We start from the raw sequence: 758,790 nt of genomic DNA, 5'->3' as shown, positions 1-758,790 counted from the left end.
TTCTAAAAAATTCCCGGCGCGCCGGACAATATACATATTTCGAAATACCGCCATCATCGGTTTACCGACGGATAAGCGCAAGCTCATAAATTCGCCTTGTGAAAGCTTGGTGAATGGCGACGGCGCATTTGAAGGGCATGTCGATTGTCAGCGAACACGTTTCGATAACGCTGGGTGACGCGTCAGGTTCCGTAGAACACGCTGCGAAAACATCTCCGCTGATCGTGGAAATTTGCTCACTTTAAAAAGCCGCATTAGCGGACCGAATGATGGCGTCGGAAGCCAGCTTCGCTTGCGGCCGAGCGAAGAATATCAACTCAATCGATTGAATCGGTCGCAATTTTACCTCACGCTAAATTTGCTGCACTGAACAACATTCAAAGCTTGGCAGGGGCGCGAAAAATACAATAACAACGGCGGATATTTTTACACGTTATCGACAGGAAAGCACGCACAGCCCATGTCCGACACGACAAAACCCGCCAGCACAAGAACATCGGTAACGGATCAGGAAGCCCTGGATTTCCACGCGGAAGGCAGACCGGGCAAGCTGGAAATCACTCCGACCAAACCGATGGCGACGCAGCGGGACCTGTCGCTCGCCTATTCGCCTGGCGTGGCCGTGCCGGTGAAAGCCATCGCCGAAAACCCGGCGACCGCTTACGATTATACCACGCGCGGCAACATGGTCGCCGTCATCTCCAACGGCACGGCCATCCTCGGCCTCGGCAATCTCGGCGCGCTCGCTTCCAAGCCGGTCATGGAGGGTAAATCCGTCCTCTTCAAGCGCTTCGCCGATGTCGATTCCATCGATCTCGAGGTCGATACCGAAGACGCCGATGAATTCATCAATTGCGTGCGATACCTCGGCCCCTCCTTCGGCGGCATCAATCTGGAAGACATCAAGGCGCCCGAATGTTTCATCATTGAAAGCCGCCTGCGCGAGCTGATGGACATTCCCGTTTTCCATGACGACCAGCACGGCACCGCCATCATCGCCGCCGCCGGCCTCATCAACGCCATCGAGCTGACCGGCCGCGATTTCAAGACCACGAAGCTCGTCTGCAATGGCGCGGGTGCTGCGGCAATCGCCTGCATGGACCTTATCAAGGCCATGGGGTTCAACCCCGAAAACATCACGCTCTGCGATACCAAGGGCGTGATCTATCAGGGCCGCACCGAAGGCATGAACCAGTGGAAATCGGCGCATGCGGTGAAGACCGACAATCGCACGCTGGCGGAAGCCATGAAGGGTGCGGATGTGGTGTTCGGCCTGTCCCAGAAGGGCGCCTTTACCGAAGAGATGATCCGCTCCATGGCGCCGAAGCCGATCATCTTCGCCATGGCCAATCCGGATCCGGAAATCACCCCCGAGGAAGTCTCGCGCATCCGCGACGACGCCATCATGGCGACCGGCCGTTCGGATTATCCGAACCAGGTCAATAACGTCCTCGGCTTCCCTTATATCTTCCGCGGCGCTCTCGATGTGCGCGCCCGCCAGATCAACGATGCGATGAAGATCGCGGCTGCGCAGGCGCTGGCCGACCTTGCCCGCGAGGATGTGCCTGACGATGTGGCCGCCGCCTATCAGGGCAACCGCCCGCGCTTCGGTTCGCAATATATCATTCCGGTGCCCTTCGATCCGCGCCTGATCTCGGCCATTCCGGTGGCCGTGGCCAGAGCCGCCATTGAGACCGGCGTCGCCCAGCGCGAACTGCCGGACCTCGACGCCTATGCCCGCGAGCTTTCCGCCCGCCGCGACCCGATGGCCTCGACGACGCAGCGCCTTTACGAGCGCGTACGCCGCTCGCCGAAGCGCGTCGTTTTTGCCGAAGCGGAAGAAGAACAGGTCATGCGCGCGGCGATTTCCTTTACCGCTCAAGGGCTTGGCACCGCCATCCTGCTCGGCCGCGATGACATCATCAAGGCCAATGCGGAGCGCGCCGGTATCGATCTCGACCGTGCCAATATCGAGATCACCAATGCCCGCCTGTCGAGCCGCGTCGATGCCTATGTCGATTATCTCTATGCACGGCTGCAGCGCGGCGGTTTCCTGCTGCGCGACGTGCAGCGCCTGATCCACAACGACCGCAACCACTTCGCCGCCTGCATGGTGGCGATGGGCGATGCGGACGCGGTGGTGACAGGCGTTACCCGCAATTATTCGACGGCGCTTGAGGATATCCGCCGCTGCATCAACACCAAGCCCGGCCACCGTGTCATCGGCGTCTCGCTGGTCGTCTCGCGCAACCGCACCGTCTTTGTGGCCGATACTGCCGTGCATGACATGCCGAATGCGGAAGACCTCGCCGATATCGCCGAAGAGGCAGCCCACCTCGCCCGCCGCTTCGGCTACGAGCCGCGCGTCGCCATGCTCGCTTATTCCACCTTCGGCCAGCCGACCGGCGAACGCTCCGACAAGGTGCGCGAGGCGGTGAAAATCCTCGACAAGCGCAATGTCAATTTCGAGGTCGACGGCGAAATGTCGGCCGATGTGGCGCTGAACCATCACCGTATGCAGAGCCAGTATCCCTTCGCCCGCCTTTCCGGTCCGGCCAACGTGCTGGTCATGCCCGCCATCCATTCCGCCTCCATCTCCACCAAGATGCTGCAGGAACTGGGCGGCGCAACCGTCATCGGCCCGCTTCTGGTCGGCCTCGACAAATCGGTGCAGATCGCCACGATGGGCGCCAAGGACAGCGATATCGTCAACATGGCGGCAATCGCGGCCTATAACGCCGGTCGTTGAGACAGCCGGGAGGTTGCAGCACGTTTCTTCTCCCCGAGGGGGAGAAGGTGGTCCGAAGGGTCGGATGAGGGGGCCACGCCAGCGATAGACCGCCCCCTTGTCCCCTCATCCCGCTGCCGCGACCTTCTCCCCGGCGGGGAGAAGGCGAAAGCCGCAATCGCTCGCTTTCCATGGGCGATACGGCCCGTATGCTGCGGCGGATTTACTCTCCCGCTCCCTCTGGGGAAGCGGACAAAGAACAGGATTCTACGACTTAAAATTATTAGGATTTTTTTTCGCATCAAAGACTTTATTGGAACCCGATTTTATTCATAGTATTTTTCACGCAATACCAATTCTCGCTCTTGGCGGGTGCCTCATGTAGTTTCCACCTACACTCAAAAGGAAATACCCATGGCCCTCTCTTTCTCCAGATTTGCCGCTAAACTCATTGCCGGAACCGTCGTCGTCGCTTCGATGGCCACCGCCGCCCATGCGGATGCAACGCTCGACCGGATCAAGGGTCGCGGCAAGCTCACCGTCGGCGTCATCCTTTCCGGCGCGCCTTTCGGCTTTATCGATCCGAAGACGCAGGAGCAGAAGGGCCTCAACATCGACGTCGCCAAGGCGCTGGCTGCCGGCCTCGGTGTCGAGCTGGTCACCGAAACCGTGACGCCGCCCAACCGCGTGCAGTTCCTGCAGCAGGGCAAGGTGGATATTCTCATCGCCAACATGCAGTACACGGAAGAGCGCGCCAAAACGCTCGATTACGTTCAGACCCCCTATGACCGTCAGGGCGGTGCAGCCATCGGCCGCAAGGACAGCGGCATCAAGGACTGGCCGGACCTCAAAGGCAAGATCGCCTGCGTTTCGCAGGGCTCCAACTATACCCAGCCTTTGATCGAGCAATATGGCGCACAGGTGAAGGCTCTGCCGAGCCAGCCGGAATCGCTGCTGGCGCTGAAGGGCGGCAATTGCGATGTTTCCGTTCACGTCAACGGCACGCTGAGCCTGATGCTGCAGGATCGCGCCGACGAGTGGAAGGACTACGGCATCCTGATCCCCACCGACCTCATCCCGTCGGATTCGGTGATCTGGCTGCGCAAGGGCGAAGCCGACACGCAGGCCGCGCTCGACAAGATCGTCAAGGAGCTGCACGCATCCGGCAAGATGATCGAATTCGCCAAGGCCAACCGCCTGCCAAGCATCGGCTATATGGAAGAGCAGCAGAAGAAGCTTTCTGCCGCGCAATAAGGGCAGGCGCAGGGCTTTTCCGTTATCTGCCCGTCCTCATCCCGGGGTGAGGGCAGCGGCAAACAAGCGGAGTGATTTTCCCTGACCATCAGGAACGGCCGGTTTCGCCTGCCGTTCTTTTCTGCTTTATAACAAGGCAGGCCATTCTGGCGTCGCCCGCCGGGCGGCGGCCGCAATAACAGCATGGATTTCCGATGCAGGATTCGTTTACAGCGCGCTTCATTGAACTCGCCGCGCATCTCGGCCTCAACTATGATTTTCTGAACAGCGGTTACGAGGTTCAGATCTGGCTTGATGGCATGAAGATGACGCTCATCCTCGTCGCTGTCACCCTGCCGCTCAGCCTCGTCTTCGGCTTCATTTTTGCGGCGATGCTGACATCGGGCAAGACCTGGCTCGCCGGTCCGGTGCGCGCCTATGTGGAGCTGACGCGCAACACGCCGACGCTGGTGCAGCTGATGTGCGGTTTCCTCGTGCTCAACATGCTGATTTCCAATGCGCTCGGCGGCGCGCAGAACAATCCGCTCACGCCGTTCTTCTGGGTCGTCGCCGTCACCGGCCTGCATATTGCCGCCTTCCATGCGGAAGCGCTGCGCGGCGGCATCGAGGCGGTGCCGGCCACCACCATCGAGGCGGCGCGCTCCATCGGCTTCAGCTCCTTCGAGGTGCTGCGTTATGTCGAGTTTCCGCTGGCGATCCGCACGGCGCTACCCTCGATCATCAACAATCTCGTCAATCTGGTGAAGCTCACCACGGTCGGCTCGGCAATTGCAGTGGGTGAAATCACCTATGCCTCGATCCTGATCTGGACGCAGCGCGACAATGTGGTCGAGCTGATGCTCGTCATCCTCATCTTCTTCAGCGTCATCAATTTCATCGTCGCAAGGGCCGGTCTGTGGCTTGAACGGCGTCTTGCGGTTCCGGGGTTTGGTCAATGAGCGCGGTGGTTTCTCCAGCACAGGCGGTAAAGAAGCCGCCTTTCGGCACCATCCTGCTGCTCGGCGTGCTGATTGCGGTCATCCTGTGGCTGATCCTCGATCCATCGCTCGGTCAGGTGCTGCTGCAATGGCTGCCTTATCTCGGCAAGGGTTTTGCCATGAATGTGCTGATCAGCGTCCTTGCGATCGCCATCGGCACCTTCATCGGCGTCCTGCTCGGCATCATGGAACTCGCGCCCTATCGTCTGGTGCGGACGCCGGCGCTCACCTATGTGCAAATCTTCCGCAATGCCCCGCATCTGGTGCTGATCTTTGCCGCGACCTACATCTTCCCCTTCGAGATCGTCGCCTTCGGCAACTACATACCCTTCCCGGACTGGATCAAGGCCGTCGTCGGTCTCGCCATTCCGGCCAGCGCCCATATCGCCGAAATCACCCGCGGCGCCATCCAGTCCATTCCGACGGCGCAATGGGAAGCGGCGCAGGGCCTTGGCTTCTCGCGTAACCAGACGCTGCGCTGGATCATCCTGCCGCAATGCGTGAAACGTTCGCTGCCGCCATGGATGAACCTGTATGCGTCGATCACCATGGGTACGGCACTTGCCTCGCTGGTCGGCGTGCATGAGCTACTGCACGCCGCGACAGACGCCAGCACCGCCGTGCAGCGCAACGATTTCACCGTCGTGGTCTATCTCACCGTTCTGATGGCGTTCTTCCTGTTCTGCTATCCCGTCTCCCGTTTCACGCAGCGCCTGGAACGGCGCTTCGCTTCCCGCTGATTGGAACACGCCATGTCCGCACCCGCACCACAAACCGCCGCAAAAGCCCTGGTTGAACTGGAAGGCATACACCTGTCCTTCGGTGACAATCAGGTCCTGAAGGGCATCGACCTTACGGTGAACAAGGGCGACGCCGTCTCCATCATCGGCCCTTCCGGCTCCGGCAAATCCACCATCCTGCGCTGCATCAACGGCCTGCTCATCCCGCAATCGGGCAAGATCACCGTCGGCGGCACCCGGGTGGACCAGCTGAAGACCGAGGCTGAGCGCATTGCGCTGCGCAAGCGCATCGGCATCGTGTTCCAGCAGTTCAACCTCTTCCCGCATCTGACTGTCATGGAAAACATCACCATCGCGCCGATCAAGATTCTCGGCACACCGAAGGCGGAGGCCGAGCGCCATGCCCGCGAACTGCTGGAAAAGGTCCGCCTTTCCCAGAAGGTCGATGCCTATCCCGGCCAGCTTTCCGGCGGCCAGCAGCAGCGCGTGGCGATTGCCCGCGCGCTTGCCATGCGGCCGGAACTGGTGCTGTTCGATGAGGTCACTTCTGCGCTCGACCCCGAAACCGTGGGCGAAGTGCTCGCCGTCATCCGCGATCTCGTCAATGAGGGCATGACCAGCATTCTCGTCACCCATGAAATGCGCTTTGCCGAGGAAATCAGCGACAAGATCGTCTTTACCGAAAACGGCCTGATCGTCGATCAGGGCACGCCGGAGCATATCTTCTACAGATCGACCAATCCGCGCATCAACGCCTTCGTCAAGGGTCTCGGCGGGCAGGTGGCGCGGGTGGCTGACGGCGAAGGGATCTGACGCCATGACCGCCGACGAAAAGCTCACCCTCCATCTTGCCGAGGCGATTGTCGCCTCCGATCCGCTGCGCGACAATGAGGCGGTCACAATCGCCCGCACGGCGCTGGTCGATTTTTTCGCCTGCGTGCTGGGCGGCGCTGCCGACAGAAGCACCAAAATCCTGATCGACAGCTTTACGCCCGGCACGTCAGGCACAGCGGGCATCATCGGTCACGACCTGCGTACAGACATCTTCACCGCAGCGCTCATCAATGGCCATGCCGGCCATGTGCTTGACTATGACGATGTCCACGGCAGCGTGCGCGGCCACCCGACCGTCGCCATCATTCCCGCGCTGCTGGCTGTTGCAGTCGAGGAAGGTTCGACGGCGGATGCCTTCATCGCCGCCTATATTGTCGGTCTCGAGACCATGGCGCGTCTCGGCCTGTCACTCGGCACCAGACATTACGAAAACGGCTTCCACGCCACGGCAACGCTCGGCCCCATCGGCGCCGCGGCGGCCATCGCCCACCTGCTGAAATTCAATCCGCAGACCACAGCCACGGCACTTGGCCTCGCCGCCACACAATCGGCCGGGCTTCGCCTGCAATTCGGGTTCGACGCCAAGCCGCTGCATGCCGGCCTTGCCACACGCGCCGGCCTCACCGCCGCGCGGCTGGCGCGAGTTGGCTTTCAGGGCGCTACCGATTTTCTGGAAAATCCCATCGGCTTCTATTCCGCTTTCGCCTTCGGTGCGGAACAGCCGAAAAGGGTTCTCTCCGGTTGGGGCGCACCCTGGCAGATCGTTTCGCCCGGCCTCACCCTCAAGGCCTTTCCCTGCTGTACCGCCGCCCATCCCGTCGCTGTCGGGGCACTGGCGCTGCGCAGCGGCAATGGTCTGACGCCGGATGAGATTGAAGCGGTCACCATCACCTTCCCGCCGGGCGGCGACGCCGCCCTCGTCGGACCGGCCACGCCCGCGACTGGCATCGATGCGCGCTTCAGCCCCGAATATGTCTTTGCCGCGGCGCTGACGGATGGAGCGCTCGGAATCAGCCATTTCGACGAGCGCCAGACACGCGCCGACCTGCTTGCCGTTTCCTCCAGGGTCTCACGCCGACATGACGAGACCGCCCGCCGCCTCTCACCCGATCCGACCACCCGTTTCGTGGTCATCGATGTGACGAAGAAGGATGGCACGCTGCTGTCGCGCCGTATCGACGGTCTGCCGGGCATCGACGATCCCACGGAAAAATTTGCCGACGCAACCGGCGGCAATGAAAAATTCGCCGGAATTCCGGCGCTGGTGCGGAGCATGACAACCGCAGCGGACCTCCAGAAGCTCGAAACGCTTCTGGCAAGGCAGATATAACTCGACCGAAATGAAGGCATGATCCCCATGACCAATACGATCCGCAAAAGACAGATGCATCTCGGCCTTTTTCTCCAAGGCGCCGGGCACCACGTTTCCGGCTGGCGTCACCCCGATGCGGAAGCCGGCAGCGAGAATCTCGATCTGCTCACCCGCGTTACGAAAATGGCCGAAGCGGCGAAGTTCGACATGGTTTTCCTGGCCGACGGCCTGACCAGCGGCGTCGACGCCCATCCGTCGATGATAGCCCGCTTCGAGCCGCTGACCCTGCTTGCCGCACTTGCCATGGTGACCGACAAGATCGGGCTTGCTGCAACCGCTTCCACCACCTATGGCGAGCCCTATCATACCGCTCGCGCCTTCGCGTCCATCGACCATCTGAGCCACGGCCGCGCGGCCTGGAACATCGTCACCACCTCTTACGCCCGCACGGCGGCGAATTTTTCCAAGGACCACCCAGAGCATGACGAGCGTTATGCGGTGGCGGAAGAATATGTGAACGTCGTTCGCGGCCTGTGGGACAGCTGGGACGATGACGCCTTCATCAAGGACAAGCAGGCGGGCCGCTATGTCGACCCCGAAAAGGTCCATATCCTCAATCACGAAGGCAAATATTTCACGGTCAAGGGACCGCTCAATATTCCGCGCTCGCCGCAGGGCCACCCGGTTCTCATCCAGGCCGGCTCCTCCGGGCCGGGGCAGGATCTCGCCGCCCGCACCGCCGATATCGTCTTCACCGCCCAGCAGGCGATTTCCGAAGCGCAGGCCTTCTATACCAGCCTCAAGGCGCGCGTTGAGAAGTTCGGCCGCGATCCGGCCAGCGTCGCCGTAATGCCCGGCTTCATGCCGATCATCGGCAGGAGTTTCGAAGAGGCTGGCGAGAAACTGAAGGAACTGAACCGCTGGACCGATATCAAGAGCGCCATGCCGCTGCTTGAAGAACGCATCGGCCACAGCCTCACGGATTACGATCTCGACGGCCCGCTGCCCGATCTGCCGATTTCCGACCAGTTGCGCAGCCGCGCCGAACTTCTGACAGAACTCGCGCACCGCGAAAAGTTGACAATCCGCGAACTGGCGCTGCGCGTCGCCGCCGGCCGCGGCCACCATATCGTCATGGGCACAGCGAGGGATGTGGCGGACCGGATGCAGGAATGGTTCGAAAACGGCGCAGCCGACGGCTTCAACGTCATGCCGCCCTTCTTCCCTGGGGGGCTGGAGGAATTCAACCGCGAAGTCGTGCCGCTGTTGCAGGAACGCGGCCTGTTCCGGACGGACTACGAAGGGTCTACATTGCGCGACCATCTCGGCATTGCACGGCCGACCCTGCGGGGATAACGGCATGCGGATGCCGGTCAAAGGCATCCGCATCCATAACCGTTACCAAGCTGAAGCGGGCCTCAGCCCGCCCCCTTATGCGGCGGCGCGTGACGAGCCTTGCTCGCGCCGGGCTGTATTGGGAGACTCCGGCCGCACGGACGGTCCGTTCTCGCGCTGAACCGTACGGCGGTTCAGCTTGAACAGGCTGACAAGCTGCGCCAGCGCATCGGCGCCCTGCGCCAGCGTCGTGCTGATCACCGTGGTGCGGGCGCTCATGGCAGCATTCTCCTGCGTCATCCGGTCCAGCCGGTTGACCGCCTTGTTGATTTCGCTGATGCCGACAGCCTGTTCGTCCGCCGCCTTGGAGATCATGTCGACATTACCGTCGATGTGCCGGACCAGAGCATCGATCTGCTTCAGCGCTTCACCCGTTTCGCCGACCAGCCTGACGCCTTCCAGAACCTCGGTGCCGGAATTGTTGATCAGCGCCTTGATTTCCTTGGCGGCATTGGCGGAACGCTGTGCCAGCTCGCGCACCTCCTGCGCCACCACGGCAAAGCCCTTGCCGGCCTCTCCCGCACGGGCGGCTTCCACGCCGGCATTCAGCGCCAGCAGGTTCGTCTGGAAAGCGATCTCGTCGATCACGCCGATGATCTGGCTGATTTCCCGCGATGCCGTCTCGATGCGCTGCATGGCGTCAACCGTGCGCTCCACGACTTCGGTGGAAGCCACGGTAGATGCCCGCGCGCTTTGAACGAGCTTGCGCGTCTCTTTCATATTTTCCGTCGATGAACGAACGGTCGCGGTGATTTCTTCGAGCGCTGCCGACGTCTCCTCAAGCGCCACCGCCTGCTCGCGTGAGCGTTCGGCAAGGTTGACGGAGGCTTCGCTGACCTCCTGGCTGCTGCGGGTCAGGTCCCCGGTCTGGCCGAGAACATTTTCCAGCGTCTTCTGGAATTCCGCGATGGACTTATTGAAATCGCTACGCAACCGTTCGAATTCGCCGACGAAGGGTTTGTCGAGCGTGATACGGATGTTGCATTGAGAAAGCCGCTCGAGCGCCGCGCCAAGTTCCTCGACCGCGTGCATCCGGTCCGTCACATCGAAGGCGAATTTCACCACCTTGAAGACGCGGCCCCGGTCATCGATGATCGGGTTGTAGGAAGCCTGAATGAAAACACGTTTGCCATCCTTGCCAAGGCGCATGAACTGCCCGGTCGAGAAATGGCCCTTTGCGAGTTCCTTCCAGAAATCCCGATAGTCCTGAGACTGGGCATAGGCCGGTTCGCAGAACATCTGATGATGCTTGCCGATGATTTCTTCCGCCGTGTAACCGAGCGTCGCGAGGAAATTTTCGTTGGCGCTGAGTATCTTTCCGTCGGGCGTAAATTCGATCATGGCCTGCGCGCGGGAAAGCGCGGCCAGCTTGCCGTCATCCTCGGCGCTCTTGCGCTTGATCGAGGTGATGTCGGTTGCAATCTTGACCACCTTGTAGGGTTTGCCGAAACGGAACACCGGATTGTAGGAAGCTTCGATCCAGATTTCGTCGCCATTCTTGGCCTGACGCCGGTACTGGCCCTGGTCGTATTCACCACGCGACAGCTTCGCCCAGAACGCTTTGTATTCGGGCGAGGCCGCGTCTTCGGAAGACAGGAACATGCTGTGCGAACGTCCAACGATTTCGGACGACTGATAACCAACCGCTTTGCAGAAATTATCGTTCGCCTTCAAAATCCTGCCAGTCAAATCGAATTCGATGATGGCCTGTGAGCGGCTGAGCGCATCGAGCACAGCGGAAGCGTCCAGACCGAATTTTGAAAAGTGAGACATGCCTTTAAATCCCCCGACGATGACTAATATGCGGACCTCCTTCATTCTCGAAGTATAAGAATGAAAAACGGTCGGTCTGCCTGTTCGCGAAACTAGCCGGACAGCGTTAAATAGCGATTAATGATGCAATATAACCATCCTGCGACCTGAAACGACCGCCAGAAGCCCAGCGGCACACGCAGTCCTCTTGCGCAATTCGGACCGCTTATTTGCCACAGTGCCGATATTTCTGCGCCGGCAACGCGATGCGGTCTTTCATCCGGACGCCATTCATTGTTATGGCGGGATTGAAAGATTAGTGTTGCAGGAGCGCCGATGACCAAAACCCTGAAATGCGATGTGCTGGTGATCGGCACCGGCATTATCGGTTCCATGGCGGCGCTTTATCTGCAGAATGCCGGACGGGAAGTGGTGTTTCTGGAGCGTGGCGAGGTCGCCCGGGGTGCAAGTTCCGGCAATGCCGGCATTCTGGCCTTCCCCGAAATCATCCCCATTCCCGCTCCCGGCATCATGAAAAAAGCACCGCGCTGGCTGTTCGATCCGCTTGGCCCGCTCAGTGTGCCGCCTGCCTATGCTCACAAGATTGCACCCTGGCTGTGGCGCTTCTGGCGTGCCAGCGCCGAGCGCAATTTTCGCCACGGGCTGAAGTCGCTTGCGGATATCAACCGGCTGGCGGCCATGGAAATGGCCCATGTCGCTGCGATGCCGGAGCTTTCGCACCTCGTCTCGAAAACCGGTACGCTCGATCTTTATGACAGTGAGGCCAGCCTCAACGCCGCCCGCAGGGACTGGGACGAAAAGGCAAGCGCCGGCTTCAGCTTCGAACGCGTCGGCCGCAGCGAAATCGAGGCGCTGCAGCCGGGTCTCGCGCCGCAGTTCCGCCATGCCATGTTCTCACCGGATGGCCTGCAGGTCTCCGATCCCTATGATTTCACCCGCGCCATTTTCGACCTGGTGCTCGCCCGCGGCGCCAGCCTGCGCAAGGGCGAAGCCGAACGCATCGACGCCGTCGGCGAAAGCACGATCGTGACGCTGGAAAACGGCGACAAGATCGATGCCGACAAAGTGGTGATCGCCTGCGGCGCTTGGTCGAGGAAGCTCGCCGCCACGCTCGGCAATATCGTGCCGCTGGAGACCGAACGCGGCTACAATACCACCCTGCCCCCTGAGGCTTTCAACCTTACGCGCCAGCTTTATTTCAATGACCATGGCTTTGTTGTTACCCCGCTTTCGACAGGCATCCGTGTCGGCGGCGCGGTGGAACTCGGCGGGCTGGAGCTCAAACCGAATTTTCGTCGTGCCGAAGCCATGCTGAAGAAGGCTGGACGTTTCCTGCCCGGCCTGAAGCTGGAAGGCGGACGACAATGGATGGGGTTCCGCCCGTCCATGCCGGACTGTCTTCCCGTCATCGGCACGGCCCGCGCCACACCGTCCGTCATCTATGCTTTCGGCCATGGCCATCTGGGGCTGACACAGTCGGCGGCGACCGCGCGTCTGGTGACGCAGCTGGCCAGTGGCGAGGAGACGGCAATTTCGGTCGATCCGTTCCGGCCGGGGCGTTTTTCCTGAAAGGCCCGGGTTACTTCGCCGGCTGCATGGAATCGTCCGGAAACTTCACCTCGGCGAAGGATGGATAGACCTTGCGCAAGATGGTGACCTGCTGTTGGTCGCTGACGCGCAGCAGGTACCATTCCGCTCCATCCATCAGCGCCAGCGTGTGGGATTTCGCCTCGATCGTCCGGCCGCCGGTTTCCATCACCGTCTTGGTCGGGACAAGCGCGTAGGGCGTTCCATCAGGCGTTTGCGCAAGGCTGATCGCCTGCATATCCATGGTGAATTCGGTTATCTTGACCGCCGCGAGCGCCATCTGCATCTGCGTCGTCAAGGCGCTGCGCAATTGCTCCACGGTCACACCCGCGTCACTTGCGATGAATTCAAAGATTTTCGGCGGCACTGTCTTGCCGACAATCTCGAAATCCTGTGCCTTCAAAGCCGTGCTGAACCGCTCTATCTGCGTTCGAAGACTATCCTGTTCGGCGGGCGAAAGGTCGCGCGACAAAGCGGGATGCGCAATCGCCACCAGCAGAAACAGGCAATATAATAAACGCTTCATGGCTTGGCCTTTCCGGTTATCCGGCATCGCCCGGTTCCCGGAAGGGGAACCGCTCATGAACGGGCGTGTTCAGCGCAGCAAAAAGAAACCCGCGGCCGACAGCACGACGAAGACGACCAGCCCGCCAAGGAAGCCGGCGGTGGTGAAGAAACCGGCGACCATGGCCAGCATCAGCACGCACAGCAGCATGGTGCCGTACTTGGTCAGGGCCAGAAAACCGTTATAGGTCTTTTCGTGCTCGGCGTAGTTCATCTCGGCGCCGACTTCGACCGGACCCGTGTGGTGTTCGCTCATTCCGCTTCCCCTTGTGCTCCATCCGTCATGCCCGTCGTGCGAGGCGATTCGCCTGCGCACGATCACGGCCCATGCCGAATTCTCCGTAGCCAGACCTAACATGAAGTCGCCGAAAAGCGCAATGCGTTCCACGCTAAAGAGCGGGGCGGACATGCGCTGCGATCCCTCCCCGGGGCAAAGCATGTCCCGGAGCAACATTCTTTCGCAAACGGTTGAAAAGGGCGTTCCGCCGAACTGTTTCGCAGCAGTTTCAGTTGCTTTTCGAACCGCCTGACCATACACGGGATTCTGTGGGGAGGAACTTCTGGAACCTGTGGCAACGGATGCACGTGGAGGCGTGGCTGCCGCAAGGGTACCGGACTTTGCTTTCCGCCATAAACCCGTAAAGGGCCCGAAAAGGGAAGAGGGGAAAGTTATGAAACCGCTTTTAAAACTAAGCGCGACGATAGACCTTGCGAGCGAAGCTCTGGGCAAGGTTGCCGGCTATCTCGTACTCATCTGCTGCCTCGTCAGCGCCGGTAATGCGATGGTCCGCTACGCCCTGAACTACAGTTCAAACGGCTGGCTGGAAATCCAGTGGTACATGTTCGCCTTTATCGTGCTGATCGGCGCATCCTATACGCTGCGCATGAACGAACATGTGCGGGTGGACATCATCTACGGCGCGATTTCGCCGCGCAGCCGCATCTGGGTAGATATTATCGGCATCGTGCTGTTCCTGCTGCCCGGCTGCTTTTACCTCGCCTGGCTTTCCTGGCCCATGTTCAGCCTGTCCTGGCATCAGAGCGAAATGTCCTCCAATGCCGGCGGTCTCATCCGCTGGCCGGTGAAACTCATCATCTTCGCTGGTTTCGCCCTTCTGGTTCTTCAGGGATTTTCGGAACTCATCAAGCGTATAGGCGCCCTCAAAGGGGTTTATGCGCTCGACACGAAATACGAAAAACCCCTGCAATGATCTTGCCGATCTGAACCTTCAGGATATTTCCCATGTTCGAATATGGTATTCTTCCGCCACTGATGTTCCTCGGCATGATCCTCTTCATGCTTTATGGATTCCCGGTTGCTTTCTCGCTTGCCACCGTCGGTCTCGTTTTCGGCATCATCGGCATCTTCACGGAACATTTTTCGCCGGCCTTCCTTCAGGCCCTGCCGCTGCGTATCTTCGGCATCGTCTCGAACGACCTTCTGCTTGCCATCCCCTTCTTCACCTTCATGGGCGCGATCCTCGAGCGATGCGGGCTGGCGGAGGATCTGCTTGAAGGGACGGGCAAGCTGTTCGGCGCCATTCCGGGCGGTCTCGCTTATGCGGTCATCATCGTCGGCGCCATTCTCGGCGCGATCACCGGCACGGTTGCGGCTTCCGTCATCACCATGGGCGTCATCTCGCTGCCGATCATGTTGAAGTACGGTTACAACCCGCGGCTTGCGACCGGTGTCATCGCCGCATCGGGAACGATCACGCAGGTCATCCCGCCTTCGCTGGTGCTGATCGTGCTTGCCGACCAGCTCGGCAAATCCGTGGGAGACATGTATCTCGGCGCCATCGGCCCGTCGATCCTGCAGGTGGCGATCTTCATGCTCTTCATCCTGCTGATGTCGATCGTGCGACCGAAGGACCTGCCGGCGCTGCCGCCGGAAGCGCGCGGCGAGCTTAACCGGGCGCTGGTGTTCCGCGTACTGGCGGGCATGATCCCCTCGATCGTGCTGATCTTCCTCGTGCTCGGCACCATCTTCCTCGGCCTCGCAACGCCGACAGAAGCCGGTGCGCTCGGCGTCGTCGGCGCCATGGCGCTTGCCGCCGCGCACCGCCGCCTCACATGGGACCTGGTCAAGCAGGGCATGCATTCCACCATGCACATCACCTCCATGGTGGTTTTCATTCTGGTTGGCGCCACCTGCTTCTCCCTCGTCTTTCAGGGCATGGATGGTTCGCTCTGGATCGAGCACATGCTGTCGGGCATTCCGGGCGGCCCCATCGGCTTCCTGATCTTCGTCAACATCTTCATCTTCTTCCTCGCTTTTTTCCTGGATTTCTTCGAGATCGCCTTCATCGTTATCCCGATGCTGGCGCCGATTGCACAATCGCTCGGCATCGATCTTATCTGGTTCGGCGTCCTCATCTGCATCAACATGCAGACAAGCTTCATGCATCCGCCCTTCGGGTTTGCGCTGTTCTACCTGCGCTCCATTGCGCCGCGCACGGTCAAGACATCGGATATCTACATGGGTGCCATCCCCTGGCTCGGCATGCAGCTCATCCTCGTCGCCATCGTGATCTTCTGGCCGGAATCCGTCACCTACTGGCTGGACAAGGCGCCCGAGGTCGATCTGAATTCCATCAAGATCGAAGTGCCCGCCTTCGGCAATCAGGGCGGTAACACCATGCCCAATTTCGGCCCGCCGGGCGGGATGCCGGGCATGCCGAATCTTGGTGAGCCCCCGAAGATCGGGCCCTGATCGACGTCTAACGCTTATGATTGCGGAGTGGAAGACAGGGTTGCGCCCTGCCTTCCGTTTACTCTCTTTAGAAATGGAACCGGGCAGTCACTGACCAGCCTGTCCGGTTTTTCCTAATGACGAATGCAATGCTCAGCGTTTTCCACATCGCATCACCTCCACAGTTGCGAGCAAGGCCTTTGCCGAGGTCGGCGTGGCCAATACTCACCGACATTCCGGCTGGACCCGGAGCCTGCTGCTTTTGCCCACAACGGAATTGATCGTAAATCATCCTTTGTTGCCGGGTGTGTGAAGGCATGGACGCACAGCAAAAACCCCGGAAACCGAAGTCTCCGAGGCCTTTGCCCGGTCCGCCGCCGTTGCCGAATAATCAGAGCTTGCCGTTACGCTGCTGGATCATCATGAACGTATCGAAGGTATATTCCGCCAGCTGCATCCACAGATAACCTTCGCGCTTGAAGGCAACCTGATCCTCGTAGATCTTCTTGAAGTCCGGATTGGAGGCCGAAATATTGGCGTAAACTTCCAAGGCGGCCTTGTAGCAGGCCTCAAGGATTTCCTGGCTGAAGGGCCGGAGCACCGCACCTTCAGAGACGAGCTGCTTGATGGCGATCGGGTTTTTCGCGTCGTATTTCGCCATCATGCTGGTGTTGGCGAAAGCGCAGGCATCCTGCAGCGCCGTCTGGTAGCTTTTCGGCAGGCTGTTCCACTTGTCCAGGTTGACGAAGGAATGGATGACCGGGCCGCCCTCCCAGAAAGCGGGATAATAGTAATATTTCGCCACCTTCTGGAAGCCGAGCTTGTGGTCGTCATAGGGACCGACCCATTCGGCGGCATCGATAGTGCCTTTTTCCAGCGCCGGATAGATGTCGCCGCCGGCGATCTGCTGCGGCACGACGCCAAGCTTTTCCACCACCTTGCCGGCGAGACCGGCAATACGCATCTTCACGCCCTTGAAATCGTCGACGGTATTGATTTCCTTGCGGAACCAGCCGCCCATCTGCGCACCGGTATTGCCCGATATCATGCCGTAGAGGTTGTGCTTGGCGTAAAATTCGTTGAGCAGCTTGTTGCCGTTGCCTTCATAGAACCAGGAATTGGTCAGGCGCGCATTGAGGCCGAAGGGTATGGCCGTGCCGATGGCGAAGGTCGGATCCTTGCCGACATAATAATAAGAGCAGGTGTGGCACATCTCCACCGTGCCCGACGATACCGCGTCGGCCGCCTGAAGGCCGGGAACGATTTCGCCGGCGGCAAAAGGCTGGATGGTGAAGTTGCCGTCGGTTGCGGCGGCGACATGTTTGGCGATATCTTCGGCGCCGCCATAGATCGTGTCGAGCGATTTCGGAAACGACGAGGTCAGGCGCCAGTTGATCTTGGTATTCTGCTGTGCAATGGCGGGCGCGGCCAGAGCCGTTGCGGCTCCCGCAAGCGCACCTTTTTTCATGAAGGAACGGCGGTCCATCTATATCCTCCCAGATATGAACGCTGCCCGCAGCTTTGAATTCCCCTCGTTGCTGTTCAGGCATCGCAGCAAAGTAAGCACGGTTACCGCCCGGCTGACAAGCACCCGCGCCAAGAATTAATCGCGGGAAAACCGGCCTTTTCAGGAAATTCCCGAAACGCTGCTTCGTATTTTATTTGCAACTGAAATATCTGGGAGCCACCTTATACTTTAGGCGCATACAGAACCCGCAGGACGCAAAACGCATGCTTGACTTGGCTGGCCGGCAGTCGCACAAATTTCAAAGATTCGTCCCGGAGCCACCATGCCAAAACCCATCATCGCCGTCCCCGCCGACATCCGGCATTTCACCGGAGCCGACTGGCACGCCGCGCAGAACCAGTATGTTTCCGCCGCATTGAAAGTGGCTGGTGTCATGTCCTTCATCGTCCCGGCCTTCGAGGATGGAAATGAGGTTGACGCCATTCTCGACAGGGTCGACGGCCTGCTTGTCTCCGGCTCCGCCACCAATGTGCATCCTTCCCTTTACGGAAAAGAGGCGCAGGAAAGCGACGGCCCCTTCGATCAGGCCCGCGACGCCACCAGCCTGCCGCTGATCCGCCGCGCCGTCGAGCGTGGTATTCCGATGCTCGCCATCTGCCGCGGCATTCAGGAGCTGAACGTGGCGCTGGGCGGCACGCTTGCCACCGAGATTCAGGAGCAGCCCGGCATATGGGACCACCGCAAGCCGGAGCATGATAACCGCGATGTGGCCTTCGCCATCCGTCAGCCGGTGCATGTGCGCGAAGGCTCCTGCATCGCGCAGCATCTTGGCATGTCGGGCGAAATCCAGATCAATTCGCTGCACCGGCAGGCCATCGCCGAGACCGCGCCTCGCCTGCAGGTGGAAGCGACGGCGGAAGACGGCACCATCGAGGCCGTTTCCGTCATCGACGCCAAGGGATTTGCCGTCGGTGTACAATGGCACCCGGAATATTGGGCCGAGACAGATGCACCGTCGCGTGCTTTGTTCGAGGCCTTCGGCAAGGCCGTCCACGATTATCGAAACAGCAAGGCATGAGCCGACGCCGATCCTCTCGGCTCATATGGACATAAAAAAGGGGCAAGCCTGAAGGCCTGCCCCAAGTCCTGGGAGGAGGATTAGCGCTTTGCGCGTTTCTTCTGTCGGTAGACGTCGGCAACGACCGCGGCGACGATGATCAGGCCCTTGACGATTTCCTGGTAATAGGCGTCGACCCTGAGGAAGGTGAAGCCCGATGTCATCACGCCAAGAATGATGGTGCCGATCACAGTTCCAGTGATGCGGCCGGCGCCGCCGGCAAGCGAGGTGCCGCCGATAACGGCTGCGGCGATGGCGTCGAGTTCATACATCACGCCCATGCCGGCCTGCGCCGTCTGCGCACGGGCGGCGGTGACGACGCCGGCAAGACCGGCCAGCATGCCGGCAATGGCATAGACCTTGATCAGATGCGCCTCGATATTGATACCGGAAACGCGCGCCGCCTGCTGGTTGGCGCCGATTGCATAGGTGAACTTGCCGTAACGGGTGTAACGCAGGGCCACATGGAAGATGACGGCGACGACGAGGAACACCACGACCGGCCAGATACCCGTGCCGATGAAGTTGAAGCCGTCGGTCAGGCCGGAGATCGGCTGGCCCTTCGTGTACCATTTGGAGATACCACGCGCCGTCACCATCATGCCGAGCGTTGCGATGAAGGGCGGAATCTTGGTGCGCGCGATGAGTTGCCCGTTGATGAACCCCGCCAGGGTGCCGGCCAATATGCCGACCGCCAGCGGTATGAAAAACGGCAGATCGGTCAGGCCCGGATAAAGCGCTCGCGGCCAGGTGGACGATTGCGCCACGCTGGCGGACAGCATCGCCGTCAGGCCGACGACAGAACCGGAAGACAGATCGATGCCTCCGGTGATGATGACCTGCGTGACACCAACCGCGATGATGCCGATCACCGAGACCTGCAGGATCATGATCGTCAGGCGCTGCTGGTTCATCAGGAAGCTCTGGCCGATGAAAATCCAGCCGAGAATTTCATAAACCAGCGCGATGCCGATCAGCACAAAAAAGATATTGGCCTCCGGCGGGATGCGCCGGTGCGGCTTGCGTCCGGATTTTGCGTCCAACTCCGTGTTGGCGGCGGCGTTCGTATTCATAATCGTTCCTCCTCGAGAAATCCCGGCGCGCCTCACCGCGATGCGAGATCCATCACCTTCACCTGCGTAGCTTCACTTCTATCGAGGAAGCCCGTCACCCGACCTTCATGCATGACCATGACGCGGTCGCTCATTCCCAGAACCTCCGGCATTTCGGAGGAAATCATGATGACGGCGACGCCCTGGCGCGCCATCTCGCAAACCAGCTTGTGGATTTCCGCCTTGGCCCCGACATCGATGCCGCGTGTCGGCTCATCCAGAATGAGAATACGCGGCTTGGTCAGCATCCAGCGGCCGATCAGCACCTTTTGCTGGTTGCCGCCAGAAAGGTTTTCGATGCGCTCGTAAAGATGCGGCGTCTTGACCCGGAGCTTGCGGCACATTTCCTCGCAGGCATCGGAAAGCACATTTTCCTGCACGAAACCGTTGGCGACATATTTGTCCTGAAGGACGGCGATCTGCATGTTCTCCAGAATATTGAGGATCAGCAGGCACCCGGTATCCTTGCGATCCTCCGTCAGAAACGCCATGCGGTGACTGATGGCCTTTGTCGGGCTGTCGATCGAAACCGTCTTGCCGTCGATCGAAATCGTGCCCGAGGAAGCGGGCGTCACACCGAACACGGTTTCCGCCACGTTGGAGCGGCCGGAGCCGACAAGGCCGGCAACACCGAGAATTTCACCGGCTCGGACATCGAAGGAGACGTCATGGAAGACGCCGTCGAGGTGCAGGTTCTTGACCGATAATACGACGTCGCCGATCGGAACCTCTTCCTTCGGGAACATCTGGGTAATTTCGCGGCCCACCATCATGCGGATGATGTCATCGCGCGTCACATCCGTAGAAGCGTGGGTGCCGATATATTTGCCGTCACGGAAAACCGAGAACTCGTCGGCAATCTCGAACAGCTCGTTCATCTTGTGGGTGATGTAGACGATGCCGATACCGCGTTCCCTGAGATCACGAATGATGCGGAAGAGATGCTCGACCTCACGCTCCGTCAGCGCCGATGTCGGCTCGTCCATGATGAGAACGTCGGAATCGTAAGAAACCGCCTTGGCGATCTCGACCATCTGACGGCTTGCCACCGAAAGCTCGCCAACGCGCGTTTCCGGATCGAGATCGATACCAAGCCTTTCAAGCAGGGTCTGGGTGCGACGATACATTTCGCCGTGATCGATGAAGCCCAGCCGGTTTTTCGGCTCGCGGCGGATCCAGATGTTTTCAGCGACCGTCATGTAGGCCATCAGGTTCAGTTCCTGATGGATCATGGCGATACCGTTCTCCAGCGCATCGAGCGGGGAATCGAGACGGATCGGCGCGCCTTTCAGGCGGATTTCGCCCTTGTCCGGCTGGTAGATGCCGGCAAGAATCTTCATCAGCGTCGATTTGCCGGCGCCATTCTCGCCCATCAGCGCATGCACGGTGCCGCGCTTGAGGTGGAACTGCACATCATCGAGCGCCACCACGCCTGGAAACTCCTTGCGTATGCCCTCCGCTGCCAGAAGAAATTCCGCATTCGGCACGGCTCCGCTGGCGCGCACGGCGGCCATTGTCGATGGACTGACGACCATCTCATCCTCCACAATAGACAAAAATGACCGGAAACAGGTTTTGCCAAACGGCGCACCTCGCCCCCGGGGAGGCTTGCAGCGCCGTGCCGATCACGACATGAAAGGCGCTGCAACACTTTGAATTCACTGAAATTCAATCGTAATCCGCTCGCGCACCGGAGCTTGCATTCGGCGCCGTCGGAAACCGGCATCTGCCTCCAATATCAATCTGAACGGGCGCAGATGCCGGAAGATGGCCGTTAGTTCTTGGCCACGTAGTCCTTGACGTTTTCAGGCGTGACGAGCTGGAAAGGAATGTAGACCTTCTTCTCGACCTTGTCGCCCTTGACGAGCTTCAGCGCGGCATCGAGAGCGCCCTTGCCCTGCCCTGCGGCATCCTGGAAGACCGTTACGTCGAGATCGCCCGCCTGCATGGCTGCAAGCGCGTCCTGCGTGGCGTCAACGCCGGCAACGACATATTCCTTCATGTCCTTGCCTGCTGCCTTCAACGCCTGGATCGCCCCGATGGCCATTTCGTCATTGTTGGAGATGACGGCGTTGAATTCCATGCCGCTGGAGAGCCAGTTGGTCACAAGGTCGGAGCCCTGCGTACGCTGCCAGTTGGCGGTCTGCTCTTCAACAACCGAAATGCCCTTGCATTCGTCGGTCTTCAGCACATCCTTCGCAGACTGCGTGCGCATGCGCGCCGCCTGGTTGGAAAGCTCACCCATCATGATGACCGCATTGCCCTTGCCGCCGAGCAGGCGGCAAACTTCTTTCGCTTCAAGCGTACCGGCCACCGTCTCGTCGGAGGCGACGAATGCCTGGCCATCCGGCAGGCTATCGACGTTCACCGGCTGGCGGTTGACGTAAACCAGCGGAATCTTGGCTTCAGCGGCCAGTTTCGACATGGCCGCCGTCGCATCCGTATCAACCGGGTTGACGATGATCGCATCGACCTTGGAGGCGATGAAATTCTGGATCTGGCTCTGCTGCTTGGCAACGTCGTTCTGCGCGTCCTCGACCTGCAGGGTCACGCCCTTCAGTTCCTTGGAATAATCCTGCATGCCGTTGCGCAGCACGGTCAGGAAGTTGTCGTCGAACAGCGCCATCGAAACGCCGATCGTCTCCGCATGCGCCGCCGTGCTGACAAGCACAGACATGGCTGCGCCGATAATAAGCTTTTTCATTGTTTTCTCCTCCTCGGTGTCCGGCGCCACCTCTCCCAGCCGGAGGCGGACACGAAAATCCGCCGCTACCTCCTCAACGAAAAACGGAATAATGAAACCGATTTTCTATTGTTCGATATATTTATTCCATTTTTAGTCCGAACGTCAATGCTTTCTTCGCGGCAGGGCGGCAAAGCGGCACACAAGGCGGTGATGATAGGGGATTTTGGGGAGAGCGAGGATCTGGGGCAGGATTGCGATAAACGCACCGGGCCCTCTTTCAACTATCCCCGCCCTTCGGGCGAGGATCCATAAGCCGTTGATATTGTGGAGTCTGGGCTCGGTTCCAAGGATGGAGACAGACTTATTTTCAATTCGAGACCCGCAGGTCTTCATTGAGACCCGCGCGGAGCCTATCCATTCTGGACGTGCGAACCGGGCATGACATCGGCGGGAATCGGGCAGACATATTGGTTGCCCTCGGTCTTTTCCCGCCATTCCCTTTTGGCATTGGCGAGCAATTCCGGCGAGCTCATCAGCGCAAGACCGGTCGATGCGAGTGCTTTGGCGGCATGCGCCATGGCCTTGTGGGCGGCGGGGCTTTTACCCTGCGCCACCACCTGCCAGGTATGCGGATTGGTGCCGATCGCCCAGGCAGGCGTCCAGCACTGTGCAGTTGGCGTCACCCAGCTGACATCACCGACATCGGTGGAACCCGCCCGGAAATGCGACTGGCCCTCGAAATCGCGCAGGCCGAGATGCAGCGGCGTCGAGCCGTCGACCTTCCGGTTGGAAAAGACATCGCCCTTGATCTGGTAGAGCCGGATGCTGCTTTTGATCGCCTCGTCAGTAAAGGTATCCTGAATGCTCTTTGCGAAAACGATATCCGCCTCATCGAAGGCGATGGGGCCAAGCGCCACCATGTTTTCATGCATCGCCGTTTCCAGCGTGATGTTGGGCAAAAGATTGGTGGAAGCGGTATCGAAGACGATTTCCACCTCGGTTTCGGTCATCATCGCCGCACCGCGCGCCACCTTGTCCACCCGCGCGGCAAGATCGAGCGCCTGGCGCATTTCCGGGGCGCGGATAAGGTAAAGCACTTCCGCCTTCGCCTGCACCACATTGGCCGCCTTGCCGCCGGTATCGGTAATCGCATAATGCACCCGGCAATCCTGCGGCATATGTTCACGCAGGAAGTTGACGCCGACATTCATGAGTTCGACCGCATCAAGCGCCGAGCGGCCGAGATGGGCAGCGTTGGAGGCGTGGGAAGCCACGCCTTTGAAACGGTAGAAATATTCCAGAACAGCGAGATTGTTGGTGGAGCGCACGCCGTTGAAGGGTGCGGGATGCCACGTCAAAGCCGCATCGACATCGTCGAACAGGCCGGCGCGCACCATGAAGGTCTTGCCGGAACCGCCCTCTTCACCCGGGCAGCCATAATAACGCACCGTGCCGGGCAGATTATTGGCCTTCAGATGCCGCGTCAGTGCAATGGCCGCCATCAGCGACCCGACGCCGAGCAGGTTGTGGCCGCAGCCGTGGCCGGTGCCACCCGCCTCACGCGGCCGCACCTGCGCCACATCGGCCATCTGGCTCATGCCGGCCAGCGCATCGAATTCGCCGAGGAAGGCGATGACCGGCTTGCCGCTGCCGAATTCGCCGATGAAGGCCGTTTCCATACCCGCGACGCCCCGGCGAACCGCAAAGCCGTTTTCCTCAAGCGCCTTTGCCAGAACTCCGGCGGATTGCCGCTCCTCGAATTTCAGTTCGGCAAAATCCCAGATACTGTCACTCAGAGTGGTGAAATCGGGCTTCATTGCCTCGATTTCGGCGGCAATCGACATCACGGCGTCACGGTTCATGGCTTGTCCTCGCATTTCCGCCCTTTGCGGGCACGCGCAAGCGCTTCGGCGGATGCACCGCCAAATTCCGCGCTTCATAATGGAAAGCCCGCGCCGGGGTCCGCCTCCGGCGCGGGCATAGTGGATCAGTTATCGACCGAGACTTCCCATAGGCGGGCGTTCGACTGCCAGACCGGCTGGCCTTTCAGCTTCTTCGTCGCGCCCCAGACATCGACCATGTCGTAGAGGAAGATGCCCGGCATTTCCTTCAGCATCAGCTCATGGAACTCGTCGAAAATCTTCTGGCGTTTCGTCTGGTCGGCCTCGACATAGGCCGCCTTCATCAGCTCGATAGCCTTCGGATCGTCCCACATCAGCGAGGCGTTCTTGTCCTTGTTGCCGACATAGAAGGCATACATCAGGGCCGGATCGAGACGCGGGGCGACCGACTGCGAGATCACCTGATAATTGCCGGAACGGCGACGATCCACCTGCGTGGCATAGTCCAGCACCTCGATCTGCACGTTGAGACCCGCCTGCTGCATCATGGCCTGCGCCATGACGGCGGCCGGGAAGCTCGGCACATTGCCGCGCTTGTTGGCGATGATGGAGATCGGCTCGCCCTTGTAACCGGCGGCCTCCAGCTCCTTCTTCGCGGCCTCGACATCATAGGCCGGACGCTTCTTCTGGGCCTCGTCATAATAAACCGAGTCCTGCGAGACCATTGAGCCGTTGGCTTCACCCGTGCCGTTGGATGCGGCGGCGACCAGTTCATCGAGATCGAGCGCCATCGCCATGGCGCGGCGCACGCCGGGATTGCTCAGAACTTTGTCGCGGGTCTGGATATAGAACAGGTTCTTGCCGTTGTTGCGGGCAACGATGAGCTGCATCTTGTCATTGGTCTTGAACTCCGGGATGAGATCGGGCGAAATCTCCGCCGTGTCGAGCACGCCGGATTCAAGACCCGCCTTCACTGTCGAGGCATCGGGAATGACCATGAATTTAATGCCATCGGCGAGCGGCCGTTTGGAGCCGACCATGCCATCAGGCTTGCCGTCATTTGCCGGCGAAACATAGTCGGCAAATTTGGCGAGGCGAATATATTCGCCCTTCTTCCACTCGTCCCACTGGAACGGCCCGGTGCCGATGGGTTTGGCGAAGCTGCCATCGGCAGCAACCGATTCCGGCGAGATCATGCCGGTATAACCGCATTCCGGTCGCGACATGAGGCCGAGGAAAACGGCGGAGGGTTTTGCAAGGGTGATCTCGACCGTGGATGCATCCGAGGCCTTGACGCCGGTGACGTGCGCTGCCCCGCCTTCCGCGAAATCGTTGAGGCAGGCCCATTTGGTTTCCGGCTTCAGATAACGTGTCCAGTTCCAGACGACATCCTCTGCGGTGAGCGGCTTGCCATTGTGGAACTTCACGTCCTTGCGCAGCTTGAACGTATAGGTCAGGCCGTCAGGCGCAACCTCGACGCTTTCGGCGAGAAGCGGCTTCACCTCTCCGGCATTGTTATAACCGACGAGGCCTTCGACGATGTGCAGGATAACCCCGTCCGTATTGCCGTCGCGGTTCACACCGGGATTGTTGCTGCGCAGATCCGAGCTTTGCGCGATGGTGATGTCGCGGGCCGCCGCGATATTGGCCGTTACTAGCAGGGCAACGCCTGCGAGAAGAAGTTTTTTCACTGTTCTACCCTCTTTGTTGTCGTTGATTGTAATTGATTAAAACCCGTCCCAGCAGGCCTGTGCCAGCCGGCCGATCGTCTCAAGCGCGATGGTGTATCCCGGCGTGCCGTCAGGCATGGTTTGCGGAACCTCATCGGTATAGGTGGTGATGATGAAGGACGGTGCGCCGTTTCTGTAGACGATGCCGGCATCCATGCGCCCGCGCTTGCCGCGGCCGCTCTTGCTGGCCACTACCGCCTCGAAAGGCAGGCGGGAGCGAATTCCATAGCGCAAAATCTGGTTCTTCAGCGTCTGCATCGCCCATTCGCACAGTTGCGGACTGCAACCGAGCTTTGCCTGCGCCTCGGGCGAGGTCTGCGCATCGAGAATGGTCTGCAGCAGCAGCACCTGATCCACCGCCGAGGTGGTGGTGACGGTTTTCAGCGGATGGTCGGCCGCCAGCGCCAGCGGCGGAATGAGGAAACGGTGGTGGGTATTGGCCATACCGAGCGATTTGCAATAGCCGTCCACCTCTTCCAGCGTCAGCCTCTCCAGCACCATCTTGGTGCAGACATTGTCGCTGAGCACCATCATGCCGGCAACGGCATCGCGCAGCGAAATGACGATGCCCGGCGTCATATAACGGAACATGCCGCTCGCAACCTCTTCCGCCAGCCGCTTTTCATAGGTGACGGGCTGGTCGAGATCGATCCGCCCTTCGCTGGCTGCTTTCAGCACAGCCATCATGATCGACGTCTTGCGGGTGCTGCCCGATGGCGTCTCCTCGTTTTCTCCCCGGCCGATCTCTTCGCCGGTCAGGAGATTGCGCACCATGAAGCGCGTCACGAAAGGCTGTGCATCACAGATCGCATTCAGTTGGGCAGCCACAGTCATTGTCATCTTCCTGTTAAACTTCATCTTCCAGACGCCATTTGAGTGTCACGCCGCCCTTTTCATTCTGGTCGAGGGCGGGAATGGCCGAGAGCAGCCGGCGCGTATAGGCCTCTCTCGGACTGTCGAAAATCGTGTCGCGATCACCCTCTTCGATGATGCGGCCGTCCTGCATGACGACGACACGGTCCGCCACCTGCTCCACCACACCGAGATCGTGGCTGATGAACAGACAGGAGAAACCGTAACGTTTCTGCAGATCGGAAAAGAGATCGAGCACCTGAGCCCGCACCGTCACGTCGAGCGCGGAGACCGGCTCGTCGGCGATCAGGAACCTCGGACGGCGGGCAATGGCGCGGGCAATTGCCACGCGCTGGCGCTGGCCGCCGGAAAGCTCGTGCGGATAACGGGCGGCAAAGTCGGCGCCGAGCCCGACTTCCTCCAGCGTTTCCAGCGCCCGCTTGCGCTTGGCGGCCTGGTCGAGGTCAGGCACGAGGCGCAGCGCCTCCTCCACCAGCGCCTGAATGGTCATGCGCGGATCGAGTGAAGAATAGGGATCCTGAAACACCATCTGGCAGTTGAGGCGATAATCCTTCCAGTCCTCGTTGCGCTCGCGGCCCTGAAAGCGGATATGCCCTTCGCTCTCCTGCACGAGCCCGGCGATGGTGCGGCCAAGCGTCGTTTTGCCGGAACCGGAGCCGCCGACCAGCGCCACGACCTCACCCTCATGAATATCGATGCTGACACCATGCAGCGCCCGCTTCGGTTTGGCTTTCTTGAGCAGCGATTTGCGGCCAGCATAATCCACAACGATATCGCGGGCCGAAACCATCGGCGCCTTGGAGGTGTCGATGCTGCGCGGCTCACCGCGAAACGGCAGAGAGGAAAGCAGCTTTTTCGTATAGGGGTGCTGCGGCGCATCCAGCAGGTCCTCGGTGCGGCCCTGCTCGACAATCGCGCCTTTTTCCATCACCACGATGCGGCTGGTATAACGCGCCACCATCGGCAGATCGTGGCTGATGAGGAGAACGGCCGTGCCTTCCGCCCGCGTCAGCTCCACCATCAGCTCCATGACATCGCGCTGGATGACCGCGTCAAGCGCCGTTGTCGGCTCGTCGGCAATAAGCAGCGCCGGTTTCAGCAGCATGACCGAGGCCAGCATGATGCGCTGGCGCATGCCGCCGGAAAACTCGTGCGGATAGGCCATCAGCGCACCTTCCGGATCTCGGATGCCCACCCGCCGCAGCATGTCGAGAATTTTCTCGCGGCGCTCTTCGGGCGACAATTCCGTGTGAAGGATCAGCCCCTCTTCCAGCTGCCGGCCAATCGTCATCGATGGGTTGAGGGAGGTCATCGGCTCCTGAAACACGACGCCGATCTCCGCGCCGCGCAGACGCTGAAGCGCCTTCACCGGCAGGGACATGACATCCTGCCCCTTGTAGATGATCGATCCGCCGGTGACGGCGATGGCCGGTGGCAGAAGCGAGATCAGCGCACGGGTGGCGAGCGTCTTGCCCGAGCCGCTTTCGCCGACGATGCCGAAAATTTCGCCCGCGGCAATATCGAAGGAGATATCCTTGACCACCCGATGGCCGGTTCTGGCGACTTCGAGCGAAAGGCCGCGAACGGTGAGAAGTGTATTAACAGTCATTTAAGACCTCTCATGCGCGGGTCAAGCCTGTCGCGAAGGGCATCGCCCAGAAGATTGATGCCAAGCAGCGTCAGCGCGATGCAGAGACCGGGGAAAAGCCCAAGCCAAACGGCCTGCTGGATGAAGGGACGGCCGGCGGCCAGCATGTTGCCCCAGGTGGGGGCCGGCGGCGGCACGCCGAGGCCGAGGAAGGAGAGCGCACTTTCCGACAGGATGGCCCAGCCGAACATGGAGGTGGCAAGAACCGTGATCGGCGCAATGCAATTGGGCAGGATGTGGCGGAACATGGTGTAGATTTCACCATTGCCCATCACCAGCGACGCCTCGATGAATTCCCGCTCGCGCAGAGAAAGCACGGCACCGCGCACCACACGCGCCATGGATGGCGTATAGGCAATGCCGAGCGCGAAGATGATGCCATACTGGTTGGCGCCGAAAACCGCGAGCAGGCCGAGCGCCAGCAGAATGCCCGGAAAGGCGAGAAGCGCATTGTTGATGGCCATGATGACGCCATCCACCCAGCCGCGTGCATAACCGCTGACAAGGCCGATCAGTGTGCCGCAGATCGTCGCGAAGCTGACCGTCAGGAAACCGATCCAGACACTGGCGCGGGCACCCACCATCAGGCGGCTCAAAACATCGCGTCCGAATTCGTCGGTGCCGAGAAGATGGCTCGGGCCGGGTGCGGCCAGACGCGAGGCAAAGCCGAGCTTCATCGGGTCATAGGGCGTCCAGAACAGGCCGGTAACGGCGGTGATGAGCAGGAGGGCGATGAGAAAGCCGCCGATAAGCCCGTTAAGTGTGAACTTTTTCATTCGGCAACCACACGCGGATCGAAGAGGGGATAAAGAAGGTCGACGAAGAGGTTGACCAGCACATAGGACAGGGAGACGAACAGCAGGCAGCCTTGAATGACGGGGTAATCGCGGGCGAAAATACTGTCGACCATCAGCCGCCCGAGGCCGGGAATGGTGAACACCGTTTCGATGACGGCGATACCGCCGAGGAGATTGCCGAGGATGAGGCCGATCATCGTCCATGTCGGGCCGAAGGCGTTCTTGAAGGCGTGCCGCCAGAGGACAGCGCCTTCGGAAAGGCCCTTGGCACGGGCATGGGTGATGTAATCCAGCCGCAGCACTTCCAGTGTCGAGGCGCGCGCCATGCGGATCAGAACGCCCATTTCGTGGATGACAAGCGTCATGACGGGCAGGACGAGATAAAGCATGCCACCGACAAGATTATCGCTGATCGACACATATCCCAGCACCGGCAGCCAGCCGAGCTTGAGGCCGAAAAACAGGAGAAGCAGAAGACCCAGCCAGAATGTCGGGATGGACAGAAGCAGGGTTGCCGTTCCAACGAGGGCCAGATCAGTGAGGCTGTTCTGCTTCCAGGCGGCGATCACACCCGCCGGAACAGCAATAAGGCTGGCGAGCAGCACGGCGACGACGACGATCTCGGCGCTGACGAGGAAGCGCGAGACGACCAGCGGCAGCACCGCTTCATCATTGACGATGGAGCGACCGAAATCACCCTGCACCACATTGCCGGCCCAGATGACGAATTGTTGCGGCATGGATTTGTCGAGGCCGAGTTCGGTCCTCATCGCCTCGATCTGTTCCGGTTGCGCCATGTCGCCCAGCATCAGGGCAGCCGGATCACCCGGAATGAAGCGGATGAGCGCAAAGACCGTGATCGACACGAATGCGATCGTCGGCAGCGCCATCAAAAGACGGCTCAGTATGAATCTTATCATTGGTTCCCCACGATTGATGGCCGGGAATGACATCCCGCCTCTATCGGTTTCGTTGCTGGTAACTATGACGGATTGAGAAATATCACGCAATATTATGCATAAACGTCATATATCTATGCAGAATGATGGCGCGTTTCATCCTGACACGGACAAGGAGGACTTCCGCGAAAAATCCTGTTTTCAGTCGGTTTTCTGCGAAAGCTGGATTTGCTGTTTCAAGGCGTCGCTGAGCGCCTGCGCGGCGATGGACAGCGGGGCGCCGGAGGCGCGGGCAAGACCGAATTCCTGCGTTGACTGCGGGATGAAAGGCCGGGCGACGACGGGAAGGTGCCGGTAAAGATTCGCATAAAAACTGCTGATGATCGTCACCCCCAAACCGTGTGCCACGTAAGCGCAGGCGGAACTGTTGGTGTGGGTCTCAATCTTCACCATCGGCTTGACGCCGGCCTTCTTGAAAACCTGATCGAGCGCCATGCGGTTCGGCCGCTGCCGGCCGATCAGGATGAGCGGAATATTGCGCAGGTCCTTGACGGTAATTTCATCAAGCTCGGCCAAGGGATGATCCTCCCGCACCACACAGACACTCTTGCCGGTCGCAACGCGTTCGACATCGATGCCCGGCCCGATCTCGCCTTCCATCCGCAGGAAACCGAGATCGATCACCCGCTCGCCGACGAGCTTGTTGATGGCGGTCGTCGTTTCGAAAAAAGTCTCGATGCGCACGCCGGGAAAGTCCCTGACATAGTCGATCAGCATGGCGGGCGCGAAATTTTCCCACATGCTGCTCGGCAGGCCGATGCGGACGATTTCCGGACCGGCTGCGCCATTGCGCAAATCCTCGGCGTGGCCGGACATGCGATCAACCGCAAGCAGCACGTTTTCCGCATCCCGGGCAAGCAGCACCGCCTCCGGTGTCGGTATCAGCCGCCCCTTGTCGCGGGCAAACAGCGTCAGCGACAGGTCGGCCTCAAGTTGGGCCAGAAGCCGGCTGATACCGGACTGGCTGAGACCCATGGCTTTGGCGGTGGCGATGGTCGAGCCAGTGGAAAGAAGCGTGCGCAGGACTTCGAGCTGCTTGATGTTCATGAGGCCAGCACCATGGGTGAAAAAACGAGCCGGTTTCGGTTCGGATGTTTTGCCGCCGATAGACCTTGATGTCACCGTTTTTTTTAACGCCGCCACTTAGCCGGCACGGTCGCCAGTTACAATTCCACCTCATAGACCGTGTCATGGGTAGCCACACGCGCCTCTCCCGATGGCGTCACCCAGCCGCGAAACATGCCTGATGTATTATAGGGCGCGGATATGCCGCCTTCGGCATCGATCGCGACGAGGCCCGCGCCGATATCGTAGGGCGCCAGATCCCTGTGGACCAGATCGCCGGCGGCGGTCTCCAGATCCTGCCCGAGATAGGCGACACGCGATGCGATCTCGTGGCCGACGACATAACGGATGAAAAATTCGCCCTTGCCAGTGCCGGAGACCGCACAGGCCCCATCCCGCGCATAGGTGCCGGCCCCGATCACCGGGCTATCGCCCACCCGGCCATCCGGCTTGTTGGTGTAGCCGCCGGTCGAAGTGGCTGCCGCGAGATGACCCATCGCATCGAGCGCAACTGCGCCGACGGTTCCGTGCTTTTCGTTCTCAGTGGCTTCCGTGCCCGTGGCAGCATGACGCTTCATCGCCGCAAGTGCCTCCACGCGCTTTTGCGTGGTGAAATAGGATTGAGGCTCGGTTGCGAGTCCCTTTTCCTTTGCGAAACGGTCAGCCGCCTCCCCCGTCAGATAGACGGCACGCTCATCCGCCATCAGCGCACGGGCTGCCTTTACCGGGTTGCGGATGGCGCGGGAGGCGCTGATCGCACCTGCCGCCAGCGTTTCACCATCCATGATCGAGGCATCGAGTTCATGAATGCCGTTTTCATTGAGCGCCGCCCCGTGGCCGGCGTTGAAATGCCGGCTGTCCTCCATGACGACGACCGCCGCCTCAACCGCTTCAAGCGCCGTTCCGCCAGCCTTCAGCACGTCATAACCGGCACGCAGGGCCGCAGCCAGGTCGTCGCGTGCAGCAGCCCACTCCTCTGAAGTCATGCTGTCTTCCGGCATCACGCCGCAGCCACCGTGAATGGCCAGTGCGATCTTCGTCATGTTCTCACTCCCTCGTCACCCCACTCCCGCAGGGCCTCTTACCATCAATGAAAGGCGATATCGCCGATGACCCTTACACGCACTCTGCGAGCGCCGCCCGGCAGATAGGCGATCGGAATATCCTCCACCTCAAGCGTCTTGAGACTCGCGCGCTCCGCGCCAGACGCGACCGCAGCGTTCTGCGCCTCGGTCTCGGCCTTCGCAAGGGCTTCGTCGCGGCTCAGGCCGGAAAAGACCTGATCCACCTCGCCGGAAACCTGCGCCATCGCCGCCCCCAGCGCATTGGCAACGCCGGCATTTTCGACGCGCAGCACTTCCGATGCACCCGGAACGGTCTCAGGTATCAGGAACGCCCCGCCGCCGACAGCAACCAGCGGCACGTCCTCGGCCGATGTCTTCATCTGGTCGAAACTGTCGGCCACCATATCGCGGATGCGTTGAAGCGAGGCCTGCACGAAAGCCCGATCGAGGTCTTTTACACGGTCGCGGTCACCCATCTCGATCAGGCCGGCGGCAACGGCGATATCCGATGTGGTCAGCGTCTCGCCGCCGAAAACGCGGGCTTCCGTCAGGATGCGATAACCGACCGAGCGCGGGCCAATCTTGCCCGTCTCAGGGTCGACGATGGTGCCACCGCCGAGTGCGACCGGTAGAAGATCGGGCATACGGAAGAGCGTGCGCACCCCGCCAATATGGACGATATTGTTCGCCTCGCGCGGAAAACCGCCGACAAGGCAGCCGATATCGGAGGTGGTGCCGCCGACATCCACCACCATGGCATCGGAAAGCCCGGTGAGGAAGGCCGCACCGCGCATCGAGTTCGTTGGGCCGGAAGCGAAGCTGTGCACGGGGTTGGCGGCAGCGACATCCGCGAGCGCCACGGTGCCGTCATTCTGGGTCAGATAGAACGGCGCTTTTACGCCCGCTTCGCGCAGTGCATCCGAAAATGCCTGAACCGTGGTCTTGCCCAGTGTTTGCAGCGCTGCGTTCAGAAGGGCGACGTTCTCGCGCTCGAGAAGCCCGATACGGCCAAGCGTATGGGAAAGCGTGATGCGTGCATCGGGGATCACCGAATGGACAATCTCCGCCGCCCGCACCTCGCACTCCGTCGTCAGCGGCGAGAAGGTCGCTGAAATGGCAATGGAGGTGATACCCGCATCGCGGATTTTCATCGCCGCTTCGCGGATTTCATCCGGGATCATCGGCACCAGCGGACTGCCGTCATATTCATGGCCGCCATGCACCATGAAGATCAGCGGATCGACGGCATCGCGCAGATCCTTCGGCCAGTCGCACATCGGCGGCAGTGAAGAACCTGTTGGCAATGCGATGCGGATCGCCGCAACCCGTTCCAGCCGGGCGCGCTCCACCACCGCATTGGTGAAGTGGGTGGTGCCGATCATCACCGCATCGATCGGCCGGTCGGCCGCGCCGACATGGCTTGCCACATGGGCAAGCGCCGCCTTGACGCCGGACAGGACATCCTGCGTGGTCGGGACCTTGATGGAGGCGACGATGGTGTCTCCATCGATCAGAACGGCATCCGTATTGGTGCCGCCAACGTCAATACCGATGCGTTTCATGGGAATACCGATCTGAAGTCAATGTCATAACCGAAGGCGCGCGGGCCGACGGCGGCGATGCCGGCAGGTGTCGTCAAAAGCTCCGGCGCCGGCAGGGCGACAACCGTGACGCGCTGGCCGTAACGCACCGATTCCGTTCCGATGGCGCCGCCGGAAACCGTGTCGAGAAGGCAGAGCAGGTCTGGCGTCATGGCGACCGGCTGGCCATCGCGGAAGGCGACCGCCCATTCGTTCTGGAAGGCGAGTTCCATGCGCGAACCGCGGTCGGCATCGATACCTTCAATGGTCGTGCTGCCGCGCAGAAAACCACCAGTGGTCTCGCGGGCGACATCCACCACCTTGCCGCGGAACAGCTGCTTTCCGCCCTCATGGTCGAGAACTGCCTGAACCGGATCGTCATGGCGCGCACGTGCTGCCATCACCGCACGCCCGAGTTCGGTCGCCTTGGTGACGGTGTAGTGAATGCCCCATTCCTTGACTTCCTTGCCGGTGCGCGGCGCCTTGCAGGTGGCGGCGGTGGAACCGACTTCGGTGCAGACCTTGCGAGAGATGCGCTCCATCCATTTCCAGGAGGCAGCGCGGGTCACGATCACCTCATTATCGCGCACATCGACCAGCGACAGCGGAAACATCGGCAGGTTGCCGATGGCGAAGGATGTCATCTGCGCTTCCGGATAGGCGCGTCCCATGGCGTCCGCGTTCACGACCGGCCGGTCGAGCACGGCGGCGGCGAGGAAGGATGACAGCGCGTTCGAGCCGCCGATTTCCACGCTCATGATCGCCCGAAACGGCTTGCCAAGATAATCTTCCATCACCTCGACGGCGCGGGCGAGATGCACGGGATCCCCCAACCGCTCCTGACCGACAAGCGGCGCACCCATCTTGGAGACGACGGCAACCATGTCGTCATCGGCAAGCGCCATGGGATCCATGACCTTTACCCGCCTGCCCTCGGCGTAAAGACGGCGCAGGTTGAGCGTCGAGATATAGGGATTGCCGCCGCCGCCGGTTCCCAAAATCCAGGCGCCGGTGGCCAGAGGTTCGATATCGTCTTCGGAAAATTCCTGGATCATGCGTCATCCTCGGGCATGCCGCAGCCGTTCCGGCCGCAGGCGATGCTCCTTCCCTTTGAAGTTCCAAGTCTGGCCAACCCCGCCATTTGTGGCGGGGCCGGTTTTCATGAAGCGGAGATCACTCCGCCTTGCAGTCCCAATGGAAGTTGGAGAAGTTCAGGTCCCAGCTCTGCATGGGAATGAACTCGTAACCCTGAAGGCACTTGTTCGCCGCGTAACGGCGGTTCGGCGCAACGGCCCAGACGTCAGGCTGAAGATCGGCGATCTTTGTCTGCAGTTCCTTGTAGGTGGCGTTCTGCTCGTTGACATCGGTGGTGGCGCGGACCTTGTCGATCAGCCCGTCGACTTCCGCATTCTGCAGCCATTCCATAGACATCCAGGTGCCGGAAGCCTTGGAGTGATACTGGTTGTAGAACATCGAATCCGGCGACGGATAGGTCGGTGAGATGTTCACCTGCGTCGATGCAGGCGTCGTTTCCGGTTTGGAGGAAAGCTCGACGATGCGGTTCCACGGCTCGGGCTTGATATCGAGCGTGATGCCGATCTGCTCGAGGCTGGATTGCAGGAGCAGCGCCACTTCCGCCTCGAAGGCCAGCGAAGCGACATAGCTGTTGACGAGCGTGATCTTCTGGCCGGCATATTTCGACTTCGCCAGTTCTTCCTTGGCCTTTTCCAGATCGTAAACGCCGGGCTGGATGTCGCCGTTATGCGCATCCTTGAACGCGTCGGAGAGCGGTCCCTTCATATCGAAGCCAGGATAGATCACTTCCTGGATCGTCTTGTAATCCGTCGCATAGGCGATGGCGCGGCGCACGTGGACGTCGTCGGTCGGATAGGCCTTGGTGTTGAGCTTGATGACGAAACCGCCGGCGGTGCGGGTCTGGATCAACTTGTAACCCTTCATCCGGCCGATGGATTCATAGGTGTCGTTGCCAAGCCCGTGCGAGGAAAGGCCGAGTTCACCCTTTTCCGCCAGCGCCTTTACGGTGGCGTCGTCGCTGGTCTGCACGAAGCGCACTTCGTCAATCGGCTTGCCCTTGGTCCAGCCGAGGAAATAATCGGCATTGCGGGCGATGACCATATCGGCGGAACGGTTGTAGCTGACCAGCTTGTAGGGGCCGGAGCCGGCGGAATGTTCGCCGACATAGGCCTCGCCCCATTTGTCCTCGGGCTTGGCATTGGCTTCGACGAGCGTCTTGTTCATCGCCATCATCAGCGGCGTTGCCGCCATGAAGGGCGAGAACTGGCGCTCGATCTTCATGACCAGCGTGGCATCGTCAGGCGCGGTAACGTTTTCTGGCTTCAGCACGCCGACGATGAGGTTCGAAGGACCCTTGTTGATGCCGAGCAGGCGCTGGATCGACCAGGCAAGATCGGCAGCCTTTACCGACGTACCGTCCTGGAATTTCGCATCGTCGCGCAGGTGGAAGGTGTAGGTCAGGCCGTCTTCAGAAATCTCCCAGGATTTCGCCAGATGCGGCACGATTTCGCCCTTGGCGTTCACCGTGGTGAGACCGTCATACATGTTCACGATGGCCATATAGCCGGTGTAATCGGTCACCTTCGCCGGGTCGAGCGAGCTGAATATCTGCATGGTGTTGACCGCGACCGACACCTTGTCTTCCGCAAGGGCTGCGGAAGAAACAAGTGGCAGCACGAGCGCCGTGCCGAGCGCCAGCGCGGCGAGACGGGAAGAAAGTACAGGCATTTTCATTATCGTTCTCCTCTTTATTGCGGGGCATTGGCCCCGCTTATGGTTAGGCAGCCTTGCTGACCGGGACGGGCAGCGGTGAGAAAGGAATATCCGGGTAACCGAATGCCGCCGGCCCGACGACCTCAAGCGCGCGGGCGCTGCGCAGCAGGTCGTGGCAGGGGATGGCGATGACGGCCACGCGCTGGCCGTAGCGCAGCACTTCGGTGGTGATCGGATAACCGGTGTCGACATCAAGCAGGACGATCAGGTCGGGAACCGTCACTTCCACCTTGCCGTCACGGGAAAACAGCAGGAATTCGTTCTGGATGGCGACGCCTGCCGTCTGGCCGGCGCAATCGTCGAAGCCGGAGAGCGTGAGATCGCCGACCGCGAAACCGCCGCGCAGGTGGCGCTTCAGATCGGTGATCTTGCCGTTGAAGATGCGCTTTCCGCCTTCCAGTGCGCAGACCGCGGCAATCGGGTCTTCCTGCTGCTTGCGGGCGCGGATCACCGCCTCACCGATGGCGATCGCCTTGGTGTAGGTTTTCGGAATGCCATACTGGTGCACGTAATGCGCCTGCATCGGCGCGGTCGCCAGCATCGCGCCGCCGCCCTGCGAAACGACGCAGGCGCGCGCCATGCGCTCGTGCCAGACTTCGGAAACGGCATGGCTGAAAATGACGGCATTGCCATGCAGATCGCACATCACCGACGGCGTGGAACTATGGCCGTAGATGGAGAAGGTGGTCATCTGCATTTCCGGGAATGCCCGGCCCATGCCGTCGCAATCGAGGATAGGCAGGCCGCCCAGCGCCGCCGTCACCAGCGGGTTCATGGAGTTGGAACCGCCGATTTCCTCGCAGACAATGGCGTCGACAGGCGTGCGGATCAACTCTTCCATCGCCCGCAGGCAACGCAGGCCCTCACGGCCTTCGCGAATGCGCTCAACGCCAACGACGGGTGCGCCGATGCCGCCGATGGACATGCAGAGCGCGTCCGGCTCGATGGCGTCGGTTGCGAGTATCTTCATCTCGTAACCGGCCTTCATGGCTTCCAGCGCCAGAAGCTTGCCGAGATAGGGATTGCCGCCGCCGCCCGTGCCGAGAATGCCGGCGCCGATTTCCAGAGCGTCGAGATCTTCACGGGTCAGCGTCCGCAATGCCGCTTCGTCATATTTCAGCTTGCGTGTCTCAGCCATGATTGGCTCCCATTTCTCCAACAACTTTCACATGAATGCGGGTGGCATTGCCGGGCAGATAGGCAAGCGGCATGTCCTCGCGCTCGATGACCTCAAGCGTTTCGGCAATTGCACCGGCGGCAATCGCCTTTTCGCGCGCCTCCGCTTCCGCCTCGGCCAGCGCGCTCTCGCGCGTGCGTCCGTCCACCAGCGAGAAGACCCGGTCGGTCTCGCCGCTGATCTGCGCAATCGCCGCGCCGACGGCATTGGCCACCGCGAAATTCTCGGGCCGAATGACCTCCAGGTCGCCGATACGATCCGGCATCAGGATGGAACCGCCGCCAACGGCAATCACCGGCACCGGCGATGACGAGATGCGGCTGCGCTCCACGCAGGCTTCGAGCATGTCATTGATCTTGTCGACCGCCGCATCCACCAGCTTTTTGTCGAGGCTGGAAACCAGCACCTTCTCGCCCACATCGGCCTTGCCGGAGGCAACCGCGATATCGGTCGCCGTCAGGGTCGAGCCACCGAAGCAGAGCGCCTCGCGGCGAACACGGTAACCGACGGATTTCGGGCCGACGGTCAGGCCATGGTCGCCATTGACCACCAGCGAACCGCCGCCGAGACCGATGGAGAAGACGTCAGGCATGCGGAAATTGGTGCGCACCCCGCCAATATCCACCGTGGTCGAGGCCTGACGCGGGAAGCCGTGCGACAGCGAGCCGACATCGGAGGTGGTGCCGCCGACATCCACCACCACGGCATCCTTGAGGCCGGTGAGGAAGGCCGCACCGCGCATGGAATTCGTCGGGCCTGAAGCGAAAGTCAGCACGGGGAAACCGCGCACGACGTCAGCCGCCATCAGCGTGCCGTCGTTCTGGGTGATATAAAACGGGCAGGCAATGCCCGCCGCCTTCAGCGCCTCGCCGAAAGCCGCAACGGTGCGGTCGGCCAGCGACAGCAGGCTGGCATTCATGATCGCCGCACTTTCACGCGCAAGCAGACCGTGACGGCCAATATCCTTGGACATGACCACCGGCAGGCCGGGGCAGCGTTCCTGCAGGATTTCCTTCGCCCGCAGCTCCATCGCTTCGTTGATGCCGCTGAAAACGCAGGTGACGGCTGCGGCCTTCAGGCCCTTGGCACGGATATCGGCGGCGATGCGGACAATCTCGTCCTCATCGAGCGGCGAAATTTCGCGGCCGTCGAATTCGTAACCGCCACGCACCTGATACCCGTGGTTGCCGACGATTTCCCGGAGATCATCCGGCCAGTCGACCATGGGCGGCAGGCCGGCGCCGGAAGGCAGGCCGAGACGGATGGCGGCCACCTCATCCATATGCCGGCGCTCGATCACCGCATTGGTGAAATGCGTGGTGCCGATCATCACGGCGCCGATGCGCGCCCTGTCGATGCCCGACGCCTCGATGACCTTTTCAAGGGCTTCGATGACACCGGATGTCACATCCTCTGTCGTGGAGGCCTTCACCCCCGCCAGAACGGTTTTATCCTGCAACACAACGGCATCGGTATTCGTGCCGCCGACGTCAATTCCAACGCGATACACGTCAGGCTCCTCTTTCATCAATCGGTCGTTTTTACGAGGAAGCGCATGCGCTCTTCCTCGGTCACGGTGGGTTTGAGACGTTCTTCCTCGTCGGTGACGACGGGGATGGCCGCGATCAGGGCGCGGGTATAGGGATGCGTCGGCTCGGCGAAGACCGCCGACGTCACGCCTTCCTCGACAATCTCGCCGCGCAGCATGATGGCGATGCGCGAGCAGAAATTGCGCATCAGCGACAGGTCGTGCGAGATCATCAGATAGGTGAGGCCAAGTTCCTCGCGCAGCTGCAGCAGAAGGTCGATCACCGTCTTCTGCACGGAGACATCAAGTGCTGCCGTCGGCTCATCAAGGATGAGGATTTTCGGTTCTGCCGCCAGCGCCCGGGCAATCGCCACGCGCTGCTTCTGGCCGCCGGAAAGCTCGTGCGGATATTTGCCGAGATAGGATTGCGGCAGCCGCACCAGCCCCATCAGTTCCTGCATCCGGCTTTCCCGCGCAGGCCCGTCCATGCCGATGGATTTCAGCGGCAGGGAAAGCGTCTGTTTCACCGTGCGCTTCGGATTGAGCGAGGTGCCCGGATTTTGATAGACGATCTGCGTCAGCCTCTTGCCGCGCGCAGGCGCCGGGGCGTCAATGACAAGATTGCCGGAGGTCGGGCGCGAAAGACCCATGATCATGCGCGCAACCGAGGTCTTGCCGGAACCGGATTCGCCCGCAAGGCCAAAAACCTCGCCCTGCTTCAGCGTCAGGTTCACATCCCGCACGGCGTGATAACCGTTGCGCCTGCCGTAAATCTTGTTCATCCCTTCGATGGTGATGATGGGCTGCCGCGTGCTTTGCGCCAGATCGGTGACACGCGGGCCATAAAGCGGCGGCACGGCATCCAGCAGCGAACGCGTATAGTCCTTGGCGGGAGTATGCAGGATTTGCGTGCATGGGCCGGTCTCGACGATATCACCGTGGTGCATGACAACGACCCTATCAGCCACCTTGCGCACGACACCGAGATTGTGGGTGATCATCAGCAGCGCCATGTTTTCTTCGGCGACCAGCTGGTTGATGAGGTTGAGAATTTCATCCTGCGTCGTCACGTCGAGCGCCGTGCCGGGCTCATCCGCAATCAGGAGCTTCGGCTGGTGCAGCAGGGCAAGGCCGATCAGCACGCGCTGGCGCATGCCGCCCGAAAGTTCGGACGGATAGGCGTTCATGACCCGCTCGGTATCGGCAAGCTGTACCCGACGCAACACCGCCGCGATGCGGTTGCGGCGCTCCGCCTTCGACGAATTGACGCCGTCGCGTTTGTCGGCAAAACGCATGACATCATCGAGATGCGTGCCGATCTTGAAGACCGGGTTAAACGAGGAGAGCGGGTCCTGCATGATCAGCGAAAAGGCCGTGCCTTTCAGGGATTCACGTTCCCTTCGCGGCATGGACAGCACATCCCGGCCATCGATGACAATCGCACCTGATGTGATCGCGGCATTCTTCGGCAAAGTGCCGATGATCGCCTTGGCGGTGACGGATTTTCCCGATCCGGTTTCGCCGATCAGCGCCACGCGCTCGCCGGCGGCAACCGTGAAGGCCACGTCGCGCAGCACCTGCCGGGTGCGGCCGTAATTGGTGAAGGTGACGTTGAGGTTTTCGACCTTGAGAAGCGGTTCAGTCATGGCCTTAGCTTTCCACGTCGAACATGTCGCGCAGGCCGTCGCCCAGCAGGTTGAAGCCCAGCGTCACGTAAAGCACGGCCGCGCCGGGGCAGAGCACTTCCCACCAGAAATCCGGCATGAACTGGCGCCCGTCGGCAACCATCGATCCAAGGTCGGGGGTCGGCGGTTTGACGCCGAAGCCGAGGAAGCTCAGCGTCGCGCCGAACAGAATGACGAAGGCGGCATCGAGCGTGGTCTTGACCGATATGACGGAGACGCAATTGGGCAGGATTTCGCGAAAGAGGATGTGCAGCGGGCCGGCACCGGCAAGACGCGCCGCCTCGATATAGTCTTCGGACGCGATGGACTTCGATACCGAATAGATCAGCCGCGCATGCCAGGTCCACCATAGCAGCGTGATGGCGATCATGGCGTTCATCAGCGTCGGTTCCAGCAGGTTGGAAACCGCGAGCGCCATGACGAGCGGCGGCATGGCCAGCATCACATTCGTCAGGCCGCTGATGAGTTTTTCGGTCCAGCCGCCGAAATAACCGGCGATCAGGCCAAGCACGGTTCCGACCGGCACCGAAATGCCGAGCACGCCGATGACGAGAAGCAGCGAGACCCGGAGCCCGAAGATGGTGCGGGAGAAGATATCGCGGCCGGCCTTGTCGGTGCCGAACCAGTGCTCCAGATCCGGCGGCATGTGGCGGGCGCGGAAATCAACGACCGCGCCGATATGTTTCGGATAGGGCGTGAGCCATGGCGCGAAGACCGCCAGCACCAGCACCGACAGGAGGATCAGCGAGCCGATGACCGCCGCCGGATTACGGCTGAAGCGATACCACATCATATAACCGGCGCTTAGGCCGCGATCGGTGGGTTTGAGCATTTTCATATCAGCCATCAGCGAGCCTCCTTGCGGCGCAGGCGCGGGTCGATGATCGAGATCAGGACATCCACGATCAGGTTCGCAACGATGAAGAACAGACCGGCCACCAGCACCACGGCGGTCACGGCATTGAGGTCTTTCTGCAGGATGGCATTGAGCCCGTAGGAAGCGAAACCGCCCCAGGCGAAGACCATCTCGATCACGAAGGCATTGCCGATCAAAGACGCGAATTCGAGACCCATGATCGTCAGCGGCGCGATGGAAGAGAGCTTCAGCAGATAACGGAAGATGATGACCCGCTCCGGCACGCCGAAGCTCTGCAGGGTCAGCACGTGGTCCTTGCGCTGGTTCTCGATCATCGAGGAACGCGTGATGCGGGTGATCTGGCCGATGCCTGCCATGGAAAGCGCAAATGCCGGCAGTGCAAGGTGTTTCAGCGCATCCAGCACCACATCGAACCGTCCGGCCAGCGTGCCGTCGATCAGGATGAAGCCCGTGGGGCCGCCCTGCCAGCCGAGCGAGTGGTCAAGCCTGCCGATGATCGGCCAGCCGGAGAGAAACCGGGCGGCCAGCAATTGCAGTGTGATGGCGAAAAGAAAGCTCGGGATCGTGACCCCGGTGAGCGACAGGATGCGGCCGATATGGTCCAGCGGCCGGTCGCGGTAATGTGCCGTGATAACACCCAGCGGAATGGCGACGGCGAACATGAAGATGACCGAGACCAGCACCAGCTCGACGGTCGCAGGAACGGTCTGCGCCAGATCGGTAGTCACCGGGCGTTGCGACACCAGCGAGAAACCGAAATCGCCGTGCAGGGCATTGCCGATGTAGTCGAGATATTGGACGGCGAGCGGCTTATCGAGACCCATCTCCCCGCGCAGCGCATCCACCTGCTCCTGCGTTGCCGCAGGACCGAGCGCCATGCGGGCGGGATCGCCCGGCACCACGCGGGCGAGCACGAAAATCATGATGGACAGGGCGATCATCACCAGCACGAAAGTGCCGAGCCTGTTCAAAATCGCGACCAGCGGATGTTGCTGCATCGGTGGAACGTTCCTTGTGCATCGGTTGCCTGAGCACAAGTTTTCACCACATCTCCGTTTGAACAATCGTCGAAAGGTATAGTTTTTTGAAGAATGAGTATAGGTTTTTTGACTTGGATACCCTATCCCTTTCCCAATGACGCTCCTGCCCCGCCCCCGCCTCTGCCGCCGCATCGCCAGCGAAACCGCGGGCGTGGTGTTTCTGCGCGCGCCGGCGGGCGCCGGAAAAAGCGTGCTGCTGGAGATGCTCGCAAAGGAACTGGGAACGCAGATATGCCGCACGCACCAGCCGCAAGGGGACGATGCGGCAAATGCCTGCCTGCTTTGGGATGTTCCGGTCTTTGCACGGGCGGTGCGCATGCCCGCCCCCATTCTGGAGTCGGTGCGTTTAGTCGTCATCGCCTGCCGGCCGGACCAGCGGATCAGCGGCATGGCGCGGCACATCCTGCATCGCGGTGCGGTCACCATCGGATCGGACGAACTGGCATTCAGGCAGAATGAGGCAGACGACCTTCCGCCCGAGCAAAAGCACCTGGCGCTTGAGGACTATGCGGGGTGGCCGGCCTTCCTGTCGCTCGCGCGCCTGCCGGATGAAACATTATGCGCCGACTATCTGCGGGAAAGCTATCTGCCGCATCTTTCCCCCGCCCAAACGGTCGAACTGTCCTTCTGGCTCGAAAATCCCTCCGCAGACCCCGATGCGGACTGGACCAGGCTTCTGCCGCCCTTTCTGACGGGAAAGCCCGAAAATCACCGCACGCTGATACGGCTTCTGACCGTCGCGGCAAAAGAACGCCTGACCACATTGCAGGCCGGCAGCGCCGTGGTGGAGGTCGCCTCGGCATTCGAAAAAGCGGGCCGTTCGCTGGCCGCCATGGCCATGCTGCTGGACCGCGGTTACGAGACCCATGCCGCGCAAATTCTTGAGCGCGCCGATGGCCGTGAGCTGATCTACAGGAGCAGCGTCGACCGGTTTCGCGACATCATCATGCGGTTCTCGCAGGATATGATCGCGGCAAATGAAACCGTGCTCTTTGCCGTCACCCGCGCGCTGCTGAAACAGGGCGAATTACAGCGTGTGCGCCATCTGCTCGGCAAAAGCCTCGGTTCGGATTATCTCGATCCGCTGAAGGTGCTTGCCCGTGGTTCGCGGTTTTCCTTCGCCGCCCGCACCTTCCGGCTGAACCTGATGATCGCCGAGGACCTGACGCCCAATGACGCTGTCATAACGCGGCTCAGCGAGTTCATGGCCGATTATCCGATGTACGATCACGGCAAATGGGCGTCCTATTATAATGCGCTGCTGGAATTCGAAATCCGCCGCCGCAATTTCCGCGAGGCGGAAGCGGCTGCCGCCCGCGCGCTTATCTATCTGCGCAAGATGGGCGGGCAGCCCCTGCTCGAATTCTTCATCCACCTGCACCAGATCGTGTTGCGGCTGATGAGCGGTGATGTGCTCCTGGCCCGCCGCGCAGCACAGGAGGCGCGCGCACGGCTGGAACAGGTGCCGCATGATGCGGTGCAGGAGTTCCGGATGTTGCGGCTGGCGGAAGCCTGCCTTGCCTATGAGGCTGGAAAACCGCGCGATCTCATGCATTTCGTCGAACATGAATTCGACCACTTCGCCGCTGCCGAGATATGGCCGAGCCTCATGCAGTTCGCCCTGTTTTACGCCTCGCAGGTGCTGATCGACCATTTTCCGATGACCGTTCGTACAGGCTTTCTCGATGGCCTGTGGATCCATCTTTCGGAGGGCCTGCAATTCCATGCGATGATGGAGATCAGAACGGCCATCGCTTATCAGAACGCCAACCGCTGGGCGGATGCCGCCGCGACGCTCTCGGCAATCCGCATGCCGATGGGCCGCAACTGGGTGGAAAGCGCCCACGAGGATCTTTCCCGGCTGACGCGACGCGATGAAATCGCCTATGTCATGGCCTGGCTGCGCGATGCCGTGCATCTTTTCACGCCGCGTGCCTATCTCTCCCGGCAGATTGACGCGATGATCGCCAATCCCAGGGTTACCCACCGCGAGAAGGTCGCGCTTCGAATCTGGCAGAGCTATGCGGCGCACCAGCGTCGCGACAATGCCGCCGCCCGCGCCCATATCCTCACCGCGCTTGAATCGGCGACGCGGCTTGGCTGCAACGGTGTCCTGTCGGAAGAACGTGTGTTCCTGTCACCGCTTCTCAACAATCGTCGCATCCGCGGTTTCATCGAGACCTCTTCCGATGTCCGCGCTGCACTGTCGATTTTCACCGCTTCGGTCAACTCGCCGCAGGCACGCGCCCTGCATGGCGGGCTCTCGCAGCGGGAAGCGCAGATGCTGCAGCTGCTCGCCAGCGGCATGTCCAACAAGAAGATCGCCCAGACGCTCAACATCTCGGAAGTGACGGTGAAATTTCACCTCGGCAACCTGTTCCGCAAGCTGGATTGCAAACGCCGCGCGGAGGCGATCCGCGCGGCGAAGGCATTGGGCTGGTTATAAGGCTCGGCACCCCTTGGCCGCCGGGGCCCTATTCCTCACGGAAGGCGCGGCTGATCTGGTCCGTCAGCGGTTTGGCGATATAGGACAGCGCCGTTCTTTCGCTGGTCTGGATGAAGGCCTCGGCAGGCATGCCCGGCACCAGCGGGGCATTGCTCAGTTTTTCCCGCTCGGAGACCGGCACGGAAATCCGCGCCAGATAATAGGAAAGGCCCGTGCGCTGATCGGTGGTGATGTCCGCCGCGATACGGCTGACATGGCCTTCCAGTTCCGGCGTGACGCGCTGATTGAAGGCGGTCATGCGCAGCATGGCCTTCTGCCCCACCTGAAGCTGGTCGATATCCTTCGGCACGATCTGCACCTCCAGCGCCAGTTCGTCGCCATCGGGCACGATCAGCATGATCGGATCGGCCGGCGTCACCACGCCACCGACCGTATGCACGGCCATTTCATGCACCATGCCGGATTGCGGCGCGATGATATCGATGCGCTTCAGCTCGTCTTCGGCGGCCACCTTGCGTTCGACGAACTCGCCCATCTGCGCCTGTATTTCCCGCAGCTCCCGCCCAACCTCGGTGCGCAACTCCTGATCGATCTGCAGTATCTGCAGCCTGGTTTCGGTGATGCGGCCGGCCGTCTGCGCCTGATAGGCGATTTTTTCACCACGCTCACCGCCGAAGGTCGCGGCCTGCGTCTGCAGGCTGTTCAGCCGCTGCACGGAAACGACGCCCTGTTCACGCAACGATTTCTGCGAGGTGATTTCGGCCTCCAGCACGGCAAGGCCGTTGTCATAGGCGACTTCCTGCGCCTTCAACCCTTCGATTTCATGTTCGAACTGGGTGATGCGCTCGGCAAGCTGCGCCTTGCGGCCCTCACGATAGGATTTGCGGAATTCGAACAGCTTGGTCTCGCTGCGCATGGCGGAGGCGACATCCACATCGTCCCTGCGCGCCACCAGCGTCTGCGGAAAGGCAAGTTCCGGCAGGTCGTCGCGTTCGGCCTCCAGCCTCGCCATGCGCGCATTCAACTCATCCAGGCGCTTGGTGACGATGGCGAGATTGGCGCGGGTCTGGGTTGCGTCAAGACGCATGACGACATCGCCCGCCTTCACCCTGTCGCCCTCATTGACAAGAATTTCGCCGACGACACCCCCACTCGGGTGCTGCACCTTCTTTGTGTAGGAATCCACCACCAGATGACCTGACGCGACCACCGCGCCGGCGAGATTGGTCGTCGCCGCCCAGCCACCGACACCGGCCAGCAGCGCAACGCCTGCGGCCAGGCCGGCAAAAAGATGTTTGCGGATGGAACGGGAAACATGGCCGCGCTGCTCAATGTTTGACATCCGTCTCTCCTTGCTGACCGTCCTCTTCCGCAACGACATCCAACGCCGCCTTGGGTTGTGCGTTGGCGACGACCCGCAACGGTGAGATCGTCTGGGCAGATGCGGCATATCCCTTGACCGCCTGTCCCTGAGGAACGCGCAGCACCTTCGACAGCACCTCGTCGCGCGGGCCGAAGGCCTTCATCCGTCCCTCCTCCATCATCAAGATAAAATCGACGGCGCCGATGGCGCTTGGCCGGTGGGCCACGACGACGGCAATGCCGCCGCGCGCCTTGACCGAAGAAATCGCCTTGACGACGGCGGCTTCGCCTTCCGCATCGAGATTGGCATTGGGCTCGTCCAGCACCACCAGGAAGGGATCGCCGTAAAGAGCGCGGGCAAGGCCGATGCGCTGGCGCTGCCCGGCGGAAAGCGCCGAACCCGCCTCGCCTATATCGCTGTCATACCCCTTTTCAAAACGCAGGATCAGCTCATGCGCACCGGCAGCCCGGGCCGCCGCGATGATGGCTTCGGGATCGGGGTCGTCCTCGAAACGGGAAATATTCTCGCCGATCGTGCCATCGAACAGTTCCACACCCTGCGGCAGATAACCGATATGGCGGCCGAGCGCCTCGCGATCCCATTGATCGAAGCTTGCGCCGTCGAGCCGTACCTTGCCGGCGGCCGGCATCCACGCGCCGGTAAGAATGCGCGAGAGCGTGGATTTGCCCGAACCGGAGGGGCCGATGACGCCAAGCGCATTGCCGGCGGTCACGACGAAACCGAGCCCGGCGACGGTCGGCTTTCTCTCGCCCGGCGGAACGATGGTGACGTTTTCGACGCGCAGCTCCTTTTCAGGCTTCGGCAGGGCCATGGCGGCGGCATTGGCTGGCATCTGCGCAAAAAGCTCCCTCAGCCGCGCCCAGCTTTGGCGGGCAGCAACGAAGGACTTCCAGTTGGAAATGGCGAGATCGACGGGCGCCAGGGCCCGGCCCATCATGATCGAACTGGCGATCATCACGCCGCCGGAGGCTTCCTGGTTGATAACGAGCCACGCCCCGACCGCGAGAATGGCCGATTGCAGCACGACCCGCAGGGATTTCGCGATATTGCCGAGACCGCCGGCCACATCTCCTGCCTTGCGATTGGCTGCGAGATAAGCCCCGTTGGAATTTTGCCAGCGTCTGCCGAGACGGCCGCCAAGCCCCATGGCCTGCACGACTTCGGCATTGCGGCGCGCAGCTTCCAGCTGCCGGTTGCGGGCCATGTTTTCCACCATGGTGTCGCGGATCGGCTTCTGCGAAAAGATGTTGGTCAGGATGGTGAGGGAAACGAGCAGCACCGCGCCGGCAAGCGCCGTCACGCCGATCCAGAAATGAAACAGAAAACATATGCCGAGATAAAGCGGCATCCAAGGCAGATCGAAAAAGGCGGTCGGCCCCGTGCCGGACAGAAAACCGCGTACATTGTCGAGATCGCGCAGCGGCTGCAGCCCGTCGCCCGGCATGCGGTTGACGAGCGGCAATCGCACCACCGCATCGTGCACCCTGCCGGAATGACGCATGTCGAAATCTTCGCCGATGCGGATCAGAACGCGGGCGCGGATGATATCGAGCAGGCACTGGAAGCCGTAGAGGCCAAGCGCCAGAACGGCGAGCCCGACCAGCGTCGGCAGGCTGCCGCTTGCCAGCACCCGGTCATAGACCTGCAGCATGAAGAGCGGCGATGTCAGCGCCAGTATGTTGACCACGCCGCTGACGAGCGCCACGCCGAGAAACGTGCTTTTAAGGGGCGAAACAACCGCCGCAGTGAGGGACTGCGGCGGCGTCTGCTGGTGGTTTTGAAAGCCCACAGCCTGATTTTCCTTTACGCGGCAAGCGCCGTTGCGCTGGCGAAAATGAAGTCCGATGCGTCGAGTACGCTGGAATTTACACCAACGAGAGTGATGCTGTCGCCACCAAAGGTGTTTTCAATGACAGCGTCGCCGTTGGCGTTGCTGCTGATGAAGACATCATCAATGTTTCCAACGCCCCAGGCGGAAACGTCGAGCTTATCCGTACCATCCTGATAACCGTAGGTTCCCGACGGTCCCGCAGTCACAACATCATTGCCGCCGGAGAATACAAAGGTGTCTGCGCCTGCAAAGCCCGTGAGAGTATCGGAGGCAGCCGTATCCCCGATCACTGTACCGGTAGCAGCAAAGTAATCATAAAAGCCGGCCAGCGAGCCGAAGCGGGCAAGCTGGTAAACCGCGAGATCGAGAAGATCGCGCGCACCGGCCAGCGAATAGGCGCTGTCGGGATCGATCAGCAGTTCCTGCTGGCTGACGGCGATGCCGCTGGTGGACTGGCTGTAGCCGGAGCCGAGAACGATGCTGTCGACCGAACCCGTCAGGTTGCCCTGAGAGTACTGCAGAGCACCGCTCATGACGATGCCCTTGCCGCCGTTGCTGCCGTCGCCCCACGCCTCATAGGTCGTGTTCGGATCGATGGTGGTGGTGGCGAGAGAGCTGGTCTGAGCGTCGTAAAATGCACCATAGGTCGAACCGAAACCGCTCGTCCAACCGTTGAGGTAACCGATCAGGTTGGAAGAAGACTGCGTCAGTTGAATTGTGGTAGCCATAGGTGTACTCCTTTGCTGGCCAATACAGATACCTTCGTCGTGTGACGAAGGCGTTTATCTCCGGGACGGGCTGCAACCCAGCCCGGAGAATTTCTTCCGCGCCTCAGAACTTCACGTTCATCGTCGCGATAAAGGTGCGGCCCGGCGCCGTATATGCGCTTGTGGCCGGGATATATTTGCGATCCGTCAGATTGTTGACGGCGAAGCGAAGCGTGGCCTTTTCATTGAAGGCGTAGGACCCGTAGAGATCCACCGTCGTATAGGGGTCGGTTACTTCGCGCAGATTGCCCTCGGTATCGAGCGTACGCGACTGTGTCGGCGTGACGTGATTGAGGCGCGCGCCGAGGGAGAGTTTTTCGTCGAAAAAGCGCAAGCCGCCGTCGAGCGTCAGCTTCACCTTGGGCGCGACATCGCCCGGCCAGGCAACAATTTCCCCGCTCGTCGTGGTCGTACCATTGGAGAAAACCTGCGTTTTGTCCGGCCATTCGGTCTTGAGCAACGTCGCTGAACCGCCGATCCAGAAGCTGCGGGCATCGTAATTGCCCTCGAATTCAAGCCCGCGCATATAGGTCGTGCCGTCGAGATTGACGAAGCTGGTATAGGTGCGGTCCGCAACCTGATCTGTGACAAGATAACCGAGAGCGATGTAGTCCTTCACTTCACGACGAAACGCGGCGATTTTTATGCGCACCGAATCTTGGTCCAGCAGCACACCGTCGAAACTCATGTTTGCACCGATTTCATAAGTCCTTGCCTTTTCGGCACGGAGGAACTCGTTCGGAGCATATTCGTAGCCAACGGAATCCCCGGGGCGCGCACCGGCGAAGAAAGCCTCGAGAATTGTAGGTGGGCGCAAGCTCTCCGAATAATTCACATATGGACGTAGCCAGTCGAACGGCTTGAGTTCTATCGTCGCGGAAGGCAACCATGCAGCGTAGGTGCGATCAACATCGACATCATAAGACGGATATATTGTCTCGTTTCTGGTTGTTCCGAGAATCCAGGCACCCTGAGCATACCAGCTCCCATTCACGATCTCTCCAGCGCTGGCGAGACGGTTGCATGCTGCCGCGATAGCCACAGGATTGGTCGTCGTTATTCCAAGGCAACGATTGTTCCAATTTGTGAAAACGGCGGGATTGTAAGCCTGTGCCCAGGCGCCATAGGTGGTGACAGCCCCGGCAAGACGGCTGGGAATCCCCACGGTCTGCGTCGTCTGATTATAGTAAGTTGCGGACCCCTTTAGGCGTGACCAGTCATAACGTACGCCGGCGCTTATCGTTATCCAGTCGGCAGGCTCAAGCTCTGCATTCAGAAAAGCACTCGCCACATCGCGTCGGCCAGCAGGACTGAAAGACGTGTAACTGCTGGCAAAGGCCGGGTTTTTCGCGATAGCGGCGCTCGTGGCAATAGATGAGGCGATATCCCGGAAAGCCTCGACACCGTAGTTTAAGCTCAGTGCACCCGCCTTGGTGTCAAAGCGACTGGTATTTTCCATGCTGCCGCCGAAACTGCGCAAGCCCATATCCAGATCGGTTTCAGAAGCATATGAGCGCGCCGACCGCAGCTCGTGCGTCATATTATCATTCAGCCACAAGGAGGATTTGAAGTCGATGAGCTCACTTTCCGGGTCCCAGCCGAATTTGGCCGTGACGCTGTCATTGCGCACGCTTTCCCGGTCGATCTGTTCGGCGGCCCCCTGAACGAAATCATTCTGCTGGTGCATCCACGACAGGGATGCCTGCACATCCCCGAAATCACCTTCACCCTTGAAAAAGGTCGACCAGCCATCCCGGCCGAGCAAATCCTTCATTGTCAGCGCTGTGCTTCGGGCCTCGCCTCTGGTTCCGATCTTATATTCGTCCATGATCGTGCGGCTATAACCGGCGACGAAGGACAAAGGACCGTCCGGTGAACGAATGGCGGCCAGAACCGAGCCCTGAAAATCATAACCGTTGGTGCCGCGGGAAATATTCACCTCGCCCCCCCCTGTTCTCTCCCTCCGCGATGAGGTCGGCGGCGCTTATCGTGCGGAATTCAACCTTACCACCCAGCGAACCGGCGTTACCGGAGGTGGCACTCGTCATTTTTTCGACCTCAACGGCGCGGATAAAGGCTGCGTCCACATAGGCCTGACCGTTATTGGCGGAATAAATCGAGGCACCGCCCGTGCTGAAACCACGCTGCGCATTCTGCCGCGCGCCATCGATGGAAACGACCACGCGGCCGCTTTCCTGCAAACCGCGCACATTGGGCGAAACGGTTGGGAAGCTGCCATTGCCCTCACCGGCATAAACACCGGAAACCCGGTTGAAAACATCACGCGTGTTGCGCACGCCGGCCGACTGGATCGCCTCACGACCGACGACGCTGACACTGGCGGGTGTTTCATAGACCCAGTCAGGGGTCCCCTGATAACCGGAGCCAGCAATGGAGTTGCGGCCGGTTTTGCCTGTCACGGTGATGGTTTCGAGAACCGTTGTCCCATCCGCCCCGGAAAGATCGACGGTCGATTCCCCCGCACCGATGATGACGGTTCTGCCGTTTCCGGCGATGCGGAAGTTGACGCCCGTTCCCGCCAGCAACCGCGACAGCGCCTCCCGCACCGTGAAACTGCCGGTGACGGCGTTGGTGCGCACATTGCCGGCCGATGGTGTGGCAAGCGTGACCTGCAGGCCGGATTGCCGACCGAAAGCCCCCACGACGGAAGACAGCGGCTGGGCCGGAATGTTGAACGGACGCCTCGTCTCCTGCTCGCCGCCTGAACGGCGGGAATTTACGGTGTCAGCCTCGACCTGGGCAAAAACGGGCGCTGCAAACGAAACGACGATCGCCGTCGTCGCCAGCAGCATGGCCATCCGCACCTGCTGTGCCGTTTTTTCCGCTGAACCGGTCTTGCATTTCTGGAGGCGCATATTGCTTGTGTCTTCCTGTCTTTCGCTCCGGAAATATCTTGACCGGATTACTCAACAAAAAGACGATTGCCTCGGCGATTTTTTTCAGGGCTTCGGAAGAAATTTTATAAATTACTGAAAATAAATATGATTTTTTGTTCCAAAATATTTCAGAAGCGGGTGATGATGCGAGCGCTGCGGCCAACCATATGCACCTTGCCCTTGTAGGGCTCCACCAGAGCTTCGAGCGCGCGGTCCGGATCCCGCAGATCGTAAAAACCCGTCACCCTCTGTTCGGCAAGCCGCTTGTCGGCCATGGTCAGCCATGCCGGATGGTATCGCTGGATCTGCTCCACGACCGAACCTATCGTGGCGTCGACCACATAGAGCTCGCCATTGCGCCAGCCGCCAATATCCTCGACGGAAACAGTCTCTTTGCGGATCGCGCCGGAAGCGTCGACAATCAGCATCTCGCCGGGCGCGAGCCGGGTTGGCGGTCCCTTGCGGAAGGACGCGTCCACAGAACCATGCGCCAGCGCAACCTGGGTCACACCATCCGTCAGATCGACATCAAAAGACGTGCCCAGCACCTGAACGGTGAGGTTTTTAGCCTCAACGACAAAGGGACGCGTCTGGTCTGGCACCACATCGAAAAAGGCTTCGCCCTTCAGCACCTTCACATTGCGGCGGCCATTCGTAAAATCGGTGGAAAGCGCGCTCGCCGCGGCAAGCTGCACCCGGCTGCCGTCCTCCAGCGTTATCGTGCGGCTTTCGGCGGTGCTGGTCTGATAGTCAGCCTCGAAACGCACGAGAAATGCCGGGACGAACAGTGCCGCAAGACAGAGGGAAGCCGCCGCCACCGCAGCGCCGGCATAATGCCGCATGGACCAGCGCCGCCGCGATGGCTTTGCCGCGGCCTTGGCCGGGAGATGTGGAGCGTCTTCCCAGAGATTCCTGAATTCCGGCTCGACCAGACCGAGGTTCCGCCACGTCTTGCATGTCCGCTCCCAGGCAAGACGGTTTCCCGGCGAGGCCGCCAGCCACCGCTCGAATTCAGCCTTCAGACGCGGTTCTGCCGCGCCCGACTGCAACCGCAGCAACCAGTCGGCCGCCTCTTCCGCTTTCCCTTCCGGCAGTTCAATTTTCTTATCTGGATCGAGGGTCATTGAACCGGGTCAGTTCCTTTGCGGGGGCGGAGGAGAAGCATCGTCTTCTGCATTGCTATAAAGACGTTTAACGACGGGATTTTTTTCACAAGCGGGACAATCGAGGTTAATTTACTTCATTTCTCTGGTAATCGCGGCAATGCCGCCCTTGATAAGCCGGTGTGCGCTGGCCACGGACACGCCGAGATGACGGGCGATCTCCTCCATATTGTAACCCCCGAATCTGTGCATTTCCAATGCCACCCGCGCCTGAACCGGCAGCCCGGCCAAAATAGTCCGCATCTGCCGGACTTCATCGCAGAACAGGGCATGTTCCTCCGGCGTGCCATTATCCTGCGGCACGCCCCAGAACGGCGTATCGTCCGGCCGCTCCCGGAGGTCCTGGCGGCTGCGCCTGATATTGTCGAGCGCGAGATTGCGCACAATGCGGAAGAGATAGGATTTGACATTGGAAGGATTGCCGGAGGCCTCGGGAACGAATTTCAGGAACGCCTCCTGAACCACGTCCTCCGCATCCGCCCGCGACCCCAGAATGAGGGTGGCGTATTTGATCAGGTCGACCCTATGCGCGACGTAAGCGTTATAACGCTTGTCATCTTCCCGTATGCCCATGTCTCAACCGAGAGAAATTTCAAGGATCGACGAAACCTGCCGCCCCCCGAATGGCCGCACAATTTTGCCGCCCAAAGCTCTAGCATCCAAACCGCAGATCGAACAGGTATTTCATGATTATTATTATCAAGAATTTGTGCGCGCTGTCATTCATAAAGACAGCCGTGCGTGACAGGCGTACGACCGTGGCAAGCGGACCCGGTAACGAATGCGGCCGGGTCTTGCCTGTCAGATGGCCCCGTCGACGATGACCATCGGCCTGCCCTGCGAACAGGGCTCGATACGCGCATCGATGCGATAGATATCGCGCAGCATCTCCGGCGTTATCACCGCCTCGGTATTGCCGCTCACCACCATTTCGCCGCGCGCAATCACCATCGTATTGGCGCAATAACGAAGCGCGTGGTTGAGATCATGCAGGGCGATCAGCACGATCATGCCTGTCTTCTGCGCCAGATCGGTGACGAAACCCAGAACCTCGATCTGCCGGTGAAGATCGAGCGCGGAGGTCGGCTCGTCCATCAACAGCACTTCCGGCTTGCGAGCGAGCGCCTGCGCCAGCGACACGAGCTGCCGCTGGCCACCCGACAATTCGCCAAGTCCGCGGAAAGCCAGCTCCTGTATTTTCAGCGCCTTGAGAATGGCGTCGATCTCGAACAGTTCATCGTCCCGAACCCGCCAGCCGCCGCCCTGCTTGGCGGAAAGCAGCACGGATTCATAGACGGTCAGCACGGCGTTGGCGCCCGTATCCTGCGGCATATAGCAGATGGCGCGGTCGCCTCGGGCCGTATCGGAGAGCTCAACCAGTCCCGGACCGGAAATCAGGCTGGCGATGCGTTTGAAAAGCGTGGACTTGCCGGCGGCATTGGGACCGATCACGGCCGTAACGCTGCCGCTCTCCAGCGTATCGATGCCGACCTTGGAGAGAACCGTGGTGCGCCCATAGGCGGCGCCGACATCTTTCAGTGCGAGCGCTACCATGCACGTCTCCTGTTGCCGAAAATGAGCGCGAAGAAGAACGGAACGCCGACAAGCGCCGTGATGACGCCGATCGGCAGGACAGCGCCGGGAATGAGAACCTTGCTGATGACCGAGGTTGCCGACAGCAGCAGCGCACCGCAGATCACCGAACCGGGCAGGAAGAAACGCTGGTCCTCACCCACCACCATGCGGGCGATGTGCGGACCGACCAGCCCGACGAAACCGATTGTGCCGACAAAGGAAACCGGAATGGCCGCCAGCAGGCTGACCGTCAGCATGGTCGTCAACCGCAGCCGCCGGACATTAATGCCCATGCTGGCCGCCTTGTCATCGCCGAGCCTCAGCGCCGTCAGCGCCCAGGCATTGCGCATGAACAGCGGCACGGTGACGAGGAGGATGGCGGCGGTGATATAGACCTTGTCCCAGGTCGCCTTCGTCAGGCTGCCCATTGTCCAGAAAACCACGGCGGCGAGCGCCTGTTCGGAGGCCAGATATTCGAGCAGCGACAACGCCGCATTGAAGGTGAACACCAGCGCGATGCCGAGCAGCACGATGGTTTCGACCGTCACCCCGCGAAGCGTCGAGGCGAAATGGATGAACAGAGCCGCGACCATGGCCATGATGAAGGCGTTGATCGGCACCATGTAATGCACGGCGCCCGGAAAGATCGCCACGCCGCCAACCAGCGCCAGCGCCGCACCGAAGCTTGCCGCCGCCGAAATGCCGAGCGTGAAGGGGCTGGCGAGTGGATTCGACAGGATGGTCTGCATCTGCGCACCTGCAACCGAAAGCGACGCTCCGACGGTCACCGCCATCAGCGCGATCGGCATGCGAATATCCCAGATCACCACCCGAAGCTGGTTTCCGACGGCGGCCGGATCGGCAATCGTCGCCAGAACCTCGGAGAGCGTATAGCGCGCCGGGCCGAGCGCCATGTCGGCGGCCATGCTGAAACACAGCGCGATAAAAAGCCCGAAGAGGATGATTATCCTGCGCGCGGCAAGGGCGCGATATTGATCGCGCCCACTGATGCCAACCGCGCTTTCATTCAGCGAACTCATTGGTTCAAACCTTTTTCGAGCGAGGCGAAATAACCCGGCTTGTAGGTGACGGGGAGGAATTTGCGGTGAAATTCCTCGAAATTCTTTTCCGGATCGAGATCGGCGAAGAGATCGGGATGGAACCACTTGGCGAATTGCTGGATCGGGAAGAATTCGTAGGGGGCGCCATAAAACTGGTGCCAGACGGCATGGACATTACCTTCCTTCACGGCCTTCAGTTCTGGAAACGGCGTGCGCTTCATCAGATTGGCCAGCCGCTCACGCGAGAGAGCCATATCCGCCCCGCGCCCGACCGGAACGAACTGGTTGATGTCGGATTCGGCAGCCCAGTTGGAACCGGTGACGATGACGTGGTCCGGATCGGCAACAACGAGCTGTTCGGGATTGAGATCGCCGAAAGTCGTCTTGATGATGCCGTCGGCAATATTGCGGCCGCCGGCCAGATCAACCATCGCACCGAAATTGGCCGACCCAAAGGTGCGGCAGCAGTTATTTTCGCCGGAAATGCCGGGAGAGCGCTCGATGAAGACGTTAGGACGTTTCAGATCCTTGGCGCTGGCGATCCGGTCGGTCACGCGTGCGATTTCGGCGCGGCGATAAGCGATGAATTCCCCGACCCGCTCTTCGGCGCCGAACAGCTTTCCGAGAATTTCGATCGAGGCTTCGCTGTTCTTTTCAGGGTCGATACGGAAGTCGAGATAGACGATCTTGATGCCGGCGGCCGCGGCCTTCTCTTCGAAACCGCTTTCCTTGGCGGTTTTTTCCGTTTCCAGGTTGAGGGTGATGACATCGGGCGAAAGGGTGATCGCCGTTTCGAGACTGAAGTCGCCCTGCGGCAGATAACCGAACCGCGGCAGTTTTTCGATCTGCGGAAAACGCTCGGCATAGGCCGCGTAGCTGTCAGGGTCCTTCTTAAGGAGGTCGTCACGCCAGCCGACGATATTTTCGAAGGTCTGGTCGCCCCTGAGTGCCGCTATAACGTGGATCTGGCGTGCCTCGCCGACGATGACGCGCCTGGCCGGCAGGTCCAGCTCGACCTTGCGTCCGGTGACGTCGGTAATCTCTGCCGCCAAAACGGGCACGGCGAGAAGCGAGAAAGCCAGCACCGCAAGATGCCTGAGGGCGTTGAGCCGCATGAGAAGTCCCCTTGTTCCAGAAGAAAGCGACAAAGCCGCATGGCTGCGGCTTCATCCATGGATCAGACGGCGCTCCTCTTCACCGTCCCTGTATTACCTGGCGTCCTTCAGCGAAACGAAGTAGCCGGGCTTGTAATCGAGCGGCAGGAAGCGGGCATGCAGTTCCTTGAAGGTCGCCTCGGGGTCGAGATCCCTAAAGAGGTCCGGATGCAGCCACTTGGCGATTTCCTGAACGGCCACGAACTGATAGGGATTGTTATAGAACTGATGCCAGATGGCGTGGACGTTGCCGTCCTTCACCGCCTGCACACCGGTGAAAGCCGGGCGCTTGGTCAGGTTTTCAAGCTTGCGACGGGCTTCCTTGAGATCGGCGCCATAACCGACGCCGACCCAGTTGCCGCCCGGAACATAACCGTCCCAGTTGCCGCCGGTGACGATGATCTGCTCCGGATTGGAGGCGATGATCTGTTCCGGATTGACGGTACCGAAGGTGCCGGGAATGATGTCCTTGGCCATGTTGACGCCGCCGGCAAGCTCCACCATCTTGCCGAAATTCTCGTTGCCGAAGGACATGCAGCAATCGTCGGAGTAACCGCCGGCGCGCTCGATGAACACGACAGGCTTCTTCGGACTGGCCTTTTCCAGCGTATCAGTAACCTTGGCGATGGCATCGGCGCGGAACTTGATGAAGTCCTCGGCGATCTTTTCCTTGCCCGTTAGCTGGCCCATGAGGCGCATGCTCGGCTCGGTGTTTTCCATCGGCTTTTCACGAAAATCGACATAAACCAGCGGAATGCCGACCTTGGCGAGCTTTTCGATATAGCCCGCTTCTTCGGTCGCCGTCTTGGCGTCGATATTCATCAGGATCACGTCAGGCTTCAGCGCGACAGCCTGCTCAATGTCGAAGGTACCGTCCTTCATGCCGCCGAAAGTCGGCAGCTTGGCGATATCAGGATATTTGGCGAGATAGGCCGCGTAGGTTTCCGGATCGGCTTTCGCCAGATCGTCACGCCAGCCGACCACATGCTGGAAAGGGTTTTCCTTGTCGAGCGCAGCGAGGAAATAAATCTGGCGACCTTCACCGAGAATGACATGCGATACGGGCACATTCACCTCGACATCGCGGCCCGTCACATCCTTGACGGTGACCTTTTCGGCGAATGCCGGCCAGGCGGCGGATACGAGAAAGCCAAGGGCAAATGCTGCAGATTTGGCTGAGATGCGCATCGGATATTGCTCTCCAGTGTTGACTGGCGCGGCTGTATTATTTTCTGACTATACTAGTCAAGATTTATGTTTTAGAGCCATTCTTAACTGACCGGTACATGAGTTGAAGACCGATGAACGACACTATCCCATATGGCAAAAACGACAGTCTGAGAGAGGAAATCAAATCCTACTGGTCCAGCCGCGCCGCGACTTTCGACCTTTTCCCCGGACATGAAATCTTCTCCGAAGACGAGCGCGAGGCCTGGCACGCCCTGATCTTGAAGCACCTCGGCGCCGGCGAGGGCCGCAGGGCGCTTGATCTCGCCAGCGGTACCGGCGTCATCTCGCACCTGATGGACGATCTCGGTTTTCAGGTCACCGGTATGGACTGGTCTGAGACAATGCTGGCGCTTGCCCGGGAGAAGGCGAAAAGCCGTTGCCGCAGCATCCGCTTTTTTGTCGGCGACGCCGAAAACACGATGGAGCCGGATGAAAGCGCCGATGTCATCATCACCCGTCATCTGGTCTGGACGCTTGTGGACCCGCAGGCAAGCTTTGCCGAATGGTTCCGTGTTCTCAAACCCGGCGGACGGCTTCTGATCGTCGACGGCGATTTCGTGAATACCGGCTGGCGCGAAAAACTGGTGAAGAAACTGGCGGCCAGTCTCGAAAACCTCGGCCTTGTCAAACCGGACCAGCCGCACAAGCCGGCGGACCCGGAAAACACCTTCAACAGCATTCTTTCACGCGTCTATTTTTCGAAGGGCGCAAGGGCCGGCGATGTCGCGGCGCTGTTGCGTGCGACCGGCTTCGAACCTGTCGCAATCGATCAGGAGCTTCAGGCCGTTCACCGCGCCCAGGCGAAAAATTTCGGCCTGCTGAAAGGCATCCTGCGCGGGCTGCAGCATCGTTATGCCGTGTGCGCGGTGAAGCCGGGTGTTTCCGCAAAGGGGTGAGGCGGTATCCCTTTATTTTTCCGCCTGCTCGAAGAGGTCCTCGAACCTTGGCTTCGCCCGACCGGGCACGTCCACCGTCCTGTAGCTCTGCGGCAGGGTGGCCTCGCCGACCTTGATCAGCATGACCATGCCCATGCCGTAATGCGGCGAGCATTTGATGCCGTAAAAGCCCGACTTTTCAAAGCCGGTCTCGAACTCGTCATTGATCCGGCTTTTGAACCCCTCGACACCTTCCGGGATCATGCCATCGATGGTCGCGGCATTGTGGCTCTTGTGGGTGGGCACAAAGCGCACGCGGTCGCCGGGCGCAATTTCGAGAAAATCGGGTTCGAATACCATCGGGCCTTTTTCGCCCCGGTTCAGCATTTTTACCTCGAAGGTCTCGGCTGAAGCCTGAAGCGGAAAGCCCGTGAACGCCACGGCAATGACGACAGTGGCGCAAAACAGTCTGGTCTTTGCAGCGGCGTTTGCGAGCTCCGTCAATGTCATCATCGTGCCAGTACTTTCCTTGCATGCCCGGCCCGCCCGTGGGCCGGCAGAAAACGAATATGAGAAAAGCCGCCCTCATCCGTGGTGACGACGCATTCCACCCCGAAGACGGCGGCTATTCTCGCCGGTGTCAGAACCTCCCGCGGCGGACCGACCGCGATCATCTCGCCCCGATGCATGATGGCGACGCGATCGCAGAACATGGCGGCGTGATTGAGATCGTGCAGCGCCGCCACAACGGTCAGGCCCTGCCGGCGCACCAGATCGAGCAGGCCGATCTGATGACCGATATCGAGGTGATTGGTCGGCTCGTCCAGGAGCAGGATATGCGGCTCCTGCGCCAATGCGCGGGCAATATGCAGCCGCTGGCGTTCGCCACCGGAAAGATGGTGCCAGTTGCGCTCCGCCTTGTCGGCCATGTCGACATTGGCAAGTGCTGCATCAACAATGGCGTCATCCTCCTGCGACCAGGCGGAAAGCGGCCCGAGATAGGGCGTGCGCCCAAGCTCCACCGCCTGTCGTGCTGTGATGCGCTCGGTGGTTTCGGCCTGCTGCTCCACGAAGGCGAGCCGGCGGGCAAGGTCTCGCCGTCCCAATGAGGCAAGCGGCTCACCCCCGAGCGTAACCTGCCCCCGGCGCGGCTTGCGAATGCCTGCCAGCATGGAGAGCAGCGTGCTTTTGCCGGAACCGTTCGGTCCGATGACGCCAAGAAACTCACCCGAACCGACATCGAGTGAAACGCCGCGCACGATATCGACATTGCCGGCGTGAAAATGCAGGTCGTGGGCGGATAATTTCATGAACGCCCCCTCTTCTGACCGAGAATGAAGGCAAAGGCGGGCGCACCGACGAGGGCCGTGATGACGCCGATGGGCAGCACCTGTCCCGGAATGACGATGCGCGAGAGAATATCCGCGACGATCATGAAAACCGCGCCGGTTAGCGCCGTTACCGGCAGCAAGATGCCGTGGCGAACGCCGACGAAGATACGCGCGGCATGCGGAATGACGAGGCCCACGAAGCCAATGGAGCCGACCAGCGACACCATTGCAGCCGTCATGATCGCCGAAACGGAGATCAGCGCGGCATAGACCCAGCGTACCGGAATGCCGAGCGAGGCAGCGGCCTGACCGCCGAAGGCGAAGGCATCGAGCGCCCGGGCATACCAGAGGCATACGGCAAGTCCTGCGAGGCTGACCGGCAGCGCCAGCCAGACATCCGGCCAGCGCACGCCCGAGAGGTTGCCCAGCAGCCAGAACATGATGCCGCGCGCCTGTTCAGCATTGGCGGATTTAGTGACGATGAAAGAGGTCATGGCGTTGAACAGCTGTGAGCCGGCCACCCCCGCCAGAATGATGGCGCTGTTGCCGTGTCCCGCCCGCACGGCCAGAAGACTGACCAGCGAAAACGCAACAAAAGCGCCGATAAGCGCACCGGCGGGCATCGTCAGGAACCCCGCGCCGAAACCCAGAAGCGCAACAGCGACGGCGCCAGTGGAGGCGCCGGCGGAAATGCCGAGAATATAAGGATCGGCGAGCGGATTGCGCAGCAGCGATTGCAGCACCGCGCCAGCGAGCGCCAGCGAAGCACCGCAACAGGCCGCAACGACCGCACGGCTGAGACGGTAACTCCAGACGATACCCTCATCCAGCGGCTCCAGCGGATAACCGGCATGGAAGACACGGTTGGCGATGGTTTTCGCCACGACATCGAAAGGAATGGCGGTCTCGCCGATGGCCGCCCCGGCCATCAGCGCGACGAGCAGCAGGGCGAGCGCGGCAAGAGCCAGCCCCGCCCTGCCGAGATGGACGGAGAGACCGTTCACTTGGCGAGACCGGCAGCCGAAATCGCTTCAGCCAGCGTTTCGATGCCTTCAATGGTGCGGATGGTGGGGTTCATCGCCTGCGCATCCATTTCGAACACACGACCTTCCTTGACGGCAGGCATGATGCTGGCCACGGGATCGGTGGCGAGGAACTTCAGCTTGACGGCGACATCATCCGCGGGGAAACGACGGCGATCCATCTTGCCGGCGACGATGATGGACGGATTGGCCTTGGCGATGGTTTCCCAGCCGACGGTCGGCCATTCTTCATCGCTTTCGATGACATTCTTCAGCCCCAGCGCGGACATGATGTAACCGGGCGCGCCGTTGCGGCCGGCCACATAGGGATCGATATCCAGCTCGGCGCTCGAGAACCAGAAGACGGCCGAAAGCTTGCCGTTGGCGGAGGCGATCTTGGCGCGGGCGGCATCTTCACGCTTCTTCAGGTCGGCAACGACCTCTTCACCGCGATCCTGCACGTTGAAGATTTTGGCGAGATCGCGAATTTCCTGATAGATCAGTTCCATGGTGAAACCGGTGTTGCGCACGCCGTCGCCGCCGCCGGAATTGTCCTTGCCCATGCAATCGGCGGGCGAGGTATAGACGGGAATGCCGAGTTCGGCAAATTGCGCCGGCGTTCCGACAACGCCTTCGGGGCCGATCTGCCACTGGAACTGCGTCGTCACGAGGTCGGGTCTCTTGCCGACGACCGCCTCGAAGCTCGGATCGTTATCGGCCAGTCGCTCGACCCTGGCATTGGCTTCCTCGTAACCCTTCAGAACCGGGCCGATCCACAGCGCGGTGCCGACCACCTTGTCGGCGAGGCCGAGCAGGTAAAGAACCTCGGTCGTGCTCTGGCCGACGGACACGGTGCGGGCGGGTGCCTGCTTGAAGGTGATCTCCTGACCGCAGCTGTTGATCGTCAGGGGATAGGTGGTTTCGGCAGCGTAAGCGTTGGCAACAGGCAAAACCGCAAGCGCGGCGGCCAGAAAACCGGCATGGGCCGGCAGGCGTCTAGAATGAAACATGTGTTCTCCAGTCGAAAGTAAAACTTATTCCAGAGCAGCAGGCGTCAGAACGCGCAGCAACAGCGGGACGTCTTGTACGGAGAACGGGCATAGGACGCAAACGAAATGTTATGAAATAACATTACAATCTCCTCCTCCGGGCTTCCCCGCCCGTAACGATGGTTTATATTTTGACGGCAGGTCTCCTGGCTCACGGATTTACGTCACTCATCTGCCTTCCCGCATTCCGGAGAATACAGTGGCACGACGCCTTGAGCGTCACGGGGATGAACGACAATCCGCTTACAGTTGCGGGGGCAGCCACGGCATTGGGCGAAAAAGATCGCCCGCACCATGTTCCCTATTAATCCCTTCGCCTTTCGGCTGCAGGAACCGTCGCTTTCTCACATAAGGGGCAAGAGGCGGGGCGTCAATTGCGATAGTGCCGCACCTCAGCACAAAGACGGGCCTGCCAGGGCGAAAATCTTTGCGGAACCGGAGCCTGCCGGTTGCGGCGCGCCTTTCGACATGGTGGTGAGCGTTTCGATCACCACCAGCCCGGATTGCGCCAGGAACTCGGTCAGAAGACCGCTATCCCGCACGGCATCGAGACGGACAAGCTGATCGCCGAGATCGGAAAAATGCCGCCTCACCAGCGCAATCGCATCCACCTCGTCACCGGCAACGACCGGGCCGACAATATGGCCCCGCCCCGCAGCACGCCGCAATGCAAAGGCGGCAAGACGATCGGCCTCGAACAGGCCGTAACCCGTATTTTCCCGGAGAAGGCGTTGCAGGACGCCCCGGCGGGAAGCACCGAAAGCCGCCCGATCCAGATCCGCCACAGCGGACAAATGATCCTCGGACAGCGGCTCGATTCTCTGTTTTCTTCCAAGCGTCGGCATCTCGGCAGGGCAGCGCGCCTTGCCGCGCAGGAGATGTACTTTCTCCGTATCTCCGGAAAAACCCAGCCGTGCGAAAAGCCGTCGCGAGGCTTCCGTGGCGTTCAACCGCAGGGCGGCGTCAGGGTAACCCGCAATGAGTTGGCCCACCAGCCATGGCGCAACGCCCTGCCCCTGCAAACGCGGGGAAACGATGACCATGCCGACCGTCGCGAAACCCTCATCATAAGGAAACAGCATTGCCGTTGCGACAAGGCGATCGATTTCGTCAAGCGCGGCAAGGCCGACGCCGCACTGCCGCAGGAAACACCATTCATTCGCGTGATATCGCCATCCGACAGCCATGGACAAAGCATGCAGATGATCGGCCTCTACATCGGCGATATCCACTGTCCGCAACTCGAAACTATCGACTTTGAGCAGCTCCATGACAAACGGCTCTCATTCCCTCCGGCGCGGAACATTGATCCCGGCAGCCCAGCTCACGACATCCGAAGATAACCAGCCTTGCCGGCAGGAATTTTCCGAAAGCGCTGGAAGGACACAACAATCTACTGAAATCACCCGTATTTCAGCAGATAAACGCCGCAGGCCGCTCTAAGCTTTTCGGCGTTGAAGCGACGGAGACAGCCATGAACGCAATCGACATTCTGGAGCGTCTTGTCGGCTTCGCGTCGGTGGTCGGAACCGCCAATGGCGACATCGCCGGATGGATCGCCGATTACCTGGAAAGCCACGGAGCGAAAGTATCGCTGCTTGCCGGCCCGGAGGGCGACCGCGCCAATCTCTTCGCCAGCTTCGGCCCGACAGATGCCAGCGGATACGTCCTGTCCGGTCATATGGATGTGGTGCCTGCCGGTGAGCCGGAATGGTCCTCCGATCCCTTCGCGCTGCGAACCGAAGGCGAGCGCCTCTACGGACGCGGAACCACCGACATGAAAGGGTTTCTGGCCTCGATTCTCGCCGCAGCACCGGCATTTTCACGCATGGCGCTGAAGCGGCCCGTTCACATCGCTTTTTCCTATGACGAGGAGGCGGGCTGCCGCGGCGTTCCGCATCTCATCGCCCGATTACCGGAACTATGCGCAAAACCGGCGGGTGCGATCATTGGCGAACCGAGCAATCTGCGCGCCGTGCGCGCCCACAAGGGCAAGGCCGCCGCGCGCATCACCATTCGCGGCCGCTCCGGCCATTCCTCGCGGCCGGATCAGGGCGTGAACGCCATTCATCTGATGACCGGCATCATGGCAAAGGCGGTCGAGACCGCACAGGCTCTCACCGAGGGGCCTTTCGAAGCGACGTTCGAGCCGCCCTATTCCTCCCTGCAGATCGGCACGGTGAAAGGCGGACAGGCGATCAATATCATCCCCGATCTCTGCGCCATCGAACTGGAAGCGCGGGCGATTGCTGGCGTGTCGCCGCTCGCCCTGCTCAAGCCGGTGCGCGACCGTGTCGAAGCGCTCGCCGCCGAGGGCGTCGACATAGAATGGACGCCGATGAGCGATTATCCGGCGCTCTCCCTTGCCGCCGATGCGCCGCTCGTGAAGCTTCTGGAAGAATTGACCGGCGCGCCCTGTATCCCCGCCGTCAGCTATGGCACGGAGGCCGGGCTTTTTCAGACGGCCGGCATCGATGCCATCATCTGCGGCCCGGGCGATATCGGCCGCGCTCACAAACCGGACGAATTCATAACGGCCGGTGAACTGTCGGCCTGCCAGTCAATGCTGGAAACACTGGCGAACCGCTGCACGGTTTAAACCTTCGGAACCACGGATTTCAGATGACTTTCTTCTTCAATTCCGACGCGAAGCGCGGCGAGATTTTCCGGCAGGCTCTGGCCCGCGACCTGCCGGAACTGCCCTTTTCGATGGATGCCGAAAGCGTCGATCCGGATGCTGTCAGGTACCTCATCACCTGGACCGTGCCTGATGATATCGGCCGCTACCGCAATCTCGAAATCCTGTTTTCCATCGGTGCGGGCGTCGATCAGTTTCACATCGACGCGATCCCTGCGCATGTGAAGGTCGTGCGCATGGTGGATGAAGGCGTCATCCGCATGATGCAGGAATATGTGAGCCTCGGCGTGCTGGCGCTTCACCGCAACCTGCCGGTCTATTTGAAGCAGCAGCGCCAGCAACTCTGGAAGGCCCTGCCGCAGCGACAGGCGGAAGAGTGCCGGGTGGGCGTTCTCGGCCTCGGCATGCTGGGCGTTGCCGCGCTGGAACGGCTGAAACCCTTCGGTTTTCCACTTTCCGGCTGGAGCCGTTCACCGCGCGAGATCGATGGTGTGACCTGCCATGATGGCGAAGCCGGATTGGCCGCCATCCTCTCGACAAGCGATATTCTCGTCTGCCTGCTGCCGCTGACCGAAGAGACCGTGGGGCTTCTAAACGGCGAACGTCTGGCAATGCTTCCGGAAGGCGCAGGGCTCGTACACGCCGGGCGCGGCAAACAGCTCGACCACGACGCCCTCATCGATGCGCTGGACAGCGGCAGGCTTTCGGGCGCGGTGATCGACGTCACCGAACCCGAACCTCTGCCGGAAGATCATCGTTTCTGGACGCATCCGAAAATTCTTCTCACGCCGCACATCGCCAGCGTCACCCAACCGCATTCGGCAGCACGCACCGTTGTCGAAAACATCAAACGATACCAGTCCGGCCTCGAGCCGCTCGGCCTCGTCGACCGCAATCGCGGATATTGATCATCCCGTTCCAGGAAAGGACACCCATGCCGCTTCTCAAGACCATCGACACGCACCCCGCCTTCGAACCGAAAGCCTCCAAGGCCCTGCCGGAACGCCTGATCTCTGGCGATCCGTCCTTCAAGACCTGGCCGCTGGACGAAGCCCGCAACGGCACCGTCCACACCGGCATATGGGAAGCGACGCCGGGCGAAAGCCGTTCGATCAAGGGCGAAACCTTCGAATTCTGCCATATTCTCGAAGGCGTCATCGAAATCACGCCGGAAGGCGGCGCACCGCTGCGTTATACGGCTGGCGACAGTTTCGTCATGAAGCCGGGCTTCGTCGGCGTGTGGAAAACCGTTGAAACCGTCCGCAAGATCTATGTTACGGTGAACGGATGAACTGGGAACCGCCGCCGCCAACCGGGCCGATGGAGGCCATGACCGGGCGCCGTTCCTGTCGCTGGTCTTGATAGAGCGGATGGCCGGGATTTTCGACCGGATAAGCGCCCGCTACGGCGTTTGACCAGCGGCCTGCGTTCGCCGCCGAAGATTGCGCTGTCTGCCGGTGGCAAAACAGGATTTTCATTCACCGCCCGCGCCGCAGTCGGTCGATGCTGCTTGCCATCAGGGATTAGCGTTGGGGCATATCCAAAGAGGATTCCACATGACGCTCAGCTTCGATCCAGACAGCTTATCCCTGCCGATCGGCCACTTCATCGGCGACCGGCTGGTTCCAGCGGCAAACGGCATCGACATGCACCGCCCCTCGGATGGTATCGAATATGCCGGCTGCCCCAAGGCGGATGCGGCGCTGGTCGATGAGGCTGTGCAGACAGCCAAGGCCGCGTTGAAGAGCAGCAACTGGGGCGGCGTGCGCCCGCGCGAGCGCACAAAGGTCTTGCAGCGCTGGGCCGACCTGATCGAACAGGAGGCCGAGACGCTGGCGAAAATCGAGGCGCTGTCCTCGACGCGGCCGGTGGGCCAGCTGATCGCCGGGGATATCGCCGTCACCGCCGAACAGATCCGTTTCTTCGCCGAATTTGCCGACAAGGAAGGCGGCGATCTGGTGCCGACCGACGATGCAAGCCTCGGCATGATCATGACCGAACCCTATGGCGTCGTCGGCGCCATCACGCCGTGGAATTTCCCCGTCTCCATGGCCGGCTGGAAGCTCGGCCCGGCGCTCGCGGCAGGTAATGCCGTGGTGCTGAAACCGTCTGAAATGACGCCCTTCTCCAGCATCTTCATGGCGCAGCTGGCGATCAAGGCCGGATTGCCGGCAGGTCTCATCAACATCGTGCTGGGCGACGGGCCTGTGACGGGCAATGCCATCACCGGCCATCCCGAAATTTCGAAGGTCAGCTTCACCGGCTCCACCGCTGCGGGCGCCGCCATCATGGCCAATATCGCCCGCACCGGCATCAAGCCCATGACGCTGGAACTCGGCGGCAAGAGCCCGCAACTGGTCTTTGCCGATGCCGATATAGAGAAGGCGGCAGCGGCCATCGCCGGCAATATTCTCTCCAATGCCGGGCAGGCCTGCGTGGCGGGCTCGCGCATCATCGTCGAAGAAAGTGCGGCGGATGCCCTTTCCACGGCCATCATCGCCCGCATGAAGGCGGTGAAGCCCGGCCCAACCTGGGACGAGACGACGCAATATTCGCCTATTATCTCCGAGGTGCAGCGCAAGCGCATCGACGGCATCGTGCAGGCGGCGGTTGCCCATGGCGGCGAATGCCTGACGGGCGGCGCAGTGATGGATGGCCCCGGCTATTTCTATCAGCCGACGCTGATCGCCAATGTCGACCAGACCTCGCCTGCCGTCACCGAGGAAATCTTCGGCCCTGTGCTGACGCTGCAGAGCTTCCGCACGGAAGAAGAGGCTCTGGCGCTTTCCGACCATCCGACCTACGGTCTGGCGGCGGGTCTTTTCAGCCGTGACGTCTCGCGCGTCATGCGCCTGTCCCGCGCCATTCAGGCGGGCACGATCTGGGTCAACCGTTATGGCCGCTCGCGCGACCACATATTGCCGACCGGCGGTTACAAACGCTCCGGCATCGGCAAGGATCTCGGACGCGAGGCCTATCTCGCCAACCGCAAGAGCAAAAGCGTCCTTATCGGACTGTAACAGGGGAAATATCTTGAAAACGCATCGCATCGCACTCATTCCCGGAGACGGCATCGGCAAAAGCGTGACGGATGCCGCATGGCAGGTGCTCAACGCCGCTGCCGAAGGCTCCGGTTTTGCGCTCGAAGGAACGGAATTCCCCTGGTCCTGCGCCTTCTACAAGGAAACCGGCGCGATGATGCCCAAGGACGGCATCGAAACCCTGCGCGACTTCGACGCCATTCTGCTCGGCGCAGTCGGCTGGCCGGCGGAAGTGCCGGACTCTGTCTCGCTGCATGGCCTGCTGCTGCCGATCCGCAAGGCTTTCGTGCAATATGCCAATATCCGCCCGCACCGGCTTCTGCCCGGCGTGCAAGGGCCTTTGAAGGCCGATGGCTTCGACATTCTCTGCATCCGTGAAAACACGGAAGGCGAATATTCCGGCGCCGGCGGCCGCGTGCATCAGGGCACTGACGATGAAGTTGCGGTCGAAACCTCGATCTTCACCCGCAAGGGCGTGGAGCGCATCCTGCGTTTCGGCTTTGAACAGGCGCAGAAACGTCGCGGCAAGCTCGCCTCCATTACCAAGTCCAATGCCCAGAAATTTTCGATGGTGTTCTGGGACGAGGTGACCCACAGGCTCGCCGCTGAATATCCAGACGTCGAGGTTTCCAGCTATCATATCGACGCCATGGCGGCCCGCATGGTTATGGCCCCGGAAAGCCTCGATGTCGTCGTCGCCTCCAACCTCTTCGGCGATATTCTGACCGATCTCGGCGCAGCCATTCAGGGCGGCCTCGGCTTTGCCGCCTCCGCCAATATCAATCCTGACCGCAGTGCGCCCTCCATGTTCGAGCCGGTGCACGGTTCGGCCCCGGATATCGCCCATCTCGGCATCGCCAACCCCATCGCCGCCATCTGGTCCGGCGCGATGATGCTCGAGCATCTCGGCGAAAAAGACGCGGCCGTGCGTATCATGACGGCGCTGGAAACGGCGACCGGCCGAGGTATCGGCACGGTGCCGGGCAAGGACAAGACAGACGCCATCACCGCCGCAGTTCTTGCGGCGCTCGACTGATTTCGGAGAATTATGATGCAGGGCTTGAAGGACAAGGAATTCTTTCGCCAGACGGGTTTGATCGGCGGCGCATGGAAGGCGGCGGCATCGGGCAAGGCGGTCGACGTGATCGACCCGGCGACGCAGGCGGTCATCGGCACCGTGCCGGATATGGGCGGCGCGGAAACCCGCGCGGCAATCGAAGCCGCCAACGCCGCCTTCGGCCCGTGGAAAAAGAAAACCCACGCGGAGCGCGCAGCACTTCTGGAAAAATGGTTCGCGCTGATGATCGACAATGTCGACGATCTCGGCCTGATCCTGACCACCGAACAGGGCAAGCCACTGGATGAAGCAAAGGGCGAAATCCGCTACGGCGCATCCTTCGTCAAATGGTTTGCTGAAGAGGCCCGGCGTATCAGTGGCGGCACCATTCCTTCACCGACGCCGGATCGGCGTATTGTGGTGCTGAAAGAAGCAGTCGGCGTCTGCGGCATCATCACCCCGTGGAACTTTCCGAACGCCATGATCACCCGCAAGGTCGCGCCGGCACTTGCGGCCGGCTGCACCGTGGTCATCAAGCCTTCGGAGTTTACGCCCTATTCGGCCCTGGCGCTCGGCGTGCTCGCCGAACGGGCCGGCATTCCCGCGGGCGTCATCAACATCGTCACCGGCATGCCGACGGAAATCGGCAACGAAATCATGGCTAACGAGACGGTTCGGAAGATTTCCTTCACCGGCTCCACCCGCGTCGGTTCGCTTCTGATGCGCGGTGCTGCCGATAGCGTCAAGCGGCTGTCGCTGGAACTGGGCGGCAATGCGCCCTTCATCGTGTTCGACGATGCCGATATCGATCTCGCCATCGAAGGCGCTCTGGTTTCGAAATTCCGCAATGGCGGCCAGACCTGCGTTTGCGCCAACCGCATTCTCGTTCAGGCAAGCGTTTATGACGCCTTCGCCAAAAAACTGGCGGATCGCGTCGACGCCATGCGGGTCGGACCTGGAACGGAAGCAGGCGTTTCCATCGGCCCGATGATCAACGAGCCGGCCATCGCCAAGATCCGCGCCCATATCGATGACGCCGTTTCCAAGGGCGCAAAGATCATCACCAGGCCGCACGATCTGCCGGAAGGTCCACAATATACCGCCCCCGTGGTACTGACCGGCGCCACGACCGGCATGCGACTGGCAAGCGAAGAAACCTTCGGACCGGTAGCGCCGCTCTTCCGTTTCGAGACGGAAGAAGAAGCCATCGTCATCGCCAACGGCACGCCCTTCGGCCTTGCCGCCTATTTCTATACCGAAAGCCTGAAACGCGCATGGCGCGTGGGTGAGGCGCTGGAATTCGGCATGGTCGGCCTCAACACCGGCGCGATCTCCACCGAAGTCGCCCCCTTCGGCGGCGTCAAACAATCCGGCCTCGGCCGTGAGGGCGCACAGGTCGGCATCGAGGAATATCTGGAGATCAAGACGTTTCATATTGGCGGGCTTTCCTGAGCCTTTTCCATCCCCGCCTAAAGGGTCGCTCTGCGGCCCTTCTTTTTGTGTGGAGGCAACAAAAAAGCGGCCTGGAGGCCGCTGGGATATGGAGATGCCCCTCTCCTCCCTCATCCTCGGGCTTGACCCGAGGATCCATTCTTCGCGCGGCCGTGGATCCTCGGGTCAAGCCCGAGGACGACGTCGAGTGTGGAAGCGGCCTCTCAGCGTCGACCCCCGACTTCTACTGAATCTTGTCCAGCATCTTGTAATAAAAGCCCACCAGCGGCAGGAACCACGGCTTGCCGAAATGACCCGGCACCGCCGGCCATTCCAGCCCCTTCAGCGGGTTGTTGTCCGGCCGTCCGAGAATGGCGTCGGCCATGATCATGCCGAGATGTGTCGAAAGCTGCGCACCGTGGCCGGAATAGCCCATGGCGTACCAGATGCCGTCATGGAAACCCGCGCGCGGATACCGGTCCTTGGTCATGTCGACCAGTCCGCCCCAGCAATAGTCGATCGGCACATGGGCAAGCTGTGGGAAGATGCGATGCAGGCTTTCCGTCAGGATCGCACCGCTTTTGGCGTCCGAACGCTGGTCCGAGGTTGCGGAAAAGCGTGCGCGGCCGCCGAAGATCAGCCGGTTATCGGGCGAGAGCCGGAAATAATTGCCGATATTCATGGAGTTGACATAGGTGCGGTTGCCCGGAACCGAGGCCTGAACCTCGGCATCCGTCAGCGGTCGCGTGGCGATGATGAAACTGCCGACGGCGATGATGCGGCGACGGAAATAACCGAAACCGGACGGCGTGTAAGCGCCGGTCGCCACCAGAACATTGTCGGCCGTCACCTTGCCGCGCGAGGTTTCCAGTTCGTGGGTCCTGCCGTTCTGGATGTGCTTCGTCACCGCCGCATTTTCGAAGATCACCGCGCCATGACGGCTGGCGGCTTCGGCAAGGCCGGCCACATAGCGACCCATATGCATCATCGCGCTCTTCTTCGAGAGCATGGCGCCATAAAAGGGCGAGCCTATCTCCGCCTTGAGATCGGCGATGGACAGAAGCGCCGTATCGGGGTCAACTTCCGCATGGACCGCCTCGAAATTCCTCGCAAGCCCTTCGAAATGCTGCGGCTTCGACGCCATTTTCAGTTTGCCGGCCCGGCGGAAATTACAGTCGATGCCTTCCTCGGCAATCAGACTTTCCAGCGTGTCGATTGAGGCGTCCAGCGCCTTGTAAAGCGCGATCGCCCTTTCCTTGCCGAGTTCAGCTTTCGCGGAGAGATAAGAATGGGCAAGGCCGTTATTGAGGTGGCCGCCATTGCGGCCGGAAGCGCCCCAGCCGACACGCTGCCCTTCAAGGACAACCACGCGTGCGCCAGCCTTGGCGAGCTGGCGCGCCGCACCGAGACCGGTGAAGCCGCCGCCAATGACAGCCACATCATAATGGCCTTCCACAGGGCCTTTCGCCGCCCCCGCGAACAGGGGGGCGGTGTCGTGCCAGTAGGAGACGAGCTTCATGGTCCGATCCTTTTCTTACAGTCCGACGACGCCCGCAAGACCACCAATATCGGCGATTTCCACGTAACCGTAATAGGGGTTTGCCGGTTCATGGCCGCGGTTCACCCAGACCTTGTTCTTGATGCCGAGATCGTGGGCAGACATCAGATCGTAGCGGAACGACGAAGAGACATGCAGAATATCTTCCGGGCCACAGCCAAGCATGTCGAACAAATATTCGAAGGCCTTGAAATGCGGCTTGTAGGACTGCGCCTGTTCGGCCGTATAGACGGCATGAAACGGTGCGCCGAGCTTTGCGACATTCGACATGATCTGCGAATTCATGGCATTGGACAGAATGACCAGCGGAATTTCCTTGGCGACCTTCGCCAAACCAGCAGGAACATCCGCATGCGGCCCCCAATTGGGAACTCGCTCGTAGGTCATTACCGCATCTTCGTCTTTGAAGGACACGCCATTCCGTTTGCAGGTGCGCGATAGGGCGTTGTGAACGACTTCGGCATAGGGCTTCCAGTCTTCCATGACCTCATCGAGGCGGTAGGCGGAAAAATTCTTGATGAATTCCTCCATCTCAGTCTCGCTGAGACGATCACCGTAGAGATCGCGAGCAGCCTCTGCCATCTGGAAATTAATCAAGGTGCCGTGGCAATCAAAAGTAATGTATTTCGGGCGGAAGATGGTCATATCGTCGTCATCCTTGCTTGGAGATTGGTGATGGCCGGTAGATAAGATCATAAAGACCTTTGCTGGATCGACGCACCGCAATTGCCGGTTATCGAAGCAGATTGTTGCGTATGCAGCCACGAGTTTGGCAGAGAGTTGCGTTCAGGCAGACCAAAAGCCGCCATCAGACACCCTCACCCCAACCTATTCGCCCCTTTGCGGATGATCTGCGGCATAAGATGCGGCGGCGGATAAAAGCAACAGCGAAACATATCGAACCTTCCCATTTGTCGGGACAATCTTCTTTCGGCATCGGTCTATCAATGAATAAGCAGAAAAACGGAGTTCCGGCATGCAGGCGAGCCTGATCGATATCCAAACGTTTCAACCGGACCACCTCGACGCGGCCGTTGAACTTTCCCGCCAGGCCGGCTGGCCGCACCGGAAAGAAGACTGGGCGCTGGTCCTTTCCCTGAGCAGGGGTTTTGTTGCCCTGGAAAACGGGCGTGTCGTCGGAACCGCCATGGCGACACTTCTTGGAGAGAGTTGCGCCACCGTCAATATGGTGATCGTGGACGAGAGCATGCGCGGCCGCGGCCTTGGACGCCAGTTGATGGGCGCGGCAATGGACGCAGCAGAAAATCGCGAGTGCCGTCTTGTAGCCACGGCCGATGGTCTGCCCCTTTATGAAAAACTGGGTTTCGCCGCCTGCGGCGAGGTGCTCCAGCATCAGGGCATTCCGGCCGCGACCGACAGGCCGGAAGGTGTCACCTGGGCGGAAACCATTGATCCGGCCGAACTCGCCGCGCTCGATGCGCAGGCTTTCGGTGCGGATCGCACGGCCCTCTTTGCCGCACTTGCCGAAAGGGCGCGTTTCGCACTCGTGCAGGAACAGGGCGTCATCAAGGGTTTTGCAGCACTTCGCGCCTTCGGGCGCGGCGAAGTCATCGGCCCGGTCGTGGCGGAAAATGCTGAAATCGCGAAAGAACTGATCGCATTCGTGTTTTCTGAACGTCCCGGCGCATTCCTGCGCGTGGATACTACCGCCGATACGGGCCTTGCCCCCTGGCTTGCCGAACGCGGTCTTGCCCATGTCGGCGGCGGCATCGCCATGCGCCGGTCGAAAACCGAAATCCCCGCCGACAAAAAACTGAAAACATTTGCATTGACCAGCCAGGCGCTGGGCTGAATCCGGAGAGACCCATGTTAAGCAATTCACTGATCGAACTGGATCGCGCCCATCTGGTGCACCCTGTCTCCTCCTTCCGCGGCCATGAGAAGCTGGGCGTGCGGGTGCTGCAATCGGCACGTGGCGCCACCGTCACCGACATGACCGGTCACCAGCTCATCGATGGTTTCGCCGGCCTGTGGTGTGTCAATGCCGGTTACGGCCATGACAGCATCGTCGAGGCGGCTGCCAAACAGATGCGTGAGCTGCCCTATGCCACCGCCTATTTCGACATTGGCAGCGAACCGGCGATCCGGCTTGCATCTGAACTCGCCGACCGCGCGCCGGGCGATCTCAACCATGTCTATTTCACGCTTGGCGGCTCCGATGCGGTGGACAGCACCATCCGCTTCATCCGCTATTACTGGCACGCAAAAGGCCAGCCGCAGCGCGATCAGTTCATCTCCATCGAACAGGGTTATCACGGCTCCACCACCGCCGGCTCGGGCCTCACGGCGCTGCCCGCTTTCCATGCGGGGTTCGGTGTGCCTTATGACTGGCAGCACAAGATTCCGTCGCATTATGCCTATCGCAATCCGGCCGGCAGCGATCCGGCCGCGATCATCGCCTCCTCCCTGCAAATCCTGAAAGACAAGATCGAAGCCATAGGCCCGGACCGGGTCGCCGCCTTTTATGCGGAACCCATCCAGGGCTCGGGCGGCGTTCTGGTGCCGCCGCCGGGCTGGATCAAGGCCATGCGTGACCTCTGCCGTTCCTATGGCATCCTCTTCGTTGCCGATGAGGTCATCACCGGCTTTGGCCGCACGGGACCGCTCTTTGCCTGCACGGACGAGGACATCGTGCCTGATTTCATCACGGCCGCAAAGGGCCTGACATCGGGTTATGTGCCGATGGGCGCCGTCTTCATGGCAGATCACGTCTATGATACAATAGCCGACTTTGCCGGCGAGGCGGCAGTCGGGCACGGCTACACCTACTCCGCCCACCCCGTCAGCGCCGCTGTCGGCCTCGAAGTGCTGAAACTTTACGAGGGTGGCCTGCTGGAAAACGGTCGCCGTGCCGGTCAAAGGCTGATGGCCGGCCTGGAAGGCCTGAAAAGCCATCCGCTGGTTGGCGATGTGCGCGGCCGTGGCATGCTCGCCGCCATCGAACTTGTGACCGACAAGGATAAAAAGACGCCGCTGCCGGCTACGGCCGCCCCCGCACGCAAGGTTTTCGACCGCGCCTGGGAAAACGGCCTGATCGTGCGCGCCTTTGCGAACGGTATTCTGGGTTACGCGCCGCCGCTCTGCTGCACCGACAGCGAGATCGACGCCATTGTCGAGCGGACGCAAAAGACGCTCGACCAGACACTCGAAGACCCGGCTGTCAGGGCCGCCATGGCCTGAGGCGATAGAAGAGGAGTGCTGCGGCACCCTCTCGAAATGTCGCAACGCACCACATATTCGCAATATTCTGCCGAAGAGCCGATCCATTTCGGCGAATCCGGCGTGCCGAAAGTGCCAAACTATCAATGCAAACGGCACTAAACGCCATAAAAAAGGGCGTAATCGCAAATGGGAACGGGGCAAGGATCCCGTCCGGGAACAGAATAATCTGCCGCAGGCTGCCCAAGAGGCCAAGGCGGCAAAGCGGAGACCGACATTGCCCAAAAAACTGAGCGACTTCAAATATATGAGCTTCGACGTGGTGGGAACTCTCATCGATTTCGAAGGCGGCCTGAAATCGACGCTGGCCGCAATCGGCACGGAAAACGGCGTGGAGGTCGATGGTGAAAAGGCGCTCGCGCTTTACCGCGCGGCCCGTTATTCCGATGCGACCGACCTGTTTCCGGACGACCTCGTCCGCGTATACCTGATCATCGCTCCGCAACTTGGCCTGCCGGCGGAGCGCGCATTCGGTGAACGCCTGCGCGATGCGGCAAAAAGCTGGAAAGGCTTTGAAGACAGCCGCGCCGCCATGGCCGAGCTTGCCAAGACGCATCGCCTCATCGCCATGACCAATGCCCAGCGCTGGGCCTTCGAATATTTCTCGAGGGAACTCGGCAATCCCTTTCATGCGGCCTTCACGGCGGATGACACCGGCACCGAAAAACCCGATCCCGCCTTCTTCGAAAAGGTCTTTGCCTTTGTGGAAAGCGAGGGAGCGTCGAAGGACGACATTCTGCACGTCGCGCAAAGCCAGTATCACGATATCGGCATTTCCCGAAAACTGGGCATGACCAATTGCTGGATCGAGCGTCGCCACGCCCAGAAGGGATATGGCGGCACCATCGAGCCGGAAAACTTTACCGAGCCGGACTACCACTTCACCTCGATGGCCGGCCTTGCCGAAGCCGCGAGACGGGCGGGCGGCTGAGCCGCTCCGTCAATGGCGCGCCGCGAACTGGGATGCGGCATGCCGGAAATTTCTTCAGATGCATTTCAACAAATCATACAAAAGGGGAAGACCATGAGTGACAGGATTACAAACTGGACCCGTTCCGACGATGCCGCCGTTGAACAGGCGATCCGGCGCGGCGCAACGCGGCGCGAGCTGCTTCACATGCTGCTGGCGGGCGGCGTCGCCCTTTCCGCCGGCTCGGCCATTCTTGGTCGCGCCTCAAATGCCGTGGCCGCAACGCCGGTCTCCGGCGGTACGCTGAAAGCTGCTGGCTGGTCCTCCTCCACGGCCGATACGCTCGATCCGGCAAAAGCCTCGCTTTCGACGGACTATGTTCGTTGCTGCGCGCTCTATAACCGTCTGAGCTTCCTCGATGTTTCCGGCACGCCGCAGCTGGAGCTGGCCGAAGCCATCGAAACGAAGGACGCCAAGACCTGGACGGTGAAGCTGCGTTCCGGCGTCACCTTCCATGACGGCAAGGCCCTGACGGCCGACGATGTAGTCTATTCGCTGAAGCGCCACCTCGATCCGGCCGTCGGTTCCAAGGTCGCCAAGATTGCCGCGCAGATGACCGGCTTCAAGGCTCTCGACAAGAGCACGATCGAGATCACGCTGGCGAACGCGAATGCCGACCTGCCATCCATTCTGGCCCTGCACCATTTTATGATCGTTGCCGACGGCACCACGGATTTCTCCAAGGGCAACGGCACCGGCGCCTTCAAGCTCGAAAAATTCGAGCCGGGCGTACGTTCGATCATGACCAGGAACACCAATTACTGGAAGTCTGGCGGCCCGCACATCGACAGTTTCGAATTCATGGCGATTTCGGACGACAATGCCCGCGTCAATGCCCTTCTTTCCGGCGATATCCAGCTCGCGGCCGCCATCAACCCGCGTGCGCTTCGCCTGCTCGACAAGCAGGAAGGTGTCGTTCTGTCCAAGACGACATCGGGGAACTACACCAACCTCAACATGCGGCTCGACCAGACGCCGGGCAATAACGCCGATTTCGTCGCCGGCATGAAGTCGATCGTCAATCGCGAGCAGATCGTCAAGGCGGCCCTGCGCGGCCTCGGTGAAGTCGGCAACGACCAGCCGGTTCCGCCGATGAACCCCTACCACAATCCGGATCTCAAGCCGAAAGCCTTCGATCCGGACAAGGCGAAATTCCATTTCCAGAAGGCAGGTCTTATCGGCCAGTCCATTCCGGTCATCGCATCGGATGCAGCAAGCTCTTCGGTCGACATGGCCATGATCATCCAGGCTTCGGCCGCCGAAATCGGCGTCAAGCTGGATGTACAGCGCGTACCTTCGGACGGTTACTGGAGCAATTACTGGCTGAAAGCGCCGGTCCATTTCGGCAACATCAACCCGCGCCCGACACCGGATATCCTGTTCTCCCTGCTTTACGCTTCCGACGCACCGTGGAACGAAAGCCAGTACAAGTCGCCGAAATTCGACAAGATGATGCTCGAAGCACGCGGCATGCTCGATATCGAAAAGCGCAAGCAGATCTACTTCGAACTGGAAACGATGATTGCCGACGAAGCCGGCACCATCATTCCCGCCTATATTTCGAACGTCGACGCCATTACCTCCAAGCTAAAGGGGCTGGAAGCCAATCCGCTCGGCGGCATGATGGGTTATGCCTTTGCGGAATACGTCTGGCTCGAAGCCTGATAGACCGTGGAGCCGGGCGCGAGAATGCGCCCGGCAGCTTTTCCGTCGTTGCGGAAAGCCTCTACAATCAGGCCGCCGCAGGAGCATGTGAATGAACAGCCGGATATTATCCCTTATCGCCAGGCGGCTGGTCGTCATGCTGACGACGCTGCTTATCGTGTCGTTTATCGTCTTTTCCGCTACCAGCCTGCTGCCCGGCGACACGGCGACGATCCTTCTTGGCCAGGCGGCGACACCGGAGGCCGTGGCCGGCCTGCGCGCCGCCATGCATCTCGACGACCCTGCCCTGCTGCGTTTCGTGCGCTGGCTTCTCGGCCTGCTGCAGGGCGAACTCGGCACCTCCTACGCCAACAACATGGCGATTGCCGATCTTATCGGTCCACGTTTCGTCAACTCCATGAAGCTTGCCGGCATTACCACCATCATCGCCGTGCCGCTGGCGCTGACCCTCGGCATCAGCTCCGCCATGCTGCGCGGCACGCTTTATGACCGAGCCGTCACCGTGCTGACCATCGGCGTCATCTCGGTGCCGGAATTCATGATCGCCACACTCGCCGTGCTGCTTTTCGCCGTCTATCTGAAATGGCTTCCGGCGCTGTCGCTGGTCAGCGAGGTTCACACGCTTTTCGATGTGCTGCGGGTCTATGCCATGCCGGTCATCACGCTGACCTTCGTCGTCTCGGCGCAGATGATCCGCATGAGCCGCGCCGCCGTCATCGAAACGCTCGACACGCCCTATGTGGAAATGGCGCTTTTAAAGGGCGCGCCGCGCATGCGGATCGTGCTTCGCCATGCGCTTCCCAATGCGCTCGGCCCCATCGTCAATGCGGTGGCCCTGTCGCTTTCTTATCTCGTTGGCGGCGTCATCATCGTTGAGACGATCTTCAATTATCCCGGCATTGCCAAGCTGATGGTCGATGGCGTCGCGACCCGCGACCTGCCGCTGATCCAGAGCTGCGCGATGATCTTCTGCGTCGGTTATCTCCTCCTCATCACCACGGCTGACATCATCGCCATCATGTCCAATCCGAGGCTGCGCTGATGGCCGACAATATCAAAACATATCAGGGAACCTCGCGTTTGGGTTACAGGATCAACGCAGTCGGCGTTTTCGGCTTTCTCGTCATTTTTTTCTGGGCCATGGTCGCAATCTTCGCGCCCTATCTCATTCCGCATCCGGTCGGTGAGATCGTCGATCTCGATTATTTCGGGCCGATGACCTCCGATCTCTGGCTCGGTTCCGATTATCTCGGTCGCGACGTGTTTTCCCGCATTCTCATGGGCGCGCGTTTCACGGTCGGCATATCGCTCGCCGCCGTCACCATCGCCTGCACTTCCGGCGTCGTGCTCGGCATGTGCGCCGCCGTCATCGGCGGCTGGTTCGATGCGGCGCTCAGCCGGTTTCTCGATGCCGTGAATTCCATTCCGAGCAAGCTTTTCGGCCTCGTCGTCGTCGCCGCTGTCGGTTCCTCCATTCCGGTGCTGATCATCACGCTCTCGGTCATCTATACACCGGGCGCCTATCGTTTCGCCCGGGCGCTCGCCGTCAATGTCAACACCATGGATTTCGTCACCGTCGCCCGGGTGCGCGGCGAAAGCCTGTTCTACCTCATCGGCTCTGAAATCCTGCCGAACATCGTCCGGCCCGTATTGGCCGATCTTGGCGTGCGCTTCGTGTTCATCGTGCTGCTTCTGTCGGGCCTTTCCTTCCTCGGCCTCGGCCTGCAGCCGCCGAATGCGGACTGGGGCGCGCTGGTGCGTGAGAACATCGGCGGCCTGCCGTTTGCGGCCCCCGCCGTCATCTTCCCGTCGCTGGCCATTGCCAGCCTGACGATCAGCGTCAACCTGCTGATCGACAATCTGCCGCAGAAAATCCGCGACAGGAGCGAATAATGAGCAATCTCGTTGAAATCCGTGGACTGAAAGTCGAGGCCACCACCGATTCCGGCCGCCGTATCGACATCATCAAAGGCGTGGACATCGACATCCCCGATGGCGAAATCGTCGCGCTGATCGGCGAAAGCGGTTCCGGCAAGACCACCATCGCGCTGACCCTGATGGGCTATGCCCGGCCGGGCTGCCGCATTTCCGGCGGCAGCGTCAAGGTGGCGGGCCAGGACATGGTGCAGCTTTCCGAGGCCGAACGCGCCAAAGTCCGCGGCACAAAAGTGGCCTATGTGCCGCAAAGTGCGGCCGCCGCCTTCAACCCGGCGCAAAAGATCATCGATCAGGTCATCGAAGTCACCCGCATCCACCATCTGATGCCGCTGCAGGAGGCACGGACACGCGCGGTGGAACTCTTCAAGGCGCTGTCGCTGCCCAACCCCGAGACCATCGGCGAGCGTTACCCGCATCAGGTGTCCGGCGGCCAGCTTCAGCGCCTCTCCGCCGCAATGGCGCTGATCGGCAACCCGAAATTGGTGATCTTCGACGAGCCGACCACCGCGCTCGACGTCACGACCCAGATCGAGGTTCTGCGCGCCTTCAAATCGGCAATGCGCAAGAACGGCATCGGCGGCGTTTATGTTTCGCACGATCTCGCCGTCGTCGCCCAGATTGCCGACCGAATCGTGGTGCTGAAAGGCGGCGAGGTTCAGGAAACCGGAACAACCACGGATATCCTCGAAAATGCACAGCATCCCTACACGAAGGAACTGCTGACGGCCTTTCATGACAAGGCGCGCGTCATCACACCCGCCAAACAGGAGCAGGCAACGCCGCTGCTGGATATCGAAAAGCTGACCGCCGGTTACGGAACGAAGGGCGAAGACAAGATGCCGCTGGTGCGCGCGGTGGATAGCGTCAGCCTTTCGGTCTATCCCGGTCGTAATCTCGGCATCATCGGCGAATCCGGCTGCGGAAAATCGACACTGGCGCGCGCCATCGCCGGCATTCTGCCGGCGGCCGGCGGCCATGTCATCTTCGAAGGCCGGGAACTCGATGCCGATGCACGGCGTCGAACCGGCGACCAGCTGCGCCGCATGCAGATCGTGTTCCAATATGCCGATACCGCGCTCAACCCGTCAAAACCCATCGAGGATATTCTCGGCCGGCCGCTGACCTTCTATCACGGCATGAAAGGCAAGGCGCGCGACGTCCGGATCGATCAGCTTCTCGATATGGTGAAGCTGCCGCGCTCGGTGCGTCACCGCCACCCTTCCGGCCTTTCCGGCGGGCAGAAACAACGCGTCAATTTCGCCCGCGCGCTTGCCGCCGAACCGTCGCTCATCATCTGCGATGAAATCACCTCGGCGCTCGATACCGTGGTGGCGGCCGCAATCATCGATCTTCTCGGAGAACTGCAGCGGGAGTTGAACCTCTCCTACATCTTCATCAGCCACGATCTCTCGGTGGTGGAGACCATCTGCGACGAGATTGTCGTGATGTATGGCGGGCAGAAGGTGGAGCATCTGGAAACCGAAGCGATCAAATCGCCCTCCCACCCCTATTCGAAACTGCTGTTCTCCTCGGTGCCGAAACTCGACCCGACATGGCTCGATAACCTTCAGCAGGATGCGGAGCTGGTGCGGGCGTTTTCGAAAAGGTGAGGGGCTGAAAGGTGGCAGGGTGGATTGGGAAGCACCAAAATCCGCCTCGGTGTCATCCTCGCCCTTGAGGCGAGGATCCATTCATCTCGACGGGCTATGGATCCTCGGGTCAAACCCGAGGATGACATCGAGATAGAGCAAGCGCCCACTAAAGAGGCCCCCTTTTATTTCACAGCGGAAACAGGCTGGTCAGCGGCATATGTGACTTGATGATCGGCGATTTCAGCACCACGAAGCTGAAATATTTGTCGATGCCCACGTCCATATCGGTCAACCGCTCCATGATCGACTGGTATTCGACGATGCCAGAGGTGACGAATTTCAGCAGGTAATCGTAACCGCCCGAAACGAGGTGGCATTCCACCACCTGGTCGATCTTTTCGACAACGCCGAGGAAGCGGGCGAAATCGATCTGGCGATGGTTCTTCAGCGTGATTTCCGTAAACACCGTCAGCGTCTGGCCGAGCTTGTTGATGTTGATCTGCGCCGAATAACCCTCGATATAACCTTCCGCCTGCAGCTTCTTCACCCGCATCAGGCAGGGGCTTGGCGACAGATTGACAAGTTCCGCCAGCTCGACATTGGTGATGCGACCGTTTTTCTGCAATTCGTAGAGGATCTTGATATCGATCCGGTCAAGTTTCATCACGTGCGGAACCCCTTTTTTGTTTTTTGAACACGCGGCATAAAATTCTGGCGCGGCAAAGGAAATCTTACCACATGGGCGAGCCCTGTCGACGTGGGGATATTTTTTTGATGCAGCATAAAGAGTTGCGGAGGCGTCGCCCAACAGCAGGAGATTCCGGCAACAGGCCCAGTCTGGCAGCGTTTACACGCCGGCTGAGGTAAATTAGGACGAATATAAGGAGTCCGACCATGCCCGCCCCGCTGCAACAGATCACGACATCGCCGGAACTGCCGACATCCGCAGACGCCGTCATTATCGGCGGCGGCATCGTCGGTGTCTTCGCCGCCTATTATCTTGCGCGGCGCGGCCTGAAAGTGGCGCTGGTCGAAAAAGGCCTGATCGGAGCGGAGCAATCCAGCCGCAACTGGGGCTGGTGCCGCCAGCAGAACCGCGACGCCCGCGAATTGCCGATTTCCACCAAGAGCCTGGCGCTCTGGGAAGAGTTTGGCGCAGAGAGCGGCGAGGACACGGGTTTTCGCCGCTGCGGGCTGTTTTACCTGAGCGACAATGAGGCCGAACTTGCCGGCTGGGCGCGCTGGCGCGACTTTGCAATTACCGCAGGCGTGACGACCCATATGCTGAGCGCCGATGAGGCGAGCGAACGTGGCCTATCCACGGGAAAGCGCTGGAAGGGCGGCGTGTTTTCGCCGACGGACGGCACGGCCGATCCTTCCATGGCGGCGCCCGCCGTGGCGCGCGCCATCATCAAGCTGGGCGGCACGGTGCATCAGAATTGCGCCGCACGCGGGCTTGAGACGGAAGGCGGCCGGGTGAGCGCCGTCGTCACCGAAAAAGGCACGATCCGCACCAAAACCGCCATCATGTCCGGCGGGGCCTGGGCGTCGTCCTTTTGCCGGCAGCTCGGCATTCGTTTCCCGCAAGCCTCCGTCCGCTCTTCCATCCTCTCCGTCACACCGGGTGCGGAGGGGCTGCCGGATGCGCTGCACACCGCCGCTGTTTCGGCAACGAAGAGAAAAGACGGCGGTTACACGCTCGCCATCAGCGGGTTGGGGCGCATTGACCCGACGGCGCAGCAGATGCGGTTTGCCCGTGAATTCATCCCGATGTTCCTCAAGCGCTGGCGAAGCCTGCGGCCGGGCGGGCTGGAAGGCATTCGCGGCGGCCACGAGACGCTGAAACGCTGGCGGCTCGATGCGCCGACGCCGATGGAACGGGTTCGTATTCTCGATCCGAAACCCAATGCCGCCGCCATCCGCGAGACCCATAGAAGGGCGCTGGAGCTTCTGCCCGCCCTCGGCAAAACGCAGATTTCCGCCGTCTGGGCCGGTTTCATCGACAGCACGCCCGATGGCGTGCCCGCCATTGGCGAAACCAGCGAATTGCCCGGCTTCATTCTCGCCGCCGGTTTCAGCGGCCACGGTTTCGGCATAGGGCCGGGCGCCGGCCATCTGATCGCCGATATCGTGACGGGTTCGAACCCGATCGTCGATGCCGCCCCCTATCACCCCAGCCGTTTCCTCGACTCGTCCTGGGGCAAGGTCGCGGATTTCTGACCCTCCCTTAGTGGGATGCGACAGGTTCACCGCTACGGAAACGGCCGATGTGAAAATGCGGCATGATGATCCCCTCGCCGAAATGATGACGGTAACGCCCCGCGACCTCGCCGGCAGGCCGCTGATTTCGTATGGCAACCATGCGGACGAAATCGGCCCGCAGCTGAACAAGGTCTTTCAACGCGACAGGCTTATGCGCGATGTCTCGGTGCAGGTCGCCTCATCGGTCGGCGCGGTACCGCTGGCGTGCGGCGGCATCGGCATCGCCCTTATCGACGGCCTGGTGCGCTGGAACAGTTTCGAGGGGGTGACGGTGCGCCCTTTCATGCCTGAAGTGACGATGAATGTCGCCGTTTCCACCAACACGGCCCGGCCTCTCTCGCGCTTCTTCAAACCCTTTGTTGGCGAGTTGCGACAGCTTTTCCGCGCCCTTCCCGCGTAGAATTGACGGACAAAACAATACCCGCAAGGCCTGAGCCCGCGGGTATTGCAGTCCACCGCATGTAGTCGACCAATTAGCTTTTCGGCAGGCCGGGCGGGTTGGTCCGCGATTCCGGCAGGGCTTCTTCCGATAGCTGCCAGCGATCCAGAATCTTCGCGTAGGCGCCGCTCTTGATCAGATCATTGGTGGCAAGCGTCAGCGCATCGGCCAGTCCCGATCCCTTGCGGGTGGTGATGGCGACATCTGACCGCTCCGGCCAGCCGGCCGAGAGCGTTCCGACACGCTTGATGGTCTTGTCGCGTGCGGCGATGAAGACCAGCTGCGCATGCGGCTGGACGATCACATCCGCCCGCCCGGCTGAAAGCGCCACAAGCCGGGTCGCTTCATCATCGTAATATTGCAGCTCGATCGGCTTCAATCCGGCGGCGACGTTTTCGTCGCTCCATTTCAGCAGAATGCGCTCCTGATTTGTGCCGGCGCCGACGATGATCCTCAGGCCGGCCGCGTCCTTCGGCTCGCGGATGGCGGTTATGCCGCTGTCTGCCTTGACGAAAAATCCGTGCAGGCCCTGACGATAGGTGGAGAAATCGAACTTCTCCTTGCGCTGCTCGGTAACGCCAACATTCGAGATCACCGCATCGTATTTGCCGGAGGCAAGCCCCAGCGGCCAGTCCGCCCAGGCGACCGCCACCAGTTCCAGTTCCAAGCCGAGGCTGTCGGCCACCGCAAGCGCATAATCGGGATCTGCGCCGACCACCGTTTTTGCATCCGTCGCATAGGTTGCGAGCGGCGGTCCGCCGGGTGCGACCGCAACGGTGAGTTTGCCCGGCGTGACGAATTTGAAATCCTTCGGAACGGCGGCAATTGCGCCGGGGTCTTTTTCGACCCGGATGCGGCCGGGCTGATCCGGCGACAGGTCGAAGACATCGGTTGCGAAAGCCGACCCAAGACCGACGATGGAGAAAAAGGCACCGAGCGTGGCCGTGGCGAGACGAGAGGTGAAGGTCATTGTGGTTTCCCGATAGAATGCCCGATAGAATGACTGCGGGACGGAGGTAGCGCGGACGGGAGGATGCCCGCGCTACCGGCTGAGTGATGTCCCACCTTCAACTCAGCTTTTTGGAAAATCTGGCCTCAGCTCTTGGGCAGGCCGGGCGGATTGGTGCGGGATTCGGTGATGGCTTCGGAACCGAGATTCCAGCGGGCGAGAACCTTGCCGTAATTGCCGTTCTTGATCTGGGCGTTCAGCGCGGCGGTGATGGCGTCCGCTATGCCTGCGTCCTTTTTCGAAGCGACGGCGATCTCGGCCGCTTCCGGCCAGCCGCCGGAGAAGGTGCCGACAAGCTTCGTCTTCTTCTGGCTTGCCGCCTGAAAGGCGGAAGTCGCATTAGGGCCGAGATAGGCATCCGCGCGGCCGGATTGCAGGGCGACGTCAAGCACGGCCTGATCGTCGTAATATTGCACCTCGGTATCGGCCAGCCCCTTCGCCTTGTTGTCCTTGATCCATTTCAGCAGGATCTGCTCCTGATTGGTGGCGGCTCCGACGATGACCTTCAGCCCTGCGACATCCTCCGGCTTGCCGATGGACGTGACCTTGCTGTTATTGCCGACATAGAAGCCGAGCAGATCGTTGCGGTAGCTGGAAAAATCGAACTTTTCCTTGCGGGCTTCCGTCACCGTGATGTTGGAAGTAACGGCGTCATATTTGCCGGATGCAAGACCGAGCGGCCAGTCCGCCCAGGCGATCGGAACAAGCTGCAGCTCAAGGCCGAGGCTGTCGGCGACCAGCTGGGCGATATCCGGCTCCACGCCTATCGGCGTTTTCGTGTCGCTCGCGTAATCCACCAGCGGCAGGCGGAAGGGAACGGTCGCGACCGTCAGCTTTCCGTCGGCAATGAACTTGTGGCCGGCGGGCAGAAGCTTGATTGCCTCTTCCACCTTTTCGGCGCGCACCCGCCCCTTCTGCTCAGGCGACAGGTCAACCTCCTGCGCATGCGCGGCCGGGATGAGCGCAGCGGTGGCGGTGAAAAGACCGCCGGCAAGCAGGGACAATAATTTCGATGAAAATGCCATGTGAGTGTTTCCTTTGTTGTTGATTAGAGAACTTTTGCGAGAAATTCGGCCGTGCGCGGGTGGTCCGGCTTGTTGAACACCTTCTCCGGCGTGCCCGTTTCGAGAATGCGGCCCTGTTCCATGAAGACGACCCTGTCGGAGACTTCGCGGGCAAAGCCGATTTCGTGGGTGACGATGATGAGGGTGACGCCGGAGCGGGACAGCTCCTTGATGACATCCAGCACCTCATTGACCAGCTCCGGGTCGAGCGCGGATGTCGGCTCATCGAAGAGCAGCACCTTCGGCCGCAGCGCCAGAGCCCGGGCAATCGCCACACGCTGCTGCTGTCCGCCTGAAAGCTGGCGGGGGTAAGCACCGGCCTTCTCGGCCAGACCGACGCGGGCCAGAAGATCGCGCGCCTCGGCTTCCGCCTGCTCCTTCGATATGCCGCGAACCGCAACCGGAGCTTCGACGATGTTTTCAAGTGCGGTGAGATGCGGGAACAGGTTGAAGCTCTGGAACACCATGCCCACTTCGGCGCGGCGCTTGAGGATTTCCCGCTCTTTCAATTCGTAAAGCGTATCGCCCTTCTGGCGATAACCGACCAGCTCACCATCAATGGCGATGAAACCGTCATCGACACGCTCCAGATGGTTGATGGAGCGCAGCAAGGTGGATTTGCCGGAGCCCGATTGGCCGAGAATGGTGGTGACGCTGCCGGCCGGAATGGAAAGGCTGATATCATCAAGCACCTTAAGCGACCCGAAGGATTTCGAGACACCGTGGATATTGACCGAACCGCCGCGATTGCCGAGCTGGAAGCTGGCGGCGCGGGCGGGTGCCGCACGCTCGGGCCTGGCAGCCGCCGTCTCCACCACATCGGGCAAAGGTTTGCGCGGCAAAAAGCTGCGAAAGATCGTGGCGAAAAGTGAAGGCGGCGGATTGCGCAGCGCACCGCGCGAGAAGTGTCGCTCAATATGGTGCTGGACGATGGAAAGCGCCGTCAGGATCACCAGATACCAGACGGTCGCGACCATCAGCAGCGGGATCACTTCAAGATTGCGGCGATAGATGATCTGGATCGTATAAAACAGCTCCGGCAGGGCTAGGATATAGACCTGCGAGGTGCCCTTGGCGAGGCCGATAATATCGTTGAAGGCAGTGGGCAGGATGGATCGCATCGCCTGCGGCAGAACGATGCGGGACGCCTGCCGCCGGCGCGGAAGGCCGAGTGCGGCGGCGGCTTCGAGCTGGCCCTGATCGACTGAAAGAATTCCACCGCGAACGATTTCGGATGCGAAAGCGGCCTGATTGAGCGTCAGCCCCAGAACAGCCGCCGCAAAGGGCGTCATCAGCTGTGTCGTATTCCAGCTGAAGAAATTGATGCCGGTATAGGGCACGCCGATTGTTACGGTTTCATAGAGATAGCCGAGATTGTTGAGGATCAGCAGCAGTACGATCAGCGGGATGGAGCGGAAAATCCAGATATAGGTCCAGGAGACCGCGACCAGCAGCGGCGAGCGGGAAACGCGCGCAAGCGCCAGCAGTGTTCCGAGCACAAAACCAAACAGCGCACCCAGTGCGGTCAGGAGCAGCGTTCGGCCAAGACCGACCAGCACAGGTTCGGCAAAGAACCATTCGGCAAATACGTCCCAGCCCCAGCGCGGATTGCCGAAAACGGAATGCAGGACAGCGGCAATGATGAGAACGGAGAACACCGTACCCACCGTCCGCAAGGGATACCGGGCCGGAACGATGCGGAAGTGCGAGTAACCGCCCTTGATCGGCTCAACCTTCTGCTCGCTAACAGCGACATGCGGAAAATCAGAGGCTATCGTCATCGAAAAAGCCTTTCACGGATGGGCGGAAGAAGATTGCGGCCGGGCCGCCGTTATCGGTGCTCCGTCCGCAACGGAGGCGGATACGGGGTCGGAAAGCCATTTTTCGAAAGGCAGAGACCTGATCGTCTCGGGATTGGCCGCGGTGTCGAACAGGGCACGATAACCATTGGTGAGATAAAGGCCGACCGCCTCCGGCTGGCGGAAACCCGTCGTCAGGTAGACGCGGGCATAACCCTGCCGGATCGCCTGCTGCTCCAGTTCGCGAAGCACGATTTTTGCGAGCCCCTGGCGGCGATGGGCGGAATGGGTCCAGACACGTTTGAACTCGGCGGTCTCGTCATCGTAACGCATGAAGGCACCGCCCGCGATCGCCTTGCCGCCACGCAGCAGAAGCAGGAAGTTGCCCGATGGCGGGCTGAAAGCCTCCGGCGGATATTTGTTCAGCTCCGCCTTGGCCCCTTCCGCATTGAAAAATGTGCCGTAACGGCTGTCATATTCAAACAGCAACTCCTCCAGAAGCGGCGTTGCGAGCGGATCCTTGACCGATGTGTAGAAAAAACTGTCGCTCATGTCCTTGTCCTAATTTTCGCGTCAGGAGAGATAGGCTTCCGCCAGCCGCACCCAGAAGCGTGCTGCCGGCGCGATGATCGCATCGTTGAAATCGTAGTGCGGGCTGTGCAGCGGCGCGCTGTCGCCATTGCCGACGAAGAGATAAGAGCCAGGCCGTTCCTGCAGCATGAAGGCGAAATCCTCGCTCGCCGTACGCGGCTGGAACGCTTCGGCTATCTGCCCGGCGGCGAAATGCCGTTTGGCGACATCGCGGGCGAAGGCCGTCTGAGGGGTGTGATTGATGACCGGCGGGAAACCACGGGAATAGGCGACCTCAGCCTTCGCGCCGAAGCTCTCGGCCTGCGCTTTGGCCAGCGCCGGAAGCCGCTCCTCCAGCCTGTCACGCACGGCAGGCGAAAAAGCCCGGGCGGTGATCTGAAGTTCGACGCTTTCGGGAATGACGTTGGAGGCGGTTCCGCCATGAATGGAACCGACCGTCAGCACCGCCATCTCGCGCGGATCGACATTGCGCGAAACGATGCTCTGCAGGGCGGTGACGAAGCTTGCCGAGGCGAGAACCGGATCGACCGTCTCATGCGGCGCCGCGCCATGCCCGCCCTTGCCGACAATCCGCACCTTCGCCTTGTCGACGGAGGCCATGGCCGGGCCTTCGACGAAACCGAACTGCCCGGTGTCGACACCCGGCCAATTATGCAGCCCGAAGACGGCATCGACCGGAAACCGCTCGAAAAGTCGGTCCTTTATCATCGCCCTTGCCCCGGCGCCGATCTCCTCGGCCGGCTGGAAGATCAGCGTCAGCGTGCCGGAAAAATTCGATGTTTCGGCAAGATACCGGGCGGCGGCAAGCAGGATCGCCGTATGGCCGTCGTGACCGCAGGCATGCATGACGCCCTGCGTCTGGCTGGCATAGGCAAGGCCGGTTTCCTCGATAATCGGCAGGGCGTCGATATCGGCGCGAATGCCGACGCGCTTATCGCCATGACCGCGTTTCAACGTGGCGACAACGCCGTGGCCGCCGACACCTTCCGTCACCTCATATCCGAACGACAAGAGATAGCGGGCGATGAGCGCCGCCGTGCGTTTTTCCTTGAGCGAAAGCTCGGGATGCCGGTGGAGATCATGCCGGATGGCGATGCTCTCATCGATGAAGGCAAGGATTCCCCGTTCGGCGTCGTCCTGCGGACGCGCGCCGTCAATGCGGATATTCATGGTTCTGTCTCCTGCGCGGCTCACTACGCGCCGCGTCTTGAAATCTGCACCGGGCGGAATCGTCTCCGCCCGGCTGCAAGCTCAGGCGATGGCCTTGTCCGACCCGTTCTCACGGCGGGAATAGACGCTTTCCCTGAAAGGCAGGCCAAGATGGTCGCGCAGCGTCGCCCCTTCCAGATGCGGATCGAAATAACCGCGCCGTTGCAGTACGGGGATGACCAGGCGGATGAAATCGTCCAGTCCCTCGGCAATTACCGGGAAGCCCAGAATGAAGCCGTCGGCCGCATCGTGCTCCACCCAGCGGATGATTTCGTCAGCCACCTTGTCCGGCGTGCCGATAAAACCTTCACGCGGGGTCGCTGCCTCCAGCGCCGCCTCGCGCAGCGTCTGGTTCTTTTCCCTTGCCCGCCGCTTGATGCGGTCGGTCGTGGAGCGGAAACTGTTCTTGCCGATCTCGCCGAGTTCGGGGAAAGGCTCATCCAGCGGATAGACGCTGAAATCATGATGATCGAAGAAACGGCCGAGATAGGCCAGCGCATCCTCGATGGTGATGAGGTTGCGGATGACGTCGTATTTCGCCTCCGCTTCCTCCTGCGTCTCGCCGACAATCGGGCCGATGCCGGGGAAAATCTTTACATCGGCAGCCGACCTGCCCTGCGCGACGGCGCTCTGTTTCACACGCTTCAGAAAGGTCTGGTTTTCCTCCAGCGAAGCGGAATTGGTGAAGACCGCATCCGCATGTTTGCCCGCAAGACCGATGCCGGCATCGGAGGAACCGGCCTGGAATACGACCGGCTGCCCCTGCGGCGAACGCTGGATATTGAGCGGGCCTTCCACCTGGAAGAAGCGGCCCTTGTGGCCAAGCGTATGGAGTTTGGCGCGGTCGAAGAACTGTCCCGTCTCGCGGTTGCGCAGGAAAGCGTCATCGTCCCAGCTATCCCACAGGCCCTTGATCACTTCGAGATATTCGTCGGCAATCTCGTAACGCAGCGCATGTTCGGGGTGGTTTCGGCTGTAATTCTTCGCCGTACCTTCAAGCGGCGTCGTCACGGCATTCCACCCGGCGCGGCCGCCGCTGAGGAGATCGAGCGAGGCGAACTGGCGGGCAATGGTGAAGGGATCGCTATAGGAGGTCGAAACCGTGCCGGCGAGACCGATCTTCGAGGTCACGGAAGCGAGCGCCGAAAGGATCGTCAGCGGCTCGAACCGGTTGAGGAAATGCGGGATGGACTTGTCGTTGATGTAGAGCCCGTCCGCCACGAAAGCGAAGGCGATGCCCGCCGCTTCCGCCTTCAGCGCGGTCTTCCTGAAAAAATCGAAATTGACGCTGGCATCGACAGGGCTTTTGGGGTGTCGCCAGGCATTCATGTGCCCGCCGGGACCCTGAAGCATGATGCCGAAACGGATTTTCTTTCTCGTCATCTCATTTCCTCCTGAGGACAAATTCACGCCGCCCGGGAAAGGCAATGCGTGGCCAAGAGTTCGATCGAGGCAAGCCGCTGGTCGGCTCCCACATGCGGCGGCTCGATGATGAATTCCTCGATGCCGTGTTCTTCGGAGAGCGCACGCAGCGCCTTGTGAATATCCTCCGGCCCACCATGCAGGACGTTGGGCCTGCGCTCTTCGATGCGGTAATCGCTATCGCCGGACTGGCGGGCAAATTCTTCCGCCTGTTCGCGGCGGCCAAGGTTGAACGCCCTGCCGTCGCTAAGAAAAACCCGGTAGATACGCTGGCCCTCAACCTGCCTTGCGGCATGGGCGGGATCGCTGGCGGCAAAAGCCGACAGGGCGAGAATCGCGGCACGTCCGCCGCTCTCTTCACGGAAAGCCGTGAGGCTGCGACGAAGAACCTCCGCATCGCCATTGAGATGGCCGGCGAAAACGAAATTCCATCCCCTGGAGGCCGCAAGCCTTGCGCTTTCCGGGCTGGCGCCGAGCAGGAACCTCTCTGCTGGGACCGGTGGAACGGGAGTTGCCTGCAGCCCGGCCTGCGCGTGAGCCTGTGGTGCAGCGCCGGACAAAAACGTGGTGAGTTCGCCAAAGGCCGTCTCGAAATCCGGCTTGCGGGCAGGATCGTAAGCCTGCTGCAGGGCCGACGTTGCGAGTGGCAGGCCGCCCGGCGTCTTGCCGACGCCGAGATCGACCCGGCCGGGCGCAAGCGACGACAGGACGTTGAAAACTTCGGCAACCTTGTAGGGGCTGTAATGCTGCAGCATGACGCCGCCAGAGCCGACGCGGATGCGGGAGGTCTTCGCCAGGATCCATGCCACCAGCGCCTCGGGCGCGGAGCCGGCAAGCTCCGGCGAGTTGTGATGTTCGGCCACCCAGAAACGTCGATATCCCAGCTCTTCTGCGCGTTTGGCAAGATTGATCGTGTCGCGGAACGCGCTTGCCGCGTCCTCGCCCGTCGGAACCGGGCTCTTGTCCAGCAAACTGAGCGTATACATCGTCACCTCGTGTCTTTGATGCATACTTTGTCTACCGATTTTATAGTCTTATAAAGAACGTTCGTTCCACGTTGCGACGCGATCAGAGAAAATATTGTTTTCGATCAGGTTTTAGAAAGTCGACCCTCGCAAAAGGATGACCAGCCCGGGGAGCCCGGCCTAAAAAGGCTGCAACAAGCCGCTTTCGGCGCCCAACCCGGACGAAACGGGCTTGCGCCGGAATTCGCTAAAAACTACTTAGTAAGTTAGGAATAATATGGCCCGGCGTTGCGGAATGCGCCGGCTCTTTCTACGGAACAGGCGATGTTGACCAAAAAAGGCAAATACGGACTGAAGGCTCTGGTCGATCTGGCTCGGTTACCCCAGGGAGAGACCGCCTTCGTGACCGAGATTGCCACCCGCAACAATATTCCGAAGAAATTTCTGGATACCATCCTTCTCGAGCTGCGCAACAGCGGTATCCTGCGCTCCAAGAAGGGACCGAACGGCGGTTATTCGCTTTCGAAAACGCCGTCCGAAATCATGATCGGCCAGGTCATCCGCACGCTGGACGGGCCCTTGGCCCCCATTCGCTGTGCAAGCCGCACCGCCTTCGAAGCCTGTGACGATTGTGACGATCCGGAGACCTGTCAGGTCAGGGTTTCGATGACGGACGTGCGTGACGCCATTGCAACCATTCTGGACAATATGACGCTCGCACAATTCGTGGCGAAGGACGGGCAGGACGCCCGCTCCATCCCGGCCGGCGAATAGGATTTCGCACGGCGTTTCAGCCGGCTTCACGACAGAGCATCGCTTATTGCCGGCGCAGATCGTCGTCCAGCGACGCGAGCAGCCCGGATTCGCTGACGCCTTCGACAAGCCCGAGGCGCCCCATCAGGATTTCCAGCGTGATGGCATGATTGCGCACCGAGCGAAAGGACACATTTTCCGCTCCCACCTGCGCCGCATCGATATTGGCCGCAAGGCTGGATATCTGTGCCTTCAGAAGTTCGATGGCGAGAAATGTTTCGCCTATGACCGGTCGCGCCGTGCCGTCATCGGCCAGCCTGTCGATCAGCAGGCCCGAAAGCTCACGCTGTTTTTGCCCCAGAGCCACCGCGGCTTTCAAAAGGGTGGAAACGGAAGCGGCCAGATTTCCCGCACCCCGGGCAAGGAACACCACCTGATCGGCCCGCAGCAGGCCTTCCCATAAGGCATTCGGGCGGTTGCGCAGAACGACAAGCAGGGGCTGCCCGGCCGTGTTGACGGCGGGCACGATGATCCAGTCCGCATCGACCTTGGCCGATCCCGCAATGTCGTCGGGAAGCCGCAGGGCGTAGTCATCTTCCGTCACCACTGCCGCATGATCCAGATCGGCGTCGGAGGACGCCAGAGCGAAGGTCTCGCCCAGATCGAGCCGCGCGAAGAGCGCCTTGCGCTGATCTTCGCCACCCGCATTCCGGATGAATTCAAGGGCAGTGAAATGATCGGCGAGATCATGCGCCGCTCCGGCATCGGCTGCGGCAATGATCGAAAGCGCCTGCGAAAGAACGTCATTGGTAATGTCGGCCCCGCCAAGTTCCGTTGGAACGGAGAGAGCAAGCAGGCCGGAACGGGCGATCCGCCCATGGATTTGCGCCGGGCTTTCAACGGCACAATGTGCGGCGATCGCGCGGGCAACGGTCAGCACATCGACATCCGCGCCGAGGCGTGGAGGAACGAAACGAAGTCTTTCGCCGAGAGGCGTGACGGATCCCATGCTCAACTCCCTCAAAGAATGACAAGGTGAAAGCGCCGGAACAGCCGGCTCAGTCCAGAGAATGATAACGCCCGTTCTGATAAAGCAGCGAATGGCCGGAACCGATGCGGATCGCCTCCACCTTGCCGATGACGATGACATGGCTGTGGCGTTCGATCGCCTCTTCAATGGTGCAATCGATCGCGGCAACCGCATCTTCAAGGATAGGCGCACCGCTCGCCAGGCGGGTCCATTCCGCGCCGCGATACCGGTCTGCGCCCTTTAGCCCGCCAATGCCGGCAAACTGATTGGCGACGAACTGATGGTTCGCGCCGATGATGTTGACGGCGAGATGGCCGAAACGCTGCACCACCGGCCATGTGGACGAGGATCGGTTGAGCGCCACCAGGATTCTCGGCGGATCGACCGACAAGGCCGTGGCCGAGGTCACGGTCGCACCCGTTCGCTCATCCCCCTCGCCCGCGGTAATCACACTGACGCCGCCGCCCAGGGTTCTCAGCGCCGCCTTGAGGCTGTCGGCATCCGCCGCCCTGCCGGCGACCGGGTCGCGGAGATTGATGAATTGTTGGTCCTTGGCCGCATATTGCAATGTCATCGGGTGGCTCCTGAAAACAACTGAATTGTTCAATAGCTAGCAGCGGCGGCGGGCACTGAAATAGACATCGTTTTCCATAATCGTAATATTCTATAGAAATAATGTTTTATATGCCGTTTTCCCGTTTCATCCCGCCGCTAGCGTCGATGAAAGCATCAGGATCCGGAGACCAGCTTGACATTGCCGCCATGGCCGCCGCCGCCAAAAGCCTGTCTCGCGCCGAACGAAGAGCGGATCTGATTGCGCGGCCCGCCAAGCCCGATTTCCGGAAACAGCAGCTCGGAAATCCGATAGGCTTCCTCCAGATGCGGATAACCGGAGGCGATGACGGTATCGACGCCCAGCGCCTGATATTCCCTGAGCCGCGCCGCAACCGTCTTCGGCGAACCGACCAGCGCCGTGCCGGCGCCGGAGCGGACCAGCCCTATACCCGCCCACAAATTGGGAGAGACTTCCAGCCTGTCACGCCGGCCATTGTGCAGGGCCTGCATTCTTGCCTGCCCGACTGAGTCGGAGGCCTTGGAGAAGGCTTCCTGGGCGGAGGCAATGGTCTCATCGGAAAGCTTCGAAATCAGTTTCTCCGCATCGGCCCAGGCTTCCTCGTCGGTTTCACGAACGATGAAATGCAGGCGGATGCCGAAGCTAACCTCCCGCCCTCGCTTGGCCGCAGCGGCGCGTACCTTGGCGATTTTTTCCGCCACCTGCGCCGGCGGTTCGCCCCAGGTCAGGTATTTGTCGGTTATACCGGCCGAAAACTCGATTCCGGCATCGGAAGAGCCGCCGAAATAAAGCGGCGGCCGCGGTTCCTGCACCGGCGGCAGGCCCAGCCTTGCGTCCTGCGCCTTGATATATTTACCGTCGAGGTTTGCCCTGCCGGTTTCGATCAGCGAATTGAACACCTGGAAGAATTCATCGGCGTGATCGTAACGCTCGTCATGCGGCAGGAAAATACCGTCACCGGCCAATTCCTGCGCACTGCCGCCGACCACGATGTTGAGAAGCAGACGGCCATGGGAAACGCGATCGAACGTGGAAGCAAGCCGCGCATAATAAGCCGGCGAAGCAACACCCGGGCGTATGGCGACGAGGAATTTCAGCTTTTCGGTATAGGCGGCGAGATTGGCCGCAAGGATGAAGGATTCTTCGCAGGCGACACCGGTGGGAATGAGCACACCGGAATAACCCAGCCGATCCGCCGCCTGGGCTATTTCCCGAAAATATCCGGGATCGGCGGGACGCGAAAGATCGTCGGAGCCAAGATAGCTGCCATCGCCGGAGGTCGGTATGAACCATAGAAAATCGAGTGGTCTATCGGATGTGCTCATCGGCAGCTCCTTGCAATCCGCCCCTCGGGCGATCCGGCTTGATGATAAAAGCGTAGCCAAATCCCCGGCGCGTTTAAGAAATTTTGTTCCAATTTCCATCCACCGCGGGGAGTTTCTCTCCCGCAGGAACGGAGCTGCGAAGGGAAAAGACGCCTTCGCGAACGGCGGCTAGAAGACCGGATAAAGACCGAGCATCGCAAAATTCATTTCGCAGATCTCTTCCCGTTCGAGTTCGAGGTCACTTTTCTCCTGCCGGATACGCCCGGAATGATCCAGCGGGTGAAGACCGGGCTGTTCTTCCGCACGGGGCTGACGCCGGGTCAGGCCGAACAGATCGAAAGTAAACGCATGAAGTCCCTGCGGCATGTGCGCCTCCTTTGCTCAACGTCCCTTATCCTCCGGCGACCGTTCAAAATCGTCAATATTTTCCATAAAATTAGTATTCTATAATTGATGCATCACCGGCAAATGTGGACCAAGGTTGCGGCAGCGGGAAAAATTCCGTTCCGCGAGGCCAGAAAGAGCATGATCGCGCAGGCACTGGCCCGCTGACTGAGAATTTCGAAGACTGACCTTCACGGCCAGGCAAAGCGACGCTTGAAAAAGAGCCCCACAAAGGCGCCTAAACCACAAAAAATCAGGAATACCCAGCCAGACAACGCACCCGCATGGATGCCCGAAAGCAGCACGCCAATGGTGCAGCCAAGCGCCGTCATACTACCCCAGCCCATCAATACGCCACCGGCAAAACGTGTCACCAAACCGCCGGCGGAAGGCCAGGATGGCTGGAATTTTCCGGCCGAAAGAGCGGAGGCGAAGCTTGCGACAATCAATCCACCGACGAAGATACCGTTTGGCGACAGGATCGTCGTTTTAACCGCACTGATGCATCCCCTGACGGTATCGAGTCCCGCAAGCGTTCCCGGCACCCAGCCCGCAGATGCTCCTGCCGTTCTGACGATACTGCCGAGTTCGGCCGTGACGCCAAGAGGCGCCACACGGAAATAGGAAAAGGCGCTGATGGCCGCAACAAGCACCCCGGTTACGACGGGCGGCCAGCGTTCCACGAAAACGCTTCGAAGCGCCTGATGCAACCGGTTTGCCGGGATGGCGGACGAAGGAGCGGGAGCTGTCTTGTCGAAAAAGAGAACGACGAAGATCAGGGCGGCCAACAGAATGCAGGCAATCAGCAGCGCTGGACCGTATCCCAGATAGTGCGGCAGCCAGACGGGAAGGTCGTCGAAAATGCTGAGCGTATAGAGAAAATTCCAGCTGAGAAACGCCAGCAAAAAACCGAGGCCGGCACCGGTTATGGCAAGCATCGACCCGAAAGCCCCCTCGCCCAACCGATAGAAATGTCCCGACAGGCAGGAGCCCGAGAGGGCAGCACCGACGCCGAAGACAGTCGACGCCGCCGCCAGAAGCCAGCCGACGGGGCCAATATGCGCATTGGGCGGCAGGCGGCCGGGTTGCGGAACTGGCATCCAGGCCATCACGACGATCTGGTAAAACACCACGCCCGCCAGAAGCGCGACGAGAATTGAAACAACACCGTCAGAGCGTCTGCTGTCGATGAAATCACGGAAATTACACAGGAAGCAGAAGCGTCCGCGTTGCATCACAATGCCGAAAGCCACGCCGGCAAGAAGCGAGAACCCAAGCTGCCGGCCATTTTCAAGCGTCCCCAGCGAATAGGCCACGACAGCCAGCGCAGATAAAATGGCGAGTGCCGCAAGACGGAGAATGGTCGGGCGCATGAAATACCGGAGATGTCGGAAGAACAAATGCCGGTGCGCCATGTTCAACGCACCGGCCTGAAGAATGAAGGCGTCCAGGGCTTATTTGCCGGTCCACACCGTGCCGGTCGGGTTGCTGATCGGCACGCCGACCGCATTTCCGTATTCTGTCCAGGAACCATCATAATTGCGGACGTCGTAGCCAAGTATCTTCTTCAGCGCGAACCACGTATGGCTGGAGCGCTCACCGATGCGGCAATAGGTGATGACGGGCGCCGAACCGTCGATGCCCTTTTCGGCATAGATTGCCTTGATCTCATCCGCCGATTTGAAGGTTCCGTCCTTGTTGACGATGGTGCCCCAGGGAACATTGACAGCGCCGGGAATGTGGCCTGCCCGCACCGACAGCTCCTTGACGCCATCCGGGGCGAAAATCTTGCCCGAATATTCATCCGCCGAACGGATATCCACCAGCTTGATGTTGTGCTTGCCCTCAGCAACGGCAACCACATCCACGAACCGCGCTCGGACCGATGTGTCGGGCTCACCGAGCTTCAGCGTCGTTTCGGCCGCTGCCGGCGCGGAAGTATCGAGAGGCAGGCCCTGCGCTTCCCAAAGCTTGCGGCCTCCATCGAGAAGCTTTACCCGGTCGCCAAGACCGTAGGTTTCGAAAATCCACGCACCCCAGGCTGCAAACCAGTTGTTGTTGTCGCCATATAAAACGATCGTCGTATCGTCGCCGACACCGGCCTTTTGCAGCAGGGACTGGAAACTCTCACGGGCGGCAATGTCCCGGCGCTCCTTGTCGACGAGATCCGTGTGCCAGTTGAGGTTCACCGCGCCGGGAATATGCCCGCGCTCATAGACGCCGGTGTCGACACTGACCTCAAAGACCCGCACCTTCGGATTGTCGAGATTTTCCTTCAGCCAATCGGCCTTAACCAGCGCTTCCGAAGCCCCGGTCGCGGCCAATGACACTGTCGACAGCAACAATCCGCTAAGAGCCGACACGGCAAACTTGATCCTGGACATTTCCCTACCCCTTCCTGATTTGATGACCGATGAAAGGTGACAACAAAACCATCGGGAGCGAAGGAACGGTTTTTCATATTTTCTGTAGAAAATAAATGTAGTCACCAAAAAACAATCAAAAGGTGAGATTCGAAATTTATTGCAGATTAAATGGCAATAAAGCCCTCAAAGGTTGTGAACGGAGAAAAACAGAAAAACCGTCTGAAACAGGTTCATTCATCAGCTGCAAAACTAAAGAGTGCCGGCATCCCCGAGAAGATGGGCGCCCTGAACCGGGGGCAATCCCCGCATTCCCGAGCGGCCGGGAGCCAATTCGGAGCCCGTGGCCGCTTTCAGGCGCATCAGAAGCGCGTATCCCTCCGGCCATCGTCCGAAACCGGCGGCGATATTGATATGCCCGGTTGCGCCGAGGTTGACGAGATCGCTTCCCCAGCTGGCGGCAGTTTGCTCCAGTTCTTCCGGGCTCATATAGGGATCGTTTGTGCTACCCACCACGAGGCTGGGAAAAGCGAGCGTTTGCCGCGGAAAAGCGCCGAACCGGACGATACAGGGATGCATCGCCTCCACCCGATCGAGATGGGCGGGCGCGACCAGGAGCGCGCCCTTGATTTTGGCGGACGATGCGCGCGACGTCATATTCGCCACGAGCAGGCAACCGAGACTGTGGGCGACAATATAGGCGCTTTCAACTGTGACCAGCGCGGCCTCAAGACGGTCAACCCAGTCTTCGAGAACCGGACATTGCCAATTGTCCTGATCGACCAGCCGAGCCCCGGGATCATCCAGCAACCAATGCCGTTGCCAATGCCCTTCATCCGAACCGTTCAGGCCGGGGACAATCAAGGTGGTACACATGCCTACTCCGTGGTTTGCGGCGATGTGTATCAAGAATGGAGAATATAGCGATTCCCGTCGACTATTACCTTGCTCACCTTTTCAACCGCCGAGGAATATAGATCCATGCGACGGCAAGGGAGCGGAAAATATGTCCCCTGTAGCACCAAGGAGGCTAAAAAACCGGAATCTTTTATCCAAATTTTTTACATGGAAAATATGTGCAATATTGGTGATACGGGCAAAAAGCTTTTCCTCCGCAACAGGCCAAAAGAAACGTCGCTGCTTGGCCGCGCCGCCGCGGCTTTGCCATTCTCCTGCCATCGGAGGTTTTACCTCCCAACCCCGGATATTGCAGCGGCGGGTCGTTCCCCCTCGCGATAAACCGGCAGTTCAGGCGGTGAATGTGAGCAGCACGAGCGAATTTCTCTGGTACATCCCCAATGACGTCAAACCCGGTCATCGCGGCGATGCCGTCAGCGACGACCATAACAGTCTCGAAAGATTGACCAGCCACGCAAAGGCGCTGGAAAATCACGGCTGGAAAGGCGCCTTGATCGGCACGGGCTGGGGGCGGCCTGATACATTCACGGTGGCGACGGCGCTTGCGGCGCGCACCACCACCTTCGAGCCACTGATCGCCATCCGCCCCGGTTACTGGAAACCAGCCAACCTTGCCTCGGCCGCCGCCACGCTCGACCAGCTTTCCGGCGGCCGGGTGCGGATCAACATCGTTTCCGGCAGGGACGAGCTTGCCGCCTATGGCGATGAAGAGGGCGATCAGGCACAGCGTTATGCGCGCACCAAGGAGTTCATGCGGCTGGTAAGGCGGCTCTGGACGGAAGAAAATGTCACCTTCGACGGAGATCATTTCCGGGTGAAGAATTCCACCGTCCTGCCGCGTATCGCCGCACGCGACGGCCGGCCACATCCGAGGCTCTATTTCGGCGGCGCTTCGGAAGCGGCCGAGCAGGTCGCGGCAACCGAGGCCGATGTGCAACTGTTCTGGGGCGAGCCGCTTGCCGGCGTGGGCGAACGGATAGAAAGGCTCAGACATTTCAGTGAAACGCTTGGCCGCGGCCTGCCGCCGCTGCAATTTGGCCTGCGGATTACCACCCTGGTGCGTGAAACGACGGCCGAGGCGTGGCGCGACGCGGAAGCGAAGGTTGCCGAAATGGCTGCAAATAATGGTCTGCGCTGGAACGACCATCTGCAGGGTGTGGCAGTCGGTCAGCGGCGGCTGCTGGATTTACACCGCCAGAGCGATGTTCTGGACGACAATCTTTACACCGCGCCGGGCAAATTCGGCGGCGGCGGTGCGGCAACGACATGGCTGGTGGGTTCGGCGGAGGATGTCGCCGCGTCGCTCAACAAATACCGCGCACTTGGCGTCACCCATTTCGTGCTTTCCGACACCCCCTATCTGAAGGAGATAGAACGGCAGGGTGACAGGCTGTTGCCGCTGTTGCGGGGTTGATGCGGAGACGGTGCCGGGCGATCTCGCAGAGGCAAGGCCGCCCGGCGTTTTAATCGATCAGCCGCCCGCCGCCTTTATGCTCTGGCGGCCGAGGATCGTGCGGATCATGTGGCTTTGCGGCGCATGCGCCCTTGCCGTAATGGCATCGCGGTGATGGCGTTCGAGATTATAATCCCGGCGCAGGCCACGATTGCCGCCGAGTTCCAGCGCCAGATCCGTCACCGCCACCGCATTGTCGATCACCACATGGCGAATGGCGAATGCATCGGTCCCCACTTTCTCTCCCGCGTCGATATCGCGGGCGACGGAAAGAAGCAGGCGCCGGTTTGCCGCCAGCAGCACCTCGATCTGGCCAAGCCCCTCCTGAATACGGGGAATGGAGGAGAGCGGTGCACCGAGGCTTGCCGGAACATGACCCGTCAGATGCCGTAACAGATCATCCCGCGCCGAAAGCGCGACACCGTGATAGACGGAAGCCAAAAGCACGAAGAAATTATAACCGTCCGCCTCATCGCGCCGCAGCGGCTCATCCGCCGGTTGCTCGGCGACGATATCGGCAAGCGGCACCTTCACGTCTTCCAGCACCAGATCATGGCTGGCGGTGGCGTACATGCCGGTCGCCTCCCATGCCTTTTCCTGGGAAATGCCCGACGCATCGAGCGGCACCAGAAGCTGGATGAGGCGCGGCGTCTCTTCCGTCGTTACGGCAAGCACGATTGCCCATTTCAGCCCCGGCAAGCCGGTGACGAAGCTCTTGCGGCCATTGACCACCCAGACATCGCCCTCGATCCGCGCCGTGGTTTCCGGCAGGCCGCCATGGGCCGGCGAACCGACCCCCGGCTCCGCCTGCGCATTGTTCAAAAGCGCCGGCTCGCTGTTATTCGCCGCCAGCACCCTTGCCGCAAGCGCCGCAGGCCACTTGCCGCGCCGGACGGCCGCATGAACGCTGTAATGCATGGCGAGAATGAGGGCGGTGGATGGGTCGCCCTTGGCAATGGCCGTGATGACGGCATGGGCCGTTTCCATGCCCTCGCCCCAGCCGCCATCCTTTTCAGCCGTGACGAGACCGAGCAGTCCGGACTTGAAAAGCGCCTCGAAATTACCGGCGGCGAATTCGCCGCTTTTATCGTAGTCCGCAGCGGTCAGGCCGAAATCCCCGGCCAGCGCGGTTGCGACGGCGACGGGATCGGGCCGCTGCGCCGGCGCATTTGGAACGGCGGAAAGTGCAACGCTCATGCCACCGCCCTCTCATTTGCCGGAACAAAACGGTCGTCGATCCAGTCGCCCAGATCGAAGTCGTTTTCAAGAAAGCCCCATTGATGCAGGAAGTCCTTGTAATGGCCGACAGCGGCGACGAGGTCCGCATCGAGGCCGAGGCCAAGATGGCGGTGAACATCCGGCCCGTTGGCGGCCAGAACCTGCTCTTCAGTCGCACCCGCCTCGCGCGCGATGAAACGGCGGGTTTCTTCCGGGTGCTGTTCGGCCCAGAGCGAGGCCCTGGCGATTGAACCAACCAGCCGCTCCACCAGATCGGGGCGCTCATCGGCAAGCCGCCCGTCAACCGTCAGCACGCGGGGAGAACCGGAATTGATGCGGATTTTCGGGTCGGGGTGAAAACCGAACTCCGCCACCTGCACGGCGCCGATCAGGTTCGCGGCGGCGATACCGGCCGTTCCCTTCACGAAAATCGCATCGACCTCGCCCCGCAGCAGCGCGATGATTTCCTCGCCGAAGGATTGCCGGCGCTTCAGGCCGAACAGCGATGGCCCTTCCTGCGAGGCCAGTACCGAATCCTTGATGACGATGTCCTTGAGCTCGACATCCTCGACCTTCAGCCCTTCCAGCGAAAGCGCCGAAACGATACCTTTCAGCGCCGTCGCGCGCATGAAATCGACAATGCCTTCCGGTCTGCGCGGCACGCCGAAACGGCGGCCGACGAGATCGGCAAGCGAGCGGATACCGGTCTCCGGCAGGGTAATGATTGCCTGAAACTCATCCGTCCAGGTCACCCCGATAAGGCGCGTATTGCGCCCCTCCGAACGGGCTCGAATGGGAGGCACATTGCCGCCATGGCGGAAGGACCATTCCAGCGTGTGGTTGAAATGGCTCTGTCGGACGGAACGGTCAGGCGAATCGATGATGGATTTCAACGCTATGCCGACCTCCTCGAAGGTCTGCTCGAGATAACCGAGCTGTGCCGCCAGCCCCACCGGCGTGGGCACCGGGCAGCGTGTGTACCAGATTTCAGAAAGTGACGTGCTCATGGCTTTGTCCTTGATGAAAGGGAAAAGTCCCGGCCCGCCGCAAAGGGGCCGGGTCTGGCGAGACGATCAGGATGCGGCGATATGCGCGAAGGCGAGGCTTCCCGCCACGCCTTCTGCGCCGATGGTGTGATCGGCAATGCGCTTGTTGTAGATGGTGATCTCCGGTGCTGCGACGATATCGATTGCCGGTACGTCCTCGACGAGAATCTGCTGGATTTCCTTCCATTGCGCGACGCGCTTGTCCGGATCGATCTCGATGGCGGCGGCTTCGAGAAGCGCATCCACCTTGGGATTGCTGTAAGCCGCACCATTGGAGAAGGGCACGCCCTTCTTGAAGTTCTTGGACCAGTAAAGCCGCTGCACGCCGACGGTCGGGTCGAAGAGATTGCTCATGCCCTCATAGGCAAAATCGAAATCGCGATCCGTGTAGATGCGTTTGGTATAGGTGGCGAAATCCTGCGTCCGCACCGTCACATCCACGCCGACCTTTGCCAGCGCCTGACGAATATAGTCCGCGCCACGCGGATAGGCCTCTGTGCTCGGCACGTAATCCAGATTGAGCTTGAAACGGATGCCATCCGCACCGCGCTTGTATCCGGCCTCGTCCAGCAGCGCTTCCGCCGCCTTCAGATCGATCGGATAGGTCTTCAGATCGTCCACGAACCATTTCGTCAGTTTCGGATTGATCGGCCCGGTGATCGTTGCTCCATAACCGAAATTGACCGTGTTGAAGATGACGTTGCGGTCAATCACATGCGCGAAGGCGCGGCGGACGCGGCCATCCTTGAACACGTCCTTTTCGAGGTTGAATTCCACGCGGCTGATCGAATTGGTATATTGATAGCCGTTGGTCTCGAAGCCGAGGCTCGGCAGTTCCTTCAGCCGGTCGAGATCGCTATAGGCGACCGGCGTGCTGGGCGCGAGATCGATTTCACCGGTTTCGATGGCAATCGCCCGGGCCGAAGCGTCAGGAATGAAGCGGACGATGAGCTTGTCGAGATAGGGGCGCGGCGCATCCCAATAATCGGCATTGCGCTCAAAAACGATATGGCTGCCGCGCACCCACTCCTTGAACTTGAATGGGCCGGTGCCGATGGGTGCGAGATTGACCGGATTTTCGGTCACCTTCGTACCCTCATAAAGATGTTTCGGCACGATGGGCGTTTCGGCGGCGGCGAGCGCCGTGATCAGATAGGGCGCAGGTTTGGAAAGAACCAGAACCGCCGTCAGTTCGTCCGGCGTCTCGACAGCAGTGAGGTTCAGGAATGTATTGCGGCCGCGCGGATGCACTTCCTTGATGGTATTGATAGAGAACGCCACATCAGCGGATGTGAAGGGCTTTCCGTCATGCCACTTCACGCCGGGCCTCAGCTTGAAGGTATAACGCAGGCCATCCGCGCTCACTTCCCATGATTTGGCCAGCAGCGGCTTGGGATTGAGGTCAAAATCATAGGTCAACAGCCCTTCGGTGACCTTGGGCGATATATAGACGGAATTATAGGCTGTGTGTGCGATCGTCGTCAGCACCGGCGGCTCCGATGAGATGAGCAGGGTGGCCGTGCCACCGCTTGCCGGCTCGGCCGCGTTGAGCTTCAGCCCCGGCAGCGACACCACGCCAAGCGCCACGGACGCCAGCAGAAATCCACGCCGCGTCGTCTGGTTGAAAATAGTCATGCGATACCCTCTCCTTGATTGAACCGGCGAAAAACCGGCAAACTGAACGGCCGCGTTTAGGAAGAAGTTTGTTCCGCAGACGAGAGCGAGCTTGGCATGAAGAACCAATCATTCTCATAAACAGGAATTATCTTTTCTTTATGGCGCATATTTCCGTAAATTTCAGAAAATAATTCTATTACTCTTTGACAAATTCCATAAAATTAGTCAACTAATACCAACGCCTTCAGGGGCCGATTTCATATTTCCACGCTTACGGACTGGAGCCGATGTCGAATTCGAAACGGATTTTATCGCAGGCAAGGCGGGTTGCCATTCAGGCCATTCCGACGGTTCTCGGTATCGTCATCCTGAACTTCTTCCTGCTGCAGCTGGCGCCCGGCGATGCCGCCGATGTACTGGCCGCGGAAGCGGGTTCAGCGACCGTCGAGACCATGGCCGAAATCCGCAACCGCTTCGGGCTGGATCTGCCCGTCGTGCATCAGCTGATGAACTATCTCGGCAATCTCGCGCAGTTCAGCCTTGGCTTTTCGCCGCGTTACGGCATGCCGGTGGCAGACCTGATCGGCCAGCGTCTGCCCGGCACACTCGCCCTGATGGGCACCGCACTTGGCATTGCGATTTTCGTCGGCGTGTTTCTCGGCTCGATCATGGCGCTCTTCTCCGGCAAACTGCCGGACCGGATCATTTCCATCGGTTCGCTGATCTTTTATTCCGTGCCGGGTTTCTGGATCGGCCTGATGCTTATCCTGACGTTCTCAGTGAAGCTCGGCTGGCTTCCCTCGGGCGGCGACAGCACCATCGGCAGCAGCCTAACCGGCTTCGACGCCCTGCTGGACCGGCTGCGTTATATCGTTCTCCCTGCCCTTTCGCTCGCGCTTTATTTTCTGGCCATCTATGCCCGCCTTACCCGCGCGGCGATGCTGGAAGTGAAATCCCAGGACTATGTGCGCACGGCGCGCGCCAAGGGCGTCTCTCCGCTCCGGCTCACCACGCGCCATATCCTGCGCAATGCGCTCATCCCCATCACCACCATGGCCGGCATGCATATCGGCGGCCTGCTCGGCGGCGCAGTCGTGGTCGAAACGGTCTTCAGCTGGCCGGGTCTTGGCCGTCTTGCTTTCGAAGCCGTCATGGCGCGGGATTTCAGCGTGTTGCTCGGCATTCTGCTTCTCTCCTCCCTCGTCGTCATCATCGTCAATGCAGCCGTGGACCTATTGCAGGCGTGGCTTGACCCTCGCATCGGAGAAAGCCGATGAATTCCTCCCAGACCACCGCTGTCCTCGACACGGCCGAACTCGGCGTCGAAGACAACAATCCCAAACCGAAGAAACCGGAAGAAAAAGCCTGGCCCTATATCCATGCGCCGGATGCGCTTTCGGCTCGCTCCGTCTCCGTGTCCCGGCGCGGCCTGCGGCGGGAACTGAAGATCTTCCTCACCAATCCAAACGCCATCGTCGGGCTGCTGTTTCTCGCAACCGTCATCGTCACCGCGCTGATCGCCCCCTTGATCTATCCCGGTGATCCCCTTGAAATGGTGGCGCGCCCGTTCCTGTGGCCCGGCCAGAATGCCGCCTATCCGCTCGGCACCGATTCCATGGGCCGGGATGTTCTGGCCGGCATCGTGCATGGCGCGCGCATCTCGCTCACCGTCGGTGTCGTCGCGACGCTGATCGGGCTCACGATCGGCATCGCGGTTGGCGCTTTCGCCGGTTATTTCGGCGGCGTCATTGATGATATCCTTGTCAAGCTGATCGAAATCTTCCAGACCCTGCCGAATTTCGTGCTGCTCGTCGTGCTCGTCGCCATCGCCCAGCCTTCGGTCACCACAGTCACATCGGCCATCGGCATCATCACATGGCCGCTGGTCGCGCGCCTGACCCGCGCCGAATTCCGCGCCATCCGCGAGAAAGACTATGTGCTCGCCGCCCGCAGCCTCGGTTACGGCCATGCACGTATCGTCTTTCAGGAAATCCTGCCCAATGCGCTGCCGCCGATCATCGTCACCTCCTCGGTCATGGTGGCGGGCGCGATCCTTATGGAAGCAGCGCTTTCCTTCATGGGACTTGGCGATCCCAACCGTGTCTCCTGGGGATCGATGATCGGTTCCGGCCGCGATGTCATCCGCACCGCCTGGTATCTGACCGCCCTTCCCGGCCTTGCCATCGTCTTCACCGTCATTTCGCTGAACCTCATCAGCGATGGCCTCAACGATGCGCTCAACCCCCGTTTTTCGGAGGAACGCCGATGAGCAAACTGATTGAAGTCCATGATCTCTCCGTCAGCTTCATCTCCGCCCAGCCGGTCAAAGGCGTCAGTTTCGATGTCAGCCCCGGCGAAATGCTGGCGATCGTCGGCGAAAGCGGCTCCGGCAAATCCCTGACGGCGCTTGGCCTGATCGGTCTTTTGCCATCCCACGCCAAGACCGGCGGGCGGGTGCTGCTTGAGGGTCGCGACCTGCTGCCGCTTTCCGAGCGGCAATGGCGCGGCATTCGCGGCCGGGATATCGGCATGATCTTTCAGGAGCCGATGACCTCGCTGAACCCGGTGCTGACGGTCGGCGAGCAGATCATCGAGGTGCTGCGCATCCACGAGAAGATTGACCGGCATCAGGCCCGCAAACGCGCCATCGAGCTTCTGGAACTAGTCAATATTCCAGACGCCCGCCGCCGGGTGGATGATTATCCGCACCAGCTTTCCGGCGGCATGCGCCAGCGCGTGATGATCGCCATCGGCGTCGCCTGCAACCCGAAACTCTTGATCGCCGACGAGGCGACGACAGCGCTCGACGTGACGATACAGGCGCAGATCCTGCAGCTGCTCGACAATCTGCGCCGTGATCTCAACATGGCGGTCATCCTCATCACCCACGATCTCGGCATCGTGGCGCAATGGGCGGACCGGGTGATGGTCATGTATGCCGGCCGCAAGGTGGAAGAGGGATTGCCGGAACCGGTTTTCTCCAACCCCTACCATCCCTATACGCGCGGCCTGCTCGCCGCCTCACCGCGGGCGGAAGACGGCCAGCATTATCGCGACGGGCCGCTTATCGAGATTCCGGGTTCCATCGTTTCCGCCACGGGGGAACGCGGCTGCGCCTTCCGGCCGCGCTGTCCGAGCGCCCGCGGCTTCTGCGGGCAGTTCGTACCGCCGTTGCGGCAAATCTCGCAAGGCCGTTACGCCGCCTGCCCCTTCGTTGCTCCCACTTCCCACGAGGTACCCGATGGCGCTCTTGTCAGTGCATAGTCTTTCCACCCATTATACGGGCGGACGCGGCACCGTGCGCGCTGTCGACGACGTTTCCCTCGATATCGAGGCGGGCGAGACCGTGGCGCTGGTGGGCGAATCCGGCTGCGGCAAATCCTCGCTCGGCAAATCGCTGATGCGTCTGGTCGAGCCGTCTTCCGGCAGGATCACCTTCAAAGGCGCCGACGTCACGGCAATGACATCGTCCGAATTGCGCGGCATCCGCCGCCGCATCCAGATGATCTTTCAAGACCCCTTCGCCTCGCTCAACCCGCGCCAGACGGTGCGCACTATTCTCACCGGACCACTGAAGGTGCATGGCATCGGCGACAGGGCGCGTCAGCGGGAGATCGTCGAGGCCATCGTCGCGCAGGTGGGCCTGCCCGCGGATTCGCTCGACCGTTATCCGCATGAATTTTCTGGCGGCCAGCGCCAGCGCATCGGCATTGCCCGCGCGCTGGTTCTGGAACCGGAACTGGTGGTCTGCGACGAGCCGGTTTCGGCGCTCGATCTTTCGATACAGGCGCAAATCCTCAACCTTCTGGTGGAGATGAAGAAGCGGCTTTCGCTGTCCTATCTCTTCGTCTCCCACGACCTTTCCGTGGTGCGTTATTTCTCCGACCGGGTACTCGTCATGTATCTCGGCAAGATCGTGGAAAGCGCGCCGACATCGGAACTCTGGGCTTCCCCGAAGCACCCTTATACACGCGCCCTTCTTGCCGCCGTTCCCGATCCCACCCGCCGCAAACAGGCGGCACCCATTTCCGGCGACCTGCCGAGCCCGCATAATCCGCCATCCGGCTGCCGGTTTCACACCCGCTGCCCGCTCGCCACCGATCTCTGTCGCGAAAAAGCGCCGGATTACACCCTTTTCGGCAAGAACCACGCCGTGGCCTGCCACCATGCCCAATAACTTGAAGGAGCAACCATAATGGTCGACTATCGCTATCTCGGACGCAGCGCGCTGAAAGTTTCACCGCTGAGCCTCGGCACAATGATGTTCGGAGGCCCGACACCGGATGACGTGGCCTTCCGCATCATCGACAAGGCACGCGAGCAGGGCATCAATTTCATCGATACGGCCGATGTCTATCACGACGGCAAGTCGGAAGAAGTCGTCGGTCGCGGCATCAAGGCCAGCCGCGATCACTGGGTTCTGGCGACGAAATTCGTCAATTCCCACACCAAGGGCCCGAACCTCGGTGGGCATTCGCGCAAATGGGTTATCGAGACCGTGGAAAATTCGCTGCGCCGTCTCAACACCGATTATATCGACATCCTCTATTTCCATCGCGCCGTCTTCGATGCGCCGCTGGAGGAGCCGGTACGCGCCATCGCCGATCTCATCCGCGCCGGCAAGCTGCGTTACTTCGGCGTGTCGAATTTCCGTGGCTGGCGCATCGCCGAAATTTCGCATCTGGCCGACCAGCTCGGCATCGACCGGCCCGTTGCCAGCCAGCCTCTCTACAATATCGTCAACCGCACGGCCGAAGCCGAGCAGCTGCCGGCGGCCAATCATTATGGCCTTGGTGTGGTGTCCTATTCGCCGCTCGCACGCGGTGTGCTGACCGGCAAATATCAGCCGGGCGAACAGCCGGGCGCTGATACGCGCGTTGGCCGTGGCGACAAGCGCGTTCTGGAAACGGAATGGCGTCCGGAATCGGTCGAAATCGCCCAGAAGGTCGCGGCCCATGCCGCTTCGAAGGGCGTTTCGGCAGCGGATTTCGCGCTTGCCTGGGTGCTGAACAACAAATTCGTCACCGCCGCCATCACCGGCCCGCGCACCGAAGAGCACTGGGACGGCTATATCCGCGCGCTCGATGTGAAGATCGATGCGGAAGATGAAGCGCTGGTCGACAGCCTCGTTACCACCGGCCACCCCTCCACACCCGGTTTCAACGATCCGAGCCATCCCGTCGAAGGCCGCGTGCCGCGCAATCTCGAGCCCGCCCACCGCCCGGCGCTCAAACCGCGCGCGGTCGCCTGATCGTCCAGAAGACCATGCCTGCGGCGCGCCGTGCCGCAGGCCCTCACATCCGCTCAGGGAAAACCGCAATGTCCACTCCGAAACTGCAGACAACCACCACCGATAATTCCGGCGTGCCGAGCCGTGACGAAATTCTGGCCCGGGCAAAGGACATTGCGGCCATCGCGGCCAGGGATGCCGCCCGTCGCGAACGCCAGCGGGAACTTCCTTTCGATATATTCGCCCTTATCAAGGAGGCGAAGATCGGCACGCTGCGCGTTCCCGAAGCCAAGGGCGGACCTGGCGGCTCGATTGCCGACTATATCGAAGTGCTGATGATCCTCGGCGAAGCCGACAGCAATATTCCGCACGCGCTGCGCAGCCATTTCAATTTCACCGAAAACCTCGCTCTCGCACCCATCGAGCTGGAGGACCGGCGGCATCTCGAACATGTGCTTGCCGGCAAGCTCTTCGCAGGCGCCAGCACAGAACAGGGCACCAAGCGCCCCGGCGAAATCACCACGCGGCTGAGTGCCGATGGCGACCGTTACCGGCTGAATGGCCGCAAATGGTATGCAACCGGCACGGCCTTTGCCGATTTCGGCACCTTCAGCGCCATTGGCGATGACGAGCAGCCGATCGGCGTGCTCATTCCGCTCGATCGCGCCGGCATCACCGTTCTCGACGACTGGGACAGCATGGGCCAGCGCATGACGGCGAGCGGCGGCGTCCTGCTGGAAAATGTCGAGGTGCTGCCGCATGAGTTGACGACCCGCAAGCTCGGCAGCCAGATCGGCCGCCACAGCTCGGCCATGCGGCAGCTGCATCTCGCCGCCTCGGCGGCCGGCGCCGTTCAGGGCGCACTGAAGGACGGCGTGGAGTATGTGTTGCGCCAGGCGCGCACCACGCTTCACAGCAGCGCCGAAACCGCCAATCAGGACCCCTTCGTGCAAAAGATGCTCGGCGAAATCAGCGCCGGCGCTTTCGCCGTGAAGACCCTGATCCGCGAAGCGGCAAGAACGCTCGACCGCACCGCGGCCGCCTTCGCCACCGGGGACGAAGAGGCGATAGAGGCAGCCCTGCTGGAAGGTTCGCTCGCCACAGCCCGCACCCAGATCATCGCCTCGCAGCTTTCGCTCACGGTCGCCACCAATCTCTATGAACTCGGCGGCGGCTCGGCGACATCGAGCGAGCGGAATTTCGACCGCCACTGGCGCAATATCCGCACGGTCTACAATCACAATCCGCTCGCCCACAAGGCGCGGGTGATCGGAGACTATTACCTGAACGGCACCACAACGCATCTCAGGGAAGGCCGGGTATTCTGACCATACCGAGAATGCGCGGCAAAGGAGAAACAGCAATGAGAACGGAGTTTATCGCTCCCGCCGGGAACCGGGCGGCTTTTCGCTTGCCGACACTTTCCCGGCTGCCGCCGCTGACCGCCTTGCGCGCCTTTGTCGTCGCCGCCCGCCATGCGAGCTTTTCGCGTGCGGCGGAGGAGCTGCATGTCTCGACCGCCGCCATCGGCCAGCAGGTGCGAATTCTCGAAACCCATCTCGGCCAGCCACTTTTTAGCCGCCAGCGCGGCGAATTGCTGCTGACCGATGCCGGCAGCGCGCTTTATCCCGGCCTTGCCGACGCTTTCGAAACCATGATCGGCAGTCTTTCCGACCTGATGGTTTCGAATGCCCGGCCGCAGCTGAAGGTTCTGGCGGAGGGTTGCTTTGCCGCCCGCTGGCTGGCGCCGCGGCTGGGCAGCATCGTTCCGGCGCTCGGAGACGTGGAGCTTTCCATCGAATCCCTGGAGAGCGAAACCATAGATCTCACCCATTTCGATGCGGATTGCGCCATCGTCGCCACTCATGCGCAGATTCCGGGCTTCATTCATGAGCCGCTTTTCGCCGATACCGTCAGCGCCGTCTGCACCCCGGAATTCGCGGCCCGTCATGGGCTTGCAGACGAACCGGAGCGCTTGCGGGATCTCGGCTTTGCGATGTTGCGTGGCAATGGCCTGGACCCGGCCTTCGAATGGGCGAACTGGCTTCGCGCCTGCCGCATTCCGCTCAGGCTTTCAGCGACCGGCCCGCGTTTTTCACGCCAGACGGCGTTGATAGAGGCAATCTCATCCGGCCACGGCATCGGCCTCGTGCGCCATTCGCTGATTTCGGAAGAGCTGAAAAACGGCCGGCTGATCGCACCCTTTGGCGCACCGCAGCCGACCGCCAGCCGTTATCACCTGCTGACCAGTCCTGACAGGCGGCGGCTGCCGGAGGTCGCATCTCTACTCGCTTTGTTGCGCGAGGATATGCGCTCTCTCGAGGCCGCCGCCTGAACACGCCCGTCCCACCTCAGGCGCGTTCCCTTTGCAACTCTCTCGCCGCATAGATATTTTCCGGCCGGGGCAGGCCGTAGTGATCTCGCAACGTGTCGCCCTCATAATCCTCGCGGAACAGACCTCGCTGTTTGAGGATCGGCACAACCCCGTCGACGAAGTTGTCGAACCCGCCATTCAGCCATGGCGGCATGATATTGAAGCCATCGGCCGCACCCTCACGGAACCAGGTCTCTATCCAGTCCGCCACCTGCTCCGGCGTTCCGGAAATCACCTTGTGGCCGCGCCCGCCGGCAAGCCGGTGCAGCAATTGCCGGATCGTCGGATTTTCCCGGTCTATGACATCGAGAACCAGCTGATGGCGGCTGCTATCCGCCTGCGCCCGCGTCGCCTCCACGGCTTCGTGCGGCAGCGGCTTGTCGAGATCGGCCGATGAGAGATCGATGCCGGTGATGCGCTGCAATTGCCCGAGCGAAAAGGCCGGCTGGATGAGATCGTTGAAAGACGCCTCGAGCCTGCGCGCCTCCTCTTCGGTTGACGCGATGAAGGGGCTGATGCCCGGCAGGATTTTCACATGGGCGGGATTGCGCCCCGTGGCCGCGACGCGCCGCTTGATGTCGGAATAAAAAGACCGCGCACTCTCCAGAGTCTGATGCGCGGTAAAGATTGCCTCGGCATAATGGGCGGCGAAACCACGCCCTTCCTCCGAGGAGCCGGCCTGCACATAGACCGGCCGGCCCTGCGGTGAACGCGGCACGTTCAGCGCGCCCCGCACCCGATAAAATTCGCCATCGTGATTGGCCGGATGGATGCGGTCGGCATCGGCGAAAAGGCCGCTTTCCTTATCCGCAACAATGGCGTCATCTTCCCAGCTGTCCCAGAGCTTCGTCACCACATCCACGAATTCTATCGCCTGACGGTAACGATCCGCATGCGGCGGATGCTTCTGGAGATTGAAGTTGCCGGCGGCCGCATCCGCCGAAGTCGTCACGATGTTCCAGCCCACCCGGCCGCCGCTGATATGATCGACGGACGCGAAGAGCCGCGCAAGATTATACGGCTCGTAATAGGTGGTGGAGGCCGTGGCGATGAAGCCGATCTTTTCGGTGACGGCGGCGAGGGCCGCCAGCATGGTGATCGGCTCCAGCCGGTGGCGGGCGGCATAGCGGATATTGGCGTCCAGCACCGGCGCATCGGCAAAGAAGATGGCATCCAGCTTCGCCGCCTCGGCCTTGCGGGCGATATCCTGATAGAGCCTTATATCGGTGACGCGATGTGGCTCCGAATCCGGATGCCGCCAGGCCGCCTCATGATGTCCGCCCGGATAGATGAAGGCGTTAAGAACCAGCTTCTCGGATTTTCTGCTCATGGAAATGACCTCTTATTCGCTCTGAACCGAAGGGGGAGAAGGCTTTCACGCCTCCTTCGTCACCCAGGCCTTGGCGAGATTGCCGCTCAGCCCCTCCGCCCCGGTCGCATAATCCTTGATGCGCACGCTGCCGACGACCGGCTGGATGGGGGAGACGAGATTGATGACGGGAAGATCCCTGGCGATAACGGCCTGAAACTCCTTGAAGAAGGCGGCGCGTTTTTCGATATCCGGCTCCACCGCTGCTGCTTCCAGCAGCCGGTCCACCTCCGGATTGGCGTAGTGGCTGGCATTGGAGAACGGCAGGCCGATCTTGAAATTCTTGCTCCAGTAAACGCGCTGCACGCCCGCCGTCGGATCGAAGGTGTTGGAGAGGGATTCCACCGAAAGGTCCCAGGCGCGGTCGGTATAGACCACCTTTACATAGGTGCCGAAATCGAATTTCTGGATATCCGCCTCAATGCCGATTTTCGACAGCGCCTGCGCGATGAAATCCGAATAGGTCTGTGGATTGAAGGGGTTGGTGGTAACCCGAAGCTTGAAGCGCTTGCCGCCATCCTTGCGCGGGAAACCGGCTTCATCCAGCAGCTTTTCAGCCTGTGCGACATCGAACTTGGCGAAACCGATATCCGGATTGTGGAACTTCGCAAGGCCGGGGCTGATCGGCGTCGGCGATGGTACGGCGTAGCCATAAAGCACGGTATCGATGAGCGCCGGGACATCGATGGCATGGGCGATGGCCTGCCTGACCTTCAATTCCTTGAGATATTCATTCTCAAGGTTGATAACCAGCTGGTTCTGCTGGCCGGCATAGGCATAGATGCGGTCATCCACCTTCAGCGTCGGAATGGATTTCAACCGCTCCAGATCGGCAAGCGCCACCGGGTTGGGGCCGATATCGCCTTCCCCGGTTTCCAGCGCCGCGGCGCGGGCGCCCGCATCGTTGATGAGGCGGATGATGACGCGGTCGAGATAAGGGCGCGGCGCGTCCCAGTAGTCCGCATTCTTCACCAGAAGAATATGGCTGCCCGGCACCCATTCCTTCAGCACGAAGGGACCACTGCCGATGATCTGGGCGGGTTTCGGATTATCGGTCGGCTTGAAGGTCTCGAAGATGTGCTTCGGTACGATGGGGGATTCCGACGAGGCGAGCGCGGTGATCAGGCCCGGCGCCGGCTTGGAAAGCTTCACTTTCGCGACCAGCGGATCGGAGGCATCAACACTTTCAACATGCGAGAAAGTAGCGCGACCGCGCGGATGGGCCTCCTTCAGCCGCAGAATGGAAAATTCCACATCCGCAGATGTCACCGGTTTGCCGTCATGAAACTTCGCCTTCGGCTGCAGATGGAAGACATATTCCAGCCCGTCGGCCGAAACGCTCCATTCCCTGGCGAGGCTCGGCTTGGGCGAAAGCTCGTAATCGTAAGTCAAAAGCCCGTCGTAAATCTTCGAGCCGATAAACTGCGGACCGCCCGCACTGGTATTGATTGCCACGAGCTGGGTCGGCTCGGGAAAATAAACGATCTTGAGCGTCCCGCCCGAAACCGGCTCTTCGGCAGCGGCAAAGGAACCGCCCGGAAGCGCGACGAAAGCGCCGGCGGCAAGTGCAATTTTGTGAAACTGGCGTCTGGAAATGGTCATGTCTGTCTCCGAAAAAATCCGATATGCGGGCGCGGCCGCTCAGTGCAGCTGGGGGAACCCGTGGCGCTCGGCGAGGATTTGCAAAATGCGTTTGGTGTCCTGAATGAAATGCGTCTCGCCCTTGGCCGTAGCGTCGCTGGGCGCGTCGCCTGCGAAGATGAACAGCGGCAGCGACTGGTTTTCCTCTCCCACGGCGGCGATGACAGCCTCACGTGGGCGCTGGAAATCGACGCGGTGGATATCGATGCCGGCGGCAATATCTGGAAAGGCGGCAAGCAGGCCTTCGATCTGGTTGCAATGCGGGCAGACGAAGCGGACACCGGGGTGTTTTGGGTCTTCAAAACCGGGGGCGATCAAAAAAAGCGTATCCTTGGCCATGGCATCCATCATGTGAGGGTGAGATTTCCAGCTCACAGTGCAGGCGGTCAAAGCGCGGGTCCAGAAAGCAATTCTTGCTTTGAAACGAAGAATTCCTTCGCACTAAATTATTGATGAAACTTATTTTTTCGAAATTTTCGAGGATGGCATCGCTGTTTCGCCCGACCTGTTTCATGCGCAAAGTTTTTCCCTGAAACGGGCGTGCCGCGTGAAGGTGCAAACAGGGTGGAAGGCGGATTTCGGCAATAAAAAACCCGGCAGAATTGCCGGGTTAATGTTGATGATCGCAGACCCCTCCTCCGTCATGCCGGGCTTGACCCGGCATCCAGCCACGGCGCGTCTGCGCCGTGAGAAGAGTCTCTTGCGATCAAGGACTTGATCGCGCTGGACCCCGGATCCAGTCCGGGGTGACGAAGCTTGGATGAACCCGCTTTGCCAAACGCTCACTCGCCTTTCCAGGCCGTCGCCAGATCGCCATAGGCAATGTCGATGGTCGTCACGAGCGATTTCAGGCTGGTATTGCGCAGAATGACGGTCGGCAAGGCGACGATGGAGAAATTCGGCAGATCGTCGCCGGTGATTTTCTGGATATCGTGGAACTGCTCCGCCCGTTTCGTTTCATCCACTTCAATCGCGGCGGCACGGAAAAGATCATCCACCTTTGGGTTATTGTAGTGGGCCGCGTTGACATAGGGCGCGGGTTTCTTGATCCCGTCGGACCAATAGAGGCGCTGCACGCCCGCCGTCGGATCGAACAGCCGGCTGATGCCGTTCACCGTCAGGTCAAAACCGCGCTCGGTATATACCCGCTTGATGAAGGTGGCGAGATCGCCTTCGACAATATCCACCTTCACGCCAAGTTTGCCGAAGGATGAGCGGAGATATTCGGAGGTTTTGCGGAAGACGTCGGAAGGCAGGAAGGCCAACCGCAGCGAAAACCGGGTGCCATCCGCGCCCTTCGGGTAGCCGGCCTTGTCCAGCAATTCGTTCGCTTTGGCGAGATCGAAGGGATAGGTGAAAGGCTTCTCGTCATTATAGGCGGTGAAGACCGCCGGGATGTTCGAACCGGCAGGTTTTGCCGTCCCGAAGAAAATGGCGTCGTTGATGAAGTTGCGATCAATCGCATGCGCCAGCGCGTGCCGGACCTCCTTTTTCGCAAGGGTCGGGTTCTCCAGATTGAACTCGAACACAGCGGCATTGTTGAGATAGGAGTCGGTATAGACCTCCACCGCAAGCTTCGGATTTTGCCGTAGACGCTCCAGATCGCTGTAGGACACGTCGGCGGTATAATCGGCCTCGCCCGTTTCCACGGAAATGGTGGTGGAGGCCGCATCGGCGACAAAGCGCGCGACGAAACCATCGAGATAGGGCAGATCGGCCTGCCAGTAGTTCGGGTTCCTCTTCAGCTTTACATAGCTGCCGCGCTTCCATTCCTCGAATACGAAGGGGCCGGTGCCGACTGGCGCGTTACCATTGGGACTTTCGTTATAATTTTCCGAAGCATAGGCATGGGCCGGCAGGATGGGCGTTTCGCCGCCGGTCAGCGCCCGCAGGAGATAGGGCGCGGGCTTGGAAAGCACCACCACGGCCGTCAGCGGATCGGGCGTTTCGATATCGGCAACATTGGCGAAGGTGATGCGTCCGCGTGGACCGACCTTCTTGAAGGCCAGCAGGGAAAATTTGACGTCCTGCGACGTAAAATCCTTGCCGTCATGCCATTTGACGCCCTTGCGCAGCTTGAAAGTGTGGCGCAGCCCGTCGGCCGATGTTTCCCAGCTTTCGGCCAGAACCGGGTGCGGTTTGAATTCGCTGTCGAACCGCACCAGCCCTTCGAGGATTTTCGTGGAAATGGCGCGGGTGCGCGTATTGGAATCGGAAAGCGGCACCAGCGTCGTCGGCTCGCCAAGTCCTGCAAGAGTGACTATGCCGCCCTTTTTCGGCGTTTCCGCCGCCAGAGCCGACAGGGAGGGCAACAGCATTGCCCCGGTTAGCGCTGCGCTCAAAAGCAATGTCTTACGTCTTGTAATATCCATGGATGTTTCCTCTTGCAGGCTTGTTTTTAAATGTTCACGCAGGTTTCAGCCGGGTTTCCACCAGCCGGGCAAACAGAGTGGCGCCGACAGGCAGAATGGCGTCGTCGACGATGAAACCGGGATTATGGGCGGGCACCGTGCCGGAATGGCCCAGCGTGAAAAACGCGCCGGGCGCGTGTTTCAGGAGATCGGCGAAATCCTCGCTGCCCATGAAGCGGCCGGGCTCGGTGGAAACGCGCTCGTCTCCCAGAACCTCGCGCGCGACACCGGCGACGATCTCCACAGACGCATCGTCATTGGTGAGAACCGAGAATATGTCGCGAATATCCACCTCGGCGGTGAGGCCGTATGCTGCGGCAATATGATCGGAAATCGTGCGGATGCGCTCCCTTATGGTTTCGCGCACGCGGTCGGAGAAGGCCCGCACCGTCCCGGCAATCGCTGACGTTTCGGGAATGACGTTATAGGCCGATCCCGCCTCGATGCGGGTGATCGACAGCACGGCAGGATCGGTCGGCGGCACGTTGCGGCTGACGATGGTTTGCAGTGCCTGGATCAGTTCACCCGTCGCCGGCACCGGGTCACGCGAAACATCGGGGTGAGCGGCGTGGGCACCCCTGCCCTTCAGCCGGATATCGAAGAAATCCGCCCCCGCCAGAATGGTGCCGGGCGAAACCTTCAGATGATTGGGCGCAGCATGGGAGGAATTGTGCAGCCCGTAAATCTCGTCGACGGGGAAATCCTTGAACAGCCCGTCGGCGATCATGGCGCGCGCGCCGCCGAGACCTTCCTCCGCCGGCTGGAAAATGAACACCACCGTGCCGGCAAAATCGCGCGTTTCCGCCAGATAACGGGCGGTGCCGAGCAGGATGGTGGTGTGCACATCATGCCCGCAGCCGTGGAATTTGCCGGGATAGACCGACGCATAGGGCAGACCGGTCTCCTCCGGCATCGGCAGGGCATCCATATCCGCCCGCAGCCCGATGGATCGATTGCCCGCATGGCGGCCGCGCAGCACGCCGACCACGCCGGTCTTGCCATAACCGCGATGCACCTCGATGCCCCAGGAGGCGAGTTTTTCGGCGACGATGCCGGAGGTGCGGACCTCCTCGAAACCGATTTCCGGATGCTGGTGCAGATCGTGGCGGATGGAGACGAGTTCGGGAACATAGGTCCCGATCCGATCCAGGATTTTAGGTGCGGGCGTTTTGACGGGATCGACGGCGATATTCACGGTATCTCCTCAGGGCAAAAAATATCGTTTCCGCAATCGGGCGATTGCGAAGTGTGGGTTTCGGAACTGGAAAATGCAGCGGGAGAGGCCTCAGAGCCTCAGGCCCGCCTCCTTCATCAGGGGCAGAATGCGCTCGGCGAAATAATCGAGGTCCTCGCGGAAATCGTAGAAATTCAGCTGAACCCCATCAATCCCGGCCTTTTTCAGGCCGACAAGCTGCTCGACCACCTGCTCCGGCGAACCGATGATCTCGATATTGCCGCCAAGATTGCGCCCCTGCTTGTGGCGCGCATCGCCACGGCCGCGCCAGGCATGGGCGTCGCTGTCGTAATTACTGGTGGCGAAAGCGCGGGTGCCGGGCTCAGGTTTTCCAGCCTCGATGGCATCCGCATAGGCTATCGCCTCCTTCTCCGTATCGCGGCTAACGATGATCGGATTGATGATCGTCTTTACCTGCCGGCCATAGGCCTTTGCGCGGTTTTTAATATTTGCGACATGATCGGGAAGCGTTTCCAGCGCGCTGTCTATATGCGCGCCGCCGGGCGAAGTGACGAAAACCAGATCGGAATGGCGGGCGGCGAAATCGATGCCTGCGGGCGAACCTGTCGCCGTCACCAGCGGCGGGCGTCCGAAAGCAGGCTTCGGCGTGATCCAGCCATTGTTGATCGCCCAGGGATTGAGTTTTCCCTCATAGGAAAAGTTCTCAGTCTCCCCCCACAGGCGATGCAGCACATCGAACAATTCGCCGGCCATGTCGTAACGCCTGTCGTGGTCGATACGCTGCCAGCCGAACATTTCATGCTCGATGGCGCGGTGGCCGGTGACGATGTTGATGCCCCAGCGCCCCTTGGCGATATGATCCAGCGTCGCACCATATTTGGCAAGATGCAGCGGATGCAGAGGCCCATAAAGCACATGGATGGTGGAGATCAGCAGAATGTTCTTCGTGACCGCCGCCATGGCGCCAAGCGCGATGAAGCTGTCGAGCGAGGATTCACCGTCATAACCGCCCTTGGGCAGCCATTGCGTGCGACTGAAGGCGATTTCGAAACCAAGCTCTTCCGCGCGCTTCACCAGTTCGACATTATAATCGAAGGTCCAGCTGTTGCTGGTCGGCAGGCTGGAGAAATTAATGTCCTGCAGATTGAGGAACAGGCCCAGCATCAGCGGCTGCTTCACCGCCCGGCTGAGCGGGCTGTCTTCGAAATCGGCCGGGCTTTTCAGGTCGAGACCTTTCAGCTCGGGACCTTCAGGCAATGGAACAGTCAGCGCCATGTCTTTTCTCCCTCGGAATGATCACCCTGCGGGGTCGCCGCTTTCAGCCGGGCGCGCAGATAGCCCTCCACGCTGCGGGGCTGACGACCGCTAATCTGCTGGATGGTATCGGTGACGGGTGCCGCGAAACCGTCGCCGATAAGCTGTCCGAATTCGCTGATCGCTTTCTGTTCGAAGGCGCCGATATGCGGCGGGAAAACGGAGGCGGCATTGTGCGAAACGCCAACGGGCCGATGCAGAATCCGCGCCGCAATGCGGGCAATTTCCAGCGCCGCCAGGGCTTCGCCGCCAGTCAGCACGAAAGTGCCGGAAACCGGCGTGCTTGATGTCAGGGCATGAACGGCGACATCGGCAATATCGTCGGCATCGATGAAGGAAACGGCCGCATTGCCAAAGCGGGCGGGTACATCCTCTCCCTTGCGAAGCGCGGCGACGACGGGCTCCAGCGCAACCTGCATCCAGGCATTCGGCCGCAGCACGGTATGCGCGATACCGCTTGCGGCCAGATGCCATTCCACCTCAGCATGCGCCGCCCCCGAAATGGAGCGCCCGGCATTCTTAATGGTCCAGTCGGAACCGGATATTTTCACGATCCGCGACACCCTGGCGGAGAGAGCGGCATCGATGACCGTCTTCTGGTCCGCCGCCAGCGTCTCTCCGATGGGGGAAAGCAGGAACACCCCGTCTATTCCCCGCGCGGCTTCTTTAAGACTGGCCGTATCGGAAAAATTTCCCTCCGCGATCTCGACCCTGTCGCCCCAGAGCTTCAGCGCATCCTCCCGCCTGCGGGTCAGCACCCGAACCTCTGCCTGTTTTTGCAAAAGACGGCTGACGACCCGTTGCCCGAGCCTGCCGGTTGCACCCGTAACAAGAATGGTGGCTGCCATGACCTTCTCATCTCCCGTCGGTATGTTGCGCGGCATCCCGCAGCGCAGAAAGGGCGCGTGGATCGGCCCAGTCCTGCACCTCGAAATCCGCCGGAATGAATTTCCATTCCAGCAGGAAATCCTTGAAGTGGCTGAGCGCACCCAGCTCGGCCGGATCGAGATCGAGCCTCAGATTGCGGTGTACATCCGGGCCATTCGCAGCCAGAACCGCCTCCTCGCTAACGCCGATCTCGCGGGCGATGAAACGCACGGCTTCCGCCGGATTGTCATTTGCCCATTGGGCAACCCGCTGTACGGTGGCGACGAGTTCCGCCACCAGATCGGGCCGCTCATCGGCAAAGGTGGCGTCCACCGTCAAGGGGCGCGGCGTGCCGTTGTTGATGCGGATTTTTGGATCAGGGTGGAAGCCTGTCGATACCACGACCTGCGCACCGATCAGATTGGCGACCGTGACACCTTCCGCTCCCTTGACGAAAAACGCATCGATCTGGCCACGGTGCAGCGCTGCAATCTCCTCGCCATAAGGAAACCGTCGGCGCAGACCATGGAACCTGTTGTCAGAAGGATCGAGCAACACCGGCTCTTTCGCCGTGAGATCGACAAGCTCGACATCCGCAACGGCGAGGTCCGAGACCGTCAGCGCCGAAACGATGCCTTTGAGCGATGTGGCACGCTGGAAATCGATGGTTTCATTCGGCCGTTTCGGCAGGCCGATGCGCCGTCCCTTCAGGTCGCTGCCCCTGCTTATTCCGCTTGCTGGCAAAGCGATGACGGCCTGAAACTCATCAGTTCTCGTCAACCCGACCAGCCGTGTTTTCCGGCCGCCGGATTTCGCCCAGATCGGCGGAATATTGCCGCCCTGACGGAAGGACCAGTCCAGACGGTGATCGAAATGGCTCTGGCGAATGGCCGGATCGGCCGCGTCGCGAATGGAGGAAACAGAGATTCCATGGGTGGAGAAACGTTCCTCGATCCAGCCCAGTTGCGCCGCGATGGAAAGCGGCGTGGGCGCCGGGCAGCGTGTGTACCATACGGTTACGGGTTGGGTTATCTGGCGAAGGGCGGCATCAGCCATGGCGTTCGTCCTCGAAATTGCGATCTGAACGGCACGCTACGCGCCATAAAATATTTTCTATAGATAAAGCGTACTATTTCAGGCGCGATTGGGGAAATTCGTTTCCATCTTGTGAGCGCTTCGCCAAGAGGACGGAATATCCTTTCGAGAATAGTAAGATTTCGGGCTGGGTTCCCCAGCCTGCCTCACTCATCTCTCACATTCGACCGCCGCTTGGGTGCTGTCACGGATGAAAGTTTTTCTTCTCCGTGCAGCAAGGATTTTTAACTCGCGACCGGACCCCCGGCTGTTACGCTTCCCGCAATTGCGCCGGTCATACGGGCCGGCAATCCAACAGACCTGAAAGAAACGTGGCAGCATGAGCAAGACCAAACGCCGGCTTAATCTCAATGTCGGCATCAACACCACCGGATACCTCGCCAATGCCTGGAAATACCGGAGCGGAGACCGGCACGACATCAACGACATAGGCTATTATCGCCGACTGACGGAACTGGCCCATAAGGGCCGGTTTGACGCCGTTTTCCTCTCCGACCACCCGGCGCTGCTGACCGACCCGGCAAGCCGCCCGTTTCACACCATCGATCCGCTCATTCTCTCGACATCACTTGCCGCACAGGTGCCGGATATCGGCTTTGTGGCAACGGTGTCCTCCACCTATAATTCGCCCTATAACTTCGCCCGACGGACCCAATCCATCGACCTCGTCACCGGCGGCCGGCTGATCGTCAATATCGTTTCTTCCTTCAATCCCAATGTCGCCGCCAATTTCGGCAACGATCCGTTGCCGCCGCGCAGCGAGAGATATGCCAAGGCCACCGAATTTCTCGACGTGGCGAAAAAACTATGGTCGAGCTGGGATCCACGCCGCGAAGGCGAGGTGCCGGAAGAGCGTTTCTGGGATGCGGCAACAGCCGAAACCATCGATCATGAGGGGCAATATTTCCATGTGAAAGGCCCGCTCAACGTTCCGCGCGGGCCGCAGGGGCATCCCGTCATCGCGCAGGCCGGTGCCTCCGAAGGCGGCATCGATCTGGCGGCACGCCATGGCGAGATCATCTATTGCAACATCCTGTCACGCCCGGCGGGTCAGGCCTTCGGCAAGAAGGTTCGTGACCGCGCCATCTCCCTCGGCCGCGATCCCTCCGGTATCCGCATCGTTCCCGGCCTTGTCGTCATTCTCGGCGAGACCCGTGAGGAAGCGTTGCGCAAACACGAACTGTATAGCGGAACGGGCTCCGAAGACGGTCTGCTGGCGCGCTTCGCCAGGGAAAACGGCATCAATCCCCGCGACTTCGACCCCGATGCGAAACTCGATGCGGAACGTTTCGTCCCGGACCAGAACCGGCAATGGGCCGTTGGCATGGGGCTTGGCCTTTCCGAACTGCTGACCCACGAAAAGCTCACCGCCCGTGAGGCCGTGCGCCGCTCCGAGGGGCACCACCGGCTGCTGCTTGGCACGCCGGAAGATGTGGCGGATGGGATTATCGACCTCTGGCAGGACGGCACGGTGGATGGTTACACCCTGCAGCCGCCGCGAGCACCCGACGACATTGCTGAATTCGTCGAGAAGGTCGTGCCGGTGCTGCAGGACCGCGGTGTTTACCCGCGCGAATACGAAGGCGCGACAATACGTGACCGCTATGGCCTGCCTTATCCAGATTGAACGGCAGATACGGCACTATTGAAGGTGTCCTCCCGCTAGTCCCGCTGGGGCGAAAATAGCGGGAGCGGGACATATTATTGGCCCGTCGCCACTTTCAAAACCGGCCGCCCGCCGGAAAGCTGCGGCAGGACGGCGGCGAAATCCGTGACGATCTGGCGATAATCTTCCGGCTGGAATTCATAGGGCAGTTCGAGGCGGAATTCCGAGACGTGCGGCAAAACGGGATCGCGCGACAGTTTTTCCAGAATTTCGTCCGTCGTCCCGACGATATCGGGCAGGAAAAGCGTGCGGCGCGCGCCATGCGGCGAGGTCGTGCGCTTGTCACGCCCGGCGGCGAATTCCTGATAACGGCGGCGGGTCGCGGGGCTGGCGCTATCGGTCGGCAGAATCACGCGGCCAAGAGCGACACGCGGCTGGCGCTCATGCGCCCATTCCTGCCGGAAGCGGCTGACCAGTGCCGCCTGCGCGGTCAGAAAATCATCGGTATTTTCGCCGCTGACGATGTTACCGGTCAGGAGATTGAAGCCCGCCTTCCCCGCCCAGCGCGCGGAATTCTGCGATCCGCCGCCATACCATAGCCGGTCCGTCAGCCCCTCGGCGACTGGCCGCAGGCGTGGCACCTGTGCGCCCGCCGCATTGCCCGCTTCCGTCTCGCTGGATAGCGGTTCCGATCTCAGGGCCCTCGCCAACTTTTCGGCGCGGGCGTGGCTGTAATCCGCATCGTGAACCGTATCGACATAATCCGAAATGAGATGAGCGAAGGGCGGTGCGCCAACGGAAACCCCGACATTCAATCGCCCACGCGACAGGACATCCACGGTGGCCAGATCTTCCGCCAGCCTGAAGGGGTTTTCATAACCGAGCTGAATGACGGCGGTGCCGAGGCCAATCCGTTTCGTGCGCTGCGATGCCGCCGCAAGGAAAGTCGCGGCAGAGGACACGCCCCGTTCCAGATGGCGCTGGCGAACCCAGGCGCTGTGATAACCCAGCGCCTCTCCGGCTTCGAAAAGCTGCAGGGTTTCTTCCAGCCCCCGTGCCGGATCGTCATCCTGATAATTGCCGGGAACGAGAAAGGCAAAGTGGGAGATATGGGAAAGGGGCATGGCTGCACATCCGGAAACGACTGTTGAAACTCAGTAGCGCAGATACAGCCATCCCCGTTTCGGACAGCCGTTCAATGCGGCGCATACCCACGCAGAATGCATGATGACAGGTGCGGCTGGCGCGGCATGTTCGTTTATAGTCCCGGCCATTGTTGAAAGATCATTGCGCGATTCAATAATCTACTAAAATTATGGATTACACCTCCATCTGGCATGGGTTGCGCTCGCGCCTCCCGCCGGACTTGCTTCTGCGAAGAGGCAAATATCCCTCAACCACCCTCTCATGTCGAAGACCTTTGCAACACCGTGTGCAAATGGCCTAGATTTCCCGCTTCAACATGTAATACAGATTTTCATACGTATTGACAAATAATGCGCATATGTATGACATTAAATCTGCATCCCCCCGCTGTACGCAACGCGGGCAGGATACCTTCGGGGAAATACCACCCAACAACACCTGCGGCTGGCCGGGAGGAAAATATGGACGACGTGACACTTCTGGCGTTTGCCGTGGTCGCATTTATTGGCATTGCGACGCCCGGTCCGACCGTTTTGCTGGCGCTTGCCAATGGTTCGAGATTCGGCATGCGCCGCGCCATGATCGGCATGGCTGGCGCCGTCCTGTCCGATTTCGTTCTGATCGGTGCGGTTGCGCTGGGATTGGGCGCCTTGCTGGCGGCTTCGGAATTCTGGTTCGGCGTCGTCAAATGGGCAGGCGTCTGTTATCTTGCCTTTCTGGGCATCATGTTGCTGCGCTCCAGGGGGACGCTCGAGGGCGCTCTCCAGTCGACAGACACAAACGGCGTCGCATCCGCCCGCTCGATTTTCCTCAAGAGTTTCCTCATCGCCGTCACAAACCCGAAAGGATATCTGTTCTTTTCGGCCTTCCTGCCGCAATTCATCGAGCCGGCAGCGCCGCAGGTGCCGCAATATGCGGTGCTTGCGCTGGTCCTTGCCGGCATCGATTTCATCGTGATGTTCGGATATGCCCTACTCGGTTCGCAGGCCGCCAGATTATTGCAAAAATCCGGGGCTCTCTGGCTCGACAGGATTTGCGGCGGGGCGCTTTTGACGCTGGCCGCCTCTCTGGCCTTCTACCGTAAGGCAAGCGCCTGACCAACCAGGGCGGCGGTTTCCGGCCTATTCGGTGGCGGCGCGGGAACGCAACAGCACCTTGCAGCGCTCAAGACTGCCGCGCAGATGCGAGGCCATATATTGACGTGCGGCATCGGCATCGCCTTCGATAATGGCGTCGACGATCTTGCCGTGCTCCTCCTGAAGATGGAGATTATAGTCCTTCGGGCGCGATCCGGGCGCCGCACCCTGCAATTCCCCGCGCGGGATGATGCCGGAGCGGATAAGCTGAAGAAATTCCGGAAACCGCCTGTTCTGTGTTGCCTGCGAAATCGCCAGATGGAACTCGAAATCGGCGTCCCGTGTCGGCAGCCCGGCGGCGAGACAGTCGCCGACCCGCCGATGCGCATCGACAATTTCCTCCACCTGCACGGCGGAACGGCGCGATGCCGCAAGCCCGGCGGATTCGATCTCGAAGACCGTGCGCAATTCCAGCAATTCGATTATCGACGAGATGCGCCCCACCGCCAGATCGTTGAACGGCAGCTCCTTGGCCGGTTTTGCCTCCACGGCAAAAACGCCGGCGCCCTTGCGGGCCTCAACCAGACCATCGGCGCGAAGGATGGCGATGGCCTCCCGCACCACCGTGCGGCTGACGGAATATTCACGCGTGAGCGCGCTCTCACTCGGAAGGCGGTCGCCGGGGCGGAACACGCCTTCCGTCAAATCCCGCCGCAGCGCCGAGCTGATTTTCGCCGCGAGCGACATCCCCTGCTTCCTGCTGCTCTCAGCGTCCATTTCGGCTCACCTGTCTAAAACCTGTCTGTCATGTTAGCAAACACCTGCCACATTGCAAGGCCGGGCGCAGGCGATGCCCAGGCCCGGCATGATCCTCAGGCCGCCGCCATGGCCGAACCGGTGGAAAAGCGGTTTCTATATTCGCCGGGCGAAAGGCCAAGAATGCGATGGAATACCCGGCGGAAAGCGGCGGCATCCTCATAGCCCACCGACCAGGCGATCTGATCGACCGAACGGCGGGTGAATTCCAGCAGCTCCCGCGCCTTGCCGACCCGCAGATGCTGGACATATTCAATCGGCTTCATGCCAGTCGCGGCCTTGAAGCGGCGCAGGAAGGTTCGCTCCTCCAGCCCGGCATGGCCGGCCATGTCGGTAACGCTCGTCGCCCGCCCGGCGCGGGCCTGCAGCCAGTGCTGCACCTTCAGGATCGGCTCATCGCCATGCGTCAGCCTTGGGGCGAAACTGCTATAATGACGCTGTTCGCGCCCCGAAGGGTCGATCAGCAGGAACTTGCCGGTCTCGATCATTACCGACGGCCCGAGCAGCCGGTCGACGATGCGCAGGCCAAGATCGGTCCACGCCATCAACCCGCCAGCCGTGATGATGTCGCCATCCTCGATAACGATCTTGTCTATCTCCAGCCGGATATCGGGAAAACGCTCGCGGAACCGCTCGGCAAACAGCCAGTGGGTCGTGGCCGGGCGACCGGACAGGAGACCCGTGGCCGCAATCATGAAGGAGCCGCCGCAACTGGCGGCCAGCGTCGCCCCCTGTGCATGCCGGTCCAGCAGCCAGCGAGCGTAAGGCTCGGCCTCGTCGATTTCGGCAGGCCCAGTCAGCCGGCCGGGCACCACGAAAATATCGGGATGTCCCGGCCTGCCGGGCTCGGTGTCATGACAGCGGGAAAATTCGCCGCCCTCGCCCATGCTCCAGTGGCTGACGCGCAGTTTCGGTCCGCCGCGATCCTGTGAAAACACCGACGCGATGGCGAAAAGATCGGTTATGCCATGCACCATGGCGATCTGACAGTCCCGATAGAGGACCAGCCCCACTTCCAGCGCGCTTCCCGTTACACCCGCCATGCGCCCCCCCGTTTTGTCAGTTTCGGCTCGTTTTCTGTCAAAAGCGCCAATCCAGCCCCGGCTGCCTCCAGAGTATCTCTATTCCCACGGGACGCAAGCAAGCTCCCTGCAACAGGAGAGAGAGCCATGACAACGATCACCACCAGAGACGGGACGCATATTTTCTACAAGGACTGGGGCCCGAAAGACGGCCAGCCCATCATCTTCTCCCATGGCTGGCCGCTCAGCGCCGATGCATGGGATGCGCAGATGGTGTTCTTCGCTAACAACGGTTTCCGCACCATCGCCCATGACCGCCGCAGCCACGGCCGCTCGGATCAGGTCTGGCATAACAATACCATGGACCAATATGCCGACGACCTGGCCGAGCTGATCGAACAGCTCGATCTTCACGACATCATTCTGGTCGGCCATTCCACCGGCGGCGGCGAGGTCACCCGCTATATCGGCCGCCACGGCACGGCCCGCGTCGCGAAAATCGCCCTCATCGGCGCGGTTCCGCCGCTGATGCTGAAGACGGAAAGCAACGCCATCGGCCTGCTGATCGATGTTTTCGACGGCATCCGCAAGGGCACCTATGACAATCGCAGCCAGTTCTTCAAGGATCTGACCATTCCCTTCTACGGCTACAACCGTGAAGGTGCCGTGATATCCGAAGGCATCCGCGAGGAATTCTGGCGGCAGGGCATGATGGGCGGCCTGAAAGGCCAGCTCGACAGCATTCGCGCCTTTTCGGAAAGCGATTTCCATCAGGACCTGAAGGCCTTCGACAAACCGACGCTGGTTCTGCATGGCGATGACGACCAGATCGTGCCGGTTGGTGCATCCGCGCTTTCCACGGTCAAAATCGTCAAACACGCGGTCCTCAAAATCTATGAAGGCGCGGACCATGGCCTGACGCAGACCCATCAGGACCGGTTCAACGCCGACCTTCTCGCCTTCATCAACGCCTGAAACCGTCGGATACAGGAGATACGGACATGACACAGAATACATTTCTCATCACCGGCGCATCCGACGGCATCGGTGCGGTCTATGCGGAACGACTGGCAAAACGCGGCCATGATCTCATCCTCGTGGCGCGGCGCGCCGAAAAGCTGAAGGCGCTCGCCGCACAGCTGGAAAAGGATCATGGCATCGCGGTCGAGGTTCTCTCCGCCGATCTTTCCAGGGCGGAAGACCTCGAAAAGGTAGAGGCACGGCTGCGCGACGACCGGCGGATTACCGGCCTCGTCAACAATGCCGGCATTGCAGGGGAAGGCGCGATCACGGCGCTGGACCCGGCCTATGTGACGACGATGATCAACCTCAACATTCTTGCCGTCACCCGGCTTGCGGCAGCCATAGCGCCACGCCTTGCCGCCGAAGGCAAGGGCACGATCATCAACATGACCTCGGTCACGGCGCTGATGCCGGCGGCGTTTACCGCCGTCTATCCGGCGACCAAGGCCTTCGTGCTTGCCTTCACAGAAGCCCTGCAGGCGCAGCTTTCACCTTCCGGTGTGCGGGTTCAGGCCGTCCTGCCCGGCATCACCCGCACGGCGATCTGGGAAGAAGAGCGGCTCGACGCCATTCCGGCCGCCATGATCATGGATGTTCACGAGATGGTGGATGCGGCCCTCGCCGGTCTCGATCTCGGTGAGACCATGACCATTCCTTCGCTGCCGGATACGGCCGATCTCGAAAATTTCCTTGCGGCGCGCGCAGCGCTGAGGCCCAATCTGTCGCATGCACTTGCCGCCAGCCGGTATCGTGCAGCCAAGACCGAATAGCGGGAGACGTATCATGATCCTCGGACTGACCATTCCCCAATTCACGGCATTGCATGTGACTTTAAGCTTCATCGGCATTGCCACCGGACTGATCGCCCTGCCCGCTTATGCGGCGGGGCGGTGGATGCCGCGCATGATGGCGCTTTTCCTCGTCACCACGCTTGCCACCACACTCACCGGCTTCCTCTTCCCCTTCGGCAATTTCACACCGGCGCTCGGCGTCGGCATCATCTCCACCCTCGTTCTGGCAATCGCGCTGGTGGCGCTTTACGGATACGGTCTGAATGGCAGGGCGCGCATCGTCTATGCGATCACCGCAACGATCAGCCTTTATCTCAATATGTTCGTGCTGATCGTTCAGGCCTTTCTCAAGGTCGAAACACTCAATGCTCTGGCGCCGAACGGCAACGAACCGCCATTTGTCGCCGCACAGGCGGTCCTGCTTATTGCGGCAATCTGTCTCGGCTGGAAGGCGGCGCGCCGCAGGATCGCCGCCTGAAGCACGACGATATTCGAACCGGTCTACGGGGAAAACGCCTTGTGCCAGAATAGTTTCGGGCACCAGGCGTTTTTACGCGCCAAAAGCAGGCAATCTCCGCCCACCCGTCACAAAACGAAGAAATCCCGCCTCTAGTTTCCCCTTCGAACCATTCCCGAACCCATCCCTTGCATGAAATCATTATACATTATATAATAATATATAATAATGCTGCACCACAGGAGAAGCCTATGAATGTCGTGAAGATCAACGAGCGCCTGACAGTTGCGGGCCAGCCGATGATCGCTGATTTCCCATCGCTCTCGGCTCAGGGCTTTAAAAGCATCATCAATGCCCGGCCGGATGGCGAAGAACCCGGCCAGCCCGGCAATGCGCAGGAAAAAAGCGCCGCCAGCGCCGCGGGCATGGACTATGGCTTCATCCCGGTCAGCGGACCCACCATAACCGAAGCCGATATCCGCGCCTTCCAGCAGAAAATGGCAGAAGCGGAAGGTCCCGTTTTTGCCCATTGCAAGGGCGGCACCCGTGCGCTCACGCTTCATGTTCTCGGGGAAGCACTGGATGGGCGCATCGAAAGGGACGATATCGAGGCTTTCGGCAAGGCGCATGGCTTTGATCTTTCCGGCGCTGCGCGCTGGCTGGAACGGCGGGCGGCGGCAGTGCCTCACGTCAAGGCATTCTTCGATCCGCGCACATGGAGCGTGCAATATGTCGTTTCCGATCCCGCAACCGGGCGCTGCGCCATTATCGACCCGGTCTATGATTTCGACGAAAAATCCGGTGCGACCGGAACCATGAATGCCGACGCCATTCTGGATTATGTGCAGAGCCAGGGGCTTTCGGTGGAATGGATTCTCGATACCCATCCCCATGCCGACCATTTTTCCGCCGCCCACTATCTGAAGCAGAAGACCGGTGCATCAACGGCCATAGGTGCGAAAGTCACTGGCGTACAGAAACTCTGGCAGGACAAATACAATTGGCCTGATCTCAAGACCGACGGCTCGCAATGGGACCGGCTGTTCGACGCCGGAGACCGGTTCAATATCGGCTCGCTGGAAGCACGCGTGCTGTTTTCGCCCGGGCATACGCTGGCTTCCGTCACCTATGTGGTAGGCAATGCCGCCTTTGTACATGATACGCTCTTCATGCCCGATTCCGGCACCGCACGCGCCGATTTTCCGGGCGGCAGCGCCAGGGAACTCTGGGCGTCCATTCAGGCCATCCTCGCCCTTCCCGATGAAACACGGCTTTTCACCGGCCATGATTATCAGCCCGGCGGCCGCGCCCCGAAATGGGAAAGCACGGTGGCCGAACAGAAACGCAGCAATCCGCACATTGCCGGCGTGACGGAAGAGGGTTTCATTCGCCTCAGGGAAACGCGCGACCGCACATTGCCGATGCCGAAGCTCATTCTTCACGCCCTGCAGGTCAATATTCGCGGCGGCCGCCTGCCGGAGCCGGAAGCGAATGGCAAGCGTTATCTGAAATTCCCGCTCGACGTGCTGGAGGGCAGCACATGGTGACGGAAAACACGGTGGAAAAGACCCCGCACATCGGTGAGATCCCCCTTCCCGCCATGGAGGAGCGCGCCGTTGAGGTCGCGATACTTTTGAAAACGCTGGCCCACCCCGCCCGGCTGATGCTCGCCTGCACGCTGGCGCAGGGGGAGTTTTCCGTCGGCGAACTGGAGGCCAAGCTGGATATCCGCCAGCCGACACTCTCCCAGCAGCTCGGCGTCCTCAGGGAAGCCGGTGTGGTCGAGACCCGGCGCGAGGCCAAACAAATCTTCTATCGGCTGACGCAAGACAAGGCGGCGCAGCTGATTGCCGCCCTTTACGCCATCTTCTGCGCGCCTGAGGAGGTCGCCCGATGAGCGCCTATGGGCCTTCTCTTTTCGGCGGCATGCTGCTCGGCCTCGCCAGCATCTTGTTGTTTCTGTTCAACGGCCGTATCGCCGGCATCAGCGGTATCATCGGCAACGTGCTGGGCAAGGAGCGGCGTTTCATCAACCTGGCATTCGTGGCCGGCCTGCTTGCCGGGCCTTATCTTTATGCCGCCGCCTTTGGCCAGCTTCCCGCCGTCACCGTCAGCGCACCATGGCCGTTGATCCTCATTGCCGGTCTCTTGGTGGGTTTCGGCACACGCATGGGCTCCGGCTGCACCTCGGGTCACGGGATCATGGGACTGGCGCGATTTTCCCGGCGCTCCATCGCCGCCACCCTGACCTTCCTGATCGCCGGCATCTGCACCGCGACGATAACGGGGGCCCTGTCATGAAAAACCTTGCCATGGCGCGCCTTGCACTGGCGCTGACGGCAGGGGCCCTTTTCGGTTTTGGCCTGTCGCTCTCCGGCATGGTCGATCCGACCCGCGTTTCGGGGTTTCTGGATGTGGCAAGCGGCCATTGGGACCCCAGCCTGATTTTCGTTCTGGGCGGCGCTGTCATGGTGGCCGTACCGGGCGTGCTGCTCAGCCGATTTTTTGCCAAACCCGTTCTCGCCGAAGACTTCAGCCTTCCCGCAAAAACCCGCATCGACCGGCCGCTCATAACGGGCTCGGCCATTTTCGGCGTAGGCTGGGGACTTGCCGGTTTCTGCCCCGGCCCGGCGCTGTCGGCTTTTGCCCTCGGGCTTATGCCTGTCGTCCTGTTCGTGTGCGCCATGATTGCCGGCATGCTGGCGCATGACCGTCTTTATGCAAGAGAACCATAGAACATCCGCCAAGGCGCATTTGCCGGCCGAAAGACAAACGGTCGCACGGGTCCAAAATACCCGCGCGACCGCATTGTCGATCAGAGATCGATCAGGCTCTTGCCCGTCATTTCCGCCGGCAGCGGTACATTCATGAGCTGCAGCAACGTGGGCGCGACATCGGCGAGGATGCCGTCATGCAGCTTCGCACCTTCCGGACCGCCAAACAGGATAACCGGCACCGGATTGGTGGTATGCGCCGTGTGCGGGCCGCCGGTCACCGGATCGACCATGGTTTCGCAATTGCCGTGGTCGGCAATGACAAGCATCGCACCACCCACTTTTTCGAGGGCGGCGACAACGGCGGCAAGCCCGCGATCCACGGCTTCGCAGGCCTTGATTGCGGCCTGCAGGTCTCCGGTATGGCCGACCATGTCGGGATTGGCGTAATTGGTGACGATCAGATCGTAACCCTTGCCAATCGCCTCGACAAATTTTTCCGTCACTTCCGGCGCGCTCATCTCCGGCTGCAGATCATAGGTCGCGACCTTCGGCGATTTCGGCATGAAACGATCTTCGCCGACTTCCGGCTCCTCCTTGCCGCCATTCAGGAAGAAGGTGACATGCGGATATTTTTCGGTTTCAGCTAGGCGGAACTGCGTAAGCCCCTGCTTCGCCACCCATGCGCCGAGCGTATTGGCGATATCGCGCTTCGGATAAGCCGTCGTCATGAAATCATTATGCCGCGTGGAATATTCCACCATGCCAAGCAGCGCCGAAAGGGTGGGTTTTTCACGCGAAAAACCGTCGAAATCATCCGCGCCGATGGCAAGCAGAATTTCACGGGCGCGGTCGGCACGGAAATTCAGGCAGAACAGGCCGTCACCAGCCTTGAACCCCTCATAACCGTCGATCACCGTCGGCAGGATGAATTCATCGGTGACATTGTTCCTGTAGCTCTGGGCAACGGCGCTCACCGCGTCCCGCGCGTGTTCGCCTTTCGCCAGAACCATGGCGTCATAGGCTTTTTCGACGCGCTCCCAGCGATTGTCGCGATCCATCGCATAATAACGACCGATCACCGTGCCGATGCTGGCGCCCTGCGGCAGGCTCGCCACCAGCGCCGCCACAAAATCTTCAGCCGATTGCGGCGCGACATCGCGGCCATCGGTGATGGCATGCACCACGACCTTCAGACCCTGGCTGACCATCAGCTTCACCGCCGCCTGGCCGTGGAGAATATGGCCATGGACACCGCCGTCGGAAACGACGCACATCAGATGCGCCACACCGCCTGCGGCCTTCACCTTGGCGGCAAAATCAAGCATCGCCGCATTGCGGAAAAAGCTGCCATCCTCGATTGCCAGATCGATCTGGCCGAGATCCATGGCGACGATGCGGCCGGCGCCGATATTGGTGTGGCCGACTTCCGAATTGCCCATCTGCCCGGTGGGCAGGCCGACCTTCGGGCCGAAGGTGGTCAGCGTCGCATTCGGGCAGGAGGCAAAAAGCCGGTCCATGGTCGGCGTGTTAGCCAGCACCGGAGCATTGCTGGATTTGTCCTCGCTCAGCCCCCAGCCATCGAGAATAGTCAGGACAACGGGTTTGGGAGTGTGCATGGGAGGACCTTCTTCATTCGGTTGCCGGCGGAGGGCGGACCGCCGGGCGCTGGAGCGCCCTCTTCCGCCACTGTGATCATGATGAGAAAACATGCTTCTCGTTCTTCTCTTCTATACCCGAAGATGACGAACGCAAGCCTATACCGACAGCGAAACAGTTCCGTGAAGGTCGAAAACGCGGGCTAAAAAATGCAGTCATGACACGCACATGCTTTCATTCCCGTGCTCGTCACAGGAATCCAGCCCGACGCGCATCTGCGCGGCGGGAGAGTCCTTTCAGCCCAAAGACTTGGGCTGGCTGCCCCCCTGTGACAAGCACAGGGATGAGGGAGCACGGGTCGCCCTCAGTCTATGAAAATCAGCGCCGGCTTTTCCAGTAGCGCCTTGACGGCCTGGATGAAGACTGCGGCATCCCACCCGTCGACAACCCGATGATCGAAACTCGACGACAGGTTCATCATCTTGCGCGGCACAAAGCGAATTCCATCCCAGACCGGCCGCATCACGATCTTGTTGACACCGATGATCGCCACCTCGGGGTGATTGATGATGGGCGTCGAGACCACACCGCCCAGCGGCCCAAGCGAGCTGATAGTGATGGTGGAACCCATCAGTTCTTCCCGATGCGCCGTGCCGGTACGGGCGGCTTCCGCAACGCGCGCCACTTCCTCCGCACATTCCCAGAGGCCGAGCGTTTCCGTGTGGCGTACGACCGGAACCGTCAGGCCCGACGGCGTCTGCGTGGCGATGCCGATATGGACGGCTTCATAGTGGCTGACGACACCTTTATCGTCGTCAAAGGTGGCATTCATGCCGGGATGATCGGCAATGGCTTTCACCAGCGCACGCATCAAGAACGGCAGGATCGTCAGCTTCGGTTGCCCGGAGCGGCGGCTGGCGTTCATGGTCGCGCGCAGATCCTCCAGATCGGTCACGTCGACTTCCTCGACATAGGTGATGTGCGGAATGCTGAATGCGGACAGCACCATCTTCTCGGCAATCTTGCGCCGCAGCCCCGTCACCTTCACTTCCTCGACAGCGCTGTCATGCGGCGCTATCGGCTCGGGTCGTTCCGGCCGTCTCCGCACGGTTAAAAACCCATCGAGATCGGCATGGGTGATATGCCCGTCCGGCCCCGTTCCCTTCACCTGTCCAAGATCGATATCGAGATCGTCAGCCCGCTGGCGGACGGCGGGCGACGCCAGAGGTTTATGGTGCTCAACCTCGGGAGACGAAGGCGCATCCTCGATTTCACGGGCGGGCTGGATTTCAGCCGCTGGCGGCTCTTCCGTCATGTCGGACGGCGCTTCCGGTTCCAGCGCAGCCTCTGCAGAAGCAGTGACTGCGGCATCGGTTTCGATACGCACCAGCGGCGCCTTTACCGCCACAGTGTCGCCCACCGCCGCCGCCAGCCAGGTGACGACACCTGCCACCGGCGACGGGATCTCCACCGTCGCCTTGTCGGTCATCACGGCTGCCAGCACCGTGTCCTCATGCACGGGATCGCCCGGCTTGACGTTCCATTCCACCAGTTCGGCTTCCGCCACACCTTCACCGACATCGGGCATGGTAAGAACAAATTCCGCCATAATCAGGCCTCCATGATTTCGACGAGGGCGCGCCCGACGCGGGCCGGCCCCGGAAAATAGTCCCATTCCTGCGCGTGGGGATAAGGCGTATCCCAGCCCGCCACACGGACGACGGGAGCCTCGAGATGATAGAAACAATGTTCCTGCACCAGCGACACGACTTCCGCACCGAAGCCGGAAGTCAGCGTCGCCTCATGCACCATGACGCAGCGGCCCGTCTTGGAAACGGACTTCACGATGGTGTCGAGATCGAGCGGCAGCAGGCTGCGAAGATCGATGATCTCGGCATCCACCCCCGTCTCTTCCGCCGCCGCCAGCGCCACATGCACCATGGTGCCATAAGCGATGACGGTGACAGCGTTGCCGGGGCGGCGTATCTCGGCCTTGCCGATCGGGATGGTATAGTGCCCTTCCGGCACCTCACCCATCTCGTGTTTGGACCAGGGCGTGACGGGCCGGTCGTGGTGGCCGTCGAAGGGGCCGTTATAAAGCCGCTTAGGCTCAAGAAACATGACAGGGTCGGGGTCTTCGATGGATGCGATCAACAGACCCTTGGCGTCATAAGGGTTGGAGGGAACCACCACCTTCAGCCCGCAGACATGGGTGAAAAGCGCTTCCGGGCTCTGGCTATGCGTCTGCCCGCCGAAAATGCCGCCGCCGGTCGGCATTCTGAGCACGATCGGGCAGGTGAAATCGCCATTGGAACGATAGCGGATACGCGCCGCCTCCTGGGTGATCTGGTCATAGGCGGGATACATGTAATCGGCAAACTGGATTTCGACACAGGGGCGCAGGCCGTAAGCAGCCATGCCGATGGCGGTGCCGACAATGCCGGATTCGCTGATCGGCGCATCGAAACAGCGGGTCCTGCCGTATTTTCCCTGCAGCCCCTGCGTGGCGCGGAACACGCCGCCGAAATAACCCACATCCTCACCGAACACCACCACATCGTCGCTGCGTTCCATGGACACATCCATGGCGCTGCGGACGGCTTCGATCATCGTCATTCTCGTCATGTCAGTACCCGGCTTTCTGGCGTTGACGGACGAGATGCGGCGGCATCTCGGCATAAACGCCCTCGAAAATATCCTTGGTCGGCGGCTTGCCGCCCGCATGCAGCGTGCCGTGGCTTTCCGCTTCGCGCTGCGCCTCGATCACCTCGTCGGCGATCTCCGCTTCCGCCTGCCGGTGCCGCTCCTCAGACCAGAAACCCCGCAGGATGAGGTGCTTCTTCAGCCTCAGGACCGGGTCGCCGAGCGGCCAGGCCTCGGATTCGGCCTTGGGTCGGTAGGCGCTCGGATCGTCGGAGGTGGAATGGGCGCCGACACGATAGGTGACATATTCGATCAGCGTCGGGCCGAGATTGCGTCGCGCGCGTTCCACGGCCCAGCGCGCCACGGCATAGACGGCAAGATAATCATTGCCATCGACCCTGAGCGCCGGAATGCCGAAACCCAGCCCGCGCGCCGCAAAGGTGCCGGAACCGCCGCGTGCGATGCCCTGAAAGGTGGAAATGGCCCATTGATTGTTGACGATATTGAGGACAACCGGCGCCTTGTAGGTGGAGGCGAAGACCAGCGCGGAATGAAAATCCGATTCCGCCGTCGAGCCGTCGCCGATCCAGGCCGCCGCGATCTTCGTATCGCCCTTGATGGCCGAGGCCATCGCCCAGCCGACCGCCTGCACATATTGCGTGGCGAGATTGCCGGATACGGTGAAGAAGCCATGCTCCTTCGAGGAGTGCAGAACCGGCATTTGCCGCCCGTGCAAAGGGTCAAGCTCGTTGGAATAGATCTGGTTCATCATGGTGACGAGCGGATAGTCATCGGCGATCAAGAGACCCGCCTGCCGGTAGGTCGGGAAATTCATGTCGCCTTTGGAAAGCGCCTTGCGGAAGGCGCAGCTGACCGCCTCCTCGCCCAGATGCTGCATGTAAAAGGAGGTCTTGCCCTGCCGTTGCGCCATCAGCATGCGGGCATCGAAAGCGCGAAGCCGCATCATGTTTTTCAGGCCCACCAGCAATTCCTCGTCCGAGAGCAGCCCTGCCCATGGCCCGACGGCCTCGCCCTGGTGATTGAGGACGCGGATGATCGAATAGGCCAGATCGCGCATGCTTTCCGGCGCTGCATCCACCTCCGGGCGCGGCACCGACCCCGCCTTGGGTATTTTCACATTGGAGAAATCCGGCTGGTCGCCGGGCCGCACCGCGGGCTCCGGCACATGCAGGCTGAGATGCGTGGTTTCGGTAATATCCATTCTACTCCTCCCATCGCCATCTCCTCCAGACGACGAAACAATTTTCAGAGGTTTCGCGCGATGACCATGCGCTGGACATCGCTGGTTCCCTCGTAAATCTGGCAGATGCGCACATCGCGATAGATCCGCTCCACCGGATAATCCGCCATGTAGCCGTAACCGCCGTGAATCTGGATGGCGTCCGAGCAGACCCGCTCGGCCATTTCGGACGCGAAGAGTTTTGCCATCGAGGCTTCAGAGAGGCAGGGCTCCCCCGCTTCCTTCAACGCCGCCGCATGCAACACCAGCTGCCGCGCCGCCGTAATCCGCGTCGCCATATCCGCGAGGCGAAACGCCACCGCCTGATGCTCGATGATTGCCTGTCCGAAGGCCTTGCGCTCACGGGCATAATCCCGCGCTGTCTCGAAGGCGGCCTGCGCCATGCCGACGGCCTGCGCGGCGATGCCGATGCGGCCGCCTTCCAGATTGGCGAGCGCGATGCGATAACCCTGCCCCTCGTCGCCCAGCCGCAATTGCGCCGGGACCGCCATGTCAGTAAAGGCAATCTGGCAGGTATCCGAAGAGTGCAGCCCGAGTTTTTCCTCGACTCTGATCACCTCGTAACCCGGCGTATCGGTCGGCACGATGAAGGCCGTGATGCCCTTCTTGCCCGCCGCCGCATCGGTGACGGCAAAAACGATGACGACATCGCCATTTTTGCCCGAGGTGATGAACTGTTTCGCGCCGTCGAGAATATAACGGTCGCCATCGCGCCGAGCGCGGGTCTTGAGGTTGGACGCATCGGAACCGGCCTGCGGTTCGGTCAGTGCAAAACCGCCGATCCATTCGCCGGAAGCGAGTTTGGGCAGGAAACGCTGCTTCTGCTCCTCGGTTCCGAATTTCAGGATCGGCACACAGCCGACCGAATTATGCACGCTCATGATGGTGGAACAGGCGCCATCACCGGCAGCGATCTCCTCCAGCGCCAGCGCATAGGCCACCGCACCGGTTTCCGAGCCGCCACAATCCTCGGAGACCAGCATGCCAAGGAAACCGAGGCCTCCCATTTCCTTCAGCTCGTCTTTAGGAAACCGGCTTTCCCGGTCGCGCGCGCTGGCACCGGGGGCGAGCCGCTCGCGGGCGAAATCGCGGGCCATGTCCCTGATCTGCTGCTGGGCTTCGGTGAGAATCATCGCCGCCTCCCTTAATGTCGCTCGATGCCGAGCGCGGTTGCCTCACCGCCGCCGATGCAGACAGCGGCCACGCCGCGTTTCAGCCCGTAGCGCTGCAGGGCAGCCAGCAAGGTGACGACAATCCTTGCGCCGGAAGCGCCGATCGGATGACCGAGCGCGCAGGCGCCGCCATGCACATTCACCTTGTCATGCGGCAGATCGAGATCGCGCATCGCCGCCATGGCCACCACGGCAAAGGCCTCGTTGATTTCGAACAGGTCGACATCCTTCGCCTTCCAGCCGGTCTTGTCGAACAGCCTTTTCATCGCGCCGATGGGAGCCGTTGGATATCCGGCGGGTGCATCCGCATGGGTGGCCTGACCGATAATGGTCGCCAGCGGTGAAAGGCCCCGCCTTTCCGCTTCGGAGCGACGCATGAGAACGAGAGCCGCCGCACCATCGGAGATAGAACTGGAATTGGCCGCCGTCACCGTACCGCCATCGCGAAAGGCGGGTTTCAGCTGCGGTATCTTTTCCGGCTTTGCCTTGCCCGGCTGCTCGTCCACGGAAACATCGCCGACGGGCGCTATTTCCGCCTCGAACGCCCCCTCCGCTATGGCGCGTCGCGCCCTTTCCAGCGAGGCGAGCGCATAGTCATCCTGCATGGCCCGGGTGAACTGATAGGCTTCAGCGCAATCTTCCGCGAAAGTGCCCATCAGCCGGCCCTTGTCATAGGCGTCTTCGAGACCATCCAGAAACATGTGGTCGGTGAGTTTGCCGTGGCCGAGACGATAGCCGTTGCGGGCACGGTCCAGCAGGTAGGGCGCATTGCTCATGCTTTCCATGCCGCCCGCCAGCACGATGGAAGAGCTTCCCGCCGCAATCTGGTCATGCCCCAGCATGATTGCTTTCATGCCCGAGCCGCACATCTTGTTGATGGTCGTCGCGCCAATCGTGTTGGGAATGCCGGCGGCAATGGCCGCCTGTCTGGCCGGAGCCTGCCCCTGCCCGGCCGTGAGCACACAGCCCATCAGCACATCATCTATGTTGGAAAACGGAACCGCGGCCCGCTCGATGGCCGCGCGGATCGCCGCCGCCCCGAGATCGGGTGCGGTCACCGATTTGAATTCGCCCTGGAACCCACCCATAGCAGTACGGGCGGCCCCGACGATCACGACAGGGTCATGCACAGCCAAATACACCTCCCTTGGTCATTCTCCCGCTTGAGAAAACGACCGTCATCGCGATCTCCTCCAGACCTCGACTGATATGAACGCTATCACCAACTCGAATTCATTTCAAAGCTATTTTGATTGACAGTTTTTTGATTGGCGATATCTTTGATCCAACAATTAGTCATATCATAGAGCAAATGATCCATGATTGAGCTCGACAGTTTCGACCAGAAGATTCTGCATGTGCTCGGCGATGACGGGCGGGTGAGCTGGCGGGATCTGGCGGCACGGATAGGTCTTTCCTTCACGCCGACGCTGCGGCGCGTGCGCAAGCTGGAAGAGGAAGGCATCATTCGTGGTTACACCGCCGTGTTCGATGAGAACCGGCTGCTCGGCAATATGGGCGTCTTCATTTCCGTCACGCTGGAACGGCAGATCAAGGAAGCGCTGACGACCTTCGAGCATCATGTCGCTTCCATTCCCGAAGTGGTGGGCGGTTACCAGACCAGCGGCAGCTCCGATTACCTGATCCACGCCATGGTGCGGGATCTGCCGCATTATCAGCAGCTTCTGGATTTCCTGACCACCGTTCCCGGCGTGTCGCGCATCCAGTCCAATTTCGCCATCAAGACATTCGTGCGCCGTTCCGCCGCCTTCACCGGGGGTGACGCGCCGTAAATCAAGGGTTGCCGGCGCGGAGGAGGCGCCGGCTGCTGACAAAAGGGACGGCCTGTCGTCCGGAGGAGGAGACGCGATGAGTTTGAACCTCGCCGCCATTTTCGATGCCGATCTCGGCCCGGAAATCGCAGCATTGCGCGACAGCGCAAGAGCATTCGCCGACGATAAAATTACCCCGCTCGCCGCCGAGATCGACCGCGACGACCGTTTTCCACGCAAGCTCTGGCCGCAAATGGGCGAGCTCGGCCTGCACGGCATCACCGTTTCAGAAGAATTCGGAGGAGCCGACATGGGTTATCTCGCCCATTGCGTGGCCATGGAGGAAATAAGCCGGGCTTCGGCTTCCATCGGCCTTTCCTACGGCGCGCATTCCAACCTCTGCATCAACCAGATTCACCGCTGGGGCACGGATGCGCAGAAGCTGAGATATCTGCCAAAACTCGTCTCCGGCGAACATGTCGGCTCGCTCGCCATGAGCGAGACGGAAGCCGGTTCGGATGTCGTCTCCATGCGGCTGAAGGCGGAACGCAAGGGTGACCGCTACGTGCTGAACGGCGCGAAAATGTGGATCACCAATGGCCACGAGGCCGATACGCTGGTGGTCTACGCCAAGACGGATATGGCTGCCGGCCCACGCGGCATCACCGCCTTCCTGATCGAGAAGGGCTTCAAGGGGTTTCGCCCGGCCCAGAAACTCGACAAGCTCGGCATGCGGGGCTCACCCACCTCGGAACTGGTATTCGAGGATTGCGAGGTGCCGGAAGAGAACATTCTCGGACGCCTCAATGACGGCGTGGCGGTGCTGATGAGCGGGCTGGATTACGAACGCGCCGTGCTGGCCGCGGGCCCGGTCGGCATCATGCAGGCGGCCATCGATCTGGTTCTGCCCTATGCCCGCGAGCGCAAGCAATTCGGCAAGCCTATCGGCGAATTCCAACTGGTGCAGGGCAAGCTCGCCGATATTTATTCGGCCATGAATGCCTCCCGCGCCTATGTCTATGCCGTGGCGCGGGCCTGCGACAATGGTCGCATCACAAGGCAGGACGCGGCGGGCGCGATCCTGTTTGCCGCCGAACGGGCGACGCAGGTGGCCCTGGATGCCATCCAGCTTCTCGGCGGTTCCGGTTATGTCAATGAAAGCCCGGCCGGACGGCTGCTGCGCGACGCCAAGCTTTATGAAATCGGCGCGGGTACCAGCGAAATCCGCCGGATGCTGATCGGCCGCGAACTGGTCAAGGGCAACGGGTGAGGACACGCGATGAAGCTTACATCCAGTCTGAACCGCGACCCCACCTTCGCTGCCAATGTCGATTTCATGTCGGGTCTGGTGGATGACCTGCAGCAGCACGTCGAAAAAATCTCCAGAGGCGGCGGCGACAAGGCCCGCGAACGGCATCTTTCCCGCGGCAAATTGCTGGCGCGCGACCGGATCGAAGCCCTTCTCGATCCCGGCAGCCCGTTTCTCGAATTTTCGCAATTCGCAGCCTACGAGGTCTATGACGAACCCGTTCCCGCCGCCGGCATCGTCACCGGCATCGGCCGGGTCTCGGGCCGCGAATGCGTCATCGTCGCCAATGATGCGACGGTTAAAGGCGGCACCTATTATCCGCTGACGGTGAAGAAACATCTGCGCGCGCAGGAAATCGCCACGGAGAACCGCCTGCCCTGCATCTATCTGGTGGATTCCGGCGGCGCGAACCTGCCCAATCAGGACGAGGTGTTTCCCGACCGCGATCATTTCGGCCGCATCTTCTACAATCAGGCCAACATGTCGGCGGAAGGCATCGCCCAGATTGCCGTGGTGATGGGCAGTTGCACAGCAGGCGGGGCTTATGTGCCTGCCATGAGCGACCAGTCCGTCATCGTCAAAAATCAGGGCACGATCTTCCTCGGCGGCCCGCCGCTGGTGAAGGCCGCGACCGGCGAGGTGGTGAGCGCGGAAGAGTTGGGCGGCGCTGACGTGCATTCGCGGCAATCCGGCGTCACCGATCATTACGCCAATAACGATCGCCACGCGCTGGCGCTGACCCGTCGGATCGTCTCGACACTCAACCGCCGCAAACAGGTGGAGCTGGATATTCGCGAGCCGGCGGAGCCGCTTTATCCGGCAGACGAGCTTTACGGTGTCATACCCGCCGATACGCGAAAACCCTTCGAAGTTCGCGAGATCATCGCGCGTCTGGTGGACGGTTCCGAATTCGACGAGTTCAAGGCGCTTTACGGCACGACTTTGGTCTGCGGTTTCGCCCATATCCATGGCTATCCCGTTGGCATCGTCGCCAATAACGGCATTCTCTTTTCGGAATCGGCGCTGAAGGGCGCGCATTTCATCGAACTCTGCTGCCAGCGCGGTATTCCGCTGGTCTTCCTGCAAAACATCACCGGCTTCATGGTCGGCAAGGCCTATGAGGCTGGTGGTATCGCCAAGGACGGCGCCAAGCTCGTCACCGCCGTCGCATCGGCAAAAGTGCCGAAATTCACCGTCATCATCGGCGGCTCCTTCGGGGCAGGCAATTACGGCATGTGCGGGCGGGCCTATTCGCCGCGCTTTTTGTGGATGTGGCCCAACGCCCGCATTTCCGTGATGGGCGGTGAACAGGCGGCCTCCGTTCTGGCGCAAATTCGCCGCGACGGCATCGAGGCCGATGGCCGTCACTGGTCGAAGGAAGGCGAGGAGGCATTCAAGCAGCCGATCCGGGAGAAATATGAAAAAGAGGGGCATCCCTATTATGCCAGCGCGCGGCTGTGGGACGACGGCATCATCGATCCCCGGGATACCCGTTTCGTGCTCGGCCTCGGGCTTTCCGCAGCACTCAACGCACCGATAGAACCCACCCGTTTTGGCCTGTTCAGGATGTGAGGCGACGATGTTCTCGAAGATACTGATCGCCAACAGGGGCGAAATCGCCTGCCGCATCATCCGCACCGCCGCCAGGATGGGCATCCGCACCGTCGCCGTCTATTCAGATGCCGACCGGGAAGCCATGCATGCGGCACTGGCCGATGAAGCCATCGCCATCGGCCCCGCACCGGCGCGCTCGTCCTATCTCGACGCCGAAAGGATCATTGCCGCCGCAAGGGCAAGCGGCGCGCAAGCCATTCATCCAGGTTACGGTTTTCTCTCCGAAAATGCGGCTTTCGCCAAAGCCTGCGCCGCTGCCGGCCTCGTTTTCATCGGCCCGCCGCCCGAAGCGATCCGCGCCATGGGCGGCAAAAGCGAAGCGAAGGCGCTGATGGCGAAAGCCGGCGTCCCCGTTGTCCCGGGTTATCATGGCGACGAACAAGGCGGGAAACGGCTCTCGGGCGAGGCGGACAAGATCGGTTATCCGGTGCTGCTCAAGGCTTCGGCCGGCGGCGGCGGCAAGGGCATGCGCATTGTCCGGCGGGAACACGATTTTGCGGCGGAACTTGCCGGCGCCAAACGCGAAGCGCTGGCCGCCTTTGGCAATGACCGCATGCTGATCGAAAAATATCTGGAGCGGCCACGCCATGTGGAAATACAGGTATTCGCCGACGGTCACGGCAATTGTGTTTCGCTTTTCGAGCGCGACTGCTCGATCCAGCGCCGGCACCAGAAGGTCATAGAGGAAGCCCCTGCTCCCGGTCTGCCCGATACCCTGCGGCAATGCATGTATGAGGCAGCCGTCGCTGCCGCCCGCGCCATCGATTATCGCGGGGCGGGAACGGTGGAGTTTCTCCTCGATCCTTCTGGTGATTTCTATTTCATGGAAATGAACACCCGGCTTCAGGTCGAACATCCCGTCACGGAATTTATTACCGGTCTCGATCTGGTCGAATGGCAGATAAGAGTGGCGAATGGTGAGGCGCTGCCGAAACATTGGGCCGATCTCGGCATAGGCGGCCATGCCATCGAGGCCCGGATCTATGCCGAAGACCCGGCGCATGATTTCCTGCCGTCGACAGGGGCGATAAGCCATCTCGTTTTCCCGGCTGAGGGCACCCACCTCAGGATCGACAGCGGCATTCGCGCAGGCGACGCCATCACCGTGCATTACGATCCGATGATCGCCAAGCTGATCGTCTGGGATCACGACCGCCCATCCGCCGTGCGACGCCTGCGGCTGGCGCTGGAAAAACTGGCGATCTGCGGCGTCGCCAGCAACATTGCCTTTCTGACGCGGCTTGCGGGCCTCGAGGCTTTCGCCGCCGCCGATCTCGATACCGGGTTCATACCCCGCCATGAGGCGGCGCTTTTTGCTCCCGCGACCACAGGCGAAAATGAAATCGCACTGGGCGCGCTCGGCCTGCTGCTTTCGCGCGGAAAAACCCAAGAGTGCGGCTCACAGCCGATAACCGATCCCCATAGTCCATGGAACGCCACCAACGCCTTCCGACTGAATGCGCCGGCACGGGAAACCCTGCATTTCATTATGGACAACCAGCCAATCGACCTTGGCGTCACCCATGAAGCGAACGGCTTTTTGCTGGCGATTGGCGAACGGACGATCCGCGCCCATGGCAACCTCACGGATAACGGCAGCTTCCGTGCGACGGTCACAGGCATGACACGGCAAGGTTATTTTCTGGAAGAGAGCGGCGGCTATGCGCTTTTTCTGGATGGCGAACACTATCGCATCAGCCAGCCAGACCCGGTCGACATCGCGGATTCCACCACCCATACCGGCGGCCTTGAAGCGCCCATGCCCGGCGTCATTCGTGCCCTGCTGCGCGAAAAAGGCGCCGCGGTTGAAGCCGGCGACGCTTTGGTGGTGATGGAAGCGATGAAAATGGAACACACGATCCGTGCGCCCGCGAAAGGCATCGTAACCGCCATCAATTGCGCGGAAGGCGATATGGTATCAGCCGGGGCGGTGCTGGTGGATTTCGAGCCGGAGGGCGCATGAGATGGACTGGCCACGAACTGTAAGGCTTGTCGAGGTTGGCGCGCGCGACGGCCTGCAGAATGAAAGCACCGAAGTTTCCACCGCCATCAAGATCGAACTCATCGAACGGCTCGCCGCAGCCGGATTGCCGGCGGTCGAGGCGGGCGCTTTTGTGTCGCCCAGGAAGGTTCCGCAAATGGCTGGCTCAACGGAGGTGTTTCAGGGCCTGAGGCGACGACCCGGTACGGCCTATCCGGCGCTGGTGCCCAATATGAAAGGTTTCGAGGCCGCCCTCAATGCCGGCGTGACGGAAATCGCGGTGTTCGTGTCCGCCTCCGAAGGCTTCAGCACGCACAATATCGGCTGCTCGCGGGCGGAAAGCCTGGAGCGCCTGCGCGATGTCGCAGAGGCGGCGGCCAGCGGCAATATCCGCATGCGCGGCTATGTCTCCTGCATTGCCGGCTGCCCCTATGACGGTGCGGTCGCGCCCGATGAGGCGGCGGCGATGGCCGAGGCGCTTGTCGCGCTTGGGTGCTATGAAATCTCGCTCGGCGATACCATCGGTGTCGGCACGGCCGGCCAGATTCGCAAGGTCATCAAAGGCGTATCGGCCCGCATCCCGCATGAGAAACTCGCCATGCATTTCCACGACACCTATGGGCAGGGTGTCGCCAATGTGCTGGCCTCGCTTCAGGAAGGCATCACCGTCTTCGACAGCTCCGTGGCCGGGCTGGGCGGTTGCCCCTTTGCGCCAGGCGCGAGCGGCAATGTCGCCACCGAAGATGTCGTTTATCTGTTGAATGGACTTGGCGTCGAAACCGGTATCGACCTGACGGCCGTGGCGAAGACTGGCGACTGGATCAGCCGGCATCTCGGCAGGCCGAATGCGGCACGCGCCGGCAAGGCCCTGCTTGCCGCAAGACAGGAGAGCGACCCGCATGGTGAATGAATTGTTGCGCGAGACGCGCAAGGACGTTCTGTGGCTGACGCTCAACCGGCCTGAGGTTCACAATGCCCTTAATGCGGCAATGACGGATGCGCTTACGGATGCGATCAGAACCGCCTCCGGCGACCGCGCCCTGCGCGCCGTGGTGATAACGGCGGCGGGAGAGCGCAGCTTCTGCTCCGGGGCCGACCTGAAAGAAAGCGCCGGCGGCATGTTCCTCTCTCGAGAGGGAACGAACCCCATTGCCAACGTGATGCGCGCCATCGAGAGCTGCGACAAACCCGTTATTGCCCGCATCAACGGACGGGTTCTGGCCGGTGGGGTTGGCCTTGTCGCCGCCTGCGACCTTGCCTATGCCGCCGATCATGCGGAATTCGGCCTGCCGGAAGTGCGCGTCGGACTTTTCCCGGCCATGGTGGCGGCAAAGCTTCTGACGAAAATATCCCTGGGCGGGCTTCAGGAAATGGCCTATCTCGGCCAGCCTCTCAGCGCCGCAGAAGCGACGGGGCTCGGCCTCATAAACCGAACCGTGCCGGTGGCCGAACTGGATACTTTGATCGAGGATGTTCTTGCAAGGCTGCGCCAGAATGCACCGGGCGCCATCGCGGCTGGAAAGGCGGCCCTGCTGGCGATGCGCGAGATGCCCGCTCCCGAACGTCTCGGCTTTGCCGAAGGCGTTATCGCGGCCGTCAGCGGCGGCGACGAGGCACGGGAGGGGCGGCTGGCCTTCGCTGAAAAACGCCCGCCGCGCTGGAATGACCCGCCCTGAGACCGGTGGCGGAGATCGAAGGCCGTCCCCGCTGTTAATCGATATAATGCCCGCCACCGCGTTGACCCCGTTCAACAAATCGCGTTCTATCCAGCACCTTTCGCCGCAGTGCGGTCGGGAAGCCGGAGGAGACTTTATGCGCCTTGTAAAAACCGTCGCCGAATTGCGGGATGCGATTGCCGCCTTTCGCCGCGAAGGCAAGACTGTCGGCTTCGTGCCGACCATGGGGTTTCTCCATATCGGCCATCTGACGCTGGTTGCCAAAGCCAAGGCGGAAAACGACGTCACGGTGGTTTCCATCTTCGTCAACCCGCTGCAATTCGGCGCAAATGAAGATCTCGCGCGCTACCCCCGCGATCTCGCCCGCGACAGCACGCTTCTGGAAGAGGCGGGCGTCGACATTCTGTTCGCGCCCGAGGTTGCCGAGATGTATCCGCGCCCCATGTCGACCATCGTGGATGTGCCGGAACTGGGCAGCCAGCTGGAAGGCGCGGTACGGCCGGGTCATTTCGCCGGGGTTACGACCGTGGTGACCAAGCTTTTTAATCTCGTCCAGCCGGACGCCGCCTATTTCGGCGAAAAGGACTATCAGCAGGTGACGCTGATCCGTCGAATGGTCGAGGATCTTGCGCAACCGGTACGCGTGGTGCCTGTCGCCACCGTGCGGGAAGCGGATGGTCTCGCCTGCTCCTCGCGCAACGTCTATCTGAACCCCGAGCAACGCGCCGCCGCCGTGATCGTGCCGCGCGCGCTGGACGAGGCCGAACGGCTCTATAATGAAGGTCTCGACGACCCGGCGGCCTTCGAAGCCGCGCTCGAAAAACTCATCGCCGCCGAACCGCTGGCGTCGCCGGAGGTGGTTGCTATACGCGATCCCGATACGCTGGCGCCCGTCACCTCCGTGCAGTCCGGGCCGGTATTGGTGGCGCTGTTCGTACGCATCGGCAGCACACGGCTTCTCGATAACCGCGTCATCGGCCGCGGCAGGAGCGAAAAAAGGGAGGCTGCCCAATGAGCACCCACGCAAAACACAAGCGGCTGACGACAGCCTCCATCCGGCAGATGAAAGGCGAGGCCCGCATCGTCTGCCTCACCGCCTATACGACACCGATTGCCCGCCTGCTCGATCCGCATTGCGATCTTTTGCTGGTCGGCGACTCGCTCGGCATGGTGCTTTACGGCATGGAGACGACGGTCAGCGTCACGCTGGACATGATGATCGCCCATGGCCGCGCCGTCATGCGCGGCGTGGAACATGCCTGCGTGATCGTCGATCTTCCTTTCGGAACCTACCAGGAATCGAAGGAGCAGGCCTTCCGCAACGCCGTGCGGCTGATGCAGGAAACCGGCTGCGATGGCGTGAAACTGGAGGGCGGCGAGGAGATGGCCGAGACCGTCGCGTTTCTCGTTGCCCGCGGCATTCCCGTTTTCGGCCATGTCGGCCTGATGCCGCAGCTGGTTCACACCGCCGGCGGCTTCCGCTCGCTCGGTCATTCGGATGCGGAAACGCAGAAAATCTGGCGGGATGCGATTGCCGTCGATCAGGCGGGCGCCTTCGCGATTGTCGTGGAGGGCACGGTGGAGCCGCTGGCCCGCGAGCTGACCGAAAAACTCGCCGCACCCACCGTCGGCATCGGCGCATCGCCGGCCTGCGATGGGCAGGTGCTCGTTTCCGACGACATGCTTGGCCTTTTCACCGACTTTAAACCGAAATTCGTCAAGCGTTTCGCCGATCTTGGCCCGACGGTCTCGGAAGCAGCGGCGGCCTATGCCGATGAGGTTCGCTCGGGGGCTTTTCCGGGGCCTGAGCATACGTTTCAGGTGCGCAAGCACCCCGTTAGGGGGTAGTGATGCTTGGGCGGCATGCTGATGGCAAGACTTGCCCTAAAACTCAACGTCATCCTCGGGCTTGACCCGAGGATCCAGAACCCGACGCACCATGGATCCTCGGGTCAAGCCCGAGGATGACGGCGGAGGGGTTGAGGAAAGGCAGTTAACTGTTAGCCGCCTGCACGGACTGATCGCAGTCTTTACACCAGCGAATCGAATGACTACACAATACCGCCGCTGCCGCCGATCGAAGCCGGCCGTTCCGCCGCGACACGCTTGCGGTAACCGCTTGCCCGATAGGCCGCAATGGGATCGATAGCGCCGCCCGCCAATTGCCGCGCCTGAGCAAGAATCGGTTCAACATCGGTGCGATAGGCCCGCTTCAGCATATCGGAAGCCATCAGCGCATCATTATCCTGCTGGTAACCGTCGAGAGCCGCGCGATCCACCAGCAGCGCCTGCGCATAGGCGCGGCGGATTTCGTTGGCGCTGGAGATCAGACTTTCGATCGGGTCCGTCACATTGTGCGACTGGTCGATCATATGGGCGGGATGGAAACCCTTCACGCCGCGATATTCGGCATCCACCAGCTCGTTGAAAACGAGGAACAGGCGGTATGGCTCGATTGAACCGGCATCCAGATCGTCATCGCCATATTTCGAATCGTTGAAATGGAAACCGCCGAGCTTGCCGAACTGGATGAGCCGGGCGACGATCATCTCGATATTGGTGTTCGGCGCATGATGGCCGAGATCGACGAGGCAGAGGGCCTTTTCGCCGAGCGTATTGGCGATGAGGTAATTGGTGCCCCAGTCCTGCACGACCGTGGAATAGAAGGCCGGCTCGTACATCTTGTGTTCGGAAAAGATGCGCCAGTCATCCGGCAGCGCCTTGTAGATATCGGCCATGGCGGCAAGATAGCGCTCGAAACTTCTGGTGAAATTGCTCTGGCCGGGAAAGTTCGAACCATCGCCCACCCATACCGTCAGCGCTTTTGAGCCGATGGCATTGCCGATCTCGATACATTCGATGTTATGCTCGACCGCCTGTCGGCGCGTGGCGGCATCCGTGTGGCTGAGCGAACCGTATTTGTAGGAATGGCTCTGGCCGGGCGCATCCGAAAACGTGTTGGAGTTCATGGCGTCGAAGCCGAGACCCAGCGCATCGGCATGGGCTTTCAATCGCTTCGGGTCTTGCCTGTCCCACGGAATATGCAGGGAAACATTCGGTGTGGCGCGTGTCAGCTGGTTGATGACGGCGCAATCATCCAGCTTGTCGAAAATACCACGCGGCTCGCCCGTGCCGGGAAAACGGGCAAAGCGGGTGCCGCCGGTGCCAACGCCCCAGGACGGTACCGCGACGAAAAATTCCGCGACCTTGGCCGTGACGGCCTCGATATCGATATTGCGTCGCGCAAGCTGGTTGCCCAGCGCCTGATAATCATCCTTCAGCGCAGCAGCACGCTTGTCGTTTTCCGCCGCGATCACATCGGCGGCGATTTTTGTCTCGGTCATTTTTTCCTCCCCGGTCAACGCGGCGTGAGCCGCCTGTTACCGTCCCATATTATCGCGTAAAACTCTGCGCATTACCGGCATCGACATTGATGATGTTGCCGGTCGACTTGGCGGAGGCGTCGGACGCTAGGAAGTAGATCGCCTCGGCGATATCTTCCGGGAAGACATTGAGCTTCAGCATCGAGCGCTTGCGGTAATGTTCCTCCAGATCGGTCACCTCGATCTTGGAAGAGGCCGCGCGCTGTTCGCGCCATTCACCAGTCCAGATTTTCGAACCGCGCAGCACGGCATCGGGATTGACGGTATTGACACGAATGCCCGCTTCCGCCCCTTCAAGCGCGAGGCAACGGGCGAGATGAATTTCCGCAGCCTTCGCCGTGCAATAGGCGGATGCATTGGGCGAAGAAGCGAGACCATTTTTCGAGGCGACGAACACCACGTTGCCGCCGAGATTCTGACGCCGCAGCAGCCGAAACGCTTCCCGCGAAACGAGGAAATAGCCGGTGGCGAGAATGTCGATATTCTTGTTCCACATGGCAAGCGTCGTATCTTCCACCGGCGCGGAGGAAGCGATGCCGGCATTGGAGACGAGGATATCCACACCGCCGAATTCGACGCTCGCTTCCGCGAAGGCCGCGATGACGGCATCCTCTTTCGTCACATCCAGCTTCACGCTGCGCACCGCGTCAGCGCTGTAGCGCTTGACGAAATCGTCCTTGGCGGCTTCCAGCGCCGCTTCGTCAATATCAGCCAGCACAACGCAGGCGCCCTCGCCCGCCAGTCTTTCCGCCGTCGCCCGGCCGATACCGCCAGCACCGCCGGTGACGAATGCCACACGGCCGGCAAGGCTCTTCGGCTTCGGCATGCGCTGAAGCTTTGCCTCTTCCAGCAGCCAATATTCGATATCGAAGGCTTCCTGCTCCGGCAGGCCCTGATATTCGGACACGGTGGAAGCACCACGCATGACGTTGATGGCGTTGACGTAAAATTCGCCGGCGATGCGGGCGGTGGCCTTGTCCTTGGCGAAAGACAACATGCCAACGCCGGGGATCAGGAAAATCACCGGATTCGGATCGCGCATCTTTGGTGAATTGTCGTGGCGGCAGGCTTCATAGTAGCGGGTATAATCGGCGCGGTAAGCCTCCAGCGCCTTGTCGAGACCGGCCGTCAGCGCATCCACATCGGGATTGGCCGTATCGAGATCGAGGATCAGCGGGCGGATTTTGGTGCGCAGGAAATGGTCAGGGCAGGATGTGCCGAGCGCACCCAGCGGCTTCAGGTCCTTCGAGTTGACGAATTCGAGAACCGCGTCCTGATCGTCGAAATGGCCAAGCTTGCGTTCCTCGCGGCCGACGCGGCCACGGATTTCCGGCATCAACCGGGCGGCGATGGCGCGGCGTTCCGCAAGGGGCAGGCTCTTCGCCACCGCACCGCCAAAAATCGTCCTGCCTTCGGTCTTGGCCGCAAACCATTCGATCGCCTTGTTGATGATGGCGAGCGTCAGCTCGTAACACGCCTTGGCGTCATTATCCCAGGTGAACAGGCCGTGGCTTTCCAGCACGACGCCCTTGGCCTTCGGGTTGGCTTTGACGAAAGCTTCGAGATCGAGACCGAGCTGGAAACCGGGGCGACGCCAGGGTAGCCAGCCGATATCGTCACCGAAAATCTGCTGCGTCAGCTCTTTCGAATTCTTCGAGGCGGCGATGGCGATGATCGCGTCCGGATGCATGTGGTCAACATGATCGTAAGACACGAAACCGTGCAGCGGCGTATCGATGGAAGCCGCGCGCGGATTGAGGTTGAAGGTGCAATGCGGCAGGAAGCCGACCATGCGGTCCTCATCTTCAACACCCTTGTAGATGCCCTTCAGCGCTTCCAGCTTGTCGAGATAAAGCGTTGCAAAACCATCGAGCTTGATGGTGCCGACATCGCCGCCGGAGCCCTTCACCCACATGACGCGGACCTTCTCGCCCGTCAACGGGTCGGCCTCAAGCACCTTTGCAGATGTGTTTCCACCGCCATAATTGGTGATGCGCTTGTCGGCACCGAGCAGATTGGAGCGATAAAGCAGCTTGCCCGGCTCATCGAGCGTTCTGGCATAGGCATCGTCCCAACGGCTTTCGAGAAGGCGGGATTTTCCCGTCATGTCTTCCTCCCAATATCTGTCTGCATTCGCGGAGCCGATACCGGCCCGCCTCCTTTGATCGCAGATATCGCGCATCCAAAAGCATAATGTCAATCAAAAACGATCATAAATTTTCATGTTGCAGCGCGATATTGATTAATTTGATCGTTCTTGATTGACAACGTAAAGAGATTGCGAATAATCACAATCAGGAGGACCCCATGCACGAACGCGAACGCCATCGCATCATCTTGAGCGCCACGCAGGAAAAAGCTGTCGTGACGGTGCAGGATATTGCCGAACTGACGGATGCGTCGGAAGCGACGATCCGCCGGGATATCGCGTCCCTGCATGTTCAGGGAAAATTGCGCCGCGTGCGCGGCGGGGCCGAAGCGGTGCATCCGCCGCAGCTCGGCAATCTGGCCGCCCGGCCGTTCCGGGTGTCCGAATCGGTCAATATCGACAAGAAACGCGCAATTGCGCGCAAGGCGGTCGATCTCTGCAACGATGGCGACGCGATCATCCTGAATGGCGGCACGACGACATTCCAGATGGTGCACTACATGGCGGCGCGCCGCCTGCAGGTGATGACCAATTCTTTCGCCATTGCCGAGCATCTGGTCAAGCATTCCAAATGCAATGTCAGCGTTCCGGGCGGCGCGATCTATCGGGATCAGAGCCTTATCCTCTCGCCTTTCGAGAATGATGCGATCCGCAATTTTTATGCGCGGCGTATTTTTCTCGGTGCGCAAGGCGTGGGCGCACTCGGCATCATGGAATCCGACGCACTGGTTATCCAGAGCGAGCAGAAGCTGATGCGGCAGGCGGAAGAGCTGATCGTGATGGTCGATTCTTCGAAATTCAGAAAGCGATCCAGCCTCATTTTATGTCCGCTCGAAAATGTCTCGACCATCATCACCGATGACGGGATTTCCGATGAGGCGGCGAGGATGGTGGAAGATGCCGGCGTCGAATTGCTGGTCGTCGGCGCGGTGAGGGATGGCAAGACAGCCGCCCCGCCGGATGAAGAGGATTCTTCTTCGGTCGCCTGAGGAGCACCGGAGGGAGGAAAAGGTTCAAAACGGGAGGAAAAGGGACATGAAACTTACACGCAGAAAATTGACGAGCGCTCTCGCGCTTGGCGCGGCGCTCTCCGTCGCAGGGCTGGGCAGCGTTGCCCAGGCCGCCGATGTGAAGATCGCACTCGTGGTCAAATCGCTCGGCAACGGCTTTTTCGAAGCCGCGAACAAGGGCGCGCAGGAGGCCGCAAAGGACCTCGGCGGCGTCGAGATCATCTATACCGGCCCGACCAGCACCACGGCGGAAGGCCAGATCGAAGTCATCAATTCGCTGATCGCGCAGGGCGTCGACGCCATCGCCATTTCCGCCAATGACCCGGACGCCGTGGTTCCCGCACTGAAAAAGGCGGCCCAGCGCGGCATCAAGGTCATCTCCTGGGATTCCGGCGTGGCGCCGGAAGGCCGCATTCTTCAGCTCAACCCCTCGTCCAACGCGCTGATCGGCAAGATGTGCCTGCAGCTTGCGGCATCGCATCTGGAAGGCGGCAAGGGCGATTTCGCCATTCTTTCGGCCACCACCACCTCCACGAACCAGAATATCTGGATCGACGAGATGAAAAAGCAGCTGAAGGATTTCCCCGGCCTCAACCTCGTCACCACGGTTTACGGCGACGACCTTGCCGACAAGAGCTACCGCGAAGCGCAGGGCCTGCTCTCCTCGCAGCCTAATGTGAAGGTCATCGTCGCGCCGACGACGGTTGGCGTTCTCGCCGCCTCTCAGGCCGTGAAGGATGCGGGCAAGATCGGTCAGGTCTATGTGACCGGCCTTGGCCTGCCGTCTGAAATGGCCGGCGCCATCAAGTCGGGCGCCACCAAGGAATTCGCCATCTGGAACCCGATCGACCTCGGCTATTCCGCCACCCAGATCGCCTACCGCCTGGTGAAGGGCGAAACCGATGGCAAGCCGGGCTCGGAAATCGAGGCGGGCCGCATGGGCAAGATCAAGGTTGGCGAAAACAGCGAAGCGGCGATGGCCGATCCGTTTGTTTATGATGCGAAGAATATCGATCAGTTCTCGAAGATATTTTGATCTTGATAATATCCGGCGGTGCGGAGGCTACCCCCCTCTGCCCTGCCGGGCATCTCCCCCTCAAGGGGGGAGATCGATATGCCGCACCCGCTCGATCCATAAGGCAGGGTGCTATCCGCTTGCCGATCTCCCCCCTTGAGGGGGAGATGCCCGGCAGGGCAGAGGGGGGTGCCCCTCGCCGCTTCACTCAAAACTGACCGGTAATACCTGATGATGCGTGCTGAAACCCAAACCATAGACATCCCAGCGACTTCCAGCGCCACGCCCATTCTCGAAATGCGCGGCATCAGCCAGATATTCCCCGGCGTCAAAGCGCTGGATGGCGTCGATATCGCGCTTTATCCCGGCAAGGTCACCGCGCTGATCGGGGAGAACGGTGCGGGCAAATCCACGCTCGTCAAAATCCTCACCGGCATTTACCGGCCGAACGAGGGCGAAATCCTTCTCGATGGCCAGCCTGTCCATTTTCACAGCGCACAGGACGCCATCGATGCCGGCGTCACCGCCATTCATCAGGAAACCGTGCTGTTCGACGAACTCTCCGTCGGTGAAAACATCTTCCTCGGCCATGCGCCGAAGGGCCGTTTCGGCCTGATCGACTGGAAGACCATCAACACGCGCGCCAGAACCCTGCTGGAACAGCTCGAAAGCACCATCGATCCGACGATCCGGCTGAAGGACCTGTCCATTGCCCAGCGCCATCTCGTCGCCATCGCCCGCGCGCTGTCGGTCGAGGCGCGCATCGTCATCATGGACGAACCAACGGCCGCCCTTTCCCGCAAGGAAATCGATGATCTCTTCCGCATCGTCGAGAACCTGAAGCGGCAGGGCAAGGCGATCCTGTTCATCAGCCACAAGTTCGATGAAGTCTATGAAATCGCGGAGAATTACGCCGTGTTCCGCGACGGGAAAATGGTCGGAGCCGGCACACTCGCCACCACGCCACAGGATGAGATCGTGCGCCTGATGGTCGGTCGCGACGTGACGAACGCCTTCCCCAAGCAGGCGGTCACACTCGGCCCAACGGTTTTGTCGGTCCGCGACTATTCGCATCAGACGGAATTCCGCGATATTTCGCTCGAACTGCGCAAGGGCGAGATTCTCGGCCTTTACGGGCTGATCGGCGCGGGGCGCTCCGAGCTTTGCCAGTCGCTGTTCGGCATTACCAGGCCGGCTTCAGGACAGGTATCGCTGGAAGGCCAGCCGCTTTCCATCCGTTCACCGGAAGACGCGATCCGCGCCGGTATCGTTTATGTGCCGGAAGAGCGCGGCCGCCACGGGCTGGCGCTCGACATGCCGATCTACCAGAACATGTCGCTGCCTTCGCTTACACGCACCTCGCGCAAGGGGTTTCTGACCGCCGCCAATGAATTTGCGCTGGCGCGCAAATATGCCTCGCGGCTCGATCTGCGCGCGGCCGCCCTTTCGGTGCCGGTCGGCACGCTTTCGGGCGGCAACCAGCAGAAGGTGGTGATCGGCAAGTGGCTCGCCACCCAGCCCAAGGTCATCATTCTCGATGAACCCACCAAGGGTATCGATATCGGCTCCAAGGCCGCCGTGCACGGTTTCATCAGCGAGCTTGCCGCCGAGGGGCTTTCCATCATCATGATTTCATCCGAACTTCCCGAAATCCTCGGCATGTCCGACCGCGCCATCGTCATGCGCGAAGGCCTGATGGCGGGCCAGTTCGAACGCGCCGATTTTTCTCCGGAAAAGCTGGTGCGCGCCGCCACCGGCAATGCCTGAGAGGGGCAACCACATGCAACGTCTACTTAAAAATCGCGAATGGCTGCTGGCGGGCATCATCATCGTCATGATCGCCGGTTTTGCGCTGCGCGCGCCCGGTTTCAGCCGGCCCGGCAATCTCGTCAATATCTTCAATGACACCTCCATCCTCATCATTCTGGCGCTTGGCCAGATGGCGGTCATTCTCACCAAATCCATCGATCTTTCGGTTGCCGCCAATCTCGCCTTTACCGGCATGGCGGTGGCGATGACCAACGCCGCCTTTCCGGGTATTCCTCTACCGCTTCTCATCGTCATGGCGGTCGGCATCGGCGCATTTCTCGGCTCGCTCAACGGCGTGCTGGTCTGGTGGCTCGGCATTCCGCCCATCGTCGTCACGCTTGGCACGCTCACCATCTATCGCGGCATGGCTTTTGTGCTTTCGGGCGGCGGCTGGGTGAATGCGCACCAGCTTTCCCCCACCTTCCTCAACGTGCCGCGCACCATGATCCTCGGCATGCCCGTACTTTCATGGGTGGCGGTCCTCATCATCGCCGGCGCCTGGCTGGTGCTCAGCCGTACCTCCTTCGGCCGTTCGGCCTATGCGTCGGGCGGTAATCCGAGTGCCGCCGTCTATGCGGGCATCGATGTCGGCCGCACGCGCTTCTTCGCCTTCGTACTCTCGGGCGCACTCGCCGGTCTCGCCAGCTATCTCTGGGTATCGCGTTATGCGGTTGCCTATGTCGATATCGCCGCCGGTTTCGAGCTGGACAGCGTGGCGGCGAATGTGATCGGCGGCATCTCGATTGCCGGCGGCATCGGCTCGGTGGCGGGTGCGGTGCTCGGCGCGCTGTTCCTCGGCGTCATCAAGAACGCCCTGCCCGTCATCGGCATTTCGCCCTTCGCGCAGATGGCGATTTCCGGTGTGGTGATCGTACTCGCCGTCGTCTTCAACGCCCGCGCCGAAGCTCGAAAAGGCCGCATCATCCTGCGCGACCGCGCAGCAAGCGATCAGGCCAGGGAGGCCGCAGCATGAGCACGACGCCTCAACCAGCACAGAATCCGCGCATCATTCCAGACAAGCTCGGCACGCCGATACGCCGCATCATGGCCAGCTGGGAAGTGCTGCTGCTTGGCGTTGCGATCCTCATCTTCATCGCCAATTCGCTGGCCTCGCCCTATTTCCTCAATGCGTGGAACCTGTCGGATGCGACCTTCAATTTCACGGAAAAGGCGATCATCGCCTTCGCCATGGCGCTGCTGATCATCGCCGGTGAAATCGATCTTTCCGTCGCCGCCATCATCGCGCTCGCCTCCACCGCCATGGGTGCGGCAGTGCAGATGGGGGTCGGCACGCCCGGCCTCGTCGCCATCGGCATCGGCACCGGTCTTTTGTGCGGGGCCTTCAACGGTTTTCTGGTCGCAGGGCTGAAGCTGCCATCCATCGTCGTCACCATCGGCACGATGAGCCTGTTTCGCGGCATTTCCTACATGGTGCTGGGCGATCAGGCCTATGGCAAATATCCCGCCGATTTTGCCTATTTCGGTCAGGGTTACGTTTTCTGGGTGATTTCTTTCGAATTCGTGCTGTTCATCGCCATGGCCATCCTCTTTGCCATTCTGCTGCACGCCACCAATTTCGGCCGGCAGGTCTATGTGATCGGCAACAACCCCTTCGCCGCCCGTTTCTCCGGCATACCCGTCGAGCGGGTGAAGTTCATCCTCTTCCTGCTCACTGGCCTGATGAGCGGCATCGCCGCAGTCTGCCTCACCTCGCGGTTGGGCTCCACGCGCCCGTCCATCGCTCAAGGGTGGGAGCTTGAGGTGGTGACCATGGTGGTGCTGGGCGGTGTCTCCATCCTCGGCGGCTCCGGCACCATCGCTGGCGTTGTCATCGCCGCCTTCGTCATGGGCCTCGTCACCTTCGGGCTTGGGTTGCTGAATGTGCCAGGCATCGTCATGTCGATCTTTGTCGGTCTGCTGCTCATCGTCACCATCGCCATTCCCATCGTTGTCCGTCGCCTTCGGGCCATGAGAAGTTAAGCCATGCCGGAACTTGAAAAACACGCCTTCAAGATGAAACTCTTTGCCGGAAAAGAGGCCGAATATAAAAAGCGCCATGACGAGATATGGCCCGAACTGGTGGCGCTGCTGCACGAGGCGGGTGTGAGTGATTACTCCATCCATCTCGACCCGGAAACCAACATCCTGTTCGGCGTGCTGACGCGCCCGAAGAACCACGGCATGGCGGCCTTGCCCGACCATCCCGTGATGAAGAAGTGGTGGGCGCATATGGCCGATATCATGGAGAGCAATGCCGATAATTCGCCGGTCGCAAAAGATCTTTTGACGGTGTTCCATCTGCCATGAGCGAGAGCATCAGAGCGGGCCGTGTCGCAGTCATCGATATCGGCAAGACCAATGCCAAGGTCGTTGTCATCGACACCGGCAGCGGTGAGGAGATTGTCGGCGAGAAACAGGCAAACCCCGTCCTTCGCGATGGAATTTATCCGCATTACGATGTGGAAATGCTCTGGCGCTTCATTCTCTCCGCGCTTCAGCGTTTCGGCCAGAAGCCGGGTTTCGATGCGATTTCCATCACCACCCATGGCGCTTCGGCAGCACTTCTCGATGGGAACGGCGATCTCGCCATGCCGGTGCTCGATTATGAACACGGCTATCCCGCAGCCATTGAAGAAGCCTATCGCGGCATCAGGCCCGATTTTGCCGAGACCGGCTCACCGCAGCTTCCCGTCGGGCTGAACCTCGGTGCACAAATCCATTTCCAGAAAACGGCCTTTCCAGACGATTTCTCCAGAGTGCGCAGCATCGTCACCTATGCGCAATATTGGGCGGGGCGGCTGACGGGCATTCTGGCCACGGAAACGACCTCGCTCGGCTGCCATACCGATCTCTGGAACCCACGCCGGAAAAGTTTCTCCTCGCTCGTCGCGCGTCTCGGCATCGAACATTTGATGGCGCCGGTCCGCTCCGCTTTCGATGTGCTGGGAACAATCCGCCCGTCGCTGGCGCTGGAAACCGGTCTCTCCCCGCATATGCCGGTCTATTGTGGCATCCACGATTCCAACGCATCCCTCCTGCCGCATCTTCTGCGCCGGGACGGTGATTTTTCGGTCGTCTCCACCGGCACCTGGGTGGTGAATTTCGCCATCGGCGGCGCGGCGGGCGCGCTCGATCCCACCCGCGATACACTCCTGAATGTCGATGCTTTCGGCCGTCCCGTTCCCTCGTCCCGCTTCATGGGCGGCAGGGAATATGAAATGCTGACGCAGCAATTCGGGCATGCCCCGGAGGAGGCAATCGAGGCCTCGCTCAAAAGCGTGACTGCCAAAGGCATGATGCTGTTGCCCAGCATTGTCAGCGGCTCCGGCCCCTTCTCCGATAAAACAGCGTGCTGGATAGGCGACGACAATGCCACTGTCGCGGAGCGGCACGCGGCGGCGGCGCTTTATCTTGCCCTGATGACGGAGTTCAGTCTTTCGCTTATCGGGCGGAAAGGCCCAGTGCTCGTTGAAGGCCCCTTCGCCAGCAACGCCCTTTATCTCAAAGCGTTAGCGGGTTTTGCCGATACGGAAGTGATCGCAGTCAGCGGTTCCACCGGCACCAGCGCCGGTGCCGCGCTCCTTACCGGCACCAGGCCGCCAGGAGGCCGCGAGCGTCATTTTGCCCCGGGCGTCATTGACGGACTTGGTTCTTATCGCAAGGCTTGGAAGGCAAAACTCGTCTGATGACATGATGCGGGAAGTACCTCTGTCCGTCTCCCCACACGCAACGTCATCCTCGGGCTTGGCCCGAGCATCCATTCTTCGTGCGGCTGTGGATCCTCGGGTCAAGTCCGAGGATGACGTTGCGTATGCGGGACAGGTTGTGGACCAATCCCGAAATACGGCCTAACATTAGGCCGTATTTCTTTTCGCCCAGAGATCAAGCCTTGATAAAGGCCAGAAGATCGGCGTTCAGCACATCGGCATTCACCGTCAACATGCCGTGCGAGAAGCCGGGATAGGTCTTCAGCGTGCCGTTTTTCAAAAGCTTCACCGATTTCAGCGCGGAGTCGGCAATCGGCACGATCTGGTCGTCTTCGCCATGCAGCACCAGTGTCGGAACACTGATATTCTTCAGGTCTTCGGTCTGGTCGGTTTCCGAGAAGGCCTTGATGCCATCGTAATGGGCCGTTGCGCCGCCCATCATGCCCTGCCGCCACCAGTTCTGGATCACGCCTTCCTGAGCGGTCGCACCATCGCGATTGAAGCCATAGAACGGACCGGCCGGGACATCGCGGAAGAATTGCGCACGGTTTGCGGCAAGCGACGAGCGGAAGCCGTCAAAAACCTCCATGGGCAGGCCTTCCGGATTGGCCTCGGTCTTGAGCATCAGCGGCGGCACGGCGGAAACGAGAACCGCCTTGGCGACACGGCCGGCGGGTTCGCCATGTTTTGCGACATAGCGGGCGACTTCGCCGCCGCCGGTGGAATGGCCGATATGGACGGCGTTCTTCAGATCGAGAGCCTCAACGACGGCAAAGGCGTCGGCGGCGTAGTGATCCATGTCGTGACCGTCGGCGACCTGGGCGGAACGGCCATGGCCGCGGCGGTCATGGGCGACGACGCGAAAACCCTTGGAAACGAAGAACAGCATCTGCGCATCCCAGTCATCGGACGAGAGCGGCCAGCCATGGTGGAACATGATCGGCTGAGCATCCTTCGGGCCCCAGTCCTTGTAGAAGATTTCGGTTCCGTCTGTCGTCTTAACAAAGCCCATGATCGTTACTCCTTCGGTTGCGTTGGCATCTCCGGTTCAGCCTGTTTAGCGCCGGTTTGATGGAGGGATGATGACGCAGGACAACGCTTGCAGCAATTGCAACAATAATTGAGAATGAATTGCCGTCCATGAAATTATCTTCTCGATCCGCATACCAATCCCGGTACGCGCACCGGCCCGCTCCGCGCCCTCATGCAAGTGTGAGAACGAGATGAAGGGCGGACGGTTCCGTGAATTCGACGCGACCTCGGCCTCAGTCTACCTCGGGATCGTATTCCCTCGGGCTGTCATCCTTTGAGAACAGCACACAGGGCCCGCGTGAACCGCGCGGATCATAGGCATATCCCTTGGCGGTCAGCGCCTGCATGATATCGCGAACCCCGGCAAGACCGTAAAGATGGTCATGCAGCTCCACGAATATCCGCTCCACGCCGGTCAGATCGGCCCTGCCGAGCAGATCGCGTTCTGCACCCTCGATATCCATCACGAGCGCGGTGATGCCCCGGCTGGCGATAAATTCATCGATATTGGCGGAGGAAATTTCGATGCGCTTTTCATAGGGGCCCTGATTTTCGTCCATGGACGACATCCAGAGATCCCTGCGGACGTAAAAAGGATAGGAGCTTGGCGCGTCGGCAGTGAGAAGCCCCTGTGAAAACACGACATTGCCGCGGCAATTGGCCTTGATCACCCTTTCCGCCAGCGCCGCGGTGGACGGGTTGGCCTCGAAGGCCCAGACGGAAACATCCTCAATGCCGGCAATGATGGAGGTGATGATGCCGATACCGGACCCGAGTTCCAGCACGCGATCGCCGGGCTTGATGGCTTTCAGGACGCTGCGAGCCTCTTTCGCCTCATAGCTGCCGTCGGTCAGCGCCTGCCAGATGACGGGCGACACCTCATCGGAAGAGAGAGGCAGGGCAACTCCATGCACGTCCAGTATTTCCATGTCTCAAGCCTTTTCGCAAAACCCGGCCGCCTTGTCGGAACGATCCGACGTCGACCGGGAATGCTCTACAGCATCGGCGCAGCAACGGGTATCGCTTTTCGCAGGGAATGATGGGTTTGGTAAAAATTCAGGGCATCGCCGCCGTCGCGAAAGCGGGCTCGTTTCAGACGGAACTCCAGGCCACCAGTTCCTTGGCCGGCAGGGGTCTGCTGATCAGATATCCCTGAACCTGATCGCAGCCCAGACGCCTGACGCATTCATATTGCTCCTCGGTCTCGATACCTTCCGCAATCGTCGTCATTCGCAGACTGCGGCCGACACCGACCACGAATTCCACGATCGCCAGCGCATCACGGTCGCTGGTGATATCGCGCAGAAACGACCGGTCGATCTTGATCTTGTCGAAGGGCACGCCACGCAGATTGGCGAGCGAGGAATAACCTGTGCCGAAATCATCCATGGCGATCTGGATACCGACAGCCTTCAGGCGTGAAAGCGTGTTGATCGTCTGGTCGCTCTTGTTGAGCAGGATCGATTCGGTGATTTCAAGCTCGAGCCGGCTCGGCTCCAGCCCGCTTTTCTCCAGCGCGCCCATGACGTTCTGGATGAGAGTGGTGCTGTGGAACTGAACCGGCGAGAGATTGACCGCCACCTTCATATCCTCGTCCCAGCCCATCGCTTCGCGGCAGGCGGTCTCCATCACCCATTTTCCAAGCGAATGGATGAGACCGGTTCTTTCCGCCACGGGAATGAACACACTGGGCGGCACATCGCCGCGCACGGGGTGTTTCCAGCGCAGCAGCGCCTCGAAGCCGCAGAGCTTGCGTGTCTGCGTCGCCACCTGCGGCTGGTAATAGACTTCCATCTCGTCGTTCTGCAACGCCGTCTGCAGGTCAGCCTCGAAGGACTTCTTCTCGGTCAGCTGCTTCTGCATGCGCACCTTGAAAACGCTCGCACGGCCGGGGCCGATGGCCTTCGCCTCGTAAAGCGCCAGATCCGCACGCTTGAACAGTTCGTCCGCATCAACGGCGCCATGCGAAATGGCGATGCCAATGCAGGTGCCGATTTTGACCTCCTGCTCACCGAGCTGGTAGGTACGGCTGATCTGGTCGATGAGCTTGGTGGCGAGGCGGCGGGCGGCGTCTTCGTTCAGATCGTCGGAAACGACCGCGAATTCGTCGCCGCCCAGACGGCAGACCATGTCATAATCGCCGCCGATCGCCGAAAGCCGCTGCGCCACGGCCTGAAGCAACGCATCTCCCGCATCGTGGCCGAGCGTGTCGTTGACATCCTTGAACCCGTCGAGATCGAGGAGAAGGATGGCCGTCGTTCCCGTGCCGCCGAAGGATCGCCGTAACCTCTCGATCAATTCCTGCCTGAACAGCGCGCGGTTGGGCAGTCCCGTCAGCGCATCGTGATAGGCGTCATGCTCGAGCCGGACATTCTTCGCCTGCAATTCCAGCGTGGCGGCGCGCAGATCATCCGTCAGGCCGCGCATGCTCTTCTGCGCGCGGTTCAGGAGATCGTTCTGGCGAAGCAGCAATATGACAAGCGCGATACCGCACAGGATCAGGCCTCCGGCCAGCGCTGTGTAAACGATATGCAGCTTGCGCACATCCTCATGGGCCGTATCGATCAGATTGACGTCATAAGCGACGGAAGACGAGGCGAGCGTCGTCATCGGCGCGTCGAGCGCACCCATCGCGGAAAGCAGATCCGGAACATCGGCAGGATTGAGAGTATTCACCTGCTGCTCAAGACGGACCAGAACAGCGTCAAGGTGGGTTACGAGATCCCGCCATTGCTGTTTTTCGTTGATGAACGCGCCAAGATTACCCTGCTTCAGCAGCTCAAGACGGCTCAGCATGATGTCCAGCCGCAATTGCAGCTCGTCCCGGTCGATCTTGTTGGGACTGAGCGCGAACACGGCCAGCTTGTTCTGAAGACGCAGATATTCCGCGACAGTCTGGCTGACGGCCCAGGAATCATTGTAGCGGGCGAACTTCTGCAGAGCGGTCTGCCGCTCGGCAATGACGAAAGCGATATAGCCCGTTGCCAGGACGAAGCAACAGATGATCACCGCCACAAGTTTTCGCAAACGGGCACCTTTATTCCACTATCAGTTTGGCAACTTGCCATGCGGACCGCGAATAATAGGTCTGCTTCTGCAGCTCCGGATCGCTGTCATAGGGATAGATGACAAACAACGGGCCTTTTTCGCGAACTGTCATGTAATTGCCATCCAGCTTGATCGCGAGGATAACGTTAAATTTCTTAAAATCTTCGATCGGTATCGTGCTGACATAATCGTTGAGAGCGACCGCCGTGACGCTGGTGCCCTTTGCACCGACGATATCCATCAATTTTGCCAGCGACACACCATCGAAGCGGACACGGCCATCGTGCCAGGGCGTCGTCGTCTCCACCGTATCCATGCCGAGAGCTTCCAGCATATCGCGATCAAATTGCGCGGCGCCATCGGCATTCGTATTGGTGATGTTCCCGGATATGGTTAATATCGGTTTGCCTTGCGGTTTGGCGATCGTCCCGGCTTCGGCACAGGTAAGCCACGCGAGCGACAAGAACGCACTCAGAAGTACCCGGGCGAAACTCATAATTTTTCTCCATCGATAACGTTCAGGTCGAGGGTTTTCGCCAACCTTTGAAGGTCAAGGGAACCGACGCTAGCAATATATATCAGGAATGGATGTTATATCCTCACTGAGATTTTATCCGTATTTTCTCTAGGTTTTGAGTAAACCCTTTGGATAAGTTTTCCGTCTTATTGTAGCTTTTTACACGCGACGCCCTGTTATGACGCAGGCGGCAAGCTCCGGAAGACCCCTCCCGATAATTCGTCAGGCGTGACAAAGGCCGAATTGTGGCGAGAGCCTTTCGGTCACCGCGCAGTCTCACCTGATTCGCGTGCGGCGGCCGGGCATGCGACGATCCATCGCCATGTCGGGCTGTAAGGACGAATGACGAATTCCGCGTCACAGAAAAATCATGACGTTTGCCGGGACGCACGGTTGAAACATACCGCCCGGGACTTAATATAAAGGCTGTCGTTTCCGTTTCCGGCAACTCCAGAAACCTCCTGTCGGAAATATCCAGACACATGTTCCGCGCAGCGAAAGCCGCGATGCCGGATATCGTCCGGCCAGGACAATTCTGTTCACGTCCCCGGGCCAGATGGCATTTCGCCGTATCGGCCGCATCATGAAGGTAGCCCCTATGCACACCTATCCCGACATCAAACTTCTCATTGATGGCGAATGGCGCGACGCCGTTTCCGGCAAGACGATCGCCGTGTCCGATCCGGCAACCGACGAGATCATCGGCGCGATTGCGCATGCCGAGAAGCAGGACCTCGATCTGGCGCTTGCCGCCGCCGAGCGCGGTTTCAAGGTGTGGCGCGATACCTCGCCCTTCGAGCGCTCGAAGATCATGCGCAAGGCGGCCGATATTCTCCGCGAGCGCAAGGACAGGATCGCCTACATCATGACCCGCGAACAGGGCAAGCCGCTGGCGCAGGCGGGCACCGAGGTCATGGGCGCCGCCGACACCATCGACTGGTTCGCGGAAGAAGCACGCCGCACCTATGGCCAGGTCATTCCGGCCCGCGCAAGCGGCGTTTCGCAGCTTGCCATCAAGCTGCCGGTCGGCCCCGTCGCGGCGTTCACGCCGTGGAATTTCCCGATCAACCAGATCGTCCGCAAGCTTTCCGCAGCGCTTGCCACCGGCTGCTCCATCATCGTCAAGGCGCCGGAAGAAACCCCGGCGTCCCCGGCCGAACTCATTCGCGCCTTCGTGGATGCCGGCGTGCCGGCGGGCGTCATCGGCCTGGTTTATGGCGTGCCGTCGGAAATTTCGGAATATCTGATCCCGCATCCGGTCATCCGCAAGATTTCCTTCACCGGCTCCACCCCCGTCGGCAAACATCTGGCCGCACTGGCCGGCAAGCACATGAAACGCGCCACGATGGAACTCGGCGGCCATGCGCCGGTGATGATCTTTAACGACGCCGATATCGACAAGGCGATCGAAGTGACATCGCTTGCCAAGTTCCGCAATGCCGGCCAGGTCTGCGTCGCTCCCACCCGCTTCCTCGTGCAGGACGCTGTGGCGGATCGCTTCCTTGAAGGTTTCGTGGAAGCCGCCAAGGCCGTCAGGGTCGGCAACGGTCTGGAAGAAGGCGTCATCATGGGACCGCTTGCCAATGAGCGCCGCATTCCGGCGCTTGAGGGCCTCATCAACGACGCCGTTTCCCATGGCGGCGAATTGAAGACCGGCGGCCGCCGCATCGGCAACAAGGGCAATTTCTTCGAGCCGACGGTTCTCGCCAATGTTCCGACCACCGCCAAGATCATGAATGACGAGCCCTTCGGCCCGGTCGCCATCATCAACCGCTTCTCTAGCTTCGATGACGCCGTCACCGAGGCGAACCGCCTGCCCTTCGGCCTCGCATCCTACGCCTTCACCGGTTCGGTCAAGACCGCTCATGCGCTCGGCCAGCAGGTCGAGGCCGGCATGCTGACCATCAACCACAACGGCCTTGCGCTTCCGGAAGTCCCCTTCGGCGGCATCAAGGATTCCGGTTATGGCACGGAAGGCGGCTCGGAAGCGGTTCAGGCCTATCTGGAAACCAAATTCGTCAGCCAGATGAGCTGAGTTGCACAGAAACTTCTTCTCCCCGCCGGGGAGAAGATGCCCAAAGGGCAGATGAGGGGGCAAGCTCTCCACATATCGCTACGCTTGCCCCCTCATCCCGCTGCCGCGACCTTCTCCCCCTCGGGGAGAAGGCGAAAGTCGCGCTCGCTCGATCCATTTTCACCTCTGATCTTTGCTCAGCCTTCTTGCGTATAGCCCCATCCTGCCCTAAAAGAACAAAAAGTGAACTTTGAGGGCGACATGAGCGATACGGCGGCACCGGCGCTGAAGGAAATCTTCAACCGCGAGAAACTGCAGCATATAGCCGATCAGACTAGGGCCGTTCATCCGCCCTTTGACGTTTCCGCCTTCATCGCGCTCGCCACCGAAAACCTTGAAGCGCTGGGCATCATGCAGCGCATGCGGCAGGTGGCGACAAGCCTGCATGCGACGCTGCCTGGCGACTATGCCCGCAACATCGAAATCCTGACCGCCGCGGCGCCAGGCATCGGCAATGGTTTCGCCTCCATTTCGCTGCCGGAATATGTGGCGCTTTACGGCCTCGACGATTTCGATCTTTCCATGGATGCGCTGAACTATTTCACCCGTTTCGGCTCTTCGGAGTTCGCCATCCGGCATTTCCTGCAAAGGGATATGGCCCGCACCCTTGCCGTGATGGAAACATGGTCACGGCATGAAAACGAGCATGTACGGCGGCTGGCCAGCGAAGGCTGCCGGCCGCGCCTGCCCTGGTCGTTCCAGCTCAAACCGCTGATCGACGATCCGTCGCCGGTGACCGCCATCCTCGACACCATGAAGGCCGACGAGGCGCTTTATGTGCGTAAATCCGTCGCCAATCACCTGAACGACATCACCAAGGACAATCCCGGCTTCGTGCTGGCGCTGATCGGGGGATGGCCGAAGGACAATAGCCATACGCGCTGGATCATGCGGCAGGCCTTGCGCACGCTGATCAAGAAGGGTGACGCCACGGCGCTCTCCCATCTCGGCGCGCATGAGGAAGCGCAGATCGCGCTTGCCGCGTTTCAGGTTACGCCAGACAAGGTGGCTCTCGGCAACCCGGTGCGGATTTCAGCCTCTTTCACCTCGACGGCAAAGAGCCCGCAAAAGCTGGTGATCGACTACACCGTGCATTATGTGAAGAAAAGCGGTGACGCCTCGGCAAAGGTCTTCAAATGGAAGGAGATCGAACTTCAGCCCGGCGAGACAAGCACACTGTCGATCAGCCGCGCCATGCGCGATTTCACCACCCGCAAGCATTATGCCGGCCTTCACAGGGTCAACCTGATGATCAATGGCAGGCTGGTGGCAGAAAGCGCATTCGAACTTCTGATCTGAAGCCGGTGAGCGCCCTGCCGTGCCTCAAGCCGCCGGGAAAATCTTTGCCCGGCGAATGATGACAGAACCGCGGTCGCCGGCGGCGACATCGTTTTCCGGCGGCACGTCGAACTCCAGAAGATCGCCGCCATCGGTGCTGGCGATCACCCGGCGCTCACCCGCCCGGTCGAGCACCCGCGCCACCGAGGCCGGAATGCCTTCATGCAGATCTTCCCATTCGAGATCGCCGGGGCGGGCATAGATATCGACGGCGCCATCGCCCTGCGCATAGGAGAAAGGCAGTTCGTTCTCACCGACATAGACCTTGCCGCCGCGCGCCACGCCGGACACACGGTTGGCATCGCCCAGAAAGCGCATGACGAAAGAACTATTGGGCTGGCGGCACACCTCCTTCGGCGTGCCCTGCTGCACGATCTCTCCCTGATTGAGGATGACCACACGGTCGGCGAGATCGAGCGCCTCTTCCTGATCATGCGTGACGAAAATGGTGGTGATACCAAGCGCATCGTGAATTTCGCGCAGCCAGCGGCGGAGATCGCGGCGCACATTGGCGTCCAGCGCACCGAAAGGCTCATCCAGAAGAAGTACTTTCGGATCGACCGAAAGCGCCCGCGCCAGCGCCACGCGCTGCCGCTGGCCGCCGGAGATTTGCGCCGGAAAACGGCCACCCAGGCCATCCAGCTTCACCAGCCGCAGAAGCTCCTCGACGCGGGCGTCGATTGCCGCCCTGTCGCGCTTCACCCTGGAAACCTTCATGCCGAAAGCGATGTTTTCGTTGAGCGTCATGTGTGGAAACAGCGCATAATGCTGGAACACAAAACCGACGCCACGGTCACGCACCGGAATATTGGTGGCGTCCTCATCTCCAAAGAAGATGTGGCCGCCATCGCTATATTCGAGGCCGGCGACCATGCGCAGAATAGTCGTCTTGCCGGAGCCGGAAGGTCCGAGCAGCGCCAGAAGCTCACCGCTTTCGATATCCAGCGAAACATCGCGGACGGCGCGGAAGGTATCGAAGGTCTTCACCACATTTTCGAGGCGGATTTTCATGGGAATCAGGTCTCCGTGGCGATGGCGGCATCGCCGTTGGTCTTTTTGGCCCCGCGCCCGGCGCCGCGCTGCTCCAGCGCCACCTTGGCGATGATGGTGACGACGGCGAGCGTAGCGAGGATCGAGGCCGAGGCGAAGGCGCCGGTCGTCTGGTAATCGTGATAGAGCAGCTCGATGTGGAGCGGCAGCGTATTGGTCTGGCCGCGAATATTGCCCGATACCACCGATACCGCACCGAATTCACCCATCACGCGCGCATTGCACAGCACGACGCCGTAAAGCAGCGCCCATTTGATGTTCGGCAAGGTCACCGAAAAGAAGGTGCGCCAGCCGGATGCGCCAAGCGAGGTCGCCGCCTCTTCCAGATCGCGGCCCTGCGCCTGCATCAGCGGAATGAGTTCCCGCGCCACGAAAGGTGCTGTAACGAACATCGAGGCGATGACGATGCCGGGAAGCGCGAACAGTATCTTGATGTCATGCGCATCGAGGAACGGCCCGAACAGCCCCTGCAAGCCGTAAACGAAGAGATAGGCGACACCGGCGACGATCGGCGAGATGGAGAAGGGTATCTCGATCAGCACCAGCAGGAAGCGCCGGCCGGGAAAATCGAACTTGGTGATCGCCCATGCGGCCGCAACCCCGAAGGCGGTATTGACAGGCACGGCGATCAGCGCCGTCAGCACCGTCAGCATGATGGCGTGGCGGGTATCTGGGTGGATAATGGTGGCCGAATAGGCCTTCCAACCCTGCGAAAAGGCTTCGACACCGATAATGACAAGCGGTGCGACGACCAGCAGGGCGCCGATGACGAGCACGAAGGCGATCAGACTGCGGCGAACGAGAGGCGCGTCACCGACACGTGGCGGCTTGCGATGTGAAGAAACGGCGCTCATCTCTCAGCTCCTCACCGTGTAACGCAGCGCACGCGCCTGCAGGTAGTTGGTCACCGCCAGCATCACGAAAGCGGTGATGAGCAGCACGGAGGCGATGGCGGCGGCGGCCTGATAATCATATTCCTCCAGCCGGATGAAGATCAAAAGCGCGGTGATCTCCGTCGAAAACGGCTGGTTGCCGGCGATGAAGATGATCGCCCCGAATTCGCCGAGGCTGCGGGCGAAGGAAAGGGAGAGGCCGGCCAGAAGCGCCGGCGTCAGAAGCGGCAGGATGACCTTGCGAAATATCTCGAGATCGGAACCGCCGAGCGACTGCGCCGCTTCCTCCAGCGCCGGATCGAGATCTTCCAGCACCGGCTGCACCGTGCGCACGATGAAGGGCAGGCTGGTGAAGGCCATCGCCACCATGATGCCGAGCGGCGTATAGGCGACCTTGATGCCGAATTGCGCAAGCACCGAGCCGAACCAGCCATTGCCCGCAAACAGCGTCGTCAACGCAATACCGGCAACGGCGGTGGGAAGCGCAAAGGGCAGATCGACGATGGCATCGACAATGCGCCAGCCGGGAAAACGGTACCGCGTCAGCACCCAGGCAAGCGCCAGTCCGAAAACGACGTTGAAGAGCGTGGCCGCCAGTGCGCAGAGCACCGTGACGCGATAGCTGGCGACGGCGCGCGGCGAAGAAATGATCGCCCAATATTCAGCCGGCCCGAGGCTTGCCGCCTTGAACACCAGCGCCGAGAGCGGCAGAAGCACGATGATGGCGACATAAGTAAGGGTAACGCCAAGGGACAATTTCAGCCCCGGCAGCACATTCCGCTTCAAACCCCGCCCCCAATTCATCAAAAAGCGACCCGGCAGTTTCCCGCCGGGTCTTTTGCCTGTTCTTTATCGTCGTGATTAACGGCTGCCGTAAAGCGTATCAAGCGTCGCGCCGGATGCAAAATGCTCTTTCTGGATTTTGTCCCAGCCGCCGAAGACATCATCGACATTGACGAGGCGAATGGCCGGGAACTTGCCCTTGAATTCGCCAACGACCTTTTCATTGTGGACGCGGTGGCCGAATTCGGCGGCGATGCGCTGGCCTTCCTCGGTATAGAGGAAGTCGAGATAGCTCTTCGCCAGATCGCGCGAGCCGCGCTTGTCGACCACCTTGTCCACCACGGCCACGGGGAATTCGGCCAAAAGGCTGACGGAGGGCACGACGCCTTCCACCTTGTCGGCGCCATATTGCTTGGCTATGCCGCGCGTCTCGGCTTCGAAGGTGATCAGCACGTCGCCGATCTCGCGTTCCACGAAGGTGGTGGTGGCGGCGCGGCCCCCGGTGTCAAAGACCGGCGTGTTGTCGAAGATTTTCTTGACGAATTCCTGAACCTTCGCCCCGTCGCCGTTGAACTTCTCCTTGGCGTAGGCCGTAGCGGCCAGATAGGTGTAACGGGCGTTGCCCGAAGTCTTCGGATTGGGGAAGACCACCTTCACGTCGTCGCGGGCGAGATCGTCCCAGTCCTTGATACCCTTGGGATTGCCGGCGCGCACGAGGAAGGAGGGGAAGGAATAGAACGGCGAGGCGTCGTTCGGAAAATCCTTCTTCCAGTCAGCGGAAACGAAGCCCTGCTTCACCAGAAAATCGACATCGGTGACCTGGTTGAAGGTCACGACATCGGCTTCCAGACCCTCGACGATGGCGCGCGCCTGCTTGGAGGTGCCGGCATGCGACTGGTCGACGGTGACGCCCGGATGCAGCTTGATGAACGCCTCGTTCTCGGCCGCGAAAACTTCGCGGGCGACATCGTAGGATGCGTTGAGAATGGTGGTCGGAGACTGCGCCTGCGCCGCGCCTGCAAAAAGAGCGGCAATGGCAGTACCGATAATGAGAAGACGTTTCATGAATACCCCCGGCAATTCGAATGGTGCTCAACATAGCGGGCGGCGGCAACGCCCGCGAGAAACAGCCATGCTTTCCGGGCGCGCGGATTGGAAATTTCGCCCAAAGAACGTCCACTCCAAAGGCGATGATTTCATATATAGCAGGAAGCCGGATTTCTTTTGCGTCGCCCTAGAGACGATGATCGGGGAACAGATTGCCGGAATGTGCGGCAAAATAAGGCGCAAGGTCGTCCTCCGTCACCCCATCCAGCCGTGCCGGCCGCCAGCGGGGATTGCGGTCCTTGTCGACCAGCGCCGCACGCACGCCCTCGTAAAAATCGTGCTGGCGCAATATCTCGGTGCCGGCGGCAAATTCCCTTTCCAGGCATTCGATGAGGCTCGCACTTTCCTGGCCGAGGCGCAGCAGCCTCAATGTCAGTTTCAGGCTGGTAGGGGAGCGCTTCTGCAGGGTCTCGAGCGTCTCGCGTGAAAACGCATCGTCGCGGGCCGAAAGCGCGGCGAAAATCTCCTCGACCGTATCGAAACGGAATGTCGCATCGATGATGTGCCGGTTTGCGGCGAGAATGCCGTCCCCCGCCTCAATGGCTTGAGCCGCTATGACAGCATCGATATCATCGGTCTCGGCAGCTTGCGACAGATCCTGCACCAGTATTTCGAGGCGATCGGAAGGCACGCAATAATCTGCAAAACCGGCATAGACCGCATCGGCGGCGGTGACGGTATTGCCCGTCAGCCCCAGCCAGGTGCCGCATTCACCGGGCGCTCTCGGAAGAAGCCAGGAACCGCCGACATCGGGGAAATAACCGATGCCGGTTTCCGGCATGGCGAGTTTTGTGCGCTGCGTGACGATGCGATGGCTGCCATGGGCGGAAATGCCGACGCCGCCGCCCATGACGATACCGTCCATCAGCGCCACATAGGGCTTGCCAAACCGGGCGATGCGATAGTTGAGCGGAAATTCCTCGCGCCAGAAATCGAGAACCTGCGGGTCATCCGCCTTGCCGAGATCGTGGATGATGCGGACATCCCCGCCGGCGCAAAGCCCTCTCTCCCCCTCCCCCGTCAGCACCACACAGGCAATATCGGGATCGTCCTCGAAACGCTGGAGCGCCTGAAACAGGTCGCGCACCATCGGCAATGTCAGGCTGTTGATGGCCTTCGGACGGTTGAGGCGGACAATGCCGGCACCTCCGCGTTTCTCGACGATGACCTGCGCATCCGCTTCCGTTCTCTGTTCCAAGACCGCCTCCTCCGCTGCCATTGATCCGGCCATCTTGGCGGCCTTGGCGCAATCACGCAACGGTGATCTTGCCCTGCCGGAACGTCTTTCGCTCAAACCGCTTTAACGGATTGGAAAATGCCAGAAATCCGCTTTCGCAATGCAGCATGTTTGCTTGACGCCCGGAAAATCATGGCATGTAATGGGGCTTGGAAATGCCGGCATTGATTCCTGTCGAGCGTGTGCCGGACCAAGCGGAATGTCGCCTTCTCAAAGGCGCTGTAAACAGCAACGGGAGACGAGCATGCAGGTTTCGGAACACGAATGGATCAGTAAACGGGCATATACACTCTGGGAAAAGGAAGGCCACCCCCATGGGCGCGACGCGCACCATTGGGAGCAGGCCAGGCATGAATTTTCGCTGCTGAAGACATCGGAAGCGACGAAACCCGCAACACGCAAGAAGGCCGCTCCCAAGGCCGCTGCGGCTGAGGCAGTGGATGTGGAAGCACCGGCAAAGCCCAAGAGCCGTGCCCGCAAGGCGGCCGCCGCGAAATAGCGGGACGGTCATACCGACACATCGATCCAAAATCTGGAAGCAACCGAATGATGCGCGGGCATGCAGCCTCGCCAAACGGGGCATTTTACGATGACACCCTGGAAGGGCTTCCAAGACGAGACAATGTCCCCGGCGACAGACCGGGGACATTTTTTCATTGACTATGTTTAGCTCGCAAGTATTCCCGCCAGCCTAAACACTATTGTCTCGACAGGCATTCCGTATCGGCCGGATCACACGCACGATAGCTCCGGGGTGCCGGCTCGGGCGGGCGAACCTGCTCCTGTGCCGGAGCGCGGCCTTCGGGACGCCGTTGTTCTTCAGGTTGGACGCGACGCTCGGGGCGACGCTGACCATCATCCTGATTGAACTGACGGTTGCGATCGCGGTTTTCATCTTCCCAGCGGCGGCGATCATCTTCTCGACGCGGCCTGTCCTGATTTCGGTCACCCTGGTTCCAGTCGCCGTAGCGACGCTCCCAGCGACCGTCATTCGGACCACCCTGACGGGGATCGCGCCACTCGTCGCGGCGACCATCGCGCCAGTCGTCCCGGCGTCCGTCACGCCAATCGTCACGCGGACGCGGGCGATCCCAGTCGGCGCGCGGCGGTGGCGCATTCCAGTAGCCGCCGGACGGCGGCGGGCGACGCCAGCGGTCGCGCTCGCGGTAAAAGTCGCGGTCGCGATAATAGCGGTCCCAATAACGGCCGACTTCGAAGGTGATCACCGGCACACCGAGATCGCGGTAATAACGCGGCTCGACATAAACCCGGTTCTGCCGGTAGGTGGTGGCGATGTAACGCCCGGCCACCCAGCCGCGACCGCCTACGAAGGAGACATCGCACCACGGCGTATCGGACAGGCAGCCATGGACGGTGAGCGGCGCGCCATTCGGGATCACCACGACGGCCGGATAGGCCGTGCTCGGGCCGGAGCGCATATTCACATTCGCGGTGGCGAAACCGCGCGTCGCAGCTTCGGCGAGAGCCGGCGCGGCAAGCATGGCCACCAGCGCAATTGCGCCAAACAGTTTTCTCTTCACTTCTTTCTCCTCAAGCAAAGGCCCGCTTTGCCCTTGTCGGCATCCACCATGTTCGATGGACGAGTATGCGTTCCGCATACTGCCACGACCGGAAAATACGCGGTTCTGCATGAACGCAGCATGAAACAAATGAGGCATCCAATCAGTTCCACCTGCGGCAATGAGCGCCCGATAAATCGCCGCCGGAATGGACCGCCGGTCTTGACTTCGGGGGGCAATCATCCGACTTCAATGCAACGGCAATATGGAGCAGAACCATGAGCGAAACCGCACAGACGACCGTCGACCAGAGCGAAGTGGACCGCTTCTCCGCGATGGCTGCGGAGTGGTGGAGCCCGACCGGCAAGTTCCGCCCGCTGCACAAGTTCAATCCGGTGCGGCTCGAATATATCCGCAACCGCATCTGCGAGAATTTCGGCCGCGACCCGAAGGCGCACCGCCCGCTGGAGGGGCTGCGCATATTGGATATCGGCTGCGGCGGCGGCCTTCTCTCCGAACCCGTTGCACGCATGGGCGCGGATGTGGTGGGCGCCGATCCCTCGGAAAAGAATATCGGCATCGCCTCCACCCATGCCCGCGAAAGCGGGGTCAGCGTCGATTACCGCGCCGTCACCGCCGAACAGTTGCAGGAAGCCGGCGAGACCTTCGACGTCATCCTCAACATGGAGGTGGTCGAGCATGTGGCCAATGTCGATCTCTTCGTCACCACCTGCGCGAAAATGGTGCGCCCCGGCGGGCTGATGTTCGCCGCCACGATTAACCGCACGATGAAGGCCAGGGCGCTGGCGATCTTCGCCGCCGAAAACGTGTTGCGCTGGCTGCCGCGCGGTACGCATCAATATGAAAAACTGGTTCGCCCGGAAGAGCTTGAACGGCCGCTGGTGGCGAGCGGCATGGATATCATCCACCGCACCGGCGTCTTCTACAACGTGCTGCAGGATCGCTGGAACCTCTCGCCGGATATGGACGTCAACTACATGATGCTGGCGAAGCGGCCGGCGCAGGGGTGACGCTGGACGCTAACGAGCGATGGCGTCTGAAGAAGTTCAGTTGACGTCGTCGGGCAGCGCCGGCAGCGGTGCGATCTCGATGCCCTCGTCCAGCAGGGCCTTGGCGTCCTGCGCCGAGGCGTTACCGATGATACCCCGCTCATCCGCTTCGCCATAGTGGATCTTGCGGGCTTCTTCGGGGAACCTGTCGCCGACATCCTCGGCATTGGCGCGGATATTGGCGACGGCCTCACGGATTTTCGCCAGCGCCTCCTTTCTGGCGGTATCCATGGCGAGCGTCTGACGTTCGTCTTTCTTGCGGGCGGTGGAAACCGAAGGCGCCATCAACAGCTTGGAGACCTGCACGGAATTGCAGACCGGGCAAGACAGGAAACCGCGCTGCAACTGATTGTCGAAATCGTCGCTGCCGGCAAACCAGCCTTCGAATTCATGGCCCTTTTCACAGGCCAGCGCATAACGGATCACGCCGCTTCACCTCCGGCAGGTTTCAGGGGAATAACCGTGTCCAGACCGAACTCGCGGGCATTGCGGAGATTGGGAATTTTTCCGCGCGCGGCAGCCACCAGCGATGTGTCGATCTCGGTGAAGATGATCTCTTCTCCAGTGCCGCCGGCAATGGCCAGAACCTTGCCCCACGGATCGATGATGATGGAATGGCCGAAGGTCTCCCGCCCGTCCTCATGCACGCCGGCCTGCGCGGCGGCAATGACGAAAGCGCCGTTTTCAATGGCGCGGGCACGCAGCAGGACCTCCCAGTGCGCCTCCCCCGTCTGGCGGGTGAAAGCCGCCGGAACGGTCAGAACCTCAGCGCCGGCCAGTGCTTCTGCGCGGAAAAGCTGCGGGAAACGAACGTCGTAGCAAATCGCGAAGCCGAATTTTCCCAGCGGAAGTTCGGCGATACGCGCCACTTCGCCGGGTTGATAAGCAGCGCTTTCACGCCAGCTTTCGCCATTGTCGAGATCTACATCGAACATATGAATCTTGTCATAACTGCAGATGCGCGAACCGTCAGGCGCGAAGAGAAAACCGCGATTGGCGATCTTGCCATCCGGGCGGGCAATGGCCGTGGAGCCGACATGGACATGAATGCCGAGCTCGCGGGCAAGACGGGCGGCCGTCGCAACGATGATATCGCCATTGTCATCCCGCAGTTGCGCACGCAGCGCCTGCCGATCCTTCTGGATCGCGCCCGTCATTTCCGGGGTCTGCACATAAACGGCGCCTGCGGCGGCGGCGGCGCGCACCAGCCGTTCCATATCGGCAGCATTTCTTGCCGGATCGACGCCGGAGCGCATCTGGATGGCGGCAGCCTTGAAACTCATCACATCCTCCATGCCCGCAAATCGGGCCGATCAGGCGGCCAGCAGCGCGTCCAGCTTGCCGGCGCGCTCCAGCGCGTGCAGATCGTCGCAACCGCCCACATGCTGGCCGTTGATGAAGATTTGCGGGAAGGTCGTGCCGCCGGATTTCTCGATCATTTCCTGCCGGTATTCCGGTGTCGTGGTGGCGTTATATTCGGCATAATCCACGCCCTTGCTGTCCAGCAGCGCCTTGGCGCGCGCGCAATAACCACAAAAATCCCGCGTATAGATCGTCACCGGTGCCATGTTTTCAAAGCCCTCGCAAACGTGCGGCAAAACGCACGATAAAGTCATGTCATTCAGGTTTCATATAGGCCCGGAAATGGCCATTGCAAAGGTCAAAACCGTCACATCCGCGGCACCGGCCTTGCGCAGGGCGCGGCTTGCCGCACCCACCGTCGCGCCGGTGGTATAGACGTCATCCACCAGCACCACGCGCTTGCCATGAACATCGGTTTCCCGGCCGGGCGCAAGCGAGAAAGCGCCGCGCATATTGTCCTGCCGGGCGAGCGCGGAAAGCCCCACCTGCCGCTCTGTCGGCTTCACGCGTAGCAGTGTGCCGGCAAGCAAGGGTTTGCCGGAGGCCCTGGCGAGATGCCGCGCCAGTTCGGCGGATTGATTGAAACGGCGGCGCAGGAAACGGTGACGATGCAATGGCACGGGTACGATGCAATCACAGGCATTCACCGCTCCGTCGCTTGCCCGCAGCATCCACAACGCCATCAGGCGGGCGAGGTCGGTCCTGTCCTGATATTTCAGCCGGTGCACCAGCTTGCGGGCGGCTCCCTCATGGCTGGCGACGGCGCGCAGCCGGTCGAAGGGCGGCGGCTCGGCAATCGCCCGCGCGCTGACAAAACCCTCTCCGTGATCCCGCGCAAAGGGAATGCCGAGAATCTCGCAGAACGGGTGATCGATAAAGGCCACATCACGCCAGCAATCGGGACACAACGCCCCTTCGCTGCCGGTCATGCGATTGCAGCCGGCGCAGGTCGGCGGGTAAACGAGGCGGAAGACCGAGCGCAACACGCCGTCTGCCGCCGACAAGGCCGCGGACTTCGATAGCAACCCCGAAAACAGACTTTCACCAGCGCCCATGAGGTTGACTTTACCGCCGAACGGGTGCCTTTGCGAGGGCGATAGTTCTATCCCGACACCGGGAAAACGATGCCCTGAGCGGCATGAGACCAACGATACGGCCCGCCGATCCCGAAGGCGCTTAAGGCCGAGCAGGCAAGACGATGGATATTCTCTTTGACCAGGCCCTGATCGAACAAAACCGCCGCCGGGCGTGGGCCAGGCGCGACGACAAGGCTCTGTTTCTTCTCGATATGGCGGCCGAAGAACTGGCCGACAGGCTCGCCATCGTCGAGCGCCAGTTCGAGACCGCGATCGAACTTCACGGCGGAACCGGCGTCACTGCCCGGCGGCTGGCGGAAACCGGCAAGGTGGATAACATTCGCCGTATCGAAACCGAAAGCTCTTTTGCAACGGATGCGAATATTCCCGAGGCCGCTTCCATGGAGCATCTGCCGCTTGAGGAAGCCTCCGCCAATCTCATCGTTTCACCGCTTGCCCTGCATCTGACCAACGACACGCCCGGTGCGCTGATCCAGATACGGCGGGCATTAAAACCGGATGGCCTGTTTCTCGGCGCCATTCCCGGCAGCGGCACCCTGCAGGAACTGCGCGACGTGCTGCTGACGGCAGAGGCGGAACTGACCGGTGGCGCGAGCCCGCGCGTCATTCCCTTCGCCGATGTGCGCGATGTCGGCGCGCTGCTGCAACGGGCAGGTTTTGCGCTGCCCGTTACCGATGCGGAAAGCTACACGGTGCGTTACGATTCGATTTTTCCGCTGATGCGCGATCTGCGCGCCATGGGCATGGCCAATCCGCTGGCGAGCCGCAGCAGGAAACCGCTCAACCGCGCCTTTTTCCTGCGCGCGGCGGAGCTTTATGCCGAGCGATATTCGGATCCCGACGGGCGGATAAGGGCGACATTTTCCATCATCTATGTATCAGGCTGGGCGCCGCATGAAAGCCAGCAGAAACCGCTGAAACCCGGTTCCGCCAAGGTGCGGCTTGCAGATGCCTTGAAGACAACGGAGGTGAAGCTGTCCTGAGCGATCAGCCCGACGGTTTCAACTCGGCTAAGGTATCGCCGATGAACTGAAACACGGCGTTGATATTGGTGCTGATGTCACCCGCGCCAGCGATGAGGGCGGCGGAAAGCAGCCCCGCGATCAAACCGTATTCAATCGCTGTGGCACCGTCTTCGTTTTTGCAAAAATTCATAAAAAAATGCAGCACAGGATATTCCCCATCCACCATCCGGTGCGTTGCGACAACCGGCATCTGCCCTGTTGAAATTGGCACTATCCTAGGTCGGCGATATGAGGAATCCGTTACCGTTGATGGTAAACGATCAGCAACCGCTCTCGTTGCTGTAACCCGTGACCACGCAAGGCATATCCGGCATCGGCTGGGTGACGCTGCGGCGAATGGAATAGGTCTTGCCCATATCGGTCTTCTTGATGGAGCCCGTGCTGATCATATCGTAATTGTCGGGAAACTGCGCCACCCGCGTGGATGATTTTCCGGCAAGCATGGGCGTGATGATCAGGGAAAGGGCGATGACCGCCGTGCCGAAAAGTAGCGCCACGTTGAGCACGCCGGTGCGACGGGATTTGTCGGAATACAAGTGACGACCTTCCACCGTCTTCCAGAAATCCTCGTTCATGACCAACCTCGTCTCGCGCAGTTTACCGCTTCTTTAGCTTAACAATCTGCCAGAGGGTGCTGAACGATCTCTTAACACAGCCCCGTTTTGGCACGGCAAACCGCTGACAACAGCGCATTTTCACGAAGCTGTGACGGGATAATATGCGAGGGGCTTCGGACGACTTCCGATTCTACAGCAAATCCTGCAGGAAGGGGATGAGCGGCTCATCGGCCGGCGGCATGGGGTAATCGCGCAGCGCCTGCGGTTTCACCCATTTCAGCGCCTGTCCTTCACGGCCATGCGCAATGCCCTCATAACGGCGGCAGACGTAAAGCGGCATCAGGAGGTGAAAGGTCTCATAGGTGTGGCTGGCAAATGTCAGCGGCGCGAGGCAGGCGACCTTGGTTTTGATGCCCAGTTCCTCGTCCAGCTCGCGGACAAGGGTTTCCTCCGGCGTCTCGCCATGCTCAACCTTGCCGCCCGGAAATTCCCACAGGCCCGCAAGCGACTTTCCTTCCGGACGTTGCGCCAGAAGAATGCGGCCATCCTGATCGAGAAGGGCGCAGGCGGCGACCAGCAGGATTTTTTTGCCGGCCTCGCTCATTCTCCCGCATCCTTGCGCCAGTAACGATAACGATAGGCTTCGGAGAAACCGAATTTTTCATAGAGCGCGATGGCGGGCGCATTGGTGGTGTCGACCTGCAGCCAGGCGCTTTTTGCGCCGCTTATTCTGGCCCAGCGCAACGCGGATGACAGGATCTGTGTGCCGAGACCCTTTTTGCGCTGCGCTTTCGCAACATCGAGCGAGAGAATGCCGGCAAGATCGTTATCCTGCACGCAGATGACGGTAGCGAGCGGATTGCCCTCCACTTCCTCATTGATGAAGAGGCCAAGCGTCGGTTTGATGGAGCTGACGATCTCCGCAATCGCCGGGCGCAGCGCCGGGTCGCCATCCGTGACCTTGATGCTCGCTTCGACAAAACGGCCGATATCGTGGCTCGGCAGGCTGACCAGCGTTTCCGGTAACTCGATGCCCGAGAGATCGGCGGTCATGACCATGACCTCTTCGAATACGGACCAGCCGTCCTCTACCAGGAAATCCTTGAGCTGCGGCGGCATCAGCGTCGTTTCGCGCACCACCAGCGGCCGGCCGAAATCTTCGAAGCGCTTGCGCGCCTTTTCCAGCCGTACCGCGCTGTTTCCATAGTCGGAGGGATCGAGCGGCACCACGCAGTTGATGCGTTTGGAGGGGTGCGAACCCGTCAGACGGATTTGCCAGCTGCCGTCATAGATCACCGACGAGGCAGGCCATGCCCGGAAGCTGACGGCTTCCAGACGGCGAACCAGCGGCAGATTGACGGCCTTGTTGTCCTGCATTCTCTTCGGCTCCAACGGTCAGCTCCGATAGTCGCCGTTGATCGCAACATATTCTTTCGTCAGGTCACAGGTCCAGACGGTGGCCGTACCGTTACCGAGGCCGATATCCACCTCCACCGGAATGTCTTCGAGACGCATTACCGCGCTGGTTTCCGCCTCCGAATAGTCCGGGTCACGCTCGCCGTTGACGGCTACGCGCACGCCGCCGAACCAGATGGCGAGGCGGTCGCGGTCGGCCATTTCGCCGGACTTGCCGACAGCCATGACGACGCGGCCCCAATTGGCGTCTTCACCGGCAACCGCGGTCTTCACCAGCGGCGAATTGGCGATGGAAAGGGCGATCTTCTTGGCGGCGGCGTCGTTCTCCGCGCCTGTTACGGTGACTTCCACCATCTTGCGCGCGCCCTCGCCGTCACGAACCACCTGCAAGGCGAGATCCTTCAGAAGATCGTTCAATGCGGCGCGGAAACCGGCCAAGCGCTCGTCATCGGCGCTCGTCACCTTCACCTGGCCGTCTTCAGCCGCTGCACCTGTCGCAAACAGCATCAGCGTATCGGAGGTGGAAGTGTCGCTATCGACCGTCACGGAATTGAAGGTCGGGCCGACGCCGGCCGACAGCAGGGATTGCAGGGCGGCGGGCTCGATATCGGCATCCGTCACCACGAAGGAGAGCATCGTCGCCATGTCGGGCGCAATCATGCCGGCGCCCTTGGAAATACCGTTGATCGTCACGATCACGCCGCCGATCTCGGCGGTGCGGGTCGCGACCTTGGGATAGGTGTCGGTCGTCATGATCGCCTTGGCGGCTTCCTGCCAGAAATCGGCCTCTGCCCTGACGTTCATGTCGCCGAGAACACCGGCGAATTTCGTCGCATCCAGCGGCTCGCCGATCACACCCGTCGATGCCAGGAAAACCTCACCTTCGAAGCAGCCGACGGCGGCGGCGGCGGATTTCGCCGTCAACTCGGTCGCGGCCTTGCCCTTGACGCCGGTAAAGGCATTGGCGTTGCCGGAATTGACCACCACGGCACGCGCCACGCCGCCGCCGAGATTGGCGCGGCAGAAATCGACCGGGGCAGATGGGCATTTCGATTTGGTGAAGACACCGGCGACACTCGCCGGCTTGTCGAACACCATCAAGAGAACGTCGGTGCGGTTCTTGTACTTGATGCCGGCGGCGGCCGTCGCCATGCGAACACCGCGCAGCGCGGGCATGTCGGGATAGGATTTCGGAGCGAGCGGGGAAACGGCAACGGACATGGGAAGCGCCTGAAATTCTGGAAAAGGGGTCTGAAATGCCTGAGATGAAACGGGGCGGCCCATAGCCGCCCCGTAACATTTGTTTTTACTGCTGCGGCTGAGCCTGCTGTTCCTTCGTGGCTTCGTCGTAGCCCTTCTTCAGCGTCTCATCCATGATTTCGATCTTCTGGTCGGCCTTTGCCTTCTCGATGAGGGCAACGTACTTGTCACGCATGACGAGCTGACGAACCTGCGGCTCGACCTGCTCGAAAGCCGGCGGCGGTGCGATGCGCTTGTCTTCCAGCTTGATGACGTGGAAGCCGAACTGGGTCTTCACCGGAGCCTTGGTGTAGGCGCCCTTTTCGAGGCCGAAAGCGGCCTCTTCGAATTCCGGCACCATGCGGCCCTTGCCGAACCAGCCGAGATCGCCGCCGTCATCCTTGTTGGAATCGGTCGACTTTTCCTTGGCGAGCGCGGCGAAATCCTTGCCCGAATCAAGCTGCTTGATGATGTCTTTCGCTTCGTCCTCGCTGGCGACGAGAATGTGCGCAGCCTTGATTTCCTCTTCCTGCGGCAGGGCTGCGACTTCCTTGTCGTAGCGGGCCTTTACTTCGTCAGCGGTGACGGCATCGACCACATGCTTGCGGAAATAGGCGTTGTGCAGCTCACGGTCCTGGATGAATTCCATGCGCTTTTTAAAATCTTCAGTCTTTTCCAGACCTTCGGCGCTGGCGTTCTTCACCAGAAGCTTGACGTCGATGGCGCCGGAAAGGGCAGCGACCTTCTTCTGCTCGTCGGGAAGCTGCGCGAGCTGCGGGTCGAGATTGCCCATGGCGAGATCGAGTTCTGACTGGTGGATTTCCAGGTCGCCGACCTTGGCGACAACCTTGTCTTCCTGTGCGAAAGCCGGAAGCTGGAGGCCGAGCGTGGCCACAATCACCGCAGCCGCAATTTTATTATAGCGCAACATTTTGAACCTTTCGGGGACAATGCCGGCTCCAGACATGGTTTCCGGCTCTGAAAAAACTTCCAAACACCGGATTGTGGCCATTCTGTAACGGGCAGAACCGTTGACATCATTTGCCCCCCCTCTTATCTGTCACGCAACCTCGCGTCCAGATACGTTGAAGGGCGAAGTCCGTCATTTGTGCTGAATTCGGCGTGACGGAGAAAAGCGCCCGGCAAAACGGAATTTCAGAAAGGGCCAGTAAGATGGTCAGTCTCGGCGGTATAGCCCGCAAGTTGTTCGGTTCGGCAAATGATCGCCGCGTCCGCTCCTATAAAAGCAAGATCGCAGCCATCAATGCGCTGGAAGAGGCCACCAAGGCGCTGTCCGATGAGGCGCTGGCGGCCAAGACCGCCGAGTTCCGCCAGCAGCTGGCAGACGGCAAGACGCTTGATGACCTGCTGATCCCGGCTTTTGCCGTGGCCCGAGAAGCATCGCGCCGTGTCCTCCACATGCGTCCATTCGATGTGCAGCTGACGGGCGGCATGATCCTGCACGGCGGCGCCATCGCCGAAATGAAGACGGGCGAAGGCAAGACGCTGGTGGCGACGCTTGCGGTCTACCTCAACGCGCTCGCCGGCAAGGGCGTGCATGTCGTTACCGTGAACGACTATCTTGCCCAGCGTGACGCCGCCACCATGAGCAGGCTTTACCGCTTCCTTGGTCTCACCACCGGCGTGATCGTTCATGGCCTCGACGACGACCAGCGCCGCGAGGCTTATGCCTGCGACATCACCTACGCGACGAACAACGAACTCGGTTTCGATTATCTGCGCGACAACATGAAATATGACCGCGCCCAGATGGTTCAGCGCGGCCACAACTACGCGATCGTCGACGAAGTCGACTCGATCCTGGTCGATGAGGCGCGCACGCCGCTCATCATTTCCGGTCCGCTGGACGACCGTTCCGATCTCTACAACACCATCGACGCCTTCATTCCGCTTTTGACGCCGGAAGACTACGAGATCGATGAGAAGCAGCGCTCGGCCAACTTCTCCGAAGAAGGCACCGAGAAGCTCGAAAACCTGCTGCGGCAGGCGGGCCTGCTGAAGGGCGAATCGCTTTACGACGTCGAAAACGTCGCCATCGTCCACCACATCAACAATGCGCTGAAGGCCCACAAGCTCTTCACCCGCGACAAGGACTACATCGTCCGCAACGACGAAATCGTCATCATCGACGAATTCACCGGCCGCATGATGCCGGGCCGCCGTTATTCCGAAGGTCAGCACCAGGCTCTGGAAGCCAAGGAAAAGGTGCAGATCCAGCCGGAAAATCAGACGCTGTCCTCCGTCACCTTCCAGAATTATTTCCGCATGTATGAAAAGCTGGCCGGCATGACCGGTACGGCGGCGACGGAAGCGGAAGAATTCGGCAACATCTACGGTCTCGACGTCATCGAAGTGCCGACCAACCTGCCGATCCAGCGTATCGATGAGGACGACGAGGTCTACCGCACCGGCGAGGAGAAGTTCCTCGCCATCATCACCGAGATCAAGGCGGCGCATGAGCGCGGCCAGCCGGTTCTGGTCGGCACGACATCCATCGAAAAATCCGAGCTTCTGGCCAATATGCTGCGCCAGTCCGGCTTCACCGATTTCCAGGTCCTGAACGCCCGTTATCACGAGCAGGAAGCCTATATCGTTTCGCAGGCCGGTGTTCCCGGCGCCGTCACCATCGCCACCAACATGGCCGGCCGCGGCACCGACATCCAGCTTGGCGGCAACGTCGACATGCGTCTGGAGCGTGAGCTGGAAGGCATGGAGCCGGGTCCTGAGCTTGATGCGAAGGAAGAGGCGATCCGCGCCGAGATCAAGGTGCTGAAGGAAAAGGCGCTCGCCGCCGGCGGTCTTTACGTCATCGCCACCGAACGCCACGAAAGCCGACGCATAGACAACCAGCTGCGCGGCCGTTCCGGCCGTCAGGGTGACCCCGGCCGTTCGAAATTCTACCTGTCGCTTCAGGATGACCTGATGCGCATCTTCGGTTCCGAGCGCATGGACAGCATGCTGCAGAAGCTCGGCCTGAAGGACGGTGAGGCCATCGTCCACCCGTGGATCAACAAGGCGCTGGAACGCGCCCAGAAGAAGGTCGAAGCCCGCAACTTCGAGACCCGCAAGAACCTTCTGAAATATGACGACGTGCTGAACGACCAGCGCAAGGTGATCTTCGATCAGCGCCTTGAGCTGATGGAAGCCGACAATATCGGCGAAACCGCTGCCGATATGCGTCACGAAGTCATCGAAATGCTCGTCACCAAGCATATTCCTGAAAATGCTTATGCCGAACAGTGGGATATCGCCGGCCTGAAGGCGGGCATCGCCCAGTTCCTCAACCTCGACCTGCCGGTGGAGGAATGGGCCAAGGAAGAAGGCATCGCCGAGGACGATATTCTTCAGCGCGTCACCGAGGCCGCCGACAAATACGCCGCCGAGCGCGCGGAACGTTTCGGCCCCGAGATCATGACCTATGTCGAACGTTCGGTCATTCTCCAGACGATCGACCACCTGTGGCGCGAACATATCGTCAATCTTGACCATCTTCGTTCCGTCGTCGGTTTCCGCGGTTATGCCCAGCGCGACCCGCTGCAGGAATACAAGGCCGAAGCCTTCGAGCTGTTCCAGGCGCTGCTTGCCAATCTGCGCGAGGCCGTTACAGCCCAGCTGATGCGTGTGGAACTGGTGCAGCAGGAACCGCAGCAGCCGGAACTGCCGGAAATGACCGCGCATCATCTCGACCCCAATACGGGCGAAGACGAAATGGCGCAGGGCATGCAGGCCGCCCCCGCCGCTTTCGTTCCGTCCGACGAGCGCGATCCAAACAACCCCGCCACCTGGGGTCGTATCGGCCGTAACGAAATGTGCCCCTGCGGCTCCGGCAAGAAATACAAGCACTGCCACGGCGTTTACGAACAGGCCTGAAGCAGTTCCTGACGGACAAACGAAATCGCCCGCACCTTTGGTTGCGGGCGATTTTCGTTACACCCCTTGATCGCTGTTGACGGATATCAGCAATTTCCAATATGGGAGCCTGATCGTCTTCCGGAAAATGCTTTCATGGCCCCTCGCGATCTTGCCGCTTATGTTTTTCTCGCACTCGCGTGGGGAATGTCTTTCCTGCTGCTTCTGCATGTCGTCGCGGCCTTCGGCTGGATCGGCGCGGTCACGCTCCGCTCGCTGGTCACCGCCATCACCCTGTTTCTGATCGCCATTGCGGCGCGCCGAAAGCTTGCATTTTCCGCCAGCTGGCGCGCCTTTACGGTGGTCGGCGCAACCACGGTCGCGGGGCAGCTGATCGGCCTCTCCTATGCGACCCCGCTGGTCGGCACCGCCATGGCGGCCATTCTGGTGGCCACCATCCCGCTTTTTTCCATGCTCATCTCGCAGCTCTGGGGACTTGAACGCCTTACGAAACAAGGCCTTGCCGGCCTCGTTATCGGCTTTGGCGGCATCTTGCTGCTTGTCGGCTTCCCAGCTGTGCCCGTCACGACCGGCTTCATCATCGGCTGTGCCGCCGCCCTTGCCGCCTGCATCTGCGCCGCCTATGGCAGCAATTATGCCAGCCGTTATCTCAAGGGCGTCGGTTCCTGGGAGATCACCATCGGTTCGTTCCTGACAGGCGGGCTTATGACCTTGCCGCTTCTTCTGGCCGTGCCCCTGCCCGGAACGCCCCGCCTTATCGATTACGGCTATCTTCTCATACAGGCGGTGGTGATGAGCGGTCTTACCTACATCACCTATTTCCGTCTCGTTTCGGTCATTGGCGCCACGCGGACGATCAGCGTGGAATTCGCCGTGACCGTCGTGGCAGTGCTCATCGGCGCGCTGGTGCTGGATGAGCCGCTTTCTCTTCCCCAACTCGTCGGCGCCGGCATCATCATTTTGGGCTGCGCGCTGGTCCTCGATCTATTACCCAGGAAAAAGGCTCCGCCCACGCCCTCCGGCGCATGAAGGGTTTATTAGCGTTTTCCAATAATAGTCGTGCTGGTCATCGATGATCGCACGGGATCGCGTTTGCGGCGCGGGGGGGAAATGCAACCGGGCAAGTCAGACTACGAACATTATTGGGACCCGCTCAGGGCTCTCCTCATGCTGCTCGGCATTCCCTATCACGCCTCCCTGCTTTACAGCTACGCCCTTCCCTGGGACATCAAGGACTTCGAAACCAGCCCGCTTCTGAGCGCGCTGGGCGCTGCTCTTGTCACCTTCCGCATGCCGGCGTTTTTTCTGGTGGCCGGGTATTTTTCCGCCATGGTCATCGGCAAGAAAGGCAAGATGCACTGGCTGAGGCAGCGTTTTCTGCGCCTCGGCGTGCCGTTCATCGTGGCCGTGCTTCTGCTCGGCCCATCGCAGCTTTTCCTGCTGCAATTAGCGGGCATCGCCAAAGGCGACATTCCCGCCGGCCGGCTCCTCGAGAGCCTGCCCGGCTTGCTGCGCCCGAGCGAACAGTGGATCATGCATCTGTGGTTTCTGCCGGCCCTCATTGCCTATTCAGTTCTGCTTGCCGGCCTCATGTCGCTCGCGGAATGCCCGCTGCTGGCCAATATCAGAAGCTGGTTCGACGATCTGAGGCAGCGGCATGCCGCCCTGTTTTTCGCCGTGCTCTGCGCTGCGCCGGTCTTATGGGAGCTGGCGATCTATGCATCCGGACTGTTTGCGGCAAAGAGCGGGAACAGCCTCCTCCTTCTTTATGAACGCGCCTCCGACCCCTATGCACGCTACCTGCCCTTCTTCCTTATCGGCGCCCTGTTGCACCGCGATCGCGCTCTTTTTCACCGGTTTCGCCAGACGGGGGCCCTCACGGGCATCTTCGCGGCAGGCGCCATCGTGGCGGCGGTGACCCTGCGCCTGCAACATCCCTTTTCCAACTCTGCCCTGCTGGTGCTGGTGTCGGCGATTGCGGCGGTGACGGCAAGCCGCCTGCTGATCGACATCGCCTGCCGCTATTTCGACCGGCCAAACCGGCTTGCCAGACGCATGACGGATGCATCCTTCACGATTTACCTGTTTCATCATCCGCTGATCTATGCTTTCGGCACGCTCTTCATTCTGATCGCACTGCCGCCCATTCTGGAATTCGCCATCATCGTCGCAGCTACCACGGCGACGGCCTATATGCTGCACCAGGCAATACGCCTGAGCCCGCTCGCCCTCTTCCTGTTCAATGGTATCCGCAGGCCGCGCGTGCTGGACGATACCGGGACACAGACGGGCGCACCCCAAACCCTTCGTTAAGGATAAACGCGTACAATCGGCTTGCCTATTCAACTGGAAATGATGGCGTGTGGATCATGGCTATCCTCAACACGGCGGAAAAAGCCCTACCCGCAGGCCTGCGCGCGAAGCTCTCGCCGCTGGGAGCGAAAGTCGGCGTCCTTCTTTCCGGAAGGGATGAGGTCTCCCGCGCCCAGCGCATGGCGCTGGTTGCCTTCGCCGTGCGCATCGTCAGCGCCGGCATCGCCTTCATTTCCCAGATCATCCTCGCCCGCCTGATGGGCGAATTCGAATATGGCCTGTTCGCCTTTGTCTGGGTTCTGGTAATCCTGTTCGGCAATCTTTCCTGCCTCGGCTTTCACACCACCGTCATTCGTTTTTTACCCGGCTATCGTCAGGAAGACGCCCATGACAAGATCATGGGCCTGACCTCGACGGCACGCATCTTCGCCATGCTGGCAGCCAGTACACTTGCGGTTTTCGGCTTCGTTTTCCTGTATTTCTTCGGCGAGCGCATCGCCTCCTATTATCTCATTCCGGTTTCGCTGGCGCTTTTCACCCTGCCGATGGTGGCGCTGGGCGATGTGCTGAACGGCACGGCGCGCGCCAATGGCTGGGCCGTCTCCGCTCTCAGCCCCACCTACATCATCCGCCCGGTGCTGATTTTGCTGTTCATGCTGGTGGCGATCGGTTTCGGCGCGGAAAAAACCGCGACGACGGCCATGCTCACGGCCCTTCTCGCCACCTATGTCACCACGCTTTTCCATTTCGCCTTCATGAACCGCCGGCTTAACCGGCATTTCCGCAGCACCGTCCGCAGGGTTCATTTCCGCCACTGGATAAGGTTCGCCTTTCCGATGTTCCTGATCGACGGCATCGGGTTTTTGATGACCAATTCCGATGTGGTGATTGTCGGGCTTTATCTGCCGCCCGATCAGGTCGGCATCTATTTTGCCGCTGCAAAGACCATCGTGTTGATGCAATTCGTGTTTTTCTCCGTGCAGGCGGCGGCGGCGCCGCGTCTGGCCGCCCTGATGTCGGCCAATGATCGGCAGGGACTTGCCGGTTTTGCCAGCCAGGCCGCACGCTGGGCCTTCTGGCCGTCGCTCGCCGTCGGCAGCGTCGTGCTTCTGGCCGGCCCATTCCTGCTGTCGCTGTTCGGCCCCGGCTTCGTTCAGGGTTACGAGCTGATGTTTTTCCTCTTCGCCGGTTTCCTCGCCAAAGCGGTGATCGGCCCGGGGGAAACATTGCTGAATATGGCCGGCAAACAAAAATTGTGCGTTGTGCTTTATATTGTCATCTTTGGTTGCAACATTGCACTCAACATGGCGCTCATTCCGGTCTATGGTCTGGCAGGGGCCGCGGCAGCGGTCGCGATAGCCATGTGCATGGAAGCTGTGCTATTGCATGTTGCCATTCGCCGCACACTCGGGATCGTCCTTTTTGCCTTCAACGATCCCCGGGCGGGTCAAGACACTGGGAAGGCGGTGTAACAATAAGCATGTCCAGCGATCCAAAGAATCCGGATTTTCAGGACCCGCGCATCGCTGCGCTGATGGCGTCTGCGGAACGTGACCGTCCCGTGGCCGACAGCAGCCGACGCGTGGGCCGCGATGGCCGGGAATTCTGCATCTATCCGGGTCAGCTCGGTTACGACATGCAGGAGGAACTCGACTTCCTGTCCAACCGTGTCATGGAGGCGAACGTCTTCTTCACCGGAAGGCTCCTCGCACCCGCCATGCCGCGCATCGACGATAAATCCGTGCGCTTCGCCCTCATTCGCGACGAAAACGGCGCCAGAAGCCGCATGCGCTTCCTGATGCCCTTTACCGTGGAAAAGCCCGGCTTTTCCATCGGCCCCTCCATCATTCGCGTCTGGGCCAATCCATTCGGGCCGCTCGGCACGCCGCTGGTCGATACCGAAGGGGCCGCCGAAACCCTCGACAATCTTTTCGATGCGCTGTCAGATAGCAACATGCGCCTGCCCAATGTTCTGGTGCTGCCGGATGTGCGGCTGGAAGGGCCGTTTGCCCGCATGTTCAGAGCCATCGCACTCAGCCGCAACCTGCCGGTGACGACGACGGGCCACTATCACCGGCCGATGCTGGAAAGCCTGCTTGACGGCAAGGCATACCTGCGAAATGCGCTTACGCCGCATCATTTGCGCGAAATGAGCAGGCAGTGGCGTCAGCTCGAAAAACTTGGACCCCTCTCCTATACCGTGACCCGGCAGCCAGCGGATGTGCGTTACCGCATGGAGGAATTTCTGGCGCTGGAGGCGAGCGGCTGGAAAGGCCGCAAGCGCACCGCACTGGTCAACGACCGTTATCGCGCCGCCTTCGCCCGCGAGGCGATCACCAATCTGGCCGAAGCGGATGCGGTGCGTATCCACACCATCGATCTCAATGGCAGCGCCATCGCCTCGATGGTCGTCTTCATCACGGCGGGCGAAGCCTATACGTGGAAAACCGCTTTCGACGAAAACTATGGGCAATTTTCTCCCGGCAAGCTGCTGGTGCAGAAACTGACCGACTGGCATCTGGACGACGCCAATATCCTTCGCAGCGACAGTTGCGCCGTGCCCGATCATCCGATCATGAGCCGCTTCTGGCAGGAGCGTCAGGAAATGGGCACGCTGGTCGTCGGGCTTGCCCAGAACAGCGACCGGGATGTGCGGCAGGTTTCCACGCAGGTGGACATGTACCGCAACACCCGCAACCTTGCGCGCAGCCTGCGGCAGAAGATCCTGTCCTTCGGACGCAAGGGCAATTGATCCGAAGGGCGCCGGTGGCGCCCTTCGAAGTTTCTGACACGGGCAAAGCCGCTTCAGCGCGAGGCCGTCCGGATCATCTTGCACAGTTGCGTCAGCGCCGCATCGTACCCGCCGCCCAGAATATCGACACAACGGCGGGCGAGCTTGATCTGCTCGGTCCGCGACATATCGTTATAGGCTTGCAGGGCATTGCGCATCGCGCCGGGAGACACCGTGCCCGAGCCGCCCGGATTGGTGGTGCCGCCGCCGGGATTTCCGGGCGTGCCGGTCGAACCGGAGCCGCCGATACCGACGCCGACACCGAGACCGACACCGCTGGAGCCGCCCACATTGGCCCCGACATTGGCATTGATGCCGTCCGAGCCGCCAACGGAAGCGTTCACACCCGCATTGACGCCGCTGGAACCGCCGACGGAGGCATTGACGTCAGCATTGACCCCATTGCTGCCGCCGACCGATGCGTTGACATCCGCGCCCAGCCCGCCGCCGCTCCTGCCGCCGACATCCGCACTGGCGTTAACGCCACTGCTGCCGCCAACGGAGGCATCGACCCCGAGCCCGCCGCTGCCATTGTCGCCAACACTGGCATTGACCCCATTTTCGCCACCGATCCCGATATCCAGCGCATGGGCGTTGATCGGCAGGATCAGGCAGGCGGACAACAATAAATTGCGAGAAAAAGCCCTCATAATTTCCTCCCTATGAGTTTGGCCATTCCCGCCCCGCGTGGAAACTCCACCCTGACATCATAATTCAATTAGTAATTGCGTATATTCTAATTTATTAGAGGTCCCTAATATTACCCTAACGCCGCAACTACAGGTGTCGCAATCCGGCACAGCCACCCTCCGCAACATTTTGATCGGCGGCCCGGCGAAGACGGAAAACGGCGTGCGCAAACACGCGCAATTCAAAAGGATAAGTCAGCTTTGGGGTTGCACGCATGGCCTTGACCATGATAGACGCCGTGGCATTACCACCGTTGCCCCAATGGCGGAATTGGTAGACGCGCCGCACTCAAAAAGGGATTTGTCTACCAATCCACAGAAAATCACGGTGAAGTGAAAGCGTCGTGTTTTCAACGGACTGGCGGTATGGAAGTGAAGTGAGAGGTTTCCGTCGAAATGGCGCTAGGGGTCGGCTAGGAGCCGAGACCTAGAGTAAGATCGGCGGCAAAGTGCGGGCGTGGCGGAATTGGTAGACGCAGCGGATTCAAAATCCGCCGTCCTTACGGATATGTCGGTTCGAGTCCGACCGCCCGCACCATTGTCTCATTCACTGCAAAAGGCGCTTCTTGATAACGCGAAGTTCGCACTACCTGTCGAAGGACTTCACCAGATCATCGACGGCCTTCTCCTGCGAAAGGGACGCGGGGAGTGCAGCGAGACACAAGGGGCTTGGACCGTCGCACAATGCGTGGTCAGGATCGGGATGGGCTTCAAGGAATAGTCCAGCCAGCGACAAGGCCATTGCCGAACGGACGAGTGAAGCCGGTGGCGCGTGTAAAAGACTTCGGGGTATCGCCCTCAATGGCTTCCCGGCGCTTCATCGCGTAGCATCTACCTAGCCGGGGCTCTCAATGAACACGTCCAATCGACGAGCCGCGTGCGCACATGTTCCGGTCGGAAGCCGATCCCAATGAGGCGGCCGGTCAGCCGCGGCAGTAGGTGTGACTGGGCAATCAGGCGCATGAAAAGCGGAGGTCTTCGAATTTGCGTGTTGCCCGCTTCACCGGCACGCTTCCGGCTGCGCATCATCAATTGCAGTTTCTGGGTTGCCTTGGTCGGGAAGTTGCGACGGCGCTGTACGGCTTCGAGCATGCGCGTTTGCAGCCGCCCCTCGCGAAGAGCCTCCGCCAGCGTGTTGGCGGTGGCGATCGCGTCCTGGATCGCGAGATTCACACCGACCCCGCCAATGGGCGACATGGCATGGGCCGCGTCCCCAATGCAAAGCACGCCGGGTTTCCACCACGACTTGAGACGGTCGATGCGAACACTGAGCAGATGGATGTCATCCCAGGAACGGATTTCTTCAAATCGATCCGCCGACAATGGTGCTACGTCGGCAATCCTGGCGCGAAGCGCCTCAAGCCCTTGCTCTTTCAGCGAATCAACGGTTCCCTTCGTGATTACATAACCGCATTGCCAGTAAACGCCACGATCGATCAAGACCAGCCCTTGGCTCGGACCGGCGTGGCCCATTGCCTGCTGCGGATCGCCTGCTTTTTTGGAGATCTTCATCCAGAGAATGTCGGTAGCGATACCGAAGCTCTGAACCTCAAGTCCAGCCGCCTTGCGGATGATCGAATTGCGTCCGTCCGCCCCGATGACGAGAGCGGCTTCCATGGCGAGTTCACGTTCGCCCTGGCGAGCATTCAGGCCGACAACCCGGCAATTGTCCCAACGGAGCGAAGTTGCCTCAGTGGACATGATCAACCGAAAGCGCGGAAACTCGCCTGCCTTTCGCGCAAGAAAATTCAGGAAGTCCCATTGCGGCATGAAGGCGATGAACTTAGCGCGCGTCGGTAGTCTGGAGAAATCGGCGATCGTGGCCTTGCGGCCGGCGATCTCAGCGTGGAGATGGTAGGCTCTCTGATGGGGGAGAGAAAGAAGCTCATCGAGCAAGCCAAGCTCATGAATCGCTTCGAGGGTCGATGGATGGATGGTGTCCCCGCGAAAATCGCGCAGAAAGTCTTGATGTTTTTCGATGACCGTAACATCGACGCCCGAGCGGGCCAGCAAGAGCCCGAGCATCAGGCCCGCCGGTCCCGCACCGACCACGACGCAGCTCTGGCTCCTTTTCACATGGGAATAGTATCTCAACGTCGTCGGTCCTTGGGATGAGGCTAGTGAATCGATTCGCGGCCTTTGCTTGAAGTTTTCACCTCAGCATCGCCATCGCGGCTGGTGTCTTTCAAGGGCAAAATATCGAGCGGGATCAGATCCCCGTCATTCTCGCTTTCGGCAACGAGCTGGATCATCTTTTCGAGTGTTTCCAGTTGAGCGATTTTTTCCTCGACCGCAGCGAGTTGCTCCTTTGCGATGCGGAGCGCTTCGGCCGGACTTGAGAACGAGACGTCGGCAAGTCGAAACAGGTCCTTGATCGCCTCGATGCTGAAGCCGAGATCGCGGGCGCGGCGGATGAAGAGAAGGCGATGGACCGCGCCGTGGTCATAGCGTCGCTGGTTTCCCTTGCTCCGCAAGCGCTCGCGCAGCAACCCAATCTGCTCGTAGTAGCGGATCGTCGGAATTTTGACGCCGGTGAGCTGAGAGAGTTCGCCGATGCCGATATCCATGTTTGAAGTCCCTTCCGGATAGCCGCGTGTTTATGATTTGCTGCGTGTTCGATCGCTGAGGCCCTGACGGCCCGACCGCGCCGGGGTGCGGCAGCAGCCATGGGCCGCCCCGGCGTGGAATTGTGTGTCGGCCTGCTCAGGTATGGACTTCGGTCGCCTGTTGGGGCGACGCGCTCCGCCTGATCGCGAGCCGCCGCACGACCACATAGAAGATCGGCGTCAGAAGCAGGCCGAATAGCGTCACGCCGAGCATGCCGGCAAAGACGGCGATGCCCATGGCGTGCCGCATTTCGGCGCCCGCTCCGGTGGCGATGACGAGCGGAATCACGCCGGCAATGAAGGCGAGCGACGTCATCAGGATCGGCCGAAGGCGCAGGCGGGCCGCTTCGAGAACGGCGGCCAACGGATCGACGCCTTCATCCTCCTTCGCTCGGGCGAACTCGACGATTAGGATTGCGTTCTTCGCGGCAAGTCCGACCAGAACGACAAAGCCGATCTGCGTGAAGATGTTGTTGTCGCCGCCAGTGAACCACACCCCGGCGATCGCCGAGAGGAGCGCCATTGGAGCGATCAGCAGCACCGCGAAGGGAAGCGACCAACTGTTGTACTGCGCCGCGAGGATCAGGAACGCGAGCAAGACGGACAGCGGGAAGACATACATCGCTGTGTCGCCGGCCTGCTTCTCCTGATAGGCGAGATCGGTCCATTCGAAGGCCATGCCCGCTGGCAAGGTTTCGGATGCGATGCGCTCCATGGCGGCGGTGGCCTGCCCGAACGAGTATCCGGGCGCGGGACTGCCGCTGATGTCCGCAGAGGGGAAGCCGTTATAGTGCATGACACGATCGGGGCCTGAGCTGTGCTTGATGGTCAGCAGAGCCGAAAGCGGAATCATGTTGCCGGTCGCGTTGCGGACCTTCAGGCGGCCGATGTCCTCGGGCTGCATGCGGAACGGCGCGTCCGCCTGCACCATCACGCGGTAGGTGCGGCCGAAGCGATTGAAGTCGTTCGCGTAGAGCGAGCCGAGGTTGACCTGCAACGTCTCGAAGATGGTATTGAGCGGCACGCCTTGCGACTTCGCTTTCACCCTGTCGATATCGACCTGCACCTGCGGCGCGTTCACCTGGAAACTTGCCAGCATGCCGGCCAGCTCGGGCGTCTGCATCGCTCTGCCCATGACCGCGCCTTGAGCCTGCGCGAGCGCCTCGAAGCCGAGGCCCGCTCGATCCTCGATCTGGATCTTGAAGCCGCCGGTCGAACCAAGTCCCGGAACGGGCGGCGGCGGGAAGATGCCGGCGAAGCCATCGGGAATCTGGCTGAACTTGCCCATGAGCTTGCCGGCGATGGCAAAGGCCGAAAGAGACGGGTCCTTTCGTTCGTCGAACGGCTTGAGCATCGTGAACATGACGGCCGCATTGGGGATGTTGACCATGCCGTTGACCGAGAGCCCTGGAAACGCGACGACACTCTCCACGCCCGGCTCGGCCAGCGCGATCTCCGACATTTTCTTGACGACGGCCTCGGTGCGGTCGAGCGAAGCGCCAGTCGGGAGCTGGGCGATGCCGACGAGATAGTATTTGTCCTGGGCCGGCACGAAGCCGCCCGGCACCGTCTGGAAGCCGACCCACGTCATGCCGACCAGGCCGGCATAGACGAGCAGGACGAGAACACTGAGCCTCGCGGCACGGCGCACCGACCAGACGTAGGCGGTCGAAGCGCCGTCGAAGAAGCGATTGAACAGCCGGAAGAACCAGCCGAACAGGAAGTCGATCACGCGGGTCAGGAGATCGCGCTTCACGTCGCCGTGGTGGGGTTTCAGGAGCACGCCAGCAAGCGCGGGAGAGAGCGTGAGGGAGTTGATCGCCGACAGGATGGTCGAGATCGCAATCGTCAGCGCAAACTGGCGGTAGAATTCGCCCTGCAAGCCCGAGAGGAACGCCGATGGAATGAACACGGCCGACAGGACAGAGGTGATGGCTACGATCGGCCCCGTCACCTCGTCCATGGCCTTGCGCGCCGCCTCTTTCGGCGTTTCCCCAAGCGCGATGTGGCGCTCGACGTTCTCGACCACGACGATCGCGTCGTCGACCACGATGCCGATCGAGAGAACGAGGCCGAAGAGGGACAACGTGTTCAGCGAGAAACCGAACATATACATCAGCGCAAATGTGCCGACCAAGGAGACGGGAACGGCGACAAGGGGAATAATCGACGCCCGCCACGTCTGGAGGAACAGAACCACGACGATAACGACCAGCACGACGGCTTCGAGCAGCGTCATGACCACAGCTTCGAGAGACGCCTTGACGAACACCGTTGGATCGTAGGCGATCCGATATTCGATGCCTTCCGGAAAGCCCTTCTGAAGTTCGGCCATGGTGGTGCGGACGGCGCTCGATACGTCGAGCGCATTCGCGCCGGGGCTTTGGATGATCTGCATCGCGAGCGCCGGCTTGCCGTTGAGGAGGCTACGAAGGGCATAGGAGTCTGCGCCAAGCTCGATGCGGGCAACGTCGCGCAAGCGGGTGACCTGACCGTCGGTGCCTGTCTTTACGACGATCTCGCCGAACTGCTGCTCACTGGACAGCCTTCCGAGCGTGTTGACCGTCACCTGAAACGCGGCCGAGGCTTCGGGCTGCTGGCCGACCGAGCCGGCGGCCACCTGAACGTTCTGTTCCTGAATCGCCCCAACGACGTCGCTGGCGGTCAGCCCCCTCGCGGCCACCTTGGCCGGATCGAGCCACACGCGCATGGAATACTCGCCAGCCCCCCAGACGAGTACGTCACCCACACCTGACAGGCGCGCAAGCTGGTCGCGTACCTGCAAGGTGGCGAAGTTCGACAGGTAGACGGGATCGTAGCGATTGTCGGGCGAGACGAGATGGACGACCATCAGGATGTCTGGGGACGTCTTCTGCGTCACGACCCCGATGCGCTGCACTTCCTGCGGAAGCCTGGGCAATGCGCGCGAAACGCGGTTCTGCACCTGAATCTGCGCCATGTCGGGATCGGTGCCCTGCTTGAACGCAATGGTCAGGGTCATGCGTCCGTCGGTCGCCGCCTGTGAACTCATGTAGAGCATATTCTCGACGCCGTTGATCGCCTGCTCCAGAGGGGCGGCGACGGTTTCGGCGATCACGGCGGGATTTGCGCCGGGATAGCTGGCGGTGACCTGCACCGTCGGCGGCGTGACCTGGGGATATTCGCTGAGCGGGAGCTTCAGGAGCGTGAGGCCGCCAGCGATCAGCATCAGGACGGACAGAACGACCGCGAAGATCGGGCGGTCGACGAAAAAGCGCGGGATATTCATTGACGCGCCTCCTGCGAGTCTGCCGCAGCCCGGTCATCTGTAGCGGTGTCGCCGGGCGCCATGGAGATCATCTGCGGAACTACCTGCATGCCTGGGCGGACGAGTCCTTTTACGATGATCTTGTCGGCCGGCTTGAGACCCGCCGCGACGACGCGCAGGCCATCGATCATGGGTCCGATTTCGACCGGGCGGTATTCCGCCTTGTTGTCGGCGCCGAGAGCGAGAACGTAGCGCCGCCCCTGGTCGATACCGATCGCCTGATCGTCGATGAGCACGGTCTGGGCTGGTTCGGCCGTGACGAGCTTGACCCGCGCGAACAGGCCGGGCGTCAGCCTGCCGTCCGGGTTCTTGACGATGGCTCTTGCGCGGATCGTCCCGGTGCTCCGGTCCACGCGGTTGCCGAGGAAGTCGAGTTCGCCGGCATGCGGAAAACCCGTATCGGTCATCAAGCCCAGATGCACCGGGAGCTTGCCGGCAACCGTTCCCGTCTCGGGTGCGCGGGCATTGGCTACGAAGCCGAGATAGGTGGCTTCGTCGATGTCGAAATAGACGTAGAGCGGATCGGTCGCGACAATCGTGGTGAGGAGCGTCGCAGCGCCTGCATTGCCGCCGGTGACGAGATTGCCTTCCGTGACGAGGACCCGGTCGATGCGCCCAGCAATCGGCGCGGTGACGCGGGCAAAGGAGAGATCGAGTTCGGCGGCCGAGACGGCAACCTTGGCGATGTCGACTTGCGCCTGGCGTTGACGCCGCATGGCCAGCGCGTCATCGAAAGCCTTGCGCGGCGCGTTGCCGTTCGAAGCGAGCGCCTCGGTGCGCCCGAAGTCGATCTCGGCCTGATCGAGCAGGACGTTTGCCTGCTGCAACTGCGCTTTGGCCGCGTTCAGGACCACCTCGAACGGTCGCGGATCGATCTGGAAGAGAAGCTCGCCGGGCCGCACGAGACCGCCTTCGGGAACGCTGGCGGCGACGATCGCGCCGCCGACGCGCGGACGCAGCTCGATAGCCTTGGTCGCTTCCAGATGGCCGGTAAACTCAACGGATGGCGCGACCTTGCGCGTGATGACCTCGGCAACCGGCACCTGCGGAACAGGCATCTGTGCCGGCTGCGCGACAGCCTCCGACGCAGCGGTCGAGGAAGCAAGCGCCAGAACGCTTTTGGCGTAGGGTCCGATCTCGTCGCGATAGACGATGGCAAGCGTGCCACCGGCGATGACGGCGCCGGCTAAAAACAGGGCGGCGGCTTTATTACTCATTCTCGTTCACCTTCAAAAGGCGCGCGCCCCCGGCCAGCCGGATGCGGCGACGTTCATTTTCTGCGAAGGTGCGGTTTCCAACGATGGAAAGGTCAAGGGCCTTGCAGGATGTTTCCGAACAGACCCTTGACGCTGCCGCCTAGCCATGTCGTGGCCAACCGCATGTCTCGCTTCGCCGACGTCTTGGAAGAAGCGGAGTCCGTCCCCGAATGAGCGCGATGGATCAGCGTTACCTCGACGGGCTCCAGTTGTGTGAAGCCGCCAGACCGATCCGGTTGGCGGCTCCTTGAGTGCGAGCGACTAGTGGCTTTCGGCCGGGACGAGAGGGTGAGAACGCATGCCCTCATCGCGACCGTCATCGGCAGACTTCGCACCCTTGAAGCGCAAGAGCCGCAACGCATTCAGCGTGACGATCGCCGTTGCGCCCGTATCGGCAAGGACCGCGATCCAGAGGCCGGTGATGCCGAGGACGCTGGTAACGAGGAACAGGCCCTTCAACGCGAGAGCGAAGACGACGTTCTGGTGGATGTTCGCCATGGTGGCGCGGGACAGCGCGACGAGATGGGCGACGTCCGTGACACGGCTCTTGAGCAGGGCGGCGTCCGCAGTCTCGATCGCCACATCGGTTCCGCCGCCCATGGCGATCCCGACGTCGGCCGTCGCCAGTGCCGGAGCATCGTTGATGCCGTCGCCGACCATGGCCACCTTGGACTTCCGCTTCATCTCGTTGACGAGATCGAGCTTGTCCTGCGGAAGCAGCTCGGCGCTCCACTCGATACCGAGACCCTTGGCAATGGCCTGGGCGGTGCGCCGGTTGTCGCCGGTTAGCATGACGGAGCGGACCCCCATAGCTTTGAGCTGGGCGACACCCTCCCGCGCGTCACGGCGCGGTTCGTCGCGCAGGGCGATGAGGCCGAGGACTTCCTTCGCCTGCTCGTCGAAAAGGACGGCAACGGTATTGCCGCGATCTTCGAGCTTCTCGATGGCGCTGCGCTCAAGCACCCCGAGCGTCACCATCTGTGCGGCATGGGTCGGGGAGCTGACGGCGAGGCGACGTCCGGCAACGGTCGCATGTACGGCCTTACCCGCCGTCGCCGATGCATCCTGTGCAAGGGGAACGGCGATGCCATCGGTTTCGGCACGGCCGATGATCGCCTTCGCAAGCGGATGGCTCGAACCTGTTTCGACCGCCGCTGCCAAAGCGAGAACGTCGCTCTCCTCGTTCTTGCCAAAGGCGAAGACTTCGGTGACGCGCGGCTTGCCCTCGGTGAGCGTACCCGTCTTATCGAAGGCGATGGCGCTCACCTTGCCAATGGTTTCGAGCGCATTACCGCCCTTGATCAGGAGGCCGCGGCGCGTGCCGACGGCGAGGCCCGAGGCAATCGCAGCAGGCGTCGAGAGGACAAGCGCACAGGGACATGCGATCAGCAGCAGCGCGAGGCCGCGGTAGATCCATGTGTCCCAATCACCGCCCATCGCGAGCGGCGGGACGACGACGATCAGCGCGGCGATCAGCATCACCGCCGGGGTATAGTAGCAGCTAAAATTCTCAATGAAGCGCGCGGTCGGGGCCTTGGCGGACTGCGCCTGCTCGACGAGCTGGATGATGCGCGAGATCGTGTTGTCGGAAGCCGTCTTTTCAACGCGGACCTGAAGAACGCCATCGACATTGATGGAGCCGGCGAAAATGCTGTCTCCCTTGGCCTTCGAGCGCGGCACGGATTCGCCGGTGATAGGCGACTCGTCTAGGCTGGAAGCGCCCTGTATGATTTGCCCGTCCGCCGGCACGCGGTCGCCGGGCCGCACCAGAACTAGATCGCTGACACGCAAGGACGTGGCCGGGACGCTGCGCTGCCCGCCATTCGGATCGAGCAGGACGGCCGTCTTCGGCACGAGCGATGCAAGGGCCTTTATGCCGGCGCGCGCCCTCCCGGCCGCGACGCTTTCGAGCAATTCCCCGACCGCGAACAGGAATACGACCGCAGCCGCCTCTTCAGCCTCGCCGATCACGAGGGCGCCTATCGAGGCGACGACCATCAACGTCTCTATAGAGAACGGAGATCCAGAGGTCGCGAGCGCGAATGCCTTGCGAGCGAAAGGAATGACGCCCGCGACGACGGCGGCGGCAAAGATCCATTCCGCATAAAGGGGGAAGAATTGGGCAATGGCGTACGCCGAGCCCATCAGCAGACCGAGCCCAATGACATGCTTCCCCTTGCGGGTCTGCCACCAGCGCTGATTGGGCATCGCTGGCGCTGGCGCGACGTCGATGGCCGCATCCGACGAAGCCGAAAGCTCGCGTGTGTTAGACACACCGAAGCCGAGGCTCTTGATCGTCTTTTCGATGTCGGCGACCTTGGTGATCGCGCCGGCAGCGAGCGTCAGTTCAAGCGTTTCGGTCGTGAAGTTCACGCGCACGTCGGAGACGTCTGGCATCCGTGCCAAGGCGACCTCGATCTTGCCGACGCAGCTTGCGCAATCCATCCCCTCGACGCGCATGGAGACATTGGGCGGAGAGGCCGGTGCGGCGCGGGGAGTTGGCGCAAGGCCCGCGTGATCATGTCCAGAGCAACCACCGTGGCCGTGATCATGATCGTGATGAGCGTGGTCGTGGTCATGGTGAGCGTGATCGTGACCGTGACCGTCATGACCATGGTCGTGCTTGTGATCGTGGCCGCCGCAGCCGCTGTGATCGTCGTGGCTTGCGTGACCGTGATCGTGATCGCCGGCGCAGCCGTTGTGATCATGACCAGCATGGGCGTCGGAGCGCTGCTCAGGCGCGGCGGGAATCGCAGAAGACGGCAGCTCGGTCACGTCGAACCCAAGCGAGCGAATCTTCTTGGCGATATCCTTCGACGTCGTTTTGCTCGTGGCATCGCGTGAGAGCAGCAATGTCTCGGTCGCGAAGTTGACGGCAACGTCGGAGATACCCCCCAGACGGCCCAAGGCCGTCTCGATCTTGCCGACGCAGCTTGCGCAATCCATGCCGTCGACACGAAAGCCGAGCCGTTCACCAGCGTCCGGCGTTGAAAGTCCAGTTGTCATTCCGATCTCCTTTCCGGCCGCCGTAGCGGGCGCGCGTGCTCACACGCCCTGCGCGGCTTCGGAAGGAGTCAATAACACACTTGAACAGCTATTCAAGTGTTAGTGGTAAAATTATGCTCTTCTCCAGGCGGATCAGTCGTCCGCATGATCCTCTGAAATATGCGTCGCCATATCCTGAAGAACATGGCTGACGTGCTGGTCGGCGATCGCGTAGAAGATCTGCTTGCCTTGGCGATCGCCCTTGACGAGACGCGCGCCGCGCAGCAGGCGTAGATGGTGGCTGACGAGGGTCACGGACAGGTCGAGCCGCTCGGCGATATCGCCCACCGAAATGGGCGCCGGTACACAGCTCAGCAGGATCTTCAACCGTGAGGGATCGCCGAGCAGGCGAAACGTTTCCGCGAGGATCGTGATCTCGTTCTGCGAGAGTGAAGGGAGCAGGAGGTGACCTTCAACCTCCATATGCTCGGGGGTCGCACGATCGTCTGGCTTCGTGGCGTTTGTCTTCTTGAGAGCAGTCATCTGCGTGCTTTACCTGAGTTCGGGACGGAACCTGCCGGCATTTGATCGCCAAGAGCTGTCCGTGTTTGATTGGTCTCGCCCAGTTTACCGGATGGGCGCGCAATCACAATGCGAAACACGGTCGCTGTCGATCGGCGGGACAGTTGGCGCAGTCCTTCTCTGCCCCTGCGTCATATCTCGAATTTTCCTTTTCCGCGCACGAACAGTCTTGACCTTACAAGCGCTGGAAGCCGCACGCTGACGACAATCCTGCCAAATCCGCCTGCGGTTGGGCGGCCTGGCGGCGGGGCAACCGTGTCGAATTCAGAGAAAGGCAAGACCGATGACGGAGAGCAGCAAACCCCAGATTCTCATCTACACCACACCGACCTGTCCGGACTGCCACGCGCTCAAACGCTGGCTCGACCAACAGGGCCTCGCCTACGAGGAACGCGACCTCACCGACCCGAAGATCGCCGAGGAGGCAAAGGCCCGGACCGGCGTCCGGGTCGCTCCGATCACCATCATCGGATCGGAAGTCTTCTACGGGACCTTCCCGAGCCAGAAGCCGGGCCTCGTCAAGGCGCTCGGTCTCGCCGGGAGCCTGTGAGGAGACGCAGATGACGAGCAAGTTCGTTGATATCCGGCAAGCGCGGACCAGCCTTGAGGTCCAAGAGGACCAAACCATCCTCGACGCCGCGCTCGCCGTCGGCATTCCCTATCCTCACGGTTGCCGTTCCGGCCGCTGCGGCTCCTGCAAGTCCCGCCTGATCGAGGGCGAGGTGGAATTGCTCCAGCACTCGCGCTTCGCGCTCACCGAGGAAGAGAAGGCCGATGGCCTGATCCTCGCATGCCGCGCTATGCCGCAAACGGATGCGGCCGTCGCTTGGCTGGGCAGCGATGACGACGATTCCGTGGAGACGCCGCGACGCCTGGACGCGATTGTCACCGGCCTCGACGATCTCACGCACGATATCAAGCTGGTGCGGATTGCACCCGCGGATGGTAGCCCGTTGCTGTTTACCGCCGGGCAGTATGCGCAGGTCGGCTTCGATGGAGCGCCGGCGCGCAGTTATTCGATGGCCAATCGTCACGGCGACGACAGCCTTGAATTCCACATTCGTCGCGTTCCGGGCGGCGTCACCTCGGAGCATGTGCATTTTGGGCTGAAGACTGGCGACAGGGTGGCGCTCGAATTTCCGCTGGGCTCTTCCTACCTGCGCCAGCATCATTCCGGCCCGATTCTTTGCATCGCCGGGGGCTCCGGCCTGGCGCCGATCAAATCGATCGTCGAAACCGCTCTTGCGCACGGCATGAAGCAGCCGATCCATGTTTACTTCGGCGCACGCGGCGAGCGAGATCTCTATCTCGTGGAGCATTTCCAGGCCATGGCCGAGCGTCACTCCACTCTTGCCTTCTCGGCCGTGCTCTCGGAGGCAGAGTCAGCGCAGCACCGGCGCGGTTTCGTGACCCAGGCGGTGGCCGAGGATCTGGAGGATCTCGACGGCTGGAAAGCCTACGTCGCCGGGCCGCCGCCGATGGTCGATGCAGCGATGGAGGTCGCCTTCGGACGGGGACTGCGCAGGGAGGACATGCACGCTGACGTGTTCTTCACGCCTGACGATCAGGATGCGTGAGGACGCCAGCCAGCAAGAGGGCAAGTCGCGGGCGAAATGGGGGAGAGCAGCTCGCCAGAGCGGGCAAAGGAGACCGAGAGTTATGAGCAGCCATACCGGGCGCCGCCCGAAGCCGACCGTTGCAGAGCTTCTTTCCGATCCGATTGTCCGCGCTGTGATGTCGGCGGACGGAGTGGACGAGGCCCAACTGCGAGAGCTGCTTGATCGCGTTTCCCGAGAGCAGTCGATGTGCGCGCCCCCCCACGCGCACGAAGCTGTGAAGATAGTCGGGAGCGCTATCGAGCAAGCCTGCGCCGCGATCCCTCGCGGCGCAGGCGCCCTATCACGCTGATACGCTGAACTCGGTCATCATGCCAGTTTGAAGGTGCGGCATGTGGTGGCAATGCAGCATCCAGCGCGCCGCCTCGCCAGCATCGAGCGCCACCGTCACCATGCCCATCGGAGGAACATAGACGGTGTCGCGCCGCGCGCCTTCGAACCGCTTGCCGTTGATCTCCACGACCTGAAAAACGTGGCCGTGCAGGTGCATCGGATGGCCCATCATCGACATATTGTGGAACATGATCTCGACGCGCTCGCCAGTCGTTGCGACAATCGGCTTGTGCTCTCCCCAGACCTTGCCGTCGATGGTCCAGAGGTAGGGCTGCATTGAGCCGCCTAGCATGACCATCTGGGTGCGTTGCGCGGCACGCGGCGGCAGATTGTCCGTCGCCCGCAGCCTCTGCTCTTGCGAAAGCTCGATGTCGAATGCAGGCGTATCCGCGTCGCCGAGTGCGGGAACCTTCTGAATAGTCGCGCCCGGCGTTGCGAGGATCAGCCCGGTGCGCTCCTTTGCGCCCTCGCGCAACGCCAGCACAGGCCAGGCTCCATCTCCGGCAAGCTCCAGCTCAAGATCGAGACGCTGGCCCATGGCGACGCCGAACCGTTTGCCCTCAAGCGGTTGCACGGCATGGCCGTCGACAGCTACGAGGCGCGCCGAAAGCTCGCCGGTATCGATCCAGAAGACGGTGGCCGAAGCGCCGTTGATCACCCGAAGCTTTATCCGTCCGCCCTTCTCGACCCTGACGATCTGCGGATCGGACAAGGTGCGGTCGTTGGTGAGGTAGGCGTCCCAATCGTAGTCGTTCAGGTCCACGGCCATGCCCTGCATCGAGGACATATCCATCTTCATGCCGGAATGGTCCATCGACGCGCCGGGATCGGATTGGCCTCCCATCGCGCTCATATCATGGCCGCCACCATGTCCGCCGGTGATCTCCTGCATGACCTCTTCGGGCGTCTTGAACGAGAAATCATGAAGGAACATCACGACCTCCTGGCGGTCGGCCTTCACGTCTTCGGCGCTGCGCACGATCAAGGCCGCGGCGAGAAGGTTCATTTCTTGAAGCGGGATATGCGCGTGCATCCAGTAGGTGCCGGGAAGCGGCTCATAGTCATAGGAGCGCGTTTCTCCGGGTTGCAGCATCGGGCGCGGCACGTCCGGAACGCCGTCCTGCTCGTTGGGCGGGATCTGGCCGTGCCAATGGATCAGGGTCGGCACATCGAGACGATTGGCCAGGTCGACGCGAAAGCGTTGTCCGGGGTCGAGAACCAATCCTTGCCCGCTCGACCCTTCAAGGCCGAAGACTGTGGCGGCGCGCCCGTCGACGTCCAGCACGCGCGTTGCAGCGCTGAGGGCCATCGCGCTTTGGGCGTTGGCGAAGCGCGGTAGAGCTGCTGCGGATAGCGTGGCAGCGCCTGCGGCGAGAAAGCTGCGGCGTGAGATAAGCTTCATTTTCGGTCTCCTGGGAGGACTATGCTCCCTCTGAATTCAGATCGGCGTGCGACTAGGCAGGCCACTTGCGTTCAGCAAGACCGTCGTTGGGAGGGCGTTCGTTGCGTGCGGGGCCGATGCCGGCGAGGTCCGGCATCTCGGTAATGCTCCAGATCGCTGCGGTAGGAGCGGTGGCATTTGTCGGCGCCTTAGGCGCAAGCCAGTGCGTCATGCCTGAGCATAGGGCATAACAGAAGGCATTGTTTCCGTTGCAGATTCGATGTTCCTGGCACGGCACGGCAGCGGTATCCGCGGCCGGATGCTGCGATCCGTGTTCCGAAATCATTACGTGGGAGTTACTGGCCATGCGAGCACCGAGCGCCGGAACGGTCAACGCCACGCTGGCGAAGGAAAGGAGCATGAGCAGAGCGATGAACAGCCGTTGCATCGCCGTCAAAACGCCGTGCAAGACAACATCATCCGCACCCTCGGCTTGCGTTCATCCAGGGTGGTCCGCTCCCACCCGCTCGCCGCGTCCGCCGCCGAGCGTCTTTTTTGGTGACACACCACGGCGGTTCCAGGCGACACTGGTTACTTGCCTCGGTCGGCGAGCCACTTCTTCATCATGGCGATCTCGCCCTCCTGGGCCTTGACCACCTCTTCGGCGAGTTTGCGGACCTCGGGGTCCTTGCCGTACTGGAGCACGACCTTCGCCATGTCGATCGCGCCCTGATGGTGCGGGATCATACCGCGCATAAAGTCCACGTCGGCGTCGCCGGTATAGGGCACCATCATGTCCTTCATCATGGCATCCATGGCGGTCTCGTATGCCTTCGTCGACGGCGTGTCCGATCCTGGCGTCTGCATGCCTGACATGTCGTGACCTTGCATCGTGTTGTTGTCCGTTTTCATTTGGGTTTGAGCGAATGCCAGGCCGCCGGCGATAGCGATGGCCCCTGCGATGAAGATCGGAGTGAGCTTGTTCATGGTCTCGCTCCCGTTCAGTTTGAGGTCGCCGGATAGCCGGCTTCTTCCAGAACCTGCAAGATCGCGGACGGCGTGGCGGTCGTCTCGACCTTGACGGCGCGCGCGGCGGGATTCGTCTCGATCTTGGCTGCGGAGTCCACCGACTGGATCGCCTTGGTGACGGACTTGGCGCAACCGCCGCAGGTCATGTTTTCAATTTTGAGGTCCATGAGACTTCTCCTTGTTTTGATCTCATGTCGCCCAAGGTGGTGCTTCCAACCGTGGTAAGGTCAAGGGCCAAAAAAAAGAAAATGCGCTATTGACCTTCCCATGGTTGGAAGCCTCATTTTCCGTCCGAACGTGAATTTCGGAACGAGAAAAGGAGGCGGCTATGAATGCCCCCGTTCGAGCTGCGGACACCAGGAACGCGGCAATTTCCCTGTCAATAGAAGGCATGACCTGCGCCTCCTGCGTCGGTCGTGTCGAACGAGCCCTCAAGGCCGTCCCCGGCGTTGCCGATGCGGTCGTCAACCTGGCGACCGAAAAGGCAAGCATCACGACGAATGCTCCCGTCGATCGCGCTACGCTCGTCAAGGCCATCGAGGATGTCGGCTATGAGGTTTCGGAGAGCCCTGCCGCACAAGCGGCCGCCTCGCTTGAAGTCGCGATCGAGGGCATGACCTGCGCCTCCTGCGTGGGTCGTGTCGAGAAGGCCCTGAAGGCCGTGCCGGGCGTCACCAGCGCCGTCGTCAACCTCGCGACCGAGAAGGCCACGATCCAGGGAACCGCAGACACGGCAGCCGTGATTGCGGCCATCGAGAATGCGGGCTACGACGCCAAGGTCATCTCGGCGGCAACCGGATCGAGCCAGGCCGAGACGAATGACCGCGCAGAGAAGAAGGAAGCCGAACGCCGCGAGCTGACCCGCGACTTCACCATCGCGGCGGTGCTGACCGCTCCGGTCTTCCTTTTGGAAATGGGCTCGCACCTCATTCCGGGCGTGCATGGCGTGATCGAATCCACCATCGGCATGACGAACAGTTGGTATCTCCAGTTCGTGCTGACGACGCTGGTGCTGTTCGTGCCGGGCATCCGCTTCTATGACAAGGGGCTTCCCGCCCTCTGGCGTCTGGCGCCGGACATGAACTCGCTGGTGGCAGTCGGCTCGCTCGCGGCTTACGGCTATTCGCTGGTCGCGACCTTCGCGCCGGGCTTCCTGCCCGCAGGGACGATCAACGTCTATTATGAAGCCGCCGCGGTCATCGTCACGCTGATCCTGCTCGGCCGGCTGCTCGAAGCCCGCGCCAAGGGGCGTACCTCGGAAGCGATCAAGCGTCTGGTCGGCCTTCAGGCCAAGACGGCGCGCGTCCGCCGTGACGGCAAGACGGTCGATCTTCCGATCGACTCCGTGCTGTCGGGTGACATCGTGGAGGTCCGTCCCGGCGACCGTATCCCGGTCGATGGCGAGGTCATCGAGGGCGAAAGCTATGTCGATGAATCCATGATCACCGGCGAACCGATCCCGGTTTCCAAGACGAATCGTAGCGAGGTCGTCGCCGGCACCGTGAACCAGAAGGGCGCCTTCGCGATCCGCGCCACGGCGGTCGGCGGCAACACCGTGCTGTCGCAGATCATCCGCATGGTTGAGGAAGCACAAGGCTCGAAGCTGCCGATCCAAGCGCTGGTCGACAAGGTGACGATGTATTTCGTGCCGGCTGTCTTCGCCGTCGCGGCTCTGACCTTCGCGGCATGGCTCTATTTCGGGCCGTCGCCGGCGCTCACCTTCGCGCTGGTCAATGCGGTCGCCGTGCTGATCATCGCCTGCCCCTGCGCCATGGGTCTGGCTACGCCGACCTCGATCATGGTCGGCACCGGCCGGGGCGCGGAGCTGGGCGTACTCTTCCGCAAGGGTGAAGCGCTGCAACTGCTGAAGGACGCCAGGGTCGTGGCCGTCGACAAGACCGGCACGCTGACCGAGGGCAAGCCCGCCCTGACCGACCTCGAACTGGCCGCCGGCTTTGACCGTGCGACCGTGCTGGGTCTAATCGCGGCCGTCGAAGCCAAGTCAGAACACCCGATCGCCCGCGCCATCGTGGAAGCGGCCGAGGCGGAAGGCATCGCGCTTCCCGCCGTGTCTGGTTTCGAATCGGTAACCGGCTTCGGCGTGAAGGCCGTGGTCGACGGCAAGCGTATCGAGATCGGCGCGGACCGCTACATGGTCGAGCTTGGCCATGACGTGGCGGGCTTCGCCGTCGTGGCCGAACGGCTCGGCAACGAGGGCAAGTCGCCGCTCTATGCCGCGATCGAGGGCAGGCTCGCGACGATCATTGCCGTGGCCGACCCGATCAAGGCGACGACGCCGGCCGCGATCAAGGCGCTGCACGATCTCGGGCTGAAAGTCGCGATGATCACCGGCGACAACCGGCGGACGGCCAAGGCCATCGCCGCGCGTCTCGGCATCGACGAGGTGGTGGCGGAAGTGCTGCCGGACGGCAAGGTCGAGGCGATCCGTCGCCTCAAGGCCGAGCACGGTAAGGTCGCCTTCGTCGGCGACGGCATCAACGACGCTCCGGCGCTCGCCGAGGCGGATGTGGGCCTCGCCATCGGCACCGGCACGGATATCGCCATCGAGGCGGCGGACGTGGTGCTGATGTCGGGCAGCCTGACCGGGGTGCCGAACGCCATCGCACTGTCGAAGGCGACGATCGGAAACATCCGGCAGAACCTGTTCTGGGCCTTCGCCTACAACACGGCCCTGATCCCGGTCGCCGCCGGCGCGCTCTATCCGGCCTACGGCATCCTGCTGTCGCCGGTCTTCGCCGCCGGCGCCATGGCCCTGTCGAGCGTCTTCGTGCTCGGCAATGCGTTGCGGCTCAAGACCTTCAAGGTCCCAACCTAATGAACCGAAGCAGCCGACCCTATATTCGGGGTCGGCTGTCGTACCTTACGGGAGAAAACGCATGAATATCGGACAAGCTTCGAAAGCGTCCGGCGTCTCGGCCAAGATGATCCGCTACTACGAACATACCGGCCTCATTCCGGCCGCCGATCGGACGTCTTCCGGCTATCGCGACTATTCGGACACGGACGTTCACATGCTGCGCTTCATCCGGCGCGCGCGTGATCTCGGCTTCTCGGTGGCCGAGATCGGCGATCTCCTCGGCCTCTGGCGCGACGAGTCGCGGCAGAGCGCGGAGGTCAAGCGTCTGGCGCAGGGCCACATCGACGCGCTGGAGAAGAAGATCGCGGACTTGCAGGACATGGCGCACACGCTCACGATGCTGGTGAAAGCCTGCACGGGCGACCATCGCCCGCATTGCCCGATCCTCCAGCGTCTGGAAACCGATCAGGACGATGAGGACCTCACGGTCCAGCCGCGCAGCGGTGCGATTACTCGTTCCGTGCAGTAGAGTAACACTCGGCCCGTTCGCCTAACCGAAGCGGCCTGATGTTTTCGTCCCTGCCAGATATGGCGGGGACTTGTCGTTTCAGGCTTGGGGTTTGCGCGCCGCCTGCCAGAGCAGCGGCACGAGGATCAAGGCGACCGGCGGAAACAACAGCCAGTTGATCGCCGCCCAGCCCGAGTTGTGCAGGACGCTGCCAGCCAGAAACGATACGGCGGCGGTCGTGCCGAAGACCATGAAGTCGTTCGCGCCCTGCGCCTTGGCGCGCTCGCCCGGCGTATGGCAGTCCGTGACCATAGCCGTCGCGCCGATGAAGCTGAAATTCCAGCCGAGCCCCATGATGGCGAGAGATCCCCAGAAATTGATCAGCTCAAGCCCGGCCAGTGCGACCACGGCCGAGACGGCGATGAGCAGCATCCCCGCAGCGGTGACCCGCTCCTTGCCGAAGCGTGTCATGAGACGGCCGGTGACGAAACTTGGCGCGAACATCGCCAGTAGATGCCACTGGATTCCGAGTGCTGCACTGTTGACCGAATGGCCGGTGTTGACCATCGCGATCGGAGCCGCCGTCATGACGAAAGCCATGAGGCCGTAGGAGACGACGCCGGCTGCGACGGCGAGCATGTAGCGGGGCATCATCAGGATCTGAATCAGGGAACGGCCGGAGCTTTCGGACTCGGATTGCGAACCAGATTGCGGCGCGCGTAGCATCAACAGAATCGGGATGGACAACAGCGGAAGCGCCGCCTGGCTGAGAAAGCTGCCGACATAGGGCGTGCCGGGGAAGGAATCGCGTGTCCAGATGACGAGCTGGGGACCGATGACAGCCGCGATCAGTCCGCCGACCATCACCCAGGAGATTGCGCGTGCCTTCAACGCGCCTTCGGCAGCGTCGGCGGCGGCGAAGCGATAGCTTTGAACGTAGGAGCCGTAGAGACCGGCGGTAAAGCAGCCAACGCAGAACAGCAGAAACGATGCCACAAAGATACCAAGTGCTGCGATGAGACCCGCCGCGAGGCCGAAGAAGGCGCCGAACAAGTAACCGCTCCGGCGTCCCCAAGCGCGCATGACGAACGCGGCGGGCAGCGTGCCGATCGCCAGGCCGACGCCGAACAGGCTGACCGGCAGCGTCACCCATGCGGGGTTGTCGGCGAGCTGCTGGCCGACCAGGCCGCCGAGCGACATGACGATTGGCGCGCTCGATCCGCCGAGCGCCTGAGCGGCGGTCAGCACGGTGATGTTGCGCCGGACAGTTGCAGTATCGTCCATGGGAACTCCCACAATTATTTGCTTCGACGTTGACATGCCGGCAAAACTTTTGGGTTTTGCGGGAACGAAACCTTTCCTGAAACGTATATATACCCATACCGGGTAGGGGTAGCTGGATGTGCAATAAAAACTCGAAGCAGATCATTGCGTCACTCAACCGGATCGCCGGCCAGGTTCGCGGCGTCGGTCAGATGGTGGAGGACGAGCGATACTGCATCGACATTCTCAACCAGATCCACGCGGTCAAGGCCGCCCTCTCGAAGGTGGAGAACCAGGTGCTGCGATCGCATGCCGCCTGCTGCGTCGAGGAGGCGATCGCCTCGGGCGATGGCGACCTGCAAAGAGCAAAGTTCAACGAGCTGGTCGAGGTGTTCGCAAAGGCGAAACTATAGATCGAAGGGATCAGACAATGGCGACCCATGCTGCCAAACGCGCCGAACTTCATCGAATGGTGATGGAAAACCATACGTGTCCCTACGGGCTGAAGGCGCTCGATCTCCTCAAGCGCGAAGGCTACGAGGTCGATGATCACCATCTGACGACTCGCGCCGAGACGGATGCTTTCAAAGCAAAGCACAATGTTCAGTCAACGCCACAGACCTTCATAGGCGGCAAGCGGATCGGCGGCTACGATGATCTCGTCCGGTTCTTCGGCGGCAAGGTCAAGGACAAGGACACCGTCACCTACAAGCCGGTGATCGCGCTGTTCGCGATGGCAGCGCTGATGGCATTGGCCGCGAGCTGGGCGGCGTTCGGCAACCTCGCGACGGTCCAGGCGGCCGAATGGTTCATCGCCATCGCGATGTGTCTTCTTGCCCTTCAGAAGCTGAAGGACGTGGAAGGCTTCGCGACCATGTTCCTGAACTACGACCTTCTGGCGCAGCGGTGGGTCCGATATGCCTACATCTATCCCTTCGCGGAGGCGCTCGCCGGCGTCCTGATGATGGCTGGCGCCCTGATGTGGGTGTCGATCCCCGTCGCGCTGTTCATCGGCGGCATCGGCGCGGTCTCAGTGTTCAAGGCGGTCTATATCGACAAGCGCGAGCTGAAATGCGCCTGCGTCGGAGGCGACAGCAACGTGCCGCTCGGCTTCGTGTCGCTCACCGAGAACCTCATGATGATCGGCATGGCGGTCTGGATGATCTTCAAGCCGATGGGCATTGGACACTGACAACCGCGAAAGGACGATCAAATGGCGAGCGACCACACATCTCATGGCGGGCATTCGAGGGGCTCCCATGGCCGTCCCTATCTGATGTTCTGGATCAACATGATCCTCTGCCTCATTGTGATGTATGTCGTGATGTTTTCGATGATCGACGGCTGGGGCGACTTCCGGAATAATCTGAACATGCTTTACATGGCGATAACCATGTGGGCGCCGATGGGCATCTTCATGCTGGCGACAATGCCGGGCATGTTCCCGAACCGGAGCGCGAATATCGCCCTTTACGTCGTCTTCGCGCTGCTGACCGCCGGTTCCTTCTGGGCGACGCGGAGCCAGACCCTGATCGATGATCGCCAGTTCATCGATTCGATGATCCCGCACCATTCCGGCGCGATCCTGATGTGCCGCGAGGCGAAGCTTGCCGACTCGGAACTGAAAACGCTGTGCGACGAAATCATGGCAGCTCAGCGTGAGGAGATCGACAAGATGACGAGCATTCGAAATCGTCTCTAGTGTAGCGGCGGCGATAAAGACTCTACATCACGCACGCCGTCGCCGCCGCCAGAACCAGATATCGCCCGAGCTTGGCGACGCCAACTAGGAGGAGAAAGACGGGTAGCGGCTCCTTCATGATCCCGGCCGCGAGGGTTAGCGGATCGCCGATGACCGGCATCCAGCTTAGCAGCAACGACCATTTCCCATAGCGGCGATACCAACGCCGCGCCCGCTGGAGACCGGCTTCCGACACCGGGAACCAGCGCCGGTTACGGAAACACTCGACGCCGCGCCGATGATCCAGTTGACGACCGAGCCGGCCACGTTGCCAAGGCTCGCTGCGGCGACCAATGCCCAGGCCGCGAAAGAATCGGCCAGCAGCAGCCCGATCAGCGCGGCTTCCGACTGCATCGGCAGCAGGGTGGCAGCAAAGAAGGCGGTGAGGAACAGGCCCAAGCAGGCCGCCAGTGTGCTCAAGCACCGGCCCCGCGATCGCGCGGCGAAGCCGGCCATCTTGTATGATGGCGGTCGATGACGAAGGCATGGCGGTGCCGATATCCGCCATCGGCGGCAGCCGCATCGGACAGATGCGGATGGCTCGCCTCGAGCGTGTCATGCATATGGTCGAGTTCGTCGGGATCGGCCGCGGGCCAGAGGACCGCAGCGGCCGATACGGCGGCGGCGGCCAGCAGCCCCAGCGCAACGAAGGTGATCGGGAGGCCAAACGCGGCGCCCAGGCGCTCCGCGAAGGTCGCTGCGATAGGGGCCACCCCCACATAGGCGACCATCTTGATGGCGAGCGCCGTTCCCAGCACCGCATCCGCATCGGGACCGGCGAGATCATAGGCCAATAGCCCCAGCGCGATCGTGGCAAGCCCTGTTCCGATAAGCGCGATAACCTGTGCCAGGAAGAGGTGGCGATAGGTGCGGTTTCCAAGAACCTGCAACATAGGAACCTCACAAGTACTTGGTTATTTCCTTGAATTCGTCGATCGAACGACGATCGTCCTTAACAAGCGGCCCGACCACGTCGTCGAGACAGTGGTCGAGGTGGTTCTGAATCAGCGTCCGCTTGGCTTGTGCGATGGCCTTTTCGACCGCGTGAAGCTGCTGCGCGATATCGAGGCATGGCCGACCAGCTTCGATCATCTCGACGATCCCGCGCAAATGGCCGTCCGCACGCTTGAGGCGCATTGTGATCGCGGCGTGGGATCTGTGGGCATCGGATTGTTCGCTCATCCAGATATCCTATCCCCCTGGAGAGGATATTGTAACGAGCCTGCCGCCGGCGTCGCCTCAACCCCATGATCGTCGATAAGCCGTCGGCGTCGTCCCGAGCCAGCGCTTGAACATGGCGGTGAGAGAAGCCTGCCTTTCAAATCCCAGCGACGACGCCACCGTGCCGATCTCGTAGCCTTGGACCATCTTTCAGACGCCGCCGTCGCATGGTGGCTGGCTACTTTCTCGTTGCCACGCCAGCGGCGAAGATGCCCAACAGGGTAAGAAGCGCGATGCCGAGCGTAACATAGCGTGCGGAATCCACCGCAGATTCCCCGCCTGCCGCCATCAGCGTGCCAGCGAGTGCGGAAGTGATCGAGAAAGCAATAAGCTGTGTGATGGTGATCGCAGCAGCAGCCTTGCCTCCTTCGGCGGGATCATGTGTGCTGCTCATCGCTGCAACACCGAGCAGCGGCCACGCCAGTCCGATGCCGACGCCGGCAAGCGCGAGGACAGCCGCCCAAATCAGCACCATCCCGATATCGGCACCGAACACTTGTAGAAGTCCATAAGCGATCAGCCCAGCCGTCAACAGCAGTGGGCCGACGCGGATGGCGCGGCGGCGGCCGCTCTCACTCTTGACCGAAACAATGAAGAGCTGGGCGATGACCCATGCCAGCGAAAGAACTGCGCCAAGGAAACCGGCGATCAGCGGCGAAAGGCCCGCCAGTTGCTGACCAAACAGGGGGATGAAGTTCTCCACCATCACGCCCGCGCTCAGGGCAGCGACCGTGAGATAGACCCATTTCAGGGAGTTGCCACGCCGATAGGTGATGTGCGGAAGGATGGTCTCTTTTGCTCGCCGCTCCACGACGACGAAGAGCCAGAGCAGCACGATGCCAATTCCGACCATTGCCAGCGTTGGCCAGCCTATCGGCACGATGGCGCTGAGGCTGATAGCGATGGTCGCAAGCACAAGCGGAATGAGGGAGGCGACGGGAACAGGTGAACGATGCCCCGATCCAGCCATGCGGCCGAACGCGCGTTGAGCGATGATTCCGAACAGCAGCGAAACGACCGCCAGCGCACCGTAGGACCAGCGCCAGAGGCCCAGTTCTGCGAACACGCCGCCAAGCGCCGGCCCGAACAGCGTCCCCAAGCCCCACATGGCCGACACGACGCCGGTTGCCCGCGCCCAATGGCGTTCGGGAAGTGCTGCACGAATTACCGCATAGCCGAGTCCTGCCAGCAAACCGCCGCCAAGTCCTTGCACGACGCGACCGACGATCAGCGGTTCCATCGTTGGGCTGGCGGCATTGGCCGCTGCGCCGAGAGCGAAGACGACGAACGCCGTAACATAGGCAAGCGCCGGCCCCTTCCAGTCGAGAATGCGGCTGACGAACAGCGAGGCTACGATTGCCGAGATAACGAACGCAGTCGTCACCCACGCATAATATTGCTGCCCGCCAATATCCGCGACGATGGAGGGCATCAGTGCGGCGGTGAAATAGAGGTTCATGGCATAGAGCAGCACGCCGCTTGCCATGACCAGAACAATGGCGAGGTGGCGGCCGGACAGAAGATCGGACCATCCGTCCAGATGCGCCGCAGGCGCATTTGCGGGATCGGCCGAACCGGCCGGGGTTGGTGAGCTATTCATCGGGGATTCTCCGAAAGGGGGAAGTTCAGTTGGCTGCGCGCCGGACGGCCAAGGACAGCCCCAACACGACTAGCGAGACGAGCAGGACAATGCTGGGAGCGACCGCATGGCCGTAATCAGCGTTCAGCAGTGTCGTGAGGGAAGCAGCGGCCATCACGAGCGCGCCAAGGCCGGCTCCATAGGGCCGCGAGCCAGCGCGGATCAGCATCAGCCCAGCCGCCAGTTCGAGAATGGCGGTGATGTAGTGGAACCAGTCGGGGTAACCCCAAGCCACATAGGCCGCCGCATTTTCCTCTGAGATGAAGATGTTGCCGTAAGCGCCGAAGAGAAAGAAAGCTGCCAGCAGCCAAGCCAGGCTGGTCGCTATGATCGGAAGGGGTCTGTTCATGTGGCCTCGCATCTTGGAAATCGGACCGGCTGAGGCAGCATAGGACTGGACCAACCAGCCGTTCCGACATAGATTGAATGCTCACTCTAGTTATGATCGACGTGTGGTCAAGCTATATTAGAGCGATCATTCTATGTTTATGGAGGCCCCATGGTCCGCAAGCGCGTTCCCGAGCAGCATGAAGGCAGAAGGCAGGAGATTCTCGCAGCGGCGCATAGGTGCTTCCTGCGCCATGGTCTGCAGGGCGCGTCGATTTCGATGATCTGCAAAGAAGCGGCGATGAGCCCCGGCCACCTCTATCACTACTTCCCCAGCAAGGACGCTATCATTGAGCAGATGGCGGATGATTACCTTGCCAGTCTCCACAGCCATTTCAGCGGCCACCCCGAGGACGAACAGACGGCGACTGTTCTGCTATCGGAATTGTGGAGCATGAAGGGGTGGGACGATCTCGGTCATTGCCGCATTCTGTTCGAGTTGCTGGCAGAAGCGGGGCGTAACGAAAGAATCAGGGCCATCCTCAAACAGAACACTGATGGTGTTCGAACATTGCTGGCAGAAGCGCTGACCGCAGGTCAGGCGCGTGGCGAAGTCGATTCCGGCCTTGACCCTAAGCACACCAGCGCGGTTCTGGTGGCGGTCCTTGATGCCGCGCCGATGCTGCCGTTGATGACAGCGGACCTTGACTTCGAGGAGAGCCGCAAACTGGTCACGACAATGGTTGGCCGATTTCTGAAGCCTCAACAATGAAGCGGATTATGAAAATGGGGGATGGCGGCCGGTCGAAGCATTGGTGCCAGTCGCGCCAAAAACTTCCCTTTGATGTCGCGGATCGCGTCAAGTCATGACAGATGTTTCACAGCTAACCTCGCCCGACTTGTCCGGGTTGCAAGCATTTCTGGCGCTGTGTCTCTATACAGCCGTAACATCGGTCACGCCCGGACCGAACAACATGATGGTGCTGGCATCCGGTGTTAATTTCGGCATTCGGCGGACATTGCCACATATTGCGGGCATCAGCATTGGTTTCGCCGCGATGATCGTCATCATGGGGATGGGCCTTGGAGTGATTTTCGAGGCGTATCCCATGCTCAACACCATCCTGCGATGGGTTGGCGGCGCCTATCTTCTGTATCTGGCATGGAAGATCGCCGGGGCCGCAGCACCGGAGAATGCAGAAAGATCGGCTGCCAGACCCTTGGGCTTCATTGGCGCTGCTGCGTTCCAATGGGTCAACCCCAAGGCATGGGTCATGGCGCTCGGTGCCGTCGCCACCTATCTTCCGGGCTCTCCCTCGTTGTCGTCCGTCGCCGCAGCTGCACTGCTGATGGCAGCGATCAACGCACCCTGCGTCGGCATCTGGGCGGCGTTCGGTGTTGGCCTCCGCCGGCTTCTTACGGAGCCTGCGAAGCTGCGCGCCTTCAATCTCACCATGGCAGCGCTGCTGGTTGTCTCGCTCTATCCAATCTTTGTGACGTAGAGCCAGCTGCTGTTCGCTAAATCGGCATCGAAACACTCCGCAGCGCCAGTCGGAACGGATGACGATCCCGGCTACGCTTCATTCCTCGAATTCAAGATAATCACGTTAAATGCGGATGGAATCTGATGGCAAATACTGAACACATGATCGTCGTAACCGGTGGCCCCGGTTCCGGCAAAAGCAGTCTGATCGATGCCATGGCCCAGCGCGGCTTCCGCACCATGCCCGAGGCCGGCAGGGCGATCATTCGAGACCAGATCAGGATCGGCGGTAAAGCTTTGCCTTGGGCGGATCGCGCACTCTTCGCCGAACTCATGTTGGGCTGGGAACTGCGTTCTTATCAGGAGGCACTTGCAAGTGACGCGCTTGTCTTGATGGACCGTGGTATGCCGGATGTTGTTGGTTATCTCACACTCTGCGGCCTGCCTGTGCCTGCTCATTTCGAGACGGCGGCCAAAACCTACCCTTACAACAAGCGGGTTTTTCTCGCCCCGTATTGGGATGCCATCTTCACGCAAGACACTGAGCGCAAACAGGACAGGCAAGAGGCCGAGGCGACCGGTATGGTCATGGCTGAGACTTATGGCAGGCTTGGCTATCAGATAGTCGAGCTGCCGCTGGTGGGAATCGAGCAGCGGGCCGACTTCGTTGCTGAAAATTTGAGAGCTTAGAGCGAAGTGACAGTCCTCATCCAATTGGCGCTAACTCATCCAGCAACTTCCGAGGCCGCGCCGGTTTCGCGCTCCGTCAAGACGCGATCGATCAAACCCCATTCCAACGCTTCTTCCACCGTCATGAAGCGGTCGCGGTCCATGGCTTGTTCGAACTCTTCATAACTGCGTTTGCAATGCTCCGCGTAGAGCCGGGTCATGCGCTGCTTGGTTTTCAGGATCTCCTCGGCATGGATCAGCATATCCGACGCCTGCCCTTGGAATCCGCCTGATGGTTGGTGAATCAGGATGCTGGCGTTCGGCAATGCCGCGCGTTCGCCGGGTTCGCCGGCCATCAGCAGGAATGACCCCATCGAGCGGGCCGTCCCCATACAAAGAGTATGCACCGGAGCGCGGATGTATCGCATGGTGTCATACATGGCGAGCCCGCTGGTAACGACGCCACCGGGAGAATTGATGTATAGCTGAATTGGCTTCTTGGGATTCTCGGCTTCCAGAAACAGTAGCTGCGCGCAGACGAGCGCGGAAACGGTGTCGTTGACCTCACCGTTCAGGAAAATGATCCTCTCGCGCAGAAGGCGGGAATAGATGTCGAAAGAGCGTTCGCCACGGCTGGATTGCTCGATGACCATAGGGACGAGTTGCATCGCTTCGCGCATAGGCGAACTCCTGTCTTCTAGATTTTGATGTGTTGTTTGAGGTGCTATGCTGCGAGCATAAGCACGGGCCAATTGTTGTTCGCGGCAGGGGGTGTTCGCCGAACGGATCGGGCGTCCACAAGATGATGGATGATCCTCAACCTCGTGCCGCCATAGACATTGGGACCGACTTGGAACGTCACAATGCTTTCGAGGAAAGGCGATTCTTCTTCGCGCATCCGATAGCGGACTTCCTCTCCCGGTTCTGCCGAGATCGGGACAGCATCGGCCAAGTCTTTTTCAGGCAGCCATTTTTCTCGAAGCTCTGGAATACTAATCGCCCGCCAAACCATTTCAGGGGGAGCGTCGATTTCATATTCCACGACGAGATTATCCTTGGGCTTCTTTGCCTCCGTGTCGCTCATTGGTCCATGTCCCTTAGTAAGCTCTTCAAAGCGTCAATTCTCGCAGGCCAATAGGCCCGATACTTCGCCAGCCATTCCGCGATGAGTGCCAGCCCCTCTGGATCGACCTCATAGTTCACAAAGCGGCCCTGACGTTCTTCCCGCACCAGCTTGGCGTTGCGCAGGACAGAGAGATGTTGCGACATCGCCGGCTGACTAATTTCCATACCCTGCCGCAGTGTGACGGCGTTCATGCTGCCGGACGCCAGCTTCTCGAAAATCGCGCGGCGTGTCGGATCGGCCAGAGCTTTGAATATGTCGTTCGGGATCATAATAATAGATAAGCGCACACTTATCTGATTCGCAAGGGCGAACCATCATCACAACATAATCCCTCGTTGCCGCCCTAGCTGCCACGACACCGATCCGCCCTGAACGACGCCCATAACCTCGCGACCGAGCTGTCGGTCTATGACCGGCCGCCATGGGACCAAGGTAAACTCGTGGGACTGCTCGACCACGGCGAACTTGCCGCTCGATAGCTGCACGGTGCCGGTGAATTTGCCGCTGATGTTCTCGCCGTCCGTGGCGGCACGGAAAGGCAGGCCCTTGCTCTCGGCCATCTCCCCGCCAACACGGGCAACCTCGCGCTCGCGCAGGGTGGCGAGAAGGCTGCTCCGGTAGAAGATGCGGCCATTCCGTGCTCGGGTAGCGTCGCCTTGCTCGATATGATGCTCGCGGCGCTGGTCCATGGCCTCGCGCACCTGCTGGCCGAAACCGGCCGGCGCAATATCGGCGGTTTCGCTGTGGATCAATCGCCGGTCCAGCCACGTCGCGCCGTCCGAATGTATCTGCCTTTCCAGATTGATGGGTGACAGGACGCGAACACTGGCCTGCCGGTCTCGGCCGGCATCGTAGTCGGCGGCGCGGCTAACCAGATCATTGGGGATGCGCCATTGGTCGGCGTCGATGCGCTCGACGATCCCGGCGCGGCGCAATGCCTCCAGCCGACGAACATGGGCATCGACATAGCCCTCATAGTCGCCACCGGGAACGCGGCCCTCGAATTTCGCCTGTTCCAGGGTCGATAGATGCCGTCCTCGGCGATGGCGGTGATGGTGCGGTCGGACGGCCGGGCTGTCGCCTCGGCCGGGCCGATCTGGATGACGCCGCGGATACGGGCTTCCGTTGACGACCCTGATGCAAACGCTGGCGGTCGATTCAATTGCCCACCGGAGATGACAGCGTCATTGTTGAGGCAGGCCATCGAATAAGGATTGAGAAAACTATATGGCCAAATGGCCTGCCTGGACGCTTTGAGAGAAAGATCACCATCAGCCCGGTTGAGCTTGGTGACGCACAGTAGCCATCCTGAACATCATACGGACCTCGGCTTCCGGATCGTCTCGAACCCATAGCAATGCGTGAGGGAACGAACGCTGGATGAAACGCCGAGGCGGATGCGACTAACGCTCGTTTAGAGTGCTATAGCGTAAACGTAGTTGTCATCTTCACCCGGTGCAGCGCTCCGCCTTCCTCATCGGCCAGAGTTTCAAGACGGCCACCGAAGAAGTCGATGCAATTTGCGGCCCCTCTCATCGTCGAGAATCCTTCGTTCAGCGCGGCTCCGATGCTTTGTTTGCCGCGTCGCAACTCTGTCATCGTTTTCCGTGCTCACGACGATCAGGAGTGTTGAACGCTGGCGTCGCGTTCGGCGACGCCTTCTCGTTCCTCACGGACATGGGAGAGCATATCGAGCAGGACGTCGCCCACATGCTGATCGGAGATTTCGTAGAACATCTGCTTCGAATGTCGGACCCGCGTTACCAGCCGCGCGCCGCGAAGCAGTCGCAGGTGGTGGCTGACGAGCGACTGCGACAGCTCAAGCGTTTCGGAGATATCGGTGACCGACTTCGGGCCTTCCTCGCAATGGAGGAGAATCCTTAGCCTGCTGGGGTCACCCAGCAGGCGGAATGTTTCGGATAGGAAGTTCAACTCCTGGGTCGAAAGGGGATCTGCCTTGTTCAACGGTTTTCCTTTCCAGCTTTCCGAGTGAACCCATGAAGAGTGGACGGTCAGTGCGAATGCCCTGCGTGGGACACAGCCGCCTTGCTCGGCTCCTCCAGGGTGCAACTGGCCACGCCGTCCCAGTCGATCCCGATCGTCGGGTGCTCGATCTTGAACTGCGTCTTCAGCTCGTGGTCGACTTGCTGCATGACGGTGCGCACATCGACGCCTTCCATCGGCTGCACCTGAAGGGTTGCCAGCACACGGCCGGAAGTCAGCGACCAGACATGGACGTGGTGGACGCTCTGGATGCCGGGAACGGTCTTTCGAAGATGCTCGGAGATCTTCTCCGCGCCGGCGTTGTCGGGCGCACCTTCGAGCAGGATATGCAGCGTGTTCCTGAGCAGGCTCCAGGCGCTGCGCAGGATCAGCAGCGACACGAACACCGACAGGATGGGATCGATCGGGGTCCAGCCAGTGTACCAGATGACGATGGCGGCAATGATCGCGCCGACCGAGCCGAGCAGATCGCCCATGACATGCAGCACGGCGCCCTTGACATTGACGTGATCGGAGTCGCCGCGCGTCAGATACCAGAGGACGAAGAGGTTCACGAGCATGCCGATGATGGCGACGACGAACATCGAACCGGCCATGACCGGCTGCGGCTCTTGGAAGCGCTCGATGGCCTCGTAGACGATCCAGGCGACGATGCCGAACAGGGTAAGGGCGTTGATGAGGCCCGCAATCACCTCGAAGCGGGCATAGCCGAAGGTGCGCTGGCTGTCGGCGACGCGGCGGCCGAGGCGGAAGGCAACGTAGGCGAGACCGAGCGCGATGGCGTCGGTCAGCATATGTCCCGCATCGGCAAGCAGCGCGAGCGAACCGGAGATCACACCGCCGACTGCCTCGACGACCATGAAGATGAAGATGATGAAGAAGGAAATGAGGATCTTGCGCTCGTTTTCCTTCGTTACGGTCGGTACGTGTGAGTGATCATGATCGTGGCCGTGGTGGTCGCTGTGGGAGTGAGAGTGGTCTGCCATAGGTCGGTCCAGTGGTTGCGTTCAGTCTAAACACTTGAATACATGTTCAAGTGTTTATTGTCAACCGGCCCGCGTAAGAAATTTGAAAGCTATTCGAAGGCACCGCAAAATCACGTAAATTTCCCGACAAGTGGGCTTGACCTTGTCACCGTTGGAATCTGCACGATGCCCCCTCGAATGGGTGACGCATGCGGAGGTAGAGGTGATTGCTCAGACGTGACCGCGAGCCTGAAATCCAGATGCGGCAACTCCACTATGTGATTGCAGCGGCCGAGCATGGCAGCTTCCGACAGGCGGCGATAGCGGTCGGCGTTCGAGAATCGGCGGTCAGCCGCCGCATCCGCGATCTGGAGGATCAGGCCGGTGCGGCGCTGTTCATTCGATATCAGCGGGGGGTGGTCATCACCGAGGCGGGACGGAAGTTCCTGACGCACGCTCGGAGGGCGATCGCGGAAATCGATCTGGCCGTGAAGGAAGTGAGAGCTGCGGGCCGCGCCGAAAAGGGCGTGCTACGCATCGGCATATTCTCGTCCCTCGCCTCGGGCTTCATCGCCGATCTGCTGGAGCGATACGCAGGGGAGCATCCCGGTGTTCGCACGAGATTCATCGAAGGCACGCCTGCCGACCACAAGGCCGCTGTCCGGCACCACGAGATCGACATCGCCTTCCTGACGGGCGAGCCGCACGTCGCGGGATGTGAGGTGACGCGGCTGTGGGCCGAGCGCGTGTTCGTCGTCCTGCCGGAAAAGCATGAGCTTGTGGCAAGGGAGGAGATCGAATGGGCCGACCTGCGCGACCGGCATTTCATCGTCAGCGAGGCGGAGCCTGGTCCCGAGATCCACGACTATCTCGTCAAGCATCTCGCCGAGCTGGGCCACCATCCGAGCGTCGAGCAGTGCCCGGTCTATAACCGGGACACGCTGATGCAGTTGGTGGCTCTGGGAAAAGGTATCTCGCTCACCAGCGAGGCCACGACGGGGACCAGATTCCGGGGCGTGGCGTATCGGCTTCTGGTGACGGAAGAACTGCCGTTCTGCGCGGTCTGGTCGCAACGCAACGACAATCCGGCGCTGCGCCGGATGCTGAGCCTCGCCCGCAACCTGTCGGCGAAACGGTTCGGGACTCGCCCGATCAGCGACGATCAGGCGTGACCGAGCGGCGGGCCTTGGCGAACCCGCGGTCGGTGGCGATGAAGCGCTCCAGCATGGGCACGATGAGCTTCATCGGATCGGCGACCGGCTGGCCGGTGTCCCGCCCCAATATCTGCGCGTAGGTGGCAAGGTCATCGGCGAGCGCAGCCGGCAGCTCAAGCGTGACCTTGACCGGCTTGTCGTTGGCGAGCGGACCGAGTTTAGCTTGGTCATGGATCATCCCCTGTAGGGTTCGAGGACCAGATCGCGGGTCACGATCATCCGGACCGGGAAGCCCGGCCGGATGGTCAGCGTGGGGGCGACCTGCAATTGCCGCTGGATGATCTGCTGGCCCGCCTGATTGATCGTATCCTGCGAGCCGTCGCGGATCGCGCGGATCAGGCGGTCCTCGTCGCTCGTCGCGAGTTCGGCGCCGACGGCAAGCAGGGTGGAGAGCCCGGCCGCCTTGGCGAGATCCCACCAGTGGTAGTCGACACCATCCTCTAGCCCGGCATAGCCTTGGCTGTCCGCGCCGGGCTGGCGCTCCAGCACGATCGAGCGACCATTGGGGAAGATCAGCCGGTTCCAGACCAACAAGACCCTCCTTTGGCCGAACTGCACGCTGTTGTCGTACTGACCGATGATGCGCGTGCCCTGCGGCACGAGGAGAACGCGGCCGGTCGGGCTGTCATAGATGCTTTCCGTGACCTGCGCGGTGATCTGGCCGGGAAGGTCGGAGCGGATGCCGGTGATCAGTGCTGCCGGGATGACCGCGCCCGCCTGAAGCACGAAGGGCGATGCCGGAGCCATGACGCGGTCGGTCGTGGTGGTCCGGCGATCGACGGCGGCGTTGAGGAAGGCGTTCTGCCGGTCCTGCGCGGTATTTCCGCCGAGGCCGAGCCCGGCGAGATTGGGCAGACCTGCGCCGGCGGCCGAATCCGCGCCTGCGGTTGGGTTCGTGCGTGTCTCGGTCTGGAAAAAGACGCGGCTCGTGCGTGCGGCTTCCTCCTCGGCGCGCCGCCGCTGCTCTTCCTGATCCACGGTTGGATCGGGGACGGTGGGCGGAACGACGGGCTTGCCCTCGTTCTGCGCGCTGAGGATCGGCCGGCCGAGATCGCCGGGCAGTGCCGGGCCGAGGACCGGCCCGGTATAGTCGCGTGGAAGGCCGGCGAGCCCATCGGCCGTCGCCCGGTTCTCGGTCGAATAGAGTTCCTCGCCATCCGCGCCGCGATCGCGGGTCTGGAGCGCATAGATCAGCGCGCCGCCGATACCGAGCGAAACGATGAGGCCGGCTCCGGCCAGCGCCTTGCGCGATAGGCGCGTGACGCGCGGGGCTTCGGCGCGAAGGCGCATCGGGGCAGCATTGTTGTTTCCGGTGTCTGTCATGACGACTGCCCTCCCTTGTCCTGGCGGACATTCGTTGCGCGCGAGGAGCCGTCGATGCGTTCGATCCTGACGGTCTGCTGACGCTTGCCCCCGCCAAGCCGCAGCTCGGCCGCGCCGAACAGGCGATCGACGATCAGCACGTTGCGATAGGTGCGCGTATTGGCGATCTGGGCCTCGCCTTCGGGGCCGATCACGAAGATCGGCGGCAATTCGCCCTGGACGATGCCGCGCGGAAACTCGATGTAGACGCGCCGCCCGTCGTCATAGACGGAGACCGGCTTCCACGGCGGATTGTCGCCGGATGCGAAGCCATAGCGATAGTTCCGCGCCGCCACGGCCGGGATAACCGGCGTTGTCGGTATCGCCTGCGCCGAGCCTCCGCGGGCGCGCGGATAGGACCAGGCGACGGACGGCATGTAGGGTTTCTCGCGCGAGCGCAGCTCGATCATGTAGGTGCGCCGGTCGGTGGTGATGACGAGATTGGTCGAGATTTCCGCGCGCGACGGTTTCACCAGCACATGCACGCGCCGCGTCTCGCCGGAGCCGCTCTCGGTGTCGCCGATGATCCAGCGTGCTGTGTCGCCGGCGGCGATCGGGCCTGCGCCGGTCAGGCTTTCACCCGGCTCAAGCGCGATGTTGGTGATCTGTCCGGGCGAGGCATAGATCTGATAGAGGGCGCCGTCGCTCCACGGATAGACCTGGATAGCGTTGTAATAGCCCTCGCGTCGCGGCTCGACGCGGGCGGCGAGATTGGCGTTCTCGACACGGGCGGTCGGCGTACTGGCTCCGCCGCCGCCCCGGCTCACCGTCCAGGCGGGCGGGATGTGGAGCGGCTTTGGCGTGGTGTCCGTCACAGCCGGTACGGCCGGCAGCGGCGGGACGTCGGAATCGTAGGTGATTGCAGGCGGCTTCTTCGCAGAAGCACATCCGCCGAGCACCGCAGTCGATACCAGCAAAGCCGTGATCACGGATTTACGGAAAGCCGGGTTTGCGGCATTGCGGAAGTGCGGCGTCATTGTCCCAACTCCCGCGACCAGTTGATTGCATTGACGTAGATGCCGAGCGGATTGGCCTTGAGCCGTTCGGCGTCGCGGGGCGGCTGGACGACGATGGTGAGAATTGCCGTCCATCGCTCGGTGGTCGAAAGCTGGCCGTTCTCATAGCGCCGCTCTATCCACGCGATCCGGAAGCTCTCCGGCGAGGCGCGGATGACCGAGGAAACCTCGACGGCAACCTGCTGCTTGCCGACCTTGGTGAAGGGGTCGTTGACGCGGGCATAGTCGTTGAGCGCGGCCGCGCCCCGGTCCGTCGTCCATTCATAGGCGCGCAGCCAGTTCTGCCGCACGATGATCGGATCGGCCGGGACGGAGCGGACCTGTTCGATGAAACGGGCGAGATGCCATGCGATCTGCGGATCGGTCGGACGGTAGTCGGCGGTTGCCGCGGCGACGGTCTGGGCCTGTCCCAGCTTGTCGACCTGAACGATCCAGGGAACGACGGTGCCCCGCGCCGACTGGACGACAAGAGCGGCGGCGAAGCCGGCCGACAGCGCCAGGCATCCGAAAGCCATAAAGCGCCAGTTGCGCGCCTGGACGCGGGCGGAGCCGATACGCTCGTCCCATATCTGGGCAGCCTTCTGATAGGGGGTCTCGGGTTGCGGCGTCTTGCCGTAGTGGGTGGCGGGTCGTCGGAAGAGGTTCATGAGCGGTCGCTTTCGGAGAGATTGACGGAAGAGCCGGAGCCGTGGCTGTCGCCGGAGCGGACCGCGTGGGCGGCCGCGGAAACGCCATGGCTCATTGCCTGGCCGCGCTTCATGCGCTGCGCCCAGGCCGGCGGGGTATTCACAGATCCGGCCGCGGCAGCGCCGGCGGAGGCGTCATTGGCGGCCTGCCCGCCACCTCCGACGGTTCCCATGGTCGAAGAGCCGCCCGTCGTTTCGAAAGCGCCCTTGACGCCGCCGGTGTGGCTCGACTTGAGGCTCTCAGCGGCGCGGGCGAGACCGCGACGCAGCGGCGAGGCAGCGCCCGAACCGGCGGCGCGCGCCACGCCGCCGAGACCGGAGGCGATGCCCGACATGCCGGACTGTCCCATCGAGCCGAGCGTATAGGCCGAGGAAGCCGCGCCGGCGGCGGCAGCGCCGCCACGCGCGGCGGCCGCACCTCCAGACAAAGCGAGCGCTCCGCCCTTGGCGGCCAGCACGGCTCCGCCGCCTGCGGCGAGCGCTGCGCCTCCGACCGCCAGCCCTGTGCCTACGGCGGCGCCCGCGCCGAGTTGAGGTCCGCCGGAGACGAGGCCGTTGGCGATGCCGGGGCCGAATATGCCGAGGCCGAGCAGGGAGAGCGCGGCGAGCACGATCGCCATGGCCTGGTCGATGGTCGGCGTCGCGCCGCCGAAGCCGGCGGTGAACTGCGAGAACAACGTCGAGCCGATGCCGATGATGACGGCGAGAACCAGGACCTTGATGCCGGAGGAGATCACGTTGCCGAGCACCCGCTCGGCCATGAACGCGGTCTTTCCGAACAGGCCGAAGGGGATCAGGACGAAGCCGGCCAGTGTCGACAGCTTGAACTCGATCAGCGTGACGAAGAGCTGGATCGCCAGGATGAAGAAGGCGAGGATGACCAGCACCCAGGCGAAGAACATGCAGGCGATCTGGATGAAATTCTCGAAGAAGGCGATCCAGCCCATGAGGTCGGAGATGGAATCGAGCAGCGGCCGTCCGGCGTCGAGTCCGGTTTGCGCCACCTTGCCGGGGCGCAGGAGATCGGCGGTGCTGAAGCTGGTTCCGGAGCCCTTCAGGCCGAGTCCGGCGAAGCTGTCGAAGACGATCTTCGCGAGGCTGTTCCAGTTGGAAATCAGGTAGGCAAAGACCCCGACGAAGAGCGTCTTTTTCACCAGCCGCGCCATGATGTCGTCGTCAGCGCCCCAGCTCCAGAACAGGGCCGCAAGCGTCACGTCGATCACGATGAGGGTTGAAGCTATGAAGGCGACCTCGCCGCCGAGCAGGCCAAAGCCGCTGTCGATGTAGGACGTGAAGACCGAGAGGAAATTGTCGATGACGCTGGTGCTGCCCATCTGCGCTCACCGTGCGTCATTCGCCGCGGGCGCGACCGGCTGCGGCGTGCGGCCGAGAAAGCGATCGCGGGTCTCGGCCCAGACGCGCAGGCATCCGGCATCCTTGCCGGCGGCCTCGCCAAGCTGCTGGCACCGTCGCTGTTCGACGCGAAGCGCATCGATCGAGCGCTCGACGGCCCGCGCCGGCTCCGGGACATTTACCTCGTCCTTGCGGGTCAGCTCGATGGCCGTCGCTGTGATCGCGACAGCCACGAAGACGACGGCGCCCAGCCGGGCCAGCATCTTGCCGTCCATGGTCGTCCCCCTTCCTGCGTCTCAGTTGCCGTTGAACATCTTGGCGTTTCCCGGCTGGTAGCCGGAGCCGGGCGTGAGGAAGCGGCGGCGCTGCTCGCGTCCCTGCTCGGCGGCCGCTGAACGCTCGGCGTCGGTGAGCGCCTGCGCCCGGCCGTTCGCGGCGATCACGGCGGTCAGGTCGGCGAGCTGCTGCGCCTGAAGGGCGAGGAGCTGGTTGCCGGCCTGGGTTGCCTGAAGTGCGCCGGTCGCGCCCTGGCTCTGCCCGACCAGCGCCGACATCTGGGTACGGTTGGTGTCGATGTTGCCGACAACGGTGGCCTGGACGCGCATGGCGTCCTGCAGACCGCCGACGGTGTTCTGCCAGCGGGTCTTCGCGTCCTCGATCAGCTTGGCGTCCGAGGCGGTCAGCGAGGCGTTGCCGTATTGCGTCTTGAACGCCTGATCGATCTGGCCGACGTCGAATGCGATGTTCTGCGCCTGGCTCAGGAGCTGCTGCGTGCGCTGCACGGACTGCTGGAGCTGCTGGAGCGAGGAGAACGGCAGGCTCGCCAGGTTCTTCGCCTGGTTGATGAGCATCTGCGCCTCGTTCTGGAGCGACGTGATCTGGTTGGTGATCTGCTCCAGCGCGCGGGCGGCCTGAAGGACGTTCTGGGCGTAATTGGTCGGATCGTAGACGATCTTCCAGGCGTGTGCCGGGGTGGTCAGGACCGGAGCGACGGCGAGCGGTACGGACAGCACGGTGGCGGCAAGCAGGGCGGCGGAGATGCGAGGCGAGGTGGGCGTCATGTTTCAGTTCTCCTGTTCGGGCTGGGGGTCGAAGTTGACGAGATCGGGGATGAGGTCCGCGGCCCATGCGACGTCGCGCGCCGCGAGCCACGCGGGCAGGAAGCCGTCGCGGCCGTGTTCGGCGACGATCTGGTCGATGAGGGTCTGGTCGGATTTCGAGGAGGCCGCGCAAAGCGCGAGCCCGACTTCCGACAGGCCCAGCTCGAACATCCGGTTGCCGCGCCGCGACTGGCAGTAGTAGTCGCGCTTCGGCGTGGCGCGGGCGATCAGCTCGATCTGGCGGTCGTTGAGGCCGAAGCGCCGATAGATCGCCGTGATCTGGGGCTCGACCGCGCGTTCATTCGGCAGGAGCAACCGGGTCAGGCAGCTTTCGATGATGGCGGGCGCAATGCTGCTGCCATCGATGTCGGACAGCGATTGCGTGGCGAAGATCACGCTGGCGTTCTTCTTGCGCAGCGTCTTCAGCCATTCGCGGAGCTGGCCGGAAAAGCCGTCGTCGTCGAGCGCCAGCCAGCCTTCGTCGATGATCAGGAGCGTCGGCCGGCCGTCGAGCCGGTCGCCGATGCGATGGAAGAGATAAGCCAGCACCGCCGCGGCGGAGCCGGTTCCGACTAGCCCCTCGATCTCGAACGCCTGTACGGACGCCGAGCCGAGATGCTCGCTCTCGGCGTCGAGCAGGCGGCCATATGGACCGCCGACGCAGTAGGGGCGCAGCGCCTGTTTCAGGTCGTTCGACTGGAGCAGCACGGCAAGGCCGGTGATGGTGCGCTCCCCGACCGGCGCGGAGGCGAGCGAGGTCAGCGCGGTCCAGAGGTGCTCCTTGACCTCCGGTGTGATCTGCACGCCCTCGCGCATCAGGATGGCGACGATCCAGTCGGCCGCCCAGGCGCGTTCCGGCACCTCATGGATGCGGGCGAGCGGCTGGAGGGAAACCGAGGTTTCCGAGCCATCGGTCAGGTCGCCGCCGAGATCGTGCCAGTCGCCGCCCATGGCGAGCGCCGAGGCGCGGATGCTGCCCCCGAAATCGAAGGCGAAGACCTGCGAGCGCTTGTAACGACGGAACTGCAAGGCCATGAGCGCGAGCAGCACGGACTTGCCTGCGCCGGTCGGGCCGACGACGAGCGTATGGCCGACATCGCCGACGTGAATTGAAAGCCGGAACGGGGTCGAGCCTTCGGTCCTGCCATACAGCAGCGGGGGCGCGCCGAGATGCTCGTCCCGTTCCGGCCCCGCCCACACGGCGCTGAGCGGCATCATGTGGGCAAGGTTGAGGGTGTTGACCGGCGGCTGCCGGACATTTCCGTAGACGTGGCCGGGCAGGCTGCCGAGCCAGGCATCCACGGCGTTGATGGTCTCGGGCATGCAGGTGAAATCGCGGCCCTGGATCACCTTCTCGACCAGCCGCAGCTTCTCGTCGGCCACGCGGGCGTCGCCGTCCCAGACGGTCACGGTGGCGGTGATGTATGCTTCTCCGGCGAAGTCCTGGCCGAGTTCCTGAAGCGCGAGATCCGCATCCTGCGCCTTGTTCGCGGCGTCGGTGTCGACGAGCACGGATTGCTCGTTGGTCATCACCTCCTTGAGGATCGCGGCGATCGATTTGCGCTTGGCGAACCACTGCCGCCTGATCTTGGTCAGGAGGCGGATGGCATCGGTCTTGTCGAGGAGGATCGCGCGCGTCGACCAGCGATATTCGAAGGCGAGCCGGTTCAGCTCGTCGAGAATGCCGGGCGTCGTCGCGGTCGGAAATCCGACAATGGTGAGGATGCGAAGATGTTGCTCGCCCAGGCGCGGCTCCAGCCCGCCGGTGAGCGGCTGGTCGGCGAGCAGCGCATCGAGGTACATCGGTGCCTCCGGCACGCGGACGCGGTGCCGGTTGGTCGAAATTGTCGAATGCAGGTAGGTGAGCGTCTCGCCGTCATCGAGCCATGCGCATTCCGGCATGAAGCCGTCGAGCAGTGCCAGGATGCGATCGGTGCGGTCGGTGAAGGCGCGCAGCGCCTCATGAGGATCGACGCCGGAGCGCTCCCGGCCTTCATAGAGCCACGCTTCCGTGCGGGCGGCTTCCTCGGCGGGCGGCAGGTAAAGCATGGTGAGGAAATAGCTGGACACGAAATGCGCGCCCTCTTCCTCGAAATCGGCCTTGCGCTCGGAATCGACCAACGATGAGGCGGGATCGGGAAAGCGGCTGTCGGGATAGGTCGCGGCCTCGGACCGCTGCGCCTCGACGAAGATCGCCCAGCCGGAGCCGAGGCGGCGGAAGGCGTTGTTGAGGCGGGCGGCGACGGCGACCAGTTCGGCCGCCACGGCGGAATCCAGATCCGGCCCGCGAAAGCGCGCCGTGCGCTGGAACGAGCCATCCTTGTTGAGGACGACGCCGGCGCCGACGAGCGCGGCCCAGGGCAGGTAATCAGCGAGGCGGGCGGAGGTGCGGCGGTATTCGGCAAGGTTCATCATGGCCGCGCCCTCACACCGACAGGTGGCCGGGGATGCGCAGATGTCGGCGCCCGACCTCCACGAAGAGCGGATCGCGCTTGGCCGCCCAGACGGCGGTGAGATGGCCGATCATCCAGATCGCGAGCCCGACCAGCCAGAGCCGCAGGCCAAGGCCGACGGCGCCGGCGAGCGTCCCGTTCATGATGGCGATCGAGCGCGGCGCGCCGCCGAGCAGGATGTGCTCGGTCAGCGCGCGATGGACGGGAACCGAGAACCCCGGCACGGCGTCGAGCTGTTCGAAGCCGGCCGCCATCAGATGAGCGCCCCGCCGCCGAACGAGAAGAAGGAGAGGAAGAAGGAACTGGCCGCGAACGCGATCGACAGGCCGAAGACGATCTGGATGAGACGGCGGAAGCCGCCGGCCGTATCGCCGAAGGCGAGCGTCAGACCCGTCACGATGATAATGATCACGGCCACGATTTTCGCGACCGGCCCTTCGACGGATTCGAGGATCTTCTGAAGCGGCGCTTCCCACGGCATCGAGGAGCCGGAGGCGTGGGCGGACGGCGCGGCCGACATCATCATGATGGTGACGAGCGCGGTCGAACTGGCGAGCCGGTCGTATGCTCCCCGCAGCACGGAGGACCTGGGCGGCTTGGCCGGAACCGGCGGAACGGTCGTGATCGGGGCGGAAGCGGGCGACTTCATCAAGGTTCTCCTGTGGGGGGCTGAGTTGCGGGAATGACGTGGTAGTCGCCGTCGGCGGTGAGCCCTTCGACGCGGGCGAGCTGGGCGAGACGGCGGCCGGAGCCTCGGCCGGCGAGCACGGCGACGAGATCGATGGTCTCGGCGATCAGGGCGCGCGGGACGGTGACGACGGCTTCCTGAATGAGCTGTTCGAGGCGGCGCAACGCGCCGATCGCCGTGCCGGCATGGATGGTGCCGATGCCGCCGGGATGTCCGGTGCCCCATGCCTTGAGAAGATCGAGGGCCTCGGCGCCGCGCACCTCGCCGATGGGAATGCGGTCAGGGCGCAGGCGCAGCGACGAGCGCACGAGATCGGAGAGGGTGACGACGCCCTCTTTGGTCCGCATGGCGACGAGGTTCGGCGCGGCGCATTGCAGCTCGCGGGTGTCTTCGATGATGACCACGCGATCCGCGCCCTTCGCCACTTCGGCCAGCAAGGCGTTGGTCAGCGTCGTCTTGCCGGTCGACGTGCCGCCGGCGACAAGGATGTTGGCGCGTGACTGGACCGCCATGCGTAGCGTCTGCGCCTGGTCGGCGGACATGATGCCGGAGGCGACGTAATCGGCGAGGGTGAATACCGCGACGGCCGGCTTTCTGATCGCGAAGGCGGGCGCGGAGACCACGGGAGGAAGAAGGCCCTCGAACCGCTCGCCGCTCTCGGGCAGCTCGGCCGAGACGCGCGGCGCTCCGGCATGGACCTCCGCGCCGACATGATGCGCGACGAGCCGCACGATGCGCTCGCCATCGGCCGCCGACAGCCGCTCCCCCGTATCGGCCAGCCCTTCGGAGAGCCGGTCGATCCAGAGCCGCCCATCGGGATTGAGCATTACCTCGACAACCGCGGGGTCCTCCAGAAACCCGGCGATTGCGGGTCCGAGCGCGGTACGGAGCATCCGCGCTCCCCGCGTCGTCGCCTCGGTCTGTTGGAAGGATCGCGCCACGTCGTCCCCGTCCGGTAGCGGGCACGCCCCATGCGCAGCCCTGGATCGGGGATGAGTAAAAGAGCCCGAAGTCGGGCCGATTCAACAAGTATCGGTCGTAGTAGTGCGGTGGCGTGCAAAGACAGGAAAACGGCGGAGTCCGCTCGTGACGGTGATCCCGGTGGGCGCGCGCGAAAACCGAATCAGTTGCTTGGACTTATCTGTTTTCGCGGCGCGGTGGTCAGATTGCGGACTGTATAATTCGCCTCGGCCTACGGCGTGCCGCCCTCGTCCTTGCCCGCCGCGTCCATGTCCTCCGAAACCTCCTGCCGGAGCTTCGGGCCTTTGACGAGCCGCTGGCCGAGGACGGCGACGAAGGCATCGTAGCGTTCGCCGGCCTTCGCCTTCGCGGCCTGCGCGGCAGGCTCGGGCAACGCGGGCGTCGTCGTGAGCCAGAAGCGGACGAAGACGGCCAGCGTCTCGACGGCGATGCCGAGATCGCGCTCCAGGCGCGTCATGCGGCGGTCGAGCTGATCGAGGCGCTTGGCGACGACCGCCTCCCGGCGCTCGGCATCGTCGGGTGACAGGAAGGACGCGATCGCGGCTTCGGCGATCAGCGAGCGCGACTGGTCGCGCCGGGCCGAATAGGCAACGAGCGCCTGCATGACATCGGGATCGAGATAGACGGACAGGCGCTGCTTTTTCGGTGTTCGGATCATCGCGGGCCTCACAGGTCGATGCCGTCATTGGGATCGAGCGAAGCCTGCCGCGCGACCTGCCGCATAAGCCGGTTCATCCGGCTGTTGCGAACGGTATCGTCCTCGCTGTCGTCGCCGGGATCGCCGCCGAACTCGTTGTCGATCGGCTCCTTTTTCTCGACGGTTTTGACGCGGCTGAGTTCAGGCTGGTGCCGCCGCTCGGATTCGGTCGGATCGTCGTCATCCTCGCCAACGCCGGAGACCGGGGTCAGATCGACCTCCGGCCGCTGCGGCAGGGGCAGGCTGCTCCAGTCGTCCGGCTCGACATTCTCGGAGACCAGCGCCGGGGGCGGCAGGACCCTTTCCTGAAAACGCGGGTCCTCGAAGTAGCGGGCCTTCTTCGCCCGGATCGGCGGCGTGCCCGCCACCATGACGATTTCGTCGGCGGGCGGAAGCTGCATGATCTCGCCGGGCGTGAGCAGCGGTCGCGCCGTCTCCGAGCGCGACACCATCAGGTGGCCGAGCCAAGGGCTCAACCTGTGCCCGGCATAATTCTTCATCGCCCGCATCTCGGTCGCCGTGCCGAGCGCGTCGGAGACACGCTTGGCCGTCCGCTCGTCATTCGTGGCGAAGGCGACGCGGACATGGCAGTTGTCGAGGATCGAATTGTTCGGCCCGTAGGCTTTCTCGATCTGGTTCAGCGACTGCGCGATCAGGAAGCTCTTCAGCCCGTATCCCGCCATGAAGGCTAACGCACTCTCAAAAAAATCCAGCCGGCCGAGTGCGGGAAACTCGTCGAGCATGAGGAGCAGACGATGGCGATCGCCCCTCGTCTCCAGCTCCTCGGTGAGCCGGCGGCCGATCTGGTTGAGGATCAACCGGATCAGCGGCTTGGTCCGGTTGATGTCGGAAGGCGGGACCACGAGATAGAGCGTCGTCGGGCGCGCAGCGCCGACGATATCGCCGATCCGCCAGTCGCAGCGGCGCGTCACCTCGGCCACGACCGGATCGCGGTAGAGGCCGAGGAACGACATCGCGGTGGAGAGCACACCCGAGCGTTCGTTATCGGATTTGTTGAGCAGCTCGCGCGCCGCGCTGGCGACGACAGGGTGCGGCCCGGCCTCGCCCAGATGCGCCGTTCGCATCATCGCGTCGAGCGTGGCTTCGATCGTCCGCTTCGGATCGGAGAGAAAGGCGGCGACACCGGCGAGCGTCTTGTCCTTCTCGGCATAGAGGACATGGAGGATCGCGCCGACCAGAAGCGCGTGGCTGGTCTTCTCCCAGTGGTTCCGCTTCTCCAGCGAGCCCTCCGGGTCGACGAGAATGTCGGCGATGTTCTGGACGTCGCGGACCTCCCACTGGCCCTTTCGCACCTCGAGCAGAGGATTGTAGGCCGAGGAGCGCGCATTGGTCGGATCGAACAGGAGGACGCGGCCGTGCCGCGAACGGAAGCCGGCGGTCAGGCTCCAGTTCTCGCCCTTGATGTCGTGGACGACGCAGCTTCCCGGCCAGGTCAGCAGGGTCGGCACGACGAGGCCGACGCCCTTGCCGGATCGGGTCGGGGCGAAACACATGACATGCTCCGGCCCGTCATGGCGCAGATAGGAGCGATCCATCCGGCCGAGCACCACGCCATCCGGGTCGAGAAGACGCGCGGCGGTGATCTCCTCCGGCCGCGCCCATCGCGCCGAGCCGAAGGTTTCGACCTCCTTGTTCTCGCGCGCCCGCCAGACCGACATGCCGATGGCAACGGCGATGGCGATGAAGCCGCCTGATGCCGCGACGAGGCCGCCTTCCATGAAAACGGACGGCGCATAAGCGTCGTAGAAGTACCACCACAGGAAGAAGGACGGCGGATAGTAGACCGGCCATCCGGCGAGTTCGAACCATGGGGTGCCGAGCTGCGCCTGAAACCCGAGCCGCCACGCGGTCCACTGCGTCGCCGTCCATGTCGTCGCGAGGACGATCAGGAAGACGGTGAGGATCTGGCCCCAGAGGATTTTCGTGGCGGACATTGCGGGGTCCTTTCTTGGAAGGGTGTGATGGTCAGAGGCCGAGCCCGCGCTTGCGGCCAAAACTCCAGTCGACGCCGCCGTCCCCGCGCGCGACGCCGGAGACGTGCCTGGCGAGCTGCTTTTCGAGCGAGGGCGACCAGGGCACGAGCTGGAAGCCGAGGCCGTCGTCGATCATGGCGAAGCGGCCAGAGGCGAGCGTGAAACGCTGGCGATAGGTCCCGGCGACGTATTCGCCGCCGGCGGAATGGTTGAACACGCGCCCCGTCTGCGCGGCGATCTGCTCGCCGAGCGCGTCGACCTCGCGCTGTCGCAGGGTACGCAGGAGGTTGCGGTTGAAGATCACGCTGCGGCCGTGCCGCTCGGCAAAGCCCTGCTCGATCAGGCGCTCGGCGCGGCGGTCGAGCGCGTCGCGCACCTCCGCGCCGAAGCCGCCCTCCGAGAGCGACGCCGGCTCGCGGGCAATGTTCTGCCGGTCGAGCCAGGTCGCGCCGGTCGCCGTGACCTGCCGGCCGATGTCGAGGTCGGAGCGGACGGCGAGAGCGACGCGGCGGCGCCCCTGCGCGTCGTCGAACTTGCGCAGCTCGACGATCGATCCCGGCGCGCTGTCGCCGGTCGAGTCGAGATCGGGGAACTTGATGTGATGGGTGCGGCCGTCGACGCCATCGACCACGGCATAGGCTGTGCCCTTCAGCTCGTCATCCAGGCCGCGCTCGACCAGCCGGCCGACGATCGGGTCGTCAAGGCTCTCGGCCGCGAGCACATAGCTCGCCGTGCCACGCTCGATGCCGCGTTCGGCGAGCGCACGGTGCATGCGCTTGATGATGTCGCCGCGCTCTCCGAGTTCGCGCAGCGTCGGCTCGGCCTTGTCCGAGATCGTCCACTGGCCGGGGCCGATCTCTTCGGCGAGGCCGAGGGATTCGAGCTTGCGCAGCCGGCCGACCTTGAGCGGGAGATATTCGTCGGGCTGGCGGTCGGGATGCGGCGCGACGTCGATGACGCCGGTGCGATAGCCGTCGCGCGCGAGCTGCCGGTCGAGATCGGTCCAGCGCTCGGCCTCGACCTGCCGCTCCAGATGGCCGCGGATTTCGAGATCGCTGCGCAGGCCGAGGTCCTGCGTCACGAGATCCTGCGCGCGTGCTCGCATCCCCTCCTTGATGTAGTCGCGGGCGATCACGAGGTCCTGCCCGTCGTCCGTGCGGCCGCGCAGGATGATGTGGACGTGCGGGTTGTCGGTGTTCCAGTGATCGACGCCGACCCAATCGAGCTTCGTGCCGAGGTCCTTTTCCATCTGGCTCATGAGATCGCGGGCGAAGTCCCTCAGATCGGTCATGCGCCCGGCGTCTTCGGGTGAGACGATGAAGCGGAAGTGGTGCCGGTCGTCCTCGCAGCGCTCGGCGAAGTCGCGGGCGTCCACCTCGTCCAGCTCGGCGCCGAACAGGCGGGCCTTCTCGCCGTCGCGGGTCACGCCGTCACGCTGGAGATATTTGAGATGGGCGGCGAGCGGAGCGGCGCGCGCCGAGTGCCGGACCACGCGGGTCTTGATCACCACGTTGCGCGAGCGGCGCGTGAGCACGCGGTTCGCCTGCACGCTGGCGCGCCGGCCGCGCCCGAACTGCGAGCGGTTGCCGGGCGTGATCCGGCCGGAGCGCGAGACGCGCCCGCCGGCCTTCTGCGCGGCAGCGAGCGCCTGAGCGATGAACGGTCTGGCGCGCTCCGCCTTCGAAGAGCGGATGCGGCCAGGGCGGATGCGGAAATCGTCCTCGGCGCTCATCACATGAGCCCCGCACATCGCGGCAAGTCATGGAAAAGACGGCGAAAGCCGGAAAATCGCGAGGTTCGCCAGAACCGCGCACATCGCGCAGACGGCGCGTAACTCCTTGAAAAACCACAACCGGAATCAGGCGCACCTCGCGCCTTTTTATCTCGCCATCGTCCGGTTGTGGTTCTGCGCCTCCCCGGCCACCCCGCCGATCCTCGCCGGTTGCACGCTACGCCGACCGAGACCGCGAACGCCGTCATCTCGGACCTCCAGCGCCCGAACGGGCGATGAAGAGGTCGCCGGACTGCGGCGCGACGGCAGGCTGACGGCGCGCCGGTAGGGAGGCGGCCGCATCGCCGGGCGCGCCGACGAAGAGCGGCGCATCCCGCCATCCGCGGCGCTTGCCGCGCAGCATGGCGGCGGCGCGGAGGTCGGCTTTCACGCCGATTGCCGGCAGGATCGCCGCGACATAGGCGCGGGTTTCGGCGGGCAGCGCACGGCCGGTCGCGAGATGCTGGTCGAGCCGCGCCGGCCCTGCATTGTAGGCCGCCAGCATCGCCGCGACATTGCCGTAGCGGTCGAGCATCTCGCGCAGATAGGCCGTGCCCGCGAGGATGTTGTCGCGCGGCGCGAACGGATCGCGGCCGAGGCCATAGCGACCGCGCAGCTCGGCCCAGGTCGCGGGCATGATCTGCATCAGGCCCATCGCACCGGCCGGGGACACGGCGCGCATGTCGCCGGCGCTTTCGGCGCGCTTTACCGCGACGATCCACGCCTGCGGAATGGCGAAGCGTCGCGACGCCTCGGCAACGTGGGCGGCATGCGGATCGGCGGCCGCGTTGCGCGCCGGCTGCACGGTCTGCGCGTAAGCCGGGAACGCCGAGGGCGCGGCGAAGATCAGGCCGGAAAGAAGAAGGAGGAGTGCTGGGCGTCGGGCGGCGGAAGGTGGTCCGACGCTGGCGGAAGGTTGGACCGGCACCATTCAGTCCTCCGCCCGCTTCTTCTTCGAGGGAGTGACGTGCAGGCCCCAGACCGTCTCGTCGTCGGGGTCGCGGAAGAGATTGGCGCGCAGAATGCCGCCAAAGAGCGGGCTGTAGAGGTCGACGGAGACGAACTCGCCAGCGCGTTCGCCGACATGCGACCAGCCCGCGCCAATGTCGAGACCGTCCTGATCGCCGAGCAGGATGCGGTATTGCGGCGCGTTCTCGGTCTCCAATGGTTCGGCTGGAACGAAAGTGAGCGGCTCGTCGATGCCGAGCGCGTGGAAGCGCCCTTCGAAGCCGGTTTCTGTGCGGGTGAAGTGGCCGAGATGCGCCATGGTTTTCGTCTCCTGTGCGTTGCGGTGAGGATGAAAGGAGCGCGTCGTCACCGCGTCGGCGCGCGCCAGACGAAGCGGCCATCGCCGTCGTCATCGGTGTAGAGAGGCATCGCGCGGCCGATGACCGCCGAGGCGGGAAGCGCGCCGAAGTAGCGGCCATCGAGGCTGTCGCGGACGTCGTTCATGAGGAAGAGTTCGCCGTCGCCGATCACCCGGCAGCCCTGCCAGGCGGGCAGGTCGCGGCCCATACGGTCGCGCTCCAGCGCCTCGCCCATCTCCACCGCGTCGACCGTGATGGTGCGCCCGGTGCGGCAGACCCTTTGCCCCGGCAGGCCGAGCACGCGCTTGAGGAGCGGCACGCCGCGACCGACATAGCCGCGCGCGACCATGAAGCTCGCGAGCGGCTCGGGCGGCAGCACGGCGACCAGATCCGGTACTTCCAGGGCAACGGCGGGCTCGACCGTGTAGAATCCGACTGGCGCGCTGGCGGTCGCGTTCCAGATCAGCCGTGTCGGCGCCGGGACGATCGCCGCCGCGACCGCGCCCGTGGCCGCGAGGCACGTCACGACGGCGTAGCCGAGGCGGGTCATGGCTCCGCCCTCCGGCGCAGGAGAAACGCCTTGTGCCGGGTGACGGTGTAGGCGCGCGGTTCGTGACCCGCGGCGAGCCGGTTGTGGACGTGCCGCCAGTGGTCGGGCGAAACCTCGGCGGGATCGATGCCCTGCGCCTCGATCGCGTCGACGATCTGGAGCACGCGCTCAACCTTCGGCCAGCCGTCGATCTTGAGCAGGATGTCGCCGCCGGGCCGCACGAATGGCAGCGTCTGGAACGGCTCGCCTCGGTCGACGGCGCGCACGATGTCGACGCGCGAGATGATCGTGCCGTGCTCGTTGGCGGCCCAGCGCACGAGGCAGAAGATCGTCTCGGGCGCGAAGCCGACGAGCCTGCGGCGGCGGTCGAGCTTCTGCTCGTAGCTCTCCTGGCCGAACCTGATCCAGCACTCGATCCGCTTCTCGATCCAGGTGAGTTCGACGAGCGTGGTGAAGGGCGCCGGTCCGTTCGGCAGCGGACGGCCGCGCAAGCGGTAGGCCGCATTGCCGGTCATGGCATGTCTCCTTGGCGGTCGGGAAATTCGCGTTCGAGCAGCTCGCGGAGCATGTCGGACGCCGTGACGCCGCGCCGGAAGGCGGCGATCTTGATGCGGCCGCGCAGCTCGGGCGTGATGTCGATGGTGAGGCGCGCGGTGAAGGCGGCGGCATCGCCACTGCGCGCGGGCGGCGTCTCGCCAGCCTTGATCCAGCCTTCGGCGTCGCCGGGCCGGGAGGCGAAGCCGCGCTTTTCCGTGCGGACCGTCATGGCGCGGCTCCCGCGTCGAATGGCAGCACGGAGGCGATGCGCGCGCGGGCACGCTCGGCCATGGCGGCGTCGATCTCGCAGCCGAGATAGCGGCGGCCGGAAAGCCGGCAGGCTTCGCCCGCCGCGCCCGAACCGGCGAACCAGTCGCCGACCAGGCCGCCAGGAGGGCAGCTCGTGCGGATCAGGATTTCGAGAAGCGCGGACGGCTTCTCGGTCGGATGGATGGCGCGGCCATGCGCGTTGCGCACGTAGATGACCGAGCGCATGAGGCGCGGCCCGCCGTCCTGGCTGACATAGTGGCCGGCGTCGATCTGGCCGGTAAGGGGCGGCCGCTTCTTTCGCCGCACCGTGCGCGCCAGCGCGTCCGGCGTCGTCTGGACATCGTTGTAGACGTCGCGCCAAGGCGTCTCGGCGGGATAGAATTGAACGGCCAGCTCATGCACCCGCTTGAAGCGGTCGGCATGGAAGCTGGAGCCGTTCTGCTTCTCCCAGACGATCTCCTGCGCGATGCGAAAGCCTGCATCCGCGAACCGGATCGCCGTGACCATGAAGCTGCGCAGCGAACCGAACACCCACAAAGAGCCGGTCTGCTTGAGGGCGGCCCGCGCGAGCGGAAGCCAGCCTTCGACGCGGCGGTCCCAGGAGAGCGAGGTGTCGCCGTAAGGCGGATCGGCGAGGATCATGTCGAACGGGCCGCGTTCCGGCATGAGGTCGCGGCAATCGCCGGCCAGGAGGGTTTCGGAAAGCACCGTCATGGCGCGGTCCTCCCGACGCCGAGCCGCGCGATCTCGGCCGCCAGCGCCGAGATCTCGCGCGCGGCCAGGCTGTCGGCGGCGATCTCGCAGGCAAGCCGTCCGGTCTGCGCGGCGTCGGCGAAGATGACGCGCTGGCCGATCGTCGTGGCGAGCACCGGCGGATCGTGCTCGGCCAGCGTCTCGGCCGTCTCGCGCGCGATCACCGTGCGGGCGGCGCAGCGGTTGAGGACGAAGCGGGCGACGAGCTGAGGCCGGTAGATGCGCGCCTCCGTCAGGAGCGCCAGCATCTCCGCCGAGGCCCAGCCGTCGAGCGGCGACGGTTGCACCGGCATCAGCACGAGGTCGGCGGCGAGCAGCGCGGAGCGCATGAGTCCGGCGACACGAGGCGGTCCGTCGATGACGATGTGGTCGGCGTCGCGGGCGAGTTCCGGGGCTTCGCGATGCAGCGTGTCGCGGGCGAGGCCGACGACGCCGAAGGCGCGTGGCAGGCCCTCCCGCCCGCGCTGCTGCGACCAGTCGAGCGCGGAGCCCTGCGGGTCGGCGTCGATCAGGGTGACGCGCTGGCCGCGCCGCGCCCATTCGCCGGCGAGATGGAGGGCGAGCGTCGTCTTGCCGACGCCGCCCTTCTGGTTGAGCACGGCGACGATCATGTGTGCCCTCCCGGCTTTCGGGATCGGGGCGGCGTCGGCGCGTTTGAAGTATCGTCGGCCGTAAGGGAGGATTTACGGAAAGACGTAACCGGACTAGCCTGCGGCCCATGTCCGTGTTTCGTCTTCGTGACGCCGGCATCGAGACTTCTGGCGGCGCTGCGGATGAGGTTTTCCACATCGCGCGCGCGCCCAACAATGTTAGATTCTCTATTAGACTCTAAGTTAAGGCCGGGAATCGTGGTTTCGGGCCAGAGACTTAACTGTGGTGCGTGCGTGCGAAGTCCCGATACCGCCTGCGTGCGAAATCCCGATAGTGCTGCGTGCGAAATCCCGATCGCGTCCACAGCCTTGTCCACAGGGGCCGCTGACGGGCTGACCGGTACGATCCTTAGCAGTTCGCGGCGGCCCTCCCGCTCGATGCGCAGGCGGTAGCCGGGCAGCGGCTGGCGCAGGGCGATGCGGCGGAGCTGGAGCGCGAAGTCGGAGACGCGCACCAGGCTGCCGGATTTCTCATGGAGGTGCGGAACGTCGAACAGCCAGCCGCCGGGCTGGCGTCCGGCGTGCTTGCGGGCGACGCGGTAGAGCCACCGCTCGATGCCGCCGCTCAATCGGAAGTAGGCCGGATCGATGGTGAGGACCAGCGAGCGGTCGACGACGCCCCGGTAGAACCAGTCGGGCAGGACGAACTCCATGCCCTCGACGCGGCCGTCGGCGCGGGAAAGTTCCTCCCACTCGTTGATCCACGAGAACTGGTGCCGCCGCCAGTTCTCGCCCTGGCGGATGTTGGTGCGGATGACCGTCGACTGGAGCCGCGAGAGTGCGCCCTTGAGGAGCTTGTAGTCGCGCGCGCCGGTCTCGCGGCCGATCGCGGTGAGAAGCTGATAAGGGGTGAAGCGCAGGAAGCGCGAGGTTCGAAGGCCGAGATTCTCGGCTTCGACGATCTGGCTCGCGGCCCAGATCAGGACGTCGGCGTCCCAGATGGTCGCCATGCCGTGCTCCTGCACGGCAAGGACCTCGACGCGCACGTCGCCGGCCTCGTAGAGGATCGGCACGACGCGCTTGGCCTTGGCCAGCGAGAAGAACGGCCGTTCCATGAGATCGCGCTGGTCGCGCGGCCGCGCATCGCCGGTCGCGACGACGAAAGGATCGAGCGTGTTGCGTTCGCTGGGCGTGATGAGGCGGCGGCGCTGCATGCCGGGTCCGCCTCAGCGATGCCGCCGCACGCCGTTGTAGGCGGGCGACACCAGGGAAGCGTGGCGCTTGGCGGGCAAGACCGAGCCGCGTGGATCGGCGGTCGAGGTGACAGCGCCCCGCTCGGCCCAGGCTTTGAGGTCGTCGATCGCGTAGACGACGCGGCCGCCGAGCTTGCGATAGGCCGGGCCGGTGCCGTAGGTGCGATGCTTTTCGAGGGTCCGGCCAGACAGGCCGAGGTATAGCGCGGCCTCGGGCGTGCGAAGATAGCGTGGCGGCAGGTCGGAAATGTCGGGCGTCATGATCGGGCCTCCGTGGGGTTCGCGAGGCCGCTGATGGTCAGCGGCGGTCGAAGGCCACGGTGGCGAAGAAGCAACGGCAGGGGGGAGTGCGAAGATGGCGATGCTAAAATCGCACCCCCTGGCCCGACGCCGGATTATTTGCGCCGGCGCCGGCGCAGGAGGCTGAGATAGCCGCCCTCGATCATGGAGAAGGCGTCCTTGACGAGATCCATGACGGCATCGCGCAGGGCCGACGTCTTCCAGGGCTCGTCGGCGATCCGGGCCTGTCCGTAGATGACGCCCGCGATCTCGCGGTAGGTAGCGCCGTTCATGCGGCCATCGACAGCCTGGAGCATGTGCCGCGCCCGCCGGCGTTGCTGGCGGGTCAGACGCCGGTCCTCCGGCACGCGCCGCCGCAACAGCCGGCTGAACAGGCGTTGGACGGCATCGGCGCGGTCGAGCCCGTCCGTATCGATCGGAATGACGATCGAGAGCGGTCCGCCGGCGTCAGCGCCGGAAAGGCGTACGAGATTGAGGTAGCGGCCGCCGCCGAGGTCGTACCGGAAATATTCGCCGTCGTCGCTCGCTCTGGCCTCGGCCGACCCGAGCGCGGCCGAGAGATCAAGTCCGCCGGAAAGGATTGGCGGCGTGGCGGCGAGGACGAGAGCGCCGGTGTCGTGGCCGGGCAGCCAGAATACCGGCGTTTCTACGGCCGAGAGGCCGGGCCGGACGGGGAAAGCAAAGCCCCCAGTTGTTGATCAGGTCTACGGTGGCAGGCGTATCGTCGACCGCCGCGTCCGCCACGGCCCGGTAGTCGCCCTGATATTTCGCATTGCGGCGAAGCCACTCCCAGGCGATGTCAGGGGAGTCGATATCGTCCAGGAAGTCGTAGGTGGAGGAAGATCGCCACTGCGATATGTCGGGTTTCATCGCCTCCTCCTCGCAGTCGTAGAATTAGGGCGTGCAGAGGAGTGATGATTACAATTGCCGCTTGCTCGCGGAAGCCCGATCGCTGGCAACGGATGTTGCCGCGCAGGCATCACGGTGATCGCTTATTTCCGGTATCCTTCGCGCACGAGATGGCGATAGCCCTGCTCGGTCAGCCAGCGCGCCCGCGCCAGGTGGGTGTCGTAGACGTGCCGCGCGCGTTCAGGCTCGCTGTCCGCGTCGAGGCCGAACAGGATCGAGACCGCCTCCCGCCAGCACGCGCCGTCCGCAGCCGAGTCGTGCAGGCGGAAGTAGCGCTTCATGTTCTTGCGGTCGTAGGGTGTCAGTTCCGGGCAATCCGGCGGTGCATCGAGAAAGGCGTTGTCGGTCACGGCAGGGTCCGATCATGGCTTGTCCCCTGGGATTGCGCTCCAGCGCGCCGCCAATGTGCCAGCCCGGCATGGCAGAATGACAAAGGAAGGTTTGCTTCAGAAGGAAATAGCGGCATCAGTATTCTTTGCGGTGCTGTTGTTTCGGCCGAACAAGCATCAAGCCCTCACCCTGATCGGTGCTCAGAAACATGATGCCGTCCGCCGCCTCTCCGGCACTATCGGTATCTGTCGTTTCTGATCGGGGTCTCGTAGATCGCGGGTTCGATGCCCGCCGCCCCGTCCGGCCCGATGCAGTCGTAGTAGAGATAGGTGGTGAAGCGGATGCCGGTATCGGCCGCGATCCGCCGGATGATCCCGCCGAGGCCGCACAGGTGCTCGTCGCTGACCGTGAAGCTCTCCGGGATCGGACGAGGGCACCACATTTCCGCGACCGGATCTCTGTAGCCGCCCCAGTCTATCTCCGGATCGATGCAATCCAGGAGATGCCAGGGATAGAAGCCGCCGCCGCTGGTTTCGAGATCGCCGACGCAGAAGTCGATGGTCATTTCCAGGGCCTCGCGCGCGGCCGGATCGGTTTCGGTCCGAAGCAACGCTTCCGCCCGATGGCCTTCCCGGCAGAACCCGGCAAGCTGCTCGAGCGCATCGGCGAGCCGGTCATGGACGACCTCGGCAAAGCGCGTGTCGCACTCGGCGCGGTTCGCACGAACCTGATTTCCGAAGGCGATGAACTTCGCATGGAAGTCGAGGAAATCGAGCTTGGACATTCTAAGTCTCCTTTCGTTTCTGACGAAAGGTGTCCACGCCTCAGCACAGAGGGGTCAGGGAACGCGGAACGCGGCCGCCGTGCGGCAAGCGGAGGAACCGATTTTCTGATCCGGGCCTAGCAAGGAACGGAGTCGAAAATTGGAGGGGCCGCGCAGTCCTTGAGGCCGGATGGGCTGGCGTACAATGCGCAGTCAGAGAGAGATAGCCCGCGGCCCCGACAGGGGCCGCGTCCGTATGGGCCGGGGTGGTTTGGAGGGGGTGTCGCACCCCCTTCATGGGTGGGGGAGCTGGAGGGGGCGGGGCTTTGCCCTGACCCTTCGGGGTGAGTTTGAGAGGGGCGGCTCCGCCCCCCCTTTCATCAGGGGAGCATCGGGCCAAAAAGTGGATGCCGGTTTTTGGACCTGCCCGATGCCCCGGCGAAGACCTCGGACCGTCGCGCCGCAGCGCGGGGCGGTTCGGGCCGGTAAATCTTCCGGCGGCGCGATCGGTCGCGAACATGGAGAAACCCGGCGGCTTGCGCCGCCGGGCCTTGGGCCTCCCGCTCAAAACGGGATGTCGTCGTCGTAGTCGGTCTGTCCGCCCCGCTCATTTTCGGTCTGCTTTGCCCGGCTCAGGAAATCGACCGTCTCGGCGATGATCTCGCATCCGTAGCGGTCGTTGCCTTCCTGGTCCTTCCACTTCGTGTAGTGGATGCGGCCGCGAACCAGCACCTTCATACCGCTCTTGCAATAGTCCTGGACCGTCTTGCCGAGGCCGTTGAAGGCAGTGATCCGGTGCCATTCAGTGTCTTGAACCCGGTAGCCCTTCTCGTCCCGGACAACCTTGCCTTCAGAGTAGCGGGGGCGCGAGGTGGCCAACGTGAAGTGGGTGATCCGGGTGCCGCCCTGGGTGGTGCGGGTTTCGGGGTCCTGACCGATGTTACCGGCGAGAATGACGATGTTCTGCATTGTAAGTCTCCGTTGCTTCTCGGAGGGACCATCCCTCCGACGAGACCCGGCCAAGGCCGGCGGGAGACGCCTGCAACTGCACGCTCGCGGGCAGCTCGCCCATAAGGCCCGGAGTGGGGCGGGCAGCCGCGCTTGCGCGGCAACACGGTCCGGAGCCGCGTGGGTTGCGGCCGGAAACCGAACGGTCTTAGGGGATCAGTCAGTCGGAGGGATTGGTGCCTCTGAACGCACACGGGATCAGACGCACGGCAGACCATCGCCATTCTCGCCGGCAACAGCGAAACGTCAGGCCCGATGATTCCGCGCCGCCGGGACGACACCTCCATCATCCGCTTCCGGCCACCCGCGTCTCGCTGCTCGGAGGGCATGGGCCTCCGGGAAGGCAATGAAGAGGGCTGACGGGTGCTGAAGGCACGGAACGGCGCTGCGTCCCCCGGTTCGACGGCCGGCAGTGCGGTCCATTAGCATCGTGGCGAGGCGGAAATGAAGGTGGTCGCGGCCAGCCTTCACGACACGAGGGGAGTTGGCCAGCGGGCGAAAGACGCTCGCGGCCTGCGGGCTCATGCCGATGATCGGCCGCTCCTGACCGGGCGAAGCAGACCCGAAGCGGGCGCATGGGCCGACCGGCGCCGACGCTGCATCGCGTTCTGAGCGGGAGGCCGAAGGGCGGGCGGCGCAAGCCGCCTCAGTTTGTCCTGGGAGCGGCGGATCGCGATGCCGGATCAGCGCGAGAAGACCGAGACGCCGAGGGCATTGAGATTGACCATGGCGGCGATGCCGATGAACAGGCCGCCCGTGCCGCCGAGCAGATTGAGCACGATCGCAGAGTCGACCGCATTCTTCGTAACGCCGTGGACAAGGGCATAGCCGGCAATGGCGGCGGGAACTGCGAAGATCGCGAGTGCGATCAGGCGCAGGGCCGGGTTCTTCGCGAAGCCGAGAACGCCGATCACCAGCGCGATCGCCCCCAGGGCGGCGGCGATGGCGGCGAAGCCGGTCATGAACAGGCCCGCGCCGGCGGCCCAGGCATATTGTGCGGCCGTGAGGCCGACCATGAAGGGCAGTGCATAGATCGCGAGATTATAGGCGATGATGCAGAGCATGATGGTCAGGGAGATAGCGAGCAGGATCAGCGACATGGAAGCCTCCGCATGAACGGTTGAGGATCACGACAGGCTTCCGGTGAATACGCTCCGCCTGCGACTATGCTGCTGTGCCGGTTCTGCAAGGATGTTCAATCAAAGCCATCATCATCTCCCGTAGTCAAGTATTCGGCCGGTGAAGGGTTGCCGGAAGGCGGCGCTTTACGCGCCGCCCTCGAACTGCATGGTCGGGATGCCGAGCTTGCGGGCCTTGTCCGCGAGGTTTCCCTGAATGCCGCCGCCGCCGAAGACGAGGACGCCGACCGGCAGGACTTCCAGCATCGTGTCGTTACGCTTGTAGGGAGCCTGCTTTGCCGGATACTTCTGGAAGTCGGGCTCGAAGGCGATCTGCGGCACCTTGCGGCTGGCTGCCCAGCGGGCGGCGATGCGTTCCGCGCCCGTCTTCGCGCCGCCGTGGATGAGCACCATGTCGGCGTGCTTCGCACGAACCTGATCGAGTTTCGCCCAGATCAGGGTATGATCGTTGAAGTCGGTTCCGCCCGAGACGGCAACTTTCGGACCGGCGGGCAGCAGCACCTCCTTCTCAGCCCGGCGCTTCGCGGCAAGGTAGTCTCTGGAGTCGATCATCGCGGCGGTCAGATTGCGATGGCTGACCTTCGAGCCGGTGCGGGGCCTCCAGGCGCTGCCGGTGTGGTGCTCGAAGGCTTCGGCGGCGACATCGCGGAAGAGTTCCATGCTGTTGCGCCGTTCGATCATGGTCTGGCCCTCTGCCGTGAGGCGTTCGAGTTCGACCGACTTCACCTCGCTGCCGTCCTGTTCCGTCTGAAACCGGCGCTGCGCCCGCTCGTTGTCGTCCAGCTCGCGCTCCACCCGGCCGGTGGCGCGGTGGAAGAGATTGACGGCTCCCCAGAGCAGCTCTTCGAGATCGGGTTCGAGGCGGGTGTCGCCGAGGGTCGCGACGAGGGCATCGAAGATATCTGCGACGGCTGCGGCGACGGCATTGCCCTCCGGAAGCGGCCTCGGATCTGGTTCGTCCTGATATGGCCGCCAGCCGTAGAGCTGGAGTTCGTTGAGGACATGATCGGTGGGGGATGCGGTGTGGATCGGCTCGTAACCTGCGTTTTCGTCTTCGTTCGTCATCGTGAGCGTCCTTGTCTGGAGACCGCGCCCATCGCGGCCTTCGCAGGCGTCGACGCCCACAGGCGGACCGGACTGGCAGCCCTCGCCTCTCGCGAGGGCCTCGATGGCCAAGCCCGGCTATTTTGTTTCGCGCTGCAAAGGCGGGGCTCGCCCCGCCGGCGGAAAATAGCCGCGCGCCGCGCCATTGCCCGGCCGGGCCGTTTGTGGGCCGATCGCCCTCTCAGAAGGCCGTGGGCGTGGGCTCTCCGACAGCAAAGGTCGCTTGCGATGATGAAGGGAGACGGCAAGTGGAGACGCCTGATCCACACCGCATCCCCTGCCGATCGCCTCAGCCCTCCACGAAACGGCGGACGTCATCGGGATGAACCTGCTCCAACAGGGTCGCCCGGAGGGCGTCGACGCCGCGCCAGCGCAGATCATCGTTGAAGTCCTCAAGCTTCGGCGACAGGGAAATCGCCTCGATCCCGAGGCTCGTTGCTCTGGCGACCAGGCTGTCTCGCGCACCGTCCCCTGCCGGATCGCGATCCCGGAGGACATAGAGCCTGCGCAGGCTCAGTGGGAACAGGATGGCGGCGAGGTGTGCGGCCGAAAGCGCCGCCATCATTGGCATGTGGGGCAGGACCTGACGGGGCGATAGCACGGTCTCGATGCCTTCGCCGGCCGCCAGCACCTCACCGGCGGCGCCGAAGCGGACACCGTGCCCGAGAAGATCGCCCATCGCCCGCCGCGGTGAATCGACGGGCGCCTTGCCCGAACCGTCCGGTGAAAGCCAGGTGCGGTGCGCGCCGGTCTGCTTGCCGTCGAGGTCGGTGACGGACGCGACGATCGCCGGCCAGATCTCGGTGGGCGAATGCGCATCCGGTTTATAGTAGCACCGCCCATGGTAGCGCAGCGCGGCGACGCCGGAGAGGGACGTGATCGCCCGCCCGTTGAGGTAGATTTCCGCAAGCGTGCCGCCGATCGGCTGCGACATCGCGAAAAGCCGGCGCGAGGCTTCCGGCGACCCCGACGGCGCGGGGCTGGAGGTCCTGCCGGTCGGTGCCCCCGTCGTCGCAGGCTCGGGATGCGGGAGCGAGAGGAACCGGCGCGCTTCCTCGGCTACGTCCTTGAAGTCGACGAGGCCGAGCGCCTCGCGGATGACGTCGAGGAGATCGCCATGCTCCCCGGTCGATGCGTCGGTCCATTTGCCTGCCGCGCCCTTGCCGGTTTCCGGCCCGGTCAGGCGCACGAACATCGAGCGTCCGGGGCTGTTGCGGGCGTCGCCGACCTGCCAGTACCGTCCGGCGCGCCGGCCGGACGACAGGTATTCGCGGCAAACCGCTTCGGCGTGATGGCCGAGGCGGATCGCCAGCTCGGAGGCGTCGGGACGGGGCATCACGCCGCCTCCCGCTCGCCGATGCGCTCGACCGGCCAGCGATCGAGCACCCTGGCAAGCACGTCCGGGCCGCTGGCGTCGCTCGGCACGAACATGCGCAGCTTCCACGAGATGATCTCGTGGAACAGCCCGTAAGCCGTCAGGCGCTCGCGCATCGTGTCGTCGAAGCCCGACAGTTCGATGCGGTTCGCGCCCATGACGCGCACCCGGCGAAGCTGAAGGCCCTCGGCGAGGTCGAGGATGGTGCGGCCGTCCATCAAGGCGGCGAAGGCGTCGTCGGGCGCGATCGACGCGGCGCCGGTCGTGGTCGCGGTTGCGGCCCAGGCCGGAGAGACCTGCCGGCCGATGATGCGCTCGCCATCGTCCGTCTGGAGCCGATAGACGCGCGTCGAGTCGTTGGGCAGGCGCTTCCAGATCGGCAACAGCAAGCCCGTAACCATGTGAAGCCTCGCATCGGTGAACTCCGGCACCTCGGCGATCTCGGCTTCCCAGGCCGATGCGAAGGCATCCCGGTCGGCTTCGGCCCAGTGCGTCCCGCCCATGAGGCGGATCGGGATGTTGTGCGCCTCGGTCGGGCGGATCAGGCGGACACGGCGGTCGATCTCGCCGTCGTCGAGCATGACGCTGCTCGCTGGTATCTGCACGGCGGCCCGGCCGGAGCGCTCGTTGACGAGCAGCTTCGCGCGCGGATCGGCAAGTTCGGCAAGAGCTGCGTCGAGCGTCACCGGCCGGTTGCGCCTGCGTTCGTTGATCGTGAGCAGGCTGGTTTCCGCGCCGGTGCGGGGGTGGGTGTAGATCGTCTGGCGATCGACGACGACGAAGCTTTCGGCGCGCAGGGTCTCCAGCCCGGCGTCATAGGTGCCGGACGCGATGGCACCTTCGATGCGGGCCGTCAGCAGCCCTTCAAAGGCGGTGAACAGCACGCCTTGAAGCTCGATCGTCAGCGCCAGCAGCCTGTTCAGGAAGGTCGTGATCGGCGGCAGCTCGTCCTTGAGGCCGTTCGAGTCCATCAGCTTCAGCCCGGTGGCCTGCTCGAAGCGGTCGAGCGAGCATCCCTCGACCTTGCCGCGCACCAGCAGGAAATAAAGCTGACGCAGCGCGTCGCGGGCGTAGGGGCTCTCCAGATTGTCCTCGGGCCGGAACAGGCCCTGGCCGCCGGTCTGGCGCTGGCCGCGCGTGATCGCGCCCAGCGTGTCGAGGCGGCGTGCGATCGTGCTCAGGAAGCGCTTCTCCGCCTTCACATTCGTCGAGATCGGCCGGAAGAGCGGCGGTTGTGCCTGATTGGTGCGGTGCGTCCGGCCGAGGCCCTGAATGGCGGTGTCCGCCTTCCAGCCCGCCTCGAGCAGATAGTGGACGCGCAGCCGCGTGTTCTTCGCCGACTTCTCCGCATGGTAGCTGCGGCCGGTGCCGCCGGCGTCGGAGAAGACGAGCACGCGCTTCTGATCGTCCATGAACGCCTGTGTCTCGGCGAGATTGGCGGCGCCTGCGCGCGTCTCGACGACGAGACGGTCGACGGTGACGCTGCCGCCGGGCTTGCGCACGATGCGCCGCGAGCGGCCCGTCACCTCGGCAACCATGTCCGTCCCGAAATGCTGGACGAGCTGGTCGAGCGCGCCGGGAACCGGCGGCAGGCTGGCGAGCTTGGCGATCAGCGCGTCGCGTCGGGCGACGGCCTCGCGGCTTTCGACCGGCAGGCCGTCGCGATAGACCGGGCGCGACGACAGATTGCCCTCCGAGTCCGTGAACGGCTCGTAGAGCTGGACCGGGAAGGAATGGGCGAGATAGTCGAGGACGTATTCGCGCGGCGTGATGTCGACGCGGACGTCGTTCCACTCCTCGGTCGGCAGCTCCGCCAGCCGCCGTTCCATCAGCGCCTCGCCGGTCGAGACGATCTGGATGACGGCCGAATGGCCCGCCTCCAGATCGGCGGCGATCGAGCGCAGCAGGGTCGGCGCTTTCATGCTGCATAACAAATGGCCAAAGAAGCGCTGCTTGGCGCTTTCGAAGGCCGAGCGGGCGGCGGATTTCGCCTGCCTGTTCAGCGTGCCGGAGCCGCCTTCGCCGCCGCCGGTGATGTTGGCGGCCTGCATCGCCGCATCCAGATTGTTATGGATGATGGCGAAGGCGGCGGCATAGGCGTCGTAGATGCGGACCTGCTGGGGCGTCAGCTCATGCTCGACCAGCTCGTATTCGACGCCGGCGAAGGAGAGCGAGCGGGCGGTGTAGAGGCCGAGGGCGCGCAGGTCGCGGGCAAGCACCTCCATCGCCGCCACGCCGCCGGCCTCGATCGCCTCGACGAACTCCGCGCGCGTGGCGAAGGGGAAATCCTCGCCGCCCCACAGGCCGAGCCGCTGCGCATAGGCGAGATTGTGGACGGTGGTCGCGCCGGTGGCGGAGACATAGACGATGCGCGCGTTCGGCAGCGCATGCTGGAGGCGCAGCCCGGCGCGACCCTGCTGCGAGGCGGCAACGTCACCGCGTTCTCCCTTGCCGCCAGCGGCGTTCTGCATCTGGTGCGCCTCGTCGAAAATGATCACTCCATCGGCGTCGGAGCCAAACCATTCGACGATTTGCCGGACGCGCGAAACCCTCTCTCCGCGGTCGTCGGAGCGCAGCGTGGCATAGGTTAGAAATAGGATGCCCTCGTTCAGCGTGATCGGCTTGCCCTGCGGGAACCGCGACAGCGGCGTGACCAGCAGGCGCTCCATGCCGAGCGCGCCCCAATCGCGCTGCGCGTCCTCGATCAGCTTGTCGGACTTCGATATCCAGACCGCCTTGCGCCTTCCTTGCAGCCAGTTGTCGAGGATGATCGCGGCCGACTCGCGTCCCTTGCCGACGCCGGTGCCGTCGCCGATCATGAAGCCCTGGCGGAGGCGGACGGCGCCGCTGGCGTCCTCGGCCGCGGCGCTCAGCTTGTCGAAGGTGTCGTCGACCGTCCATGCGCCGGCGAGGAAGTCGGAATGCGCCTCGCCGGCATAGATCACCGTTTCGAGCTGCGCGTCCGACAGCAGGCCGAGCACGTCCGCCGGCAGCATCGGGCGATAGCTCGGCTTCGGCGGGGCGACGCTCGCCATCGACGTCGACTGGACGAGCTGGGTGGGATGCGCGCAAGCCCCGGAAATCCGGATGGTCTGGAGACCGTATTCCTCATAGATCGCATCCGACAGGCGACCGGCCTGGGCAGGCTTCCAGTCGACCGTCTCATAGGCGAGCGGAACGCCCTCCGGCTCGCGATGCGCCACAGCCGGCGCGGCCTTCGCCGCCCGGTTGATATAGGCGCGCACGGTCCGGGGCGCGGCGGTCGCGGCCATGGGCACGGCGATGGAAGGGTCGACCGGCGGGCGGGCCGGGAGATGCTCGGCCAGCCATCCGAGAAGCGTGGCGACGTCCGGCGCGACGCCGGGCGCGGTCGGGAACGCGGTCGGATCGTCCGCCGGCAGCTTGTCGATGACGGTGAGCCGCGTCGGGATGGTCGTGCCGTGCTTGGCATAGACCGACCCGTCGATCGCGGCGGAGAAGACGACGCGGCCGCGTTCCTGCAGACGGGCATAGGCCGAGGACCAGGCCGGTGCGTCCGGCGCGAAATTCGCCCCGGTGATCGCCACCAGCCGGCCGCCGGGCGCAAGGCGCGCCAGCGCCGAGGCGACATGGCGGAAGGCGGCGTCGGCCATGCGGCCCTCGACATTCGCCATCACCGAAAAAGGCGGGTTCATGAGAACGACGGTCGGAAGGAGAGCCCGGTCGAGGTGATCGTCGATCTGGGCCGCGTCGAAGCGCGTGACGGCAAGGGCCGGAAAGAGGTGGGAGAGAAGATCGGCGCGGGTGTCGGCCAGCTCGTTGAGCAGGAGCGAGCCGCCGGCGATCTCGGCCAGGATGGCGAGAAGCCCGGTTCCGGCCGAGGGCTCCAGCACGCGGTCGGCCGGCGTGATGGCTGCGGCGAACGAGGCTGCCAGGCCGAGCGGGATCGGGGTGGAGAACTGCTGGAAGGTCTGCGCCTCCTCGGAGCGGCGCGTATGCGTCGGCATCAGGCCGGCGATCTTGGAAAGCTGCGGCAGGACCGCGGCGGCGGAGCCGGCCTTGCGGAAAAGCGGCTTTCCGTATTTGCGCAGCATGAGGACGGTCGCGACCTCGCAGGCTTCGTAGGCGGTCTTCCAGTCCCAGGCGCCGGCAGTGTCGGAGCCGCCGAAGGCGGTTTCCATCGCGCCGCGCAGCATGGTGGCGTCGACGCGCTGGCCGCGTTCGAGGTCAGAAAGGAGGATCTGCGCGGCAACGACGATCGCCGAGGGCGTGGCGGACGCAGCGACGGGCGGAAGCGATGCGGCGACCTCGGCGGCCGCGGTTGCGGATATCATGTTCATGATGGGGAACCTCGGGAGAGTGGACGGAAACGAGCCGCGCAGCGCTCTCTCTCGACCGCACCGGCTCAAATCCGTCCCGGCCCCTCTCTTCCTCTCACAGCTTCCGCGAAATCGCCGAGAGCAGCCGTTCGCCGCCGGAGGTTTCCGGCCGTCACCTCGTTGAGACGACGGCTTTGATCTACAATTGAGCGGGCTGGATTTTGCGCCGGTTTGCTTGCGCAAATCCCGAAACAACCGCGATATTGGAAGGATTAAGCTCGTGAGGACATGGCTGCTTCCGCGTGCGCCGAGATTCTACTGGCTCATCATCCTGGCGTTCGCGGCATCGACGATCACGTCCGATTTGCCGGATTTCGGAGAGGGGCATTGGTCGACCTCGACCGCCTTCCGTGCCTGCATCATCGCGATCGCGCTTCTCCTCGCCGCCCTGTCGGAGTTCTGGGACATCGCGCCCGCGATCATCGTCAGCGCGGAGGCCCGCTACCAGAACCGGCAGGCGCAGGCGGTCTACACGATCCCCGTCGTTTTCGACACCGCACCGACCGTCGTGCCGAGGATGTCGCGACTGCGCGTGACGCGGACGGATGACCATCGGCCCGTCAGGCCGTGGACCTTGCGCTTCGACTATGCCGCCGAAGGACAGAAGGGCGAATGGTAGGACGGCCGCCCCCGCCGCGCCGAACGGGCCATCGCGAACACGACGAGAGCGCCCCGCCGTGAGGCGAGGCGCCCGGTCAAGTCAGTCGATCGCCGCGAAGATAGCCGAAGCTTCGGCATGTCCCTTCGAATAGGCTGCGAGGCGATGGTAGGCTTCCGCCAGATGGTCGGAATCGTGGCGCAGCGCGAGGTTCGAGAGGACGAAGAGGGTCGCGATGATGCCGGCGGCCTCGGCCGACACCTCGCCGCGAAACTCGGTGAGCCCGCTTTCGATCCGCATGGGCGATCGCGACGCGGGGGCGAGGAACAGCGGGCGGCCCCCATACTCGTAGAAATTCCAGAAGCCCCCGCGATAGTCATAGGGGCTGAGCCGCTCCATCACATGATAGACGGTGTTTTCCGCGATGATGAGGAGCCGCAGGCCGAACAGGGTCGGCAGGAAGGTTTCGCGGCAATCGTCCGCTACGATCGTTGCGGTCTGGCGGGCAGTGGCTTGAAGGGTCATGGCCTGGTTCTCCGGAGAGAGGAAGGAGACAGGTCCGGGCGGCGCTCTCTCTTCAACCGCCCCGAACCGTCCAGGCCCCGTCCCTTCTCTCCCTCGCTCACAGGCGCCAGAGGCCGCCGGCGATCTCCCGCACCAGCATGTCGCGCGCCTTCGCCATCACCTCGCGGCCGCAGGTCTCGGGGTGATCGAAGAAGCGCGCGGCCGGGCCGTTCTCGGTCCAGTCGGCGTAGTAGCAATAGGACCGATCCTGAAGCCGGAAGGCCGTCATGTCGGCGGCCCAATGCGGCTTCGGCTCGACGACGACGGTGACGCCATCGCGCGTTTCGGGCCAGGGCAGCGAGCGCTGCGAGGGCGGGCAACGAAGGTCCGCCGCCAGTATCTCGTCGACGGTGATCATGACGCGGCTCCCTCGCCCGACCTGGCGATGAAGCCGTCCGGATCGTCGGGATCGGGCGGCAGGTAGGCGTCGTAGGGATTGCCATCGGCCAGATGGCCGAAGGGCGTCATGACGAAATCGCCGTCCTCCGCGCGGCCGACGGCGCAAAGGACGTAACGGCGCTCGCCGGTGACGGCATCCAGGCACTCCATGAGTGCGAGATTGCCGTCGCCGGCGGCGCGGAGAAGCGTGTTGAAGTTGGTGCGGGCGTGATCGGGAATGGCCATGTCAGGCTCCTGAAACGAGAACGCCCGGCGCGATGGCCGGGCGATGGATGGGGATTGCGATCGGGGAGACGCAGGCGTCAGAGGCGGAAGCGCGCGACGAGGCGTTGCGCCTCGGCGTGGTGGCGCAGCATCTTGCGATAGAAGCGCTTGCGCGCGTCCCGCCTGTCGGGATCGCGCAGGGCGGAGCGGGACAGCTTGCGCCGCGCCGCCCCGACGACCGTGCGGCCGCGTTCCCACACGGGAACAGCGAGACGGAGATAGGTGGCGTACATCGCGGCCACCTACACGTTGATGCGCTCGCACAGCGCGTCGATCTCGGGGAGATCGAGCCCGGCGTGCGCGCCGTCGTTGTTGTAGATGTCCAGGAACACCGGATCGAGCGGCCCGTTGACAAGGGCGAGCTGAAGGGTGCGAAGACCGGCGAGCACCGCATCGCGCTCGTGGGCGGTCATGGCGACGATCAGGAACGCCTCGACCGTCTCACCCTTTTCGAGAAGACGGACGCCGGTGGATTCGTCGATTTCATAATCGTCGAACTCCTGCACCTCGCCGGTGGCGATCCATTCGCCATCGTAGCGGACGCTTTCGGCGACGCTTCGCGCCTCTGCGGGCGTGCCGGCCTCGACGACGGTTTCGTAATAGACAAAGGCATCGTGGCCCTTGCGGACAACAAATCTGGGCATGGGAAGCTCCATAGGGAAAGCACCGGGCGCGACGGCCGGTCTGGTTGACGGGATGGTGGGAAGGCTCAGTGCCAGGTCTGCCACGCGCCGCTTTGGGCCGCGGCGTGGCAGCGCAGCATCTCGCGGTAGAACTTGCGGCGCAGAAGGCGTTTGCAGCGGTCCCGGCGGACCCAGGCGGGAAGCATTCGCGCCGCCGCCCGCAGGACCGCCCGGTCGGTGTCGATCACCGTGATGCCGAGATCGGCATAGATCGAGTGCATCATGGCCGGCCTCCCTTGGTGTTGCGCCACAATGCCGGTCCGAGGGCGGTGAGCACCGCGCGGATCTCGGCCGTGCCGGTCCGGTCGTCGGGAGCGGTCGATCTGACGACAGCCAGGCATGCCGAGCTGATCTCGCAGTCGGTCACGGCGTCGGGCGACAGGCCGCCGAAGTCCGGATCGGTTGCGAGGATCGTCGCGATGCGATCGCGAACTCGATCTTCCTCAAGCCATGCCAGGACATGGCGACGTCCGGGAAGATCGGCGGCAGGGTCGGGATCGCGCGCGCCGGCGATGATCGCCTCGCCGCGTGCGACCTCCCAGGAGGCGCGCGAGATCCAGTCCCTCTCCGTGGCGGTATTCGCGCAAACGTCTGCGACCAGCATCTTCAGCAGGCCGAGAACGATCTCGAACTGCGCGATCTTCCGGGCGTCCGTCTCCGCGAACTGCGAGGGAACGGCAATGGATGACCGTGCGAGGGGCGCATCCGGTCCGGGCCAGATGCCGGTGACGTAGGTCTCGCCGGCCGACTCGTAGGCGATCGCATCGCCATCCCGATCGTCGTCCTCGATGGCGAGCCGGCAAGCCAGCTCGGGCGTGTCGGCCTCGTATGTCCGCGTCCGGTAGGCCGGGAGCCGGTAAGCGGTCTCGATGGTGAACATCGGCATGATGTGCTCCTGAAACGAAAACGGCCCGGCGAGCGCCGGGCCTGGAGGTGGAAGGGGGAAGATGCGGGGCGACCGCGGCCGCCCCGCGGATGTGGGACTATTCGGCGGCGACGAGCACCGCCGGATCTTCGCCGGTGCCGGCTTCGGGGGCCTCGTCGTCGCCGGCGAGGAAGTCGGGAAGCGCCACGTCGGGCTCGTCCTCTTCGGCTGCACCCTCGATCGCGGGCTCTTCGCTGGCGAGACGCAGCGGTTCCGGGAGCCAGCCGGTATTCGCCAGCCGCTCCTCCGCCTCGGACGCCATCCACATCTTGTCCTTCTTCTGGTTGTCGAGGAGATTGGCGGTGCTCTCGCCGACGGCCTCGGCGATGGCTTCGAGGATGCGCTGCTTGGTCACGCGACCGAAGTAGTTCGCGACGGTCGGCCGGAATCCGGCCTCCGCCATGTCGAGGCCGGTCACGCGGGCCAGGCGGTCGGCTTCCGCCATGCGCGCCTGGAGCTGCCTTTCGGAGATGCCGGTGGCGCTCATGGGATTGGGCCGCTCGTAGAGCGCGTTGATCCCGAGAGACATGCAATGCGCCAGCAGCGCCATGCGGTTCTCGTCGTCGAGCGCAACGAGCCAGTCCCAGAGCGCATCGTCGTCGGTCGGCACCTTGGCCTTCCATGCGGCGTGGCGCTTGTCCACGGCCTTCGCATAGGGCGTGGTCTTCAGGTCGGTTCCCTGATTGCCGCAAAAGACCTCGTGAACCGAGACCTGGACGGTCGCGCCATGGGTGGATCGCCTGAAGGCGTCGCGGGCGAGCTTGTGCAGCAGCGCCGTCATGGCGACATGGGGATTGCTGCCGACCGCGTTGCGCAGCGCGATGGTACGATGCGCCGACAGCTCGATCACCAGCTTTTCGGGGAGCGGCCGGATGACGTCCACGTCCTCCTCTGGCTCGACCGGCCGGCCGTTGACGGCGATGACGGTGCGCGGTCCCTCGGGCGAGAGATCGTCATCGTCCTCGCCGTCGATACCGGCATCCGGCTCGACGCCTTCGGTGTCGACGGTCTCGACCGGCTCGTCCTCGGGGCGCACCCAGCCGCGATTGACGACAAGCTCGCCGTCCTCGTCGACGGTGACGAAAGCGCCGGCGATGGCGATCTCGACCGGATCATAGACGGTCGGGCGGCGCTCGAAGGCTTCGAGCTGCCTTTCGATCTCGCCTAGGCGCCGGTCGATGTCCTCGGGCAGCTCCTGATCGGCCGGGTACTTGGCCTCAAGCCGCTCCTGCTGGCTGCGCAGCTTCTCGCGTTCGCGCCGCTCCTTCTTGGACAGTTCCGCCGGCGTGCCGACGACGCCGCGCAGGCCGTGGTCATAGCCGTAGGGAAGTTCGAGGTCTGCTTCGACCCACTTCCAGCCTTCGGCGGCCACAGCATCCGCGGCCGCCTTCAGCTTCTCCCCGACCAGCCGGTCGAGAAGCGGCACGTCTTCCAGCCATCCCTCCTCGTCATCGTCGAAGAGATAGCGCGGCAGGAGAGACCCGCTCGCCGCCAGATAGGCGTCGAGGCCGACGAAGCGCGCACGCTTGTCGGATGCGGGAACCTCGGTCTCGGTGAGCATTTCCCGGATCTGCCAGGGCTCCTTGTTGTGGGACTGCCGGACGGCATCCCAAACCTGCTCCTGGCGTTCGTGATCGGGATGGGCGGTGAACGCCTCCAGCGTCCGGAGCGTCATGCCGTTCGCGGCATAGACCTCGTGCAGCTTGGGCGAGACCTTGGCGAGCACCAGGCGCTGCTCGACATAGCGCGTCGTCGTGAAGTAGGCGCTGGCGACCTCCTCGTGGGTCATGCCGCCATCCACCATCCGCTTGAAGGCGCGGAACTGGTCGAGCGGATGCAGCCCGACGCGGAAGGTGTTCTCGGCCAGCGAGTCGTCGACGGCCGAGGTCTTGGCATTGGCCTTCTTGACGAGGCAGGGGACCAGGCCGTCCTCGGGGAAGCGACCCTTTGCCACCAGGCGGGCGATGACGCGGTAGCGGCGACCGCCGGCCGGGGTCTCGAAATCGCCGGTCTCGTTGCCGTCGGCGTCGAGAACGGCGCGGACATTGATGCCGAGGATCAGGTCCTCGCGGCGCTCGACATCGAACTCAAGCTCATCGAGGCCCGCATCGGCGTCGACTTCGCGAACATTGTCGTTCGACAGATGGATGCGGTTGAAGGGAATGTCGCGCGACCGCGAGAACTCGATCATCGCGAGGGCGGGCTTCTTCTTGGCAGCTCGGGCCATGGTGGGGTACTCCGTGACGGGCGCCGAGAGCCTCTCTCTCCGCTATCAACCCGTCACGAAATCCCCATCCCCTCTCTCACTCTCTGGAACGCCGATGCGGGCGCCTGCCTCACCGGGCGGGGAGCGACGGCCGCGGCGCGTCCACCCCGTATTTCCGCCGCAGCGTGTCGATCGCCGCCTCCTGCCGGACGATCCTGCGACGAAGCCGGTCGAGATCGGGACCGGACGCCTTGAGCAGATCGTCGAGGATGCGGCGGTATTCCGCCTCGTCCGCGCCGGTCCAGCGGCTCATCGCACGATGGTAGTGCCGCGCTTTCGGCCGCCGGCGGATCGCCTCGGCTTCGGCCCGGCGGCATACCGCGCGCTCGGCCAGCGCGAGATTGTCCCGGCTTCGGGCGAGGCCGGCTTCCATGCGCACGAGAGCGGCGTGAAGTCGCGCGCGGTCAATCACGCCGCCCGCCTGTCAGGCTCGGCCTCCACCGGGCGCAGCCCGTCATCGGGGGCGAAGGACAATATCCAGTCGGCCGCCTTGCTGGCCTGGCTGGCGGCGCGGACCACGGCGCGGGAATCCTCGCGCAGCACGTCGAGCCAGGAGCCGATATAGTCGGCATGGCGCACGGTCGGGACGATGCCGAGCGACGCGCAGCAGAATGCGGCGCTCATCTCGGCGATCAGTTCCTCGAAGGCATATTTCTTCGTGCCGAAGGAGGAGGAGAAATCGCGGTTCAGCCGGCTGCGATGGCCGCTGGCGTGACCCAGCTCGTGCAGGGCCGTCCGGTGCCAGTTGATCGGCTCGAAATAGGCTTGCGGCGGCGGCACGACCACATAGTCGTCGGCCGGTACATAGAATGCCCTGTCGCCGCCGATGCGGAAGTCGACGCCCGTCGCCCTGATCAGCGCCTCGACCCTCGGCTCGATCAGGCCGGGGGGCGGCGGCGGAACCGCGACGGTGATGTCGTCGGGCAGCCGTTCGCATTGCGCTGCATTGAAGACGGTGAAGCGCTTGAGGAAGGGGATGGCCTGGGCTTCCTCGCCGGTCTCGCGCGCCCGGCGCTTCTCGTCCTCTGGGACGAAGCGGTCGGCATAGACGACGGTGGTGCCCTGCTCGCCCTTGCGGACATTGCCGCCGAGCGCGGCGGCCTGCCTGTAGGTGAGCCAGCCCTGACCGGGAAAACCGTGCTGCACGACGGCGCCCCAGAGGATCAGGATGTTGATGCCGCTGTAGCTGCGGCCGGTGGCGGCGTTCCTCGGCAGGCCGAGCGGCGCTTTCGCCGACGCCGTGCCCCAGGGCTGGACCCAGGGGAAGCGGCCGACCTCGAGCTCGGCGATGATCTTGCCGGTGATCTCGTCATAGAGGTTCGTCCGGTCCGAGCCGGCGCGAGGGGTGCGGTCACGTCTGGACATCGCGGTTCTCCGCGACGGGCGCCGGGAGCCTCTCTCCCAGCCCTCAACCCGTCACGGCAAACCCCGTCCGCACTCTCACTCTCGGGGGGCGTTGCGGGGTCTCCCCGCAGAAGGGGGTGTGTCGGCAACGAAGTGCCGACCAGGGGGAAGGCTTTCCCCCGCAAGACCGTAAAACCGTGGAAGCGTATAAATGCAAAAGCATAGATACGGACCGCCGGAAATCGCGAAGGACCGCCAGCCTCGAAATCGCTCCGGTCCCGCCCTATCTTGCCATCCATGTGCAACGCCTATGAACAGCATGTGAAATGGGTCGAGTATTGCAGGATGATGCAGGCGCTGGAGCTTGGGATTCCGACGCAACAAAGCGACCTTGACCTTCCCGAACATGACGACATCCGCATCAACCAGATGGGTCCGGTGATGCGGGCGACGGCGAACGACCGCGAGGTCGAGCTGGAGCGGATGAATTTCGGATTGCCGTCGAACCGGCCCGAGGGCGGCCCGGTGTTCAACTTCCGCTCGGAAGGGCGCGATTTCTCCAACACCCATCGCTGCCTCGTCCCGGCCTCGGCCTTCTTCGAGTTCACCGGCACGAAATATCCGAAGACCAAGCACCGCTTTACGCTGAACGGAGCGCCCTTCCTTGCCGTCGCCGGCATCTGGCGCGAGGCGCAGGGCAATCACCCGGCCTCCTTCGCCATGCTGACGACCGATCCCGGTCCCGACGTGAAGCCGATCCACGACCGGCAGATCGTGGTGCTGCGGCCGGAAGATTGGGCGGCCTGGCTATGGCTGACGAAACCGGAGGCCGAGTTATTACGGCCGCTGGAGCAAGTCTCCCTCTCGGTCGAGACGGTGCGGAAGGGTGCCGACTAGCCCCATCGCCGCTTCCATCCGCCACTATGACAGCGGCATCCGACGACGAAAGCGGCCGTCAGCTTCTCCAACATGCGATAGTGCGCTCGACCGCTTCCCGGCCGAGGTGACGCCTTTCCTTGAAGAGTCTAGGGTAGATTTGTGGAAGTTTCGGAGCTGTTGGCGGGGGCATGGCGGATATATTTGAGAATGCGGTAACTTCGATTGTGCTCGGTATCGAAGATTTCCGAGAGGGTTCCGACGCGCGCATGTTGAGTGCGGCGCGCAACTACTATGCGGGCGTGCTGTTACTGGGCAAGGAATGCCTCGTCCGTGCCGCCCCTGACGCCGATCCGATGGAGATCATCGGCGCGAAATTCGAACCCGTCCCCGATGGTGACGGCGGCGTTGACCATGAGGTTGTCGGCTATGCGACGGTAGATCTCGCCCAGCTCAAGAGCCGATTCAAGAAATTCGGCTTGTCCTGGCCTGACGTGAACATCGAAAAGCTGCAACGATTCCGAAACAATCTTGAGCATTATCACCTGGCCGAACCCGTTGGAGCGCTGAAGGAGGCGATCGCCGCCTCATTTCCGATGGTTATCGACTTCCTGGAGACGCTGAAAGAAGATCCGCAAGACGTCTTGGCGGACGTCTGGGATACAATCCTTGAAGAGACGAATGCCTTCAATAAGGTCCAGAAGAGCTGCATGGACAGCCTTCTGCGCCTGAATTGGCCCGGTGAGATCGGGCAACTGGATCGTATGTCTTGCACCAATTGTGGCTCGTCTCTTATCGGTCAGACCGACCGCGACAATATCGAGAGCGAAGCGGCCGATGCCAAATGCTTCCAGTGTGGCCATGAGTACGATCAGCGGCAGCTTGCTGAGATGGTCGTGTCGGCGAGCTACGAGATCGACGCCTATTATGCCGCCAAGAACGGTGACTCGTCACCGATCGCGACATGCCCCGAATGCAGCGCCGACGCCTATGTCGAGAATGGAGAAATGAGCATTTGCTTTGCATGTAAGGAAACGATCGGTGGCGAGTGCAGTCGATGCAGTGCCGACATCACGGTCCATGAGTACAATCCAGACTATCCCGGTTTGTGCAGCTACTGCGCTCACACCTGGGAAAAGGTTATGCGAGAGTGACGAAGGATATTGTCATCCGCACCGCCGTCGAGACGGATAATTTGATGGAGATGGTGCGAGCCTCTGCCGCACGGGCTCAACAATGGATGGCGTCGCAATCGGGGGACCCGCTGGACCTGTTGCGCCGGATGAAGTTCGATCCAATTGGCTTCCATCCCCTCGAGGATCGGCCGTTAAATCTGATCGAGCAAATCAATCAGACTTGGACCTTCGCCGTCGCCATCGCGGCTGCCCGCCAATTGTTGAACCTACATCCAGACGTGAGCGGGTTTCGGCTCGCCCCTGGCGCGCACGCATCGCTTGAACTCGACATCATGAGTGAGGAAGCCGGCTATGTCGGCGCCGAGACCTTTGCGGCTGTCAATCCACGCAACAACGGCAAGCTGGCAGCCGATCTTGTTAAGCTCGCATCTCGCATGGAGCGATATAAGTACGTATTCTTCATGTCACCCTTGTTCCCCGGCAACGAACGCCGACCGCAGTTCGAACGCAATGGGATAGAGGTCTGGTCTGTCGATTTCTGACCAGGACGAAAGGGTTGTCCGACAGGGTGGTCGTCGGTGGTTGCAGCAGACTGAGAGAGGCGATGAACCCAAACTTCTTGGGTCACGCACGCGGTGATGCGACTACTGTCCCTTTCTCTCCTGGTCGTCCGTCCACCATGTAGATCTGCCAGCCGAGCATCTCGACGTCGCTGGGTAGTTCCCAAGATGTCAAGACAGTTTGGTATAGGCACTCGGGACTGCCGAAGAAGTCCAAATAGGGCTGGATAGCACCCCAATCCATTCCAAGCGACTTAAGCTCGACCAATAGCAGCGTCGGCCCGAATTGGGTTCCTTCACGGGCTAGCGCCATCGCGAGTTCAAGTAGAACGCGCCCCCTTTCGCCACCCGATAATTGCTCGAACCTCATCACTCGACCATTGGTCAGATGACTTTCCAACACGTAGACAGGTGCGTCAAGATCATCTCTCTGAAGCTCGTCCTCGTCGTCTTCCTGCTGCGTCCGCTGGACAAATTCCACTTTCTTTACGAAATCACCGGATACGCGAGTGCCCAAGCTGCGCAACGCGAACTCATCAATCTGGAGCAAGTCCATGATTCGACGAAGATCGCACACAATGCGGTTGTCACCGCGTCCGCTTAGATAAACCGCGCTTGATCGGGCGTGGTTTCGGCTAACCGTTTTTCCATCAAGGTCTAGAGTGAGGATGCCTTCTGTTTGAACGGAGAGCCGATGTTCGGCGGGGGCGTCGAATATGATATCGTAGTGGACGTTGTTGTTTGCGAGCCAACGCCGGATATTGTCACTCGCCTCAAGTATGCTCACCCACTCGCAAATAGCGGATTTGCCACTGCCATTAGGCCCGATTAGAAATGTGGTCTTGGCGAAATCGATCTGCGTGCCGGGCGTGAAGAGCGGTGAACGCTCAAGCCTTAGAGTTCGCACGAATCCGAAAGCTGCCTGATTTCCGCTATGTTCAAACGATGTGCGGTATTCGTGGAGCGCTTTCCAGCTCTGCAACACATTGACGGGAAAGCGCACGCCGCTTTTCTTGTCGATCAGGTTCTCGTGCGCTCCGCACATCCAAATACCATTGGATGCGTGTTTTAGTTGCGCAGGCTTTAGCCCGCCCTGCCCACGGGGGCCACGAAGAGAGGCGGCGTGAATATGGCTGGCGAAGCCGGTGTCCTCGTACTGGTCAGGTGCGACCGCTGGCCCGAGGGTCAACTTCTGGCAGCCCGGATAGGAACAACGATAGCCTGCCCTGGAAGCGATGACATGGCGCGTCGTTGATGTAAAACCGTGCCGCGTCACGTAGATCGTACTCCGATTTGCGAGGCCCTAAGATACACAACTGAATAGACCAAATTACCTTCATTCACTTAAAATCGCGCGTTTTCACGCGAATTTCTCCGATATGCCCATATCCGTCCGTGAGCGTGCGCCCCCGGAATGGGCGCGGTGGCAACCGAAGCGTTCCGAAAATGAAGAGCCAGACCCGACCATGTGCGCCCCCCAATCAGTACCGGAATCCGAGCAGACTACCGCTCGCGTCGGTATCCGTCAGACGCAGCCGAACGAGCGCTTCATAGTCGAAGCCCGGCGAAAAGTCGCTGACCGGGACCATGTCGGTGTTGAGGGTGCAGATATATTGAAAGTCGTATTTTGCGGCCATCGCTGCCGCTAGTTCGAGCGCGTGGGCTCGCTGACGGGGATCAACGCCGTCGAAGATCGTGCTGTCGTGAATCAGGAAGTCGATCCCGAGACCGCGCTGCCGCGCGAATGAGATCAGCATGAGATCGTAGCAGAAGATTTTCATCTTGCTGATACCCTCGCTCGGGCTACCGGCAATCTCTACGTCGAACTTGTAGCCCGTATCATCGATGTCGATGACTAGGCGACCGGGCGATTTGTAGAGACTCTCGGAGAATTCAGAGAACAGGCTGAGCGCCTGTGACCAGAGTGCGCGCCGTTCTTCATAATCGAGTGCTGTCGCTCGCTTCAACTCCACGGTCTCGACCTTGATCGTGTCCGCCTTCGTGGTCATCTGGCGAAGCTGTGTGATCCTGTTGGTCAGTTCATCGACCTTCAGCCGGGTGGCGGCATGCAGCTCCTGTAGCTGCGTCAGTTCCTCCAGCGCGCCCTGTCCGGCAAGCGCGCTAAGGTAGCCGGCACGGCGATCCGTGAGAGTCGCTATGTTCGTCTCGCGCTCGCTGACAGCAGCCTCAAGCGCGGCAATCTCGCTGGCGATGAACTCGCGGCGGTTGGCGATAATCTGCGCATTGAAAGCCCGCGCATCCTCCAGCGTCTTCTTGACGGCGCCAGGCAGGGCGATGCCCGCCTCACCGTAGAGAGCTTCCAGCCGGTCTTCGGTCGGGACATCTTCGCTGACCAGCGAGTCGCGGTAGCGATCGAGCCGGCGCTTATCCACGATATTGGCGTTGACCAAGCCGTGGATTTCGCCGGTCAGGACGTTCGCCTGGCCCTCGATCTCACGGTACTGGGGAAGCACGCGGAAGCTTGAGAGAGCATCGCGCTCGCGTTCGAGCTGTGTCGACAGGCGAAGGCGTTCGGCTTCGAGTTCACCGAGGGACGCCAGTTCGCCGTCGACCGCTCCGGTCTTGATCGCCTGTTTGAGCGCATCGAGTGCGTTCTTTTGATCCTTGAGCTGCTGCCAGGTCGCAGCTTTCTCCCAGTTCAATCCGAGAAGGAATGCGTTGTGGACCTGGATATCCCAGGTCTTCTGATTATCGAAATACTTGAAGGGGATGTTGTACGCGGCTGTCTGGTTACGCACGAAATAGGAAAGCAGCGACCGCGCCGAGGGCTTGTAGCCCGACTCGGCAGACAACTCGCTGATGCCGAACAGCGCCCAGGCGAGGACCGCTCGCCATTTCTTCGCGTCGAGACCGGGCACGCCTTCCTTGTTAGGGGTCGGGCGGACAGGCCAGTCGTCGGTCGCGCCTTCGATCGCGAAGAAACCGGGCGTGTCGGTGGCTCGCGTTACCGCGACGTCGCGGCCGGACAGGGAAAGCTCCAGCGTGAATGCCCAACCCTGCAAAGCCTCGATGCGAAGTCCCTTTCCGGGTGAGGTATTGCTTGCGAGACAGAAGTCGATGATCTCGATGAGCGTCGATTTGCCAAGTGCGTTCGTCGTGTCCTTGTCGCCGGCCGAGGTGGATCGGTCGGCCAGTATGAGATTGACTCCTGGCTGAAGCAGAGCGGCGTGGAAGCCTTTGTGATTGGCGCGAACAGCTCGGATCATGAGGCGGTCCTGACGATGAGGCCGTCTCGAATGTCGATGGCGCCGATGAGATAGAGGAGATTCGAGGCCAGCACGAACCGCTCGAAAGTTCCGACGTTCGGCTCCGTGCGCAGACGCTCCCAAAGGCCCGAGACGGTCATGGGCATGCTGAGGTGGGCAAGCAGCGTCGCGCCGACACCGATCAGCGCCTCGTTCTGCGGGATATGTTTGGTCGGAAGAATCATTTCTCAAACACGTCGCAGATTTCGAAAAGATAGATCAGCACCGCGATACCAGCAGTCTTGTCCGCCTGCCGACGCAACCCGCGTTGGGCAAAGGCGCACATCAGCTCGAACAGCTCGTCGCCCTTATGGCCCTCCTTCCGACGCGCGTAATATTCCTCAAGGAAGCCGGCTTTCAGGCGTTCGGGAAAGTCCGGATCGAGCTGCGCTTCGGCCTCGACATAGTCGCCAACGGTAGCTCGCGAGGTCAGACCGGCAGCAATGATATGCCGAGATCCGTTCGATAGAGCGTTCTTCTTGATCTTCTCGTCGGGCGCGGTGAGATCGAACGATCCATTGCCTACAGGAGCTTGGCTGGCGACCCACGACACAGCGTTCTGCAATTCGGGAAAGGCAACGTCCGCAAAAGCCGCCTCCATCGCCTGGCGAACCTGCTCTTCGTGGCTTTCCTTCAGTTGCTGCAACGTCGCGGTGGGCCAATCAGCCTCGACCTTGTCGATGATCGTATGGTGGTCGGTGCAGAGATAGATAAGGTTGCGGACGTTATCGCGCTCCGCATCGGTCATGGAGGCGTCGTAGCGCGCGGCGGTCGGCTTTTCACCCCGAATATGTGCCGCCTCGCCGACATAGGTGTCGTCTCCCACCTGGGCGTCGTAGGTGAGATGCTTGCCGCATTTCGGAAAGGCGCAGACGCCGCCGCTTCGAAACGCCAGGATGATTCTCGTCGGATAACTAGCGCCCACGCCGACCGCCCATCTGCGCGCGCGTGCCAGGACGGCGGGTCGTTATCTGTGGAGGAGCGCTGGCATCGCCGAGCTGGTGAATCCGCAATGCGGGCCGCTGCGGCAGCTTGACCGTCAATTCGAGCTCTCCCCCCACAGCTTCCACATAGCTGCGGAGAGTGGAGAGATACATATCGGTCTGTCGCTCGATCTGAGAAACCGAGGGCTGCTTGATGTTGAGCGCGGATGCGATCTCAGCCTGGGCCTTACCCGCAATCTGCCGCAACTCGCGAAGGCCCTCGACTTCCTGCTTCAAATCCTGATAGCGGGCGTCGATCGCTGCCTGCTCTTCGGCAGGGAGCGCGGCAATGATGTCATTCAGGCTCCGACCCATCTCATTTGCCCTTCTTTGCGGATTTCAGGCTTTCCAGATGCTCGGAAAACCGTAGATCCGCCTTTGCGATCAGCGTTTTGTAGAAGCGCTTCTGACTGACGCCCGATTTGTCACCCGCTACAAGAACGATGGCTTTGCGCTCGGGATCGAAAGCGAAGGCCGCACGCCATTCGCCATCGCTGCCTTCGAAGCGCAGCTCCTTCATATTGGCGTGTTTCGATCCTTTGAGCGTGTCGGCGTGAGGCCGGCTAAGCTGCGGTCCGTAATCGGACAGCAGCTTGGTGGCGGCGATCAACGCGACCCGGACATCACGCTCAAAAGTCAGAACCTCAGCCTCGAAGGCGGAGTGGAATTCGACCTCCCATTCCATATAGGTTAGAACCTATATCCGGTCAATGGGAAGGATGCGGGGCGGTTCTGGCGATACCGTCGTGGTGCGACGGCAGCTCTTAGCCCAAGCGTCCAGATCATCGACTGCATAGCGGACCCATTTGCCGAACTTATGATAGGCGGGGCCTCCTCCTCGCGAGCGGTAGCACTCCAACGTATGTGCTTCGAGGGCGAGGTAGCGCGCCGCCGCCTCAGTGTCGACGAAACGAACTGGTCCCGCCTCGTCGACGAACCTGGCGCGCTTGAGGATGTCCGGCGTTGGCCAGCGGCGATCCGGCTTTGCTCTATCGGACATGACCGGCCTCCATCGCTTCGGTGCGCTTCGAGCCAGGCGGAACCGAGCGGTTTTCGCCGCTGCGGTGACGATAGGGTCTGTAATTGCCGAGACGGGTGGGGGACTAGCGCCCCGACCGCAGATAATTCGAACATCCCTGACTCCGCGCGACAGTCCGGGGAGCGGGCGTAAACATGAGTCATGGCGTTCCCACATAGATTGAAAACTGTCAGAAAACTGCGTATATTTCTGACAGGAGATTTATCATGCAGCGACTGACCGAACAGATTCTGGCGCATACCGAGGGTTTGCCCGAGGGCGCTCCGATCGCCGCGAAAAGCCTGCTCCATCTCGGCAACCGCCCCGCATTGGACCAGGCATTGTCGCGACTGGCAGAACGTGGCCGGCTGATACGGGCCGGGCGCGGCGTTTACCTACGTCCGGTTTCGAGCCGGTTCGGCGTTCGCGCGCCCTCCGTCGATAAAGCCGTTGAAGCCCTTGCGACGCAGCGTGGTGAAATCATCGTGTCGAACGGAGCGGCGGCTGCCAATGCGCTCGGGCTCACGACCCAAGTACCGGTCCGGTCGGTCTATCTGACCTCGGGCCGAAGCCGGACCATGACTCTGGGCCAGCAGACTATTGAGCTGCGCCATGCGCCACGCTGGCAGTTGGCGTTGGCCGATCGCCCTGCCGGGCAGGCCGTGCGCGCACTCGCCTGGCTGGGACCGGAGAAGGCGGAAGCGGCCTTGAAGACGCTGAAACACAAGCTGCCGTCTTCTACGTTCGGCGAGCTTGTCGCGGCCGCGCCGCAACTACCGAGCTGGCTCGCCAGATCGGTCGGCAAGGTCGCTCATGGCTGAAGCCTTCGTCACATTGTCAGCGAACGATCGGCGCGAGGCTCTTGCCGTTGCCGCCGATCGATCCGGCCGCCCGGCCCATCTGCTTGAAAAGGACGTGTGGGTCGTCTGGACTCTCGCAACGCTGTTCGGGTCAAATTTCGGCGAACATCTCGTGTTCAAGGGCGGCACATCACTGTCAAAGGCTTATCACGTCATCCGGCGTTTTTCCGAGGACGTGGATCTCACCTACGACATCCGCGCCATCGCCCCCGACCTGGTGGGCGAAAACGGCGAGGGCCTGCCGAAAAACCGGAGTGAGGAGAAGCGATGGTCGAAGGCAGTCCGCCACCGGCTGCCAGAATGGGTCGACGGAACAGTCCGACCTCTCCTTGCCCGCGCGATCGACGCGCAGTCGTTGCCTGCAACGTTCAGGGCCGAAGGCGACAAGCTGTTCATCGACTATGAGGCGACCTCTTCGGGATCGGGCTATGTGGCTCCGAGCGTGATGCTGGAATTCGGCGCCCGCTCGACCGGGGAGCCGGCCAGCCCGCGCGATGTTGTATGCGACGCGGCCGGATTGGTCGACGGCGTCGAATTCCCAACGGCTCGTCCCCGGGTCATGCATGCCGAGCGAACCTTCTGGGAGAAAGCGACGGCAATGCATGTTTATTGCCTCGAGGGCCGGTTGCGGGGCGATCGGTTCGCCCGTCATTGGCACGATGTCGTCCGACTGGATGATGCGGGGGTCGCCAACGCCGCAATATCGGATCGTGAGCTCGCCGACGCGGTTGCCCGCCACAAAACCATGTTCTTCGGGGCGAAGACGGTTGATGGCGAGGTTATCGACTACGAAGCCGCCGTCGGTGGAAAGCTGCAACTCGTGCCGGACGGAGATGCGCGCGCTGCGCTGGCAACGGACTATGCGCACATGGTCGAGGATGGGTTGCTGCTTGACGACGCGGAACCCTTCGAGGCGCTGATCATGCGATGTGCGGACATCGCCGGGCGAGCCAACCGTGCTGCGAAGTGATGATGGGAGATAGGGTGTCGAGCTATTTTACGGATCGTGAATATGGGGCACGCCCTGCAACAATCGATGTCATTGGTGACCGTCTGTGGGCGGGTCTTTTCACCTTGATCGAGACGAGGATTGGCGATGGCTCGTTTGGCTTTCGCTTTCCGGAACAGTGCCCCGACGGGAATGGTCCGTGCGGATGTGACGTCCAAGCCTTCAGCCGGGTGCTGGGCGCCGAGGTGCCGTGGATCGAATGGCCGTTCTCTGTGAACGAAGTGCCCGATACGCCGGTGATCCTCGATCTGCTCGAGTTTTGCGCCAGCGCCGTCGGCGAGCCGATTCAAGGCAGTTATCATTCCTACTTCGGTCACCATCACTTGAGCTGGAACCGGGACGGCGGCCTTGCTCGGTTCGTAGCCGACGTAAACCTCCTGTTTCGCCGGAACGCGATTGCGTATGAACTCACATCGAGCGGACAGGCCCGCCGGCTTCTCCCACAGCCGGTCGCCGATGTTCTCGGTTGGGCGATGTTTCATACCGGTGATGCGGAGACGGACCGCCTGCTCGAAGCCGCTCGCCAACGGTTTCTATCGCCCAAACCTGAAGACAGGCAGGACGCGCTGGAGAAACTGTGGGATGCCTTTGAACGGCTGAAGACACTGGAACCCGGCGCCAACAAGCGCGCTCAGGCCGAAGCGATGCTGGACCGTGTCGCCACGCCGGACTCTGGATTCCGGGAAGCCCTTGGGCGGGAGGCCGCTGAGCTGACCTCCATAGGGAACAGCTTTCGCATTCGTCATTCCGAGACGACCCAAGAAACCCTGACCTCTCTGGATCAGGTGGATTATCTGTTTACGCGGATGTTTGCATTTGTGCGTGTGATCCTGAGAGGGACCGGGCGTGGCGGATGATCTTTATCGGCTTATCTTCGGAATTCTGCACGGGATGAGCCACGCCCAAATGAGTCAGGAGCCGGGGCTGGTCGCTGGGCTGGTCGTGCCGGCACCAGAGGGCTTCTCAAAACGGCAGCGTATCGAACTTGCGCTCGAAAACCTCACGCAGGCGGACTTGGCTCGACTGGCGCTCAAATTCGCTGCTGCTCGCAGCGACATCCCGCTTGATGAGGCGGGCCGCAAGGTGCTTGAGGCTGATGATCCACCGCTGACGCAGATCACACGACGAGACGTCGCGCGGATTCTCGGCAACGACCTCGCCGGCGAGCGTAGCACCGTGGAGGTCGTCGAGAGCTACTTCCCGCTTTCCTCACCATTCGAAGCCCTTTTTGGCAGCAAAGGCCAGAGCCTGCGCGACCGCATCGCCCGGCACATGGATCACAATCCCGGCGATTGGTCGGTCGAACAACTGTTTGGAGAAATCGGGGCCTTCGATTGTTCCAGGGCCAGGTTCGGCGCCTTGCTCGAACAAGCTGTTCACCCCCTTTCCCGATCAGGTGATGAGCAGACGAAGACAGTCGAAGCGTTGAACAGGGTGCTCGCGCGGGATGGATATGAGCTTGCGCAGGATGGCGAGGTATCCGGCCATCCGCTTTTCAGTTTCCGCTCTCTGGTGCGGGGGGTTGGCGGCCGGCCGAAAAACCTGATCTTTGCGTCACGAGGACCGAAGCCGGAAATCGGCTTCGCCGATGCGATCAACAACGACATCGTCATTCTGTCCGGCGAAGAGAGCTGCCTGATCTACGACCGGCCGATCAGCGCGAGCGGCCTTCTGTGGTCGGAACTCGTTTCCTGGTGGGGCGACGTTACGCCCGGTGCTGATGCCGCAAGACTCGGAGCGCGTCTCCAGGAATCCCTGGCCTCGGATGCGGAACGCAAGCTTTTCGCGGCCTACTTCAAGGCTTATCGGTCTACCCTCGGCGAGGCGCTGCCCGCGCTGCTGCCGCAGGTCTACCTTCACTATGATCCTGCCGTCGTAAAAACCCTGCGTCACCGGCTTCCATTGCCGCGTCAACGCATGGACTTCCTGCTTCTGTTACCCAGCCGTCAGCGCGTCGTGATTGAGGTCGACGGTAAGCACCATTTCTCGGAAAACGACCTTCCTTCATTGAAGGTCTATGCCGATATGGTGTCGGCCGACCGCGAGCTGCGCCTTGCGGGATATGAGGTCTATCGGTTCGGTGCAAATGAACTGGTCGGTGACGGCGCCGAAGCGAAGATCAAGGATTTCTTCGACAAACTTTTTCGCCTGCATCGCATTCGCCAATGAACTCACTCGCTGATCGGTTGGCGTATGATCAAATCAGGGCGCATTCTCGATCTGGCGGGCAACCCATTGGGTATGTTCACGAGAGAACGCTCGCTCGGCTTCATTTACGAAGGCAGAAAACTTCTCTTCGCTGTCAATCGTGCCAAGCCGCGTCTGCAAGATGCCGATCTCGTGGGCGGTGAGGCTGTAGGCAGAAGCGAGTTCGTTGAATTTCTTCAGTTGGATCCAACCTATGGCGGAAGACGCTATCACCAGCAAAGGTTCGGTTGGCCAAATCATCCATGGTGGATCATGGCGGATTCGGAGGAGAGCTAAAGCGATTGCGGCACCTTGAACGAGGACGCATATCAATATCCATAGGCGAAAACGCTGCCTATTCCAGGTAACCTTTGCTACATACCATTCGCGTTGGTCCGTAATCCGGTCAGTATTATATCGTTGAACACGCTCTGCGAGAGGCAGAGCACGAACCGCATTCATTTCGTTGGTGATCTGATCGCCGGTTACCGGCCGACGGCTTATCGAGTCGCGGACGTGGCTGTTGGCATCCAGAATCGCCCTCAGAAACTCCGAGAATTTCTCTGCTACTGTTGAGAGTTTCGGGGCATCTTCGAATGGCTCAGCTCGCATCATGTAACGCCAGGTTGATGTCTTGATCGACTCCGCCAGCGCTCGGCACCCGTACCACTCTTTCTCAGGTTTTTGGACTGCCATATATAGTAGGAGACCCGTAGAGGCGGCCAGAACTAACGCATAAGCGATGTATAGATCAGGAGACGCTCCAAACCAAATAGAGATCGTCGCTGCGACAGTGAGCAGAAGGTACTGCAGCCGAATAAGCCTTAGATAGGTGGACTGGGCATCGGCGGCGGAGCCGTCTGCCGAGCGGTACAGGGCGGGAAAACTATCAGGCGTCATATCGACGGATCTCCGGGCTATTTCAGTTCAGCGGCCAATTGATTCCACTGGACGACTTTCACGCCGTGCTTCGCCACCCAAGGCGGATTTTGCCGTGGGGCGCCCCCCTTGGGGTGAACCGCCACCACCTTTTTCCCAAGAGCGAGGCTGGTCTCCACTTCCCAAGTCACCCAACGGCTTTGCGCAGTATTGTCGGAGATGTAGACGACACAAACAGATGAGCGCTCTATCCGCTCGCTGATCTTTTGTTTGATATATTCTGCGCGTTCGCTGTCGTAGGGCTCGCGAACAGAATGATCGTTGAACTCGATATCACTGTTCTCGTTCTTCGCATGCGCGCGCAGAAGATTGACCTCGTCCATATCTTCGGTTGCAAAACTGATAAAGACATTTCGTTTGCCGCCCTGAAGCGCCGCCTTGGCTTTCTCCTCCAGGGACCGAATGTCGCCTAACCTGCTCCAGCTCCCGCTACTCCCGCCGCCCATATCAGACCCCCTCAGCCTTGAATTCATTACATGCTATGCACGCTCCACAAGGTGTTTCACCCCCGAGATGACAGGAATAAGTGCCCTCGATGCCTTTAAGCGTCGCGAGTTCGATGACTTCCTGCTTGTGGAACGACGAGAGCGGTGCAAGGACCTTTATTTCACGCCCCATGCTCCTTGCGATCATTGCCTCCGCCTCCTGCAAGAACGCCGATGTCTGGTCAGGAAACAGGCTGGTTTCCTCATGGAGGAGTCCAATCGATATCGCATCGGCGTCGCGCTGAAATGCGTAGGCTGCTGCTACAAGCAGAAAGAGGAGATTTCGACCAGGAGTAAACGCATCCTCCAGCACTCGCTGGTTCGGGTCCGTCAACCCGGACTTAATGAGGCGGCCATAGCCCGACAGGTCGGCCACCTCCAAATCTGGTAGCTGCAACTTGGCCATCGCTGACCGGCAAGCCGCGTGCTCTCGATCGCGGGATCGCTGCCCATAGTCGATGAAAATCGGATATTGCTGAATCCCTTCCTCTTTTGCGAGGTAGGCGACCAGCGTGGAATCAAGCCCACCGGAAACGAGAGTGACAATGCTCATGCTAACGCGCGCTCCGTATCTTGAGAACCCGCAACCCGCATCACTATCCAGATCGCCCAATCCATAAGGCCGACTGCAAATCCGAGCCTATTTGCATGTGAAATCAGTTTATCTTCTTGCATGTGATAGTGTGAAAGCTTCGAGATGGCTCGGCCGGCCCCTGTGTAGAGTCCAATAATCGTCATGTAGTTCAATACGTGGCGATCCAGGACTGCGAGATCGTAGCTGATACCTGCGTTACGCAGGAACATACTCGCCTGCTTTGGCCCGATTCCAGCTACGTTCGACACAAGCCACGAGCGAGCGGTTGCCGCATCTCCGAAGGCATGCACGAGTGAGCACAGGTCCCCGCTTTCCTGCGAGACCGATTCGCGCGCAGAGGCCAATTGCATCGACTTTGATCGAGGAAAGCGATAATTTCGAAGGCTGCCGTTCACCAGTACAGGTTGACGGAGAACCCCGAGGATTTCATCGGCGAGTTCGGCCCGGGGTGCCGATGTGTTGAGGAGAAGCTGCCGTTTATCCAAAGCATCGGCGGTGGCTACGGCAAGCCCATACGGTACTTGACTGCTGAGCAGGCAGCATGAGAGTTCCCACCAGAGATTTCGCTCGTCAAGCGCACTCTGAGAGCGCTTAGCCCGCTCTTCAATCTCCGGGCATATTGCGGCAACGGCGTGCTCCAGCCTGGCAGCATCGTTTCTCATCTGAACAAATCCGGCATTTGATCCCTAAGTTGTTTTGAATTGGATTGGCCCAACAGGCCGACGGCAAATGCTTCTAAGCGATTTGTTGAAGCGGCAGCCTGCAAGTCGTGGGTTAGCTCCCGATAGTAGTCCAAATTATGGAAGGCAACTTTACCTGCGTAGTCTATATTATCGTCGGAGAGCGCAGAAACAGTGATGGCCGAAGCCGCCATCTGCGCCTGGTATGCGAAAAAATCGAAATGTTGGTAGTGATTTAATCTGTGCTGCTGTCGGTCAACGGCAACCCGGCACCACTCTAACCCATCGAAGCTGTCTGCTCCAGCTGCCGTTAGGATCGCTATACTCCATGGATTTCCCGTACCCAAGAGATGGATCGGCTGATAAAAGGATAAGCGATCAAGCTCGTTCCGGACGCGCCTCATGGTCTGTGCGCGCTGGATCAGCCCTCGGCCCAACTCGCGCTCCGCCAGCGCGATCATCGGTGGCTGGAGCTGGTCGGCGACATCCCGCACGACCTCGGGGAGAATAGTAAGATCGTACCCTTTCGACCTAGTGGCGGGAGCATGAATGATTGGAAGGACGGGGGCTTTGGTGAACTTCCTGTCTCGTTCGACCGCTGCAATGACTTGCCCAACCGCACGCTTTCTGTCCCTCGACGGATCCATCTCGTCGAAGCAATACACCCAATCGTGTGAAATCCCTTCCAGCGCCAATTCGAAATCTTGGGGCTTCCAGCTGTCGTCGTCGCGTCGCGTCGCTTCATAATTGCCTGAATCGACGAGGACAAATCCGCCTTGCGCGCGGATACGCTTCAGCTCCTGCTGGATACCTCGAGGGCGGCGGGGTGGAAACAGGTCGTAGGCGGAGACAAGGACCGTCGATGTACCGAAGAGACGAAGAGCCTTAAGAGCTTCGAGAGGAACGAGTTGTGTCTCGTGTGATGACACGGAGAGGAACAAGCTCGGAAGGGGGACTCTACCCGCAGCGATGGCTGATGGGCGGGTTGGCGCCATCCTCGGCGGGACGACAGTCGAAATCTTGCGCATCAGGTGCTGGATACCAGGATGATCGTCTTCTCCGGTCCAGCCCAGAAGATCAACCGCACTATAGCCGTTAAAGCCGTACGGCGCATTTGTCGGAATGATCTTAGCGGGAATAATCGGAATATTATATTGCTCAGCTAAGCGGAGTTCGTCCTTTACATTACTCTTGTCCTTAGCTGTCGGCGACCAGAGCGGAACGACGCATTTTGTATTCTGGATTTCACGTTCGATCACGGTCGAGAAGTCGCCGACGATTTTATCGTCCCACCAAACATCCCATCGGGTTGAAAGTGTTTTTACTAATCTCTCCGCCTGTCCGACATCTTCTCGTGAATAGACTATGTAGACGTCTGACATACGTAATTACTCCCCCCAGAGTAGTGAATCAGAAGTCTCACAAATTATGCGTCGCCGCAACTGTCTAGGCTACGGCAAGATGCACGAGGCCAGGCAGCTCGGTACAAAGACGAGGCGAAGTCGGGAACAATCGTAACGCCGAGATCGGAGAGTGCAGCGATATCGGACCGCTGCTCCTCGTCCAGTATTACAATATTTTGGTGAGATCGCGTTGCGCAGAGTCGTCGAATTTCCGTTGTGCTCAATCCGTCCGCCACTAGAAGTGAAGGTGCATTTTCGAGGAATGAATCTGGGACCTCATCGAGTTGAGGTGAGAGCACTTCAACACCAAGCTCTTTCAGGCGGAAGCGCGCCTCCTCAAGCGTATACCGCCTTCCGATTGTAGATGTTGAGCCATGCAGAACAATCCGGTTTGGTGCCTGCCCTGTTATGGGCTCGCGGCTACTGAGCAAGTCGGTTTGCACCGGAAGGGTCATTGTCTCACAGTAGGCGGACACCGATCGGGAGGCGAGGTCCGCGGCTTCGGCCGCGGAAGTTCCGGCTTCGCCCCAATGATATGCAAACACGGCACTGAAGACATCCCCTGTTCCGATCTTGAAGACCCGAGATGAATAATATGCGGGAATGGTATTAGGTTCGGCATGACGCTCAAAGACGGTGACCCCCCGCACCCCTCTTTTTACGACTATCACAGTCACCCGATCGCCATGCGACATGGCTTTCGCGGCGGCAGTCGCCAAGTCGGTGCAACCCGCATAGCGGCAGAGCTCTAGCTCATTCATAACCAAAGCAAGCCGTTTCGCTGTCGAGCCATTGGCTCCAAATGGCTCAGGACGGACAGCTGTCTGAGGATCGTAAATCGCGCGGACAGCGTGCACGATGGCAGATCCTTCCAGGAACCCGAATCTCAGGACCACATCTCCCGAAACATGTATCGGAGGCTGCTGAGGAAATGACCCAGGTCGCGGCTCGATGTGTGGTTGAGACAGTGGGTGGAAGTACGCAAATGCGATCGCAATATCGGAATGGGTGCGGGATAGCCGCACACCGAGGTCCGACAGTTCGTCCGCTCCCGGGCTGCTCTCGTCCCGTGCATAGGTGTGAAGAGTGCTCCCTGGCGAAAGAGCACTGACGGCTGCCGCCGCGCGCCCGCCCGAGCCAAACTGTGCGTTCCACTTCGGCGTTTCGCACAATTCGCGATATAGTCCACCTGCGATTTGCATGATGCATACGTCCAGCTAATGGCCGATGATTGTCTGCATGCGGGCTAGTAGCGTCGCGGACAACTCGGCCCGACCTTGGTCGTTGTTGAGGTAGCGCACATATCGGAGATGGCGCAGGTCGAACGGGATATCGTGATCGCTTTGTGCAATGAGGATGACCTCTCGACCTAAGGTGTGTGCAATCCCGGCTTCGTAAAATACATTCGGATTTCGACCTGAGCAGTCACAGATCACGATGCGCGAACGATCAATCAGGGAAACGACATCCTGAATAATTGACGCATTCTCCCAGATGTCGTCCGCCCGTCGGCAACGAAGTCCGACACCTTGAGCAGCGTTTCGGATAGCATCAAAAACAGGATTAAACGCCGCATCGAAGGGCATCATGGCGGATGCAAGATGGGGGTCTAAATTCTCATGCTCGGCCAATGGGAAGACCGTTGGCCGCTGTCGCCGGGGGCGTACCTGGCGAAGTAAAAAGCGGTACAAGTCGACCTCTTTCACGGCCCAATGGTTGCGAGAGAATTCGAAATCTCGGGGCATGTCCAGTTCAGCCCGGCTATCATAAAGCAGCGAGTTTGTTAGGGGAGGAACGTCGGGGTCAAAGCTTACCTCGAGTGAGACTTCGCCCCCTACGATGCGCGCCCGGTTTATCTGCCCGACATACGCGGACTCATCGCCGGTCCCCTCTTCGCAGAAGAGACAAGGCAGAGCCGTAAGTTTGTCCAGAAGTGGCGTATTGTTCAATCTGAATAGTTCGGCGATATGCGCTTCCGTATATTCGAACATCCGGCCGATCGGCACAGTGACTCTTCCCGATGGCCAATCAGCATTAAACATCAAAAGATTGAAAATCGACGTCCCCTCCGCGTTAAATTACAGGCCCCAGCTACGATACTGATCCGTGCCGTAGTGCCGTGCTCCCCCGGCCCTTTCGGTGCGGCTCAAATGTTGGAATTCAGTTGGCCAATGTCTTATAGCATGTTCTATGGCCTTCAGTTTGAATGGTACGTGTACAACACAATGATCCCTAATGATCGGCGGGCACAAACTGTCCTGTACGCGGCTTTCATTGAGGTTGACGGCAATAATCGGCAGATCCAAGCTCAACGCGAGTTCTAGCTCCCACCTTACAAAGCGGAAAAGATTCTTGGTCGAGTTTCCAATCAACACCATAACTGCTGTCGATTGTCGCATTCGCTCCCGCAATTTCGATTTTACGTAATCCTCATTCTGAGCACGCGACGTCATGTTGTCGAGATCATGAGAGTCCACGAACTGGAACGGTATTCTGGGGTTGGCATGCCACCCCCGGACATACCGGTAAGCCCATTGGTCGTTATCGCCATCGAAAACGACGTAAGTCGACATTTTCCGTTCCCCCCAAGACTACTTAACGCTGAACCCGATCTACAAAACTCAGAAGCTTCCTTCGCCGCGTGCGAACCCCAACGCGATTCAGAACTCTCGGTCAAAGGCTCGAATCTCATCCTCGAAGGAAGAGTGAGCGTGCCCCTCCAAGAGACATAGCCTCAAACCTATGTTCGATTAAGAGGGAGAATGCGCGGTGCTTCCGGAGAAGCGGTCGTCGAACGTCGGCAGCTTTCCGCCCAGGCATCAAGGTCGCCGACCGCGTACCGGACGTAGCGTCCGAACTTGTAGAATGCCGGCCCCGTATCGAGAGATCGGTAGCATTCGAGCGTATGGGCATCGAGCGCCAGATATCTTGCCGCTGCGTCTGTATCGACAAAGCGGACGGGGCCAGCATCTTCCACGTAGACCGCGCGCGCGAGGAGGTCTGCGGACGGCCATTTTGCTCGGTTGTTAGGTCGCGACATGACGCACCTCCGTTCGTGCTTCGGCAGGGATCGATGTGAAACGGGGCGCGCTCATCGCGTTGCCTCCCTGTTTTCATCATGTCGGGCGCCGGGCGGGGTGGCGCGATTGGCCCCGTTGCGATGGCGGAATGGCCGATAGTTTCCGACCTTGGTGCGCGACGAATACTTGCCGTCTTCCAGGCCGGGAGGCGGCGACGCGGGCTCGGCAACGTCCGCTGTTTCCAGCGCGGCGCCGACCTCGATCTCGACCTCTGTCGACGGTTCCTCAGCGACCGGGGCTTCGGCGCCGACGACGATGCGCCTGCGCGCGGCGACCGCATCCGCAGCCATGCGCACCGGGTCTTCCTCGTTGTGAACGTAGCGCATGAACATGGTGACGGTCTTATGCGCCGTGAGCGCCATACCGACCTTCAATGGCACGCCCGAGTTCGCGATATCGGTTGCGGCGCGATGGCGGATGCCGTGCGTACCGACATGGGGGACGCCCGCTCGGGCAAGGATGCGCCGCCATCCGTGTTGATAGGTATTGTCCGTCATCGGCTTCGAGGGATCGAAGATCGACGGGCACACATAGGGCGACGTCTCGAAGCGCGGAGCCTTGCTGAGCAGCCGGTGAGCCTCGTCGCTGAGAGGCTTCGTCATTCCTCCCGTCTTGCTGTCAGGCCAGGTCACGCGCCGGCGTTCGAGGTCGATCCAGGCCCATTCGAGCGTAAGCACCTCGGACTTGCGCGCCGCCAGCTCGAACTGGAGCCGGATGGCGAGGGTGATGAAGGGATGCTCCAGGCCCTCCCGGTCCGAGCGGTCGAGATAGGCGAAGAGCTTGCGCATCTCCTCGTCGGTGATGAACCGGGTCGATCCGTTCTCCGCGAATTTCTGGACGTGCCTGCACGGATTGGAGCCGTCTGGCCGATATCCCCACAGTTCGGCGAGGTTGAACATCTTCCGAAGGGCAGCGAGCGTTCGATTGGCGTTCACCGGCCGGTCGGCCATGCCGGTCATCAATTCCGAGATGTGGGCGCGGGTGACTTCATGAGCCTTGTAGCGGCCCAGGCGCGGAAGGATCTGGTTCTTGATGTTCAGTTCGTTCGTCGCGACGGTGGAGGGCTTGTTGTGAAGCTTCGAGTGCTCCTCGATGAACTTGGTGCACAGCTCCTTCATGGTCGGTGCTGCGCGCGCGGCTGTCTTCTCCGCGCACGGGTCGCGTCCATAACGAACCTCCGCGAGCCAGTCCTGTGCCAGGTTGCGGGCCTGATCGACGGTGAGTTCTCCGAATCGACCTAGCGCGGGCTTCCGGCGGACGCCGGAATTGGTCACGTAGGCGAGCATGAAGATCTTGCCGCCGAACGGTGTGACTTTCAGCATGAAGCCCGGTACGATCGTATCGCGGAGTTCGTATTCGCGCTCCTTCGGGCGCGCGGCGTCCACAGCCGTCTTGGTGAGTTTGATTTTGGCCATCAGAGGTCTCCAAACACGTTAGTCGTAGGAGTCGCGCGAGGGTGTCTAGGAGCACGATTCCCGGCTATTGCCGGCAAGTATGGAGAAGTTTGAAGCCTACGATGGTCAAGCTAAATCATTGATCGTAGTAGGTTTTCGCGCTTTTACTTGCAATCGGCGGTGTTTAGAATATCGTCCTTTGGGCCGCTCAAAATGCGGTTCCGAAAGGAGTGCTGGTTCGATCCCGGCTTGGGGTACCATTACCTAAAAATCACATTGATTTTCTTAGGTTTTCCGGCCCGAAATGTCCAAGTAGTTCACACCACATAGAAAAGTTGGACACTTTTGTTCTGCTTTTGGTCAATTGTCGCTGTCGTCTACAGCTTGATCCATAAGCTTCACTGCGCTCTTCGCGAGCACTTTTTGGCGAGCCGCTTTGGTATAGCGGATTACCTCTTTCGATGTTGTATGACCGGTGATTGCCATAATCTGATGTTCGGTCGCGCCGCGATCTGCGAGCCGTGCGGCGGCGGCTTTTCTCAAGCCGTGGGCGCTACAATGTTTAAGGTCGGCTTCATCGCATCGTTTACGAAACCAGTTGCCAAAGCCATTTGACGTGAAGGGCTTATCAAACTCTGTGACAAGCAAGGTCAAATCGCCGCACGGCCCGGCCTCGATAGCCTTCACCAGATTTGGATGAAGCGGCATTTCCAATCTGCGGGGCTTCCTCTTCTTGTCTTTTTCTTGGACGAACCGGAGCCAGCCCTTTGTCATATGCTGCTTTCCAAACAGCACGATATCGCTGCGGCGCTGGCTGGTATAGAGCATCAGCATCAGAGCCAAGTAAGCTTTCGTCCCGATAGGATGTTTCGCAATGAACTGGTCAACCTCATCCTCAGTCCAAGAATGAAAACCTTCCGATCCGGTTTTGAAGTAGGGGATATCGCGGGCGGGATTAACCGCACACAATTCCACAGCGGGCATTGTCGCCCACGCGAATATCGCGCGTAGCGCTTTAAGCCAGCTATTGGCGGCATCCGGCGTCTCCGCCTTTCGGTCCCGAAGGACGCGAACGGCTTTTGCCGTGAATGCAGGAACTGGCACGTCCTCAAAAAGCTTTTTATCGCCCTTCTTGATTGGCTCTTTCCACATAGCCTCAACAATCAGCTTGCGGCGATATCGGGTCTTGCTGTCCAGTTGCTTATATTCCGCACTCTGAAAATAAAGCTGGCATAGCCAGCGGAATGTCCCCTTTCCGGCCATCTTCGGACCGGCGGTTTCCTCTTTCTGGACGCCTTCCAACGCCGCGTAATACGCCGCGTTGAATTCATCGGTGCCGGGCAGACCCGGCAACCGGATTTTCGGTTGGCCTTTGCGTCGAAAATAAAACCGGAGACTGCCCCCGGTTCGATCTTCGACTACATATTTCTTGGCGAATTTCTTGGGCATTTACGCGAAATCCCACTCCTCGTTTTCATCGCCCTCCCCTCCGGGCAAGCGGCCAAAAGCTCTTTCGAGTGACCGCCGGTCCCAAATGGTGCGGCTATTAGCCTTTTTCGGCTTCGGCATTCTGCCATCGGCCACCATTTCGTCAAACAGGGATTTGGAAACGCCGATATAGGCAGCCGCCTGTTCGCGGTTCAACCCGAGAACGGGCGGCAATGGGCAGGCGCTTGCCGGTCTTGGTTCGGCGGCGGCTGTCATCGCTTACCCTCCGTCAAAAGCTTGGTGGCTTCAAGGTCAAGGGTCGTCATGATCTCTTCGAGCTCGCGAGCGGTGTAAGTCGCCCCGTCCGTTTTGTATTCGGGAATACCAAGCGCCCAGAGGCAGTTCTCGGCACGCTCCCGCGCCCACCGTTTTTGGGTCGGTGATAGCGCGTTTTCGCTGAATGCGGTGAGCGCAACGAAACAGAAGGAAAGAACGTTCGCCTTGTCGGCGGCGGTCGGCTTTTTCATCCGCCGCCCTCCTGCTTTGCGGGTGCTGCGGCGAGCATGGCGATTGCGTCCGTGTAACGACCGCTCCCGTTGTGGGCGTAGAGGTGTTTCAGGGCCTTAATCGCACTTTCCCGCGTGACCATCGCCACGTCCTGTACCTGTGCGGATCGCGCGGACACCTTTTCGGCGGCAGCTTCAAGCCCTTTCGCTATGCCAGCTTCAAAGGCCGCCCAATCCGCAAGCCCAATACATTCACCGACATGATAGCTGACTTCGAGTTTCTTGATCTCATCGGCCAAAGCTTTCGCGGCCAAGGCTGGCGGAGGATCAATGAACTTTTCGCAGCATTCCAAAGTGTAAGCTTCGGGCGATCCTACATGAACCGGCCTGCCGCAGCACACCGGGTCCGCAGTGAGCGGGGCGGATTCCTCCCGCTTGATGACCGAATAGATTTCCGCGATGACGGAGGCATCCTCAATAGCGCCGCCGAAAACCTCGTCTACGATTTTGCCCAAAAGGGCGCGGCTGATCACCTCACTCATGCTGCACCGCCTTTCTTTCTCTCGGCGCGTAAGATGCGCATCGCGCGGTTGCGGGTGCGCTTGGCGAGGATGATTACTCCGTCCATTTCAACAACGATCCGCCGCGCCGCTTCCTCTTTGGTGAGGAAGTCGCCCGACTCATTTTCGGGGGCGGGGCTAACGCTTCGCTCCATAAGGTCGCCATACGCGACAACATAGCGACGATTATCCATTGGTGCCGCCCTCCTGCTTTGCAGGTGCTGCGGGGAGTTCGTAGACGCCAAATCCTTCGCGCTGGAGGGCTTGCAGAAGATAAAGTCCCCGATCTATCCAATCTCCACCGGAATGGATTCCAGAGCAAGCTCGCCCAAGCTTATGAGCTTCGTTGTTTCCGGGCTGATGCTCAAATGTATAAGCCCTGCGTTCTTCTGGTAGGTCGAATGCTCTACCGTAAATGCCTAGCCTGATTGTAATGCCGGTGCGCGCGCACTCCAAAGCCGTCACGTCCACGGATGGCGCGGGCTGTCTCGGGGATTCGTAGACCGGGAAAGCGCGCGGATCGTTTTTGTCGCTAATCCACATCGCGCCAAATGGAACATTCTGGACGGGTGTTTCCTCGCCATGGCGGAGCCATGCCACCGGTTCGGCGCTACGGATAGCGGCCTCCAATTGGTCGGCTAAGGCACCGATGTTCCGCACGTCGCGATCTTCGCGAAGTACCGCGACGATGCGGCTGCGAAGGTCATTTGAAGCTTCGGTCGTCACGGCGCTCATGCTGCACCGCCTTTCCGTGGAGTGAACAATGCTGCGCGGTATAGCCGCTCAAGTTCGGCAACGATAAGTGCGCCAGCCTTCACCAGATCGTGTTCCCGGTCTTTCGGCTTCCACCACTTCAAATCCCAAGGCCAGAGTGTTTTCGCCCATGGCAGAAATTTTTTGCCAGACTGAACAGCGCCGGTAACCGCGTAAATTCCAAGGGTGTAAGCGGCTGCTGCCCGCGCCAGTTCGCCATTTACGTGCGTGTCGTCGTGCTCTGGAAGCCATCCTTCCTTTTCGATCTGGCGGCGACGTTCGGCGGCAATGGCCTGCACGGCAGGGCTATATGCCTCGCGGCTGATGATAACCCGCAGATCGTGAGCGGCGCGCAACGTAGTGTCCGACAGCAAGCCGCCGTTGCCACCCTTGCCGCCTGCGCCGTTCATGTCGAATTCGACGCAATCAATGAGCTTCTTCGCTGCTTTGATGATATCTGTCATGGGGTCACCTCAAGGTTTTTCCGCCAGTCAAAAAAGCCAAGTGCGCCTTTGACCGGGATGAATTCGCAGGGTTTGGGGTTTGCCAGTACGAAGCCGTAGGGACCGAAGAACCACGGGCTTTCGTGGCGCGTGACGCAATCCACGATCTCGACGGTTCCGACGATGCCGCCACGCGGCAGGCGGCGTTCGTCTTTACGGCCCGGAAAGATAAGCCCGGTTTGACCTTCGGGATGTAGAGCGGCACGGGCCACGTGCAGACCGTCAAACCACTCTTCCGCCGTCATGCCCTTCGCGGCGTGGATGCAGACCGGGCCGCGATACTTCGTCGCCCACGTCCGGTTCTCGACAGGCTTGCCGAGTTCGAAAATGCAGTAAACCCACGGCTGTCGGACCGACAGCGCCAGTTGCGGCAGGGCGGCGAGAACGGAATGCTGTTCGGGCGTCATGCAAGGCCCTCCGGGAATGCGTTGTGTTCAACGCCGTCCAGCACGCGGCCTGCCACCTTCTTGCCTACCAGTTTAACGGCATGGTGGGTGTCCGGCTGCGGCAATACGCGCGCCCAACTCCATGGCTTGTGATCAAGCTCGATCAAATATCCTGTTCGGGAAAGCGCGTGCGTGGAGCATTCCTTTTCGGACCGCTCGATATATTCCGCGTCCGTTTCGGTTTCGGTCCGCTCAAGTTTCCAAGGGACGGGCTTCCATGCGCCCCATTGCTTGAACAGAAACGGAATCCCATGGATTTGGCACTGGTCGCGCAAAGCGCGTGTCCAGTCGGGGTGCATCGGACGTGCGCCCGGTCCGCTTTCTCCGCCTGCCACAACCCACATAGGAGGGCGCGCAAGGTGTGCTTTGCCATCGGGGCCGACTTTCCGAAGCGGCGTAGCGAGCAGATCAAGCGGGCCTAACAGCGGTTCGGCAGAGACCCAAACCATCCAGCCACGCTCTGCGATATCTTCCATGAATGGCCAGCGCGCGGAATACCGGGGCTGATCTTCGGCGGATGTGCCAAGCCAGATATTAGGAAACGGCAGGTGTCGGCGCGCAAACAAGTAGTCGCGCATCCGCTCCGGCCTCTTGGTCAAGACCTGAAACGTGTGCTGCGGGGCGCTCGCCATGACGGCGAAAACCATGTCAATCCAGTCGTCCGGCACGCCTTCGGCAAAAAGGTCTCCGTGGGCGCAAACGAAGATCATTCGCGGACGGCTCCAGCGCAACGGCTGTTCCATCCACTCCGCATTAAGACGCACCTTGCCGTTCCAAACGGGGCCGGACTTCGTTTCAACCGTAAGTCCTTCCCGGCTCCTGTGATTTTTCAGGCGGGTTCCGGCGAGCTTCATTGCATAACAGTTTGTGCAGCCCGGAGAGACTACAGCGCAACCCGTGATCGGGTTCCAAGTGGCGTCGGTCCACTCGATTTTTGTATTGTCGGACATGGTTGGGTTCTCTCTGGCTGGATGGACGCGGGCGGCGACCGCCCGCGCTCCGGGTGAAATCAGGCCGACATTTCCGGCTTGCCCGCGAACTTCGGCAGGCCAAGTTCTGCGGCGGTTTCGTACAGGGCGAAGGTAACGGCCTTGGTGATGTGGACATCGGGCCGGTAAAGCATGCACGTCCACGAAAGCTTGCCTTCGCGAAGGCGGTAGCGCAGGCGCACGGGCAAACGGATGCTTTCACCCTGGAAAAACGGCGCGATATTGAGGACGAATACGCCCGGCACGGTGATCGGATCGCCGTTTGCGTTCTTGTGGTCTTCCTCAAAGACGATCTGGCTTTCGCCGGTCTGCAATTTCACGGCGGTCTTGACGCGGGTTTCAGCGTTGATCTGCAAGCCCTGCGAAAGCACTACCAGTTCATTTGGGTAAGCGATCTTTGCCCGGAACAGCAATTCGAGGTCTTTCACCTCATCCGAGTCCGGCGCGGCGAGTTCGGCAATATGGTCTTCTACAAACTCCGCAAACTCGTTTTGCGTCAGCGCTTTGCCATTGATGCCCTGCCAAGCTTTCCATTCTTCGGAAAGCGGAAACGCATAGTGCACGCGGTGCTTGCCGTTGTCCGGGTCGCCGCCATGATAATCGATGACGGCGGTAAAGGCCGGGCTGCGCCAGTCCGTAACCGCAAAAATCACGCTGTTGCCTGTCTTGTGGCGCTCGACAAGCTGGACGAAGGACTCCAGCGTTTCGACATTGGCGGTGCCATGCTTGCGCTCCGGGCGGGTGCGCCACGGCGCGAAGATCGCGGACACGTCCGACAGCTTGCCGCTGGTAGGGTCCAACAGCGCCGGAACGGCGGCAGGAATGCCCTTGGCGTCGGCGGGTGCCGGAACCTGCACAATCGCGGCGTTGGTCTGCGCCGCAAGCTTTGCGATCTCGGCGACTGCGGTGTGGGTGAGTTGGTCCATTTCGGTTCCTCTGTTGGTGCGCCGGTCATTGGCCGGACGCGGTTGCTAAGTTTGGGAAATCAGCCTGCGGAGACTTCGCGCGGTGAAAACATGTCGTGCTGGCGGGGATGCTCGGTCGAAAGCGCGCCGTCTTCGACAACCCAAAAGACCGAGTTCTTGCGCGGCAGCTTCGGGGTTTTGGATTCCATGTCGGCGGCAATCGTCACCATGCCGTCCTTGACGGACAGGGAGAGTTTCAGGGTAACTGAACCCTTGAAAGACTGCATGGGATTGGCTTCGGACATGTCCGAAAGTTTCTCCAGCGTCTGGCCGATCTCGGCGGAGAAGGCGGGGTTAAGCTGGCCGTTTTCCAGCATGCCAATGATGGTGGAGGCATCGCGTATTTTCTTCATGCGGATGGTTCCTTGTTGTTTGGAGGAAGGTCACGCGCGCCCGGCGGCGGCGTGGTGGCGCTTGATCTCGGCGATGCTGGTGGCGCAAAGCGCCGCGCCGCCGATGATGGCGAGAATGAGGACGGCGCAAACGCAGGCCAGAAAGAACCGGCCATAGGGCGGCGTTGCCTGCTGCTGGCGCGCTGTCGGGATCATGGGTGAAATTTGGATCAAGGCTGTCTCCATCCGTTCGAGAAACCGCCCCGCGCGAGGCGGAAACCGGAGCGGATGGAGTCACTCGGTCGCAGTAGAGAGACTGTCGATTGTGTTGGTGATGTTATCGTAAGCTTCTTCGAGGTAGCCCACGCCTTCCTCTAGCAATCGCTGCGCTTCTTCGGCTTGCTGGCCTTTCTCGCCCTGCTGGAAGCTCTCCGGCATGTTGTCGTAGTATTCCTGCTCTTCTTCGGCCAGCACGTTGACCTGATCTTTCAGATCCTCGATGCGGTTGCGCAGTTCGTCCAACTGAGAAGAGATGACGGCGATATTCTTACGGCGTTCCTTATTCATGGCTTTCTCCGGTGATGCTGTTGGATGATGGCCCGGAGGCCATCGCCGAACGGCATCAGGCCGCAGCACGCGCATCGCGAACGCGCAGGTCATGAAAGCGGGCAATGGCAGCATCGCCGCAGCGGTGGATTTCATCGGCGGTGAACCATTCGCGAAGGTCGGCTTTCGTGCAGCCTTCGCCTACGCGCTGGATGGCATCCGCCATCGCCTGCGTCAGTTCGGTGTCATTCGCGGTATTGATGCGCATTCCGGTATCTCCTGATTGGGTTGGGTGTGAGCCTTTTTGCCTCATGCTCGGGAGGGCTTTTCAGCGGGACAACCGGCCTGCGACGAAGCCGATTGCGACCAGCAGGACGCTGGAAACGAGGTCCATGGCGAAGGAAAAGAAGAGGGCCTGCATGGTGACGAGAAGGCCCGCCGCCGTCGCCAAGGCGATATTCTTCGCGGTCGCCATGGTTAGAGGTACTTGGCCAGATCAAGCCCGACAGTGGACGCGATCTTTGCGAGGACCGCTTTTTCGTCGTCGGAAATGCCACCGCTGTCTGCCACGTCCAGCGCGACCAGAAGCACGGTTTCGCTCATGTCGTGATCGGCCTTGATGTCTTCGATCTCCTTGAAGAGACCGGCCTTGCCCACGCGGCCCACGGCGCGGCTGCACATCTTGTCCATCGTGGTTTCGATGGCTCGGGCATCGAACGCGCCGGAAAGGGCGGCGTTGGACTTTACGGCGGCGACAGCGGCCAGAAGCTCCTTGTCGTCAAGCTCGCCGTCAGCGGTGGCGACGAGTGCGGACGCGGCGCAAACCGCTTCCAGAAAATCGGTCTTGCCGGAAAACTTCTTTGCCTTGTCTCCGACGAGGCTTTTGAACATTGCAAGCATAAGGCTCCATCCTTCTTTCGTTGAGGGAGCCGGGCGGCATGTTCACATTTCGAGGGTGCGCCGCCCGGCAGTCTGCCCGAGCCGCAACGAGGTTGAGCGGTCGGGATGCAGCGGACGGTATTCGGGACATATCCCGAAGTCAAGGGACAAATCCCGAAAAGGAATGTTTAGCGGGATAAATCCCGGAAATCGCGCATAAAAAAAGCCGCAAATGACGCGGCTTTTTGCGAGATTAGTGCGAATCAGATGTTGGAGCGTCGATAGCTTCCCGTCACAACTCCACAAATGACGATCTCTGTGGCGTCATCGCCGTCCAGCCGAAGAGGCTGGTGTTTGGGATTGCTGCTTCTCGGCGCAAGTAACATTTCGCCATCGCTGGCGTGGTCAATAACTTTCAGTGTTGCTTCTACCAGATGACCACTTCGCCGCTCAACGTGGACAATTAATCCCGCACGTATCGACAGGCCACTATCCGCAAAGTCTACGACTGACACATAGCTTCCATCGGGAAATTCCAAATCCATCGAGTCGCCTTTAACCCGCAAACCGTATTGTTTCGCATATGGAAAGCGCGGATCGCGAGCAACCGGTATCACTTCTCTCTGCTCTGGATCGTCGTCTACGATGGACATATCCAGCCATGTTCCTGCCTGGATATCCCCTTTCACGATAAGGCCATTAAGCTCCGCGTGGGTGACGGTACTCGTAGGAGCATCAGGAATCGCCCCTGCTGCCGGGTCGCCAAGGAACCAATCAACCGTGGTGTTCAACGCCGTTGCCAGCTTTTCCAACTTTTCGACTGTGGGGTTGCGCGACTTGCCGCGAAGGATATCGCGAACAAAGCTTTCCCCCAAGCCCGCCCGCTTGGCGGCGTCATAAGCGTTAATGCCTAGGATATCCATGCGGATTCTAAGGCGTTTTTGCAGCGATGTTTCCATGGCTACTTCTTGCACGGGGTGGATATTCACGTCCATCGGGAAGCGTCCCTTGACAATTCGGGATGAATCCCGAATATGGGTTTATGCAAAATCGTCCTCTCATCACCGAAACCGATATTCGGAACTGTCTGATTGAACGCGCCACCGCATATGCGAAGGCTGCGAAGACCAGCTTTTCCGCAATCGGTGTCGCTTCGGTCGGCGATAGCAAGTTTCTCTCGCGTGTGCAGTCTGGCTTGAGCTTCAACATCCGCACCTATCAAAAGGTGATGGACTGGCTCGACGATGCGGAGCGCTCTGTTTTTCGTGAGGCCGCAGAATGATTGGCCTCGTTTCCCATTCGCGCGGCCAATCCTCCCGGCCTGCTGCGACCCGCGCCGGTGCGCTTTCCTTCTTCTCGCCCGGCGCGGGCAACTCTCGTTTTGCATGTGGGCCTCCATAACTTCCTGACGCCCTGAAACTCTCATCTCCAATCAATTCCCACCACGGGAAAAACGCCGGGATTTTCCCGGCGCGGGAAAGGTATTGTCTCATGATTTCAAATGCATGGTTTCACCGTATCAAAGCCGCGCAACGTGACCTTATCCGCCTCGTAGGCGGTATTGAGCGAGCGGCGGAAATTTCCTCTATTTCGAAAAGCCACATCGGGCGCATGAACAACGCGACCGACCCGGAATTGATGCCGCTGCATGCCGTCTACGCGCTTGAAAGCGAATGCGGCGTGCCGGTTGTCACCTCTGCGATGGCCGAACTTAACGGGCGGCGGCTGGCCGACCCGGAAAATGAGCGCGCTGCCGAACAATGCGTCGTCGTCACCTATTCCGAAATGGTCCGCAAGGCTGGCGATCTGATTTCCGGCGGCGCGGTTGCGATTGCCGACATGGTGGTGACGCCAGCCGAAGCGACCAAAATGGACCGTGACGCGGCGGAACTGGAAGCCGGTCTGGCCGCGTTTCGCAAGGCGCTCGCCAGTGTGAAAGCCAAGGGCGGTCACAAGGTCGGGCTTAGCGTCGTCGGGGGTGCGGAATGAAGCGCCAGACCGATCCGGCTATTAGCGAACTGATGAAACGCCCCTTGTCCGAACGTGCAAGGGGCTTTTTGCGGCATGTGAAATGCGAGGGCGGCAAGTTGGATTTGTCCGCCCTTGGCCTCGCTTACCATATCGTCGCCGAAGAATGCCGCAGCTGCGGCTATCTGCACATTACCGCCGATGGAGAGACTGCGAAGCTTACCGGCTTGGGGCAGGCGTACCTTGATCGTTTGATGAGGTCGCACTGATGGCCCCTTACAAGCAAGTCAAGCTCCCCAAGCCCGGCCCGAACGCTCTTGCGATCATCACCAACGCGGTTCGCGATGGTATGGTGACAGTCGAATCGCAGCAGCAGGGCATCAGCGCGAACAAGTCCGTCAGCAACGGTTACCTGACGCGGGATAAGAAGGACGGCAGGACCTATTACCCCACCGACCGCGCCCGCGAAATGCTGGCGATGCTGGAAGGCATTGCGGAACCGGGCGACATGCCGGAGCGCAAAACGGAAACTGCCGTGGTGCCGGTCGCGGATGCTTCTGGTCTGGTCGCTACGGTGGAACGGGCACGGGCGCTGCTGAATGAAGGCGACGTAATGAACGCCCGCATCGTCGCGTCTGTCGCCTATAATCAGGCCAAGACCGCCGCGCAGTTCGCCGAACAGATCGGGGCAACCGAAAAGCTGGTCGCAAAGGCTCGGCGTATGCAGGCCGACGCGCTCTTGATCGAAGCCCGCGCAAAAATCCTCATTGCCGACAAATGGGACGAGGCGCAGGCGGCGGGCGAAGTTTCCAAGGGCGGCAGGCCAAAACCCGTTTCAGATGGAAACGGGTTAACGGCGGTCGATACCGGACTTTCTCGCAAGGAAATCCACGAAGCCCGCAAGCTTGCTGCGGCGGAACATCGTGAACCCGGCATCGTCGAACGGGCGATTCAGGCGCGGCTTGCTGCCGGGTTGGAGCCGACGAAGGCAAATCTTCGCGCGGCGGTCGGCACGGCCAGCGCAACGAAGGAAGAGCGCGGAGCGAACCTCTACGAGACGCCGCCCGAAGCGATGTTCACGCTGCTGGCGCTGGAAGAATTCACCGCATGCGTCTTTGAACCAGCCTGCGGGCGCGGCGCGATATCGCGTATGCTGGAAGCGTTTCATTACGCCGTGGTGCTGGCCGATATCAACGACTACGGCACGGCGGACAGCAACGGCGAATTGCAGGCGGTGCAGGACTTCTTGACCTCGCAGCCGCCGGAAGCCGGCTCATACGATATCGTCACCAATCCGCCTTACGGCGATATACTCAATGCCTTCGTGGCCTACGCCCTCCGCGTCTACAAGCCGCGCAAAATGGCGCTTTTGCTCAATCTGAATTTCCTTTGCGGCTTCGCGGACGATGACCGCAATTTCGTCATGGACGATTGCCCGCCTGCGCGTGTCTACGTCTTCAAGCGCCGCCTTCCGATGATGCACCGCGACGGATGGGACGGAAACAAGGCCAGCAGCCGCATGAACACGGCGTGGTTTGTTTGGGAACGTGACGAGGCCGGAAACTATGGCAGCGCCACCATTGTCCGCCGCGTGGACTGGAAGGATTTCCAGCCAAAGGAAGTTGCCGAGACGGCGGAAAGCGAGGTCGCATGATGACTGTCGCTTTTTTCGTATGCGGTTTGCTGACCTGCCTTTGCGCTGGCGTCCGGTTCAACGAATGCCCCCTTGATTTGGTCAGTGGGTCGATCTGCTTCGCCGTTGGCGCACTCGGTGCGAGCATGATGTATCTGGCGATGATGGCGGGCTGAACGATGAACAAGCTTGTCGATCCTGCCCGCGCTCGCGAGCTAAAAGCCGTTGATCGCCTGCGCTACCTTTCGGCGCGCATGGACGGTGATGTATGGGCATTCGAGCCGCGCGGAAACAACATCGCCGTCATCGCCCGCCGTTCGACGGGTGACGAGGCGCTTATCTGCACGTTGCATGCCGACGCCCTGCCGGACGAACGCGACCTGATTTGCGGGGCGGCGGAAAACCTCGCCTTCCTTTTGGGCCTTATTGGTCGGGCATCTGATGCCGTTCGGAACCTGAAAAAGCAGGTGGAGGCGCAGCAAGCCGCCGCCCTGCGGAAAAAGTACGCGGCGCAGGCCGCAATGCTGCTTTCCGACCGCACCTTCCAGCGCTTCCTTGAAATCAAGGGCGCGGGCGGGCCGGTGCGCGACAAGGCGCAGGCGGACACCCGGTTGAAAAGCATCCTCGCCATTTCCAGCAAAAAAGAAATCGACAACGACCCACGCGCGCAAGCGGCCTTCCTTCATTTTCGGAAGGACTTCGAAGCGTGGAAGAGAGGGGATTCCCGGTGAGCGACCGCATCTTTCCAGAAGTTTCCATCCCCTACGGCGACAAGTCCACGAAGGCCATGCAGATCACATGCGCCTGCTGCGGTGCTGTCGCCTATTTCCCGCATCAAACCGGGGTCAACCGCAAGCCGCCAATCGCGGCAACACAACATTTCCAGAACAAGGGATGGGTGGTCGGCAGCAATCCGCGCAAGGATTTCTGCCCGATCCACGCCGCCCCGGCCAAGCGTAAAGGACAAAAAGCCATGGTGGAGACGGTAGCGACGATTGCAGACAAGCCGCGTGAAATGAGCCGCGAGGACCGGCGCATTATCAACGACAAGCTGGATGAGGTTTACGCCAAGGACGCCTACAAATCCCCCTGGACGGATTCTGCCGTGGCGAAGGATTTGGGCGTGCCCCGTGATTGGGTGGCGCAAGTCCGCGACCAGTTCTTCGGCCCGGCAGGCTCGAACCCGCTTTATGATGAGTTCCTGAAAGAGACAAAGTTGGTGGAAGGTGCGTTCCTCGCCTGCGAGGAAGCGACCGCGCGCGCCGAAAAGGCCGCTGCTGACCAGCGCCGGGCGCATGGTGATCTTTGCAAGGCGATGGACAGCTACCGCGCGCTGGCGCGCAAGGTAGAGCGGGAAATCAGCCGATGACCGACCTTATGCCCATCGTTGAAATTCTGGCGGACTGCCAGACGGACGCGGCGCGCGCGGACTGGCTTTTGCGCGCCCCGCAAGGCGTCATTTACCGCGACCACACCACAATCCGCCGTGTCTTGCAGGAAGCGCATTTTACGCTCGGCGTTGACGCGCTGGATGTGGAATTCGCAGCTATCATCGCCACGCGCCTGCCGGACGGCGGATTGCCGCATACGGTCGTTCTCGGCGTCCACGCTGTGCGCTCTTTCCTGCGCGACGTGGTGCGGAAAGGCGGTGCACAGTGATGGAACCGGATCACGGCGCAATGTCGCGCGCATGGTCTTGGCGTCACGCGGTCGGTAAATCCGGCCTGCCGCCTATCACGCGCCTCGTGCTGCATACGCTTGGCCTGAAAATGGATGCGACCGGCGGTTCCTGCTATCCGCCGATTTCGGAACTGGTGGACCTGACGGGCCTCGACAAGAAAACCGTCCTGAAACACCTCGAAATCGCCGAAGAGAGCGGTTGGATTGTCGTAACGCAACACGGTTTTCGCGGCCAGAAATGGAAGCGGAACGAATATGTTGCGCGGTGGCCGGGACGCGACCTTTCCGGCAATGCAGCCAGTAACGAAGACAGCGAAGGTGGTGGAAATCCTCCACCACGTTCCGACGACGCATGCGCCTCCCAAGGTGGTGGAACAGTTCCACCGCGTTCCGTCGCCAAGGCGGTGGAAATCGTTCCCGAAGGTGGTGGAAATGACGACCGGAAGGTGGTGGAGGAGTTCCACCAAGATAAGAATCTTCCAACTAACATTCCAGAAAACTCTCCAGCCGCTGGCGCGGAAGAGGGAGTTTTGAAAAAGGTTGATCGAAAAAAGATAGAGCATGCTTTCACGCTGTGGTTCGCGACGTGGAAAAAGGGCGATATCGAATATGCCCGCAACGCGTGGTTCGCTCTTTCCCCGGAAGATCGGACCGAGTGCGTGGAGCGGACGCCCGCCTATCTTCGTTGGGCCAAGCCTGCCGACCTGATGGCCGCAGCGGTCTACCTCAAAAACCGTCACTGGCGCGACCTGCCGGAGCATGTTCTTGCTGAGCCGATCAACGCCCATGGCATTGCCAAGGTCTGCGGCAAGCTCTGGATGGGAACGCGCTTCGAGGCGTTGTCGAAAGAACCGACCGGCCTGCTGTATGTGACCAGCTTTGACGAAACCCGTATCGCCAAGGGCATGATTTCCCGCGAACAGCTTATGTTCGAAAAGCGCCGTGACAATGGCTGGCCACTCGTCAACACCATGCGCGACCTCGCCCGTCGCCGCGAGCCTTTCAACACTTCGCTCTCGCTTCTCCCCTTGGTGCAGGACTTCCGGCAGGTGCACCGCGACACCGATCTGTTCGCAGCTTGGAAGCACCTGCATGAACGCAACGGCTGGCCCTTTATCGAGCATCCGCCCGAATGGGTCTACTTCCCCCCGGTCGATGACGGGGCTGACGATCTCGAAGCGGCAGTTGATGCCGCGCTTTCCAAATTTCTTTCCACCATCAGCGAGGGACGCACCAATGATGCATAACGTGAAGATTTATGCCGCCAGCAAGCCGGTCAACCCGGAGCTTTATGACCTGTCGCGCTTTGCGTCTCTGTTCGACCAGATGCAGAACACGAAGCGACTCAACGTCACCATGCTTTCCATGGCGGCAGAGAATCAGCCGGGGAAACACGAATGGTTCGTGGTGGAGACGAAACATAAGGCGGAAAAAGCTGTTGAAGACGCCCTTAGCAAAGCCGGGGTGAAAACTTTTTTGCCTATGGAGAACGGCGGTAAACAGGTCGTTCGTGGTCGGGTTATCCATGATGTTTCTCGCCCGATGATGCCCGGTTATGTGCTGGTCAACATCGTGTATTCTCCCGCCGCAGTTTGCGGGATTGCCCGGCTGGAAGGTGTGGCTGGCTTCGTCGGCGGCATGATCACGCCGCATCGTGTATCAGACGAGGAAATGAATCGATTCAAGCTCTTCGGTACTCAGGAGCTTGACCTTGATTTGGAGCACTGCAAGAGCTTTCGGCGGGGCGACGGCGTTCGTTTCAACAGTGGGCCGTTTGCGGGTTTCACTGGCCATGTAACCAAACTGCGCAAGGATAAGGTGGTTGACGGCGAACGTATCGCGAGCGGCGCTATCATCGTCGTAGAGATGTTTGGTGCTGTTACGCCTGTCGAAACCTCTCTTGCATTGCTCGAAAAGTTGTGACTATGCATAGCGCAGGATGATCTGCTGATCCTGTGCAAGCGCGTCGGTCTCGACCGGCGAGTGGAGTTAAAGCCTCCCACGCGGATATGCCGGGTAGACCCTGCCTTGACCCTCTCGCCAGAGAGACCGATTCAAGGCCAGTGCGACAGCTATATCATCGGCGGACTTGAGCGAAGGCGACCCTAACCCGGTCGCCTTTTTCGTTTGCATAGGTATAGGCAACTTTTGGGAAAATTGGACGATGGCTGTTCTGTCCATGAAGTGGGCCGACCGCAACCTTGCGGAATACGGCGACCGGATAGCGGAACTCAAACGGCGCTTCCCAACAGTTCTACCGCGTATCGTCAATCAGGTCGGTAACAGGACGAAAACCGTTGTCATCCGCGAATTGACGAAACAGACGGGCTTGCCGCGTGCCACCATCGTTAAGGCCATCGGAAATCCGGCAACCGCGAAGCCGGGCCGGTACGTGTATGACATGACCACGCGAGGCGGCAACATCCGTCTCAAATATTTGCGCCCGAAGGAAACCGAAGCCGGTGTCGTGGCGCGACCATTCGGAAAGCCGACGCTCTATCCCGGCGCGTTCCTGCGGGGTGGACAGTTCCCCGACCGTAAGCCGGTGGCGGAGTTCAATGGCCATGCCTATTACCGGCTCAACCGCTCCGGCACGAAGATTACCTTCGCCCGCTCGGGGGTCTTCATCCCGAAGGAAATGACCAGCGGTGCAACAGCCGAAGCATTCCAGCGCATAGCAGCGCCCTTGCTGAAAGAGCGGGTCGAAGCCGCCCTTGCCAAGCTGGTCCCCTGACCGGCCACCCCGACCCCCGGTCGCAACCCGCCCCATACCCCCCCCTCGGTCGGGTCCTCCCTCAAAAGAGGCCAAGTAGCGGGTGTGGGCGACTGCGGGATTTCGCTCTGTGAAGAAAATTATAGGGGGGTTCCACCGCCCTTTCGATGGAATCGGAATCAGATGGCAAAGAGCTATCCTGACGAGTTGCGTGAACAGGTCGTGGCCTTCATGGACGAGGGCCATACGGTTCGGGAGGCGGCGGCAAAGTTCAACGTCAGCCCGAGTTTCGCGGCCAAATCGCACAAGAAACATGCGGAAGCTGGCGAAAGCCTCCCGTTGCTTACCGAAACGGCACCTGCCGAACCGGAAAAGCCTTCGCTCGATATCGAAATCACCGCATCCGAACTGGCCGAACTGCTGAAGGTTTCCAAGCGGGCGGTGTCGGATTTCGTAGAGCGTGGAATCGTGGTGAAGACAGAACGGAATCGCTTCGATCTTCGCCAGTCTATCCAGCTTTACTGTGAGCATTTGCGCGGTGTTGCCGCCGGTCGCGGCGGTGACGGCGCGGATGTTCTGACTGCCGAACGCGCCAGACTGGCGCGAGAACAGGCCGACCAGACGGCCATGAAAAACGCGGCCATGCGCGGCGAAATGATTTCGATGACGGACGTGCGCAACGAATGGGTTTCGATAGGCCGACGCATCCGCAACGCCGTTTTGTCGGTGCCTTCGCGCTGTCGGCAGATGCTCCCGCACCTCACGACTTACGATGTTGACCTGATCGGTGAAGAAATCCGGTCGGCGCTTACCGAACTTGGTGACGAGGACGATGACAACGGCGCTGGCGACATTGCGGCGAGCGGTATGGGACAGCCTGTTGCCGCCGCCGAAACTTCGGCTGTCGGAATGGATTGAACATACCGTCCATCTGCCGGAAGGCGTTTCTTCGCTCACGGGCAAGGTTCGGCTGTGGCCTCCGCAGCGTGAGATTGCCGACGCGATTGGCGATAGCGCGATTGAGCGGGTAACGCTGGTCAAGCCGGTCCGCGTCGGCTTCACGACGCTGCTGACCAGCGCCATGGCAAGCTTCTGTTCGAACGACCCGTCGCCGATCCTTTCGCTTCTGCCGACAGAGGCCGACTGCCGCGACTATATGGTTTCGGACGTCGAACCGATTTTCGATGCCTCGCCAGCGCTTCGCGGTCTCTTGACCGGCGATACCAGCGAAGGCGGACGCAACACGCTTCTTGCCCGTCGCTTTCCCGGCGGCTTCCTGAAAGTCATTGCCGCCAAGGCACCCCGCAACCTGCGCCGTCACAATGTCCGCATCCTCTTCATTGACGAGGCGGACGGCATGGATGCGACGAAGGAAGGGTCGCCGATCCTGCTGGCGGAGCGCCGCACCCTGTCCTTTGCGGACCGCAAGATTGTCATGGGTTCGACGCCTGTTTACGAGGCGACCAGCCATGTGTTGCGAGCCTATGAGCAATCGGACAAGCGAATTTATGAGGTGCCTTGCCCCGAGTGCGGTCACTTCCATGAAATCACATGGGCCGATATCCATTGGCCCGAAAGCGAGCCGGAAAAGGCGTATTATGTCTGCGCCGAATGCGGTTCTGTTGTGGAGGAACGGCACAAGCCGGGCATGGTGGCGAATGGCCGCTGGCGCGCTCTTCGACCGGAAATCAAAGATCATGCCGGTTTCCGCATGAACGCCCTGATTTCGCTTCTGCCTAACGCCTCCTGGGGGCGGCTGGCGCGCGAATTCGTCACTGTCAAAAACGATCCTTCGACGCTGCAAACCTTCGTCAACACCATCCTTGCCCAAGGATGGAAAGAGGACGGCGACGAACTGGACGATATCGAGCTTGCAGGCCGCGCCGAAGACTTCGGGCTGGAAAATATCCCGATCCAAGTGCTGATTATCACGGTCGGCGTGGACGTGCAGGATGATCGTCTGGAAGCAACCTTCGTCGGTTGGGACAAAGAGGGCATCCCCTATGTTCTCGGCCATACCGTTGTGTGGGGTCGCTATGATGACCATACCACATGGGCGGAACTGGACGTTGCCCTGACGACGCAATGGGACCATCCGCTTGGCGGCAAGATCAAGGTCGATGCCGTTTGCGTCGATAGCTCGGACGGCGAGACCATGGAAACGGTCTATCGCTTCGCGTTCCCGCGCTTCAATCGCCGTGTTCTGGCAATCAAGGGTGCTGCGGGCAACCGGCCATGGATTGAGCGCTCCAAGACCAGCGTGAAGGGCGGACGGCTTTTCATCGTCGGCGTGGACGGCATCAAGAGCCACATTTTCGGCAGGCTGACGCGGCCCAAGACCATCCGGTTTTCGAAAGACCTGCCGGATGTTTGGTACGAGCAGCTTGCGGGCGAAAAGATGGAGGTCCGCTATCTGCGCGGCCAGCCAAGCCGCCAGTTCGTACCGATACCGGGCCGACGCCACGAAGCGCTCGACTGCACCGTTTATGCCTTCGCCGCCCGCCAGATGGTCAACGCCAATTGGGCGCACCGCGAGGGCGAACTTTCGACACCGCCGGAACCGGCGGTCGCAACCTACACACAAGAAATCGCGAAACCGGAGTGGCTTGCATAATGGCGACTACAGACGATCAAATTGCTGCGCTTGAAGATGCAATCGCAATGGGCGCGCGAAAGGTGATATTCCACTCTGGCGGCACGCGCCGCGAGGTGGAATATCACTCTCTCAAAGACATGAGGGAGGCACTTGCCGCCCTGAAATCCACTCGGTCGGGCGGCTCCCGTACCATTTTCGCGGCGCTCGACTGATGGGCCTCGCTACCATCCTTGACCGGACCATTGGTTATTTCTCGCCCGAAGCTGGCCTTCGGCGGGTAAAGCACCGCGCCGCGCTGGCTATCATGTCGCGCGCATATGCTGGCGCAGAAACCAGCCGCCTGAAATCCGGCAGGCGCGCACCATCAACATCGGCGGACGCAGAAATTGCGCGCGCCGGTCGGGCGCTTCGGGACCGCATGCGCGACCTCGCCCGAAACAATCCTTACGCTGCCAAGGCGATCCACGAACTTGTCACCCATGCTATCGGTGACGGCATCATTCCCCGTTCGAAGAACAAAAAGCTCAACAAGCTTTTTTCGGAATGGAGCAAGGTTTGCGATGCGGACGGCGATCTTGATTTCAACGGCTGTATCAACCTCGCGGGCCGCGAAATGTTTGAGAGCGGTAACGGTCTGATCCGTCGCCGCCGCCGCAGGCTGGAAGATGGCCTGCCGGTCCCGCTGCAAATACAGGTGCTGGAATCGGACCTGATCGACACCACCAAGGAAGGTGTACTTTCCGATGGTGGCAAGATCATCCAAGGCATCGAATTTGACGCCATCGGCAGGAAGCGCGCCTATTGGATGTTCGGTTCGCATCCCGGCAACAGCTTCTTTGACCCGAAGTCCACGATTGTTTCGAAGCCGGTTCCGGCGTCCGATATTGCCCATGCTTTCGAAAAGCAGCGGACGCAGGTGATGGGCGCACCGTGGGGCGCGCCAGCAATGGTCGATACCTACGATCTGGCGTCTTACGAACAATCGGAATTGACGCGCAAGCGGCTGGAAGCCTGCATTGTCGGCGTGATGACCGGCGGCGACGAAGCCGACCAGCTTGGCATGCCAATGACGGATAGCCAGCCCACCAAGCCCGGCATCTATGACGTGAACGGCAGGCGTGTCGAAAAATTCGAACCGGGCATGTTCTACAATGCCGTTGGTGGTCGGGGCATAGAGTTCTCTCAACCGGCAGTGACGGACAGCTACGATCCGTACAAGAACTCGATGCTGCACACCATTGCCGCAGGTTGGCGCGTTCCTCATGCCATCCTGTCCGGTCGGCTCGACAAGGTGAACTATTCGTCCAGCAAGGTTGGGCTGGAGGGGTTCCGCCGAACAATCTCCGCCGTTCAATGGCTCATCATCATTCCGATGCTGTTGCAGCCTATTTGGGACTGGTTCTGCGAAGCGGCTTACTTCGCGGGCATCATCAAGACGCCCAAGGTTCCCGTGGAGTGGTCGCCGCCGCGCTTCTATTCCGCCGACCCGCTGAAAGACGTGAACGCCCGTATCAAAGAAGTTCGCTCGGGCTTCCGTTCGCTCTCCAGCGTCATCGCCGAGATGGGTGAAAACCCGGATGATGTGTTGGACGAAATCGCGTCCGACGCGGCCAAGATCGACAAGCGCAAGCTTGTTCTCGACAGCGACCCCCGGCGGATGTCTCAGGCCGGGCAGGCACAGCAGCGGGACGAAACAGACCACCCGCCCGACGACAAGTCGGAAGACGATAAGGAACCCGACGATGACGAAACTTGAACTGCGCAAAGCGCCCGCATCCCTGCCGATGCAGGTTCGCGGGCAAGACCTGAATGTCAGTTCGATCGATGCGGACGCGCGCACCGTGACGCTGGTATTCACAACCGGCGCTGCGGTCCGCCGCCTGCGCTATACCGGATGGGATACGGCTGTCCCGTTCGATGAAATCCTTGTCGTCAGCGAACGGGCGCTGGACCTGACGCGCATGAACTTGGGTGCACCGGTTCTGGACAGCCATTCCCGCTGGTCCACCTTTTCGCAGATCGCAGTTGTTGAACGGGCGTGGATCGAAAAGGGCGAAGGATGGGCGACCATCCGTTTCCCCAAGGCCGGAATTGATCTCGCCGCCGACCGCATGTTCGGACTGGTCTCTGACAAGATCATCAAGAATGTGTCGGTGGGGTATTCCATCGATAAAATCCGGGTGGAGGAAGCGGCGAAGAAAGGCGAGGTCGAAAAGATTTTCGTGGAGCGCTGGACGCCAAACGAGATTTCATTTGTGACTGTTCCGGCCGATCCCGGCGCGCAGGTTCGATCCAGCGAAGCCACCTTCCCGCTGTCTATCCAGTCTGCTGCCGGTCATGGCCTTCGTGCCGCCCGCATGCGTATGGCCGAAGAGGCCCGCCGCTTCGCCTGACACGCATTCCAATTTTTTTCAGTTCGCCGCCTGACTTCCACCGGGGATGCAGGGCGACGGCGCTTGTCCTGCCCGGTAATACAAAAGGAACCGCACGCCATGAAAAAGGCTGCATATGTTTTCGCGACCGTCGCCGCAATCGTCTGCTTCGGTCTCGCCTTCACCATTCTTTCCGCCGACCCTTCCCACGCGGCCTCGCTGCTCGGTCACGATGCATTCGTACAGACGCGCGGCATGCTCGATCATGTCTATCAGGCCACCCCGGCACTGCTCGCACTCCGGGCGAAGGCCACCGATCTGACGACGCGCGCGGAAAGCAAGCGTGCGGAACTGGTGGAAGGTCTGTCCGATGAAGCCGCCCGCGCCATCGAAAAGGATCATTCTGCGATCCTCGCCGAACTGGATGGCGTCCGTGCCGAGATTACCGCGCTTGAAAATGCGGAGCGTAATGCGCCTACGCCTGCCGACAACAATCCGCAGGCCATCGCGCAGAATGCCGTTCGTGCCGAACGCGACCGCGTGACTGCTATCGAAGAACTGGCGGAGCGTGCCGGACAAGCGAGCTTTGGTCGTGACCATATTCGCTCCGGCACTTCTCTGGACACTTTCCGGGGGTTGCTTCTGGATCACATGGTGACCAGTGAACGCGCTACGCCGACCGATAGCCGCGTTCGCGTGCAGGTCGGCAATGACGAAGCCGATACCATTCGTTCGGCCCGTGTGGAAGCTCTGGCATACGGTCTCGGCGCGCCGGTCCCGCAGGCCGGTCCGTCTGCCGCCGCCCGCCAGTATATGGGCCAAGGTCTGGTCGATATCGCTGCCGATTGCGTGAACTTCCACGGTCGCCGCATGCTGAATGCCCGCGATATCGACAACATTTTCAGCCGCGCCGCGCATTCGACTTCGGATTTCCCGGTTATCTTCGAAGGCGCTGTCAACCGCACGCTGGAACAGCGTTATGCTCTGGCGCAGCCGACCTTCAAGCGCTTCGCGCGCAAGAAGAATTTCCGCGACTTCCGCCCGGATACGATCGTCAAGACCGGCGATTTCCCCATGCTGGAAAAGATTCTGGAAAACGGCAAAATCAAGTTCGGTTCGTTCGGCGAGGGCAAGGAAGCCGTGCAGGCTTTCAGTTACGCCATTGCCCTGAATATCAGCCGCCAGATGCTCATCAATGACGATCTTGGCGCCATCGCCGAACTGCTGACGAGCTACGGCGCTTCGGTTGCTCTTTTCGAAGAAGTCACCTTCTACGGCGGTGCGTACAACGGCAAGCTTGCGGACGGCAAAACTGTCTTCCATGCGGAGCATAAGAACCTTGCTGCTGCTGGTTCTGCGATTACTGTCGATAGCGTCGGCGAAGGCCGCAAGTCGATGGGTCGGCAGACCTCTCTGGATGGCAAGCCGTTGCTCGCAAACCCGGCGCGTATCATGCTGGTCGGCCCTAACCAGTTGACCGATGCGGAAAAGCTGCTGGCATCTATCACGCCCGCCACGGTTTCCACGGTCAATATTTTCTCCGGTAAGTTCGAACTGGTGGAAACGTCGCAGATCGCCGACAATTCCTGGGACCTCTTCGCCGATCCTTCGACCGGCTCCAATTACCGTTGGGGTTACCTCGAAGGTTACGAGGCACCGCGCGTTCGCATGGACGAACCCTTCGGTTCGCAGGGTTTCAGCATGTCGGTGGAACACGACTTCGGTTGCGGCGCGACCGATTTCCGCTTCGGCTATCACAACCCCGGCCAAGCGTAAGCCGCCTGCCTGACTTCGTTGGGGGAGCCGCCCGGCTCTTCCTTTCCTGTCACGTTGATCGCAAGGAAGATCACCATGAAAAATTATCGAGGCCCCGCCGATACGGTGGAAGTCACCGCGCCCGCAGATGTCAATTCTGGCGACGGCGTTCTTATTGGCAAGCTCTTCGGTGTAGCGGAGGTATCCGCGAAGGCTGGCGAGCGGTTCAATATCGCCCGAAAGGGTCTCTTCACTCTGCCGAAGACCAAAGCGCAGGGTTGGGCGGAAGGTGCAGTCCTTTATTGGGACGGCGCTAAAGCAACAACCGCTGACAATGGTGGCGCAAGTCCCAAGATCGGATACGCGGCTGCGGATGCAATCAACCCGTCCGATTTCGGCGAAGTGCTGGTTGACCAGTAAGATGGTCGATTGGCGAAAACTGGAAGCTGCCGTTGACCGGAAGGTTGGCGGCGCTTTCGGCGAGACGGTCCGCCTGTCGTTCATGGCGAACGGCAAGATTGACCCCGACCGCCCGCAAATTGTCATCCGCTGCGAGGCTCTGCACACGGAAGACGACACGACGCGACCCGCAGGCAATGCAGTCAGCGGCCCCCATCGCGTCCGCTTCGCTGCGGCGGATGCCGTGCTGTTCATTGACCGTTCGACCTACGAAGGTCCGGCGCTCAAACCCGGCGACCGGGTGCGTGCGATGGATCGGGCTGGCGAACCGGTTTGGTCTGTTGATTTCGTCAGCGACCGGCACAGCAATCTTATCGCTGTCGCATTGAAAGAGATTTAGGAGCTTCCATGTCCTTTATCAATTTTGCCGCCCGTATCTCCGCCGTGGAGGCGACCAAGGGAAATACCATTGTCGGCTCAAACGTTCTGGACAGCGAAATCGGCGTGCTCGATATCGCTGCGGACGGTTCATTGCGAACGGACAAGGACAAGCAATTTATCTCGGTATACACCGACAGTTCCAAGGTTTCGGACGCTCTGGAGCTTCGCTCCCTGTCGTCTCCCGGTCTTCTTGATATCGTCTTCGAGTCCGGGGTGGCTACGGCGCACGCGATCACCGATTCCGAAACGGAAGAAAGTTTTATCCTCGGCATGCCTGCGACGGATGCCACGTTTGAGTTTCTTCTTGATTTGGCGCTTCGCCAGACGGGCGATGCGCTCAATGATCCCGATAACGAATGGGCGGCAATCTTCCGCTCACTCTGCCTGTCTTTCCAATCTGTTTCGCGGACGCGCATAAGCGGCGACACGAACGGGATGCGGCTTGCCGCGCACCAACTGAAAGTCACCGCGAGTATGGTGGCCGAACCTTTGCGCGGGGAACCGCTCAAGCCGGGTTCGCCTTTCGCCCGGTTCCTTGCCAAGTGCGAGAGTGATCTTGCTCCGAATGATCCGTCCATGGCGGAAAAGATCGCTCTTATTCGTGCGCAGCTTTCCGGCAACGCCAGCGAATTGCAGACCGCCATGCGGCGATACGGTCTTATTCATGACGAGGCCGACGCCATGTTGATCACGCCTTTCGAGGGGTCGCCCTGATGGCCAGTTTGGTGGACCAGATCACGGACCTTTATGTGCGGATGGCCGAACTTGAGCGCCGCAACCGCAACCGGCGGCGCAAGGGTACGATTGCCGAAGTCAGTGACGACAAATCCAAGTACCGCGTCAAGCTGTCGGAACAGGCGGGAAAACCCTACCTGACGCCATGGATCAAGGCGCGGACCCTCGCTGCCGGTGGCGTCAAGGTCGATGTCCTCTACAGCGTCGGCGAACAGGTGGATGTTGTTTCCGAAAACGGCGACATGACCGACGCACAGATAGATTTTTCCACCTATAGCGACGACAACGCCCGCGAGAACAGCGACACGCCGTTTCATATCAAGATCGGCGATACCGTCATTGAAGCGTCGGCGGGACAGGCGAAAGTCACGTCGCCGAAGGTAATTGTTGAATCGCCAAACGTGCAGCTTGGCGGTGACGGCGGCAAGCCTGTTGCCCGGATCGGCGACCTTGTACATGTCATGTCCGGTTCTTCGTCGGGCAAGTGGCCAATTGTCGAAGGCTCGGAACACGTCTTCGCGGTGGACTGAGGAAATCCCATGAAAAACTACAAGGTTCGAACCGGCTGCGAAATCGCCGGGCGCTGGCGGTCGGCTGGCGAAATCATCCCCCTGACCGACGACGAAGCCCGCGAGCTTGCGCCGCCCTTCGGCAATGTCGTTTTCCCTGAAAAAGAGGATAGCGCCCATGGCAAGCTCAACCGGCGTAAACGGTCAGACCGGCGCACCGCTGAATGATTGGCCGCATACCGAGCAATCAATCCGCAAAATTCTGAGAACGTCGAAAGGTTCGCGCGTCATGCGCCGGACCTTCGGCAGCAATGTTCCTGATTTTATCGACGGCAAGATGACGCGGCGGAACGTGCTTGCGCTCTACTCTGCCGCCGCAACGGCAATCCTTGAATGGGAACCGCGCTTCCGAATGACTGCCGGGCGCGTGACCCAAGCGGATGCCGGTGGCGTCATCGCGCTCGATATCTTCGGCACCTATTATCCTCGCGGCCATCGCGGCGATTTCTCCATTGCGGAGAGCGCCAGCGTCCGCGTCATTTATCCGGGCAAGTGACCATGGCGATTTACGCACCGACGACGATTGATGTTTCGCGCCTGCCGTTGCCTGATGCGATTAGCCCGTTGGATTTCGAGACGCTTTACAGCGAATTCAAGGTCCGCTTCCTCGCGTTCTGGAACACGCTGCGGGCGGTTAATCCGTCGCTACCGGAATATGACGTGCAGGATCTCGAAACGGACCCGGCAGGCGTCGTCGGTGAAGCTTGGTCATACCTGCGCCTTCTGGACCGCCAGAACGTCAATGACACTTTCCGTTCGCTTCTGGCGGCATATGCGAAGGGGTCCAATCTGGATGCCATCGCCGCAAACCGCAACATAGTCCGCCTGACCGTGGTTCCTGCAACCGCGAATGCGGCGGCGATCATGGAGGGCGATGACGCGCTGTTGCGGCGTTATCTGCTGTCCTACGATCTGCCGTCCGCCGGTTCTGCCGGTCGCTACCTTTATGATGCGTGGACGGCTTGGCCGCAATCTGCTGACAAAGCCCTTGGGCTTTGGGATGCGCGGGTGAATGGCCGCGCTGTCCATGGCCGTCGCGGTGATACGGATGTTGTTGTCATCGGTCCGACGGGCAGGCTTCCGACTGCCTTGGAGCTGGATACAGTCCGGGCGTCGGTAACGAACCCGAACCGTGCGCCGGAAGCTGTGGCTATCTCTGTCATGGCCGCCGGGCGGACGGAATATGCGGTCTCGCTTGTCCTCGAAATTCCGGCGGTCGGGCCGTCTGCCGATATCGTTCGGCAGGAAGCGGAAAAGCGTGTCACCGCAGCGGCGACCGCCCGCATCCTGATCGGCGGTGAAATCCCAGAAGCCCTGTTTTCGGGTGCGGCATTTGGTGACGGCGTTATCAGGGTGCGCGACCTCGCGCCGGTCGTCATCCAGCCCGACGCCTACAAGGTGCCGGTGATGACCAGCCTTAACATCGCTGTCGAGGTGCGGGCATGAGCGACGTAGGTGTGTTGCTGCCATCGTCGGCGGAGCCATTCGAAAAGGCGCTTGCCGCCGGTATGTCGGATGATCTGCCGATACCTTACGCGGTTCTGATGGACCCATACCAGACGCCCGCGCGGTTTCTGCCGTGGCTGGCCGTGCATCATTCGGTCGATCTCTGGTTTGATGACTGGACCGAAGAGCGCAAGCGGGAAATGATTGCGCAGTGCGCCGGGGTTTCGACGCTCTATCCCGCGTCTCCCTTGGGCGCGCTGAAAGGTACGCTTGCCGGGCTGAAACGCTACCTTGCGTTTGTTGATGCGGAAATTGTGGACCGCATCGCCCATCCGAACCGCTTCACCTTCGGGCGTGCGGTAATTGGCCGAACGCCGATAGCACACCAGCCTTTTGTTGCGCATTACCTTATCCGCGTCACGCTGACAGCGCCGAAGAACCGCTTTCAGGTTGGCCGCAGCGCCTTCGGGCGAGCGGCAATGACGGCCATCAACCTCGAACCCATCCGCCGCGCCAAGCGCGCCATGACGACCGCCAAAACGCCGGAGACGCTCTATTCGGTTTCGTTCGCATGGCGGCGCGGCATCACCTTTAACGACAACATTTTCATCGACGGAAGCCATGCCATCGGCGGTTACATGGATCGCAAGCGGCTGGATTGAGGGTAACGACACATGCAGCGCACTTCCTTTGCAGAAGCTGAAATCGCCGATCATGCAGATTTCGAAGCCATCGGTTTGCAGGCGCAGGCCGCAACAGATGGTCTTTGGCTGGATGCCATTGGCTATCCTGCCCATTGGGCCGCTTTCACGGTGGCGCGTAAATCGGCGCAGGAAATCACGGTTTCGGCTGGCCGGTACGTCGCCGGGGAAATCGTCTATGCGCAGGAAGCGCCGAACGATTTGAACCTTCAGATTTATATCCCGGCGGCAGCTTCCGACCAGCGTTGGGTTGCCATCCTTCTGCGCGGCAAGGAAGTGACGGATTCGGAAAACCGCCCGTTTGAAACGTCGGATGATCCCGAAACCAGCGTCATCATCAATCGCAGTACGCCCAAGACAATTCGTCGGGTTGTTGAATTGATCGTGCAGCCGGGCGAAGCGAACCCGGTTCCGGTCAAGCCCGTGGTGGCGTCTACGGATGCATGTATCGCCTTCGTGCTGCTGACCTCTTCGGGGATTGACGCGAATGCTATCGAGCCGGGCAACAGCGACCGTGTGAAAACCCTATTTGAAGTCGAAGGCCGTGTTACTGCGCTGGAAGTCGATCTTGACGGTCTTTTCATGAGGACCGAGACGATTGAAACGCAGATCGTCAATATTCAAGGCAAGCTCACTGAAATCCCCCGTCCGGTCATCATTCGCCAGATGCAACGCGATATCGGCGCGGCCCGGCTCAAAGTCGATTTGCCGGATGAGGCGCGGGCCTATGTGTTCGATGACGGCCTTATCCCCGACCGATGGGACATGACGCATGTGGACTGGTTAGCCCGGATTGAAGAGGGCGTCCGCTTCGGTTTCGCTGCCGAAGCGCAGGCCCGGCTTGAAGTGCAGGCGGAAGACGACCCGAAGATTGCGTTTCGCGGTCGCCGCATGGTGCCTGCATTTGATGAGGTGACGCGCATTGCAAACACGTCGCTGGATGCGACGCTTAATATTTCGCAGTTGGTGCACACCGAAACCACGCTTGTTCGCAAGGAAGCGTCCCGCGTCCGCATCACGTACGGCCCAACGATGGGCGCTTGCGAGAATGCGGCGGGTTGGTCCGGCCTTGGAGGCGATTCCAGGGTGGGGCAAATGCTGAATGTCGGTGGCGAGACCTTCGAGGTGGTCTATGTCGGTGCAAATTACGGACCGGGCCACCAAACCTATGGCGTTAGGCAGGTTCGCTATGAAATCTACAGCGAGCCGTACTGGCAGTATGTTACCGAAGAGGTGGGCATTAACGGCTCCATCTACGGCCAGTCCTTCCTCGTGGCTCAGCCGATGCAGGTGACAAGTCTTGACCTGTCGTTTGCCCGCGTCGGCGCTGACGGCGACGTTCATATCTTCATCGTGGAAACCACGACTGGCGGGATGCCGCGTTTCGATGCGGTGCTTGCGCAGGGCAAGTTGAACCACGCCGATCTTGTTGTCGGCTGGAACAAGGCTGTGCTTCCCATCACGCTTCTGGAAAGCGGAAAGAGGTATGCTTTCGTCACGGTGACGACGGGCGCGCACGCGCTGCATATCTCCGGGTCGAACAAGTACACGGGCGGTACGCAGTTCCTGACGACAGATGGCGCGTTTGCGCAGGGGTCAACGGAGACGGATATCTGCTTCCGTCTCAATGCCGCTCGCTATCGAAGCCCCCGCACGGTCATTCCGATGCAGGCACTGAACCTTGCTGACGGCATGACGCAAATCGACATGCTGTTTGCTGGTTGGGTGCCGGGCGGTTGTGCGCTTGGTTGGGAAATCCGGCCTTCCGGCTCGAATGTCTGGACCGAACTTGATGACGGCGACCCGGCGACAAACCCGCTTGTGGGACTTCCGGCATCCGTGGAATTGCGCATGGTCATGATGGGCACGGCTGATTTGCAGCCGATGATCCAGCTTGACCAAAAGGCGGTTTCCCGCGTTGCCCGCAATCGCAACACCATGCGGGCGGTCACGAAGAGTTTTCCATTCGGCTTTTCGACCACAAGCATCCAGACGCAATACACGCTGGATAGCTTCGATCCCGACCGCCACACCTTCACCCCTGCCATCATGGTCGGAAATACGGTGGTCAATCCGAACACGACTGAAATCACGGTCGATCCGCAGCGGCCTTCGCGTCGGACTTATCTTTCAACCTACACGCTCGGCGCTGCTGCGAATGCCGCTCGCATGCGTCCTGCCGCCACCACAAACAATGTCGCCTCCGTGCCGTTCGTGCAGGATGCGTTCATTGCCGCACTCTAAGGGGTTGTCATGGCTATCCAGATCGACGCTGAAAAATCCTATGAGGTGAAGCTTGTTCGCCCCGTCAAACTCGGGGCGTTCACATACAAGCCGCTGAATAAAATCGAAATGATCGGCAAGGTCGTTGCCGACATCATTGAGCAGGAAGGTGAAGAGGTGCTGGACTATGCCCGAGAGGTCTGACGCCTATCAGCTTCCATCATGGCCGAAGACTCTTATTGATCGGCTATTGTGGAATACCACCATGGCCGACCTTCACGCTCGGCTGACCGCTCGCGAGGAACTGGAGGCGTCATTTGAAAGCCTGATAGCGGAAGGCATTCAGGCGTCGCTTGATTACATCCAAGTCAACGTTGCGCCGCAGATCGCCAGTCTGCAAACCAAAATCACTTTGGCACAAGAGCAGATTGACCAGATTATCGTTGGCGGCAAAGCTCCCGATACTCTGAAATTCGGCGGGCAGCTACCTGAATATTACGCGACAGCCGCAGGCTTGCAGGACATTCAGAATAGTCTTGCAGACTATATGCGCAACGACCTGCGAGACCAGCCGGAGGGTGTCGCACCACTCGGCTCGGACGGCAAGGTGCCTTTGGCAAACCTTCCGGCATTAACGACGACCGCCACGGTGGGCGCAGCCATTGCCGGAGCCAACGGCGTAACAACGCCCGATGACGGCGATGCCTTGGCTGGCGTGAAGTCCGGCACGTCCACCATGTTCCGATGGACATGGGGAAACATCAAGGCTGCACTTACCGCATTGTTTGATGGCAGGTATCTGCGGCTTGTCGGCGGTGTCATCAATGGCTCGGTTACGATCCAGCCCTCAGCCGACGCGGCCATGCTCGAAATGCGGTCCGCCGCAAACGCCGCCTGCCTTATCGACTTTTCGCCGAACGGCTATGGCGGTGATTTCAACTGGCGGATAATCGCGCAGCCAAACAACAACGAATTCGACGTGTTTCATAACGGAACGCATCGCTTCCGAATTCGCAATGATGGACACGTTTGGACTTCGGCTTACGGCTGGCTTAGTGAGCGTTTCGCGGACCGTGGGGCACGCGTCCAGCGCGAGGGCGGCATATGGGAATTCGGATCAATTGACCCGAATTACAACGCCCGCACTACCGACGCTCCGGCACCATACGTACTCGTAGGCCTGCGCAGTTCGAACGGTACGAATGTCATCAATTTGCGTGCCGAACTGTTGAGGAATAACTGATGAGCGATCCGTATAGCACCGATGATCTGCCCTACGATCTGTCATCGGACGAACTGGCATTCCTTGTCCGCAAGCTTCATCCTGCGGCAATCCATGGCGTTGACTTCTGGTGCGCCCACAAGGTGAAGCCGAACAGTCCAGACAGGACAAGTACGGCCATCATCGTTAAATGGGATTTGGCGGGCGAGAAACCAACCCCCGCCGAAATCGAGGCACTGGCGACCACCTACGCCACCGATCTCGTCTTGCTTCGCGGTGTAAGCGCGCTTGACGTTGATATCGAGCGAGACCGCCGCATTGATGCGGGTTTCGCATTCGATGGCGTTCTTTACCAGTCCCGCCCGGAAGACCGGGAAAACATTGCTGGGGCGCAGAAAGCAGCAACTGACGCCGTAGCTATGGGCGCAGCGCCGGGCGATTTCGGTTGGCAGCGTCTTCTCGACCCTAGCGCCCCGGCTGAATTCAGATGGATCGCAGCCGACAACACGACGCACACGATGGATGCTCAGACCGTAATGCGCTTCGGCTACGCGGCGTTAGGTCATAAACAGGCCCATATTTTTGCAGCCCGCACGCTGAAAGACACTGCCCCAATCCCTGCGGATTTCGCGACGAACCCGGCTTACTGGCCCTAACGCCTCTAATGTCCCAACAATTCGCCTCGCCCCTTACGGCGTGGCGCTTCCAACTTCCCCGGCCATAGCCGGAACCTTCCTTCAAAAATTTGGAACCTTCAACGGAGACCAGCCGAATGGTTGACCTGTCCTATCATCATGGCGTCAAGCTCGTCGAAAGCACCGACACCCCGGCAATCGCACGCGTGACCCGCAGCGGCATTACCTTCGTCAACGGCATCGCGCCTGACGCGGACCCTGCCGCCTTTCCTCTCGATTATCCGACCATCGTTCGTTCGTTGACGGCGGCAACTGCGCTCGGCGCGGCGGGAACGCTGCTGCAAGACCTTACCACCATTTTCGATGAAGGCGGCTCTTGGTGCATCGTCAACCGTGTCCCCGACAGTGCTGACCCGGCGACGCTGCAAAACAACCTGATCGGCGACCCGGTGGCGCGGACCGGCATCTATTCCGCGCTGCGCGCAAAGGCCCTGACCGGCTACCAGCCGCGCGTCATCATCACTGCCGGAGATACCGGCGCGTGGATTGAGGACGGCGTGGTTTCGGTGTCGCTGACCTCGCAGGGCGATAACCTGACGGAAGCGCCTGTCGTCACTGCGACGGGCGGCGGCAATGATCCCGGCAAGGTTTTGCCGACGCTGGAGGCCGTAATGGGAACCGGGGCCGACGCTGACAAGGTCGTTTCCGTCAAGGTCGTTGCGCCCGGCAAGAAAATGTCGCAAGCGCCAATCCTGACCTTCACGGGCGGCGGGGCTGATGCTGGCAAGGTGCTGCCGACTGCCACCGCGAATCTCGGCGACGTGGCGAACCCCTTCGTTTCGGCACTCAATGCCGTCACCCCGAAAATCCGCGCCCGCGCCTATATCTCGGGTCCGAACACGACCGACGCCGAAGCCGTGCGCTTCCGCCAGACTGTCAACGGCGGGCGCATCCTCATCATTGATCCGAAGGTGATCAAGAACGTCAACGGCGTGCCGGTGACGAAACCTGTTGCCGCTGTCTTCGCTGGCGTGCGTGCCCGTGTCGTGGCGTCGGCGGAAGGCTTCTCCGGGTCGGTGTCGAACAAGATCATTCGCACCATCGACGGTGTAGCGCGGACGATCTCCTATCCTGATGACAGCAACTACCTGAACGAAAATCAGGTCGCCACGATCATCAATGAGCGTGGCGGTTTCAGGACGTGGGGTAGCCGTCTCGCGATTGATGATCCGCTGTGGCAGTTCGACAGCGTGCGCGCCACCGCCGACATGATCAACGAGTCTCTTGAAGACCTGTATTTCCTCTACGTGGATCGCAAGACCACGAAGGGCAATTTCAAGATGCTCATCGAAGACGGCAACGCCGCAATGCGTGTCTTCACGAGGAACGAGGACATTCTCGGCGGTAGCGTATGGCTGTCCGACCAGAACGACCCGACCTTGATGGTCAACGGCAAGACCTTGCTTGGGGTCGAATTCGAGCCGGTTGGCCTCATGGAGCAAATCCACATCACCACCCACCGCAACATCGTCCGCTATCAGTTGCTGATTGACGAGGTGAACGGGGCAATCGAAATCGGCGCGCTCTCGGTCGCCGCGTAAGGAGCTTTCCACATGTCGCAAAAAACGCTTCCCGCCTACATCCTGCGGAACTGCATGTTGTGGGCGGACCGTCAAAGCAAGCTCGGACAGATCGGCGATATCACGCCGCCGGTTCCCGAAGCCGTCCGCGAGGATGTCCGCAACGCCGGGATGATCAAGGCCCGCAAGGTGCATCTCGGTTACAACGCGCTGGAATTCAGCTTCAAGATGCCGGGCATGGACCCGCAGGTTTTGAAGCTGCACGGCATCAAGATCGGCGAGGAAACGCCGTTCATGATTACCGGCGCGCTGGTGGACGAGGATGGCACCACGCATAGCGCGGTGATGACCATTCGCGGCAGGGTCTTCAAGCCGGATGCCGGGACGTGGAAGGCTGGCGAGCTTTCCGAAAACGACTACGGAGTCGACGTGAACTATTACAAGCTCGAAATCGACGGCGAGCAAATCTACGAGATGGACGATTTTGATTTCAAGGTCGGTGGCGTCTCGCAGTTCGGCGATATCCGAAACGCCTTGCTGCTCTAGCGGCTGGCGCTTCTTCCTTCCCCAAATCCTTCCAATCCGGCCCGCTTTCTGCGGGCCATTTTTTCAGGTGATACCATGGACGAAATTTCTGCAACGCTCGCCAAGCCGGTCGAGCATGACGGCAAGACCTATACCGACCTGACCTTCCGCGAACCGGATGTCGGTGATTTGCTTGTGGCGGACGAGACTACATCCGACCTTGCCAGAATGGTCACGCTGCTGGCCCTCATTTCCGATGTGCCATTGCCCGCCTTCAAGAAAATCAAGGGCAGCGATTTCAAGGCGATCCTCGCCAAGACGAAACCGCTCTTGGGAAACGACCAGAAGACCACGACTGGCGGCTGATCGCCGTCTACGTCGCCAGCACCGCACACACACCGCTCGACGTGATTGAGCGGTGGCCCGCCCGAAAACTCCTGGCTTACTTCCATAAGGCCAAGGAGTTGCGAAAAATCATGAGAGAATGACCATGGGTGTCCAGCAAAGCAGCCTCCGCATCTCGCTTATTGATGATGCGACCGCCACCGCGCGACATATTGGGCGCGCGCTGGATGGCCTGCGGGCGCAATCCGCTTCTGCATTCGCGCCAATGCGCGGTTTGATCGGGCAGGCGGTTGCGCTCGGCGCTGGTTACTTCGGCGTCACGCGCGGTCTGGAAGCAACGGCGGGCGCGGCTATCAGCTTCGAGTCTGCATTCGCGGACGTGAAAAAGGTTGTCGAAGCCAATGAGGAACAGTTTGAAAACATGCGCCGCAGCATCCGGCGCATGTCTGGCGAAATCCCGCTGGCCGCAAATGACATTGCTGCGCTGTTCGCCGCCGCAGGCGAAAGCGGCATTGCGACCGAAGATTTGCAGAGCTTCGCGGAAATGGCCGCGCGCGTCGGCATCGCCTTCGATCTTGGCGCGGCCGAGGCGGGCGAAAGCCTTGCCAAGCTGAAAACGCAGCTTGGTTTGACGGTGGCCGAAACCGGCGACATGGCCGATGCCATCAACCACCTGTCGAACAACATGGCGTCCAAGGCGAAGGACGTGACCGAATTTATGTTGCGGGTCGGCTCCTTCGGTGAAATGGGCGGCTTCGCAAAAGAAGAACTTGCGGCCATGGGTAGCGCCATGATCTCCGCCGGTTCAGATGCCAGCACGGCGGGAACCGCCATGTTGAACGTCATCCGCGCATTGACGAAAGGAGAGTTTGCCAAGAAGTCGCAGAGGGACGCCGCCAAAGCGCTCGGGCTGCATCTGCCGTCCATTGCCAAGGGTATGCAGAAAGACGCGAAAGGCACCATGCGCAAGGTGCTGACGGCGATTGCGAAAGCGCCGAAGGATAAGCAGGTTTCCTTGCTGTCCGAATTCTTCGGCGACGAAGCACGCGCCTTCATGCCGCTGGTTGGCAATATCAAGCTGCTGGATCAAGCCTTGGACAGCGTGGCCGACCGCACGAAATACGCAGGTTCGGCATTTAATGAGTACATCCAGCGCGCCAGCACCACGCAAAACGTTCTGGACCTGCTTGGCAACAAGATTTCCAATGTCTTTTCGGAAATCGGTGACAGCATGTTGCCGACCATCCGCGAGGGCGCGCAGGGCATCGGCGAAGTGCTGGACACGCTCGGCAACCGCGTGACGATCTTCGACCAGATCACGAATTTCACGAAGGGGTTTGCGCAGGGCTTCGGGTATACCGGCGGCATGAAGGAGTTCATGAACGATCTCGGCGACCTGTTGCTTGGTCCTGTCGATCCGAACGCCGCCGACCGCATTGGAGCAATTTTCATGCGGGCGAAGGAATGGGGCGCTTCCATCCGCGAATTGAACGATGCGATTAAGGATAACCCTATCGCCAAGTTTTTTGCGGAAATGTCCGGCTACGGCTTCCAGCTTTTTGCATGGGGCATGGGTATCTCCATGTTGGCGGGAACCATTCGCAAACTGGCGGCGGCGCTGTTTGTATTGTCCGGCGCAAGTACGTTGCTCGGTGCTTTGAAAGCGGTCAAAGGAATCGCCGATATCGTGGATGGGCGGTCCGGCGGAGGTGGAGGAGGCACCCGTGGAGCCGGAAACGGAAATAATGCTAACCCCCGGAAAAACTCCACGACTGCACCATGGTCCGGCGGGTTCCTCAATCTGTTCAACTCCGCGTTTCTGCTTAGCTCGCTGCCGGATGGGCAAGACGAGATGCAGGATTTCATGGAGAGAAACAAAAAGCGGTGGGATGGGTACAACGATTGGTTAGAGAAAAATGTGGGTAGCCCAAGATCGTGGACGCAATCAGATAGCCGTCCTGCGCCAGCTTCGGTTTATTCACAGATGGCCATGGACAACGCCGTCCAAGCCCGCGTCAATGGCGTAGGGGGTGGGTCCACCGATGTGTTGCCCGGAAAAACTGCTGACGATCTCGGCATCAGAACAGTGCGGATCGACGCCTCTTCTATGTCCGAAATGATTAAACCCGCTGGAACACAAGACGTGAGGGTGGTTAATCCTCAAAGGCCAAATGTAACTATCCACGCGCCGATAAGCATTACCGGCGTGGCGGACCCGCAGGCGGCAGCATCGCAGGCGGTACGTGAGTTGGAAGGTGAACTGTCGAAGCTAGAAGGCACGTTTAGCGACTAGCTTCAGTTGCGCTGTGCGGTCAATCCAAACAGGCTTATAAGACCTGCCGCAACAAACGACAGGATAAGCGCTCCTACAATTGTCACCGCAATTTGGCGGGGTGCCATTTTGAGCGCTCCGCCGATCACGCCCGCCAGAGCGATATTAACCACTATCGACAGCAGGGTGTTATTGATTGCCAGTGCAATGAATATCGCGCTCGTGGCCAATGCCGAGACAGTAACAACGACTGCGCCACGCCATCCTTCGGTGCCAGAACTGCGCGCGCCCCAAGCGCCCCCGATTGCAGCTGCCAAAATGAATAAAATTAGAAGTTCGTTTTCGCTCATTTCGCCCCCTGCTTCGCGCAATGAAAAACAGATGACGCCTGTGTTGTCGAGTCATCTTCGGAAAGTGAGATTAGAATGACCGGCGTAACGTCAATGATGCTCGGGGGCTTCGCCTTCGAGGGCTTGGGCTTTGGATATCAGGGCGTGAAGCGCAAGGTGAACACGCCTTGGGTGGATATGCCTGTTGGTCAAACCCTCAATCAGCAGCAATGGACCGGCCCCACGTCCGACGAAGTGACAATCTCGGGGGTGCTTTTCCCCGAAGAGTTCGGCGGGCAATCGCAGCTTGACGGAATTATTGCTGCGTCAATGGCTGGAACCGAAATGATGCTTGTGACCGGCGATGCCGCGCAGGGCGTCATACAAGGAATGTTTACGGTCCAAAGCGTCGAAGAGGATCGAAGCTACATTAACCGCCGGGGCGAGGCAGGGCGCAACGCCTATTCTATCACACTCAAACGCTCCGGTTCTGGCACGCTGCCAAGTGCGGGCGGTCTTGTGGATCGGGCTGCATCCTTCCTGTCCGAACTTTTCCGGTGACTACATGGCAACAATTTACATCACGCGGCAGGGCGAGACCGTTGATCTCGTCTGCCTCGCTTTTTATGGGCGCACGGCCAAGGTGGTAGAAGCTGTGATTGATGCCAATCCCGGCCTTGCCGCGCTCGGGCCTGTCCTTCCGCTCGGCACGAAAATTACCATGCCGGACATTCCCTCCACCAGCACGGCCAAGCCGTTGACCAGCCTTTGGGACTGACCATGAAACCGCGCGTGGAAGTAAGTATCGACGGCGTGCCAGTGGCAGGCCATTTCTATGAGCGTTTGCTTTCTCTTACCGTCACTGACGAAGAGGGGATGAAATCCGACACGGTGGATATCGAACTGAATGATGGCCCGCCGAACTTTCTGGCAATCCCGCGTAAGGGTGCAATCATCTCGGTCAAGATGGGCTTCGGTGATGATCTCGTGCCGAAAGGTGTCTTCACCGCAGACAAAGTCAATGTCGATTGCCTGCCCTATAAAATGTCGATCTCGGGCAAGGCTGCGGACCTTCGCAGCGGAAAGCTGAAGGAGCGGCAGGAAAGGTCATGGGATAAATCGAAGCTCGGCGATATCTTGTCTCAGATCGCCAGCGAAAGCGGGTTAACCCCTGCCGTTGATGATGACCTTGCGGACTTTGAATATGACTGGCTGGCGCAACAGGACGAAAGCAACATCAATTTCCTGCGGCGGCTGGCGGAGCGGCATAACGGCCTGTTCGCGGTCAAGCAAAGGCGACTGATCTTCACGCGGCTTGGGTCCGGGTTGTCTGCATCCGGCGCGCCGCTCGGCTCGATCATCCTGACGCCTGAGAAAATCAAGGTCGGAAGCCTGAAAGTCGAAATCAACGACCGCACGAAATACAGCAAGGTCGTGGCGTACTATCAGGATTCCGATAAGGCGGAGCGCGTGGAAATAGACGCGGACGCGGATGCGGACGGCGATAGCGTTTATCGTTTGCCGGAACCCTATGCATCGCCCGCCGAAGCCGACAAGGCCGCGCAGGCGAAGGCCAAGGAATTGCAGCGTGGCGAAGGCTCGGTGTCTGTGACCGTGATCGGTGACGCGGGAATAGATGCGGGCTTGCCGCTGCTCTTCGCCGATATCCGTCCCGGCGTGGACGGCGTGCCTTACATCATCAAGACGGCCAAAACCGCATACACGAAAACCGGCGGTCTTGAAGTGGCGGTTTCGGGCAGGCTCTACGATGGCAAATCCGCGACAGAAAAATCGGCCGGCACGGAAAGCGGCGGCTCTAACGCCACCCCGGACGCCTCGAAAGCAACCGGCAAGGTTGCGCCCAACAGTGCGCCCGGAACCCCGGCCACGCCTTCCTCATTCCTGACGCCGCGCCGCTTCGGACGGACGGACGAAAACTAGGGCGCGGCCCTACCACTCTTCCCCAAAATCTTTAGGAGATATTTATGTCCGTTGTGACAACGTCACCGCGTGGGCGTGCCTTTATGGACGCTCATGAAGGAAACCCCCTTACCTGCTATCTTGATCCGGTCCGCATCCCCACTATCGGGCGGGGCTTCACCATGCGGAGCCGGTCTGTTCGGCGTGAGCTGGAAAAGATTGGCATTACAAAATTGGTGCCGGGTAAAACGAAACTCACGTCCAGCCAATCGGAGTCCATCTTCGCGGCGGTGCTTCGGGATGAATTCGAGCCTGCGGTGGTCGCCAAGTCGCCGGATGCGCGCAAGCAGCACGAAATGGATGCGGCGGTGTCCGCGATATTCAATCTCGGCACTGGCGCCATGGATTGGCAGTGGGCGAAATTTTGGCGCGCCGGAAAGCAAAAGCAGGCGGCGGACTATCTCGCCACCCACTACAATACGGCTGGGGGCAAGAAGCTGCCCGGCCTCGTTCGCAGGCGCAAGGAAGAAGCCCTTTTGTTCGAAAAGGGAATCTACACTGGCGTCGGTGAAGGCGTGCCGCGCTCCGCCCAAGAGACTGCACCGAAGCAGCCCGATCCGGTGGTTAAGGAAGCGCAGGCTATCCTCTCGGCGAAAGGCTTTAATCCCGGCGCTATCGACGGCTGGATGGGGGAAAAGACTGCTGCCGCAGTCAAGGCATATCAGTCTGCGCACCCGCACCTTGTTGCCGATGGCATCATTGGTCCCGCCACCTTGTCGCAGTTGCGTCGTGACGCTGTGGCCACGAAAGAAGCGGTGCAGGGCGGCGCAGGCTCGCTCTTTGGTTCCGGCTTTGCTGCATGGTCGCTCGGTTTGCCCTGGGGGTGGATCGCGTTGCTTACTGCGGCGGTCGTCCTCGGCGTCATCGCCTACCGCAAGCGCGATGTCATCTCTCGGCGGGTCAATAGTTTGCTGGGTCGCGAGGTCGCGGTTTGATGACGAAAATCGGACTTTTCCTTTTGCTCGGGCTGGCGGCGGTGTCTCTCATCGGCGCGGGCATCCTCTTCATCGACCGGAATGCGACCTATCGCGCGGTCATCAAAACTGAAAGGCAGAATAATGCGGCAGGGGATCGGGCGGACAGCGCTCGTCATCGTTTTGACGATTGCGCTGGCGGGGTGTGGGATTTCGGGGCCGGGCGATGTATCGGGCCTGCGCCGGGTGGTCGGAATTGACCTGATCGGCGCGCGGGGCGCAACGCAGGAAGATCAACGGAAAATTGACCGGACGGTTGCGGGCCTTTGTGGTGGCGACGTTTGGAACCGGGACGAATGCGCCCGTCATGGAAAAGGTCGCTGACATGCCGGAAAAGTACACCTCTTTCATCGAACTGATGAATGCGTGGGTTGGTGGTGCATTCACCACTATCATCGCCTCTTTGCTCGGTCGCTTCATGTGGCACGGCAATGAGGCGCGGAAAGGTCGCCGCAAGTTCTTCGGCATTGAACTGTTTTGGGAACTGCCCGTCGCGCTCGGCATGGCGGTCATCGGCGAAAGTGCCGCCGCCTATGCCGATCTCGGTCAGCCTGCATCAACCGGATTGATTGCGCTTCTGGCCTACCTCGGGCCGCGTGGTGTCGAAGCGCTCTTCCATAAATGGTTTGACCGACGCATGGCCGGTTGACGCATAAAAAAAGCCCGCAACGCGGGCTTTTCCATCTCTATGAAACTTCGTTACGCAGCAATGAGTTCGTAAGGCTCGTTGTTGTTCTCGACTTTACGGATCGAGATTGTCTGCGTTTCCGCAGTAGGAATGCTGCGCTTGGACAGTTCTTCAATCGCCACTTCCTGCAAGCCAAGCTTTTCGATGGCAAGGCGGCGGATCAACGTCTCAGACGGGCTGTCGATTTCGACTTCGCCGCGTTCCCAACGGCCAATCGACTGCTTGTCTCGGTGAACGAGACCAGACAATTCGGACTGTGTCAGGCCCATTTCGGTACGCAGAAAGCGCAATTCATCACCGCTGATGCCCTTCGGGTGATTGACGATGCCCGTAGCAATGACGTGATGAAGCTCGTTCACAGCGGGAACGATGATTACCTCATCGCCGTCATCGTCGGTCTGGACCTCGATTCCGCTGATGAACACGTTCATCAAGCCGCATTCTGTGTAGTGATGCTCAACAACACTCATTTTCATTCTCCAATTATCGAGCCGTCCCTGCGCTCGAATTCATCAATCCACATGACCGTTACAATCTTCATGTAACAGCCGACGTGGTTGGGTATAACAACAACGCCTATGGCTCGGCTCCCGCTATTCGGAGTTTTGCACTCGACGCGATAGCGGAAGAATCCTTGCCTAGTCGCCGGGACCGCCTGTTCGTAGACGAACCCGTATTTCAAAGCGTACAATACGTCAGACGCGATAAGGTTGCGCTCTGTAAGTCGCTCTTTGGCATGTAGTTTGTAGGCGATGGTGAATTTCGGGTCTCGGGCTATTGCCCTCAGTTTGTCGGTTGCCACATTAGGCAGCCAAGGATCATTACTCTTCACACATCCTCCGACCGGTCTAGACCGCTGTAAGTATCATGGTGATACCTATCTAGTGATGAATGGTCAATTAACAAGGGCGTTAGTGGACCATGAAATTTTGTAAGGGGCTGATTTCGATAGCCATATTTTTGATGCCTTCCCAGCGATACGTTATTTTTCCCTATCAAAAAAGCCGCTCGGTTCGCGCCGGGCGGCTTTTTGCGTTTGTGATGCTCTGCTATGATGGGCTTAGGGGTAGCGCTTACGACCCTTTTCGAAAGCGGAGCAGATGAGTGGTTTTGAAATTTGCCCTCTTACTATCCTATGGGGCGACTTCGCGACCCTCGAGACCGTGACAGACTTGGCGCGATGCCTGCTCGAAAAGTGGCCGGGCAACACGACGACCGACGCTTATGTGACCGCACTAATGGTCTGTTCCGCCGTTCTCGAAAACGGCTTGGATGACAGACCAGAGGATGCGCGCGCTGCCTTTATCGATGCCGCCCATGAAGCGCTCCTGTCAGTATCGCCAGATGATGACGATCTGGATTTCTAGCTGCTATTTTTCTTCGTCGGACCTCCGCACTATCCGGCCTCCATGCCGCAACCGCACGATGCCGTTTATATTGTGCTTGTAGACCTGATAGGCGGCATTCGCCGCCATGATGTTGCCAGCGCCAGCAAGTTCCGTGCATCGAAAGCCGTCGCTCGTAATTTCATCGACGGTAAAAGGAAATTTGGCGTCAAAAAACGGCACCTTTCTGGGGTCGGGCAAATCCACCACATGTTGCTCCTGACCGACTTCGCAGAAATAGACGCTCTCCCGGCCATATACCCATGCGGTGATGGTTCGCCAGTCGAGCTTTCCTTTTGCCTTGTAACAAACCTGCCATTCATTCTGGTAACAAATCAGCATCGGCCAGCTAAGTGGCTTCCTGATTGTTGTTTGAATCTCGGTTGATTTTAGAAGCAGCGCGGGCATCTTTGTCTCATTCCCGTTCGGCGCTCGGCTTCCATCCGCGTGTATATCCCCGGCCCATGGCTGCGACGGCGATGGATAGCTGATTTTGCAGATGGTGGATTTCGTCCAGCAGTGTTTCCACGGCAGCAACCGCGTTGCCGTCATGGCATTGGATCACATAGGCCGCGATATCATCCGGCTGTTTAGTTGCGTTCGGGCGCACGTTTCCAATCTCCTTTTTCAGAGCGGTAACCATCCAGTCTTGTCATTCCAAAATCATTGAGTTCGTGCTAGAGCACTACTCAGGCAGGCAGGCGTCCGGTTGGCGCGCTGACACAAATCCCCGGTGGAAACGAAGAAACAATTTCCGGGTGGAAACATGAGATGGTTCGACTCCATCCTGCCGCCGGTCAATCAGTCTGGCATCAAGTCGGCGATCTGCCCGTGCGAGACCAGCAAGCGTGGATTTGCCATGCTGCCGCTTTCCTCGTCCACGGTGACCGAGTATGCCGCAACGCCTATGTGACGGGGTGCCATGGCGCTCGCCATTTTTTCGGCGGATGCTGCGCTGGTGGCGGGCCTCATATCGCCCGGCACGATGCCGCCGCGCCCCTTTTTGAACTGCACTACAATGATCTTTTCCGCGTCAGACATGTCTCTTGCTCTCTCGTTTGTTCTATAAATGTTCTCATTTCAAGGGAGAGTCAAGCGCTTGGACACTTCTGGAAAAAACGTAACGTTTGTGTGGAAAGACGGTGTGTCCAACAAAATCACAAGCCGCTGATTTCTATCAAAATCAGCGGCCCGGCTTGGGGTACCATTTCCAAAAGCGCATTGATTTCTCTAGGCTTTGCCCCGCACGTGCCAGTGAATTTTCTAATGACCACACGCCGCCGGCAAGCTCACGAAACTTTGCTTGCGCGCTCCCGAGTATTACCGGGCTTTCATTTGCCAGATGCGGCGGACTCGATTAGACGAATCCCGTTACACCCCGTGAGGACCGGCGACTTAATTTCGCCATCACGCCCGCCTTTTTGAAAGCCCGTCCGGGATATCTGCTTCTTCGCGAAGTTTGAGGAAAACAACATGGCCAATGCGACCACCGCCGACAATAGCCGCACGCTCGCCGCTCTCGGCGTCACGGCGGGAATGATCTTCACCGTCGGCTCCGCCCTCGGTTTCCAGCACATTGGCGGTTATACGCCCTGCGCGCTGTGCCTGCTGCAGCGCGATCCCTATTATTACGCCATTCCGCTGGGCATATTGGCCATTGCGACCAGCATCTTCAAATTGCCGGTCCAGATCACCCAGCTGCTGCTTGCCCTTATCGGCGTGGCGATGCTGATCGGCGCCGGGCTCGGCGTTTATCATGCCGGTGTGGAATGGGGTTTCTGGGAAGGGCCGATCACCTGCGCCACCGGCGCGCCTTCCATCACCACCAATGCCGGCGATCTCCTGGGCAATCTGAACGCCATCAAGGCGCCTTCCTGCAACGACGCCGCCTTGCGGGTGCTCGGCCTTTCCTTCGCGGGCTGGAATGTCATCGCAAGCGTTGCACTTGCGGCAGTCGCCTTTTTTGGCGCGAGCCGTAAAAGCCGGTAAGCGGAAAACCGCGTTGCAGTCCTCAAAAGATCAGGGCTGCAGTTCGGTATCCCAGTAAAGATAGTCCATCCAGCTTTCGTGCAGATAATTGGGCGGGAACAGCCGCCCGTTATTGTGCAGATCCTGAACCGTCGGCTGGAAGGGCTTCTGCGCCGGGAACATGCCCGCCTGCTTGGGAAGCTTGCTGCCTTTTTTAAGGTTGCAGGGAGAGCACGCCGCAACGACATTGTGCCAGGTGGTTTCACCGCCATGCGCGCGGGGAATCACATGGTCGAAGGTCAATTCGTCCCGCGTGCCGCAATACTGGCATTCGAACTTGTCCCGAAGGAAAACGTTGAATCGTGTAAAGGCGGGGTTGCGGGTGGGCTGCACATAGGTCTTGAGGCTGACGACGCTCGGCAGCCGCATGGAAAAGCTGGGGGAGGACACCGCGTGATCATATTCTGCAATGATGTTCACACGGTCTAGAAAGACGGCCTTGATCGCGTCCTGCCAGGACCATAACGACAAGGGATAATAACTCAGTGGCCTGTAGTCTGCGTTCAGAACGAGCGCCGGCAGGGCCTGTGGTGAAACTGCAATCGTCAAGGGCTTCTCCTGAGCGATTCGGCATCTGCACTTGTATATTAGGTCCGTTGTTACAGGATTGTGAAGCCTATAAATGCAGCGGCGAAGAGCTTAATTTTTAAGCCCCGGAAAGGCCGTTTTCGCACTCCTGACGATCGGAGCGGCGAGGCAGCGCCTTCGCCATGTGAGATATTCGGCCGATATCGCAGGAAGGCGATTCGGGCCTTCGGCAAACACAGAAATCTTCTCACGACGGACGTAATATCGGTGGTATGATTGTCGCTGACGGGACAACCGAAAAACCAATGCACGCCTGCCGTGGCAAATATACGGCGGCGGCGGCATCCATCATTCCGTCAATGGAGGAAATGGCCATGATGTTGCGCAGTCGGCAAGTGGCCGCATTGCGGGGCAGTCTGGTGGCCGGCGCCCTGACCGTCATCATCGGCCTGGCTGCGGTTGCCCATGCCCAGCAGTACCAGAATTTCGAGGTGACGCCGGATGGCCGCGGCGGCGCGCAGGGAACGATCGGCGGGCGCAATTTCGAGATTGACCGCAATTACGACCGGCCGCCGTCAGGCCGCACCTCACCCGAGACCCGGCGCGAACTCAGGCGGGCCGTTCCGCAGCAGACCTGCATTGTCGACACAGAGGGCCGAACGCGCTGCAAGTGAGCGTGAGAGCGTTTTCCGGCTTTTTCAAACGCGCCGTAACAAAATTAGATTTCGTTAAAATGCAATCTATCGACTTAAACGGCACGCAATGAAGGGCCGTTATGGTGCCAGGCACAAGACAAGGCAATTGTGCAGGGGCAAGGACATGGCGAATAAAACGATCCGTCTGGCAAGGATTTTTGCCGCCGCTGCCGGCATGGCGGCGAGCATGGTGACAACGGCCTCGGCCATCCAGCCCGGTGGTCTGGCCCAGAGGCCGGGCGCAACGCGGCCCGGCCAGTTCATGACAACGAGCCGCCCGACCATTGCGCCCATCGCCTTTGCGAAATTCTGCGAGGGCGCCGCCGACCAATGCATCCGGATCGGCGATCGCGATACGGTGGAGCTGACCAGGCAGAAGCGCGCCGAACTCCAAGGCATCAATGCCGAGATCAACACGTCGATAAATTATGTCAGCGAGCAGGACGGCGAAGACGACTGGAAGTTGAACCCGGCAAGCGGCGACTGCGAGGATTTTGCGGTGACCAAACGGCAGCGCCTTCTGCGGGCCGGCTGGCCTTCGGGCGCATTGCGCATTGCGACGGCCCGCACCTCGGATGGCATCGGTCACGCCGTTCTGGTCGTCAGCACCAGCCAGGGCGATCTGGTGCTGGATAACCGCACCAATGTCGTCAAGCCATGGAAAGCGGTGGATCTGAAATGGATCAAGATCCAGTCGCACGAGGATCCGCGCGTCTGGCTGAAGCTCTAGTTTCGGACAGCGGGCATTCGGCCGCCGATTTAAAGCGGCGTATCTTTCGAACATCAAAGAGGGTATTCTACCCCGAAAATTGACGCGTTCCGCCATGCAAAAGCCGCCGCCGGCTGCCTTGCCCAGCCCGGCTTCCACGGGTGACCGGACATCGCGTCCACGCGGCCCTGGCGGGGGTGCGGCAGCCGCTTTTAACGCCCTTGACCTTGTGCGGGAGAGGCAGTATCGGCAGCTATGCCCAAGGTGCTCAACTGGATTCGCGGTCGTAAACAGCCAGCCTCCCGCGACGACCGGAGGCGGCGCAGAATAGACCTTGGCGACAAGCCGGCCTCCTTTCCCATTTATGCCATTGGTGACGTACATGGCAGCCTCGACCTGCTTTTGCAGGCGGAGCGCAAGATCCTTGCGGATCTGGGGCCCGAACCCTCCCCCGCGCTGGTCGTTCTCCTCGGCGACTATGTGGATCGCGGGCGCGATTCCCGCGGCGTCCTCGAACACCTGTTGCAACCGCCGCCGGCGCCGCTGCGCCGTATCGCGCTTTGCGGCAACCATGAGCAGCTCTTCCACGATTTTCTCGAAAATCCGCAGGAGAACATGCACTGGCTGGATTTTGGCGGCCGGCAGACGCTTTTATCCTACGGGGTCGATATCGACTACTTCCTGAACAAGGGGCGCCTGAGACTGCAGCCTTTCAGGGATGCCCTGCTCGGCGCGGTTCCGCAGAACCACCGCCAGCTCTTGGCCAGCCTGCCCATCTACGCCCGGATTGGACGTTATATTTTCGTGCATGCCGGCTTGAGACCGGGATTGCCGCTGGAGGCGCAGACCGACGAAGACATGCTCTGGATCCGCGAGCCGTTTCTTTCGCAAGGGGCCGGGCTGGACCTTTTCGTCATCCATGGCCACACGCCGGTGGAGGAACCGGAAACCGGCCCGCAGCGGGTCGGTATCGACACCGGCGCCTTCACGACGGGCAGGCTTACCATTCTCAGGCTTTCCGATCAGGGATTGCACCTGATCGGCTGAGGCGCTTTGGCTTAAGCCTCAGGCCGTGCAGTCCGCAGCAGGGCTAACGGTTTTCGCAGGACTGCCGGCCATTCAGAATATCGCCAAGCACCGTCATCTGCCGGCGGTTCCATTCAATGGCGTCCTCAAACGCCCTGTTTCCCAGGTCCTGCCGCTGGTCGCTGCTGGAGGCCAGCCACAAGATGGCGTCAGCGAAAGCCTGATGATTACCGTCTTCCACAATGACCACGCCGCGCTGGTATCGTTCCGAAAGCCCCCTCGCGCCGGTGCGGGTGCTGATCGTGGCAACACCCGCAGCCAGCGCATCCAGCAATTTTATATTGATGCCTGTTCCAAGCGTGATGGGATTGATGGAGAGCGGCGCACGCGTGAAGGCGTCCTTCAGATTGTCGACGCGGCCGAGTTTGAGAATGCCCTCCCCATCCTCGATCCTGCCGCAGATGCCGCCCGCGAGAACCAGGCGAATATCCGGCCGCGCCGTCCTGACCAATGGCATGATGTTCTGGAGGAACCCCTTCAGGGAAATGACGTTGGCGTCATTTCCGGAGCCAAGGAACAGAAAGTCGCTCGCGGTGAAATCCTCCACCCTTCCGCCAAGATCGAGGATATGACTGACCGTCGCGACGACCGGCGGCTCCGGCCCCAGCAGCTGCCGAAACGTCTGTTCCTCTTCATCCTGAATGGCGACAACCACATCCGCACGGCGAAGAGCCCGGCGCTCCACGGCCGGCGGCACCGAAAACCAGTATCCATATTTGTTCGCGGTGTTGATGAACGCCCTATGCCGATCGGCGAAGGAATCATGGGTGTCGAGAATGCGCAGCACATCATTCGGCAAACCGAGAAACGCCCTTGAATGGAAGGCGTATTCCACAATGACGGCATCGATACCAAGCCGACGCTGAATATCCTGAACCTGGCGGCCGATTGCGGGATAATAGAACTCGTCGAGGTGATTATAAAAACCGCTGTCGCGGCCGAGAAGGCGGTGGACCTTTCGAACGGCCCGGAATGCGGTCAAGCCGATGTCGAAACCCAGATCGCCGGGAAGCCGGGTGCTGACGCTGCCTTCCCGCCGGGAAACGAGGTGCAGGTGACCCGATCCGAATTCGGCCTCGTGGCCCGCCCTGTCGAACTCGGCGTCAATCGTGCCATCCACAAAGAGGAAGTGCACCTCGTGACCGAGGCTGCGCACGGCGCGCGTCAGCTGGAGTATTCTGCTCCGCGCGCCCTCATTGGCAGGAACGACAGGAAAGGCCGAGACGAAAGCGACTTTCATGAACGAACTCAGGCCTGTGCCGGGAAGGTCTCGAACACCTGAAAATTGCTCTTGGACATTGCAAGGATATCCGGCAGCTTTTTCCCGACACGTTCACGAATCTCGTCGGATTGATCGATGAATTCCACCAAAGCCTTCTTTATCCCGTCCTGGGTATGGAATGCGGCCGGGGAAAGCAGATTGGCTGCAGACAGGCCAAAATGTCGATACAGCCCTTCAAACTTACCCTGATAGGCGATGCATATCGCCGGAACGCCCTTGCCCAGCGCGGCAATTGCAAGATGCATGCGCCCGCTGACGAGGCCATCAAGCTGCCCTGCGACCCCTTTCAAGACAGGCGCGGACCATTTTCCATCGAGATAGCGAACCCTGTCCGTTCCGGCTGCGGACACACCTTCGGTTATGGCTTTGAGATAGGCCTGGTCGCCCACATTTTCCCGGTAGTCATGCGGGATGAGCAGCCAGCATACGGGCCGCGCATCGGTTGCAAATTGCAATGCTTCCGCCGCGTGCCTGATGACTGCCTCGGTCTGCGCCCGGTCGGCGTTCTTGAACAGCATCGGATGCAGGTTGAAACCCATGACCCTGTATCCATCGGCCCGCTTTCGCGCGATCCACGAACGCGTGTCCTCGTCGGGCTCGGATGGAACGAGACTAAACGCGGAATCGGAGACGAGCGCCGCATTGGTCTTCGCGAAGGATTGCAGGCGCTCAAGCGAGATCACGTCGCGCACCTTGAGCGAGCATTCCGGATGAAGGGAGCGATAGAACATGGCCAGGGGCGCGTGCGGCGTCTCATTGAAACTGAAACCGAGGATGACGTTCCTGATTCCGGCAGCGGCGGCGAGATCCGCGCTTGCAAGAAGCTTTGCGCTGACCAGCGGGTGATAATATCCATCCATGACATCGGCGCCGACGACGACCACGCAGTCGTATTTTCTTGTCTGAAACTGCTGGGCCAGGGCCTTTATGAAGTCCGGCTTGCCGAAGATATCGACGGGAACAAAACCCCTCTGGTAAGCGGCGTCGGCATAAGCCATGCCATCGACAAGAATATCGATCTCGACATCGGGATTGCTCGCACGGGCGTGTTGCAGCGTCGCAGTGATCATCGCATCATCGCCCAGCGAACCGAAAAGGGTTATGGGGTCACCGGCCACGATCAAAAGCCGGCTCAATCGGCCGCCGGCGGCAACGGGTTTCATGCCTGCCTTCAACGCCTGCAGATCGTCAAAGAGCTGCCGGAACGCTATATCCCTGTTGCGCCGCTCGATATATTTCACCGCTCTCTCGCGCAGCGGTGCCGGCAGTATTTTTTTTATCAGCTTGCGCATTTGCTTTCCTTTCGGGAAGTGATTTTGCCCATGACGAGCGCGATGGCGGAACGGGCCTCGTTCCTTGCGGTCAGGAGCAGAAGCAGGAGATAGGCTGCGCCGAAAATGGCCCCGAGCAGGATGCCGGATATGAAATCGCCGGCTCCCAGCAACTTGACTTCGGGGCGCATCCATTGAACGAGCAGGAAGCACAATCCGCTGGAGGCGAAGCCCGGCAGGAGCAGCAGGACGATGCGCCACAGCCCGATGCCGAGTTCGCGTGCGACGAAGAAAAATGTGAAGGGTGTGGAGGTCAGCTGTCCAAACGCATAGACAATGACGATCTCCCTGATGCTGTCTGTCGGCACGAGCAGGATCAGCAGAATGGTGGAAACCGCCTTGACGCTTCCGGCAATCAGCACCTTGTTCGGCTTGCCGCGCGCGGAAAGAAACGGCGCGTTCTGAAACTGGACGCATTGCAGCGCGCCGAGAAGAAGCAGCGGTTGCGCCACCCCGTCGGCGCCCTGCCATCGTGCACCGAACAATACGTTGCAGATTTCCGGCGCCAATGCCGCGGCCAGTACGAAGACCGGCGTCGAGAAGATCGCCGACATGGTGATCGACTGCTTGTAGAGCGCCGCCATTCGCTCCCGCTCGTGCGATATGCGCGAAAGCACCGTCAGCGAGACGTCATAGAGCGCCGCCTGAAGCAATTGCATGAGGAGCTGATAGAGCCTGCTGCCGACGGTGTAGAGGCCGAAGAGCGCGACGCCGTAGCGCCCCAGGATCATGAAATCGATCAGGCGCGTGGCGCCGAAATCCAGCATACGAAGGCCCAGAGCCGACGATCCGAAGCGGAGCAATTCGACAAAGCTGCGGGGATTGAGCGTGGTGCCCGGAAGCCAGTGCGGTTTTCGCCAGAGCCAGATCAGCGTGACGATGGTTGCGACATAGGTCTGAACCACGAGGCTCCAGACACCGAGGCCCATGACCGCAAAAGCGATCGCCACGCCGCCGCCGACGATGTTCGATATGAAGGTTCTGATTGCGAGCGGCTTGAAAGCCAGCGCGCGACGATAATTCACCTCCTGAAACAGCGAAGCCGTGTTCAGCGGCAGCAAGATGCAGATCGCCACGATGATCGGCGCCAGCCCTTCGACCTCGAACCAGCGCTCCAGTTCCGGCGAAAACACACAGACCGCGATGGCAAGCATCGTCGCAACGGTAACCGAAGCATAGAAGGGCAGGTTGACGTCGCTTGGTTCCAGATTGCGCTTCTGCACGATCGCGTCCCCGAAGCCAAATTCGGACAGCATCTGGATCAGCATCAGCACCAGCCCGGCTGTTGCAACCATGCCGTAATCGGTGGGACTGAGGAAACGGGCAAGGACGATGAAGAGAATGGAGGTGAAAAGCTTGCCGCCCCAGTTCTGGACGATGGACCAGAAAACGCCGGTGATGGCAGCGCTGCCGATCGAATGGTGCTCCGCCATCAATCCACCGCCTGAAAAGCCGGTCGGCACGATGCGGCGACCGCAACGGCCGAGCCATGATCGATGCCCGGCATGGGGAAACGGACTGCACCAAATTTGCTTTCAACCATGTGCTTTTCCTTGGAAGAAACGCTTGCAACGGACATCGTCCCTTGCCCGTCTATGATGCGCGTAAGGTTCGGCCTTCCCTGCTTTTTGCCAGCACGTCCTCGTACAGTCTCACATAATTCTCGCCGACCCGGCGCGACGTGGATTCCTCCACGATATTTCCGAAATCGGCCTCCGTCGGCAGCTCTTCGCGCGAGAGCGTCAGAACCCGGCGGATGCGGGCGGCGAGGTCTCCGGCATTGCCCGGTTCGAACAGCCAGTCGTGATTGGTCTCGCCGATCAGCTCCGGAATGCCGCCGGAGGCGGCGCCGATGACCGGCACGCCCATGGCATAGGCCTCGTAGATCGTGCGTGGCGAAGGCTCGGCCCAGAAGGAGGGAACGATGAGCACATCGATTTCCTCGAAAAACTCCTTCGGTTTTGCCCAGCCGACGAACTCGATCGGCAGATCGCCGGCCTGGGCCGTGAAACGCTCGATGGAATCATCCATCGCGTGGCCGGCGACCAGACAGCGCCAGTTGCCGTGGCCGATTTCCTTGAAGGCATCGACCATGTTGCCGACACCCTTTTCGGTGTTGATGCGGCCGATATAACCGAAGGTCAGCGGTCGGCCGGAACGGTCGATCCGCCGGCGTGCGACAGGGTCGCCCTCCGGCACCGTGCAGGAATAAAAGATGACGCGGCGCAGGCTTTCCGGAATATGATGGAACAGCCCGTGATTGACGTGTGTCTTGAGGATTTCGGTGCCGACGCTTGCGACCGCGCCGATATAACGCTGGGTGAATTTCTTGGTGAAATTCACCACCTGACAGCCGAGATGGATGTGCTCGCAGGGTTTTCCGCCCTTGAACATGGCGGCGTTGCCGCACAGAAGATCGTATTCGCAGATCGTGTGGACGATCGGTATGCCGCGCTTGTGCGCCGCCCGCCACACCAGCGTCGTCACATCCAGCAGCGAATGGGTGTTGAGGACATCCGGCCTGAAATCGTCGAGAACGGCCTCGAACTCCTTTTCGACGTCGAAATTCCATTGCTGCTTGAGCTTTTGCATGCGTCGCTGCTGCGGCGAATATTGCGGCCAGTCCTCGAGCCAGAAATCGTTATTATGAAACATGCGGTAGACGGAAACGCCGTTGCGCTCCGTTTTCGGCTCGGCCTGCCGCTCGATGCAGGCAGCGCCGACCGTGTGCCCCATGGAAACGAGTTCCTCGGCGAGATGTTCGACCGAGCGTTCGCATCCACCAACGATATGCGGCGGATAAAGGCTGCTAAGATGGAGAATTCTCATGCGGATACGCTCTGTTTTCCTTCATCGAAAATCTATGGCGTCCATCCCGGGGCTCGTTTGTCTCCCTCAACGCTCGGAGACCTGTGAGACATGTACAAAAATACAAGAGCCGGAGCGGATCTAATGTTTGAAAATATGAATTACCAAAATCTACTTTTCAAAAAGCACGGGAATTGACGGCATTTCAAGTGATTTTTTTCGCGGCGCGGCAAAAGCCATGCGGTGTTGCGAAAAGAACCGGTCTCGTGTTACGTTTTCCGCACATAAAGACAGGCGGACGGAAGCCACGGGTTCCGTTTTATCTGACGATCATATTCCAGTTGATAATATTTATTTCATTTCAGAGACATGGATTTTAGGGCGACCGTAGATACCAAAATTCCAGGACATTCCGATCTCGATATGCTGACAGGCTTCATCGCCATTTGAACGGCGGCGTCCCGATGGTGGCGTCCGTCTTGTACTTTCTCCGGACGTGCCGGGAGGCGCAGATGAATGGAAAACAGCCGATCGCCATGGCCAGCCTGACGCGGCGCAACCTGCTTTCAGCCGCCCCGCTTGCATTGGTCGCCGCCTCCGGTTTGCGCGCCGCTCCCGCACGGGCGCAGGCGGTTGCTTCCGCCGGGACCGAAGCCTTTCTGGACAGTGTGGGAGTATGCGGTCACTTTACCCGCCCGACAGGCGTCTACCCGGAACAATTCGACCGGATCGTGCCCGAGCTCGAAGCGCTCGGCATACGGCATCTGCGCGATGACGGGCTTATCACCGCGAGAGACACGCGTGACAGCCCCGTCTTTCAGCGGCTGCGCCGGCTTGTGGCGGCTGGCCTTCGCCTCACTATCATCTGTTACGACAATCTCAATCCCTACGTCTCCACGCCGCTCGACAGGCTTGCGGATTTCTACGACTGGTGTGACGGCGGCATCGATGTTTTCGAGGGTAGCAATGAACCGAACCTGACGAAGGATCCCCAAAATGCCCCACGCATTTCGGCGGAGCATCAGGCGGCGCTGCACGACGCCGTCAGCTCGATTCCACGCTTGAGCGCGGTGCCCGTTGCCGCGCCAAGCTACGTCCTGACGAACAGGCCACTGGCGCTGGACCTGACAAATGTCTGCGATTTCGGCAATATCCACCCCTATGCCGGGATGGAACATCCCGAAACGACCGGTCCGGGGGCACTTTCGAAATCCGTCGCCGCTTCGGCGCATATAGCCGCCGGCAGGCCGGTGCTCGCCACGGAAATGGGCTATCATACCTCGCTGCAGACGAAGACCTTCCACTTTCCCGTCACCGAAGGCATCAAGGCGCGTTACATGCCGCGCATGCTGCTCTGGTGTTTCATCAGCGGCATCCGTCGCTCCTATATTTATGAATTGGTTTCGAGTTTCGCCGCCGATGAGACAAATCCGGAATCCTCCTTCGGCCTCCTGCGCCACGATCTAAGCCGCACCCCCGCTTACGGGGCCGTTCGCGCCCTTCTCTCCCTCTGCAAGGCGGAACGGCAGACCGGACCGGAGGAACGGCGGATCGATTTTCTCACTGCCGATTCCGAAAGGCTGTCCCTGCATCTGGTGAGGCCGGACGGCGCTCTGCTCGTGCCGGTCTGGCTTGGCATTTCCGGCTGGCAATGGCCGGCCCGGATCGAAAACCCGCCGGCCGAGCGCCCGGTCGCTTTTTCCGTCACTGGCCCGCATAGCCAGGTCGTCGCCCATCGCTTGCGCGACGACGGTTCGGTGAGCCAGCAGACAATCGCACAGGAAGGCGGACAATACCGGCTTTCCGTCAGTGACCAGCTCACGGTTCTGGAAGTTTTCTGAAGGGCGGAAGGCGAAATATTGCCGTCGCCAAATTTTGTATATCGCGTCGGTTTATTGCGTGATAGCCTGCTTAAATAGCGAATATTCGCCTGCCGATGCAGGCACAATATAATACTAAATATATCTTTTTATAGATTGACGATGATGAAAAACTTTAAGAAGGCGCCCGCTGCCGGGGCGCAGCGTCTCGATCTCGTTCAGGTGATGCGCGCGGTAGCGGCAATCATGATTGTTGCGCTGCACGCGGACGTGAACTGGAAGTTCTCGCTTTTTCCGCTCCACCTCTTGCGGCTGGGCGGCGGCGTGGACCTGTTTTTCGTCATTTCCGGCTTCGTCATCGTTTATGCGTCCCGGCCCTATTTCGCGGCGACAGGCGGCCGCTCGGCCTTTCTGCTCCGCCGGTTTCTCCGCATCGTTCCGCTTTACTGGTTTGTGCTGACCCTCAGGCTTGCGATGGCCGCCATAGCGACCCTTATCGGCGCAAAAGCCTTTCCGCCGCTGCAGTCGATCCTGACCTCCTATTTCTTCATCCCTTATGACAGCATGGGTTACGGCGACGCCTATCCGTTTCCCCTCATCGATCTCGGCTGGACGCTGAACTACGAAATGTTTTTTTATATCGTTTTTGCGGTGTTCATCTTCCTGCCGCTGGAGCGCGCCGTTCTGACGACGGCCGGTGTGCTGTTTACCGCCGTCATGGTCGGCTCCGCCTTCGATCTCGGCCTGCCCTTCAGTTTCTGGTTCCAGCCGATCATTCTCGAATTCGTCGCGGGGATGTTCCTCGCAGTGCTGTTCCTGCGGGGCGTGCGCCTGCCGCCGCTGCTCGGAATTGCAACGGCCCTGTGCGGCCTGGCGATCTGGATGCTGACGGATCTGAGCAGCATCGGATTCCAGTGCAATCCCGGATGCTATTCCTTTTCACGGCTGCTCGTTTTCGGCGGCGGCGCGATCCTGCTGATGGCGGCGGCGACTTTGACCAGCAACATCTCTCTGCCCCGTTTTGCACAGCCGCTGGCGAAACTCGGCGATTCATCCTATGCGCTTTATCTGCTGCATCCGTTTATTTTCCGGGGCTTCAAGACCGTGCTCGGCGACGTCACATTCCCGCCGGAGTGGAGCAATCTCGTCTATCTCGTCATCGTCGTCTGCACCGTCGCCATAGCTCACGCCTTCCACGTCCTTGTCGAAACACCGGCCAATCTCTGGCTACGCGACCGGTTGATATCGTCGCCACGAAAAGTCGCCGTATCATGAACAGGGCAGGACAGGCGCGGGCGGGCTGTTAACAATAGCTGAGGGTTTCCGCCACGGTTTTATTTTAACGCTTGATCCTTTGCTTGCGCTGTGCGATTTAAAAAGAAATTTTAGATGTTGGATAACCGTATCCAGCGTGGATGTATTTAAAGTCGTATTTAAAAGATTTGGAGAGTTGGATGCCCCGCATTCGTAACGGCTCGATGCTCGCTGGTGCGATGTTTATCGCCGGCATGGGTCTCTTTTCCGCTGTCGCCAACGCACAGACCGTGGAAACCGCACCGCTGGCCGCACCGCAGCAGACACCCACGGTAGAAAGCATAGCGACAGGCGCACCCGTCAAGGCTGCCGATGAAACCACCGCCGCATTTCTGACCCGCGTTAATGCCGCCAATCCCGACACGGTTTCCATCACCGCCGCGGAACTGTTCAAACAGGCTCCGACGCCGGGAACGATCAGGGATCTTGTCACCATCGCTTCCAGCGCGGATGCGGCAACGGCCGACGTAACCGCAAAAGTGACGAGCGGGTTTCCGATCATCGCCGTCTCCACCAGCGCGGCGCAGTTCTCCGAACAGCTTTCCGCCCTCATCCTGAGTGACTCCGGCCAATTGCCCACCATCGTCGCCCTCGCCCAGAAGGTCGGCAACAAGGACTTCTCCGAAGTCGTCGGCGAAGGCCTGGCGCTTGCCCATGCCACCGCGATGCGCAATGGCAACACGATACTCGCAGCCGCCATCCAGTTGCAGACAAAAGGCGCCAGCGTACCTTCCGATCTCCTCATCGCCTTCAGCGAGAATATCGAGGGAACGGCAGCCGGCCCGGCTGCACCCGCCGCTGCAGCAGCGGCGGCCTCCCCGATCGGCGGCGCCGGTTCTTCGCCGGCCAGCGCCAACAGCATCGGCGGTTCGGGAACCGCAGGCGCCGCGGGCGGCACTGCACAGGCGGGCGGCGGAAGCCCACCGGCTGGCCGCGGCAGATCGCTTTCAACCGGCAGCACCAGCACGCCGATCAGCACTAGTCCCGTTTGAGTTTGGCTTCATCGCCTTCCCCGAGGGGAAGGCTGCCGCCAGTTCTGTGATGCAACCGTGACTTGGCGGGCACTGCGCCCGCCGAAAAGAGCGAGGCTGACAGTTGTTGCAAAGGCACGATCCCCTGACGATGGCCGATTACGATAAAAGCGGATTGACGACCGAATTTATCGATATCGACGCCGTGCTCGCGATGATCCGCCGGCAATGGCGTATCGTGGTCGCCGCAATCGCCGTCGCCGGGGCGATCGGCCTCGCCTTTGCCGCAACCGCCATTCCGATCTATTCGGCCACGGCCACGCTTCTGATCGACCGCAACAACAGCCAGATCGTCGAACAGCTTTCGACGATTGGCGGCGTCATAGAGGATGAGGCCTCCATTCTCAGCCAGGTCGAGGTCCTGCAGTCGGAAACCATCGGGCTTGCCGTTGTCGACAGTCTCAATCTCACGGAAAACCAGGAATTCAGGGCAACGCGCGCATCGCTTCTGAGCTCTATATTTGGCACCGTCCGCTCGCTCGTCAACGTATCGCAATGGTTCTCGCCGGCGAAAAAAGAGGCGGTGGTAGACGATGGAACCCTGAAGCGATCGCTGTCGGACCGGCTGCTCAACGACCTCAGCGTCAAGCGCATCGGACGAACCTACGCTCTGGAACTCACCTATAATTCGACATCGCCGGTCCTCGCCGCGCAGATCGTCAACGCCGTGGCGTCGGCCTATCTGGTGGACAAGCTGAATTCCAAATACGAGGCGACGAGGCGGGCGAGCGACTGGCTGTCCGACCGTATTGCGGAACTGCGCCAGCGGGCGCTCGAGACCGATCTGGCCGTGCAGAAGTTTCGCGCCGACAATAATCTGATTTCGACCGGCAATAACAGCCTGCTTTCCGACCAGCAGCTGGCCGAATCCAACAGCGCGCTGATTTTGGCGCAATCGGAAACGGCCAGGGCGCGGGCGCGGGTGCAGCGCATCGAGCACATCCTCGCCACCGACGATGTCGATGCCGTCGTCACCGATATTCTCGACAGCTCAGTCGCAAACGATCTGCGCAAGAAATATCTCGAAGCCTCGAAGATCGAAGCGGAAATCACCGGCCGGCTCGGCGCCAACCACGTTCAGGCGGTGCGTCTGCGCAATGAAATGCAGGAATACCGGCGGCTGATGTTCCAGGAAATCAGCCGTATCGCGCAAAGCTACAAAAGCGACCTGGAGGTCTCCGAAGCAAGGGAAAAATCACTCGCCGAGAGTGTCGCCAAGGCGACCGACATCAGCAATTCGGCCAGTGAGACGCAGGTTCAGCTGCGCGAATTGCAGCGCGAGGCCGAAACCTACAAGAACATGTACCAGACCTTCCTGCAGCGTTATCAGGAAGCGATGCAGCAGCAATCCTTTCCCGTGACGGAAGCGCGCGTGATCTCCAAGGCGATGCCGCCCAGAATTCCGAGCAAGCCGAACAAGACCATAATCCTGGCCCTGTTCATGATCATGGGCGCCGCAGCCGGCGGCGGCATTGCCGTGTTCCGTGAATTCCGCGACCGGTTTTTCCGCACCGGGGAACAGGTTCGCGATGTTCTCGGGCTGGAATTCCTCGGCAATACCCCGCTCATCCAGAACAACAAGGCCGTTGTGGAGCCGCAGGAAGGCGGGCGCCCCGCCCTCACCCACCCATCCAGCGTCGCGCGTTACGCGGTGGACCACCCGCTCTCCTCCTTCGCCGAAACACTGCGCAGCACCAGACTGGCTATCGATCTCGGCATTCCCGCCAAGAGCGGTGCACGCATTGTCGGCGTTGTTTCGGCTTTGCCGAGCGAAGGAAAATCGACGATCTCCATCAATCTGGCGCAGCTGCTGGCCGGACAGGGTGCGCGGGTGCTGCTGCTGGATGCCGACATCCGTAATCCCGGCGCGACGCGCGCCATGGCGCGCCACGCCAGCGAGGGCCTGCTCGAAGTCCTGCTGGAAGGCCGCAGCGTGCAGGAGGTGCTGCTTCGTGACGAAAAGACACGCCTCGCTTTCCTGCCCACGGTGGTCAAGCAGCGCGTCCCTCATTCCTCCGAACTGCTGACCTCGGCGCAAATGCACAAGCTCCTGGCCGAAGCGAGCAGTGCTTTCGATTATATCATCGTCGACCTGCCGCCGCTCGGGCCGGTGGTCGACGCACGCGCCATGGCGGGACGGATCGACGGTTTCATCTTCGTCACCGAATGGGGCAAGACAGCGCGCCGGGCGGTGCGGAACACGGTGGAGAATGAAGTCCATATCCGCAAGAAGTGCCTCGGCGTCATCCTCAACAAGGTGGATACCGAAAAGCTGAAGCTCTATCGCGCCTATGGTTCGAGCGAATATTATCACTCGCGTTACACCCGATATTACCATGACCAGGCGTGACGGCATGATGCGCCTGCGAACGGTGCTCGCAGTCATACCGGTTCTCGTCATTTCCATCTTTGTCCTGTCCGTCGCGGCACAGGCATTTTCGCAAAGCCGGCGCTTTTCCGACGTTGTCGCAATGGCAAGGATCGCCGACGACAATAGTGGCATCGCGCCCGATCTCCTTGCAGCGGCGGTCACCGAACTACGCCCGGTCGTTGCCGAAAAAATCTGCCGTTCGGATATCGTCAAGGCCGGGTTGAGGCTGGTTCTGGCCGATCTCGATGCAAATGGCGTCGAACCCGATTCCGGCGCGGCTCGCCTCGGTTTTGCCGAGACCTTCATTCGCCACTCGCTCTCCTGTTTTCCCGCAAACGGCGATGTCTGGCTGCGCCTTGCCATGGTTCGTTCGCTGCGCAACGCCTCGCCCATGGAAATCGCCGTGCTGATGAATTTTTCGCAGCTCTACGGGCCCGCCGATGCCAATCTCATCCGGGGACGTTTCGTGATGTGGCAGCAATTCCCGAAGAATACCCTGCCGGGGGCCGAGGCGGCCCGCTATGCGGATACGGCCGTCGTCTGCGGCAAGGCAGGGGAAATCCTGCGATGGACGCTGGCGGATGTCTGCCCAAAGCCTCCGCAGGGAGGCATGAAGCGCCCGACACCACAGCCCTGACCTGACGCGCGAAAGGGGCAAGCCCCCGTCCGCATTCGCGGCATCGTCCCAACGAACAATTCCGATAAAGCTCCAAAAAAATGTCGCTTACCGAAGCCCGATCAGAACCGCTCTCCCCCCCGCAACCTTGGCCGATGGCATTTCGGAACTATTTTCGGCCGGTCGCGACAGTCGCGTTCTGGGCTATTTTTCTGCTGGCGCTTCTCAACCGCGGCGCAACGGAAATCGAAAGCCGCATCGTTGTCACGGCCGCCATCTATCTCCTGCTGGTGCCGGCGATCCTTCTGCTGGGTCCCCCCAGGGCCGGGGCGGGCAAGGTGCTTGTGGCTGCCTGCCTTTTATTGGGAGCGCTCATCGTGCAGATAACGCTGCAGGCGTCGTCCGTGCCGGCAATAGCGCGCCCCAACCCCGCCTGGTCCGTCGCCGCCATGTTTACGCAGATCGCGCCCATTGCAACGGTATCACTGACGCCCGCCGATGACCTGCTCGGCCTCATGAGCGCCGCCCTGCCCTTCGGCGCCTTCATGACCGGCCTCGTGATTTTCGACAGCGACGAACGCGCGGCAAAAACACTGCGATGGTTCGCAATTGCCGGCGGCTGGCTCGCGCTGTTTTCAATCGTGCAATTCGCGCTTTTTCCCGAAGCCCTCGGCTTCATTCAAAAACGTTTCTATCTCGGCAGTCTGACCGGCCTCTTTGTCAATCGCAATACCGCGGCCACCTTCTTCGGCCTCATCCTTCTAACACTCGCCATATTGCTGCACAAAAGCCTCCTCGCTCCAGACTGGTCGATGGTAAGGGCGCTCGTGGCGAACCGCCTTACCGTGCCGGCCGAACAGAAACAACTCATACGCAAGGCCGCTTTTCTCGGGGTGCTTGCGGGCTTTTGCTTCATCGCATTGATGCTGACGGGGTCGCGCGCCGGGATCGGGTCAAGCCTCGCGGCGCTGATTTTCCTGATCCTTCTGACTGTTTTCAACTCCGCTCCCCGAACCGGCCGCGATGGGGCCTCCAGCCGGCGCAGGCAGCGGGGGGCGAGACGTCGCGCCGCGCTCGTCATCGCGGTCGCCATCGCCCTCTTCGCGCTTTTCGCCAACCGTGTGGCGCTTCGTATGGAAGCGCGCCTGGAAGACGACATGCGTTTCTGCTATATGCCGGGCATTGCGCGCGCCATCGCCGATAACTGGCCCATGGGATCGGGCCTCGCAAGCTTTGCGGAAATCTATGCCCCCTATCATCTGGCGCGATGCGGGGTGGACGCCGTCGTCACCCATGCCCACAATGTCTATGCCGAGGGCCTGCTGACCCTCGGTGCCGCCTTTCCGTTCTACGCGGCTTTTTTCGTTCTCGTACAACTGGTGATTTTTATTCGCGGGGCGCGCAAACGCAGAAACTATCGTTATGCCTCTCATCTCGGCCTTGCCGCGCTGCTGCTTGTCCTGCTGCATTCGACACTTGATTTTTCGCTGCAAATTCCTGGCTTTGCCATGGCCTATGCCGTTTTCCTCGCCCCGGTCGTCACGCTTTGCCTCAATCCGCCCGGAATGGAACGGCAGGGCCGCAAAGGCCGGAAACGATCTCCAGACGAAGCTGCAATGCCTGCGCCGGGCCATTCAGGCGAGACAGTACAAACCGCACTTCGCCTGCCATAACCGGAGCCCGGCATGGATTTCGCGGATGCAGAATAGTTTTCGGGATTTTAAAACCATGGGCGCAGGAATTTGAGCATGCGGATATTGCAGATAACCTCGCTGTTTTCTCCGGACCGGGTCGGCGGTGCGGAAATATTCGTGGAAGACCTTGCGCGCGGGCTTGCGGATAAAGGCCATGGGGTCGCCGTGGCCGCCATCTCCCGCGAAGAACAGGCCGTAGAGCGGCGCGACGGTTTCGCCATTCATCGCCTCGGGCACACCACGCCGTTCTTTATCGGCGACTGGGGCCAGCAACCGGAATGGAAGCGAAAATACTACAAAATTGCCGTGCAACTGGACCCCCGCCTCGTGCGTCGGCTAGCGCGCGTCATCGATGATTTCCAACCGGATGTGGTCAATACCCATTCGCTGTCGGAACTGACGCCGCTGATCTGGCCGATGATCCGCAGACGCGGCATTCCGCTCGTACATTCGCTGCATGATTTTACCAGCATGTGCACCAACGGCTCGCTTTTTCATGACGGGCGCATCTGTGATGGCAGCGGCAAAAAATGCCGCACCTTTTCTTATCTCCACCGACGGTGCCAATGCGCCGTCGATGCGGTGGCCGGCGTCGGTCGCGATATTGTCGAACGCCACGTGCGAGCCGGCTTTTTCACCCATGTACCGGAAAGCCGCCGCAGGGTGATCTGGAATGCCATCTCACCACCTGAATTGCCAGAACCGCGCATGCCCCGCACCCCCGGTGAACCGCTCGTTTTCGGTTATCTCGGCCGTATCGAGGCGGCCAAGGGAGCCGATCTCCTGATCGAGGCTTTGCGGCTTTTGCCGCAGCAGGGCTGGCGGCTGGTCATGGCGGGCCGCGCGCCTGATGGTATCGAAGCCTATCGGCAAAAGGCGGCCGGCCTTCCGGTCGAGTTTCCGGGCTATGTGGAAGCCGATCGTTTCTTCGCCGGCATAAACTGCCTCATCGTCCCGCCCTTATGGCCGGAGGCCTTTGGGCGCACCGTCGCCGAAGCGATTTTACGTGGTGTACCCGTCATCGGCGCCAATCTCGCCGGCGTTGCCGAGCAGATCGGCCCGGAAAGACAGGAGCATCTGTTCACGCCGGGCGACGCCGCCGAACTTGCCTCACGCATGACGGAGGCCATGCGCAATCCCGCGATGCTCGCAGAAATACCGGAGGCCCGGGAACGAATTCGCCAAGGCGTCGCGCCGGATGCGGTTGTCGCGGCCTATGAGAAGCTCTATTCGGATATGCGCAAACCGTTGGCGCATGAGCAGGGCACGGGTGCCTCCCTGCCCTGAGCCCGCACAAGCGTTCTCCCCGGGAAGGGCCTATGACGTCTCAACTCCTTGCCTGAAAAGCTTCGCATAGCTCTCCGCCGCCTTCTGCCATGAATATAATTTGCGGTTTTCATAACCCGCCCGGCGAAGATTGTCGGCCAGTTCCGAGTTCGTCAGAAGTCGCTCAAGCGCATCGACAAGGCTTTGCACATCCGCCGGATCGAAAGTCAGGGCGCCGTCGCCGGCAATCTCCGGCGTTGCGGAACGGTTGGAGCAGACGACCGGACATCCCAGCTGCTGCGCCTCCAGAACCGGCAGGCAGAAACCCTCATAGGTGGAGGGTACGCAGAGGCAGGCGGCATGACGGTAAAGTTCGGCCAGTTGCCGGTCATCTATGCCGGAAAGCCTGATAAGCCGGGCCTTCAGTTCCGGATCATCAAGCGCACCGGCGATTTCCTCCGCTTCGTCGCGGCCGACATGCACGATGCGCAGGTCCGGCCATTTTTTGCCGAGCGTCGCAAAGGCCTGGCCCAGAAGCGCGAAATTCTTGTTGGAAGTCGCGTTTCCGACCGCCAGTATATAGCGACCGGCAATGGGCGACACCGTATCGAAAACCTCGGGATCGATATTCAGGGTGCTGTCGGAATGAATGGTGAGGCTCTTGCCGGCGGCACCGGGATAAAAACGCGCCAGATCCTTCTTCGTCGCCTCGGATACACAGACAATCTGGTTCGAGCCGGCCATCATCAGCCTGAAGATGAAATCGGTCGTCAGTGTCGCCCGCCAGCCAATCTGTTCGGGAATGGTTTTGAAATAGAGATCGTGGACAAGGCTGATACGCCGTTTGCCGCCGAGGGGACTTCCAAACGGATCGGCATTAAACAGCACATCGATGCCATGCCGGCGGCAGAGTGCGGGCAGCGTTGCGGCCTGGCGCACCACGTCAAGAACCATGATGTGCGGCCGCGGCGTCTCTATCAGTTCCAGCCGGCTGTCGCGCAGGCTTGCCGGCAATTGCGCCCTCGTCCATGGAGAACGCAGAACATAATCGTCAGCGGTCTGCTCCAGCAGCCGCTCCAGCAGGCTGAAGGTCACGCGGGCCACACCCGAGGCCTTGCCGCCATATTGGCTCGGCATATTTACGAGAATGCGCATCCTGGCCCTTCCGCTCGCCCGCAATACCTGTTGCTGGTCCACCACCTCGAAAATCTTACGCCGCCTCTGTCAGCAGCGCGGAAACGGATCGGCACGTCTCCTCCAGCGAGAAACGTTCGGTCACATCCTCCCGCCCCTTCTGCCCCAGCCTTGTCGCCAGGGCTGGATGCGACAGGATACAGCCAAGCGCCGCGGAGAGCGCCGATGCATCCCCCGGCGGCACGAGAAGACCCGTTTCGCCGTCCCGAATGATTTCCGTAACCCCGCCGCCGCGGGTGGCGACAACCGGTCGTCCGCACATCATCGCCTCCACCACCACCCGGCCGAAGGGTTCGGCGACAATCGAGGTATGCGCAACCGCATCCATCGCCGCCATCAGTTCCGGCACATCCGAACGGAAACCCAGGAAGCGGACGCGGCCATCGAGCCCGAGACGGAATGCCTGTTCGCGGATGCGCGCCTCATAGGCCTCCTGCCCGAAAAGCGCTCCGCCGACGATGACTGCCTGCACGCCCTCCATCATCGCAATCGCATCCAGAAATACATGTTGCCCCTTCCATTCGCTCAGCCGGCCAAAAATACCGACAAGCGGCTGCGGGCCGAGGCCCAGCTCCGCGCGCAGCCGCTCGGCCGCACCGGGGTCATGAAGCCGCGCCTTTGCGGGGTCGAAGCCGTTGTAAACGATGCGCACCTTATCCGCATCGCCGCCGGCCTCGATGAAAGCCCGGCCCGTTTCCTCTGAATTAACCGCCACCCGCCGGGCGAAAAGGCGCGCAAATGCCAGTGACGCCCGACGGTTGACGGCGCTGAAAGCCGGATCGGTGACAATGTCGTGCAAAATCCAGACAAGTGGGCGACGGCTGAGCTTCGCCGCCAGCGCACAGACAAAAAGCGCCTTTTGCGAATTGGCGCAGATCACATCGTAATGTCTTGCTTCCCGGCTCAATTGCCAGGCAACCGCCATGACATCGGCCGCTCCGCTCAACAGGGCGCCGAACGACGAATTGCGGCGGATCGACAACATTTTTTTCCCGGCGGACAGCATGACCGGAGGCCGCCCGGCATCAGCCAGATCATCTGCGGCAGCGCCACCGCTGAGAAAACAGGCGCGCCAGGAATGCGGGCCAGCCTTGACGAGGTCCGTCAGAAAAAGCTCGGCGCCGCCCTTCTCTCCGGTATGGCTGACAAAAAGAGCAGATGTCATCGCGCCCCGCCTGCCCGAGGAAGGTTCCGATGGCGCTTCAGTCCGTGAACGCGGGAACGAACAGCCCGCCCGCGACAAAAATCGACCCGCCCGGAAATGACAGGGATATCTTTATCGGACTCTGCACGGAAACGGCGATTGCTAGATAAAAATACCAGCATAAAAACCTTTATTTGCAATAAAATTCAATAATATCGACAATACAAGATAAATATTCTGATTTTATATTTCGAACGAAATCGAAGAAAAATTCATGACGTTCGTTTTATGCGCTGCTCGGCGTTTTTTCCAACGGCGTTTTCCTCGCGCCCCGCAACGGAACTATCCTGGGGCCGGACAAGGAGAATGAACGATGGCACCGCCCGAATACAACATATGCATATATATGGCGCGAACGGAAGAGGTGGCGGCATGATCGGCGTAACGCTTGGTATCCGCCCCCCGAACACAGGCGTTATCGGCCTTTCCGCGACCGCGCTCTCTCCCTTGCGCGGCCGTCTGGCGTCGGGTCAGAATGCCACGATATTCGTCAACGGCGATAGCACCGCCCACGCGGAAGCAGGCCCCTTTCAGCAATTTGCGATGATGCTCGGCGATCTGCACGATGCGAAAGTGGTGCTACACCGCTGGGCCGAATGGGGAACGAGCGCCGCCACCGGGCCAAGGGCCTATGCGGATCCCGTGACATTGCGCACCGGCAAGGGAGCAACGCTGACGATCTATCTCGCGACGCTGCCCGGCGGCATGGCGGGGTATATGCTTGCGGAGCAGCGTGCAGCGGCATTGAATATCCCCCGCCCCGACCTGTGCATCATGCATCAGGGCCACAATATGCAGACCTTCGAAACCCCTGGCGGCATTCTCAGTTCCGGACGATCCACCCTGCTCGGCCCGCTGGGCATGACCGAATGGCAATGGCCGGGGGCGCCACAGCTCATCACCACGCAGAATCCGTGGCGTGATGGTGCAGGCTACGACAAGGTCTATCAGGCGATCCTCGAACTGGCGCGAGCACATCCGAATCTGACACTGGTGGATACACACGCCGCGGTTCTTGCGAAGGGCAAGGATGCCGCCCTTTACCGGGACAATATCCACCCGAACGATACGGGATCCCGGCTCATCGCCCGAACCCTGTTCGATGCCTATCTGGCTTCAGCATCCGACAGCGGTTTTCAGACCCCTTGCTGGCCCAGGCTTCCTGCCGCCAATCTTATCGGCAATGGCGATTTCACCGATTGGTCCGGTTCTACTCCAACGGGTTGGGGCATGACTTCACCCGGTTCCGCCGCCAGAACCACCGACGTCACCTTTTCCCCGTCCTTCGCCGGCAGCCTCGTCCTCTATGCAAATGGCAACCAGACAGCCGGGCTCACGCGCTATTTCCGCAATGCGGAGGCAGCAGCGATGATCGGCAAGAGCGTTTCCTTCGCCGTGCTTTACAAAAACACCGAGAAGCAGCGTCTCCCCTACATTACCCTCGTTGTAAAAAGCGGCGGTGCGGTTCGGACGATTGCTTGTTCCGCCCTGCAATTCGGCGGCGCCAGCATCTCCAGCAATAGCGGCTGGATGTGGGCGATCGCCAACGGGATCATCATAGACCCCGATATCAGCCCGACCGGCTATAATTTCTATCTGCGGATTCTTCCGGCATTCGGTACCAGCGCGCCAATTTCAAATGAGCCAATCTACCTTCAGCGTGTCATTGCCGTCGAAGGGGATTTGCCGAAAGGCAATCTGATCTAATGAGAACCGATAAATTTATCTTGCGTGGCGACGTCATCAAGCCCACTAATGGTCGCCATATTATATTTATTGCCGCGCGGTAACGCTTTCCCCAGGGGACCGTCGAAATCCGCCAACCGAAGATAAAGGCCGCCAATGAGAAGACGAGCAAATCCTGGGGCATCGCACCAGCCCGCTTTGCCGGCCTTTGTCATGGCAATGCCGCTTTATCCTTCGAAAACAATCAATGTTCCCGACATCTTCCTCGCAGTCTTCGTCTTTTCGATTGGCTTCTTCATCCAATGTAACGTGCTGACCAGCAATCTTGGGCTGCGCTTCCTCAATATTACCGACATGCTGGTACTGATGACGCTGCCCGTCATTGCCCTGCTTTACATTCGCTGCCTGACGCCTTCGATCCTCCTGTTTTATCTCCTGCCGTTGACGGTCTTCTTTGCATTCACGACCCTGTTTGCCGACGCGCGTGGCGAGGGCGAATTTTATACGACGGCGATGACCTATTTTTATGCGGTCTATTTTCTGTTCTTTACCTATATGCTGTTCAAGGAGAACCGCCTCGAACTGTTCTGCTGGGGGATATTTGCCGGCTTCATTGCGGTGACGATCCTGCTTTTCCTTGATGTCGTCATCCATGACCAGCTTGCCTCCCTCGGATTATCCTTCATGTTCGATGAGGCGGGCGTCCTGGAGCTTGCGGCAAAGGGTGAAATTACCCCGCTGCTTTTGCGCGTCGAAAAGGCAGGTGGTATCTGGCCCGTAGGAAACACGGCCGGACCGGTCTTCGCGCTCGCCGGAGCGGCAGCCGCTTATCTGGCCGAACGCCAGAAGCGTCCGGCACTGTTTGCCGTGTTCCTGCTCATATACCTTGCAAGCTTCACACTCACGCTCAACCGCTCGGGCGTGTTTGCCGTCCTCGCCATCGGCCTTTATTTCTACGTCCGGAATTTTTCGATCAAAATGCTGCTCAGCACCTATATCGGTTTTGCCTTGTGCGCCCTCGTCATCGCCGCCGTTTTGCCGCTCGGCGCTTTCGACTTTGCGGAACAGGCGCTTTCAAAACGTTTTCTGGAGGACAGCAACAGCAGCAACAACCTGCAGGAGCGGTGGGAGACGATCACCGGCGGTTTTCAGGTCATGCTCCAGCATCCCCTGGGCATAGGCTTTACGGCGCGATATGAAGAGCTTGCGCGGATATCGAAAATCGGTACGCCACATAACGGCTTTATGGCGACCTCTTACGCTTCCGGACTGGGATTTTGCATTATGAGCGCCTTCGCGCTTTTTTATGCAATTTTCCGGAAACGCAAAATCGGCTTTTTCGCCTATTCGGCCATCGGGATCATTATCGGTTATCAATTTGAAGAGCTGAATTTCAATCCCGTCTTCATGGCTCATGTGGGTCTTGCCCTCGCTTATGCCGCCATAGATCTGGATTTCAGGCTATTCCTGAAAAATACGATGATGCGGATACTGGGAACGGCAGATACCACCCGCAACCGGGAGCACGGAAGCGTCATTGGTGCCACGCACGGTCCGAGCCCGCTGTTCTCCGATGGCAGACAGTCATAAGAAGCTTTGATCGTCGAGTCCCTCTTGACCGCCGACTATAAAATGCGCGGCGAGAGGCGTCAGGTAACCTTGATGATTTCAATCTCCCTGCCGCCCAGGCTGACCAGATCGCCAGCCATTTTTCCCACCAGCAACCTTGCAACCGGAGACACGTAAGACATCGTTCCGGCAGTGGGGTCGGCCTCGTCTTCGCCGACGATCCGGAACCGTTGCGTTCGCCCATCATCGCGGCTGAATGTCACCAGGCTGCCAAAGGCGACGATACCATCCGCTGGCGGATCAGGCATCAGCTGGGCCGTGCGGACCCGCTCCGCGAAATATCGCATATCCCGCAACGGGCTGGCGGAAACGCGCCGTCTTTCATTGATGTCTTCAACGGCATTGGCCGCCTCACAGGCTTCGCGCGCCAGCCGCAACTGCTCTTCCAGCGCTTTCAGCCCGGCCCGCGTCACCAGATTGGGGTGAGGCGAAATCACACGATCCGGCAAAACGGTTTCGGCTGCCGTTTCGGCACTGTCTTCCTTGGTAAAGGCTACGCTCAACCCTGACACTCCCATTCCCAAGATGCCGCCCGGACATCTGCAATCCGATCCAATTCCGTCATCGACCGCAGGAGCCCTGAGAGAGCTAACCCTGGAAACAGCCGCCGGTTCAAAAAATAGACATGTAACAGGCTGAAGCGGCTGATGACAACGTGGCCGTTCAACACGCCAATGCAACCTCAACGGAACATACCCCTCATATTTCGGCCTAACAGCGGGCATTTTACCCTGTTAGGGTGTGCGGCAGGAGGAGTGAGGACACCAACGCGAACGGACAGGAGACGGTTCATGGCCCGGACAATAGTGAATGCGCTTGGAGACACACTCTATTACAGCGGCAGTTCCACCGGATTTTTCTCCGCCACGGGTTCCGGCCCGCTGCTCACCGGCACCGCCGGCAATGATTCCATGTGGGGTGACAGTTCCGTCAACGTGACCATGGCGGGCGGTACGGGCGACGATATCTATTATCTCTATTCCGGCATCAACCGCGCCGCCGAAAATGCCGGGGAAGGTATCGACACCATCGATACCTGGATGAGCTATACCCTGCCCGAGAATTTCGAAAACCTGCGGGTAACGGGTGACGGGCGTTATGCCTTCGGCAATTCGCTCGATAATATCATCACCGGCGGATCGGGCAGTCAGACGATCGATGGCGGGGCTGGCAACGACGTGCTGATCGGCGGCGGCGGAGCCGATACCTTCGTCTTCACGAGCGGCAACGGTACCGATCTTATCACGGACTTCAGCGCCAATGATACGATCCGGCTCAATGGTTACGGCATCACGTCTTTCGATCAGCTTGTCGGCAATGCCACGCAGCAGGGCAACGACCTGTGGCTCAATCTCTCCAATGGCGAAGCCGTCGTTCTCGCCGGAACGACCATAGACGACCTTCAGGCCGACCAGTTCGAACTCAGCCTCGACCGCTCGTCCTTTGTCCAGACCTTTGCCGATGAATTCGATACGCTCTCGTTGCGCAGCGGCGATCAGGGCACCTGGGACGCCAAATATTGGTGGGCGCCTGAAAAAGGAAGCTCGCTGACGACGAATGGCGAGGCGCAATGGTATATCAACCCTGCCTACGCCGGCACATCGGAGGTCAATCCGTTCAGCGTCGAAAACGGCGTCCTGACCATCACCGCCGAGGAGACCCCGCAGTCGATTGCCGATGAGGTCGAAGGTTACGATTACACATCCGGCATGCTGAATACCTATTCCACCTTCAGCCAGACCTATGGTTATTTCGAAATCCGCGCGGATATGCCGACAGACCGGGGTGCATAGCCGGCCTTCTGGCTTCTGCCAGAGAATGGATCCTGGCCGCCGGAACTCGATGTCATCGAAATGCGCGGTCAAAATCCCAATACGCTCATCATGTCCGCCCATTCCAACGCCAACGGCGAGCAGGCCTCGATCATCAATAATGTCGGCGTGCCGAGCACGGAAGGGTTTCACACCTACGGCGTGTTGTGGGATGCCGAACACATCACCTGGTATTTCGATGATGTCGCCGTGGCGCAGACGGATACGCCTGATGACATGCACGACCCCATGTATATGGTCGTCAACCTTGCCGTCGGCGGAATGGCGGGAACGCCATCAGGCGCGGATTTCAGCGACGGCTCGCAGATGATGATCGATTATATCAGGGCCTATTCGCTCTCCGACTGGGCAGCATGAACTGAAAAACGCCAGCAGTCACATCATGACCGCCGGCGTTCAGGCATCAGCCTGTCGGATTATGCCGTTTCCGGCCCATCACTCGGCCGCGAGTTGGCCGCGTGCGGCATTCAGCGACATCAGCTGCCGCGCCGTTTCGAGGCTCGCCGGCTGCTCGGCGCGGTAACGGCGACCGATTTCCATCATCAGCACGGTATCCGGCAGGAAGGTCAGCTCCGAGAAGATGTCCTGCCAGTCGATATCGCCCCAGCCGAGCGGCATATGCAGGTCACCGATGCCGAGCGCCGTGTTTTCCTGCGCAAAATAGGGCTGATAAAAGCCCTGCGGACGACCGAAGGAATCGTGCACATGCAGATGGCCGGCAACCGGCGCCATGGCGCGAAGCTCATTGCGGAAATCGAGACCACGATAGGTGGATTCGAGATAGGCATGGCTGAAGTCGATCAGCGCCACGACATTGTCGTGACCGACAGCCTTCACGGTCGCAGCCACTTCGGCCGGCGTCTGGCGATACTGGCCGGGTTCGGTAGAAAAGATATTCTCGAGGGCGATACGCACGCCATAGGGCCTGCAGAATTCCGCCAGTTCAAAAAGCGCTTCCCGCTCGCGGCTGTCGGCCTCGGCCCGCTCGGCGATCTGGTCGGCACGCAGCGCACCGCTATGCTGGACGAGAATGCCCGCACCGATACGATCGCAGAGAACCGCAAGCGCCTTGGCAGCGTCGATCTGGTAACGGCATGTCACCGGATCCATGAAATTGGAAGAAACCAGGCCATGCACGGTGTAACGGAAATCGAACTGCTTCGCGAGCGCTACGAAACGCCCGGCGCGCTCCTCGATGATGCGGCCGCCTGCGATCAGGTCGAGGCTCGTTGCAGCGATTTCGACGGTGTCGCAGCCGATATCGGCAAGCGCGCGCAGATCGCTTTCGAGTGTTGCCAGCTCGCCGTCGTCCGAGCCGGCGTTGAAGCCGGTACCAATAAGATTGCTCACGTCGTCATCTCCAGGGCTAAAAAGGTCGTGCGAGTTCCGGCGGCCGCGCAGCGCGTCGTGCCACATGAAACAGCTCCGGTCGGTCGATGTTGACATTAGCCTATGCCGACCGACACGATGTCAGAAAGTCCACGGTCACCACTCTGTCGATGAAACCGACGGAAACATGGTGATCCGTTTGCGTTGAAACCGACCCTTCAATTAAGTTTCTTCATTTACAGCTTTATGACATTTCCGCCGGTGAAACGCGACAAGCAGCGCTTTCGCGGATACACGCGCCGCGGCTTAGGAACGGGTGCGCGAAGGGCTTTCGGATTGGTCGAGGCGGGCGTCCGGATCACTCAACGGCGCCGTGTGGTGGCCACGAATTCTGTAAACTTTTGAGTATCGGACGCCTGTGACCTGGCGGCGATGGTTCCGCCCGGTGCCGGCGGTCCGAAGGCAGATGTTTTGTGGGAGAGGTGTTAACCGAGATTATACACCATGAAATAGATCAGCCAGCAATGCGCGATCGCCAATATCGCCCATGCCCATTTTGCGACCCGGATGTCAGCATCGACAATCCGGTTGCGGATATCGGTCCTGCCCGGGGCTTCCCCTCCGGTCCCATCATCCCGGACGGGAGATGGTGGCAGCCTCTGGGGAGGTGGCTCGCTGACAATGAAAAGCCTGTCGCCGCGCGGAGGCGGACGCGGCGCGTCATCAACGCGCTCCGCATCGGAAAGCACCTTGTCGCCGGAAGCGCAGTCCACCACCACAAGCTGCGGCGACACCCCCCTGTTACGCACATTACCTCTATTGGGCATCATAATGTTCCACACAATAAAAATAAAAATATCCGGTAACCTCCGGTAAAGCCGCGCTTTACCCGGTATGCTGCGATAGGTGCGGATCCACACCGCGCTGATCGACCCAATTTCCCCACACCTTGCGCCCCTGGCACAAAAGGCGCGCCCGCGATCAGGGAGCCAGGCCTCCCGGCAGACCACGCCCGCCGGCATAAGGCTTTGCCTCGCGCTGGATCAGGAACACGGACTTCTCCACCGGCAGCGGCTCGATCGTCCGGTAGCGCTGAAACCGCCTGGAATATTCGAACCGGATCAGCCTGTCGTCACACTTTCCCGCCAGAACGCGATAGCCGTTGACGAACTCATTCAGGATTTCCAGCTCTTCTCCCCACACCCAGCCGCCGTAGGACGTCCCTTCATTCGAACGCAGCACGATCTCGAAAAAATGCCCGCCCGCCACCAACGGCATGCGAAAGAGAATATCGAGATTGTCCTCGTCCCCGTCATCGCCTTTTTCGGCCGACAGCCTGGCATGCGCGACCTTCGCATGGACAAGCGCCGAGACCGGATAGAACGGACGGCCCTTGAACCACATGAATTCACTGACCGCATATCCGACATCGTCGGCACGCTGATAAGGTTCGATACGCGGCTCGAACGCCATATAGCTTCCGTTAAACGCTATCACTGTCGAAAATTCCCGATGCCTGCCCGTCGCATGTCCGCTGTTTTCGCCCGTCATTCATGCTTCTGTCTGTGACAATAGGCAGGTCGCGTCACACCAGCGTCAAATGGGACGTTATGATGACTTTCAATTTCCCGGGCACGTTGTTAGATGATGATTCATGAGGGGACGAAAGTGGCTGGGAACGCTGAACTGATACCGATCCGGCTTTTTGGCACCCCGCGCTGTGATGCGGTGCGGGAGGCGTTTTTTCCGTCCAAGGGTTTCGCCCTCACCGCCGCCCTCATTCTTGCGCCGAACCAGTCCCTTTCCCGCCAGCACGCGGCATCGCTGCTATGGGAAAATGTCGAGCAGAAAAGGGCTCTTGGCAATCTGCGGCAGCTGATCCTGCGCCTCCAGAAGCTGCCCAATGAAGACGACGCCATTCTCGTTACCGATGGCAACGACCTGAAGGCCGGGAAGCTGGCGCAGCGAACCGACCTTGCGATTTTCCTGGCCGGCGCAAGAGCCGAGGACCCGATACGGCGGCTTGCTGCGCTGCTCGAATTCGGCGGCGATCTGCTGGAGGGGCTGGAGGCCGGGCAGGATCATCTCTACCTCTGGCTGCTTTCAGAGCGCCGTCGTCTCAAGGACCTGTTCTTTTCGAGCTACACGCAGCTCCTGGAGGAGTTGACACGGTTCGGCCGGGCAAGCTCCAACGACATTGCCAGGCTGGCCGAATGCGCCTGCAAGATCGAACCGGAACGCGAGGAAACCTACCGTGCCGCCATGGCTGCCTATGCGCGGATAGGAAATATCAGCGCCTGCGAGGGCATGTACCAGCTTCTGATGGAGGAGCTTCGCCAGGAGGCCCGCTCGCCGGAAGCGGAAACCGTGGCCCTGCGGCGAAGAATACAGAGCCTGGCCGCGACAATCACCGGACCGGCGGAGCCGGAAGAAGGCAGCCGCCGAAAAACCCTGGTAAAACCGCGCGTCGCATTCCTCCGCCCCGTCAGGGTCGACGGCCAGTCGGTCTCACCGGTCATGCAGGCCTTCGTCGAGGATGTCGCCAACAGCCTCGTTCGATACCGCACCTTCACGGTGCTTTCGCCGCACAGCACCTTTGCGCTGGCGCATGACCGGGCCGACGACAGCTACGCCATGCTGCGGGCGGATTACCGCATCATTTCGACGGTATTCGACGACGCCCGCATGTCTGTCGCGCTGATCGAGGATGCGAGCGGTGAAATCGTCTGGTCACTGGAAGCGGTCCTGACCGAGAGGCATATCCACGCCGCCTTCCGCCTGCTCTCCAAACAGGTGGCGGCGGCGCTTGCCCGCGAAATCGAGCGGCTTCAGGTGGAGCCCGACCGCAACCATAGCGGCGAAGCCTACCGGCAATTGCTGGAGGGCCAGCAGCTTCTGCGCGGCAAATGCGACCTGCCGCTGCTTCGCAGAGCCCGCTCGATGTTCCGCAGGGCGGTCGACCTGGACCACAGCCTGGCGGTCGCCCGCGCCCGGGTGGCGCAGAGCCTGCAGCTGGAATGGCTGATGCTCGGAGGCAACGACCCCCACCTGCTCCACCGCGCCAAGGCGGAGGCCGATGCCTCCGTGGAGATCGATCCGGCTCTCGGCGTCGGCCACTGGATGTGCGCCGTGGTGGCGCTCTACCAGCGGGATTTCGACATATCCGCCGAAAAATTCTTCGAGGCGGAAGCGCTGGCGCCCAACTCCGCCGATCTGCTGCTCCAGCATGCCGATGCGCTCGCCCATTTTGGCGATGCGGAAATCGCCTGGGAGAAGTTTCAGCAGGCCATCGACCTCAACCCGCTGGCACCGGACATCTATTGGTGGGCCGGCGCCAGCATCGCGTTCAAGCGGGCGGACTACGGTACGGCGGTGGAATTATGCGGGCGAATGGAAAATGACGAGCCTGCGCTGCGTGTCCTCACCGCAAGCCACGCGCTTTATGGAGATTTGGCCGCCGCCCGGGAAACCGGCAGCAGGCTTCAGGAAAACTATCCGGGTATGACGGCGAGGGAGATCAGCAGCCTGTCTCCAGACCGCGACCCGATAGCGAATGAAAAATTCTATCACGCGCTTCGATTAGCTGGGATCAAATAGGAGATATTATGTCCTCACATTTCTTTATTGTCGGAAAAAAGGGTTTTGGCGTTCTGTTCATTCGCACGGCGCCGCTTCGGGTTGCCTCCGTGTCGCATGAAACGATTGCCGCCTATGAAGCCAGCCATCCCGGCGTGGATGGTTATGCCCGCGTCGCCGCCGCCGCAAAATCCATGCTCGTTCGTCAGAACGGCCAGCCTGAGGCTGAACTGGATCAGGTTCAGATTCAGGGCATCGAAGCCCTCGTCTCCGGCGGCGCGGTGGTGTCTGAAGCCGATTTCGCCTTTATCGGCGAAGTGAGCGACGCCGGCTGGGATTTCAACCGCATGGTGCAGGCGCCGATCGAAGCGGCCCTGAAGGCCGTCGGTCCGGCCGGCTCCGTCACCGGCGAGCTGTTCGACGCCATCCTCGCCGACGACAGCAACACGGCACCCTGATCGCGGCCCCGCAGCCTTGACCGGCGCCGATGCTCCCATGTCAGCGATAGCGGCTTCAAGGCATGCAGACGCTTCGTTCTTCGATCCCGGACTGCTTCGGCGGTTCGGGATCACCCGTGTCGGCGATGTGACCGGTCTCGATGTCGTCGGCATCCCAGTGTGGTTTGCGGCCCGGCCAAATTCGCGCGGCCTCTCGGTATCGCAGGGCAAGGGGTTCGTCGCGGAACAGGCCCGGCTATCGGCGATCATGGAAGCGATCGAAGGCGCGGTTGCCGAGGAAACCCGCAGACATATTGCCACTTTCAAGTCCATTCAGGACATGCGTGAAAAGGGCGTTCCTGTCATTCCCTTCGAAACCGTCGGAAGGGTCGATCCCGACGCCCTCGATCTCCAAAAAGAACGCGCCTGGGTGAAAGGAACATCCATTCGCCGGCAGCACGAGGTTTTTGCTCCTTACGAACTCGTCGGCATGGATTTCCGGGCGGATTTCCCCTGGGACCGGCGGGCTTTCCGCATGAGTTCGCAGGGCCTCGCAGCCGGGTTCGACCACGACCATGCGGTTCTCCACGCCCTTCTCGAACTCATTGAAAATGACGCCTGCCTTCTCATCGACACCTTCGAGACGCGTGCGATGGCGCGGCAGCCGCTCCTCTTGCCGGCGGGTATTGCTCCCAGCTTCGACGGTCTTGTGCAACGCCTTTGCGCTATCGGCCTGCCGCCCTCCTTCTTCAACCTGACAAATACGCTCGGCGTGCCGGTGGTGATGGCGAGCCTGCCCCGCTCGCTTCAGGCGCAGGACGGCCCCACCACCCGCAGCGCAGCGGGTGCGGCCTGCCGGGCTGGCGTCCATGACGCTGCGACTGCCGCGCTGCTGGAGGCAATCCAGTCACGGCTGACCGATATCAGCGGCGCGAGGGATGATCTTTCCCCGCTCCGCTATCAGCGGGATGTGTTTACTGCCGGGCCGGTCACCTCCGGCGCGCGGCCGGTGCAAAGGCTTCCGGCCGATCTCGATTTTGCGCATGATGACGCCTCTGCGCCACCATGGCGCCAGCTTGCGGCGCACCTGTTTGCCCGAGGGATCGAGGATATCCATGTCTTTCCGCTGGAAACGGAAGTCTCCGGCCTGCACGTCGTGCGGGTTCTGGCAAGCGGCCTCGCCCCGGCTGGCGGCGGCCTGCAACGCATCTCGCCACGCACTCTCGATCATCTGCTGAATGCCGGAGGCGCTCAATGAAACCGGTGGTTTTTGCAGGCCCGTCCGTCCACGGCATCGCCGGCGAACATATGTCGGGCCTCGATCTTCGCGGACCGGCCGCCTGCGGCGATATTTTCGATGCGGCCCGGCAGGGCGTGCGGGCGATCGGGCTGATCGACGGTCTCTATGGCGATTGCGCCGCCGTCTGGCACAAGGAAATCCTTTATGCGCTGGCGAGCGGCGTTACCGTTTTCGGCGCCGCCAGCATGGGCGCGCTCCGGGCGGCGGAATGCGCGCCCTTCGGCATGATCGGCATTGGCGAGATTTTCGAAGCCTATCGCAACGGACAGCGTGTTTCCGATGCCGACGTGGCGGTGAGCCACGCACCCGGCGAACTCGCTTACCGTCCGCTGACGGTCGCACTGGTTGACGCCGAGGCGACGCTTGCGGCCTGCCGTGACAGGGTCTCTCCGGATGACTGTGACGCACTCGTGCTTGCCGCCCGCAATCTGCATTTTAGCCGCAGGACATGGCGCGCCATCGCCTTTGAAGCAGGCCTCGGCCCTGCAATGGCAAATTTGCTCTCTGCAAATGCGACCTCCATCAAACGAAACGACGCCGCCAAACTTCTGGCGGCCGTTGCGGGCGAAACGCCGCCACCTCCGTCGCCGCCATCATGGAAACTGCAGAACACCGTGTTTTTCCAGCAATTGGCCACACGACAGGCGACGGGAGAAAAAGCGCCTTGACCGCCGCCCATCCCCCGCCGCTGGTGGCCGATTGCGGCGGGCTGATCCGCACAATCGCACTCGCACTGCCTGCGCCCTTTTTTGCGGAAAGCAGGGGCGGCGACGTCGTTTCGCCGCTCATTCCGATCGGTAACCTGCTCTCGGCCCTGCCTTCGGACATTACCGCAACCGTGCTGGTCGATAACGCCCGTCTCGCATCGGCACGAAGCTGGCTCGGCGGCCTGCCAATCTCCTGTATCGCCGCGCTGGCGCCCCTTTCTGGAAAGGACGCCATTCCGCATCCGTGGATACAGGATATGTTTCATGTGCGGATGGGTGATCCCGAAAAGGGTGCCGTGGCGGAATTTGTTTTGATGGCGGAACGAACCACCGGTGTCGGTCTGGCCAGGCATTTCGGAGCGGCGACCATTCATTCCGATGTCGCGCTGGCGGGCGGCAACCAGCTTGTCGGCCCGGATTTCCGACTGGTGGGACACTCCAGCCTGCAGGATGACAGGGGAATGGCGAAGAGTGCGGCCATCCCTTCACAACGATGGCAAAAAATTCAGGCCCTCGATGCAAGGGCGGTGTTCAGTTTCGGATATCGGCCCGGAGATCTCGGCCATACCCCGATTTATTGCGATCTTCGCGCATTGGCGACTTGCCAGCCGGCAAGCGCAGACGAAAAAATGCACCAATGCGGTTTCCATGTTGACCAGTTCGTTTCCGTCACCGGCCTCCGGCGCGAGGGCCGGTCGTTATTGCTTGTTGCCGATCCCGTCGCGCATGGCGGATGCGATGTGCGCGCCGCAAACGATCTGAAACGGAAGCTGGACGCCTCGGCCCTTTCCCTTGCGCGACAAGGCTTTGCCATTGAACGCAATCCCATCCCGGTTTCACCGGCCATCGATACCAACAAATGCCTGCCGAGGCTTTACAATAATGTCCTTCTTGAAAATGTCACACGTTCCGGTCAGAAACGGCCATTCGTCTGGATTCCGCATTTCGGCGATAGGGAAACGCTTGAGGAATTCGACGCGATGAACCGCAAAATTTGGGACAGACTCGGCTTTCAGGCCATCGGTGTGGGCGGATGGAGCCATCTTTCAAGCCGCAACGGTGCGTTGCGTTGCGCGACAAAGATCATAAATCGCGGTCCGGACACGCAATTATGAACGGAAAACCGTGTCATTTGGTCAATAAAGCTTCATAATACCCGTGGAAATTGTGTTGAATGTATACCTTCAACAATATTAATTGATAATTATCGGATTTAAGAACCTCACAACTGGAGGAATTTGTAATGCAGGCCAAACTACCCAGCCCGATCGATGTTCATGTCGGCGCACAAATCAGAATGCGCCGCAAGTCGCTCGGCATGAGCCAGAGCGCACTGGCCGGGCGATTGGGCATCACCTTCCAGCAGGTCCAGAAATATGAAAAGGGCGCCAACCGCGTCGGCGCATCGCGCCTGCAGGCCATTGCGTCTATCCTCGGCGTGGAGGTCAGCTCCCTGTTCGCCAACGCCACGCCCGATGGCGGCGCCAACCCGGCGCTTGGCACGATCAACGCCATGCAGACCTTCGTGGCCTCGAATGAAGGTTTTTCGCTCAATCAGGCCTTTTCGCGCATCAAGAGCGCGGCCGTGCGCAGAAGCATCGTTGCCCTCGTGACATCGCTCGCAGCGACGGAAGCGGCGGAAAATGCCAGCCCGGCGACCGACAAAAACGACGATTGACGCAGGTGTGACGCTCGCGTGACGCTCGATATGGTCGAAAATGAATAACGCGAGATCAACGCGTTTTCATACTGTCGACTGTCGAGAGGGAAACATGGTGGCGTCTACCACAGCAATACTTGAGCAGGACAATGCAGACGAGATTCTGGCGCTCGGGCGGATGGTTTCCTATCTTTGCCAGCGTTCGAAATCTCTGGAACTGGGCATGTCGACCTATTTTCTGGAAATGGCGCTGTTGTCGCTCGCCCAGGATATCAATCAGCAGGGTCTGCCACCGGTAAGCGCAGAGCTGAATGTCAGCGCCTTTGCGCAGGCCGATCTGCATTAAACGCTTCCGCGATGGCATAATCCGCCGGGATTGAGCGTTTCCACCCCGATCTCCAGTCGTGAAAGCCCGGGAACGTTCTTATCCGCCTGTCCGGCCGGCTCCATTTCGGCGGAACAGGCATCACATACCTCCCTACATTTTCCTGGCGGAAAGCCATGATTGAGGCCCGGTTTTGTCGGGCCTCCTTTCTTGTCAGGGCACCGCGCGGCAACTCCGCAACGGCAGAAGATCGATCAGGCTCAGGATGCAACGGCACCCGGCCCCGGCACCGCACCGGGCGGCACCTTGCCCAGAATGATCATGCCAAGCACCTCGTCCTTGGTGACATCCTGCGTGCGGGCATGGCCCACCACCTTGCCGTTCTTCATCACGAAGACCCTGTCGGCCAGATCGAAGACGTCGTGAATATCGTGGCTGATGAGGAAGATGCCGATGCCCTGCCTTTTCAGCTCCTTGACGAGATCGCCCACCTGCGCCGTTTCCTGCGGCCCGAGTGCGGCCGTCGGCTCATCCATGATGAGGATGCGGGCATCGAACAGAATGGCGCGGGCGATGGCGACGGATTGCCGCTGGCCGCCGGACAGTGCCTTCACCGGCTCCTTGAACCGCCGGAAATTGGGGTTGAGACGCCCCATCACCTCACGCGCCGAGGCTTCCATGGCGACATCATCAAGCGTGCCCCATTTCGTCTTCAGTTCGCGGCCGAGATAAAGATTGGCCGCCGCATCGACATTGTCGGCCACGGCGAGCGTCTGGTAGATGGTCTCGATACCGTATTTCTTGGCGTCGCGGGGATTGCGGATATCGGCATCCTCGCCATTGATGAGAATATCGCCGCCATCGCGCCGGTAAGCGCCGGAGAGGATCTTGATAAGGGTCGATTTGCCCGCGCCGTTGTGGCCGAGAAGGGCGACCACCTCACCGGGGAAAAGATCGACAGAGGCGTTTTCCACCGCATGGATGCCGCCGAAGGAAATGGAAATATTGCGCATTTCCACGAGGGGCGTGACTTGGTCCGTCATAGGAGTTCTCCTCGGTTCTTACTTGGCGCGGGCGCGGTAGATAGTATCGAGCCAGACGGCGACGACCAGAACCACACCGACGACGATGCGCTGGAAGGGCGTATCGATGCCCACCAGCACCATGCCGGATTGCAGCGACTGCATGACGAGCGCGCCGAGCATCGCGCCCGCTATGGTTCCAACACCGCCGGCAAGCGAGGTGCCGCCGATGACGGCCGCCGCGATGGTGTAAAGCTCGTCCAGCTCACCCTGGGCATTGGTGGCCGCGTTGAGGCGGGCGGTCGAAATCGCCGCGGCGATGGCGCACAGAACGCCCATCAGCGTGAATATCTTCACCGTCACCCAGCGGGTCTTGATGCCCGCCAGTTCCGCCGCTTCCGGATTACCGCCGATGGCGAAGACATAACGTCCGAAACGCAGCCGTGTGGCGATGAAGGTCATGACCGCGCCGACGGCGAGCGCCATCAGCACCGGAATGGCGATGCCATGGGCAATGAACAGGCCGCCTTCAGGCCAGGCGATACCATTGGCATCGGCATAGTTGCGGGCGATGTTGATTGGCCAGGGGTAGCTGTTGACGACAGCCACGAAACCGATGACGATAAGGCAGCCGAGCGCCACCAGAAAATATTCCGCCCAGACCGGCCGCAACGGAAAGCCGAACCGCCGGCGCTGGTGGCGGGAATTGAGGATGGCCGCGACGATGGCGACGCAGGCGACGACGGCGGCGATCCAGCTCCATGTCGCGCCGATCGAACCGCTGGTGCCGCCGCCCATCAGCCGGAAGGTGGAATCCATCGGCGCCACGGTGCGGCCGCTGGTGATGAACCAGGTGCCGCCGCGCCAGACGAGCAGTCCACCGAGCGTGACGATGAAGGACGGTACATTCAGGAAGGCGACGATGGAGCCCTGCAGCATGCCGATGGCGCCGCCAACGAAAATGCCGACCAGAAGCGTGACGATCCATGTCGCCCAATGTTCGAAGCCGAGGATCTGCGGCAGGATTTCCGCCTGCATGACACCCATGATCATGCCGGAAAAACCGAGGATCGACCCGACCGAAAGGTCGATATTGCGGGTGACGATGACGAGCACCATGCCGGTCGCCATGACGGCCACGGACGCGGTCTGCACGGAGAGGTTCCAGAGGTTTCGCGGCGTCAGGAACAGGCCGCCGGACAGGATATGAAATCCGATCCAGATCAGAAGAAGCGCGCCGACCATGCCGAGCAGTCTGGTATCCAGCTCCGTGGCGCTGATGAAGCGCGTTATCGAGCCTGTTTTTTCCGTCTTTTGCGACGCTGTGGAATTGGATTGGGTCATATCGGCCATGTACTGCCGGTGCTCCTTGCATCTTAAAGCGTTTTCGCTTTTCCCAGAATCGCAAAAACGCTCTAACTCTTTGTTCTCGCGCATTTCCGGTCGGAAAACCGGGCTTCACTTTTCCTGGAAATGCTCTAAAGGCGCTGCGCCATGAACCATGGCGCAGCGCCCGAACCGTGACCTATTCGATCAATCGCAGGCTTTGACGGTTCCGGCCTTCACACCCTGGCAGGCCGTTTCCTTCTTGATCCAGCCGGCGTCGATGACGACGTTCAGATTGTCCTTGGTGATGGCGATCGGCTTCAGGAAGACCGACTGCATCGCCACTTTCTTCGGACCGCCATCAAAGGTGGTGACGCCCTTGATCTCGGTCATCTTCTTGCCGCCCGCCAGTTCCAGTGCGATGCCGGCCGCTTCCTTGCCGAGTTCGCGGCTGTCCTTCCAGACAGACACCGTCTGCGTGCCGAGCGCGACGCGGTTGAGCGCAGCGAAATCGGCATCCTGACCGGAAACAGGAACCGAACCGGCCATGCCCTGCGCGGCGAGAGCGGCGATTGCACCACCGGCCGTGCCGTCATTCGAGGCGACGACCGCATCGACCTTGTTGTTATTCTTGGTCAGGAACTGTTCCATGTTCTTCTGGGCATTTTCCGGCTTCCAGCCATCGGTATAGGCCTCGCCGACATTCTTGATCTTGCCGCCGTCAATGGCCGCCTTCAGCACTTCCTGCTGACCGGCGAACAGGAAGTCCGCATTAGGATCGGAAGAAGAACCCTTGATGAAGACGTAATTGCCTTCCGGCTTCACCTTGAAGACTTCGGCAGCCTGCAGACGGCCGACTTCCTTGTTGTCGAAGGTGATGTAGAAGGCGTTCTGGTTTTCGATCAGGCGGTCGTAACCAACGACCGGAATGCCCTCGGCAACGGCCTTTTCAACGGCCGGGCCAATCGCGTCGCTGTCCTGCGCCAGAATGATCAGCGCGTTGGCGCCCTGCGAGATCAGCGATTCAACGTCGGTCAGCTGCTTTGCGGCGGATGACTGCGCGTCGGCGGAGATGTATTTCGCGCCGGCCTTGTCGAGCGCCGCCTTGATGGCCGCTTCATCCGTTTTCCAGCGCTCTTCCTGGAAATTCGACCAGGAAACGCCGACGACGAGATCAGCGGCCATGGCGGCAGTGTGCAAGGAAACGAGTACAGCCGTACCCGCCAAAAGCTTGGCAAAAGAATTCATGATGTCCTCCCGGTAAGGGCGAAACCCCACACCTCCATGCAGGGAAAACGCCCGGAAAAAGCTGTCGGGCTCTGTGGTTTCACAATTTTCTCGACAGTCGAGAAAATTAATGTCAGAGATTCCTAATGCTGTCAACAACGGCTGCGGGCAGCATCCGGGTGCCTTGATCTTATGCGTGGCATACGCCATCAGACGGGATCAGCACGACAGGAAAAAGCCGTTCAGGGAGCAGGCCCCAGCCCATGTCCGCCATTGCAAGTACGGAACTGGTGCGCCAGAAAAACAGCCTGTCGGTGATGGCGGCGCTGCGCCTGCATGGCAGCCTTTCCCATACCGACATGTCGTCCTTCACCGGGCTCGCCTCTGCCACCGTCTCCGCCATCACCACCGAGCTTGAGCGGGCCGGCCTCATTCTCCGCAAGGAACAGCTTGCCGCCGCAGGCCGCGGCCGGCCACGCATTCTCTTCGGCCCGCGCGGCGCTTTCTGCCACGTCGCCATCGTCATCATCTCCTCCGACAGCGTGCAATATTCTCTGGTCGATTATGCCGGCAAGCTGGTGGATCGTTTTACCGAACAGAGGATCGCGGCTGAAAAAGGCACATTCGGCGGCGCGATCCTTTCGGGCCTCGCAAGGCTCGCCGACCGCTCACGTATCGACCGGCACGATATCCTGCAGGTCTCGATCAGCAGCAAGGGGCTGGTGGATGCGGCCTCGGCAACGCTTGTCTGGTCGCCGGTTCTCGGTGACGAAAGGATCGATTTCCAGCGGCTGGTTTCCGCAGACGGCCGCATCCGCGTGACGCTGAACAACGAGACGCTGCTGGCCGCAAAAGCCATCTGGATGCGGGAGCAGGCACGGGAAAACCCGGCGCCGGAAGCCCTCGTCACCCTGTCGCTCGGCCACAGCATCGGCCTCGGCATCGCCCGCGCAACGGGCAGTGCAATCGAGGTCAGCGCCCCCAATTTCGGCCATATGCTGCATCTGGCCGATGGCGCGCTCTGCCGATGCGGCACCAGGGGCTGCATCGAGGCCTATTCCGGCTTTTACGCCATCCTGCGCTCGGCTTTCGAAGCTCCGCCGCAGGCGGAACCGGCGAAATTCGTGCCTATCCCCGAGGTGGACAAGATCGCCGCCTCAGCCCGCACCGGCGCCCGCATGGCGCGCCTCGCCTTCCGTACCGCCGGACTTGCGCTCGGCAACGGCCTTTCACGCCTCTTCAGCCTGCATGGCCATATGCCGGTCTTCATCACCGGCCCCGGCACCCGCTATTTCGATCTTCTGGAAAGCGGCCTGCGCGACGGTCTGGCGCAATCGCAGGCGGTGCGTTTCGGCGGCATGCCGAAAATCGCCATAGCGCCCAACGAGCCGGAACTGGTGTTCGAAGGGCATATGGAGCACGCCCTTTCAGCCGCAGACGACTATATCCTGAGCGCCGATGGCCCGGAGAGACCGGTGCGGAGTTCCGCGATTTGATGGGCGCTAAACATTCGTCCGTAACGAGACGCAGCTATTCGCCGCTTCACTAAAGCCGACGCAGGCCTTCGCGATGCGCAGTGTTCTCCGGCAATTTAACCGCAGTAGCGATACCAAGCCTTACGAGCAACTGGATGAAATTCCAGCCAAGATCAATCTGTCCCGGCTCCAGGCCGAGCCGAGCCGATTCCGGAAAAGCGTGGTGGTTACCATGAAAGGATTCGCCGAAAGTGAGCACTGCTGCTGTCGGAATATTGTAGCCCTGTACAGCGACATTATCGACTGCCCACACCTGTTGGCCTCCACGATGCGCATAGTGGCCGATAAGCCAATGCCCGATCAACGAAACCGAAATGCGTACTGCAATGCCCCAAACCACCCAGCTCCAGCCGCCGAGAAAATAGAACAACAATATCCAGGGGAGTTGCTGCGCCATCCAGCTATGCTCCAGGAACCGGTAGAATCGGTCATTTGCGACCTCCGGCTCAATAAGGAACATCGGCGGATGCTTGAGTATGACTGCGCAGTGCATCTGCCACCAGGCGTCGACAAAGAAGGACCGCCGGTGGGCGAAGAGGTCATGGCATTCTATTTGCCGCTGCGCCCAATCGCGTATGTCATGTGCGTAGATCATGCCGAAAGGTCCGGCCATGCCGACCAGCGTCCCCAGATAGACCAAGACACGCTCAACCGGCTTGCCGGTACGGAACGAGCGGTGGATCAGCAGCCTGTGCATTCCCACCGAATGTCCGGCGCAAATGGTGATCGCGGTCATGATGACGAACAGACTGAAACCACCCCAGGAAAATGTCAGCGGCCCGAAGATGACCGCCACCGCCGTCATCGCGCCCGTCCACACCGACTTCGCCGGCATCCAGCATACGCGCCCTTCCCTTGCATCACTCAGCGGTTGCGAGATCATACGTCCTGTGGAAATCGTCGCCATCCATCCCGCCCTTTTCCTGACTTGCCCGCACGCAGCCTTGTGCCATCAACCAACGGATGGTAGTCATTTAGTCTATGAGCTAATTACCTTTGTAGCTGATTTCACCAATTAGGCAATTAGCTAATTAGTTTAATTTTCGGCATTTGGAATCATCAGGGAAGGCAGGAGTATGTGATGGAGCAGCAGAACGATTCGGAAAAGCTGGCCGAGCAGGTAACAACTCCGCCCATGCAGCTTGTTTTTGAGGCACTGGCATCAGCCCCACGCCGCAAAATCCTGGCCTATCTCACCCATTCGGATCTTACGGCTGGTGAAATAGCTGCACGCTTTGACATGTCGAAACCCTCCATCTCGCAGCATCTCAATGTGCTGGAAACCGCTGGCTTGATCTCGGGCAAACGCGAAGGCCAATTCATCCGCTACTCGCTGACGCCGAACAAGCTGGTGAATACACTCAACAGCTTTGTTCAAGACGTCTGCCCTGTCGGGCGGCCGCTCAAGAAGGAGAGCAAGGCATTGGCCGAGTTAAAAAAAAGCACGAAGGAGTAATGAACGCCCTATAGAAACCGTTCAAGGTGCTCCAGAGTTCATATCGCTAATGCTCAGGCCCGCTCGGCCACGGCTTCGGCCTTTTGCCCGCCACCCGTCAGCGCGGCCACGAACTCATCTAGACCGGCGGTCTCGTCCTTGCTCAGGCGCAGGCCCTGTTTCGTGCGCCGCCAGAGAATGTCCTCGGCCGCAAAGGCCCATTCGTGCTCCACCAGCCAGCGCACCTCGCATTCGTAAAGCGTACCGCCGAAATGCCGGCCGAGGCCGGAGACATCGGTGGCGCTGCCCAACAGTTCCGCCGCCTTGGTGCCGTAGTTTCTGACAAGTCGCTCGGCATGGCGTCCGTCAAGGAAGGGATAACGGGAGACGAGCGCCCGCACCTGCGCCTCATATCTCTCAGCACCGAAATCGCCGCCCGGCAGGTGGGAGCCTGCCGTCCACGGCTTGCCCTTTTCGCCGATCGCCGCGCCGATCTTTTCCAGCGCATGTTCCGCCAGCCGCCGGTAGGTGGTGAGCTTGCCGCCGAAAATGTTGAGGAGCGGAGCCTCGCCCGCAGCCTCCTCCACCTTCAGGACATAATCGCGCGTCGCCTCCTGCGCTTTCGAAGCGCCGTCATCGAAGAGCGGGCGCACGCCGGAATAGGTCCAGACGATATCTTCCGGCCGAACCGGTTCGCTGAAATAGTCGCTGGCCGCGTTGCAGAGATAGGAAATTTCATCTTCGGAGATGCGAACGCTGGCCGGATCACCCTTGTAATCGCGGTCCGTGGTGCCGATCAGCGTGAAATCGCGCTCATAGGGAATGGCGAAGATGATGCGGTTGTCAGGGTTCTGGAAGAAATAGGCGCGCGGGTCGGAAAACTTCCTGCGCACGATGATATGGCTGCCCTGCACGAGCCGGACGTTGTGCACGTCGTTGCGGCCGAAGACGCCGGAAAGCACCTTGTCCACCCAAGGACCCGCGGCATTTACCAGCATACGCGCCTTGTGCGTGGCCGCGCGTCCGGTTTTTTCGTCCAGCGTCTCAATGAGCCACAACCCGCCTTCGCGCCGCGCGGAAACGACGCGTGTGCGGTTCATGATCGTCGCGCCGCGATCCGCCGCGTCGCGCGCGTTGAGGACCACGAAACGGGCGTCATCCACCCAGCCGTCGGAATATTCGAAGGCCCTGGCGAAAGCCGGCTTCAGCGGCTTGCCCGCCGGGTCCCTGCGAAGATCGAGCGTGCGGGTCGCCGGCAGAAGCTTGCGGCCGCCGAGATTGTCATAAAGGAACAGGCCGAGCCGCACCATCCATGCCGGGCGCACGCCGCCTTTCTGGATGGGCAGGACGAAACGCATGGGCCAGATGACATGCGGCGCCATGGCCCAGAGGATTTCCCGCTCCATCAGCGCTTCGCGCACCAGACGAAACTCGTAATGTTCGAGATAACGCAGGCCACCATGAATAAGCTTGGTGGCAGCGGAAGAGGTGCCGGAGGCAAAATCGCCCTTTTCCGCAAGCGCCACGGAATAGCCCCTGCCCACGGCATCGCGGGCAATGCCGCAGCCATTGATGCCGCCACCGATGACAAAAAGATCGAAAATATTCTCGCCGGACATAGAGCCTCCACGACAGCATCGGGGGATTGCGTCCCCATCGTTGAAAGACAATTGCCATAAAAACGAAAACAAAACGAATGTCAAAAGAAAACAAACGAAACACGTTCCGGCAAAGGCGAACGGCCGCTGCGCGCCGTCCACCGTATGGCCAGCCTCTTACTGGGTCTGTGTTTCAGCCATGTGTCTGAGAAACCTGCTCAAGCTCGTAGAGAACGCCGCCCATATCCTTCGGATGCAGGAAAAGAACGGGATTGCCATGCGCGCCGATCTTAGGCTCGCCGTCCCCCAGAATTCGAACGCCTTTTTTGACGAGATCGTCGCGGGCCGCGAGAATGTCAGGCACTTCGAAGCAGAGATGATGCGTGCCGCCGCCCGGATTTTTCTCGAGGAAAGCCGCTATCGGCGAATTTTCGCCGAACGGATGAAGAAGTTCGATCTTGGTATTGTCAGCCTGAATGAAAACCACCGTCACGCCGTGTTCGGGTAGCGATTGCGGTTCCGAGACATCTGCGCCCAGCGCCCTGTATCGGGCAATGGCGGCATCGAGATCGGGCACCGCGATGGCGACGTGATTCAATCTTCCGAACATGGCCGTCTTTCCCTCACGCGTTCCGCCTGACGCCTTCGAGCAGGTCGAGTACCTTGTTTGCAGCATCCATGACATTGGTGCCCGGCCCGAAAATCGCCGAGACCCCGTGGTCGAGCAGGAATTGATAATCCTGCCGCGGAATGACGCCGCCAACAACGACGATGATGTCTTCCGCGCCCTTCTGTTTCAGCGCCTCGACCAGCTGCGGTGCCAGCGTCTTGTGGCCGGCGGCAAGCGACGACATGCCGACCACATGCACCCTGTTCTGAACAGCAAGATCGGCCGCTTCAACGGGTGTCTGAAACAGGGGTCCGGCCAGCACATCGAAACCTATATCGCCGAAGGCGGAGGCGATGACCTTCGCGCCACGATCATGCCCGTCTTGCCCGAGCTTGGCGACCATGATGCGCGGCTTGGTGCCGATCCTCTCAGCCACACCGGAAAGCCGGGCGGCGAGCGTGGCAAGTTCCGGCTCGTCCTTATAGGCCTCGCCGTAAATATCGCTCACCACCTCCGGCACGGCGGCATGGTCGCCGAAGGCCGCACGCAGCGCATCGGAAATCTCCCCCACCGTCGCGCGGGCGCGGGCAGCGACAACGGCGGCTTCGAGAATATTGCCCTTGCCGCTGCGGGCGATCTCGGAAAGTGCTGCCAAAGCGGCGGTCACGTCCTTGCCATCGCGGCGGCGGCGCGTTTCTTCGATGCGGCGGATTTGCGCGGCGCGCACGGCGGCGTTATCGATATCGAGAACATCGATATCCTCTTCATTTTCGAGACGGTAACGATTGACGCCGACGATGACCTCCTCGCCCTTGTCCACCGCCGCCTGCCGGCGCGTTGCCGCCTCTTCGATCAGCCGTTTCGGCAGGCCTTCGGCCACGGCCCTGGTCATGCCGCCAAGCGCCTCGACCTCCTCGATCAGCGCCCAGGCCTTCTCTGCCAGTTCATCCGTCAGGCTTTCGACATAATAGGAGCCGGCCAGCGGATCGACCACCTTGGTAACACCGGTTTCGTGCTGGAGGATAAGCTGGGTATTGCGGGCGATACGGGCGGAAAATTCCGTCGGCAGGGCAATGGCCTCATCGAAGGAATTGGTGTGCAACGATTGCGTGCCACCCAGCACGGCGGACATGGCCTCGAAAGCGGTGCGGACGATATTGTTATAGGGGTCCTGTTCCTGAAGCGAGACGCCCGACGTTTGGCAATGGGTGCGCAGCATCAGCGACGACGCCTTCTGCGGCTTGAACTCCTCCATGATGTGTGACCAGAGCAGGCGCGCGGCGCGCAGCTTGGCCGCCTCCATGAAGAAATTCATGCCGATGGCGAAAAAGAACGACAGGCGGCCGGCGAAATCATCGACATTCAGTCCCTTGGCCAGCGCCGCCCGCACATATTCGCGGCCATCCGCCAGCGTGAAGGCCAGCTCCTGCACCAGCGTCGCGCCCGCTTCCTGCATGTGATAGCCGGAAATGGAGATGGAGTTGAATTTCGGCATCTCCTTCGCCGTATATTCGATGATGTCGGCAATGATCCGCATCGAGGGTTCAGGCGGATAGATATAGGTATTGCGGACCATGAACTCCTTGAGGATATCGTTCTGAATGGTGCCGGAAAGGGCGGCGCGGGGCACGCCCTGTTCTTCTCCCGCAACGATAAAACTGGCGAGCACCGGAATGACCGCGCCATTCATGGTCATCGACACCGAGACTTTTTCGAGCGGAATGCCGTCGAACAGGATTTTCATGTCCTCGACGCTGTCGATCGCCACACCGGCCTTGCCGACATCGCCTTCGACGCGCGGGTGATCGCTGTCATAACCGCGATGGGTGGCGAGATCGAAGGCCACCGAAACGCCCTGCTGGCCGGCGGCGAGCGCCTTGCGGTAAAAGGCGTTCGAGGCTTCGGCCGTGGAAAAACCGGCATATTGGCGGATGGTCCAGGGCCGGCCGGCATACATGGTGGCGCGCGGGCCGCGCGTGAAAGGAGCAAAGCCCGGCAGGCTGTCGAGATGCGAAATCTTTTGCAGATCGTCAGCGGTATAGAGCGGTTTGACCTCAATGCCTTCAGGCGTGTGCCAGACGAGCGTTTCCGGTGAACGCTTCAGCTCTTTCTCGGCAAGCTGCAGCCAATCCCGCACCGTTTTTTCACCCGACATGCATCTCTCCCCTTCTGCATTTCATTTTAGCACTGTGGCCGGTGATCGTGACGAAAATCGAACGATCCTCCCGCAGGTCCGACCCCGTAAACCGCTCCGACCCACATGCGTTCCGGAAAAACGGCAGCGGCCATCACTCGAATTCGAGGATAACTTCATCCACCGCGAGGCTGTCGCCCGGTTTTGCCGCCACTCTGGCAACACGGCCGCGTTTTTCCGCGCGCAGGATGTTTTCCATCTTCATGGCCTCCACCGTCGCCAGCGCCTGCCCGGCCTCCACCTCATCGCCCTCACCCACCGAAATACCGGTGATGACGCCCGGCATGGGGCAGAGCAGCAGTTTCGAGGTATCCGGCGGCAGCTTTTCCGGCATCAGCAGCGCCAGTTCCGCCACACGCGGGCTACGCACATGGGCACGAATATCCATGCCGCGCCAGCGCAGGCGGATCGCCGCACCTGCAAGATCGACCTTGGCGGCGATAACCTCACCTTCCACCGTGAACAGGCCAAGGCTCTGGCCGGGAAGCCAGCCGGTATCGACCGTGAGCGCCGCCCCGTCTTCAAAACGGACCGCCGTACCGTCCGTGCCGGTTTCAACGGCGACCCTATGGCGGGATGCGCCGGATGACACCACCCAGTCCTGACCGACGATGCGGCGGTGATTGCCGATGGTGCCGGAAATCTCGACCGCGCGGCTCTGCAGCCGCTGATGGATGATGGCGGCGATGGCGGAAAGCTGGCGCGCCGTAGCCTCATCCGGCTCCACGCCGGAAAATCCTTCCGGAAATTCTTCCGCGATAAAACCCGTCGTCAGGCGGCCGGCGCGGAAACGCTCATGCTGCATGACGGCCGACAGGAAGGGCAGATTGTGGCCGATGCCCTCCACCTCGAAACGATCCAGCGCCTGCCCCATGGCATCGATGGCGGTTTCACGATCCTTGCCTAGAGCGCACAGCTTGGCGATCATTGGATCGTAATACATCGAGATTTCGCCGCCTTCGAAAACGCCGGTATCGTTGCGGATGACCGTTCCGTTCTCCTGCGCACCTTCCTGCGGCGGGCGATAACGCGTCAGCCGGCCGATGGAGGGCAGGAAGTTGCGGTAGGGGTCTTCAGCATAAAGCCGGCTTTCGATGGCCCAGCCGTTCAGTTTCACATCCGCCTGCCCGAAGGAGAGCTTTTCTCCTGATGCCACACGGATCATCTGTTCGACCAGATCGATGCCGGTGATGAGTTCCGTTACCGGATGTTCCACCTGCAGACGGGTGTTCATTTCCAGAAAGTAGAAATTCCTCTCGCCATCGACGATGAATTCCACCGTGCCGGCCGAATGGTAACCGACCGCTCTCGCCAGCGCCACGGCCTGCTCGCCCATGGCCTTGCGGGTCGCTTCATCCAGAAAGGGCGACGGCGCTTCCTCGATGACTTTCTGGTTACGGCGCTGGATCGAGCATTCGCGCTCCCCCAGATAAAGTGTGTTGCCGTGCTTGTCGCCCAGCACCTGAATTTCAATGTGGCGCGGCTGGGTGACGAATTTTTCAATGAAAATGCGGTCATCGCCAAAGGAGGATTTCGCCTCGTTTTTCGAGGACTGGAAACCCTCGCGCGCCTCGGCATCGTTGAAAGCGATGCGCATGCCCTTGCCGCCGCCGCCGGCCGACGCCTTGATCATGACGGGATAACCGATCTGCGAGGCGATCCTCACCGCCTCATCCGCATCCTCGATCAACCCCATATGGCCGGGAACAGTGGAAACACCCGCTTTCGCGGCCAGTTTCTTGGAGGTGATCTTGTCGCCCATGGCCTTGATGGCGCCAACAGGCGGGCCGATGAAGACGATACCAGCCTTTTCCAGCGCCTCGGCAAAGGCTGCATTTTCCGACAGGAAACCGTAACCGGGATGGACAGCATCCGCCCCGGTCTTCGCGATTGCCTCAAGAATCCTGTCGATGACGATATAGGACTGCGACGAGGGGGCCGGGCCGATATGAACGGCCTCATCCGCTTGTCTCACATGCAGCGCATTGGCATCCGCATCCGAATAGACCGCGACAGTGGCGATGCCCATTTTCTTCGCCGTTTTGATGACACGGCAGGCGATTTCGCCGCGATTGGCGATGAGGATTTTCTTGATCATTCGCCATCACTTTCCGCAACATGATTTTCAATCGGCACCAAATACGCAGTCGGGACCTCATCGGTCAGCCAGACGCCATTATCGGCTTGGTAAAAACGGTGACCCTCGGAAAACATCCGGCCGGCGTCTACAACCAGAACAGCAGGTTTTCCGTGCCGTTGACCGACGCTATGCGCGGTTGTCCGGTCTTCGGAGAGATGAACCTGCTGGCGGCTCCCCGGGCGCAGTCCCTCTCGCATGATCGACTCAAGGAAACGGGTCGCCGTACCGTGGAACAATTGCGGCGGCGGTTCGACAGGCGGCTGGCCAAGATCGACCTTCACGGAATGCCCCTGCGCCGCCCGGATGCGGCGGCCGTCTTCCGACAGCGTGAAGCGTTTCTTGTCGCTTTCCGCAACGACCGAAAAGAGGCCTGCCTCATCGAGCGGCATGCCGCTCGCATTCGCTTTTGCCAACAGATCTGCGACATCCGCCCAACCCTGAGCATCCAGGGTCAGGCCGATACTTTCAGGCGCATGGCGCAGAACGTAACTCAGAAATTTGCTGGTCGCTGGCGACATCGAATTTCATTCCCCGTTGGCGGATGACAGCACGCTCAAATCTCGAAAAAATTCTCGAAAGACTCAGGGAAGTTCTGCCGCGCGACGCGCTCGTCAATCACCAGCATTGCCTGATAGGAAAGCGGATCGAAATTCTTCTCCGCCGGTACGACCTCACGGCCGAAGAGCAGGTTGAGGCGGGCGGCGTCGAGATTGCCGCGCTCGAAGGGCTCGGCACCGAAATGGTGCCAGAGCGAGTGCAGGAAGGCGGCATCGATACGATGCTCCTTGGTGTCGTTGCGCGCCCGTCGGGGTATCATCTTGATAGGTGTTACCCCTTTGGGGTTGGCGCGGCGGATGGTGAACTGGACGCCCGTGCTCGGCATGCCGGAGGGAAATCCCTTGTGTTTGGTCATTTCGGGCAGGTTCGCCATCTTTTGTCCTTCCAGAACATTTCCAGTAAAAGCTGCCTTGCTTTTACGTCCGGAAATGCGTCAATTCAAATAGTTAGAGCGCTTTTGGCGCTCTAATCTTTTCTTACGCCGTGCCGATCTTGTCCTGCGTCTTCGTCTCGAAGTCGGAGGCATCGTGGCGTTCATGCAATTGTTCGGACGGATCGCCCGAGGTCTTGTTGACGATCACGCCACGCTTGACCGCCGGGCGTTCGCCGATTTCGAGCGTCCAGCGCATGACGTTCTTGTAACCGTCGGCTTCAAGGAACGCACCGGCATCGCCATAGGCCTGACCCAGCGCGATCTTGCCATACCACGGCCAGACGGCCATGTCGGCGATCGTATATTCCGAACCGGCGAGATAACGGTTCTCGGCCAGATGCCGGTCCAGCACGTCGAGCTGGCGTTTGACTTCCATGGCGTAGCGGTCGATGGCGTATTTGATCTTCACCGGCGCATAGGCATAAAAATGGCCGAAACCGCCGCCGAGGAAGGGGGCGGAGCCCATCTGCCAGAACAGCCAGTTCAGCGCCTGCGTGCGGGCATTGCCCTCTTTCGGCAGGAAGGCGCCGAATTTTTCCGCGAGATAAACGAGGATCGAGCCGCTTTCGAAAACGCGCGTCGGCTCAGGCGTCGAATGATCCATCAGCGCCGGGATCTTGGAATTCGGATTGACGCCGACAAAACCGGAACCGAACTGGTCGCCTTCGCCGATCTTGATCAGCCAGGCATCATAATCTGCGCCCTTGTGGCCGGCGGCCAGCAATTCTTCCAGCATGATGGTGACCTTCTGGCCATTCGGCGTCGCCAGCGAATAAAGCTGCAACGGGTGCTTGCCGACCGGCAGTTCCTTTTCATGGGTGGGACCGGCAATCGGGCGGTTGATACTGGCGAACTGGCCGCCATTGCCCTTGTCCCAGGTCCAGACCTTGGGCACTTCATATCCGGCGGGGAAATTATCTGCGGAGGAATTCTCGGCCATAAAAATCTGTCCTTGTGCGTTTCGGGAGGACATCCGGACATCCGGGCGCCTGAACAAACATATAGTAAGGTGGCCGAAGCATTTTTCCAGTCTCAGAGCGGAATAGTGTCGTGTTTCTTCCAGCGGGTTTCCACGCTCTTGTTACGCAGCGACGCGAAGGCGCGGGCGATGCGGCGGCGCGAGGAATGCGGCATGATGACCTCATCGATGAAACCGCGTTCCGCCGCCACAAAGGGATTGGCGAAACGCTCCTCATATTCCTTCGTGCGCGCGGCGATCTTTTCCGGATCGGAAAGCTCGGAACGATAGAGAATTTCCGCCGCCCCCTTCGCGCCCATCACGGCGATTTCCGCCGTTGGCCAGGCATAATTCACATCCGCGCCTATATGTTTGGACGCCATCACGTCATAAGCGCCGCCATAGGCCTTGCGGGTAATCAGCGTCACCATCGGCACCGTCGCTTCCGAATAGGCGAAGAGAAGTTTGGCGCCGTGCTTGATGACGCCGCCATATTCCTGTGCCGTTCCGGGCAGGAAACCCGGCACATCCACCAGCGTCAGCAGCGGGATATTGAAGGCATCGCAAAAGCGCACGAAACGCGCCGCCTTGCGCGAACTGTCGATATCGAGGCAGCCGGCCAGCACCATCGGCTGGTTGGCGACAACCCCCACCGTCTGGCCTTCGAGACGGATGAAGCCGGTGATGATGTTGCGGGCAAAGGCCTCCTGCAACTCGAAGAAATCGCCTTCGTCGGCCAGCGCGTGGATCAGTTCCTTCATGTCATAGGGCTTGTTGGAACTGTCGGGGATCAGCGTATCGAGCCGTGCTTCCAGCCGGGCCGGATCGTCGTGGAACGGGCGCACCGGCGGCTTTTCGCGATTGTTCAGCGGCAGGAAATCGAACAGCAGCCGCACATGTTCCAGCGTTTCGATGTCGTTTTCATAAGCGCCGTCGGCAACGGAGGATTTTTTCGTATGGGTGGAGGCCCCGCCCAGCTCTTCCGCCGTAACGATCTCGTTGGTCACGGTTTTGACCACATCCGGCCCGGTCACGAACATGTAGGAGGTATCGCGCACCATGAAGATGAAATCGGTCATGGCAGGTGAATAAACCGCACCGCCCGCACAGGGCCCCATGATGACCGATATCTGCGGCACGACGCCGGAGGCGATGACATTGCGCTTGAACACATCGGCATAACCGCCGAGCGAGGCGACACCCTCCTGAATACGCGCGCCGCCGCTGTCGTTGAGACCGATCACCGGCGCGCCGTTGCGCACCGCCATATCCATGATCTTGCAGATCTTCTGGGCGTGGGTTTCCGAGAGCGAGCCCCCGAGCACGGTGAAATCCTGCGAAAACACATAGACCTGCCGGCCATTGATGGTGCCCCAGCCGGTAACGACACCGTCACCCGCCACCTTCTGCTCCGCCATGCCGAAATCCACCGCCCGGTGGGTGACGTACATGTCGTATTCTTCGAAGGAACCTTCATCCAGAAGCACATCGATACGCTCGCGCGCCGTCAGCTTGCCCTTGCCATGCTGCGCCTCGATGCGCCTGACGCCGCCGCCGAGCCGCGCCTCAGCGCGCCGCGTCTCCAATTGCTCCAGAATGCCGGGCATGTTTCCTCCATGCGTTGTGCCACGATCAATAGCCCAGAAAACATTCGCCAAGAAGCCTTGATCGTGCGCGTATGCGTGCCATAAATATTTGCAATGTTTAATTTTGCAAAGTTGCAACATGGCGACGGAAAAACTCTTCATCGGCCGCAAGGTTCGCGGCCTTCGCGAAAACGCCCGCGCCACGCAGGCGCAATTCGCCGAACGGCTGGGCATTTCCGCGAGTTACCTGAACCAGATTGAGAATAACCAGCGCCCGGTTTCGGCCAGCGTTCTGGTGACGCTGGTGGAAAAATTCCAGCTCGACATGGCGGAACTCGCAACCGGTGAAAGCGACCGGCTGGTTTCCGCCGTGCGCGAAGCGCTGAAAGACCCGCTGTTCCTGAATTACGAGCCGGGGCTTCAGGAGTTGAAGCTGATTGCCCAGAACGCGCCGGGTTTTGCCCATGCGCTGCTGCGCGCCCATCAAGCCTATCGCCAGAACAGCGAACAACTGGTGCAGCTGGATGACCGGCTGGGCCGCGGCACCGCGCAGGTGGAAAGAACCCCCTATGAGGAGGTGCGCGATTTCTTCCACTTCGTCGACAATTACGTTGCCGAGATCGATCTTCTGGCCGAGGAGCTGGCGGAAGAACTGGAGATAGAAGGCGGCGAGACATACGGCATTCTGGCGGCGCATCTGAAGAGCCGTTACGGCATCCATATCACCCGAACCGAGACGGCGGGCGGTCTGATCCGGCACTTCGATCCTGCCGGCAAAACCCTCGCCCTCAGCTCCTACATGGCCGCGCCGACCCGCTGTTTTCAACTTGCATTGCAGATCGCCCAGCTTCACGCCGGTGCGACGGTGGACAGGGTGCTGGCCGGCGCCGGTTTCCGCAATGCGGAAGCTGCGGAAATCTGTCGTATCGGGCTGCACAATTATTTCGCCGCGGCCCTCATCCTGCCCTATGGCCAATTTCACAGGGCGGCGCAGGAACTGCGCCACGATCTCGAGCTTCTCGCCGTGCGTTTCGGCGCGAGCCTTGAGCAGGTGGCCCATCGTCTCAGTACCCTGCAACGGCCGGGCATGAAGGGCGTGCCGATCTTTTTCGCCAAGATCGACCGCGCCGGCAACATCACCAAGCGCCACAGCGCCACGCGGCTGCAATTTGCCCGTTTCGGCGCGGCCTGTCCGCTGTGGAATATCCATCAGGCCTTCGAAAGCTCCGACAGGATCGTGCGGCAATTGGCGGAAACGCCTGACGGCGTGCGCTATCTTTCCATCGCAACGCAGATCGAAAAAGCCGGCGCCGGTTTCAATACGGAAAGACCGCGTTATGCCATCGCGCTCGGCTGCGAAATTTCCCATGCGCAGAATTTCGTTTATGCCGATACGCTCGATCTCGGCAATGCGGCCTCCTTCAAACCGATCGGCATTTCCTGTCGGGTCTGCGAGAGGGTGGATTGCGTGCAGCGCGCCGTGCCGCCGCTGAAACGCAAGCTGCATTTCGATCATCTGTCGCGCGGAGCCCTGCCCTATAGTATCGCCGATTTTTGACCCCGCTCAGGGCAACGGCACCATGGCGCGCCGCATGACGGAGGCGTAATAGGCCCAGAACAGCCGCGCGGCGACGGAGCGCCAGGGTGTCCAGAGTTCCGCCCGCTCCGCCAGCCATTTCGCATCCGGCCGGGTCTCAAGCGACAGCGCGTGCCCCACCGCGGCCCGCAACGCCACATCGCCGACCGGAAAAATATCCGGGTGGCCTCCGCAGAACATCAGATAGACCTCCGCCGTCCACGGGCCGATACCGCGAAGCGCCACCAGTTCGGCGAGGGCTGCGCCAGCCTCCCTGCGCACCACGCCGTGAAGATCGATCCGCCCTTGCGTGACGGCGCGCGCCAGCCCTTCCAGCGTCGTCGCCTTGGCGCGCGAAAGGCCGAAAGTGGCGCGCAATTCCGCCGGCGCGCCGAGATAATTTTCCGCCGTGACCGCGCCGCCGGTGCCGGCAAGGATACGCGCCCATATGGCATTGGCGCTGGCGCGCGACACCATTTGCGAGACGACGATATGGGCAAGGCCGGAAAAGCCGGGCTCATGAATGCGCAGTTCCAGCGGACCGGCTTTTTCGATGACGAGGCCGAGAGCCGGATCGAGTTGGGCGAGATGCTCCAGCCCTTCGCTGATGTCATCCATCCCGGTAATGATTTTCATGTCCGTCATTCCATATGCCGCCAGCCGCTGGCGGGGTGCTTTAAAACATGGCAGAAGAAACCATGCCTTCGCCTCTCCGTCAAAAACCGGTTTACCGTTTCGCACCAAGCCCCAATGGCCTGCTGCATCTCGGGCACGCGCTTTCCGCCTTCCTGAACCACGATATGGCGCGAGACAATAGCGGCCGCTTTCTTCTGCGCATCGAGGATATCGATCAGACACGCTGCACACCGGAGCTGGAACAGGCAATCTATGACGATCTTGGCTGGCTGGGTCTCGACTGGGAGAAACCGGTGCGGCGGCAATCGGAGCATTTCGATGCGTACCGTGTGGCGCTGGACAGGCTGATCGAGGCAGGACTTGCTTACCCTGCCTTTCTGAGCCGTGGAGAAACCAAGGCAATCGTTCGTACTTTCGAGGCGGAGGGAGGGTTGTGGCCCCGCGATCCCGATGGCGCGCCGCTTTACCCGGCCATCGACCGGGAGAGGCCAAGGGCGGAGCGGGATGCGCTGCTCGCCTCCGGCCGGCCGCACGCCTGGCGGCTCGACATGGAAAAGGCGATCCACGCCGCCGGCATCCCCCTGTTCTGGCAGGAGAGTGGCGATGGCGAGACGGGACAAATCGAGGCCCTGCCAGCGCTTTGGGGCGATGTGGTGCTGTCGCGTTCCGACGCGCCGTCGAGTTATCATCTTTCCGTTGTGGTGGATGACGCGTTGCAGGGCATAACCCATGTGGTGCGCGGCATGGATCTCTATCACGCCACCGCCATTCACCGGCTGTTGCAACACCTGCTGGACCTGCCGCAACCGGCCTATCGCCATCACCGGCTGATCTTGGGCGCGGACGGGCGCAAGCTCTCGAAAAGCGAAGGCAGCACCGGACTTTCCGCCCTTCGTTCGGAAGGTGCTGCGCCTTCAGATATCCGCCGGCTTGTCGGTCTCCTCTAGAACCTGCTCGCGACGCGCGCTGTTGCCGCCGATATTGCGGCGGATGATCTGGCGGACCTTGTATTTCATCAGCGCGGCATTCACCTCCGCTCCGAGCATGAAGATGACGCCGACCATGTAAAGAAACACCAGCACCACCATCACCGAGGCGAGACCGGCATAGGTGGCGGCATAATTGGCGAAAGTGGAGAGGTAATAGGCGAAGATCGCGGCGCCGATGACCCAGAAGATCATTGTCAGCAGAATACCCGGCCAGACATCCCAGATGCGGCGCTTGCCGGCGGGAAGCCACAGATGCGCCGCCACCAGCCCCGCCGTCAGCACGACGATGGTGCCATAAAGGCCGAGGCTGGAGATGGTATTCAGCACATCCGTCAGCCACGGGAACCGCTGCTCGGCAAAAGATGTGGCGACCGGCACGGCAACCAGCACGATGCTGATGCCGGCAAAGACCACGACGGCGATCAGCACATAAAGCAGGCTGAGCAGGCGGGTGACATACCACCAGCGCGTTTCGGTGACACGATAGGCGCGGTTCAGCGAAATGCGCAGCGCTTCCACACCATTGGACGCAAAATAGGCGGCCGCCAGCACCGAAATCGTCAGCAGCCCGCCGCGCGGAATGGTCAGCACCTGCTGCACCTGCGCCGCCAGCGGCCCGGCAATAGCCTCCGGCCAGGTGTCGAAAATCAGATGCACCGCCGTTTCGGAAAACTGATCCGCTCCCAGAAAACCGGCGAGAGCCGTGCCGAAGATCAGGAAGGGAAACAGGGCAAGCAGAATGGACAGCGCCATATGGCTCGCCATCGCCCAGCCGTCATCCTCGGCGAAATGGGAATAGGCATCGAAGGCAACCTTGCCTGCCAGGCGCACTGCGGCAACCATGTCACCTCCATTCATCGGCATTTCATTTGTAACTTCGAGCCGAATATGGGAAATCAGCTTCGCTTTGTACAGCGCGCAAGCTGGCCTTTCGGTTCCAGAAGGGCACGGATTTCGCGCGATAGGATTTTAACGGGCCGGGCAATCGGGCCAGAGCAACAGTCGGTTTCCCGGAGCGGCAAATGTCTGAAAAACCCGTCATCATCATCACCGGATGTTCCTCGGGCATCGGCGCCCATTGCGCCGGCGCGCTCCACCGGGACGGCTGGCGGGTTTTCGCCACCGTGCGGCGCATCGCCGACATGGCGGCGCTTGAAAACCAGGGCATCGAGACCCTGATCATGGATTATACCAAGCCGGAAACCATCGCCGCGCTGGTGGACACCGTCGCGGCCCGGACGGGCGGTCGCATCGATGCGCTTTTCAACAACGGCGCTTATGGCCAGCCGGGCGCGGTGGAGGATTTGCCTGTCGAGGCGCTGCGGGCGCAGTTCGAAACCAATGTCTTCGGCTGGCACGATCTGACGCGGCGGGTCATTCCCTTCATGCGCGCCCGGGGTGCGGGGCGCATCGTGCATTGCTCCTCCATCCTCGGCCTTGTGCCTTACCGTTATCGCGGCGCTTACACCGCATCGAAATTCGCCCTTGAGGGGCTGGGCGTCACGCTGCGCATGGAGCTTCAGGGCAGCGGCATCCATGTCAGCCTGATCGAACCGGGGCCAATCACCTCCAAATTCACCGCAACGGCGCTTGCTCATATCAACGAGCACATCGATCTCGAAAATTCCGCCCATGCGGCGGAATATAAACGCCAGTTGGCGCGCATGGATGGTTCCGGCCCCGTCAACCGCCACAAGCTCGGCCCGGACGCCGTTTATGCCGTGTTGAAACATGCCCTGACCGCCAAAAGGCCGAAACCGCATTATCCCGTTACCGTGCCGGCCAAACAGGGGCTTGTGCTGAAACGGCTCTTGCCTGCCGGACTTTTCTATCGTCTGCTGCGCAGATTCGATTGAGGAGGAGTAATACCGCATGTCCGGCTTCACCACCGTTCTGGCCCTTATCGTCATGGGCCTCGTCGTCATCGTGCTGATACGCGGCCTCTTCAACATGCTGAAGGGACAGGACGCCAACCGCTCCAACAAGCTGATGCAGCTTCGCCTGCTTTTGCAGGCTGTGGCGATTGTGCTGATCATGTTTACCCTCTGGCTTACCGGCGGTGGCCGCTGACATGGTGAAGCTGAACAAGATCTACACCCGTACCGGCGACAAGGGCACCACGGCGCTGGTTTCCGGCCCGCGCCGCCTGAAGCACGATCTTCGCGTCGAGGCCTATGGCACGGTGGACGAGACCAATTCGGCCATCGGCATCGCGCGGCTTCATACGGGCGGGATGGAAAAGCTGGATGCCATGCTCTTCCGTATTCAGAACGATCTTTTCGATCTCGGCGCCGATCTCGCCACGCCGGACAGCGGCGAACCGCTTTCCTATGAGCCGCTGCGCATCGTCGAAAGCCAGGTCACGCGGCTGGAAAACGAAATCGACGATCTCAATGCCGCCCTTGAACCGCTGACCTCTTTCGTGTTGCCGGGCGGCAGCGCTGCGGCGGCCAGTCTGCATATGGCGCGCACCGTCTGCCGGCGCGCGGAAAGACTGATGGTGGAACTTTCCGTCACTGAGAATGAGATCGTCAGCCCGGCGGCGCTGAAATATGCCAACCGCCTATCCGACTTCCTGTTCGTCGCCGCCCGCTTCGCCAATGATGCCGGCAAGGCCGATATATTGTGGGTTCCCGGCAAGAACCGCTAAAGCGTTTCAATGACGCAACCAAAGGGCGTTCGATGTTCATACCGCTGCACGATGCGAATTCCCTCAAACATATCCGGCTGCAATATGTCACCATCGGCCTGATCGTGGTCAATGTGCTGGTCTGGCTGTTTACCGGGGTGCTGGCCAGCGACACACAGGCCAATGCCGCAGCCCTCGGCCTCGGTTTCATTCCGGCAGTGGTGTTCGATTACGCCTATCTGGAACCCGCCCTGCAAGTCGTGCCCGATGACCTGACCGTCGTCACCTATGCTTTCCTGCATCTGGATTTCTGGCATCTGGCCGGCAATATGCTGTTTCTCTGGGTCTTCGGCGACAATGTCGAGGATGCGCTCGGCCATTTCCGTTTCCTGATTTTCTACATCGCCTGCGCCATCGCCGGCGCGCTGTTTCACGGTTTCGTCGCCCCCACCTCGGAGGGGCCGCTGATCGGCGCTTCGGGTGCGGTCTCCGGCGTCGTCGCGGCCTATTTCCTGCTGCATCCCAGGGTGCGCGTCTGGGTGCTGGTTCTCATGCGCATTCCGCTTCCTTTGCCCGCCTTCATTCCGCTGGCGCTGTGGATCGGCCAGCAGTTCCTGATGCTAGCGCTCGGGCTCGAGGAAAACGTTTCCTGGGGCGCGCATGTGGGCGGCATCATGGCGGGCGCAATCATGGTGATCTTCATGCGCAGGCGGGGCGTTCCCCTGTTTGATCGCACCATTGTTCCGCCGAGGGCGGCACAGTTCAAGAATCCGTCGCAAACGGCGGGGTTGTCGCAAATCGAACGGGGCTATGACGGGAGCAGATGAGCTCTTGCGAAAGAGATAGAGTATTTACGTGAACGTCAACGTAAGATATGCCTTACGTGCATGTGATAATGAAGATTGCTCCGTTGTAATTGCGGGAAAAATGCTTATCCATGTCGCCAACCTGTTTTTGGAGGTCCGCGCGGTCAACTGGCCAAAGCGGACAGGAGTTTGAGGAAAGCCGCCGATGAAGATCCTTGTCCCCGTCAAACGAGTCGTCGATTACAACGTTAAGATCCGCGTAAAATCGGATGGTTCGGGCGTTGAGCTTGCGAATGTGAAGATGTCGATGAACCCGTTCGACGAAATCTCGGTGGAAGAGGCGCTGCGCCTGAAGGAAGCCGGCAAGGCCGAAGAGGTTGTGGTGGTCTCCATCGGCCCGGCCAAGGCGGAAGAGACGCTGCGCACCGCACTCGCCATGGGCGCCGACCGCGCCATCCTGATCGAGACCGACGAGACGGTCGAGCCGCTGGCCGTCGCCAAGCTTCTGAAGGGCGTTGCCGAGGCTGAGCAGCCCGGCCTCGTCATCGTCGGCAAACAGGCGATCGATGACGATTCGAACCAGACCGGCCAGATGCTGGCCGCCCTTCTCGGCTGGGGCCAGGGCACCTTCGCCTCCAAGGTCGTACCGTCCGACGGCAAGGTCGCAGTCACCCGTGAAGTCGATGGCGGTCTGCAGACGGTGGAGCTGAAGCTTCCCGCCGTCGTCACCACCGATCTTCGTCTCAATGAGCCGCGTTATGCGTCGCTGCCGAACATCATGAAGGCGAAGAAGAAGCCGCTCGACAAAAAGTCGCCGGCCGATTTCGGCGTCGATGTTTCGCCGCGCCTGAAGGTGCTGAAGACCGAAGAGCCGGCAGGCCGCAAGGCCGGCATCAAGGTCGGCTCGGTTGCCGAGCTGGTCGAAAAGCTCAAAGCCGACGGCGTCCTCTAAGGTTTCGGAAAAGGGAGATATTCTTATGGCCATTCTTCTTCTGGCAGAACACGACAACGCAACCCTTTCCGACCTGACGGGCAAGACGCTGACGGCGGCAACGCAAATCGGCGGCGACGTCCATGTGCTGGTCGCCGGCACCAATGCAAAGGGCGCAGCTGACGCGGCAGCGAAACTCTCCGGCGTTTCCAAGGTGCTGCTCGCCGACGACGCCTCCTATGCCAATGCGCTCGCCGAGCCGCTGGCGGCGCTGATCGTTTCGCTCGCCGCATCTTATGACGTGATCATCGCCCCGGCCACCGCCTCGGCCAAGAACGTCACGCCGCGCGTTGCGGCGCTTCTCGACGTGGCGCAGGTCTCGGAAATCATCGAGGTCGTCAGCCCTGACACCTTCAAGCGGCCGATCTATGCCGGCAACGCCATCCAGACGGTGCAGGCGACCGATGCGAAGAAGGTCATCACCGTGCGTCCGACCGCCTTTGCAGCGGCGGCCGAAGGCGGCTCGGCAGCGGTTGAAACCATCGGCGCGGCCGCAAACCCCGGTCTTTCCAGCTTCGTTTCCGATGCTCTGGCGTCGTCCGACCGTCCGGAACTGACGTCGGCCAAGATCATCATCTCGGGTGGCCGTGCGCTCGGTTCCTCGGAGAAGTTCAAGGAAGTCATCCTTCCCGTCGCCGACAAGCTGGGTGCCGCCGTTGGCGCCAGCCGTGCGGCCGTCGATGCCGGTTATGCGCCGAACGACTGGCAGGTTGGCCAGACCGGCAAGGTGGTTGCGCCGCAGCTTTACATTGCCGCCGGCATCTCGGGCGCCATCCAGCATCTGGCCGGCATGAAGGATTCGAAGGTCATCGTCGCCATCAACAAGGATGAAGAAGCGCCAATCTTCCAGGTGGCCGACTATGGCCTCGTCGCAGACCTCTTCGAGGCGCTGCCCGAACTCGAAAAATCGCTGTAATTTAAGCATAAATTGGAGGCGGCGCGTTTTTTAAACGCGCCGCCTTCTCTTTTTCGGCGATATGCGTAACATCGCCGGCAATAACGCAGACGAAATCCCTGAGAGGAGACCAGCCTATGACCGCCCCCTTTAAGAACATCGGTGTCATTGGAGCCGGTCAAATGGGATGCGGCATTGCGCATGTCTCCGCCATCGCCGGCTACAGGGTCCATATCTACGATCTTTCCAAGGAAGGCATCGAGGCCGGTCTTGCCACGATCAACGGCAATCTCGCCCGCCAGGTCACCAACGGCAAGCTTTCGGACGACGCCCGCAAGCAGGCGCTGGCGCTCATCAGCGGTTCGACCGACATCAACGATCTGGCAGCCATGGACCTCGTCATCGAGGCCGCGACGGAAAACGAGGAGATCAAGCGCAAGATTTATGCGCAGGTCTGCCCGATCCTGAAGCCCGAGGCGCTGCTCGCCACCAATACCTCGTCGCTCTCCATCACCCGGCTTGCATCCGCCACCGACCGTCCAGAACAGTTCATGGGCATCCACTTCATGAATCCGGTTCCGGTCATGAAGCTGGTGGAACTGGTGCGCGGCATCGCCACCAATGAAAAGACCTTCGACGCGGCCAAGGACTATGTGCGGACGCTGGAAAAGGCGATCACCGTTGCCGAGGATTTCCCGGCCTTCATCGTCAACCGCATCCTGCTGCCGATGATCAACGAGGCGATCTATACGCTTTATGAAGGCGTCGGCTCGGTGGAAGCCATCGACACCGCCATGCGGCTCGGCGCGAACCACCCGATGGGACCGCTGCAGCTTGCCGATTTCATCGGTCTCGACACCTGTTTGTCGATCATGCAGGTGCTGCATGACGGCCTTTCCGACAGCAAATACCGCCCCTGCCCACTGCTGGTCAAATATGTCGAGGCCGGCTGGCTCGGCCGCAAATCAGGCCGCGGCTTCTACGATTATCGCGGCGAGACGCCGGTTCCGACGCGCTGAACCCCTTCACCTGAACCCTCAGGCAATGAGCAGGTAAATGATCGATCCGACGCCGGCGGCGACGACGGATGCAGCCGTGAGCAACCCGCAATAAACGAGCGTTCCGGAAACGGCGGCGACGAATACGCGCCCTACCGCGTTGGCGGCGAGTGCAGCGAGGATCGCGCTCGCCACGATATCCGGCGACAGATTCTGTGCGCTGGTTCGCAACGCACTGAGAACCGCCACATCGGCATCGAATATGGCCGATAAAGCCGTGAGAGCGATGAAGCCGCCCGCGCCGATCCAGACAAGCAGAACGGCATTCAGCGTTCTCGTCGCGGCAAAGAGCGTGGCGAAAATGGCAAGCGGCACCAGTTCGAACGGGTTCTTTGCGTCGATTTCCTGCCCGGACTGCATATCCTGCAGCCTTATCAGGCCAGCGCCGCTTAACCCGAGAACCAGTGCGGCGGCCAGTACGGCCGGTGCGATAAGGGAAAATGTCGTCAGCGAAAGGGCAAGAACGATAACGAGAACCCGGAGCAGCGATACGGTCGCGGCCAGCGCCGCCACACCGGCCAGAGGCCACACGTTTTCACCGCTTTTCGCCTTCTGCCCGAAGCTGGCGGTTACGGCGGTCGATGAAACGAGGGCGCCCGCCAGCCCGGTCACCAGCAGGCCACGGGTTGAGCCGAGGAGGCGCACGGCAATATAACCGCAATAGGAAATCGTGGCGCTGAGCACGGTGAACAGCCATATTTCCCAGGGGTTGAAACCGCCCCACGGATCGATCGCCCGGTTCGGAAGGATCGACAGGCCAACGGCGGTCATCACGGCGAGCACCAGCGCAGAGCGCAGCTCGATCCATGTCAGCCGTTCCAGCAGGCGATGGAGGACATCCCTGCCGGCGAGCAATGCCGCAAGGGCTGCGCCGCCAGCTGCGGCTGCCTGATATTGCGCCGTTACCGCAAGCCCGCCAAGGGCAAAGACGCAGAGCGCCGCAACGACGCCGGTAACACTGAAATCATTGTCATGGCGCGCCTCGCGCAGCTTGAACCATGAAAAACTGAATGCGAAACCCAGAAAACCCGCCGCGAAGGCGAAAGCGCTGTTCTGTTCACGGGCCAGCACGCCGAAGACGCCGCCGAGCAGGCCGGCAATACCATAGGTCCTGATTCCGGCGGTGCGACTGCCGGCCGGCGCATCACGCTCCCGCCAGCCGCGCTCGAGGCCGACAAGCAGGCCGATGGCGAGGGCAAGGCCAAGCCGGGGGATAAGCAATTCCATGTCGGCACCCATTCATGGCGTAAGCCAGAATCATTATATGAGGCGGGGACTGACTTGTCTCTCTCCGCTGGCAAGGCCTGTTTCGGAAGCGATGGCTGCGCGCGCCTCATCCCCGCCTTCGGCATTATTTTGCGGTCGCGGCGCTCACCAGCGCCTTGGCGTCCTCGCTGTCCCACGCCGCAGGACCGTTCATGGCGGCAAGCAGGCAGCCATTTTCATCCAGCAGCAGCGTCGCCGGCAGGCCGAAAGCGAGACCTTCCTTTTTGAGAACGTTGAAGACGCCCATGGAACTGTCACGGTAAGGCTTGAGCGCGTCGATCCCGTATTCATCCATGAAGGCTTTCGGCTTCTCATCCGCGCCGACATCGATATTGACGGCCACGACCTCGAAGCCATCACCACCCTTTTCCTTTTCGAGCGCATTCAGCGCCGGCATCTCTTCCCGGCAGGGAACGCACCATGTGGCCCAGAGGTTGAGAAGAACCGCCTTGCCCTTGAGATCGGCAAGCGTCATGTCCTTGGCCTCCGGCCCCTTGAAGGACAGCGGGATGATGCGCGGCTTGTCCGCCGCCGACATGGCCGCCACCTGCCCCTTCAGAAACGGCCTCAGCGAGGCGATGCGGTTTGCCGCCCCCTCACATAAACCGGCGTCAGTCCCCGCTGCCCCTTGAACCGGGCTCTCAGACCCAATATGCCTGAACCAGACCGCGCCAGCGCCGGCGAGCACACCGGCCACGGCAGCAATTGCAACCAATTTGGCGGAAGGAAGCCTGAACGGCCTTTTTTCTGTCATCGAATACTCCAGGGCACTTAACATGGCTGACGGCACAGATCAGAAATCCTCCAACCAGATGTGGGGCGGGCGTTTCGCTTCCGGGCCATCTGCCATCATGGAAGAGATAAATGCCTCCATCGGCTTCGACAAGAAGCTTTACGCCCAGGATATCCGCGGCTCTATGGCGCACGCCGCCATGCTGGCGGAAAAAGGCATCATTTCGCAGGAAGATAAAGACAAGATCACTCACGGCCTGAACACGATCCTGTCAGAGATCGAAGCCGGCAGCTTCGAATTCTCGCGCAAGCTCGAAGATATCCACATGAACATCGAAGCGCGGCTTGCCACCCTCATCGGCCCGGCCGCCGGCCGCCTGCACACCGCCCGCTCGCGCAACGACCAGGTGGCGCTCGATTTCCGCCTGTGGGTCAAGGAAGAATTGCAAAAGACCGAGGGTATGCTGACGGCCCTCATCGCCGCCTTCCTCGACCGCGCCGAAGAAAATGCCGACACAGTGATGCCGGGCTTCACCCATCTGCAAACCGCCCAGCCCGTCACCTTCGGCCATCATTGCATGGCTTATGTGGAAATGTTCGGCCGTGACCGCGCCCGCGTGCGCCACGCCATCGAGCATATGGACGAAAGCCCGATCGGCGCGGCCGCACTCGCCGGCACCGGCTATCCCATCGACCGCCATATGACGGCGAAGGCGCTCGGCTTCCGTGAGCCGACCCGCAACTCCATCGACACCGTCTCCGACCGCGATTTCGCGCTGGAATTCCTGTCTATCGCCTCCATCTGCGCCACGCATCTGTCGCGCCTCGCCGAAGAAATCGTCATCTGGTCGACGCCGCAATTCGGCTTCATCCGCCTGTCGGACGCCTTTTCCACCGGCTCCTCGATCATGCCGCAGAAGAAGAACCCTGATGCCGCTGAGCTGGTGCGCGCCAAGACCGGCCGCATCAACGGCTCGCTGATCGCGCTTCTGACCGTCATGAAAGGCCTGCCGCTCGCCTATTCCAAGGACATGCAGGAAGACAAGGAACAGGTTTTCGACGCCGCCGAGAGCCTGGAACTGGCGATTGCCGCCATGACCGGCATGATCCGCGACCTTGAAGTGCGCAAGGACCGCATGCGCGCCGCCGCCGGTTCGGGTTACTCCACGGCCACCGATCTCGCCGACTGGCTGGTGCGCGAGGCGGGCCTGCCCTTCCGCGACGCCCACCATGTGACCGGCAATGCCGTGGCGCTGGCCGAAAAGAAGGGCTGCGATCTCGCCGATCTTTCGCTGGAGGAATTGCAGGCCATTCACCCCGGCATCACCAGGGGCGTTTTCGACGTTCTGTCCGTCGAGGCATCCGTCGCCAGCCGCACCAGTTTCGGCGGCACGGCCCCTTCGGAAGTGAAGAAGCAGATCGCCTGGTGGCGCGGACGCAACTGATAAATCCCGGTTCCGCCGCGATCACAAGAAACAGGGTGCACAAGCGCCCTGTTTTTCGTTATCAGAGAGGCACATATTTCCTTTGGACAGGCCCATGCTTTCAAAAACTGCGCGCAAACTCATCGTTCCCATCGGCATGACACTCGCCGTCAGCCTTGCTCTCAGCGCCTGCGGGCGTAAGGGCGATATCGATCCGCCGAGCACGCCGGTCGAAATGCGCAACAAGCGCAATGCCGACGGAACGGAGACGAAGCCGGCAACGGCGGAGCGGCCGTTCATCCTCGACAAGCTTCTCTGACGGGTAAAAAGCCGTGAACCATTTTGGCTATATCAACGGCGTGCTGCACGCCGAAAACGTGCCCGTGCCCGAGATCGCCAAGGCGGTGGGCACACCCTTCTACGTCTATTCGACTGCGACGCTGGAGCGCCACTACAAGGTGTTCTCAGGCGCTTTTGCCGATGTGGACGCCATGGTCTGTTACGCCATGAAGGCCAATTCCAACCAGGCGGTTTTGAAGACGCTGGCAAAGCTCGGCGCCGGCATCGACGTCGTCTCCGGCGGCGAATTGCGCCGCGCGCTCGGCGCCGGGGTGCCGGCAAGCCGCATCATGTTCTCCGGCGTCGGCAAGACGGTTGCGGAAATGGATTATGCGCTGGAAGCCGGCATCTACTGTTTCAACATCGAATCCGAGCCGGAACTGGAAGTCCTCAACCTGCGCGCCGTGAAGGCGGGCAAGCGGGCGCATGTCTCCTTCCGCATCAATCCGGACGTGGATGCGCGCACCCATGCCAAGATTTCCACCGGCAAGAAGGAAAACAAGTTCGGCATTTCCTATGAACGCGCCCGCGCGGTCTATGCCCATGCCGCTACCCTGCCCGGTATCGAAGTCACCGGCATCGACATGCATATCGGCAGCCAGATCACCGAATTGCAGCCTTTCGAGGATGCTTTCCGACTGTTGCGCGAACTGGTGGAAGTGCTGCGCGGCGACGGACACACGATCAGCCACGTCGATATTGGCGGCGGTCTCGGCATTCCCTATCGCGAGGACAATAATCCGCCGCCGCTGCCGGATGCCTATGCCCATATCGTCAAGAATGAGCTGAAGAGCCTCAACTGCAAGATCGTCACCGAGCCGGGCCGCCTGATCGTCGGCAATGCCGGCATTCTGGTGACGGAAGTGATCTATGTGAAGGACGGCGGCGAAAAGACCTTCGTCATCGTTGACGGCGCCATGAACGATCTCATCCGCCCGACGCTTTACGAGGCCTATCACGGTATCCGTCCCGTGGTGCAGCCGGCCGCGGACGCGCCGCGCATCAAGGCCGATATTGTCGGCCCGGTCTGCGAGACCGGCGATTATCTGGCGCTCGACCGCGAGATGGCGGCACCGCAGCCGGGCGACCTGATCGCCGTCAGTTCCGCTGGCGCTTATGGCGCGGTGCAGGCCGGCACCTATAATTCACGCCTGCTGGTGCCGGAAGTGCTGGTGAAGGACGACAAATTCCACGTCATCCGCCCGCGCGGCACCTATGAGGAGCTGATCGCACTCGATTCCGTACCGGCCTGGCTCGACTGACCGCGTCTGTCATCCGGCTGTTTGATCACAATTGAGCGATGCTGCCTAAAAAATGGGGGTGAGGGCGTAGGTGCCCTCGTCTTCGCCACAAAGAATGTTATCCTCGCCTCCATGATATGAACAGCTCGCCGTTCCGGGAATGGCGTTCGACGTGGCCAGAACCGGGAGAACGGATTGATGACCACAGCTGGAGAGGACAGGACAGGCAGAAAGCGCCCGACCGGCGCATTCGCGCAGCGGCCGGACCTTGCCCGCCGGGTTGCCGCCAAGCGCTTCTTCGCAAAAATCGTGCTGCTCTCGGAAAAGATTGCGCCGAAAACGCTGTGGCCTCTCTCCATCGCCGCCGTGTTTCTGGCGCTTGCCTGGTTCGGCCTCTACCGGCAGATGCCGGATTTCCTGCGGCTTGGCGTCGTATTCCTGCTGGTCTTCAGTTTCATCGCCACGCTTTTGCCGATCCTTCGACTGAAATGGCCGACGGATAACGACGCGTCCCGCCTTCTTGAAGATCGCAACGGTCTGGCGCACCAGCCGGTCGGCGTGCAGGAAGACGAACCGGCCTTTGACACGCCGTTTTCCCGCACACTCTGGAAAGAGCACCAGATCCGCATGGCGGAGCGTATCGCCGCGCTCAATGCCGGCCTGCCGAAACCCGATATCGCCCGTTACGACCGCCTGGCGCTGCGCGCCGTTCCGGCACTGCTGCTGGTCACTGCTTTCGGTTTTTCCTATTCGAACGGCGCAGGTACGGTTGCCGATGCCTTCCGCAGCCGGCCGGCCGTCGGGCCGCTCAATCCCGATATCCGTCTCGATGCCTGGGTCACACCGCCCGCCTATACCGGCCGCGCACCGATTTTCCTGACCGGACGCGATGCGACGAACCGCGACGCGGTCTCCGTGCCGCAATCCTCCAGGCTGACAATCCGCATGACCGGCGGCGATGGCGGCGAGGAAGTGACATTCGAACCGGAGATGGCGGGCGCGCTGCAGAAGCTTGCGCCGGAAGCGGCGCGTGCCGACAGCGCAAGCGGCGATGTCGCCGCTCAGACGCCCGTCCGTTCGACGGATCAGCCCGTCGCACCGCGCACCTTCGCCATGGATGTCACCGAAAGCGGCATGATCACCGCCAATGGCGAACAATGGGTATTTAACGTCATCCCCGACCAGCCGCCCAGCATCGCCTTCGACAACATGCCGCGACGCGCCGTCAATGGCGCGCTGGAAGTGGGATTTACCGCCAAGGACGATTACGGGCTGAAGGAAGCCCATGCCATCATCGAGCCGGTCGGCGTTGCGGAAGGCGCGACCGCGCTTTATCCGCCGCCGGAATTCAAGCTCGATCTGCCGCGTCAGAACAATCGCGAGATCAAGGGCCTGACCAGCCGCAACCTGACCGAACATCCGATGGCGGGAAAACGCGTGCGCATCACGCTGGTGGCGACGGACGGCGCCGGCCAGACCGGCCGCAGCCCCGCACATGAAATGGTGCTGCCGGGCCGCAACTTCTCCGAACCGCTGGCGGCGTCCATTGCCGAACAGCGACAGATCTTCTCGCTCGACACGCGCCAGATGCCGAAGGCCATCGCCTATAACGAGGCGGTCGGCCTGCGCCCGGAAGAGACCATTCCCAACACCACGCATTATCTCCTGCTGCAATCGGCGCAGACCCGCATGCGGCTCGCTTATAATGAAGAGATGCTGAAGGAGACGGCCGATTATCTCTGGGAAATCGCGCTCGGCATCGAGGATGGCGATCTTTCACAGGCCGAAAGACGCCTGCGCGATGCGCAGAATGCGCTTTCCGAAGCGCTTCAGCGCAATGCCTCCGACGAGGAAATTGCCAAGCTGATGCAGGAACTGCGCGAGGCCATGCAGCAATTCATGAGCGAGCTTGCCCAGCGCATGCAGAATGCGCCGCAGGCCAACATGAACCAGCAGGCCCAGAACGTGCTGCGCCAGCGCGATCTGGAAAACATGATGAACCAGATCGAGAACCTCGCCCGTTCCGGCAATCGCGACGCGGCGCAGGAAATGCTCTCGCAGCTGCAGCGCATGATGAACAATCTGCAGGCAGGCAGGCCGCAGCGTCAGGGCCAGCAGGGGCAGCAGCAGAGCAGCAAGATGCGCCAGCAGATCGACAAGCTCGGCGAAATCCTGCAGCAGCAGCAGAAGCTGATGGACGAGACCTTCAAGCTCGATCAGGCGCTGCGCGACCGCATGCAGCGCGGCGACCCGCAGCAGGGCGGCGAAAGCGAAGACGAGCAGCAGATGGGCGAAAACGGCCAGCAGCCGCAAGAGGGACAGCAGGGCCAACAGGGCGAAAATGGCCAGCAGGGCGGACAGCAGCCAAGCGACCAGATGACTGCCGAACAATTGCGTGAAGCGCTGAAAAACCTGCAGGCGCAGCAGGATGCGCTCGGCAAGCAGCTCGGCGAATTGCAGCAGGGTCTTCGTGATCTCGGCATGGAACCGGGCGAAAACTTCGGCAAGGCGCAGCAGGAAATGGAAGGAGCCGGCGAGGCGCTGGGCAAGGGTCAGGGCGAACAGGCCGTCGAAGGCCAGGGCAATGCGCTGAATGCACTGCGCCAGGGCGCACAGGACATGATGGGCCAGATCATGCAGGCCATGCGCCAGCAGGGCCAGCAGCCGGGGCAAGGTCAGGAAGGCATGGCGGGCCAGGGCGGCCAGGGCGGCCGTGATCCGCTCGGCCGTCCGCGCAGCACCACCGGCCCGGATTTCGGCGATCAGGTGAAGGTGCCCGATGAAATCGACGTGCAGCGCGCCCGCGAAATCCTCGAGGCGATCCGCGAGAAGCTCGGCAACAATCCGCCGGGGGAAATCGAACGGCGGTATCTGGAGCGGTTGCTGGACATACAGTGAGGATCGGGGGGACGTGCCCCTGATCCGGCCTTTCGCCTAGCGTGGCGCTTTTTGCCGGGACCGGGGCGCAGTCTCACTCTCACTCTAGTTGACCACAAGGCTCGCCAAACACTCGACGTCATCCTCGGCCTTGAGCCGAGGATCCATTGATTTCACCGGGTTGTGGATCCTCGGGTCAAGCCCGAGGATGACGAACCTGCGAAGCAGGCGATCCGTCAATAAAAAAGGCGACCCGAAGGCCGCCCTCTAAATCTCTTTAATCTCGCCACTCAGGCCGCAAGCGCCCGCGCCACAGCCTTGCGAATATCCGGAAGCGCAAAGGGCTTGGAGACGACGTCAACGATCTTCTCCGCCAGATCATCAGCGCGTTCGCGCTGCTCAGCGTAACCCGTCATCAGCAGGATGCGCATGGCCGGGAAGCGTTCGGCGGCGCGGTGCGCCAGCTCAATGCCATCCATGACCGGCATGCGGATATCCGAGAGAAGAAGATCGAAACTGGTTTCCTGGAGCTTCTCCAGCCCCTGTTCGCCATCCGCCGCCTCATAGGTCTCGTGACCATCGAGACGCAGCGCGCGAGCGACGAAAGCCCGCAATGCATCCTCGTCTTCGGTAATCAGAATCTTTGCCATCAATCATTGCTCCTGGGCATCATTTCCAGCCGTGAGCAACATCGCAGGCTCCTCTTTTCAAGAGGTAAACACCCAGCCCTTGGCTGGGTGAATGGTTAATGAGGCGTCTCCGCGCTGTGCCGTTCCGGCACGGAAGAAGGGCTCAGGCGTCGCCCGTTACCACACCGACGAAAGGCAGCTCGCGGAAGGCGTAAGCGACGTCCATGCCGTAGCCCACGACGAAATAATCCGGACACTCGAAACCGACATAATCGGCCTCCAGATCTTCCTTGCGCTTCACCTTCTTGTCGAGCAGCACGGCGATGGTGACGTTGCGGGCGCCGCGCTCGTAGAGCAGTTCCTTGGCGAAACGCAGCGTGCGACCGGATTCGAGAATATCGTCGATCAAGAGGACATCGCGGTCCTTCACATCGCTGTCGATATCCTTGACGATCCTGACGCCTTGCGAAACCGTGCCGGTGCCATAGCTCGACAGCGTGATGAACTCGACTTCAGGGGCAAGACCGCTGTCATGCAGCGCGCGGATGAGATCGGCCGCGAAAATGAACGATCCCTTGAGCACGGCGATGACCAGTAAATCCTTGGTCGGGCCGCTGGCAATGTGCTTGGCCATGTCGCGATTGCGCTCGGCGATCTGCTCGGCGGTATAAAGCGGCTCGATGTTTTTTCCACGGACGACGGGCATTCTTACTCCTGTGCTGCGCCTTGCCGATTTTACCTTTCAGTAAAAATAGAAGACAGGCGTTAGCACAGTCAGCGTTCGGACGCACCCGCCTCGACGAAGGAAAGCTTGATCTCAGGCGTTTTTCCACCGGGATGGCGCAGTTTTGCCGAAAAACCGTGGCTGAAACCCGGCTGCACCTCTTTCACCGGCGGCTCGATGACCATGCTCGCCACCAGTTGTCCCTTGGCGGCGAAGAGATCGGCGCGAAGGGCCGGCACCTCTTCGAGATTGCCGCCATTGTTTTCGACGATGCCGTTGATGAGCAGAGTATCCATGCCATCCGCCTCCATCGGGGTCACGGTGACATGGGAAATGGCAAGTGGGTTCACCGAAGCGGCAACAGCCTGCTTTTCCGGCACGACCACCGAGAGACCGCCCGAGCCGACGAAGACGAAAATCGCGAGCCCCGCCACCAGCGCCGAATAGGCGTCCGCCGAAAGGCGCGCCAGTCTGCGGTCCACCCAACCGATGAAGGCGAGGCACAGCATGGCGAGAGTAACGGGCGGTTTTGCCGCCTGCCGGCGCGCAGCACCACGATTGTCGTTTCCGGGCCGAGGCGAACGGTTTTCCTTGATGGTGACAAATTCCGCGTCTACCACGTCGCGGTCGGGATTTGCCGCCCGCGCCGTGCGGCGGACCGGCGTTTCCGGCATCAGGAGGTCAAAATCGAATGCCGCTTGCCGGCGAGATGAACGGAACATAGCCATAGAATTCCTTGGGTGAGGTTTTCCGGCCCGCAAAACTGGGCATTGCAACGAATCCTGCCAAGTTTTAAATTTAATTGGTTAATGCTTCGCAAAAACGGCTCGCACAGGCCACCGGATCCGGGTTACACCCCGACATCCGAACCTCATGCGCCAGCGGCTTGCGAACCACCACGAAACGAAGAGACTGGAAGTCCGTTGATCCATTTCGAAAATGTCGGGTTGCGTTACGGCATGGGGCCCGAGATCCTGAGGGACATGACCTTCGACATTCCCAAGGGTTCGTTCCAGTTTCTGACCGGCCCGTCGGGCGCCGGCAAGACGACGCTGCTGCGCCTGCTTTTGATGTCGCTGCAGCCGACCCGCGGCAATATCCGCATGTTCAACCGCGATGTATCGCGCATTCCGCGCAGCGAGTTGCCGATGCTGCGCCGCCGCGTCGGCATCGTGTTTCAGGATTTCCGGCTGCTCGATCATCTGACGACCTATGAGAATGTCGCCCTGCCGCTGCGCGTGCGCGGCAAGGAAGAGAGCGCCTATCGCAACGACGTGATCGAGCTCCTGAAATGGGTGGGGCTCGGTGAGCGCATCAACGTGCTGCCGGCAATTCTTTCCGGCGGGGAAAAACAGCGCGCCGCCATTGCCCGCGCGCTGATGGACCAGCCCGAAATCCTGCTGGCCGACGAGCCGACCGGCAACGTCGATCCGCCCATGGCCAAGCGCCTTCTCAACCTGTTTCTGGAGCTTAACCGGCTGGGCACGGCCGTCGTCATCGCCACCCATGATTTCGGCCTGATGGACCAGATCGATGCGCGCCGGATGATCCTGACCGAAGGGCGGCTCGATATCTATGAATGAGATCAACCGCAAACAATTGAAGCCGGAAGCGGCGCAGCCGAAGCGCCCGCCCATGCGCATCCGCCCGATGGCGCCGATTCTGCCGCCCTCCAATATTCAGGGCAATGCGCTGATGGTGGTCATCGCCATCATGGCCTTCCTTGCCTGCCTGACGCTCGGCGCCGTCTCCATGGTACGCGCCACCGCCGCCACCTGGCAGAGCCAGATTTCCCGCGAGATCACCATCCAGATCAAGCCCGAGGACGGGCTGGACATGAATGCGACACTCTCCAAGGCGCGCAACCTGGCGCTCACCTTCGTCGGCACGCGGGATGGCACGATCCTCGACGATGCGGCGACATCGCGCCTGCTGGAGCCCTGGCTCGGCAGCGGTCTCGATCTTTCCGAGCTGCCGGTGCCGCGCCTCGTCGTCATCACCATCGATGAAAACAATCCGCCGGATTTCCAGGCGATGCGGGACATGCTGAAGACGGAAATCCCGCAGGCGTTTCTCGACGACCACCGCACCTGGGTCGACAGGCTGGTCTCCATGGCCAGAACCACCGTCATGATCGGCGTCGGCGTGCTCATCCTCGTCTTCACCGCCATGGTGCTGACGGTGGTGTTCGCCACGCGCGGCGCGCTTTCCGGCAACCGGCACATTGTCGAGGTGCTGCATTTCGTCGGCGCGGAAAGCAGCTTCGTGGCGCGCGAATTCCAGAAGCATTTCCTGAAGATCAGCCTCAAGGGGGCGGCGGCGGGCAGCGCGCTTGCCGCGGCCGTGTTCCTCGTTGCCGGTTTCTGGCAGTCGAGCACGGTCGCCACGCCGCAAAGCGATCAGGCGAGCGCGCTTTTTGGTTCGTTTTCGGTCGGGCTCGGCGGTTATCTCGGCATCGCCATGACGATGGTCATCATCGCGCTCCTGACCACGATCACCGCGCGCATGACTGTCATCCGCACCATCGACGATATTGACCGTATCCGGTCCGATCCGTCGAAAAGTGACGGTCTCGCATCGTGAGGGTGCCCTCAAAATCCCGCGGGAAAGCTGAAACCGTTACAAGCCGGATGTAACCTGCGGACGGTGGACAAAAATGCCTGTTCCTTGCCTTAATCGGCGAGTATTCAGGAGGAATGTTTGTGAGTCGGATGGACCAGGATCAGACGACGACGCGGCCGGCCAGAAAGGGCCTGTTGTCGCGGCGCGGTCCTCTGCGCCGTATTATTCGCGGCTTTATCCTGCTCTGCGTCATCACACTCGGCGCATTTTCCGGCGGTTTCCTGTGGTTTGCCGATTCCGTCGCCTCCATGCGCCCGCCGGAGGGGGCGAGAGGCGACGCCATCATCGTTCTGACCGGCGGTTATCAGCGTATCGAGCAGGCGGTTGGCCTGCTGAGAGACGGTGTGGGCAAACGGCTTTTGATATCAGGTGTCAACCCCGCCACCACCCGTTCGCAGATCCGCAAGATGACGCAAGGTTCATCCGACATGTTTTCCTGCTGCGTGGACATGGGCTACAAGGCGATCGACACGATCGGCAACGCCAACGAGGCGGCCAGCTGGATACGCGACCACAATTATTCCTCCATCGTCGTCGTCACCAATAATTACCACATGCATCGCAGCCTGCATGAGCTGCGCAACGCCAGCCCGCACACGCTATTCATCGCCTATCCCGTCATCAGCGCCGATCTCGCCCGCACCAACTGGTTCGTGGAGCCGGATGTGGTCAGAACCATGCTCTACGAATATCTGAAGTTCGTGGCGGCGGCCGGACGCGACCTGACCGGCTTCGGCAAGGGCGATGGCCTGCGCAAGGCCGCTGCCGGCCATTCCCCGATAAAGGTGACATCCGCGTCGTCCTGACCTGCGAGAACGCCCTTGCTGCGGCCCGGTGTTTTCGTGTAGGCGTCTGGCATCGGCATCCGGCATCGAGGCGCGCAAAGTTTCGGAACGGCTGCATCCCGGGAAGGTTGTTGATGCTCAAGCTGCGCTCTTTTCTTTTCAATACGCTGTTTTATCTCAACCTGATTGTCCGCATGATCGTGCTGACGCCGATCTATTTCATCCTGCCTCGCAAGATCGCCTTCGAAATTCCCAAGAACTGGGCGCGCTCCAACCATTGGCTGATGAAAACCATCGTCGGCACCACCTTCGAGATCGAAGGGCTGGAAAACATTCCTGAAACCGGCTGCATCTTTGCGCCCAAGCACCAGTCCTTCTGGGATACCTATGCGCTGCTGCCCAACCTGCCCGACCCCGTTTATATTCTGAAACGGGAATTGATGTGGATTCCGCTGTTCGGCTGGTATGTGATGAAACAGCGCATGATACCAGTCAACCGCGCCGCACGCGGCAAGGTGATGCTGAAGGTGATGGAGCGGGCGAAAGAGGAAATGGCCGCCGGCCGCGAACTCATCATCTATCCGGAAGGCACGCGCCGCCCGCCGGGGGCGGAACCCGAATATCGTTACGGCATCGCAAGGCTTTACCGCGATCTGCAGGTTCCGGTCATTCCCGTCGCCATGCACCCCGGCCTCTTCTGGCCGCGCCGTTCCACCATGCGCTATCCCGGCCATTTCAAGGTGCGTATTCTGCCGGCCATCGAGCCGGGGCTGGACCCCGACGTGTTTTTCAAGCGGCTGATCGATGTGACGGAAAAGGCGAGCGATGAATTGCTGCTGGAAACCGTGCGCAACAACCCGCATCTGCCGCTGCCGCCGACCGCCGTAAAGCGGATCGCCGAACTTCAGGGCACGGAAGCCGCCGCCGGCTGAGCGGCGAGCGTGCCGACATTCCTGGCGATGCTCTCCAGCAGCGAATCGCGAATACCCATCTCCTGCAGATGCTGCACGGTGTTGAAGACATAATCCGTGTTCGGCCCGGAGCGACCCGATGCGGCCGCGATGATCACGGCCGATTCGGCGACGCCAAGACCACCGATATATTGCTCATGCGCGGGATCGGCCACATAGGTCACGGCGCTGCCGCGCCTGCCATCGGAAAGCCCGATGGCAACCACCCGTTCCTTGTAGACATTCGTCACCAACTCGCGCTCACGCAGATAAGCCATGACGGGATCGCGGTCCTTGCCCCGCACGCGGAAAGCGACGCCGAGGCAGGAGCCGCCGCGTTCCAGGCCGAGAACGAGGCCAGGCTTTTCTTCCGTGCCCCTGTAAAAATTGGAACTGATGCAGAGTGAGCGCCGATAGCCGTGCAACCGGGCCTGCTGCCTCTCCTCAAAAGCGAAGCCGGGGTTCCACATCAACGAACCGTAGCCAAAGACCCAAAAATCGTCCATATCCCAAGCCAAATCGAAATTGTCTGAAGTCTGTTCATCGGAGATCAATATGGCAGCGTCAAGCCAATCCGGCACCGCCAAAAAATTCCTCTGGCTCGCCATCGCCATCGTGGTGGTGACAGGACTTTATACCGCCGGGTGGTTTTACGCCGCCGACAGGCTGAAACAGACGGTTCTGAACGTCATTGCCCCCTCGCAGGCCCGCAGCGTCAGCGGCGAATGCGGCGATATCGCCTTCAGGGGTTATCCCTTCCGTATCGGCCTCTTCTGCTCCAAAGTGACGGTGGACGACAGCGGCAACGGCGTTTCCGCGTCTTTCGGGCAATTGCGCTCGGCGGCGCAGGTCTATAATCCCGGCCATATCGTCTGGGAACTGGATTCGCCCGCGGAAATCCGCTCCGCCCATGGCCTGACAGTCTCGGCCACCTGGCAGAACATGCAGTCCAGCATCGTCACCAAGCTGAAGGGTATTGATCGCAGTTCGCTCGTCATTGACGGGCTGAAGGCGCAGGCGGTCTCCTCCGTCACCGGCCAGACCATCGATTTCGATGCCGTCAAAACGGAAATGCATCTGCGCCAGAACGGGGCCGATCTCGACGGCGCAATCACGCTCACCAATTCGGCGACCGTCATCAAGGACTGGCCGCAGGTTCTTCCCCGTCTCGACGCCATCGTTGATGTCACGCTCGCCGGCAAGGCGGGCATGGTGGATGGCAGCGACAGATCAGGACTTTATGGCGCGAGCGGCCAGCTTCGCCGGCTGATGGCCGATATCGGCGAAGGCCGTGTCATGAGCATCAGCGGCCCGTTCTCCTTCGACAATGAGGGTTATCTTTCCGGCCAGTTCAAGCTGGAAATCGACAAGCTCGGCGCCTGGTCCGACAATGCCAAGCAGGCGTTCCCACAGCTGCAATCCACCATCGACACGGCCCGCAAGCTGCTCGGCGCACTCGCCGGCGGCGGCGACAGGGCGTCCGTCGATCTCGTCGTTAACCGCGGCCGCGCCACAGTCAGCGGTTTTATTCCGCTTGGGAATATCCCGCCGATCTGAGGGATTGCTTTATACTCGACGTCATCCTCGGGCTTGACCCGAGGAGGCTTTGCACTTTGCCGGCGGGCGTGATGGGCCGGATCAAATCTCAAAACGACAATAAGCTGGATAAACCCTACTTCTTCTGATCCAGCGCATGACGCCCGAAATCCGGTGCGTCGACGTCCTGACCGGCCTGCACGATGGAGCGGCGGATGGCACGGGTGCGGGAAAACAGCTCGAACAGCTTGTCTCCCTCTCCCCAGCGGATCGCTCTTTGCAGGGAGGCGAGGTCTTCGGAAAACCGCGCCAGCATTTCAAGGATGGCATCCTTGTTGTGCAGGCAGACATCGCGCCACATGGTCGGGTCTGAGGCGGCCAGGCGGGTAAAGTCACGGAAACCGGAGGCGGAATATTTGATCACTTCCGATTCGGTCACCGTCTCGAGATCATCCGCCGTGCCGACGATGTTGTAGGCGATGATATGCGGCAGATGCGAAACGATCGCCAGGACCTTGTCATGGTGCTCGGCATCCATCTCGTCGACGCGAGAGCCGAGCGCCCGCCAGAAATCCTTCAGCTTTTCCAGCGCCGCGGCATCCGTACCCTCAAGTGGGGTGAAGATGCACCAGCGGTCGCGGAAGAGGCCGGCGAAACCGGCATCCGGGCCGGATTTTTCCGTACCAGCCAGGGGATGGCCGGGAATAAAATGCACAGTGTCAGGCATATGCGGCGCCATCTGCGCGATGACCGAAGCCTTGGTGGAGCCGACATCGGTCACGATGGCGCCCGGCTTCAGATGCGGCGCGATCTGCCGCGCCACGCTTTCCGAGGCGCCGACCGGCACCGAGACGATGACGAGATCGGCATCCTTCACCGCTTCCGCCGCCGAAACGGTGTAATCCGTGCCAAGCGCCAGCTCCTCCGCCCGTTTCAGCGTGTCTTCGCTGCGGGTGGAAATCGTCACGTGGCGGGCAAGCCCCAGCTCCCTGACATCGCGGGCAATCGACGAGCCGATCAGGCCGATGCCGATCAGCGCGATGCGTTCAAACATGATCTCAGCCATCACGCCTGCCCCATGAACTCGGTGAGGGCCGCGATAACGCCGAGATTGGCCTCTTCCGAACCGACGGTCATTCTCAGTGCATTCGGGAAACCGTAGCCGCGCACCGCACGCAGAATGTAACCGCGGCGGCTCAGGAACTCGTCGGCATCCGTTGCCCGCTTGCCGTCCTGATCCGGGAAATGGATGAGGATGAAATTGGTGACGGAAGGCGTGACGGTGAGGCCGAGACCGGTAAAGGTCGTGACCAGCCTGTCCATCCACAGCGTGTTGTGCGCCACGGCCTTCTCCACGAAGGCCTGATCCCGGATAGCCGCAGCACCGGCAGCAATGGCCGGCGCGCTCATGTTGAACGGGCCGCGCACGCGGTTCAGCGCATCGATGACGGCGGCCGGGCCATACATCCAGCCGACGCGCAGGGCGGCCAGACCGTAGACCTTGGAGAAGGTGCGGGTCATCACCACGTTGCGGTTGCCGGAGACCAGCTCGAGACCGGCCTCGTAGTCATTCTTGCGAACATATTCGGCATAGGCCGCATCCAGCACCAGCACGACATGTTTCGGCAGGCCGGTCTGCAGGCGACGGATTTCCGCGACCGGAACATAGGTGCCGGTGGGATTGCCCGGATTGGCGACAAAAACCATCTTGGTCTTCGGCGTCACGGCGGCGAGGATCGCGTCCACATCCACCGCACAATCCTTTTCCTTCACCGTCACCGGGGTCGCGCCCGCACCCATGATCTGGATCTTGTAAACGAGGAAACCGTGTTCGGTGATGATCGCCTCATCGCCCGCGCCCAGATAGACGTGGCAAAGCAGGCCGAGAAGCTCGTCCGAACCGTTGCCGCACATGATATTCGCGATGTTGAGACCGTGCACGTCGGCAATCGCCTGACGCAGCGCGATCGCCTGACCGTCCGGATAGATTTCCAGATGGCTGGCAGCCGTGCCGAAAGCTTCGATGGCTTTCGGGCTCGGCCCAAGCGGCGTTTCGTTGGAGGAGAGCTTATAAACCTTCGCAACGCCGTCCACATGTTCCTTGCCCGGAACATAAGCGGCGATATCCAGAATACCCGGACGCGGAACAGGTTGGCTAAGCTCTGCACTCATTTGATCGACCTTTGGAAAAGCGCCGGAGAACCCGGCAAAAACAATGCCGGAGGCATTAGACCGGAATGGGCGCTTTGTCGAGGGTCAGCGCGGCTTTCCTTGGCTTGCGGCAGTGCGGGTGGTGGGCACCCCCTGCGGGGCCAGCACAGGCACAAAAACGCGACGCGAGGCGCGCTGGGTGACGGGCAATCCCTGATAGAGACGCTTCTGGGCCTCCACCACGATGACGCCGGAAAACAGCGGCCAGAGACGACGGCCGGTATGTTCGAGATAACGGCGGAATTTCAGCACCGGTCGGCTGGTGGTGGGCGGGAAAAACAGCGCCTCGGCGGTGGCGCCCGGCGTGAAATTGGTTTCGCGCAGAAGCGCCGTCAGCTGCCCGCGGGAATAGGGCCGGCCGGAACCGAAGGGCGTATGCTCCATACGCGCCCAGACGCCGCGCCGGTTCGGCACCACGATCACCAGACGGCCGCCGGGCGCCAGCACCCGCCACAATTCCTTCAGGCTTTCACGCGGATTTTCAGCAAATTCCAGCGCATGCACCATCAGGACCCGGTCCACCGACGAATCGGGCAGCGGCAGTTCTTCATCGAAGACCAACGCCGTGGAGGAAAGCTCGCCCGCCGGCCAGTTCACCGCCCCCTGCCCCGCGGGCATGAAGGCGAAGGTGCGTTCCGTATCGCGGCGGAACCGTTCCAGAAACGGCACCGCATAACCGAGACCGACGAGCCGCTCTTCCGGCAAGGGCGGCCATAGCGTCGAAAGCGCCATGGTGATCGCCTGCTCGGCCGAGCGGCCAAGCGGAGAATGATAGAATTCGCGCAGATCGACGATATCGGTATTCATGACGAGAATGTAGCATTGAGCGGTTGGACTTCAAGGTGTTCGCCCTTACATAGAAGGTCAGGCGGACGAATGCGCCGGTTCTGGCCGGCAAATGGAGAGGATACGATGAAACCTTTGGAAATAGACGTCTTTCTTTGCCGCAGCGACAATTTCGGGGTTCTCCTGCACGACCCCGAAAGCGGCGCGACCGCCGCCATCGACGCCCCAGAGGAAGGCCCCATCCTGCAGGCGCTCGACGGCCATGGCTGGAAGCTCACCCATATCTTCACCACCCATCACCATCAGGACCATGTGGAAGCCAATCTGGCGCTGAAGGACAAGTTCAGCTGTGAAATCCACGGCCCCTATGACGAGGCGGTTGCGATCCCCGGTCTCGACCGTTCGCAGGCCGATGGCGACGAATTCGAATTCGCCGGCCGCCGCGTTCAGGTCATCGCCACGCCCGGCCATACGGCGGGGCATATCTGTTATTATCTGCCCGATGACGGGCTGCTGTTTGCCGCCGATACGCTGTTTGCCATGGGCTGCGGCCGCCTGTTCGAACGCCCGGCGGCGGATATGTGGCATTCCTTCCAGAAACTCATGGCGCTACCGGATGAGACCAAGGTTTATTTCGGCCATGAATATACGCTGACGAACGCCCGTTTTGCCCTCACCGTCGATCCGGAGAACGCTGTGCTGAGCGCGCGCGCGGCCCACATCGAGACGGCGCGGCGGGCGAATGAATTCACCATTCCCACCACCATCGGGCTCGAAAAACAGACCAATCCCTATATGCGGGTGGCCGATGCCAGCATCCGCAAATATCTTGGCCTTGAAAGCGCCGCCGATGCCGATGTTTTCGCAGAAATCCGCACACGCAAGGACAATTTCTGATGGGAACGGAAATATCGGCGCAGGCGATCATTCGCGAACTGGGACTGGAGCCGCATCCCGAGGGCGGTTTTTACCACCAGACATTCCGCGACAGGGCAGGCGGCGAGCGCGGACATTCGACGGCGATCTATTATCTCCTGGAAAAGGGCGACCGCTCGCACTGGCACCGGGTCACCGATGCGGTGGAGGTCTGGCACTATTATGCCGGCGCGCCCATCGCATTGCATCTTTCGCAGGACGGCCGGGAAGTGCAGACCTTCACGCTCGGCCCCGCCATTCTTGAAGGCGAGCGCCCGCAGGTCATCGTTCCCGCCAATTGCTGGCAATCGGCCGAAAGCCTAGGCGATTTCACCCTCGTCGGCTGCACCGTCTCGCCGGGCTTTGCCTTTTCGAGCTTCGTTATGGCAGAGCCCGGCTGGTCGCCGGGTGATGCAGCATAATCCTGAGAGCAATTAGAGGCCCGGTCGTGCTCCGCTTGTTTCTTCTCCCCGAGGGGGAGAAGTCCGCGGCAGCGGGATGAGGGGGCAAGGGTAGCGATATCAGGAGAGGGTGCCCCCTCATCCGACCCTTCGGGCCACCTTCTCCCCGAACGGGGAGAAGAAACGCGCGGCAACGTCTGCTTTCAATTGTCCTGCCATCAATCTTGGTCAGCCGCCGTATTTCGTCGCCGTAATATAGACCTGCCCCACCCGGGTCGGAATGATGGCATAGACGGGCGCATAGACATCCATGTTGTTCGACTTGGCGAACCAGATCTCCATGGAGATGGATTTCAGATATTCGATATCCTTGCGACCCTGCCTGTAACCCGACTTCGGCACATAACGCGCCTTGCAGACGATGGCGTCGCCATTAAAACCGTTGGTCTTGAAAGGCTTGGTGCCGCTGGAGCTCAAAACCAGATCGAGTCGCGATTCGCCGTCATAGATCGGCAGGCGAGTCGGGCAGATGCGGCCGCCGGCGGGAATGATGAGACCGGAAATCGGATCGAGAACCGAGCGCAGATCGCGATCCTTCACGTCCACCCAGTTGTCCGGCCGCGTCTTCTGCTCAGGTTTCACCGTCGTCGATGTGACATTGCCGTTGCGATAGACAACATCATAGGTGCGCACCCGCTTGCCGTCCTTGTAGACCAGCGAATATTCGTTGGCCTGCAGCCGGTGGCCGCGCTTGGCGCCTGATACCGTCGTCTTGCCGGAAATATCCTTGAGGATGCTGGCAAGGCCGGCGGCGCTGAAGGAACCGGAGATCGAATAATTCGGTCCATCCATGCGAGTCGAGAAGCTCGCCCTGGCAATCGGCAAAATGCCGAGATTGATGCTGTATTCACTGGTGTGGCGCGCTTCGGCGGCGAGCGAGGGGGAGACGCCCGTTAACGCCATTGTCGCGGCCACGAAAATGCTTTTTCCTCTGGCAATCATTTCGATATCACCTTAAAAGAGGCGCGGAAGCGGCCTTATCGGGCGATCATATACGCTGACTTGTGGCAATAAAAAAGCGGATGCCGGTTGAAAACGCCGGAATTTCCTTTCATTTGATCGCGAGCGGCTTGACTGTTAAGTCTCGTCTGACTATAGAACCGCAACTTTCCAATCATGGCCAGTTGGATTGCCACCCCGGTTTTGCCGGTGGCGAGCCAGTGGTGAAACAGACGAAACGAAATAGGTGTACCCATGTCCCGTGTATGCGAATTGACCGGCAAGGGCGTCCAGACGGGCAACAACGTCAGCCACGCCAACAACAAGACCAAGCGCCGGTTCCTTCCGAACCTCTGCCAGGTCACGTTGATCTCCGATGCTCTCGGCCAGCGCTTCCGCCTGCGTGTTTCCGCAGCCGCTCTGCGCTCCGTTGAACACCGTGGCGGCCTCGATGCCTTCCTTCTGAAGTCCGGCGAAAACGAACTGAGCATGCGCGCTCGTCTCCTGCGCCGCCAGATCGCCAAGAAGACGGCCGAAGCTGCTTAATAGCGGTTTCGACATCATCGATATTCAGAGGGCTTGAATGGCTTTTGCCGCTCAAGCCTTTTGTTTGTTCTTAGTTGCATTGGAGTTTCCGAAAACTGTTTTAGGCTTTTCGGCCCGATGTTTGGCTCTAACTGGTGGCATCACCCAGGATAAAAAAATGCCCTATCTGCGCTATACGCTGATCTACGTTCTCTTGATGACGATGGTGGTCGTCGCATCGAATATACTGGTGCAATACCCGCTTTCAGGCTCGCTGTTCGGCGTCAATCTCGGCGACCTCCTGACCTGGGGCGCCTTCACCTATCCGATCGCCTTCCTCGTCACTGATCTGACCAACCGCCAGTTCGGCCCCTCCATCGCGCGCCGCGTCGTGCTTGCCGGCTTCGTCGTCGGGGTCACGCTGTCCTTCTGGACATCCATTCCGCGCATCGCGGTCGCTTCCGGCACCGCCTATCTGATCGGCCAGCTGCTGGATATTTCCGTTTTCAACCGCCTGCGCCGCCAGCGCTGGTGGCATGCACCGCTCGCCGGCTCCATGCTGGGATCGGTGCTGGATACGGCCCTGTTCTTCTCCATCGCCTTCGCCGCAAGCTTCTCCTTCGTCGGCCCCAACGATGCCTTCGCCATCGAAAACGCTCCCATTCTCGGTGTCTTCGCCGTGGAAGCGCCCCGTTGGATTTCCTGGGCGCTGGGTGATCTTTCGGTAAAGGTTCTCGTCGGCCTCGTCATGCTCCTGCCCTACGGCGCGCTGATGAACACGCTGAAGCCGATGCCGGGCGCCGTAAAAACGGGCCGCGTTTGAGACCTGGCAAGCGCGGATCAAATCGCGCTTGCAAGCCAGCCGTCAGCATTGCAGTCTGTCGTTCGAGGCACCGCGCGGAGGCAGGTCGACATGCAGATCAAGGACGTTATCGACATCGTGGAGGCTGTCAGCGCCACGCTTTCAGGCTCAACCTTCAACGACGTCAATCTTTCCGGCACGGTCTTCGACAACGTCAATCTTTCCGGGGCGAGCTTCAACAATATCAATTTGTCGGGTGCGTCGTTCACGGATAACAACATGTCCGGCTGGTCGATCGATGACGTCAATTTTTCCGGTCTGAAACTGAGCAACTCCAACCTTTCAGGCGCGCAGATAACGTCATGCCGGATGACCGGCATGAAGATCGACGGCATTCCCGTCGAGGATCTGATGGCTGCCTACAAGGCGGCACAGCAGCAGGCCTGATATTCACTCCACCAGCTTGAATTCCAGCATCAGGTTGCGCTGGAGGAACGAGTGATTGTCATCGGAAACGATGATGAGGCGCGTCGAGCCATCCGGCCCCTTCACCACATCCATGCCTTCCATATTGTCGATCTGGTAGGCCATGCCGGCTTCCATGAGAATTTCGCCATCCACCACCGCGCCCGGCCTGATATCGGCACCACGGATGCGGCGGATGCGCATGCCCACACCTTCGGCGAAATTGAAGCGGCGCTCAAGAAGCAGCAGGTCGCCATTGGGCAGGAACGCGCCGTCAGTCACATCAAAGGATGGATGGTGGGTAACGGCAAAGGTGCCCTTGAGCGGACCTTCCAATATGGCGGCGAGAAGATTGCCGTCCGTATCGATGCTTTTTTCGGCCACCACGACCAGAGCGCCGGCGAGCGGCGAATCGGCCGGCGATACCGCGAGAGCCTCCATGCCGCCATTATGGCGCAGCTCATTATTGGGGATGAGATGCGGCAGGCGGCCGAGCGGCTTCGAGGTGGCAAAGCCCGGATCGGGATAGAGATCGATCCTGTGGCGCTGCTCGTAACTGACGAAAACCCTGCCGTCGCGCAGCGCCAGCCCTTCCGCATCCATCTCCATCTTGCGCGGCGGTTCGCGCCCGCTCATGTCCAGCATGGGGGTGATGCGGGCATCGGCAAGCCCGGACAAAGCACCGCGAGCGTCACGCAAGACCCTGCCCGTCAGCCAATGGCCGGTATCCAGCACCGCAACGAAATCCTCCCCATTGGGGCGGAAACGGATGGAGGATATCGCTCCGAACAGCTTTTCCGGCGCGCTCATCACCATGCCGCCGATAAATTCCAGCTTGCCGAAACGTTTTTCGCTGGTGCCGACTTCGAAAGAGGAGAGCAGACGCACGCTTACCGGCACATCGATGGTGGAAGCGCCGATGGAAACCGGACACAGCGATGCGGCCGCCAGAATGGCGGCCATTGCAAACGTTTTGCAGGCGGAAGAAGCCCGACCCCGCTTATCCCGCACGGCGAACCCTGCGGGACGAACCGGAAGCGCCGCTCGTATCCTCGAAGAGCGCCGCAAGCTGCTCGGTCATCGCGCCGGCCAGCTCGTCCGCATCCACGATGGTCACGGCGCGGCGATAATAACGCGTCACATCGTGGCCGATACCGATTGCCAGCAGTTCCACCGGTGAGCGCGTTTCGATCTGCTCGATGACGGCGCGCAGGTGCCGCTCCAGATAATTGCCGGGATTGACCGACAGGGTCGAATCGTCCACCGGCGCGCCGTCGGAGATCATCATCATGATCTTGCGCTGCTCGGGGCGGCCGATCAGGCGGTTATGCGCCCACATCAGCGCTTCGCCGTCGATATTTTCCTTCAGCAGGCCCTCGCGCATCATCAGGCCGAGATTGCGCCGGGCGCGCCGCCACGGAGCGTCCGCCGACTTGTAGATGATATGGCGCAGATCGTTGAGACGGCCCGGCGACGCCGGCTTGCCATTGGCAAGCCACTGTTCGCGCGATTGTCCGCCCTTCCAGGCCTTGGTGGTGAAGCCCAGAATCTCCACCTTCACGCCGGAGCGCTCCAGTGTGCGCGCCAGAATATCGGCGCAGGTGGCCGCAACCGTGATCGGACGGCCGCGCATCGAGCCGGAATTGTCGATGACGAGCGAAACCACGGTATCGCGGAACTTGGTATCGCGCTCCTTCTTGAAGGAAAGCGGCTGCATGGGATCGATGATGAGCCTGACGAGGCGGGCCGGATCGAGATAGCCCTCTTCCAGATCGAAGTCCCAGGAACGGTTCTGCTGCGCCATCAGGCGGCGCTGCAGCCGGTTCGCTAAGCGCCCGACCGCGCCCTGAAGATGAGCGAGCTGCTTGTCGAGGAAAGCGCGCAGACGGTCCAGCTCGGCCTCGTCGCACAGTTCCTCGGCGTGGATTTCCTCGTCGAATTCCTGGGTGAAGATGCGGTAATCGACCTTCTCGTTGAAATCGTCGAAGGGGCTGTTGGGACGGCGGGTCTCGCCGGGCGTCTCGGAATCCTCGTCGAGATCGTCGGACATTTCCTCGTCCGACATCTCGGCGCCGTCCATCTCGCCTTCTTCCATCTCCTCCTGCGAGGCCTCGTTTTCATCGGCGGGCGTCGCGTCGGAGCCAGCCTCTTCCTCGACCTGTTCTTCCTCGGTCTCGTTGGTGCGCGGCTGGTCCTCGTTGGATTCCGCCTCCTGGCTCTCGGGCTCGTTATCCTCGTCGCCGAAATCTTCCGCCATCTGCATGGAGGTCAGCATCTTGCGCACCAGCCGCGAAAACGCCTTCTGGTCGGTGATGACGTTCGAAAGATCCTTGAGGTCGCCGGCCGCCTTGTCCTCGATGAAATCGCGCCACAGATCGACAACCTTGCCGGCGCTTTCCGGCGGCTTCTCACCCGTCAGCTTCTCGCGCACCAAAAGCGCCACGGCTTCTGCAAGCGGTGCATCGTCCTTGTTGTTGATGCCGGCGAAGTTGGCCTTGGCATATTTTTCGGTATTCATGGCCTGGATATTGGAAGCCATGCCCGGCATGCGCAGCGCGCCGATGGATTCCACACGCGCTTGTTCCACCGCATCGAAGATCAGCCGCGCTTCGGCGCCCTGCGGCGACATCACCGCATGGGTGTCGGCATCATGGCAGGCAAGGCGCAGCGCCATGGAATCGCCGAGGCCGCGGGTGATGGCGATTTCCTGCGCCGTCGGTTTCTTGGAAATTTCCGGCAGGCGCATGCGCTCGCCGGCAAGACCCGGCCGCTCATTGGCGAAGACGACTTCGACTTCGGCATCGCCGGCGACGGATCGCACGCATCCGGCAATCGCCTGACGCAACGGTTCCGTATCGACCGCCGTACCCGGTTTTGCTCTGGAATTGTCGCCGCGCCCTGCCATTGTCTTTCCTGTCATTTGTCGGCGCCTGCGGCACGCGATCGGAAGATCACGCGCGCCACCGGCGTCTTCAAGTCATCGGTGATCTTCTCCGGACAAGCCGGGGATGATCAGGCGCTGAGAACGATGTTCGCGGCGCTTTCCTTCAGCTCGACGCCGAAAGCCCGCTGATATTGCTCGGCCACCAGCGTGCGCTCCAGCTCATCACACTTGTTGAGGAAGGTCACACGGAAGGCAAAGGCGAGATCGCCGAAGATTTCCGCATTTTCCGCCCAGGTGATGACGGTACGCGGGCTCATGACGGTGGAAAGATCGCCATTGATGAACGCCGAACGGGTGAGATCGGCCACGCGCACCATCTTGGAGACGGTTTCACGGCCCTTCGGATTGTCGAAGCTCTTCACCTTGGCGGCGATGATGTTCACTTCCTGCTCATGCGGCAGGTAGTTCAGCGTGGTGACGATGGACCAGCGGTCCATCTGCGCCTGGTTGATCTGCTGCGTGCCGTGATAAAGGCCGGTCGTATCGCCAAGGCCGATGGTGTTGGCGGTTGCGAAAATGCGGAAGGCCGGGTGAGGACGGATGACGCGGCTCTGGTCGAGCAGGGTCAGGCGGCCGGACGATTCCAGCACGCGCTGGATGACGAACATCACATCCGGACGGCCAGCATCATATTCATCGAAGACGAGCGCGACATTGTGCTGATAGGCCCAGGGCAGAATGCCGTCCTTGAATTCGGTAACCTGCTTGCCGTCCTTCAGGACGATGGCGTCCTTGCCGACGAGGTCGATACGGCTGACATGGCTGTCGAGGTTGACGCGCACGCAGGGCCAGTTCAGGCGGGCGGCCACCTGCTCGATATGGGTGGATTTACCCGTGCCGTGGAAACCGGAGACCATGACACGTCGGTTGTGAGCAAAACCGGCAAGGATCGCAAGCGTCGTGTCGCGATCGAAAAGATAGTCGGGATCAAGGTCAGGCACATAGGCGTCGCCCTGGGAATAGGCGGGAACCCGCAGATCCGTATCAATGCCGAAAACCTCCCGCACGGACACCGTCGTGTCGGGCAGGTTGGAAATATCAAGGTCGATTTTGCTCATCACGTCTCCAAGGCGGGCGGCAGCCACCCGGCCACATCATCAATCAGGCGGTAAACACGTAAGTTGGCTTAGCAGAAACCTGACTGCTTTAACAATTGATATGCTTGAACAACAGCCCGAAAACGTTCTTCCGAACCACGATCGCCACCATTAGCATCAGGATGGTGCTTTTTGACAAGCTCCTTGTAGCGCCTTTTTATGTCTTCCTGCTTCGCGGTGGAAGAAAGACCGAGCGTATCGAAGGCTTTTGCCTCCAGCGTCTTCAGCTTGCGGTCCTGCTGCATGCGGGTGCCGCCTGCCCTTGCGCCGCCCGCAAACCCGCCGGTAAAGCCGAAAGGATCGCGGATACGGGCATTGCCGCTCGCCGTGCCGGAACGCAGCGTGGAATGCAGCGGGCTGTCGCGCGCCGTCTTGTTGACGCCCACTGTCCAGGTGGGGCGATGGCCGGTGATCGCTTCCTTCTGGTAACGGGCGATCTCGCTGTCGGACAGGCCGGAAAAATAATTATAACCCTTGTTGTATTCCTTCACGTGCTCAAAACAGAACAGGAAGAATTGCCCCTCGGCATTGCGGCCGACGGGTGCCCGGTGAATACCCGGTTTGTCGCATCCGTCCCACTGGCAGGTCGGGGCCTGAACCTCAGGTTCCCTCTCCCTTTTCCGGCGCGTGCGGATGCGATCGAAATATTTCGAATCCAGTTTCATGATGCCCTGATTATGGGGTGCGAAAAGCCGCACAACAAGAATTGACAAAGCGGAATGTTGCTGGCTTTTAGGTAGCCCCCTTCAAGACCAGCCAACGAGAATGGAGCCCGTCGCATGTCCCTGCGAGAACGCATAGAAACGAAGCTTCGGGAAAGCTTTTCACCGGAGCGCCTGAGGGTCGTCGATGAAAGCCTGATGCATGCCGGCCACCAGCCTGATATTACCGGCACGGGCGAGACGCATATGCGTGTTCAGATAGTGTCGGAAAGCTTTTCCGGCAAGTCTCGCGTCGAGCGCCACCGGGCGATCAACGCGCTTTTGAAACCGGAACTCGGTGCCGGACTGCATGCGCTCGCCATAGAGGCGGCGGCACCGGGGGAAGCGGTGCGGTTTTAAACCTCGAGCAAGCCCCCTCATCCGGCCCTGCGGGCCACCTTCTCCCCGGCGGGGAGAAGAAACCGGGCGGCAGCCCCGTGCTCAAAGCTCTGACCTCAATCTAAGCTGAACCAACGCTGTCTCGTATGGCATTGCCATCATGGCTTGTTCTTCTCCCCGCCGGGGAGAAGTGCCGGAGCGAAGCGAGGCGATGAGGGGGCGCCCTCACCGTATCGCTCAAAATATTACCCCGGATGCTTTTCCGACAGGAAGGACTGCACCTCGGATGCAGCCACATCGTCGGCCACGAAGGACTGGCCGATGCCGTGGGTAAGGATGAAGGTGAGCTTGCCGCCCTTGACCTTCTTGTCCTGCGCGATTGCCGTCATCAGCGTTTCGACCGGCGGCAACTCGCCGGGAATATCCTTCATCGTCGTCGGCAGGCCGACGGCCTTCAGATGCGCCTCGACGCGGGCGGCATCGTCAGGGCTTGCGAGGTTGAGGCGGGCGGAGAACTGGTGCGCCAGCACCATGCCGATGGCGACGCCTTCGCCATGTACCAGCCGCTTGCTGTCATAATTGGTCGCCGCCTCCAGCGCATGGCCGAATGTATGGCCGAGGTTCAGAAGGGCGCGCACGCCATTTTCCTTCTCGTCGGCCACCACCACATCGGCTTTCGCCTGGCAACTGGTCGCAATCGCCTGGATGCGGGCGGGGCCGCCGGTGCGGATGTCATCCCAGTTCTTTTCCAGCCAGAAGAAGAAATCCGGTTTGTCGATCAGCCCGTACTTCACCACTTCGGCATAACCGGCGCGGAACTCACGCGGGCTCAGCGTATCGAGCACCGCCGTATCCGCCAGCACCAGATCGGGCTGATGGAAAACGCCGATAAGGTTCTTGCCATGGCGGCTGTTGATGCCGGTCTTGCCGCCGACGGAGGAATCGACCTGCGCCAGAAGCGACGTCGGTATCTGCACGAAGCGCACGCCACGGCGCACGATGCCCGCTGCAAAACCGGCGAGATCGCCGATCACACCGCCGCCGAGCGCGATCACCGCATCGTTGCGCTCCACCCTTGCGGCCAGAACCGCATCGCAGACGGTGACCAGATGTTCGAAGCTCTTGGTCTTCTCGCCTGACGGCAGGGTGAGCGAGACGGCCTCGATGCCATCCGTCTGCAGGCTATCCATCAGGCCTTCGAGGTAAAGCGGCGCGACATGTTCATCGGTGATGATCGCCGCGCGCCGGCCCTTCAGCCGCGCCGAAATCTCGCCGCCCGCCCGGCCGATCAACCCCGGCCCGATCAGAATGTCATAGGCACGCTCGCCGAGCGGCACATGGACGAGACGTTCATCGGCGTGGATTTCGGAAGGCGTCATGGGGATCGGTCTTTCTGTTCGATGCCGGCGATGGCGGTCAGCACTTCGGTCACGATGATTTCCTTGCGGACATCACGGGATTCGATGGTCATGTCCGCTTCCGCATAGATTGGATAGCGCTTCTCCATCAGCGCCGCGAGCGTCGCCTTGGGATTTTCGGTCTTGAGAAGCGGGCGATGATCGCGCTTGTTTACCCTTTCCCACAAAACCTCGAGATCGGCCTTCAGCCACAATGAAATGCCGCCGCGCGTGATGTGCCGGCGGGTATTGTCGTTGATGAAGGCGCCGCCGCCGGTGGAAATGACCTTGGGGCCGCCGCGCAGCAGCCGCTTGATGACCCGCGTTTCCAGCGCCCGGAATTCCTCCTCGCCATAGGTGGCGAAAAGTTCCGATATCGTCATGCGCGAAACGCGCTCGATTTCGACATCCGTATCGATGAAAGGAACCTTGAGCTGCTGGGCGACCATGCGGCCCACCGCCGACTTTCCAGCCCCCATCAGCCCGACGAAGACGATGTTGCGCCGTCCGAGCTTTGCCCGCGCTTGCTCCCCGAGTGTGGCCGGGACGGATAAATTCGTTTCATTCATAGATTTGAAAGCCCGTTTGGCATGGATATCTGCAAATGTTTACGAAGCGTCAAGCCAAATTGCTGACTGAATTGCGGTGAATCACAATCAACGCCGCATGCGGCGCGGGGCTGAGCGGGCATTTTGATCTTGTCGCCGCTTTCGCCGCACCGCATATAGATTTCGACCGCCACCTTCACGGAGCCGCCATGCCCACCCTCTTCCGCTTCACGATGATACTGGCGACCATCGCGGGGCTGATCTATGGCGGCATGGTGCTGCTCGTCATGGTCGTTCAACCGCGCGACCGCGAGGTGACGGTACGTATCCCCTCCGAGCGGCTGAACCCGCCGTCGACGGAACCGGCAAGGCGCACCCCATGAGCGGTCAACAGGCGGCAGGGCGCGACGGCGCGCGGCTGGAAAGTTTTCTCGAAATGATGAGCGCCGAACGCGGGGCAGCGGCCAACACGCTCTCCTCTTACGAACGCGATCTTTCCGACCTGCGCGAATTTCTCGGTCAGCGCGGCCAGTCCTTGACGCAGGCGCAGACGCCTGACCTTTCCGCCTATCTGACCCATCTTTCCGCTCAGGGCTTTGCGGCAACCTCACAGGCGAGACGCCTTTCCTCCATGCGGCAGTTCTATCGTTTTCTTTATTCGGAAGGGCTGCGCGGCGACGACCCGACCGGCATCATCGATGCGCCGAGGAAAGGCTTCGCCCTGCCGAAAACGATGAGCGTCGCCGATGTAAACAGGCTTCTTGGCCTCGCGGCGCAGGAAGCCGCCACATACGGTCCCGGCCAGCTTGCCCGCATCCGCATGCATCTGCTGCTCGAACTGCTTTATGCCACCGGCATGCGTGTGAGCGAACTCGTCTCGCTGCCGGTCAAGGTGCTGCGTCAGGAAGGCCGCTTCCTGATGATACGCGGCAAGGGCAACAAGGACCGCATGGTTCTTCTTTCCCGCGCCGCCATCGAGGCGATGGAAAAATACGAGGCTGCCAGAAAGGCGCTTGCGTCGGAGAAAAGCAAGGCGGCCGCTTCGCAGAAAAAACCGGAGACGCCGGAGAGCCCGTGGCTGTTTCCTTCCAACAGCAAGGGAGGCCACCTGCCCCGCCAGGTCTTTGCCCGCGACCTCAAGGACATCGCCATCCGTGCGGGCCTGACCCCGTCTGCGATATCGCCGCATGTGCTGCGCCACGCCTTTGCCAGCCACCTTCTGCAGAACGGCGCGGATTTGCGCGCGGTACAGGAACTGCTCGGCCATTCCGACATTTCCACGACACAAATCTATACACATGTGCTGGAAGAACGCTTGCAAGAGCTGGTACAAACACATCACCCCCTTGCCAAACAGGGCAAAAACCTTGATTAGAGCGACCGGAACCGCCGGATAATCCGGTCAAACCTTGCGCAAAACGATCGGAAACGGATCTCATGCACAATTATCTCGACTTCGAAAAACCTATCTCGGACCTTGAGGGCAAGATCATCGAGCTGAAGAAGCTTGCCGATGAAGACGAGAGCATAGACACCTCGGAGGAGATCAACCGTCTGGAATCGCGCGTCAACGACGCGATGCAGGACATCTATTCCAAGCTGAACGCCTGGCAGAAAACGCAGGTCGCGCGCCATCCGCAGCGTCCGCATTTCGTCGATTACGCCAAGGCGCTGTTCACCGATTTCACGCCGCTGGCCGGCGACCGCAAATTTGCCGAGGACGCCGCCATCCAGGCCGGCCTTGCCCGCTTCAACGGTCAGCCCGTCGCCATCATCGGCCAGGAAAAGGGCAACGACACCAAAAGCCGCCTGAAGCATAATTTCGGCAGCCCGCGCCCGGAAGGTTACCGCAAGGCGATCCGCGTGCTGGAACTGGCCGACCGTTTCTCGCTGCCGGTCGTCACCCTCATCGATACGGCAGGCGCCTATCCCGGCGTCGGCGCGGAAGAGCGCGGCCAGGCCGAAGCCATCGCCCGCTCGACGGAAATGTGCCTCAACGTGAAGGTGCCGATCGTCTCCGTCGTCATCGGCGAAGGTGGCTCGGGCGGCGCAATCGCGATCGCCACCGGCAACCGCGTCTACATGCTCGAACATGCGATCTATTCGGTGATCTCGCCGGAAGGTGCGGCCTCCATTCTCTGGCGCGATTCGACCCGCGCCAAGGAAGCCGCAACCAACATGAAGATCACCTCGGAAGACCTGAAATCGCTCGGCGTCATCGACGGCATCATTCCCGAACCGATCGGCGGCGCACATCGCGATCCCGAGACCGTCATCAATGCCACGGGTGACGTCATCGCCAAGGCTCTGGCCGATCTTTCGCAGCGCTCAGGCACACAGCTGCGCGCCGAACGCCGCCAGAAATTCCTGGATATCGGCCGCAATCTCTGAGGCGGCCTTATTTTCCTTGAATATCGCCCCAACTCGGCCATAGTCCGGTCACATCAACAGATGTATCGGCGGCCGCGGGGGCGGATCCGATTTGAGTTAAGAAGATGTAAACGGTTAATACCGTATTTAAAATACACACGGGACGGTGTAGAACTGCCGCCGCTTCGTGCCATCGTCTTTCGGATCAGATCATGCGTTTGACACATTTTGCACTTCTTGCCTGCACCGCGCTCGTTCTTGCCGGCTGTAACGATACGCTCGAAACCGTTGAACGCGACGTCTCCCACGTCAAGAACAAGGTCGATTACCCGCTGTCTCCGTCCATTCTGGCCGAGATCGACAAAAGGGGCATGGACCGCACCTCGCCGATCATGATCCGCATCTTCAAGGAAGAAGGCGCCTTGGAAATCTGGAAAGCCAGGCGCGACAACCGTTTCGAAAAGATCGCCGGCTACGAGATTTGCGCATGGTCCGGCAAACTCGGCCCGAAAGTGAAGGAAGGTGACCGGCAGGCGCCGGAAGGTTTTTACAACCTGACACCCGCGCATCTCAATCCGAACTCGAAATATTATCTAGCCATCAATACCGGCTTTCCGAACCGCTACGATGCCGCCAATGGCCGCAACGGCACCAATCTGATGATCCATGGCGCCTGCTCGTCCTCCGGCTGTTATTCGATGACGGATGCGCAGATTCTTGAAATCTACGGTTTTGCCCGTGACGCCTTCAAGGGCGGCCAGAAGACCGTGCAGCTGCAGGCCTTCCCGTTCCGCATGACGGCGGAAAACATGGCCCGCCACCGCCAGAGCGAACATCTCGAATTCTGGAAGATGCTGAAGGTCGGTTACGACAATTTCGAAGTCACCAAGCGCCCGCCGGAAGTGAATGTCTGCGAGAAGAAATATGTCTTCAACCAGCAGACGGAAGGCGGCAGCTTCAACGCCTCCGCCCAGTGCCCTGCGATGAGCACGCCGCCGGCGCTGGTCAGCGCGCTTTCAAGCTACGAGAAGACCTATGATCTCGCCTATGAAAAGGCGATGTCGAAATATGACGGCATGGCCTGGTACGACCCGAGCGAAGCCGAGCGCAAGGCGCTGGTCGCCGAAAAGCGCAAGGGCCGCGAGCCCGCCTATGCCCCGACCGGCTCGGCGCTGAAAGCCGGCAAGCTGATGAAGGAAACGGAATATGCCGCGCTGATGGAGAAAAAGGCGCAGCAGGTGACGTCGTCCTCTCCGGCGACGACCGCAACCGCCTCTTCCCTGCGCGGCCCGCGTCCTTCGGCGGTGCAGCCCGCTGCTCCGCAGTCGAACCCGGCCCCTGCGGCACCGACGATGGTTGCCTCGGCTGCCCCCGCAGCAGCCGGCCAGACCGGAGCTGCCGCCCAGAGCGTCCCCGTTCCGGTCATGAACCCGCTCGCCTATTCCGCCCCGGCCCCGGAAGCACCGGAAAAGAAGCCATTCTGGAAGTTCTGGGCCAAGGAATGAGCGATACGGCCGAGATAATCTATGATTTGAGGGGGCTTAAATGCCCCCTTCCGGTTTTGAGAAGCCGCAAGAAACTCGCAACGCTTAAGGCAGGTGATATTCTGACTGTCGAGACGACCGATCCGCTGGCGGTGATCGATATTGCCCATATGTGCAATGAGGATGGGCATAGGTTGGTGGAGACCACTGCGCTGGATAAGGGGCATCGGTTTCGGATTGTGAAGGGCGGGTAACCGACGTCCAACGCTGACGCTCCGGGCTTACCCCCCTCTGCCCTGCCGGGCATCTCCCCCTCAAGGGGGGAGATCGGCAAGAAGCTCTCCCATCACTTCATTCTCAAATGTCGAGACGGCCGAAACCTCGCCTCGATTCGATCTCCCCCCTTGAGGGGGAGATGCCCGGCAGGGCAGAGGGGGTAACCCCACCCGCCGATTTAAACGCCGTCGCGCGATCTAAAACCGCAATCCCGAAACCGCCAGCGGATTATCCGTCATCGCCTGCCTGTCGGGCCGGTCGATGCCCGGTGCGCTTGTGAAGGCCGCGAACAGGTCCTGCACGAAGGCCTCCGGCAAATCCTTCGTAATCAGCACCATGCGCGTGCGCTGATCGGCAGGGTCCGGCCAGGCCGCAAGGCGCTCCGGCGTGTGGAAAATATTCTGCACCCCATGCAGCACCAGCGGCCTGCCCGGATTATCCGACAGCTTGACGATGGCCTTCATGCGCAGGAGTTTTTCACCATGTGCCGAGCGCAGCAGATCCACGAACATGTCGATCGCCATCGGGCTGACCGGCTGATCGTGAATGATCGAGAAGGAACGGATAGATGCATCGTGCCGGTTCACATCGTGATGATGGTGATGGTCGTCGTGATCGCCATGATGGTGGTGGTGATGATGGTCATGACCGTGATCATGGTGATCGTGTGCCGTCTCTTCGCCCAGCCAGCGGCCGACATCGGCATTCTTGCTGCCGGCATCGTAAAGGCCGTTGTCGAGAAGCCCCGCAGCGCTCCAGTCGGTTTTGTCGCCGTCCTCGATTATCGCACGCGGATTAAGCGCCTGAAGACGGGCTGTCAGCGCGGAAATCGTGGCGGCATCGGCAAGCGCGCGCTTGGTCATCACCAGACGGTCGGCCACGGCGGCCTGTTTCACCGCCTCCTGATGATTGTCGAGCGTGGAAAGGCCGTTCACGGCATCCACCACCGTAATCATGCCGTTCAGCACGAAATTCTGCGCGATGACCGGGTTGCCCATGACCGACTGCATGACGGGGGCGGGATCGGCAAGGCCCGTGGTCTCGATCACCACCCGTTTTACCGGCTTCAGCTTGCCGGTCTGGATGCCGTCCATCAGCTCCGCCAGCGTATCCACCAGCTCGCCGCGCACCGTGCAGCAAAGGCAGCCCTCCGCCAGCTCGATGATGCCTTCACCAGCGCTTTCGACCAGCATGTGATCGATGCTGACATCACCGAACTCATTGATGATGATCGCCGCATCGCTCATTTCGGGGTCCTTGAGGAGCCGGTTGAGCAGCGTCGATTTTCCGGCGCCGAGAAATCCGGTGATGATGGAAACCGGTATGCGATCGCGAGACATGGCCTGCCTGTATGTTGATGGCTGCTTCGGAACGTCATTGCACAAGACCCGGAGCCGCACGGAACGAAAAGAAATCGCCCGCGGCTGAAAGCCGCGAGCGACACTGTAATATCATAACGTCACCGACCTGCGAATAGATAAACCGCATCTCAACAGCGGCAGCGGCCCCTGAGACCAGTCATCCTGAATCAGAATGTCGGACGCGGGATCGGGATCGGCACATTGGCCAGTTCGCCCTTGGCAGTCGCGCCCTTGGCCGTATTGACCGCCACCGTCTCGCTGCCCGGAATGAGGCCGGCGAAGGAATATTCCGGCGGGCGGGTCATTTCCTGCACATAGGGCGAATGGATGACCATGCGGCCAGCCTCGTCGCGGCTCTCGCTGCGCACCTTGGCGGCTTTCGGGTTGCAGATTTCGGCGCTGATATCGTTGACATCGCCGGTATCGCCATAGGGCGCCAGCGAAGCGAGCGAAACGCCCTGGCCGGAAGGCGCCGTCAGGCCCATCTGCAACAGATCGGCCGACTGGTCTGTTCGTCCGGCAAGGCTATCAGCACCCAGCACCACGGTGATGACCGAGCGGCCGTTGCGCACGGCCGACGACACCTGGTTGAAGCCGGAGGCGCAGATGAAGCCCGTCTTCATGCCGTCAGCGCCATCGAAGCGGCCGACCAGCATATTGAAATTGGCGTAGTTCTTCTTGCCGGTGCTGACGCCTTCCAGCGAGAAATAACCGGCATATTCCGGAAACTCCCGCTTGATGATCAGCGCCAGCAGCGCCAGATCCCGCGCCGTCGTATATTGCCCCTTGCCGGGCAGGCCGTTGGCATTGATGTAACGGGTGGAGCTCATGCCCAGCCGCTGCGCCTGCGCATTCATCTGCGCCACGAAATTGTCGCTGGTGCCGCCGATGGTTTCGGCAATCGCCACGGCGATGTCATTGGCGGATTTTATGAGCAGCAGCTTCAAAGCGCTGTCCATCGTCAGCTTCTGGCCGGGCTTGAAATACATTTTCGAGGCCGGCTGGTCGGCGGCCTTCTTGCTCATCACCACTTCCGTCTGCGGGCTGATCTTGCCGGCCTTCATCTGCGAAAAGGCGATGTAGGCGGTCATCAGCTTGGTCAGCGAGGCGGGATACCACTTGCGAAAGGCTTCCTGGTGGGAAATCACCTTGCCGGTTTTGACATCCACTACCATTTTCGGATTGGCATTGGCCGCAGGCGCTGCGGCAACGAGGCCAGCGGTCGTGATGGCAATAGCTGCGGAGAGCCGCCGGGCGGCGTTTGGCGATTTGAGTATCTGTGGCAAGGCGTATCCTCGAATTCCCGTCTTCGGTCGGGGAATGGCAATATTCACCATATATGTCCTAGCAATGGCAAAGTACATTGATTACGTCAATTATGCGGCGCACTATCCACGACGGAGGATGGCTTTTACCACATGCCGCACCGATGAACCCAGGAATGAACGAATGCCGATTTTGAACAGAGCCGCCGAACTTCAGCAGGAAGTCAGCGAATGGCGGCGTCACCTGCATGAAAATCCCGAAATCCTCTATGATGTCGACAACACCGCCGCCTTCGTTGCGGAGAAGCTGAAATCTTTCGGCGTTGACGAAATCGTGACCGGTCTCGGCCGTACGGGGGTGGTCGGCGTCATCAGGGGCAATCTTCCGGGCAATCGCACCATCGGTTTTCGCGCGGATATGGACGCTCTTCCCATCCTCGAGGAAACCGGCAAGCCCTGGGCATCGAAAACGGCGGGCGCGATGCATGCCTGCGGCCATGACGGCCACACGGCCATGCTGCTCGGCGCGGCCAGATATCTTACCGAGACCCGCAATTTTGCCGGCTCCATCGCCGTGATCTTCCAGCCGGCGGAAGAAGGCGGCGCCGGCGCGCTCGCCATGGTCGAGGACGGCCTGATGGAGCGTTTCGGCATTAACGAGGTCTATGGCATGCATAACATGCCGGGCATTCCGCTCGGCGCCTTCGCCATCCGCAAGGGCGGCATCATGGCCGCACCCGACAAATTCTCCATCACCGTCAAGGGCCGCGGCGGCCATGCGGCGCAGCCGCACCGCACCATCGACCCGATCACCATCGGCGCGCAGATCGTCGGCAACCTGCAGATGATCACCTCGCGCAATGCCGATCCGATCCGCTCGGTGGTTGTCTCCGTCACCCGCTTTCATGCCGGCTCCAGCCATAACATCATTCCCAATGAAGCGTTGATCGCCGGCACGGTGCGTAGTCTGGATGAAACGGTGCGCGATCTCGCCCAGGATCGCATCAAGCAGATGGCGGAAGGTATTGCACTTGCCAACGGCGCGGAAGCCGAAGTCGTCTACGAGCGTTATTGCCCGGTGACCTTCAACCATTCGGATGAGACCGAACACGCCATCCGCGTGGCCCGCGATGTGGCGGGCGAACCGAATGTCGACCCCGATGTCGATCCCTCCATGGCGGGCGAAGATTTCTCCTTCATGCTGAAGGAAAGGCCGGGCTGCTTCATCTTCATCGGCAACGGCGATTCGGCCGGGCTTCACAATCCGGGCTATGATTTCAACGACGACGCCATCGCCTACGGCATTTCCTACTGGGTGAAACTGGCCGAACAGCGCCTGCCGGGCTGATTGCCGGCAGAAGAGAAGAAAGCCGAGGAAGAGATCGACCGCGATGCAGAACGCGGTTGATCCGCAGGCATCGTCAGGTTAAAGAGCAATTCAGTGTCCACGTAGCTCAGCAGGATAGAGCACAGGATTCCTAAGACAAATTGGGGGTTGCGACCGGAAACGACGCAATCGATCTGCTCAAAGTCGGGGAAAGCTTCGCTGGTCTTCCAGCATGCCAATCCCGAGCCAAGCTCCGGAGAAATCCGGTGAAGGTGTAGAGACTGGATGGGCAGCACCTAAAGGCCTCAATGGCCCATGGTGAAGGGACAGTCCAGACCACGAACGTCTTGCCTTATGAAGGTGGGGCGGCGGCGAAAGCCGTAGCGGTATGAATCCTGGGGTCGGAGGTTCGAATCCTCTCGTGGACACCATTTCCTGCGTATTTTCGGACCGAGCTTATAATAGCCGATTCCCACCCAAATTCGCCCCCAGGTCCGACGCTCATCGCAGATCTTCAATCAACCCATCCAGCCAATTCAAACGCTATCGAGGCGCCGACTTCGTATGACTACGAGGCTGTAATGCGTGATCGACGCATAGAGCCCGACGATAGACCCGTAGTTCAGGAAGAACCCCAACGTCGATTCCGTGAAGTCCCACATGTCTAGTGTGTAGGTCAGCATCAACTTCGAACCAAAGGCCATTTCGAACGAACTCTTCACGCCCCAAGCCGCGATCGCCAGCCCAGTCATGCGGGCCAGCATCGCCCGGAAGAAACTACGCCCTTGCAAACCTAATGTTCCTCCGAACACATTCATCACTACCGTCCATCTGGTCCCGAGATGGATCGCGATGATCAGGAGAAGCCAGTAACCGGCAAACATGTGGATTTCCCGGATGGCGAACGCCCCATCCAGTGACATGAAATAAAAGACGTCACGGGATATCAAAAGGCTGGTGACGAGCATGACCAGCATCGCCACCGCCAGGCATATGACACTCAGAATGTTGAAAATCCTGACGGCATCGCGCCTGTCTTTGGAAACCCTGCCATACCAGCGCCTGTTGAAGACGTTATGGATGATCACGAGGATGAAAAGTGCAGTTCCAAACAGCTCGTGGCTCAGATTGTCCAGCCACCAGTAACCAAGGCACGCGATGACCAGGCAGATAGCGAGGAAGTCCAGAAACAGACGTAGTCGAAATATATTGCTCAAGCGTCTTTTTCCGTCGCTTTATGGCGGCCGATCCGCGTGCCTTTCCCGGAGAAATGATCAGTCAAGTTCAAAGCTTCGCATGTCATTGAACGTATACAGGAAATCCCTGTCCGAGCGGGACGTGTGACACCGCTGGCAACGTGCGGTGTTCTCTTCCATATTGATTGAGCCGTCCGGCTTGTACCACTGGAACTGCCAGTCGCCGGTTCGGCGCGCCTCGTCGTAGTCGAGACCCCAATCCTTGCCCTTCTCCATGACGAAGTAGCGGAACACCTTCTCATCGCGATAGTCGACCAAGACGACATGTGTGCCGGCCGGGACCGGCTCGCCCCGCTGTACGGCCTCGATGGCTTCCTTCGTCGTCATGATGTGTTCCGTGACCTCGCCGCGCTCCACCGTCGTGTAGTGCACGAGCTTGCCAATATCTGGCATCGTCGTGCGGTTCGGTTCCGCCTGGACCTGCATGCCGACGAGAAGGACAGTGGCGGCGACAAGTGCACCGGCACTCAATGTCTTTGCGATACAGTGCATCAACTACCTCGATAAAATGGGTCAGGGATCAGTCGACCGATTGGCGGTACTGCTCGTCGGAAACGTGTTCCAGCCACTCCACGGTCTTCCCGTCCAAAGTTTCGGAGATGGCGATGTGCGACATTCCTGCTTCCGGGCTTGCCCCGTGCCAGTGTTTCACGCCGGGCGGAATCCAGACGGTATCGCCTGGTTCGATTTGCTGGATTTCGCCTCCCCAGTGCTGCACCCGTCCCGACCCGGAAGTGACAATCAGGGTCTGGCCGAGGGGATGGGTGTGCCAGGCGGTCCGCGCCCCGGCTTCGAAGGTCACGAGACCACCGCCAACACGCGCAGGCGGGGTTGCCTGGAAACGGGATTCCACCTTGACGGCCCCGGTGAAGTTGTCTGGCGATCCCGTTGTGGCAGCCTGCGACCCGACGCGAGTGACCGAAACGGCCCGATCGGCTTCGGCGAATGCCGCCGTGGCACTGAGCATCAGGGCGGCTGTAATGGCGGACTTCGTGCTCATCGCTTATTTCTCCGCGAATACTTCCCTGGCGATTGCGACGGCAGACACCGCACTCGGCCACCCGGAATAGAAGGCCATGTGAGTAATCGTTTCGACGAGCTCGGTCTCCGTCAGTCCGTTGTCACGGGCGCGCTGGAGATGCGATCGCAATTGATCCGGACGGTTCAGAGCTATCAAGGCGCTGACAGTCACGAGACTACGGTCCCGTTTCGAAAGCTCGGGACGTTCCCATATGTCAGCGTAAAGGACGTCGTCGGTCAGGTCTGCGAGCTTGGGAGCAACGCCGCCCATGAGTTGCTGAGTTCGTGACTTCGCGGATTCAAGATTCGAGGATGGCTGCTGTTGAGCCAAAGCAGGTGAAGAATTGGTGCCAGCGACAATGATGGTCATAACGATAAAAGCCGATGTCAGTTTCATTGAGCCAAAGCCTCCTGCGAAAGGGTGGTCGAGTAGAAAGGCGTCAGCTTGTTCATGGCCGCGTCCACATACTCGGGTACCCAGTAGGTTTCGATGTGCGTCGCACCCTCGATCTTGAACATTTCCTTGTTCCTGGTGCCGGTGGCCTTCGCGAAGGCGTCCTCCGTCATATAAAGGCTGTCGGCCTTGCTTCCGGCGATCATGAGAAGAGGCTGGTCGATCAACTCGATCTGGTCAGTCGCATCGAACCGCATCAGGTCCAAGAGGCTGCTCGTCGTGTATTTGAAGGTCGAGTTCGGATGCGCGTGGGTCTTCCAGTAATATTCGTAGCCCTGGCGATAGAGATCGAACGGAAGCGCGGCGATCTGTTCGTCCGTCAGATTGGCGTCGCCCGAATACAGGATCTCGCCGCCGCTGGCCTCCTGCGCCCGTGCGAGGGACGCTTGCCGCATGCGCGTCTGGATCGTATCAAGCTGGCTGTCATTGTAACCGTTGCGACGGACGCGTCCGGAATTGAACATGCTCAGTGTCGCGATTGACTTGAATCGCTTGTCGGTCTCCGCGGCGGCCAGCGAATAGCCACCGCCTCCGCAGATGCCAAGAAGGCCGAGCCGCTCCGCATCCACCCCGGCATAACGTGTGATGAAGTCCGCCATACCATGGATATCTTCGATACGGTTGGCAGGCTTGTCGACGCTGCGGGGCTGACCGCCGCTCGCGCCCTGATAGGCTGCGTCCGCCGTGATTGTGATGTAGCCCTGCTCCGCGAGGCGCTGGGCATAAAGTCCGGCAACCTGTTCCTTAACCCCGCCGTTCGGATGCGCGACCACGATGGCGGGATAGGTCTTTGCGGGATCATAGCCGGCAGGCGTGTAAACGTTCGCAGCGATATCAAGGCCGTTCAGCTTGTACTGAACCGGATGAATATTGACCTTGCCGGGCTCGTTCGCCGTGATCGCTCCAGCGTATGCCAAGGTGAACGGATTTTTCCTGTAGTCATCGGACAATGCCTCGCCGGCAGCGAAGGTCATCACCGCAGCCACCATCGTGGCTTTGATGGGGGTGTTTTTCATATCGATACTCCTGGTAACGGAAAGTTCCGATGTCGGAACTACGGTCATTTGCATCGCGGGCCGCTCAAGGCGTCGCCCGTCCGGGATTCAGTCGAGCTTTTTGTCGGTAAGGAATTTCGAGACCTGATCGGCGATCTCAACATTGTTCAGGTCCGACATCAGGAAGTGCGTGCCGCCTTTGATGCCGATCTCCGGGAGGTGGACGAGCGTCGCATCGCCGCCATGCTTGTTGATCGCGTCCACCCAGAGCTTTGCCATCGCCAGCCGTACACGCCAGTTGTCCTGGCCGCGCTCGCTAGTAGGCTCGGTTGGGAAATTATCGCCGTAGTAGATGATAATCGGCAGGCGCGTCAGCTTCTCGAAGTCCCCGGCGGGCACGGCTTCGGCCTTGAGCGTACCGGCTGCACTGGGCATGTCCGCGGGCACCTCGCCTTCCGGGAAGATGAACCCGCTACCAGGCTCGAGCGCGACAATGCCCTTGACGTTCGGGTTCTTGATCGCCGTCAGCCATCCTGGCCCCCCTGCCTGCGAATGGGTGAACAGAATTCCGGGTCCAGTCCTGTCGAACAGGGACGACATCGCATCTGAGACAACACGGGCGTCAAACGGACCCGTATTCGGAGTAACGGAGCGGAAGAACTGCTCGAGCGCTTCGGGATCACGGTCGAACTGCACGTTCTCGAAATAGTCGGGCCATTTGCCGATACGAAACTGGTCGAAGAACAGTTGGTCGTAGGGAGTGGGCTCAATCGCACCCGCCACCGTGCTGTTGCCAGCTCGTCCCCGGCGCGGTTGATCTACGAGATAGACAGGGAATCCTCGACGCAGGAAGATATTCTGAAAACCTTCGCGCCCGTCCGGTGTCGTCTCCCAACTGCGGGCAGACTGGAACGCTCCGTGGAGCATGACGATAGGAAGGGGCTTCGGGTTTTGCGGAACCTGATAGAATACATAGGCGTGATCGCCATGCAGCGTCTGGCCTTCCGGCGTCGGGGTATTATTGTTGAACTTGCCAGGCGTAGTGACGACCTGACCGCCCGTTGTGAAACTGCCCTGTTCCTGGATAATGAGCGGCTCGAATTTGGCGACATCGGAGGCAGATGCCGGCAGCGATACGCCCAAGCCAGACAAAAGTATCAGCGCTGCCGCCACCGTTTTGAATTCGTGTCTCATCATGCCCTTCCCGAGATTGCGATGAGAAACGATATCTCGACGCAGCCGGCGGAATTAGCCGTTGCAAACGGGATGAGGTTATTAGCTGTCCTAATTAATCACTAAATGTTGATTAGATGTAAGACGTTATCCAGGATGTCGGTTCAATGCGAGCGGACGTCCGAAGTCGATACATTCCTAAGACCCCAGAATACCGAAATTGCGAGCAGCGCGACTAGCGCACCGGTCAGTATAAGGACAAGTCCGTGTGCGTCGGCAAACGCCAAACGGGCGGCGACGATGATAGCCTCTCCTTGATGTCCGCCGATCCGTTCCGCAGCCGTAATCGCCTCCCCGATCGAGTTCGCGACGCCGCCGGAGTTCGGACCGGTATAGGCGGACTGGAAGATCGAATTCACCATCACGCCGAAGAACGTGATGCCCAGCCCGCCCCCGAGTTCGTATCCGGTGCTTTCGAGCGCGCCGGCCGCGCCGGCCTTCTGAGCTGGCGCGCTGCTCATGATCGCGATTGATGAGGCGAGAAGGCCGACGCCGAGCGAAAAGCCAAGTGCGGCAAGCAGACTCGTAACGAGATAGGCGTCGAGGACGAAGTCCGCATACGCGAGCCCGACCAGTGAAAGCGCCGCCACGGCCATTGAAAGGGACGCCACCGGACGAAGGCCAAAGCGATGGGCGAGCCGACCGCCAACCGGGCCGCCGATGGCTGCCGCGACGACCAGCGGCATCATGAACAGGCCAGCTTCGAGCGGACTCTTTTCGAGGACGAATTGGAGTTCCTGTGCCAGCACAAGTTCAAAGCCGGCGAGAGCCCCGCTAGCTACAAAAGCCATCAGGAAGCCTACCGCGATAGCGGGCTTTACGAGAAGCGACAAGTCGAGCATTGGCGTCACGGACGAGACTTGGAGACGTCCGAAAAAGGTTAGCAACGAGACCCCAAAAACGAACGGCACCACGGAACTTACACCGATCCCGGATTTGAAACCTGTCTTGATGGCATAGACGGTTGATATCAGACCAGCCACGAGGATTAGGGCCTGCCCAATCTTCCACTCGCCTCCGCGACCGCTCACCGCCGCAGGGGTCAAAAGCCATACCATGGGGATGACAGCCATCATAATCGGGACGTTGACCAAGAACACCGACCCCCACCAGAAGTGTTCCAGTAGGAAGCCGCCTGCAAGCGGACCGATCGCCGCGCCCGCTGATCCCACCACGCTCCATACCCCAAGCGCGGTAGCGCGTTCGCTTTCGTCTTCAAACGTCTGCCGGATCACGGCGAGAACGCACGGCATGATCATCGAAGCACCGACGCCCAGTGCCGCACGGGCCGCAATCAGCATCGGAGCCGATAACGAGAACGCGGCGGCGACCGAGGCAGCGGTAAAAACGGTCAGTCCGGTGAGGAGCATGTGCCGATAGCCGATTCTGTCGGCGAGCGTTCCCATCGGCACCAGCATGCCCGCGACGACCAGCGGATAGATATCGATGATCCACAGGACCTCCGTACCCGACGCGCCGAGCGCAACAGTCAGTGAGGGCACGGCAATATGGAGGATCGTCATGTCGACGACGACAGGAGTGAAGGCCGCTATGACGGCGAGGAGAACCAGCCAACGATTTGGCGAACGCATCTGAGACACCCTGAACTTTTTATCGAACGATCGTTTTCTTACTTGCTTTTATATACGACCGTTCGTAAATTGTTCAAGTGCAAACTATCGGGGAATGACATGGGTAGAACTCGACGGATCATGAAAGACGACATCCTCGATGCCGCCGAACGTGTGGTAATGAAGCTCGGGGCGTCCGGGCTGTCGATCGAGGCGGTCGCCCAAGAAGCGGGCGTCAGCAAATCCACCGTCGTGTACGACCACAAGTCCAAGAGCGCACTTCTTGAGGCCCTAATCGACCGCCGCCTGGCTCAGGAACTCGAGCGGCAGGCCAGGTCCGTCGCCGAGGCCGCCGACACGCCGCACCCAGAACTCTTCGGGAGGATCAAATCGGCCGAGCGTGTCGTGGATGAAGCTGAACGAGCTGTCGCCATGGCAATTAGTGCGTCTGTCTCTCACGAGGAAAAGCTCCAGCAGCAAATGCGCGATTGGACATCCGCTGACCTCCAGGCCATGGCCGACGGTGCCCGCCCGCAGGCGGCACTGATGGCCTACCTGGCGCTTTCCGGCTTCTACTTCACCGAACTCTTCGGCTTCCATCAGTGGAGCGAGAAAGAACAGTCTGAAATTCTCGAGGGTGTGCGAACGATCTACGCGTCCTATCCCGACAAGTAACAGCCGCCCGTGAGGGCCTGACTCACATTCAAGGAAGAAACAATGAAACGCAGCAGCCAACTGCCGCGCCTGAAGGCGTGCCTGATTGCCACCACCATACTCGCTCTGGCGGGGACATCGTCCCTCGCCCAGGAAGGCGCGGAAATGCCGCCCGCCGCCGTCGGTGTCATCGACCTCAAGTCCCATGCCGTCCCCGTCGTGAGCGAGCTCCCGGGCCGCGTGGCGGCAACCCGTATCTCCGAGGTCCGCGCCCGCGTGTCAGGCATCCTTCTTGAGCGGGTTTTCGAACAGGGCGCTCTCGTGAAGGCTGGCGATGTCCTCTACCGCATCGACCCGAAGCTCTTCCGTGTCCGAGTGGCGAGCGCCGAGGCGTCGCTGCGCCGGGCCGAGGCGACCCGCCAGAACGCCCAGGTCCAGCTGGACAGGCAAAAGTCTCTGCACCAGAAGAACGTCGCCAGCGCGGTGGATTACGATACGGCAGCCGTTAATCTAGCCCAGGCCGACGCCGACGTTGCCCTTGCGCAGGCCGCACTCGAGGAAGCCAGGATCAATCTCGAGTATACCGACGTCCGCGCCCCGATTACGGGAGTGATCGGCGGCGCGCTCATCACCGAAGGTGCACTTGTGACTGCCGACGCGACATCGAACCTCGCCCTCATCCAGCAGATCGATCCGGTCTACGTCGACTTCACCCAGTCGGCTCAGGAACTGCTCGGCCTCAAACGGGCCGTGACTGACGGCACACTCGCCAGTCCAGCCCCCGGTCAGGCGAGTGTCGAACTCGTCTTCGACAGCGGCGAAGTATACGGTCGGAAAGGCAGGCTGTTGTTCTCCAGTGCCAACGTCGACGCGACGACAGGCCAAGTGACCTTACGGGCCGAGTTTCCCAATCCGACGGGCGATCTCCTCCCCGGCATGTACGTGCGTGTCCGCATCGAGCAGGCCATCCGGCAGAACACCATCACGGTCCCTCAGCGATCGATTCTGCGTACGCAGGACGGCAAGGCCAAGGTTTTCGTGGTGGAGGACGGCGACATCGCGAGGCTCCGCAATGTCGAGCTGGGCCGGTCACTCGGCCAGGAATGGGTCATTGAACGTGGTCTGAAGGACGGCGAGAAGGTCGTCGTCGACGGAGTCCAGAAAGTCCAGTCCGACACCAAGGTCGCCCCGGAGCCGTGGACACCGAACTCACAGAATGCCTCGCAGGGCCAGTAAGGAAATATCATGGCACAGTTCTTTATCAGCAGGCCGATCCTCGCCTGGGTCTTTGCGCTGTTCATCTCAATCGCAGGCATTATCGCCCTGCCCTTCCTGCCGATTGCGCAGTACCCCAAGGTCGCGCCTCCGCAGCTCACCATCTCGACGGCCTATCCGGGGGCATCGCCTCAGGAAATCTACCAGGGCGTGACGCGCCTGATAGAAGAGGAGCTCAATGGTGTCAGCGGGATGATGTATTTCGAGTCGACCTCCGATACCTCGGGTTCCGTCAGTATCAACGCAACCTTCGAAGCGGGAACCGACATCGACCAGGCCTCGGTTGACGTCCAGAACGCCATCCGGCGCGTGGAATCGCGACTTCCGTCAGCCGTGACCTCGCAAGGGGTCACCGTCGAGGAAGCCGCATCTGGCTTCCTGATGATGATCACGCTCACCTCGACCGACGGCAGCATGGACGAGGTCGCGCTCGGGGACTACTTGAACCGCAACGTGCTCGGGGAAATCCGCCGTCTCGACGGCGTCGGTCGCGCCCAGATGTTCGCCGCCCAGCGCGCTATGCGGGTATGGATCGATCCGGACAAGCTCGTTGGCCTCAACCTGACCGCAGGTGACGTCAACGCTGCCATCACCGCCCAGAACGCCCAAGTCGCCGCGGGACAAATCGGCGCGGCTCCAAACCCAGTCAGTCAGGACATGACGGCGACCGTGCTCGTGCAGGGCCAACTCTCCGATCCGAAGGCGTTTGGTAATATCATTCTGCGCGCCAATCCAGACGGAAGCGCGGTGCTCCTCAAGGATGTCGCGAAGATCGAACTCGGCGCGGAGAACTACAACTTCACAAGCCGCCTCAACGGGCAGCCGAGTGCCGCAGTCGGCATCCAGCTGTCTTCGGCGGGTAACGCCGTCGCGACCTCGACCGCCGTCAAGGCAAAGATGGACGAGTTATCGCGCTTCTTTCCAAAGGGGGTAGAGTACGCCACGCCATATGACACCAGTCCCTTCGTTTCGGCATCGATCGAGAAAGTACTGCACACGTTGATCGAAGCCGTCGTCCTCGTCTTCATCGTGATGTTCGTCTTCCTGCAGAACTTCCGCTACACCGTGATCCCGACGCTCGTCGTTCCGGTGGCCCTGCTCGGGACCTGCGCGATCATGTACGCGACCGGCTTCTCAATCAACGTACTCACCATGTTCGCGATGGTTCTTGCCATCGGCATCCTGGTCGACGACGCGATCGTAGTGGTCGAGAACGTAGAGCGCATTATGGCCGAGGAAGGCCTCTCGCCCAAAGCAGCTACTCGCAAGGCGATGGGCCAGATCACGGGCGCGATCCTCGGGATCACACTGGTGCTCGCCTGCGTATTCATCCCGATGGCGTTCTTCCCCGGCTCGACAGGCATAATCTACCGCCAATTCTCACTGACCATGGTCGTCTCGATCGCCTTCTCAGCCTTCCTGGCGCTGTCGCTGACGCCTGCCCTTTGCGCCACCTTCCTCAAGCCGATCCCCCAGGGACATCACGAGAAGAAAGGGCTCGCTGGCTGGTTCAACCGCAATTTCAACGGTCTTACCAACGGCTACGTTAAGACCACCAGCGGCATGACCAAGCGCGCGGGTCGAATGATGGTCATCTACTTCGCCCTGCTCGTGGGTCTCGGCTATCTATTCATCAGCCTGCCATCCGCCTTCGTACCCGCCGAAGACCAAGGCAACTTGCTCGTCGACATTCAGGGACCGCCGGAGGCCAGCGCTAACCGCACACAGGCATCTGTTGAGCAGATCGAACAGATGTTCAAGACCGAACCCGGCGTGAAGGACGTCATCGCCATCCAGGGCTTCAGCTTCTCGGGAAGCGGTGCAAACGCCGCTCTTATGTTCGTTACGCTCAAGGACTGGAGCGAACGCGGCGAAGGCAATTCCGCGCAGGAGATCGCGGACCGTGTGAACATGTCGCTGTTCGGCCTCAAGGACGCGACCAGCTATGCACTCTCGCCTCCTGCCATCGAAGGTTTTGGTGCCACGGGCGGTTTCGCCTTCCGTCTCCAGGACCGCAACGGCGTCGGCCAGGCCGCGCTCTCGGCCGCCGCGGCAGAACTGATGGAGAGGGCCAGCCAGAGTCCTTTGCTCACGGGTATGCGAGTTGAAGGTCTCCCTGACGCCGCGCAGGTCCTCCTGGTCATAGACCGTGAGAAGGCGAACACGTTCGGCGTGACCTTCGCCGACATCAACAACACGATCACGGCAAACCTCGGGTCTTCGTATATCAACGATTTCCCCAACGCCGGACGCATGCAGCGCGTCATCGTGCAGGCGCAGGATCGCAGCCGCCTCCAAGTAGAGGACCTGCTCAAGCTCAACGTCCGCAACGCTGGCGGAGGCATGGTGCCACTGTCGTCCTTTGCCATAGCACAATGGCAGAAGGGCTCGCCGCAGATCGTCGGCTACAATGGCTATCCGACGATCCGCATCGCTGGCGAGCCCGCTCCAGGCAATTCCTCGGGCGCGGCCATCGCCGAAATGGAACGTCTCGCCGGAGAGGTGCCCGAGGGCATCGGCTTTGAATGGACAGGCCAGTCGCTCGAGGAGATAAAGTCTGGTTCTCAAGCCCCGTTCCTGTTCGGCATCAGCCTTCTCTTCGTCTTCCTGTTGCTGGCAGGCCTTTACGAAAGCTGGTCGATACCGCTCTCGGTCATGCTCGTCGTGCCGCTCGGTGTCATCGGAAGCGTGCTTGCGGTCATGGTCGCGGGCATGCCGAACGACATCTACTTCAAGGTAGGCCTCATCGCCATCATCGGTCTGTCGGCGAAGAACGCGATCCTGATCATCGAGTTTGCCAAGGATAACTACGCCGAGGGCAAACCTCTGCTGGAATCGGCGATAGAGGCTGCCCGACTGCGCTTCCGCCCAATCATCATGACCTCGCTGGCATTCACGCTCGGCGTGGTGCCGCTAGTCGTCGCGTCGGGTGCTAGTGCTGCCAGCCAGAATGCCATCGGCACGGCTGTTCTCGGCGGCATGATATCGGCGACCGTCCTCGCAATCTTCTTCGTCCCGGCCTTTTTCGTCTTCGTGCTCAAGCTAGTGAGAACGAAGCGGCCAGTCGGAGACGATTTGGAGGACCGTCCTCAGGCCGCAACGACGGCCCATTCCTGATGGGATGGGCCGCAACCTGAGCTTCCGCTAGCGAAGTCATTGGCGGCACTTACACGGAAGATCTCACTTCTCCAGAAATTTCATCGATCTGGTTCTGCGCAGTTGATGCGGGCCCATTATGCGTGACCTCAACCAGCTCGATAGGTGGGCCAGCAGCGGTCGATCACTAAACATGGGTGGAGAATGCCGCTGGCGTTGCTCGTGCGTTATGCCCGGAATCGCAGCGCATCGACGACAGCAGCGAATGCCGGAGAGGTATGCCTTCGGTTAGGGTAGTACAGATGATAGCCCGCAAACGACTCGCACCAGTCTTCCAAAACCCGGATCAAGTCACCCCTGCGAACCTCGTCCACAACCTGGTCCTCGGGCATATACGCCAAACCAAGACCGCGTAGCGCGGCGTCGCGACGCATTCCCATATTGTTGAAGACGAGCTGGCCTTCGACCCTGACCTTGACCTCATGCCCGTCCTTTTCGAATTCCCACGGAAATATGTTCCCGTATGTCGGCATGCGAATCTGGATGCAGTTGTGGCTGGTGAGGTCCTGTGGCGTCTCGGGCCATGGGTTGCTTTGGAAATACGACTTCGATCCCACGACAGCCATACGCATCTCCGGCCCGATCTTGATGGCGATCATGTCCTTGGCGACCTGCTCACCCAGCCGAACACCCGCGTCATACCGCTCCGCGACGATGTCCGTCAGCCCGTAGTCGACGGTAACCTCAACATTGATATCAGGGTAATTCGGAAGGATTTTTTCAAGTGCGGGAGCGAGAACGGATATCGCCGCGTGTTCACCTGCCGTTATCCGGACGGTTCCGGCCGGCTTGTCACGCAGCTCGCTCAGTGCCGACAGTTCTAACTGGATTTCATCGAACCTCGGTCCGGCCGTCTGGAGAAGGCGCTCGCCGGCAGGTGTCGGTGAGACACGTCGCGTCGTCCTCGTCAGCAGTCTAAGGCCCAGCCTCTCCTCGAGGCCCCTCACCGTCTGGCTCAATGCCGACTGCGAGACGCCGAGCTTGACGGCCGCTCGTGTAAAACTCTCCTCGCGCGCGACCGTGACGAAAGCGACCAGATCGTTGAAATTCTCCTGCGGCATTCATTAGATACCCTTATAGCTTCATCCCGATTAGTGCCCCTAATCGAAAAGGTCGGCAAGGAATATCTTTCTGGCATGGAAAACCGCAGCTTCGCCGTGGAGGACGACGTCGCCAAGCGCAGAACGGAAGACCCGATGCCAGACAAGCAACCGACTGCCCCCCAGACACACAAGACCGCGATCCTCGCGATCATTCTGATCAGCTACGTGATGATCGTCCTCGACATCTCGGTCGTGCTGACGGGACTTCCGAAAATCCATCACGAACTGGGCTTCACGGATGCCGGGCTGGCATGGGTGCAGAGCGCCTACACGCTGACCTTCGGTGGTTTCCTTCTGCTTGGCGCAAGGGCTGGCGACATCCTCGGCCGCCGTCGGATGTTCATTGTCGGCATGGCGATCTTCACACTGGCTTCCGTCGCCATCGGAGCCTCGCAATCCTCCGCATGGATGCTGTCCTGGCGGGCGATCCAGGGATTGGGCTCCGCCATCCTCGCACCCTCGACGCTGGCCCTTCTGCAGACCAATTTTGACGAAGGCGAGGAGCGCGTTCGGGCAGTGTCGTTGTATAGCGCAGCGGCAGGAGTCTCGGCCACTATTGGGCTAATCGCCGGCGGACTTCTGGCGGACTGGCTGTCGTGGCGTGTCGGCTTCCTGATCAACCTGCCGATCGGGATCGCGATGATCCTTGCGGCACGCACCTACATCCCTGAAACGGGAACACGACCAGGAACCTTCGATGTTCCCGGAGCGCTCACTTCCACTGTCGGCATGAGCGGGCTTGTCTACGGCTTTATCCGTTCGGCGCAGGCAGGATGGGACACGACAACCATCGCCACCCTCATCGTCTCCGTCATCCTGCTCGGCCTCTTCGTTCTTATTGAACGTCGTGCCCAGCAACCCATCCTGCCGCTTCGCCTGTTTTCGGATATCGAGCGTTCGGGAGCCTACGGCGCGCGCGTCCTCTATCTCGGGGCAATGGTCGGGTTCTTCTTCTTCACGACGCTCTACTTGCAGGAGGTTGCGGGTTTCCGCCCGGCGCTCACGGGTCTCGCCTTCGTCCCGGCAACGATGCTGCACGTACCGATCGCCATCATCGTCCCGCGCCTTATCCGCCGCTTCGGTCGCAACACGATCCTCGTCGTCGGGATGCTGATCGGCATCACAGCCATGGCTTGGTTGAGCCGCACGGGCGTAGGCTCCAACTATTGGACTGCAGTTGCGATGCCCATGATCCTGATCGGGATTAGCCAGGGGCTGACCCTTGCCCCCCTGACATCCTCCGGCGTTGCCAGGGTGGATCATTCAGATGCCGGAGCCGCGTCCGGAGCCGTCAACGTCGCACACCAGATGGGAAGTTCCGTCGGCCTTAGCGTGCTGATTGCCGTCGCGGCAATTGGATCATCGGACCTCACCGGGCCGGAACTGACAGCCTACCGCGTGTCGCATGCCTTTGACGCCGGGACGGTGATGTTGGTCCTCACCTTGGCCGTCGCGGTCCTGACCATCGTACCCGCTGCATGGCGACAGGCAAACTCCGATGCCGCTGTGAAGTGCACGGCCTAATTGAAGGAAGACAGCAATGCAAAAGCGCAAAATCGGAAACCTCGAAGTCTCCTCCCTTGGCCTTGGTTGCATGAGCATGAGCGCCCTCTACGGACCGGCGGCCGATAAGGCCGAGATGATCAAGCTGATCCGTTTTGCTCATGAGAAGGGCGTCACGCTGTTCGACACTGCGGAGTCCTACGGCCCATTCACCAACGAGGAACTCGTGGGTGAAGCTTTGGCCCCGATCCGCGACAAGGTCGTCATCGCCACCAAGTTCGGATTCGACATCGATCTTGCGACAGGTGAACGGCGCGGTGGCACCAACAGCCGCCCCGATCACATCAAGGCCGTCGCTGACGCCTGCCTCAAGCGGCTCAAGACCGACCGCATCGACCTCTTCTACCAGCACCGTGTCGATCCGGACGTTCCGATCGAAGACGTCGCGGGCGCGGTGAAGGACCTGATTTCCGAAGGCAAGGTCAAGCATTTCGGGCTTTCTGAAGCAGGTGTCGGCACCGTTCGTCGTGCGCACGCCGTTCAGCCCGTCACAGCCGTCCAGAGCGAATACTCGTTGTTCTGGCGCGGTCCGGAACCCGAATTGCTCCCCTCACTCGAAGAACTCGGGATTGGCTTCGTGCCCTTCAGCCCGCTTGGCGCTGGTTTCCTGACGGGCAAGATCGACGAGAACACAAAGTTCGATCCGACGGACTTCCGCAACAACGTTCCGCGCTTCACGCCGGAAGCCCGCAAGGCAAACTCCGCTCTGGTCGACGCCATCACTGTGATCGCCGAGAGCAAGCGTTCAACGCCCGCGCAAATCGCGCTCGCCTGGCTGCTGGCCCGGAAACCGTGGATCGTCCCGATACCCGGAACGACGAAACGGCATCGCCTCGAAGAGAATCTCGGCAGCGTCGACCTCGAAATGACCTCGGCAGACCTCGCGGAAATCGACGCCTTGCTCACGAAGATCGAGGTCATCGGCGACCGTCTGCCCGAGGCAGCCATGAAGATGACGGGACGCTGACGTGGACGGCGTGACGACCTCGCACTTCGAGTTCAAAGCCATCGGCACGTCCTGCGAGATCGACATGCCGGCGCCGATTGGAACGGCAACCCGACAACGTGTCCCTGATCTCGCCAACCGCCCGATGGCACCTGTTCGCGGTTCCGCGACGGCTCGCTGATCATCACGATTGCCGAAGCCGAGATCGGCGAAACATTCGAGTTTCCGCCGGAGGCAGCAGCGGAGTGCGCGTTAAGGGGAGGAAGTTGGAAATAGACTTTGCTGACTTTCCGTGATAGCGAAACTGCAAAATGCTTTCTGAACGCCGTCCGGGACGACCTGGATGTGACAGTGTGTACCGGGGACGACCCCATTAGAGGTCGCCGTTTATGACGCATACTTCCTTATTTTCTCCCAGCGGCGCTGGTCCCAAGATTGTTGTCGCCTGGCTCATAGTCGCCATTTTCCAATCTGGACTTCATTCCTGGCTATCAGCAGATATGTCGGCGACCGTCGCCATAACCTGCTTCGTCATCCTGTTTGCAACGATCCTGATGTCGGCTTTCGGTGTCGTTCACGAGGCGGACGAACTGGCTCATCAATTGGGCGAACCGTATGGCACGCTCATCCTGACCCTTTCCATCGTTTCGATCGAAGTCATTCTGATTGCGGCCGTGATGCTCGGCCCTGGAGAGGCGCCAACCATAGGACGCGACTCGATTTTCGCCGTCATGATGATCATCATGAATCTGGTCACTGGCCTTTGCCTTCTCGCGGGAGCGTTGAGGTACGGTGAGCAAGAATACAACGCTCCCGGCGCCATTACATTCATCAGCATGATCGTCGTGCTGGTTGGAGTTGCCCTTCTGCTTCCGAACACGCTGGCAACGGGAAACGGCACCTTCACGTCGCTTCAGGCCATCACGATCTCGGTCCTGACCGTGATCGGGTACGGCGGCTTCCTTTACATGCAGATGGGGAAGTATCGCAGTGACTTCATGCAGCCGCAGGCTGGCCGGATGTGGATCCTCCTGTCAGAGGCGTCGGCAAACAGAGCCACTAATGCCGATCAGAGGTCGGCAGACGGAAATGGCAAAAAGAATCTTCTGCATGCCATTAAGCTCGTAGCCCTTATGCTCCCGATTGTCCTTTTGGCTCATGATCTGGCAATCATCATCGACTACGGCGTGGCGCAGGCCGGGGCGCCTGTGGCAGTCGGCGGCGTTCTGATCGCCATCATCGTTTTCACACCGGAATCCATCACCGCCATCAAAGCCGCCCTGAATAATGAGACCCAAAGGGCCATCAACCTTTGCCTCGGCGCTTTCGTATCGACAGTGGGCCTTACGGTGCCTGCGGTACTGGCCGTAGGCCTCATAACGGGGAAAACGGTTGTCCTCGGAATCTCGCAGACGGAGACTGTGCTTTTGGCGTTGACCACAGCGTTGACGACATTGACCTACCTGGGTCATCGGACGTCGGCGAGCCAGGGCTTGCTGCATATCCTGCTTTTTGCCGTCTTTGGGCTGATGTTGTTTACCGCTCAAACATAACGCATCGCGGGACGACCCGCGCTCTGCTTACGCAAACGGGGACGGCCCCACACCATGAGGCATCATGATGTGGACGAACCATCGAGAACTTTTCAGGTCGATTTCCGACACGGTAATGGGACCTGCTGACGAGCAATCTCCCGGTGTAGATACGCTGTTGTCGTCAGCCGCTATTTTCATCCTTGTCGCGAACCATGAAGTGCGTTTTGGAAGAGCCGGCGCCTTTGGGCCGTTGCAATCATCACGTCGTGACGTTAGAAAGCCCAGGTGCGGGACGACCCGCGCCTTGAATCAATCCGGGGACGGCCTCGAATCTCACCAAAGAGATCGAAACGGCCCCCCACGTGATTAGAATATTCCCATTACCCTTCAAAATCGGGCCGCGAGTCTCGCGCGTGTGGCAACGCTTTGGCGCTGTCATGTCGCGTGACGTTCTCGCTGCCCCCGCAGCGCCTCAGAGGTATTTCCGTGGCTGGACCCATTGATCAGTTCGCAATCAAGCCCATCGTCGAAATCAATATCGGGGGTGTCGACCTAAGCTTCACCAATGCCTCCGCCTACATGGTGCTTACCGTGGCCATCGCAAGCGCGTTTCTCTACTTCGCGACGAGCAAGCGTATGGTTGTTCCGGGCCGCTGGCAGTCTAGTGCCGAGATGCTCTACGAGTTTGTCGCCAAGGCGCTACGCGATAATGCAGGTAAGGAGGGAATGCGGTTCTTCCCGTTCGTGTTTTCCCTCTTCATGTTCATCCTGGTAGCGAACATGATTGGCATGTTTCCTTACGCGTTTACGGTCACCGCCCAGATCATCGTAACCTTTGGGCTTGCGATGCTGGTCTTTCTGACCGTGACGCTGTATGGCATCTTCAAGCATGGTTTCGGCTTCCTTCGGCTCTTCAAGCCCGACGGTGTTCCCGCCGTATTGGCTCCGATTATCATCCCGATCGAGATCATCTCCTTCCTGTCGCGCCCCATCAGCCACTCCGTGCGATTGTTCGCAGTCATGCTGGCGGGCCACATCACCCTCAAGGTATTTGCAGGCTTTGTCGCATCGCTGGGTGGAATGGGCGCATTGGGCATCTTGGGTGCAACCATGCCTCTGTTGATGACCGTCGCCATCACAGCCCTGGAATTCCTGATGGCAACCATCCAGGCTTATGTATTCACGATGCTAACTTGCATGTACCTGAATGATGCCCTGCATCCCGGTCACTGACCTCGTCCAAGCCCGCAGACGTTCGCGAGGACACTTTCGCGGACGTCTGTTGCGGTCAGTCCGGCGTTGAGGCCAATCTTGCACCCCACGTATCTTAGGGCGGAAGCAACCCAATATTGGACGCATCCATATCCCGACGGAAACCTCCAGCGGGCTGACCCCGACCGGTATTCAACAGGCTTCCATGGATCTGATCGGGCCCCGATAACAATTCGAGGGGGACTGGAAAAAGAGCCGGCGTGCAACACGCCGGCTCTCGATGGAGGACGGTCAGCGCAGCACTTCTGCGCCCTTGTCAGCGTCCAGGATAGCATCGACAGAGATCATGTCGGGCATCTTGAGTGCCTTGGGGCCGCCACGCGTGGCAAGAAGATAAACAAGGTAAACCACACCGATCGCGAACATGACCGCCACATACGACCACGGCTTGGAAAACGAGGCATCGCGGAAGATGGCCAGTTCGAAGGCCAGCCATACAATCGCGACCACAAGAACCGGGGTTTCCCATGCGCCGAGACGGAAGCCCTGGCTTGGGGGAAGATTGTTACGCTGGAAGGCGTAGATCAAAACCGTCACCGCATAGATGATCGCCGGAAGCAGGGTCGCTGCGGAGAACAGGGCAAACAGCGCATCTGTCTGTTTTGCAAACAGCGCGAGAATGACCTGACCGACCACCGCCATGAATACCGTCGCATTGACCGGAGTTTTGAGCGTCGGGCTGATGCGATGCCAGAGCTGCCAGCCGGGGAAACGCTCGTCACGCGACATGGCCCAAACAAGGCGGGTGCCGCTGAGCAGGATGACAAGACCACATGAAAAAATTGAGATCACGACCAGAACCAGCAGCAGATTGCCGAGGATCGGACCAAGCACGCGGTTGATGACGTCGGCAATCGGCGTGGAGGAACCGCTGAGGGCGGTCGGATCGCCGAGCAGGGCTGTAACGGCAAGGAGGAAAAGCATCCCGATCACGCCAAGGCTGAGGACGGCCTGCCACATTGCCTTTGGAACGACACGCGCCGGGTCCCGTGTTTCTTCGGCGAGATTTGCAGCGGACTCGAAACCCACGATCGTGAAAGCACCGAGCAGGGTGCCCATGATCCAGGGGCCAACGCTCGTGAGCGTTCCGAAGGAATAATATCCTTCCTGGGCAATGGTCCCGCTGCTGAAGAGGTTCGAAAAATCGAGTTCGTTATTATACGCGCCGACACCGAACAGCAGCACGACAAGGCCGATCATCCCGATCAACTGGATCGTCACGGCGACGGCATTGAATTTCTGCGTAAACTTCGTCGAGAACGCGATCATTATTGCCTGGGCGATGATTACCAGGCTGGTGATCCACCAGGCGTTTTCGGCCGTGCCCTCGTAACTCAACAGCACGGGTAGAACAGTCGATGCGATCGTATAATCCACGGCCACCAGCACGACGGCAAGGAAGGTGAAACCGATCCAGCCCATGATCCAGCCGAACACGGGATTGGTGAGGCGGGATGCCCATTGATAGATGTAACCCGTGACAGGGATACGAGCGGCGAGCGAGCCGATGATCAGGGCGACCATCAACTGGCCGATGACGACAACAGGCCAGGTCCAGATGCCCATGGGGCCGGATGTCGAGAGCATCGCGCCATAGGCGGTAAAAATACCTGTGGCGATCGATACGAAACCGAAGGCTACGGCGAACGACTGAAAAGGCGTCACATCCCGTTTCAGGTGATCGTGATCGGTCTGTCCCGGCACCGGTCCGGACTTGGTGGCGATTGTCATTTTATTCCCCTTTTTTCTCTCAAACGTCAGTTCGCGAATTCGTGTTCGATCTCGCTCCAAAGGCTGACGCGTTGTCCCTTGGATTTGAAAAACTCCATTTCACGCTTCACGCCGGCGCTTTCCTGCCAGCCGGGACCATCGATCACGACGATCTCGTCCATGGCTTCCATGAAGACCTGATCGATTGGAGCCCACAGTCTGCCGATACCGGCCTTGTCGAGATCTGGGAGATGGCCGTTGATCGGGTGAGACATCGAAATCTGGCTGAAGACGGCCGATCCGCTGCGGGCAATCCTGGCCGCCACGGCATTGGCTTCGTGGTACCGTTTTTCCACGACTTCGCGGTCCGCGTGGCCGTAAGGGCCAGCGAGAAAAATCTTTCTCATTGTATTCTCCGAATATTCGAACGCTAGGTTAGGACGTCAGCTTCGCCAGCCTCGTGCCCTTTCAACAGCCCTGGCAAACAAAGCATGGTGTTCATCGGTAACTGATCCGTCAGGTTCGAAACGGGCATGTTTTGCCCGTGCCACACTGACGTCCAGACCGCAGAATTCGGCAAGTCCCAATGCTGTCAGCTCATGCATCGACGGCACCGTAATCGAGCGCTTGCTCGCCGAAGCGAGGAACTGGCCAAAATAGGGGCTTTGCGACAGGCCGCCGTCAATCGAGATGCTCGGACCGAGATCGGTGACTTCCGACGCCGCCTTAATCAATCCTACGGTCAGCATCGCGATGCCCTCGAGAACCGCCCGGACAAGATCGCGGCGATCGGTCGCGTGGTCCATGCCGATGAACAGCGGAGCAGCCGTGCGGTCCCAGTAAGGTGCGGCGAGGCCCGAGAGCGCCGGGACAAAAACAATCCCCCGGCTGAGCGCGGACGGCCCTTCGAAGACACCGAGCTCTTCCAGTGCCGAATAGAGACCGATATTGCGGGCCCATTCCAAAGCCGAACCGGCGTCGTAAACGCCGCCCTCGATTGCATAGGTCGTGCCACCCTCCTGGAGCGCCCAGGCAACCGTTGGCAGAAGCTCCGACTGGGGTGGCCGTTCCGAACCACTCACCGCCAGAAGGAAGGCACCCGTTCCAAAGGTGATCTTGCAGTCGCCGGGGTTCCGGCATCCATGCCCGAACAGCGCGGCCTGCTGATCGACAATGGATGCCTTGACGGGAATACCGTTGATCTTGCCGAAGTCATCATTGACGTTGGCGATCCGGGGAAGGCACTCTTTTGGCACTCCGTGAAGCGCGCAGAGTTCGTCGCTCCACGCACCTGTCGCGAGATCGAGAAGGCCCGTGCGCGAAGCCGTTGCCAGATCGGTCGCAAAAACGCCGGCAAGCGAATCGAGGAAGAAGGCGTCCGTTGTACCGAGACGCAGACGGCCTGCTTTTTGCGCTTCTGCAATGTGGGGAACGTGACGGATAAGCCAGGCAAGCTTGCTTGCCGAAAAATACGGATCGAGCGGCAGACCGCAGATGCGCTTCGAGGTTTCCTCGGCTTCCGGCCCGAGATCGGCGAGATACCTTGCCGTCCGCGAATCCTGCCAGACGATAACGGGCGACAATGCTTCCCTGGTCTCCGCATCCCAGGCGATGCAGCTTTCACCCTGGTTGGCGATAGCAACCGCATCGACCTTTCCCGCCGCGTCGAGGACCGTCAGAATATTCTTGAGAAGTTCGTGCGGATCATGCTCGACCCATCCGGCGAAGGGATGCTCCTGCCCGTGTTTGCGGCTGGCGACGATCTTCCAGTCTCCGCCGTCCTCTACAACGAGGCAACGTGTGGATGTCGTACCCTGGTCGATGGATGCAATACGCATTCAACCTTCCTCTCTGAAGCTGAAATGAACGTGCTGTGCGTGGCGAACGGCGTCTGGACGCGGAACCATTGTCCGGCTCTCTGGCCGCCAAAGTCCCCTTTTTTGCCAGACCGGGCGTCCGTCGATGCATAGTGCAAGCGTGCCGGTTACACGCTCCTGAAACCGCAGCTGGAAATCCCTGAGCCCGCCCGGCAAGTCGGCACCGCTGCGGATGAGATTGGGCACCACCAGTTTGATCGGCGCATCGAAAGTCACTTTTACCGGCGCTTCGGCAGAAACCGGTCGCAGCATATCCGCAGCCAGGGCCTCGCCGACGGCGCGGCCTTCCCGGAAGGCCCAGCCGCCCGTCTCCACCGCGCGAAGGACGTTGCCCGCAGCGAAATAGTGTGGATTTTCACAGCGGCCGTGCTGGTCCACGGCTGGACCCGTGCTGCCCCAGTCCACCGCCAGGCCGGATGTCATGAACAGAGAGGATTCCGGGATGAAGCCACCCGAAAAGAGGACGCCGTCACATTCAAGCGTCTCGACCGTCTCGCCACGTTTTACAACCACGGCTTCAACGCGCCCGCGTCCCAGAATATCGACGATCTCGGCGCTGCGGTGGAACGGTATGCCCATCAAAGAGGGAAACCATGCCAGCGGCACCCGAACGAGCGCCTGCTTCCTTGGCTCCACTACCGCGACCGGGCGCGCGCCATGGCTGAGACAGGTCCAGACGGCGGAAAGCGTGACCAGCTCGGAGCCCACGATAACGGGCCGTTTGAATGGCATCATATTGTGGAATGCGACATAGGACTGGAGCGTGCCCGTTGTCAAAACGCCCACAGGACGATCGCCCGACACAAGACGGGCCGCGCGCGTTGTCTCGCGAACACCCGTCGTGACCAGGACGCGCCTGGCCGCAATGGTCTGGAGCCCGTCGAAATTCGCGACAAGCAGTTCACCGTCTTCACCAAGGCGAGCCACCGAATGCCCGTAGCGAACATCGATCCCAAACGTCTGGACCTCCCGTTCGAGGCGTCGGCCATATGCCGCTCCGAGGTAAACCCGCCCGAATTCGAGCATGCCGAACGGCGAGTGGCTGCAATGTCTGGTCGCGCCTCCGAGATGTTGCTCGCGTTCGAGAAGCGTGACTTTCTCGATCCCGGCCTTTCGCATGGAAATCGCCGCCGCAACGCCGGAAGGCCCACCGCCAATGATGATAACGTCGGGCTGGCTCATTTGCCGCCCTCCCGATCCACCGCCAGCGGGGTCGCCAGACAGCCTTTGCTGATTTCGGCGAGCCTGGCGTTGCAATAAAATCCCTGACAGCGCCCCATCCCGGCACGCGTACGCCTGCGCAGGCCGCCGAAATCGCCCGGCGGCAACGCTGTTGTGAGCGTTGCCTCGATTTCACGACGCGTGACCATCTCGCAATGGCAAACGATCTCGCCATGGTTTTCGGTCTGCCAGTCACGCTGGCGGGATTCCGCCAGATTGGGCATGCGCACATCGGGGATGCACTTTTGCTGAAACTCCCCGCGTGACAACCCGCCATGAAGCTTGAGGGCGTGCTGGGCAAGGCCGAGAGCGGAGCTCAAACCCGTGGAACGGATGCCCCCTAGGGTGATGGCATTGTGCTCAGGCCGATCGATGACCCGATATTCCTTCTTGTCCGAGGCGGGGCGAAGCCCGGCATAAACGGCAGTGACCGGGATGTGCGCCAGGCCGGGCACAAGTTTCGTTCCGTGAGCGACCAGGGCGTCGAGCGTGTCGTGTTCAACGGTCGCACGGATACGGTCGTCCTGTTCTTCGGCGGTCGGGCCTACCAGGATATTGCCGAATGCGGTCGGACAGACGACAATTCCCTTGGTGATCTCGTTGGGTACCGGAAGAATGATTGTCTTGAGCTGCCGGGCCGCCGCCTTATCGAGCACCACGAACTGCCCCTTGCGCGGCCTGATCTGGAACTCAGGCGTGAAGCCCAGACGGGCATCGACGTGATCTCCGAAAAGTCCGGCCGCGTTGATGACCCATTTCGTTCGCACATCGCCACGATTGGTCTCGAGTGTCCACTCGCCATCGAATTCACCGGAAAGCAACTCGCATTGCCGCATGACCGCCGTACCAAGAGCGATGGCCTGGTTGACATAGGCAAGCGGTGCGGACCAGGGGTCGATGACGTGCTCGTCGAACACATGAAGCGCGGCGACGAGATTTCCAGAGAGTCCCGGCTCCACCTTCCGCGCTTCGGCGGCCGTCAGAAGGCGCAACCGATCGACGCCATTCTGCCTGCCCTGCTCGGCGATTTCCTCCAGCTTGATCGCTTCTTCCGGTGTCCAGGCGCACACGAGCGCGCCTGTCTCCACCAAAGGAAGGTTCATGCTTTCGTGAATGTCGAGGTATTCCTGACGACCGGCCTGAACCAGGGAGAGCTCCAGACTGTTCTTCGGTGCGTCAAAGCCCGTGTGAAGGATGGCGCTATTTGCCTTCGATGCCCCGGACAGGATGTCCGAACCTTTTTCGATCAGAATGACTTTCGCACCGGCAAGTGCAAAGCGCCGGGCAACGGCGCAGCCGACAACGCCCGCACCAATGATCGCGACATCGAAAAGTTCACCCGGAGTTTGGGATTGCTGAACGCACACGGTTCGATTTCCTACTGTTCAGTCACTTTATGACCGAACAGTAACAACCACATTTGCAAAATGTAAAGCCTCAAGGCCACATTTCCGTTATATTTTGTTCAAAACTCGAGATATTCCATTCATACGCGATGAAATTCGCTCCCGCCTCCAACCATGCGGGTCACCTCAACACATTAAAACACACAAAAATGACCGATCAGTCATTTTTGTGTGTTCAGCTCGCAGGAGAAGGACCCAATATCCAAATTTGGCGCTTCAGCGTCGCGGTCTTTGCCGAAGCGACGGCCCCAGACGCCGCAACTAAGCCAGTGGCAGCGCGTATCGAAATTTGCCTTCGAGCAAGCATCCGGAAGGGAACAACTGTTGCAATGATGACTAGGCGACGATCACTTCGATATTTGCAGCGCTCAACGACGCGGCAACCTGCGGCGTGGGCTGACGGTCCGTTACCAGATAGTCGACAGCGGCCAGAGGCACGACTTCAAAGACCGCCCGGCGGTCGAACTTCGAATGATCGGCGAGCACGATCAGTTTGTCGGAGCGCTCGATCATCGTTTTTGCGATTTCCGCCTCCTGCAGGTCAAAGTCCATCAGGGAACTGGAATCGATAGCCCCAACCGTAATGATTGCATAACGCGCCCGGAACTTCATAATCTGCTCCAGGGCAAGCGGACCGAGGCTTTCGCCGGCGTCCGCGCCATAAGCGCCGCCGATCAGGAAGACTTTGTGCGACGTGTTGCCGGAGACCGATGCCGCGATGCGATGTGAATTGGTGATCACCACCAGGTTTTGAAGGCGAGCCAGTTCTTCCGCCATCACGACCGTGGTCGTGCCAGTATCGATAAACACGGAATCGTCACTTCTAAGAAGACGTGCTGCCGCAATCGCAATCTTCTTCTTTGCCTCGTAATTCTCGGCCATGCGCGTTGCAAACGGACCTTCGTTTTCAGCAGTCTCGTTTGGCGCTCCGGCAGCCCGCGCTCCTCCATGGATTTTGCGGAGCTTTCCTTCGGCATCCATTTTGGTCAGGTCGCGCCGGATCGTCTCTCTGGACACACCGAGGCGTTCTGCCAGCTCTTCAACGGACATTTCGCGGGTCTGGTTGAGGATCTCGAAGATTTCTTCTTGCCGCAGAGAAGGTCGCAAGGGTCGTCCCTTTATTTCGCTGGTTGCGAGCGTTTCATGACGACGAAAGAACGGCTTCCGAACGCCATCGAAAGCAGGTCAAATCAAAACACATCACCTGACCACAGGTAGGGTAAAATGGTCATTCGGTCAACTTTGATTGACCTATCGGCCAGCGCAAAACTCTGCGATACCGCAAGATATAAGCTAACATCCTACATTTGTTGCAGTCTCCACCCTGGCAGGGCCGCAGACCAATAACCTCGTCGCCACAAAACTTGACACACCTCGCCCATCCGGGCGTTTCCAGCGCATCCGTTCCGCAAGGTTTCAGAATGATCGGCCGTCGCGGCACATGTTTGCACAGGCCCGACATTCCATCGCCTCGGCGCGCGATCACCTTCCGGAAACCGGACGACCAAAACCTCCCGGACAGGCATGGCCTGTCCGGGAGGTCGATTTCCGGGCGCTGCGCTGAGCGTTTATACCGCCATCGGCGTGATCCAGCGCGGATCGGTACTTTCGGCGCTATCCACCACCGCCTCCACGAAGGCCACACCCTTCAGACCGTCATAGGCGAGCGGAATGTTGCGACCGATAGCCCCCGGCTCGCGTCCCGCCCTGCGGGCGCGGATCGCTTCCGCAAAGCCGGCATAGAGATTGGCGAAGGCCTCCAGATATCCTTCCGGGTGGCCGGGCGGGGTGCGGGTGCGCACCTTTGCGTCTTCGGAAAGATCGTCCGCGCCCCGCTTGATGGTCTGCACACGCCCGTTAAGCGGTGTATAGACGAGTTCGTTCGGCTGTTCCTGAAACCATTGCAGCGAGCCGGTCGCGCCGAATACCCGCAGACGCACGCCGTTGGAGTTGCCCAGCGCCACCTGCGACGACCACAGGAGGCCCCGCGCCCCGCCTTCATAGCGCATCATCACATGGGCATTGTCATCCAGCGCCCGCCCCGCCACGAAGGTGGCGAGATCGGCGGTGAGGGACTGCAATTTCAGCCCGGTGACGAAACCGGCCAGATGATAGGCATGCGTGCCGATATCGCCGATGGAACCGCCGCGGCCGTTCTTCTTCGGGTCGGTGCGCCACGCCGCCTGCGCATTGCCCTGCTGCTCGATGGCGGTCGCCATCCATTCCAGCGGATATTCCACCTGCACGGTGCGAACCTCGCCGATCTCGCCAGCCGCCACGCGCGCACGGGCTTCATGCACCATCGGATAACCGGAATAGGTGTAGGTCACCCCAACGAAGCGGCCGCTTTCCCGCGACAGCTTTTCCAGCGAGATGGCGTCTTCAAGCGTCGCGGTCAGCGGTTTTTCGCAAATCACGTCGAAACCGGCCTCAATCAGCGCCTTCGCGATCGGGTAGTGGGTGAAATTCGGTGTGCAGATTGCAACCGCATCGACACGATCCTCGCGGCCAGCCTCGCCGGCGATCAATTCCTGATAGCTGCCATAGCTTCGGGCCGGGTCGAGCCCCTCATTGATCGCAAAGGTGCGGCCCCTTTCGGGATCGACATCGAAGGCCCCGGCCACAAGCACCCATTTGCCATCAAGGCGTGCGGCAAGACGATGAATATTGCCGATATAGGCGCCCTGGCCACCGCCGATCATGCCCAGACGAAGTGGTCTTTCGATAGTCATTGTTCCTCCAGCCCCAGCATGGCGCGGTTGGCGTTGCGGTTCGCACCGGATTTGACGAAATCGTCAAAGGCGCGGTCCGAGACGCGGATGATGTGATCGGCGATGAAACGCGCGCCTTCAGACGCACCGTCCTCCGGATTTTTGACGAAACATTCCCACTCCAGCACCGCCCAGCCATCAAAGCCGTAGGTTGTGAGCTTCGTGAAGATCGCCCCGAAATCGATCTGCCCGTCGCCCGGGCTGCGGAAGCGGCCGGCCCGTTTGGACCAGGGCTGATAGCCGCCATAGGCGCCGGACTTTCCGTCGGGACGGAACTCGGCATCCTTGACGTGGAAGGTCTTGATCCGGTCGTGGTAATGGTCGATGAAAGCCAGATAATCCATTCCCTGCAGAACCAGATGCGAGGGATCATACATCAGGTTCGCCCGGGGATGCTCCTTGACCCTGTCGAGAAACATCTCCCAGCTATGGCCGTCATGCAGGTCTTCGCTCGGGTGGATTTCGTAGCAGACATCCACGCCATGGGCGTCGAAATCATCGAGGATCGGCGTCCAGCGGCGGGCAAGCTCGTCAAAACCTTCCTCCACCAGCCCTTCCGGCCATTGCGGATAGGGATAAAGATAGGGCCATAAAAGCGCACCGGGAAAGGTCACATGGCGGTCGATGCCGAGACGTTTCGAGGCGCGGGCGGCAAAGCGCAGTTGTTCCTCGGCCCATGCCCGACGCTTTGCGGGATTGCCGCGCACATGCTCGGGCGCAAAACTGTCCATGATCGCGTCATGGGCGGGATGCACCGCCACAAGCTGCCCGGTGATGTGGGAGGCCAGCTCGGTGATCTCCAGCCCGTGCTCGCCGAGCATGCCTTTCAGATCGTCGCAATAGGCATCGCTTTCCGCCGCCTGTTTCATGTCGATCAGGCGCGTATCCCAGGTGGGAATCTGCACCCCTTTGAAGCCCTTGTCCGACGCCCATTGCGCCAGCGAGGCAAGCGAATTGTAGGGCGCCTCATCCGCGGCGAACTGCGCCAGGAAGACGCCCGGCCCCTTGATGGTCCGCATCATCTTATTCCTCCAGCTTTTTCGCCGGCACCGGCGCGTCGTCATAACCGCCATAGACCGATTGATCGAAGGGGATCACGGCGCCCGTCATCATGCCGCTATCGTCGGATGCCATCCACAGGATGGCGCGGGCCACTTCGAGCGGATCGAGGATGCGCCCGAACGGCTTGGCCGCCGCCGCGCGGTCAATGAAATCGGGATCGCCGGTCTCGGAGAGGACGAGCTTGCGCTCGTGATCGGAGTTCATCCAGCCGATGTCGAGCTGGTTCACATGGATACGATGACGCATCAGTGAAAAGCCGGCATGGCGGGTGACGGTGGCAAGCGCGCCTTTTGATGCCGCATAAGGCGCAAGGAACGGCTGGCCTGTCAGACCCGACATCGATCCGACATTAACGACACGGCCCTCGATCCCCTCGCGGATCATCACTTTTGCCGCATCCTGAATGAGAAAGAATGGCGCACGCGTATTGACCGCGAACATCCGGTCGAAAAGCTCGGGCGTCGTGTTGAGCATATTGCCGCGATCCGTCAGGCCCGCCGCATTAACGAGGATATCGACCCGCCCGAAGCGTTTGTCCGTCGCCGGAATGATGCCCCGGACGTCATCGATATCGCCGAGATCGGCCGCCACCATCTCGACCGGCACGCCTGATTTCTGCGTGATGGCATCCGCGACCGCCTGTCCCTTTTCGACGCCGCGCCCAACAATGACGATTCCCGCCGCGCCCGCCTGCGCAAACACCTGCGCAACGGCTGCGCCCAGCCCCTGGGTTCCGCCGGTAATAACGGCGATCTTTCCTTCAATACGGTTCATTTCACGACCTCATATCCAGCGGCGTCCATCACGCGCAGTAATTCCCTGTGCCCCTTTCGGGCCATGTCCAGCGGTGGGTTCCTGATCGGGTCCTGCTCGGCCTCGACCACGAACCAGCCCTCGTAACCTTTCGACGCCAGCGCCTTGACGATCGCCTCGAAATCCAGGCTGCCATCGCCCGGCACGGTAAAGGCGCCCTTGATGACGGCATCGAGGAAACTCTCCCGGCTGCTGTCCAGCCCGCCAATAATCTCACGCCTGATATCCTTGGTGTGGACATGGGTAATGCGTGCATGGTGGTTTTCGATGACACGCATGACATCGCCGCCCGCAAAGGCCATATGCCCGGCATCAAACAGCAGCGGAACGGAGGAGTGCTTCATGAAGAGATCGAGTTCCGGCTCGGTCTCCACCACGGCCGCCATGTGGTGATGGTAAGAAATAGGCATGCCCTTCGCCGCGCACCAGTCGGCAAAGTCGGACATCTTGCGGCCATAGGCCGCCATGCCGGCCTCGTCGAGCCGGGGCTTCGTGGCAAGCGGGGCCGAGCGCACGCCCTGAATGGAGTGCGCCGTTTCGCCATAAACAATGCAGGGCGCACCGGCGGCGATGAAGAATTCCATCTGCTGCGCGATACGGTCTTTCTCCACCTCTATATCGCCATCCAGCAGCAGCCCGGAGAACCAGCCACCACACACCGATATGCCGTAGCGGTCGAGGATCGGCCCAAGCTCCGCCATATCCATCGGGAAGCGGCGTCCGGTCTCCATTCCGGTAAAGCCGGCTTCGCTTGCCTGCCTCAGGCATTCCTGAAGGCTCACATCATCGGAAAGCTCGGCAAGATCGTCATTCCACCAGGCAATCGGCGCGATACCAAGTCTTGCTTTCATCTCAGATCCCCACTCGCTGCGCCTTGCGGATGTTTTCCTGCGCGGCGCGGGCGGCACGCACAGTCTCGAAGCTGGAGACGGAGGGAACACCGACATCCCAATCGGCATCGCCCGGAACCCATTTCCACGCATCGGAAACGATGGAGATGACGGTAACGCCATCATTGCCCTGCGCCCAGATCATCGCGTCTTCAAGATCGGCAAGGCTCTCCGCCTTGCGCGCATGGGCGCCCATCGCTTGCGCATGCTTGACGAAATCGACATGCAGCGGATTTTCCCGGTCCGCCACACGGCAATCGGTCAGCAGGTTGTTGAAGCCGGGAACACCCTTGGCCTGCTGCAGACGGTTGATGACAGCATAGCCGCCATTATCGCAGACCACCACGATCATCCGGTGCCCGGTGAGCGCGGCCGAATAAATATCCGAGTTCATCATCATGTAGGTGCCGTCCCCCAGCATGACGATTGGAACACCGCCGGTGCCGCCCGGTCCTTCCTGCGCCATGGAGCAGCCCCAGCCGGCCGCTATTTCATAACCCATGCAGGAAAAACCGAATTCGCAATCGAACGTATTCGGGTTCTTGACCCGCCAGCCCTTGGTCACCTCACCCGGTGTTCCGCCCGCTGCCGCGATCAGCGTATCTTCGGGCCGCGCAACCCGGTTCAGAACCCCGACCACCTGCGCATAAGAGGGAACCGGCGCATTGGTGACCCGCTGGTGTTCGTCCAGCAGATTGTCCCATTCGGCGAACAGGGTTTTGGCCCGCTGCATATGCGCAGTATCGACCTTGTAGGCGCCAAGCGCGTGGTCCAGCTCATCGATCGTCTCGAGCGCATCGCCGACGACGGAAAGCGCCCGGTGCTTGACCGCATCGAAGCGGGCGGCATTGATGGAAATGAACTGCGCGTCGCGGGAGAAAGCCGTCCAGGAACCCGTGGTGAAATCCTGAAGCCGGGTACCGATCGCCAGCACGACATCCGCCTCTTTAGCCAGCGCATTCGCCGAGGTTGATCCGACAATGCCGATAGGCCCGGCATGGACCGGATGGTGATGGGTGAGCGCGCCCTTGCCGGCGATGGTTTCGACCACGGGAATGCCGCGCTTTGCAGCGAAATCGGCAAGGCGCTCTGCCGCCAGCGAATAACGCACGCCGCCGCCGGAAATGATGAGCGGATATTTCGCCTGCGCCAGCAGTCGGGCGGCGGCCGCCACGGCGTCACGGTCCGGACGCGGGCGCGGGATTTTCCAGACCTTCGGTTCGAAGAAGACCGCCGGATAATCGAAAGCGATTTCCTGCGTATCCTGCGCAAGACCGATGAAAGCCGGGCCGCAATCGGCCGGATCGAGCATGGTGGCGACCGCCTGCGGCAGCGATTGCAGCAATTGTTCCGGCAGCACGATCCTGTCCCAGTAACGCACCACGGATTTGAACGCGTCATTGACGGTCAATGTCGGATCGCCGAAATGCTCGACCTGCTGCAGAACCGGGTCCGGTAGACGGCTTGCAAATGTATCGCCGGCGAGAAGCAGGACGGGAAGACGGTTGGCCATGGCAACGCCGGCGGCGGTCACCATGTTCAGCGCCCCCGGCCCGATCGATGTCGCGGCGACCATGATCTGCCTGCGCCTTTTTGCCTTGGCAAAACCGATTGCGGCAAGCGCCATGGATTGTTCGTTCTGCCCACGCCATGTCGGCAACTGGTCCTGCACCGTCTCCAGAGCTTCGGAAAGGCATGTGACATTGCCATGCCCGAAAATCGCGAAGACGCCCGCGAACAGCGGAACGCGCTCTCCGTCGATCTCGGTAAACTGGTTGCACAGGTAACGTACTAGCGCCTGAGCCATGGTCAGGCGTAAGGTCTTAGCGGTCATCTCGCCTCCTCCTGCGGATGGTTGTTGATATGTTTTTGGAATGCATATTGACAAATTCAACACTTTGCAATGATTATTGCCAAATACCTCGGGAGGAAAATTTCAATGCTGAGAATTGCAGTGCTTGGCGTGGGCCGTATCGGCCGCATGCATGCGGAAAACATCGTCGCCCATCCACGGGCGACACTGGCTGGTGTCTTTGATGTATACGAGCCCTCGGCGAAAGAAATCGCCGAAAAGCTTGATGTAACGAGGTTCGAGTCGGCGGAAGCGGTCTTCGCTTCGCCTGCGGTCGACGCCGTACTGATCGCCACCTCGACGCCCACCCATGCGGATCTGCTGGAGAAGGCGGTTGCGGCGGGAAAACCCGTCCTTTGCGAGAAGCCCATCGATCTCTCCCTCGACCGCGTCAATGCCTGCGCAACAAAAATTGCCGGCAGCAAGGTGCCGATCATGCTCGGCTTCGTCAGACGTTTCGACAGCGGACATCGCGCCGTGCGCGAGGCGGTCGAGAACGGAACGATAGGCGAATTGCATCAGGCCGTCATCACCTCGCGCGATCCGGGCATGGCGCCCGCCGCCTATATCGAAATGTCGGGCGGAATTTTCCGCGACATGACGATCCATGATTTCGACATGGCCCGCTTCATTCTGGGTGAGGAGATCGTGCAAGTCTCGGCCACCGGTTCGCGGCTGGTCGACCCGGCGCTGATGGAGAAGTGCGGTGACTACGACACCGTCACCGTGGTGCTGAAGACCGCTTCAGGCAAACAATGCACGATCAGCAATTCGCGGCGCGCGGTTTATGGCTATGACCAGCGGGTGGAGGCCTTCGGAAGTGCCGGCATGGCGATTTCCGAAAACCGGACGCTCAATCACCTGCGTCTCCACACGGAAAGCGGCACCGACCGGGCAGCACCGCTGATGAACTTCTTCATCGACCGTTATGCCGATGCCTTCGCAGCGGAAATCAGCGCCTTTGTCGATGCGGTGGAACAGGACAAGGCGCCGGAAGTGGGCTTTGAAGACGGCCGCCTGGCATTGCTTCTCGCCGAAGCGGCAATCCGTTCCGCCGCGGAAGGGCGCACCGTCAACACAAGCGAGATCGGGTAAGCCATGTACGCGAATTTTGGACTTTTCATAAACGGTCGCTGGCTTGCCGGCGCCGCGACGGGCGAAGTTGTTTCTCCGGTCAGCGGCGCAATTCTTGGCGAGGTGACGCTTGCCACCGCCCGCGAGACCCGTGATGCGATTGATGCGGCGGCGGCGGCCCTTCCGAAGCTGCGCGCCATGGGCGGCTTTGCACGCGCCGAGGCGCTGCATCGGGCCGCCGACGAAATGTTGCACCGCGCCGATGAGGGTGCAAGAATGATCTCGCTGGAGACCGGCAAACCGATTGCCCAGGCGGGCCGCGAATGGACGCTTTCCTGCGACCAGTTCCGCTGGTTTGCCGAAGAAGCGCGCCGCATCTATGGCCGCATCGTCGACAGCCGGGTGCCCGGCGGCCGGTTTGAGGTAACCCGCGAAGCCGTCGGCATCGTCGGCGCTTTCACCGCCTGGAATTTCCCGGCCGCGCTTCCGGCGCGTAAGCTCGCCCCGGCGCTCGCCGCCGGCTGCCCCGTCGTTCTGCGCCCCTCATCCCAGACACCGGGCGTCGCCATGGTCATGATCGATTGCCTGAGAGCAGCCGGTCTTCCCGATGGCGCCGTCAATCTGGTTGTCGGCTCGACCGCCGATACCTATGGTCCGATCATGGCGGACAAGCGCGTGCGCAAGGTCTCGCTGACGGGCTCCACCCGGGTCGGCCAACAAATGATCCGTGACGCCGCTGAGACCGTGAAGAAGGTGTCGATGGAACTGGGCGGCAATGCGCCCCTCATCATTTATGACGATGCGGATCTCGACAATGCGCTCGATCTTGCCGTGCCGACCAAATTCGCCAATTGCGGCCAGGTCTGCGTGACGCCGGATCGCATCTTCGTTCACGATAGCCTGCACGACGCATTCGTCGACGGTTTCGTGGCCCGCGCGGCGAAAATCAGGCTCGGTGACGGGCTTGATCCCGATACCGGCATGGGTCCGCTCATCAATGGCGGTCGTCTTGAAGAGATCGAGGCCGTGGTCGCCGACGCCGTGCGCGCCGGCGCAAAAATCGCCCATGGCGGCAAGCGCCCAACGCACCTGAACCACGGCTTCTTTTTCGAACCCACCGTGCTGACCGGCGTGACGGATAAGATGAAGGTTTTTGCCGAAGAAAATTTCGGTCCGATTGCCGCAATCACCCGTTTCAGCACCGAGGACGAGGTTCTGGAGCGGGCCAACGCCTCCGACATGGGCCTTTCCGCCTATGCCTTCACCCGGTCCCCGGACAGGGCACGGCGAACGGTAGCGGCACTGAAATCCGGCATGGTCGGCATCAACAGTTTCGCGCTCGCCGCATCCGAAGCGCCTTTCGGCGGCACCAACCATTCCGGCATGGGGCGCGAGGGCGGTATAGAAGGGATAAGCGATTATCTCGAAACCAAACTCGCCCAGATCGTCTTTTAGAGCATTTCCAGTAAAAGTGCGCAGCGGTTTTACGTCCGGAAAATGCGGAAAAACAAAGGTCTAGAGCACATCCGACGATTCCGTTTACGTGCTCTAGCGACAGACATTCTTGCAGGAGAATCCCATGCGGAAAAACAAATTGAAGGAAATCTGGGCCGAGGGGCGTCCGGTGCTGCATGGCTGGCTGTCGATTGCCAGCCCGTTCAGCGCCGAAATCATGGCGGCGCAGGATTACGACGCCATCTCCATCGACATCCAGCACGGCGCAGTCGATTACAAGGATGTGCTTGGCATGTTCCAGGCGATGCGCGCCTCCAACAAGGTGCTGATGGCGCGGGTGCCATGGCTCGATGCGGCGTGGATATCGAAGGTTCTGGATGCGGGCGCCTATGGCATCATCTGCCCGATGATCAACAACCGGGCGCAAGCCGAGCAATTTGTTCGTTACATGCGCTACCCGCCGCTCGGGGAGCGCAGCTTCGGCCCCACCCGCGCCATTTACGCCGCCGGCGGCAATTATGCCGCGGAAGCCAATGACGAGATCCTCGCCTTTGCGATGATCGAGACGGCGGAGGCCATGGACAATCTCGAGGAGATCGCCTCCACCCCCGGCCTCGACGGGATTTATGTCGGCCCCGCCGATCTCAGTTTCTCGCTTTCGAAAGGGCAATTGACACCCGCCTTCGACCGGGAAGAGCCTGAAGTCATCGACGCCATCAAGCGCATCCTCGACGCCTGCCACCGCAACGGCATCAAGGCGGCCCTCCATTGCGGCACGGCGGATTACGCAGCCCGTGCGGTGGAATGGGGCTTCGACATGACGACCGTATCCGGCGATTCACGGCTTCTCGCCGCCGCAGCGACGGAATCGACCGCGACCTGGCGCAGGCTGGTGGAAAAGACCGCCAAAAAAACCGATGGAAAAGGGGGGTATTGAATGCCGAACCTTCTCGTGGCCGGAAAACTTCATCCTTCCGGCGAAGCGATGCTGCGCGATCTGCCGTCCCTCGGCTTCTCCGTCCGCTATATCGAGGATGTTTCCGAAGCCTCCTATGCGCCCTTCATCGAGGAGGCGGATGCTATCGTCATCCGCACGCAACCGCTCTCGGCCGCCACCATTGCCAGGGCCGGACGGCTGAAAGTGGTATCCCGCCATGGGGTGGGTTACGATAGCGTCGATCTTGCCGAACTCAACCGCCGCAACATCGCGCTCACCATCGTCGGCGACGTCAATTCCGTCTCCGTTGCCGAACATGCGATGATGCTGCTGCTGGCGGCGGCAAAGCGGGCCATACTCGCCGACCGCGCGGTCCGTGAAGCGGGAGAGTGGAGTTGGCGAAACAGGCTGGAACAGCAGGAAATATCCGGCAAGAACCTCCTGATCCTCGGTTATGGCCGGATCGGGCGGCATCTTGCCAGAATGGCGTCGGGTTTCGGCATGCATATCCGCGCCTACGACCCCTATCTCCTGCAAGCGGGATGGCCCGAGGGACCGACAAGACCCGTATCACTGGAAGAAGGCCTGCCCTGGGCCGATTATATTTCCGTGCATATTCCCAAAGGACCAAACCCGGCCATCGGGGCCGCCGAAATCGCCCTGATGAAACGCGGCGTCGTTCTGTCCAATACGGCGCGCGGCGGCGTTGTCTGTGAAAAGGCGCTCAGCGAAGCGCTCGCCTCGGGTCATGTCGGCGCCGCCGGGCTTGACGTCTTCGATGACGAGCCGCCGGAAAGCTCCTCGCCGCTGCTATCGCAGTTCAATACCGTCCTGTCGCCGCATATTGCCGGGCTTACGGCGGAATGCGGGGAGAGGATGGCCATCGCGTCCATCCAGAACGCCGTCAATTACCTGAAAGGGACGATCGATCCCGGCCTCATCGTCAATCCGGAATTTGCTCATGTCTGAAAAACCCGTTCTCCGCGTCGGCCTCATCGGCACCGGCTTCATGGGCAAGGCCCATGTCTTCGGTTTCGCCTCCGCCCAGAAGGTCTTCGACCTTCCCTACCGGATCGAACTGCATACCGTTGCCGACATCACCGAAGACGCAGCCGCACGGGCAGCTGCGGATTTCGGCTTTGCCCATTCCACGGCGGACTGGCGCAGCATCATCGCCGATCCGGATATCGACCTCGTCGACATCACCGCGCCAAACGCCCTGCACAAGGAGATGGCGCTTGCCGCCATTGCCGCCGGCAAACATGTCTATTGCGAAAAGCCGCTGGCGCCGCTTGCCGCGGATGCCGGCGAGATGGCCGCAGCCGCGGCTGCGCGCGGCGTCAAAACGCAGGTGGGCTTCAACTATCTCTGCAATCCCATGCTGCGGCTGGCACGGGAAATGGTGGCCGCAGGCGAACTCGGCAAGATACGCGGTTATCGTGGCCTGCACGCCGAGGACTACATGGCCGACGCCGCAGGCGCCTTCACCTTCCGCCACGATCCGGCCGGCGGCGGCGCGCTTGCCGATATCGGCTCCCACGCGCTTGCGACAGCTGAATTCCTGCTCGGCCCGATAACCCAGGTGATGGGCGATTGCGTGACGCTGATTGCCGAGCGGCCGGATGGCAGGGGCGGCAAACGCAAGGTGGAAGTGGACGATGTGGGCCGCGCCTTCCTGCGTTTCGCCAATGGCGCGCAGGGCTCGGTCGAAGGCAACTGGATCGCCACCGGCCGCAAGATGCAGCATGATTTCGAAATCTATGGCGACAAGGGTGCGCTTTATTTCACGCAGGAGCGCTTCAACGAGCTGCATTTCTATTCGGCCGCCGACCCGGCCGGCCGCCGCGGCTTCCGCCGGATCGAGGCTTCGCCCGATCACGTGCCCTATGGCCGCTTCTGCGTCGCACCCGGCCATCAGCTCGGATTCAACGACCTGAAAGCCATCGAAATCGAAGGTTATCTTCGGGCAATCGCGGGACAGACACCAGAGCCTTTCGGCTTCGCTGCCGGCCTGCGCATCCAGCGGCTGGTCGAGACGATCCAGCGCTCGTCATCGGCACGGCAATGGATGGATGTCGCTGCCTGAAATCCCGGATTAAGCGGCGGGCTGCGGACCTTCATGCCACTTGGAAAACCGCAATAAATATTGCAAGATCATGCCATGAAGCAACAACCGCAGCCCGTCGACCCTCCGAAAGATTACGAAGAACTGATCCGCCTCATCCATGATCGTCATGATCAGATGAGCAAGACCTATCAGCGGATCTCCGTCTATCTGACGCAGAACCCCAATGAAGTCGCCGTGCATTCGGTCAATACCATTGCCGAGCGGCACAATATCCACGCCTCCAGTTTCGTGCGGTTTGCGCAGTCGCTGGGCTACAAGGGTTTCAAGGAGCTGCAGGCGCTGTTCCAGAAACGGCTGGCGACGGCGGCTCCAGGTTTCGAGGCACGCGTGCGCGCGCTCGACGATGAATTGCAAAGCCGCGAGGACCGTTCGGAATATGGTTTCCTTCACGATCTTGTCGTCAGGGATATCGCCTCGCTACAGGACCTGCTCGAACGCATCAGCGCCGAGCAGCTCGGCACCGCCGCCGATCTGATCGAGGCCGCCGGCACCGTCTATCTCGTCGGCCAGCTGCGCTCCGCACCGGTGGCGGAACTGCTGCGTTACATTCTCACCATGCTCGGCAAGCAATGTATCCTTCTCGATCCGGGTGGCGGGCTCGCCACCCATATGGCGCGGACGATGAAGACCGGTGACGTGCTGATCGCGGTGTCGTTCCGATTTTACGCGACGGAAGTGGTGAATATCGTCGAGGAGGCGGAAAAGATCGGTGTGCCGACCGTAGCGATATCCGACAGTACCCTGTCGCCGCTGGCAAAATCGGCAAAGGTCCTGTTTTCGGTCCCCGAGCACGATTACAGCTTTTCCCGGTCTCTGGCCGCGCCGATGTGCCTTGCGCAGGCTCTGGCCGTCGCCGTTGCCGCGCGTGTTCAGAAGAACGAAACAGCGCCGCGCATTCCGACGGTGACCGGCCTCTAGGCACCCACACTCAAAGCCCTGTCACGCCGTCCCAGATCAGCTTCACCGCCACCAGCGCCACGGACACATAGGTCAGCGGATAAAAGATCGAGGCGCGCATGTGGCGCACCGTCCAGGCGCCGAGCCATGTGGAGACGATAGCCAACGGCACCATCAGGGCGGCGCGGCCGAGATTTTGCGCGCCGAAACCGCCGAGAGCCGCATAGGGCACGAGTTTCAGCACATTGGTGATGGCAAAGAACATCACATTGGTGCCGGTGAAAACCTTCGGGTCCATACGAAGCGGCAGCAGATAGACCTGCAGCGGCGGCGCGCCGGCATGGGCGACAAAGCTGGTGTAACCCGCAAGCAGGCTCCAGAAGCGTCCCGCCATCGGCCGCTCCTTCGCAACCGTCACCAGGACGCCCCTTGAAAGCACGACGCGCAGCACGAACACGGCCGAGACAAGGCCGACGATCAGGCGCACCACGGCATCCGAGGTGATCTCGGCGGTCATCCATCCGAGCCCGATGCCGACGACGGCCGCCGGCAGAAGCTGTCGCATGATCCGCCAGTCGACCCAGTTGCGCCAGGCCGCCACGCCGACCATGTCCATGACCACCAGAATGGGCAGCAGGATGGCGGCCGCCGTAACCGGCGACATCACCAACGCCATCAGCGGCACACCGAGCAGGCTCATGCCGCCGAGCCCGCCCTTGGAAAGCCCGACCAGCACGACGGCGAGCACGGTGACGCCCAATTCCAGAGGAGAGTTGAAAAGGTTCAAGTACATCTCCTCGGCATCGCCGCCGGCACCCCCTTCGGGGCACCGCGCGCATGGATATCAGCCCTTCCGGAGCCGGGCTTTTTGACGGTAGACATCAGCAACGACCGCGCTGACGATGATCAGTCCCTTGACGATCTCCTGATAATAAGCATCCACGCGCAGGAATGTGAAGCCGGACATCATCAGGCCGAGGATCACCGTGCCGATGACGGTGCCGAAAATGCGGCCCCGGCCGCCCGAGAGCGAAGTACCGCCGATGACCGCCGCGGCGATGGCGTCCAGTTCGTACATCATGCCCATGCCGGCCTGCGCCGTTTCCGCGCGGGCGGCGGTGACAATGCCGGCGAGGCCTGCGAGCAGGCCGGCAATGGCATAGACCTTGACCAGATGCAGCTGGACATTGATGCCGGACACCCGGGCCGCCTGCATGTTCGCGCCGATCGCATAGGTGAACTTGCCATAGCGTGTATAACGCAGGGCAATGTGGAAGGTGACGGCGACAAGCAGGAAAATGACGACCGGCCATGCGCCCGAGCCGATCGAGGCGAAGCTTTCGGTCGGAAAGGAGATCGGCTGGCCCTTCGTATACCACTTGGCGATGCCGCGTGCGGTGACCATCATGCCGAGCGTGGCGATGAAGGGCGGTATTCCCGTGACCGCGATGAGCGTGCCGTTGACGATGCCGGCGATCAGGCCGAGACCGAGGCCGACGGCCAGCGGCACCACCACGGGCATATCGGTCAGCGCCGGATAGATCGCTCTGGCAAAATCGCTGCTCTGGGCGAAACTCATGGCGATCATGGCCGTCATCGCCACCACCGACCCCGAACTGAGATCGATGCCGCCGGTGATGATGACCTGGGTGACGCCGACGGCGATGATGCCGACGACGGAGACCTGCAGGATCATGATTGTCAGGCGCTGCGGGCTCGCTAGAAAACTCTGCCCCTGCACGAACCATCCAAGCAGTTCGAAGACCAGGGCGACGCCGATCAGCACGGTCAGAATGTTCAGCTCCTGCGGCAGCTTTCGTCTTTTCGTTTCGACCGGCTCGGTCTGTACGCTATCCATAATTTTTCCCTCCCCGGCGTTTCCGCCGTTGCGGCCTAGCGGGCCGCCAGTTCCATGATTTTGACTTGGTCCGCTTCGGCACGGTCGAGAATCCCGGTCATGTGCCCCTCATGCATCACGAGGATCCGGTCCGACATGCCGAGGACCTCCGGCAGCTCCGAAGAGATCATGATGACGGCGACGCCCTCCTTCGCCAGATTGGAAATCAGCCGGTGGATTTCCGCCTTGGCGCCCACATCGATGCCGCGTGTCGGCTCATCCAGAATAAGGATCGCAGGTTTCGTCAAAAGCCAGCGGGCGATCAGCACCTTCTGCTGGTTGCCGCCGGACAGGTTTTCGATACGCTCCTCGAGATCGGGCGTCTTGATGCGCAGCGCCTTCTTCATGTCATTGCACAGAACCGTCAGCCCGCGCTCATCGACACAACCCATCGTTACGTGGCCATTCCGGAGGGCTGCGATCTGCATGTTTTCGAGAATAGAGAGCGGCAGAAAACAGCCGGTTGCCTTGCGGTCTTCGGTCAGCAGCGCCATGCCCTCGCGCATCGCATCCGTCGGCGAACGGATCGTGACCGGAGCGCCGTTGATGCGAATTTCCCCCTCGCTTGCCGGCGCCACCCCGAAAATCGCCTCGGCGACGTTGGAACGGCCTGAGCCTACCAGCCCCGCAAGGCCGAGGATTTCGCCGCGATGCAGATCGAAGGAAATACCGCGGAAAACGCCGGACAAGCCGAGATCACGGACCTCGAGAACCACGTCGCCGATCGATGCCTCCTGCTTGGGAAACATGTTGGTGATCTCGCGTCCGACCATCATTCTGATGATGTCATCGCGCGTGACATCGCTGCTCGCATGGGTTCCGACATATCGCCCGTCGCGGAACACCGAAAACTCGTCGGCGATCTCGAACAGCTCGTTCATCTTGTGGGTGATGTAGACGATGCCGATATTGCGGGACCGCAGGTCGCGGATGATATCGAAGAGATGCGCGACCTCTGATTCCGTCAGGGCCGATGTCGGCTCATCCATGATCAGCACGCTGGACTGGTAACTGACGGCCTTGGCGATTTCGACCATCTGCCGCTGCGCCACCGTCAGCGTGCTGACCTCCGCCGCCGGATCGATATTGATCTTCAGCTGGTTAAACAGCGCCTGCGTATCGGCAAGCATTTTTGCATGGTCTATCAGGCCCAGACGGTTTTTCGGCTCGCGGCGGATCCAGATGTTCTCCGCCACGGTCATCCAGTCCATCAGCGCCAGTTCCTGATGGATCATGGCGATGCCGCGCTCCAGCGCATCGCGCGGGCTTTTGAGACGGACATCCTTCTCCCCGCAGCCTGACAGTGCCGGCATCCGGGCTGTAAATCCCGGCGATGATCTTCATGAGCGTCGACTTGCCGGCGCCATTTTCGCCCATCAGCGCATGCACGGAACCGGGGCGCAGGCGGAACTGCACATCATCCAGCGCAACGACTCCCGGAAATTCCTTCCGCACCCCCTCGATTTCGAGAAGATAAGGTCCGATGGTCTGCTTGAAGCGCTCGATCGCCTCTAAGGTGGTCGTGGAAATCATATCTCACCCGTCCTTTATCCGGCCGCCGGCCGGGCCATGATTTGCAGCGCCGGCGACCGGGACAAGGCCCCGGCCGCCAGCCGCAAATCAGTTGCTGGACTTGTATTGAGCGACATTGGCGGGGGTAACGAGCTCGAAGGGCACGTCCACCTTCTGCTCGAATTTTTCGCCACGCGCGATTTTGAGGACGGTCTCGAGAGAGCCTTCGCCCTGCCCCTTGGCGGACTGGTAGACCGTGACGTCGAGGTCGCCCGCTTCCATGGCCGCCAGCGCGTCCTGCGTTGCGTCAACACCCGCGACAATGACATCCTTCATGCCGACACCGGAGGATTTCAGCGCCTGGATCGCGCCGAGCGCCATCTCGTCATTGTTTCCAAGCACGATGGTCGGTTTCATTCCCGATGTGATCCAGTTGGTCATCAGGTCCATGGCCGGGGTGCGCATCCAGTTAGCGGTCTGCGCGTCCAGCAGCTTGATGTTTTTGCAGGCATCGCTTTTGAGGACACGTTCGGCTGCCGCGGTGCGGCCACGCTGACCGGTGGTGCCGAGCTGGCCCATGAGAATGACGGCATCGCCCTTGCCGGCGGCAAGCTTGCAGACCTCGGTCGCCTGCAATTCACCGGCCTGCTCCTCATTGGAGCCGACCCATGCCTGCTTTTCCGGGAATTTTTCCATATTGGCCGGCAGCATGTTCACAAAAACCAGCGGAATGCCCGCCTGATCGGCGATCTTCGACATGGCCTTGCCGGAATCCGCATCCACCAGCATGGTGATGATACCGTCGACACCGGCGGCAACGAAATTTTCGATCTGCGACTGCTGCCGGGCAATATCGCCCTGCGCATCTTCCATCTGGACTTCGACGCCGAGGTCCTTGGCGTGGCGCTGGATATTGTGACGCAACACGGTCAGGTAGTTATCATCGAAGAGCGACATTGCCACACCGATCTTCTCGGCATGGGCGGCGCTTGCCATCAGGGCGCAGAATGCGGTTGTGACTGCGATTTTCTTGATCACGAGATTTTCTCCTCCTCTTTTCCCCGCACGTACGAATGTGTGCGACCACGCAAACCGGGGCTGCCGGCCATCTCCAGGGCATGACTTCGCCTTGACGGATGCAGCAGCACAATCCGCCTCAAGCGAGGTCATGTCCTTTCGATCAGCCGAAACGGCAGCACTGTTTGCGCGCAGCTTGAGTGCCGCGCTCGTCTCTCCCATGCGGCCGGCATTTTCCGGCTGCAGTTTCAACATAACGGGATGAAACAGGATTCGCAACAAAAATTGCAGAATTTTTATACAGCAATAAAATTTCCAAAATTCTATTCGCAGACCTGGGGCCATTATCCACCCGGAAGATGGGCGAAGGATTGCCAGGACCCGGATGCCTACGGCTTCGCGGGCCGCACCGGGCGACTAGAGCGTTATCGCATTTCCGGACGGAAAACCGGGAGCCACTTCTTCTCGAAATGCTCCATGTTCCTTTTGGGGAAGAGCCGATGAAAGCGGCGTCGGCATGCCGCAGAAACTCACTCGACGAAAACCCGCACGCTCGAAGCGCGGCCATCGGCATCGATCACCGTGAGGGTGGAAAACCCCTGCCCTTCCGGTCGCCACTCGCTGTTGCGGCGATGGGAAGCGTCCGGCAGAGGCCGGCCATTGGCGAGCCAGCGGAACGGTGCCCGTCCACCCTGCAGCTTCAGCACCAGCGGTGAAATGCCCGACTGGCCGGAAAGCTCCACCCGCGCGCCCTCAGGTGGGTAAACGATGCGGGGAGCGCTTTCCCGTCTCGACGCCGAAAGCAGGCCGCTGGCCGTCGTGGCGAAACGCCGCTGGTTGGCGGGAAGGTCGCTCACCGCGACACGCGCAACACCGGAGGGCGCGGCCGGCATCGGCGTGATCGCCACGCCGGATTTTGCGAAAGCCTCGAACAGGATCGGGGCCGCCGTCGCATAACCGGCAATGCCCGGCACCGCGCCATTATCGGCCCGGCCGACCCAGACACCGATGACGTGCCGCCCGTCATACCCAACCGACCAGGCATCGCGATAACCATAGCTGGTGCCGGTCTTGTAGGCGATGCCACGCTGCTTCATGCCGAGCGGCGGCAGCACGCCGGAGAGGATATCCGAGACATTCCAGATCGCCGCATCGGAAAACAGCCGGTCGCCATCCAGCCGTTCCGGGGCCGAGCGGATGCCGTCTCCGAGCCGTACGGGATCGCCGCCACCGGCAAGCCCGGCATAAAGCTGCACCAGATCGACCAGAGAAATGCCGGCGCCTCCCAATGCGATGGCAAGCCCCGGCGCTTCATTGGCGGGAAGCACGAGCCGGACGCCCGCCCGCCGGAACCGCACCATCAGCGCCGATGGGCTGACCGCATCGAGCAGCTTGACGGCGGGCACGTTGAGTGACAGTTGCAGCGCCTGCCTGATGCTGATATCACCCTGATAATGCATGTCGAAATTGCGTGGCCGGTAACCGGAAAAGTCGGCCGGGCGATCCTCGATGATGGTTTCCTGCCCGACAAGACCGTCTTCGAAGGCAAGACCATAGATAAACGGCTTGAGGGTGGAACCCGGCGAGCGAACGGCCCGGCTCATCTCCACGAAACCACGTCTTGCCGTATCGAGATAATCCGCCGAACCGACTTCCGCCAGAATATCCCCGGTCTGCGCATCGGCCAAGACGATGGCGACGGAGACCTTCTCCCCCAACTTTTCCGCCGCGTGGCGGGCGACAGCTTCCATTTCCCGCTGGATCGACAGCTTCAGCGTCGAGCGCGCTTCAGCGACATTCGGAAACTTCGTCCGCGCGGCAACAGCCATATGCGGCGCATAGGACGGAAGATCTCGCCGGTTGGAGGGCACATCCGCAAGCGCCGCCCGCTCCGCCTCCCCTTCACCCACCACCCGCTCGACGGCAAGCCGTTGCAAGACGCGCTCCCGCGCCTGCTTCGCCGCCGCCGGAAAACGGTCCGGGCGGCGCTTTTCCGGCAATTGCGGCAGCGCCACCAGAAGGGCCGCCTCCGCCGTGTCGAGCCGGCCCGGCTCCTTGCCGAACCAGGCGAGGCTTGCGGCTCTGACGCCTTCGAGATTGCCGCCATAGGGCGCGATATTCAGATAGAGATCGAGGATATCAGCCTTGCTTAGCCTTCTTTCGATCTGGAGCGCACGCACGGCCTGCAGTAATTTTGCCGAAAACGACCGGTCGGCGCGCGGCTCGATCAGTCGCGCCACCTGCATGGACAGCGTCGAGGCGCCGGAGACGATCCGGCCGTTGCTGGCCAATTGCCAGGCGGAGCGCAAAAGCGCCCAGGGATCGACGCCGTGATGATCGTAAAAGCGCTGGTCCTCATAGGCCACCAGCATGCGCAGGAACTGTGGGTCAACCTCGGCCGCCGTTGTTTTCAGCCGCCAGCGGCCATCCGCTGTCGAAAAGGCGCGCAGCAGCCGGCCGTCGCGATCCAGCACCTCGAAGGATCGTTGCCGCGCAGCGTCCAGCGGCGGCGGATAGGCCTTGTCCAGCGCATCGAGACCGAAGGCCGCGCCGCCCAAAAGCAACGCGGCCGTCATGATGCCAGCGATGATTGCCCTTTTCCGGCTCATGGGGTTGCCGAGCGCACCTCCATGCGGCCGGTTGCCGTGCGGGCGGCAAATTGCGGCCGGTACATATCCTCGACCGAGGCTGCCGGATGATCATAGGTGCCGGGGGTAACGGCGCGGACCACATAGGCAAGCGCAATTTCCGAACTGTCACCGGCCGAACGGTCGAAGGCCGCCACAAAACGGTCGTAACGGAATTCCGTATGCGCGGCCTCGGTTTCCGGCAGCCAGTCGAAATTCGACAGTTCGGCCGAGTTGACGAGGCTCGGATTGTCGATTTCGAAACCGGAGGGCAAGAGATCCGTCACCAGAATGCGTGACTGCCAGTTATTCTGCGGCGTGATGTTCAGCACCACGACATAACGCTCGTTTTGCGTCACCTCGCTCGGGTTCACCTCCTCGCCATCCATGGAATAATAGGTGCGGGTGATGGTGAAGCCCTCGCCGCCAGCGGCAAGCGGCTGTGCCGGCGGCGCCACCGTGGTGACAACAGCCGTGACCGGATCGGCCGACGCATTGGCGATCTTCAGCGGTGCGGCAAGCAGCTCATCGCCGCTCATCCGCTTGCCGAAACCACCGGTCTGCAAATCGCCGTTCACATCTAGACGGATATCCTTGTCCTCGCCTTTCACGGCGCGGGCGGCCAGCAGCATCCATGCCTGTTCCTGGGTGCTGGTATAGGGCTTCTTTTCCCATTCCTTCGCCACCGCACCGGCAAGCTGCGGCACGACGGCCGGAACCGGCCGGCTTTCCGCCGCAAGCGCCAGTGTCGCCGCACCGTCGCGCAGCGCAGAGCCATAATCTGCCCGCGCAAGGCTGACATTGGTGGCGCGGCTTGCCATATCGAGCGAAGCGCCGAACACGGTCTTCGAGCGGGCCTGATCGCCATAAAGCGAAAGGGCGGCGGCAACCTGCGCCTTGGCCAGCGGCGTCGGGAAATCGGCCAGCGCCGTATCCGCGTAATATCTGAGATCGTTGATCGCCGCCTTGCGGTTGCGCGCCAGCACATAAAGCGAATAGGCGATCTCGTTGCCGCGATCCTTGACATTGCTGTCATAGGAAAGACCGTTCTGCAGGTTGTTCAACGCCTGCACCATCGCCGCTTCGGGCACATCGTAATTCTGTTCGCGGGCGCGGGTCAGGAAGTCGCTGATATAGGCGTCCAGCCACAGATCGCCGTAACCCGGGGACCAGAGGCCGAAACTGCCCGAACTCGACTGGAAGGACAGCACGCGGTAGATCGCCTCCTGCACCCGCTTGCGGGTATCGGGGTCTTCGGCCATGCCGCTGTCCTTTGTCAGTTCCGAGACATAAAGCAGCGGCAAGGCACGGCTCGTCGTCTGTTCGGCGCAGCCGTAAGGATATTTGTCCAGCATCATCACCAGCGCCGGAATATCGAAAGCGGGCGAGCGCGTGACGTTGACCGCGACGGAGGAGCCGAGCAGCATGCTGTCGGCCAGAAGATCGCCATTGATCGTCAGGCTGCTGTTCGGCGCAATCTTGATTTCGCGTCGCGTCGTGACGGGCAGAACAGCCGGACGCACGGGAATATTCAAGACCTGCTCCAGCGAGACACCGGCGGCGTTGGACACCTTAATGGTGATTGCACCATTGCCGGGCTGTTCGCCCGTTAAAGGAACCGTCAGCGAAGATTTTCCGCCCTTTTGCAGCGCAAGGGTCTGCGACATCTCGCCTTGATCAACCGTCAAGGCCGTATTGCTGGTCACGTCCAGCCGGTAATCGCCGGCCTCACCATCCGTATTGGCGATATCGAGCCGCAATTGCGAGACATCGCCGGGGGCGAGGAATTTCGGTGCACTGGCCGTGACCACGACAGGATCGCGGATGACGGCATCGGAGACCGCATGGCCCACACCCGTTTTCGTCCAGGCCACCGCCATGATGCGCGCCGTGCCGTTGAACTGCGGAATATCGAAGCTCACCGTCGCCTTGCCGTTAGCGTCGAGTTCGACCGGACCGGCAAAGAAGGCCACCAGCTTTTCGGTGGGCGGGCTGCCCTGAAGGGCCGCCCCGCCGCCGTCACCGCCGGTGCGCAGCCGGCCAGTGGCGCCGAGCGAGCCGTCGATCAGTCGGCCATAGAGGTCGCGGATTTCCAGCCCCAGCCGGCGCTGGCCGAAATACCATTCATCCGGTTTCGGCGGCTCATAGCGGGTGAGGTTCAGGATGCCGACATCCACGGCCGCAACGATGGCATAGGCCTTTTCGCCGACACCAGCGCCGGCAACCGTGATCGGAATTTCAAGCGGCTGGCGCGGCAGCGTCTTCTGCGGTGCGCCGAGTGTGACGGCAAGCTTGCGCTCGGCCGGATCGACGGCAAGCCATTTGATACCGATGGCGCGCATCGGCATGCGGCTTTCCTGCGCGTCGCCGGGTCGGAACAGCGTGGCGGTGACATAAGCGCCCGCACCCCATTCCTCGGTGACGGGAATGTCGATCTCGCCGCCATCCTCGCCGATCTCGGCATTCTGCACGGCAATCAGCTTTTCCGAGCCGGACGTAACCATCAGTTCGCCGGCAAAACGTGAGGAAACCTTGAGTTTGGCCGTATCGCCGATCTTGTAGCTCTGTTTGTCGAGCGCGATTTCCAGCGCATCCGGCGTTTCCGTCGAGCTTGCCTCGACATAAAAACCGGCATCGAACTCTACGCTGGAAACCGGTGCGCCGTTACCCGCGCTCTCCACTTCCAGCCGGTAGCGGCCCCAGGTGACAGGCACGGAAATCTCGCCGCCATTGGCATCGACCGAAAGCGTGCCCGCTTCCTGCTGCCTGGTATATTCCACCGGCTCATAACGCCAGGAATTGCCCTGACGATACCATTGATAGTTACGCTCGACCTTGATGAGCTTCCAGTTGAGGCCGCTCATCGCTTGTCTGGCGCCATCGGCGCTGACGCCGATGATGTGGAAACGACCGACGGAATTCTGAGCGAGATCGCCGGAAAACTGCGGCTTGATGCCTATGACAGAGGCTTCCGCCTTGATGGGCAGCGTCAACGAGCGTTCCACGGCGCGGCCGCCGGCCTCGCGCATGCGCACGGTGATGTTGGCGGAGAGAAGCTGCGTGCTAGAAGGCAGATCGGTGAGATCGACATTAAAGCTCGCCTTGCCCTCTTCATCCAGCGCCGGCAGGTCGGAAAGCGTCGTGCGGTTTTCCTCTTCGCTTTCCTCATCGGCCAGACCGAAGAAATAACCTTCAAAATCGGCGCTGGTGCGCGTCGGTTTGATGGCGACTTCGCCTTCCAGCGTCAGGCCGGCTGCAGGCGCGCCATAGAGATAGCGGCCATCGACATCGATTGCCGTTTCCGCGTCAGGGTCGATCTGTTTTGCCTTGCTGGAAAGATCGAACTCGGTGCGGTCAGGCACGAAATCGTCGACGAGGAAGCTCTTTTCGCTGATCGCAGGCGTTTTCGGGTCGGTATGGATGCGCAATGTCCAGGTGCCGCGCATGGCATTTGCCTGCAACGGCAGATCGACCGCATGGCCGCCCAGCGCCTTGCCATCGCTGACGAAGCGGCGGTCCTCGACGCCATCAGGGCGCGAGAAGATGAAGGTGAGCGGCAGATCCTCGATTGCCTTGCCGTCGACATCGCGGGCAAGCGCTGCAGCATGCACGGTCTCGCCGGCGCGGTAGATGCCGCGTTCGGTCCAGCTGAACACATCGATGGCGCCGGGGGCTGCACGTCCCGTCACGCCGCGGTCCGAGAGGTCGAAGCCGGCGCGTGTCATGTCGAGGAAAACATAATCCTTGTCGCCGTTTCGCGCCGTCAGGATTGCGGGCGCCTGCGCCGCGGTGCCGCGCATCAGGCCGGCGGAAAACACCGCTCGGCCGTCCGCATCGGTCTTCGCGGTGCCGAGCACCTCGTTGTTCTTGGCGAGCAGCTGCAAATCCACGTCCGCAAGCGGCTTGGCGCTGCCAAGGGCCCGGACAAAGACATTGAGACCGTCGGTTCCGGCATAGGTGGTGATGCCGGTATCCGACACCAGGAACCATTGCGTGGCGCGCGAATCCCAGGTTTCCGGCGTGGTGCCCGGCGGCACGGCGGTCAGCACATAGATACCGGGCTTGCGCTCCGGCAGCGCCTCATCCACCGGGAAGCTCGTCACCACATCCTTGTTGAGATCGGGCTGGATCTCGATCGAGCCCTGCCAGACGAGTTCGCCGATCTCGTTTTCGATACGATCGGCATTGTAGCCGTCCATCTGCGTCAGGAACTGCGAGTTTGAAAGAAGCGAGGTGATGTTGCGGTCACCGACGCGATAGAGCTTCAGATCGGCCTTGTCGGCATTGACAGAGACAATCGGAATGCCACGGCGCGCCGTGCCCGGCAGTACGAAATTTTCGCCGGTGAAGCGCACGCTGGCGGCGCGGTCACGCACATAGATATCGAGATCGACCTGTTTTTCCAGCGGCTCGTCCACCGAAGACGGCAGGCCGGTGCGAAACGCGATCTTGTAACGCTGGCCATGGGTCAGGCCTTCGACGCAAATCTCGCTGCCCTTCGCTTCGATGGCCTTGGGGGCTGCCCCATCCAGCGTGATGAAGGAGGAATAATCGACGCCATTCTTCACCAGAGGCTCGGAAAACTGCACGCAGGCGCGCGGGCTGACGCTGTCCGTATCCACCGTATTGTTGATGACGCGGAAACCCTGACGGGCGCGCAGGTCGGCATAGGTCGCCTTGGTCTGCGCATCATCGGTGAGCGCGAGGCTCTCCTTATAGGCATTGAGTGCTGCGCGATAATTCTGGGTTCGTTCGAAAGCCTTCGCCAGCCGGTTCAGGGCCTCGGTGCGGGCGCTGACCGTGCGGCTCAGCTGATATGCATTGATGGCGGCAGACGCGGCCTGCCCGGCAATCGAATAATTATCGGTGACCTGCGCCGCCTTTTCCGACAGTTCCGCCCAGAGCGCGCCGTCGTCAGGTGTAATCGCGAGCGCCTGTTTATAGGTGGTCACCGCATCGGGAATATTGCCTGCGGCTGCCTGCTGCCGCGCGGTCTGCACAAGCGTTTGCACGCCCTGTCCGCCCTCGCCGTCACTGGCCGCAAGGCCGGATTTCAGCCGCCGCGCTTCCTGCTGCAGGCTGTCAGTGACGAAGGACAGGCGCTGCGGCGCGCCGATATCGGCTTCCGCGGCGACTTCCACGATCTTGCCCGCAACGGCGCCCGGGAAGGCGTTCAGCTGATTGAAATCCGATTTGAGGAAGCACCATTTCACCTTGGGATTGTAGGTAAAGGCCTTGCAGGCGGCATCGCCGACACAAATCTCACCGCATTGCTCCAGCGAGACATTCTGTTCCGTCCTGAGATCGAAGCCGAAATAGTCGCCATTTTGGGTGGTAACGACCTTGCGGGAGGGCTCCGCCGCCATGGCTGGCGGAAAAATGAGGGCGGTTGAGACCGCAACCAGCGAAATCCGGACGAGCGCGCGCAACGACATCAGTATTCTCCCCGCATCAGACGTGTCGGGCGGGACTCTGGTCAAATCCACGCATGGTTGTCAACGCATCTTCGTCAATTCGCGGCATGCAATGCGGGAAGGCGGGGAAACCGGGAAGGCTAGTCTTCTATCTTGCGCGCTTCGGAAATCAGCATGATCGGCACCCCGTCACGGATCGGATAGGCAAGCCTCGCGCTTTCGGAAATGAGTTCATTGCGGGCCCGATCATAGGAAAGACGCCCCTTCGTCAGGGGGCAGACCAAAAGCTCCAGGAGCTTCGGATCGACATTGCTCATCCTGTCGTCCATGGCGGCGATCCTATTGCAGCACGGTCCCGCCCTCGCCCGACCCCTGGGCGAGAAGGATCTCGGTGATGGCGATCAGTGTTTCGGCCCGCGTCTTCAGATCAGGCGCCTCCAGGAGCGCCTGTTTTTCGGCGGGGCCGAAGGGTGACATCATGGAAAGCGAATTGACAAGCACGCGGTTGCCCGCCCGTTCCACGCTCTCCCAATCCGCCTCCAGCTGGTTGGCATCGAGAAAGGAGCGGAAGACGCGCAGCAGGTTCTCGCGGTCCACCGCCTCCTCGTCATATTCGCCCGAGAGATCGGCGATGAAAGGCGCATGCCGGAAGCTGCGATAGGGGTTATCGGCCTCCACCTCTTCCAGCAGGCGGAAGCGGCAGACCCCGGTGAGCGAGATGATGTAGCGGCCATCGCCCGTTTCGGAAAAGGAGGTGATGCGGCCGAGACATCCGACCGCGCTCAGTGGTCCGCCTTCAAGCCCTGACTCGATGACGTGAAGAGCCGGCTGCACCATGCCGATGAGACGGTGGCCGGCCAGCGCCGTGTCGATCATGGCAAGATATCGCGGCTCGAAAATGTTGAGCGGAAGATGGCCTTCCGGCAGAAGCAGGGCGCCCGGCAATGGAAAGACGGGCACGGTTTCCGGCAGGTCGTCATTCTTCACATATCTTGCATTTCCGACATGCATGGGATCAAGCCCCCTGTTCACTGCTGCCCGGCCGGTGGCTCAGCCGCCACGGCCGGGATATGCCCGCATTACGAAAACAGTATCGACGAAAGCTTCCGGCGGCCGGCGACGGTCGCCGGGTCCTTGAAGCCCCAGGCCTCGAAAAATTCCAGAAGCTGGCGGCGCGCGCCATCATCGTCGAAGGTGCGGTCCTTGCGCATGATGTAGAGCAGATGGTCCGCCGCCTCATCGCGCCGCCCCTGTGCGTTCAGCACCTTGGCGAGTTTCACCCGCGCCTCGTGATGGTCGGGATTTTGCGCGAGATCGTGCTCGAGTGCGACGGGATCGCCGATCTTGCGAGCTTCCTCATATTGCGCGATCTTTTTCGAAACGAGCTGAATGCCCGCATCTTCGCCAAGCTCCGCAGGCAGGGACGCGAGCAATTCGCTTGCCCGCTCATATTGCCCGGCGGCGATCATGCATTCGGCAATGCCGGCAACCGCGGCCGGGTTTTCCGGATCGGCCTGCATGACGGCGCCGAAAAGCTGCGCTGCACCATTAAAATCGCCATCAGCCAGAAGCTGTTTCGCCTCCACCAGAACGGCTTCGATCTCGGCCTTGGGATCGCCCGCATCGGGTCCGGCGATCTTGTCGATGAACTGCCTGATCTGGCTTTCCGGCACAGCGCCCATGAAGCCATCCACCGGTCGGCCATCGGCAAAGGCGACGATTGCCGGAATGGACTGGATGCCCAGCTGGCCGGGGATTGAGGGATGATCGTCAATATTCAGCTTCACGAGCTTCACACGGCCATTCGCCTCGTTGATGACCTTTTCGAGCACGGGCGTCAGCTGCTTGCACGGGCCGCACCACGGCGCCCAGAAATCCACCAGAACCGGCTGGCGGCGCGATTCCTCAAGCACATCCTTGGAAAATCCGGCCGTGGTGGTGTCCTTGATGTGGCCGGAGGCCGCACCGTTCAGCTCGCCATTGTAATGCGCGCTCGCGGACATCTGTCCGCCATAGGAACCGCCGTAAGGATTATTGTCGCCGCTCATGCCGGTCTCCCGTAATCTCTGTCATGTGTCTCAGTTGAAGCAAAGATCGTATCTCACTCGCTGACTTTCAAGACAAGCGGCGCATGTCCGGTCGCCTCGAGAAAGCGAATGAGATCCCCAGATGCGATCGTCGTCGTCTGGTCGTTGGAAAGCGGGTGGGCGTTGACCAGCTCGTTTTTCAGGAGATCACTGTCGAGCACGAAGGTGACCTGCCTGTCCGTGTCGTTGATGGCCCCGAAGACTGTGACCGATCCCGGCACGACGCCCAGATATTCCAGCATTTTTTCCGGCCTGCCAAAGGAGACGCGGCTGGCCGCACCAATGGTCTTGTGCACGCTTTTCAGATCGACGACCGCGCTTTCCTCAACAGTCAGAACGAAATACTGATCCTTCTTGTCCTTTACAAAGAGGTTCTTTGTATGGCCGCCGGGGACGAGATCGCGCAGCCACAGGGACTCCGCGACGGTAAATACCGGCTCGTGCTGTTTCGTACTGTGAGAAATGCCGAGCCCGTCGAGAAATTCGAACAGCTCCGCTGCCGTCTTCTGAGAATTTTCCGCCATGGTCCTGCCGCCCGTCTCCGCCGATTCCATTGTCATTGTTTCCTGATTAAGCGGGCAACCGGCGCTTGGCAACGCAGGAAAAAACAGCAAAGTGAAAAATTCTCAATCATTTCCGCCGCTTGTCGCATTTCTCAAAGAAATCTTCGCGTTTTTGTCATTTCCCTGTTGCATTCCAAAATCGATTGAGCGATATAGCGCCCGTCGCTGCTTCAGCGGCCCACGGTTCAGCGAACTACCCCGGACCGGTGGATTTGAGCGGGTGTAGCTCAGGGGTAGAGCACAACCTTGCCAAGGTTGGGGTCGAGGGTTCAAATCCCTTCGCCCGCTCCAGTTTTCCAAATAAAATCAACTTTTTATCGGCCAGACTCATCTTCTCCGCCTTGCTTGCGGGACAAAATGCCATCGCATGCCACACAAGCTGCAGCATATCGGGTTCGTGTCATGCAGCCTTTAGGGATGAGATAAGGGCGCTGGCGACCGATCCGGCGACAAGCCGGATTGTTCATTTGCAGGTTCGTTGATTACCGGTGTATCTGCGGCCGGGCAAACCCGCCCGACGGGGTGTTGGCGATGCTCGCCATTACCACCCCGCACCCCAACATTCTCACCTCTCGGACCATTCTCCAGTTGCACCTTATGGGAGCCGGGACACGCCAGCTGCCACGCTGCGTCAGACAGGAAAATCAGATAGCCACCGACTGCAATTGCTTCTGCGGCATGCGGCGACGCCCGAGAACGAGGCGGACGTCATGGCTCCCCCTGCCCGCTCCGGATCATTTCAAGTGGAACGGGGCGATGCCTGTTGATCATGCGGGTCCCATCTTCGTGCGGCGCTGCGCACCAACGGGCGGCATTGGAGAGGACCCGGTGGATTTCCGGCATGAAATAGATCGGGAAGCTTTCGTGACCGGGGCTGAAATAAAAGATGCGTCCACGCCCCCGGTGATAGCAGCAACCCGATCGGAAAACCTCTCCGCCTTCAACCCAGCTGACAAAAACCAGATGGTCAGGCTGGGGAATATCGAAAGGTTCGCCATACATTTCCGACTGGGGAATGACGATGGATTCAGGCAAACCCGCCGCGATGGGATGCGCAGGGTCGACAATCCACACCCGCTCACGCTCGCCGCCTTCATGCTCCCGCCAGCTCAGATTGCATGAAGTGCCCATGAGCCGCCCGAACAGCTTCGAATGATGCCCCGAATGCAGGACGACGAGGCCCATGCCGTCGAGAACCCGCTTCTGTATCCGGGTAACGAGCTCGTCGGGCACTTCCTTGTGGACGACGTGGCCCCACCAGAACAACACGTCGGTTTCAGCCAGAACCTCATCGGTCAGGCCGAAGTCCGGATCAAAGAAGGTGGCCGTTCTGATCTCGAAATCCTCCGCCGCTATTCCGCTGGCGATGGCGCCATGTATGCCCTCCGGATAAACGGCCCGGATTTCGGGCTGCTTGGTTTCATGCCAGTTCTCGTTCCATATCGTGATGCGGATTGGTCTCGTCATGTCAGGTCTCCCGGCCTGGTTTGCAGCATCAGGCGCTCGCTGCCCTGTTGCGAAGATTGTTTGATGAGGTCCCACAGCTCTGCCAGATGCAGGCTGCGCTCGGCGGTGGAAGGGTTGGCGCGGCGGCCCGCGCAGGTCTCAGCGAAGATTTCCAGGACCGCGTTCAGGTCCTCCCCCGCGGTTTCGCGTGTGGATATCTGCCCCTGGCGCAATTCCGACCATTTGCCCCAGATATCGACGCGTAGAATGGCCTTTTCGTAAAAGAGCGTCAGGCAGGATTCGCAGCCGGGGATGGTGTCGCCGCAGAAAGTCAGGTTTACGGTCGTTCCATTGTCCAGTCTGGCGAAAACGCCGCCGGTCAGTTCAAAGTCGCGGCCGCGATTATCGAGGCTTGCGGAAACGCTCCGATAGCCAAGTCCGGTCATCTGCAGGACGGCGTTGAAAAGATGCGAACCGGTGTCGAAGATGAAGCCACCGCCGGAAAGGGCCGGCACCTGCTTCCAGCTGGCGCCATAGCGGCTCTGCCAATTCTCCCAGACCTCGCCGTGAATCGCCAGCAGCGCCCCGAATTCACCGCCATCAGCCCGTTCGCGCATGCGCCGCAGGAGCGGCGAGAGTGAGGACTGGTAAGCCACGACGACCTGACGGCCGGCGCGCTCGCGGGCATCCAGAATTTCGCGCGCTTCCTGCGCATTGAGCGACATCGGTTTTTCGAGGAGCAGATGCAGCCCGTGCTCCAGCGCCGCCTTGGCATAGCCGGCGTGGAAGGCATGCGGTGTCGAGATATATATGGCGTCGAGATTTGCCGCTTCCGAGGCCAGCAGCGCGTCAGCCGTTTCATAGACCTTCGGCTCGCCACCCTGACGGACGATCTCGACAAAACGTTCGACCGAAGCGGGGCTGGTATCGGTCAAGGCGACGAAGGTGGGGGCGAGCGGACTTTTCACCCATGCTCGCGCATAGCCAGCGGCCTTCAGGCCACAGCCAATAACTCCGAGTTTCAGAGGCATGTTTTCTCCGTGTCTAGTGATTTCGAACGCGCTGGATCGCTCGACCGGATTGGTCGAAGAGATGGCACGCGAAGTGGTTGATCTTCAAGGGGACGGGTTCCCCGGTTCCGATCCGATGATCGCCGACAATTCTGGCGATCGCCGGAGCTCCACCTGTTTTGAAGGAGATGTAGGTCTCCATGCCGAGACGTTCCGACAGGAGGGTTTCGGCGGTAAAGTCCGCATCCGCAGCGCCTGTCAGAGAGAGGTCTTCCGGACGAAGCCCAAGTTGCAGGCTGCGCCCGGGAACAAGTTCCTTGAACCCCTCCAGGTGCACCCTCCATCCGTCGGCGGTCAGTACGGTCGCAATGGTGTCGTTCACAGCTTCGACATGCGCGGGAAACACGTTCATCCGGGGGGAACCGATGAACTGGGCCACGAAGAGATTATCCGGCCGCTTGTAGAGTGCGATCGGATGATCCGCCTGCTGCACCTCGCCGTCCTTGAGGACGACAATTCGGTCGGCGAGCGTCATCGCTTCCACCTGATCGTGGGTGACGTAGATGATGGTGGACCCCGTCGTGCGGTGCAGCTCCTGCAGCTCGGCACGCATCTGCACCCGCAATGCAGCATCCAGATTGGAAAGCGGCTCATCAAACAGGATCACCTTGGGTTCCTTGATGATTGCCCTTCCGATCGCCACCCGCTGACGCTGACCGCCGGACAATGCCTGCGGTTTGCGATCGAGCAGCGCGCTCAGCTGGAGTTTCTCGGCCACCGCGTCGACTTTCCGCTTGATATCGGCCTTGTCGACACCCTTCAGATCGAGCGAAAAGCCGATATTTTCCGCCACCGTCATGTGCGGATAAAGCGCGTAGGACTGGAAAACCATCGCAAGTCCCCGCTTGTCCGGCGAGACATCGTTCATGCGCTCGCCATCGAGGCGGAACTCACCGCCGCTGATCGATTCCAGGCCAGCGATCATGCGCAGCAGCGTGGACTTGCCGCAGCCGGAAGGGCCGACAAAGACGGCGAATTCGCCTTGCCTGATTGAGATGTCCACACCTTTGATGATCTCGAGTGCGCCGAAGCTTTTGCGGATTTTACTGAGGGTAATGGAAGACATCGATGTTATCCCTTCAATCCGCCGCCGAAGGTCTGAACCAGAAAGCGCCGTGCGAAGGCAAAGGCGATGACGGCGGGGACGGTGTAGATGGTTGCGATCGCGGCCAGGAGGCCGTAGTCGATCTCGCTGGTGCGTAGAAAGGCGCTGTAGATGCCAAGCGGCAGCATCCGCAGTTCCGGCGACGAGATGAAGGTCAGCGGCAGAAGGAAGTCCCCCCAGGCGGCGATGAAGGCGAAGAGGCCCGATGCGGCGAGGCCCGGCATCGCAAGCGGAATAAGCACGCGGCGCAGGCGCTGCGCGAAGGTCGCGCCGTCCATGATCGCCGCCTCCTCGTATTCCCGCGGGACCGTGTCGAAAAAGGTCTTCATGATCCAGAGCGCCAGCGGCAAATGCATCGTCGCCATCAGCACGATCAGCCCCAGATAACCGTCGATGAAGCCGACGATACGCATCGTCGCCCGGAAATATTCCGGATCGACAATCGGGCGGACAACACTTGCGATGAGCTGATTACCGCCCAGCATGACCTTGTAGAGCGGAACGATAAGCGCGGTCGTCGGGAGGACCCGGATGAGTATGATCGAATAGAGGAACGGCCTTTTCCACCAGGCCTGCGTTCTCGAAAGGGCATAACCACCGAAGCCCGCGAGCAAGAGAACGAGCACGGTCGAAAGGCCGCAAACGATAAGGGAATTCATCAGCCATCGCAGCCCGTCCTGTTCCAGAAATACCCGGAAGACGTTGGCAAGGCTGAACTGCTCGGGCACCTTCAGGAACAGCGTCGCATCCGCGTCGAAGGCGGCCATGAGAAGCCAGACGAAGGGCATTATGCAATAAAGGCTGATGACAAGGAGGAGCCCATAGCGGCTCGCAGTCGCCTTTGCGGTCTCTGTGCGCTGAGCCATCAGACTTCCACCTTCAGCGCGCGGACATAAACCATCCCGATCACCAGCGAGAACGCCAGCACCACCACGGCGACGGCCGAGCCGTAACCGAGCTGATAGGCGTTGAACGACTGATTGTAGATGTAGATGCCGATGATCTCAGTCGCCCCCGCCGGCCCGCCCCGGGTCAGCGCGAAAACAAGCCCGAAAATTCCTATGGTGGAGACCGTGGAAACGAGCAGGTAAAGGAAAACGGTCGGGACAAGCAGGGGCAGCGTGATGCGCCTGAATATCTGGCTGGCGCTGGCGCCGTCCATCCAGGCCGCCTCATAGAGTTCGTCGGAGATCGCGCTGAGGCCTGATGTCATCAGGATCATCGCAAAGCCTATGCCGCGCCAGATGTTGACGATGACGATCATCGTCAGCGGAAAGGTCGTCAGCCAGCGTTGCGGATCGATACCGAACCAGGCGACAATGTTGTTGAGCGTACCGTATTCCCCGGCCGCCAGCATCGATGCCCACATCAGGGCCGCAACGACTTCCGGCACCGCGTTGGGCATCAGGATGATGGCGTTGATCAAGGGTCTCAGTGCGAAACGCCGACGCAGCAGCATGGCGGAGAGGAGACCGAGCACAAGCTGGCCAAGCACGGCCGAGAACAGCACGAACCAGAAGGTGATGGCCAGCGACCGCCAGAAGTTGCCGTCGGCAAGAAGCCTGGAATAATTCGCCAGTCCGATAAAGCGGGGGTTCATGGCGGCCGGCCCTGTCAGAGCCGCGTTGGTCAGGCTGGTATAGATCGCAACGAAGGCGGGATAGATGACAAAGGCTGTCAATAGCAATACGGAAGGCAGGATGAGCCATCGGTTGCGCCATGCCTCCCGGTGTCTGAAGCTCTCGGACATGTTTCACTCGTCTTTCATGGAAGATGTGGCAGGTCAGCCGCTGACGCGGCAGTCCGCGAAGCGAACCGTTTCGTTCAAGGAAAACCGGGGCGCTTACCGTACCCCGGTCTCCGCATAGTCGGTGGACTTACTTCACCACATCGTCGCCAAGCGTCGCCTTGACGTAATCGACGAGGATTTTCTGGGCGCCGGCCGCATCGGCGCTTCCGAGCAGCAGCGCCTCCGTGGCCCGACCGACGCCCTCCATAACCGTCGAGAAGCCCGGTGCGCTTTTCAGATAGGCGCCGCGATCGAGGTCTTTCATCAGCGGCACGAGCGCGGTCAACTTCTGGAAATCCGCATCGTCCACCGCATCCTTGCGCGAGGGCAGATTGCCCTCGTTCGCGGCGTAGCTGACCATGAGCTTGACCGAGCCCATGGCTTTGAGCACTTTCTTCGCGGCGTCCGGATCGGAAGCGGAAGCGTTGACCGCCCAGGGATGGCTGAGATCCACCATGACATGCTGGCCACCATCTTTACCGGGAACCGACCACGTACCCACGGTCTTGGTGACATCGGGGATCGGGTTCTTGCTCTTCGGACCCCAGTCGAAGATGTAACACCAGGAACCGCAGCTCGTTATCAACAGCTTGCCGGCGGGAAACATCTCGTATTTCGGGATGACCCAGGGCTCGGGACCAAGCAGCGGATCGACCGGCAGCAGCTTGTTCGTCACCATCTGCTCATAAAAGCCAAACACCTCACCGACCCCCTTGCCGGTCAGATCGAGTTTCCCATCGGCGGTCGCAAGCTGCGGTGTCGAGCTGCCGGCGATCAGGAGCCTGAAACTCTCGACGAAAGAGCCCGAGCCCCAGGTTACTCCCATCGGCAGCATCAGCGAGTAACTGCCCGTCTTCGCCTTCGCGTCGATCGAACGCTGCAGGAGGTCGTTCCAATCCTTGGGCTGTTCCGTCGATATGCCCGCCTTTTCCAGAATGTCGCGACGGAAAAAGAGCTGCTGCACCGACAGCATGGTCGGCATCACATAGATTTTGCCATCGTCGAACGTGGCGGCCTTTTTGGTGATATCGTAGAAGCTGTTATAGGCATCCGACGCCTTCACCTCTTCGGTGACGTCCTGCAGATATCCTGCCGTCGCGAAATCGACGACCTGGCTGATGCTCGGCAGGGAAAACACGTCGGGGCCGGCCCCGGCGGCGATCTCGGTCAGCAATTTTGAAACATATTCACGATCTGGGCCTGGATATTCGACGAGTTCAATGTCGACGCCGGTCTGTTTTTCAATGTCCGGAATCACGGCTTTCAAGGCATCGATCCTTGCCTGCCGGTGTTCCGCAATTGTGACGGTTGCGGCAAAGGCCGAAGTGCCGACGGCACTCAATGCCAGGACACAACTCGCCCACAAAACTTTCTGCAGCATTTGCGTTCTCCTCCCTTGGCAATTGCTCAAAACGCCCCTCCCTGGAGCCGCCTCTCCCCGGCGGCCGACTCAACAGTCGCGACTTGACAATCATTGATAATGTTATCCAGATACTCCCGGATTTCTTGGTGAGTTTTGATAATTTTGTGGGATTATTTGACTTGAAGAAACGATTCACAATCAGCCTGGGAGCCAAGATCGGTCCAAGCGAAGCCTTCCATGTCAACCGGCCCTGGATCGAGCGCACGCCGCCCCCGGTTCTTCATGATCACGACTTCTACGAATGTTTCTGGATCGTTACCGGCAGCTGTTCGCATTTCATCAATGGAGCCGTCGAGCGCGTCGAAACCGGTGGGCTGATGTTTGTCCGCCCGCCGGACCGCCATGCGTTCCAGAACACCGAAGAAGCTCCCTGCCGAATGGTGAACGTCGCATTCAGCCAGGAGACCGCAGCGCATCTTCTTGATCGCTACGCAGGCGAGCTGACAGGGCGATATTTCTGGACGAATGGCCGAATGCCGGCCGCATTCCGGCTGAATGCGGCAAAGCTCAGGGAATTATCCGCTTTGGAACATATCCTTGATCGCGGAAACAGATCGCTTGCACGTATCGAATGTTTCCTGCTTGCACTGATGACCGATCTGCTGACCGATGTTGCGGATATAGCGCCCGCGGAGGCTCCGGACTGGATGACCCGCGCCTGCGACGCGATCTCGGATCCGCAAGCATTGCGGTGTGGCGTGCCGGCGCTCATCCGGTTTTCCGGGCGCAGCCATGAACATGTTTCGCGTACATTCCGCCGGCTGCTGGGCCAGACGCCGTCCGCTTATGTCAACACCGTCAGAATGGACCATGCCGCCCGCCAGCTGGCGACGTCGAACACGCCGATCTCGGAGATCGCGCTCGACTGCGGGATCGATGACCTCAGTCATTTCTACCGGCTCTTCCGGCAAGTCCACGGCATCAGCCCGATGCGATACCGCCGCAAGGTACATGTCGATCTTGTGCACCCGCAAGATGCAGCGCTCTGAGGGCATGGAGGCCGGCCGGAGAGGACGGGCCAGCACCATACCGACCGGCGCTTGACTCAACAGGACCCGGGAGCGGACCATGAAAGCGGCGGTTTTCGGGGCGTCCTCAGCGGAAACCGAGACTTTACCGAATCCAGGAACGGGAAACCATCACCCCCCCAGGCAAGGTCGGACTATCGGCCCAAATGGCCGGCTCTCGATATCTTTTGGCAGTGTGGCGCGAACCTGTCGCCGGCAACGGTGCTATCCATCTTTCCGAACGCTTCAGCCGCGCTCTTCGACCGGTCGATGCTGCTGAACAGCCGTGCGCAACTGCACATCGCCAACGGTAGTCTGGCCTCCGCGGAGCCCGGAGGACGGACCCTGTCATGCAAGGATTCAAGTGATGAATTTTAACCCTTTGACGATCGCACCTCCCCTCAATGACGCTTATGCGCAGATATCGATCGCGCCCTCCGGGCCATTGGCCTTTATCGCCGGGCAGGTTGCTATTGACCGAGCAGGGCAGCTTGTCGGCCCGAATGACCATGCCCTGCAGGCAGCCCAGTGCTTTCGTAACATCGCAGATGTCTTGAAGGCGCTCAACGCTCATCCATTCCAGATGGTGCGAATGACCATCAACGTCGTCGGGCACCGCGACGAACTGGTTGAGCCGATCTTCGCCGCGGGACAGGAAGTCTTTGGCGATCACTGGCCGGTCTGCGCCAGTATTTTTCTGGGAGTCCAAGCCCTTGGCCACTCGGATTGGCTGATCGAGGTGGATGCCATCGTCGCTCTGAAAAAGCGCCCCGAAGCCGGCCCTCAAACGGTTGACGTCTGAAATCCCAAGCCGCCTGCGGCGTTTCCATCCGCTGAATTCGCCGGTCGCGGCGCGGTGGCAGCCCGGCTCGGCTGGTGCCGGAGCCTTTCGCCCGGAGAGTGGACCTCAGCCACAGGGCCTCCGGCGGAATATTGCAGATCAAACACACGAATATCCAAAAATTGCCAGGAGTGAAAACATGGTTGAAAAGCGTGACGTTATTGTCGTCGGCGGCGGGCCGGTGGGCCTGTGGATTTCCTGCGAGCTGCGGTTGGCAGGCCTTTCGGTCGTCGTGCTTGAACGTCGAAATGAACGCATCAATCAGTCACGCGCGCTGACCATCCACGGCCGTTCAGTCGAGATGTTTTCCCTGCGAGGACTGGAAGAGCGATTCATCAGGACCGGCATACCAATCCCGACTGGCCATTACGCCGTCCTCGATACACGTCTTGGCTTCGACTTCATCGACAGCAAGTTTCCCTACACGCTCTTTCTTCCACAGGACGCGACAGAGGCAATCCTTGAGCAGCGCGCGCTCGAACTGGGCGTCGAAGTCGTTCGCGGCGCGACCGTGGACAAGGTGGACATCGAAGAAGACGCGGTGTCTGTACACGCCGAAGGTAAGGATGGGCCGCTGGCATATACCGGCTCATATGTGATCGGCGCGGACGGTACGCGTAGTCTTGTGCGCCAGTCCGCCGGCATCGCTTTCGAGGGCCAGCCGGCAAGCGGAATGTGGTTCATGGGCGATGTCGTGCTCGGCGATCCGCCGAAGGTTCCAGTCCTGAGCGAATTCAACATGGCCGGCTGCGCGATGATTGCTCCGCTCGGTGACGGTCGGCACTGGCGGATTGTCTTGAACGAGGCTGAGGATCGGGGAAAGACACGCGCCGACCCCGTGACATTGGAGGAGTTGAAAACGGCCACCAGAAACATTCTCGGAAGCGACCTGGGCGCCCGCGATCCCCTGTGGCTTTCACGGTTCGACAACGAAACCCGTCTCGCCGCTCATTATCGCAAGGGTCGCGCCTTCCTTGCGGGAGACGCAGCCCATATCCACCTGCCCGCCGGCGGACAGGGGATGAATGTGGGGTTGCAGGATGCCATGAACCTTGGGTGGAAGCTCGCGATGGTTATGAAGGGCGAAGCCCCTGAAACACTCCTCGATAGTTATGAACAGGAGCGCCGGCCCATCGGTCTTTATCTGCATGATACGACCATGGCGCAGGCAGCCCTGATCACCGCCTTTTCTCCCCACGGGCTCGCTCTCCGCGGGGTGATGAACGACATGCTTAAGGTTCCGGCAATCAACCAGTATTTTGCGCTTCAGGTATCGGGCTTCGGGGTCCATTATCCGCTCCCGCTTCCCGGCGATGTAATGGAGCCCGCCGGGGGCCTTACCGGAACCCGTATCCGGGATGTCGAACTGCATCTTGAAAACGGGGTGAAGACCACGCTTTTCTCACTTCTTTCGGATGGCAGATGGTTGAGCCTGTCGCTTGACGCCGTATCCCGGGCGTCCGTGCCGTCCTGGGTCCCCGCACATGCGATCGTCACGGCGACCGGTCGGCCGGCGGAACCGATGCCGACGCTGGAGCGTCTGGCGGCGATCACTTTGCGGCCAGATGGCTATGTGGCCGGTTTCGTTGAACGGAGAACCCTTCGCTAGACAGCAGGATTGGTTTGGAGAGCAGCGGTTGCTCACCGCGGCGTCATTATAAGGATCATGAAATCATGAACGAAAAAATCTGGTTCATCACCGGAGCTTCACGGGGCCTCGGGTATGTATGGGCGCAAGCAGCCCTTGCGCGGGGCGACAAGGTCGCGGCCTGCGTCAGAAACAAGGCGGCCCTCGCAAGCCTCATTGAGACATATGGGTCCGCCCTCCTGCCGATCGAGCTCGACGTCCGCAGCCAGGGAGATGTCAAGGCGGCCGTGGATATTGCCGTAGCGACATTCGGACGCCTCGATGTCGTTATCAGCAATGCCGGCTACGCCGTCTTTGGAACCATCGAAGAAACCGGCGAGGACAATGCACGCGCGCAGTTCGATGCGAATTTCTTCGGTACACTCTGGGTTATTCAGGCTGCCGTGCCCCATCTGCGCAACCAAGGCGGAGGGCATATCCTCATAACCTCCAGCCTTGCGGGCATCATCACGTTTCCGACCGCAGGTGTCTACAACGCCAGCAAATGGGCGGTGGAGGGGCTTGGGGAAACTCTGGCCTCCGAAGTCGCCGAGTTCGGGATCAAGGTAACGCTGATAGAACCGGGCGGATACGATACCGACTGGCGGGGAAATTCCTCCGTTCATCTCGTACAGATGAAAGAATATAACGGGCTTCGCGATCGCCTGAGGACAGCAACTGCGTCGCGCAAGCTGGGAAACCCGGCAGCAACCGCCGGCGCCGTTCTGAGCGTCGTCGACGCCGCATCACCTCCGCTCCGCCTCTTTCTGGGAGAAGCGCCTCTCGGCATCGTACGGAAGCAATATGTTGACCGACTTGCCACCTGGGAGGCCTGGGCAGATGTTTCGAGGGGCGCTCAGGGCTGACGCAGCACAGCAGGACGCCGCGAGCTTGCCCGCTAACGATGGTTTGTCGGCCAAATGACATTGGTTTCCGCCGCCCGGCGAAGGCCATCGCATGGCGGCTCCGCAAGGCCCTCCGCTGACAGGCGGTCGAGCAGGGCCGCCACCTCGCCAATGCCTCGTTCCCCGGCATAATGCATCGGCCCGCCGCGCCATCGCGGAAAGCCGTAACCATGGATCTTGACGAGATCGATGTCGGCGGAGCGCAGGGCGATATGCTCCTCCAGAATACGCATCGCCTCGTTGACCATCGGTAAAATGATCGCGTCCGCAATCGACGCCTCGTCCCAAGCCCGTGGGCACCGGCCGGCCATTTCTTCGGCAATGATCGCCGCCACGGTTTCAGACGGCTTCGGCGCGCGGTCGCCCGACTGGTAATCATACCAGCCGCCGCCGGATTTCTGGCCGAAACGCTCAATGGCGCAGAGCCGGTCCGCCACAGGCGCAAAAGGCGTTTCACCGCGCGCGCGCGCTGCCCTGCGCTGGAAGGCGGCAATGTCGAGACCACCGAGATCCTGCGCCTCGAAAGGGCCCATCGGCAGGCCGAAGGCGCGCATGGCGGCATCGATCGCCGAAGGCGTTGCGCCGGAGAGCAGCAACCGTTCGGCCTGCGCCCGCGTCACCTTCAGGATACGGTTACCGATGAAGCCATCGCAGATGCCGGCGCGAACCGGGATCTTGCCGAGCAGGCGGGCGAGCGCGAAGCCGGTTGCGAGAGCCTCCGGCGCCGTCGCCGCTGCCGGCACGATCTCCAGCAGCTTCATGACGTGGGCAGGGCTGAAGAAATGCAGGCCGAGGAAACGTTCGGGGTGCCTTAGGCCCTCGCTGATGGCGTTGGGATCGAGATAGGAGGTGTTTGTCGCCAGCACCGCATCCGGCCGGCAGACATCGGAGAGTTTTTCAAAGACCGCGCGCTTCACGGCGAGGTCTTCGAATACTGCCTCGATGACGAGATCGGTGTCGGCAAGCAGGCCATAGTCATCGCTGCCGATGACACCGGCCATGCGCTCGTCCGCAGCGTCCTGCGTGATACGGCCGCGTTTCACCGAACCTTCGAAGATGGCGCGGATATTCGCAAGGCCGCGCCCGACCGCCGCCGTATCCCGCTCGACGAGAACGACCGGCAGGCCTGCGTCAAGCAGCGCCGCGGCAATGCCTGCCCCCATGGTGCCGCCACCGATGACGGCTGCCGAGCGAAGGTCGCGCGCCGCGATGCCGGATAGCTCAGGCGGACGTGGCGCAGCCCGCTCAGCGAAAAACACGTGGCGCAGCGCGGCTGCCTGCGAAGAACCGCGCAGCTCCATGAAGGTTTCCCGCTCGAAGGCCATGGCCTCGGCGAACTCGGTTTCGCTCGCCCTGCGGATGGAGGTGAATGCGCGCAGCGGCGCAACTTCGCGCTTCGCCCTGGCAGCCACGGCTTTTTCGGCGCTTTCCCAAAAACCGGTTTCGGCGGCCGGCACGGAACGGCCGGAGATGGGCTGCGGAAGAGGCTTCTCAGCGACACTCTTGGCAAAGGCAATCGCACCTGCGCGAAGGTCACCGTCGATCACGGCATCGATGAGGCCCAAGTCTTTTGCTCTATTCGCCCCGACCGGGCTGCCGCTCGTCGCCAGATCGATGGCGGCAGCGGCGCCGATCAGGCGCGGCAGGCGCACCGTGCCGCCGGCGCCGGGAATGATGCCGAGCTTGACTTCAGGCAGGCCGAGACTGGCGGTGGAAAGCGCCAGCCGATAGGCGCAGCCGAGCGCCACTTCGAGACCGCCGCCAAGCGCGCTGCCATGGATCGCCGCGACCCAGGGCTTTTTCGCGTTTTCAATGCTCGCCACCACATCCGGCAGATGCGGCGGCAACGGCGGCTTGCCGAACTCGCTGACGTCAGCCCCGGCGATGAAGGTGCGGCCGGCGCAGAGCAGCACGACGACTTTCACGCCCGCATCCGCGTCCAGCTCCGCCACCGTGTCGACCAGCGCCTGGCGAAGCGCCTGCGACAGCGCGTTGACGGGCGGATTGTCGACTGTGACGATTGCGATGGCGTCTTCGCGGGCGATGGTAACGGTCATTGTCTCATATTCCCAGGTAAGCGGCGCGGATGCGTTCGTCCGCAATCAGGTCTGCGGCAGGGCCGGACATGGTTATGCGCCCGGTCTCCATGACATAACCGCGATCGGCGACGGACAGCGCGCCAAAAGCGTTCTGCTCGACAAGAAGCACGGTGACGCCGAGCGCCTTCATGCTCTTCACCACGTCGAAGATTTGCGCGACGAGGATGGGGGCGAGGCCCATGCTCGGCTCGTCCAGAAGCAGGCAGGAGGGGCGTGCCATCAGCGCCCGGGCAATCGCCAGCATCTGCTGCTGGCCACCGGAAAGGCCGCCCGCCGCAAGGTTCCGCTTCTCCCTGAGGATCGGAAACATCACGAAGGCATCCTGCATGTCGCGCTCCACCTTGTCGTCGGCGAAGAGATAGGCGCCGAGCCGAAGATTTTCCTCCACCGTGAGATTGGTGAATATCTGGCGGCCTTCCGGCGATTGGGCGAGGCCGCGCTTCACGCGGGAATACGCCGGAACAGCCGTTAATGCCTCGCCGCGGAACATGATGGAACCTGCCGAGACCGGCTGGGTGCCGGAGAGGCACTTCAAAAGCGTCGTCTTGCCGGCGCCATTCGCGCCGACCACGGTGACAATCTCGCCGGAAGCCACATCGAGATCGATGCCGTGCAGCACCTCGATGCGGCCATAACGGGAGCGCAGCCCCTCAACCGTCAGCATTCTGGACCTCCGCCGCCTGGGTGCCGAGATAGGCTTCGATGACACGCGGATCGCGCGAAATCGCCGCCGGTTCGCCCTCGGCGATCTTTTCGCCATGGTCGAGCACGACGATGTGGTTGGAAATGCGCATGACCATCTTCATGTCGTGCTCCACCAGCAGGATCGACACGCCCTCGGCCGCGACCTGTGCGATAAGGTGATCAATCTCCTCCGTCTCGACGGCGTTGCAGCCGGCGGCGGGTTCATCGAGCAGCAGCGCGCGGGGTTTCAGCGCCAGCGCGCGGGCGATCTCCAGGCGTTTCAACGCGCCATAGGAGAGCGAGCCCGCCTCCTGTTCGGCGGCCCGGCCGAGACCGACCCGGTCGAGCAGGGCCCGCGCACTTTCCTCCGACGCCCGGCTGCGGCGACGCGTGGCAGGCAGCGAGAAGAGATCGGCGAAGACCGAACCGCGCTCATGCAGATGATGGCCGACAATGGCGTTTTCGAGCACGCTCATCGACTGGAATATCTGCAGATTCTGAAAGGTGCGCGACAGGCCGCGGCGGGCGAGCAGGTGCGGTGACATGCGGGTGACGTCCTCGCCATCCAGCAGAACGCGGCCCCGCGTCGGGGCATAGACGCCGGAGATCATGTTGAAGAGGGTCGTCTTGCCGGCGCCGTTCGGGCCGATGACGGAGACGATCTCACCGGGTTTCAGGGAAAAGCCGACATCCTGGACGGCGCGCAATCCGCCGAAATCGATGCCGAGACCCTCGATCTGAAGCAGGCTCATTCTCCCCTCCCTCTGAGACGGCGCGCGATGGACGGCAGCAGGCCCTCGCGCATGAAGATCATCACCAGCATCATCACAAGGCCGAGCATGAGCTGTTCATATTCCTGAAAGATCGTCAGCACCTGCGGCAGCGTGGTGAGGATCGCGGCCCCCAGAATGGCGCCCGGCACCGAACCGGCCCCGCCGAGCACCGTCATGGTCACCATTTCGATGGAATGCATGAAGCCCGCGACATCAGGCGTGATGAACTTGTTCTGCAGCGCCAGCAGCGAGCCCGAAACCGAGGCATAGACCGCCGAGATGACGAAGGCGACCAGCTTATGGTGCGCAACATCGACGCCAACCGTGCGGGCGGCGACTTCCGAGCCATGCAATGCGCGCAGCGCCCGCCCGGTCGGGCTATGGTAGAGATTGAGCGCCAGCCAGGCGCCGATCACCAGTACGACGCCGGAAAAGGCATACCAGAACTCGGTGTTGGACAGGTCGATGCCGATTGCCTTCAGCATGGCGCGCAGCCCCAGTTCCGGCACCGCCATGCCATCCGGCCCGCCGGTCAATCTGGCCTCGTTCGAGAGAACCATCGAAACAAGGATGCCGAAGCCGAGGCTGGCGACGGCAAGATAATAGCCCTTGAGGCGCAGGATCGGCCGACCGACGAGATAGGCGATGGCTGCGGAGACAAGTGCGCCGAGGACGGCGGCAAGCGCCGGATGCAGACCGAGATGGACAGGCGCAAGCGCACAGGCATAAGCGCCGATGCCGGCAAAGCCCGCATGGCCGAGGCTGATCTGGCCGGCATAACCGATGAGGATGACGAGGCCCGTCACCGCAAGACCGTTGACGAAAATCAGCGAGCCGACACGGAAATAATAGGATGACGGAAAGAAAACCGGCGCAATCGCGATGACTGCTGCGAGGATGAGTAGCGTGGTTGCCTTGTTCGATAACCGCATTGTCACACCCGATCCGTCGACTTGTGGCCAAACAGCCCCTGCGGCATGGCGAAAAGCACGGCGAGGATGATGATGAAGGCGGCCGCATCCTTATATTGCGAGCTGATATAACCGGCCGTCATTGCTTCCAGAATACCGAGCAGCAGGCCGCCGACCAGTGCGCCCTTCGGGTTGCCCATGCCGCCCAGCATGGCTGCGGCAAAACCTTTCAGCGCCAGCGCAAGGCCGACATCATAGCCCGTCAGCGTAATCGGCGTCACCAGCACGCCGGCCAGCGCCCCGATGGCGGCGGACATGGCGAAGGAGAGCGTCATCACATAATTTGTATTGATGCCGACGAGCTGCGCGGCGACGCGGTTATTGGCGGTCGCCAGCACCGCACGGCCGATAAGCGTGCGGGTGAAGAACAGCCAGAGACAGAAGAAGACGGCCAGCGCGCCGGCAATGACCCACAGGCTCTGGGGCAGAATGGTCGCACCGCCGATGGCAATCGGCTGGTCGCCGGAAAAGGCTGGAAAACGGTGAAGCTGCTTGTCGAAGACGAGCTGCGTCGCGCCACGGATGAAAATGGACGCTCCGATGGTGATGATGATCAGCGAAACGACCGGCGCGCCGCGCGCCGGCTCTATCGCCAGCTTGTTGAGGGCGACGCCAATCGCCGCCGTCACCACGATGGCGATGAGCGCGGCCAGCGGCAGCGGCACGCCTGCGGCATGCGCGAAGAACATGATCATGCCGCCCAGCATGACGAACTCGCCCTGGGCGAAGTTCACGACGTCGGAGGCGTTGTAGATGATCGTGAAACCGAGAGCGACCAGCGCATAAACGGCGCCGACCGTTATCCCGGACAGAAGGAATTGCAGCAGTTCGGGCATGGAGGCCTCCGCTTGGCGCGACGGTTCCCGCCGGTCAGCGCCCGTGATGGCGCGGACCGGCGGCACGGTCCGGTTATTCGACGATTTTCCAACCGCCGTTTTCGATCTTCAGCATGCGAAAGGCTGAAAGATCGAGGCCAAGGTGATCCGTTGCCGACATCGTCACCGTACCGGTCGTACCGACAAGACCCGATGTGCCTTCAATGGCATCACGGATTGCCGAAGGCTCGGCGCTGCCAGCCCGCTTGATCGCATCAACGAGAATGCGGAGGGCGTCATGAGCATAGCCACCGAAGGTCGAGACCGGCTTTCCGGTCGCCTTCTCGTAGGCTTGCTTGTAGGCGACGACCACGGCGCGCTGCGGGTCGTTTTCCGGAAGCAGCCCGGCGACGAGCAGCGCCGTGCCTGGCAGGCGCACACCTTCCGCAGCCTGCGCACCGGCAAGCTCGATAAAACCGTCCGAGGCGACTCCGTGCGACTGGTAGAGCGGCAGGCCGACGGCAAGCTGCGCATAATTGCGCGTGACGATTGCCGGGCCCTGGCCGAAGCCCGGGTTGAGCACGGCCTGAATGCCATTCTTGCCCTTGATGTTGGTCAGCTGCGGCGTCATGTCGGCATCGGTCGGGCCATAGGTCTCGTCGGCCAGAACCTCGATGCCATATTCGCCGATGATCGCCAGGCACTGCTTGCGCATCGACGCGCCAAAGCCATCCGAGCCGGAGATCAGGCCGATCTTGGCGATGCCGGCCTTCTTCATGTCCTCGAAAATCTTGGCGCAGGCCATGCGGTCCGTATGCGGTGTCTTGAAGACGAAGGGCTTGACCGGATCGATGATTTCGATTGCGCCGGCAAGCGAGATGAACGGCACTTCGGCATCAGAAAGGACCGGTATGACGGCCATGGATGTGCCGGTCGTGGTGCCGCCAATCACCGCAACGACTTCATCGTCCTCGACGAGACGGGTCGCAAAGGTGCGGGCTTTGTTCGGGTCGCCGCCATCGTCGTAGATGACAAGCTCAAGCTTTTCGCCATTGACGCCGCCCGCCGCATTGATCTCTTCCACGAGCATCTTCAGCGTCTTGGCTTCCGGGTCGCCCAGAAACGATGCGGGGCCGGTTTCGGAAACGGTGGCGCCGATCTTGATGTCGGCCAAGGCGGGCGCGGCGAAGCCGAGGGCAAAGGCCAGCGAACCTGCGAGCGCAGTCGTCGTCACAAATTTCATGTTGATTTCTCCTCCCAAAGAAAAAAGTTTAAGTCGAAATTCCTCTCACGCCGCCACAGGGCGGCGCCACATCACCACGCGGAACCGGTTTGCAACAAAAGCCGCATCCGTCAGGCTGGCATTGCCCGCAGGGTTGGCACCGGTAACGTGGAAATCGCTGAAAGCGGCGCTCTGGTTGACATAGATGCCGCCGGTCAGATTGACCGAAAGATTGACGCCCGCGGCAGCGAAACGGTCGGCTGCGCCGAGAATTCGTGCCTCGTCTGTTTCGTAGAGTGCGGCCGTAATCGCCCCCTTGCGCTCGGCAAGTTCGGCGGCCCGGTCGACGCCCTCGGTTACGTCATCGACAGCAACGACGAAGGCAATCGGGCCGAAGCGCTCTTCACCATAAGCGTCCTTATCGGCCGCATCGACGGCAAGGATCAGAGGTGTTGCGGTGCGCGCCTCCTCAAGTCCCTCGACCGGCATGGACTCGCGCAAGACGCGGCCGACCGACCGGGCCGCCGCAATGCGGGCAAGCGTATCGGGATTGGCGATCGCTCCGCAGATACCGGCGGCACGCGCCGGGTCAGCAAGCAGGGCATCGACGGCAGCGGCGATACCGGAGGCGATCTCTTCAAAGCTCTTGTGACCCTCATTCGTTTCGATGCCGCCGCGCGGCACGAAAATATTCTGTGGCGCCGTGCACATCTGGCCGGAATAGAGCGACAGCGAAAAGGCGATGTTGCCGCACATGCCGGCGAAATTGTCGGTGGCGCCGATCACGATGGAATTGACGCCGGCCTCTTCGGTATAGACATCGGCGCTGCCGGCGTTTTCCCGCACCCAGCTGCCGAAACTGTTCGAACCGGTATAGTCGATGATAGCGATGGCGGGATGCCGCACGAGATCCTTTGTAATCTCGGCACCGGGCGCATCGGCGGCGAGCAGCACGATGTCGGCCGCAAACCCCTCTTCCACCAGCACCTGACGGGCTATCTCGACGGTGATGGCGAGCGGGAGGATCGCGGCCGGGTGCGGCTTGACGATGACCGTATTGCCGGTGGCAAGGCTGGCGAAAAGGCCGGGATAGCTGTTCCAGGTGGGAAACGTGTTGCAGCCGATGACCAGTGAAATACCGCGCGGAAAAATGCGCCAGTGTTTTTCCATGACGATCGGCTCGCCCCTGCCCTGCGGCTTCGTCCAGATCGCCTGCAAAGGCGTGCGGCTCATCTCGGCATAGGCATAAGCGACCGCCTCAAGACCACGATCCTGGGCATGCGGGCCGCCGGCCTGAAAGGCCATGGCAAAAGCCTGGCCCGTCGTATGCATGACGGCATTCGCCATCTCGAAGCTTCTGGCATTCAGTCGCGCCAGTATTTCGAGACAGATGCCGGTGCGCACCTCCGGCGATGCGGATGCCCATTGCAGCGCGGCGGCGCGCGACGCCGAAATCAGCAGATCGGCGGATGCGGCGGGATAGGTAATGCCGAGCGCCGGGCCGAAGGGAGAGATTTCCACGCCGACAGGACTTTTATCTGCCGGGTGTCCGGGCAGGTGGAACGGCTGCGCGAGGCGCGCCTTGTAAGAGGCTAGACCATCATCCTTGGCGGTTTCGCCATAAATCTTGCCGCTTGGAACTTCCGGATAGGCAGACCAGTAATCGCGCTTGGCCGCAGCATCGGTCGCCGCTTGCAGCGTCGTATGATGGCGCTCGAATAGTCCGGTCATGTCTGGCTCCTCCCAGTCTGCCGTTTTATAATTGACTGACCGGCCGGTCTATGCAAGAACTTTTTTTACAGTCGCCGCTGGGAAGGGCGACAGGGAGGAAACATGTCGGATTCAGACACTATTCTGTCTGCGTTTGCCGATGGCGTTCTCAGCCTGACGCTGAACCGCCCGGACAGGCTCAATGCCTTCAACGAAGAAATGCATCTTGCCCTGCGCGCCGGTTTCGAGCGCGCCCATGCAGATGCGGATATTCGCGCCGTGCTGTTGACCGGCGCAGGCCGCGGTTTCTGCGCCGGCCAGGACCTTGGCGATCGCGACCCGAAGAAGGGCGTGCCGGACCTCGGCCAAACCATCGAGACCTTCTACAATCCGCTGCTGCGCCTGATCCGCAGCCTGGAAAAACCGGTCGTCTGCGCTGTGAACGGCGTTGCCGCCGGCGCTGGCGCCAATATCGCCTTTGCCTGCGACATCACCCTTGCCGCCCGCTCGGCCCGCTTCATCCAGGCCTTCGCCAAGATCGGCCTCGTGCCGGATTCCGGCGGCACCTGGAGCCTGCCGCGCCTGATCGGCGAGGCCCGCGCCAAGGCGCTCACGCTCACCGCAGAACCGCTTGCAGCCGAAACCGCCGCCGACTGGGGCCTGATCTGGCGCGCCGTCGATGACGACAAGTTGCTGGAGGAGGCATCCGCGCTCGCCACACGCCTCGCCGCAGGTCCGACCAAAGGGCTTGGCATGACGAAACGGGCCATACAGGCGGCTGCGACGAACTCGCTGGATCAGCAGCTCGACCTCGAACGCGACCTGCAGCGCGAGGCCGGGCGCAGCGCCGATTATGCCGAAGGCGTTGCCGCCTTCCTCGAAAAGCGCAAACCGGAGTTCAAAGGCAAATGAGCGCCGCCAGCCTTTCCCCGCAAGCGCTGGCCGAAGCCTGCGCCAAAGCCATGTGGGACGATGACAACGCCACCCGCCATCTTGGTATGGAGCTTCTTGCGGTCGCGCCCGGCGAGGCGACGATCACGATGACGATTGCTGAAACCATGACGAATGGCCACGGCACCTGCCATGGCGGTTACATCTTCACACTGGCGGATTCGGCCTTCGCCTTTGCCTGCAACACCTATAACCAGCGCACCGTCGCCCAGCACTGTTCGGTGACCTATATCGCGCCGGCCTTCAAGGGCGACCGGCTGACGGCGACGGCACGGGAGGTGTCACGCCGCGGACGGGGCGGAATTTACGATATCCGCATCACCAATCAGGAGGGCGAGCACGTCGCGGAATTCCGCGGCCACTCGCGAACAGTCAAGGGTACCCATCTGCCGGAATAAAGCCGACGCCGGTACCATCGCATTCTCGGAGGAGATTTTAATGGAAGACCTTTCCCCCCGCCCCGGCGACCTCGACACGATCGAGACGGCGTCGCGTGACGAGATTTCCGCGCTGCAGCTTGAGCGCATGAAGTGGTCGCTGACCCACGCCTACGAGAATTCCCCCTTTTACCGCCAGCGCTTCGATGAGGTGGGCGTTCACCCCTCCGACCTGAAGACATTGGCGGACCTCGCGAAATTCCCCTTCACCACCAAGAAGGACCTGCGCGATACCTATCCGTTTGGCATGTTCGCCGTGCCGCGCGAAAAGCTCGCCCGCATCCACGCCTCCTCCGGCACCACCGGCAAGCCGACCGTCGTTGGCTACACCGCAAAGGACATCGATACCTGGGCAAGCGTCGTCGCCCGTTCGATCCGCGCCTCGGGCGGCCGCGCCGGCGATATCGTCCATGTTGCCTATGGTTATGGCCTGTTCACCGGCGGTCTCGGCGCGCATTACGGCGCGGAGAAACTCGGCTGCACGGTCGTGCCGATTTCCGGCGGCATGACGGAACGCCAGGTAACCCTGATGCAGGATTTCAAGCCACGCATCATCATGGTCACGCCTTCCTATATGCTCTCCATCCTCGACGAGTTCCGCCGCCACGGCATCGACCCGCGCGAAAGCTCTCTCGCCGTCGGCATTTTCGGCGCAGAGCCATGGACCAATTCGATGCGGCAGGAGATCGAGCAGGCTTTCGACATGCATGCCGTCGATATCTACGGTCTTTCGGAAGTGATGGGGCCTGGTGTCGCCAATGAGTGTGTCGAGACAAAGGACGGCCTGCACATCTGGGAGGATCATTTCTATCCGGAAATCATCGATCCGGTGACGGGTGACGTGTTGCCGGATGGCGAACTTGGCGAACTGGTCTTCACGACACTGACCAAGGAAGGCCTGCCGATCGTGCGCTACCGCACGCGGGACCTGACGCGGCTGCTCCCCGGTACGGCGCGGTCCATGCGCCGCATGGAAAAGATAACCGGGCGGTCCGACGACATGATGATCCTGCGCGGCGTTAATGTTTTCCCGACACAGATCGAGGAACAGATCCTGAAATGTCGCGGCCTTGCCCCTCATTTCCAGATCGAGCTCAGCCGTTCGGGCCGTATGGACAACATGACGGTTCACGTCGAATGTACGCTGGAAGCGGCCGATGAGGGCGCACGCACCGGATCTGCGAAAGAGCTTGCCCACCACATCAAGAGCGTGGTTGGCGTTTCCACGAAGATTACGGTGCATGAGCCCGGAGGCGTGGCGCGCTCGGAAGGCAAGGCGAAGCGGGTGGTGGACAACCGCCCGAAAGAATGAATGAAGGAAAAGCCGGAATAGTCCGGCACCGGGTATATTGGTAAAGGGAGGAGCGGCAGCCTCCCGCAGCAATCACCCGGGAATGAGCAGAAGCAGGAAGACCATGGCACGGACGCGGGCAGTTGATTTCGAGGAAAAACAGCGGGGCATTCTGACGAGTGCCGCGGCGGTGTTTGCCGAGGTGGGCATGGAAAAGGCCTCCATGTCGATGATCGCCTCGCACAGCAATGTCTCCAAGGCCCTGCTTTATCACTATTATCCCGGCAAGGACGCGTTGATCTTCGACATCGTCCGCACGCACCTGACGGAGCTGGACGGCGCGATTGAAGCGGCGGATCGCAGCGATGTTGCGCCGCAGGAGCGGTTGCGCCTTCTCGTGAAGGCCGTGATGAAGAACTACGAAGGCCGCGATAACGAACACAAGGTGCAGCTCAACGGCACCAGTGCGCTGTCGCAGGAGCAGCTTGCGGAACTGCAAGCGATCGAAAGACGGATCGTCAAGCGCTTCTCCGGCGTGATACAGCAGGTCAACCCCGACCTTAACCGGGACCGGCCGCTACTGATGCCAGTGACCATGTCGCTCTTCGGCATGATGAACTGGGTCTATATGTGGTTCAGGCCGAACGGCCCGGTCACGCGCGACGAATATGCGGATATAGCAACCACGCTCATCCTCGAAGGCGTCAAGGCCGTGCGCTGACACGCACCATCGCTCTTTTCGAGAACGAACGACTCAAGACGCCCTTCCCCACATCTCCCTGATCCGACGGGCCCGATCTCGCACTCAAGATCAGGCCTCCTCGGCGTGCCCGAAGGTTCAGCTTCTCGTTTTCGCTACCATGGTCAGAACGTCATACTGGGCGACGGCAACGTCGTTCTGGTTGGTGACCTTGCAGTCCCAGCGCACCTCACCGTGCTCGGCATCGACGCGCGGATTGATTTCCTTGCAGGTCAGCTGCACCTGCAACGTGTCCCCCGGATTGACCGGCGTGAGGAAGCGCAGATTGTCGACCCCGTAGTTGGCAAGCACCGGGCCCGGTGCCGGATCGACGAAAAGGCCTGCCGCGAAGGAAACGATCAGGTAACCGTGGGCAACGCGTCCTTCGAAGAACGGATTGGCCCTGGCCGCTTCCTCGTCCATATGCGCGTAGAACGTATCGCCGGTAAAATTGGCGAAATGTTCGATATCCTCCAGCGTCACCCGACGGGTGGTGGTGACCAGCTGATCGCCGATGCGAAGCTCCGCCAGCGACTTGCGGAAGGGATGTTCACCGTCCGTCTGTGTCTGCGCACCGGCAACCCAGCGGCCGGTGACCGCTGACAGAAGAGTCGGCGAGCCCTGTATGGCAGTGCGCTGCATGTAATGTTTGACGCCGCGCATGCCGCCAAGCTCCTCACCGCCACCGGCGCGGCCGGGACCGCCATGGACGAGGCCGGGCAACGGCGAGCCATGGCCGGTCGAGGATTTGGCGCTGACGCGGTTGCCGATCAGCACCCGGCCATGGAACGGCGCCATGCCAAGCACGACCTCTTCCGCAAAGGCCGGATCATTGGTGAAGACCGAGGCGACGAGACTGCCCTTGCCACGACGCGCGAGATCAACGGCCTCATCGGCGCTGTCATAGGGCATGACGGTGCTGACCGGGCCGAAAGCCTCAACGTCATGCACGGCCTTCGCCTCCCATGGCCGGTCGCAATAAAGCAGCACCGGATTGAGAAAGGCGCCGGCCTCGGCATTACCGGAAACGATGCGCGGCATATCGGGATCACCGGCGACGATTTCCGCATCGCCGAGCAGATCGCGGATGCGGGCGCGCACTTCGTCGCGCTGGTCGAGGCTGGCGAGCGGGCCCATGCGGACGTTTTCGTCCGTGGGATTGCCAAGCACCGTCTTGCCCAGCCGGTCGCCCAAGGCCGCGACCAGCGCATCGCAATGGGCGCGCGGCGCGATGACACGGCGGATGGCCGTGCATTTCTGCCCGGCTTTCGACGTCATTTCGCGGGCGACTTCCTTGACGAAGAGATCGAATTCCTCGGTTCCGGGCCCGGCATCGATGCCGAGCACGGAAGCGTTCAGGCTATCGGCTTCCATGGTGAAGCGGACGGAATTGCCGATAACGGCAGGATGGCTCTTTAGTTTACGGCCGGTGGAGGCCGAGCCGGTGAAGGTGACGACGTCCTGACCCCCGACATGATCGAGCAGATCGCCGACCGAGCCAGCAATAAGCTGCACCGCGCCTTCCGGCAGAAGCCCTGTCTCAATCATCCGGCGCACCATCAGTTCCGTCAGATAGGCCGTCTGGCTAGCGGGTTTGACGATTGCCGGCATGCCGGCAAGCAGCGTCGGGGCAAGTTTTTCCAGCATGCCCCAGCAGGGAAAATTGAAGGCGTTGATGTGTACCGCCACGCCTTGAAGCGGGCTTAGAATATGCTGGGCGGAAAAAGTGCCGTCCTTCGACAAAGCCTCGGCATCGCCATCCAGCAGCACGCGGGTGTTCGGCAGTTCGCGCCGGCCCTTGGAGGCGTAGGAAAGCAACGTGCCGATGCCGCCGTCAATATCGACCCAGCTGTCGGCACGGGTCGCACCGGTGGCGGCCGAAAGCGCGTAAAACTCTTCCTTGCGGTCCATCAACGCAAGACCGAGCGCCTTCAGCATCGCGGCCCGTTCATGGAAGGACATGCGACGCAACGCCGGACCGGCCTTTTCCCGACCATAGGCAAGGGTGCTGGCAAAATCGATGCCGCTCGAATCGATGAAGGCGACGGGCGCACCGGTCGAGGCGTCAAGAAGCGGAACCCCTTCCCTGGCTCCCGTAGTCCAGCTGCCGCAGACATAGCTTTCGAGCCGGCGAGGCCGGGACGCCAGAACGTTCATAGTCGTTTCCTTCCTGTCAGATCAGTTTCAGCGCAGACAATTGCGCTTCGACGTCCGCCTGCCATTCGGCAAGGAGTGTTTCATTGGGAGTATGGCGAAGGCCGAACCGCGACAGCGTGCCGAAACGCGCTGAGCCGGAAAGCCCGAAGCTCGCGGCAACCCGCGGCCGCCAATAGGTGATGGAGGCCATGGCCGTATCACGTTCGGCCGGATTTGCCGCGATGCGCTCAAGACCGGCGATGCCAAGTTCGAGATGGCGCGCCTCGCGCGGCAGGATGCGGCGGAAAACCTCGGCCAGCGGCTGGTAGGAGACATGTGAAAGCTCGCGCAGCTGGATGACCCCCGCCTTGCCCATCAGCACATTCATGACGACGGCGTCGACCCAGCCTTCAAGCGGATAATGGAAGACCGAAAGACGCATGTCGCCTTTCTGGCGGGCAGCCCCGATATCGGCATCGCGGGGAAGGCGCTCGGCCCAGGGATGGTGGACGGCGTAGCGGCCGCCATCGGCGCCGAAGCTTTCCATCACCTTCAGGATCTGGCCGGCATGATCGGTCTTTTCGAGCACGATGCGGGCGGCGGAGATACGCTCCTGAATACCCGGCGCGTCGTTGATGATATCGGCAAAACCGGCGGAACCCGCCAGTTCGCTGTCGACGAAGCTTGCCATCAGGCGCAGCAATTCGCCGCGATAGCGCGCCGGCACGTTGTCCGGCGAGGTGAGAACGCCGCCCTGCGTGAGATAGTCTTCGATCGGCATCGTTTCGGTGTGGGTCATGCGGTCGTCCTCCGCTCTTACTGGTCGTAGCTGACGACGACCTTGTCGCTCAGCGGGTAGCACTGGCAGGTCAGCACATAGCCCTGCCGCACCTCGTAATCCTCAAGCGCGTGGTTCACCTCCATCTCCGTCTCGCCCTCGATGACCTTGGCGCGACAGGTGGAGCAGACGCCGGCCTTGCAGGCATAGGGCGCGTCGATATTGTTTTCGAGCGCGGCGTCGAGCAGGCTCTGGCCCTGTTTGGGCATGTTGAAGATGCGGGTGGCGCCATCGAGCGTCACCGTTGCCTGACAGCTGGCATTCGCATCCGTGCCATGGGCATTCTGTGCCCTCGCCCGTGCGCGGCCTGGCTGCGAAGAGGCGAAAAGCTCGAACTTGATCTGGTCGTCACGCAGTCCATGCTCGCGCAGCGCGCCTGCAATCGCCAGCATCATCGGCTCGGGACCGCAGATGAAGGCTGTCGTCACCGAGGTCAGGTCGATCCAGCTCTTGAACAGCGCCGCACATTTTTCCGCATTGACGCGGCCGGTGAAGAGGTCGATGTCCTGCGCCTCGCTTTCGAGCACATGCAGGACGGAAAAACGGCCGAGATAGCTGTTCTTCAGGTCTTCCAGTTCCTCACGGAACATGATCGAGGAAATCTGGCGGTTGGCATAGACAAGCGTGAAGCTGGAGCGCGGCTCGCGCTTCAGCGTCGTCTTGATGATCGACAGGACGGGCGTAATGCCGCTGCCGCCGGCAAAGCCGAGATAGTGCTTGGACACTTCAGGTTCGATATCGGTGAAGAAGGCCCCCATCGGCGGCATGGCTTCCAGCGTATCGCCGGCTTTCAGCCCCTCATTGGCCCAGCTGGAGAAGCAGCCGCCATCCACCCGCTTGATGCCGACGCGCAACACGCCCTCATCGCGGCCCGCGCAGATCGAATAGGAGCGGCGCAATTCCTCACCATCGAACTTGCGGCGGAAGGTCAGGTACTGGCCCTGGGTGAAATCGAAAGCGGCGCGGTCTTCCTCGGAGGGAACCAGCGTCACGACAACAGCATCGCGGGTTTCGCGGCGCACTTCAGTAACATTCAGGGAATGGAAACGTGCCATGGGCGGCCCTCATCCTTTGCGTCAGGTCAGATGCACTTGAAATAATCGAAGGGTTCTAGGCAGTCGGTGCAGCGATAGCTGGCCTTGCATGGCGTCGAGCCGAACTGGCTGATCTTTTCGGTATTGGCCGACCCGCAGCGCGGACAGGCGATCGTCAGGTTGGAGCGGCCCGAAAGCCGGTCGATGCGCTTCACCAGCACACCGTCGGCGGCGGTTCCGTCAATCGGCGGCGCGATACCGTAGGCCCTGAGCTTCTCGCGGCCTTCCGCGCTGATCCAGTCGGTCGTCCAGGCGGGCGAAAGCTGGCGCTTCAGCCTGACCTTTTCGATACCCCGCTCGTTCAGCGCACGCTCGATATCGAGGTTGATAATCGTCGTTGCCGGACAGCCGGAATAGGTCGGCGTGACGGTCACGACCAGCGCCTCTTCTTCCCAGGCGACATCTCTGATAATGCCGAGATCGACCAGCGATATGACAGGAATTTCCGGGTCCGGAACGTCCGCAAGCCAGGTCCAGACCTGCCGCGCAGAAGGGTGATGCTCGGCCGCCATCATCGACGCCTCCTACCAGGTCCCGCCGGGATAGGCGCGTTGCAGGAACTGCAGATCGGAGAGAATGAAGCCGAGATGTTCGGTGTGGATGCCGCGCTTGCCACCCTTCTGCATATAACCATCGGCCGGCGTCTTCAGCGTCGCCTCTTCCAGCGTCTCGGCCACGAGTTCATCCCAGGATGCCTTCAGCGATGCGGGCTCCGGCGCCACGCCGGCGGCGGCAACGGCCGTATCCGCGGCGTCGCCGAGGAACAACTCGCCGGTAAAGGGCCAGAGATCGTCGAGTGCCGCCTGCATGCGGCGATGGCTCTCCACCGTGCCATCGCCAAGTCTGATCACCAGATCGCGGCTGCGATCGAGATGATAGGACACTTCCTTCAAGGATTTTTCGGCGATTTCGGCGATGCGATGGTCGCTGGAGCTTTTGAGCCACTTCAACAGAACGTAGTGCCACGCATCGAACAGGAACTGCCGCATCAACGTCTTGCCGAAATCGCCGTTCGGGCGCTCGACAAGCAGCACGTTGCGGAAATCCAGCCCGTCACGCAGATAGGCGAGATCGTCGGCGGAACGCCCCTTCCCCTCCACTTCGCCGGCAAGGCCGAGCCAGAGCTGCGTCTGGCCGATCAGGTCGAGCGCGGTGTTGGAAAGCGCGATATCCTCTTCGAGCGCCGGCGAGTGACCACACCATTCCGAAACGCGATGACCGAGAATGAGGGTATTGTCGCCCATCCGCAGCAGGAACTCGAAAAGGGCGGCATTGTCGACGGTGGCAGTCTCTTGAGCCGCGCCCATCACATATGCCCCACTTCTTCCGGCACGTCGAAGAAGGTCGGATGACGGTAGACCTTGGAATTGGACGGCTCGAACAGCGGTCCCTTTTCCGACGGCGCACTGGCGGTGATGTCGCTGGAGCGGACCACCCAGATGCTGACACCTTCGTTGCGGCGGGTATAGACGTCGCGGGCATTGTTGACGGCCATTTCCGCATCCGGCGCATGCAGGCTGCCGACGTGACGGTGATTGAGGCCGTGCTGGCCGCGGATGAAGACCTCCCAGAGGGGCCATTCGCTGGACATGATTTCTCTCCCTTATTCGCGCTCGTCAGCGGCGGGCCGCGGTGAGAGCGTATTGAATGCGATTGGGACCAAGGGACCGCAAGCGCGATCCGGAACACACCTATTCGGCGGCGATGCGGGCGGCCTGCCGGCGCGACTGCACTTTTTCGGCATGGGCGACGAGACCGTCACGGAACCACTCGCCATCGTCCCAGGCCTTTTTGCGGGCATTGAGACGCTCGGCATTGCAGGGGCCATTGCCGGCGATCACCGCGAAGAATTCGCTCCAGTCCGGCTCACCGAAATCGTAACCGCCCTTTGCCTCGTTCCACTTAAGGTCCGGGTCGGGAACGGTCAGGCCGAGATAGGTTGCCTGCGGCACTGTCTGATCGACAAATTTCTGGCGCAGCTCGTCGTTCGAATTCTGCTTGATCTTCCACGCCATCGACTGGGCCGAATGCACGGAGGCGTCGTCGGAAGGACCAAACATCATCAGCGACGGCCACCACCAGCGGTTCAGCGCATCCTGAACCAGCGCCTTCTGCGCCGGAGTGCCCTTCACCATTTTCATCAGAATGTCGAAACCCTGACGCTGATGGAAGCTCTCTTCCTTGCAGATGCGAACCATCGCGCGGGCATAAGGCCCGTAGGAACAGCGCTGCAGCGGCACCTGGTTCATGATCGCCGCGCCATCGACCAGCCAGCCGACTGCGCCGATATCGGCCCAGCTCAGCGTCGGGTAATTGAAGATCGAGGAATATTTGGCCTTGCCGGAATGCAGCTGCTCGTACATTTCGTCGCGGCTGATACCGAGGGTTTCGGCGGCGCAATAGAGATAGAGACCGTGACCGGCTTCGTCCTGCACCTTGGCCAGCAGGATCGCCTTGCGCTCCAGTGTCGGTGCGCGGGTGATCCAGTTGCCTTCCGGCAGCTGGCCGACGATTTCGGAATGGGCATGCTGGCTGATCTGGCGCACCAGCGTCTTGCGGTAACCTTCCGGCATCCATTCCTTCGGTTCGATCTTCTGGCCGGCGTCGATGCGCTCCTGGAAGGCGCGCTCGACCGGGTCCATTTCATCGAGGCTGCGGACGTGGGCGGCGTCGGTTTTCACCATCTGTGCATACATGGCCATTCCTCCTGTTTTGTCGCGTCAGACACGTTCGAGAATGAGTGCGATGCCCTGGCCGACGCCGATGCACATCGTACACAGCGCATAGCGGCCGCCCTGACGATGAAGCTGGTAGGCGGCGGTGGTGACGAGACGGGCGCCGCTCATACCGAGCGGATGGCCCATGGCAATCGCGCCACCATTCGGGTTCACATGCGCCGCATCGTCGGGCAGACCGAGGTCACGCAACGTCGCGAGCGCCTGCGAGGCAAAGGCCTCGTTCAGTTCGATGACATCCATCTGGCCGATGGACAGTTTAGCACGTTCTAGCACACGGCGCGCGGCAGGCGCAGGACCAATGCCCATAATGCGGGGCTCGACGCCGGCGGCGGCCATGACCACGATGCGGGCCTTCGGCGTCAGGCCCTGTGCCTCGGCCGTCATCTCGCTCGCGATCAACAGCGCGGCAGCGCCATCATTGACGCCGGAAGCATTGCCGGCGGTGACGGAAAGGTCCGGTCCGTTGACCCCCTTGAGTTTGGCCAGCTGCTCGGCCGTCGTTCCGGGTCGCGGATGCTCGTCCCGATCAACGATGATCGGATCGCCCTTCTTCTGCGGCACGGAAACGGGGGCTATCTCATCGGCAAAGACACCGGCCTCGTATGCTGCGGCCCACCGCGCCTGGCTGCGCGCCGCAAAAGCATCCTGATCCTCACGACTAATCCCGAAATCGGCGGCGACATTGTCGGCGGTTTCCGGCATGGAATCGACGCCAAAAGCCTTTTTCATCTTCGGATTGATAAAGCGCCATCCGATTGTCGTGTCGTATACGGCATTGGCACGCGAAAAGGCGCTCTCGGCCTTGGGCATGACAAATGGGGCACGGCTCATGCTTTCGGTGCCGCCGGCAATGACGAAATCGCAGTCGCCGGCACGAATGGCCCGGGCGGCCATGCCAACGGCATCCATGCCGGAGCCGCAGAGGCGGTTTACGGTCGTGCCGGGAACGGACACCGGCATGCCGGAAAGGAGTGCCGCCATGCGCGCAACATTGCGATTGTCCTCACCGGCCTGATTGGCGCATCCATAAATCAGGTCATCGACCCTCGACCAATCGACCTGCGGATTACGCGCCATCAGTGCCGCGAGCGGAACGGCGGCGAGATCATCGGCACGCACGGACGCCAACAGACCGCCATATCGTCCAATCGGAGTGCGAACTGCATCGCAGATAAACGCTTCAGGCACGAATTCCTCCTCGTCCTCCTCAGCTCGGCAGGCAATTAGCCGACCGATCGGTTAGTTAATACCATTGCTTATGTCACAGTTCAACACGTTTTTTGTCAATTATTGTGACATTTGAAATTCTGCGGTTTCGTCCGGCCGTTCGCGCTCGCAGGAAGAGGAACTCACATAATGGCGAGAAGCTGGTTTATCCGGCGCCTGGTAGCACCCGTTTCGGCCGGCAGAGGTCCATCCACCGTCAGGAATCTCCGCGCGATGAAGTCATCCGCCGCTCCCGACAGACGAACATAAAGGTCGGCGAAAAGGCGCCGAACTTCGGCATGCGGCCAATCATCGGGTAGCGCGGATGCCGGAAGCCGCGGGTCGTGCAGGACAATCATCCGGTATTCATGCACAAGAAGAAGGCGCGCGGCCAGATGTTCGATCGGGCTGAGCTTTGCTCCCCCGTTGAGCGCCTCGGAAAATTTGCCGTAGCGTTCAAGGAACTCCCGATAAGCCGTGTCATAGCTCGGCAGATCCCAGTGCTCAGCCGCCAGCTGCTTGAGACCGGAGCCGGCACCGGCAGCCTCGGCATTGAAGACGACTGCTCCCGCCGACAGGGGTGGCAGTGGCCGCGCACCAATCGACAGGCGGGAACCCAGCCGGGTGTAACCAGCCTGCTCCAAAATCCGCGCATCGGCCTCGAAGGCAGCCCCCCCGAGGTAAACAAAACGCCAGACGGGCTGATCGGCAGTTCCGAAAAGCAGACGCGCCGCCGCCGCGAAATCGGTCTGGGCCGCCGCGGTGAGACGGTAATAACTGCGACGCCCCTGCCGCTCGCCGATCAACTGGCCGGCGGAAACCAGCCTGGACGCAGCCGTACGCACCAAAGTCTCACTGATGCCGACTTCCGCGCAGGTTTCGATCAGATTGCCGACCCAGATCGCGCCACCCCTCGGCTCGACGACATCCCCGTAAATCGTGACGATGAAGCTCGCAGCTCTGAGCGACGCATTACTCAGGAGAAGGCCTAGCGACATGTCCTCGTGATCCACCTTTTATGCGGGCTCTCCCCTGTCTAGGATGAATCAGACGAAAAGCGGCGCTGTCACCCACTTCCATGCATGACATCGCCGGATAAGGCAACTCGCATACCCGCAGCGGCTTTTCCAAATGCTCGCTGTCGGACCGCAAATTCAAGATTTCTCCGTCACGTCTTGCGCCTTGCCAAGGCGTTTTTGCCGACTGCCGCAGCGGCCTCTTCGTCCCTGACGAAATGGAAATCCACTCCCAGCGCCTTCGCGACCCCCTGCGCGGCCAGCCGGAAGGGCATCGACGTCGGAACATCTCCTTCTATGAGGATTGCCGCCACACAGAATTCGCGAAAACGTCCCTTGTTCTGTTTGAAAAACTGGGCGCGCGCCTTCCTCATCTCGTGTGGTTCGTGCGTTTCGTCATGACTGTGCTGTTCGGAAATCAAAACGAACTGACGGCCTTCGGCAAGGAGTGCCGCAAGTTCGGCCGCGGCATCACCATCGGGATTTTCGGTTTCCCTGATGAAAACCAGCGGAAACCGGCTTTGATCGATCTGCATGGAATGTCCCTTGAATAAAACAAAAGGAATTGATGCCCTTTTGCACCCGTGAACAGCGCACGAGAAAACGCCAGATGTCTCGGCCGGTCGCCTTATGGCGATTTACCCTGCCGCCTGGCGGCTGACTGGAAATCAACAATATCCGCCTTGGCGGGCGCAACCGCGCCCGCGGGACCATCGACTTCGCTGTCGGGTTGCCGCATCTTCGGGACTTCCCGGTCAAGGCCGCCCACCGCCCCCTCCGAAAAATAACGGGCCGGCGTCCTTCCAAGCATCCGCCGGAACATCGCTATGAAAGCGCTAGGGCTTTCATAACCGAGGTCGAACGCGATATTCGTGACGGACTGCCCGGAGGCCAGGCGCTGGAGCGCCAGGCCGATATGCAGCTGTTGCCGCCAGCGGACAAAGGACATGCCCGTCTCCTTCTGGAACAGCCGCGTCAGCGTGCGGTTGCTGGCGCCGACGCGCGCACCCCATTCCTCGATCGTGAATCGCACGGACGGGTCGTCGATCAAGCCTTCGGCGAGCCGCCGCAGACGGCGGTCCGTGGGCATGGGCAGATGCAGAGGCTCGAGCGGCGCCGCCTGCAACTCGTCGAGCAGCACAGAGATAAGCCGCTCTTCACGCGTATCTCCTTGCGGATAGAGCAGCGGCGCAGAAATAAACCGCAGCAGAAGCTCCCGCAGTAAAGGTTGCACGAACAGGATACCGCACTCGTGACGAATGGGACCCGCGAGCGTCGGTTCTATGTAGAGGCTACCGATAACGATCCGTCCCGACGTTCGCGCAACATGCGCCACGCCGCCCGGTATCCAGATCGCGCAATGGGGCGGCACGGTCCACATGCCGCCCGAGGCCTCCACGATGATCACGCCGCTGATGACATAGAGCAGCTGCGCCTTGCGGTGCAGGTGCGGTTCCGCTTCGCGAAGAGACGCAAGTTCGATTGTCAGGCCAACGACGGATCGCGGCACCTCGTCGGGGTCTTCCAGGTCCGGAGTGCTCGAAATAGTCACTGATCCGCCTCCAACATGCGCCATCCAATCAAAGATATGGCGGCAAGCTTAATGCATCCGCTGCGGAGCGTTCGCGCCAGCATGCCAGAAAGTATCGAGATGCGGCCATTTTCTTGCAAGAGCCCTTGATTGGAAGATCAGGAAGGCCGTTTCAGGCGTGAGGCCCCTAACCTCGGTTCCCCTCTGAATTGCCCGCCACAAGCAGGCATTTTTTGAAGCGACGCCGCGCAAAATAATTCGGTCAGGGGCGGAACGGCGCTCGGCGCCGGGCGTTTTCCCGTATTGATCAACGCCGGGGGGACAACCCATGTTCACAGATCGAAGAACTTTCCTGATAGCCGCATTCGCTGCCCTGACGGTGCCGGGCGCCTCTTTCGCCGCAGATATGAGCATTCATGGTCGGGAGCAGGCACCACAGCAGAGAGCCAAATATCAATCGCGCCCCGCCGAAATCGGAATGCGCTGCGCCGACAATATCGTATCCTATCGCCCCCCTTATGAACGACGCACGGAAGTGGTTACGATCTGCCATCCGCCAATAAACTGGCGAACGGGCCCCTCAACAGCAACAATATGGTCGCCTTGATCTTGCCATAATTCATTCAATGTGCTTTTGTGCAGCCGCCCTTGTGGGAGGGGGTAGAGGTTGAGACCCGCTGGCTGTATTTTGGCAGTAAGCGGGTTTCCCTTTTTTGGGGCGAAACTTATAGGCACGTACCATCGGATCTGTCGTTTTGCAGTCCTGGAAGATGCTCCGGTATTGCGATTATCCTGTAGTCACCTTGATAGCAGAAATTCTTGGCCTAGCTGTCAAGGATCGACTGCGCAGTCTGACGTTCCATGATCGTCTCGTACTTCTTTGCGATTATGGTGCAGTGCTTCGAAACCGCCTGAATTTCAGTTTCTTTCGTACCCTCAAGTATAGCTTTTGCGATCCGCTTATTCAAAGCCTTCCCGAGTTCCGACAGGTCGCCCGCATTACCTCCATTTAGGATAACCATATAGACCAAGCCCTCACCAATTTTCCGGGAATAAGCCTGATCGGTGTATTGCATGTAAAATGCCGCGCAGGTGAGCACTTCATTCTGCTCGTCTATCGAAAATGCGAGACTACTTGCAGGAGTGGCATGTGATGCCTTGCCGGGAACATCGGGCGAAACGTTCCCGGTCTTGTTGCCCTCAGACGCTTCCGTCATTGAGGTTCGATTTTCTCCCTGGGACGCCTGAGCCTTTGCGGCATCGAGCGCGGCCAATTCCTTCGCCCGCACGAAATCTCGTTCTTTGGCGGCTTCTTCAATCCTGATGCGCTCTACAACAGCTCTCTCATTCTCCGTCCGAGCTACAAGTATTTTCCGCTCTTGCTCTTTTAGCGCAATTTCCGCATCCAATTTCTGGCGTGCAACGCGCTCCTCTTTGAGAACCGCTTCCGCTTGCGCATCTTTACGATCCAATGCCGCCTTGAATTCCTGCACATGCGCAATTTGACGCGCACAATCGGCCTCCATCGCGCGTATCGTCGATCGGATATAGACCGGATCATTCCACATTGCCGTTTGGAATTCTTCTCTCGCACCTGCGATCTCAGCGGGGAGAGATCGATTGTCAGCCAGACGCATTATGCGGGAAAGCTCAGTGAAGCTCGCCTCCACCGCAGCCTTCGACGCTGTAAAACCGTCGACATAACTAGCGTAAGAATTTGCCGCTTCGAATTTGCCCACGCAGGAGGCGACATTGCGCATGATACCATGCCCATCCGCCTGTTCCGCCGCAAAAGCTGGCAACGACGCGGCCAAGGAAAGACCGACTAAAAACTTGTAAACTCGCCGCATAATATACCCCCGATTGTGCGAAGGAATTTGCCGCTTGCGAATTAATATTTTGGCGGGCGAAGAAGGAAAACGAAATCTAAATTCTCCCGCATCACCTTATTGAAGGCCCGACGGCAGATCGGGTTACCGTCAACAACACTGGAATAAATCGCGATTTCTGACGCATTTCATGCCGCGTAGATCATGCCGTCAACGGAACCCAAGGAAATTCACCAAAATACCTGCAACAGGAAATCCGACGAAAAAGCGATCTAACCGTATGCTAAGTCGCTGATGTATGGAGGAAATTTTTGGTAGCGGGAGAGGGACTTGAACCCCCGACACGCGGATTATGATTCCGCTGCTCTAACCACCTGAGCTACCCCGCCACAGGGGAAACGTGACAGTCTTGTGACTGGCTCGCTCCATCAGGATGAGCGGCTTATAAGGTGCCGCTCCCCAAAGTGTCAAGCGCAAGATGCGCAAAAAATTCGCTTTCCGCATCGCTGCAAAAAGCGAATGGTTTCAGGCGGCAACCGGCTTTTCCAGAAGCGCCTTCAGCGAAGCCTCGGCCTCCGCCGAGCGTTCCGAACGGTCGATGAAGCCACCGCCGTAAACGCGGGCATCCGCACCCGGTGCGGAATAAAGCACGCAGGCCTGCCCCGGCGCGACGCCCGCTTCTCCCGTCATCAGATCCACATAGATACCGTTTTCGTCGGCATGCAGCATCGCTTCCGTCGGCGGGCGGGTGGAGCGCACCTTGGCGAAACAGGCAAATCCCTGCCCGGCATCGCTTGCCAACGCGCCATCGCCCAGCCAGTTCATGTCACGCAGATAGACCCGGCGGGTTTCCAGTGCCTCGCGCGGGCCAACGATGACCCGGCGGCCGCGTGCATCGAGATGCACGACATAAAGCGGCTCCCCGGTCGCGACACCAATGCCGCGACGCTGGCCGATCGTATAATGCACAATGCCATCGTGGCGGCCGAGCACGCGGCCGTCGAGATGGACGATATCGCCCGCCAATGCCGCATTCGGCTTCAGCTTGTTGATGATATCGGTATATTTGCCCTGCGGCACAAAACAGATGTCCTGGCTGTCGGCCTTCTTGGCGACGACAAGCCCCATGTCCTCCGCCAGCGCCCGCGTTTCGGCCTTGGAGAGGCCGCCAAGCGGAAAACGCAGATAATCGATCTGTTCCTGCGTCGTGGCGAACAGGAACCAGCTCTGGTCACGGTCGCTGTCGATCGGCCGATAGAGCGCGCGCCGCCCCGGCTGGCCGGAAACGGGATTGGGACGCGAGCGGATGTAATGGCCGGTCGCCAGTGCATCGGCGCCAAGCTCCTGCGCCGTGGCGAGCAGATCGGCGAATTTTACCGTCTGGTTGCAGGCCACGCAGGGGATCGGCGTTTCGCCCATCGCATAGGCTTCGGCAAAGGGGTTGATGACGGTTTCGCGGAACCGCGCTTCGTAATCCAGCACATAGTGGGGAATGCCGAGCGTTTCGCAGACCCGGCGCGCATCGTCGATATCCTGTCCCGCGCAACAGGAACCGGCGCGGTGCACGGCCGCACCGTGGTCGTAAAGCTGCAGCGTAATGCCAAGGACATCATAGCCCTCGCGCTTGAGGATACCGGCCACCACGGAAGAATCGACGCCACCGGACATGGCGACAACGATCCGGGTATCTTCCGGCCTCTTGTCAAAATCGAGCGTATTCACGTTTTTTCCCATCGTCAGTCATAACGGGGGTAAAGGCCCCGCCGCCTGTCGGTCATCCGCCGCGAGAAACCCTGACCATCAATCGGGCCGTCCTGTCTCGCCATCCTGCGGATTTAAGGGCTGCATATAGAAAGGAATGGCCGCGCACGCAAGTACGGGGCGGAAAACCACCCCGCAAAGCTGCCAGATTCGAGCTGTGACGGGCTATTGAGCGCCGGCCGTCTTCTGGCCGCTGCTGCCGAACCACCTGTCGCGCTCCCGCCACAGGGCAGGCAGGGCGAGCAATCCGATAGCCGTGAAGGCGATCAGCGTCTTGTTGAGCTGCGACAGTTCCGCCGTGCGGCCATCCAGATAATAGACGCCGTAGACGATCGCCACATGCCAGACATAGACCTGCAGCGAATGGCGGCCGAGCAGCTGCAGGAACTTCAGCGACAGCACCCAGATGACGCCTTCGGCGATGGAGCGCACAAGCGGACGGTGATGATGCGGACCGGCAATCACCAGCCATGTCAGGCCGACACCAACCGCAAGGAAGTTGATGAGATAGACCGGGCCGAAATCCGCACGGATTTCCATGGTGGAGAACTTACCCATCATGAATTCCGGCATCAGGCCCCAGGCCGTGGCAATGCGCAGCGGCATGAAGAACAGGCAGATGACAAGTGCGGCCTTCGGCAGCCAGGTATGTTCCGGGGAAAAAATCTTCTTCCACGGAATACGGTTCTGGGCCGTCATCGCGCCCATCACCAGCGCAGAATAGAAGACGAGTTGCCAGCCGAGCAGGTTGAAGCTGACACGGATACCCTGCTCATCCGCACCCTTGACGAGTTCGTTGAGCGGGGTCGTCACGATCTGCTGCAGGCCAAGCTGGCCGGCCATCCAGACCAGCAGGGAGCCGGCCATGACATAGGCCCATTTGCCATCCAGGCAGAGCTTCACGAGAACAGGCGCAAAGATCATGTAGACGATATATTGCGGCAGAATATCCATGAAGGTCGGCTGGAACAGGAATGTCGCAATCGCCGCCAGCCGCAGCGGATCGTCGAACGACGTCATGCCAAGCCAGTTGTACCAGATATAGGGTGCATGCGGGATGACCATGCGGAAAAACAGCACGGCGATGACGAGACCCATCGCGTAACGATAGAGTTCCAGCGCCCGGTTCCAGATCATCTGCTTGCCGGCATCATAGCCGTATTTCATCATCTTGCGCGCATAGACCATGCCGATCAGCAGGCCGGACAGGAACACGAAGCCCTGCGCGTCCTCGACAAAGGCAAACTGGCGGTGATTGATTTCCACCAGCCAGAAGCCGCCGGCAAACACCAGATGGTTGATCAGCATGAAGACGAGGAAGTAACCACGCATCCCGTCGATCAGGTCAAAGCGTTTCATCTCGATAGCTCTCCGTTCTCGCAGGGCCTGCATTGCCCGGCCACCCAGCCCGGCTTGGGAGGGGCCGGGGATTGGACTGTCAACGCTGTTTTGCGCCTGAGGTTCCCTTTCCAAAGCGGTTTAGAACCGGCGCGAAAAGTCACATTGACGTGTATGCATTCTGGTTAGGATGCAGGGACTGAATGCCGGATGAATGAAAAAAGGCAATTCCGTGAAGCGGCTGAGCCATGCGCCAGCAACATGCCGTGACCAACAGGGCTCAAAGCCTTGCATAGCAGGGCGAAGCGGAAACTGCGGCCAATGACCGGCGGAGATATCACCCGTTAGATTTACCATCGGTTTTTTGCCTTGCCTCGTCTTCCCAAGGGAAGAAATAGCCATGGTAAAATATCAGGACGGTCGCCGTTTTGCGTCCTGACAAACAAAAGCCCGGAGGTTTGTGAACCTCCGGGCCATTTAGTTCCATAAAACTCGGGCTGTGAGCCTCAGGCGGCTGCCTGAATGGCGGCCACCTGCCAGTTGTCGTTGCCGGGGCGGCGAACGAAGGTCCACATTTCCACCGCTTCGGACGGATGCTGCTCGTCACCTTCGATCACCTTGCCGGAAGTGCGGTCGCGCATCACGTCGATGGCGGAATAGCGCATGGCCACCGTTGCATAGTCCTGGCCCTCTTCGTGCCATGCTTCGGCGACATCGCCCTGCAGCAGCGTCACATCGCGCACGTCGTTTTTCACGCCGCTCGTGGCGTTGTCGCTCAGTTCTTCTGCGAGGTAAGACATGGCTTCCGGCGTCGTCAGCTTGCGCAATGTGCCGTAATCCTCGGCGGCATAGGCGGCCTGCACGTCTTCCAGCATTTTCTGGAAAGTTTCGAGATCGCCCTGGGTGATGCCGATTTCATCGCCTTCCGACATGGCATTGGCATGAGGCGCAGGCTTTGCCGTTGCGGCAGTGGCGGCCACACCGCCCGCAGCGCCGGCCAACGCGCCGATCTTCGGAATCTTGAACGAGGATGCGGCAGGACCCGCCTGCGAACCACCATTAAAGGAGGAGCCGGAGTGATCCGTACGCTGCGACCCGCCGGCCGAGCCATAAGCGGGCTGGCCCTGACGGCGCGAGGCGAAGAAACGCATGGTGAGCATGACGAGGAGACCGATCAGCGCCACCTGCAGCAGCATGCCGAAGAAGCCGGCCATGCCGCCAAAGCCGCCGCCGAGAAGCATGCCGAACAGACCGCCCATCAACAGGCCGCCCATCAAACCACCCATCATGCCGCCAAACAGGCCGCGGTTCTGCTGCGGCGCCTGCGCCCCGGGACGGGCCGGCTGGGCGGCGCTCGGTGCTGCCTGATTGGTATTGGGCGTCATGCTGCGATTGATCGGTGCGGTCTGGCCGGGCGCAGTGCTGGTCGAAGGCGGCGCGGAATAGGTCCGCGTGCCGCGGCTGCCGAAACCGCCGCTGGCGCGACGCGCTTCTGCCATATCAACCGCCACGAAAGACACCGCGATACCAAGCGCGGCGACTGCGAACAAACCCTTGAAGCGCCGAAAGGCAGCAAACATCGTTATCTCCTGTTGGCCGCCCTCCCATGAGCGGCATCTCAGCAGGCGATATAGCAACTCATGATCATCATTTTTAGAGCACCTGCCTTAAATTTTTTGTGATATGCAACCAAAGCGGGAAACACACGCGTATTGCGGCAAATCCGGCTGCCCGGAAAACAAAAAACCGGCACAGGGTCTCCCCTGCACCGGGCCTTATTGTCCCCTTGGGAGGAACGATAGGTGTATCAGTCGACGTTGAAGGTCAACGGCTTGACCTGGCGGATCGCCGGGTTGGCGCGCAGCTTGTCGAGCACGGCTTCGGACACCGGGCCGTCGACATAGAGCAGCGCGATGGCGTCTCCACCTTCCTTTTCACGGCCGAGCTGGAAGTTGGCGATGTTGACGCCAGCCTCACCGAGCGTCGTGCCCATGAAGCCGATCATGCCGGGAACGTCGGTATTGGTGATGTAGATCATGTGCGATCCGACATCGGCATCCATGTTGATGTTCTTGATCTGGATGAAGCGCGGCTTGCCATCCGAGAACACCGTGCCGGCAACCGAGCGGATCTGGTTTTCCGTCTTGACCGTCAGCTTGATGTAGCCGTCGTAAACGCCGGTCTTGTCGCGCTTGACCTCGGAAAGGATGATACCCTTTTCCTTGATCATGACCGGGGCCGAAACCATGTTCACATCCGCAACCTGGCTGCGGATCAGGCCGGCCAGCAGGGCGCTGGTCAATGCCTTCGTGTTCATGCTGGCGGTTGCGCCGTCATAAAGGATTTCGATTTCCTTGGTGGCGCTTTCCTGCACCTGACCGACGAAGGAGCCGAGAACATCCGCCAGACGGATGAAGGGCTTCAGGCGCGGTGCTTCCTCAGCCGTGATCGACGGCATGTTGATGGCGTTGGAAACTGCGCCCTTGACGAGGTAATCCGACATCTGCTCGGCAACCTGAAGGGCGACGTTTTCCTGCGCTTCCGTGGTCGAAGCGCCGAGATGCGGCGTGCAGACGACATTCGGCAGGCCGAAAAGCGGGCTTTCAGTCGCGGGCTCGACTTCGAACACGTCGAAACCGGCGCCGGCGACATGGCCGGACTTGATGGCGTCGGCAAGGGCCGCTTCATCCACCAGACCGCCACGGGCGCAGTTGACGATACGCACGCCCTTCTTGGTCTTGGCAAGGTTCTCTGCATTGAGGATGCCGCGCGTCTTGTCGGTCATCGGCACGTGCAGGGTGATGAAATCGGCCTGCGCCAGAAGCTCGTCCAGCTCAACCTTGGTGACGCCCATTTCCTGCGCGCGTTCCGGCGACAGGAAGGGGTCATAAGCAAGAACATGCATCTTGAGGCCGAGTGCACGCGAGCAGACGATGGAGCCGATGTTGCCGGCGCCGATGACGCCAAGCGTCTTGCCGGTGATTTCGACACCCATGAATTTCGACTTTTCCCACTTGCCGGCCTGCGTGGAGCTGTCAGCGGCCGGAAGCTGGCGCGCGACGGCGAACATCAACGCAATCGCATGTTCGGCTGTGGTGATGGAGTTGCCGAAAGGCGTGTTCATGACGATGATACCGCGGCGCGAGGCAGCCGGAATATCGACATTGTCGACGCCGATGCCGGCGCGGCCGATGACCTTGAGGTTGGTCGCCGCCTCGATCAGCTTTTCCGTTGCCTTGGTGGCGGAGCGGATGGCGAGACCATCGTAGTTACCGATGATTTCGGCAAGCTTGTCCTTGTCCTTGCCGAGCTTCGGCTGGAAATCGACTTCGACGCCACGATCGCGGAAGATCTGGACGGCGGTTTCCGACAGTTCGTCGGATACGAGTACGCGAGGTGCCATGGTTCACGGGCTCCTTGAAAAACGGTGCAGTTTTGAAAGCGGGGAATGTGCGGCCCTGCATCAGCGCAGGGCCGGTATCAAAATCAGGCGGCAGCCTTGGAAAGTGCTGCCTTCTGCGCCTGGTAAGCCCAGGCGAGCCAGGGCATGACGGCTTCCATATCCGCCGTCTCGATGGTCGCGCCGGCCCAGATGCGCAGGCCGGACGGAGCGTCACGGTAAGCGCCGATATCGAGGGCGACATTTTCCTTTTCGAGCAGGGCGACAACGCCCTTGGCGAAATCGGCCTGTGCGGTGGCATCCAGCGCCTGCACCTCGGGATCGACGATCTTCAGGCAGACGGAGGTGTTGGAGCGGGTTTCCGGCTTGACGGCCAGATTGGCGATCCAGTCGTTCTTCTCGATGAAATCGTAGATAACCTTGGCATTGGCGTCGGCACGGCCGATCAGTGCCTTGAGGCCACCGAGGTTCTTCGCCCAAAGCAGCGCGTCGATGTAATCTTCAACGCAGAGCATGGACGGCGTGTTGATGGTTTCGCCGGTAAAGATGCCTTCAATCAGCTTGCCGCCGGAAACCATGCGGAAGATTTTCGGCAGCGGCCATGCCGGCGCGTAGCTCAAGAGACGCTCGACAGCGCGGGGCGAAAGAATGATGACGCCATGGCCGCCCTCACCGCCCAGAACCTTCTGCCAGGAGAAGGTGACGACGTCGAGTTTCGTAAAATCCATCTCCTGTGCGAAGGCCGCCGAAGTGGCGTCGCAGATGGTCAGACCCTTGCGGTCAGCCGGGATGAAATCGGCATTGGGAACGCGAACACCAGAGGTGGTGCCGTTCCAGGTGAAGACCACGTCGCGGTCGAAATCGACTTCAGCAAGGTTCGGCAGCAGGCCGTAATCGGCCTCGAATTTGCGGACGTCCTTCAGCTTCAGCTGCTTGACGACATCGGTGACCCAGCCCGCGCCGAAGCTTTCCCAGGCGAGCATATCGACGCCGCGTTCACCGAGCAGCGACCAGAGCGCCATTTCAACGGCGCCGGTGTCGGATGCGGGAACGATACCGATGCGATAATCGGCAGGAACAGCAAGAACTTCACGGGTGAGATCGATGGCCTGCTTCAGCTTGGCTTTGCCAACCTTGGCGCGATGCGAGCGACCGAGCGGCGCATCGGAGAGAGCATCTAGCGACCAACCGGGACGCTTCGAGCAGGGACCAGAGGAAAAATGCGTATTGCCCGGACGGACGTCCGGCTTCACGATATCTGTCATTTGACTACCCTTCCAGATAGGCGCTCCACGTTAGGGTGGAGTGTCCTGACGCCGTTGCTATTCCTCTCATCGGCCTCCGTCAAGCGGAATATGTCGCTACGCAGAAGAATCTTGGTCCATATGCGTCATGCGCCCGCGCCAGATGCCGGTAAAACAAAACCGTCCGCACCCGGAGGATGCGGACGGTCTGAAACTACCAGCAGGGCGTGACGTTTATTTATAAACGGCAGGCTGCAGCGGAATATCGGCAGGCGGCATGTATTGTGCGGTATCGCAGCCGTTGAAGACATAACGGCCGCCGACGCGCACTTCATGCGAATAAAGACCCTTGTCACGGCCCGGGCCGCCACCATTCTCATAAGCGAACATGTCGCCCTTGTTGATATGGCGGAAACGATAGCCGATATCGGCCTTCAGATTACAGGTTACATCGATGGATGCGCCGGCCATCAGCGCGTAAGCGAAGCGCCACTTGCCCTTGCCGCCATGTTCCGTGGTCGGGTCGCAGCCGAGGCCGTTGACACTGCAGGATGTGTTGCGCAGCTTGTCCCATTTCACGTAGGAGCCACCAATACCACCGCCCACATAGGGTGTGACACGGCCATAGGTGCCAAGATCGACATAAGCGTTCGCCATCAGCGTATAGGCTCGCAGCGAGCTGAGATCAGCCGAGACGCAGCGACCGGGAACGGAGCCGCAGAAGCCGCTCGTGGAGCCCCTGAAATCCGATTTGCCCATATAGTCAAAGGTCACGTCACTGCGGAAATAATTGTTGAACTGATAACCGACACCGGCGCCGATGACATAGCTGTCCTTGATCTTGGCCGTATCAAAGTCCTGCAGGTAACCACCCGGGCCACCCTGATAATAATGGGCGCCACGCAGCTTGTTGAAGGAATAACCGACATCGCCGCGCAGGTACCAGCCGCTCGCCTGGGTGATGGCGACTTCGGGGGCCTCGACGTAAGCCGGTGCAGGCTCGGCTTGATAGAGATCGGCAGCGATAGCGCTGGTGCCGGTCAGCAGGACGGCCAGAAATCCGGCCAGGACGTTTTTCATGACTTCCACTCCAGAAGAGGCACATGCGGTTGCGGCAGCAGATGCCAGTGAACTGTTCAGTCACGGAGATTGACGTAAAATGGTTAAGTCCCGATTAACCACGATCATTCACTATATTTATTAGGAAATACTCAAAGAAAAAGCCGGTCTGGAGGCCGGCTTTTTGCTGCACTACTGTCGGGAAGGCTCAAGCCGCCGAGCGGGCATTGGTTATGACGCCAACAAGATCGTTGACGATCTGCTCCACCTTGGCGCTATCGTCGCCCTCCGCCATGACGCGGATCAGCGGCTCGGTGCCGGAGGGGCGGATGACGAGGCGGCCATTATTGGCCAATGCGCTTTCCGCATCCGCAATCGCCTGCTGCACGACCGGGTTTTCCAGCGGCTTACCGCCGGAAATACGCACATTCTTCAAAAGCTGCGGCACCGGCTCGAACTTGCGGCAAACTTCGCTGACGGTGAGACCGGAACGCTTGACCTTGGCGAGAACCTGCAAGGCCGCGACGAGACCGTCGCCGGTCGTGCCGTAATCCGACAGCACGATATGACCGGACTGCTCGCCGCCGACGTTGAAATTATGGTTGCGCATGTGTTCAACGACATAACGGTCGCCCACCTTGGTGCGGGCAAGGGTGAGGCCCTTGTCGCCCAGGAAGCGTTCCAGCCCGAGATTCGACATGACGGTCGCCACGATACCGCCGCCGCGCAGCGTGTTGTCGGCCGCCCAGCTGTCGGCGATGACGGCCATCAGCTGATCGCCGTCGACGATCTCGCCGCGTTCATCGACGATGATGACGCGGTCCGCATCGCCATCGAGCGCAATGCCGATATCCGCCCGCACCTCATGCACCTTCTTCTGCAGCGCTTCCGGATGGGTGGAACCGCATTCGAGATTGATATTGATACCGTTAGGCTCATTGCCGATGGTGACGACTTCCGCGCCGAGTTCCCAGAGCGCAGCGGGCGCCACCTTGTAAGCGGCACCATTGGCGCAGTCGATAGCGATCCTGAGCCCGCTCAGCGTCACATCGCGCGGCAGGGTGCGTTTGACGAATTCGATATAGCGATAGATGTCGCCATCCACGCGCTTGGCGCGGCCGATCTCGCTCGGCTTGGCCAGCTGCGCATAGATATCCTTGTCGAGCAGATCCTCGATCTCCAGCTCAAGCTCGTCGGAGAGCTTGTAACCGTCCGGTCCGAAAAGCTTGATGCCGTTATCGGAGAAAGGATTGTGCGAGGCCGAGATCATCACGCCGATATCCGCACGCAGCGAGCGGGTCAGCATGGCGACGGCCGGCGTCGGAATGGGGCCGAGCAGGAAGACATCGAGGCCGGCGGCGGTGAAGCCGGCGACCAGGGCGTTCTCCAGCATGTAACCGGAAAGCCGCGTATCCTTGCCGATCACGACGCGATGGCGATGGTGGCCGCGACGGAAGATCGTTCCAACAGCAATACCCACACGCATCGCCAGATCAGGCGTCATGGGGAAAACGTTCGATTGTCCGCGGATACCATCGGTTCCGAAATAACGGCGTGCCATTTGAACTCCAAATCTTTTCCAGCATTCCGGCAAAAGCTGAAAGCAGCCGGAAGCGTTTTTTGGCTAGATGCCACAAACCACGATAAACAGCACGTAAATTACCGCAAAAATGGCTTATATCTTGTTACCAAAATGAAAAGGCCACCCGGAAACCCCGGATGGCCTTTTACAATCATCGGCTTGCGTGAGCGATCAATGCGGCTGCGGCTCCATGCCGCCTTCGGCTTCGCCGTCGCCCTTGGCTTCGCCATCACCCTTAACTTCGCTCGTACCGTCCTTCTTGGTGCCGGCCTTCGGCACTGCCGAACCACGGCTACCTGGAGAATCGTCGCCCAGATCGCGAGCGGGCTTCTCACCCTTCAGCAGGGCCTTGATCTCGTCACCCGTCAGGGTTTCGTATTCGAGAAGACCTTCGGCAATCGCAACGAAACCATCGTGATTTTCCGTCAGGATGCGGCGTGCCTCGCCATAAGCCTCGTCGATAAGACGGCGAACCTCGGTATCGATGGTCTGGGCCGTCGCCTCGGAGACATTCTTCGACTGCGAGACGGAGTGACCAAGGAAGACCTCCTGCTGGTTCTCACCGTAGGAGACCTGGCCGAGAGCATCGGAGAAGCCCCATTGCGTCACCATGGCGCGGGCAAGCTTGGTGGCCTGCTCGATATCCGAAGACGCGCCGGAGGTAATGTTTTCCTTGCCGAAGGTCAGTTCCTCGGCAACGCGGCCACCCATCATGATGACGAGGCGCGATACCATCCACTTGTAGCTCATGGAATAGCGGTCGCCTTCCGGCAGCTGCATGACCATGCCGAGTGCACGGCCGCGCGGGATGATCGTCGCCTTGTGCAACGGATCGGCCACGGCAACCTTCAGCGCGGTGATGGCATGGCCGGCTTCGTGGTAGGCGGTCAATTTCTTTTCGGCCTCGGTCATGGCGGAGGAGCGGCGTTCCGCACCCATCATGATCTTGTCCTTGGCGTCTTCGAATTCCTGCATGGTGACCACACGCTTGTTGCGGCGGGCGGCCATCAGGGCGGCTTCGTTGACGAGGTTCATCAGGTCCGCGCCCGAAAAACCGGGGGTGCCGCGGGCCAGAACCTTGAGATCGACATTCGGCGCCAGCGGCACGTTGCGGATATGCACCTTGAGGATGCGCTCGCGGCCAACGATGTCCGGGTTCGGCACGACGACCTGACGGTCGAAACGGCCAGGACGCAGAAGTGCGGGGTCAAGAACATCAGGACGGTTGGTAGCGGCGATGAGGATGATGCCCTCATTCGCCTCGAAACCGTCCATCTCGACCAGCAGCTGGTTCAGCGTCTGTTCGCGCTCGTCGTTACCGCCGCCAAGACCGGCGCCACGATGGCGACCGACGGCGTCGATTTCGTCGATGAAGATGATGCAGGGCGCGTTCTTCTTGGCCTGCTCGAACATGTCACGCACGCGGCTTGCGCCGACGCCGACGAACATTTCCACGAAGTCGGAACCGGAAATGGTGAAGAACGGCACATTGGCTTCACCGGCGACGGAACGCGCCAGCAGCGTCTTACCCGTGCCGGGCGGGCCGACGAGCAGCACGCCGCGCGGAATTTTACCGCCGAGACGCTGGAACTTCTGCGGATCGCGCAGGAATTCGACGATTTCCTCAAGATCCTGCTTGGCTTCGTCCACGCCGGCGACGTCGTCAAACGTCACGCGGCCATGGGCTTCCGTCAGAAGCTTGGCCTTGGACTTGCCAAAGCCCATCGCACCGCGCGAACCGCCCTGCATCTGCCGCATGAAGAACAGCCAGACACCGAGAATGAGGAACATCGGCAGAAGCGTGCCGAGATAGCTCAGAAAACCGGAGGAACCGTCGCTTTCGGGACGCGCCACGATGGTCACGTTCTTGCTCTGCAAGCGCTCCATCAGGCTGTCGTCAATGACGGGGGAATAGGTCTGAAAGGCCGTGCCGTTTTCGGTATAGGTTCCGAGAACCCGGTTACCGGTGACGGTCACGTCGCGAACTCGCCCGGAATCCACATCGCGAAGAAACTGGGAATACGGAATTTCCCGCGAACCCGTTTGCGTCGGCGACGTCTGGAACATGCTGAACAACGCGATCAGCAAGAGGGCGATCACGGCCCACAAGGCGAAATTTCTGAAATTTGGGTTCATCGAACTCCCCGAACTCACACGGGCATGTCTGCTGCCCGCTATTACGTGCCCCTAACATAAGGACGACATATGCCGTTGCCAAGGCAAAGCGCATTTTCTGATGCGTTTTGGTGTAAAAACTATTCCATGGCAATTCACGAAAAAGAGGCCGGATTTAAACCGGGGGCTGTGGATAGGCGGCCCGTCCGAATAAATTGGCGATTGCATTCGCCAACTCAAGGTCGAAACGCGGCAGGAAAAGATCGAAAGGTGCGAGCCTCGGTATGACGGTCACGGTCTCCGCCAGGGAAACCGACCCATCGGCCACTGCGGCGATTTGCGGCAGGCCCGCCATTGCCGGTTTAGCCACCCCGGCCGGTACAGACGGAAAAAGCGCGGCCGCTTCCGCAGCACCGCTGACCCCATGCGCTTTGACATGAGCTGGAAAAGCCGATTCGTTCTTGACGAGGAAACGATCGTCCCACAGCCCCTGTTCATGTGCACCGATATGAAGCTCCGGCAGGTTTCGCTGCTCGCGGACCATATAAAGCCCGTCCCGCCGGCGATCGAGCAGGACGCGACCAACCGTCAGTCGCCCGTTTTCAGCCGTTTTGAGAAACCGCAAGACGCGCTCCATGCTGCCTGCGGCTGGAAAAAATGCCCTGCCGCCAAGGGTCGCGACCAATGCCGCCAGCCCTTGCCGGAACTCGGGAAGATCGGGATTGACGCCATCGCCGGCTAATCTGGCGAGAGCGGCATGGAAAACCTGTGCGTGTTCGCGCAGGAAAGCGGCCGTTGTTTTGGAAAGCGCCTGTCTTTTGAGAGAGGTTTCCGCATCGATCCGGACGGGAGAGACGGGAAGCGCCTGCCGTACACGCACCCTCTCATATCGGGTATTTTCATTGCTCGGATCGTCAAACCAGCCGCGTGAACGGGAAGACAAATAGTCACGGATCGCCTGCCTCTCACACATCAGAAACGGCCGCATGATCCAGTGGCGGCCATCGTATAAGACCGCATCCGCCATGCCGGAGAGACCGGGATTGTCAGAGCCGCTGCTGCGGGCGGCGCGCATCGCCACGGTTTCACGCTGGTCACCGACAGTATGTCCGGTCGCGACAAGATCAGCGCCGGTCTCGCGAGCGACGTCGGCGATCAGGCGATAGCGGGCAAGCCGGGAAGCTTCGGAAAGGCCGGAGACCGGTTTGGCACCGTCCCATCGGCGGGTGACGTGGGGAATGCCAAGTTCGGCGCAAAGCATCGCCACCTTACGCGCCTCATCGGTGGATTCCGCTCTCAGCGCATGGTCGACCGTTACGGCGGAAAGGCGCAAGCCGGCCCGATCCATCTCCGCCATTGTCTCCTGCAACGCCAGCAACAGGCCGGTGGAATCGCTGCCGCCGGAGATTGCGACGAGAATATGGGAGGGTTTGCGGAGATTTTCGACAAAAGACCTTGCCGCCGTGAGCGGCGCAATTGTCTTTTCATTCGGAGTGGGGGCATCAACCGGCATGGAAATACCCGCCATGGCAGGGAAAAATCAGCAGCTCAGCCGCTTCTGTTCGCTGGCAACTTTGCTCAGCACGGTCTTCGAGGCATTGGGATAGCGCTTCGGCACCTCACGCAGCGTGGCGCAGGCGGTTTCGGTATTGTCGAGAGCGGCAAGCGACATGCCGAGTTTCATCAGCATTTCCGGCGCTTTCGGAGATTTGCCATAGGCCTGATGGCCGTTCAGGAAGGTTTTTGCGGCCTCATTGAACTTGCCCTGGGAATATTGCGCCTCGCCCAGCCAGAAGCTCGCATCCGCAGCCTTCGTGCCCTTGGGATAACCTTGCAGATATTGCTGGAACCCCTGTTCCGCCAGCTTGTAGTCACCGGAAAGCACATGACCGTAAGCGGCCTGATAGATATCGCCTTCGCTGGTCAGCGCCGCCGTATTGACAGGGTCGGTCTTACGGGCGGCGGTGTTGCCCGTGGCCACACCGGGAAGGTTGCCGGAGGAATTGTTGGCGTTCTGGTTCAGCGTACCACCGACAGGCATTCCCTTGGAATCGAGTTCGATGGAGCCGAGCGTCGTCTCTCCCGGCGCACCCGTGGAGGAAGCAGGCGGAGAAATGGAAGCGCCACCCTCGGGTGGCGTTTCGATGATCGTTGCAACGTCGTCGGTCGGCGGCGTGGCCGGATTGACCGGACTGGCTTCCGCCTTCTTTTTCGGTGCAGCGGTTGGGCTTGCAGCCTTGCCGCTTTCCAGTTCCTGGAAGCGGAACTCATTGTCTTCCTGCGCCTTGCGGATCGTTTCCTGCATCTGCAGAAGCTGGAAGCTCATTTCTTCGATACGGCCGTTGAGCTGCCGGATCTGTTCTTCAAGCTGCTGAACCCGATAGGCTTCATTGGCCTGAACCCGGATGACCGGGGGCTGCTGCTGAGAGTTGATCGTGCCGAAGCTACCCCCCGCACCGAACAGCGGACCCGAAACGGCAGTGCCGCTCAAGCCGGTGCAGGCTGCAAGCCCCAGCATTCCCGCCACGACAAGTTTCTTCATCTCATTCGTCCTGCCTTAACTGATTTGCACCGGAATGGCGCAAGCCGGATTTTTTCCATATCAACCGAAAAAGCAACTTAACTTCGGCCAAACTATGAAAAAAACAAAAGGCGGCCCGAAGACCGCCTCTCATTCAAGATCACAATAACGTCAGGCAATCACATGCCCGCGCCACCGAGAACCGTCACGGCGCGGCGGTTCTGCGACCAGCAGGAGATGTCGTCGCAAACGGCGACCGGACGTTCCTTGCCGTAGGAGATCGTCTTCATGCGGTTTGCCGGAACGCCCTGGGAAGCCAGGAAGTCGCGGGTGGCGGCCGCACGACGGGCGCCGAGCGCCAGGTTGTATTCACGCGTACCGCGCTCGTCGGCATGGCCTTCGACGGTGATGGCGTAGTTCGGGTAACGGGCGAGCCATTGGGCCTGGCGCTGCAGGGTCTGCTGGGCGTCGGCGCGGATCGAGGTGGAGTCGGTGTCGAAGAAGATACGGTCGCCGACATTGACCGTGAAGTCCTGCTGGGAGCCCGGCGTTGCGGAGCCCGCGCCACCAAGGCCAAGTTCACCGGCGCTGTTCGGCATGTTCTTCTTGTTCGCGCAGCCTGCGAGGGCAAGCGCGAGCGTCATGGCGATGACAGCCGGGTTACGGGCCAGTTTCTGCATGGGGCTGAGTGCCGAAATGTGTGTACGGCTCATCGCCGGTCTCTCCTTAGGATTTCAATAACGTTGCCGGACACTAACGGATCGCGGTTAATAGCCGGCAAACGCCTATGGTTAACAGAAAGGAAATGTCCCACTTTTTTGCTCCCTCACAACACTTTGCGGCAAGAAAGAGGCGCATTCCCCTATAGCATGCGTAAAACATGACGGCGCCGGTTCATGCCGGCGCCGTCACGGCAGTCATATCAGTCCAGAAGCGGCGACCATGCCGGATCCGAAGCGAAGGTGGGCGTCTTGATGAGCTGTTCGTTATAGCCCGTCAGGTCGATCGAATAGAGCTGCGGGCCGCCGGCGCCGGCGTTCTGGCGGAAGAACATCAGCACGCGGCCGTTCGGCGCCCAGGTGGGGCCTTCATTGTGGAAACCGCTGGTCAGGATGCGTTCACCCGAACCGTCTGTTTTCATCACGCCGATGGAGAACTTGCCGCCCGACTGCTTGGTGAAGGCGATCAGATCGCCGCGCGGCGACCAGACCGGCGTGGAATAGGAACCATCGCCGAAGGAAACGCGCTGCTGGCCGGAGCCATCGGCATTCATGACGTAGATCTGCTGACGACCGCCGCGGTCGCTTTCAAAGGCGACACGCTGACCGTCAGGCGAATAGGACGGCGCGGTATCGATCGCCGACGTATTGGTCAGCCGTGTCGTTGTGCGCGAGCGCAGGTCCATGGTGTAGATATTGGCATTGCCATCCTGCTGCAGGCTCATGATGACCTTCTGCCCGTCAGGCGAGAAGCGCGGCGAGAATGTCATGCCGGGGAAATTGCCGACAACTTCACGCTGTCCGGTTTCCAGCTGCAGCAGGTAAACGCGCGGCTGCTGGCCTTCAAAGGACATGTAGGTCACTTCCTGACGGTTCGGCGAGAAACGCGGCGTCAGAACGATGTCGTTCGAGTTGGTGAGGTTGCGGACGTTGAAACCGTCCTGATCCATGATCGACAGCTGGCGCTTGCGGGCCGTCTTCGGGCCGCTTTCGGAGACGAAGACGACGCGGGTGTCGAAGTAACCCTTTTCACCGGTGATGCGCTCATAGATGGCGTCGGCGATGATGTGAGCGACGCGGCGCCAGTTTTCCGGCTGGGTAAAGAACTGCTGGCCGGTCATCTGCTGGTTGGCGAACGTATCCCACAGGCGGAATTCGGCGCGCAGGCGGCCATCGCTTTCACGCGTCACGCGACCGGTCACGAGCGCCTGGGCGTTGATGACCTTCCAGTCCTCGAAACGCGGCTGCTGATCCGGATTGCTGATCTTTTCGATGAAGGCGCTCTTATTGACCGGTGCGAAAAGGCCGGAACGCTGCAGGTCGGCGGCGATGACCGCGGAAACCTGCGCGCCAATGCCGTCGCTCGACATGAAGTCGGTGATGGCGATGGGCAGCGGCTCGACATTGCCCTTGTTGATGTTGATTTCCACCCGCGCAAAAGCCGGTACGGAGAAAACCGACATGAGGGCCGCGACAGCGAGCACCAGCCGGATCGGCGAGAATATTTTCATGTTGCCAGGCCTTTCAGCATTCATAGCAATTCACTGGGATCGAAGTTCACGACAACTTCGTTCCATGCGTCATATTTGTCGGCGGGAAGGTTCGTGAACGGAGCAGAGCGCATGATGGCGCGATAAGCTCCGCCGGAAAGAGCGCGGCGCGTTCCTTCCGAGCCGCCCGTCGCCTCGATCTCGGGGCGACCGATGATGGAACCATCACGGTCAAGCTTCATGGTGACCCGAACGCGGACGTCCGAGGCATCCGCCATGCCGGGAATGATCTGCCAGTTCTTCTGGATCGCGCCGCGCAGCGCATCCATTTCCGTCTGGCTGAGCGTCGAGCCACCGGTCGATTTCTTGCCGCCAAGGGCTGCCTGTTGGGTGGAACGCTTCGCGCCGCCACCCGAGGGCGCCTGCTTGTTCAAAAGTGCTGCGATATCGTCAGCGTTGAAATCGCTTTCCTTCGAAGAGGCGGATTTCGCAGTCTCCTGCTTCTTCTCGCCAGGCTTCTTGTCAGAGGGCTTGTCCGTGGACTTTGCCTGATCGGGCTTGGTTTCGGCCGGTTTTTCAGCAGGCTTCTGCTCAGCGGGCTTGGTCTCGGCCTGTTTCGGCTCTTCCGGCTTCGGCGGCTCCGGGCGGGAATTCGGACGCGGCACGTTCTGCGGCACGGGAATTTCGGCCGGCTCCTGCGTTGCCGGCGGCGGCTCTTCCGCCTTGGTTTCCTGCGGCGGCGGCTCCGTTTTCGGCTGCGGTGTTATTTCCGGCTTGGTCTGCGGCAAGGCGGCCATTTCCTGCGGCTTGGGAGCCGAGGTTTCTTCCTTGACGATTTCCTTTACCTCGTTCGCCTTGGTATCGACGACCGGCTGCGGCTTCTCCTGCTTTGGCGGAGCAGCGGCGCTGATATTGTCGTTGGGCTTGGTGGTCGGCGTCGGCGGTGCATCGAGATCGACCGTGTTGTTACCAACATTTTGCGAATTTTCGACGATATCCGGACGCGTAGTCGGAACGGGCGCGGACTTCTCCGCCTTGGGCGCGTTCTTGTCGCCCTGCTGGATCTGGGTCAGTTCCTCGATGGGCACCAGCTCCACGGGCAGTGCCTCGGCCTGCGACACGTCGAGCGGTTCCGGCGAGCCCAGGGAGACGAGGGCGAAAGCCAGAAGCGACGCGTGCACGATCGCGGATGTGGTAAGGCTGCCCTTCATCGTTTTACGTCAATTGTCCTGTTTCTGCTGGGTCACAAGGCCGATATTTTTGAAGCCTGCCGCCTGGATACGCGCCATCACATCGGCAACGACGCCATAGGCGGCAACGGAATCCGCGCGCACGAAGATACGTTCGTTATAACCAGTCGTGGCGATTGCCTGCAGCTTGTCGGCCACCTCTGCCGCCTGGATTTCCGTTTCCTGCAAATGGATCTGACCATTGGCGTTGACGGAAATGGTGATCGGCTGCGTGTCCGAATTCAGCGCATTGGCGGAGGTCTGCGGCAGGTCGATCGGCACGCCGACCGTCATCATCGGCGCTGCCACCATGAAGATGATGAGCAGCACGAGCATGACGTCGACCAGCGGCGTTACGTTGATCTCGCTTATCGCGCCGCCTTTGCGCCGTCCGCCGCGCCCACCCCGGCGTCCACCGGAACCGCCGCCGCTGCCACCTGCTGACATACCCATATCATCTACTCCATTTTGCCTTGCGGCAAATTACTGCACAGCATGCATTGGGGCCGCTTATTGGGCGGCCTGCCGTGTCTGAAGTTTTTCATCGATCTGGCGCGACAGGATCGCGGAGAACTCGTCAGCGAAACCTTCCATACGGGCGGAAAGCTTGTGCGCGTCGGCCGTGAACTTGTTATAGGCGATAACCGCCGGAATAGCCGCAACAAGGCCGATAGCCGTTGCCAGAAGCGCTTCGGCGATACCCGGCGCCACGACCGCAAGGTTGGTCGACTTCGAACCGGCAATCGCCTGGAACGAGGTCATGATACCGACAACCGTACCGAAGAGGCCGATGAAGGGGCCGGCCGAACCGATGGTGGCGAGCGAACCGAGGCGGGCCTCGTATTGTTCGCCTTCACGCGCAATCGTCACATCCATTGCCCTGTCGATACGCATCTGCAGGCCGATGGGCGAACGTGCGCCGCGCTCGAACGATTTTTTCCATTCCCGCATGGCGGAAACGAAAATTGCCGCGAGACCGCCATTCTGGCGTTCCGCCAGCGTGCGATAAAGTTCCTCGAGCGACTGGCCCGACCAGAAGACCTGTTCGAACTGGTCGAACTGGCGCTTTGCCTTGCCGAAGCTCACATATTTGTCGAAGACGATCGCCCACGTCCAGACCGAGGCGGCGATAAGTCCGATCATCACGAGCTTCACGATGAGGCCCGCCTGCATAAACAGTGCCCAGAGACTTACATCGTGCGTCGCCGCTGCCAAACCTGCCTGTTCCATAAATATCCAATCCCCGAATCCAAACGCCCGGTACGGGACCGGGCGATTCAAACGCGTGTTAACGCTCGAAGTCCTGCGGCGACTGCCGCCAACCCCTTTGCCATACCCCGATACTTGCCAGTAAGCCTTACTTGCCAATAAATTTGGTGAAAGGAAGGCGTGCGCCGCACAAATGCCAGTTGCTAAAGTAAGACACCATTATGGTTAAAGGAGTGTTACAGCCGGGCCACGCGCCATGGATTTACTGGACCCGGCCGTCAATTACTTCAGGAATTTTTCCGCCACCGTCTCCGGAAGACGCCTTGGCCGGCCATTGGCATTGATGACGGCGATGATGACCTTGGCGGCGACCAGCAGCGTTTCGCCGCGCCGGATTTCCTGGTTGAGCACCATTTTCGCGCCGCCGGCCTTCTCGGTAATGGTCGTGACGGTCAACACGTCATCCATCCGCGCCGGGCTTTTGAAATCGATCTCCATGCGATGCACGACGAAGACCAGCCCCTCCTCATCGGCGGTGAGAAGCGCGCTTTGTTCGCAGCCGAGGCAACGCAGGTAATCGGTGCGCCCGCGCTCGAGAAAATGCAGATAACGGGCGTGATAAACGAGGCCGGAGAAATCCGTATCCTCGTAATAGACACGCTGCGTCAGGCGGTGGCCATGTTCGATAAGCTCACCCGAAAGCGAAACCACAAGCTCGCTCATACTGTCTCCTTGAGAATTTCGGCAACATCGGAACGGCCTTCGCGGACGATGAGATGCTCATGCCGTTGCGGCAGCGCCTCGATACGCTCCGCGATGAAACGGGGCCTCAGATCGTTCTTCAGAAGCGCGGACGGCCGCGCGGGCAGCCAGCGGAACTCCACCTCGACGCCATCCAACACCCGATGCACGATATCGCTTTCATGGAACGGCAGAGGCTGGCGAAGTGAAACGAGATAATAAAATCCCAGCTCATGCGCCGCATAATCGTCATAGGCGAAAAATTCTCGGCCGACCAGAGAAGACGCTCAACCGAACAATCCCGGTCGAGCTCCTCACCGATCTCGCGGATGATGGTTTCCTGCGAGCTTTCACCGATTTCGGCACGGCCACCGGGCAAGGCCCAATAATTATCCCTGGTGCCGCGCTGGACGAGAAGATGGCCGTTCTGCAAGATCAGCGCCGCAACCCGCATGCTGAAAAGCTGCGGTTTCCGGTCAAGCCGGATCATGTGGCGTTCAGGGGCAGAGGTCATTTATCGTCCAGATCGCCGTCATGCCACACGAGATGTCTCGTGGCCTTCGGCAGGTGCTCTATTTCGTCGGCGATGAAATAGGGCGGAATATCAAGCTCCGTCAATGCCTGACGCGTCGCGGCGACCCAGCGGAACTCCAGCTCGTTGTCGCCGTCCTGAACGCGGTGGATGATGCCGGTCGGATGAAAGGCCAGCGTCTCCGGCAGGTCCATCAGGTAATAAAATCCGAGTTCGTGCCAGTCCTTGCCTTCATAATGGAAGAAATTTTCGACCGCCCAGAGAAGGCGTCCCACCTTGGCCTCGACACCAAGCTCCTCGACCATTTCCCGCGCCAGCGTTTCTTCGGAGCGTTCACCCATTTCGGCGCGACCGCCCGGAAAGGTCCAGAATTTTTCATGCGACGCCCGGTGCACCAGCACATGGCCATTGCGAAACGCCAGCCCCGCGACACGCATCTGGAAAATGCGCTTCGGCTTGAATTTCATGCGGATGCGGGTGTCCTGCTTGGTATCCTGTGTCATGGTGCTGGCCTGCGGGCTGGAAACATCAAATCGGTTTCCGTCCACCCTAACGCATTCATCTCGTCTTTTCTCGCCTTCGCATCATCTCCCACAATGAATTCATCCAGTTGCGGCGGCTTTATCGCAGTGCCCGACAACATCGCATGCGCCTGTCCGCGATGATGCGTCTGGTGCTGGAAGAGATGGGAGAGGACATCATCGCAGCGATCCTGCTGGATGCGCGTACCGCGATGGATATTGACGTTAGCCGCAAGGCCGTCTTCACCCAGACCATCGACAAATGTTATCAGCGTCTCGTCAAGCTCCGCCTGGGCGACGCGCAGATCCGCCATGGTGGCGAATGGCTCCCCTTCGGCGAAGGCGGCGAGGCCGAGCGTGCCACCTTTGACGGCATCGATATAAAAGCGGTCGACGGTGTAGATGTGGTTCAGCGTTGCCCTGAGCGTGGGAAAAAAACTGACACGATGAGTAACGAACGCCTCCTGCGAAAGCTGAAGACAGGCCTGGTGCAGCCGGAAATTGGCCAACCGGTTATTGCGCGCTAGTTTGCGGAAAACCCGCAGCGGATCGTAAACCATCTCCATCCTCCCTGGTCGAATGATGGCATCGTTCAATCGGCGTGCTCAAGCTCCGAGCTACTTTTCAGAGCCTTCGCGCGGAAGAGAAACTCAGGCCGATGCTCCAAGATCAACGACCGCGATTTCCGGCGGAACGCCAAAGCGGACGGGTGCGATGGAACAACCAAGACCACCTGAGACAATCAGGTTACGGCTGTCTTCGATCACATGCCCATAAGCGTAGCGATTGCCGTAGCGCGATGGCACGACAGGCGAACGGCCCAAAAACCGTATTTGTCCACCGTGAGTGTGCCCGGACAACGTCAAGGCCACGCGGGAAGGCACTTTGGGAAAGACATCCGGTTCATGCGCCATGAGGATGATCGGCGCCTTGTCCGTCACCTGAGCGAGGGTGCCGTCGAGATCATCCAGTCCGCGCATACTTGGGCGATCCCATTTCTTGCCCGGCAACAGTGCAAGCTGGTCCTCCAGCCCTGCTATCCAGAAGCCTTGGCCATTCTTCTCCAGCCGCAAGGCACGGTTACCGTAGACGGCGATGCCGACATCGGCAAGCGCCTTGTGACCGAACGTCTCTCCGCCGCCGGCCTTCTGCGCGGACCGATCTTCCCACCAGTCATGATTGCCCATGATCGCATGAACGCCAAGCGGCGCTTTCAGTACCGCAAGGGCCTTCGACCAATCTCTCGAATGCACATAGCGCGTCACAAGATTCATGCCGGCAGCATAGTCGCCAAGCAGCAGCACCACGTCACCGCCAAGACTGTTGGCATGATTGCAGATCGCGGAAATCCGGGCAGCGGACATCCACGGCTCGCAGGCATGAATATCGGCAAGCACCACCAGCCGCAGTTTGAGACCCGGTGTCCAGCCGGGCGGCGTCAGCGTGTAACGGGTCACTTTAAGCCGAAGCAGCGGCTCGAAGCCGAAAGCATAAGAACCAAGCGTCACAGCACCCGCAAAGCCTCCTCCAAGGATTTTAAGAAAGGTGCGACGGGAAATCACTCAATCGTCCTCAAGCGTCAGCCGGAACTGCGCCGCCTCGAGGTCCTTCGGCGGCTGCATGCCCAAGTGTTTCCAGGCTGTCGTCGTCAGAATACGCCCGCGCGGCGTGCGCTGGATGAAACCCTGCTGGATCATGTAGGGTTCGATGATGTCCTCAATCGCGTCGCGCGGCTCCGAAAGACCCGCAGCGATGGTTTCGATGCCGACCGGGCCGCCGCCGAAATTGACGGCGATCATGGTGAGATACCGCATGTCCAGCTGGTCGAGCCCCATATTGTCGACCAGAAGCCGCGTCAAAGCCTCGTCGGCGATCTCGCGGGTAACGGCTTCTGCCCGCGCCACCTCGGCGAAATCACGCACGCGGCGCAATAGCCGTCCGGCGATACGCGGCGTGCCGCGCGCCCGCCTTGCCACCTCGCGCGCACCCTGATCGGTCATGTTGAGCCCCATCAGCCGCGCCCCGCGGCGGACAATGAGTTCCAGTTCATCGACGGTGTAGAAAGCCAGCCGGACGGGAATGCCAAAGCGGTCGCGCAGCGGCGTCGTCAAGAGGCCGAGACGGGTCGTGGCGGCAACAAGGGTGAATTTGGAAAGATCGATCTTCACCGAACGTGCCGCCGGCCCCTCGCCGATGATGAGATCGAGCTGGAAGTCCTCCATGGCAGGATAGAGAATTTCCTCAACCGCCGGGTTGAGACGGTGGATTTCATCGATGAAGAGCACGTCACGCTCTTCGAGATTCGTCAGAAGTGCGGCGAGATCACCCGCCTTGGCAATGACTGGCCCGGAGGTGGACTTGAAATTGACGCCAAGTTCCTTGGCCATGATCTGCGCCAGCGTGGTCTTGCCGAGGCCGGGCGGGCCGACGAAGAGCACATGATCCAGCGCCTCGCCACGGTTCTTGGCCGCCTCGATGAACACCTTGAGATTGGCGCGCGCCTCCGCCTGGCCAGTAAAATCGTCCAGCGACTGTGGACGCATGGTGGTGTCGATGTCCTCACCGCGCTTGTCCGCAGAAATCAGTCTGTCCGCATCGCTCATTCAGGGCATTCCATTGTTCTAACCGAATTCATGAGATGGTCTTCGCCGCTATATCATGACTGTCGCGTCAAGGCGCTTCACGAAATTCAATATCGCGCCCGAACAGCATATGTACCGCGCTCAGCCTACCGCGAAAGCTCCTTCAGCCCGAGCCGGATCAGCCTGGCGCTGTCACCGCCCTCCCCGCCATTCTTCAATGCGGCGGCAACCGCATTGGCCGCCTGATCGCGCGAATAGCCGAGATTGGTGAGCGCGGAGACGGCATCCGCCACAGGCGCGGAAGCAACACCCTCACCAATTTCCTGCTTGAGCCCGATGGACGCCGAAGCTTCTCCGGCAAAGGCGGGCGCCTTGTTGCGAAGTTCGGTCACGAGGCGCACCGCCACCTTCGGTCCGACACCCGGCGCACGCGAAATCATCACCTTGTCCTGAAGCGCGATGGCATTGGCCAGTTCGGAGGGCGACAGCGTGGAAAGGACGGCCAAGGCCACTTTCGAGCCGACCCCCTGCACGCTCTGCAGCAGATTGAACCATTCCCGCTCCAGTGCCGACAGGAACCCGAACAGCTTCAGCTGGTCCTCACGTACATAGGTTTCGATAAACAGCACCACCGCCTCCCCGACGGAGCCGATTTTCGACAGCGTGCGCGCCGAACAATAGGCGACGTAACAGACGCCGTGCACATCCACCAGCACGTAATCCGCGCCGATTTCCTCGATGCTGCCCTTCAATTTTCCGATCATGATGCCGCCCGCTCAGTGAGACTTTCTATTCAGCCGGCCGCCAGGAGCCGCCGCATCCTGTCACCGCCGCGATTATGGGCGTGGCAGATGGCGATGGCGAGCGCGTCCGCCGCATCGTTACCCTTGAATTCAGCTTTCGGCATCAGGATTTTCAGCATCATGTGAATTTGCTGCTTTTCGCCGTGCCCGACGCCGATGACGGCTTTCTTCACCGCATTCGGCGCATATTCGAAGACCGGCAACCCCGCGCGCGCCGGCACCAGCATGGCGATGCCGCGCGCCTGGCCGAGTTTCAGAGTGGCGACCGCATCCTTGTTCACGAAAGTCTGCTCCACCGCCGCCTCGTCCGGCTGATGGCTGTGCACGATATCCGCCAGGCCGTCATGCAGCTGGCAGAGGCGGGAGGCGAGATCCATATCGCCATCCGATGTCACCGTGCCGGAGGCGACAAACCGCAGGCTGTTGCCGAGGGTTTCGATCACACCCCAGCCGGTGCGCCGCAATCCGGGGTCGATACCGATGATTCGAATCGTCTTTTGCATGAGCTACCTTATCTTTCCGGCTGCGACCCTGCCAGCGATAAGTGAACAAAACGACAACATTCATCAAATTTGCGGTGCAGCATTTACCTCTGCTTAAACCGCGTACCGCATTGTTCCCCACAAAATCAAAAAAGGGGAGCTGCGGACATGATGATCCGCAGCACAATATGTTCGCCATATCAGCCGTCCGATGGCGCCATCCATGCATGGTGCGGGAACTGATCCGGCATTGGGGGCTGCTTCGGCCATGCTGAACCGTTTTCATTCCATATCCACCAAGGTGCTCGTCATTTTCCTGGCGCTGATGGCGATCTCCACCGGGGCTCTGACGCTTCTCGGCTATCAGAGCAGCAGCGGCGTTCTCGAGGAACAGGCGTCGAAATCCATGGAGAGCATTCTCGTCTTTCGCGGCGACATGCTCCAGGAACGTCTCGAACAGCTGAAAACCCAGGCGGATTCCATCGCCAAGATCGAATCCCTGCAAATGGCTGTTGTCTCCATGCGCAGCGGCTGGGCCACCGTGCAGAAGAATTCCGGTGATGCAAAGGCGGAACTGCAGCGCGTCTTCGTCAGGGAAAACCCCTTCGGCGACAGGGAAAAGCTGATCAAGCCGGAAAGCCCGAGCGGCTTTTATTATTCCACCCATGAAAAAACCCAGACGGATATAGCCGGTTATCTGCAGGGAACGCCGTTCAGCGACGCTCTCTTCGTCGATCCCGCCGGCACGGTCTATTATTCCTATCTGAAGGGACCGGCTTTCGGCGAGACCGTCAAGGGCGGCGCCTTCGCGGAAAGCGGCCTTGGTGCGGCCTTCACGCGCGGCGCGGCGAATGCCGAAAAGGCGGTCAACGATGTTGCCCAGATCAGCTTCTCCGGCCTGCGGATCGATGCCGCGACGAAAGAGGCCGGTATTTATTTCGGCGTTCCGGTCGTCAAGTTCGGTGCGTTCAAGGGCATCGTCCTCTTCCAGGTCAAGCAAGACGTTTTCAGTCAGATTCTGACGAAAGGCATCGCGGCCGGCAGTTCGGAACAATCCGCGATCGTATCCGCCGATGGTAAGGTTCTCGGCGTCGAGGGCGAAAGGCTGGTCAGCCTTGACCCGGCCATCTACGATTTCCACGGCAATGCCCTGAACGCGGCGGGTATGACTGTCGCCAGGATCGACCGCACGGATGGCGAAGCCAATGCCTATGCGCGTCCGTTCTCTTTTGCCGACGAAAAATATCTGGCGGTGGAAAGCATACTGCGCAGCGAGTTGAACGCAGGCTCCATCTCGATTGCCGGTACGCTTGCCGTGATCGGCCTTTGCGTTCTGGCCGCCATGTGCGCGGCGACAGCCTTCTTGGCACGGCGTCTCTTCGCGCCGCTGGAAAAACTTGCCGGGCTGACCGGCGAAGTGGCCGCAGGCCGCCTCGATGCGGAGATCGGCAATCAGGACCGGAAGGATGAGATCGGCCGCATGGCGCGTGCGCTTGGCAGTTTCCGCGAAAAACTCATTTTGCAGCGGGACATGGAAGAGACCGCATCACGCACCCGGGAAGAAGCCGAAACGGCCCGGCGCGCGCATCTTGCGGAACGCGAGGCCGAGGCAGGCACCCTGCAGATGGTCGTGCAGTCTCTGGATGAGGGGCTGGACCGGCTGGCGAATGGCAATCTCGCCTATCGTATCGAAACCGTCTTCCCCGACGATCTCGAAAGCCTGCGCCACAATTTCAACACCGCGCTCGCCCGGCTCAGCGACACGATGCAGGCCATCGGCGGCAATTCCGCCGCCGTTCGTGGCGGTTCCGAGGAGATGCGGGTGGGGGCCGACCAGCTCGCCGAACGCACCGAGCGGCAGGCAGCCTCCATCACCGAAACGGCAAGCGCCATCAAGGCGATCACGGAGGCCGTCCGCGACCAGATCGAGCGCGCCGAACAGGCAACGCGGATCGCCCGCGACGCCAGCACGGAGGCGACTGCTTCGAGCCGTGTGATGGAACAGACCATCGCCGCCATGGAGGCGATCCAGACCTCGTCGCGCCAGATCAACCAGATCATCGGCGTCATCGACGAAATCGCCTTCCAGACCAACCTTCTCGCCCTTAATGCCGGTGTGGAGGCCGCGCGGGCGGGCGACGCAGGCAAGGGCTTTGCGGTCGTGGCGCAGGAAGTGCGCGAACTGGCGCAGCGTTCGGCCGCCGCCGCTAAGGAAATCACCAGCCTGCTGAAGCGCTCCACCGACGAAGTTTCCGCCGGCGTGACGCTGGTGGAAAAGGCAGGTGCTTCGCTGACCGGCATCGGCAAACACGTGCAGACCATCAGCACCCGTATCGAAGAGATCATGGAATCGACACGCGAGGAAGCGCACACGCTTTCGGAAATCAACAGCACCGTCACCAGCCTGGACACCATGACCCAGCAAAACGCCGCCATGGTGGAAGAAACGACGGCCGCCATTCACAATCTCGCTTCCGAAGCGGGTGAAATGGACGGCAGGCTCGGACAATTCGTATTGGCGTCGGAGAACGAAGCCGCAGGGCATTACGAGAGCAGGCAATTCAGGCGGGCGGGTTAAGAGCATATCGGCCGGCAAAATATCCCGGGCCTCTTCGGAGGCCCAATTTTTTTGAACCATCCTTCAATTCTGCGCGACTTCTCTGGTAAATCGGGACATGCGCCTTACATCCGCAGCAAAGAGAGAATTACGCAGGAGCGTCGGATGATCCCCTTTTCCATTCTCGACCTTTCGCCGATCGGCGAAGGCGAGAGCGTCAGCGAGGCGCTAGAAAATTCCCAACGAATGGCGATCAAGGCCGAAGAACACGGCTATAACCGCATCTGGCTGGCGGAGCACCATGGCATGCCGGGCATTGCCAGCGCGGCAACATCGCTGGTCATCGCCCATGTGGGCGCGGCCACGAAACATATTCGCGTCGGTTCCGGCGGTATCATGCTGCCCAACCATTCCCCCCTTGTCATCGCCGAACAGTTCGGAACGCTTGCCGCACTCCTTCCCGGCCGGGTCGATCTCGGCCTCGGCCGTGCACCCGGAACCGATATGCGCACAGCACGGGCGCTACGCCGCAACCTCGATGCCGGCGCGGAAAACTTCCCGCAGGACATCATCGAACTGCAGCGTTACCTTGGTGCGCCGCAGCCGGATCAGGCAATCCTTGCCGTGCCGGGCATGAATTCCAACGTGCCGCTCTGGCTGCTCGGTTCCAGCACCTACAGCGCGCATCTCGCCGCAGCCCTCGGCCTGCCCTATTCCTTCGCCTCACATTTTGCCCCTGACATGCTGATGGAGGCGATCCATATCTATCGCGAGCGTTTCCAACCCTCCGAGGTGCTGGACAAGCCCTATGTGATGGTGGGTGTGATGGGTGTCGGCGCCGATACGGACGAGGAGGCGCAGCATCTCTTCACCTCGTCGCAGCAGCAATTCGTCAACCTGCGCCGCAACGTGCGCACGCAGTTTCCGAAGCCGGTGCACAGCATGGACGATTACTGGAACGAAATGGAGCGTTTCTCTGTCGAACACACGCTGCGTTTCGCCGCCGTCGGCTCGCCTGAGACGATCCAACGCCACCTCGACGGCTTCCTGGCGGAGACGCAGGCCGATGAGCTGATCGTTTCCATGCCGATCCATGACATCGAAAAGCGGCTGCGATCCGTGGAGATTTTTGCCGACGTGCGAACCTCCATAAAGAAGGCCGCCTAGAGTTTTTCAGTATTTCCCGACGGAAAAGAGGATGCCACTTTTCCTGGGAATGCTTTAAACAAAAAGCCCCGGAGCGGATCGCTGCCGGGGCTTTTTTTGAGGAACGTCAGGCGGAAAGCTTGGCGAGAATTTCATCGGATACTTCGAAGTTGGAATAGACGTTCTGCACGTCGTCATCGTCTTCGAGATTGTCGATGAGCTTCATCAGCGACTGCGCCTTTTCTTCATCCACCGGCACCGTGTTCTGCGACTTCCAGATGGCCTTGACGCTTTCGGCTTCGCCCAGCACGCCTTCCAGCGCCTTGGAAACCTCGTTCATCGCTTCGAAACCGCAGATGATGGTGTGGCCGTCTTCGGAAGATTCGACATCGTCGGCGCCGGCCTCGATGGCCGCTTCCATGACCTTGTCGGCATCGCCGACTTCCGCCTTGTAGGTGATTTCGCCGACGCGATCGAAGGAGAAGGACACCGAACCGGTTTCACCGAGCGCACCGCCGGCCTTGGTGAAGATGGAACGCACGTTGGAGGCGGTGCGGTTGCGGTTGTCGGTCAGCGCCTCGACGATGACGGCGACGCCGCCCGGGCCGTAACCCTCATAGCGGACTTCATCATAGTTCTCGCCTTCGGCGCCGGCGGCCTTCTTGATGGCGCGCTCGATATTGTCCTTCGGCATGGACTGGGCCTTGGCGTTCTGGATCGCCAGACGCAGGCGCGGGTTCATGTTCGGGTCGGGCATGCCCGTTTTGGCCGCAACGGTGATTTCGCGCGCAAGCTTGGAAAACATTTTGGACCGAACGGAGTCCTGCTTACCCTTGCGGTGCATGATGTTCTTGAACTGTGAATGGCCAGCCATGGAAAACCTGATTGTCGTAATTTGGAGATTGCGGGCCTTATAAGTGCGATAGGCCCATCGTTCAAGCCCGCAGGCGCTTTCTCTTGCCGCAACCACAGAAGGAACTGATTTATCCGCTTGTCGTTCTGATCATGAACACGGCAGAGACGAGCATGGTTTCATCGTCGCCACAGCATCAGACCGGAAGGAGAAAGCACATGGTCAGCCTGACTGAAGCAAGAGAAGCCCCGGCCCGCCAGCTCTGGGACGAGATCAATTCCGTTCATGCCGGCATGCTCGGACTTGAGGGCCTGCACAGTCACATGCAGCCAATGGCGCCCCATGCTGACCCCAGGACCAACACGATATGGTTCTTCTCCAAAAAAGACACCAATCTGGTGAAATCGCTGAAATCCGGCTCACGCGCGCATTTCTGCCTCGTCGGCAAGGATCATGATTATCATGCCTGCCTCTCCGGCATTCTTGAAACACGCGACGACAGGGCGAAGATCGACGAATACTGGAATTCCGTCACCGCCGCCTGGTACGAGCACGGCAAGAGCGATCCGCAGCTGACGATGCTGGCGCTGCATGTGGACGATGCCGACATCTGGGCCTCGACAGACAGCACGCTGAAATTCGGCTGGGAAATCGCCAAGGCCAACATGTCCGACGACAAGACCCCGGATGTCGGCGTCCGCCAGCACCTCACCTTCGCCTGATCGGATGAATCCGACCAGGGTTCCCGGCCTTCTTCGCCCGCCGCCGCTACATGCCTTTCGGCACCAGTATCTGCGGCTGGCGGGGAAGGTTTCTCATCGAGACCCGGATCACCGGATCCGTGGCATAGGCAATCCGGAAACTTCCCCCGAACATGTTGAGAAACTGCTCGAGCGGCGGGCCAGTGCGGTGCATCGGCAGGATCAGCGCGGAGCGCAGGCGCTTGACCACCCGGCTCATGCTGTCGGCGCCCATGGTCAGCCCGCCATCCACCGGCACCATCAGCACATCGAGACGGCCGATCTCGGCGTAATGCGTATCCGTCAGCTCGTGATGCAGATGGCCGAGATGACCGATACACAGCCCGGCAACCTCGAAAATGAAGATGGAATTGCCGTTTTCCTGAAAGGATTCGTAATCGCCCCAGCGGTTGCGGATATCGGTCGCGACATTACGGATATAGACGTCATCCACCAGAACCTTGTGTTCGGCCTTTTCTCCGGGCGTATCGCTCCAGCCATGCAGAACATATTGAATGGCCGGATCCGGATTGAGGGTGAAATGGGTGGAATGCGCCCGGTTCATCGTCACCACCGTCGGCGTGACAGGCGGACGATAAACACCATTATAGTCGGTGGCGATCGTCACGCCGCCGGGGCTTTCGATCAGATAGGTGGAATGGCCGATGAAGCTGATCTTCACCTCTTCCTTTGCCGTGAGCTGAGCCATCTGGACGCCCGGCGGATTGAAGCTCGCGAACGTGACGCCGGGAATGTTGCTGGCGATCGCCTGGCATTGACTGACGGGAGGACGGCTTTCCGTCTGGGAGAAGGCCGCTCCCGTACAGGCGACCAACCCCGATATTGCAAGCATTAGCACGCGCAGCATCATGCCACTCCCCTGAACTTGCGATGTTGAGAGGATGAGACAGGTTTTGCGGGTCGTCCAGTTACAAGAACAGCGGAAGGCTCACAATTTCGTCATTGTGAGCGCTTCAATAAAGTTACACCCAGAAGGATGGAAGGGTTTCCGAAAGGCGCGGCCCGATGCGCAGCGGCGCAATCTTCTCCGCAAGACCGGTGCGGTCGGAGATTTCGACACCAACGCCACAGATCGTCGCCGGTCCGCTGGCAGCCTCGAAACGGCCCTTCGGCATCTTGGAAATGAAGCGGTTGATCGGCTCTTCCTTCTCCATTCCAAGCGAGCTGTCATAATCGCCGCACATGCCGGCATCCGACATATAGGCGGTTCCGCCGTTGAGTATCTGGGCATCCGCCGTCGGAACATGGGTGTGGGTGCCGACGACGAAACTCGCGCGGCCATCGACGAAATGGCCGAAACACTGTTTCTCGCTGGTCGCCTCGGCGTGGAAATCGAAAATGATGGCGTCGGCCTGTTCCTTCAGCGGGCAGGCGGCAAGAATGTTTTCCGCCGACTTGAAGGGATCGTCCAACTCCGGATGCATGAACACCCGCCCCATGATGTTGGCGACCAATATACGTGCGCCGTTGCGGGCATAAAAAATGCCCGAGCCCTTGCCCGGTGTTCCGTCAGGATAATTGGCGGGCCGCAGGAACTGGTCATGGCGCTCGCAGAAGGAAACCGCTTCCTTCTGGTCCCAGACATGGTTGCCGGTCGTGACAACATCGGCGCCGGCATTGATGGTCTCGAGATAAATGTCTTCGGTGATACCGAAACCGCCGGCGGCGTTTTCACCGTTGACGATCACGAAATCGAGCTTCAGATCGGAAATCAGCCCCGGCAATCGTTCCCAGACAGCCGTGCGTCCGGTCTTGCCAACCATATCTCCGAGAAAAAGAAGCCTCATTCACCCGCCCCGATCTTGCGCATGTTTCTATATTTGGTCCCCTCTAGCGGGTAATCGATCTTTTAAAAAGTGCTAAAGCGCCTTTTGTCCCATATCGGGCATCGGCAGCGGCCTCGAAAACCAGCGCAGGCCGCTTTCCGTCAGAATGGCGTGAAGCCGCACATCGTGCGGCTCCGCCGGTATGGATGGCGCTTCCTGGCAATCGAAGGCGACGCCGATGAGAACAGGCTGACGGCCCTTGGCGTGCAATCGCGCAATGGCGCGGTCATAATGGCCCGCGCCATAACCGACCCGCTGTCCCTGCCCATCGAAGACGGAAAGAGGCACGAGCAGAATATCCGGATCGAGAACCTCCGCATCCTCACCCGGGCCGGTCGTACCGAAACCGGTCTTCACCAGCGGCGCATCCGCCTCAAAGGCGCGGAAAACGATGGTTTCGCGATCCAGCACAACGGGGAGAACGAGACGCCCGCCCCTTGTGCGCAACGCTTCCATCAGCGGCCGGGTATCGGCCTCGGAGCGGATCGGCATGAAACCGGAAATCACGGTATCAGGTGAAAAGGTGATGCCGGAGGCGCCATGGGCCGCAATCGACTGGCTCTTCCGTTGCCGTTCCGCCAAACTCAGCGCATCGCGCGCGGCGAGCCTTTCGCCGCGCAGCCTCGCTTTTTCGGCAATGTCGCCGGACATCAGGCGGCCCGGCTCACGAGAACCTTGTCGATACGGTGACCGTCGAGGTCGATGACCTCGAAACGCCAGCCGTTGCGGGTAATGTGTTCGCCCAGTTCCGGCAGGCGGCGGAACTCGTCCAGAACCAGACCGGCGACGGTTTCGAACTCGGCATCCTCATCGATCTGGAAACCCATGCGATCAGCGAACTCATCGGCAGGCATCCAGCCGGCGACCAGGAACGAACCGTCCTCGCGCTCGACCATGGCCGGTTCCTCATCGTCATCTTCCTGGAATGCGCCGGTAATGGCTTCAAGCACGTCACCGGAGCTGATGATACCTTCGAAGTGGCCGTATTCGTCATAGACCAGCACCATATGCACCGTGGAGCGGCGCAGAGACTGGATAACGTCCACCGCACTCGTCAGGTCCGATACGACAGGAACTTCGCGCAGAAGTTCGCGAATGTTGAGTTCCTTGCCGGAGGCCAGCGCATCGAAGGCGTCCTTGGCGAAAAGCACGCCGAGAATTTCATCCGAAGCACCGTTGCGCACCGGCAGGCGCGAACGCTGCGTCAGGCGAAGCTGTTCGCGGATTTCCTCGGCGCTGTCTTCGATATCGACCACTTCCACATCGCGGCGCGGCGTCATCAGGCCGCGCGCATTGCGGTCGGCAAGGCGCATGACGCTGGTGATCATCGCCGATTCCTCGGTCTCAATCACGCCGGCGCTGTGGGCTTCGGCCAGAACCGTGCGGATTTCATCGTCGGTAACCGAAGCGTTGGATTCACCGCTATGGCCGAGAAGCGCCAGAACGGTCTTGCCAGACCGGTCGAGCAGCCACACCAGCGGCGCGCCGATCTTGGACAGCAGCGTCATGGTGGGCGCGACGCGGGCGGCGACCTTTTCAGGATCGCGCAGCGCGATCTGCTTCGGCACGAGTTCGCCGACGATCAGCGACAGATAGGTGATGGCGACGACCACCGAACCGACGCCGAGCGCATCGGCAACGCGGTCGGGCACGCCCTGCTCCGCCAGCCATGCCGTAAAGCGGGCGCCGAGCGTGGCGCCTGAAAAGGCGCCCGAGAGAATGCCGACCAGCGTGATGCCGATCTGAACCGTGGAAAGAAAGCGTCCGGGATTTTCAGAAAGGCTGAGCGCCAGCGTGGCACCCTTGCTGCCCTGCGCGGCAAGCACCTTGAGCCTCGCCGGTCTGGAGGAGACAACGGCAAGCTCGGACATGGCAAGCACACCGTTCAATACGGTGAGCAGGACCACGATCATAATTTCAGTAAACAAGTTTAGCTCTTTGGGCTGTTGAACGGCACGTCGCGGTTTTGGCCGCAGCACCCTTTATGCAAAGGGCATGACAGACATACCAATCCGAATAATAGGCAATTGTTTCGCCATTGCAATGAGAGCGATACAAAAAAGCCGTGCCCGGCAGTAGTGAAAAATAACTGTCGACGATAAAACAATCAGGTGAAGAACCGGGTTTGACCGGAAACTTCAAGCGCGATCCACGGCGACCGATGGAGATTTACGATCCTGGGCGCCTACAAAAGTAGGTGGGCACCGTGTGTCCAGCCCCACGGGACTGGCCAGGGACAGCTCCCTTTGGATCGAGTATGGCCCCAGGGATTGTGGTTCCTGTCGGGAAGCGCAGAACGCATAGAAGATATAGGACGGATCGGAGAAAACCGCCAGAGGGTGCGGCGCGAAATTTTGCCGCCTCAGAACTCTGCGCGCCGTCAATGCGCCGCTGGCTTCGGCCGCGCCAGCAGTTTTTCGGTGATGCCGTTCAGCCGATCGGCGAGATCGCCGATGGCAAGCGCCACCATCTCGTCCGATTTCGCCCTGTGCTCGGCCATGCCGTCGCGGTTGCGGGAAAGGGCCGCGACTTCCCCTTCCAGCTTCTCGATCTTGCGGTTGAGTTCGGAAAGCTCGTCCATCACCATGATGCCGGCCATGACGGTGAGCCTCAGATCGCCGATTTCGCCGAACTGGCTCTTGAGGTGCCCGACATACCGGTCGAAACGGGTGGCGAGATCGGTCAGGTGGTCTTCCTGTCCCGCCTCGCACGCCATGCGATAGGCCTTGCCGTCGATCATAACAGTGACTTGCGCCATGAAACCGCTCCTATCGATCCAGCACCGCGCGGATCGTCTCCATGGCCGTCACCAGCCGGCGGGAAACCTCGCGATTGACTTCTTCAAGACGATTGGCGCGAAATTCGGCCTGATCCAGTTCCTGGGCGAGCCTCGCGCGGTCGACATGGACCCGCTTGACCTCATTGTCGATCTCGCCCGTCTCCCTTTGCCGCTCGATACGCATATCGATGGCATTTTCGAGATTTGTGATGGCAGCATTAAGCTCCGTCAGCGCAGATTGTACGGTCTTCTCAGCCGACATCGTTTTTTCCAACTCGCACGCCACCGGCCGAATCGTCCGGTTTCAGGCCTTTCCAACACTCACGAGGTTATTACCCGATTTATCATCCCGTCAATCAAACCAGTGCATTGAAGCGTTTTGCTCTGTGGATGAACGAACAGGCACAGACTTATATTGCACGTATTTTGCCGCGACACCTGATTTTCTAAACGATTTTTTCTCCCGGAGAGAACCGCAAACGCCCGTGGATTTATTGACTTGCCTGCCTCACCTGCTATGGATCAACCCGCTTTTTGGATAGTTGCGTAAAACTATCTCCTTTCACCCGGAAACAGACGGAAAAGCCATGATTTCTCGCGACAAACACAACCGGATGGCCAATGCGATCCGCTTTCTTGCCATGGATGCAGTGGAGAAGGCCAATTCAGGCCATCCCGGTCTGCCGATGGGCGCCGCTGATGTCGCCACCGTTCTCTTCACCCGTTATCTGAAATTCGATCCGAAGGCGCCGCTCTGGGCGGACCGCGACCGCTTCGTGCTGTCCGCAGGCCATGGTTCGATGCTTCTTTACTCGCTGCTCTATTTGACGGGCTACGAGGACATGACGATCGACGAGATCAAGCGTTTCCGTCAGTTCGGTTCCAAGACCGCCGGCCATCCCGAATATGGCCATGCGACCGGCATCGAAACGACGACCGGCCCGCTCGGCCAGGGCATCGCCAACGCCGTCGGCATGGCGATCGCTGAGCGCAAGCTGGAAGAGGAATTCGGCTCCGACCTGCAGAGCCACTTCACCTATGTGCTGTGCGGCGACGGCTGCCTCATGGAAGGCATCAGCCACGAAGCCATCGCGCTTGCCGGCCATCTGAAGCTCAACAAGCTCGTTCTGTTCTGGGATGACAACAACATCACCATCGACGGCGAAGTCGGCCTTTCCGACAGCACCGACCAGATCGCCCGCTTCCAGGCCGTGCACTGGAACACCATCCGTGTGGATGGCCACGATCCGGACGCGATTGCCGCCGCCATCGAGGCCGCACAGAAATCTGACCGTCCGACCTTCATCGCCTGCAAGACCGTCATCGGTTTCGGCGCACCGAACAAGCAGGGCACCCACAAGGTGCACGGCAACCCGCTCGGCGCCGAAGAAATCGCTGCCGCCCGCAAGCACCTGAACTGGGAAGCCGAAGCTTTCGTCGTTCCGGAAGATGTGCTCGATGCATGGCGTCTGGCCGGCCTGCGCTCCACCAAGACCCGCCAGGACTGGGAAGCCCGCCTTGAAGCCGCTGAAGCCGGCAAGAAGGCCGAGTTCAAGCGTCGCTTCGCCGGCGACCTGCCCGGCAATTTCGACAGCGCCATCGATGCCTTCAAGAAGAAGATCATTGAGAACAACCCGACGGTTGCCACCCGCAAGGCCTCGGAAGATTCGCTCGAAGTCATCAACGGTATCCTGCCGGAAATGATCGGCGGCTCGGCCGACCTGACGCCGTCCAACAACACCAAGACCAGTCAGATGAAGTCCATCACGCCGACGGACTTCTCCGGCCGCTACCTGCATTACGGCATCCGCGAGCATGGCATGGCGGCGGCGATGAACGGCATCGCACTGCATGGCGGCCTCATCCCCTATGCCGGCGGCTTCCTGATCTTCTCGGACTATTGCCGTCCGTCGATCCGCCTTGCCGCGCTCATGGGCATCCGCGTCGTCCACGTTCTGACGCATGATTCCATCGGCGTCGGCGAAGACGGCCCGACCCACCAGCCGGTGGAGCAGATCGCAGCGCTTCGCGCCATTCCGAACCTTCTCCTCTTCCGTCCGGCGGATGAAACCGAGACGGCGGAATGCTGGCAGCTGGCTCTCGAGCAGAAGCATCGCCCGTCCGCGCTGGCGCTGACCCGCCAGAACCTTGCGCCCTCGCGCAAGGAATATGAAGAGAAAAACCTCTCCGCTTACGGCGCTTACGAACTGGTATCCGCCAGCGACGCCAAGGTTTCGATCTTCGCTTCCGGCTCGGAAGTGGAAGTGGCGCTGAAGGCTGCCGCAATGCTGAAGGACAAGGGCGTTTCGGCCCGCGTCGTTTCCGTTCCCTGCTTCGAGCTCTTCAAGGAGCAGCCGGAAACCTATCGCAACGCCATCATCGGCAAGGCTCCGGTCAGAATAGCGGTGGAAGCCGCCATCCGCCAGGGCTGGGATTATTTCATCGGCTCCGACGGCGCTTTCGTCGGCATGCACTCCTTTGGAGCGTCTGCGCCGGCGAAGGATCTCTTCAAGCACTTCGGCATCACGGCGGAAGCCGTCGTCGCCGCAGTCGAGGCAAAACTTGCGTGAGGGCTCCCAAGGCCCCCACATTCCGCACAGACCAAGCACATATCTTGATCGGGAGACTGTAAATGACTGTAAAAGTTGCCATTAACGGCTTCGGCCGCATCGGCCGCAACGTCCTGCGCGCCATCGTCGAATCCGGCCGCACCGATATCGAAGTCGTCGCCATCAACGACCTCGGCCCGGTTGAAACCAACGCTCACCTGCTGCGCTACGATTCGATCCACGGCAAGTTCCCGGCCGAGGTGAAGGTCGAAGGCGATACGATCATCGTTGGCGGCGGCAAGCCAATCAAGGTGACCGCCGTTCGCGATCCGGCAACGCTGCCGCACAAGGAACTCGGCGTCGACATCGCGCTCGAATGCACCGGCATCTTTACCGCCCGCGACAAGGCCGCCGCTCACCTGACGGCTGGCGCAAAGCGCGTCATCGTTTCGGCTCCGGCTGACGGCGCGGACCTCACGGTCGTTTTCGGCGTCAATGACGACCAGCTGTCGAAGGACCATCTGGTCATCTCCAACGCATCCTGCACCACCAACTGCCTCGTGCCGGTCGTGAAGGTTCTCGATGACGCCGTTGGTATCGATCATGGCTTCATGACCACGATCCACTCCTACACGGGCGACCAGCCGACGCTGGACACCATGCACAAGGATCTGTACCGCGCCCGCGCCGCAGCCCTGTCCATGATCCCGACCTCGACGGGCGCAGCCAAGGCCGTCGGTCTCGTTCTGCCGCACCTCAAGGGCAAGCTGGACGGCACGTCGATCCGCGTTCCTACCCCGAACGTCTCCGTCGTCGACTTCAAGTTCATCGCCAAGCGCGACACGACGGTCGAGGAAATCAACGAGGCGATCAAGTCTGCCGCCAACGGCAAGCTGAAGGGCATTCTCGGCTATACCGAAGAGCCGCTGGTTTCCCGCGACTTCAACCATGACAGCCACTCCTCGATCTTCGCAATCGACCAGACCAAGGTCATGGAAGGCAAGTTCGTGCGCATCCTGTCCTGGTACGACAACGAGTGGGGCTTCTCCAACCGCATGTCGGATACGGCCGTCGCCTTCGCGAAGACCATCTAAGCAAGACCCGGTTCCATCGAAAAGCCGGCGGGAGCAATCCTGCCGGCTTTTTGTTTGTAAAAAAATGCCGGCGGGAAACGAGGAAACCCGCCGGCATCGATCCAGAAGCAAGGCGGGGGCTACGGATCGAAAACCATCGCCGTCTGAGGGCGGACCAAACCCTCCCTCAGACGGCCGGATGACACGGGCCATCCCTCATTTTTTATTGTTGATGATGACCGGCCCCGAATTGCCCGCACTGCTCCAGATCGTATCGAAAGTCTGTTGCCGCAATTCGCTTTGCTGCATGGAAAGCTTCATCATGCAGTCGGCAAAATCCCGCGAGCCTTCATAATAACCAAATGCACGGCAGCGTTCGCGTTGTGCGGCCATGTTTTCAGCTGTCTGCTCCGTGCTGGAGCAAGCGGAGACAGTTAAGGCCGCCGCCAGCAATATGATAAATGTAGATATCCGTTTCATCCGATGCTCCGGTAATGGGGAAAGCAATTCGGAAGCCAGAGCTAACGCAGCTGCATTGTCTCTATGTTACGTCGAAACAGCCACGGGTGAATTGTTTCCGCGGGGGTATCGACCGCTTCTCCGCGCCTTGCATGTTTTCGCCCGCGGGCCGAAAAATTCCCATTTCCTGCCTTTGTCTGGTCCATTTTGAAACGGACAAGGGAAACAGGGAAATGGTCGTGCGCAATGCACTTCGGCCCTGCCGTATCATTCGATACACCCCGCCTTGCGTCGCCTTTCAACGCCAGCAGAAACAGCGCTGACAGACCGCAACCCGTGGCGCATTGACTGCTGACGCGCAGAGCATTCATTGCAGCGGTCAACGCGGTTTGAATGAGGCGGTGGACGTGGAATCATTTTATTTTCTGTTGCTGGTGGCAACTGTTCTGGTTCTCGTCGCAGCTTTCTCGAGCCTCCTCGCCTTCCGCTTCGGCGCACCCCTCCTCCTGCTCTTCCTGATGATCGGCCTTGTGGCCGGCGTGGATGGCCTCGGCATCGAATTCACCAACAATCCGCTGGCCTATATGCTGGGTTCGCTTGTGCTCGCCGTCATTCTGTTCGATTCCGGTTTCGGCACGTCCATCCAGTCCTTCCGGCTTTCCGCAGCACCCGCAGTGGCGCTCGCCACGGGCGGCGTCATCCTCACATCCGTGTTTTTCGCAGGCGCCGCCGCCCTGCTGCTCGGGCTTTCCTGGCTGGAGGGACTGCTGCTCGGCGCCATAGTCGCCTCCACGGATGCGGCGGCCGTGTTCTTCCTGCTGCGTATCGGCGGCATCCATATCCGCGATCAGGTACGTTCGACGCTGGAAGTCGAATCCGGCACCAACGATCCGATGGCCATCTTTCTCACCGTCGCGCTGGTCGAAATCATCGCAAAGGGCCAGGGGCTTGCCGGCATCGACAGCGGCTTCCTGCTGCTTTTCATCGAGCAGATGGGCCTCGGCCTGATTTTCGGCCTGCTCGGCGGGCTGATGATCGCCACCGTCGTCAACCGTTTCGCAGCCGACCGCGGGCTGGCGCCGATCTTCGTGCTAGCGCTGGCGCTGCTCGTCTTTTCCTTTACCGGCGCTATTGGCGGCAGCGGTTTTCTGGCCGTCTATGTGGCTGGCATCGTCGCCGGCAACCGCCGGGTCTTTGCCAAGGAAACCATCCGACGTTTCCATGAGGGCCTGACCTGGCTTGCCCAGATCATCATGTTCCTGATGCTCGGCCTGCTCGCCACGCCGTCGCAATTTCCGGCCATCGCCATTCCGGCCGTGCTGCTGGCGCTTTTCCTGATCTTCGTCGCCCGCCCGCTGGCGGTCTGGCTCAGCCTCATGCCCTTCAACTACACCCAGCAGGAAACCTCCTTCGTGGCCTGGGTGGGTCTGCGCGGCGCGGTCTCCATCCTGCTCGCCATCATGCCCATTCTCGGCGGGCTCAACGATGCGCAGATCTATTTCAACGCCGCCTTCATCATCGTGCTGGTCTCGCTGCTCGTGCAGGGCTGGACCATCAAGCCGGTGGCGACACGGCTCGGCCTGATCGTGCCGCCGCGCATGGGCGAGGTGGACAAGCTGGAGGTCGACCTTCCCGGCACCGCCAATCATGAGCTGATTTCCTACCGGGTCGCCAGGGGCAGCGCCATCATGCAGGGCGAGCGTATTCCGCGCTGGGCAATGCCTTCGCTGGTGGTGCGCGACGGCAAGTCGATCCGCTACCAATATGCCGGTCGGCTGCGGGAGAACGATCTCGTCTATCTTTTCATCGCCCCCGGTTATTCCCGCCTGATCGACCGGCTGTTCGCCAGCGCCCTGCCGGTTGCCGATGACGACGCCGATTTCTTCGGCACTTTCGCAATCTCGCCCAGCCGTCCGGCCAAGGAACTGGACACGGCCTATGGCCCCGGCCTGCTTTCACCCGCCGAACAGGCGATGAGCGTTGCGGAACTCATCGAGGCGCGCCTTGCCGGGAAGGCCGATTATGCCGACCGCGTGCGCCTTGGCTCCATCGTCCTCATCGTCCGTACACTGGACGAGCACGAAGCCATCACAGGCGTCGGAATCTCGCTCGAACCGGTGGAACCGGCCACAAGCCTGCCAATCTTCATCAGCTTTTCGGAAATCCTCGACCGCGTGCGCAATTATCTGGCAGAGAAGCGTCAGCCCCGCGCCGAAGGCGTGGAAGAAACCGCCCCGGCCCCGGCCAGTTCAGTGAGAGAAAATGAGGCCTGACCGGCTTGCGTCGGCAATCAGGCATAGTATGGTCCCTGCCGAACTCGCAACAACATCAGGATCGACCTATGCCCGCTTTCAAGACCCTCGACGACCTCAACGACATTGCCGGAAAGCGCGTTCTCGTCCGCGTTGATCTCAACGTGCCGGTTGCGGATGGGAAAGTGACGGACAAGACCCGTATCGAACGCGTTGCACCCACCATTCTGGAGCTTTCCAAAAAAGGCGCCAAAGTCATCCTGCTCGCCCATTTCGGCCGCCCGAAGGGCGAGCCGGTTGCCGACATGTCGCTTTCGCAGATCGTGCCCGCCGTCGAGGAAGTGCTGGATCACGCCGTTTCCTTCGCAACCGATTGCACCGGCGCAGCGGCAGCCGATGCCGTTGCGAAACTCAACGATGGCGATATCCTGCTTCTGGAAAACACCCGTTTCCACAAGGGTGAAGAAAAGAACGATCCGGCCTTTGTCGAGGCTCTGGCGGCCAATGGCGATATCTATGTGAACGACGCCTTCTCCGCGGCCCACCGCGCCCACGCCTCCACCGAAGGCCTTGCACGCCACCTGCCCGCCTATGCCGGCCGCACCATGCAGGCCGAGCTTGAGGCTCTGGAAAAGGGCCTCGGCCAGCCGGTGCGCCCGGTTGTCGCCATCGTCGGCGGCGCCAAGGTTTCGAGCAAGATCGACCTGCTGATGAACCTCGTGAAGAAGGTCGATGCCCTCGTCATCGGCGGCGGCATGGCCAACACCTTCCTTGCCGCCCGCGGCACCAATGTCGGCAAATCGCTCTGCGAGCACGATCTGGCCGAGACAGCAAAACAGATCATGATCGAAGCCGCGACATCCGGCTGCGCCATCGTCCTGCCGGAAGACGGCGTTGTCGCCCGCGAGTTCAAGGCCGGTGCCGCCAATGAAACCGTCGATATCAACGCCATTCCCGCCGACGCCATGGTTCTCGATGTCGGCCCGAAATCGGTCGAAAGCATCAAGGCCTGGATCTCGCGCGCGGAAACGCTGGTCTGGAACGGCCCGCTCGGCGCATTCGAAATCGAGCCCTTCGATGCGGCAACCGTGGCTGCGGCAAAGTACGCGGCCGAATGCACCAAGGCCGGCGATCTCGTCTCCGTCGCCGGCGGCGGCGATACGGTGGCGGCACTGAACCACGCCGGCGTTTCAGACGATTTTACCTACATCTCGACGGCGGGCGGCGCCTTCCTTGAATGGATGGAAGGCAAGGAATTGCCGGGCGTTGCCATCCTTGCCACCGCCAAGTAAACTACCTTACTTGCCTGACACGAGGCCGGACAAGCATCGCTTGTCCGGCCTTGTTTTTTGGTAAGTGCGCTTGGGAGGAAAAGTTTCAAACGATTGAAATGATTTCAATCGTTTCAATGAGTTAGCGCGCCATTTCCCTGCCCTGGAACTTCTGTTATCGGGAATTTATTGTGCCTTGGGAGAATAGCAAATGACCGAACGTCTCGAAGACATCGCAATCAAAATGGTCGCCGACGGCAAGGGCCTGCTCGCCGCCGACGAATCCACGGGAACGATCAAGAAGCGTTTCGACAGCATCAATCTGGAGTCCACCGAGACCGCCCGCCGCGATTACCGCGAGATGCTGTTCCGCTCCGACGACGCCATGAAGAAATACATCTCCGGCGTCATCCTCTACGAAGAGACCCTTTTCCAGAAGGCCGCCGACGGTACGCCTTTTGTTGATATCATCAAGGCGGCCGGCAGCCTGCCGGGCATCAAGGTGGATATCGGCGCCAAGCCGATGGCCTTCCATCCGCATGAATTCATCACCGAAGGCCTCGACGGTCTTTATGAGCGCCTGCGCAAGTATCATGAGGCCGGCGCCCGTTTTGCCAAATGGCGCGGCGTCATCACGATCGGTGAACAGCGTCCGAGCTGGGGTTCGATCAAGGCAAACTCCCAGTCGCTCGCCCGTTACGCCGCTCTCTGCCAGCAGGCGGATATCGTGCCGATCGTGGAACCCGAAGTTCTCATGGACGGCGAGCCGGGTACACATGACATCGACCGCTGTGCGGAAGTCACGCAGTGGGTTCTCCAGACCGTCTTCGCCGACCTGTTCGACGCCCGCGTCAACCTTGAAGGCATGATCCTCAAGCCGAACATGATCATCGATGGCAAGAAAGCCCGCAAGGCTTCCGTCGAGGAAGTGGCGGAAAAGACCGTCAAGGTTCTGAAGGCGACCGTGCCTTCCGCCGTGCCGGGCATCGCCTTCCTTTCCGGCGGCCAGTCCTCGGAAGAGGCAACCGCACATCTCTCCGCCATGAATGCCGGTTACGACCTGCCCTGGTCCCTGACCTACTCGTACGGCCGCGCCCTTCAGGACACCGCTCTCAAGACCTGGGGCGGCAAGCAGGAGAATGTCGCCGCCGGCCAGCGCGCCTTCACGCATCGCGCCGCCATGAACAGCCTTGCCGCCAAGGGCAACTGGAAACAGGAACTCGAAAAGGCCGCCTGAGGCTTTTGTCGCTGACATGCAATAAACGGAAGCCGCCCCATGGGGCGGCTTTTTCATTACGGGCGCAAGAGCAGCGTCGCCGACCAGATGACAAAGGCAGCAACCGCAATCTTCCAGCAATCGCTTCTTTTCTTGAGACCCGGCAGGCCAACCGGCCGGATGATCTGGACCACCATGGCCAGCAGTAAAAAAAGGCCGATCGCCTTCGTCATTTATTGAGCCTTTTCTTTATTTCTGCATCGTCACAGGCTGGACATTTTTACCGTTCACCAGAAGAGTGCAACTCATTCGGGTAATGCCCTTCCATGGCCTGTCCGACCGACCGTCCGAACGCATGAGAGTGTTTTCATGAGCAGAAATCTTCTACCCGTATTCGCTCTTTTATCCAGCACTCTGTTTCTTTTTCTCGGCAACGGCCTTCAGGGCCTCATCCTGCCGGTGCGCGGTTCGGCGGAAGGCTACTCCAATGAAATTCTTGGTTTTCTGGGCACCTCCTGGGCGGCGGGCTTCGTTGTCGGCTGCTTCGTCGCGCCTGCCATCGTGCGCCGCGCCGGGCATGTGCGGGCATTCGGCTCCTTCGTGGCGCTGGTGTGCCTGACGGTGCTGATGACCGGCCTCATCATCGACGACACCTCATGGATCGCGCTGCGCGCGCTTACCGGCTTCTGCACAGCAGGCACCTCGATGATCATTGAAAGCTGGCTGAACGAACGCGCCACCAATGAAAGCCGTGGCATGATCTTCTCGCTCTATATCGCCATCACGCTGCTCGGCGTCGTGGCGGGGCAGATGATCGTGCCGATGGGGGATATCAGCAATACCTCGCTGTTCATGATCTGCGGCATCATCTATTGCATCGCCATTCTGCCGGCGACGCTTTCCAAGGCGGCCAGCCCGCAGCCTCTGCAGAAGGTGAAGCTGGACCTGCCGGCCCTGTACCGCAATTCACCGGTTTCCTTTGTCGGCATCCTGATGATCGGCATCGCCAACGGCGCGTATGGTACGCTCGGCGCCGTCTTCGGCGCCAGGGCGGGTCTTGACCCCACCATGATCGCCATCATGGTATCGGTCACGATCTTCGTCGGGGCGCTGGCGCAGTTTCCGGCAGGCCGGCTTTCAGACCGGATAGACCGCCGTTATGTGCTGGCCGGTCTGGCCGGGCTCGGCGCAGTGGCCGGCCTGGCGGTCGCCGTGGTGCAACCGCATGACGTCTATGTGCTGATTTTCATGATCGCCATTTATGGCGCCGCCGCTAACGCGCTTTATCCCATCGCCGTTGCCCATGCCAACGACTTTGCCGCCTCGGAAGACTTCGTCAAGGTCTCGGGCGGCCTGCTGCTGCTTTACGGCATCGGCACCATTATCGGCCCGACGCTCGGCGGCGCGATCATGACCCATTTCGGCCCCTATGCGCTGTTTCTGGTGACGGCCGTGGCCCATCTGCTCATCACCGCCTATGCCATTATCCGAAGCCGCCGGCGCGCTGCGCTTTCGACCGAGGAAAAGGACAATTTCTCGACCATGATGCCAACGACGCCCTCACCGCTTGTCACGCCGGAAAGTATTGCGCTTGACCCTCGCGCGCCGCAATATTCCGAGGACGATGGCGACTATGTGGAAAAAGGAGCAGGCATATGAGCCTCTTTGACGATGACCGCCCGCAAAAGCCGGTGGCCCACGAGATCGGCGGCGATCTCAGCCTTCTTTCGGTCGACGAGTTGAGCAGCCGCATCGATCTCCTGAAAGCGGAAATCGCGCGACTCGACGAGGAGAGGAAACGGAAATCCGCTGGAAGGCTGGCGGCGGAGAATCTTTTCCGGTCCTGACGCGTATTCCAGAATAGATACGGGGCTACGGTTCTGCTGTCACGATCTGCGGCGCATCGGCGTCTGGAAATAAATATTCCGGGGCAGTCTTTCGTTTACCATTAACCAAAAATTAAGCTTTCTGAGAGATTACTATACGTGTCCAGTTCTTCTGGACCTCAGGCATCTTCTCCATACGGCGAATTGGTCTGATTTTTCTCCCTGTTTTACCTTGAGAGCCGCTTTCGCGGCTCTTTTTTTGCCGCGTGCGGAATTCCCTAAAACTGTGGGTATTAACCCTTCTTTAATAATTGCCTTGCGCATTTCGGGTAAAGATACCATCCTGAAAACACTGAAGGCCGGAACAAAATATCCGGGTCGTCGTTGCCTGACAGTGTGGTGCGTGAGCAGGGATTTAAAGAAATGTCGGAACAGGTTTTAAATACCATAAGCTTTGCGGGCCGCGCGGCTTCGTCCAACCAGTTCAAGACCCTCTATACCGAAGGCATGACGCTGGTTGAGGAAACGGCAAGCTATCTCGATGGCGCCGGCCGCACCGCCTCAAAGGTTCTGCCGCGCATGGCGTCAGTCCTTTATGCGGCAGAATCGATGCGCCTCACCACCCGTCTGATGCAGATGGCCTCCTGGCTGCTGCTGCAGCGCGCTGTCAACAATGGCGAAATGACGCGCGATCAGGTTCTGAGCGAAAAGAACAAGGTTCGTCTCGACAGCTTCAACGTCGACCGTAACGCGCCTGGCTGGAACGATCTGCCGGAATCCTTCCGTGATCTCATCGAACGGTCCTTGCGCCTGCAGAACCGCATCGCCCTACTCGACCGCGAAATCTATCGCCCGTCCGAAGCCGCCAAGGTGCCGGACAATGAAAACAGCGTACAGGCGCAGCTCAACCTGCTGCGGACGGCTTTCTCGATCAACTGAGAAAAGACGACTTTATCCGGACAATTTGAAAAGCAGGCCCATTGGCCTGCTTTTTTGTTTTGGCCGATACGGCCACATGGAAGGCAGCAAAAGCAGGCAACAAAAAAGCCCGGCAAAACCGGGCTTTTTTTAAACGATCCGTCCGCAAGAGGATCAGAGGCCGAGGCCGCCGAAACGCTTGTTGAACTTGGAAACGCGACCACCACGGTCCATAAGCTGCTGGTTGCCGCCCGTCCATGCCGGATGGGACTTGGGGTCGATTTCAAGGTTCATGACGGCGCCTTCCGAACCCCAGGTAGAGCGGGTTTCGTATTCGGTGCCATCGGTCATGACCACCTTGATCGTGTGATAATCGGGATGGATATCAGCCTTCATGACAATCTTCCTGGTTAAGTGACGTGCGGTCCATTTGCCGCAATTGCGTCAACTGAGCCATTTCAATAAATGAAGCCATAGACCAGATGGGCTATGGCTTCCCAATTCGATGCGGAGCCTATACATGAAGGTCGCCCAGATAACAAGAGCCTGCTATCCCCTTGTGAAGGGAGATGGCCAAAGGGGCGGGAATTTTACCGTACACCGGAAATTCACCCGCAAAAGGCCCAAAAACGGCAGGGAATGAGGAGCATAGAGGACGTGGCAGATATAGAAGCGCAGAAAGCGGCAAAACAGAGAAGCCTGAAGCCGCTTCTTGGCCTTTTTCCCTATCTAAAACGATATCGCGGCCTGATGGCGGCGGCCGTTTTTGCGCTTGTGCTCTCCTCTGCCACAACTCTTGCACTGCCGCTTGCCGTTCGCCGTATCATCGACCACGGTTTTGAAACGCCGGATGGCGGCATGATCAACAGCTATTTCGCCATGCTCCTGGCGATTGCCGTCGTCCTCGCGCTCGCCAGCGCCATGCGTTATTATTATGTCATGACCATCGGCGAAAGGGTCGTCGCCGATCTGCGTCGCGATGTCTTTGCCCATCTTACCACCCTGTCTCAGCAGTTTTTCGATGCCAACCGCTCCGGAGAACTGACTTCGCGGCTGACCGCCGATACGGTTCAGATCCGTTCCGCCTTTGGATCCTCCGCCTCCGTGGCGCTGCGCAACATCATCATGTGCTGCGGTGCTGTGGCTATGATGATCTATACCAGCCCCGGCCTTTCCGGCCTTGCGCTGCTTGCGATTCCCTTCATCGTTTTTCCGCTGATCGCCTTCGGGCGGTCCGTTCGCGCCCGCTCGCGCACCACGCAGGACACATTGGCCAATTCCGCCGCCTATGCTTCCGAGACGATCGCGGCGAGCCGCACCGTGCAGTCCTTTAATGCCGAAGCATTGGCGAATGCCCGTTACGGCGCCTCCGTGGAAGCCGCCTATCAGGGCGCGCGCGCCGCAATCGGCGCCCGTTCCATCCTCACCGCCGTCGCCATCGCGCTGGTCTTCGGCAGCGTCGTCGGCATCCTCTGGTATGGCGCGCAGAGCGTTCTGTCTGGCAGCATGACTGCGGGTACGCTCGGGCAGTTCGTGCTTTACTCCGTCATCGCCGCAAGCGGCCTCGGCCAGCTTTCCGAAGTCTGGGGCGAACTGGCCCAGGCGGGCGGCGCGGCCGAACGGCTTTCCGAACTGCTGAATGAACACTCGCCCGTGGCGGAACCCACTGCTCCCATCCCCCTGCCGCAGCCGCCGCGCGGCGAGGCGGAATTCGACAATGTCGATTTCATCTATCCGCTCGCAGCCGGGCGGCCGATTGTCTACGGCCTTTCCTTCAAGATCGCCGCCGGCGAAACCGTCGCCATCGTCGGGCCTTCCGGTGCGGGCAAGAGCACGGTCTTTTCGCTGCTGATGCGCTTTTACGATCCGCAGCAGGGCCGCATCACCATCGATGGCGTGGATATCCGCGACGTCGCCCTTGCCGATCTGCGCGCGCGCCTGTCCATCGTTCCGCAGGATGTGGCGATATTCGCCTCCTCCATTCATGACAATATCGCCTTTGGACGGCCTGACGCGACGCGCGAGGAAGTGCGCACCGCCGCCATCGCCGCACAGGCGGACAGCTTCATCGAACGTCTCACCGGCGGATATGATACGCAGGTGGGTGAACGCGGCGTGACGCTTTCCGGCGGCCAGCGCCAGCGCATCGCCATTGCCCGCGCCATCCTGCGCAATGCGCCAATCCTGCTGCTGGACGAAGCCACCTCGGCGCTCGATGCGGAAAGCGAAACGCTGGTACAGAAGGCTCTCGACGAGCTGATGAAAACCCGCACCACCATCGTCATCGCCCATCGCCTTGCCACCGTGTTGAAGGCCGACCGCATTCTGGTGATGGATGAGGGCCGCATCATCGAAGAGGGCACGCACCAGAGCCTCATTCGCCAGAATGGCCTTTATGCGCGGCTTGCCCGGCTGCAATTCCAGACCGGGCCGGACGAATTGCGCGCCCAAGCCTAGATCACGCCAGCACCTTGCGCCCCGCAACGCGGCCTGAAAACAGGCAGCCGCCAAGGAACGTGCCCTCCAGCGCATTATAGCCATGCATGCCGCCGCCGCCGAAACCCGCCACTTCGCCGGCGGCATAAAGGCCCGGCACCGGCGCGCCGGCAACATCCAGCACCCGCGCCTCAAGATCGGTGCGAAGGCCGCCAAGCGTCTTGCGCGTCAGCACATGCAGGCGCACGGCAATCAACGGCCCCATTGCCGGATCGAGCAAGCGGTGTGGTTTTGCCGTCCGCATCAGCCGATCACCGAGATAACGGCGCGCGCCGTGGATGGCCGTTACCTGCGCATCCTTGCTGAAACCGTTTTCGATTTCGCGGTCGCGAGCCTCTATCTGCCGGCGGATATGGTCTATATGCAGCCGGTCGTCGCCGCTGATGGCATTCATCGCTGCCACCAGTTCTTCCAGCGTATCCCGAACGGCAAAATCTTCGCCGCGCTCCATGAAGGCACGTACCGGTCCCGGCGGTTCCTTGCCCAGCCGTTTGAGCAGCAGCCTTATATCCTTGCCGGTCAGATCAGGATTCTGCTCCGAGCCTGAAAGCGCAAATTCCTTTTTGATGATCGCCTTGGTCAAAATGAACCAGCTATGGCCGCTGCCGCGTTCGCCCAGCATTTTCAGCGTGCCGAGCGTATCGAAACCCGGCATGGCGGGAGCGGCAAGGCGGTTTCCATCCGCATCGCACCAGAAGGACGAGGGACCGGGCAGGATGCGGATACCGTGACCCGGCCAGATCGGATCGTGGTTCTTCACGCCCTCGGTATAATGCCACATGCGGTCACGGTTGATGACGGCTCCGCCGGCGGTTTCCGTAATGGCAATCATGCGGCCATCCACATGCGCGGGAACACCGCAGACCATGCTGGCAGGAGGCTGGCCCAGCCGCTCCACCGGCCAGTTGCGCCGCACCAGTTCCTGATTGCCGCCGATGCCGCCGGAACTGACGATGACCGCCGCAGCGGCGAAGATAAAATCGCCCTGCGCTTCCCGGCTGCTCTCCTGCCCGCGTTGCACGGAGTCGGGTGTAAGAACAGCGCCTGAAACACCGGTCACCCGGCCGTCGGCGGTCTCCAGACGATCAACCCGGTGGCGAAAGTGAAAGGTCAGCCGGCCAGTTGCCGCCATGGCCTTCGCCTTTTTTACGAAAGGTGCAAGTACGCCCGGACCTGTGCCCCACGTGACATGGAAACGCGGCACGGAATTGCCATGACCATCGGCGAGGCTGCCACCGCGCTCGGCCCAGCCGACCACGGGAAACCAGCGCATGCCCATGCGGTGCAGCCATTCACGTTTCTCACCGGCAGCAAAATCGAGATAGGCCTCCGCCCAGCGGCGCGGCCAATAATCCTCCAAGCGGTCGAAACCGGCCGAACCGAACCAGTCCTGTCTTGCAAGATCGAGACTGTCTCGCACCCGCATCCGGCGCTGTTCAGGACTATCGACGAAAAACAGTCCACCCAGCGACCAGAAGGCCTGCCCCCCCAGATTCTGCTCGCCCTCCTGATCCACGACGCAGACGCTGAGACCCCGCTCAGCCGCCTCGGTTGCCGCCACCAGCCCGGCAAGCCCCGCGCCGACCACGATCACATCATAGCCTTCCATCAGCCCCTCCCAGATATGACAGAATTACTTTTACGCAAACGTAAATTTACTTTCGCCAGAAGGCAACCGCCCTGGTGGCGTTCGCTATTTCAGCGCTCGGTGAGCTTGAGTTCGATACGGCGGTTCTGCTGCCGCGCTTCCGGTGAGTCACCTTCGGCAATCGGCTGATATTCGCCGAAACCGGCCGCAACCAGCCGGTTTGCTGGCACGCCCTTGGAAATCAGGAATTTCACCACCGATGTGGCGCGGGCGGAGGAAAGCTCCCAATTGTCCCGGTAACGGCCGGAACCGGAAAGCTGGACATTGTCCGTATGGCCATCGACGCGCAGGACCCAGTTGATCTCCGCCGGAATTTCCCTGGCGAGATCAAGCAGCGCGACCGCCAGTTTCTCCATCTCCGCCTGCCCCGCCGGATTGAGTTCGTTACCACCGGAAGGAAAGAGCACTTCGGACTGGAAGACGAAACGGTCGCCGACGATGCGGATATTTTCACGATCCGACAGGATTTCGCGCAGCCGGCCGAAGAAATCAGAGCGATAACGGTTCAGTTCCTGAACCCGCTGCGCCAAGGCGACATTGAGGCGGCGGCCGAGATCGGCGATCTTGACCTGCGACGAGGCATCCTTGGCTTCCGACGCTTGCAGGGCGGCTTCCACAGAGGCGATCTGCGCCCTCAGCGCGGCAATCTGCTGGTTGAGCAATTCGATCTGTGCGGAGGCACGGGAATTGGCCTGTCGCTGTTCGTCCAGTTCACCGGTCAGGCTGCCAATTCGGGCATTGGCATTCGCATTGCTGCCCGATCCCGCATCGAGAAGCGCCTGCAGACGCGAGCGCTCGTTTTCCGAGGCTGCAAGCGTCGATTGAAGGCTCGCGAGCGCGTCCTCGATATCCTGCTTGTTGCCTTTTTCCATGGCCAGAAGTTCGGTCAGTTCGGCGATCTGGCTGTTGAGACGTGTCAACACCTCATCCTTACCGGTGATTTCCCGCGACAGAACGAATTGCGCCAGCACGAAGACCGTGAGCAGAAACATGATGGCCATGAGCAGCGTCGACAGCGCGTCGACGAAACCCGGCCAATAGTCCACACCCCTGTCGCGGCGGCGATTGCGCGCAAGCGCCATGGCTACTCGCTCCCGTTATCGTGCCGGGTGCGGCCAGAAGACTTCGTGTCGCTGTCGATCCGCGCCGACAGCCGGTCGAGCGTGCGGCGGAGCGATTTCGACTCCTCCTGTTGCGCTTCGATCCAGTCTCGCAACATCTGTTGTTCGCTGCGCATGTTCTTGACCAGGCCCTGAATGCCTTCGGCAAGGCTGGTCATGGCCGCAAGCGAGCGCTCGGTGCTGACCACGGCGCCGGGTTCGGCGGCCTTGAACTCTCTCGGCCCCTCCGCCGATGTATCCGTCACCGACGACAGCCAGTTTTCAAGCTGTGTATAGAAGCGGTTCTGGGCGCGGCCAGCCTGAAGATCGAGAAAACCGAGGATCAGCGAGCCCGAAAGACCGAGCAGCGACGAGGAAAAGGCCGTTCCCATGCCCGCCAGCGGCGCAGTCAGGCCGGTTTTGAGGGAGCCGAGAATATCGTTGCTGTCGCCGGCGCTCGGATCGAGCGACTGGATGACATTGCTGATGGCGCCGATAGTGCCGATCAGACCCCAGAAGGTGCCGAGCAGGCCGAGAAACACCAGCAGGCCGACGAGATAACGCGATGTGTCACGTGTTTCGTCGAGGCGCGTCGCGATGGAATCGAGAATCGTCCGCTGGGTGACGGCAGAAAGCCGGACTTCGCCGCGCTTGCCGATCAGCGTGCTCATCGGGGCGAGCAGTTTCGGGGCGCGCCCCACCTTTTCGACGCTGCCGGCAGCGCGGAAGGCATTGAACCAGCGGACTTCGGAGCGCAGGCTCATGGTCTGGGTAAAGACCAGAATGATGCCGATGGCGAGCACGCCGAGAATGAAGCCGTTCAGTCCCGGATTGGTCATGAAGGCGGTATGGGCCTGCCGGTAAAGAATGGCCGCCAGAAAGCCCACGAGGATCAGAAACAGAACCATCGTCCAGAGAAACGGTGTGGGGCTGGACAGCTTGTGGCTGTATTGCCGTGTGGTCACCGGTTTCTCGACGCCAAGATCGAGCAGCTCCGAATCCGCCATAACGTTCGCATTCCCTCTGGTCAGCTATCCAGCGGAAGCTATTTGAAAATTGCGACGATTTGAAGCGAAAAGCCGGTCTTTCGTCACAGGCGTTTCACGAAAACAGCCTGAAACCGGATGACGGAAAACAAAAACACCCGGCGAATATTCGCCGGGCGTCTAAAACTTGCAGAAAACGGCAGGTTTTCCGCCGAAAACCAATCAGCGGCCCGGAATGGGACGGTTGGCGACCTCAACGAGCGCCTTGTGGATATATTCATTGCCGGCAGCGACGGAGCTGCTGCCGAAGATATCCGTGCCGCCCTTGATGTCGGAGGCGAAACCGCCGGCTTCACGAATCAGCACCAGACCGGCCGCCATATCCCAGGGCGAAAGATCGGCCTCCCAGAAACCGTCGAGACGGCCAGCGGCGACATAAGCCAGATCGAGCGAAGCCGCACCCATGCGGCGGATGCCTGCCGCCTCACCCATGACGTGGCGAAGCTCCACCAGGAACTTGCCGTGATTGCCGCGACCGAGATGCGGCACGCCGCAACCGATGACGCAATCGGTCAGCACCTTACGCGCGGCGACGCGGATGCGACGATCGTTGAGGAACGCGCCGCCGCCGCGCTCGGCAGTGTAGAGTTCGTCGGTGGCCGGATTGAAGATCACGCCGGCGACGACTTCACCGTTACGCTCGAGCGCGATGGAAACCGCGAAATGCGGAATGCCGTGCAGGAAGTTGGTGGTGCCATCAAGCGGATCGACGATCCAGCGATGCGCGCCATCGCTACCCTTTTCCTCGCCGCCTTCCTCACCCAGGAAGTCGTAGGTCGGGCGGGCCTTCATCAGTTCGTCGCGCACGATCTTCTCGGCTTTCAGGTCCGCCTGCGAGACGAAATCGCTCGGTCCCTTGACCGAGACCTGAAGGTTCTGCACTTCACCGAAGTCACGCGACAAAGACTTACCCGCCTTGATGGCGGCCTGAACCATGACATTGAGAAGGGCTGAACGGGCCATCGATGTTGTTTCCTGGAAAGCTTGCGAACCGCCCGGAAGCTCACCGGGCAGGCACGTCATTATTTTCTTGAATTGAAAGTTTGCGGTTCAAGACCACAAAACGCGCGGAAATTCAAGGCAAAAAGCCTGGAGGCTCGCGTCAACATGGGAAGGCCCGCCTTCCATCACGTCGGGCGGAAACGATTTGCGGCCTCGATCGCCTTCTTCTGCTGCTCGTCGGTGATGCCGAGATAAAAATCCTCCAGAGACGGATCCTTCAGCCCGGCGCGGCGGGAAAGCACATACCATTTGGCCGCTTCGACCGGATCCGGCCGGGTGCCGAGCGCCTGAATGTAAAGATGCGCCACCTTGTTCTGCGCCACGACATTGCCGCGCTGCGCCGCACCGTAGAGCCAGCGGAAGCCCTCATCCAGATTGCGCTCACCGCCGAAACCATTGACCAGCCAGATGCCGAGATCGACCTGCGCGGTATCGTAACCCGCCTTAGCGGCCCGTGTCAGCCAGTCCCGCGCCTTTGCCTTCTTTTCGGCCGGCACATCCTTGAGCGACCAGTAAATCTGCGACACGGCATATTGCGCATCGGCAATGCCCTGTTCAGCGGATTTCTCATAGAACGGCAAAGCCATCAAAAGACCCTTGGCGCCGGGATTTTCCGAAACCAGTATCTGGCCCCAGTTGAACTGGGCAGAGGCGTTGCCGGCTTCCGCCGCGCGCCGCATGAAATCGTCGGCCTTGACCTTGTCGCGGGTGACGAATTTGCCTTCCATCAGGATCAGGGCAAACTTGAACATGGCGACGGGATCGCCGCCCTGGGCCGCCTGCTGGTACCAGAAAGCGGCGGTCTTCTCGTCACGGGCAATGCCCAGACCGCGCGACATCATTTCCGCCACCAGCGTCTGAGCGGGCGCATCGCCATCCTGCGCGCGGGTCAGCGCCTTGTCGAGCGCCTGCACATATTCGCCACGCTGGAAATGGCCATAGGCCTCGTCCACCCGGCCCTTGAATTCCTTTTCGGGCGGCAGGGCCGGCAGCTCCGCGCCCATGCGCTGATAGACGTTCACGCCCGCAGAAGGCTGCAGGTCTTTCTGCTCTTCGGATTGCACCCTGCCCTGACGGCTCGGCTGAGCCTCATTTTCCAGCTGGCGGGACAGCGCATTGCTTTCGCTCTGCGGCCCGGACTGGGCAAAAGCGACACCCGCCGGCGCGCCGAAAGCGAGCGCCAGCAGCGAAAAGGAAAGGCAAAGGTGAACCGCGCGCATGATCATCGCCTGTATCAACCGTCAAACCGTGGCGCTTTTTCGTCAAGCAGGGCGTTGATTTCAGAAACGGCCTGGGCAGCGCCACTGGCGTTATCGAAAACACCGCTGCGCATCGCCACGAACTCCACACCGGTTTCGGCCACGGCAACCACCGAGGACACATCGGTACCACCCATGACGATCGCCGGGATTTCGATCATCGAGGCCCACCACTCGCCGAGCGCCAGGTTTTTGGGGTGCGCTTCCGGCTTGATGTCGCCTTCGAGTTTTCCGAAAAACACATAATCCGGATTGGCCTCGCCCTGCTCCAGCGCCTTGTGACGGTCATCCGCATTGCCGCCGCCGACGATGAGCTTCGGCGTGAATTTTTCCACGGCCTCGGCAAGCGCCTCGCCATTGCCAACCACATGCAGGCCATCCGCCTTCACGCGACCGGCAACGCGGCTGTCACCGGCGATGAGCGCTGCCGCACCTGCCTTCTGGACGAGGGGGACGATCAGTTCGGCGCGTTTCTGGAAAGCGGCGTCATCAAGACCGTATTGCGGAATGATGACCGAAGCGACATCGCCGCCCCGCAGCGCTTCTTCCACATCTGTCGCCTGCTTTTGCGCATCGTCCATTTGCGGAACGATCAGGACAAGGCGGCAACGGTCTTCAACAATGCTCATCGTTTCGTCCATTTCAGGCAGAAGACGCTTCGCGCGCGATCTGCACTCGTTTTCATATGACAAATCCGATAAACCGGACCGGCGAAAGGATCAACCGTCCATCCATGCTCACCGATTTTCATTTTTATCTCGTCGCCATTCCCGCAGTCGTGCTCGTCGGCCTTTCCAAGGGAGGGCTGGGCGGCGCTCTGGCCCTGATGGGCGTGCCGCTGATGGCGCTTGCGGTTTCGCCCGTGCAGGCGGCGGCCATCTTCCTGCCGATCCTGATCGTCATGGATATCGTGGCGCTTTTTGCCTGGCGACACTACAACCACCGGGAAACGCTGCTCATCATGCTGCCGGGTGCAATCGCCGGCATCGCGCTGGGCTGGGCGACCTCGAGCCTCATTTCCGCGGACGCCATGCGCCTTGTCGTCGCCTCTGTCACGATCCTGTTCGTGCTGCGTTATTTCTATGAGAGCTTCAAAAGCCGCAAGGGCCAGGAAATTCCGGCCAAGCCGCAAAGACCGGTGGCTGCGACCCTCTGGTCCAGCCTGTCGGGTTATGCGAGTTTCGTGGCCCATGCGGGCGGTCCGCCCTTCCATATCTATGTTCTGCCGCTGAAGCTCGATCCAAAGACCTATACCGGCATGAGCGTACGCTTCTTCGCCATCATGAATGCGATCAAGCTCATTCCCTATTTCGCGCTCGGCGCACTTGATGCCACCAACCTCAAGACATCGGCGAGCCTGCTGCCTGTGGCCATGGTGGCGACGCTTGCAGGCGCCAGGGTGGTGAAATATCTGAAACCATCCGTGTTTTACCCGCTCATGTACGCCATGGCGCTGATTGCCGCGCTGAAACTGCTATGGGACGGGCTGCCGTTCTGAACCGGGCAATAAAAAGCTCTGGCAGCAGGTTTTCGCCGCCAGAGCTCGAAAGGCTCAGACCGCCAGCCCCTCATTCATCGAGGGCCGGCGGCCTGGCATAAATCAGTGTCTTGTCGAGGCTTTCAGCCTCTGCAGTTCATCCTTCAGGCGCAGTTTTCGACGTTTAAGGTCCGCGATCTCTCTATCGTCAGACGACGGGGAAGCAAGAATACTTTCGAGCTCCTCCTCCAGAGCACCGTGTTTCTTTTCGAGCGATGCAATATGAGCCTGAATGGTCATGCGGCACGTCCTTCCTTTTTGAACCTACCTCCAGCTCTCCATCGCTGGAGTTTCAGGTTTGCGACGACAATGTGACACGGATCGCGCCGCTTGTCGAAGGCGAAATGAAGGCAATAAGTGGGCAATTTGGTCGCAAGGGATAACTTCCCGTTACCGCGATTTGATGATAGAGGCTCGTGAACGATCACATACGCGCCGGAGCCGATCCGGCGGCATAAAATGGGGATGACGAGATGGCCGATCAGGACCAGGCGGACATCAGGCTCACGCTGGCGCGGTTGCGCCAGGAGCATGAGGATTATGACGCGGCGATCAACGCGATGATCCAGACCAGCTGCGATGCGCTGCGAATACAGCGCATGAAAAAGAAGAAGCTGGCCGTCAAGGACAAGATGACCCAGCTGGAAGACCAGGTCATCCCCGATATCATCGCCTAAGCCGGAGAAGCCAAGTGACAGCAGAAACGCCCCCCGTCGCCATCATCATGGGCAGCCAGTCCGACTGGGAGACCATGAAGAACGCCGCCGATACGCTGGATGCGCTGGATGTGGAATATGAAGCCCGTATCATTTCCGCTCACCGCACCCCGGACAGGCTTTATGATTTCGCCAATGGCGCGAAGGACGAAGGCTTCAAGGTCATCATCGCCGGGGCCGGCGGCGCCGCCCATCTGCCGGGCATGACGGCTGCGATGACGCCGCTGCCGGTCTTCGGCGTTCCGGTGCAGTCCAAAACGATGTCGGGTCAGGACAGCCTCTATTCCATCGTGCAGATGCCCGCCGGCATTCCCGTCGGCACGCTCGCCATCGGCAAGGCCGGTGCGGTCAATGCGGCCCTTCTCGCCGCCGCGGTTCTGGCGCTGAGCGACGAGGACCTCGCCGACCGGCTGGATGCCTGGCGCGCGCGCCAGTCGGCCGCCGTCGCGGAATATCCCATGGACAGTGCCCAGTGACGACAGAAGTGATGGCAAAGACGAGCAACCTGACCATCGGCATCATCGGCGGCGGGCAGCTCGGCCGCATGCTGGCGATGGCCGCCGCGCGCCTCAACCACCGTACCATCGTACTGGAGCCGCAGGCCGATTGTCCGGCTGCGCAGGCCTGCAACGACCAGATCGTGGCGGAATATGACGACGAAAAAGCCCTTGCCGAACTCGCAGGCCGCTGCGATGTCGTGACCTACGAATTCGAAAACGTGCCTGTCGTCGCCGCCGAAAAGCTCAGCCTCTCCGTTGCCGTCTATCCGCCGCCGCAGGCGCTCAGCGCCTCGCAGGATCGGCTGACGGAAAAGCGCTTCCTCAACGATTGCGGCATTCCGACCGCCGATTTCCGCGCGGTGGGTAGCCAGGAAGAGCTGGAGGCCGCATTGGCCGCCTTCGGCGGCAAGGGCGTGCTGAAAACCCGCCGCATGGGTTACGATGGCAAGGGCCAGCGCCTTTTCCGCGGTGGGGAAGACCTCGCAGGCGCCTTTTCGGCGCTTGGCGGCGTGCCGCTGATTCTCGAGAGCTTCGTTGCCTTCGAGCGGGAAATTTCGATCATCGCCGCCCGCTTCAAAGACGGGACCGTTACCTGCTACGATCCGGCCGAGAATGTCCATCTGAACGGCATTCTGCACACATCAACCGTTCCGGCAGCGCTCTCCAATGCCGCGAAGGCGGTCGCCGTGGAGTCGGCAGAGAAGCTTCTGGCCGCGCTCGATTATGTCGGCGTCATCGGCATCGAGTTCTTCGTCCTGCCTGATGGCTCGCTGGTTGCCAATGAAATGGCGCCGCGCGTCCATAATACCGGCCACTGGACGGAGGCGGCCTGCGTGATCTCGCAATTCGAGCAGCATATCCGGGCCGTATCGGGCCTTACTCCCGGCAGCACGGATCGCCATTCGGATTGCATCATGACCAACCTCGTCGGCGACGACATCGACGATGTGCCGGCATGGCTGTCGAAAAAAGACTGTCTCGTGCATCTCTACGGCAAGACCGAAGCACGGCCGGGCCGCAAGATGGGCCATGTGACCGAGCTTTTCCGCACAGGGAAAACCTCAGTCTTTTAAGGCAAAGACACCGGCAAGTGTTGACAGGCAGGGCTCAAACGGGTATCTGCCTGCCAACCGAAAAGAGCGCGCCCCGTTGCGCGCTTTTGATTGTTTGAATAAGCACGGCAGAAACCGTGCAAAACTGCGGACCAGTAAAATGAAGATCAAGAATTCGCTTAAAGCGCTTAAGGCCCGTCATCGCGATAACCGCCTGGTTCGCCGCAAGGGCCGCGTCTACATCATCAACAAGCAGAACCCGCGCTTCAAGGCTCGTCAGGGCTGATTGACTGCGACTGCGGTTCGCGATCAAGCTCGCGGATCACTTTGTTGACAGAGCAGAAGTTTGCATTTGATATTGGGCGCAGTCGGGTTAAGCTTTAGCCCATGCGCCCAAATCGTTTTTGCACGGCTATCATCCTCGCCCAGGGCTTCCTGTTTTCGAGCCTCCCGCTTCCGGGAATGCTTGCCATTGCTCATGCGGCGGATGGTCAACCGCCTGCTGTCGCGGACTCCGCGCCTTCACCCGCCAAGACGATCGACACGCTTTTCGCCTCGCTGAAAAAAGAACGAAATGCGGTCAAGGCGCGCAGCATCGCCAACCAGATCGCCTCCGAATGGAATGATTCCGGCAGCGCCACAATCAATCTGCTGATGCAATGGGCGGGCGAAGCCGCCGACGAAAAGCGCAACGCCGCCGCTTACGATTTTCTCGACCAGGTCATCCTGCTCGATCCTCATTATGTGCAGGCGCCCTATCGCCGCGCCATGGTGCATTTCGCCGATGGCGACACCCGCAAGGCGATGGCGGATATCAACCTGACGCTGGAAAGGGAGCCGCGCTATTTCCCGGCGCTGGCAAGCCTTGCCAACATCCTCGAAGCCTCGGGCCGCGACGAGCTGGCGCTGAAGGCCTGGGAACAGTATCTGGCGCTTTACCCCGCCGACAAGGACGCTCGCAAGGAAGCCGTCGACCTTTCAGAAAAGCTGGCCGGCACGCGCGGCTGAGTTCGACGAAGGCCCAAACAAAAATCGCCGCAAAAGCGGCGATTTTTCATTGAGGCGTTTCCCAGCCAATCATTCCATGCCGAGCGCTGCCATATAGGTCTGGAGAATCGTTTCTTCCTCGATGCGCTCGTTGGCATCCTTCTTGCGCAGGCGGATGATGGTGCGGATCGCCTTGGTGTCGTAACCACGACCCTTCGCCTCGCCCATGACATCCTTGATGTCACCCTGAATGGCGGCCTTTTCTTCTTCGAGGCGCTCAACGCGCTCGATGAACTGACGCAGTTCCGCGGCGGCGACGGTTTCGGTGGTGCTGGTATCGTCCATCATATCATCCTTTATTGATGGCCCGCATGCGAGCCTTGTTCATCATTCCGGGCGAAGCCTTCGCCGGTCGCTGCCAGCGGGCAGCAAAATTCAGGCCTGTGAACTGCCCACTGAAAGGCGTCCCGTCAAGTCGTTTCCGTCGATCGGGATTATTCCCTGGGCCTGTTCTGCTCAAAGGCGGCTTTCTGGGCATCACTCGCCTCCGCCTGATATTTTTCCTTCCAGTCCTCATAGGGCATCCCGTAGATGATTTCCCGGGACTGTTCCTTGCTGAGCGGAACACCGGCCTCCTCGGCCGCTTCCCGATACCAGTTGGAGAGGCAGTTGCGGCAAAAGCCGGCAAAATTCATCAGGTCGATGTTCTGCACATCGTGACGTTCGCGCAGGTGCTTGACGAGGCGGCGGAATGCGGCCGCCTCGAACTCGATCTGCCTGTTATCGTTCTCTTTCGTCATGGCAAAACTCCAGGCTCAATAGGGGCCGGTGCGGGAGGCGAACAGCTGATATTCATGCAGGACGGGATCGTCGTTCATTGCGGCGAAAATGGGAGCGAGCCGGTCCGACCATTCGGCGATCCCCTCTTCATTCGCGATCAGATCCTGCCGCACCTCGAGAAGCGCATGCGGTATGCCCTTCATCATGCAATGACGATACATGGTATCGCCCTTCAACGCACCGTCATAGGGCTCGTTGTCGCCAACGAGGATGTCGCCCGTGGCGCGCAGATGCGCCAGAAGCGGATCGACCGCGCGATGATCCGTGTCCCACAGAACCGCCGCATGCCAGGGCCGCGGCGTTTCCTTCCAGAACGGCGTGTAGGAATGCAGCGACAGGACCAGCGGCGCTTCTTCCGATGCTTCGGCCACGCCGGTCAGCACATGGTCCACGGCATTGTGATAGGGCCGGTGAAAAATCTCGATCCGTCTTTGCCATTCCTCGTCCGAGATCGGATGGTTGCCGGGGATGATCGCCCCGTCCGAAATCTTCATGATAAGGGTCGGATCGTCCTCACCGCGATTCGGATCGATGAGAAGCCGCGAAAATCGGCCCAGCACCGCCGGCACGCCAAGGCGCGCGGCAAGCGAGCGCGTCAGCCCTTCGATACCGATATCAAATGCGATATGGCGATGAAAAGCGGTTTGCGGAAGGCCAAGTTTGCCGTAGTGTGCCGGCAGAAGGTTCATGGCATGGTCCGCCAGAAGAACCATGCCTTTGTCATAATCGCCTTCTATGATTTCATAGGGTATGAAGTCGTTCATCGATGATTTTCTGGGGCAGGATTGAGGAGAGAAGCTTGATGGCATGGCTTGAGGCCGGGCGCAAGTTGCGGCGAAAGAACAGCCATCTACCCTATCGCACTCACGATCCCACGAACAATATAATCGATTAAACTCGCGTTGACTTTCTTGGGCGGCCACGCCAAGAAGTGTGTTCATTATAACCATGGAATCCGGATGGAAGCCGTGACTCAGTCATCTCTCGCTCTTCCTCGCCACTTCAGGCATCTTGCCCGTCTTTTTTCCGTAGCGGCACTGTTTTTGACCCCGTTCATGATCGCGGCGCCCGCGCATGCGGATTTTCGCGTGTGCAACAGCACGCAAAACCTTGTGGGGGTCGCCATCGGCTACCGGGCACAGGATGGCTGGGTCAGCGAAGGCTGGTGGCAGGTCCCCTCCTCGACCTGCGCGACGCTGATCGAGGGTGAGCTGCAGTCACGTTATTATTATCTCTATGCCGAGGATGCCGCCCATGGCGGCCGCTGGACCGGTGACGTCAACATGTGCGTGGCGCAAAACGAGTTCAAGATCAACGGCGTGGACGATTGTTTTGCCCGTAGCTTCCAGAGAATGGGTTTCAAGGAATATGACACGGGCAGACAGGGCAGCTGGATGGTCCAGCTTTCCGATACGCCAGGCACACAGGGAAATCAAAACTGATGAAGCGTAACCGCAAAGTCAAAATTCTTGCAACTCTCGGCCCGGCCTCTTCCGAAGAGGCCATGATCGAGAAGCTGCATCTTGCCGGCGCAGATCTCTTCCGGATCAACATGAGCCATGCGAGCCACGACGTGATGCGGACGCTCATTCAGCGCATCCGTTCGGTCGAGAGCCGCAACGGCCGCCCCATCGGCATTCTGGCCGACCTGCAGGGTCCCAAGCTGCGCGTCGGAAAATTTGCCGAAGGCAAGGTCGAGCTCGTTCCGGGCCAGACCTTCACGCTGGACAATAACGACACGCCCGGTGACAACACCCGCGTTTTCCTTCCCCATCCCGAAATTCTCGAGGCGGTCAAGCCCGGCCATCGCCTGCTGATCGATGACGGCAAGCTGCATCTGCGCGCTGAAAAGAGCGACGGCAAGAGCATCGTCACAACAGTCATTTCCGGCACCCGCATTTCCGACCGCAAGGGCATCAGCCTGCCTGATACGCTGCTCGGCGTCGGCGTTCTGACCGACAAGGACCGCGTCGATCTCGATGCCGTTCTCGCAACCGGCGAAGTCGACTGGGTGGCGCTTTCCTTCGTCCAGCGTCCGGAAGACCTTGCGGAAGTTCGCAAGATCGCACGCGGCCGCGTCGGCCTGATGTCCAAGATCGAAAAGCCGCAGGCCGTCGAGCGCATCGAGGAAATCATCGAGCTTTCGGACGCCTTGATGGTTGCCCGCGGCGACCTCGGCGTCGAAATGCCGCTGGAAGCGGTTCCCGGCATCCAGAAGCAGCTGACCCGCGCCTGCCGCCGCGCCGGCAAGCCGGTCGTCGTCGCCACGCAGATGCTGGAATCGATGATAACGGCGCCCGTACCGACCCGCGCCGAAGTCTCCGACGTCGCAACCGCCGTCTTCGAAGGCGCTGACGCCATCATGCTGTCGGCTGAATCCGCCTCTGGCGACTACCCGGTGGAAGCGGTTTCCACCATGGCCTCCATTGCCAGCACCGTGGAGCAGGACCCCTATTATTCCAATATCATCTATGCGCAGCGCGCCCAGCCGGAACCGACAGGTGCCGACGCCATTTCGCTTGCCGCCCGCCAGATCGCCGAAACGCTGAAGCTTGCGGCAATCGTCACCTATACCTCCTCGGGCACGACCGGCCTGCGCGCCGCGCGCGAACGGCCGCAGGTTCCGATCATTGCGCTGTCGCCGATCATCCAGACCGCACGCCGCCTGTCGGTCGTCTGGGGCCTGCACTGCGTCGTCACCGGCGATGCCAGCGACCTCGACGACATGGTGAACCGTGCTTGTCGCATCGTTGTTTCCGAAGGTTTCGGCAAGCCGGGCGATCGCATCATCATTTCCGCAGGCGTGCCTCTCGGCACCCCCGGCGCAACCAATATGGTACGCATCGCCTATATCGGCTCGGACGGCCAGAGCGGCGTCTAAAGCCGCAATATCCCGCATAAAAAACCCGCCGGTAACGGCGGGTTTTTTGTTGGCTTCTCGACCGTCTTATGAAAGCAGGCTCAGTGCATCTTTACAGGTGTGCTGAAACGGCTGGATTCGATGGCCACTGCACCGGGCTTGAAGCTCGCCGAGGTGGCGGAAGCCGACATATCGTTGCTGAGCATACGGTTGGCGACAACACGCGGCGCCTTTACCGAGCGTCCGGTCGCGCCCTTGTTCTGGTTGAGCGCCCAATCTGAAATAAGGTCCTGCGTCAGGCGTCCACCGCCCACCATGGCCTGCTGGGAAACGGCCGCATCCTGCTTGCTCGGGCGGGAACCCTTGGTCGGCATGCCGGCGCTGAGGCCGCCATTGATGGCGGGCTTCAGATCGAAAGCATCACCGAAGCCAGCCTGCGGTTCGGCCTTGGCCGTTTCGGCGGGCGCGACGGTGACCTTGTGATTGACGGCTGCCGGGAATGGCGCAGCTGTCGGCACGGCAGCGGACTGGACCTGCGACCGGGCCGCCTGACCACTCTGTTCAAGAGCGGCAACCACCGTCGGCGAAAGCGTATCCTGCTGCGCCTCGGCGAGATCGTCTTCGCCTTCGGGATCGGCATTGGCAGCGGCCAGCAGGGCTTCCGCCACGGCCGGACGGTTGGCGGGAACCGGAACGGAAGCAAGCTCGCCGGTCGCGGCCGGTGTCGCACCATCTGCAGACGCCGTCAGGATAGATCCTTCCGCATCACCCCTCATGCCGCGCGGGCCAAGAAGGGTGGGCACGGGCACGGAGACCTCGGCGAGATCAGCAAATTGCTGGCGCTCGGCCGGCGCGGAAGCCGGAGTCGGCGTGGTCGCCGCCTGCAGGGCGTCCTGCGCGGCATTGCGGGCCGGAGAATAAAGCGCCGTGGCAAGGCCGGTATTGGCAGGCGGCTGATTGCCGAATGCCGGACGAGCCGTCGGCAGCGGCGCATCGTTCACGCCTGGAAGCGCCTGTGCCGAAGCAACTGCAATCGTGGGTTCAGGCTCGGGAGCCGCCTGTTGCGGAGCCGCCGGGCGAGCGACCGCCGGACGTTCTGCGGGCTCCGGCGCTGCAATGCTATCGGGATCTTCATCCTCGTCGCCGCCACCGCCAAAGAGCGTCTGCAGCAGCGTCTTGCGCTTGCCGCCGCCACCGGATGAGGCAGGGCCTGCACCGGCGCTGGAAGCAACCTGAATGGATGACGAGCTGACGCGCTTCTTGTAATCGGCGAGCGCCTGCTCATAACCGGGGAGCGGCTTGCCGTCGGAAGGAAGATGCAGCGTATTGCCATTCGGGAAGATGCGAACGAGTTCCTGGCGGCTCATGCGCGGCCAGGCGCGAACACCGCCGACATCCATGTGCACGAAGGGAGAGCCGGAACTGGGATAAAAGCCAACGCCACCGATCTGCATCTGCATACCGATTTCGCGCAGGCGCGCAAGCTTCACGCCGGGAATATAAAAGTCCATGGCCTTGCCGAGCATGTGCTGGCTTTTTTCAGCAACGCCCTTGGTGCGCGAACGCAGCAGGCCATTGGTCTCGGGCGAACGGAAGGCCGAAACAACATTGATGTAATCGGTCGCGCCGCTGCGGCGATAGACTTCCCAGACAAGATCGAAAAGTCGCGGGTCCATCCGCGTCGGCTGGTTGCGGCGCCAGTCGCGCAGGAAGCGGTTCAGCTCCTGCAGGCCCTTCTGGTCGTATTTTCCATTGCGCTTGAAGGTGATGACCGCCTTCTCGCGTGTGTGGATATAATACAGTTTGAGGCTGCGCGTCTCGGCGGCGGCTTCCGTCGCCGAAACACCTACAAAAGGCATTGCGGCGAGCATCAGGCAGGCAAAGGTGACAGCGCGCGCCGACAGCTTCGTGCATATATCCTTGATCAAGCCGCGCGCGATCCTGGTCGAAAGCGCGTTATTCCGATGCAGATATGGCAATTCGATCCCCGCCTGGAAGACAATTTCTGTCACATTGCCTCAAATGAACGTCAAATACGGTGACACGATGGCAAAATTGCCACACACATACAACCTTCCTCTACATAGTGAATCAGCCACTAACAAGAGGTTTATAGACGGTAAGCGGATATCCTTGCTCAGAAGTTAACGAATCTGTGATCTGCCCTCGAATAAACGGTATGTGCCGTCAGGCGGCGTCTCGAAGGGGATCGTCGGGATCGATGCCATAATCCTTCAGCTTGCGATAAAGCGTCGAGCGGCCGATGCCGAGCTTTCTCGCGACCTGGCTCATCTGCCCGCGATAAAAACGAAGGGCGAAACGGATGAGCTCCTCCTCGATTTCGGCCAGTTTGCGGATATTGCCTGAATCGTCCATGCTGGAGATCAGGTTTCCTCCCCGGTAGATGGTGGTGGAAATATCCGATGGCTCCTCGACGATGGCATGGCTTTCGGCAGCCGGCGGCGGCGGCGAATAGGCCGCAAGCTTCAACGACGAACCGGATGGTGAACGGATGGCATCGTCCGCCTCATCACCACTCGAAAATTCCGGCAGCTGCAGCGCGATCTGCGGAAAATCCGAATCCGACAGCTCCTCGCCCTGCGACAGCACCACGGCGCGGAAGACGGCATTCTCGAGCTGGCGGATATTGCCCGGCCAGTCATAGGCCGTCAGCAGCGCCAGCGCGCTGGCATTGAGACCGACGGGATTGGGCAATTTCTGCTCAACCGAAAAGCGCTCGGCAAAAACCCGCGCCAGATGGGGAATATCCTCCTTGCGGCGGCGCAGCGCTGGAATGGTGATCGGAAAGACGTTAAGGCGATAATAAAGGTCTTCGCGGAAGCGGCCTTCCTTCACCTCTTCGATGAGGTTCTTGTTGGTGGCGGAAATCAGCCGCACATTGACCTTCTGCACCCGTGCGGAGCCGACGGTCTCGATTTCGCCCTGCTGCACGGCACGCAGCAGCTTCACCTGCACCTCAAGCGGCAGATCGCCGATTTCATCGAGGAACAGCGTGCCGCCATCCGCCTCCATGAATTTGCCGACATGTTTTTCCGTAGCACCGGTGAAGGCGCCCTTCTCGTGGCCGAAGAGAATGCTTTCCACCAGATTATGGGGAATGGCGCCGCAATTGACGGTTATGAAGGGCTTGTTCGCCCTGTCGCCTGCCGACTGGATGGCCCGGGCGACCATTTCCTTGCCCACGCCGGATTCGCCTTCCAGCACCACGGGAATGCTGGACTGGGCGGCGCGCTGCGCGAGTTCAATGACCCGCAGCATTGCAGGGCTGGCGGAAACGATATCGGTAAAATTCACTGCATTGCTCCGTCCGCGCCTGCCCGTGCGGGCCTTTGCCTCTCTCCTGTCGAGCTTCAGCGCATTGGAGATGGCGGCGCCGATCCTTTCCGGCGAGACCGGCTTCACAACGAAATCGAAGGCGCCGGCGCGCATGGCCTGCACGACGGTGTCGATGCCACCCTGTCCCGTCTGGACGATGACGGGAACATCGGTGCCGAGTTCGCCGACGGCCTTCAGAAAGGTAAGCCCGTCCATCTCCGGCATCATCAGATCGAGGACGATGACATTGATCTCGCCGCTATATTGCTTGAGCAGTTCCAGCCCCGCCTTGCCGTTTTCGGCGAGCAAGGCGATATGCCCATAACGTTCCACCGCATTTTTGAGCAGGCGGCGCTGGACGGGATCATCGTCTATCACGAGAACATGCGCGGTCATTTTTAGCTCCGGTTTCCGGTTTATGGACCTGCTTCATGCGGTCCCTTATTCCGCACTCTGGCATGGGAGACTTGAACATCCAGTTTTGAGAATTGCTTGCATTTTATCCATTGCCGCGGGAAACAGGGTCCCCATATGCTTCGCATGCATAACCAGAAGGACATGTTCGATGACCCTCGACCGCGCTACCCCGCAACCCGTCTTCTCGCTTGCCGAAACCTCCGCTCCGGCGCTTGGCGACCTACCCGCCTGGAAGCTCTCCGACCTCTATCCGTCGGGCGATTCGCCGGAATATAAAGGCGATCTCGAGAAGGCGGCGTCGATGGCGGCGGCTTTCGAGGCGAAATGGAAAGGCAGGCTTGAAACCGCCGCCAGGGCCACGGGCGAAAGAGGCATCGGCGCCGCGCTGAAGGAATATGAAGCGCTGGACGATCTTATCGGCCGCATAGGCTCCTTTGCCGGGCTCACCTATTTTTCCGATACATCCAACCCGGCAAACGGCAAGCTTTACGGCGATGCCCAGGCGAAGCTGACGGATATTTCCTCGCACCTCCTGTTCTTCACCCTCGAACTCAACCGCATCGACGACGCCGCGATGGACGCCTGCATGGCGAATGACGCCGTGGCGGGCCACTACCGCCCCTGGCTGGTGGATTTGCGCAAGGACAAACCGCACCAGCTCGATGACCAGCTGGAGCAGCTGTTCCTCGAAAAGTCGATGACCAGCGCGGCAGCCTTCAACCGCCTGTTCGACGAGACGATGGCCGACCTGCGTTTCGACATTGACGGCGCAAGCCTTCCCCTGGAAGTGACGCTCAATATGCTGCAGGAGCCGGAACCGGAAACGCGCAAGAAGGCGGCACAGGCGCTGAGCGCCACCTTCAAGGACAATCTGCGGGTCTTCACCCTCATCACCAACACGCTTGCGAAGGACAAGGACATCTCCGACCGCTGGCGCAAATTCGAAGACATCGCCGATAGCCGCCATCTGGCGAACCGTGTCGAGCTTGAAGTGGTCGATGCGCTGGCGGCGGCGGTCAAAAAGGCCTATCCGCGCCTTTCACATCGCTATTACGCCATGAAGGCGAAATGGCTCGGCATGGAGCAGATGAATTATTGGGACCGCAACGCGCCGCTTCCCGATACATCGAACACGGTCATTCCCTGGGATGAGGCAAAGGATACCGTGCTTTCGGCCTATGGCGATTTCGCCCCGGAGATGGCCGATATTGCCCGCCGCTTCTTCGATGAGGAGTGGATCGACGCCCCCGCCCGCCCCGGCAAGGCGCCCGGCGCCTTCGCGCATCCGACCGTGCCCTCGGCCCATCCTTATGTGCTGGTCAACTATCTCGGCAAACCGCGTGACGTGATGACGCTCGCCCATGAGCTTGGCCATGGCGTGCATCAGGTCCTGGCCGGCGAACAGGGCGCCCTGATGTGCGCCACGCCGCTGACGCTTGCCGAGACAGCCTCCGTCTTCGGGGAGATGCTGACCTTCCGCAAGCTGCTCGACGACACCAGGGACGTCAGGGAGCGCAAGGCCATGCTCGCCCGCAAGGTCGAAGACATGATCAATACGGTCGTGCGCCAGATCGCCTTTTACGAGTTCGAGCGCAAGCTGCACACAGCCCGCAAGGAGGGTGAGCTGACCTCGGAACAGATCGGCGAATTGTGGCTTTCCGTTCAGGCCGAAAGCCTCGGCCCGGCCATCCGGATTTCCGAAGGCTACGAGACATGGTGGACCTATATCCCCCATTTCATCCACTCGCCCTTTTATGTTTATGCCTATGCCTTCGGCGATTGCCTGGTGAACTCGCTCTATGCGGTTTACCAGAAGGCCGAGACGGGCTTCCAGGAGAAATATTTCGAGCTTCTGAAGGCGGGCGGAACCAAGCACCATTCGGAGCTTCTGAAACCCTTCGGCCTCGATGCGACCGATCCTTCCTTCTGGGACAAGGGGCTCTCGATGATCGAGGGGCTGATCGACGAGCTGGAAGAGCTGGACAAGAAACAGGCTTAATCTCTTCCGCCGGCAAAGCTATCCTATTTCGGACAAGCTTTGCCGGTTGATGTTGCCGGCGGAGATACCGGCAAACAATTGAGGCGACGAGCACAGGCCATGAAACGCAAACCCGCCGATCTGACCTTGAGGGAAACTTTGCGCTGGGAGCCGCAGACGGGCTTTCAGCGCATCGACCAGCATATGCGCCGATTGCTGCGCTCCGCCGACGCTCTTGGTTTTCGCGCGCCGGCCAATGCGGTTCAGGTGCTGGAAAAGAAGGTCGGCGGCGAAAAGCCGCTCTGTGTCAGGCTGGTCATGAACTACAAGGGCGAGCTCGATATCGAGGCGGTCGAATTCCATCCGTTGCAGGAAAATACCGTCTGGCGCGTCCGCATTGCAAAACAGATCACGCTCGATTCCGCTGATACCTTCTATCGCCACAAGTCCTCACGCCGCGAGCCCTATGATGCCGCCCGGGCCGAATTTTCAGCCGTAGAGGCCGACGAGGTGCTGCTGCTCAACGAGCGCGGCGAGTTGTGCGAGGGATCGTCGACCAGCATTTTCGTCGAAATGCCGGATGGGCAATTGCTGACACCGCCGCTCGACAGCGGCATTCTGCCAGGTGTGCTGCGCGCCGATCTGATCCGCGAACGCAGGGCGCGCGGACAGGCGCTGAAACCGGAAGACATCGCCGGCCGGAAACTCTTCGTCGGCAATTCGCTGCATGGGCTGATTGCGGCGGAACTCGTTTAAACCGTCACCGCCAGAAGCCGGTCGCGGCCTTTCTCCTTGGCCGCATAAAGGGCCTGATCGGCGCGCATGAAAACATCGTCGGCGCTTTCCGCCAGCCGATAGGGCGTCATGCCGGCCGAGCAGCTATAGGAGAACTCCGGAAATTCAGCGAGGGGTCTGGAAAGGCGCACCTTCTGCAGCAGCCGTTCAACGATTTCCCTACCTTCGGCAACCGAACTGCGCGGCAGGATGAGCATGAATTCCTCACCGCCGATCCTGCCGAAACAATCCACCCGACGGATGACGGAATGGGCGATGCCGACAAAATCGCGCAGCACCGCATCACCGCATTTATGGCCGAAACGGTCGTTGATCTGCTTGAAAAAATCGATGTCGAGCGTGCACAGGCAAAAGGGAGCTTCAAGCCCTCTTGAAACCCGCTCCACCTGCACGGCGAGCTTGGCAAAAACGAAGCGGCGGTTTGCCGTTCCCGTCAATTCATCCGTCTGCGAGGCGCGCACCGCCAGATCCCTGTCCTGCCGCAGGGTTCTGTAACCCTGGCGCAATTCGGTGATATCGCTTGCGACGCAGAGCATCCAGCCATCCTGCTGCACCGTCTCCGTCATCCAGAACCAGCGGCCGTCATAAAGATCCATCTCAAAGGCACGATAGGGCAGCTTGCCGCGCCGGGACTGCGCCGAAAGCAGCCATCCCTCGAAATCATTGTTGCGGATGACAACACCGGTGCGCAGCCGGTGGTTCAGCCGCATGATTTCCGTCCAGGTGAGGAGATCATCGGCGGCAAGCTGAAAGCTTTCCCGAAACGACGGGTTGGCATGGCGCAGCCGGTCCTCGGAATCGTAAAAGGCAATAAGAACGGGGGTAACACTCTGAAGCGCTGCGACGCGCGCTAAAAGATCATTCAACGGGGCAACTCCGCTGCGATGGCGAAAAACTCCTTTTCGTCATCCGGCCCCCACGCCTTTGGACGCATGAGCGAAAAGAAGAACTTAATTATAAACTCACTCTCTAAAATTCGAAGAGGCAGAAATCGTGGAAAGAAATGTGTGCACCCATCGCGACGTCAGCACCGTCATATGTCCGTCATCCACTGCCCTTTATTGTGGCACGCTTTTATGATCTAGCTTACTTATTGGCTGAAAAAGGAAAATTGACGAATGACGGACGCAAACCACCCGATCTACGGCGATATTGACGGCCCCATCATCATGATCGGTTTCGGCTCCATCGGGCGCGGCACACTTCCGTTGATCGAACGTCATTTCAATTTCGACAGGAGCCGGCTGGTCGTCATCGACCCGCGCGAGGATATCGCCGCCTTTCTGGCTGAGAGAAACATCCGCCACGTCCAGACACATCTGACCAAGGAGAACTACAAGGAAGTTCTCAAGCCGCTGCTCAAAGGTGTGCAGGGCCAGGGCTTCTGCGTCAATCTTTCGGTCGACGCCGCCTCCGTCGACCTGATGCGGATCTGTCGCAAGCACGGCATGCTTTATATCGATACCGTGGTGGAACCATGGCCCGGGTTTTATTTCGACGCCGATGCCGACAATCGCGCCAGAACCAATTATTCGCTGCGCGAAACCATGCTGAAGGAGCGGGCACGCAGGCCCGGCGGCACGACAGCGGTTTCTACCTGCGGCGCCAACCCGGGCATGGTGTCCTGGTTCGTCAAGCAGGCGCTCATCAATCTCGCCAAGGATACCGGCCTCGACATCGAAGAGCCGCAGCCGCATGATCGGGAAGGCTGGGCCCAGCTGATGAAGCAGCTTGGCGTCAAGGGCGTGCATGTGGCGGAGCGCGACACCCAGCGGGCGAAAGAACCGAAGCCCTTCGGCGCTTTCTGGAACACCTGGTCCGTGGAAGGTTTTATCGCCGAAGGTTTTCAGCCAGCCGAACTCGGCTGGGGGACGCATGAAAACTGGATGCCTAAAAACGCGAAAAAGCAGAAAAAAGGAAGCAAGGCGGCGATCTATCTCGATCAGCCCGGCGCCAATACGCGGGTGCGCACATGGTGCCCGGGGCTCGGACCGCAATATGGTTTTCTCGTCACCCACAATGAGGCGATCTCGATTTCGGACTATTTCACCGTCCGCAACGATGATGGCGACGTAACTTACCGGCCGACCTGCCATTATGCCTATCATCCATGCAACGACGCCATCCTTTCCCTGCATGAACTCTTCGGCAATGGCGGCACCCCCCAGCCGATCCAGCACGTGCTCGGCGAAGACGAGCTTGTCGACGGCGCCGACGAGCTGGGTGTTCTTCTCTATGGCCACGACAAAAATGCCTATTGGTACGGCTCGCGGCTGAGCCTGCAGGAGGCGCGTTCACTTGCCCCCAGCCAGAATGCGACCGGATTGCAGGTCAGTTCGGCGGTGCTGGCGGGCATGGTCTGGGCCATTGAAAATCCACAGGCCGGCATCGTCGAGGCGGATGAAATGGATTACCGCCGTTGTCTTGAGGTGCAGCGTCCTTATCTCGGGCCTGTCGAGGGGCATTACACCGACTGGAAACCGACCGACGGCCGCCCGGGCCTGTTTCCCGACAATATCGATACGTCCGATCCCTGGCAGTTCCGTAACATCCTCGTGCGCTGACGGGACCGAGTCTCATATTTGTCACGCCGCGGCTTTCCTGCGCGACATCAGGAACCGGGGAGAGCCAGCAACGTTGCCTTGAAATAAGCCACGCTTCGCGGCATGGTCGAAGCACAGAAGGTTTCATCGAATCGCAGGAGAACAGGCTCATGAACTTCAAGACAAGCGCTGCTTTGCTTTCAGCCGCCATCGCGGTGTCTTCATGCGTCGCGCCGGGTCCCTCGCAGCAAACCTCGATGGCGCCTTCGCTTGCCCGCGGCCCGGCCGTCGACGGCCGCTGGATCGACCGTAACGGCATTGTATCGACCTTCCAGAACGGCTCCTTCTCCACCCGTTCGACCGACACCAACACGCTGCTGGCCTCCGGCACCTATGTCACGATTTCGCCGACGCTTTACGAAATCAACATGACGTCGCTGGTGCGCAACACGCAGTCGCGCGTCAACTGCGCTCTCGTCTCTCCGTCACAATTGAACTGCACAACGGACACGAACAGCCAGTTCTCGTTGACGCGTCAGGGCTGATAACGTCGTTTTTTCAATCAGATGATCTTCTGAAACGCACGCCTCAGGCGTGCGTTTCTGTTTCTTGCACACCTGTCATAATTTCGCTTGCGGCGACTGCGGCTAAATGGAAACATCGCGCTTTGAAAAGACTGACATGTTTTCAGATTAGACAATAGGCACGACCGGAGGATGATCGGCCGGCGCGGGCTTCTACTTTGAACAGGAGAGAGGAACCATGAAGAAAATTTTGGGACTGGGCATGCTGAGCGTTTCGGCGATAACGCTGTCAGCCGGAGCGGCTCTGGCCGACTACGAGCTCAACATTCTTCACATCAACGATTTTCACTCCCGTATCGAATCGATCAACAAGTTCGACTCGACCTGCTCGGCGGAAGAAGAAGGCAAGAACGAATGCTTCGGCGGCGCCGCGCGCCTGCTGACCGCAATCAACCAGACCCGTGATGCGCTGAAGACTGAAGGCAAGAATGTTCTTCTGCTCAATGCCGGTGACAATTTCCAGGGTTCGCTGTTCTACACCACCTACAAGGGTACGGTGGAAGCAGAAATGCTGAACGCCATGAAGTTCGACGCCATGACCGTCGGCAACCATGAGTTCGACGATAGCGAAGACGGCCTTGCCGGCTTCCTCGACAAGGTGCAGTTCCCGGTCGTAACGGCCAATGTGGTGGCCACCGCCGCCTCGAAAATCGGCGACCGCGTCAAGCCCTCCATCGTGCTTGAAGTCGGCGGGCAGAAAATCGGCATCGTCGGCGCTGTCGCCAACGATACCGCAGAACTGGCAACGCCCGGTCCCAATATCACCATCGCCGAAGATGTCGCGAAAATCAGCGAACAGGTCCAGAAGCTGAAGCAGGACGGCGTCAACAAGATCATCGCGCTCACCCATGTCGGTTATCCGCGCGATCTCGAATTCATCGCCAAAATTCCCGATGTCGACGTCGTGGTCGGCGGCCACAGCCATACGCTGCTGTCCAACACCGACCAGAAGGCCGAAGGCCCCTATCCGACGCTCGTCGACAATCCCGGCGGCTACAAGGTTCCGGTCGTGCAGGCCGGCCAGTACAGCAAGTATCTCGGGGACCTCAAAGTGGTCTTCGACGACAATGGCGTGGTCAAGGAAAGCAAGGGCGACCCGATCCTCATCGATTCCTCCTTCAAGCCCGATGAAGCCACGCTGAAGCGCATCGACGAGCTGAAGGCGCCGATCGAAGCGCTGAAAGCCAAGGTCGTCGGCACCTCGGAAGGCCCGATCGAGGGCGACCGCAAGATTTGCCGCGTGAAGGAATGCTCCATGGGCAATCTGGTTGCCGATGCAACGCTCGCCCGCGTCAAGGATCAGGGTGTCACCATCGCTTTCGCAAACAGCGGCGGCCTGCGCTCCTCCATCGATAGCGGCGATGTCTCCATGGGCGAAGTGCTGACGGTTCTGCCCTTCCAGAACACCGTCGCGACCTTCCAGCTGAAGGGCGAGGATATTCGTGCCGCCCTCGAAAATGGCGTCAGCCAGATCGATGATGGTGCGGGTCGCTTCATGCAGGTTTCCGGCATGAAATATTCCTTCGACCGCTCGAAGCCGGCCGGCAGCCGCATCGTTTCGGTCGAAGTCAAGGAAGGCGACGCCTTCGTACCGCTCGATCCTGCCAAGACCTACATCGTCGCGGCCAATAATTACGTGCGCACCGGTGGTGACGGCTTCAAGGTCTTCGCGACCAAGGCGATCAACGCCTATGACTTCGGCCCCAATCTCGAAGAGGCTGTCGCTGCCTATATCACCGCCAACAGCCCCTATAAGCCCTATACGGATGGCCGTATCAGCGAAGTGACGCCCGCCGGTTACGTCGCTCCGGCAAAGCCCGCGGCACCGGCGCCAGCCGCAACTGCGCCCGCTCCAGCGGCGGCGCCGACGCCCGCAGCACCTGCACCGACCACCACGACGACACCTGCACCCGCTGCAACCGCGCCGGCATCCCCGGCGCCGGCCGCAGCCGCGGCAGCCGTCAGTAAATATGTCGTCGCAAAGGGCGATTCGCTCTGGAAGATCGCCGCTGAAAAATACGGCGACGGCTCGCTCTGGACCAGGATTGCCAAGGCAAATACGCTGAGACAGCCAAACCACATTGAAGTCGGCGAAGAACTGGAACTGCCGGCCCAATAAGCCGGGCATGGACGGACAGGGCAATTTGCCGCAGATACGACGCCGGCCCTCGGATAACGGGGCCGGCTTCTTATTTTCCTTTTAAAAACAGATCGATATGGATCAGTTTTTGGCGAACGGCATCCTGCAGATTGCCCCAGCCCGCAAATAGCCCGCGCGGGTGGTTTAATCCTGAAAAATTTCGTCTAGAACACGTGAACAAATTGACGGCGCGAGCGTATAGCTCGGCTATTCCCGGCCAGACCTCGTCACGGTTTGCGTTCGGGCCACACAAACAGACGATGGAGCGTTTCCGGCCTTTATCCGACGCGGAACCGTTCCTCAAGCAATCAGTCCGAGTTTCAGGGTATCATTCATGGCGACAGAACTATCCCCTCTCCCCGCAAACCATCCCCGTGCAGCGTTCGGCAAGGTAGGCGTCCTGCTGGTCAACCTCGGCACACCCGATGGTACGGACTATTGGTCGATGCGCCGTTATCTGGCGGAATTTCTGAGCGACAAGCGGGTGATCGAATGGTCGCGCCTCTATTGGTACCCCATCCTTTACGGCATCGTCCTCAACAAACGCCCGCAGAAGGTAGGCAAGGCCTATGAGGAAATCTGGAACCACGAGCACAATGAAAGTTACCTGCGCACCTATACGCGCAGCCAGGGCGAGTTGATGGCCGAGGCGCTGAAGGACCTGCCCAATGTCGTGGTCGACTGGGGCATGCGTTACGGCCAGCCTTCCATCGCCTCCAAGATCGACGCGCTGAAGGAACAGGGCTGCGAAAAAATCCTGCTTTTCCCGCTTTATCCGCAATATGCCGCATCAACCACGGCAACCGTGAACGACAAGGCTTTCGAGCACCTGATGAAGCTGCGCTGGCAACCCGCTATCCGCACCGTGCCGCCCTATCATGACGACCCGGCCTATATAGAGGCGCTCGCCGCTTCCGTCAGAAACCATCTGGCGACGCTGGACTGGGAGCCGGAAATGCTGATCACCTCTTTCCATGGCATTCCGCAATCCTATTTCAAAAAGGGCGATCCCTATTATTGCCATTGCCAGAAAACCGCCCGGCTGCTGCGCGAAGCGCTGGGGCGGAGCGAGAAGAACTTCATGATCACCTTCCAGTCGCGTTTCGGACCGGAAGAATGGCTGCAGCCCTATACCGACAAAACCGTGGAAAAGCTGGCTTCCGAGGGTATCAAGCGCATCGCCGTGATGAATCCGGGCTTCGTTTCGGACTGTCTTGAAACACTGGAAGAAATTGCCGGTGAAGCCGGTGAAATCTTCCTGCATAATGGCGGAGAGAAATTCACCCATATTCCATGCCTCAACGACAGCATCGAGGGCATGAACGTTCTCGAAAAGGTTGTAAGACGGGAGTTGCAAGGCTGGGTGTAATATTGCCATAAGGATGGCGGGGTAAAACCCTGACGTTTCTGGTCCTTGGAGGGAAAGTGATGATTGCATTGGGCGGTTTCGACATCGTCGTCATAGCGGCGGTTGTTCTGGTTATTCTGGTGCTGTTTGCCGGCATCAAGACCGTGCCGCAGGGGCATCGTTACACGGTTGAACGGTTCGGGCGTTACACCCGCACGCTCGAACCCGGCCTGAACCTCATCGTGCCGTTTTTCGAAAGCATCGGTTCGAAAATGAATGTGATGGAGCAGGTGCTCCACATACCGACGCAGGAAGTCATCACCCGCGACAATGCCAGCGTCTCCGCCGATGCCGTTACCTTCTATCAGGTGCTCAACGCCGCCCAGGCGGCTTACCAGATCGCCAATCTGGAAATGGCGATCGAAAACCTCACCATGACCAATATCCGTTCGGTGATGGGCTCCATGGACCTCGATGAGCTTCTGTCGAACCGCGACGCGATCAATGATCGCCTGCTGCGCGTGGTCGATGAGGCGGTAGGTCCCTGGGGCATCAAGGTCACCCGTATCGAAATCAAGGATATCGCGCCGCCGAAGGATCTCGTCGATTCCATGGCGCGGCAGATGAAGGCGGAGCGCGAAAAGCGTGCGCAGGTGCTGGAAGCCGAAGGCGCCCGCAACGCCCAGATCCTGCGCGCGGAAGGTGCAAAACAATCCGCCATTCTTGAAGCGGAAGGCCAGCGCGAGGCGGCGTTCCGCGATGCCGAGGCGCGCGAGCGTCTGGCAGAAGCCGAAGCCAATGCCACCCGCATGGTCTCGGAAGCCATTGCCGCCGGCAATGTTCACGCCATCAACTATTTCGTCGCCCAGAAATATACCGAAGCGCTTGTCGAAATCGGCGCGGCGAAGAATTCCAAGATCGTGCTGATGCCGATGGAAGCTTCGGCGCTGATCGGCTCCCTTGGCGGCATAGGCACGATTGCGAGGGAAGTGTTCGGCGACAAGGGCGACGCGCCGAGCGCGCCGGCCGCCCCGTCCCGCTCCGTGCCGCCGGCACGGTCTTCCGGTCAGAACATCAATGTCAGCATCCCCGGCAATCCCTTCGGCTCTTCATCGGAGAAGTGACGATGTTGCAACGGCTTGCCACTGAGTTGGGACCCTGGAGCTGGTGGATTGTCGGCTTCGTGCTGCTTGCCGCCGAACTCATCGCGCCCGGCGTCTTCCTGATCTGGATCGGCCTTGCCGCGCTGGTCATCGGCGCCCTTTCGCTGTTCCTGTGGGATGCCGCAGTCTGGGCCTGGCAATTGCAACTGGTGCTGTTTGCCGCACTTTCGGTGGTCTTTGCCCTCCTCGGCCGGAAATATTTCGGCCGGAATCGCGCGGCAAGCGACGAACCCTTCCTCAACCAGCGGGAGGCAAGCCTTGTCGGCCGCACAGCCACACTGCAGGAACCAATCGTCGAAGGGCGTGGCCGGATCAGGCTGGATGACACCTGGTGGCCGGTGAACGGCGAAGACCTGCCGGCCGGAACCCGTGTCAGGATTGCCTCGGCACGCGGACGCACGCTGACGATCGAGCCGATGGACCGATGAGCTTCAAGGCTGACAGCCTCAGGCGACGCCGATCCTCAATAAATCGTGGAAATGCACCAGCCCGACCGGCCGATTGTCATCATCAACGACGATGAGCGCGCCGATGTGGAATTTTTCCAGCGTCGCCAGCGCGCTGGTCGCCAGAACCGATTTTTTGACGGTTTTCGGCGTGCGGGTCATGATGTCGTCGACCGTCAATTCGGCAAGGTTGCGCGACAGATTCCGCGCCATGTCGCCTTCGGTGACGATACCGCACAGACGCCCATCCTCGTCCAGAATGCCGACGCAGCCGAAATGTTTGCGCGAGAGAACACCCACCGCCTCCGGCATGGCCGTTCCCTTATTCACCAGCGGCACACGATCACCGATATGCATGATATCGCTGACCAGCGTGAGGCTCGCTCCCAGCTTGCCGCCCGGATGAAATACCTTGAAATCGCCCGCAGTGAAGTTGCGCGCTTCCAGAAGCGCAACGGCAAGAGCATCGCCCAAAGCAAGCTGCATCAGTGTGGAGGTCGTGGGGGCAAGACCCAGCGGACAAGCTTCCTGTTCATTGGGGACCAGAAGCACGATATCGGAGGCTTGCGCCAGAGATGAATTTTCCGAACAGGTGAGCGCGATCAGCGGAATGGAAAAACGGCGGGAATAGTTGATGATGCTGCGCAATTCCGCGCTTTCGCCGCCCTTGGAAATCGCCAGAACCACGTCATCGCCGCCGATCATGCCGAGATCGCCATGATTGGCCTCCGCCGCATGCACGAAAAAGGCGGGCGTTCCGGTAGAGGCAAAGGTGGCGGCAAGCTTTGCGCCAATGTGGCCGCTTTTGCCGACCCCGGTAATGATGAGGCGGCCATTCGACTGGCCGATGGTTTCGATCGCCTTGCAGAAAGGCTCGGAAAGGTCGTTCCGGAGAGCGTCCTCGAGGGCAGCAAGGCCAGCCCGCTCCATCGAAATCGTCCGGACGGCGGATTCGATGGCGTTGTCTTCGACCAGTTTGACGGCGCGCGTAATCATGGCCGACTGTTACTCTTTCAGCCGGAATAAGTCCACTCTCCAGCCGGTCGGCTCCAGGTTTTAGTGGATGCCGCTCGAAAGCGCTCAACAGTCTCGGGATGACGCCATGATCAATGACGCCGGTCCGGTGGAGAAATCTCCTCAATCGTTCCAAGTCGCTTGAAGGGGATGTTTTCCTCGTCGACCAGATAGCGCCCGAGCGTCCTTACCCACGAGACCGAGCCATCGCTGCGGCGCACGGCATATTCCTGATCATAAAAACTCGCGGCCTTCAGGGTGGTCAACGCCGTTTCGATGACACGATTTCGGTGATCCAGATCCACCTTTTCGAGCATCTGGAAAATACTGATACCCTGCATCGCCTGCCTCAGCGGAATTCCGAAGAGTTCAGCGCATACTTCATCCAGATAAAAACGGTCGTTGGTAATATCCCAACAATAAAAACCGACCTGTTTGGCGTTCAAAACGGGATTCATGAAACGACGCTGTCACATAAAATAAAATTCAATACGATTGGCCGAACAATAAAAGATCAGCCCCTATAAATCATAGGGCGATTCCATGCCAAGTTGAAATGTTTTAATCTTCTCATATTCGGAATATTTTCACTTATAGCTGTTTTCCTCCAGTCGTCTGGGTAGGCAGAATAGCGGCGGACACCCCCGACAGCGATGGCCGCTGATCTTTCGCCCCTGCGGGAACGCTGAAATCCCAGCGATCTTTATCAACTGTTAACCATAAAAAACCTATTGTTAAAGCGATGTTAAAACTTGCGTCGCCTGTCCGGTCCCTGGTTTCTTCACATCACTTCATCGGCCTGCCGCTCGTCGGGCCTGAGGCGATGTCCTGGGAGCTTTCGATCGGACATCGACCGAACCTGCCGGGTGAAAAGGAATGAACGTGAAGGGCACCGCCACACGTCTGCCGACGTCGCGGAAAGCAGCAGCCCTGCTGCTTGCCTGCACGATTTTTTACCCTCAGGGAAACGCTTTCGCACAGACCGCGGCAACAACCACACCGGTATTGCCGGGTACTGCTTCCGCCGGCGACGGAACGGCATCGGCCACCCCGGCAACGGATGGCGGGATGGGCACCACAGGCACGGTTCAGGCCGGTGCTGTCCCTGCCCCTACTGCACCGCAGCTCTGGCGCCCGTCCAGCAATCCCGGCGACCCGATTTACGAGCAGCAGGACGAGGCGGGCCAACCCTATGCCGAGGCCGAGAACCCCTATGAGCCGACGGTGGATGGCGGCGAAAATCCACGGATAGCGACCGAACCCGGCCAGACGCCCGGTATCCGGATCGGCACATTCCTGCTCAGGCCCTCGATCAGCCAGACGGTCAATACGGAAAAACAGACGAATACCGGCGGACCGTCCAGACGCAATTATCTGACGACGGGCATACGCGGCACACTCACCAGCGACTGGTCCCGTCACGCGCTGACGGTGACGGGTGACGGCGCGTGGGAAAGAAATTTCGGTAGCGAGAAGGACGGCGAAGAGCCACGGGCGCGGATAGAGGCGGATCTGCGCCTTGATCTCGGCGAAGAAACGAAGGCCAATCTCAAGGCCGGTTACGAATTCAGCCGCGAGGACACGACGGACCCCAACGCCCTGACCGGCGCCGCCGTGCAGGGCGGCGAACACCGTTTCACCACCGGCGCATCGATAGAGCGGGATTTCGGCAAGCTGCGCGGGCTTGCAGCGCTCGATCTCTCCCGCACGGTCTATACGGATGCAAAGGGCGTCGACGGCCGGCCGATCAGCCTCAGCGATCGCGACCAGAACAGCGCGAATCTGCGCGGCCGCATCGGTTATGAATTATCGCCGGCGCTTATCCCTTTCCTCGAACTGAATGTGGGAAAGACCAAATATGACAGGCGTCTCGACAATTCGGGTTATGCCCGCTCTTCCAATGCCTATGGGGCGAAGATCGGCGCGGAAGTCGATCTCGGCGAGAAAACGCGTGGCGAGGCCGCGATCGGTTACCTGCGCAAGCAATATGACGACGATCGCCTCGCCTCCATCGGTGCATTGACACTGGATGGCGAACTCAACTGGTCGCCCCAGCGCGGCACGAATGTCAATCTCGGCCTGCGCACCACGATAGAGGACTTTGCCGGCGGTCCGCAGGGCGGCTGGATTTCCTATCGCCTGGATGCCGGCCTCACCCACGAATTGCGCAGCAACCTCGTCGCCCGCCTGACCGGACAGATCGTGCATCGCACCTTCCCCTCCTCCGATATGGAGAATGCGGTGGAATATACGGCCGGCGCAGGATTGACCTGGGGTCTCAACCGCTATCTCGACCTGACTGCGGATGTCAGCTACCAGTGGACGCCGGTCTATGACAGCAGCGAGTTGCGGGTCGGCGCAGGACTCGTCCTCAAACGATAATCGCCAAACAAAAATCCCGGCGCAAAGGCCGGGATTTCCTTGTCTGTTTCGGTCGATTACTTCAAACCGTCAATCAGGGTCTTGATCGGCTCTTCGATCGCAGGACGAATATCGGCGCGCTCCAGCGCGAAGGCGACGTTGGCCAGGATGAAACCATCCTTGGCGCCGCAATCGAAAGTCTGGCCACGGAAATGATAGCCGGAGAACTGCTGCGACTTGGCAAGCGTCAGCATGCCGTCCGTCAGCTGGATCTCGTTGCCGGCACCGCGTTCCTGATTTTCGAGAATATCGAAAATCTGCGGCTGGAGGATGTAGCGACCGTTAATGTAGAAATTCGACGGCGCCGTGCCCTTGGCCGGCTTTTCGACCATTTCAGTGATCTTGAAACCCTCACCGACAGCATCGCCAACGCCGACGATACCGTATTTATGTGTCTGGTCCGGAGCGCATTCCTGCACCGCGATGACATTACCCTCAGTCTGGTCGTAAAGTTCGACCATGCCCTTCAGGCAGCTTTTCTGCGAATGCATGATCATGTCGGGCAAAAGCACGGCGAAAGGTTCGTCACCGACGATATCGCGCGCACACCAGACCGCATGGCCAAGACCGAGCGGCACCTGCTGACGCGTGAAGCTTGCCGTGCCCGCCTTGGGCAGAAGGCCGGCCAGCAATGTCAGCTCGGCATTCTTGTTGCGCTCGCGCAGCATCTGTTCCAGTTCAAATTGAATATCAAAATAATCTTCGATCACCGCCTTGCCGCGGCCGGTGACAAAAACAAAATGCTCGATACCCGCTTCCGCCGCCTCGTCGACGACGTATTGAATGACCGGCTTGTCGACGACGGTGAGCATTTCTTTCGGAACCGCCTTGGTTGCGGGCAGGAAACGGGTGCCGAGACCCGCGACCGGAAATACGGCCTTCCGAATTTTCTTCTGTTCTACCACATATCCCTCCTGAGAGATAAAACTTGATCACAATCCCCGCACGCTGTTGTTATTTCAAAAATAACAACGTTTTGTAAAGGGTGACGCTACCATCTATTAATGGTAAAGAATTTGTTGACATTCTTTTGTTATCCATGACGACGCCCGATGCGTTTTCGCAATCGAAATGATATTCGAGAGAACGAAAGACTGACGATGACAAAGATGATCCTTTCAGATGTCCGCAAATTCGGCTGCATGATGGTTGCAGGCCTGGCACTCTCGCTGGCGCCCGTTTCGGCCCGCGCCGAACAGGGATTCCGTCAATGGATCAACCAGTTCTATGCAACAGCCGCGAAAGAAGGCATTAGCAAGGCGACCTACCAGAAGGCCTTTGCCGGTGTCAGCGAGCCGGACCCGGACGCGCTGCGCAAGGCGACCTTCCAGCCGGAATTCACCACCCAGATCTGGGACTATCTCGATTCCCGCGTCAATCCGTACACGGTGCGGATCGGCCGAGAAATGAAGATGAAACATGCGACGACCCTCAACTGGATCGAGCGCAACTTCAACGTCGACAAGCACGTCATCCTGGCTATCTGGTCGATGGAATCGAATTACGGCGCGGTTCTCGAAAAGCCGGAGCGTCTGCACAATATTCCGCGGGCGCTGGCGACGCTTGGCTATTCCGACCCCAAACGCGCCAAGTTCGCGCGCACGCAGCTGATTGCCGCGCTTAAGATCCTGCAGACGGGCGACGTTACGCCGAGGCAGCTGACGGGGTCCTGGGCGGGCGCGATGGGTCACACCCAGTTCATCCCCACCAGCTACCTGCTTTATGCTGTCGATGCCGACGGCAATGGCAAGCGCGACATCTGGAATTCGGTTCCGGATGCGCTGGCAACCGCCGCCAACCTTCTTTCCAAGAACGGCTGGGAGCCGGGCCGGACATGGGGTTACGAGACCGCCGTGCCGCGGGGCGGCGCCCGTTATGAAGGGCAGACGAAGACCATTGCGGAATGGGCGAAACTTGGCTTCACCCGTCCGAACGGTAAGAACTTTACCCGCGGCTCCGATCGCGCCATGCTGAAAATGCAGGGCGGGGCAAACGGTCCCGGCTTCCTGGTGATGAAAAACTTCTTCACCATCAAGAAATACAATGCATCCGACAGCTATGCATTGGCCGTCGGCCTGCTTGCGGACGAGATCGCCGGTTACGGTGGCATGCAGCAGAAATGGCCGCGTCCCGACGGCACGCTGGATATCCGTGAAAAATTCGAGCTCCAGACCCGTATGAAGGAACTCGGTTATTACGACGGAGAAATCGACGGCAATTTCGGCTCCGGTTCGAAGGCCGCCATCAGCGCCATCCAGTCGCGCATGGGCATGGAAAATGACGGCCAGCCGTCGCAGCGATTGCTGAGAGCTCTGCGCAACTGATAATGCGCCGGCAAATTCGGCGGTGGTTAAAGGCGCCGCCGAAACATCCGGAAAGGTTGATGTCATGAGTAGGAAACCTGCAGCGAGAAACGGAAAGACGGGCTGGCGCTGCTGCGCCATCATTCTTTCTGCCGTGCTCTGCATCCCGCTCGTTCCTTCCGAAAGCTTTGCGCAGGAGCAGCGGCGCACCCTGTTTGAAATGCTTTTCGGCCGGCCCGTGGGGCGGGATGACGCCTCGGGCCGTGAATATCAGCCCCGCAACCGGCGCGACTTCCCCTCTGCGCCACGCGAAAGATCGGTCACCCGGCCGCAGCCCGCCAGAAAAGCGCCCTCGGTTGTGCAGATGCGAACCGCAAAACCGGAGCCCGCCGCCAAGCTTGAAAATGCAAGGCGTGTTCTCGTCATCGGTGATTTTCTCGCCGGCGGCATGGGTGAAGAGCTGGTCAATGCCTTTGCCAGTTCGCCGGCAATTGCCGTCGATGTGCGCGCCAACGGTTCTTCCGGCCTCGTCCGCACCGATTATTACGACTGGTTCGCCAACCTGCCGCAATTCATAACCGAGACAAATCCGGCCACCATCGTCATCATGATGGGTTCGAACGATCGCCAGCAGATGCAGATTGGCGATATCAGGGAAAAATTCGGTACGGACGTCTGGTTCAAGGAATATGAACGGCGGATCGACGAACTTCTGGCTCTCGCCGGGCGTCCGAAAGTGCCGCTGCTGTGGGTTGGCCTGCCCGCCTTCCAGTCACCTTCGCTTTCGGCCGATCTCGTTGGCTTCAACAGACTTTATCGCAGCCATGTCGAAAAATATGGCGGTGAATTCGTGGATGTGTGGGACGGCTTCGTCGATGAAGCCGGCAAATTCGTCATCACCGGTTACGACATGAACGGCCAGCAGGCCCGCCTGCGCGAGGCTGACGGCATCGGCATGACACAGGCCGGCAAACGCAAACTTGCATTTTATGTCGAAAAATTCGTGCGCAGGCACCTCGACAGCGCCGGACCGGACCTCGTGAAACTCGACGGCAGCAATCTGCCGGCGCTCACCTCCCTGCCGGCCCTCGGCATCGATGCGGGCCAGGTGCGCACCCAGCCGATCAGCCTGACCGATCCCAATCTCGATGGCGGCGACAAGCTGCTGGGAGACGCCCCCCTCGCGGCCGGGCCGACCCGCGTCTCCGTGGTGGAATCGCCACGTGAAAGGCTGACCAAGCGGGGAGAGATGGCCGATGCCCCGGCCGGCCGCATCGATGACTATCGCGTGGCGCCGGATACCGTGCAGGTAAAACAATAAGCGCGCAGCGACCTTGTCGCCCGCAACGGGCGTAATGTTTAGGCAATCCGGACATGGCAGGATCAATACAGCTCTGCAGGAATGCGGGCGTTGGCCGACGGCCTTCTCCCGTCCCCCTTCTTGCAAGGCGATATTGAACCGACGGCGACGCGTCGCTTCCTCAGAGCGTCGACGGCGCCGTCGTTTTTTGACTTCAAGCGTTTAGTCTCCCGCCAGGGAAGGCTATGCCGGACCCCTGCCGAGACGAATTCATGCGCCTGCTGCTTGTTGAAGACGAACGCGAAATGGCGGCGGCGCTGTCCGCCGCGCTCCATCGGTTCGATATTATCGTGGATACTGTCGGCACGCTCGATCTTGCCCGTCATGCCATCATGGACGGCGTTCACGACCTTGTCGTGCTCGACCGGCAATTGCCCGATGGAGACGGCATCCAGCTTATCGAAGACCTGCGCCTGCTGCCAGTCACCCCGCCCGTCATCGTGCTGACGGCGCAAGGCGCGCTTGTAGATCGGGTGAATGGCCTGAACCTTGGTGCGGACGACTACCTGGCCAAGCCATTCGCCGTGGAGGAGCTGCTTGCCCGCATCCGAGCCCTGATGCGCCGGCCGGCCGGCGCCGTGACGATGACGGCGAAGCTGGGCAGGCTGGAATTCTGCTTTGAAACCCGCGAAGTGCGTATCAAGGGCGAATTTCTTCCGCTGACCAGGCGCGAGCTGCTCATCCTCGAAGCCCTGCTGCGGCGGCAGGGCAGAACGGTGCTGCGCCCCCTGCTCGAAGAAGCTGTCTATAATTTCGACGATGAAATCCAGTCCAATGCGCTCGATTCCCACATTTCCCGCCTGCGCCGCAAATTGGCGGCGGCGGATGCCGGTCTGGAGGTCCACGGCATTCGCGGCGTCGGTTATCTGCTGAGGGCGACTTTATGAAGCCGACTAAAAGAAAGTCGCTCAAGCGCCGCTTGACCATTCAATTGCTGCTGTTCCAGATCGGCAGCCTATTCTTCGTCACCGCGGCCATCATCACCTATATGTCGAGCGGCGGTGCGGGCAGTGCGCTGCTCAGCCCCAAGGCGGCCCAGATAACCGCCAATGCAATCGTACGGGACAAGGATAATCGGCTGGTCCTCAACGAAACACCTGAGTTCAGCGACCTGCGCGCCACTACCTCCGATTTCTGGTTCGTCGCAGTCAGTGAGAATGGCGAGGTCGTGCAGGGCGGGCCTGTGCCTGAGGCATTCAGCAACATGGGCCAGCAACTTAGCGATGTCAGGGTCTCCGATGTGCGCGACGCAGCACTTTCTTATTCCTATCTTGCCGTCGTGCGCATCGCCGTCGTCCGCCGTGCTTCCGGGCCAGCCGGGGAATTCGTCATGGTCGGCAAAGGCGGCCCGTTCAGCATGACCTTTCCGGTTCTGCTGTTCTCCAACATATTGATCATGCCGGTTCTCATTCTCATGTCCGTTGTGACCGTCGTGGCCATTCCCTGGCTCATCCGCAGGGAATTTCGCGCCCTTTCCGCCATCGCCCGGACAGCGGAAAGCATCGACATAGACAGACGCGGATACCGACTGCCGGATGGCGATATCCCGCGGGAAGTGCAGCCTCTCGTGCATGCCGTCAATGGCGCGCTGCAGCGGCTGGACGACGGTTACGAACGGCACAAGCGCTTCATTCTCGACGCCGCCCATGAATTGCGAACCCCGGTCGCCATTCTCCAGACCCGCGTCGAAACGCTGCTGGACGGTCCTGCCCGCAGCAGAATATTGGCGGATGCCAGCCGCATCGCCGTGCTGGCCGAACAGTTGCTCGATCTCCAGCGCCTCGGCGGGCAGAAGGCGCCCCTCATTCCGCTTGATCTTGTCGGCCTGTGCAGATCGGTTGTCGCGGATATGGCGCCGCTTGCCATCTCACAGGGATATAATCTCTCCCTCGAGCCGGAAGAAGAACCCATTCTCGCCCTCGCCGATGACGCCTCGCTGCAGCGCGCCCTGATGAATATCGTGCAGAATGCCATCGAACATGGCGGCAATCGCGGAACGATCACGGTAAGAGTGGCGTCCAACCGCGTGATCGAGATTGCCGACGAAGGCAGTGGCATTCCCGAAGAGGAACGGGAACTGGTTTTCGATGCCTTCCATCGGCTGCGGCCGAAAGATCGCGGCACCGGTCTAGGACTAAACCTCGTCCAGGAAATCGTCCGTTATCATGGCGGCGAGATCACCATCTGCGACGCCTCCACCGGCGGCGCCTGCTTTCGCATCACCCTTCCCTATTGCTGAGGAAGCAATCACCTTGTGTACGCAGCCAAAAGAAAAGGCCTGTTGCAGAAGACGCAACAGGCCTTTTCCATTCATATTACCTTCGGGGCTCAGCGCGGAAGAACGGTTGCCCCCATCAGCGCCTCATCGATCGCGCGTGCGGCCTGACGGCCTTCGCGGATGGCCCAGACCACCAGCGACTGGCCACGGCGCACGTCGCCCGCCGCCCACAGCTTGTCAACCGAGGTCCTGTAATCCGTTTCGTTGGCAATCACATTGGTGGAGCCGCGGCGGTCGGTATTGAGCGTCAGCTTGCCTTCCATTTCCTTCAGCACGCTATCGGTGAAGGGGCCGGAGAAGCCGATGGCGATGAAGGCGAGATCGGCCTTGATGATGAATTCCGTGCCGGCAATCGGCTTGCGGCGGTCATCCACCTGGCAGCACTTCACGCCGGTCAGCATACCGTCTTCGCCGACAAATTCGAGCGTCGCCACCTGGAATTCGCGGATCGCACCTTCGGCCTGGGAGGAAGAGGTGCGCATCTTGGTGGCCCAGAAGGGCCAGACCGCCAGCTTGTCTTCCTTTTCCGGCGGCATCGGGCGAATGTCGAGCTGTGTGACTTTCACCGCACCCTGACGGAAGGCCGTCCCGACGCAGTCGGACGCGGTATCGCCGCCGCCGACGACAACGACATGCTTGCCGCCGGCGAGAATAGGATCGGCCGGCCAGCCGACACTGTCGATATTTTCACGGCCGACGCGGCGGTTCTGCTGCACGAGGTAAGGCATGGCATCGTAGACGCCATGCAGATCGGCGCCGCCAATACCGGCCGGGCGCGGAGTTTCCGAACCGCCGCAATAAAGCACGGCATCGTGGTCGGCCAGAAGCGCCTCGACCGTCACATCGACGCCGACATTGACGCCGCAATGGAAGGTGACGCCTTCACCCTTGATCTGCTCGACACGGCGGTCGATGAAGTTCTTCTCCATCTTGAAGTCCGGAATGCCGTAACGCAGCAGGCCGCCGGGCTTCGATTCACGCTCATAGACGTGAACCTCGTGGCCGGCGCGGCCAAGCTGCTGCGCAGCCGCCATGCCCGAAGGACCGGAACCGATGATCGCAACCTTCTTGCCGGTATGGATCGTCGCCGGCTTCGGCACGATGAAACCCAGCTCATAGGCCTTGTCGGCAATCGCCTGTTCGACGGTCTTGATGGCGACCGGTGCATCCTCGAGGTTCAGCGTGCACGCCTCCTCACAAGGCGCGGGACAGACGCGGCCGGTAAATTCCGGGAAGTTGTTGGTGGAATGGAGGTTGCGGATCGCCTCTTCCCAGTTGTTGTTATAGACCAGATCGTTCCAGTCCGGGATCTGGTTGTGCACGGGACAGCCGGTCGGGCCATGACAGTAGGGAATGCCGCAATCCATGCAGCGCGCCGCCTGCTTCTGCACCTCGGCATCCGACATCGGAATGGTGAATTCGCGGAAATGGCGGATACGATCCGATGCGGGCTGATACTTGCCCACCTGCCGGTCGATCTCCAGAAAACCTGTAACCTTGCCCACGTTTATATCCTCACATCAAAGCGGAGCGCCTGTCGGGCCCCAGTACCAGTAAGCGAAACCAAAAGCCGCCCCCAGCACGATGAACTCAAATCCGGTCTCGCCGCTCGTCCAGTAGATCGCCGTGGGAACGGCGACCGCGATCATCAGCGAGACCAGTTGGTGTAGTATCCTCATGCGGCGGATTACTCCGCCGCCACGCCCATGCGCATGCGCTCCATTTCCTCAAGCGCACGGCGGTATTCCACCGGCATGACCTTGCGGAACTTCGGACGGAACTCGCTCCAGCGGTCGAGTATATCCTTGGCGCGCGACGAGTTCGTGTAGTGGAAGTGGTTGGAGATCAGCTGGTAGAGGCGCTCTTCGTCGTGACGCGTCATGTCCTCGGAAACGTCCACACGTCCCTTGTGCATGAGGTCGCCGCCGTGATGGTGCAGCTTTTCCAGCATGTCGTCTTCTTCCGGAACCGGCTCCAGCTCGACCATGGCCATGTTGCAACGGGTGGCGAAATCGCCCTTTTCGTCGAGAACATAAGCCACGCCGCCGGACATGCCGGCCGCGAAGTTGCGGCCCGTTTCACCGAGAACAACGACGATGCCGCCGGTCATATATTCGCAACCGTGGTCGCCGACACCTTCGACAACCGCAACGGCACCTGAGTTGCGCACAGCAAAACGTTCGCCAGCCACACCACGGAAATAGCACTCGCCGGTGATCGCGCCGTAAAGAACCGTATTACCAACGATGATCGAGTTTTCCGCAACAATACGGGTGTTTTCCGGCGGGCGCACGATGATGCGGCCACCCGAAAGGCCCTTGCCGACATAGTCGTTGCCGTCACCCACCAGATCGAAGGTGATGCCACGGGCGAGGAACGCGCCGAAGGACTGGCCCGCCGTGCCCTTGAGGGTGACGTGGATCGTATCGTCCTTCAGGCCCTTGTGACCCCAGCGCTTGGCAAGCGCACCCGACAGCATCGCACCGGCGGAACGGTCGACGTTCCTGATCGGCACTTCGAAGACCACGGGCTCGCGGTTTTCGAGCGACGGCAGGGACTTCTCGATCAGCTTGCGGTCGAGAATGTCATCGATCGGGTGCTTCTGGCGCTCGGTCCAGAAGGTCGCTTCCTTCGGAGCTTCGACCTTGTGGAAGATACGGCTGAAATCCAGCCCCTTGGCCTTCCAGTGCGCCAGCATCTCATCCTTCTCGAGCAGCTCGGAAGCGCCGATGATCTCGTCCAGCCTGGTAACGCCAAGCGAGGCGAGGATTTCGCGCACTTCTTCGGCCACGAAGAAGAAGTAGTTGATGACGTGTTCCGGCGTGCCCTTGAAGCGCTTGCGCAGAACCGGGTCCTGCGTGGCGACGCCCACCGGGCAGGTATTGAGATGGCACTTGCGCATCATGATGCAGCCGGCTGCAATCAGCGGCGCGGTGGCGAAGCCGAATTCATCCGCACCGAGCAGCGCGCCGATGATGACATCTCGGCCGGTCTTCAGACCGCCATCCACCTGCAGGGCAACGCGCGAGCGGAGGCCGTTCAGCACCAGCGTCTGCTGGGTTTCGGCAAGACCGATTTCCCATGGGGAACCGGCGTGCTTCAGCGAGGTAAGCGGCGACGCACCCGTGCCGCCATCGAAACCGGCAATGGTGATATGGTCGGCGCGCGCCTTGGCGACACCGGCCGCAACCGTGCCGACGCCGACTTCCGACACCAGCTTCACCGAAACATCGGCTTCCGGGTTGACGTTCTTCAGGTCGTAGATCAGCTGCGCCAGATCTTCGATGGAGTAGATATCGTGATGCGGCGGCGGCGAGATGAGGCCGACGCCCGGGGTGGAGTGACGGGTCTTGGCAACGGTCGCATCCACCTTGTGGCCGGGCAGCTGGCCGCCTTCGCCGGGCTTTGCGCCCTGCGCCACCTTGATCTGCAGCATATCGGCATTGACGAGATATTCGGTCGTCACGCCAAAACGACCGGATGCGATCTGCTTGATGGCGGAGCGTTCCGGGTTCGGCTGGCCGTTCAACAGCGGCATGTAACGGTCGGACTCTTCGCCGCCCTCACCGGTGTTGGACTTGCCGCCGATGCGGTTCATGGCAATCGCAAGCGTGGTATGCGCCTCGCGGCTGATCGAGCCGAAGGACATGGCCCCGGTCGAGAAACGCTTGACGATATCAGCCGCCGGCTCGACATCGTCGATGGAAACCGGCTTGCGGCCAAGCGCTTCCGCCGACTTGACCTTGAACAGGCCGCGAATGGTGTTCATGCGCAGCGCCGTCTCGTTCACCATCTCGGCAAATTCGCGGTAGCGATCCTGGCTGTTGCCGCGAACCGCATGCTGCAGCGAAGCCACGGCATCCGGCGTCCAGGCGTGGCTTTCGCCGCGCATGCGATAGGCGTATTCGCCGCCGATATCGAGCGTGTTGGCAAGGATCGGGTCCTTGCCGAAGGCGGCCGTGTGGCGCGTCACCGTTTCTTCAGCGATTTCGGTCAGGCCGACGCCCTCGATGGAGGTGGCTGTGCCGAAGAAATACTTCTCGACGAATTCCGAGGAAAGGCCGATGGCGTCGAAAATCTGCGCGCCGCAATAGGACTGGTAGGTGGAAATGCCCATCTTGGACATGACCTTGAGGATGCCCTTACCCACCGCCTTGATGTAGCGATAGACCACTTCGTCGTCGGAGACTTCCTTCGGGAAGGCGCCGTGCTTGTGCATGTCGAGCAGCGTATCGAAGGCGAGATAGGGGTTGATCGCCTCCGCACCATAACCGGCCAGCAGACAGAAATGGTGGATTTCGCGCGGCTCACCGGTTTCGACAACGAGGCCGACCGAGGTGCGCAGGCCCTTGCGGATCAGGTGATGGTGCACGGCGGCCGTCGCCAGAAGGGCGGGGATCGCGATGCGGTCCGGGCCGAGCTGGCGGTCGGAAAGAACGATGATGTTGTAACCGCCGCGCACGGCGGATTCGGCTCGCTCGCACAGGCGGTCGAGCATTTCAGGCATGCCTTCGGCGCCACGCTCCACATCATAGGTGAAGTCGAGCGTCTTGGTGTCGAAACGGTCTTCCGTGTGGCCGATGGAGCGGATCTTTTCCAGATCGCCATTGGTCAGGATCGGCTGGCGCACTTCCAGACGCTTGGCGCGGGCGGCACCTTCATGGTCGAGAATGTTCGGCCGCGGACCGATGAAGGACACGAGGCTCATCACCAGTTCTTCGCGGATCGGATCGATCGGCGGGTTGGTGACCTGCGCGAAGTTCTGCTTGAAATAGGTGTAGAGCAGCTTCGACTTTTCCGACATGGCCGAAATCGGCGTATCGGTGCCCATGGAGCCGATGGCTTCCTGGCCGGTGGTCGCCATGGGCGACATCAGCAGCTTGGTATCTTCGCTGGTGTAACCAAAGGCCTGCTGACGGTCGAGCAGCGATACGTCGCGGCGCAGCGCGCGCGGTTCCACCGGCTTCAGCTCTTCGAGGATGAGCTGCGTACGGTCGAGCCAGCTGCGGTAGGGATGCTTGGCGGCAAGCTCGTGCTTCACTTCCTCGTCGGAAATGATCGAGCCCTTTTCCATGTCGATCAGCAGCATCTTGCCGGGCTGCAAACGCCACTTCTTGACGATGCGCTCTTCCGGCACCGGCAGCGTGCCGGCTTCCGACGCCATGATGATGCGGTCGTCATCGGTGACGAGGTAACGCGCCGGCCGCAGGCCGTTGCGGTCGAGCGTCGCGCCGATCTGCTTGCCGTCGGTGAAGGCGACGGCGGCGGGGCCGTCCCACGGCTCCATCAGCGCTGCGTGATATTCGTAGAAAGCCTTGCGTTCGGCCGTCATGGACTGGTTGCCGGCCCAGGCTTCCGGGATCAGCATCATCACGGCATGGGCCATGGAATAACCGCCGCGCACGAGGAATTCGAGCGCATTGTCGAAGCAGGCGGTGTCCGACTGGCCCTCATAGGAAATCGGCCAGAGCTTGGAGATATCGTCGCCGAACAGCGCGGACGAGACCGAAGCCTGACGCGCCGCCATCCAGTTGACGTTGCCGCGCAGCGTGTTGATTTCGCCGTTATGGGCGACCATGCGGTAGGGATGCGCAAGCTTCCAGGACGGGAAGGTATTGGTCGAGAACCGCTGATGCACGAGGGCGACAGCGGATTCGAAACGCGGATCCGCCAGATCCTTGTAATAAGCGCCGACCTGATAGGCGAGGAACATGCCCTTATAAACGATGGTCGAGGAAGACAGCGACACGGGATAGAAATCCTGCGCCTCCTTGCCGCCGCCCTCGTCATAGATACGGTTGGAGATCACCTTGCGGATCAGGAACAGCTTGCGCTCGAAATCGGGATTGGTCGCGGCCTCGCGGCCGGCGCCGATGAAAACCTGCACATGGTGCGGTTCGGTCGCGGCGATATCAGGCGCCTTGGACAGCGAGGAATTGTCGACAGGCACGTCGCGGAAACCGAGGAACTGCTGCCCCTCCTCACCGATGACGTCGATGATGACCTTCTTGTAGTGCTCGATGCGGGCCGGATCGCGCGGCATGAAGATATGGCCGACGGCATATTCACCGGCCTTCGGCAATGTCACGCCCTGCGCCGCCATTTCCTCGCGGAAGAAGCGGTCGGGGATCTGCACGAGAATGCCCGCACCGTCGCCCATCAGCGGATCGGCGCCAACCGCGCCGCGATGCGTCAGGTTTTCGAGGATGAACAGGCCGTCCTTGACGATCTGGTGCGACTTCTGACCCTTCATATGGGCCACGAAGCCGACGCCGCAGGCGTCATGTTCATTGGCGGGGTCGTAGAGACCCTGCCTTTCCGGCAAACCGCCCGCGAAACGCGCTTTCGCAGAAACGGGTGCGGCCGCAGCCGCGGTGGGACAGTCTGTGGTCATGGTGGCGGCGGCGATATCCGCCTGCGGCTTGTTCGTCATTTTTGTCCCTCCTGCAAAATTACTTGCACGGTTTCATGCGAAGATCCGGCTCGACACGAATTTTCGCTTCCCGCAAAATCCGCATTCAGGCCGGCTGGATCAAATTTAGGACAGCAAGACTGTCTCAATTCCTGAGGATTTTGGCAGAAACGGGCGGAATTGGCAAGGGTGCGAATCCAATTAGTGAAAGCCCCATTTTGCAGCGAAGTTTCGATACTGACCTATTGCGCGAAACTTTCTTGTCGCAAAACATACCGACCCATTGCTTTCATTGCCGGATTTGCCAATCGCAAAGTTAGGTCCTAGAACTTTGCCATCACCGTTTCACGCAGCCCAACACAGAACCTCAGCTACTGGAAAGCTCTCAGAGATGTTTTTTGCTTCAGACAATTGGGCTGGCGCCCATCCGGCCGTCAACGAGCGGCTTTCGCGGGAATCCACGCGCTTTGCCGCCGCCTACGGCACCAGCGAACTCGATCTCTCCATCGAAAAGCGCTTCAACGAGATTTTCGAGCGTGAGGTCGCGGTGTTTTTCGTCGCCACCGGCACGGCCGCCAATTCGCTTTCGCTGGCCAGCATCGCCCGCGCCGGCGGCCTGACCTTCTGTCATTCCGAAGCGCATGTGATCGAGGACGAATGCGGCGCGCCGGATTTCTTTTCCGGCATGCGCATGGTCGCCGTCGAAGGGCCTGATGGCAAGATGCTGCCGGAAAACCTGATCGAGCGCATTGCCCGTTATCCGCAGGACGCGGTTCACCATGGCCGCGCCGCAGCCATCACCATGACGCAGGCGACCGAGGCCGGCACGGTCTATACGCTCGATGAAATCGACGCCATCGCCAAAATCGCAAAAGACAACGGCCTGCCGCTGCATATGGACGGCGCGCGTTTCGCCAACGCGCTGGCCGCGCTCGGCGCCACGCCCGCCGAGATGACCTGGAAACGCGGCGTCGACGTGCTGTCTTTCGGCGGCACGAAAAATGGCTGCTGGTGCGCGGAAGCCATCGTCTTCTTCGATCCCTCGCTCGCCCGCGATTTTTCCTTCCTGCGCAAGCGCACCGCCCAGCTTTTTTCCAAGTCGCGCTTCATCGCCGCGCAATTCGAGGCCTATCTGCAGGACGACCTGTGGCTGGGTCTTGCCGGCCATGCCAACGCCATGGCCAACCGGCTGCGCGCCGGCTTCGCTTCACTGAACAGCGCCCGCCTTGCCTGGCCGACCACGGCCAACGAGGTTTTCGCCATTCTGCCGAAAGCCGCCGCGGAAGCCGCCACCGCGAAGGGCGCTAAATTCTATGACTGGCTGGAGCCGCGCGACATGCCGGAAAAGGTGGGCAAGGACGAAGTGCTGATCCGCATGGTCACCAGCTTCGCAACGACCGAGGCCGATGTCGACGAATTCCTGACGATCTGCGCCGCCGTCTGACGATATCGGAGGGCGCCGCGTCGCGACGCCCTCAAACCTCCTGCAGCCGGTAACCGACACCGGTTTCCGTCAGAATATAGCGCGGCTGGTCCGGGATTTTTTCGATCTTCTGGCGAAGCTGGCGCACATAGACCCGCAAATATTGCACATCGGTCAGTTCGTCCCACACATGTTCCAGCAGGAAACGGTGCGTCAGCACCTTGCCCGCATGCTGCACCAGCACCCGCAGGATATCATATTCCTTGGGCGAGAGCTTAACCTCCCGATCCTCCACCTTGACGATACGCCTGACAAGGTCGACGGAGAGGTCGCCGGTCTGGAACACCGGCCTTTCACCCTGGCTCTGGAGGCGATGGCGCAGCGCGACGCGGATGCGGGCGACAAGCTCGTTCATGCCGAAAGGCTTGGTAATGTAATCATCCGCCCCCAATTCCAGCGCCTTGACGATTCCCGCCTCATCCGTCCGGCTGGAGAGGATGATGACCGGCAGCGCCAGCCCTTCCCCGCGCCATTTCGCCAGAAGGTCGTGCCCCGACATATCCGGCAGGCCGAGATCGAGAACGACGAGAGCGGGCTTGTCCTGCTCGACGAGTTCCATCGCCACCTTCGCATTCATCGCCTCGCTCACCGCATATCCCTGGGTCGACAGCCCCACCCGCAGCAGCTTGCGGATTGGCGGCTCGTCATCGACGATCAGAATGCGAACGGCGGAATTGGTCATTCCCGATCTCCTTCGGCGGCATGGCGCGGCGTGTAAGCGCTTGTCGCCGGCAATCGCGCCCTAATCATGATTTAGCACAGGCGTATCGGCGGGAACCGGCAAACTGATGGTAAACCGCGCGCCGCCGCGATCCGGTCTGTTTTCCGCGCGGATCGAACCGCCCATGGCCTCGATGAAGCCCTTGCAGATGGAGAGACCGAGACCGGTTCCGGCCTGAACATGGTCCGATTTGCGCACCCGGTAGAAACTATCGAAAACCCTCTCAATGTCGTCGGGCGGAATGCCCGGCCCTTCATCGGCAACCGACAGGAAGACATTCTTGCCCTGCCGCCAGCCGCGAATTTCGACGGTCGTGCGTTCGGGAGCGTATTTCGCCGCATTGTCGATGAGGTTGAACAGCACCTGCTCGAAAAGCACGGGATCGACCTTCAGCATCGGCAGGTCGGAGGGGATATCGAGAACCACCTCATGCCGGACAACGATCTTCGCCGCACGCGACAGCGCCGTCCCGACCATGTCGCCGAGGAAATGCAGGCCGTAATTCGGCTCCATCGCACCCGAACCTATTCTCGTCATATCCAGAAGATTGGAGATGAAACGGTTCAGCCGTTCGGATTCCTCGACGATCGTCGACAGCAACTCGGCGCGCGCATCGGGGGGAATGTCATCGGCAAAATCTTTAAGCGTTCCGGCCGAACCCAAAATAGCGGCAAGCGGCGTCTTGAGATCATGGGAGATGGAGGTCAGCAATGCTGTACGCAGCCGGTCCGTTTCGGCCGCCAGCCTTGCCCGGTCGACATCGGAGGCAAGCTGGATACGTTCGACGGCAAGCGCGGCCTGATCGGCCAATGCATCAAAAAGCCGTTGTTGCTCCGGCGTCAGCAGCGGTCCGCTTCGGTCGTCATCCAGCCCCACAACGCCCACCGCGCCGCTGCCGGTGCGAAGCGGGAGATAGAGCCTTTTCGCGCCCGGCAGCGTATCCGCACCCCGACCTGCCGCCTTGTTGTGTTCCCAGGCCCATTGAGCGGCGGCGATGTCGGCATCCACCAATGTGTCGTCAGGCGGATAACCGGCCTTGACGGCAATGGCGCCGTTTTCCGGCATAAGCAGAACAACCCGCACCTTCAGCATCGACGCCATCTGGTATGCGGTTGCCCACAAGACGTCGTCGAGCGTTCCTGTGCCAGCGAGCTTTTTTGAAAACAGATAGAGATCTTCGGTCGTTCGAGCCCTCGAGCGTGCGGAGGCCGCCTGCCGCTGCACCGCGACCGTGAGGTTGGAAGCGACCAGCGCAACGCCAAAATAAAACAGCAGGGCGATGAGGCTGTCCGGAGAACTGACCGTCAGCGTATAACGGGGTTCCAGAAAGAAGAAATTGAACGCGACCGCACCGAGCAACGAGGCATAAAGCGCCGGCCCAAGGCCGCCGCGCACCGCCGCCGCCAGAACGGCCATCAGGAAGACGAGCGCCAGGTTCTGCACATCAAGCGTCTGGTCGAGCACGATGCCGACCACGATCGCCAGTCCGACAAACAGGGTGCTGTTGAGATAGGAGCGGAAGGACTGTCGCGACCGCGCCGGCGCAAGCTTCACCGTCTGACCCGGCTTTTCTTCATTCTTGTCGCCGGAAATGACATGCACGCTGATATCGCCGGCGTGGTCGATCAGATCATGCGTCAGCGAGCGCTGAAAAATCCGCTGCCACCAGGTTTTTCGCGGGCGGCCGATGATGATGTGTGTGAAATTATTGGCGTTGGCGTAGGAGATGATTTCCCGCGTCAGATCGAGCGCCGGCAGGGTCACGGTCTCGCCGCCGAGTTGCTGGGCAAGCCGCATGGTGCCGGCCAGGCGATCCTTCTCAGCCTCCGACAATTGCTGCGAACGCGGCGTATCGAGATGCAGCGCCGTCCACGGCGCACGCAGGCGATCCGCCTGCCGGCGGGCATAACGCACCAGGCCCGGACCGTTACCGCCATGATCGAGGCAGACGAGAACCCTGTCTCCCGCTGCCCAGGGGCCGGAAATGGCGTGTGACTGCATGTGGTTGAGCAATTGCTCATCCACCCGCTGCGCCGTGCGCCGCAGCGCGAGTTCACGCAGTGCGGTCAGATTGCCGCGCGAAAAATAATTCTCGATGGCGCGCCGCGCGGTGCGCGGCAGGTAAACCTTGCCGTCCTGCAGTCGCTTGATCAGATCGTCGGGGGTGATATCGATGATTTCGACATCGTCGGCCCGGTCGATGATGCTGTCAGGCACCGTTTCGCGCACACGGATGCGGGTGATCTGCGCCACCACATCGTTCAGGCTTTCCACATGCTGGATGTTGAGCGTCGTATAGACATCGATACCCTGCGCGAGTATCTCCTGAACATCCATATAGCGCTTCGGGTGGCGGCTGCCGGCGGCATTGGTGTGAGCCAGTTCATCGACCAGCACCAGAGCGGGGCGCCGGGCGAGAATGGCGTCGAGATCCATCTCCTCCAGCACCTGACCGCGATAATCGATGCGCCTGCGGGGGATCACATCCAGCCCTTCGACCAGCGCCTCGGTTTCCCGGCGGCCATGCGTTTCCACGACGCCAATGATGGTATCGACGCCATCCGCGAGCTTCGCCCGGCCGGACATCAGCATTTCATAGGTCTTGCCGACGCCGGGCGCTGCCCCTAAAAAAATCTTCAGCCGGCCCCGCGCCTCGCGCCGGGCATTTTCCAGCAGCGCGTCGGGCGACGGCCGGTTCGGCATATCGCGATTGTCGTCAGGCATTTAACCCACCAGTGGTCGAGGCTATGGCTTCCGGAGAAGCCATAGCCATTTCAGTTCATGAACCGGCTGCGTCAAGAGCCATATTGAGAACCAGCACATTCACGACCGGTTCTCCCATGAAACCGAGTTCCGGGGCCTCGACATGCCGCTCCACGACGGCGCGCAGCGCGGCCTCATCCATGCCCCTTGCCTTTGCGACGCGGGGAACCTGGAAATAGGCGGCCTCCGGCGAAACATGCGGATCGAGGCCGCTGCCCGACGCTGTCACCAGATCTGCCGGTACCGCGGCTGCCGGGTTTTCGGCCTTCGCAGCCTCATAGTCCGTTTTTACCCGGTCTATAAGCTTGGCACTTGTCGGGCCGAGATTGGAACCGGAAGAGGAAGCGGCATTATAACCGTCACCGGCAGCGGAGGGGCGGCCGTGGAAATATTTCTCGCCGGTGAAGGCCTGGCCGATCAATTGTGAGCCGACCACAGCGCCATCCTTCTTAATCAGGCTGCCGTTGGCCTGAACCGGAAAGAGCGCCTGCGCCAGACCCGTCATGCCGAGCGGATAGGCAAGGCCAGTAATGGCGGTGGTGGCAAGGATCAGCACCAATGCGGGACGAAACTGTTTCAACATTGTCTTTACTCCTCAGGCGAGACCGAGCGCCGTAATGGCAAGGTCAATGGCCTTGATACCGATAAAGGGAACGATGATGCCGCCAAGGCCATAGATAACCAGATTGCGCGACAGCAGCGCACCGGCGCCGATCGGACGATATTTGACGCCCTTCAGCGATAGCGGGATAAGCGCGATGATGATCAGCGCGTTGAAGATGATGGCGGAGAGGATGGCGCTTTGCGGCGTCGAAAGCCCCATCACGTTCAGGACGCCAAGCTGCGGATAGAGCGCCAGGAACATGGCGGGGATGATGGCGAAATATTTGGCGATATCGTTGGCGATGGAGAAGGTCGTCAGTGCGCCGCGCGTCATCAGCAGCTGCTTGCCGATTTCGACGATCTCGATGAGCTTGGTCGGATCGCTGTCGAGATCGACCATGTTGCCCGCCTCGCGCGCCGCCACCGTGCCGGTATTCATGGCGACGCCCACATCGGCCTGCGCCAGCGCCGGAGCATCGTTGGTGCCATCACCGCACATGGCGACGAGCTTGCCCTTGGCCTGTTCCTCGCGGATCAGCTCCAGCTTGTTTTCCGGTGTCGCCTGGGCAAGGAAATCATCGACGCCTGCTTCCGCCGCGATGGCGGCAGCGGTCATCGGATTGTCGCCGGTGATCATGACGGTGCGGATGCCCATGCGGCGAAGCTCTGCGAAACGCTCGCGAATGCCGCCCTTGACGATGTCTTTCAGCTGCACGACGCCGAGCAGCTTGCCGTCGCGCACGACGGCGAGCGGCGTGCCGCCGGTCTTGGCGATCTCTTCCGCAATTGTCCGGATGCCGCGTGCAGCGTCCGTTTCGGTTTTGACGGCGAGCGCCACATTGCCCTGTTGCGGCGCACCGCCGTTAACATAGGCAAGAACGGCGTCGACTGCGCCCTTGCGAATGGAGGCGCCTTCGAAATCGACGCCGCTCATGCGGGTCTGGGCAGTGAAGGGCACAAAACTCGCATGGAGTTTCTGCATGTCACGGGCGCGGATGCCGTATTTTTCCTTGGCCAGAACGACGATGGAGCGGCCTTCCGGCGTTTCATCGGCGAGCGAGGCAAGCTGTGCGGCATCGGCAAGTTCCTGTTCGGAGACGCCGGGAACGGGCCGGAATTCGGTCGCCTGCCGGTTGCCAAGCGTGATGGTGCCGGTCTTGTCGAGGAGCAGTGTGTCGACATCGCCCGCCGCCTCGACGGCGCGGCCGGACATGGCCAGCACGTTGAACCGCACCAGCCTGTCCATGCCGGCAATGCCGATGGCGGACAGCAGGGCGCCGATGGTGGTGGGGATGAGCGTGACGAACAGCGCCACCAGCACGATGATCGGGATCGAACCACCGGCATAGGCCGCGAAACTCGGAATGGTGGCGGTGGCCAGAACGAAGATCAGCGTCATGCCTGCAAGCAGGATGTTGAGCGCGATCTCATTCGGCGTCTTCTGGCGTTCGGCGCCTTCGACCAGCGAAATCATCCGGTCGAGGAAGGTGGAGCCGGCAGCGGCAGTGATGCGAACCCTGATCCAGTCGGAGAGGACCTGCGTGCCCCCGGTGACCGCCGAGCGGTCGCCGCCGGATTCACGGATGACGGGGGCGGATTCGCCTGTTATCGCCGCCTCGTTGACGGAGGCCACGCCCTCGATGACTTCACCATCGGAGGGAATGATATCGCCGGCCTCGACGAGGACGATATCGTTGACCTTCAGGCTGGTGCCCGCCACCATTTTATATTGGCTGCGGTCATCGCCGGTCAGAAGCTTCGCCTGGGTTTCGGTACGGGTCCGGCGCAATGAATCCGCCTGCGCCTTGCCGCGCCCTTCGGCGACGGCTTCGGCGAAATTGGCGAAGAGGACGGTGAACCAGAGCCAGAGATTGATCTGGAAGGAGAAACCGAGATTGGCGCCGCCGGTGACAAGATCGCGGATGAACAGCACGGTTGTCAGCACCGACACCGTCGCGACGACAAACATGACCGGGTTGCGCGCCAGCGTGCGCGGGTTGAGCTTTTTGAATGCGGCGGCGATGGCCGGCACGAGAATGCGAGAATCAAGGATGCTCGCTTGTTTGGACTGGCTCATGAAGAGGCTCCAGCGTTTGAAACAGGGCGACCGATAAAGGTCGATCAGCCCGTGATAATTTCGAGAGCGACAACGGCGGCGAACAGGACCGCCATCATCGCGAGAATGAGGTTGGAGGCGCACCAGCCGCCGGGCGTGGCGCTCCCCTTGACGGGAGCGCCTTTGCGGGCGGAGACGATGCGCCGGGACATGTCGTTATTCATGACATCACCTCAGAACAGTTGGCCTGCCGCCATCACCAGATGTTCGGCAACCGGGCCAAGCGCGAGCGCAGGCAGGAAGGTGAGGCCACCGACGATCAGGATCGTGCCGACAAGCAGGCCGACAAAAAGCGGGCCATCGGTCGGGAAGGTGCCGGCAGAGGCCGGAACCGTCTTCTTGGTGACCAGCGAGCCGGCAATGGCGAGCGCTGGAATGATGACCAGAAAACGCCCCATCAACATGCCAAAGCCAAGGGTGATATTGTACCAGGTCGTATTGCCCGTCAGTCCACCGAAGGCCGAACCGTTATTGGCTGCCGCCGAAGTATAGGCATAGAGGATTTCGGAGAAACCATGCGGCCCAGCCGTGCCGATTGACGCGACGGCCGAAGGCAGAACGGTGGCCGTGGCCGTGAAAACCAGCATCGCGAGCGGCAGGCAGAGAATGGCCAGAACCGCCATCTTCATTTCCTTGGCCTCGATCTTCTTGCCGAGATATTCCGGCGTGCGGCCGACCATCAGGCCCGCCACGAAGATGGCGATGACGATGAACAGAAGAATGCCGTAAAAACCCGCGCCGACGCCGCCGACGATGACCTCGCCCAGCTGCATGTTGATGAGGGGGATGAGACCGCCAAGCGCCGTGAAGCTGCCATGCATGGCATTGACCGCGCCGCAGGACGCCGCCGTGGTGATGACCGCAAACAGCGAGGAGAGCGCCAAGCCGAAACGGACTTCCTTGCCTTCCATATTACCGCCGGCAAGACCGAAACTGTGCATCAGCGGATTTCCAGCCGCTTCCGCCCAATAGGTGACGGCGACGCCGGCGATGAACAGCACGCCCATGGCGGCGAGGATCGCCCAGCCCTGGCGCTGGTTGCCGACCATGCGGCCGAAGACATTGGTGAAGGCTGCGCCGATGGCGAAGATCGATACCATCTGAATCAGGTTGGAAATGGCATCGGGGTTTTCGAAGGGATGCGCGGAATTGGCGTTGAAGAAACCGCCGCCATTGGTGCCCAGCATCTTGATCGCCAGCTGCGACGCCACGGGACCGACCGCAATCGTCTGCTGCGCGCCTTCCAGCGTCTGTGCAGTAACATAGGGGCCGAGTGTCTGAGGCACGCCGAGCCACACATAGATGAGGGTCAGCACGATGCAGAGCGGTAGAAGCACGTAGAGCGTCGAGCGGACCATATCCACCCAGAAATTGCCGATGACTTTTCCGGAAGCGCGGGAAAATGCGCGGATCAGGCCCATGGCGATTGCCATGCCTGTCGCGGCGGAAACGAAGTTCTGCACGGTGAGGCCAGCCATCTGGGTCAGATAGGACATGGTGCTTTCGCCGCCATAATTCTGCCAGTTGGTATTGGTGACGAAGCTGACCGCCGTATTGAAGGACAATTCCGGCCCGACGGCCGCCATCCCCTGCGGATTATAGGGCAGCACGGCCTGAAAGCGCATCAGGGCATAAAGCAGGGCAAAACCGAAGAGATTGAAGAGAAGCATGGAGAACGCATAGGTCGTCCAGTGCTGTTCCTCGCGCTTGCTTGTCCCGGCAAGGGCATAAAGGCCGCGCTCGACGGGTGCGAGAACCGGCGAAAGCAGGGTGCGTTCGCCATTAAAGACACGCGCCATATAGAAGCCGAGCGGCTTCACCAGGGCAAAAATGATTCCGCAAAACAGCAGAATCTGAAACCATCCATTGAGGGTCATGGTATTGAACTTTCAATAGCCGCCGCTTCCCGATCAGAAGCGTTCGGGGCGAATGAGAGCGTAAGTGAGATAGGCGGCGATAAAGACGGTGACGGCACCGCCCAAGATATAGTCGAATGTCATCGCAGCCTCCGTCTAAAGCCGGTCGCAGGCGCGCGTATAGGCAAAGCAGAGAGCGAAAAACACCGCCGCCGCGCCGATCAAAACAACATCCATCATCGATGGGACTCCTTTTTCATCTGGGAGCCGGACAGGAAGAAAAGCGCCGTCATGTGGGACGTCGCTTTTCATTCTTTCTGGCTGAGAAGGGAACACCATCCCTTCACGCCGGGAAGAATGCACCCGAACCGCATAAAGGTTCGAGACGGCCGCAGATGGAATAAAATAGGAATCCTATAGGAATTTCGGCGCCCGCTGACGCGGGCACCCGCCGCTTCTTAATGAGGAAGCGGCTCGCCAAAGGCGGACACGATGGTTTCCGCAGGGCTTTTGCCGGCCAGCAGCGCCGCCAGCAGGATGCGGGCCTGGCCCGGGCGAAGCGTGGATGAATGCACGGCACCGGCCGCGACAAGATCATGCCCGCCGCCGCCGCCGCCGTAACTTGCCACGAGGCGTCCTTCCGGCACACGGCTGGAAACGATGACGGGAATACCGCGCTCGGCGCAGCGCTTCACGGCTTCGGCGATACGCGGATTGGCGTTGCCGGAACCAAGCGCGGCAAGCACGATGCCATCGGCACCTGCCGCGATACTCGCGTCGATATGGGTTGCGTCGCAGCCGGGATAGATGGCGACGATATCGATCCTGATCTCATCGACGGGCGCGACGAGATGCGGCGCGGCGGCCTCAATCATCGGTCGCGCCGAGCGGAAAGCGTCGGCTGCATCCGCACTCAGCTTATAAAGCCCCCAGGCCGGCAGACAGCGGCCGCCGAAGGACAGGAGCACGCCTTTTTCGGCATTCGCCTGATCAAGCGCTGTTTCTATCGCCCGGGCCAGATTTGTCGGCCCATCCGCATCCCGATGGTCTGCCGTAAACTGTGCGCCGGTGAAGACCACCGGCTTTTTGATGGCCCGCTGCAAATGCACGAGCAGCGAGGATTCTTCCATGGCGTCGGTGCCATGCAGAACCACGATGCCGGCAACGGCGGGATCATCAAGCTCCATACCCACCGCATCGCTGATGCGCTGCATGTCAGCCAATGTCAGGCTGGAAGAATCCTTCGCCATCAGATCGACGGGCTTCAGCCGGGCGTTTATCTGCGGCACCAGCGCCAGCAGGTCCTCACCCGAAAGGCTGGGCGTGCTCACGCCATCCGCACCACGCCGGCTGGCGATGGTGCCGCCGGTGGCGATGACCGCCACCAGAGGCATAGTGCCCTGCCCGCTCACTGCGATGCTCCCGCACGCTCGGCAGCCAGACGATAGATGCGGTCGCGCAGCAGATACCAGCCGATGACGAGCGCCGGGATGATGACCAGCAGCGAGGCGATGGTCCAGGAACCCACAGGATAGTCGAAGGCCATCAGCACCAATACGCCGAACAGGAAGATGAGCGTGAGAATGCCGGTATAGGGCGCACCGAACATGCGGAAATCCGGACGCACAAGCTCACCGCGGCGGGAGAGCTGCCAGAGTTTCAGCTGGCACAGGACGATGACCGCCCATGCGCAGATGATGCCGAGCGCCGACAGGTTGAGGGCGATCTCGAAGGCGGAGGAGGGAACGACTGCATTCAGCGCCACACCGAGAACGGTGACGACGGCCGTGACCGCAATGCCGCCATAGGGCACGCCATTCTTGTTCATCTTCGCAAGTGCTGCCGGCGCCGAGCCGGAAACCGCCATCGAATGCAGGATGCGGCCGGTGGAATAGAGGCCCGCATTCAGCGAGGACAACACGGCGGTCAAGACGACGAGATTCATGATCACGTCAGCGCCCTGGACGCCGATCGAACCGAAGAAGGTCACGAAGGGGCTCTCGCCAGCCTTGTAGGCGGTGTAGGGCAGAAGCAGCGAAAACAGCAGCACCGAACCGACATAAAAGACCACGAGGCGCAGGACCACGGCGCGGATGGCGCGCGGCATGACCTTGCGCGGGTCTTCGGTTTCACCTGCCGCCGTGCCGATCAGCTCGATCGAGGCATAGGCGAAGACGACGCCTTGAATGATGACGAAGGCTGGCAAAATGCCGTTCGGGAAGAAACCGCCATTGTCGGTGATGATGCTGAAGCCGGTGACGTGGCCTTCGATGGGGGTGCCGAAAATGACGAAATAAATGCCGACCACGAGGAAGATCGCAAGCGCCAGCACCTTGATCAGGCTGAACCAGAATTCAAGTTCGCCGAACACCTTCACCGACAGCATGTTCATCGCCAGTACGACCAGAAGGGCCGTCATAGCAAAAACCCACTGGTCGATGCCCGCCAGCCACGGAACATATTGCTTGAAGAAGTTCATGTAGAGTGCGACGGCGGTCACATCCGCCACCGAGGTCATGGCCCAGTTCAGCCAGTACATCCAGCCAGCCGCGAAGGCCAGCTTCTCGCCGTAGAATTCGCGGGCGTAGGAGACGAAAGAACCGGAGCTCGGACGATGCATGATCAGCTCGCCAAGCGCCCGCAACACCAGAAACGCGAAAAAGCCGCAAAGCGCATAAACGAAGACCAGCGCCGGGCCTGCCTGCGCCAGACGCCCGCCTGCACCGAGGAAAAGCCCGGTGCCGATGGCGCCGCCAATGGCGATCATCTGAATCTGGCGCGGCTTGAGGGCCTTGTGGTAACCGAGATCCTCTTCGATGAAGACCTCGCGTTCGGCGGATGCCGTTTTCCCAGAATGCATGGATATTTATCCTCCCGATAAAGTGCTTGCAGTCGGCGATAAGCCGGAAATGAAAATGAAACTGGCACAGTCCGCGCTGGAATATGGCCAGCATGCATGCTCATGCGCTGTAAAGCTGCATGACAGATTTTGCCCCTCATAATGGCAGATAATGCCGTTCGTCAAGCGTATTTGACATGATTGACCTTCTCCTCCACCCCAATTAAGGTCAAAAAATCTGTAAGACAGCTTTACAGATATAGCAACGCTTAAAAAGCCATTGGAGGAAGAAGTGAGCGTGACGCGCAGGGAGCATGATTTGCTCGGGACGAAGGAAATTCCGGCGGATGTCTATTGGGGCGTGCATACGGCACGCGCGGTGGAGAACTTCAAGATCACCGGGGTGACCATTGGCCACAACCCCTATCTCGTCAGGGGACTGGCCTATGTGAAGGAGGCGGCGGCACGCGCAAATCATGAGCTCGGCCTGCTCGACGCCGAACGTATGGAAGCCATCGCCGCGGCCTGCCGCGAAATCCGCGCCGGCGCACTGCGTGAGCAGTTCGTGGTGGATGAAATCCAGGGCGGCGCCGGCACTTCCACCAACATGAACGCCAATGAGGTCATCGCCAACCGCGCGTTGGAACTGCTTGGCCACGACAAGGGCGATTATGCCCGACTTCACCCCAATGACCACGTTAATCTCAGCCAGTCGACCAACGACGCCTATCCGACGGCGATCAATGTCGGGCTGATCGAGGCCATCGACGATCTGGCGGCTTCCATGGGCGTATTGAAGGACGCTTTCGACCGCAAGGCGCAGGAGTTTGCCGGCTTCATCAAGATCGGCCGCACGCAATTGCAGGACGCCGTGCCGATGACGCTCGGCCAGGAATTCCGCACTTTCGTGGTAATGCTCGGCGAAGATCAGGCCCGCCTGATCGAATCCGCGGCATTGCTGCACGAGATCAACCTCGGCGCCACCGCCATCGGCACCGGGCTGAATGCGCCGCGCGGTTATGCCGAGCTGGCCTGCCAGCACCTGGCGCAGCTGACCGGACGACCGCTGGTGACGGCGGCAGACCTCATCGAGGCAACGCAGGACCCCGGCGCTTTCGTGCATCTCTCCGGCGTGCTGAAACGCGTTGCCGTCAAGCTGTCGAAAACCTGCAACGATCTTCGCCTGCTCTCTTCCGGCCCGCGCGCCGGGATCGGCGAAATCACCCTGCCCTCCGTTCAGGCGGGTTCCAGCATCATGCCCGGCAAGATCAACCCGGTCATTCCCGAAGTGGTCAATCAGGTGGCTTATGCGGTGATCGGCAACGACATCACCATCACCATGGCCGCTGAAGCCGGGCAATTGCAGCTGAACGCCTTCGAGCCGATCATCGTGCGAGCCTTGTCGCAGAGCATCAGCCAGCTCAGCGCCGCCTGCCGTACGCTGGCGGAACGCTGCGTCGAGGGTATCGTCGCCAATCCGGCGATCATGGCGCAGCGCGTGGAAGAATCCATCGGTCTCGCCACCGCGCTCAACCCGCTGATCGGTTATTATGCGGCGACGGAAGTGGCAAAGGAGGCGCTTGCCAGCGGCCGCACCGTGCCGCAGGTGGTTCTGGAACGCGGTTATCTGACAGACGCACAATTGCAGCAGGCGCTGAGCCCGCGGCACCTGGCGAACTTGCCCGCCGTCACGGCTGGCGAAGCCGATCTTCGCCAATGATTGTCGTCACCACCTGCTTCACCTGCCCAAGGTGAAGCTCCATCGCCTCGCGCGCCTCGGGTGCCGAGCCCCGCCGGATCGCCTCTACGATCCGGCGGTGCTCGAAATTCGAGGCGACGCGGCGGCCGGCCATCAGGTTCACCATCTCGGATTGCTGGGATAAGGCCTCGCGGGCGTCGGCCACCACTTTGGCGAACAGCCTGTTGGCCGAAGCTTCCGCAATGGCGCAATGGAATTGCCCATCCAGCAGCACCCAGGGATGCGGCCTTTCTTCGGCTTCCATCCGGTCGCAGAGATCAAGCAGGATTTCCAGCTGCGCATCGGTGCGCCTCAACGCCGCCCAACCGGCCGCCGGCACCTCGATGAAAGGGCGGGCCTCGATCAGATCGCGGGCGGAATAGGCGCCGTAATTCAATTCGGAAGGCGGCGTCGGCGTCATCACATAGGTGCCGCTTCCGGTGCGGGTCTGCGTCAGCCCCAGGGTCTGGAGCGACCGCAGCGCTTCGCGAATGATCGGCCGGCTGACGCCGTATCGTGCTGCCAGATCGGCTTCGGAAGGCAGCCGGGTGCCGACCGCAAGCTGCCCCGAGGTGATGGCGGAACGGATATCATCGAACACCGCTTCTGCGGCATTCTTGCGATTGATCGGCTGCGCATCTGCTAGCCAATCCGACAACCCGCCCATCTTTAAACCCTCCGCATTCTCAATATGTTCGCAATATCAACGCAAAACCAGACAACCGTCCAAACGCAAAAGGACGGCCGCCGCTCTCGCGGCCAAGCCGACCTTCCTAACATTATCCTGCCCATGGGAACAACGACGGCGGATATTTTTGTTGGGGCGAGGGTGCGGTATCACCGCACCCTCGCCCCGCGTCAGATATTACGCCTTGATTTCCGCTGCCTCCGGCTTGTCATCCTCACGCGGAATGCGGAACCACGCGACATAGAGCGCCGGCAGGAAAAGCAGGGTAAGCGCCGTGCCAACCACGATGCCGCCCATCATCGCATAGGCCATTGGACCCCAGAAGATTTCCCTCGATATGGGGATGAGGGCAAGCGTGGCCGCCGCCGCCGTCAGCATGATCGGCCGCATGCGGTGCTCGGTCGCCTCGATGACGGCACGCCATGCCGAGACCCCTTCGCTTCTCAGATGCTCGATCTGCACGACGAGGATGACCGAGTTGCGGATCAGGATGCCGATCAGCGCCAGCACGCCGAGAATGGCGACAAAGCCCATCGGCGCATTGGAGAAGAGCAACGCCACCACGACGCCTATCAAGGCAGTGGGCGCGACGGCGAAGACCAGGAAGAGCCGGCTGAAGCTTTGCAGCTGAACCATCAGGATCGTCGCCATCGCAAACAGCATCATGGGCACCACGGCGACGATCGGAGCCTGGGAATCCGCGCTGGACTCCACAGAGCCGCCGACTTCCAACCTGTAACCGACGGGAAGCGTCTTCTCGAAAGCCTCCAGTTTCGGCTTCAGCTGCTCCACGATCGTGGCCGGCTGGGTCGGGCCGATAATGGCAGCCTTGACGGTGACCGTCGGAATCCTGTCACGACGCCAGATGGTCGGCTGCTCCAGCTCGTAGCGGAAATTGGCAATCGCCGAGAGCGGCACGGCCTTGCCGTTGGTTGCCGGCAATTGCAGGTTCTGCAAGGTCTCGATGGAGCCGCGCTCCGAAAGCTGCGCCCGCGCCACCACGTTGACGAGGTAGATATCGTCTCTCACCTGGGTGACGGTGGATCCTTCGACAATGCTGTTCATGGCATTGGCGATGTCTTCCGACGAGACGCCGAGCTGGCGGGCCTTGTCCTGGATGACATCGACCTTGACCACCCGTGTCGGCTCGTTCCAGTCCATGACCAGGTTGGATAGCAGCCGGTGTTCGCCGACGATGCCCGACAATTGCTGCCCGAGTTCACGCACCTTCTGGATGTCAGGACCGCTCAGGCGATATTGTACCGGTTTTCCGACCGGCGGACCGATATCGAGCAGTTTCACGAAGGCGTCGGTGCCGATGAATGTTTTGTTCAGATAGTCCTGCAACTCGGCGCGCACCTTGTCGCGCACATCCAGCCCCTTGGTCACGATGACCGTCTGGCCGAAGGTGACGTCAGGCGTCTGCACGTCGAAGGACAGGATGAAACGCGGCGCGCCTTCGCCGACATAGGTTGTCCAATGGTCGATATCCGGATTCTTGGCGAGCATCTCCTGCTCGAACTGCGCCATCTGCCGGTTGGTTTCGGCAATGGAACTGTTCTGCGGCAGGTTCCAGTCAACAATCAGCTCCACACGGTCGGATGACGGGAAGAACTGCTGCTGCACAAGTCTCATGCCGCCGACGGAAAGGCCGAACAGCGCGATAGTGAGGATAATTGTCACCCAGCGCCAGCGCAGCGCCCGGCCGAGAAGCCACGAAAAGGCGGAGGCAAAGCGGCCCTTTTTCTCATGGTGCGATTTCATCGTCTTCGGCAGGATCGTCACACCGAGCAACGGCGTGAACAGGACCGCGACGATCCATGACACGATCAGCGAAACGGCGATCACCACAAAAAGCGTGAAGGTGAATTCACCCGCCGCGCTGTTGTTGAGACCGACCGGAATGAAACCGGCAACCGTGACCAGCGTACCGGTCAGCATCGGGAAAGCGGTCGAGGTGTAAACATAGGTCGCCGCTTTCCTGAGATCGTCACCGACCTCAAGCCGCGCGACCATCATCTCGACGGCGATCATCGCATCGTCGACCAGGAGCCCGAGCGCGATGATGAGGGCGCCCAGAGAGATACGCTGCAAGGAAATGCCGGTATATTCCATGTAGACGAAGGTGATCGCCAGCACGAGCGGAATGGAAACGGCAACCACCATGCCGGCCCTGAGGCCAAGGCTGATGAAGCTGATGACGAGAACGATGGCGATGGCCTCGAACAGCGCCGAGGTGAAGCCGGAGACCGCCTCATCGACCACGGCCGGCTGATCGGACACGCGGTGCACATCGACACCAACGGGCAGATCCGCCACCACGCGCTTCATCTCCGCATCCAGCGCCTCGCCGAAGTGCAGCAGGTTAGCGCCGGTTTTCATGCCGATCGCAAGGCCAATGGCCGGCTGGCCGTTAAAACGGAACAGCGATGACGGCGGATCGACATAACCGCGCCGGATCGTCGCCACTTCCGTCAGCGGGAAGAACCGGTTGTTGACCCGTAGATTGATGGACCGCAGGCTGTCTTCCGAGGTGAACTGACCGCTGACGCGCAGCGCCACACGCTCGGGCCCGGCATTAACGAAGCCGGACTGCGTGACGGCGTTCTGGGATTGCAGGGTCTTGATGATCGACTGCTGATCGATGCCGAGCGCCGCGATCTGCCGCGTGGAAAACTCCAGATAGATCGTCTCGTCCTGCGCGCCGATGACATCGACCTTGCCGATATTGTCGACAGTCAGCACCTTTGCGCGGGCGTCTTCCACCAGATCGCGCAATTGCCGCTGGCTGAGACCATCGCTGGTGAAGGCGTAGATATTGCCATAGACATCGCCGAAACGGTCATTAAAGAAGGGGCCGACGACGCCGGAGGGGAACTCGCCCTTGATGTCGCCGATCATGTTGCGCACCCGCACCCAGGTCGGCTCGACATTGCGCGCCTTGGTTTCCGGCACCAGTTCCACAAAGATTGTCGTGCGGCCGGCCACCGTCTGGCTGCGCAGATGGTCGAGATTGTCGAGCTCCTCGAGCTTCTTCTCGATCCTGTCGGTCACCTGCCGGGCCACTTCCTCCGCCGAAGCGCCAGGCCATTGCGCGCTGATCACCATCGTCTTGATGGTGAAATTCGGATCTTCCTCACGACCAAGGTTGAGATAGGAAAAAACGCCGGCAAGAACGAAGACCAGCATGAAGTACCAGACAAGCGAACGGTGTTCGAGCGCCCAGTCGGAAAGGTTGAATTTCTTCACTGACGGACCTCCTGATCGATCCTGATGGCCTGTCCATCCTTGAGCTTGTGAACGCCGGCGCTTGCGACACGCTCGCCGGGCTTGACGCCGCCGGTGATGCGCACGCTGCCGCCCTCAGTCGGCTCGCCCTCCATCGTGACGGGACGGAAGGTCACCGTTGCCGTATCGGCATTAACGATCCAGACACCCCAGCCACTGTCGGTTTTCAGAAGGGCGGATGAAGGCAGCATGATCTGCGGTTCGGATGCGGCAAGCACCGAGGCCGTGACGACGGAACCCAGCCGGAATGTCGGCGGCGCATCCTGCAGGCTGATTTTCGTGCGGCGGGTACGCGTCGCCGTTTCAGCTTCCGGGGCGATCTCGCGCACAACGCCGGTGGTGCGGATTTTCGGATCGAGCTGCAGGGCGATCTCGAAGGCGGAACCGATCTCCAGCCGCTGCGCCGCAAATTGCGGAACATCGACCACCACGTCGCGCACTTCCGGCCGGGCGATGGTCACCACCGTCTGGCCGGCCGAGACGACCTGGCCGATTTCGCCTGACGTGGCGGTCACCACGCCGTCAAATTCCGCATGGAGCTGCGCATAACCAAGCTGCTCCTCGGCCTTGTCGAGATTGGCGCGGGCCTTGGCGACGGCGGCATTGGCGGTGCGTGTCGCCTGTTCGGCCTCTTCCAGCGCGGCTTCCGTGCCGCTGCGGGCTTCAGCCAGGACGCGCTGGCGCTGTTCGGTCGTGACCGCATTGGCAAGCTGCGCTTCCGTATTGGAAAGATCGGACTGCGCGCTCTTCACCGCAAGCTCGAGCGCCAGCGGATCAATTGACGCCACGACATCGCCTTTCTTGACCAGATCAGCCACATCGACATTGCGGGCGATGATGCGGCCGAGAACACGAAAGCCGAGATCGGTCTGAATGCGCGATTCCACCGTGCCGGTCAGACGCAGCGCATCCGCCGACTTCTCTTCCACGACGACGGAAAGAACCGGACGCGGGGCTTCAGCGGCTGCTTCCTGCTTTTCCTGGCAGGAGGAAACCGCAACCGCAACGGCCACCAAAAACAAGCTTCTGTATATACTGGACATTATTGTGCCTGCCCCTTTTCATAGGCCACCTTTTCACCGGTGCGGAGAAACTTGGTGCCGCCGGTGACCACGAGATCGCCGGGATTAAGCCCTTCCGCGACGACAAATTGGCCGGTTTCGTAGTCGGCGACCTCGATCCGGCGCATGGCGACTTCCGCAGACTGCGGATCGACCAGCCAGACCGCCGGGCGGCCATCCTGCGATGTCATCGCCGACCACGGAAGCTCAATGGCATCGACCTGCCTGAAACGGAAATGGCCGGATACGGGGGCGCCGAGCGGCATGGTGAGATCGCCGTTCAGGCCTACCTTGACCCGGATCGTCCCATTGTCCGGATCGATCGTCGGGGAAATCTCCCGCACCGGTGCCGCAACGCTGCGGGTCGGATCCGAGAGAAGGCTGACATTGACGAGATTGTCGACATCACGTTCCAGGAAGAGGGATTCATAAACGTCGAAAACCGCATCACGCGGCCCATCATGCGCCAGCGTGAAAACGAGCTGGGCCGCCTGCGCGACCTGGCCGACTTCAACATTGCGCGCCGTGATCACACCATCGGCATCGGCCCTAAGTTCGGTATAGGAGAGCGCATCGCGCGCCGTATCGAGCTGCGCCTGCGCCGATCTCACCGCTCCTTGGGTGGTGAGCAGGGTTTCCTGGGCCTTGTCGACCGCCGAGCGCGAGGTGACCTGCGTCTTGAAGAGGCTTTGCTGACGGTCGAATGTCAATTGCGCCTGCGTCTGCTGCGCTTCCGCAGATTGCAGGTTGGCGAGCGCAACATCGAGATCGGCCTTCTGCTCTTCAGGATCCATGCGGGCAAGCAATTGCCCGGTCTTGACCCGCGCTCCCACATCCACCAGCCGCTCGGTGATCTTGCCGCTGACCCGGAAAGACAGGTCCGTCTGGACCCTTGCCCTCACTTCACCCGTTATGACACTGCCGCGATCGACGGGCTTCTTTTCAGCCGCGATTACATCGACGGTGCGCAGCGGCTTTTCCGCAGGCGGCTCTTCATTGCTGCAGGACGACAGGGCGAAAATGCCGCCAAGCGCCGCCGCGATAAGGATGGTTTTCATGGTGACCTCTTGATCTTCGCCTCATCCTATAATATTTGACTAACTGAATAGTCAATGAATTATTGTGCCGCCGATCGGGAATCTGTCCGGGGTATCGAGCCAGTTTCCCGACTGATCGTTCCCATTCGTCCGGCACATCCCTGCGGGCGCATCGGCAATGTTCCGGCATGATAGGGCATGCGCGCCTTCGCAAAAATCCGTTCCGGTTTTTGCGCCGGTGCTATAGGCAGACCATCTCTCATTTCCGCCAATCGCGACGGACAGAAGGGCACGCGCCGAAAAACAAAGGAATCCGGGGCCATGGCGAAAGTAAAACTGACACGTGCTGAGCAGAAGATACAACGTCCGTTGCAAATTCTCGATGCCGCATTCGAGGAATTTACAAAAAGGGGATTTACCGCAACGCGTGTAGAGGACATCGCCGAGCGGGTGGGCGTGACGAAAGGGACGGTCTACGTCTATTTCGAAACCAAGGAGGCCCTCTTCGAGGCCATGGTCAAGCACGCCTCCCAGCCATTCCAGGATGCTTTCAAGGCCTATGCGCATACATCCGACGACCCCGTCGAGGAGCTGCGCCTGCTACTGGAATTTCTGTTCGACGCACTTGTCGACAACAAGAAGATGCGGGAGCTGTTCCGTCTGATCCTTGCGGAAGGCGCAAAATTCCCCGATCTCATCGACCAGCATCATGACACCTTGATGGCGCCGGTCTTTGCGCGCATCGATGCGATCCTCGAGGAGGGCGTGGCGAAAAAAAGGTTCAGGGCCACCCCCCCCGAACTCGCCAAAGTCGTGATGTCGCCCATGGTCGGTACATTGGTGTTTCGGCTGATCTTCAACGACCGGCGCATTCTGGACAGGCAGGCCGTTCTGAAGATTCATCTCGAACTGATCATGCGCGGGCTGCTGGCATAGGCGTCATTACAGGCGTAGCAGACCTCTATTCCTGACTTTCGAGCCGGTATCGGGAGCCGGGATATAGAAGCCGCACGGACGTGACCGCACGGCTCGATGACCAGGTTCGACGGCGCACAAGAAGGCAGGGCTCGTTTCGACTGATCGCCATCAATTTGCACTCCCAGGGCTGCGGCGACGCCGCCTCGATGAATTGCTCGGTCCGGGAAATGGGCGCGGCCGCCGTCAGATAGGCATTCGGCGTGAGCGTATTGAAATCCTGCATCAGATAATCCGGAGCAATCTCCGCATTGACGAAGCGATCTTCGAGCTGGATCGGCACGTCATCTTCGTGATGAACGATGATGGAGTGAAAAACCTTCGCGCCCACGGCGATCTCCAGCGCCGTTGCGAGATCCGGGCCGCAAACTTCCGTCTGCGCGAGGATGAGGCTCGGCCGATGGGTTGAACCGCGCTCCTTGATCTCGTCGGCGATGTTACGCACGCCCATCATGCCGGCGCTGCGCTTTTTCGGGGCGACAAACGACCCGCGCCCCTGCACGCGAACGATCACCCCCTCGGTTGCCAGCTCCCGCAAGGCACGATTTGCCGTCATGCGGCTGACACCCAGCATATCGACCATCTCGTTTTCGGAGGGTACCCTGTGGTTCGTCAACCACTCCCCGCTGGCGATCTTTTCCTTGATCTGTTCTTTCACCCGCTCATACAGCGGCAGGGAGGAGCGATCACCCGAGACAGAAAACTCGCTTTCGATGGCGGGCAGCATTAAAACTCCTAAAAATCGGGCGACTGCACAAAACGCAGCCAGAATCCGCGCAAGCACAAAATTATCACATCCTATCTTGCTTGTCTTTCGCAAATGTGTGAAGTTACATATACAACTTGAGGGGAAAATAATGGCGAGCGACGACTCGATCTCTGGCAGCCGCAAGTCTCCCGCCAACAGTCGGGGCGATATTCAAATGCTCGCCCAGCGCAAGGGCAGCGCCTGCCATGTCGAAGCCAAAGCCGTATTTGATCGCTCGCGTGAGCAATATGCGCCGACAGATCGCCCTTTTCTAAACCTGCCAGCCGCTGACGCCCTGGACTCAACGTCGCAGAGGAGCGCGGACCACAGGGATTTTTCAAAGTTGTATAGTGAACTTCCGGCACATCGCTGCAAGGTGAATATCGAATTCCATATTGATTCGATGAGCGTGCAGCCACCGATTTCGACGGGATATGAAATGCACCGATGACGACCGGGCTCAGGGGTCAATAGCTGCCCAGAGCGCCCGGCTGAAACCATAAAACGCATGCCAGCAACTTGCCAATCATCAAACCAAAAGGGGAATGCAATGCTGAATTCAAAACTGAAAATCGCGCTGGCCACCACCGCGCTCATCATGGGAGCTTCCGCAGGCGCCGCCAGGGCGGAAGGCTATTGCAGCGCCGGAAAGACCATCACCTTCGCCGGCATCGACTGGGAAAGCGGCGCTTTCATCACGGAAGTCATGAAGGAAATCTTTTCCAAGGGCTACGATTGCAAGGTCGATTCCATTCCCGGAAACTCCGTGACGCTGGAACAGGCGACCGCCAACAATGACGTGCAGATCTTCGCTGAAGAATGGATCGGCCGCTCCGACGTCTGGAACAAGGCTGCGGAAGCAGGCCAGGTAACATCGGTCGGCAAGACCTTCGTTGGCGCCGCCGAGGGCTGGTTCGTGCCGGAATATCTGATCAAGGGCGACGCCGCAAAAGGCATTGAAGCCAAGGCTCCGGACCTGAAGAGCGTCGACCAGCTCTCCGATCCGAAGATCGTCGAACTGTTCAAGGACCCGGAGGAGCCCACCAAGGGCCGCTTCCTCAATTGCCCGTCGGGCTGGACCTGCGAAGGCGTCAATACCGCAAAACTGCAGGCCTACAAGCTGGAAGGAAACTATGTGAACTTCCGCCCCGGCACCGGCACCGCTCTCGATGCCGCAATCGCCGCCGGCTATCTCCAGGGCGAGCCGATGTTGTTCTACTACTGGAGCCCGACGGCAATCATGGGCAAATACAAGCTCGTCCAGCTGCAGGAGCCGGCCTATAGCGACGCCTGCTGGAAGGAACTGACCAGCGCCGATGGAAAACGCGATGCCGGTTGCGCCTTCCCCTCCGTCGAGGTGGCCTATGGCGTGAACAGCACCTTCGCCAAGGAAGCGCCTGAGATCATCGCCATCCTTGAAAAGGCGACGTTCCCGCTGGAAGAGATCAATTCCAGCCTCGCCTATATGACCGACAAGCAGGTCGACGCGACAGCTGCCGCCAAGACCTTCCTTCAGACCAAGGCCGATATCTGGGGCGGCTGGGTTTCTGCGGACGCCAAGGCGCGTATCGAAGCCGCCGTCAAGTAAACATCGCAGGCGCGCCGGGTTTTCGGCGCGCATTTTCCCGTCAGGACAGGGGCCGGTTCCCGGAAATGGGGTCGGCAGGCGCGAGGACTAGACCAATGTTTCCTGAAGTTTTCCATATTTCCATCCGAGGTCCGATCAATGAGATCGTGCGCTCTCTGGTGGTGAATTACGGCTCCGTTTTCAAGGCGATCTCGCAGACGATCCTGCAGGCGATCCTTTTCGTGGAATGGGTGCTGCGCGGCCTGCCGTGGTGGGCCGTTTTTCTGGTCTTCCTGGTGCTGGCCTGGTTCGCGGCGAAAAAGATTTCGCTCGTCATCATGGTGGCGGTGATGCTTTTCATCGTCGGTGCGCTCGGTCTCTGGGACCTGACGATGCAGACGCTGGCGCTGATGCTGATTGCCAGCCTCATCTCCATCGTCATCGGTGTGCCCATGGGTATCCTGCTTGCCAAAAGCGAGTGGGCGCGGCGCATCACGCTGCCGGTGCTCGACGTCATGCAGACCATGCCGAGCTTTGTCTATCTCATCCCGGCCATCATGCTTTTCGGCCTCGGCAAAGTCCCGGCCGTGCTCGCCACCATTGTTTATGCCGTGCCGCCGCTGATCCGCCTGACCGATCTCGGCATCCGGCAGGTAGACCGGGAAGTGGTGGAGGCGGCGACCGCCTTTGGCGGCAGCCCGCGACAAATCCTCTTCGGCGTCGAATTGCCACTCGCCACACCCACGATCATGGCCGGTCTCAACCAGACGATCATGATGGCGCTCTCCATGGTCGTCGTCGCCTCGATGATCGGTGCGCGCGGTCTTGGCGAGCAGGTGCTGAACGGCATCCAGACGCTCGATGTCGGCAAGGGCCTCGAAGCAGGCCTCGGCATCGTTATTCTCGCAATCGTGCTCGATCGTATCACCCAGGGTTTTGGCCGATCCAGCCGGAAGGAAATGGGCAATGACTGATATCCATATCCGAAACGTGTCCAAGATCTTCGGCGGCAACTGGAAGGCTGCGCTCGCCATGGCGCAGCAGGGCGCGGAAAAGAGCGACATCCTGGCGAAAACGGGATGCAGCGTCGGTCTCGACAATGTCAGCCTCGATATAGCCGGCGGCCGCATTTTCGTTATCATGGGCCTTTCCGGCTCCGGCAAATCGACGCTGGTGCGCCACATCAATCGCCTGATCGAGCCGACAAGCGGCGAGATTCTCGTCGGAGACGACAATGTTCTTGCACTGAAGCCGAAGGATCTGCGCGATTTCCGCAACCGGCGCGTCAGCATGGTGTTCCAGAATTTCGGCCTGATGCCGCACCGCACCGTGTTGCAGAATGTCGTTTATGGCCAGCGCGTGCGCGGGCTGACCAAGGCCGATGCGCGGCCCATCGGCATGAAATGGATCGAGACCGTCGGTCTTGCCGGTTATGAGGACAAGTTTCCTCACCAGCTTTCCGGTGGCATGAAACAGCGCGTCGGCCTCGCCCGGGCATTGGCCGCCGATACCGACGTCATCCTGATGGACGAGGCCTTTTCGGCGCTCGACCCGCTGATCCGCGCCGACATGCAGGACCAGTTGCTGCAGCTCGAAAAGAACCTGCACAAGACCATCGTCTTCATCACCCACGATCTCGACGAGGCGCTCCGCATCGGCGCGCAGATCGCCATCCTGAAGGATGGCAAGCTGGTGCAGGTGGGAACGCCGGACCAGATTCTCAACAGCCCCGCAAACGACTATGTCGCCCGTTTCGTCGAGCGCCGCGCGGGTGCGGGAGGAGAAAGCCAGCATGGCTGATACGATCACCATCGATCGCCCCCTCACCTGGCGGCAGATTGCCGCTGTTGCGAAGGGCGCAGCTCTCGCCCTGTCGGATACGACATGGCAGCATATTGCCGAAGCCCGCGCCATCGTCGACGCGCTCGTCGAAAAACGGGTTCGCGGTTATGGCATCAATACGGGTGTCGGCGCGCTCTGCGATGTGATCGTGGATATTCCCCAGCAGCAGGCCCTCTCCCGCAACATACTGCTCAGCCATTCCTGCGGCGTCGGCGAACCGCTCGGGCGCGAAGAAACGCGTGCCATCATGGCCGCCCAGATCAACAATTTCGCGCATGGTTACTCCGGCGTGCAGGTGGAGACAGTGAAAACCCTGCTGGCTCTGCTAAATGGCGATATTCTTCCCGTCATTCCCTCGAAGGGTTCGGTGGGATACCTCACCCACGCCGCAGCCATAGGCCTCGTCCTGATCGGCGAGGGCCTGGCCCGTCACGGAAACGAATTGATCAGCGGCAGGCAGGGGCTCGACAAGCTCGGCCTCGAACCCATGGTTCTGCGGGCAAAGGAAGGGCTGAGCCTCGTCAACGGCACGCCCTGCGCCACCGGCCTCGCCAGCCTCGCGCTTGCCCGCACGACCTCCCTGCTTGACTGGGCCGATGCAGCAGCCGCGATGAGCTACGAAAACCTTGGCGCCCAGGCGGATCCCTTCGCCGCAGGACCGCTTGCGCTGCGCAGCTCGCCCGGCATCCAGACCGTCGGCGAGAACCTGCGCCATATTTTGGCGGCAAGCCCGCTTCTTGCCCGCTCGGCCGGATCTCGCACGCAGGATCCGCTCAGCCTGCGCGCCGTACCGCAGGTGCACGGCGCCGTGCGGGATAGCATCGCGCACATTGCCGACGTCGTAAACCGCGAGCTTTCAAGCGTCACGGACAACCCGGTCGTGGACGGCACCCCGCAGGCGCCCGAGGTCCATTCGCAGGCCCATGCCGTCGGTGCCGCACTCGCGCTCGCCATGGATGGGCTGGCAACGGCCGCGGCCGAACTTGCAGCAATTTCCGAGCGTCGTATCGACCGGCTCGTCAATCCGCTTGTCAGCGGGCTGCCTGCCTTTCTCGCGGAAAGTGACGGTGTCTGTTCCGGTTTCATGATCATCCAGTACACGGCGGCAGCGCTTGCCGCGGAAAACCGTCGCCTCGCCGCCCCCGCCAGCCTTGATGGCGGCATCACCTCCGCGTTGCAGGAGGATATACTGACGCACGCCACTGCCGCCGCCGACAAGACGCTTTCGATTATCGGTAATCTCGAAACCATCCTCGCAATCGAGATCATGAGTGCGGCGCAGGCTTACGACATGCAGCCAGACCAGGCCGGTCGTGCGCCCGGCACCGATGCGCTTTACCGGCGTGTACGAACGAGGGCGCCGTTTTACCGCGACGACCGACCGCTCAACGCTGTGCTGACCGCGGTGCGGGACATGCTGCAAACGGAGCAGGCGGATGCCGGGGTCTCGGCGCCCTAGGTCCAGATGCTTTCGGGCGTCAGTATTTCGAAGGGAACGATCCGCTGTTCGACAGAGGATGAATCCCCGTTTTCGATGCGCCGTAACATGACGTCGATCAATTGTTGCGGCATCCTGTCGAGGGGCAGCGGCAGTGAAGCGGTAATCAGCCCCTGGTTCAGGCCCTTGCGTGTTTCCGGACCGATATCGTTGCAGACGATTTTTATATTGTGCTGCTTCTCTGCGGGCAGCTCCCTGAGCGCGCGCAGAACACCCGATATGCCGCCGCCATTGACATAAATTCCCCTGAGGCCGGGTTCACCAGCAATCATGTCCCGGACGATGACATAGGCATTTTCCGGTTCCTCATGGGTCAGCAATGTTTCCGCCACCTGAAGTTCAGGCGTATTTTCACGCATGTAGGAGCGGAAACTGGCGTCCGAAACATCCTGGCACTGATACCGGTTGCTGCCGATCAGCGGCACCACCATTCCCTCGCCCTTTACCGTCTGACTGAGAAACCATGCCGCCGTGCGGCCGCGTTTCCAGCTGTCGGTGCCGACAAAGCCCGCCCGGCTCGCCGCAGAGAGATCGGAAACGTAGGTGACAACCGGAACGCCCCTGCCCCGCAACTCATCAATCGCCTGGCTGACGAGCGGATGATCGGCCGTCACCACCGCGATTGCGCCGCAGGATTGTCCCATCTTCAGAAGGTTGGCGGAAACCGCTTCCGGTGAAAGATCGTCCTCGAAAACGACATCGGGCTCGATGACGCTGTCCGGCCTCTGGCGGGCGGCCGCCACGATCCCCTCCGCCCAAAGCCGGTAGAGCGGCCGATGGGATTGCTGTAGCAGAAAGCCGAGCCTGTAGTGAGGCATGGCCTCACGCCGGCGATCCTTGATGGTGCCGAGACCATAAAAACCGATCTCCTCCGCCGCCTTGAGTATCTGGTCGATCGTGTCCTGGCGCACGGCGGTTGAGCCGTGCAGCAGCCGGTTGACCGTGGAGATGCTGACGCCGGCAGCTTTCGCAAGATCGGTAATGGTCGGTCGGTTCATGACGCCTCACAATCGTGTCATCCTTGAATGACACGAAATGATATTAAATGCAACATTAAATGAAATATAAATTCCATTCCTACGAAAATGAAAGATATAAATTATTCCGTCATCAGGGCCCGTCGGGAGAATGGGCAGGGAGGAAACAATGACATTTTTCAGGAAATTTCTCATAGCGGGCGCTGCCTCGCTGGCGATGGCATCCGGCGCGTTTGCGGCCAACATCGCTGTTGTCGGCGGCAAGAACGACGATGCGTTCTGGAACCTCATCAAAAAGGGTGTCGATGATGCGCGCCTCGTGGTCGAGGCGAATGGCGGCAAGGTCAACTACCTCCGCCTGCAGACCTATGACAATTTCGCGCCCGATGTGGTGCAGCTGATCCAGACCGCCATCAGCCAGAAGGTCGATGGCCTCGTCATTCCGAACTGGGTTCCGGAAGGCGAGGACCCGGCGATCCGGGAAGCGATCAATGCCGGCATCAAGGTCATTCTCATGAATGCCGGAGGGCATGAAAAAGCAAAAGAACTCGGCGCGATCAATTATGTCGGCTCGGATGAATATATTGCCGGCGTCGCCGGCGGCGACTACTTCGCAAAGCAGGGTAAAAACAACGTCATCTGCGTCAACACCGTTCCGGGCGCCGCCAATCAGGAGGCGCGCTGCAAGGGCGTCATCGACGGCATCACCAAGGCCGGCGGCGCCGGCAAGCAACTGCCGCTTCCCGCCACCAGTTTCGGCGACGCCACCGCCGTTGCCGAAGCGATCAAGGCGACATTGCTACAGGACAGCAAGATCGACGGCGTCCTGACCATTTCGGCGGGTGACGCGGATTCCGCCGCTATCGGCATCATGCAGGCAGGCAAGACCGAAACCGCCCTGCTTGGCACTTTCGACCTCAACCAGTCCGGCCTCGACCGCATCAAGGACGGGACGCAGGGTTTCGCAATCGATCAGCAGCCCTATCTGCAAGCGCTGCTGGCAGTGACGCTTCTGGCCTCGGCCATCGATTTCGGGACCGATCTGCCAACTGCACCGCTGCTGACGGGACCGAATATCGTCGACAAATCCAACATCCAGACCACGCTTGCCGGCGTCGCCAAGGGAGCGCGCTGAGCGGTTATCCGTGCCCGCCTCCGATCCTCGACAAGACCGGGGATCGGGGTTTGACGGGCGAAAGGATATCCCCCGGCGCTTAGGGCCAATATTGGAGTGAACGACGTGAAAAATCTCTCTTTGGGCGACCTGCTGCGCCGCCCGGAATCAGGCGCCTTTCTCGGCCTTGTTTTCGTCCTTGCCTTCTTCGTCATCTTCGGCAGCATCGAATTCCTGAAACCGGCAGGCGCTGCGAGCTGGCTGAATGTCGCCGCCAATCTCGGCATCGTCGCCATTCCCGTCGGGCTGCTGATGATTTCCGGGGAGCTCGATATTTCCATCGGCGCGATGATCCCGGCCGGCGCGCTGACGGTCGCCATTATCTCCGGTTATTACGGCATGCCGATCTGGCTCGGCATCGTCGGCGCGCTTTGCCTTGGGTTGCTTGTCGGGCTGATCAACGGCTTTCTGGTAATACGGACCGTGGTGCCCTCACTGATCGTCACGCTCGGCACGCTGTTTGCGGTGCAGGGTCTGATCCTCGGCTTTTCCGTGCTTCTGACCGGCACGACCAGCGTGGCGCTGAGCCCCGCCCAATCCGGCCCCATCGCAAAATTCCTGTTCGGACAATTCATCGGCGGCAGTTTTCAGGTCAGCATCGTCTGGTGGCTGCTGCTGACGGCGATCTATATCTTCTATGTCCACTACTCGCCCTTCGGAAACTGGATTTTCGCCATGGGCGGCGACCGGGTGAGCGCCCGCAATGCCGGCATTCCCACCGACAAGCTGACGGTGACGCTTTTCGTCCTTTCCTCCGTCAGCGCCTCCTTCGTCGGCGTCTGTCAGGCGATCCTCTTCAATGTCGCCCAGGTTTCGGCCGGCATGACCTTTATCTTCAACTCCATCATCGCGGTCGTCGTGGGCGGGGTGCTGCTGACCGGCGGCTTCGGTTCGGTGATCGGCATTTTTCTCGGCACCATCACCTTCGCCATCGTCAATCAGGGCATCTATTTCACCTCATTCGACCGCAACTGGTCGAGCCTCATCATCGGCGTCATGCTGCTCCTGGCCGTGCTGATGAACAACACCTTCCGTGTCATGGCGCTCACCTATTCGCCGAAGAAGAAGTGAGGCAAGACGATGTCGACACCCATTCTCGAACTTAAAAACGTCAACAAATCCTTCGGCCCGATCGATGTTCTGCACGATATCTCGCTGAAGGTGCGCGCCGGCGAAGTGCTCTGCCTGCTGGGAGACAATGGCGCGGGCAAATCCACGCTGATCAAGACATTGGCCGGCGTCTACCAGCCGAGCTCCGGCGAAGTGCTGATGGACGGAAAGCCGGTCAATTTCGACGGACCGCGCGACGCGCAGCGTATGGGCATTTCCACCGTACACCAGTTCGGCGGAACCTTTCCGCTGATGAGCATCGGCCGCTCCTTCTTCGTCGGCGTCGAACCCACCAAAGGCTTCTGGCCGTTTCGGATCTATGACCGCAAGAAGGCCAATGAAATCGCCGTGAAGGCAGTGCAGGAATTCGGCATCACCCGCATCGATGACGGCGACCGCCTGATTGGCGGACTCTCGGGCGGAGAGCGGCAATCGCTCGCCATCGCCCGCGCGGTGCATTTTGGCGCACGCGTTCTCATCCTCGACGAGCCGACGGCGGCGCTGGGCGTGAAACAGGCGTCCCACGTCCTGCGCATCGTACTGGAAGCGCGCAAGCGGGGGATTGCGGTGATCTTCATCACCCATCAGGTCACCCATGCCATCGCCGTCGGCGATCATTTCGCCGTGCTCATCCGCGGCGCGGTCGCCGCCAATTTCCGCAAGGGCGAAAAATCCCGCGAGGAAATCACCGACCTGATGGCCGGCGGCGAGGCGCTCGCCGATCTCGGCGCCGAGGTGGAGAATTACATGGCCAGCCATGACGGCCATCCGCCGCAGCCGCCATCGAATTGAGAGAGAAAGCAAGGATCAAGACGACATGAAAATCGCCCTCGACCCCCACATGCACCGTTTCACCAGCCTTGATGAGCTGCCCGCCAAGGTGAAGGAACTCGGCTACGACTGGATCGAACTCAGCCCGCGCGCCGATTTCCTCGAATGGTTCAAGGCGCCGCGCGTGTTCCCCGAGCGTATCCGGTCTTTCAAGAAGGCACTGAAAGACGCCGATGTCGGCATCGCCTCACTGCTGCCGATGTATCGCTGGGCCTCCAATGACGAGACCGAACGGCAGGCGGCGGTGAAACACTGGAAACGCGCCATCGAGATCGCCATCGAACTCGAGGTCGACACGATGAATTCCGAATTCGGCCGTGGACCGCATCCCGACAAGGGTTCCTGTTATTGCTGCCATACCGGCTCGATGATTGAGGCCTGCGAGGATGCCTGGTGGCGCTCGATGGAAGAACTGGTGCCGATCTTCGAGCGCGAAAACATCAACCTGCATATCGAGCCGCATCCGGAAGACTGGTGCGAAACGCTGCAGCCGGCGCTGGACATCATCCGCACCGTCAATTCGAAGAACGTCAAGTTCCTCTATTGCGCGCCGCACACCTTCTATTTCGGCGACGACACAAGGGCGATGCTGCGCGAGGCCAAGGACGTGCTCGCCCATGTCCATGTGGGCGATACCTTCAACCACAAGGCCAGTTCCGGGCTTCGCTATATCCTCAATCCGCCGGGCACGCAGGCGCGGGTGCACCAGCATCTGAATATCGGCCAGGGCGAAGTGCCGTGGGACGACTTCTTCGGCACGCTTTCCGAAATCGGCTTCGACGGCATCGTGACCTCCTGCGTCTTCGCCTGGGAGGACAGGGCCGATGAATCGAGCCGGTTCATGCGCGGCAAGATGCAGGACTATATCGACCTCTATTTCAAGAAATAACGCGGCAAACCGGCGCTGAACCCGAGGCGGATCCCGCCTCCCGCCACGGCCGTTCGCAACATCAAATGGAAAGACGACTGACATGATCAACGGAGAAAGACTGATTTCACGCCCGCTGCGCTGGGCCATGGTGGGCGGCGGACGCACGGGACAGGTAGGTTACAAGCACCGCACCGGCGCCCTGCGCGACGGCAATTACCAGCTCGTCGCCGGCGCCTTTGATCTCGATGCCGAAAGGGGTCGCGATTTCGGCGTCAATCTCGGCGTGGCGGCGGAACGCTGCTACCAGGATTACAAGGCGCTGATTGCCGGCGAAACGGCGCGCGAAGACGGCGTGGACGTGGTTTCCATCGCCACCCCCAATTTCACCCACTACGAAATCACCAAGGCCTGCCTTGAGGCCGGGCTGCATGTCATCTGCGAAAAGCCGCTATTCTTCACCGTGGCCGAATGCGACGAGGTGGCGCGGCTGGCCGAACAGAAGGGCCTGATTGTCGGCGTCACCTATGGCTTTACCGGGCATCCGCTGGTCCACCAGATGGCGGCCATGGTCAAAAAGGGGATGCTCGGCGACATCCGTATCGTCGACCTGCAATATACCCACGGCTTCAACGCCGGTGACGATGTGGGCGCGGGCGAAGCCGTCAAATGGCGCACCAATCCCCGCACCGCCGGCCCGACCTTCGTGCTGGGCGATATCGGCACACATCTTTATTATCTCTCGGAAGTCGTGCTGCCGCATATGAAGGTGGAACGGCTGCTCTGCGACCGCAAGGCCTTCATCCCCACCCGCGCGCCGCTGGAGGACCACGCCACCGTTCTGATGCATTACGACAATGGCGCGCGCGGCCGCCTGTGGGTCTCCTCCGTCAATGCCGGCAATATGGGATCGCAGCGTTACCGCTTCGTCGGCTCCAAGGCGTCGCTCGAATGGTCCGATTCCCATCCCGACCAGCTGATCTACGAGGTTCAGGGCGAACCCGGCCGTATCCTGCACCACGGCATGCCCTATCTGGAACAGGAAAGCCTCGCCATCGACCGCATGGGCGCGCTGCATACCGAAGGTCTCGGGGACAGCTGGTCGAACATCTATCTCTGGATCGCCCAGGCGATCGACGCGGCCAATCGCGGTGACAGGGCTTTCCTTGAAACCCACCATTATCCCGGCATCACGGCCGGCACCGAAGGCGTGCGCTGGCTGGAGAACTGCGTCCGTTCGGCCGATGCCGGGGCCGCCTGGGTCGATTTCGCTTAACCAGCTTGGGGGCGCGCCGGACAACTCTCCCGTCCTCCTCCTCAAACGCGTCCCCATATTTTTTCAGAAAGACGACACGATGAAACTTGCGATTTGCACTGATGTCATGGCGAACCTGCCCTTCACCGAGATGCTCGACAAGTGCGTCACGCTCGGTGTCGAGGGCATCGAGATGACCGGCGGCGGCTGGTCGAGCGGCCCGCATTTCCGGGCGGACGAACTTCTGGCGGATAAGGGCCTGCTCAGGTCCAAGCTAAAAGAGATCGAGGCCCGCGGCCTCGAAATCGCCGCCCTCAATTGCTCGGCCAATCCGCTCGACCCCGGCGATATGGGCAAGCGCCACCTGCAGGAGATTGAAGACACCGTCCGGCTGGCGGGCGAAATCGGCGTGACAAAGATCGTCACCATGTCCGGCCTGCCGGAGGCGGCACCCGGCGATACGGTCCCGAACTGGCTCGTCTACACCAAGAGCTGGCCGAACGAGATGCCGGAGCGCGACCGTTACCAATGGGAAGACCGCGCCTTCCCGCTCTGGCATGGGCTTGTGAAGCTCGCCAGGGAAGCGGGCGTTGAAAAATATGCGCTCGAGAATTTCTCGGCCATGCTCGTCTGGAACCCGGAAACCCTGTTCCGCCTGCGCAATGAGGTCGGCCCGACGGTCGGCATGAATCTCGATCCCTCGCACCTGATGTGGATGGGGGCCGATCCCATCGCGTCCGCCCGCGCACTCGGCAGCGCGATCCACCATTGCCACGGCAAGGACACCCGCATCGAACGCGGGCTGGCGGATGTCAACGGCCTCTTGGAGCTGAAAGAGGTGACTGACGTCGCCAACCGCAGCTGGAACTATGTGGCGGTGGGAGCCGGCCATGATCTGCAATGGTGGAAGGAATTTTTCTCCGTGGTGCGCATGGCCGGTTACAATGGCTGGGTGAGCCTGGAGATGGAGGATTTCACCATGTCCACGGAGGCAGGCATCCAGTCCTCCATCGACGCCCTTAAAGCCACCATCAGCCGCTGAGACATGATCCGGGCCGCAGAAAGCGGCCCGGCGTCAATTGCGCCACGAGGACGCCATGACCAACCCGATCACCATCACCACAGCCCCCTGCTGCTGGGGCGTCGACGACGTCAAAAATCCCCATCTGCCCCATTGGGAAAAGGTGCTGGACGAGGCGAAGGCCGCCGGTTTCGGCGGCCTGGAACTCGGCCCCTACGGTTATCTGCCGCTTGATCTCGAGCTTGTCTCGCAGACGCTGGATCGGCGTGGCCTGAAGATCGTCGCCGGCACCATCTTCGACGATCTGGTCTCACCGGAAAACCGCGCCAACCTGCTGCGCCAGACCGACGAAATCTGCGCGCTGATTACCCGCCTGCCGAAACCGCAAACCCATGCCGGCCAGCGCTTTTCCGCCCCCTATCTGACGGTGATGGACTGGGGGCATGACGAGCGCGACTACACGGCCGGCCACTCCGACCGCGCGCCGCGTCTCGATGGAAACACCTGGAACGGCATGGTGGAAAACATCCGCGCCATCGCAACGCTCGCCCGTGACAAATACGGCGTGCGCGCCACCATCCATCCCCACGCCGGCGGCTACATCGAATTTGCCGACGAATTGCGCCGCATCGTCGGGGACATCCCCGCCGATCTGGCGGGCCTGTGCCTCGATACCGGCCATATGGCTTACTCCGGCATGGACCCGGTCGCGACGCTTCGCAAATATTGGGACCGTGTCGACTATATCCATTTCAAGGACATCGACGCCACAGTCTTTGATGAAGTGATGGGAGAACGCATCCGCTTCTTCGACGCCTGCGCCAGGGGCGTCATGTGCCCGATCGGCCGTGGCTCGATCGATTATCCGGCCATCCGCAGGCTCCTGACGGAGCTCGGTTATGGCGGCTACATCACCATCGAACAGGAACGCGACCCGCGCAACACCGGCAGCATTCTGGACGACCTGGCTGCCAGCAGGGCGTTTCTTGCCAGAAACGGGTTCTGAACCCGAAGAGATAAAGCCGTCGCACCATCCGAAAATTGCAGGACGATTCAGCCTCCGTTGACAGCATCCACGGACGAACCTAAGCTGCGAACCGTGAGTTATAGCGATAATTTTCTTTGCGTTTTCATGGTGATACGATGATGACCCGCCGCGAGACCCTGCTGTTTGCCGCTGCCGCCACCGCCGGCCTTTCGACGTCGCCACGCCGGGGCCAAGCGGCAGGCCCCTCAGCCCGTGCCGCCGGTTTTTGGTATCCTGAGGAAACGGAACCGCATGAACGCACCTTCATGCAGTGGCCGGTAAACCCCGCCGTGCACGACGATCCCGATTTCCTTGACGATCTCCAGAAAACCATCGCAAAAATCGCCAATACCATCGCGGAATTCGAGCCGGTCGTGATGCTGGCTGCAGCGCAGCACCATGGCGCGATCCGCAAACGGGTGTCGCGCAACGTCGAATTATGGGACATTCCGACCGACGATCTCTGGTGTCGCGATTCCGGGCCGTCCTTTGTTGTGGATGGCAAGGGCGGACTGGCCATCACGCAGTTCAACTTCAACGGCTGGGGGAACAAGCAGACCCATGGCGCCGATGGCCGGATTGCCGCGCGGATAGCCGAACATATGGGCCTCCAGGTTTTTGATGCGGGTCTGGTGGGTGAGGCTGGAGGTGTTGAAACCGACGGCCACGGGACGCTGATCGCCCATGAAAGCAGTTTCATCAATGCCAATCGCAACCGGGGTGGCAAAGCCGAGATCGAGCAGATGCTGCTTGAGACGATGGGGGCGCGCAAGATGATCTGGGCGCCCGGCATCATCGGCGCCGACATTACCGACTATCACATCGATGCGCTGGCCCGTTTCGTCAAGCCGGGCCAGTTGCTGATCCAGATGGGCGACAAGATCGACCGCGATGACCCGTGGTCGGTCGCCGCCTTCGAAACCCGCGAGATTCTGGCCGCAGCAACCGATGCCGAAGGGCGCAAGCTGGACATGGTCATTTTGCCCGAACCTTACGACATCCGGTCCGATAGCGCCGATTTCGTATCCTCCTACGTCAACTATTATGTCTGCAACGGCGCAGTGATCGCCGCCGAGTTCGGCGACCGGGAAGCCGACGAACGGGCCGCAGCCATTCTTGGCAAGCTTTATCCCGGCCGCGAGATCGTCACATTAAACATCGATCCCGTGGGTGAGGTAGGCGGCGGCATCCATTGCGCCACCCACGAGCAACCCAAAGTCTGATTATCCGGGACTTATGTTTCCACGGCGGACGGAATATGCGGGAACATCAAAGCCGGCACGAAAATGGCCTCGAAGTCTGAAATGACTTCGAGGCCATTCGACAGGTTACCGGCACGAACCGGTTGCGCGAACGTCAGGCTTCGACGGACTCGCGAACATCGTCCAGCAGAAAGTGCACGATGACGTAAGGCGTCGTGTATTTCTGGCCGCTATCGGACACGCTCTCGACACTGCCGCCGTCGGAGGGATGCCATTTCTGGTAATGGGGATTATTGGCGATCAGCGTAATCGCTTTGCCCGAAAGCCTGCCGTTCAGCCGATAACGCGCCTCTGCGAGAGGCCAGATTTTTTCAAAATCCTGCTGGCTGATACGGGCTTTCAAGGCCTTCCTGGATATCGTTTTTCCGGGCGAACCATCGTCATGTGCTGCCGATGGGATATGCAGGTCAACCTCTTCCGCATCATCCAGCAGAAAGGCAAATTCGTCTGGCCACATCCGTCTCACGTTCGCTCCTCCCAAAGCTTGTCGTCCTACAACGCGATTATGATAGCGCCTTTGCGGTGAGAGACAATGGTGGAGATGAACCTGCGCCTACCGACGCAGAATTGCGTCCACGGCAGCGGCAATTGTCTGAAGACGCAAGCAGACGCAATATTTCTGGCTGGCCGTTGAACGTGCCTCCCGTGGCCGCGACGGCCGACATGGCCGATAAACTAATCGCGTGGATGGGCCGCGCTGTCGGCTGCGCCGGAACCACGGAAAGCCATCCCCGTCATTCGACCTTTTGACCGAGAGAACGCTGTTCTTCCTCGGCGGAAAGCGGGGGAGCCGCTTCAATCGACGCGAGATAAGCGTCGATCGTCTCCTGCGAGGAGACGGGGACATAGCCCTCCGTTCGCGGGGACGACAGGGTCAGACGCGTTGTCCAGGTTCCATCCATCCGGCAGGCAACGGTTGTCATGCTCTCCTGCTGCCGTTTCAATTCATATTCGCGGCAGAACTCGCCCTGCCCATCGACAAAGCTGGAGACAATACGCAACACCGCAGATTGACCGAGCTCGATATCCCTGCCGGAAGGCTGGCGGTCGAGTGCGGCAGATAATTCCCTCTCGGCCGGCGCACCGAATCCGATGCTACCACGCCCGACCACAAAGCCACCGGCGCCGGCGACAACGGCAAGTACGGACGCCGCAATCGGCGCCAGCCAGCGCTGCCTGAGGCGAAGTATCTCCGGCTTTTCTCGCCGGCGGAAAGCAACGATCTTGCTGCCGGCGGCATCAGAATTGCCGGATTTTGAATCTTCGACCATCCGGCGTACCGATGCGGCAAGCGCATCCGGCACCGGTTCATCGATCAGTGGTTTCATGGTGGCGGCAAGCGCCATGCGCGTGTCGAGAAAAACAGCGAGGCGTTCGGCAAGCGCTTCATCGCTTTCGAGCGCCTTTTCCAGACGAAGGCTGGTTGCCTCATCCAGCTCGCCATCGGCAAATGCCATCAATGTCTCGTCGTCAAAATATTCCATGATCATGCCACGCCGCCTTTCGTATCGGACGAACGTTTCTCCCCGAGACTTATTCCCGTCAGTTCCGCCAGATGTTTGCGCGCCCGCGCCAGCCGACTCATGACCGTGCCGATGGGGATGGAGAGAATATCGGCCGCATCCCGGTAACTCAGTTCCTCGACACAGACGAGAACCAGCACTTCGCGCTGCTCTTCCGGCAGCTTCTGCAAGGCCGCCGCGACTTCCAACAGTTCCATGCGGGCATGTGTCGCCGCCTCTCCCGAAGGCACCGACACATCATGGGCCTTTTCGATCTCCTCCTGCGGGCCGGCCGTCCGGACGCGGCGGAGATGGTCGATCCAGAGATTGCGCAGGATACGAAACATCCAGGCGTCGAACCGGGTATCGGGCGCAAAACTGTCGGCGGCAACGATTGCCCGCTCGCAGGCCGCCTGCACGAGATCGTCGGCCAATTCGCGTGAATGGCAGAGCGAAATCGCAAATCGACGTAGGTTGGGCAGGAACTCGACCAGCCTCTGCGGCACTGTAGACATTTCATTCGTCATGCAATTTGTTTGGCACAGAACGGAATAATCTGTCGAGACAAACGTCTATCTAAGGTAACATTCCCATATGCGTTGAGAGATTTTCGCGCTTATTTTCTACCGGAGATAGTCTTTTGCCGAAGATTGCACCGTTTCGTTTCGGGTTTTTTGTCGTCATTCTCATCGCCGCGGGTTCATTGACCGGGTTACCGCTGCTGCAATCGGCGGGCGTGGCTCCCGGTATCGCGGCAGCGCTCGCCGACGATGATGGCGATGGCGGCAGCGATGACGACGATGGTGGCGGCAGCGGGTATGGCGGCTCCTCCGGCGGAGGAGGCCGCGGCGATGACGACCGGCGTCCGCGCGGCGATCTGCGCTCGCTTTTTGGCTGGCCATCCCAGCGAGCGGAACGCAGGCCGCCGCCCCGAAGGACGGTGAGCGTTCCGGATCGCGCCCCCAACGAAATCCTGGCATTCGATCTCGACGAGACGTCGATTGCAAATCTGGCGCAGCAAGGGTTTGTTGCCGATGAGCGAATGAACATTGCGCTGACGGGCAGCGAATTGGTCAAGCTGACAATACCGCGGGGCATGACGCTGGAGACTGCGCGGCAGGCCGTTACCACTGCGGCTCCCGCCGCATCCGTGGATTTCAATCACTTCTATCGGCCGGAACAGAAGGAAGCCTCTTCCTGTTCGGGTGATGGCTGCAGGCTCGTCAGGCATATGGTCGGCTGGCCTCTCGATGGCAGTCGGGATCAGACGGCAAGCTGTGCCGCGCCACTGCCGATCGGTCTCATCGACACCGCCATAAACGCCGGGCACGCATCGCTTGCCGAGGCCACAATCGAGGTCGTGCGGCTCGGCGATGATGCGAGATCGTCCTCGGGCGAACAGCATGGAACCGCAGTTGCCGCCCTTCTGGTCGGGGCTGCGGGCAGCCGCGCACCCGGCCTGCTCCCCTCCGGCCGCCTTGTGGCGATAGACGCCTTCCAGCGATATCGCGGGACGGCCGATATTGCCGAAACATACGATCTCATCCGCGCAATTGACGTGCTGGCCGAGAGAAAAATCCGGGTCGTCAACCTCAGTCTGAGCGGACCGGCGAACGCGCTGCTCGAAAAGGCGGTGGGCGCGACGATCGACAAAGGCACGATCCTGATCGCCGCGGCCGGCAATGATGGTCCAAACGCCAGACCGGTCTATCCCGCAGCCTATGCGGATGTCATCGCGGTAACAGCCGTGGACAGAAGCATGAAGCCATATCGGCGCGCCATTCGCGGTGATTATGTCGACATCGCCGCGCCCGGCGTCGGCGTGTGGACCGCCGCCTCCATTTCCGGCGGCAGACAGAAGAGCGGCACATCTTTCGCCGCCCCCTTCGTGACGGCCGCAGCCTCGCTGCTGCTGGGTGCAAACCCGGACATGCGGCCGAACGATCTGGCGGACGCGCTGGCGCGGTCGGCAAGCGACATGGGCGCACCGGGCAAAGACGCGATTTTCGGCTGGGGCCTGCTCAACGCACGATCCTTATGCCAAAGCTGAGTTCGCCGGCGTCATCTATCTTCTGACCCATTCATGCGTGCCATCAATGAAAATGCCCGGCGCAAGGCCGGGCATGAACATCGGATCTTGACGCGGGATATCAATCGTCGTCGTCGTCGTCGTCATCGTCATCATCATCGTCGTCACCGGAAGAACCGTCACGGAACCCCCGCCATCCATCATTGTCACCACGATAGCGGCGACTATAGCGACGATCATCGTCGTCATCCCTGTCATCATCCACAAGGACGATGTGAGAGCGCACGACAAGCTGCGGCTGCATCGGCGTGGTATGCGCCGGAGATGCCGCAACTGTGAGGGTTACCGTGGCAAGTAGCGCTGCCGCGCCTGCGGCAAAAATCGGGCTCATGGCTTTTCTCCTTCCATGTTTGGTGTCGATACCTGCAGATGAACGCAGCTGCCGCGGCTTTATTCCATGGAATGACGATTTCCCCGGACCACCCTGCATTTAAAAACTTACCTTGGCTGGGAATAACCGCCGTCATCGAACGTTCATATTGCCACACGGGGAGTTTTGAGCCGCCCGGCGGCCTCCCCATCCGAAACCGCCCGCTAATGACGGCGCAATTCAAAGGAGGCCGAGTGGTGGCGCACCTCATGTCCTTGCCCACGGCAAATCCAAAGAAAGAACCGGCGACAATCGTCGTAACCGAGACAACCGTTTCCATCCGGCGCCTCAGGCAGATCGTTGCGATGCTGCTGACCGTCTTCGCCGCCGTGCTGATCTTTCTTGCAATCGACGGCCTGACAATGCCGATGCGGGCAACGCTTTTCATCTTCTTCTCGGCCATCGTCGCATGGACGGTGCTGGAGCTGCCCGAAACGCCGGTTGCCCTGACCGGAGCCATCGCCCTTGCCGTCGTTGGCGCCATACCGGAAGATTTGGTTTATCAGTCGCTGGGCAATGACATTATCTGGCTTCTCCTGTCGGCTTTCGTGATTGCCGGCGTATTGCGGAACGTGGGTCTGATCGAGCAGGTGACGGCGCGTCTGATGCCGAAAATGCGCAGCATACGCTCCATGTTCTGGATGCTGACGTTTCTGACCTTCGCGACCGCCTTCGTCATTCCCTCCACTTCAGCCAGGGCCGCGATCCTCATGCCGGTCTATCTCGGGCTGTCGACCGCAATCGGCAATAGCCGGATCTCGCGCGCCCTCGGGTTGCTCTTTCCCACGATCATCCTCCTGTCGGCCGGTGCATCCCTGATCGGCGCCGGGGCGCATCTGATCGCCGCTGGTTTCTTGTCCCGCCTCACCGGAGTTCAACCGGATTTCATCGGCTGGCTGGTGCTGGCCGGCCCGTTTTCGCTCGTCACCTGCCTGATCGCCTGCACCATCCTGCTGCACGTGTTTCTCACCAAAGAGGAACGCGACATGGCCCCGGACAGCGAAGCGGGGCCCACGCGTGTCGCCCCCTTCTCCAGAGAGCAGGTCGTCGTCGCGGGCGTTGTCTCCTTTACCGTCCTGATGTTTTCCACCCATTCCGTTCACGGTATCGGGATGGCGCTGACCGGCATGGTGGCAGCGCTTGTCCTCTGCACGCCGAACGTCTCCGGCATGACGCTGAAAACAGCCCTGAAGACCGTTGAGTGGAACCTGCTTCTTTTCATGGCGGGCACGCTTGTCATCGGCGAGGCGCTGATCGAGACGGGCACGGCGCAGATGCTGGCCGATCGGCTGGTGGCCGTTTTCCGCCAGAGCACGATCACCGCGCCGGTCATCATCACCTCGTTCGCCGTGATCGTCGCTGCCATGTCCCATCTGGTGATCACATCGCGCACGGCGCGGGTGACGGTTCTCATTCCCGCCTTTGCGCTGCCCTTGGCCGGCCTCGGCGTGGATCCCGCCGTGCTTGTGATGGCGGTGACACTGGCGAGCGGCTTTTGCCAGATGACGATGGTATCGGCAAAACCGGTGGTTCTGTTCGGCGGCCTGGAGCCCGCCGCATTCACGCAAGCCGACCTGCGCAAGCTTGGTTCTTTCCTCCTGCCACCTTTCATATTCCTGCTCATCCTGTCGGCCACATTTCTTTGGCCGATGCAGGGAATTCTGCAGAAAAATTAACGTGGACAACAGCTTGGGTTAAATGAGAGGCCGTGACATGCGGCCTTTTTTATTTACCCGACTAAATTTTATGATCATCGGAATAAGCGGCGGGCCGAGACGTTTCCCCAATGTCACATAACTGTCATGAAAGGACCGTCCCATGCCCTTCCGCGTTGTTGTTGCTCCCTCTGGTTTCAAGGAAAGCCTCTCAGCCGAGCAGGCCGCCGACTGCATTGAAAAAGGTGTTCTGCGCGCCTTCCCCGGCTCTGTTGTGGTCAAGGCGCCCATGGCCGACGGCGGCGAAGGCTTTACCCGGGCGCTGATCGGCGCCACCAATGGCACCATCCACCCGGTGACGGTGACCGGCCCGCTTGGGCAACCCGTCCCCGCCTTTGTCGGGTTTCTCGGCGGATGCACAGAGCGGACGGCGGTCATCGAAATGGCCGCAGCCGCAGGCCTCAGCCTTGTTCCGCGCGATCGCCGCAATCCCTGCCTGACCACGAGTTATGGCGTCGGCGAACTCGTGCGCGCCGCGCTCAATGGTGGCGCAAGACGAATATTGCTCGGCTGCGGCGACAGCGGCATCAATGATGGTGGCGCCGGCATGGCGCAGGCGCTGGGCGTTCGACTGCTCGACGCCGCCGGCCGGGATCTTGACCGCGGCGGCGCGGCGTTGACAAAACTGGATCGCATCGATCTCGGCAACCGCGATCCGCGCCTGTCCGGGGTGCGCATTGATGCCGCTGTGAACTGGCATAACCAGCTTCTCGGGGAACGTGGCGTCGCCCGCGTTTTTGGCCCGCAGAAGGGTGCCACACCGGAACAGGTGGAAGAGCTCGCTGCGGCGATGGAAATCTATGCCGCCCGCATCAAGGACAGCACAGATATCGATGTCGGCTCTGCGCCAGGCGCCGGCGCATCCGGCGGACTGGGTGCAGCCGTCCTCGGCCTGCTCTGCGGCAAGCTTCATCCCCGCTACGATATCGTCATGCAATATCTCGATGTCGACGACTATCTGCGCAACGCCGACCTCGTGATCACCGCAGAAGGAAGCCTCGATGGCCAGACACCCTTCGGCAAGGTCCCCGCCGAAATCGCCCGCCGGGCCAAGGAGGCCGGCGTCCCCGTCGTTGCCCTTGCAGGTACGATCGGCAAGGGAGTGAGGCTCAATTTCGAATGCGGGATTGATGCTTTCGCCTCGATATTGACCCGGCCATGCTCGCTTGAGGATGCAATATCACTGGCGCCCAAGCTTCTGGCCCGTGCAGCGGAGGATGCGGTCAGGATGATCATGATCGGCATGAACCTGCGGCTGCCGATGGGAAAAGTAGGCTAGCCCTGGAACCTGCGGGATGAACAGTTCCTGGATTTGCAGACTGGAATGAGGAGGCCAGGCTCGTGGGCGAGGCTTAGCCTCGCCCGTTTGATCCTGCGGCATTGACGGCTATCGCGCGGCCATCGGCCTTGATGCAGGCTGCGCGTCCTCCGTGCCCGACAAAATCGAGTACCGGATCGATCCTGGCGCAAGCCGCTTCAGCTATCGGACAACGGGTGTGGAACCGACAGCCGGACGGGATTGCCCTCGGGCTCGGCGGATCGCCGTCCAGAAGGATGCGCCGGCGGGCCTGCTCGATACGCGGATCTGCCGAGGGCACGGCCGAAAGCAGCGCCTGCGTATAGGGATGGGCGGGCTTTGCGAAGAGATCGGCGGTCTGCCCCTCCTCCACGACACGGCCCAGATACATCACCGTCACGCTGGTACAGATCTCGCGGATGACGGCAAGGTCGTGGGCGATCATGATGATGGTCAGGCCGAGCTTCTGCTGGAGCTCCAGGAAAAGCCGGACGATCTGCGCGCGGATCGAGACATCCAGCGCCGAAAGCGGCTCATCGCAGACGAGGATCGACGGGTTGAGGGCGAGCGCCCGGGCGATCGAGACACGCTGGCGCTGGCCGCCCGACAGGGAGCGCGGGAGACGATCCCGCACCGTATCTGGCAGCGAGACGAGATCGAGCAGTTCGGCGAGGCGCGCCCGGCGCTGCTCGGCCGTGCCGGTCCTGTGGATCAGCAACGGTTCTTCCAGCGACTGTTCCACCGTCTGGCGCCGGCTCATCGAACCGAGCGGGTCCTGAAAGATGAACTGGATCTCGCGGGCGAACGCCTTCGGGTCCTGGCGTTGCCACTCGGCCCGGTCGCGGCCGGCGATCTGCACGCTGCCTTCGGTCTCCCGCTGGAGGCCGATGATGGTGCGGGCGAGCGTCGTCTTGCCACAGCCCGATTCCCCGATCACGCCATGGAAAGTGCCGCGGGGAATGGCGAGGCTTACCCCGTCGACCGCCTTGACGCCGGGGCCGCCGTTCTTGGAGGCGAAATGCACCTTCAGGCCACGGATATCGACGGCAGGCGCCGTCTGCGAAAGGTCAGGCTGCGGCATGATCGGTCTCGTTTCGTGGTGCGATGGGGCAGGCGGCAAGGTGGCCTTCGCCAGACGCCGTTACGGTTTCGAGGAGCGGCCGGCTGACGCGACATTGCGGCACGGCAATGGGACAGCGGTCAGCGAAACGACAGCCCGGCATCAGCTTGATCTGGTTCGGTGGAGAGCCCGAAATCTCGCGGCCGACGATACGGTTGCCGGAGCGGAAATCGGGCACCGATGCGAGCAGGCCGCGCGTGTAGGGATGCGCCGGCCGGGTGAGCACGTCCATGACAGCTCCCTGCTCGGCGATCTGGCCGGCATAAAGCACCACCACGCGGTCGGCCGCGGCCGCCACCGCACCAATATCATGGGTGATCAGGATGACGGCGATGCCTTCCTCCCGCTGGATCTGCCGCAGGAGTTCGAGGATCTGCGCCTGCACCGTTGCATCGAGTGCGGTGGTCGGCTCGTCCGCGATCAGCACCGGCGGGTTCGCCGCAAGCGCGAGCGCGATCATCACACGCTGCAGCATGCCGCCCGACATTTCATGCGGATAACGGTCGTAGCGGTCTTCGGGATCGGGAATGCCGGTGCGGTGGAGGAGCTTGATCGCCTCCTGCTTCGCGGTGATGCGATCCGCTCCACGAAAGCGCCGGACCTGCGCCGCAAGCTGCGGGCCGACCTTCAGCATGGGGTTGAGCGCGCTCATCGGGTCCTGGAAGACGACGCCGAAGTAGCGTCCGCGCAGGGCCGAGCGCGCCCTGCCGCCGGCCCGCAGCAGATCGCCCCCCTCGGCCAACGCCTCGCCGCGGATATCCACCCGGACGCCTTCGGGCAGGAGCCCGAGCGGGCCAAGGGTCATGACCGTCTTGCCGGAGCCGCTTTCCCCGACGACCGCCACGGTCTCACCGGGATGGATGGCGAAGGAGACACCGTCGACGGCGCGGACGCTGGCCGTCGGCGTATGGAGGTCAATCACCAGGTCCTTGATCTCGTATATAGGTTTGGTGCTCATGCGCTTACCCTCCCCTGGCGTTCGATTTCCGCGCGTTGCACTTCCTCGGCCGCCCGCGCCGCGCGGCGGCGGCGCAACAGCCGGCCGCTGATCGGCGAAGGCACCTTCTGCAGGGCGAAGGCTTCACCGAGCAGGTTGAAGCTGACCACGACGAAGGTGAGCGCAAGGCCGGGGATAATGACCAGGGACGGATATTCCTCGATATAACCCATGCCGTCGACCAGCATCTGGCCCCATTCCGGGGTCGGCGGCGCAACACCGAGACCGAGGAAGGAGAGCGTGGCGATGGACAGGACGAGCGCACCGGCGTCGGCGCTGGCGTAAACCACCACGAGCGCCAGGACGTGCGGAAGGATATGCCGGACGAATATCCAGAGATGCCCCGCCCCCATGACGCGCACCGCCTCGATATAGGGCTGCTGCAGTTCAGCGGTCACCACGGCACGGCTCATGCGGGCATAGTTCGCCCACCAGGCCATGGTCAGCGCGAAGATCATCGACCAGTAGCCGGTGCCCATGATGCCGATCAGTGCAAGAGCGATGACAAGGCTGGGCAAGGCCAGAATGATGTCGATAATGCTGATAAGCACAAGTTCGACCGTGCCGCCGATATAGCCGGCAAGCGAACCGAGAACGACGCCGATGACGAGGGCCGCGACGAGGACGATCGCCATGGCGACCATGGACACCTGGGCGCCGCCAACAATGCGGCTGAAGATGTCACGACCGAGATAGTCCGTGCCGAAGAAGTGCTGTGCGCTCGGCCCGGCGAGAACGGCGCTGTAATCCTGCGCGGCCGGGTCGTAGGGCATAATCAGCTGCGCGAAGACGGCAACGAATACCAGGAGAACGACAGGCGAGAGGGTCAGCCACGGCAGGCCGCGCAGGCGATTCAGGAAATCGGGCTTCATGTCAGGCCCCCTTTGCTCGGCGCAGCCGCGGATCGATCAGCATGCACACGAAATCGGCGATGAAATTGACGGAGACGAAGAAGACCACGAACAGCAGCAGCGACGCCTGCATGCCGATGAAGTCCCGGAAACGGATGGCGTCGATGAAGAACGAGCCGATGCCCCGCAGCGCAAAAACGGTCTCGACCACGATCGAGCCGATAATCATCAGCGTAAACTGCGCGCCGAAGGTGGTGACGTAGGGAACGGCGATATTCGGCAGCGCCTCGCGCACCAGTACGCCGCCGCGCGTATAGCCCTTGGCGAAGCCGGTGGTCGCGAAGGGTCGCGCCATCACTTCCTGCAGGTTGACACGCACGACGCGGGCAAGCACGCAGGCGGGGAAGAGCGCGATCGTCAGCCAGGGCAGAATCCACCCGGTAAAACCTCTCACCCCAAAGGCCGGCACCAGGCCAAGCCAGACCGAAAAGACGATGACCAGCATCGCCGCCACGAAAAAATTCGGCGTCGAAGCCCCGATCAGCGAGAAACCGTGCAGGATGCGATCCACCGGTCCGCCATTGCTTGCCGCGCCCACAAGGCCCATGCCGAGCGACAGCAGCAACGCGATGAAACCACCGCCGGCGAGCAGCGCGCCGGTGATCGGAATACGTTTGGCGAATTCCTCGGCTATTGGCTTGCCGGTGCGCAGCGAAGTGCCAAAATCGCCCATGAAGGCATCGGCAAGCCATGCGCCGTAGCGCATGGGAAGCGGATCGTTCAGGCCAAGGTCATTGGCGATACGCGCGATCATCTGCGCGGAGGCGCCCGGCCCGGCGGCCCGTTCGGCAATCAGCGCGGCGACATTGCCGGGTGCGGCGCTGATAAGGGCGAAAATTGCTGCGGAGGCGGCAAGAATCAGCCCGATGGCGAGCAGAGCCCGTCTCAAGAGAAGTTTTTGCATTGGTGTTCCCCACAAAATGGACCGCCGGCCTTATTTCCTCGAAAGGCCGGCGACAAATGGCCAGGTCGTCAGGCCTTCAGGGAAATACCCTTGAACGGCAGATCGTAATCGGTCGTCGGCAGCGCGAAGTTTTCGACACGGGCCCCATGCGCCCAAAGACGCTGCTGCACGACGAGCGGGCAGACGGCAACATTGTCGAAAAGCCAGTCGTAGACCGCCTGCATCGCCGGTTCGCGGGCATCCCCGCTCGCTTCGGTCGCCGTCTTGACCAGGGCGTCAAGTGCCGGCGCGACATAAATCTTGCCGTCCGGGCCGCTGTCGACGGTGGAAACGAACGGATTGCCAAGCGTGCCATGCGGATCGTAGGGCGCGCCATAGGTCGTGAAGAAGGTGAGATCGTATTCGAAAGCCGGGCGGCGATCATGCATGGTGGCGTTGTCGACGGATGTCACCCGCGCCTGGATGCCGCATTCGGCGAGCTGGCCCTGCACCATCTCGCCGATCCGCCGCGAGCCGGGCAGCGATTCCTCGGAAACAAGGAATTCCAGCGTAAGCGTCTGGCCGTCCTTGGTCCAACCGCCGCTTTGCGCCCAGCCGGCGTCGGTCAATATCTTCCTGACGGCGGCGACATCGCGGGTAGGCACCTCATGACGCTTGCCGGAGAATGGAATATTGGCCGGGAAGAGATCGACAATCGGATCGGCGTAACCTTCGAAAAGAACCGCGGCGATGGCACGTCGGTCGATGGCGTTGAAAATCGCCCTACGCACGGCAATATCCTGCACCAGTGGCGATTTCGGCGAATAACCGAGCAGCAGCGTCGCCGTGCCAGGCTCGGCTACGACCGCAACCCCCTCGCCACTCAGTGACTTGGCGCGGCGCGGCGACAGCGGCGCGACCCAGTCGCCGCCGATGATGTCGAGGTCACCCGAGCGCAGAGCGTTGGCGCGCGCCAGTTCATCCGGGACGACGCTGAGTTCGATGCGGCTGAAATTCGGCTTTACACCCCAGTATTTCTCGTTGCGGACGAGAACGGCGCCGGAAGAATCCGTCGACTCGACGATCCATGGACCCGTACCGATCGGAGCGGTCTGCTTGCCCTCGCCATCCACGGCCTTCGGTGACAGGAAGCGCACCGGGCGAACGATCGTCAGTTCGAGAAGGCCGGCCGGAACGGGGCGCTTCAGCTTGAGCACCAGCGTCTGCGGATCCTGCACGACAGTGCTGTCGAAAGCGTCGGAAATCGCGATCCACGAGAAGTCGGCAACACCCATCCAGCGCCTGAGGTTCCACTCGGCCGCCTTGGCGTCGAACGGTGTGCCATCGGAGAAGGTGACGCCCTTGCGCAGATTGAATGTGATCGACAGGCCGTCCTCGGCAACCGTCCAGCTTTCAGCCAACCCCGGCTCGACCGTACCGTTCTGGCCGTAATGCACGAGGCCATCGAATACGATGGTGTAGGAACTCAGCGACGACACGTTCGTCAAAAGATCGAGATTGCCGGTTTCCGCAGCGATGGCGATCTTCAGCGTGCCGGCATCCTGCGCAAAGCCGAGCTTCGGACAGGCCGAAATCAGGGCAAGGGCAGACGCAGCGGTCACGAATTGCCGGCGAGATAAATCAATCATTGGTCATTCCCCTTTTTGAAGTTTCAGTTCCGTAAATTATTATGTCTATACAATTAAACCTATCCTCCTCCATAGGATTCTGCAAGTGGTCATTATGCGCAAATGTGAATTCTTGGCGATGCAGAAATCGAGCTGTCGGGTTACTCGAGACCACATTTAAAACGGCGCTTGTCGGGCATCTCGAAGAAGGCGCTGATATCTCCACGGGAGCGAAATCTGGAGGCGAGTACCGAATGATGAAGGCAGCCATCAGCGGCTGCGCGGCGGAACAAGGAATTACGTTCCCTGGTCATGCCGCGCTGAAAGAAATATGGAGTTCATATGTGGGGGATAGAAGCAAGAGGATCACCAACCCGAATTTGAAACACGGTCCAGCATCCCATCCGCTTCTGGCAATGCCAGGGATTTAGGTACATGGCGGCTTACAGGAGAATTCAGGCGTGGGTCAAAGAGCAGCACGTTCGTACCAAAGACGTGCCGGATCGCCGATGTAAAGGCGGAGCATGGACAAATGCGACGGGGCGACGCCAGGACATTTCCCGATTATTTAGACTGGTAGCGCCTCGGATGTGGCCCTGCTTGCCACATGACGGCAAAGGTCGTCAACCAAAGGCATCGTAGATCGATCAGCGAGCGAAAAAACCTTACTATCCAAGGAAGGTTATGGCGGGCCGCGACCGATAGTGATGATCACTACGTTTATGCCATAGCCCTACCATAGATAACGATATTGCCGCATCAGCCTGTCGGAAGGAGCAAGGCCGCTTCGGCGTCATCTTCGATTGTTTCGGTGTCCTCGCCTTCTTCCGGGACGTTGCCACTATAGGCAGCCTTGCCCATCGCCTGTTCGATCAGGCCAAGCAGGCGCTTTTGCCGATCTTCCATGAACGCCTCGAACTTGTCGGCACGGAGAAGGGCGGGGTCGATCAGGTGCGATTGCAGATAGCTGTCCAGCTTTTCGCTGGCGATGGGCGGCGTGGAGTTGTTTCCACTTTCCAGCTTCGCCAGATACTCGCTTGGCGCAACGCCGCCGATGATCCTGTTCGTGCGATACGACAGCGGCGTCTTGTTTATGATGGAATCGAACACCGCAGGCTTGATACCCTGCGTCCGGCACCAGTCCTGTGGGAAGATGTGGTGAATATCCACGTTCTCCCCGAAAAATACCGTATGGTCGAACTTCTGGCCCGACCGGAAATCCTGCGCGCCTTCCTTCATCAACAGGGCGTTCATGCCCTTATAGGCCGCTGAAAGCCGCATCCGCATGGTTTTCAGGCGGTCGGAGCGGAAGATGGTTTCGCTGACCGTCGAAGGCTCCGGCCCGCCGCTCAGCCAGCGCGTGACCTCCATGAAATCCTTGGCGATGCGCGTTTCGACAGCGGAGCCGTAAAGCTCGCCGAATACGCCGTTCCAATACCACTGGACCAGCTTCGCCCGGTTGGCTTCATGCTCCCACGCATCGCCAATGTCGGCGAGGATCGCCGCCAGTGGCACAATCTGCGACTGATAGGGCAGATCGAAAATGCGGTAGATATGGAGCATGTGCAGGAACTTGGCGGCTTGTATGAAGCCGCGTTCCACCTGCGCCTCATATTTCTTGTAGGCTTCCAGCGGCAGGTCGAGCAGGGCTTGCCGGTTGCCCGACACGGCAGGCAATTCCTTGCCTTCCTTGCCCGCCTGTTCGGCGGCACGCCGCCGGTCGCGGGTGAAAAAGAGCGAAATGGCCTGCAAGAAATCGGTATTGCCGACACCGGCTAGAATGCCGGCATCGGAATCCGCGGGGCGCAGGGTATCGGCAAGTCGCGGGTGGCGGCCCTTGACGCCTTCATCGCCATACCAGTCCTTGCGCAACTCGTGGCCCGAGGCCGCATACATCGCCGTGACCAGCTCGAAGGCATCGAGCGGCTTGCCGCCCGTATTCACCTTCTCGAACACCACGCAGACGGCTTCCTTGGAGGTCGAGCGGTCGAGCGCGATCACCGGCACGCGATACATCTTAAAGTTTTCCAGCACCTCTTTCTTGAAGGTGCGGAACTGCTCGCGCGCCGCCTTGTGCTCGTCACCCGACCAGTGGTCGTTGAATCCGTCCTGCCATGCGTCCCAATCGAATACCTGGCTGACGGGGAACATCAGCGCGGCGTATTCCCTTTCCGGCGTGGAGAGGTCGAGAGCGACTTCGCGTCCGAAATCTGTGCGCTCCACGCGATCTTCCGGCACGCCTATCACAGCTTCCTCGCGGTCCACCGTCTCATCAATCGCCTTGGCAATGTCGAGATAGAACCAGCGTTTCACGCGCTTCTTCTTCGGTGTGACGGTTTCCACGACCTTGCCGCGCAACGTCACCTGATAGAGCGAAGTCATGCGCTGCTGACCATCGAGCAGAAGGGATTGCGGCGCTATCTTTCGGGCTTCCGCTGGCGCGCCTTCGACAGGGCGGGGCTTGAAATTGACCGGCCCGCCGGTGTCGAGCGACATGAGCGCACCGACGGGGAAGGCGCGCGAAATCGAGGCGATCAGGCTCTTGATCCGATCTTCGTCCCAGACCCAGCTTCGCTGAAAATCCGGCAACTGGATGATACCCCGATGGCACTCATCGAGCAGCCGGTGAAGGTCGATAGGATTAGTCTGGAAGGACGCCCCTGCCATGCTCTGTATTTCCCTATTTGCTCTATCGTTCTACGAATCTGTACTGCGTTCGATAGCTGTTTCCAGCACATCGAGAAAGCGAGGCTCGTAGTTCTCATCTACATGTCGCTGGTTCCAAAGGCCGGAGCGGCGGACCTTATCCCTGCCCGAACGGAAGCCCAGCCATGACGGTGAGGGTGGATCAATCATCGGCTCGTGCAGGCCGCTTGTGAGCGCAATCGCATTCCGCTCGATGTAACCACGTAGGGAGGCAGGCCCCGGCTCATCGTCCACGGGAAGCCACAAAAAGGGAAGTCTACCCAAATACTCAGATACGGCGGCTTCAATTGGTGCCTCAGCGGCTGCCAACTCGGCCCTTTGCATGGTCAGCATTTCCGCAGCCTTCCCAATATCGCCTTTCACCCCCCAAGACGGACACTCCGGGCAGTCACCACGAGCGATTAGAGCTTCGCCAACAAGCAATCTGAAGATTGACCCCCGATGGTTTCCGCCGAGGCTGGACGACCTGCCAGCGTGCTGGCGCAGACGTTGATGTAGGGTTGAGCGCGCGCCAGCACCCAAAGCATGCGTGCCTACACGGACGAGCCTCGGGCCGTGACCGCTGCCTGTACGGGTTTCGCCCGGCTCAAAGAAGAAATAAACACCCCTTCGCGGCCAAGTTCTCGAAGGGGGAAGTTGAGCCAGAAACCTTTTGCCACCCGTCAGAACTTCCAGCCGGTCCAAGATCCGATACAGGCGGTTAAGATCATCTGTCCTGCTCATGATCGCGAGGTCAGCCATGCCAATTGTTCTCCAATACGCAGGTTCGCCATTGGCACGTCCACTTCGTAACCGTCGTCGTGCAATGCGGGGACCAGAAACTCGCGATAGCGTTGTCCAGCAAATATCACGACCCGTCGCCGTCCGATCAGATGTGGGCCTAATTGTCGGAGAGTGTTTTCTGCCCATGCGCGGCGCTCAATCACGTCAGCGGTATTGAGCGTTTTTTCATAAGGGGCAATTTCTGTATCCGGCGCGATCACGCCGTGGAGTGCGGACAGTATAAGCCAGTCAGCCTTTTGGCTTTCGACCACCTTCCGCACTTTGAGGAACCATTCCGAACGATAAAGCAGTTGTGCAGGAGCTGGTCGGGTGAGCTTTTGACTCACACATGAAACGAGAACAAGGGCGTCGGTTAGGTCGAGTGACACCTTCCCTTGACTGTCCCGTGCAGCAGCCGACGACGGCGCAGGAGACTGCTTCAACACATTGTAGGCATGCTGGTAACGAATCCCCAGTCGCCTTGCAATCTCGGCAACCTTCAACCCTTCGCGCGCCAACGCGCGGATGTTCTCGGAAACGCTCACGTCAGACATTCCAATTTCGCGCGGACGCGGGGAACAGATGCAAGCGCAGTAGCAAAAGCGTGCGCCCTAGCCATCAGTTCGGCGTCAGGGTCGATGACTGTAAACCAGCGCTGGCGCTGCACATAAGACGACGAGCCAGCGGCGCGTGGCACCGACACGTTGGTTCGCAGTGTGGCGATGTTATCGGTGCCCGTTTCGATAGAGAGCCGTTCATGCAACTGCTTCAAAAGGGCATCGTGCGTCATGCTCCGGCCCGGAAATGTGATGAAGACGATGGCGCGTCCGGGCCTGCGCAACAGCCGGACCTCCGAGAAGGTCGCGTGTTTCTCGGTTTCTCCGCCTATGCCGTTGTCGGGATCGAGGAACAGAATGTCGGCAGCATCAAGCGCGCTCCGCTTGCGTACTCCCCACGCATGTCGTTCGACTCGGGATGGCACAGGCTCGCGATGAAACAGTGCACCTTCCGGCCAGATCATCGCCTGTTCGAGGGCGGCCACGCTGCGTTCCGGCAAGGTTGCAAGACCTGTGTGCAGTTCCTCATCAAGCGTGCGCCACGCCGCTTCGTCTCGCCATTCAAGATGCCGACCATCTGACCGACCATCGTGACTCGGGGCGTAATACCATGCGATGCCTAGTGTTCTATCCTTGCCTGCAAGGGCGCGGAGGAAGGCAAATTTGATTACATCACTCACATCCCCAGCATATTGATCCCGCATTCAGTATTCGCCCTTTCCAACGCAATAATGGCAAGATCGCACAAGCCACCACGGCAGCACAACGCCCTGATGCTCACCGTTTTTGCGCGGCGTTGCCGCGCGATGGCGGGCGGCGCTGCGATATGTGGGGTCTCCGCGCCGCCCGCCATCGGTCACGCCCGATCCTGCTGCGACTGCACTCTGTCGTTCGGGCCTGCCGAACGCTCCATCTCGAACGCCATCTTTCCTAGCTTTGTCCAGACGCCGCGCGCGTGTTCGCCGTCCTCGCTCTTGAGCTTTTCGGCGATCCAGATCATCGCGCCGTAGATCATGGCGCGGTCATTGCCGGTCAGGTCCACTATCCCGGCCTTGACGACGAGACCGCCTAGTTCGATCAAATACCGCGTGCGTCTGCGGCGCTCGACCTGCCATGTCCGCATGTCATGCCGCGCCCGCGCCGCCTGATGCCGGTTGCGCGCCGCCCGATTGCGTTGCAGCGCCGCCAGCGTCGCGATCAGACGCCGATGCAGTTCGCCGCGACCTGCCACGAAAGAACGCTGCCCCGCGTTTCGCCCATGCCTCCCTCTTTCCGGCATCCTTGGTTTCGGCCAGCGCGACGAGCGCACCGGCCAATTCGTCGGCGGTGAGGCCATCGGCCCCAGTGGCGATGACCAGTTCGCCAAACTGCTGCACCTTCCGTATCTTGAGTTCCCGCGCCTTGTCCTCAAGCGCCTTGAGTTCCGCGTCATAGTCTCTCGGTTTCCGCATCGTCGTGTCCTTTCCCGGTCGCAAGTCGTTGATGCAGCAAGGATAGTTGCGCAGACAGCGGAACGCAGTATTGTTGCTGGGACGGTCTGGCACGGCCCGGTCCATCCCGAGATTTTTTCGAGGGAGGGCGCGCTTATACGTCGTTCCGACGTGCGCTTGGCCGTGCCATTTCTTGATTGCGATGGCGATCTATCATCTTCACGTCAAGGTCATCGGCCGCAAGGCCGGAAGCAGTGCGGTGGCTTCCGCTGCCTACCGTTCGGCTTCGCGGATGCGCGACGAGCGGCTGGACCGCGTGCAGGATTTTTCCAACAAGCGCGGTGTCGTTCATTCCGAGGTGCTGTTGCCGGAGAACGCGCCAGAGGCATGGAGCGACCGCGAACGGCTCTGGAATGATGTCGAGGCGTTCGAGGTGCGCAAGGATGCGCAGCTTGCCCGCGAGGTGGAGTTCGCCATTCCGCGTGAGATGACGCAGGCGCAAGGTATCGATCTCGCCCGCGACTTCGCCCAGTCGGAGTTTGTCGATCAGGGCATGATCGCCGACCTCAATGTGCATTGGGACATCGGCGAGGACGGGATGCCGAAGCCCCACGCGCATGTCATGCTCAACATGCGGTCGGTGAACGAGGACGGGTTCGGTCCTAAGGTTCGGGACTGGAACCGCACGGAGATGGTGGAGCGGTGGCGGGAACGATGGGCCGAGCTTGCCAACGAGCGACTGGCTGAACTCGACATCGACGCCCGGGTCGACCATCGCAGCCTTGAGGCGCAGGGCATTGGGCTTGAGCCGCAAAGCCAGATCGGCGCGCCTGCACAGCGCATCGAAGGCGAAGGCATTGAAGCCGCAGACCGGGCGGAAATGCATCGGGAGATCGCGCGCAACAATGGCGAACGTATCATTGCCGATCCTTCCATTGCGCTGGACGCGATCACGCACCAGCAATCGACTTTCACGCGGCGAGACATGGCGATGTTCGCGCACCGGCACAGCGACGGCATCGAGCAGTTCAACGAGGTGATGGGCGCGATGCGCGGTTCGCCCGAGTTGGTCGAACTCGGGCAAGACGGACGCGGCGAGGACCGCTTCACCACGCGCGATATGATCGAGGCCGAACAGCGCCTGCACCGCGCCGCAGAGATGATGGCGGAACGGGAACGCCATGAGGTGAACGACAGAGACAGGATTGAGGCGCTTGTGCGCGCCGAACAGCGCGGCCTTGTCCTTTCCGGCGAGCAGGCCCGGGCGCTTGCGCATGTCACGGACGGGCGCGATCTTGGCATTGTCGTCGGTTATGCCGGAACGGGAAAGAGCGCCATGCTCGGCGTGGCGCGCGAGGCTTGGGAGGCGTCAGGCTTTGAGGTCCGGGGCGTTGCCCTGTCCGGCATCGCGGCGGAAAATCTCGAAAGTGGATCGGGCATTGCGTCCCGCACCATCGCCAGCATGGAACATGGCTGGAAGAACGGGCGCGACATGCTCACCAGCCGGGACGTGCTTGTCATCGACGAGGCGGGCATGGTCGGCACGCGGCAGTTGGAGCGGGTTCTGTCCCATGCCGCCGACGCAGGCGCGAAGGTCGTGCTGGTCGGCGATCCGCAGCAGTTGCAATCCATCGAAGCCGGTGCCGCTTTCCGGTCCATCCACGAGCGTCACGGTGGCGTCGAAATCCATGAGGTCCGCCGCCAGCGTGAGGACTGGCAGCGTGACGCCACCCGCGATCTGGCGACCGGCAGGACGGGCCATGCGATCCATGCCTATGACGCGCACGACATGGTGCATGAGGCACAAACGCGCGAACAGGCCCGTGACGATCTGATCGGCCGCTGGGACCGCGACCGGCAGGCGGCACCGGACGCGAGCCGCATCATCCTCACCCACACCAATGCCGAGGTGCGAGAGTTGAACGAAGCCGCCCGCGACCGGATGCGGGAAGCTGGCGATCTGGGCGAGGACGTGCGCGTCAGGGTAGAGCGCGGCGACCGCAGCTTCGCCGCCGGGGATCGCGTCATGTTCCTGCAAAACGAACGCGGGCTTGGCGTGAAGAATGGAACGCTCGGGACCATCGAGGAAGTCAGCCAGCAATCCATGTCGGTTCGCACCGATGACGGGCACGGCATCTCGTTTGACCTGAAAGACTACGACCGCATCGACCACGGCTATGCGGCGACCATCCACAAGGCGCAGGGCATGACAGTGGAGCGGACGCATGTGCTGGCAACACCCGGCATGGACGCCCACGGCAGCTATGTCGCCCTGTCGCGTCACCGCGACGGCATGGACCTGCATTATGGCCGCGACGACTTCACCAGTCAGGACAGGCTGGTGAACACCCTGTCGTGCGACGGGGCAAAGGATATGGCGACGGATTACGACCCGGCGCAGGACTATGCCGAGCGGCGCGGCATCACCTTCCGCGCCCGTGATGTTGCCGTTGAACAGATACACGTCCCAGACAGAGTTCTCGACCGGATCAACGACATCATCTTGAGCGTCCGCGAACCTCGGGACGGCGCAGACGAGACGGAAAGGGAGGTGGCCGGCAGGGGGATAAGACAGGAGATCGAAGCGGCGGCGAAGGAAGCCGGAATAGACTCGGAGGATGCCTTGCGCCATGCCCGCAGAATGGCGCTCATTCGTCATGCCCATGCCGTCGGCCAGGTCTTCAACGCCGAGGATACCGGGGGCAAGGCAAGCCCGGCGCAATGGGAAGAACTGGTCGATTCCCGCAGGGCATTCGATCAGGTGCGCCCCTATGGCTGGCAGGACGCGGAAGCGGCCTATGCCAAGGATGAGAGCCTTGCCCATGAGGCGGGATCGGGCAAGGTCAATCGCGCCATCCGCGCCCTCCAACTCGAAACCGAGATTCGGACCAGCCCGGAGCGCCGCGCCGACCGTTTCGTGGAACGGTTCCGGGAACTCAAACAGACCGGCGACCGGCAATATGCGGCGGGCAACTATTCCGGCTACAGGTCAGCGCGCGCGGAGATGGGCAACATGGCGATGAGTCTGGAACGCGATCCGCAGATGGAATCCCTGCTCGAAGGCCGCAAGAAGCAACTCGGCATCAGCATGGATTTCGACTCAGGGATGAGGCTCGGGCGGCAACTTGCCCTCAGTCACGGTCTCGGCAGGGGACGGGGCATCGGATTGTAGAGTGCGCCAAGAATAGTGCCACTCGACACCGAGGGCGCGATTGCCAGTTTTGTCCCCTTCGCGCGCAGCGCCAACGTATTTCAGCGCGAGGTCGCAGGCTTCTCTTTTTCCCGATACCGCGCAGCGCGCTTACCATTCATATCAAGGTAACGAATCTCGAAGGCACGCGATTCATGCACGACCTGACGCCAACTGCCGCATCCATATTTTGCAGGTAGCTGTTCTGGGAACCGCTCGGCAATCCACTTGCCCGCCTCCGTGATAGATGCCCACCCATCGACAGCCAATTCCTTAGCAGCTTCCCGCAAGGCGCGTACGATGCCTGCGGCAGACCAATCCACCTTGCCGTCCGGGGCAATGCCATTGATGACCAAATCCCGAAACTCATTCGAACGGACAAAAGCATCGGCCAGACGCCGACTTTGTTCCATATGTTCTGCCCACCCGCGAAGCTGTTCAAAGTGTTGGTCGATGCGGCTGTAGGCAGCGAGCAACGCCCCGTGAGCGCCACGGCATCCCTCCAAGCTCCAGAGGTCGTGCTCTTCGATGAAGTGGTGAACCAAGCTGTTCCGCAGCAGCACCAATTCTCTAAGTTCAGTTTCTGTCCGGGCGAAATCTATGTCGGATAGGCCCAACTGCATCCGAAAATTGAACGAAACCGTATCCTCAGATGAATTGATCGTGTCCTTGGGTGCGGTCTGATCGCCGTTGACGACAACATACGATCCGAGGAGATCGCCGATCAGTGTGCCGAGTGTCTTGCGCGCGGTCTCCGTTACGCGCGCCGCTCGGATCGCCTCCAGCGCGTGAGGCGGTCCCGAGATTTCGTGATGTGCCACGATTGCCTTGATAAGGCGTTCGTACTGTTGCAGTCGCAGTAGGCATCGACCCAGCAATCTCTGTATTTCACGCTGAATCGTTTGCAGCGCATCGTCCGATAATGTTGTCATCGCGCCGCTCGCCCTCTGCTTTACGCGCCTCACCCATCCATATACAGCGCCAGTATCTGCTGGGCGCAAAGCTGCAAAGACCGCGTAGGTGCGAACTCGGCATCAGTCTCGAATCAGGCCGCAGTCTTGGCCGCAGACTCTCCGTCACACGCGGCATTGACCTTGGCAGAGGCCGAGGTTTCAGCCTGTATGGTTTTCCTTTTTACCGCCGTTTCTACGCTACAGCACTACGAACGGTAAATATCTGTTGCGCAATGACAATTCGTTGCTCTGTCTGGTCTCTGCAATCGTCAAAAACAGCCAGCAGGAGGCAGCGCAATCATGCGTCAACCAGACCGTATCATCCGCTTTAACACCGTCCGCGCTCGCACGGGTCTGTCGCGGTCCACCATCTATCGCAAGATCGCCGAAGGCACGTTCCCGGCCCAACTGAAGATCAGCACCAACGGCGCTGGATGGCGAGAATCCGACATCAACCGCTGGATTGCCGATCCCGCCGGGTGGCGGCAACGCTCGCGTAACGAGTTCGACTTCCTCGATGACTATTGACCGCAGGGACGACGACAAGCCGAAGACAACCCGGCACGCCAAACGACCGCCCACGGCGTCGGAGCAGCTTGAGGAATTGCTGGGCTATCCGTGGCCATTCCCCGGCAGGCCGCCCAAGCACGACCTCAGCACATGGACCGTCACCGACGACTGGCCCGATCCCGTTCCGGTCACGGAAGCTGAAATCGAGGTGTTCGAGCGATGGTTCGGCGACCTGTTCGATGAATTATTTGGCTCCGGCTCCTGAGCCATTTCCCCATTGCAATATGAGTTATAGAGTGGTACACATGCCCAATATCGGAGTAAACCTGTGATCGTAGGCTTTCGGGACGGCTGGCTTCGGGCTTTCTTTGTGGATGATGTTCGTTCCCGCAACATCCCATCCGATCTTGAAGCCCGCTTGTTCCGCAAGCTCCAGATGATTGACGATGCCGTGACCGATCAGGACTTGCGCGTGCCGCCCAGCAATCACTTCGAGAAGCTGCGCGGCAATCTCGCAGGTTTCCATTCGATCCGCGTCAACCAGCAATGGCGGTTGATCTTCCGCTGGGATGGTGAACGCGGCGAGGCGGACGGGATTTATCTGGACGATCACAGCTACCGATGAAAGCGAGGCAACCATGCTGACCACCAAGCGTAAGCCGGCGACTGTCGGCGAGATACTGACCGAAGAATTCATGCTGCCGATGGGGCTGACACAGGGCGCGCTCGCCGAGGCGATGGGCGTCCAGCGCAAGCACGTCAACGAACTATGCGGCAACCGCAGGAACGTGACGGCGGCGACGGCGCTGATCCTCGCCCGTGTGTTCGGCACCAGCCCGGACTTCTGGCTCAACGTGCAGCGACGCAGCGATCTTTGGGAGGTGATGAACACGCCCAAGGAGCGCGAGCGGGTTGAGCGCGCGCGCCCGTTACAGAACGCCGCCTGAGCGCGGCCAACGGTCCACCAGTTTGGGCCGAGTCAAGGTTTGAGAAGGAGACATTGCCATGACCGTGCCGCTGCGCGCTGCCCTTTACCTGCGTGTCTCGACGGCGCGGCAGGCCGAGCATGACGTTTCCATTCCCGATCAGAAGCGGCAGGGCGAAGCCTATTGCGAGTCCCGCAACCTGCAACTGGTCGAAACCTTCATCGAACCCGGCGCATCGGCGACCAACGACCGCCGCCCCGAGTTCCAGCGCATGATCGAGGCGGGAACGTCCAAGCCCGCACCCTTTGATGTGGTCGTGGTCCATTCGTTCAGCCGGTTCTTCCGCGATCACTTCGAGCTTGAGTTTTACGTCCGCCGGCTTGCCAAGAACGGCGTCAGGCTGGTTTCGATCACGCAGGAAATGGGGGATGACCCCATGCACGTCATGATGCGGCAGATCATGGCGCTGTTCGATGAATACCAGTCCAAGGAAAACGCCAAGCACGTCATGCGGGCCCTGAAGGAGAACGCCCGGCAAGGCTTCTGGAACGGCTCGCTTCCTCCTATCGGCTATCGCACCGTCGCCGCCGAGCAGCGCGGAGCCAAGACCAAGAAGAAGCTGGAAATCGACCCGCTCCACGCCGACACGGTGCGGCTGATCTATCGTCTTGCGCTGGAAGGCGACGGCACCACCGGCCAGATGGGCGTCAAGAATATCGTTTCCTACCTCAACAGCCGCCGCATCTTCACCCGCGACGGCGGGCGCTGGGGCATCGGTCAGGTCCACCGCATCCTGACCCGCCGCACCTATATGGGCGAGCATGAGTTCAACAAGCGGTCCAAGACCAAGGAATTGAAGCCGGTCAGCGAGATCGTGACTGTTCCGGTCCCGCCCATCATCGACAAAGATACGTTCGAGGCGGTTCAGAAGCTGCTCAAGGCCCGTAATCCCAAGGTCATGCCCGCCCGCGTCATCAGCGGCCCGACCATGCTCACCGGCCTGATCCATTGCGCCAAGTGCGGCGGGGCCATGACCATCCGCACCGGCAAGGGCGGGCGCTATCGCTATTATGCCTGCTCCATGAAGGCACGGCAGGGTCCGACCGCCTGCGAAGGCATGGCCGTGCCGATGGAAAAGCTGGACGATCTTGTCGTCAATCACCTTGAGAAACAGCTTCTCCAGCCCGAGCGGCTGGAAACTGTTCTTGCCGCCGCACTCGACCGGAGGGAAGAACATGCCGAGCGCCGCCGCGAGCATATCGCCGAGTTGAACAAGCGATCAGCCGAATCGGAATTGCGCCTCAAACGGCTCTATGACGCCATCGAGGCGGGCATCGCCGATCTGGACGACCCGGCGCTGAAAGATCGTATCGACGGCCTCAAGGTCATCCGCGATCAGGCCAAAGCTGATGCCGAGCGTGCGCAGGCCATGCTCCAGAACACAGGACAGAAGGCCGTGACTCCGCAGATGCTGCGCAAGTTCGCCGCAACCGCCCGTGAACGTATCCGGCTGGAAAGCGGCGGCTATCGCCGCGACCACCTGCGTGCGCTCGCGCAGCGCGTCGAGGTTGCCGAGGGCGAGGTTCGCATCATGGGATCGAAGTCCCGGCTGCTACAGACGCTTGTGGCGGGAAGTGGCGTAAATTCAGTGCCCACTCAGGGACTGAAGTGGCGGAGAGGGTGGGATTCGAACCCACGATACCCTTGCAGGTATGCCGCATTTCGAGTGCGGTGCATTCGACCACTCTGCCACCTCTCCGCATGCGCGAACGCTTGCGTTGCGCAGGTTGTCTCTTAGCGGCGACAGAGCAGCGTATAGCTCCGGACGATACACGGGGCAGCCAACTAAGTGAGCCCCTCGCGTGCCTATCAAACAAATGCCTTCTCTCTGAGAAGCTCAGAGAGGTTGGTGTGCGAAATGTCTCTACCCCTCCGCAAGTTTACCGTTAGATATTGCTCAATTATTGAGCCTTCGATGATTGGCGCCTCTAACAATTCGCTTTCGAAACGGGCGAAGGGGTAAAGTGCATCGGTCATCGCATCCAAAGTGGCTAGCTCCTTAAAAAGCTCGACCAGGTGCTCCTTTTGACGATGCTCAGCGTAGATCGCACAGAGCGACGCGTATCGCTGAGTGCAGGTCACGTAACGTGTGACGAACTCAAAGTTTGCTTTGCCGGACATTATCCCAGCATCCAACACGTCTTCGAGAATTTCCTCATTAAGTGAATGGTCGGCAAAAGCGAAGTTCTCTTGGAGTAGTTGAGCGTAAAAACTGTCGAGCCTCTGAGATATCAGAGACGCGTTTCTGGCCAGTCTTAGTCGCGCCTTGTGTGATTGTCGCTCGGACAATTGAAGAAATTGAGCCCGCTGATCGTTAATTTGTTTCCATACGAAAACAGCTGCAATCGACGCAGGTATGATCGCTGCTATACCAGTGAGCAGCGTTTGCCATTCCTTCACCAAATCTACAAAAGATTGCCATCTGGTTGTGGGCGGCTGGCATCCAAGAAAATCTCTGAGCCATTCAAGCTGCGAACACGATTGACGGATTGACTCAGATACAACTTCTAATAACGTCATGTCACTTTCACCAAGGAATTGACGCACGTGGCTGACCCTGAATACTCCATACCTTTTAAAATCCGTTTCGCGGGCAAGGACGCCGACGACCACCGCGTCGAAGCTTATGAAGGTGGCCGATCAATCCTCGGAATGACACGTGCAATTCAAATTGTTACACAGTCTTATCTAAATCAAGTTGCGGTATCCAGAGCGACCGCATTGCATGACGGAGAGATATACCTTGCAGGCGTTAAGCCGGGCAGTCTCTTATTTGACTTCGATCTCAATATTCTGAAACGATCAGTTGGGGTTCCAAAGGATCGAGATACCTTCTTTGATTTCTTGTCGACGATACTCTCGCGCGCATCCGGACAGAAATACACCCCCAAGTCGGTCTACGTCCAGCGACTCGATGCGGATAAGGAAGATGATCTATTAGATTTGACAGTGGAGGCAGTAGAAGACCCTCTTAAAGAAGGGCACCGAGCGATTGGAAATTCCATTGGCCAGATATCAATCGATCGACCGCGAAATGGAACCATCATGGTTTTTGATCCGGAGACGAAGCTCTACCTGCAGAGCAGTATTGTCGATGAAGACTGGGGTCATCTTAGCGGACATGTCACAAGGTTTAATGCGATTACCGGTAACGGCCGTGCTTATATAACATCGCTTCAGAAAATCATACCATTTCGTTTGGATGAGGGCTTTCCTGCAGGAAAGCGCGGCCACATCACGTGGTCTCTGCATGGCAGCAACATAAATACTGCTAAAAATCTAACATTTGATGCCAAGCGAATCTCATCCCAAAGTGGCGCTGTCAAGCGGCTCGCGATATTGGATTGTGATCAATGATTAGCGGGTAGAAGTTCGACGCCCTGCCTGATGATCATTCAAATTGCAGGCGCAGGTAAGCCTCCTCCCCCCGGCAGGTCACTGCTCAATTCACTCCCACAATCCCGCCATAACCGCTCGGCCTGAAGCTGTGCATGAAGTGCTGAAACAGAACGTCCGTTTTCTCGTCCAGGTCGCCTTCATCGTATTTCGCTGCCGGTAGGCCGGTCCTGTCATCATAGAGCAGATCGTATATCTGCTGACGCAAGTCATCACGGGTGCTCTGCTTTTCGAAGAGGTCCTGCACCTCCTCCATGCGCCGCTGGATGGCTTTCAACACTTCGACAGAGACAGCCTTGATCTGCCGGATCTCTTCCTTGGTAAGGTCCTCTCGCATCAGCAGGTCAAAGACCGGCTTCTGCTCTTGCGTAAGGCCCAGCGCCACATGGCTCAGCGCTTCTCCCTCCAGTTCGGCGCCCATCCTCATCAGTGCTTCGAAGGTAGCCTCGATCGTGTTCTTGTCCTTCTCGTGATTGTAACCAGCTATAATTTGGTCGAATCGTTCTTGAAAATTCTGAAGCGTGGGATTGGCCGCCAGCATTTTTGCAAGGCGCTCCTCAAGAACAGTGCGGAGATCCTGCACATCGCTGGCTTTGCGTTCGCTCTTGGCAAATTCCCTGCGCAGCAGCTCGAAATTCACCTTGGAGATATCGAAAATCTTATCGTCAGCGCTGTCCGGACGGATATCAATGGCCTCGCCAACGATGGCGTTCAGCTTTTGGATGATGGCGGACGTATCAGCAGCCAGCTTGTCTTCCTGCAGCGAGGCATAGATGTAGTTGATGGCCTGAAAGTCCGGCTTGTGTCGCTGAACTTCCGGAAAAGTCAGGCATGATTTGTATTTTCGGAAGACGGCGCGTGCGGCGATCTCGAACCGTTTGCGGGTCTCATCGTTCTCGTTGATCAGCTCTTTGGCGTCTTTCAGCGCCTTGAGTTTATGGAAACCGGTTGCTTCGTGCAGTCGATCGAGTTCGAAGCCATCGGCATGCAACCCCTGACGGACGATATGGATCGCTTCCGCGAGTTCTCCGAGCAACGCCTCCTGAGGGTTGAGCGGATCAACGACAGGTTCATCGCCTCCCTCACCAAGCGGACCCTTGCCACCCGTGTGTCCGGCAAACGTCGCCAGCGCCTTCCGAAGGTTCTTTAGGATTCCACAATAGTCGACGATCAGACCATTGTTTTTGCCCTCCTTCACGCGGTTGGCTCTAGCGATGGCCTGCATCAAGGTGTGCGCCTGCAACGGCTTATCTAGGTAGAGTGTTGAAAGGGACGGCACGTCGAAACCGGTGAGCCACATGGCGCAAACGATCACGATGCGGAGCGGATGATCTTCCCGCTTGAACGCGGTTTCCAAATCAAGGCGTTTCTCGATCTCGCGCCCACCCACAACCTCTTTAACGGTGAAACCATCTTTCATCCGCTTGCGATGTGGGATGATATCGAGGCCCCAGTTCTTGAATTTCTTGATCTCGTTCTGCTCGTCACTGACAACAACGGCCATCTCCGTCTGCCGCATCCAGGCGATCTGCTGGCTGCGGATCACGCGCTCCTGATCGTCAGTAAGATTGGCCAGATCCTTTTCCAGCTCTTTGAGCCGTGACTGCCAGGCGTCGGAGATGAAGTCATACATCCGCACGGCAGTGATCTTGTCGATGGCAACGAACATTGCCTTGCCACTCTCCCAATTTGAGGAAAAGTGCCAGGCGAAATCGCGGGCAATATGGCGAAGCCGGGGTTCGGCAGTCACTACATGATATTCGCGCTTCAGATCGTCTGAAAGCTTAGCGGCGACATCCGGGTCATCAATTTCTGCATCGGCAATGGCTGCGGCAAGCTTCTCATTGAGGTTCCCGCCTGTCAGTTGCAGCTTATCACCGCGCGCATCGTAATAGAGCGGCAGCGTTGCGCCGTCCTCGATAGCATCCTGAAAGTCATAGGTCGAAAGGTAAGCGCCAAACACCTGTTTGGTAATCTGATCGTTGGAGAACAACGGCGTGCCGGTGAAACCAATGAAGGCGGCATTTGGAAGCGCTTTGCGCATGTTCAGCGCCAGCGTTCCATATTGCGATCGGTGCGCTTCGTCTGTCATCACAATGATGTTGTCACGGTCGGAATAGACGCCAGCGTCGGCCTGATCATCTGTGAACTTCTGGATCATGCCGAAGATCACCTTTTTCTGCTGGCCCAGCAGATCCCGCAATTCTTGCGCCGATCCAGCCCTGCAGGGGTCCTTGTCATTATTGGCAAAACCCACGCTAGCAAACGTCTTATAGATCTGGTTGTCCAGGTCGGTCCGGTCTGTCAGCACAAGAAACGTGTAATCACCACCCAGCTTTCGATGCACTTTCTGCGTGAACAGCGCCATCGAGAAGGACTTACCCGACCCCTGCGTATGCCAGAAGACGCCCAGTTTGCCCTTCAGAGCGTGTCGGTTCGCAACCGCCTCGACCGCACGATTGACGCCAAGGAACTGGTGGTTCTTCGCCAGAATCTTCACTGGTCCGTTCGCGGTATCGGCAAACAGTATGAAGTTCTCGAACAGGTCCATGAACCGCCGCTTGTCGCAGGCCACACGCAGCAGTGCTTCCATCGGCAGCATCTGGTCGCGTTGCTCGGCCTCGTCCAGTTTCAGCCAGTCCGAGAAGTGGTCGTAATCCGCGCTGATCGAGCCAAGCTTGGCCAGATCGCCATTGCCGAGAATGACGAAGGCGTTGAAGTGAAACAGATGCGGGATCGCGTCTTTATAGTCAGACAGGTTTTCGGCGTAAGCGCGTTTCAGGTCTTTGTCCGGGCGTTTTAGCTCGCAAAACATCAGCGGCAGGCCGTTAACGAAGCCCACAATGTCGGCGCGGCGTCGGTGAGAATAACCCTGCACCCACAACTCGCGCACGGCAAGAAAGTCGTTGTTTTCGGCATTGTCGAAATCAAACACCCGCAGGCGTTCTGTGCGCTGCTCGCCGTTTTGGCGAAATTTGACCCGCACCCCATCACGGACCAGGGCGTATTTCTCCTGATTGATATGCAGCAGCGATTGCGAGCTGAACACATCAGTAATCTCGCGCAGTGCCTGCACATAAGCGTCTTCGGGCAAGCCGGGGTTCATGCGAAGCAGCGCCTCGGAGAGATAACGCGTCAGCACCACATCCTTGTCGGACTTGCGCCCCAACGTGCCCTCAGGCCCGAAAACCTCCTTGTTCCAGGCCATAACAACCCGCCAGCCATGCTTGGCTTCGAGGTAGTCGGCCATGGTTTGTTGAACAAGACGGTCTTCGGTAAAATTATTCATAGGCAATCACTACACTTTAGACGGGAATACGTCCATCCATGAGGCGAGGGAGAAGAAGGTTGCTGGCGCGGGTGAGTTGGGCGTTTTGGTCGAGTAGCTGCTGGCGTTGAGAGAACACTGGCTGGCAAAGCTCGTGGAACTTCGCCATCACAGCATCGGTCGGCTTAATGACAAGGGCGCGTTCAAAATCGTCCGCCCGCACCGCGGGATAGCCTACACCGGTTGCGTGGTTTTCCAGATGCTTCACAAAGTCATCGGTCGTGACTGCGAGATATAGGAAATAGGGCGACACTGCTTCTGCATGAAGCACTGTGAAGCCCGTCGAAAAAACGTCCTCTGGCCGAGGTGCAGTTACAAGCGCATAGGCGCGCAGATTGGGGCGGACATTTGACCAGATGGTATCGCCTTCTTCAGCAATCCGCCTTGCCCTGCCCGGCGCTTCTTCCGCGGCCATTTCCGTCGCCTGATCAACGCGACCCGTCGAAACTGAGCCAATGTCGATATAGCGAAGTCGGGGCGGCAGCTTTCCCGCCTTGTGGCTTTTCTTGTTTGTTGAGCAAACGTCGCCCAGCTTTGGTCTGCTCCACCCCTCAGGCAGGCCATCGGCGACCTTTGCCGTCTCATGGCCGGGGAAGCGGAAGTGAACGAACCATTCGCGATAGAGCAGCCGCGCCGCCTCTTCCAGCAACGCGATTCGCCTTCGGTTATTCTCGATCAGGTTATCATAGGCCGAAAGCATGGAGGCAATGCGTTGTTGGGTGGGTAGGTTGGGATGCTCGACCACAATGTTCTGAAGGTCCGACCCTCTTATGCCCTTAACATTCACTCCGCTTACAATCGCACGAATTCGACCGCGGCCACTAGGTGACTTGAACCAGTAAAAGAGAAATCGAGGGTCCAGAACGTCCCGCTTGACGCGAACTCTGATGATGGAACTCTCAAAAGTAGTATCTTCGTCTAGGTTTGTTACCAGGCTGCATTTTCCAGCGCCTGCTTCAACAAGGGATCGGCGACCAAAAAGTAAGTCTCCACTGCGAAGTCCAGACTTTGACAGCTCGTCATCGGACATCTGCAGTCGCGCCATCTCTTGCCGGTCAATAAAATCGTAACGAAAGAGCTCTCCCATATTGACGATCTTGGAGCCGACGCCGTGATGCTCTTTTGACTTGTAGACACCATTTCTCGATGGTTCGGAGTAAGCATCGCCAAATCGAATGGACTGCCACTTCATACCAGCAACTCTTCAAAATTCTTCGCAATTACCTCGGCCAGTTCCGCCGCCTCGGTGTTCAACCCGTCCAATTCCAGATGGATTTCGCGCAGCGCCTCTTCGAAATCAAAATCGTCATCCTCGATCTCGGGCGCGACACCGACATAGCGCCCCGGCGTCAGGCTGTAATCGTGCGCGGCCAGTTCAGCGTGATGCACCAGCTTGACCAGCCCCTGCACATCGCAAAGCACGCCTTGCGGAAAGCGCGACAATAGCCAGTGGGCTTGGGCCTCAAAGTAGCGGAAGCGTTTAAGGCTGCCCGTCACAGTCAGTTGCACCGATGGATCGCCAGTCAAGGTAATGCGTGCCTCGGCAATTGCTGCCATCAGTTTCTTTCCGTCGGAGGCAAGTTTTCGAACCTCAGCTGTCACCCGCTTGGCCGCTGCGTCGCTAGTCTGCTCTGCAATCTGCCGTTCGCCTTGGGCTATCAGCACCTCTTGCGCCTTTTGTAGCAGCCTTACGAGCGCGTCGATCTCCTTGATCAATGTCTTGGCCTTGTCGCCCACCGGCTGCATGACTGTCAGGCGATCATTCAAGGCATCAATCTCGGCTGGAGCGGCAATCAACTTAGCCGCAGCAGTTTTGAAATCGTCGCAATCGGCCCTCAGCCGCTGGGAGGCGTCAACAGGAGCGTCTGCACCGACATGGTCAGCGAAGAAGGCCACGGCCTCATCCACAGTGCCGAGCAGGCCCGTGAAATCCGCAGCCGTGGCCTCAAGCCGCGCCGTTTCAAGATAATCCTGCACAAGGGCCGTGAAGCGCTCTGACTGGCCACGATAAAGCCAGGTGATGGCGGTGAGGTTGCGCATCTGCTCTGGCGAAAAGTCATAGACCTTGCGCGTGACCTTGCGGAACACATGCCGGGCATCGATCATCAGCACCTTGTCGCGCAAATGCTCAGGCTTGGCTTTGTCAAAAAACCACAGCTCGCAAGGCACGGTGCGGGTGTAGAAAAAATTACCCCGGATGGCGATCATAATGTCCACATCGCCGGTTTTGACGAGCGCTTGGCGGACATCTGCCTCTTTGCCACCGGCAGAGGAGGTTTGCGACGACATGACGATGCCTGCGCGCCCGCGTGGCGACAGGTAGGAATGGAAGAACGACATCCAGATATAGTTGCCATTCGACACCTTACCCGCTTTGTTGACGCCCGGAAGACCGAAGGAGAGGCGCTTGTCGTCCTTTATCTTTTCCGCGTCGATTTCATCGACATTGAAGGGCGGGTTCGCCATCACATAATCGAAAGGGCCGTCTTTCTTATGAGGGTCTTCATAATAGCTAATTGCCTTTTGGATTTTGCCATCCAGGCCATGGACGGCGAGGTTCATCTTGGCTAGCCGAATGGTGGTGGGGTTCTTTTCCATTCCGTAGAACGTCAGCTGCTCGTTGGGGTTCGCCTTCATCGCCTCGACGAAATGCGCCGACTGAACGAACATGCCGCCTGAGCCGCAGGCCGGGTCCATGACCTTGCCACGGGTGGGCTCAATCACGCTCACGATGGTTTCAACGATGCTGACAGGGGTGAAAAATTCACCGTTGTCATGCGCCTTCTGATCCGCAAACTGGGTCAGAAAATATTCGTAGATGCGACCGAAGACATCGCCATCAGCCTTTTGCAGCGCAGGATCATTGAAGATGCGCAGCACCTGGCGCAGCACATCATCATCAAGCTCTGCATATTCCTGCTTTGGCAGTAGACCTTCAAGTGTCTTGTAGTCGCTCTCGATGCTCTCCATGGCAGTGATCAGGGCTTCTGCGGCACTCTCACTTTCCGGCAGGCCGACCAGCGTGTCGAACTGTGCCTGAGGCCGAAGATAGATCGAACCACGTCGGGAAAAATCTTCCTTGGTCAGCTCCCGCACCATGCCTCCCCGGCTGGGGAGTGTCGGGATGATCTCCGCCCGCACTTTCAGGAACCGTGAATAGGCATGGCGCAGGAAAATAAGGCCCATGACGGGCATGAAATATTCGTTGCTGGCGAAATTCGAGTTTGCCCGTAGCGTATCTGCCGAACTCCAGAGGCGATTTTCGACGTTGTTGATTTGTTCCACGGGCCACCCATTGCATGCGTTATGCGCCGGTCTTAGCCCGCATTCGCCGGTGGTTCCAGTTCATTTCGTGATAATAGTTGTTAAGTAGAAGGTCGGTTAATGCCCGGGTTCTCACCCGATCGGCTCCGCGATTCGCAGTGATGCTGGGTTGGATCAGCGGCTTGACACACTTGGCGTGGCCTCTCAGTTGACAGGCAATTACAATGAGATGGATGTAGTCGCATGGTGCAACAAGGCCTGCTTAGAGAGAACCAAAGCAGATGATCAATCTCAACGATACAGCGCTCCTCGGCATCGATGTGGGCTTTTCAAAATCCAGGCCGACCACTGGCGTCGCCTGGAGCAACAACGGCGAGTTTGGAGCAGCCAGGACGCACTCGGATTGGGAACGTCGTAGCCAGCGCATTCCAACGTCTACGAAGTTCTCGGTGATAGCCATCGACGGGCCGCTCGTCCCTGTCGGTTCCGATGATAGCTTGGACCGGTTGTGCGAACGCCTATTCATTCGCGGCGCATTCCAGACGCGATGTAAGCCGGGCCTGAGCAATCATGGTTATGGCAAAGATCTGCGACGGGCTGCTGCTGAGACGGCAAATCAGGTGGTCCACCTGGCTGAGCATAACACAGGCGTATCGAACGCGATCCGCCAGGACACGTTCATTATCGAAGCATTTCCAAACGCCTTTCTGGGTGTGCTGTTGCCAGATGCACTTTTTGCCCTGCCGAAAGCAGGTAAACGTAAGAAGTTTGATTGGCTGTATGAGCATGCCGTCGAGAGCTGTGTCCTCGCGGACCTCTTCCCAAGGATTGGATGGAAGAATGCTGAGCTGATGACCGCAGTTCTTGACGAGCGCGACCACGAAAAGCGAGCCGCGTGGATCTGCTTGCTCACTGCGGCGTGTGCTGCGAGCGGCAAAGCTGAGGTCGTGGGCGATAATATAGGCGGCTGGTTCTGGCTGCCACCCCAGGATCAATGGGCAGAATGGGCGCGGCAAGCGCTCGAGAAGAACAGGTTGGCTCTGGCGTAGCGTTGTTTGACTCAGGGGAGCTTGCTGGCTGGCTTGGTGCAGCAAAGCGTTTATCGCAGCGCAAATCGTGGCGCGCGTGCCTGTGAGTTGTTCTCGAACTTTTGTAATGTGTTGCGACTATCACTTACGATAAGCGGCTCGGGCCTGTTTCGACACGTGCAAGGTGCTTCAATATCTCCCAACCATCAGCTAATGCGGCTCGATGGCTGAAGGAAACTTTGGACTGTTTCCCTCTTTTCTCCACGTGAACAGGACAGGGGAATTTAGAAAGGCCCTCAACCTAGCAGTGCGGCTTCTATCTCGCGTTAGCTTGAACTACTCTCCTCTAAGGGCTGATTCGGCGAAGTCTTTTCTGTGCTGCCCGATGGTTATCAATATGAGGAAATACAATGGAAGCGTCCGAGCGGACAATCTCGCAGATACTCACTGAGCAAATTCGATATGAGATTCCGCCGTATCAACGACCTTATTCGTGGGAGAAAGGCAACGTTGAACAGCTTCTTGACGATGTTTGGGAAGCCTACGAAGCCGGAGATGAAGAGTATTTCATAGGATCGCTTATTACCATCGAGAGACAGAAGGGCGTTCTCTACGACGTCGTTGATGGGCAGCAGCGCCTTACAACGCTCAATTTGATTTTTGCGAAACTTCGGGAAAAAATCACCGATCCTTACGCGATGGTAGACCTGGAAGCGCGTGTTAGGCTACCAAAGAAGAATAAGGATGACGAAAGCAAGCCCAGACTGACTCTGCGCAATCGAGATCAAACATTCTACCTGAAGCATGTATTGGACAAGCAACCGGTGAGCGCGGTCCATAAAAGCGAGCTGGAGAAAACTCAGGATAAACCCAAGCTAAATATCCTTGAGAATACCGAAACGATTGACAGATTCTGCGAAGATAAAGACGAAAAGACAATCCAAGCGTTCAAAGACTATCTCCTCGATCGCGTGTTTGTCGTTTTGGTCGCAACACAATCGACGAAGTCGGCTTACAGGCTTTTTAATGTTCTGAATGCGCGAGGTATGCCACTTTCAAATGCCGACTTGATCAAGAATTTGCTTTTTGCGCAACTTGTAGGAGGGCGGAAAAGCGAAGAACTGGAGGAACGCTGGCTGGAACTAGAGGAAATAATTGGCATCGATCGACTCGATCAGTTTTTCGCTCATCACCGTTCGTCATTCCTCGCGATAAAGTCTCGAAAGTCACTCCATGAGGAATTCGAGCCGCTGATCGCGAAAAGTGCAGACCCATTCACTTTTCTAGAAGAAGTAACAGCATCGGCCAAAAATTATGTTCGAATTCTGCAGGCTAATTTCGACGACAGCACGGCATTAAGATCCCTTCGCTCTTTACATAGAGTAGCGTTCGAGGAATGGATTCCGCCGCTTCTCGCCTTCCTTAACAAGCCGGTTATAGGGATGACAGAGGCTGAGTTCATCGTCTTGTTAGAGAAAATAACCTATCAAAACTGGGTTCGTCGACTAGCGTTTACCGCACGGCTAACTGTTTATTTTCAGCTGATAAACGCGATACGCGACGGAAAAAATGCTGAGGAGGTTATTGCTGTATTTCAAGCTAGCGCTAACGATGCCGAGTTCAAGACCCTATTAGACGGCGAAGTGTATGGCAGACCTTTTGCGCATGCCGTGCTCATGCGATTAGAAGAAGCAGATCAGGACGAGTCGGTTACAAAAACCTACCGAGGTAAAATCACGATTGAGCATGTTCTGCCGCAAGCTCTGAAGGATGCCTATTGGATTGAAAAATTCGCCGAGGAACAACATCGAGCTTGGCTTCATCGCCTCGGTAATTTAGCGCTGTTGGCAGGGACAAAAAATTACCGGGCGCAGTATTTTTCGTTCGATAGAAAGAAGCAGATTTACGCAGAGAAAAACAAGATCGTATCTTTTGACACGACGAAACAGATTTTAGCTGTAGATCAATGGACTTCTGAACAAGTCTCCAGCAGACAAGACATTTTAATCTCTAAAGCAATGGACGTTTGGGCAATTGGATAATGAGACGGGGTTGGTAAGAGCGGGATGCAATCCCACAGCGTTCTCTGGCTCAAAGGAGCTTTCTGGCTGGCTTAATGCTAATGGACGCCTACGTCGTGTTTGATACGCCAAGCGCGCGGGTGCTTCATTTAAGCGACGGAGATACGCCGGCAAATGCGGGCGTATCTTCGTCTTTCGTCGTAAAAAACTAAGCACGAACCGCTGCGGCTAGCGCATTCGCAACATCATGTTGTGAAACACCCTCCATGAGTTCAGCCAATCGGTTACGATCACCTTTAAAGTTCTCTATCAGATATTTGGCAGCAGAATAGGCTTTCTCCTGAAGATGTTTGACGTTCTTATTACGCTTTTGCTGCTCGCGTTCTTTCTCGATTCGACGTGATTGGAGCGCCTTAATCTTAGACTTCTCTTTGTGTTCCCTGTCGTTGGCCCATTTTGTCTGCGCGGTAGCTATGTCTTCGTCAGTAGCGCCACTTTTCTTCAGCTCTTTTTCTCGCTTCGCCCAAGCTTTCGCCTCAGTCGCTTTCCAGGCAGCGATTTCTTTTTCATCGGCAAGCTTCTGACGGGCATCTTCTCGATCCTTTCGAGCGAGGTTTTTCGCTTCCGTAATGCGGCGCTCCACGTCTTCTTTGGTTGGGCACGCACCGGAATTCACTTCCAGCACTACAGCTTTACGTATTGCGTCGGGGGTTCCAGAGGCGGCCAGCTTATAGACAGTAGCTGGTGGGAACACGTCCACCACTTTGGGTGTAGAAGCGAATTGCTCTGCTACACTAATGTAGTTCCAAGCCGTCCGAACACTCATATCAAACTCGACCTCCAACCATCTGACAAAGATGCCGCTCTTATTTGTCTTGATCTTGAGAAGGTCTTTACCCGTTTCTATGATGCTCGTGCGGTGACGCTCCCGGATTCGATCAGCGGTTTCTTTGAGTTCTTCTGCATCGGCTTTCAGCATTTTTTTATAGAATGCGTCGCGCTGGGCGGACTGAACATCGGGTGCCACTTCGGTAGTCACCGGGTTAGGAGTGCTTTGCATGGACGCGGAATTGGATATTGAGCTATCGATATCGAGATCAGCAAGTGCAGTCTCTAGTTCCTCAACGTTATCGCAACCGACGGTTTCGTTCATTTTCAATTCTTTCTGTGTGCAACGGTTGCACACGGTTAATTGGTGACCGGGAAGAAATGGCTCGTCTTTTTGGACAATCGTGTTTTTAGAGCTTGAAGCTCTTTCGCTTCGGCTGGCTGCGCCGTAGCCAATCGAACATCGATTTGATGAAGCTGATATTTGTTGATTAGGTCAGCGAGTTCTTTCGCGGCATCGATGAAAACTTCCATGCGGGCCGCTGCAACGCTGAGTGAATTGACCTCAATACCTTGCTCACGCCAAAGATGGGCTTTTGAGAGTTTGGGGGGCTCGTCGCCTAAATTAACGTCTATCCCAATACCCACCCAATCAAGACTTTCTGGGTGCGTGAGATTGGCTTCGTGCTGTGCGTAGAAATCGGCAAACGTTTGAGACGATGCCGAAATCAAGGGATTGATTGCCGGCGTAGGTTTTGCCCGCTTAGCTTCCGCCGCCAATTTTCTGCGTTCGCGGTATTCTCTCTGTATTTCCGCTCGAGTTTTTGCCATTCATCGCTCCGGTAACTGCATGTATCGTTACCGTCACGGTATCTACCGTTACCAAGACAAAGTCAACAGGAGTTGGAATTTTTTTGAAACCGCAGCAATGCTCACCGGAAAGCGGTCGATATTTACGCTAATGCCGATCTGTTTCCCGCAAGAGCCTAGCAAGGGTTTTCGGATGAACACCATTTATTGCCGCGATTTCTGCGACTGAACGGCACTCTGCCTCCACCGCACGACGCGCGGTTTCAATCTGTTCTCGCGACATAGAGGGTCGTCGACCAATGCGGGAGCCGCGAATTCTTGCAGCTTCCATTCCCGCTTTGGTGCGCTCAGCAATAATTGCCCTCTCAAACTCTGCCATCGCGCCCATCATATGAAAGACCAGCCGTCCGCTGGATGACGACGTGTCTATGTTCTCGGTCAGCGATCGGAAATCACAGCCTCGTTTAGACACCTTGTTTACGGTCTGGATCAGATCAACCAACGAGCGACCAAGGCGGTCCAATCGCCAAACGATGAGCATGTCCCCGCTCTTTAGATGTCGGAGAGCTTTTAGAAGTCCAGGACGTTGAAAGTCCGCACCGGAGGAACCTTGATCCGTCAGGATTTCTTCGCACCCCGCGGCTGACAAAGCTGCCATCTGAAGATCGAGGTTTTGCTCGACAGTAGAAACCCTTGCGTAGCCAATCAATTTCATTGCGTTTCCCTTACAGCAATCGGGTCACCTTGACATAAAGCAACCCTTTCGCTCTGTCGGGATTAAAACCAAACAAACCCGGAAGCCTTTGAAATCTAAAGACGTGTCCGGGTCAGTTCCACATCGACTTGTCTATCGGATAAAGGTTCCCTTTCGTTCCCTCGGGTCGCTCGGCTGAAGGGAAATAGCGATGTTTTTATTTTTGCTGATTGTGTCCGGATGTGTTTTTGGAGGGGGCAGCGCAATCATTGCTGCGAATAAAAATCGCAATGCGTTTGGTTGGTTTGTTCTGGGTTTCTGCTTTAGTTTCGTAGCGCTCATCGTCGTCGCTGGCCTGTCTCCCGTCGAACAAGTCAGACGGACTAATCGCGCCAAAAGAGCAGACGCGTCGGCCAAGCCGAAAAAGCCTTCGCAGCCAGAAAATTTCGAATGGAAGGCTGGAAGCGAGTTCACGAGTAAGCCGCAGGACCCAGAACGGCCATGGTTGGGATAGTCCGAATCTGATAAAGTTTATGCTGGCGATACTTAGTGTATGAAACAATCACGCCGACACAGAGAAGCCCACCGGCTGAGGTTTTAAATGTTCGACGTAAATATATAAGTATACAGAGGACGCGCGTGTGCGACACTCTATATGACGTTATTGCACGGGCGAAAATTTCTGGCGAACTCAAAAAAAATCGTGAAATTTATTCGTAATCTCCCAATAAAATGCTATATTATCTCTAGTCAAACTTTGTTCGATCTTCTTAGGGATTAATCGCCCAAAAGATGATTTTCTCGAAGGCTCCGGGTCCGATCCCCGAAGTCACGTTACAAGCGTCCAAGCCATCCTTTGTTGAGGTGGCAACGCCATGGTTCGGGACATGAAGGGAAAGAAGGGCGTAGCGCGACCCCGTGACTAAGATCATGGACAGCCTATGTGCCTCGTCGCCTGTGCGTTTGCACGAATGGACACCAAAAGATTCGGGCTCTGTGTGGTCGCCTTTATGGCGTGGACCACATCCCGAAATTCCCTACAGGTTGAGACGTATGCTTGCAGGGAATGCGGTCTCGGCATTCCGTGCCGCGACTAACCGATGGAGATATGAAGATATCTCGGATACGGCATTATGGAAGGAAAACGGCATCCGCCTTCCGCGTAGATTAACGCTATTTGCTTTAGCTCTCTGTAGACGCAGATTTACATAGTATCCTCCCTCCCTTGAGACGGTCTAGACATATCAATGTTTTGACTTTGGCTGTGCCAGAGCTTTATGCTTCAGTCTTAAGGGAGGGGGGATAGCTCTATTCCGCTTAGCGCAAAGATAGCGGAAACGAGTTTCTTATTGCTCGTAAGAAACCCGTTGCTAGCCCGACCTCTAATTCCGGTCGTTTTCTGACGATTATGCCACGTCCAACACAGCATATTTGTCAAAAGGTAAATCCCGGCCGCTCGTAGGAGCGGTGGTTTGGGTCTCAAAACTCGGTGGCGACCCAAGGCATCCCCTTCAGTCGAGACGAGTTTTTCTAGGACTTCGCTGTGCTCCGGCGCACGAGACACAGCGCAGCTTCACGATTCCATTTCTTAGATTAATCTACCCAAGCCGAGCCACGAGATCGTCAGCGGCGAGGTGCGTGTATCTCCTTAGCATCCGCAGCTCTTTGTGCCCGCTTACACTGCTGACCTCTATCACGTTCAACCCCCGTTCGAACAAGCGGCTGACACCTTCATGGCGTAGATCATGGAAGCGCAACCCCTTTATGCCAGCACGCGCCAGCAACCTTCGCCATGCCTGTTCAAGCGTCCCGGCTCGCATTGGAAATATGGTAGATTGATCTACGCCCGGATGTTCCTTCCAAGCTATCAATGTATCAAATGCGCGCTGTGACAGAGGAACGTCACGACCGGAACCGTTCTTGGTAAGAGCGAGCGAAAGCACTCGACGATTGTGAGAGAAATCACTCCACTTCAGTCCGAGAAGTTCGCCACGGCGCATCCCGGTCTCGATTGCGACGATCAGCAACGTGCGCAAGAAAGGTATTTTTCCGATGTCGCAAGCATCAAGTAGCCGTTGCTCCTCGTCGGGTGCAAGACGACGGCTCCGCTCGTTACGGATCATCGGACGGCGAACCAACTTTACGACATTCTTTGCAAGCGGCAGCCCCCAATCGCGGATAGCAACCTCAATGACATGGCTTAAGACTGCGAGTTCGCGGACAGTAGTAGATGGAGCTACACTCTGAAGTCGCTCGTCACGGAACGAAGCAATGTCCTGCTGGCTCAGTCCGATCATCGTCCTATATGCGAGTTCGTGGCGACGGAGCACATCTATCCGCTGTATCTCTTGGACGGACCCGCGCTTAAGAGGTGACACTTCGCGCTGGTAACGTTCGAGAAGCTGCCCGAGCGTCGTGCTTTCAAGGATTTTCGTGTCCGGGGCAGCACCGAACCTATCGACCTGTGCTTCAAGGTCGCGCGCCCACTTCTCAGCTTCGAGCTTCGTGTCGAAGCTCTTGCAGCGCGGCTTCATACCGCGCCGTCGCACCTGTGCTTGCCAGCGCCCTCTGAGTTTTCTGATTGTCGCCATCGTGATCTCCAACATTTGTTGTCGATCATGCGTAGGATGCCCCGTCGAGGGGGCCAAGGATTATCCCGGCACGCGTGGAGCAAGCAACTAACCTCACTCCAAAGTCGATTTGTCAGTTTTCATCACCCCTTGTTCCTTAGGAGCCAATGTAGTTCTATAGTCGCAGTAAATACTGATTCCCATTGCCTTGAGCACCTGTGACAATGATATCCCAGCCACCGCCCCTACTGTCGCTTTCTCTCAACTCATTTATCAGAATTTACGCCATGGATCCGGCTCGCCAGATCTCTGAAGTTCTACGCCGCGTCCAGCAATCTACCGGGTATGATTTTTACAGAACCTTGAACTTAGCTATTTCTGCTCACATCAATAGTAAATCTCAAGATGAGATTTCTTACATATTGAATAATTCGTCAAGACCGGACGAAATAAGTTACAACAAAGCTGCCTTCGATTCATTTGAGAAGAAATTCGGAAGCAAAAAGAAACTGACTAAATTCGAGAAGAAAGGAGCCTTGAAACTAGCTGATGGAAAAATAGTTATTAACGTATCACCTATTTTCATGGTAGAAACCACGACATCTATGGATGTATATCATATCTGGGCAATACAGAATCCAAAGATGGATAAATCAAAAGCGAACTGTGCTTGCTATGTAATGGAGCAAGCATTCAAAAAATCAGCACCAAATTATCAATACAAACTTTTCGATGCTACTTCTTCGAAGACCTATTCTGGATCAAGTAATACAACGGGTTTAGCCGTGTCGAGCGTGGCCGACAATATGGCAAAGTGGATTGAGAATAGCTAAAATGAGGAAGCTATTCATATTCGGAAATGGCTTAGGGATGGCGCTTGCGCCAGACGTATACAATCTAAATTCCGTTATGACGTCGGCTTGGGACAACAAATACCTGACGGAAACGCAGAAAAAGCTTATTCTGGCGTGTCTTCCAGACGACGTTAGCAAGCCCACGTCCGAGGAACAGTTGGCGAAACTTCAAGAAATTGTTGGGGCTTGCGAGGTTCTGCTCGGGATAAGGCCAGTAGCATTTGGCCATTGGCTGTCTCCTCACGGTCAAGAATTCCCAAATGCGGTCCATCAGTTCGCATTCGAAGTTGCCAAGCAAATGTTCTTGGCGAAGCACAAACAGGGGAGCCAAGTTGGTGAACCATGCCGTCTACCTACAGACTTCGTGAAGAGCCTAATTAAAAAGGTCGAGGAAACTCAGTCTCATGTAGCGACATTGAATTATGACGGCCTTCTTTCGTCAGCATTTGAAATGGCTGGCGTATTAGGTGACGGCAAAGTGTTGCGTGACGGCTTCATCGATCAAAAATTCGATACGAGGAATCTTTTCCGACATCGCGAAGAAGGAGGGTGGTATCTTCACCTCCACGGTTGCCCGCTATTCGTCGACCGAGAAAAATCGAAACCCTCCAAACTAGCGGCATCATCTCTCACAAGAAATCTCGGTCAGTTGAAGCATGTTGGCCGCCACATCGTGCTTACTCACGTCACCCATAAGAGGACGATCATCGCCGGATCAGAAATTTTGAGCACATATTGGGAATTCTTAAAACGAGCTCTGGATGAAAGCCAAGAGATCGTTATTTTTGGCTACTCAGGAAACGACACTCACCTAAACCAACTGATCGCACAGAAACGCGCCGACAAACTTGTGAGAGTCGTTGAATGGCTTGGCGCTGGGTATGAGGATCTCCGCGGCCCGTTCTGGGCAGCCCAACTCGGCGGCCCTGTCAACTTAACACTCAAAGAAGACGTCTTGACCTTCGCCGACTGGTAAGAGGCAAAAATGAAGGTCGAGGAACGCTCCCTCGTGCCGCGGCTGTGGCCCTAGCCAATCCCGGCAAAGGCAATTCAAGTTGGGCTAATTCAGTAGATCAGGAAAAAACCTTACGGTCCAAGATTTTTTATGGCGGAGAGGGTGGGATTCGAACCCACGATACCCTTGCAGGTATGCCGCATTTCGAGTGCGGTGCATTCGACCACTCTGCCACCTCTCCGCATGCGCGAACGCTTGCGTTGCGCGCTCCTCTTAAACATCAATGATCGGGCTGACAAGGGAAATTTCGTGTTTATGTCACAAATTATTCGTCATGGACGAGGCTTCCGAAAGGCTTCGGCTTCCGGCCGTTTTGGTGGATATTTTGAGGTGGCGTGTACGACTACGGCAGTGCCCGCTACGTTCGGTCGCCGCTTCACAGCCGTCGATGGCGTCGCAGGATTTCCAGGATTTTTTTATCCTGTTCCGGATCCGGCAGGAGTGCCGGCTGGTGGCTCGCGCCGACGGAAGGGTCCTGGAGATAAAGCGAGCGCTTGACCATGGCGGGTGCGAAGCCAAGCGCGTAGAGATCGGTGCGGAAATCGGCATAGATCGCCTGCTGCCGCTCGGCCTCGGCGATGTCGCCGGCGTTGAAGGCGCTGAGAATACCCGCCAGCACATCCGGTAACGCATTGCCAAGACCGGAAATGCAGCCGGCGGCACCGTTCTGCAGCGACCAGAGCACGAGATGGTCAGGGCCGGAATAGACCTCGAAACCGGGCACATCCCGCGCCACCTGAAGATAGGCCTCAAGCGTCTGCTGCGCCCCGCCGGAATCCTTGATACCGGCAATATTGCCGTGAGCGGCGAGTTTACGCGCCGTTTCAGGTTCAATGTGGTTCTGGGTTCGGGTGGGAATGTCGTAGAGATAGACCGGCGTGCCGACGGCATCGGCCACCGTCTGGAAATGACGGATCAGGCCGTCCTGCGTGCAGGCGATGAAGAAGGGCGTGATGACGGCGATGCCGTCGAAGGCCTTGGCAAGCTGCAGGGTTTCGAACGTGGCCGGCATGCCGGCATTGACGATCACCCCTGCGCGACCCGCAACCTCACCCACCACCTCTTCCGTCAGCCGGATTTTTTCCGCATGCGTCAGTGCGCTGAAATCGCCATTGGTGCCGGCGCACATGATGTTGTTGCCGGCCGCCACCTGGCGGCGCACCTGCGCGCGCGTCGCCGCGTAATTGATGGTTTCATCCTCGTTGAAACAGGTAACGAGCGCGACGAAAGCTTGTTTGCTCATGAAGGAACTCCGCTTGAATGTCCGATGGCGTGGCCGGCGACGGCCGCAGGATGCGCAGATTGTGTATCGGGTCCGGCTCGCGGCAAGCAGCGCACGCGTATAGGCCTCGCGCGGCGCTTCGAAAACCTGCCGCACCGTGCCGAATTCCACCACCTCTCCCCGCTGCATGACCATGGCATGATCGGCAAAGTCCGGCACCACCGGCAGGTCATGAGCGATGAAGATGAAGGACAGGCCCATATCGCGGCAAAGTTTATCCAAGAGCAGCGGCGGATGGGCACCGCAGCTTCAGACGACCGCGTGGCGCGTGAAAGAAGAAAATGGGGCTGCCGTTAAGCGAACCGGAAAGGTAGCCCCGAGATGAGCGCTCTGACGAAGCGCTTTTTCTGAAAACGCCCGTTCAGCGATACACGCGGCAACTGTGCCGGTTTTTCAAGACTGTCGGGGCCGAGGACGCCCGCCTGCGTGGTGACTGCCACGGAAAATCCCGCATCCTGAACCGCTTTCGCTTCGCGCTCTCCGACGGCTTTCGTCCAGCCATAGGGATAGGAAAAGGATTGCGGCCGATAGCCGGCATAGGCCTCCACCCGGCGTGTCGATTCCGCGATCTCATAAGCCAGACGCGCCGCGTCGATCTTGCGCATATTCACATGCGTCATGGTATGCGCACCGAGATGCGCCAGAGGATCTTCCGACAACAGCCGCAGTTCATCAGCATCCATGACAAGTTCGTCCACGATGGCGATGGGATCGACGCCCTGTTGCCGCGCGGCGCGATCGATCCTTTCCACCGCCTCGTCTTCCGAAAAATTCTGCACGAAATCTTCAAGACGCGTGAATGCCTCCGCTTTCTGCGAAGGGGTGGTGCATGTTACCTGTTCCGGCCCTGCCCCAAAATCGAATTCAAACGACGCGGCTTTCTGCGTCAGGGCTGTGGCCGTTTCCCACCACAGGCTGCGCGTTCGCTCGACAAAACCGGGCGTGATGAAAATCGTGTAGGGAACGGCATATTTGCGGAAGATCGGCGCAGCATATTCCGCATTGTTGCGATAGCCGTCATCGAGCGTGAAGGCGCAGAACGACCGGCCTTCACGGTTATCGGCAAGCAGAGCCGGCAGGTCGTGCAGATGGACGGGCACGAGACCGCATTCGAGCGCGGCCTGTATCGCCTCTTCCAGAAATTGCGGCGTGACGGACAATTGAACGTTCGGTGCAAAGGCCGAGGCGGCCTTGCCCGGGCGCACATGGTGAAGGGTAAAAATCACACCGCGCCCGGCAGACGACGGAAATACCGAACGGACGAGCGGGAAAGAACTCACTTCCAGCCCCGCCCTTATGGCCCCATGTTTCACGAGGCGTTTGAGCGGCTGAAACAATACCTTATTCGATTGCCCTGATGCCAGGCCGGGAAGGACGCGTTTTTTTACGACCCGCATAACCGTCAAGGGCAGGTCGATCACGCCCGGCAATGGATCGTTCAGCGCAAAAGCGGCCCAGCTGCGGATTTTGCCCAACGAGGCAAAATAGTCCCCGATTCTCGCCTGCCCCCTCCAGGCCAGGGTGAAGGCGGCAACGGCATCGCGCACAAGATAGGACCAGGACACGCCCTGACGCGCATTGACGGGCGGCCGGGCCGGCTCATCGTTCGCGATCCGCCACAGCAAAGCACCAAGATCGATGCCTGCGGCCGAGCAAAGGCCGAACCACGACCATGGGCGCGGATTGACATCGAGAAGTTTCAGCGCGCCATCCCTGCCGTCGAGCTTGAACTCGACCTCGACCAGCCCGCTATGGCCGGCCGATTGCAATATTTTCCGCGCCGCTTCTATCGCCTGCCGGTTGTCGACGACCTCGACACGGGTACTGGTATAACCGAAATCGACGGGATATTGCCGGAGGCGCCGGGCGGTGAATTCGGCGACCGGCTCCCCGTCGAGCCATAGGGCCGCGTAGGAAAACTGGCTTTCCCCACCGCCGGGAATGAGCTCCTGCACAACGACATTGCCGGCGCCGATCTCTCCACTTGCATCGGCAAAAGCGGTCTTCAGCGCCTGCCGGTCCGCCGCGCGGATCACTTTCGCCCGGGCAATGGTGGTATCGCCGCCACCCATGTTCGGTTTGAGGATGACGGGAAACATCGCATCCAGCGCATCGATATCGGCGGTCGATGCCAGTGCATAGGTCCGCGGTATGCTGACACCAAGCTCCGCCGCGCGTTTATAGAGCAGCGGCTTTTCACACAGCCATTGCAGGGCCGTCCAATCCGGCAGAATGATCTTGTAAAAAGCCGAAAGCTCTTCACGATGCTGCGAAACAAGCTGAACCTCGCCATCGCCGGACGGCACCAGCAGGCAGCCCTTCAAACCGTGCCTCTCAGCCATTTGACGCAAAAATGGCATTGCCCCGGCATCGTGCGGCCCGGCCCAGCGAATTGTTTCCCGCACGAAACGCGACCAGCCCGGCAAAGGGGAATCATGGGTGAGATAATAGACAGGTACGTTCAGGGCGCCGAGGCTGCGGGCGAGCGCGAGCGTGCCGTGAGCGCCGCCGACAATAACAACACCTGGAATGGTCAAAGCCTGATCCCCGTCCTACTCCATGTCTTGATCGCAAAAATTGATAAATAAATTGGATATTTCTAAAGTATTGAGCGGCGTGAAGGCCAAAGCGCCTTTGCGTCCCATTCTCCCGGCAGGCGCTTTGGAATTGCTTTGAAAAGACGCGATAGTACCGGCCTCAGGCCTCGTTGCGAACGGGGCGTGGATCGCCATTATCATCCACCGCAACCATGATGAAGACGGCCTCCGTCACCTTTTCGCGTGAATCCTGATAGTGCCTGCGTGTCCAGGCCTCGATCTTGAGCGTGACCGAGGTGCGGCCGATCTTTTCGATCCGCGTATAAACACACAATGTATCGCCGATCTTGACCGGCTTCTTGAAGACGATTTCATTGACTGCCACGGTAACGGTGCGGCCGCCGGCCACATCATTGGCGCGGACAAAAGCGGCAAGGTCCATCTGCGACATGACCCAGCCGCCGAAAATATCACCGGCCGGATTGGCGTCGGCGGGCATCGCAAGCGTTCTGAGCGTGAGTTCCATGTCGGCGGGCGGTTGCTGGTCCATGTCTCAAAATCCTTTCACAAACCTCCCGCTGCCGGACTTAAACAACCGCGCGCCCTCAGCCAATAGCCGATTTTTCGCGGCAGCCCTTCCAAAACAGCAAGGAATCACCGGGGCATCGTAAGCTTCGGTTAACCATGATGGGGCACGATTCCAGAAAACGCGAGGGCGTACGAATGGCCTATGACTGGAGTGGAAACAACACAATACAGCAGCGCTACGACCGCATCGTCCTAGTGGTCGCGAGCGTCGTCGCCATCAGCCTGGCGACAGGCACAATTGCCCTGCGTTCGCAGGTGGAGCCGCAAGCCACGATAAACCTCGCCAAACAGCAGAGGCTCGCTTCAGACACGTGGCACTTGCGGCTCTGATCCGCCCCCAACCAGGGTCCATGGCCCGACAACCTAGTGCGGAACACCATCCTGCCTGGAAATATTTTCCTTCGGCAAGGTGTGATCGAGATGGGCGACAGCCGGCGTGAGGATAGACAGAAATGTTTCGGACCGGCCGATATAGATGATCGCCGCGCCTTCGATCCCGTTCAGAACCTCCGCCAGCGTATCCTGCGTCTGTCTTTCCAGCCCTTCCAGCAAATCATCGATGACGATGAATTTCGGCTTCAGCAACAGGGCGTTGGCAACGCGGATGCTGGCCTGCTCGTCCGAATCCAGCTTCTTGTCCCAGCGGATGTTTTCATCGAGACGGGAGGCCATTTCTCCAAGCCCGCATGCGGTGAGCGCCGTAAGATAATCCGCATCCGCAAACCGTTGCGGCGCACGTGGATAGGCGAGGATTTCACGCAGCGAACCTGCCGGCAGATAACCATGCTGTGCGATAAAAAGCGTGTCGGCTTGTTCGGGCATCTCGATCCTGCCCTGGCCCCAGGGCCACAGGCCAGCCATGGCCGCAAACAGCAGCCGCCGGTTCACTCCCTGTTCGCCGTTGATCATCAGCCGTTCGCCCGCTCCAACCTCCACGTCGCTCTCGCGCAGCTGGAAGCCGCGTTCGAGATCCTGTCCACCCGCATCGCGGCAGATCACGACCGACTGAAGACGGATTTTTTCATTCTGGGCGCTGCGTTGCAGGCCGATCGTGAGGCCGTGCTGTTCGACGCTGTCCATCTGGATGAGAGCGTTACGAAACACCGAAACACGCTGCAAGGTCGCCTTCCAGCTGGCAATCGGACCGAAATTGTCGATATACCACCGTAGCGCGGTATTGACCTGGTTGAAGGCGCCGACCGCCATCATCAGCCCGCCAAAGGTGAGGTTGCCGGAAAAATAGACGGGCGCGGCGATCAGGATCGGCGCCACCACCGCCAGCCAGCCATAACCGGCCGAGACCCATGTCAGATGCGTCAGCGCCATGGCGAGCCCGCGGATGACGCCGAGCACCGCATCGATATCGATACCGATCCGGCGTCTTTCGTTTTTTTCACCGCGCGCAAGGGCAATGGCGGCAAGATTTTCGCTGGCCCGCATCAGTGAAAAGCGCAGCTCCGCCTCTTTCGAATAACGTTCGGCATTCAGCCCGACCAGCCGGTAACCGACGAGATTGCTGAGCAGGGAAGCGGAACCGGCATAAAGGATCGCCGCCCAGACCATATAGCCGGGGATCGCATAGGTATCGCCGCTGATGGTGATGGCGAAACCGGCCGAAAGCGACCAGAGGACGCCGATGAAGCTGACGAGCAGGATCGTTGCATTCACGAGACCGATGGAAAGCGCCGTGCTGCTTTCCGCAAGGTTGCGGACATCGTCATGCAGGCGCTGGTCAGGATTGATCGCAATCGTGCCGAAACTGGCAAGACGGGCGGCGCGCCCCGGTTTCAGCCATTGGTCCACCATATCCTTGGCAAGACCCTCGCGCATGTTCAGCGCCGTCATCTGGTTCAGCCAGGTCTGGATGACGTTGAGCAGCAGCAGCAGCCCGGCAATGATGGCGAAGACCTCGAGCTGGTGAATGAAGGCATCGAGATCGCGTCGCTCCAGCGCGTTGTAAAACGGCGCATTCCATTCATTGAGCCTGATCTGCCCATAGGCGGTTAGCAATATCACCGCAAGCAGCGCGATCGACAGCAGGATCAGCCGGGTGCGCACCGGCGACGTCCAGAAGGCACGACCCATCATGCGCAGCTGCGCCGGAAAGTCGAGATCGAAACTCGAAAGATTAGCCGCGCTCTTGCGCTGATCGTCGGTCACGGTTGTTGCCATTCATTCCATTCCGAAACGTCAGTCGGCAAAGAAAGCGGGTCGCGATTCTGCGCCTTTCGATGCCAAGCAATAACATGCTGTTTAACCTTGTCCACAATCCCGGCGAAATCTCCGCGGCGGTGATTGAAAAGCCCGCACAATTCTTCGAGCGGGCAAACATTGCGGCCTCAACCAACAATGCGATTGCCCCCGGAAATGATCCTTGCTTTCTTTTCCTGCATTGCACAAAATCCGAATAATTTCAGAGGGGCGGACAAACCGCATAAGCCGGAAAACCGGGCAAGGCAGATTAATGGCGATCAAAGCGAGCATTTATCATCTGACGCACTATAAATACGACAATCCGGTTCGCCTTGGACCACAGATCATAAGACTAAAGCCCGCCTCCCACTCCAGAACCCGCGTCATCAGTCATTCGCTTAAGGTTTCGCCCTCCAATCATTTCGTGAACCTTCAGCAGGACCCCTACGGCAATTACCTCGCCCGCTTCGTTTTTCCCGAGCCGGCGACGGAATTTAAGATCGAGGTCGATCTTGTCGCCGATATGACGGTTTACAATCCGTTCGATTTCTTTGTGGAGGAAGAAGCGACCAAGTGGCCCTTCGACTATCCGCAGGAATTGCGCGACGACCTTTCCATCTACATGAAGCCGGAACCGACAGGCCCGCTGCTCGCCGCCTTCATGGCCACCGTCGACCGCACGCCCGGACAGCAGACGGTGGATATGGTCGTTGGCCTCAATGCCCGCCTGCAACAGGAGATCGGTTACGTCATCCGCATGGAACCGGGCGTCCAGACGCCCGAAGAAACGCTCGCCTCCGGCAAGGGGTCCTGCCGCGATACCAGCTGGCTGCTCGTGCAGGTTCTGAGGCACCTTGGCCTCGCCGCCCGCTTCGTGTCGGGATACCTCATTCAGCTCACTCCCGATCTCAAGGCGCTGGATGGCCCATCGGGTACCGAAGTGGACTTCACCGACCTGCATGCCTGGGCGGAGGTCTACATGCCTGGCGCCGGCTGGATCGGTCTCGACCCGACCTCCGGGCTTTTGACCGGCGAAAGCCATATTCCGCTGGCGGCAACGCCGCACTACCGCAATGCCGCACCGATTTCCGGCGGCTATTACGGCCATGCCAATACGGAATTCGCCTTCGACATGCAGGTCCGGCGGGTTGCCGAAACGCCGCGCATCACCAAGCCTTTTTCGGATGAAAGCTGGGAGGAGCTCAATGGGCTCGGCCAGGCGGTCGACGAGGTTCTGAACAGCCATGACGTCCGGCTGACGATGGGCGGCGAACCGACTTTCGTTTCCATCGACGATTTCGAATCCGATGAATGGAATACCGGTGCGGTAGGGCCGACAAAGCGTGAAAAGGCCGACGCGCTGATCCGCCGCCTGCGCGAGCGTTTCGCACCGGGCGGCTTTCTGCATTACGGGCAGGGAAAATGGTATCCGGGTGAAAGCCTGCCGCGCTGGACCTTCTCGCTCTATTGGCGCAAGGACGGCCTGCCGATCTGGCAGAACCCGGCGCTGATCGCCGAGGAGGGCGCAAATACGGGTGTCAAGGCGGACGATGCGCAGAAACTGCTGGGCGGCATGGCCGCCCATCTCGGCATCGAGCCGGAACTGGTGCTGCCGGCCTATGAGGATCCGGCCGAATGGATCGTCAAGGAAGGCAGCCTGCCCGACAATGTCGATCCGTCCAATTCGAAACTGAAGGACCCGGAAGAGCGAAACCGCATCGCCCGCGTCTTCGAACGCGGCCTGACGACACCGACCGGTTATATTCTTCCCGTTCAGGCGTGGAATGCGCGCGCCGCCGGCAGGCGCTGGATCAGCGAAAAATGGAAGACGCGGCGCGGCAAGATATTCCTTGTTCCCGGCGACAGCCCGGTGGGTTACCGCCTGCCCCTCGGCACGCTGCCCTATGTGCCGCCATCCGCTTATCCCTATATTCATGAGGCGGATCCTTCGATCCCGAGAGGTCCGCTTCCCGATGTCTTCAAGCCTTCGGGCCGCGCCATGCCCGAGGCCTCCTTCCATGCCAGTGAAGGGGCTGCCGGGCAGGAGCGCATCGAGCAGACGCTCGGTGAAATCGGCGGTGCGGTGCGCACCGCTCTTTCCGTCGAGCCGCGCGATGGGCGGCTCTGCGTCTTCATGCCGCCGGTCGAGCGCATCGAGGACTATCTGGAACTGATCGCAGCGGCGGAAGCCGCCGCCGCCGAGCTCGGATTGCCCGTCCATATCGAAGGTTATGCGCCGCCGCATGACGAGCGCATCAATGTCATCCGCGTCGCACCCGATCCCGGCGTCATCGAGGTCAACATCCACCCCGCCGCGGGCTGGAAGGATTGCGTCGACATCACCACGGCTGTTTATGAGGAGGCGCGCCAGTCGCGTCTCGGCGCCGACAAGTTCATGATCGACGGCCGCCACACCGGCACCGGCGGTGGCAACCATGTGGTCGTGGGCGGCGCCAACCCGAATGACAGCCCCTTCCTGCGCCGGCCCGATCTTCTCAAAAGCCTCGTCCTGCACTGGCAGCGGCATCCTTCCCTTTCCTACCTGTTTTCCGGCCTGTTCATCGGCCCGACGAGCCAGGCGCCGCGTATCGACGAGGCCCGCCACGACAGTCTCTACGAGCTGGAGATCGCGCTCGCGCAGGTGCCTGCCCCCGGAGAAGGTGTGCCGCCGCTGCCATGGCTGGTCGACCGGCTGTTCCGCAATCTTCTGACGGATGTGACGGGCAATACCCACCGCGCCGAAATCTGCATCGACAAGCTGTTTTCGCCTGACGGGCCGACCGGCCGCCTCGGACTGGTGGAATTCCGCGGCTTCGAAATGCCGCCGAATGCGCGCATGTCGCTTGCCCAGCAATTGCTGGTGCGCGCCCTCATCGCCCGCTTCTGGAAAAATCCGGCCGCCGGCAAATTCGTGCGCTGGGGTACGGCGCTCGCCGACCGTTTCATGCTGCCACATTATATCTGGGCGGATTTCCTCGACGTGCTTGCCGACCTCAGGGAAAACGGTTTCGATCTCAAGCCGGAATGGTTCGCCGCCCAGCAGGAATTCCGTTTCCCCTTCTTCGGCGAGGTGGAATATGAGGGCGCGAAGCTGGAACTGCGCCAGGCGCTGGAGCCCTGGCATGTGATGGGCGAACAGGGCGCCATCGGCGGCACCGTGCGTTATGTCGACAGCTCCGTCGAGCGCCTGCAGGTGCGGCTGGAGACCTCCAATCCCGGCCGCTACGCGGTGGCCTGCAACGGCCGCGCCGTGCCGCTGACGCCGACGGAAAACCGCAGCGTTGCGGTGGCCGGCGTCCGCTTCAAGGCGTGGCAGCCCGCATCCGGCCTGCATCCCGTTCTGCCCGTCAATTCACCCTTGACCTTTGACATTTATGATACATGGTCGAGGCGATCGATCGGCGGATGCATCTACCATGTTGCTCATCCGGGCGGGCGCAATTACGAGACGTTTCCCGTCAACGGCAATGAGGCCGAGGCACGCCGCCTCGCCCGTTTCGAACCATGGGGGCATACGGCAGGGCAATATCCGCTACAAGCGGAAACCGTGTCGCCAGAATTTCCGCTGACGCTCGATCTGCGCCGGCCTTACGGAGTGTAAATTGTCCAAAGCCCCGGCAACGGAACGCAAGACGGAAACGAGCGCGCAGCCGCGCGGGCTTGAATATTCCCCCTTGCCTGGCGTTGCCGACGAGATGCTCGACACCAACGGCAAGGTCAGACCGGTCTGGAAGACCCTGCTCGACGCCCTGTCGCGCATGTCGGAGCGGGAACTGCACGAGCGTTTCGCCCGCACCGACCGTTATCTGCGCGATGCCGGCGTGTTCTACCGTGACTACGGCAAGGGCAGCAGTGAAAGAAACTGGCCGATCTCCCATATTCCGGTGCTGATCGCTGACCGGGAATGGGCCGTTCTTTCCGAAGGACTGAAACAGCGCGCCAATCTTCTGGAAGCCATGGCCGCCGATTTTTACGGCGAAAACCGTCTGGTCAAGGAAGGTTTCGTGCCGCCGGCGCTGATTGCTTCCAATCCGGAATATCTCAGGCCCATGGTTGGCGTAAAACCGGCAAGCGGCCATTATCTGCATTTCTGTTCGTTTGAAATCGGGCGCGGACCTGACGGCAACTGGTGGGTGCTGGCCGACCGGACACAGGCGCCATCCGGCGCGGGTTTCGCGCTTGAAAACCGGGTGGCCACCACCCGTGCGCTTTCCGATATCTATGCCGAAACCCATGTGCACCGTCTGGCCTCGTTTTTCGGTGCTTTCCGCGATACCCTGCAGGCGCAGAGAAAGCACCCCGACGACCGGATCGCGGTGTTGACTCCCGGCCCCGCCAACGAGACCTATTTCGAACACGCCTATATCGCCCGTTATCTCGGCTTCATGCTGCTGGAAGGCGAGGACCTCACCGTCGTCAACGGCCGCGTCATGGTCAGGACAGTGGCCGGGCTGAAACCGATCGGCGTGCTGTGGCGACGCCTCGACGCCTCCTATTCCGATCCGCTGGAGCTCAACCAGCAGTCCCATATCGGCACGCCGGGCATGGTGCAGGCGCTGCGCAACGAAGCGCTCACCATCGTCAACGCGCTGGGCAGCGGTATTCTCGAAACGCGGGCCCTGCTCGCCTTCATGCCGCGCATCTGCCGCCACCTTCTGGGCGAGGAGCTGAAACTTCCCTCGATTGCGACATGGTGGTGCGGCCAGGAATCCGAACGCCGTCACGTTGCCGGCAATATTGAAGGCATGGTCATCGGCCCCGCCTATTCGCGGCTTCCCTTCTTCGACGATAACGGCCAATCGGTGCTCGGCTCGTCGCTGCGTGAAACGGCGAAGGAATCGATCAGCGACTGGCTCGCCTCCGACGGCCACAGGCTGGTGGGACAGGAAGTGGTGACGCTTTCGACCACACCGGCCTATGTCGACAACAAGCTCGTACCGCGCCCGATGAGCCTTCGCGTTTTTGCGGCGCGCACGCAGGATGGCTGGCAGATCATGCCGGGCGGCTTTGCGCGTATCGGAAGCGGCGATGACGTCTCCGCCATCGCCATGCAGTCCGGCGGCAGTGCGGCCGACGTCTGGATCGTCAGCGACAAGCCGGTGGAACGCACCACACTTCTGCCGGCGGAAGAAAGCTTCACCCGCAACATGCCGGGCAGCCTGCCGAGCCGCGCGGCCGACAATCTTTTCTGGCTCGGCCGCTATATCGAACGTTCGGAAGGTGCACTGCGCATCCTGCGCGCCTGGCACGGACGTTATGCCGAATCCGCCGATCCTCGCCAGCCGCTGCTCGCCCATGTGACACGTTATCTCGAAGCGCTCGATGTGGAGATGAACGATGCCGTGCCGGAAAGCCTGCTGAACAACATCAACAGCGCGCTTTATTCCGCCAGCAACATTCGTGACCGCTTTTCGCCCGACGGATGGCTGGCGCTGAACGACCTTGCCAAGACCGCCCGCCGCTTCCATGCAAAAGTGGCCCCCGGCGACGACGCCACCCATGCCATGACGATCCTGCTACGCAAGCTTGCGGGCTTTGCCGGTCTCGTGCATGAAAACATGTACCGTTTCACCGGCTGGCGTTTCCTGTCGATCGGTCGTTATCTCGAACGCGGCCTGCATATGACGCGGCTTCTCGGCCATATGACCGGACCGGACGCGCCTGACGGTTCCTATGACATGCTGCTCGAAATCGGCGACAGCGTCATGACGCATCGCCGCCGCTACAACGTCAATACGGCAGGACTGACCGTGACCGACCTTCTGGCGCTCGACCCGCTCAATCCCCGCTCGATCCTGTTCCAGCTGAACGAGATCCGCACCGAGGTGGAGCAGCTTCCGAACGCCTTCGTCAACGGCCAGATGTCGCCCTTCTACCGGGAGGCGATGCGCCTGCATTCGGGGCTTGCCGTCATGACCCCGGAAAACATGAATGGCGCGATCTATCGGCAGCTCGAAACCGACATGGAACATCTCTCCGATGTTCTGGCCCGGACCTATCTCGGATAATCCTATGCTTTACGATCTTTCCCTGCATATGGGTTACACCTACGACACGCTGGCCCATGGCGCGCGCCACATCATCCGCGTCCTGCCGCTCTCCATCCCAGGCCGGCAGCGGCTTGTCGCCGGCTCCATCGATGTTTCGCCGGTGCCGGAAGAACGTGCCACCTTCGAGGACTTCTTTCACCAGTCGGCCACCTCCGTGCATCTGCGCGCCCCGCACGAGAAGCTCGACATCCGCATGCAGGCGCGGGTGATGGTGGAGGCGCCGGCGCTGACGGCGGATTTTTCGCCCGAGCTTTCCCGCCTGCCGCTGGAGCTTGCCGATGTCTGGTCGCTCGACTTCCAGTCGCCGCACCATTTCATCGGCACGAGCCCCAGAATAGGCGTGGACGCGGCAATTTCGGCCTATGCCCGGGACCTGCTGAAACCCGGAATGACCATTCGCGAAATCGCGCTCTCGATGTGCAAACGCATCCACACGGATTTCACCTATGATGGCGAGGCGACGACCGTGGATACGACGCCTTCGGAAGCCTTCAAGCTGAAGCGCGGCGTGTGCCAGGATTTTTCGCATATCATGATCATGGCGCTGCGCAGCCTTGGCATTCCCGCCGGTTATGTCAGCGGTTTCCTGCGCACCATTCCGCCGCCGGGCAAGGAGCGGCTGGAGGGCGCCGACGCCATGCATGCCTGGGTCCGCATATGGTGCGGCGAGGCGACCGGTTATCTGGAACTTGACCCCACCAACGATATTGTCGCCGGAAGCGACCATATCGTCGTCGGTTATGGCCGGGACTATTCCGATGTCGCACCCGTTATCGGTGTCTTGAAGAGCTATGGCAACCAGCAGATAAAACAGGCCGTCGACGTCATTCCCGTCCAGTAATGACACGGTGTGTATTATTGCGGTCACCGCGCGAAACAATTCTTTAAAATACTTGAAAAACTGCCCCAATTTGAACGTTACCTAAAATTCAATCGGTCATGTTAGCGGATTCTACATCGTTTGCAGGTTTCCTGCGTTCAATCGAACAGTGTTATCGGCGAGCCCATCATGATCACCTCCGTACTCCAGAAACTGAAGCGTCGTTTTTTTGCCGATACGAGCGGTAATTTCGGCATGATGACAGCAATCCTGCTGCCGGTGCTGCTGGGCGCCGCCGGAGCCGGCATGGAACTTGCAAACATAATGCAGGTGAAAGCGGATCTGCAGAATACGGCAGATTCTGCCGCGCTTGCGGCGGCCACCGAGGCCCGTTTGAAAGAGGGCGCCATGACTGACGAACAGATCAGGCAAATCGCCAAGGCTTTCATCGCCGCGCAGCTGGTAAACAACCTGACCGAGGACGAGAAGAAGGCACTGGAGGAGAATTCTCCAACCAATATCACCACGACGGAAAATGCCCGCGGCAAGACCTATACCGTCGAGACCACGATCAACTATCGCATGAAACTCAATCCGTTCATAGGATTCCTCGGGGCAAAGACGCTCGACCTCGCCGCGACCGGCACCGCAAAAAGCACGGTCAACAAGGGCGCGCCGATCTCCATGTACCTGGTGCTCGACCGATCCGGTTCGATGTCCTTCAAGACGGATACGATCAATACGGCGAAAAAATCCTGCCCGAACTACACGTCCAGCAATTGGGGCAGGACCGAAGCCCAGGTTACGTCAAGCCCGTGCTACGTCAACAAGGCGACGTCGCTGAAAACCGCTGTCGGATTTCTGGTCGCGACCTTGAACAAGGCTGATCCGACCTACACCGCCAATGGCGGCTCCCAGCTCGTTCGGACCGGCGCCTCCGTCTATACCCACGAGACCTATCCGGCTCAGGCGATCACCTGGGGTACAAACAGCATTGTCACCTATGTCGACAAGCAGATCCCGGAGTTTCCGACCGGCGGCACGGATGCACGGAGCAGCCTCAACGCCGCGTATAACGCGCTCAAGAAGGCGAATACCGACGAAGCAAAAGCACACAAGTCGCAGGACAACGTATCCTTCGAACGTTATATCGTCCTCATGACCGATGGCGAAATGACAGGGAACAGCGCCGCGTGGAATTCCAGCATCGACCAGTCGGTGCGCACCACCTGCGAGACGGCCAAAAAAGACGGGATAAAGATTTTCAGCGTCGCTTTCATGGCGCCGGACAACGGCAAGTCGCTGCTGCAATATTGCGCCTCCAGCCTCGACAATTATTACGCGCCGGAAAACATGGAGCAGATCGTTACCGCCTTCGGCGAAATCGCCCGCAAGGCCGCCGGCAGCATAGCCACACTCACCAACTGACAGGCGCCCAAGGAATACATCCCCGGGGCGGCATTGCTTCGGGGGCTGATGTTGCCGGACTGCATGGCTGGCAGGACACCCATGGCAGGTGACAGCGGGAGCCGCCCGTGGCATAGGAGGGCGCTCCCATTCACAGGCCCTGTCATGATCCGCATCGAAAATATCAGCAAGTCGAACAGCCACCGCATTCTCTATATCGAGGCCTCCGCCGCGCTCAACCGTGGCGAAAAGATCGGCCTTGTCGGCCCCAACGGCGCCGGCAAGACCACGCTCTTCCGGATGATAACAGGCGAAGACCAGCCCGATGAGGGGCAGGTCGTCGTCGAAAAGGGCATGACGGTCGGTTATTTCGATCAGGATGTCGGTGAAATGTCCGGCCGTTCCGCCGTGGCCGAAGTCATGGAGGGCGCAGGGCCCGTCAGCGAAGTGGCGGCGGAACTCCGGCAGCTGGAAGCCGCCATGTCGGATCCCGACCGGATGGACGAGATGGACACCATCATCGAACGTTACGGCGAGGTCCAGGCGCGGTATGAGGAGCTGGATGGATACGCGCTGGAAGGCCGCGCCCGTGAGGTGCTGGATGGGTTGAGCTTCAGCCAGGAGATGATGGATGGCGACGTTTCCAAGCTGTCCGGCGGCTGGAAGATGCGCGTGGCGCTCGCCCGTATCCTCCTGATGCGCCCGGATGTGATGCTGCTCGACGAACCGTCGAACCATCTCGATCTCGAAAGTCTGATCTGGCTCGAGGACTTCCTGAAAAACTACGACGGCGCTTTGCTGATGACGTCGCACGACCGCGAATTCATGAACCGCATCGTCACCAAGATCATCGAAATCGATGCCGGCAATCTCACCACCTATTCCGGTGATTACGGCTTTTACGAACAGCAGCGCGCGCAGAACGAAAAGCAGCAGCAGGCGCAGTTCGAACGCCAGCAAGCCATGCTTGCCAAGGAAATCAAGTTCATCGAGCGCTTCAAGGCTCGCGCTTCGCACGCCTCGCAGGTGCAGAGCCGCGTGAAGAAACTCGAGAAGATCGACCGCGTCGAGCCGCCAAAACGGCGTCAGACGGTGGCCTTCGAATTCGCGCCGGCGCCCCGGTCGGGCGAGGATGTCGTGGCGCTGAAGAAGGTGAACAAGGCCTATGGCAGCCGTACCATCTATGGCGATCTCGATTTCATGGTGCGGCGCAAGGAGCGCTGGTGCATCATGGGCGTCAATGGCGCCGGAAAATCGACGCTGCTGAAACTGGTGACGGGCACGGCGGAACCGGATTCGGGCAATGTCACCCTCGGCGCCAGCGTCAAGCTCGGTTATTTCGCCCAGCACGCCATGGATGTTCTGGATGGCGACAGCACCATTCTCGAATGGCTGGAGGAGCGCTTTCCGAAGGCGGGACAGGCGCCGCTGCGCGCTCTTGCCGGCTGTTTCGGATTTTCCGGCGACGACGTCGAAAAGCGCTGCCGCGTTCTTTCCGGTGGTGAAAAAGCCCGTCTCGTCATGGCGGCCATGCTGTTCGATCCGCCGAACTTCCTCGTGCTGGACGAGCCGACGAACCATCTCGATCTCGACACCAAGGAAATGCTGATCAAGGCCCTGTCGGATTACGAAGGGACGATGCTGTTCGTTTCGCACGACCGCCATTTCCTCGCCGCGCTTTCAAACCGGGTGCTGGAATTGACGCCTGATGGTATCCACCAATATGGCGGCGGCTATACCGAATATGTCGAGAGCACGGGGCAGGAAGCACCGGGCCTTCGCAGCTAGGGTTTCTGCCGGACGCATCCCCTTTGACGGCGGCTTTCGTTTCGAGACTGGAGAGACAGATGCGGATCGTGGTCTACAGCGCCAAACCCTATGACCGGCAATTCCTTGACGGGGCTGCCCGGCCGGGCATGCGGATGCACTATTGCGAAGCGCGCCTGTCTCCTGAAACCGTGGCTCTTGCGCAGGGAGCGGATGCGATCTGCGCCTTCGTCAATGACGACCTCTCGCGGCCCGTGCTCGAAAAACTGGCGGAAATCGGAATACGGCTGATTGCCCTGCGCTGCGCCGGCTTCAACCAGGTCGATCTGCCAGCGGCAGAAAGGCTCGGCCTCACCATTGCCCGCGTGCCGGCCTATTCGCCCTATGCGGTTGCCGAACACACGATGGCGCTCATCCTGTCGCTCAACCGCAAGATCCACCGCGCCTATAACCGCGTCCGCGAAGGCAACTTCGCCCTTGATGGCCTGCTGGGCTTCGATCTCCACGGCAAGACCATCGGCATTGTCGGCACGGGCAAGATCGGTGCGATTTTCGCGCGTATCGCATCCGGCTTCGGCTGCCGTCTCATCGGCCAAGATCTTCGTCCAAATCCCGATTGCGAGGCGTTGGGCATGACTTATGTCACGCGCGAGGAACTGTTCCGGACATCGGACATTCTCGCCCTGATGTGCCCCCTCACGCCTGAGACCCGGCACCTGATCAGAAGGGAGACGCTGCCCCTTCTCAGAAAGGGCGTGATGCTCGTCAACACCAGCCGTGGCGCCATCATCGACACCCGGGCCGCGATTGCGGGTCTGAAGGACGGCACGATCGGTTCTCTCGGCATCGATGTCTACGAGGAGGAAGCCGATCTCTTTTTTGAAGACCTTTCCAATGACGTGTTGCGCGACGATGTTTTCGCGCGACTGCTAACCTTTCCGAATGTTCTGGTGACCGGCCATCAGGGCTTTTTCACACAGGAAGCCCTCAGGAACATTGCAGATACCACGATCGGTAATATCGAGAGTTTCCTCGATACCGGCAAAGCCCTTTACGCCGTTTCCACGGAGCAGCTTGCAGGCACCGCTTAGCGACTGAGAGCGATAAAAACGCCGTTCATGGAATTGCCCGGCCCCAATCCCCGGTATAGGTTTCGATCCATCTTTTGAATTCTCAAACCGGACCGGCCGAGCGACAGATGCAACTCAAGGACTGCTATAATTTCCATGATTTCCGCCGCATGGCCAAACAGCGTCTTCCCGGACCGATCTTCAACTACATAGACGGCGCTGCCGATGACGAGGTGACCTACCGGCGAAACACGGCCGCCTTCGAAAATTGCGATCTCGTTCCCGATGTGCTGCGGGGCGTGGCGGACGTGGATATGTCGGTCACCGTCATGGGGCAGAAGCTGTCCATGCCGGTCTATTGTTCACCGACAGCGCTGCAGCGCCTCTTCCACCACCAGGGTGAGCGGGCGGTCGCGGCCGCGGCGGGAAAATTCGGCACGATGTTCGGCGTCTCCTCGCTCGGCACCACGAGCCTTGAGGAAGCGCGCCGGATCAGCGGCGGCCCGCAGGTCTACCAGTTCTATTTCCATAAGGACCGTGGCCTCAATCGCGACATGATGGCGCGCGCCAAGAGCGCCGGCGTCGAGACGATGATGCTGACGGTGGACAGTATCACCGGCGGCAACCGCGAGCGCGACAAGCGCACCGGCTTTGCCATTCCCTTCAAGCTCAATCTTTCCGGCATCGCGCAATTCGCCATGAAACCCACCTGGGGTATCAATTACCTCACCCATGAGCGCTTCAGCCTGCCGCAGCTCGACGACCACATCAAAATGGACGGCGGCGCGCTCTCCATCAGCCGCTATTTTACCGACATGCTCGACCCTTCGATGAACTGGGACGATGTGGCGCAGATGGTGCGCGAATGGGGCGGGCCGTTCTGCCTAAAAGGCATCATGTCGGTGGACGACGCCAGACGCGCCGTCGAGATCGGTTGCAGCGGCATCGTGCTTTCCAATCACGGCGGCCGCCAGCTCGATGGTTCCCGCAGCGCCTTCGATCAACTGGCCGAAATCGTCGATGCCGTCGGCGACCGGATCGACGTGATGATGGATGGCGGCGTGCAGCGCGGCACCCATGTTCTGAAAGCCCTGTCTCTGGGCGCCAAGGCCGTGGGGCTCGGCCGTTATTATCTTTTCCCGCTAGCCGCCGCCGGACAGCCCGGCGTGGAACGGGCGCTCGAGCTGATGCGTATCGAAATCGAGCGCGGCATGAAGCTGATGGGCTGCACCTCCGTCGATCAGCTCACACGCCGGAACCTTCGGTTCCGTTGAACAAGCGGGACGTTACAGCAGAACTGGGGCGGAGCGCGGTCACAACCGACTACTGAAACCGCATGCCATTTCAGCCGCGTTTCGCCGCTGCTCCTGAAGAGCCATGCCGATGTTCCAGACGAGCGCCAGGCAAACAAGTCCGCAAAAACAGGCTGAAATCAGCGAGCGATGGCGTTTGGCCCCCCAGACAAACATCCAGCCGATAATTGCATAGGCCGCAAGCGCCGGCACCGCGGCAATCAGAACGGATATGGGGCCATCGCAATCGACGGCCTCGACGCCGATGGCGCGATATTCGTTCGGGGTGGCCACCAGGCCGAGGACGGCCACGGGAAACATGGCCGCTAAAACCGCGTAACGGAAAAATCGGGGCGTGTCGGGCATGCCTGCTCCATAGCCGGATAATCAAATGCCGCAAACGGCGCGGGTAAAGTCCCGCCGCGCGATCTCAGCGAATATCCATCTTGGCGATAATATCGGTTTAGCCGCCATTGTCGGCGACCGGAAGAGCAGATTGCCCGCTTTTGCTGAGAAAGCCAGCCTTTTACGTCGGGAGCAATCTTGGCAAGTCAGGCGGAATATGATTATGGTTGCACGATGCAACCATAATGGATTGAACGTGCCCCAACAACCCTTCCCCATAAACGACATCCGTTCCACCTCGCGCCGGCTCGTCCGCGAACTCGGCTTCATGGGGGGAGACTTTGCCGGCACCGATCTGCCGCCCTCCGCCGTGCATGCCCTGATCGAGATCGAGGCACGCCCCGACATCACGGCGCGGGATCTGGGAAAACTTCTGCGGCTTGAAAAATCGAGTGTCAGCCGCATGCTGCGCAAGCTCGTCCTCTCGGGCGGCGTTCGTGAAGAAACGGATGAAGGGGACAGCCGCATCAAGCGGCTGCGTCTTACGGGTCAGGGACAAGAACAGGTGGCCGCCATTCATGGCTTCGCGAACCGGCAGGTCTCCGGCGCCCTGACGCAGCTTACGTCGGCGGATGCCGACACGATCCTCCAGGGGCTTCGTCTTTACGCCGATGCGCTGGGAGAAAGCACCGATACCGTGGCTCCCTCCATAGAAATCCTGGAGGGATACAGGCCTGGCATCATTGCTCGGATCACGCAGATGCATGCACTCTATTACGCCCGGACATCCGGCTTCGGCCAGCGTTTCGAATCCGTCGTGGCCGAAGGCCTCGCCGCTTTTTGTAACCGGCTCGAAAGCCCGAAGAATGCGATCTGGGTCGCAATGCGCGGACAGGAGATCATCGGCTCCGTCGCTATCGATGGCGAAGATCTCGGAGCGGATATTGCGCATCTACGCTGGTTCATCGTTGATGACGGCGTGCGCGGCGGCGGTGTCGGGCGCAGGCTGCTGCAGACCGCGCTGGCCTTCGTCGATGAAAAAGACTTTGCCGAAACCCATCTCTGGACATTCAACGGCCTTCTGGCCGCACGGCACCTCTATGAAGCCCATGGTTTCAAATGCGTCGAGGAACATCCGGGCAGCCAGTGGGGAAGCGAGGTGCTGGAACAGCGCTTTGTCCGGCCACGGCCGAAATGATCTTTCAACCGCGCACAAACGGCCGCAATCGGAATCTTCCTGCGGCCGTTTCGAAATCAGGTACCCACACCCGTTAAAAGGCGAGTTGAACCTTCATCGACCTGCTTCGGTCGCCGGCGGTTTCGAATGCCGCAACCGCCTCTTCCAGCGGAAAGGTTCCAGTCAGCAGGGGCTTCAGGTCGACACGGCGCTGGTTGATGAAATCGACGGCAAGTCCGAATTCCTCATGAAACCGGAAAGTGCCTTTCATCTCGATTTCCTTGGCAACCACCATATTCTGCGGAATGGACACATCGCCGCCGAGACCGAGTTGCACCACCGTGGAGCGCGGCTTCAGCGCCTCCAGACCCGAACGGACGGCTCTTTCATTGCCAGACGCCTCGAATTGCACATCGAAATAGCCCTTGTTTGCCGAATAGGCGGAGAGCGCATCCGGATCACTGGCGACATTGATGACGCGGTCGGCGCCGATGGCGAGCGCCTTTTGCAGAACCGCATCCATGACGTCGGTCGCGACGATTTCCCGCGCGCCATGGGCGCGGGCGGCGATGATGGCAAGTGCGCCGATCGGCCCACAGCCGGTGACCAGAACGCGCTTGTCGGTCAATGCGCCGGCGCGATTGACGCCATGCAGCGTTACCGCGAAAGGTTCGGCCATGGCCGCTTCATGAATGGAGATTCCATCCCGCACCTTGTGGCACTGATATACCTCGGCGACGAGACATTGACGGAATGCGCCCTGAATATGCGGCATGGGCATGGCGGAGCCGTAAAAACGCATGTTGAGGCACTGGTTCTGCTGACCCTTCAGGCAGAATTCGCAATGGTTGCAGGGCCGGCTCGGCGATACGGCAACGCGGTCGCCAACGGCGAGACCGGAGACACCTTCTCCCAGCGCCTTGATGGTGCCGGCCACCTCATGGCCGTGGATCATCGGCTCCCGTACCCGCACGGTGCCGAAGCCGCCATGATTGTAATAATGCAGGTCGGAGCCGCAGATGCCACCCGCTTCGATGGCCACCTCGACCTGCCCCGGACCGGGCTGCTCGGTCTCCCGTTCCTCGATCCGCAGATCCTTCGCCGCGTGGATGACAACCGCTTTCATAGTCTCTCCTCCCATAAGGCTCACACGGCGGCAGTCGCCGCCGCTGCCCATTGTCCGGACTTGTCTTAGATATCGACCACGAGGCCCTTGGCTTTCAGAACCGGCTCGAGCTTGCTGACCTCGATCACCGACCTGCCCTGCTTGTATGCTTCGATGTAGCCCGCCTCGGCATCTTCGCGGGCCTGCGAAAGCTTGGCCGCTTCCTGTGCCTCCTCGCGCCTGACGACGACAAGACCATCGGCGTCGCCGACGATGATATCGCCCGGATTGATGATCTCGCCGCCGACAATCACCTGATCGTTGACCGCGGCAATGGTCTCCTTGACCGTGCCCTTGATGCAGACGCTGAGCGAGAAGACCGGAAAACCGAGATCCCGCAGCTGTAGCGTATCGCGCACGCCGGTATCCGTCACCAGGCCACCGATGCCTTTTGCGAGGCAGGCATTGGCGAGCACGTCGCCGAAGGAACCGGCTTCTTCATATTCGCCGGCGGAAACGACGATGATGTCACCCGGCTTGGCATAGTTGATGGCGAGCTGCAGCATGATGTTGTCGCGCGGCGCGCATTTCACCGTGAAGGCCGGGCCGCAAAGCTTCATGCGATAATCGACCGGCTTCAGCCGCGAAGACAATGCGCCGCGGCGTCCCTGCGCCTCATGGATCGTGGCGGGAGAGAATTTGGCAAGAGCGTCGACATCCGCCTTGGCCGGACGCTGCGCGATATCTTTAATGTGGATCATGAAAACCTCCCACGTTGAAGCTGTCGGCGAGAGCGTCTCGCCGACCGATAGTGTTGAAGAGTTGAAAATTGGCCGAGGCTGAGCCGAAGCTCAGGGGATCGGGTCGAACTTCAGTTCAGACAGAGGCACGACCTTGTCGGTGCGTGTCATCTTGTATTCGGTGTTCGGGCCAAGCCACTTGTCCCAGATGCGGTTGATTTCGCCGTCAGCATCGAGCTTGCGCAGGATTTCGTTGATCTTCGCGGTCAGCGCCGGGTTGTCCTTGGCCATGCCGATGCCGATGGGCTGGAAGAGCATTGGCTCTTGGATCATGCGCATCGGCTTGCCCTTGGTCTTGGATTCGTTGACGAACTTGGTCATCGTCATGGTGTTGCCGACGATGCCGCGTGCCTTGCCCTGCTGGACGGCGAGATAGGCGGATGCCGTATCCTGGAATGTCAGCGGCTCTGATTTGTTGAGCTTGACGGAGAGTTCCGATGTCGAGCCCTTGCTGGACGCGATGCGCTGGCCGACAAAGTCGGACTTCTTGGTGCCAGGGTCATCGACCGGAACGATCAGCATTTCCTTAGCCAGATAATACGGGTCGCTGAACTGGATCTGTTCGGCGCGGCTCTGGGTGTAAGCGAGGTTGGCGACCGAAAGATCGACGCGGCCGAGCTTGACTTCGGGAACGCGCGCTTCAACCGACACCGGCTTGATCTCGGCCTTGACGCCGAGTTCCTTGGCGATGGCGCCGCACAGATCGACATCGAAGCCGGCCATTTCGCGCGTCTTCGGGTCCGGCGAGGCGAAAGGCGGCACATCGGCGAATGTCGCGCAACGCAGCGTCTTGTTCGCAATGATCGTGTCGAGCTGGTCGGCCTTGGCCGGCAGGACCGCAGCCGAGGTTGCCAATATGGCGGTAAGAGTAATGCACTTCCAGTTCATTTCAGTTCTCCCGTTATTATAGAGGTTGGGGTTGTTAGTTAGGTTTTGAGCGGGATTTCAGGCGAAAACCGCTCACACTTTTCGCCATCCCGCTCTAGTGTCTCAGATCGGCAAGAAACCGCTGGGCACGCGGATGTTGCGGATTTTTGAAAAACTCGTCCGGTTTTGCCGTTTCGAGAATGCGCCCGGCATCGATGAACCAGATGCGGTCGGCCACTTCACGGGCAAAGCCCATTTCATGGGTGACGCAGAGCATGGTCATGCCTTCGGCGGCGAGGCTCTTCATGACGGCGAGCACTTCGCCGACCATTTCCGGATCGAGCGCTGAGGTCGGCTCGTCGAACAGCATGACCGGCGGCTCCATGGCGAGCGCCCGCGCGATGGCGACGCGCTGCTGCTGGCCGCCGGAAAGCTGGGCGGGATAGGAACCGGCCTTGTCGGCAAGGCCGACGCGGTCGAGAAGCTTCAGCGCCTTGTCATGGGCGACGGCCGGAGCAACGCCCTTCACCCGGATCGGCGACATGGAGACATTCTCCACCACCGAAAGATGCGGGAAGAGGTTGAAGCTCTGGAAGACGAAACCAACCCGGCTGCGCAGCGCGTTCAGCTCCTTTGCGCGCATCTGGGCATGGATGTTCCTGCCATCCAGCATGATCGAACCGCTGCTGATCTCTTCCAGACGGTTGATCGTGCGGATGAGGGTGGACTTGCCGGAGCCCGACGGCCCGCAGATGACCACGACCTCGCCACGGGTGACGTTTTCGTTGACATCCTTGAGCACCTGATAATCGCCATAGCTTTTGCAGACCTGCGAAAGCGTGATGGTATAGGCGTCCTGAGTGGCGGAAACTGGCGCGGTCATAGCTGCTCCGTAACGATATTGGCGGGGGCCGGTGCCGTGTCTGCGGCGAGCTTGCCGCGCGGGCCGGCCCGGCGGCGGGCGATACGCCGCTCGAGAAGATTTGCGACATGGGTGAGCGACCAGCAGATGATGTAATAAACCAGCGCCAGAATGAGGAAGACCTGGAAGGGCTGGGTCAAAAGCTGGTTGTTCACCTGATTTGCCGCAAAGGTCAGATCAGGCACATTAATGACGTAACCGAGCGTCGTATCCTTGATGGTGGATACGAAAGTCGAGATCAGGCTCGGGATCATGTTGTAGAGCGCCTGCGGCAGGATGACATAACGCATTGCACCGAAATAACCGTGGCCGAGCGCGCGCGCCGCATCCATCTGCCCCGTGCCCAGCGAAACGATGCCGGCGCGGACGACTTCACTCATGAAAGCGCCCTGATAGATGACGAGCGTGGTGAGCATGGTGACGAAGCTCGGCACATCGGCGCCGGTCCAGAGCGGAACGAGAAAATAGCTCCAGAGAATGAGCATCAGCAGCGGCACGCCACGGGTGAAATACACCACCGCGGTCACCGGCCAGCGCAGGACCCGCCATTTCGACAGCCGCGCCAGCGCCATCAGGATGCTGACGGGAAAGGCAAGCGCAATGCTGAGCGCCGACAGGATGAGCGTGTTGGCAAGGCCGCCGAGTGGACCGTTGGGATATTGGCCGATCAGGAGCAGCAGCCAGTAATCCTGGATGATTGTGATCATGTCGTGGATCATGCCCGCGCCCTCCGCATAGGATCGGCACGCATGGAGATATAGGCTCCGAGACCCATGATCAGCAGCGAGAAGAACAGATAAAGCACGGTGGCGACCAGATAGACCTCAAACGTCCGGAAACTCAGATTTTCGACTTCCTTGACCGCATGGGTGAGTTCCGGTGCGCCGATCAGAACGCCGAGACTGCTGTTCTTGAAAAGCGAGGTGCTATGGTTGATGAGCGGCGGCAGCGCGTTGCGAACACCCTGCGGCATGATGACGAACCGCATGGCCGAGACATAGCTATGCCCGAGCGCACGTGCCGCCTCCATCTGGCCGGGATTGATGGAACGAACGCCGGAGCGCAGATCTTCGCTGAAATAGGCGGCCTGACAGAGGCCGAGGCCGATAATGGCGAAGATCGCTTCCGCATTGTGGCTGGAAAGCCAGCTGGCCAGCCCGCTCGGCAGCAGCGTGAAGACGCCGAAATACCAGAGCATCAGCTGCACCAGCGTCGGCACATTGCGGTGATAGGACACATAGGCCGCCACCAGCGGATCGCCGAAGCGGAAGGGCGAGAGGCGGATGGCGAGAAGCACGATGGCGAGCGACATGGCGAGCAGCCACGAGCCGGCATAGATGATGAACGTCATCTGGATGCCATGCAAAAGCATCGAGACATAGTCCGCATTGTTCAAGATTGCGCCGAGGTCAAAACCGCTCACGCGACTTTTCCTCCGGCTCCGCCCGCCGCGACCTTTTCAGCCGGCCGATTTTCAGCCGTTTGGGGCTTGGCCGTCTGCAGCCCGCCCATGACCTGAAGCGTCGGGGTAATTTCCATGTGGCCGATATTCATGGCCACGGGTGCGGCGATGGCAAACGCAATCGCATCGGCGATATCGGATGCCTGCGGCAGTTCGAAACCATCGATGAAACGTTCACGAATGCTCGGATCATCGCCATGCACATGGTTGAAAATGTTGGTCGCGACACGGCCGGGGCAGATTTCCGTCACCCGCACGCGTTTACCGAAAGCATCGATACGCAGCTGGTTGGACAGCATCGCCACGCCGGCCTTGCTGGCATGATAGGTGGAATTGCCGCCGAAATTATAATTGCCGGCAATGGAGGAGATGTTGATGACATGACCGCGATCGCGCGCCACCATACCCGGCACCACCATGCGGCACAGATGCAGCACGGCGCGCAGGTTCACATCGATCAGGAGATCGATATCGCTCTCATCCGCTTCCAGGAATTTCTTCGGGCGGTCGACACCGGCATTGTTCACGAGGACATCGAACGCTACCTCACTGGTGAGCTTTGCAAGCGCCGGCCGGTCCGTCACATCGATGGCGTGGGCAAAGCAGCCCGTGCGCTTCGCCAGCTTGTTGAGCGCGTCCGCGCTTCTGGCAACCGCATGCACTTCCAGCCCTTCGCGGCAAAGGCGCTCGACGACGGCGGCGCCAATTCCGGACGATGCGCCGGTTACGAGTGCGGTCTTGTAGTCTGAGAATGGCATGTTTGTCCCCTATCGTTGAGCAAACAGTAGTGAAGCTTTCATCGCTTGCCTAAGACCGATTTTTTTTGGAGTAATAAGCAACTTGTATGGATGGCGATTGCACCACTTTCAGCGATGCATCCCCCATACCGGCCACCGGCATATTCTAGACCACAGCCGTCGGCAGATCCTGTCCTGCAAAATGCGCATCCAGATTGGCGAGAACCAGAGCGCCCATCTGAAGCCGCGTCTCATGGGTCGCAGCGCCGATATGCGGAGCGAGAACGACATTGCGCATGCCGATCAGTGCCGCCGGCCTGTTCACGCTGTGGCGCGAAAACCGGCTGGCGAAACAGGTCGTCAGGGAACCGACAGTGTCAGCTGTTCCGTGACGCGCCTTTTATGCAGCCGCCTTTCCCGCCACAGCGTGAACAAGCCTGCGGCAACCACGATAGAAGCCCCCAGAATGGTCGTCAGGGCCGGAACCTGATCCATGAAGGCATAACCGATCAACAGCGCCCAGATCATCGTGGTGTAATCGAACGGCGCCAGCAGCGAGGCCTCGGCATAACGCAGGCTGAGCGTCACCAGTATCTGCGCGGTTCCGCCAATGAGACCGGTGCCGATCAGCAGGGTCCATTGCCATGCGGTCGGCATTTTCCAGCCCATGCCGATGCTGGCAAAGCCGATGAGCGTTGTAAGCAGGGTGAAATAGAAGATGATTGCGCCGGTATTTTCAGTCTGAGTCAGATGCCGGATTTGGATCATCGATATGGCGGAGAAAAAAGCCGCCGCCAGACCGAACAGGCCGCCGAGCATGGCGACGCCGGAACCGGAAGCGACATCCGAAACATCGAAGGAAAAATGCGGCGACAGGATCAGCACGATGCCGCAGAGCCCGACGACCACCGCCGTCCAGCGGTAAATCCTGACGACTTCCTTGAGAAGCAGCACCGCCAGAATGACGGTGAAGAGCGGCGTCGCGTAGCTGATGGCCATCGCGTCGGCGAGCGGAATATAGGCCAGCGCCAGATAGCTGAAGACCATGCCGCCGGTGCCGGAAAAACTCCGCACCAGATGACCGCCAATATGGCTGGTGGCCACCTGCCTTCGCAAACCGCCCTGCACCGCCATCCACAGACAGAGCGGCAGCATGGCCACCGCCGACCTGAAGAAGACCACCTGCCCGATGGGTATCTCGCCCCTGAGGCTGCTGATGCAGGCGCCCATCAGCACCAGAGCGAGCGCTGCGGAGATTTTGAGGAGAATGCCTTTGCGGGAATCCATGGTTCGTTCCTTCGGACGTCTTCGAACCGTTTCATCACGCGGCGGCGGGATATCAAACCGCAAAGCAATGTCCATAGGAACTTCGTCTGACCCCATCAATCCCGCCCCCATGGTAGCTATTGCTGATGGACAGGGTGCGGATTCCACTCCGCCCGCCTGCCGCCGTGGGGACAAAAAAGACGTTGGAAACCAATATGGATCTGGAAAAGGTCAAGAAACTGATCGAGTTCGTCGGCTCTTCGCGAGTATCCGAATTGACCGTGAGCCAGGAGGGAACCACGGTCCGGATCATCCGCGAAAACAATGCTGTTTCACTGCAGGCGCCATCATCGCAGCCCCGGCTCGTTGCGATAGCCGAAACGGCATCCGAGACACCCCGCGCCGAAGAGCAGGCGCCGGCATCCGCCGCAGCCGCACCGGCGTCATCCGGCATCGTCGCAGCACCCTCATTCGGCCTTTTCCATCGCGCCCCGAGCCCGGGTGCGGCGCCTTTCGCCGAAGCCGGCGATGAGGTGAAGGAAGGGCAGGAACTTTTCATCATCGAAGCGATGAAAGTGTTCAACACCGTGAGGGCCGAACGAAGCGGCAGGATCGCCAGATTTATCGCCAATGACGGCGAAGATGTCGAACTCGGACAGCCGGTACTGGAGTTCGAATGATGGATGCGACACTCCCAAAAGTAGCTGAGCCAAGAGCATTCGACAGCGTGCTGATCGCCAATCGCGGCGAGATTGCCTTGCGGGTGCAGCGCGCCTGCCGTGAACTCGGCCTGAAGACTATCATGATTTATTCGGAAGCCGATAAGGACGCCGACTATCTGAAGGCGGCCGATACCGCCATCTGCATCGGCCCGGCCTCTCCCGCCCAGAGCTATCTCAACGCGCCGGCCATACTGCTTGCGATGGAGCTGACCGGCGCTGGCGCAGTTCACCCCGGTTATGGTTTTCTGTCCGAAAGAGCGTCTTTTTCGGAAGCCGTGGAGGCGGCGGGAGCGGTCTTCATCGGCCCGCACGCCGACGCCATCCGCACCATGGGCGACAAGATAGCAGCGAAACGGGCGATGATGGAGGCCGGCGTGCCCTGCGTTCCCGGCCCTGATTCCGCCCTGCCGGATGACATGGCCGAAGTCTCGAAAATCGCCGCCGAAATCGGTTATCCCGTCATCGTCAAGGCGGCCGGCGGCGGCGGCGGGCGCGGCATGCGCGTTGTGCGCGAAGCCTCCGCCCTTCAGGATGCCGTTCTCGTCACGCGTGAAGAGGCAAGCCGGGCCTTCGGAACGCCGGAACTCTATATCGAAAAATTCCTCGAACATCCGCGCCATGTCGAAATTCAGGTTCTCTGCGACAGTCAGGGCGGCGGGGTCTGGGTTGGCCTGCGCGATTGTTCCATGCAGCGCCGCCACCAGAAGGTCGTCGAAGAAGGCCCGGCCATCGGCATCCCGCCCGATGTCGCGGCTTTCGTCGGCAATCGCTGCGTCGAAGCTTGCCGCCAGATCGGTTATCGTGGCGTCGGCACCTTCGAGTTTCTTTACGAGAATGGCGAATTCTATTTCATCGAGATGAATACCCGCCTGCAGGTCGAACATCCGGTCACGGAAATGACCTCGGGCGTGGATCTGGTGCGCCAGCAGCTTCTCGTCGCTCTCGGCCATCCACTGGAAATTTCGCAAGAGGATATCGTCTGCGAGGGTCATTCGATCGAATGCCGCATCAATGCCGAAGACCCCTATAGCTTCATTCCCTGCCCCGGCCTGATAACGGCTCTGCACCTGCCGGGCGGCCCCGGCGTCCGGGTCGATACCCATGGGACGGCGGGTTATCGGGTTTCGGCCCATTACGATTCGCTGATCGCCAAGCTCATCGTCCATGCGCCGACGCGGCAACAGGCGATCCTGCGCATGCGGCGCGCGCTTGGCGAAATGCGCATCGAAGGCGTTTCCACCAACCTGCCGCTGCACCGGGAAATATTGCAGGACCCGGCCTTTTCCGAAGGCGGCACGGATATTCATTACCTCGAGCATTGGCTTGCAGCGCGGAGTGCAAAGTGAAGCGACAGCCTGTTTCCATATCCCGCTACAGCGAGCCCGGCACCATTGCCGATCTTGCCGCTCATCTCGAACGCAACAACGTTTCCGCCATTGAAATAGAGACACCAGATGGATCATTGAAGATCGTTGCCATGGCAGGCGCTCAGGCCCCTGCCGCACAGCGCATTGAAGCGGCCAAAGTGCCGGCAAAGGCGGGGGATATTCTCGCCCGTGCACCGATGGCCGGCATCTTCACACCCGCGCATCCGCAGCGCCCCGACCGGGCGGTTCAGGCAGGACAATCCGTGGTGAAAGGCGAGATCGTCGCATTCGTCGCGGCCGGCCCCGTGCTTGTTCCGGTCATCGCCGAAAAAGCCGGCACCGTCAGCGAAATCGTGACGGAAACCGGTGCGCTTGTCGGCTATGGCTCCACCCTTCTCAAGACCGAAACATGATGGTGACGTCGATGAGCAACCTCCCGCTGAAAACGCCCCACCTGACCCCCGCCCATCTGGGCCTGCCGAAAATCTCGATGATCGGCAACAAGACGTTTCTGATCGAAGCGCCCGGCGAGCTGGACCTGCCCGCCCAGCGGCGCATCTGGGCGCTGACGCGCGCATTGAAGGACCGCCCCGATGTGCTGGAACTCATACCCGGCATGACCAATCTCCTGATCGTGCTGCGTGGCACGCCTGAAGATGCCGGGCGTTTGCAGGATGAGCTTCTCGACATCTGGCAAAGGACGGCGGAACTCGATCTTCTGGGCAAGACCATCGAGGTGCCGACGACCTATGGCGGCGAACACGCCATCGACCTTGCCGCGATCTGCGATTATTCCGGCCTGCCGGACAAGGAAGTCGTGCGCCTTCATTTCGAGCAGACCTATACGGTTTTCGCCGTGGGCAGCGCGCCGGGCTTCGGTTATCTCGGCGGCCTTGATCCGCGCATTTTCATGCCGCGCAAGAAAGTTCCGTCGCTGCGCATGTTGAAGGGCATGGTGACGATTGGCGGCATGCAGTCCGGCATCTCGGTTCTCACTGGACCGAATGGCTGGAACTCGCTGGGTTTCACCGAAATCACCATGTTTGATGCCACCGCCGAACAGCCGGCGGTGCTGGCGCCCGGAGACCGCGTTCGTTTCCTTCCCGAAAGGATCGAACTATGATCCATATTCTTGCCTGCGGGCCGCTGAACACCGTCCAGGACCTCGGCCGCGCGGGTTACCGCAATATCGGCATCACCGCCACGGGCGCGATGGACCCCATCGCGCTCAGGGTCGGCAATATTCTCGTCGGCAATGGCGAGGATGCCGCGGCGATTGAAATCCAGACCTTTCCGTTCCGCATCGAATTCGAAGAGACGCTGACCTTCGCCGTAACCGGTGCGGATTGCGCCGCCCGGCTCAATGGTTCTGATCTGCCGCCTTACTGGTGCGCGCGGGCAGAAAAGGGTCAGATCCTCGAATTTTCGACACCGCTGAAAAATGCGCGCGCCTATCTCTGCCTTCAGGGCGGCATAGACGTTCCCGTAGTCATGGGATCACGAAGCACCTCGCTTCGCGGTTCCTTCGGCGGCCATGAGGGACGCCACCTTACCACCGGCGACAGGCTGTCCGTCTTGCCATCCGAACCGCCGGCGCTGCCGGCAAGCGGCCTCGGCGTCATGCCGCTTGCCGAGGCGATGCCGGACATGTTTCCGGTATCCGACAAGGGCGAATTGCTGCTGAGAGCCATTCCCGCCGCCGAACACGATCTTTTCGGCGAAGGTGCGGAACGTTTCTGGTCCGAAGCCTGGAAAATCACCTCGCAGAGCGACCGCACCGGCTACCGGCTTGCCGGCACGCCACTTATGCTTTCGGCTCCCGTCGAGTTGCGCTCCTATGGCGTCATTCCGGGTGTGGTTCAGGTGCCGCCGGGCGGCGAACCGATCATCCAGATGAGCGACGCCAACACGGCCGGCGGTTATCCGAAGATGGCAGGTATCATCGACAGCGATCTTTGGCGGCTCGGACAGGCGCGCATCGGCAGTCGCATCCGCTTCGTGCAGGCGACGGTGCGCGAGGCGCTGGAGATCGAGCAGGCAATCGACGCCTATTTCGCCGATATCCGCAAAACCCTGCCGCTGGTCACCGCCGCACTCGGCACGCTCACGAAACGATAATCCTGAAAAACACGGAGAGGGAACCATGAAGATCGATGTTAATTCCGATATGGGCGAAGGTTTCGGCGTCTATAAGGTCTGCGACGACGAGAAGCTTATGGAAGTCGTCTCTTCGGCGAATATCGCCTGCGGCTTCCATGCCGGCGATCCGGAAATGATGGCGCGCATGGTGCGTCTTGCCAAACGAAACGGCGTCGGCGTCGGCGCCCATCCGGGCCTTGCCGACCGTCTCGGCTTCGGCCGCCGCGAAATTCCCGTCGATGCGGAAGAAATGGAACAGCAGGTTCTTTACCAGCTCGGCGCGCTCTCGGCGATTGCCAGGGCGCAGGAGGTCGCGCTCTCCCATATCAGCTTCCATGCCGCCATGGGCAACATGATCAACCGCGATGCGGCGCTTGCCGAACGAATCATGAAAAAGATCAAAGCGGTCGATCCCGATCTCATCGTCTTTTCGATGCCTGATATGCTGATCGAAAAGGCGGCTCTGGATTGCGGGCTGAAAGTGCTCAACCTCTTTCTCGCCGACCGGGCCTATGATGTGAAGGGCCAGCTCGTGCCACGCAAGCTGCCCAATTCCGTCATCAAGGAAGAGGGAAAAGTTCGCGCACGCGTGCGCCAGTTTCTGGAACAAGGCACGGTCACGACCATCGAGGGCGAGACCATTCCCGTTCGCGCCAGATCGATCCTCGTTCATAGCGATACACCTGGCTCGCTGGAGCTTGCGCTCACGGTGCGTAGCGAAGTGGAAGCCTGCGGCGGCAGCGTCGTGCCGGCTCGCGAAGTGGTTGCCTGAAGCACAAAAAGCACGGCACCGCATTCCATGTCAGGAGCGCGGTGCATTTTGTCGGCTATGGAATACGGCACGGATTTCGATCCGTCGCCAGCCGGGCCGCCTGAGCGACCCGGCCGCGAAATCATCAATTCAGCTGGATCACGTGATTGCTGTCGCTCGTCCGTCTCAGTCTCACCCGGTCACGTGACGGTGTGCGCCTGTTCCGCTGGCAGGCGGCCCGCGATGTCGGGTGCATTCTCGATGTAAACCCGTCGGCCACAGCCTGGCGATGCATGCCGTCCCCGTTCGGAGTTGACGGGATCACCTATGTTCCGGATTTCCAGGTCTTCGACGAAGACGGTGCCACCCTTCGTCTGGACGCGCCCGATCGGGTTATTTCAGTGGATGGACCGCCCGCCCCATTTTTGACGGCGATGCATCAAAATCCCGTATGACCTCACATCGAAGTCGTATTGGGGAAACGGCGGAAAATTCCCGTAACCTCCTTGTCATGCACCGGCGTCGCGACGATGCCTGTCTTCACCGTTACAATCGGAAATAATCCATGCCCACTATCGCCCAACGCCTTAACAACGTCACCGTGTCAGCTTCGCTCGCCATGACCCAGAAAGCTCGCGATCTCGCCGCTCAGGGCATCAAGGTCATCAGCCTGTCGTCCGGCGAACCGGATTTCCCGACCCCTGCCCACGCAGTGGAAGCGGCGCATGCCGCGGCCCTTGCCGGCGACACGAAATATCCGCCGGCCGACGGAACGCCTGCGCTGCGGGCCGCGATCCAGCGGAAGTTCAAGCGCGACAATAATCTCGACTACGATCCGAGCCAGATTCTGGTGGCAGGCGGCGGCAAGCAGATCATCTTCAACGCCATTATGGCAACCTGCGACCCGGGCGATGAGGTCGTCATTCCCGCGCCGTCCTGGATCAGCTACGCCGATATCGTGAAGTTCGCGGGCGGCGTGCCAGTGCCGGTGGTTTGCCCGGAGAATAACGGTTTCCGCCTGCGCGCCGAAGATCTCGAAGCCGCCATCACACCGAAAACCAAATGGCTGCTTTTCAACTTCCCCAACAATCCCACGGGCGCCGCCTGCTCCCGCGCGGAAATGAAGGAAATCGCCGAGGTCATGCTGCGGCATCCGCATGTCTGGATCATGACCGACGACATGTATGAGCACCTGATCTATGACGACTTCGAATTCTGCACCATCGCCGAGGTCGAGCCGCGCCTCTATGACCGGGTGCTGACCGTCAACGGCGCATCGAAGGCCTATGCGATGACCGGCTGGCGTCTTGGCTTCTGCGGCGGCCCGAAGGATCTCATCAAGGCCATCAGCAACGTCAATACCCAGAACAGCGGCGGTGTCGCGACCATCGTGCAGGCTGCCGCCGTCGCGGTTCTCGACGGCCCGCAGGATCTGCTGAAGGAGCGCGCCGATATCTACAAGATGCGCCGCGACTTCGTGCTCGGCAAGCTGGCCGAGATCGACGGCATCCGCTGCCACAAGCCCGAAGGCGCTTTCTACATCTTCCCGAACATTGCCGCGCTGATCGGCAAGACGACGAAAGGCGGCACGAAGATCGAGAACGATACCGATTTTGTCATGGCGCTTCTCGCCGAACATCACGTTGCGACAGTGCAGGGCGCGGCCTATGGCCTCAGCCCTTTCTTCCGGCTTTCTTATGCCACCAGCATGGAAAACCTTGCCGAAGGCTGCGCCCGCATCGCCGAATTCTGCAATGGAATGAAATAGGGAGAACAGCATGTTGGGAGGAAGTGGCCGTGTCATCATGGTTTCCGGCGCATCGCGGGGTCTTGGCCTTGCGATCGCCAGAAGGCTTCACGAAGCCAGTTTCACTGTCGCGGCGGGGGCGAGAAATCCGGCCGCCACCGCCCTCTGCCCCGGCTATATCGCAACCGATATGACCGTTGGCGAAACGGAAGTCAGCCGCGAGGACATGACCCAGCCGGACGATCTCGCCGAAATGGTCGAAACCCTGCTTCGCCTGCCGAACAACCTTTCGGTGGCCGAATTGCTGGTGAACTGCCGCAAGGAAGCAATGCTTTGATCTTTTCCACACACGGCACCGGGAAACGGTGCTGCACGTGGCTTTAGAACCGGCCTGACCCTTTTTATTTCAGGGTCTCCGCCAGTTGCAGCAATATCTCCTTCACGGCAAGCGCCGGCTCGGAGAGCGGCGTATTGTCCGATACGCAGAAGGACAACGTTTCCTCGATCATCGGGCTGGCGATCTGCCTGACGACGATTTCCTCATTGGATTCCGCCACGATACGGTCGGCGATGGCCTTGGGTGTGATGGTCGCGCCAAGCCCGGCGTCCACGCCGCGCGCGATCGTCCTTACCGATTCCAGCTCCGCCATGACGATCAGATCCTTGCGGCTGCGGGTAAAGGCGAGATTGATGGCGCGGCGCACGAAATTATAGGTCGGCGGCAGAAGGAAGGGCAAAAAAGCCAGATCGGCGACCGTGATCGGCGCATCGCCCGGTTCCACACCGAAGCTGCGATGCACGACCAGCACGAATTCCTCACGCAACAGCGGCCTGAACTTGACACCCCGGATCGGCCCGACGCCGTGGATCAAACCCATTTCCAGACGGCCGTTCATGATCATCTGGCTATAGGGCTGGCTGACGCTTTCCGTGATGTGCAGCAGAATGCCGGGATGAAGCCGCTTGGTTTCCTCCATCAGATGCAGCGATAGCGTGGCGGCACTGCTGAAGGGCGCAAGGCCCACCGACACCTTGCCGGAAAGCACAGCGCCCGCTTCCAGCGCTTCCGCCTGCGCCTGCTCCATCTGCCGCAAAATGACCTGCGCATGCCTGTAGACGACCTTGCCGGCATCGGTCATGACAACGCCCTGCTGGCTTCGGGTCAAAAGTTTCTGGCGAAAATGCTCCTCGATGCTTGCCAGCTGCTGGCTGAGCGCCGGCTGGGCGATATGCAGCACATCGGCCGCTCTGGTGATACTCCCCATATCGACAATCGTGATAAACGATTTCAGGCGCCTGATATCCATCTGCTGTTGATCATCCCATTGCTGCTTGCAGGAATAAGATGCTCAATTTGCAGACAAAGTCCATCTTCCATTTCCCGCCCGAACCTGCCCCCGTGGCGCAGCTGATGCGCGCCACGGGGCCTTCAGGCGGAGCGACTATCGCTCCTGCAAACGCAGGTCGCTCCAGAAGCCGCGCAGCTGTTCGGTCAGCTGCGTATAAAGGCCATAGCGCCGCCGGTAATGCGTGATCTGGCCGGCATCCGGCTGGTATGCATTGGCAACACGCGTCATCGCCGCGACCGCCTCTTCATAGTCGGGATAAAGACGGATCGCCACGGCCGCACCGATTGCCGCACCGAGCGCACCGGTCTCGCGGGCCTCCGCGACGCGCAGGGGAATTTCCAGAACATCCGCCATGATCTGCGGCCAATGCTGGCTGCGGGAACCACCGCCGGACATGACGGCGCTTTCGACCGGCAACCCCGCCTCGCGCAGGACGGCGATATGGCGGCGGTGCTCGAAACAGACGCCCTCGAACAGCGCGCGCAGCATATGGCCTTCGCCATGCCAGCCGGCGAGGCCGTAAAACCCGCCGCGGAATTCCGCACCCAGCCTTGAGCCGAAGATAAAGGGATGAAAGAACGGATCGTCCGCCCGCGGCGTGACGGAACCGACCAGCTCGTTGCAGCGCTCGAAGGCATGGTCGCCATGGTCGGCACGGACACGATGCACGTACCATTCCAGATTGGCGGCGGATGTGGCGCTGGATTCAATGTTGACATAGCGGTCACGGCCGAAGGTCGTGACCATGAAGACATCCGGACTGATGACCGGCCTGTCCGCAAAAACCTGATTGATGCTCCAGGTGCCGGCGATGATGGACGCTTCCCCGGCATTGATGACGCCCGATCCCATGGCGCTGGAAACGACATCGAAGAAACCGCCAATGACCGGCGTGCCTTCGGAAAGCCCTGTCAGGCGGGCGGCCTCGCGCGTTACATGGCCGACTATATCCGCCGATTCCACACAACGGGGGAAGAACGCGAACGCATCCTCAAGACCGTAAAGCGACAGAAGTTCACGGTCGAGCACCGCTTCCGGCAAGGCAAGCAGCCCCGCGCCGCTAAGGTCGGAAATATCATTGGCAAGGCAACCCGTCAGGCGGAAATTGACGAAATCCTTGCAGAACAGAACCGTACCGGTCCGCGCATAGAGGTCGGGCGCGTGCCGTTTCACCCAGGCCAGAAGGCTGGGCGTCTGCGCCGGCCATGGCCGCTGCAGGCAGCGTGCCTGCAATAAGGACCCGCTCTTCCGGTCGAGCTCGGCCGCCATATCCGCGGCACGGCTGTCGAGCGACTGGATGCCGATGAGCGGTTGCTGTTCCTTGTCCAGCAGGTAAAGGCCGTTGCCGTGACCGGCGCAACCCACCGCCACGATGCTGCGGGGATCGACCGACGATTTCACCAGCAACTGGCGGATCGCTTCGCAGCCGTTCCGCCACAATTCCTCGAGGTCCCGCTCGACGTAGCCTGGTTGAGGGAATGTCGAATGTCCGTCGATGGCATGCTGCGCGATCTGCCGGCCCATCATGTCGAAAAGCACGGCCTTGATGACCGTGTTGCCGACATCCAGGCCCAATATGTGATTTCTCTCAGCCACGATTATAGATGTCCCATGCTTCTTCGCCGCTCGCGCCCTGATGGATGATGGCCATCAGGGCCGTCACGACGGCCTTGGGATTGTCATGCTGATAGATATTGCGTCCGTAGACCATCCCGTTCGCACCCTCGGCCATCAAGGCCGCCGATTTTGTCAGCACATTGCGCAAATCCTCTCGCCCTCCGCCCCGCACCAGCACCGGGCAGCGCGCCGCCTCGATCACCCTGTGAAAATCCGCGGGATTGCTGGTGGGATCGGCCTTGATGATATCGGCTCCCATTTCCGAGGCAAGGCGAACAAGCGTCACGATCTTTTCAGCGTCACCATCCACCTGATAGCCGCCGCGCACATCATTGGGCAGCATCACCAGCGGTTCGATCATCAGCGGCATGCCGAACCGATGGCAATCGGCCCGCACCCTGCTGATGTTCTCGACGCATTGGCGAAACAGGTCCGGCTCGTCCGGCAGCATGAACAGGTTCACGACGACGCAGGCGGCATCCATCTCCAGCGCGCCGATAATGGGGTCATGGTAGTTCTGGAGCTGCGACCACATGGTTCTGTGGCGCGTGGAATTATAGGGATTGCCCATGTCGATGCGCATGACGAGGGCCGGCTTGTCACGCTCCGGCCTTTGTTGCAGCAGATCCGCCTGCCCATAAGCCATCTGTATGGCGTCGGGACCGGCCTCCGCCAGCCTGTCGACGGTCTTCGCCATATCCTCCAGCCCGACGAGGAAACTCGGCTCGTTGCAAACCCCGTGATCGATGGCCACGTCGAGGCAGCCGCCATTGCGGAACAGCCGGTTCATGCGCGCCTTTTTCGAAATCCGCATCATCATGCATTCTCCTTGCATCTGTGTTGAAGCATTGCCGGCGTGACCCCGTAAAAGGTCTCCAGCTCATGGATAAGCCGCTGCCCTTCCGCCGCCGCCCGGGCGGGGGACCATGCCAGCTCCCGTGCCGCGACATCGAGAATGGCGTCGATCAGATCGGCATCGATGACGCCGGTGATGGCGAGCGTCGTGCGCCGCAGGACGATATCCGTCAGGTGCCGGACATGTTCGGCGCGTATCAGCCAGATCACCTCGGCGGCCGTTATCGGCACGTTTTCTGAAAGCGGCGTGTCATCCGCGCGTGCGCGACAAAAACCCATCAATTCGAGGGCGCGGGAGCCGTAAGCCAAGGCCAGATGCTCCGACCGGCGCCGGTCGATTGAAAATTGCTGCGACAGCAGGGAGGCCAGGCGGCCGGCACCCGTGGGAAAATCCCTGCCGCCGCCAATCGGACGATCCATGGTGCCGGTCAGCCGCCTGCGTCCCAGAAACGCCAGAACCTCGTCACTCACCTGTTCGCCGAAGGCCCTGAAGGTCGTCCATTTGCCGCCGATCATGCAAAGTTGCGGCGGATCGCCGTCGACGCGGTGAATGAAATGGCTGCGGGAAATTCTTCCGGTAAAGGCGGCATCGCTGCGCGGCAGCGGCCGAATGCCGCTGAAACTGAAGACGATGTCCGAGTGATCGATGACAATGTCGGGAAAGACCTGCCTGACCGCTTCGAGAATATAGTCCCGCTCCTCCTGCTCGCACCGAACCCGTTCGGGACGATCCACCTTGATGTCGGTCGAGCCCGCAAGAACCCGGCCGAGATAGGGGAACAGGATGCAGACGCGGTTATCCGCATTCTCAAAGAAGATCATATGGCCGTTCAGCGCTTTCAGGAGCGCCGCGTTGGCGATGATGAGATGCGATCCCTTGGTGCCCGAAACGGTCGGCTTCTGCTTTTCGCCAGCCGGGGCGGCGGCAAGTGCGCCAATCGTCTCGTCGATCCAGGCCCCGGTGGCGTTGACGATGATCCGTGGCCGGATCGGCAGGGTTTCTTCCCTTTCCTCCACACGCAGAAAATAACCCTCCCCGGTGCGGATGGCCTCCGCATAGTTCATGGCAATGCTCTGCGGCGCATCGGCCGAGGTATCGATCAGGAGTTCCAGGGCAAGCCTCTCCGGCTGGCTTATCCAGGCATCATAATAGGTGGCCGAATATCGGATCGCCGGTGTCAGGCCCGGCCAGCGTTGCAATGTCTTGCCGGCGCTGCGAAATTCGTGGCGCGGCAGGATACGGTTCTTACGGGTAACGAAGTCATAGAGCGTGAGGCCCGCCTTGATGGCCAGCGCGCCCCGGCTTGCGGGTTTGCCGCCGGACCCGAAAAACGTGGCGGCCGCATTGAACAGGCCGCTGAACATGGAAAAAATCGGGATCGTCGTCGGCAGCGGATGCACCATATGCGGCGCGAGCGTCAGCAGCGCATCGCGCTCCCGCAAGGATTCCGCCACAAGCCCGAATTCACCATTTTCGAGATAACGCAGGCCGCCATGGATCATGCGCGAAGGGGCGGCGCTGCAGCCGGAGGAAAAATCATTGCGCTCGACCAGCAGCACGCGCAACCCCTGCAAGGCGAGGTCGCGATAGGCTGCGATGCCATTGATGCCGCCGCCGATGACGATGGCGTCAAAATCACCGTCTTGCCGGATGCGGCGGAGAGCGTCCTCGCGAGAACTGGGCATAGGAATACCGTTCGCTGGCTAACCACCAGCGTCCCAATGTTGTTGACCGTTTAATGCGACGTGAGAGACGGGGGGCGAAAATTATGTGTTATTCGCCTGAAATCCCGCCCCCGTTTTTATTTCAGCTATCAAGCCCCACGAGATGATCGACGATGCCCGCGCTGATGAGAGCCAGTTCGCTGTCCGCAAGACGCAGGCGGGCGGCAGCAGCGTTTTCCACCGCCTGGGCCGGGTCACGCGCGCCGCACAACGAGAATGTTATGCCCGGCTGGGCAATCGTCCAGGCAATGACCACCTGCGCAACCGAGGCATGATGTGCGGCCGCCACCGGTTCCAGCACGCCCATCAACCGCGCGATCTTCTGACGGTTCGCCTGACTGAAGCGCGGGTTGCCCTGGCGCTGGTCGTCTTCGGCAAATATCCGATCAGGTCCGACCTTGCCCGACAGGAGACCGAGCGCAAGCGACGAATAGCTGAGGACCGACACGGCATTCGTGCGGCAAAGCGGCAGAAGCGTCGTCTCGATATCCCGCTTCACCATGGAATATTCTTCCTGGATGGCATCGAGAACGCCGGTGGCGATATAGGCCTCGAGATCGCCGGGCGAGACGTTGCTCGCGCCGATCGAGCGGATCTTCCCCTCCTGCTTCAGGCGCACCAGGGTCTCCACCGTTTCGGCAATCGGCGTCGTGGCGTCCTGCCAATGGGTGATGTAATGATCGATATAATCGGTTCCGAGCCGCCTCAGGCTTTCTTCGACCTCGTACCGGATCGAAGCGGCGCCGAGATAACGGTGCACGGGTTTGCCATTCTGATGGAAGAAATAGGCCCCCTCGTTCACATGCCAGACCAGCCCGCATTTGGTGGCCAGCACCACCTTGTCGCGCCTGCCGGCGATGGCCTTGCCGACGATGGTTTCCGCAAGCCCCATGCCATAGGCGGGCGCGGTATCGATCAGGGAAATGCCGGCATCGATGGAGGCCTGGATGGCGGCGATGGATTGGCGCTCATCCGTGCCGCCCCACATCCAGCCGCCGATGGCCCAGGTGCCGAGCCCCACGGCGGATGCGCTGATGCCGTTGCCGCCGATCGTCCGGGTCAATATTGCGTTCTCCGTCACGACGTTTCCCTTCCTTCATGATCCAGTAAATAGCCGGCAATAGCCTCGTCCACGACGAGCGAGGTCAGATAACGGCCGGCAAGCGTGGCCGCCACCGGCCCGGCCTTGATGGCGCCTGCCGCAACGCCGATGATGTTCGGGCACCGGGCGAGCTGCCCGGGGTCCAGCGCCACCACGCGCGAATTGAGATCGATGCGCGCCAGCTGCCCGTCCGCCATGGTGAGATGAGCGAGAAATTCGCCGGCGATGCCGGCATCCACCAGCGCCTGCCCGCCACGGGCCGCATCCGGCAGAAGATCGTAATAACCGGAGCCCGGCGCTTCCACCGAACCGATGCCGACCAGCGCCACCTGCGCCTGCCGCGCTAAGTCGAACACCTCGCGGATCGAGGCGACATTCATCAGGAGATCGCGCTGCTCCTCATCTTCGGCAAACAGCGGCGCATGAACGAGCGAGGCGCTGCCGCCGAGCTTTTCCGCAAGCTGGGTGGCGAGGTGGTTGACATCCGTATAATGCTTGCCCTGTACGCCGCCGGTCAGAGGCACCACCCGCACATCGAAGCGACGCTCCGCCTGCAGGTTGTCGACCACCGCGCTCACCGCCTTGCCGCCGGTAATGGCGATCACGTCGCCGTCACGGATTGTCTCCAGCAAGTGGTTGGCGGCCACCCGACCGACCATTTGCAAGGCGGTTTCCGGATTGTCTGATACCGTCGGCGTCACCACCGACTGCCTGAGGCCGAAACGGCGGCTGATCTCGTTTTCGAGGTCCACAAGCCTTTGATAGGGACTGGCGATGGTGATCTTCACCATGCCCGCCTTGCGGCCCGCCGCAATCATGCGGTTTACCTTGGTATGGGAAAGATTGAGCCGCTCGGCGATTTCCGACTGCTTCACACCCTCGATGAAATGCAGCACCAGGACGGAATACATCTGCCTCTGTTGATCGAAATCGTCCCTGATATCCAGCATGATCGTCTTTCTCCCGTTATCCATGGGCCGCTCTGCAGCGCTTAGCGGCGACGCCTGACCAGATAGTGGTCGAACAGGACCGCGGTCAGCAAGATGCTGCCCCTGATGATGTCCTGCCAGTAGACAGAGACATTGAGCAAGGCAAGCGAACTGGAAACGACCGAAAGAAGGATCGCGCCAAGGATCGCACCCAGAATGGTGCCCGAGCCGCCGGAAAGGCTGGCGCCGCCAATCACCGCCGCCGCGATGACGTTGAGTTCCATGCCGATACCGAAGCTTGGCTGGGCGGACCCGAAACGGGCCATATAGATAACGCCTGCGACGCCGGCCAGCATCGAGCATAAGGTGGTGGTGGCGAAGACCACCCGGCCGACACGAATGCCGGAATAGGCCGCGGCCTTGGGATTGCTGCCGGTATAGAACACCTTGCGAAAGGCGGTCGTGCGGCGCAGCAGCAGGTCGAAGGAAACGACCACCACGGCGAAGATGATCAGCACCAGCGGAATGCCGACAAGCGAGCCCTGGCCGATGAACTTGAATTCCGGCGGCAGCGAGTAGAGGCCGAGCGGCCGCCCGCCCGTCGCCAGCAGGCAAACGCCGCGCGCAATCACCATGACGCCCAGCGACACGATGAAATGATGCAGGCCGATCACCGTCGTGAGGAACCCCATGGCCATGCCGACCAATGTGGTGAGGCAGATTGCGAGCCCCGCCGCCACCCATGGGTCGACGCCGTTGAGGAAGAGCCAGCCGGCCGCAACCATCGCAAGCGCCGTGACGGAACCGACCGAAAGATCGATGCCGCCCGAGATCAGCAGAATCGTCATGCCCACCACGACGATGCTTTCGATGGCAAAGACCATGGCCATGGCCCGCAGATTGTCCACCGTCAGAAAATACGGAGAGATGAAGGACATCACTGCAAAAAGCGCGAGGATGATGACGATCAGCCCGGTTTCCCGCGCCTTGAGCGCCGGCTCCCACCAGGCGGTGCGGCGAACCGCCGTCCCGGCAAGGCTTGAAGGTGTTTCCGATGTTGCCATTTTCCCGCTCCCTCAGGCCCCGGCCGGGCTCTGCATTATATTGATCGATGCCAGCTGCATGATCTTTTCCTCCGTCATGTCGTCGCCTTCAACCTCGCCTGTAATGCGCCCCTCGCGCACCACCAGCACCCGGTCGCTGACACCGATGAGTTCCGGCAGTTCCGAGGATATGACGACGACGCCAACCCCCTCGCGCGCCAGTTCCCGGATCTGGCGGTGGATTTCCGCCTTCGCGCCCACATCCACCCCGCGTGTCGGCTCATCCAGAAAGATGACCTCGGGCTCCACCGACAGCATCTTGGCCAGCGCCACCTTCTGCTGGTTGCCGCCGCTCAAGGTCGAGACCGCATCGCCAACGCTGTTCGCCCGCAGTTTCAGCCGGCGTCCCAGTTCATCGGCACGCTGCATCTCCTTGCGCCGCTCGATGAAGCCCATGCCGTTCGATATCCTGCCGATATCGAGCGCGGAGACATTGGCGGCGATGGACATGTTGAGGAACAGCCCATCGCCCTTGCGATCTTCGGAAAGATAGACCAACCCCTCGCGGATGCTGTCGCGGTAGTCCCTGAGCTTCAGCGGCCGGCCGCGCAGCGTAACCTCGCCTTTCGGTTTCCCCTCAAGCCGGCAGACCGCCCGCGCAATCTCGCTTCGTCCCGCCCCGATCAGGCCGGCAAACCCCAGGATTTCACCGCGGCGCAGATCAAAATCGACATCGAAAACACGTTTTCCTTCATTCAGGCCCCGAACGGAGAGAATGACGTCATCAGATTTTTCATCGTCTGAAAGCTTCGGCGGATAGAGCTTGTCGAGCACCCGTCCCACCATGCTGTTGACCACCTCTTCCGGGGAAATCTCGGTGATATTCTCCGTCCTGATATGGCAGCCGTCACGCATCACGGTAATGCGGTCGCAATGTTCGAAAATTTCCGCCATGCGATGCGAGATATAGATGATGGCAATGCCCCGTTCCGCCAGTCGATGCATGATCCTGAAAAGCGTCTGGGCCTCGATTTCGGTCAGGGCCGCAGTCGGTTCGTCGAGGATCAGGATACGGCAATCGAGAGTCAGCGCCTTGGCGATCTCGACGATCTGCTGCTGCGAAATCGACAGGTCACCGGCACGGCGGGCAGGATCGATATCGCCGATCTCCCGCAGCACGGCCGCCGCCCGTTTTTCCAGGTCGTGATAATTCATGAACCAGGAGCGGCTTTGACCAGTCTCGGACATATACATGTTTTCGGCGACCGAAATCTCCGGGCAGAGCGCGATCTCCTGATGCACGAAACCAATACCAAGCCGGTTCGCCGCATTGGGCGAGGATATCTTGACCGGTTTGCCATCCAGCAGGATTTCCCCACCATCCGGCTGCAGAATGCCGTCGATAATATGCATCAGCGTCGACTTGCCGGCGCCGTTTTCACCCGCCAGCGCGTGGATTTCGCCGCGCCGCAGCTCGAGTGCCGCATTACGCAGCGCCCTGACGGGGCCGAACGCCTTGTGAATATTCGTCATGCTGAGGATGACCTCACCCATAACGCCCCTCCCGAACCTGCTTTCCCAAGTGGCCGGCGAGGCGTGAACCTCGCCGGTTTCAGAGCGGCGCGTCAGCGCCCCTTCATATAGTCGTTGAGATCGAAGGAAGCGGCGTTCGCCTTGGTGATCACGGCAAAACCATTGTCCATCGACGGAATCTGCATCGGGTTGAAGCCGGAGACCTTATAGTCGTTGAACGGGTCGATCAGGTCCGAATGGGCGCCCAGAAAAGTGTTCATGAAACCCATGAAACCCTGAACGCCCTGATTGGGATTGACGGACATGTAGATATTGCCCTGCTTGATATGTTCCAGCGTCGCAGGCGTAATATCCGCATGCAGGATCAGGACCTTTTTCTTCGCCTCGAGAACCGCAGCCGTCGCGCCTTCGGCAGAACCAGCCTCAGGAATCCACAGAGCACCAAGATTGGGGTTGGCCTGCAACATGGCCCCGACCGCCTGATAGGCAAGGTTCGAATCCTGGTTGGTCGCCTGACGGCCGACCAGCTTCATCTGCGGATAGGTGCGCCCCATATAGTCGATAAGCGCGGTGACGCGCAGGTCATGGTTGCTCTGTCCCGGATTTTCCAGAACGGCGTATTCGCCTTTTTCGCCGAGTTTCTTGACGATTTCGTCGGCCGCGAATTTCGCCTCGGCGACATTGTCGGAGGTGATGTAGGCGGTGCGTTTCGACTTCGGAGAATCCGCCGCAAAGGTCGTCACGGAAACGCCGGAGGCGATCGCCTTGTTGATGGGTTCGATAAAGGGATCGGCCTGCATCGGATGCAGCAGGATGCCTTTCGGCTTCTTCACCAGTTCCTGCTCGAAAGATGCGATCTGCTTGGTAATGTCATATTCCGGCGTACCGGTGAAGACCGCCTCGCAGCCGAGCGCCTTTGCGGCCTGCTTGAAGCCCTCGAAGACCGGCACCCAATAGGGGTGGCTGGAAACCATGACGTTCATCACATAGGTCTCACCCGGCTCGCAGGCGAATTTGCCCGCAGCGGCAGCCGGCGACGTTGCAGCAGCGCTCATCGCCACAGCCAAGACACCCGCGGCAGCGGTCGATTTCAGAAAAGCCAACATATTCCCCTCCCAAGGACAATGACTTAGTCCGCAATAAATTTTATACGATGTAATTTATTGCATGAAACATGAGATAACCGGAAACGGACGCCGCGTCAATGCGGTTGAATTTTATTTTATATTGTGAAATTTATTGCAGAGCATGAATGCGACCGAGGCTGAAACCGACACAGCCGGCTCCCGCTTTGTCGATTTTGCGGTGCTTCAGGGGGCAAGTATATCGGATGCTCAAAGATCGCGCGGCATCGGTCTGAACTTGCCGGCCGCAAAACGCCGGAGAAATAAAATTAAGAATAATGATGTAAATGCCTGAGCAGTGATCGAAAAGCCAGGAACACAGATTGATGCAAGTGTTCGCAAAACGGAAATCCGGTGACCTCGGTGCATTTCAGCAAGACGATTAACACACATCGCATTTTTGAGATCGAGTGTTTACGCGGCTTTGCTGCGCTCTACGTCGTTCTCTTTCATGTTCTGCGGCCAGAAATTCAGGCCTATTCCTACGTCCTGTCCATCCCGTTCCGGTTTGGGCAGGAGGCGGTTATTCTTTTCTTCCTGCTATCGGGGTTTTCAATCAACTATTCGTGGTCGAAGCGAGAGGAAAAGAGCTTTCCGATCTTTGCAAAGGACAGGCTGGTCAGGATCATGCCGATTTTCCTGGTCGCGCTCGTTGTTTCCTATCTCTGCGCGGCCATCTCGGTCCGAGAATTGATTGACATGGATCTTGGGGCTTTTCTCGGAAATGCACTCATGCTTCAGGACCGCCCGAGACTGGGCACGATCGTGGAGCCCTACATGGGCAACGAGGCCCTGTGGTCGTTGTCTTACGAGGTCGCATTCTATCTGTTTTATTATGCCTTGATCCGCCTCGCGCCGCCAGACTGGCGAACTTTCGTCGTCGGCATCACCTCGGTCGTATTCTTCCTCGTGATGCTGGTTTATCCCAATCAGTTGAGCCGCTTCCTTGCCTATTTCTGCATCTGGTGGCTGGGCGCGGTCATGAGCGAAGTCTATCTTGGGCGTTTTCAGACAAGGGACTTTTTCCTGGCGCTGTTGCCCGTTTGTCTCGTGGCGCTGTGCCTTGCCATTCTTGCATCCGACGCCACGGCCGGCATCGATGTCGGAAACAGCATATTGTTTCCCTATCTGGAACTGCGGCACTTTGCGGGGGCCGTGGTAATTGCCCTGGTCATGTTCGGATGGTCCGCCCTAGGATGGAAAGGATTCAGGCTGTTTTTCGGGCCGTTTGCTATATTGGCGCCGATCTCTTACGCAATTTACGTCATTCACTTCCCCATCATGACGGATGTGCGCGAAAGCCTGAACCTCGCTCCATGGATCGCGATCCCCATGACGGGAGCAGTAACATTCATCCTCGCATATTTTCTCGAGGGACCGTTCCAGCGGTTCATCAACCGCACGAAAAAAAGGCGCAGGCAGAAAGGCGCTGCAAACGCCATCTGAAAATGCAGCGAAGGACCGGGCTGATTTGCAGCCCTGCCGCCGGGGATTTCAGAACCAGGCCCCGGGCAGCTTCAGTAAAAGGCCGGCGATTGCGCAGCCGGCCAAGGTCGGGATCATCCCCGTCTTGAGACGCAGCATGGCGAATATCGCCAGCGCCGAGAGGGCAAACGCCGGCCAGTTTATCGACGTCAACACCGGTATGTCCGGCCCTACGCCGAAGATGTCCAGCGAGCGAACCTCGCGGAACATGACATGGAGCCCGAACCAGAGCGCCAGGTTCACCACCACACCGACAACGGCAGCCGTGATCGCGGACAGGACTGCCGAAACCTTCCTGTTGCCGCGAAGCGCTTCGCTATATGGTCCACCGACAAATATGAAAAGGAACGAGGGAGCGAAGGTTACCCAGGTTGTGAGAGCCGCGCCGAGACATCCTGCGACGACCGGGTCGAACATGCCAGGGTTACGATAGGCAGCAAAGAAGCCGACGAACTGCAGGACCATGATGAGCGGCCCCGGTGTCGTTTCGGCAAGGCCGAGGCCATCCGCCATTTCACCAGGCGCAAGCCAACCGAATGTGTCGGCGGCCGCCTGTGCAACATAGGCGAGAACGGCATAAGCCCCGCCGAATGTCACAACGGCCATGGTCGAGAAAAAGGTGCCGATCTGCGTCCAGACGGCCGTTGGCCCCGCCAGCAGCCACAGCAGGAACACCGGCATGAGCCATAGTGGAAGGCCGAGCATCAAAGAGCGACAGGTTCCGCGAAAAGACGGCCTGGTGTGAGCAAGCAGGCCCCGTTCAAACATCCGGTCGATGATCCCGTCGAAGTCGGGGCCCCCCTTTCCTCCATGGCCCGCGCCGGTGAAGAGCTGGGGTGCGACGTAACTGCCGAGCCAGCCGACAAATCCGGCCGCGAGTATAATGAGCGGAAATGGCACCTGAAGGACGTAGATCCCTATGAAGGCCGCCACGGCGATCCCGATCATGGTGCGGTTTTTCAGCGCGCGTTTACCGATCCGCATGACCGCTTCCACCACCACGGCGAGCACCGCCGCTTTCACACCAAAGAACATGGCGTCAATAAACGGCACGTGGCGATAAAGCGCATAGAGGATGCTGAGGCCCAGCATGACGACAGCACCTGGCAGTACGAACAGGAGGCCTGCGATTAGCCCGCCCCGGGTTCGATGCATCAGCCAGCCGATGTAGGTTGCAAGCTGTTGCGCCTCCGGGCCCGGAAGCAGCATGCAATAGTTGAGCGCATGCAGGAAACGTTGCTCACCGATCCAGCGGCGATCTTCCACCAGTTCCTTATGCATCAACGCGATCTGTCCGGCCGGCCCTCCGAAACTCAGCAGGCCGATTTTGGCCCACACATGGGTGGCCTCGGCGAGTGTGGGCACTTCAGGCTCTACGCCAGGCTGTGCTGCCGTCATGGAAATCGACATCGCAGCCTCCCTCACACCGACTTCGGGTTGGACGGCCAGTTGTGTGTTTCCTCGGTTGCGTCCCGGCACCAGCGGTAGAAGGCGTCGTAAAGAAGCATGCCCGCTTCGAGCTGTTCCAGGTCGTCGCGGTACATGCGGGAAAGGCCGAGCGACGCGGCAAGAAATCCCGACGCCTGTGGCACGAGGTCGAGCCGCGCCGTATCAGCAGCCCGGATGATCGTTGCCAGCCTTTCCAAGGGCCCTGAGACCAGACCAAATTCCTCGATCATCGTATCGAACGTGCATCGGTCACCGCGGTGGCTCCAAAACACATCATCGATATCGAATGGCGTGGCGTCAAAGCGTTCTGAAACGGCCGTCACTTCCGCTGCCGAGACAAACAGGAAAACGGCATGCGGATCGACAAAGCGGCGGATCAGCCAGGGGCAGGCGATACGATCGACCTTGGGACGGGCGCGCGTGACCCAGACGGTGCGCCCAGCCCCGTCGCGTTTCGGCAGGTACTGTGAATTGACGAGCACCCCGTCTGCAGCGCGCCAGCCTTCGAAGCCGCCTTCCAGCGTTTCGGCATTGATCCCTTCATGCCGCAGCCAGGCCGCGACACCCTGTGCCAGTTTCTGGCCCCTCTGGCAGACAACGACGACATTCTGAGAGCTAAATTCCTTCGCCCACGCCGCAACGTCAAGCGCTTGGCGATGGATTGCCCCCGGCAAAAAGCGGGGATCGTCGGCCGTATCTTCAGTGGTGCGAACGTCGATGATGACAGGCGCATTCGGCAAGCCGATCAGGCGGGAAAGCTGCGAGTGGGTAATTTCTGTATTTGACGGCATGAGCGTCCATCCCTTCATGTGTGGGAACTGTGGACGCGATCTTTGGGCTGCCGCCTCACGGGGTCGTCGCGATTAACCCCTTGTCTGGAAAATAGCGCCAAGTGGCCGCGAGTGCAAGCTTCGCATTACGCATGATTATGCCAAAAACAGTTCGCGCGCGGCAATCAGTGTCAGCAGCAGGCCGACACCCGCCTCAAGCACGCGAGAGGCCTTCTCCAACACAACGGCGCGGCCTTCAATCAGATGGATCAACCCATTGCGAAAAAGGATTGTTGCAGCCGCAACCGTCGAAAGCGTCAGCGCCACGCCCACCATCATGGCGCCGGCAAACATCACACCGGCTTCAGGAACACCGCGCGATACCGCGAAGGTCATGACAAACAGCGTCAGGGGGCATGGGATGAGACCGGCCATGAAGCCGACCGCCAGACCTTCGCCGTGATCATGCCTATGCGGACGTTTCCAGAAAGCGCGATAGAGCATCCACAGACCGATGACACCGAGCAATCCACGGCTCAGATCCTCAAGCAAGGGGGCACGGCCGGGGTTGACGAACGAGGAGAAGGAAACGAGCGGCAAGGCAAGCACGACGATCAGCACCGACAGTGCGACGTGGGTAAAGGACAAAACAGCGGAGACTGTCAACCCGCGGATCAGGCCGAGCGGCGAACTGGCGAGATAGCTGGCGAGGATCATCTTGCTGTGTCCCGGCATCAGCGCGTGGGCCGCACCGAACAAGACGCCCATTGGCAGATAGACGAGGAATGCGCCCCAGCCTCCGCCGGTCGCGAAGGCCTTGATGTGTTCCGCAAACGCAAGATAGACATCCCGCTGGAAACTGACGATGTCCTGGATCAGGCCGACCATCACGCCACGCTCAGCGTTGCTGCCGTGAGAATCGCATACCTCCCGACCTTGGCGAAAGTTACAAGCAGCAGGAAGATGGGAAACGGTTCGCGAAGCACGCCGGCGACGACGGTCAGCGGATCGCCAATGATGGGTACCCAGCTGAGAAGCAGCGACCACTTTCCATAACGGCGATACCAATTTTGAGCCCGGTCAAGCGCTGCGGGCTTCACGGGAAACCAGCGCCGGCTCCTGAAACGCTCCACGCCACGTCCGAGCAGCCAGTTGGCAACCGATCCCAGGACATTGCCGAGGCTGGCGACCGCGATCAGTGTCCAGACAGGGTAAGCGTCGGTGAGCACAAGGCCCACCAACGCGGCTTCCGATTGCATGGGCAGGATCGTCGCGGCGACAAATGCGGTGACGAACAGCCCGACATAAACGATGAGGTCCGTCATTGAGCCTGCGGCCATTCCGGGTGATGGCTGTCGATGACGAAGGTGTGCCGATGGCGATGTCCACGCCCCACGGCAATGGCGTCGGCAAGGTGCGGATGGCTTGCGTCCAGTTCGTCATGCGTATGTTCGATTTCATCAGGATCGCTTTCCGGCCACAGTCGCATCGCGCAGAACACTGCGACGGCGGCAATCAGCCCGAGCGCCACGAAGGTCACGGGCAAACCGGCCTTGGCGCCCAGCCATCCTGCGACGGGATAGGTAATCAGCCAGCATGCGTGCGACAGCGCAAACTGCGCCGCAAAGAGCGCAGGCCGGTCTTCGGGCTGTGACGAGCGCCGCAACAGGCGCCCCGATGGGGTCTGGGTCAATGAGTATCCGAGACCGAGCATGAACCAGAGCGGCAGCAAGAACACGTAACTTTGCACGGTGACGCCGATGAACAGGCCGAGGACCAGGACGGAAGCGCCCGCAAGCATCGCCTTGCGATCCGGCATCTCGTCAAGCAGGCGCGGCAGCAGCAATGCGGCGATCATCGAACCGCCGCCAAAAGCCGCCAGAGCCAGCGCGGTTGACCGTTGACTGAGGCCGAAGCCGGCCTGCACGAGAACGACAGTGTTGACGATGACCATGGCGCTTGCCGCCGCCACGGCAAGATTGAGCGCCAGCAACCCCCGCAGGCGCGGGGTCGCGAGATAGATGCGCATTCCGCGCGTGGTCCGGTCATAGATGCCCCGCCGTTCGGTTGCCTTGGGGCTTGGCAGCGCCACGGAGACAACGAGCGCCGCCGATACCAGGAACCCGACAACGGTTCCGGCAAACAGGCTGTGGAAGCTGATGACGGTCAAAAGCGCCGCAGCCAGCATCGGGCTGACGACGCTCTCGAGATCATAGGCAAGTCGCGAGAGCGACAGCGCGCGGGTGTATTCTTTCTCGTCCGGCAATACATCCGGGATGGTTGCCTGGAAGGTCGGCGTGAATGCCGCCGAGGCCGACTGCAGCACGAAGATCAGTACATACACCTGCCAGATCTCGGAGACGAAGGGCAGCAGGATCGCCACTGCCGCCCGGATCAGATCAAGGAACACAAGCATGGTTCTACGTGGCAGGCGTTCGGCGAAGGCCGCCGCAACCGGCGCGACGCCGACATAGGCGATCATCTTGATGGCGAGCGCCGTTCCAAGAACAGCCCCGGCATTTGGCCCGGCCAGATCGTAAGCCAGCAGCCCGAGCGCCACGGTGGCCAGACCCGTGCCGACAAGCGCTATGACCTGGGCGAGAAAAAGATGACGATAGGTACGGTTTGCAAGAACTTGCAACATGACAGATATTCCGTTCGATCAACCAGCTGCGGGGATGGCGGTTGCTGCCTGCGCCGCAAGCCCTGTCCAGCCGTGATAACCGACATAGAGCCCGACGAGAATGATGAGGATGCTGGACACGTAAGGCGCTCTCCGGGCAACGGTGCCGAACCACGTCCAGCGTTTGGTCGCGTGGCGAACGCTTAGAGCCGCCGCAGCGCCAACCAGCACGAGAGTGATCGCAAGGCCGATAGAAAAGCACAGGACGAGAACAAAGCCCAGCGTAAATTCCTTGAGCTGCAGGCACAGGAGCAGAACGGTGATTGCGGCCGGGCAAGGAATGAGCCCGCCGGTCAGGCCGAAAAGCACGATCTGCCACGTCGTAACATTCTGGTTTGCGAACCGCCGGCGGATATCGTTGGCATGGGCAAGCTCATGGGCATCCTGATAACCGTCCGAACTGATCTCCAGGCCGCGTAGCTCCTCGTGCATGTGATCGTGCCCTTCACCCTCAACGAACGAAAGATCATAATCATGGGTGTGGTTACCGTGGCCGAGACTGACGCGGGCCATGAACTCATGCGGTTCCGGAATTTCGGTGGTTGATTCGAGATAGTCGCCTTTGTCGGCAAAAGCGAATGCCTGCATCATGCCGTCTGGCCGTTCCGTCATTATCTTGACATCCTGCGCCTTCCACGCCTGCCCCCGCTCCGTGCGAAGCCGCCAGACCGGAGGGACGCCATCTTCAAAAACCTCAACCGCGATGACACCATGCCCGGTGTCGATGCGGCGGACATCGCCATGCGCGTGTCCGTGTGAAGCGACTGGCGCTGGCTGCGCGTGATCATGACCGTGGGGCGCGCCATGCGAATGAGAGCCGTCGTGGGCGTGCGAGCCATGATGTTTATCATGAGCCCCGTGACCACCGTGGGCATGACCTGCGGCGGCCCTGGCCATCTGCTGATCTTTCCATGTCCGCCAGAGCATCCACAAAGCTATGCCGATGATGATAATGGCGGAGACAAGCTGGAAATACGGCTCGGAGGTTTCCGCATCCAGACCCTGCCAGAAATACATGCCGGCAAATGCTATGCCCCAGACGATGGCCGTGTGCGAAATCGTTGCGGCAAGGCCGAGCAGAACCGCCTGAGCAACAGTGCCCCGCACCGCGACGATGAAGGCAGCCATCATCGTCTTGGAGTGGCCGGGCTCCAGTCCGTGAAGCGCACCGAGAAGAATGGCGCTCGGGATAAACAGCCACGCATGTGCCGACCCCTGTTGCAGCAGTTCAGAAAATTCAGGCATTTGATAAACCTCGGCGGACGGATAGGAATCTCGCTCAATTACCTATCCCCCCGGTAGGGATATTGCAAATGATATTTTCGCCGTTCCTGGATTTCCGGCTCGCTCCAGCCTCGACCTAAATCCGGATCAGGCCACCCGCCGCGCGGGACACAGGCAGGGCCTTCAACAGCAGAAATTGCCCCCCAAGAATGGGCGACGAACATTTCGCGCGGACCAGACGATCGCCCCGCGTGGCGTCAGGCTTTCCCGGATAGGGCCGCAAGAATCGTCAAAGGTACTTTGTTATGGTCTTGAACTCGTCGATTGACTGACGCTTTTCTCTTGGCAGGGCGCCGACAGTGTCTTCGAGGCAATGGTCGAGGTGATCCTGAATGAGATTTCTTTTGGCGTTGCTGATCGCCTTTTCGACTGCGTGGAGTTGCTGAGCGATATCGACACAGGGTTTTCCGGCTTCAATCATCGCAATGACGCTTTTCAGATGGCCGTCAGCCCGCTTCAGTCTTTTGATGATGTCGGTATGGGTCTCGTGAGTATGAGGTTCGGTCATGGTGTCCATATCTTTGTTTAACTCCTCTCCCTTGCAAGAGCGCGCCCTAGTCTAGAGCCATAAGCCCGGGACGCCGTTTCATCAAGCCTTTGGACTGCGGATCGCCGCTCACCATTTTGGCAAGAGAATAGGCCGCCAATCGGCGCGACGTCATCAAAAACACGTCACTTTATTATTGTCCTATCCACCCAGAGAGGATAAATCAAGGTCGTTTCGGCCATCGAGTCGCCGACAAACGGCGACATCAGGCGCTTGCGAAACAGGAGTTTTAACCACGGGTAAAACCGTCAGCAATTCGGTGGCGGCATATCCGCCTCACGCCGACTCTCTCCGTTGAGAGCCTCTGCCAGAGCGGGCGCAACCCGGTTTTCCACCGAGGCGTTTCATGAAATCGTCAATGGGCGCGCGTGAATCCTATCGGGGAGGATTGGTAATTTTTAGCGTTCATTAACTGTTGTGTGCCATTTGTTAACCATGCGAACGACCATGAAAAAATCGATCACCGTTTTCTGCCTGAGCCTCGCTCTGGTGGTCGGCATGATTTTTTCGCTCGCTGGCGAAGTCCGTTCCCACAGTGTCGCATCGTCGCAACTGGCAAGCCTCGGTGACGAAACGCACAGCCCACACGATAGCGAAGTCGATTCAGGAACGAAAAAATCGCCCGGCAGCCAGTCGGAGCATACGCAAAATTCCAACCATTCCCATGGGCACAACTCGACCGATCATTCACATGAAAAATCGGCGATGCCTTTCAACTTGTTTTGCGAAACAGGGTCGTGCTCATTTGCATACGCCCTGCGTCGTAACAGCCCGTTGGTTGACGACTATTCCATCAGAGTGGAGCGCCCGCCACGTTCGTAGTCCGTTGTCCCGCAACCCTGCCAACAACAACGGATTGTCGCCATGCTTTCGTTATGCTCACGGAGTTCGATTTTATCGCGCTTCAATAGCGCTGTAATCTATTGCCTGCTGTTAACGGCGCTCTATACATCCGGTGCCGATGTCGCGCTCGCCCACGCTGTCTCGGAAGGAGACAAGGGCTACATTCAGGAAATCACCGGTCCAAACATTCTACCGTTCATCTACCTCGGTGCGAAGCACATGATCACCGGGTACGACCACATTTTGTTCCTGCTGGGCGTGATCTTTTTCCTTTACCGGATGAAGCACATCGCCATCTACGTCAGTCTCTTTGCCTTCGGCCATTCGTCAACAATGCTGCTGGGCGTCTATTTCAACGTCGGTATCAGCAGCTATGTGATCGATGCGATTATCGGTCTGTCAGTCGTCTACAAGGCACTCGACAATATCGGCGCCTTCAAGCGATGGTTTGGCTTCCAGCCGAATACGAAAATCGCAACGCTCGTTTTCGGATTCTTTCACGGCTTCGGACTCTCGACGAAGATCATCGAGTACAACATATCCCCCGACGGCCTCCTGCCGAACCTTCTCGCATTCAATGTGGGCGTTGAGATCGGGCAAATGCTGGCGCTTGCGACCATCCTCATCGCGATGGGCTACTGGCGGCAGACACGAAGCTTCTGGCGATATGCCTATAGTGCCAACGTCGTGATGATGGCGGCTGGTTTCACTCTTTTCGGCTACCAGATCGGTGGCCTACTCTTCTCGTGAGGGCACCATGTATAACAGTGACTTTCCGACGCGGGCGGAACTGCCCACTCATGCACAACTGAAGCGTTCAACCCTGATTGCGGCTGCTAGCGCGCTTGCCATTCTTGTCACGATCGTCTTCCCTTCGGAATACGGTGTAGACGTCACCGGCGTGGGTGGTTTGCTTCGTCTGACGGAAATGGGACAAATTAAGACCCAGCTTGCCCAGGAAGCCGCCAGCGACAGAATGACAACGGCAGCCACGCCACCTCAGCAGTCCGTGCAACAGGTTTCCCAGGCGCAAGTCGCGCTGCTGGCAGAGCGCGTTTCGGCACTTGAAAAATTCTTCTTCGATGGCCAGGCATCCGGTTCTGCGGCGCCCCAGCCGGGAGCCGTTGCCAGCATTTCAGAACCGGCCTCGCCTGACGATGCGCAAGCCGCCGATCAGAATGGGGCTCTTAGCCTGATCTCGGCGGGGAGCGCAGATGCGGTCAAGCAATCCGATGAGATGAACGTGGTTTTGGGCCCTGGGGAGGGAACCGAAATCAAGATGGTCATGGATGCCGGGGCAAAGGCGAATTTTTGGTGGTCGGCAAACGGCGGCCAGTTGAATTTTGACGCTCACGGTGACGGCGGCGGCCAGTCGGTCAGCTATGAAAAGGGCCGGGGCATAGGCCAGGACGAAGGTGTCATGACAGCTTCATTCTCCGGAAACCACGGCTGGTTCTGGCGCAACAGAACCAGCGAGCCGGTCACCTTGACGCTCCGGACGAATGGAACTTACGCGCAGCTAAAGCGGATGAAGTGAGCGAAAACAGGGGTGCACAACACCTTGCGCACCCCTGTCCCGACAAATCTCAGCTTGACCGGGTTCCAAACCTCGACAACACGGCAGAACAGAAATGACCTGGAGAAAGCATAGGATCGGTGATCGCGTTGTTCCGCCCCTTTACGCGGACAGCCTCCCCTTATGCTCCGCCGTTCGGAAGTCCCGCCCACTGGCTCGCACGCTGGCCATCATATCCGTCGTCCTTATGGCGTTTGCCTTCTTATCGGCGATCTCCGGCATTCATGCTCCCATAGGCGGCGACCAACAGGAATACGCAGCATCGGTCGGGATGATGGCCGACGATACGGCAACACACCCACACGCGGAGCACGGCAGCAGCCATCACAAATCCGACCATTCGCACGATGTACCGGCCCTACAGGCTTATAGTTTTGATCTCGCCGCCTTCCCGTTTCGACAAATCTGGGATGGCGGCGCCCTGTCTCTGTCTGACAAGAACAGGTCCAAGCTGAAGAAGCCTCCACGCATCTCATCCAACTCCGACGTTCAGCGAAACATCAGGTTGGAAAATCATGGAAATGCAGTTCTCTTGTCCGGGTAGCCAGTCCCGTAGCCATCGTGGCTTTGCTTCGGTATCCGTCGCAATATTTGTCCGCCCCTGCCCCTACATGCCGTCCGGAGCGACGACATGGTGATGGCGCTCTACAGGAAGAAAAAGCTTCTCAAGCCCCTTCGCAAACGCGCTCGGGGCGCCTCCGGGCCCAAGCGCAAAATACGGCTGGCGATCATGCTCTGCGTATTTGTGGCAAGTTACATCGTCATATTCGCGCGACTGACGTTTCTTGGTCTCCAGGAGCCGCCACCAAGTGCGATAGCGTCAATGCCGCCGTCGGTGGCACGTCCCGACATCGTTGACAGGAATGGCGTGACGATGGCCATGGATGTGCCGGTGGCCTCCATATTCGCCGAACCGCGCAAGCTGGTCGACATTGATGAAGCGGTTGAAGGATTGACGAGGGTCTTCCCCGATCTCGACCCGGCGGATCTCTATCAGCGTCTCAGCAACCAGAAGGGCTTCGTTTGGGTCAAGCGCCAGGTCTCAATCGCCACCAAAAACCGTGTTTGGGATCTCGGAATCCCGGCCGTCGGTTTTCGTGAAGAAACGCGCCGCTTGTATCCCAACGGCAATCTGGCGGCTCACGTGCTCGGCGCCGTCAATACCGACAATGTCGGCATAGCCGGGATGGAGCGGTGGGTCGATAATCAGGGACTGCAGAGTCTGCGTGAGGCCGGGCTTAATCCCGACAGCGCTTCGCTTGAGCCCGTAGCGCTGAGCATCGACCTGAAAGCGCAGTACATTCTGACCGAGGAGCTGAACAAAGCGGTCGAAAAATTTTCAGCCATCGCTGCCGCCGGATTGATCATGGATGTGACGAATGGCGAGGTCATCGCCCTGGCCTCACTGCCGGATTTCGATCCGAACATACCAGCCCAGGCGCTGCAATCCGACCGTATCAACAGGGTTGCGGTCGGCACATTCGAAATGGGTTCCACCTTCAAGGCGCTCACCACGGCGATGGCGGTGGATTCGGGCGCTTTCGGCCTGAATTCCGTCCTAGATGCCAGCCAGCCGCTCCGTTTCGGCCGCTCGACGATTTCCGACTATCGGGGCCAAAATCGACCGCTGACGCTGCCGGAGAGCTTCATCCATTCATCCAACATCGCCATGGGGCGAATGGCGCTCGCCGTTGGAAAAGAATCCCAGCAGGCGTTTCTCAGGAAGATGGGGCAGTTCGATCGGCTGCAGACGGAGCTCCCCGAAAATGCCGTTCCCATCATCCCGGCGCGCTGGGGCGATGTGACGACTGCAACCGTCTCGTTCGGCCACGGCATCGCCGTAACACCGTTGCAGGCCAGCATGGCAATCGCCTCTCTGGTCAATGGCGGAAAACTCATACGCCCGACTTTTGTGAAAGGTTCAAACGTCGAGGAGCGTTTGCTGGGACAAGGTGTGATAAGCGACAGGACAGGCGAAATCGTCAAGTTCCTGATGCGCCTGAACGCGGAAGTCGGCTCCGCCGCCAAGGCGGACGTGGCCGGTTTCTACATCGGCGGCAAGACCGGCACGTCGGAAAAGGTCGTGGATGGCCGTTATTCGAGCGAAAGAGTTATGACTGCATTCATGGGCGTATCTCCCGTAAACAATCCCCGATACCTCTTCATGACGATCATCGACGAACCCAAACCCCTCCCTGAAACCTATGGCTTCCGAACGTCCGGATGGAATGCCGTTCCGGTAACCGGCGCGATCATGACACGCGCTCTGCCGGCTTTGGGTGCAAAACCGGATTTTGCACCTCCAGCCAATCCATTCCCGAATGCTGTCGCCGCGGGAGCCTGGGGGGCCGAAAGGTTTACCGCCGAAAGGGCCTCCTCGATCCGAGCGTCGCTGAACGCGATCCCGATGGAGTAGAAACCGGGGCAACATCATCCTATCCCCATGGATAAGATTTTCGTGATGCCCGTTCTTAACTTTGCCTTAATTCTTGGAGTACAATCGTTGGTCATGCGCGGAAGGTTTCTTTCAGGTTTGTGGAAAAGGACGTTGGTCATCACTGCGGTGATCGCCATGGTCGTCCTGTCTTTCCACCACCTTGGCGGACCGAAACTTTCCGAACGTTCTGAGATGGAAATTACGGTGTCCAATTCTCATGGACACTCGCATGGCCAACAGGGCAGTACGACAGGGATGGAGGAACATTCACATCCTCATGCCCTTCTGCCGGCGGCTTACGATCATTCGCCATTGGGGCGCCAGGCCCCATGGTCGGCCCGTTCGGAGCCGAAAATCCGGGAGCAGGTAACGCGGCTGCTCCGCCCTCCAAGGACCACCGTGCTTTAGAGCGAAGCACGAAGGCATCGTTTTTCCTCATCGTGCTTCGTGGACCCCATCACGTCCCAGACGGTCTAATCCACGGAGAATTTCAATGTTTCTTGAAGCGGCACTCGCGCGCCGTGAGCTTGCGCGCCACCTCACTTCGCTCAACTATTCGGTCGATCCCACGGCATGGTCAAAGCTGTGCATGGCGATCAAGCGGGATCTGCAAGCCAAGCGCCTGCGGCCAAATGTACCAATACCGCCTCGCCGGAACCCGATCGCGTTCCTGAAAATCATGCAGCAGGAAACCGGTTCGATCACCAAGGCGCTCGCAGCACTGGTGCACGATGGCCCATGGACATCGAGCGGCGGATCATTTCGCCTCGCCGAGCAGATCGGGGTCGATATCCATGCCGAGGCCGAAAAAATCCACCAACGCAAAAATACCTTTCGTTTTCTGGAGATCGGCGCTGCCTGGGCCGGGTTCGGTGGTGGATACAAAACGGCGCCCAGCGCCAATATTGCCTCGCTCGCAGACCGTTTCTGGCAAGAACGCGGAAATTCGGTCTTTCTGCATTTCACAAACCTGACCCCCTGGCATGCTGCGCTGCCGGATGGTGTCTATGAGCATCCGTACGTCACGGCAGCCGGACTTGCGACACTTGAACGGCAGGGCGTTCAGCCGGGATCGGTTGATATCCTGTTCTCTCAGGCCGCCGCCTATTTCGAGACGGACCATGTGACATTCATGCGCCACGCGTGCCGGCTTATCGGCGACGGTGGCATGATGATCTTCAATCACCGGCCCGAGATCGCCGGGGAAATGGATCACTTTGCCAGATCATCCGGACTTGAACTGACGAAAAGAATCCATCTTGGCGGAATGAACGGCGACGTTGTCCGCTACGACCGGGTGCGGGCCGGGAACGGCCGCCAACCCGTTCTGGGAGAATTGCAACCCATTCAAAGAGAGGCGTTCGCCTGATGTCCCAATTTCGGAAATCAGCGATGCAGATTGCGGCCATCGGGGGAAATACCCCGGTGGCAGCGCCGCTTTTGCACGCAGGTATCACCACCATGACACGGCTGGATATGCACCGCACCGGCGAAACAGGTTCAGGCTGGATTTTCGGCCGCGTGAATTCGTTGAAACCGATCGATGGCCATTCCCGGCCTCGCATTATGAAAGGGATAGGGCTTTGAAGACCAGACGTGACTTCCTGTGCTTTTCCGGGCTCATGGCTTTGAGCCTCACGACTCGCCAAGCTTCGGCGGCAATCGGTGTTGCTGAGCGCGTCCTGACAGCGGAAAGCACCATCGCAAGGCGCATCGCAACGACAAACGCCGTCTCGGCGGAATTCGTGCTGGCATCTCTCGGCGCCGACATGGCCCCCGTCGAGACCCGCATCGCGATCTTCGAACTGGTTCGACGCGTGCCCTACAAGCTGACATCGTGGACAGGTGATCCCATGAGCCTGTTTTCACTCCAGCGTGGCGATTGCCGGCACAAAGCGGCAGCGGCCAATCAACTTTTGCGAAAATCGTCGTTTCGTTCCGATCAACGCATTGTGACCTTCGACTGGGCCGATCTCCCTATTCCAGCGGAAATCCTGGCGCTTCTGACGGATACCCGCAGCTTCCATGACACCGTATATGTCGACATCGACGGGCGGCAAACCCTCTTTGACGCCACATGGGATCCTGCCCTTGGCCTCGCGGGTTTCCCGATCACGGACGCCTGGGATGGAAAAACATCAACCGCCGCGATCACCGCAGGAAAGACGCAGATAGTTCGTCAAAGCGAGATTCCCAAAGGCTCCAATATCTATGAGCGCTACGGGGTGAAATGGCCAAACCGCGAAAGGACGCTGGCGTTCAATCGATCGTTCAATGCCTGGAGTGACAAGGTGCGAGCGCGAGGGCCAGGTGTCAAGGCAGCCGCGCAATAGCCTTCCACAGACAGAAACCTATCGAACAGTTCGCGACGTTGAGCGTCGTGGCCGACGCACGTCGCCCCATGGTCAGGAAAAGACATGAGACCCAAAAAATTGCACAGAGGCGAGCGCATTGCATTGCGAGGCACCCATGCCGAACTCTGACACGATGCTCTTCATTCGCGAGTGGCTGCAGAATCCACTGAGCGTCGCGGCCATAAAACCTTCCGGCCGGGCGCTGGCCGAACTGATCACCCAGTCAATATCGTCGGAAACGGGCCCGGTTCTGGAACTGGGACCGGGAACCGGAGTATTTACACAGGCACTGATCGACAGGGGCGTAGCTGAAGAACGGCTCACATTGATCGAATACAGTGCTAGCTTCGCCGATCTGCTGAAAGTTCGTTTTCCAACGGCCCGGGTGCTGGTTGCCGATGCCGAAGACATCGCCAAGCTTGACCTCTCCCCCGCAGGCTCTTTCGGAGCCGTTGTTTGCGGTCTCGGTTTGCTGAACATGCCGAGGCGAAAAGTATACGGGATCCTGAAAGGCGCGTTCTCTCGGATGAAGCCGGACAGCGCATTATTTCTGTTCACCTACGGGCTGTTGTGCCCGATACCAAGTGGTTTGCTTGGCGAACTGGGGCTGACAGCCTCGTATGTCGGCCGCACATTTCGCAACATTCCTGCCGCGGCAGTCTACCGGATCACCCGGAAGCCGGGAGTTTTCGGCCCGGCATCACACGTAAGGCCGGGATTTCAGACAAGTTGCCCATAAATAACGGTCCGGACCGTTCGGGCTTGAAAACGTATCAAATCGCTTTTCAGAGCCCCATGATGTCAACCGTCCTCAAGGCAAGCTTTCGCCATAAAGCAACGATATCCCCCATAGGGGATATCTTGCCCGAATCTTCTAACCCTAGTATTCACTGCCCTTATGCTGGTTCGACAAAAACGCCGATTTACCGATCTTTGCGCCGCCCTTCTGGCGGTGATCGGCGTTCTTTTGTTCGCGTTCGCCGCGCCGGGAACGCACCAGCCGAATCTCCATTCGGTCACGGCAAGTCAGATTGTTTCTCAAGGCGCCCATGCGCATGACGACCACTCGCACGACGGCGACGACGATGTAGCCGTTAACGACACCGGCGACCATCACCACGCCGATCATACCCATGAGAAAGCGGGGCTTTTCACGTCGGCTGGTGCGCTCCTTCGAACCCAGGTGCCAACCGCCTTTTCGGCATCCTCGATATCGTTTGCGGGTAGCCCGCCCGACGGCATTCACCGACCGCCACGCCATACTGCGTTGATCTGATCCACGCCGCACTTGCGGCCTGTTCAACGTATCTATGGAATTTTCTATGAACTCTCTCCGCTCTGGAGATGTGCCGTTCGGGCCTGCGTCCCGACGCGCCATCGCCACGTCGATTTTTGCCGTCCTGTCCTTGCTGATGCTGGCAGGCGCGGCGGCCGCCCATGCTGTCGCGGAAGGCGACAAGGGCTATATCCAGGAAATATCCGGTATCAACCTGATCCCGTTTGTTTATCTGGGCGCCAAACATATGGTGACCGGTTACGATCACCTGCTCTTCCTGTTCGGTGTGATCTTCTTCCTCTACAGGCTGAAGCACATCGGCATTTACGTCAGCCTGTTCGCGGTCGGTCACTCCACCACGATGCTGCTCGGCGTCTATTATGGCTGGAATGTCAGTTCCTACCTCATCGACGCCATCATCGGGCTCTCGGTCGTCTACAAGGCGCTGGACAATCTCGGGGCGTTCCAGCGATGGCTCGGTTTCCAGCCGAACACAAAGATGGCGACGCTCATATTCGGCTTTTTCCACGGCCTTGGCCTGGCGACAAAAATCCTCGAATACAACATCGCGGAAGACGGCCTCGTTCCCAATCTTCTGGCCTTCAATGTCGGCGTGGAAATCGGGCAGCTCATCGCGCTGGCCATCATCCTCATCGGCATGAGCTACTGGCGCAAGACATCGGGCTTCTTGCGCCACGCCTATACAGCCAACGTTCTCATGATGACCGCCGGGTGGGTGCTGATCGGATATCAGCTCACCGGTTATTTCGTCGCTTGATTTTAAAGGAATTCGATATGTTTAACTCCCAGGCACCAAAACCGGACGATCTGCCAACCTCTGCGCAGCTCGTGAAGTCCACGATCATTTCCGTCGTGGCAGCCGGCGCAATTCTCGTCACCGTCGTCCTGCCTTCCGAATATGCCATCGATCCGACCGGCATTGGCTCCGCTCTCGGATTGAAGGAGATGGGTGAAATCAAGACCCAGCTTGCCGAGGAAGCCGAAATGGACCGACAGGCTACCGAAAACAGGACCGGCACATCCGCTCCCGCAAATGGTCAGCCGGGCCAGCCAACGACGACGCCAGTCGAAGGCTCGAACCTCCTTAACAAGATCATCCGTGAATTCGGCATTTCAGCCGCTTACGCACAGCAGGCGACACGCCAGGACGAGATGTCGATCACCCTGCAGCCCGGCGAAGGTGCAGAGGTCAAGCTGGTGATGGAAAAGGGTGCGACAGCCAACTTTGCCTGGAGCGCGCCCAGCGGTTCCAAGGTCAACTATGACATCCATGGTGACGGCGGCGGAGAAAATATCAGCTATGAAAAGGGACGCGGCGTCTCGGAACATAGCGGCGCCATCGAGGCGGCCTTCACAGGAAATCACGGCTGGTTCTGGCGCAATCGCGGGCCAAGCCCTGTGACCGTTACGGTCAAGGTCAACGGTTCCTATTCCGACATCAAACGGATGATGTGAATTCAGCCGAGGGCGGCCCAAAGCCGCCCTCACCCGAGTGCTCTCTCCCGCACCATTCGCCAATCAACTCACGGAGGCGATACCTAAACGGATGATGGAGCACCGGTCCTGCTGCTCCATCAGGCGTAAACGACAAGTGATCATTATCATCACTCTCCCAAGCGCCGAGATACTCTCCATCCCGCGTAACGACGGACCCGTCTGGCAAAAGATTGATGTTGTATTTCATATCCATGTTGCCCTTACATCCGTCGATGAAATTTGAGTTTAGTGAGCACACTACAGCTTACGTGATCGCAAAAAGAAACCTCGCGGAGCAAGTCGCGCAGCCCACAGGGAAAACTGGAAAAACGAATTTAGGACCAGAAGCTAAAGAATTGGCCACCCTGCTGGAGAAGGCGCTCGTTGGCGACTTCGATACGACGAAGGTGTCCGCGCAGCTTACGAAGTTTATCATCAGTATGGATTGGATCTCACGCCAGAGATGGACCGCGTAGTCCTCACATTGATGCCGAGAAACAGCGGGAAAGTAGAATCGAGCGCATTGTTTGGTTCCCTAGTGGGCAGGATCGCAAGGTAGACTGTTTATAAGGGTGATCAAGCTTTAGAGGTCCGCCAATCAAGCTGTTGCTCGGTGTTTTATCCCCTTCACTGCTCACTGATTTTTCACCTCGTCCCGTTTCGTTCGGCGTCTCCGCCATCCATGATCTTCAATGTCCCATCGGCCGCTTTGCGTGCTTCGTCTTCGGCGGCGCTTGATCTAGCCTCTGCCTCGGCTTGTTCCGCCGGCGTTCTTGTTGAGTATCCTCCCTGCGCCCGCTCACCAATTGAAAACCAGTGATCGATAGTGAGCAGGCCTAGGAAGGCCACAATTGCGAACAGCCCCCAGATGAACCGTGCCAGTTTCATCATTTGCGGCAGCCCCTCACTGCTTGTTAGCCTTATTGCGTTTCATCGCCCGCTAGAGCTTCTAGCGCTTTTTTATGTTCAGGTGCCGGGCCTGAACGTCTTCCCAAAACTTATTATATTTGTGCATGTTGCGCTGGTAACATGTCGAATAATGCGCTGTGCCTTTCTTGTCGCGACAGGCTCGCTCGGAACTCTGTTCGAACGATTTTCGCAGTTGCCATTCCATTGGTGTTTCCGTCTGGCAGGCAGTCAGCGCAAAGGCTAAAATAGCAAGAAATAAGTACTTCATGAAATCCCCCAGTGAACTGCGGGATTATGATGAGCCGCGCACATTTGTCTAGGATGCGTCGCCGGCCGTCCGGACCGTCATGTAGGGTCGCAGTTTTCATGCATGTCCTGATAGTCCGGATCTTGCAGTTTCAACTGACTTCTGGAGATATCCTCCTGTGGGGACAAGCAGGGGCAATTTACACATGATCCGGAATCTTTGGCAGCTTATCACATACCACCGTCATCGATGTGAGCTATGGGCGCTGCGTTTCAGTCGGAGCCTATCAGCTATAATTCGACCACCACCGATCATGCTGATGATAATGGTTCTGTATATTTTGGCTTGCTTGCCAGTCGTCCTGACATATGCGCTCCTGTTAGCTTTGGGGGTGAGCGAGACAGTCGCCTACCTTATAATGGTCATTCCTGCCGCGGCCTTTCTGTTCATGGTCGTTCCTTGGTTTTTTCGTTGGGCCTGGATAGGCCTGAGCATGCAGTTCGGGAGCTTCAAAAGCGCCGATGCAAAAGAGAAGCAATTAGTGGCCTGGACAGAAGCATATGAGGCCCGTTGTTCGTAACTCCTGTGAATAGGGCGTGAGCACCTCTTTAGGGAATTTCGATTATGATGGCGCTTTCAAGATCAGCGCCCCTTTTTGCCCCTCTCAATTCGCTCAAGAAGTTCTTCCGTACGCGGTCGGTCCAACTTGATCCCGCGGGTGCGCGCGCTCCGAATTAGTCAGGTTCGATGAACCTCAAGCCCACCAAGCAAAAAGGCCCTGCGATTTCTCGCAAGGCCTTGATACTCAAGAATTCGGATGGTGGGCGTGACAGGGATTGAACCTGTGACCCCTACGATGTCAACGTAGTGCTCTCCCGCTGAGCTACACGCCCTCCGTGGCGGCGGATAGACCACAAAACCGGTTCATGCGTCAACTGCTTTTTTTCGGTTTTGTGAAGGTTTTTTGAGAGGCCTTACGCCACAAGGAGTTTGTTGACCTCATCCACCAGATCGCGCAGATGGAACGGCTTGGAAAGTACCTTGGCGTCCTTCGGAGCCTTCGAATCGGCGTTCAGCGCAACGGCTGCGAAGCCGGTGATGAACATGACCTTAAGGTCCGGGTCGAGTTCGGTCGCACGACGCGCAAGTTCGATGCCATCCATTTCAGGCATCACGATATCGGTCAGCAGCAGCGAAAATGGCTCTTCGCGAAGCCGGTCATAGGCGCTGGCGCCGTTGTCGAAGGAAGAAACCTTGTAACCGGCTTTTTCCAGCGCCTTCACGAGGAAGCGGCGCATATCGTTGTCGTCTTCAGCGAGAAGAATTTTCTGATTCATCATAAGTGACCGTAACTGCTCAATGTTTGGAATACCCTAGCCCGATTATAGGATTTTCACGGTAAATATCCTGTGAACACATGAATCGGTATAGCGCTGCTTTGGCGATAGTATGGACTTGCCGCACGGTAACTGGCAACATGAACATCCTGATAGTTTGCGACATGGTAAATGGCACTGAATGGACTGGGTCACGGGTGAATATGAGCTGTTCGAGGTAACGGAACCTGCCGTTCAAACCCTGCCATTCGTCTATAATTCCCCCCATAGCGGCCGTTGTTACCCCATCTCCTTCCTTGAGTCGGCACGGCTCGATTCGCACGAGATCCGTCGCTCCGAAGATCACTTCGTCGATGAGCTGTTCGCAGCAGCACCTGACATCGGCGCGCCGCTTCTGAAAGCGAATTTCCCGCGCGCCTATCTCGACGTCAATCGCGAGCCCTACGAGCTCGATCCGCGCATGTTCGAAGGCACGCTTCCGCCCTATGCCAATATCGGCTCCATGCGCGTCGCCGGCGGACTTGGAACAGTGCCGCGCATCGTCGCCGAGAATATGGATATCTACGCCCACCGCCTGCCGGTGGATGAAGCACTCTCGCGGATAGAGACGATCTACAAACCCTACCATGCCTGCCTGCGCCGCCTCCTTTCCCGCACCCATGCCCATTTCGGCATGGCGGTGCTGATCGACTGCCATTCCATGCCGGGCAATATCCGCGTCACCGGCTCGAATCTGAGGCCGGATGTAATTATCGGCGATCGCTACGGCACCAGCGCATCCCAGGAAGTCTCCCGCGCCGCACTGCATTTTCTTGAGGAACTGGGTTTCGTCGCGGTCTGCAACAAACCCTATGCCGGCGGCTTCATCACCGAACATTACGGCCGGCCGATCCGCTCGCTGCATGCGTTGCAGATCGAGGTCAACCGGGCTCTTTACGTGGATGAAAAGACGCTTCTGAAAAAAGCCGATTTCCCCGCCATTCAGGCATCGCTTGAAATCTTCATGCGCCAGCTCGGCGCCTTCGTTTCCGAATATGCGATAGAAACGTCGCTCGCTGCCGAATAGCCTTCGAATTACCCGCTACTTCAATATTTTATCCCGTATCACCCGACCGCGTGCCGGGCAAAAAAAACCGCGCCTTGGCGCGGTCAAGTCTAGGGAGGAAACACCCAAGGAGGGTATTTACAGTCAAAGACTGCAACATCACGCTATGCATTATATGCACAATTGTCAATCATTTTATTTTTTGCATATTTTTTATGCTTATGCTGAAAATATGGAAACCCCGGCTCCGGTATTCGCCCGGCTCCGGTATTCGTATGAGTGGACGACGGATGCGATTCCAGTCTATGGATTGCGCCACAGGATTCAGATCACCATTTCAGGCGATGAGGTTTCGCATGCTGCCCGACCGGGATTTCTTCTTCAAACTTGCCGATGCCGCCAGCGCCGAAACGCTTCCCCGCTTCCGCACGGGCATTGCCGTGACCAATAAGCAGGATGGTGGCTACGATCCGGTGACGGAAGGCGATCAAGCAGCAGAAACCGCCATTCGCGCCCTCATCGAAGCGCGTTTTCCGCAGCACGGCATTTTGGGCGAAGAACACGGCAATATCGGCCTCGACCGCGATCATATCTGGGTCATCGACCCGATCGACGGCACCCGCGCCTTCATTTCCGGCGTACCCGTCTGGGGCACGCTGATCGGCTTCCAGTCGGCCGGCCGCGCCACCATGGGCATCATGGACCAGCCCTTCACCAAAGAGCGCTATTTCGCCGATGGCGAAGCGGCCTGGTACTTCGGGCCGGATGGCGAGCGGAAGATCCGCACACGCGACTGTGCGTCGCTGTCGGACGCGGTGCTGTTCACCACAACGCCCCACATCTTCACCGCGGAAGAAAAACCGTTTTACGAGAAGGTACAGGATCAGGTCCGGCTTTTCCGCTACGGCGTGGATTGTTACGCCTATTGCCTGCTCGCCGCCGGTCATGTCGATCTGGTGATCGAATCCGGTTTGAAGCCCTATGATGTCGGCGCGTTGATCCCCGTTGTCGAACAGGCCGGCGGCATCATGACCACCTGGGATGGCGGACGTCCGGAAAATGGCGGCCGCATTCTCGCGGCCGGCTCAAAGGCGGTGCACGAACAGGCGCTCGCCATTCTCTCGAAGCTCTAGGCTGCCCGTTTAAGCGGCCATCACTCCGGCGCGAAAAAGGCGTCGATGGCCGCCAGCGCCTGCTTGCGGAAAACGTCTCGCTCATGCAGCAATTCGTGGCGCGCGCCGGTGATTGGAAGAAGCTGCGCTGCCCGGAAATTACGGGAGAGTTCCTCCTGCGCCTTATAGGGCGTGATCGTATCCAGCATCGGCGCCAGAATGAGGGTCGGAATGGTGATATTCGTCAGATGGTCCTGGCGGACCACCCGCCCCATGGCCTTCAGCGCCTCATGGACCCAGCGCGCCGTCGGCGCACCGATGAACAGTTCCGGAAACTGCCGGTGCAGGCCAAGGTTTCTCGCAAAACGCCTGGCATCGGAGGTGAGCGGATTACCGTCGAAATCCCGCTCCCGCTGATCCTTGCCGAGCTGAACCCGCCCAAGACCAACAAGGCTGAGAGCCGTCGCCACCACCCGAATGACGGACGAGGGAACCGATTGCTGGCTGTCCAGCTCGATGAAAGGCGAACAAAGCGCCAGACGGTCGATCCGGTTCGACAGGCCGGGTGCAGCGGCAAGCGCGGCAAGCGCGCCGGTGGAATGCGCGATCATGAAGAAGGGCAGCCGCGTATCCGGCAGCACCACCTGCTCGAGAAACAGGCTGATGTCACGCTGGTAGTCGGAAAAGCGCCGTACATGCCCGGCGCCTGCATTTTTAAGCAGCCTTTCGGAACCGCCCTGCCCGCGCGTATCGAAGGTCGCGACCCAGAAGCCCATCGCCGTCAGATCGGTGACGGTCTCGAAATATTTCTCGATACATTCGTTCCTGCCATGCAGCAGAACCACCGTGCCGCGGGCAATGGGACGGCTGGCGCGGAAGATCGCATATCGGAGCTGCTTGCCGCCATGGCCGGTAAAATATCCGACGGTATGGTTGCCGGGAACCGGGTTGTCTTCACTGGCGCGCAATGTGGCTTCGATCATCGGTCTTTTCCGGCTTTTCTGCCCTTTCGGGATAGGTCGGCGGCGCAGGAAGGTCAAAGAAAAAATTGCCGGAACCGTCGGTTAAAGCAGTCGCGGTTCCGGCGAATAAGACAGAAGAAGAAGGGACGTTATTGCTTCTGTCCACGGAGAATGTCTCCGATGACCGATGTTTTATGGTTCCCAAACTGAACGATGCCGGAACCGGATGTTCAGCCATGGTTCATGTTGCACGGCCCCCTTGACGCCGCGCATGACCATTCCCATCTCCTTCATGCGGTCGCCAGAACGGGGCCGCGCCAAATGTCCTGCCATCGCCAGAATGGGATGCCGGACTTAACCGCAAACAGTCGCTTCTTAAGGAGGACACCATGCGTCACGTTGATTTTTCCCCCCTCTATCGTTCCACCGTCGGCTTCGACCGTCTTTTTTCGATGCTTGACGGCCTCGGTCAGCCTGAACAGGCCCAGTCCTATCCGCCCTACAATATCGAGCGGACGGGTGAGAACACCTATCGCATCACCATGGCCGTTGCCGGTTTCGATGAAACCGAACTCAGCATCGAGTCCCGCGCCAATGCGCTGACCGTTAAGGCCGAGAAGGCCGCCGACGAGAAGGCTACGGAAGGTGAGTTCCTGTATCGCGGCATCGCCACACGCGCTTTCGAACGCCGCTTCCAGCTTGCCGATCACGTCGAAGTCCAGACCG

The 758,790-nt window shown here is 60.5% G+C and carries 721 protein-coding genes, 6 tRNA genes, 1 other RNA gene, 10 pseudogenes and 1 riboswitch (1 of these 739 cut by a window edge); of the genes and pseudogenes, 306 read left to right on the top strand and 432 right to left on the bottom strand.

Translation table 11 applies throughout. The annotated features are described in order from the left end of the window. The first annotated feature begins 460 nt into the window (after window positions 1-460). The 7 genes from N5D22_RS03910 (at window position 461) to N5D22_RS03880 (ending at window position 9,201) form a co-directional block, all read left to right on the top strand. Window positions 461-2,749: an NADP-dependent malic enzyme gene (locus tag N5D22_RS03910; RefSeq protein ID WP_279655863.1), complete on the top strand. Its 2,289-nt coding sequence runs from the start codon at window positions 461-463 to the stop codon at window positions 2,747-2,749. A 393-nt stretch (window positions 2,750-3,142) separates the two neighbouring features. Next, on the top strand, window positions 3,143-3,982 hold the full coding sequence (locus N5D22_RS03905; protein WP_279655864.1) for a transporter substrate-binding domain-containing protein: 840 nt from the start codon (window positions 3,143-3,145) through the stop codon (window positions 3,980-3,982). Window positions 3,983-4,176: 194 nt separating this feature from the next. Further along, window positions 4,177-4,920, top strand: coding sequence for an amino acid ABC transporter permease (locus N5D22_RS03900; protein WP_279655865.1), 744 nt, complete (start codon window positions 4,177-4,179; stop codon window positions 4,918-4,920). Further along, the gene (locus N5D22_RS03895) at window positions 4,917-5,699 is read left to right on the top strand and encodes an amino acid ABC transporter permease (RefSeq protein WP_279655866.1); all 783 of its coding nucleotides are present in this window, start codon (window positions 4,917-4,919) and stop codon (window positions 5,697-5,699) included. Before N5D22_RS03900 ends, N5D22_RS03895 begins: the two co-directional genes overlap by 4 nt. 12 nt (window positions 5,700-5,711) lie before the next feature. Then, a complete protein-coding gene (locus tag N5D22_RS03890) occupies window positions 5,712-6,512 on the top strand; it encodes an amino acid ABC transporter ATP-binding protein (protein ID WP_279655867.1) in 801 nt (266 codons plus the stop codon). 4 nt (window positions 6,513-6,516) lie between these two features. Beyond that, window positions 6,517-7,863 (top strand): MmgE/PrpD family protein, encoded by a 1,347-nt coding sequence (locus N5D22_RS03885; protein WP_279655868.1) that lies wholly within the window; start codon window positions 6,517-6,519, stop codon window positions 7,861-7,863. 18 nt (window positions 7,864-7,881) lie between these two features. Continuing rightward, window positions 7,882-9,201 (top strand): LLM class flavin-dependent oxidoreductase, encoded by a 1,320-nt coding sequence (locus N5D22_RS03880; RefSeq protein WP_279655869.1) that lies wholly within the window; start codon window positions 7,882-7,884, stop codon window positions 9,199-9,201. Window positions 9,202-9,276: 75 nt separating this feature from the next. Here the strand turns inward: N5D22_RS03880 and N5D22_RS03875 are convergent, their stop codons facing one another. Further along, entirely contained in the window at window positions 9,277-11,013 is a 1,737-nt protein-coding gene (locus N5D22_RS03875) for a PAS domain-containing methyl-accepting chemotaxis protein (RefSeq protein WP_279655870.1), read from the bottom strand. Between the two features lie 315 nt (window positions 11,014-11,328). On the opposite strand from N5D22_RS03875, the gene N5D22_RS03870 reads away from it, so the two are divergent. Next, on the top strand, window positions 11,329-12,582 hold the full coding sequence (locus tag N5D22_RS03870; protein WP_279655871.1) for an FAD-binding oxidoreductase: 1,254 nt from the start codon (window positions 11,329-11,331) through the stop codon (window positions 12,580-12,582). 10 nt (window positions 12,583-12,592) lie between these two features. On the opposite strand, the gene N5D22_RS03865 is transcribed toward N5D22_RS03870, so the two are convergent. Both N5D22_RS03865 and N5D22_RS03860 read right to left on the bottom strand, forming a co-directional pair. Then, a complete protein-coding gene (locus N5D22_RS03865; protein ID WP_279655872.1) occupies window positions 12,593-13,126 on the bottom strand; it encodes a hypothetical protein in 534 nt (177 codons plus the stop codon). A 69-nt stretch (window positions 13,127-13,195) separates the two neighbouring features. Next, window positions 13,196-13,420 (bottom strand): aa3-type cytochrome c oxidase subunit IV, encoded by a 225-nt coding sequence (locus N5D22_RS03860; protein ID WP_020011918.1) that lies wholly within the window; start codon window positions 13,418-13,420, stop codon window positions 13,196-13,198. Between the two features lie 415 nt (window positions 13,421-13,835). On the opposite strand from N5D22_RS03860, the gene N5D22_RS03855 reads away from it, so the two are divergent. Together N5D22_RS03855 and N5D22_RS03850 are read left to right on the top strand one after the other, a co-directional pair. Next, window positions 13,836-14,375 carry a TRAP transporter small permease subunit gene (locus N5D22_RS03855; protein ID WP_279655873.1) on the top strand — a complete coding sequence of 180 codons (540 nt, stop codon included), beginning with the start codon at window positions 13,836-13,838 and terminating at the stop codon, window positions 14,373-14,375. Window positions 14,376-14,407: 32 nt separating this feature from the next. Further along, window positions 14,408-15,877, top strand: coding sequence for a TRAP transporter large permease subunit (locus N5D22_RS03850; RefSeq protein WP_279655874.1), 1,470 nt, complete (start codon window positions 14,408-14,410; stop codon window positions 15,875-15,877). Between the two features lie 370 nt (window positions 15,878-16,247). Here the strand turns inward: N5D22_RS03850 and N5D22_RS03845 are convergent, their stop codons facing one another. Beyond that, window positions 16,248-17,342 (bottom strand): TRAP transporter substrate-binding protein, encoded by a 1,095-nt coding sequence (locus tag N5D22_RS03845; protein ID WP_279655875.1) that lies wholly within the window; start codon window positions 17,340-17,342, stop codon window positions 16,248-16,250. Window positions 17,343-17,646: 304 nt separating this feature from the next. Here N5D22_RS03845 and N5D22_RS03840 point away from each other — a divergent pair, with 304 nt between their 5' ends. Next, window positions 17,647-18,402, top strand: a complete 756-nt coding sequence (locus N5D22_RS03840) for a gamma-glutamyl-gamma-aminobutyrate hydrolase family protein (RefSeq protein WP_279655876.1) — start codon at window positions 17,647-17,649, stop codon at window positions 18,400-18,402. Between the two features lie 80 nt (window positions 18,403-18,482). On the opposite strand, the gene N5D22_RS03835 is transcribed toward N5D22_RS03840, so the two are convergent. The 19 genes from N5D22_RS03835 to N5D22_RS03745 form a co-directional block, all read right to left on the bottom strand. Continuing rightward, window positions 18,483-19,514 carry an ABC transporter permease gene (locus N5D22_RS03835; RefSeq protein ID WP_279655877.1) on the bottom strand — a complete coding sequence of 344 codons (1,032 nt, stop codon included), beginning with the start codon at window positions 19,512-19,514 and terminating at the stop codon, window positions 18,483-18,485. A gap of 32 nt (window positions 19,515-19,546) precedes the next feature. Continuing rightward, the gene (locus N5D22_RS03830) at window positions 19,547-21,088 is read right to left on the bottom strand and encodes a sugar ABC transporter ATP-binding protein (RefSeq protein WP_279655878.1); all 1,542 of its coding nucleotides are present in this window, start codon (window positions 21,086-21,088) and stop codon (window positions 19,547-19,549) included. Between the two features lie 239 nt (window positions 21,089-21,327). Then, on the bottom strand, window positions 21,328-22,257 hold the full coding sequence (locus N5D22_RS03825) for a sugar ABC transporter substrate-binding protein (RefSeq protein WP_279655879.1): 930 nt from the start codon (window positions 22,255-22,257) through the stop codon (window positions 21,328-21,330). 392 nt (window positions 22,258-22,649) lie between these two features. Further along, on the bottom strand, window positions 22,650-24,101 hold the full coding sequence (locus N5D22_RS03820) for a M20 family metallopeptidase (protein WP_279655880.1): 1,452 nt from the start codon (window positions 24,099-24,101) through the stop codon (window positions 22,650-22,652). Between the two features lie 125 nt (window positions 24,102-24,226). Next, a complete protein-coding gene (locus tag N5D22_RS03815; RefSeq protein ID WP_279655881.1) occupies window positions 24,227-25,771 on the bottom strand; it encodes an ABC transporter substrate-binding protein in 1,545 nt (514 codons plus the stop codon). Between the two features lie 36 nt (window positions 25,772-25,807). Next, the gene (locus N5D22_RS03810) at window positions 25,808-26,644 is read right to left on the bottom strand and encodes a class A beta-lactamase-related serine hydrolase (RefSeq protein ID WP_279655882.1); all 837 of its coding nucleotides are present in this window, start codon (window positions 26,642-26,644) and stop codon (window positions 25,808-25,810) included. A 13-nt stretch (window positions 26,645-26,657) separates the two neighbouring features. Then, complete coding sequence (locus N5D22_RS03805; protein WP_279655883.1) at window positions 26,658-28,292, bottom strand: ABC transporter ATP-binding protein; 1,635 nt, start codon at window positions 28,290-28,292, stop codon at window positions 26,658-26,660. Continuing rightward, a complete protein-coding gene (locus tag N5D22_RS03800) occupies window positions 28,289-29,107 on the bottom strand; it encodes an ABC transporter permease (RefSeq protein ID WP_003500526.1) in 819 nt (272 codons plus the stop codon). The genes N5D22_RS03805 and N5D22_RS03800 overlap by 4 nt, the downstream gene beginning before the upstream one ends. Continuing rightward, window positions 29,104-30,048, bottom strand: coding sequence for an ABC transporter permease (locus N5D22_RS03795; protein WP_110757940.1), 945 nt, complete (start codon window positions 30,046-30,048; stop codon window positions 29,104-29,106). Before N5D22_RS03795 ends, N5D22_RS03800 begins: the two co-directional genes overlap by 4 nt. 180 nt (window positions 30,049-30,228) lie before the next feature. Next, entirely contained in the window at window positions 30,229-31,134 is a 906-nt protein-coding gene (locus N5D22_RS03790; RefSeq protein WP_279655884.1) for a LysR family transcriptional regulator, read from the bottom strand. A 116-nt stretch (window positions 31,135-31,250) separates the two neighbouring features. Next, on the bottom strand, window positions 31,251-32,195 hold the full coding sequence (locus N5D22_RS03785) for an isoaspartyl peptidase/L-asparaginase family protein (protein ID WP_279655885.1): 945 nt from the start codon (window positions 32,193-32,195) through the stop codon (window positions 31,251-31,253). 44 nt (window positions 32,196-32,239) lie between these two features. Next, window positions 32,240-33,778, bottom strand: coding sequence for a hydantoinase/oxoprolinase family protein (locus tag N5D22_RS03780; protein ID WP_279655886.1), 1,539 nt, complete (start codon window positions 33,776-33,778; stop codon window positions 32,240-32,242). Then, window positions 33,775-34,851 carry a DUF917 domain-containing protein gene (locus tag N5D22_RS03775; RefSeq protein WP_003524597.1) on the bottom strand — a complete coding sequence of 359 codons (1,077 nt, stop codon included), beginning with the start codon at window positions 34,849-34,851 and terminating at the stop codon, window positions 33,775-33,777. Before N5D22_RS03775 ends, N5D22_RS03780 begins: the two co-directional genes overlap by 4 nt. A gap of 118 nt (window positions 34,852-34,969) precedes the next feature. Next, window positions 34,970-36,565, bottom strand: coding sequence for an ABC transporter substrate-binding protein (locus tag N5D22_RS03770; protein WP_279655887.1), 1,596 nt, complete (start codon window positions 36,563-36,565; stop codon window positions 34,970-34,972). A 43-nt stretch (window positions 36,566-36,608) separates the two neighbouring features. Next, window positions 36,609-37,742, bottom strand: a complete 1,134-nt coding sequence (locus tag N5D22_RS03765; RefSeq protein WP_059753279.1) for a DUF917 domain-containing protein — start codon at window positions 37,740-37,742, stop codon at window positions 36,609-36,611. Further along, window positions 37,735-39,291 carry a hydantoinase/oxoprolinase family protein gene (locus N5D22_RS03760; RefSeq protein WP_279655888.1) on the bottom strand — a complete coding sequence of 519 codons (1,557 nt, stop codon included), beginning with the start codon at window positions 39,289-39,291 and terminating at the stop codon, window positions 37,735-37,737. The genes N5D22_RS03765 and N5D22_RS03760 overlap by 8 nt, the downstream gene beginning before the upstream one ends. Before the next feature lie 17 nt (window positions 39,292-39,308). After that, entirely contained in the window at window positions 39,309-40,955 is a 1,647-nt protein-coding gene (locus N5D22_RS03755; RefSeq protein WP_279655889.1) for an ABC transporter ATP-binding protein, read from the bottom strand. Window positions 40,956-40,959: 4 nt separating this feature from the next. Then, window positions 40,960-41,841 carry an ABC transporter permease gene (locus N5D22_RS03750; RefSeq protein WP_279655890.1) on the bottom strand — a complete coding sequence of 294 codons (882 nt, stop codon included), beginning with the start codon at window positions 41,839-41,841 and terminating at the stop codon, window positions 40,960-40,962. After that, window positions 41,841-42,869: an ABC transporter permease gene (locus tag N5D22_RS03745; protein WP_279659034.1), complete on the bottom strand. Its 1,029-nt coding sequence runs from the start codon at window positions 42,867-42,869 to the stop codon at window positions 41,841-41,843. Before N5D22_RS03745 ends, N5D22_RS03750 begins: the two co-directional genes overlap by 1 nt. Window positions 42,870-43,005: 136 nt before the next feature. Here N5D22_RS03745 and N5D22_RS03740 point away from each other — a divergent pair, with 136 nt between their 5' ends. Next, window positions 43,006-45,357: a LuxR C-terminal-related transcriptional regulator gene (locus N5D22_RS03740; RefSeq protein ID WP_279655892.1), complete on the top strand. Its 2,352-nt coding sequence runs from the start codon at window positions 43,006-43,008 to the stop codon at window positions 45,355-45,357. Window positions 45,358-45,385: 28 nt separating this feature from the next. Here the strand turns inward: N5D22_RS03740 and N5D22_RS03735 are convergent, their stop codons facing one another. The 11 genes and pseudogenes from N5D22_RS03735 to N5D22_RS03685 form a co-directional block, all read right to left on the bottom strand. Continuing rightward, window positions 45,386-46,699 carry an HlyD family type I secretion periplasmic adaptor subunit gene (locus N5D22_RS03735; RefSeq protein ID WP_279655893.1) on the bottom strand — a complete coding sequence of 438 codons (1,314 nt, stop codon included), beginning with the start codon at window positions 46,697-46,699 and terminating at the stop codon, window positions 45,386-45,388. Beyond that, the gene (locus N5D22_RS03730) at window positions 46,686-48,530 is read right to left on the bottom strand and encodes a type I secretion system permease/ATPase (protein ID WP_279655894.1); all 1,845 of its coding nucleotides are present in this window, start codon (window positions 48,528-48,530) and stop codon (window positions 46,686-46,688) included. Before N5D22_RS03730 ends, N5D22_RS03735 begins: the two co-directional genes overlap by 14 nt. 14 nt (window positions 48,531-48,544) lie before the next feature. Continuing rightward, the gene (locus N5D22_RS03725; RefSeq protein WP_279655895.1) at window positions 48,545-49,300 is read right to left on the bottom strand and encodes a hypothetical protein; all 756 of its coding nucleotides are present in this window, start codon (window positions 49,298-49,300) and stop codon (window positions 48,545-48,547) included. A gap of 103 nt (window positions 49,301-49,403) precedes the next feature. Further along, window positions 49,404-52,158, bottom strand: a pseudogene (locus tag N5D22_RS03720) (TonB-dependent receptor). Then, window positions 52,085-52,399 (bottom strand): hypothetical protein, encoded by a 315-nt coding sequence (locus N5D22_RS03715; RefSeq protein ID WP_279655896.1) that lies wholly within the window; start codon window positions 52,397-52,399, stop codon window positions 52,085-52,087. The pseudogene N5D22_RS03720 and the gene N5D22_RS03715 overlap by 74 nt, the downstream one beginning before the upstream one ends. Next, window positions 52,365-53,360, bottom strand: a complete 996-nt coding sequence (locus N5D22_RS03710; protein ID WP_279655897.1) for a FecR family protein — start codon at window positions 53,358-53,360, stop codon at window positions 52,365-52,367. The genes N5D22_RS03715 and N5D22_RS03710 overlap by 35 nt, the downstream gene beginning before the upstream one ends. Before the next feature lie 111 nt (window positions 53,361-53,471). After that, on the bottom strand, window positions 53,472-53,972 hold the full coding sequence (locus N5D22_RS03705; protein WP_279655898.1) for an RNA polymerase sigma factor: 501 nt from the start codon (window positions 53,970-53,972) through the stop codon (window positions 53,472-53,474). 228 nt (window positions 53,973-54,200) lie between these two features. Next, complete coding sequence (locus N5D22_RS03700) at window positions 54,201-54,953, bottom strand: ABC transporter ATP-binding protein (protein ID WP_279655899.1); 753 nt, start codon at window positions 54,951-54,953, stop codon at window positions 54,201-54,203. Beyond that, window positions 54,947-56,014: an iron ABC transporter permease gene (locus tag N5D22_RS03695; protein WP_279655900.1), complete on the bottom strand. Its 1,068-nt coding sequence runs from the start codon at window positions 56,012-56,014 to the stop codon at window positions 54,947-54,949. Before N5D22_RS03695 ends, N5D22_RS03700 begins: the two co-directional genes overlap by 7 nt. After that, window positions 56,011-57,150, bottom strand: a complete 1,140-nt coding sequence (locus N5D22_RS03690; protein ID WP_279655901.1) for an ABC transporter substrate-binding protein — start codon at window positions 57,148-57,150, stop codon at window positions 56,011-56,013. Before N5D22_RS03690 ends, N5D22_RS03695 begins: the two co-directional genes overlap by 4 nt. Window positions 57,151-57,243: 93 nt before the next feature. Beyond that, window positions 57,244-58,377, bottom strand: coding sequence for an ABC transporter substrate-binding protein (locus tag N5D22_RS03685; protein ID WP_279655902.1), 1,134 nt, complete (start codon window positions 58,375-58,377; stop codon window positions 57,244-57,246). Window positions 58,378-58,490: 113 nt separating this feature from the next. Between N5D22_RS03685 and N5D22_RS03680 the strand changes: the two genes are divergently transcribed. After that, window positions 58,491-59,315 (top strand): methyltransferase domain-containing protein, encoded by an 825-nt coding sequence (locus N5D22_RS03680; RefSeq protein ID WP_279655903.1) that lies wholly within the window; start codon window positions 58,491-58,493, stop codon window positions 59,313-59,315. Window positions 59,316-59,327: 12 nt separating this feature from the next. On the opposite strand, the gene N5D22_RS03675 is transcribed toward N5D22_RS03680, so the two are convergent. The 5 genes from N5D22_RS03675 to N5D22_RS03655 form a co-directional block, all read right to left on the bottom strand. Beyond that, the gene (locus N5D22_RS03675) at window positions 59,328-59,807 is read right to left on the bottom strand and encodes a pseudoazurin (RefSeq protein WP_279655904.1); all 480 of its coding nucleotides are present in this window, start codon (window positions 59,805-59,807) and stop codon (window positions 59,328-59,330) included. Further along, window positions 59,804-60,604 (bottom strand): ABC transporter ATP-binding protein, encoded by an 801-nt coding sequence (locus tag N5D22_RS03670; protein WP_279655905.1) that lies wholly within the window; start codon window positions 60,602-60,604, stop codon window positions 59,804-59,806. The genes N5D22_RS03675 and N5D22_RS03670 overlap by 4 nt, the downstream gene beginning before the upstream one ends. Beyond that, window positions 60,601-61,629: an iron ABC transporter permease gene (locus tag N5D22_RS03665; protein WP_279655906.1), complete on the bottom strand. Its 1,029-nt coding sequence runs from the start codon at window positions 61,627-61,629 to the stop codon at window positions 60,601-60,603. Before N5D22_RS03665 ends, N5D22_RS03670 begins: the two co-directional genes overlap by 4 nt. After that, window positions 61,626-62,657: an ABC transporter substrate-binding protein gene (locus tag N5D22_RS03660; protein ID WP_279655907.1), complete on the bottom strand. Its 1,032-nt coding sequence runs from the start codon at window positions 62,655-62,657 to the stop codon at window positions 61,626-61,628. Before N5D22_RS03660 ends, N5D22_RS03665 begins: the two co-directional genes overlap by 4 nt. 157 nt (window positions 62,658-62,814) lie before the next feature. Then, window positions 62,815-63,049, bottom strand: a riboswitch (cobalamin riboswitch). Between the two features lie 39 nt (window positions 63,050-63,088). Further along, entirely contained in the window at window positions 63,089-63,967 is an 879-nt protein-coding gene (locus N5D22_RS03655; protein ID WP_279655908.1) for a GNAT family N-acetyltransferase, read from the bottom strand. Between the two features lie 203 nt (window positions 63,968-64,170). On the opposite strand from N5D22_RS03655, the gene argE reads away from it, so the two are divergent. From argE to N5D22_RS03640, 3 genes are read left to right on the top strand one after another with little or no spacing between them, the layout of a single operon-like run. After that, complete coding sequence (gene argE / locus N5D22_RS03650) at window positions 64,171-65,295, top strand: acetylornithine deacetylase (RefSeq protein WP_279655909.1); 1,125 nt, start codon at window positions 64,171-64,173, stop codon at window positions 65,293-65,295. A gap of 23 nt (window positions 65,296-65,318) precedes the next feature. Beyond that, on the top strand, window positions 65,319-66,242 hold the full coding sequence (locus tag N5D22_RS03645; protein ID WP_279655910.1) for a glyoxylate/hydroxypyruvate reductase A: 924 nt from the start codon (window positions 65,319-65,321) through the stop codon (window positions 66,240-66,242). A gap of 26 nt (window positions 66,243-66,268) precedes the next feature. Further along, the gene (locus N5D22_RS03640) at window positions 66,269-66,625 is read left to right on the top strand and encodes a cupin domain-containing protein (protein ID WP_279655911.1); all 357 of its coding nucleotides are present in this window, start codon (window positions 66,269-66,271) and stop codon (window positions 66,623-66,625) included. On the opposite strand, the gene N5D22_RS03635 is transcribed toward N5D22_RS03640, so the two are convergent. Next, a complete protein-coding gene (locus N5D22_RS03635) occupies window positions 66,609-66,812 on the bottom strand; it encodes a hypothetical protein (RefSeq protein WP_279655912.1) in 204 nt (67 codons plus the stop codon). The genes N5D22_RS03640 and N5D22_RS03635 overlap by 17 nt on opposite strands. 78 nt (window positions 66,813-66,890) lie before the next feature. On the opposite strand from N5D22_RS03635, the gene N5D22_RS03630 reads away from it, so the two are divergent. The 3 genes from N5D22_RS03630 to N5D22_RS03620 are packed head-to-tail and all read left to right on the top strand — an operon-like array spanning window position 66,891 to window position 70,884. Then, window positions 66,891-68,354: an aldehyde dehydrogenase family protein gene (locus N5D22_RS03630; protein ID WP_279655913.1), complete on the top strand. Its 1,464-nt coding sequence runs from the start codon at window positions 66,891-66,893 to the stop codon at window positions 68,352-68,354. Window positions 68,355-68,367: 13 nt separating this feature from the next. After that, window positions 68,368-69,411, top strand: coding sequence for a tartrate dehydrogenase (locus N5D22_RS03625; protein ID WP_279655914.1), 1,044 nt, complete (start codon window positions 68,368-68,370; stop codon window positions 69,409-69,411). 15 nt (window positions 69,412-69,426) lie between these two features. Then, window positions 69,427-70,884, top strand: coding sequence for an NAD-dependent succinate-semialdehyde dehydrogenase (locus N5D22_RS03620; protein ID WP_279655915.1), 1,458 nt, complete (start codon window positions 69,427-69,429; stop codon window positions 70,882-70,884). Between the two features lie 223 nt (window positions 70,885-71,107). On the opposite strand, the gene N5D22_RS03615 is transcribed toward N5D22_RS03620, so the two are convergent. Together N5D22_RS03615 and N5D22_RS03610 are read right to left on the bottom strand one after the other, a co-directional pair. Continuing rightward, on the bottom strand, window positions 71,108-72,382 hold the full coding sequence (locus N5D22_RS03615; protein WP_279655916.1) for an FAD-binding oxidoreductase: 1,275 nt from the start codon (window positions 72,380-72,382) through the stop codon (window positions 71,108-71,110). Window positions 72,383-72,397: 15 nt separating this feature from the next. After that, the gene (locus N5D22_RS03610; protein WP_279655917.1) at window positions 72,398-73,066 is read right to left on the bottom strand and encodes a haloacid dehalogenase type II; all 669 of its coding nucleotides are present in this window, start codon (window positions 73,064-73,066) and stop codon (window positions 72,398-72,400) included. Between the two features lie 331 nt (window positions 73,067-73,397). Between N5D22_RS03610 and N5D22_RS03605 the strand changes: the two genes are divergently transcribed. The 7 genes from N5D22_RS03605 to N5D22_RS03575 all read left to right on the top strand — a co-directional run bounded on the left by N5D22_RS03605 (window position 73,398) and on the right by N5D22_RS03575 (window position 81,844). Next, window positions 73,398-74,234, top strand: coding sequence for a GNAT family N-acetyltransferase (locus N5D22_RS03605; protein ID WP_279655918.1), 837 nt, complete (start codon window positions 73,398-73,400; stop codon window positions 74,232-74,234). Window positions 74,235-74,248: 14 nt separating this feature from the next. Continuing rightward, window positions 74,249-75,622, top strand: a complete 1,374-nt coding sequence (locus N5D22_RS03600) for an aspartate aminotransferase family protein (protein ID WP_279655919.1) — start codon at window positions 74,249-74,251, stop codon at window positions 75,620-75,622. A 256-nt stretch (window positions 75,623-75,878) separates the two neighbouring features. Then, window positions 75,879-76,592, top strand: a complete 714-nt coding sequence (locus tag N5D22_RS03595) for an HAD-IA family hydrolase (protein ID WP_279655920.1) — start codon at window positions 75,879-75,881, stop codon at window positions 76,590-76,592. 93 nt (window positions 76,593-76,685) lie between these two features. After that, window positions 76,686-78,296 carry an ABC transporter substrate-binding protein gene (locus N5D22_RS03590; RefSeq protein ID WP_279655921.1) on the top strand — a complete coding sequence of 537 codons (1,611 nt, stop codon included), beginning with the start codon at window positions 76,686-76,688 and terminating at the stop codon, window positions 78,294-78,296. Between the two features lie 91 nt (window positions 78,297-78,387). Beyond that, on the top strand, window positions 78,388-79,338 hold the full coding sequence (locus N5D22_RS03585) for an ABC transporter permease (RefSeq protein WP_279655922.1): 951 nt from the start codon (window positions 78,388-78,390) through the stop codon (window positions 79,336-79,338). Then, the gene (locus tag N5D22_RS03580; protein WP_279655923.1) at window positions 79,338-80,189 is read left to right on the top strand and encodes an ABC transporter permease; all 852 of its coding nucleotides are present in this window, start codon (window positions 79,338-79,340) and stop codon (window positions 80,187-80,189) included. Before N5D22_RS03585 ends, N5D22_RS03580 begins: the two co-directional genes overlap by 1 nt. After that, entirely contained in the window at window positions 80,189-81,844 is a 1,656-nt protein-coding gene (locus tag N5D22_RS03575) for an ABC transporter ATP-binding protein (RefSeq protein ID WP_279655924.1), read from the top strand. The genes N5D22_RS03580 and N5D22_RS03575 overlap by 1 nt, the downstream gene beginning before the upstream one ends. A 169-nt stretch (window positions 81,845-82,013) precedes the next feature. Here the strand turns inward: N5D22_RS03575 and N5D22_RS03570 are convergent, their stop codons facing one another. Then, on the bottom strand, window positions 82,014-82,490 hold the full coding sequence (locus N5D22_RS03570; RefSeq protein WP_003506856.1) for an Lrp/AsnC family transcriptional regulator: 477 nt from the start codon (window positions 82,488-82,490) through the stop codon (window positions 82,014-82,016). A 230-nt stretch (window positions 82,491-82,720) separates the two neighbouring features. On the opposite strand from N5D22_RS03570, the gene N5D22_RS03565 reads away from it, so the two are divergent. Both N5D22_RS03565 and N5D22_RS03560 read left to right on the top strand, forming a co-directional pair. Then, complete coding sequence (locus N5D22_RS03565) at window positions 82,721-84,046, top strand: FAD-binding oxidoreductase (protein WP_279655925.1); 1,326 nt, start codon at window positions 82,721-82,723, stop codon at window positions 84,044-84,046. A gap of 55 nt (window positions 84,047-84,101) precedes the next feature. Then, window positions 84,102-84,488, top strand: a complete 387-nt coding sequence (locus N5D22_RS03560; protein ID WP_279656117.1) for a LysR substrate-binding domain-containing protein — start codon at window positions 84,102-84,104, stop codon at window positions 84,486-84,488. 73 nt (window positions 84,489-84,561) lie between these two features. Here the strand turns inward: N5D22_RS03560 and N5D22_RS03555 are convergent, their stop codons facing one another. The 7 genes from N5D22_RS03555 to N5D22_RS03525 form a co-directional block, all read right to left on the bottom strand. Then, window positions 84,562-85,497 carry an ABC transporter substrate-binding protein gene (locus N5D22_RS03555; RefSeq protein WP_020809916.1) on the bottom strand — a complete coding sequence of 312 codons (936 nt, stop codon included), beginning with the start codon at window positions 85,495-85,497 and terminating at the stop codon, window positions 84,562-84,564. Between the two features lie 125 nt (window positions 85,498-85,622). Continuing rightward, on the bottom strand, window positions 85,623-86,561 hold the full coding sequence (locus tag N5D22_RS03550) for an ABC transporter substrate-binding protein (protein WP_174057837.1): 939 nt from the start codon (window positions 86,559-86,561) through the stop codon (window positions 85,623-85,625). A gap of 23 nt (window positions 86,562-86,584) precedes the next feature. Continuing rightward, window positions 86,585-88,381 (bottom strand): amino acid ABC transporter permease/ATP-binding protein, encoded by a 1,797-nt coding sequence (locus tag N5D22_RS03545; RefSeq protein ID WP_279655926.1) that lies wholly within the window; start codon window positions 88,379-88,381, stop codon window positions 86,585-86,587. A 12-nt stretch (window positions 88,382-88,393) separates the two neighbouring features. After that, complete coding sequence (locus N5D22_RS03540) at window positions 88,394-88,951, bottom strand: GNAT family N-acetyltransferase (protein WP_279655927.1); 558 nt, start codon at window positions 88,949-88,951, stop codon at window positions 88,394-88,396. Window positions 88,952-88,972: 21 nt separating this feature from the next. Beyond that, the gene (locus N5D22_RS03535) at window positions 88,973-90,160 is read right to left on the bottom strand and encodes a M20 family metallopeptidase (protein ID WP_279655928.1); all 1,188 of its coding nucleotides are present in this window, start codon (window positions 90,158-90,160) and stop codon (window positions 88,973-88,975) included. A gap of 81 nt (window positions 90,161-90,241) precedes the next feature. Beyond that, complete coding sequence (locus N5D22_RS03530) at window positions 90,242-91,582, bottom strand: LLM class flavin-dependent oxidoreductase (protein ID WP_279655929.1); 1,341 nt, start codon at window positions 91,580-91,582, stop codon at window positions 90,242-90,244. Window positions 91,583-91,605: 23 nt separating this feature from the next. Then, window positions 91,606-92,607, bottom strand: coding sequence for an LLM class flavin-dependent oxidoreductase (locus tag N5D22_RS03525; RefSeq protein WP_279655930.1), 1,002 nt, complete (start codon window positions 92,605-92,607; stop codon window positions 91,606-91,608). A 303-nt stretch (window positions 92,608-92,910) separates the two neighbouring features. Between N5D22_RS03525 and N5D22_RS03520 the strand changes: the two genes are divergently transcribed. Continuing rightward, window positions 92,911-93,360, top strand: coding sequence for an Rrf2 family transcriptional regulator (locus N5D22_RS03520; RefSeq protein ID WP_279655931.1), 450 nt, complete (start codon window positions 92,911-92,913; stop codon window positions 93,358-93,360). A 43-nt stretch (window positions 93,361-93,403) separates the two neighbouring features. Here N5D22_RS03520 and N5D22_RS03515 read toward each other — a convergent pair whose 3' ends face one another. The 8 genes from N5D22_RS03515 to N5D22_RS03480 all read right to left on the bottom strand — a co-directional run bounded on the left by N5D22_RS03515 (window position 93,404) and on the right by N5D22_RS03480 (window position 100,194). Next, window positions 93,404-94,348, bottom strand: a complete 945-nt coding sequence (locus tag N5D22_RS03515; RefSeq protein ID WP_279655932.1) for an acyl-CoA dehydrogenase family protein — start codon at window positions 94,346-94,348, stop codon at window positions 93,404-93,406. 49 nt (window positions 94,349-94,397) lie between these two features. Beyond that, complete coding sequence (locus tag N5D22_RS03510; protein ID WP_279655933.1) at window positions 94,398-94,943, bottom strand: flavin reductase family protein; 546 nt, start codon at window positions 94,941-94,943, stop codon at window positions 94,398-94,400. A 155-nt stretch (window positions 94,944-95,098) separates the two neighbouring features. After that, complete coding sequence (gene ssuD, locus N5D22_RS03505; protein ID WP_279655934.1) at window positions 95,099-96,268, bottom strand: FMNH2-dependent alkanesulfonate monooxygenase; 1,170 nt, start codon at window positions 96,266-96,268, stop codon at window positions 95,099-95,101. A gap of 168 nt (window positions 96,269-96,436) precedes the next feature. Further along, window positions 96,437-96,634 (bottom strand): hypothetical protein, encoded by a 198-nt coding sequence (locus tag N5D22_RS03500; protein ID WP_279655935.1) that lies wholly within the window; start codon window positions 96,632-96,634, stop codon window positions 96,437-96,439. A gap of 209 nt (window positions 96,635-96,843) precedes the next feature. Beyond that, entirely contained in the window at window positions 96,844-98,025 is a 1,182-nt protein-coding gene (locus N5D22_RS03495) for a YeeE/YedE family protein (RefSeq protein WP_279655936.1), read from the bottom strand. Between the two features lie 81 nt (window positions 98,026-98,106). Continuing rightward, on the bottom strand, window positions 98,107-99,036 hold the full coding sequence (locus N5D22_RS03490; RefSeq protein ID WP_279655937.1) for a sulfurtransferase: 930 nt from the start codon (window positions 99,034-99,036) through the stop codon (window positions 98,107-98,109). A 231-nt stretch (window positions 99,037-99,267) separates the two neighbouring features. After that, window positions 99,268-99,891 carry an alpha/beta hydrolase gene (locus N5D22_RS03485; RefSeq protein WP_279655938.1) on the bottom strand — a complete coding sequence of 208 codons (624 nt, stop codon included), beginning with the start codon at window positions 99,889-99,891 and terminating at the stop codon, window positions 99,268-99,270. 81 nt (window positions 99,892-99,972) lie between these two features. Next, entirely contained in the window at window positions 99,973-100,194 is a 222-nt protein-coding gene (locus N5D22_RS03480) for a hypothetical protein (protein WP_279655939.1), read from the bottom strand. An 82-nt stretch (window positions 100,195-100,276) separates the two neighbouring features. Here N5D22_RS03480 and N5D22_RS03475 point away from each other — a divergent pair, with 82 nt between their 5' ends. Beyond that, window positions 100,277-101,347, top strand: a complete 1,071-nt coding sequence (locus N5D22_RS03475) for an LLM class flavin-dependent oxidoreductase (RefSeq protein WP_279655940.1) — start codon at window positions 100,277-100,279, stop codon at window positions 101,345-101,347. Window positions 101,348-101,404: 57 nt separating this feature from the next. On the opposite strand, the gene N5D22_RS03470 is transcribed toward N5D22_RS03475, so the two are convergent. From N5D22_RS03470 to N5D22_RS03460, 3 genes are all read right to left on the bottom strand, one after another. After that, the gene (locus N5D22_RS03470) at window positions 101,405-102,583 is read right to left on the bottom strand and encodes an acyl-CoA dehydrogenase family protein (RefSeq protein ID WP_279655941.1); all 1,179 of its coding nucleotides are present in this window, start codon (window positions 102,581-102,583) and stop codon (window positions 101,405-101,407) included. Beyond that, the gene (locus tag N5D22_RS03465) at window positions 102,580-103,611 is read right to left on the bottom strand and encodes an ABC transporter substrate-binding protein (RefSeq protein ID WP_279655942.1); all 1,032 of its coding nucleotides are present in this window, start codon (window positions 103,609-103,611) and stop codon (window positions 102,580-102,582) included. The genes N5D22_RS03470 and N5D22_RS03465 overlap by 4 nt, the downstream gene beginning before the upstream one ends. Before the next feature lie 66 nt (window positions 103,612-103,677). Next, window positions 103,678-105,285 carry an ABC transporter substrate-binding protein gene (locus N5D22_RS03460; RefSeq protein ID WP_279655943.1) on the bottom strand — a complete coding sequence of 536 codons (1,608 nt, stop codon included), beginning with the start codon at window positions 105,283-105,285 and terminating at the stop codon, window positions 103,678-103,680. A gap of 269 nt (window positions 105,286-105,554) precedes the next feature. Here N5D22_RS03460 and N5D22_RS03455 point away from each other — a divergent pair, with 269 nt between their 5' ends. From N5D22_RS03455 to N5D22_RS03425, 7 genes are all read left to right on the top strand, one after another. Further along, the gene (locus N5D22_RS03455; protein WP_279655944.1) at window positions 105,555-106,544 is read left to right on the top strand and encodes an ABC transporter permease; all 990 of its coding nucleotides are present in this window, start codon (window positions 105,555-105,557) and stop codon (window positions 106,542-106,544) included. Beyond that, window positions 106,541-107,536: an ABC transporter permease gene (locus N5D22_RS03450; protein ID WP_279655945.1), complete on the top strand. Its 996-nt coding sequence runs from the start codon at window positions 106,541-106,543 to the stop codon at window positions 107,534-107,536. Before N5D22_RS03455 ends, N5D22_RS03450 begins: the two co-directional genes overlap by 4 nt. Further along, entirely contained in the window at window positions 107,533-108,531 is a 999-nt protein-coding gene (locus tag N5D22_RS03445) for an ABC transporter ATP-binding protein (protein WP_279655946.1), read from the top strand. The genes N5D22_RS03450 and N5D22_RS03445 overlap by 4 nt, the downstream gene beginning before the upstream one ends. Next, window positions 108,509-109,444, top strand: coding sequence for an oligopeptide/dipeptide ABC transporter ATP-binding protein (locus N5D22_RS03440; RefSeq protein WP_279655947.1), 936 nt, complete (start codon window positions 108,509-108,511; stop codon window positions 109,442-109,444). Before N5D22_RS03445 ends, N5D22_RS03440 begins: the two co-directional genes overlap by 23 nt. An 18-nt stretch (window positions 109,445-109,462) precedes the next feature. Beyond that, entirely contained in the window at window positions 109,463-110,518 is a 1,056-nt protein-coding gene (locus N5D22_RS03435; RefSeq protein ID WP_003524705.1) for an aldo/keto reductase, read from the top strand. 68 nt (window positions 110,519-110,586) lie between these two features. Then, on the top strand, window positions 110,587-111,825 hold the full coding sequence (locus N5D22_RS03430) for an acyl-CoA dehydrogenase family protein (protein WP_279655948.1): 1,239 nt from the start codon (window positions 110,587-110,589) through the stop codon (window positions 111,823-111,825). 35 nt (window positions 111,826-111,860) lie between these two features. Then, window positions 111,861-112,832, top strand: coding sequence for a LysR substrate-binding domain-containing protein (locus N5D22_RS03425; RefSeq protein WP_279655949.1), 972 nt, complete (start codon window positions 111,861-111,863; stop codon window positions 112,830-112,832). A 16-nt stretch (window positions 112,833-112,848) separates the two neighbouring features. On the opposite strand, the gene N5D22_RS03420 is transcribed toward N5D22_RS03425, so the two are convergent. The 8 genes from N5D22_RS03420 to N5D22_RS03385 all read right to left on the bottom strand — a co-directional run bounded on the left by N5D22_RS03420 (window position 112,849) and on the right by N5D22_RS03385 (window position 122,724). Further along, on the bottom strand, window positions 112,849-114,201 hold the full coding sequence (locus tag N5D22_RS03420; protein WP_279655950.1) for an LLM class flavin-dependent oxidoreductase: 1,353 nt from the start codon (window positions 114,199-114,201) through the stop codon (window positions 112,849-112,851). A gap of 45 nt (window positions 114,202-114,246) precedes the next feature. After that, entirely contained in the window at window positions 114,247-115,842 is a 1,596-nt protein-coding gene (locus N5D22_RS03415; RefSeq protein WP_279655951.1) for an ABC transporter substrate-binding protein, read from the bottom strand. A gap of 39 nt (window positions 115,843-115,881) precedes the next feature. Next, window positions 115,882-116,232 carry a DUF3088 domain-containing protein gene (locus tag N5D22_RS03410; protein ID WP_279655952.1) on the bottom strand — a complete coding sequence of 117 codons (351 nt, stop codon included), beginning with the start codon at window positions 116,230-116,232 and terminating at the stop codon, window positions 115,882-115,884. Between the two features lie 431 nt (window positions 116,233-116,663). Beyond that, on the bottom strand, window positions 116,664-118,253 hold the full coding sequence (locus tag N5D22_RS03405) for an ABC transporter substrate-binding protein (RefSeq protein ID WP_279655953.1): 1,590 nt from the start codon (window positions 118,251-118,253) through the stop codon (window positions 116,664-116,666). Window positions 118,254-118,287: 34 nt separating this feature from the next. Further along, window positions 118,288-119,487 (bottom strand): M20 family metallopeptidase, encoded by a 1,200-nt coding sequence (locus tag N5D22_RS03400; RefSeq protein WP_279655954.1) that lies wholly within the window; start codon window positions 119,485-119,487, stop codon window positions 118,288-118,290. A 90-nt stretch (window positions 119,488-119,577) separates the two neighbouring features. Beyond that, entirely contained in the window at window positions 119,578-120,762 is a 1,185-nt protein-coding gene (locus tag N5D22_RS03395) for an LLM class flavin-dependent oxidoreductase (protein ID WP_279655955.1), read from the bottom strand. After that, window positions 120,753-121,649, bottom strand: a complete 897-nt coding sequence (locus N5D22_RS03390; RefSeq protein WP_279655956.1) for an NmrA family NAD(P)-binding protein — start codon at window positions 121,647-121,649, stop codon at window positions 120,753-120,755. Before N5D22_RS03390 ends, N5D22_RS03395 begins: the two co-directional genes overlap by 10 nt. A gap of 7 nt (window positions 121,650-121,656) precedes the next feature. Further along, a complete protein-coding gene (locus N5D22_RS03385) occupies window positions 121,657-122,724 on the bottom strand; it encodes an ABC transporter substrate-binding protein (protein WP_279655957.1) in 1,068 nt (355 codons plus the stop codon). A gap of 358 nt (window positions 122,725-123,082) precedes the next feature. On the opposite strand from N5D22_RS03385, the gene N5D22_RS03380 reads away from it, so the two are divergent. Beyond that, window positions 123,083-124,390: an NtaA/DmoA family FMN-dependent monooxygenase gene (locus tag N5D22_RS03380; RefSeq protein ID WP_279655958.1), complete on the top strand. Its 1,308-nt coding sequence runs from the start codon at window positions 123,083-123,085 to the stop codon at window positions 124,388-124,390. A 74-nt stretch (window positions 124,391-124,464) separates the two neighbouring features. On the opposite strand, the gene N5D22_RS03375 is transcribed toward N5D22_RS03380, so the two are convergent. Then, a complete protein-coding gene (locus N5D22_RS03375) occupies window positions 124,465-125,493 on the bottom strand; it encodes an LLM class flavin-dependent oxidoreductase (protein ID WP_279655959.1) in 1,029 nt (342 codons plus the stop codon). 483 nt (window positions 125,494-125,976) lie between these two features. On the opposite strand from N5D22_RS03375, the gene N5D22_RS03370 reads away from it, so the two are divergent. Beyond that, complete coding sequence (locus tag N5D22_RS03370; RefSeq protein WP_279655960.1) at window positions 125,977-126,612, top strand: LysE family translocator; 636 nt, start codon at window positions 125,977-125,979, stop codon at window positions 126,610-126,612. A 24-nt stretch (window positions 126,613-126,636) separates the two neighbouring features. Here the strand turns inward: N5D22_RS03370 and N5D22_RS03365 are convergent, their stop codons facing one another. Together N5D22_RS03365 and N5D22_RS03360 are read right to left on the bottom strand one after the other, a co-directional pair. Beyond that, on the bottom strand, window positions 126,637-127,368 hold the full coding sequence (locus N5D22_RS03365) for a FadR/GntR family transcriptional regulator (RefSeq protein WP_279655961.1): 732 nt from the start codon (window positions 127,366-127,368) through the stop codon (window positions 126,637-126,639). A 95-nt stretch (window positions 127,369-127,463) separates the two neighbouring features. Further along, window positions 127,464-128,450, bottom strand: coding sequence for a GlxA family transcriptional regulator (locus N5D22_RS03360; RefSeq protein ID WP_279655962.1), 987 nt, complete (start codon window positions 128,448-128,450; stop codon window positions 127,464-127,466). A gap of 126 nt (window positions 128,451-128,576) precedes the next feature. Between N5D22_RS03360 and N5D22_RS03355 the strand changes: the two genes are divergently transcribed. The 7 genes from N5D22_RS03355 (at window position 128,577) to N5D22_RS03325 (ending at window position 133,435) form a co-directional block, all read left to right on the top strand. Next, window positions 128,577-129,404, top strand: coding sequence for an alpha/beta hydrolase (locus N5D22_RS03355; protein ID WP_279655963.1), 828 nt, complete (start codon window positions 128,577-128,579; stop codon window positions 129,402-129,404). A gap of 26 nt (window positions 129,405-129,430) precedes the next feature. Further along, window positions 129,431-130,222, top strand: coding sequence for an SDR family oxidoreductase (locus N5D22_RS03350; RefSeq protein WP_279655964.1), 792 nt, complete (start codon window positions 129,431-129,433; stop codon window positions 130,220-130,222). Between the two features lie 13 nt (window positions 130,223-130,235). Continuing rightward, window positions 130,236-130,721, top strand: coding sequence for a hypothetical protein (locus N5D22_RS03345; protein ID WP_279655965.1), 486 nt, complete (start codon window positions 130,236-130,238; stop codon window positions 130,719-130,721). Window positions 130,722-130,951: 230 nt separating this feature from the next. After that, window positions 130,952-132,247, top strand: a complete 1,296-nt coding sequence (gene blh / locus N5D22_RS03340) for a bifunctional sulfur transferase/dioxygenase Blh (protein WP_279655966.1) — start codon at window positions 130,952-130,954, stop codon at window positions 132,245-132,247. Continuing rightward, on the top strand, window positions 132,241-132,597 hold the full coding sequence (bigR, locus tag N5D22_RS03335) for a sulfite-sensing transcriptional repressor BigR (RefSeq protein WP_279655967.1): 357 nt from the start codon (window positions 132,241-132,243) through the stop codon (window positions 132,595-132,597). Before blh ends, bigR begins: the two co-directional genes overlap by 7 nt. Next, a complete protein-coding gene (locus N5D22_RS03330; RefSeq protein ID WP_279655968.1) occupies window positions 132,594-133,001 on the top strand; it encodes a YeeE/YedE family protein in 408 nt (135 codons plus the stop codon). The genes bigR and N5D22_RS03330 overlap by 4 nt, the downstream gene beginning before the upstream one ends. Next, entirely contained in the window at window positions 132,998-133,435 is a 438-nt protein-coding gene (locus N5D22_RS03325; RefSeq protein ID WP_279655969.1) for a YeeE/YedE family protein, read from the top strand. The genes N5D22_RS03330 and N5D22_RS03325 overlap by 4 nt, the downstream gene beginning before the upstream one ends. A gap of 80 nt (window positions 133,436-133,515) precedes the next feature. Here the strand turns inward: N5D22_RS03325 and gpmI are convergent, their stop codons facing one another. The 6 genes from gpmI to N5D22_RS03295 form a co-directional block, all read right to left on the bottom strand. Further along, the gene (gpmI, locus tag N5D22_RS03320; protein ID WP_279655970.1) at window positions 133,516-135,033 is read right to left on the bottom strand and encodes a 2,3-bisphosphoglycerate-independent phosphoglycerate mutase; all 1,518 of its coding nucleotides are present in this window, start codon (window positions 135,031-135,033) and stop codon (window positions 133,516-133,518) included. Window positions 135,034-135,377: 344 nt separating this feature from the next. Continuing rightward, window positions 135,378-136,622 carry a dihydrolipoamide acetyltransferase family protein gene (locus N5D22_RS03315; protein ID WP_279655971.1) on the bottom strand — a complete coding sequence of 415 codons (1,245 nt, stop codon included), beginning with the start codon at window positions 136,620-136,622 and terminating at the stop codon, window positions 135,378-135,380. Window positions 136,623-136,624: 2 nt separating this feature from the next. Next, on the bottom strand, window positions 136,625-137,638 hold the full coding sequence (locus tag N5D22_RS03310; protein ID WP_279655972.1) for an alpha-ketoacid dehydrogenase subunit beta: 1,014 nt from the start codon (window positions 137,636-137,638) through the stop codon (window positions 136,625-136,627). A 1-nt stretch (window position 137,639) separates the two neighbouring features. Continuing rightward, entirely contained in the window at window positions 137,640-138,878 is a 1,239-nt protein-coding gene (locus N5D22_RS03305) for a 3-methyl-2-oxobutanoate dehydrogenase (2-methylpropanoyl-transferring) subunit alpha (protein ID WP_279655973.1), read from the bottom strand. A gap of 44 nt (window positions 138,879-138,922) precedes the next feature. Beyond that, window positions 138,923-140,050, bottom strand: a complete 1,128-nt coding sequence (locus tag N5D22_RS03300; RefSeq protein ID WP_279655974.1) for an acyl-CoA dehydrogenase family protein — start codon at window positions 140,048-140,050, stop codon at window positions 138,923-138,925. A gap of 11 nt (window positions 140,051-140,061) precedes the next feature. Then, window positions 140,062-141,225, bottom strand: a complete 1,164-nt coding sequence (locus tag N5D22_RS03295) for an acetyl-CoA C-acyltransferase (protein WP_279655975.1) — start codon at window positions 141,223-141,225, stop codon at window positions 140,062-140,064. A 183-nt stretch (window positions 141,226-141,408) separates the two neighbouring features. Between N5D22_RS03295 and N5D22_RS03290 the strand changes: the two genes are divergently transcribed. The 8 genes from N5D22_RS03290 (at window position 141,409) to panB (ending at window position 150,289) form a co-directional block, all read left to right on the top strand. Beyond that, the gene (locus tag N5D22_RS03290; RefSeq protein WP_003500312.1) at window positions 141,409-141,882 is read left to right on the top strand and encodes an Lrp/AsnC family transcriptional regulator; all 474 of its coding nucleotides are present in this window, start codon (window positions 141,409-141,411) and stop codon (window positions 141,880-141,882) included. Between the two features lie 76 nt (window positions 141,883-141,958). After that, a complete protein-coding gene (locus tag N5D22_RS03285; protein ID WP_279655976.1) occupies window positions 141,959-143,131 on the top strand; it encodes an isovaleryl-CoA dehydrogenase in 1,173 nt (390 codons plus the stop codon). 9 nt (window positions 143,132-143,140) lie between these two features. Continuing rightward, a complete protein-coding gene (locus N5D22_RS03280) occupies window positions 143,141-144,742 on the top strand; it encodes a carboxyl transferase domain-containing protein (protein WP_279655977.1) in 1,602 nt (533 codons plus the stop codon). Window positions 144,743-144,749: 7 nt separating this feature from the next. Continuing rightward, window positions 144,750-146,747, top strand: a complete 1,998-nt coding sequence (locus N5D22_RS03275; RefSeq protein WP_279655978.1) for an acetyl/propionyl/methylcrotonyl-CoA carboxylase subunit alpha — start codon at window positions 144,750-144,752, stop codon at window positions 146,745-146,747. A 1-nt stretch (window position 146,748) separates the two neighbouring features. Further along, the gene (locus N5D22_RS03270; protein WP_279655979.1) at window positions 146,749-147,675 is read left to right on the top strand and encodes a hydroxymethylglutaryl-CoA lyase; all 927 of its coding nucleotides are present in this window, start codon (window positions 146,749-146,751) and stop codon (window positions 147,673-147,675) included. Further along, entirely contained in the window at window positions 147,665-148,441 is a 777-nt protein-coding gene (locus N5D22_RS03265) for an enoyl-CoA hydratase-related protein (protein WP_279655980.1), read from the top strand. Before N5D22_RS03270 ends, N5D22_RS03265 begins: the two co-directional genes overlap by 11 nt. Window positions 148,442-148,577: 136 nt before the next feature. Then, a complete protein-coding gene (gene panC, locus N5D22_RS03260; RefSeq protein ID WP_279655981.1) occupies window positions 148,578-149,456 on the top strand; it encodes a pantoate--beta-alanine ligase in 879 nt (292 codons plus the stop codon). Continuing rightward, window positions 149,453-150,289 carry a 3-methyl-2-oxobutanoate hydroxymethyltransferase gene (gene panB / locus N5D22_RS03255; RefSeq protein WP_279655982.1) on the top strand — a complete coding sequence of 279 codons (837 nt, stop codon included), beginning with the start codon at window positions 149,453-149,455 and terminating at the stop codon, window positions 150,287-150,289. Before panC ends, panB begins: the two co-directional genes overlap by 4 nt. Before the next feature lie 203 nt (window positions 150,290-150,492). On the opposite strand, the gene rhaI is transcribed toward panB, so the two are convergent. Both rhaI and N5D22_RS03245 read right to left on the bottom strand, forming a co-directional pair. After that, window positions 150,493-151,785, bottom strand: coding sequence for an L-rhamnose catabolism isomerase (gene rhaI / locus N5D22_RS03250; RefSeq protein WP_279655983.1), 1,293 nt, complete (start codon window positions 151,783-151,785; stop codon window positions 150,493-150,495). A gap of 49 nt (window positions 151,786-151,834) precedes the next feature. Next, on the bottom strand, window positions 151,835-153,931 hold the full coding sequence (locus tag N5D22_RS03245) for a bifunctional rhamnulose-1-phosphate aldolase/short-chain dehydrogenase (RefSeq protein ID WP_279655984.1): 2,097 nt from the start codon (window positions 153,929-153,931) through the stop codon (window positions 151,835-151,837). Between the two features lie 200 nt (window positions 153,932-154,131). Here N5D22_RS03245 and N5D22_RS03240 point away from each other — a divergent pair, with 200 nt between their 5' ends. From N5D22_RS03240 to N5D22_RS03210, 8 genes and pseudogenes are all read left to right on the top strand, one after another. After that, window positions 154,132-154,962, top strand: coding sequence for a DeoR/GlpR family DNA-binding transcription regulator (locus N5D22_RS03240; protein WP_003522575.1), 831 nt, complete (start codon window positions 154,132-154,134; stop codon window positions 154,960-154,962). A 46-nt stretch (window positions 154,963-155,008) separates the two neighbouring features. Next, window positions 155,009-156,019, top strand: coding sequence for a rhamnose ABC transporter substrate-binding protein (gene rhaS / locus N5D22_RS03235; RefSeq protein WP_279655985.1), 1,011 nt, complete (start codon window positions 155,009-155,011; stop codon window positions 156,017-156,019). Window positions 156,020-156,046: 27 nt separating this feature from the next. Then, window positions 156,047-156,195 (top strand): annotated as a pseudogene (locus N5D22_RS27135) (riboflavin biosynthesis protein RibD); the annotation flags it as partial. 34 nt (window positions 156,196-156,229) lie between these two features. Further along, a complete protein-coding gene (locus N5D22_RS03230; RefSeq protein ID WP_279655986.1) occupies window positions 156,230-157,765 on the top strand; it encodes a sugar ABC transporter ATP-binding protein in 1,536 nt (511 codons plus the stop codon). Between the two features lie 13 nt (window positions 157,766-157,778). After that, complete coding sequence (locus N5D22_RS03225; protein WP_279655987.1) at window positions 157,779-158,780, top strand: ABC transporter permease; 1,002 nt, start codon at window positions 157,779-157,781, stop codon at window positions 158,778-158,780. Then, a complete protein-coding gene (locus tag N5D22_RS03220; protein ID WP_080857388.1) occupies window positions 158,777-159,787 on the top strand; it encodes an ABC transporter permease in 1,011 nt (336 codons plus the stop codon). The genes N5D22_RS03225 and N5D22_RS03220 overlap by 4 nt, the downstream gene beginning before the upstream one ends. 3 nt (window positions 159,788-159,790) lie before the next feature. Beyond that, entirely contained in the window at window positions 159,791-160,114 is a 324-nt protein-coding gene (rhaM, locus tag N5D22_RS03215; RefSeq protein WP_279655988.1) for an L-rhamnose mutarotase, read from the top strand. Continuing rightward, entirely contained in the window at window positions 160,111-161,493 is a 1,383-nt protein-coding gene (locus N5D22_RS03210; RefSeq protein ID WP_279655989.1) for an FGGY-family carbohydrate kinase, read from the top strand. The genes rhaM and N5D22_RS03210 overlap by 4 nt, the downstream gene beginning before the upstream one ends. 196 nt (window positions 161,494-161,689) lie before the next feature. On the opposite strand, the gene N5D22_RS03205 is transcribed toward N5D22_RS03210, so the two are convergent. The 4 genes from N5D22_RS03205 to N5D22_RS03190 form a co-directional block, all read right to left on the bottom strand. After that, complete coding sequence (locus N5D22_RS03205; RefSeq protein WP_279655990.1) at window positions 161,690-162,526, bottom strand: alpha/beta hydrolase; 837 nt, start codon at window positions 162,524-162,526, stop codon at window positions 161,690-161,692. A 253-nt stretch (window positions 162,527-162,779) separates the two neighbouring features. Beyond that, complete coding sequence (locus N5D22_RS03200; protein ID WP_279655991.1) at window positions 162,780-163,475, bottom strand: FkbM family methyltransferase; 696 nt, start codon at window positions 163,473-163,475, stop codon at window positions 162,780-162,782. A 163-nt stretch (window positions 163,476-163,638) separates the two neighbouring features. Continuing rightward, the gene (locus N5D22_RS03195) at window positions 163,639-165,573 is read right to left on the bottom strand and encodes an EAL domain-containing protein (RefSeq protein ID WP_279659033.1); all 1,935 of its coding nucleotides are present in this window, start codon (window positions 165,571-165,573) and stop codon (window positions 163,639-163,641) included. 10 nt (window positions 165,574-165,583) lie between these two features. Next, window positions 165,584-166,090, bottom strand: a complete 507-nt coding sequence (locus N5D22_RS03190; RefSeq protein ID WP_279655993.1) for a molybdopterin-dependent oxidoreductase — start codon at window positions 166,088-166,090, stop codon at window positions 165,584-165,586. Window positions 166,091-166,709: 619 nt separating this feature from the next. Between N5D22_RS03190 and N5D22_RS03185 the strand changes: the two genes are divergently transcribed. Together N5D22_RS03185 and N5D22_RS03180 are read left to right on the top strand one after the other, a co-directional pair. Next, window positions 166,710-168,146 carry an NAD-dependent succinate-semialdehyde dehydrogenase gene (locus N5D22_RS03185; RefSeq protein WP_279655994.1) on the top strand — a complete coding sequence of 479 codons (1,437 nt, stop codon included), beginning with the start codon at window positions 166,710-166,712 and terminating at the stop codon, window positions 168,144-168,146. Window positions 168,147-168,386: 240 nt separating this feature from the next. Continuing rightward, a complete protein-coding gene (locus N5D22_RS03180; RefSeq protein ID WP_279655995.1) occupies window positions 168,387-169,484 on the top strand; it encodes a DNA alkylation repair protein in 1,098 nt (365 codons plus the stop codon). 24 nt (window positions 169,485-169,508) lie between these two features. Here the strand turns inward: N5D22_RS03180 and N5D22_RS03175 are convergent, their stop codons facing one another. From N5D22_RS03175 to N5D22_RS03155, 5 genes are all read right to left on the bottom strand, one after another. After that, the gene (locus N5D22_RS03175) at window positions 169,509-170,534 is read right to left on the bottom strand and encodes a sulfate/molybdate ABC transporter ATP-binding protein (protein WP_279655996.1); all 1,026 of its coding nucleotides are present in this window, start codon (window positions 170,532-170,534) and stop codon (window positions 169,509-169,511) included. A 5-nt stretch (window positions 170,535-170,539) separates the two neighbouring features. Beyond that, window positions 170,540-171,427, bottom strand: a complete 888-nt coding sequence (cysW, locus tag N5D22_RS03170; RefSeq protein ID WP_279655997.1) for a sulfate ABC transporter permease subunit CysW — start codon at window positions 171,425-171,427, stop codon at window positions 170,540-170,542. 3 nt (window positions 171,428-171,430) lie between these two features. Then, window positions 171,431-172,270: a sulfate ABC transporter permease subunit CysT gene (gene cysT, locus N5D22_RS03165; protein ID WP_279655998.1), complete on the bottom strand. Its 840-nt coding sequence runs from the start codon at window positions 172,268-172,270 to the stop codon at window positions 171,431-171,433. Between the two features lie 57 nt (window positions 172,271-172,327). Beyond that, on the bottom strand, window positions 172,328-173,314 hold the full coding sequence (gene cysP / locus N5D22_RS03160; protein ID WP_279655999.1) for a thiosulfate ABC transporter substrate-binding protein CysP: 987 nt from the start codon (window positions 173,312-173,314) through the stop codon (window positions 172,328-172,330). Window positions 173,315-173,483: 169 nt separating this feature from the next. Next, window positions 173,484-174,554, bottom strand: a complete 1,071-nt coding sequence (locus N5D22_RS03155; protein WP_279656000.1) for an enoyl-CoA hydratase/isomerase family protein — start codon at window positions 174,552-174,554, stop codon at window positions 173,484-173,486. A 283-nt stretch (window positions 174,555-174,837) separates the two neighbouring features. Here N5D22_RS03155 and N5D22_RS03150 point away from each other — a divergent pair, with 283 nt between their 5' ends. After that, a complete protein-coding gene (locus tag N5D22_RS03150) occupies window positions 174,838-175,092 on the top strand; it encodes a DUF2934 domain-containing protein (RefSeq protein WP_279656001.1) in 255 nt (84 codons plus the stop codon). Window positions 175,093-175,291: 199 nt separating this feature from the next. Here the strand turns inward: N5D22_RS03150 and N5D22_RS03145 are convergent, their stop codons facing one another. Continuing rightward, window positions 175,292-176,134: an SH3 domain-containing protein gene (locus N5D22_RS03145; protein ID WP_279656002.1), complete on the bottom strand. Its 843-nt coding sequence runs from the start codon at window positions 176,132-176,134 to the stop codon at window positions 175,292-175,294. Window positions 176,135-176,391: 257 nt separating this feature from the next. Here N5D22_RS03145 and ubiG point away from each other — a divergent pair, with 257 nt between their 5' ends. Further along, window positions 176,392-177,144: a bifunctional 2-polyprenyl-6-hydroxyphenol methylase/3-demethylubiquinol 3-O-methyltransferase UbiG gene (ubiG, locus tag N5D22_RS03140; RefSeq protein WP_279656003.1), complete on the top strand. Its 753-nt coding sequence runs from the start codon at window positions 176,392-176,394 to the stop codon at window positions 177,142-177,144. Between the two features lie 36 nt (window positions 177,145-177,180). Here ubiG and N5D22_RS03135 read toward each other — a convergent pair whose 3' ends face one another. The 4 genes from N5D22_RS03135 to N5D22_RS03120 are packed head-to-tail and all read right to left on the bottom strand — an operon-like array spanning window position 177,181 to window position 179,600. Beyond that, window positions 177,181-177,609, bottom strand: coding sequence for a DUF1178 family protein (locus tag N5D22_RS03135; protein ID WP_279656004.1), 429 nt, complete (start codon window positions 177,607-177,609; stop codon window positions 177,181-177,183). Next, window positions 177,606-178,466 (bottom strand): carbon-nitrogen hydrolase family protein, encoded by an 861-nt coding sequence (locus tag N5D22_RS03130; RefSeq protein WP_279656005.1) that lies wholly within the window; start codon window positions 178,464-178,466, stop codon window positions 177,606-177,608. Before N5D22_RS03130 ends, N5D22_RS03135 begins: the two co-directional genes overlap by 4 nt. Before the next feature lie 30 nt (window positions 178,467-178,496). After that, entirely contained in the window at window positions 178,497-178,751 is a 255-nt protein-coding gene (gene grxC / locus N5D22_RS03125) for a glutaredoxin 3 (protein WP_003522552.1), read from the bottom strand. A 60-nt stretch (window positions 178,752-178,811) separates the two neighbouring features. Further along, complete coding sequence (locus N5D22_RS03120) at window positions 178,812-179,600, bottom strand: ComF family protein (RefSeq protein ID WP_279656006.1); 789 nt, start codon at window positions 179,598-179,600, stop codon at window positions 178,812-178,814. Window positions 179,601-179,743: 143 nt separating this feature from the next. Between N5D22_RS03120 and N5D22_RS03115 the strand changes: the two genes are divergently transcribed. After that, complete coding sequence (locus tag N5D22_RS03115; protein ID WP_279656007.1) at window positions 179,744-180,625, top strand: methyltransferase domain-containing protein; 882 nt, start codon at window positions 179,744-179,746, stop codon at window positions 180,623-180,625. Between the two features lie 4 nt (window positions 180,626-180,629). On the opposite strand, the gene N5D22_RS03110 is transcribed toward N5D22_RS03115, so the two are convergent. The 6 genes from N5D22_RS03110 to N5D22_RS03085 all read right to left on the bottom strand — a co-directional run bounded on the left by N5D22_RS03110 (window position 180,630) and on the right by N5D22_RS03085 (window position 184,810). Then, on the bottom strand, window positions 180,630-180,857 hold the full coding sequence (locus N5D22_RS03110) for a Flp family type IVb pilin (protein WP_279656008.1): 228 nt from the start codon (window positions 180,855-180,857) through the stop codon (window positions 180,630-180,632). A gap of 70 nt (window positions 180,858-180,927) precedes the next feature. Beyond that, a complete protein-coding gene (locus tag N5D22_RS03105; RefSeq protein ID WP_279656009.1) occupies window positions 180,928-181,242 on the bottom strand; it encodes a hypothetical protein in 315 nt (104 codons plus the stop codon). A 172-nt stretch (window positions 181,243-181,414) separates the two neighbouring features. Next, window positions 181,415-181,828, bottom strand: coding sequence for an 8-oxo-dGTP diphosphatase MutT (gene mutT / locus N5D22_RS03100; RefSeq protein ID WP_020012084.1), 414 nt, complete (start codon window positions 181,826-181,828; stop codon window positions 181,415-181,417). Then, window positions 181,825-182,601 (bottom strand): GNAT family N-acetyltransferase, encoded by a 777-nt coding sequence (locus N5D22_RS03095; protein ID WP_279656010.1) that lies wholly within the window; start codon window positions 182,599-182,601, stop codon window positions 181,825-181,827. The genes mutT and N5D22_RS03095 overlap by 4 nt, the downstream gene beginning before the upstream one ends. An 18-nt stretch (window positions 182,602-182,619) precedes the next feature. Then, complete coding sequence (gene argJ, locus N5D22_RS03090) at window positions 182,620-183,861, bottom strand: bifunctional glutamate N-acetyltransferase/amino-acid acetyltransferase ArgJ (protein WP_279656011.1); 1,242 nt, start codon at window positions 183,859-183,861, stop codon at window positions 182,620-182,622. Between the two features lie 85 nt (window positions 183,862-183,946). Further along, window positions 183,947-184,810: a peptidylprolyl isomerase gene (locus N5D22_RS03085; RefSeq protein ID WP_279656012.1), complete on the bottom strand. Its 864-nt coding sequence runs from the start codon at window positions 184,808-184,810 to the stop codon at window positions 183,947-183,949. Between the two features lie 242 nt (window positions 184,811-185,052). Between N5D22_RS03085 and secA the strand changes: the two genes are divergently transcribed. The 5 genes from secA (at window position 185,053) to N5D22_RS03060 (ending at window position 192,835) form a co-directional block, all read left to right on the top strand. Continuing rightward, the gene (secA, locus tag N5D22_RS03080; RefSeq protein ID WP_279656013.1) at window positions 185,053-187,770 is read left to right on the top strand and encodes a preprotein translocase subunit SecA; all 2,718 of its coding nucleotides are present in this window, start codon (window positions 185,053-185,055) and stop codon (window positions 187,768-187,770) included. A 135-nt stretch (window positions 187,771-187,905) separates the two neighbouring features. After that, window positions 187,906-188,799 carry a DMT family transporter gene (locus tag N5D22_RS03075; protein WP_279656014.1) on the top strand — a complete coding sequence of 298 codons (894 nt, stop codon included), beginning with the start codon at window positions 187,906-187,908 and terminating at the stop codon, window positions 188,797-188,799. An 81-nt stretch (window positions 188,800-188,880) separates the two neighbouring features. After that, on the top strand, window positions 188,881-190,083 hold the full coding sequence (gene mdoC / locus N5D22_RS03070) for a glucans biosynthesis protein MdoC (RefSeq protein ID WP_279656015.1): 1,203 nt from the start codon (window positions 188,881-188,883) through the stop codon (window positions 190,081-190,083). A 56-nt stretch (window positions 190,084-190,139) separates the two neighbouring features. Beyond that, entirely contained in the window at window positions 190,140-191,555 is a 1,416-nt protein-coding gene (uppV, locus tag N5D22_RS03065) for a Wzx-type polysaccharide biosynthesis protein UppV (protein ID WP_279656016.1), read from the top strand. Window positions 191,556-191,563: 8 nt separating this feature from the next. Then, window positions 191,564-192,835 (top strand): GNAT family N-acetyltransferase, encoded by a 1,272-nt coding sequence (locus N5D22_RS03060; RefSeq protein ID WP_279656017.1) that lies wholly within the window; start codon window positions 191,564-191,566, stop codon window positions 192,833-192,835. Window positions 192,836-192,888: 53 nt separating this feature from the next. On the opposite strand, the gene uppQ is transcribed toward N5D22_RS03060, so the two are convergent. Continuing rightward, window positions 192,889-193,524, bottom strand: coding sequence for a polysaccharide biosynthesis GNAT family N-acetyltransferase UppQ (uppQ, locus tag N5D22_RS03055; protein WP_279656018.1), 636 nt, complete (start codon window positions 193,522-193,524; stop codon window positions 192,889-192,891). A 490-nt stretch (window positions 193,525-194,014) separates the two neighbouring features. Between uppQ and N5D22_RS03050 the strand changes: the two genes are divergently transcribed. Then, window positions 194,015-194,101 (top strand) — tRNA-Leu (locus N5D22_RS03050). A 48-nt stretch (window positions 194,102-194,149) separates the two neighbouring features. On the opposite strand, the gene N5D22_RS27130 is transcribed toward N5D22_RS03050, so the two are convergent. From N5D22_RS27130 to N5D22_RS03020, 7 genes are all read right to left on the bottom strand, one after another. After that, on the bottom strand, window positions 194,150-194,305 hold the full coding sequence (locus N5D22_RS27130; protein ID WP_080600489.1) for a 2-dehydro-3-deoxyphosphooctonate aldolase: 156 nt from the start codon (window positions 194,303-194,305) through the stop codon (window positions 194,150-194,152). Window positions 194,306-194,394: 89 nt separating this feature from the next. Further along, a complete protein-coding gene (locus tag N5D22_RS03045) occupies window positions 194,395-195,657 on the bottom strand; it encodes an FAD-dependent oxidoreductase (protein ID WP_046801861.1) in 1,263 nt (420 codons plus the stop codon). 23 nt (window positions 195,658-195,680) lie between these two features. Continuing rightward, complete coding sequence (locus N5D22_RS03040; RefSeq protein ID WP_003500212.1) at window positions 195,681-196,130, bottom strand: MerR family transcriptional regulator; 450 nt, start codon at window positions 196,128-196,130, stop codon at window positions 195,681-195,683. Between the two features lie 136 nt (window positions 196,131-196,266). Next, complete coding sequence (locus tag N5D22_RS03035) at window positions 196,267-199,437, bottom strand: efflux RND transporter permease subunit (RefSeq protein WP_003500205.1); 3,171 nt, start codon at window positions 199,435-199,437, stop codon at window positions 196,267-196,269. Then, window positions 199,434-200,693, bottom strand: coding sequence for an efflux RND transporter periplasmic adaptor subunit (locus N5D22_RS03030; RefSeq protein WP_003500202.1), 1,260 nt, complete (start codon window positions 200,691-200,693; stop codon window positions 199,434-199,436). Before N5D22_RS03030 ends, N5D22_RS03035 begins: the two co-directional genes overlap by 4 nt. Before the next feature lie 300 nt (window positions 200,694-200,993). Further along, window positions 200,994-203,738: a heavy metal translocating P-type ATPase gene (locus tag N5D22_RS03025; RefSeq protein ID WP_080600488.1), complete on the bottom strand. Its 2,745-nt coding sequence runs from the start codon at window positions 203,736-203,738 to the stop codon at window positions 200,994-200,996. Between the two features lie 132 nt (window positions 203,739-203,870). Further along, a complete protein-coding gene (locus N5D22_RS03020) occupies window positions 203,871-204,200 on the bottom strand; it encodes a metalloregulator ArsR/SmtB family transcription factor (protein ID WP_003500195.1) in 330 nt (109 codons plus the stop codon). A gap of 382 nt (window positions 204,201-204,582) precedes the next feature. Between N5D22_RS03020 and N5D22_RS03015 the strand changes: the two genes are divergently transcribed. Next, window positions 204,583-204,849: a glutaredoxin family protein gene (locus tag N5D22_RS03015; RefSeq protein ID WP_003500194.1), complete on the top strand. Its 267-nt coding sequence runs from the start codon at window positions 204,583-204,585 to the stop codon at window positions 204,847-204,849. Between the two features lie 10 nt (window positions 204,850-204,859). After that, window positions 204,860-205,876 carry a 2Fe-2S iron-sulfur cluster-binding protein gene (locus tag N5D22_RS03010; protein ID WP_003500193.1) on the top strand — a complete coding sequence of 339 codons (1,017 nt, stop codon included), beginning with the start codon at window positions 204,860-204,862 and terminating at the stop codon, window positions 205,874-205,876. Between the two features lie 322 nt (window positions 205,877-206,198). Here N5D22_RS03010 and N5D22_RS03005 read toward each other — a convergent pair whose 3' ends face one another. The 4 genes from N5D22_RS03005 to N5D22_RS02990 form a co-directional block, all read right to left on the bottom strand. Then, window positions 206,199-207,650: a multicopper oxidase family protein gene (locus N5D22_RS03005; RefSeq protein ID WP_003500192.1), complete on the bottom strand. Its 1,452-nt coding sequence runs from the start codon at window positions 207,648-207,650 to the stop codon at window positions 206,199-206,201. Between the two features lie 52 nt (window positions 207,651-207,702). Then, the gene (locus N5D22_RS03000) at window positions 207,703-208,098 is read right to left on the bottom strand and encodes a hypothetical protein (protein WP_035243490.1); all 396 of its coding nucleotides are present in this window, start codon (window positions 208,096-208,098) and stop codon (window positions 207,703-207,705) included. Between the two features lie 122 nt (window positions 208,099-208,220). Beyond that, entirely contained in the window at window positions 208,221-208,541 is a 321-nt protein-coding gene (locus tag N5D22_RS02995; protein ID WP_234825347.1) for a DUF305 domain-containing protein, read from the bottom strand. A gap of 89 nt (window positions 208,542-208,630) precedes the next feature. Further along, window positions 208,631-208,825 carry a heavy-metal-associated domain-containing protein gene (locus tag N5D22_RS02990; RefSeq protein WP_003500190.1) on the bottom strand — a complete coding sequence of 65 codons (195 nt, stop codon included), beginning with the start codon at window positions 208,823-208,825 and terminating at the stop codon, window positions 208,631-208,633. Window positions 208,826-208,986: 161 nt separating this feature from the next. Between N5D22_RS02990 and N5D22_RS02985 the strand changes: the two genes are divergently transcribed. Together N5D22_RS02985 and cueR are read left to right on the top strand one after the other, a co-directional pair. After that, entirely contained in the window at window positions 208,987-211,494 is a 2,508-nt protein-coding gene (locus tag N5D22_RS02985) for a heavy metal translocating P-type ATPase (protein WP_024899654.1), read from the top strand. Window positions 211,495-211,555: 61 nt separating this feature from the next. Continuing rightward, on the top strand, window positions 211,556-212,005 hold the full coding sequence (gene cueR / locus N5D22_RS02980) for a Cu(I)-responsive transcriptional regulator (RefSeq protein WP_003500188.1): 450 nt from the start codon (window positions 211,556-211,558) through the stop codon (window positions 212,003-212,005). Window positions 212,006-212,083: 78 nt separating this feature from the next. Here cueR and N5D22_RS02975 read toward each other — a convergent pair whose 3' ends face one another. Then, window positions 212,084-213,268 carry an MFS transporter gene (locus N5D22_RS02975; protein ID WP_024899653.1) on the bottom strand — a complete coding sequence of 395 codons (1,185 nt, stop codon included), beginning with the start codon at window positions 213,266-213,268 and terminating at the stop codon, window positions 212,084-212,086. A 116-nt stretch (window positions 213,269-213,384) separates the two neighbouring features. Between N5D22_RS02975 and N5D22_RS02970 the strand changes: the two genes are divergently transcribed. Genes N5D22_RS02970 through N5D22_RS02960 form a run of 3 tightly spaced genes read left to right on the top strand, consistent with a single transcriptional unit; the run spans window position 213,385 to window position 214,949 of the window. Then, complete coding sequence (locus N5D22_RS02970) at window positions 213,385-213,660, top strand: metal-sensitive transcriptional regulator (RefSeq protein ID WP_003500186.1); 276 nt, start codon at window positions 213,385-213,387, stop codon at window positions 213,658-213,660. Window positions 213,661-213,677: 17 nt separating this feature from the next. Next, window positions 213,678-214,439, top strand: a complete 762-nt coding sequence (locus N5D22_RS02965; protein ID WP_003500183.1) for a glutaredoxin family protein — start codon at window positions 213,678-213,680, stop codon at window positions 214,437-214,439. Window positions 214,440-214,460: 21 nt separating this feature from the next. Continuing rightward, window positions 214,461-214,949: a DUF305 domain-containing protein gene (locus N5D22_RS02960; RefSeq protein ID WP_024899651.1), complete on the top strand. Its 489-nt coding sequence runs from the start codon at window positions 214,461-214,463 to the stop codon at window positions 214,947-214,949. A 22-nt stretch (window positions 214,950-214,971) separates the two neighbouring features. Here N5D22_RS02960 and N5D22_RS02955 read toward each other — a convergent pair. From N5D22_RS02955 to N5D22_RS02935, 5 genes and pseudogenes are all read right to left on the bottom strand, one after another. Beyond that, window positions 214,972-215,408, bottom strand: a pseudogene (locus N5D22_RS02955) (YqaA family protein). Window positions 215,409-215,665: 257 nt separating this feature from the next. Further along, window positions 215,666-215,881: pseudogene (locus N5D22_RS02950) on the bottom strand (MFS transporter); the annotation flags it as partial. A gap of 7 nt (window positions 215,882-215,888) precedes the next feature. Next, entirely contained in the window at window positions 215,889-216,170 is a 282-nt protein-coding gene (locus N5D22_RS02945; protein ID WP_024899650.1) for a metal-sensing transcriptional repressor, read from the bottom strand. Between the two features lie 217 nt (window positions 216,171-216,387). Continuing rightward, window positions 216,388-217,809, bottom strand: a complete 1,422-nt coding sequence (locus tag N5D22_RS02940) for an MFS transporter (protein WP_003500174.1) — start codon at window positions 217,807-217,809, stop codon at window positions 216,388-216,390. A gap of 25 nt (window positions 217,810-217,834) precedes the next feature. Beyond that, window positions 217,835-218,197: a DoxX family protein gene (locus tag N5D22_RS02935; RefSeq protein WP_003500172.1), complete on the bottom strand. Its 363-nt coding sequence runs from the start codon at window positions 218,195-218,197 to the stop codon at window positions 217,835-217,837. A gap of 150 nt (window positions 218,198-218,347) precedes the next feature. On the opposite strand from N5D22_RS02935, the gene N5D22_RS02930 reads away from it, so the two are divergent. From N5D22_RS02930 to N5D22_RS02920, 3 genes are all read left to right on the top strand, one after another. Then, entirely contained in the window at window positions 218,348-218,947 is a 600-nt protein-coding gene (locus N5D22_RS02930; RefSeq protein ID WP_003500170.1) for a TetR/AcrR family transcriptional regulator, read from the top strand. 94 nt (window positions 218,948-219,041) lie between these two features. Further along, window positions 219,042-219,677, top strand: a complete 636-nt coding sequence (locus N5D22_RS02925; protein WP_024899649.1) for a LysE family translocator — start codon at window positions 219,042-219,044, stop codon at window positions 219,675-219,677. Between the two features lie 125 nt (window positions 219,678-219,802). Then, window positions 219,803-220,348 (top strand): AAA family ATPase, encoded by a 546-nt coding sequence (locus N5D22_RS02920; RefSeq protein WP_024899648.1) that lies wholly within the window; start codon window positions 219,803-219,805, stop codon window positions 220,346-220,348. Window positions 220,349-220,383: 35 nt separating this feature from the next. Here the strand turns inward: N5D22_RS02920 and N5D22_RS02915 are convergent, their stop codons facing one another. The 6 genes from N5D22_RS02915 to N5D22_RS02890 form a co-directional block, all read right to left on the bottom strand. Beyond that, a complete protein-coding gene (locus N5D22_RS02915) occupies window positions 220,384-221,007 on the bottom strand; it encodes an ATP-dependent Clp protease proteolytic subunit (RefSeq protein WP_024899647.1) in 624 nt (207 codons plus the stop codon). Window positions 221,008-221,051: 44 nt separating this feature from the next. Next, on the bottom strand, window positions 221,052-221,411 hold the full coding sequence (locus N5D22_RS02910) for an SRPBCC domain-containing protein (protein WP_024899646.1): 360 nt from the start codon (window positions 221,409-221,411) through the stop codon (window positions 221,052-221,054). After that, a complete protein-coding gene (locus tag N5D22_RS02905; RefSeq protein WP_003500156.1) occupies window positions 221,408-221,722 on the bottom strand; it encodes a metalloregulator ArsR/SmtB family transcription factor in 315 nt (104 codons plus the stop codon). Before N5D22_RS02905 ends, N5D22_RS02910 begins: the two co-directional genes overlap by 4 nt. A gap of 48 nt (window positions 221,723-221,770) precedes the next feature. Then, complete coding sequence (locus N5D22_RS02900; RefSeq protein WP_035243487.1) at window positions 221,771-222,472, bottom strand: DUF3363 domain-containing protein; 702 nt, start codon at window positions 222,470-222,472, stop codon at window positions 221,771-221,773. 601 nt (window positions 222,473-223,073) lie between these two features. Further along, window positions 223,074-223,418: a metalloregulator ArsR/SmtB family transcription factor gene (locus N5D22_RS02895; protein WP_035243485.1), complete on the bottom strand. Its 345-nt coding sequence runs from the start codon at window positions 223,416-223,418 to the stop codon at window positions 223,074-223,076. Between the two features lie 47 nt (window positions 223,419-223,465). Further along, complete coding sequence (locus tag N5D22_RS02890) at window positions 223,466-224,443, bottom strand: cation diffusion facilitator family transporter (RefSeq protein WP_024899644.1); 978 nt, start codon at window positions 224,441-224,443, stop codon at window positions 223,466-223,468. A 206-nt stretch (window positions 224,444-224,649) separates the two neighbouring features. On the opposite strand from N5D22_RS02890, the gene N5D22_RS02885 reads away from it, so the two are divergent. After that, complete coding sequence (locus tag N5D22_RS02885; RefSeq protein WP_003500137.1) at window positions 224,650-225,594, top strand: LysR family transcriptional regulator; 945 nt, start codon at window positions 224,650-224,652, stop codon at window positions 225,592-225,594. Here N5D22_RS02885 and N5D22_RS02880 read toward each other — a convergent pair. The 26 genes from N5D22_RS02880 to N5D22_RS02755 all read right to left on the bottom strand — a co-directional run bounded on the left by N5D22_RS02880 (window position 225,575) and on the right by N5D22_RS02755 (window position 246,556). Beyond that, on the bottom strand, window positions 225,575-225,814 hold the full coding sequence (locus tag N5D22_RS02880) for a DUF2274 domain-containing protein (RefSeq protein ID WP_279656019.1): 240 nt from the start codon (window positions 225,812-225,814) through the stop codon (window positions 225,575-225,577). The genes N5D22_RS02885 and N5D22_RS02880 overlap by 20 nt on opposite strands. Then, window positions 225,811-226,959, bottom strand: coding sequence for a TrbI/VirB10 family protein (locus tag N5D22_RS02875; protein WP_024899643.1), 1,149 nt, complete (start codon window positions 226,957-226,959; stop codon window positions 225,811-225,813). Before N5D22_RS02875 ends, N5D22_RS02880 begins: the two co-directional genes overlap by 4 nt. Next, window positions 226,956-227,975 (bottom strand): P-type conjugative transfer protein TrbG, encoded by a 1,020-nt coding sequence (gene trbG / locus N5D22_RS02870; RefSeq protein WP_003500131.1) that lies wholly within the window; start codon window positions 227,973-227,975, stop codon window positions 226,956-226,958. The genes N5D22_RS02875 and trbG overlap by 4 nt, the downstream gene beginning before the upstream one ends. After that, entirely contained in the window at window positions 227,972-228,661 is a 690-nt protein-coding gene (gene trbF / locus N5D22_RS02865) for a conjugal transfer protein TrbF (RefSeq protein ID WP_003500130.1), read from the bottom strand. The genes trbG and trbF overlap by 4 nt, the downstream gene beginning before the upstream one ends. Then, on the bottom strand, window positions 228,658-230,034 hold the full coding sequence (gene trbL / locus N5D22_RS02860; RefSeq protein ID WP_003500129.1) for a P-type conjugative transfer protein TrbL: 1,377 nt from the start codon (window positions 230,032-230,034) through the stop codon (window positions 228,658-228,660). Before trbL ends, trbF begins: the two co-directional genes overlap by 4 nt. Window positions 230,035-230,040: 6 nt before the next feature. Continuing rightward, window positions 230,041-230,328: a putative entry exclusion protein TrbK-alt gene (gene trbK-alt, locus N5D22_RS02855; RefSeq protein WP_003500127.1), complete on the bottom strand. Its 288-nt coding sequence runs from the start codon at window positions 230,326-230,328 to the stop codon at window positions 230,041-230,043. Window positions 230,329-230,349: 21 nt separating this feature from the next. Next, entirely contained in the window at window positions 230,350-231,114 is a 765-nt protein-coding gene (gene trbJ / locus N5D22_RS02850; RefSeq protein WP_003500125.1) for a P-type conjugative transfer protein TrbJ, read from the bottom strand. A 3-nt stretch (window positions 231,115-231,117) separates the two neighbouring features. Further along, a complete protein-coding gene (gene trbE, locus N5D22_RS02845; protein ID WP_003500123.1) occupies window positions 231,118-233,568 on the bottom strand; it encodes a conjugal transfer protein TrbE in 2,451 nt (816 codons plus the stop codon). 10 nt (window positions 233,569-233,578) lie between these two features. After that, window positions 233,579-233,860, bottom strand: coding sequence for a VirB3 family type IV secretion system protein (locus N5D22_RS02840; protein ID WP_003500121.1), 282 nt, complete (start codon window positions 233,858-233,860; stop codon window positions 233,579-233,581). After that, entirely contained in the window at window positions 233,860-234,132 is a 273-nt protein-coding gene (locus N5D22_RS02835; RefSeq protein ID WP_234825348.1) for a TrbC/VirB2 family protein, read from the bottom strand. Before N5D22_RS02835 ends, N5D22_RS02840 begins: the two co-directional genes overlap by 1 nt. Window positions 234,133-234,254: 122 nt before the next feature. Further along, window positions 234,255-235,235: a P-type conjugative transfer ATPase TrbB gene (gene trbB / locus N5D22_RS02830; RefSeq protein WP_024899642.1), complete on the bottom strand. Its 981-nt coding sequence runs from the start codon at window positions 235,233-235,235 to the stop codon at window positions 234,255-234,257. A 251-nt stretch (window positions 235,236-235,486) separates the two neighbouring features. Continuing rightward, window positions 235,487-235,933: a hypothetical protein gene (locus tag N5D22_RS02825; RefSeq protein ID WP_003500104.1), complete on the bottom strand. Its 447-nt coding sequence runs from the start codon at window positions 235,931-235,933 to the stop codon at window positions 235,487-235,489. 8 nt (window positions 235,934-235,941) lie between these two features. Then, window positions 235,942-237,927, bottom strand: coding sequence for a conjugal transfer protein TraG (locus N5D22_RS02820; protein ID WP_003500103.1), 1,986 nt, complete (start codon window positions 237,925-237,927; stop codon window positions 235,942-235,944). Between the two features lie 31 nt (window positions 237,928-237,958). Next, window positions 237,959-239,698 (bottom strand): VirD2 family relaxase/mobilization nuclease, encoded by a 1,740-nt coding sequence (locus tag N5D22_RS02815; RefSeq protein ID WP_024899641.1) that lies wholly within the window; start codon window positions 239,696-239,698, stop codon window positions 237,959-237,961. A 244-nt stretch (window positions 239,699-239,942) separates the two neighbouring features. Further along, a complete protein-coding gene (locus N5D22_RS02810; protein WP_003500099.1) occupies window positions 239,943-240,668 on the bottom strand; it encodes a lytic transglycosylase domain-containing protein in 726 nt (241 codons plus the stop codon). Beyond that, window positions 240,669-241,055 (bottom strand): DUF736 domain-containing protein, encoded by a 387-nt coding sequence (locus N5D22_RS02805; RefSeq protein WP_003500097.1) that lies wholly within the window; start codon window positions 241,053-241,055, stop codon window positions 240,669-240,671. After that, entirely contained in the window at window positions 241,052-241,594 is a 543-nt protein-coding gene (locus N5D22_RS02800; RefSeq protein WP_003500095.1) for a S26 family signal peptidase, read from the bottom strand. Before N5D22_RS02800 ends, N5D22_RS02805 begins: the two co-directional genes overlap by 4 nt. Further along, window positions 241,591-242,109: a DUF2840 domain-containing protein gene (locus N5D22_RS02795; RefSeq protein ID WP_003500094.1), complete on the bottom strand. Its 519-nt coding sequence runs from the start codon at window positions 242,107-242,109 to the stop codon at window positions 241,591-241,593. Before N5D22_RS02795 ends, N5D22_RS02800 begins: the two co-directional genes overlap by 4 nt. After that, complete coding sequence (locus N5D22_RS02790; RefSeq protein WP_003500093.1) at window positions 242,106-242,360, bottom strand: hypothetical protein; 255 nt, start codon at window positions 242,358-242,360, stop codon at window positions 242,106-242,108. Before N5D22_RS02790 ends, N5D22_RS02795 begins: the two co-directional genes overlap by 4 nt. Beyond that, the gene (locus N5D22_RS02785; protein WP_003500092.1) at window positions 242,357-243,115 is read right to left on the bottom strand and encodes a site-specific DNA-methyltransferase; all 759 of its coding nucleotides are present in this window, start codon (window positions 243,113-243,115) and stop codon (window positions 242,357-242,359) included. Before N5D22_RS02785 ends, N5D22_RS02790 begins: the two co-directional genes overlap by 4 nt. Beyond that, complete coding sequence (gene parA, locus N5D22_RS02780) at window positions 243,112-243,765, bottom strand: ParA family partition ATPase (RefSeq protein WP_003500091.1); 654 nt, start codon at window positions 243,763-243,765, stop codon at window positions 243,112-243,114. Before parA ends, N5D22_RS02785 begins: the two co-directional genes overlap by 4 nt. Next, window positions 243,762-244,958, bottom strand: a complete 1,197-nt coding sequence (locus N5D22_RS02775) for a replication initiator protein A (RefSeq protein ID WP_003500090.1) — start codon at window positions 244,956-244,958, stop codon at window positions 243,762-243,764. The genes parA and N5D22_RS02775 overlap by 4 nt, the downstream gene beginning before the upstream one ends. Before the next feature lie 12 nt (window positions 244,959-244,970). Further along, window positions 244,971-245,258 (bottom strand): helix-turn-helix domain-containing protein, encoded by a 288-nt coding sequence (locus tag N5D22_RS02770; protein WP_003500089.1) that lies wholly within the window; start codon window positions 245,256-245,258, stop codon window positions 244,971-244,973. 134 nt (window positions 245,259-245,392) lie between these two features. Further along, the gene (locus N5D22_RS02765; RefSeq protein ID WP_255411965.1) at window positions 245,393-245,713 is read right to left on the bottom strand and encodes a DUF2285 domain-containing protein; all 321 of its coding nucleotides are present in this window, start codon (window positions 245,711-245,713) and stop codon (window positions 245,393-245,395) included. A 145-nt stretch (window positions 245,714-245,858) separates the two neighbouring features. Further along, complete coding sequence (locus N5D22_RS02760) at window positions 245,859-246,167, bottom strand: DUF6499 domain-containing protein (protein WP_174005926.1); 309 nt, start codon at window positions 246,165-246,167, stop codon at window positions 245,859-245,861. Window positions 246,168-246,289: 122 nt separating this feature from the next. Beyond that, complete coding sequence (locus N5D22_RS02755) at window positions 246,290-246,556, bottom strand: DUF2285 domain-containing protein (protein ID WP_003500087.1); 267 nt, start codon at window positions 246,554-246,556, stop codon at window positions 246,290-246,292. Between the two features lie 76 nt (window positions 246,557-246,632). Here N5D22_RS02755 and N5D22_RS02750 point away from each other — a divergent pair, with 76 nt between their 5' ends. Then, window positions 246,633-246,794: a hypothetical protein gene (locus N5D22_RS02750; RefSeq protein WP_279656020.1), complete on the top strand. Its 162-nt coding sequence runs from the start codon at window positions 246,633-246,635 to the stop codon at window positions 246,792-246,794. On the opposite strand, the gene N5D22_RS02745 is transcribed toward N5D22_RS02750, so the two are convergent. From N5D22_RS02745 to N5D22_RS02720, 6 genes are all read right to left on the bottom strand, one after another. Continuing rightward, on the bottom strand, window positions 246,772-247,320 hold the full coding sequence (locus N5D22_RS02745; RefSeq protein ID WP_035242850.1) for a hypothetical protein: 549 nt from the start codon (window positions 247,318-247,320) through the stop codon (window positions 246,772-246,774). The two genes, N5D22_RS02750 and N5D22_RS02745, sit on opposite strands and share 23 nt — an antisense overlap. A gap of 543 nt (window positions 247,321-247,863) precedes the next feature. Further along, a complete protein-coding gene (locus tag N5D22_RS02740) occupies window positions 247,864-248,268 on the bottom strand; it encodes a single-stranded DNA-binding protein (protein ID WP_003497247.1) in 405 nt (134 codons plus the stop codon). 722 nt (window positions 248,269-248,990) lie between these two features. Then, window positions 248,991-249,407 (bottom strand): hypothetical protein, encoded by a 417-nt coding sequence (locus N5D22_RS02735; RefSeq protein ID WP_003497248.1) that lies wholly within the window; start codon window positions 249,405-249,407, stop codon window positions 248,991-248,993. A gap of 165 nt (window positions 249,408-249,572) precedes the next feature. Continuing rightward, entirely contained in the window at window positions 249,573-250,511 is a 939-nt protein-coding gene (locus N5D22_RS02730; protein WP_024897978.1) for a DUF2493 domain-containing protein, read from the bottom strand. 328 nt (window positions 250,512-250,839) lie between these two features. Next, entirely contained in the window at window positions 250,840-251,886 is a 1,047-nt protein-coding gene (locus N5D22_RS02725; RefSeq protein ID WP_003497251.1) for a toprim domain-containing protein, read from the bottom strand. Next, window positions 251,886-256,244, bottom strand: a complete 4,359-nt coding sequence (locus N5D22_RS02720) for a strawberry notch family protein (RefSeq protein ID WP_003497253.1) — start codon at window positions 256,242-256,244, stop codon at window positions 251,886-251,888. The genes N5D22_RS02725 and N5D22_RS02720 overlap by 1 nt, the downstream gene beginning before the upstream one ends. A gap of 259 nt (window positions 256,245-256,503) precedes the next feature. On the opposite strand from N5D22_RS02720, the gene N5D22_RS02715 reads away from it, so the two are divergent. Continuing rightward, window positions 256,504-256,902, top strand: coding sequence for a hypothetical protein (locus tag N5D22_RS02715; RefSeq protein WP_003497254.1), 399 nt, complete (start codon window positions 256,504-256,506; stop codon window positions 256,900-256,902). Window positions 256,903-256,983: 81 nt separating this feature from the next. Here N5D22_RS02715 and N5D22_RS02710 read toward each other — a convergent pair whose 3' ends face one another. The 10 genes from N5D22_RS02710 to N5D22_RS02665 all read right to left on the bottom strand — a co-directional run bounded on the left by N5D22_RS02710 (window position 256,984) and on the right by N5D22_RS02665 (window position 263,347). After that, window positions 256,984-257,406: an antirestriction protein gene (locus N5D22_RS02710; RefSeq protein WP_003497256.1), complete on the bottom strand. Its 423-nt coding sequence runs from the start codon at window positions 257,404-257,406 to the stop codon at window positions 256,984-256,986. A gap of 97 nt (window positions 257,407-257,503) precedes the next feature. Further along, window positions 257,504-257,803: a hypothetical protein gene (locus N5D22_RS02705; RefSeq protein ID WP_003497258.1), complete on the bottom strand. Its 300-nt coding sequence runs from the start codon at window positions 257,801-257,803 to the stop codon at window positions 257,504-257,506. Continuing rightward, on the bottom strand, window positions 257,800-258,069 hold the full coding sequence (locus N5D22_RS02700) for a DUF6117 family protein (protein ID WP_003497260.1): 270 nt from the start codon (window positions 258,067-258,069) through the stop codon (window positions 257,800-257,802). The genes N5D22_RS02705 and N5D22_RS02700 overlap by 4 nt, the downstream gene beginning before the upstream one ends. A 77-nt stretch (window positions 258,070-258,146) precedes the next feature. After that, window positions 258,147-258,341, bottom strand: coding sequence for a hypothetical protein (locus N5D22_RS02695; RefSeq protein WP_024897976.1), 195 nt, complete (start codon window positions 258,339-258,341; stop codon window positions 258,147-258,149). 9 nt (window positions 258,342-258,350) lie between these two features. Beyond that, window positions 258,351-258,752, bottom strand: a complete 402-nt coding sequence (locus N5D22_RS02690; protein ID WP_024897975.1) for a hypothetical protein — start codon at window positions 258,750-258,752, stop codon at window positions 258,351-258,353. A gap of 65 nt (window positions 258,753-258,817) precedes the next feature. Next, window positions 258,818-259,015, bottom strand: coding sequence for a hypothetical protein (locus tag N5D22_RS02685; protein WP_003497264.1), 198 nt, complete (start codon window positions 259,013-259,015; stop codon window positions 258,818-258,820). Continuing rightward, on the bottom strand, window positions 259,012-259,677 hold the full coding sequence (locus N5D22_RS02680; protein WP_024897973.1) for a hypothetical protein: 666 nt from the start codon (window positions 259,675-259,677) through the stop codon (window positions 259,012-259,014). The genes N5D22_RS02685 and N5D22_RS02680 overlap by 4 nt, the downstream gene beginning before the upstream one ends. Window positions 259,678-259,774: 97 nt before the next feature. Then, a complete protein-coding gene (locus N5D22_RS02675) occupies window positions 259,775-261,943 on the bottom strand; it encodes a chromosome partitioning protein ParB (protein ID WP_024897972.1) in 2,169 nt (722 codons plus the stop codon). Window positions 261,944-262,052: 109 nt separating this feature from the next. After that, on the bottom strand, window positions 262,053-262,394 hold the full coding sequence (locus tag N5D22_RS02670; protein WP_003497267.1) for a hypothetical protein: 342 nt from the start codon (window positions 262,392-262,394) through the stop codon (window positions 262,053-262,055). After that, window positions 262,391-263,347: a zincin-like metallopeptidase domain-containing protein gene (locus N5D22_RS02665; RefSeq protein ID WP_003497268.1), complete on the bottom strand. Its 957-nt coding sequence runs from the start codon at window positions 263,345-263,347 to the stop codon at window positions 262,391-262,393. The genes N5D22_RS02670 and N5D22_RS02665 overlap by 4 nt, the downstream gene beginning before the upstream one ends. Window positions 263,348-263,623: 276 nt before the next feature. Here N5D22_RS02665 and N5D22_RS02660 point away from each other — a divergent pair, with 276 nt between their 5' ends. The 3 genes from N5D22_RS02660 to N5D22_RS02650 all read left to right on the top strand — a co-directional run bounded on the left by N5D22_RS02660 (window position 263,624) and on the right by N5D22_RS02650 (window position 265,880). Next, on the top strand, window positions 263,624-264,223 hold the full coding sequence (locus N5D22_RS02660; protein ID WP_003497270.1) for an SOS response-associated peptidase: 600 nt from the start codon (window positions 263,624-263,626) through the stop codon (window positions 264,221-264,223). Between the two features lie 170 nt (window positions 264,224-264,393). After that, the gene (locus N5D22_RS02655; protein WP_003497272.1) at window positions 264,394-265,356 is read left to right on the top strand and encodes a hypothetical protein; all 963 of its coding nucleotides are present in this window, start codon (window positions 264,394-264,396) and stop codon (window positions 265,354-265,356) included. Beyond that, window positions 265,353-265,880, top strand: coding sequence for a hypothetical protein (locus N5D22_RS02650; protein WP_003497274.1), 528 nt, complete (start codon window positions 265,353-265,355; stop codon window positions 265,878-265,880). The genes N5D22_RS02655 and N5D22_RS02650 overlap by 4 nt, the downstream gene beginning before the upstream one ends. A gap of 82 nt (window positions 265,881-265,962) precedes the next feature. Here the strand turns inward: N5D22_RS02650 and N5D22_RS02645 are convergent, their stop codons facing one another. The 7 genes from N5D22_RS02645 to N5D22_RS02615 form a co-directional block, all read right to left on the bottom strand. Continuing rightward, window positions 265,963-267,174 carry an ATP-binding cassette domain-containing protein gene (locus tag N5D22_RS02645; protein ID WP_003497275.1) on the bottom strand — a complete coding sequence of 404 codons (1,212 nt, stop codon included), beginning with the start codon at window positions 267,172-267,174 and terminating at the stop codon, window positions 265,963-265,965. 205 nt (window positions 267,175-267,379) lie between these two features. Beyond that, window positions 267,380-269,125, bottom strand: a complete 1,746-nt coding sequence (locus N5D22_RS02640; protein WP_003497277.1) for a DUF2326 domain-containing protein — start codon at window positions 269,123-269,125, stop codon at window positions 267,380-267,382. After that, complete coding sequence (locus N5D22_RS02635) at window positions 269,122-269,349, bottom strand: ABC-three component system middle component 6 (protein ID WP_003497278.1); 228 nt, start codon at window positions 269,347-269,349, stop codon at window positions 269,122-269,124. The genes N5D22_RS02640 and N5D22_RS02635 overlap by 4 nt, the downstream gene beginning before the upstream one ends. Beyond that, window positions 269,346-270,089, bottom strand: coding sequence for an HNH endonuclease (locus N5D22_RS02630; protein ID WP_003497280.1), 744 nt, complete (start codon window positions 270,087-270,089; stop codon window positions 269,346-269,348). Before N5D22_RS02630 ends, N5D22_RS02635 begins: the two co-directional genes overlap by 4 nt. Next, window positions 270,079-270,462, bottom strand: a complete 384-nt coding sequence (locus N5D22_RS02625) for an XRE family transcriptional regulator (RefSeq protein WP_003497282.1) — start codon at window positions 270,460-270,462, stop codon at window positions 270,079-270,081. Before N5D22_RS02625 ends, N5D22_RS02630 begins: the two co-directional genes overlap by 11 nt. A gap of 1 nt (window position 270,463) precedes the next feature. Further along, window positions 270,464-270,832 (bottom strand): type II toxin-antitoxin system RelE/ParE family toxin, encoded by a 369-nt coding sequence (locus N5D22_RS02620; RefSeq protein WP_003497284.1) that lies wholly within the window; start codon window positions 270,830-270,832, stop codon window positions 270,464-270,466. A 12-nt stretch (window positions 270,833-270,844) separates the two neighbouring features. Beyond that, window positions 270,845-271,147 carry a helix-turn-helix domain-containing protein gene (locus N5D22_RS02615; RefSeq protein WP_024896899.1) on the bottom strand — a complete coding sequence of 101 codons (303 nt, stop codon included), beginning with the start codon at window positions 271,145-271,147 and terminating at the stop codon, window positions 270,845-270,847. 245 nt (window positions 271,148-271,392) lie between these two features. On the opposite strand from N5D22_RS02615, the gene N5D22_RS02610 reads away from it, so the two are divergent. From N5D22_RS02610 to N5D22_RS02595, 4 genes are read left to right on the top strand one after another with little or no spacing between them, the layout of a single operon-like run. Then, window positions 271,393-271,986 (top strand): DUF6088 family protein, encoded by a 594-nt coding sequence (locus tag N5D22_RS02610; RefSeq protein ID WP_003497286.1) that lies wholly within the window; start codon window positions 271,393-271,395, stop codon window positions 271,984-271,986. Then, complete coding sequence (locus tag N5D22_RS02605) at window positions 271,979-272,995, top strand: nucleotidyl transferase AbiEii/AbiGii toxin family protein (protein ID WP_003497288.1); 1,017 nt, start codon at window positions 271,979-271,981, stop codon at window positions 272,993-272,995. The genes N5D22_RS02610 and N5D22_RS02605 overlap by 8 nt, the downstream gene beginning before the upstream one ends. A gap of 14 nt (window positions 272,996-273,009) precedes the next feature. Continuing rightward, window positions 273,010-273,891: a hypothetical protein gene (locus N5D22_RS02600; RefSeq protein WP_024896898.1), complete on the top strand. Its 882-nt coding sequence runs from the start codon at window positions 273,010-273,012 to the stop codon at window positions 273,889-273,891. Continuing rightward, window positions 273,881-275,203 (top strand): hypothetical protein, encoded by a 1,323-nt coding sequence (locus N5D22_RS02595; protein WP_003497293.1) that lies wholly within the window; start codon window positions 273,881-273,883, stop codon window positions 275,201-275,203. Before N5D22_RS02600 ends, N5D22_RS02595 begins: the two co-directional genes overlap by 11 nt. Window positions 275,204-275,236: 33 nt before the next feature. Here N5D22_RS02595 and N5D22_RS02590 read toward each other — a convergent pair whose 3' ends face one another. The 25 genes from N5D22_RS02590 to N5D22_RS02470 all read right to left on the bottom strand — a co-directional run bounded on the left by N5D22_RS02590 (window position 275,237) and on the right by N5D22_RS02470 (window position 292,699). After that, on the bottom strand, window positions 275,237-276,121 hold the full coding sequence (locus N5D22_RS02590; RefSeq protein ID WP_024896897.1) for a DUF4231 domain-containing protein: 885 nt from the start codon (window positions 276,119-276,121) through the stop codon (window positions 275,237-275,239). Window positions 276,122-276,138: 17 nt separating this feature from the next. After that, window positions 276,139-276,606: a TIR domain-containing protein gene (locus N5D22_RS02585; protein WP_024896896.1), complete on the bottom strand. Its 468-nt coding sequence runs from the start codon at window positions 276,604-276,606 to the stop codon at window positions 276,139-276,141. A gap of 1 nt (window position 276,607) precedes the next feature. Then, complete coding sequence (locus N5D22_RS02580) at window positions 276,608-277,198, bottom strand: 7-cyano-7-deazaguanine synthase (protein WP_024896895.1); 591 nt, start codon at window positions 277,196-277,198, stop codon at window positions 276,608-276,610. Continuing rightward, window positions 277,195-277,902, bottom strand: coding sequence for a hypothetical protein (locus tag N5D22_RS02575; RefSeq protein WP_024896894.1), 708 nt, complete (start codon window positions 277,900-277,902; stop codon window positions 277,195-277,197). Before N5D22_RS02575 ends, N5D22_RS02580 begins: the two co-directional genes overlap by 4 nt. Continuing rightward, entirely contained in the window at window positions 277,899-279,302 is a 1,404-nt protein-coding gene (locus N5D22_RS02570; protein WP_003497299.1) for a toll/interleukin-1 receptor domain-containing protein, read from the bottom strand. Before N5D22_RS02570 ends, N5D22_RS02575 begins: the two co-directional genes overlap by 4 nt. Before the next feature lie 1,238 nt (window positions 279,303-280,540). Next, window positions 280,541-281,314 (bottom strand): hypothetical protein, encoded by a 774-nt coding sequence (locus tag N5D22_RS02565; protein WP_199777866.1) that lies wholly within the window; start codon window positions 281,312-281,314, stop codon window positions 280,541-280,543. A gap of 87 nt (window positions 281,315-281,401) precedes the next feature. After that, a complete protein-coding gene (locus N5D22_RS02560; RefSeq protein WP_024896892.1) occupies window positions 281,402-281,896 on the bottom strand; it encodes a TIR domain-containing protein in 495 nt (164 codons plus the stop codon). A gap of 518 nt (window positions 281,897-282,414) precedes the next feature. Further along, complete coding sequence (locus tag N5D22_RS02555) at window positions 282,415-283,818, bottom strand: site-specific integrase (protein WP_279656022.1); 1,404 nt, start codon at window positions 283,816-283,818, stop codon at window positions 282,415-282,417. A 339-nt stretch (window positions 283,819-284,157) separates the two neighbouring features. Beyond that, window positions 284,158-285,246 (bottom strand): tyrosine-type recombinase/integrase, encoded by a 1,089-nt coding sequence (locus N5D22_RS02550; protein WP_112967354.1) that lies wholly within the window; start codon window positions 285,244-285,246, stop codon window positions 284,158-284,160. Beyond that, complete coding sequence (locus tag N5D22_RS02545; RefSeq protein ID WP_279656023.1) at window positions 285,247-285,501, bottom strand: hypothetical protein; 255 nt, start codon at window positions 285,499-285,501, stop codon at window positions 285,247-285,249. Further along, entirely contained in the window at window positions 285,498-285,752 is a 255-nt protein-coding gene (locus N5D22_RS02540) for a hypothetical protein (protein WP_279656024.1), read from the bottom strand. The genes N5D22_RS02545 and N5D22_RS02540 overlap by 4 nt, the downstream gene beginning before the upstream one ends. Beyond that, window positions 285,749-286,273 carry a hypothetical protein gene (locus tag N5D22_RS02535; protein WP_279656025.1) on the bottom strand — a complete coding sequence of 175 codons (525 nt, stop codon included), beginning with the start codon at window positions 286,271-286,273 and terminating at the stop codon, window positions 285,749-285,751. Before N5D22_RS02535 ends, N5D22_RS02540 begins: the two co-directional genes overlap by 4 nt. Beyond that, window positions 286,270-286,485, bottom strand: coding sequence for a hypothetical protein (locus tag N5D22_RS02530; RefSeq protein WP_279656026.1), 216 nt, complete (start codon window positions 286,483-286,485; stop codon window positions 286,270-286,272). Before N5D22_RS02530 ends, N5D22_RS02535 begins: the two co-directional genes overlap by 4 nt. Then, on the bottom strand, window positions 286,478-287,026 hold the full coding sequence (locus tag N5D22_RS02525; RefSeq protein ID WP_279656027.1) for a hypothetical protein: 549 nt from the start codon (window positions 287,024-287,026) through the stop codon (window positions 286,478-286,480). Before N5D22_RS02525 ends, N5D22_RS02530 begins: the two co-directional genes overlap by 8 nt. Continuing rightward, a complete protein-coding gene (locus N5D22_RS02520; protein WP_279656028.1) occupies window positions 287,023-287,508 on the bottom strand; it encodes a hypothetical protein in 486 nt (161 codons plus the stop codon). Before N5D22_RS02520 ends, N5D22_RS02525 begins: the two co-directional genes overlap by 4 nt. Further along, a complete protein-coding gene (locus N5D22_RS02515; RefSeq protein ID WP_279656029.1) occupies window positions 287,505-287,954 on the bottom strand; it encodes an ASCH domain-containing protein in 450 nt (149 codons plus the stop codon). Before N5D22_RS02515 ends, N5D22_RS02520 begins: the two co-directional genes overlap by 4 nt. Continuing rightward, window positions 287,951-288,943: a phage Gp37/Gp68 family protein gene (locus N5D22_RS02510; RefSeq protein WP_279656030.1), complete on the bottom strand. Its 993-nt coding sequence runs from the start codon at window positions 288,941-288,943 to the stop codon at window positions 287,951-287,953. Before N5D22_RS02510 ends, N5D22_RS02515 begins: the two co-directional genes overlap by 4 nt. Window positions 288,944-289,002: 59 nt before the next feature. Next, complete coding sequence (locus tag N5D22_RS02505) at window positions 289,003-289,908, bottom strand: DUF2303 family protein (RefSeq protein ID WP_279656031.1); 906 nt, start codon at window positions 289,906-289,908, stop codon at window positions 289,003-289,005. Window positions 289,909-289,967: 59 nt separating this feature from the next. After that, window positions 289,968-290,300, bottom strand: coding sequence for a hypothetical protein (locus tag N5D22_RS02500; RefSeq protein ID WP_037089328.1), 333 nt, complete (start codon window positions 290,298-290,300; stop codon window positions 289,968-289,970). A 30-nt stretch (window positions 290,301-290,330) separates the two neighbouring features. After that, complete coding sequence (locus tag N5D22_RS02495) at window positions 290,331-290,513, bottom strand: hypothetical protein (RefSeq protein ID WP_279656032.1); 183 nt, start codon at window positions 290,511-290,513, stop codon at window positions 290,331-290,333. A gap of 60 nt (window positions 290,514-290,573) precedes the next feature. Beyond that, on the bottom strand, window positions 290,574-290,846 hold the full coding sequence (locus N5D22_RS02490; protein ID WP_279656033.1) for a hypothetical protein: 273 nt from the start codon (window positions 290,844-290,846) through the stop codon (window positions 290,574-290,576). Between the two features lie 55 nt (window positions 290,847-290,901). Continuing rightward, window positions 290,902-291,093: a hypothetical protein gene (locus tag N5D22_RS02485; protein WP_279656034.1), complete on the bottom strand. Its 192-nt coding sequence runs from the start codon at window positions 291,091-291,093 to the stop codon at window positions 290,902-290,904. A 60-nt stretch (window positions 291,094-291,153) separates the two neighbouring features. Next, window positions 291,154-291,300, bottom strand: a complete 147-nt coding sequence (locus tag N5D22_RS02480) for a hypothetical protein (RefSeq protein ID WP_155276033.1) — start codon at window positions 291,298-291,300, stop codon at window positions 291,154-291,156. A gap of 2 nt (window positions 291,301-291,302) precedes the next feature. Next, window positions 291,303-291,725 carry a tellurite resistance TerB family protein gene (locus tag N5D22_RS02475; RefSeq protein WP_112967344.1) on the bottom strand — a complete coding sequence of 141 codons (423 nt, stop codon included), beginning with the start codon at window positions 291,723-291,725 and terminating at the stop codon, window positions 291,303-291,305. A 242-nt stretch (window positions 291,726-291,967) separates the two neighbouring features. Then, a complete protein-coding gene (locus N5D22_RS02470; protein WP_279656035.1) occupies window positions 291,968-292,699 on the bottom strand; it encodes a LexA family transcriptional regulator in 732 nt (243 codons plus the stop codon). Between the two features lie 26 nt (window positions 292,700-292,725). On the opposite strand from N5D22_RS02470, the gene N5D22_RS02465 reads away from it, so the two are divergent. The 33 genes from N5D22_RS02465 (at window position 292,726) to N5D22_RS02305 (ending at window position 319,535) form a co-directional block, all read left to right on the top strand. Beyond that, a complete protein-coding gene (locus N5D22_RS02465; RefSeq protein ID WP_279656036.1) occupies window positions 292,726-292,986 on the top strand; it encodes a hypothetical protein in 261 nt (86 codons plus the stop codon). 209 nt (window positions 292,987-293,195) lie between these two features. Further along, entirely contained in the window at window positions 293,196-293,693 is a 498-nt protein-coding gene (locus tag N5D22_RS02460; protein WP_078053412.1) for a hypothetical protein, read from the top strand. Continuing rightward, on the top strand, window positions 293,690-293,941 hold the full coding sequence (locus N5D22_RS02455; RefSeq protein WP_279656037.1) for a hypothetical protein: 252 nt from the start codon (window positions 293,690-293,692) through the stop codon (window positions 293,939-293,941). Before N5D22_RS02460 ends, N5D22_RS02455 begins: the two co-directional genes overlap by 4 nt. Beyond that, a complete protein-coding gene (locus N5D22_RS02450) occupies window positions 293,941-295,326 on the top strand; it encodes an SAM-dependent methyltransferase (protein ID WP_279656038.1) in 1,386 nt (461 codons plus the stop codon). The genes N5D22_RS02455 and N5D22_RS02450 overlap by 1 nt, the downstream gene beginning before the upstream one ends. After that, window positions 295,323-295,481 carry a hypothetical protein gene (locus N5D22_RS02445; protein WP_279656039.1) on the top strand — a complete coding sequence of 53 codons (159 nt, stop codon included), beginning with the start codon at window positions 295,323-295,325 and terminating at the stop codon, window positions 295,479-295,481. Before N5D22_RS02450 ends, N5D22_RS02445 begins: the two co-directional genes overlap by 4 nt. Before the next feature lie 3 nt (window positions 295,482-295,484). Continuing rightward, window positions 295,485-296,036 (top strand): hypothetical protein, encoded by a 552-nt coding sequence (locus tag N5D22_RS02440; protein ID WP_279656040.1) that lies wholly within the window; start codon window positions 295,485-295,487, stop codon window positions 296,034-296,036. Continuing rightward, a complete protein-coding gene (locus N5D22_RS02435) occupies window positions 296,033-296,674 on the top strand; it encodes a hypothetical protein (RefSeq protein ID WP_279656041.1) in 642 nt (213 codons plus the stop codon). Before N5D22_RS02440 ends, N5D22_RS02435 begins: the two co-directional genes overlap by 4 nt. Next, window positions 296,671-296,964 carry a hypothetical protein gene (locus tag N5D22_RS02430; protein WP_279656042.1) on the top strand — a complete coding sequence of 98 codons (294 nt, stop codon included), beginning with the start codon at window positions 296,671-296,673 and terminating at the stop codon, window positions 296,962-296,964. The genes N5D22_RS02435 and N5D22_RS02430 overlap by 4 nt, the downstream gene beginning before the upstream one ends. After that, window positions 296,964-298,232, top strand: a complete 1,269-nt coding sequence (locus N5D22_RS02425; RefSeq protein WP_279656043.1) for a helix-turn-helix domain-containing protein — start codon at window positions 296,964-296,966, stop codon at window positions 298,230-298,232. The genes N5D22_RS02430 and N5D22_RS02425 overlap by 1 nt, the downstream gene beginning before the upstream one ends. After that, complete coding sequence (locus N5D22_RS02420) at window positions 298,222-298,908, top strand: transcription termination/antitermination protein NusG (RefSeq protein WP_182590471.1); 687 nt, start codon at window positions 298,222-298,224, stop codon at window positions 298,906-298,908. The genes N5D22_RS02425 and N5D22_RS02420 overlap by 11 nt, the downstream gene beginning before the upstream one ends. A gap of 241 nt (window positions 298,909-299,149) precedes the next feature. Then, window positions 299,150-299,719: a hypothetical protein gene (locus N5D22_RS02415; RefSeq protein WP_279656044.1), complete on the top strand. Its 570-nt coding sequence runs from the start codon at window positions 299,150-299,152 to the stop codon at window positions 299,717-299,719. A gap of 162 nt (window positions 299,720-299,881) precedes the next feature. Further along, a complete protein-coding gene (locus tag N5D22_RS02410; protein WP_279656045.1) occupies window positions 299,882-300,616 on the top strand; it encodes a MerR family transcriptional regulator in 735 nt (244 codons plus the stop codon). Then, window positions 300,531-302,312, top strand: a complete 1,782-nt coding sequence (locus N5D22_RS02405; RefSeq protein WP_279656046.1) for a phage terminase large subunit family protein — start codon at window positions 300,531-300,533, stop codon at window positions 302,310-302,312. The genes N5D22_RS02410 and N5D22_RS02405 overlap by 86 nt, the downstream gene beginning before the upstream one ends. Beyond that, a complete protein-coding gene (locus N5D22_RS02400) occupies window positions 302,312-302,506 on the top strand; it encodes a hypothetical protein (RefSeq protein WP_080810788.1) in 195 nt (64 codons plus the stop codon). The genes N5D22_RS02405 and N5D22_RS02400 overlap by 1 nt, the downstream gene beginning before the upstream one ends. Continuing rightward, window positions 302,506-304,050, top strand: a complete 1,545-nt coding sequence (locus N5D22_RS02395) for a phage portal protein (RefSeq protein ID WP_279656047.1) — start codon at window positions 302,506-302,508, stop codon at window positions 304,048-304,050. Before N5D22_RS02400 ends, N5D22_RS02395 begins: the two co-directional genes overlap by 1 nt. Continuing rightward, window positions 304,037-304,687 carry a hypothetical protein gene (locus tag N5D22_RS02390; RefSeq protein WP_279656048.1) on the top strand — a complete coding sequence of 217 codons (651 nt, stop codon included), beginning with the start codon at window positions 304,037-304,039 and terminating at the stop codon, window positions 304,685-304,687. The genes N5D22_RS02395 and N5D22_RS02390 overlap by 14 nt, the downstream gene beginning before the upstream one ends. Before the next feature lie 99 nt (window positions 304,688-304,786). Continuing rightward, entirely contained in the window at window positions 304,787-306,442 is a 1,656-nt protein-coding gene (locus tag N5D22_RS02385; protein ID WP_279656049.1) for a hypothetical protein, read from the top strand. Window positions 306,443-306,517: 75 nt separating this feature from the next. Next, entirely contained in the window at window positions 306,518-306,841 is a 324-nt protein-coding gene (locus N5D22_RS02380; protein WP_279656050.1) for a DUF2190 family protein, read from the top strand. Further along, window positions 306,795-307,220: a hypothetical protein gene (locus tag N5D22_RS02375; protein WP_279702682.1), complete on the top strand. Its 426-nt coding sequence runs from the start codon at window positions 306,795-306,797 to the stop codon at window positions 307,218-307,220. The genes N5D22_RS02380 and N5D22_RS02375 overlap by 47 nt, the downstream gene beginning before the upstream one ends. Window positions 307,221-307,264: 44 nt before the next feature. Continuing rightward, window positions 307,265-307,975 carry a hypothetical protein gene (locus N5D22_RS02370; protein WP_279656052.1) on the top strand — a complete coding sequence of 237 codons (711 nt, stop codon included), beginning with the start codon at window positions 307,265-307,267 and terminating at the stop codon, window positions 307,973-307,975. Further along, window positions 307,975-308,526: a phage baseplate assembly protein V gene (locus tag N5D22_RS02365; protein WP_279656053.1), complete on the top strand. Its 552-nt coding sequence runs from the start codon at window positions 307,975-307,977 to the stop codon at window positions 308,524-308,526. Before N5D22_RS02370 ends, N5D22_RS02365 begins: the two co-directional genes overlap by 1 nt. Window positions 308,527-308,535: 9 nt before the next feature. After that, window positions 308,536-308,733 (top strand): hypothetical protein, encoded by a 198-nt coding sequence (locus N5D22_RS02360; RefSeq protein ID WP_003513760.1) that lies wholly within the window; start codon window positions 308,536-308,538, stop codon window positions 308,731-308,733. Then, the gene (locus tag N5D22_RS02355; RefSeq protein WP_279656054.1) at window positions 308,684-309,061 is read left to right on the top strand and encodes a GPW/gp25 family protein; all 378 of its coding nucleotides are present in this window, start codon (window positions 308,684-308,686) and stop codon (window positions 309,059-309,061) included. Before N5D22_RS02360 ends, N5D22_RS02355 begins: the two co-directional genes overlap by 50 nt. Before the next feature lie 2 nt (window positions 309,062-309,063). Continuing rightward, the gene (locus N5D22_RS02350; RefSeq protein ID WP_279656055.1) at window positions 309,064-310,011 is read left to right on the top strand and encodes a baseplate J/gp47 family protein; all 948 of its coding nucleotides are present in this window, start codon (window positions 309,064-309,066) and stop codon (window positions 310,009-310,011) included. Continuing rightward, window positions 310,008-310,673, top strand: coding sequence for a phage tail protein I (locus N5D22_RS02345; protein WP_279656056.1), 666 nt, complete (start codon window positions 310,008-310,010; stop codon window positions 310,671-310,673). The genes N5D22_RS02350 and N5D22_RS02345 overlap by 4 nt, the downstream gene beginning before the upstream one ends. Window positions 310,674-310,685: 12 nt before the next feature. Then, window positions 310,686-312,956, top strand: coding sequence for a hypothetical protein (locus tag N5D22_RS02340; protein ID WP_279656057.1), 2,271 nt, complete (start codon window positions 310,686-310,688; stop codon window positions 312,954-312,956). A gap of 9 nt (window positions 312,957-312,965) precedes the next feature. Beyond that, complete coding sequence (locus tag N5D22_RS02335) at window positions 312,966-313,139, top strand: hypothetical protein (protein WP_279656058.1); 174 nt, start codon at window positions 312,966-312,968, stop codon at window positions 313,137-313,139. A gap of 61 nt (window positions 313,140-313,200) precedes the next feature. Continuing rightward, the gene (locus N5D22_RS02330; protein ID WP_279656059.1) at window positions 313,201-314,178 is read left to right on the top strand and encodes a hypothetical protein; all 978 of its coding nucleotides are present in this window, start codon (window positions 313,201-313,203) and stop codon (window positions 314,176-314,178) included. After that, window positions 314,178-314,813, top strand: coding sequence for a DUF4376 domain-containing protein (locus tag N5D22_RS02325; protein WP_279656060.1), 636 nt, complete (start codon window positions 314,178-314,180; stop codon window positions 314,811-314,813). Before N5D22_RS02330 ends, N5D22_RS02325 begins: the two co-directional genes overlap by 1 nt. A 116-nt stretch (window positions 314,814-314,929) precedes the next feature. Then, complete coding sequence (locus N5D22_RS02320) at window positions 314,930-316,393, top strand: phage tail sheath subtilisin-like domain-containing protein (RefSeq protein ID WP_279656061.1); 1,464 nt, start codon at window positions 314,930-314,932, stop codon at window positions 316,391-316,393. Between the two features lie 12 nt (window positions 316,394-316,405). Then, window positions 316,406-316,918, top strand: a complete 513-nt coding sequence (locus N5D22_RS02315; protein WP_003513741.1) for a phage major tail tube protein — start codon at window positions 316,406-316,408, stop codon at window positions 316,916-316,918. Between the two features lie 75 nt (window positions 316,919-316,993). Continuing rightward, on the top strand, window positions 316,994-317,263 hold the full coding sequence (locus tag N5D22_RS02310) for a phage tail assembly protein (RefSeq protein WP_080816012.1): 270 nt from the start codon (window positions 316,994-316,996) through the stop codon (window positions 317,261-317,263). A gap of 124 nt (window positions 317,264-317,387) precedes the next feature. Continuing rightward, window positions 317,388-319,535, top strand: a complete 2,148-nt coding sequence (locus N5D22_RS02305) for a phage tail tape measure protein (protein WP_279656062.1) — start codon at window positions 317,388-317,390, stop codon at window positions 319,533-319,535. A 2-nt stretch (window positions 319,536-319,537) separates the two neighbouring features. Here N5D22_RS02305 and N5D22_RS02300 read toward each other — a convergent pair whose 3' ends face one another. Then, window positions 319,538-319,864: a hypothetical protein gene (locus N5D22_RS02300; protein WP_279656063.1), complete on the bottom strand. Its 327-nt coding sequence runs from the start codon at window positions 319,862-319,864 to the stop codon at window positions 319,538-319,540. A gap of 75 nt (window positions 319,865-319,939) precedes the next feature. Between N5D22_RS02300 and N5D22_RS02295 the strand changes: the two genes are divergently transcribed. The 6 genes from N5D22_RS02295 (at window position 319,940) to N5D22_RS02270 (ending at window position 323,446) form a co-directional block, all read left to right on the top strand. Then, the gene (locus N5D22_RS02295; RefSeq protein ID WP_080810740.1) at window positions 319,940-320,404 is read left to right on the top strand and encodes a phage tail protein; all 465 of its coding nucleotides are present in this window, start codon (window positions 319,940-319,942) and stop codon (window positions 320,402-320,404) included. 4 nt (window positions 320,405-320,408) lie between these two features. Continuing rightward, window positions 320,409-320,621, top strand: coding sequence for a tail protein X (locus N5D22_RS02290; RefSeq protein WP_279656064.1), 213 nt, complete (start codon window positions 320,409-320,411; stop codon window positions 320,619-320,621). A 2-nt stretch (window positions 320,622-320,623) separates the two neighbouring features. Beyond that, window positions 320,624-321,784 (top strand): contractile injection system protein, VgrG/Pvc8 family, encoded by a 1,161-nt coding sequence (locus N5D22_RS02285; protein ID WP_279656065.1) that lies wholly within the window; start codon window positions 320,624-320,626, stop codon window positions 321,782-321,784. A gap of 44 nt (window positions 321,785-321,828) precedes the next feature. Next, window positions 321,829-322,758 carry a peptidoglycan-binding protein gene (locus N5D22_RS02280; protein ID WP_279656066.1) on the top strand — a complete coding sequence of 310 codons (930 nt, stop codon included), beginning with the start codon at window positions 321,829-321,831 and terminating at the stop codon, window positions 322,756-322,758. A 123-nt stretch (window positions 322,759-322,881) separates the two neighbouring features. Then, window positions 322,882-323,121 carry a hypothetical protein gene (locus N5D22_RS02275; RefSeq protein ID WP_269698779.1) on the top strand — a complete coding sequence of 80 codons (240 nt, stop codon included), beginning with the start codon at window positions 322,882-322,884 and terminating at the stop codon, window positions 323,119-323,121. A gap of 1 nt (window position 323,122) precedes the next feature. Further along, window positions 323,123-323,446, top strand: coding sequence for a phage holin family protein (locus N5D22_RS02270; RefSeq protein ID WP_010970912.1), 324 nt, complete (start codon window positions 323,123-323,125; stop codon window positions 323,444-323,446). Window positions 323,447-323,496: 50 nt separating this feature from the next. Here N5D22_RS02270 and N5D22_RS02265 read toward each other — a convergent pair whose 3' ends face one another. Continuing rightward, window positions 323,497-323,955: a helix-turn-helix transcriptional regulator gene (locus N5D22_RS02265; RefSeq protein ID WP_010970913.1), complete on the bottom strand. Its 459-nt coding sequence runs from the start codon at window positions 323,953-323,955 to the stop codon at window positions 323,497-323,499. 630 nt (window positions 323,956-324,585) lie between these two features. Here N5D22_RS02265 and N5D22_RS02260 point away from each other — a divergent pair. Next, a complete protein-coding gene (locus N5D22_RS02260) occupies window positions 324,586-324,852 on the top strand; it encodes a DUF982 domain-containing protein (RefSeq protein ID WP_279656068.1) in 267 nt (88 codons plus the stop codon). Window positions 324,853-324,855: 3 nt separating this feature from the next. On the opposite strand, the gene N5D22_RS02255 is transcribed toward N5D22_RS02260, so the two are convergent. The 3 genes from N5D22_RS02255 to N5D22_RS02245 form a co-directional block, all read right to left on the bottom strand. After that, entirely contained in the window at window positions 324,856-325,278 is a 423-nt protein-coding gene (locus N5D22_RS02255) for a hypothetical protein (RefSeq protein ID WP_279656069.1), read from the bottom strand. A 7-nt stretch (window positions 325,279-325,285) separates the two neighbouring features. Then, window positions 325,286-325,513, bottom strand: coding sequence for a hypothetical protein (locus N5D22_RS02250; RefSeq protein ID WP_279656070.1), 228 nt, complete (start codon window positions 325,511-325,513; stop codon window positions 325,286-325,288). Window positions 325,514-325,671: 158 nt separating this feature from the next. After that, the gene (locus N5D22_RS02245; RefSeq protein ID WP_207590303.1) at window positions 325,672-325,911 is read right to left on the bottom strand and encodes a hypothetical protein; all 240 of its coding nucleotides are present in this window, start codon (window positions 325,909-325,911) and stop codon (window positions 325,672-325,674) included. Between the two features lie 432 nt (window positions 325,912-326,343). Here N5D22_RS02245 and N5D22_RS02240 point away from each other — a divergent pair, with 432 nt between their 5' ends. Beyond that, window positions 326,344-326,859: a disulfide bond formation protein B gene (locus N5D22_RS02240; protein WP_279656071.1), complete on the top strand. Its 516-nt coding sequence runs from the start codon at window positions 326,344-326,346 to the stop codon at window positions 326,857-326,859. Window positions 326,860-326,889: 30 nt separating this feature from the next. Here N5D22_RS02240 and N5D22_RS02235 read toward each other — a convergent pair whose 3' ends face one another. Continuing rightward, window positions 326,890-327,447 (bottom strand): HNH endonuclease, encoded by a 558-nt coding sequence (locus N5D22_RS02235; protein WP_003585610.1) that lies wholly within the window; start codon window positions 327,445-327,447, stop codon window positions 326,890-326,892. 353 nt (window positions 327,448-327,800) lie between these two features. Between N5D22_RS02235 and N5D22_RS02230 the strand changes: the two genes are divergently transcribed. From N5D22_RS02230 to N5D22_RS02220, 3 genes are all read left to right on the top strand, one after another. Then, entirely contained in the window at window positions 327,801-328,100 is a 300-nt protein-coding gene (locus tag N5D22_RS02230; RefSeq protein WP_279659032.1) for a hypothetical protein, read from the top strand. A 145-nt stretch (window positions 328,101-328,245) separates the two neighbouring features. Next, on the top strand, window positions 328,246-328,851 hold the full coding sequence (locus N5D22_RS02225; RefSeq protein WP_279656073.1) for a transglutaminase-like cysteine peptidase: 606 nt from the start codon (window positions 328,246-328,248) through the stop codon (window positions 328,849-328,851). Between the two features lie 234 nt (window positions 328,852-329,085). After that, window positions 329,086-329,877 (top strand): metallophosphoesterase family protein, encoded by a 792-nt coding sequence (locus N5D22_RS02220; protein ID WP_279656074.1) that lies wholly within the window; start codon window positions 329,086-329,088, stop codon window positions 329,875-329,877. Between the two features lie 43 nt (window positions 329,878-329,920). On the opposite strand, the gene N5D22_RS02215 is transcribed toward N5D22_RS02220, so the two are convergent. From N5D22_RS02215 to N5D22_RS02200, 4 genes are all read right to left on the bottom strand, one after another. Further along, window positions 329,921-331,156 carry a glycosyltransferase family 4 protein gene (locus N5D22_RS02215; RefSeq protein WP_279656075.1) on the bottom strand — a complete coding sequence of 412 codons (1,236 nt, stop codon included), beginning with the start codon at window positions 331,154-331,156 and terminating at the stop codon, window positions 329,921-329,923. An 8-nt stretch (window positions 331,157-331,164) separates the two neighbouring features. Beyond that, window positions 331,165-332,490 (bottom strand): polysaccharide pyruvyl transferase family protein, encoded by a 1,326-nt coding sequence (locus N5D22_RS02210; RefSeq protein ID WP_279656118.1) that lies wholly within the window; start codon window positions 332,488-332,490, stop codon window positions 331,165-331,167. Next, on the bottom strand, window positions 332,478-333,962 hold the full coding sequence (locus N5D22_RS02205; protein WP_279656076.1) for a lipopolysaccharide biosynthesis protein: 1,485 nt from the start codon (window positions 333,960-333,962) through the stop codon (window positions 332,478-332,480). The genes N5D22_RS02210 and N5D22_RS02205 overlap by 13 nt, the downstream gene beginning before the upstream one ends. Window positions 333,963-334,122: 160 nt before the next feature. After that, complete coding sequence (locus N5D22_RS02200; RefSeq protein ID WP_279656077.1) at window positions 334,123-335,358, bottom strand: glycosyltransferase family 4 protein; 1,236 nt, start codon at window positions 335,356-335,358, stop codon at window positions 334,123-334,125. A gap of 491 nt (window positions 335,359-335,849) precedes the next feature. On the opposite strand from N5D22_RS02200, the gene N5D22_RS02195 reads away from it, so the two are divergent. The 7 genes from N5D22_RS02195 to N5D22_RS02165 all read left to right on the top strand — a co-directional run bounded on the left by N5D22_RS02195 (window position 335,850) and on the right by N5D22_RS02165 (window position 345,470). Next, window positions 335,850-337,178 (top strand): hypothetical protein, encoded by a 1,329-nt coding sequence (locus N5D22_RS02195; protein ID WP_279656078.1) that lies wholly within the window; start codon window positions 335,850-335,852, stop codon window positions 337,176-337,178. A 141-nt stretch (window positions 337,179-337,319) separates the two neighbouring features. Then, window positions 337,320-338,432 (top strand): acyltransferase, encoded by a 1,113-nt coding sequence (locus tag N5D22_RS02190; RefSeq protein WP_279656079.1) that lies wholly within the window; start codon window positions 337,320-337,322, stop codon window positions 338,430-338,432. Window positions 338,433-338,611: 179 nt separating this feature from the next. Continuing rightward, a complete protein-coding gene (locus tag N5D22_RS02185; RefSeq protein ID WP_279656080.1) occupies window positions 338,612-339,463 on the top strand; it encodes a hypothetical protein in 852 nt (283 codons plus the stop codon). A 130-nt stretch (window positions 339,464-339,593) separates the two neighbouring features. Then, window positions 339,594-341,852, top strand: a complete 2,259-nt coding sequence (locus tag N5D22_RS02180; RefSeq protein ID WP_279656119.1) for a polysaccharide biosynthesis tyrosine autokinase — start codon at window positions 339,594-339,596, stop codon at window positions 341,850-341,852. Further along, entirely contained in the window at window positions 341,839-342,510 is a 672-nt protein-coding gene (locus N5D22_RS02175) for a hypothetical protein (protein WP_279656081.1), read from the top strand. The genes N5D22_RS02180 and N5D22_RS02175 overlap by 14 nt, the downstream gene beginning before the upstream one ends. 80 nt (window positions 342,511-342,590) lie before the next feature. Then, the gene (locus N5D22_RS02170) at window positions 342,591-344,162 is read left to right on the top strand and encodes an O-antigen ligase family protein (RefSeq protein ID WP_279656082.1); all 1,572 of its coding nucleotides are present in this window, start codon (window positions 342,591-342,593) and stop codon (window positions 344,160-344,162) included. A 75-nt stretch (window positions 344,163-344,237) separates the two neighbouring features. Continuing rightward, window positions 344,238-345,470, top strand: coding sequence for a glycosyltransferase family 4 protein (locus tag N5D22_RS02165; protein ID WP_279656083.1), 1,233 nt, complete (start codon window positions 344,238-344,240; stop codon window positions 345,468-345,470). 30 nt (window positions 345,471-345,500) lie between these two features. Here N5D22_RS02165 and N5D22_RS02160 read toward each other — a convergent pair whose 3' ends face one another. Together N5D22_RS02160 and N5D22_RS02155 are read right to left on the bottom strand one after the other, a co-directional pair. Beyond that, window positions 345,501-346,604 carry a glycosyltransferase family 1 protein gene (locus N5D22_RS02160; RefSeq protein ID WP_279656084.1) on the bottom strand — a complete coding sequence of 368 codons (1,104 nt, stop codon included), beginning with the start codon at window positions 346,602-346,604 and terminating at the stop codon, window positions 345,501-345,503. 55 nt (window positions 346,605-346,659) lie between these two features. Next, a complete protein-coding gene (locus N5D22_RS02155; RefSeq protein ID WP_279656085.1) occupies window positions 346,660-347,808 on the bottom strand; it encodes a glycosyltransferase family 4 protein in 1,149 nt (382 codons plus the stop codon). A 411-nt stretch (window positions 347,809-348,219) separates the two neighbouring features. Here N5D22_RS02155 and N5D22_RS02150 point away from each other — a divergent pair, with 411 nt between their 5' ends. Continuing rightward, entirely contained in the window at window positions 348,220-349,554 is a 1,335-nt protein-coding gene (locus N5D22_RS02150) for an SGNH/GDSL hydrolase family protein (RefSeq protein WP_279656086.1), read from the top strand. On the opposite strand, the gene N5D22_RS02145 is transcribed toward N5D22_RS02150, so the two are convergent. Then, on the bottom strand, window positions 349,551-349,748 hold the full coding sequence (locus tag N5D22_RS02145) for a hypothetical protein (protein ID WP_279656120.1): 198 nt from the start codon (window positions 349,746-349,748) through the stop codon (window positions 349,551-349,553). The two genes, N5D22_RS02150 and N5D22_RS02145, sit on opposite strands and share 4 nt — an antisense overlap. Here N5D22_RS02145 and N5D22_RS02140 point away from each other — a divergent pair. Then, window positions 349,690-351,123 (top strand): O-antigen ligase family protein, encoded by a 1,434-nt coding sequence (locus N5D22_RS02140; RefSeq protein ID WP_279656087.1) that lies wholly within the window; start codon window positions 349,690-349,692, stop codon window positions 351,121-351,123. The two genes, N5D22_RS02145 and N5D22_RS02140, sit on opposite strands and share 59 nt — an antisense overlap. A 59-nt stretch (window positions 351,124-351,182) precedes the next feature. Here N5D22_RS02140 and greA read toward each other — a convergent pair whose 3' ends face one another. After that, window positions 351,183-351,665 (bottom strand): transcription elongation factor GreA, encoded by a 483-nt coding sequence (gene greA / locus N5D22_RS02135; RefSeq protein ID WP_279656088.1) that lies wholly within the window; start codon window positions 351,663-351,665, stop codon window positions 351,183-351,185. A gap of 288 nt (window positions 351,666-351,953) precedes the next feature. Here greA and N5D22_RS02130 point away from each other — a divergent pair. Then, window positions 351,954-353,351, top strand: a pseudogene (locus tag N5D22_RS02130) (family 16 glycosylhydrolase). Between the two features lie 78 nt (window positions 353,352-353,429). On the opposite strand, the gene N5D22_RS02125 reads toward N5D22_RS02130, so the two are convergent. The 3 genes from N5D22_RS02125 to N5D22_RS02115 form a co-directional block, all read right to left on the bottom strand. Next, on the bottom strand, window positions 353,430-354,344 hold the full coding sequence (locus N5D22_RS02125; RefSeq protein WP_279656089.1) for a TIM barrel protein: 915 nt from the start codon (window positions 354,342-354,344) through the stop codon (window positions 353,430-353,432). Between the two features lie 464 nt (window positions 354,345-354,808). Next, window positions 354,809-355,345: a hypothetical protein gene (locus N5D22_RS02120; protein WP_279659031.1), complete on the bottom strand. Its 537-nt coding sequence runs from the start codon at window positions 355,343-355,345 to the stop codon at window positions 354,809-354,811. Then, complete coding sequence (locus tag N5D22_RS02115) at window positions 355,305-355,796, bottom strand: hypothetical protein (RefSeq protein ID WP_279656091.1); 492 nt, start codon at window positions 355,794-355,796, stop codon at window positions 355,305-355,307. Before N5D22_RS02115 ends, N5D22_RS02120 begins: the two co-directional genes overlap by 41 nt. A gap of 171 nt (window positions 355,797-355,967) precedes the next feature. Between N5D22_RS02115 and N5D22_RS02110 the strand changes: the two genes are divergently transcribed. From N5D22_RS02110 to N5D22_RS02080, 7 genes are all read left to right on the top strand, one after another. Continuing rightward, window positions 355,968-357,920 carry a BTAD domain-containing putative transcriptional regulator gene (locus N5D22_RS02110; protein WP_279656092.1) on the top strand — a complete coding sequence of 651 codons (1,953 nt, stop codon included), beginning with the start codon at window positions 355,968-355,970 and terminating at the stop codon, window positions 357,918-357,920. Between the two features lie 8 nt (window positions 357,921-357,928). Further along, window positions 357,929-358,357: a hypothetical protein gene (locus N5D22_RS02105; protein ID WP_279656093.1), complete on the top strand. Its 429-nt coding sequence runs from the start codon at window positions 357,929-357,931 to the stop codon at window positions 358,355-358,357. Between the two features lie 37 nt (window positions 358,358-358,394). Then, window positions 358,395-359,594, top strand: coding sequence for a YcaO-like family protein (locus N5D22_RS02100; RefSeq protein ID WP_279656094.1), 1,200 nt, complete (start codon window positions 358,395-358,397; stop codon window positions 359,592-359,594). Next, on the top strand, window positions 359,591-360,304 hold the full coding sequence (locus tag N5D22_RS02095; protein WP_279656095.1) for a TfuA-like protein: 714 nt from the start codon (window positions 359,591-359,593) through the stop codon (window positions 360,302-360,304). The genes N5D22_RS02100 and N5D22_RS02095 overlap by 4 nt, the downstream gene beginning before the upstream one ends. Continuing rightward, a complete protein-coding gene (locus N5D22_RS02090; RefSeq protein ID WP_279656096.1) occupies window positions 360,301-361,458 on the top strand; it encodes a hypothetical protein in 1,158 nt (385 codons plus the stop codon). The genes N5D22_RS02095 and N5D22_RS02090 overlap by 4 nt, the downstream gene beginning before the upstream one ends. 128 nt (window positions 361,459-361,586) lie before the next feature. Continuing rightward, window positions 361,587-362,021 (top strand): helix-turn-helix transcriptional regulator, encoded by a 435-nt coding sequence (locus N5D22_RS02085; protein ID WP_279656097.1) that lies wholly within the window; start codon window positions 361,587-361,589, stop codon window positions 362,019-362,021. Window positions 362,022-362,115: 94 nt separating this feature from the next. Continuing rightward, entirely contained in the window at window positions 362,116-362,349 is a 234-nt protein-coding gene (locus N5D22_RS02080) for a hypothetical protein (protein WP_279656098.1), read from the top strand. Window positions 362,350-362,588: 239 nt separating this feature from the next. Here N5D22_RS02080 and N5D22_RS02075 read toward each other — a convergent pair whose 3' ends face one another. The 3 genes from N5D22_RS02075 to xylF all read right to left on the bottom strand — a co-directional run bounded on the left by N5D22_RS02075 (window position 362,589) and on the right by xylF (window position 365,924). Then, window positions 362,589-363,371, bottom strand: coding sequence for an ATP-binding cassette domain-containing protein (locus N5D22_RS02075; protein ID WP_279656099.1), 783 nt, complete (start codon window positions 363,369-363,371; stop codon window positions 362,589-362,591). Between the two features lie 18 nt (window positions 363,372-363,389). Continuing rightward, window positions 363,390-364,703, bottom strand: coding sequence for a sugar ABC transporter permease (locus N5D22_RS02070; RefSeq protein ID WP_279656100.1), 1,314 nt, complete (start codon window positions 364,701-364,703; stop codon window positions 363,390-363,392). Between the two features lie 180 nt (window positions 364,704-364,883). Next, window positions 364,884-365,924 (bottom strand): D-xylose ABC transporter substrate-binding protein, encoded by a 1,041-nt coding sequence (xylF, locus tag N5D22_RS02065; RefSeq protein WP_279656101.1) that lies wholly within the window; start codon window positions 365,922-365,924, stop codon window positions 364,884-364,886. A 242-nt stretch (window positions 365,925-366,166) separates the two neighbouring features. Here xylF and N5D22_RS02060 point away from each other — a divergent pair, with 242 nt between their 5' ends. Next, window positions 366,167-367,399: an ROK family transcriptional regulator gene (locus N5D22_RS02060; RefSeq protein WP_279656102.1), complete on the top strand. Its 1,233-nt coding sequence runs from the start codon at window positions 366,167-366,169 to the stop codon at window positions 367,397-367,399. 49 nt (window positions 367,400-367,448) lie between these two features. Here the strand turns inward: N5D22_RS02060 and N5D22_RS02055 are convergent, their stop codons facing one another. Next, entirely contained in the window at window positions 367,449-368,345 is an 897-nt protein-coding gene (locus tag N5D22_RS02055) for an acyl-CoA desaturase (protein ID WP_279656103.1), read from the bottom strand. A 174-nt stretch (window positions 368,346-368,519) separates the two neighbouring features. On the opposite strand from N5D22_RS02055, the gene N5D22_RS02050 reads away from it, so the two are divergent. Beyond that, window positions 368,520-368,894 carry a metalloregulator ArsR/SmtB family transcription factor gene (locus tag N5D22_RS02050; RefSeq protein WP_279656104.1) on the top strand — a complete coding sequence of 125 codons (375 nt, stop codon included), beginning with the start codon at window positions 368,520-368,522 and terminating at the stop codon, window positions 368,892-368,894. A 53-nt stretch (window positions 368,895-368,947) separates the two neighbouring features. Here the strand turns inward: N5D22_RS02050 and N5D22_RS02045 are convergent, their stop codons facing one another. The 8 genes from N5D22_RS02045 to N5D22_RS02010 form a co-directional block, all read right to left on the bottom strand. Continuing rightward, window positions 368,948-370,492 carry a glycerol-3-phosphate dehydrogenase gene (locus N5D22_RS02045; RefSeq protein WP_279656105.1) on the bottom strand — a complete coding sequence of 515 codons (1,545 nt, stop codon included), beginning with the start codon at window positions 370,490-370,492 and terminating at the stop codon, window positions 368,948-368,950. 172 nt (window positions 370,493-370,664) lie between these two features. After that, window positions 370,665-371,081, bottom strand: coding sequence for a methylmalonyl-CoA epimerase (mce, locus tag N5D22_RS02040; protein ID WP_279656106.1), 417 nt, complete (start codon window positions 371,079-371,081; stop codon window positions 370,665-370,667). Window positions 371,082-371,094: 13 nt separating this feature from the next. Beyond that, entirely contained in the window at window positions 371,095-373,236 is a 2,142-nt protein-coding gene (scpA, locus tag N5D22_RS02035) for a methylmalonyl-CoA mutase (RefSeq protein ID WP_279656107.1), read from the bottom strand. 133 nt (window positions 373,237-373,369) lie between these two features. Further along, window positions 373,370-375,373 (bottom strand): acetyl/propionyl/methylcrotonyl-CoA carboxylase subunit alpha, encoded by a 2,004-nt coding sequence (locus N5D22_RS02030; RefSeq protein ID WP_279656108.1) that lies wholly within the window; start codon window positions 375,371-375,373, stop codon window positions 373,370-373,372. Further along, on the bottom strand, window positions 375,370-375,933 hold the full coding sequence (locus N5D22_RS02025; RefSeq protein WP_279656109.1) for an RNA 2'-phosphotransferase: 564 nt from the start codon (window positions 375,931-375,933) through the stop codon (window positions 375,370-375,372). Before N5D22_RS02025 ends, N5D22_RS02030 begins: the two co-directional genes overlap by 4 nt. Window positions 375,934-375,968: 35 nt before the next feature. Then, window positions 375,969-376,346: a hypothetical protein gene (locus N5D22_RS02020; RefSeq protein WP_003520841.1), complete on the bottom strand. Its 378-nt coding sequence runs from the start codon at window positions 376,344-376,346 to the stop codon at window positions 375,969-375,971. A 103-nt stretch (window positions 376,347-376,449) separates the two neighbouring features. After that, on the bottom strand, window positions 376,450-377,346 hold the full coding sequence (yghU, locus tag N5D22_RS02015) for a glutathione-dependent disulfide-bond oxidoreductase (protein WP_279656110.1): 897 nt from the start codon (window positions 377,344-377,346) through the stop codon (window positions 376,450-376,452). Between the two features lie 92 nt (window positions 377,347-377,438). Continuing rightward, window positions 377,439-378,971 carry an acyl-CoA carboxylase subunit beta gene (locus N5D22_RS02010; protein WP_279656111.1) on the bottom strand — a complete coding sequence of 511 codons (1,533 nt, stop codon included), beginning with the start codon at window positions 378,969-378,971 and terminating at the stop codon, window positions 377,439-377,441. A gap of 118 nt (window positions 378,972-379,089) precedes the next feature. On the opposite strand from N5D22_RS02010, the gene N5D22_RS02005 reads away from it, so the two are divergent. Further along, on the top strand, window positions 379,090-380,508 hold the full coding sequence (locus N5D22_RS02005) for an XRE family transcriptional regulator (RefSeq protein ID WP_279656112.1): 1,419 nt from the start codon (window positions 379,090-379,092) through the stop codon (window positions 380,506-380,508). A 6-nt stretch (window positions 380,509-380,514) separates the two neighbouring features. Here the strand turns inward: N5D22_RS02005 and N5D22_RS02000 are convergent, their stop codons facing one another. Continuing rightward, entirely contained in the window at window positions 380,515-381,162 is a 648-nt protein-coding gene (locus tag N5D22_RS02000; protein WP_279656113.1) for a DNA-3-methyladenine glycosylase, read from the bottom strand. 47 nt (window positions 381,163-381,209) lie between these two features. Between N5D22_RS02000 and gluQRS the strand changes: the two genes are divergently transcribed. Next, window positions 381,210-382,109: a tRNA glutamyl-Q(34) synthetase GluQRS gene (gluQRS, locus tag N5D22_RS01995; protein ID WP_279656114.1), complete on the top strand. Its 900-nt coding sequence runs from the start codon at window positions 381,210-381,212 to the stop codon at window positions 382,107-382,109. Here the strand turns inward: gluQRS and N5D22_RS01990 are convergent. Beyond that, a complete protein-coding gene (locus tag N5D22_RS01990) occupies window positions 382,077-382,994 on the bottom strand; it encodes a YihY/virulence factor BrkB family protein (protein WP_137453758.1) in 918 nt (305 codons plus the stop codon). The two genes, gluQRS and N5D22_RS01990, sit on opposite strands and share 33 nt — an antisense overlap. Window positions 382,995-383,173: 179 nt before the next feature. Here N5D22_RS01990 and N5D22_RS01985 point away from each other — a divergent pair, with 179 nt between their 5' ends. The 7 genes from N5D22_RS01985 (at window position 383,174) to N5D22_RS01955 (ending at window position 388,491) form a co-directional block, all read left to right on the top strand. Continuing rightward, window positions 383,174-384,007 carry an SDR family oxidoreductase gene (locus N5D22_RS01985; protein ID WP_125144909.1) on the top strand — a complete coding sequence of 278 codons (834 nt, stop codon included), beginning with the start codon at window positions 383,174-383,176 and terminating at the stop codon, window positions 384,005-384,007. A 16-nt stretch (window positions 384,008-384,023) separates the two neighbouring features. Further along, entirely contained in the window at window positions 384,024-384,221 is a 198-nt protein-coding gene (locus N5D22_RS01980) for a twin transmembrane helix small protein (RefSeq protein WP_003520830.1), read from the top strand. A gap of 1 nt (window position 384,222) precedes the next feature. Continuing rightward, the gene (locus tag N5D22_RS01975) at window positions 384,223-384,801 is read left to right on the top strand and encodes a cob(I)yrinic acid a,c-diamide adenosyltransferase (RefSeq protein ID WP_279656115.1); all 579 of its coding nucleotides are present in this window, start codon (window positions 384,223-384,225) and stop codon (window positions 384,799-384,801) included. Between the two features lie 32 nt (window positions 384,802-384,833). Then, a complete protein-coding gene (locus N5D22_RS01970; protein WP_059753723.1) occupies window positions 384,834-385,607 on the top strand; it encodes a rhomboid family intramembrane serine protease in 774 nt (257 codons plus the stop codon). A 184-nt stretch (window positions 385,608-385,791) separates the two neighbouring features. Next, entirely contained in the window at window positions 385,792-386,538 is a 747-nt protein-coding gene (locus N5D22_RS01965) for an electron transfer flavoprotein subunit beta/FixA family protein (protein WP_020012152.1), read from the top strand. A 25-nt stretch (window positions 386,539-386,563) separates the two neighbouring features. Continuing rightward, window positions 386,564-387,493: an electron transfer flavoprotein subunit alpha/FixB family protein gene (locus tag N5D22_RS01960; RefSeq protein WP_279659030.1), complete on the top strand. Its 930-nt coding sequence runs from the start codon at window positions 386,564-386,566 to the stop codon at window positions 387,491-387,493. 116 nt (window positions 387,494-387,609) lie between these two features. Next, entirely contained in the window at window positions 387,610-388,491 is an 882-nt protein-coding gene (locus tag N5D22_RS01955; protein WP_279655847.1) for a 3-hydroxybutyryl-CoA dehydrogenase, read from the top strand. 18 nt (window positions 388,492-388,509) lie between these two features. Here the strand turns inward: N5D22_RS01955 and N5D22_RS01950 are convergent, their stop codons facing one another. Continuing rightward, entirely contained in the window at window positions 388,510-389,757 is a 1,248-nt protein-coding gene (locus N5D22_RS01950; protein WP_279655846.1) for an MgtC/SapB family protein, read from the bottom strand. Between the two features lie 124 nt (window positions 389,758-389,881). Then, window positions 389,882-390,550 (bottom strand): TlpA disulfide reductase family protein, encoded by a 669-nt coding sequence (locus N5D22_RS01945; RefSeq protein ID WP_279655845.1) that lies wholly within the window; start codon window positions 390,548-390,550, stop codon window positions 389,882-389,884. Between the two features lie 22 nt (window positions 390,551-390,572). On the opposite strand from N5D22_RS01945, the gene argH reads away from it, so the two are divergent. From argH to N5D22_RS01925, 4 genes are all read left to right on the top strand, one after another. Further along, window positions 390,573-391,973 carry an argininosuccinate lyase gene (gene argH, locus N5D22_RS01940; RefSeq protein WP_279655844.1) on the top strand — a complete coding sequence of 467 codons (1,401 nt, stop codon included), beginning with the start codon at window positions 390,573-390,575 and terminating at the stop codon, window positions 391,971-391,973. 94 nt (window positions 391,974-392,067) lie between these two features. Next, window positions 392,068-392,271: a lipoprotein gene (locus N5D22_RS01935; RefSeq protein WP_020809890.1), complete on the top strand. Its 204-nt coding sequence runs from the start codon at window positions 392,068-392,070 to the stop codon at window positions 392,269-392,271. A 13-nt stretch (window positions 392,272-392,284) separates the two neighbouring features. Next, entirely contained in the window at window positions 392,285-393,553 is a 1,269-nt protein-coding gene (lysA, locus tag N5D22_RS01930) for a diaminopimelate decarboxylase (RefSeq protein WP_279655843.1), read from the top strand. 177 nt (window positions 393,554-393,730) lie between these two features. Continuing rightward, a complete protein-coding gene (locus tag N5D22_RS01925; protein ID WP_279655842.1) occupies window positions 393,731-396,430 on the top strand; it encodes a TIGR02302 family protein in 2,700 nt (899 codons plus the stop codon). Between the two features lie 269 nt (window positions 396,431-396,699). Here N5D22_RS01925 and N5D22_RS01920 read toward each other — a convergent pair whose 3' ends face one another. The 3 genes from N5D22_RS01920 to N5D22_RS01910 all read right to left on the bottom strand — a co-directional run bounded on the left by N5D22_RS01920 (window position 396,700) and on the right by N5D22_RS01910 (window position 398,484). Beyond that, entirely contained in the window at window positions 396,700-397,059 is a 360-nt protein-coding gene (locus N5D22_RS01920; RefSeq protein WP_279655841.1) for a response regulator, read from the bottom strand. 142 nt (window positions 397,060-397,201) lie between these two features. Then, a complete protein-coding gene (hpt, locus tag N5D22_RS01915; protein ID WP_004445644.1) occupies window positions 397,202-397,744 on the bottom strand; it encodes a hypoxanthine phosphoribosyltransferase in 543 nt (180 codons plus the stop codon). Between the two features lie 68 nt (window positions 397,745-397,812). After that, entirely contained in the window at window positions 397,813-398,484 is a 672-nt protein-coding gene (locus tag N5D22_RS01910; RefSeq protein ID WP_279655840.1) for a hypothetical protein, read from the bottom strand. A 201-nt stretch (window positions 398,485-398,685) separates the two neighbouring features. Between N5D22_RS01910 and ftsE the strand changes: the two genes are divergently transcribed. From ftsE to N5D22_RS01890, 4 genes are all read left to right on the top strand, one after another. Further along, window positions 398,686-399,345 carry a cell division ATP-binding protein FtsE gene (gene ftsE, locus N5D22_RS01905; protein WP_003497447.1) on the top strand — a complete coding sequence of 220 codons (660 nt, stop codon included), beginning with the start codon at window positions 398,686-398,688 and terminating at the stop codon, window positions 399,343-399,345. After that, entirely contained in the window at window positions 399,338-400,345 is a 1,008-nt protein-coding gene (locus N5D22_RS01900; RefSeq protein WP_279655839.1) for an ABC transporter permease, read from the top strand. Before ftsE ends, N5D22_RS01900 begins: the two co-directional genes overlap by 8 nt. A gap of 128 nt (window positions 400,346-400,473) precedes the next feature. Further along, on the top strand, window positions 400,474-401,190 hold the full coding sequence (locus N5D22_RS01895) for a YdcF family protein (RefSeq protein ID WP_279655862.1): 717 nt from the start codon (window positions 400,474-400,476) through the stop codon (window positions 401,188-401,190). Between the two features lie 113 nt (window positions 401,191-401,303). Continuing rightward, entirely contained in the window at window positions 401,304-402,101 is a 798-nt protein-coding gene (locus tag N5D22_RS01890; RefSeq protein ID WP_279655838.1) for a 1-acyl-sn-glycerol-3-phosphate acyltransferase, read from the top strand. On the opposite strand, the gene N5D22_RS01885 is transcribed toward N5D22_RS01890, so the two are convergent. Then, entirely contained in the window at window positions 402,074-402,625 is a 552-nt protein-coding gene (locus tag N5D22_RS01885) for a gamma-glutamylcyclotransferase (RefSeq protein WP_279655837.1), read from the bottom strand. The genes N5D22_RS01890 and N5D22_RS01885 overlap by 28 nt on opposite strands. A 49-nt stretch (window positions 402,626-402,674) precedes the next feature. On the opposite strand from N5D22_RS01885, the gene N5D22_RS01880 reads away from it, so the two are divergent. Continuing rightward, window positions 402,675-403,676 carry a DUF2125 domain-containing protein gene (locus tag N5D22_RS01880; RefSeq protein ID WP_279655836.1) on the top strand — a complete coding sequence of 334 codons (1,002 nt, stop codon included), beginning with the start codon at window positions 402,675-402,677 and terminating at the stop codon, window positions 403,674-403,676. A gap of 115 nt (window positions 403,677-403,791) precedes the next feature. Here N5D22_RS01880 and N5D22_RS01875 read toward each other — a convergent pair whose 3' ends face one another. The 3 genes from N5D22_RS01875 to N5D22_RS01865 all read right to left on the bottom strand — a co-directional run bounded on the left by N5D22_RS01875 (window position 403,792) and on the right by N5D22_RS01865 (window position 406,673). Next, window positions 403,792-404,721 carry a prephenate/arogenate dehydrogenase family protein gene (locus tag N5D22_RS01875; RefSeq protein ID WP_279655835.1) on the bottom strand — a complete coding sequence of 310 codons (930 nt, stop codon included), beginning with the start codon at window positions 404,719-404,721 and terminating at the stop codon, window positions 403,792-403,794. After that, window positions 404,721-405,827 carry a histidinol-phosphate transaminase gene (gene hisC, locus N5D22_RS01870; RefSeq protein WP_279655834.1) on the bottom strand — a complete coding sequence of 369 codons (1,107 nt, stop codon included), beginning with the start codon at window positions 405,825-405,827 and terminating at the stop codon, window positions 404,721-404,723. The genes N5D22_RS01875 and hisC overlap by 1 nt, the downstream gene beginning before the upstream one ends. Window positions 405,828-405,911: 84 nt before the next feature. After that, window positions 405,912-406,673, bottom strand: coding sequence for a class I SAM-dependent methyltransferase (locus tag N5D22_RS01865; RefSeq protein ID WP_279655833.1), 762 nt, complete (start codon window positions 406,671-406,673; stop codon window positions 405,912-405,914). Between the two features lie 105 nt (window positions 406,674-406,778). Here N5D22_RS01865 and gloB point away from each other — a divergent pair, with 105 nt between their 5' ends. Both gloB and N5D22_RS01855 read left to right on the top strand, forming a co-directional pair. Then, a complete protein-coding gene (gene gloB, locus N5D22_RS01860) occupies window positions 406,779-407,549 on the top strand; it encodes a hydroxyacylglutathione hydrolase (protein WP_279655832.1) in 771 nt (256 codons plus the stop codon). Further along, the gene (locus tag N5D22_RS01855; RefSeq protein ID WP_279655831.1) at window positions 407,549-407,989 is read left to right on the top strand and encodes a cupin domain-containing protein; all 441 of its coding nucleotides are present in this window, start codon (window positions 407,549-407,551) and stop codon (window positions 407,987-407,989) included. Before gloB ends, N5D22_RS01855 begins: the two co-directional genes overlap by 1 nt. 207 nt (window positions 407,990-408,196) lie before the next feature. On the opposite strand, the gene N5D22_RS01850 is transcribed toward N5D22_RS01855, so the two are convergent. Beyond that, window positions 408,197-408,970: a DUF3108 domain-containing protein gene (locus N5D22_RS01850; protein ID WP_279655830.1), complete on the bottom strand. Its 774-nt coding sequence runs from the start codon at window positions 408,968-408,970 to the stop codon at window positions 408,197-408,199. A 252-nt stretch (window positions 408,971-409,222) separates the two neighbouring features. Between N5D22_RS01850 and rpmB the strand changes: the two genes are divergently transcribed. From rpmB to N5D22_RS01835, 3 genes are all read left to right on the top strand, one after another. Continuing rightward, window positions 409,223-409,513 carry a 50S ribosomal protein L28 gene (rpmB, locus tag N5D22_RS01845; protein WP_003509888.1) on the top strand — a complete coding sequence of 97 codons (291 nt, stop codon included), beginning with the start codon at window positions 409,223-409,225 and terminating at the stop codon, window positions 409,511-409,513. Between the two features lie 157 nt (window positions 409,514-409,670). Beyond that, entirely contained in the window at window positions 409,671-410,315 is a 645-nt protein-coding gene (locus N5D22_RS01840) for a queuosine precursor transporter (RefSeq protein WP_279655829.1), read from the top strand. A 90-nt stretch (window positions 410,316-410,405) separates the two neighbouring features. Continuing rightward, entirely contained in the window at window positions 410,406-410,741 is a 336-nt protein-coding gene (locus N5D22_RS01835; protein ID WP_035262327.1) for a pentapeptide repeat-containing protein, read from the top strand. A gap of 3 nt (window positions 410,742-410,744) precedes the next feature. On the opposite strand, the gene N5D22_RS01830 is transcribed toward N5D22_RS01835, so the two are convergent. The 4 genes from N5D22_RS01830 to N5D22_RS01815 form a co-directional block, all read right to left on the bottom strand. Continuing rightward, complete coding sequence (locus N5D22_RS01830; RefSeq protein ID WP_279655828.1) at window positions 410,745-411,722, bottom strand: esterase-like activity of phytase family protein; 978 nt, start codon at window positions 411,720-411,722, stop codon at window positions 410,745-410,747. Between the two features lie 37 nt (window positions 411,723-411,759). Beyond that, the gene (cobT, locus tag N5D22_RS01825; protein ID WP_279655861.1) at window positions 411,760-413,664 is read right to left on the bottom strand and encodes a cobaltochelatase subunit CobT; all 1,905 of its coding nucleotides are present in this window, start codon (window positions 413,662-413,664) and stop codon (window positions 411,760-411,762) included. 107 nt (window positions 413,665-413,771) lie between these two features. Further along, window positions 413,772-414,761 carry a cobaltochelatase subunit CobS gene (gene cobS, locus N5D22_RS01820; protein WP_004445672.1) on the bottom strand — a complete coding sequence of 330 codons (990 nt, stop codon included), beginning with the start codon at window positions 414,759-414,761 and terminating at the stop codon, window positions 413,772-413,774. A gap of 68 nt (window positions 414,762-414,829) precedes the next feature. Then, a complete protein-coding gene (locus tag N5D22_RS01815) occupies window positions 414,830-415,465 on the bottom strand; it encodes a J domain-containing protein (protein ID WP_279655827.1) in 636 nt (211 codons plus the stop codon). A 114-nt stretch (window positions 415,466-415,579) separates the two neighbouring features. Here N5D22_RS01815 and N5D22_RS01810 point away from each other — a divergent pair, with 114 nt between their 5' ends. Continuing rightward, window positions 415,580-415,861 carry a BolA family transcriptional regulator gene (locus N5D22_RS01810; RefSeq protein WP_279655826.1) on the top strand — a complete coding sequence of 94 codons (282 nt, stop codon included), beginning with the start codon at window positions 415,580-415,582 and terminating at the stop codon, window positions 415,859-415,861. A gap of 224 nt (window positions 415,862-416,085) precedes the next feature. On the opposite strand, the gene aroB is transcribed toward N5D22_RS01810, so the two are convergent. Both aroB and N5D22_RS01800 read right to left on the bottom strand, forming a co-directional pair. Then, window positions 416,086-417,219: a 3-dehydroquinate synthase gene (aroB, locus tag N5D22_RS01805; protein ID WP_279655825.1), complete on the bottom strand. Its 1,134-nt coding sequence runs from the start codon at window positions 417,217-417,219 to the stop codon at window positions 416,086-416,088. After that, entirely contained in the window at window positions 417,216-417,806 is a 591-nt protein-coding gene (locus N5D22_RS01800; RefSeq protein WP_279655824.1) for a shikimate kinase, read from the bottom strand. The genes aroB and N5D22_RS01800 overlap by 4 nt, the downstream gene beginning before the upstream one ends. Before the next feature lie 188 nt (window positions 417,807-417,994). Between N5D22_RS01800 and N5D22_RS01795 the strand changes: the two genes are divergently transcribed. From N5D22_RS01795 to N5D22_RS01775, 5 genes are all read left to right on the top strand, one after another. Next, window positions 417,995-418,168 carry a histidine kinase gene (locus tag N5D22_RS01795; RefSeq protein ID WP_279655823.1) on the top strand — a complete coding sequence of 58 codons (174 nt, stop codon included), beginning with the start codon at window positions 417,995-417,997 and terminating at the stop codon, window positions 418,166-418,168. Further along, window positions 418,165-419,160 (top strand): site-specific tyrosine recombinase XerD, encoded by a 996-nt coding sequence (gene xerD / locus N5D22_RS01790; protein ID WP_279655822.1) that lies wholly within the window; start codon window positions 418,165-418,167, stop codon window positions 419,158-419,160. The genes N5D22_RS01795 and xerD overlap by 4 nt, the downstream gene beginning before the upstream one ends. A gap of 62 nt (window positions 419,161-419,222) precedes the next feature. Further along, the gene (locus tag N5D22_RS01785) at window positions 419,223-420,176 is read left to right on the top strand and encodes an acetyl-CoA carboxylase carboxyltransferase subunit alpha (RefSeq protein ID WP_279655821.1); all 954 of its coding nucleotides are present in this window, start codon (window positions 419,223-419,225) and stop codon (window positions 420,174-420,176) included. Between the two features lie 191 nt (window positions 420,177-420,367). Beyond that, window positions 420,368-421,660, top strand: a complete 1,293-nt coding sequence (locus N5D22_RS01780) for a L,D-transpeptidase family protein (protein WP_279655820.1) — start codon at window positions 420,368-420,370, stop codon at window positions 421,658-421,660. Then, entirely contained in the window at window positions 421,657-421,893 is a 237-nt protein-coding gene (locus N5D22_RS01775) for a sulfurtransferase TusA family protein (protein WP_279655819.1), read from the top strand. The genes N5D22_RS01780 and N5D22_RS01775 overlap by 4 nt, the downstream gene beginning before the upstream one ends. Before the next feature lie 219 nt (window positions 421,894-422,112). Here the strand turns inward: N5D22_RS01775 and N5D22_RS01770 are convergent, their stop codons facing one another. Then, window positions 422,113-423,255, bottom strand: coding sequence for a GTP-binding protein (locus N5D22_RS01770; protein ID WP_279655818.1), 1,143 nt, complete (start codon window positions 423,253-423,255; stop codon window positions 422,113-422,115). A 188-nt stretch (window positions 423,256-423,443) separates the two neighbouring features. After that, entirely contained in the window at window positions 423,444-424,562 is a 1,119-nt protein-coding gene (locus N5D22_RS01765) for a D-alanyl-D-alanine carboxypeptidase (RefSeq protein ID WP_279655817.1), read from the bottom strand. A 163-nt stretch (window positions 424,563-424,725) separates the two neighbouring features. On the opposite strand from N5D22_RS01765, the gene N5D22_RS01760 reads away from it, so the two are divergent. Next, window positions 424,726-425,889, top strand: a complete 1,164-nt coding sequence (locus N5D22_RS01760; RefSeq protein WP_279655816.1) for a M20 family metallopeptidase — start codon at window positions 424,726-424,728, stop codon at window positions 425,887-425,889. Between the two features lie 515 nt (window positions 425,890-426,404). Here N5D22_RS01760 and N5D22_RS01755 read toward each other — a convergent pair. The 7 genes from N5D22_RS01755 to N5D22_RS01725 form a co-directional block, all read right to left on the bottom strand. Continuing rightward, complete coding sequence (locus N5D22_RS01755) at window positions 426,405-427,085, bottom strand: DUF4405 domain-containing protein (protein ID WP_279655815.1); 681 nt, start codon at window positions 427,083-427,085, stop codon at window positions 426,405-426,407. Window positions 427,086-427,142: 57 nt separating this feature from the next. Continuing rightward, window positions 427,143-427,616, bottom strand: coding sequence for a cytochrome P460 family protein (locus N5D22_RS01750; protein WP_279655814.1), 474 nt, complete (start codon window positions 427,614-427,616; stop codon window positions 427,143-427,145). A gap of 28 nt (window positions 427,617-427,644) precedes the next feature. Continuing rightward, window positions 427,645-428,124 carry a cupin domain-containing protein gene (locus N5D22_RS01745; protein WP_279655813.1) on the bottom strand — a complete coding sequence of 160 codons (480 nt, stop codon included), beginning with the start codon at window positions 428,122-428,124 and terminating at the stop codon, window positions 427,645-427,647. A 3-nt stretch (window positions 428,125-428,127) separates the two neighbouring features. Further along, on the bottom strand, window positions 428,128-428,541 hold the full coding sequence (locus N5D22_RS01740) for a carboxymuconolactone decarboxylase family protein (RefSeq protein ID WP_279655812.1): 414 nt from the start codon (window positions 428,539-428,541) through the stop codon (window positions 428,128-428,130). Beyond that, entirely contained in the window at window positions 428,538-429,614 is a 1,077-nt protein-coding gene (locus N5D22_RS01735; RefSeq protein ID WP_279655811.1) for an alpha/beta hydrolase, read from the bottom strand. The genes N5D22_RS01740 and N5D22_RS01735 overlap by 4 nt, the downstream gene beginning before the upstream one ends. A gap of 87 nt (window positions 429,615-429,701) precedes the next feature. After that, complete coding sequence (locus N5D22_RS01730) at window positions 429,702-430,787, bottom strand: alpha/beta fold hydrolase (protein WP_279655810.1); 1,086 nt, start codon at window positions 430,785-430,787, stop codon at window positions 429,702-429,704. Between the two features lie 143 nt (window positions 430,788-430,930). Beyond that, a complete protein-coding gene (locus N5D22_RS01725) occupies window positions 430,931-432,418 on the bottom strand; it encodes an MFS transporter (protein ID WP_279655809.1) in 1,488 nt (495 codons plus the stop codon). A gap of 120 nt (window positions 432,419-432,538) precedes the next feature. Between N5D22_RS01725 and N5D22_RS01720 the strand changes: the two genes are divergently transcribed. The 3 genes from N5D22_RS01720 to N5D22_RS01710 are packed head-to-tail and all read left to right on the top strand — an operon-like array spanning window position 432,539 to window position 437,443. Next, on the top strand, window positions 432,539-433,072 hold the full coding sequence (locus N5D22_RS01720; RefSeq protein WP_279655808.1) for a TetR/AcrR family transcriptional regulator: 534 nt from the start codon (window positions 432,539-432,541) through the stop codon (window positions 433,070-433,072). 42 nt (window positions 433,073-433,114) lie between these two features. Beyond that, window positions 433,115-434,287, top strand: coding sequence for an efflux RND transporter periplasmic adaptor subunit (locus N5D22_RS01715; protein WP_279655807.1), 1,173 nt, complete (start codon window positions 433,115-433,117; stop codon window positions 434,285-434,287). 9 nt (window positions 434,288-434,296) lie between these two features. Continuing rightward, window positions 434,297-437,443, top strand: coding sequence for an efflux RND transporter permease subunit (locus N5D22_RS01710; protein WP_279655806.1), 3,147 nt, complete (start codon window positions 434,297-434,299; stop codon window positions 437,441-437,443). A gap of 206 nt (window positions 437,444-437,649) precedes the next feature. Here N5D22_RS01710 and N5D22_RS01705 read toward each other — a convergent pair whose 3' ends face one another. After that, the gene (locus tag N5D22_RS01705; RefSeq protein WP_279655805.1) at window positions 437,650-438,543 is read right to left on the bottom strand and encodes a LysR substrate-binding domain-containing protein; all 894 of its coding nucleotides are present in this window, start codon (window positions 438,541-438,543) and stop codon (window positions 437,650-437,652) included. A 75-nt stretch (window positions 438,544-438,618) separates the two neighbouring features. Between N5D22_RS01705 and N5D22_RS01700 the strand changes: the two genes are divergently transcribed. The 4 genes from N5D22_RS01700 to N5D22_RS01685 all read left to right on the top strand — a co-directional run bounded on the left by N5D22_RS01700 (window position 438,619) and on the right by N5D22_RS01685 (window position 443,862). Then, window positions 438,619-440,109, top strand: coding sequence for an MFS transporter (locus N5D22_RS01700; RefSeq protein WP_279655804.1), 1,491 nt, complete (start codon window positions 438,619-438,621; stop codon window positions 440,107-440,109). Between the two features lie 16 nt (window positions 440,110-440,125). Next, window positions 440,126-441,115 carry an aldo/keto reductase gene (locus N5D22_RS01695; protein ID WP_279655803.1) on the top strand — a complete coding sequence of 330 codons (990 nt, stop codon included), beginning with the start codon at window positions 440,126-440,128 and terminating at the stop codon, window positions 441,113-441,115. Window positions 441,116-441,483: 368 nt separating this feature from the next. Continuing rightward, window positions 441,484-442,647 (top strand): calcium:proton antiporter, encoded by a 1,164-nt coding sequence (locus tag N5D22_RS01690; protein WP_279655802.1) that lies wholly within the window; start codon window positions 441,484-441,486, stop codon window positions 442,645-442,647. 468 nt (window positions 442,648-443,115) lie between these two features. Further along, window positions 443,116-443,862 carry a F0F1 ATP synthase subunit A gene (locus N5D22_RS01685; protein ID WP_279655801.1) on the top strand — a complete coding sequence of 249 codons (747 nt, stop codon included), beginning with the start codon at window positions 443,116-443,118 and terminating at the stop codon, window positions 443,860-443,862. A 270-nt stretch (window positions 443,863-444,132) separates the two neighbouring features. Here N5D22_RS01685 and N5D22_RS01680 read toward each other — a convergent pair whose 3' ends face one another. The 11 genes from N5D22_RS01680 to iolD form a co-directional block, all read right to left on the bottom strand. After that, entirely contained in the window at window positions 444,133-445,632 is a 1,500-nt protein-coding gene (locus N5D22_RS01680) for an amino acid permease (RefSeq protein ID WP_279655800.1), read from the bottom strand. A 26-nt stretch (window positions 445,633-445,658) separates the two neighbouring features. Beyond that, window positions 445,659-446,018 carry a DUF1937 family protein gene (locus tag N5D22_RS01675; protein ID WP_279655799.1) on the bottom strand — a complete coding sequence of 120 codons (360 nt, stop codon included), beginning with the start codon at window positions 446,016-446,018 and terminating at the stop codon, window positions 445,659-445,661. A gap of 36 nt (window positions 446,019-446,054) precedes the next feature. Further along, the gene (locus tag N5D22_RS01670; protein ID WP_279655798.1) at window positions 446,055-447,449 is read right to left on the bottom strand and encodes an FGGY family carbohydrate kinase; all 1,395 of its coding nucleotides are present in this window, start codon (window positions 447,447-447,449) and stop codon (window positions 446,055-446,057) included. After that, entirely contained in the window at window positions 447,450-448,670 is a 1,221-nt protein-coding gene (locus tag N5D22_RS01665) for an FAD-dependent oxidoreductase (RefSeq protein ID WP_279655797.1), read from the bottom strand. It lies immediately after the preceding gene. Next, window positions 448,667-450,076, bottom strand: a complete 1,410-nt coding sequence (locus tag N5D22_RS01660) for an NAD(P)/FAD-dependent oxidoreductase (RefSeq protein WP_279655796.1) — start codon at window positions 450,074-450,076, stop codon at window positions 448,667-448,669. Before N5D22_RS01660 ends, N5D22_RS01665 begins: the two co-directional genes overlap by 4 nt. A gap of 375 nt (window positions 450,077-450,451) precedes the next feature. Next, window positions 450,452-451,222, bottom strand: coding sequence for a DeoR/GlpR family DNA-binding transcription regulator (locus N5D22_RS01655; protein ID WP_279655795.1), 771 nt, complete (start codon window positions 451,220-451,222; stop codon window positions 450,452-450,454). Between the two features lie 461 nt (window positions 451,223-451,683). Continuing rightward, complete coding sequence (locus N5D22_RS01650) at window positions 451,684-452,847, bottom strand: Gfo/Idh/MocA family oxidoreductase (RefSeq protein WP_279655794.1); 1,164 nt, start codon at window positions 452,845-452,847, stop codon at window positions 451,684-451,686. Then, window positions 452,844-453,905: a sugar phosphate isomerase/epimerase gene (locus N5D22_RS01645; protein ID WP_279655860.1), complete on the bottom strand. Its 1,062-nt coding sequence runs from the start codon at window positions 453,903-453,905 to the stop codon at window positions 452,844-452,846. Before N5D22_RS01645 ends, N5D22_RS01650 begins: the two co-directional genes overlap by 4 nt. Window positions 453,906-453,909: 4 nt before the next feature. Further along, window positions 453,910-454,722, bottom strand: coding sequence for an SDR family oxidoreductase (locus N5D22_RS01640; protein WP_279655793.1), 813 nt, complete (start codon window positions 454,720-454,722; stop codon window positions 453,910-453,912). Further along, window positions 454,719-455,612 carry a myo-inosose-2 dehydratase gene (iolE, locus tag N5D22_RS01635; RefSeq protein WP_279655792.1) on the bottom strand — a complete coding sequence of 298 codons (894 nt, stop codon included), beginning with the start codon at window positions 455,610-455,612 and terminating at the stop codon, window positions 454,719-454,721. The genes N5D22_RS01640 and iolE overlap by 4 nt, the downstream gene beginning before the upstream one ends. Before the next feature lies 1 nt (window position 455,613). Further along, a complete protein-coding gene (iolD, locus tag N5D22_RS01630) occupies window positions 455,614-457,485 on the bottom strand; it encodes a 3D-(3,5/4)-trihydroxycyclohexane-1,2-dione acylhydrolase (decyclizing) (RefSeq protein WP_279655791.1) in 1,872 nt (623 codons plus the stop codon). Window positions 457,486-457,590: 105 nt separating this feature from the next. Between iolD and iolG the strand changes: the two genes are divergently transcribed. The 6 genes from iolG to N5D22_RS01600 all read left to right on the top strand — a co-directional run bounded on the left by iolG (window position 457,591) and on the right by N5D22_RS01600 (window position 464,015). Further along, window positions 457,591-458,598, top strand: coding sequence for an inositol 2-dehydrogenase (iolG, locus tag N5D22_RS01625; RefSeq protein ID WP_279655790.1), 1,008 nt, complete (start codon window positions 457,591-457,593; stop codon window positions 458,596-458,598). Between the two features lie 3 nt (window positions 458,599-458,601). Continuing rightward, the gene (locus N5D22_RS01620; RefSeq protein ID WP_279655789.1) at window positions 458,602-460,032 is read left to right on the top strand and encodes an NAD-dependent succinate-semialdehyde dehydrogenase; all 1,431 of its coding nucleotides are present in this window, start codon (window positions 458,602-458,604) and stop codon (window positions 460,030-460,032) included. A gap of 124 nt (window positions 460,033-460,156) precedes the next feature. Beyond that, window positions 460,157-460,969 (top strand): aldolase/citrate lyase family protein, encoded by an 813-nt coding sequence (locus N5D22_RS01615; protein ID WP_279655788.1) that lies wholly within the window; start codon window positions 460,157-460,159, stop codon window positions 460,967-460,969. Beyond that, entirely contained in the window at window positions 460,970-461,938 is a 969-nt protein-coding gene (locus tag N5D22_RS01610) for a hydroxyacid dehydrogenase (RefSeq protein ID WP_279655787.1), read from the top strand. Then, window positions 461,931-463,055, top strand: a complete 1,125-nt coding sequence (locus tag N5D22_RS01605) for a Gfo/Idh/MocA family oxidoreductase (protein ID WP_279655786.1) — start codon at window positions 461,931-461,933, stop codon at window positions 463,053-463,055. The genes N5D22_RS01610 and N5D22_RS01605 overlap by 8 nt, the downstream gene beginning before the upstream one ends. A gap of 75 nt (window positions 463,056-463,130) precedes the next feature. Next, the gene (locus N5D22_RS01600; RefSeq protein WP_080819437.1) at window positions 463,131-464,015 is read left to right on the top strand and encodes a MurR/RpiR family transcriptional regulator; all 885 of its coding nucleotides are present in this window, start codon (window positions 463,131-463,133) and stop codon (window positions 464,013-464,015) included. A gap of 10 nt (window positions 464,016-464,025) precedes the next feature. On the opposite strand, the gene N5D22_RS01595 is transcribed toward N5D22_RS01600, so the two are convergent. The 10 genes and pseudogenes from N5D22_RS01595 to N5D22_RS01550 all read right to left on the bottom strand — a co-directional run bounded on the left by N5D22_RS01595 (window position 464,026) and on the right by N5D22_RS01550 (window position 479,072). Further along, window positions 464,026-464,781: a sulfite exporter TauE/SafE family protein gene (locus N5D22_RS01595; protein WP_279655785.1), complete on the bottom strand. Its 756-nt coding sequence runs from the start codon at window positions 464,779-464,781 to the stop codon at window positions 464,026-464,028. A 57-nt stretch (window positions 464,782-464,838) separates the two neighbouring features. Continuing rightward, window positions 464,839-465,852 (bottom strand): ABC transporter permease, encoded by a 1,014-nt coding sequence (locus tag N5D22_RS01590; protein WP_279655784.1) that lies wholly within the window; start codon window positions 465,850-465,852, stop codon window positions 464,839-464,841. 35 nt (window positions 465,853-465,887) lie between these two features. After that, window positions 465,888-467,424 (bottom strand): annotated as a pseudogene (locus N5D22_RS01585) (sugar ABC transporter ATP-binding protein). An 87-nt stretch (window positions 467,425-467,511) separates the two neighbouring features. Continuing rightward, entirely contained in the window at window positions 467,512-468,438 is a 927-nt protein-coding gene (locus N5D22_RS01580) for a substrate-binding domain-containing protein (RefSeq protein ID WP_279655859.1), read from the bottom strand. A gap of 512 nt (window positions 468,439-468,950) precedes the next feature. Continuing rightward, window positions 468,951-471,029, bottom strand: coding sequence for a penicillin-binding protein 1C (gene pbpC / locus N5D22_RS01575; protein WP_279655783.1), 2,079 nt, complete (start codon window positions 471,027-471,029; stop codon window positions 468,951-468,953). Next, window positions 471,026-476,482 carry an alpha-2-macroglobulin family protein gene (locus N5D22_RS01570; protein ID WP_279655782.1) on the bottom strand — a complete coding sequence of 1,819 codons (5,457 nt, stop codon included), beginning with the start codon at window positions 476,480-476,482 and terminating at the stop codon, window positions 471,026-471,028. The genes pbpC and N5D22_RS01570 overlap by 4 nt, the downstream gene beginning before the upstream one ends. Before the next feature lie 119 nt (window positions 476,483-476,601). Next, window positions 476,602-476,790: a Trm112 family protein gene (locus N5D22_RS01565; RefSeq protein ID WP_003497541.1), complete on the bottom strand. Its 189-nt coding sequence runs from the start codon at window positions 476,788-476,790 to the stop codon at window positions 476,602-476,604. A gap of 10 nt (window positions 476,791-476,800) precedes the next feature. Further along, window positions 476,801-477,472: an LON peptidase substrate-binding domain-containing protein gene (locus tag N5D22_RS01560; RefSeq protein ID WP_279655781.1), complete on the bottom strand. Its 672-nt coding sequence runs from the start codon at window positions 477,470-477,472 to the stop codon at window positions 476,801-476,803. Window positions 477,473-477,540: 68 nt separating this feature from the next. Continuing rightward, window positions 477,541-478,509, bottom strand: coding sequence for a thioredoxin (gene trxA, locus N5D22_RS01555; RefSeq protein ID WP_279655780.1), 969 nt, complete (start codon window positions 478,507-478,509; stop codon window positions 477,541-477,543). A gap of 53 nt (window positions 478,510-478,562) precedes the next feature. Then, window positions 478,563-479,072 (bottom strand): prolyl-tRNA synthetase associated domain-containing protein, encoded by a 510-nt coding sequence (locus N5D22_RS01550; RefSeq protein ID WP_279655779.1) that lies wholly within the window; start codon window positions 479,070-479,072, stop codon window positions 478,563-478,565. 255 nt (window positions 479,073-479,327) lie between these two features. Here N5D22_RS01550 and N5D22_RS01545 point away from each other — a divergent pair. After that, window positions 479,328-479,402 (top strand) — tRNA-Gly (locus tag N5D22_RS01545). 417 nt (window positions 479,403-479,819) lie between these two features. Here the strand turns inward: N5D22_RS01545 and N5D22_RS01540 are convergent. The 6 genes from N5D22_RS01540 to N5D22_RS01515 form a co-directional block, all read right to left on the bottom strand. Further along, a complete protein-coding gene (locus N5D22_RS01540) occupies window positions 479,820-480,578 on the bottom strand; it encodes a ThuA domain-containing protein (protein WP_279655778.1) in 759 nt (252 codons plus the stop codon). Continuing rightward, a complete protein-coding gene (locus N5D22_RS01535; protein ID WP_279655777.1) occupies window positions 480,575-481,588 on the bottom strand; it encodes a Gfo/Idh/MocA family oxidoreductase in 1,014 nt (337 codons plus the stop codon). Before N5D22_RS01535 ends, N5D22_RS01540 begins: the two co-directional genes overlap by 4 nt. Before the next feature lie 13 nt (window positions 481,589-481,601). Then, window positions 481,602-482,693 carry an ABC transporter ATP-binding protein gene (locus N5D22_RS01530; protein WP_279655776.1) on the bottom strand — a complete coding sequence of 364 codons (1,092 nt, stop codon included), beginning with the start codon at window positions 482,691-482,693 and terminating at the stop codon, window positions 481,602-481,604. A 5-nt stretch (window positions 482,694-482,698) separates the two neighbouring features. After that, window positions 482,699-483,598, bottom strand: a complete 900-nt coding sequence (locus N5D22_RS01525) for a carbohydrate ABC transporter permease (protein WP_279655775.1) — start codon at window positions 483,596-483,598, stop codon at window positions 482,699-482,701. Further along, the gene (locus N5D22_RS01520; RefSeq protein WP_279655774.1) at window positions 483,598-484,482 is read right to left on the bottom strand and encodes a sugar ABC transporter permease; all 885 of its coding nucleotides are present in this window, start codon (window positions 484,480-484,482) and stop codon (window positions 483,598-483,600) included. The genes N5D22_RS01525 and N5D22_RS01520 overlap by 1 nt, the downstream gene beginning before the upstream one ends. Before the next feature lie 127 nt (window positions 484,483-484,609). Further along, window positions 484,610-485,902, bottom strand: a complete 1,293-nt coding sequence (locus N5D22_RS01515; protein ID WP_279655773.1) for an extracellular solute-binding protein — start codon at window positions 485,900-485,902, stop codon at window positions 484,610-484,612. Between the two features lie 83 nt (window positions 485,903-485,985). Here N5D22_RS01515 and N5D22_RS01510 point away from each other — a divergent pair, with 83 nt between their 5' ends. From N5D22_RS01510 to N5D22_RS01495, 4 genes are all read left to right on the top strand, one after another. Next, window positions 485,986-486,933 carry an AraC family transcriptional regulator gene (locus N5D22_RS01510; protein ID WP_279655772.1) on the top strand — a complete coding sequence of 316 codons (948 nt, stop codon included), beginning with the start codon at window positions 485,986-485,988 and terminating at the stop codon, window positions 486,931-486,933. 385 nt (window positions 486,934-487,318) lie between these two features. Further along, window positions 487,319-487,753 carry a RidA family protein gene (locus N5D22_RS01505; RefSeq protein WP_279655771.1) on the top strand — a complete coding sequence of 145 codons (435 nt, stop codon included), beginning with the start codon at window positions 487,319-487,321 and terminating at the stop codon, window positions 487,751-487,753. Window positions 487,754-487,931: 178 nt separating this feature from the next. Continuing rightward, a complete protein-coding gene (locus N5D22_RS01500; RefSeq protein WP_279655770.1) occupies window positions 487,932-489,401 on the top strand; it encodes an FAD-dependent monooxygenase in 1,470 nt (489 codons plus the stop codon). A gap of 65 nt (window positions 489,402-489,466) precedes the next feature. Further along, window positions 489,467-490,285, top strand: coding sequence for an SDR family NAD(P)-dependent oxidoreductase (locus N5D22_RS01495; RefSeq protein WP_279655769.1), 819 nt, complete (start codon window positions 489,467-489,469; stop codon window positions 490,283-490,285). Between the two features lie 32 nt (window positions 490,286-490,317). Here N5D22_RS01495 and N5D22_RS01490 read toward each other — a convergent pair whose 3' ends face one another. The 7 genes from N5D22_RS01490 to paaN form a co-directional block, all read right to left on the bottom strand. Next, the gene (locus N5D22_RS01490; protein ID WP_279655768.1) at window positions 490,318-492,381 is read right to left on the bottom strand and encodes a 3-hydroxyacyl-CoA dehydrogenase NAD-binding domain-containing protein; all 2,064 of its coding nucleotides are present in this window, start codon (window positions 492,379-492,381) and stop codon (window positions 490,318-490,320) included. 4 nt (window positions 492,382-492,385) lie between these two features. Beyond that, window positions 492,386-493,087 (bottom strand): ABC transporter ATP-binding protein, encoded by a 702-nt coding sequence (locus tag N5D22_RS01485; protein ID WP_279655767.1) that lies wholly within the window; start codon window positions 493,085-493,087, stop codon window positions 492,386-492,388. Beyond that, window positions 493,074-493,859, bottom strand: a complete 786-nt coding sequence (locus N5D22_RS01480; RefSeq protein ID WP_035227464.1) for an ABC transporter ATP-binding protein — start codon at window positions 493,857-493,859, stop codon at window positions 493,074-493,076. The genes N5D22_RS01485 and N5D22_RS01480 overlap by 14 nt, the downstream gene beginning before the upstream one ends. Further along, window positions 493,856-494,812: a branched-chain amino acid ABC transporter permease gene (locus tag N5D22_RS01475; protein ID WP_279655766.1), complete on the bottom strand. Its 957-nt coding sequence runs from the start codon at window positions 494,810-494,812 to the stop codon at window positions 493,856-493,858. The genes N5D22_RS01480 and N5D22_RS01475 overlap by 4 nt, the downstream gene beginning before the upstream one ends. Before the next feature lie 2 nt (window positions 494,813-494,814). Then, window positions 494,815-495,687, bottom strand: coding sequence for a branched-chain amino acid ABC transporter permease (locus N5D22_RS01470; protein WP_279655765.1), 873 nt, complete (start codon window positions 495,685-495,687; stop codon window positions 494,815-494,817). 73 nt (window positions 495,688-495,760) lie between these two features. Then, window positions 495,761-496,909, bottom strand: coding sequence for an ABC transporter substrate-binding protein (locus tag N5D22_RS01465; RefSeq protein ID WP_279655764.1), 1,149 nt, complete (start codon window positions 496,907-496,909; stop codon window positions 495,761-495,763). A gap of 45 nt (window positions 496,910-496,954) precedes the next feature. After that, a complete protein-coding gene (gene paaN, locus N5D22_RS01460) occupies window positions 496,955-498,619 on the bottom strand; it encodes a phenylacetic acid degradation protein PaaN (RefSeq protein WP_279655763.1) in 1,665 nt (554 codons plus the stop codon). Between the two features lie 102 nt (window positions 498,620-498,721). Between paaN and paaG the strand changes: the two genes are divergently transcribed. The 4 genes from paaG to N5D22_RS01440 all read left to right on the top strand — a co-directional run bounded on the left by paaG (window position 498,722) and on the right by N5D22_RS01440 (window position 501,998). Then, window positions 498,722-499,510: a 2-(1,2-epoxy-1,2-dihydrophenyl)acetyl-CoA isomerase PaaG gene (paaG, locus tag N5D22_RS01455; protein WP_279655762.1), complete on the top strand. Its 789-nt coding sequence runs from the start codon at window positions 498,722-498,724 to the stop codon at window positions 499,508-499,510. After that, on the top strand, window positions 499,507-499,947 hold the full coding sequence (gene paaI / locus N5D22_RS01450; protein ID WP_279655761.1) for a hydroxyphenylacetyl-CoA thioesterase PaaI: 441 nt from the start codon (window positions 499,507-499,509) through the stop codon (window positions 499,945-499,947). The genes paaG and paaI overlap by 4 nt, the downstream gene beginning before the upstream one ends. Before the next feature lie 40 nt (window positions 499,948-499,987). After that, window positions 499,988-501,298 carry a phenylacetate--CoA ligase PaaK gene (gene paaK / locus N5D22_RS01445; protein ID WP_279655760.1) on the top strand — a complete coding sequence of 437 codons (1,311 nt, stop codon included), beginning with the start codon at window positions 499,988-499,990 and terminating at the stop codon, window positions 501,296-501,298. Between the two features lie 103 nt (window positions 501,299-501,401). Beyond that, on the top strand, window positions 501,402-501,998 hold the full coding sequence (locus N5D22_RS01440) for a TetR/AcrR family transcriptional regulator (RefSeq protein WP_003498136.1): 597 nt from the start codon (window positions 501,402-501,404) through the stop codon (window positions 501,996-501,998). A 117-nt stretch (window positions 501,999-502,115) separates the two neighbouring features. Here the strand turns inward: N5D22_RS01440 and paaZ are convergent, their stop codons facing one another. From paaZ to ruvC, 36 genes and pseudogenes are all read right to left on the bottom strand, one after another. Beyond that, entirely contained in the window at window positions 502,116-504,173 is a 2,058-nt protein-coding gene (gene paaZ / locus N5D22_RS01435) for a phenylacetic acid degradation bifunctional protein PaaZ (RefSeq protein WP_279655759.1), read from the bottom strand. Between the two features lie 16 nt (window positions 504,174-504,189). Further along, window positions 504,190-504,951, bottom strand: a complete 762-nt coding sequence (locus N5D22_RS01430) for a Phenylacetic acid catabolic protein (protein ID WP_279655758.1) — start codon at window positions 504,949-504,951, stop codon at window positions 504,190-504,192. A gap of 17 nt (window positions 504,952-504,968) precedes the next feature. Then, complete coding sequence (gene paaE, locus N5D22_RS01425; RefSeq protein ID WP_142171674.1) at window positions 504,969-506,045, bottom strand: 1,2-phenylacetyl-CoA epoxidase subunit PaaE; 1,077 nt, start codon at window positions 506,043-506,045, stop codon at window positions 504,969-504,971. A 26-nt stretch (window positions 506,046-506,071) separates the two neighbouring features. Then, window positions 506,072-506,596 (bottom strand): 1,2-phenylacetyl-CoA epoxidase subunit PaaD, encoded by a 525-nt coding sequence (gene paaD / locus N5D22_RS01420; RefSeq protein ID WP_279655858.1) that lies wholly within the window; start codon window positions 506,594-506,596, stop codon window positions 506,072-506,074. Window positions 506,597-506,608: 12 nt separating this feature from the next. Further along, window positions 506,609-507,391 carry a 1,2-phenylacetyl-CoA epoxidase subunit PaaC gene (gene paaC / locus N5D22_RS01415; protein ID WP_279655757.1) on the bottom strand — a complete coding sequence of 261 codons (783 nt, stop codon included), beginning with the start codon at window positions 507,389-507,391 and terminating at the stop codon, window positions 506,609-506,611. After that, a complete protein-coding gene (gene paaB, locus N5D22_RS01410) occupies window positions 507,391-507,675 on the bottom strand; it encodes a 1,2-phenylacetyl-CoA epoxidase subunit PaaB (RefSeq protein ID WP_003498121.1) in 285 nt (94 codons plus the stop codon). Before paaB ends, paaC begins: the two co-directional genes overlap by 1 nt. Before the next feature lie 100 nt (window positions 507,676-507,775). Next, window positions 507,776-508,780: a 1,2-phenylacetyl-CoA epoxidase subunit PaaA gene (gene paaA / locus N5D22_RS01405; RefSeq protein WP_279655756.1), complete on the bottom strand. Its 1,005-nt coding sequence runs from the start codon at window positions 508,778-508,780 to the stop codon at window positions 507,776-507,778. 24 nt (window positions 508,781-508,804) lie between these two features. Further along, window positions 508,805-510,010 (bottom strand): 3-oxoadipyl-CoA thiolase, encoded by a 1,206-nt coding sequence (pcaF, locus tag N5D22_RS01400; protein ID WP_279655755.1) that lies wholly within the window; start codon window positions 510,008-510,010, stop codon window positions 508,805-508,807. 161 nt (window positions 510,011-510,171) lie between these two features. Continuing rightward, on the bottom strand, window positions 510,172-511,041 hold the full coding sequence (locus tag N5D22_RS01395; protein ID WP_279655754.1) for a PaaX family transcriptional regulator C-terminal domain-containing protein: 870 nt from the start codon (window positions 511,039-511,041) through the stop codon (window positions 510,172-510,174). 155 nt (window positions 511,042-511,196) lie between these two features. Next, entirely contained in the window at window positions 511,197-511,580 is a 384-nt protein-coding gene (locus tag N5D22_RS01390; protein ID WP_279655753.1) for a hypothetical protein, read from the bottom strand. 92 nt (window positions 511,581-511,672) lie between these two features. Further along, window positions 511,673-512,596, bottom strand: a complete 924-nt coding sequence (locus N5D22_RS01385) for a helix-turn-helix transcriptional regulator (RefSeq protein WP_279655752.1) — start codon at window positions 512,594-512,596, stop codon at window positions 511,673-511,675. Between the two features lie 803 nt (window positions 512,597-513,399). Beyond that, the gene (locus tag N5D22_RS01380) at window positions 513,400-514,425 is read right to left on the bottom strand and encodes a hypothetical protein (protein WP_279655751.1); all 1,026 of its coding nucleotides are present in this window, start codon (window positions 514,423-514,425) and stop codon (window positions 513,400-513,402) included. A gap of 291 nt (window positions 514,426-514,716) precedes the next feature. Next, window positions 514,717-514,793: transfer RNA gene (locus N5D22_RS01375), tRNA-Met, on the bottom strand. A 136-nt stretch (window positions 514,794-514,929) separates the two neighbouring features. Then, window positions 514,930-516,126, bottom strand: coding sequence for a tRNA 2-thiouridine(34) synthase MnmA (gene mnmA / locus N5D22_RS01370; protein ID WP_279655750.1), 1,197 nt, complete (start codon window positions 516,124-516,126; stop codon window positions 514,930-514,932). Window positions 516,127-516,330: 204 nt separating this feature from the next. Beyond that, the gene (gene opgC / locus N5D22_RS01365) at window positions 516,331-517,524 is read right to left on the bottom strand and encodes an OpgC domain-containing protein (RefSeq protein WP_279655749.1); all 1,194 of its coding nucleotides are present in this window, start codon (window positions 517,522-517,524) and stop codon (window positions 516,331-516,333) included. Window positions 517,525-518,009: 485 nt separating this feature from the next. Further along, window positions 518,010-519,083 (bottom strand): Tim44 domain-containing protein, encoded by a 1,074-nt coding sequence (locus tag N5D22_RS01360; protein ID WP_279655748.1) that lies wholly within the window; start codon window positions 519,081-519,083, stop codon window positions 518,010-518,012. Between the two features lie 227 nt (window positions 519,084-519,310). Beyond that, window positions 519,311-520,906, bottom strand: coding sequence for a phosphoglycerate dehydrogenase (serA, locus tag N5D22_RS01355; RefSeq protein ID WP_003523252.1), 1,596 nt, complete (start codon window positions 520,904-520,906; stop codon window positions 519,311-519,313). Between the two features lie 83 nt (window positions 520,907-520,989). Beyond that, on the bottom strand, window positions 520,990-522,168 hold the full coding sequence (locus N5D22_RS01350) for a phosphoserine transaminase (protein WP_279655747.1): 1,179 nt from the start codon (window positions 522,166-522,168) through the stop codon (window positions 520,990-520,992). Between the two features lie 213 nt (window positions 522,169-522,381). After that, complete coding sequence (locus N5D22_RS01345; protein ID WP_279655746.1) at window positions 522,382-523,227, bottom strand: porin family protein; 846 nt, start codon at window positions 523,225-523,227, stop codon at window positions 522,382-522,384. A 187-nt stretch (window positions 523,228-523,414) separates the two neighbouring features. Continuing rightward, a complete protein-coding gene (glmM, locus tag N5D22_RS01340; RefSeq protein WP_279655745.1) occupies window positions 523,415-524,767 on the bottom strand; it encodes a phosphoglucosamine mutase in 1,353 nt (450 codons plus the stop codon). A gap of 192 nt (window positions 524,768-524,959) precedes the next feature. Then, window positions 524,960-526,924: an ATP-dependent zinc metalloprotease FtsH gene (ftsH, locus tag N5D22_RS01335; protein WP_279655744.1), complete on the bottom strand. Its 1,965-nt coding sequence runs from the start codon at window positions 526,922-526,924 to the stop codon at window positions 524,960-524,962. A 154-nt stretch (window positions 526,925-527,078) separates the two neighbouring features. Continuing rightward, window positions 527,079-528,416: a tRNA lysidine(34) synthetase TilS gene (tilS, locus tag N5D22_RS01330; protein WP_279655743.1), complete on the bottom strand. Its 1,338-nt coding sequence runs from the start codon at window positions 528,414-528,416 to the stop codon at window positions 527,079-527,081. 27 nt (window positions 528,417-528,443) lie between these two features. Further along, complete coding sequence (gene ybgF, locus N5D22_RS01325; RefSeq protein ID WP_279655742.1) at window positions 528,444-529,445, bottom strand: tol-pal system protein YbgF; 1,002 nt, start codon at window positions 529,443-529,445, stop codon at window positions 528,444-528,446. Window positions 529,446-529,603: 158 nt separating this feature from the next. Next, window positions 529,604-530,137 carry a peptidoglycan-associated lipoprotein Pal gene (gene pal / locus N5D22_RS01320; protein WP_035222239.1) on the bottom strand — a complete coding sequence of 178 codons (534 nt, stop codon included), beginning with the start codon at window positions 530,135-530,137 and terminating at the stop codon, window positions 529,604-529,606. A gap of 209 nt (window positions 530,138-530,346) precedes the next feature. Next, entirely contained in the window at window positions 530,347-531,654 is a 1,308-nt protein-coding gene (gene tolB / locus N5D22_RS01315; RefSeq protein ID WP_279655741.1) for a Tol-Pal system beta propeller repeat protein TolB, read from the bottom strand. Between the two features lie 20 nt (window positions 531,655-531,674). Next, window positions 531,675-532,844, bottom strand: a complete 1,170-nt coding sequence (locus N5D22_RS01310) for a hypothetical protein (RefSeq protein WP_279655740.1) — start codon at window positions 532,842-532,844, stop codon at window positions 531,675-531,677. 9 nt (window positions 532,845-532,853) lie between these two features. Continuing rightward, on the bottom strand, window positions 532,854-533,315 hold the full coding sequence (gene tolR / locus N5D22_RS01305) for a protein TolR (protein WP_003506238.1): 462 nt from the start codon (window positions 533,313-533,315) through the stop codon (window positions 532,854-532,856). 57 nt (window positions 533,316-533,372) lie between these two features. Continuing rightward, complete coding sequence (gene tolQ, locus N5D22_RS01300; RefSeq protein ID WP_003497570.1) at window positions 533,373-534,092, bottom strand: protein TolQ; 720 nt, start codon at window positions 534,090-534,092, stop codon at window positions 533,373-533,375. A 261-nt stretch (window positions 534,093-534,353) separates the two neighbouring features. Next, on the bottom strand, window positions 534,354-534,794 hold the full coding sequence (gene ybgC / locus N5D22_RS01295; protein WP_279655739.1) for a tol-pal system-associated acyl-CoA thioesterase: 441 nt from the start codon (window positions 534,792-534,794) through the stop codon (window positions 534,354-534,356). Beyond that, window positions 534,791-535,326 (bottom strand): annotated as a pseudogene (locus tag N5D22_RS01290) (NUDIX hydrolase). The gene ybgC and the pseudogene N5D22_RS01290 overlap by 4 nt, the downstream one beginning before the upstream one ends. Next, on the bottom strand, window positions 535,323-535,847 hold the full coding sequence (locus N5D22_RS01285; protein WP_279655738.1) for an NUDIX hydrolase: 525 nt from the start codon (window positions 535,845-535,847) through the stop codon (window positions 535,323-535,325). Before N5D22_RS01285 ends, N5D22_RS01290 begins: the two are co-directional and overlap by 4 nt. After that, window positions 535,844-536,425, bottom strand: a complete 582-nt coding sequence (locus N5D22_RS01280; RefSeq protein WP_279655857.1) for a DinB family protein — start codon at window positions 536,423-536,425, stop codon at window positions 535,844-535,846. Before N5D22_RS01280 ends, N5D22_RS01285 begins: the two co-directional genes overlap by 4 nt. A gap of 90 nt (window positions 536,426-536,515) precedes the next feature. Then, complete coding sequence (locus N5D22_RS01275; RefSeq protein WP_279655737.1) at window positions 536,516-537,427, bottom strand: metallophosphoesterase; 912 nt, start codon at window positions 537,425-537,427, stop codon at window positions 536,516-536,518. After that, window positions 537,428-538,468 (bottom strand): Holliday junction branch migration DNA helicase RuvB, encoded by a 1,041-nt coding sequence (gene ruvB, locus N5D22_RS01270; protein WP_279655736.1) that lies wholly within the window; start codon window positions 538,466-538,468, stop codon window positions 537,428-537,430. A 125-nt stretch (window positions 538,469-538,593) separates the two neighbouring features. Continuing rightward, the gene (gene ruvA, locus N5D22_RS01265; protein WP_279655735.1) at window positions 538,594-539,211 is read right to left on the bottom strand and encodes a Holliday junction branch migration protein RuvA; all 618 of its coding nucleotides are present in this window, start codon (window positions 539,209-539,211) and stop codon (window positions 538,594-538,596) included. Window positions 539,212-539,240: 29 nt separating this feature from the next. Then, on the bottom strand, window positions 539,241-539,753 hold the full coding sequence (gene ruvC, locus N5D22_RS01260) for a crossover junction endodeoxyribonuclease RuvC (protein WP_279655734.1): 513 nt from the start codon (window positions 539,751-539,753) through the stop codon (window positions 539,241-539,243). A 247-nt stretch (window positions 539,754-540,000) separates the two neighbouring features. On the opposite strand from ruvC, the gene N5D22_RS01255 reads away from it, so the two are divergent. Further along, window positions 540,001-542,310 carry a methyl-accepting chemotaxis protein gene (locus N5D22_RS01255; protein WP_279655733.1) on the top strand — a complete coding sequence of 770 codons (2,310 nt, stop codon included), beginning with the start codon at window positions 540,001-540,003 and terminating at the stop codon, window positions 542,308-542,310. A 144-nt stretch (window positions 542,311-542,454) separates the two neighbouring features. Next, window positions 542,455-543,456 (top strand): LLM class flavin-dependent oxidoreductase, encoded by a 1,002-nt coding sequence (locus tag N5D22_RS01250; RefSeq protein ID WP_279655732.1) that lies wholly within the window; start codon window positions 542,455-542,457, stop codon window positions 543,454-543,456. A gap of 106 nt (window positions 543,457-543,562) precedes the next feature. On the opposite strand, the gene N5D22_RS01245 is transcribed toward N5D22_RS01250, so the two are convergent. Beyond that, window positions 543,563-544,309 carry a YebC/PmpR family DNA-binding transcriptional regulator gene (locus N5D22_RS01245; RefSeq protein WP_279655731.1) on the bottom strand — a complete coding sequence of 249 codons (747 nt, stop codon included), beginning with the start codon at window positions 544,307-544,309 and terminating at the stop codon, window positions 543,563-543,565. Window positions 544,310-544,506: 197 nt separating this feature from the next. Between N5D22_RS01245 and N5D22_RS01240 the strand changes: the two genes are divergently transcribed. Beyond that, the gene (locus tag N5D22_RS01240) at window positions 544,507-545,010 is read left to right on the top strand and encodes a pyridoxamine 5'-phosphate oxidase family protein (RefSeq protein WP_279655730.1); all 504 of its coding nucleotides are present in this window, start codon (window positions 544,507-544,509) and stop codon (window positions 545,008-545,010) included. Window positions 545,011-545,056: 46 nt separating this feature from the next. Here N5D22_RS01240 and N5D22_RS01235 read toward each other — a convergent pair whose 3' ends face one another. From N5D22_RS01235 to N5D22_RS01205, 7 genes are all read right to left on the bottom strand, one after another. After that, window positions 545,057-545,899 (bottom strand): MBL fold metallo-hydrolase, encoded by an 843-nt coding sequence (locus N5D22_RS01235; RefSeq protein ID WP_279655729.1) that lies wholly within the window; start codon window positions 545,897-545,899, stop codon window positions 545,057-545,059. A 112-nt stretch (window positions 545,900-546,011) separates the two neighbouring features. Further along, complete coding sequence (locus tag N5D22_RS01230) at window positions 546,012-546,836, bottom strand: TIGR00282 family metallophosphoesterase (protein ID WP_003523211.1); 825 nt, start codon at window positions 546,834-546,836, stop codon at window positions 546,012-546,014. 72 nt (window positions 546,837-546,908) lie between these two features. Then, the gene (locus N5D22_RS01225; protein ID WP_279655728.1) at window positions 546,909-547,526 is read right to left on the bottom strand and encodes a 5-formyltetrahydrofolate cyclo-ligase; all 618 of its coding nucleotides are present in this window, start codon (window positions 547,524-547,526) and stop codon (window positions 546,909-546,911) included. After that, complete coding sequence (locus N5D22_RS01220) at window positions 547,526-548,788, bottom strand: hemolysin family protein (protein WP_347881147.1); 1,263 nt, start codon at window positions 548,786-548,788, stop codon at window positions 547,526-547,528. Before N5D22_RS01220 ends, N5D22_RS01225 begins: the two co-directional genes overlap by 1 nt. Window positions 548,789-549,017: 229 nt before the next feature. Further along, window positions 549,018-549,176, bottom strand: a non-coding RNA gene (gene ssrS / locus N5D22_RS01215) — 6S RNA. A 79-nt stretch (window positions 549,177-549,255) separates the two neighbouring features. Then, entirely contained in the window at window positions 549,256-549,633 is a 378-nt protein-coding gene (locus tag N5D22_RS01210; protein WP_279655726.1) for a cell division protein ZapA, read from the bottom strand. 10 nt (window positions 549,634-549,643) lie between these two features. Continuing rightward, window positions 549,644-549,916: a DUF4164 domain-containing protein gene (locus tag N5D22_RS01205; RefSeq protein ID WP_046799912.1), complete on the bottom strand. Its 273-nt coding sequence runs from the start codon at window positions 549,914-549,916 to the stop codon at window positions 549,644-549,646. A gap of 325 nt (window positions 549,917-550,241) precedes the next feature. On the opposite strand from N5D22_RS01205, the gene tkt reads away from it, so the two are divergent. After that, window positions 550,242-552,224, top strand: a complete 1,983-nt coding sequence (gene tkt / locus N5D22_RS01200) for a transketolase (RefSeq protein ID WP_279655725.1) — start codon at window positions 550,242-550,244, stop codon at window positions 552,222-552,224. A 62-nt stretch (window positions 552,225-552,286) separates the two neighbouring features. Further along, complete coding sequence (gene gap, locus N5D22_RS01195; protein WP_279655724.1) at window positions 552,287-553,297, top strand: type I glyceraldehyde-3-phosphate dehydrogenase; 1,011 nt, start codon at window positions 552,287-552,289, stop codon at window positions 553,295-553,297. A 195-nt stretch (window positions 553,298-553,492) separates the two neighbouring features. Here the strand turns inward: gap and N5D22_RS01190 are convergent, their stop codons facing one another. Continuing rightward, the gene (locus N5D22_RS01190) at window positions 553,493-553,756 is read right to left on the bottom strand and encodes a hypothetical protein (protein WP_279655723.1); all 264 of its coding nucleotides are present in this window, start codon (window positions 553,754-553,756) and stop codon (window positions 553,493-553,495) included. Window positions 553,757-554,142: 386 nt separating this feature from the next. On the opposite strand from N5D22_RS01190, the gene N5D22_RS01185 reads away from it, so the two are divergent. The 3 genes from N5D22_RS01185 to N5D22_RS01175 all read left to right on the top strand — a co-directional run bounded on the left by N5D22_RS01185 (window position 554,143) and on the right by N5D22_RS01175 (window position 558,495). Then, window positions 554,143-556,008: a potassium/proton antiporter gene (locus tag N5D22_RS01185; RefSeq protein ID WP_279655722.1), complete on the top strand. Its 1,866-nt coding sequence runs from the start codon at window positions 554,143-554,145 to the stop codon at window positions 556,006-556,008. A gap of 68 nt (window positions 556,009-556,076) precedes the next feature. Continuing rightward, window positions 556,077-557,279 (top strand): phosphoglycerate kinase, encoded by a 1,203-nt coding sequence (locus N5D22_RS01180; protein WP_279655721.1) that lies wholly within the window; start codon window positions 556,077-556,079, stop codon window positions 557,277-557,279. Between the two features lie 190 nt (window positions 557,280-557,469). Then, on the top strand, window positions 557,470-558,495 hold the full coding sequence (locus N5D22_RS01175) for a class I fructose-bisphosphate aldolase (RefSeq protein ID WP_003523197.1): 1,026 nt from the start codon (window positions 557,470-557,472) through the stop codon (window positions 558,493-558,495). Window positions 558,496-558,551: 56 nt separating this feature from the next. On the opposite strand, the gene N5D22_RS01170 is transcribed toward N5D22_RS01175, so the two are convergent. After that, a complete protein-coding gene (locus N5D22_RS01170; RefSeq protein ID WP_279655720.1) occupies window positions 558,552-558,707 on the bottom strand; it encodes a hypothetical protein in 156 nt (51 codons plus the stop codon). A gap of 136 nt (window positions 558,708-558,843) precedes the next feature. Between N5D22_RS01170 and N5D22_RS01165 the strand changes: the two genes are divergently transcribed. From N5D22_RS01165 to N5D22_RS01155, 3 genes are all read left to right on the top strand, one after another. After that, a complete protein-coding gene (locus tag N5D22_RS01165) occupies window positions 558,844-560,133 on the top strand; it encodes an MFS transporter (protein ID WP_279655719.1) in 1,290 nt (429 codons plus the stop codon). Continuing rightward, window positions 560,130-560,321 carry a DUF1192 domain-containing protein gene (locus tag N5D22_RS01160; protein WP_279655718.1) on the top strand — a complete coding sequence of 64 codons (192 nt, stop codon included), beginning with the start codon at window positions 560,130-560,132 and terminating at the stop codon, window positions 560,319-560,321. Before N5D22_RS01165 ends, N5D22_RS01160 begins: the two co-directional genes overlap by 4 nt. Window positions 560,322-560,723: 402 nt before the next feature. Then, the gene (locus tag N5D22_RS01155) at window positions 560,724-561,239 is read left to right on the top strand and encodes a DUF1465 family protein (protein ID WP_279655717.1); all 516 of its coding nucleotides are present in this window, start codon (window positions 560,724-560,726) and stop codon (window positions 561,237-561,239) included. Between the two features lie 153 nt (window positions 561,240-561,392). Here N5D22_RS01155 and rpmE read toward each other — a convergent pair whose 3' ends face one another. Beyond that, window positions 561,393-561,614 carry a 50S ribosomal protein L31 gene (rpmE, locus tag N5D22_RS01150; protein ID WP_003497640.1) on the bottom strand — a complete coding sequence of 74 codons (222 nt, stop codon included), beginning with the start codon at window positions 561,612-561,614 and terminating at the stop codon, window positions 561,393-561,395. A gap of 261 nt (window positions 561,615-561,875) precedes the next feature. On the opposite strand from rpmE, the gene N5D22_RS01145 reads away from it, so the two are divergent. After that, window positions 561,876-563,675 (top strand): ABC transporter transmembrane domain-containing protein, encoded by a 1,800-nt coding sequence (locus tag N5D22_RS01145; protein WP_347881145.1) that lies wholly within the window; start codon window positions 561,876-561,878, stop codon window positions 563,673-563,675. A 1-nt stretch (window position 563,676) separates the two neighbouring features. On the opposite strand, the gene N5D22_RS01140 is transcribed toward N5D22_RS01145, so the two are convergent. The 6 genes from N5D22_RS01140 to N5D22_RS01115 form a co-directional block, all read right to left on the bottom strand. Continuing rightward, on the bottom strand, window positions 563,677-565,323 hold the full coding sequence (locus N5D22_RS01140) for an FAD-binding dehydrogenase (protein ID WP_279655715.1): 1,647 nt from the start codon (window positions 565,321-565,323) through the stop codon (window positions 563,677-563,679). Window positions 565,324-565,412: 89 nt separating this feature from the next. Continuing rightward, window positions 565,413-566,444, bottom strand: a complete 1,032-nt coding sequence (locus N5D22_RS01135; protein WP_279655714.1) for a peptidoglycan -binding protein — start codon at window positions 566,442-566,444, stop codon at window positions 565,413-565,415. A 2-nt stretch (window positions 566,445-566,446) separates the two neighbouring features. Continuing rightward, window positions 566,447-567,469 (bottom strand): flagellar motor protein MotA, encoded by a 1,023-nt coding sequence (locus N5D22_RS01130; RefSeq protein ID WP_279655713.1) that lies wholly within the window; start codon window positions 567,467-567,469, stop codon window positions 566,447-566,449. A 201-nt stretch (window positions 567,470-567,670) separates the two neighbouring features. Further along, entirely contained in the window at window positions 567,671-568,471 is an 801-nt protein-coding gene (locus N5D22_RS01125) for an inositol monophosphatase family protein (RefSeq protein ID WP_279655712.1), read from the bottom strand. 164 nt (window positions 568,472-568,635) lie between these two features. Continuing rightward, the gene (locus N5D22_RS01120) at window positions 568,636-569,736 is read right to left on the bottom strand and encodes a tetratricopeptide repeat protein (protein WP_279655711.1); all 1,101 of its coding nucleotides are present in this window, start codon (window positions 569,734-569,736) and stop codon (window positions 568,636-568,638) included. Window positions 569,737-569,744: 8 nt separating this feature from the next. Then, entirely contained in the window at window positions 569,745-570,398 is a 654-nt protein-coding gene (locus N5D22_RS01115) for a thiamine phosphate synthase (protein ID WP_279655710.1), read from the bottom strand. Window positions 570,399-570,502: 104 nt separating this feature from the next. On the opposite strand from N5D22_RS01115, the gene N5D22_RS01110 reads away from it, so the two are divergent. Continuing rightward, a complete protein-coding gene (locus N5D22_RS01110; protein WP_279655709.1) occupies window positions 570,503-571,267 on the top strand; it encodes a sulfite exporter TauE/SafE family protein in 765 nt (254 codons plus the stop codon). Between the two features lie 102 nt (window positions 571,268-571,369). Here N5D22_RS01110 and N5D22_RS01105 read toward each other — a convergent pair whose 3' ends face one another. After that, window positions 571,370-571,546, bottom strand: coding sequence for a DUF465 domain-containing protein (locus N5D22_RS01105; RefSeq protein ID WP_003506164.1), 177 nt, complete (start codon window positions 571,544-571,546; stop codon window positions 571,370-571,372). Window positions 571,547-571,779: 233 nt separating this feature from the next. Here N5D22_RS01105 and N5D22_RS01100 point away from each other — a divergent pair, with 233 nt between their 5' ends. The 5 genes from N5D22_RS01100 (at window position 571,780) to N5D22_RS01080 (ending at window position 574,582) form a co-directional block, all read left to right on the top strand. Next, a complete protein-coding gene (locus tag N5D22_RS01100; protein ID WP_279655708.1) occupies window positions 571,780-571,983 on the top strand; it encodes a DUF465 domain-containing protein in 204 nt (67 codons plus the stop codon). A gap of 47 nt (window positions 571,984-572,030) precedes the next feature. Next, on the top strand, window positions 572,031-572,498 hold the full coding sequence (gene purE, locus N5D22_RS01095) for a 5-(carboxyamino)imidazole ribonucleotide mutase (protein ID WP_279655856.1): 468 nt from the start codon (window positions 572,031-572,033) through the stop codon (window positions 572,496-572,498). A gap of 11 nt (window positions 572,499-572,509) precedes the next feature. Beyond that, window positions 572,510-573,595 (top strand): 5-(carboxyamino)imidazole ribonucleotide synthase, encoded by a 1,086-nt coding sequence (locus N5D22_RS01090; RefSeq protein WP_279655855.1) that lies wholly within the window; start codon window positions 572,510-572,512, stop codon window positions 573,593-573,595. A gap of 139 nt (window positions 573,596-573,734) precedes the next feature. Beyond that, complete coding sequence (gene ykgO, locus N5D22_RS01085; protein ID WP_003497670.1) at window positions 573,735-573,860, top strand: type B 50S ribosomal protein L36; 126 nt, start codon at window positions 573,735-573,737, stop codon at window positions 573,858-573,860. 101 nt (window positions 573,861-573,961) lie between these two features. Beyond that, the gene (locus N5D22_RS01080; protein ID WP_279655699.1) at window positions 573,962-574,582 is read left to right on the top strand and encodes a hypothetical protein; all 621 of its coding nucleotides are present in this window, start codon (window positions 573,962-573,964) and stop codon (window positions 574,580-574,582) included. 69 nt (window positions 574,583-574,651) lie between these two features. On the opposite strand, the gene N5D22_RS01075 is transcribed toward N5D22_RS01080, so the two are convergent. The 3 genes from N5D22_RS01075 to N5D22_RS01065 all read right to left on the bottom strand — a co-directional run bounded on the left by N5D22_RS01075 (window position 574,652) and on the right by N5D22_RS01065 (window position 576,165). After that, window positions 574,652-574,909 carry a DUF2312 domain-containing protein gene (locus N5D22_RS01075; RefSeq protein ID WP_020812069.1) on the bottom strand — a complete coding sequence of 86 codons (258 nt, stop codon included), beginning with the start codon at window positions 574,907-574,909 and terminating at the stop codon, window positions 574,652-574,654. Between the two features lie 146 nt (window positions 574,910-575,055). Continuing rightward, window positions 575,056-575,361: a DUF1244 domain-containing protein gene (locus N5D22_RS01070; protein ID WP_279655697.1), complete on the bottom strand. Its 306-nt coding sequence runs from the start codon at window positions 575,359-575,361 to the stop codon at window positions 575,056-575,058. A 15-nt stretch (window positions 575,362-575,376) separates the two neighbouring features. Next, window positions 575,377-576,165, bottom strand: a complete 789-nt coding sequence (locus tag N5D22_RS01065; RefSeq protein WP_279655696.1) for an N-formylglutamate amidohydrolase — start codon at window positions 576,163-576,165, stop codon at window positions 575,377-575,379. A gap of 195 nt (window positions 576,166-576,360) precedes the next feature. On the opposite strand from N5D22_RS01065, the gene N5D22_RS01060 reads away from it, so the two are divergent. Continuing rightward, window positions 576,361-576,843 carry a DUF1036 domain-containing protein gene (locus N5D22_RS01060; RefSeq protein WP_279655695.1) on the top strand — a complete coding sequence of 161 codons (483 nt, stop codon included), beginning with the start codon at window positions 576,361-576,363 and terminating at the stop codon, window positions 576,841-576,843. Then, entirely contained in the window at window positions 576,843-578,282 is a 1,440-nt protein-coding gene (gene pyk / locus N5D22_RS01055) for a pyruvate kinase (RefSeq protein ID WP_279655694.1), read from the top strand. Before N5D22_RS01060 ends, pyk begins: the two co-directional genes overlap by 1 nt. 80 nt (window positions 578,283-578,362) lie before the next feature. Here pyk and N5D22_RS01050 read toward each other — a convergent pair whose 3' ends face one another. Both N5D22_RS01050 and N5D22_RS01045 read right to left on the bottom strand, forming a co-directional pair. Continuing rightward, window positions 578,363-580,273, bottom strand: a complete 1,911-nt coding sequence (locus tag N5D22_RS01050) for a DUF882 domain-containing protein (protein ID WP_279655693.1) — start codon at window positions 580,271-580,273, stop codon at window positions 578,363-578,365. 175 nt (window positions 580,274-580,448) lie between these two features. After that, window positions 580,449-581,993 (bottom strand): sigma-54 dependent transcriptional regulator, encoded by a 1,545-nt coding sequence (locus N5D22_RS01045; RefSeq protein WP_279655691.1) that lies wholly within the window; start codon window positions 581,991-581,993, stop codon window positions 580,449-580,451. A gap of 169 nt (window positions 581,994-582,162) precedes the next feature. Between N5D22_RS01045 and N5D22_RS01040 the strand changes: the two genes are divergently transcribed. Next, window positions 582,163-584,013 (top strand): M3 family oligoendopeptidase, encoded by a 1,851-nt coding sequence (locus tag N5D22_RS01040; protein WP_279655690.1) that lies wholly within the window; start codon window positions 582,163-582,165, stop codon window positions 584,011-584,013. 99 nt (window positions 584,014-584,112) lie between these two features. Then, window positions 584,113-584,748 carry an aminotransferase class IV family protein gene (locus N5D22_RS01035; RefSeq protein ID WP_279655689.1) on the top strand — a complete coding sequence of 212 codons (636 nt, stop codon included), beginning with the start codon at window positions 584,113-584,115 and terminating at the stop codon, window positions 584,746-584,748. Here N5D22_RS01035 and N5D22_RS01030 read toward each other — a convergent pair. After that, window positions 584,745-585,653 carry a GGDEF domain-containing protein gene (locus N5D22_RS01030; protein ID WP_279655688.1) on the bottom strand — a complete coding sequence of 303 codons (909 nt, stop codon included), beginning with the start codon at window positions 585,651-585,653 and terminating at the stop codon, window positions 584,745-584,747. The two genes, N5D22_RS01035 and N5D22_RS01030, sit on opposite strands and share 4 nt — an antisense overlap. Before the next feature lie 252 nt (window positions 585,654-585,905). On the opposite strand from N5D22_RS01030, the gene N5D22_RS01025 reads away from it, so the two are divergent. The 6 genes from N5D22_RS01025 (at window position 585,906) to N5D22_RS01000 (ending at window position 592,993) form a co-directional block, all read left to right on the top strand. Then, window positions 585,906-587,351, top strand: coding sequence for a homospermidine synthase (locus N5D22_RS01025; RefSeq protein ID WP_279655687.1), 1,446 nt, complete (start codon window positions 585,906-585,908; stop codon window positions 587,349-587,351). Window positions 587,352-587,500: 149 nt separating this feature from the next. Beyond that, complete coding sequence (gene omp10, locus N5D22_RS01020) at window positions 587,501-587,875, top strand: outer membrane lipoprotein Omp10 (protein WP_279655686.1); 375 nt, start codon at window positions 587,501-587,503, stop codon at window positions 587,873-587,875. Between the two features lie 217 nt (window positions 587,876-588,092). After that, entirely contained in the window at window positions 588,093-590,033 is a 1,941-nt protein-coding gene (locus N5D22_RS01015) for a 5'-nucleotidase C-terminal domain-containing protein (RefSeq protein WP_279655685.1), read from the top strand. 355 nt (window positions 590,034-590,388) lie between these two features. Beyond that, window positions 590,389-591,423 (top strand): ferrochelatase, encoded by a 1,035-nt coding sequence (gene hemH / locus N5D22_RS01010; RefSeq protein ID WP_279655684.1) that lies wholly within the window; start codon window positions 590,389-590,391, stop codon window positions 591,421-591,423. A gap of 59 nt (window positions 591,424-591,482) precedes the next feature. Further along, window positions 591,483-592,526: an SPFH domain-containing protein gene (locus tag N5D22_RS01005; RefSeq protein WP_279655854.1), complete on the top strand. Its 1,044-nt coding sequence runs from the start codon at window positions 591,483-591,485 to the stop codon at window positions 592,524-592,526. Between the two features lie 2 nt (window positions 592,527-592,528). Further along, window positions 592,529-592,993, top strand: a complete 465-nt coding sequence (locus N5D22_RS01000; protein WP_279655683.1) for an NfeD family protein — start codon at window positions 592,529-592,531, stop codon at window positions 592,991-592,993. A gap of 18 nt (window positions 592,994-593,011) precedes the next feature. On the opposite strand, the gene N5D22_RS00995 is transcribed toward N5D22_RS01000, so the two are convergent. Together N5D22_RS00995 and N5D22_RS00990 are read right to left on the bottom strand one after the other, a co-directional pair. Then, the gene (locus N5D22_RS00995; protein WP_279655682.1) at window positions 593,012-594,007 is read right to left on the bottom strand and encodes a KpsF/GutQ family sugar-phosphate isomerase; all 996 of its coding nucleotides are present in this window, start codon (window positions 594,005-594,007) and stop codon (window positions 593,012-593,014) included. 110 nt (window positions 594,008-594,117) lie between these two features. Further along, complete coding sequence (locus N5D22_RS00990; protein ID WP_347881146.1) at window positions 594,118-594,483, bottom strand: PAS domain-containing protein; 366 nt, start codon at window positions 594,481-594,483, stop codon at window positions 594,118-594,120. 418 nt (window positions 594,484-594,901) lie between these two features. On the opposite strand from N5D22_RS00990, the gene uppP reads away from it, so the two are divergent. Beyond that, entirely contained in the window at window positions 594,902-596,407 is a 1,506-nt protein-coding gene (gene uppP, locus N5D22_RS00985; RefSeq protein ID WP_279655680.1) for a polysaccharide biosynthesis protein UppP, read from the top strand. Between the two features lie 56 nt (window positions 596,408-596,463). Here uppP and galU read toward each other — a convergent pair whose 3' ends face one another. After that, window positions 596,464-597,351 (bottom strand): UTP--glucose-1-phosphate uridylyltransferase GalU, encoded by an 888-nt coding sequence (gene galU, locus N5D22_RS00980; protein WP_279655679.1) that lies wholly within the window; start codon window positions 597,349-597,351, stop codon window positions 596,464-596,466. A gap of 195 nt (window positions 597,352-597,546) precedes the next feature. Here galU and N5D22_RS00975 point away from each other — a divergent pair, with 195 nt between their 5' ends. From N5D22_RS00975 to N5D22_RS00960, 4 genes are all read left to right on the top strand, one after another. Next, window positions 597,547-598,770, top strand: a complete 1,224-nt coding sequence (locus tag N5D22_RS00975) for a lytic murein transglycosylase (RefSeq protein ID WP_279655678.1) — start codon at window positions 597,547-597,549, stop codon at window positions 598,768-598,770. Between the two features lie 64 nt (window positions 598,771-598,834). After that, window positions 598,835-600,070: a DUF459 domain-containing protein gene (locus tag N5D22_RS00970; RefSeq protein WP_279655677.1), complete on the top strand. Its 1,236-nt coding sequence runs from the start codon at window positions 598,835-598,837 to the stop codon at window positions 600,068-600,070. A gap of 251 nt (window positions 600,071-600,321) precedes the next feature. After that, window positions 600,322-600,996, top strand: a complete 675-nt coding sequence (locus N5D22_RS00965) for a response regulator transcription factor (RefSeq protein WP_279655676.1) — start codon at window positions 600,322-600,324, stop codon at window positions 600,994-600,996. Continuing rightward, window positions 600,993-602,348 carry a HAMP domain-containing sensor histidine kinase gene (locus N5D22_RS00960; protein ID WP_279655675.1) on the top strand — a complete coding sequence of 452 codons (1,356 nt, stop codon included), beginning with the start codon at window positions 600,993-600,995 and terminating at the stop codon, window positions 602,346-602,348. The genes N5D22_RS00965 and N5D22_RS00960 overlap by 4 nt, the downstream gene beginning before the upstream one ends. A gap of 89 nt (window positions 602,349-602,437) precedes the next feature. Here the strand turns inward: N5D22_RS00960 and N5D22_RS00955 are convergent, their stop codons facing one another. From N5D22_RS00955 to gltB, 3 genes are read right to left on the bottom strand one after another with little or no spacing between them, the layout of a single operon-like run. Then, the gene (locus tag N5D22_RS00955; protein WP_279655674.1) at window positions 602,438-603,892 is read right to left on the bottom strand and encodes a glutamate synthase subunit beta; all 1,455 of its coding nucleotides are present in this window, start codon (window positions 603,890-603,892) and stop codon (window positions 602,438-602,440) included. Between the two features lie 15 nt (window positions 603,893-603,907). Then, window positions 603,908-604,066: a hypothetical protein gene (locus N5D22_RS00950; protein ID WP_155275992.1), complete on the bottom strand. Its 159-nt coding sequence runs from the start codon at window positions 604,064-604,066 to the stop codon at window positions 603,908-603,910. Window positions 604,067-604,074: 8 nt separating this feature from the next. Then, window positions 604,075-608,820: a glutamate synthase large subunit gene (gene gltB, locus N5D22_RS00945; RefSeq protein ID WP_279655673.1), complete on the bottom strand. Its 4,746-nt coding sequence runs from the start codon at window positions 608,818-608,820 to the stop codon at window positions 604,075-604,077. Window positions 608,821-609,190: 370 nt separating this feature from the next. On the opposite strand from gltB, the gene N5D22_RS00940 reads away from it, so the two are divergent. Further along, entirely contained in the window at window positions 609,191-610,243 is a 1,053-nt protein-coding gene (locus N5D22_RS00940) for a low specificity L-threonine aldolase (protein WP_279655672.1), read from the top strand. Window positions 610,244-610,274: 31 nt separating this feature from the next. Here N5D22_RS00940 and N5D22_RS00935 read toward each other — a convergent pair whose 3' ends face one another. The 9 genes from N5D22_RS00935 to N5D22_RS00895 form a co-directional block, all read right to left on the bottom strand. After that, a complete protein-coding gene (locus N5D22_RS00935) occupies window positions 610,275-610,964 on the bottom strand; it encodes a response regulator transcription factor (protein ID WP_279655671.1) in 690 nt (229 codons plus the stop codon). 60 nt (window positions 610,965-611,024) lie between these two features. Further along, window positions 611,025-613,727, bottom strand: coding sequence for a sensor histidine kinase KdpD (locus N5D22_RS00930; protein ID WP_279655670.1), 2,703 nt, complete (start codon window positions 613,725-613,727; stop codon window positions 611,025-611,027). Window positions 613,728-613,782: 55 nt separating this feature from the next. Then, window positions 613,783-614,349: a potassium-transporting ATPase subunit KdpC gene (kdpC, locus tag N5D22_RS00925; protein ID WP_279655669.1), complete on the bottom strand. Its 567-nt coding sequence runs from the start codon at window positions 614,347-614,349 to the stop codon at window positions 613,783-613,785. Between the two features lie 12 nt (window positions 614,350-614,361). After that, the gene (gene kdpB, locus N5D22_RS00920) at window positions 614,362-616,446 is read right to left on the bottom strand and encodes a potassium-transporting ATPase subunit KdpB (protein ID WP_279655668.1); all 2,085 of its coding nucleotides are present in this window, start codon (window positions 616,444-616,446) and stop codon (window positions 614,362-614,364) included. Window positions 616,447-616,490: 44 nt separating this feature from the next. Next, complete coding sequence (locus N5D22_RS00915; protein WP_279655667.1) at window positions 616,491-616,649, bottom strand: hypothetical protein; 159 nt, start codon at window positions 616,647-616,649, stop codon at window positions 616,491-616,493. A 9-nt stretch (window positions 616,650-616,658) separates the two neighbouring features. Further along, complete coding sequence (kdpA, locus tag N5D22_RS00910; RefSeq protein WP_279655666.1) at window positions 616,659-618,362, bottom strand: potassium-transporting ATPase subunit KdpA; 1,704 nt, start codon at window positions 618,360-618,362, stop codon at window positions 616,659-616,661. A gap of 33 nt (window positions 618,363-618,395) precedes the next feature. Then, entirely contained in the window at window positions 618,396-618,485 is a 90-nt protein-coding gene (gene kdpF, locus N5D22_RS00905; RefSeq protein WP_279655665.1) for a K(+)-transporting ATPase subunit F, read from the bottom strand. 314 nt (window positions 618,486-618,799) lie between these two features. Then, a complete protein-coding gene (locus N5D22_RS00900; protein WP_279655664.1) occupies window positions 618,800-619,753 on the bottom strand; it encodes an asparaginase in 954 nt (317 codons plus the stop codon). Beyond that, window positions 619,750-621,201, bottom strand: a complete 1,452-nt coding sequence (locus N5D22_RS00895) for an amino acid permease (RefSeq protein ID WP_279655663.1) — start codon at window positions 621,199-621,201, stop codon at window positions 619,750-619,752. The genes N5D22_RS00900 and N5D22_RS00895 overlap by 4 nt, the downstream gene beginning before the upstream one ends. A 271-nt stretch (window positions 621,202-621,472) precedes the next feature. Between N5D22_RS00895 and N5D22_RS00890 the strand changes: the two genes are divergently transcribed. Next, entirely contained in the window at window positions 621,473-622,900 is a 1,428-nt protein-coding gene (locus N5D22_RS00890; protein WP_279655662.1) for an aspartate ammonia-lyase, read from the top strand. Here N5D22_RS00890 and N5D22_RS00885 read toward each other — a convergent pair. From N5D22_RS00885 to N5D22_RS00870, 4 genes are all read right to left on the bottom strand, one after another. Further along, window positions 622,869-623,585, bottom strand: coding sequence for a FadR/GntR family transcriptional regulator (locus N5D22_RS00885; RefSeq protein WP_279655661.1), 717 nt, complete (start codon window positions 623,583-623,585; stop codon window positions 622,869-622,871). The genes N5D22_RS00890 and N5D22_RS00885 overlap by 32 nt on opposite strands. A 198-nt stretch (window positions 623,586-623,783) precedes the next feature. Then, window positions 623,784-626,855 (bottom strand): efflux RND transporter permease subunit, encoded by a 3,072-nt coding sequence (locus tag N5D22_RS00880; RefSeq protein WP_279655660.1) that lies wholly within the window; start codon window positions 626,853-626,855, stop codon window positions 623,784-623,786. Further along, a complete protein-coding gene (locus N5D22_RS00875; RefSeq protein WP_279655659.1) occupies window positions 626,852-627,937 on the bottom strand; it encodes an efflux RND transporter periplasmic adaptor subunit in 1,086 nt (361 codons plus the stop codon). The genes N5D22_RS00880 and N5D22_RS00875 overlap by 4 nt, the downstream gene beginning before the upstream one ends. Beyond that, entirely contained in the window at window positions 627,937-629,013 is a 1,077-nt protein-coding gene (locus tag N5D22_RS00870) for an efflux RND transporter periplasmic adaptor subunit (RefSeq protein ID WP_279655658.1), read from the bottom strand. Before N5D22_RS00870 ends, N5D22_RS00875 begins: the two co-directional genes overlap by 1 nt. 300 nt (window positions 629,014-629,313) lie before the next feature. Here N5D22_RS00870 and N5D22_RS00865 point away from each other — a divergent pair, with 300 nt between their 5' ends. Further along, window positions 629,314-629,928 (top strand): TetR/AcrR family transcriptional regulator, encoded by a 615-nt coding sequence (locus N5D22_RS00865; RefSeq protein WP_279655657.1) that lies wholly within the window; start codon window positions 629,314-629,316, stop codon window positions 629,926-629,928. A gap of 25 nt (window positions 629,929-629,953) precedes the next feature. Here the strand turns inward: N5D22_RS00865 and hutC are convergent, their stop codons facing one another. After that, a complete protein-coding gene (gene hutC / locus N5D22_RS00860; RefSeq protein ID WP_279655656.1) occupies window positions 629,954-630,694 on the bottom strand; it encodes a histidine utilization repressor in 741 nt (246 codons plus the stop codon). Window positions 630,695-630,824: 130 nt separating this feature from the next. On the opposite strand from hutC, the gene N5D22_RS00855 reads away from it, so the two are divergent. From N5D22_RS00855 to hutH, 5 genes are all read left to right on the top strand, one after another. Further along, window positions 630,825-631,166 carry a hypothetical protein gene (locus N5D22_RS00855; RefSeq protein ID WP_279655655.1) on the top strand — a complete coding sequence of 114 codons (342 nt, stop codon included), beginning with the start codon at window positions 630,825-630,827 and terminating at the stop codon, window positions 631,164-631,166. 99 nt (window positions 631,167-631,265) lie between these two features. Further along, window positions 631,266-632,303, top strand: coding sequence for an ABC transporter substrate-binding protein (locus N5D22_RS00850; RefSeq protein WP_279655654.1), 1,038 nt, complete (start codon window positions 631,266-631,268; stop codon window positions 632,301-632,303). Between the two features lie 95 nt (window positions 632,304-632,398). After that, complete coding sequence (locus tag N5D22_RS00845) at window positions 632,399-633,256, top strand: proline/glycine betaine ABC transporter permease (protein WP_279655653.1); 858 nt, start codon at window positions 632,399-632,401, stop codon at window positions 633,254-633,256. Beyond that, window positions 633,249-634,082, top strand: coding sequence for a glycine betaine/L-proline ABC transporter ATP-binding protein (locus N5D22_RS00840; protein WP_279655652.1), 834 nt, complete (start codon window positions 633,249-633,251; stop codon window positions 634,080-634,082). The genes N5D22_RS00845 and N5D22_RS00840 overlap by 8 nt, the downstream gene beginning before the upstream one ends. Then, window positions 634,075-635,583, top strand: a complete 1,509-nt coding sequence (gene hutH / locus N5D22_RS00835) for a histidine ammonia-lyase (protein ID WP_279655651.1) — start codon at window positions 634,075-634,077, stop codon at window positions 635,581-635,583. Before N5D22_RS00840 ends, hutH begins: the two co-directional genes overlap by 8 nt. On the opposite strand, the gene N5D22_RS00830 is transcribed toward hutH, so the two are convergent. Beyond that, a complete protein-coding gene (locus tag N5D22_RS00830) occupies window positions 635,580-636,620 on the bottom strand; it encodes a LacI family DNA-binding transcriptional regulator (RefSeq protein ID WP_279655650.1) in 1,041 nt (346 codons plus the stop codon). The two genes, hutH and N5D22_RS00830, sit on opposite strands and share 4 nt — an antisense overlap. A gap of 148 nt (window positions 636,621-636,768) precedes the next feature. Here N5D22_RS00830 and N5D22_RS00825 point away from each other — a divergent pair, with 148 nt between their 5' ends. From N5D22_RS00825 to N5D22_RS00790, 8 genes are all read left to right on the top strand, one after another. After that, on the top strand, window positions 636,769-637,734 hold the full coding sequence (locus N5D22_RS00825; protein ID WP_279655649.1) for a substrate-binding domain-containing protein: 966 nt from the start codon (window positions 636,769-636,771) through the stop codon (window positions 637,732-637,734). Window positions 637,735-637,839: 105 nt separating this feature from the next. Then, on the top strand, window positions 637,840-638,844 hold the full coding sequence (locus tag N5D22_RS00820; RefSeq protein WP_279655648.1) for an ABC transporter permease: 1,005 nt from the start codon (window positions 637,840-637,842) through the stop codon (window positions 638,842-638,844). A gap of 9 nt (window positions 638,845-638,853) precedes the next feature. Then, complete coding sequence (locus N5D22_RS00815) at window positions 638,854-639,675, top strand: ATP-binding cassette domain-containing protein (RefSeq protein ID WP_279655647.1); 822 nt, start codon at window positions 638,854-638,856, stop codon at window positions 639,673-639,675. A gap of 25 nt (window positions 639,676-639,700) precedes the next feature. Then, window positions 639,701-640,603, top strand: a complete 903-nt coding sequence (locus N5D22_RS00810; RefSeq protein WP_279655646.1) for a sugar phosphate isomerase/epimerase — start codon at window positions 639,701-639,703, stop codon at window positions 640,601-640,603. 82 nt (window positions 640,604-640,685) lie between these two features. Next, complete coding sequence (locus N5D22_RS00805) at window positions 640,686-641,858, top strand: Gfo/Idh/MocA family oxidoreductase (protein WP_279655645.1); 1,173 nt, start codon at window positions 640,686-640,688, stop codon at window positions 641,856-641,858. A gap of 79 nt (window positions 641,859-641,937) precedes the next feature. Next, window positions 641,938-642,879 (top strand): sugar phosphate isomerase/epimerase, encoded by a 942-nt coding sequence (locus N5D22_RS00800; protein ID WP_279655644.1) that lies wholly within the window; start codon window positions 641,938-641,940, stop codon window positions 642,877-642,879. A gap of 55 nt (window positions 642,880-642,934) precedes the next feature. After that, window positions 642,935-643,864, top strand: coding sequence for a TIM barrel protein (locus N5D22_RS00795; RefSeq protein WP_279655643.1), 930 nt, complete (start codon window positions 642,935-642,937; stop codon window positions 643,862-643,864). 137 nt (window positions 643,865-644,001) lie between these two features. Beyond that, on the top strand, window positions 644,002-645,108 hold the full coding sequence (locus tag N5D22_RS00790; RefSeq protein ID WP_279655642.1) for an agmatine deiminase family protein: 1,107 nt from the start codon (window positions 644,002-644,004) through the stop codon (window positions 645,106-645,108). A gap of 133 nt (window positions 645,109-645,241) precedes the next feature. Here N5D22_RS00790 and N5D22_RS00785 read toward each other — a convergent pair whose 3' ends face one another. From N5D22_RS00785 to N5D22_RS00775, 3 genes are all read right to left on the bottom strand, one after another. Next, the gene (locus N5D22_RS00785) at window positions 645,242-645,604 is read right to left on the bottom strand and encodes a hypothetical protein (RefSeq protein WP_279655853.1); all 363 of its coding nucleotides are present in this window, start codon (window positions 645,602-645,604) and stop codon (window positions 645,242-645,244) included. A 277-nt stretch (window positions 645,605-645,881) separates the two neighbouring features. Then, the gene (locus N5D22_RS00780) at window positions 645,882-646,637 is read right to left on the bottom strand and encodes a hypothetical protein (protein ID WP_279655641.1); all 756 of its coding nucleotides are present in this window, start codon (window positions 646,635-646,637) and stop codon (window positions 645,882-645,884) included. Next, window positions 646,634-647,176, bottom strand: coding sequence for an RNA polymerase sigma factor (locus N5D22_RS00775; protein WP_279655640.1), 543 nt, complete (start codon window positions 647,174-647,176; stop codon window positions 646,634-646,636). Before N5D22_RS00775 ends, N5D22_RS00780 begins: the two co-directional genes overlap by 4 nt. A gap of 113 nt (window positions 647,177-647,289) precedes the next feature. Here N5D22_RS00775 and N5D22_RS00770 point away from each other — a divergent pair, with 113 nt between their 5' ends. Beyond that, the gene (locus N5D22_RS00770) at window positions 647,290-648,699 is read left to right on the top strand and encodes a S8 family serine peptidase (RefSeq protein WP_279655639.1); all 1,410 of its coding nucleotides are present in this window, start codon (window positions 647,290-647,292) and stop codon (window positions 648,697-648,699) included. A gap of 100 nt (window positions 648,700-648,799) precedes the next feature. On the opposite strand, the gene N5D22_RS00765 is transcribed toward N5D22_RS00770, so the two are convergent. Beyond that, window positions 648,800-649,069: a hypothetical protein gene (locus N5D22_RS00765; protein WP_279655638.1), complete on the bottom strand. Its 270-nt coding sequence runs from the start codon at window positions 649,067-649,069 to the stop codon at window positions 648,800-648,802. Window positions 649,070-649,317: 248 nt separating this feature from the next. Between N5D22_RS00765 and N5D22_RS00760 the strand changes: the two genes are divergently transcribed. Beyond that, window positions 649,318-650,784, top strand: coding sequence for an SLC13 family permease (locus N5D22_RS00760; RefSeq protein WP_279655637.1), 1,467 nt, complete (start codon window positions 649,318-649,320; stop codon window positions 650,782-650,784). Between the two features lie 142 nt (window positions 650,785-650,926). Beyond that, window positions 650,927-652,102: a glycerate kinase gene (locus N5D22_RS00755; RefSeq protein ID WP_279655636.1), complete on the top strand. Its 1,176-nt coding sequence runs from the start codon at window positions 650,927-650,929 to the stop codon at window positions 652,100-652,102. A gap of 73 nt (window positions 652,103-652,175) precedes the next feature. Here N5D22_RS00755 and N5D22_RS00750 read toward each other — a convergent pair whose 3' ends face one another. The 5 genes from N5D22_RS00750 to N5D22_RS00730 all read right to left on the bottom strand — a co-directional run bounded on the left by N5D22_RS00750 (window position 652,176) and on the right by N5D22_RS00730 (window position 657,680). Continuing rightward, entirely contained in the window at window positions 652,176-653,201 is a 1,026-nt protein-coding gene (locus N5D22_RS00750) for an ABC transporter ATP-binding protein (RefSeq protein WP_279655635.1), read from the bottom strand. Then, window positions 653,188-654,198: an ABC transporter ATP-binding protein gene (locus N5D22_RS00745; RefSeq protein WP_279655634.1), complete on the bottom strand. Its 1,011-nt coding sequence runs from the start codon at window positions 654,196-654,198 to the stop codon at window positions 653,188-653,190. The genes N5D22_RS00750 and N5D22_RS00745 overlap by 14 nt, the downstream gene beginning before the upstream one ends. Then, window positions 654,195-655,109 carry an ABC transporter permease subunit gene (locus N5D22_RS00740; protein ID WP_279655633.1) on the bottom strand — a complete coding sequence of 305 codons (915 nt, stop codon included), beginning with the start codon at window positions 655,107-655,109 and terminating at the stop codon, window positions 654,195-654,197. The genes N5D22_RS00745 and N5D22_RS00740 overlap by 4 nt, the downstream gene beginning before the upstream one ends. A 1-nt stretch (window position 655,110) precedes the next feature. Continuing rightward, complete coding sequence (locus tag N5D22_RS00735; RefSeq protein WP_279655632.1) at window positions 655,111-656,052, bottom strand: ABC transporter permease; 942 nt, start codon at window positions 656,050-656,052, stop codon at window positions 655,111-655,113. 68 nt (window positions 656,053-656,120) lie between these two features. After that, on the bottom strand, window positions 656,121-657,680 hold the full coding sequence (locus tag N5D22_RS00730) for an ABC transporter substrate-binding protein (RefSeq protein ID WP_279655631.1): 1,560 nt from the start codon (window positions 657,678-657,680) through the stop codon (window positions 656,121-656,123). A 233-nt stretch (window positions 657,681-657,913) separates the two neighbouring features. Between N5D22_RS00730 and N5D22_RS00725 the strand changes: the two genes are divergently transcribed. Continuing rightward, on the top strand, window positions 657,914-658,090 hold the full coding sequence (locus N5D22_RS00725; protein ID WP_279655630.1) for a hypothetical protein: 177 nt from the start codon (window positions 657,914-657,916) through the stop codon (window positions 658,088-658,090). A 328-nt stretch (window positions 658,091-658,418) separates the two neighbouring features. Here N5D22_RS00725 and N5D22_RS00720 read toward each other — a convergent pair whose 3' ends face one another. From N5D22_RS00720 to N5D22_RS00695, 6 genes are all read right to left on the bottom strand, one after another. Then, a complete protein-coding gene (locus N5D22_RS00720; RefSeq protein WP_279655629.1) occupies window positions 658,419-660,326 on the bottom strand; it encodes a DUF262 domain-containing protein in 1,908 nt (635 codons plus the stop codon). Window positions 660,327-660,356: 30 nt separating this feature from the next. Next, window positions 660,357-661,106 carry a hypothetical protein gene (locus tag N5D22_RS00715; RefSeq protein ID WP_279655628.1) on the bottom strand — a complete coding sequence of 250 codons (750 nt, stop codon included), beginning with the start codon at window positions 661,104-661,106 and terminating at the stop codon, window positions 660,357-660,359. Next, entirely contained in the window at window positions 661,085-661,681 is a 597-nt protein-coding gene (locus N5D22_RS00710; RefSeq protein WP_279655627.1) for a DUF6884 domain-containing protein, read from the bottom strand. Before N5D22_RS00710 ends, N5D22_RS00715 begins: the two co-directional genes overlap by 22 nt. After that, the gene (locus N5D22_RS00705) at window positions 661,669-662,388 is read right to left on the bottom strand and encodes a hypothetical protein (protein ID WP_279655626.1); all 720 of its coding nucleotides are present in this window, start codon (window positions 662,386-662,388) and stop codon (window positions 661,669-661,671) included. The genes N5D22_RS00710 and N5D22_RS00705 overlap by 13 nt, the downstream gene beginning before the upstream one ends. A 152-nt stretch (window positions 662,389-662,540) precedes the next feature. After that, window positions 662,541-662,807, bottom strand: coding sequence for a conjugal transfer protein TraD (locus N5D22_RS00700; protein ID WP_183653885.1), 267 nt, complete (start codon window positions 662,805-662,807; stop codon window positions 662,541-662,543). A gap of 1 nt (window position 662,808) precedes the next feature. Beyond that, window positions 662,809-663,135, bottom strand: a complete 327-nt coding sequence (locus N5D22_RS00695; protein ID WP_183653882.1) for a conjugal transfer protein TraD — start codon at window positions 663,133-663,135, stop codon at window positions 662,809-662,811. Between the two features lie 181 nt (window positions 663,136-663,316). On the opposite strand from N5D22_RS00695, the gene traA reads away from it, so the two are divergent. Then, complete coding sequence (traA, locus tag N5D22_RS00690) at window positions 663,317-666,286, top strand: Ti-type conjugative transfer relaxase TraA (RefSeq protein WP_279655625.1); 2,970 nt, start codon at window positions 663,317-663,319, stop codon at window positions 666,284-666,286. A gap of 80 nt (window positions 666,287-666,366) precedes the next feature. Here the strand turns inward: traA and N5D22_RS00685 are convergent, their stop codons facing one another. Beyond that, window positions 666,367-667,236, bottom strand: a complete 870-nt coding sequence (locus tag N5D22_RS00685) for an OST-HTH/LOTUS domain-containing protein (RefSeq protein WP_210306109.1) — start codon at window positions 667,234-667,236, stop codon at window positions 666,367-666,369. A gap of 321 nt (window positions 667,237-667,557) precedes the next feature. Between N5D22_RS00685 and N5D22_RS00680 the strand changes: the two genes are divergently transcribed. From N5D22_RS00680 to N5D22_RS00660, 5 genes and pseudogenes are all read left to right on the top strand, one after another. Beyond that, the gene (locus N5D22_RS00680; protein WP_072461972.1) at window positions 667,558-667,785 is read left to right on the top strand and encodes an AlpA family phage regulatory protein; all 228 of its coding nucleotides are present in this window, start codon (window positions 667,558-667,560) and stop codon (window positions 667,783-667,785) included. Next, window positions 667,775-668,032 carry a hypothetical protein gene (locus N5D22_RS00675; RefSeq protein WP_279655624.1) on the top strand — a complete coding sequence of 86 codons (258 nt, stop codon included), beginning with the start codon at window positions 667,775-667,777 and terminating at the stop codon, window positions 668,030-668,032. The genes N5D22_RS00680 and N5D22_RS00675 overlap by 11 nt, the downstream gene beginning before the upstream one ends. 63 nt (window positions 668,033-668,095) lie before the next feature. Beyond that, window positions 668,096-668,392, top strand: a complete 297-nt coding sequence (locus N5D22_RS00670; RefSeq protein ID WP_072461974.1) for a type II toxin-antitoxin system RelE/ParE family toxin — start codon at window positions 668,096-668,098, stop codon at window positions 668,390-668,392. 13 nt (window positions 668,393-668,405) lie between these two features. After that, window positions 668,406-668,714, top strand: coding sequence for a HigA family addiction module antitoxin (locus N5D22_RS00665; protein WP_183653876.1), 309 nt, complete (start codon window positions 668,406-668,408; stop codon window positions 668,712-668,714). 58 nt (window positions 668,715-668,772) lie between these two features. Then, window positions 668,773-670,392, top strand: a pseudogene (locus tag N5D22_RS00660) (recombinase family protein); the annotation flags it as partial. On the opposite strand, the gene N5D22_RS00655 reads toward N5D22_RS00660, so the two are convergent. Continuing rightward, window positions 670,363-670,452, bottom strand: a tRNA-Ser gene (locus tag N5D22_RS00655). The pseudogene N5D22_RS00660 and the gene N5D22_RS00655 overlap by 30 nt on opposite strands. A 110-nt stretch (window positions 670,453-670,562) precedes the next feature. Then, entirely contained in the window at window positions 670,563-671,273 is a 711-nt protein-coding gene (locus N5D22_RS00650; protein ID WP_279655622.1) for a hypothetical protein, read from the bottom strand. Between the two features lie 27 nt (window positions 671,274-671,300). Here N5D22_RS00650 and N5D22_RS00645 point away from each other — a divergent pair, with 27 nt between their 5' ends. Next, complete coding sequence (locus tag N5D22_RS00645; RefSeq protein WP_279655621.1) at window positions 671,301-672,110, top strand: hypothetical protein; 810 nt, start codon at window positions 671,301-671,303, stop codon at window positions 672,108-672,110. Between the two features lie 85 nt (window positions 672,111-672,195). Here the strand turns inward: N5D22_RS00645 and N5D22_RS00640 are convergent, their stop codons facing one another. The 3 genes from N5D22_RS00640 to N5D22_RS00630 are packed head-to-tail and all read right to left on the bottom strand — an operon-like array spanning window position 672,196 to window position 678,762. Further along, the gene (locus N5D22_RS00640) at window positions 672,196-675,438 is read right to left on the bottom strand and encodes a type I restriction endonuclease subunit R (RefSeq protein ID WP_279655620.1); all 3,243 of its coding nucleotides are present in this window, start codon (window positions 675,436-675,438) and stop codon (window positions 672,196-672,198) included. Window positions 675,439-675,454: 16 nt separating this feature from the next. Next, on the bottom strand, window positions 675,455-676,669 hold the full coding sequence (locus N5D22_RS00635) for a restriction endonuclease subunit S (RefSeq protein WP_279655619.1): 1,215 nt from the start codon (window positions 676,667-676,669) through the stop codon (window positions 675,455-675,457). After that, the gene (locus N5D22_RS00630; RefSeq protein ID WP_279655618.1) at window positions 676,666-678,762 is read right to left on the bottom strand and encodes a type I restriction-modification system subunit M; all 2,097 of its coding nucleotides are present in this window, start codon (window positions 678,760-678,762) and stop codon (window positions 676,666-676,668) included. The genes N5D22_RS00635 and N5D22_RS00630 overlap by 4 nt, the downstream gene beginning before the upstream one ends. 260 nt (window positions 678,763-679,022) lie before the next feature. Here N5D22_RS00630 and N5D22_RS00625 point away from each other — a divergent pair, with 260 nt between their 5' ends. Both N5D22_RS00625 and N5D22_RS00620 read left to right on the top strand, forming a co-directional pair. Further along, window positions 679,023-679,790 carry a DUF429 domain-containing protein gene (locus N5D22_RS00625; protein WP_279655617.1) on the top strand — a complete coding sequence of 256 codons (768 nt, stop codon included), beginning with the start codon at window positions 679,023-679,025 and terminating at the stop codon, window positions 679,788-679,790. A gap of 389 nt (window positions 679,791-680,179) precedes the next feature. Beyond that, a complete protein-coding gene (locus N5D22_RS00620) occupies window positions 680,180-681,811 on the top strand; it encodes a DUF262 domain-containing HNH endonuclease family protein (RefSeq protein WP_279655616.1) in 1,632 nt (543 codons plus the stop codon). Window positions 681,812-681,998: 187 nt separating this feature from the next. On the opposite strand, the gene N5D22_RS00615 is transcribed toward N5D22_RS00620, so the two are convergent. The 3 genes from N5D22_RS00615 to N5D22_RS00605 all read right to left on the bottom strand — a co-directional run bounded on the left by N5D22_RS00615 (window position 681,999) and on the right by N5D22_RS00605 (window position 684,143). After that, the gene (locus N5D22_RS00615; protein ID WP_279655615.1) at window positions 681,999-682,943 is read right to left on the bottom strand and encodes a hypothetical protein; all 945 of its coding nucleotides are present in this window, start codon (window positions 682,941-682,943) and stop codon (window positions 681,999-682,001) included. A 35-nt stretch (window positions 682,944-682,978) separates the two neighbouring features. After that, window positions 682,979-683,449, bottom strand: coding sequence for a hypothetical protein (locus N5D22_RS00610; protein ID WP_279655614.1), 471 nt, complete (start codon window positions 683,447-683,449; stop codon window positions 682,979-682,981). Window positions 683,450-683,576: 127 nt separating this feature from the next. Next, entirely contained in the window at window positions 683,577-684,143 is a 567-nt protein-coding gene (locus N5D22_RS00605) for a recombinase family protein (protein WP_279655613.1), read from the bottom strand. A 190-nt stretch (window positions 684,144-684,333) separates the two neighbouring features. On the opposite strand from N5D22_RS00605, the gene N5D22_RS00600 reads away from it, so the two are divergent. After that, window positions 684,334-684,636 (top strand): hypothetical protein, encoded by a 303-nt coding sequence (locus tag N5D22_RS00600; RefSeq protein ID WP_111813679.1) that lies wholly within the window; start codon window positions 684,334-684,336, stop codon window positions 684,634-684,636. A 1,084-nt stretch (window positions 684,637-685,720) separates the two neighbouring features. Here N5D22_RS00600 and N5D22_RS00595 read toward each other — a convergent pair. Next, complete coding sequence (locus tag N5D22_RS00595) at window positions 685,721-686,713, bottom strand: site-specific integrase (RefSeq protein WP_279655612.1); 993 nt, start codon at window positions 686,711-686,713, stop codon at window positions 685,721-685,723. Window positions 686,714-686,979: 266 nt separating this feature from the next. Here N5D22_RS00595 and N5D22_RS00590 point away from each other — a divergent pair, with 266 nt between their 5' ends. Both N5D22_RS00590 and N5D22_RS00585 read left to right on the top strand, forming a co-directional pair. Then, the gene (locus N5D22_RS00590; RefSeq protein ID WP_279655611.1) at window positions 686,980-687,525 is read left to right on the top strand and encodes a hypothetical protein; all 546 of its coding nucleotides are present in this window, start codon (window positions 686,980-686,982) and stop codon (window positions 687,523-687,525) included. A gap of 1 nt (window position 687,526) precedes the next feature. Then, on the top strand, window positions 687,527-688,522 hold the full coding sequence (locus tag N5D22_RS00585; RefSeq protein ID WP_279659027.1) for an SIR2 family protein: 996 nt from the start codon (window positions 687,527-687,529) through the stop codon (window positions 688,520-688,522). 130 nt (window positions 688,523-688,652) lie between these two features. Here N5D22_RS00585 and N5D22_RS00580 read toward each other — a convergent pair. The 4 genes from N5D22_RS00580 to N5D22_RS00565 all read right to left on the bottom strand — a co-directional run bounded on the left by N5D22_RS00580 (window position 688,653) and on the right by N5D22_RS00565 (window position 692,930). Beyond that, window positions 688,653-688,742, bottom strand: a tRNA-Ser gene (locus tag N5D22_RS00580). A 195-nt stretch (window positions 688,743-688,937) separates the two neighbouring features. Then, window positions 688,938-689,804 carry a dihydrodipicolinate synthase family protein gene (locus N5D22_RS00575; protein ID WP_279655852.1) on the bottom strand — a complete coding sequence of 289 codons (867 nt, stop codon included), beginning with the start codon at window positions 689,802-689,804 and terminating at the stop codon, window positions 688,938-688,940. A gap of 332 nt (window positions 689,805-690,136) precedes the next feature. After that, window positions 690,137-692,380, bottom strand: coding sequence for a polysaccharide deacetylase family protein (locus N5D22_RS00570; protein WP_279655609.1), 2,244 nt, complete (start codon window positions 692,378-692,380; stop codon window positions 690,137-690,139). Between the two features lie 160 nt (window positions 692,381-692,540). Beyond that, window positions 692,541-692,930 carry an acyl-CoA thioesterase gene (locus N5D22_RS00565; RefSeq protein ID WP_279655608.1) on the bottom strand — a complete coding sequence of 130 codons (390 nt, stop codon included), beginning with the start codon at window positions 692,928-692,930 and terminating at the stop codon, window positions 692,541-692,543. Between the two features lie 173 nt (window positions 692,931-693,103). Here N5D22_RS00565 and N5D22_RS00560 point away from each other — a divergent pair, with 173 nt between their 5' ends. Continuing rightward, on the top strand, window positions 693,104-693,298 hold the full coding sequence (locus N5D22_RS00560) for a hypothetical protein (protein WP_279655607.1): 195 nt from the start codon (window positions 693,104-693,106) through the stop codon (window positions 693,296-693,298). 33 nt (window positions 693,299-693,331) lie between these two features. Here the strand turns inward: N5D22_RS00560 and N5D22_RS00555 are convergent, their stop codons facing one another. Continuing rightward, window positions 693,332-695,140 carry an ABC transporter ATP-binding protein/permease gene (locus tag N5D22_RS00555; RefSeq protein ID WP_279655606.1) on the bottom strand — a complete coding sequence of 603 codons (1,809 nt, stop codon included), beginning with the start codon at window positions 695,138-695,140 and terminating at the stop codon, window positions 693,332-693,334. A 292-nt stretch (window positions 695,141-695,432) separates the two neighbouring features. On the opposite strand from N5D22_RS00555, the gene N5D22_RS00550 reads away from it, so the two are divergent. The 7 genes and pseudogenes from N5D22_RS00550 to N5D22_RS00520 all read left to right on the top strand — a co-directional run bounded on the left by N5D22_RS00550 (window position 695,433) and on the right by N5D22_RS00520 (window position 707,549). Continuing rightward, on the top strand, window positions 695,433-698,762 hold the full coding sequence (locus tag N5D22_RS00550) for a transglutaminase family protein (protein ID WP_279655605.1): 3,330 nt from the start codon (window positions 695,433-695,435) through the stop codon (window positions 698,760-698,762). A 64-nt stretch (window positions 698,763-698,826) separates the two neighbouring features. Beyond that, window positions 698,827-701,169: pseudogene (locus tag N5D22_RS00545) on the top strand (circularly permuted type 2 ATP-grasp protein); the annotation flags it as partial. A gap of 4 nt (window positions 701,170-701,173) precedes the next feature. Beyond that, complete coding sequence (locus tag N5D22_RS00540; protein WP_279655603.1) at window positions 701,174-702,052, top strand: transglutaminase family protein; 879 nt, start codon at window positions 701,174-701,176, stop codon at window positions 702,050-702,052. Between the two features lie 168 nt (window positions 702,053-702,220). Continuing rightward, window positions 702,221-703,459: a TadE/TadG family type IV pilus assembly protein gene (locus tag N5D22_RS00535; protein ID WP_279655602.1), complete on the top strand. Its 1,239-nt coding sequence runs from the start codon at window positions 702,221-702,223 to the stop codon at window positions 703,457-703,459. 144 nt (window positions 703,460-703,603) lie between these two features. Continuing rightward, window positions 703,604-705,226, top strand: a complete 1,623-nt coding sequence (locus N5D22_RS00530) for an ABC-F family ATP-binding cassette domain-containing protein (protein ID WP_279655601.1) — start codon at window positions 703,604-703,606, stop codon at window positions 705,224-705,226. A 59-nt stretch (window positions 705,227-705,285) separates the two neighbouring features. Then, complete coding sequence (locus tag N5D22_RS00525) at window positions 705,286-706,296, top strand: 2-hydroxyacid dehydrogenase (protein WP_279655600.1); 1,011 nt, start codon at window positions 705,286-705,288, stop codon at window positions 706,294-706,296. A gap of 107 nt (window positions 706,297-706,403) precedes the next feature. Continuing rightward, the gene (locus N5D22_RS00520) at window positions 706,404-707,549 is read left to right on the top strand and encodes an alpha-hydroxy acid oxidase (protein WP_279655599.1); all 1,146 of its coding nucleotides are present in this window, start codon (window positions 706,404-706,406) and stop codon (window positions 707,547-707,549) included. 39 nt (window positions 707,550-707,588) lie between these two features. Here the strand turns inward: N5D22_RS00520 and N5D22_RS00515 are convergent, their stop codons facing one another. Continuing rightward, the gene (locus N5D22_RS00515; protein WP_279655598.1) at window positions 707,589-707,933 is read right to left on the bottom strand and encodes a hypothetical protein; all 345 of its coding nucleotides are present in this window, start codon (window positions 707,931-707,933) and stop codon (window positions 707,589-707,591) included. 235 nt (window positions 707,934-708,168) lie between these two features. Between N5D22_RS00515 and N5D22_RS00510 the strand changes: the two genes are divergently transcribed. Then, on the top strand, window positions 708,169-709,110 hold the full coding sequence (locus N5D22_RS00510) for a bifunctional helix-turn-helix transcriptional regulator/GNAT family N-acetyltransferase (protein WP_279655597.1): 942 nt from the start codon (window positions 708,169-708,171) through the stop codon (window positions 709,108-709,110). A gap of 73 nt (window positions 709,111-709,183) precedes the next feature. On the opposite strand, the gene N5D22_RS00505 is transcribed toward N5D22_RS00510, so the two are convergent. The 9 genes and pseudogenes from N5D22_RS00505 to N5D22_RS00465 form a co-directional block, all read right to left on the bottom strand. Beyond that, complete coding sequence (locus tag N5D22_RS00505; protein WP_279655596.1) at window positions 709,184-710,215, bottom strand: L-idonate 5-dehydrogenase; 1,032 nt, start codon at window positions 710,213-710,215, stop codon at window positions 709,184-709,186. Between the two features lie 65 nt (window positions 710,216-710,280). Beyond that, window positions 710,281-710,955: a 4-carboxy-4-hydroxy-2-oxoadipate aldolase/oxaloacetate decarboxylase gene (locus N5D22_RS00500; RefSeq protein ID WP_279655595.1), complete on the bottom strand. Its 675-nt coding sequence runs from the start codon at window positions 710,953-710,955 to the stop codon at window positions 710,281-710,283. 90 nt (window positions 710,956-711,045) lie between these two features. After that, entirely contained in the window at window positions 711,046-711,882 is an 837-nt protein-coding gene (locus N5D22_RS00495; RefSeq protein ID WP_279655594.1) for an ABC transporter substrate-binding protein, read from the bottom strand. Window positions 711,883-711,976: 94 nt separating this feature from the next. After that, complete coding sequence (locus N5D22_RS00490; RefSeq protein ID WP_279655593.1) at window positions 711,977-712,744, bottom strand: amino acid ABC transporter ATP-binding protein; 768 nt, start codon at window positions 712,742-712,744, stop codon at window positions 711,977-711,979. Then, entirely contained in the window at window positions 712,741-713,502 is a 762-nt protein-coding gene (locus N5D22_RS00485; protein ID WP_279655592.1) for an amino acid ABC transporter permease, read from the bottom strand. The genes N5D22_RS00490 and N5D22_RS00485 overlap by 4 nt, the downstream gene beginning before the upstream one ends. Then, window positions 713,499-714,206, bottom strand: a complete 708-nt coding sequence (locus N5D22_RS00480) for an amino acid ABC transporter permease (RefSeq protein ID WP_279655591.1) — start codon at window positions 714,204-714,206, stop codon at window positions 713,499-713,501. The genes N5D22_RS00485 and N5D22_RS00480 overlap by 4 nt, the downstream gene beginning before the upstream one ends. Next, window positions 714,203-715,003, bottom strand: a complete 801-nt coding sequence (locus N5D22_RS00475; RefSeq protein ID WP_279655590.1) for an SDR family oxidoreductase — start codon at window positions 715,001-715,003, stop codon at window positions 714,203-714,205. Before N5D22_RS00475 ends, N5D22_RS00480 begins: the two co-directional genes overlap by 4 nt. Before the next feature lie 145 nt (window positions 715,004-715,148). Then, a pseudogene (locus tag N5D22_RS00470) lies at window positions 715,149-715,289 on the bottom strand (2-hydroxyacid dehydrogenase); the annotation flags it as partial. A 53-nt stretch (window positions 715,290-715,342) separates the two neighbouring features. Continuing rightward, on the bottom strand, window positions 715,343-716,269 hold the full coding sequence (locus tag N5D22_RS00465) for a DMT family transporter (protein WP_279655588.1): 927 nt from the start codon (window positions 716,267-716,269) through the stop codon (window positions 715,343-715,345). Between the two features lie 194 nt (window positions 716,270-716,463). Between N5D22_RS00465 and accB the strand changes: the two genes are divergently transcribed. From accB to N5D22_RS00420, 9 genes are all read left to right on the top strand, one after another. Then, the gene (gene accB / locus N5D22_RS00460) at window positions 716,464-716,928 is read left to right on the top strand and encodes an acetyl-CoA carboxylase biotin carboxyl carrier protein (protein WP_279655587.1); all 465 of its coding nucleotides are present in this window, start codon (window positions 716,464-716,466) and stop codon (window positions 716,926-716,928) included. Beyond that, complete coding sequence (gene accC, locus N5D22_RS00455; protein ID WP_279655586.1) at window positions 716,925-718,316, top strand: acetyl-CoA carboxylase biotin carboxylase subunit; 1,392 nt, start codon at window positions 716,925-716,927, stop codon at window positions 718,314-718,316. Before accB ends, accC begins: the two co-directional genes overlap by 4 nt. Continuing rightward, window positions 718,313-718,750: a biotin/lipoyl-containing protein gene (locus N5D22_RS00450; RefSeq protein WP_279655585.1), complete on the top strand. Its 438-nt coding sequence runs from the start codon at window positions 718,313-718,315 to the stop codon at window positions 718,748-718,750. Before accC ends, N5D22_RS00450 begins: the two co-directional genes overlap by 4 nt. Next, the gene (gene pxpB, locus N5D22_RS00445) at window positions 718,747-719,460 is read left to right on the top strand and encodes a 5-oxoprolinase subunit PxpB (protein ID WP_279655582.1); all 714 of its coding nucleotides are present in this window, start codon (window positions 718,747-718,749) and stop codon (window positions 719,458-719,460) included. Before N5D22_RS00450 ends, pxpB begins: the two co-directional genes overlap by 4 nt. After that, window positions 719,457-720,455, top strand: coding sequence for a biotin-dependent carboxyltransferase family protein (locus tag N5D22_RS00440; protein ID WP_279655581.1), 999 nt, complete (start codon window positions 719,457-719,459; stop codon window positions 720,453-720,455). The genes pxpB and N5D22_RS00440 overlap by 4 nt, the downstream gene beginning before the upstream one ends. 25 nt (window positions 720,456-720,480) lie before the next feature. Beyond that, on the top strand, window positions 720,481-721,248 hold the full coding sequence (locus N5D22_RS00435; RefSeq protein ID WP_279655580.1) for a LamB/YcsF family protein: 768 nt from the start codon (window positions 720,481-720,483) through the stop codon (window positions 721,246-721,248). 146 nt (window positions 721,249-721,394) lie between these two features. Next, a complete protein-coding gene (locus N5D22_RS00430) occupies window positions 721,395-721,682 on the top strand; it encodes a hypothetical protein (protein ID WP_279655579.1) in 288 nt (95 codons plus the stop codon). A gap of 110 nt (window positions 721,683-721,792) precedes the next feature. Then, window positions 721,793-722,995 (top strand): pyridoxal phosphate-dependent aminotransferase, encoded by a 1,203-nt coding sequence (locus tag N5D22_RS00425; RefSeq protein ID WP_279655578.1) that lies wholly within the window; start codon window positions 721,793-721,795, stop codon window positions 722,993-722,995. 10 nt (window positions 722,996-723,005) lie between these two features. After that, window positions 723,006-723,311 carry an SDR family NAD(P)-dependent oxidoreductase gene (locus tag N5D22_RS00420; protein ID WP_279655577.1) on the top strand — a complete coding sequence of 102 codons (306 nt, stop codon included), beginning with the start codon at window positions 723,006-723,008 and terminating at the stop codon, window positions 723,309-723,311. A gap of 64 nt (window positions 723,312-723,375) precedes the next feature. Here N5D22_RS00420 and N5D22_RS00415 read toward each other — a convergent pair whose 3' ends face one another. From N5D22_RS00415 to N5D22_RS00375, 9 genes are all read right to left on the bottom strand, one after another. Further along, the gene (locus N5D22_RS00415) at window positions 723,376-724,281 is read right to left on the bottom strand and encodes a LysR substrate-binding domain-containing protein (protein ID WP_279655576.1); all 906 of its coding nucleotides are present in this window, start codon (window positions 724,279-724,281) and stop codon (window positions 723,376-723,378) included. A 135-nt stretch (window positions 724,282-724,416) separates the two neighbouring features. Continuing rightward, window positions 724,417-725,919, bottom strand: coding sequence for a carbohydrate kinase (locus N5D22_RS00410; protein WP_279655575.1), 1,503 nt, complete (start codon window positions 725,917-725,919; stop codon window positions 724,417-724,419). After that, on the bottom strand, window positions 725,912-726,754 hold the full coding sequence (locus N5D22_RS00405; RefSeq protein WP_279655851.1) for a class I fructose-bisphosphate aldolase: 843 nt from the start codon (window positions 726,752-726,754) through the stop codon (window positions 725,912-725,914). The genes N5D22_RS00410 and N5D22_RS00405 overlap by 8 nt, the downstream gene beginning before the upstream one ends. 2 nt (window positions 726,755-726,756) lie before the next feature. Beyond that, window positions 726,757-728,481 carry a glycerol-3-phosphate dehydrogenase/oxidase gene (locus tag N5D22_RS00400; protein WP_279655574.1) on the bottom strand — a complete coding sequence of 575 codons (1,725 nt, stop codon included), beginning with the start codon at window positions 728,479-728,481 and terminating at the stop codon, window positions 726,757-726,759. A gap of 121 nt (window positions 728,482-728,602) precedes the next feature. Next, on the bottom strand, window positions 728,603-729,601 hold the full coding sequence (locus tag N5D22_RS00395; protein ID WP_279655573.1) for an aldo/keto reductase: 999 nt from the start codon (window positions 729,599-729,601) through the stop codon (window positions 728,603-728,605). After that, window positions 729,598-730,572: a sugar-binding transcriptional regulator gene (locus N5D22_RS00390; protein ID WP_279655850.1), complete on the bottom strand. Its 975-nt coding sequence runs from the start codon at window positions 730,570-730,572 to the stop codon at window positions 729,598-729,600. Before N5D22_RS00390 ends, N5D22_RS00395 begins: the two co-directional genes overlap by 4 nt. Window positions 730,573-730,613: 41 nt before the next feature. After that, a complete protein-coding gene (locus tag N5D22_RS00385; protein ID WP_279655572.1) occupies window positions 730,614-731,615 on the bottom strand; it encodes an ABC transporter permease in 1,002 nt (333 codons plus the stop codon). Between the two features lie 12 nt (window positions 731,616-731,627). Beyond that, window positions 731,628-733,148, bottom strand: coding sequence for a sugar ABC transporter ATP-binding protein (locus N5D22_RS00380; protein ID WP_279655571.1), 1,521 nt, complete (start codon window positions 733,146-733,148; stop codon window positions 731,628-731,630). Between the two features lie 71 nt (window positions 733,149-733,219). Then, a complete protein-coding gene (locus N5D22_RS00375) occupies window positions 733,220-734,233 on the bottom strand; it encodes a substrate-binding domain-containing protein (RefSeq protein ID WP_279655570.1) in 1,014 nt (337 codons plus the stop codon). Between the two features lie 372 nt (window positions 734,234-734,605). Between N5D22_RS00375 and N5D22_RS00370 the strand changes: the two genes are divergently transcribed. After that, on the top strand, window positions 734,606-735,697 hold the full coding sequence (locus N5D22_RS00370; RefSeq protein WP_279655569.1) for an acyltransferase: 1,092 nt from the start codon (window positions 734,606-734,608) through the stop codon (window positions 735,695-735,697). Window positions 735,698-735,745: 48 nt separating this feature from the next. On the opposite strand, the gene chrA is transcribed toward N5D22_RS00370, so the two are convergent. The 7 genes from chrA to N5D22_RS00335 form a co-directional block, all read right to left on the bottom strand. Next, window positions 735,746-737,146, bottom strand: a complete 1,401-nt coding sequence (gene chrA / locus N5D22_RS00365) for a chromate efflux transporter (RefSeq protein ID WP_279655568.1) — start codon at window positions 737,144-737,146, stop codon at window positions 735,746-735,748. 11 nt (window positions 737,147-737,157) lie between these two features. Beyond that, entirely contained in the window at window positions 737,158-737,976 is an 819-nt protein-coding gene (locus tag N5D22_RS00360) for a chromate resistance protein ChrB domain-containing protein (RefSeq protein ID WP_279655567.1), read from the bottom strand. A 135-nt stretch (window positions 737,977-738,111) separates the two neighbouring features. Further along, complete coding sequence (locus N5D22_RS00355; RefSeq protein WP_279655849.1) at window positions 738,112-738,834, bottom strand: ABC transporter permease; 723 nt, start codon at window positions 738,832-738,834, stop codon at window positions 738,112-738,114. Window positions 738,835-738,842: 8 nt separating this feature from the next. Further along, a complete protein-coding gene (locus N5D22_RS00350) occupies window positions 738,843-739,280 on the bottom strand; it encodes a DedA family protein (protein ID WP_279655566.1) in 438 nt (145 codons plus the stop codon). After that, window positions 739,277-740,599 (bottom strand): MFS transporter, encoded by a 1,323-nt coding sequence (locus N5D22_RS00345; protein ID WP_279655565.1) that lies wholly within the window; start codon window positions 740,597-740,599, stop codon window positions 739,277-739,279. Before N5D22_RS00345 ends, N5D22_RS00350 begins: the two co-directional genes overlap by 4 nt. A gap of 18 nt (window positions 740,600-740,617) precedes the next feature. Then, the gene (locus tag N5D22_RS00340) at window positions 740,618-741,883 is read right to left on the bottom strand and encodes a nickel/cobalt efflux protein RcnA (RefSeq protein ID WP_279655564.1); all 1,266 of its coding nucleotides are present in this window, start codon (window positions 741,881-741,883) and stop codon (window positions 740,618-740,620) included. 268 nt (window positions 741,884-742,151) lie between these two features. Continuing rightward, on the bottom strand, window positions 742,152-742,430 hold the full coding sequence (locus N5D22_RS00335; protein WP_279655848.1) for a metal-sensing transcriptional repressor: 279 nt from the start codon (window positions 742,428-742,430) through the stop codon (window positions 742,152-742,154). A gap of 486 nt (window positions 742,431-742,916) precedes the next feature. On the opposite strand from N5D22_RS00335, the gene N5D22_RS00330 reads away from it, so the two are divergent. From N5D22_RS00330 to N5D22_RS00295, 8 genes are all read left to right on the top strand, one after another. After that, window positions 742,917-743,291, top strand: coding sequence for a hypothetical protein (locus N5D22_RS00330; protein WP_279655563.1), 375 nt, complete (start codon window positions 742,917-742,919; stop codon window positions 743,289-743,291). Between the two features lie 42 nt (window positions 743,292-743,333). After that, window positions 743,334-744,062, top strand: a complete 729-nt coding sequence (locus tag N5D22_RS00325) for a HupE/UreJ family protein (protein ID WP_279655562.1) — start codon at window positions 743,334-743,336, stop codon at window positions 744,060-744,062. Between the two features lie 7 nt (window positions 744,063-744,069). Next, window positions 744,070-744,849: a hypothetical protein gene (locus N5D22_RS00320; RefSeq protein WP_279655561.1), complete on the top strand. Its 780-nt coding sequence runs from the start codon at window positions 744,070-744,072 to the stop codon at window positions 744,847-744,849. An 862-nt stretch (window positions 744,850-745,711) separates the two neighbouring features. After that, entirely contained in the window at window positions 745,712-747,304 is a 1,593-nt protein-coding gene (locus tag N5D22_RS00315; RefSeq protein ID WP_279655560.1) for a penicillin-binding protein 2, read from the top strand. 514 nt (window positions 747,305-747,818) lie between these two features. Then, window positions 747,819-748,694 carry a hypothetical protein gene (locus tag N5D22_RS00310; protein WP_279655559.1) on the top strand — a complete coding sequence of 292 codons (876 nt, stop codon included), beginning with the start codon at window positions 747,819-747,821 and terminating at the stop codon, window positions 748,692-748,694. Window positions 748,695-748,717: 23 nt separating this feature from the next. After that, on the top strand, window positions 748,718-748,912 hold the full coding sequence (locus tag N5D22_RS00305) for a hypothetical protein (RefSeq protein WP_279655558.1): 195 nt from the start codon (window positions 748,718-748,720) through the stop codon (window positions 748,910-748,912). Continuing rightward, on the top strand, window positions 748,909-749,658 hold the full coding sequence (locus N5D22_RS00300; RefSeq protein WP_279655557.1) for a hypothetical protein: 750 nt from the start codon (window positions 748,909-748,911) through the stop codon (window positions 749,656-749,658). The genes N5D22_RS00305 and N5D22_RS00300 overlap by 4 nt, the downstream gene beginning before the upstream one ends. A 136-nt stretch (window positions 749,659-749,794) precedes the next feature. Then, complete coding sequence (locus N5D22_RS00295; RefSeq protein ID WP_279655556.1) at window positions 749,795-750,418, top strand: methyltransferase domain-containing protein; 624 nt, start codon at window positions 749,795-749,797, stop codon at window positions 750,416-750,418. A 141-nt stretch (window positions 750,419-750,559) separates the two neighbouring features. Here N5D22_RS00295 and N5D22_RS00290 read toward each other — a convergent pair whose 3' ends face one another. Further along, window positions 750,560-750,814 (bottom strand): hypothetical protein, encoded by a 255-nt coding sequence (locus N5D22_RS00290; RefSeq protein ID WP_279655555.1) that lies wholly within the window; start codon window positions 750,812-750,814, stop codon window positions 750,560-750,562. A gap of 187 nt (window positions 750,815-751,001) precedes the next feature. Between N5D22_RS00290 and N5D22_RS00285 the strand changes: the two genes are divergently transcribed. The 3 genes from N5D22_RS00285 to N5D22_RS00275 all read left to right on the top strand — a co-directional run bounded on the left by N5D22_RS00285 (window position 751,002) and on the right by N5D22_RS00275 (window position 752,928). Beyond that, the gene (locus N5D22_RS00285; RefSeq protein WP_279655554.1) at window positions 751,002-751,733 is read left to right on the top strand and encodes a HupE/UreJ family protein; all 732 of its coding nucleotides are present in this window, start codon (window positions 751,002-751,004) and stop codon (window positions 751,731-751,733) included. A 17-nt stretch (window positions 751,734-751,750) separates the two neighbouring features. After that, window positions 751,751-752,431, top strand: a complete 681-nt coding sequence (locus N5D22_RS00280) for a transmembrane anchor protein (RefSeq protein ID WP_279655553.1) — start codon at window positions 751,751-751,753, stop codon at window positions 752,429-752,431. Window positions 752,432-752,646: 215 nt separating this feature from the next. Next, window positions 752,647-752,928, top strand: a complete 282-nt coding sequence (locus tag N5D22_RS00275) for a hypothetical protein (protein ID WP_279655552.1) — start codon at window positions 752,647-752,649, stop codon at window positions 752,926-752,928. 169 nt (window positions 752,929-753,097) lie between these two features. Here the strand turns inward: N5D22_RS00275 and N5D22_RS00270 are convergent, their stop codons facing one another. The 3 genes from N5D22_RS00270 to N5D22_RS00260 all read right to left on the bottom strand — a co-directional run bounded on the left by N5D22_RS00270 (window position 753,098) and on the right by N5D22_RS00260 (window position 754,945). Continuing rightward, a complete protein-coding gene (locus tag N5D22_RS00270; protein WP_279655551.1) occupies window positions 753,098-753,343 on the bottom strand; it encodes a hypothetical protein in 246 nt (81 codons plus the stop codon). Window positions 753,344-754,426: 1,083 nt separating this feature from the next. After that, a tRNA-Val gene (locus N5D22_RS00265) sits at window positions 754,427-754,501 on the bottom strand. 81 nt (window positions 754,502-754,582) lie between these two features. Then, entirely contained in the window at window positions 754,583-754,945 is a 363-nt protein-coding gene (locus tag N5D22_RS00260) for a response regulator (protein WP_003497910.1), read from the bottom strand. Window positions 754,946-755,126: 181 nt separating this feature from the next. On the opposite strand from N5D22_RS00260, the gene N5D22_RS00255 reads away from it, so the two are divergent. Further along, window positions 755,127-756,011: an N-formylglutamate amidohydrolase gene (locus N5D22_RS00255; protein WP_279655546.1), complete on the top strand. Its 885-nt coding sequence runs from the start codon at window positions 755,127-755,129 to the stop codon at window positions 756,009-756,011. A gap of 335 nt (window positions 756,012-756,346) precedes the next feature. Next, on the top strand, window positions 756,347-757,123 hold the full coding sequence (hisN, locus tag N5D22_RS00250; RefSeq protein ID WP_279655545.1) for a histidinol-phosphatase: 777 nt from the start codon (window positions 756,347-756,349) through the stop codon (window positions 757,121-757,123). A gap of 20 nt (window positions 757,124-757,143) precedes the next feature. On the opposite strand, the gene N5D22_RS00245 is transcribed toward hisN, so the two are convergent. Further along, on the bottom strand, window positions 757,144-758,085 hold the full coding sequence (locus N5D22_RS00245; RefSeq protein WP_279655544.1) for an alpha/beta hydrolase: 942 nt from the start codon (window positions 758,083-758,085) through the stop codon (window positions 757,144-757,146). Then, a complete protein-coding gene (locus N5D22_RS00240; RefSeq protein ID WP_279659026.1) occupies window positions 758,057-758,230 on the bottom strand; it encodes a hypothetical protein in 174 nt (57 codons plus the stop codon). Before N5D22_RS00240 ends, N5D22_RS00245 begins: the two co-directional genes overlap by 29 nt. A gap of 223 nt (window positions 758,231-758,453) precedes the next feature. Between N5D22_RS00240 and hspL the strand changes: the two genes are divergently transcribed. Continuing rightward, window positions 758,454-758,790 carry the 5' portion of a heat shock protein HspL gene (gene hspL, locus N5D22_RS00235; protein WP_279655542.1) on the top strand. The gene runs 146 nt beyond the window's last position, so 337 of the gene's 483 nt are visible here — the first part of the coding sequence; the start codon lies at window positions 758,454-758,456; the stop codon falls past the right edge of the window.

Source organism: Agrobacterium sp. GD03872 (genome assembly GCF_029840625.1).
GTDB classification, from domain to species: domain Bacteria; phylum Pseudomonadota; class Alphaproteobacteria; order Rhizobiales; family Rhizobiaceae; genus Agrobacterium; species Agrobacterium fabrum_A.
The sequence above is the reverse complement of the archived record's forward strand: the minus strand, read 5'-3'. Positions and strand labels throughout refer to the sequence as shown.

Excerpts from the sequence above, each read along its gene's own strand:
- N5D22_RS03910 (WP_279655863.1), top strand. The coding sequence starts at position 461 with ATGTCCGACACGACAAAACCCGCCAGCACAAGAACATCGGTAACGGAT.
- N5D22_RS03905 (WP_279655864.1), top strand. The coding sequence starts at position 3,143 with ATGGCCCTCTCTTTCTCCAGATTTGCCGCTAAACTCATTGCCGGAACC.
- N5D22_RS03900 (WP_279655865.1), top strand. The coding sequence starts at position 4,177 with ATGCAGGATTCGTTTACAGCGCGCTTCATTGAACTCGCCGCGCATCTC.
- N5D22_RS03895 (WP_279655866.1), top strand. The coding sequence starts at position 4,917 with ATGAGCGCGGTGGTTTCTCCAGCACAGGCGGTAAAGAAGCCGCCTTTC.
- N5D22_RS03890 (WP_279655867.1), top strand. The coding sequence starts at position 5,712 with ATGTCCGCACCCGCACCACAAACCGCCGCAAAAGCCCTGGTTGAACTG.
- N5D22_RS03885 (WP_279655868.1), top strand. The coding sequence starts at position 6,517 with ATGACCGCCGACGAAAAGCTCACCCTCCATCTTGCCGAGGCGATTGTC.
- N5D22_RS03880 (WP_279655869.1), top strand. The coding sequence starts at position 7,882 with ATGATCCCCATGACCAATACGATCCGCAAAAGACAGATGCATCTCGGC.
- N5D22_RS03875 (WP_279655870.1), bottom strand. The coding sequence starts at position 11,013 with ATGTCTCACTTTTCAAAATTCGGTCTGGACGCTTCCGCTGTGCTCGAT.
- N5D22_RS03870 (WP_279655871.1), top strand. The coding sequence starts at position 11,329 with ATGACCAAAACCCTGAAATGCGATGTGCTGGTGATCGGCACCGGCATT.
- N5D22_RS03865 (WP_279655872.1), bottom strand. The coding sequence starts at position 13,126 with ATGAAGCGTTTATTATATTGCCTGTTTCTGCTGGTGGCGATTGCGCAT.
- N5D22_RS03860 (WP_020011918.1), bottom strand. The coding sequence starts at position 13,420 with ATGAGCGAACACCACACGGGTCCGGTCGAAGTCGGCGCCGAGATGAAC.
- N5D22_RS03855 (WP_279655873.1), top strand. The coding sequence starts at position 13,836 with ATGAAACCGCTTTTAAAACTAAGCGCGACGATAGACCTTGCGAGCGAA.
- N5D22_RS03850 (WP_279655874.1), top strand. The coding sequence starts at position 14,408 with ATGTTCGAATATGGTATTCTTCCGCCACTGATGTTCCTCGGCATGATC.
- N5D22_RS03845 (WP_279655875.1), bottom strand. The coding sequence starts at position 17,342 with ATGGACCGCCGTTCCTTCATGAAAAAAGGTGCGCTTGCGGGAGCCGCA.
- N5D22_RS03840 (WP_279655876.1), top strand. The coding sequence starts at position 17,647 with ATGCCAAAACCCATCATCGCCGTCCCCGCCGACATCCGGCATTTCACC.
- N5D22_RS03835 (WP_279655877.1), bottom strand. The coding sequence starts at position 19,514 with ATGAATACGAACGCCGCCGCCAACACGGAGTTGGACGCAAAATCCGGA.
- N5D22_RS03830 (WP_279655878.1), bottom strand. The coding sequence starts at position 21,088 with ATGGTCGTCAGTCCATCGACAATGGCCGCCGTGCGCGCCAGCGGAGCC.
- N5D22_RS03825 (WP_279655879.1), bottom strand. The coding sequence starts at position 22,257 with ATGAAAAAGCTTATTATCGGCGCAGCCATGTCTGTGCTTGTCAGCACG.
- N5D22_RS03820 (WP_279655880.1), bottom strand. The coding sequence starts at position 24,101 with ATGAACCGTGACGCCGTGATGTCGATTGCCGCCGAAATCGAGGCAATG.
- N5D22_RS03810 (WP_279655882.1), bottom strand. The coding sequence starts at position 26,644 with ATGACTGTGGCTGCCCAACTGAATGCGATCTGTGATGCACAGCCTTTC.
- N5D22_RS03805 (WP_279655883.1), bottom strand. The coding sequence starts at position 28,292 with ATGACTGTTAATACACTTCTCACCGTTCGCGGCCTTTCGCTCGAAGTC.
- N5D22_RS03800 (WP_003500526.1), bottom strand. The coding sequence starts at position 29,107 with ATGAAAAAGTTCACACTTAACGGGCTTATCGGCGGCTTTCTCATCGCC.
- N5D22_RS03795 (WP_110757940.1), bottom strand. The coding sequence starts at position 30,048 with ATGATAAGATTCATACTGAGCCGTCTTTTGATGGCGCTGCCGACGATC.
- N5D22_RS03790 (WP_279655884.1), bottom strand. The coding sequence starts at position 31,134 with ATGAACATCAAGCAGCTCGAAGTCCTGCGCACGCTTCTTTCCACTGGC.
- N5D22_RS03785 (WP_279655885.1), bottom strand. The coding sequence starts at position 32,195 with ATGACGAAGATCGCACTGGCCATTCACGGTGGCTGCGGCGTGATGCCG.
- N5D22_RS03780 (WP_279655886.1), bottom strand. The coding sequence starts at position 33,778 with ATGAAACGCATCGGTATTGACGTTGGCGGCACCAATACGGATGCCGTT.
- N5D22_RS03775 (WP_003524597.1), bottom strand. The coding sequence starts at position 34,851 with ATGATCCAGGAATTTTCCGAAGACGATATCGAACCTCTGGCCACCGGC.
- N5D22_RS03770 (WP_279655887.1), bottom strand. The coding sequence starts at position 36,565 with ATGAAAATGCCTGTACTTTCTTCCCGTCTCGCCGCGCTGGCGCTCGGC.
- N5D22_RS03765 (WP_059753279.1), bottom strand. The coding sequence starts at position 37,742 with ATGGCTGAGACACGCAAGCTGAAATATGACGAAGCGGCATTGCGGACG.
- N5D22_RS03755 (WP_279655889.1), bottom strand. The coding sequence starts at position 40,955 with ATGACTGAACCGCTTCTCAAGGTCGAAAACCTCAACGTCACCTTCACC.
- N5D22_RS03750 (WP_279655890.1), bottom strand. The coding sequence starts at position 41,841 with ATGGCTGATATGAAAATGCTCAAACCCACCGATCGCGGCCTAAGCGCC.
- N5D22_RS03745 (WP_279659034.1), bottom strand. The coding sequence starts at position 42,869 with ATGCAGCAACATCCGCTGGTCGCGATTTTGAACAGGCTCGGCACTTTC.
- N5D22_RS03740 (WP_279655892.1), top strand. The coding sequence starts at position 43,006 with ATGACGCTCCTGCCCCGCCCCCGCCTCTGCCGCCGCATCGCCAGCGAA.
- N5D22_RS03735 (WP_279655893.1), bottom strand. The coding sequence starts at position 46,699 with ATGTCAAACATTGAGCAGCGCGGCCATGTTTCCCGTTCCATCCGCAAA.
- N5D22_RS03725 (WP_279655895.1), bottom strand. The coding sequence starts at position 49,300 with ATGGCTACCACAATTCAACTGACGCAGTCTTCTTCCAACCTGATCGGT.
- N5D22_RS03710 (WP_279655897.1), bottom strand. The coding sequence starts at position 53,360 with ATGACCCTCGATCCAGATAAGAAAATTGAACTGCCGGAAGGGAAAGCG.
- N5D22_RS03705 (WP_279655898.1), bottom strand. The coding sequence starts at position 53,972 with ATGGGCATACGGGAAGATGACAAGCGTTATAACGCTTACGTCGCGCAT.
- N5D22_RS03700 (WP_279655899.1), bottom strand. The coding sequence starts at position 54,953 with ATGGTAGCGCTCGCACTGAAAGATGTCGGCGCCGCCTATGGGCGCACC.
- N5D22_RS03695 (WP_279655900.1), bottom strand. The coding sequence starts at position 56,014 with ATGAGTTCGCTGAATGAAAGCGCGGTTGGCATCAGTGGGCGCGATCAA.
- N5D22_RS03690 (WP_279655901.1), bottom strand. The coding sequence starts at position 57,150 with ATGCGGCTCAACGCCCTCAGGCATCTTGCGGTGCTGGCTTTCTCGCTT.
- N5D22_RS03685 (WP_279655902.1), bottom strand. The coding sequence starts at position 58,377 with ATGCGCATCTCAGCCAAATCTGCAGCATTTGCCCTTGGCTTTCTCGTA.
- N5D22_RS03680 (WP_279655903.1), top strand. The coding sequence starts at position 58,491 with ATGAACGACACTATCCCATATGGCAAAAACGACAGTCTGAGAGAGGAA.
- N5D22_RS03675 (WP_279655904.1), bottom strand. The coding sequence starts at position 59,807 with ATGATGACATTGACGGAGCTCGCAAACGCCGCTGCAAAGACCAGACTG.
- N5D22_RS03670 (WP_279655905.1), bottom strand. The coding sequence starts at position 60,604 with ATGAAATTATCCGCCCACGACCTGCATTTTCACGCCGGCAATGTCGAT.
- N5D22_RS03660 (WP_279655907.1), bottom strand. The coding sequence starts at position 62,657 with ATGTTTCATTCTAGACGCCTGCCGGCCCATGCCGGTTTTCTGGCCGCC.
- N5D22_RS03655 (WP_279655908.1), bottom strand. The coding sequence starts at position 63,967 with ATGGAGCTGCTCAAAGTCGATAGTTTCGAGTTGCGGACAGTGGATATC.
- argE (WP_279655909.1), top strand. The coding sequence starts at position 64,171 with ATGAACGCAATCGACATTCTGGAGCGTCTTGTCGGCTTCGCGTCGGTG.
- N5D22_RS03645 (WP_279655910.1), top strand. The coding sequence starts at position 65,319 with ATGACTTTCTTCTTCAATTCCGACGCGAAGCGCGGCGAGATTTTCCGG.
- N5D22_RS03640 (WP_279655911.1), top strand. The coding sequence starts at position 66,269 with ATGCCGCTTCTCAAGACCATCGACACGCACCCCGCCTTCGAACCGAAA.
- N5D22_RS03635 (WP_279655912.1), bottom strand. The coding sequence starts at position 66,812 with ATGAAAATCCTGTTTTGCCACCGGCAGACAGCGCAATCTTCGGCGGCG.
- N5D22_RS03630 (WP_279655913.1), top strand. The coding sequence starts at position 66,891 with ATGACGCTCAGCTTCGATCCAGACAGCTTATCCCTGCCGATCGGCCAC.
- N5D22_RS03620 (WP_279655915.1), top strand. The coding sequence starts at position 69,427 with ATGCAGGGCTTGAAGGACAAGGAATTCTTTCGCCAGACGGGTTTGATC.
- N5D22_RS03615 (WP_279655916.1), bottom strand. The coding sequence starts at position 72,382 with ATGAAGCTCGTCTCCTACTGGCACGACACCGCCCCCCTGTTCGCGGGG.
- N5D22_RS03610 (WP_279655917.1), bottom strand. The coding sequence starts at position 73,066 with ATGACCATCTTCCGCCCGAAATACATTACTTTTGATTGCCACGGCACC.
- N5D22_RS03605 (WP_279655918.1), top strand. The coding sequence starts at position 73,398 with ATGCAGGCGAGCCTGATCGATATCCAAACGTTTCAACCGGACCACCTC.
- N5D22_RS03600 (WP_279655919.1), top strand. The coding sequence starts at position 74,249 with ATGTTAAGCAATTCACTGATCGAACTGGATCGCGCCCATCTGGTGCAC.
- N5D22_RS03590 (WP_279655921.1), top strand. The coding sequence starts at position 76,686 with ATGAGTGACAGGATTACAAACTGGACCCGTTCCGACGATGCCGCCGTT.
- N5D22_RS03585 (WP_279655922.1), top strand. The coding sequence starts at position 78,388 with ATGAACAGCCGGATATTATCCCTTATCGCCAGGCGGCTGGTCGTCATG.
- N5D22_RS03580 (WP_279655923.1), top strand. The coding sequence starts at position 79,338 with ATGGCCGACAATATCAAAACATATCAGGGAACCTCGCGTTTGGGTTAC.
- N5D22_RS03575 (WP_279655924.1), top strand. The coding sequence starts at position 80,189 with ATGAGCAATCTCGTTGAAATCCGTGGACTGAAAGTCGAGGCCACCACC.
- N5D22_RS03570 (WP_003506856.1), bottom strand. The coding sequence starts at position 82,490 with ATGAAACTTGACCGGATCGATATCAAGATCCTCTACGAATTGCAGAAA.
- N5D22_RS03565 (WP_279655925.1), top strand. The coding sequence starts at position 82,721 with ATGCCCGCCCCGCTGCAACAGATCACGACATCGCCGGAACTGCCGACA.
- N5D22_RS03560 (WP_279656117.1), top strand. The coding sequence starts at position 84,102 with ATGCGGCATGATGATCCCCTCGCCGAAATGATGACGGTAACGCCCCGC.
- N5D22_RS03555 (WP_020809916.1), bottom strand. The coding sequence starts at position 85,497 with ATGACCTTCACCTCTCGTCTCGCCACGGCCACGCTCGGTGCCTTTTTC.
- N5D22_RS03550 (WP_174057837.1), bottom strand. The coding sequence starts at position 86,561 with ATGGCATTTTCATCGAAATTATTGTCCCTGCTTGCCGGCGGTCTTTTC.
- N5D22_RS03545 (WP_279655926.1), bottom strand. The coding sequence starts at position 88,381 with ATGACGATAGCCTCTGATTTTCCGCATGTCGCTGTTAGCGAGCAGAAG.
- N5D22_RS03540 (WP_279655927.1), bottom strand. The coding sequence starts at position 88,951 with ATGAGCGACAGTTTTTTCTACACATCGGTCAAGGATCCGCTCGCAACG.
- N5D22_RS03535 (WP_279655928.1), bottom strand. The coding sequence starts at position 90,160 with ATGAATATCCGCATTGACGGCGCGCGTCCGCAGGACGACGCCGAACGG.
- N5D22_RS03530 (WP_279655929.1), bottom strand. The coding sequence starts at position 91,582 with ATGACGAGAAAGAAAATCCGTTTCGGCATCATGCTTCAGGGTCCCGGC.
- N5D22_RS03525 (WP_279655930.1), bottom strand. The coding sequence starts at position 92,607 with ATGTATACGCTCAGTTTGCTGGACAAGAGCCCGGTTCCGACGGGCGAG.
- N5D22_RS03520 (WP_279655931.1), top strand. The coding sequence starts at position 92,911 with ATGTTGACCAAAAAAGGCAAATACGGACTGAAGGCTCTGGTCGATCTG.
- N5D22_RS03515 (WP_279655932.1), bottom strand. The coding sequence starts at position 94,348 with ATGGGATCCGTCACGCCTCTCGGCGAAAGACTTCGTTTCGTTCCTCCA.
- N5D22_RS03510 (WP_279655933.1), bottom strand. The coding sequence starts at position 94,943 with ATGACATTGCAATATGCGGCCAAGGACCAACAATTCATCAATCTCCGC.
- ssuD (WP_279655934.1), bottom strand. The coding sequence starts at position 96,268 with ATGAGCACATCCGATAGACCACTCGATTTTCTATGGTTCATACCGACC.
- N5D22_RS03500 (WP_279655935.1), bottom strand. The coding sequence starts at position 96,634 with ATGCCGCAGGGACTTCATGCGTTTACTTTCGATCTGTTCGGCCTGACC.
- N5D22_RS03495 (WP_279655936.1), bottom strand. The coding sequence starts at position 98,025 with ATGCGCCCGACCATTCTCCGTCTTGCGGCACTCGCCATTTTATCTGCG.
- N5D22_RS03490 (WP_279655937.1), bottom strand. The coding sequence starts at position 99,036 with ATGTCCAGGATCAAGTTTGCCGTGTCGGCTCTTAGCGGATTGTTGCTG.
- N5D22_RS03485 (WP_279655938.1), bottom strand. The coding sequence starts at position 99,891 with ATGTGTACCACCTTGATTGTCCCCGGCCTGAACGGTTCGGATGAAGGG.
- N5D22_RS03480 (WP_279655939.1), bottom strand. The coding sequence starts at position 100,194 with ATGGCAGGAGAATGGCAAAGCCGCGGCGGCGCGGCCAAGCAGCGACGT.
- N5D22_RS03470 (WP_279655941.1), bottom strand. The coding sequence starts at position 102,583 with ATGAGCGTTGCACTTTCCGCCGTTCCAAATGCGCCGGCGCAGCGGCCC.
- N5D22_RS03465 (WP_279655942.1), bottom strand. The coding sequence starts at position 103,611 with ATGAGCACGTCACTTTCTGAAATCTGGTACACACGCTGCCCGGTGCCC.
- N5D22_RS03460 (WP_279655943.1), bottom strand. The coding sequence starts at position 105,285 with ATGACTATTTTCAACCAGACGACGCGGCGTGGATTTCTGCTGGCGTCC.
- N5D22_RS03455 (WP_279655944.1), top strand. The coding sequence starts at position 105,555 with ATGTCGAATTCGAAACGGATTTTATCGCAGGCAAGGCGGGTTGCCATT.
- N5D22_RS03450 (WP_279655945.1), top strand. The coding sequence starts at position 106,541 with ATGAATTCCTCCCAGACCACCGCTGTCCTCGACACGGCCGAACTCGGC.
- N5D22_RS03445 (WP_279655946.1), top strand. The coding sequence starts at position 107,533 with ATGAGCAAACTGATTGAAGTCCATGATCTCTCCGTCAGCTTCATCTCC.
- N5D22_RS03440 (WP_279655947.1), top strand. The coding sequence starts at position 108,509 with ATGGCGCTCTTGTCAGTGCATAGTCTTTCCACCCATTATACGGGCGGA.
- N5D22_RS03435 (WP_003524705.1), top strand. The coding sequence starts at position 109,463 with ATGGTCGACTATCGCTATCTCGGACGCAGCGCGCTGAAAGTTTCACCG.
- N5D22_RS03430 (WP_279655948.1), top strand. The coding sequence starts at position 110,587 with ATGTCCACTCCGAAACTGCAGACAACCACCACCGATAATTCCGGCGTG.
- N5D22_RS03425 (WP_279655949.1), top strand. The coding sequence starts at position 111,861 with ATGAGAACGGAGTTTATCGCTCCCGCCGGGAACCGGGCGGCTTTTCGC.
- N5D22_RS03420 (WP_279655950.1), bottom strand. The coding sequence starts at position 114,201 with ATGAGCAGAAAATCCGAGAAGCTGGTTCTTAACGCCTTCATCTATCCG.
- N5D22_RS03415 (WP_279655951.1), bottom strand. The coding sequence starts at position 115,842 with ATGACCATTTCCAGACGCCAGTTTCACAAAATTGCACTTGCCGCCGGC.
- N5D22_RS03410 (WP_279655952.1), bottom strand. The coding sequence starts at position 116,232 with ATGATGGATGCCATGGCCAAGGATACGCTTTTTTTGATCGCCCCCGGT.
- N5D22_RS03405 (WP_279655953.1), bottom strand. The coding sequence starts at position 118,253 with ATGGATATTACAAGACGTAAGACATTGCTTTTGAGCGCAGCGCTAACC.
- N5D22_RS03395 (WP_279655955.1), bottom strand. The coding sequence starts at position 120,762 with ATGGCGCTGACTGTTCCATTGCCTGAAGGTCCCGAGCTGAAAGGTCTC.
- N5D22_RS03390 (WP_279655956.1), bottom strand. The coding sequence starts at position 121,649 with ATGGCAGCCACCATTCTTGTTACGGGTGCAACCGGCAGGCTCGGGCAA.
- N5D22_RS03385 (WP_279655957.1), bottom strand. The coding sequence starts at position 122,724 with ATGGCTGATGCCGCCCTTCGCCAGATAACCCAACCCGTAACCGTATGG.
- N5D22_RS03380 (WP_279655958.1), top strand. The coding sequence starts at position 123,083 with ATGAGCAAGACCAAACGCCGGCTTAATCTCAATGTCGGCATCAACACC.
- N5D22_RS03375 (WP_279655959.1), bottom strand. The coding sequence starts at position 125,493 with ATGCCCCTTTCCCATATCTCCCACTTTGCCTTTCTCGTTCCCGGCAAT.
- N5D22_RS03370 (WP_279655960.1), top strand. The coding sequence starts at position 125,977 with ATGGACGACGTGACACTTCTGGCGTTTGCCGTGGTCGCATTTATTGGC.
- N5D22_RS03365 (WP_279655961.1), bottom strand. The coding sequence starts at position 127,368 with ATGGACGCTGAGAGCAGCAGGAAGCAGGGGATGTCGCTCGCGGCGAAA.
- N5D22_RS03360 (WP_279655962.1), bottom strand. The coding sequence starts at position 128,450 with ATGGCGGGTGTAACGGGAAGCGCGCTGGAAGTGGGGCTGGTCCTCTAT.
- N5D22_RS03355 (WP_279655963.1), top strand. The coding sequence starts at position 128,577 with ATGACAACGATCACCACCAGAGACGGGACGCATATTTTCTACAAGGAC.
- N5D22_RS03350 (WP_279655964.1), top strand. The coding sequence starts at position 129,431 with ATGACACAGAATACATTTCTCATCACCGGCGCATCCGACGGCATCGGT.
- N5D22_RS03345 (WP_279655965.1), top strand. The coding sequence starts at position 130,236 with ATGATCCTCGGACTGACCATTCCCCAATTCACGGCATTGCATGTGACT.
- blh (WP_279655966.1), top strand. The coding sequence starts at position 130,952 with ATGAATGTCGTGAAGATCAACGAGCGCCTGACAGTTGCGGGCCAGCCG.
- bigR (WP_279655967.1), top strand. The coding sequence starts at position 132,241 with ATGGTGACGGAAAACACGGTGGAAAAGACCCCGCACATCGGTGAGATC.
- N5D22_RS03330 (WP_279655968.1), top strand. The coding sequence starts at position 132,594 with ATGAGCGCCTATGGGCCTTCTCTTTTCGGCGGCATGCTGCTCGGCCTC.
- N5D22_RS03325 (WP_279655969.1), top strand. The coding sequence starts at position 132,998 with ATGAAAAACCTTGCCATGGCGCGCCTTGCACTGGCGCTGACGGCAGGG.
- gpmI (WP_279655970.1), bottom strand. The coding sequence starts at position 135,033 with ATGCACACTCCCAAACCCGTTGTCCTGACTATTCTCGATGGCTGGGGG.
- N5D22_RS03315 (WP_279655971.1), bottom strand. The coding sequence starts at position 136,622 with ATGGCGGAATTTGTTCTTACCATGCCCGATGTCGGTGAAGGTGTGGCG.
- N5D22_RS03310 (WP_279655972.1), bottom strand. The coding sequence starts at position 137,638 with ATGACGAGAATGACGATGATCGAAGCCGTCCGCAGCGCCATGGATGTG.
- N5D22_RS03305 (WP_279655973.1), bottom strand. The coding sequence starts at position 138,878 with ATGGATATTACCGAAACCACGCATCTCAGCCTGCATGTGCCGGAGCCC.
- N5D22_RS03300 (WP_279655974.1), bottom strand. The coding sequence starts at position 140,050 with ATGATTCTCACCGAAGCCCAGCAGCAGATCAGGGACATGGCCCGCGAT.
- N5D22_RS03290 (WP_003500312.1), top strand. The coding sequence starts at position 141,409 with ATGATTGAGCTCGACAGTTTCGACCAGAAGATTCTGCATGTGCTCGGC.
- N5D22_RS03285 (WP_279655976.1), top strand. The coding sequence starts at position 141,959 with ATGAGTTTGAACCTCGCCGCCATTTTCGATGCCGATCTCGGCCCGGAA.
- N5D22_RS03280 (WP_279655977.1), top strand. The coding sequence starts at position 143,141 with ATGAAGCTTACATCCAGTCTGAACCGCGACCCCACCTTCGCTGCCAAT.
- N5D22_RS03275 (WP_279655978.1), top strand. The coding sequence starts at position 144,750 with ATGTTCTCGAAGATACTGATCGCCAACAGGGGCGAAATCGCCTGCCGC.
- N5D22_RS03270 (WP_279655979.1), top strand. The coding sequence starts at position 146,749 with ATGGACTGGCCACGAACTGTAAGGCTTGTCGAGGTTGGCGCGCGCGAC.
- N5D22_RS03265 (WP_279655980.1), top strand. The coding sequence starts at position 147,665 with ATGGTGAATGAATTGTTGCGCGAGACGCGCAAGGACGTTCTGTGGCTG.
- panC (WP_279655981.1), top strand. The coding sequence starts at position 148,578 with ATGCGCCTTGTAAAAACCGTCGCCGAATTGCGGGATGCGATTGCCGCC.
- panB (WP_279655982.1), top strand. The coding sequence starts at position 149,453 with ATGAGCACCCACGCAAAACACAAGCGGCTGACGACAGCCTCCATCCGG.
- rhaI (WP_279655983.1), bottom strand. The coding sequence starts at position 151,785 with ATGACCGAGACAAAAATCGCCGCCGATGTGATCGCGGCGGAAAACGAC.
- N5D22_RS03245 (WP_279655984.1), bottom strand. The coding sequence starts at position 153,931 with ATGACGGGAAAATCCCGCCTTCTCGAAAGCCGTTGGGACGATGCCTAT.
- N5D22_RS03240 (WP_003522575.1), top strand. The coding sequence starts at position 154,132 with ATGCACGAACGCGAACGCCATCGCATCATCTTGAGCGCCACGCAGGAA.
- rhaS (WP_279655985.1), top strand. The coding sequence starts at position 155,009 with ATGAAACTTACACGCAGAAAATTGACGAGCGCTCTCGCGCTTGGCGCG.
- N5D22_RS03230 (WP_279655986.1), top strand. The coding sequence starts at position 156,230 with ATGATGCGTGCTGAAACCCAAACCATAGACATCCCAGCGACTTCCAGC.
- N5D22_RS03225 (WP_279655987.1), top strand. The coding sequence starts at position 157,779 with ATGCAACGTCTACTTAAAAATCGCGAATGGCTGCTGGCGGGCATCATC.
- N5D22_RS03220 (WP_080857388.1), top strand. The coding sequence starts at position 158,777 with ATGAGCACGACGCCTCAACCAGCACAGAATCCGCGCATCATTCCAGAC.
- rhaM (WP_279655988.1), top strand. The coding sequence starts at position 159,791 with ATGCCGGAACTTGAAAAACACGCCTTCAAGATGAAACTCTTTGCCGGA.
- N5D22_RS03210 (WP_279655989.1), top strand. The coding sequence starts at position 160,111 with ATGAGCGAGAGCATCAGAGCGGGCCGTGTCGCAGTCATCGATATCGGC.
- N5D22_RS03205 (WP_279655990.1), bottom strand. The coding sequence starts at position 162,526 with ATGGGCTTTGTTAAGACGACAGACGGAACCGAAATCTTCTACAAGGAC.
- N5D22_RS03200 (WP_279655991.1), bottom strand. The coding sequence starts at position 163,475 with ATGGAAATACTGGACGTGCATGGAGTTGCCCTGCCTCTCTCTTCCGAT.
- N5D22_RS03190 (WP_279655993.1), bottom strand. The coding sequence starts at position 166,090 with ATGAGTTTCGCCCGGGTACTTCTGAGTGCGTTCTTGTCGCTCGCGTGG.
- N5D22_RS03185 (WP_279655994.1), top strand. The coding sequence starts at position 166,710 with ATGCACACCTATCCCGACATCAAACTTCTCATTGATGGCGAATGGCGC.
- N5D22_RS03180 (WP_279655995.1), top strand. The coding sequence starts at position 168,387 with ATGAGCGATACGGCGGCACCGGCGCTGAAGGAAATCTTCAACCGCGAG.
- N5D22_RS03175 (WP_279655996.1), bottom strand. The coding sequence starts at position 170,534 with ATGAAAATCCGCCTCGAAAATGTGGTGAAGACCTTCGATACCTTCCGC.
- cysW (WP_279655997.1), bottom strand. The coding sequence starts at position 171,427 with ATGAGCGCCGTTTCTTCACATCGCAAGCCGCCACGTGTCGGTGACGCG.
- cysT (WP_279655998.1), bottom strand. The coding sequence starts at position 172,270 with ATGAATTGGGGGCGGGGTTTGAAGCGGAATGTGCTGCCGGGGCTGAAA.
- cysP (WP_279655999.1), bottom strand. The coding sequence starts at position 173,314 with ATGAAACGTCTTCTCATTATCGGTACTGCCATTGCCGCTCTTTTTGCA.
- N5D22_RS03150 (WP_279656001.1), top strand. The coding sequence starts at position 174,838 with ATGCAGGTTTCGGAACACGAATGGATCAGTAAACGGGCATATACACTC.
- ubiG (WP_279656003.1), top strand. The coding sequence starts at position 176,392 with ATGAGCGAAACCGCACAGACGACCGTCGACCAGAGCGAAGTGGACCGC.
- N5D22_RS03130 (WP_279656005.1), bottom strand. The coding sequence starts at position 178,466 with ATGAGTTTCAAGGCTGCCGCCATCCAGATGCGCTCCGGCGTCGATCCG.
- grxC (WP_003522552.1), bottom strand. The coding sequence starts at position 178,751 with ATGGCACCGGTGACGATCTATACGCGGGATTTTTGTGGTTATTGCGCG.
- N5D22_RS03120 (WP_279656006.1), bottom strand. The coding sequence starts at position 179,600 with ATGGGCGCTGGTGAAAGTCTGTTTTCGGGGTTGCTATCGAAGTCCGCG.
- N5D22_RS03115 (WP_279656007.1), top strand. The coding sequence starts at position 179,744 with ATGGATATTCTCTTTGACCAGGCCCTGATCGAACAAAACCGCCGCCGG.
- N5D22_RS03110 (WP_279656008.1), bottom strand. The coding sequence starts at position 180,857 with ATGCCGGTTGTCGCAACGCACCGGATGGTGGATGGGGAATATCCTGTG.
- N5D22_RS03105 (WP_279656009.1), bottom strand. The coding sequence starts at position 181,242 with ATGAACGAGGATTTCTGGAAGACGGTGGAAGGTCGTCACTTGTATTCC.
- mutT (WP_020012084.1), bottom strand. The coding sequence starts at position 181,828 with ATGAGCGAGGCCGGCAAAAAAATCCTGCTGGTCGCCGCCTGCGCCCTT.
- N5D22_RS03095 (WP_279656010.1), bottom strand. The coding sequence starts at position 182,601 with ATGCAGGACAACAAGGCCGTCAATCTGCCGCTGGTTCGCCGTCTGGAA.
- argJ (WP_279656011.1), bottom strand. The coding sequence starts at position 183,861 with ATGTCCGTTGCCGTTTCCCCGCTCGCTCCGAAATCCTATCCCGACATG.
- N5D22_RS03085 (WP_279656012.1), bottom strand. The coding sequence starts at position 184,810 with ATGTTGCGCTATAATAAAATTGCGGCTGCGGTGATTGTGGCCACGCTC.
- secA (WP_279656013.1), top strand. The coding sequence starts at position 185,053 with ATGGTCAGTCTCGGCGGTATAGCCCGCAAGTTGTTCGGTTCGGCAAAT.
- N5D22_RS03075 (WP_279656014.1), top strand. The coding sequence starts at position 187,906 with ATGGCCCCTCGCGATCTTGCCGCTTATGTTTTTCTCGCACTCGCGTGG.
- mdoC (WP_279656015.1), top strand. The coding sequence starts at position 188,881 with ATGCAACCGGGCAAGTCAGACTACGAACATTATTGGGACCCGCTCAGG.
- uppV (WP_279656016.1), top strand. The coding sequence starts at position 190,140 with ATGGCTATCCTCAACACGGCGGAAAAAGCCCTACCCGCAGGCCTGCGC.
- N5D22_RS03060 (WP_279656017.1), top strand. The coding sequence starts at position 191,564 with ATGTCCAGCGATCCAAAGAATCCGGATTTTCAGGACCCGCGCATCGCT.
- uppQ (WP_279656018.1), bottom strand. The coding sequence starts at position 193,524 with ATGAGGGCTTTTTCTCGCAATTTATTGTTGTCCGCCTGCCTGATCCTG.
- N5D22_RS27130 (WP_080600489.1), bottom strand. The coding sequence starts at position 194,305 with ATGGCCTTGTCGCTGGCTGGACTATTCCTTGAAGCCCATCCCGATCCT.
- N5D22_RS03040 (WP_003500212.1), bottom strand. The coding sequence starts at position 196,130 with ATGGATATCGGCATCGGCGAACTCTCTCAGCTCACCGGCGTCAAAATT.
- N5D22_RS03035 (WP_003500205.1), bottom strand. The coding sequence starts at position 199,437 with ATGAATATCCCGCGCTTTTTCGTCGACCGCCCGATCTTCGCGGTCGTT.
- N5D22_RS03030 (WP_003500202.1), bottom strand. The coding sequence starts at position 200,693 with ATGAGTAATAAAGCCGCCGCCCTGTTTTTAGCCGGCGCCGTCATCGCC.
- N5D22_RS03025 (WP_080600488.1), bottom strand. The coding sequence starts at position 203,738 with ATGACAACTGGACTTTCAACGCCGGACGCTGGTGAACGGCTCGGCTTT.
- N5D22_RS03020 (WP_003500195.1), bottom strand. The coding sequence starts at position 204,200 with ATGGAGGTTGAAGGTCACCTCCTGCTCCCTTCACTCTCGCAGAACGAG.
- N5D22_RS03015 (WP_003500194.1), top strand. The coding sequence starts at position 204,583 with ATGACGGAGAGCAGCAAACCCCAGATTCTCATCTACACCACACCGACC.
- N5D22_RS03010 (WP_003500193.1), top strand. The coding sequence starts at position 204,860 with ATGACGAGCAAGTTCGTTGATATCCGGCAAGCGCGGACCAGCCTTGAG.
- N5D22_RS03005 (WP_003500192.1), bottom strand. The coding sequence starts at position 207,650 with ATGAAGCTTATCTCACGCCGCAGCTTTCTCGCCGCAGGCGCTGCCACG.
- N5D22_RS02995 (WP_234825347.1), bottom strand. The coding sequence starts at position 208,541 with ATGAAAACGGACAACAACACGATGCAAGGTCACGACATGTCAGGCATG.
- N5D22_RS02990 (WP_003500190.1), bottom strand. The coding sequence starts at position 208,825 with ATGGACCTCAAAATTGAAAACATGACCTGCGGCGGTTGCGCCAAGTCC.
- N5D22_RS02985 (WP_024899654.1), top strand. The coding sequence starts at position 208,987 with ATGAATGCCCCCGTTCGAGCTGCGGACACCAGGAACGCGGCAATTTCC.
- cueR (WP_003500188.1), top strand. The coding sequence starts at position 211,556 with ATGAATATCGGACAAGCTTCGAAAGCGTCCGGCGTCTCGGCCAAGATG.
- N5D22_RS02975 (WP_024899653.1), bottom strand. The coding sequence starts at position 213,268 with ATGGACGATACTGCAACTGTCCGGCGCAACATCACCGTGCTGACCGCC.
- N5D22_RS02970 (WP_003500186.1), top strand. The coding sequence starts at position 213,385 with ATGTGCAATAAAAACTCGAAGCAGATCATTGCGTCACTCAACCGGATC.
- N5D22_RS02965 (WP_003500183.1), top strand. The coding sequence starts at position 213,678 with ATGGCGACCCATGCTGCCAAACGCGCCGAACTTCATCGAATGGTGATG.
- N5D22_RS02960 (WP_024899651.1), top strand. The coding sequence starts at position 214,461 with ATGGCGAGCGACCACACATCTCATGGCGGGCATTCGAGGGGCTCCCAT.
- N5D22_RS02945 (WP_024899650.1), bottom strand. The coding sequence starts at position 216,170 with ATGAGCGAACAATCCGATGCCCACAGATCCCACGCCGCGATCACAATG.
- N5D22_RS02940 (WP_003500174.1), bottom strand. The coding sequence starts at position 217,809 with ATGAATAGCTCACCAACCCCGGCCGGTTCGGCCGATCCCGCAAATGCG.
- N5D22_RS02935 (WP_003500172.1), bottom strand. The coding sequence starts at position 218,197 with ATGAACAGACCCCTTCCGATCATAGCGACCAGCCTGGCTTGGCTGCTG.
- N5D22_RS02930 (WP_003500170.1), top strand. The coding sequence starts at position 218,348 with ATGGTCCGCAAGCGCGTTCCCGAGCAGCATGAAGGCAGAAGGCAGGAG.
- N5D22_RS02925 (WP_024899649.1), top strand. The coding sequence starts at position 219,042 with ATGACAGATGTTTCACAGCTAACCTCGCCCGACTTGTCCGGGTTGCAA.
- N5D22_RS02920 (WP_024899648.1), top strand. The coding sequence starts at position 219,803 with ATGGCAAATACTGAACACATGATCGTCGTAACCGGTGGCCCCGGTTCC.
- N5D22_RS02915 (WP_024899647.1), bottom strand. The coding sequence starts at position 221,007 with ATGCGCGAAGCGATGCAACTCGTCCCTATGGTCATCGAGCAATCCAGC.
- N5D22_RS02910 (WP_024899646.1), bottom strand. The coding sequence starts at position 221,411 with ATGAGCGACACGGAGGCAAAGAAGCCCAAGGATAATCTCGTCGTGGAA.
- N5D22_RS02905 (WP_003500156.1), bottom strand. The coding sequence starts at position 221,722 with ATGATCCCGAACGACATATTCAAAGCTCTGGCCGATCCGACACGCCGC.
- N5D22_RS02890 (WP_024899644.1), bottom strand. The coding sequence starts at position 224,443 with ATGGCAGACCACTCTCACTCCCACAGCGACCACCACGGCCACGATCAT.
- N5D22_RS02880 (WP_279656019.1), bottom strand. The coding sequence starts at position 225,814 with ATGATCCATGACCAAGCTAAACTCGGTCCGCTCGCCAACGACAAGCCG.
- N5D22_RS02875 (WP_024899643.1), bottom strand. The coding sequence starts at position 226,959 with ATGACAGACACCGGAAACAACAATGCTGCCCCGATGCGCCTTCGCGCC.
- trbG (WP_003500131.1), bottom strand. The coding sequence starts at position 227,975 with ATGACGCCGCACTTCCGCAATGCCGCAAACCCGGCTTTCCGTAAATCC.
- trbF (WP_003500130.1), bottom strand. The coding sequence starts at position 228,661 with ATGAACCTCTTCCGACGACCCGCCACCCACTACGGCAAGACGCCGCAA.
- trbL (WP_003500129.1), bottom strand. The coding sequence starts at position 230,034 with ATGGGCAGCACCAGCGTCATCGACAATTTCCTCTCGGTCTTCACGTCC.
- trbK-alt (WP_003500127.1), bottom strand. The coding sequence starts at position 230,328 with ATGGACGGCAAGATGCTGGCCCGGCTGGGCGCCGTCGTCTTCGTGGCT.
- trbJ (WP_003500125.1), bottom strand. The coding sequence starts at position 231,114 with ATGACGCCCACCTCGCCTCGCATCTCCGCCGCCCTGCTTGCCGCCACC.
- trbE (WP_003500123.1), bottom strand. The coding sequence starts at position 233,568 with ATGATGAACCTTGCCGAATACCGCCGCACCTCCGCCCGCCTCGCTGAT.
- N5D22_RS02840 (WP_003500121.1), bottom strand. The coding sequence starts at position 233,860 with ATGGCGGCCGGCTTCGAACAGCTCGACGCCGTGCCGGGGTTCTCGGTT.
- N5D22_RS02835 (WP_234825348.1), bottom strand. The coding sequence starts at position 234,132 with ATGATGATGTCGGCCGCGCCGTCCGCCCACGCCTCCGGCTCCTCGATG.
- N5D22_RS02825 (WP_003500104.1), bottom strand. The coding sequence starts at position 235,933 with ATGATCCGAACACCGAAAAAGCAGCGCCTGTCCGTCTATCTCGATCCC.
- N5D22_RS02820 (WP_003500103.1), bottom strand. The coding sequence starts at position 237,927 with ATGTCCGCCACGAAAATCCTCTGGGGCCAGATCCTCACCGTCTTCCTG.
- N5D22_RS02815 (WP_024899641.1), bottom strand. The coding sequence starts at position 239,698 with ATGAGCGCCGAGGACGATTTCCGCATCCGCCCTGGCCGCATCCGCTCT.
- N5D22_RS02810 (WP_003500099.1), bottom strand. The coding sequence starts at position 240,668 with ATGGTGCCGGTCCAACCTTCCGCCAGCGTCGGACCACCTTCCGCCGCC.
- N5D22_RS02800 (WP_003500095.1), bottom strand. The coding sequence starts at position 241,594 with ATGACCCGCCTCGGCTACGCCGTCGTGACGTGCCTCGCGGCCACGGGC.
- N5D22_RS02795 (WP_003500094.1), bottom strand. The coding sequence starts at position 242,109 with ATGACCGGCAATGCGGCCTACCGCTTGCGCGGCCGTCCGCTGCCGAAC.
- N5D22_RS02790 (WP_003500093.1), bottom strand. The coding sequence starts at position 242,360 with ATGACGGTCCGCACGGAAAAGCGCGGCTTCGCCTCCCGGCCCGGCGAC.
- N5D22_RS02785 (WP_003500092.1), bottom strand. The coding sequence starts at position 243,115 with ATGACGGTGCTTTCCGAAACCCTCCTGGCCGGCGATTGCCGCGACCTC.
- parA (WP_003500091.1), bottom strand. The coding sequence starts at position 243,765 with ATGATCGTCGCCGTGCTCAACCAGAAGGGCGGCGTCGGCAAGACGACG.
- N5D22_RS02775 (WP_003500090.1), bottom strand. The coding sequence starts at position 244,958 with ATGCAGCGCCGCCGCCTCATCACGCCCAGCGAACGCAACACGCTCGAT.
- N5D22_RS02770 (WP_003500089.1), bottom strand. The coding sequence starts at position 245,258 with ATGACGCCCGACATTTCCGACCTGCCGCCACGCTATCTTCGCACGCCC.
- N5D22_RS02760 (WP_174005926.1), bottom strand. The coding sequence starts at position 246,167 with ATGAAACCCGACATATCGCAGTGGCGATCTTCCTCCACCTACGACTTC.
- N5D22_RS02750 (WP_279656020.1), top strand. The coding sequence starts at position 246,633 with ATGACAAAGGAAGGTTTGCTTCAGAAGGAAATAGCGGCATCAGTATTC.
- N5D22_RS02745 (WP_035242850.1), bottom strand. The coding sequence starts at position 247,320 with ATGTCCAAGCTCGATTTCCTCGACTTCCATGCGAAGTTCATCGCCTTC.
- N5D22_RS02740 (WP_003497247.1), bottom strand. The coding sequence starts at position 248,268 with ATGCAGAACATCGTCATTCTCGCCGGTAACATCGGTCAGGACCCCGAA.
- N5D22_RS02735 (WP_003497248.1), bottom strand. The coding sequence starts at position 249,407 with ATGTCGCTGATCCTGCTCGCTATCTCCCTGACCATCATGCTCTGCATC.
- N5D22_RS02730 (WP_024897978.1), bottom strand. The coding sequence starts at position 250,511 with ATGACGAACGAAGACGAAAACGCAGGTTACGAGCCGATCCACACCGCA.
- N5D22_RS02725 (WP_003497251.1), bottom strand. The coding sequence starts at position 251,886 with ATGCCCCGTCCCGACGCCTCCGAGCTGGCGATCCGCCTCGGCCATCAC.
- N5D22_RS02720 (WP_003497253.1), bottom strand. The coding sequence starts at position 256,244 with ATGAACATGATATCCGCAACCGCGGCCGCCGAGGTCGCCGCATCGCTT.
- N5D22_RS02710 (WP_003497256.1), bottom strand. The coding sequence starts at position 257,406 with ATGACCCTTCAAGCCACTGCCCGCCAGACCGCAACGATCGTAGCGGAC.
- N5D22_RS02705 (WP_003497258.1), bottom strand. The coding sequence starts at position 257,803 with ATGATCACCGTCGACGAGATACTGGCGGCGGACCTTCGTTGCCCGCCC.
- N5D22_RS02700 (WP_003497260.1), bottom strand. The coding sequence starts at position 258,069 with ATGGCCATTCCCGATCACGCCCGCACCAACTTCAACACGCTTCTCCGC.
- N5D22_RS02695 (WP_024897976.1), bottom strand. The coding sequence starts at position 258,341 with ATGTACGCCACCTATCTCCGTCTCGCTGTTCCCGTGTGGGAACGCGGC.
- N5D22_RS02690 (WP_024897975.1), bottom strand. The coding sequence starts at position 258,752 with ATGCCCAGATTTGTTGTCCGCAAGGGCCACGATGCCTTTGTCTATTAC.
- N5D22_RS02685 (WP_003497264.1), bottom strand. The coding sequence starts at position 259,015 with ATGATGCACTCGATCTATGCCGATCTCGGCATCACGGTGATCGACACC.
- N5D22_RS02680 (WP_024897973.1), bottom strand. The coding sequence starts at position 259,677 with ATGCCGATGTTCACCATCGAGACCGCTTACCGGCTCCCGGCCTACCGG.
- N5D22_RS02675 (WP_024897972.1), bottom strand. The coding sequence starts at position 261,943 with ATGGCCCGAGCTGCCAAGAAGAAGCCCGCCCTCGCGATGATCGAGTTC.
- N5D22_RS02665 (WP_003497268.1), bottom strand. The coding sequence starts at position 263,347 with ATGTCCAGACGTGACCGCACCCCTCGCGCCGGCTCGGACCGGACGAAC.
- N5D22_RS02660 (WP_003497270.1), top strand. The coding sequence starts at position 263,624 with ATGTGCAACGCCTATGAACAGCATGTGAAATGGGTCGAGTATTGCAGG.
- N5D22_RS02655 (WP_003497272.1), top strand. The coding sequence starts at position 264,394 with ATGGCGGATATATTTGAGAATGCGGTAACTTCGATTGTGCTCGGTATC.
- N5D22_RS02640 (WP_003497277.1), bottom strand. The coding sequence starts at position 269,125 with ATGATCCGAGCTGTTCGCGCCAATCACAAAGGCTTCCACGCCGCTCTG.
- N5D22_RS02635 (WP_003497278.1), bottom strand. The coding sequence starts at position 269,349 with ATGATTCTTCCGACCAAACATATCCCGCAGAACGAGGCGCTGATCGGT.
- N5D22_RS02625 (WP_003497282.1), bottom strand. The coding sequence starts at position 270,462 with ATGGGTCGGAGCCTGAATGACATCATTGCCGCGCTCCCTGCCGAAGAG.
- N5D22_RS02620 (WP_003497284.1), bottom strand. The coding sequence starts at position 270,832 with ATGGAATGGGAGGTCGAATTCCACTCCGCCTTCGAGGCTGAGGTTCTG.
- N5D22_RS02615 (WP_024896899.1), bottom strand. The coding sequence starts at position 271,147 with ATGTCCGATAGAGCAAAGCCGGATCGCCGCTGGCCAACGCCGGACATC.
- N5D22_RS02610 (WP_003497286.1), top strand. The coding sequence starts at position 271,393 with ATGCAGCGACTGACCGAACAGATTCTGGCGCATACCGAGGGTTTGCCC.
- N5D22_RS02605 (WP_003497288.1), top strand. The coding sequence starts at position 271,979 with ATGGCTGAAGCCTTCGTCACATTGTCAGCGAACGATCGGCGCGAGGCT.
- N5D22_RS02590 (WP_024896897.1), bottom strand. The coding sequence starts at position 276,121 with ATGACGCCTGATAGTTTTCCCGCCCTGTACCGCTCGGCAGACGGCTCC.
- N5D22_RS02585 (WP_024896896.1), bottom strand. The coding sequence starts at position 276,606 with ATGGGCGGCGGGAGTAGCGGGAGCTGGAGCAGGTTAGGCGACATTCGG.
- N5D22_RS02580 (WP_024896895.1), bottom strand. The coding sequence starts at position 277,198 with ATGAGCATTGTCACTCTCGTTTCCGGTGGGCTTGATTCCACGCTGGTC.
- N5D22_RS02575 (WP_024896894.1), bottom strand. The coding sequence starts at position 277,902 with ATGAGAAACGATGCTGCCAGGCTGGAGCACGCCGTTGCCGCAATATGC.
- N5D22_RS02570 (WP_003497299.1), bottom strand. The coding sequence starts at position 279,302 with ATGTCAGACGTCTACATAGTCTATTCACGAGAAGATGTCGGACAGGCG.
- N5D22_RS02565 (WP_199777866.1), bottom strand. The coding sequence starts at position 281,314 with ATGTTCGAATATACGGAAGCGCATATCGCCGAACTATTCAGATTGAAC.
- N5D22_RS02560 (WP_024896892.1), bottom strand. The coding sequence starts at position 281,896 with ATGTCGACTTACGTCGTTTTCGATGGCGATAACGACCAATGGGCTTAC.
- N5D22_RS02555 (WP_279656022.1), bottom strand. The coding sequence starts at position 283,818 with ATGGCCAAAATCAAACTCACCAAGACGGCTGTGGACGCCGCGCGCCCG.
- N5D22_RS02550 (WP_112967354.1), bottom strand. The coding sequence starts at position 285,246 with ATGCCCAAGAAATTCGCCAAGAAATATGTAGTCGAAGATCGAACCGGG.
- N5D22_RS02545 (WP_279656023.1), bottom strand. The coding sequence starts at position 285,501 with ATGACAGCCGCCGCCGAACCAAGACCGGCAAGCGCCTGCCCATTGCCG.
- N5D22_RS02540 (WP_279656024.1), bottom strand. The coding sequence starts at position 285,752 with ATGAAAAAGCCGACCGCCGCCGACAAGGCGAACGTTCTTTCCTTCTGT.
- N5D22_RS02535 (WP_279656025.1), bottom strand. The coding sequence starts at position 286,273 with ATGAGTGAGGTGATCAGCCGCGCCCTTTTGGGCAAAATCGTAGACGAG.
- N5D22_RS02530 (WP_279656026.1), bottom strand. The coding sequence starts at position 286,485 with ATGGATAATCGTCGCTATGTTGTCGCGTATGGCGACCTTATGGAGCGA.
- N5D22_RS02525 (WP_279656027.1), bottom strand. The coding sequence starts at position 287,026 with ATGAGCGCCGTGACGACCGAAGCTTCAAATGACCTTCGCAGCCGCATC.
- N5D22_RS02520 (WP_279656028.1), bottom strand. The coding sequence starts at position 287,508 with ATGACAGATATCATCAAAGCAGCGAAGAAGCTCATTGATTGCGTCGAA.
- N5D22_RS02515 (WP_279656029.1), bottom strand. The coding sequence starts at position 287,954 with ATGACGCCCGAACAGCATTCCGTTCTCGCCGCCCTGCCGCAACTGGCG.
- N5D22_RS02510 (WP_279656030.1), bottom strand. The coding sequence starts at position 288,943 with ATGTCCGACAATACAAAAATCGAGTGGACCGACGCCACTTGGAACCCG.
- N5D22_RS02505 (WP_279656031.1), bottom strand. The coding sequence starts at position 289,908 with ATGGACCAACTCACCCACACCGCAGTCGCCGAGATCGCAAAGCTTGCG.
- N5D22_RS02500 (WP_037089328.1), bottom strand. The coding sequence starts at position 290,300 with ATGAAGAAAATACGCGATGCCTCCACCATCATTGGCATGCTGGAAAAC.
- N5D22_RS02490 (WP_279656033.1), bottom strand. The coding sequence starts at position 290,846 with ATGAATAAGGAACGCCGTAAGAATATCGCCGTCATCTCTTCTCAGTTG.
- N5D22_RS02485 (WP_279656034.1), bottom strand. The coding sequence starts at position 291,093 with ATGCGCATCAATACCGCGAATGACACCGAACTGACGCAGGCGATGGCG.
- N5D22_RS02480 (WP_155276033.1), bottom strand. The coding sequence starts at position 291,300 with ATGGCGACCGCGAAGAATATCGCCTTGGCGACGGCGGCGGGCCTTCTC.
- N5D22_RS02475 (WP_112967344.1), bottom strand. The coding sequence starts at position 291,725 with ATGCTTGCAATGTTCAAAAGCCTCGTCGGAGACAAGGCAAAGAAGTTT.
- N5D22_RS02470 (WP_279656035.1), bottom strand. The coding sequence starts at position 292,699 with ATGGACGTGAATATCCACCCCGTGCAAGAAGTAGCCATGGAAACATCG.
- N5D22_RS02465 (WP_279656036.1), top strand. The coding sequence starts at position 292,726 with ATGAATCCCGAATATGGGTTTATGCAAAATCGTCCTCTCATCACCGAA.
- N5D22_RS02460 (WP_078053412.1), top strand. The coding sequence starts at position 293,196 with ATGATTTCAAATGCATGGTTTCACCGTATCAAAGCCGCGCAACGTGAC.
- N5D22_RS02455 (WP_279656037.1), top strand. The coding sequence starts at position 293,690 with ATGAAGCGCCAGACCGATCCGGCTATTAGCGAACTGATGAAACGCCCC.
- N5D22_RS02450 (WP_279656038.1), top strand. The coding sequence starts at position 293,941 with ATGGCCCCTTACAAGCAAGTCAAGCTCCCCAAGCCCGGCCCGAACGCT.
- N5D22_RS02445 (WP_279656039.1), top strand. The coding sequence starts at position 295,323 with ATGATGACTGTCGCTTTTTTCGTATGCGGTTTGCTGACCTGCCTTTGC.
- N5D22_RS02440 (WP_279656040.1), top strand. The coding sequence starts at position 295,485 with ATGAACAAGCTTGTCGATCCTGCCCGCGCTCGCGAGCTAAAAGCCGTT.
- N5D22_RS02430 (WP_279656042.1), top strand. The coding sequence starts at position 296,671 with ATGACCGACCTTATGCCCATCGTTGAAATTCTGGCGGACTGCCAGACG.
- N5D22_RS02425 (WP_279656043.1), top strand. The coding sequence starts at position 296,964 with ATGGAACCGGATCACGGCGCAATGTCGCGCGCATGGTCTTGGCGTCAC.
- N5D22_RS02420 (WP_182590471.1), top strand. The coding sequence starts at position 298,222 with ATGATGCATAACGTGAAGATTTATGCCGCCAGCAAGCCGGTCAACCCG.
- N5D22_RS02415 (WP_279656044.1), top strand. The coding sequence starts at position 299,150 with ATGGCTGTTCTGTCCATGAAGTGGGCCGACCGCAACCTTGCGGAATAC.
- N5D22_RS02410 (WP_279656045.1), top strand. The coding sequence starts at position 299,882 with ATGGCAAAGAGCTATCCTGACGAGTTGCGTGAACAGGTCGTGGCCTTC.
- N5D22_RS02405 (WP_279656046.1), top strand. The coding sequence starts at position 300,531 with ATGACAACGGCGCTGGCGACATTGCGGCGAGCGGTATGGGACAGCCTG.
- N5D22_RS02400 (WP_080810788.1), top strand. The coding sequence starts at position 302,312 with ATGGCGACTACAGACGATCAAATTGCTGCGCTTGAAGATGCAATCGCA.
- N5D22_RS02395 (WP_279656047.1), top strand. The coding sequence starts at position 302,506 with ATGGGCCTCGCTACCATCCTTGACCGGACCATTGGTTATTTCTCGCCC.
- N5D22_RS02390 (WP_279656048.1), top strand. The coding sequence starts at position 304,037 with ATGACGAAACTTGAACTGCGCAAAGCGCCCGCATCCCTGCCGATGCAG.
- N5D22_RS02385 (WP_279656049.1), top strand. The coding sequence starts at position 304,787 with ATGAAAAAGGCTGCATATGTTTTCGCGACCGTCGCCGCAATCGTCTGC.
- N5D22_RS02380 (WP_279656050.1), top strand. The coding sequence starts at position 306,518 with ATGAAAAATTATCGAGGCCCCGCCGATACGGTGGAAGTCACCGCGCCC.
- N5D22_RS02375 (WP_279702682.1), top strand. The coding sequence starts at position 306,795 with ATGCAATCAACCCGTCCGATTTCGGCGAAGTGCTGGTTGACCAGTAAG.
- N5D22_RS02365 (WP_279656053.1), top strand. The coding sequence starts at position 307,975 with ATGGCCAGTTTGGTGGACCAGATCACGGACCTTTATGTGCGGATGGCC.
- N5D22_RS02360 (WP_003513760.1), top strand. The coding sequence starts at position 308,536 with ATGAAAAACTACAAGGTTCGAACCGGCTGCGAAATCGCCGGGCGCTGG.
- N5D22_RS02355 (WP_279656054.1), top strand. The coding sequence starts at position 308,684 with ATGGCAAGCTCAACCGGCGTAAACGGTCAGACCGGCGCACCGCTGAAT.
- N5D22_RS02350 (WP_279656055.1), top strand. The coding sequence starts at position 309,064 with ATGGCGATTTACGCACCGACGACGATTGATGTTTCGCGCCTGCCGTTG.
- N5D22_RS02345 (WP_279656056.1), top strand. The coding sequence starts at position 310,008 with ATGAGCGACGTAGGTGTGTTGCTGCCATCGTCGGCGGAGCCATTCGAA.
- N5D22_RS02340 (WP_279656057.1), top strand. The coding sequence starts at position 310,686 with ATGCAGCGCACTTCCTTTGCAGAAGCTGAAATCGCCGATCATGCAGAT.
- N5D22_RS02335 (WP_279656058.1), top strand. The coding sequence starts at position 312,966 with ATGGCTATCCAGATCGACGCTGAAAAATCCTATGAGGTGAAGCTTGTT.
- N5D22_RS02330 (WP_279656059.1), top strand. The coding sequence starts at position 313,201 with ATGGCCGACCTTCACGCTCGGCTGACCGCTCGCGAGGAACTGGAGGCG.
- N5D22_RS02325 (WP_279656060.1), top strand. The coding sequence starts at position 314,178 with ATGAGCGATCCGTATAGCACCGATGATCTGCCCTACGATCTGTCATCG.
- N5D22_RS02320 (WP_279656061.1), top strand. The coding sequence starts at position 314,930 with ATGGTTGACCTGTCCTATCATCATGGCGTCAAGCTCGTCGAAAGCACC.
- N5D22_RS02315 (WP_003513741.1), top strand. The coding sequence starts at position 316,406 with ATGTCGCAAAAAACGCTTCCCGCCTACATCCTGCGGAACTGCATGTTG.
- N5D22_RS02310 (WP_080816012.1), top strand. The coding sequence starts at position 316,994 with ATGGACGAAATTTCTGCAACGCTCGCCAAGCCGGTCGAGCATGACGGC.
- N5D22_RS02305 (WP_279656062.1), top strand. The coding sequence starts at position 317,388 with ATGGGTGTCCAGCAAAGCAGCCTCCGCATCTCGCTTATTGATGATGCG.
- N5D22_RS02300 (WP_279656063.1), bottom strand. The coding sequence starts at position 319,864 with ATGAGCGAAAACGAACTTCTAATTTTATTCATTTTGGCAGCTGCAATC.
- N5D22_RS02295 (WP_080810740.1), top strand. The coding sequence starts at position 319,940 with ATGACCGGCGTAACGTCAATGATGCTCGGGGGCTTCGCCTTCGAGGGC.
- N5D22_RS02290 (WP_279656064.1), top strand. The coding sequence starts at position 320,409 with ATGGCAACAATTTACATCACGCGGCAGGGCGAGACCGTTGATCTCGTC.
- N5D22_RS02285 (WP_279656065.1), top strand. The coding sequence starts at position 320,624 with ATGAAACCGCGCGTGGAAGTAAGTATCGACGGCGTGCCAGTGGCAGGC.
- N5D22_RS02280 (WP_279656066.1), top strand. The coding sequence starts at position 321,829 with ATGTCCGTTGTGACAACGTCACCGCGTGGGCGTGCCTTTATGGACGCT.
- N5D22_RS02275 (WP_269698779.1), top strand. The coding sequence starts at position 322,882 with ATGCGGCAGGGGATCGGGCGGACAGCGCTCGTCATCGTTTTGACGATT.
- N5D22_RS02270 (WP_010970912.1), top strand. The coding sequence starts at position 323,123 with ATGCCGGAAAAGTACACCTCTTTCATCGAACTGATGAATGCGTGGGTT.
- N5D22_RS02265 (WP_010970913.1), bottom strand. The coding sequence starts at position 323,955 with ATGAGTGTTGTTGAGCATCACTACACAGAATGCGGCTTGATGAACGTG.
- N5D22_RS02260 (WP_279656068.1), top strand. The coding sequence starts at position 324,586 with ATGAGTGGTTTTGAAATTTGCCCTCTTACTATCCTATGGGGCGACTTC.
- N5D22_RS02255 (WP_279656069.1), bottom strand. The coding sequence starts at position 325,278 with ATGCCCGCGCTGCTTCTAAAATCAACCGAGATTCAAACAACAATCAGG.
- N5D22_RS02250 (WP_279656070.1), bottom strand. The coding sequence starts at position 325,513 with ATGGTTACCGCTCTGAAAAAGGAGATTGGAAACGTGCGCCCGAACGCA.
- N5D22_RS02245 (WP_207590303.1), bottom strand. The coding sequence starts at position 325,911 with ATGTCTGACGCGGAAAAGATCATTGTAGTGCAGTTCAAAAAGGGGCGC.
- N5D22_RS02240 (WP_279656071.1), top strand. The coding sequence starts at position 326,344 with ATGGCCAATGCGACCACCGCCGACAATAGCCGCACGCTCGCCGCTCTC.
- N5D22_RS02230 (WP_279659032.1), top strand. The coding sequence starts at position 327,801 with ATGATGTTGCGCAGTCGGCAAGTGGCCGCATTGCGGGGCAGTCTGGTG.
- N5D22_RS02225 (WP_279656073.1), top strand. The coding sequence starts at position 328,246 with ATGGCGAATAAAACGATCCGTCTGGCAAGGATTTTTGCCGCCGCTGCC.
- N5D22_RS02220 (WP_279656074.1), top strand. The coding sequence starts at position 329,086 with ATGCCCAAGGTGCTCAACTGGATTCGCGGTCGTAAACAGCCAGCCTCC.
- N5D22_RS02215 (WP_279656075.1), bottom strand. The coding sequence starts at position 331,156 with ATGAAAGTCGCTTTCGTCTCGGCCTTTCCTGTCGTTCCTGCCAATGAG.
- N5D22_RS02210 (WP_279656118.1), bottom strand. The coding sequence starts at position 332,490 with ATGCGCAAGCTGATAAAAAAAATACTGCCGGCACCGCTGCGCGAGAGA.
- N5D22_RS02205 (WP_279656076.1), bottom strand. The coding sequence starts at position 333,962 with ATGGCGGAGCACCATTCGATCGGCAGCGCTGCCATCACCGGCGTTTTC.
- N5D22_RS02200 (WP_279656077.1), bottom strand. The coding sequence starts at position 335,358 with ATGAGAATTCTCCATCTTAGCAGCCTTTATCCGCCGCATATCGTTGGT.
- N5D22_RS02195 (WP_279656078.1), top strand. The coding sequence starts at position 335,850 with ATGAATGGAAAACAGCCGATCGCCATGGCCAGCCTGACGCGGCGCAAC.
- N5D22_RS02190 (WP_279656079.1), top strand. The coding sequence starts at position 337,320 with ATGATGAAAAACTTTAAGAAGGCGCCCGCTGCCGGGGCGCAGCGTCTC.
- N5D22_RS02185 (WP_279656080.1), top strand. The coding sequence starts at position 338,612 with ATGCCCCGCATTCGTAACGGCTCGATGCTCGCTGGTGCGATGTTTATC.
- N5D22_RS02180 (WP_279656119.1), top strand. The coding sequence starts at position 339,594 with ATGGCCGATTACGATAAAAGCGGATTGACGACCGAATTTATCGATATC.
- N5D22_RS02175 (WP_279656081.1), top strand. The coding sequence starts at position 341,839 with ATGACCAGGCGTGACGGCATGATGCGCCTGCGAACGGTGCTCGCAGTC.
- N5D22_RS02170 (WP_279656082.1), top strand. The coding sequence starts at position 342,591 with ATGTCGCTTACCGAAGCCCGATCAGAACCGCTCTCCCCCCCGCAACCT.
- N5D22_RS02165 (WP_279656083.1), top strand. The coding sequence starts at position 344,238 with ATGCGGATATTGCAGATAACCTCGCTGTTTTCTCCGGACCGGGTCGGC.
- N5D22_RS02160 (WP_279656084.1), bottom strand. The coding sequence starts at position 346,604 with ATGCGCATTCTCGTAAATATGCCGAGCCAATATGGCGGCAAGGCCTCG.
- N5D22_RS02155 (WP_279656085.1), bottom strand. The coding sequence starts at position 347,808 with ATGACATCTGCTCTTTTTGTCAGCCATACCGGAGAGAAGGGCGGCGCC.
- N5D22_RS02150 (WP_279656086.1), top strand. The coding sequence starts at position 348,220 with ATGATCGGCGTAACGCTTGGTATCCGCCCCCCGAACACAGGCGTTATC.
- N5D22_RS02140 (WP_279656087.1), top strand. The coding sequence starts at position 349,690 with ATGAGAAGACGAGCAAATCCTGGGGCATCGCACCAGCCCGCTTTGCCG.
- N5D22_RS02145 (WP_279656120.1), bottom strand. The coding sequence starts at position 349,748 with ATGACAAAGGCCGGCAAAGCGGGCTGGTGCGATGCCCCAGGATTTGCT.
- N5D22_RS02120 (WP_279659031.1), bottom strand. The coding sequence starts at position 355,345 with ATGCCGGCGGGCGTGGTCTGCCGGGAGGCCTGGCTCCCTGATCGCGGG.
- N5D22_RS02115 (WP_279656091.1), bottom strand. The coding sequence starts at position 355,796 with ATGGCGTTCGAGCCGCGTATCGAACCTTATCAGCGTGCCGACGATGTC.
- N5D22_RS02110 (WP_279656092.1), top strand. The coding sequence starts at position 355,968 with ATGATGATTCATGAGGGGACGAAAGTGGCTGGGAACGCTGAACTGATA.
- N5D22_RS02105 (WP_279656093.1), top strand. The coding sequence starts at position 357,929 with ATGTCCTCACATTTCTTTATTGTCGGAAAAAAGGGTTTTGGCGTTCTG.
- N5D22_RS02100 (WP_279656094.1), top strand. The coding sequence starts at position 358,395 with ATGTCAGCGATAGCGGCTTCAAGGCATGCAGACGCTTCGTTCTTCGAT.
- N5D22_RS02095 (WP_279656095.1), top strand. The coding sequence starts at position 359,591 with ATGAAACCGGTGGTTTTTGCAGGCCCGTCCGTCCACGGCATCGCCGGC.
- N5D22_RS02085 (WP_279656097.1), top strand. The coding sequence starts at position 361,587 with ATGCAGGCCAAACTACCCAGCCCGATCGATGTTCATGTCGGCGCACAA.
- N5D22_RS02080 (WP_279656098.1), top strand. The coding sequence starts at position 362,116 with ATGGTGGCGTCTACCACAGCAATACTTGAGCAGGACAATGCAGACGAG.
- N5D22_RS02075 (WP_279656099.1), bottom strand. The coding sequence starts at position 363,371 with ATGACGGACCAAGTCACGCCCCTCGTGGAAATGCGCAATATTTCCATT.
- N5D22_RS02070 (WP_279656100.1), bottom strand. The coding sequence starts at position 364,703 with ATGGCCGATATGACCCAATCCAATTCCACAGCGTCGCAAAAGACGGAA.
- xylF (WP_279656101.1), bottom strand. The coding sequence starts at position 365,924 with ATGAATTCTTTTGCCAAGCTTTTGGCGGGTACGGCTGTACTCGTTTCC.
- N5D22_RS02060 (WP_279656102.1), top strand. The coding sequence starts at position 366,167 with ATGTCCGCCATTGCAAGTACGGAACTGGTGCGCCAGAAAAACAGCCTG.
- N5D22_RS02055 (WP_279656103.1), bottom strand. The coding sequence starts at position 368,345 with ATGGCGACGATTTCCACAGGACGTATGATCTCGCAACCGCTGAGTGAT.
- N5D22_RS02050 (WP_279656104.1), top strand. The coding sequence starts at position 368,520 with ATGGAGCAGCAGAACGATTCGGAAAAGCTGGCCGAGCAGGTAACAACT.
- N5D22_RS02045 (WP_279656105.1), bottom strand. The coding sequence starts at position 370,492 with ATGTCCGGCGAGAATATTTTCGATCTTTTTGTCATCGGTGGCGGCATC.
- mce (WP_279656106.1), bottom strand. The coding sequence starts at position 371,081 with ATGTTCGGAAGATTGAATCACGTCGCCATCGCGGTGCCCGATCTCGAT.
- scpA (WP_279656107.1), bottom strand. The coding sequence starts at position 373,236 with ATGTCGGGTGAAAAAACGGTGCGGGATTGGCTGCAGCTTGCCGAGAAA.
- N5D22_RS02030 (WP_279656108.1), bottom strand. The coding sequence starts at position 375,373 with ATGATCAAGAAAATCCTCATCGCCAATCGCGGCGAAATCGCCTGCCGT.
- N5D22_RS02025 (WP_279656109.1), bottom strand. The coding sequence starts at position 375,933 with ATGTCGCCAGCGACCAGCAAATTTCTGAGTTACGTTCTGCGCCATGCG.
- N5D22_RS02020 (WP_003520841.1), bottom strand. The coding sequence starts at position 376,346 with ATGGCGAACCTGCCCGAAATGACCAAACACAAGGGATTTCCCTCCGGC.
- yghU (WP_279656110.1), bottom strand. The coding sequence starts at position 377,346 with ATGGCCGAGAATTCCTCCGCAGATAATTTCCCCGCCGGATATGAAGTG.
- N5D22_RS02010 (WP_279656111.1), bottom strand. The coding sequence starts at position 378,971 with ATGCCCGGCATTCTGGAGCAATTGGAGACGCGGCGCGCTGAGGCGCGG.
- N5D22_RS02005 (WP_279656112.1), top strand. The coding sequence starts at position 379,090 with ATGGCGACGGAAAAACTCTTCATCGGCCGCAAGGTTCGCGGCCTTCGC.
- N5D22_RS02000 (WP_279656113.1), bottom strand. The coding sequence starts at position 381,162 with ATGAAAATCATTACCGGGATGGATGACATCAGCGAAGGGCTGGAGCAT.
- gluQRS (WP_279656114.1), top strand. The coding sequence starts at position 381,210 with ATGGCAGAAGAAACCATGCCTTCGCCTCTCCGTCAAAAACCGGTTTAC.
- N5D22_RS01990 (WP_137453758.1), bottom strand. The coding sequence starts at position 382,994 with ATGGTTGCCGCAGTGCGCCTGGCAGGCAAGGTTGCCTTCGATGCCTAT.
- N5D22_RS01985 (WP_125144909.1), top strand. The coding sequence starts at position 383,174 with ATGTCTGAAAAACCCGTCATCATCATCACCGGATGTTCCTCGGGCATC.
- N5D22_RS01980 (WP_003520830.1), top strand. The coding sequence starts at position 384,024 with ATGTCCGGCTTCACCACCGTTCTGGCCCTTATCGTCATGGGCCTCGTC.
- N5D22_RS01975 (WP_279656115.1), top strand. The coding sequence starts at position 384,223 with ATGGTGAAGCTGAACAAGATCTACACCCGTACCGGCGACAAGGGCACC.
- N5D22_RS01970 (WP_059753723.1), top strand. The coding sequence starts at position 384,834 with ATGTTCATACCGCTGCACGATGCGAATTCCCTCAAACATATCCGGCTG.
- N5D22_RS01965 (WP_020012152.1), top strand. The coding sequence starts at position 385,792 with ATGAAGATCCTTGTCCCCGTCAAACGAGTCGTCGATTACAACGTTAAG.
- N5D22_RS01960 (WP_279659030.1), top strand. The coding sequence starts at position 386,564 with ATGGCCATTCTTCTTCTGGCAGAACACGACAACGCAACCCTTTCCGAC.
- N5D22_RS01955 (WP_279655847.1), top strand. The coding sequence starts at position 387,610 with ATGACCGCCCCCTTTAAGAACATCGGTGTCATTGGAGCCGGTCAAATG.
- N5D22_RS01950 (WP_279655846.1), bottom strand. The coding sequence starts at position 389,757 with ATGGAATTGCTTATCCCCCGGCTTGGCCTTGCCCTCGCCATCGGCCTG.
- N5D22_RS01945 (WP_279655845.1), bottom strand. The coding sequence starts at position 390,550 with ATGACAGAAAAAAGGCCGTTCAGGCTTCCTTCCGCCAAATTGGTTGCA.
- argH (WP_279655844.1), top strand. The coding sequence starts at position 390,573 with ATGGCTGACGGCACAGATCAGAAATCCTCCAACCAGATGTGGGGCGGG.
- N5D22_RS01935 (WP_020809890.1), top strand. The coding sequence starts at position 392,068 with ATGCTTTCAAAAACTGCGCGCAAACTCATCGTTCCCATCGGCATGACA.
- N5D22_RS01925 (WP_279655842.1), top strand. The coding sequence starts at position 393,731 with ATGACCACAGCTGGAGAGGACAGGACAGGCAGAAAGCGCCCGACCGGC.
- N5D22_RS01920 (WP_279655841.1), bottom strand. The coding sequence starts at position 397,059 with ATGGCAAAGATTCTGATTACCGAAGACGAGGATGCATTGCGGGCTTTC.
- hpt (WP_004445644.1), bottom strand. The coding sequence starts at position 397,744 with ATGCCCGTCGTCCGTGGAAAAAACATCGAGCCGCTTTATACCGCCGAG.
- N5D22_RS01910 (WP_279655840.1), bottom strand. The coding sequence starts at position 398,484 with ATGTTCCGTTCATCTCGCCGGCAAGCGGCATTCGATTTTGACCTCCTG.
- N5D22_RS01900 (WP_279655839.1), top strand. The coding sequence starts at position 399,338 with ATGAATGAGATCAACCGCAAACAATTGAAGCCGGAAGCGGCGCAGCCG.
- N5D22_RS01895 (WP_279655862.1), top strand. The coding sequence starts at position 400,474 with ATGGACCAGGATCAGACGACGACGCGGCCGGCCAGAAAGGGCCTGTTG.
- N5D22_RS01890 (WP_279655838.1), top strand. The coding sequence starts at position 401,304 with ATGCTCAAGCTGCGCTCTTTTCTTTTCAATACGCTGTTTTATCTCAAC.
- N5D22_RS01885 (WP_279655837.1), bottom strand. The coding sequence starts at position 402,625 with ATGGACGATTTTTGGGTCTTTGGCTACGGTTCGTTGATGTGGAACCCC.
- N5D22_RS01880 (WP_279655836.1), top strand. The coding sequence starts at position 402,675 with ATGGCAGCGTCAAGCCAATCCGGCACCGCCAAAAAATTCCTCTGGCTC.
- N5D22_RS01875 (WP_279655835.1), bottom strand. The coding sequence starts at position 404,721 with ATGGCTGAGATCATGTTTGAACGCATCGCGCTGATCGGCATCGGCCTG.
- hisC (WP_279655834.1), bottom strand. The coding sequence starts at position 405,827 with ATGAGTGCAGAGCTTAGCCAACCTGTTCCGCGTCCGGGTATTCTGGAT.
- N5D22_RS01865 (WP_279655833.1), bottom strand. The coding sequence starts at position 406,673 with ATGAATACCGATATCGTCGATCTGCGCGAATTCTATCATTCTCCGCTT.
- gloB (WP_279655832.1), top strand. The coding sequence starts at position 406,779 with ATGAAACCTTTGGAAATAGACGTCTTTCTTTGCCGCAGCGACAATTTC.
- N5D22_RS01855 (WP_279655831.1), top strand. The coding sequence starts at position 407,549 with ATGGGAACGGAAATATCGGCGCAGGCGATCATTCGCGAACTGGGACTG.
- N5D22_RS01850 (WP_279655830.1), bottom strand. The coding sequence starts at position 408,970 with ATGATTGCCAGAGGAAAAAGCATTTTCGTGGCCGCGACAATGGCGTTA.
- rpmB (WP_003509888.1), top strand. The coding sequence starts at position 409,223 with ATGTCCCGTGTATGCGAATTGACCGGCAAGGGCGTCCAGACGGGCAAC.
- N5D22_RS01840 (WP_279655829.1), top strand. The coding sequence starts at position 409,671 with ATGCCCTATCTGCGCTATACGCTGATCTACGTTCTCTTGATGACGATG.
- N5D22_RS01835 (WP_035262327.1), top strand. The coding sequence starts at position 410,406 with ATGCAGATCAAGGACGTTATCGACATCGTGGAGGCTGTCAGCGCCACG.
- N5D22_RS01830 (WP_279655828.1), bottom strand. The coding sequence starts at position 411,722 with ATGGCCGCCATTCTGGCGGCCGCATCGCTGTGTCCGGTTTCCATCGGC.
- cobT (WP_279655861.1), bottom strand. The coding sequence starts at position 413,664 with ATGGCAGGGCGCGGCGACAATTCCAGAGCAAAACCGGGTACGGCGGTC.
- cobS (WP_004445672.1), bottom strand. The coding sequence starts at position 414,761 with ATGAGCAAAATCGACCTTGATATTTCCAACCTGCCCGACACGACGGTG.
- N5D22_RS01815 (WP_279655827.1), bottom strand. The coding sequence starts at position 415,465 with ATGAAACTGGATTCGAAATATTTCGATCGCATCCGCACGCGCCGGAAA.
- N5D22_RS01810 (WP_279655826.1), top strand. The coding sequence starts at position 415,580 with ATGTCCCTGCGAGAACGCATAGAAACGAAGCTTCGGGAAAGCTTTTCA.
- aroB (WP_279655825.1), bottom strand. The coding sequence starts at position 417,219 with ATGACGCCTTCCGAAATCCACGCCGATGAACGTCTCGTCCATGTGCCG.
- N5D22_RS01800 (WP_279655824.1), bottom strand. The coding sequence starts at position 417,806 with ATGAATGAAACGAATTTATCCGTCCCGGCCACACTCGGGGAGCAAGCG.
- N5D22_RS01795 (WP_279655823.1), top strand. The coding sequence starts at position 417,995 with ATGCCCACCCTCTTCCGCTTCACGATGATACTGGCGACCATCGCGGGG.
- xerD (WP_279655822.1), top strand. The coding sequence starts at position 418,165 with ATGAGCGGTCAACAGGCGGCAGGGCGCGACGGCGCGCGGCTGGAAAGT.
- N5D22_RS01785 (WP_279655821.1), top strand. The coding sequence starts at position 419,223 with ATGCACAATTATCTCGACTTCGAAAAACCTATCTCGGACCTTGAGGGC.
- N5D22_RS01780 (WP_279655820.1), top strand. The coding sequence starts at position 420,368 with ATGCGTTTGACACATTTTGCACTTCTTGCCTGCACCGCGCTCGTTCTT.
- N5D22_RS01775 (WP_279655819.1), top strand. The coding sequence starts at position 421,657 with ATGAGCGATACGGCCGAGATAATCTATGATTTGAGGGGGCTTAAATGC.
- N5D22_RS01770 (WP_279655818.1), bottom strand. The coding sequence starts at position 423,255 with ATGTCTCGCGATCGCATACCGGTTTCCATCATCACCGGATTTCTCGGC.
- N5D22_RS01760 (WP_279655816.1), top strand. The coding sequence starts at position 424,726 with ATGCCGATTTTGAACAGAGCCGCCGAACTTCAGCAGGAAGTCAGCGAA.
- N5D22_RS01750 (WP_279655814.1), bottom strand. The coding sequence starts at position 427,616 with ATGCACTGTATCGCAAAGACATTGAGTGCCGGTGCACTTGTCGCCGCC.
- N5D22_RS01745 (WP_279655813.1), bottom strand. The coding sequence starts at position 428,124 with ATGAGCACGAAGTCCGCCATTACAGCCGCCCTGATGCTCAGTGCCACG.
- N5D22_RS01740 (WP_279655812.1), bottom strand. The coding sequence starts at position 428,541 with ATGAAACTGACATCGGCTTTTATCGTTATGACCATCATTGTCGCTGGC.
- N5D22_RS01735 (WP_279655811.1), bottom strand. The coding sequence starts at position 429,614 with ATGAAAAACACCCCCATCAAAGCCACGATGGTGGCTGCGGTGATGACC.
- N5D22_RS01730 (WP_279655810.1), bottom strand. The coding sequence starts at position 430,787 with ATGAGACACGAATTCAAAACGGTGGCGGCAGCGCTGATACTTTTGTCT.
- N5D22_RS01725 (WP_279655809.1), bottom strand. The coding sequence starts at position 432,418 with ATGCGTTCGCCAAATCGTTGGCTGGTTCTCCTCGCCGTCATAGCGGCC.
- N5D22_RS01720 (WP_279655808.1), top strand. The coding sequence starts at position 432,539 with ATGAAAGACGACATCCTCGATGCCGCCGAACGTGTGGTAATGAAGCTC.
- N5D22_RS01715 (WP_279655807.1), top strand. The coding sequence starts at position 433,115 with ATGAAACGCAGCAGCCAACTGCCGCGCCTGAAGGCGTGCCTGATTGCC.
- N5D22_RS01710 (WP_279655806.1), top strand. The coding sequence starts at position 434,297 with ATGGCACAGTTCTTTATCAGCAGGCCGATCCTCGCCTGGGTCTTTGCG.
- N5D22_RS01705 (WP_279655805.1), bottom strand. The coding sequence starts at position 438,543 with ATGCCGCAGGAGAATTTCAACGATCTGGTCGCTTTCGTCACGGTCGCG.
- N5D22_RS01700 (WP_279655804.1), top strand. The coding sequence starts at position 438,619 with ATGGAAAACCGCAGCTTCGCCGTGGAGGACGACGTCGCCAAGCGCAGA.
- N5D22_RS01695 (WP_279655803.1), top strand. The coding sequence starts at position 440,126 with ATGCAAAAGCGCAAAATCGGAAACCTCGAAGTCTCCTCCCTTGGCCTT.
- N5D22_RS01690 (WP_279655802.1), top strand. The coding sequence starts at position 441,484 with ATGACGCATACTTCCTTATTTTCTCCCAGCGGCGCTGGTCCCAAGATT.
- N5D22_RS01680 (WP_279655800.1), bottom strand. The coding sequence starts at position 445,632 with ATGACAATCGCCACCAAGTCCGGACCGGTGCCGGGACAGACCGATCAC.
- N5D22_RS01675 (WP_279655799.1), bottom strand. The coding sequence starts at position 446,018 with ATGAGAAAGATTTTTCTCGCTGGCCCTTACGGCCACGCGGACCGCGAA.
- N5D22_RS01670 (WP_279655798.1), bottom strand. The coding sequence starts at position 447,449 with ATGCGTATTGCATCCATCGACCAGGGTACGACATCCACACGTTGCCTC.
- N5D22_RS01665 (WP_279655797.1), bottom strand. The coding sequence starts at position 448,670 with ATGAGCCAGCCCGACGTTATCATCATTGGCGGTGGGCCTTCCGGCGTT.
- N5D22_RS01650 (WP_279655794.1), bottom strand. The coding sequence starts at position 452,847 with ATGACTATCGAAAGACCACTTCGTCTGGGCATGATCGGCGGTGGCCAG.
- N5D22_RS01645 (WP_279655860.1), bottom strand. The coding sequence starts at position 453,905 with ATGCGGACCATCAAGGGGCCGGGCGTCTTCCTGGCGCAGTTCGCCGCG.
- N5D22_RS01640 (WP_279655793.1), bottom strand. The coding sequence starts at position 454,722 with ATGAACCGTATTGAAGGAAAGATCGCCGTTATTACCGGCGGAACCCAG.
- iolE (WP_279655792.1), bottom strand. The coding sequence starts at position 455,612 with ATGAAAGCAAGACTTGGTATCGCGCCGATTGCCTGGTGGAATGACGAT.
- iolD (WP_279655791.1), bottom strand. The coding sequence starts at position 457,485 with ATGACCGCTAAGACCTTACGCCTGACCATGGCTCAGGCGCTAGTACGT.
- iolG (WP_279655790.1), top strand. The coding sequence starts at position 457,591 with ATGCTGAGAATTGCAGTGCTTGGCGTGGGCCGTATCGGCCGCATGCAT.
- N5D22_RS01620 (WP_279655789.1), top strand. The coding sequence starts at position 458,602 with ATGTACGCGAATTTTGGACTTTTCATAAACGGTCGCTGGCTTGCCGGC.
- N5D22_RS01615 (WP_279655788.1), top strand. The coding sequence starts at position 460,157 with ATGCGGAAAAACAAATTGAAGGAAATCTGGGCCGAGGGGCGTCCGGTG.
- N5D22_RS01610 (WP_279655787.1), top strand. The coding sequence starts at position 460,970 with ATGCCGAACCTTCTCGTGGCCGGAAAACTTCATCCTTCCGGCGAAGCG.
- N5D22_RS01605 (WP_279655786.1), top strand. The coding sequence starts at position 461,931 with ATGTCTGAAAAACCCGTTCTCCGCGTCGGCCTCATCGGCACCGGCTTC.
- N5D22_RS01600 (WP_080819437.1), top strand. The coding sequence starts at position 463,131 with ATGAAGCAACAACCGCAGCCCGTCGACCCTCCGAAAGATTACGAAGAA.
- N5D22_RS01590 (WP_279655784.1), bottom strand. The coding sequence starts at position 465,852 with ATGGATAGCGTACAGACCGAGCCGGTCGAAACGAAAAGACGAAAGCTG.
- pbpC (WP_279655783.1), bottom strand. The coding sequence starts at position 471,029 with ATGAGCCGGAAAAGGGCAATCATCGCTGGCATCATGACGGCCGCGTTG.
- N5D22_RS01570 (WP_279655782.1), bottom strand. The coding sequence starts at position 476,482 with ATGTCGTTGCGCGCGCTCGTCCGGATTTCGCTGGTTGCGGTCTCAACC.
- N5D22_RS01565 (WP_003497541.1), bottom strand. The coding sequence starts at position 476,790 with ATGGACGACAGGATGAGCAATGTCGATCCGAAGCTCCTGGAGCTTTTG.
- N5D22_RS01560 (WP_279655781.1), bottom strand. The coding sequence starts at position 477,472 with ATGCATGTCGGAAATGCAAGATATGTGAAGAATGACGACCTGCCGGAA.
- trxA (WP_279655780.1), bottom strand. The coding sequence starts at position 478,509 with ATGAGCGGCGACAATAATCCTTACGGCGGTTCCTATGGCGGACAGATG.
- N5D22_RS01550 (WP_279655779.1), bottom strand. The coding sequence starts at position 479,072 with ATGGCGGAAAATTCTCAGAAGACGGCAGCGGAGCTGTTCGAATTTCTC.
- N5D22_RS01540 (WP_279655778.1), bottom strand. The coding sequence starts at position 480,578 with ATGACGAGACCAATCCGCATCACGATATGGAACGAGAACTGGCATGAA.
- N5D22_RS01535 (WP_279655777.1), bottom strand. The coding sequence starts at position 481,588 with ATGCCTCTGAAACTCGGAGTTATTGGCTGTGGCCTGAAGGCCGCTGGC.
- N5D22_RS01530 (WP_279655776.1), bottom strand. The coding sequence starts at position 482,693 with ATGTCTTCCATTACCCTCAGTAAAATCCGCAAAAGCTTCGGCGCACTC.
- N5D22_RS01525 (WP_279655775.1), bottom strand. The coding sequence starts at position 483,598 with ATGGCTCAGCGCACAGAGACCGCAAAGGCGACTGCGAGCCGCTATGGG.
- N5D22_RS01520 (WP_279655774.1), bottom strand. The coding sequence starts at position 484,482 with ATGTCCGAGAGCTTCAGACACCGGGAGGCATGGCGCAACCGATGGCTC.
- N5D22_RS01515 (WP_279655773.1), bottom strand. The coding sequence starts at position 485,902 with ATGCTGCAGAAAGTTTTGTGGGCGAGTTGTGTCCTGGCATTGAGTGCC.
- N5D22_RS01505 (WP_279655771.1), top strand. The coding sequence starts at position 487,319 with ATGAATTTTAACCCTTTGACGATCGCACCTCCCCTCAATGACGCTTAT.
- N5D22_RS01500 (WP_279655770.1), top strand. The coding sequence starts at position 487,932 with ATGGTTGAAAAGCGTGACGTTATTGTCGTCGGCGGCGGGCCGGTGGGC.
- N5D22_RS01495 (WP_279655769.1), top strand. The coding sequence starts at position 489,467 with ATGAACGAAAAAATCTGGTTCATCACCGGAGCTTCACGGGGCCTCGGG.
- N5D22_RS01490 (WP_279655768.1), bottom strand. The coding sequence starts at position 492,381 with ATGACCGTTACCATCGCCCGCGAAGACGCCATCGCAATCGTCACAGTC.
- N5D22_RS01485 (WP_279655767.1), bottom strand. The coding sequence starts at position 493,087 with ATGCTGACGGTTGAGGGGCTGCGCTCCCGTTATGGCCGCATCGAGGTG.
- N5D22_RS01480 (WP_035227464.1), bottom strand. The coding sequence starts at position 493,859 with ATGAGCCTGCTTCAGATCGAGGGTCTCGGCATCGATTTCGGCGGATTG.
- N5D22_RS01475 (WP_279655766.1), bottom strand. The coding sequence starts at position 494,812 with ATGCGGTTATCGAACAAGGCAACCACGCTACTCATCCTCGCAGCAGTC.
- N5D22_RS01470 (WP_279655765.1), bottom strand. The coding sequence starts at position 495,687 with ATGCCCGAACTGCTGCAATTCCTTCTGTCCGGGATAACGGTCGGCGCC.
- N5D22_RS01465 (WP_279655764.1), bottom strand. The coding sequence starts at position 496,909 with ATGAAATTTGTGACGACGACTGCGCTCGCAGGTTCGCTGGCCTTTGCC.
- paaN (WP_279655763.1), bottom strand. The coding sequence starts at position 498,619 with ATGACCGGACTATTCGAGCGCCATCATACGACGCTGCAAGCGGCGACC.
- paaG (WP_279655762.1), top strand. The coding sequence starts at position 498,722 with ATGTCGGATTCAGACACTATTCTGTCTGCGTTTGCCGATGGCGTTCTC.
- paaI (WP_279655761.1), top strand. The coding sequence starts at position 499,507 with ATGAGCGCCGCCAGCCTTTCCCCGCAAGCGCTGGCCGAAGCCTGCGCC.
- paaK (WP_279655760.1), top strand. The coding sequence starts at position 499,988 with ATGGAAGACCTTTCCCCCCGCCCCGGCGACCTCGACACGATCGAGACG.
- N5D22_RS01440 (WP_003498136.1), top strand. The coding sequence starts at position 501,402 with ATGGCACGGACGCGGGCAGTTGATTTCGAGGAAAAACAGCGGGGCATT.
- paaZ (WP_279655759.1), bottom strand. The coding sequence starts at position 504,173 with ATGAACGTTCTGGCGTCCCGGCCTCGCCGGCTCGAAAGCTATGTCTGC.
- N5D22_RS01430 (WP_279655758.1), bottom strand. The coding sequence starts at position 504,951 with ATGACCCACACCGAAACGATGCCGATCGAAGACTATCTCACGCAGGGC.
- paaE (WP_142171674.1), bottom strand. The coding sequence starts at position 506,045 with ATGGCACGTTTCCATTCCCTGAATGTTACTGAAGTGCGCCGCGAAACC.
- paaD (WP_279655858.1), bottom strand. The coding sequence starts at position 506,596 with ATGGCGGCCGAGCATCACCCTTCTGCGCGGCAGGTCTGGACCTGGCTT.
- paaC (WP_279655757.1), bottom strand. The coding sequence starts at position 507,391 with ATGGGCGCGGCTCAAGAGACTGCCACCGTCGACAATGCCGCCCTTTTC.
- paaB (WP_003498121.1), bottom strand. The coding sequence starts at position 507,675 with ATGTCCAGCGAATGGCCCCTCTGGGAGGTCTTCATCCGCGGCCAGCAC.
- paaA (WP_279655756.1), bottom strand. The coding sequence starts at position 508,780 with ATGTATGCACAGATGGTGAAAACCGACGCCGCCCACGTCCGCAGCCTC.
- N5D22_RS01390 (WP_279655753.1), bottom strand. The coding sequence starts at position 511,580 with ATGCAGATCGATCAAAGCCGGTTTCCGCTGGTTTTCATCAGGGAAACC.
- N5D22_RS01380 (WP_279655751.1), bottom strand. The coding sequence starts at position 514,425 with ATGCGGCGAGTTTACAAGTTTTTAGTCGGTCTTTCCTTGGCCGCGTCG.
- opgC (WP_279655749.1), bottom strand. The coding sequence starts at position 517,524 with ATGAAACGCTTTGACCTGATCGACGGGATGCGTGGTTACTTCCTCGTC.
- N5D22_RS01360 (WP_279655748.1), bottom strand. The coding sequence starts at position 519,083 with ATGTTTGCTGCCTTTCGGCGCTTCAAGGGTTTGTTCGCAGTCGCCGCG.
- serA (WP_003523252.1), bottom strand. The coding sequence starts at position 520,906 with ATGGCACCTCGCGTACTCGTATCCGACGAACTGTCGGAAACCGCCGTC.
- N5D22_RS01350 (WP_279655747.1), bottom strand. The coding sequence starts at position 522,168 with ATGACAGATATCGTGAAGCCGGACGTCCGTCCGGGCAATACGCATTTT.
- N5D22_RS01345 (WP_279655746.1), bottom strand. The coding sequence starts at position 523,227 with ATGAAAAACGTCCTGGCCGGATTTCTGGCCGTCCTGCTGACCGGCACC.
- glmM (WP_279655745.1), bottom strand. The coding sequence starts at position 524,767 with ATGGCACGCCGTTATTTCGGAACCGATGGTATCCGCGGACAATCGAAC.
- ftsH (WP_279655744.1), bottom strand. The coding sequence starts at position 526,924 with ATGAACCCAAATTTCAGAAATTTCGCCTTGTGGGCCGTGATCGCCCTC.
- tilS (WP_279655743.1), bottom strand. The coding sequence starts at position 528,416 with ATGCCGGTTGATGCCCCCACTCCGAATGAAAAGACAATTGCGCCGCTC.
- ybgF (WP_279655742.1), bottom strand. The coding sequence starts at position 529,445 with ATGAAGAAACTTGTCGTGGCGGGAATGCTGGGGCTTGCAGCCTGCACC.
- pal (WP_035222239.1), bottom strand. The coding sequence starts at position 530,137 with ATGAGCCGTACACACATTTCGGCACTCAGCCCCATGCAGAAACTGGCC.
- tolB (WP_279655741.1), bottom strand. The coding sequence starts at position 531,654 with ATGAAAATATTCTCGCCGATCCGGCTGGTGCTCGCTGTCGCGGCCCTC.
- N5D22_RS01310 (WP_279655740.1), bottom strand. The coding sequence starts at position 532,844 with ATGAAGGGCAGCCTTACCACATCCGCGATCGTGCACGCGTCGCTTCTG.
- tolR (WP_003506238.1), bottom strand. The coding sequence starts at position 533,315 with ATGGGTATGTCAGCAGGTGGCAGCGGCGGCGGTTCCGGTGGACGCCGG.
- tolQ (WP_003497570.1), bottom strand. The coding sequence starts at position 534,092 with ATGGAACAGGCAGGTTTGGCAGCGGCGACGCACGATGTAAGTCTCTGG.
- ybgC (WP_279655739.1), bottom strand. The coding sequence starts at position 534,794 with ATGAGCGAGCTTGTGGTTTCGCTTTCGGGTGAGCTTATCGAACATGGC.
- N5D22_RS01285 (WP_279655738.1), bottom strand. The coding sequence starts at position 535,847 with ATGACACAGGATACCAAGCAGGACACCCGCATCCGCATGAAATTCAAG.
- N5D22_RS01280 (WP_279655857.1), bottom strand. The coding sequence starts at position 536,425 with ATGGTTTACGATCCGCTGCGGGTTTTCCGCAAACTAGCGCGCAATAAC.
- ruvB (WP_279655736.1), bottom strand. The coding sequence starts at position 538,468 with ATGAGCGATGCGGACAGACTGATTTCTGCGGACAAGCGCGGTGAGGAC.
- ruvA (WP_279655735.1), bottom strand. The coding sequence starts at position 539,211 with ATGATCGGAAAATTGAAGGGCAGCATCGAGGAAATCGGCGCGGATTAC.
- ruvC (WP_279655734.1), bottom strand. The coding sequence starts at position 539,753 with ATGCAAAAGACGATTCGAATCATCGGTATCGACCCCGGATTGCGGCGC.
- N5D22_RS01255 (WP_279655733.1), top strand. The coding sequence starts at position 540,001 with ATGCTGAACCGTTTTCATTCCATATCCACCAAGGTGCTCGTCATTTTC.
- N5D22_RS01250 (WP_279655732.1), top strand. The coding sequence starts at position 542,455 with ATGATCCCCTTTTCCATTCTCGACCTTTCGCCGATCGGCGAAGGCGAG.
- N5D22_RS01245 (WP_279655731.1), bottom strand. The coding sequence starts at position 544,309 with ATGGCTGGCCATTCACAGTTCAAGAACATCATGCACCGCAAGGGTAAG.
- N5D22_RS01240 (WP_279655730.1), top strand. The coding sequence starts at position 544,507 with ATGGTCAGCCTGACTGAAGCAAGAGAAGCCCCGGCCCGCCAGCTCTGG.
- N5D22_RS01235 (WP_279655729.1), bottom strand. The coding sequence starts at position 545,899 with ATGATGCTGCGCGTGCTAATGCTTGCAATATCGGGGTTGGTCGCCTGT.
- N5D22_RS01230 (WP_003523211.1), bottom strand. The coding sequence starts at position 546,836 with ATGAGGCTTCTTTTTCTCGGAGATATGGTTGGCAAGACCGGACGCACG.
- N5D22_RS01225 (WP_279655728.1), bottom strand. The coding sequence starts at position 547,526 with ATGTCCGGCGACATTGCCGAAAAAGCGAGGCTGCGCGGCGAAAGGCTC.
- N5D22_RS01220 (WP_347881147.1), bottom strand. The coding sequence starts at position 548,788 with ATGATCGTGGTCCTGCTCACCGTATTGAACGGTGTGCTTGCCATGTCC.
- N5D22_RS01210 (WP_279655726.1), bottom strand. The coding sequence starts at position 549,633 with ATGGCGCAAGTCACTGTTATGATCGACGGCAAGGCCTATCGCATGGCG.
- N5D22_RS01205 (WP_046799912.1), bottom strand. The coding sequence starts at position 549,916 with ATGTCGGCTGAGAAGACCGTACAATCTGCGCTGACGGAGCTTAATGCT.
- tkt (WP_279655725.1), top strand. The coding sequence starts at position 550,242 with ATGATTTCTCGCGACAAACACAACCGGATGGCCAATGCGATCCGCTTT.
- gap (WP_279655724.1), top strand. The coding sequence starts at position 552,287 with ATGACTGTAAAAGTTGCCATTAACGGCTTCGGCCGCATCGGCCGCAAC.
- N5D22_RS01190 (WP_279655723.1), bottom strand. The coding sequence starts at position 553,756 with ATGAAACGGATATCTACATTTATCATATTGCTGGCGGCGGCCTTAACT.
- N5D22_RS01180 (WP_279655721.1), top strand. The coding sequence starts at position 556,077 with ATGCCCGCTTTCAAGACCCTCGACGACCTCAACGACATTGCCGGAAAG.
- N5D22_RS01175 (WP_003523197.1), top strand. The coding sequence starts at position 557,470 with ATGACCGAACGTCTCGAAGACATCGCAATCAAAATGGTCGCCGACGGC.
- N5D22_RS01170 (WP_279655720.1), bottom strand. The coding sequence starts at position 558,707 with ATGACGAAGGCGATCGGCCTTTTTTTACTGCTGGCCATGGTGGTCCAG.
- N5D22_RS01165 (WP_279655719.1), top strand. The coding sequence starts at position 558,844 with ATGAGCAGAAATCTTCTACCCGTATTCGCTCTTTTATCCAGCACTCTG.
- N5D22_RS01160 (WP_279655718.1), top strand. The coding sequence starts at position 560,130 with ATGAGCCTCTTTGACGATGACCGCCCGCAAAAGCCGGTGGCCCACGAG.
- N5D22_RS01155 (WP_279655717.1), top strand. The coding sequence starts at position 560,724 with ATGTCGGAACAGGTTTTAAATACCATAAGCTTTGCGGGCCGCGCGGCT.
- rpmE (WP_003497640.1), bottom strand. The coding sequence starts at position 561,614 with ATGAAGGCTGATATCCATCCCGATTATCACACGATCAAGGTGGTCATG.
- N5D22_RS01140 (WP_279655715.1), bottom strand. The coding sequence starts at position 565,323 with ATGGAAGGCTATGATGTGATCGTGGTCGGCGCGGGGCTTGCCGGGCTG.
- N5D22_RS01135 (WP_279655714.1), bottom strand. The coding sequence starts at position 566,444 with ATGGCGCTTGCGCGCAATCGCCGCCGCGACAGGGGTGTGGACTATTGG.
- N5D22_RS01130 (WP_279655713.1), bottom strand. The coding sequence starts at position 567,469 with ATGGCGGATTCGGAGCTGCTCGATCTTGGCGTCGAGAAACCGGTGACC.
- N5D22_RS01125 (WP_279655712.1), bottom strand. The coding sequence starts at position 568,471 with ATGGCCCGTTCAGCCCTTCTCAATGTCATGGTTCAGGCCGCCATCAAG.
- N5D22_RS01120 (WP_279655711.1), bottom strand. The coding sequence starts at position 569,736 with ATGATCATGCGCGCGGTTCACCTTTGCCTTTCCTTTTCGCTGCTGGCG.
- N5D22_RS01115 (WP_279655710.1), bottom strand. The coding sequence starts at position 570,398 with ATGAGCATTGTTGAAGACCGTTGCCGCCTTGTCCTGATCGTTCCGCAA.
- N5D22_RS01110 (WP_279655709.1), top strand. The coding sequence starts at position 570,503 with ATGCTCACCGATTTTCATTTTTATCTCGTCGCCATTCCCGCAGTCGTG.
- N5D22_RS01105 (WP_003506164.1), bottom strand. The coding sequence starts at position 571,546 with ATGACCATTCAGGCTCATATTGCATCGCTCGAAAAGAAACACGGTGCT.
- N5D22_RS01100 (WP_279655708.1), top strand. The coding sequence starts at position 571,780 with ATGGCCGATCAGGACCAGGCGGACATCAGGCTCACGCTGGCGCGGTTG.
- purE (WP_279655856.1), top strand. The coding sequence starts at position 572,031 with ATGGGCAGCCAGTCCGACTGGGAGACCATGAAGAACGCCGCCGATACG.
- N5D22_RS01090 (WP_279655855.1), top strand. The coding sequence starts at position 572,510 with ATGGCAAAGACGAGCAACCTGACCATCGGCATCATCGGCGGCGGGCAG.
- ykgO (WP_003497670.1), top strand. The coding sequence starts at position 573,735 with ATGAAGATCAAGAATTCGCTTAAAGCGCTTAAGGCCCGTCATCGCGAT.
- N5D22_RS01080 (WP_279655699.1), top strand. The coding sequence starts at position 573,962 with ATGCGCCCAAATCGTTTTTGCACGGCTATCATCCTCGCCCAGGGCTTC.
- N5D22_RS01075 (WP_020812069.1), bottom strand. The coding sequence starts at position 574,909 with ATGATGGACGATACCAGCACCACCGAAACCGTCGCCGCCGCGGAACTG.
- N5D22_RS01070 (WP_279655697.1), bottom strand. The coding sequence starts at position 575,361 with ATGACGAAAGAGAACGATAACAGGCAGATCGAGTTCGAGGCGGCCGCA.
- N5D22_RS01065 (WP_279655696.1), bottom strand. The coding sequence starts at position 576,165 with ATGAACGACTTCATACCCTATGAAATCATAGAAGGCGATTATGACAAA.
- N5D22_RS01060 (WP_279655695.1), top strand. The coding sequence starts at position 576,361 with ATGGAAGCCGTGACTCAGTCATCTCTCGCTCTTCCTCGCCACTTCAGG.
- pyk (WP_279655694.1), top strand. The coding sequence starts at position 576,843 with ATGAAGCGTAACCGCAAAGTCAAAATTCTTGCAACTCTCGGCCCGGCC.
- N5D22_RS01045 (WP_279655691.1), bottom strand. The coding sequence starts at position 581,993 with ATGACCGCGCATGTTCTCGTGATAGACGATGATCCCGTCCAGCGCCGC.
- N5D22_RS01040 (WP_279655690.1), top strand. The coding sequence starts at position 582,163 with ATGACCCTCGACCGCGCTACCCCGCAACCCGTCTTCTCGCTTGCCGAA.
- N5D22_RS01035 (WP_279655689.1), top strand. The coding sequence starts at position 584,113 with ATGAAACGCAAACCCGCCGATCTGACCTTGAGGGAAACTTTGCGCTGG.
- N5D22_RS01025 (WP_279655687.1), top strand. The coding sequence starts at position 585,906 with ATGACGGACGCAAACCACCCGATCTACGGCGATATTGACGGCCCCATC.
- omp10 (WP_279655686.1), top strand. The coding sequence starts at position 587,501 with ATGAACTTCAAGACAAGCGCTGCTTTGCTTTCAGCCGCCATCGCGGTG.
- N5D22_RS01015 (WP_279655685.1), top strand. The coding sequence starts at position 588,093 with ATGAAGAAAATTTTGGGACTGGGCATGCTGAGCGTTTCGGCGATAACG.
- hemH (WP_279655684.1), top strand. The coding sequence starts at position 590,389 with ATGGCGACAGAACTATCCCCTCTCCCCGCAAACCATCCCCGTGCAGCG.
- N5D22_RS01005 (WP_279655854.1), top strand. The coding sequence starts at position 591,483 with ATGATTGCATTGGGCGGTTTCGACATCGTCGTCATAGCGGCGGTTGTT.
- N5D22_RS01000 (WP_279655683.1), top strand. The coding sequence starts at position 592,529 with ATGTTGCAACGGCTTGCCACTGAGTTGGGACCCTGGAGCTGGTGGATT.
- N5D22_RS00995 (WP_279655682.1), bottom strand. The coding sequence starts at position 594,007 with ATGATTACGCGCGCCGTCAAACTGGTCGAAGACAACGCCATCGAATCC.
- N5D22_RS00990 (WP_347881146.1), bottom strand. The coding sequence starts at position 594,483 with ATGAATCCCGTTTTGAACGCCAAACAGGTCGGTTTTTATTGTTGGGAT.
- uppP (WP_279655680.1), top strand. The coding sequence starts at position 594,902 with ATGAACGTGAAGGGCACCGCCACACGTCTGCCGACGTCGCGGAAAGCA.
- N5D22_RS00975 (WP_279655678.1), top strand. The coding sequence starts at position 597,547 with ATGACAAAGATGATCCTTTCAGATGTCCGCAAATTCGGCTGCATGATG.
- N5D22_RS00970 (WP_279655677.1), top strand. The coding sequence starts at position 598,835 with ATGAGTAGGAAACCTGCAGCGAGAAACGGAAAGACGGGCTGGCGCTGC.
- N5D22_RS00965 (WP_279655676.1), top strand. The coding sequence starts at position 600,322 with ATGCGCCTGCTGCTTGTTGAAGACGAACGCGAAATGGCGGCGGCGCTG.
- N5D22_RS00960 (WP_279655675.1), top strand. The coding sequence starts at position 600,993 with ATGAAGCCGACTAAAAGAAAGTCGCTCAAGCGCCGCTTGACCATTCAA.
- N5D22_RS00950 (WP_155275992.1), bottom strand. The coding sequence starts at position 604,066 with ATGAGGATACTACACCAACTGGTCTCGCTGATGATCGCGGTCGCCGTT.
- gltB (WP_279655673.1), bottom strand. The coding sequence starts at position 608,820 with ATGACGAACAAGCCGCAGGCGGATATCGCCGCCGCCACCATGACCACA.
- N5D22_RS00940 (WP_279655672.1), top strand. The coding sequence starts at position 609,191 with ATGTTTTTTGCTTCAGACAATTGGGCTGGCGCCCATCCGGCCGTCAAC.
- N5D22_RS00935 (WP_279655671.1), bottom strand. The coding sequence starts at position 610,964 with ATGACCAATTCCGCCGTTCGCATTCTGATCGTCGATGACGAGCCGCCA.
- N5D22_RS00930 (WP_279655670.1), bottom strand. The coding sequence starts at position 613,727 with ATGCCTGACGACAATCGCGATATGCCGAACCGGCCGTCGCCCGACGCG.
- kdpC (WP_279655669.1), bottom strand. The coding sequence starts at position 614,349 with ATGTTGAAACAGTTTCGTCCCGCATTGGTGCTGATCCTTGCCACCACC.
- kdpB (WP_279655668.1), bottom strand. The coding sequence starts at position 616,446 with ATGAGCCAGTCCAAACAAGCGAGCATCCTTGATTCTCGCATTCTCGTG.
- N5D22_RS00915 (WP_279655667.1), bottom strand. The coding sequence starts at position 616,649 with ATGAATAACGACATGTCCCGGCGCATCGTCTCCGCCCGCAAAGGCGCT.
- kdpA (WP_279655666.1), bottom strand. The coding sequence starts at position 618,362 with ATGACCCTCAATGGATGGTTTCAGATTCTGCTGTTTTGCGGAATCATT.
- kdpF (WP_279655665.1), bottom strand. The coding sequence starts at position 618,485 with ATGACATTCGACTATATCTTGGGCGGTGCCGTCACCGTCTTTATCGCC.
- N5D22_RS00895 (WP_279655663.1), bottom strand. The coding sequence starts at position 621,201 with ATGCATTCTGGGAAAACGGCATCCGCCGAACGCGAGGTCTTCATCGAA.
- N5D22_RS00885 (WP_279655661.1), bottom strand. The coding sequence starts at position 623,585 with ATGGGCGGGTTGTCGGATTGGCTAGCAGATGCGCAGCCGATCAATCGC.
- N5D22_RS00875 (WP_279655659.1), bottom strand. The coding sequence starts at position 627,937 with ATGTCCAGTATATACAGAAGCTTGTTTTTGGTGGCCGTTGCGGTTGCG.
- N5D22_RS00870 (WP_279655658.1), bottom strand. The coding sequence starts at position 629,013 with ATGAAAACCATCCTTATCGCGGCGGCGCTTGGCGGCATTTTCGCCCTG.
- N5D22_RS00865 (WP_279655657.1), top strand. The coding sequence starts at position 629,314 with ATGGCGAAAGTAAAACTGACACGTGCTGAGCAGAAGATACAACGTCCG.
- hutC (WP_279655656.1), bottom strand. The coding sequence starts at position 630,694 with ATGCTGCCCGCCATCGAAAGCGAGTTTTCTGTCTCGGGTGATCGCTCC.
- N5D22_RS00855 (WP_279655655.1), top strand. The coding sequence starts at position 630,825 with ATGGCGAGCGACGACTCGATCTCTGGCAGCCGCAAGTCTCCCGCCAAC.
- N5D22_RS00850 (WP_279655654.1), top strand. The coding sequence starts at position 631,266 with ATGCTGAATTCAAAACTGAAAATCGCGCTGGCCACCACCGCGCTCATC.
- N5D22_RS00845 (WP_279655653.1), top strand. The coding sequence starts at position 632,399 with ATGTTTCCTGAAGTTTTCCATATTTCCATCCGAGGTCCGATCAATGAG.
- N5D22_RS00840 (WP_279655652.1), top strand. The coding sequence starts at position 633,249 with ATGACTGATATCCATATCCGAAACGTGTCCAAGATCTTCGGCGGCAAC.
- hutH (WP_279655651.1), top strand. The coding sequence starts at position 634,075 with ATGGCTGATACGATCACCATCGATCGCCCCCTCACCTGGCGGCAGATT.
- N5D22_RS00830 (WP_279655650.1), bottom strand. The coding sequence starts at position 636,620 with ATGAACCGACCGACCATTACCGATCTTGCGAAAGCTGCCGGCGTCAGC.
- N5D22_RS00825 (WP_279655649.1), top strand. The coding sequence starts at position 636,769 with ATGACATTTTTCAGGAAATTTCTCATAGCGGGCGCTGCCTCGCTGGCG.
- N5D22_RS00815 (WP_279655647.1), top strand. The coding sequence starts at position 638,854 with ATGTCGACACCCATTCTCGAACTTAAAAACGTCAACAAATCCTTCGGC.
- N5D22_RS00810 (WP_279655646.1), top strand. The coding sequence starts at position 639,701 with ATGAAAATCGCCCTCGACCCCCACATGCACCGTTTCACCAGCCTTGAT.
- N5D22_RS00805 (WP_279655645.1), top strand. The coding sequence starts at position 640,686 with ATGATCAACGGAGAAAGACTGATTTCACGCCCGCTGCGCTGGGCCATG.
- N5D22_RS00800 (WP_279655644.1), top strand. The coding sequence starts at position 641,938 with ATGAAACTTGCGATTTGCACTGATGTCATGGCGAACCTGCCCTTCACC.
- N5D22_RS00795 (WP_279655643.1), top strand. The coding sequence starts at position 642,935 with ATGACCAACCCGATCACCATCACCACAGCCCCCTGCTGCTGGGGCGTC.
- N5D22_RS00790 (WP_279655642.1), top strand. The coding sequence starts at position 644,002 with ATGATGACCCGCCGCGAGACCCTGCTGTTTGCCGCTGCCGCCACCGCC.
- N5D22_RS00785 (WP_279655853.1), bottom strand. The coding sequence starts at position 645,604 with ATGTGGCCAGACGAATTTGCCTTTCTGCTGGATGATGCGGAAGAGGTT.
- N5D22_RS00780 (WP_279655641.1), bottom strand. The coding sequence starts at position 646,637 with ATGATCATGGAATATTTTGACGACGAGACATTGATGGCATTTGCCGAT.
- N5D22_RS00775 (WP_279655640.1), bottom strand. The coding sequence starts at position 647,176 with ATGACGAATGAAATGTCTACAGTGCCGCAGAGGCTGGTCGAGTTCCTG.
- N5D22_RS00765 (WP_279655638.1), bottom strand. The coding sequence starts at position 649,069 with ATGAGCCCGATTTTTGCCGCAGGCGCGGCAGCGCTACTTGCCACGGTA.
- N5D22_RS00760 (WP_279655637.1), top strand. The coding sequence starts at position 649,318 with ATGTCCTTGCCCACGGCAAATCCAAAGAAAGAACCGGCGACAATCGTC.
- N5D22_RS00755 (WP_279655636.1), top strand. The coding sequence starts at position 650,927 with ATGCCCTTCCGCGTTGTTGTTGCTCCCTCTGGTTTCAAGGAAAGCCTC.
- N5D22_RS00750 (WP_279655635.1), bottom strand. The coding sequence starts at position 653,201 with ATGCCGCAGCCTGACCTTTCGCAGACGGCGCCTGCCGTCGATATCCGT.
- N5D22_RS00745 (WP_279655634.1), bottom strand. The coding sequence starts at position 654,198 with ATGAGCACCAAACCTATATACGAGATCAAGGACCTGGTGATTGACCTC.
- N5D22_RS00740 (WP_279655633.1), bottom strand. The coding sequence starts at position 655,109 with ATGAAGCCCGATTTCCTGAATCGCCTGCGCGGCCTGCCGTGGCTGACC.
- N5D22_RS00735 (WP_279655632.1), bottom strand. The coding sequence starts at position 656,052 with ATGCAAAAACTTCTCTTGAGACGGGCTCTGCTCGCCATCGGGCTGATT.
- N5D22_RS00730 (WP_279655631.1), bottom strand. The coding sequence starts at position 657,680 with ATGATTGATTTATCTCGCCGGCAATTCGTGACCGCTGCGTCTGCCCTT.
- N5D22_RS00725 (WP_279655630.1), top strand. The coding sequence starts at position 657,914 with ATGATGAAGGCAGCCATCAGCGGCTGCGCGGCGGAACAAGGAATTACG.
- N5D22_RS00720 (WP_279655629.1), bottom strand. The coding sequence starts at position 660,326 with ATGGCAGGGGCGTCCTTCCAGACTAATCCTATCGACCTTCACCGGCTG.
- N5D22_RS00715 (WP_279655628.1), bottom strand. The coding sequence starts at position 661,106 with ATGGCTGACCTCGCGATCATGAGCAGGACAGATGATCTTAACCGCCTG.
- N5D22_RS00710 (WP_279655627.1), bottom strand. The coding sequence starts at position 661,681 with ATGTCTGACGTGAGCGTTTCCGAGAACATCCGCGCGTTGGCGCGCGAA.
- N5D22_RS00705 (WP_279655626.1), bottom strand. The coding sequence starts at position 662,388 with ATGCGGGATCAATATGCTGGGGATGTGAGTGATGTAATCAAATTTGCC.
- N5D22_RS00700 (WP_183653885.1), bottom strand. The coding sequence starts at position 662,807 with ATGCGGACATGGCAGGTCGAGCGCCGCAGACGCACGCGGTATTTGATC.
- N5D22_RS00695 (WP_183653882.1), bottom strand. The coding sequence starts at position 663,135 with ATGCGGAAACCGAGAGACTATGACGCGGAACTCAAGGCGCTTGAGGAC.
- traA (WP_279655625.1), top strand. The coding sequence starts at position 663,317 with ATGGCGATCTATCATCTTCACGTCAAGGTCATCGGCCGCAAGGCCGGA.
- N5D22_RS00685 (WP_210306109.1), bottom strand. The coding sequence starts at position 667,236 with ATGACAACATTATCGGACGATGCGCTGCAAACGATTCAGCGTGAAATA.
- N5D22_RS00680 (WP_072461972.1), top strand. The coding sequence starts at position 667,558 with ATGCGTCAACCAGACCGTATCATCCGCTTTAACACCGTCCGCGCTCGC.
- N5D22_RS00675 (WP_279655624.1), top strand. The coding sequence starts at position 667,775 with ATGACTATTGACCGCAGGGACGACGACAAGCCGAAGACAACCCGGCAC.
- N5D22_RS00665 (WP_183653876.1), top strand. The coding sequence starts at position 668,406 with ATGCTGACCACCAAGCGTAAGCCGGCGACTGTCGGCGAGATACTGACC.
- N5D22_RS00650 (WP_279655622.1), bottom strand. The coding sequence starts at position 671,273 with ATGACGTTATTAGAAGTTGTATCTGAGTCAATCCGTCAATCGTGTTCG.
- N5D22_RS00640 (WP_279655620.1), bottom strand. The coding sequence starts at position 675,438 with ATGAATAATTTTACCGAAGACCGTCTTGTTCAACAAACCATGGCCGAC.
- N5D22_RS00635 (WP_279655619.1), bottom strand. The coding sequence starts at position 676,669 with ATGAAGTGGCAGTCCATTCGATTTGGCGATGCTTACTCCGAACCATCG.
- N5D22_RS00625 (WP_279655617.1), top strand. The coding sequence starts at position 679,023 with ATGATCAATCTCAACGATACAGCGCTCCTCGGCATCGATGTGGGCTTT.
- N5D22_RS00620 (WP_279655616.1), top strand. The coding sequence starts at position 680,180 with ATGGAAGCGTCCGAGCGGACAATCTCGCAGATACTCACTGAGCAAATT.
- N5D22_RS00615 (WP_279655615.1), bottom strand. The coding sequence starts at position 682,943 with ATGAACGAAACCGTCGGTTGCGATAACGTTGAGGAACTAGAGACTGCA.
- N5D22_RS00610 (WP_279655614.1), bottom strand. The coding sequence starts at position 683,449 with ATGGCAAAAACTCGAGCGGAAATACAGAGAGAATACCGCGAACGCAGA.
- N5D22_RS00605 (WP_279655613.1), bottom strand. The coding sequence starts at position 684,143 with ATGAAATTGATTGGCTACGCAAGGGTTTCTACTGTCGAGCAAAACCTC.
- N5D22_RS00600 (WP_111813679.1), top strand. The coding sequence starts at position 684,334 with ATGTTTTTATTTTTGCTGATTGTGTCCGGATGTGTTTTTGGAGGGGGC.
- N5D22_RS00595 (WP_279655612.1), bottom strand. The coding sequence starts at position 686,713 with ATGGCGACAATCAGAAAACTCAGAGGGCGCTGGCAAGCACAGGTGCGA.
- N5D22_RS00590 (WP_279655611.1), top strand. The coding sequence starts at position 686,980 with ATGGATCCGGCTCGCCAGATCTCTGAAGTTCTACGCCGCGTCCAGCAA.
- N5D22_RS00585 (WP_279659027.1), top strand. The coding sequence starts at position 687,527 with ATGAGGAAGCTATTCATATTCGGAAATGGCTTAGGGATGGCGCTTGCG.
- N5D22_RS00575 (WP_279655852.1), bottom strand. The coding sequence starts at position 689,804 with ATGAGCAAACAAGCTTTCGTCGCGCTCGTTACCTGTTTCAACGAGGAT.
- N5D22_RS00565 (WP_279655608.1), bottom strand. The coding sequence starts at position 692,930 with ATGGACCAGCAACCGCCCGCCGACATGGAACTCACGCTCAGAACGCTT.
- N5D22_RS00560 (WP_279655607.1), top strand. The coding sequence starts at position 693,104 with ATGGCCTATGACTGGAGTGGAAACAACACAATACAGCAGCGCTACGAC.
- N5D22_RS00555 (WP_279655606.1), bottom strand. The coding sequence starts at position 695,140 with ATGGCAACAACCGTGACCGACGATCAGCGCAAGAGCGCGGCTAATCTT.
- N5D22_RS00550 (WP_279655605.1), top strand. The coding sequence starts at position 695,433 with ATGGCGATCAAAGCGAGCATTTATCATCTGACGCACTATAAATACGAC.
- N5D22_RS00540 (WP_279655603.1), top strand. The coding sequence starts at position 701,174 with ATGCTTTACGATCTTTCCCTGCATATGGGTTACACCTACGACACGCTG.
- N5D22_RS00535 (WP_279655602.1), top strand. The coding sequence starts at position 702,221 with ATGATCACCTCCGTACTCCAGAAACTGAAGCGTCGTTTTTTTGCCGAT.
- N5D22_RS00530 (WP_279655601.1), top strand. The coding sequence starts at position 703,604 with ATGATCCGCATCGAAAATATCAGCAAGTCGAACAGCCACCGCATTCTC.
- N5D22_RS00525 (WP_279655600.1), top strand. The coding sequence starts at position 705,286 with ATGCGGATCGTGGTCTACAGCGCCAAACCCTATGACCGGCAATTCCTT.
- N5D22_RS00520 (WP_279655599.1), top strand. The coding sequence starts at position 706,404 with ATGCAACTCAAGGACTGCTATAATTTCCATGATTTCCGCCGCATGGCC.
- N5D22_RS00515 (WP_279655598.1), bottom strand. The coding sequence starts at position 707,933 with ATGCCCGACACGCCCCGATTTTTCCGTTACGCGGTTTTAGCGGCCATG.
- N5D22_RS00505 (WP_279655596.1), bottom strand. The coding sequence starts at position 710,215 with ATGAAAGCGGTTGTCATCCACGCGGCGAAGGATCTGCGGATCGAGGAA.
- N5D22_RS00500 (WP_279655595.1), bottom strand. The coding sequence starts at position 710,955 with ATGATCCACATTAAAGATATCGCGCAGCGTCCGGCCAAGGCGGATGTC.
- N5D22_RS00495 (WP_279655594.1), bottom strand. The coding sequence starts at position 711,882 with ATGAACTGGAAGTGCATTACTCTTACCGCCATATTGGCAACCTCGGCT.
- N5D22_RS00490 (WP_279655593.1), bottom strand. The coding sequence starts at position 712,744 with ATGACCGCGCCAGTTTCCGCCACTCAGGACGCCTATACCATCACGCTT.
- N5D22_RS00485 (WP_279655592.1), bottom strand. The coding sequence starts at position 713,502 with ATGATCCACGACATGATCACAATCATCCAGGATTACTGGCTGCTGCTC.
- N5D22_RS00475 (WP_279655590.1), bottom strand. The coding sequence starts at position 715,003 with ATGCCATTCTCAGACTACAAGACCGCACTCGTAACCGGCGCATCGTCC.
- N5D22_RS00465 (WP_279655588.1), bottom strand. The coding sequence starts at position 716,269 with ATGGATTCCCGCAAAGGCATTCTCCTCAAAATCTCCGCAGCGCTCGCT.
- accB (WP_279655587.1), top strand. The coding sequence starts at position 716,464 with ATGGATCTGGAAAAGGTCAAGAAACTGATCGAGTTCGTCGGCTCTTCG.
- accC (WP_279655586.1), top strand. The coding sequence starts at position 716,925 with ATGATGGATGCGACACTCCCAAAAGTAGCTGAGCCAAGAGCATTCGAC.
- pxpB (WP_279655582.1), top strand. The coding sequence starts at position 718,747 with ATGATGGTGACGTCGATGAGCAACCTCCCGCTGAAAACGCCCCACCTG.
- N5D22_RS00440 (WP_279655581.1), top strand. The coding sequence starts at position 719,457 with ATGATCCATATTCTTGCCTGCGGGCCGCTGAACACCGTCCAGGACCTC.
- N5D22_RS00435 (WP_279655580.1), top strand. The coding sequence starts at position 720,481 with ATGAAGATCGATGTTAATTCCGATATGGGCGAAGGTTTCGGCGTCTAT.
- N5D22_RS00425 (WP_279655578.1), top strand. The coding sequence starts at position 721,793 with ATGCCCACTATCGCCCAACGCCTTAACAACGTCACCGTGTCAGCTTCG.
- N5D22_RS00420 (WP_279655577.1), top strand. The coding sequence starts at position 723,006 with ATGTTGGGAGGAAGTGGCCGTGTCATCATGGTTTCCGGCGCATCGCGG.
- N5D22_RS00415 (WP_279655576.1), bottom strand. The coding sequence starts at position 724,281 with ATGGATATCAGGCGCCTGAAATCGTTTATCACGATTGTCGATATGGGG.
- N5D22_RS00405 (WP_279655851.1), bottom strand. The coding sequence starts at position 726,754 with ATGCGGATTTCGAAAAAGGCGCGCATGAACCGGCTGTTCCGCAATGGC.
- N5D22_RS00400 (WP_279655574.1), bottom strand. The coding sequence starts at position 728,481 with ATGCCCAGTTCTCGCGAGGACGCTCTCCGCCGCATCCGGCAAGACGGT.
- N5D22_RS00390 (WP_279655850.1), bottom strand. The coding sequence starts at position 730,572 with ATGCTGGATATCAGGGACGATTTCGATCAACAGAGGCAGATGTATTCC.
- N5D22_RS00385 (WP_279655572.1), bottom strand. The coding sequence starts at position 731,615 with ATGGCAACATCGGAAACACCTTCAAGCCTTGCCGGGACGGCGGTTCGC.
- N5D22_RS00380 (WP_279655571.1), bottom strand. The coding sequence starts at position 733,148 with ATGGGTGAGGTCATCCTCAGCATGACGAATATTCACAAGGCGTTCGGC.
- N5D22_RS00375 (WP_279655570.1), bottom strand. The coding sequence starts at position 734,233 with ATGTTGGCTTTTCTGAAATCGACCGCTGCCGCGGGTGTCTTGGCTGTG.
- chrA (WP_279655568.1), bottom strand. The coding sequence starts at position 737,146 with ATGTCGATTTCCATGACGGCAGCACAGCCTGGCGTAGAGCCTGAAGTG.
- N5D22_RS00360 (WP_279655567.1), bottom strand. The coding sequence starts at position 737,976 with ATGCCGTCAAATACAGAAATTACCCACTCGCAGCTTTCCCGCCTGATC.
- N5D22_RS00350 (WP_279655566.1), bottom strand. The coding sequence starts at position 739,280 with ATGACGGACCTCATCGTTTATGTCGGGCTGTTCGTCACCGCATTTGTC.
- N5D22_RS00345 (WP_279655565.1), bottom strand. The coding sequence starts at position 740,599 with ATGTTGCAAGTTCTTGCAAACCGTACCTATCGTCATCTTTTTCTCGCC.
- N5D22_RS00340 (WP_279655564.1), bottom strand. The coding sequence starts at position 741,883 with ATGCCTGAATTTTCTGAACTGCTGCAACAGGGGTCGGCACATGCGTGG.
- N5D22_RS00335 (WP_279655848.1), bottom strand. The coding sequence starts at position 742,430 with ATGACCGAACCTCATACTCACGAGACCCATACCGACATCATCAAAAGA.
- N5D22_RS00330 (WP_279655563.1), top strand. The coding sequence starts at position 742,917 with ATGAAAAAATCGATCACCGTTTTCTGCCTGAGCCTCGCTCTGGTGGTC.
- N5D22_RS00325 (WP_279655562.1), top strand. The coding sequence starts at position 743,334 with ATGCTTTCGTTATGCTCACGGAGTTCGATTTTATCGCGCTTCAATAGC.
- N5D22_RS00320 (WP_279655561.1), top strand. The coding sequence starts at position 744,070 with ATGTATAACAGTGACTTTCCGACGCGGGCGGAACTGCCCACTCATGCA.
- N5D22_RS00315 (WP_279655560.1), top strand. The coding sequence starts at position 745,712 with ATGCCGCCGTCGGTGGCACGTCCCGACATCGTTGACAGGAATGGCGTG.
- N5D22_RS00310 (WP_279655559.1), top strand. The coding sequence starts at position 747,819 with ATGTTTCTTGAAGCGGCACTCGCGCGCCGTGAGCTTGCGCGCCACCTC.
- N5D22_RS00305 (WP_279655558.1), top strand. The coding sequence starts at position 748,718 with ATGCAGATTGCGGCCATCGGGGGAAATACCCCGGTGGCAGCGCCGCTT.
- N5D22_RS00295 (WP_279655556.1), top strand. The coding sequence starts at position 749,795 with ATGCCGAACTCTGACACGATGCTCTTCATTCGCGAGTGGCTGCAGAAT.
- N5D22_RS00290 (WP_279655555.1), bottom strand. The coding sequence starts at position 750,814 with ATGGGTATGATCGGCGTGGTGATGGTCGCCGGTGTCGTTAACGGCTAC.
- N5D22_RS00285 (WP_279655554.1), top strand. The coding sequence starts at position 751,002 with ATGAACTCTCTCCGCTCTGGAGATGTGCCGTTCGGGCCTGCGTCCCGA.
- N5D22_RS00280 (WP_279655553.1), top strand. The coding sequence starts at position 751,751 with ATGTTTAACTCCCAGGCACCAAAACCGGACGATCTGCCAACCTCTGCG.
- N5D22_RS00275 (WP_279655552.1), top strand. The coding sequence starts at position 752,647 with ATGTTGTATTTCATATCCATGTTGCCCTTACATCCGTCGATGAAATTT.
- N5D22_RS00270 (WP_279655551.1), bottom strand. The coding sequence starts at position 753,343 with ATGATGAAACTGGCACGGTTCATCTGGGGGCTGTTCGCAATTGTGGCC.
- N5D22_RS00260 (WP_003497910.1), bottom strand. The coding sequence starts at position 754,945 with ATGAATCAGAAAATTCTTCTCGCTGAAGACGACAACGATATGCGCCGC.
- N5D22_RS00255 (WP_279655546.1), top strand. The coding sequence starts at position 755,127 with ATGGACTGGGTCACGGGTGAATATGAGCTGTTCGAGGTAACGGAACCT.
- hisN (WP_279655545.1), top strand. The coding sequence starts at position 756,347 with ATGCTGCCCGACCGGGATTTCTTCTTCAAACTTGCCGATGCCGCCAGC.
- N5D22_RS00245 (WP_279655544.1), bottom strand. The coding sequence starts at position 758,085 with ATGATCGAAGCCACATTGCGCGCCAGTGAAGACAACCCGGTTCCCGGC.